This is a genomic window from Bacillus sp. NEB1478 (genome assembly GCF_031582965.1).
In the GTDB taxonomy this organism is placed as follows: domain Bacteria; phylum Bacillota; class Bacilli; order Bacillales; family Fictibacillaceae; genus Fictibacillus.
In genome coordinates this window covers 3,228,460-3,930,924 of sequence record NZ_CP134049.1, presented here as the reverse complement: position 1 = coordinate 3,930,924, position 702,465 = coordinate 3,228,460, and the positions used below count along the sequence as shown (strand labels likewise).

General features: G+C 39.9%; 686 protein-coding genes, 53 tRNA genes, 24 rRNA genes, 1 other RNA gene, 7 pseudogenes, 8 riboswitches and 3 other annotated features (1 of these 782 only partly in view). Of the genes and pseudogenes, 617 read left to right on the top strand and 154 right to left on the bottom strand.

All coding sequences use genetic code 11. The features are described from left to right. The first annotated feature begins 7 nt into the window (after positions 1–7). From dnaA to RGB74_RS20025, 12 genes are all read left to right on the top strand, one after another. Positions 8–1,363: a chromosomal replication initiator protein DnaA gene (gene dnaA / locus RGB74_RS20080; protein WP_310760947.1), complete on the top strand. Its 1,356-nt coding sequence runs from the start codon at positions 8–10 to the stop codon at positions 1,361–1,363. Positions 1,364–1,533: 170 nt separating this feature from the next. Further along, positions 1,534–2,676 (top strand): DNA polymerase III subunit beta, encoded by a 1,143-nt coding sequence (dnaN, locus tag RGB74_RS20075; protein WP_310760946.1) that lies wholly within the window; start codon positions 1,534–1,536, stop codon positions 2,674–2,676. 101 nt (positions 2,677–2,777) lie between these two features. Continuing rightward, a complete protein-coding gene (yaaA, locus tag RGB74_RS20070; protein WP_310760945.1) occupies positions 2,778–2,993 on the top strand; it encodes a S4 domain-containing protein YaaA in 216 nt (71 codons plus the stop codon). Positions 2,994–3,004: 11 nt separating this feature from the next. Continuing rightward, positions 3,005–4,126 (top strand): DNA replication/repair protein RecF, encoded by a 1,122-nt coding sequence (gene recF, locus RGB74_RS20065; protein ID WP_310760944.1) that lies wholly within the window; start codon positions 3,005–3,007, stop codon positions 4,124–4,126. An 11-nt stretch (positions 4,127–4,137) separates the two neighbouring features. Next, positions 4,138–4,407, top strand: a complete 270-nt coding sequence (remB, locus tag RGB74_RS20060; RefSeq protein ID WP_310260480.1) for an extracellular matrix regulator RemB — start codon at positions 4,138–4,140, stop codon at positions 4,405–4,407. Positions 4,408–4,439: 32 nt separating this feature from the next. After that, complete coding sequence (gene gyrB, locus RGB74_RS20055; RefSeq protein WP_310760943.1) at positions 4,440–6,380, top strand: DNA topoisomerase (ATP-hydrolyzing) subunit B; 1,941 nt, start codon at positions 4,440–4,442, stop codon at positions 6,378–6,380. A gap of 263 nt (positions 6,381–6,643) precedes the next feature. Then, complete coding sequence (gyrA, locus tag RGB74_RS20050) at positions 6,644–9,193, top strand: DNA gyrase subunit A (RefSeq protein ID WP_310760942.1); 2,550 nt, start codon at positions 6,644–6,646, stop codon at positions 9,191–9,193. Positions 9,194–9,281: 88 nt separating this feature from the next. Next, a complete protein-coding gene (locus tag RGB74_RS20045; RefSeq protein ID WP_310760941.1) occupies positions 9,282–10,400 on the top strand; it encodes an HD-GYP domain-containing protein in 1,119 nt (372 codons plus the stop codon). Between the two features lie 284 nt (positions 10,401–10,684). After that, positions 10,685–12,234 (top strand): 16S ribosomal RNA (locus tag RGB74_RS20040). A gap of 347 nt (positions 12,235–12,581) precedes the next feature. After that, positions 12,582–15,518 (top strand): 23S ribosomal RNA (locus RGB74_RS20035). A gap of 188 nt (positions 15,519–15,706) precedes the next feature. Then, a 5S ribosomal RNA gene (rrf, locus tag RGB74_RS20030) occupies positions 15,707–15,822 on the top strand. Together the 16S, 23S and 5S rRNA genes form the textbook arrangement of a ribosomal RNA operon. Before the next feature lie 15 nt (positions 15,823–15,837). Continuing rightward, the gene (locus tag RGB74_RS20025; RefSeq protein ID WP_310760940.1) at positions 15,838–15,987 is read left to right on the top strand and encodes a hypothetical protein; all 150 of its coding nucleotides are present in this window, start codon (positions 15,838–15,840) and stop codon (positions 15,985–15,987) included. 444 nt (positions 15,988–16,431) lie between these two features. Here the strand turns inward: RGB74_RS20025 and RGB74_RS20020 are convergent, their stop codons facing one another. Continuing rightward, on the bottom strand, positions 16,432–17,376 hold the full coding sequence (locus tag RGB74_RS20020) for a YaaC family protein (RefSeq protein ID WP_310762942.1): 945 nt from the start codon (positions 17,374–17,376) through the stop codon (positions 16,432–16,434). A gap of 171 nt (positions 17,377–17,547) precedes the next feature. Between RGB74_RS20020 and guaB the strand changes: the two genes are divergently transcribed. The 9 genes from guaB to RGB74_RS19975 all read left to right on the top strand — a co-directional run bounded on the left by guaB (position 17,548) and on the right by RGB74_RS19975 (position 27,196). After that, positions 17,548–19,005 (top strand): IMP dehydrogenase, encoded by a 1,458-nt coding sequence (gene guaB / locus RGB74_RS20015; protein ID WP_310760939.1) that lies wholly within the window; start codon positions 17,548–17,550, stop codon positions 19,003–19,005. 163 nt (positions 19,006–19,168) lie between these two features. Then, the gene (locus RGB74_RS20010) at positions 19,169–20,443 is read left to right on the top strand and encodes a D-alanyl-D-alanine carboxypeptidase family protein (RefSeq protein WP_310762940.1); all 1,275 of its coding nucleotides are present in this window, start codon (positions 19,169–19,171) and stop codon (positions 20,441–20,443) included. 168 nt (positions 20,444–20,611) lie between these two features. Continuing rightward, a complete protein-coding gene (pdxS, locus tag RGB74_RS20005; RefSeq protein ID WP_310760938.1) occupies positions 20,612–21,496 on the top strand; it encodes a pyridoxal 5'-phosphate synthase lyase subunit PdxS in 885 nt (294 codons plus the stop codon). A 4-nt stretch (positions 21,497–21,500) separates the two neighbouring features. Next, complete coding sequence (pdxT, locus tag RGB74_RS20000) at positions 21,501–22,085, top strand: pyridoxal 5'-phosphate synthase glutaminase subunit PdxT (protein ID WP_310760937.1); 585 nt, start codon at positions 21,501–21,503, stop codon at positions 22,083–22,085. Between the two features lie 37 nt (positions 22,086–22,122). After that, positions 22,123–22,346 (top strand) — a binding site (T-box leader). Positions 22,347–22,413: 67 nt separating this feature from the next. Continuing rightward, on the top strand, positions 22,414–23,688 hold the full coding sequence (gene serS, locus RGB74_RS19995; RefSeq protein WP_310760936.1) for a serine--tRNA ligase: 1,275 nt from the start codon (positions 22,414–22,416) through the stop codon (positions 23,686–23,688). A 92-nt stretch (positions 23,689–23,780) separates the two neighbouring features. Continuing rightward, positions 23,781–23,873 (top strand) — tRNA-Ser (locus tag RGB74_RS19990). A 653-nt stretch (positions 23,874–24,526) separates the two neighbouring features. Continuing rightward, positions 24,527–24,633: riboswitch (SAM riboswitch) on the top strand. A 68-nt stretch (positions 24,634–24,701) separates the two neighbouring features. Further along, positions 24,702–25,715, top strand: a complete 1,014-nt coding sequence (locus RGB74_RS19985; protein ID WP_310760935.1) for a methionine ABC transporter ATP-binding protein — start codon at positions 24,702–24,704, stop codon at positions 25,713–25,715. After that, on the top strand, positions 25,705–26,370 hold the full coding sequence (locus RGB74_RS19980) for a methionine ABC transporter permease (protein ID WP_310760934.1): 666 nt from the start codon (positions 25,705–25,707) through the stop codon (positions 26,368–26,370). Before RGB74_RS19985 ends, RGB74_RS19980 begins: the two co-directional genes overlap by 11 nt. Positions 26,371–26,386: 16 nt before the next feature. Further along, complete coding sequence (locus RGB74_RS19975; RefSeq protein WP_310760933.1) at positions 26,387–27,196, top strand: MetQ/NlpA family ABC transporter substrate-binding protein; 810 nt, start codon at positions 26,387–26,389, stop codon at positions 27,194–27,196. 42 nt (positions 27,197–27,238) lie between these two features. On the opposite strand, the gene RGB74_RS19970 is transcribed toward RGB74_RS19975, so the two are convergent. From RGB74_RS19970 to RGB74_RS19960, 3 genes are all read right to left on the bottom strand, one after another. Beyond that, complete coding sequence (locus RGB74_RS19970) at positions 27,239–27,904, bottom strand: deoxynucleoside kinase (protein WP_310760932.1); 666 nt, start codon at positions 27,902–27,904, stop codon at positions 27,239–27,241. Continuing rightward, positions 27,901–28,542, bottom strand: coding sequence for a deoxynucleoside kinase (locus RGB74_RS19965; RefSeq protein ID WP_310760931.1), 642 nt, complete (start codon positions 28,540–28,542; stop codon positions 27,901–27,903). The genes RGB74_RS19970 and RGB74_RS19965 overlap by 4 nt, the downstream gene beginning before the upstream one ends. A gap of 84 nt (positions 28,543–28,626) precedes the next feature. After that, a complete protein-coding gene (locus RGB74_RS19960; protein ID WP_310760930.1) occupies positions 28,627–29,229 on the bottom strand; it encodes a cysteine hydrolase family protein in 603 nt (200 codons plus the stop codon). Between the two features lie 99 nt (positions 29,230–29,328). Between RGB74_RS19960 and tadA the strand changes: the two genes are divergently transcribed. The 23 genes from tadA (at position 29,329) to rsmI (ending at position 48,773) form a co-directional block, all read left to right on the top strand. Continuing rightward, entirely contained in the window at positions 29,329–29,829 is a 501-nt protein-coding gene (gene tadA / locus RGB74_RS19955; protein WP_310760929.1) for a tRNA adenosine(34) deaminase TadA, read from the top strand. 86 nt (positions 29,830–29,915) lie between these two features. After that, positions 29,916–30,180, top strand: an RNA gene (gene ffs / locus RGB74_RS19950) — signal recognition particle sRNA large type. A 108-nt stretch (positions 30,181–30,288) separates the two neighbouring features. Next, the gene (gene dnaX, locus RGB74_RS19945; protein ID WP_310760928.1) at positions 30,289–32,001 is read left to right on the top strand and encodes a DNA polymerase III subunit gamma/tau; all 1,713 of its coding nucleotides are present in this window, start codon (positions 30,289–30,291) and stop codon (positions 31,999–32,001) included. Between the two features lie 14 nt (positions 32,002–32,015). After that, positions 32,016–32,333 (top strand): YbaB/EbfC family nucleoid-associated protein, encoded by a 318-nt coding sequence (locus RGB74_RS19940; protein ID WP_396135999.1) that lies wholly within the window; start codon positions 32,016–32,018, stop codon positions 32,331–32,333. A gap of 10 nt (positions 32,334–32,343) precedes the next feature. After that, positions 32,344–32,940, top strand: a complete 597-nt coding sequence (gene recR, locus RGB74_RS19935) for a recombination mediator RecR (protein ID WP_310760927.1) — start codon at positions 32,344–32,346, stop codon at positions 32,938–32,940. A gap of 17 nt (positions 32,941–32,957) precedes the next feature. After that, positions 32,958–33,182 carry a YaaL family protein gene (locus RGB74_RS19930; RefSeq protein WP_310760926.1) on the top strand — a complete coding sequence of 75 codons (225 nt, stop codon included), beginning with the start codon at positions 32,958–32,960 and terminating at the stop codon, positions 33,180–33,182. Positions 33,183–33,261: 79 nt separating this feature from the next. Beyond that, positions 33,262–33,528, top strand: coding sequence for a pro-sigmaK processing inhibitor BofA family protein (locus RGB74_RS19925; RefSeq protein WP_310760925.1), 267 nt, complete (start codon positions 33,262–33,264; stop codon positions 33,526–33,528). A 232-nt stretch (positions 33,529–33,760) separates the two neighbouring features. Next, positions 33,761–35,310: ribosomal RNA gene (locus tag RGB74_RS19920) — 16S ribosomal RNA — on the top strand. Between the two features lie 343 nt (positions 35,311–35,653). Continuing rightward, positions 35,654–38,590: ribosomal RNA gene (locus RGB74_RS19915) — 23S ribosomal RNA — on the top strand. An 88-nt stretch (positions 38,591–38,678) separates the two neighbouring features. Beyond that, positions 38,679–38,794, top strand: a 5S ribosomal RNA gene (gene rrf / locus RGB74_RS19910). A 728-nt stretch (positions 38,795–39,522) separates the two neighbouring features. Beyond that, positions 39,523–39,870: a VOC family protein gene (locus tag RGB74_RS19905; RefSeq protein WP_310762936.1), complete on the top strand. Its 348-nt coding sequence runs from the start codon at positions 39,523–39,525 to the stop codon at positions 39,868–39,870. Between the two features lie 626 nt (positions 39,871–40,496). Further along, the gene (cspC, locus tag RGB74_RS19900) at positions 40,497–40,697 is read left to right on the top strand and encodes a cold shock protein CspC (protein ID WP_066292827.1); all 201 of its coding nucleotides are present in this window, start codon (positions 40,497–40,499) and stop codon (positions 40,695–40,697) included. Between the two features lie 605 nt (positions 40,698–41,302). Then, positions 41,303–41,497: a sigma factor G inhibitor Gin gene (locus tag RGB74_RS19895; RefSeq protein ID WP_310760924.1), complete on the top strand. Its 195-nt coding sequence runs from the start codon at positions 41,303–41,305 to the stop codon at positions 41,495–41,497. Between the two features lie 119 nt (positions 41,498–41,616). Next, entirely contained in the window at positions 41,617–43,041 is a 1,425-nt protein-coding gene (locus RGB74_RS19890) for an aminotransferase class I/II-fold pyridoxal phosphate-dependent enzyme (RefSeq protein WP_310760923.1), read from the top strand. 12 nt (positions 43,042–43,053) lie between these two features. Beyond that, positions 43,054–43,698: a dTMP kinase gene (tmk, locus tag RGB74_RS19885; RefSeq protein WP_310760922.1), complete on the top strand. Its 645-nt coding sequence runs from the start codon at positions 43,054–43,056 to the stop codon at positions 43,696–43,698. A gap of 15 nt (positions 43,699–43,713) precedes the next feature. Next, complete coding sequence (locus tag RGB74_RS19880) at positions 43,714–44,043, top strand: cyclic-di-AMP receptor (protein WP_310760921.1); 330 nt, start codon at positions 43,714–43,716, stop codon at positions 44,041–44,043. A gap of 30 nt (positions 44,044–44,073) precedes the next feature. Then, the gene (locus RGB74_RS19875; RefSeq protein WP_310760920.1) at positions 44,074–44,514 is read left to right on the top strand and encodes a YaaR family protein; all 441 of its coding nucleotides are present in this window, start codon (positions 44,074–44,076) and stop codon (positions 44,512–44,514) included. A gap of 12 nt (positions 44,515–44,526) precedes the next feature. After that, complete coding sequence (gene holB / locus RGB74_RS19870; protein ID WP_310760919.1) at positions 44,527–45,516, top strand: DNA polymerase III subunit delta'; 990 nt, start codon at positions 44,527–44,529, stop codon at positions 45,514–45,516. A gap of 4 nt (positions 45,517–45,520) precedes the next feature. Beyond that, on the top strand, positions 45,521–46,351 hold the full coding sequence (locus tag RGB74_RS19865) for a PSP1 domain-containing protein (protein WP_310760918.1): 831 nt from the start codon (positions 45,521–45,523) through the stop codon (positions 46,349–46,351). 14 nt (positions 46,352–46,365) lie between these two features. Further along, the gene (gene yabA / locus RGB74_RS19860; protein ID WP_310760917.1) at positions 46,366–46,719 is read left to right on the top strand and encodes a DNA replication initiation control protein YabA; all 354 of its coding nucleotides are present in this window, start codon (positions 46,366–46,368) and stop codon (positions 46,717–46,719) included. 171 nt (positions 46,720–46,890) lie between these two features. After that, a complete protein-coding gene (locus RGB74_RS19855) occupies positions 46,891–47,634 on the top strand; it encodes a tRNA1(Val) (adenine(37)-N6)-methyltransferase (protein WP_310760916.1) in 744 nt (247 codons plus the stop codon). Next, on the top strand, positions 47,621–47,914 hold the full coding sequence (locus RGB74_RS19850) for a GIY-YIG nuclease family protein (protein ID WP_310760915.1): 294 nt from the start codon (positions 47,621–47,623) through the stop codon (positions 47,912–47,914). Before RGB74_RS19855 ends, RGB74_RS19850 begins: the two co-directional genes overlap by 14 nt. Continuing rightward, the gene (gene rsmI, locus RGB74_RS19845) at positions 47,889–48,773 is read left to right on the top strand and encodes a 16S rRNA (cytidine(1402)-2'-O)-methyltransferase (RefSeq protein ID WP_310760914.1); all 885 of its coding nucleotides are present in this window, start codon (positions 47,889–47,891) and stop codon (positions 48,771–48,773) included. The genes RGB74_RS19850 and rsmI overlap by 26 nt, the downstream gene beginning before the upstream one ends. A gap of 97 nt (positions 48,774–48,870) precedes the next feature. On the opposite strand, the gene RGB74_RS19840 is transcribed toward rsmI, so the two are convergent. Continuing rightward, a complete protein-coding gene (locus tag RGB74_RS19840) occupies positions 48,871–49,155 on the bottom strand; it encodes a transition state genes transcriptional regulator AbrB (RefSeq protein ID WP_310760913.1) in 285 nt (94 codons plus the stop codon). A 607-nt stretch (positions 49,156–49,762) separates the two neighbouring features. On the opposite strand from RGB74_RS19840, the gene metG reads away from it, so the two are divergent. The 136 genes from metG (at position 49,763) to RGB74_RS19160 (ending at position 166,347) form a co-directional block, all read left to right on the top strand. After that, positions 49,763–51,736, top strand: a complete 1,974-nt coding sequence (gene metG, locus RGB74_RS19835; protein WP_310760912.1) for a methionine--tRNA ligase — start codon at positions 49,763–49,765, stop codon at positions 51,734–51,736. 177 nt (positions 51,737–51,913) lie between these two features. Then, positions 51,914–52,681 carry a TatD family hydrolase gene (locus RGB74_RS19830; protein ID WP_310760911.1) on the top strand — a complete coding sequence of 256 codons (768 nt, stop codon included), beginning with the start codon at positions 51,914–51,916 and terminating at the stop codon, positions 52,679–52,681. Between the two features lie 216 nt (positions 52,682–52,897). Beyond that, positions 52,898–54,106: a ubiquitin-like domain-containing protein gene (locus RGB74_RS19825; protein ID WP_310760910.1), complete on the top strand. Its 1,209-nt coding sequence runs from the start codon at positions 52,898–52,900 to the stop codon at positions 54,104–54,106. Between the two features lie 444 nt (positions 54,107–54,550). After that, a complete protein-coding gene (rnmV, locus tag RGB74_RS19820) occupies positions 54,551–55,114 on the top strand; it encodes a ribonuclease M5 (protein ID WP_310760909.1) in 564 nt (187 codons plus the stop codon). Between the two features lie 7 nt (positions 55,115–55,121). Next, positions 55,122–55,997, top strand: a complete 876-nt coding sequence (gene rsmA, locus RGB74_RS19815) for a 16S rRNA (adenine(1518)-N(6)/adenine(1519)-N(6))-dimethyltransferase RsmA (RefSeq protein WP_310760908.1) — start codon at positions 55,122–55,124, stop codon at positions 55,995–55,997. An 87-nt stretch (positions 55,998–56,084) separates the two neighbouring features. Beyond that, positions 56,085–56,951, top strand: a complete 867-nt coding sequence (gene yabG / locus RGB74_RS19810) for a sporulation peptidase YabG (RefSeq protein ID WP_310760907.1) — start codon at positions 56,085–56,087, stop codon at positions 56,949–56,951. Positions 56,952–57,147: 196 nt separating this feature from the next. Then, a complete protein-coding gene (gene veg / locus RGB74_RS19805; protein WP_066238125.1) occupies positions 57,148–57,408 on the top strand; it encodes a biofilm formation stimulator Veg in 261 nt (86 codons plus the stop codon). A gap of 149 nt (positions 57,409–57,557) precedes the next feature. Then, positions 57,558–57,737 (top strand): small, acid-soluble spore protein, alpha/beta type, encoded by a 180-nt coding sequence (locus tag RGB74_RS19800; RefSeq protein WP_310760906.1) that lies wholly within the window; start codon positions 57,558–57,560, stop codon positions 57,735–57,737. A gap of 139 nt (positions 57,738–57,876) precedes the next feature. After that, positions 57,877–58,740, top strand: a complete 864-nt coding sequence (ispE, locus tag RGB74_RS19795; RefSeq protein WP_310760905.1) for a 4-(cytidine 5'-diphospho)-2-C-methyl-D-erythritol kinase — start codon at positions 57,877–57,879, stop codon at positions 58,738–58,740. Positions 58,741–58,800: 60 nt separating this feature from the next. Further along, positions 58,801–59,631, top strand: coding sequence for a pur operon repressor (purR, locus tag RGB74_RS19790; protein ID WP_310760904.1), 831 nt, complete (start codon positions 58,801–58,803; stop codon positions 59,629–59,631). Continuing rightward, a complete protein-coding gene (locus RGB74_RS19785; RefSeq protein ID WP_310760903.1) occupies positions 59,631–60,005 on the top strand; it encodes a RidA family protein in 375 nt (124 codons plus the stop codon). The genes purR and RGB74_RS19785 overlap by 1 nt, the downstream gene beginning before the upstream one ends. Positions 60,006–60,194: 189 nt before the next feature. Then, a complete protein-coding gene (gene spoVG / locus RGB74_RS19780; RefSeq protein ID WP_310262490.1) occupies positions 60,195–60,485 on the top strand; it encodes a septation regulator SpoVG in 291 nt (96 codons plus the stop codon). 212 nt (positions 60,486–60,697) lie between these two features. Continuing rightward, positions 60,698–62,080: a bifunctional UDP-N-acetylglucosamine diphosphorylase/glucosamine-1-phosphate N-acetyltransferase GlmU gene (gene glmU / locus RGB74_RS19775; RefSeq protein ID WP_310760902.1), complete on the top strand. Its 1,383-nt coding sequence runs from the start codon at positions 60,698–60,700 to the stop codon at positions 62,078–62,080. Between the two features lie 31 nt (positions 62,081–62,111). Beyond that, the gene (locus RGB74_RS19770) at positions 62,112–63,062 is read left to right on the top strand and encodes a ribose-phosphate diphosphokinase (protein WP_310760901.1); all 951 of its coding nucleotides are present in this window, start codon (positions 62,112–62,114) and stop codon (positions 63,060–63,062) included. Positions 63,063–63,516: 454 nt separating this feature from the next. Next, a complete protein-coding gene (locus RGB74_RS19765) occupies positions 63,517–64,176 on the top strand; it encodes a 50S ribosomal protein L25/general stress protein Ctc (protein WP_310760900.1) in 660 nt (219 codons plus the stop codon). Between the two features lie 218 nt (positions 64,177–64,394). After that, entirely contained in the window at positions 64,395–64,955 is a 561-nt protein-coding gene (pth, locus tag RGB74_RS19760; protein WP_310760899.1) for an aminoacyl-tRNA hydrolase, read from the top strand. Positions 64,956–65,018: 63 nt separating this feature from the next. Beyond that, positions 65,019–65,249, top strand: coding sequence for an anti-sigma-F factor Fin (locus RGB74_RS19755; protein WP_310760898.1), 231 nt, complete (start codon positions 65,019–65,021; stop codon positions 65,247–65,249). A 96-nt stretch (positions 65,250–65,345) separates the two neighbouring features. Further along, a complete protein-coding gene (gene mfd / locus RGB74_RS19750; protein WP_310760897.1) occupies positions 65,346–68,885 on the top strand; it encodes a transcription-repair coupling factor in 3,540 nt (1,179 codons plus the stop codon). 146 nt (positions 68,886–69,031) lie between these two features. Next, the gene (gene spoVT, locus RGB74_RS19745; RefSeq protein ID WP_310760896.1) at positions 69,032–69,568 is read left to right on the top strand and encodes a stage V sporulation protein T; all 537 of its coding nucleotides are present in this window, start codon (positions 69,032–69,034) and stop codon (positions 69,566–69,568) included. A gap of 890 nt (positions 69,569–70,458) precedes the next feature. Further along, positions 70,459–72,042 carry a putative polysaccharide biosynthesis protein gene (locus RGB74_RS19740; RefSeq protein WP_310760895.1) on the top strand — a complete coding sequence of 528 codons (1,584 nt, stop codon included), beginning with the start codon at positions 70,459–70,461 and terminating at the stop codon, positions 72,040–72,042. Further along, positions 72,043–73,482: a bifunctional methyltransferase/pyrophosphohydrolase YabN gene (mazG, locus tag RGB74_RS19735; RefSeq protein WP_310760894.1), complete on the top strand. Its 1,440-nt coding sequence runs from the start codon at positions 72,043–72,045 to the stop codon at positions 73,480–73,482. A 128-nt stretch (positions 73,483–73,610) separates the two neighbouring features. After that, on the top strand, positions 73,611–73,883 hold the full coding sequence (locus RGB74_RS19730; protein WP_310262516.1) for an HU family DNA-binding protein: 273 nt from the start codon (positions 73,611–73,613) through the stop codon (positions 73,881–73,883). A gap of 2 nt (positions 73,884–73,885) precedes the next feature. Beyond that, positions 73,886–74,149 carry an RNA-binding S4 domain-containing protein gene (locus RGB74_RS19725; protein ID WP_310262519.1) on the top strand — a complete coding sequence of 88 codons (264 nt, stop codon included), beginning with the start codon at positions 73,886–73,888 and terminating at the stop codon, positions 74,147–74,149. A 243-nt stretch (positions 74,150–74,392) separates the two neighbouring features. Then, entirely contained in the window at positions 74,393–74,701 is a 309-nt protein-coding gene (gene yabP, locus RGB74_RS19720) for a sporulation protein YabP (RefSeq protein WP_310760893.1), read from the top strand. Beyond that, complete coding sequence (gene yabQ, locus RGB74_RS19715; RefSeq protein WP_310760892.1) at positions 74,698–75,297, top strand: spore cortex biosynthesis protein YabQ; 600 nt, start codon at positions 74,698–74,700, stop codon at positions 75,295–75,297. Before yabP ends, yabQ begins: the two co-directional genes overlap by 4 nt. Positions 75,298–75,317: 20 nt before the next feature. Then, positions 75,318–75,677, top strand: coding sequence for an FtsB family cell division protein (locus RGB74_RS19710; RefSeq protein ID WP_310760891.1), 360 nt, complete (start codon positions 75,318–75,320; stop codon positions 75,675–75,677). Between the two features lie 89 nt (positions 75,678–75,766). Continuing rightward, positions 75,767–76,207 (top strand): S1 domain-containing RNA-binding protein, encoded by a 441-nt coding sequence (locus RGB74_RS19705; RefSeq protein ID WP_310760890.1) that lies wholly within the window; start codon positions 75,767–75,769, stop codon positions 76,205–76,207. 172 nt (positions 76,208–76,379) lie between these two features. Further along, a tRNA-Met gene (locus RGB74_RS19700) sits at positions 76,380–76,456 on the top strand. Between the two features lie 22 nt (positions 76,457–76,478). Then, a tRNA-Glu gene (locus RGB74_RS19695) sits at positions 76,479–76,553 on the top strand. 589 nt (positions 76,554–77,142) lie between these two features. Then, positions 77,143–79,641, top strand: a complete 2,499-nt coding sequence (gene spoIIE, locus RGB74_RS19690; RefSeq protein WP_310760889.1) for a stage II sporulation protein E — start codon at positions 77,143–77,145, stop codon at positions 79,639–79,641. Between the two features lie 153 nt (positions 79,642–79,794). Next, positions 79,795–80,547: a VWA domain-containing protein gene (locus RGB74_RS19685; protein WP_310760888.1), complete on the top strand. Its 753-nt coding sequence runs from the start codon at positions 79,795–79,797 to the stop codon at positions 80,545–80,547. Beyond that, the gene (locus RGB74_RS19680) at positions 80,510–81,487 is read left to right on the top strand and encodes a protein kinase domain-containing protein (protein WP_310760887.1); all 978 of its coding nucleotides are present in this window, start codon (positions 80,510–80,512) and stop codon (positions 81,485–81,487) included. Before RGB74_RS19685 ends, RGB74_RS19680 begins: the two co-directional genes overlap by 38 nt. A 75-nt stretch (positions 81,488–81,562) precedes the next feature. Then, a complete protein-coding gene (gene tilS, locus RGB74_RS19675) occupies positions 81,563–82,951 on the top strand; it encodes a tRNA lysidine(34) synthetase TilS (RefSeq protein WP_310762935.1) in 1,389 nt (462 codons plus the stop codon). Positions 82,952–82,965: 14 nt separating this feature from the next. After that, entirely contained in the window at positions 82,966–83,511 is a 546-nt protein-coding gene (gene hpt / locus RGB74_RS19670; RefSeq protein WP_310262543.1) for a hypoxanthine phosphoribosyltransferase, read from the top strand. Between the two features lie 43 nt (positions 83,512–83,554). Further along, the gene (gene ftsH, locus RGB74_RS19665) at positions 83,555–85,462 is read left to right on the top strand and encodes an ATP-dependent zinc metalloprotease FtsH (RefSeq protein WP_310760886.1); all 1,908 of its coding nucleotides are present in this window, start codon (positions 83,555–83,557) and stop codon (positions 85,460–85,462) included. A 491-nt stretch (positions 85,463–85,953) separates the two neighbouring features. Beyond that, positions 85,954–86,724 carry a type III pantothenate kinase gene (locus RGB74_RS19660; RefSeq protein ID WP_310760884.1) on the top strand — a complete coding sequence of 257 codons (771 nt, stop codon included), beginning with the start codon at positions 85,954–85,956 and terminating at the stop codon, positions 86,722–86,724. A gap of 13 nt (positions 86,725–86,737) precedes the next feature. Beyond that, positions 86,738–87,622 (top strand): Hsp33 family molecular chaperone HslO, encoded by an 885-nt coding sequence (gene hslO / locus RGB74_RS19655; protein WP_310760883.1) that lies wholly within the window; start codon positions 86,738–86,740, stop codon positions 87,620–87,622. A gap of 218 nt (positions 87,623–87,840) precedes the next feature. Next, the gene (gene cysK / locus RGB74_RS19650; protein ID WP_310760882.1) at positions 87,841–88,767 is read left to right on the top strand and encodes a cysteine synthase A; all 927 of its coding nucleotides are present in this window, start codon (positions 87,841–87,843) and stop codon (positions 88,765–88,767) included. A gap of 156 nt (positions 88,768–88,923) precedes the next feature. Continuing rightward, positions 88,924–90,348, top strand: a complete 1,425-nt coding sequence (locus tag RGB74_RS19645; RefSeq protein ID WP_310762934.1) for an anthranilate synthase component I family protein — start codon at positions 88,924–88,926, stop codon at positions 90,346–90,348. 27 nt (positions 90,349–90,375) lie between these two features. Continuing rightward, a complete protein-coding gene (gene pabA / locus RGB74_RS19640) occupies positions 90,376–90,969 on the top strand; it encodes an aminodeoxychorismate/anthranilate synthase component II (protein WP_310760881.1) in 594 nt (197 codons plus the stop codon). After that, positions 90,954–91,805, top strand: coding sequence for an aminodeoxychorismate lyase (pabC, locus tag RGB74_RS19635; protein ID WP_310760880.1), 852 nt, complete (start codon positions 90,954–90,956; stop codon positions 91,803–91,805). The genes pabA and pabC overlap by 16 nt, the downstream gene beginning before the upstream one ends. 26 nt (positions 91,806–91,831) lie before the next feature. After that, positions 91,832–92,686, top strand: coding sequence for a dihydropteroate synthase (folP, locus tag RGB74_RS19630; RefSeq protein ID WP_310760879.1), 855 nt, complete (start codon positions 91,832–91,834; stop codon positions 92,684–92,686). Continuing rightward, positions 92,679–93,041 (top strand): dihydroneopterin aldolase, encoded by a 363-nt coding sequence (folB, locus tag RGB74_RS19625; RefSeq protein WP_310760878.1) that lies wholly within the window; start codon positions 92,679–92,681, stop codon positions 93,039–93,041. Before folP ends, folB begins: the two co-directional genes overlap by 8 nt. 8 nt (positions 93,042–93,049) lie before the next feature. Continuing rightward, positions 93,050–93,574, top strand: coding sequence for a 2-amino-4-hydroxy-6-hydroxymethyldihydropteridine diphosphokinase (gene folK, locus RGB74_RS19620; protein WP_310762933.1), 525 nt, complete (start codon positions 93,050–93,052; stop codon positions 93,572–93,574). After that, the gene (locus RGB74_RS19615) at positions 93,526–93,723 is read left to right on the top strand and encodes a helix-turn-helix domain-containing protein (RefSeq protein ID WP_310760877.1); all 198 of its coding nucleotides are present in this window, start codon (positions 93,526–93,528) and stop codon (positions 93,721–93,723) included. Before folK ends, RGB74_RS19615 begins: the two co-directional genes overlap by 49 nt. 44 nt (positions 93,724–93,767) lie before the next feature. Continuing rightward, a complete protein-coding gene (dusB, locus tag RGB74_RS19610; RefSeq protein ID WP_310760876.1) occupies positions 93,768–94,760 on the top strand; it encodes a tRNA dihydrouridine synthase DusB in 993 nt (330 codons plus the stop codon). Between the two features lie 112 nt (positions 94,761–94,872). After that, positions 94,873–95,286, top strand: coding sequence for a GreA/GreB family elongation factor (locus RGB74_RS19605; protein ID WP_310760875.1), 414 nt, complete (start codon positions 94,873–94,875; stop codon positions 95,284–95,286). A 16-nt stretch (positions 95,287–95,302) separates the two neighbouring features. Continuing rightward, complete coding sequence (gene lysS, locus RGB74_RS19600; RefSeq protein WP_310760874.1) at positions 95,303–96,796, top strand: lysine--tRNA ligase; 1,494 nt, start codon at positions 95,303–95,305, stop codon at positions 96,794–96,796. Positions 96,797–97,258: 462 nt separating this feature from the next. After that, positions 97,259–98,808: ribosomal RNA gene (locus RGB74_RS19595) — 16S ribosomal RNA — on the top strand. A 344-nt stretch (positions 98,809–99,152) separates the two neighbouring features. Then, positions 99,153–102,089, top strand: a 23S ribosomal RNA gene (locus RGB74_RS19590). Positions 102,090–102,232: 143 nt separating this feature from the next. Further along, positions 102,233–102,348, top strand: a 5S ribosomal RNA gene (rrf, locus tag RGB74_RS19585). 15 nt (positions 102,349–102,363) lie between these two features. Further along, positions 102,364–102,439, top strand: a tRNA-Val gene (locus RGB74_RS19580). 11 nt (positions 102,440–102,450) lie between these two features. After that, a tRNA-Thr gene (locus RGB74_RS19575) sits at positions 102,451–102,526 on the top strand. Between the two features lie 8 nt (positions 102,527–102,534). Beyond that, positions 102,535–102,610: transfer RNA gene (locus RGB74_RS19570), tRNA-Lys, on the top strand. Positions 102,611–102,618: 8 nt separating this feature from the next. Continuing rightward, a tRNA-Leu gene (locus RGB74_RS19565) sits at positions 102,619–102,702 on the top strand. Between the two features lie 25 nt (positions 102,703–102,727). Further along, positions 102,728–102,802, top strand: a tRNA-Gly gene (locus RGB74_RS19560). A gap of 17 nt (positions 102,803–102,819) precedes the next feature. Continuing rightward, positions 102,820–102,908, top strand: a tRNA-Leu gene (locus tag RGB74_RS19555). Between the two features lie 7 nt (positions 102,909–102,915). Beyond that, positions 102,916–102,992, top strand: a tRNA-Arg gene (locus tag RGB74_RS19550). A 7-nt stretch (positions 102,993–102,999) separates the two neighbouring features. Then, positions 103,000–103,076 (top strand) — tRNA-Pro (locus RGB74_RS19545). 21 nt (positions 103,077–103,097) lie between these two features. Further along, positions 103,098–103,173, top strand: a tRNA-Ala gene (locus tag RGB74_RS19540). Between the two features lie 127 nt (positions 103,174–103,300). Next, positions 103,301–104,850: ribosomal RNA gene (locus RGB74_RS19535) — 16S ribosomal RNA — on the top strand. An 89-nt stretch (positions 104,851–104,939) separates the two neighbouring features. Then, positions 104,940–105,016, top strand: a tRNA-Ile gene (locus RGB74_RS19530). Positions 105,017–105,038: 22 nt separating this feature from the next. Next, positions 105,039–105,114 (top strand) — tRNA-Ala (locus RGB74_RS19525). 246 nt (positions 105,115–105,360) lie between these two features. After that, positions 105,361–108,297: ribosomal RNA gene (locus RGB74_RS19520) — 23S ribosomal RNA — on the top strand. Positions 108,298–108,385: 88 nt separating this feature from the next. Next, a 5S ribosomal RNA gene (rrf, locus tag RGB74_RS19515) occupies positions 108,386–108,501 on the top strand. 724 nt (positions 108,502–109,225) lie between these two features. Further along, the gene (locus RGB74_RS19510; protein ID WP_310760873.1) at positions 109,226–109,693 is read left to right on the top strand and encodes a CtsR family transcriptional regulator; all 468 of its coding nucleotides are present in this window, start codon (positions 109,226–109,228) and stop codon (positions 109,691–109,693) included. A 36-nt stretch (positions 109,694–109,729) separates the two neighbouring features. Beyond that, entirely contained in the window at positions 109,730–110,263 is a 534-nt protein-coding gene (locus tag RGB74_RS19505) for a protein-arginine kinase activator protein McsA (protein ID WP_310760872.1), read from the top strand. Positions 110,264–110,266: 3 nt separating this feature from the next. After that, the gene (locus RGB74_RS19500; protein WP_310760871.1) at positions 110,267–111,337 is read left to right on the top strand and encodes a protein-arginine kinase McsB; all 1,071 of its coding nucleotides are present in this window, start codon (positions 110,267–110,269) and stop codon (positions 111,335–111,337) included. Positions 111,338–111,351: 14 nt separating this feature from the next. Then, positions 111,352–113,772, top strand: a complete 2,421-nt coding sequence (gene clpC, locus RGB74_RS19495) for an ATP-dependent protease ATP-binding subunit ClpC (protein WP_310760870.1) — start codon at positions 111,352–111,354, stop codon at positions 113,770–113,772. 228 nt (positions 113,773–114,000) lie between these two features. After that, on the top strand, positions 114,001–115,374 hold the full coding sequence (radA, locus tag RGB74_RS19490; RefSeq protein ID WP_310760869.1) for a DNA repair protein RadA: 1,374 nt from the start codon (positions 114,001–114,003) through the stop codon (positions 115,372–115,374). Positions 115,375–115,379: 5 nt separating this feature from the next. Further along, positions 115,380–116,453, top strand: coding sequence for a DNA integrity scanning diadenylate cyclase DisA (gene disA, locus RGB74_RS19485; protein WP_310760868.1), 1,074 nt, complete (start codon positions 115,380–115,382; stop codon positions 116,451–116,453). 74 nt (positions 116,454–116,527) lie between these two features. After that, positions 116,528–117,619, top strand: coding sequence for a PIN/TRAM domain-containing protein (locus tag RGB74_RS19480; protein WP_310760867.1), 1,092 nt, complete (start codon positions 116,528–116,530; stop codon positions 117,617–117,619). Between the two features lie 19 nt (positions 117,620–117,638). Further along, the gene (ispD, locus tag RGB74_RS19475; RefSeq protein ID WP_310760866.1) at positions 117,639–118,334 is read left to right on the top strand and encodes a 2-C-methyl-D-erythritol 4-phosphate cytidylyltransferase; all 696 of its coding nucleotides are present in this window, start codon (positions 117,639–117,641) and stop codon (positions 118,332–118,334) included. Continuing rightward, positions 118,331–118,804: a 2-C-methyl-D-erythritol 2,4-cyclodiphosphate synthase gene (gene ispF / locus RGB74_RS19470; protein WP_310760865.1), complete on the top strand. Its 474-nt coding sequence runs from the start codon at positions 118,331–118,333 to the stop codon at positions 118,802–118,804. The genes ispD and ispF overlap by 4 nt, the downstream gene beginning before the upstream one ends. Before the next feature lie 487 nt (positions 118,805–119,291). After that, a complete protein-coding gene (gene gltX / locus RGB74_RS19465) occupies positions 119,292–120,761 on the top strand; it encodes a glutamate--tRNA ligase (RefSeq protein WP_310760864.1) in 1,470 nt (489 codons plus the stop codon). A 56-nt stretch (positions 120,762–120,817) separates the two neighbouring features. Continuing rightward, positions 120,818–121,054, top strand: a binding site (T-box leader). Positions 121,055–121,472: 418 nt separating this feature from the next. Continuing rightward, positions 121,473–122,120 carry a serine O-acetyltransferase gene (gene cysE, locus RGB74_RS19460; RefSeq protein WP_310760863.1) on the top strand — a complete coding sequence of 216 codons (648 nt, stop codon included), beginning with the start codon at positions 121,473–121,475 and terminating at the stop codon, positions 122,118–122,120. Beyond that, on the top strand, positions 122,121–123,524 hold the full coding sequence (cysS, locus tag RGB74_RS19455) for a cysteine--tRNA ligase (RefSeq protein ID WP_310760862.1): 1,404 nt from the start codon (positions 122,121–122,123) through the stop codon (positions 123,522–123,524). Then, on the top strand, positions 123,525–123,935 hold the full coding sequence (locus RGB74_RS19450; protein WP_310760861.1) for a Mini-ribonuclease 3: 411 nt from the start codon (positions 123,525–123,527) through the stop codon (positions 123,933–123,935). Positions 123,936–123,937: 2 nt separating this feature from the next. Continuing rightward, positions 123,938–124,708, top strand: a complete 771-nt coding sequence (gene rlmB, locus RGB74_RS19445; protein ID WP_310760860.1) for a 23S rRNA (guanosine(2251)-2'-O)-methyltransferase RlmB — start codon at positions 123,938–123,940, stop codon at positions 124,706–124,708. Further along, positions 124,705–125,223: an NYN domain-containing protein gene (locus RGB74_RS19440; protein WP_310760859.1), complete on the top strand. Its 519-nt coding sequence runs from the start codon at positions 124,705–124,707 to the stop codon at positions 125,221–125,223. Before rlmB ends, RGB74_RS19440 begins: the two co-directional genes overlap by 4 nt. Before the next feature lie 79 nt (positions 125,224–125,302). Beyond that, entirely contained in the window at positions 125,303–125,953 is a 651-nt protein-coding gene (sigH, locus tag RGB74_RS19435) for an RNA polymerase sporulation sigma factor SigH (protein ID WP_310262372.1), read from the top strand. A 650-nt stretch (positions 125,954–126,603) separates the two neighbouring features. Then, complete coding sequence (rpmG, locus tag RGB74_RS19430) at positions 126,604–126,753, top strand: 50S ribosomal protein L33 (protein WP_077365486.1); 150 nt, start codon at positions 126,604–126,606, stop codon at positions 126,751–126,753. A 58-nt stretch (positions 126,754–126,811) separates the two neighbouring features. Next, complete coding sequence (gene secE, locus RGB74_RS19425) at positions 126,812–127,018, top strand: preprotein translocase subunit SecE (protein ID WP_310760858.1); 207 nt, start codon at positions 126,812–126,814, stop codon at positions 127,016–127,018. A 76-nt stretch (positions 127,019–127,094) separates the two neighbouring features. Continuing rightward, complete coding sequence (nusG, locus tag RGB74_RS19420; RefSeq protein WP_310262364.1) at positions 127,095–127,628, top strand: transcription termination/antitermination protein NusG; 534 nt, start codon at positions 127,095–127,097, stop codon at positions 127,626–127,628. 159 nt (positions 127,629–127,787) lie between these two features. Continuing rightward, a complete protein-coding gene (gene rplK / locus RGB74_RS19415; RefSeq protein ID WP_310262361.1) occupies positions 127,788–128,213 on the top strand; it encodes a 50S ribosomal protein L11 in 426 nt (141 codons plus the stop codon). A 157-nt stretch (positions 128,214–128,370) separates the two neighbouring features. After that, a complete protein-coding gene (gene rplA / locus RGB74_RS19410; protein ID WP_310262358.1) occupies positions 128,371–129,072 on the top strand; it encodes a 50S ribosomal protein L1 in 702 nt (233 codons plus the stop codon). A gap of 45 nt (positions 129,073–129,117) precedes the next feature. Beyond that, positions 129,118–129,273 (top strand) — a sequence feature (ribosomal protein L10 leader region). A gap of 38 nt (positions 129,274–129,311) precedes the next feature. Continuing rightward, positions 129,312–129,812, top strand: coding sequence for a 50S ribosomal protein L10 (gene rplJ / locus RGB74_RS19405; protein ID WP_310760857.1), 501 nt, complete (start codon positions 129,312–129,314; stop codon positions 129,810–129,812). A 47-nt stretch (positions 129,813–129,859) separates the two neighbouring features. Further along, positions 129,860–130,225, top strand: a complete 366-nt coding sequence (gene rplL, locus RGB74_RS19400) for a 50S ribosomal protein L7/L12 (RefSeq protein ID WP_310262352.1) — start codon at positions 129,860–129,862, stop codon at positions 130,223–130,225. Between the two features lie 100 nt (positions 130,226–130,325). After that, complete coding sequence (locus tag RGB74_RS19395) at positions 130,326–130,928, top strand: class I SAM-dependent methyltransferase (RefSeq protein ID WP_310760856.1); 603 nt, start codon at positions 130,326–130,328, stop codon at positions 130,926–130,928. Positions 130,929–131,219: 291 nt separating this feature from the next. After that, positions 131,220–134,762 (top strand): DNA-directed RNA polymerase subunit beta, encoded by a 3,543-nt coding sequence (gene rpoB, locus RGB74_RS19390; protein ID WP_310760855.1) that lies wholly within the window; start codon positions 131,220–131,222, stop codon positions 134,760–134,762. A 29-nt stretch (positions 134,763–134,791) separates the two neighbouring features. Continuing rightward, positions 134,792–138,415, top strand: a complete 3,624-nt coding sequence (gene rpoC / locus RGB74_RS19385) for a DNA-directed RNA polymerase subunit beta' (RefSeq protein WP_310760854.1) — start codon at positions 134,792–134,794, stop codon at positions 138,413–138,415. A gap of 84 nt (positions 138,416–138,499) precedes the next feature. Beyond that, positions 138,500–138,748, top strand: coding sequence for a 50S ribosomal protein L7ae-like protein (locus RGB74_RS19380; RefSeq protein ID WP_077365502.1), 249 nt, complete (start codon positions 138,500–138,502; stop codon positions 138,746–138,748). A 120-nt stretch (positions 138,749–138,868) separates the two neighbouring features. Continuing rightward, positions 138,869–139,291, top strand: a complete 423-nt coding sequence (gene rpsL / locus RGB74_RS19375; protein WP_310760853.1) for a 30S ribosomal protein S12 — start codon at positions 138,869–138,871, stop codon at positions 139,289–139,291. Positions 139,292–139,337: 46 nt separating this feature from the next. Beyond that, complete coding sequence (gene rpsG / locus RGB74_RS19370; RefSeq protein WP_310262335.1) at positions 139,338–139,808, top strand: 30S ribosomal protein S7; 471 nt, start codon at positions 139,338–139,340, stop codon at positions 139,806–139,808. Positions 139,809–139,881: 73 nt separating this feature from the next. Then, complete coding sequence (fusA, locus tag RGB74_RS19365) at positions 139,882–141,960, top strand: elongation factor G (RefSeq protein WP_310760852.1); 2,079 nt, start codon at positions 139,882–139,884, stop codon at positions 141,958–141,960. 114 nt (positions 141,961–142,074) lie between these two features. Then, positions 142,075–143,265 carry an elongation factor Tu gene (gene tuf, locus RGB74_RS19360; RefSeq protein ID WP_310760851.1) on the top strand — a complete coding sequence of 397 codons (1,191 nt, stop codon included), beginning with the start codon at positions 142,075–142,077 and terminating at the stop codon, positions 143,263–143,265. Positions 143,266–143,990: 725 nt separating this feature from the next. After that, entirely contained in the window at positions 143,991–144,299 is a 309-nt protein-coding gene (gene rpsJ, locus RGB74_RS19355; protein WP_053356198.1) for a 30S ribosomal protein S10, read from the top strand. 49 nt (positions 144,300–144,348) lie between these two features. Next, positions 144,349–144,987, top strand: coding sequence for a 50S ribosomal protein L3 (rplC, locus tag RGB74_RS19350; protein WP_310760850.1), 639 nt, complete (start codon positions 144,349–144,351; stop codon positions 144,985–144,987). A gap of 17 nt (positions 144,988–145,004) precedes the next feature. Beyond that, complete coding sequence (rplD, locus tag RGB74_RS19345; protein WP_310262324.1) at positions 145,005–145,628, top strand: 50S ribosomal protein L4; 624 nt, start codon at positions 145,005–145,007, stop codon at positions 145,626–145,628. Continuing rightward, complete coding sequence (gene rplW, locus RGB74_RS19340) at positions 145,628–145,915, top strand: 50S ribosomal protein L23 (protein WP_310262320.1); 288 nt, start codon at positions 145,628–145,630, stop codon at positions 145,913–145,915. The genes rplD and rplW overlap by 1 nt, the downstream gene beginning before the upstream one ends. Before the next feature lie 28 nt (positions 145,916–145,943). Further along, positions 145,944–146,774 (top strand): 50S ribosomal protein L2, encoded by an 831-nt coding sequence (rplB, locus tag RGB74_RS19335; RefSeq protein ID WP_310262317.1) that lies wholly within the window; start codon positions 145,944–145,946, stop codon positions 146,772–146,774. Between the two features lie 56 nt (positions 146,775–146,830). After that, the gene (gene rpsS / locus RGB74_RS19330) at positions 146,831–147,109 is read left to right on the top strand and encodes a 30S ribosomal protein S19 (protein WP_310262315.1); all 279 of its coding nucleotides are present in this window, start codon (positions 146,831–146,833) and stop codon (positions 147,107–147,109) included. Positions 147,110–147,128: 19 nt separating this feature from the next. Continuing rightward, positions 147,129–147,470, top strand: a complete 342-nt coding sequence (gene rplV / locus RGB74_RS19325; protein ID WP_066237948.1) for a 50S ribosomal protein L22 — start codon at positions 147,129–147,131, stop codon at positions 147,468–147,470. A 3-nt stretch (positions 147,471–147,473) separates the two neighbouring features. After that, on the top strand, positions 147,474–148,133 hold the full coding sequence (rpsC, locus tag RGB74_RS19320; protein ID WP_310760849.1) for a 30S ribosomal protein S3: 660 nt from the start codon (positions 147,474–147,476) through the stop codon (positions 148,131–148,133). Positions 148,134–148,135: 2 nt separating this feature from the next. Then, positions 148,136–148,570 carry a 50S ribosomal protein L16 gene (gene rplP / locus RGB74_RS19315; protein ID WP_066237943.1) on the top strand — a complete coding sequence of 145 codons (435 nt, stop codon included), beginning with the start codon at positions 148,136–148,138 and terminating at the stop codon, positions 148,568–148,570. Beyond that, on the top strand, positions 148,560–148,763 hold the full coding sequence (rpmC, locus tag RGB74_RS19310) for a 50S ribosomal protein L29 (protein ID WP_066237940.1): 204 nt from the start codon (positions 148,560–148,562) through the stop codon (positions 148,761–148,763). Before rplP ends, rpmC begins: the two co-directional genes overlap by 11 nt. A 22-nt stretch (positions 148,764–148,785) precedes the next feature. Continuing rightward, positions 148,786–149,049, top strand: coding sequence for a 30S ribosomal protein S17 (rpsQ, locus tag RGB74_RS19305; RefSeq protein ID WP_310262307.1), 264 nt, complete (start codon positions 148,786–148,788; stop codon positions 149,047–149,049). A 45-nt stretch (positions 149,050–149,094) separates the two neighbouring features. Next, the gene (rplN, locus tag RGB74_RS19300; protein WP_310262304.1) at positions 149,095–149,463 is read left to right on the top strand and encodes a 50S ribosomal protein L14; all 369 of its coding nucleotides are present in this window, start codon (positions 149,095–149,097) and stop codon (positions 149,461–149,463) included. Between the two features lie 57 nt (positions 149,464–149,520). Continuing rightward, positions 149,521–149,832: a 50S ribosomal protein L24 gene (rplX, locus tag RGB74_RS19295; RefSeq protein ID WP_310262425.1), complete on the top strand. Its 312-nt coding sequence runs from the start codon at positions 149,521–149,523 to the stop codon at positions 149,830–149,832. Between the two features lie 26 nt (positions 149,833–149,858). Next, on the top strand, positions 149,859–150,398 hold the full coding sequence (rplE, locus tag RGB74_RS19290) for a 50S ribosomal protein L5 (RefSeq protein ID WP_310262302.1): 540 nt from the start codon (positions 149,859–149,861) through the stop codon (positions 150,396–150,398). 24 nt (positions 150,399–150,422) lie between these two features. Then, positions 150,423–150,608, top strand: a complete 186-nt coding sequence (rpsN, locus tag RGB74_RS19285) for a 30S ribosomal protein S14 (protein ID WP_008356542.1) — start codon at positions 150,423–150,425, stop codon at positions 150,606–150,608. Between the two features lie 32 nt (positions 150,609–150,640). Beyond that, positions 150,641–151,039 carry a 30S ribosomal protein S8 gene (rpsH, locus tag RGB74_RS19280; RefSeq protein ID WP_310262299.1) on the top strand — a complete coding sequence of 133 codons (399 nt, stop codon included), beginning with the start codon at positions 150,641–150,643 and terminating at the stop codon, positions 151,037–151,039. A gap of 29 nt (positions 151,040–151,068) precedes the next feature. Continuing rightward, positions 151,069–151,608, top strand: coding sequence for a 50S ribosomal protein L6 (rplF, locus tag RGB74_RS19275; RefSeq protein ID WP_310760848.1), 540 nt, complete (start codon positions 151,069–151,071; stop codon positions 151,606–151,608). 34 nt (positions 151,609–151,642) lie between these two features. After that, the gene (gene rplR, locus RGB74_RS19270) at positions 151,643–152,005 is read left to right on the top strand and encodes a 50S ribosomal protein L18 (protein ID WP_310262294.1); all 363 of its coding nucleotides are present in this window, start codon (positions 151,643–151,645) and stop codon (positions 152,003–152,005) included. Between the two features lie 14 nt (positions 152,006–152,019). Beyond that, positions 152,020–152,520: a 30S ribosomal protein S5 gene (gene rpsE / locus RGB74_RS19265; RefSeq protein WP_310762931.1), complete on the top strand. Its 501-nt coding sequence runs from the start codon at positions 152,020–152,022 to the stop codon at positions 152,518–152,520. A 13-nt stretch (positions 152,521–152,533) separates the two neighbouring features. Beyond that, complete coding sequence (rpmD, locus tag RGB74_RS19260; protein ID WP_066285557.1) at positions 152,534–152,722, top strand: 50S ribosomal protein L30; 189 nt, start codon at positions 152,534–152,536, stop codon at positions 152,720–152,722. A gap of 31 nt (positions 152,723–152,753) precedes the next feature. Next, positions 152,754–153,194 carry a 50S ribosomal protein L15 gene (gene rplO / locus RGB74_RS19255; protein ID WP_310760847.1) on the top strand — a complete coding sequence of 147 codons (441 nt, stop codon included), beginning with the start codon at positions 152,754–152,756 and terminating at the stop codon, positions 153,192–153,194. Continuing rightward, positions 153,194–154,495 carry a preprotein translocase subunit SecY gene (gene secY / locus RGB74_RS19250; protein ID WP_310760846.1) on the top strand — a complete coding sequence of 434 codons (1,302 nt, stop codon included), beginning with the start codon at positions 153,194–153,196 and terminating at the stop codon, positions 154,493–154,495. Before rplO ends, secY begins: the two co-directional genes overlap by 1 nt. A 70-nt stretch (positions 154,496–154,565) precedes the next feature. Further along, positions 154,566–155,219 (top strand): adenylate kinase, encoded by a 654-nt coding sequence (locus RGB74_RS19245; RefSeq protein ID WP_310760845.1) that lies wholly within the window; start codon positions 154,566–154,568, stop codon positions 155,217–155,219. Continuing rightward, positions 155,216–155,962: a type I methionyl aminopeptidase gene (map, locus tag RGB74_RS19240; RefSeq protein WP_310760844.1), complete on the top strand. Its 747-nt coding sequence runs from the start codon at positions 155,216–155,218 to the stop codon at positions 155,960–155,962. The genes RGB74_RS19245 and map overlap by 4 nt, the downstream gene beginning before the upstream one ends. A 17-nt stretch (positions 155,963–155,979) precedes the next feature. Then, complete coding sequence (locus RGB74_RS19235) at positions 155,980–156,300, top strand: KOW motif-containing protein (protein WP_310760843.1); 321 nt, start codon at positions 155,980–155,982, stop codon at positions 156,298–156,300. After that, entirely contained in the window at positions 156,293–156,511 is a 219-nt protein-coding gene (gene infA / locus RGB74_RS19230) for a translation initiation factor IF-1 (RefSeq protein ID WP_066237890.1), read from the top strand. The genes RGB74_RS19235 and infA overlap by 8 nt, the downstream gene beginning before the upstream one ends. A gap of 35 nt (positions 156,512–156,546) precedes the next feature. Beyond that, positions 156,547–156,660 (top strand): 50S ribosomal protein L36, encoded by a 114-nt coding sequence (gene rpmJ / locus RGB74_RS19225; RefSeq protein ID WP_007203526.1) that lies wholly within the window; start codon positions 156,547–156,549, stop codon positions 156,658–156,660. Between the two features lie 18 nt (positions 156,661–156,678). Continuing rightward, positions 156,679–157,044, top strand: coding sequence for a 30S ribosomal protein S13 (gene rpsM, locus RGB74_RS19220; protein WP_310262262.1), 366 nt, complete (start codon positions 156,679–156,681; stop codon positions 157,042–157,044). 20 nt (positions 157,045–157,064) lie between these two features. Beyond that, complete coding sequence (rpsK, locus tag RGB74_RS19215) at positions 157,065–157,460, top strand: 30S ribosomal protein S11 (protein ID WP_310262260.1); 396 nt, start codon at positions 157,065–157,067, stop codon at positions 157,458–157,460. A 143-nt stretch (positions 157,461–157,603) separates the two neighbouring features. Further along, entirely contained in the window at positions 157,604–158,548 is a 945-nt protein-coding gene (locus tag RGB74_RS19210) for a DNA-directed RNA polymerase subunit alpha (protein ID WP_310760842.1), read from the top strand. Between the two features lie 58 nt (positions 158,549–158,606). Further along, a complete protein-coding gene (gene rplQ, locus RGB74_RS19205; RefSeq protein ID WP_310760841.1) occupies positions 158,607–158,969 on the top strand; it encodes a 50S ribosomal protein L17 in 363 nt (120 codons plus the stop codon). Between the two features lie 549 nt (positions 158,970–159,518). Continuing rightward, a complete protein-coding gene (locus RGB74_RS19200; protein ID WP_310760840.1) occupies positions 159,519–160,352 on the top strand; it encodes an energy-coupling factor ABC transporter ATP-binding protein in 834 nt (277 codons plus the stop codon). Continuing rightward, positions 160,337–161,203: an energy-coupling factor ABC transporter ATP-binding protein gene (locus tag RGB74_RS19195; protein WP_310760839.1), complete on the top strand. Its 867-nt coding sequence runs from the start codon at positions 160,337–160,339 to the stop codon at positions 161,201–161,203. The genes RGB74_RS19200 and RGB74_RS19195 overlap by 16 nt, the downstream gene beginning before the upstream one ends. A gap of 1 nt (position 161,204) precedes the next feature. Then, entirely contained in the window at positions 161,205–162,002 is a 798-nt protein-coding gene (locus RGB74_RS19190) for an energy-coupling factor transporter transmembrane component T family protein (RefSeq protein ID WP_310760838.1), read from the top strand. 14 nt (positions 162,003–162,016) lie between these two features. After that, positions 162,017–162,757 carry a tRNA pseudouridine(38-40) synthase TruA gene (gene truA, locus RGB74_RS19185; protein WP_310760837.1) on the top strand — a complete coding sequence of 247 codons (741 nt, stop codon included), beginning with the start codon at positions 162,017–162,019 and terminating at the stop codon, positions 162,755–162,757. Positions 162,758–162,919: 162 nt separating this feature from the next. Beyond that, positions 162,920–163,357: a 50S ribosomal protein L13 gene (gene rplM / locus RGB74_RS19180; RefSeq protein WP_066237860.1), complete on the top strand. Its 438-nt coding sequence runs from the start codon at positions 162,920–162,922 to the stop codon at positions 163,355–163,357. A gap of 18 nt (positions 163,358–163,375) precedes the next feature. Continuing rightward, on the top strand, positions 163,376–163,768 hold the full coding sequence (gene rpsI / locus RGB74_RS19175; RefSeq protein ID WP_310262238.1) for a 30S ribosomal protein S9: 393 nt from the start codon (positions 163,376–163,378) through the stop codon (positions 163,766–163,768). A 154-nt stretch (positions 163,769–163,922) separates the two neighbouring features. Continuing rightward, positions 163,923–164,363 (top strand): DUF2521 family protein, encoded by a 441-nt coding sequence (locus RGB74_RS19170; protein WP_310760836.1) that lies wholly within the window; start codon positions 163,923–163,925, stop codon positions 164,361–164,363. A gap of 63 nt (positions 164,364–164,426) precedes the next feature. Beyond that, entirely contained in the window at positions 164,427–165,140 is a 714-nt protein-coding gene (cwlD, locus tag RGB74_RS19165; RefSeq protein ID WP_310760835.1) for an N-acetylmuramoyl-L-alanine amidase CwlD, read from the top strand. A 157-nt stretch (positions 165,141–165,297) separates the two neighbouring features. Next, entirely contained in the window at positions 165,298–166,347 is a 1,050-nt protein-coding gene (locus RGB74_RS19160) for an Mrp/NBP35 family ATP-binding protein (RefSeq protein ID WP_310760834.1), read from the top strand. 28 nt (positions 166,348–166,375) lie between these two features. Here RGB74_RS19160 and gerD read toward each other — a convergent pair whose 3' ends face one another. After that, positions 166,376–166,990 carry a spore germination lipoprotein GerD gene (gerD, locus tag RGB74_RS19155; protein WP_310760833.1) on the bottom strand — a complete coding sequence of 205 codons (615 nt, stop codon included), beginning with the start codon at positions 166,988–166,990 and terminating at the stop codon, positions 166,376–166,378. Between the two features lie 143 nt (positions 166,991–167,133). On the opposite strand from gerD, the gene RGB74_RS19150 reads away from it, so the two are divergent. Then, positions 167,134–167,736, top strand: a complete 603-nt coding sequence (locus RGB74_RS19150; protein ID WP_310760832.1) for a KinB-signaling pathway activation protein — start codon at positions 167,134–167,136, stop codon at positions 167,734–167,736. 460 nt (positions 167,737–168,196) lie between these two features. Here the strand turns inward: RGB74_RS19150 and pdaB are convergent, their stop codons facing one another. Next, complete coding sequence (pdaB, locus tag RGB74_RS19145; RefSeq protein WP_310760831.1) at positions 168,197–168,958, bottom strand: polysaccharide deacetylase family sporulation protein PdaB; 762 nt, start codon at positions 168,956–168,958, stop codon at positions 168,197–168,199. A 157-nt stretch (positions 168,959–169,115) separates the two neighbouring features. Between pdaB and RGB74_RS19140 the strand changes: the two genes are divergently transcribed. The 13 genes from RGB74_RS19140 (at position 169,116) to rocF (ending at position 176,607) form a co-directional block, all read left to right on the top strand. Beyond that, positions 169,116–169,325, top strand: coding sequence for a hypothetical protein (locus tag RGB74_RS19140; RefSeq protein ID WP_310762930.1), 210 nt, complete (start codon positions 169,116–169,118; stop codon positions 169,323–169,325). Between the two features lie 254 nt (positions 169,326–169,579). After that, a 16S ribosomal RNA gene (locus tag RGB74_RS19135) occupies positions 169,580–171,129 on the top strand. A 269-nt stretch (positions 171,130–171,398) separates the two neighbouring features. Continuing rightward, positions 171,399–174,334, top strand: a 23S ribosomal RNA gene (locus tag RGB74_RS19130). Between the two features lie 161 nt (positions 174,335–174,495). Continuing rightward, positions 174,496–174,611: ribosomal RNA gene (rrf, locus tag RGB74_RS19125) — 5S ribosomal RNA — on the top strand. A 56-nt stretch (positions 174,612–174,667) separates the two neighbouring features. Then, positions 174,668–174,742 (top strand) — tRNA-Asn (locus RGB74_RS19120). Between the two features lie 12 nt (positions 174,743–174,754). Continuing rightward, positions 174,755–174,830: transfer RNA gene (locus RGB74_RS19115), tRNA-Thr, on the top strand. 16 nt (positions 174,831–174,846) lie between these two features. After that, a tRNA-Glu gene (locus RGB74_RS19110) sits at positions 174,847–174,921 on the top strand. A 12-nt stretch (positions 174,922–174,933) separates the two neighbouring features. Further along, positions 174,934–175,009: transfer RNA gene (locus RGB74_RS19105), tRNA-Val, on the top strand. Between the two features lie 11 nt (positions 175,010–175,020). Next, positions 175,021–175,096: transfer RNA gene (locus RGB74_RS19100), tRNA-Thr, on the top strand. 56 nt (positions 175,097–175,152) lie between these two features. Beyond that, positions 175,153–175,237: transfer RNA gene (locus RGB74_RS19095), tRNA-Tyr, on the top strand. A gap of 45 nt (positions 175,238–175,282) precedes the next feature. Then, positions 175,283–175,356 (top strand) — tRNA-Gly (locus RGB74_RS19090). A gap of 12 nt (positions 175,357–175,368) precedes the next feature. Next, a tRNA-Ala gene (locus RGB74_RS19085) sits at positions 175,369–175,444 on the top strand. Between the two features lie 263 nt (positions 175,445–175,707). Beyond that, positions 175,708–176,607, top strand: coding sequence for an arginase (rocF, locus tag RGB74_RS19080; RefSeq protein WP_310760830.1), 900 nt, complete (start codon positions 175,708–175,710; stop codon positions 176,605–176,607). Positions 176,608–176,639: 32 nt separating this feature from the next. Here rocF and RGB74_RS19075 read toward each other — a convergent pair whose 3' ends face one another. Then, positions 176,640–176,822: an aspartyl-phosphate phosphatase Spo0E family protein gene (locus tag RGB74_RS19075; protein ID WP_310760829.1), complete on the bottom strand. Its 183-nt coding sequence runs from the start codon at positions 176,820–176,822 to the stop codon at positions 176,640–176,642. A gap of 198 nt (positions 176,823–177,020) precedes the next feature. On the opposite strand from RGB74_RS19075, the gene sigW reads away from it, so the two are divergent. The 8 genes from sigW (at position 177,021) to RGB74_RS19035 (ending at position 186,661) form a co-directional block, all read left to right on the top strand. Continuing rightward, positions 177,021–177,596, top strand: a complete 576-nt coding sequence (sigW, locus tag RGB74_RS19070) for an RNA polymerase sigma factor SigW (RefSeq protein ID WP_310760828.1) — start codon at positions 177,021–177,023, stop codon at positions 177,594–177,596. A 6-nt stretch (positions 177,597–177,602) separates the two neighbouring features. Then, positions 177,603–178,271, top strand: coding sequence for a zf-HC2 domain-containing protein (locus RGB74_RS19065; RefSeq protein WP_310760827.1), 669 nt, complete (start codon positions 177,603–177,605; stop codon positions 178,269–178,271). 270 nt (positions 178,272–178,541) lie between these two features. Next, a complete protein-coding gene (cdaA, locus tag RGB74_RS19060) occupies positions 178,542–179,375 on the top strand; it encodes a diadenylate cyclase CdaA (RefSeq protein WP_310760826.1) in 834 nt (277 codons plus the stop codon). Continuing rightward, the gene (locus RGB74_RS19055) at positions 179,359–180,612 is read left to right on the top strand and encodes a CdaR family protein (protein ID WP_310760825.1); all 1,254 of its coding nucleotides are present in this window, start codon (positions 179,359–179,361) and stop codon (positions 180,610–180,612) included. Before cdaA ends, RGB74_RS19055 begins: the two co-directional genes overlap by 17 nt. A gap of 18 nt (positions 180,613–180,630) precedes the next feature. Further along, positions 180,631–181,971, top strand: coding sequence for a phosphoglucosamine mutase (glmM, locus tag RGB74_RS19050; protein WP_310760824.1), 1,341 nt, complete (start codon positions 180,631–180,633; stop codon positions 181,969–181,971). Between the two features lie 483 nt (positions 181,972–182,454). Continuing rightward, positions 182,455–184,257 (top strand): glutamine--fructose-6-phosphate transaminase (isomerizing), encoded by a 1,803-nt coding sequence (glmS, locus tag RGB74_RS19045; RefSeq protein ID WP_310760823.1) that lies wholly within the window; start codon positions 182,455–182,457, stop codon positions 184,255–184,257. Between the two features lie 134 nt (positions 184,258–184,391). Next, complete coding sequence (locus RGB74_RS19040; protein WP_310760822.1) at positions 184,392–185,009, top strand: NAD(P)H-binding protein; 618 nt, start codon at positions 184,392–184,394, stop codon at positions 185,007–185,009. A gap of 50 nt (positions 185,010–185,059) precedes the next feature. Further along, positions 185,060–186,661, top strand: coding sequence for an FMN-binding glutamate synthase family protein (locus RGB74_RS19035; protein ID WP_310760821.1), 1,602 nt, complete (start codon positions 185,060–185,062; stop codon positions 186,659–186,661). Between the two features lie 50 nt (positions 186,662–186,711). Here RGB74_RS19035 and RGB74_RS19030 read toward each other — a convergent pair whose 3' ends face one another. Beyond that, positions 186,712–187,035 carry an Mpo1-like protein gene (locus RGB74_RS19030; RefSeq protein ID WP_310760820.1) on the bottom strand — a complete coding sequence of 108 codons (324 nt, stop codon included), beginning with the start codon at positions 187,033–187,035 and terminating at the stop codon, positions 186,712–186,714. 188 nt (positions 187,036–187,223) lie between these two features. On the opposite strand from RGB74_RS19030, the gene RGB74_RS19025 reads away from it, so the two are divergent. From RGB74_RS19025 to RGB74_RS19000, 6 genes are all read left to right on the top strand, one after another. Further along, complete coding sequence (locus tag RGB74_RS19025; RefSeq protein ID WP_310760819.1) at positions 187,224–187,565, top strand: MerR family transcriptional regulator; 342 nt, start codon at positions 187,224–187,226, stop codon at positions 187,563–187,565. Between the two features lie 2 nt (positions 187,566–187,567). Then, positions 187,568–188,017, top strand: coding sequence for an SRPBCC family protein (locus RGB74_RS19020; RefSeq protein WP_310760818.1), 450 nt, complete (start codon positions 187,568–187,570; stop codon positions 188,015–188,017). 88 nt (positions 188,018–188,105) lie between these two features. Then, positions 188,106–188,528 (top strand): pyridoxamine 5'-phosphate oxidase family protein, encoded by a 423-nt coding sequence (locus RGB74_RS19015; protein WP_310760817.1) that lies wholly within the window; start codon positions 188,106–188,108, stop codon positions 188,526–188,528. Positions 188,529–188,658: 130 nt separating this feature from the next. Beyond that, positions 188,659–189,165 carry a hypothetical protein gene (locus RGB74_RS19010; protein ID WP_310760816.1) on the top strand — a complete coding sequence of 169 codons (507 nt, stop codon included), beginning with the start codon at positions 188,659–188,661 and terminating at the stop codon, positions 189,163–189,165. 14 nt (positions 189,166–189,179) lie between these two features. Further along, complete coding sequence (locus tag RGB74_RS19005) at positions 189,180–190,043, top strand: ABC transporter permease subunit (RefSeq protein ID WP_310760815.1); 864 nt, start codon at positions 189,180–189,182, stop codon at positions 190,041–190,043. Next, the gene (locus RGB74_RS19000; RefSeq protein WP_310760814.1) at positions 190,040–191,041 is read left to right on the top strand and encodes an ABC transporter permease; all 1,002 of its coding nucleotides are present in this window, start codon (positions 190,040–190,042) and stop codon (positions 191,039–191,041) included. The genes RGB74_RS19005 and RGB74_RS19000 overlap by 4 nt, the downstream gene beginning before the upstream one ends. A 165-nt stretch (positions 191,042–191,206) precedes the next feature. On the opposite strand, the gene RGB74_RS18995 is transcribed toward RGB74_RS19000, so the two are convergent. Further along, positions 191,207–191,380: a YjcZ family sporulation protein gene (locus RGB74_RS18995; protein WP_310760813.1), complete on the bottom strand. Its 174-nt coding sequence runs from the start codon at positions 191,378–191,380 to the stop codon at positions 191,207–191,209. A gap of 125 nt (positions 191,381–191,505) precedes the next feature. Here RGB74_RS18995 and RGB74_RS18990 point away from each other — a divergent pair, with 125 nt between their 5' ends. After that, positions 191,506–191,994, top strand: coding sequence for a DinB family protein (locus tag RGB74_RS18990; protein ID WP_310760812.1), 489 nt, complete (start codon positions 191,506–191,508; stop codon positions 191,992–191,994). 90 nt (positions 191,995–192,084) lie between these two features. On the opposite strand, the gene RGB74_RS18985 is transcribed toward RGB74_RS18990, so the two are convergent. Next, positions 192,085–194,532, bottom strand: a complete 2,448-nt coding sequence (locus tag RGB74_RS18985) for a transglycosylase domain-containing protein (RefSeq protein WP_310760811.1) — start codon at positions 194,530–194,532, stop codon at positions 192,085–192,087. A gap of 110 nt (positions 194,533–194,642) precedes the next feature. Between RGB74_RS18985 and RGB74_RS18980 the strand changes: the two genes are divergently transcribed. From RGB74_RS18980 to RGB74_RS18925, 12 genes are all read left to right on the top strand, one after another. Next, positions 194,643–194,948: a hypothetical protein gene (locus RGB74_RS18980; RefSeq protein ID WP_310760810.1), complete on the top strand. Its 306-nt coding sequence runs from the start codon at positions 194,643–194,645 to the stop codon at positions 194,946–194,948. Positions 194,949–195,099: 151 nt separating this feature from the next. Further along, positions 195,100–196,017 (top strand): GNAT family N-acetyltransferase, encoded by a 918-nt coding sequence (locus RGB74_RS18975; RefSeq protein WP_310760809.1) that lies wholly within the window; start codon positions 195,100–195,102, stop codon positions 196,015–196,017. A 50-nt stretch (positions 196,018–196,067) separates the two neighbouring features. After that, positions 196,068–196,679 (top strand): TetR/AcrR family transcriptional regulator, encoded by a 612-nt coding sequence (locus tag RGB74_RS18970; RefSeq protein WP_310760808.1) that lies wholly within the window; start codon positions 196,068–196,070, stop codon positions 196,677–196,679. A 204-nt stretch (positions 196,680–196,883) separates the two neighbouring features. Continuing rightward, complete coding sequence (sigX, locus tag RGB74_RS18965) at positions 196,884–197,429, top strand: RNA polymerase sigma factor SigX (RefSeq protein ID WP_310760806.1); 546 nt, start codon at positions 196,884–196,886, stop codon at positions 197,427–197,429. Beyond that, positions 197,416–198,600, top strand: coding sequence for a hypothetical protein (locus RGB74_RS18960; RefSeq protein WP_310760804.1), 1,185 nt, complete (start codon positions 197,416–197,418; stop codon positions 198,598–198,600). Before sigX ends, RGB74_RS18960 begins: the two co-directional genes overlap by 14 nt. A gap of 111 nt (positions 198,601–198,711) precedes the next feature. Beyond that, positions 198,712–199,170 carry a C40 family peptidase gene (locus tag RGB74_RS18955; protein ID WP_310760802.1) on the top strand — a complete coding sequence of 153 codons (459 nt, stop codon included), beginning with the start codon at positions 198,712–198,714 and terminating at the stop codon, positions 199,168–199,170. Between the two features lie 229 nt (positions 199,171–199,399). Next, complete coding sequence (locus RGB74_RS18950) at positions 199,400–202,429, top strand: efflux RND transporter permease subunit (RefSeq protein WP_310760801.1); 3,030 nt, start codon at positions 199,400–199,402, stop codon at positions 202,427–202,429. Positions 202,430–202,883: 454 nt separating this feature from the next. Then, the gene (uvsE, locus tag RGB74_RS18945) at positions 202,884–203,849 is read left to right on the top strand and encodes a UV DNA damage repair endonuclease UvsE (RefSeq protein WP_310760799.1); all 966 of its coding nucleotides are present in this window, start codon (positions 202,884–202,886) and stop codon (positions 203,847–203,849) included. A gap of 171 nt (positions 203,850–204,020) precedes the next feature. After that, positions 204,021–204,746 (top strand): SDR family NAD(P)-dependent oxidoreductase, encoded by a 726-nt coding sequence (locus RGB74_RS18940; protein ID WP_310760798.1) that lies wholly within the window; start codon positions 204,021–204,023, stop codon positions 204,744–204,746. Beyond that, the gene (locus RGB74_RS18935; RefSeq protein ID WP_310760797.1) at positions 204,746–205,771 is read left to right on the top strand and encodes an S-adenosylmethionine:tRNA ribosyltransferase-isomerase; all 1,026 of its coding nucleotides are present in this window, start codon (positions 204,746–204,748) and stop codon (positions 205,769–205,771) included. Before RGB74_RS18940 ends, RGB74_RS18935 begins: the two co-directional genes overlap by 1 nt. 9 nt (positions 205,772–205,780) lie before the next feature. Beyond that, positions 205,781–206,131 carry a VOC family protein gene (locus RGB74_RS18930; RefSeq protein ID WP_310760796.1) on the top strand — a complete coding sequence of 117 codons (351 nt, stop codon included), beginning with the start codon at positions 205,781–205,783 and terminating at the stop codon, positions 206,129–206,131. A gap of 87 nt (positions 206,132–206,218) precedes the next feature. After that, positions 206,219–206,791, top strand: coding sequence for a DUF899 family protein (locus RGB74_RS18925; protein WP_310760794.1), 573 nt, complete (start codon positions 206,219–206,221; stop codon positions 206,789–206,791). Positions 206,792–206,795: 4 nt separating this feature from the next. Here RGB74_RS18925 and RGB74_RS18920 read toward each other — a convergent pair whose 3' ends face one another. Continuing rightward, complete coding sequence (locus tag RGB74_RS18920; RefSeq protein ID WP_396136081.1) at positions 206,796–207,416, bottom strand: metallophosphoesterase family protein; 621 nt, start codon at positions 207,414–207,416, stop codon at positions 206,796–206,798. Positions 207,417–207,626: 210 nt separating this feature from the next. Between RGB74_RS18920 and RGB74_RS18915 the strand changes: the two genes are divergently transcribed. Next, on the top strand, positions 207,627–208,145 hold the full coding sequence (locus RGB74_RS18915) for a DUF6886 family protein (protein WP_310760792.1): 519 nt from the start codon (positions 207,627–207,629) through the stop codon (positions 208,143–208,145). Positions 208,146–208,327: 182 nt separating this feature from the next. Here RGB74_RS18915 and RGB74_RS18910 read toward each other — a convergent pair whose 3' ends face one another. Next, positions 208,328–210,163: an LTA synthase family protein gene (locus RGB74_RS18910; protein ID WP_310760791.1), complete on the bottom strand. Its 1,836-nt coding sequence runs from the start codon at positions 210,161–210,163 to the stop codon at positions 208,328–208,330. Positions 210,164–210,286: 123 nt separating this feature from the next. On the opposite strand from RGB74_RS18910, the gene RGB74_RS18905 reads away from it, so the two are divergent. The 4 genes from RGB74_RS18905 to RGB74_RS18890 are packed head-to-tail and all read left to right on the top strand — an operon-like array spanning position 210,287 to position 212,209. Next, positions 210,287–210,688 (top strand): VOC family protein, encoded by a 402-nt coding sequence (locus RGB74_RS18905; protein WP_310760790.1) that lies wholly within the window; start codon positions 210,287–210,289, stop codon positions 210,686–210,688. A gap of 11 nt (positions 210,689–210,699) precedes the next feature. Beyond that, positions 210,700–211,254 (top strand): signal peptidase I, encoded by a 555-nt coding sequence (gene lepB / locus RGB74_RS18900; RefSeq protein WP_396136080.1) that lies wholly within the window; start codon positions 210,700–210,702, stop codon positions 211,252–211,254. A gap of 47 nt (positions 211,255–211,301) precedes the next feature. Beyond that, on the top strand, positions 211,302–211,814 hold the full coding sequence (locus tag RGB74_RS18895) for a DNA-3-methyladenine glycosylase I (RefSeq protein ID WP_310760788.1): 513 nt from the start codon (positions 211,302–211,304) through the stop codon (positions 211,812–211,814). Positions 211,815–211,873: 59 nt separating this feature from the next. Continuing rightward, entirely contained in the window at positions 211,874–212,209 is a 336-nt protein-coding gene (locus RGB74_RS18890) for a L,D-transpeptidase (protein WP_310760787.1), read from the top strand. A gap of 30 nt (positions 212,210–212,239) precedes the next feature. On the opposite strand, the gene RGB74_RS18885 is transcribed toward RGB74_RS18890, so the two are convergent. Both RGB74_RS18885 and RGB74_RS18880 read right to left on the bottom strand, forming a co-directional pair. After that, positions 212,240–212,503 (bottom strand): hypothetical protein, encoded by a 264-nt coding sequence (locus RGB74_RS18885; RefSeq protein WP_310760786.1) that lies wholly within the window; start codon positions 212,501–212,503, stop codon positions 212,240–212,242. Between the two features lie 18 nt (positions 212,504–212,521). Beyond that, positions 212,522–213,775: a helix-turn-helix domain-containing protein gene (locus tag RGB74_RS18880; RefSeq protein WP_310760785.1), complete on the bottom strand. Its 1,254-nt coding sequence runs from the start codon at positions 213,773–213,775 to the stop codon at positions 212,522–212,524. 224 nt (positions 213,776–213,999) lie between these two features. Here RGB74_RS18880 and RGB74_RS18875 point away from each other — a divergent pair, with 224 nt between their 5' ends. The 10 genes from RGB74_RS18875 (at position 214,000) to RGB74_RS18830 (ending at position 220,993) form a co-directional block, all read left to right on the top strand. After that, positions 214,000–214,902, top strand: coding sequence for a hypothetical protein (locus tag RGB74_RS18875; RefSeq protein ID WP_310760784.1), 903 nt, complete (start codon positions 214,000–214,002; stop codon positions 214,900–214,902). 77 nt (positions 214,903–214,979) lie between these two features. Next, entirely contained in the window at positions 214,980–215,390 is a 411-nt protein-coding gene (locus RGB74_RS18870) for an NUDIX hydrolase (protein WP_396135997.1), read from the top strand. A 46-nt stretch (positions 215,391–215,436) separates the two neighbouring features. After that, positions 215,437–215,739, top strand: a complete 303-nt coding sequence (locus tag RGB74_RS18865) for a hypothetical protein (RefSeq protein ID WP_310760782.1) — start codon at positions 215,437–215,439, stop codon at positions 215,737–215,739. A gap of 26 nt (positions 215,740–215,765) precedes the next feature. Continuing rightward, positions 215,766–216,701, top strand: coding sequence for a magnesium transporter CorA family protein (locus RGB74_RS18860; protein ID WP_310760781.1), 936 nt, complete (start codon positions 215,766–215,768; stop codon positions 216,699–216,701). A gap of 187 nt (positions 216,702–216,888) precedes the next feature. Then, on the top strand, positions 216,889–218,097 hold the full coding sequence (locus RGB74_RS18855) for a D-alanyl-D-alanine carboxypeptidase family protein (RefSeq protein WP_310760780.1): 1,209 nt from the start codon (positions 216,889–216,891) through the stop codon (positions 218,095–218,097). A 107-nt stretch (positions 218,098–218,204) separates the two neighbouring features. After that, positions 218,205–218,690, top strand: coding sequence for a DinB family protein (locus RGB74_RS18850; RefSeq protein ID WP_310760779.1), 486 nt, complete (start codon positions 218,205–218,207; stop codon positions 218,688–218,690). Between the two features lie 221 nt (positions 218,691–218,911). Continuing rightward, positions 218,912–219,217, top strand: a complete 306-nt coding sequence (locus RGB74_RS18845) for an antibiotic biosynthesis monooxygenase family protein (RefSeq protein WP_310760778.1) — start codon at positions 218,912–218,914, stop codon at positions 219,215–219,217. Next, the gene (locus tag RGB74_RS18840) at positions 219,214–219,582 is read left to right on the top strand and encodes a hypothetical protein (protein ID WP_310760777.1); all 369 of its coding nucleotides are present in this window, start codon (positions 219,214–219,216) and stop codon (positions 219,580–219,582) included. The genes RGB74_RS18845 and RGB74_RS18840 overlap by 4 nt, the downstream gene beginning before the upstream one ends. Before the next feature lie 17 nt (positions 219,583–219,599). Then, positions 219,600–220,241: a cobalamin B12-binding domain-containing protein gene (locus RGB74_RS18835; RefSeq protein WP_310760776.1), complete on the top strand. Its 642-nt coding sequence runs from the start codon at positions 219,600–219,602 to the stop codon at positions 220,239–220,241. Between the two features lie 2 nt (positions 220,242–220,243). Next, positions 220,244–220,993 carry an STAS domain-containing protein gene (locus tag RGB74_RS18830; RefSeq protein ID WP_310760775.1) on the top strand — a complete coding sequence of 250 codons (750 nt, stop codon included), beginning with the start codon at positions 220,244–220,246 and terminating at the stop codon, positions 220,991–220,993. A 231-nt stretch (positions 220,994–221,224) separates the two neighbouring features. On the opposite strand, the gene RGB74_RS18825 is transcribed toward RGB74_RS18830, so the two are convergent. Then, positions 221,225–221,821 carry a rhomboid family intramembrane serine protease gene (locus tag RGB74_RS18825; protein WP_310760774.1) on the bottom strand — a complete coding sequence of 199 codons (597 nt, stop codon included), beginning with the start codon at positions 221,819–221,821 and terminating at the stop codon, positions 221,225–221,227. 110 nt (positions 221,822–221,931) lie between these two features. On the opposite strand from RGB74_RS18825, the gene acpS reads away from it, so the two are divergent. The 13 genes from acpS (at position 221,932) to RGB74_RS18760 (ending at position 230,972) form a co-directional block, all read left to right on the top strand. Continuing rightward, positions 221,932–222,291 carry a holo-ACP synthase gene (gene acpS, locus RGB74_RS18820; protein WP_310760773.1) on the top strand — a complete coding sequence of 120 codons (360 nt, stop codon included), beginning with the start codon at positions 221,932–221,934 and terminating at the stop codon, positions 222,289–222,291. Between the two features lie 126 nt (positions 222,292–222,417). Next, on the top strand, positions 222,418–223,431 hold the full coding sequence (locus tag RGB74_RS18815) for a LolA family protein (protein WP_310760772.1): 1,014 nt from the start codon (positions 222,418–222,420) through the stop codon (positions 223,429–223,431). A 201-nt stretch (positions 223,432–223,632) separates the two neighbouring features. Further along, entirely contained in the window at positions 223,633–224,805 is a 1,173-nt protein-coding gene (gene alr, locus RGB74_RS18810; RefSeq protein ID WP_310760771.1) for an alanine racemase, read from the top strand. 141 nt (positions 224,806–224,946) lie between these two features. Then, on the top strand, positions 224,947–225,228 hold the full coding sequence (locus RGB74_RS18805) for a CopG family ribbon-helix-helix protein (RefSeq protein ID WP_310262621.1): 282 nt from the start codon (positions 224,947–224,949) through the stop codon (positions 225,226–225,228). 3 nt (positions 225,229–225,231) lie between these two features. Beyond that, positions 225,232–225,582, top strand: coding sequence for a type II toxin-antitoxin system PemK/MazF family toxin (locus RGB74_RS18800; RefSeq protein WP_066239453.1), 351 nt, complete (start codon positions 225,232–225,234; stop codon positions 225,580–225,582). Between the two features lie 534 nt (positions 225,583–226,116). Continuing rightward, on the top strand, positions 226,117–226,941 hold the full coding sequence (locus RGB74_RS18795) for an STAS domain-containing protein (RefSeq protein ID WP_310760770.1): 825 nt from the start codon (positions 226,117–226,119) through the stop codon (positions 226,939–226,941). Positions 226,942–226,957: 16 nt separating this feature from the next. Continuing rightward, on the top strand, positions 226,958–227,314 hold the full coding sequence (locus RGB74_RS18790) for an STAS domain-containing protein (RefSeq protein ID WP_066239455.1): 357 nt from the start codon (positions 226,958–226,960) through the stop codon (positions 227,312–227,314). 2 nt (positions 227,315–227,316) lie between these two features. Further along, positions 227,317–227,718 (top strand): anti-sigma regulatory factor, encoded by a 402-nt coding sequence (locus RGB74_RS18785; protein ID WP_310760769.1) that lies wholly within the window; start codon positions 227,317–227,319, stop codon positions 227,716–227,718. 11 nt (positions 227,719–227,729) lie between these two features. Then, on the top strand, positions 227,730–228,737 hold the full coding sequence (locus tag RGB74_RS18780; protein ID WP_310760768.1) for a PP2C family protein-serine/threonine phosphatase: 1,008 nt from the start codon (positions 227,730–227,732) through the stop codon (positions 228,735–228,737). Between the two features lie 61 nt (positions 228,738–228,798). Then, on the top strand, positions 228,799–229,131 hold the full coding sequence (locus RGB74_RS18775) for an STAS domain-containing protein (RefSeq protein WP_310760767.1): 333 nt from the start codon (positions 228,799–228,801) through the stop codon (positions 229,129–229,131). Next, positions 229,128–229,610 (top strand): anti-sigma B factor RsbW, encoded by a 483-nt coding sequence (rsbW, locus tag RGB74_RS18770; protein WP_310760765.1) that lies wholly within the window; start codon positions 229,128–229,130, stop codon positions 229,608–229,610. The genes RGB74_RS18775 and rsbW overlap by 4 nt, the downstream gene beginning before the upstream one ends. Next, positions 229,576–230,367: an RNA polymerase sigma factor SigB gene (sigB, locus tag RGB74_RS18765; protein ID WP_310760764.1), complete on the top strand. Its 792-nt coding sequence runs from the start codon at positions 229,576–229,578 to the stop codon at positions 230,365–230,367. Before rsbW ends, sigB begins: the two co-directional genes overlap by 35 nt. Continuing rightward, the gene (locus tag RGB74_RS18760; protein ID WP_310760763.1) at positions 230,364–230,972 is read left to right on the top strand and encodes a SpoIIE family protein phosphatase; all 609 of its coding nucleotides are present in this window, start codon (positions 230,364–230,366) and stop codon (positions 230,970–230,972) included. The genes sigB and RGB74_RS18760 overlap by 4 nt, the downstream gene beginning before the upstream one ends. An 87-nt stretch (positions 230,973–231,059) precedes the next feature. Here the strand turns inward: RGB74_RS18760 and RGB74_RS18755 are convergent, their stop codons facing one another. Beyond that, positions 231,060–231,329: a hypothetical protein gene (locus RGB74_RS18755; protein ID WP_310760762.1), complete on the bottom strand. Its 270-nt coding sequence runs from the start codon at positions 231,327–231,329 to the stop codon at positions 231,060–231,062. Positions 231,330–231,682: 353 nt separating this feature from the next. On the opposite strand from RGB74_RS18755, the gene RGB74_RS18750 reads away from it, so the two are divergent. After that, a complete protein-coding gene (locus RGB74_RS18750) occupies positions 231,683–233,854 on the top strand; it encodes a Tex family protein (RefSeq protein WP_310760761.1) in 2,172 nt (723 codons plus the stop codon). A 36-nt stretch (positions 233,855–233,890) separates the two neighbouring features. On the opposite strand, the gene cmpA is transcribed toward RGB74_RS18750, so the two are convergent. After that, entirely contained in the window at positions 233,891–234,013 is a 123-nt protein-coding gene (cmpA, locus tag RGB74_RS18745; RefSeq protein WP_130297391.1) for a cortex morphogenetic protein CmpA, read from the bottom strand. Between the two features lie 96 nt (positions 234,014–234,109). On the opposite strand from cmpA, the gene RGB74_RS18740 reads away from it, so the two are divergent. The 25 genes and pseudogenes from RGB74_RS18740 (at position 234,110) to tsaD (ending at position 248,886) form a co-directional block, all read left to right on the top strand. Beyond that, on the top strand, positions 234,110–234,568 hold the full coding sequence (locus RGB74_RS18740; protein WP_310760760.1) for a SprT family protein: 459 nt from the start codon (positions 234,110–234,112) through the stop codon (positions 234,566–234,568). 177 nt (positions 234,569–234,745) lie between these two features. After that, a tRNA-Asn gene (locus tag RGB74_RS18735) sits at positions 234,746–234,820 on the top strand. Between the two features lie 3 nt (positions 234,821–234,823). Further along, positions 234,824–234,914, top strand: a tRNA-Ser gene (locus RGB74_RS18730). 3 nt (positions 234,915–234,917) lie between these two features. Next, positions 234,918–234,992 (top strand) — tRNA-Glu (locus RGB74_RS18725). Between the two features lie 29 nt (positions 234,993–235,021). Next, positions 235,022–235,097: transfer RNA gene (locus RGB74_RS18720), tRNA-Asp, on the top strand. Between the two features lie 18 nt (positions 235,098–235,115). Continuing rightward, a tRNA-Gln gene (locus RGB74_RS18715) sits at positions 235,116–235,190 on the top strand. Between the two features lie 45 nt (positions 235,191–235,235). Then, positions 235,236–235,311 (top strand) — tRNA-Lys (locus RGB74_RS18710). 10 nt (positions 235,312–235,321) lie between these two features. Beyond that, a tRNA-Leu gene (locus tag RGB74_RS18705) sits at positions 235,322–235,405 on the top strand. Between the two features lie 50 nt (positions 235,406–235,455). Next, positions 235,456–235,541 (top strand) — tRNA-Leu (locus tag RGB74_RS18700). Positions 235,542–235,577: 36 nt separating this feature from the next. Continuing rightward, positions 235,578–235,654 (top strand) — tRNA-Arg (locus tag RGB74_RS18695). Positions 235,655–235,659: 5 nt separating this feature from the next. After that, positions 235,660–235,736, top strand: a tRNA-Pro gene (locus RGB74_RS18690). A gap of 8 nt (positions 235,737–235,744) precedes the next feature. Then, a tRNA-Gly gene (locus RGB74_RS18685) sits at positions 235,745–235,818 on the top strand. A gap of 9 nt (positions 235,819–235,827) precedes the next feature. Continuing rightward, positions 235,828–235,904, top strand: a tRNA-Ile gene (locus RGB74_RS18680). Positions 235,905–236,081: 177 nt separating this feature from the next. Beyond that, positions 236,082–237,631 (top strand): 16S ribosomal RNA (locus RGB74_RS18675). Between the two features lie 269 nt (positions 237,632–237,900). After that, positions 237,901–240,837: ribosomal RNA gene (locus tag RGB74_RS18670) — 23S ribosomal RNA — on the top strand. A 192-nt stretch (positions 240,838–241,029) separates the two neighbouring features. After that, positions 241,030–241,145: ribosomal RNA gene (gene rrf / locus RGB74_RS18665) — 5S ribosomal RNA — on the top strand. Between the two features lie 723 nt (positions 241,146–241,868). Next, positions 241,869–243,020 (top strand): trans-sulfuration enzyme family protein, encoded by a 1,152-nt coding sequence (locus tag RGB74_RS18660; protein ID WP_310760759.1) that lies wholly within the window; start codon positions 241,869–241,871, stop codon positions 243,018–243,020. A gap of 95 nt (positions 243,021–243,115) precedes the next feature. Further along, on the top strand, positions 243,116–244,495 hold the full coding sequence (locus tag RGB74_RS18655) for an amino acid permease (protein WP_310760758.1): 1,380 nt from the start codon (positions 243,116–243,118) through the stop codon (positions 244,493–244,495). 270 nt (positions 244,496–244,765) lie between these two features. Continuing rightward, positions 244,766–244,842 (top strand) — tRNA-Met (locus RGB74_RS18650). A gap of 111 nt (positions 244,843–244,953) precedes the next feature. Then, positions 244,954–245,029, top strand: a tRNA-Asp gene (locus RGB74_RS18645). Between the two features lie 232 nt (positions 245,030–245,261). Further along, the gene (gene thiL / locus RGB74_RS18640) at positions 245,262–246,257 is read left to right on the top strand and encodes a thiamine-phosphate kinase (RefSeq protein ID WP_310760757.1); all 996 of its coding nucleotides are present in this window, start codon (positions 245,262–245,264) and stop codon (positions 246,255–246,257) included. Positions 246,258–246,266: 9 nt separating this feature from the next. Then, positions 246,267–246,777: pseudogene (gene tsaE / locus RGB74_RS18635) on the top strand (tRNA (adenosine(37)-N6)-threonylcarbamoyltransferase complex ATPase subunit type 1 TsaE). After that, complete coding sequence (gene tsaB, locus RGB74_RS18630; RefSeq protein ID WP_310760756.1) at positions 246,719–247,414, top strand: tRNA (adenosine(37)-N6)-threonylcarbamoyltransferase complex dimerization subunit type 1 TsaB; 696 nt, start codon at positions 246,719–246,721, stop codon at positions 247,412–247,414. Before tsaE ends, tsaB begins: the two are co-directional and overlap by 59 nt. 9 nt (positions 247,415–247,423) lie before the next feature. Continuing rightward, positions 247,424–247,873, top strand: coding sequence for a ribosomal protein S18-alanine N-acetyltransferase (gene rimI / locus RGB74_RS18625; protein ID WP_310760755.1), 450 nt, complete (start codon positions 247,424–247,426; stop codon positions 247,871–247,873). Next, positions 247,870–248,886 carry a tRNA (adenosine(37)-N6)-threonylcarbamoyltransferase complex transferase subunit TsaD gene (gene tsaD, locus RGB74_RS18620; protein WP_310760754.1) on the top strand — a complete coding sequence of 339 codons (1,017 nt, stop codon included), beginning with the start codon at positions 247,870–247,872 and terminating at the stop codon, positions 248,884–248,886. The genes rimI and tsaD overlap by 4 nt, the downstream gene beginning before the upstream one ends. A 512-nt stretch (positions 248,887–249,398) precedes the next feature. Here tsaD and RGB74_RS18615 read toward each other — a convergent pair. Continuing rightward, positions 249,399–251,336 (bottom strand): ABC-F family ATP-binding cassette domain-containing protein, encoded by a 1,938-nt coding sequence (locus tag RGB74_RS18615; RefSeq protein WP_310760753.1) that lies wholly within the window; start codon positions 251,334–251,336, stop codon positions 249,399–249,401. A 190-nt stretch (positions 251,337–251,526) separates the two neighbouring features. Between RGB74_RS18615 and moaC the strand changes: the two genes are divergently transcribed. The 4 genes from moaC to tatC are packed head-to-tail and all read left to right on the top strand — an operon-like array spanning position 251,527 to position 253,713. Next, a complete protein-coding gene (gene moaC / locus RGB74_RS18610) occupies positions 251,527–252,030 on the top strand; it encodes a cyclic pyranopterin monophosphate synthase MoaC (RefSeq protein ID WP_310760752.1) in 504 nt (167 codons plus the stop codon). 45 nt (positions 252,031–252,075) lie between these two features. Continuing rightward, a complete protein-coding gene (locus RGB74_RS18605; RefSeq protein ID WP_310760751.1) occupies positions 252,076–252,711 on the top strand; it encodes a redox-sensing transcriptional repressor Rex in 636 nt (211 codons plus the stop codon). 27 nt (positions 252,712–252,738) lie between these two features. Further along, positions 252,739–252,918 carry a twin-arginine translocase TatA/TatE family subunit gene (tatA, locus tag RGB74_RS18600; protein WP_310760750.1) on the top strand — a complete coding sequence of 60 codons (180 nt, stop codon included), beginning with the start codon at positions 252,739–252,741 and terminating at the stop codon, positions 252,916–252,918. 12 nt (positions 252,919–252,930) lie between these two features. Continuing rightward, positions 252,931–253,713 (top strand): twin-arginine translocase subunit TatC, encoded by a 783-nt coding sequence (gene tatC, locus RGB74_RS18595; protein ID WP_310760749.1) that lies wholly within the window; start codon positions 252,931–252,933, stop codon positions 253,711–253,713. A gap of 67 nt (positions 253,714–253,780) precedes the next feature. On the opposite strand, the gene RGB74_RS18590 is transcribed toward tatC, so the two are convergent. The 3 genes from RGB74_RS18590 to RGB74_RS18580 form a co-directional block, all read right to left on the bottom strand. Next, positions 253,781–253,906, bottom strand: a complete 126-nt coding sequence (locus RGB74_RS18590) for a hypothetical protein (RefSeq protein WP_310760748.1) — start codon at positions 253,904–253,906, stop codon at positions 253,781–253,783. Positions 253,907–254,263: 357 nt separating this feature from the next. Next, positions 254,264–254,464, bottom strand: a complete 201-nt coding sequence (locus tag RGB74_RS18585; protein ID WP_310760747.1) for a YdiK family protein — start codon at positions 254,462–254,464, stop codon at positions 254,264–254,266. Next, entirely contained in the window at positions 254,461–255,174 is a 714-nt protein-coding gene (locus RGB74_RS18580; RefSeq protein ID WP_310760746.1) for a CPBP family intramembrane glutamic endopeptidase, read from the bottom strand. Before RGB74_RS18580 ends, RGB74_RS18585 begins: the two co-directional genes overlap by 4 nt. Positions 255,175–255,401: 227 nt before the next feature. On the opposite strand from RGB74_RS18580, the gene groES reads away from it, so the two are divergent. The 7 genes from groES to RGB74_RS18545 all read left to right on the top strand — a co-directional run bounded on the left by groES (position 255,402) and on the right by RGB74_RS18545 (position 265,330). Then, the gene (groES, locus tag RGB74_RS18575) at positions 255,402–255,686 is read left to right on the top strand and encodes a co-chaperone GroES (protein ID WP_310760745.1); all 285 of its coding nucleotides are present in this window, start codon (positions 255,402–255,404) and stop codon (positions 255,684–255,686) included. 84 nt (positions 255,687–255,770) lie between these two features. Further along, positions 255,771–257,408: a chaperonin GroEL gene (groL, locus tag RGB74_RS18570; RefSeq protein ID WP_310760744.1), complete on the top strand. Its 1,638-nt coding sequence runs from the start codon at positions 255,771–255,773 to the stop codon at positions 257,406–257,408. Between the two features lie 297 nt (positions 257,409–257,705). Then, complete coding sequence (locus RGB74_RS18565; protein ID WP_310760743.1) at positions 257,706–259,238, top strand: hypothetical protein; 1,533 nt, start codon at positions 257,706–257,708, stop codon at positions 259,236–259,238. Positions 259,239–259,242: 4 nt separating this feature from the next. Next, complete coding sequence (locus tag RGB74_RS18560; protein WP_310760742.1) at positions 259,243–260,409, top strand: DGQHR domain-containing protein; 1,167 nt, start codon at positions 259,243–259,245, stop codon at positions 260,407–260,409. A gap of 235 nt (positions 260,410–260,644) precedes the next feature. Next, positions 260,645–262,642 carry a hypothetical protein gene (locus tag RGB74_RS18555; protein WP_310760741.1) on the top strand — a complete coding sequence of 666 codons (1,998 nt, stop codon included), beginning with the start codon at positions 260,645–260,647 and terminating at the stop codon, positions 262,640–262,642. Positions 262,643–263,210: 568 nt separating this feature from the next. Beyond that, a complete protein-coding gene (locus RGB74_RS18550; RefSeq protein ID WP_310760740.1) occupies positions 263,211–264,005 on the top strand; it encodes a DnaD domain protein in 795 nt (264 codons plus the stop codon). Positions 264,006–264,217: 212 nt separating this feature from the next. Next, a complete protein-coding gene (locus RGB74_RS18545; RefSeq protein ID WP_310760739.1) occupies positions 264,218–265,330 on the top strand; it encodes a RelA/SpoT domain-containing protein in 1,113 nt (370 codons plus the stop codon). 214 nt (positions 265,331–265,544) lie between these two features. Here RGB74_RS18545 and RGB74_RS18540 read toward each other — a convergent pair whose 3' ends face one another. The 3 genes from RGB74_RS18540 to RGB74_RS18530 form a co-directional block, all read right to left on the bottom strand. Then, positions 265,545–266,726 (bottom strand): DUF4317 domain-containing protein, encoded by a 1,182-nt coding sequence (locus RGB74_RS18540; RefSeq protein ID WP_310760738.1) that lies wholly within the window; start codon positions 266,724–266,726, stop codon positions 265,545–265,547. 337 nt (positions 266,727–267,063) lie between these two features. After that, a complete protein-coding gene (locus RGB74_RS18535) occupies positions 267,064–267,588 on the bottom strand; it encodes an ECF transporter S component (protein ID WP_310760737.1) in 525 nt (174 codons plus the stop codon). Positions 267,589–267,989: 401 nt separating this feature from the next. Then, complete coding sequence (locus RGB74_RS18530) at positions 267,990–268,481, bottom strand: hypothetical protein (RefSeq protein WP_310760736.1); 492 nt, start codon at positions 268,479–268,481, stop codon at positions 267,990–267,992. Positions 268,482–268,834: 353 nt separating this feature from the next. Here RGB74_RS18530 and RGB74_RS18525 point away from each other — a divergent pair, with 353 nt between their 5' ends. The 4 genes from RGB74_RS18525 (at position 268,835) to RGB74_RS18510 (ending at position 274,260) form a co-directional block, all read left to right on the top strand. Beyond that, complete coding sequence (locus tag RGB74_RS18525) at positions 268,835–270,598, top strand: LytS/YhcK type 5TM receptor domain-containing protein (RefSeq protein WP_310762928.1); 1,764 nt, start codon at positions 268,835–268,837, stop codon at positions 270,596–270,598. After that, positions 270,591–271,337 carry a LytR/AlgR family response regulator transcription factor gene (locus tag RGB74_RS18520; RefSeq protein ID WP_310760735.1) on the top strand — a complete coding sequence of 249 codons (747 nt, stop codon included), beginning with the start codon at positions 270,591–270,593 and terminating at the stop codon, positions 271,335–271,337. The genes RGB74_RS18525 and RGB74_RS18520 overlap by 8 nt, the downstream gene beginning before the upstream one ends. A 134-nt stretch (positions 271,338–271,471) precedes the next feature. After that, the gene (cstA, locus tag RGB74_RS18515) at positions 271,472–273,268 is read left to right on the top strand and encodes a carbon starvation protein CstA (RefSeq protein WP_310760734.1); all 1,797 of its coding nucleotides are present in this window, start codon (positions 271,472–271,474) and stop codon (positions 273,266–273,268) included. 284 nt (positions 273,269–273,552) lie between these two features. After that, positions 273,553–274,260 (top strand): hypothetical protein, encoded by a 708-nt coding sequence (locus tag RGB74_RS18510; protein ID WP_310760733.1) that lies wholly within the window; start codon positions 273,553–273,555, stop codon positions 274,258–274,260. Between the two features lie 351 nt (positions 274,261–274,611). On the opposite strand, the gene RGB74_RS18505 is transcribed toward RGB74_RS18510, so the two are convergent. Continuing rightward, positions 274,612–276,129 (bottom strand): alpha/beta hydrolase, encoded by a 1,518-nt coding sequence (locus RGB74_RS18505; RefSeq protein WP_310762927.1) that lies wholly within the window; start codon positions 276,127–276,129, stop codon positions 274,612–274,614. A 239-nt stretch (positions 276,130–276,368) separates the two neighbouring features. On the opposite strand from RGB74_RS18505, the gene RGB74_RS18500 reads away from it, so the two are divergent. The 27 genes from RGB74_RS18500 (at position 276,369) to purD (ending at position 308,772) form a co-directional block, all read left to right on the top strand. Then, entirely contained in the window at positions 276,369–277,343 is a 975-nt protein-coding gene (locus RGB74_RS18500; RefSeq protein WP_310760732.1) for an AAA family ATPase, read from the top strand. After that, positions 277,343–278,620 carry a DUF58 domain-containing protein gene (locus tag RGB74_RS18495; RefSeq protein ID WP_310762926.1) on the top strand — a complete coding sequence of 426 codons (1,278 nt, stop codon included), beginning with the start codon at positions 277,343–277,345 and terminating at the stop codon, positions 278,618–278,620. Before RGB74_RS18500 ends, RGB74_RS18495 begins: the two co-directional genes overlap by 1 nt. Further along, on the top strand, positions 278,607–280,814 hold the full coding sequence (locus RGB74_RS18490; RefSeq protein ID WP_310760731.1) for a DUF4129 domain-containing transglutaminase family protein: 2,208 nt from the start codon (positions 278,607–278,609) through the stop codon (positions 280,812–280,814). Before RGB74_RS18495 ends, RGB74_RS18490 begins: the two co-directional genes overlap by 14 nt. 40 nt (positions 280,815–280,854) lie before the next feature. Continuing rightward, a riboswitch (purine riboswitch) is annotated at positions 280,855–280,956 on the top strand. A gap of 244 nt (positions 280,957–281,200) precedes the next feature. Further along, positions 281,201–282,757: a glutamine-hydrolyzing GMP synthase gene (gene guaA / locus RGB74_RS18485; RefSeq protein ID WP_310760730.1), complete on the top strand. Its 1,557-nt coding sequence runs from the start codon at positions 281,201–281,203 to the stop codon at positions 282,755–282,757. 102 nt (positions 282,758–282,859) lie between these two features. After that, positions 282,860–282,961, top strand: a riboswitch (purine riboswitch). Positions 282,962–283,078: 117 nt separating this feature from the next. Next, positions 283,079–284,377, top strand: coding sequence for an NCS2 family permease (locus RGB74_RS18480; protein WP_310760729.1), 1,299 nt, complete (start codon positions 283,079–283,081; stop codon positions 284,375–284,377). A 162-nt stretch (positions 284,378–284,539) separates the two neighbouring features. Then, entirely contained in the window at positions 284,540–285,289 is a 750-nt protein-coding gene (locus RGB74_RS18475) for a prepilin peptidase (RefSeq protein WP_310760728.1), read from the top strand. 104 nt (positions 285,290–285,393) lie between these two features. Continuing rightward, positions 285,394–287,064: a transglutaminase domain-containing protein gene (locus tag RGB74_RS18470; protein ID WP_310760727.1), complete on the top strand. Its 1,671-nt coding sequence runs from the start codon at positions 285,394–285,396 to the stop codon at positions 287,062–287,064. Positions 287,065–287,241: 177 nt separating this feature from the next. Then, positions 287,242–288,675: a nicotinate phosphoribosyltransferase gene (locus RGB74_RS18465; protein WP_310760726.1), complete on the top strand. Its 1,434-nt coding sequence runs from the start codon at positions 287,242–287,244 to the stop codon at positions 288,673–288,675. 308 nt (positions 288,676–288,983) lie between these two features. Continuing rightward, positions 288,984–290,533: ribosomal RNA gene (locus RGB74_RS18460) — 16S ribosomal RNA — on the top strand. A gap of 90 nt (positions 290,534–290,623) precedes the next feature. Continuing rightward, positions 290,624–290,700, top strand: a tRNA-Ile gene (locus RGB74_RS18455). Between the two features lie 22 nt (positions 290,701–290,722). After that, positions 290,723–290,798, top strand: a tRNA-Ala gene (locus RGB74_RS18450). 246 nt (positions 290,799–291,044) lie between these two features. Then, positions 291,045–293,981 (top strand): 23S ribosomal RNA (locus RGB74_RS18445). A gap of 189 nt (positions 293,982–294,170) precedes the next feature. Next, a 5S ribosomal RNA gene (rrf, locus tag RGB74_RS18440) occupies positions 294,171–294,286 on the top strand. A 436-nt stretch (positions 294,287–294,722) separates the two neighbouring features. Then, positions 294,723–295,250, top strand: coding sequence for a DUF2179 domain-containing protein (locus RGB74_RS18435; RefSeq protein WP_310760725.1), 528 nt, complete (start codon positions 294,723–294,725; stop codon positions 295,248–295,250). A gap of 3 nt (positions 295,251–295,253) precedes the next feature. Continuing rightward, complete coding sequence (locus RGB74_RS18430; RefSeq protein ID WP_310760724.1) at positions 295,254–295,457, top strand: NETI motif-containing protein; 204 nt, start codon at positions 295,254–295,256, stop codon at positions 295,455–295,457. A gap of 82 nt (positions 295,458–295,539) precedes the next feature. Beyond that, a riboswitch (purine riboswitch) is annotated at positions 295,540–295,642 on the top strand. 105 nt (positions 295,643–295,747) lie between these two features. Further along, positions 295,748–296,233, top strand: a complete 486-nt coding sequence (purE, locus tag RGB74_RS18425) for a 5-(carboxyamino)imidazole ribonucleotide mutase (protein WP_310760723.1) — start codon at positions 295,748–295,750, stop codon at positions 296,231–296,233. After that, a complete protein-coding gene (gene purK, locus RGB74_RS18420; RefSeq protein WP_310760722.1) occupies positions 296,226–297,377 on the top strand; it encodes a 5-(carboxyamino)imidazole ribonucleotide synthase in 1,152 nt (383 codons plus the stop codon). Before purE ends, purK begins: the two co-directional genes overlap by 8 nt. Next, a complete protein-coding gene (purB, locus tag RGB74_RS18415; RefSeq protein WP_310760721.1) occupies positions 297,374–298,666 on the top strand; it encodes an adenylosuccinate lyase in 1,293 nt (430 codons plus the stop codon). Before purK ends, purB begins: the two co-directional genes overlap by 4 nt. A 114-nt stretch (positions 298,667–298,780) precedes the next feature. After that, complete coding sequence (gene purC, locus RGB74_RS18410) at positions 298,781–299,503, top strand: phosphoribosylaminoimidazolesuccinocarboxamide synthase (protein ID WP_310760720.1); 723 nt, start codon at positions 298,781–298,783, stop codon at positions 299,501–299,503. After that, entirely contained in the window at positions 299,491–299,745 is a 255-nt protein-coding gene (gene purS / locus RGB74_RS18405) for a phosphoribosylformylglycinamidine synthase subunit PurS (protein WP_310760719.1), read from the top strand. Before purC ends, purS begins: the two co-directional genes overlap by 13 nt. Then, positions 299,742–300,425 (top strand): phosphoribosylformylglycinamidine synthase subunit PurQ, encoded by a 684-nt coding sequence (gene purQ, locus RGB74_RS18400; protein ID WP_310760718.1) that lies wholly within the window; start codon positions 299,742–299,744, stop codon positions 300,423–300,425. Before purS ends, purQ begins: the two co-directional genes overlap by 4 nt. After that, the gene (gene purL, locus RGB74_RS18395; protein ID WP_310760717.1) at positions 300,409–302,640 is read left to right on the top strand and encodes a phosphoribosylformylglycinamidine synthase subunit PurL; all 2,232 of its coding nucleotides are present in this window, start codon (positions 300,409–300,411) and stop codon (positions 302,638–302,640) included. Before purQ ends, purL begins: the two co-directional genes overlap by 17 nt. Then, the gene (gene purF / locus RGB74_RS18390) at positions 302,616–304,034 is read left to right on the top strand and encodes an amidophosphoribosyltransferase (RefSeq protein WP_310760716.1); all 1,419 of its coding nucleotides are present in this window, start codon (positions 302,616–302,618) and stop codon (positions 304,032–304,034) included. Before purL ends, purF begins: the two co-directional genes overlap by 25 nt. A 13-nt stretch (positions 304,035–304,047) precedes the next feature. Next, on the top strand, positions 304,048–305,088 hold the full coding sequence (purM, locus tag RGB74_RS18385; protein WP_310760715.1) for a phosphoribosylformylglycinamidine cyclo-ligase: 1,041 nt from the start codon (positions 304,048–304,050) through the stop codon (positions 305,086–305,088). Next, on the top strand, positions 305,085–305,675 hold the full coding sequence (gene purN / locus RGB74_RS18380) for a phosphoribosylglycinamide formyltransferase (RefSeq protein WP_310760714.1): 591 nt from the start codon (positions 305,085–305,087) through the stop codon (positions 305,673–305,675). The genes purM and purN overlap by 4 nt, the downstream gene beginning before the upstream one ends. Beyond that, on the top strand, positions 305,672–307,210 hold the full coding sequence (gene purH, locus RGB74_RS18375) for a bifunctional phosphoribosylaminoimidazolecarboxamide formyltransferase/IMP cyclohydrolase (RefSeq protein WP_310760713.1): 1,539 nt from the start codon (positions 305,672–305,674) through the stop codon (positions 307,208–307,210). The genes purN and purH overlap by 4 nt, the downstream gene beginning before the upstream one ends. A 293-nt stretch (positions 307,211–307,503) precedes the next feature. Continuing rightward, positions 307,504–308,772, top strand: coding sequence for a phosphoribosylamine--glycine ligase (gene purD, locus RGB74_RS18370; RefSeq protein WP_310760712.1), 1,269 nt, complete (start codon positions 307,504–307,506; stop codon positions 308,770–308,772). Between the two features lie 154 nt (positions 308,773–308,926). On the opposite strand, the gene RGB74_RS18365 is transcribed toward purD, so the two are convergent. Together RGB74_RS18365 and RGB74_RS18360 are read right to left on the bottom strand one after the other, a co-directional pair. Further along, entirely contained in the window at positions 308,927–310,201 is a 1,275-nt protein-coding gene (locus RGB74_RS18365) for an MFS transporter (RefSeq protein ID WP_310760711.1), read from the bottom strand. Positions 310,202–310,218: 17 nt separating this feature from the next. After that, positions 310,219–310,479, bottom strand: coding sequence for a YgaP family membrane protein (locus tag RGB74_RS18360; RefSeq protein ID WP_310760710.1), 261 nt, complete (start codon positions 310,477–310,479; stop codon positions 310,219–310,221). A gap of 90 nt (positions 310,480–310,569) precedes the next feature. On the opposite strand from RGB74_RS18360, the gene RGB74_RS18355 reads away from it, so the two are divergent. The 3 genes from RGB74_RS18355 to RGB74_RS18345 are packed head-to-tail and all read left to right on the top strand — an operon-like array spanning position 310,570 to position 313,718. Beyond that, positions 310,570–312,318 (top strand): adenine deaminase C-terminal domain-containing protein, encoded by a 1,749-nt coding sequence (locus tag RGB74_RS18355; protein WP_310760709.1) that lies wholly within the window; start codon positions 310,570–310,572, stop codon positions 312,316–312,318. A gap of 48 nt (positions 312,319–312,366) precedes the next feature. Continuing rightward, positions 312,367–313,389 (top strand): DUF3048 domain-containing protein, encoded by a 1,023-nt coding sequence (locus RGB74_RS18350; RefSeq protein ID WP_310760708.1) that lies wholly within the window; start codon positions 312,367–312,369, stop codon positions 313,387–313,389. A 20-nt stretch (positions 313,390–313,409) separates the two neighbouring features. Continuing rightward, a complete protein-coding gene (locus RGB74_RS18345; RefSeq protein ID WP_310760707.1) occupies positions 313,410–313,718 on the top strand; it encodes a YerC/YecD family TrpR-related protein in 309 nt (102 codons plus the stop codon). 304 nt (positions 313,719–314,022) lie between these two features. Here the strand turns inward: RGB74_RS18345 and RGB74_RS18340 are convergent, their stop codons facing one another. From RGB74_RS18340 to RGB74_RS18330, 3 genes are all read right to left on the bottom strand, one after another. Next, positions 314,023–314,670, bottom strand: a complete 648-nt coding sequence (locus RGB74_RS18340; RefSeq protein ID WP_396135996.1) for an ArsR/SmtB family transcription factor — start codon at positions 314,668–314,670, stop codon at positions 314,023–314,025. Between the two features lie 59 nt (positions 314,671–314,729). Next, positions 314,730–315,989 (bottom strand): MFS transporter, encoded by a 1,260-nt coding sequence (locus RGB74_RS18335; protein WP_310760705.1) that lies wholly within the window; start codon positions 315,987–315,989, stop codon positions 314,730–314,732. 173 nt (positions 315,990–316,162) lie between these two features. Next, on the bottom strand, positions 316,163–316,717 hold the full coding sequence (locus tag RGB74_RS18330) for a GNAT family N-acetyltransferase (protein ID WP_310762925.1): 555 nt from the start codon (positions 316,715–316,717) through the stop codon (positions 316,163–316,165). A 282-nt stretch (positions 316,718–316,999) separates the two neighbouring features. Here RGB74_RS18330 and RGB74_RS18325 point away from each other — a divergent pair, with 282 nt between their 5' ends. From RGB74_RS18325 to RGB74_RS18265, 13 genes are all read left to right on the top strand, one after another. After that, positions 317,000–317,692 carry a heptaprenylglyceryl phosphate synthase gene (locus RGB74_RS18325; RefSeq protein WP_310760704.1) on the top strand — a complete coding sequence of 231 codons (693 nt, stop codon included), beginning with the start codon at positions 317,000–317,002 and terminating at the stop codon, positions 317,690–317,692. Between the two features lie 66 nt (positions 317,693–317,758). Beyond that, entirely contained in the window at positions 317,759–319,999 is a 2,241-nt protein-coding gene (gene pcrA, locus RGB74_RS18320) for a DNA helicase PcrA (RefSeq protein ID WP_310762924.1), read from the top strand. Positions 320,000–320,017: 18 nt separating this feature from the next. Continuing rightward, positions 320,018–322,024, top strand: coding sequence for an NAD-dependent DNA ligase LigA (gene ligA / locus RGB74_RS18315; protein WP_310760703.1), 2,007 nt, complete (start codon positions 320,018–320,020; stop codon positions 322,022–322,024). Between the two features lie 39 nt (positions 322,025–322,063). Further along, the gene (locus RGB74_RS18310; RefSeq protein WP_310760702.1) at positions 322,064–323,278 is read left to right on the top strand and encodes a CamS family sex pheromone protein; all 1,215 of its coding nucleotides are present in this window, start codon (positions 322,064–322,066) and stop codon (positions 323,276–323,278) included. Positions 323,279–323,555: 277 nt separating this feature from the next. Next, positions 323,556–325,103, top strand: coding sequence for an L-glutamate gamma-semialdehyde dehydrogenase (pruA, locus tag RGB74_RS18305; RefSeq protein ID WP_310760701.1), 1,548 nt, complete (start codon positions 323,556–323,558; stop codon positions 325,101–325,103). 354 nt (positions 325,104–325,457) lie between these two features. Continuing rightward, entirely contained in the window at positions 325,458–325,817 is a 360-nt protein-coding gene (locus RGB74_RS18300) for a DUF3905 domain-containing protein (protein ID WP_310760700.1), read from the top strand. Between the two features lie 94 nt (positions 325,818–325,911). Further along, positions 325,912–326,166, top strand: coding sequence for a YciI family protein (locus RGB74_RS18295; RefSeq protein ID WP_310760699.1), 255 nt, complete (start codon positions 325,912–325,914; stop codon positions 326,164–326,166). 315 nt (positions 326,167–326,481) lie between these two features. Further along, a complete protein-coding gene (gatC, locus tag RGB74_RS18290; RefSeq protein ID WP_310760698.1) occupies positions 326,482–326,772 on the top strand; it encodes an Asp-tRNA(Asn)/Glu-tRNA(Gln) amidotransferase subunit GatC in 291 nt (96 codons plus the stop codon). 15 nt (positions 326,773–326,787) lie between these two features. Continuing rightward, on the top strand, positions 326,788–328,245 hold the full coding sequence (gene gatA / locus RGB74_RS18285) for an Asp-tRNA(Asn)/Glu-tRNA(Gln) amidotransferase subunit GatA (RefSeq protein WP_310760697.1): 1,458 nt from the start codon (positions 326,788–326,790) through the stop codon (positions 328,243–328,245). Positions 328,246–328,257: 12 nt separating this feature from the next. After that, on the top strand, positions 328,258–329,688 hold the full coding sequence (gene gatB / locus RGB74_RS18280) for an Asp-tRNA(Asn)/Glu-tRNA(Gln) amidotransferase subunit GatB (protein WP_310760696.1): 1,431 nt from the start codon (positions 328,258–328,260) through the stop codon (positions 329,686–329,688). A gap of 103 nt (positions 329,689–329,791) precedes the next feature. After that, on the top strand, positions 329,792–330,301 hold the full coding sequence (locus RGB74_RS18275; protein ID WP_310760695.1) for a hypothetical protein: 510 nt from the start codon (positions 329,792–329,794) through the stop codon (positions 330,299–330,301). Between the two features lie 20 nt (positions 330,302–330,321). Beyond that, a complete protein-coding gene (locus RGB74_RS18270) occupies positions 330,322–330,882 on the top strand; it encodes a hypothetical protein (RefSeq protein WP_310760694.1) in 561 nt (186 codons plus the stop codon). Between the two features lie 15 nt (positions 330,883–330,897). Beyond that, a complete protein-coding gene (locus RGB74_RS18265; protein ID WP_310760693.1) occupies positions 330,898–331,260 on the top strand; it encodes a VOC family protein in 363 nt (120 codons plus the stop codon). A 31-nt stretch (positions 331,261–331,291) separates the two neighbouring features. Here RGB74_RS18265 and RGB74_RS18260 read toward each other — a convergent pair whose 3' ends face one another. The 8 genes from RGB74_RS18260 to RGB74_RS18225 all read right to left on the bottom strand — a co-directional run bounded on the left by RGB74_RS18260 (position 331,292) and on the right by RGB74_RS18225 (position 337,743). Next, positions 331,292–332,224 (bottom strand): ABC transporter ATP-binding protein, encoded by a 933-nt coding sequence (locus RGB74_RS18260; protein WP_310760692.1) that lies wholly within the window; start codon positions 332,222–332,224, stop codon positions 331,292–331,294. Then, the gene (locus RGB74_RS18255) at positions 332,217–333,197 is read right to left on the bottom strand and encodes an ABC transporter ATP-binding protein (RefSeq protein WP_310760691.1); all 981 of its coding nucleotides are present in this window, start codon (positions 333,195–333,197) and stop codon (positions 332,217–332,219) included. Before RGB74_RS18255 ends, RGB74_RS18260 begins: the two co-directional genes overlap by 8 nt. A 15-nt stretch (positions 333,198–333,212) precedes the next feature. Beyond that, positions 333,213–334,148: a hypothetical protein gene (locus RGB74_RS18250; RefSeq protein ID WP_310760690.1), complete on the bottom strand. Its 936-nt coding sequence runs from the start codon at positions 334,146–334,148 to the stop codon at positions 333,213–333,215. Continuing rightward, positions 334,145–334,966: an ABC transporter permease subunit gene (locus tag RGB74_RS18245; RefSeq protein WP_310760689.1), complete on the bottom strand. Its 822-nt coding sequence runs from the start codon at positions 334,964–334,966 to the stop codon at positions 334,145–334,147. Before RGB74_RS18245 ends, RGB74_RS18250 begins: the two co-directional genes overlap by 4 nt. A 312-nt stretch (positions 334,967–335,278) precedes the next feature. Further along, the gene (locus RGB74_RS18240) at positions 335,279–336,076 is read right to left on the bottom strand and encodes a CPBP family intramembrane glutamic endopeptidase (RefSeq protein ID WP_310760688.1); all 798 of its coding nucleotides are present in this window, start codon (positions 336,074–336,076) and stop codon (positions 335,279–335,281) included. A gap of 41 nt (positions 336,077–336,117) precedes the next feature. Further along, positions 336,118–336,933: a sugar phosphate isomerase/epimerase family protein gene (locus RGB74_RS18235; protein ID WP_310760687.1), complete on the bottom strand. Its 816-nt coding sequence runs from the start codon at positions 336,931–336,933 to the stop codon at positions 336,118–336,120. A gap of 57 nt (positions 336,934–336,990) precedes the next feature. Then, complete coding sequence (locus RGB74_RS18230; RefSeq protein WP_310760686.1) at positions 336,991–337,197, bottom strand: hypothetical protein; 207 nt, start codon at positions 337,195–337,197, stop codon at positions 336,991–336,993. Positions 337,198–337,251: 54 nt separating this feature from the next. Beyond that, the gene (locus RGB74_RS18225) at positions 337,252–337,743 is read right to left on the bottom strand and encodes a GNAT family N-acetyltransferase (RefSeq protein WP_310760685.1); all 492 of its coding nucleotides are present in this window, start codon (positions 337,741–337,743) and stop codon (positions 337,252–337,254) included. Positions 337,744–338,048: 305 nt separating this feature from the next. Here RGB74_RS18225 and RGB74_RS18220 point away from each other — a divergent pair, with 305 nt between their 5' ends. The 21 genes from RGB74_RS18220 (at position 338,049) to RGB74_RS18120 (ending at position 364,832) form a co-directional block, all read left to right on the top strand. Beyond that, positions 338,049–338,954 (top strand): diacylglycerol kinase, encoded by a 906-nt coding sequence (locus RGB74_RS18220; RefSeq protein ID WP_310760684.1) that lies wholly within the window; start codon positions 338,049–338,051, stop codon positions 338,952–338,954. A gap of 113 nt (positions 338,955–339,067) precedes the next feature. Further along, positions 339,068–339,673 carry a class I SAM-dependent methyltransferase gene (locus tag RGB74_RS18215; protein WP_310760683.1) on the top strand — a complete coding sequence of 202 codons (606 nt, stop codon included), beginning with the start codon at positions 339,068–339,070 and terminating at the stop codon, positions 339,671–339,673. A 319-nt stretch (positions 339,674–339,992) separates the two neighbouring features. Next, positions 339,993–341,321, top strand: coding sequence for a S8 family serine peptidase (locus RGB74_RS18210; protein ID WP_310760682.1), 1,329 nt, complete (start codon positions 339,993–339,995; stop codon positions 341,319–341,321). 373 nt (positions 341,322–341,694) lie between these two features. Next, positions 341,695–343,059, top strand: a complete 1,365-nt coding sequence (locus RGB74_RS18205; protein WP_310760681.1) for a glycosyltransferase family 2 protein — start codon at positions 341,695–341,697, stop codon at positions 343,057–343,059. A 109-nt stretch (positions 343,060–343,168) separates the two neighbouring features. Continuing rightward, positions 343,169–344,545 carry a 23S rRNA (uracil(1939)-C(5))-methyltransferase RlmD gene (gene rlmD, locus RGB74_RS18200; RefSeq protein ID WP_396136079.1) on the top strand — a complete coding sequence of 459 codons (1,377 nt, stop codon included), beginning with the start codon at positions 343,169–343,171 and terminating at the stop codon, positions 344,543–344,545. Positions 344,546–344,754: 209 nt separating this feature from the next. After that, positions 344,755–345,711, top strand: a complete 957-nt coding sequence (locus tag RGB74_RS18195) for a tRNA dihydrouridine synthase (protein ID WP_310760679.1) — start codon at positions 344,755–344,757, stop codon at positions 345,709–345,711. Between the two features lie 148 nt (positions 345,712–345,859). Further along, the gene (locus RGB74_RS18190; protein ID WP_310760678.1) at positions 345,860–349,063 is read left to right on the top strand and encodes a DEAD/DEAH box helicase; all 3,204 of its coding nucleotides are present in this window, start codon (positions 345,860–345,862) and stop codon (positions 349,061–349,063) included. 153 nt (positions 349,064–349,216) lie between these two features. Then, positions 349,217–349,612, top strand: a complete 396-nt coding sequence (locus RGB74_RS18185) for a VOC family protein (protein ID WP_310760677.1) — start codon at positions 349,217–349,219, stop codon at positions 349,610–349,612. A gap of 24 nt (positions 349,613–349,636) precedes the next feature. Continuing rightward, positions 349,637–350,008, top strand: coding sequence for an MmcQ/YjbR family DNA-binding protein (locus RGB74_RS18180; protein ID WP_310760676.1), 372 nt, complete (start codon positions 349,637–349,639; stop codon positions 350,006–350,008). A 135-nt stretch (positions 350,009–350,143) separates the two neighbouring features. After that, positions 350,144–351,226 carry a PQQ-dependent sugar dehydrogenase gene (locus tag RGB74_RS18175; RefSeq protein ID WP_310762923.1) on the top strand — a complete coding sequence of 361 codons (1,083 nt, stop codon included), beginning with the start codon at positions 350,144–350,146 and terminating at the stop codon, positions 351,224–351,226. A gap of 119 nt (positions 351,227–351,345) precedes the next feature. Next, entirely contained in the window at positions 351,346–351,780 is a 435-nt protein-coding gene (locus RGB74_RS18170; RefSeq protein ID WP_396135994.1) for a hypothetical protein, read from the top strand. Positions 351,781–352,157: 377 nt separating this feature from the next. Beyond that, the gene (locus RGB74_RS18165) at positions 352,158–353,126 is read left to right on the top strand and encodes an NAD(P)-dependent alcohol dehydrogenase (protein WP_310760674.1); all 969 of its coding nucleotides are present in this window, start codon (positions 352,158–352,160) and stop codon (positions 353,124–353,126) included. 168 nt (positions 353,127–353,294) lie between these two features. Continuing rightward, a complete protein-coding gene (locus RGB74_RS18160) occupies positions 353,295–354,395 on the top strand; it encodes a sugar ABC transporter substrate-binding protein (protein ID WP_310760673.1) in 1,101 nt (366 codons plus the stop codon). A 91-nt stretch (positions 354,396–354,486) separates the two neighbouring features. Continuing rightward, positions 354,487–356,007, top strand: coding sequence for an ATP-binding cassette domain-containing protein (locus RGB74_RS18155; protein ID WP_310760672.1), 1,521 nt, complete (start codon positions 354,487–354,489; stop codon positions 356,005–356,007). 11 nt (positions 356,008–356,018) lie between these two features. After that, positions 356,019–357,194, top strand: a complete 1,176-nt coding sequence (locus RGB74_RS18150) for a sugar ABC transporter permease (RefSeq protein ID WP_310760671.1) — start codon at positions 356,019–356,021, stop codon at positions 357,192–357,194. Between the two features lie 349 nt (positions 357,195–357,543). Beyond that, positions 357,544–358,521: a sugar ABC transporter substrate-binding protein gene (locus RGB74_RS18145; RefSeq protein ID WP_310760669.1), complete on the top strand. Its 978-nt coding sequence runs from the start codon at positions 357,544–357,546 to the stop codon at positions 358,519–358,521. After that, positions 358,518–359,984: a sensor histidine kinase gene (locus tag RGB74_RS18140; protein ID WP_310760668.1), complete on the top strand. Its 1,467-nt coding sequence runs from the start codon at positions 358,518–358,520 to the stop codon at positions 359,982–359,984. Before RGB74_RS18145 ends, RGB74_RS18140 begins: the two co-directional genes overlap by 4 nt. Continuing rightward, positions 359,959–361,479 (top strand): response regulator, encoded by a 1,521-nt coding sequence (locus tag RGB74_RS18135; RefSeq protein ID WP_310760667.1) that lies wholly within the window; start codon positions 359,959–359,961, stop codon positions 361,477–361,479. The genes RGB74_RS18140 and RGB74_RS18135 overlap by 26 nt, the downstream gene beginning before the upstream one ends. A 29-nt stretch (positions 361,480–361,508) precedes the next feature. Then, positions 361,509–362,603, top strand: a complete 1,095-nt coding sequence (gene xylF, locus RGB74_RS18130; RefSeq protein WP_310760666.1) for a D-xylose ABC transporter substrate-binding protein — start codon at positions 361,509–361,511, stop codon at positions 362,601–362,603. A 220-nt stretch (positions 362,604–362,823) separates the two neighbouring features. Then, positions 362,824–363,537, top strand: coding sequence for a VCBS repeat-containing protein (locus RGB74_RS18125; RefSeq protein ID WP_310760665.1), 714 nt, complete (start codon positions 362,824–362,826; stop codon positions 363,535–363,537). A gap of 173 nt (positions 363,538–363,710) precedes the next feature. Then, positions 363,711–364,832, top strand: a complete 1,122-nt coding sequence (locus RGB74_RS18120; protein ID WP_310762922.1) for an NADH-dependent flavin oxidoreductase — start codon at positions 363,711–363,713, stop codon at positions 364,830–364,832. Positions 364,833–365,017: 185 nt separating this feature from the next. Here the strand turns inward: RGB74_RS18120 and RGB74_RS18115 are convergent, their stop codons facing one another. Beyond that, positions 365,018–365,554: an NAD(P)H-dependent oxidoreductase gene (locus RGB74_RS18115; RefSeq protein ID WP_310760664.1), complete on the bottom strand. Its 537-nt coding sequence runs from the start codon at positions 365,552–365,554 to the stop codon at positions 365,018–365,020. A gap of 261 nt (positions 365,555–365,815) precedes the next feature. Here RGB74_RS18115 and RGB74_RS18110 point away from each other — a divergent pair, with 261 nt between their 5' ends. Continuing rightward, on the top strand, positions 365,816–366,931 hold the full coding sequence (locus RGB74_RS18110) for an NAD(P)/FAD-dependent oxidoreductase (protein ID WP_310760663.1): 1,116 nt from the start codon (positions 365,816–365,818) through the stop codon (positions 366,929–366,931). Positions 366,932–366,975: 44 nt separating this feature from the next. Here RGB74_RS18110 and RGB74_RS18105 read toward each other — a convergent pair whose 3' ends face one another. Then, the gene (locus tag RGB74_RS18105; RefSeq protein WP_310760662.1) at positions 366,976–367,467 is read right to left on the bottom strand and encodes a hypothetical protein; all 492 of its coding nucleotides are present in this window, start codon (positions 367,465–367,467) and stop codon (positions 366,976–366,978) included. Positions 367,468–367,566: 99 nt separating this feature from the next. Between RGB74_RS18105 and RGB74_RS18100 the strand changes: the two genes are divergently transcribed. The 14 genes from RGB74_RS18100 (at position 367,567) to RGB74_RS18035 (ending at position 380,604) form a co-directional block, all read left to right on the top strand. Then, positions 367,567–368,151: a vWA domain-containing protein gene (locus tag RGB74_RS18100; protein WP_310760661.1), complete on the top strand. Its 585-nt coding sequence runs from the start codon at positions 367,567–367,569 to the stop codon at positions 368,149–368,151. Between the two features lie 138 nt (positions 368,152–368,289). Further along, the gene (locus RGB74_RS18095) at positions 368,290–369,078 is read left to right on the top strand and encodes a DeoR/GlpR family DNA-binding transcription regulator (RefSeq protein ID WP_310760660.1); all 789 of its coding nucleotides are present in this window, start codon (positions 368,290–368,292) and stop codon (positions 369,076–369,078) included. Further along, positions 369,075–370,391 (top strand): four-carbon acid sugar kinase family protein, encoded by a 1,317-nt coding sequence (locus tag RGB74_RS18090; RefSeq protein ID WP_310760659.1) that lies wholly within the window; start codon positions 369,075–369,077, stop codon positions 370,389–370,391. Before RGB74_RS18095 ends, RGB74_RS18090 begins: the two co-directional genes overlap by 4 nt. Further along, a complete protein-coding gene (pdxA, locus tag RGB74_RS18085; RefSeq protein WP_310760658.1) occupies positions 370,388–371,407 on the top strand; it encodes a 4-hydroxythreonine-4-phosphate dehydrogenase PdxA in 1,020 nt (339 codons plus the stop codon). The genes RGB74_RS18090 and pdxA overlap by 4 nt, the downstream gene beginning before the upstream one ends. Before the next feature lie 127 nt (positions 371,408–371,534). Then, positions 371,535–372,803 carry an MFS transporter gene (locus tag RGB74_RS18080; RefSeq protein WP_310760657.1) on the top strand — a complete coding sequence of 423 codons (1,269 nt, stop codon included), beginning with the start codon at positions 371,535–371,537 and terminating at the stop codon, positions 372,801–372,803. 221 nt (positions 372,804–373,024) lie between these two features. Continuing rightward, positions 373,025–374,188, top strand: coding sequence for an iron-containing alcohol dehydrogenase (locus RGB74_RS18075; protein WP_310760656.1), 1,164 nt, complete (start codon positions 373,025–373,027; stop codon positions 374,186–374,188). Between the two features lie 271 nt (positions 374,189–374,459). After that, positions 374,460–374,672 carry a hypothetical protein gene (locus RGB74_RS18070; RefSeq protein ID WP_310760655.1) on the top strand — a complete coding sequence of 71 codons (213 nt, stop codon included), beginning with the start codon at positions 374,460–374,462 and terminating at the stop codon, positions 374,670–374,672. A 99-nt stretch (positions 374,673–374,771) separates the two neighbouring features. After that, on the top strand, positions 374,772–375,380 hold the full coding sequence (locus RGB74_RS18065; protein ID WP_310760654.1) for a methyltransferase: 609 nt from the start codon (positions 374,772–374,774) through the stop codon (positions 375,378–375,380). Between the two features lie 63 nt (positions 375,381–375,443). Then, positions 375,444–375,752, top strand: coding sequence for an inner-membrane translocator (locus RGB74_RS18060; protein WP_310760653.1), 309 nt, complete (start codon positions 375,444–375,446; stop codon positions 375,750–375,752). 266 nt (positions 375,753–376,018) lie between these two features. Beyond that, positions 376,019–376,285 (top strand): zinc ribbon domain-containing protein, encoded by a 267-nt coding sequence (locus RGB74_RS18055; protein WP_310760652.1) that lies wholly within the window; start codon positions 376,019–376,021, stop codon positions 376,283–376,285. Positions 376,286–376,299: 14 nt separating this feature from the next. Beyond that, a complete protein-coding gene (locus RGB74_RS18050; protein WP_310760651.1) occupies positions 376,300–377,397 on the top strand; it encodes a threonine aldolase family protein in 1,098 nt (365 codons plus the stop codon). A gap of 195 nt (positions 377,398–377,592) precedes the next feature. Further along, complete coding sequence (locus tag RGB74_RS18045; RefSeq protein ID WP_310760650.1) at positions 377,593–379,122, top strand: MFS transporter; 1,530 nt, start codon at positions 377,593–377,595, stop codon at positions 379,120–379,122. 49 nt (positions 379,123–379,171) lie between these two features. Next, positions 379,172–379,352: riboswitch (cobalamin riboswitch) on the top strand. A gap of 348 nt (positions 379,353–379,700) precedes the next feature. Beyond that, complete coding sequence (locus RGB74_RS18040) at positions 379,701–380,174, top strand: acyl-CoA thioesterase (protein ID WP_310760649.1); 474 nt, start codon at positions 379,701–379,703, stop codon at positions 380,172–380,174. A gap of 16 nt (positions 380,175–380,190) precedes the next feature. Beyond that, complete coding sequence (locus RGB74_RS18035; protein WP_310760648.1) at positions 380,191–380,604, top strand: YbaN family protein; 414 nt, start codon at positions 380,191–380,193, stop codon at positions 380,602–380,604. 470 nt (positions 380,605–381,074) lie between these two features. Here RGB74_RS18035 and RGB74_RS18030 read toward each other — a convergent pair whose 3' ends face one another. The 6 genes from RGB74_RS18030 to RGB74_RS18005 form a co-directional block, all read right to left on the bottom strand. Next, a complete protein-coding gene (locus tag RGB74_RS18030) occupies positions 381,075–381,449 on the bottom strand; it encodes a hypothetical protein (protein WP_310760647.1) in 375 nt (124 codons plus the stop codon). Continuing rightward, positions 381,446–381,982: an acyl-CoA thioesterase gene (locus RGB74_RS18025; protein ID WP_310760646.1), complete on the bottom strand. Its 537-nt coding sequence runs from the start codon at positions 381,980–381,982 to the stop codon at positions 381,446–381,448. The genes RGB74_RS18030 and RGB74_RS18025 overlap by 4 nt, the downstream gene beginning before the upstream one ends. 420 nt (positions 381,983–382,402) lie before the next feature. Next, positions 382,403–383,278, bottom strand: coding sequence for a cidABC operon transcriptional activator CidR (gene cidR / locus RGB74_RS18020; protein ID WP_310760645.1), 876 nt, complete (start codon positions 383,276–383,278; stop codon positions 382,403–382,405). A gap of 110 nt (positions 383,279–383,388) precedes the next feature. Beyond that, a complete protein-coding gene (locus tag RGB74_RS18015; protein WP_310760644.1) occupies positions 383,389–383,871 on the bottom strand; it encodes a peroxiredoxin in 483 nt (160 codons plus the stop codon). Further along, positions 383,858–384,064, bottom strand: a complete 207-nt coding sequence (locus RGB74_RS18010) for a hypothetical protein (RefSeq protein ID WP_310760643.1) — start codon at positions 384,062–384,064, stop codon at positions 383,858–383,860. The genes RGB74_RS18015 and RGB74_RS18010 overlap by 14 nt, the downstream gene beginning before the upstream one ends. 20 nt (positions 384,065–384,084) lie before the next feature. Beyond that, the gene (locus RGB74_RS18005) at positions 384,085–384,864 is read right to left on the bottom strand and encodes a ferritin-like domain-containing protein (protein ID WP_310760642.1); all 780 of its coding nucleotides are present in this window, start codon (positions 384,862–384,864) and stop codon (positions 384,085–384,087) included. 210 nt (positions 384,865–385,074) lie between these two features. Between RGB74_RS18005 and RGB74_RS18000 the strand changes: the two genes are divergently transcribed. Both RGB74_RS18000 and RGB74_RS17995 read left to right on the top strand, forming a co-directional pair. Further along, positions 385,075–385,512, top strand: coding sequence for a LytTR family DNA-binding domain-containing protein (locus RGB74_RS18000; RefSeq protein ID WP_310760641.1), 438 nt, complete (start codon positions 385,075–385,077; stop codon positions 385,510–385,512). Between the two features lie 18 nt (positions 385,513–385,530). Next, positions 385,531–385,974 carry a hypothetical protein gene (locus RGB74_RS17995; protein WP_310760640.1) on the top strand — a complete coding sequence of 148 codons (444 nt, stop codon included), beginning with the start codon at positions 385,531–385,533 and terminating at the stop codon, positions 385,972–385,974. A 43-nt stretch (positions 385,975–386,017) separates the two neighbouring features. On the opposite strand, the gene RGB74_RS17990 is transcribed toward RGB74_RS17995, so the two are convergent. Together RGB74_RS17990 and RGB74_RS17985 are read right to left on the bottom strand one after the other, a co-directional pair. Beyond that, positions 386,018–387,520: a sodium:solute symporter family protein gene (locus tag RGB74_RS17990; RefSeq protein WP_310760639.1), complete on the bottom strand. Its 1,503-nt coding sequence runs from the start codon at positions 387,518–387,520 to the stop codon at positions 386,018–386,020. After that, positions 387,521–387,721, bottom strand: a complete 201-nt coding sequence (locus RGB74_RS17985) for a DUF3311 domain-containing protein (protein WP_310760638.1) — start codon at positions 387,719–387,721, stop codon at positions 387,521–387,523. Between the two features lie 682 nt (positions 387,722–388,403). On the opposite strand from RGB74_RS17985, the gene RGB74_RS17980 reads away from it, so the two are divergent. Then, positions 388,404–389,327: a carbon-nitrogen hydrolase family protein gene (locus tag RGB74_RS17980; protein WP_310760637.1), complete on the top strand. Its 924-nt coding sequence runs from the start codon at positions 388,404–388,406 to the stop codon at positions 389,325–389,327. 21 nt (positions 389,328–389,348) lie between these two features. Here RGB74_RS17980 and RGB74_RS17975 read toward each other — a convergent pair whose 3' ends face one another. The 3 genes from RGB74_RS17975 to RGB74_RS17965 form a co-directional block, all read right to left on the bottom strand. After that, a complete protein-coding gene (locus RGB74_RS17975; protein WP_310760636.1) occupies positions 389,349–389,648 on the bottom strand; it encodes a ribosome small subunit-dependent GTPase A in 300 nt (99 codons plus the stop codon). Between the two features lie 247 nt (positions 389,649–389,895). Further along, entirely contained in the window at positions 389,896–390,336 is a 441-nt protein-coding gene (locus tag RGB74_RS17970) for a hypothetical protein (RefSeq protein WP_310760635.1), read from the bottom strand. Between the two features lie 14 nt (positions 390,337–390,350). Further along, a complete protein-coding gene (locus RGB74_RS17965) occupies positions 390,351–390,698 on the bottom strand; it encodes an ASCH domain-containing protein (protein ID WP_310760634.1) in 348 nt (115 codons plus the stop codon). 143 nt (positions 390,699–390,841) lie between these two features. Here RGB74_RS17965 and recQ point away from each other — a divergent pair, with 143 nt between their 5' ends. From recQ to RGB74_RS17940, 5 genes are all read left to right on the top strand, one after another. Beyond that, entirely contained in the window at positions 390,842–392,959 is a 2,118-nt protein-coding gene (gene recQ, locus RGB74_RS17960) for a DNA helicase RecQ (protein WP_310760633.1), read from the top strand. Beyond that, entirely contained in the window at positions 392,959–394,155 is a 1,197-nt protein-coding gene (locus tag RGB74_RS17955; RefSeq protein WP_310760632.1) for a class I SAM-dependent rRNA methyltransferase, read from the top strand. The genes recQ and RGB74_RS17955 overlap by 1 nt, the downstream gene beginning before the upstream one ends. Positions 394,156–394,173: 18 nt before the next feature. Next, positions 394,174–394,827: a futalosine hydrolase gene (locus RGB74_RS17950; RefSeq protein ID WP_310760631.1), complete on the top strand. Its 654-nt coding sequence runs from the start codon at positions 394,174–394,176 to the stop codon at positions 394,825–394,827. Then, positions 394,827–395,672 carry a 1,4-dihydroxy-6-naphtoate synthase gene (locus RGB74_RS17945; RefSeq protein ID WP_310760630.1) on the top strand — a complete coding sequence of 282 codons (846 nt, stop codon included), beginning with the start codon at positions 394,827–394,829 and terminating at the stop codon, positions 395,670–395,672. The genes RGB74_RS17950 and RGB74_RS17945 overlap by 1 nt, the downstream gene beginning before the upstream one ends. Before the next feature lie 268 nt (positions 395,673–395,940). Further along, the gene (locus RGB74_RS17940) at positions 395,941–396,132 is read left to right on the top strand and encodes a hypothetical protein (protein WP_310760629.1); all 192 of its coding nucleotides are present in this window, start codon (positions 395,941–395,943) and stop codon (positions 396,130–396,132) included. 254 nt (positions 396,133–396,386) lie between these two features. Here the strand turns inward: RGB74_RS17940 and RGB74_RS17935 are convergent, their stop codons facing one another. The 3 genes from RGB74_RS17935 to RGB74_RS17925 all read right to left on the bottom strand — a co-directional run bounded on the left by RGB74_RS17935 (position 396,387) and on the right by RGB74_RS17925 (position 399,313). Beyond that, positions 396,387–396,839: an SgcJ/EcaC family oxidoreductase gene (locus RGB74_RS17935; RefSeq protein WP_310760628.1), complete on the bottom strand. Its 453-nt coding sequence runs from the start codon at positions 396,837–396,839 to the stop codon at positions 396,387–396,389. A 325-nt stretch (positions 396,840–397,164) separates the two neighbouring features. Beyond that, positions 397,165–397,836: a 5'-methylthioadenosine/S-adenosylhomocysteine nucleosidase family protein gene (locus RGB74_RS17930; protein WP_310760627.1), complete on the bottom strand. Its 672-nt coding sequence runs from the start codon at positions 397,834–397,836 to the stop codon at positions 397,165–397,167. A gap of 376 nt (positions 397,837–398,212) precedes the next feature. Then, entirely contained in the window at positions 398,213–399,313 is a 1,101-nt protein-coding gene (locus RGB74_RS17925; RefSeq protein WP_310760626.1) for a PRK06851 family protein, read from the bottom strand. 918 nt (positions 399,314–400,231) lie between these two features. Between RGB74_RS17925 and RGB74_RS17920 the strand changes: the two genes are divergently transcribed. The 7 genes from RGB74_RS17920 to RGB74_RS17890 all read left to right on the top strand — a co-directional run bounded on the left by RGB74_RS17920 (position 400,232) and on the right by RGB74_RS17890 (position 408,575). Continuing rightward, entirely contained in the window at positions 400,232–401,998 is a 1,767-nt protein-coding gene (locus RGB74_RS17920; RefSeq protein WP_310760625.1) for a helix-turn-helix domain-containing protein, read from the top strand. 113 nt (positions 401,999–402,111) lie between these two features. Beyond that, positions 402,112–403,413 carry a M20 family metallo-hydrolase gene (locus RGB74_RS17915; RefSeq protein WP_310760624.1) on the top strand — a complete coding sequence of 434 codons (1,302 nt, stop codon included), beginning with the start codon at positions 402,112–402,114 and terminating at the stop codon, positions 403,411–403,413. A 23-nt stretch (positions 403,414–403,436) separates the two neighbouring features. Then, entirely contained in the window at positions 403,437–404,621 is a 1,185-nt protein-coding gene (locus RGB74_RS17910; protein ID WP_310760623.1) for a M20 family metallopeptidase, read from the top strand. 21 nt (positions 404,622–404,642) lie between these two features. Continuing rightward, positions 404,643–404,846 (top strand): DUF3311 domain-containing protein, encoded by a 204-nt coding sequence (locus tag RGB74_RS17905; RefSeq protein ID WP_310760622.1) that lies wholly within the window; start codon positions 404,643–404,645, stop codon positions 404,844–404,846. Further along, positions 404,843–406,315: a sodium:solute symporter family protein gene (locus RGB74_RS17900; RefSeq protein ID WP_310760621.1), complete on the top strand. Its 1,473-nt coding sequence runs from the start codon at positions 404,843–404,845 to the stop codon at positions 406,313–406,315. The genes RGB74_RS17905 and RGB74_RS17900 overlap by 4 nt, the downstream gene beginning before the upstream one ends. Positions 406,316–406,744: 429 nt before the next feature. After that, positions 406,745–407,410 carry a 5-bromo-4-chloroindolyl phosphate hydrolysis family protein gene (locus RGB74_RS17895; protein ID WP_310760620.1) on the top strand — a complete coding sequence of 222 codons (666 nt, stop codon included), beginning with the start codon at positions 406,745–406,747 and terminating at the stop codon, positions 407,408–407,410. Beyond that, positions 407,397–408,575 (top strand): toxic anion resistance protein, encoded by a 1,179-nt coding sequence (locus RGB74_RS17890; protein WP_310760619.1) that lies wholly within the window; start codon positions 407,397–407,399, stop codon positions 408,573–408,575. Before RGB74_RS17895 ends, RGB74_RS17890 begins: the two co-directional genes overlap by 14 nt. Before the next feature lie 42 nt (positions 408,576–408,617). Here the strand turns inward: RGB74_RS17890 and RGB74_RS17885 are convergent, their stop codons facing one another. Next, positions 408,618–409,151 (bottom strand): GNAT family N-acetyltransferase, encoded by a 534-nt coding sequence (locus RGB74_RS17885; protein ID WP_310760618.1) that lies wholly within the window; start codon positions 409,149–409,151, stop codon positions 408,618–408,620. A gap of 181 nt (positions 409,152–409,332) precedes the next feature. Here RGB74_RS17885 and RGB74_RS17880 point away from each other — a divergent pair, with 181 nt between their 5' ends. The 17 genes from RGB74_RS17880 (at position 409,333) to RGB74_RS17805 (ending at position 425,141) form a co-directional block, all read left to right on the top strand. Beyond that, positions 409,333–410,079: a L,D-transpeptidase family protein gene (locus tag RGB74_RS17880; protein ID WP_310760617.1), complete on the top strand. Its 747-nt coding sequence runs from the start codon at positions 409,333–409,335 to the stop codon at positions 410,077–410,079. Positions 410,080–410,201: 122 nt separating this feature from the next. Further along, the gene (locus RGB74_RS17875) at positions 410,202–410,936 is read left to right on the top strand and encodes an NERD domain-containing protein (RefSeq protein WP_310760616.1); all 735 of its coding nucleotides are present in this window, start codon (positions 410,202–410,204) and stop codon (positions 410,934–410,936) included. A 44-nt stretch (positions 410,937–410,980) separates the two neighbouring features. Further along, entirely contained in the window at positions 410,981–414,133 is a 3,153-nt protein-coding gene (locus tag RGB74_RS17870; protein ID WP_310760615.1) for a DEAD/DEAH box helicase, read from the top strand. 108 nt (positions 414,134–414,241) lie between these two features. After that, positions 414,242–414,763 (top strand): sigma-70 family RNA polymerase sigma factor, encoded by a 522-nt coding sequence (locus RGB74_RS17865; protein WP_310760614.1) that lies wholly within the window; start codon positions 414,242–414,244, stop codon positions 414,761–414,763. Continuing rightward, positions 414,756–416,066 (top strand): DUF4179 domain-containing protein, encoded by a 1,311-nt coding sequence (locus RGB74_RS17860; RefSeq protein ID WP_310760613.1) that lies wholly within the window; start codon positions 414,756–414,758, stop codon positions 416,064–416,066. The genes RGB74_RS17865 and RGB74_RS17860 overlap by 8 nt, the downstream gene beginning before the upstream one ends. Positions 416,067–416,164: 98 nt before the next feature. After that, a complete protein-coding gene (locus RGB74_RS17855; RefSeq protein ID WP_310760612.1) occupies positions 416,165–417,304 on the top strand; it encodes an acyltransferase family protein in 1,140 nt (379 codons plus the stop codon). A 125-nt stretch (positions 417,305–417,429) separates the two neighbouring features. After that, positions 417,430–417,843: a VOC family protein gene (locus RGB74_RS17850; RefSeq protein ID WP_310760611.1), complete on the top strand. Its 414-nt coding sequence runs from the start codon at positions 417,430–417,432 to the stop codon at positions 417,841–417,843. A 235-nt stretch (positions 417,844–418,078) separates the two neighbouring features. Next, positions 418,079–419,035, top strand: a complete 957-nt coding sequence (locus RGB74_RS17845) for a heme-dependent oxidative N-demethylase family protein (RefSeq protein WP_310760610.1) — start codon at positions 418,079–418,081, stop codon at positions 419,033–419,035. Then, positions 419,032–419,478: a dimethylamine monooxygenase subunit DmmA family protein gene (locus RGB74_RS17840; RefSeq protein WP_310760609.1), complete on the top strand. Its 447-nt coding sequence runs from the start codon at positions 419,032–419,034 to the stop codon at positions 419,476–419,478. Before RGB74_RS17845 ends, RGB74_RS17840 begins: the two co-directional genes overlap by 4 nt. 12 nt (positions 419,479–419,490) lie before the next feature. Next, positions 419,491–420,447, top strand: coding sequence for a PDR/VanB family oxidoreductase (locus tag RGB74_RS17835; RefSeq protein ID WP_310760608.1), 957 nt, complete (start codon positions 419,491–419,493; stop codon positions 420,445–420,447). A gap of 19 nt (positions 420,448–420,466) precedes the next feature. Continuing rightward, the gene (locus RGB74_RS20185) at positions 420,467–420,706 is read left to right on the top strand and encodes an IS1096 element passenger TnpR family protein (RefSeq protein WP_396136078.1); all 240 of its coding nucleotides are present in this window, start codon (positions 420,467–420,469) and stop codon (positions 420,704–420,706) included. Between the two features lie 132 nt (positions 420,707–420,838). Continuing rightward, entirely contained in the window at positions 420,839–422,014 is a 1,176-nt protein-coding gene (locus RGB74_RS17830) for an MFS transporter (protein WP_310760607.1), read from the top strand. Between the two features lie 102 nt (positions 422,015–422,116). Beyond that, positions 422,117–422,347, top strand: a complete 231-nt coding sequence (locus RGB74_RS17825) for a helix-turn-helix domain-containing protein (protein ID WP_310760606.1) — start codon at positions 422,117–422,119, stop codon at positions 422,345–422,347. Between the two features lie 90 nt (positions 422,348–422,437). Next, entirely contained in the window at positions 422,438–423,274 is an 837-nt protein-coding gene (locus tag RGB74_RS17820) for an STAS domain-containing protein (RefSeq protein ID WP_310760605.1), read from the top strand. A gap of 214 nt (positions 423,275–423,488) precedes the next feature. Then, positions 423,489–424,160, top strand: a complete 672-nt coding sequence (locus tag RGB74_RS17815; protein ID WP_310760604.1) for a hypothetical protein — start codon at positions 423,489–423,491, stop codon at positions 424,158–424,160. Between the two features lie 19 nt (positions 424,161–424,179). Further along, complete coding sequence (locus RGB74_RS17810) at positions 424,180–424,704, top strand: M15 family metallopeptidase (RefSeq protein ID WP_396135993.1); 525 nt, start codon at positions 424,180–424,182, stop codon at positions 424,702–424,704. 14 nt (positions 424,705–424,718) lie between these two features. Next, positions 424,719–425,141, top strand: coding sequence for a hypothetical protein (locus RGB74_RS17805; protein WP_310760603.1), 423 nt, complete (start codon positions 424,719–424,721; stop codon positions 425,139–425,141). A 53-nt stretch (positions 425,142–425,194) separates the two neighbouring features. On the opposite strand, the gene RGB74_RS17800 is transcribed toward RGB74_RS17805, so the two are convergent. Continuing rightward, complete coding sequence (locus RGB74_RS17800; protein WP_310760602.1) at positions 425,195–426,856, bottom strand: glutamine--tRNA ligase/YqeY domain fusion protein; 1,662 nt, start codon at positions 426,854–426,856, stop codon at positions 425,195–425,197. Positions 426,857–427,087: 231 nt separating this feature from the next. Here RGB74_RS17800 and RGB74_RS17795 point away from each other — a divergent pair, with 231 nt between their 5' ends. From RGB74_RS17795 to RGB74_RS17770, 6 genes are all read left to right on the top strand, one after another. Further along, positions 427,088–428,014 (top strand): dipeptidase, encoded by a 927-nt coding sequence (locus RGB74_RS17795; protein ID WP_310760601.1) that lies wholly within the window; start codon positions 427,088–427,090, stop codon positions 428,012–428,014. Between the two features lie 252 nt (positions 428,015–428,266). After that, positions 428,267–428,950: an SIMPL domain-containing protein gene (locus tag RGB74_RS17790; protein ID WP_310760600.1), complete on the top strand. Its 684-nt coding sequence runs from the start codon at positions 428,267–428,269 to the stop codon at positions 428,948–428,950. Positions 428,951–428,999: 49 nt separating this feature from the next. Then, the gene (locus tag RGB74_RS17785) at positions 429,000–429,329 is read left to right on the top strand and encodes an ArsR/SmtB family transcription factor (RefSeq protein WP_310760599.1); all 330 of its coding nucleotides are present in this window, start codon (positions 429,000–429,002) and stop codon (positions 429,327–429,329) included. A 23-nt stretch (positions 429,330–429,352) separates the two neighbouring features. Then, a complete protein-coding gene (locus RGB74_RS17780; protein ID WP_310760598.1) occupies positions 429,353–430,282 on the top strand; it encodes an ABC transporter ATP-binding protein in 930 nt (309 codons plus the stop codon). Continuing rightward, entirely contained in the window at positions 430,279–431,376 is a 1,098-nt protein-coding gene (locus RGB74_RS17775) for an ABC transporter permease (protein WP_310760597.1), read from the top strand. Before RGB74_RS17780 ends, RGB74_RS17775 begins: the two co-directional genes overlap by 4 nt. A gap of 33 nt (positions 431,377–431,409) precedes the next feature. Next, positions 431,410–431,832 carry a DUF6526 family protein gene (locus RGB74_RS17770; protein WP_310760596.1) on the top strand — a complete coding sequence of 141 codons (423 nt, stop codon included), beginning with the start codon at positions 431,410–431,412 and terminating at the stop codon, positions 431,830–431,832. A gap of 238 nt (positions 431,833–432,070) precedes the next feature. Here the strand turns inward: RGB74_RS17770 and RGB74_RS17765 are convergent, their stop codons facing one another. Further along, entirely contained in the window at positions 432,071–432,538 is a 468-nt protein-coding gene (locus tag RGB74_RS17765) for a GNAT family N-acetyltransferase (protein WP_310760595.1), read from the bottom strand. Positions 432,539–432,775: 237 nt separating this feature from the next. On the opposite strand from RGB74_RS17765, the gene RGB74_RS17760 reads away from it, so the two are divergent. The 4 genes from RGB74_RS17760 to RGB74_RS17745 all read left to right on the top strand — a co-directional run bounded on the left by RGB74_RS17760 (position 432,776) and on the right by RGB74_RS17745 (position 436,080). Beyond that, positions 432,776–433,315, top strand: coding sequence for a sigma-70 family RNA polymerase sigma factor (locus tag RGB74_RS17760; RefSeq protein ID WP_310760594.1), 540 nt, complete (start codon positions 432,776–432,778; stop codon positions 433,313–433,315). Beyond that, positions 433,296–434,696: a DUF4179 domain-containing protein gene (locus tag RGB74_RS17755; protein WP_310760593.1), complete on the top strand. Its 1,401-nt coding sequence runs from the start codon at positions 433,296–433,298 to the stop codon at positions 434,694–434,696. The genes RGB74_RS17760 and RGB74_RS17755 overlap by 20 nt, the downstream gene beginning before the upstream one ends. A 145-nt stretch (positions 434,697–434,841) precedes the next feature. After that, positions 434,842–435,609 (top strand): threonine/serine exporter family protein, encoded by a 768-nt coding sequence (locus RGB74_RS17750; protein ID WP_310760592.1) that lies wholly within the window; start codon positions 434,842–434,844, stop codon positions 435,607–435,609. 15 nt (positions 435,610–435,624) lie between these two features. After that, positions 435,625–436,080, top strand: coding sequence for a threonine/serine exporter family protein (locus RGB74_RS17745; protein ID WP_310760591.1), 456 nt, complete (start codon positions 435,625–435,627; stop codon positions 436,078–436,080). A gap of 86 nt (positions 436,081–436,166) precedes the next feature. Here the strand turns inward: RGB74_RS17745 and RGB74_RS20180 are convergent, their stop codons facing one another. Next, positions 436,167–436,430: a DUF5316 domain-containing protein gene (locus tag RGB74_RS20180; protein ID WP_396135992.1), complete on the bottom strand. Its 264-nt coding sequence runs from the start codon at positions 436,428–436,430 to the stop codon at positions 436,167–436,169. A 380-nt stretch (positions 436,431–436,810) separates the two neighbouring features. Here RGB74_RS20180 and RGB74_RS17740 point away from each other — a divergent pair, with 380 nt between their 5' ends. From RGB74_RS17740 to RGB74_RS17720, 5 genes are all read left to right on the top strand, one after another. Then, entirely contained in the window at positions 436,811–438,301 is a 1,491-nt protein-coding gene (locus RGB74_RS17740) for an alanine/glycine:cation symporter family protein (RefSeq protein ID WP_310760590.1), read from the top strand. A gap of 416 nt (positions 438,302–438,717) precedes the next feature. Beyond that, complete coding sequence (locus RGB74_RS17735) at positions 438,718–440,475, top strand: ABC transporter ATP-binding protein (protein WP_310760589.1); 1,758 nt, start codon at positions 438,718–438,720, stop codon at positions 440,473–440,475. After that, positions 440,441–442,240 carry an ABC transporter ATP-binding protein gene (locus RGB74_RS17730; protein WP_310760588.1) on the top strand — a complete coding sequence of 600 codons (1,800 nt, stop codon included), beginning with the start codon at positions 440,441–440,443 and terminating at the stop codon, positions 442,238–442,240. Before RGB74_RS17735 ends, RGB74_RS17730 begins: the two co-directional genes overlap by 35 nt. A gap of 132 nt (positions 442,241–442,372) precedes the next feature. Further along, positions 442,373–443,647 (top strand): ATP-binding protein, encoded by a 1,275-nt coding sequence (locus RGB74_RS17725; RefSeq protein ID WP_310760587.1) that lies wholly within the window; start codon positions 442,373–442,375, stop codon positions 443,645–443,647. 46 nt (positions 443,648–443,693) lie between these two features. Then, a complete protein-coding gene (locus tag RGB74_RS17720; RefSeq protein WP_310760586.1) occupies positions 443,694–443,852 on the top strand; it encodes a hypothetical protein in 159 nt (52 codons plus the stop codon). A 249-nt stretch (positions 443,853–444,101) separates the two neighbouring features. On the opposite strand, the gene RGB74_RS17715 is transcribed toward RGB74_RS17720, so the two are convergent. Next, the gene (locus tag RGB74_RS17715) at positions 444,102–444,617 is read right to left on the bottom strand and encodes a GNAT family N-acetyltransferase (protein WP_310760585.1); all 516 of its coding nucleotides are present in this window, start codon (positions 444,615–444,617) and stop codon (positions 444,102–444,104) included. Between the two features lie 209 nt (positions 444,618–444,826). Between RGB74_RS17715 and fni the strand changes: the two genes are divergently transcribed. Further along, positions 444,827–445,876 carry a type 2 isopentenyl-diphosphate Delta-isomerase gene (gene fni, locus RGB74_RS17710; protein WP_310760584.1) on the top strand — a complete coding sequence of 350 codons (1,050 nt, stop codon included), beginning with the start codon at positions 444,827–444,829 and terminating at the stop codon, positions 445,874–445,876. A gap of 39 nt (positions 445,877–445,915) precedes the next feature. Here the strand turns inward: fni and putP are convergent, their stop codons facing one another. Further along, positions 445,916–447,391: a sodium/proline symporter PutP gene (gene putP / locus RGB74_RS17705; protein ID WP_310760583.1), complete on the bottom strand. Its 1,476-nt coding sequence runs from the start codon at positions 447,389–447,391 to the stop codon at positions 445,916–445,918. A gap of 400 nt (positions 447,392–447,791) precedes the next feature. Here putP and RGB74_RS17700 point away from each other — a divergent pair, with 400 nt between their 5' ends. Continuing rightward, a complete protein-coding gene (locus RGB74_RS17700; RefSeq protein ID WP_310760582.1) occupies positions 447,792–449,702 on the top strand; it encodes an ABC-F family ATP-binding cassette domain-containing protein in 1,911 nt (636 codons plus the stop codon). 353 nt (positions 449,703–450,055) lie between these two features. After that, a complete protein-coding gene (locus tag RGB74_RS17695) occupies positions 450,056–451,036 on the top strand; it encodes a nuclease-related domain-containing protein (protein WP_310760581.1) in 981 nt (326 codons plus the stop codon). A gap of 36 nt (positions 451,037–451,072) precedes the next feature. Here RGB74_RS17695 and RGB74_RS17690 read toward each other — a convergent pair whose 3' ends face one another. The 3 genes from RGB74_RS17690 to RGB74_RS17680 form a co-directional block, all read right to left on the bottom strand. Continuing rightward, on the bottom strand, positions 451,073–452,629 hold the full coding sequence (locus RGB74_RS17690; RefSeq protein WP_310760580.1) for an ABC-F family ATP-binding cassette domain-containing protein: 1,557 nt from the start codon (positions 452,627–452,629) through the stop codon (positions 451,073–451,075). 140 nt (positions 452,630–452,769) lie between these two features. Then, positions 452,770–452,931: a hypothetical protein gene (locus RGB74_RS17685; protein WP_310760579.1), complete on the bottom strand. Its 162-nt coding sequence runs from the start codon at positions 452,929–452,931 to the stop codon at positions 452,770–452,772. 64 nt (positions 452,932–452,995) lie between these two features. Then, positions 452,996–453,448, bottom strand: coding sequence for a DUF2269 family protein (locus RGB74_RS17680; RefSeq protein WP_310760578.1), 453 nt, complete (start codon positions 453,446–453,448; stop codon positions 452,996–452,998). A 121-nt stretch (positions 453,449–453,569) separates the two neighbouring features. Here RGB74_RS17680 and RGB74_RS17675 point away from each other — a divergent pair, with 121 nt between their 5' ends. After that, on the top strand, positions 453,570–454,313 hold the full coding sequence (locus RGB74_RS17675; protein WP_310760577.1) for a 5-formyltetrahydrofolate cyclo-ligase: 744 nt from the start codon (positions 453,570–453,572) through the stop codon (positions 454,311–454,313). On the opposite strand, the gene RGB74_RS17670 is transcribed toward RGB74_RS17675, so the two are convergent. Next, a complete protein-coding gene (locus tag RGB74_RS17670) occupies positions 454,291–454,866 on the bottom strand; it encodes a DJ-1/PfpI family protein (protein ID WP_310760576.1) in 576 nt (191 codons plus the stop codon). The two genes, RGB74_RS17675 and RGB74_RS17670, sit on opposite strands and share 23 nt — an antisense overlap. A gap of 338 nt (positions 454,867–455,204) precedes the next feature. Between RGB74_RS17670 and RGB74_RS17665 the strand changes: the two genes are divergently transcribed. The 5 genes from RGB74_RS17665 to qoxD all read left to right on the top strand — a co-directional run bounded on the left by RGB74_RS17665 (position 455,205) and on the right by qoxD (position 461,171). Continuing rightward, positions 455,205–456,557: an L-cystine transporter gene (locus RGB74_RS17665; protein ID WP_310762920.1), complete on the top strand. Its 1,353-nt coding sequence runs from the start codon at positions 455,205–455,207 to the stop codon at positions 456,555–456,557. Positions 456,558–457,202: 645 nt separating this feature from the next. Further along, a complete protein-coding gene (qoxA, locus tag RGB74_RS17660; protein WP_396135991.1) occupies positions 457,203–458,156 on the top strand; it encodes a cytochrome aa3 quinol oxidase subunit II in 954 nt (317 codons plus the stop codon). A gap of 33 nt (positions 458,157–458,189) precedes the next feature. Beyond that, positions 458,190–460,130: a cytochrome aa3 quinol oxidase subunit I gene (qoxB, locus tag RGB74_RS17655; RefSeq protein ID WP_310760574.1), complete on the top strand. Its 1,941-nt coding sequence runs from the start codon at positions 458,190–458,192 to the stop codon at positions 460,128–460,130. Positions 460,131–460,144: 14 nt separating this feature from the next. Continuing rightward, the gene (gene qoxC, locus RGB74_RS17650; protein WP_310760573.1) at positions 460,145–460,765 is read left to right on the top strand and encodes a cytochrome aa3 quinol oxidase subunit III; all 621 of its coding nucleotides are present in this window, start codon (positions 460,145–460,147) and stop codon (positions 460,763–460,765) included. Then, entirely contained in the window at positions 460,758–461,171 is a 414-nt protein-coding gene (gene qoxD / locus RGB74_RS17645; RefSeq protein WP_310760572.1) for a cytochrome aa3 quinol oxidase subunit IV, read from the top strand. Before qoxC ends, qoxD begins: the two co-directional genes overlap by 8 nt. Before the next feature lie 639 nt (positions 461,172–461,810). Here the strand turns inward: qoxD and RGB74_RS17640 are convergent. From RGB74_RS17640 to pdxK, 7 genes and pseudogenes are all read right to left on the bottom strand, one after another. Then, positions 461,811–462,278 (bottom strand): annotated as a pseudogene (locus tag RGB74_RS17640) (nuclease-related domain-containing protein). Positions 462,279–462,421: 143 nt separating this feature from the next. After that, positions 462,422–463,693: a glutamate-5-semialdehyde dehydrogenase gene (locus RGB74_RS17635; RefSeq protein WP_310760571.1), complete on the bottom strand. Its 1,272-nt coding sequence runs from the start codon at positions 463,691–463,693 to the stop codon at positions 462,422–462,424. A gap of 42 nt (positions 463,694–463,735) precedes the next feature. Then, positions 463,736–464,872 carry a glutamate 5-kinase gene (proB, locus tag RGB74_RS17630; protein ID WP_310760570.1) on the bottom strand — a complete coding sequence of 379 codons (1,137 nt, stop codon included), beginning with the start codon at positions 464,870–464,872 and terminating at the stop codon, positions 463,736–463,738. Between the two features lie 296 nt (positions 464,873–465,168). Continuing rightward, complete coding sequence (locus RGB74_RS17625; RefSeq protein WP_310760569.1) at positions 465,169–465,444, bottom strand: spore morphogenesis/germination protein YwcE; 276 nt, start codon at positions 465,442–465,444, stop codon at positions 465,169–465,171. 203 nt (positions 465,445–465,647) lie between these two features. Continuing rightward, complete coding sequence (gene bshB2 / locus RGB74_RS17620) at positions 465,648–466,292, bottom strand: bacillithiol biosynthesis deacetylase BshB2 (RefSeq protein ID WP_310760568.1); 645 nt, start codon at positions 466,290–466,292, stop codon at positions 465,648–465,650. Between the two features lie 15 nt (positions 466,293–466,307). Further along, entirely contained in the window at positions 466,308–466,658 is a 351-nt protein-coding gene (locus tag RGB74_RS17615) for a YojF family protein (RefSeq protein ID WP_310760567.1), read from the bottom strand. Positions 466,659–466,786: 128 nt separating this feature from the next. Continuing rightward, positions 466,787–467,599: a pyridoxine/pyridoxal/pyridoxamine kinase gene (gene pdxK / locus RGB74_RS17610; RefSeq protein ID WP_310760566.1), complete on the bottom strand. Its 813-nt coding sequence runs from the start codon at positions 467,597–467,599 to the stop codon at positions 466,787–466,789. Between the two features lie 311 nt (positions 467,600–467,910). On the opposite strand from pdxK, the gene treP reads away from it, so the two are divergent. The 3 genes from treP to treR all read left to right on the top strand — a co-directional run bounded on the left by treP (position 467,911) and on the right by treR (position 471,833). Continuing rightward, a complete protein-coding gene (gene treP, locus RGB74_RS17605; protein ID WP_310760565.1) occupies positions 467,911–469,320 on the top strand; it encodes a PTS system trehalose-specific EIIBC component in 1,410 nt (469 codons plus the stop codon). Positions 469,321–469,401: 81 nt separating this feature from the next. Next, positions 469,402–471,087: an alpha,alpha-phosphotrehalase gene (gene treC, locus RGB74_RS17600; RefSeq protein WP_310760564.1), complete on the top strand. Its 1,686-nt coding sequence runs from the start codon at positions 469,402–469,404 to the stop codon at positions 471,085–471,087. A gap of 26 nt (positions 471,088–471,113) precedes the next feature. Continuing rightward, positions 471,114–471,833 (top strand): trehalose operon repressor, encoded by a 720-nt coding sequence (gene treR, locus RGB74_RS17595; RefSeq protein WP_310760563.1) that lies wholly within the window; start codon positions 471,114–471,116, stop codon positions 471,831–471,833. Between the two features lie 215 nt (positions 471,834–472,048). Here the strand turns inward: treR and RGB74_RS17590 are convergent, their stop codons facing one another. Beyond that, positions 472,049–472,510: an NUDIX domain-containing protein gene (locus RGB74_RS17590; protein ID WP_310760562.1), complete on the bottom strand. Its 462-nt coding sequence runs from the start codon at positions 472,508–472,510 to the stop codon at positions 472,049–472,051. 175 nt (positions 472,511–472,685) lie between these two features. On the opposite strand from RGB74_RS17590, the gene nhaC reads away from it, so the two are divergent. Then, positions 472,686–474,086 carry a Na+/H+ antiporter NhaC gene (nhaC, locus tag RGB74_RS17585; RefSeq protein ID WP_310760561.1) on the top strand — a complete coding sequence of 467 codons (1,401 nt, stop codon included), beginning with the start codon at positions 472,686–472,688 and terminating at the stop codon, positions 474,084–474,086. Positions 474,087–474,593: 507 nt separating this feature from the next. Here the strand turns inward: nhaC and RGB74_RS17580 are convergent. The 4 genes from RGB74_RS17580 to RGB74_RS17565 all read right to left on the bottom strand — a co-directional run bounded on the left by RGB74_RS17580 (position 474,594) and on the right by RGB74_RS17565 (position 478,926). Further along, positions 474,594–475,199, bottom strand: a complete 606-nt coding sequence (locus tag RGB74_RS17580) for a GNAT family N-acetyltransferase (RefSeq protein ID WP_310760560.1) — start codon at positions 475,197–475,199, stop codon at positions 474,594–474,596. A 144-nt stretch (positions 475,200–475,343) separates the two neighbouring features. Beyond that, positions 475,344–477,221: a PTS fructose transporter subunit IIABC gene (locus RGB74_RS17575; protein WP_310760559.1), complete on the bottom strand. Its 1,878-nt coding sequence runs from the start codon at positions 477,219–477,221 to the stop codon at positions 475,344–475,346. Positions 477,222–477,265: 44 nt separating this feature from the next. Beyond that, positions 477,266–478,177, bottom strand: a complete 912-nt coding sequence (gene pfkB / locus RGB74_RS17570) for a 1-phosphofructokinase (RefSeq protein WP_310760558.1) — start codon at positions 478,175–478,177, stop codon at positions 477,266–477,268. Next, positions 478,174–478,926 (bottom strand): DeoR/GlpR family DNA-binding transcription regulator, encoded by a 753-nt coding sequence (locus RGB74_RS17565; RefSeq protein ID WP_310760557.1) that lies wholly within the window; start codon positions 478,924–478,926, stop codon positions 478,174–478,176. Before RGB74_RS17565 ends, pfkB begins: the two co-directional genes overlap by 4 nt. A gap of 363 nt (positions 478,927–479,289) precedes the next feature. Between RGB74_RS17565 and RGB74_RS17560 the strand changes: the two genes are divergently transcribed. Together RGB74_RS17560 and RGB74_RS17555 are read left to right on the top strand one after the other, a co-directional pair. After that, the gene (locus tag RGB74_RS17560) at positions 479,290–479,655 is read left to right on the top strand and encodes a YggT family protein (protein WP_310760556.1); all 366 of its coding nucleotides are present in this window, start codon (positions 479,290–479,292) and stop codon (positions 479,653–479,655) included. A 163-nt stretch (positions 479,656–479,818) separates the two neighbouring features. After that, positions 479,819–480,742 carry a S66 peptidase family protein gene (locus RGB74_RS17555; protein ID WP_310760555.1) on the top strand — a complete coding sequence of 308 codons (924 nt, stop codon included), beginning with the start codon at positions 479,819–479,821 and terminating at the stop codon, positions 480,740–480,742. A gap of 187 nt (positions 480,743–480,929) precedes the next feature. Here RGB74_RS17555 and RGB74_RS17550 read toward each other — a convergent pair whose 3' ends face one another. Beyond that, entirely contained in the window at positions 480,930–481,271 is a 342-nt protein-coding gene (locus tag RGB74_RS17550; protein ID WP_310760554.1) for a DsrE family protein, read from the bottom strand. 88 nt (positions 481,272–481,359) lie between these two features. Here RGB74_RS17550 and RGB74_RS17545 point away from each other — a divergent pair, with 88 nt between their 5' ends. Next, positions 481,360–482,103: an AIM24 family protein gene (locus RGB74_RS17545; protein WP_310760553.1), complete on the top strand. Its 744-nt coding sequence runs from the start codon at positions 481,360–481,362 to the stop codon at positions 482,101–482,103. A gap of 42 nt (positions 482,104–482,145) precedes the next feature. Here the strand turns inward: RGB74_RS17545 and RGB74_RS17540 are convergent, their stop codons facing one another. Both RGB74_RS17540 and RGB74_RS17535 read right to left on the bottom strand, forming a co-directional pair. Beyond that, positions 482,146–482,643, bottom strand: coding sequence for an Hsp20/alpha crystallin family protein (locus RGB74_RS17540; RefSeq protein WP_310760552.1), 498 nt, complete (start codon positions 482,641–482,643; stop codon positions 482,146–482,148). A 12-nt stretch (positions 482,644–482,655) separates the two neighbouring features. Beyond that, positions 482,656–482,874, bottom strand: a complete 219-nt coding sequence (locus tag RGB74_RS17535) for a spore germination protein (RefSeq protein WP_310760551.1) — start codon at positions 482,872–482,874, stop codon at positions 482,656–482,658. Between the two features lie 164 nt (positions 482,875–483,038). Here RGB74_RS17535 and RGB74_RS17530 point away from each other — a divergent pair, with 164 nt between their 5' ends. From RGB74_RS17530 to abc-f, 7 genes are all read left to right on the top strand, one after another. Further along, positions 483,039–483,260: a spore germination protein gene (locus tag RGB74_RS17530; protein ID WP_310760550.1), complete on the top strand. Its 222-nt coding sequence runs from the start codon at positions 483,039–483,041 to the stop codon at positions 483,258–483,260. A 55-nt stretch (positions 483,261–483,315) separates the two neighbouring features. Continuing rightward, positions 483,316–483,942 carry a spore germination protein GerPC gene (gene gerPC / locus RGB74_RS17525; protein ID WP_310760549.1) on the top strand — a complete coding sequence of 209 codons (627 nt, stop codon included), beginning with the start codon at positions 483,316–483,318 and terminating at the stop codon, positions 483,940–483,942. After that, positions 483,917–484,087, top strand: a complete 171-nt coding sequence (locus tag RGB74_RS17520; RefSeq protein ID WP_310760548.1) for a spore gernimation protein GerPD — start codon at positions 483,917–483,919, stop codon at positions 484,085–484,087. The genes gerPC and RGB74_RS17520 overlap by 26 nt, the downstream gene beginning before the upstream one ends. Positions 484,088–484,097: 10 nt before the next feature. After that, positions 484,098–484,493: a spore germination protein GerPE gene (locus tag RGB74_RS17515; protein WP_310760547.1), complete on the top strand. Its 396-nt coding sequence runs from the start codon at positions 484,098–484,100 to the stop codon at positions 484,491–484,493. Further along, complete coding sequence (locus RGB74_RS17510; RefSeq protein ID WP_310760546.1) at positions 484,490–484,690, top strand: spore germination protein GerPB; 201 nt, start codon at positions 484,490–484,492, stop codon at positions 484,688–484,690. The genes RGB74_RS17515 and RGB74_RS17510 overlap by 4 nt, the downstream gene beginning before the upstream one ends. Before the next feature lie 12 nt (positions 484,691–484,702). Then, on the top strand, positions 484,703–485,146 hold the full coding sequence (locus RGB74_RS17505) for an Hsp20/alpha crystallin family protein (RefSeq protein ID WP_310760545.1): 444 nt from the start codon (positions 484,703–484,705) through the stop codon (positions 485,144–485,146). A 274-nt stretch (positions 485,147–485,420) separates the two neighbouring features. After that, positions 485,421–487,061: a ribosomal protection-like ABC-F family protein gene (abc-f, locus tag RGB74_RS17500; protein WP_310760544.1), complete on the top strand. Its 1,641-nt coding sequence runs from the start codon at positions 485,421–485,423 to the stop codon at positions 487,059–487,061. A 281-nt stretch (positions 487,062–487,342) separates the two neighbouring features. Here the strand turns inward: abc-f and RGB74_RS17495 are convergent, their stop codons facing one another. Then, positions 487,343–487,531: a hypothetical protein gene (locus tag RGB74_RS17495; RefSeq protein ID WP_310760543.1), complete on the bottom strand. Its 189-nt coding sequence runs from the start codon at positions 487,529–487,531 to the stop codon at positions 487,343–487,345. 198 nt (positions 487,532–487,729) lie between these two features. Between RGB74_RS17495 and RGB74_RS17490 the strand changes: the two genes are divergently transcribed. Together RGB74_RS17490 and RGB74_RS17485 are read left to right on the top strand one after the other, a co-directional pair. Then, a complete protein-coding gene (locus tag RGB74_RS17490) occupies positions 487,730–487,882 on the top strand; it encodes a hypothetical protein (RefSeq protein ID WP_310760542.1) in 153 nt (50 codons plus the stop codon). Positions 487,883–487,945: 63 nt separating this feature from the next. Then, positions 487,946–488,593, top strand: coding sequence for a hypothetical protein (locus RGB74_RS17485; RefSeq protein ID WP_310760541.1), 648 nt, complete (start codon positions 487,946–487,948; stop codon positions 488,591–488,593). 111 nt (positions 488,594–488,704) lie between these two features. Here the strand turns inward: RGB74_RS17485 and RGB74_RS17480 are convergent, their stop codons facing one another. Further along, on the bottom strand, positions 488,705–489,436 hold the full coding sequence (locus tag RGB74_RS17480; protein WP_310760540.1) for a Bax inhibitor-1/YccA family protein: 732 nt from the start codon (positions 489,434–489,436) through the stop codon (positions 488,705–488,707). 232 nt (positions 489,437–489,668) lie between these two features. Here RGB74_RS17480 and RGB74_RS17475 point away from each other — a divergent pair, with 232 nt between their 5' ends. From RGB74_RS17475 to RGB74_RS17410, 14 genes are all read left to right on the top strand, one after another. Continuing rightward, the gene (locus RGB74_RS17475; protein ID WP_310760539.1) at positions 489,669–490,499 is read left to right on the top strand and encodes a hypothetical protein; all 831 of its coding nucleotides are present in this window, start codon (positions 489,669–489,671) and stop codon (positions 490,497–490,499) included. 62 nt (positions 490,500–490,561) lie between these two features. Continuing rightward, positions 490,562–491,482 carry a hypothetical protein gene (locus RGB74_RS17470; RefSeq protein WP_310760538.1) on the top strand — a complete coding sequence of 307 codons (921 nt, stop codon included), beginning with the start codon at positions 490,562–490,564 and terminating at the stop codon, positions 491,480–491,482. Positions 491,483–491,606: 124 nt separating this feature from the next. Then, on the top strand, positions 491,607–492,077 hold the full coding sequence (locus RGB74_RS17465) for a redoxin domain-containing protein (RefSeq protein ID WP_310760537.1): 471 nt from the start codon (positions 491,607–491,609) through the stop codon (positions 492,075–492,077). Positions 492,078–492,079: 2 nt separating this feature from the next. Further along, positions 492,080–492,253 carry a hypothetical protein gene (locus tag RGB74_RS17460; RefSeq protein ID WP_310760536.1) on the top strand — a complete coding sequence of 58 codons (174 nt, stop codon included), beginning with the start codon at positions 492,080–492,082 and terminating at the stop codon, positions 492,251–492,253. 340 nt (positions 492,254–492,593) lie between these two features. Beyond that, positions 492,594–493,652 carry an SDR family oxidoreductase gene (locus tag RGB74_RS17455; protein ID WP_310760535.1) on the top strand — a complete coding sequence of 353 codons (1,059 nt, stop codon included), beginning with the start codon at positions 492,594–492,596 and terminating at the stop codon, positions 493,650–493,652. A 357-nt stretch (positions 493,653–494,009) separates the two neighbouring features. Further along, positions 494,010–495,071, top strand: a complete 1,062-nt coding sequence (rsgA, locus tag RGB74_RS17450) for a ribosome small subunit-dependent GTPase A (protein WP_310760534.1) — start codon at positions 494,010–494,012, stop codon at positions 495,069–495,071. Positions 495,072–495,188: 117 nt separating this feature from the next. After that, positions 495,189–495,590, top strand: a complete 402-nt coding sequence (locus tag RGB74_RS17445; RefSeq protein ID WP_310760533.1) for a secondary thiamine-phosphate synthase enzyme YjbQ — start codon at positions 495,189–495,191, stop codon at positions 495,588–495,590. A gap of 276 nt (positions 495,591–495,866) precedes the next feature. Beyond that, positions 495,867–497,060 carry a branched-chain amino acid ABC transporter substrate-binding protein gene (locus RGB74_RS17440; RefSeq protein WP_310760532.1) on the top strand — a complete coding sequence of 398 codons (1,194 nt, stop codon included), beginning with the start codon at positions 495,867–495,869 and terminating at the stop codon, positions 497,058–497,060. A 93-nt stretch (positions 497,061–497,153) separates the two neighbouring features. Then, positions 497,154–498,140, top strand: coding sequence for a branched-chain amino acid ABC transporter permease (locus RGB74_RS17435; RefSeq protein ID WP_310760531.1), 987 nt, complete (start codon positions 497,154–497,156; stop codon positions 498,138–498,140). A 10-nt stretch (positions 498,141–498,150) separates the two neighbouring features. Beyond that, a complete protein-coding gene (locus RGB74_RS17430; RefSeq protein WP_310760530.1) occupies positions 498,151–499,440 on the top strand; it encodes a branched-chain amino acid ABC transporter permease in 1,290 nt (429 codons plus the stop codon). 12 nt (positions 499,441–499,452) lie between these two features. Further along, entirely contained in the window at positions 499,453–500,229 is a 777-nt protein-coding gene (locus tag RGB74_RS17425; protein ID WP_310760529.1) for an ABC transporter ATP-binding protein, read from the top strand. Positions 500,230–500,240: 11 nt separating this feature from the next. Further along, entirely contained in the window at positions 500,241–500,948 is a 708-nt protein-coding gene (locus RGB74_RS17420) for an ABC transporter ATP-binding protein (protein WP_310760528.1), read from the top strand. A 210-nt stretch (positions 500,949–501,158) separates the two neighbouring features. After that, positions 501,159–501,629, top strand: coding sequence for a low molecular weight protein-tyrosine-phosphatase (locus RGB74_RS17415; protein WP_310760527.1), 471 nt, complete (start codon positions 501,159–501,161; stop codon positions 501,627–501,629). 20 nt (positions 501,630–501,649) lie between these two features. Next, entirely contained in the window at positions 501,650–502,075 is a 426-nt protein-coding gene (locus tag RGB74_RS17410; RefSeq protein ID WP_310760526.1) for a GNAT family N-acetyltransferase, read from the top strand. 192 nt (positions 502,076–502,267) lie between these two features. Here the strand turns inward: RGB74_RS17410 and RGB74_RS17405 are convergent, their stop codons facing one another. Further along, positions 502,268–502,522 carry a GlsB/YeaQ/YmgE family stress response membrane protein gene (locus RGB74_RS17405; RefSeq protein ID WP_310760525.1) on the bottom strand — a complete coding sequence of 85 codons (255 nt, stop codon included), beginning with the start codon at positions 502,520–502,522 and terminating at the stop codon, positions 502,268–502,270. A gap of 170 nt (positions 502,523–502,692) precedes the next feature. On the opposite strand from RGB74_RS17405, the gene RGB74_RS17400 reads away from it, so the two are divergent. From RGB74_RS17400 to RGB74_RS17390, 3 genes are all read left to right on the top strand, one after another. Continuing rightward, positions 502,693–503,568 carry a YihY/virulence factor BrkB family protein gene (locus RGB74_RS17400; RefSeq protein WP_310760524.1) on the top strand — a complete coding sequence of 292 codons (876 nt, stop codon included), beginning with the start codon at positions 502,693–502,695 and terminating at the stop codon, positions 503,566–503,568. 268 nt (positions 503,569–503,836) lie between these two features. Then, positions 503,837–504,433, top strand: coding sequence for a DedA family protein (locus RGB74_RS17395; RefSeq protein ID WP_310760523.1), 597 nt, complete (start codon positions 503,837–503,839; stop codon positions 504,431–504,433). Positions 504,434–504,548: 115 nt separating this feature from the next. Further along, positions 504,549–505,019, top strand: coding sequence for a VanZ family protein (locus tag RGB74_RS17390; protein WP_310760522.1), 471 nt, complete (start codon positions 504,549–504,551; stop codon positions 505,017–505,019). 37 nt (positions 505,020–505,056) lie between these two features. On the opposite strand, the gene RGB74_RS17385 is transcribed toward RGB74_RS17390, so the two are convergent. Both RGB74_RS17385 and RGB74_RS17380 read right to left on the bottom strand, forming a co-directional pair. Beyond that, positions 505,057–505,506: a TlpA disulfide reductase family protein gene (locus tag RGB74_RS17385; protein ID WP_310760521.1), complete on the bottom strand. Its 450-nt coding sequence runs from the start codon at positions 505,504–505,506 to the stop codon at positions 505,057–505,059. A gap of 121 nt (positions 505,507–505,627) precedes the next feature. Then, positions 505,628–506,806, bottom strand: a complete 1,179-nt coding sequence (locus tag RGB74_RS17380) for an MFS transporter (protein ID WP_396135990.1) — start codon at positions 506,804–506,806, stop codon at positions 505,628–505,630. An 89-nt stretch (positions 506,807–506,895) separates the two neighbouring features. Here RGB74_RS17380 and RGB74_RS17375 point away from each other — a divergent pair, with 89 nt between their 5' ends. Both RGB74_RS17375 and RGB74_RS17370 read left to right on the top strand, forming a co-directional pair. Then, the gene (locus RGB74_RS17375; RefSeq protein ID WP_310760520.1) at positions 506,896–507,279 is read left to right on the top strand and encodes an OsmC family protein; all 384 of its coding nucleotides are present in this window, start codon (positions 506,896–506,898) and stop codon (positions 507,277–507,279) included. A 276-nt stretch (positions 507,280–507,555) separates the two neighbouring features. Beyond that, on the top strand, positions 507,556–508,398 hold the full coding sequence (locus tag RGB74_RS17370; protein ID WP_396135989.1) for a YfkD famly protein: 843 nt from the start codon (positions 507,556–507,558) through the stop codon (positions 508,396–508,398). A 33-nt stretch (positions 508,399–508,431) separates the two neighbouring features. On the opposite strand, the gene RGB74_RS17365 is transcribed toward RGB74_RS17370, so the two are convergent. Both RGB74_RS17365 and yfkAB read right to left on the bottom strand, forming a co-directional pair. Continuing rightward, a complete protein-coding gene (locus tag RGB74_RS17365; protein ID WP_310760519.1) occupies positions 508,432–508,761 on the bottom strand; it encodes a winged helix-turn-helix transcriptional regulator in 330 nt (109 codons plus the stop codon). A 100-nt stretch (positions 508,762–508,861) separates the two neighbouring features. Next, the gene (yfkAB, locus tag RGB74_RS17360; protein WP_310760518.1) at positions 508,862–509,980 is read right to left on the bottom strand and encodes a radical SAM/CxCxxxxC motif protein YfkAB; all 1,119 of its coding nucleotides are present in this window, start codon (positions 509,978–509,980) and stop codon (positions 508,862–508,864) included. A gap of 133 nt (positions 509,981–510,113) precedes the next feature. Here yfkAB and RGB74_RS17355 point away from each other — a divergent pair, with 133 nt between their 5' ends. From RGB74_RS17355 to RGB74_RS17335, 5 genes are all read left to right on the top strand, one after another. Beyond that, a complete protein-coding gene (locus tag RGB74_RS17355) occupies positions 510,114–510,305 on the top strand; it encodes an SE1561 family protein (protein WP_310261865.1) in 192 nt (63 codons plus the stop codon). Positions 510,306–510,405: 100 nt separating this feature from the next. Then, positions 510,406–511,953 (top strand): fumarate hydratase, encoded by a 1,548-nt coding sequence (locus RGB74_RS17350; RefSeq protein WP_310760517.1) that lies wholly within the window; start codon positions 510,406–510,408, stop codon positions 511,951–511,953. 478 nt (positions 511,954–512,431) lie between these two features. After that, positions 512,432–513,244, top strand: coding sequence for a delta-lactam-biosynthetic de-N-acetylase (gene pdaA, locus RGB74_RS17345; protein WP_310760516.1), 813 nt, complete (start codon positions 512,432–512,434; stop codon positions 513,242–513,244). A 130-nt stretch (positions 513,245–513,374) separates the two neighbouring features. Further along, positions 513,375–514,760, top strand: a complete 1,386-nt coding sequence (gene rlmD / locus RGB74_RS17340; RefSeq protein WP_310760515.1) for a 23S rRNA (uracil(1939)-C(5))-methyltransferase RlmD — start codon at positions 513,375–513,377, stop codon at positions 514,758–514,760. Between the two features lie 27 nt (positions 514,761–514,787). Then, positions 514,788–515,345 (top strand): maltose acetyltransferase domain-containing protein, encoded by a 558-nt coding sequence (locus RGB74_RS17335; protein ID WP_310760514.1) that lies wholly within the window; start codon positions 514,788–514,790, stop codon positions 515,343–515,345. 234 nt (positions 515,346–515,579) lie between these two features. Here RGB74_RS17335 and RGB74_RS17330 read toward each other — a convergent pair whose 3' ends face one another. The 5 genes from RGB74_RS17330 to RGB74_RS17310 all read right to left on the bottom strand — a co-directional run bounded on the left by RGB74_RS17330 (position 515,580) and on the right by RGB74_RS17310 (position 519,110). Then, a complete protein-coding gene (locus tag RGB74_RS17330) occupies positions 515,580–515,744 on the bottom strand; it encodes a YfhD family protein (RefSeq protein ID WP_310760513.1) in 165 nt (54 codons plus the stop codon). A gap of 120 nt (positions 515,745–515,864) precedes the next feature. Continuing rightward, positions 515,865–516,023: a hypothetical protein gene (locus tag RGB74_RS17325; protein WP_310760512.1), complete on the bottom strand. Its 159-nt coding sequence runs from the start codon at positions 516,021–516,023 to the stop codon at positions 515,865–515,867. 91 nt (positions 516,024–516,114) lie between these two features. Continuing rightward, positions 516,115–516,675 (bottom strand): GNAT family N-acetyltransferase, encoded by a 561-nt coding sequence (locus RGB74_RS17320; RefSeq protein ID WP_310760511.1) that lies wholly within the window; start codon positions 516,673–516,675, stop codon positions 516,115–516,117. Positions 516,676–516,927: 252 nt separating this feature from the next. Further along, positions 516,928–518,058, bottom strand: coding sequence for an amidohydrolase (locus RGB74_RS17315; protein ID WP_310760510.1), 1,131 nt, complete (start codon positions 518,056–518,058; stop codon positions 516,928–516,930). Positions 518,059–518,207: 149 nt separating this feature from the next. Further along, a complete protein-coding gene (locus RGB74_RS17310; protein WP_310760509.1) occupies positions 518,208–519,110 on the bottom strand; it encodes a TIGR01777 family oxidoreductase in 903 nt (300 codons plus the stop codon). Between the two features lie 96 nt (positions 519,111–519,206). On the opposite strand from RGB74_RS17310, the gene RGB74_RS17305 reads away from it, so the two are divergent. The 3 genes from RGB74_RS17305 (at position 519,207) to recX (ending at position 522,676) form a co-directional block, all read left to right on the top strand. Beyond that, on the top strand, positions 519,207–521,306 hold the full coding sequence (locus tag RGB74_RS17305; protein WP_310760508.1) for a carbon starvation CstA family protein: 2,100 nt from the start codon (positions 519,207–519,209) through the stop codon (positions 521,304–521,306). Beyond that, positions 521,306–521,515 carry a YbdD/YjiX family protein gene (locus tag RGB74_RS17300; RefSeq protein WP_310760507.1) on the top strand — a complete coding sequence of 70 codons (210 nt, stop codon included), beginning with the start codon at positions 521,306–521,308 and terminating at the stop codon, positions 521,513–521,515. The genes RGB74_RS17305 and RGB74_RS17300 overlap by 1 nt, the downstream gene beginning before the upstream one ends. 354 nt (positions 521,516–521,869) lie before the next feature. Beyond that, positions 521,870–522,676, top strand: a complete 807-nt coding sequence (gene recX, locus RGB74_RS17295) for a recombination regulator RecX (RefSeq protein WP_310760506.1) — start codon at positions 521,870–521,872, stop codon at positions 522,674–522,676. A gap of 87 nt (positions 522,677–522,763) precedes the next feature. Here recX and RGB74_RS17290 read toward each other — a convergent pair whose 3' ends face one another. After that, positions 522,764–523,444, bottom strand: coding sequence for an SDR family NAD(P)-dependent oxidoreductase (locus tag RGB74_RS17290; RefSeq protein ID WP_310760505.1), 681 nt, complete (start codon positions 523,442–523,444; stop codon positions 522,764–522,766). A gap of 61 nt (positions 523,445–523,505) precedes the next feature. Between RGB74_RS17290 and RGB74_RS17285 the strand changes: the two genes are divergently transcribed. Continuing rightward, positions 523,506–523,814, top strand: coding sequence for a YfhH family protein (locus RGB74_RS17285; protein WP_310760504.1), 309 nt, complete (start codon positions 523,506–523,508; stop codon positions 523,812–523,814). Positions 523,815–523,854: 40 nt separating this feature from the next. Here RGB74_RS17285 and RGB74_RS17280 read toward each other — a convergent pair whose 3' ends face one another. Together RGB74_RS17280 and sspK are read right to left on the bottom strand one after the other, a co-directional pair. After that, a complete protein-coding gene (locus tag RGB74_RS17280) occupies positions 523,855–524,022 on the bottom strand; it encodes a YpzG family protein (RefSeq protein WP_077364736.1) in 168 nt (55 codons plus the stop codon). A 39-nt stretch (positions 524,023–524,061) separates the two neighbouring features. Further along, the gene (sspK, locus tag RGB74_RS17275) at positions 524,062–524,217 is read right to left on the bottom strand and encodes a small, acid-soluble spore protein K (protein WP_310261906.1); all 156 of its coding nucleotides are present in this window, start codon (positions 524,215–524,217) and stop codon (positions 524,062–524,064) included. Between the two features lie 101 nt (positions 524,218–524,318). Between sspK and RGB74_RS17270 the strand changes: the two genes are divergently transcribed. Continuing rightward, positions 524,319–524,585 carry a YfhJ family protein gene (locus RGB74_RS17270; RefSeq protein WP_310760503.1) on the top strand — a complete coding sequence of 89 codons (267 nt, stop codon included), beginning with the start codon at positions 524,319–524,321 and terminating at the stop codon, positions 524,583–524,585. 14 nt (positions 524,586–524,599) lie between these two features. Here the strand turns inward: RGB74_RS17270 and RGB74_RS17265 are convergent, their stop codons facing one another. Beyond that, complete coding sequence (locus RGB74_RS17265; protein ID WP_310760502.1) at positions 524,600–525,601, bottom strand: metal-dependent hydrolase; 1,002 nt, start codon at positions 525,599–525,601, stop codon at positions 524,600–524,602. A gap of 34 nt (positions 525,602–525,635) precedes the next feature. Here RGB74_RS17265 and RGB74_RS17260 point away from each other — a divergent pair, with 34 nt between their 5' ends. Genes RGB74_RS17260 through RGB74_RS17250 form a run of 3 tightly spaced genes read left to right on the top strand, consistent with a single transcriptional unit; the run spans position 525,636 to position 527,820 of the window. Next, positions 525,636–525,950, top strand: a complete 315-nt coding sequence (locus RGB74_RS17260; RefSeq protein WP_310760501.1) for a hypothetical protein — start codon at positions 525,636–525,638, stop codon at positions 525,948–525,950. Between the two features lie 2 nt (positions 525,951–525,952). Continuing rightward, the gene (gene mutY, locus RGB74_RS17255) at positions 525,953–527,068 is read left to right on the top strand and encodes an A/G-specific adenine glycosylase (RefSeq protein ID WP_310760500.1); all 1,116 of its coding nucleotides are present in this window, start codon (positions 525,953–525,955) and stop codon (positions 527,066–527,068) included. Beyond that, positions 527,065–527,820, top strand: coding sequence for an SDR family NAD(P)-dependent oxidoreductase (locus RGB74_RS17250; RefSeq protein WP_310760499.1), 756 nt, complete (start codon positions 527,065–527,067; stop codon positions 527,818–527,820). The genes mutY and RGB74_RS17250 overlap by 4 nt, the downstream gene beginning before the upstream one ends. Before the next feature lie 139 nt (positions 527,821–527,959). On the opposite strand, the gene RGB74_RS17245 is transcribed toward RGB74_RS17250, so the two are convergent. Then, positions 527,960–528,184, bottom strand: a complete 225-nt coding sequence (locus RGB74_RS17245; RefSeq protein WP_310760498.1) for a hypothetical protein — start codon at positions 528,182–528,184, stop codon at positions 527,960–527,962. Between the two features lie 142 nt (positions 528,185–528,326). On the opposite strand from RGB74_RS17245, the gene RGB74_RS17240 reads away from it, so the two are divergent. From RGB74_RS17240 to RGB74_RS17205, 8 genes are all read left to right on the top strand, one after another. After that, positions 528,327–528,497 (top strand): gamma-type small acid-soluble spore protein, encoded by a 171-nt coding sequence (locus tag RGB74_RS17240; RefSeq protein ID WP_310760497.1) that lies wholly within the window; start codon positions 528,327–528,329, stop codon positions 528,495–528,497. Between the two features lie 364 nt (positions 528,498–528,861). Next, positions 528,862–529,389, top strand: a complete 528-nt coding sequence (locus tag RGB74_RS17235; RefSeq protein WP_310760496.1) for a nucleoside tri-diphosphate phosphatase — start codon at positions 528,862–528,864, stop codon at positions 529,387–529,389. 130 nt (positions 529,390–529,519) lie between these two features. Further along, positions 529,520–531,253 (top strand): ABC transporter ATP-binding protein, encoded by a 1,734-nt coding sequence (locus tag RGB74_RS17230; RefSeq protein ID WP_310762917.1) that lies wholly within the window; start codon positions 529,520–529,522, stop codon positions 531,251–531,253. A gap of 215 nt (positions 531,254–531,468) precedes the next feature. Then, positions 531,469–532,479, top strand: coding sequence for an ABC transporter ATP-binding protein (locus RGB74_RS17225; RefSeq protein WP_310760495.1), 1,011 nt, complete (start codon positions 531,469–531,471; stop codon positions 532,477–532,479). Next, positions 532,454–533,428, top strand: coding sequence for an ABC transporter ATP-binding protein (locus RGB74_RS17220; RefSeq protein WP_310760494.1), 975 nt, complete (start codon positions 532,454–532,456; stop codon positions 533,426–533,428). The genes RGB74_RS17225 and RGB74_RS17220 overlap by 26 nt, the downstream gene beginning before the upstream one ends. Before the next feature lie 58 nt (positions 533,429–533,486). Continuing rightward, on the top strand, positions 533,487–535,082 hold the full coding sequence (locus RGB74_RS17215; protein WP_310760493.1) for an ABC transporter substrate-binding protein: 1,596 nt from the start codon (positions 533,487–533,489) through the stop codon (positions 535,080–535,082). 100 nt (positions 535,083–535,182) lie between these two features. After that, entirely contained in the window at positions 535,183–536,187 is a 1,005-nt protein-coding gene (locus RGB74_RS17210) for an ABC transporter permease (RefSeq protein WP_310760492.1), read from the top strand. Between the two features lie 13 nt (positions 536,188–536,200). Further along, the gene (locus tag RGB74_RS17205; protein WP_310760491.1) at positions 536,201–537,112 is read left to right on the top strand and encodes an ABC transporter permease; all 912 of its coding nucleotides are present in this window, start codon (positions 536,201–536,203) and stop codon (positions 537,110–537,112) included. A gap of 46 nt (positions 537,113–537,158) precedes the next feature. On the opposite strand, the gene RGB74_RS17200 is transcribed toward RGB74_RS17205, so the two are convergent. From RGB74_RS17200 to RGB74_RS17190, 3 genes are all read right to left on the bottom strand, one after another. After that, a complete protein-coding gene (locus RGB74_RS17200; protein ID WP_310760490.1) occupies positions 537,159–538,202 on the bottom strand; it encodes a nuclease-related domain-containing protein in 1,044 nt (347 codons plus the stop codon). Positions 538,203–538,484: 282 nt separating this feature from the next. Beyond that, positions 538,485–539,555, bottom strand: a complete 1,071-nt coding sequence (locus RGB74_RS17195; RefSeq protein ID WP_310760489.1) for an FUSC family protein — start codon at positions 539,553–539,555, stop codon at positions 538,485–538,487. 204 nt (positions 539,556–539,759) lie between these two features. Beyond that, positions 539,760–541,046: a glutamate-1-semialdehyde 2,1-aminomutase gene (locus RGB74_RS17190; RefSeq protein WP_310760488.1), complete on the bottom strand. Its 1,287-nt coding sequence runs from the start codon at positions 541,044–541,046 to the stop codon at positions 539,760–539,762. Positions 541,047–541,247: 201 nt separating this feature from the next. Between RGB74_RS17190 and RGB74_RS17185 the strand changes: the two genes are divergently transcribed. From RGB74_RS17185 to RGB74_RS17175, 3 genes are read left to right on the top strand one after another with little or no spacing between them, the layout of a single operon-like run. Further along, positions 541,248–542,264, top strand: a complete 1,017-nt coding sequence (locus tag RGB74_RS17185) for an ABC transporter ATP-binding protein (protein ID WP_310760487.1) — start codon at positions 541,248–541,250, stop codon at positions 542,262–542,264. After that, positions 542,257–543,048, top strand: coding sequence for an ABC transporter permease (locus RGB74_RS17180; RefSeq protein ID WP_310760486.1), 792 nt, complete (start codon positions 542,257–542,259; stop codon positions 543,046–543,048). The genes RGB74_RS17185 and RGB74_RS17180 overlap by 8 nt, the downstream gene beginning before the upstream one ends. Before the next feature lie 9 nt (positions 543,049–543,057). Further along, entirely contained in the window at positions 543,058–543,843 is a 786-nt protein-coding gene (locus RGB74_RS17175; RefSeq protein ID WP_310762916.1) for an ABC transporter permease, read from the top strand. A 39-nt stretch (positions 543,844–543,882) separates the two neighbouring features. Here RGB74_RS17175 and RGB74_RS17170 read toward each other — a convergent pair whose 3' ends face one another. Genes RGB74_RS17170 through RGB74_RS17160 form a run of 3 tightly spaced genes read right to left on the bottom strand, consistent with a single transcriptional unit; the run spans position 543,883 to position 546,781 of the window. After that, positions 543,883–544,806, bottom strand: coding sequence for an ABC transporter permease (locus tag RGB74_RS17170; protein ID WP_310760485.1), 924 nt, complete (start codon positions 544,804–544,806; stop codon positions 543,883–543,885). Further along, positions 544,796–545,722, bottom strand: coding sequence for an ABC transporter permease subunit (locus tag RGB74_RS17165; protein WP_310760484.1), 927 nt, complete (start codon positions 545,720–545,722; stop codon positions 544,796–544,798). The genes RGB74_RS17170 and RGB74_RS17165 overlap by 11 nt, the downstream gene beginning before the upstream one ends. Before the next feature lie 15 nt (positions 545,723–545,737). Beyond that, positions 545,738–546,781, bottom strand: a complete 1,044-nt coding sequence (locus tag RGB74_RS17160) for an ArsR/SmtB family transcription factor (protein ID WP_310760483.1) — start codon at positions 546,779–546,781, stop codon at positions 545,738–545,740. Between the two features lie 210 nt (positions 546,782–546,991). Here RGB74_RS17160 and RGB74_RS17155 point away from each other — a divergent pair, with 210 nt between their 5' ends. The 3 genes from RGB74_RS17155 (at position 546,992) to bcp (ending at position 548,739) form a co-directional block, all read left to right on the top strand. Beyond that, positions 546,992–547,525, top strand: a complete 534-nt coding sequence (locus RGB74_RS17155; protein WP_310760482.1) for an NADPH-dependent FMN reductase — start codon at positions 546,992–546,994, stop codon at positions 547,523–547,525. A gap of 257 nt (positions 547,526–547,782) precedes the next feature. Next, the gene (locus tag RGB74_RS17150) at positions 547,783–548,199 is read left to right on the top strand and encodes an ion channel (RefSeq protein WP_310760481.1); all 417 of its coding nucleotides are present in this window, start codon (positions 547,783–547,785) and stop codon (positions 548,197–548,199) included. A 69-nt stretch (positions 548,200–548,268) separates the two neighbouring features. Continuing rightward, positions 548,269–548,739 (top strand): thioredoxin-dependent thiol peroxidase, encoded by a 471-nt coding sequence (bcp, locus tag RGB74_RS17145; RefSeq protein WP_310760480.1) that lies wholly within the window; start codon positions 548,269–548,271, stop codon positions 548,737–548,739. Positions 548,740–548,765: 26 nt separating this feature from the next. Here the strand turns inward: bcp and RGB74_RS17140 are convergent, their stop codons facing one another. Then, positions 548,766–548,945, bottom strand: coding sequence for an H-type small acid-soluble spore protein (locus RGB74_RS17140; protein WP_310760479.1), 180 nt, complete (start codon positions 548,943–548,945; stop codon positions 548,766–548,768). Positions 548,946–549,085: 140 nt separating this feature from the next. Between RGB74_RS17140 and RGB74_RS17135 the strand changes: the two genes are divergently transcribed. Continuing rightward, positions 549,086–550,195 carry an aminopeptidase gene (locus RGB74_RS17135; RefSeq protein ID WP_310760478.1) on the top strand — a complete coding sequence of 370 codons (1,110 nt, stop codon included), beginning with the start codon at positions 549,086–549,088 and terminating at the stop codon, positions 550,193–550,195. 41 nt (positions 550,196–550,236) lie between these two features. Here the strand turns inward: RGB74_RS17135 and RGB74_RS17130 are convergent, their stop codons facing one another. Next, positions 550,237–550,377 (bottom strand): hypothetical protein, encoded by a 141-nt coding sequence (locus RGB74_RS17130; RefSeq protein ID WP_310760477.1) that lies wholly within the window; start codon positions 550,375–550,377, stop codon positions 550,237–550,239. Between the two features lie 193 nt (positions 550,378–550,570). Between RGB74_RS17130 and RGB74_RS17125 the strand changes: the two genes are divergently transcribed. The 3 genes from RGB74_RS17125 (at position 550,571) to perR (ending at position 552,609) form a co-directional block, all read left to right on the top strand. Then, entirely contained in the window at positions 550,571–551,521 is a 951-nt protein-coding gene (locus RGB74_RS17125; protein ID WP_310760476.1) for a D-2-hydroxyacid dehydrogenase, read from the top strand. Between the two features lies 1 nt (position 551,522). Next, a complete protein-coding gene (locus RGB74_RS17120; protein WP_310760475.1) occupies positions 551,523–552,071 on the top strand; it encodes a cob(I)yrinic acid a,c-diamide adenosyltransferase in 549 nt (182 codons plus the stop codon). A gap of 106 nt (positions 552,072–552,177) precedes the next feature. Further along, positions 552,178–552,609 (top strand): peroxide-responsive transcriptional repressor PerR, encoded by a 432-nt coding sequence (gene perR, locus RGB74_RS17115; protein ID WP_310261985.1) that lies wholly within the window; start codon positions 552,178–552,180, stop codon positions 552,607–552,609. A gap of 40 nt (positions 552,610–552,649) precedes the next feature. Here the strand turns inward: perR and RGB74_RS17110 are convergent, their stop codons facing one another. After that, on the bottom strand, positions 552,650–553,018 hold the full coding sequence (locus RGB74_RS17110) for a YgzB family protein (RefSeq protein WP_310760474.1): 369 nt from the start codon (positions 553,016–553,018) through the stop codon (positions 552,650–552,652). Between the two features lie 119 nt (positions 553,019–553,137). Between RGB74_RS17110 and RGB74_RS17105 the strand changes: the two genes are divergently transcribed. From RGB74_RS17105 to RGB74_RS17000, 22 genes are all read left to right on the top strand, one after another. Continuing rightward, positions 553,138–554,004: a nucleotidyltransferase-like protein gene (locus RGB74_RS17105; RefSeq protein ID WP_310760473.1), complete on the top strand. Its 867-nt coding sequence runs from the start codon at positions 553,138–553,140 to the stop codon at positions 554,002–554,004. A 257-nt stretch (positions 554,005–554,261) separates the two neighbouring features. Then, positions 554,262–555,811, top strand: a 16S ribosomal RNA gene (locus RGB74_RS17100). A gap of 344 nt (positions 555,812–556,155) precedes the next feature. Continuing rightward, positions 556,156–559,092: ribosomal RNA gene (locus RGB74_RS17095) — 23S ribosomal RNA — on the top strand. Between the two features lie 114 nt (positions 559,093–559,206). Beyond that, positions 559,207–559,322: ribosomal RNA gene (gene rrf, locus RGB74_RS17090) — 5S ribosomal RNA — on the top strand. A 10-nt stretch (positions 559,323–559,332) separates the two neighbouring features. Next, positions 559,333–559,407 (top strand) — tRNA-Asn (locus RGB74_RS17085). Positions 559,408–559,409: 2 nt separating this feature from the next. Further along, positions 559,410–559,501: transfer RNA gene (locus tag RGB74_RS17080), tRNA-Ser, on the top strand. 15 nt (positions 559,502–559,516) lie between these two features. Further along, positions 559,517–559,591 (top strand) — tRNA-Glu (locus RGB74_RS17075). A gap of 31 nt (positions 559,592–559,622) precedes the next feature. Continuing rightward, positions 559,623–559,698, top strand: a tRNA-Val gene (locus tag RGB74_RS17070). Between the two features lie 25 nt (positions 559,699–559,723). After that, a tRNA-Met gene (locus tag RGB74_RS17065) sits at positions 559,724–559,800 on the top strand. Positions 559,801–559,874: 74 nt separating this feature from the next. Continuing rightward, positions 559,875–559,950 (top strand) — tRNA-Asp (locus RGB74_RS17060). Between the two features lie 43 nt (positions 559,951–559,993). Beyond that, positions 559,994–560,069, top strand: a tRNA-Phe gene (locus RGB74_RS17055). 9 nt (positions 560,070–560,078) lie between these two features. Further along, positions 560,079–560,154 (top strand) — tRNA-Thr (locus RGB74_RS17050). A gap of 155 nt (positions 560,155–560,309) precedes the next feature. Beyond that, a tRNA-Tyr gene (locus tag RGB74_RS17045) sits at positions 560,310–560,394 on the top strand. A 23-nt stretch (positions 560,395–560,417) separates the two neighbouring features. Further along, a tRNA-Trp gene (locus tag RGB74_RS17040) sits at positions 560,418–560,491 on the top strand. Between the two features lie 14 nt (positions 560,492–560,505). After that, a tRNA-His gene (locus tag RGB74_RS17035) sits at positions 560,506–560,581 on the top strand. Between the two features lie 9 nt (positions 560,582–560,590). Continuing rightward, positions 560,591–560,665: transfer RNA gene (locus RGB74_RS17030), tRNA-Gln, on the top strand. Positions 560,666–560,678: 13 nt separating this feature from the next. Beyond that, a tRNA-Gly gene (locus RGB74_RS17025) sits at positions 560,679–560,753 on the top strand. 14 nt (positions 560,754–560,767) lie between these two features. Next, a tRNA-Cys gene (locus tag RGB74_RS17020) sits at positions 560,768–560,842 on the top strand. 24 nt (positions 560,843–560,866) lie between these two features. Continuing rightward, positions 560,867–560,951, top strand: a tRNA-Leu gene (locus RGB74_RS17015). Between the two features lie 165 nt (positions 560,952–561,116). After that, positions 561,117–563,333: an ATP-dependent helicase gene (locus RGB74_RS17010; protein WP_310760472.1), complete on the top strand. Its 2,217-nt coding sequence runs from the start codon at positions 561,117–561,119 to the stop codon at positions 563,331–563,333. Between the two features lie 227 nt (positions 563,334–563,560). Continuing rightward, positions 563,561–566,500, top strand: a complete 2,940-nt coding sequence (locus tag RGB74_RS17005) for a YhgE/Pip family protein (protein WP_310760471.1) — start codon at positions 563,561–563,563, stop codon at positions 566,498–566,500. Positions 566,501–566,644: 144 nt separating this feature from the next. Beyond that, positions 566,645–566,848, top strand: coding sequence for a hypothetical protein (locus RGB74_RS17000; RefSeq protein ID WP_310760470.1), 204 nt, complete (start codon positions 566,645–566,647; stop codon positions 566,846–566,848). Between the two features lie 458 nt (positions 566,849–567,306). Here the strand turns inward: RGB74_RS17000 and RGB74_RS16995 are convergent, their stop codons facing one another. Beyond that, the gene (locus RGB74_RS16995; RefSeq protein ID WP_310760469.1) at positions 567,307–567,960 is read right to left on the bottom strand and encodes a B3/B4 domain-containing protein; all 654 of its coding nucleotides are present in this window, start codon (positions 567,958–567,960) and stop codon (positions 567,307–567,309) included. An 80-nt stretch (positions 567,961–568,040) separates the two neighbouring features. Here RGB74_RS16995 and queG point away from each other — a divergent pair, with 80 nt between their 5' ends. The 5 genes from queG to RGB74_RS16970 all read left to right on the top strand — a co-directional run bounded on the left by queG (position 568,041) and on the right by RGB74_RS16970 (position 572,125). Continuing rightward, positions 568,041–569,186 (top strand): tRNA epoxyqueuosine(34) reductase QueG, encoded by a 1,146-nt coding sequence (queG, locus tag RGB74_RS16990; RefSeq protein ID WP_310760468.1) that lies wholly within the window; start codon positions 568,041–568,043, stop codon positions 569,184–569,186. 61 nt (positions 569,187–569,247) lie between these two features. Beyond that, positions 569,248–569,784, top strand: a complete 537-nt coding sequence (locus tag RGB74_RS16985; RefSeq protein WP_310760467.1) for a methylated-DNA--[protein]-cysteine S-methyltransferase — start codon at positions 569,248–569,250, stop codon at positions 569,782–569,784. A gap of 115 nt (positions 569,785–569,899) precedes the next feature. Continuing rightward, complete coding sequence (locus RGB74_RS16980) at positions 569,900–570,733, top strand: amidase domain-containing protein (RefSeq protein ID WP_396136077.1); 834 nt, start codon at positions 569,900–569,902, stop codon at positions 570,731–570,733. An 86-nt stretch (positions 570,734–570,819) separates the two neighbouring features. Continuing rightward, positions 570,820–571,293, top strand: a complete 474-nt coding sequence (gene trmL / locus RGB74_RS16975) for a tRNA (uridine(34)/cytosine(34)/5-carboxymethylaminomethyluridine(34)-2'-O)-methyltransferase TrmL (RefSeq protein ID WP_310760465.1) — start codon at positions 570,820–570,822, stop codon at positions 571,291–571,293. Between the two features lie 274 nt (positions 571,294–571,567). Next, entirely contained in the window at positions 571,568–572,125 is a 558-nt protein-coding gene (locus RGB74_RS16970; RefSeq protein WP_310760464.1) for a DUF5366 family protein, read from the top strand. 205 nt (positions 572,126–572,330) lie between these two features. On the opposite strand, the gene RGB74_RS16965 is transcribed toward RGB74_RS16970, so the two are convergent. Further along, positions 572,331–574,169, bottom strand: a complete 1,839-nt coding sequence (locus RGB74_RS16965) for a transglycosylase domain-containing protein (protein ID WP_310760463.1) — start codon at positions 574,167–574,169, stop codon at positions 572,331–572,333. 171 nt (positions 574,170–574,340) lie between these two features. On the opposite strand from RGB74_RS16965, the gene RGB74_RS16960 reads away from it, so the two are divergent. From RGB74_RS16960 to RGB74_RS16885, 16 genes are all read left to right on the top strand, one after another. Beyond that, positions 574,341–576,236 (top strand): PrkA family serine protein kinase, encoded by a 1,896-nt coding sequence (locus RGB74_RS16960; protein ID WP_310760462.1) that lies wholly within the window; start codon positions 574,341–574,343, stop codon positions 576,234–576,236. A 190-nt stretch (positions 576,237–576,426) separates the two neighbouring features. Then, complete coding sequence (gene lepB, locus RGB74_RS16955) at positions 576,427–577,002, top strand: signal peptidase I (protein WP_310760461.1); 576 nt, start codon at positions 576,427–576,429, stop codon at positions 577,000–577,002. A 33-nt stretch (positions 577,003–577,035) separates the two neighbouring features. After that, positions 577,036–577,209 (top strand): hypothetical protein, encoded by a 174-nt coding sequence (locus RGB74_RS16950; RefSeq protein WP_310760460.1) that lies wholly within the window; start codon positions 577,036–577,038, stop codon positions 577,207–577,209. Positions 577,210–577,405: 196 nt separating this feature from the next. After that, complete coding sequence (gene yhbH, locus RGB74_RS16945; protein WP_310760459.1) at positions 577,406–578,572, top strand: sporulation protein YhbH; 1,167 nt, start codon at positions 577,406–577,408, stop codon at positions 578,570–578,572. Positions 578,573–578,692: 120 nt separating this feature from the next. Next, complete coding sequence (locus RGB74_RS16940; RefSeq protein WP_310760458.1) at positions 578,693–579,550, top strand: ComEC/Rec2 family competence protein; 858 nt, start codon at positions 578,693–578,695, stop codon at positions 579,548–579,550. Between the two features lie 233 nt (positions 579,551–579,783). Next, the gene (locus RGB74_RS16935) at positions 579,784–580,458 is read left to right on the top strand and encodes an HAD family hydrolase (RefSeq protein ID WP_310760457.1); all 675 of its coding nucleotides are present in this window, start codon (positions 579,784–579,786) and stop codon (positions 580,456–580,458) included. Beyond that, entirely contained in the window at positions 580,454–580,846 is a 393-nt protein-coding gene (locus RGB74_RS16930) for a VOC family protein (protein ID WP_310762915.1), read from the top strand. The genes RGB74_RS16935 and RGB74_RS16930 overlap by 5 nt, the downstream gene beginning before the upstream one ends. Positions 580,847–580,884: 38 nt before the next feature. Further along, positions 580,885–582,438 (top strand): bifunctional GNAT family N-acetyltransferase/carbon-nitrogen hydrolase family protein, encoded by a 1,554-nt coding sequence (locus tag RGB74_RS16925; protein ID WP_310760456.1) that lies wholly within the window; start codon positions 580,885–580,887, stop codon positions 582,436–582,438. Between the two features lie 223 nt (positions 582,439–582,661). Then, complete coding sequence (locus RGB74_RS16920) at positions 582,662–584,410, top strand: phospho-sugar mutase (RefSeq protein ID WP_310760455.1); 1,749 nt, start codon at positions 582,662–582,664, stop codon at positions 584,408–584,410. Between the two features lie 116 nt (positions 584,411–584,526). Next, on the top strand, positions 584,527–584,790 hold the full coding sequence (locus RGB74_RS16915) for a metal-sensitive transcriptional regulator (RefSeq protein ID WP_310262083.1): 264 nt from the start codon (positions 584,527–584,529) through the stop codon (positions 584,788–584,790). 145 nt (positions 584,791–584,935) lie between these two features. Then, entirely contained in the window at positions 584,936–585,238 is a 303-nt protein-coding gene (locus RGB74_RS16910; protein ID WP_310760454.1) for a rhodanese-like domain-containing protein, read from the top strand. A gap of 27 nt (positions 585,239–585,265) precedes the next feature. Beyond that, a complete protein-coding gene (locus RGB74_RS16905; RefSeq protein WP_310760453.1) occupies positions 585,266–585,838 on the top strand; it encodes a sulfurtransferase TusA family protein in 573 nt (190 codons plus the stop codon). A gap of 39 nt (positions 585,839–585,877) precedes the next feature. Further along, on the top strand, positions 585,878–587,002 hold the full coding sequence (locus RGB74_RS16900) for an MBL fold metallo-hydrolase (RefSeq protein ID WP_396135988.1): 1,125 nt from the start codon (positions 585,878–585,880) through the stop codon (positions 587,000–587,002). 35 nt (positions 587,003–587,037) lie between these two features. Then, a complete protein-coding gene (locus RGB74_RS16895) occupies positions 587,038–587,265 on the top strand; it encodes a sulfurtransferase TusA family protein (protein WP_310760452.1) in 228 nt (75 codons plus the stop codon). A gap of 72 nt (positions 587,266–587,337) precedes the next feature. Further along, the gene (locus RGB74_RS16890; protein WP_310760451.1) at positions 587,338–587,823 is read left to right on the top strand and encodes a DsrE/DsrF/DrsH-like family protein; all 486 of its coding nucleotides are present in this window, start codon (positions 587,338–587,340) and stop codon (positions 587,821–587,823) included. Between the two features lie 30 nt (positions 587,824–587,853). Continuing rightward, on the top strand, positions 587,854–588,633 hold the full coding sequence (locus tag RGB74_RS16885; RefSeq protein WP_310760450.1) for a sulfite exporter TauE/SafE family protein: 780 nt from the start codon (positions 587,854–587,856) through the stop codon (positions 588,631–588,633). 419 nt (positions 588,634–589,052) lie between these two features. Here the strand turns inward: RGB74_RS16885 and RGB74_RS16880 are convergent, their stop codons facing one another. Then, entirely contained in the window at positions 589,053–589,643 is a 591-nt protein-coding gene (locus tag RGB74_RS16880) for a YitT family protein (protein ID WP_310760449.1), read from the bottom strand. Positions 589,644–589,801: 158 nt separating this feature from the next. Here RGB74_RS16880 and RGB74_RS16875 point away from each other — a divergent pair, with 158 nt between their 5' ends. Beyond that, positions 589,802–589,996, top strand: coding sequence for a hypothetical protein (locus RGB74_RS16875; RefSeq protein ID WP_310760448.1), 195 nt, complete (start codon positions 589,802–589,804; stop codon positions 589,994–589,996). 48 nt (positions 589,997–590,044) lie between these two features. Here RGB74_RS16875 and RGB74_RS16870 read toward each other — a convergent pair whose 3' ends face one another. From RGB74_RS16870 to RGB74_RS16860, 3 genes are read right to left on the bottom strand one after another with little or no spacing between them, the layout of a single operon-like run. Beyond that, positions 590,045–590,509 (bottom strand): ArsI/CadI family heavy metal resistance metalloenzyme, encoded by a 465-nt coding sequence (locus tag RGB74_RS16870; RefSeq protein WP_310760447.1) that lies wholly within the window; start codon positions 590,507–590,509, stop codon positions 590,045–590,047. 20 nt (positions 590,510–590,529) lie between these two features. Next, entirely contained in the window at positions 590,530–591,831 is a 1,302-nt protein-coding gene (locus RGB74_RS16865; protein ID WP_310760446.1) for an arsenic transporter, read from the bottom strand. A gap of 30 nt (positions 591,832–591,861) precedes the next feature. Further along, on the bottom strand, positions 591,862–592,182 hold the full coding sequence (locus RGB74_RS16860) for an ArsR/SmtB family transcription factor (protein WP_310760445.1): 321 nt from the start codon (positions 592,180–592,182) through the stop codon (positions 591,862–591,864). A gap of 128 nt (positions 592,183–592,310) precedes the next feature. Here RGB74_RS16860 and arsC point away from each other — a divergent pair, with 128 nt between their 5' ends. The 3 genes from arsC (at position 592,311) to RGB74_RS16845 (ending at position 595,698) form a co-directional block, all read left to right on the top strand. Further along, positions 592,311–592,712 (top strand): arsenate reductase (thioredoxin), encoded by a 402-nt coding sequence (gene arsC / locus RGB74_RS16855; RefSeq protein ID WP_310760444.1) that lies wholly within the window; start codon positions 592,311–592,313, stop codon positions 592,710–592,712. 92 nt (positions 592,713–592,804) lie between these two features. Beyond that, positions 592,805–594,031 carry a TolB family protein gene (locus tag RGB74_RS16850; RefSeq protein WP_310760443.1) on the top strand — a complete coding sequence of 409 codons (1,227 nt, stop codon included), beginning with the start codon at positions 592,805–592,807 and terminating at the stop codon, positions 594,029–594,031. A 257-nt stretch (positions 594,032–594,288) separates the two neighbouring features. Next, on the top strand, positions 594,289–595,698 hold the full coding sequence (locus RGB74_RS16845; RefSeq protein WP_310760442.1) for a SpoVR family protein: 1,410 nt from the start codon (positions 594,289–594,291) through the stop codon (positions 595,696–595,698). Between the two features lie 78 nt (positions 595,699–595,776). On the opposite strand, the gene RGB74_RS16840 is transcribed toward RGB74_RS16845, so the two are convergent. After that, positions 595,777–595,995, bottom strand: coding sequence for a hypothetical protein (locus RGB74_RS16840; protein WP_310760441.1), 219 nt, complete (start codon positions 595,993–595,995; stop codon positions 595,777–595,779). Between the two features lie 382 nt (positions 595,996–596,377). On the opposite strand from RGB74_RS16840, the pseudogene RGB74_RS16835 reads away from it, so the two are divergent. Further along, positions 596,378–596,452: pseudogene (locus RGB74_RS16835) on the top strand (WGxxGxxG-CTERM domain-containing protein); the annotation flags it as partial. Between the two features lie 86 nt (positions 596,453–596,538). Here RGB74_RS16835 and RGB74_RS16830 read toward each other — a convergent pair. Beyond that, positions 596,539–597,021, bottom strand: coding sequence for a CBO0543 family protein (locus tag RGB74_RS16830; protein ID WP_310760440.1), 483 nt, complete (start codon positions 597,019–597,021; stop codon positions 596,539–596,541). A gap of 231 nt (positions 597,022–597,252) precedes the next feature. Between RGB74_RS16830 and RGB74_RS16825 the strand changes: the two are divergent. Next, positions 597,253–597,524, top strand: a pseudogene (locus RGB74_RS16825) (hypothetical protein); the annotation flags it as partial. Here RGB74_RS16825 and RGB74_RS16820 read toward each other — a convergent pair. Then, positions 597,525–597,747 (bottom strand): annotated as a pseudogene (locus RGB74_RS16820) (YitT family protein); the annotation flags it as partial. It lies immediately after the preceding pseudogene. Between the two features lie 108 nt (positions 597,748–597,855). Between RGB74_RS16820 and RGB74_RS16815 the strand changes: the two are divergent. The 4 genes and pseudogenes from RGB74_RS16815 to RGB74_RS16800 all read left to right on the top strand — a co-directional run bounded on the left by RGB74_RS16815 (position 597,856) and on the right by RGB74_RS16800 (position 601,430). Next, on the top strand, positions 597,856–598,308 hold the full coding sequence (locus tag RGB74_RS16815; protein WP_310760439.1) for a MarR family winged helix-turn-helix transcriptional regulator: 453 nt from the start codon (positions 597,856–597,858) through the stop codon (positions 598,306–598,308). A 25-nt stretch (positions 598,309–598,333) separates the two neighbouring features. Beyond that, positions 598,334–598,852 (top strand): spermidine/spermine N(1)-acetyltransferase, encoded by a 519-nt coding sequence (locus RGB74_RS16810; RefSeq protein ID WP_310760438.1) that lies wholly within the window; start codon positions 598,334–598,336, stop codon positions 598,850–598,852. A gap of 24 nt (positions 598,853–598,876) precedes the next feature. Beyond that, positions 598,877–599,076 (top strand): annotated as a pseudogene (locus RGB74_RS16805) (stage V sporulation protein R); the annotation flags it as partial. Between the two features lie 236 nt (positions 599,077–599,312). Further along, a riboswitch (cyclic di-AMP (ydaO/yuaA leader) is annotated at positions 599,313–599,454 on the top strand. 152 nt (positions 599,455–599,606) lie between these two features. After that, complete coding sequence (locus tag RGB74_RS16800) at positions 599,607–601,430, top strand: APC family permease (RefSeq protein WP_310760437.1); 1,824 nt, start codon at positions 599,607–599,609, stop codon at positions 601,428–601,430. A gap of 93 nt (positions 601,431–601,523) precedes the next feature. Here RGB74_RS16800 and RGB74_RS16795 read toward each other — a convergent pair whose 3' ends face one another. Next, on the bottom strand, positions 601,524–602,384 hold the full coding sequence (locus tag RGB74_RS16795; RefSeq protein ID WP_310760436.1) for a LysR family transcriptional regulator: 861 nt from the start codon (positions 602,382–602,384) through the stop codon (positions 601,524–601,526). 127 nt (positions 602,385–602,511) lie between these two features. On the opposite strand from RGB74_RS16795, the gene RGB74_RS16790 reads away from it, so the two are divergent. The 7 genes from RGB74_RS16790 (at position 602,512) to RGB74_RS16760 (ending at position 607,837) form a co-directional block, all read left to right on the top strand. Continuing rightward, a complete protein-coding gene (locus RGB74_RS16790) occupies positions 602,512–603,411 on the top strand; it encodes a DMT family transporter (RefSeq protein ID WP_310760435.1) in 900 nt (299 codons plus the stop codon). Between the two features lie 209 nt (positions 603,412–603,620). After that, positions 603,621–604,019: a hypothetical protein gene (locus RGB74_RS16785; protein WP_310760434.1), complete on the top strand. Its 399-nt coding sequence runs from the start codon at positions 603,621–603,623 to the stop codon at positions 604,017–604,019. An 87-nt stretch (positions 604,020–604,106) separates the two neighbouring features. Beyond that, a complete protein-coding gene (locus tag RGB74_RS16780) occupies positions 604,107–604,628 on the top strand; it encodes a GNAT family N-acetyltransferase (RefSeq protein WP_310760433.1) in 522 nt (173 codons plus the stop codon). Positions 604,629–604,819: 191 nt separating this feature from the next. Beyond that, positions 604,820–604,951 (top strand): DUF4023 domain-containing protein, encoded by a 132-nt coding sequence (locus tag RGB74_RS16775; RefSeq protein WP_310760432.1) that lies wholly within the window; start codon positions 604,820–604,822, stop codon positions 604,949–604,951. A 162-nt stretch (positions 604,952–605,113) separates the two neighbouring features. After that, the gene (locus RGB74_RS16770; protein WP_310760431.1) at positions 605,114–605,953 is read left to right on the top strand and encodes a KPN_02809 family neutral zinc metallopeptidase; all 840 of its coding nucleotides are present in this window, start codon (positions 605,114–605,116) and stop codon (positions 605,951–605,953) included. 125 nt (positions 605,954–606,078) lie between these two features. Beyond that, the gene (locus tag RGB74_RS16765; RefSeq protein WP_310760430.1) at positions 606,079–606,774 is read left to right on the top strand and encodes a response regulator transcription factor; all 696 of its coding nucleotides are present in this window, start codon (positions 606,079–606,081) and stop codon (positions 606,772–606,774) included. Continuing rightward, positions 606,767–607,837, top strand: coding sequence for a sensor histidine kinase (locus RGB74_RS16760; protein WP_310760429.1), 1,071 nt, complete (start codon positions 606,767–606,769; stop codon positions 607,835–607,837). The genes RGB74_RS16765 and RGB74_RS16760 overlap by 8 nt, the downstream gene beginning before the upstream one ends. Before the next feature lie 32 nt (positions 607,838–607,869). Here RGB74_RS16760 and RGB74_RS16755 read toward each other — a convergent pair whose 3' ends face one another. Beyond that, a complete protein-coding gene (locus tag RGB74_RS16755; protein ID WP_310760428.1) occupies positions 607,870–608,412 on the bottom strand; it encodes a YdhK family protein in 543 nt (180 codons plus the stop codon). Positions 608,413–608,626: 214 nt separating this feature from the next. Between RGB74_RS16755 and RGB74_RS16750 the strand changes: the two genes are divergently transcribed. Then, positions 608,627–608,800, top strand: a complete 174-nt coding sequence (locus tag RGB74_RS16750) for a hypothetical protein (RefSeq protein ID WP_310760427.1) — start codon at positions 608,627–608,629, stop codon at positions 608,798–608,800. Positions 608,801–608,858: 58 nt separating this feature from the next. Here the strand turns inward: RGB74_RS16750 and RGB74_RS16745 are convergent, their stop codons facing one another. Then, entirely contained in the window at positions 608,859–609,413 is a 555-nt protein-coding gene (locus RGB74_RS16745; RefSeq protein WP_310760426.1) for a helix-turn-helix domain-containing protein, read from the bottom strand. Between the two features lie 111 nt (positions 609,414–609,524). Between RGB74_RS16745 and RGB74_RS16740 the strand changes: the two genes are divergently transcribed. From RGB74_RS16740 to RGB74_RS16705, 8 genes are all read left to right on the top strand, one after another. Continuing rightward, positions 609,525–610,109 (top strand): LysE family transporter, encoded by a 585-nt coding sequence (locus RGB74_RS16740; RefSeq protein ID WP_310760425.1) that lies wholly within the window; start codon positions 609,525–609,527, stop codon positions 610,107–610,109. A 472-nt stretch (positions 610,110–610,581) separates the two neighbouring features. Continuing rightward, on the top strand, positions 610,582–611,406 hold the full coding sequence (locus RGB74_RS16735; RefSeq protein ID WP_310760424.1) for an STAS domain-containing protein: 825 nt from the start codon (positions 610,582–610,584) through the stop codon (positions 611,404–611,406). A gap of 135 nt (positions 611,407–611,541) precedes the next feature. Continuing rightward, positions 611,542–611,922, top strand: coding sequence for an ArsR/SmtB family transcription factor (locus RGB74_RS16730; RefSeq protein ID WP_310760423.1), 381 nt, complete (start codon positions 611,542–611,544; stop codon positions 611,920–611,922). Then, positions 611,903–614,032, top strand: a complete 2,130-nt coding sequence (locus RGB74_RS16725) for a heavy metal translocating P-type ATPase (protein WP_310760422.1) — start codon at positions 611,903–611,905, stop codon at positions 614,030–614,032. Before RGB74_RS16730 ends, RGB74_RS16725 begins: the two co-directional genes overlap by 20 nt. Before the next feature lie 335 nt (positions 614,033–614,367). Continuing rightward, positions 614,368–614,619, top strand: coding sequence for a FeoA family protein (locus tag RGB74_RS16720; protein WP_310760421.1), 252 nt, complete (start codon positions 614,368–614,370; stop codon positions 614,617–614,619). Further along, positions 614,612–615,316 (top strand): FeoB small GTPase domain-containing protein, encoded by a 705-nt coding sequence (locus tag RGB74_RS16715; RefSeq protein WP_310760420.1) that lies wholly within the window; start codon positions 614,612–614,614, stop codon positions 615,314–615,316. The genes RGB74_RS16720 and RGB74_RS16715 overlap by 8 nt, the downstream gene beginning before the upstream one ends. Then, positions 615,306–616,700 carry a nucleoside recognition domain-containing protein gene (locus tag RGB74_RS16710; RefSeq protein WP_310760419.1) on the top strand — a complete coding sequence of 465 codons (1,395 nt, stop codon included), beginning with the start codon at positions 615,306–615,308 and terminating at the stop codon, positions 616,698–616,700. Before RGB74_RS16715 ends, RGB74_RS16710 begins: the two co-directional genes overlap by 11 nt. Positions 616,701–617,056: 356 nt before the next feature. Continuing rightward, positions 617,057–617,983: a cation diffusion facilitator family transporter gene (locus tag RGB74_RS16705; protein ID WP_310760418.1), complete on the top strand. Its 927-nt coding sequence runs from the start codon at positions 617,057–617,059 to the stop codon at positions 617,981–617,983. Between the two features lie 31 nt (positions 617,984–618,014). On the opposite strand, the gene RGB74_RS16700 is transcribed toward RGB74_RS16705, so the two are convergent. Continuing rightward, complete coding sequence (locus tag RGB74_RS16700) at positions 618,015–618,341, bottom strand: ArsR/SmtB family transcription factor (RefSeq protein ID WP_310760417.1); 327 nt, start codon at positions 618,339–618,341, stop codon at positions 618,015–618,017. A 100-nt stretch (positions 618,342–618,441) separates the two neighbouring features. On the opposite strand from RGB74_RS16700, the gene RGB74_RS16695 reads away from it, so the two are divergent. Then, the gene (locus RGB74_RS16695; protein ID WP_310760416.1) at positions 618,442–618,834 is read left to right on the top strand and encodes a YidH family protein; all 393 of its coding nucleotides are present in this window, start codon (positions 618,442–618,444) and stop codon (positions 618,832–618,834) included. A gap of 60 nt (positions 618,835–618,894) precedes the next feature. Beyond that, on the top strand, positions 618,895–619,341 hold the full coding sequence (locus RGB74_RS16690; protein WP_310760415.1) for a GNAT family N-acetyltransferase: 447 nt from the start codon (positions 618,895–618,897) through the stop codon (positions 619,339–619,341). A 62-nt stretch (positions 619,342–619,403) separates the two neighbouring features. On the opposite strand, the gene RGB74_RS16685 is transcribed toward RGB74_RS16690, so the two are convergent. Beyond that, a complete protein-coding gene (locus RGB74_RS16685) occupies positions 619,404–619,733 on the bottom strand; it encodes a four-helix bundle copper-binding protein (protein ID WP_310760414.1) in 330 nt (109 codons plus the stop codon). Between the two features lie 172 nt (positions 619,734–619,905). Between RGB74_RS16685 and RGB74_RS16680 the strand changes: the two genes are divergently transcribed. The 7 genes from RGB74_RS16680 (at position 619,906) to RGB74_RS16650 (ending at position 624,830) form a co-directional block, all read left to right on the top strand. Further along, positions 619,906–621,414, top strand: a complete 1,509-nt coding sequence (locus RGB74_RS16680; protein ID WP_396135986.1) for an FTR1 family iron permease — start codon at positions 619,906–619,908, stop codon at positions 621,412–621,414. Continuing rightward, positions 621,404–621,799 carry a hypothetical protein gene (locus tag RGB74_RS16675; protein WP_310760413.1) on the top strand — a complete coding sequence of 132 codons (396 nt, stop codon included), beginning with the start codon at positions 621,404–621,406 and terminating at the stop codon, positions 621,797–621,799. Before RGB74_RS16680 ends, RGB74_RS16675 begins: the two co-directional genes overlap by 11 nt. A 161-nt stretch (positions 621,800–621,960) precedes the next feature. Then, positions 621,961–622,290: an ArsR/SmtB family transcription factor gene (locus tag RGB74_RS16670; protein WP_310760412.1), complete on the top strand. Its 330-nt coding sequence runs from the start codon at positions 621,961–621,963 to the stop codon at positions 622,288–622,290. 99 nt (positions 622,291–622,389) lie between these two features. Beyond that, a complete protein-coding gene (locus RGB74_RS16665; protein ID WP_310760411.1) occupies positions 622,390–622,581 on the top strand; it encodes a hypothetical protein in 192 nt (63 codons plus the stop codon). An 18-nt stretch (positions 622,582–622,599) separates the two neighbouring features. Next, the gene (locus RGB74_RS16660; RefSeq protein ID WP_310760410.1) at positions 622,600–623,466 is read left to right on the top strand and encodes a permease; all 867 of its coding nucleotides are present in this window, start codon (positions 622,600–622,602) and stop codon (positions 623,464–623,466) included. A gap of 30 nt (positions 623,467–623,496) precedes the next feature. Then, positions 623,497–623,634 carry a hypothetical protein gene (locus RGB74_RS16655; protein ID WP_310760409.1) on the top strand — a complete coding sequence of 46 codons (138 nt, stop codon included), beginning with the start codon at positions 623,497–623,499 and terminating at the stop codon, positions 623,632–623,634. Between the two features lie 107 nt (positions 623,635–623,741). Continuing rightward, on the top strand, positions 623,742–624,830 hold the full coding sequence (locus tag RGB74_RS16650) for a M42 family metallopeptidase (protein ID WP_310760408.1): 1,089 nt from the start codon (positions 623,742–623,744) through the stop codon (positions 624,828–624,830). 240 nt (positions 624,831–625,070) lie between these two features. Here the strand turns inward: RGB74_RS16650 and RGB74_RS16645 are convergent, their stop codons facing one another. After that, complete coding sequence (locus RGB74_RS16645) at positions 625,071–625,355, bottom strand: hypothetical protein (protein ID WP_310760407.1); 285 nt, start codon at positions 625,353–625,355, stop codon at positions 625,071–625,073. Between the two features lie 139 nt (positions 625,356–625,494). Between RGB74_RS16645 and RGB74_RS16640 the strand changes: the two genes are divergently transcribed. Further along, the gene (locus tag RGB74_RS16640; RefSeq protein ID WP_310760406.1) at positions 625,495–626,748 is read left to right on the top strand and encodes an ATP-binding protein; all 1,254 of its coding nucleotides are present in this window, start codon (positions 625,495–625,497) and stop codon (positions 626,746–626,748) included. Positions 626,749–626,784: 36 nt separating this feature from the next. Here RGB74_RS16640 and RGB74_RS16635 read toward each other — a convergent pair whose 3' ends face one another. Beyond that, positions 626,785–627,144: an SET domain-containing protein gene (locus RGB74_RS16635; protein WP_310760405.1), complete on the bottom strand. Its 360-nt coding sequence runs from the start codon at positions 627,142–627,144 to the stop codon at positions 626,785–626,787. A gap of 86 nt (positions 627,145–627,230) precedes the next feature. On the opposite strand from RGB74_RS16635, the gene RGB74_RS16630 reads away from it, so the two are divergent. Further along, a complete protein-coding gene (locus RGB74_RS16630; protein WP_310760404.1) occupies positions 627,231–627,521 on the top strand; it encodes a hypothetical protein in 291 nt (96 codons plus the stop codon). Positions 627,522–627,586: 65 nt separating this feature from the next. On the opposite strand, the gene RGB74_RS16625 is transcribed toward RGB74_RS16630, so the two are convergent. Genes RGB74_RS16625 through RGB74_RS16615 form a run of 3 tightly spaced genes read right to left on the bottom strand, consistent with a single transcriptional unit; the run spans position 627,587 to position 630,017 of the window. Next, complete coding sequence (locus tag RGB74_RS16625; RefSeq protein WP_310760403.1) at positions 627,587–628,165, bottom strand: 5' nucleotidase, NT5C type; 579 nt, start codon at positions 628,163–628,165, stop codon at positions 627,587–627,589. Positions 628,166–628,177: 12 nt separating this feature from the next. Continuing rightward, entirely contained in the window at positions 628,178–629,269 is a 1,092-nt protein-coding gene (gene ribD, locus RGB74_RS16620; protein ID WP_310760402.1) for a bifunctional diaminohydroxyphosphoribosylaminopyrimidine deaminase/5-amino-6-(5-phosphoribosylamino)uracil reductase RibD, read from the bottom strand. After that, complete coding sequence (locus RGB74_RS16615; protein WP_310760401.1) at positions 629,262–630,017, bottom strand: GTP cyclohydrolase II; 756 nt, start codon at positions 630,015–630,017, stop codon at positions 629,262–629,264. Before RGB74_RS16615 ends, ribD begins: the two co-directional genes overlap by 8 nt. Positions 630,018–630,236: 219 nt before the next feature. On the opposite strand from RGB74_RS16615, the gene RGB74_RS16610 reads away from it, so the two are divergent. Both RGB74_RS16610 and RGB74_RS16605 read left to right on the top strand, forming a co-directional pair. Further along, a complete protein-coding gene (locus tag RGB74_RS16610) occupies positions 630,237–631,730 on the top strand; it encodes a glycosyl hydrolase family 18 protein (protein ID WP_310760400.1) in 1,494 nt (497 codons plus the stop codon). 268 nt (positions 631,731–631,998) lie between these two features. Further along, entirely contained in the window at positions 631,999–632,517 is a 519-nt protein-coding gene (locus RGB74_RS16605) for a DinB family protein (protein ID WP_310760399.1), read from the top strand. A gap of 300 nt (positions 632,518–632,817) precedes the next feature. On the opposite strand, the gene RGB74_RS16600 is transcribed toward RGB74_RS16605, so the two are convergent. Together RGB74_RS16600 and RGB74_RS16595 are read right to left on the bottom strand one after the other, a co-directional pair. After that, positions 632,818–634,278, bottom strand: coding sequence for a flavin monoamine oxidase family protein (locus tag RGB74_RS16600; protein ID WP_310760398.1), 1,461 nt, complete (start codon positions 634,276–634,278; stop codon positions 632,818–632,820). Positions 634,279–634,422: 144 nt separating this feature from the next. Further along, positions 634,423–634,785: a winged helix-turn-helix transcriptional regulator gene (locus tag RGB74_RS16595; RefSeq protein ID WP_310760397.1), complete on the bottom strand. Its 363-nt coding sequence runs from the start codon at positions 634,783–634,785 to the stop codon at positions 634,423–634,425. A 161-nt stretch (positions 634,786–634,946) separates the two neighbouring features. Between RGB74_RS16595 and RGB74_RS16590 the strand changes: the two genes are divergently transcribed. Further along, positions 634,947–636,152, top strand: a complete 1,206-nt coding sequence (locus RGB74_RS16590; RefSeq protein ID WP_310760396.1) for an MFS transporter — start codon at positions 634,947–634,949, stop codon at positions 636,150–636,152. Between the two features lie 209 nt (positions 636,153–636,361). Here RGB74_RS16590 and RGB74_RS16585 read toward each other — a convergent pair whose 3' ends face one another. Both RGB74_RS16585 and RGB74_RS16580 read right to left on the bottom strand, forming a co-directional pair. Next, the gene (locus RGB74_RS16585; RefSeq protein WP_310760395.1) at positions 636,362–637,063 is read right to left on the bottom strand and encodes a DUF4386 domain-containing protein; all 702 of its coding nucleotides are present in this window, start codon (positions 637,061–637,063) and stop codon (positions 636,362–636,364) included. A 474-nt stretch (positions 637,064–637,537) separates the two neighbouring features. After that, on the bottom strand, positions 637,538–638,776 hold the full coding sequence (locus RGB74_RS16580; protein WP_310760394.1) for an MFS transporter: 1,239 nt from the start codon (positions 638,774–638,776) through the stop codon (positions 637,538–637,540). Between the two features lie 113 nt (positions 638,777–638,889). On the opposite strand from RGB74_RS16580, the gene RGB74_RS16575 reads away from it, so the two are divergent. Next, positions 638,890–639,795, top strand: coding sequence for a LysR family transcriptional regulator (locus RGB74_RS16575; RefSeq protein WP_310760393.1), 906 nt, complete (start codon positions 638,890–638,892; stop codon positions 639,793–639,795). A gap of 38 nt (positions 639,796–639,833) precedes the next feature. Here the strand turns inward: RGB74_RS16575 and RGB74_RS16570 are convergent, their stop codons facing one another. Then, positions 639,834–640,652 (bottom strand): class I SAM-dependent methyltransferase, encoded by an 819-nt coding sequence (locus RGB74_RS16570; RefSeq protein ID WP_310760392.1) that lies wholly within the window; start codon positions 640,650–640,652, stop codon positions 639,834–639,836. A gap of 231 nt (positions 640,653–640,883) precedes the next feature. Beyond that, positions 640,884–640,986: riboswitch (guanidine-I (ykkC/yxkD leader) on the top strand. A 121-nt stretch (positions 640,987–641,107) separates the two neighbouring features. On the opposite strand from RGB74_RS16570, the gene sugE reads away from it, so the two are divergent. Further along, positions 641,108–641,431 (top strand): quaternary ammonium compound efflux SMR transporter SugE, encoded by a 324-nt coding sequence (sugE, locus tag RGB74_RS16565; protein WP_310760391.1) that lies wholly within the window; start codon positions 641,108–641,110, stop codon positions 641,429–641,431. Positions 641,432–641,664: 233 nt separating this feature from the next. On the opposite strand, the gene RGB74_RS16560 is transcribed toward sugE, so the two are convergent. Together RGB74_RS16560 and RGB74_RS16555 are read right to left on the bottom strand one after the other, a co-directional pair. After that, positions 641,665–642,450: a polymer-forming cytoskeletal protein gene (locus tag RGB74_RS16560; RefSeq protein ID WP_310760390.1), complete on the bottom strand. Its 786-nt coding sequence runs from the start codon at positions 642,448–642,450 to the stop codon at positions 641,665–641,667. A gap of 21 nt (positions 642,451–642,471) precedes the next feature. Beyond that, entirely contained in the window at positions 642,472–643,092 is a 621-nt protein-coding gene (locus RGB74_RS16555) for a YhbD family protein (protein WP_310760389.1), read from the bottom strand. Positions 643,093–643,348: 256 nt separating this feature from the next. On the opposite strand from RGB74_RS16555, the gene RGB74_RS16550 reads away from it, so the two are divergent. From RGB74_RS16550 to RGB74_RS16525, 6 genes are all read left to right on the top strand, one after another. Further along, complete coding sequence (locus tag RGB74_RS16550) at positions 643,349–644,713, top strand: TrkH family potassium uptake protein (protein ID WP_310760388.1); 1,365 nt, start codon at positions 643,349–643,351, stop codon at positions 644,711–644,713. 121 nt (positions 644,714–644,834) lie between these two features. Next, positions 644,835–644,980, top strand: a riboswitch (FMN riboswitch). Positions 644,981–645,153: 173 nt separating this feature from the next. Then, positions 645,154–645,804, top strand: coding sequence for a riboflavin synthase (gene ribE / locus RGB74_RS16545; RefSeq protein ID WP_310760387.1), 651 nt, complete (start codon positions 645,154–645,156; stop codon positions 645,802–645,804). Between the two features lie 11 nt (positions 645,805–645,815). Next, on the top strand, positions 645,816–647,009 hold the full coding sequence (locus tag RGB74_RS16540) for a bifunctional 3,4-dihydroxy-2-butanone-4-phosphate synthase/GTP cyclohydrolase II (protein WP_310760386.1): 1,194 nt from the start codon (positions 645,816–645,818) through the stop codon (positions 647,007–647,009). Between the two features lie 17 nt (positions 647,010–647,026). Then, complete coding sequence (gene ribE, locus RGB74_RS16535; protein ID WP_310255464.1) at positions 647,027–647,497, top strand: 6,7-dimethyl-8-ribityllumazine synthase; 471 nt, start codon at positions 647,027–647,029, stop codon at positions 647,495–647,497. A gap of 954 nt (positions 647,498–648,451) precedes the next feature. Next, complete coding sequence (locus RGB74_RS16530) at positions 648,452–650,212, top strand: ABC transporter ATP-binding protein (RefSeq protein ID WP_310760385.1); 1,761 nt, start codon at positions 648,452–648,454, stop codon at positions 650,210–650,212. A 2-nt stretch (positions 650,213–650,214) separates the two neighbouring features. After that, the gene (locus RGB74_RS16525; RefSeq protein WP_310760384.1) at positions 650,215–652,242 is read left to right on the top strand and encodes an ABC transporter ATP-binding protein; all 2,028 of its coding nucleotides are present in this window, start codon (positions 650,215–650,217) and stop codon (positions 652,240–652,242) included. A 78-nt stretch (positions 652,243–652,320) separates the two neighbouring features. Here the strand turns inward: RGB74_RS16525 and RGB74_RS16520 are convergent, their stop codons facing one another. Beyond that, positions 652,321–652,473, bottom strand: coding sequence for a hypothetical protein (locus RGB74_RS16520; RefSeq protein WP_310760383.1), 153 nt, complete (start codon positions 652,471–652,473; stop codon positions 652,321–652,323). A 165-nt stretch (positions 652,474–652,638) separates the two neighbouring features. Here RGB74_RS16520 and RGB74_RS20175 point away from each other — a divergent pair. Together RGB74_RS20175 and RGB74_RS20170 are read left to right on the top strand one after the other, a co-directional pair. Further along, positions 652,639–653,187 (top strand): annotated as a pseudogene (locus RGB74_RS20175) (protoglobin domain-containing protein); the annotation flags it as partial. A gap of 240 nt (positions 653,188–653,427) precedes the next feature. Next, positions 653,428–653,949: a methyl-accepting chemotaxis protein gene (locus RGB74_RS20170; protein ID WP_396136075.1), complete on the top strand. Its 522-nt coding sequence runs from the start codon at positions 653,428–653,430 to the stop codon at positions 653,947–653,949. A gap of 23 nt (positions 653,950–653,972) precedes the next feature. Here the strand turns inward: RGB74_RS20170 and RGB74_RS16510 are convergent, their stop codons facing one another. The 4 genes from RGB74_RS16510 to RGB74_RS16495 all read right to left on the bottom strand — a co-directional run bounded on the left by RGB74_RS16510 (position 653,973) and on the right by RGB74_RS16495 (position 657,145). Then, complete coding sequence (locus RGB74_RS16510; protein WP_310760381.1) at positions 653,973–654,317, bottom strand: protein YmzB; 345 nt, start codon at positions 654,315–654,317, stop codon at positions 653,973–653,975. A 96-nt stretch (positions 654,318–654,413) separates the two neighbouring features. Next, complete coding sequence (locus tag RGB74_RS16505) at positions 654,414–654,938, bottom strand: GDYXXLXY domain-containing protein (protein ID WP_310760380.1); 525 nt, start codon at positions 654,936–654,938, stop codon at positions 654,414–654,416. Further along, positions 654,931–656,169: a DUF2157 domain-containing protein gene (locus RGB74_RS16500; protein WP_310760379.1), complete on the bottom strand. Its 1,239-nt coding sequence runs from the start codon at positions 656,167–656,169 to the stop codon at positions 654,931–654,933. The genes RGB74_RS16505 and RGB74_RS16500 overlap by 8 nt, the downstream gene beginning before the upstream one ends. 196 nt (positions 656,170–656,365) lie before the next feature. Further along, on the bottom strand, positions 656,366–657,145 hold the full coding sequence (locus tag RGB74_RS16495) for an SDR family NAD(P)-dependent oxidoreductase (protein ID WP_310760378.1): 780 nt from the start codon (positions 657,143–657,145) through the stop codon (positions 656,366–656,368). 139 nt (positions 657,146–657,284) lie between these two features. Between RGB74_RS16495 and RGB74_RS16490 the strand changes: the two genes are divergently transcribed. Next, entirely contained in the window at positions 657,285–658,802 is a 1,518-nt protein-coding gene (locus RGB74_RS16490) for an aldehyde dehydrogenase family protein (RefSeq protein ID WP_310760377.1), read from the top strand. 37 nt (positions 658,803–658,839) lie between these two features. Here the strand turns inward: RGB74_RS16490 and RGB74_RS16485 are convergent, their stop codons facing one another. Further along, positions 658,840–659,175, bottom strand: a complete 336-nt coding sequence (locus RGB74_RS16485; RefSeq protein ID WP_310760376.1) for an ArsR/SmtB family transcription factor — start codon at positions 659,173–659,175, stop codon at positions 658,840–658,842. Between the two features lie 151 nt (positions 659,176–659,326). Here RGB74_RS16485 and RGB74_RS16480 point away from each other — a divergent pair, with 151 nt between their 5' ends. Both RGB74_RS16480 and RGB74_RS16475 read left to right on the top strand, forming a co-directional pair. Then, positions 659,327–659,518, top strand: coding sequence for an alpha/beta-type small acid-soluble spore protein (locus tag RGB74_RS16480; protein WP_310255488.1), 192 nt, complete (start codon positions 659,327–659,329; stop codon positions 659,516–659,518). Between the two features lie 67 nt (positions 659,519–659,585). After that, positions 659,586–659,831 carry a hypothetical protein gene (locus RGB74_RS16475; RefSeq protein ID WP_310760375.1) on the top strand — a complete coding sequence of 82 codons (246 nt, stop codon included), beginning with the start codon at positions 659,586–659,588 and terminating at the stop codon, positions 659,829–659,831. Positions 659,832–659,866: 35 nt separating this feature from the next. Here the strand turns inward: RGB74_RS16475 and RGB74_RS16470 are convergent, their stop codons facing one another. The 4 genes from RGB74_RS16470 to RGB74_RS16455 form a co-directional block, all read right to left on the bottom strand. Beyond that, entirely contained in the window at positions 659,867–660,520 is a 654-nt protein-coding gene (locus RGB74_RS16470; protein ID WP_310760374.1) for an amino acid ABC transporter permease, read from the bottom strand. Continuing rightward, positions 660,513–661,295: a transporter substrate-binding domain-containing protein gene (locus tag RGB74_RS16465; RefSeq protein WP_310760373.1), complete on the bottom strand. Its 783-nt coding sequence runs from the start codon at positions 661,293–661,295 to the stop codon at positions 660,513–660,515. The genes RGB74_RS16470 and RGB74_RS16465 overlap by 8 nt, the downstream gene beginning before the upstream one ends. A 315-nt stretch (positions 661,296–661,610) precedes the next feature. Beyond that, positions 661,611–662,708, bottom strand: coding sequence for an ABC transporter ATP-binding protein (locus RGB74_RS16460; protein ID WP_310760372.1), 1,098 nt, complete (start codon positions 662,706–662,708; stop codon positions 661,611–661,613). A 129-nt stretch (positions 662,709–662,837) separates the two neighbouring features. After that, positions 662,838–663,728: a PucR family transcriptional regulator gene (locus RGB74_RS16455; protein ID WP_310760371.1), complete on the bottom strand. Its 891-nt coding sequence runs from the start codon at positions 663,726–663,728 to the stop codon at positions 662,838–662,840. A gap of 128 nt (positions 663,729–663,856) precedes the next feature. Between RGB74_RS16455 and RGB74_RS16450 the strand changes: the two genes are divergently transcribed. From RGB74_RS16450 to RGB74_RS16425, 6 genes are all read left to right on the top strand, one after another. After that, positions 663,857–664,468, top strand: a complete 612-nt coding sequence (locus RGB74_RS16450; RefSeq protein ID WP_310760370.1) for a polysaccharide deacetylase family protein — start codon at positions 663,857–663,859, stop codon at positions 664,466–664,468. Positions 664,469–664,738: 270 nt separating this feature from the next. Continuing rightward, entirely contained in the window at positions 664,739–665,443 is a 705-nt protein-coding gene (locus RGB74_RS16445) for a Dph6-related ATP pyrophosphatase (protein ID WP_310760369.1), read from the top strand. A gap of 76 nt (positions 665,444–665,519) precedes the next feature. After that, positions 665,520–666,656 (top strand): DUF445 domain-containing protein, encoded by a 1,137-nt coding sequence (locus RGB74_RS16440; RefSeq protein ID WP_310760368.1) that lies wholly within the window; start codon positions 665,520–665,522, stop codon positions 666,654–666,656. Positions 666,657–666,706: 50 nt separating this feature from the next. Continuing rightward, on the top strand, positions 666,707–667,075 hold the full coding sequence (locus RGB74_RS16435) for a YlbF/YmcA family competence regulator (protein ID WP_310760367.1): 369 nt from the start codon (positions 666,707–666,709) through the stop codon (positions 667,073–667,075). A gap of 165 nt (positions 667,076–667,240) precedes the next feature. Continuing rightward, a complete protein-coding gene (locus tag RGB74_RS16430; RefSeq protein WP_310760366.1) occupies positions 667,241–668,092 on the top strand; it encodes a Cof-type HAD-IIB family hydrolase in 852 nt (283 codons plus the stop codon). A 302-nt stretch (positions 668,093–668,394) separates the two neighbouring features. Next, entirely contained in the window at positions 668,395–669,879 is a 1,485-nt protein-coding gene (locus RGB74_RS16425; RefSeq protein ID WP_310760365.1) for an aldehyde dehydrogenase family protein, read from the top strand. Positions 669,880–670,250: 371 nt separating this feature from the next. Here the strand turns inward: RGB74_RS16425 and RGB74_RS16420 are convergent, their stop codons facing one another. Together RGB74_RS16420 and RGB74_RS16415 are read right to left on the bottom strand one after the other, a co-directional pair. After that, entirely contained in the window at positions 670,251–670,685 is a 435-nt protein-coding gene (locus RGB74_RS16420) for a GNAT family N-acetyltransferase (protein WP_310760364.1), read from the bottom strand. A gap of 29 nt (positions 670,686–670,714) precedes the next feature. Next, positions 670,715–670,900 (bottom strand): YhzD family protein, encoded by a 186-nt coding sequence (locus tag RGB74_RS16415; RefSeq protein WP_310760363.1) that lies wholly within the window; start codon positions 670,898–670,900, stop codon positions 670,715–670,717. Between the two features lie 148 nt (positions 670,901–671,048). Here RGB74_RS16415 and RGB74_RS16410 point away from each other — a divergent pair, with 148 nt between their 5' ends. The 9 genes from RGB74_RS16410 to RGB74_RS16370 all read left to right on the top strand — a co-directional run bounded on the left by RGB74_RS16410 (position 671,049) and on the right by RGB74_RS16370 (position 682,886). Continuing rightward, a complete protein-coding gene (locus tag RGB74_RS16410) occupies positions 671,049–671,945 on the top strand; it encodes an ABC transporter ATP-binding protein (protein ID WP_310760362.1) in 897 nt (298 codons plus the stop codon). Next, the gene (locus RGB74_RS16405) at positions 671,938–673,209 is read left to right on the top strand and encodes an ABC transporter permease (protein ID WP_310760361.1); all 1,272 of its coding nucleotides are present in this window, start codon (positions 671,938–671,940) and stop codon (positions 673,207–673,209) included. The genes RGB74_RS16410 and RGB74_RS16405 overlap by 8 nt, the downstream gene beginning before the upstream one ends. Positions 673,210–673,557: 348 nt before the next feature. Beyond that, positions 673,558–674,775 carry a metallophosphoesterase family protein gene (locus tag RGB74_RS16400; RefSeq protein WP_310760360.1) on the top strand — a complete coding sequence of 406 codons (1,218 nt, stop codon included), beginning with the start codon at positions 673,558–673,560 and terminating at the stop codon, positions 674,773–674,775. Between the two features lie 5 nt (positions 674,776–674,780). After that, positions 674,781–677,639, top strand: coding sequence for an ATP-binding protein (locus RGB74_RS16395; RefSeq protein WP_310760359.1), 2,859 nt, complete (start codon positions 674,781–674,783; stop codon positions 677,637–677,639). Positions 677,640–677,662: 23 nt separating this feature from the next. Then, entirely contained in the window at positions 677,663–678,340 is a 678-nt protein-coding gene (locus RGB74_RS16390; protein ID WP_310760358.1) for a response regulator transcription factor, read from the top strand. After that, positions 678,337–679,710, top strand: coding sequence for a sensor histidine kinase (locus RGB74_RS16385; RefSeq protein WP_310760357.1), 1,374 nt, complete (start codon positions 678,337–678,339; stop codon positions 679,708–679,710). The genes RGB74_RS16390 and RGB74_RS16385 overlap by 4 nt, the downstream gene beginning before the upstream one ends. A gap of 119 nt (positions 679,711–679,829) precedes the next feature. Continuing rightward, on the top strand, positions 679,830–680,789 hold the full coding sequence (gene yhaM, locus RGB74_RS16380; protein WP_310760356.1) for a 3'-5' exoribonuclease YhaM: 960 nt from the start codon (positions 679,830–679,832) through the stop codon (positions 680,787–680,789). A gap of 405 nt (positions 680,790–681,194) precedes the next feature. Next, complete coding sequence (locus tag RGB74_RS16375; RefSeq protein ID WP_310760355.1) at positions 681,195–682,496, top strand: MDR family MFS transporter; 1,302 nt, start codon at positions 681,195–681,197, stop codon at positions 682,494–682,496. Between the two features lie 66 nt (positions 682,497–682,562). Continuing rightward, positions 682,563–682,886, top strand: a complete 324-nt coding sequence (locus RGB74_RS16370) for a sporulation YhaL family protein (RefSeq protein WP_310760354.1) — start codon at positions 682,563–682,565, stop codon at positions 682,884–682,886. Positions 682,887–683,029: 143 nt separating this feature from the next. On the opposite strand, the gene RGB74_RS16365 is transcribed toward RGB74_RS16370, so the two are convergent. After that, complete coding sequence (locus RGB74_RS16365) at positions 683,030–683,920, bottom strand: peptidylprolyl isomerase (RefSeq protein ID WP_310760353.1); 891 nt, start codon at positions 683,918–683,920, stop codon at positions 683,030–683,032. Between the two features lie 240 nt (positions 683,921–684,160). Here RGB74_RS16365 and RGB74_RS16360 point away from each other — a divergent pair, with 240 nt between their 5' ends. The 3 genes from RGB74_RS16360 (at position 684,161) to RGB74_RS16350 (ending at position 684,574) form a co-directional block, all read left to right on the top strand. Next, entirely contained in the window at positions 684,161–684,250 is a 90-nt protein-coding gene (locus RGB74_RS16360) for a YjcZ family sporulation protein (protein ID WP_396135985.1), read from the top strand. A gap of 102 nt (positions 684,251–684,352) precedes the next feature. After that, positions 684,353–684,436 carry a YjcZ family sporulation protein gene (locus RGB74_RS16355; RefSeq protein WP_310257340.1) on the top strand — a complete coding sequence of 28 codons (84 nt, stop codon included), beginning with the start codon at positions 684,353–684,355 and terminating at the stop codon, positions 684,434–684,436. Positions 684,437–684,499: 63 nt separating this feature from the next. Beyond that, on the top strand, positions 684,500–684,574 hold the full coding sequence (locus tag RGB74_RS16350) for a YjcZ family sporulation protein (protein WP_310762910.1): 75 nt from the start codon (positions 684,500–684,502) through the stop codon (positions 684,572–684,574). Positions 684,575–684,626: 52 nt separating this feature from the next. Here RGB74_RS16350 and RGB74_RS16345 read toward each other — a convergent pair whose 3' ends face one another. Continuing rightward, entirely contained in the window at positions 684,627–684,809 is a 183-nt protein-coding gene (locus RGB74_RS16345; protein WP_310760352.1) for a hypothetical protein, read from the bottom strand. 89 nt (positions 684,810–684,898) lie between these two features. Here RGB74_RS16345 and RGB74_RS16340 point away from each other — a divergent pair, with 89 nt between their 5' ends. Both RGB74_RS16340 and RGB74_RS16335 read left to right on the top strand, forming a co-directional pair. Next, a complete protein-coding gene (locus RGB74_RS16340; protein WP_310760351.1) occupies positions 684,899–685,477 on the top strand; it encodes a YpmS family protein in 579 nt (192 codons plus the stop codon). Between the two features lie 350 nt (positions 685,478–685,827). Next, positions 685,828–686,169, top strand: a complete 342-nt coding sequence (locus RGB74_RS16335; protein WP_310760350.1) for a DUF1878 family protein — start codon at positions 685,828–685,830, stop codon at positions 686,167–686,169. On the opposite strand, the gene RGB74_RS16330 is transcribed toward RGB74_RS16335, so the two are convergent. Further along, positions 686,160–686,744: an HTH-type transcriptional regulator Hpr gene (locus RGB74_RS16330; RefSeq protein ID WP_310760349.1), complete on the bottom strand. Its 585-nt coding sequence runs from the start codon at positions 686,742–686,744 to the stop codon at positions 686,160–686,162. The two genes, RGB74_RS16335 and RGB74_RS16330, sit on opposite strands and share 10 nt — an antisense overlap. Positions 686,745–686,954: 210 nt before the next feature. Next, positions 686,955–687,236 (bottom strand): YtxH domain-containing protein, encoded by a 282-nt coding sequence (locus tag RGB74_RS16325; protein WP_310760348.1) that lies wholly within the window; start codon positions 687,234–687,236, stop codon positions 686,955–686,957. Positions 687,237–687,604: 368 nt separating this feature from the next. Here RGB74_RS16325 and RGB74_RS16320 point away from each other — a divergent pair, with 368 nt between their 5' ends. Beyond that, positions 687,605–688,024: a YkvA family protein gene (locus RGB74_RS16320; RefSeq protein WP_310760347.1), complete on the top strand. Its 420-nt coding sequence runs from the start codon at positions 687,605–687,607 to the stop codon at positions 688,022–688,024. Positions 688,025–688,043: 19 nt separating this feature from the next. Here the strand turns inward: RGB74_RS16320 and RGB74_RS16315 are convergent, their stop codons facing one another. The 3 genes from RGB74_RS16315 to RGB74_RS16305 all read right to left on the bottom strand — a co-directional run bounded on the left by RGB74_RS16315 (position 688,044) and on the right by RGB74_RS16305 (position 690,259). Beyond that, positions 688,044–688,556: a tryptophan transporter gene (locus RGB74_RS16315; protein WP_310760346.1), complete on the bottom strand. Its 513-nt coding sequence runs from the start codon at positions 688,554–688,556 to the stop codon at positions 688,044–688,046. A 117-nt stretch (positions 688,557–688,673) separates the two neighbouring features. Then, positions 688,674–689,753: a phosphoserine transaminase gene (gene serC / locus RGB74_RS16310; protein WP_310760345.1), complete on the bottom strand. Its 1,080-nt coding sequence runs from the start codon at positions 689,751–689,753 to the stop codon at positions 688,674–688,676. A 77-nt stretch (positions 689,754–689,830) separates the two neighbouring features. Beyond that, on the bottom strand, positions 689,831–690,259 hold the full coding sequence (locus tag RGB74_RS16305; RefSeq protein WP_310760344.1) for an HIT family protein: 429 nt from the start codon (positions 690,257–690,259) through the stop codon (positions 689,831–689,833). 587 nt (positions 690,260–690,846) lie between these two features. Here RGB74_RS16305 and RGB74_RS16300 point away from each other — a divergent pair. The 5 genes from RGB74_RS16300 to RGB74_RS16280 all read left to right on the top strand — a co-directional run bounded on the left by RGB74_RS16300 (position 690,847) and on the right by RGB74_RS16280 (position 695,880). Continuing rightward, positions 690,847–691,386: a PCYCGC motif-containing (lipo)protein gene (locus RGB74_RS16300; protein WP_310760343.1), complete on the top strand. Its 540-nt coding sequence runs from the start codon at positions 690,847–690,849 to the stop codon at positions 691,384–691,386. A gap of 66 nt (positions 691,387–691,452) precedes the next feature. Further along, entirely contained in the window at positions 691,453–692,196 is a 744-nt protein-coding gene (locus RGB74_RS16295; RefSeq protein WP_310760342.1) for an ABC transporter ATP-binding protein, read from the top strand. Continuing rightward, positions 692,193–693,398 (top strand): ABC transporter permease, encoded by a 1,206-nt coding sequence (locus RGB74_RS16290; protein WP_310760341.1) that lies wholly within the window; start codon positions 692,193–692,195, stop codon positions 693,396–693,398. Before RGB74_RS16295 ends, RGB74_RS16290 begins: the two co-directional genes overlap by 4 nt. Positions 693,399–693,713: 315 nt before the next feature. Further along, positions 693,714–695,087, top strand: coding sequence for an FAD-binding oxidoreductase (locus RGB74_RS16285; RefSeq protein ID WP_310760340.1), 1,374 nt, complete (start codon positions 693,714–693,716; stop codon positions 695,085–695,087). Between the two features lie 46 nt (positions 695,088–695,133). After that, positions 695,134–695,880, top strand: a complete 747-nt coding sequence (locus RGB74_RS16280) for an EcsC family protein (RefSeq protein ID WP_310760339.1) — start codon at positions 695,134–695,136, stop codon at positions 695,878–695,880. A gap of 44 nt (positions 695,881–695,924) precedes the next feature. Here RGB74_RS16280 and RGB74_RS16275 read toward each other — a convergent pair whose 3' ends face one another. Beyond that, complete coding sequence (locus RGB74_RS16275; RefSeq protein ID WP_310760338.1) at positions 695,925–696,356, bottom strand: ferritin-like domain-containing protein; 432 nt, start codon at positions 696,354–696,356, stop codon at positions 695,925–695,927. A 211-nt stretch (positions 696,357–696,567) separates the two neighbouring features. On the opposite strand from RGB74_RS16275, the gene RGB74_RS16270 reads away from it, so the two are divergent. Continuing rightward, a complete protein-coding gene (locus RGB74_RS16270) occupies positions 696,568–696,885 on the top strand; it encodes a DUF3243 domain-containing protein (protein ID WP_396136074.1) in 318 nt (105 codons plus the stop codon). Between the two features lie 138 nt (positions 696,886–697,023). Further along, positions 697,024–697,731, top strand: coding sequence for a phosphatase PAP2 family protein (locus RGB74_RS16265; RefSeq protein ID WP_310760336.1), 708 nt, complete (start codon positions 697,024–697,026; stop codon positions 697,729–697,731). On the opposite strand, the gene RGB74_RS16260 is transcribed toward RGB74_RS16265, so the two are convergent. Further along, complete coding sequence (locus RGB74_RS16260) at positions 697,709–698,620, bottom strand: diacylglycerol/lipid kinase family protein (protein ID WP_310760335.1); 912 nt, start codon at positions 698,618–698,620, stop codon at positions 697,709–697,711. The genes RGB74_RS16265 and RGB74_RS16260 overlap by 23 nt on opposite strands. Continuing rightward, positions 698,617–699,108: an antibiotic biosynthesis monooxygenase family protein gene (locus tag RGB74_RS16255; protein ID WP_310760334.1), complete on the bottom strand. Its 492-nt coding sequence runs from the start codon at positions 699,106–699,108 to the stop codon at positions 698,617–698,619. The genes RGB74_RS16260 and RGB74_RS16255 overlap by 4 nt, the downstream gene beginning before the upstream one ends. A 158-nt stretch (positions 699,109–699,266) precedes the next feature. On the opposite strand from RGB74_RS16255, the gene RGB74_RS16250 reads away from it, so the two are divergent. Together RGB74_RS16250 and hemE are read left to right on the top strand one after the other, a co-directional pair. Further along, on the top strand, positions 699,267–701,489 hold the full coding sequence (locus RGB74_RS16250; RefSeq protein ID WP_310760333.1) for a transglycosylase domain-containing protein: 2,223 nt from the start codon (positions 699,267–699,269) through the stop codon (positions 701,487–701,489). A gap of 437 nt (positions 701,490–701,926) precedes the next feature. Then, a protein-coding gene (gene hemE / locus RGB74_RS16245) for a uroporphyrinogen decarboxylase (protein WP_310762909.1) crosses the window boundary here: on the top strand, positions 701,927–702,465 show its 5' portion. The gene runs 490 nt beyond the window's last position; only the first 539 of its 1,029 coding nucleotides appear in the window; the start codon lies at positions 701,927–701,929; its stop codon lies beyond the right edge, outside the window.

Genomic DNA, 702,465 nt, shown 5'->3' with positions numbered 1-702,465 from the left:
AAATTGGTTGGAAAATATAAATGACCTATGGTCCAAAGCGCTAGCTGCAATAGAAACAAAAGTCAGTAAGCCAAGCTTTGAAACCTGGTTAAAATCTACAACAGCTCATGCATTGCAAAATGATACGCTTGTGATAACAGCACCGAATGAATTTGCCCGCGACTGGCTAGAATCCAGATATGCTGGCATTATTTCTGAAACATTATTGGACGTTACGGGTGCTGCACTTGATGTAAAGTTCATCATTCCGCAAAATCAAGCAGAATTAGACTTAGATTTAGAACAAGCGATGAAGAAAGCTCCAAAACCGCATAAAGAACCGCATGAAGAAGTTTCTCAAAGTATGCTAAATCCGAAATATACATTTGACCGGTTTGTTATCGGTTCAGGAAACCGTTTCGCTCACGCTGCGTCGCTAGCAGTTGCAGAAGCGCCGGCTAAAGCATATAATCCGCTATTTATTTATGGTGGTGTTGGTTTAGGAAAAACACATTTAATGCATGCGATCGGACATTATGTACTGGAGCACAATCCAAGAGCAAAAGTTGTTTATTTATCATCAGAGAAATTTACAAATGAGTTTATTAACTCTATCCGTGATAACAAAGCGGTAGAATTTCGCAATAAGTATCGCAGCATAGACGTGCTTTTAATAGATGATATTCAATTCCTCGCTGGAAAAGAATCAACTCAAGAGGAATTTTTCCATACATTTAATGCGCTTCATGAGGAAAGTAAACAAATCGTAATCTCGAGTGACCGTCCTCCAAAGGAAATACCAACCTTGGAAGACAGACTTCGTTCACGTTTTGAATGGGGTTTAATTACCGACATTACACCGCCGGACTTAGAAACGAGGATTGCGATTTTACGTAAGAAGGCGAAAGCAGAAGGTCTCGATATACCTAATGAAGTAATGCTGTATATCGCAAATCAAATCGATACAAACATTCGTGAGCTTGAAGGTGCACTTATTCGTGTTGTTGCTTATTCATCATTAATTAATCAAGATATGAATGCTGATTTAGCAGCAGAAGCATTGCGGGACATCATCCCATCTGCCAAACCGAGGACTCTTACTATTCATCATATACAAGAAGTTGTTGGCAAGCATTATAATGTAAAGCTAGAAGATTTTACGGCTAAAAAGAGAACGAAAACAGTTGCTTTCCCAAGACAGATCGCTATGTATTTATCTCGAGAGCTTACAGATAATTCGCTTCCTAAAATTGGCGAAGAATTTGGCGGCCGTGATCATACTACCGTTCTCCATGCCCATGAAAAAATTTCCAAGTTACTTATTATAGATCATATGCTGCAAAAGAAAGTACAAGAGATACATGATCAGTTAAAATCAATCTAATGATTACCGGTGAATACTGTGAATAACTTGTACGCATTTATACACAGTCTGTCCACATGTGGATAGGCTGTTATATATTTGTATTTTGGGCTTATCCACAAATTCACAGCGCCTATTACTATTACTACTATTTTTTTAAAGATTTTAATAAATAACAGGGGGTAAAAAAAATGAAAGTTAAGATTCAATTGAACCAGTTGATTGAAGCTGTTCAAGATGTCATGAAAGCTGTATCTTCTAGAACTACAATTCCTATTCTAACGGGTATCAAAATGGAAGTTACATTTGATGGTGTACATTTAACTGGTAGCGATTCTGATATTTCGATTGAAAGACTTATCCCAGTTGAAGAAGACGATCACGTACATATCGAAGTATCAAAAGAAGGAAGCGTTGTTCTTCCTGCTCGTTATTTTTCAGAAATCGTAAAAAAACTACCGAATGATACAGTAGAAATTGAGGTCGGGGAACGTTTTGAAACAACTCTTCGCTCAGGTTCATCTGAATTTAGTTTATTAGGCTTAGATCCTGAAGAATATCCTCACCTACCGCAAATTGAGGAAGATCTTGTTTTTGAAATTCAAAGTGATCTTCTTAAAACAATGATTCGCCAAACTGTCTTTGCAGTGTCCACCTCAGAAACACGCCCTATACTTACTGGTGTGAACTGGACGTTATCAGACGGAGTGTTAAACTGTATTGCAACAGATAGTCACCGACTGGCGCAGCGCAAAATGCCGATTGATTCTAATGCTAATGATCTTTCGTTTCAAAACGTCGTCATCCCGGGCAAAAGTTTGAATGAACTGTCCAAGATTATTGATGAGAATGCTGAGAAAGTACAAATCGTTGTGACAAACAACCAAATCCTATTTAAAGCGAAGAATATCTTATTATTCTCTCGTTTATTAGACGGGAATTATCCAGATACAACTAAGTTGATTCCTTCAGAAAGCAAAACAACGTTTGTTTTAAAGACAAAAGAATTCTTGCAAGCAATCGACCGGGCTTCATTATTAGCTAGAGAAGGAAGAAACAATGTAGTAAAACTTGCATCACTCGATAACCAAACCATTGAAATATCATCGAACTCACCTGAGATCGGTAAAGTTTTTGAACATATCATTGCAGAAGAGATTGAAGGCGAAGAATTGAAAATCTCTTTTAATGCTAAATATGTCATGGAAGCTCTGAAAGTAATGGACTGCTCTGAAATCAGCGTCCTCTTTACTGGGGCAATGCGTCCTTTCTTAATTCAACCTGTAGGAGAAGATTCCATCCGTCAATTAATCTTGCCGGTAAGAACTTACTAAATATAAAGCTGCCGGAAGACCGGTAGCTTTTATTTTCTTTCTAAGAGAGATCGCTTTTGGGGACACTAGAACATAATGAAATTTTTTTAGGAGGCAAAAAAATGCAAAATGTTAAAATCACATCAGAATTTATTACCCTTCAGCAACTATTGAAAACAACTGATGTCATCCAATCCGGCGGCATGGTAAAATGGTATTTAGCTGAACATGAAGTTCTTGTGAACGGAGAACATGAAACACGCCGAGGTAAAAAATTATATGCGGGTGATGTCGTGTCCATTCCAGATTTAGGAGAGATTCAGGTAACAACGGAATAGGGGGTATCCCTTTGCATATTGAACAGCTTCATCTGAGGAACTACCGCAACTATAAACAACAGTCCCTTAGTTTTGAAAATAAGGTCAATGTCTTTCTTGGCGAAAACGCACAAGGGAAAACAAATGTCATGGAATCTATCTATGTTTTGGCCATGGCTAGATCGTATCGAACGGCAAAAGATAAAGAGTTAATAACTTGGGACGAAGAGTATGCTAAAATAGAAGGTAGTATAAAAAAGAGAAACAGCTCTTTTGATTTAAGTCTTGTTATTTCACAAAAAGGAAAAAAAGCGAAAATCAGCCGCATTGAACAACGGCGTCTAACCGATTACGTTGGACACTTCAATGTTGTTATGTTTGCACCTGAGGATTTAAATCTTGTAAAAGGCAGTCCGCAGGTGCGTCGTCGTTTTATTGACATGGAAATCGGGCAGGTTAATGCTGTTTATCTGAATGACTTATCGGTGTACCAAAAAATTCTGTCTCAGCGAAATTCTTTGTTAAGGGACATGTATCGGAATAAAAGTACGGAAAACATGACGATGCTTGAAATTTTAACAGAGCAGATGATAGATAAAGCGGCACGTATCACATTGAAGCGTTTAACTTATATGGATAAACTGCAAAAATGGGCCGAACCGATCCACCATGGAATATCAAGAGGACTGGAAAGCTTGAAAATTCATTATAAACCTACGATAGAGGTATGTGATGAAGCAGATTTGTCGAAAATGATAGAAGCGTTTCAACAGAAATTTGGTAAAATAAAAGAAAAAGAGATTGAGCGGGGAACAACCTTATTCGGACCGCACCGGGATGATTTGTTATTTTCCGTTAATGGAAAAGATGTTCAAACGTTCGGATCCCAAGGACAGCAACGAACGACAGCACTCTCTTTGAAGTTAGCCGAGATCGATCTGATTCATTCCGAGGTAGGTGAATATCCCGTACTATTGCTGGATGATGTTCTCTCCGAATTAGATGATTTCAGACAATCTCATCTGTTAAACACGATCCAAGGAAAAGTTCAAACCTTTGTTACGACGACCAGTGTAGAAGGCATTCATCATGAAACATTGTTCAAGGCCGCAACATATCAAGTTCATTCAGGCTCCATAGAGCGATTGAAATGAGGTGAGGGTATATGCTTTTACATTTAGGAGATGAGGAAGTCATTCATTCTAAAGATGTATTGGCCATTTTAGATGTGAATGCTTTAAAGGTATCAGAACTTGCGAAAGAGTTTCTTAAAAAGCATGAGAAAAATCAGACATTAACAGACTTAAGCGGCAATGCTCCTAAATCGGTTATTATTACTGACAAAACAATCTATTTATCCCCCCTTTCTGCATCAACGTTAAAAAAGAGAGCCTCTGAACGCCTCGAACTTGAAAATGGCTGGAATATAAAATAAAGGTTTTATAAATAAAGCGTTTTTAAACCAGAATGAAGGTGAACCAATTGACGACTGAACAACAGTTACAACCACAATATGATGAAAGTAATATCCAGGTATTAGAAGGACTTGAAGCCGTTCGGAAAAGACCTGGTATGTATATTGGTGCTACGAACGTACGCGGACTCCACCATCTTGTATGGGAAATCGTAGATAACTCAATCGATGAAGCGTTGGCAGGTTATTGTGACACGATCCGCATAACGATTGAAGAAGACAATAGTATTACTGTCGAAGATAACGGCCGTGGTATTCCTGTCGGTATGCACGAAAAGATGGGAAGACCGGCACTGGAAGTTATTATGACCGTTCTCCATGCTGGAGGAAAATTTGGCGGCGGCGGATACAAAGTTTCCGGTGGACTGCACGGTGTAGGTGCATCCGTTGTAAATGCACTATCCACGATGCTGGAAGTTACAGTATCACGTGACGGCAAACTGCATTATCAAAAATATGAGCGCGGTGTACCGACTGCAGACCTGAAAGTAATCGGTGAAACAGACAAAACAGGTACTCTTACGCACTTTAAGCCAGACCCTGAAATTTTTACAGAATCATTAGAATATGATTTCCCAACTCTTTCAAATCGTATAAGAGAACTTGCTTATTTGAACCGCGGTTTGCGCATTATTGCTCAAGACAAACGCGGTGAAGAGCCTGAAGTGAAGGAATATCATTATGAAGGCGGTATTAAATCATACGTTGAGCATATCAACCGTACGCGTGAAGTACTGCATGAAGAACCGATCTTCGTTGAAGGAGAAAAAGATGGGATTTCTGTAGAAATCGCATTCCAATACAATGATAGCTATGCAAGCAATATTTATTCTTTTGCAAACAACATTAATACCCACGAAGGCGGAACACATGAATCCGGTTTTAAAACAGCTCTTACGCGTGTTATAAACGATTATGGCCGTAAAAACAGTTTGTTTAAAGACAACGATACAAACCTTACAGGTGAAGATGTGCGTGAAGGTTTAACAGCGATCATTTCAATCAAGCACCCGGATCCTCAGTTTGAAGGACAAACAAAAACGAAGCTTGGAAACTCTGAAGCGAGACAAATTACGGAGTCTATCTTCTCGGAAACTTTTTCATCGTTCATGATGGAAAATCCGATTGTTGCAAAAGCAATCGTTGAAAAAGGAATGATGGCGCTCCGTGCTCGAGTCGCTGCTAAAAAAGCTCGTGAATTAACGCGCCGCAAAAGTGCATTAGAAGTTTCAGCACTGCCAGGTAAATTGGCTGACTGTTCTTCTAAAGACGCCAGCATTTCAGAAATCTATGTGGTTGAGGGTGACTCAGCCGGTGGTTCTGCAAAACAAGGACGTGACCGCCATTTCCAAGCGATCTTGCCATTAAGAGGTAAAATCATCAACGTAGAAAAGGCAAGGTTAGATAAGATTCTATCAAACAATGAAGTTCGAGCAATCATTACAGCGCTTGGTACAGGTATTGGCGATGAATTTGATATCACAAAAGCTCGTTATCATAAAGTTATTATCATGACCGATGCAGATGTCGATGGTGCACATATTCGTACATTGCTTCTGACATTCTTCTTCCGCTACATGCGTCCGATCATTGAACATGGATACATTTATATCGCGCAGCCGCCGCTATATAAAGTTCAGCAAGGGAAACGGGTTGAATACGTTTATAACGATAAAGAGCTTGAAAAGCTGCTTAGTGAGCTTCCACAAACTCCAAAACCCGCGCTTCAGCGCTATAAAGGTCTAGGAGAGATGAATCCTACTCAGCTATGGGAAACAACGATGGATCCTGAAACACGTACATTGCTTCAAGTAGAGATGAAAGATGCAATGGCTGCTGATGAAACGTTCGATATCCTAATGGGTGATAAAGTTGAACCACGCCGTGACTTTATCCAAGAAAACGCACAGTACGTGAAAAACTTAGATATATAGTTTGAAATGCTGAAACGATCGATTTGCCCCGACAAGCGTTTAACCTCCTGTACACAGACACGCTTTTTGTGTCGAGGAAAGGAGGAAAACGACCTCGAGGGGCAGATCGTTGAAGCTGGACAATAATGAAATGTTGAAACGTAAAAGAAAAACAGGGAGCGCTCCTGTTTTTCTTGGTTTAAAAAAGAGATGTCTTTTGACTCTTAAGAGTATCATTGGACTGAAAAACCTATGTTTTGCAAGAGGTTATGGAGGTTGGAAGAATGTCTGAAATGGAACGCCCTCGGATTAAAGAAATAAATATCAGCATAGAAATGCGTACTTCTTTTATGGATTATGCGATGAGTGTTATCGTCAGCCGTGCACTCCCTGATGTACGTGATGGATTAAAGCCCGTGCATAGACGTATATTATACGCGATGAATGACCTCGGAATGACAGCCGATAAAGCGTATAAAAAGTCTGCGAGAATCGTCGGTGAAGTAATTGGTAAGTACCATCCACACGGTGATTCCTCCGTTTATGAAGCGATGGTTCGTATGGCACAAGATTTCAATTACCGCCACATGCTTGTTGACGGTCACGGAAACTTTGGATCTGTAGATGGCGATGCTGCGGCAGCGATGCGTTATACAGAAGCGCGCATGTCAAAAATCGCCATGGAATTGGTTCGCGATATTAACAAAGATACAATCGGATATAAAGACAACTATGATGGATCTGAACAAGAACCTGTTGTTTTACCAGCACGTTTTCCTAACTTACTTGTAAATGGTGCCTCAGGAATTGCTGTTGGTATGGCAACAAATATTCCTCCGCATAACCTTGGAGAAGTCATTGATGGGGTTCTTGAACTAAGTAAAAACCCAGATATTACGGTTCCTGAATTGATGGAGATTATACCTGGACCCGATTTTCCTACTTCTGGAGAAATTTTAGGCCGTGAAGGAATTCGAAAAGCTTACCAAAGTGGCCGAGGCTCCATTATTATTCGTGCAAAAGCTGAAATCGATGAAATGCCAAATGGTAAAGCTGTCATTATCGTTTCGGAGCTTCCTTATCAAGTCAATAAAGCACGTTTGATTGAAAAGATCGCAGAACTTGTCCGCGATAAAAAAATTGATGGAATCACTGATCTTCGTGATGAGTCAGACCGTAACGGTATGCGTATCGTTATGGAAGTCCGCAGAGATGCAAACGCAAATGTCATTTTAAATAATTTATATAAACAAACGGCTCTTCAAACGAGCTTTGGTCTTAATATGCTCGCACTAGTTGATGGTCATCCGAAAATTTTAAACATTAAAGAATTTTTGTACCATTATTTAAAGCATCAGCAAGTTATCATTCGCCGCCGTACGGAGTTTGATCTGAAAAAAGCTGAAGCTCGCGCACATATTTTAGAAGGACTTCGTATTGCGCTTGATCATCTTGATCAGGTAATTGCTTTAATTCGCGGATCGCGTACTACAGATATTGCCCGTGAAGGTTTGATTGAGAACTTTAAATTAAGCTACGAGCAGGCACAAGCTATCTTAGATATGCGCTTGCAGCGTCTAACTGGCCTGGAGCGGGACAAGATCGAAAATGAATACAATGAACTTGTGGCTATTATCAATGAATTAAAAGCAATCCTAGCAGATGAAGAGAAAATTCTTGAAATTATTCGAACTGAGCTTACGGAAATTAAAGAAAAGTACGATAATCCAAGACGTACAACTATTTCTGTAGGCTTCAACAGCATTGAAGACGAGGATTTAATTCCGCGTTCTAATATCGTTATTACATTAACAAACAAAGGTTATATCAAACGTCTTCCGATTTCTACTTATCGTTCGCAGCGACGCGGCGGTAAAGGGATTCAAGGAATGGGTACGAGTGAAGATGATTTTGTAGAACAATTATTTACTACAAATACACATAATTACATTTTGTTCTTCACGAATAAAGGAAAAGCTTACCGATTAAAAGGTTATGAGATTCCTGAATACGGAAGAACGGCAAAAGGAATCCCAATCATTAACTTACTGCAGATTGAACAAGGAGAGACGATCTCGGCAGTTATTCCAGTAGAAGATATGGAGAATGACGAGTTATTCCTTAACTTTATGACGAAACAAGGAATTACAAAACGTTCTGCGTTATCTGCTTACAGCAACATCCGTAAAGGTGGTTTGTTTGCCATCAACCTGCGTGATGACGATGAACTGATGGGTGTTCGATTAACGGACGGAACAAAAGACATCATTGTTGGTACGAAGCAAGGAATGTCTATCCGTTACCAAGAAACTGATGTTCGATCAATGGGTAGAACAGCAACCGGAGTTAAAGCTATCAATCTCGGTGAAGATGATGCGGTAGTCGGTATGGAAGTGCTGGATGAAACTCAAGATATTTTAATTGTTACGGAAAATGGTTACGGAAAACGTACTCCTATGAGCGAATACCGTTTACAGTCCCGTGGCGGAAAAGGGATCAAAACCGTTAATATCACAGATAAGAACGGACCGGTAGTTACGCTTAAAACGGTAACAGACGAAGAAGACCTCATGATTATTACGGCTAAAGGTATCATTATTAGAATGAATATCTCAGGCATCTCAACAATGGGACGTAATACACAAGGTGTCAGACTTATGACTATGAAAGAAAGCAATCATGTTGCTACGGTAGCTGTAGTTGAACGTGAAGAAGAAACAGATGAAGAATTATTAGATGAAAATGGCGATCCAATCGTAACTGTTGAAGCCCCTGAAGATGAATCATCTGAAGAAGCAGTAGAAAAAGAAGATACAGAAGAGAATAACGAATAATTTTTTAAAAGAGGAAAATGTGTATACATTTTCCTCTTTTTTATTAGTACAATGAAAATATGAATTTTCCAGTAAAAGGGGCTTTTGTATGAAGATCAAAACGAGTCAGGTTAAAGTGGGTCATATGCTCGTTCAAGACGTATTTTCGATGACTAATGAGCCGATCGTCAATAAGAATACTATTTTAAATCAGGATTATCTTCGTATATTGATGCGTTTTAATATTGAGGAAATCGATGTTGTCAGTGATTCAGCCAGGGGACAAATATATCAATCCAAAAAAGAAACAGCTAATTCAGAAGCGGTTTCGATGTCTGGATTAGAAACAGCATCAATTAAACAAGTGAAAACGGAAGAGAAACTATCTTTTCCAGAGATGTACCTACAAGCAGTAAAAAGATATAAACAGCTTTTTACAAATTGGCAGTCTGGCAGCAACATCGATATGCTGGAAGTGCGGCAATCTGTGCTTAACATTTTACAAGAAGGCACGAACTATCCGAGAGAGATGTTACTGCTGCACCATTATGCAACACGTGAGGATTACATATACCATCATGCTGTATCCGTCGGAATCCTGAGTACTTTTTTAGCAAAAAAACTCAATTACACGAGTGGTGATTGTATCCAGATCGGCCTAGCTGGAGTACTATCTGACTGCGGGATGTCCAAAGTACAGCCAGGTTTATTGAAGAAAGGCGGAGCACTCTCACCAAACGAATTTGATGAGGTTAAGAAACATACGATAAACGGCTATAACATGTTGAAAAAGATCCCATCTATTAAAGAAGGCGTGCTGCTTGGTGTACTTCAGCATCATGAAAGAGAAGACGGATCTGGATACCCGCTAAAAGTTCAAAGCAGCAAGCTGCATCCATTCAGTAAAATACTAGCCGTAGCAGATGTATACTTAGCCATGACATCAGAACGGCCATATCGTAGCAAACAATCTCCATTTAAGGTTTTGGAAATGATGATGAAGGATCAGTTTGGCAAGTTTAATCATCAAGTCATCCGTGCATTAATTTCTGGTTTATCTACCTTCACATTAGGAAGCAAGGTAAAACTGTCCAATAATGAGATTGGAGAAATCATTTTTATAGAAGAGAATCATCCAACTCGACCTATGATTAAACTTGATAACAATAGCGAAATCCTTGCTTTAAAAACGAGAAATGATATCTATATCGAAGAGCTTTTATCTTAGGATGAAAGCTTTTTTAATTTAGTGTTGCATCCTGAATGTATACATGATAGACTTATCAAGCTGTCTTAAAGACGGCATGTCAGAAATCACACGTACCATTTTAGTTTAGTAACTTACTATACTTTAAAAAAGTTTTAAAAGTTATTGACTCTAACGGTTTAGCGTGGTATATTATTAAAGTCGCTAAGACGAGCGGCAAACAAGTTCTTTGAAAACTGAACAAAAGAAATAGGTAAGGAATTAAATTAATTCCGTCAGTTTTAAAATCGAGCAAGACAAACACTTTTATGGAGAGTTTGATCCTGGCTCAGGATGAACGCTGGCGGCGTGCCTAATACATGCAAGTCGAGCGAATGATGAGGAGCTTGCTCCTCTGATTTAGCGGCGGACGGGTGAGTAACACGTGGGTAATCTGCCTGTAAGACGGGGATAACTCCGGGAAACCGGGGCTAATACCGGATAACAAGAGAAGAAGCATTTCTTCTTTTTGAAAGTCGGTTTCGGCTGACACTTACAGATGAGCCCGCGGCGCATTAGCTAGTTGGTGAGGTAACGGCTCACCAAGGCGACGATGCGTAGCCGACCTGAGAGGGTGATCGGCCACACTGGGACTGAGACACGGCCCAGACTCCTACGGGAGGCAGCAGTAGGGAATCTTCGGCAATGGGCGAAAGCCTGACCGAGCAACGCCGCGTGAGCGATGAAGGCCTTCGGGTCGTAAAGCTCTGTTGTTAGAGAAGAACAAGTACGAGAGTAACTGCTCGTACCTTGACGGTACCTAACCAGAAAGCCACGGCTAACTACGTGCCAGCAGCCGCGGTAATACGTAGGTGGCAAGCGTTATCCGGAATTATTGGGCGTAAAGCGCGCGCAGGCGGTCTCTTAAGTCTGATGTGAAAGCCCACGGCTCAACCGTGGAGGGTCATTGGAAACTGGGAGACTTGAGTGCAGGAGAGAAAAGTGGAATTCCACGTGTAGCGGTGAAATGCGTAGAGATGTGGAGGAACACCAGTGGCGAAGGCGGCTTTTTGGCCTGTAACTGACGCTGAGGCGCGAAAGCGTGGGGAGCAAACAGGATTAGATACCCTGGTAGTCCACGCCGTAAACGATGAGTGCTAGGTGTTGGGGGGTTCCACCCTCAGTGCTGAAGTTAACACATTAAGCACTCCGCCTGGGGAGTACGACCGCAAGGTTGAAACTCAAAGGAATTGACGGGGGCCCGCACAAGCAGTGGAGCATGTGGTTTAATTCGAAGCAACGCGAAGAACCTTACCAGGTCTTGACATCCTCTGACCACTCTAGAGATAGAGCTTTCCCCTTCGGGGGACAGAGTGACAGGTGGTGCATGGTTGTCGTCAGCTCGTGTCGTGAGATGTTGGGTTAAGTCCCGCAACGAGCGCAACCCTTGACCTTAGTTGCCAGCATTCAGTTGGGCACTCTAAGGTGACTGCCGGTGACAAACCGGAGGAAGGTGGGGATGACGTCAAATCATCATGCCCCTTATGACCTGGGCTACACACGTGCTACAATGGGTGGTACAAAGGGTTGCGAAGCCGCGAGGCCAAGCCAATCCCAAAAAGCCACTCTCAGTTCGGATTGTAGGCTGCAACTCGCCTACATGAAGCCGGAATTGCTAGTAATCGCGGATCAGCATGCCGCGGTGAATACGTTCCCGGGCCTTGTACACACCGCCCGTCACACCACGAGAGTTTGTAACACCCGAAGTCGGTGGGGTAACCCTTTTGGGAGCCAGCCGCCGAAGGTGGGACAGATGATTGGGGTGAAGTCGTAACAAGGTAGCCGTATCGGAAGGTGCGGCTGGATCACCTCCTTTCTATGGAGATTATGAGACAGCTTAGACTGTTTCGTAAGTACGCCTATTCTTCTTTTGTTCAGTTTTGAGAGAACTCAAAACTCTCAACTAAATAACATTTTTTCGTTCTTAAAGATCGGAAAGGTTATTTTAACTATGTTCTTTGAAAACTAGATATCGACATCCAAACAATATGCAAGGCAGATATATATTATTTATCTGCGCCAAGCAATAACTTTTTAAGTTAAGTTACGAGAAACGAGAAGTTCGAGGCGACAAAGTTTTGGAGGAGCGGAGTGTATTTCGATACATGAGCACCGGAAAGAACGAAGTCAACGAAGAAATTCGAAGTTGATCGTAAGTTATAAGGTTAAGCTAGAAAGGGCGCACGGTGGATGCCTTGGCACTAGGAGCCGAAGAAGGACGGGACGAACACCGATATGCCTCGGGGAGCTGTAAGTAAGCATTGATCCGGGGATTTCCGAATGGGGGAACCCACCATCCGTAATGGGATGGTATCCATATCTGAATACATAGGGTATGAGAAGGCAGACCCGGGGAACTGAAACATCTAAGTACCCGGAGGAAGAGAAAGCAAATGCGATTTCCTGAGTAGCGGCGAGCGAAACGGAATCAGCCCAAACCAGAGGGCTTGCCCTCTGGGGTTGTAGGACACTCTATACGGAGTTACAAAGGAACGAGGTAGGTGAAGTGGTCTGGAAAGGCCAGCCGAAGAAGGTAACAGCCCTGTAGCTGAAACTTCGTTCCCTCCAGAGTGGATCCTGAGTACGGCGGGACACGTGAAACCCCGTCGGAATCCGGGAGGACCATCTCCCAAGGCTAAATACTCCCTAGTGACCGATAGTGAACCAGTACCGTGAGGGAAAGGTGAAAAGCACCCCGGAAGGGGAGTGAAATAGATCCTGAAACCGTGTGCCTACAAGTAGTCGGAGCCCATTAACGGGTGACGGCGTGCCTTTTGTAGAATGAACCGGCGAGTTACGATCCCGTGCAAGGTTAAGTTGAATAGACGGAGCCGCAGCGAAAGCGAGTCTGAATAGGGCGACATAGTACGTGGTCGTAGACCCGAAACCGTGTGATCTACCCATGTCCAGGGTGAAGTTCAGGTAACACTGAATGGAGGCCCGAACCCACGCACGTTGAAAAGTGCGGGGATGAGGTGTGGGTAGGGGTGAAATGCCAATCGAACACGGAGATAGCTGGTTCTCCCCGAAATAGCTTTAGGGCTAGCCTCGCGGCAAGATTCCTGGAGGTAGAGCACTGATTGGACTAGGGGCCCCCACAGGGTTACCGAATTCAGTCAAACTCCGAATGCCAGAGAATTATCCGCGGGAGTCAGACTGCGAGTGATAAGATCCGTAGTCAAAAGGGAAACAGCCCAGACCATCAGCTAAGGTCCCAAAGTATACGTTAAGTGGCAAAGGATGTGGAGTTGCCCAGACAACCAGGATGTTGGCTTAGAAGCAGCCACCATTTAAAGAGTGCGTAATAGCTCACTGGTCGAGTGACTCTGCGCCGAAAATGTAACGGGGCTAAACGTATCACCGAAGCTATGGCTTGTACCGTATGGTACAGGGGTAGGGGAGCGTTCGAAGTGCAGCGAAGTCAGACCGGAAGGACTGGTGGAGCGCTTTGAAGTGAGAATGCCGGTATGAGTAGCGAAAGACAAGTGAGAATCTTGTCCATCGAAAGCCTAAGGTTTCCTGAGGAAGGCTCGTCCGCTCAGGGTTAGTCGGGGCCTAAGCCGAGGCTGAAAAGCGTAGGCGATGGATAACAGGTTGATATTCCTGTACCACTTCCTTTCCGTTTGAACGATGGGGGGACGCAGTAAGGTAGGGTGAGCGCACTGATGGAATAGTGCGTCTAAGCAGTTAGGCTGTTGGATAGGCAAATCCGTCCAACGTGAAGGCTGAGCTGTGATGGCGAGGGAAATTTAGTACCGAAGTCCCTGATCCTACACTGCCAAGAAAAGCCTCTAGTGAGGAAAGATGTGCCCGTACCGCAAACCGACACAGGTAGGCGAGGAGAGAATCCTAAGATGATCGGGAGAACTCTCGTTAAGGAACTCGGCAAAATGACCCCGTAACTTCGGGAGAAGGGGTGCTCTGATAGGGTTTATCGCCCGAGAGAGCCGCAGTGAATAGATCCAAGCGACTGTTTAGCAAAAACACAGGTCTCTGCGAAACCGCAAGGTGAAGTATAGGGGCTGACACCTGCCCGGTGCTGGAAGGTTAAGAGGAGGGGTTATCCTTTTAGGAGAAGCTCTGAATTGAAGCCCCAGTAAACGGCGGCCGTAACTATAACGGTCCTAAGGTAGCGAAATTCCTTGTCGGGTAAGTTCCGACCCGCACGAAAGGTGTAACGACTTGGATACTGTCTCAACGAGAGACCCGGTGAAATTATAGTACCTGTGAAGATGCAGGTTACCCGCGACAGGACGGAAAGACCCCATGGAGCTTTACTGCAACTTGATATTGGATTTTGGTACAGCTTGTACAGGATAGGTAGGAGCCTGAGAAGCCGGAGCGCCAGCTTCGGTGGAGGCGTCGGTGGGATACTACCCTGGCTGTATTGAAATTCTAACCTAGAACCGTGATCCGGTTCAGAGACAGTGTCAGGTGGGCAGTTTGACTGGGGCGGTCGCCTCCTAAACAGTAACGGAGGCGCCCAAAGGTTCCCTCAGAATGGTTGGAAATCATTCGCAGAGTGTAAAGGCACAAGGGAGCTTGACTGCGAGACCTACAAGTCGAGCAGGGACGAAAGTCGGGCTTAGTGATCCGGTGGTTCCGCATGGAAGGGCCATCGCTCAACGGATAAAAGCTACCCTGGGGATAACAGGCTTATCTCCCCCAAGAGTCCACATCGACGGGGAGGTTTGGCACCTCGATGTCGGCTCATCGCATCCTGGGGCTGAAGTAGGTCCCAAGGGTTGGGCTGTTCGCCCATTAAAGCGGTACGCGAGCTGGGTTCAGAACGTCGTGAGACAGTTCGGTCCCTATCCGTCGCGGGCGCAGGAAATTTGAGAGGAGCTGTCCTTAGTACGAGAGGACCGGGATGGACACACCGCTGGTGTACCAGTTGTTCCGCCAGGGGCATAGCTGGGTAGCTACGTGTGGACGGGATAAGTGCTGAAAGCATCTAAGCATGAAGCCCCCCTCAAGATGAGATTTCCCATCACGTCAAGTGAGTAAGACCCCTTAGAGATGATGAGGTTGATAGGTCTGGTGTGGAAGCGTGGCGACACGTGGAGCTGACAGATACTAATCGGTCGAGGGCTTATCCTTAAAAAAGCATAACGTTTGGAAAGTCGTATCTAGTTTTGAGAGAACATACTCTCAACTTAATAATAGTTTTTTCAGAAGCGAGAAGGTCGAGGAAGTGAAGTTTTGAAGGAACGGAGCGTATTACACATACGTGAGTACCGGAAGAACGAAACTGACGAAGAGTTTCGACGCTTATCAAAAAACTTTGGTTCAGTGATGATGGCGAAGAGGTCACACCCGTTCCCATACCGAACACGGAAGTTAAGCTCTTCAGCGCCGATGGTAGTTGGGGGTCTCCCCCTGTTAGAGTAGGACGTCGCTGAGCAAATGAGGAAGATGGATGAAAATCCATCTTCTTTTTTGTTTTGAAAAGCCCCGGATCGAATTCGTAGATATCGATTCGTGGCTATTGCAAGAAAAACTGTGGGTTTCGAACTCATATTTGTGGGATTGTGATTTAAAAGTGTGGGATTCTGAAACGGATTTGTGAGATTAAAGCGGCAAAGAGCTTAAAAGCGAACCAAAACGAGGAAGATGGTTGAAGATATCCATCTTCTTTTTCCTTTTTATAAGTAAATTCCGGTCAAAAAAGCTAAAAAACGTTAAAAAATAAGACCAAAAAGGAAGAAGATGGACACTTCCATCTTCCAACCTTATAAAAACATCTCTTTAACAACTCCTAAAAGCCCCCTTCACTCCATAATTCCACGGTAATCGCCAATAATTCCACGGTCAGGGGGCATATTTCCACGAAAAACACCATTATATCCACGTTAATTTGGATTTAACCACGAACCGACATGATTCAACAAAACTCGCATCAAATCCGCTTCAAATCCGCTTCAAATTCGCATTCAAACTCGCATCAAACTTGCTCCACCATTCTCTGCCAAAGTCATTACACTGCAACCCGACAGGTTTCTGTTAAGAAGGATTAAGGTATATTTTTAGCATGAAGCCAATGGCCAAATAGATAGGGAATTTTCTGTGCAGTTATGTTTAAAAACTGATTGATATAGGGCAGTTCGTCTGAAGAATAAGTGTGGAATAACTCGCTCCACCATTCGGTATCATATCTGCTGATCATGCTTAAATTATAGAGAATCACATAATGGACCATAAATTCATTTAAAAGCGGCAATTGCAAAATTTCACGATCTACCGGGAAACAATACGTATCTTCTTCAAAGTGATAGCTAAGAGGAAAACAATGATAAGGCGAGACATCAGGATTTAACCTAATAATATATTGGAAGGATGTTCCACTGTCATTTTGAAGGTTTAGTTTTGAGTGAAATGAATGATTGACGTATTCAATAAACCTTTCATCAGTCATATGAAGAAGATCTGCAGCCTCGTTTGAAAGGGTATAAGTATTGTGATTTTCTTTAGACATTTTTATATGGTGAACTGAATTATCCATTTGTTTATATAAGGGTCCCAGTTCAGGCAGCAGTCTAAAAAGATGATCCATTATAAATTTTTCACCTTCAATGTGTTTCATGTGGAACATTTTTTCACAAAAATGATTGAACAACCCAGTTTTTTGCACCTTTACTTCATCCTGAAGAAATTCATAGCTTCTTTTTTTACGCTTTCTTGTAGAAAGACCATGTGCAAGTACCGAACTGGATTCCGGGTAATCAGGATCGACGGTTAAGATACAGGCTTTCATTAACTGGATCATTCCATAAAACAGTAAGACGGGCTTAATTTCTGTTGGTGCTGTATCAGCTAACGTATAATATTTCTTTCCATGTTCCAGATAGTAAATAAAGCTATAGCAATTTTCAAAGCTTTTCCCGTTACTGTCTTTTATATTTCTCTTTTCATATTGGTAAGCTAGATAATGCTGCGTTTTTTGAGAAGAAAAAAACATATCAAAGTAAGACCAATTGTCTTGTGGATTCTTCACGGGCTGTTTTTCCTCCTCAAATTGAAATTATTTGAAAAATCGAACATATTCTGTATTCCTTGACACTAGTTTACCCAGTTGATAATCTACAAATAATATTTTTCTGGATAATAAAAATGAAGGGGTGGTTATGGCATGTGGCAAGATAAGTTTGCTAAAGAAGGTTTAACGTTTGATGATGTATTATTGATACCGGCTAAATCTGCAGTTCTTCCTAACGAGGTTTCTGTTAAGACGAGGTTATCTGATTCAGTTCAATTGAACATACCGATCATGAGTGCTGGAATGGATACTGTTACAGAGGCTAGCATGGCGATCGCAATAGCGCGTCAAGGCGGTATGGGCGTAATTCATAAAAATATGTCTATTGAAGAGCAAGCAGAGCAGGTAGACCGTGTAAAACGTTCTGAGAGTGGTGTCATTTCCGATCCTTTTTATTTAAGACCTGAACACCAGGTTTTTGATGCTGAACATTTAATGGGTAAGTATCGGATCAGCGGTGTACCAATTGTTGATGAAAACAAAAAACTTGTCGGAATTATAACAAATCGTGATATGCGTTTTATTCAGGATTATTCCATTAAAATCTCAGATGTAATGACGAAGGATAATTTAGTAACAGCATCTGTAGGTACGACATTAAAAGAAGCAGAAAAAATACTCCAGCAGTATAAGATTGAGAAGCTGCCTCTTATTGACGAAGATGGGATTCTTCAAGGATTAATTACCATTAAAGATATTGAAAAAGTAATTGAGTTTCCGAACTCCGCAAAAGATAAGCAAGGAAGACTGTTAGTTGCAGCTGCTGTAGGCGTAACAAAAGATGCATTATTGCGAGTAGAAAAACTTGTTGAAGCTGGTGTAGATGCAATCGTACTAGATACAGCACATGGTCATTCTGAAGGAGTACTTCAAAAAGTAAAAGAAGTAAGAAGTAGTTACCCAGCATTAACAATCATTGCAGGGAATGTCGCTACTCCAGAAGCTACGCGTGATTTAATAGAAGCTGGTGCCAGTGTTGTTAAGGTTGGAATTGGACCTGGATCTATTTGTACTACACGTGTAGTTGCCGGTGTAGGAGTTCCACAAGTGACTGCTGTATATGATTGTGCAACAGAAGCTAAGAAATACGGAGTACCGATCATTGCAGATGGCGGTATTAAATATTCCGGTGATATTGTTAAAGCTCTTGCAGCAGGCGGACATGCTGTCATGTTAGGAAGCATGCTTGCTGGTGTTTCTGAAAGCCCAGGAGAGCGTGAAATCTTCCAAGGACGCCAGTTCAAAGTTTATCGCGGGATGGGTTCTGTTGGAGCGATGGAACGTGGAAGCAGCGACCGATATTTCCAGGAAAATAATAAGAAGCTTGTTCCAGAAGGAATTGAGGGACGCGTGCCGTACAAAGGACCCCTTGCAGATACGATTTATCAGCTAGTTGGAGGTATCCGTTCTGGTATGGGTTATTGCGGTACAGCAACAATCGATGATCTTCAAAATGATTCTAAATTTGTTAAAATTACGGGTGCCGGTCTTCGTGAAAGCCATCCGCATCAAGTACAAATTACTAAAGAAGCACCAAATTATTCGGTCTAAAGGCACATTTTTAAGACAGAGGGGCAACCTCTGTCTATTTTTTTGAAAAAGTGTATGATACAATAATTTTTGTGTTAAATGGGTTTGGAGGTGCAGTTTTTTGAACAGCAAGGTAAAACAATTGTTAGTGTTGACGCTCGTATTGTCATTTTTTACAACGAGCATGGTAGGTTTTTCTAAAACAGCAAGTGCAGCACCATCTTTAGATGTGAAAGCTGAATCTGCTATTTTGGTCGATGGTGAAACGGGTAAAATTCTATATCAGAAAAATGAAGATAAGATGCTCGCACCAGCAAGTATGAGTAAGATGATGACCGAATACTTATTGTTAGAAGCGATTAAAAAGGACAAGATTTCTTGGGATCAAAAAACGCGTATCTCTGAATATGCTCATAAAATCTCTCAAGATCGAGCACTTTCTAACGTTCCATTAAGAATAGACGAACAATACAATGTTCGTGAATTATATCAAGCGATGGCTATTTATTCTGCAAACGGTGCAACTATTGCATTAGCAGAACTCGTAGCAGGTTCTGAAGCTGAGTTCGTTAAGAAAATGAACGCAAAAGGAAAAGAATTAGGTTTAAAAGATTATCATTTTGTAAATTCTACAGGATTAAACAACAAAGATTTAAAAGGCTTCGATTCAACTGGCGGACCTTCTGAAGAGAATATGATGAGTGCCCGTTCAGTAGCAATTCTTGCTTTCCGTTTAATCAATGATTATCCAGAAGTACTGAAAACAACCAGTATTCCAAAAGCAGTTTTCCGTGATGGTACTGATGATAAAACAAATATGCCAAACTGGAACTGGATGCTTCCTACCCTTGTATATGGTTATGAAGGGGTAGACGGATTAAAAACAGGATCTACTGATTTGGCTGGGTTTTCTTTTACGGGGACAATCAAAAGAAACGGAACACGCCTTATTTCTGTTGTTATGAAAACAAACAGTTACGAAGCACGCTTTGAAGAAACAAAAAAATTATTTGACTATGGATTTGCAAATTTTGAAAAAGCGGATATTCTTCCGGCTAATTATCAAATAAAAGGCGAGAAAACGATTCCTGTTGTAAAAGGGAAAGAAAAAGAAGTAAAAATCGCAACGAAAGACCCTCTTTCTCTTGTGATCAAACGCGGTGAAAAAGAGAACTACAAACCAGAATTTGTAGTAGATAAGAAAAAGTTAAATGAAGATGGTAAATTAACTGCACCTATTAAAAAAGGTGAAGTTGTTGGCCATGTGAAAATTGATTATAAAGGCAAAGGTGAGGACTACGGTTACTTGCTGGATAATGATACAAAAGGAAAAACAGAAGTCATTACGAAAGAAGCAGTTGATAAAGCAAATTGGTTTGTACTCGGTATGCGTGGAGTAGGAGGCTTTTTTGCTGGAATATGGTCTGGTACTGTAGACATGGTTAAAGGTTTATTCTAAATCATGGCTTATTATGCTCTTTAGCGAAAGCTAAAGGGCATTTTTTCTAGAAAATGATGTGGTCTTGCGCTTTTTATGATTTGCGTTAAAATAGATGAGAATACTATATTTTATTGTAAAAATATCGAATTATCGAAAATACAACATATACTCAGGGGGTAGCAAAGCATGTTAAAAACAGGAACTGAACGTGTAAAACGAGGAATGGCGGAAATGCAAAAAGGCGGCGTCATCATGGACGTTATCAATGCAGAGCAAGCGCGTATTGCTGAAGCATCTGGTGCAGTAGCAGTAATGGCACTTGAGCGCGTACCGTCAGATATCCGTGCAGCAGGTGGAGTAGCTAGAATGGCTGATCCTACAATCGTAGAAGAAGTTCTAAATGCGGTGTCTATTCCTGTAATGGCAAAAGCGCGTATTGGACATATTGTTGAAGCACGCGTACTTGAAGCTATGGGTGTTGACTATATCGACGAAAGTGAAGTATTAACACCAGCTGATGAAGTTTTCCATTTGAATAAAAGCGATTATACAGTACCGTTTGTGTGCGGAGCGCGTGACCTTGGTGAAGCATCACGCCGTATCGGTGAAGGAGCTTCAATGCTTCGAACTAAAGGTGAGCCGGGAACAGGGAACATTGTTGAAGCAGTCCGCCACATGCGTATGATTCAAGGTCAAATTCGTAAAGTTGTTGCTATGAGTGAAGATGAGTTGATGACGGAAGCAAAGAACTTAGGTGCTCCATTTGAAGTTCTTCTACAAATTAAAAAAGCAGGAAAGCTTCCTGTAGTTAACTTCGCAGCAGGCGGAGTAGCTACACCGGCAGATGCAGCGTTAATGATGCAGCTTGGAGCTGACGGCGTATTCGTTGGATCAGGTATTTTCAAATCTGACAACCCAGAAAAATTTGCCCGCGCGATTGTTGAAGCAACTACTCACTACCAAGATTACAAGCTGATCGCTGAAGTTTCTAAAAATCTTGGTATCGCAATGAAAGGTATCGATATCTCTACATTAGCTCCAGGTGAGCGCATGCAGGAGCGAGGCTGGTAATTTCATGCTAAAAATCGGAGTATTAGCTTTACAAGGTGCGGTACGAGAGCATATCCACGCTATCGAAGCATGCGGTGCAGAAGCAGTAGCCGTAAAGCGCGTTGAAGAATTAGCTGATCTTGATGGTCTTGTTATGCCAGGCGGCGAGAGTACAGCAATGAGACGCTTGATTGATAAATACGGTTTTCTTCAGCCTTTAAAAGATTTTGCGGAACAAAAGCCTGTTTTTGGTACATGTGCCGGTTTAATCTTAATGGCGAAAAGAATTCAAGGTCAAGATACAGCTCACTTAGAGTTGATCGATATGACGGTTGAAAGAAATGCTTTTGGCCGCCAAGTAGACAGCTTTGAAGCTGATCTAATGATACATGGCGTTGGAGAAGCTTATACAGGTGTATTCATTAGAGCGCCATTTATCGTCGAGGTTGGTCCTGAAGTGGAAATCCTTTCAAAGCATAATGAGCGGATTGTAGCAGCGAAGCAAGGACAATTCTTGTGTGCAGCTTTTCATCCGGAACTTACGGATGATTACCGTTTACATCAATTTTTTGTAGATATGGTACAATCCTCTAAAGAAGTAGTTGCATAAAATAAGAAAATGCTGTACATTACTATAAAATCATAATAAAAAATCAATGACAGGAACTAGTAGCAAAATCAGCTTTGTTTTAGAGAGTCGGTGGCTGGTGAAAACCGATACAGGCATTTTGTGAATCCATCCTCGAGTGAAGAGCCGAAATTGAAGTAAGCTTTTCCGGTGAAGAACCGTTACGTTTTATAATTAAGCCGGCAATGGGCAATTGTTCTATTGCAATCAGGGTGGCAACGCGGGTTAACTCTCGTCCCTATTTCTAATTTTTTTAGAAATAGAGGGCGGGAGTTTTTTGATTTTTTATAACTAAAAGGAGGAAAAGAACATGTTAGATTTAAAATTTGTTCGTGCCAATTTTGAAGAAGTGAAAACAAAACTGGCTGCACGCGGGGAAGACTTGTCTGGGTTAGATCAATTTGAAGCATTAGATAGTCGTCGTCGTGAACTGATCGGTGAATCAGAAAAGTTGAAATCTAAACGTAATGAAGTATCTAAACAAGTCGCAGAATTTAAACGTGAAAAGAAAGATGCTGACCATCTTATTGTTGAGATGCGTGAGGTAGGCGATAAAATTAAAACAATCGATGATGAACTTCGACAAGTAGAAGAAGATCTGAATACAATCATGCTTACTCTTCCAAACATTCCGCATGAGAGTGTACCGATTGGTGAAACAGAAGACGATAACGTACCTGTCCGCCACTGGGGAGAAGTACCTGAGTTCGCTTTTGAACCAAAAGCACATTGGGATATTGCTACAGACCTTGGCATCGTAGATTTTGAGCGTGCTGCAAAGGTAACTGGAAGCCGCTTTGCCTTTTATAAAGGGCTAGGAGCAAGACTAGAAAGAGCACTCATCAATTTTATGATGGATTTACACGAAGATGAACATGGATATACGGAAGTACTTCCTCCATATTTAGTGAACCGTCAGAGCATGACAGGCACTGGTCAGCTTCCAAAGTTTGAAGAAGATGCGTTTAAAATCCGTGAAGAAGATTACTTCTTGATTCCAACGGCTGAGGTGCCAGTAACAAACATGCACCGTGATGAAATTCTAACCGTTGATGAATTGCCGATTGCATATGCTGCGTACAGCGCATGTTTCCGTTCTGAAGCTGGATCTGCTGGCCGTGACACACGTGGATTGATTCGTCAGCATCAGTTTAACAAAGTAGAGCTTGTTCGTTTTGTAAAGCCGGAAGATTCTTATGAAGAGCTAGAAAAACTTACAGGTCATGCTGAAAAGGTTCTTCAGTTATTAAATCTTCCATATCGTGTTCTAAGCATGTGTACTGCTGATTTAGGCTTTACAGCTGCAAAAAAATATGACATTGAAGTATACATTCCAAGCTATGGTGCTTACCGTGAAATTTCTTCTTGTTCAAATTTTGAAGACTTCCAAGCACGCCGTGCACAAATTCGTTTCCGCAGAGAAGCTAAAGGCAAACCTGAATTGGTTCATACATTGAACGGTTCTGGATTAGCTATAGGCCGTACAGTTGCCGCTATTTTAGAGAACTACCAGCAGGAAGATGGTTCTGTTATCATTCCTGAAGTACTGCGTCCATACATGGGCAATAAAGAGGTATTGAAGTAAATGAAAAAGAGAGGAATTCCCCTCTCTTTTTTTTATGAAAAATGTTGACACTAAAAAGTGAATCATGTTAATATAGTTCTTGTCAGTCACACGGAGGTATACCCAAGTCCGGCTGAAGGGATCGGTCTTGAAAACCGACAGGGGTTTAACGACCCGCGGGGGTTCGAATCCCTCTACCTCCTCCATATACATATTCAACCCACTTGATCATATTGATTGAGTGGGTTTTTTGTTATTTGTTCATTGATAAGCGGAGAATCTTTTTGTCAGTCTTGTTTCTGCGGTACTCACGTATTTTAATACGTTCTGTTCCTCGCAACTTCACTTCCTCAACCTTCTTGCTTCTAAATGAACAAATGATTGGAATGATAAGCGGTGAATCTCTTTGTCAGCTGTGTTTCTGTGGTACTCACGTATTTTTTAATACGTTCTGTTCCTCGCAACTTCACTTCCTCAACCTTCTTGCTTCTAAATGAACAAATGATTGGAATGATAAGCTGTGAATCTCTTTGTCAGCTGTGTTTCTGTGGTACTCACGTATTTTTTAATACGCTCTGTTCCTCGCAACTTTGCTTCCTTGACCTTCTTGCTTCTAAATGAACAAATGATTGGAATGATAAGCGGCGAATCTTTTCGTCAGTACTCCGAGTTGCACCGAGTAATCGGAGGTGTATTATTTCAATAGCATTCATTTATCAAAATAGAATCTGTTCCTCGCATCTAGCCGTCAATTTCACAGTAGTAAATGTAAGCGTTTACACTTTAAAGGACTAAAAAATTATATTGACAGAACTTTCAAGATGGTAGTATGATGACAATTAATTAATTGAATATTCAACACTTATTAAGAGAGACCGAGGGATCAGGCCCTATGACGTCCAGCAACCTCCATAATGGGAACGGTGCTACTTCCTGCAGAATGCGTGTCATTCTGGAAGATAAGTCGATTGCATGTATATTCGCCCTCTTCCAGTTGTGAAGAGGGTTTCTTTATGTTTAAAGGGGGAGAACAGATGATAGAGGTTCGTAACGTAACAAAAATTTATTCGGCTAAAGGAAGAGAGATTGTTGGAGTAAAGAATGTCTCATTAACTGTCCAAAAAGGCGAAATTTTTGGAATAGTAGGATACAGCGGTGCCGGTAAGAGTTCACTTCTGCGCTGTTTGAATTTATTGGAGAAACCAACTTCAGGCGAGATTTTAATTGATGGGATATCTATTACTAGCTTAGATAAAAAAAGCCTTCGAAAAGAGCGGTTAAAGATAGGAATGATCTTTCAGCATTTTCATTTAGTAAGTGCGAAGACAGTTTCTGAAAATGTTGCATTTGCTCTAAAAGCTGCAAATAAACCAAAGGAAGAAATTAAGCAAAAGACATTAGAGCTGTTAAAACTTGTCGGCTTGGAGAACCAGAGTGACCAGTACCCCTCACAGTTAAGCGGTGGACAAAAGCAGCGTGTTGGAATCGCAAGGGCACTCGCGAATGATCCAAAAGTTTTGCTATGTGATGAAGCTACATCTGCGCTCGATCCAAGTACGACAAAATCAATTTTAAATCTTTTAAAGTCAATCAACAAAAAGCTCGGTATAACGATTGTACTTATTACTCATGAGATGGAAGTAGTTAAAGAGATTTGTCACCGAATGGCAGTCATGCAGGGTGGAGAGATTATCGAACTTGGAGACGTATACGATATATTTGCTCATCCAAAAGAAGAGCTGACTAAAACTTTCATTGGAAGTGTGCTGCAAATGAATTTACCTGAACAACTTTTAGCAGGCAGAAGAGGAGTTGTTATCAAAATTCATTTCAAAGGAGCAGTCGCAGAAGAAGCAGTCGTTTCTGAACTGTTTCAAAACTTTAAACTCAAAGGAAATATTCTGCATGGCAAAATCGAGTATATCCAAGAAACGCCTCTGGGCATCTTCATTATGGAACTGATCGGTGATGCATCAGAAATAGAGAAAGCCATTTCCTACATTACGACCAAATTAGATAGCTTGGAGGTGGTGAAAAATGCTGCTTGATTCAATAACTTCAATACTCCCAGATTTAAATAAGGCTTTTTTTGAGACGACATATATGGTCGCGATCTCATTAAGTATATCGTTATTAGCCGGACTTCCGTTAGGCATCATACTATTCGTAACCGATCGAGGTTTGCTGTTTGAGAACTTGTACATTAAACATGCAGCGGGATTGCTTGTTAACTTGATTCGTTCTGTTCCATTTATCATCTTGCTTGTAGCACTGCTCCCGCTCACCCAATTAATTACTGGAACAACGATAGGACCAAAAGCAGCTTCCGTGTCGTTGTCAGTAGCTGCCATTCCTTTTTTCGCTCGGCTAATCGAAGCTTCTTTACGTGAAGTAGATAAAGGCGTGATTGAAGCAGCCATTGCAGTAGGTGCTTCACCGTGGATGATTATACGAGAGGTGATGCTGCCTGAAGCAAAGCCTGGCATTGTTCAAGCCATCACGATTACAGCCATCAGTTTAATCGGTTACTCAGCAATGGCTGGTATCGTTGGCGGCGGCGGGATCGGGGACTTTGCCATTCGATTCGGCTACTACCGTTATGACAATACGATAATGATCACGACAGTTTTGTTATTAATCATAATCGTTCAATTGCTCCAGCTTCTTGGTGATCAATTAGCACGTAAAGTAAATAAAAGATAAAGAGGAGAAACCATTTATGAAAAAATTAATATTCACAATACTGACTGCACTATTCTTTTTAGCGTTAACAGCTTGTTCCTCAACCGATTCAAAGGAAAAGCAAATCACGATTGGAGCAACTGCAGGACCTTATTCAGATATGGTTAATAAAGCGATCAAACCATCACTTGAGAAAAAGGGTTATAAAGTAAAAGTCGTTGAGTTTAGTGATTACATTCAGCCAAACCTTGCATTATCAAAAGGAGATTTGGATGCGAACCTTTTTCAGCACAAAGTGTATATGGAGAACTTTGCTAAAGAAAAGAACTTGAAACTATCTGAGGTCATTATCGTTCCAACTGCACCTATGGGGTTGTATTCTGACAAATTTAAATCCCTGGACGTTATTAAAGAGGGAAGCACGCTGGCGATTCCAAATGACCCAGTAAATCTTGCTCGTACATTGATCATGCTTCAAGATGCAGGTCTTATTACAATAAAAGATAATGTCAACCAGCTGACAGCATCTGAAAAGGATGTAAAAGATAATCCGAAAAAACTTAACTTCAAACCATTAGAAGCAGCACAGCTTCCACGAGCAGTCCAAAGTGCGGATATCGCTGCTGTTCCAGGAAACTTTGCACTGGCAGCAAAAATGGATCTGCTTGATGCCATTCAGCTTGAAAAGATGCCAGATCTTTATCGGAACCGAGTTGTTGTTAACACGAAAGATGTTAAATCACAGTTTGCAAAAGATTTAAAAGAAGTCGTTGAGTCAAAAGAATTTGAAGAAGAAATTGATAAAGAGTTCAAAGGTTTCGGCAAACCTGAATGGATGAAAAAATAAGAAAAGCCCCGGTTCACTTAAAGTGATTACCGGGGCTTTTTATCATAAGCGAACTTCTCGTTTCGCTTCAATTTTTTGTGCAATTTTTTCAACGATATGGTTGATCGATTCAGGATTATTACGAAGATCATAATCGTTAATATTCACTCTGAGCACAGGACATGAATTAAAGGATGCAATCCATTTTTCATAGCGGTCATACATTTCTTCCCAATAGGATACAGGTGTTTCCTGTTCCATCTTGCGTCCTCTTTGTTGAATGCGTCCCAAGATGTCATCCAATGTGCCTTCTAGATAGATTAAGCAGTCTGGCTGAGGGAAGTAAGGTGTCATCACCATGGCTTCAAATAGGCGGGTATATGTATCATAATCCACCTCTGACATGTTTTCTTTGTCATAATGCATACGTGCAAAGATCCCTGTGTCTTCATAAATGGAACGGTCTTGTACAAAACCGCCGCCGTAATCAAACATTCTTTTTTGTTCTTTAAAACGTTCTGCTAAAAAGAAGATTTGAAGATGAAAACTCCATCTTTTAAAATCATGATAGAAATTTTCTAAGTATGGATTATTGTCTACTTTCTCCATAGAGGTGCGAAAGTTTAATTTTTTTGCAAGAGCATTTGTCAATGTTGACTTACCGGCACCAACCATCCCTGCAACAGTAATTACAGCATCGTTCGGTATGCCGAATTGCTTATTGTTCATTTTGCAACTTCTCCTTTTTTCAAAGTTGCATCTATTAAGGAAAAGATTTTCTCTTTATCCGTTTCATACGCAACAAAATCAATGTCATCTCCGTTAAAAGTCAGCACAGGTATTTCCGGATGCTGTTTCTTAAATGCGGACATGAATGTATCATAATCAGCAGCAAGCTGTTCTAAGTATGCAGGATCCATGTTTTGTTCGATAAACCTTCCACGCTGTTTAACACGCTTTAACAATGTATCAAGGCTTGCGTTCATATAAATAATCATATTTGGAACAGGCATATCTTCCGTTAAAATATCGAAACATTGCATGTATTTATGATGATGACGGTCCTTTAATGTACGTCCTGCAAAAATACGGTTCTTGAAAATATGGTAATCGGAAACAACAGGAATCTGTTTAGATAAATATTGATCTTGAATCTCTTCAAGCTGCTTATACCTGTTGCAAAGAAAAAACATCTCGGTTTGAAAACTCCACTCGTCAATGTTGTCGTAAAATTTTCCGAGAAAAGGATTTTCTTCTACAATTTCCTTTAATAATTGAAATTCATAGTGCTCCGCTATAGCTTTTGCAAGTGATGTTTTCCCTACGCCAATCGGCCCTTCTACTGCGATAAAGGGGGTTGAATTCATCTTCCCTTTTCCTCCCTTTCATTTAACAAAACGAAAAATTACAGACAAAGAATATTGTAGCATAGGATTGGAAAAGGTGGATAGTTAATATATTGTTCTTTGCTTGTTTTCTTTTGTTTTTTCTATAATAGCTGACAAGTCTAATTTATGGCTTGGACTGATCGTCGCTGTTAACGTTTTTTCCATTAAAATCAAAGCTCGTTCGTTATCTTCATCGATATTTGATGCGATGCAATCTGATGGTGTATAAAGTGAATAATCTCTCATATAGGCATCATTAGCTGTAAACAGTACACAAATGTTTCCGGCAATACCGGATAAAATTAAAGTTTCGACCCCGAGCTCATTTAATAATGAAGACAACGGAGTGGAAAAGAATCCTGAGTGCTTAGGTTTAACGACAAAATAATCGTCATCATTCGGAATCAGTGTTTTTACTAAATGACTTCCCGCTTGTTTAGAACAGTATTCAACTAATTTTTGTTTGTCTGATTGCCATTGTCCAAAATTATCATTTACATAGATGACTGGAATTCCTTTTTCTTTGCATCTTATTTTTAAATCTTTAATTTTATCGGCGATGAACGCAGAAGTTTTTAGTAATAAGGGAGCTTCTTCAAATTTAAAGTCATTAATTACGTCTATAATAAGCATAGCGACAGGGATTTTGTTTTGAGGATTTGTCATAAGACCCCACTTCCTTCTTTTTATAAAACCATACCTTCCTTTATTATTAACAAAACCTTTTGTATAATCTCTATCATCAATAACTTTGGAGCGGAAATTATGGACCAATTTGAAAAAGATCAGTTTTATATGGAATTAGCGTTAAAAGAAGCACAAAAAGCAGCCGATATTGGTGAAGTTCCGATCGGTGCCGTTTTAGTAAAAGACGATCAAGTGATTGCAAAAGCGCACAACCTGCGGGAAGTGGAGAAAAGAGCCATTGCTCATGCGGAAATTCTCGCGATTGATGAAGCTTGTAAAGCAACCGGTGCATGGAGGCTGGAAGGGACAACTCTTTATGTCACACTTGAACCTTGTGCGATGTGTGCAGGAGCGATTGTACTTTCGAGAGTGCAGAGGGTTGTTTATGGCGCAAAAGATCCAAAAGGCGGATGTGCTGGAACATTAATGAATTTGTTGCAAGAAGATCGTTTTAACCATCAATGTGAAGTCATTTCTGGAATTAAAGAAGATGCGTGCAAAGAGATTCTCTCAGGATTTTTTAGAGATTTACGCAGCAGGAAAAGGAAGGAAAAGGAAGCGGGGAAAACGACAGATTAAGGCTTGAACGGTTGCTTTTTTAGGAAGAGCATAGTATACTAAATTTTGCACATTTGATTGTGCTTCTAACATTGTTATACACTTTGTCGCGCTAGGTGGGGAGGTAGCGGTGCCCTGTACTCGCAATCCGCTGTAGCGAGGCTGAACTCCTCTCCTCGGTTAGTTCAACGTATGGTCTGACGGACGTAAGTGGTGTTGAGGTCCTGGTCCTGCGCAACGGAGACCCATGAACCCTGTCAGGTCCGGAAGGAAGCAGCAGTAAGTGGACTCCTTCGTGTGCCGTGGGGCAACCTGGGCTGAGCTAACTGCGTTTGTACGCATAGGTTGACTACTCCAAAGAGAGGTGCGCGGCATTCTTATATAATAAACAATAACTCATCCTTTTCTAAAGGGTGAGTTTTTTGTAATGTTTAAGTATAATAAAGAAGGATGAAATTGTGAGTAAAGGGAGGCAAAGGGATGAGTTATCAGGCACTCTACCGTGTATGGAGACCACAGAGCTTCAGAGATATGGTCGGGCAAGAACATATCACCAAAACGATACAAAATGCCCTGATGCAGGACAAGCTTTCCCATGCCTACCTGTTTTCAGGACCACGAGGAACGGGAAAAACAAGTGCGGCAAAAATCATTGCAAAAGCCGTGAACTGCGAGAATGCTCCAGTTTCTGAGCCGTGTAATGAGTGTGATGCGTGCCGCGGCATCACAAATGGAACAATATCCGATGTACTGGAAATCGATGCGGCTTCTAATACAGGTGTAGATGACATTCGTGACATTCGCGATAAAGTGAAATTTGCTCCATCATCGGTAAAGTACAAAGTCTATATCATTGATGAAGTACATATGCTTTCAACCGGAGCATTTAACGCACTGTTAAAAACACTCGAAGAACCGCCAAGTCATGTCATATTTATTTTAGCTACAACTGAATCACATAAGATTCCTGCGACCATTGTGTCTCGCTGCCAACGGTTTGATTTTAAACGGATTTCATCGAATTCAATGATCGGCCGAATGAAAGAAATCGTGGATGCGAACGGCACAGAAGTAGAAGATGAAGCTTTGCAATTATTAGCACGCGCTGCAGAAGGTGGTATGCGTGATGCCCTTAGCCTGCTAGATCAGGCTATTTCATACAGCGATGACAGAGTAAGAGTAGAAGATGTTCTTTCGGTAACTGGATCTGCTTCTCAAAAACATCTTTCAGACATGGCAGAAGCGTTTGTAGAAAGAGATGTATCTAAAGCATTAACCATTACTTCAAACCTTTTACAAGAAGGAAAAGATCCTGTCAGGTTTTTAGGTGATCTGATTTATTATTACCGTGACATGCTTCTGTACAAAGCGGCTCCTCAACTCGAAGAACTGCTCGAAAGAGTCGCAACCGATGAAACGTTTGATAAATTGGCTAATTCAACCGAAACGGAAAGTATTTATTCGATTATCAGCCAGCTGAATCAGGCACAGCAAGAAATGAAATGGACAAATCACCCAAGAATCTTTTTAGAAACAACGTTCATCAAGATTTGCTATCAAAAACAAGAAGCGGTTTCTGTTAAACAGGATAGCACATCTGCAGAGCCTCTTTTACAAAGAATCGAACAGCTGGAACAAGAAATCTCTAAAATGAAACAAGGCGGTTATAGCCAGCAAAGCTCTTCTTCTCAAACGGACCAAGAACAGCCAAAAGAAAAAAGAGTCATTCGAGGCGGGGGAGCATCTAACGCTCAAGTTAAAGAGATGCTCAAAAAAGCAAAGAAACCAAACCTTGTGGAACTGAAAGGAATGTGGGGCGAAATTCTGGATAAAATCCGTTCAGAAAAAGTCAGCGCCTACGCCCTTCTGTCAGGAGCAGAGCCTGCTGCCTGTTCAGATCAAGTATTTCTGCTTTCTTTTCAGCATGAAATTCACCGCCAGATGGCTTCACAAGAAAACAACAGAAGCTATGTAGAAGAAGCAGTTTATAGTACAATAGGAAAGAACCTATCAATGCTGTCCATATTAAATACGGACTGGCAAAAAATAAGAGCTGAATTCATTAAAGAACAACAGCAAGGTCAGCCTTCTTCTGAAGAAGCACAAAAGGAAGAAGATCCTCTGATCGCAGAAGCAATCAAGCTGGTTGGCGATGAATTAATCGAGATAAAAGAAGAAAACGAAAACGAATAAGGAGGAATTGTAAGATGATGAAAGGCAATATGAACAATATGATGAAACAAATGCAAAAAATGCAGCGTGATATGGCAAAAGCACAAGAGGAATTAAAAGATAAAGTGATCGAAGGTACAGCAGGCGGCGGTATGGTAACTGTTAAAGCTAACGGCCACAAGGAAATCATTGATATTGTAATTAAAGAGGAAGTTGTAGACCCAGACGATATTGATATGCTCCAAGATCTTGTTTTAGCGGCTACGAACGATGCACTTAAAAAAGTAGACGAGTTGGTTTCACAAGATATGGGCAAATTCACTAAAGGGCTAAATGTTCCTGGTTTATTCTAGGAAGTAATCCATGCATTATCCCGAACCGATATCTAAACTGATCGAAAGCTTTATGAAATTGCCGGGCATCGGACCGAAAACGGCGGTTCGCCTGGCATTTTTCGTATTGGAGATGAAAGAAGATGACGTATTGGATTTTGGCCGTGCATTAGTAAATGCAAAACGTCAGCTTATCTATTGTTCCAACTGCTTTCATATTACTGACCGTGATCCTTGTATGATCTGTGATGATTCCAGCCGAGATCGTTCGACCCTTTGTGTTGTTCATGATTCAAAAGACGTCATCGCCATGGAAAAAATGAAAGAATATCGAGGTCTTTATCATGTCCTTCATGGAGCGATATCTCCAATGGACGGAGTAGGACCAGAAGACATAAAAATTGCCGAACTCTTAAAACGATTAAGTGATGAAGGCGTTCAAGAGGTTATTATGGCGACAGACCCTAATATTGAAGGGGAAGCAACTGCGATGTATATCGCACGGCTTTTAAAACCGACCGGTATTAAAATTACCCGTATCGCTCACGGACTTCCTGTAGGCGGAGACTTAGAATATGCGGATGAAGTAACGCTTTCTAAGGCGCTTGAAGGAAGAAGAGAAATTTAACAAAAGGGGTTTGCTACATGTTTTTTTCCCGTAAAGGGCGCTTGAAGCGGTCCGGAGATCAACAGTTGCTCCAAAGTCTTGATGAATTAAAGTCTGATTGGATGCATCAAAAAACAATTGTAGAACGAAGTGTTGAACCATCAGAAGAAGTTCTTTTTAAACTCCAATTAGCAGAATCGAAATACTTCTTCTTATTAAAAGAAGCAAAAAAAAGAAATGTAACGACTAGCAGATTAAAATAGCTGCTGGTCTTTTTTTTGGACAACTCCCATACAATACTAATAAGAAAACTGGTTGATTGCAGGGAGGTATTATTTTTATATGGAGCCTATCACTGTTATTGCAATACTAGGAACCATTATTTTTATCTTATTACTTGTAGGTGCTCCAATGAGACCGATAAAGTGGATCGGATTTGCAGTAACCCGTTTTTGTATAGGAGCACTATTGCTTTTCTTATTAAATGCTATTGGGAATTCCTACGACATCCACATTCCGATCAATACGTTTACCGCTTTAATATCAGGAGTAGCGGGTCTGCCGGGAATAGCATCTTTGGTAGCGATAGAATTCTTTATACTTAATTAAGGGATAGTCATAAGGTCTAAAGGCTGCAGTATTAATAAGCCTTTGGACCTTTTTTCTATGTTCAGCAAAATATTTCGAAATAACGATTGACACTTAAAACGACGCGTGATATATTATTTAAGTCGCTAAGACAAGCGGCATTGAAAAACAAGTTCTTTGAAAACTGAACAAAAGAAATAGGTAAGGAATTAAATTAATTCCGTCAGTTTTAAAAACGAGCAAGACAAACACTTTTATGGAGAGTTTGATCCTGGCTCAGGATGAACGCTGGCGGCGTGCCTAATACATGCAAGTCGAGCGAATGATGAGGAGCTTGCTCCTCTGATTTAGCGGCGGACGGGTGAGTAACACGTGGGTAATCTGCCTGTAAGACGGGGATAACTCCGGGAAACCGGGGCTAATACCGGATAACAAGAGAAGAAGCATTTCTTCTTTTTGAAAGTCGGTTTCGGCTGACACTTACAGATGAGCCCGCGGCGCATTAGCTAGTTGGTGAGGTAACGGCTCACCAAGGCGACGATGCGTAGCCGACCTGAGAGGGTGATCGGCCACACTGGGACTGAGACACGGCCCAGACTCCTACGGGAGGCAGCAGTAGGGAATCTTCGGCAATGGGCGAAAGCCTGACCGAGCAACGCCGCGTGAGCGATGAAGGCCTTCGGGTCGTAAAGCTCTGTTGTTAGAGAAGAACAAGTACGAGAGTAACTGCTCGTACCTTGACGGTACCTAACCAGAAAGCCACGGCTAACTACGTGCCAGCAGCCGCGGTAATACGTAGGTGGCAAGCGTTATCCGGAATTATTGGGCGTAAAGCGCGCGCAGGCGGTCTCTTAAGTCTGATGTGAAAGCCCACGGCTCAACCGTGGAGGGTCATTGGAAACTGGGAGACTTGAGTGCAGGAGAGAAAAGTGGAATTCCACGTGTAGCGGTGAAATGCGTAGAGATGTGGAGGAACACCAGTGGCGAAGGCGGCTTTTTGGCCTGTAACTGACGCTGAGGCGCGAAAGCGTGGGGAGCAAACAGGATTAGATACCCTGGTAGTCCACGCCGTAAACGATGAGTGCTAGGTGTTGGGGGGTTCCACCCTCAGTGCTGAAGTTAACACATTAAGCACTCCGCCTGGGGAGTACGACCGCAAGGTTGAAACTCAAAGGAATTGACGGGGGCCCGCACAAGCAGTGGAGCATGTGGTTTAATTCGAAGCAACGCGAAGAACCTTACCAGGTCTTGACATCCTCTGACCACTCTAGAGATAGAGCTTTCCCCTTCGGGGGACAGAGTGACAGGTGGTGCATGGTTGTCGTCAGCTCGTGTCGTGAGATGTTGGGTTAAGTCCCGCAACGAGCGCAACCCTTGACCTTAGTTGCCAGCATTCAGTTGGGCACTCTAAGGTGACTGCCGGTGACAAACCGGAGGAAGGTGGGGATGACGTCAAATCATCATGCCCCTTATGACCTGGGCTACACACGTGCTACAATGGGTGGTACAAAGGGTTGCGAAGCCGCGAGGCCAAGCCAATCCCAAAAAGCCACTCTCAGTTCGGATTGTAGGCTGCAACTCGCCTACATGAAGCCGGAATTGCTAGTAATCGCGGATCAGCATGCCGCGGTGAATACGTTCCCGGGCCTTGTACACACCGCCCGTCACACCACGAGAGTTTGTAACACCCGAAGTCGGTGGGGTAACCCTTTTGGGAGCCAGCCGCCGAAGGTGGGACAGATGATTGGGGTGAAGTCGTAACAAGGTAGCCGTATCGGAAGGTGCGGCTGGATCACCTCCTTTCTATGGAGATTATGAGACAGCTAGTCTGTTTCGTAAGTACGCCTATTCTTCTTTTGTTCAGTTTTGAGAGAACTCAAAACTCTCAACTAAATAACATTTTTTCGTTCTTAAAGATCGGAAAGGTTATTTTAACTATGTTCTTTGAAAACTAGATATCGACATCCAAACAATATGCAAGGCAGATATATATTATTTATCTGCGCCAAGCAAGAACTGTTTGATGTTTCAGAAGTGAGAAGATCGAGGCGACAAAGTCTTGAAGGAGCGGAGTGTATTTCGATACATGAGCACCAGAAAGACGAAGTCAACGAAGAGATTCGATGCTTATCAAACATCAATATAAGGTTAAGCTAGAAAGGGCGCACGGTGGATGCCTTGGCACTAGGAGCCGAAGAAGGACGGGACGAACACCGATATGCCTCGGGGAGCTGTAAGTAAGCATTGATCCGGGGATTTCCGAATGGGGGAACCCACCATCCGTAATGGGATGGTATCCATATCTGAATACATAGGGTATGAGAAGGCAGACCCGGGGAACTGAAACATCTAAGTACCCGGAGGAAGAGAAAGCAAATGCGATTTCCTGAGTAGCGGCGAGCGAAACGGAATCAGCCCAAACCAGAGGGCTTGCCCTCTGGGGTTGTAGGACACTCTATACGGAGTTACAAAGGAACGAGGTAGGTGAAGTGGTCTGGAAAGGCCAGCCGAAGAAGGTAACAGCCCTGTAGCTGAAACTTCGTTCCCTCCAGAGTGGATCCTGAGTACGGCGGGACACGTGAAACCCCGTCGGAATCCGGGAGGACCATCTCCCAAGGCTAAATACTCCCTAGTGACCGATAGTGAACCAGTACCGTGAGGGAAAGGTGAAAAGCACCCCGGAAGGGGAGTGAAATAGATCCTGAAACCGTGTGCCTACAAGTAGTCGGAGCCCATTAACGGGTGACGGCGTGCCTTTTGTAGAATGAACCGGCGAGTTACGATCCCGTGCAAGGTTAAGTTGAATAGACGGAGCCGCAGCGAAAGCGAGTCTGAATAGGGCGACATAGTACGTGGTCGTAGACCCGAAACCGTGTGATCTACCCATGTCCAGGGTGAAGTTCAGGTAACACTGAATGGAGGCCCGAACCCACGCACGTTGAAAAGTGCGGGGATGAGGTGTGGGTAGGGGTGAAATGCCAATCGAACACGGAGATAGCTGGTTCTCCCCGAAATAGCTTTAGGGCTAGCCTCGCGGCAAGATTCCTGGAGGTAGAGCACTGATTGGACTAGGGGCCCCCACAGGGTTACCGAATTCAGTCAAACTCCGAATGCCAGAGAATTATCCGCGGGAGTCAGACTGCGAGTGATAAGATCCGTAGTCAAAAGGGAAACAGCCCAGACCATCAGCTAAGGTCCCAAAGTATACGTTAAGTGGCAAAGGATGTGGAGTTGCCCAGACAACCAGGATGTTGGCTTAGAAGCAGCCACCATTTAAAGAGTGCGTAATAGCTCACTGGTCGAGTGACTCTGCGCCGAAAATGTAACGGGGCTAAACGTATCACCGAAGCTATGGCTTGTACCGTATGGTACAGGGGTAGGGGAGCGTTCGAAGTGCAGCGAAGTCAGACCGGAAGGACTGGTGGAGCGCTTTGAAGTGAGAATGCCGGTATGAGTAGCGAAAGACAAGTGAGAATCTTGTCCATCGAAAGCCTAAGGTTTCCTGAGGAAGGCTCGTCCGCTCAGGGTTAGTCGGGGCCTAAGCCGAGGCTGAAAAGCGTAGGCGATGGATAACAGGTTGATATTCCTGTACCACTTCCTTTCCGTTTGAACGATGGGGGGACGCAGTAAGGTAGGGTGAGCGCACTGATGGAATAGTGCGTCTAAGCAGTTAGGCTGTTGGATAGGCAAATCCGTCCAACGTGAAGGCTGAGCTGTGATGGCGAGGGAAATTTAGTACCGAAGTCCCTGATCCTACACTGCCAAGAAAAGCCTCTAGTGAGGAAAGATGTGCCCGTACCGCAAACCGACACAGGTAGGCGAGGAGAGAATCCTAAGATGATCGGGAGAACTCTCGTTAAGGAACTCGGCAAAATGACCCCGTAACTTCGGGAGAAGGGGTGCTCTGATAGGGTTTATCGCCCGAGAGAGCCGCAGTGAATAGATCCAAGCGACTGTTTAGCAAAAACACAGGTCTCTGCGAAACCGCAAGGTGAAGTATAGGGGCTGACACCTGCCCGGTGCTGGAAGGTTAAGAGGAGGGGTTATCCTTTTAGGAGAAGCTCTGAATTGAAGCCCCAGTAAACGGCGGCCGTAACTATAACGGTCCTAAGGTAGCGAAATTCCTTGTCGGGTAAGTTCCGACCCGCACGAAAGGTGTAACGACTTGGATACTGTCTCAACGAGAGACCCGGTGAAATTATAGTACCTGTGAAGATGCAGGTTACCCGCGACAGGACGGAAAGACCCCATGGAGCTTTACTGCAACTTGATATTGGATTTTGGTACAGCTTGTACAGGATAGGTAGGAGCCTGAGAAGCCGGAGCGCCAGCTTCGGTGGAGGCGTCGGTGGGATACTACCCTGGCTGTATTGAAATTCTAACCTAGAACCGTGATCCGGTTCAGAGACAGTGTCAGGTGGGCAGTTTGACTGGGGCGGTCGCCTCCTAAACAGTAACGGAGGCGCCCAAAGGTTCCCTCAGAATGGTTGGAAATCATTCGCAGAGTGTAAAGGCACAAGGGAGCTTGACTGCGAGACCTACAAGTCGAGCAGGGACGAAAGTCGGGCTTAGTGATCCGGTGGTTCCGCATGGAAGGGCCATCGCTCAACGGATAAAAGCTACCCTGGGGATAACAGGCTTATCTCCCCCAAGAGTCCACATCGACGGGGAGGTTTGGCACCTCGATGTCGGCTCATCGCATCCTGGGGCTGAAGTAGGTCCCAAGGGTTGGGCTGTTCGCCCATTAAAGCGGTACGCGAGCTGGGTTCAGAACGTCGTGAGACAGTTCGGTCCCTATCCGTCGCGGGCGCAGGAAATTTGAGAGGAGCTGTCCTTAGTACGAGAGGACCGGGATGGACACACCGCTGGTGTACCAGTTGTTCCGCCAGGGGCATAGCTGGGTAGCTACGTGTGGACGGGATAAGTGCTGAAAGCATCTAAGCATGAAGCCCCCCTCAAGATGAGATTTCCCATCACGTCAAGTGAGTAAGACCCCTTAGAGATGATGAGGTTGATAGGTCTGGTGTGGAAGCGTGGCGACACGTGGAGCTGACAGATACTAATCGGTCGAGGGCTTATCCTTAAAAAAGCATAACGTTTGGAAACGTCGTATCTAGTTTTGAGAGAACATACTCTCAAACCCAATAAATCATGGTTAACGTCATGATAGGTTCAGTGATGATGGCGAAGAGGTCACACCCGTTCCCATACCGAACACGGAAGTTAAGCTCTTCAGCGCCGATGGTAGTTGGGGGTCTCCCCCTGTTAGAGTAGGACGTCGCTGAGCAAATGAGGAAGATGGATGAAAATCCATCTTCTTTTTTGTTTTTAAAATGGTAGAAGATAGCCAAGATCCACCTACTTTTTTTGTCGATTGATGTTGGTTCGCGAGTATCTCATGAAAAACTGTGGGTTTCAATCCAAAAAGTGTGAGATTGTCAAAGCTAATTGTGGGAATATCCTATTCAGAGCTAAAAAGTTAAAAAAGGAAGAAGACGAATCGTCATCCCTCTTCTTTTTCTATTTAAAAAGTAAGATTTCGGTCAAAAAAGCTAAAAAACGTTAAAAAATAAGACCAAAAAGGAAGAAGATGGACACTTCCATCTTCCAACCTTATAAAAACACCTCTTTAACAACTCCTAAAAGCCCCCGACACTCCATAATTCCACGGTAATCGCCAATAATTCCACGGTTAGCGGCCATATTTCCACGAAAAACACCATTATATCCACGTAAATTTGGATTTAACCACGAACCGACATGATTCAACAAAATTCGCATCAAATCCGCTTCAAATCCGCATCAAACTCGCTTCAAATCTGCTCCACCATTCCTAGCCAAAGTCATTATCGCTGCAAATCAGCAGGTTTCCATTAAGAAAGTTTAATGAGGAAGATGGTGATGAAAAATAAACTTAAAATATTGAACATCACAGTTGAAAAAGGAACTTAAATTTAAATCTCGAATATCTAATCGGATAGCTAAAAATTTGATGACAGACAGGAGTTAGATATGATGATAAAAGGCTTTGGAGGAATATTTTGGAGAACTAAGAATCTTGAAGTTATAAAAAAATGGTACAGTGAAGTGTTGAAGATTGAAATAGAAAATTGGAATGGGACTGTGATAAAATCCGAATTAGGAAATGAGACTATCTTTTCTTTCTTTACCGAGGATGACAGTTATTTTCCAACAGAACAACAAGTGATGTTAAATTTCGAAGTACATAATCTAAACGAAACTATTAAGCATCTTGAACATATTGGTGTACCTCTTGCAAAGAAAAAAGAGATTAGTGAATTTGGGAAGTTTATTTGGATTGAAGATCCAGAAGGTCGACTTGTCGAACTTTGGGAGAAATAAGGAGCTGTAATTCATTTGCTATTGAGCTAACCTGGTGCGTTAGTTGAAAAAGAAATTGAAAATAAGCAGAAGAAAAATCTCCGTTCTCCGTTCACTAGACTGAGATTTTTTATTTTTAATTTCAAATATCACAACAAATCCGTTGTAATTAGTTACACAAATTTATGTTCATTTTAATTACAAGAATAAAAAAAACTAAAAAATTGCCAAAAACAAGATTAAAAAGGAAGAAGATGGATCATTCCATCTTCCAACCTTGTAAAAATACTTCTTCACAAACCATTAAAAGCCCCCGTCATTCCATAATTCCACGGTAATCGCCAATAATTCCACGGTAATCGGCCATATATCTACGAAAAATTTCATTATATATACATTAATTTTGATTTAACCACGAACCGACATTATTCAGCAAAATTCGCTACGCCATTTTCAATAAATCGGCTGCACTTTTATAGTTTATTACAGGTGCGGATTTGCATTAAGTTCTCTTAACTGTTATGATGAATATAAATTATTTTTGTTCGGTGTAAACGATAGTATGAGATTCGATTTTCACTCTTGAGAATCACTTTGGGCAAGGATAGTAAAACATTTGTGTGGTAACGCACTAGGAGGCAACAAACATGGAACAAGGTACAGTAAAATGGTTTAACGCAGAAAAAGGTTTTGGATTTATCGAGCGCGAAAATGGTGACGATGTATTCGTACATTTCTCAGCGATCCAAACTGACGGATTCAAATCTTTAGACGAAGGTCAAAAAGTAACTTTCGACGTTGAGCAAGGTGCTCGTGGAGCTCAAGCTGCTAACGTTCAAAAAGCATAATTCTAAATGAATTATAAAACAGGTTCTGAATAGAGCCTGTTTTTTTGTTGTCTTTTTTTAAAAACGCAATAGAAAAAGCCCTGCTCAATAAACAATCGAGCAGGGCACTGGAACAGGTAATGTAAAAAGTTAAGTTTCAAAGGTTTGTATTTAGTATAACATACAGAGCTGACAGGTATGTCCCTGTTTCTGATAAAAACCTCATATAACCGGTCACGTGTATTAAGTGTCACAGCTTTCTTTGCAGCCATTGGCTAATGCCCTGCAGTGCGGGCATCTTGCTACTGTAAGCGTATTAAGATTAATGCAATTTTCTTTATTAACTACATATTTTCTAAATATTCTAACATTATTGTCCATTATTTTTAAATATTGTAATAATAATTCAATATGCAGTTTATAGAACATTAAGCTGTTTAAAGCCTTGTCCCACTGGGGTAAAAGGTTATATAAGTGGCGCATACTTGGTTTATTTTTTCGATTAACATAAAGACAGACACAACAAGAGCCAGAGTTTCATACATTTTAAAAGAAACTTCAAATATTTTGAATTAATGTATATCGATAAACAATTCTGGCAACAATGGCATTATGGAGGTGGAAGAATGAAAATGACACGACAATACGGGGAAACGTGCATGGTCTGCGAAGAAAATAGGAACCAAGGCTTACACATTCTTCATCAATTTATTTGCCAGGAATGTGAACAAAAAATACTCACTGCAAAAACAAATGATGATTACTATAAACATTATTTATCTCAGTTAAGAAAACTAAAATTGGTAAATGCGTCTTCCTAAAATGCAGGCTAAAACAGCCTGTTTTTTTGTGTCTTAAAATTCTTTGAGCTTAGAACATATGTTAGAATGAAGTATGTGTAAGGACATTACATACGTATTAGATAAAGGAATTTTTATATATGAAAAATGCACCGCTATTCGAAGCGTTAGTTCATCATACAAAGAAAAATAAATGGTCTTTTCATGTTCCGGGTCATAAAAATGGAAAGATATTTGAGAAATCGGGAGCTGCTTTTTTTAAAACGGTTTTACCTCTTGATGCGACAGAACTAACTGGTCTGGACGATCTTCATCATCCAGAAGGAGTGATAAAAGAAGCGCAGGAACTTCTAGCTTCTTTTTATGAAGTGAACAAGAGCTATTTACTGGTTGGAGGCAGCACATCAGGGAATCTTGCGATGATCTTGTCTTCGTTTGAACAAGGTGATGTAGTATTCGTTCAGCGAAACAGCCATAAATCTGTTCTTAACGGTCTTGAACTTGCAGGAGTTACACCAGTTTTCTTATCACCGGAAATGGATGTAGAGGGTGGTTATCCACTAGGGATTACCATTGATACGGTAAACGACGCTTTAACGAAATTCCCTGAATCAAAGGGAATCATTCTCACAAACCCAACTTACTATGGATTGCAGCAAGATATAACTGGGATTGCAGATGCTATTCATGGTCATGGTGGAATTGTTTTAGTGGACGAGGCACATGGGGCACATTTTGGGTTAAAGGATATGCCGAAGATGGCGATACAACAAGGGGCAGATGCTGCAGTGCAATCTGCACATAAAACTCTACCAGCTTTAACAATGGGTGCGTTCCTACACGTAAATAGTGACAGAATCGATGAATATCGGTTATCACATGCCCTGCAGATGGTTCAATCGAGTTCACCTTCTTATCTCTTGATGGCTTCGCTCGACTTAAGCCGTCTTTATCTGGAGAATCTATCGGAAGAAGACGTAACAAGCATCATAAACCAGTCACAGACATTTAAGGAATTTATAGATTCATTGCCACATCTTCAAGTCGTAAAGAATCCAAAAGGATATGTAACAGATCCATTAAAGGTTACGATTCAGTCAGACAGGGAAATATCAGGATATAAACTGCAAAGTCTATTTGAAAAAGAAGGCATTTATCCTGAATTGGCAGATGAACGGAATGTACTGTTAGTGCTTCCTCTTGGCATGATGGATTCGTTATCTGAGTTAAAGAAAGTTTTTTATATCCTAGCAGATCAGCTTAAGGTCTATAAAAATAAAGAATCAGTGGAAAATATCCCGACTGCTTTTCCTTCTGTCAGTATGTTAGAGCTTACTTATACACAAATGAAAAAATTGCGTGCAAAGAAAATACTCATCGAGGATGCAGCCGGGTATATAGCAGCCATTGCCGTCATACCATATCCTCCTGGTATTCCATTGATTGTTAAAGGGGAAAAAATAACATCGGAGAGCATTCGTCTTTATTTTTCTTTGAAAGAAAAAGGTGCCAAGTTTCAGGGGACAACTGAGAAACAAGAGATGTATGTATTTGATATTAATTAAGGAGCAAGAGCATTGAATGGTTTATTTATTACGCTAGAAGGTCCGGATGGATCAGGAAAAACAACACAAGTTTCAAAGGTTGCTGAATATCTGGCAAAACAAAAGATTGATTTTATCCAAACACGTGAACCAGGCGGTACAAGGATCAGTGATAAGATTCGCGGACTGATTTTAGATCCTGAGCACAAAGAGATGCATGATCTAACCGAAGTGTTATTGTATGCAGCTTCAAGAGCCCAGCATGTTCACGAAAAGATCATCCCGGCTTTAGAGCAGGGGAAAGTAGTTTTATGTGACCGGTTTGTTGATGCTTCACTTGCTTATCAAGGATTTGGCCTTGGTGTAGGGGAAGAGCGTGTGTTACAAGTGAACAACATCGCTACTAGCGGATTAGTGCCGGATCGAAGTTATTTTGTTGATGTTTCACCTCAAGTAGGCAGAGAAAGAATGAGAGCACGTTATGGAGATGGCAATCTTGACCGCATCGAACAAAAAGAATTCGCCTATCATGATCGAGTAAGAGAAGGATTCAAGCATATCTTTTCAAACAATACAGAACGAATTGTCCGCATTAATGGAGAACAAGATCCAGATACTGTGTTTCTTGAAATCGTAAAGGATTTAGAGATACTTTTAGCGAATCATAAGGAAAAGTAAAGGGAGGCATTTGCCATGAAAATGATTATAGCCGTTGTTCAAGATAAAGATAGCAGCCGACTACAAGATGCACTTGTTGAAAAGGATTATCGTGCAACAAAGCTCGCTACAACAGGTGGATTTCTAAAAGCCGGAAACACAACGTTTATGATTGGAGTGGAAGATGCTCAGATAGAGGATGTCATGGACATTATTCGTGAAAATTGCAAAAGCCGCAATCAAATGGTTGCGCCAGTTTCTCCGATGGGCGGAAATGCAGATGCATATGTTCCTTATCCTGTTGAAGTAGAAGTTGGCGGAGCTACAGTTTTTGTACTGCCTGTTGAAAGTTTTCAGCAATTTTAATACAATCAAACGTCTAATTGAGGGGTAATTATGAAAATTGGTCAAGATATAAGACCTGTTCTCGATACGAAACATAATGATGGGAAAGCAGACAAAAAACCATCTATTTCGTTTGGAGAAACGATGTCTAAACAAAGTGACAAACTCCAGTCAGAACAGTTGACCCGGCTTCTGGGGGATATTGAAGCACAAGGAAAAAGACTGCTTCAATCACAAACTGTTCGTGATCTGCAGCTTTATAAAAACTTAGTCCAGCGCTTTGTAAAAGAAGCCGTTGACTTTGGAATGCAATTAAAGCAAAACAAGAGCTGGAACGAACAAGGAAGATCAAGAACGCTTAAACTTGTTAAGGAAGTAGATGAAGGATTGATTCAAGTAACGGAAATGGTGTTGAGCCAGGAGAAAGAATCCATTCATCTTTTAGATAAGATAGGTGAAATTAAAGGGTTATTAGTGAATCTATATACGTAGTAGGTGGAATATATGGTGAGCTGGGAAGAAACTAGCATGACACAGCCTCGGGTTGTTAAACAATTGAAGAATAGCATCAAAAAGCAGCGGCTCGCTCATGCATATATTTTTGAAGGGGCACATGGGACAGGCAAGATGGCTGTTGCAAAAGTATTGGCGAAAGCTTTTATGTGCAAAAACGCCATCGATGGAGACCCGTGTGAAAATTGTTCGAACTGTAAAAGGATAACGTCTGGCAACCATCCTGATGTTCATATCATCACTCCTGATGGACAGTCCATAAAAATTGATCAAATCAGAAGCCTGCAAAAAGAATTTGCCTATAGCGGAATGGAATCTTCTAAAAAAGTATACATTGTGGAGCATGCGGATAAAATGACCGTTCAGGCTGCAAATAGTTTGCTGAAATTTTTGGAAGAACCGGGGTCGGACACGATCGCAGTATTATTAACGGAACAGGTACATCATCTGCTCGAAACGATCCGCTCCCGAGCTCAGACATTATCGTTCTCTCCCCTTGCTCCAGAAGGAATTTTACAAAAACTGCTTGAGGAAGAAATACCAAAACCGATCGCAGCATTAGCCTCTTCACTTACGTCAGATTATGCAGAAGCGCTCGAAATTTGTAGGGAAGAGTGGTTTGCACAAGCTAGAGCCAAAGTGATACAATTAACAGAGGAACTAAGGCAGCGGCCTGATTATTGTCTTGTTGTATTACAAGATCAATATCTTAGTTTTTTCAAAGAAAAAGAACAGTTGCGATTAGCTTTAAACTTACTTTTGATCTGGTATCGGGATCTTTTATCTATACATTTATCAAAGACGGAAAACGTTGTGTTTTTCGATCAGCTTCAAGCATTAGAGCAGCAGGCGCTTCAAACGTCTCAGCGGAAGGCAGGAGAAGCATTGCAATCGATTCTGACTGCTCAGGCTAGACTCAGAAGCAATGTGAGCCCACTTATGGTGATGGAGCAATTGGTTTTACGATTACGGGAGGGATAAAACCTTGTATGAGGTAGTGGGAATCCGCTTTAAAAAGGCGGGTAAAGTATATTATTTCGACCCCGGCGACCTTGAAGTGAAAAAAGACGCGTTCGTCATTGTTGAAACAGCGCGTGGAATAGAGTATGGCAAGGTAGTTATCGATAAGAAACTAGTCGGGGAGAATGATGTTGTTCTTCCTTTAAAGAAAGTCGTTCGGCTCGCGACACAGAAGGATATATTGTCTGTAGAAGAAAATAAAGCAGCCGCTAAGGAAGCGTTTAATAGTTGTGAGGAAAAAATCATTGAACACCAGCTGGACATGAAGCTGGTCGATGTTGAATATACATTTGATCGAAACAAAATTATCTTCTATTTTACTGCAGATGGAAGAATTGATTTCCGTGAACTTGTAAAAGATCTAGCCTCAATCTTCAGAACGAGAATCGAACTCAGACAAATTGGTGTCAGAGATGAAGCAAAAATGCTAGGCGGAATTGGTCCTTGCGGGCGAATGTTATGCTGTTCTACATTTTTGGGAGACTTCGAACCTGTCTCGATCAAAATGGCAAAAGATCAGAACCTATCATTAAACCCAGCTAAAATATCCGGTCTTTGCGGCCGTTTAATGTGCTGTTTAAAGTATGAAAATGACTATTACGAAGAAGCAAAAGAAGAAATGCCTGATGTGGGTGAGGAAATTATGACGCCTCATGGTGTGGGTCGTGTTGTTGGCTTGAACTTGCTTGAGAAGTTGATACAAGTAAACATACCTTCAATGGAAAGAACAACAGAATTTACATTGGACGAGCTAGCAGGCAAAAAAGAGGAACTATTCAGTCAGGCCACAGAGTAAAAGAGGTGGAATTCTTGGAAAAAAAGAGTGTATTTTCCCGTGTCGTACAAATGGAAGAACAAATTACAGAGTTGTCGAATCAGCTTGAGGAGTTAAAAACCCATTTAGCGGCATTAATCGAAGAAAACCACCATCTCATGATGGAAAATGAAAACTTGAGAAACAAACTAAATCGCGACGGAAAAAGAAGTACTAAAACAAGTACTTCATCCTCTAAAGGTAAAAAAGAATCAACCGATATCGGCGAAGGTTATGATAACCTAGCTCGTCTCTACCAAGAAGGATTCCACATTTGCAACCTTCACTACGGAAGTATCCGTTCTGAGGGAGATTGTTTGTTCTGTCTTTCATTTTTAAATAAGAAATAAACGCCTTTCCTAAGGGGAAGGCTTTTTATTATTACACCTTTAAGAAATAATAACTTGTTAACCTGATGGATGATGATGTAGTAACATGCTTACGTCTAAAGTATAAGTGCAACTAAGGCTGACAAAAAAGCTTATCGTCAGCCAAGTTTTCTATAGAAAGGGGTTTTTGCTGTGACACAGCTCCTTCCGAACGAAAGAGTCGACTACTTGGTGCATGAGGATTTGAAAATCATACAAAGCCCTTCTGTTTTTTCATTTTCATTGGATGCTGTATTGCTGAGTCGCTTCGCCTGGGTTCCGATCAAAAGGGGTAAGATAATCGATCTTTGCAGCGGAAATGGTGCAGTTGCGCTTCTTTTAACCAAGCGGTCAAATGCACTAATTACTGGTGTTGAGATACAGGAAAAGCTGCATAGTATGGCAAAGAGAAGCGTAGCGTTAAATGAATTAACGACACAAGTTCAGATGGATTTGGGAGATATAAAAGAGGCACCAGCTCGCTATGGTTTTGGAACATTTGACGCTTTAACATGCAATCCGCCCTATTTTCCTTCAATGAATGAAATAGACCATAATTTAAATGAACATTTAGCTATAGCGAGGCATGAAATACATTGTTCATTAGAAGATGTCATTCGTGTTAGCAGTCAGCTCGTAAAGCAAGGCGGAAAGGTGTCGATGGTACATCGTCCGAATCGGCTTATGGAAATATTAGCTTATATGAGGCAATATCAACTTGAGCCCAAAAAACTGCAGCTAATTTATCCAAAATCAGGCAGTGAAGCGAACATGCTTTTAATAGAAGGTTTAAAGAACGGCAAGCCTGATCTGCACATTATGCCGCCTCTAACTGTTTACGGAAACGATGGTGAATATACGTCTGAGTTAAAGAGGATGTTCTATGGTGAATCATGAGGACAATCATTTTGTCTATATTCTAGAATGCAAAGATGGTACATACTATACAGGCTATACGAATGAAATTACTCAGCGCCTGCGTAAACATGAGGATGGAAAAGGTGCGAAATATACAAGAGGAAGAGGACCTTTTCGGCTTGTGTATCAGGAGTCTTTCCCAACAAAAACAGAAGCGATGAAAGCAGAATTTGCGATAAAAAAACTGAACAGATCTGCAAAAGAGAGAATAATTAATGAGGGAAGTGTTTCATATGTGGCAACAAAAGAGCTTCCATAATGAAAATGGAGAAGGTGCACTGTACCTCGTTCCAACTCCGATTGGAAACTTGGAGGATATGACGTTCCGTGCCGTTCGATTGTTAAAAGAATCGGATTTAATCGCTGCTGAGGATACGAGACAAACAAAAAAGTTATGCAACCACTTTGAAATCAGCACTCCATTGACGAGTTATCATGATCATAACAAAATGCAAAGCGGAATGAAGTTACTAGAGAGTCTAAAAGAAGGTAAACAAATCGCATTAGTAACAGATGCCGGGATGCCGGGGATTTCAGATCCAGGGTACGAACTTGTGGTTCAATGTGTAGAAGAAAAAATTCCGGTTATTCCTCTTCCGGGTGCGAATGCAGCATTGCCAGCTCTCGTTGCTTCCGGATTAGATACAGAACTTTTTACCTTTTACGGTTTTTTACCGAGAGGCAAGAAAGAAAAGAAGGAAGAGCTAGAAAGACTAAAACGATTTCCTTCCACTTTATTGTTTTATGAAGCACCTCATCGTTTAAAAGAAACATTAAAGGCCATGAATGAAGTATTGGAAAACCGCAAAATAGCAGTCGTTCGTGAACTGACGAAAAAGTTTGAAGAAATTACAAGAGGCACACTAAAAGAAGTTTCGGAGTATCTAAACCAAGGTGATGCTGAAATTAGAGGAGAATTCTGCCTGGTCGTTGAAGGCAGCGGCAATCGAGATTTTAAAGATGATGATACTGAATCATGGTGGGAAGCATTGTCGATTTCAGATCATGTTGAACATTATATAAATCAAGGTGAAAAACCGAAAGATGCCATTAAATTAGCAGCTACTGATCGTAATGTTCCAAAGAGAGATGTTTATCAAGAATATCACGGCTTGTAGTGCTCCTTAAACCAAGGCTGTTTTCGTAAATCTTTTAAAAAGAGCATTAAACAAAAGAAAAGAGCCTTCTAAGCGAAGGCTCTAATTATTTAATGGTTTACTTTGCAGTTTGTAATTGCTTTTGAAGTTCGTCCATAACTTCTTTAGCACCTTCACGGCTAAGGATGATTTTTCCGCCGGCAACAGTGTAGTTGTCATCAGAAACTTCACCAGTTACTGCACAAGTCATGTTTGGCTTGTATTTTTTAAGGATGATACGATCGTCATCCACATAGATTTCTAGAGCATCTTTTTCTGCAATTCCAAGAGTACGACGAAGTTCGATCGGAATTACCACGCGTCCTAGTTCGTCAACTTTACGTACAATACCTGTAGATTTCATAAAATTTTCTCCTCCTAATATATAAAAATATTTCCCTATCTATCTAAATCTAAATCGTCAGAATTCGACAAAATCTTACGAGTACATCTTACCAAGATTTCCAATTGCCGTCAATAGTTTTGACTTAAACATTTTTTAGAGCTTTACCAGTTGAATTCTATGTTATATACCCTTTTAATAATACTTCCAAAACATGATAATGGAAGAATTATTCATATATTGTCATAAAAAATTCAAAAAAGTGTAAAAGATGAAAAAATATTACTGGAAAATGGGAATGAGATGAATCGTCAAATTTCGACAAAACTAACAACAAAAAATACTATTCAATTATTCCTTTCAACCTTAAGCCTGTTTACCTTGACACACTTTCAATGCATTAGGTATATTTTGAAGGAAGAAAAGAGAATAATGAAAGTATTTACATAGAAATCTTTCGCTTGCTTTTTTACTTTTATGTCCTAATGTAAACAGTTTTTTATAGTTTTTGTAAAAAAGATACATTTACCGTAAGTGTTATTTTTTTCTAATTATTTAAAAGACAAATGGTCCCTAAAATGAGGGGCTTTTTTTCCTATAAAGAGAATACCTTGAGGAGGATGCAATCATGGCAAAACCAACATTCTACATTACAACACCGATTTATTATCCAAGCGGAAAGCTTCATATCGGTCACGCATACACGACTACTGCAGGAGATGCGATGGCAAGATATAAACGTCTAAGAGGTTTTGACGTTATGTACTTAACAGGAACAGATGAACACGGAGAAAAAATCCAGAAAAAAGCAAATGAACAAGGTCTTCACCCGCAAACATATGTAGACGGAATTGTAGATGATATTAAAGCGTTATGGAAAAAGATGAACATTTCTTATGATGATTACATCCGTACAACAGATGAGCGTCATAAAAACTCTGTTGAAAAGATTTTTCAGCAGCTGCTTGATCAAGATGATATTTACTTAAGTGAATATGAAGGCTGGTATTGCACAGACTGCGAATCTTTCTTTACGGAAAGACAGCTAGAGGACGGAAAGTGTCCTGATTGCGGACGTGAGGTCAAAAAAGTAAAAGAAGAGAGCTACTTTTTCCGGATGAGTAAGTATGCGGATCGTCTGCTTTCTTATTATGAAGAAAATCCTTCCTTCATCTATCCTGAATCTCGTAAGCGTGAAATGATCAACAACTTTATTAAACCAGGTTTAGAAGATTTAGCCGTTTCTCGTACTTCATTTGACTGGGGCGTGAAAGTACCGGGGAATCCAAAGCATGTAATCTATGTATGGATTGATGCACTTTCTAACTATATTACTGCATTAGGTTATGGCAGTGAGAATGATGAGAAGTTCAAAAAATACTGGCCGGCTGATGTACATTTAATGAGTAAAGAAATTGTACGTTTCCATACGATTTATTGGCCAATTATGCTTATGGCATTAGGACTCCCGTTGCCAAAACAAGTTATTGCTCACGGCTGGTTATTAATGAAAGATGGAAAAATGTCGAAATCTAAGGGCAATGTGGTTGATCCGAATGTACTTATCGATCGATATGGATTAGATCCATTACGCTACTATTTGCTTCGTGAAGTTCCTTTTGGCTCAGATGGCGTATTTACTCCGGAAAGCTTTGTTGACAGAGTAAATGCAGATCTGGCGAATGATCTAGGTAACCTGTTAAACCGTACAATTGCAATGATCGGCAAGTATTTTGATGGGAAGATTCCTCCTTATGAAGGCAGAGTAACTGAATTTGACGGTACATTGGAGGACTTTGCTACAGAGACAGTGAGAAAAACCGAAGAGGCTATGGAAAAGCTAGAGTTTTCTATTGCTCTTTCTACGATCTGGCAGCTTGTCAGCCGTACGAATAAATACATCGATGAAACACAGCCTTGGGTTCTGGCTAAAGATGAATCGAAAAAAGGAGAACTGGCAAGTGTCATGTATCACCTGGCAGAATCTATTCGTATTGTATCTGTGCTGATTCAGCCGTTTATGACAGAAACACCAGCAAAAATCTGGGGTCAGTTAGGCTTATCAAATGCAAGCTTAACGGAATGGGATTCCTTAAAAGAATTTGGTGTGATTCCTGCTGATACATCTGTGGCTAAGGGAGACCCCATTTTCCCCCGACTTGAAACAGAAGTAGAGGTTCAATTTATAAAAGATTCAATGGGAAGCACTGCTGCAGCTCCAGAAGAGCAGAAGTCAGAAGCTAAGAAAGAAGAAGCAGCTCCTGCCGCTGATGAAAAACCTGAAATCTCGATTGATGATTTTATGAAGGTTGATTTAAGAGTTGCAACAGTTATAGATGCTGAACCCGTCAAGAAAGCGGATAAATTATTAAAACTTCAATTGGATTTAGGTTATGAAAAACGACAGGTCGTTTCTGGAATTGCGCAATATTATAAGCCAGAAGATCTTGTGGGCCAAAAAGTAATCTGTGTTACGAATTTAAAACCTGTTAAATTACGCGGTGAACTTTCTCAAGGAATGATTTTAGCTGGTTCATCCGAAGGACAATTAACACTAGCGACGGTTGATCCTTCTCTGCCAAATGGTTCAAAAGTTAAATAAATAATGAAAAGCAGGGAGCATATCCCTGTTTTTTTAGTTCAAAAGACTAGAATTATTTAGCAATTATGAAAACAAAATAGGTCTTTATGCCTATGATGTAATTATATTGTAATACTGTTGTTACCCAATTGAATGGTAAATGTGATAAGATTTGTAAAGTTGAAAGGATTGTACACTATGTTTGATACACACGCACACATAAATGCAATACAGTTTGATGAAGATCGGCAAGAAGTCATTCAAAGAGCATTGGATGAAGGTGTAACACATATTGTCGTTGTTGGTTTTGATCGTGAAACGATACGTGGAGCGATGAACCTGGCAGAACAATATGATTTCATTTATGCTTGCGTCGGCTGGCACCCAGTTGATGCGATTGACATGACCGATGAAGATTTGGCATGGATCGAAGAACTTGCTGCACATCCAAAGGTAGTCGCACTTGGGGAAATGGGTCTTGATTATCATTGGGAAAAGTCTCCAGCAGATGTTCAAAAAGAAGTGTTCCGGCGCCAGATTCGGCTTGCCAAAAAAGTGAAGCTCCCGATTGTTATTCATAACAGGGAAGCAACACAAGATGTTGTTGATATCTTAAGGGAAGAAAATGCTCATGAAGTTGGCGGTATTATGCACTGCTACAGCGGAAGCATAGAAGTTGCCCGTCAATGTATGGAAATGAATTTCTACATAAGCTTTGGTGGACCTGTTACGTTTAAAAATGCCAAGAAGCCTAAGGAAGTTGCGAAGGATATTCCTATGGATCGGCTTTTGATTGAAACGGATTGTCCTTACTTAAGTCCTCATCCTTTGAGAGGAAAAAGAAACGAACCATCTTATGTAAAATACGTCGCTCAAACATTGGCCGAACTAAAAGATCTTCCACTTGAGGACATCATCAAAGAAACTTCCGACAATGCTTTTAAAATTTTTAACATTTCTCGATAAGGGATGTTGTCGGATACTAGCAATACGTGAAGAATATCGCAAGGATCTTTCAAAATATGACAAAAGGGACAGGAAATTTGTCAAACTCTTTTTCTTCCCTTTTTCCTTCTTATCCGTTCATAATTAGCCTTGGGTCAATTAATGACGAAAGGGAGGGTGATTTGACAGAGAGAAAAAAGATATTTATAATGCATTGCTTGTAGGGGAGGAAAACTGATGTACAAAAACATTATTGCTTTGTTCTCGAGTTTTACCAGAAAGAAACTTACTCTTTCTTTAGCCGCTCTTCTTGTTTTAGCAGTTACGACTGGATTCGTAGGTTATGCATCTACAAAGTCGGAAGTAGCACTTATGCTGAACGGTAAGAAGACGGAAGTGGATACTCATGCAGACACTGTAAGAGAACTTCTAAGCGAATATCACATAAAACCAAATCAGCATGATATAGTCAGGCCGGGGCTCAATGCCAAGGTGAAAGACAACATGAAGATAGATTATGTTAAGGCAAACAAAGTTGTCTTGAATGTAAACGGGAAAAAGAAACCTGTTTGGACGACAGCAAAAACTGTTGAACAGTTTGTAAAAGAACAGCAGTTAACACTAAATAATCACGATGTTATTAAGCCAGGTCTTACTGCTAAAATTCAAGATCACTCGAAAGTTGAGATTGAATCAGCATTTCCGGTTAATCTTGTTGTTGGTGGCAAATCACAGCAAGTATGGACCACTTCGACTACCGTCGCTGACCTTTTGAAGCAACAAAAGGTATCATTAGGTGAATTAGACAAAGTATCGCCTGCAAAAACAGAGAAAATCACTGGTAAAACGCAGGTTGACGTCATCAGAGTAGAAAAGGTCACCGATGTAGTGGAAGAAGAAACACCGTTTGCTACAGTTAACCGCAAAGATAGCGGATTAACACAAGGGAAACAGAGTGTCGTACAAGAAGGCGAAAAAGGCAAAGTGGAAAAAAGTTTCGAAGTTGTTAAGGAAAACGGAAAAGAAGTTTCCCGAAAACTCGTAACGACAAAAACGTTAGCTGATAGCAAAGATAAAATTGTTGCGATTGGTACAAAAGCTAAACCAAAACCGCAGCCAGTTGTTTCACGTAGTAAAGCACCAAGCAAATCAGGAGGCAGAGAGCTAGTAGTAACAAGTACTGCCTATACTGCTAATTGCTCAGGTTGTTCTGGTGTAACAGCAACAGGCTTTAATTTAAAATCAAATCCAGGAGCAAAAGTAATTGCGGTGGATCCTAATGTGATTCCTCTTGGCTCAAAAGTTTATGTTGAGGGCTATGGTTATGCAATTGCTTCAGATACTGGGGGAGCGATTAAAGGCAATAGAATTGATGTGTTCTTTTCATCTCAATCTCAAGCGGAAAGCTGGGGCAGGAAAACGATAAGAATACGAATTATCAATTAATATAATAGATATAACAATAGTTGATATTTAGGCACGGGGTAATTTCCCTGTGCCTTTTTGTTGATTGATAAGCGTCGAATCTCTTTGTCAGTTTTGTTTCTGCGGTGCTCACGTATGTATAATACGCATGCGCTCCTCGAAACTTCACTTCCTCGACCTTCTTGCTGCTCCTGCGGTTACTCGTCGCAACTCGCTGTCTTCGTGCAAGAATTGCTCGTTTCTAAATCAACAAATGATTGGAATGATAAACGGCGAATCTCTTTGTACTATAGTTTTCCCGGCAGGTTAGCTTTTAAAACTACGAATAAGCTGTTAAAACGGTGAATTACATATGTGAATCTAGACTTTCTTGACGCCTGGGTTATACTAGTAAAAGATTATTTTTTCGTTCTACCCATTAGACGCAATTAAACTGAAAAAGGTTTCACCGTTTTGGAGGAAATCATGAAAAAAATAAAAGAAATTATAGTGGTTGAAGGTAAGTGTGACACATTAGCCATTAAACGGGCAGTTGTGGCAGATACAATAGAAACAAATGGTTCTGAAATCAGCCAGGATACACTGAATAGAATAAAAATAGCTTATGAACGCCGCGGAGTCATTGTATTTACAGATCCTGATTATCCAGGCAAAAGAATTCGTCAAATCGTTTCTGAATTTGTTCCGGGCTGTAAGCATGCTTACTTAGCAAAGGAAGATGCGATTGCCAAAGGTGATAAAGGTGTGGGAGTTGAACACGCCACAAATGAGGCGATTATAGAAGCTTTATCTCACGTAAGAGAAGAAATGACCGGAGAAGAAATCGATACAATCCCGTGGGAGGATTTAATTGCAGCCGGTTTAACGGGCGGACCAGATTCGAAACGCAGGCGTGAATTAATTGGTAAAAAGCTGCGGATCGGTTATATGAATGCAAAACAATTACACAAACGTTTAAATATGTTTCGTGTTACACGCGAAGAATTTCAGCAGGCATTAGAAGCGCTTTATAGTTATGAGGAGGAATAGGACGGGCATGAGAAAAGATATTTCAACTCCCCAATCAACGAAAGCCATATTAGAAAAGCATGGCTTTACATTTAAGAAAAGCTTAGGGCAAAACTTTTTAATTGATCGCAACATCTTAAATAATATAGTGAATGCAGCAGAACTTACAGAGAACTCTGGCGTTATAGAAATCGGACCGGGAATCGGTGCATTAACGGAATTTATTGCAAGGTCTGCAAAAAAGGCAGTAGCTTTTGAGATTGATCAGCGGCTATTGCCGATTTTAGAAGAAACATTAGCGCCATATCCGCATGTTGATGTGATTCATTCAGATGTTCTGAAGGCAGATATTCATAAAGTGATTTCAGAGCATTTTGAAGAGGGGCAAGACTTAATGGTCGTGGCGAACCTTCCTTATTATGTAACGACTCCAATCATTATGAAATTGCTGCAAGATAAGCTTCCTATACGCGGAATCGTCTGTATGATCCAAAAGGAAGTAGCCGACCGCCTTGCTGCATCACCAGGGACTAAGGATTATAATTCGCTGTCGATTGCTATTCAATACTACGCGACCGCCGAAACGATGATAAAGGTACCTAAAACGGTTTTTGTACCTGCACCAAATGTTGATTCCTCAGTCATTAAATTAACAATCCGAAAAGAACCGGCTGTTAAAGTAAAAGATGAGAATTTTTTCTTTGAAGTAGTACGTTCATCTTTTGCACAAAGAAGAAAAACCCTTTGGAACAACTTGGTTAGCCAGCTTGTTTCAAAAGAAAAGAAAGAAGAGCTGCAAGTGATTTTAGATCAGGTAGGAATTGATCCAAAACGCCGCGGAGAAACGTTAACAATTGAAGAATTCGGTAAATTGGCAGATGCACTTTTGCCGCTGGTAAAATAAACCTCATTATTCCCCCTGCCCTAACATACTCATATAAAAGGAACATTCTGAGCAGAGGAGCTTGTTACTCCAAATAGGGGGAGTAAAATGAAACTAGAGATTGGATCCATTGTAAGCAGGAATTCTTACAAAAGAGATTTGCTTTTTCGAATAGTTGGTTTTAGTGAAGATCGAACAATCGCAGAACTAGCGGGAGAAGAACTCAGGTTATGGGCGGATGCTCCTATTAATGATTTATTTGTTGTAGATGATAAGCACATGTCTGAACACCGCCAAGTTGTAAAAGAGAAAGAAGAATCATCATTAAAGCTTTTTAGGCAAGATTATTACTTACTTAGACAAAAAAGGGAGTACCTTTCAACAAACGGGTATCAATATGATCAATCATACTTTGAATTGCCAGGCAGAGTCCTTCACATTGATGGAGACCCGCTTTATTTAAATAAATGTTTGGAACTATATAAAAAGCTCGGCGTTCCTGTGTATGGGATTCATATGAAAGAAACAGAAATGCCTGATAAAGTTCCAGCACTTGTAGATGAAGTCAGACCGGATATACTCGTTATCACAGGTCATGATGCTTATTTGAAGTCAAAGGGCGACATTTCGGATGTAAATGCTTATCGACATACTAAATATTTTATTAGAACTGTTCGGGAAGTTAGAAGAAAGTATACAAACCTTGATCATCTAATGATATTTGCCGGTGCATGCCAATCCCATTTTGAGTCGCTGATCAAAGTAGGATCAAACTTTGCGAGTTCGCCAGCCCGGATTAATATTCACGCGCTTGATCCTGTATACATTGTGTCGAAAATTAGTTTAACCTCATTTATGGACAGAGTGAACGTTATGGATGTTTTGAGAAACACACTTACCGGAAAAGAAGGTTTAGGTGGTGTCGAATCAAAAGGATTTCTCAGAACAGGAATGCCTATAAAAACAAAGCCATAAAACTCCGGGTTGCCGGGGTTTTTTCTCTTTTCTTTCTTTTTATACATAAAAAATAAAAGTTGAGTCATACTAAAAAAAGTAAAAAAAGGATAATAAGTCATTGACACGAAATTACTTTGCTTGCTATAATAAAAATTTTATTTTGACAAATAAACACGATTTGTGTTATAATTTGTCTAAGTGAGGTGGAGCCTAAATGGGTAAAACAATTGTTGACATTAGACGCTCTTTAGAGTCTAACGTGGGTAGAAGACTTTCTTTACGGGCTAACGGCGGACGGCGCAAAACGATCGAACGACTTGGAACGCTTGAAGAAACATACCCAGCGGTTTTTATTATCAAATTAGATCAGGACACCAACGCTTTCGAACGTGTTTCTTATAGTTACGCGGATGTACTCACAGAAACAGTAGAACTTACATTCTTAGAAGATACACAAGCAGCAATCGGGCAGTAAGAACTCTTTACTGCTATTTTTTTACCCTTTTTTAATAGCAATTAACGAAAACAGTTAAAATTAAAATATACATATATAAAAGTTGAAGAAACTAAACCCCCTTTTCTGGAGATACTATTCTGTATCGCATAATAAAAGGGGGTTTCATCATGAGCCAGAAAAAACCAATGATGTCGGAAGCTTTAAAAACAGAAATTGCAAAAGAACTTGGTTTTTATGATACTGTTCAGCGTGAAGGCTGGGGAGGCATTTCTTCAAAAGATGCAGGGAATATGGTGAAACGCGCACTGGAGATAGCTGAGCAAGGCTTAAGCAATCGAAATAAGTAAGTATGCGATATTGAAACCGGAGAGTGGAGACAGCTCTTCGGTTTTCCTCTATGTTTGATTTTCATTACATATAACGCATCATACTGTGTTACTATTAAAAATATCAAAATTGTGTAAGATTTTTTAGGCAGGGATAAAGATGACGAATAATAAAGTATCCATTAAAGCTCCGGCAAAAATTAATCTGTCTCTAGATGCGTTAAGAAAAAGAGACGATGGTTTTCATGAAGTTGCTATGGTCATGACAACGGTTGATCTGGCAGACCGGATCGAACTGACTTTATTAGAAACAAATGAAATCAAAATTGAGAGTTCTGGCGGATTTGTACCACTTGACGAAAGAAATTTGGCTTACCAGGCAGCTAAACTTCTAAAAGAAACGTTTGGCGTAAAAAAAGGTGTTTTTATACATATATCAAAACATATTCCTGTCGCTGCAGGTTTAGCGGGAGGAAGCAGTGATGCTGCTGCTACCTTAAAAGGACTTAATGAGCTATGGGATTTAGGGCTTTCAGTAGACGAAATTGCAGAACTTGGAGCAAAGATCGGCTCTGATGTGTCTTTCTGCGTGTATGGTGGAACAGCATTAGCCACTGGACGCGGAGAGAAGATTCAGCATATACCATCACCGCCACCTTGCTGGGTTTTGTTAGCAAAGCCTCCAATCGGAGTTTCGACAGGGGAAGTATATCGAAACTTAAAGCTGAAAAACATTAAGCATCCTGACGTGGACGGAATGGTTCGTGCTATTGAAGGGAAGGACTATGAGCAAATCTGCAACTTGTTAGGAAACGTTCTAGAATCGGTTACCCTTCCAATGTACCCGGAAGTGAAGCATATAAAAGAACAGATGATGAGGCTAGGGGCTGATGCTGTATTAATGAGCGGAAGTGGTCCGACTGTATTTGGATTATTTCAGCATGAATCAAGGCTTCAAAGAGTTTATAACGGACTCAGAGGATTTTGTCATGAAGTTTATGCGGTTCGCCTTTTAGGGGAATGATTGATAAAATCCGTATAAAAATGTTATATTATCTTCAAACATTCGGTTTTGGAGGATATTATGAAATTAAAAAGAAGCGGAAGAATGGTAGATTTAACAGCCTATCTACTTCACCATCCCCATCAGCTCATTCCTTTGTCTTATTTCGTTGAACGGTATGAATCCGCAAAATCTTCTATTAGTGAAGACTTAGCGATTATTAAAGATCATTTTGAACAGCATGGATTAGGGCAGGTTCAAACTGTGCCCGGTGCAGCAGGCGGAGTTAAATATATTCCAGGCATCGATCAAGCAGAAGCTGAAACGACAGTGAGTGAACTGATTCAGCTTTTAGAAGATCCAAGTCGCATTTTGCCCGGAGGATATCTGTACGTAACAGATATTATCGGCAACCCGAGATTGGTTAACCAAGTCGGTCGTTTATTCTCCTCCATTTTTTCATCGCGAAAGATTGATGTAGTCATGACGATCGCGACGAAAGGAATACCGCTTGCTTATGCGGTAGCAAGTTATTTAAATGTTCCAGTAGTTGTGGTAAGAAGCAATAGCAGGGTAACAGAAGGCTCCACCGTAAGCATTAATTACGTTTCTGGATCAACTAAACGGATCCAAACGATGGCCCTTGCCAGAAGAAGCATCAAACAAGGCGCGCGCGTGCTCATTATTGATGACTTCATGAAAGCCGGCGGAACGATCAAAGGCATGATCAGTTTAATTGAAGAATTTCAGGCCCATATTGAAGGGATTGGAGTTCTTGTTGAAGCAGAAGAAGTATCAGAGCGCTTAGTAGATGATTACGTTTCTATTGCCCGCTTAGCCAAAGTGAATGAAAAAGAGAATCGAATTGAAGTTGAAAAAGGAAATTATTTTTTTAATGGAGGGAATGCATAATGAAAAAAGTTCATACTTCAGAAGCACCTGCAGCAATTGGTCCATACTCTCAAGGGATCGTATTAAATAATTTATTTTTTAGTTCAGGTCAGATTCCGCTTACAAAAGATGGTGTGATGCTTGAAGGTGATGTAAAAGAGCAGACTCATCAAGTGTTCCGCAATTTAGAAGCTGTTTTAGAAGAAGCGGGCTCATCACTAAATAAGGTGATTAAGGCTACAGTATTTATTAAAGATATGAATGAATTTGCAGATATTAATGATGTATACGGAAAGTATTTCTCTGAACACAAACCAGCGCGCTCATGTGTAGAAGTGGCTCGTTTGCCAAAAGATGCAAAAGTTGAAATTGAAGTGATTGCAGTTGTAGAATAAGCTCCTTTAAAGGGGCTTATTTTTTTTGCCTGGATCTGTTTAACTATGAATATTAAAAACCGATATTTCATAATGTAAACCTCTATTTTAAATTTTTTAAAAATTTTTATTATTCAAAGAAGGAATTTGTAAAATGTTGCAGAATTGTAGTATTACGTTCTTATTATTGGAAAAAGGTGGTGTTTGTAAGTGGAAGTAACAGACGTTAGATTACGCCGTGTTAATACAGAAGGCCGTATGAAAGCGATTGCCTCCATTACAATCGATCATGAATTTGTTATTCATGATATTCGTGTAATTGATGGCAATAATGGAATGTTCGTGGCTATGCCAAGCAAACGAACACCAGATGGAGAGTTCCGTGATATCGCGCATCCAATCACTTCAACTACTCGTGAGAAGATTCAAAATGCGGTATTAACAGAATATCACCGTATGGGAGAAATGGAGTCTGCTTTAGAAGAAGCAGGAGCTTCTTAATTCCTTATAAGAATCGAGGACCTGGTCAACTACAATGATTAGGTTCTTTTTTATTTGTCTTTTTTTATAAAAGCGTTCTCCACAATACTAGAAAATTTCCCGACTTTTTATCAATCCATTGACAATCCTCTTCCACTCCTTGAAATACCCACTCTTTTAAGATATATTCGTAATGGTATGTTTAGAAATAGGAAAATGGATGGAGGTTCACTATGACAAAACGTTATGCGGTCATTCTTGCTGCAGGTCAAGGAACAAGAATGAAATCCAAATTATATAAAGTATTACATTCTGTATGCGGAAAGCCTATGGTTCAGCATGTTGTGGATCAGGTTAATTCTCTAGAGATGGAGAAAATGGTTGTAGTTGTCGGTCATGGAGCTGAAAAAGTTCAAGATCAATTAGGCAGCGATCAAATCGAGTATGTTCTGCAAGAAGAGCAGCTCGGTACAGCACATGCTGTTATGCAAGCAGATAAAGTATTAGCAAATGAAGAAGGAATCACTTTGGTTGTTTGTGGTGATACTCCTTTAATCAAGTCTGAAACAATGGAAAAGCTAATCGCAGAACATCAGACTACAGGTGCTAAGGCAACAATCCTTACTGCTAAGCCGGAAGATCCAACGGGATACGGCCGAATTATCCGCAACAGTCAAGGGACTGTTGCGCGTAATGTTGAGCATAAAGACGCGTCAGAAGAAGAACGCAAAGTGAATGAAATCAACACAGGAACTTACTGTTTTGATAATAAAGCACTTTTTGAAGCGTTAAAACAAGTGAACAATGATAATGTTCAGGGTGAGTATTATTTGCCGGACGTTATTGAAATCCTTCAGAATGCTGGGGAAGTAATTGCAGCTTATACAACGCCTGATTTTAACGAAACTTTAGGTGTAAATGATCGCGTAGCTCTTTCTCAAGCAGAAGGCATAATGAAAAAGCGTATTAATGAACGTCATATGAGAAATGGCGTAACATTGATCGATCCAGAGCAAACGTACATTTCTGATGATGCAGAAATCGGAATTGATACAGTGATTTATCCAGGCACTGTTATTTTAGGAAATGTAAAGATTGGTGAGGAGAACATCATTGGTCCGCATTCTGAAATTAAAGACAGTGTGATTGGCAGTGGAAACACGATTCGTCAATCTGTTGTCCACGATAGTGAAGTGGGTAATGACACGGCAGTTGGTCCGTTTGCTCATATCCGTCCAAAATCTATTTTAGAGAACAATGTTAAGATTGGAAACTTTGTTGAAATTAAGAAATCTGTTATGAGCACAGGCAGTAAGGCGTCTCATTTAAGTTATATCGGTGATGCTGAGATTGGAAAAGATGTGAACTTGGGCTGTGGATCCATAACTGTGAATTACGATGGAAAAAACAAGTTCCTCACAAAAGTAGAAGATGGTGCCTTCATTGGGTGTAATTCTAACCTCGTAGCTCCTGTTACGGTTGGCAAGAACGCTTATGTCGCAGCAGGTTCTACAATTACCGAGAATGTTCCGGCTGAATCATTATCTATTGCAAGAGCCCGTCAAACGGTTAAAGAGAACTATGTTCAGAAGCTTAATGAAAAACAAAACCAATAAATATTAAGAGTGGGGAAGGATGAATCCATCAATGAGTACGTATGTAGATCCTACATTAAAAGTTTTCACATTAAATTCAAACAAAGAATTATCAAAAGAGATTGCTCAGCACATCGGTATTGAACTAGGAGAAAGCTCTGTAACGAAATTTAGTGACGGGGAAATTCAGATTAATATTGAAGAAAGTATTCGCGGATGTGAAGTATATGTTATTCAATCCACGAGCGACCCTGTTAATCAGCACTTAATGGAACTTTTAATTATGATCGATGCACTAAAACGTGCATCTGCAAAAACGATTAATGTTGTTATGCCCTACTATGGATACGCGAGACAAGATCGTAAAGCACGAGCTCGTGAACCAATCACGGCTAAACTTGTTGCTAACCTACTGGAAACAGCAGGGGCTACACGCGTAATAGCAATTGATCTACATGCACCTCAGATTCAAGGCTTCTTTGATATCCCGGTAGACCAACTTTTAGGTGTACCTATATTAGCTAACTATTTTGCAAATAAAGAATTGGATGATATCGTTATCGTTTCTCCTGACCATGGTGGTGTAACGAGAGCGCGTAAAATGGCAGACCGCTTAAAGGCGCCGATCGCTATTATTGATAAGCGACGTCCTCGTCCGAATGTTTCAGAAGTCATGAACATTGTAGGTAATATTGAAGGAAAGACAGCCATCCTTATCGACGATATTATCGACACAGCGGGTACAATCACTTTAGCTGCTAATGCTTTAGTTGAGAATGGAGCTAAAGAAGTTTATGCATGCTGTACACACCCTGTTCTTTCTGGACCGGCAATGGATCGCATCCAAAATTCTCAAATTAAAGAATTAGTCGTTACAAACACGATTGTTCTTCCGGAAGAAAAGAAAATTGACAAAGTGACGCAGCTTTCAGTAGCACCATTACTTGGTGAGGCAATCATCCGTGTACACGAACAACTGTCAGTTTCTAAGTTGTTTGATTAAGATTTAAAAAACGATAAAAAGTTAATGCAGCAAAAAGTGCGAGAATTTTACTGGAGCAGCACTCTGAGCGGAGAAATCAGCTTTATATCGAATAGTAACTTGTCAAAAGCAACAAACTTTTTCTAAAAGTTTGTTGCTTTTGACGCTTTTTGTACGTTATCTTCATCGACAAGTTTGTAGGAGGGGAAGGTACAAGACTCCTCTAAAATGAAAAGCACATTTTCTTCGTGCGATGTATCGCGGCTGTTGCTTTTCCTTGTCCTGTGGGACTCACCGCACGCCCTGCGGAAAGCGAGTAGCCTGGAACGGAAATCAACCACATTCAAGAGCAACAAAGTTTACGAAAACAGCCTTTTACTAACATAAAAAAAGCGATTGTGAACTTCAAGTTTTAAAACCGACCACTTCGGGTAATCCTTAATAGAGACCCGAAATAGGAAAGGTGGAACTAGAAGTGGCAACTAATTTAACAGTCGAAAAACGTAATACAGATAAACGCTCATTTTTAACTGAATTAAGAAGTAAAGGGCACGTTCCGGCAAACCTTTATGGCTATGGAACAGAGTCAGTCTCCTTATCAGTTGATGAACCTGAATTTATTAAAGCATATAGAGAAGTCGGTAAAAATGGCGTTCTCAAATTAAAAGTGGGTGGAAAGAATTATTCTGTCATGGTACAGGAGATGCAAGTACATCCATTAAAAGATGCAATTACACACATTGACTTTATTGCGTTAGATTTAAATAAAGAAACAGAAGCAGAGGTACCTGTTGTTCTGACAGGCGATTCTGCAGGAGTTAAGGAAGGCGGAATCTTGCAGCGTGTCCTAGCTGAAGTTTCAGTTAAGGCATTGCCTGCTGATTTCCCGGAACAGCTTGAAGTAGCTGTCGACTCACTGGAAATTGGAGATTCTTTAACAGTAAAGGATCTGCCGACTGGTAAGAAATACGAGATTCTTCATGAAGAAGATGAAGTAATCGTAAGTGTAGTACCTCCAAAACTTCAAGATGAAGAAACTGATGAGGAAACAGAGGAAGCGGATGAGGCTGGAGATGCACCTGAGTCATCTGAATCTGTTGCACAAGATAGTCAAGAAGAAAAGAAAGACGAATAAATGGATAAAACGCAGCTTATACAGCTGCGTTTTTTTTCTACTATCAGAAAGTATAACTTGTTAACAGAGTGATGTTCGAGGCAGCATCAAGTCAAAGTCAATAGTATAAGTGCAACTAAGGCTGACGGAAAAGACTTGGCGTCAGCCAAGTTTTCTTTATGATTAAATGATTTCATGTATAATGTTCTTAAGATATTTAAAGGTAAGGTGAACATAAGTTGAAATTGTTTATTGGACTCGGGAATCCAGGACCTCGGTTTGATGGAACCCGTCATAATATTGGATTTGAAGTCATTGACAGGCTTGCCGAATCTCTAAACATTGAAATGCAGCAATCTAAGTTTAAAGGATTATACGGGACAGGTATCGTTGATGGGGAGAAAATCTTTCTGTTAAAACCACTAACTTATATGAATGTTTCAGGTGAATGTGTTGGACCGTTCATGGATTACTTTCAGATTCCTGAAGAAGACATGTTAGTGGTTTATGATGATTTAGATACTTTACCGGGTAAGTTAAGACTGAGAACAAAAGGCAGCGCAGGCGGGCATAATGGAATTAAGTCAATGATTGCCCATCTTGGTACACAAGAGTTCAAACGCATCAGATTTGGGATTGGACGTCCTACAAACGGACAGGCTGTTCCTGATTTTGTGCTGAATCGCTTCTCTAAAGAAGAGCAGGTTGAAGTAACGGACGGAGTGGATCGTGCAATTAAGGCATGCCATGCTTTTATTCATACATCATTCGATAAAGTTATGAATAAGTTTAACGGATAAGAATAGATTATACGTGTTCCGCTCATAATGGTTAGTATACTGTTAACCGAAAGGGGACATGGCATGGCCATTCATTATCGGTGCAGGCATTGCAGCACACATGTCGGCACAATTGATCACCATACTGTAAATGTTTCTCAGCTTGGATTTGAAGCTTTAAGTGTGGAAGAACGGCAGGAATTACTCTCCTATAAAGAGAATGGAGATATAGAAGTCACAATTGTTTGTGAGGATTGTCAGGAAACATTAGAACGTTATCCTGAGCTCCACACATTAAAATCATTTATTCAATAAGGTGTTGCTTTGGCCTGGCATGCGAGGACCAAAGCCTTTTTCTGTTTTTTTATCACAATATACAGCAACGAACGGCCTTGTAAGGGGGAGGAAGCTTTGTTAGGTTTAAAAAAATATTTTAGTCAGGGAGAAGACTATCAATCCATACTTGACGGTATTAATGCCGGACTGAAAGAACAGCTTGTTGCAGGTCTTTCGGGTTCTGCCCGTACGATGCTTATCAGCAGTCTGCATGAAACTACTGGAAAACCACAGCTAGTTATCACACATAATTTGTTTCAAGCTCAAAAATTGTATGAAGATTTAGCTTCTCTTCTAGGTGAAGAAAAGGTCTATTTATATCCGGTCAATGACTTGCTTTCTTCAGAAATGGCGATATCGAGCCCTGAACTGAAAAGTCAAAGAATCGAGACACTAAATTTTTTATATTCAGGTTCAAAAGGGGTTATTATTACTCCAATCGCAGGTTTAAGAAGATTCCTGCCGCCAGAAGAGGTATGGAAGAAAGCTAGTTTATCTTTTCGCCTTGGGGAAGAGCTGGATTCAGATCAAATTTTAAATAAACTTGTAGCGATGGGGTATGAAAGAACTTCAATGGTCCAATCTCCAGGGGAATTCAGTGTAAGAGGCGGAATTATTGATATCTTTCCGCTGACAGAAAAAGATCCTTTGCGAATTGAACTTTTTGATACAGAAGTGGATTCCATTCGGTACTTTGAAGCCGAAACACAGCGATCCAAAGATAAAGTAAAAGAGATTGCTATTACGCCCGCTGAAGAATTAATTTTATTTAATGAGCATTATGAGCAATCTGCCAACCAAATTGAAATGAAATTAGCTTCAACTTTGAAGAAACTGAAAGATGATTCTTTAAAGGAATTATTAGTCGAGAATATAAGCTATGAGGTCGGACAGCTGCGTGAAAAACAAAAATTTCAGAGTATGTATAAGTACGCGTCGCTATTTTATGACAAGCCCGCGAGCTTGCTGCAATATATTTCTTCAGATTCCTTAATTATTATGGATGAAATCGGGCGTATTCAAGAAACGAGCCAGCAGCTGGATAAAGAGGAAGCTGAATGGCAGACAGCGCTTCTTGAGCATGGGGAACTCGTCCAGGACCTGCAGATTTCTCCTGATTTAAATATGCTTTTTGGAGATAAAAAAAGCTTTCATGTTATTTACTTGTCCTTGTTTTTAAGGCATGTACCTCATACTCAGCCGCAAAACATAATAAATGTAGAGTGTAAAAGCATGCAAAATTTCCATGGGCAGATGAATGTATTAAAAGGCGAGTTGGATCGATGGAAAAAGCTTGGATTCTCAATTGTATTTATTGCTTTAAATAAAGAACGGGCTAATAGACTGGAAAGAGTGCTCTCAGATTATGAACTGGATGCTGCCATAATTGACAGTGACAAAGAAATACAGCCTAAAATAGCTCAGATTATTATTGGAGATTTAGCGAGCGGATTCGAATCTGTTAAGCAAAAGCTGGCTGTCATTACGGAAGAAGAAGTATTTACGAAAAAAGCTAAACGTCCTGCTAGGAAGCAGCGTATGACTAATGCCGAGCGGATTAAAAGTTATTCAGAGTTAAAAGTCGGAGATTATGTCGTTCATGTTAATCATGGTATCGGAAAATACTTAGGGATCGAAACTCTCGAAATAAAAGGGGTCCACAAAGATTACCTGCATATTAAATATTCCGGTAACGATAAACTTTACGTTCCAGTTGAACAGATTGACCAAGTTCAAAAGTATGTGGGCTCTGAAGGGAAAGAACCTAAGATTTACTCGCTAGGCGGAAGCGATTGGAAAAAAGTAAAAAGCAGAGTTCAATCTTCTGTTCAAGATATTGCAGATGATTTAATTAAGCTTTATGCAGAACGCCAAGCAAGCAAAGGTTACGCGTTTACAGAAGATGGTGCAGAACAAGGCGAGTTTGAAAGCAGTTTTCCATATCAAGAAACAGATGATCAGCTTCGTACCATTGATGAGATTAAAAAAGATATGGAAAGCGTCCGACCGATGGATCGCTTATTGTGCGGTGATGTAGGGTACGGAAAAACCGAAGTAGCAATACGTGCTGCTTTTAAAGCGATTATGGATGGCAAACAAGTGGCTTTCCTTGTTCCGACCACTATTCTGGCTCAACAGCATTACGAGACGTTCCGTGAACGGTTTTCTGAGTTCCCTATTACGATTGGCAGCTTAAGCCGCTTTCGGACGAAAAAAGAACAGAATGAGGTCATTAAAGGTTTAGGTACAGGAACAGTGGACATTGCGATCGGAACTCATAGACTTTTATCAAAAGATGTCCAGTACAAAGACCTTGGTTTATTGATTATTGATGAAGAACAGCGTTTTGGTGTAACACATAAAGAGAAAATTAAAACGCTGAAATCAAACGTAGATGTACTGACCCTAACCGCAACTCCTATTCCGCGTACGCTGCATATGTCGATGCTTGGTGTAAGAGATTTGTCGGTTATTGAGACACCGCCTGAAAACCGCTTCCCTGTTCAAACGTATGTAATGGAATACAATGGTTCTCTTGTTCGTGAAGCGATAGAAAGAGAGATGGGGCGTGGAGGTCAAGTTTATTTCCTCTATAACCGTGTAGACTCTATCGAACGAATGGCCGAACAAATCTCTATGCTTGTACCGGATTGCCGTGTAGCTTATGCACATGGTCAAATGGGAGAAAATGAACTTGAAACGGTAATGATCGAGTTTTTAGAAGGTAATTACGACGTATTAGTATCTACAACGATCATTGAAACCGGTGTTGATATTCCGAATGTGAATACTTTAATCGTGAATGATGCAGATAAAATGGGCTTGTCACAGCTTTATCAGCTTAGGGGGCGTGTTGGACGTTCGAATCGGGTTGCTTATGCATACTTTACGTATCAAAGAGATAAAGTTTTGACAGAGGTAGCAGAAAAACGTCTGCAGGCGATCAAAGAATTTACAGAACTTGGGTCTGGTTTTAAAATTGCGATGAGAGACCTTTCCATTCGCGGAGCTGGTAACCTTTTAGGTGCCCAGCAGCATGGCTTTATTGATTCAGTCGGTTTTGATCTGTATTCGCAAATGCTTGAAGAAGCGATTGAAGAACGTAAAGGTACAAAACCAAAAGAAGTGGAAGAAGAAGTTGAGCTTAATATTGAAGTAGATGCTTATATTCCTTCGGGCTATATTGCGGATGAAAAGCAAAAAATTGAAATGTATAAGCATGTAAGGGCAGCAAAAACATTAAAAGACATTTCAGACCTGCAAGATGAATTTGTTGACCGTTTCGGGGATTACCCAGTTGAAGTAGAAAGCTTATTATTAGTAGCTGGAATTAAATTGCGTGCAAAAAAAGAAGGCATTACATCTATTGAACAGAAACAGGATAACGTGAACATGCTGCTCAATGAAAAATCAACAGCATCAGTCGATGGTGCAAAAATGTTTGAGATTGCCAATAAAATTGGGCGACACGTCAATTTGGGCATGCAAAATAATGTGATGAAAGTCGTTATTGCCCGAAAACGGATAAAGGATCTGGATTTGCTAAAACAAATTGACCTTTTCCTAAAAGAAATGAAGCATGCAAGGAAAGAAAAGACAACAAATACTCCATAAAATTTATTAAGCCCTCCTAATCGTGAATAGAACAGGAGATGTAACAAATAATAAACCTAGAAAATGGAACATTCTTTCTCGGAAGGAACCATTTTGTTGTTACATCAGTGAACTATCATCATCCGAAAATGGAGGGCTTTATTTATATGAAAGCGACTGGTATCGTTCGACGTATTGATGACCTGGGGCGCGTTGTTATTCCAAAAGAAATCCGCAGAACGCTGCGAATTCGTGAGGGTGACCCGCTTGAAATTTTTGTAGACAGAGATGGAGAAGTCATTCTAAAAAAATATTCTCCAATCAATGAATTAGGAGATTTTGCAAAGGAATATGCAGAAAGTCTTTCTGACAGTACAGGTCATGTTGTACTTATTGCTGACCGTGATACATACATTGCGGTAGCTGGCGGATCCAAAAAAGATTATCATAATAAAAGCATCGGAAAAGTCGTGGAAACATCCATGAGTGACCGTAAAACATTGGTGGAATCCAATGGAACTGAAGCCGAGCTTATTGACGGCATTAAAGAAAATACTTCCCATGTAATCGCACCTATTATTGCAGGCGGAGATCCGATTGGTGCTGTTGTCATGATCGGAAAAGAAGGTAAAAAACTTTCGGATTTGGAACAAAAACTTGCTGAAACAGCAGCAGGATTTTTGGCAAGACAGATGGAGCACTAGTATGGAGGAGGGCATAATTGCTCTTCTTTTTTTTGTTATTGGTGATTGATAAGCGTCGAATCTCGTCGTCACTCTCGTTTTCTCGGTGCTCATGTAGGGTTAACTACATTCCGCTCCTCGAAAATCTCACTTCCTCGACCTTCTTGCTTCTGAATCACCAACTATTTGAAAGATAAGCTGCGAATCTCTTTGTCAGTTTTGTTTCTGCGGTACTCACGTATGTGTAATACGATCCGTTCCTCGAAACTTCACTTCCTCGACCTTCTTGCTTCTAAATCACCAACTATTGGATGGATAAGCTGCGAATCTCGTCGTTACTCTCGTTTTCTCAGTGCTCATGTAGGGTTAACTACATTCCGCTCCTCGAAAATCTCACTTCCTCGACCTTCTTGCTTCTAAATCACCATCTATTTGATTGATAAGCATCGAATCTCGTCGTTGGTTTTGCTTCTGCGGTACTTACGTATGTGTAATATAATCCGTTCCTTGAAACTTTGTAAGCATGGAATTTAATTATGGTATAATACCTTGAATTCAAGAATAAAAGCTGTTTCTGTCGACTCGTGTCGTCCCGGGAAATATATTTGTTTTTTTCGTTAGCTCTTTTCTAAAGGCTCTTTTCTTAAAGATTGTTGCTCTGGTTTGTCTTGTTGATCTTCATCAATGACTAGTTGATTGAAGTGCAAGGTGCGAGACTCCTGGGGGAATAGTGGGACAGGTGAGACTCCTGAAAGTGCAAAGCGCTTAGGAGGCTCACCGCAACCCCCCCGGAAAGCGAGCGCCCTGAAACGGAAATCAATTGCTTACAAAAACATGATTGCGAAAACAGCCTTTTAAAAGATTCTTTTCTTAAATTAAAATCACCAGCAATGGATAGTTAGAGGTAAACCATGAAATCGAAAACATCTTCTGTATGGGAAGGTGCGATGCTGCTTACTGCAGCTGGCCTTGTCGTAAAATTATTAAGTGTTGTCTACCGAATTCCCTATCAAAATATGACAGGAGATTTCGGTTTTTATGTATTTCAACAAGCATATCCTTTTTATGCGATAGCGGTAGCCGTTGCATTTACGGGTTTTCCAATGGCGTTATCTAAAATGATAGCTTCTGAAAAAACGGTTAATGACCATCTTATAAAAACATCTTTTTGGACATCCTGTTTCTTAGGTGTTATTTCTTTCCTGCTTCTGTTTTTTTCTGCAACATACATAGCGGACTTAATGGGAGATTCCCAGCTTTATTTGCCAATACGTGTTATTTCGATTTTATTTTTGTTCATTCCGCTCTCCGCTTATTTAAGGGGAATGTATCAAGGATATGGTGACATGCAGCTGACGGCAGTATCACAGCTGATTGAACAGACGATACGTGTATCAGGCATATTGCTTTTATCTTACTACTTTGTCATGAACAATTATTCAAGCTATACAACGGGGGCAGGAGCAATAGCAGGTTCAGTACTCGGGTCTGCTGCATCGGGTCTGTTTTTACTCTTGTTTTGGAAAAAAGGGATTGCACCTCCTTATAGTTTTCAGGCGAAATTTCGATTTTTGTATAGTGCCGAATTGATGAAAACCAGTATTTATCTTTCGTTAAGTGCTTTAGTACTAGGGCTAATGCAAATGGTGGATGCGTTTCTTTTTGTAAACTTATTAATAGATCATGGAGTAAATTCTTATGACGCGAAGCTTATAAAAGGGGTTTTCGACAGAGGACAGCCACTTCTTCAATTAGGGACAGTTGCTGCGGCCTCGGTTGCATTGGCAGTTGTGCCTGAAATCGCTAGTCTCATGAAAAAGAAGCAGCATGTGGAGATTAAATCTTTAACATCACTGTCTGTTAAAATTTCTATCATTTTTGGCGGGGCTGCCTCGGCAGGTCTTATATGCATAATGAAACCGTTAAATGTTATGCTGTTCAAAAATGCTGAAGGAACATTTGCACTCGCCATTTTGTGCGGTTCTATTTTGTTTGTATCGCTTATATATACGTCTACAGGTTTGCTGCAGGGGATGGGGTATGGGCGATATGCAGCAATCGCGATATTGGCCGCTTTCTTAGTAAAAATCATTGGGAACATTGTTTTCATTCCTTTTTGGGGTGCTCCTGGTGCGGCAACATCAACGGTGTTTGCTACTTTTATTGCAGCGCTTATTCAGTTTATTAAACTACAAAAAGTTACACACTTTTGGAATGAAAGTAATATTCCAATCCTTTCTTACTTTTTCTCGGTGATCGCCATGATTATTATAGTTAAACTGTGGCTATTAGGGGTTCAGACGTATTTTGTGGAGATGAACAGCAGAGAAAATGCATCGTTTCTTGCATTAAGCTCTTCAATAGTTGGAGCTATTGTTTATTTTTTATGTATGATGAAATTTAAATTTTTTTCTGAAAAGGAGTGGGAGTCATTGTCTCATTCCGTTAGTATTGTGAAAAAGATTATGAGCCGACTTAAAAAAAGGAGACCATAAATGAAGAAGATTACAGTTATAGGACTTGGAGCCGGAAACTTAGATCAAATGACGTTAGGGATCTACCGGCTGATAAAGGAAACAGAAACGGTATATACAAGAACAAAAGATCATCCTGCTATTGAAGAGCTCGCAGCAGAAGGGAAATCTTTTATTTTCTTTGATGAAATCTATGAAAAACACGATCGGTTTGAACCGGTTTATGAAGAAATTGCTTCTGTACTTTTTCAAGCAGCACAAACAAATGATCATATTATTTACGCAGTACCTGGCCATCCGCTTGTGGCTGAGCAATCTGTACAAATACTTTTAAATAAAGCAGCTGAAAACAATGTAGAGGTAAGTGTTGCCGGCGGAAAAAGCTTTCTGGATGAAATGTATACTGCTCTGAAAATCGATCCCATTGAAGGATGCCAAATAGTAGATGGAACCGCTATGCAAAAAGATGAAATACAAATTCGGCATCATCTTGTAATTGTACAAGTGTATGACGCGTTTATCGCATCAGAAGTGAAGTTAACGCTCATGGAAAAATACCCTGATGATTATGAAGTAACAGTCGTAACTGCAGCAGGAAGTACCGGTGAATCGATAACGAGAGTTCCGCTTTACGAACTAGACCAAGCAGTCACATTAAACAACTTAACTGCTGTTTACGTACCGCCAGTTAAAGACGAATCCATGTTGTATCGCGATTTTTCTTTTTTGAAAAACGTAATTGCAAGATTAAGAGGTCCAGGAGGCTGTCCATGGGATCAAAAACAGACGCATGTCACTTTGAAAAAATATTTAATAGAAGAAGCATATGAAGTATTAGATGCGATCGACGAGGAAGATGATGAAGCCATAGCAGAAGAACTGGGAGATGTAATGCTCCAAATACTGCTGCATGCTCAAATTGGTGAAGAAGAAGGATTCTTTGCTATTGAAGATGTGATAGAAGCACTGACCGAAAAGATGATACGCCGCCATCCTCATGTTTTTGGAGATGTAAAGGCTGAGGATGCTGATGAAGTCGTTGCAAATTGGGAAGCGATTAAAGCGAAAGAAAAAGGGAAGTTAGAGCGAGAGTCGTTGCTTGATGGTGTTCCTACAGGGTTGCCTGCTATGCAAAGAGCATTTCAATACCAGAAAAAAGCGGCAAAAGTTGGTTTTGACTGGGAAGACATAGAACCGGTTTATGATAAGATTATGGAAGAGTTAAAAGAATTTCAAGATGCTGAAGGAGAAGAGCAGCTAAAAGAATTAGGAGACATCTTGTTCTCTGTCGTTAATTTAGCGAGATTTTATAAAATAGACCCTGAGGAAGCATTGAATGCAACAAACCGAAAGTTCTACAAACGTTTTAACTATATAGAATCGTCGTTAAAAGCAAAAAATCTTTCATTTGATGACGTTTCTTTAGAAGAAATGGACCGTTTTTGGAACGAGGCAAAATAATTTTTTTTTGATAGAAGAAGGATTATAGTGAGAAATAGAGAATATTTTCTCGAGAAATATCATGAAACCCTTAATTATAAAGGGTTTCTACCGAATTATTTGATAGAAACTTTAGGAGGTAATTAAAAATGAACAAAAATGAATTGGTAACAAATATCTCAGAAAAGTCAGGTCTTACAAAAAAAGACGTAGAAACAGTCGTTAATGGTGTAATTGAAGAAATCACTTCTGCTCTTAAAGATGGAGACAAAGTACAGTTTGTTGGATTTGGAACTTTTGAAACTCGCGAGCGTTCTAGCCGTACTGGCCGCAACCCTCAAACAGGAAAAGAAATTCAAATCCCAGCTGCAACTGTTCCAGCATTCAAAGCAGGAAATAAGTTAAAAGAGGCTGTTAAGTAAGCATGCGTTTGGACAAGTTTCTGAAGGTTTCCCGCCTTATCAAACGAAGAACTGTGGCGAAGGAAATCTCAGATCAAGGGCGTATCACAATAAACGGTCTGCAGGCAAAAGCGTCTTCTGATGTAAAAGTTGGAGATGAACTTGCGATTCGTTTTGGCCAAAAGCTTGTTAAAGTTAAAATCAACGAGCTTAAAGATACGACTAAAAAAGAGGACGCTGACAATATGTACACCGTTCTCGAAGAAAACCGAATCGAAAACGACTGAGAAAAGAACCTGAATTCTTCAGGTTCTTTTCGTTTTCTGTGAGTGGTTTAGCTTATAGTGTCCAGCTTCAATGACCAGCCCCTCGAGGTCACATTCTCTCCATCCTAGGATACAAAAAGCGTATCCGTTGTCAGGAGTTTATGTGCTTGTCGGGGCTAACAGGTCATTTCAGCATTTCTTGACAGCTTGTTCTATTTCTTCTGCTTGTTTCATACATTTGTATGGAATAGAGGAGGGGATTGTATGGACCAACGATATGATTACAATACGTATAATCAAAAGCCAGCTGCACCTAACCATGATGTGAGAATGGTTGGCCGTAAAAGTTTAGAAATCACTGGGGTTAAACAAGTTGAAAGCTTTGATAATGAAGAATTTTTGCTTGAGACGTCCATGGGTTTTTTAGCGATTCGCGGTATGAACCTAAAAATGAAAAACCTTGATGTGGAATCCGGAGTTGTAAATATCGAGGGGAAAGTATTTGACCTTGTATACCTCGACCAACAAAGCACAGAAAAGACTAAAGGCTTCTTTAGCAAACTATTCAAATGACCTTGACCGTTCAGTTTCAAACGATGGTTTCCATGGTGCTCATGGGAATATGGATCGGTATGGCGATAGACACCTACGGACGATTCATTCATGAGAAACGGAAATGGCATTGGTTTCATTTTTTAAATGATTTACTTTTTTGGCTGGTACAGGCTTTGTTGGTTTTTTATGTACTTTTACATGTCAATCATGCAGAAATACGTTTTTATATTTTTATAGCATTAATTTGCGGGTATGCAGCATATAGGGCGTTATTTGATAGGTTATACAAGAGGTTTTTGGAATGGATTGTTTCTGTCATTGTGTCTCTTTTTAAATTCCTTGCACGGCTTATTAACATTATGATTGTTATGCCGATAAAATGGTTGTTTATAATCTTATCTGGCATTATTTTATATGTACTGAATATCTTGCGGAAAACAGTATTCCTTTTGTTAAAAATTATTCTTTCCCCTTTTAAGTGGATCGGGAATCTCCTATGGCGTTTCATTCCGAAGCAAAAATGGTATAATTTCAAGGAGAAATATTTAAAGTTTGCAGGGTTTTTTCATTCCTTGAAGAATAAAGTCAGCAATTGGAAGGGAAAAAAGAAGTAAAGGAGGGGAAGCGCGAAAAAATGGGCCGAAAAAAAATAACAGAGATTCACTCACAATACATCCAGAATAAAGAGCGTCATGAAAAGGTGATCGCTAAACGTAAACGCGGGCTGTATAGGCGTTTAACGGGGGCTTTTATCGTATTTTCCTTTTTTGCTTTTTTAATTATTACAGGTATTGCCGAGCAACTCTCCCTTTTAAATGAGAAGCAGACAGAACAAAAAGAAATTAAAGAACAATATAAAGCTCTTCTAGAGGAAAAGGCACAACTTAAAGATGAAGTGAATAAACTAAATGACAAAGATTACATTGGAGAAATTGCCAGACGCGACTTTTTTATGTCAAAGCCTGGTGAAACTATCTTTAAACTTCCAGAATAAAGCATTACACGTTTATTGACACGCAGATTTTTTCGAATGTATAATAAGTATTGATATCTTTGAGATTTTTAAGGAGGAGCATTTTTTGCATGTCAATTGAAGTAGGCAGCAAGTTGCAAGGGAAAGTTACTGGAATTACTCATTTTGGAGCGTTCGTTGAGCTTCCAGGGGGTACGACAGGACTTGTGCATATTAGCGAAGTTGCGGATAATTACGTAAAGGACATCAACGAGTTTCTTAAAGTTGGTGATCAAGTAGAAGTTAAGGTAATGAGCATCGAGAAGGATGGAAAGATTGGTTTATCTATTAAAAAAGCAAAAGAAAATGTTGCTTCTACTAGACCAGCACCTTCCAGAGGCGGATTTAACAAATCCCGTAAAGGTCCTAATCGAGGTGGAAACAACCACTCTCCTTCATTGTCTTTTGATGATAAGTTGAGTAAGTTTCTTAAGGATAGTGAAGACCGACTCACTACTTTAAAACGTAGTACTGAATCAAAAAGAGGAGGCCGCGGCGGCCGAAGAGGATAATTGATGCATTTTTTATGCTCATTCTTCCATAGATTATAAATTTTTAGCACCCTTATTCTGAAGGGTGCTTTTTGTTTGTTTTCATATTAAAAATTTTATAAAAAATTTTTCGCAGAATGATTGACAGCTTTCTATTATTCTTGTATTATAACACTTGTGTCTTTTACAAAATGGCGGTGTAGCTCAGCTGGCTAGAGCGTACGGTTCATACCCGTGAGGTCGTGGGTTCGACTCCCTCCGCCGCTACCATTTTTTTCTGACATATCCCATTGGCCCGTTGGTCAAGCGGTTAAGACACCGCCCTTTCACGGCGGTAACACGGGTTCGAATCCCGTACGGGTCACCACTATACTTAAAATGTTAAAGCGTCTGGATATCAGATGCTTTTTTTGTTGTTTAAATTTTATTTAATCAAAGCATTCATACAAAGCAATGGTAAAAGGGACTGATTCCAATTTGTTTTAATATCGACTCTTGGTTACAGCTTCTTTCTTCATTCATTTGAGCCGTTTCCGGTACGTGTTCTTATAGCTGTTACACGAACCCGAACCCATATAAATGCAACTTGAATCCAATAAAAGCAGCTTCTGAAGCCACATAAATTACTCACGTGCCACATAAACCTCTTTTGTACAAATCTGCACATCCAAATCGCATAAAAAGAAATCGAAACTTCGGTTTTACCACCTCATTTACCTCATCTATGAATTTCTGAATATGCTATATTTTTTTCTCCATTATTCTCCTTAAAACGGCTTAAAAAGAGCTAGTATTTTTCTTTTTGCTACGAATGCTGTCCTCTTTTGATTTTCTTTCGTGAATTGGTGGAGAAGGTCGTCGAGAATTATTTTTAGAAAGCTTTGTTCTTTTGACAAAATCCTTGTTCTAAACCTGTTTATAATAGTTACACAAATTGGAAACGGGTGGTGTGTAGGATGTGGCAAAAGGTAGAACAAGAAGTGCTCGAACCGATTAGAGGAATGGTATGGGTAGAGAAAGGGCAGCAGGCGGTTTATCAAACGAGTAAAAAGGGACTTCAGCTTTTGAACCAGAGCATTTTTAATTGGAGAATGCTGTTGTTTGGAATTGGCTTTTTGTTAGGACGAGCTATGATTTTGGCTGAGATGTCACCATTTGCTTTACCGTTTGTTGCCAGTGTGTTTGTTTTACGAAAGGAACGGACAGGCATTGCCGTATTTGCTATTTTAGCAGGTGCGATGACCCACCAGCCTATAAATGCTCTGTTCTTCTTATGTGCCTTGCTCGTATATGCCTGCTTGCAAAGAGGCAGCAGTTTATTCACAAAAAACAAAATTTCAAGTTTGCCTCTGCTCGTATTAGGATCCAGTGTAGCCACACGTACTGTATTTTCCATGTTTGGTGAAGGTGGATTAGAACGAGTCGATACGATGCTCGCTCTTGTAGAAGGCGGTTTAAGCCTCGTATTAACATTAATTTTCTTACAAAGCATACCTCTTTTGACATACAAAAGAATTCCTCAGTCTTTGAAAAATGAAGAAATTGTTTGTCTGATGATTTTGCTCGCTTCTGTCATGACAGGTACGATTGGGTGGCATATTCAGGATGTTTCGGTTGAACATGTCGTTTCCCGTTACCTCGTTTTGTTATTTGCATTTGTAGGCGGAGCGGCAATTGGATCTACTGTCGGTGTAGTAACAGGGATGATACTCAGTCTGGCTCAAGTGGCTAGCTTGTCCCAAATGAGTTTGCTTGCGCTTTCAGGTTTACTCGGTGGTCTTCTAAAAGAAGGAAGACGTTTCGGAGTCAGTTTAGGCTTAGTGATCGGTACTGTTTTAATTGGATTATATGGGGAAGGAAGGAGCGAAATCCTTTCAACTCTTATGGAATCCGGTTTTGCTATTCTGCTTTTTCTATTAACCCCTAAAACAGCGATCAGCAATATTTCAAAATATGTGCCAGGTACAAGAGAACATTCTATGCATCAGCAGCAATATTTAAAGAAAATACGCGATGTAACCGCAAATAGAGTGGAACGTTTCTCTACGTTATTTCAAGCGTTATCAAATTCGTTCCAATCTGTGGGTTCAACCCTAAACGAAGAGGACAGTTCCCGTGAAGTGGATATGTTTTTAAGTAATATTACGGAAAAAACATGTCAAACCTGCTTTAAAAAGGAACAATGCTGGGCAGCGAACTTCAACACCACATATGACCTGATGACTAATATTATGGTGGAGCAAGAAGAATACGGAGAAATTAAGGATCGACAGCTTAAGCGCGATTGGGAAAAACATTGTATCAAGCCGCAAAAAGTTACGGACTTTATGAAACAAGAATTATCACAATATAAAGCGAGTCAAAAATTAAAAATTCAAGTTCAAGAAAGCCGCAGACTAGTTGCTGACCAATTGATGGGCGTATCCCAGGTAATGGGGGACTTTGCGAAAGAAATTCAGCGTGAACAAGAAAATCATCAAATGCAGGAAGAACAGATTAAAGATGCTCTTTTCCAGGCGGGGATTGAAGTTGGACATGTAGATATTTATAGTTTAGAAACTTCAAATGTTGATATTGAAATGACCATTCCGTATTGCGGTGAATCGGGGATTGCTGAAAAATTAATCGCTCCGATCCTTTCAGATATTCTCGAAGAAACTATTTTAGTGACGTATGAAGATTGTGCGCATTATGCAACTGGATTTTGTCATATTACGTTTCATTCAGCAAGAGAGTATGTAGTAGAAACCGGAATGGCCTCAGCTGCAAAAGGGGGAGCATGGCTTTCGGGTGATAGCCATTCTACTATGGAAATTGGTTCAGGCAAGTTTGCAGTAGCTATTGCCGACGGAATGGGGAACGGAGAGCGTGCATTTTTAGAAAGCAATGAAACCCTGCAATTGCTTCAAAAAATCCTTCAGTCCGGGATTGAAGAAGAAGTGGCGATAAAATCGATTAATTCTGTTTTGTCATTGCGAACAACAGATGAAATCTTCTCAACTTTGGATCTTGCCATGATTGATCTTCAAGATGCATCTGCTAAATTCCTGAAAATTGGTTCTACGCCAAGTTTTATCAAAAGGGGGGATCAAGTACGTACTGTTGAAGCCAGCAATCTGCCGATGGGAATCATTCAGGACTTTGACGTAGAAGTTGTAGATGAACAGTTAAAAGCGGGAGACATTATCATCATGATGAGTGACGGGATTTATGAAGCCCCTCGACATGTTGAAAATCTGGATGCGTGGATGAAGCGAAAAATCAGAGAACTGCACACTGATGATCCACAGGAAATAGCGGATCTTCTAATGGAAGAGGTTATTCGCACCGGAAATAATATTATTGGCGACGATATGACAGTTGCCGTAACGAAGATCGAAAAAAATATACCAAAATGGGCGACGATACCGAATCAGCCAAAAGTGAAATTTCAGGGTAAAAAAGCTCAGGCATAAAAACTAAATAGTTTAGGAGAGTAAGAGGCATTTCTTTTGCAAAAAAAGAGTGCCTCTTTTGCCGTTTATTCCTGAATTTGTTTTCCTGTATAAACCCTTTCTAAATTGACGAAGATGATAATAGTTAAAAATTGTGCTGAGAGGGGACTTTAAATGAGGAATAAAGGTACGTTAAGACAGATTCTATTAATCACGGATGGCTGTTCAAACCAAGGTGAAGATCCAATTGCGATGGCAGCACTCGCCCATGAGCAAGGCATTACAGTGAACGTAATCGGTGTATTAAACGAGAATATGGCAGAATACCACAGACAAGGGTTAAAAGAAGTAGAAGACATTGCCATGTCAGGTGGCGGCATCAGCCAGATCGTCTATGCAACACAGCTCTCACAAACGGTAAAGATGGTTACCCAAAAGGCGATGACCCAGACCATTAAAGGAGTCGTCAACGCAGAACTGCAGCAAATTTTAGGAAGTAAGTCATCCATGGATGATCTCCCTCCAGATAAACGCGGGGAAGTTATGGAAGTTGTAGATGAAATGCAGGAAACAATGAATCTAGAGGTTTTGATTTTAATAGATGCTTCTGGAAGTATGGAAGATAAGATGATGACGGTGCAAGAATCATTGCTGGATCTTTCTATTTCTCTAAATTCAAGAATTGGTGATAATGAGTTTTCGATATTTGCTTTTCCAGGTAAGAAAAAAGAAGTGGAGGAACTATTAAGCTGGTCTTCCAAGATGGATTCAATCGGAAAAATCTTTTCAAAGATAACACTTGGAGGAATTACGCCGACAGGCCCTGCTATTAAAGAGGGAATATCAGTTTTCCAGCAAAAGCGATCCTCGAAAAGGAGATTCTTATCCAATGATGCCGATGGATATGAGCACGAGTCCAGTATGTAATTTAACAGTCGGAGAAGAAATTCGGGGCAAGTGGAACCATTCGGTATACCGCGTACGGCGGCGCTTAGGATATGGGGCTACAGGTGCTGTTTATCTTGTTGAGCATAAGAATGGTTTGGCTGCATTAAAAATCGGTCATGATCAGATGTCGATTACATCTGAAGTAAATGTTTTGAAGCGGTTTTCTAAGGTCCAGGGGAAAGTCCTTGGACCTTCTTTGGTCGAAGTTGACGACTGGCAGACCAGAAAAGCAACCTATCCTTTTTATGCAATGGAATATTTAAAAGGAGAGACTCTTTTCGACTTTATGAAAGGGAAGTCTCTGGAATGGCCGGGTATTTTGCTTGTTCAGCTTTTAACGGATCTGCATACCTTGCATCAGGCGGGATGGGCTTTTGGTGATTTGAAACCTGACAATCTCCTCGTAACAGGACCTCCATACCGCATACGCTGGATCGACGTTGGAGGAACAACATTGATGGACCGATCTATCAAGGAATATACAGAATTTTTTGATCGGGGATATTGGGGGAAAGGCTCCAGAAAAGCCGAACCTTCCTATGACTTATTTTCAGCCGCGATGGTAATGATCAATATTGCTTATCCTGCACGTTTTACAAAACGAAGTGATCCAGATAAACAGCTGCACGAAAAAATAGCATCCAGTCCAATGCTGAAAAAATACAGTCTTGTATTGGAAAAAGCACTTAACGGAAAATACAGGTATGCGGAAGAAATGAGAAATGAGCTAGTCGTGTTATTAAATACAAAAGATCAGAACAAAACAGCTCAGAATCAACTGAAAACATCGAATATACAAAAACCAGCTACAAGACAGTCTCAAAAGAAAAAGAAAAAAAGCTTTTTAGCGGAAACCTTTCTTGTATTTACTTTTGTGTTTGTTGTTTATTTGTTCTATATGCTCGGACAAACGATGTAATGGTGTAAGTTGAATGGATTCTTTGATATGATTTGATGGAGAATTAGAACGAAGGAGCGGATTAAGTTGCAGGAAGTGGAGCAGTTTATTAAAAAGCACCGGCTTCTCTCATCCGCAAAAACAGTCGTTGTAGGTGTGTCTGGTGGTCCGGACTCACTGGCACTGCTTCACTTCTTATGGAAGCGGTCAGCATACTACAATATTTCTGTCATTGCAGCCTCATTCAATCATATGCTTAGAGGTGAAGAGTCCGAAAATGAATTAAAAATAGTTGAACAATTCTGTTTGGAAAGAGAAATTTTGTTTGAGGGCAGCCGCGGAGATGTCGCCGTTTATCAAAAGGAACATCAATTGTCCGCCCAATCAGCTGCTAGGACATGCAGGTACCGTTTTTTTGACGAGGTTATGAAAAAACACAATGGAGATGCCCTTGCATTAGCTCACCATGGTGATGATCAGGTAGAGACGATGCTCATGAGGATCACAAGAGGAAGTGAAGGGTACAGTTTAGCGGGGATCCCTATTAAACGGCCATTTTCGAATGGTGAGATTATTCGCCCGTTTTTAGGAATAACAAGAGCTCAAATCGAGCATTATTGTAAAGTGGAAAAATTGCATCCTGTATTTGATCCTAGCAATGATAGTGAAAAATACGTAAGGAATCGTTTCAGGAAAAAAGTACTTCCTTTTTTAAAGCAGGAAAATCCATATGTTCATGAAAGATTTCAGTATTTAAGTGAAACTATTTCGGAAGATGAAACGTATTTAATCGAACAGACCAAAATAGCGATTGAAAAGGTTTTAATAACGAAAACAGAGGGGAAAATAGAGTTATCTGTAAGCTCGTTTAACAAAATGCCTATTCCTTTACAAAAAAGAGGGATTACACTAATATTGAACTATCTGTATAAAAAAATTCCTTCATCTCTTTCCTCTGTACATAAGGAAAACTTTCGAAGTTTGCTCGAAAGTGAGCAGCCATCCGGTGTTTTGCATTTTCCGTCAGGACTTTTTGTAAGTCGATCTTATGACAGATGTCGCTTAAGTTTTGAGACGGTAAAAGCAAAAGAAGAATTCATTTATGACTTTTCTTTTGAATTCCCAGGTTGTGTAGAACTGCCGAATGGCAGCTTATCTGCTGAAATTACAGAGAAGAAACCCGATTTAATCAGAGGAAAAGATGTTTTTGTGTTTTCTAAGAATGATGTAAGTCTCCCATTAAGAGTTCGAACCCGCAGACCAGGTGACCGGATGGCGATTGCCGGCGTTGGTACACGGAAATTAAAAGATATTTTTATTGATGCTAAAGTGGCCCTAGAAGAACGGAAAGTTTGGCCCGTCGTAGTGGATTCAAACGGCACCATTATTTGGCTTCCCGGACTAATAGCCGCAAAAAGCAATCACAAAAATCATTCTGAACAGTGGGTAATCTTACGCTTTCAAAAAAATCGCCATGACGTCTAGGAGGCTTGTTAAACATGCATGATGAAATTTTAGAAACGCTTATATCTGAAGAAGCGATTCAAAACAAGATTAAAGAACTTGGAAGTGAGCTGTCTGAAGAATATAAGGATCGTTTCCCGCTGGTAATAGGAGTTCTAAAAGGAGCACTTCCTTTTATGGCCGATCTTATCAAACGTATGGATATCCATCTTGAAATTGATTTGATGGCTGTATCCAGCTATGGAACTTCTACCGTTTCTTCAGGACAAGTAAAAATCGTAAAAGATTTAGATACTACTTTAGAAGGACGAGACATCATCATTGTAGAAGATATTATCGACAGTGGATTGACACTTAGTTATTTGGTTCAATTGTTTAAAGCAAGAAAAGCAAAATCAGTTAAAATCGTAACACTGTTAGATAAACCTACAGGAAGAAAAATCGATATTAAGCCTGACAAAGCTGGTTTTATCGTACCCGATGCTTTTGTTGTCGGTTACGGATTGGATTATATCGAGAAATACCGCAACTTGCCTTACATTGGTGTATTAAAACCAGAGATTTACGAAACAAAAGAATAGCAGAACTGTATACGATTTGATTGTTCGCCTAAGGAGGTAAGGAATGAATCGCATCTTCCGTAATACTATATTTTATTTACTCATCTTTTTAGTAGTTGTTGGTGTCGTTAGTTTCTTTAACGGTAACAATAATGAAGTGAAAGAAATTCGCTATGATCAGCTGACTAGCTACATCCAGGCTGACAAAGTTGAAAGTATTGTTTATCAGCCTGAGGGCGGCGTTTACGTTGTTCGAGGAAAACTGAAAGGTGCTGCTGAAGGAGAAGTCTTCCAAACGAATGCACCGCTTACTGGAAATACGCTAGATGAAATTAAGAGTCTTGCAAAAAGCTCGCACGTTGAATTTAAACAGCAAGAACAGACGAGCGGCTGGGTAACATTCTTTACATCGATTATCCCGTTTGTAATTATCTTTATTTTATTTTTCTTCTTGTTAAATCAAGCTCAAGGCGGCGGAAGCCGTGTTATGAACTTTGGGAAAAGCAAGGCGAAACTTTATAACGAAGAGAAGAAAAAAGTTACATTTAAAGATGTAGCCGGTGCAGATGAAGAAAAGCAAGAACTTGTAGAAGTCGTTGAGTTCTTGAAAGATCCCCGCAAGTATTCTGCATTGGGTGCACGTATCCCTAAGGGTGTTCTATTAGTAGGACCTCCGGGTACAGGTAAGACATTGCTTGCTCGTGCAGTAGCAGGTGAAGCTGGCGTTCCTTTCTTCTCGATTTCAGGTTCTGATTTCGTTGAGATGTTCGTCGGTGTCGGTGCATCACGTGTACGTGATTTATTTGAAAATGCTAAGAAGAATGCTCCGTGTATCATTTTTATCGATGAAATTGATGCCGTTGGACGTCAGCGTGGTGCTGGTTTAGGCGGCGGACATGATGAGCGTGAACAAACGCTGAACCAATTGCTTGTTGAGATGGACGGTTTTGGAGCGAATGAAGGAATTATCATAATTGCCGCTACTAACCGTGCTGACATACTTGACCCGGCCCTTCTTCGTCCAGGACGTTTTGACCGTCAAATTCCGGTTAACCGACCAGATGTAAAAGGCCGTGAAGAAGTACTTCAAGTACATGCCCGCAATAAGCCGCTTGCTCTTGATGTCGATTTAAAAACGATTGCTATGCGTACACCGGGATTCTCTGGTGCTGATTTAGAAAACTTGTTGAACGAAGCTGCATTGGTTGCGGCTCGTACAAACAAAAAGAAAATTGATATGGATGACATTGATGAAGCAATTGACCGTGTCATTGCTGGTCCGGCTAAGAAGAGCCGTGTTATCTCTGAAAAAGAAAAGAATATTGTCGCTTATCATGAAGCGGGTCATACTGTAATCGGTTTAGTGCTTGAAGGTGCAGACACTGTTCATAAAGTAACGGTTGTCCCGCGTGGTCAAGCTGGCGGCTACACAGTTATGCTTCCTAAAGAAGACCGATATTTCATGACAAAACCAGAATTGCTTGATAAGATCGTTGGACTTCTTGGAGGCCGTGTTGCTGAAGAGATTACGTTCAACGAAGTAAGTACTGGTGCTCATAATGACTTCCAGCGTGCGACAGGCATTGCCCGTCGTATGGTAACAGAGTTTGGTATGAGTGAACGTCTTGGTCCGATGCAATTTGGATCATCTCAAGGCGGTCAAGTATTCCTTGGAAGAGATTTCAACAATGAACAAAACTATAGTGATGCGATCGCGCATGAAATCGATCTAGAAGTTCAACGCATTATTAAAGAATCTTACGAGCGCTGCCGTCAGATTCTAACTGAACATAATTCTAAATTAGAAATCATCGCTCAAACACTATTAACGGTTGAAACTCTTGATGAAGCTCAAATCAAGGAGCTTGTTAAAACTGGATCACTTCCAGAAAGAAAAACGATCTCTAATCCTTCTGATGATGTTAAAGTTACACTTAACAAGAAGGACGATGAGGAACCAAAACAAGACTAATCATTTTAAAGGATGCCTCAAAATATTGAGGTGTCCTTTTTGTTTTTACAAGGGTCCTGAGATAGCCTGTCGCATGCCACGGGGAAAGCGAGCTCCTGGAGCATTAAAGGCTGCGAACCGTCCCGAATGGTGTCGACTCGCGGATATATCCAAATTTTCGCGGGATGACTTTCAATGAATGAACAACTTCCTAAAATGATCCTTGGCACGCGCCAAGCTTCTTAAATAAGCATGATTAAGTAATAAATTCACTTCAGATTGATTTTTTACCGAATAATATTACAAAAAAGTTCTGAGACGGCTCGTATTTAGCTGCTTCTGCAAAGGATCGCGGAAAGCGAGCATCCTGCGGCGGAGCTTAGCCACTTTCAAGAGCAACAATTATTGCGAAAACAGCCTTTTTTTAATGCTGATTCCTCATTGCTTTACTCTGTATCGTTTTGTGTATAAACTATTAGAGAAACTTAAGATTAGAAGCGAGGACATTACTTATGATTTTTGTGTTCGACGTAGGGAATACGAATATTGTTTTAGGTCTATATGAAAATTATGAATTAAAACATCATTGGAGAATCCATACTTCACGTGAAAAGACAGAAGACGAATATGGTATGCTCATATTGGATTTGTTTAAACATGTAAATATCCATAAAGAAGAGATTGAAGGAATTATTATTTCTTCCGTAGTGCCTCCAATCATGTTTGCTTTAGAGCGGATGTGTGTTAAATATTTTGGACAGCGTCCAATAGTTGTCGGTCCTGGTATAAAAACCGGCTTGAACATCAAGTATGAAAATCCAAGAGAAGTCGGTGCGGACCGGATCGTCAATGCGGTTGCGGCGATTCATGAATATGATTCACCGCTTATTATCGTTGATTTTGGAACAGCTACAACATACTGTTTTATTAATGAACATAAACAATACATGGGTGGTGCTATTGCCCCAGGTATTAATATATCGACAGAAGCTCTATATACAAAAGCCGCTAAACTGCCGCGAATAGAAATTGCAAAGCCGGAAGGTGTAATCGGGAAAAACACAGTAAATGCTATGCAGGCAGGCATTTTATATGGATATGTGGGACAGGTTGAGGGTATTGTAAAAAGAATGAAGCAGCAATCTGCTGAAGAACCAACCGTAATTGCGACAGGCGGTCTTGCGAGTTTAATTGCAGCGGAATGTACGCTTATTGACCATGTGGATCCTTTTTTAACACTTAAAGGTCTTCTATTGATCTACGATAAAAACAAGAACGGCTAAAGGATGAGTTAATATGAACGACTATTTAATAAAAGCTCTAGCATTTGATGGACAGATTCGTGCTTATGCAATTTCTTCAACTGAGATGGTTAGTGAAGCGCAAAAAAGGCATGAGACGTGGCCGACAGCTTCTGCGGCATTAGGAAGAGCAATGACTGCCTCCACGATGATGGGGATGATGCTTAAAGGCGAAGACAACAGCATTACCGTTAAGATTGAAGGCGGCGGGCCGATCGGTATCATTCTAGTGGACAGCAATACAAAAGGGGAGACGCGCGGTTATGTAACAAACCCGCAAACTCATTTTGAGCTGAACAGTAAAGGCAAGCTGGATGTAGCGCGAGCTGTTGGAAAGAACGGATTTTTATCAGTCGTTAAAGACATCGGTATGCGTGAAAAGTTCACAGGACAAGTGCCTTTAGTTTCCGGTGAATTAGGTGAAGATTTCACGTATTACTTTGCCTCTTCAGAACAAGTTCCATCTGCAGTAGGAGTTGGTGTACTCGTTAATCCGGACAATTCTATAAAAGCTGCAGGCGGTTTTATTATTCAAGTACTGCCAAATGCGTCAGATTTGATTGTTGATCTTTTAGAACAGCGAATTAAAGAAATTCCACCCATTTCACGCTTAATCGAAAAAGGAATGACTCCTGAAGAAATTCTTTTTGAACTATTAAGTGAAGATCAAGTGAAAATTCTTGAAAAATCTCCTGTGAAGTTCCAATGCAAATGTTCACACGAACGTTTTGGACAAGCGATCGTAAGTTTAGGAGAGCAAGAAATTAAAGAAATTATCGAAGAAGACGGAAAAGCAGAAACGCATTGCCACTTTTGTAATGCCAAGTATACTTTTTCAAAAGAAGAGCTTCAAGAATTGCTGGAACAAGCTAAAAATTAATAGATAAAGGAATGACTCAAAAGTGATGATTTGCTTTTGAGTCATTTTTTAAATGTAATTTTACCGTAAATCAAAATATATCCACGTTAAATACAATTCATCTCATGAAAAACTGCTTATATGCGTATCATCTTAATAGTGCACATAAATTGACAGGCGATTTTTAAAATTGATACAATTAATCCAATAAAAATACTCGGTTTTAGGAGTGATGACGAATGGTTAGGGTAGCACAATCGGTTACAGACTTAATTGGTCAAACCCCTGTTGTAAAGCTAAATCGTCTAACAACAGATGATATGGCAGATGTTTATTTAAAGTTAGAATTCATGAACCCGGGCAGCAGTGTCAAGGATCGTATCGCCCTGTCGATGATCGAAGCAGCCGAAGAGAAAGGAAACCTAAAAGAAGGCGATACAATTGTAGAGCCTACAAGCGGTAATACAGGAATTGGTCTTGCGATGGTCGCAGCAGCTAAAGGTTATAGATCGGTTCTTGTGATGCCCGACACAATGAGTTTAGAACGCCGGAATTTGTTAAGAGCCTATGGGGCGGAACTCGTTTTAACTCCTGGATCTGAAGGAATGAAAGGCGCAATTGCAAAAGCTGAAGAACTTTCAAAAGATAATGGATACTTTATGCCGCAGCAGTTCAAAAATGAAGCAAACCCGGAGGTACATCGAAGAACGACAGGAAAAGAGATTTTAGCTCAATTTCCGGATGGTCTTGACGGATTTGTATCTGGAATCGGTACGGGCGGAACGATTACGGGTGCAGGTGAAGTACTTAAAGAAAAATATCCCGAAATTAAAATCTACGCGGTTGAACCGACAGATTCTCCAATTTTATCAGGCGGAAAACCAGGTCCACATAAAATTCAAGGAATTGGAGCGGGCTTTGTTCCAGATACATTAAGTACAGACATTTATGATGAAGTCTTAACAGTAACAAATGATGAAGCGTTCGAATATGCGAGAAGAGCAGCGCGTGAAGAAGGTATTTTAGGCGGAATCTCTTCAGGTGCAGCCATTTCTGCTGCCTTAAAAGTGGCGAAGAAGCTCGGTAAAGGGAAAAAGGTGCTTGCCGTTATTCCGAGTAATGGTGAAAGATATTTAAGTACAGCTCTCTATAAATTTGAAGAATAGTTAACGACTTCTTTTTAAAATGCTCCCTTTTCGGGGGCTTTTTTATTTATTTCCCCAATTGAAAATACAGGAAATTACAAGTTGGCTGTGTAAAACTAAAAACAGCTCATGTACAATGTAAGAAGATGATTTTTGGGAGAGTGACCGATTATGGGGATGGATAGAAAATGGTATGTGCAGCACACGAGTGTTTCCCTTTCTAAAGAAGATTGGTTTCAAAAATATAAAGCATTATCAGCAACTGAACCCAGGCACGTTTTATTGGAGAGCGGCAGGACTGGAAAGTATAGCATTATTGGACTTACACCTTTTGCTGAGGTAACCGGAAAAGAAAATGTACTTTCAATTAACACCGAAAGTGGGACAGTTACGCAAAAAGGTTCTGTTTATACACTTTTTAAAGAATGGTTTCAAAAATTTCAGATTGAACAAATAAAGGATCTTCCCGATTTCACAGGTGGAGCTATCGGTTATCTTAGTTATGATCTTACACGTGAGTTTGAAAAACTGAAAAACTCAGCGAATGATGATTTAGGTTTGCCTGATTTATATTTTTTGCTGTTTAAAGATCTTTTTGTATATGATCATGAAACAAGTAAAATGTGGATAATTGTTTTAAGTGAGGAAAGAGAAGACTCCTACAGTTCGGACAAACTTCGTGCTTTTAAAGAAATGTGGCAAGCGCCATGTTCGCTGAAACTTAATGAGGCGGAAGAAAAAACATATCACGATAACGATGACTTTACACACGTATCCATGACAGAGGATGTTTTTGTAAATGCTGTAAAAAGGATTCAGTCTTATATATCAGATGGTGATGTGTTTCAGGTGAATCTTTCTGTTCGTCAATCAAAGGCTTTGCAGACGGCACCTTTTCATATTTATGAAGAATTAAGAAGAATCAACCCTTCTCCTTACATGGGATATTTGCAAACCTCTAATTTTCAGCTCGTGAGTGCATCTCCTGAATTGCTTGTTAAGAAAAAAGGGGATGTGATCAGTACGCGACCGATCGCTGGAACACGTCCTCGCGGAAGAACAGAAGAGGAAGATCTGAAGCTTGCAAATACATTGATCGAGAACGAAAAAGAACGAGCGGAACATGTTATGCTCGTTGATTTAGAAAGAAATGATCTCGGGAAAGTGGCTGTTTATGGCAGTGTGAATGTTGATGAATTTATGGTGATTGAAAGATATTCGCACGTGATGCATATCGTTTCGAACGTTGTCGGCAAGCTTAAACCTGAATGTGATGCGTTTGATTGCATAAAAGCTACATTCCCGGGAGGAACAATAACAGGAGCTCCCAAAGTGAGAACGATGGAAATTATCGAAGAGCTTGAACCGGTCAGAAGAGGTGTTTACACAGGAAGCATCGGCTGGATCGGATTTAATGGTGATACGGAAATGAATATCGCAATTCGGACGATGGTATGTCAAAATGGTACTGCACACGTTCAAGCTGGTGCGGGTATTGTAATTGATTCCGTACCGGAGAATGAATACAAAGAGTCTTTAAAAAAAGCAGAGGCGCTGTGGCGTGCTAAAGAGCAGAGTGAGCACGGATCCATATTGGTTTAAACACAGCATGAGAGGAGATGAGACGAGATGATATTGATGATTGATAACTATGATTCTTTTACGTACAACCTCGTTCAGTATTTGGGTGAGATGGGTGAGGAGCTAGTCGTAAAGCGAAATGATGAGATTACGATTGAGGATATCGAAAAACTGAATCCTGAATTTTTAATGATATCTCCAGGACCCTGTTCACCGGATGAAGCGGGTATTAGTTTACATGCGATTCAGCATTTTGCCGGTAAACTTCCTATCTTTGGTGTTTGTCTTGGTCATCAAGCAATTGCACAAGTTTTTGGAGGAGATGTTGTTCGCGCAGACCGATTGATGCACGGCAAGACATCGCCGGTTCTCCATGATGGGAAAACCGTTTATGAAGGACTTAATAATGGGTTTACAGCAACTCGCTATCATTCATTAATTGTTAAAAGAGAAACACTTCCGGATTGCTTTGAAATTTCTTCTTGGACAGAAGAAGGAGAAATTATGGGAATCCGCCACAAAGAACTTCCGATAGAAGGGGTACAATATCACCCAGAGTCAATCTTAACGGAAGACGGCAAGAAATTATTGAAGAATTTCATTACTTTTTATAAAGGCAAAAAAACATGTTCATCTATTTAGACGGGCAAATCGTATCGAGGGAAGAGGCACGTATCTCTCCTTTTGATCATGGGTTTATGTATGGACTCGGGGCCTTTGAGACATTCAGGACATACGATGGCTTTCCGTTTTTAATTGATGAGCATATCAGCCGGCTACATGAAGCTTTGGAAGAATTGAATATTTCAATAAAAATCAGTACAGCAGATGTAACAGAGATGGTCACTATGCTGTTAAATAAGAATAAATTAAAGGACGCTTACTTTCGTTTAAACGTTTCAGCGGGGGCAGGTGATATTGGGCTGCAGACTGATCCTTATGAAGAGCCCACCGTTATTCTTTTTACAAAACCGTTAGCCCTATCAAGTAAGCCGTCAGAAAAAGAACTAGTAAAGCTAAAGACGGTCCGCAATACGCCTGAAGGGGAAAAACGAATAAAATCACATCACTATCTAAATAGTATTTTGGGCAAAAGAGAACTGACAAATCCTCTGACCCAAGAAGGTTTCTTTTTAACGAAAGAAGGATACATCAGCGAAGGAACGGTTTCGAATTTGTTCTGGGTCAATGAAGGAGAACTGTTCACGCCTTGTGTATCAACAGGCATTTTAGAAGGCATCACGAGAAAATGGATGCTGCACACTTCAGAATTGCTGAACATTCCGGTCAAAACGGGGAACTATACTATAAATGAGCTTAAACGTTCCGAAGAAGTATTTCTCACGAATTCGATTCAGGAACTTGTGCCGGTTCGCCGCTTTGAAGATAAAGAATATGCCGGGAATGAAGGGCGTACCCTTCAAAAATTTCAAAACTTATACCGTCTGCACACGAAAGAAAAACGGACTCAGATTTGAGTATAGGTGAAAGGGTAGATAGAAACATGCATGAATTGATGATGAAGCAGTCTAAGCTGAAATGCGGAGAGTATATACTCGACTTTTCAAAAAAGACGTATATTATGGGCATTTTAAACGTGACACCTGACTCTTTTTCCGATGGTGGTCATCATAATCGAATTGAACAAGCCATCGTCCATGCGAAAAAGATGATCAGTGACGGAGCGGATATTATTGATATTGGCGGTGAATCTACGAGACCTGGTGCATCTTTCGTTACAGCAGAAGATGAGCTGGAAAGAGTTATTCCTGTCATTGAAGCTTTAAGGAAAGAAGTAGATATACCGCTTTCTATTGACACGTACAAAGCCCAAACTGCATTAGAAGCTGTTAAAGCGGGTGCTCACATCATCAATGACGTATGGGGCGCGAAAAAAGATCCCGATATGCCGAAAGTTATGGCTGAATCAGAAGTGCCTGTTATTTTGATGCATAACCGCTTTGATACGAACTACCAAGAATTCATGTCTGATTTAATCGCTGACTTGGAGCTTAGCATCGCAATGACAGTAAAAGCTGGGGTTAAACCTGAGAACATCATATTAGATCCCGGTATCGGATTTGTAAAAACGTTTGATCAAAATCTTGAAACGATGAGAAAACTGAATGAAGTTGCAAATATGGGCTATCCTGTTTTACTAGGAACCTCACGTAAATCAATGATCGGAAAAGCTCTGGATCTGCCGGTTGAAGAACGTGTGGAAGGAACAGGTGCTACCGTTTGTCTCGGAATAGAAAGAGGATGTTCGATTGTTCGTGTCCATGATGTTAAAGAAATGAGCCGGATGGCTAAGATGATGGATATTATGCTCGGGAAAGGTGCTGAAATCCATGGATAAAATTTATGTGAACGGTATGAAGTTTTATGGGTACCATGGTGTTTTTCCGGAAGAACAAAAACTAGGTCAGCGGTTTAATGTCGATGTGACGCTGCTTCTCGATCTTTCAAAAGCAGGGCTGTCGGATGATTTGGATGCTACCGTAAACTACAAAGAGGTTTATGACGCTGTAAAAGAAATCATCGAAGGCAGTTCAGTAAAGCTCCTTGAGTCTTTAGCCGAATCGATTGCAGCTTCATTGCTCGGTAAATTCACTTCCATAGACAAAACAACAGTTAAAGTAATCAAGCCTGATCCTCCAATCCCAGGTCATTATGATTCGGTTGCGGTTGAAATTACAAGAGGCAGAGGTTGATAACAGAAATGGAAACAGCTTATTTATCAGTTGGTTCAAATATGGGTGAGAGAGAGGACTTACTCAAAAAAGCCATTCGATCATTGGCAGATTGTCCTGATATTGCGATAGAGAAAATCTCATCTATTTATGAAACCGATCCAGTAGGTGTTACAGATCAGCCTTTGTTTTTAAATTTAGCTATAAAACTGAAAACCAATCTTTCTCCACGGGCCCTTTTGAGTAAACTGCATGAGGTGGAAGAGAATTTGGAAAGAAAAAGGATCCGGAAATGGGGTCCTCGAACAATAGACCTTGACATTTTATTGTATAATGGTGTAAGTATACAAACGGAAGTGTTAGAAATTCCACATCCACGTATGCTGGAAAGGGCATTTGTTCTCATACCTCTAAGTGAAATTGCTCCAGATGATATTTATCCCGGGGAATCAATTTCTTTGCATCAAGTCCTTTGCGAACAAAGAGATAAAGAAGGTGTACGCATATGGAAGAAGATCGACTGGGAAGACGCATACGCGCGTTCCGAAAGTTAAAAGGCTATACACAAGAACAGCTTGCTAAAGATATTGGGATATCAGTATCCGTGCTTGGCGAGGTGGAAAGAGGCAGCCGAAAGCCTAAGGTAGATCTGCTTCATAAAATAGCGGATCAGTTCAGTATTAAAGTTGAAGAGCTACAGTAAGAAGTATAGATAAAAACATGAATGGAAACGAGGTGATATGTACGTTGAAAATTGGCGATATTACGTTGAAAAATCCTGTTGTGCTTGCACCAATGGCGGGTGTTTGTAATCCAGCTTTCCGTTTGATCGCTAAAGAATTTGGAGCAGGTCTTGTTTGTGCAGAGATGGTTAGTGATAAAGGTATCCTGTATGAAAATGAAAAATCTCTAAAAATGCTTTATGTTGACGAACGAGAGAAACCATTAAGTCTGCAGATATTTGGCGGAGAGCGCGAATCTCTAGTTGCTGCAGCCAAATACGTTGATAATCATACAAACGCAGATATTATAGATATTAATATGGGATGTCCGGTTCCGAAAATCACGAAGTGTGATGCTGGAGCTAAATGGCTTTTAGATCCTGATAAGATATATGAAATGGTGGCTGCAACGGTTGATGCAGTTCAAAAGCCAGTAACGGTAAAAATGCGAGTAGGATGGGACGAAGATCACATCTATGCGGTGAAAAATGCACAAGCCGTTGAACGTGCCGGCGGAGCTGCAGTAGCGGTTCATGGACGTACTCGTGTTCAAATGTATGAAGGTACAGCTGACTGGGACATCATTGGTGAAGTAAAGAAGAATGTTTCCATTCCTGTAATCGGTAATGGTGACATTTCAACGCCTCAAGAAGCTAAAGAACGTCTTGAGAAATATGGAGTCGATGGTGTAATGATCGGAAGAGCTGCTCTAGGTAATCCATGGATGCTTTACCGAACTGTTCAATACCTTCAAAACGGTGAAATTGTACCAGAACCAAATGCTCGTGAAAAAATGAATATCTGCATACTGCACATGGATCGCTTGATCGAACTTAAAGGTGAAGATGTAGCGGTTAGAGAAATGAGAAAACATGCAGCTTGGTATTTAAAAGGCCTGCCGAAAACAGGTTCTGTCCGTAACGAGATCAACTTAATGACGACACGTGACGATATGAGCAAGCTATTGTTCGGTTACGTGGATCAATTGGAAGAAAACCAGCAAAAGATAGTTAGCTGACAATAGTGACATACAGCCAGATCATCAGATGACTGGCTGTTGTTTGCTTAAAATATGAGATAGCAGCAGCAGCCTATGTTTTCTTTTATTAAAATTACAGGGGGAATAGCATATGCATATGCTAAAACTCACACAAGAAGGCATCAGGAAGCTAGAAAATGAACTGAAAGAATTGTCTAAGCGCAAGAGAGAATTTCGGAATTCGCCAGATAAAGATTTCATTACCAGCAGAATGAACGAAATTGATAGTCTGTTATCACGATCCTTAACTTGGCCTGTTGTAAAAGAATCCGGGTACTTTGTACAACCCGGTTCAACAATTACAATAGAGGAAACCGTTTTTCATGAGCGATATACATATATGATTGTACATCCATTTGAAGCGGATCCGCGTGAAAATAAAATATCGGTACATTCCCCGATTGCCAAAGCTGCCATTGGAAAAACCATAAATACATCTTTCAGTATTCAGGTGCCTATGGGCAGCGAATTAATTTATACCATTATAGATATTCAAAACTGCTAAAGCTAGGAGTGTTCCCATGAGTCAAGAAGTAGAATTAAATGATTTGCTGCGGGTGCGGCGCGAAAAGTTAACTGCTCTAACAGAAAAAGGGATGGATCCGTTTGGGACAAAGTTTAACCGTACCCACACAGCTTCAGAACTTATTTCCGAATACGGAGAAAAAGAAAAAGAAGAAGTAGACAGCCTTGAGCTTGAAGTAACAATTGCCGGCCGTATCATGACAAAGCGCGGTAAAGGTAAAGCGGGATTTGCTCACATTCAAGATCTTACTGGCAAAATCCAAATTTACGTAAGAACAGATGCAGTAGGGGAAGAACAATACGAATTGTTTGATTCTATTGATATCGGAGACTGGGTTGGAGTAACAGGAACTGTATTTAAGACAAAAGTAGGAGAACTTTCTATTAAAGCTAAAGATTTTCAGTTGCTTACAAAATCTTTACGTCCGCTCCCTGATAAGTTTCATGGTTTAAAAGACGTTGAACAACGTTACAGACAGCGTTATGTTGATTTAATCATGAACCCGGAAGTAAGAGATACGTTTATTTCACGTTCTAAAATTATCCGTTCAATGCGTCGCTACCTAGATGACCATGGTTACTTGGAAGTTGAAACGCCAACAATGCATTCAATTCCAGGTGGAGCTTCTGCCCGACCTTTCATCACTCATCATAATACATTAGACATGGAGCTTTATATGCGTATCGCTATCGAGCTTCACTTAAAGCGTCTAATCGTAGGCGGACTTGAAAAAGTATATGAAATCGGACGCGTATTCCGTAATGAGGGAGTATCTACTCGTCATAATCCGGAATTTACCATGATTGAATTGTATGAAGCGTATGCTGATTATCTTGATATTATGGAACTGACTGAAAATCTGATCGCACATATCGCACAAGATGTACTTGGTTCAACTACAGTAAAATATGGTGATTATGAAGTGGATCTTAATCCTAGATGGAAAAGAGTTCACATGGTAGATGCGATTAAAGAGGCAGCGGGAGTAGACTTCTGGCCGAAAATGTCAGATGAAGAAGCTCGCGAACTTGCTAAAAAGTATAATGTACCTGTAAAAAATACAATGTCTTATGGACATGTAGTAAATGAATTCTTTGAACATTTTGTTGAAGAAAAACTAATACAGCCTACATTCGTATATGGTCATCCAGTGGCGATTTCTCCATTGGCTAAAAAGAATCCAGAAGATCCGCGTTTTACAGATCGTTTTGAACTTTTCATTGTTGGCCGTGAACACGCGAATGCTTTCTCTGAACTTAATGATCCTATAGATCAGCGTGAGCGTTTTGAAGAACAACTTAAAGAGCGTGCTGAAGGTAATGATGAAGCACATATGATGGATGAAGATTTCGTGGAAGCACTAGAATATGGAATGCCTCCAACGGGCGGTCTTGGAATCGGTATTGACCGACTTGTTATGTTATTGACGAATTCACCGTCTATCCGTGATGTATTATTGTTCCCGCAAATGCGTCATTCTGATAAATAAGATGATTTTAAAAACCAGCCTTCGTGCTGGTTTTTGTTTTTTAATGAAGAATGATAAATCTGGGATCGGAGCATGATAATTAAGGTGTGGATAAACAAACAACCCTTTCACCTATATCTTGTATTATAGAACTATTATTTTCACCTTATCTTGTGGAAGGTTGAAAGAGGTTATAACGGGGTAAATAAAAGTAAATGTTTTTTAGTAAAAACTATTGTACAAGAACGAAAATGGTGGTATATTATTCTTCGTCGCAAGAAATACTTGATTGTGAAAATGGCTAAACAAAACAAATAAAAGTTTTAAAAAAAGCTGTTGACAACAAGGGTTTAGGCATGGTAACCTAATAAAGTCGCCAAAACGAGCGGCATTGAAAAACAAGTTCTTTGAAAACTGAACAAAAGAAATAGGTAAGGAATTAAATTAATTCCGTCAGTTTTAAAATCGAGCAAGACAAACACTTTTATGGAGAGTTTGATCCTGGCTCAGGATGAACGCTGGCGGCGTGCCTAATACATGCAAGTCGAGCGAATGAAGAGGAGCTTGCTCCTCTGATTTAGCGGCGGACGGGTGAGTAACACGTGGGTAATCTGCCTGTAAGACGGGGATAACTCCGGGAAACCGGGGCTAATACCGGATAACAAGAGAGGAAGCATTTCTTCTTTTTGAAAGTCGGTTTCGGCTGACACTTACAGATGAGCCCGCGGCGCATTAGCTAGTTGGTGAGGTAACGGCTCACCAAGGCGACGATGCGTAGCCGACCTGAGAGGGTGATCGGCCACACTGGGACTGAGACACGGCCCAGACTCCTACGGGAGGCAGCAGTAGGGAATCTTCGGCAATGGGCGAAAGCCTGACCGAGCAACGCCGCGTGAGCGATGAAGGCCTTCGGGTCGTAAAGCTCTGTTGTTAGAGAAGAACAAGTACGAGAGTAACTGCTCGTACCTTGACGGTACCTAACCAGAAAGCCACGGCTAACTACGTGCCAGCAGCCGCGGTAATACGTAGGTGGCAAGCGTTATCCGGAATTATTGGGCGTAAAGCGCGCGCAGGCGGTCTCTTAAGTCTGATGTGAAAGCCCACGGCTCAACCGTGGAGGGTCATTGGAAACTGGGAGACTTGAGTGCAGGAGAGAAAAGTGGAATTCCACGTGTAGCGGTGAAATGCGTAGAGATGTGGAGGAACACCAGTGGCGAAGGCGGCTTTTTGGCCTGTAACTGACGCTGAGGCGCGAAAGCGTGGGGAGCAAACAGGATTAGATACCCTGGTAGTCCACGCCGTAAACGATGAGTGCTAGGTGTTGGGGGGTTCCACCCTCAGTGCTGAAGTTAACACATTAAGCACTCCGCCTGGGGAGTACGACCGCAAGGTTGAAACTCAAAGGAATTGACGGGGGCCCGCACAAGCAGTGGAGCATGTGGTTTAATTCGAAGCAACGCGAAGAACCTTACCAGGTCTTGACATCCTCTGACCACTCTAGAGATAGAGCTTTCCCCTTCGGGGGACAGAGTGACAGGTGGTGCATGGTTGTCGTCAGCTCGTGTCGTGAGATGTTGGGTTAAGTCCCGCAACGAGCGCAACCCTTGACCTTAGTTGCCAGCATTCAGTTGGGCACTCTAAGGTGACTGCCGGTGACAAACCGGAGGAAGGTGGGGATGACGTCAAATCATCATGCCCCTTATGACCTGGGCTACACACGTGCTACAATGGGTGGTACAAAGGGTTGCGAAGCCGCGAGGCCAAGCCAATCCCAAAAAGCCACTCTCAGTTCGGATTGTAGGCTGCAACTCGCCTACATGAAGCCGGAATTGCTAGTAATCGCGGATCAGCATGCCGCGGTGAATACGTTCCCGGGCCTTGTACACACCGCCCGTCACACCACGAGAGTTTGTAACACCCGAAGTCGGTGGGGTAACCCTCTTGGGAGCCAGCCGCCGAAGGTGGGACAGATGATTGGGGTGAAGTCGTAACAAGGTAGCCGTATCGGAAGGTGCGGCTGGATCACCTCCTTTCTATGGAGATTATGAGACAGCTAGTCTGTTTCGTAAGTACGCCTATTCTTCTTTTGTTCAGTTTTGAGAGAACTCAAAACTCTCAACTAAATAACATTTTTTCGTTCTTACAAGATCGGAAAGGTTATTTTAACTATGTTCTTTGAAAACTAGATATCGACATCCAAACAATATGCAAGGCAGATATATATTATTTATCTGCGCCAAGCAAGAACTGTTTGATGTTTCAGAAGCGAGAAGATCGAGGCGACAAAGTCTTGAAGGAGCGGAGTGTGTTTCGATACATGAGCACCGGAAAGACGAAGTCAACGAAGAGATTCGATGCTTATCAAACATCAATATAAGGTTAAGCTAGAAAGGGCGCACGGTGGATGCCTTGGCACTAGGAGCCGAAGAAGGACGGGACGAACACCGATATGCCTCGGGGAGCTGTAAGTAAGCATTGATCCGGGGATTTCCGAATGGGGGAACCCACCATCCGTAATGGGATGGTATCCATATCTGAATACATAGGGTATGAGAAGGCAGACCCGGGGAACTGAAACATCTAAGTACCCGGAGGAAGAGAAAGCAAATGCGATTTCCTGAGTAGCGGCGAGCGAAACGGAATCAGCCCAAACCAGAGGGCTTGCCCTCTGGGGTTGTAGGACACTCTATACGGAGTTACAAAGGAACGAGGTAGGTGAAGTGGTCTGGAAAGGCCAGCCGAAGAAGGTAACAGCCCTGTAGCTGAAACTTCGTTCCCTCCAGAGTGGATCCTGAGTACGGCGGGACACGTGAAACCCCGTCGGAATCCGGGAGGACCATCTCCCAAGGCTAAATACTCCCTAGTGACCGATAGTGAACCAGTACCGTGAGGGAAAGGTGAAAAGCACCCCGGAAGGGGAGTGAAATAGATCCTGAAACCGTGTGCCTACAAGTAGTCGGAGCCCATTAACGGGTGACGGCGTGCCTTTTGTAGAATGAACCGGCGAGTTACGATCCCGTGCAAGGTTAAGTTGAATAGACGGAGCCGCAGCGAAAGCGAGTCTGAATAGGGCGACATAGTACGTGGTCGTAGACCCGAAACCGTGTGATCTACCCATGTCCAGGGTGAAGTTCAGGTAACACTGAATGGAGGCCCGAACCCACGCACGTTGAAAAGTGCGGGGATGAGGTGTGGGTAGGGGTGAAATGCCAATCGAACACGGAGATAGCTGGTTCTCCCCGAAATAGCTTTAGGGCTAGCCTCGCGGCAAGATTCCTGGAGGTAGAGCACTGATTGGACTAGGGGCCCCCACAGGGTTACCGAATTCAGTCAAACTCCGAATGCCAGAGAATTATCCGCGGGAGTCAGACTGCGAGTGATAAGATCCGTAGTCAAAAGGGAAACAGCCCAGACCATCAGCTAAGGTCCCAAAGTATACGTTAAGTGGCAAAGGATGTGGAGTTGCCCAGACAACCAGGATGTTGGCTTAGAAGCAGCCACCATTTAAAGAGTGCGTAATAGCTCACTGGTCGAGTGACTCTGCGCCGAAAATGTAACGGGGCTAAACGTATCACCGAAGCTATGGCTTGTACCGTATGGTACAGGGGTAGGGGAGCGTTCGAAGTGCAGCGAAGTCAGACCGGAAGGACTGGTGGAGCGCTTTGAAGTGAGAATGCCGGTATGAGTAGCGAAAGACAAGTGAGAATCTTGTCCATCGAAAGCCTAAGGTTTCCTGAGGAAGGCTCGTCCGCTCAGGGTTAGTCGGGGCCTAAGCCGAGGCTGAAAAGCGTAGGCGATGGATAACAGGTTGATATTCCTGTACCACTTCCTTTCCGTTTGAACGATGGGGGGACGCAGTAAGGTAGGGTGAGCGCACTGATGGAATAGTGCGTCTAAGCAGTTAGGCTGTTGGATAGGCAAATCCGTCCAACGTGAAGGCTGAGCTGTGATGGCGAGGGAAATTTAGTACCGAAGTCCCTGATCCTACACTGCCAAGAAAAGCCTCTAGTGAGGAAAGATGTGCCCGTACCGCAAACCGACACAGGTAGGCGAGGAGAGAATCCTAAGATGATCGGGAGAACTCTCGTTAAGGAACTCGGCAAAATGACCCCGTAACTTCGGGAGAAGGGGTGCTCTGATAGGGTTTATCGCCCGAGAGAGCCGCAGTGAATAGATCCAAGCGACTGTTTAGCAAAAACACAGGTCTCTGCGAAACCGCAAGGTGAAGTATAGGGGCTGACACCTGCCCGGTGCTGGAAGGTTAAGAGGAGGGGTTATCCTTTTAGGAGAAGCTCTGAATTGAAGCCCCAGTAAACGGCGGCCGTAACTATAACGGTCCTAAGGTAGCGAAATTCCTTGTCGGGTAAGTTCCGACCCGCACGAAAGGTGTAACGACTTGGATACTGTCTCAACGAGAGACCCGGTGAAATTATAGTACCTGTGAAGATGCAGGTTACCCGCGACAGGACGGAAAGACCCCATGGAGCTTTACTGCAACTTGATATTGGATTTTGGTACAGCTTGTACAGGATAGGTAGGAGCCTGAGAAGCCGGAGCGCCAGCTTCGGTGGAGGCGTCGGTGGGATACTACCCTGGCTGTATTGAAATTCTAACCTAGAACCGTGATCCGGTTCAGAGACAGTGTCAGGTGGGCAGTTTGACTGGGGCGGTCGCCTCCTAAACAGTAACGGAGGCGCCCAAAGGTTCCCTCAGAATGGTTGGAAATCATTCGCAGAGTGTAAAGGCACAAGGGAGCTTGACTGCGAGACCTACAAGTCGAGCAGGGACGAAAGTCGGGCTTAGTGATCCGGTGGTTCCGCATGGAAGGGCCATCGCTCAACGGATAAAAGCTACCCTGGGGATAACAGGCTTATCTCCCCCAAGAGTCCACATCGACGGGGAGGTTTGGCACCTCGATGTCGGCTCATCGCATCCTGGGGCTGAAGTAGGTCCCAAGGGTTGGGCTGTTCGCCCATTAAAGCGGTACGCGAGCTGGGTTCAGAACGTCGTGAGACAGTTCGGTCCCTATCCGTCGCGGGCGCAGGAAATTTGAGAGGAGCTGTCCTTAGTACGAGAGGACCGGGATGGACACACCGCTGGTGTACCAGTTGTTCCGCCAGGGGCATAGCTGGGTAGCTACGTGTGGACGGGATAAGTGCTGAAAGCATCTAAGCATGAAGCCCCCCTCAAGATGAGATTTCCCATCACGTCAAGTGAGTAAGACCCCTTAGAGATGATGAGGTTGATAGGTCTGGTGTGGAAGCGTGGCGACACGTGGAGCTGACAGATACTAATCGGTCGAGGGCTTATCCTTAAAAAAAGCATAACGTTTGGAAACGTCGTATCTAGTTTTGAGAGAACATACATATTGATCAAAAATCAATAAAAAATCTCTTGCATTAATCAAATTTATAGAGTATAATTTTATCTTGTCGAGATAAAAAACTCGCTTTCTGGTCTAGTGATGATGGCGAAGAGGTCACACCCGTTCCCATACCGAACACGGAAGTTAAGCTCTTCAGCGCCGATGGTAGTTGGGGGTCTCCCCCTGTTAGAGTAGGACATCGCTAGGCTAGATAATTTTATATGGAGGATTAGCTCAGCTGGGAGAGCACCTGCCTTACAAGCAGGGGGTCGGCGGTTCGAACCCGTCATCCTCCACCATTTACTTACTTGCCGGTTTAGCTCAATTGGTAGAGCAACTGACTTGTAATCAGTAGGTTGGGGGTTCAAGTCCTCTAGCCGGCACCATTTTGCAAGAGCCATTAGCTCAGTTGGTAGAGCATCTGACTTTTAATCAGAGGGTCGAAGGTTCGAATCCTTCATGGCTCACCATTTTTAACGCGGGTGTGGCGGAATTGGCAGACGCGCTAGACTTAGGATCTAGTGTCTTTGACGTGGGGGTTCGAGTCCCTTCACCCGCACCAATTTCCTTTTTAAAATTAAATATACGCGGAAGTAGTTCAGTGGTAGAATACAACCTTGCCAAGGTTGGGGTCGCGGGTTCGAATCCCGTCTTCCGCTCCAGATTTATTTATGTATGTGCCGGGGTGGCGGAACTGGCAGACGCACAGGACTTAAAATCCTGCGGTAGGTGACTACCGTACCGGTTCGATTCCGGTCCTCGGCACCACATACATGCGCCCTTAGCTCAGCTGGATAGAGTGTTTGACTACGAATCAAAAGGTCGGGAGTTCGAATCTCTCAGGGCGCGCCATGTTTTACGGGAAGTGGCTCAGCTTGGTAGAGCACCTGGTTTGGGACCAGGGGGTCGCAGGTTCAAATCCTGTCTTCCCGACCATTATAACTGTATAAGTTATTTGGGGCTTTAGCTCAGCTGGGAGAGCGCCTGCCTTGCACGCAGGAGGTCAGCGGTTCGATCCCGCTAAGCTCCACCATTTTCAGAAAATGTTTCTGACATTTTCTTTTTTAATGCTTAAAAGTTCTTTGAAAACTGAACAAAAGAAATAGGTAAGGAATTAAGAATTAATTCCGTCAGTTTTAAAAACGAGCAAGACAAACACTTTTATGGAGAGTTTGATCCTGGCTCAGGATGAACGCTGGCGGCGTGCCTAATACATGCAAGTCGAGCGAATGAAGAGGAGCTTGCTCCTCTGATTTAGCGGCGGACGGGTGAGTAACACGTGGGTAATCTGCCTGTAAGACGGGGATAACTCCGGGAAACCGGGGCTAATACCGGATAACAAGAGAAGAAGCATTTCTTCTTTTTGAAAGTCGGTTTCGGCTGACACTTACAGATGAGCCCGCGGCGCATTAGCTAGTTGGTGAGGTAACGGCTCACCAAGGCGACGATGCGTAGCCGACCTGAGAGGGTGATCGGCCACACTGGGACTGAGACACGGCCCAGACTCCTACGGGAGGCAGCAGTAGGGAATCTTCGGCAATGGGCGAAAGCCTGACCGAGCAACGCCGCGTGAGCGATGAAGGCCTTCGGGTCGTAAAGCTCTGTTGTTAGAGAAGAACAAGTACGAGAGTAACTGCTCGTACCTTGACGGTACCTAACCAGAAAGCCACGGCTAACTACGTGCCAGCAGCCGCGGTAATACGTAGGTGGCAAGCGTTATCCGGAATTATTGGGCGTAAAGCGCGCGCAGGCGGTCTCTTAAGTCTGATGTGAAAGCCCACGGCTCAACCGTGGAGGGTCATTGGAAACTGGGAGACTTGAGTGCAGGAGAGAAAAGTGGAATTCCACGTGTAGCGGTGAAATGCGTAGAGATGTGGAGGAACACCAGTGGCGAAGGCGGCTTTTTGGCCTGTAACTGACGCTGAGGCGCGAAAGCGTGGGGAGCAAACAGGATTAGATACCCTGGTAGTCCACGCCGTAAACGATGAGTGCTAGGTGTTGGGGGGTTCCACCCTCAGTGCTGAAGTTAACACATTAAGCACTCCGCCTGGGGAGTACGACCGCAAGGTTGAAACTCAAAGGAATTGACGGGGGCCCGCACAAGCAGTGGAGCATGTGGTTTAATTCGAAGCAACGCGAAGAACCTTACCAGGTCTTGACATCCTCTGACCACTCTAGAGATAGAGCTTTCCCCTTCGGGGGACAGAGTGACAGGTGGTGCATGGTTGTCGTCAGCTCGTGTCGTGAGATGTTGGGTTAAGTCCCGCAACGAGCGCAACCCTTGACCTTAGTTGCCAGCATTCAGTTGGGCACTCTAAGGTGACTGCCGGTGACAAACCGGAGGAAGGTGGGGATGACGTCAAATCATCATGCCCCTTATGACCTGGGCTACACACGTGCTACAATGGGTGGTACAAAGGGTTGCGAAGCCGCGAGGCCAAGCCAATCCCAAAAAGCCACTCTCAGTTCGGATTGTAGGCTGCAACTCGCCTACATGAAGCCGGAATTGCTAGTAATCGCGGATCAGCATGCCGCGGTGAATACGTTCCCGGGCCTTGTACACACCGCCCGTCACACCACGAGAGTTTGTAACACCCGAAGTCGGTGGGGTAACCCTTTTGGGAGCCAGCCGCCGAAGGTGGGACAGATGATTGGGGTGAAGTCGTAACAAGGTAGCCGTATCGGAAGGTGCGGCTGGATCACCTCCTTTCTATGGAGATTATGAGACAGCTAGTCTGTTTCGTAAGTACGCCTATTCTTCTTTTGTTCAGTTTTGAAGGAACTTCAACATTCCTTTATGGGCCTATAGCTCAGCTGGTTAGAGCGCACGCCTGATAAGCGTGAGGTCGATGGTTCGAGTCCATTTAGGCCCACCATTTTTATAAAACCCAAACATTTGGGGCTTTAGCTCAGCTGGGAGAGCGCCTGCCTTGCACGCAGGAGGTCAGCGGTTCGATCCCGCTAAGCTCCACCATTGCACATCTTACGATGATGCCTTTTTTAATGGTTTTATGTTCTTTGAAAACTAGATATCGACATCCAAACAATATGCAAGGCAGATATATATTATTTATCTGCGCCAAGCAAGAACTGTTTGATGTTTCAGAAGCGAGAAGATCGAGGCGACAAAGTCTTGAAGGAGCGGAGTGTGTTTCGATACATGAGCACCGGAAAGACGAAGTCAACGAAGAGATTCGATGCTTATCAAACATCAATATAAGGTTAAGCTAGAAAGGGCGCACGGTGGATGCCTTGGCACTAGGAGCCGAAGAAGGACGGGACGAACACCGATATGCCTCGGGGAGCTGTAAGTAAGCATTGATCCGGGGATTTCCGAATGGGGGAACCCACCATCCGTAATGGGATGGTATCCATATCTGAATACATAGGGTATGAGAAGGCAGACCCGGGGAACTGAAACATCTAAGTACCCGGAGGAAGAGAAAGCAAATGCGATTTCCTGAGTAGCGGCGAGCGAAACGGAATCAGCCCAAACCAGAGGGCTTGCCCTCTGGGGTTGTAGGACACTCTATACGGAGTTACAAAGGAACGAGGTAGGTGAAGTGGTCTGGAAAGGCCAGCCGAAGAAGGTAACAGCCCTGTAGCTGAAACTTCGTTCCCTCCAGAGTGGATCCTGAGTACGGCGGGACACGTGAAACCCCGTCGGAATCCGGGAGGACCATCTCCCAAGGCTAAATACTCCCTAGTGACCGATAGTGAACCAGTACCGTGAGGGAAAGGTGAAAAGCACCCCGGAAGGGGAGTGAAATAGATCCTGAAACCGTGTGCCTACAAGTAGTCGGAGCCCATTAACGGGTGACGGCGTGCCTTTTGTAGAATGAACCGGCGAGTTACGATCCCGTGCAAGGTTAAGTTGAATAGACGGAGCCGCAGCGAAAGCGAGTCTGAATAGGGCGACATAGTACGTGGTCGTAGACCCGAAACCGTGTGATCTACCCATGTCCAGGGTGAAGTTCAGGTAACACTGAATGGAGGCCCGAACCCACGCACGTTGAAAAGTGCGGGGATGAGGTGTGGGTAGGGGTGAAATGCCAATCGAACACGGAGATAGCTGGTTCTCCCCGAAATAGCTTTAGGGCTAGCCTCGCGGCAAGATTCCTGGAGGTAGAGCACTGATTGGACTAGGGGCCCCCACAGGGTTACCGAATTCAGTCAAACTCCGAATGCCAGAGAATTATCCGCGGGAGTCAGACTGCGAGTGATAAGATCCGTAGTCAAAAGGGAAACAGCCCAGACCATCAGCTAAGGTCCCAAAGTATACGTTAAGTGGCAAAGGATGTGGAGTTGCCCAGACAACCAGGATGTTGGCTTAGAAGCAGCCACCATTTAAAGAGTGCGTAATAGCTCACTGGTCGAGTGACTCTGCGCCGAAAATGTAACGGGGCTAAACGTATCACCGAAGCTATGGCTTGTACCGTATGGTACAGGGGTAGGGGAGCGTTCGAAGTGCAGCGAAGTCAGACCGGAAGGACTGGTGGAGCGCTTTGAAGTGAGAATGCCGGTATGAGTAGCGAAAGACAAGTGAGAATCTTGTCCATCGAAAGCCTAAGGTTTCCTGAGGAAGGCTCGTCCGCTCAGGGTTAGTCGGGGCCTAAGCCGAGGCTGAAAAGCGTAGGCGATGGATAACAGGTTGATATTCCTGTACCACTTCCTTTCCGTTTGAACGATGGGGGGACGCAGTAAGGTAGGGTGAGCGCACTGATGGAATAGTGCGTCTAAGCAGTTAGGCTGTTGGATAGGCAAATCCGTCCAACGTGAAGGCTGAGCTGTGATGGCGAGGGAAATTTAGTACCGAAGTCCCTGATCCTACACTGCCAAGAAAAGCCTCTAGTGAGGAAAGATGTGCCCGTACCGCAAACCGACACAGGTAGGCGAGGAGAGAATCCTAAGATGATCGGGAGAACTCTCGTTAAGGAACTCGGCAAAATGACCCCGTAACTTCGGGAGAAGGGGTGCTCTGATAGGGTTTATCGCCCGAGAGAGCCGCAGTGAATAGATCCAAGCGACTGTTTAGCAAAAACACAGGTCTCTGCGAAACCGCAAGGTGAAGTATAGGGGCTGACACCTGCCCGGTGCTGGAAGGTTAAGAGGAGGGGTTATCCTTTTAGGAGAAGCTCTGAATTGAAGCCCCAGTAAACGGCGGCCGTAACTATAACGGTCCTAAGGTAGCGAAATTCCTTGTCGGGTAAGTTCCGACCCGCACGAAAGGTGTAACGACTTGGATACTGTCTCAACGAGAGACCCGGTGAAATTATAGTACCTGTGAAGATGCAGGTTACCCGCGACAGGACGGAAAGACCCCATGGAGCTTTACTGCAACTTGATATTGGATTTTGGTACAGCTTGTACAGGATAGGTAGGAGCCTGAGAAGCCGGAGCGCCAGCTTCGGTGGAGGCGTCGGTGGGATACTACCCTGGCTGTATTGAAATTCTAACCTAGAACCGTGATCCGGTTCAGAGACAGTGTCAGGTGGGCAGTTTGACTGGGGCGGTCGCCTCCTAAACAGTAACGGAGGCGCCCAAAGGTTCCCTCAGAATGGTTGGAAATCATTCGCAGAGTGTAAAGGCACAAGGGAGCTTGACTGCGAGACCTACAAGTCGAGCAGGGACGAAAGTCGGGCTTAGTGATCCGGTGGTTCCGCATGGAAGGGCCATCGCTCAACGGATAAAAGCTACCCTGGGGATAACAGGCTTATCTCCCCCAAGAGTCCACATCGACGGGGAGGTTTGGCACCTCGATGTCGGCTCATCGCATCCTGGGGCTGAAGTAGGTCCCAAGGGTTGGGCTGTTCGCCCATTAAAGCGGTACGCGAGCTGGGTTCAGAACGTCGTGAGACAGTTCGGTCCCTATCCGTCGCGGGCGCAGGAAATTTGAGAGGAGCTGTCCTTAGTACGAGAGGACCGGGATGGACACACCGCTGGTGTACCAGTTGTTCCGCCAGGGGCATAGCTGGGTAGCTACGTGTGGACGGGATAAGTGCTGAAAGCATCTAAGCATGAAGCCCCCCTCAAGATGAGATTTCCCATCACGTCAAGTGAGTAAGACCCCTTAGAGATGATGAGGTTGATAGGTCTGGTGTGGAAGCGTGGCGACACGTGGAGCTGACAGATACTAATCGGTCGAGGGCTTATCCTTAAAAAAGCATAACGTTTGGAAACGTCGTATCTAGTTTTGAGAGAACATACTCTCAAACCCAATAAATCATGGTTAACGTCATGATAGGTTCAGTGATGATGGCGAAGAGGTCACACCCGTTCCCATACCGAACACGGAAGTTAAGCTCTTCAGCGCCGATGGTAGTTGGGGGTCTCCCCCTGTTAGAGTAGGACGTCGCTGAGCAAATGAGGAAGATGGATGAAAATCCATCTTCTTTTTTTGTTTTGAAATGGTAGAAGATAGCCAAGATCCATCTTCTCTTTTTGTCGATTGATGTTGGTTCGCGAGTATCTCATGAAAAACTGTGGGATTTGATCCAAAAAGTGTGAGATTGTCAAAGCAAATTGTGGGATTATTAAGCATAGAGCCAAAAAGTGAACCAAAACGAGGAAGATGGTTGAAGATATCCATCTTCTTTTTCCTCTTTATAAGTAAATTCCGGTCAAAAAAGCAAAAAAACGTTAAAAAATAAGACCAAAAAGGAAGAAGATGGACCCTTCCATCTTCCAACCTTATAAAAACACCTCTTCACAAATCCCTAAAAGCGCGCCCGCCACTCCATAATTCCACGGTAATCGCCAATAATTCCACCAGTCAGGGATCATAATTCCACGAAAAACACCGTTATATCCACGTAAATTTGAATTTAACCACGAACCGACATGATTCAACAAAATTCGCATTCAAACTCGCTTCAAACTCGCATCAAATTCACTTCATTTTCACTTCAAAATCGCTACGCCATTCTCTGCCATAGTCATTACTCCGATTTTCGACAGAATCATACAGGTTAGAGGCGGCTGGAAGGGGTAATAATGGTCACATGAGATTATTTGCATTTTATTATTTTCACAGGCTATAATATATCTATAGTCAAAGTTAGTCAAAGTCAGAAGGGGGAGGGGAAATGAGAAATATTTCGGACGTTATTGAAAATTATTTAAAACAAATTCTTTCAGGTACTAATGATATGTCTATTGAAATTAAACGGACAGATATTGCTGAAAGGTTTCAGTGCGTACCTTCTCAAATTAACTATGTAATTAATACAAGATTTACGGTTGAAAAAGGCTTTATCGTGGAAAGTAAAAGAGGTGGGGGCGGATACATACGGATCATGAAAGTCCGTACGGAAAGCTCCGCTCATTTAATTGACCAATTAACGATTTTAATTGGTGAAAGGATATCACAAGGCAACGCAGAAAATGTAATTAAGAGATTGCTGGAAGAAGACATCGTGAAAGAGCGTGAAGCAAGGCTTATGCTTAGTGTTATGGATCGCTCTATACTTAGACTTAATCTTCCAGACAGAGATGAATTACGTGCAGAACTTTTAAAAGCAATGATAAAAACTTTAAAATATCGAACCAGATAGCCCTTTTTTTCATTCTATATAAAAGGAGGGAGAAGAATGATTTGTGAAGAGTGCCATGAGAGAGAAGCTTCATTGCATTTTACAAAGATAATTAATGGCGAGAAAACCGAATTTCATATATGTGAACATTGTGCTAAAGAAAAAGGAGAAATCCTGCCAGGCTCGAATTCATTTTCAATCCACCAGTTGCTTTCTGGTCTTTTACACGGTGATGGACATGTTCCGAACACGCCGTCATCTAACTTCATTCCTCCGACACTCGCTTGTGATAAATGCGGAATGAGTTACTATCAGTTTGCGAAAATTGGGAGATTTGGATGTGATCATTGTTATAAAGCTTTTGAATCCAGATTAAATCCTATTTTCAAAAGGGTTCATGGCGGTAATACATTGCATGCCGGAAAAATACCTAAACGAGCAGGAAACAGTATTCACGAAAAAAAGCAGCTTCAGCAATTAAAGCAAGCTATGCAGCAGTATATATTAAATGAGGAATTTGAAAAGGCTGCCGAAACAAGAGATGAGATCAGGCAGATTGAGCAGCGCCTTCAGCAGGGGAGGGATACGTAGACTATGTCCTTGGAACGTTTTATCAGAGACGCGATTAGTCCCTGGATGAAAAGAGAGGGTCCTGAGTCAGACATTGTTCTTAGCAGCCGTGTCCGGCTCGCGAGAAATCTGCAGCAATTTGTTTTCCCAATAGCAGCTGATAAAGAATCAGCACATCAAGTTATTGATGAAATTTCTAAATGCATAAATGAGAAAAATGAGGTTAGTGAAACTGAAAATTTGGAAATGCTGATGATGGAAGAGTTAAAACCGCTCGAAAAAAGGGTACTTGTTGAGAAACATCTAATTAGCCCAAATTTAGCCGAACAAGCAAAGTATGGTGCAGTATTAATGAATGATGATGAATCCGTCAGCATCATGGTTAATGAAGAAGACCATATTCGGATCCAATGCCTTGCACCAGGACTTCAGCTGGAGGAAATGCTTCAAAGAGCAAATGAGATGGATAACATAATCGAGGAACATGCAGACTACGCTTTTGATGAGGCCCGGGGGTACTTAACAAGCTGTCCAACCAACGTTGGCACCGGTCTTCGTGCATCAGTTATGATGCATCTGCCCGCACTGGTTCTTACAAAAAAAATAAGCCGTATTATTCCTGCAATAAACCAATTAGGTTTAGCTGTAAGAGGGATATACGGAGAGGGAACAGAAGCACAGGGAAACATTTTTCAAATTTCAAATCAGATGACACTGGGCAAGTCGGAAGAGGATATAATAGAAGATCTCGCTGGTGTTGTCATGCAAGTTATTCAGCAAGAACGAGCTGCAAGGCAGCAGCTGCAGGATGGTTTGAAATTACAGCTTGAAGATAAGTTATACCGTTCATTAGGAACGCTGGAGAATAGCCGGATCATACAATCGAAAGAAGCAGCCAAATGTTTATCTGATGTGCGGCTTGGAATCGATTTAGAAATTTTTCAGGGCATTTCCAAGACGATCTTAAATGAACTAATGATACTTACACAACCAGGTTTTCTGCAACAATACGCAGGAGAAGTCCTAAACCCAGATGAACGAGACATTAGAAGAGCTAGTTTAATCAGAGAAAGAATAAAATTGGAAAACCGATAAGGAGCGTGAAGAGTATGATGTTTGGTCGTTTTACAGAACGTGCTCAAAAAGTATTGGCATTAGCGCAGGAAGAAGCAATTCGGTTAGGCCATAACAACGTGGGAACAGAACACATCTTATTAGGATTGATCAGGGAAGGCGAAGGGATTGCTGCCAAAGCGCTTCAAGTCTTAGGATTAGGACCTGAAAAGATTCAAAAGGAAGTGGAAACGCTAATCGGACGTGGACAGGAAGCTGTTCAGACGATTCATTATACACCAAGGGCTAAGAAAGTTATTGAACTTTCCATGGATGAAGCTCGTAAGCTAGGACATTCCTATGTTGGAACAGAGCATATTTTATTAGGGCTCATTCGTGAGGGTGAAGGAGTTGCAGCTCGAGTATTGAATAATCTTGGCGTAAGCTTGAACAAAGCTCGCCAGCAGGTTCTTCAGCTGCTAGGAAGCAATGAATCTTCTTCCAGCCACCGTGGTTCATCTGCTAGTGCGAATACTCCGACATTAGACAGCCTTGCAAGAGATCTAACGGCAATTGCGCGTGATGGTTCATTGGATCCAGTAATCGGCCGTGCTAAAGAAATTCAGCGTGTAATCGAAGTGCTTAGCCGCCGTACGAAAAATAATCCGGTTTTAATCGGTGAGCCAGGCGTAGGTAAAACAGCGATAGCAGAAGGGTTGGCACAGCAGATTATCAACAACGAAGTTCCTGAAACACTTCGCGATAAGCGAGTTATGACACTAGATATGGGAACGGTAGTTGCGGGTACAAAATATAGAGGTGAATTCGAAGACCGTCTGAAAAAAGTGATGGATGAAATTCGCCAGGCTGGTAATATTATTCTTTTCATTGATGAACTTCATACATTGATCGGTGCAGGTGGAGCAGAAGGTGCGATCGATGCCTCTAATATTTTAAAACCAGCATTGGCTCGCGGAGAACTTCAATGTATCGGTGCGACAACACTTGATGAATACAGAAAATATATCGAAAAAGATGCAGCGTTAGAGCGCCGTTTCCAGCCGATCACTGTAAATGAACCAACAAAGGATGAAAGTATTCAAATCCTGCAAGGTCTTCGCGATCGATATGAAGCTCACCATCGCGTAACAATTACTGACGATGCAATCGAAGCATCTGTCCAATTATCAGACCGCTATATTTCAGACCGGTTCCTGCCGGATAAAGCGATCGATTTAATTGATGAAGCAGCTTCAAAAGTACGTCTTCGTTCATATACAGCTCCGCCAAACTTGAAGGAACTGGAGCAGAAACTGGAAGAAGTCCGCAAAGAAAAAGACGCAGCTGTTCAAAGCCAGGAGTTTGAAAAAGCCGCATCACTGCGCGATTCTGAACAGCGTTTACGTGAGGAACTGGAAAAAACAAAAGATGTTTGGAAAGAGAAACAAGGAAAAGAAAATACAGAAGTTACACCGGAAGATATCGCACAAGTGGTGTCATCTTGGACGGGAGTTCCTGTTTCAAAGCTAGCTGAAGAGGAAACAGAACGTCTGTTGAAAATGGAAGAAATTCTTCATGACCGTGTGATCGGTCAGGCTGAAGCTGTTACGGCAATTTCGAAAGCGATCCGCCGAGCTCGCGCAGGTTTGAAAGATCCGAAACGTCCGATTGGTTCCTTTATTTTCTTAGGACCAACAGGTGTTGGTAAAACAGAACTTGCAAGAGCAGTAGCTGAAACATTGTTCGGTGATGAAGACGCGATTATCCGTATCGATATGTCCGAGTACATGGAGAAGCATACGACTTCCCGCTTAGTAGGTTCGCCTCCAGGTTATGTTGGCCACGAAGAAGGCGGCCAGTTAACGGAAAAAGTAAGAAGAAAACCGTATTCCGTTATTTTGCTCGACGAGATTGAAAAAGCGCATCCAGAAGTATTCAACATCCTGCTTCAAGTGCTTGAAGATGGTCGTTTGACTGATTCTAAAGGGCGTACAGTCGATTTCAGAAACACGGTTGTTATCATGACATCAAACGTTGGTGCGAGCACGCTCAAACGTAACCGTTCATTAGGATTTGCAGTAAATGATCTAAACCAAAAATACAATGATATGAAAACAAAGGTAATGGATGAGCTTAAGAGAGCTTTCCGTCCTGAGTTCCTTAACCGTATTGACGAGATTATCGTGTTCCACTCTCTTGAAAAAGAACATCTTCTCAAGATTGTCAGCTTAATGTCTGACGCATTGAAAAAACGCTTAAGCGATCAAGGAATCGATATTGAATTAACGCAGGCAGCGTTAGAGAAGATTACGGAAGAAGGATATGATCCAGACTACGGAGCACGGCCGCTTCGTAGAGCACTTCAGCGAAAAATTGAAGACCGTCTATCAGAAGAGCTGCTTAGAGGAAACATCAATAAGGGTCAAACCGTTAAAATTGATGTAGAGCAGAATGATTTTGTAGTAGAAACGGTGTAAAAAAGAAACCCGGAAGGCAGTCATGTCCTCCGGGTTTTTGTCGAAATAATTCCTTAGTTTCGCCTTTATTCGCAGAGTCTAAAATGGAAAGAGTTGTTAGCTTTTATGTTATGATATTAGTGAGATAATTATTATATTTACTACCTTTAGCAATTAGATATATAAAAGATTACATTTTTTAAATATAGTTGTTTTTTATGGTGTAAAGTTTGGAAGAGGAGTTTTGAAATGGCGAAAGTAAAATCAATCTTTCTTTGCCAGGATTGCGGTTATGAATCTCCTAAATGGATGGGGAAATGTCCAGGATGTCAGGCGTGGAATACGATGGTCGAGGAAACGATCCGTCCTGAAAAAAGTGTTAGAGGATTAAGTTCCGGCAATTCAGCAATCAAGCAAAAGCCACAATCCATAGTGGAAGTGAAAAGTGAACAGGAACCTCGGATTCCAACAAACTATCAAGAGTTCAACCGGGTGCTAGGCGGCGGAATCGTTCCAGGTTCTTTAGTTTTAGTTGGCGGCGATCCCGGGATAGGGAAATCAACGCTTCTTCTGCAAACTTCAGCTCAGCTCGCTCAAAAAGGAGAACGCGTTCTCTACATATCAGGTGAGGAATCAGTTAAGCAAACGAAGTTAAGAGCAGACAGACTTGATATAGCAGCAAAAGATTTATATGTATTGGCAGAAACAGATATGGAGCTGATCGAGCAGGCGATGGATGATATTAGGCCATCTGTCATGATTATTGACTCCATTCAAACGGTTTATCGTTCAGAAGTAACTTCAGCTCCTGGCAGTGTTTCCCAAGTAAGAGAATGTACATCACATCTTATGCGGATGGCAAAGACGAAAGGTATTGCTATTTTTATAGTCGGACATGTTACTAAAGAAGGAGCGATTGCAGGTCCTCGCCTTTTAGAGCACATGGTGGATGCTGTTTTATATTTTGAAGGGGAACGTCATCATACTTTTCGTATTTTAAGGGCTGTTAAAAACCGATTCGGGTCAACGAATGAAATCGGTGTATTTGAAATGAAAGAAGAAGGACTTGATGAAGTTTTAAATCCTTCTGAAATTTTTTTAGAAGAACGATCAAAAGGAGCAGCGGGATCTACCGTTGTGGCATCATTAGAAGGCACACGCCCAATGCTTGTCGAACTTCAGGCACTTATCTCCCCTACCAGCTTCGGAAACCCTAGAAGAATGGCAACAGGTATTGAACATAACCGAGTTTCACTATTGATGGCAGTTCTGGAGAAAAGGGTAGGCTTACTTCTTCAAAATCAGGATGCTTATTTGAATGTGGCAGGTGGAGTAAGACTTGATGAACCGGCTATAGACTTAGCGATAGCAGTGAGCATTGCATCGAGTTTCAGAGATGTTCCGACAAAACCAACAGATGTTATGATCGGAGAAATCGGTCTAACAGGAGAAGTTAGAAGAGTCTCACGTATTGATCAAAGGGTACATGAGGCAGCAAAGTTAGGATTTACGCGTGCTATTATACCTGAAAAAAATATAGGTGGATGGACTGTGCCAAAGGGAATTGAAGTTCTCGGCGTATCCACTGTTTATGAGGCATTACAAGCAGCGTTAGGAGGGTAAAGCATATGGATCATGCGATTAAAGAAGCGATCATTAGCCAGATGCTGCAGCTCGTAGCCCCCGGAACACCGCTTCGGGAAGGGATCGACAACGTTTTACGAGCAAAAACTGGCGGACTGATTGTTGTTGGTTTCAACGATAAGATTAAAGAAATTGTCGATGGGGGTTTTTCGATAAACTGTAAATACTCACCCGCATCACTCTATGAGCTGGCAAAGATGGATGGAGCAATTATATTAAATGAGGAAGCAACAAAAATACTATTTGCAAATACACAGCTTATTCCGGATACAGTTATCCCATCAACAGAAACAGGGATCCGGCACCGTACAGCCGAGCGTGTTGCACGTCAGACGGGGAACCTGGTAGTCTCCATCTCACAGCGCCGAAATGTAATTACTCTCTATCAAGGAATGATTCGTTATTCATTGAAAGAAATAGGTGTGATCTTGACGAAAGCGAACCAAGCGATACAAACACTGGAAAAATATAAAGTGGTGTTTGATCAAAGTGTTACGAATCTAGGTGCCTTGGAATTTGAAGAATTGGTGACTTTCCAGGAAGTTACACAAGTTATTCACCGAATTGAAATGGTTTTACGCATAAAAAATGAGATCATTAAATATGTTAATGAACTTGGTGTTGAAGGAAGGCTGATTCGGATCCAGATGGAAGAACTCGTTTCCAATATCGAAGAAGAAGCTTTGCTATTAATCAAAGATTACATGAAGGACAGTAACAGCGATCCTTTTGCAATTCTTCGACAGTTAAATAAGCTTTCGAGTGAAGAATTATTTGATGAATCAGTAATTATGAAACTTTTAGGCTTTTCAGCCGGTATGAATATACAAGATGAGACGATTCATCCGCGCGGGTACCGTATACTTGCCAAGATTCCGAGACTGCCTGCTGTAATTATCGAAAACTTAACAGATGCATTTGAAAATCTCCCGCACATATTGCGTGCATCTATCGACGAATTAGACGAAGTAGAAGGAATCGGTGAAATTCGTGCAAGGAAAGTAAAAGAAGGCTTAAAACGGATTCAAGAACAATTGTTTGTCGATCGGCATATTTAGTTAAATTTTTTCGGAATTTATACGTTTCTATTACCGTTATTTTGTAAATAATGATTAGGGGAGGTGAATAAGGCATGCTAAAAAGAATTGTTCAATTGTTTTTCATAGTCATTGGGGGCATGCTTGGCTATCTTTATATTCCAGATTTAATTCGTGTACTGAATCTAGGTGATTTACCGAATCAAGTTACATCCCCATATGTTGGAGCGGTTATTGGTGCACTTATTCTATTTTTATCTACATTTTGGCTTTCTGATTACGTAGTAGGATTAATTCGGTGGGCGGAAGAAACAGTTGTAAAAGCTCCTGCGACTGATTTACTGTCAGGAACAATGGGATTGATAATCGGGCTTATCGTTGCCTTTTTGATTCAGTCTCCGCTTAACAGTATGGACATTGTGGTCGTCAGTTCGATCTTACCAATCTTTATTACTTTTTTACTGGGCTACTTAGGGTTTCAAGTCGGATTTAAAAAGAGAGATGAATTGATTCAGCTATTCTCATTAAACCGCGGGAATAAAGAACGGAAGAAAGAAACGGAAACTGAAAAACCAAGAGGAATCTACAAGATTCTTGATACTAGTGTTATTATTGATGGACGGGTTGCAGATATCTGCCAAACCGGTTTCTTAGAAGGACCGCTCATTATTCCTCGCTTCGTGCTGGAAGAATTGCAGTATATTGCTGATTCTTCCGATGTGTTGAAGCGCAACAGAGGGCGTCGTGGTCTGGATATCTTAAATCGTATTCAAAAAGAGCTTTCTATGAAAGTTGAAATCTATGAAGGCGATTTTGAAGAAGTAACCGAGGTGGACAGCAAGCTTGTTAAACTGGCTCAGCTTTTAACGGGTGTAGTTGTAACCAATGACTTTAATTTAAACAAGGTGTGCGAACTGCAAAATGTTGCCGTTCTGAACATTAATGATCTTGCCAATGCGGTAAAACCAGTCGTTCTTCCCGGTGAAGAACTGGTCGTGCAAGTGATAAAAGATGGGAAAGAGCAAAATCAAGGTGTCGGATATCTGGATGACGGCACAATGATCGTCGTAGAAGATGGACGAGATTATATCGGAAAAACGATAGATGTAGTCGTGACTTCTGTACTTCAAACATCTGCAGGGCGGATGATTTTTGCTAAAAAAAAGTTGTTAGAAAAAGCATTGTAACGAACGGTGGGGAAAGCACGTGAATTATTGGACAGTCATTCCTGCTGCTGGACAAGGTAAGCGGATGAATGCCGGGATTTCGAAACAGTGGATCGAACTTTTGGGCAGACCGGTGCTCGCCTATACACTGGATGTCTTTGAAAAGGATCCAAATTGCAAAGGCGTTATTCTTGTTGGCAGTGAACAGGAACTGAAACAGATGAATGAATTTGTACAGACATTCCAATATACAAAAGTGCGTGAAATCGTTCCAGGTGGAAGCGAGCGGCAGCACAGTGTTTTTGAGGGATTAAAAAAAGTTCCGGAAGATTGCGGACTGGTCCTTATACATGACGCTGCTCGTCCTTTCATAACAGAGCATCATATTGGGCAGCTTGTTAAAATTGCGGCAGAGACTGGATCTGCTGTTTTAGCGGTTCCTTTAAAGGATACCGTGAAACGAGTCGTTGAGAACCAAGTGGAAGAAACGATCGACCGATCCAGCTTGTGGGCTGTTCAAACCCCGCAAGCTTTTCGTCTTTCTATTGTAAAACAGGCGCATGAACAAGCGGCAGATGAAAAGTGGGTCGGAACGGATGATGCAAGTCTTGTGGAACGAATTGGAGAAAACGTGGCTATTGTAATGGGAGACTATCATAATATAAAATTAACTACGTCTGATGACTTGTTGTTTGGACAAGCGATTCTTGTAGAAAGACAGGGGGGAAAAGCATGATGCGTATCGGACAAGGTTTTGATGTACATGCGTTTAGTGAAGGCAGACCGTTAATTATTGGAGGAGTGACGATTCCTTATGAAAAAGGTCTATTAGGCCATTCAGATGCGGACGTTCTTTTGCATGCAGTTACGGATGCATTGCTAGGTGCAGCGGGTGAAGGAGATATCGGCAAACATTTTCCGGATACAGACCCTGCCTATAAAGGTGCAGATTCGAAACGTTTATTGCTTGATTCTTGGAAACTTGTCGAGAATAAAGGATATCGTTTAGGAAATGTAGATTGTACCATCATCGCACAAAAGCCTAAAATGCTGCCGTACATTGAAGAGATGCGTGCTGTCATTGCCCGTATTTTTGATGTTTCAACAGAACAGATCAATGTAAAAGCAACTACGACAGAGAAACTTGGATTCCCTGGACGCGAAGAAGGCATAGCAGCACAGGCCGTTGTTTTAATTGAAAAATAAGGCTTTCATTCATAAAATAAGACTATCTTTTAAGGCTGGTTTTTAATTGATTGTTGTGTTGGTTTGTGGATACCCTTCATTGACTAGTTGATTGGAGGGTAAGGTGCGAGACTCCTGCGGGACAGGCGGGCTGGTGAGACACTTAAAAGTGAAACGTACGAATGTGGCTCACCGCCTGCCCCGCGGAAAGCGAGCAACCTGAAACGGAAATCAACTACTTTCAAGAGCTACAACGGTTACGAAAACAGTCTTTTTAAAAGATTGTTGCTTTAGAGATATTTTTGAGAAATTCTTCATTGAAAAGTTAATTGGAGGGGTGGCGAGACTCCTGCAGGATCAGCGTGACAGGTGAGACACTTAAAAGTGACGTACGAATGTGGCTCACCGCACGCCCTGCGGAAAGCGAGTCACTAAGAGCGAAATTAACTTCTTTCAATGCATCAAAGTTTACGCAAACAGCATAAATCAAACATAGAGGTGAAGCAGAATGACAACCGAAGTTAGGGTTCGATATGCACCAAGTCCGACAGGGCATTTACATATTGGTAATGCACGTGCAGCTCTTTTTAATTATTTATTTGCTCGTCATTTGGGCGGAAAATTTATTATTCGAATTGAAGATACAGACCAAAAGCGCAACATTCAAGGTGGAGAAGAAAGTCAGTTAAACCATCTTAAATGGCTTGGAATGGATTGGGATGAAAGTGTAGATATCGGCGGGGAATACGGACCGTACCGCCAAATGGAACGTTTGGATCTTTATCAAAAATATACAGATGAACTTCTTACAAAAGGTCTTGCTTACAAATGTTATTGTACGGAAGAAGAGTTGGAAGCTTCCCGTGAAGAGCAGATGGCAAAAGGAGATACACCTGTTTATGACGGACATTGCCGCCATTTAACAGATGAAGACCGTGCTGCTTTGGAAGCAGAAGGACGTAAGCCGAATATCCGTTTCTTAGTGCCTCAGGATCGCACAATCACGTTCGATGATATGGTAAAAGGCGAAGTTTCTTTTGAATCCAGTGGATTCGGCGATTTTGTAATCGTAAAGAAAGACGGTATCCCTACGTATAATTACGCTGTTGTTATTGATGATCACGAGATGGCGATTTCTCACGTACTGCGTGGAGACGACCATATTTCAAACACGCCTAAACAATTATTGATTTATGACGCTCTAGGTTTCGAACACCCTAAATTCGGCCACACGACTCTTATTGTGAACGAAAACCGAAAGAAATTAAGCAAGCGTGATGAATCAATTGTTCAATTTATCGAGCAGTATAAAGATTTAGGATATTTACCCGAAGCATTATTCAATTTTATCGCGCTCTTAGGATGGTCGCCGGGCGGAGAAGAAGAAATCTTCAGCCGCGAAGAGTTTATTAAAATCTTTGATGCTAGCCGTTTATCTAAAGCGCCTGCTGTTTTTGATACACAAAAGTTGACTTGGCTGAACAACCAGTATATGAAACAGCAAGATCCTGAAAGAATTGTTGAATTGTGTATGCCTCACCTAATAAAAGCGGGCAGAATTGCAGAAAATCCGACTCCTGAAGAACAAGAGTGGGTAACAAAACTTGTAGCCCTTCATCTTGAAAAGATGAGCTATGGTGCTGAGATTGTTGATCTGACAGAGCTTTTCTTCAAAGAAGAGATCGAGTATGAAGGAGAAGCGGTAGAAGTTCTGCAAGGTGAAGGTGTGCCTGCAGTTATGGCTAGTTTCTTAAGTCAGGTTGAAGACAGTGAATCATTTGAAGCGGAAGATATTAAAGCGATGATGAAAGCTGTTCAAAAAGAAACAGGTCAAAAAGGAAAAAACTTGTTTATGCCGATCCGTGTAGCTACAACAGGTCAGACACACGGTCCGGATTTACCAGCTGCTGTTGCGTTGTTAGGTAAAGAAGTAATTGTAAAACGTCTAAATAACGTATTATCGAAAATTAGCAAGTAATAAAAGTACACATTTTGCAAAGATTATAATATAGTAAAAGAAACTTAAAAATGTGAATCAAAACGTAGATGAGGAAAGTAGGCTAGGCGCCTTTTCTTAATAGAGAGAACCATCACCGGCTGAAAGTGGTTTATGAAAATGCCTGCTGAAGTGCCCCTCGGAGTCTCATGCTGAACGTTAAGTAGGCACGGGCGGATTCTCCCCGTTATGGAGTTAAAGGGAACAGATATACCATTCTTTAATAAGTATCTGTTAAACAGAGTGGGACCGCGTCTAATACAAGCGTCTCTGTGTCAATTGGCACAGGGGCGTTTTTTATTTAGCTCTTTTCTTAATAATGTTTTCAAAAGGTTGTTGCTTTTGGCTTGTTTTGTTCATTCTCATCATAGAAAAGTTGATTGGAGTGTAAGGTGCGTGACTCCTGCGGGACAGGCGGGCAGTCCGAAAAGCGGAAGCGGTTTGGTCAGCCCTGACAAGCAAAAGTGGAATGGGCTAAGAAGGCGCTTTTTGCCTTCAGGACCATTAAACTTTTGACCTCGAGGGGCTAACCGCTGCAGCTAGAGAGGTGAGACACTTAAAAGTGAAACGTCCGAATGTGGCTCACCGCCTGCCCCGCGGAAAGCGAGCAACCTGAAACGGAGATCAACAGCTTTCAAGAACAACAATGATTGCGAAAACAGCTTTTATTTTAATACAAGGAGGTTGGGAAACATGTTTTCTAGGATGAGAGAAGACATACGGGTTGTTTTTGAAAAAGATCCAGCCGCTAGAAGTTCACTTGAAGTCATTTTAACGTATTCGGGATTACATGCAGTTTGGGCACACAGAATAGCTCATAGAGTATTTAAGCGTAACTGGTTTTTCTTAGCTCGCGTGATATCACAAATCAGCCGTTTTTTTACCGGGATTGAAATTCATCCTGGAGCCCAGATCGGAAGACGTTTTTTCATTGATCACGGAATGGGAGTAGTGATTGGCGAGACGTGTATCATCGGGAATGATGTGACCATTTATCAAGGGGTAACACTTGGAGGTACAGGTAAAGAAAAAGGAAAAAGGCACCCGACACTGGAAGATCACGTTTTAGTGGCAACAGGAGCTAAAGTTCTTGGTTCGTTAACAATCGGTAAGAATTCTAAAGTAGGAGCGGGATCAGTTGTCCTGCAAAATGTTCCACCGAATGCGACAGTGGTCGGAATTCCGGGCAGAGTCGTCATTAAAGATGGAGTTAAAGTGGGTTGTGAACTCGATCACCGTGATTTGCCAGATCCGGTATCAGATAAATTTAGAGAATTGCAGCTTGAAATGAAAAAATTAAGTGAAGAGATGGAAAAACTGAAAAAAGGGAGTGAAGTTTAGATGAGTATCGTGATTTATAACACGCTGACACGTCAAAAGGAATCTTTTGTTCCGCTCGAAGAAGGAAAAGTAAAAATGTACGTTTGCGGTCCGACCGTCTACAATTATATTCATATCGGCAACGGAAGGCCGCCGATTGTTTTCGATACGGTAAGAAGATACCTGGAGTATAGAGGATACGATGTGAAATTTATCTCTAACTTTACAGATGTTGACGATAAAATGATTAAAGCAGCGAAGGAAATGGGGAGCGATGTTCCAACGATTGCCGAAAAGTTTATTCGAGCTTACCACGATGATACGTGCGCTTTAGGTGTTAAAAAAGCAGATGCACACCCCCGTGTAACGGAAACGATGCCAGAAATTATCAGTTTTATTGAAAACCTGATCAAAAAAGGATTTGCTTATGAAGCAGCTGGAGATGTTTATTATAAGACTCGTTCTTTCAATGGTTACGGCAAGCTGTCCCACCAATCCATCGATGATTTAAAATCAGGAGCAAGAATTGAAGTCGGGGAAAAGAAAGAAGATCCATTAGACTTTGCTCTTTGGAAAGCAGCGAAAGAAGGGGAGATCTATTGGGAGAGTCCTTGGGGCAAAGGGCGTCCGGGCTGGCACATCGAGTGTTCGGCGATGGCTAAAAAATATTTGGGTGATTCATTTGATATTCATGGGGGCGGCCAGGATTTAGCGTTTCCGCATCATGAAAATGAAATTGCTCAATCTGAAGCATTGAATGAAAAGCCGATGGCTAAATATTGGATGCATAATGGGTATATTAATATTGATAATGAAAAAATGTCCAAATCACTGGGGAACTTTGTTCTGGTACATGATCTTTTAAAACAGATTGATGCACAAGTACTTCGATTCTTTATGCTGAGTGTACATTACCGCAACCCAATCAATTTCAGCCAGGAACTGCTGGAGTCTGCCGAAACAAGCTTAAACAGAATAAAAACAGCTTATGAAAATTTAAAGCACCGCTTAACGGTTACAGCAGATCTAGCTGAAGATACGGATAAATGGTCAGCAATAGTGGACGATGCGAGAGCTAAGTTCATTGAAGCGATGGATGATGATTTCAATACAGCTAATGCGATCTCGATTTTATTTGATTTTTCAAGAGAAGCAAATGTTTACTTGCAGGAAAAAAATACGTCCAAAGATTTAATCGTAAGCTTTATTCAGCTTTTTGACGAATTAGCTGGTGTGTTAGGAATCGTGTTGAAAAGGGAAGAAGAGCTACTAGACCAGCAGATTGAAGCTCTTATTGAAGAACGAAACCAAGCCCGTAAAGACAAGAATTTTGCGCGTGCCGATGAAATTCGTGACTTATTGAAAGAACAGAACATTATTTTAGAAGATACTGCACAAGGCGTACGCTGGAAAAGGGAAAAGTAAATGACATTATCTGATGGAGATTTCAAACAATTGAATGGAACGACACTTGCCTATATGGGTGATGCTGTTATGGAGCAATTTGTTCGCGAACATTTAATTCGAAGCGGGCAAGTGAAGCCGAATAAGCTTCATACGTCAGCAACTAAAATTGTTTCTGCAAAAGCTCAGGCGGGCATAGTAATTCAGTTGCTTGAAGAAGACTTTTTTACGGAAACAGAAGTGGCTGTTATCAAAAGGGGCCGCAACGCTAACCAAGGGACTGTCCCGAAAAATACGGACGTCCAAACATACAGGCACGCTACTAGCTTTGAAGCGATTTTGGGATATTTGTATTTGTTAAACGAACATGATCGATTAGAAGTAATCATGAAAAGAATACTTAACAACAAGAAGAGAGAGGGGGAAGGCTGAAAATGAGTGAAAAAACGAATGAAGAACAAGAACTTATTATTGGCAGAAATCCGGTATTGGAGGTACTGCGCTCCGGCCGTGATATTAATAAAATTTTTGTAGGTGAAGGTTCTCAGAAGGGGCCGGTCAGCACGATCGTCTCCATGGCTAAAAAACAGAATGTACTTGTTCAGTATGTTCCAAAGCAAAAGCTCGATTCATTGAGTGGCGGAGGAAACCATCAAGGAGTCGTAGCGGGTGTTGCTGCATACAGCTATGCTGACATTGATGACTTGTTTAAGGTAGCTGAAGAACGCGGAGAAGAGCCGTTTTTCATTATACTTGATGAACTAGAAGATCCGCATAACTTAGGATCGATTATCCGTACAGCTGATGCAGTCGGGGCTCATGGTGTTATCATCCCTAAAAGACGGTCAGTAGGTCTGACAGCGACTGTGGCTAAGGCTTCTACAGGAGCGATTGAGTATATGCCTGTTGTTCGCGTTACGAATCTCGTGCAAACGATGAACGAATTAAAAGAGCGAGGTATGTGGTTTGCGGGAGCGGATATGAAAGGCAAGGAAGATTACCGCGCTGCGAAATGGGACATGCCATTAGGTCTTGTAATCGGCAGTGAAGGAAAAGGGATGGGAAGACTCGTTTCAGAAACGTGTGATTTTCTAGTCCAGCTGCCAATGGTAGGTAAAGTTACATCTTTGAATGCATCAGTTGCTGCAAGTCTTTTAATGTATGAGGTATACCGCAACCGCCATCCGCTTGAATTTAAAAAATGAAAATACGCCATTATTTGATTGTTGACGGGTACAACATCATTGGCGCTTGGCCGGAGCTCAGAGGCTTGAAAAATTCCGATTTCGCTAAAGCAAGGGAATTGCTGATTGAGTATATGGCAGAATATCAGGGATCTACAGGTTATGAAGTCATTGTAGTGTTTGATGCCCATCTGTCTCCCGGAATAGAGAAAAAAACAAAAAATTACCGGGTGGATGTCATATTCACACGGGAAAATGAAACAGCGGATGAACGGATTGAACGGTTAGTTGGAGAGTTGAAATCTATCGAAACCCGTATCTACGTTGCCACATCAGATTCAACCGAGCAGTGGCAGATATTCGGAAAAGGTGCACTGAGAAAATCTGCGCGAGAATTGAAGAACGAAATGGACGAGATTCAAAAGCAGATCCACGTGTCTGTCGGAGAACGTAAAAGAAAACAAAATAATTCATCGATCCCGCTATCTAACGAAATTGCCGAAATATTTGAAAGATGGAGAAGAGGTCAAAAATAAGGAATGTTGACGCTTTTGTGAAATATGAAGTATAATATTTCTATATTTTGCCGGTAAAAACCTGGTCGGGGGGATTGTCGTGAACATAGATCTCAAGGAACTATCAGTAATCGATTACGAGCTAATGGAAGATGAAAGCCTTGTGGAACTGGTTCATGAGGGAGACAGCGCAGCACTGGAGTATTTAATCAACAAGTACAAGAATTTTGTTCGTGCCAAAGCAAGGTCATATTTTCTGATCGGTGCTGACCGAGAGGATATTATTCAAGAAGGTATGATCGGGCTGTATAAAGCGATTCGCGATTTTAAAGAGGACAAGCTGTCATCCTTTAAAGCTTTTGCCGAATTGTGCATCACAAGGCAAATGATTACCGCTATCAAAACGGCTACTAGACAAAAGCATATTCCGCTCAATTCTTATGTGTCTTTGGACAAGCCTATATATGATGAAGAATCAGACCGGACACTTATGGACGTCATATGCGGCACAAAGGTTACAGATCCCGAAGAACTTATCATCAATCAGGAAGAATTTGATGATATAGAAGTGAAAATGGGAGAAATATTGAGTGACTTGGAACGAAAAGTACTTATGCTGTATCTCGATGGAAGATCGTATCAGGAAATTTCAGTAGATCTCGATCGGCACGTAAAATCAATTGACAACGCGCTGCAGCGAGTGAAACGAAAATTAGAGAGATATTTAGAGTTAAGGGAAATAACTTCCTAATTTTTTTGCTTACAAATGAAAGTGGTTACAATCAGGGGGAAACTATTTTCTCCTGATTTTTTTTATGTATTAGCGTATGTTGTAGGATGTCGATTTCCCTCGAGTGGTGTCGACTCGTCGATATATTGCTCATTTTCGTTGAATTATGCTCCATTTTCGTCGAATTATCTAAAAATCCGTGAGAATATGATGATTTTTCGTTGAATTAGTAGGTCCAAGGATATGAATTGCTCTTTAGAATGCTGCGTAGAGCACCTAGATTTACCTGCTACGCTTAATTTTCCAATGGAATTACTTAAAATCACTGTTTTTAGCGCTTGTTTTTGATTAAAGTGCTTAAATTCATTCATTTTTCTGCAATAGAAATACGCCTACTATTAATTTGCTTAACTTATTCGATTGTTTTCCACTGAGATACTGTCCGAATAAAGCTTAGTATTAGCGTATTTTTTGCTGAGAATCATTTTGCTAAATTTGAAAATCAAGAAAGAGCGCATAAACTTGATTCAAAAGTAACAGATTAAACAATTTCAAAGACCAATTGAGGCTTTTTCCCTTTATTGACAAGCGTATACCCCTATGTTAAGGTTTTAAAAGTAACATTGTAACGTGGATGAGTGGGTTTGTCGCGCGAAAGGTGTTTATTTAGCATGAGAAAAAAAGTATTTTTAGCCTGTAAACAATGCTCTAAACGGAACTATACAACGATGAAGAACCAGCAAAACAATCCAGAACGAGTCGAGGTTAAAAAGTTTTGCAGTTATTGCAATGCTCATACCATTCACCAAGAAACCAAGTAAGCAATAAAAGCTTTTTTATAAATGTTTTAATGAATTAGATGCATGGGGGTTTATTAAGATGGCGGACGTTGCAGAAAAGACAAAAAAGTCACCAGCTAAATTTCTGTCTGATGTAAATAAAGAGATGAAGCGGGTTAGCTGGCCAAAACGCAAAGAACTATTCCGATATACGGGAGTTGTTTTGGCGACTGTATTGGTAATGGCATTATTCTTCTGGATTGTGGATCTAGGGATTTCACAATTAGTTGAATTGATTTTAAAGTAGATTAGATATAGCTTCTTTTGGATAGAATGCTAGAGTAATATCCATTTTAGGAGGGAAAGGACACGGGTCCCGTCGTATGGAAAAAAATTGGTACGTAGTTCATACCTATTCAGGATATGAAAATAAAGTAAAAACAAACTTGGAAAAACGTGTAGAATCTATGGGTATGTCAGATAAGATTTTCCGTGTGCTTGTTCCTGTCGAGGAAGAAACCGAGACTAAGAACGGCAAAACCAAAACAAGCATGAAAAAAGTATTCCCTGGTTACGTTCTGACGGAAATGATTATGACAGATGATTCATGGTACGTTGTCCGAAATACTCCTGGAGTTACAGGGTTTGTCGGTTCAGCGGGTGCTGGTTCAAAACCAACAGCACTTTTGCCTGATGAAGTTGATCATATTCTTAAGGGTATGGGCATGGAAGCTCCTCGCGTTGAAGTTGATTTCGAAATCAAGGAATCTGTAAAGGTAAAAGAAGGTCCGTTTGCAGACTTTGTAGGAACGATTGAAGAGATTGACGCTACTAAACGCAAGCTGAAAGTTCACGTCAACATGTTTGGCCGTGAGACGCCTGTAGAGTTAGAGTTTACTCAAGTTAGCAAGTTATAATGGAAAAACACTTGTAATCACTTTAAAAAGGTGATAGAATTTTTTATGTTTGATATTTCTAAACATCTGCTTCTTCTCGTTTAGCGGGGGAAGCGTAATTTATGAGTGGGAGGGTTTCGGCCCATAATACCACATCACGGACTTAAGGAGGTGTGTCGCGTGGCTAAAAAGGTTATTAAAATGGTGAAATTGCAAATCCCTGCTGGTAAAGCAAACCCGGCACCGCCAGTTGGACCTGCACTAGGACAAGCTGGGGTAAACATCATGGGATTCTGTAAAGAATTCAACGCTCGTACTGCTGATCAAGCTGGTTTAATCATTCCGGTAGAAATCACGGTTTTCGAAGACCGTTCATTTACATTCATCACTAAAACTCCTCCGGCTGCTGTTCTTTTAAAGAAAGCTGCGGGAATCGAGTCAGGTTCAGGTGAGCCGAACAAAAAGAAAGTTGCGACTGTAAAACGTGATAAAGTTCGCGAAATTGCAGAAACAAAAATGCCAGATCTAAACGCAGCTAGCGTTGAATCTGCTATGCGTATGGTTGAAGGTACAGCGCGCAGCATGGGAATTGTTATCGAAGACTAATTCCATGCCTGATGTTTATTAGGTTGCGAGTAAATGGATGAGATCCTGCCGTACATACGGTTCGCAACCTTTATTCATGCAAAGCGTTTGATTGCGCTTGAATAAGCGTAATAAGTGGGAGGAATATCCGCTAAACCACATAAGGAGGACATTTACAATGGCAAACAAAGGTAAGAAGTACCAAGAAGCGGCTAAATTAGTAGACCGCACAAAAGCATATGAGCTTGCAGAAGCAATTGAGCTAGTTAAAAAAGCTGCACCTGCAAAGTTCGATGAGTCTGTAGAAGTAGCAGTTCGTCTTGGTGTAGACACTAAGAAAGCTGACCAGCAAGTTCGTGGAGCAGTAGTGCTTCCAAACGGAACTGGTAAAACTCAACGTGTATTAGTTTTCGCTAAAGGTGAAAAAGCAAAAGAAGCAGAAGCTGCTGGAGCAGATCACGTTGGAGATTCTGACTACATCAACAAAATCCAACAAGGCTGGTTTGAGTTCGACGTAATCGTTGCAACTCCAGACATGATGGCTGAAGTTGGTAAACTTGGACGTGTATTAGGACCAAAAGGTTTAATGCCTAACCCTAAAACAGGAACAGTTACATTTGAAGTAGAAAGAGCGATTAACGAAATTAAAGCTGGTAAAGTAGAATACCGTGTTGATAAAACAGGTAACGTTCACGTTCCAATCGGTAAAGTATCTTTCGAAGCTGAGAAGCTTGCAGAAAACCTTTCAACAATCATCGAAACATTGTTAAAAGTTAAACCTGCTGCTGCAAAAGGAACTTACATGAAGAACGTAGCTATTTCTTCAACTATGGGACCTGGGATCAAAGTTAATCCATCTTCATTCTCTGTAAAAAGATAGTTGACAAACGGGTTTTGTCCCGTTATATTATATACTGTTAAACACAAATGCATCGGATGAATGCCGTAGACAGCAGGAGCCAACAGGCTTAAATATTCCTGCCGAGGTGAAGCATCGATAAGCTCATTAGTATGTTACTTATGACTTTTAGATACTCACGCCTCCATTGTCTATGACGATGGGGGCTTTGTTTTGAACAAAACCTGCGGTGATGCAATCATTTTACAGGAGGTGTAATAATGAGCGGCATTTTAGAAACAAAAAAGCAATTAGTATCTACGATCTCCGAGAAATTACAACAGAGCCAATCAACAATCGTTGTTGATTACCGTGGACTTACTGTTGCACAGGTTACTGAACTTCGTAAGCAATTACGTGAAGCTGGCATTGAGTTCAAAGTTTACAAAAATTCAATGGTAACTCGCGCTGCTGAAGCTAATAACCTAAACGAATTATCAGAGCATTTAACTGGACCTACAGCGATCGCATTCTCTAATGAAGACGTAGTAGCTCCTGCTAAAATCCTTAACGACTTTGCGAAGAAAAACGAAGCGCTTGAAATCAAAGCTGGTGTAATCGAAGGACGCATCGCTTCTAAAGAAGAAGTGAAAGCTCTTGCTGAACTTCCATCAAGAGAAGGTCTTCTTTCTATGGTACTCAGCGTGCTTCAAGCACCTATCCGAAACTTTGCATTGGCTACTAAGGCTGTTGCTGAACAAAAAGAAGAGCAAGGCGCTTAAGTCTTATCTTCAACCAATAACTTACATTCCTTAAGGAGGAAATTATAATGTCTAAAGAACAAATCATTGAAAGCCTAAAAACAATGACTGTTTTAGAGCTTAACGACCTAGTTAAAGCAATCGAAGAAGAGTTTGGTGTAACTGCTGCTGCTCCTGTAGCTGCTGCTGGTGGAGCTGCTGGTGGAGACGCTGCTGCTGAACAAACTGAATTCGACGTAATTCTTACAAGCGGTGGAGCTTCAAAAATTAAAGTTATCAAAGTTGTTCGTGAACTTACAGGTCTTGGACTTAAAGAAGCGAAAGAACTTGTTGACGGTGCTCCAAAGCCAGTTAAAGAAGGCGTAGCTAAAGAAGAAGCTGAAGAAATCAAAGCTAAACTTGAAGAAGTTGGAGCTTCTGTTGAAGTTAAGTAATCCAATTGGAAAGGTTCGCCCGATGGCGGACCTTTTTGTTTGTTTTGCTCTTACAACTGGGAATACTGTCTTTATCAGAAGGTAAGGAGAGTTTAGAGTCATGAAAAATCATTATTATTCTGAAACGCCAGGTACACAAAGCAAGAGGGAAGCCTGGGAGTTCGAATTAAAGGGCAATAAGTTTCGATTCACCACAGATGCTGGTGTCTTTTCGAAAAAAGAAGTTGATTTTGGGAGCCGCGTTTTAATAGAATCTTTTATTGCGCCAGAAGTAACTGGTGACTATATAGATGTAGGTTGCGGTTATGGCCCGATCGGTCTAACCCTGGCAAAAGAAGAACCTGAACGTATCGTTCAAATGGTGGACATTAATGAACGTGCTGTCGAGTTATCGAAATGGAATGCGCAGCAAAACAAAATCTATAATGTAAAAATTAAAAAAAGCTATCTCTTTTCTGAAGTGCAGGATCGTGACTTTGCTGCTGTTATAACGAATCCGCCTATCCGTGCGGGTAAAGCGGTCGTTCATCAGATTTTTGAAGAAGCGTATGGCAAACTTCGTGTTGGCGGTGAACTTTGGGTAGTTATACAAAAGAAGCAAGGTGCACCATCTGCAATAGAAAAAATAGAGGGATTGTTCGGGTCAGTCGAAACCATTGCTAAGAAAAAAGGTTATTATATTTTACGCGCAATAAAAGTTTGACTTGATAAAAACCGTATGATAGTATTATAAAATGCCAATGGATTCGCATTTTCCTGCTTATTTTTCGTGGTAAGCGAAAAAACGTTGATAAATCAACGTTTTTTACTCATGTTTAGACGTATAAAATGTGAAAAAGTTGGACAAAATTATATAATCAGCATTATCAAAATAGGAAAACTGCGGTTTTAAATTTATGAAACCCTTTTTCTTTTTGTTTTCTAATTTTCTTACTAGAATATTAGAAAGAAATAAAAAACACGAAAAAAACGCTGGATTTGAGGGGTGAAGCAGTTGACAGGTCAACTAGTTCAGTTTGGACGCCACCGCCAACGAAGAAGTTATGCAAGGATTAGCGAAGTGCTTGAATTACCAAACTTAATTGAAATTCAAACCGCTTCCTATCAATGGTTTCTTGATGAGGGGTTACGTGAAATGTTCCGAGACATTTCGCCGATTGAAGATTTTACAGGCAACCTCGTATTAGAGTTTATTGACTATAACTTAGGTGAGCCGAAGTATCCTGTAGATGAATCAAAAGAGCGCGATGTTACTTACGCTGCTCCGCTTCGTGTGAAAGTGCGTCTGATCAATAAAGAGACGGGCGAAGTAAAAGAGCAGGAAGTATTTATGGGAGATTTCCCGTTAATGACAGATACGGGAACCTTTGTGATCAACGGGGCAGAGCGTGTTATTGTATCACAGCTCGTTCGTTCACCAAGTGTTTACTATAGTGAAAAAATAGACAAAAACGGTAAAAAAGGTTTTACCGCTACTGTCATTCCAAACCGCGGTGCTTGGCTGGAGTTTGAAACTGATGCTAAGGACGTAGTTTATGTGCGTATCGACCGCACAAGGAAAATCCCGATTACCGTATTGCTTCGTGCTCTAGGGTTTGGGTCTGATCAAGAAATCATTGATTTGCTTGGAGAAGACGAGTATCTGCGTAATACGTTAGATAAGGATAATACAGAAGGTACAGAAAAAGCCCTTCTCGAAATCTATGAACGTCTTCGTCCGGGAGAGCCTCCAACAGTAGATAATGCAAAAAGTTTATTAGATTCACGTTTCTTTGATCCGAAACGCTATGACTTAGCAAACGTTGGACGCTATAAAATCAATAAAAAGCTTCATATAAAGAATCGTCTATTCAACCAAAAGTTAGCGGAAACTCTTGTTGATGCTGAAACTGGTGAAGTAATTGCGGAAGAAGGCACATTGCTGGACCGCAGAACTTTAGATAAGATCATTCCTGCTCTTGAGAGCGGTGTAGGTTTTAAAACGGTTACGCCAGCTGGCGGAGTAGCGGAAGATCAGGATATTTCCTTACAATCTATTAAAATCTATGCGCCGGATGATCAAGAAGGCGAAAGAATTATTAATGTTATCGGAAATGGTTTTGTTGATAAAGAAATTAAAAACATTACGATTTCAGATATTATTGCTTCAATTAACTACTTCTTTAACTTGCTGCATCAAGTAGGTAATACAGATGATATTGACCATCTTGGAAACCGTCGTTTACGTTCTGTTGGTGAGCTTCTGCAAAACCAATTCAGAATCGGACTTTCCAGAATGGAGCGCGTTGTTCGCGAACGTATGTCTATTCAAGACACGAACGCGATTACACCGCAAGCGTTAATCAATATTCGTCCTGTTATAGCTTCTATTAAAGAGTTCTTCGGAAGCTCTCAGCTTTCACAGTTCATGGATCAAACGAACCCGCTTGCTGAATTGACGCATAAACGCCGTCTTTCCGCACTAGGGCCAGGTGGTCTTACACGTGAACGTGCCGGCTTTGAAGTTCGTGACGTTCACTATTCCCACTACGGGCGTATGTGTCCGATCGAAACTCCGGAGGGTCCGAATATCGGTTTGATCAACTCACTTTCTAGTTTTGCGAAAGTGAATCAATATGGATTTATTGAAACTCCATACCGACGCGTTGATCCTGAAACAGGTAACGTGACAAGCCGAATCGATTACTTGACTGCTGATGAAGAAGATCTATACGTAGTTGCACAGGCGAACTCACTGCTTGGTGAGAACGGTGAATTCTTAAATGAAGACGTAATCGCTCGTTTCCGTGGAGACAACACAGTTGTAAAACGTGATCGTATCGATTATATGGATGTATCGCCAAAACAGGTTGTATCTGCTGCAACAGCATGTATACCGTTCTTGGAAAACGATGACTCCAACCGTGCCCTAATGGGAGCGAACATGCAACGTCAGGCTGTACCTTTGCTTGTTCCTGAATCACCAATTGTTGGTACAGGAATGGAGCACGTATCCGCAAAAGACTCCGGAGCTGCAGTTATCTGTAAGCACGAAGGAATTGTAGAACGTGTAACTGCGAAACAAGTAAAAGTTCGCCGTATTAAAGAAGTAGATGGCAAGGAAGTTTCTGGCGACCTTGACACTTACAACATGCTTAAATTTATTCGTTCCAACCAAGGGACTTGCTATAACCAGCGTCCGATCGTTTCTACTGGAGACCGTGTAACAAAAGGTGAAATCCTTGCTGACGGGCCTTCCATGGAAAAAGGTGAACTTGCTTTAGGACGCAACGTACTTGTTGCCTTCATGACTTGGGAAGGTTACAACTACGAGGATGCTGTCATCATGAGCGAGCGTCTTGTAAAAGACGATGTATACACTTCTATTCATATTGAAGAGTATGAATCAGAAGCACGTGATACAAAGCTCGGACCAGAAGAAATCACACGTGATATTCCAAACGTTGGTGAGGACGCATTACGTAATCTGGATGAGCGTGGAATTATCCGCACTGGTGCAGAAGTTAAAGATGGAGATATCTTAGTAGGTAAAGTAACACCTAAAGGAGTTACAGAACTTACTGCTGAAGAACGCCTATTACATGCTATCTTCGGGGAAAAAGCACGTGAAGTACGTGATACTTCATTGCGAGTACCTCACGGCGGCGATGGTATTGTACTAGATGTAAAAGTATTTAACCGTGAAGACGGCGATGAACTTCCTCCTGGTGTTAACCAGCTCGTTCGTGCATATATCGTGCAAAAACGTAAGATTCACGAAGGGGATAAAATGGCCGGACGTCACGGAAACAAAGGTGTAATTTCTAAAATTATGCCAGAAGAAGATATGCCGTATCTTCCAGATGGAACTCCAGTTGACATCATGTTAAACCCGCTAGGGGTACCTTCCCGTATGAACATCGGTCAGGTATTGGAACTGCATCTTGGAATGGCTGCTCGTCAGCTAGGAATTCACGTTGCAACACCAGTATTCGATGGTGCGCGTGAGGAAGATGTTTGGTCTACGATTGAAGAAGCCGGAATGGCTCGTGATGGTAAAACAGTACTTTATGATGGACGTTCAGGTGCTGCTTTTGATAACCGTGTATCAGTTGGTGTCATGTATATGATCAAACTTGCTCACATGGTTGACGACAAGCTGCATGCTCGTTCAACTGGACCATACTCACTTGTTACACAGCAGCCTCTTGGTGGTAAAGCACAATTTGGAGGTCAGCGTTTCGGGGAGATGGAAGTTTGGGCGCTTGAAGCATATGGTGCTGCTTATACACTTCAGGAAATTCTTACGGTCAAGTCGGATGACGTTGTCGGCCGTGTGAAAACGTATGAAGCCATTGTAAAAGGTGAAAACGTTCCTGAACCAGGTGTTCCAGAATCGTTTAAAGTATTAATTAAAGAACTTCAATCTCTTGGAATGGACGTTAAAATCTGTTCTGGAGATGACAAGGAAATTGAAATGCGAGAGCTTGATGATGAAGACGATCAGGCAAGCGAGAAATTAAATTTAAATCTTGAGTCTTATACTGCGAATGACTAAAACAGGATATCAAAAGGGAGGTACGCTCCTTGATAGATGTAAATAATTTTGAATATATGAAAATTGGTCTTGCTTCACCGGATAAGATCCGGTCGTGGTCAAGAGGGGAAGTAAAGAAGCCTGAAACAATCAACTACCGTACGCTTAAGCCTGAAAAAGACGGCTTATTCTGTGAAAGAATTTTCGGTCCAACGAAAGACTGGGAATGTCATTGCGGTAAGTATAAGCGCGTCCGTTATAAAGGTGTCGTTTGTGACCGCTGTGGAGTTGAAGTAACAAGAGCAAAAGTTCGACGTGACCGTATGGGTCACATCGAGCTTGCTGCTCCGGTTTCCCATATTTGGTATTTCAAAGGAATTCCAAGCCGTATGGGTCTTGTTTTGGATATGTCTCCAAGAGCGCTAGAGGAAGTTATCTACTTTGCATCGTACGTTGTTACAGATACAGGTGATACTCCGCTAGAAAAGAAACAGCTGCTTTCTGAAAAAGAATTCCGCACATACCGTGAAAAGTATGGAAAAGGTTTTTCTGCCCAAATGGGTGCAGAGGCAATCAAGCGTCTTTTAGAAGATATCGATGCTGAAAAAGAAGTTGAAGCTCTAAAAGAAGAGCTTAAAACTGCTCAAGGTCAGCGTCGTACACGTGCAATTAAACGATTAGAAGTACTTGAAGCATTCCGTCACTCGGGCAACCAAGCGGATTGGATGATTCTTGAAGTGCTTCCGGTTATACCGCCGGAATTGCGTCCGATGGTCCAGCTGGATGGCGGACGTTTCGCTACATCTGACTTGAACGACTTATATCGCCGTGTTATTAACCGTAACAACCGTTTGAAGCGTCTATTAGATCTTGGTGCGCCAAACATTATCGTTCAAAATGAAAAACGTATGCTACAAGAAGCGGTCGATGCTTTAATCGACAATGGTCGCCGTGGCCGTCCGGTTACAGGACCAGGAAACCGTCCGCTTAAATCTCTTTCACATATGCTGAAAGGGAAACAAGGACGTTTCCGTCAAAACTTGCTTGGTAAACGTGTTGACTACTCTGGACGTTCGGTTATCGTTGTTGGACCAAACTTAAAGATGTACCAATGTGGTTTACCTAAAGAAATGGCACTTGAATTGTTTAAGCCGTTTGTTATGAAAGAACTTGTATCAAAAGGGCTTGCACATAATATTAAGAGTGCAAAACGCAAGGTAGAGCGTGTTCAGCCTGAAGTTTGGGATGTTCTTGAAGAAGTAATTCGTGAGCACCCGGTTCTGCTAAACCGTGCACCTACACTTCACAGACTTGGAATTCAAGCATTTGAACCAACACTTGTTGAAGGTCGCGCTATCCGTCTTCACCCACTCGTATGTACAGCTTATAACGCTGACTTTGACGGTGACCAAATGGCGGTTCACGTTCCTTTATCAGCTGAAGCGCAAGCTGAAGCACGTATTCTTATGCTTGCTGCCCAAAACATCTTGAACCCGAAAGATGGTAAGCCGGTAGTAACACCTTCACAGGATATGGTTTTAGGTAACTATTACCTAACTTTAGAACGTGCAGGAGCTATTGGTGAGGGTTCTGTGTTTAAAGATATCAATGAAGCAATTATTGCTTACGAAAACGGATATGTTCACTTGCATTCAAGAATTGCGGTGCCTGTTTCCACTTTAAATAAAGAATCCTTTACAGAAGAACAGCAATCTAAACTTCTTATGACAACAGTAGGGAAATTGTTATTTAACGAAATCCTGCCGCCGTCATTCCCATACATTAACGAGCCGACTACTTCGAACCTTCAAGTAGAAACACCTGAGAAGTATTTCTTAGATCCGGCTGCTGATGTAAAAGAAGAAATCGCTAAATGTGAAGAGATTGTTCCTTTCAAGAAAGGTATTCTCGGTAAGATTATCGCTGAAATCTTCAAACGCTTTAAAATTACTGAAACATCTATCATGCTTGACCGCATGAAAGAACTAGGATTTAAATACTCTACGCGTGCTGGTATTACGATCGGTGTTTCCGATATCGTTGTATTACCTGAAAAGCAGGGGATTCTTGCTGAAGCGGAAGAAAAAGTAGTAAACGTAACAAAGCAATTCAGACGTGGTCTAATCACAGAAGAAGAGCGTTACGAGCGTGTTATCAACATTTGGAGTGCTTCTAAAGACGTGATTCAAAATAAATTGATGGGTACACTTGATAAGCGTAACCCGATCTTTATGATGAGTGACTCTGGTGCCCGTGGTAACGCGTCTAACTTTACACAGCTAGCTGGTATGCGTGGTTTGATGGCCAACCCGGCTGGTAAAATCATCGAGCTACCAATCAAATCAAGTTTCCGTGAAGGTTTAACAGTACTAGAGTACTTTATCTCTACTCACGGAGCGCGTAAAGGTCTTGCCGATACGGCTCTTAAAACAGCTGACTCAGGTTACCTGACTCGTCGTTTGGTTGACGTTGCTCAAGACGTAATTGTCCGTGAAGATGATTGTGGAACAGATAGAGGCTTAGAAGTTGCAGCTATTAAAGAAGGCAACGAAGTTATCGAACCGTTGCATGAACGTCTGATTGGCCGTGTAGCCTTTAAAAAGATTTACCACCCAGAAACAAATGAAGTTCTAGTAGATGTTAACGAACTAGTTACAGAAGATATGGCTTCTTACATTGAGGAAGTTGGCGTAAAGGCTGTAACGATCCGTTCAGTATTTACTTGTGATACACGTCATGGTGTTTGTAAAAAATGTTATGGACGAAACCTTGCAACTGGCTCTGACGTTGAAGTCGGAGAAGCAGTTGGTATTATCGCTGCTCAATCCATCGGTGAACCAGGTACACAGCTTACAATGCGTACCTTCCATACAGGTGGGGTAGCTGGAGATGATATCACACAAGGTCTTCCGCGTATTCAAGAATTGTTTGAAGCTCGTAACCCTAAAGGTCAAGCTGTTATTTCAGAGCTTGTCGGTACGGTTGTCGGCGTAAACGATGCTAAAGATAAGCGTGAAGTAGTTGTACAAGGTGAAATCGAATCAAGATCTTACACAATCCCATTCGGTGCCCGTATTAAGGTAGTTGAAGGCGATAAAGTAATTGCAGGTCAAGTATTGACTGAAGGTTCGATCGATCCAAAAGAACTTATCAAAGTTCGCGGCGCAGAAGGCGTTCAAGAATACCTATTGCGTGAAGTACAGAAAGTTTACCGTATGCAAGGGGTAGAAATTGGAGATAAGCACGTTGAGGTTATGGTTCGCCAAATGCTTCGAAAAGTGCGTATTATCGATTCTGGAGATTCTAAAGTTCTTCCGGGAGCACTTATGGATATTCATGCATTTACAGATGTTAACCGTAACGTACTTCTTGAAGGCGGGACACCTGCAACTGGTCGTCCAGTACTTCTTGGTATTACTAAAGCATCTCTTGAAACAGAATCGTTCCTTTCTGCTGCATCGTTCCAGGAAACAACGAGAGTCCTTACTGATGCTGCCATCAAAGGTAAGCGTGACGAATTGCTTGGACTTAAGGAAAACGTTATTATCGGTAAGTTGATCCCGGCTGGTACTGGAATGAATCGTTACAGAAAGATCGGAATTAATTCTCCGGTTGTGGAAGAAGAGAACAACGAAGAGGCAGAATTGCCAACAGAACTTGTTTCTCAAGATTAATAAATGAAATGTTGACATCGGGAGCCCATCGGTGATATTATTACGGATGTGCTCCTAAGAAATGTTACTTTGGAGGATATTTGCATGTCTTATGAAAAAGTGACACAGGCTTCTGAAATTATCGTAGGTACTAAGCAAACAATCAAAGCTTTGCAAAACGGCGAAGTCAAAGAACTGGTCGTTGCGGAAGATGCTGATTTTCGTGTAACAAGCAAAGTATTGCAAATTGCTGAAGAAAAGCAAGTTCCAATTGTAAAGGTTGATTCTATGAAAAAGCTTGGCAAAGCATGCGGTATAGATGTCGGAGCCGCAACTGTTGCGATAAAAGGATAATATATATGTTTTTGCGCGTGGAGCAAGACAGCACCGCTCTAAATGCGCAAAAACTTTCTTTTGTCCGAAAATGAACCGCCCGGGTCGGTGGTATTACATGAAAAGAGAGGAGGAAAACAAATGCCTACAATTAACCAACTAGTTCGCAAAGGTCGCGTTTCTAAAATCAAGAAATCTGACTCTCCTGCTTTGAACAAAGGTTATAACAGCTTCAAAAAGTCCCAAACTAACGTTACTTCTCCGCAAAAGCGTGGAGTTTGTACTCGTGTTGGTACTATGACTCCTAAGAAGCCGAACTCAGCGCTTCGTAAATATGCGCGTGTTCGCTTAACTAACGGAATCGAAGTTACAGCTTACATTCCTGGTATCGGCCACAACCTTCAAGAGCACAGTGTTGTTCTTATCCGTGGAGGACGTGTAAAAGACTTACCAGGGGTACGTTACCACATCGTTCGTGGTGCTCTTGATACGGCTGGTGTAACCAACCGTATGCAAGGTCGTTCTAAATACGGAACGAAGCGTCCAAAAGCTCCTAAGAAATAATATCGTATTTTAAATAAAAAATAATGATCTGAAAGGAGGGGACCACATGCCACGTAAAGGACCTGTTACTCGTCGTGATGTGTTACCTGATCCAATTTACAAGTCTAAGCTTGTTACTCGTCTAATCAACAAAATTATGATTGACGGTAAGAGAGGGGTAGCTCAAACAATCTTGTACAATGCGTTCGACCTTGTTAAAGAACGTACAAACCAAGATCCTATGGAAGTGTTTGAACAAGCTCTTAAAAACATCATGCCAGTTCTAGAAGTACGTGCACGTCGTGTTGGTGGTGCTAACTACCAAGTACCTGTAGAAGTTCGCCCAGAGCGTCGTTCTACATTAGGACTTCGTTGGTTAACAAACTATGCTAGACTTCGCGGAGAAAAGACAATGGAAGAACGTCTTGCGAACGAAATCATGGATGCTGCTAACAACACAGGAGCTTCTGTTAAGAAGCGTGAAGATATGCACAAAATGGCTGAAGCAAACAAAGCGTTTGCTCACTACCGCTGGTAAAATAATAGAGACAGTTATAATGACTGTCTCTAAAAACTATAAATATTCCTTTTAATAGGAAGGAGAGAATTTCATGGCTAGAGAATTCTCCTTAAAAAATACTCGTAATATCGGTATCATGGCTCACATCGATGCTGGTAAAACAACGACTACTGAACGTGTACTATATTACACTGGCCGTATCCACAAAATTGGTGAAACTCATGAAGGAGCTTCACAAATGGACTGGATGGAGCAGGAACAAGAGCGCGGAATCACAATTACTTCCGCTGCTACAACTGCTCAATGGAAAGGTCACCGTGTCAATATCATTGATACACCAGGACACGTAGACTTTACAGTTGAAGTAGAACGTTCGTTACGTGTATTAGACGGAGCGGTTGCTTTACTTGATGCACAATCAGGTGTTGAACCACAAACAGAAACAGTATGGCGTCAAGCGACTACTTACGGAGTTCCCCGTGTAGTATTCGTAAACAAAATGGACAAGATTGGTGCAGACTTCTTATATTCTGTAAAAACCATTCATGACCGCCTTGGTGCTAACGCACATCCGATCCAATTGCCGATCGGTGCTGAAGACCAATTTGAAGCAATCATCGACTTAGTTGAGATGAAAGCTGTATTCTACGGTAACGATCTTGGTACTGATATCGAAGTTCGTGACATTCCGGAAGAACACATGCCTTTAGCTGAAGAATACCGTGGTAAATTAGTTGAAGCGGTAGCTGAACTTGACGAAGAAATGATGATGAAGTACTTAGAGGGCGAAGAGATTACAAAGGAAGAACTTAAAGCAGGAATCCGTCAAGGTACTTGTAACGTTGAGTTCTACCCAGTAACTTGTGGATCAGCATTTAAGAACAAAGGTGTTCAGCTAATGCTAGACGCTGTTCTTGATTACCTTCCATCGCCAGTTGATGTACCTGCTATCAAAGGTACTCTGCCGGATTCAGAAGATGAAGTAACTCGTGAATCAAGTGACGAAGCACCATTCTCTGCACTTGCATTTAAAGTTATGACTGACCCTTATGTTGGTAAGTTAACATTCTTCCGTGTGTACTCAGGTACATTAAATTCTGGTTCATACGTACAGAACTCTACTAAAGGAAAGCGCGAGCGTGTTGGACGTATCCTTCAAATGCACGCAAACTCCCGTGAAGAGATTTCTATCGTATACGCTGGAGATATCGCAGCTGCTGTAGGTCTTAAAGACACTACAACTGGTGATACACTTTGTGACGAGAAGAACCTTGTTATCTTGGAATCAATGGTGTTCCCAGAGCCGGTTATCTCACTATCTATCGAGCCTAAGTCTAAAGCAGACCAAGACAAGATGGGTATGGCGCTTGCTAAGCTTGCTGAAGAAGATCCAACATTCCGTACTGAAACAAACGAAGAAACTGGACAAACGATCATCGCAGGTATGGGTGAACTACACCTTGATATCCTAGTTGACCGTATGCGTCGCGAATTCAAGGTAGAAGCTAACGTGGGTGCTCCTCAGGTTGCTTACCGTGAAACAATTCGCCAAGCTGCTAAAGTTGAAGGTAAATTCGTTCGTCAGTCTGGTGGTCGTGGACAATACGGTCACGTTTGGATCGAATTCGAGCCGGGTGAAGAAGGATCTGGATTCGTATTTGAAAACAAAATTGTTGGTGGATCAGTTCCTCGTGAATATATCCCAGCTGTACAAAATGGTATTGAAGAATCAATGAAAAACGGTATGCTTGCTGGTTTCCCATTATTGGACCTTAAAGCTCGTATCGTTGACGGTTCATACCATGATGTTGACTCCAACGAAATGGCGTTTAAAATTGCCGGATCAATGGCTCTCAAAAACGCAAAAGCAAAGTGTGACCCTGCAATTCTTGAACCGATCATGAAAGTTGAAGTTACGGTTCCTGAAGAGTACATGGGTGATATCATGGGTGACGTAACTTCTCGTCGTGGACGTGTTGAAGGTATGGAAGCTCGTGGTAATGCACAAATCGTTAAAGCGATGGTTCCACTTTCTGAGATGTTCGGATATGCAACTAGCTTGCGTTCTCGTACACAAGGCCGCGGTACTTACTCAATGCACTTCGATCACTACGAAGAAGTACCTAAGTCAATCTCTGAAGAAATCATCAAGAAAGCAACTGGAGCTTAATCTCTCCGGTTGTAAGAAGTAAACTTTTCATGTAATCTAAAATAGGCAGTAATATCTGTCTGTTTTAAATAAAAAACTACTATATGTAACCATATTTAAGGAGGAATCTTTCTCATGGGTAAAGAGAAATTTGATCGTTCCAAAACGCATGCTAACATTGGTACTATTGGTCACGTTGACCATGGTAAAACAACTTTAACAGCTGCTATCTCTACTGTTCTTGCAAAGAAAAACGGTAAAGGTGTAGCTATGGCTTATGACCAAATCGACGGTGCTCCAGAAGAGCGCGAACGTGGAATCACGATCTCAACTGCACACGTTGAGTATGAAACTGATTCTCGTCACTATGCACACGTAGACTGCCCAGGACATGCTGACTATGTTAAAAACATGATCACTGGTGCAGCACAAATGGATGGTGGGATCCTAGTAGTATCTGCTGCTGACGGCCCAATGCCACAAACTCGTGAGCACATCCTTCTTTCTCGTCAAGTAGGTGTACCTTACCTTGTTGTATTCATGAACAAATGTGACATGGTAGATGACGAAGAACTTCTTGAGCTAGTAGAAATGGAAGTTCGTGACCTTCTTTCTGATTATGACTTCCCTGGTGATGACATTCCAGTTATCAAAGGTTCTGCTCTTAAAGCTCTTGAAGGAGACGCTGAGTGGGAAGCTAAAATTCTTGAATTAATGGATGCAGTTGACTCTTATATCCCAACTCCTCCACGTGACGTTGATAAGCCATTCATGATGCCAGTTGAGGATGTATTCTCAATCACTGGCCGTGGTACAGTTGCTACTGGACGTGTTGAGCGTGGACAAGTTAAAGTTGGTGACGTAGTCGAGATCCTTGGTCTTACTGAAGAGCCAAAATCAACTACTGTAACAGGTGTTGAAATGTTCCGTAAGCTTCTTGATTATGCTGAAGCTGGTGACAACATTGGTGCACTTCTTCGTGGGGTTTCCCGTGACGATGTTGAGCGTGGACAAGTTCTTGCTAAGCCAGGTACTGTTAAAGCTCACACTAATTTCACATCAGAAGTTTATGTTCTTTCAAAAGAAGAAGGTGGACGTCACACTCCATTCTTCTCTAACTACCGTCCTCAGTTCTACTTCCGTACAACTGACGTAACTGGTATCATTCAACTTCCTGAAGGCGTTGAAATGGTAATGCCTGGTGATAACGTTGAGATGACTATTGAACTAATCGCTCCAATCGCAATCGAAGAAGGAACTAAGTTCTCTATTCGTGAAGGTGGACGTACAGTTGGTGCAGGTGTAGTTGCAACAATCACTAAGTAATCTTATTACTCTTTAATAGAAAAGCATCCTCCATTGGAGGGTGCTTTTTTGTGTATGTAAAGATGTAAAAGCGCTGCTGCGGTTTGTCGAGTTTTGTCAGTCCGGGAGTATATCGTGATAACTCGGTGGATTAGTGGGAAAGTTCGGTGGATTATGGCTAAGATCCGGTGGATTATGCTTAAAACTCGGTGAATTATCTCACTTTAGTGTTCGAGAACGGCTGGTTGTTGCCCGCATCTTGATTAATCTTGGGAATACAAGTGATATTCTCGCAGAAAATTTGTATAAATCACGAAAACGTCCTCTACTCACACGAAACTTTCCATATATACTTGCGAAAAACAAAGTCCGACAATCTGCACCTCGATCTCACATTCTATAGAGCTGTTATAATATCGAATAACGACATGCATTATGTTATGAAATCCCATTAAAACTTACCGGGATCACTACACATTTTTAAACCTGTAATTTGAACAAAATTCCTGTTGAAATCACCACTATAAGTCTCTATAATAGAAAAAGTGCGATTGAGCAATAAAAATGCAAATAAAACTTGCATTAGGCGTTGAATATCTCTATAATGAGTAATGTTGGTCATTCACTGCGATGATCCGGAAGGTTGCTGACACACTAGGCCCCTTTGCCATGGCTGGTGATATCAGGTTAAATTTCCGCGGAGCAATGTCTGTTTATCAAAATAGGCGAATAAAGGAGGGAAAAAAATGGCAAAGCAAAAGATTCGTATCCGTTTAAAGGCGTATGATCACAGAATTCTGGATCAATCAGCTGAAAAAATCGTAGAAACTGCTAAGCGTTCAGGAGCAAAGGTATCTGGTCCAATCCCACTACCTACTGAGAAAGCTATTTACACAATCCTACGTGCGGTTCATAAGTACAAGGATTCTCGTGAGCAGTTCGAAATGCGTACACACAAGCGCTTGATCGATATCATCGAGCCAACACCACAAACTGTTGATTCATTAATGCGTTTGGATCTGCCGTCTGGTGTAGACATCGAAATTAAACTATAATTTCATGATTGCTTTATATAATTTTACTTATTAATAGGAGGTGTGACGAATGACCAAAGGAATCTTAGGTAAGAAAATTGGTATGACTCAAGTTTTCGCTGAAAACGGTGATTTAATTCCAGTTACTGTAGTAGAAGTAACTCCTAACGTTGTTCTTCAAAAGAAATCCGCAGAGAACGATGGCTACGAAGCTATCCAACTTGGATTTGACGATAGAAAAGAATCCCGTACTAACAAGCCGCAAACAGGTCATGCAGCAAAAGCTAGCACTAGCCCTAAGCGCTACGTTAAAGAATTCCGTAATGTTGATGTTGCGGGATACGAAGTTGGTCAGGAAGTCAAGGTTGATATTTTTGCAGAAGGTGAAGCTGTAGACGTTACTGGAACATCTAAAGGAAAAGGTTTCCAAGGTGTTATCAAACGTCACGGACAATCACGTGGACCAATGAGTCACGGATCCCGTTATCACCGTCGTCCTGGTTCAATGGGTGCAGTTGACCCTAACCGTGTTTTCAAAGGGAAAGCATTGCCTGGACGTACTGGTGGAGATACAGTAACTGTACAAAACCTTGAAGTTGTTAGGGTTGATACAGAACGTAATCTTCTATTGATCAAAGGTAACGTACCTGGAGCGAAAAAGAGCTACGTTACAATTAACTCTGCTGTTAAAGCAAAGGATGCTAAATAAGGAAGGAGGACAATCTGATGCCAAAAGTAGCATTATTTAAACAAGATGGTACTCAAGCTGGCGATATCGAATTAAACGAATCCGTTTTCGGTATTGAACCAAATAAAAGCGTGCTTTTTGACGCTGTTATTATGCAGCAAGCATCACAGCGCCAAGGAACGCACGATGTAAAGAATCGTTCTGAAGTTGCTGGTGGTGGACGCAAGCCCTGGAAACAGAAAGGTACTGGACGTGCTCGTCAAGGATCTATCCGTTCTCCACAATGGGTTGGCGGTGGAGTGGTTTTCGGACCAACACCAAGAAGCTATTCATACAAACTTCCTAAGAAGGTTCGCCGTTTAGCTATTAAATCAGCGCTATCTTCTAAGGTTATTGATAACGATTTAATCGTTTTAGAAGCACTTGCTTTTGATGCGCCTAAAACAAAGGACATGATGCAAGTACTTTCAAATCTATCCGCAGATCGCAAAGCACTAGTTGTTACAGCAGACTACAATGACTATGTTGCGTTATCTGCTCGAAACATCCCTGGCGTAACAGTAGTTACGGCAAACGGCGTTAGTGTTCTTGACGTGTTAAACCACGACAAGCTTCTTATGACTAAAGACGCTGTGGAAAAAGTAGGGGAGGTGCTCGCATAATGGAAGCTCGTGATGTGATTAAGCGCCCCGTTATTACAGAGCGTTCAACTGAAATAATGGCTGACAAAAAATATACATTCGAAGTTGATACTCGTGCTACTAAGACTCAAATCAAAGGCGCACTAGAAGAAATCTTCGGTGTTAAAATTCAATCTGTAAACACTGCTACTTACAAAGGTAAGTTCAAACGTGTTGGTCGTCATACTGGTTATACGTCTAAGCGTAAAAAAGCAGTTGTAACATTAACTCCAGAAAGCAAAGAACTCGACTTTTTTGAGGGAGTTTAAAAAGAACTCGTAAAGGAGGGAAATTACGATGGGTATTAAAAAGTTTAAACCGACAACAAACGGTCGTCGTGGAATGTCTCAGCTTGACTTTGCTGAAATCACAACTGACCAGCCAGAAAAATCCTTGCTTGCTCCTGTTACCAGAAAAGGTGGACGTAACAACCAAGGTAAACTAACTGTTCGTCACCAAGGTGGTGGACACAAGCGTAAGTATCGTATCATCGATTTCAAACGTAACAAAGATGGAATACCAGGTCGCGTTGCTACAATCGAATACGATCCAAACCGTACTGCTAACATCGCTCTTATCCACTATGCAGATGGTGAGAAGCGTTACATCTTAGCTCCTAAAGGAATTAAAGTAGGACAAGAAATCTTGTCTGGTACTACAGCTGATATCAAAGTAGGTAACTCACTTCCATTAGCTAACATTCCTGTAGGTACTACAATTCACAACATCGAACTTAAGCCTGGTAAAGGTGGACAGCTAGCTCGTTCAGCTGGTGCTGAAGCTCAACTTCTTGGAAAAGAAGAGAGATACGCTCTAGTTCGTCTAGGTTCTGGTGAAGTTCGTATGATCCTTCTTACTTGCCGTGCAACAATCGGTCAAGTTGGTAACTTGGAACACGAACTAGTAAACGTTGGTAAAGCAGGTCGTTCTCGTTGGAAGGGTATCCGCCCAACAGTTCGTGGTTCTGTAATGAACCCTAACGATCACCCGCACGGTGGTGGTGAAGGCCGCGCTCCAATCGGACGTAAATCGCCAATGTCTCCATGGGGTAAACCTACTCTTGGTTACAAAACGCGTAAGAAGAATAGCCAAACTGACAAGTACATTGTACGTCGTCGCAAAAAATAATGTGATTGTCCTACGGTTCAATCGAGCCGTAGCGCAAACACAAAGGAGGTTCTCAAATGAGTCGCAGTTTGAAAAAAGGGCCTTTTGTAGATGACCACTTGATGAAAAAGGTCGAGGCGCTTAATGAATCTAACGACAAGAAAGTTGTTAAAACTTGGTCTCGTCGTTCTACGATTTTCCCTGACTTCATCGGTCACACAATCGCTGTTTATGATGGTCGTAAGCATGTGCCAGTATACTGTACAGAAGATATGGTCGGACACAAGTTGGGTGAATTTGCACCAACTCGTACGTACAAAGGCCATGCAGCTGATGATAAGAAAACTAGACGTTAATTGAGGGGAGGTACACAAAATGGAAGCAAAAGCAATTGCTAAACAAGTGCGTATTGCTCCTCGTAAAGCTCGCATCGTAATCGACTTGATTCGAGGTAAGCAAGTAGGTGAAGCACTTGCGATTCTACGTTTGACGCCTAAAGCAGCTTCTCCTGTTATTGAAAAGGTGCTTAAGTCTGCTATTGCAAACGCAGAACACAACTATGAAATGGAACCGAACAACTTAGTGATCAAGCAAGCGTTCGTTGATGAAGGTATTACTCTTAAAAGATTCCGTCCACGTGCGATGGGTCGAGCAAGCCGTATCAACAAACGTACTAGCCACATCACAATCGTTGTTTCTGAAAAGAAGGAGGGTTAAGACGTGGGTCAAAAAGTAAATCCAATAGGTCTACGTATTGGCGTCATCCGTGACTGGGATTCAAAGTGGTACGCTGAAAAGGATTACGCTAATCTTTTACACGAAGACCTTAAAGTCCGTTCATATATTGAAAAGCGTCTAAAAGACGCAGCAGTTTCCGGTATCGAGATCGAACGTGCCGCTAACCGTGTTAATATCACAATCAAAACTGCTAAGCCAGGAATGGTTATCGGTAAAGGTGGATCTGAAGTCGAAGCACTTCGTAAAGCTCTTAACGATATCACTGGTAAAAGAGTTCATGTTAACATCTTTGAAATCAAACAAGCAGACGTTGATGCTAAGCTAGTTGCTGAAAACATCGCTCGTCAACTTGAAAATCGTGTATCTTTCCGTCGTGCAATGAAGCAGGCGATCCAACGTGCTATGCGTGCTGGAGCGAAAGGTATCAAAACACAAGTGTCAGGCCGTCTTGGCGGAGCTGATATCGCTCGTGGTGAACATTATAGTGAAGGAACTGTTCCTCTTCACACACTTCGTGCAGACATCGATTACGGTACTGCAGAAGCAGACACAACTTACGGTAAGCTTGGTGTAAAAATCTGGATTTATCGTGGTGAGGTCCTTCCAACAAGAGGAACGAAAAAAGAGGAAGGAGGCAAATAATTATGTTATTGCCAAAACGTGTTAAATATCGTCGTGAACACCGCGGTAAAATGCGTGGTAACGCGAAAGGCGGAACGGAAGTTCATTTCGGAGAATTCGGATTGCAAGCTCTTGAAGCTTCATGGATTACTAACCGTCAGATTGAAGCAGCTCGTATTGCGATGACTCGTTATATGAAGCGTGGCGGTAAAGTATGGATTAAAATTTTCCCGTCTAAGCCTTACACTGCAAAGCCTCTAGAAGTCCGAATGGGATCTGGTAAAGGTGCTCCTGAAGGATGGGTAGCAGTAGTTAAGCCAGGAAAAGTTATGTTTGAAATCGCTGGTGTCTCTGAAGAAGTGGCACGCGAAGCGTTGCGTCTTGCAGCACACAAACTTCCTGTAAAATGTAAGTTTGTTAAACGCGAAGAAGTGGGTGGTGACACAAATGAAGGCTAATGATATTCGTAACCTGACCACTGCTGAAGTTGAACAAAAAGCAAAAGCACTTAAAGAAGAGCTTTTTAACCTTCGTTTCCAACTTGCAACAGGTCAATTAGAAAACCCGGCCCGCATTCGTGAAGTTCGTAAAGCAATTGCCCGTGCAAAAACGGTTTTACGTGAAAGAGAGCTTGGGATTACTAACGGTTAATTCTTGAGAGGAGGTTCGCACAATGAGTGAACGTAACCAGCGCAAAGTGTACACTGGTCGTGTTGTTTCTGACAAGATGGACAAAACGATTACAGTACTTGTAGAAACTTACAAGACACATTCTTTATACAGTAAGCGCGTTAAATACTCTAAAAAGTTAAAAGCGCATGATGAAAACAACACTGCTAAGATCGGTGATATCGTAAAAATTATGGAAACGCGTCCGCTTTCCAAAGACAAGCGATTCCGTCTATTGTCAGTAGTTGAAGAAGCAGTAATTATTTAATAAATTGTTCGGATTATATATATATCCGAAAGGAGGTCCATTCGCATGATTCAACAAGAATCCCGTTTAAGAGTTGCTGATAACTCTGGTGCAAAAGAAGTGCTTTGCATTAAAGTTCTTGGTGGTTCTGGACGTAAGTATGCTAACATCGGTGACATTATCGTTTGTACTGTTAAGTCTGCAACACCAGGCGGCGTTGTTAAGAAAGGTGACGTAGTTAAAGCGGTAGTGGTACGTACTAAGCGTGGAATGCGTCGTAATGACGGATCTTACATCCGCTTTGATGAGAACGCGGCTGTAATCGTTAAAGACGACAAAGGTCCTCGAGGAACTCGTATCTTCGGACCAGTAGCCCGTGAACTTCGTGACAAGCAATTTATGAAAATCGTTTCTCTTGCTCCAGAAGTTCTTTAATATATTTACTAGCAAGGCGTTTATTGTCTTGTAAGGAGGTGCAACATCACAATGCCATTGCATGTGAAAAAAGGCGATAAAGTTCAGGTAATTTCCGGCAAGGATAAAGGCAAACAAGGTGTGATCCTTGAAGCGTATCCGAAGCAAAACCGAGTGCTTGTAGAAGGCGTGAACGTTGTTAAAAAACACGCTAAACCTTCTCAGGCTAATCCGCAAGGCGGAATTCTTAGCCAAGAAGCACCGATTCATGCTTCTAACGTAATGCCTCTTGACCCTAAAACTGGTGCTCCTACTCGTGTAGGTTACAAAACAGTTGATGGAACAAAAGTTCGTGTGGCCAAAAAATCTGGTGAAACCCTAGATAAATAAGTCTCATAGTGAAAGGAGGACACATAATGAACCGTCTACAAGAGAGATATAAAGCAGAGATCATGCCATCTCTAATGGAGAAGTTTGAATATACTTCTGTAATGCAAGTACCTAAGATTGAAAAAATCGTAATTAACATGGGTGTAGGTGAAGCTGTTTCTAACTCTAAAGTTTTGGATACTGCTGTTGAAGAACTTACTGCAATTGCTGGTCAAAAGCCTGTAATTACTCGTGCTAAGAAATCTATCGCTGGTTTCAAACTTCGTGAAGGTATGCCGATCGGATCAAAAGTTACACTTCGCGGAGAGCGCATGTATGACTTCCTTGATAAGTTAATCAGCGTATCCCTTCCACGTGTTCGTGACTTCCGCGGGGTTTCTAAGAAATCTTTCGATGGTCGCGGTAACTACACACTTGGTGTAAAAGAACAATTGATCTTCCCTGAGATCGATTACGATAAAGTAAACAAAGTTCGCGGAATGGACATCGTTATTGTAACGACTGCGAACACTGACGAGGAAGCTCGCGAGCTATTAACTCAAGTCGGAATGCCATTCCAAAAATAACCTTTAGCCAAAGGAGGTCTACCCGTGGCAAAGAAATCTATGATTGCTAAGCAACAACGCAAGCAAAAGTTCAAAGTGCAAGAATATACGCGCTGTGAACGTTGTGGGCGTCCTCATTCAGTAATCCGCAAGTTCAAACTCTGCCGTATTTGTTTCAGAGAACTTGCTTACAAAGGTCAAATTCCTGGCGTTAAAAAAGCCAGCTGGTAAAACCCTGAAAAAAGGGAAGGAGGTAACTAGTAATGGTTATGACAGATCCAATTGCAGACATGCTAACTCGTATCCGCAACGCTAACACTGTTCGTCACGATAAGTTGGAGCTTCCTGCTTCTAACGCAAAGAAAGAAATTGCTGAAATCCTTAAGCGTGAAGGCTTTGTACGTGATGTGGAATATGTAGAAGACAGCAAACAAGGAATGATTCGTATCTTCCTTAAATACGGTTCTAACAACGAACGCGTAATCTCAGGTCTTAAGCGTATTAGTAAGCCTGGTCTACGTGTATATGCAAAATCTACTGAACTGCCACGTGTACTTGGCGGACTTGGAATTGCTATCGTATCAACTTCAAAAGGTTTAATGACTGATAAAGAAGCTCGCCAATCAAAAATGGGCGGCGAAGTTCTAGCATACGTTTGGTAAGGTAATAAAAAGCGAATGGAGGTGTCAACATGTCTCGCGTAGGAAACAAACTGATTGAAGTTCCAAGCGGCGTTACGATCAATGTTGCTTCTGACAACACTGTATCTGTAAAAGGCCCTAAAGGTGAACTTTCGCGCAAATTTAATGCTGACATTAAAATCAATCTACAAGATAACCAAATTACAGTGGAACGCCCGAGCGACCACAAAGAGCACCGTGCACTACACGGTACTACTCGCAGCGTATTAAACAACATGGTAATTGGTGTAACAAACGGATATGAAAGAGCTCTTGACATCATTGGTGTTGGTTACCGTGCATCTAAAGCTGGTAACAAGCTTGTACTTAACGTTGGTTACTCCCACCCTGTTGAAATCGTTCCTGAACAAGGAATCGACATCGAAGTACCTTCAAACACAAAGGTAATCGTTAAGGGTATTGACAAGCAACGTGTTGGAGAAGTTGCTGCAAACATCCGTTCAGTTCGTGCACCAGAGCCTTACAAAGGTAAAGGTATTCGTTACGAAGGTGAATTCGTACGCCGTAAAGAAGGTAAAACAGGTAAATAAAGCCGTTAGTTAAAAACGGAAAGGAGTGCAAAGGATGATCACGAAAGCCGATAAGAATGTCGCTCGTAAGAAAAGACATGCTCGTGTTCGCCGCGTTGTAAGCGGAACAGCACAACGTCCTCGTTTGAACGTATTCCGTTCTACAAAGCACATTTACGCTCAATTGATCGATGATCAAAATGGTGTAACGATTGTATCTGCATCTTCACTTGATAAAGGTGTAAATGTAGAAAACGGTGGAAACGTAGATGCTGCTAAAGCGATTGGTGAAGAAATCGCAAAGCGTGCAGTTGAAAAAGGAATCAAAGCGGTAGTATTTGACCGTGGCGGTTATTTATACCATGGACGTGTTAAAGCATTAGCAGACGCAGCTCGTGAAGCTGGGTTAGAATTTTAATCGAAGGAGGGAACCTGATGCGTATCGACCCTAACAAACTTGAACTTGAAGAACGCGTCGTTACGGTTAACCGTGTAGCTAAGGTAGTAAAAGGTGGACGTCGTTTCCGCTTTGCTGCAGTGGTTGTCGTAGGTGACAAAAATGGTCACGTTGGATTCGGTACTGGTAAAGCCCAAGAGGTGCCAGAAGCGATCCGTAAGGCGATTGAAGATGCTAAGAAGAACTTAATTTCTGTGCCAATCGTAAAAACAACAATTCCTCACCAAATCGTTGGTCGTTTTGGAGCAGGTAACGTACTTCTTAAGCCAGCTTCTGAAGGTACGGGAGTTATTGCTGGTGGACCTGTACGTGCTGTATTGGAGCTTGCTGGTGTAGGTGACATTCTTTCTAAGTCACTTGGATCTAACAACCCAATCAACATGGTTCGTGCAACACTAGAAGGATTGAAAAATTTAAAGCGTGCTGAAGACGTTGCGAAACTTCGTGGCAAATCAGTATCTGAGCTTTTAGGTTAAGGAGGGAAATTAGATGGCTAAGAAATTAGAAATCACCCTCACTCGCAGTGTTATCGGCCGTCCGGAAAACCAACGTGTAGTTGTTAAAACTCTTGGTTTACGCAAAATGCACCAGACAGTTGTACACGAAGATAACGCGGCTATCCGCGGTATGGTTAACAAGGTATCTCACCTTTTAACAGTGAAAGAATTAGAAGCTTAATAAGATAAATAAACCATGAGGAGGTGCTCACATGAAACTTCATGAGTTGAAGCCATCAGAAGGATCCCGTAAAGTTCGCAACCGTGTAGGTCGCGGTATTGGATCTGGAAATGGTAAAACAAGTGGCCGTGGTCATAAAGGTCAAAACTCTCGTTCAGGCGGTGGAGTAAGACCAGGATTTGAGGGTGGACAAAACCCATTAGCGCGTCGTTTACCGAAACGCGGGTTCACAAACCCTACTCGTAAAGTGTATGCGGTTGTTAACCTTGAGAAGCTTGCACGTTTCGAAGAAGGAACAGAGGTAACTCCAGAACTTCTTCTTGAAACAGGCGTAGTAAGCAAACTTAATGACGGAATTAAAGTTTTAGGTAATGGCAAGTTGGAAGTTAAGCTTACAGTTAAGGCGCATAAATTCTCTGTTTCTGCTAAAGAAGCAATTGAAGCAGCGGGCGGAAAAACTGAGGTGATCTAATGATCCAGTCAATCTCCAACATTTTTCGTGTGGGTGATCTGAGAAACAAGATATTGTTTACACTTGCAATGCTGGTGGTGTTCCGTCTTGGAACATTCATCCCGGTACCTGGTGTGAACCGCGATGTTTTACAATTTAGTTCGGGCAACAGTGCTAACATATTTGGTTTTCTAAATACGTTTGGCGGTGGAGCGTTGAAAAACTTCTCCATTTTCGCTATGGGTATCATGCCGTACATTACAGCATCGATCATCGTGCAGCTTTTGCAGATGGACGTTGTTCCTAAATTTACGGAGTGGAGTAAGCAAGGTGAGGTTGGGCGAAAGAAATTAGCTCAATTCACACGCTATGGAACGATCGTTCTTGGTTTTATCCAAGCAATCGGTATGTCTATCGGTTTTAACAATCTATTTCCAGGACTTATACAAGACCCTAGCATTACAACGTATCTATTTATCGCGTTAGTTTTAACTGCAGGTACTGCATTTTTAATGTGGTTAGGTGAACAGATTACCCTAAAAGGAATTGGAAACGGAATTTCAGTTCTGATTTTTGCGGGGATTGCCGCTGCTATTCCTACAGCAGTTAATCAGCTTTTCACAACGCAATTCAAAGGTGGAAGCGATCAGATGTTTATGCACATCGTTACGATTGCCCTGCTTGCGATAGCGATTGTACTCATCATAATGGGTGTTATTTTTATTCAACAAGGTGTTCGGAAAATCCCGATTCAGTATGCAAAACGTGTCGTTGGAACAAAGCCTGTTGGAGGCCAGTCAACACATTTACCGATTAAAGTTAATGCGGCAGGTGTAATACCGGTTATCTTCGCGATTTCTTTGCTTATTACACCGAGAACTGTTGCAGGATTCTTTGGTCAGAATAATGTAACGACATGGATTATCAACACGTTTGACTACACGAAACCAGTCGGAATGATTATATATGCGCTCCTAATTATCGGGTTCTCGTATTTCTATACGTTTATCCAGGTAAATCCGGAGCAAATGGCGGAAAACTTGAAAAAGCAGGGTGGATACATTCCTGGTATTCGTCCAGGAGCTAACACTCAAACTTATATAACAAGAATTCTGTATCGATTAACGTTTGTTGGATCACTATTCCTTGCTGCAATTGCAGTACTTCCAGTTGTCTTTACAGCAATTCCAGGTTTGAATCTTCCGCCAGCCATTCAAATTGGTGGAACAAGCTTGCTGATTGTTGTAGGTGTGGCATTAGACACCATGAAGCAAATTGAGAGTCAGCTGATTAAGCGACACTACAAAGGCTTCATTAAATAGGAGCATGGGAAGATCATTCTTCCCGGCCATCTATTTAAAAAAAGATGATTGTGATTTATGGAGGGATTAGATGTATCTAGTCTTAATGGGTTTACCCGGCGCAGGTAAGGGTACTCAAGCAGAAAGAATTGTTGAGAAATACGGAATTCCGCATATTTCTACCGGAGATATGTTCCGGGCTGCAATTAAAGAGGAAACTCCTCTAGGACTTGAGGCAAAATCGTACATGGATGCGGGTAACCTCGTTCCAGACGAAGTTACAATCGGTATCGTACGTGACCGACTTTCTAAAGCTGACTGTGAAAAAGGATTTTTACTAGATGGTTTCCCACGGACAGTAGCCCAAGCGGAAGCACTGGAAGAGATCACAAATGAGCTAGGCCGAAAAATTGACTATGTACTAAACATTTCAGTGGATTCGGATAAACTTATGCAGCGCTTAACAGGTCGTCGGATTTGCCAAACATGCGGAAGCACGTATCATGTAATATTCAACCCGCCAAAGGTTGAAGGAGTATGTGATAAAGACGGCGGTACGCTTATCCAACGTCAAGATGATAATGAAGAGACCGTTCGAAACCGTTTGGATGTGAACATGAAGCAGGCAAAACCATTGCTTGATTTTTATGGTGATAAAGGTTACCTGAAAAACATTATTGGTGATCAGGATATCGACAAAGTCTTTCAAGACATTGACCAACTTATTGGGGGATTGGCGAAATGATTATCTGCAAAACGCCGCGCGAGATTGAACTTATGCGGGAAGCAGGTCGCATCGTTGCCTTAACTCATCAAGAGTTAAAAAAACACATAAAACCTGGCATAACAACAAAGGAACTGGACAAAATTGCTGATAAGTTTATCCGCAGCCATGGTGCAATTCCTTCATTTAAAAACTATAATGGTTTTAGCGGGAGCATCTGTGCTTCTGTGAATGAAGAGCTTGTACATGGAATACCAGGTAAACGCGTACTAAACCATGGCGACATTATCTCTATAGATATTGGGGCGAAGTACAACGGTTACCACGGTGATTCCGCTTGGACGTACGGAGTTGGAGAGATATCTGATGAATCTCAAAAACTTCTGGATGTAACCGAAGAGTCTTTGTATAAAGGACTTGAAAAAGCAAAGGCCGGTGCCCGATTAACCGATATTTCTCATGAAATACAAAAGTATGCTGAGGGAGAAGGATTTTCAGTTGTCCGTGAGTATGTAGGACACGGAATAGGCCAGGACTTACATGAGGACCCGCAAATTCCTCATTACGGACCGCCCGGAAAAGGGCCGGTTTTGAAAAAGGGTATGGTTTTAGCAATAGAACCAATGATTAACGCGGGAACTCGCTATGTTCGAACATTATCCGATAACTGGACGGTTGTCACAACGGATGGCAAATGGTGTGCTCACTTTGAACATACGGTTGTCATTACGGAGGAAGGCTTTGAAATCTTAACAAAGATCTAAGTGAAGGTGATGAAATGGTGAGCGAATCTGATTCGGTACCGAACTTAGGACAAATGGTTCGGATACTTAAAGGAAGAGACGCAGATCGGTTAGGTGTTATAGTCGGTATTCTAGATGAACGTTTTGTTCTAGTTGCGGATGGCGACAAGCGTAAATACGATCGCGCCAAACGTAAGAACCTGAACCACTTAGAGCTGCTTGATTTTATTTCTCCGGAAGTTGTAAAAAACATTCTTGAAACAGGTCGTGTTACCAACGGCAAATTACGTTATGCAGTAGCGAAGTTTTCCGACGAGAAAGTCATTGCTCTGAAGAAGGGAGATCAAGTCGATGGCTAAAGATGATGTTATCGAGGTAGAAGGTACGGTTATCGAGCCTTTACCGAACGCCATGTTTCGTGTTGAACTAGAAAACGGACACAAAGTTCTAGCGCACGTTTCTGGAAAGATTCGTATGCACTACATTCGAATTCTGCCAGGAGATAAAGTAACCGTAGAATTGTCTCCGTATGATTTATCACGTGGTCGTATAACGTATCGTTTTAAATAAATCTATATACTCCGCGACATAAGGAGGTTAAAAAAATGAAGGTAAGACCATCAGTCAAACCAATATGTGAAAAATGTAAAGTGATTCGCCGCAGAGGCACTGTAATGGTGATCTGTGAAAATCCGAAACATAAACAAAAACAAGGTTAATTACAGGGAGGTGCAATTATGGCACGTGTTGCAGGTGTAGATATTCCTCGCGATAAGCGAGTAGTAATCTCTTTAACTTATATCTTCGGAATCGGGAAAACAAAAGCACAGCAAATTCTTGCTGAAGCTGGTGTTTCAGAGGAAACTCGCGTTCGCGATTTAACTGAAGAAGAATTAAACAAGATCCGCGAAGTCATCGATGGACACAAAGTTGAAGGTGACCTTCGTCGTGAAGTGTCTCTTAACATTAAGCGTCTAATCGAGATCGGAGCATATCGTGGTGTTCGTCATCGTCGTGGATTACCAGTACGTGGTCAAAACACGAAGAACAACTCTCGTACTCGTAAAGGACCTCGTCGTACAGTAGCGAATAAGAAAAAGTAAGAAAAGGAGGTAAACTCTAAATGGCAAAAGCACGTAAGACTAATACACGTAAGCGTCGTGTCAAAAAGAATATTGAAGTCGGCGTAGCACATATCCGTTCAACATTTAATAACACGATCGTAACAATTACAGACACGCACGGGAACGCAATTTCTTGGGCGACTGCTGGTCACATGGGATTTAAAGGATCTCGTAAGTCTACTCCATTCGCAGCACAAATGGCTGCTGAAACAGCTGGTAAAACAGCGATGGAAAATGGTATGAAGACGTTGGAAGTATCCGTTAAAGGACCTGGAGCTGGACGTGAAGCAGCAATCCGTGCCCTTCAAGCGGTAGGCTTAGAAGTAACAGCTATTCGTGATGTTACTCCTGTACCACACAACGGTTGCCGTCCGCCAAAACGTCGTCGCGTATAATCATATACACGGTATATAATTCCATAACTTGTCTATAATGGTTATGTAGAAATAGTTTTGGTAAGATAAGTCGGAATGCCTATGGGGAATTTCGGCTGGAATGATCCAGCCGAAATTCGACGTTTGAAGGAGGGTTCAGTTGAATGATCGAAATCGAAAAGCCAAGAATTGAGACGGTTGAAATCAGCGACGATGCCACATACGGAAAGTTTGTTGTTGAACCACTTGAACGTGGATACGGGACTACACTAGGCAACTCCTTGCGTCGTATCTTGTTGTCCTCACTACCTGGTGCAGCAGTTACATCTATTCAGATTAATGGCGTATTGCATGAGTTCTCAACAGTTGAAGGTGTAGTTGAAGATGTTACTACTATTATCTTAAACTTGAAAAAGCTTGCAATGAAGATTTACTCTGATGAAGAAAAGACACTTGAAATTGATATTCAAGGTGATGGTGTCGTAACAGCTGGAGACATTACACATGACAGTGATGTTGAAATCCTTAACCCGGATCTTCACATCGCAACACTAGCAAAAGGTGCTCATTTCCAAATGAAGCTTTTCGCAAAACGTGGTCGTGGTTATGTTCAGGCAGAAGGCAATAAACGCGATGATATGCCTATTGGTGTTATTCCTGTTGATTCAATTTACACGCCAATTTCACGTGTGAATTATCAAGTTGAAAACACTCGTGTAGGACAAGTAACAAACTATGACAAGCTAACGCTTGATGTATGGACAGATGGGAGCATTCGTCCAGAGGAAGCAGTTTCTCTTGGTGCGAAGATCATTAGCGAACATTTAAATATTTTTGTTGGCTTAACAGATCAAGCTCAGAACGCTGAGATTATGGTAGAAAAAGAAGAAGACCAAAAAGAAAAAGTTCTTGAAATGACTATTGAAGAGCTTGATCTTTCTGTTCGTTCTTATAACTGCCTAAAGCGTGCTGGAATAAATACAGTTCAAGAACTTGCGAATAAGTCTGAAGAGGACATGATGAAAGTACGCAACCTTGGAAAGAAGTCTCTTGAAGAAGTTCAAGAGAAACTTGACGAGCTAGGTCTTTCATTACGCGCTGACGATTAATTCGTAAAACGCGCTTTTTCAAGACTAGAGAGAAACGCGCAGAGGAGGGAATACAAGCATGGGATACCAAAAGTTAGGTCGTGTATCTGCGGTTCGTAAAGCAATGCTTCGTGATTTAGCTACTGATTTAATTATCAACGAGCGTATTGAAACTACAGAAGCACGTGCAAAAGAAGTACGTAAATTTGCTGAAAAAATGATTACGCTTGGTAAGCGTGGAGACCTTCATGCTCGCCGTCAAGCAGCATCATTCCTTCGTAATGAAGTTGCTGACGTTGAGTCTGGACAAAGATCTCTTCAAAAGCTTTTCAGTGATCTTGCACCTCGCTATGCAGAGCGTAACGGTGGTTACACTCGCATCGCAAAAATCGGCCCTCGCCGTGGTGATGGTGCACCAATGGTTATCATTGAATTAGTTTAATAAACCGATTAAAGGGCGGGATCAAGTCTTCAATGACAATCTTGCCCTTTTTTATTTGAAGAATTTATATTAGAGATTATTCATTGTTGTTATTTCGTAGTAGTTGATTTCCTCTCCAGGATGCTCGCTTTCCGCGGGGCGTGCGGTGAGCCTCTGTGGAAGATCCCGTAGGACAAGGAACGCTTCGGCAGCTTTACATCGCACGAAGAAAATGTGAAGTTCATTTTCGAGGAGTCTCGCACCTTGCGCTCCAATCAACTTGTCAACGAAGGGTTAAAAACGATTCGAAACAACAATCCTTTAGAAAAAAGCCTTTATAAAAGCTCTGCAATACATCATTGTTAATTGTAAAGGAAATCTGCGACACTCCTGCGGAAAAACGGGCTGCCGAGACCCCGCAGAGAGGAACGAGCGAGGAGGCTTGGCTGTTCGTCCGCGGAAAGGGAGTGGATTTCCATTCTTCAATTGAAAAATCAACGCTAAACGTATGAGCTTTTATAACAAACTAGCAGAGAATAGCTAGAGCAGCAGCTAAGAGGAGGATGTTACATGGAAAACATCATTTCAGTTAAAGATGTGACCTTTTTATATCCAGGAGAAGAGAATACCACACTGAAAAATGTCAGTTTGGATGTTAATCAAGGAGAATGGCTTTCAATTGTTGGGCATAATGGTTCCGGCAAGTCTACGCTGGCTAAACTACTCAACGGGTTGTTATTGCCCAATGAAGGGGCCGTTATCGTTTCAGGCAAGTACTCAACAATGAGCTACGATGATATATGGGAAGTCCGCAGACAAGTAGGAATGGTTTTTCAAAATCCTGATAACCAGTTCGTTGGGACAAGCGTTCAAGATGATATCGCATTCGGACTTGAGAATTTTGGTGTTCCGCGTGAAGAGATGATTAAGCGTATTGATGAGAGTGTGCATAGAGTCGGAATGGAAGCTTTTTTAAATCAGGAACCTCACCAGTTATCCGGTGGTCAGAAGCAAAGGGTTGCTATAGCGGGTATATTGGCGCAAAAACCTTCTGTCATCATTCTGGATGAAGCTACATCTATGCTGGATCCAATAGGAAGAATAGAAGTGATGCAAACCGTTCGGGAACTGAATGAAAAAGAAGGAATTACCGTTATCTCTATTACTCATGATTTAGAGGAAGCGTTAAGTGCAGACAGAGTAGTCGTAATGAAAATGGGTGAAAAAGCAGCTGAAGGTAAGCCTGAAGATATTTTTCAGCAAAGAAAATTATTAGTGTCAGCCGGTCTGGATTTACCGTTTTCACTAAAGTTAAGTGAAGCTCTTCTCCAAGAAGGTGTAGAACTGGATAAAAGTTATTTGACGCAGGAAGAGCTGGTGAATGCAATATGGAAATTAGCATAAAACAACTTCAGCATCTATATATGCAAGGAACACCGTTTGAAAGACGTGCTCTTCAAGATGTTACACTCCATATAGCTGACGGTACGTTCTTCGCCCTGATCGGACATACCGGTTCTGGTAAATCTACATTGATCCAGCATCTGAACGGCCTTTTGAAACCATCATCAGGTTCTGTCCAATTAGGTGAGACGTTAATTAAGGCAGGCGGAAAAAAGCAAAACTTAAAACCTCTTAGAAGGAAAGCCGGTATTGTTTTTCAATATCCGGAACATCAGCTGTTCGAAGAGACGGTGGAAAAGGATATCATGTTCGGACCGCGGAATTTCGGCGTTTCAGAAGCGGAAGCGAAAAACACAGCATCAAATGTTATCGAAATGGTGGGATTGCCGCAAACGGTATTAAGTAAATCACCATTCGACCTCAGCGGAGGACAAATGCGGAGAGTAGCAATTGCTGGTGTATTAGCTATGAATCCTGAAGTCTTAATTCTTGATGAACCTACTGCAGGATTGGATCCAGCTGGCCGCGTGGAAATTATGGAGTTGTTTTACCGGCTCCATCAAACAAACAAATTAACGACGGTTCTCGTAACACACAGTATGGAAGATGCGTCCAAATACGCTGATGAAATTGCTGTTATGCACAAAGGTGAACTTTACCTGCATGGCAATCCTAGTGAAATCTTCAGCCAGAGAGAAGCACTGCAAAGAGTCGGTCTGGATGTACCGGAAACAGTTCAATTTTTAGTGAAATGGAATGAATTATCAGGTCAAAACCTCTCTCTAAATGAGTTTACAATCGAGGAACTGGCTAAGCGCATAAGTGAAACCCTGAAGAAGAGGGGGAATTGAAATGCTGCAAAACATTATTATCGGTCAATATTACCCTGCGGAATCCCCTCTGCACAAGATGGATTCCCGTTCGAAACTGACCGCAGCTTTTGTGTACCTGTTCATCGTTTTTTTGGCGAATAACTGGCTGACTTATGGATTGCTGGCTGTTTTTACGATCTTTACGATAACGGCTTCTAAAGTCCCTATGCGATTCCTGTATAAAGGGCTGAAGCCGATTTTGATTCTGGTCGTTTTTACGATGCTGCTGCATATTTTTTTAACAAAAGAAGGCGATTTGTTATACAAGACTGGATGGCTTGAAATCTATTCAGGCGGAATTAAGCAAGGTGTTTTTATTGCGATGAGGCTTTTATTGCTCGTAATGATGACATCACTGTTAACGCTGACAACAACGCCAATTGATATAACAGATGGTCTCGAGAATTTACTTGGTCCATTAAAAAAGTGGAAACTTCCTGTTCATGAATTTGCTTTGATGATGTCGATTTCACTTCGTTTCATTCCTACACTGCTGCAGGAAACTGAGAAAATCATGAAGGCACAGATGGCAAGGGGAGCCGATTTCACAACAGGTTCACTAAAAGAAAGAGCGAAAGCGTTCGTTCCATTGCTTGTTCCTTTGTTTGTATCTTCCTTTAAACGTGCAGAAGAACTGGCGCTTGCAATGGAAGCGCGCGGTTATCGCGGGGGTGAAGGAAGAACAAGGCTGAGAGCGCTCGAATGGAATAAAAGGGATACAATTGCTTTATTGCTGCTAGCCCTTTTGACAACCTTCCTCATTTTATTACGCAGTTAAAAAGGAGAATGGAAATGGCTCGTATGAAAGTAACGGTAGCATATGACGGTACAGACTTTGCCGGCTACCAGATACAGCCTATCGGAAGAACGGTGCAAGGCTCCGTTCAAGCGGTACTAAAAAAGATACACAAAGGAGAATTTGTCCCAACTTCAGCTTCAGGCAGAACTGATGCAGGAGTACATGCCATTGGACAAGTTATTCATTTTGATACAGATATGGATATACCTGCTTCTGGATGGCAAAGAGGTTTAAATGCCATGCTTCCAAAGGATATTCAAGTGAGAGACGTTGAGGAAGTAGACGAGACGTTTCATGCCCGTTTTTCATCCGTAAGCAAAGAATATCATTACAAGCTGCTTACAGGTCATCAGCCAGATATCTTTAGAAGAAATCACGCCTTTTATTTTCCATATCGATTAAATAGGGATGATATTAGAATGGGATGCGAACAATTTTTAGGTACTCATGATTTCACTTCGTTTTCATCTGTAAAAACACATGTAACGGATAAAGTGAGAACGATCTATGAATTATCATTGATTGAAGATGGTGATGACCTGACCTTTATAATTAAAGGAAGCGGCTTTTTATACAACATGGTGAGAATCATTGTAGGTACTCTGCTGGATGTGGGACAAGGAAGAAAAAGACCAGAAGATATAACAACAATCATTCAGCGCAAAGATAGAGCATTTGCAAGCAAAACAGCACCTGCTCATGGCCTTTATTTGCATCAAGTGAATTACGAGTAGAAAACCGAATAAATATTAGGATACACTTGACATCGTTGTTTATATATTATAAGATATTATTTGGTATTTCTAAAGATATCGTCCACATGCCCCGGAGATATTTTGGGAAATGTTCACATTGAATATAATTGAATTTGATTGAAGATACAGGAGGGAAAACACATGCGTACGACTTTCATGGCGAAAGCTTCTGAAGTAGAACGTAAATGGTTTGTGATCGACGCTGAAGGCAAGACTCTAGGACGTCTTTCTAGTGAAGTTGCTTCTATCCTTCGCGGTAAGCATAAGCCTATTTATACACCACACGTTGACACTGGTGATCACGTGATCATCATCAACGCGGAAAAGATCGAATTAACAGGTAAGAAATTAACAGACAAAATTTATTACCGCCACACGGGTCACCCAGGTGGACTTCGTACGAGAACTGCATTAGAAATGCGTACAACTCGTCCGGTCCAAATGCTTGAGCTAGCAATCAAAGGTATGCTTCCTAAGAACAGCCTTGGTCGCCAAATGTTCAAAAAGCTTCACGTTTATGCTGGAGCTGAGCACAATAACCAAGCACAAAAACCTGAGAACTACGAATTACGCGGTTAATTAAAGGAGGGTATTTACGTGGCACAAGTACAATATTATGGCACTGGACGTCGTAAGCACTCCGTTGCACGTGTACGATTAGTTCCTGGTGAAGGCCGTATCGTTATCAACGGACGTGACATAGACGAATTTTTCGGATTAGAAACATTAAAGCTTATCGTTAAGCAACCACTTAACACAACAGAAACTAACGGCAAATATGACGTATTAGTAACTGTTCACGGTGGTGGATACACTGGACAAGCGGGAGCTATCCGTCACGGGATTTCTCGTGCGCTTCTTGAAGCAGATCCTGAGTACCGCGGATCACTTAAAGCAGCTGGATTCCTTACTCGTGACGCTCGTATGAAAGAGCGTAAGAAGTACGGACTTAAAGGCGCTCGTCGTGCACCTCAGTTCTCAAAACGTTAATCTTTCAAAAACCTGTTCTCCATTTGGAGAGCGGGTTTTTTTGTGCCATCTTTTCCCTTACCATCTTTTATGCAGTGTCGATAAGCCGTTATCTGCAGAACATAAACGTATGGAATAAAAATGCGTTACCAACACGCAAGAAGGGGAGAAAGTCGTGGCTATCGTTTTAAACAATTTCAGAGAAAAACAACGTTTTAAAAAAGAAAATTTTGAACGAAAAGTTCTACGGGACTTATCATTGCCTAACATAAAAAAAGAATTCCAACGGTTATTTCAACCGTTCTTTGAATACTCATTGCTTTACCAAAATGATATCGAGGATGCTTGTATTGATATGGCGATTGACGCTTATCTGCTTGGAGCGGGTTATAGCCGATTTGCTTATCACGGAGAGACATTGGAAAAAATTAAAGACCGTTCATATGATAAACAAAAAGCACTTGCCGACGGCTTATTTGAATATTGGCAATTTTGGTGCTGGGGAACTGAGATGATGATGGAATCACTTCATCTTTGCTGTGAAGCTTATATCCATGTTTGGTGGATGGAAGGCTATCGAAATGGTGAAAAACGCTACAGAATGAAACTTCATTAAGTTATAAATTTCTTCTTGTCCCATATACATAGTGATATATGGCTTGTATAGGGGGACAAAAACATGAAGAAATGGGTGAAGTGGGCATCACTTGCGCTAGGGTGTGCAGTACTGATTTTTATTTTCACCTATCATTTTTTAGATAATGATTCTTGGCGATCTTGGAACCTGCCGTTATCCGGAAAAATCATCGTAATCGATCCAGGTCATGGGGGTGCTGATGGAGGCGCCGTTGGTGACGGTGAAGTACTTGAAAAAGAAATTGCATTGAATATCTCCATGATGCTTCGTGATTATTTACAGGAAGCTGGAGCATTCGTAATTATGACACGAGAATCAGATAAGGACTTAGCTGAAAAAGGTACGAAAAAATTAAGACATCGCAAGTATGAAGACTTGAAAGCACGCAAAAAAATCATAAACAATAATGATGCGGACTTATTTATCAGTATTCATTTAAATTCACTGCCATCCTCCAGATGGAGAGGGGCGCAAGTTTTTTACCACCCTGGAAGAGAAGAAGGGGAAGGGGTATCTAAATTTATCCAAGATGAAATAAAAAGAAATCTTGAAAACACAAACCGTCTGGCAAAGTCGATTGAAGGGCTATATTTACTGAGGACAGCTGAAATACCCGGTGCATTAGTTGAAGTCGGCTTCTTATCAAATCCTAGTGAGCGCGAATTGCTAAAAACAAAATCGTATCAAAGGAAAGTAGCAGCTTCTATTTATCAAGGAATGCTCAGATATTATACAAATGAAACTCCTCCTGAATGAGGAGTTTTTCTTTTGGCAGTTTATTAAATGATTGTGTTCTTTAAAAGAAACTCCCCGGAACGGAAATCAAACTACTTCTTTAAAACCGCTTACATGCGAAAAAGGATGTTCATATGCTATACTGAAAAGGAATTTTACAGGTAAAGGATGTGTCTAAGTGCTTACAGAAGAAAAAGTCATTGAGCTACTAGGTTCTATTATAGATCCTTATTTACATAAAAGTGTTGTGGACTCCGGAAGCATTAGAGAAATAAAGATCAAAGAAGGATATGTCGGATTAAAACTAGCCCTTGCTCATACAGGTACACCTGAACAAATGCAGCTGCAGCAGCAAATTGTACAAGTACTAAAAAATGCAGGAGTAGAATCAGTCGGTCTTCGTTTTGAGAAAAGAGAAGATATTCAAACAGGCGAACAACAAGAAACACCGCAGCAGCCAGGAACTCCTTCACTTCTTTCAGGAAACAGCAAGACCGAGTTTATTGCGATCGCGAGTGGAAAAGGCGGAGTAGGGAAATCTACTGTCTCTGTTAACTTGGCGGTAGCTCTTGCTCGTTTAGGCAAGAAGGTAGGACTGATTGACGCTGATATTTACGGGTTCAGTGTTCCTGATATGATGGGAATTCAAGAACGCCCGAAAGTTAAAGGCGATCGCATTTTTCCTGTTGAACGATTTGGGGTAAAAGTGATTTCGATGGCATTTTTCGTGGAAGATAATGCCCCTGTCATTTGGCGCGGACCGATGCTAGGAAAGATGCTAATGAACTTCTTCAGCGAAGTCGAGTGGGGCGACTTAGATTATGTGCTTCTAGATCTGCCTCCTGGAACTGGTGATGTTGCATTAGATGTTCATAAGATGCTTCCGAGCTGTAAAGAAATCATTGTTACTACACCGCATGCAACTGCAGCATTTGTTGCAGCGCGAGCGGGTACAATGGCAATTAAGACGAACCATCAAGTACTCGGTATCGTAGAGAACATGTCTTATTTCCAAAGTGAAACAACAGGGGAAAAAGAATATGTATTCGGTAAAGATGGCGGGATGCGTTTAGCGGAAGAATTAAAAGTTCCATTGCTTGGCCAGATTCCTCTAGGTCAGCCTAAAGTGGACGAAGAAGACTTCGCACCGAGTGTTTATGAACGAACACACCCAATTGGTGAGCATTATATTAACATCGCTAAATCAGTTATTGAAAAGACAAAATAAGAAAAGGCCTCTCTTTATAGGGAGGCTTTTATTGTGTACTTTGTTCGCTTTTCTTAGCAGAAGCTTCTTTTTCCTTTTTTGAAATGGACTGATCAATTTCATCATGTGCCACTTTTTTAAGCATTTCTTGTATTTGAGCTTGAACGATTGGGCTGTTGAATGTTTCAAGCATTACTTTTTTCATTTCTTTCCTTACAGGCTGTGTATCAACAAGCGATAACAATTTTTGAGCCATTTGAGGATTTTGCATGATCTTCATAACCTCAGCTTGATATTGAGGATCTTTTATTAGTTCTTTCATCAGTTTTTCATGTTCTTTCCGCATACTTTTAGCAAATGCTGCTGAAAACTTAGGGTCTTTAAACTGCTTTTGCCAAAACTTTTCTCCTTTTTCAGAAAGAAGCTGCTTTTCAATCGTCTGTTTAATTACTTCTTGATCAACTAACATTTCTTGCTGAATTTCTTTATCGGATAATACTTCTTTGATGGCTTTTTTTCCTTCATCTGTTTTCAGCAAGTCAACGAGCATTTTCTTTTGTGTTTGGTAATCCATCTGGGAACTGCCTTGTGCTGTATTTTGAGCACAGCCAGTAAGACTGCCGGCTAGAATGATGCAAAAAAAGAACATATAAAGTTTTTTCAACGATTCCTCCTCCTTTCATTGGGTTCGTTACTGTTAGGATTGGTGTTTTGGACTTATTTATACTGGTTATTTAAAGGAAAACTGGCAATTTAAAAAGGACATTGGTACAATCGTTTACGGAGCATGTATGAGGGGGAAAACACGTGAAAATCAAAAGTTGGCTCTTTTTATTCTTTACTACACTCATCATTGGTATTATTGGTGCCATTGTAGTAGGTCTTTTCTTAAAATTGCCAGAAGGCGGCAGCTTTTTAGACTTTTTCTTATATATCCTTGGGTTAATCGGTTTTGGAGCTCTATTCAGTGTTTTTAGTCAAATGGGCTTTTTCGCGTATTTAACCGTTCATCGTTTTGGTTTGGGGATCTTTAAAAGCCACGGTCTTTGGAATGGTGTGCAACTTTTATTAATAGCAGTCGTATTGTTTGATTTGTTTTATTTAAGATATTCTTCTTTTCATAAAGAAGGGGAAAGTATTCTCAATTATATTGCCATTCCACTGCTTCTTTTAGCATATGGCATGATTGTTGCTTTCTTAAAAGTAAAACAAACGAACAATGTCGCATTTATTCCAACACTGTTCTTTATCACAGTAGTTACGGTTCTGGAGTGGGTGCCGGTTTTAAAAGAGAACAATACGTTATCTTTATGGATGGCATTTATTCCTTTGATCTTATGTAATACGTATCAAATATTGATGCTGCACAGATTGCTGCAATCTAATCAAAAAAAGCCTCTCGCTTCTTAACGTGCGAGGGCTTTTTTTAAGTTCATTGACAAGCGGCAAATCTCATTTTGTTTGCTTCATCGGTTACTTGTCGCATTCCGCACAGAGTGTGCAGGTGCTTAAGTTGGAGAAGTTGCAACTAGCTCGTTGTACTTTGCATCTGAATGAACATAAAAGATGGACTGAGATCGATTATTCATATTTTTTCGCGGTCAGGTTGTCGAAATTTGTAGAAAGACTTAATTGTTTTTTATGAGACTTAATTTAGATGAGTTAGACTTAATTTTCGAATATCAGACTTTATCTCGTTCTCAAGAAACTTAATCCTCTTTCAATTGACTTAATTAACGAAATCCATATACATTATCTAATTGGGGTCATGTCCTTAAGCAGGCTCTTAAAGGGTTATCGTATACAAAATGATCAGAAATCAAGAAAAGACCGATCTCCAAATGAAGAAGATCGGCCGTTTTTCCTTGTTTTAATTAACTTCCTTCGTATTTGCTGCTGTGTTTGCAATCATTTCACTGACACTTACAAGTTTAAATCCATCCGTTTTTAATTTTTCAATAATATGCGGCAGAGCTAAATGAGTTTGTTTAACAGAATCGGATGCATGTAACAAAATAATATCTCCAGCTTTTGTTCCGTCTGTAGCAGTTTCCACGATTTTATTTACACCAGGGTTTTTCCAGTCTTTCGTATCAATGCTCCAGTGCACAACTGTATGATGCAGGTCCTCAGAAATGTTTAAAACGCGATCATCAAAATTTCCGTTAGGCGGACGAAGAAGAGAAGTGGTCTTTCCAGAAACCTTTTTGATTTTTTCTTGAGCTAGAAGAATATCACGTTTAATCTGCTTATCTTCCCATTCTGTATAGCTTTTATATTGATAGCCCAGACTCGCCACTTCATGACCATCTTTTACAATTCGTTCTACAATTTCAGGGTGACGTTCCGCCCATGCTGCGGATAAGAAGAATGTACAGTTTTTTATGCCATTCTTTTTGAGTACATCCAATATTGGAGTAACCCGTTTATCACCCCAGCTAATGTCAAACGTCAAAGCCACTTTATTTCCCTTATCTTCTCCTTTATAGATCGCACGCGGTCCATCTTTTGATGAAAAAACGGATAACTGCTGCTGTCCTACAAAGGCGAGGGAGGCAGCAAAGAATGCTGCAAATACAACGACCATGTATTGTTTAAGTTTCTTGCCGTTAATAACATAAAAAAATTTCATAAAAACATATCCCCCTTGTCCATTATTCCTTACAAAATATTTATGAATTTCCGGACAAGATATGCAGAAAAATTTTCAAAGCTGAAAATAATAACGAACTCTTTTCCTGGCAACAATGATAAAAGGAATAAGAGCGGGGTGTTGTGTCTTGGTAGGGATGATGTTAAACCATCTGGAACTAAACGAATTTGAATATGTATTAAAAAAAGAGATGGAAGAAATACGGTATGATCTAGAGGATCAAAAACTTGATCATATCGTTAAACTCGTGCTCGAAGAAAGATATCAAGTCCTATATCGTTTGTTCTGCAGGTTCGCGAAACCGGCAGATTGCAGAAGATATATGAGAAAAACAGATGTTTTTTAATTTTTTCAGAAAAAGTGTTGACCATTATATAAATATGGTGGTATATTATTTCTTGTCGCTTTTACAAGGTGCGATTGAACAAAAAAAGATTCACTGAAAAAAGCTGTTGACATCAACTAGCCGACGGTGGTATCTTATAAAAGTCGCCAAAACGAGCGGCATTAAAAAAACAAGTTCTTTGAAAACTGAACAAAAGAAATAGGTAAGGAATTAAATTAATTCCGTCAGTTTTAAAATCGAGCAAGACAAACACTTTTATGGAGAGTTTGATCCTGGCTCAGGATGAACGCTGGCGGCGTGCCTAATACATGCAAGTCGAGCGAATGATGAGGAGCTTGCTCCTCTGATTTAGCGGCGGACGGGTGAGTAACACGTGGGTAATCTGCCTGTAAGACGGGGATAACTCCGGGAAACCGGGGCTAATACCGGATAATAAGAAGAAACGCATGTTTCTTTTTTGAAAGTCGGTTTCGGCTGACACTTACAGATGAGCCCGCGGCGCATTAGCTAGTTGGTGAGGTAACGGCTCACCAAGGCGACGATGCGTAGCCGACCTGAGAGGGTGATCGGCCACACTGGGACTGAGACACGGCCCAGACTCCTACGGGAGGCAGCAGTAGGGAATCTTCGGCAATGGGCGAAAGCCTGACCGAGCAACGCCGCGTGAGCGATGAAGGCCTTCGGGTCGTAAAGCTCTGTTGTTAGAGAAGAACAAGTACGAGAGTAACTGCTCGTACCTTGACGGTACCTAACCAGAAAGCCACGGCTAACTACGTGCCAGCAGCCGCGGTAATACGTAGGTGGCAAGCGTTATCCGGAATTATTGGGCGTAAAGCGCGCGCAGGCGGTCTCTTAAGTCTGATGTGAAAGCCCACGGCTCAACCGTGGAGGGTCATTGGAAACTGGGAGACTTGAGTGCAGGAGAGAAAAGTGGAATTCCACGTGTAGCGGTGAAATGCGTAGAGATGTGGAGGAACACCAGTGGCGAAGGCGGCTTTTTGGCCTGTAACTGACGCTGAGGCGCGAAAGCGTGGGGAGCAAACAGGATTAGATACCCTGGTAGTCCACGCCGTAAACGATGAGTGCTAGGTGTTGGGGGGTTCCACCCTCAGTGCTGAAGTTAACACATTAAGCACTCCGCCTGGGGAGTACGACCGCAAGGTTGAAACTCAAAGGAATTGACGGGGGCCCGCACAAGCAGTGGAGCATGTGGTTTAATTCGAAGCAACGCGAAGAACCTTACCAGGTCTTGACATCCTCTGACCACTCTAGAGATAGAGCTTTCCCCTTCGGGGGACAGAGTGACAGGTGGTGCATGGTTGTCGTCAGCTCGTGTCGTGAGATGTTGGGTTAAGTCCCGCAACGAGCGCAACCCTTGACCTTAGTTGCCAGCATTCAGTTGGGCACTCTAAGGTGACTGCCGGTGACAAACCGGAGGAAGGTGGGGATGACGTCAAATCATCATGCCCCTTATGACCTGGGCTACACACGTGCTACAATGGGTGGTACAAAGGGTTGCGAAGCCGCGAGGCCAAGCCAATCCCAAAAAGCCACTCTCAGTTCGGATTGTAGGCTGCAACTCGCCTACATGAAGCTGGAATTGCTAGTAATCGCGGATCAGCATGCCGCGGTGAATACGTTCCCGGGCCTTGTACACACCGCCCGTCACACCACGAGAGTTTGTAACACCCGAAGTCGGTGGGGTAACCCTTTTGGGAGCCAGCCGCCGAAGGTGGGACAGATGATTGGGGTGAAGTCGTAACAAGGTAGCCGTATCGGAAGGTGCGGCTGGATCACCTCCTTTCTATGGAGATTATGAGACAGCTAGTCTGTTTCGTAAGTACGCCTATTCTTCTTTTGTTCAGTTTTGAGAGAACTCAAAACTCTCAACTAAATAACATTTTTTCGTTCTTAAAGATCGGAAAGGTTATTTTAACTATGTTCTTTGAAAACTAGATATCGACATCCAAACAATATGCAAGGCAGATATATATTATTTATCTGCGCCAAGCAATAACTTTTTAAGTTAAGTTACGAGAAACGAAGAAATTCGAAGTTGATCGTAAGTTATAAGGTTAAGCTAGAAAGGGCGCACGGTGGATGCCTTGGCACTAGGAGCCGAAGAAGGACGGGACGAACACCGATATGCCTCGGGGAGCTGTAAGTAAGCATTGATCCGGGGATTTCCGAATGGGGGAACCCACCATCCGTAATGGGATGGTATCCATATCTGAATACATAGGGTATGAGAAGGCAGACCCGGGGAACTGAAACATCTAAGTACCCGGAGGAAGAGAAAGCAAATGCGATTTCCTGAGTAGCGGCGAGCGAAACGGAATCAGCCCAAACCAGAGGGCTTGCCCTCTGGGGTTGTAGGACACTCTATACGGAGTTACAAAGGAACGAGGTAGGTGAAGTGGTCTGGAAAGGCCAGCCGAAGAAGGTAACAGCCCTGTAGCTGAAACTTCGTTCCCTCCAGAGTGGATCCTGAGTACGGCGGGACACGTGAAACCCCGTCGGAATCCGGGAGGACCATCTCCCAAGGCTAAATACTCCCTAGTGACCGATAGTGAACCAGTACCGTGAGGGAAAGGTGAAAAGCACCCCGGAAGGGGAGTGAAATAGATCCTGAAACCGTGTGCCTACAAGTAGTCGGAGCCCATTAACGGGTGACGGCGTGCCTTTTGTAGAATGAACCGGCGAGTTACGATCCCGTGCAAGGTTAAGTTGAATAGACGGAGCCGCAGCGAAAGCGAGTCTGAATAGGGCGACATAGTACGTGGTCGTAGACCCGAAACCGTGTGATCTACCCATGTCCAGGGTGAAGTTCAGGTAACACTGAATGGAGGCCCGAACCCACGCACGTTGAAAAGTGCGGGGATGAGGTGTGGGTAGGGGTGAAATGCCAATCGAACACGGAGATAGCTGGTTCTCCCCGAAATAGCTTTAGGGCTAGCCTCGCGGCAAGATTCCTGGAGGTAGAGCACTGATTGGACTAGGGGCCCCCACAGGGTTACCGAATTCAGTCAAACTCCGAATGCCAGAGAATTATCCGCGGGAGTCAGACTGCGAGTGATAAGATCCGTAGTCAAAAGGGAAACAGCCCAGACCATCAGCTAAGGTCCCAAAGTATACGTTAAGTGGCAAAGGATGTGGAGTTGCCCAGACAACCAGGATGTTGGCTTAGAAGCAGCCACCATTTAAAGAGTGCGTAATAGCTCACTGGTCGAGTGACTCTGCGCCGAAAATGTAACGGGGCTAAACGTATCACCGAAGCTATGGCTTGTACCGTATGGTACAGGGGTAGGGGAGCGTTCGAAGTGCAGCGAAGTCAGACCGGAAGGACTGGTGGAGCGCTTTGAAGTGAGAATGCCGGTATGAGTAGCGAAAGACAAGTGAGAATCTTGTCCATCGAAAGCCTAAGGTTTCCTGAGGAAGGCTCGTCCGCTCAGGGTTAGTCGGGGCCTAAGCCGAGGCTGAAAAGCGTAGGCGATGGATAACAGGTTGATATTCCTGTACCACTTCCTTTCCGTTTGAACGATGGGGGGACGCAGTAAGGTAGGGTGAGCGCACTGATGGAATAGTGCGTCTAAGCAGTTAGGCTGTTGGATAGGCAAATCCGTCCAACGTGAAGGCTGAGCTGTGATGGCGAGGGAAATTTAGTACCGAAGTCCCTGATCCTACACTGCCAAGAAAAGCCTCTAGTGAGGAAAGATGTGCCCGTACCGCAAACCGACACAGGTAGGCGAGGAGAGAATCCTAAGATGATCGGGAGAACTCTCGTTAAGGAACTCGGCAAAATGACCCCGTAACTTCGGGAGAAGGGGTGCTCTGATAGGGTTTATCGCCCGAGAGAGCCGCAGTGAATAGATCCAAGCGACTGTTTAGCAAAAACACAGGTCTCTGCGAAACCGCAAGGTGAAGTATAGGGGCTGACACCTGCCCGGTGCTGGAAGGTTAAGAGGAGGGGTTATCCTTTTAGGAGAAGCTCTGAATTGAAGCCCCAGTAAACGGCGGCCGTAACTATAACGGTCCTAAGGTAGCGAAATTCCTTGTCGGGTAAGTTCCGACCCGCACGAAAGGTGTAACGACTTGGATACTGTCTCAACGAGAGACCCGGTGAAATTATAGTACCTGTGAAGATGCAGGTTACCCGCGACAGGACGGAAAGACCCCATGGAGCTTTACTGCAACTTGATATTGGATTTTGGTACAGCTTGTACAGGATAGGTAGGAGCCTGAGAAGCCGGAGCGCCAGCTTCGGTGGAGGCGTCGGTGGGATACTACCCTGGCTGTATTGAAATTCTAACCTAGAACCGTGATCCGGTTCAGAGACAGTGTCAGGTGGGCAGTTTGACTGGGGCGGTCGCCTCCTAAACAGTAACGGAGGCGCCCAAAGGTTCCCTCAGAATGGTTGGAAATCATTCGCAGAGTGTAAAGGCACAAGGGAGCTTGACTGCGAGACCTACAAGTCGAGCAGGGACGAAAGTCGGGCTTAGTGATCCGGTGGTTCCGCATGGAAGGGCCATCGCTCAACGGATAAAAGCTACCCTGGGGATAACAGGCTTATCTCCCCCAAGAGTCCACATCGACGGGGAGGTTTGGCACCTCGATGTCGGCTCATCGCATCCTGGGGCTGAAGTAGGTCCCAAGGGTTGGGCTGTTCGCCCATTAAAGCGGTACGCGAGCTGGGTTCAGAACGTCGTGAGACAGTTCGGTCCCTATCCGTCGCGGGCGCAGGAAATTTGAGAGGAGCTGTCCTTAGTACGAGAGGACCGGGATGGACACACCGCTGGTGTACCAGTTGTTCCGCCAGGGGCATAGCTGGGTAGCTACGTGTGGACGGGATAAGTGCTGAAAGCATCTAAGCATGAAGCCCCCCTCAAGATGAGATTTCCATCACGTCAAGTGAGTAAGACCCCTTAGAGATGATGAGGTTGATAGGTCTGGTGTGGAAGCGTGGCGACACGTGGAGCTGACAGATACTAATCGGTCGAGGGCTTATCCTTAAAAAAGCATAACGTTTGGAAACGTCGTATCTAGTTTTGAGAGAGCATGCATATTGATTTTAAAAATCGATAAAGATTCTCTTGATTTCTATAATGAAATATTATAAAATTTATCTTGTCCAACAGGATAAAGATTTTAAGATGTTACATATGTAACTTGGTCCAGTGATGATGGCGAAGAGGTCACACCCGTTCCCATACCGAACACGGAAGTTAAGCTCTTCAGCGCCGATGGTAGTTGGGGGTCTCCCCCTGTTAGAGTAGGACGTCGCTGGGCTATAGTCTTAAAATTAAAAGGATTTCCGTTTAGTGGATTGTATATTATTATGTTATTCCACAGTAGCTCAGTGGTAGAGCTATCGGCTGTTAACCGATCGGTCGCAGGTTCGAGTCCTGCCTGTGGAGCCATTTACTTTCTTTGCTTCCATAGCTCAGCAGGTAGAGTGCTTCCATGGTAAGGAAGAGGTCACCGGTTCGAGCCCGGTTGGAAGCTCCATATAAATAAAATAAATGGCCCGTTGGTCAAGCGGTTAAGACACCGCCCTTTCACGGCGGTAACACGGGTTCGAATCCCGTACGGGTCACCATATATTTTTCACGGAGGATTAGCTCAGCTGGGAGAGCACCTGCCTTACAAGCAGGGGGTCGGCGGTTCGAACCCGTCATCCTCCACCATTTATTTACTTGCCGGTTTAGCTCAATTGGTAGAGCAACTGACTTGTAATCAGTAGGTTGGGGGTTCAAGTCCTCTAGCCGGCACCATCAATTTTATTTTAACAAAAAATTAAATTGATAATGTTAGTCTTTTTTTTATATGTGGAGGGGTAGCGAAGTGGCTAAACGCGGCGGACTGTAAATCCGCTCCCTCCGGGTTCGGCGGTTCGAATCCGTCCCCCTCCACCATTTTTGTATAACTTCTAGAAACATAGGTAATAATTTTTTAATACTGCGGGTGTAGTTTAATGGTAAAACAAGAGCCTTCCAAGCTCTGGTCGTGAGTTCGATTCTCATCACCCGCTCCATTATCTTTTGTTGGGGCTTTAGCTCAGCTGGGAGAGCGCCTGCCTTGCACGCAGGAGGTCAGCGGTTCGATCCCGCTAAGCTCCACCATATACATAACTAATGACAATTCAGGCTGATGCCTGAATTTTTTTTATTGAATCGCAAGAAAGAAAACAAGAGAACACAACTGTTTGAAGATGGACGATTCCATCTTCATTTTTTAATTTAACTAATAAATATGTATTTCACTTCCGAAAGTCCTTATATTTTAGTATATCTATGCAAATTTTTGTCCAGTTGAACCATGAAAACCCTTACATATACAATAGACATAGGTATTTGTTTCTTTGTAATAAGGGAGGAAGAAAGAAATGAAGAAAGATATAACAATGATCGGTGTTCCAGTGGATTTAGGACAAATGCGCCGCGGTGTGGATATGGGACCAAGTGCCATCAGATATGCGGGGATTGTAGAGCGATTAGAAAACCTTCATTATAGAGTTGAAGATATGGGGAATATTGAAATCGCACTTCCTGAAAAACAGGATACAGCGAACGATGGAAAATTAAAAAACTTAAACGGTGTAATTGAGGCGAGTGAAAAACTTTCAGAAGCCGTTTCAGGAGTAATAAAATCAAATAAATTTCCACTCGTTTTAGGTGGAGATCATAGTATAGCTATCGGTACTTTAGCTGGGGTATCTAAGCATTATAAAAACCTTGGGGTAATCTGGTATGATGCCCATGGTGATTTGAATACGGCAGATACTTCTCCAAGCGGAAATATTCATGGTATGCCATTGGCGGCGAGTATAGGAATTGGCCATGAAAAGCTAACGAATATTAGCGGCTATGCTCCTAAAATTAAGCCTGAAAATATTGTAATTATCGGTGCGCGTTCTCTTGATGAAGGAGAAAGAGAACTCATTAAGGAAAAAGGCATTAGAGTATATACGATGCATGAAATTGATCGTCTTGGTATGACCAAAGTTATGGAAGAGGCGATTGAATACCTATCACATACAGATGGTGTTCATTTGAGCTTAGATCTTGATGGATTGGATCCTCATGATGCTCCAGGCGTAGGGACTCCTGTTCTTGGAGGAATTAGTTACAGAGAGAGTCATTTGGCTATGGAGATGCTTGCTGAAGCAGAAATTATTACTTCTGCTGAATTTGTAGAAGTAAATCCAATTCTCGATGAGAAAAACAAAACGGCTACAGTTGCTGTAGCTTTAATGGGATCTTTATTTGGTGAAAAACTTTTATAAATCTATAGTAAATGAAACAGTTGCTTCTGTATTTACGGGAGCAACTTTTCTTTATCATTTATAGTATCGTTGATTCTTTGGTACTGATTGAGTAGTTGATCGATTTCTTGAGAGAGTTCAACAACTTCCTCCGCAATTAAAGGAAGATGTTTTGATAACTCATTCATCTGCTGCCGGGAGTGTTCAATTTGTTCAATTAATACATCTCTATACATAGAATAACACCTCTCTAATGGGATAATTATTTTATAAACTTAATATTCCCAGGCATGTTTTTTTCAAAACCCCATTTTTAGAAAATTATACCTTTTCATTTCGTCAAATTCCGCGGCATGATAAAATAAAAAAAGAATAAAAGATGTTGAAACTTATTTCTGAAACAAACGTAAATAAAATCCGAGTGGTGATAATGAATGGATGCCTTAATAGCGAATATGGTTGCCCAAGTGAAAAAAGGGGACCAAGAAGCGTTTGAAGGCATTGTCGACCTTTTTAAAGATAAAATATACCGGCATTGTTTCCGGATGGTCGGCAATGGACATGAAGCAGAAGATTTAGCACAAGAAACTTTTTTAAAAGCTTACCGTAATATTGATAAATACAATAACGATTTTAAATTTTCAACTTGGATCTTTAGAATTGCAACAAACTTATGCATCGACCGATTAAGGAAAAAGAAGCCTGATTATTATTTAGATGCAGAAGTTCCGGGGACAGAAGGGGCGAACATGTATAGCCAGCTTGCTGTTGAAGATCCACTGCCTGAAGAGGTTGTAACCGAGAATGAACGCAAAAACGAATTGCAGCAAGAGATTATGAAATTACCTGAAAAATATCGGACAGCAATCATACTCAAATATGTAGAAGATCTATCATTAGAGGAAATAAGCCAGATCATGGATATTCCAGTTCCGACTGTAAAAACCCGTATACATCGAGGACGGGAAGCATTAAAAAAAGTATTCCAAATGGTTGTAAAAACGAGGTGACGATCAATGCAGTGTGAAGTTTCAACCTATGATGAATTGATGAATAAAGTACTGGATCACGAGGCAACTCCTGAAGAGGAACGCCAATTCTATGCACATTTGGAAGAGTGTGATTCATGTAAATTTGAGTATGAAATGCTAACAGGTACACTAAAAGAATTGCAGATAGAAACGGATTTAAAAGCCCCAGAGGGTTTTACGAAAGCCGTAATGGCAAAACTGCCAAGAGAAAAGCAGGCATTTAGATGGAAGCGATGGATGCAGCACCATCCGGCTCTAACAGCGGCAGCTATTTTTATGATATTTATGGCAGCTTCAGTGTTTACGACATTCAATCAAGAAGAATTAGCGGTTGTGAAAGGACAAGGAAATCTGGAGATCCAGAAAGCAGACCGAATGGTTATCGTTCCAAAAGGAGAAACCATTAAAGGTGACCTTGTCGTTAAAAATGCTGATGTCCGGATTGAAGGAAAAGTAGATGGTAATGTAACTGTCATCAAAGGAAATCAATACGTAGCCTCAGCAGGCGAAGTAACAGGTCACAGTCAAGAAATAGAACAAGTTGTCGAATGGGTATGGTACAAGTTGAAATCTATATTTACGACAAAACAAGAATCTATGGGTAGTGGGTATGATAAGCCGTTGTCTGACGGCTTTTTTTATATTGTTGATTGATAAACGGCGAATCTCTTTGTCATTTTCATTTTTTCGGTGCTCATGTAGGAAAAACTACACGCTGCTCCCCGGAAACTTCACTTCCTCGATCTTCTTGTTTTTAAGTGAACAAATGATAGGGAAGATAAACGGAGAGACTCGTTGTCATGAATCTATTTATCAGCTTCCATGCTCAGTTTTCTAAATAATGAGGTATGCTATAATAAATAAGTTAAATCTATTTTGAAACTTCAGCTTGGAAATCATAGTAACCGAGTTGGGAGGGAAGATATGTTACCAATCGCAAACTTTAATATTTTTAATTACATTACACAAATCATTGATATTTTATTGGTGACCTACGTCATTTATAAGCTGATCATGCTGATCCGCGGAACGAAAGCCGTTCAATTGTTAAAAGGGATAAGCGTTATCATTGTTGTATGGTTTTTAAGCAGTGCGTTTGATCTTCGTACGATGTCTTGGTTAATGGACAAAGTCATTACATACGGATTGCTTGCCATCATTATCATTTTCCAGCCTGAACTCCGGCGTGCACTCGAACAGCTAGGGCGAGGAAAGTTCTTCTCCAGAGCAGGAATTCCTGAAGAAGAGGAAATTGAAAAATCGATTGCAGCCGTCGTAAAGTCAACAAACTACATGTCAAAGCGCCGAATTGGTGCCATTATTTCGATTGAAAGAGAAACGGGATTGAGTGAATATGTGGAAACGGGGATCCCGATAAAAGGTGAGCTTACATCCGAGCTCTTAACGAATATTTTTGTTCCAAATACACCACTGCATGATGGGGCTGTTATTATCAAGCAAAGTCAAGTTTATGCAGCGGGATGCTATCTGCCGCTTACAGAAAGTCCGTTCGTCTCAAAAGAACTTGGAACAAGACATAGAGCGGCACTTGGAATCAGTGAGGTAACAGATGCAGTAACGGTTATCGTTTCAGAGGAAACAGGCACGATCTCTCTTACGAAGAATGGAGAGATTTATCGTAACTTAGAGGAAGAATCGTTAAAGAATTTATTAAATGCGGAATTAATTATTTCACATAAGTCTACTTCCTCAAATCGCTGGAATTGGAGGGGGAAGAAAAATGGACAAACTCCTTAATAGTTCATGGTTTGTAAAAATCATTGCTTTCCTCCTTGCTCTAATGATGTACACAGTGGTTTCCATGGAAACACAAGAAGAAGCGACAAACCGTACATTCTGGACAAAAATGTATAAAGAAAGCGAAACACTACAGAATATACCGATCAAACCTTACTTTAATGAACAGAACTTTGTACTGACTGATCTGCCTGCTTCAGTAGATGTTACTTTAAGCGGATCGAGCCGTTTAATTACAAAAGCGACAAAAGTCGATAAAAATTTCGAAGCCTATATTGACTTAACAGATAAGAAGCCTGGAGATAACAGGGTGAAGGTACAGGTAAACGGGTTGCCAGATGGAGTAGAAGCGAAAGTTAAGCCAGCTTACGTCAATGTAACACTTCATAAGAAAATTACAAAAGAGCTGCCAGTCAACGTTGATTTGAAAAATACAAAAAAACTTCCAGAAGGCTATACAACGGGGGATGTTGAATACACACCTAAATCCGTTAAAGTAACGGGTGCGGAAGGCATGGTAAATCAGATCTCATTTATTTCCGGCTATATTGATGTCGGCAAAGCAAATGAAGCAGTAAGAGCAAAAGTTCCTTTGCGAGCGTATAATCAACAAGGTGATCTTATTGATGTGAAAATTGATCCAGCAGTTGCTGATGTGAATGTACCGATAAAAAAACCGCAAAAAACGGTACCAATTTCAATAGAGACGAAAGGTCAATTAGAAGAGGGGCTTAAGCTTGCATCTGTCACCTCTAGTCCTAAAGAACTCACACTTACTGGTACGACTTCTGCATTAAACCAATATGATGCTTACAAAGGCATTTCAATAGATTTAAGCAAGATTAAGAAAGATACAACCTTAACCGTTGATGTCCCTGTTCCTGAAGGCATTGAAACGGTTTCGAGAAAAGAAGTAACCGTCACTGTAGATGTTGAGGAAGAAGAAGTAACTAGAACCTTTACAGATGTACCTTTAAAATTGCTGGGTGTAGATGAGAACAAAAAAGCTACCTTTATAGATCCAGCAGAAGGCAAGGGTGATGTTACAGTAAAAGGTAAAAAAGAAGTCCTTGATTCTATAGATAAAGCAGACCTGCAGGGTATTGTAGACGTCAGCAAACTGGAACAAGGCAAATATGATGTAGAAATTGATTGGAAAAATCCTGCTGATATTGATCTGACTGAAGCAGTTCAAGAAGCCAGTGTGGAAATACAAACCGAAACTAGCAGTCAATAGATGAAGGAGAGAGCAGTAATGGGAAAATATTTTGGTACAGATGGTGTGAGAGGCGTAGCAAACTCGGAGCTTACACCTGAACTTGCTTTTAAATTAGGACGTTTTGGAGGATATGTTTTAACGAAGGATGTAAAAAAGCCAAAGATCCTAATCGGACGAGATACACGAATTTCAGGACAAATGCTCGAGGGAGCACTTATAGCGGGACTTTTATCAATCGGTGCAGAAGTTATGCGTTTAGGTGTAATTTCTACTCCAGGTGTTGCCTATTTAACAAAGATACAGGGTGCACAAGCTGGAGTAATGATTTCAGCTTCTCATAATCCAGTCGCAGATAACGGGATAAAATTCTTTGGAGCTGATGGCTTTAAGCTATTAGACGAGCAAGAAGCTGAAATCGAAGCTTTACTTGATAAAGAAACGGATGAACTGCCGCGCCCTACCGGTGGTGATTTAGGCTCTGTCAGCGACTATTTCGAAGGCGGACAAAAGTACTTGCAATATTTAAAACAAACGATTCCTGGAGATTTCTCAGGATTGCATATTGCTCTTGATTGCGCACATGGAGCGACTTCATCACATGCTCCACATCTTTTTGCGGATCTTGAGGCAGATATCTCAACAATGGGCACTAGTCCGAACGGATTGAATATCAATGATGGTGTTGGAAGTACACATCCTGAAAAGCTGGCTGAACTTGTAAAAGAAAAAGGGTGTGACATGGGGTTAGCATTTGATGGTGATGGAGACAGATTGATTGGAATCGATGAAAATGGAGATATTGTAGACGGTGACCAAATCATGTTCATCTGTGCAAAATACCTAAAAGAGCAAGGACGTCTTAAAGAAGATACAGTTGTATCCACGGTTATGAGCAACCTTGGTTTTTATAAAGCAGTTGAAGCAAATGGTTTAAAATCTGCACAAACGGCTGTTGGCGATCGCTATGTTATGGAAGAAATGCGCAAAAACAATTTTAATCTTGGCGGAGAGCAGTCTGGGCATATTATTTTCTTAGACTACACAACAACAGGTGACGGTTTGTTATCTGGTATCCAGCTAGCTTCAATTGTTAAAGCAACAGGTAAACCTCTTTCTGAGCTAGCAGCTGAAATGGAGAAGTTTCCTCAGCTATTAGTGAATGTTAAAGTAGCGGACAAATCAAAACTAAGCGGGAACGAAGGAATCAAAACAGCGATCGACAAAGTGGAAACTGAGCTTGAAGGCAACGGAAGAGTGCTTGTACGACCTTCAGGAACTGAGCCGCTTGTACGTGTAATGGTGGAAGCTCCTAGCGAAGAACTGTGCGAAAAGTATGCTGATGAAATTGTAGAAGTCGTTAAAAAAGAGTTAGTATAAAAAACAGCATTCATCCCCAGAAACGTAAAAAAGGCTCGAAACATATGCATATGCGGCTCACACAACGAGCTGTGTATGCATACTTTTTTATTATGCAGCTAATCAAGGTTCGATTTTTTCAGAAATCGGGAAATAATAATAATTGACGGTTGCGAAAAACACGTGTATGATTATTTTTGTTTACTCTAAAAAAAGGAAGGAGTTTACAATTATATCTTCATTTAAAAGCGCCTGAACTGCTGACCGGAAAAGAGCAGTTGACGAGGAAGAGGTTCATCGATTATTCGGCGGATGCCTCTCGGAACAATCACTTCCGTAAGCTTTTGTTCAAACCAGGTAAGGTGACTTCCTGTACAAAGACGAAAGCAAGTGACAAACCCAAAATACAAATAGAAAACATAGGTGGGGTTGTGAGCCCCGCTCACGGCCCCCCCTGTGAAAGCTGTCAGCAGAGCGTGATGGCTTTAAGGAGGACGTTTATTTATGTGTGGAATCGTAGGTTATATTGGAAATCAGGATGCAAAAGAAATCTTATTGCGTGGTCTTGAAAAGTTAGAATACCGCGGATATGACTCAGCAGGAATCGCAGTATTGAACGAAGACGGAGTTCACGTGTTTAAAGAAAAAGGGCGTATCGCTAACCTTCGTGAAGGTGTAGATCTTAGTGTTGAAGCACCAGTAGGAATCGGTCATACACGTTGGGCTACACACGGGGTTCCAAGCAAAGTGAATTCGCATCCACACCAAAGTTCAACAGAACGTTTTACATTAGTGCACAATGGTGTAATCGAAAACTATGAACAAGTGAAGAAACAATACCTTTCAAGTGTAACAATGCTGTCTGATACAGATACTGAGATTATCGTTCAGCTTGTCGAGTATTTCGTAAATGAAGGTATGGAAGTGGAAGAAGCTTTCCGACGCACATTGTCAGAACTTAAAGGTTCTTATGCGATCGGTCTTCTAGACAACGAAAACCCTGAAACCATCTATGTTGGAAAAAACAAAAGTCCGTTATTGGTAGGTCTTGGTGAAGGATTTAACGTTATTGCAAGTGATGCAATGGCAATGCTTTCTCAAACAAATCAATACGTTGAATTAATGGATAAAGAAATTGTAATTGTAAAAAGTGACAGCTGCACAATCAAAACGCTTGATGGAACAGTTGTAGAACGCGAACATTATACAGCAGAACTTGATGCAAGCGACATCGAGAAAGGTACGTATCCTCATTTTATGTTAAAAGAAATTGATGAGCAGCCTTTCGTAATGCGTAACATTATTAATCAATACCAAAACGAAGACGGAAACCTTAAGCTTGATGACGATATTCGTGCAGCTATGAAAGGTGCAGACCGTATTTATATTGTAGCGTGTGGAACTAGCTACCATGCTGGACTAGTTGGAAAACAGCTGATTGAAAACATCGCAAACATTCCTGTAGAAACACACATTGCGAGTGAGTTCGTTTATAACATGCCGCTGTTATCTGAAAAGCCATTGTTCATTTTTATTTCTCAATCAGGTGAGACTGCAGACAGCCGTGCCGTATTAGTTGAGATCAAAAGACTAGGTCACAAAGCTTTAACGATTACAAACGTACCAGGATCAACGCTTTCCCGTGAAGCAGATTATACACTTAACTTGTATGCTGGTCCTGAAATCGCGGTTGCATCTACAAAAGCTTACACAGCACAAATTGCTGTACTTGCTATTTTAGCGGTTGACTCTGCTCGTGCAAAAGGACTTGAGTTGGAATTCAATCCGCTTCAAGAGCTTGCAATTGTAGCGAATGCAATTGAAGTTTTATGCAATCAAAAAGAAGAGATGGAGAAAATTGCACGCGAATACTTAGCAGTAACACGCAACTGTTTCTTCATTGGCCGTTCTGTTGACTTCTACGTATGTCTAGAAGGATCTCTTAAGCTAAAAGAAATCTCTTACATCCAAGCAGAAGGTTTTGCTGGTGGAGAATTAAAGCACGGTACAATTGCATTGATCGAAGAAGGTACACCAGTTATCGCTCTAGCTACACAAGAACACGTTAACTTAAGTATCCGCGGTAACGTGAAAGAGGTAGCGGCACGCGGCGCTTATACATGCGTGATCTCTATGGACGGATTACAAGAAGAAGACGATCGCATCGTACTTCCTAAAATCCACCCATACTTAACACCGCTAGTATCTGTAGTACCTATGCAGCTGATTTCTTACTATGCAGCGCTTCACCGCGACTGTGACGTAGATAAGCCGCGTAACCTAGCTAAATCAGTAACCGTTGAATAGAAATGAACTGAAAATAATCAAACCCATCTCCGATAATGGAGATGGGTTTTTTTGTTGTGAATTGAGACAGTTAGGTTTTTATTCCTAGTAAGAGTGGTAAAAAAGAGTATGACCATTTAATGGGAGGTTTTGATTTGAAAGTCGCTGTAGTCGGTGCTTCTGAAATTGTTGGTGAGTATGTTTTAAAAGCGTTAAATAAACGAGGGTATGAAACGGTAGCCGTTATAAGTGAGATCAATCGAAAGCCTGATATGCACAAATTAGGTGCAACAGAGGTAGCGGTAAGTACTGAACATAATTTTAATGAAGTATTTTCTGAGTGTGATGCTGTTATTTATATTTCTGGGTCCAGTCACAGGGCTGGAGGAAATAAATCCGTTCTTATTGATCATCAAGAAGTGAATGATTCGATTAGAGGAGCCAAAAATCTTGGCATAGAGCGGTTTGTTCTCATGAGTGCGGTTCGTGCACACGAACCTGAAAACAGCGATTTACGGAAAATAGGAGCGAAGCATGCACCAGATGAGCTTTTGCAAAAGGAAGATTTTAAGTACACCATTATTCGGCCAAGTCGGCTAGTGGATAAGCCAGGTACAAGAATGATTCAAACTGGTGAAGGTTTGAGCATAGACGGAGAAATATCAAAAGAAGATGCTGCATCTGTTTTAGTAGAAGTATTAAATAATGAAGCAGCCTTTTATCAAATAATTGAAGTTACAGCAGGGAAGATTCCGATAGCTAAAGCCTTTTAAATTGTAAATGGATTGTTGATGAGGAAAAATGCAGAGAAGGTGTTGATAAAGTGGGAATTACGGATTATTTAGTAATTGGACTAATTGTTTTAATCGGTTTGCTTATTTTGATCCCCCTAGGATTCTTTATCATGTTATATATAAAAGATGATCGCCAAAAACAGCATGCTATACTGCGTAATTTCCCAGTACTCGGAAACATTCGGTATATGAGTGAAAAAATCGGTCCTGAGCTGCGCCAATATCTTTTTAATAACGATAATGAAGGGAAGCCTTTTTCAAGAAAACAATATCAGGATGTTGTTAAAGCCGGCAAATATAAAGAAAGATTGATCGGATTTGGTTCAAATCATGATTTTGAAGCAGAGGGCTTTTATATCCGTAATACACTTTTTCCGAAGCAGCGTGATGAATTGAAAGTCGATAATACAGACAAGGTTCGCACGAAAACGTATAAAGTGGATAAGGACGGTCTTTTTACTAGAAAAGAACATCACGAAGAAAAATTGGTCGATCCTTATTTATTAAGAGATGAGGACGCAGTTGTTATAGGTGAACAAACATGCCGTACACCTTTTATAGTAAAAGGATTAGTAGGACAGTCCGCTATGAGTTTTGGTGCACTTGGCGAAAATGCAATTACCGCCTTATCGAAAGGGCTAGGACTTGCAAAAGGAACGTGGATGAATACAGGTGAAGGCGGTCTGTCTGACTATCATTTAGCAGGCAGCCCTGATATTATTATGCAAATTGGACCTGATCTGTTTGGAGTAAGAAAGCCGAACGGAGAATTTTCTTGGGAAGAATTTAAGAAAAAGAGCCAGATGGATCAGATAAAAGCCTTTGAACTGAAACTCGCCCAGGGTGCAAAAACAAGAGGCGGACATGTTGAAGGAGAGAAGGTAACGGAAGAAATCGCAAAAATTCGGCTAGTAGAGGCTGGTAAAACCATAAACAGTCCGAACCGTTTTTATGAATTTGATAATCCATCGTCTATGTTCGAGTTTATTGAAAAACTAAGAGATGTTGGCGGTAAGCCAGTTGGGATAAAAATTGTTGTAGGAGATTTGGATGCTTTGGAAGATATGGTTGCGACTATGAAAGAAAGCGGGAAGGGCCCTGACTTTATAACCATTGATGGTGGCGAAGGAGGTACAGGAGCAACCTTTCAGGAGCTTGCAGATGCAGTAGGGTTGCCGATCTCAGCTGCTTTGCCTGTTATGGATGAAATGCTTACGAATTATGGTATACGTGACAGAGTTAAATTAATCGCATCTGGAAAACTTATTACTCCTGATAAAGTCGCCATTGCACTTGCGATGGGTGCTGATTTAGTGAATATTGCAAGAGGTTTTATGATTAGTGTGGGCTGTATTATGGCACAGGTCTGTCATACGAACAATTGCCCTGTAGGCGTGGCTACTACTAATAAAAAGCTTCAAGATGGTTTGAGTATTGAGGAGAAACATTATCGGGTTGCAAACTATGTGATTTCCTTACGTGAAGGACTTTTTAATCTAGCAGCAGCAGCAGGACTGGATTCACCTGCAAAATTCAAACGGAAACATATCGTCCATAAAGATGATTTAGGACGAATCTCTCATGTTGAGGAAATCGTTCATGCCGCGTTCCGGGCACAGAAGAATAAATAAGATAAAACAAAAACTCATCTTTTAAAATTAAGGATGAGTTTTTTCGTGATTTACATTCTTTTTGATAACTTATTCATTTCTTTATCTAACTGCCCAAAAAGGATTAAACGATACATACGAAAATCTGCTCGAAGTGACCAAAACGGATGACCGAATGTAGCAGGTTTATTCCCTTCAATAAAGAAATGGCTAAACCAAGCGATTCCGTATGCTACAACAGGCGCCAGCAAAAGAAACCACAAACTGCTCAAAATAGCGAGCAGGATAAAGATGAATACAAACGATGTGCCAACGAAATGCCAGGCTCTTGTCGAGGGCTTGCTATGCTGAGAAAGATAAAATGGCCAAAAATCCTCGTAATCATTAAACTTCATTTTCAATTCCTCCCTATTCATTTTAATATTTCTTTTAGTTTGAGCAAATCCCTTTTGTGTATTAATAGTAATCTTAAAAAGGAATGACAGGTTTCTATAAAGAATGTGATAAGTATTCATTTGAAAAAAGTTGTTGACCTTGTTGTGCACAACACGGTTTATGATGAATTTGCAGGTGGTGATGTAACATGTATAAAGTGAGTGAGTTTTCACAAATGACTGGATTGAGCAAGGAGACATTGAGGTATTATGCTGAGGTGAAGTTATTAGAACCTGCATTCATAGACCGCCGAAATAACTACAGATACTATGATAATGGATCTTACTTGGTTGCGATGATTCTTGTAAGTTTGCGTAAATTCAATTTTACGATACAAGAGATGAAAACAGTTATAGAAGATGAATCTTTTGAGAATCTGGAGAGAATTTTAGTGAACAAGAAACAGGATATTGAAAAAAAGATAAGTGCACTGAATAGCACGATGGATGAAATCGAGCAATTTTTACAATGGGGAAAAGAGGGGAAATAAGAATGATTACATGGAGTGAAGAGAAAGTAATACCCGTTCAAATAGACAAAGTGTGGGAGCTGTTTGAAGATCGTAATCTTCAGAGAATCATGCCTAATGTTGTAGATCATAAACCGCTTGAAATAAAAGAAGGTGTAATAGGTTCAACCTATGAACAAAAATATAGAGAGGGCAAGAGAGTCGAGACATATATTGTAGAATATACGGAATATGAAAATACAGATTCGAAAAAACATAAAAAAATGGAGTTCACACTCGGAAAAGCATTTGAAGTGGAAGCGGCTTTTACATTGATTAAAGTAGATGAAAACAGTACGAGATTTATTTATAAAGGGCAAAACAAAGGGATAAATTTTTTAGGCAGAGTATTATTAAAAATAGCAGGGGACAAAAACAACAATAAAGTAGTACAAGATTTTATGGAGCTTGTAGAAAAGGAAGCATTGAAATAATTATTATATGCTTATGCATAACAAGATGTTTTATATTCCATCCTAAAAGGTAGATTTAAGAGAGAGTAACTTTAAAGGAGTGGAAGAAATGGATAAAGCAGAATTAAAGAATAAAGTCCTAGAAGAACTAGAGAAAAGACAAACTGGAGTTCTTGCAACCGTAAAGCAGAACAAACCACATTCTAGATACATGACGTTTTTCCACGAAGATCTCACATTTTATACGCCTACGAGTATTGAGACTCATAAAGCAGAAGAAATTAAAGAAAATCCGAATGTTCATTTATTAGTTGGATATGAAGGCGAAGGTTACGGAGATTCTTATCTGGAAGTAGAAGGCATCGCAACTATCCAAGATGATATTGCTCTAAAAGAAAAATATTGGTCTGAACAAATGTCTCATTATTTTAACGGGCCAGAAGATCGGAACTATATCCTTTTGAAAATTAAACCATCATCCATAAGGCTGATGAATAGCGATGAAAATGCACCGTTAACATTAGAACTGTAAACAAATGTCTCTCTTTTGAAAAAAAGAGAGGCTTTTTTTATTTTCTAGAGAAATTAATATTAGGTAAATTTTTCTAATTTCGAATAACTAATTGCAGTTTGTTCGTCTTAACATTAAGGGGGAATATATATTGAAAAAATTATGGGGATTATGCATTGTTATCTTATTATTCGCGTTAGCGGCTTGCTCCGATCAGGATTCAGAAAAGAAACCGGAGTTTACTGTAAAGGATGCTATCAAAAAAAACCATGTCGTTATTCAAAACCAGTCAGATAAAACAAATGAATTATTAACGGGAGCAGTAAAAGCAGAAAACCTGCAGCCCATGTTCACATTTTTAGATGATGTAAATGAAGGAAAAGAAAGTAAGGTCCAGATAACCGTTTTTAATAAACAAGGAAAATCGACTACGAGTGACCTGCATTTTATTAATAAAGATAAAACGATTTTCACGAATTATGAAAAGAGCTATGGCATGCCAACGGGTAAAATTGAATGTATGAATGTAAGGGAAAGCAATGAGAGTCTCCAATTGGATGGGTGTAACGGTGATCTTTCTACGATACTAGCGATAAAATACAATATTAGAGAGTACGTGCTTGCCAGTAAAGAATATAAAAAAACGATAAAAAAATAGGGGGATGGGATGTCATGCCGTATATCGTAAAAGACAGTTTGATGTCACTAATATTATCGATTGTAGGAATTGTTTTACTAGGTTCGGTTCCCTTTATGTTTCAAGGAATGGCTTTTCAAGCCGGCACATATTTCGATGGGGTGAAAGAGCTTTTAAACAAGCTTATGCATCCATCGGAACTTATGTATTTTACTGCTAGTGGCGGAGGAGGACAATACTCACTCTTCCCAGATTTGTGGTCCATTTACAGCTACTCTTTAACGATCTTATTTTCTGCTTTTTTTATCGCACTGATCCTCGCTTTGTTATTTGCTATTTTTATTTTTTCACTTCCACCGAGAGCTACAGAAAAAATCCGTGTTTTTTCATTTGTATTTGAATCCATACCAGACATCATGATCGCTATTGGCATGCAGTTTTTTATCATTTGGTTCTTCAAAAAAACGAACATTCTCTTATTTGAAATCGTTTCTTTTTCTGATCAAAAAACTTATTTTGTACCGACTTTTTGCTTAACGGTACTCCCAACACTTCTAATCTTAAGGATTTTACTATTGAATATGGAGGATGAGCTAGGAAAGCTATATGTCGACACGGCAAGAAGTAAGGGACTGAGCAGGTTCAGAATTCTCTGGAGGCATGTCCTCCCAAATACACTTCTAAGTGTTTTTCATCAGTCGCGAAATATTTTATGGTTTATGCTCTCTAATTTATTGATGGTAGAATACTTGTTTAATATTTATGGTATCACCACGTTTGTTAGGGAGAACGGTGAACCAGCCATTTTCACCATTTCTATGATTTTATTGTTTGTACCGATGTTTTTATTTTTCACAGCGGGCAGAATTTTAACGTATAAATGGGTTGGTGAAAAATGATAAGGAATATTTGGAAAGAGCCATTTTTTATTATTGGATTCCTTTTTGTCGCGGGAATACTATTATTTAGTTTTTATCATCAATTTATAATGGATAACAAAATTTATGAGGATCAATATATGTATAACGCAGAAGGAACTCCTTTTGATAAGGCACCATTTGAACCGTCTAGTAAATATTGGTTTGGCAGTGACAGAATGGGAGTCGATTTGTTTTTCCAACTCGTTTCTGGAGCGAAATATACATTAGGGATTGCCTTTTTAGCAAGCTTGCTAAGAGTAGCCTTATCATTCTTTGGGGGCATTTTGCTAGTATGGCTCGGGAGGACGATCTCAATTATTAAAGGCTTATCACAATCCTTTTATTATGTGCCAGCAGCTCTTCTTATCTTCTTTATAGTGGGACCCATTATGAAAGCGGAGGTAATTACATTTTGGGAAAAAGTATTTTTCGAAATGTTTTTTATCGTACTGATCGCCGTCCCCAACACAGCGATACTCATTAAAGAAGAAATCAGTTTAATAGAGCGGGAAGAATTTATTACAAGCGCAAAGTTAATAGGCAGCAGCCGATTAAGGATCTTGTGGAAACATATTATGCCTCACTTATGGCCGAAACTGATTTTGATCTATGTACAGCAAGTCATTGCCGTTCTTCTCTTACTGGCACATTTGGGAATATTGCAGATTTTTATTGGCGGGACGACAATGCGTGAATTCGCAATGGAGTTCATGATACCGGCATCTAATTCTAATGAATGGTCAGGTTTGTTAGGAACTTATTATTATCAGCTTAAACTTGCACCATGGCTGGTGTTTTTTCCGGTAATGAGCTTTGCCCTAGTGATTTTAGCTTTTAACTTTATGGCTGAAGGTTTAAAAAGGGCAACTTACCAAATAACTGGCAGGAAAAGAGGCAAGAGAATCGAAAAGAACAATAAACAGCCGCTTCCTAGCCATGTTTCATTTACTTTTATATCAGATCAAAGAACCGGATAAAGAAAACTTGGCTGACGACAATCCTTTTCTGTCAGCCCTAGTTGTACTTATACTAACGACTTTAACATGTTGCTGCGTCGAACATCAGCCTCTTAAAAATTTATACTTTTCTGATAATGTAAATAAAAAAAGGCAAGAGACTGAACTCTCGCCTTTTTCTTTCTGTTATCTAGTAAACGACGCACCGATAATAATGAGAAGGATAAAGAGCACGACAATTATCGCAAAAGCGCCGCCGCTGCCACCACCATAACCACCATAGCCATAGCCGCCACACGGATTGCAGCAACCATAACCTTGATAACCCCAGTTACGTTGATTTTGTTTTTTTCCAAACATGCTGTAATTCCTCCTTCGTTCTTGTGCCATTTGCTTTCCATACAGTGTATGTCCCAAGAGAAGGAGTGACAGGGACAAAACCCTATGTTTTCTTAAAAAAGTTAATAAAATTGGAGGAATGTAAGGTGAATGAAGTAATAGTTAAATATAAAAATTTTACAAAGTGGCTAGAAACAATAAAAAGGATGCCAGAAGAATATTGGCTTGTTGAGATAAAAGAAGGAAAATGGTCAGTTGGCGAGATCGTTTCCCATATAAAGGCATGGGATAATTTCGTGTGGAATGAAAGAGTGGAGTACTTCATCAACGGTACCGAATTAACAAATAAAAATTTTGACCCAGAGGAAATAAATAAAAATGCTGCAGATGAGGCGAGATCTGGAATATCAAAGAATGAATTAATCCATGAAGTAGTAGAGTGTCGATTTTTTGTTGCGAAAATGCTCGAAGAAGTGCCTGCTCCAATATGGGAAAGAAAAATCGAGCTAGGAAAAGGTGTTGTAACATTATCGGAGTATATAGAGGGTCTTGTAGAACATGATCAGCATCACCAATCACAGATTGAAGAATTTCTTTTATTTAAAGGAATCGATATACACAAGCAAGAAGTGTAAACAAATGGGAAATGAAGTCGAATTTCCCCGGAAATTATCTTAGGAAATAAAAAAGTAACCCGACATTATTCGCGGGTTACTTTTTTCGTATTAATTTTCAGGAGATTTAGAAGTTGTATCTGATGTGTTCGTTGTACCTGTCGTTCCGGTAGTTCCAGTAGTACCTGTAGTTGTTCCGTTCGTTTCCCCTGTTGTTGGCGGTGGATCTGTTGTTCCTGGATCTGTCCCAGGGTCATCAGGGTTATCTGGATCTGTTCCTGGATCATCGGGATTATCATCATCAGTTGGCGGCGGTGGATCCGTTGTTCCTGGATCATCTGGATTATCAGGTTCATCTGGATTTCCAGGTTCAACTACTGGCGGTTTATCGCCTGAGCCGTTATCATCATCGGTTTTCTCGTCTTTATCTGTTTTTTTATCATTTTCTTTCTCTTTGTTTTTCTCTTTCTCTTTGTTCTTGTCCTTGTCCTTATTATTCACTTTGTCTTTATCTGTATTGGTCGTTTTTGCCTTTCTTTCTTTTACTGGTTTTACAAGCTCTTTCGTTGAAGTTCCTTTAACAATTAATTCTCTTGTCACATTAGAGCTGTTCTTATCTTTTGAAATGTATCCAGTTTCTTTATTTACATAAATCTCATCAACGGACTTGGGCTGTTCGAATCCAGCCGTTTTCTTATCTTTAGAAACTTCAGATACGATAGATTTAAAGATATATTTAGCAATCTTTTGGTCTTCTGGTGTTAAGTATTGTTCACTAGTTGTTTTGTCATAACCAGTCCAGACAGCTGCAGTATAGTTAGTTGTATATCCGGCAAACCACGAATCACTTGAACCTTTCTCAATATCTACTCCTTCTGGCATGTTTGTTGTGCCAGTTTTACCAGCAACTTCAAGTCCCGGTATGGCAGCCAATGTTCCAGTTCCTCGTTCAACAACGTCTTTAAGCATATCTGTAATCATGTAAGCAGTGTAATCATGCATGGCAGCAACAGGTTTTGATTCATATGTTTTTTCATAGCCGTCTGTGAATACAACTTTTCTTAGAGTAGTAGGTTCATGATATATTCCTTTATTACCGAATGCTGTGTATGCACCGGCAATTTCTAACGGTGACGGTCCGCGGCTAAACCCGCCTATTGCATATGCAGGTGTAGCATTTTCAATATGGATGCCTAGTTTGTCGGCGAAACCGACTGCATTCTTAGATCCTACCTCCATAAAGGTTTTGATAGCAGGAATATTGTAAGAGTTAACAAGGGCTTCTCTCATTGAGATTTCTCCATGAAATTCATCATCCCAGTTGTTGACTTCCCAATCTCCAATTTCTAATTTTTCATCTTTGATTTGTTTATATGTTGGGTACTTTAACTGATCAATAGCAGGACCATAATCAAGGATGGGTTTAATCGTCGATCCAGGCTGTCTTTCTATATCAGTAGCATAGTTAAAGCCGCCTATTACATCATCTTTATTAGTTGTGCGGTTTCCGCCGATCGCCCGGATAGCTCCAGTCTTTGTATCGAGCAGCGCTACACCCGCTTTAAATTTGTCGCTAGGGTATTTTACAAATTCGTCTGTTGCCAGCACTTTTTCTGTATGTGATTGTGCTTTTGGATCGAGTGTTGTGTATATTTTTAATCCGCCTTCATAGATTGCTGGTTCAGAAACACCTTTTTTCTTCAGTTCTTTAATCACTTGCTGAATAAAAGATTCATATTTTAGACGGTTTCCTTGGTTTTTTACGAGTGAATCAGTAACAGGTGTTTTTAAGGCTTTATCCATTTCCTCTTTCGTTATAGCTTCATTTTTGTACATTAAATGAAGTACCGTATTTCGTCTTTCTTCAGCTTGTTTAGGATGAAGAAAAGGGTCATAACCGCTTGGTCTTTGAGGAAGGCCAGCTAACAAAGCGGCTTCTGCAGGTGTTAAATCGGATAATGGCTTATTAAAGTATGTTTTTGATGCTGTAGCTACACCATAGGCACCGCTGCCAAAGTAGATTTTATTTAAATACATCTCAAGAATTTCATCTTTTGAGTATTTTTGTTCTAGTTTAACTGCTAAATAAGCTTCTTGGATTTTACGTTTAATCGTTTTATCTGATGATAAAACACTATTTTTAACAACTTGCTGCGTGATTGTACTAGCACCCTCGGCACCAAAACCATCTTTCACGTTTGCAAGTGCTGCACCGGCTATGCGTTTAACATCAATTCCGAAGTGTTCTCGAAAACGAGTATCTTCTGTTGAGATAAACGCTTGCTGTACAAGCTCAGGAATCTCTCCAATTTTCGCATATTCCCGACGTTCTTTCCCAGTTACATATGTTACGAACTTATTGTCCATATCATAAATCATGGATGATTGCGGATCGCGCAGGGCCTCTTTTGTTAATTTAGGAGTTCCGTTAACATAGGCATATATCATAGCACCGCCGAATGTAATGCTGGAAAGAAAAAATAGTAATGTTACAAGGGCAGTTCGACGAATCCAAAGGGATTGTTTTTTTCTTTGACGGAGCTCTGTTCTTTTTCCCACAGCACTCTTCCTTTCTTTAGGACACTACCCTTGATTTACCCAATCTTTTCCTAAATAAAACAGTTTATTATATTCAAGGAGGGGAATGATGGGTGGTGAGGAGTGATAGTATGAAAGCTCAGACAAAAGAAAGAGCACAGCTTCTTTATTCTATGTTAGGACAGATTCTTCAAAAAAAGAGTTCCACCGAGGATGAGCTGAACAGGCTGACAGAGATCTCACAATTGCTTAAAGAGGATGTTGAGATAGGAAAAAAAACTTCTGGTGTTTTGGATGACTTAACTAAATTTGGAGCCAGCGGATTAGAAAAGAAAACCGATCAAGAAAGAAATGATTTTATTAAACAAGAAGACCGGAAACTAGAGGAATACTACGAGCATTTTAAAATGCTTTTTGAAGAAAAAAGTAAACAGTAAGTTCGAAAGCTGGTTTATGCGGATTATCATCTAATCTCATGAAATCAGCTTTTTTTTGTCGAACGAATCTTATAGTCATTACAGAATTTTTTTTATAGAATAAAATAAAACGACCAGTCGTTTTTAAAACATGACTTGAGGAGTGAGGCTAGTGTTAGTTATTAAGCGTTTTAGTGAATTGAGTTTTGATGAAGCGATTTCTTTATGGAATGAATCATGGAAACATTATTTCTCTGATATGACGATGGATCTTAACCGTTTTATTCAAAAAGTAGCGGGCGAAGGTATTTCCCTCGAAGATTCTGTTGTAGCCGTGTACGAAGGCAAACTTGCTGGTTTTGTATTAAACAGCTTTCGAGAAATTAATGGCAAACGCTATGTTTGGAATGGCGGCACAGCAATCGCTCCTGATTTTAGAGGAATGGGCATCGGCAAGAAACTGATTTCTGTCTGTTTAGATATTTATGCTCAAAAAGAGGTAGATACTGCAAGACTCGAAGCGATTATGAGCAATACAGCAGCAATTAAACTATATGAAAAAATGGGTTACGAAAAATTTGAAGAACTTATCTTCTTAAACCATGATGGACCAGTCTCCAATTTTTGCGAGATAAATAAGGATATAAAAATAGAAGAAGTGAACTTGCATGCGATTAAAGAAGTTTCCTTTTATGAGCCATTGACGGCATGGCAGACACAATTTGCGAGCTTAAAAGATTTTACATGTGTGATCGCAAGTAAAGATGAGAAGCCTGTTGGCTATACGGTTTACAAGAATAATTACAATGAAAAAGGTGAACTTGCAGCGATTATTCTTTACCAATGTTTCACTGACCCGCAATTAGAATCTGATGAGGAAGCTACAGCAAGTCTATTAGATGCTGCATTCGGACCTTGGGAAACTTCTTGTAAAAGAATAACGTTAAATGTTCCAAAGAAAGATAACGCACTAAATCATTTACTAACGAATGCAGGGTTTACAACATTTGTAGAACAAGTGCATATGGCTCTTCCGATAAAAAAAGAAGCAGAACAGAATTCTATTAAAACTTTTTCCGAAATAGACTGAAAACTTTGATATACTAAACATGAAAGACTTAGTTTTTTGGAGGAAGCATCATGCCCAAGGTTTCAGAGCAATACAAGGAAGAAAAACGCAGCCAAATTATTGAGAGCGCTTTAAAGTGTTTTGGAGAAAAAGGATATCAAGCGACCATTATTGATGATATCGTAAAAGACTCTAATATTAGTAAAGGTGCTATCTATAATTACTTCGCGAGTAAAGAGGAAATTTATCTGCAGCTCCTGCAAATTAATACGAATTCGTTTTTTGATGAAGTCGCACAAGAGAATTCGTTACTTAAAAGTGCTAAAGAAAAACTCATCAATATATTCCGCCGTTTCAGAGAGCAAGAGTTGACAGAAGAAATCCAGCAGGCAAGAAGAGTATATATTGAATTTTGGCTGTATGGATCTAGGCAAGATGATTTACGGGTGATTTTAGAAGAAAGATATAATAAATTCATTGATTATATTGTTACGATTATCCAGGATGGACAATCTGCTGGTGAAATAAAAGAGAATCTTGATCCGCAGAATATATCACGTATATTTTGGGGAATTCGAGACGGAAATGTACTACACTATTCTTTTTTAGGAAATGAAGCAGAATATCGCAAAACTTGGGAAACCCTTGAGGAAATGTTTATAAGTTATGTTATGAATAAATAAATTAACCCGCTGAATTCAGCGGGTTTTTGTTTTGTTTGGCTTTATTTGTCAAAGCAGAACTAGATTTGTTGGTAAATATCGACCAAATGGTCCTTTCCGTAAGTATCTTTTAAAGGTAGACTTGTAATGTGAAATAGTGAGTTGTAACTTTTTTTTAAAATAATTCGACTACATAAAATAGAGAGAGACAGGGGGCCATTAGTAGTGAAAGAAACGTTCGACCGGTTGTACGACGAGTACCACCACGCGTTGTTTCAATTTTTGTTCTATATGGTCCGAAACCGGGAGTCGGCAGAGGATCTCGTACAGGAAGTTTACATCCGGGTTTTAAACTCATATGAAAGTTTTGAAGGAAAGAGTACGGAAAAAACATGGTTATATTCCATAGCTAGACATGTGGCCATTGACTGGTTAAGGAAGCAAGCAAGACGGAGCAAGAAATTTTTGTTCTTTGATATTAAAGAAAGCGAAAACGTTTTACGTGATCAAGACCCCCTTCCAGAAGAGTTAGTAGCTAAGAAAGAGTCTTTCAAAGATTTGTATAAAATGCTAAAACGCTGTTCATTTGATCAACAACAGGTGTTGGTACTTCGATATATCCAATCATTATCGATTGTGGAAACTGCACAAATTTTAAGTTGGACAGAAAGTAAAGTGAAAACCACCCAGCACCGGGCCATAAAAGAATTGCGCAAATGGCTTGATCAGCATCCGGGCCTGGAGGAGGAATTGAAAGATGGAACCAATTAAGTGGAATGACGAAAAGATTGAGCAGCTGCTTAAGAATCTGCCGCCTATAAGAGACCGACGATCCAAACAAGACCTTTTTCTGAGAATACAAGCTAATATTAATTATAAACAAACAAAGGGTAGACGCAGCATTCCATCTTGGGGGCTTCCTGCTTTGGCAACTGCATGTGCACTTGTGCTGTTTGGCGTTTTTGCTCCGGAACTTGTTAAAAACAGCGGTAAGATGGATAACGTATCGTATAAAATCGCTGAGTCAGGAAAAATGGAATCTAAAGCGAGTTTTGACAAGGCTGCAGATCAATCCAATTCAACCATGTCTTTAAACGGTACGGATGCAGTTACCCCTGTCAACGTTAACTATCACGGACCAAAGTTGGCGAAAGAGTTTGCCAATGCAAAAACGGACTGGGTAACAGTAACCTATTTAGATAATCAAGCTCAAATCGTAATTCCTGTCAGTTTTGTTACCAAAAAGTCGAACTACTTAGAAAATGTGAAAGAGCAGCTTAGAAATTTCAAGCCAGAGAATGCTGGACTTTCTGAAAGCTCTTTAAATCGTGCAAAGATTACTGAAGAGGAAGAAACGGTGATCATCGATTGGCCGCCTGGGTCTATTTATGAAGCGGACGAGGATTTGCTAGATCCATTGCTCTCATTAACATTTTTTAATAAAAAACAAAAAGCTGAATTTCGGATGAATGGGCAGAAAGGTTACGAGTTCCCTAACATCGGTTTAAAGAAAGAACAGGACATAACGGCGCCAGCAGGATCTCCATTTTATCGATTTGATACTCCAACAACAGATACGTTTATCGTAAGCCTGTATTCAGCTGGGAAAGAAACACAAGAAATGCCAAAAGACGTTAGTGAAGCAATTAATGAAATGGATGATGATCAAGAACGTGGATTGACACCATTGCTGCCGAAAGATTTGGAACTAAAAGTTGAAATAACCGGTAAACATTCAATTGAAGTAACATTCCCTCATTCATTTAAACTTTATAAGGAAGAAGAAAGCAATATTATGATGATTGATGGTATTCTGCTTACTGCTGAAAGTTATGGTTATCATAGTGTAAAGTTTAATATACCTGGAAAAGATTCAATAGGGACATATAATCTAAAGGAACCGATCAAAGACGTAACCGGAATTAATTTCTATGAACAATAATGTCGAAAAAGGCTGCATTTTGCAGTCTTTTTCTTATGGGAAAATAGAAACCTTGTTACTCTTCTCTTCGTCTAATCTAGTAAAGAAGCTAAAAAGAGAGGATGTTTTTATATGAAACGTATTTTAATCGCATTTGTTTCATTAGGACTTGCCGAAATGTTTATACTAGGCGGTGTAACAGTCGCTAAAGCTTCTCCATCCTATGACCAAGAAGTAACAGAAACGGCCAAAGTCTATATGGGAACTCCCTATAAATGGGGAGGTACAACACCAAAAGGCTTCGATGCATCGGGCTTTACGAAATATATCTTTAAAACAACTGTTGTAAAAAAAGAAATTCCAAGAACGTCTGCTGCACAGTTTAACGGCGGAGCAGCTGTTACTAAAGGAAAAGAAAAATTAGGAGATCTCGTATTCTTTAAGACGAATGGTAAAAGTGTCTCTTTTGTAGGGATCTATCTTGGAAATAAAAGTTTCATAGCGGCTACTACTAAAGGCGTCCGCATCCAGTCGATGAACACAAAATACTGGAAAGATATTTATGCAGGCGCACGAAGATACTTACCTTAATGATTTTGGACTCCACCCTATAAATTTTAGGGTGGTTTTTTCAGTTAAAAAGAATAAAAAATGGAGGACAAACATATAGTTTTTTGTTGATACATAGGGATTTGTGTACATTTGGAAAATTTTTATAGATGCAGCTTGTTTTTACATTCAAATCGTACTACAATATCCAAGTATTGTATAAAAAGTGAGCCTTTCGTACTTAAAGGCTGTAAGGGATGGAGGCAGGGAGATGTTGAAGCTTACATGGTTTTCATTGAAAAACCGTTCAGCCATCGTAATCATGTGTTTGTTGATTTCTGCGTTAGGGGTTTATGCAGGTCAGCGATTACCGATGGAATTTTTACCGAGTATTGATAATCCAATGGTAACAATAACAACACTTGCAGATGGTATGGATTCAGAGACAATGACAGATACCATTACAGAACCTTTGGAACAAGACCTTCGCAATATTAAAGGCGTTGAATCGGTTACTTCTGTATCGGGTCAAGGGATTTCCAAAATTGACTTAACTGTTAATATGGATACAGACATGAAGGAAGTAACTGCAGAAGTAGAACGAAAGACGAATAGCTTCCCGTTGCCAGAAGGGGTGCAAAAGCCATTTGTTGTCCAGTTAAATACGTCGATGATTCCAATTATGGATATGACAATTAACAAGGATGGAGCGTTTACTGCAACCGATTATAAGCTGATTGAAGAAGAAGTCATTCCACAGATTGAAGGAGTTGACGGTGTTTCTGATGCAGCATTGTACGGAAAAGCAACTCGTGAAATTACGTTAAAATTAGATCAAGCTAAGCTCATGGAAAAGAAGGTTGCAGCACCGCAAATTATCGCAGCACTTCAAGGAAAAGATGTTTCGATTCCAGCTGGAGATGTAACACTTGAAGAAAAAACGAACACGCTTCGTGTGCTTGGTGAAATGAAAGATTTGGATGCATGGCAAAATATCGCTGTTGCACCAGGAGTTTTACTAAAAGATGTAGCTGAGTTAAAAGATGTTCAGCACTTGGATTCCATTACACATGTTGATGGAAAAGATGCTATGTATTTAGCTATAACAAAAGAATCAAATGCTAATGCTGTTCAGGTTGGCGACGATGTACGCGCCAAAATGAAAGAGATTAATAAGCAGTACGGAAAGGATTTTAAGCTGGCAGTATTTTTCGCAACCTCTGACTCTGTGTATGATTCTGTAATGAGCATGGCGAAAGAAGTTGCCTTAGGAGCTTTGTTTGCTTCTGTTGTTATCTTGCTTTTCTTGCGTCATTTTAAATCCACAATTATTGCTGTAATCAGTATTCCGTTATCAATTTGCTTAACGTTATTCTTATTGCATCAATCAGGGATTACACTGAATATTTTAACACTAGGCGGATTAGCGGTCGCAGTAGGGCGGCTAGTAGATGATAGTATCGTAGTTATCGAGAATATCTTCCGCCGTCTGCAAACAGGAGAACGCTCGAAAGAACTGATCGTTGATTCTGTAAGAGAGGTCGCAAAAGCTATTACAGCATCCACAATTACAACAATCGCTGTATTTTTACCTGTCGGACTTGTTGAAGGAGCACTAGGCGTTTTCTTCTTGCCGTTTGCATTAACGGTTGTATACTCATTGCTGGCATCACTGCTTGTGGCGCTTACAGTTGTACCGTTAATGAGTTACAAAATGCTGAAAAACGTAAAAGAACATACGCCAAAACCTCCAAGACGCTACTTAAACATCCTAAACTGGTCTTTAAACCATAAATGGATCGTAAGCGGAATTTGTATTTTACTTTTTGCGGGATCAATTGCACTTTATGCTGTGATGCCAGCGGGGGCAATGGATTCGGCAGAAGAAAGTATTGTGAACGTTACGATGGAATATCCTGAAGATACCTCTTTTGATGATGTAAAAGCGGGTACGTTTAAACTAGAAGAAAAAATTAAAAATCACGATGGTGTATTAACAAGTTTCTCACAAGTCGGTGTATCCAGTGAAATGGCACAGTGGGGTCAAGCAAAAGGAAACAACGTTGCAACCTTCACTGCTAAAATGGAAAAAGGCGCTGATACAGATCAATTCTTATCAGATATGAAAAATCTCGAAAAAGAGTTTGCTCCAGCAACGGTTTCTGCAAATAAGGCGAGTATGATGGGTGGCAGCTCAAATATATTAACGCTGAACATCACAGCTGAAAAGCAGACTGACCTTGCACCAATGGCTGAAAAGTTAACCAAGAAATTAAAAGATGTAAAAGGGCTGGAAAATGTACAGTCCAATAATGAAGATATTAAAAATGAATGGGTAATGAACGTTAACCAATCAAAAGCGCAAGAGGCAGGGTTAACACCTTCTGATATTGCTCAACAACTAAAAGGATTAGTCAATAATAGTCCGGTCGGCCAAATTACGTTAGATGGCATTAAACTGCCAGTAGTCATGAGTTATGACTTAAGTGACGTGAATGACCGTGAAGACTTGATGAGTTCGATCGTTCTTTCACCAGTAAAGGGACCTGTCGCATTGAAGGATGTTGCGGACTTAACACTTAAGCCTGCGAAATCACAAGTATTCCGTAAAGACGGGAAAGAGTATTTGCAAGTTACAGGCATGATCACAGATGAAAATGTGAAGAAAGTAAACCTTGATGTTTCTAATGTTGTTAAAGAACTTGAGAAACCTGATGGTGTTAAAGTAGCAATAGGCGGAGTAGGCGAAGAAATGAACGATCAGTTCATGGATCTGTTCATGACGATGGGGGCAGCGATTTTCATTGTGTACTTGATCATGGTCGTTACATTCGGTCAGGCACGCGCGCCGTTCGCAATTTTATTCTCATTACCTTTTGCAGCAGTCGGTGCTATTATTGCACTTGCTATATCTCGCATTCCGCTGGATATCTCTTCTCTCATCGGAGCATTGATGTTAATCGGAATCGTAGTTACAAACGCTATCGTATTTATCGACCGCGTTCAACAGCAGCGAGATAAAGGATTGAGTGTACGAGATTCCATTTTAGAAGCAGGAGCTACTCGTCTTCGTCCGATCCTAATGACAGCTGTTGCAACCATTTGTGCGATGATTCCATTGATGCTTGGCGGAGAAAGCGGAAGCCTAGTATCAAAGAGCTTAGCGATAGTAGTAATTGGCGGATTAACGGTTTCAACATTACTAACGTTAGTTGTCGTACCGGTAATCTATGAAATGCTGGCAAACATCGGAAAGCTGTTTAATCGTAAAAAGAAAAAGCGGTCATCAGCTGCTGCTTAATTGAACGCCCTGGCACGTAAAGTGCCGGGGTGTTTTTATGTTCATTGATAAGGGGCGAATATCGAAGACTTTGTATATGCACAATTCGTTTCTGATTTTTAGTGGGATATTAATGGGAGCTATTGCGGAAGTGGTGCGTCGAAATTTATCGAGAGACTTAATAATTTCAGATTAGACTTAATTAGTGTTGAAAGAGACTTAATTATGAAGAATTAGACTTAATTCACTCTCAAACAGACTTAATAATTTCAGATTAGACTTAATTAAGAAAAACCGCAGAAAACCTGCATACGTTTGCCTCTTTTAAAGAAGTATAAAATGAAAGGCAGGTAAAAAAGGTCGATTTCCATTCAGGAAATCTTCTTATAAAAACTGATGAAAGCTATCAACGTAAAAATGGTTAAGCAACACGTTTGCGGGGTCATACTGATAGTGACGAATCGAGGTGTCACGAATGACCATTGTCAGAATAGGTTTTGTTGCCATGAGCATGGAGCTGCAAAATGCATCTCCTTCTCAAACCATGACATTCAAACAGTTCAGCCAGATTCAAAATAAGGAAGCGGGAAAGAGGAAACTAGAAAGAATCGCCAAAGCTAATTTACATAACACGTTAAGGATTTTAAAACATGCAGTTGCTCACGATATTAAATTTTACAGAATGACTTCAAGACTGATACCACTTGCAAATCATGGGGAATTGCTGGATTGGGATTATATTAATCCATTAACAGATGAACTGCATGAAATCGGGGCGTTTGCTGCAAAACATACTATGAGGCTGGATTTCCATCCGGATCATTTTGTACTCATAAATTCACCGAAAAAAGAAGTACTGAAAAATTCTATAAAAACATTGCAGATGCACTATAAAATTCTAAAAAAGATGAGAATTAACACCATGCATAGGTGCGTGATGCATGTAGGCGGTAATTACAAAGAAACTGACACAGCACTTGAGCGCTTTATTCAAAATTGGGCGTATGTGCCTGTACCACTGCAGGAAATGATCATGTTAGAAAATGATGATACTTCTTTTACTATGTCGGATGCCTTGTATTTATGTGAAAAGCTTGCGATTCCTCTTGTATTTGACTATCATCACCACCTAGCCTTCCATTATGACGACAACTGGATGCAGCATTGGCCACGAGTGGTCGAAACGTGGAAAAAATCACCACTTCCATTAAAGATGCACATCTCAAGTCCTAAAAGTGAAAAGCAGTTCCGTCATCATGCTGATTTCGTGGATATAGAAATGTTCTTTCATTTCTTAAAAGAAATTAAAGGAAGTGTGGACCAGATCGACTGTATGATTGAATCCAAGAAAAAGGACATGGCATTATTTCAGTTAATGAGAGAAGTCAAAAAACGTTCTGATATAGAAATAATAGATCAAGCATCTTTCTTATTGAAATAAACAAGGGGGTCTGTCCCGGGACAGACCCCCTTGTTTGTTTTTGTCGAAAGATTTTTAAAACAAACTCATTGACGGAATAAAAACAATAAAACTATAATAAACATACTTAGTAAACATAAATGTATAAAAAGTATATGATGTATAGCAATACAATCTGAGGAGGAAGTAAAGATGAAAAAAGTGGCAATGATTACAGGAGCTTCAAAAGGTTTAGGGAAAGCGCTTTCGCTTTATTATGCAAAAGAAGGATACAATTTATCAATTTGTTCACGAACAGAAGAAGCGCTTCAAGAAGTGAAAAAAGAATTAGAGCAGCTTGGAGCAGATGTTTTGGCATTAGGAGCAGACATGTCAAAAGCAAAGGATGTTGAGCGATTTGTGGCTTTAACAGAAGAGTATTATGGAAAGATTGATGTGCTTGTAAATAATGCATCGATCTTGGGGCCAAGTCCGATGCCATTTTTGCTGGATTATCCAGAACAAGATTTTGAAGAAGTGCTTCGCGTCAATACGATTGGTCCATTCCTTGTAACAAGAAGAGTTCTTCCAATCATGCTTCAAAAACAGCAAGGAAGTATTATTAATATTACATCAGAAGCAGGTGCAACGGGTTATGCAGGTTGGGGTGCTTATGGAATCTCTAAATTTGCTTTAGAAGGGTTAACGGAAACATGGGCAGATGAAGTGAGGGAATCTGGAGTTCGGGTGAACATGGTCGATCCAGGAGAGATGGACACAGATATGCACAAGTTAGCCGTACCAGATTGTGATTATGAGCTGGCAAGACCAGAAGATATTACAGCTGTATTCGGATACTTAGCTTCAGATTCTTCTAGTCACATTACGGGGAAACGTTTTGAGGCACAGGAATTTCAGCTTGAGGGGAGCGGGAACTGATGGAATCAGCGATCAAGTTTGAGCTGCCAAATGAACTCAATGCTATACAACCGCCAGAACGAAGAGGAATTCGCAGAGATTATGTGAAAATGATGGTGCTCGACAAATCAACAGGCGAAAGAGAGCATACTCAGTTCTATCATCTGGATCGATTTTTAAATAAAGGAGACCTTCTCGTTCTGAACGCTAGCCGGACCGTTCCTGCTGTTCTAAAGAGCAAACGAGAATCAGATGGTGTGGAAGTAGAAATAAGGCTTGCCCACAGAAAGAATGAATCGATTTGGGAAGCGTTACCTGTCAGCGGAGATTTGAAAAAAGGAGATATTATCCGTTTTTCACCAGTCCTAACAGCTGAGATCGTCGCTCAAACTTCTGATACACCATTTGTTTCACTGGCTTTTAACCTTTGCTGCTCAGACCTTTACAACCAGATTTATAGTTTAGGAGAACCGGTACGGTATGAATACATCCAAGAGCCTTGGAACCTCGATTATTATCAGACTGTATTTGCAACGATTCCTGGATCTGTTGAAATGCCGTCAGCCGGCCGCGCATTTAGTTGGGAGCTGCTATTCCGTCTTCAGAAAAAAGGGATTCGGATCGCTTATATTACGCTGCATACTGGATTAAGCTATTTGCTCGATGATAAATGGCATAAAGGGCCAGACAAAAACTATGAAAATTATAAAGTTTCAGAAGAGACGGTCCAAATGATCAATGAGACGAAAAAGCAAGGCGGAAGAGTAATAGCTGTCGGTACCACTGTTGTTCGAGCATTGGAAACAGCAGCCCTTGAAAAAGAAGGGCTGGAGGCTGCAGAAGGCTGGACAAATCTTTATATACAAGAAGATACGAACCTGCAAGTTTGTGATGGATTAATTACTGGAATGCATGAACCTGAAGCCAGTCATCTCGAGCTTTTGTCTGCCTTCATTCATTCTGAAAAACTTCACGCAGCTTATAAAGAAGCTATTAATCAACAATATTTGTGGCACGAATTTGGCGATATGAATCTTATATTATAGGTGATCATCATGAAGATTCACCATATCGGAATCTATGTATCAAATCTGGAGAAGTCAGTCGCCTTCTATGGAAAAATAGCAGCCATCCAATCCAAAGAAAAACTGAAATGGAATGAAACGGAGCTTTTATTTATAAAAGGCGAAGGTTTTCAGCTCGAATTAATCCCAGATTCGAATGGAGTGTCTAAAAGCACACACATCGCCTTCACTGTTAATTGTGTTAAAGAAAAAATAAGAGATTTACAGCATAAAGGACTGTTGCCATCAGAAGGTCCTTATCATTTAGAAAACGGCTGGAAAACCGTATTTTACGAAGGTCCAGATGGTGAGGAGATTGAGTTTATAGAAATAGTTCGTTAAAAAAGATTCAAAAAACCTTCCAATCTTAAAGGTTTTGTCCGTTTCATCACAGAATTAGAAATGAAACGGAAATTTAGGAGGTTGGCAATGGTAGTTAAAGAGGTAATGGAAGAGATTGATTTGTTGGAAAAGGAAATTTTGGAGAAAAAGGCGAAACTTACAAAGCTTAAACGAACTTTGCCTGAAGAGGAAGTAGAGAACTATACCTTTTTGAATGCAGAAGGTAATACGGTCACATTGATGGATCTTTTTGGAGATCATGATGAACTAATCATTGTGCACAATATGGGACAAAGCTGTTCATATTGTACGATGTGGGCTGATGGATTTAACGGCGTTTACCACCACATTGTCCGTAAAGCTCCTTTCTACATTTCCACCCCAGACGAACCAATGATTCAAAAAGACTTTGCGGCATCAAGAGGCTGGAAATTTCCTATGATCTCAACAAAGGAAAATCGTTTTAAAAGAGACTTAGGGTTTGAAAAAGAAGGATACTATTATCCAGGTGTTTCTACTTTTAGAAAGGATAAAAACGGCACAATCTATCATGTTGCCAAAAGTCCTTTTGGACCAGGAGACGATTTTTGTTCTGTTTGGCCTTTGCTTGATCTTCTTCCATCAGGCTCAAAAAACTACCAGCCGGTAAAAGAACTATAAAAAACTAAGAAATCCCATGAAAAGCTTTCATGAGGAACGCAGAATCGGGTATGTTTAGTTCGTTGTAGGCTCTTATTAATCTTTGACGATCATAAGGTACACATTTAAATTCGACTTGAACCTTATGGTTTTCTTTGTAGGCGATAGCATAATGAGCTTTAGCCATAGTGCTGCAGCCTAGTGCACCTGGATTAACATAGTGCGTTTTATCACTTTTGAAATGATGCAGGATATGGTGATGACCGAATCCTATAAAATCATATGAGTTGGAATCAAAGGCTTGTTCAATCAACTCGAGAGCAGGATTTACTATAATAGGAAGGAAGGGATCTTCAGAAATAGGAGATTCCTTTTTTCCTTGTTTAAAAGGATAATGTGTAATTAAAAAATTGAAATCATTCCTTTTAAATGTAAGTTCACGCGGCAGTTTTCTTAATTGTTCGGCTAACTGATTGTCTAACTGATCTGCAATCCATTGATGATGTAGTTTTGCATGAACATGACTTTTTGGATAGAGTTGGCCATATTTTAAAGCAAGGACAGCTTCGTCATGATTGCCTGTTACCATTTGGAAAGAATTCGTGCTAAATAATAAATCCAGCACCTCGTTCGTAAATGGACCAATTCCAATGATGTCTCATCCGCAAAAAAAAGAGTCTATACCATGAGAACGAGCATCTGATATGACAGCCTTAAGAGCATCTATATTTCCATGAACATCAGTAAAATAAGCAAAAAGTGGCTTCAAAATTATTCCCGCCTTATCATTATTATAGGTTATTATAAAGGAATATTTTGGTTTATCACAAGCAGTGATTTTAGAGGGAGGAAGCATATGCTTTATCATTTTTCAGAAGAGCATAATATAGAGATTTTTCAACCGCGAAAGCATCTAAGTTTTCCAGATCGGCAGCCGATGGTTTGGGCAATTGATAAAGATCGGTCACCACTTTATTTACTTCCTCGTGATTGCCCGAGGATTGGATTTTGGGCAACATTGGACACGACTCAATCAGACCGGGAAAAATATTTACACATGGCATCCAGCGAAAAAATAATAGTGGTAGAAGGCAGATGGATTGATCGCATTCAAAACACGAAGCTCTATAAATATTCATTAAATGATGCTCGTTTCGCGATGATGGATGAAGGGGCAGGATACTTTATATCTTATGAGACAGAAATACCGTTAAAAATAGAGGAAGTTGGCTCACTGCTAGACGCGCTCGTAGAAGAGAATGTTGAGCTTAGAATTGTCCCTTCGCTTCAGCCATTGTACGAACAGCTGCCACAATCTACCTTACACTTCTCCATGATCCGAATGCGCAACGCGAAACTCATGCATAGGGACTGACCCCAAACAATTTATTCCCCGAGCTGATTTTCATTTTTCTACAAGAGAGTTTGGTCTGTTTCATATATAGTTTCTGTCCTTTTTGTCTTTTTTGTTTTCAGCAATCAACATATTTCCAGAATCATTCTAAATTATAAAAAAGACTCAAAAGGGCTGCAGTTTTTCAGCCTTTTGAGTCTTTTCTATTTTAAGAACCTCAATAGATCTCCATAAACAATGCGATCCGATTCATCAAGTTCATCTTTTGATTCCTCAATATAAGGTTCACAATTCTTAATATCAACGGGTGTACCTAGCTTATTGCTATAACACGTCTCATTTGTGTAAACAAAATTCTTATTGATAAAAGCACCGTTACGAAGAACCGTTAGATCATTATGATCTTCTGAGAAAAGGTCTGTACCGAAATGAACATCATCCTTTGTTTCAATTCCTAACAGATGTAATAGTGTTGGTTTTAAATCGACCTGGCCGCCGACACTTTCTACATTTTCGCCTTTTTTACCAGGGATATGGATGAATAACGGCACTTGCTGCAGCTGGATATGGTCATATGGAGTAAGATTTTCTTTTCCCAGCACTTCAGCCATCGCTTCTTCATGTCTTTCAGAGATACCGTAATGATCTCCGTATACAACCACAACAGAATTATCATAAAGTCCAGACTTCTTCAGGTCTTCAAAAAACAGCTTCAATGCCTCATCTTCATATCGAACCGTTGTAAAATAGCGGCTGACAGTTCCATCATCTACAGGATAAGGATCAATCCATTGATCTTCTTCATCGAGTAAAAAAGGATGATGATTTGTCAGCGTAATGAATTTTGCATAAAAAGGCTTCGGAAGATCTTCTAAATACGGCATGGATTGCTCAAAAAAAGGAATATCTTTCAGACCATAATTTATTGAATTTTCATCAGTGATGTCATAGTATTCTTCACTGAAAAATTTATCATATCCCATCGTTTTGTACATAACATCTCGGTTCCAAAAGCTTTTGTTATTCCCATGAAAAACAGCCGAGTAATAACCATTTGTTTTTAAAATTTCCGGCATCGCATTATACTCGTTCAAAGGATTTGTCTGGAATACCGCACCTCTTGGGAGAGGATATAGGGAATTTTCTACGAGAAACTCTGAATCAGATGTTTTTCCCTGGCCAGTCTGATGATAAAAATGATTAAAATAATAGCTCGATCTGGCTAGTTCATTTAAGAAGGGAGTTACCTCTTTGCCATTAATCTTATAATTAAGGACAAAGTTTTGAGTTGATTCTAACGAAACAATGATTACATTCTTGCCTTTTGCAACGCCGAAGAGCTCTGAGTTGTTCTTCGTATCTTTTTTGAGCTTTTGCAAAACTTCTTCAGCATCAATGTTGCTCGCTAATGCTTTTTGCATTGAAGACTTGGACTGAAGCATGATGTCGTACAGATGATAATTAAATGTCCCTAAACTTTTAACGAGAATTTCCCTGTCAAATGTTCTTGTCAGCAACTGAGGCCGGTTGACTTCAGCAAGTGAAATATGGACAGCTAGGATAGCTAGGCCAGCTAGGATTAACTTTCTTCGGTCTTTGCGTAAAATCGCTACATTAGGGGTCCAGTTTGGTTTTTTTAATAAAAACGACAAGATCATAACATCAAGAAAATAAAAAATATCTGTCAAATACACAAGTTCATAAATGCTGTTGCCGATATCACCTGCGTTTTTTGTCTGGAATAAAACCGGTACCGTAATGAAGTCGCTAAAGAATCGATAGTACACAATATTCGCGTACAATATGAAACTATAAATAAAGGAAAGCCATAGAATGACACGCCTTCTTTTTGAAGGAGAGAAGTAATAAACCATACTAAAATAGAAAACAAGGAAACTAAGAGGATTAAAAAATAATAAAAATTCTTGCAGGAAATTATCAATGGGAAGCGTAAAAGAGACTTTATAAACAATATACGTTTTCAACCAAAGCAAAAAGATAGCCAGGAAGATAGCTGCGTGTTTTGTTTTATCAATCATAGAAAACCCTCCTGTTTAAAAAAACGGAAATCTTTACCATTGTAGGCTATTTTTTATAAAATTAAAAGTGAAAGAATGCCTTTTTTCATTTTTTCATAGTATTCTTAAGGAGAAGGACATCCATTGGAAATACCACAGGGGATTCACCATGTAGAAATCAATGTTCATCAATTAGAGCGTTCTAAGGAATTTTATAGTTGGCTTCTGCAGGAGTTGGGGTTTGCGATCTATCAGGAATGGGATAAAGGTATTAGTTATAAAAAGGGTACAGCTTATCTGGTATTCACCCAGACAAACGAGAAGTACATAAATAACTCCTTTCATAGAAAGCATACGGGACTTAATCATCTGGCGTTGTGGGCTCAATCACGTGCGCAAATTAATCAGCTTCGTGTACAATTAACAAATAGAAATGTTTCCTTTCTGTATGAAGAGAAGTATCCGTTTGCAGGTGGAAGTGATCATTATGCTTTGTTTTTTGAAGATCCCGATCGTATAAAAATTGAAATTGTAGCGGCGAGGTGAAAGAATATATGTTGGAAAAAGAAAAAAATACCCAACCGAGAAATGAATGGATCAGCTGGTTGAAGGCTATTGTATTCGCTTTGGCCTTTGTTTTTATTACGAAAACTTATTTTTTTGCTCCGTATTTAGTGGAGGGAGCCTCGATGTCGCCAACCCTTCATGATCAGGAGAAATTATACGTAAACAAGATCGTATACGCCTTTTCTGAACCGAAAAAAGGAGATATCGTCATTATTAAAGGTGATGATAAACGCTACGTAAAACGAATTATTGGCGTTGAAGGAGACGTCATTCAAATGAAGAGTGACGTTCTCTATGTGAATAATAAAAAAATACCTGAATCGTATTTAAAAGAAAATAAATCAGAGGCGAAAAATCTAGGTGTTTATTTAACTGAAGATTTTGGCCCGTTAAAAGTACCAAAAGGGAAAGCTTTTGTTATGGGGGATAATCGATTAAACAGTATGGATTCTAGAAATGGCCTAGGTCTTATTGAGCTTAACTCCATTGAAGGCCGAACCGAAGTTGTCATTTATCCGTTTTCAGATATTCGAGCTACTCAATAAAAGTGCAGCCTTTGCTGTGCTTTTTTTAAGATAGGAGAGAGGTACAAATGCAACGATGCAAGTGGAGTGAAGAAAGTGAAATGCTGCAGAAATACCATGATGATGAATGGGGACAAAAAGCAGAAGGATCTAACAAACTATTTGAATGTTTAACATTGGAGCTGTTTCAATCAGGATTGAGCTGGCGTACCATTTTGCATAAACGCGATAATTTCAGAATGGCGTTTGCGAATTTTCACGTAGATATTGTGAAAGATTTCAATGAGGGTGATATTGAAAGATTAGTAGCGGACGAGGGCATTGTCAGACATCGGAAGAAGATTGAAGCCACAATAAAAAATGCAAACATCGTCCATGAAATCATACAGACACACGGAAGTTTCGATGCTTTCCTGGATCAGCTGCCAAATGAAAAACCGGAAAAACAAAAAGTACTGCAAAAAACATTTAAACATGTGGGGCTCACAACGGCTGAGAGCTTTCTTGAAGCGACTGGCAGAATTGATCCTTCACATAGTGAGAATTGCTTCCTGCATATTAAGCCTCAGTTAAGCAGGTAAGAATGAGAATAGGGACACACATTTAACCTCCTGCATAGACTAATACAGGAGGTTTGGCTATGCCTTACGAAATCTTTGTTTCCACTGCGAGAAAACGGCTTGCTTTAATGAAGGATGGTACGGTTATCAAACGGTACCCTATTGGTGTTGGGAAAATGCTGACTCCCACACCAACGGGAGTGTATACCATTGTAAATAAAGCACCGAATCCAGGTGGACCCTTTGGAGTGTTGTGGATGGGATTGTCCCGACCGCATTATGGAATTCACGGGACTAATAATCCATCATCAATCGGAAAATACGTATCCCATGGGTGCATACGCATGCATAACAATCACGTACTAGAACTCTCTCGATTAGTGCCGATCGGGACTAAGGTGCATATAAGTAAATAAAAAAAGCTCTCAAAAATGAGAGCTTTTTTATTAATTATTACTATTTTTTAATGAATCATTAAAGGCAATATACGTAACATTTTTAATTGAAGGGCTATCATCAAAAGCATATTTCATAGATTTGATAGGTGGAGAGTCATCAAAGACCAGTTTTAATGACTTGATTGGTGGTGAATCATCAAAAGCTAATTTTAATCTTTTGATGGATGGTGAATCATCAAAAGTACTGAATGTATTTGCACTGAATGAGATTGTTAATCCCAGAGCTAAAACAAGTAATAATATTTTTTTCATTTTGTTATCCTCCTATTTTTATACTATATTTTTCCTTGCGTTATTTGCAATCCGGTAATATGCGCTTGCTTTTTTATATAATGATTGATCGAAATAAACGTCAGCTAATAATTCTGAGTATTTTGCAACATATTCCCAATTACTTCTGTTTTCAAAAAAACTTATAACTTCTTTACTAATAAGTGCTTCAAAAGTAGCATCAAAATTTTTGTTAATTTGAAATTGCAACACTTTTAAATGATAAGAGACTTCTAAATCATCATTAGAATACTTATAGCCTTCTTGAACATATTCTTCAGCTCGATGATAATCTTTTAACTTTAAATACTCAGTAGCTAATAAAAATAGTGTTAAAGCTTTTCGTTTGTTTGAATGACTATTTCTATATTCTAAACTTTTTTTGAAATACTCAATTGCTTTAATATGTTCACTTTTACAAGATGTTACATACCCTAAATTATGATAAATTACTCCACTCATAAATTCATCTTTAAAGGATTTAGAATATTTCAGTGCATTATTTAAATGATATTCTGCTAAATCATAATTTTTTGCTCGTCTGTAACTAATAGCTAATAATACCTGACAATCAGCACTTCTACTATAATTATATTCTTTATCGAATATTGAAATTGCTTTAAATGCATAAGTAGTTACTGAATTTATTCTCATTAAAAAATTATATGTCAATGCTAATAAATAATAAAGGATGGCAAATTCAGTTTCTATGATATTTAAACTCTTACTGAGTTCACCTTCAGCTAATTTTAAGAATTGTAAAGCATCATTATGTTTTTCAATGTAGTTATAGTACATTCCTTGAACTAAAAAATAATTAAATCTTTGATCAGGAGATAATTGATCAAATACCTTCTTAACTTTTTCAAGAGTTTCACTCGTTTGTTCAAATTGCGGTGGTTCTTTGACCATATAAAATTTAGCTAAATATAGGTTGAAAGTTATCATTATCTCTGGATGAGTTACATGATCGATTTTACTTTGAATTGTAGGGAAGAAATTTATTGCTTCATCAAACTGGCGATTAACCATTAAAATGTTCCACTCGTTTAACATCTCGAGAACTTTACTTTCATCTACTTCCTCGGGCGAAATGCCTAGACGTTCACAAAGCAGATTAATAACTTCATCGCTTGATTTTGCGTCCCCTTTCTCAATCTTACTCAAGTACGAAACAGAGCAAATTCCCTGTGCCAGTCCTTCCTGGGTTAGGCCTTTTGTTTTTCTATAATATCTTATTCTTTGACCGACCATAAAATCCCCCTTTCAGAACTTGGGAAAATTGTCATGCAGGACCCCTAATAAACAAGTATCTTTCCTACCATTTTTCCCAATACAGTTTAAGTTGTATGTTTGATATGATAAATATAACAGAAAATACAAAGTTTTTGCTAGAAATTGAGAATTTTGAATAATTAACTTTTCATAAACCAGAGCTGAGCTGAGAACCGGCGCCAAATTTGAGGGGAGCGAGTACTATGGCCAAAATGTATAAACTAACATCACGAACTGCGGAGAAGAATGCTTCGCTGTATGTCTCCAGTAATCCTGACCAGGCCGGAAGTGTAGTAAGAAATGAGGAGAGCGAATTTGCCTATTCGGAAATATTCATGGATAACCAAAAAAATTACTGGTTTTCCAAAAAGGCAGAAGACAGTTCAAAAGATTACAAGTTATTCATCTTTGACCATAAAAACGGTTATTTGAAATCCCAAGTCATTAAAGGACAGCCAAATTTTTACGAATTCGAGTCTTGTGTTGTTGTAGCTTGTGAAGGTGATGGTTCCAAAGGCTCAGTTTTAATGTTTTCGAAAAATGGTCCTGAACTTATCAAAGAGTGGAACGTGAACGGTTATCTTTGGGAAGTTGAAATGAACAAAGACGTTTTATACATTTCCTCATACATTGTTGAAGAAGATCAAGCTGTATTATATATTATTCGCAACGATAAGAAAAAACGTATAAATCTAGGAAATAACATGGCACCAACAGATATCCTTTGCCTTAACAACCATGTTTACGTTTCAGGTGCGCCGGTTTTATACGGTGATCCAAAGAAAATTATAGTGCTTAATGATAAGGATAAAGTAGTAAAGGAACACAAACTATCAATCTCACCTCGCGCTTTGTATTGTGTTGATGGTCACATCTTAGTTTACGAGCTGGATCTTTCTACAGGAAAGAGCGAGCGTATCGTATATGTAAATGTAGAAACGGGCGAACAAAAAGAACATGATATTCCGCATTCAAAAATTGTGGAATGCACAAATGATTCCCTATCTTTGCTGGAACAAAACAGCCGGACACTATATACATGGGATCATGGCAACAGAAAAATAATTAACAGCCGGAAAGTAACTGAACAATATAAAGTCATTTAACTGACAAAAAGTCCTGCATGAACGCGCAGGACTTTTTTTGTGCCATAAAGAACACTTTTGTAAAAGGGGGAGTGGTGATGATTTGGGAAGGCGCATCATGTATTTGTATGAGAGAAGGAAAATTATTAATGGTTTTGCAGGGGAAGCCTGAAGAGGAAAAGTTGTGGTCAATTCCATCTGGCGGTAAAGAACCAGGAGAAAGCTTAGAGGATTGTTGCTTGCGAGAAGTTTGGGAAGAGACAGGTTACAGAGTAATCATTAAGAAGAAACTTCATAAAAAAGAAGGGGTTTCTTTTGGTATACAATATAAAGTTCAGTATTTTTTAGCAGATATAGAAAGCGGCTCACCGGTTATTCAAGATCCTGATGGTTTAATCTACGATATAAAATGGGTATCCTTGGAGGAGTTAGAGCAATTTTCGCTTTCGTTTCCAGAAGACCGGGAACTCCTCGTCAGTATGCTTTCTAAAACAGAAGAAGCGATATAGATACTTTTTTTCAATAGCGGTTAAATTTACGGAGGAGGATGGGACTATGATGGAGGTCACAGCAGCACAAAAACAAGACTTAGATCAACTAAGTACATGGTGTGAAGACGTTCCTGAATTTCAAAAAAATCTAACTCAGTATTTTGACCGTAATGATACAACGATATTAATGATGAAAGATGAACAGCAAATAACAGGTATCGCCTTGCTAAAGGTAAAAGAAACACTTAAATCAGGAACGGTCTGGCTTCATTTGAAAGAAGAAGGTAATCAAAACCACGATCTACTCATGCAAAAGTCGTTGAAATGGTTGAGGCAAAAAGGCGCTAAGGAATATCATCTCATTTAAATAGGAAATGAAGGTTGTGATTAAAAATGGAACATACCAGTGTCTACGGTTGGAAATGGCATCAGCATGAGTGCCACAAAGAAGAAATACAAGAATTTATTTCTCCTAATAAAGGCTGTAAGCAATGGCTGCAGCATGTAAAAGAAAACAAAACGAGTTATCTCCGGCTTGAAAAAGACAATGATGGAGATCTCATCATTAGGGGCTCATTAATATACAAACAAAACCCGGAAAATCAGTCAGAGTTTGAAGTCTTTTATTTTTATATACGCAAAAATTCCTTTATGACGGTTGGTCTCGATTTATCTCTCATCACAGGAGATTACAGAGAAACGTGTGACCATCTAATTATTGAAGAAAAAACGCCGGTTGAGGGTTTTCTTGTACTGCTAGGAGAATTAATCAATCATTTCTTAGATGGGATAGACAATCTTGAAATGAAATTAAAGGAATTACAGCGGGATGTTCAGCAAAATAACCATACGACGCTATTAAACAGCATATATGACAGACGCATCGAACTCATTAACTGGAGTGATTTGACGTTGCCTGTACATGAGACATCTATGGCGATTAAAGAAGCTTATTTAGATGAAATAACAGATACCAATGCGTATAAAAGAATTACAACAAGAATTGACCGAACGATCACACTTCTTTCTCATTACAGAGGTGATATCGATACGTTATTAAACCTTGAAGATGTGCTTTCCGCTCACCGCGGTAATGAAATTATGAAAACATTAACCGTTTTTACAGTTATTTTTACTCCTGCAATGGGGCTTGGGGCAATTTGGGGTATGAACTTTAAAAATATGCCAGAATTAGACTGGAAATACGGATATTTATATTCAATGATTTTAATTATTCTTTCAACTTTGGGTGTTTATTTATGGCTCCGAATGAAAGGATGGACTGGGGATTTGCTAAGAGGGAAAAAAAATCACAAGCATTTTGACTAAAGAATACATCAGAATGTACGATATATAAAAGGATTCAGGCGAATATTGTCGAATGGTATCAGTTGATAATAACGCCTGTTTTTTTATGGCGAAAATTACTAAATTTCATTTTGATTTCAACCATAATAGATAATGAATATTCATCGAACAGATATAAAGATTAAATGACCAACGGGAGCGGGAACAAATGAAAAGACTTAAGTTCTTTCTTGTTTTTTCACTTATGATGCTGATGCAAACCCCCATTGTGCAAGCATCTGGCGAAAATGAACCAAACATTAAAAGCGAAAGTGCCGTAATGATTGATGCGAAAACGGGTGACATTTTATATCAAAAGAATAGTTCGGATAAAATGTACCCAGCAAGCATAACGAAAATCGTAACGGGAATTTTGGCTATCGAATCGGGGAAATTGAATGAATCCGTTATTGTCAGCGGTAATGCAGCAAAAGCAGATGGAACCCGTGTTTACTTATTAGAAGGTGAGAAAGTCCCATTAAAGAAACTTGTTCAAGGGCTCTTAATCAACTCAGGAAATGATGCTGCGATTGCCATAGCAGAATACTTAGCTGACGATATCCCTTCTTTTGCAGATGAGATGAATCATTTTGCAAAAAAAGTTGGAGCGAATAACACCCATTTTGTTAATCCAAACGGACTTTTTGATGTGGATCACTACACTACTGCAGAAGATATGGCTAAAATCACGCAAAATGCGATGCAAAATGAGGATTTTCGTGAAATTGTTTCGACGAAAGAACTTCCGTGGGAAGGGGAAGGCTGGAAAACGACCCTTCGAAACCACCATCAATTATTGTGGGACTATCCGGGTACAATCGGAGTGAAGAACGGTTATGTGGACGAGTCTAAACACACATTAGTAACCGCTGTGTCCAGAGAAGGACTCGACGTAATTATTGTTACTTTAAAAGCTCCTTCAAGCAAAGCCTCGTATTGGGATACGATGTCAATTGGGGATTACGGATTTGCAAATTTCGTGAGACAAACCGTTCCTGCGGGCACAGAGATTCAAGCAGATAACGGTAAAAAGTATGCCTTAAAAGAAGATCTGATGGTTACCCTGCCAAAAGGTGAAAAGCCCATTCAGCATGTAACCTCTAAAGGGAAATTACAGTTGAAAAACGCAGAAGGAAAAGTCCTTCTGACTCATAAATTATTTGAAGAAAAACCTGTAAAAGCAGCGGCGGTATCGACTAAAGACAATTCAACAGAAGAAGCTGGGGAACCAACCTTTTTCCACCAAATGGTGAAAGGGAGTGTTTATTTATACAGCGGACTCCTTATTTTACTAGCGTTCTTAGTCATATTAAGAATGCGCAGTCAGAAAATCAGACATAAGAGAATGAGACACGTAGCAAGAAGCTATGTGAAGTGAACCGTCGATTGGCGGTTCTTTTTATTTAGAATCACCCTATGTGAAGGAAAAACCGAAGCAGTGAAGAATAATTTAGCATTAACCTTAATTTTAGCTGGAGGATTACTATGATAAATGCTGCTGTAACTATGACCGAAACCTTATTAGATGAGTTTTATGTGATTGTACGTACAACGAATAATTTATTAAAAAAAGCAGATTCATCAGTGTACGATTTTCGTCCTGCAGATAATATGCGCTCCTTTTTAGAGCTTGCTAATCACCTTGTCCAAATACCACATGTAGATTTAGCTATTTTGCAAGAAAAGCCTGAAGCAGATATTCGAATGTTAGAAGCGAAAATGCGTGCTGAAAATGCAGGAGAATTGACTCATGTACTTGAGGAAGGCTATCATTTATTAAAATCCTACTTTCTATCCTTATCACAAGAAGACTTTCTAAATAAGGAAACAAAAGCATTTTATGCAGAAAAAGGGATGACTCAAGCGAAGTGGCTTGTTGAAATTGTTACCCATGCCTTTCATCATAGAGGACAGTTATTCACTTATTTGAAACAAACACAGCATGATGTTAACATGTTTGATCTCTATTAATAAACGCCGGAAAGATCCGGTGTTTTTCTTTTTTTTATAGCTCTGTTAATTGATAGTGTTGATAATCCTTGGTCGCAGATTGTCTTTGCCATTTCAACAGCGATGTTTAACAGAGCCTTTTGTATAAAATTTTTTTGTGAAAGAGGAAATTTTATTTTTTAATTGAACAATATTTAAATAAACATTTTAACTATGTTAAATACACCTACTAGGAGATAATTATGTACACAGTCTTTTCAACGTTTGATGTACCAAATGAAAAAGCCGAAGAAGTGATAAATATATATCAAAACCGTTCAAGATCAGTAGATGAAGCTGAAGGATTTGTAGATTTCTTCCTTTTACAAAATGATAAAAGAGCTGGGGAATTAACTGTGCAGCTTATCTTTTCTACGAAAGAAGATTATTTGAAATGGGTAAGAAGTGAGGAGTTTAAAAAGATTCATGATTTAGAGAAGAAGTATCCTGATAAAGAATTAGCAGCTGTCATACCTACTGTTAAACAATATAAGGTGGTTGCCAAATGACTTCACTAAACATTGATGTTATGGTTGAGAAAGTAACCGAAAAGATATATGAAAAAGATCCTGCTTTAATTGAAAAATATGGTGATAAAGGCAGAACGAAATGTATTGAAGACAATCACCATCATTTTAAACATTTAGAGACAGCATATGAGCTGGATAATGTGGCCTTCTTTACAGACTATGCACTGTGGCTAGACGGGATTTTACAAAAATTCGGGATGAGTACCGAACTTTTAATTGATAACTTCCATTTTATTAAAGATGTAATGGAAGAAGAAAAGGTTGATAACCCTAGAATTGAAGTGTATGTAGATTACTTAAATAAAGCAATTGATATTCTTAATAAGAAATCGGCGATAGGGTGACCGAAAGGGGGCGGAGTATGGCGACATCAGATGCTGAAAAGTTAGCACGTTTGTTTTTAGAAGGCAATTCAACTGCAGCACTTAGTTTCATAAAACAACAGCCTAATCAGAATCGACTGTCTTTATTTCGGAATTTATTTACTCCGGCTATGTACTTTATTGGTGACCTGTGGGAAAATAACGAAATTTCTGTAGCTGATGAACATCTGGCAACGGGAGTTTGTGATTTTGTGCTTTCAAGGCTTTTTCAAATTTCATCAGAGACAGCAAGTGAAAAAAAAGCGATGTTTTTATGCTTGCAAGGTGAACAGCATTTTCTCGGAATTAAGATGATCAATAGCCTTTTTGAAGAAAGCGGTTGGCAAACTAGATATTTTGGTGCGAGTCTGCCTTTAGAATATGCGCTTAAAACTGCACTTCAGTGGAAACCTGAAGTTATCGGCCTATCTGTTTCCATTGTTTATAACTTGCCGCTCTTAAAAAACTACGTACGGACATTGAGCGCTTTACCGCATAAGCCAGTAATAATGATTGGTGGAAGACTTGTAGATAAATATGATTTAATTCCGTATACAAATCACCAGGGTATGATCATGAAGAACTTGGATGAAGTGGATCAATGGCTAAATGAGTATAGAGAAGAAAGGATCAATGTCTGAAGATGAACGATGGCATACCCGTACCATTTTTACAAATGACTAACCATGGTGATATTCAGTTCCTTTCTAAAAAAGCCAAAGAGCTGCTGCATGATGATGTCGAAATAATCACTGATTGTTTTGATGAAGAAAGTCATAATAAGCTTATGAAATTTATGATGCCATTTGAAGGCGACAAAAGTTTTGAAGCGAACGTAAAGAGTAAAAACAATCCATTTCTTTTATGCGATATTCATATATCGTGGAAAAATGATTCTGCCTATATCGTTTTCATTCCGATCGGTAAGCATGTAAAGGGCCTTGAGGATAAACTTTCGGAACTAAGATTAAGGCTTGCTTCAACTGATTTTGAACTTTTTGAAAAAAAGGAAGCACTGGAAGCGGCAATAAAGCGTTTGGATGAACTATCTGGACCATTCATCCCATTGTCAGAAAAGATTGCTTTTGTTCCCATATTTGGCGACATTACCGAAAGCAAAATGATTACCGTAACTGGGAATGCATTGAAATCCGCTTATGAAGGTCAATATGACGAGATTTTTTTCGATTTATCCGCAACGGGTGAAATTGATCTGGGCGGGATGAAAAAATTAAGCGAGCTCTTCCGTATGCTTCAATATATGAATGGGAGACCTGTAAAAATATTAGGGGTAAAACCGAAACATGCACGCCAGCTGAACGATTATGATGTAGATTGGCCTGTATTTTACGAGTCATCGTTAAAAGAAGTATTACTGGGGATCTCTGATTAAAGAAAAAGACTCAAAAGTTGGCATGTGAAGCCGATTTTGAGTCTTTTTTTAAATTTTCTTATGCCAGTCAGAAATAATCCAACGAGTTTTGGTCATAATCCAACGGAATTTTCGATTAATCCAACGAGTTTCGGTCATAATCCAACGAGAATTCACCATATATCCCCGAGTCGACAAAAACTGACATAAGCTAGCCAAAATGCGGATTGTAGGTCATTCCTTTTAATACTTTCACCCTTTTCGCTTCATCGTCGCAAGAATAATCGGAGCCAGCGCAGCTCCGCCAATCAGTCCAAATAGATGACCGAGAACATTAATCCGTTCATTCATAAATGTTGAAACTAAGCTGATTCCGAGTACAACTAACAGAATCTGCGTGTTGGTTTTATCAATATATTGTTTTTTGTTATATACCATATATACATAAATGCCGAACAAGCCAAAAATAGATCCTGATGCACCAATATGTGCGTATGACAAAGGCAGCATTAGTAAAGTTGCAATATTGGCGATTAAGCCTGAACCTGCATAACCGATAATAAAACGTGTCTTGCCGAGTATTTGTTCAAGGGCGGGACCAAACAATAATAAAGAGAACGAATTAAAGATTAAATGGCCGGCAGCTTCATGTGTAATGATTGGAGTAAATAAGCGCCAGTATTCTCCTTGTGCAATATAATAGTTCGACCCGACCATTAAGTGATACAAAGAAGTACCAAAAGGGGTAAAATTAATAAGAAGAAACACGATAATATGAGCAGCAATTAAAAAAGTGATAATCGGATAACGGCGAATAAAGGTCTGGAAACTTTCATCTCTTACAAACATATGGACAACTCACCCTTTTATTTAGAGTTTATTCGTTACATATTCATCTATCTCAAGTTTACCATGCGAAAAGTTTTAGGGCGAAAGATATAGTGTAAAGGAGTTTGCTTATGATCGTTGGAACAGGTATCGATATTATTGAAATGAAGCGGATAAAACAAGTTGCACAGCATCAGGTTCGGTTTGCTGATAGGATTTTAACCACTTTTGAACTTGGAAAATTTAATGCACTATCAGGCAACAGAAAGTTTGAATATTTGGCAGGCAGGTTTTCAGCAAAAGAAGCGATGGCAAAAGCATTGGGTGTCGGAATTGGTGCTGAGCTTTCGTGGCATGACATGGAGATCATATCTGATGAAAAAGGAAAACCGTTTATTTCATCCCCTTACCCTTATGTATGCCATCTGTCTATTTCTCATACGAAGGAATATGCCGTAGCGCAAGTTATTTTAGAAAGCTCGTCAAGCTAGTCTGCATATTGTCCAGGGTTGTCTCATATATTGTAATGCGGTAGAAGGGGCAGTCCTTTGCTAGACGGCAGAGCTTGTACCCCCTTCAATGTCGAAATTACTTTGGGACAAAGGGGATGGCAAAAAATGAAAAAAACACTGTCAATGATGTTGACGGCGTTCATGCTTGTGGCAATTCTGTCGGCATGTGGTGCAAAAAGCCAGAGTGATGTTTTGGACTCCTTAGAAGAAAGAATGGATTCAATGACAGGCTATAAAGCAGATGCCAAGATGACTTTGAAAACTGGGGAAAAACCACTCACTTATGACTTGGAAATCTGGTATAAAAAACCGGATTTTTATCGTGTGAGCATGAAGAACGCAGAAAAAGACCAAAGTCAGATGATTTTACGGAATAAAGACGGCGTGTTTGTATTAACACCAGCGCTTAACAAAAGCTTCCGTTTCCAAAGTGACTGGCCGGAAAACAACAGTCAGGTGTATTTGTTCCAATCTTTAATTTCAGACATTTTAAATGATAATGACAGAGGGTTTAAAACAAAAGAGAAAAGCTACGTGTTCCATACAAAAACAAATTATCAAAATAAGAACTTATATCAGCAAGAGATTACTTTAAATAAAGATTTAGATCCTACGCAAGTACGTATCATGGACCAGGATCAGAAAGAGTTAGTTACACTTACTTTTTCGAACGTGAAATACAATGCCAAATTCGATAAAAACTCTTTCGATATGGAGTCAAACATGTCGAGCGCACAGTACGAGATACCAACTTTCTCAGGGGACGATAAAGAGTTTGAAGTGCTTTACCCTACTTACACAGCAAATTTAAATCTCGTTAACGAAAGAGAAGTCATGCTAGGAAAGAATGAATCTAAAGTTGTTATGAGCTATGCAAGCGGTGAAGAAAAGAAATCATTCACACTCATGCAGCAAAAGAATCAATCTGTTGAATCAGCGGCAAGGCTGACAATGCCAAGCGGTGAGCCGGTGGATCTTGGTTTTACAGTTGGAGCGATGACAGACCAATCCATTACATGGAACTACAACGGTGTTGATTATTTTCTAGCTTCAAATTCTTTAGATCAAGAAGAACTGATGGCTATCGCAAGATCTGTGGCAGGAGAAGCTATAAAATAATTCCTTCTTATTTATATAGGAACATTCCGACAGGCTCCGGATATTCGGGCCTGTTTTTTACTTTCATGTTTAAAGAATAAGCTTATCTAAGGTTGACAGATAGAGGCTTGGTATTAGACCAAGTTTACTTTACATATTTTTAATGAAACGGTTAAAATAAAGGACAGTAATCCGGAAGTTTTCGAGGGAGGTTTTCTTAAAGTGGACAAACATCATTTTTATCGAGATACATGGGCTGAAATAAACTTGGATGATATAAGCAAAAACGTTCAATCATTCAAAAAACATCTCCCTGATTATAAAATTATGGCTGTAGTAAAAGCGAATGGATACGGACATGGCGCCTATCAAACAGCGGTCACGGCGCTTGAATCTGGAGCAGAATATTTAGCTGTTGCTATCTTGGACGAAGCGATCGCTTTAAGAAAACAAGGCATTTCTGCACCGATTTTAGTTATGAACCGTATTCGTCCTGAATATGTTAATCTTGCGGCAGAAAATGAATTGAGTATTACTGTTTTTCATAAAGAATGGATTCATGAAGCAATGTCTTATATGCAAGAAACGAATCTTACATTAAACCTGCATATCAAGCTTGATACGGGAATGGGGCGTGTCGGTCTAACAGACGAGGAAGAGCTGCTTGAACTGGCATCTCTTATTAATGAGTCTTCTAACCTGCATTTCGAGGGTGTATTTACCCATTTCGCTACAGCAGATGAATGGGAGTCTGCTTTGTTTGATGAGCAGCTAGAAAAATTCACAAACCTAATGGAGTTTCTTAAAAAGCAAGGGTTCACACCGCCGCTGATACACTGTGCCAATAGTGCAGCGTCACTCAGAAAAGTAAAAGGACCTTTTAATCTGGTAAGACTCGGGATTAGTATGTACGGTTTAGCTCCTTCTATGGAAATGAAAAAATCTTTGCCGTTTCCTTTAGCAGAAGCATTTAGTCTTCATACAAGACTAATTCATGTTAAAAAGCTGATGCCTGGGGATACTGTAAGCTATGGAGCTACTTATACAGCAAAAAAGGAAGAATGGGTCGGTACACTTCCAATCGGATATGCAGATGGATGGCAAAGGAGACTATCACCTGATGCAAGTGTGCTGATTGATGGCGAAAGGATGCCGATAATCGGAAGAATCTGCATGGATCAGTGCATGGTATTGCTTCCAAACAAGAAGGAAATAGGAGAGCTCGTCACATTAATCGGCAATCAAAAAGGTGAAGTAATAGAAATGGATGAAGTCGCAACAATTGCAAATACAATAAATTATGAAATTCCGTGTTTAATTTCTTCACGAGTGCCGAGGGTTTTTGTGAAAAATGGTCGAATTTCAGAAAATATGAATGTAATTTTAAATTTTTAGCAGAATATTAGAAGGACTAATAAAAAGTTTGTAGAATAAATACTTTGAAATCGCTTTGCAAATGGAATATTGAAGTGATAATATTAATTGTGGTTAAAAGGAATTTGATCGTAGTATAGCTTTGCGCTGGAGGTGTATGTTGTGTCCGAATTGAACACAAAAAGGATTGTCATTAGTCTTCCTCAAAAATTACTTAGTGAGGTAGATCGTGTCATTAAAAAGGAAAATTTGGACCGCAGCGAATTTATCCATCAAGCTACTGAGATGTATCTTCGTGAGCGGAAGAATAAGCGTCAGTTTCGTGATGAGATGAGACAAGGTTACATGGAAATGGCTAAGATCAATCTAACGATTGCCTCAGAAGCATTTTTGTTAGAGGAGGAAGCCGATCATACCTTGGACCGCTTAGTTAGCGGGGTGTAGTCCTTGATAGTTAAACGCGGAGATGTTTACTTTGCAGATCTTTCACCGGTAGTAGGTTCAGAACAAGGCGGCATCCGCCCTGTACTGATTATCCAAAATGATATCGGTAACCGTTTTAGCCCTACTGTAATAGTTGCTGCAATCACAGCTCAGATACAAAAAGCGAAACTACCAACACATGTTGAAATAGATTCAAAAAAATACGGCTTTGAACGGGATTCAGTTATATTGCTTGAACAGATTAGAACCATTGACAAGCAAAGATTAACAGATAAGATAACACAACTGGATGAAGATATGATGCGCAGGGTAGACGACGCATTGCAGATCAGTACTGGTCTGGTCGATTTTTAAAATTTTATAAAGCTCATTTAGAAACTGTCTGGCAAAACTGTCTGGCGGTTTTTTATTTTTAGGATTTTTTTAAGGTTGTTGTCGTATACATTGTTGCTTTTGATAGCAGTTGATTTCCGTTCCAAGGTTGCTCGCTTTCCGCGGGGCAGACGGTGAGCCACATTCGGACGTTTCACTTTTAAGTGTCTCACCCGCCAGCCTGTCCCGCAGGACAAGGAAAGCTACGACAGCGATGCATCGCACGAAGAAAATGTGATCTTCATTTTCGAGGAGTCTCACACCTTTTACTCCAATCAACTGTCAAAGAAGCCTATAAAATAAGATTGTTGCATCAAGGGTATTTTTGCACCTGCCTCAAACGGAGTCCAATTACTTTCAAAAATACAAAGGTCGCAAAAAGAACTTTTTTTTCTGAAAGGTTTAGCTTTTAAACAAATGGGTTATATATCCAAGGTTAGAAAAGAGTAAACATTGCAGAAAATTATCAGAAATGAAATAATGAAAGAGATACTATGCAGTGGGGGTGCAAAATAATTGGACAACTTGATTGTGCAAATGATTAATGAAAATCAAGAAACCCTTAAAAATAATTGGCTAACTGAAGTCAACGTTTTTAAAGAAAAAGAATTAGTTGCTGCTTCTACCACTATGAAACTGAGTGAAGAAACAGATCAGCAATTCTTTGAGTTGCTTATTAAACACATTAACTACCATGATATTTCAAAGGATGGTACCCTTGATCAATTTTTTGATCAAGTTCTTCATACAGGTTTACCGTTAAGTTATTTAACGCAAGGGTTACAAGCGGCACGCCGCGTAATCGTCAATTTTTTAGTTGAAAGGATTTCCGATAAAGAAAAACTGATTACGATTTATCGTGAAATCGACACATGGTTAGATCCGATTTTAAACCGTGTTGTTGAAAATTCTTCTCAAATTTGGGAAAGAACCGTATCCATTCAGAAAACAGCATTGCTGGAGTTAACAGCTCCGCTCATTCCAGTTTTTCAAAATATCAGTGTCATGCCGTTAATCGGCTCTATTGATACGGAACGTGCTAAATTAATTATGGAAAACTTACTGAATGGTGTAATTAAATACAGGTCTGAAGTAGTTTTGATCGATATAACTGGAGTTCCTGTCGTTGATACGATGGTCGCTCATCATATTATCCAGGCTGCAGATGCTGTACGTTTATTAGGTTCAAAATGTATCCTTGTTGGAATAAGGCCTGAAATTGCACAAACAATTGTCAGTCTTGGCATTGACTTGAGTTTGTTCCCAACGAAAAGCTCTCTTCAAAAGGGTATGGAAAGTGCTTTAGAATTTACAAACCAGAAGCTAGTAAGCAATAAATAGGGAGTGAATAGATAAAATGAGAATTCCTATTTTGAAATTGCATGAATATTTATTGATAACGATACAAGTCGAGATGGATGATCAAACAGCACTTCAATTTCAAGAAGACTTGCTAAATAAAATTCATGATACAGGTGCTAAGGGTGTTGTTATTGATTTAACATCCGTTGACATGATTGATTCATTTATCGCTAAAGTCCTTGGAGACGTTGTAAGAATGTCAAAATTAATGGGTGCACAGGTTGTGCTGACCGGCATACAGCCTGCGGTTGCTATTACTTTAATCGACCTTGGAATTTCAATGAGAGAAGTTTCAACAGCACTTGACTTAGAACAGGGGCTTGATAAATTGCGTCTGGAACTGGAGGGATGATTATGGACATCCAATCCTGTGTGGAAGTACGCAATGAGTGGGACATCGTAAGTGCCCGGCAGCTAGGAAGAAACATGGCAAAAGAGCTAGGTTTCGGAAATGTTGACCAGGCTAGAATCACAACTGCTATTTCTGAACTTGCGCGTAACATTTATTTGTACGCGGGTAAAGGTAAGATTTGTATAGAACCTATTGATCAATTAGGAAAAAAAGGTCTTCGCATTATTGCGATAGATAATGGGCCAGGAATCCGCGAAATCCGAAAAGTTATGCAAGATGGATACACGACATCTGGTGGCTTAGGTGCAGGATTACCAGGTGTGAAGCGATTAATGGACGAATTTTCGATCGAATCCACTATTGATGTGGGAACGGAGATTTCTGCTACTAAATGGCTTCGTTAGGAGGAGAGCTCTTGACTGCAAAAGATGTACTAACTGAACGTTACCAAGATCTATTATCGGTCTATCTAAAAGCAAAGAATGAAACAACACTTTATAAAGGCCAGCAATTCAGCAGAAAATTACTCGAACAGCAAATCTCTCCTGAGGATCTTGTTAGCTTGCACATACAAGTTATGGACGAACTCTTTCCAGATATGTCTGATGAAATGAGAGATTCTTTTGATTTTCTTTTAGAGGCTATGATCGGATATGGTTTTGCATATCGCGAACATCAAAGTCTGAGAGATAAACAGCAGCAGCTTGAGTCTGAAATTGAAGTTGCCGCAAGTATGCAGCAGACATTGCTCTTAAGTGATGTGCCTCAGTTTGATGAGCTGGATATTGGTGTTGTGAGTGTCCCGGCTAAGAAAATGAACGGCGACTATTTCAATTTTGTAAAAAGTGGAAATAGCCTTAGTGTTGCTGTGGCTGATATAATCGGCAAAGGCATACCTGCTGCACTTTGTATGTCTATGATCAAATACGCGATGGACAGTCTTCCTGAAGAACAAATGAAACCTCATTTACTTCTTGAAAACTTAAATCGAGTTGTTGAGCAAAATGTAAACAGCAACATGTTCATCACAATGTTTCATGGTGTTTACGAACCTGAAAGTCATAAGTTTTTCTATGCGGGAGCGGGTCATGAACCTGGTTTTATTTATAATGCAGCAGAAGATAAGTACGAGGATCTGATTGCTAAAGGATTAGTGCTTGGAGTATCACGCACAACAACCTATCACCCGTATGAAATGGAAATACAGGTCGGAGATATGGTTATTTTACTTTCAGACGGTGTTACAGAATGCCGAACAAGCAAAGGTTTTATAGAAAGAGAAGAAATCGTAACACTTATACGGAAGTACATGGACTTGCCGGCACAGCAAATTGTTGAAAATGTGTTTAAGGAACTGGACCGTTTACAAGAATTTGAGCTAAGAGATGACTTCACTTTAATTATTTTAAAACGAATTGTTTAACACTTGCTGTTTTAGGGAAGTGTACCATATCGGTTTCTAATTAAAGCCTGGGGGGAAAATAATGAATTTACAAATCAGCCAACATCAAATAGATAAAACGCACGAATTAACATTATCCGGAGAAGTTGATGCATATACAGCTCCGAAGTTAAAAGAAGTAATGCTTCCATTAACAGAAAGTGAAGGAAACACTGTTGTTGTTGACCTTTCTGGTATTGATTATATGGATAGTACAGGATTAGGTATTTTTGTTGGAGCGTTAAAATCTTCTAAAGCTAACAATAGTTCATTAAAGCTTCGAGGAATGACAGATCGGGTGAAAAGAATTTTTGAAATTACCGGATTAACAGAAGTAATGGATATTGAAAGCGGAGTAAAGGGGGAGGCGCTATGAGAACAGCGTCCGACTATATTGAAATGAACGTTCCCGCTAAACCGGATTACGTTGGTGTAGTTCGACTAACGATTTCTGGCTTAGCGAACAGAATGGGATTTTCATTTGATGAGATTGAAGATATAAAAATCGCAGTTTCTGAAGCTTGTACGAACGTTGTTAACCATGCTTACAAAGATCAAGAATTAGGGCAAGTTCGTATTGGCTGCAATATTTTTGAAGATTGCTTAGAAATTACTGTGTTAGACCAAGGAAAAAGTTTTGATGTTGAATCTATCTCAGAAAATCTTGGCCCAGTGGATGGTAAATCCGTTGATCAATTGAACGAAGGAGGTTTAGGCCTTTTTCTCATAGATACGTTAATGGACAAGGTAGAAATAAAAAGTGAAGCCGGTGTCATGGTAACAATGACAAAGTATCTTCACAGAGATGAGGTGGAGGAACATGTCGACAGAATCTCGCCAGCGCCTTCACAGTAAAGAGCAAGTATATGAATGGATTGATCAATTGCAGGAGGACCCAAAGAATGAAGTGATTCAAACTAATTTGGTTCTCCAATATCAAGATCTAGTTCATTCACTTGCACGAAAATTTTCTAAGGGGAAAAGCATCCATGACGATTTAGTTCAAGTCGGTATGATTGGCTTGCTTGCAGCGTTTAGAAGATATGATAAAACGTTTGGCAGATCGTTTGAATCGTTTGCTGTCCCTACTATAGTAGGAGAAATCAAACGCTTTATTCGCGACAAAACATGGAGTGTACATGTACCGCGCCGAATTAAAGAATTGGGACCTAGAATTAAAAAGGCAGTAGAAGAACTAACGACTAGCCTTCAAAGATCTCCGAAAATCGCAGAGATCGCCGACTATCTTGAAGTTTCTGAAGAAGAAGTGCTAGAAACAATGGAAATGGGTAAAAGTTATCAAGCCCTTTCAGTTGATAGTTCGATCGAAGCTGATCAAGAGGGGAGTACAGTAACACTTCTTGACCTTGTTGGCTCAGCAGATGCTGGTTTTGATCAGATTGATAAAAGAATGCTGTTAGAAAAAGCGTTTGCTGTTCTATCGGAACGCGAACGTGAAATTCTTCAATGCACGTATTTCGAGAATTTGAGCCAGAAGGAAACAGGTGAAAGACTGGAGATTTCCCAAATGCATGTTTCAAGATTACAAAGAAGAGCATTGGAGAAATTGAAAGAAGCACTGAGAGTATCACCTTCGGAGGCGCTTAGATGATCGAACACCAACAGTATAAAAAAGCATTGGTTTCTTCTTACCAGAATCCCAAAAAAGGGAATGAACTTTGCGGAGATAGCTTTTATACAAGGGAAACAGAGGACTATTTAGTATGTGCCGTGGCTGATGGCCTTGGGAGCGGAAAACTAGCAAAAGATGCATCAGGGAAAGCAACTGAGATTATTGATCAGAATCATTATGAGTCTGTAGAGCAATTGATGAAATTTTGTAATGAAGGTCTTAGACAAACCCGCGGTGCTGTAATTGCGATTTTAAAAGTCGATTATAAAAACAAAATGGCCACCTACTCAGGAGTTGGCAACATTCGTTTTATGATTTCTACTGAAAGACAGCGTGCGGTTCATCCGCTTCCAAAAGTAGGCTTTCTTGTAGGAAAACCCGAAAAGTTTAAAATTCAAGAGTTCAAATTCGAAAAAGAAATTTCGTTTATGCTCTATTCTGACGGGATGGACATTCATACCGTAAGCCGTTCACTTCTTACGAAAATGATTTCACCTAAAGAATCGGTGAATTATATAAGCGGGCTGCCGCAGGACGTTAATGACGATGCTACAGTTTTAGTAGGTCAAGTTAATCTCGAATAGCGAAACATCATCCTTATCAATATTAGGATGGTGTTTTTTGTTTTTGTTGATTGATAAACTTCTTATCTCTTCGTCAGTTTCATTTTCTCAGTGCTCATGTAGGTTTACTTCACTCCGCGCTTCGAAAATTTCACTTCCTCGACCTACTCGTTTCTGAATCAACAAAAGATTTGAAGTGGAAGATAAGCTGCGAATCTCTTCGTCAGTTTTTATTCTGCGGTACTCACGTAAGTGTAAATACGCTCCGTTTCCTCGAATCTTCACTTCCTCAACCTTCTTGCTTCTAAATCGCCAAACGATTTGAAGTGGATGAAAAGCGGCGAATCTCATTTTCATTTTCATTTTCTCAGTGCTCATGTAGGTTTACTTCACTCCGCGCTTCGAAAATTTCACTTCCTCGACCTACTCGTTTCTGAATCAACAAATAATGAATGTGTTTTTTCTAAAAGATTATAGCTAATGGTGTTCTGTAATTTAACACCAATGACAAGGTGATTGGAGTGTAAGGTGCGAGACTCCAGCGGGATTAGCGGGACAGGTGAGACCATTCAATGTCGCATAGCGACGAGTGGGCTCACCGCACGCCCCGCGGAAAGCGAGCATCCTGAAACGGAGATCAACTGCACTCAAAAACAACATCTGGTCGTCATTTTATAGAAATGCATTTATTCGTTATAATAGATGTAATTGATTGAAAAGGAGTGTTCTTATTGGGACAACCTGTGAATGAACAAGCATTACTTGTCATCGAAAAGGAATTGAACATTAAAGGGAAACAAATTAATCAAGTGATCGGCTTATTGGAAGAGGGGAATACGGTTCCTTTTATCGCGCGTTACCGTAAAGAATTAACAGGTGGTCTTGATGAAGTTCAGATCAAAGATATTATGGATCGCTGGACATACCTTCAAAATCTTGCTTCCCGAAAAGAAGAAGTAATCCGTCTCATAGACGATCAAGGGAAACTTACAGATGAACTAGCAGCATCCATTAACAACGCTCAAAAACTTCAAGAAATAGAAGATTTGTATCGTCCATACAAACAAAAGCGGCGTACAAAAGCGACAGTTGCAAAAGAAAAAGGATTAGAGCCATTAGCTTTGTGGTTATTAGAACAACGAAATGAAAATCCTTTGGACGCTGCGAGATCATACATAAATGAGGATAAAGAGGTATTGTCTGCTGAAGATGCCATTCAAGGTGCGAAAGATATTATTGCTGAAATGTTATCTGACGATGCAGATATGCGAAAATGGATTCGCGAAGACACATTCTCGAAAGGCGAGATAAAAACAGAAGGTAAAAATACAGAGGCCGACGAGAAGAAAGTATTTGAAATGTACTATGAATACCAAGAACCAATCCGAAAAATCGTTCCTCACAGAGTTTTAGCGGCAAACCGCGGTGAGAAAGAAGATATTTTAAAGGTTGGAATCAGTACTCCATCTGAACTAATCATCTCGAAAATGGATCGTAAAACGGTAAAAAGATCTGATTCTCCGGCTGTCCCTTATATTCGTGAAGCCATTGAAGATGCTTATAAACGATTAATAGCGCCGTCTATCGAAAGAGAGATTCGCGCAGCGTTAACAGAACAAGCGGAAGAACGCGCAATACACATATTTTCTGAAAATGTAAGAAGTCTTTTGCTTCAGGCACCTCTAAAAGGTAAAGTGGTTTTAGGTGTCGACCCTGCTTACCGAACAGGCTGTAAGTTAGGGGTTGTAGATGAAACGGGAAAGGTTCTTCACATTCAAACCATCTATCCTACACCGCCGCGTTCAGAAGTGGAGAAATCTGCAGCAGTCGTAAAACAGCTGATTGATAAATATGATATTGAAATTGCTGCGATCGGAAATGGTACAGCATCACGCGAAACAGAACAATTTATTGCAGAAACGCTAAAAGATCTGCCGAAATCTGTTGCGTATGTCATTGTAAATGAAGCGGGAGCAAGTGTATATTCAGCATCGACTGTAGCTCGCGAAGAGTTCCCGGATCTGCAAGTAGAGGAAAGAAGTGCAGTTTCTATCGCCCGCAGACTTCAGGATCCTTTAGCAGAACTCGTGAAAATCGATCCAAAATCAATTGGTGTTGGACAATATCAGCACGATGTTTCTCAAAAGCGTTTGGGTGAAGAAATCTCATTTGTTGTTGAAACAGCGGTTAACCAAGTCGGTGTAAATGTAAATACAGCATCATCCTCACTGCTTCAATATGTTTCGGGATTATCTAAAACAGTAGCTCAAAACATTATCGTAAAAAGAAATGAAGTCGGTAAATTCCAGAACCGAAAAGAACTGAAGAAGATTCCACGCCTAGGTGCGAAAACTTATGAACAATGTATCGGATTTTTGCGCGTTATGGAAGGCGATCAGCCATTGGATCAAACAGGCATCCATCCGGAAAGCTATACAGGAACGATTTCTTTATTGAAAGAATTAGGTTTTACAACAAAAGATATCGGGACAGAAGCACTTGCTGAGATATTAAAGACGATTTCACTTGAAGAAACTTCTGCTAAACTGGATATAGGCGTGCCAACATTAAAAGACATCATCGATGGACTAACAAAACCTGGCCGTGACCCTCGTGATAATTTTTCAGGACCTGTTCTAAAAACAGATGTACTTAAAATGGAAGATCTATCAGCAGGGATGGAACTGCAAGGGACTGTTCGAAATGTGGTAGACTTTGGGGCCTTTGTAGATATTGGAGTCAAACAGGATGGGCTTGTCCATATTTCAAAATTGACAAACCGTTTTGTAAAAAATCCAATGGATGTTGTAAGTGTCGGTCAAGTTGTAACCGTTTGGGTAGACTCGGTCGATGTAGCCAAACAAAGAATTGCATTAACAATGATAGCTCCTAAAAAGGGATAAAAAAGCATACATGAAAAAAAGCGCTTCTCCAGCAGATTATTCTTCACTGGAGGAGTGCTTTCGATTATAAAAGAACCAGCACTGATTTAATAAACGGATTTGGTAGCGATCTTTCTGGTAATATGCGCGGCGGAGCTGTCTTTTGAACCATGTAGGCATTAAATGACCTCCTTGAACTTCCCAACCGTTATATGTGTATTAGTCTATGTTGGGGTGCTTGTTAGTGTGAACCTTGAAAAAGTAAGGAGTATAAATATGACTGATCTAGAACTGCAGAAATTAACGGAAAGCCTCTCAGCGGAATACTTCAATAAACCGTTCCGGCATGAGGCAACTTTTAATAAAAGACTGCGCACAACAGGCGGTCGTTACCTTTTAAAATCCCATAATATCGAATTAAATCCGCACCTTTATGCAGAGTTTGGGATGGAAGAATTGATCGGCGTTATAAAGCATGAACTTTGCCATTACCATCTTCATATTGAAAAAAGAGGTTATAAGCATGCTGACGCTGATTTTAAAGTGTTGTTAAAAAAAGTCGGGGGATCACGTTTCTGCCAATCGGTTCCAGGAAAGAGGAGGACGGAGAGTTATAAATATCACTATATATGCAAAGACTGTATGCAGTCCTATAAAAGAAAGCGGCTAATTGATACAAAAAGATATGTATGCGGGAAGTGCCGTGGAAAATTGAAACAGGTTTCTTCAAAATAGGGTGTTGACTTCAAAGATAGGTATGTGGTAATTTAATAAAGTCGCTGTAAGACATGACACATACATAACCTTTTACAGAAGGTGTTTACAGCACAGTACAACTTAGAAAAAACCTTCTAAATGAGGTTGACATTTAAACCTAAAACAATTATGATATTAATTGTCCTTAAAAGACATTCCACAGTAGCTCAGTGGTAGAGCTATCGGCTGTTAACCGATCGGTCGTAGGTTCGAGTCCTACCTGTGGAGCCATACAGAGAAGTACCCAAGTGGCTCAAGGGGCGCCCCTGCTAAGGGTGTAGATCGCTAACGCGGTGCGAGGGTTCGAATCCCTTCTTCTCTGCCATGTGGCCCGTTGGTCAAGCGGTTAAGACACCGCCCTTTCACGGCGGTAACACGGGTTCGAATCCCGTACGGGTCACCATTAAGAATTTAATAACCTTTATATAAAGTGGACTCGTGGTGTAGTGGTTAACATGCCTGCCTGTCACGCAGGAGATCGCCGGTTCGACCCCGGTCGGGTCCGCCACTTTTATGAAATAGGCATTGGGCTATAGCCAAGCGGTAAGGCAACGGACTTTGACTCCGTCATGCGATGGTTCGAATCCATCTAGCCCAGCCATTTTTTTCTTTTCAAGATGATTGTTTAACCGAAAGTTTTTAGTGAGAGCCATTAGCTCAGTTGGTAGAGCATCTGACTTTTAATCAGAGGGTCGAAGGTTCGAATCCTTCATGGCTCACCATATTTTTAACGCGGGTGTGGCGGAATTGGCAGACGCGCTAGACTTAGGATCTAGTGTCTTTGACGTGGGGGTTCGAGTCCCTTCACCCGCACCATACTTTTTTAACTTATAAGTTGCAGTGCTCATGCGCTGGCATCTAGCCGCGCGGTCGTGGCGGAATGGCAGACGCGCTAGCTTGAGGGGCTAGTGGGGGAAACCCCGTGGAGGTTCGAGTCCTCTCGACCGCACCAACTTATCACAACAACATATAATGCAATTAATAATAGGCGCCCTTAGCTCAGCTGGATAGAGTGTTTGACTACGAATCAAAAGGTCGGGAGTTCGAATCTCTCAGGGCGCGCCATATTACGGGAAGTGGCTCAGCTTGGTAGAGCACCTGGTTTGGGACCAGGGGGTCGCAGGTTCAAATCCTGTCTTCCCGACCATTCTTTATGCGGGTGTAGTTTAATGGTAAAACAAGAGCCTTCCAAGCTCTGGTCGTGAGTTCGATTCTCATCACCCGCTCCATTTTTTAACGGGCCTATAGCTCAGCTGGTTAGAGCGCACGCCTGATAAGCGTGAGGTCGATGGTTCGAGTCCATTTAGGCCCACCATAATCTTATAAAAAAAGATTTTTAAAAAACGCTTGACTTTATAACTTCGATTCGGTAAGATGATAAAGCTGTCTCGAGAAAAGACAAGCAAAACAAGTTCTTTGAAAACTGAACAAAAGAAATAGGTAAGGAATTAAATTAATTCCGTCAGTTTTAAAAACGAGCAAGACAAACACTTTTATGGAGAGTTTGATCCTGGCTCAGGATGAACGCTGGCGGCGTGCCTAATACATGCAAGTCGAGCGAATGAAGAGGAGCTTGCTCCTCTGATTTAGCGGCGGACGGGTGAGTAACACGTGGGTAATCTGCCTGTAAGACGGGGATAACTCCGGGAAACCGGGGCTAATACCGGATAATAAGAAGAAACGCATGTTTCTTTTTTGAAAGTCGGTTTCGGCTGACACTTACAGATGAGCCCGCGGCGCATTAGCTAGTTGGTGAGGTAACGGCTCACCAAGGCGACGATGCGTAGCCGACCTGAGAGGGTGATCGGCCACACTGGGACTGAGACACGGCCCAGACTCCTACGGGAGGCAGCAGTAGGGAATCTTCGGCAATGGGCGAAAGCCTGACCGAGCAACGCCGCGTGAGCGATGAAGGCCTTCGGGTCGTAAAGCTCTGTTGTTAGAGAAGAACAAGTACGAGAGTAACTGCTCGTACCTTGACGGTACCTAACCAGAAAGCCACGGCTAACTACGTGCCAGCAGCCGCGGTAATACGTAGGTGGCAAGCGTTATCCGGAATTATTGGGCGTAAAGCGCGCGCAGGCGGTCTCTTAAGTCTGATGTGAAAGCCCACGGCTCAACCGTGGAGGGTCATTGGAAACTGGGAGACTTGAGTGCAGGAGAGAAAAGTGGAATTCCACGTGTAGCGGTGAAATGCGTAGAGATGTGGAGGAACACCAGTGGCGAAGGCGGCTTTTTGGCCTGTAACTGACGCTGAGGCGCGAAAGCGTGGGGAGCAAACAGGATTAGATACCCTGGTAGTCCACGCCGTAAACGATGAGTGCTAGGTGTTGGGGGGTTCCACCCTCAGTGCTGAAGTTAACACATTAAGCACTCCGCCTGGGGAGTACGACCGCAAGGTTGAAACTCAAAGGAATTGACGGGGGCCCGCACAAGCAGTGGAGCATGTGGTTTAATTCGAAGCAACGCGAAGAACCTTACCAGGTCTTGACATCCTCTGACCACTCTAGAGATAGAGCTTTCCCCTTCGGGGGACAGAGTGACAGGTGGTGCATGGTTGTCGTCAGCTCGTGTCGTGAGATGTTGGGTTAAGTCCCGCAACGAGCGCAACCCTTGACCTTAGTTGCCAGCATTCAGTTGGGCACTCTAAGGTGACTGCCGGTGACAAACCGGAGGAAGGTGGGGATGACGTCAAATCATCATGCCCCTTATGACCTGGGCTACACACGTGCTACAATGGGTGGTACAAAGGGTTGCGAAGCCGCGAGGCCAAGCCAATCCCAAAAAGCCACTCTCAGTTCGGATTGTAGGCTGCAACTCGCCTACATGAAGCCGGAATTGCTAGTAATCGCGGATCAGCATGCCGCGGTGAATACGTTCCCGGGCCTTGTACACACCGCCCGTCACACCACGAGAGTTTGTAACACCCGAAGTCGGTGGGGTAACCCTTTTGGGAGCCAGCCGCCGAAGGTGGGACAGATGATTGGGGTGAAGTCGTAACAAGGTAGCCGTATCGGAAGGTGCGGCTGGATCACCTCCTTTCTATGGAGATTATGAGACAGCTAGTCTGTTTCGTAAGTACGCCTATTCTTCTTTTGTTCAGTTTTGAGAGAACTCAAAACTCTCAACTAAATAACATTTTTTCGTTCTTAAAGATCGGAAAGGTTATTTTAACTATGTTCTTTGAAAACTAGATATCGACATCCAAACAATATGCAAGGCAGATATATATTATTTATCTGCGCCAAGCAATAACTTTTTAAGTTAAGTTACGAGAAACGAAGAAATTCGAAGTTGATCGTAAGTTATAAGGTTAAGCTAGAAAGGGCGCACGGTGGATGCCTTGGCACTAGGAGCCGAAGAAGGACGGGACGAACACCGATATGCCTCGGGGAGCTGTAAGTAAGCATTGATCCGGGGATTTCCGAATGGGGGAACCCACCATCCGTAATGGGGTGGTATCCATATCTGAATACATAGGGTATGAGAAGGCAGACCCGGGGAACTGAAACATCTAAGTACCCGGAGGAAGAGAAAGCAAATGCGATTTCCTGAGTAGCGGCGAGCGAAACGGAATCAGCCCAAACCAGAGGGCTTGCCCTCTGGGGTTGTAGGACACTCTATACGGAGTTACAAAGGAACGAGGTAGGTGAAGTGGTCTGGAAAGGCCAGCCGAAGAAGGTAACAGCCCTGTAGCTGAAACTTCGTTCCCTCCAGAGTGGATCCTGAGTACGGCGGGACACGTGAAACCCCGTCGGAATCCGGGAGGACCATCTCCCAAGGCTAAATACTCCCTAGTGACCGATAGTGAACCAGTACCGTGAGGGAAAGGTGAAAAGCACCCCGGAAGGGGAGTGAAATAGATCCTGAAACCGTGTGCCTACAAGTAGTCGGAGCCCATTAACGGGTGACGGCGTGCCTTTTGTAGAATGAACCGGCGAGTTACGATCCCGTGCAAGGTTAAGTTGAATAGACGGAGCCGCAGCGAAAGCGAGTCTGAATAGGGCGACATAGTACGTGGTCGTAGACCCGAAACCGTGTGATCTACCCATGTCCAGGGTGAAGTTCAGGTAACACTGAATGGAGGCCCGAACCCACGCACGTTGAAAAGTGCGGGGATGAGGTGTGGGTAGGGGTGAAATGCCAATCGAACACGGAGATAGCTGGTTCTCCCCGAAATAGCTTTAGGGCTAGCCTCGCGGCAAGATTCCTGGAGGTAGAGCACTGATTGGACTAGGGGCCCCCACAGGGTTACCGAATTCAGTCAAACTCCGAATGCCAGAGAATTATCCGCGGGAGTCAGACTGCGAGTGATAAGATCCGTAGTCAAAAGGGAAACAGCCCAGACCATCAGCTAAGGTCCCAAAGTATACGTTAAGTGGCAAAGGATGTGGAGTTGCCCAGACAACCAGGATGTTGGCTTAGAAGCAGCCACCATTTAAAGAGTGCGTAATAGCTCACTGGTCGAGTGACTCTGCGCCGAAAATGTAACGGGGCTAAACGTATCACCGAAGCTATGGCTTGTACCGTATGGTACAGGGGTAGGGGAGCGTTCGAAGTGCAGCGAAGTCAGACCGGAAGGACTGGTGGAGCGCTTTGAAGTGAGAATGCCGGTATGAGTAGCGAAAGACAAGTGAGAATCTTGTCCATCGAAAGCCTAAGGTTTCCTGAGGAAGGCTCGTCCGCTCAGGGTTAGTCGGGGCCTAAGCCGAGGCTGAAAAGCGTAGGCGATGGATAACAGGTTGATATTCCTGTACCACTTCCTTTCCGTTTGAACGATGGGGGGACGCAGTAAGGTAGGGTGAGCGCACTGATGGAATAGTGCGTCTAAGCAGTTAGGCTGTTGGATAGGCAAATCCGTCCAACGTGAAGGCTGAGCTGTGATGGCGAGGGAAATTTAGTACCGAAGTCCCTGATCCTACACTGCCAAGAAAAGCCTCTAGTGAGGAAAGATGTGCCCGTACCGCAAACCGACACAGGTAGGCGAGGAGAGAATCCTAAGATGATCGGGAGAACTCTCGTTAAGGAACTCGGCAAAATGACCCCGTAACTTCGGGAGAAGGGGTGCTCTGATAGGGTTTATCGCCCGAGAGAGCCGCAGTGAATAGATCCAAGCGACTGTTTAGCAAAAACACAGGTCTCTGCGAAACCGCAAGGTGAAGTATAGGGGCTGACACCTGCCCGGTGCTGGAAGGTTAAGAGGAGGGGTTATCCTTTTAGGAGAAGCTCTGAATTGAAGCCCCAGTAAACGGCGGCCGTAACTATAACGGTCCTAAGGTAGCGAAATTCCTTGTCGGGTAAGTTCCGACCCGCACGAAAGGTGTAACGACTTGGATACTGTCTCAACGAGAGACCCGGTGAAATTATAGTACCTGTGAAGATGCAGGTTACCCGCGACAGGACGGAAAGACCCCATGGAGCTTTACTGCAACTTGATATTGGATTTTGGTACAGCTTGTACAGGATAGGTAGGAGCCTGAGAAGCCGGAGCGCCAGCTTCGGTGGAGGCGTCGGTGGGATACTACCCTGGCTGTATTGAAATTCTAACCTAGAACCGTGATCCGGTTCAGAGACAGTGTCAGGTGGGCAGTTTGACTGGGGCGGTCGCCTCCTAAACAGTAACGGAGGCGCCCAAAGGTTCCCTCAGAATGGTTGGAAATCATTCGCAGAGTGTAAAGGCACAAGGGAGCTTGACTGCGAGACCTACAAGTCGAGCAGGGACGAAAGTCGGGCTTAGTGATCCGGTGGTTCCGCATGGAAGGGCCATCGCTCAACGGATAAAAGCTACCCTGGGGATAACAGGCTTATCTCCCCCAAGAGTCCACATCGACGGGGAGGTTTGGCACCTCGATGTCGGCTCATCGCATCCTGGGGCTGAAGTAGGTCCCAAGGGTTGGGCTGTTCGCCCATTAAAGCGGTACGCGAGCTGGGTTCAGAACGTCGTGAGACAGTTCGGTCCCTATCCGTCGCGGGCGCAGGAAATTTGAGAGGAGCTGTCCTTAGTACGAGAGGACCGGGATGGACACACCGCTGGTGTACCAGTTGTTCCGCCAGGGGCATAGCTGGGTAGCTACGTGTGGACGGGATAAGTGCTGAAAGCATCTAAGCATGAAGCCCCCCTCAAGATGAGATTTCCCATCACGTCAAGTGAGTAAGACCCCTTAGAGATGATGAGGTTGATAGGTCTGGTGTGGAAGCGTGGCGACACGTGGAGCTGACAGATACTAATCGGTCGAGGGCTTATCCTTAAAAAAGCATAACGTTTGGAAACGTCGTATCTAGTTTTGAGAGAACATACTCTCAACTTAATAAAAGTAGTTTTTTCAGAAGCGAGAAGGTCGAGGAAGTGAAGTTTTGAAGGAACGGAGCGTATTACACATACGTGAGTACCGGAAGAACGAAACTGACGAAGAGATTCGACGCTTATCAAAAAACTTAGGTTCAGTGATGATGGCGAAGAGGCCACACCCGTTCCCATACCGAACACGGAAGTTAAGCTCTTCAGCGCCGATGGTAGTTGGGGGTCTCCCCCTGTTAGAGTAGGACGTCGCTGAGCAAATGAGGAAGATGGATGAAAATCCATCTTCTTTTGTTTTGAAAAGCCTCGGATCGAATTCGCAGATGTCGATTCGTGACTATTGCAAGAAAAACTGTAGGATTCGAGCCAAAAAGTGTGGGATGGCATTCAAAAAGGGTGAGATTGTCAGAGCTAATTGTGGGATTATTGAGCCAAAAAGCGAACAAAAAGGAAGAAGATGGATGAAGATCCATCTTCTTTTTATTATCTATAAGTGAGATTTCGGTCAAAAAAGCTAAAAAACGTTAAAAATAAGATTAAAAATGAAGAAGATGGACCCTTCCATCTTCCAACCTTATAATAACACCTCTTCACAAACCCCTAAAAGCGCCCGCCACTCCATAATTCCACGGTAATCGCCAATAATTCCACGGTCAAAGGCTACATATCCACGAAAAAACCCATTATATCCACGTTAATTTTGATTTAACCACGAACCGACATGATTCAACAAAATTCACATCAAACTCGCATCAAATTCACTCACCCATTCTCTGCCATAGTCATTGCAGGTGAAACCCAGGAAAATCACTTTATACCAACGTTAAATTCCATAATTCCACGTTAGGTGCCTTTTTATCGAATTTTCGACAGTATTCCATCGCACTCCTAAAGTTGTGAGCAAACTTCAAAACATATCAATAAGACTTCGTACGTTTTTATGCTACACTAGGTATTAAAAATAATGGGGAGGTCATTTTAATGAAAGATGTTCATTTCGATACTTCAACAGTACATGCAGCTGGTCATTCCGGGGTTAAGTCTGTAAGCAAAATAAAACCGATCTACCAGACTTCTGCTTTTTCTTTTTCGAGCTTAGATGATTTAGAGGATTATTTTCGCGGTAAGAACGACTATCTATACACAAGGATGAATAACCCGAACCAAGATGATTTTGCTAGAGGGGTTGCACAGTTAGAACAGGCACCTGCTGGAGTTGTTACATCTTCGGGAATTTCGGCGATCATGGTCGGTATTTTAGCTGTAGTACAAGCCGGTGACCATATTGTGGCTTGTGAGGATCTGTATGGCGGTACGTACACACTTCTTTCAGAGGAATTAAAGACCTTTGGAATAGAATCTACATTTGTATCCTTTGAAGACATGAATGAAGTTGAAAACCAGATCCGATCAAATACAAAACTAATTTATTCAGAATCTGTGACGAATCCTCTTTTACGTGTGGAGGATCTCGAGGGAATTGCTGCATTAGCAAAGAAACATGGAATTACATCTATGATCGATAATACATTTGCTACACCTTTTGTTTTACAACCGTATACGCAAGGAATAGATATTGTCGTGCACAGCGCTACGAAATATCTTAACGGACATGGCGATGTTACCGCTGGAGCAGTAGTTGGCAGTGAAGAATTAATTGCTAAAGCTAAAACAAAAATGGGTCATCTCGGCTGCAATTTAGGACCGTTCGATGCGTGGTTAGCTTCAAGAGGATTAAAAACGCTGAGTTTGCGAATGGAGCGTCATGTTTCCAATGCACAAGCATTAGCTGATCAGCTTCAAGATACGAAGGGCATCAAGAAGGTTTATTATCCGGAGCATGTGAGTGAAAAAGGAAACGGTGCTATCGTTACGATTGAATTAGACGATAATAGCGATGTCCATACATTTTTCAAATCCCTGGATTGGGTGAAAATTGTTCCGACTCTTGCTGGAGTTGAAACTACAGTATCTTATCCACTTGGTACTTCACATCGGTCATTGCCAGAGGATGTTTGTGAAAAATTGGGTATAAACAAAAACGTTATCCGGATTTCTGTCGGAATCGAAGACAAGAATGACATTTGCAAAGTCTTTAAAGATGCTGCTGAAAAAGCTCTTGCCTCTAATTAGAATTTGTAACAAAAACGAATTGTTACAAATTGTCGAACTATGTTAAAATAGGCTATTGAAAGCGCTTCATCAATTACAACAAGGGAGGCAGAGAAATGAAGCCGAAAGAGGAATTACACCGCGGGCTTGAGGAAAGACACATTACATTGATGTCTCTCGGGGCTGCAATTGGAGTAGGCCTATTTTTAGGTTCAGCATCTGCAATTGAGATGGCAGGGCCAGCAATTTTGTTTGCGTATGCTCTAGGTGGAGCAGTAATGTTTATGATTATGAGAGCATTAGGAGAGATGGCAATTGAACAGCCGGTTGCCGGTTCTTTTAGTAGATATGCCAGAAATTACATCGGGCCGTTGTCTGGTTATTTAACTGGATGGAATTATTGGTTCTTATGGATCGTTACATGTATGGCAGAAATCACTGCTGTCGGTATTTATATGAAGGTGTGGTACCCAGATGTTCCAACATGGATCTGGGCATTAGCGGCGCTTGTCATTATGGCAGGAGTCAACTTAATCGCTATTAAGGCTTATGGAGAGTTTGAATTTTGGTTCGCATTAATAAAAATTATTGCAATTGTTCTTATGATTATTACTGGTTTAGGAATGATTATTTTTGGATTTGGTAACGGCGGAGTAGCCACTGGAATCCATAACCTTTGGTCGAATGGCGGATTTGCGCCACATGGAATCAAAGGAATTCTAATGTCGATGCAAATGGTCATGTTCGCCTTTTTAGGTATAGAACTGATCGGAGTAACAGCGGGGGAAGTAAAGAACCCAGAAAAAACGATAGCAAAAGCAGTAAACACTGTGTTTTGGCGTATTTTATTGTTTTATGTAGGAGCATTATTTGTAATCATGTCTATTTATCCTTGGGACCAAATCGGAACACAAGGAAGCCCTTTTGTACTAACGTTTGAAAAACTGGGCGTTGGACAAGCTGCTGGAATTATTAACTTTGTTGTATTAACTGCCGCATTATCCAGCTGTAACAGCGGTATTTTCAGTACAGGACGTATGTTATTTAACCTTGCGGAGCAAAAGCAAGCACCGACGAAATTTGGTAAAATCGGAAAAACGGGAGTACCTTCTGTAGCGATTTTAGTATCTGCTGCAGCACTTTTAGTAGGTGTAGTTCTAAACTACTTAGTACCGGAAAAAGTTTTCGTTTGGGTTACAAGTATCTCTACATTCGGAGCGATTTGGACATGGGGCGTTATTCTTGTGTCTCAAATGAAATTCCGTAACAGTTTAAGTACAGAGGAAAAGAAAGCATTGAAATTTAAAATGCCATTTTTCCCTTATGGATCTTATATTGCACTTGCTATTCTTATCTTTGTTGTCGGGATCATGGCATACTTCCCAGACACAAGAATCGCGTTAATTGTAGGGCCATTATGGCTAGCATTATTAACAGCGATCTATTACGCTAAAGGCTTCCACAAGAGACCTGAAAACTCTAAGAAAGCTGCATAATTTTAAGGCGCTGGAAAAAAATAATTTTTTCAGTGCCTTATTTTTATTTAACACTTGCATCATAATAATAAACGTGATATATTAATAAATGTCCGAAAGAAACAAACGCAAAACAGGACAAAAGAAATACTTTTATAACGTCGCAGGGTGGAGCAAGGAGCGTTACTTCACATTAAACGACGACTTGTCTCGACGGATAAACTTCTGAGATTTACTTGCAGAGGAAGAGACGACAAACACGGACACATTGTCCATATACTTTTATAACGTCGCGGGGTGGAGCAGTCTGGTAGCTCGTCGGGCTCATAACCCGAAGGTCGCAGGTTCAAATCCTGTCCCCGCAACCAATTTAAATTTCATGAACAACGTCGATTAACCTTCTCGACCATGAAATATCTGTGGTGCTGTAAAGTGCAACCAATTTAAATTTAATGAACTACATCAATTACATAATTGCTGGACCCGTGGTGTAGTGGTTAACATGCCTGCCTGTCACGCAGGAGATCGCCGGTTCGACCCCGGTCGGGTCCGCCACTTTTAAAAACGAAACAAGGTTTCGTGTTTTTTTATGTCTAAAAGTAAGTTAAACTTAAATATATTACTGAAACCTTAGGAGTCCGACATGATCCTAAGGCTTTTTTGTACGATCAGGCATAAGTTATCCTCATGGTGTTCATACATGAAGATATACGTTAAAGTGGATAGTATAAAATACAACTAATATGAAACGGATAAATTCAAATGCTGATTTTGTGAGGTGAATCCAGTGCTTCGTGATGAATTCGAATGGATAAAAAGCATAACACCAGCTCATTCTCATCAAAAAGAACTGCTGATGGGGATAGGAGATGACGCTGCTCTTTGGTCTGTCGATGAAAATATGGATCAAGTCGTTTGCGTTGATACGATGGTGGAAGGTGTTCATTTTACAAGGGACACGATGTCTCCGGGACAAGTTGGTCATAAAGCACTTGCAGTCAATTTAAGTGATATTGCAGCAATGGGAGCTATTCCTCAGTTTTATTTAGTATCGATTGCTATTTCTCAGGATTGGACAGAAGAAGAGCTTCTTGCCATATACGAAGGCATGGGTCAACTTGCGAACACATTTAAAACAGACCTGATCGGCGGAGATACCGTTTCTACAAATGGTCCTATAGTATTAACTGTCACTGTTATTGGAAAAGTAGAAACAGGCAAACAGTTATATCGAAAAAACGCAAAGCCTGATGATGTTGTCTTTTTAACGGGTGCAACAGGCGATTCATCAGCAGGGTTACAGCTGTTGCTTGATAAAACACGTCAACATACATTTAATATAGAAGAGGCTACCTTAACTTTGCAGCATCAAATGCCGCAGCCTCATATTAAACAGGGAAGATTACTTGCGAAAAGCGGTTTTCGAATTGCTTTAAATGATGTGAGTGATGGGATTGCCAGCGAATTAAATGAGATTGCTGAAGCAAGCAATGTTACGATACATATTGAGGAAGAAACACTTCCTGTAAGTTCCGTGTTAAAACGTTACTCAAAGGATGAGAGGCTAAATCATCAATTATTTGGCGGGGAAGATTTTGTGTTAGTCGGAACGATGGCAAATCAAGATTTTATCCAGATCTCATCAGAGTTTGCTGAGCACTCTCTGCCTATATATAAAATAGGAAAAGTAATGAAAGCTGGTAAAGCAGCAGTCTATTTGAATCGCGATCAGCAAAATGAATTACTTGCGAAAAAAGGATTTAATCATTTTAGGGAAAGGTAAGGGGAAGGCATGAGTGTTTATACGATAAAAACTGATTCAGCAGAGAATACAATGGCTTTTGCCGAGAAGCTTGGTAACGCACTTCATAAAGGTGATGTTCTTACCTTAGCGGGAGATTTAGGCGCAGGGAAGACCACTTTTACGAAAGGGCTGGCAAAAGGATTAGGGATAACCCGAACCGTTAATTCCCCTACTTTTACAATAATTAAGGAATATTCCGGCCGTCTGCCGCTTTATCATATGGATGTTTACAGATTAGAAGACTCTGATGAGGATTTAGGCTTTGAGGAGTATTTTTCAGGTGATGGGGTAAGTGTTGTAGAATGGGCCAAGTTTATAGAAGAGTATTTGCCTGATGAGAGACTTGAGATTGTGGTGTCACATAAAGGTGATCAGCAGCGTGAAATTCAGTTAAAACCCATTGGAAAAAGATATACAGAACTGATTAAGGAGATTATGTGATGAAAGTACTGGCAATAGATACATCCAATCTTGTTATGGGGATTGCCGTATTAGATAACGGAAAAGTGCTTGGAGAATACATTACGAATTTAAAAAAGAATCATTCGATCCGTGTTATGCCAGCTATCGAGCAGCTTATGGAAGAAACGGGAGTAAAACCAGCAGAACTTGATCGTATTGTTGTCGCAAAAGGTCCTGGGTCCTATACAGGTGTCCGTATTGGTGTGACGATTGCCAAAACACTTGCCTGGACGCTGAAAAAAGAGCTAATAGGTGTTTCAAGCCTTGAAGTGCTAGCACAGAACGGAAAGTATTTCGACGGTTACACAGTTCCATTATTTGATGCGAGACGAACGCAAGTATTTACAGGACTTTATGGAAACAGTGACAATGGACAGCTTCAAATGGTTATGGAAGATTGCATCATTCTTTTGCAAGATTGGCTGGAAGAGCTGCAGAAGCTTGAGAAGAAGATTCTTTTTATAGGAAACGACCTTACGCTTCATCAAGAAACAATCGTAGAAGTTCTCGGCAGCCAGGCTGTATTGGGACAAGTCTCTGACCATAACCCTAGACCGGGCGAGTTAGGTCGCATCGGGATGGAGAAAGAACCTGAAGATATTCATGCGTTCACACCAAGCTACCTTCAACTGGCTGAAGCAGAAGTAAACTGGCTGAAGTCGCAAGGGAAGTAGGTGCGTATAGTGGGAGAGGCATATACTTTCAGACTGGCAAAAGTAACGGATATTGAGGACATCGTTGGAATCGAGCAGTCTTCTTTTACTGTTCCATGGTCAAAAGAAGCATTTTACAGAGAAATTGAAGAGAATCAGTTTGCTTATTATCTGGTCATTGAAGATCACTTCCAGCCGATCGGCTATTGCGGGATCTGGCTTGTGATGGATGAAGCACATGTGACGAATATCGCTATCCTACCTTCTTATCGAGGGAGAAAACTAGGGGAGCAGCTAATGAAAGAAGCGATAAAGCTTGCAAAAAGTCACGGTGCACAAACAATGACCCTGGAAGCTAGAGTAAGTAATCATGTTGCTCAAAATTTATATAAAAAGCTAGGATTTGAAGCTGGCGGCATCAGAAAAAACTATTACAGTGATAACGGTGAAGACGCGTTAGTCATGTGGGTGGAATTATGATAAAAGATGAAATCATTTTAGCGATAGAAACAAGTTGTGACGAGACAGCAGTAGCCATTGTAAAAAACGGCAATGAACTGTTAGCCAATGTTGTAGCATCACAAATTGAGAGTCATAAGCGCTTTGGCGGGGTCGTACCGGAAGTGGCATCCCGTCATCATGTTGAACAAATTACGATCGTGATCGAAGAGGCTCTAAACGAGGCAAATCTTGAACCAGCTGATTTGACGGCAGTTGCTGTAACAGAAGGACCTGGTTTGGTTGGAGCGCTCTTAATCGGAGTAAATGCAGCTAAAGCCTTTGCATTTGCAAACGGTCTCCCTCTCGTTCCTGTACATCACATAGCAGGTCATATTTACGCAAACCGGCTTGTAAAAGAGATGACGTTTCCTTTATTGTCTCTTATCGTATCTGGCGGTCATACAGAGCTCGTGATCATGAAGGAACATGGGACTTTTCAAGTGATCGGGGAAACAAGAGACGATGCGGCAGGAGAAGCGTATGATAAAGTGGCAAGAACATTGAAAATGCCATACCCTGGCGGACCTCATATCGACAAGCTTGCACAAGTTGGTGAGCCAAACATTGATCTGCCCCGTGCTTGGTTGGAACCCGAGTCATTTGATTTTAGTTTCAGCGGTTTAAAGTCAGCGGTAATCAATACGGTACACAACGCAGAGCAGCGAGGACATGTGATTAAACCAGAAGATCTGGCAGCGAGCTTTCAGGCAAGTGTTGTAGACGTACTCGTGGAAAAAACATACCGAGCGGCAGAACAGTACGATGTAAAACAAGTATTGCTTGCTGGGGGAGTAGCGGCGAACAAAGGATTGCGCCAGCAGTTAGAGAATCGCTTTAAAGGTACAAAGTTTGACCTTGTTATTCCACCACTGCACTTATGCACAGATAATGCTGCCATGATTGCAGCAGCAGGAAGTGTAGCTTATCAAAAAGGTACACGTGGGGATATGGCGTTAAATGGAGTACCTGGCTTAGATTTAGAGGCACAATAAGATAGTATAAAGCTCTTTTCCAAAAAGGAAAGGAGCTTTTTTTATTTCATCATTTTTATCCACGGTTGATATGTGGAAAAGTTATGCACAGTTTTGTGGATAATGGGGATAATTAAATTTAAGCTTATTAAATAAAGGTTTAAGGTTATACACAATTAACAGCAGTCATACACAGTATTCTGTGGATAACGTGGATAAACCTATAAAACATATATTTTACCTATTTTATCCTGTGGATAAGTTTTTTCGGGAAGACTCTGTTCTGATTGGTGCTTTTAAGTCATTTTTGTAGAGAGCATCCATTGACAAATTGATGAAAGTGCAAGGTGAGAGACTTCTATGGGATCAGTGTACATGTTGAGACATATCAGGTGCATAGCGCCAAGTTAGCTTACCGCACGCCACGAGGAAAGCGAGCAAGCTAGAGCGGAAATCAACTATTTCTAAGAGCAACAATCTTTTAGAAAACAGCCTTAATAAAAAAGAAGACGGGACACCCCATCTTCTAAATTTTATGCGTTTTGCAGTTCTTCCCATTCTTCCATAAGGGATTCCATATCGGTGTTCAATTGATCCAGCTGGGATTGGAAGTCTTGAGTCTTTTCATAATCCTGGAATACTTCAGGTTTACAAAGTTCCCCTTCAGCAAACGTGATCTTGTTTTCGAGGCTTTCTAAAAGTTCCTCAATTTCTTCAATTCGGCGCTGACGTTTACGATCTTGTTTTTTCGCTTCTTTATCGATGGACTTCTTATTTCCTGATTGAGTGTCAGAAGAGTTGTTTGCCTGAGTTTCAGCTTTTTGGCGTTCTGCAGCTTCTTCCCGTGCTTTCATCTCATTCTTTTTCTCCGTGTAATAATCATAGTCGCCGAGGTATTCGGTTAACCCGTCAGGAGCGAGTTCGACTACTTTTGTGGCAATTCTGTTAATGAAGTACCGGTCATGCGAAACGAAAAGGATCGTTCCTGGATAATGGATTAATGCTTGCTCGAGAACTTCTTTGCTGTCGAGATCGAGATGGTTCGTTGGCTCATCCAGTAATAAGAGGTTTCCTTTTTCCATCATTAACTTAGCAAGAGCGAGTCTGGCCTTTTGCCCGCCGCTCAGTTCAGTTACGAGTTTTAACACATCATCACCGCTAAAGAGAAATTGTCCGAGAATAGAACGGATTTCTTTTTCCGTCTTTTCCGGATAGTCATCCCAAAGCTCGTTAAGCAGTGTTTTCTTAGAATGAAGATCGGCTTGTTCCTGGTCATAATGAGAGATCATTAATTGGCTGCCGTAGCGGATTTCTCCTGTTAATAGAGGAAGCTTTTTTCGGATCACCTTTAAAAGTGTAGATTTACCGATTCCGTTAGGTCCTACGATCGCAACACTGTCTTGACGGTTTACAGCGAGCTTCACATTTTTAAATAAGGGAGTACCATCTTCATAACCGGTACTTACGTTTTCAAGCTGAAGCACATCGTTACCCGTTTGTTTTTCGATGCCAAAAGAGAAGGCAGCGGATTTCTCAGCACCGGCTGGGCGATCCAGCAGCTCCATTTTATCTAGCTGTTTACGGCGGCTCTGTGCCCGTTTTGTAGTAGAAGCTCTCACGATGTTTTTTTGGATAAAGTCTTCCAATTTAGCGACTTGATCCTGCTGTTTCTCATATTCTTTCATTTCTTGAGCAAAACGTTCTGCTTTCAGTTCAAGGTAGCGAGAATAGTTACCAACATAGCGCACGGAACGTCTTCTGGAAATCTCATAAACCGTCGTTACGATTTTATCCAGAAAGTAGCGGTCATGCGAAACGATTAAGATGCCGCCTGGATAACCTTGCAGGTATTGCTCAAGCCACGTTAACGTCTTAATGTCCAAGTGATTTGTAGGCTCGTCAAGAATTAATAGATCGGGCTTAGTTAAAAGAAGCTTAGCAAGTGCCAGTCTCGTTTTTTGCCCGCCGCTTAATGTGTTGATTCTTGTATCTCTATCAAAATCAGCGAATTGAAACCCATGAAGAACGGTCCGGATTTCAGCTTCGTATTGATAGCCGCCCTCGTCTTTAAATTGCACTTGCAGCTCGTCGTAATCTTTTAAAAGACGCTCATATTCTGCGGCGTTTTCTATGACACTCGGATCTCCCATTCGGGCTTCCATATCACGGAGGCGTTTTTCTTTCTTACGGAGGTCTTCGAAAACAGACAGCATCTCATTCCAGATCGACTGGTCTGAATCGAGTCCTGCATCTTGCGCTAAATAGCCCGTCTTCACATCTTTCGGAATCATGACATGGCCGGAATCATAGGAATACTCACCGGTAATGACACGCAGAAGGGTGGATTTCCCCGCACCGTTTCTGCCGACGAGTGCAATTCGTTCTCCCGTTTGAACTTCTAATTTTATATTTGATAGAATAGCTTCAGCGCCAAATGATTTCGTGACGTCTTGAACTTGTAAAATTATCATGTGTATTCACCTCTATGAAAAAAGGGTGATTTTCTTTTCTTAAATCAATTCCCTAGTCTTATTAGTAGTTTAGCGCAGTTTGGGGAATATCGCCAACTGCGGCAATGTTCAACATTTTGCAATAATTACAAGTAAAATATTAACGACAATAAAAGCGGTTTCGTGTATATTCAACTTGAGGAGGGTTTATATGAAAGAGTTAACCCATTTTAACGAAGAAGGCCGTGCCAGAATGGTAGATATTTCGGACAAAGAAACGTCCCACAGAACAGCCGCAGCCGTAAGCGGGATAACTGTCTCAAAAGAAGTCTTCCTTAAAATAAAAGATAACGGATTTAAAAAAGGGGATGTTCTTGCAGTTGCCCAAATTGCAGGCATCATGGCTGCGAAAAAAACGTCTGACTGGATTCCAATGTGCCATCCGCTTTCATTAACGGGGGTTGATCTATCCTTTCATTGGGACGAGGAATCAGATGACAGCTATAAACTAAATATAAAAGCAGAAGTCAAAACAAAGGGAAGTACCGGAGTGGAGATGGAAGCGTTAACGGCGGCATCTGCAGCAGCATTGACGATTTACGATATGTGCAAAGCCGCAGATAAAGGGATGGTAATTGGCCCTACATATCTCCTAACAAAAACAGGAGGTAAGAATGGTGATTTTGAACGTTCTTCTAGCCCTGGCAAAATATGATACAATAGAGTTGGCAAAGCTTTCTACACATGGAGGGCTCAATATATGAATCAAGATCAATTAAAAATACCACACGCTACAGCTAAACGATTGCCATTGTATTACCGGTTTTTGAAGAACTTGTCCTCTTCAGGAAAGCAAAGGGTGTCCTCTGCTGAGTTAAGTGAAGCAGTAAAAGTAGATTCAGCTACGATCCGCAGAGACTTTTCGTACTTTGGTGCGTTAGGCAAAAAGGGTTATGGCTACAATGTAAATTACTTGCTATCTTTTTTCAGCAAAACACTCAATCAGGATGAAACAACAACTGTCGGCTTGATTGGAGTAGGTAACTTAGGAACCGCGTTTTTACATTATAATTTTACAAAGAACAACAACACAAAAATAGAAGTTGCATTTGACATAGATCAATCCAAAATCGGCACTGAAATTGCGGGTGTCCCTGTATATCATATTGATGATATTGAAGATGAGCTTCAGAAGCGGGGCATCACCGTTGCGATCCTTACTGTACCAGTAGGATCTGCACAAACAATCGCTGATCAGCTCGAACGAGCAGGTGTAAAAGGCATCTTGAACTTTACCCCGGCACGCTTAACAGTAGCTTCGGATATACGTGTCCATCATATCGATTTAGCCGTTGAACTGCAGTCACTTGTTTATTTTATGAAGAATTACTCGTAATCAATTAAAAATAAAGGAGGTAGTCTTATGTTAGGACCAGGTAGCATCGCGTTAATCGTTGCTGGAGCCATCGTTGTATTCGGCCCTAAGAAATTACCTGAGTTAGGTAAAGCAACAGGTAAGGCGCTTCGTGAATTCAAAAACGCAACACAAGGCATCATGGATGATGACGATGATAAAAAGAAGCGCGACCAAGAAGATAAGTAAGGATGTTTTTGTATGACTGCTGAAAAAAATATGACGATATATGATCATCTCGGAGAGCTAAGAACCCGTATTATTTGGTCGTTCTTAGCTTTCATCATATTCCTTGTCGCTGGATTTTTCTTTGCGAAGCCGGTGATCGTATATCTGCAAAGTGATCCAATAGCAAAAGATATTCAGATGAACGCATTTCATTTAACCGATCCGTTGAATGTATATGTGTCTTTTGCCTTCTTTATCGGACTCGTGTTAGCAGCTCCGGTCGTATTGTACCAGCTTTGGGCCTTTATTAGTCCAGGTTTGTATGAAAACGAGAGAAGAGTCACACTCATGTATATTCCGATTTCGTTTTTTCTCTTTTTAGGAGGATTAGCATTTTCCTACTTCATTCTCTTTCCGTTAGTTGTAAGTTTCATGGGGAATGTCGCCACTTCACTAAGTGTTGAAGGAGAATATGGCATTCAGGAATACTTCTCGTTTTTGTTTAACATTACGATTCCGTTTGGTTTCCTGTTTCAATTTCCGGTTCTTATTATGTTTTTAACACGCCTTGGTATTGTAACTCCTGACTTTTTAAAGAAAATCAGGAAAATCGCGTATTTTGCAATTTTAATCGTTGCGGGTATGATCGCACCGCCAGAATTGATGTCACACTTAATGGTTACTCTACCATTGCTCATTTTGTATGAGATTAGTATATTGATCTCGAAAACCGCCTATAAAAAGAGAGTAAAAGCAGAAATGGAAGCCCTCGTTAAAGAACGAGAAGCGGAAATCGAATCTGCATACAACGAATAAAGATCCAGCTGACTCAAAATGTGGTTATTTGCCGCTCTGAGTCGGCTTTTTTGTTTTGATTTTATGGTTATGAGGTGTTAAAAAGTACAAAATGGTTGTTTTCGTATTCATAGTCGTTTTGAAAGAGTTGATTTCCGTTCCAGGTTGCTCGCTTTCCGCGGGGCAGACGGTGAGCCACATTCGTACGTTTCACTTTTAAGTGTCTCACCTGTCTAGCTGAAACGGTTAGCCCCTCGAGGTCAAAAGTTTAATGGTCCCGAAGACAAAAAGCGTCATCTTAGCCCATTTCCCTTTTGCTTGTCGGGGCTGACCAAACCGCTTCCGCTTTTCGGACTGCCAGCCTGTCCCGCAGGACAAGGAAAGCAACGGCCGCGATACATCGCACGAAGAAAATGTGAAGTTCATTTTCGAGGAGTCTCGCACCTTGCACTCCAATCAACTGTCTAAGTAGACAATAAAAAAGAATTAAAAAGCAACAATACTTTAGAAAACCACACACAAAAAAGAGCCTATTTCCCAAAATATAATTCAGGAACAGGCTCTTATCTATTTATTTCTTTCGTTTTCTCTTCAAATGACTGTTTAGTGCAAAGTAGCGAATGGCGTTTGCGAAATCGAATGTTGCAACGACCATCGTAATGATTGTCCAAATACTTGTCATTCCATATTCATTTGAATAATGGACAGCCAGGTAGGTAAAGACGGCTCCGATCGCTAAATACAAAAATGCCATAAACAAAGGTGATTTCATAATAGTCCTCCAATGATCGACTGCGCTGTTTCAATGTGCTTTTCCATTTCTTGAATCTTATCAGCAAGAAAAACCTGTACAATCAAAACAAGTGTATTCATAGCTACGTGTGCCATAATAGGAACGAGCAGCCTTTTTGTTCGAACGTATAAATAAGCAAAGGTAAAGCCCATTGCTGTGTAGATGAGCAAGTGAGTAAAGTCATTATGAACAGCTGCAAAAATCAATGAACTGATCAAGGCTGAGATAATGAAATTGAATCTTTTATTTAATGAACCGAAAATAATTTTCCGGAAGATGATTTCTTCTAATATAGGTCCGATAATTGCCGTAACGACCATGAAATAGGGAACATGTTTTACGATATCGACTAACTGTTTCGTGTTTTCTGAACCTGGATTAATACCTAATACTTTCATTTCAATCAGACTGGCAATGATTTGAGAAGCGTACGCCATAAAAATACCGCCAATGGCCCATCCTACAGCGGCTCCTTTAGAAACTCTCTCTGAATCTCTATGTCGGTTTCTCATCTCAGGCGCGAGCATGAAAAGAATAATAATGAGTGCGGCAGCAAAACTGATCGTTCCCCACAATCCAAACAACTGTGAACGTGGAACACCAAGTTCTTTTAAAACAGGAATACCAAGAAATCCTGAAAACTGCATCGCTATATAAATTAAGATGATCCACCAGTATTTAATCTTCAAATAAATTTCTCCTTTAATTCTGCACGAATAACAATCTACTTCCCTTTATATGCTAACCCATTTTAACATAGAATAAGCGTTGCTTACGAGGATATCGCTTTTGATGAAATTTTTGCATTTCTCGCTTGCAAAGTTTTTAAAATTTATTTATTATTAAAAATGGAGTTAGCACTCACCAATAAAGAGTGCTAATAAAACTTTTTAACTATTTAAGGAGGGTGTTTCACTTGTTAAAGCCACTAGGTGATCGTCTAATTATTGAGCTTGTAGAAGGTGAAGAAAAAACTGCAAGCGGTATTGTGTTACCAGATTCAGCAAAAGAAAAGCCTCAAGAAGGTAAAGTTGTTGCTGTAGGTACGGGTCGTGTATCGGATAACGGCGAACGTATCGCTTTAGAAGTTTCAGAAGGAAACACTATTATTTTCTCAAAATATGCAGGTACAGAAGTAAAGTACCAAGGTAAAGAATTCTTGATCCTTCGTGAGTCTGACGTATTAGCGATCGTAGGCTAATCATCAGAAAACTGAAGCTTCATTATTGAAGCTACATAAATACTAAATAAAAAAACTTTAAAAAATATTGGGAGGGTTTTACTCATGGCTAAAGATATTAAATTTAGTGAAGACGCACGCCGCTCAATGCTTCGCGGTGTTGATGCATTAGCAAACGCTGTAAAAGTAACGCTTGGACCAAAAGGGCGCAACGTTGTTCTTGAAAAGAAATTCGGTTCGCCGCTAATCACAAATGACGGTGTAACAATCGCAAAAGAAATCGAGCTTGAAGATGCATTCGAAAACATGGGTGCTAAGCTTGTAGCTGAAGTAGCGAGCAAAACAAACGATGTAGCTGGGGACGGAACGACAACGGCAACAGTTCTTGCTCAAGCGATGATCCGTGAAGGCCTTAAGAACGTAACAAGCGGAGCTAACCCAATGGTACTTCGTAAAGGGATCGAAAAAGCAACAGCAGCTGCAGTTGCTGAACTAAAAGCTATCTCTAAACCAATCGAAGGCAAAGAGTCTATCGCACAAGTTGCGTCAATCTCTGCTGCTGACGAAGAAGTAGGTCAATTGATTGCTGAAGCGATGGAGCGCGTTGGTAACGACGGCGTTATCACAATCGAAGAATCTAAAGGGTTCACAACTGAGCTTGAAGTGGTTGAAGGTATGCAGTTCGACCGCGGATATGCTTCACCATACATGGTTACAAACTCTGACAAGATGGAAGCAGAGCTTGAAAATCCATACATCCTTATCACAGATAAGAAGATTACAAACATCCAAGAAATCCTTCCAGTTCTTGAGCAAGTCGTTCAACAAGGTAAATCACTATTGTTGATCGCTGAAGACGTAGAAGGTGAAGCACTTGCTACATTAGTAGTTAACAAGCTTCGCGGAACATTCAATGCAGTTGCTGTTAAAGCTCCTGGATTCGGTGACCGCCGTAAAGCAATGCTTGAAGACATCGCAGTACTAACTGGCGGTGAAGTGATCACAGAAGAGCTAGGTCTTGACCTTAAATCTGCGAACATCACGCAGCTTGGTACAGCTTCTAAAATTGTGGTTACAAAAGAAAACACAACAATCGTTGAAGGTGCAGGAGATTCTGCTAAAATCGCAGCTCGTGTAAACCAAATCAAAGCTCAATTAGAAGAAACAACTTCTGAGTTTGATAAAGAAAAATTACAAGAGCGTCTAGCTAAATTAGCTGGCGGTGTAGCCGTAATCAAAGTTGGTGCAGCTACTGAAACTGAGTTGAAAGAGCGCAAACTTCGTATCGAAGACGCATTGAACTCAACGCGTGCAGCAGTTGAAGAAGGTATCGTATCTGGTGGTGGTACAGCTCTAGTTAATGTACTTTCTGCAATTCAAAAAGTAGAAGCAACAGGCGACGAGCTTACTGGTATCAAACTAGTACTTCGTGCACTAGAAGAGCCGGTTCGTCAAATCGCACACAACGCTGGTCTTGAAGGATCTGTAGTTGTAGAGCGCTTGAAGAACGAACAAATCGGAATCGGATTCAACGCAGCAACTGGCGAGTGGGTAAACATGTTCGAATCAGGAATCGTTGACCCAACGAAAGTTACACGTTCTGCACTTCAAAACGCAGCATCCGTATCTGCAATGTTCTTAACAACAGAAGCAGTAATCGCTGATAAGCCAGAAGAAAATGGCGGCGGCGGAATGCCTGACATGTCCGGCATGGGCATGGGTGGAATGGGCGGCATGATGTAATAAGGGTGAAAAACCCTTATTATATAAAGGAATTTTATATTAAATTGAAAGTTTGTCCTCGAAATTGACCGGCAAAAAAACATCACTATAGTCATTACTATAGTGGTGTTTTTCTATTGCTTTTATTTATTAATTTCACTAATTAATACTTTTCGGTTAATATAATCAGAATATATTTAGACTTCCTATTATTGTTAAATGATATAATAAGGTAATGTAGATTTTTATTATTAATTAGAGCAAAAAAGGTTTATTTTTTGAACCAGAACAGATTTAACATACTTATAGGGGGTTAGTATGACTACTTTTTCAAATAAAGATTTAAAGCATAAAATTGTTGACATATATGATACAAAAATAAAAAAAGTTTTAGAATCTTATGCTGTAGAAATCTCAGATATTTTTGAAACGATCTTAAAAAATAAGTTAGGAGAAAACCCTAATACGTATTCTCTTACTCATGATAATGCTGGTTACTTAGGTAAATACTATAAGGTTACTCATAGGGTTAAAAGCGGTTTGAGTTTAGGTGAAAAATTAGTTAAAAAAGATGACTTACTTAGGTTGAAATATACATTTGGATTTGAAGGTGGCCAGGAATATGAAGAAAAGATTAATAATCATTTGTTAGAAAGATACACTGATTTGATTGGCATTAAAGTTTTAGGAGATTTACAACAAGATACTCAAAATATTTATAGGTTAATAAAGGAAAATAAAAATAAATTTAAAAAATCTACTACTCGATATATAACTTTTGAGACTTTAGATAAGCAAAATGAAAAAATGAAAAACGGCATGGAAATAATTAAGATTGATTGCATATATCATAGAGAAAGTGAAAAAATTAAATTTGAATTTCAAATAAAAAGTCAATTAATGTCTGCTTGGGGAGATATGGAACATCAGCAATTCTATAAAAATAATAGATTTTCACTTGTGAGAAAGTCAAATGAGCCAATAATGAGTGATATAGGGCAATTACTAGAAAAGACAGATGAATTATTATTAACTATTAGATTGTCTGAAAATAAGTTTAATGAAAATGAAGAACTCTGGAAATTTACCGTTGATATCCAAAAAGAATTTACAGATAGATTAAACGAAATTTTGGAAGTTAATGTGGCTTCCTCATTAACCGAGATAGCTGACATTTTACTTTTGTTATTTAAAAATATTAAGCCAGACAAGGAAAATTATAAATTTGATATGTCTATACTAGAGAAAATAAAAGAAGGAGAGTTTGATTTAGAAGATAGCGATGATCTTTTTATAAATAATTATATCAAGCATCGAAAATTACATTTCAAATTACAAATATTAGAAATAATTATATTGGTCTGGTATGGGTCAATAGAGGAAATTGACAATTCAAAAGATAATTATATTAGTTTTGTAAAAAAATACATTAAGGGATTATTGGATATTTTACATAATCAATATGAAATTGATAGAGATAGTGAATTGAAATTTGATGATATCTTTTATACGTTAATAAGTCATTCAACAAAATATGAAGTTTTTAGGGATTTTACATATTACAAAGAAATTATTGCATATTATAAATTTACCAAAGATATTTATAAAGAATTAGAGGAAGCAGAGGAAGATGTATTTCCAGTAGATGTGTTTTATTTAATTAATTATTTATTTTCCCGTAATTTAATAAATGGTGAAACTATAGAGGAAATTGAGATCGAACAAGGAGATATAGATATTAACCTTTTAGATGGATTCTTTGACTATTTAAAAAAAGAGGCTAAGGGGCTTGACTCCAAGTTTCTAAAAATTAGTAATTTGATACATCTTCGATTAAGAAGGGGGTTTTGAATTTATGAAATTTATAGCACAAAGGTATCATCAAGGTGAACAAGAGTATTTAAGTTTAGTAATGGACTTAAAAACAATTTATTTAAATTCTAAGGTATTAATTTATGATAAGGATGATTATGGATACCAACGACCTTTGGATGAAAAACATTCAAATAAAATTAAAAATAAAGTCCTTTCTGGAAATGGATTATTTCCTACATCTATTATCTTAAGTATTGATGCTCACTTAGTTAATAAAATAATAAGTGAAATTGAAATTAATAGTGTTCAAGCTCTTAATTTCGTAAGTTTAACCATATCAAATTTCGAAAAATCTGAAGATCATCTATTTAGAATTGTAGATGGACAACATCGTATTGCCGGTCTTGCTGGAGCAGCAGAGCATGACCCAGAGATTTGGGGTTATGAATTAAATGTTATTGTGTTAATAATACCTGAAGAGAAAAGAGTTATTGAACTTGATGTGTTTAATGATATTAATGCTACACCTAAAAAATTAAAAACAGATTTAGTAATTTTGGCTAAACAACAATATATTTTACTAGGCCAAAAAGGTATCGATTCTAAAACTGAGATGGAAGAATACTTAGCCATTAGAACTGCTTTTATTCTCAATGAGGAAATAGGGGCCAGTGTATGGCATAATGCTATTAAATTTGAAAAAGAAATTAATTCACAGATTGGTATAATAGGGATTGCGGCTTTTAAAAAGGCAATAGCACCTTTAGTAAAAGAGTTTTTAAATAATAAAGGTAAGGTTGATTTAAGTCTATCTGATTTAAATGAGTTAGCAGATGAGATAGCTCATTATTTAAATGATGCTTGGAATATTGTGGCAAAAAAATGGGAAGATTGTTTTGGTGATTTTGATTTTATATTAGAATCAGAACAATATAATTTTCGTTATAATAATTCATATTATTTACAAAAAACTACCGGAGTAAATGCAATTAATCAAATTTTACATGAAAACAGAAATGAACAGGAACCAATTGAAAAGTTTAAGGAGATTATTGATAACAGTCCTTTAATAGAAGAAGATTGGATTAAGGGAGGCAAATTATCTGGATTGACGTCAGGATCTGGATTTAAGAAGGCAGTATCTTTAATTAAATACGGAGAAATTAAAGAAAAACAAGAACAAGAAAAACAAGAACAAGAAAAATAAGAAAAATAGATAAATGTAATTCTTATGAAATTAATAAAAAAGCATCACAGTATTTTTAATTTACTGTAATGCTTTTTTTATCCTACAAATAACTTCTTAAAAAAGATAAATAACTTTTGCATAAGTTTATGAATTTGATATTATTGGCCATTTATAACATATTAACTATATTTTAAAAATGTAAAATATGGTAAAATAAGTGAAATATTATGATATGAGAAAGGTATTATTATTTATGATTAATCCAAATGCAATAGATAGCCATTTAGTAAGTTATGCTTTTTTAAGAATAGATTCTAGCCAAAACAGAGACTATTATGATTACTTTACGCCTTTTGTAGCAGAAATACTAGATAAAATAGACGATAAAATTGTAGTAGCTAATCAGGTTCAAAATTTATTGGAACAAGAATTTAAAATTTTATTACCAATCAAAGTAATAGATACTCTTTTAAGAAGACTAAATAGACAAGGAATACTTTTTGCGGAAAATCGGACTTTTAAAGTAAATAAAAATAAGATCGATAGTTCAATTTTTATTCAACGTAAACAACAAATTCTCACTCAACATTCAATCCTAATTGATGCTTTGATAAAGTTTGCAAGAGATACATATAATGAAAATTATGATTACTCTATCGCTGAAAAGTCTCTCTTTGATTTTATTAATCATAACCAACTAAATTTTCTAAAGGATTCCCTTAATAATACATCTTCTGAGCTCTCATTAGCTATTAGTGATACCAAATATGCTGTAATTACTTCAAATTTCATACAGAGAATTCATCAAAAAAATCCCCCTTTATATAATCATTTAATTGAAATTATAAAAGGGCATATGTTGATTAATGCGATATATATAGTTGATGGCCAGGACTTAGAACATTTAAAGATGCAATTTGATAAAACTGAAATTTTCTTGGATACTTCTTTTTTATTGTATGCACTTGGATATTCGGGGTTAGAACTTCAAAAACCTTGTTTAGAACTTCTCCATTTATTAAAAGATTCGAATGCAATCCTTCGTTGCTTTTCTCATAATGTTGATGAAGCACGTGGTATATTAGAATATTGTAAAAACAACCTATCTAAGCCCGATGGAGATAAACATGGTACTATAACAACCTTTATTAATAATAAGTACGATGAAAACGATATTGATGAAATTATCTTTAATTTGGAAATTTCAATTAAAGGTCAACTGAATGTTGATATCATTGAACATATTCCGTATGAAGAATACAAACATGTAGTTGGAGAAACAGAATTAACAGAATATCTGGATTCTCGAATTGGTTATAAACATAAACGAGCATTAGAAAAAGACGTGGCTTCAATTAGTGCTATATTCCGAATTCGAAAAGGAAATAGAACTATTCATCTTGAAAATTGCAAGGCTCTTTTTGTAACAACAAATTATAATTTAGCGAAACATTCCCGAGAATATTTTTCTGAAGAGGACGAACCGAAAATTATAACACCTGTAATTCATGATTCGTTATTAATGAATTTAGTATGGTTAAAAAATCCTCAAGCAGCACCGGAACTACCAAGCAGCATTTTATTGGCTGATTGTTATGCAGCATGTTTACCAAGTGATAAATTGTGGGAAAAATTCATTTCAATTCTTGAGACATTAAAAGATTCTGGTAAATTAACAGAAGAAAAAGTATTTAGATTAAAATATTCTCAAGGAATAAAGGCGTTAGTTATGGATCAAACCATGGGAGACGAGGATGTAGTAACAATTGGAACAGTTACATCAATCATAGAAAAGATTGAGAGACATGAACAAAAAGAAAAAGAGTTTGCTATAGAAAGAGAAAGACTTCAACAATTAAAAATACGAGAAGAGCTACAAGATACTCTTAATGAAGTAGCTACAGAGTTAGAGGAAACAAAAGGAATATTATCTCAAAAAGAAATTACTATAGAGACTTTAAATAATAAACCAAACCAAGTGGTAGAAGCAATTGCTAAAAATAACGCCATTAAAGCAAAATGGTCAATAGTTACAGCCGGGACCGTTTTATTCTCCTTAATAATCTTGAAAATTACTTATATGACAAGTAATCTTCCTTTCACTTGGCAAGTTATTAGTATTTTCTTTGTTACTGTAATTCCTATTTTACTTGGATTGTTTGGAATAACTCTTAAAAAACCCCTAGATTTATTAGAAGAAAAATTAGTCAAGTACTACGATAAGAAATTACAAAAATATACTCAGATCTAGCAAAGAAAACTTTCGACATTTTAGATAATATAGCAAGCGTTATTTTAGGTTCAATATTAATCATTATCAAGAGTATTTTTTGCGCTAACTCATTTAAAACCCGATTATTAGAACGCATGATCTTTATAATACTTTATAAAATTAGATGGTATAAATGGTTAGTAGGAAAAAAAGCTTTAGATGTAAATTTACTCAGATGTAAGGGACATTTAAGGGTACTTGATAATGAAAATTTTTAAAAAACTGATTACGTGAAGAATTAAACATATTTTTTCAGAGAAGTTCAATTTACTTAAATAAAGTTTCTATATTGTATGTTCCGGTTGAAAGGAAAAGGTTTAATCCTTTTTATAAAAGTGTACATAATGCAGCAAATAAATTAGTTAGAGAAAAGTATTGGTAATTAATCAATGCTTTTTTAATTTATTAGAACTTAAAATTTGCTTTGAAATGTTTGAGAATTTTTTTATTTAGCAACTATTATTAATTAATGGGGATACGAAAAGTGGTAAAATAAAAAATATTAAAATATAAAAAACTAACAAGAGATGTAATATATGGAGGAATTATGGAATTTAAAACCGATGAAAAGTTAGAATTAGAAAAAATAATTAAAGAAGTAGCTATTACTATGTTAGTTAATGAAAAGAATTTTACAAGTGAATTAAAAGATGTAATTATAAAATTATCTTTTATATACGGCATTGAAATCATTGATATAAAAAGCTTATTATTGAACGCAATTTATGAATCAGGTGAAATTACAATAGAATCTTTAAGAAAATCAGCAAGAAATTATTACAAAACTAATATTGCACCGTACTCAATTAAATGGTCTGAAGAAAAATCTGAAAATCAAGAAAAGAATGATGTTAACAAAAAGTCAGAGAAAGAACGTTTAATCCATTTTTTTGAATCTGAATCTCCTAGAATCCTCCTATATATGTATAGTAATTCTAACCCAAGTTTACAAGATTTAAAAATTGTTGAAATGTTAATAATTGATTACAAATTGACACCACCAGTTACTAATGTCTTAATTGATTACGTATTGAATGTAAACGATATGCGGTTTAATTCAGGCTATATTGAAAAATTAGCAGGTCATTGGGCTCGTAAGCAAATAAAAACAGTTAATGAAGCAATGCAGCTTGCCCGAGAAATAAATCAGAAATCTAAACATCATAATGAATTAAAAAAAAAGCATAATGATTACATTGAAGTTAACAACGGTAAACTCTTATCTTTGTATTTATCAAATGCTTCCCATAAACAACTTATTAAATTAACGCAGTCTATGGGTAAAATGAAAGATGAAGAAACAATTGCATATTTAATTAATGAGGCTTACAACAAACTTTAAAAAGAGGGATGCTGGCTTGGTGTCAGCGTCTTTTTTGGTTTTGGAAGGTAAGTGAGATACGATTTTATTAAATATAACTGTTAGTTTAAGTTTTAATTAACAATAAAATATATACCCATCGTTACAGGATATAAATTGGTTGAACAGTTACTAAACGTTTTATGAAAATAAATAATAAAGAAACATTAATTAGGATTTTGGAGGGTTAATTTATGTTAACCAAAGAACAATTTTTCGAAAAATATAATGTTGAACACAGTAGATTTGAAGAAGCATCTTTAGATTGGGGTTGTTTAATAGATATTTACAATGATTACATCCTTTTTAAAGAAACTTTAGCCCCTTCCGCTGATACAATTGCTAATGTATTAAGAAAACATCCTGATGTTCATAGTGTAAGAACAAGGATTAAAAATCCAGAACACCTTCTTGATAAAATAATTAGAAAGACTATTAGAAAAAAGTCGGATTTACCTGAATACATTATTAATAAAGATAATTATAAATCTGAAATAACAGATTTAATAGGAATTAGAGTTCTTCATCTTTATAAGGATCAAGCTGTAAATATAGATCAATATCTAAGAGGCCTATGGGAATTACTCGAACCATGTACTATATATTATCGTGAAGGTGATTTTTCAAGCGGTGAAGTTCTTGAAACCAACCCTGATTTCAATTTCCAAGTACATCCTGCCGGATATCGCTCTTGGCATTACTTAATTAGTACTAAAATAACACGTCAAGAACATATAGCTGAAATCCAAATAAGAACGATCTTTGAAGAAGGGTGGAGCGAAATAGACCACCTTCTTAGATATCCCAATAATATTGATAACATTCTTCTTAAAGAGCAGTTACTTGTTTTAAATAGAATTGCAGGTAGCGCAGATGAAATGGCAAATACCATTAGAGAGACCAAGGTAAATATAGAAAAATTAATTTCAAAAAATAAGGAAAGTGATCAACTTATTGAAGAATTAAAAGTACAGTTGGAAGAAGTACTTAAAGAAAATAAAGTCCAAGAAGCAGATAGAAAGAAATTAGAAGATAAAGTAGAAGAATTAGAACGTTCCAGAATTTCAAGTGAGGGAATTTTACGTAATTATACATTCGACAACAGTTTTATTAATAATTACCAATATGGTGGAGAAATAAAGCCAATTACATTGAATGATTCGTATAGTAAAGCAGCATCTGATTTGTTGAAATACAATTTAAGAACTACAAATTATGAGAATTGTTTATCATCAGACGGAGTATTTACTACTAAAAAATATTTGGAAGGTTATACACATCCCTCAATAAAAAAAGAAGATAATTAAAAGTACTGGTTTTAATTTTATTAAAGTATTTGTCCGCATAGTTTTTATATTCTATTTAAGTATTTTCAATTTTAAAAGGTGATTTTTGCAATAAATAAGTGTTTTGAATAAATGAGAGTGGAATGCTAACATTTTGCTTAGCTAGGAAACTATAAAAGAAGCTTCTCATAAGTTGAACAAACTTGTGAGAAGCTTTTTTCTATCTCTTGATAATCTATTTCTCTACTTTCCCACCAAAAGCCTCTGGAATCATCGTAAAGCCTTCAATCACCGTATCTTCTTCCACTTCAATCATAAGGTAACGTTTACCGCTAAGCTGCACTTGTTTGACGTATCTTAAATCTTGCGGGCTGATCGAAATGTTCGCTACCTTCGTATTGATTTTAATCGATTTTGAATTATATTTCGGTACGACGCTGCTCGCTTTGAACTCGTATTTGTTGTCATCGATCACTTTTTGGAAGGCGGTTTCTACTTTTTCGGTATCGATGTCTTCCACACCGCTCGCTCTTAATACGCGCTCTACGTCCGTGGAGTCTAATCTAGGATGTTCTTCCTCTTCATTTTCTTCAATCATCCTATGAATCTCTTCATACACATTGGAGAGCGTGGAGGTATTTAATTGATCTCCCGTAACGTCTTTAATGATTTCTTCAAACACGATTTTATCATCTTTTGCTGTCATGATATCTTCGCCATTTAGAACTTGCTCGATGAATTCATAATCGGGCTCATGTACTTTTCCGGCTGAATACAGAATGTGGTTCACATCTGCTGCGTTGTCGGTGAAACAAGGGAAAAGGAATCCTCCGATCGGTGCGTTCAGGTTAATAATGGGATCGACCACAAAGTTGTATTTGAACTCTTTTTCCACATAATCAAAAAGCAATTCCTTTTTGGGCTCTGTTGTATTGTTTATACTGCACAGAATAAAGGGGAAAGAGTAGACGGTGTCTCGTTCACTTTCTTCAGCTTCATCATTTCGTCGTTTCGTCGGCTTATAATATTCTCCGCGGATAAAAGTAATGACTATATCCTTCTCGTATTGCCGGGTCAAAAGCATCTTACCAACCATTTGCAGCATACGTTCTTTCCAGTCTTCCACATCACTGCTGAGCATGCCTTGATGCAAAATAAGTTGACTGCTGTTTTCCGCATCCCTTTTGAATTTTAATTCAAATAACTTTTCATCTAGATTGCCGCCAAGCAATTTTTTAAAGTTGTTTAGAAATAACTCTTGCTGCTCATCATCAAGTAATTCAAAAGGCTGGCTTTGATGGTGATAGATATCGCTTGATTCCTTCATGATATAAACATTGAAAATACTGGAGATCTTCAGTAAATCATTATCTTTTTTAAATTGTTTTCGAATCTGTGCTACATCTTTTTTGTTCATGCTTACATACACTCCTAAGTGCTCATTTGTATAGCTTCCACCCTTGAGTTTAACATAAAACGTTTTACATACGGCTGTTCTTTCAACCGGTGTAGTTGATCTCCGCTCCAGGATGCTCGCTTTCCGCGGGGCGTGCGGTGAGCCACATTGGCGCTACGCACCTTTAAGTGTCTCACCTGTCACGCTGATCCCGCAGGAGTCTCGCACCTTGCTCTCCAATCAACTTGCACATGTAGATTATGCCAAAAAAGCTGCTAACCACCTTCAAAAAAGTCCAACAAAAAACCCCTAAAGTATCTTTTAAAAAGATTTGCTCTAAGGGGTTAATGACTAAAAACTATATCGCTCTATTCTTAATGCGCGCTACTAGCGGCACTACAATAATACCAGCAATCACAACTTGCAAAATGTTGCCGGGAATTGATCCGAATGGCTGAATCCAGTTCCCGTAAAGGATAATTTCAGTAAAATAATAGCCTACAATTTTTATAATAAGTGCTGCTGCAACGGCGATTGAGTTTACTACTACTCTTTTGCCGGGTACTTTTTCCGATATAAGACCTGCAACAAAGCCCATAGTTCCTACGATTACAAAAGTAAATGGCGCCCACGCAGTCCAGCCGGAGATAAGATCAAACATGCCCATACCGAAGGCACCTGCAATAGCTCCTGTTTTTCTGCCGAAAACGAATGCTGCGACAAATAAAGGAACGTTTCCGAGATGAATCAGACCGCCGTTACCCATGATCGGAAGCTTTAAGTTAATGAACATTGTAGCTACAAGAGTCAAGGCGATGAAAAGTGCGTTGATAACTAATGTCTTTGTTTTAGTTGTTTCTATCGATGAGTAAGTTGTATTCACAAAATAACCTCTTTCTTTTGATCGTATTATCTTATTTTCTTTATCTATTATTGAAGGGGATTTCCCACTCATCTATTATATCTGTCTCTTACGCTTTAGAAAATAGTGAATAATGAAAAGGCTATATCTCCCAACACGAAAGAAATCTAATTGCTTGTTTTATTAATGCGCCATTTAACCAAAAAAGCGGCTAATTGGCATTTTTTTCTTTATATCGCTAGGCGATATAACTTGCAAATAGAGGTTAAAACCTTCATATTGAGCAAAAAAGAGGTTCGACCTGAGAAGTAATGTTAAGTGCGAATATGATATTTTAATCTGACATCGTAGCGCTTATATCGTTACGCGATATGGCCAAACACTTAGACGATACAGCCAAAACGAACGAGTTTTTTGTGTATTTAACACAAAACTATTATTCTATATGGTGTGGTTTGGGCGGGGATACTTTGTGTAACAGCCCCATATATCACAATTAGATCACGGTTCGCGGGTCTTTTGGAAAAGGCTTGCCCATTTGTTAATACTATTCGAGTATATGGAGAGATATTTAATTTTAATTGTCCATCACTACTCTCCAACTGATTATTAAAATAATCCACTTTTACATTCTGATATGGACTATCTTTTACCATGACAAGTGCTTGATATTGTGGAGGGTAAATAAGAAGAGCGGGTGCATTCCCATCATAATATCCAGTTACGCGATCTCCTATTGCCACCATTACATGATCTACAAAGTAAGTTGAAGGTGATACTACAAAATTTACTATTGCTCCCGATCCGTTTTCAATAGATATTAATTTATTACAGCCTTCTCCTTCACCATCTTGACCAGTATAAAAATCACTAATCATGGTGATAGTTCCACGGAAAGAATAAAAATTTGTCATACACATACCTCCAATGCTTAAAACCTCTAAACAGCAGGTGATTTCTATGTACAATATGTAGGTTAATACCTAAAGGACTGTGTAGATACCCATAAAGGTTAGAAAATGTTCAGTAAGCTATGAGTAAGAAATTCAATCTTAAATCATGTAGATTGTTGATATATGCAAGTGCTGCCAACTTACAAAGTTTATAAAAAGGAATTTTGTATCATTGATAAATAGATCCATCATTAAAAATAAACCCTTTTTGGATTTAAGAGGTAAGTGTGACAAAATGGACAAATACTAAATATAGCATTAGGATTTTTTTAAGGTAGGCACACAAGATGTTTTTTTAGGAGGAGGGGGTTACACTGTTTGAGCTTTTGCCTTTAATGTTTGAGCGGGCGGGCATTCTCGTCATGGTGGCTTTTTTACTTTCTAGAATGAAATCATTCCGTCAAATTGTTCATCAAGAGCATGATAGAAAAGAGAAAATGGTTCTGATCGTCATATTTGGCGTCTTCGGAATCATAAGCAACTATACCGGTGTAGAAATACATAATGGTACCATTATGTCACAGACTTGGCAGGCGGATGTGGATTATGACGCTGCGATTGCAAACACCCGTATTATGGGAGTTGCCATAGGTGGTTTGTTAGGCGGACCTTTTGTCGGCTTAGGTGTAGGATTGATTGCAGGTATACATCGTTTAACCCTAGGTGGATTTACTGCTGAGGCATGTGCGGTCTCCACTATTTTAGCTGGGCTTATTACAGGTCTTTTAGGGAAGCGTTATGGAATAATCACAAAGAACAAGTCACCATGGGGAGCTGTAGCAATAGGGATCTTAATGGAATGCATCCAAATGGGAGTTATATTGCTCATCGCGAGACCTTATGATGCGGCTTTTCATCTGGTCGAAGTTATTGCGGTTCCCATGATTTTAATCAATGGACTCGGTACACTTATATTTATATTAATCATCCAGAGCATTTTAATGGAAGAAGAGCGTACAAGGGCGCTTCAAACCCACAATGCCCTTCAGATTGCTCAGCAAACACTTCCTTTTTTTCGCCAGGGTTTAAATCTCCATTCATGCGGTGAGGCTGCAAAAATTATATTAGAAGGAACAAAAGCGGATGCGATATCGATAACGAATAAAGAACAGGTACTTGCCCACGTTGGCGCAGCCTCAGACCACCATAAACCAGGGCAGCATATGGCAACACTGTTAACGAAAAAAGTACTCGACCACGGAAAAATTATAATTGCGAGGTCAACAGATGAAATACAATGCTATCGTGAAAATTGCTTGTTGCAAGCGGCGATCGTCGTTCCTTTACAAGTTCACCGCCAGACGGTTGGGACATTGAAGCTTTACTTCGTAGATGAGAATAAACTGGATCAGGTAGAGCACGAGCTTGCGGAAGGCTTGAGCAGGCTTTTCTCTACACAGCTGGAACTAGCAGAGGCAGAACAGCAGCGGAAACTATTGAAGGATGCAGAAATTAAAGCATTGCAGGCACAGGTTCACCCGCATTTTTTGTTTAATTCTATCAATACTATTTCAAGTCTGGTTCGGACAGACGCACAAAAGGCGAGGAAGCTGCTGATCAAATTAAGTGTGTTCTTTCGCAGTAACCTGCAAGGTGCCAGGCATTTGCTGATTCCGTTAGAAAAGGAAATGGAACACGTTGAAGCTTATTTATCGTTAGAGCAAGCTCGTTTTCCAGACAAGTACCAAGTGGATTTTGATATTCATCCAGAATTGAACCATGTACTAATACCGCCGTTTACACTTCAGCCTTTAGTTGAAAATGCCATTCGCCATGCGTTTTCGAATATGAAAAAAGGAAGAGTAATGGTTACAGCTTATACAGATCACAATAAAATGGTTTTGATAACGGAGGATAATGGTAAGGGAATCCCTGCACAACTGATGCAATCGATCGGTAATAAAACGGTTCAATCCGAAGAAGGGACCGGGACAGCTTTATGGAACATTCAAAAGCGGATGAAAGAGATATACGGGACGGAAGGTTCCTTTTTGATCGAAAGTGAACAAGATTCAGGTACAAGGGTTACCATGATCCTGCCTTTAACCCAAAACAAGTGGAGTGAAGAATATGTTTAAGGCATTTATCGTTGATGATGAACCGTTAGCCAGAGATGAGCTGGCATTTCTTTTAAAAAGAAGCAAGCAAGTGGAAATTGCAGGAGAAGGTGACTCTATAGAAAGCTCATTAAGCCAAATTCAAGGATTACAAATTGATGTAATTTTTTTGGATATTCAACTGGCAAATGAAAGCGGTTTGGATTTAGCAGAAAAAATAATGAATCTCGATCCACGACCAGAAATTGTTTTTGCAACAGCTTATGATGAATACGCGCTTAAGGCATTTGAATTACAAGCCATTGATTACATTATGAAACCTTTTGATGAATCCAGAGTTCTTCAAACGGTAAAAAAACTAGAAAAAGTACTCAAGAGCAAAGAAAACAGAAACAATACTTTAATGGATAACAAGCTAACCTCTGATAAACGGAATGATAAATTGGCGGTGACAATGGATGAACGAATCGTTTTGATTCCTGTTCATGAAATTGTATATATCGGGACAATTGAAGGAAGAACGGTTATCGTGACAGATAAACAAAGATATCAAGTGAATGAACCTTTGATTACTTATGAGAAAAAGCTTCAACAGAAATCTATCGTTAGGGTGCATCGCGGGTATTTAGTCAATTTGGATAAAATTGTGGAGATTCAGCCTTGGTTTCACTCCACCTATAACCTGATCATGAAGGATGGGGAGAAAATCCCCGTCAGCCGTACGTTTACAAAAGATCTTAAGAAGCATTTTGGCTTTTAAACGCTGTATTTGAACAGTAGGACTTTGCCATTCATCCCCTTATTTCTGCATTTGAAAATGAAAACTCTATGTTAGCGTTTTCATTTAGTAAGATGAAAGGTACAGAAACGAAAAAAGCAGAGGGGGAGAATAAAATGAATGCGGTTACAATTGTTATTGGATCCATTTGCATACTAATGATCGCTTATCGGTTATATGGAACATTTATGGTTGCAAAAGTCATGAAATTAAATAATTCAAAGCCAACCCCGGCACACGAATTAAATGACGGAAAGGATTATGTTCCTACAAATAAATGGGTGTCATTCGGACATCATTTTGCCGCCATTGCAGCTGCTGGACCGCTAGTTGGGCCAATATTAGCAGCTCAATTTGGATATCTTCCGGGGCTGCTCTGGCTATTGATCGGTGCAGTAATCGGTGGGGCTGTCCATGATGCGGTTGTATTGTTCACATCCATGCGCAAAAAAGGAAAATCTCTTTCAGAGGTAGCAAAAGACGAGTTAGGTCCTGTAGCTGGTTTTTGTACAGGCCTTGCGATGCTTTTTATTATTACGATTACGATGGCGGGACTTTCAATGGTTGTTCTTCATGCTCTTGAAAATAACCCATGGGGTACATTTGCTGTCGGAATCACCATTCCAATCGCTATGGGAGTAGGTATCTTTTACAAAAAAACCGGCAATTTAAAATTAACTTCAACGGTTGGGTTTATTTTACTCATGGTCGGTGTCTTCATGGGACCGCAGATTCAAGGGACTGCTCTTGGAGATTTGCTGACTCTTGATTCAAAAACGTTGGCCATCATTTTGCCTATATATGCTTTCTTTGCAGCAGCGCTGCCTGTCTGGCTATTGCTCGCACCGAGGGATTACTTAAGCAGTTTTATGAAAATCGGTGTATTTATTGCCTTAATAATCGGTGTCTTTATCATTAATCCATCGATTGAATTCCCTGCTTTCACAAAATTTGTTGATGGCGGCGGTCCGATTTTAGCTGGTCCAGTTTGGCCATTTATCTCAATCACGATTGCCTGTGGTGCGATATCAGGATTCCACGCTTTTGTTGGATCAGGTACGACACCTAAAATGCTTGATAAATGGACAGATATAAAGGTAGTTGGTTTTGGAGGAATGCTCGTTGAATGTCTAGTTGCCATCATGGCATTAATCGCAGCTACTGCTCTTCAGCCGGCAGACTATTTTGCCATTAACTCAACTCCTGAGGTCTTTAAAACATTAGGCATGGATGTCGTTAATTTGCCTGAACTCAGCCGTGAAATCGGTTTGGATTTAGAAGGTAGAACAGGCGGAGCGGTAACCCTTGCCGTTGGGATGACGTACATCTTTACCGGAATTCCATGGTTCGCTAAACTAGCAGCCTATTTCTTTCAGTTTGTCATTATGTTCGAAGCCGTGTTTATTTTAACTGCGATTGATGCAGGAACACGTGTTGCCCGATATCTGATTCAGGATTTCTTTGGTGATTTCTATAAGCCGATGAAGAAAACAGATTGGATTCCAGGGTCTATTATCGCAAGTTTTCTTGCTTGCTTTATGTGGGGATATCTTCTTTATTCAGGGGATATTGGTTCGGTATGGGCGCTATTCGGGGTATCCAACCAGCTGATGGCATCGATCGGATTAATTATTGGGGCCACAGTTATATTAAAAATGGCCGATAAAAGAAGATATATGCTCACTTGCCTCATTCCGCTAGCCTATCTATTTGTAACGGTCAATTATGCAGGATACTGGATGGTCAAAAATGTTTACTTAAACCCGGCAAATCCGGGGTACAACATACTGAATGCGGTACTTTCAGTGATCATGCTGGTTCTCGGTGTCATTATTTTGGTGGCGGCTGTGAAAAAATGGGCAGAAATATGGAACTCGCCTAGCAGACAGATGGAAGAAGCGAAATCTGCATAGTATTTACTATTCAAAACGTTCAAACGTGTTTAAAACCGCCAAATTTTTATTTGGCGGTTTTTTTAATGAGTCCAAAACTTAATTAATAGGGCATAGAATTTCTTGATAAAAAATGAGATGGAGATTTCTTGGTATAAATTTATGTGAAATAGACGTATCGCTACTAATAGCTTCGAAATCTTATAGAAATCGGCAAATAGGCTTCTATAGCTTCATATCGCTAGGCGATATGACTTGCAAATACATAAAAAAACCCTCATATTTAAAAGAAAAGGAGGTGCGATATGCGACGCGATATACAACCGAATGAACGAGCTTTCTCCTCCAAAGAAGTAGCAGAAGAAGTAGGGATTGCAACTCCTACTGTACGAAAGTATGGTCAAATTTTAGAACGGAATGGCTATGAGTTTTTAAAGGATGGCGATCGCCGTATTTTTGTTCAATCTGACATCGAATCACTTATAGCGCTGCGCGATACGTCCAAGCCATTAGATGATACAGCAAAAGATCTTGTGGAATTACAAAAAGAAAGATTAGAAGTATCAAATGAAACAGATATAGCGATACCCGATACATATGGAAATTTACCTCAAGATCCCAACCAATTAAAAGAGGTCTTAAGGGTTTTAGTTAATGAACTGGCAGCCACACGGGAAATGAATGCCCAACTGACGAGCGATATGTCACAGCTTAAAGTAACGATTTCCCGACTTCAGCAAGATCATCATGTTATAAGTTCCAGTATTGGAAATGCAGCTCAGAAAACGAATAGTAGAATTGAAAAATTAACGGAACAGCAAAAGAATCAATACGAAACATTGTTGGAGCAAGAAAAACAAAAAAGTGAACTTCTACAAAAAGAAATACAAAATTTGCGTGATGAGCAAAAAACAGAATGGCGTTTACAAAATGATTTTAATAAACGTTTAGAAGAAGCGATGCAAAGATCGAAAGAGAAAAAGGGAGGCTTTTTCTCCTTATTCCGAAAATAGGTTATTTTCCTAATTGAGTTTCCGCAGTAGGAACGGTTTCTTTGTCTCATATCGCGGGGCGATATAAGTAATTCTATTTGTTCTAATATCAAGTGATTTATATCGTTACGTGATACGGATAAACTCCTAGAAGCTGCAAGGAATGAAAAGAATTTATGGAAAAGATGTAGCGGCACCCGATACATAAACTTGGAATTATAGAGATTGTCATTATTCCTTTTCAACATTTCCCGAGAAATATCTACAAATTACGAGTAGTTATCGACAAAATGAAATGTGTACTAAAAATATAGATTAGTATAAAAAAGGTCCTAAGCAGATTAGCTCTGCTATTGGACCTTTTCTAATCATTTAACGAGGATCTCTTTCTTCACCGGTTTTTAAATCAATTACTTTTATAGGGTTTATGGGTGATCCTACAGTTTTATTTCCTGGAGCCGGGTTCTTGTTCTCAACCCAATCTACAAGGAGTTCAAAGGACTGGTGTGCATATGGCAGTAATGGCTGCAGTTTTTTATCAGAATCAGTTGAGTTATTCCACACAAGACTATCAACATGATTCCCGTTTTCAATGGTATAAAGCCGATGCAGTTTCTCTTTTCCTGCTTTTTTTACGAGCTTATGATAACCATCAGCATGAATTTCAGGAAAAATAAGAGAATCAAGTGAACCAGTAATCGAGATTAAAGGTACGTCGATATCACCTGTATTTGCAATCTCTTTAATGTTTTCTTTCACTTCTTTTGGACGTGTTACATAACGATAATCATTGAAAATATCATCATAGGCACGATCACGAACTCCGTTAATAAAGTTTAAGTAATTTCTCCAATCTATCCTGCCAGGTGCTTGAGGATCAAAGTGATCGCGATAAATGTTGAGGGATACAAACCAATACACTTGATCATGATACGCCCAAAGTTTTTCAGATCCTTTTGGAAGACCCGCTTTGTACATTTCCTTCATTGCTTTCTCATGATCTTTGCCTTCTCCATAAATGGCAGAGTCCGCGTTGTTTACGACTGTTGTTAATGAACTAATTAAGTTCGGTGATTTTTCAGTCCATAGAACACCCTCCCAATCTACACCTCCATCAAAAAGACGGGGTTCTCCCGTTTTTTCAGGAGCATCGTGTTCCAAAGCAAAACGAACAACATATCCACCATTTGATATTCCCATCGCATAGGTTGGAACTTTATGCTGGCCAGTTACTAAATCACTTGCTGGGTTAGACTTTTCCTCAGGATTAATAAGTTTATCTTCGTAATTTTGTACTAAATAGTTTTGAGCTGCTTTTGTGATCTGGCGAAATCTCATATTCCATTCCGCAACACTATCGTCTTCTTGAACGAGTGCATTCTTAACTTTTGCAAGAGGATCAGTTGGATCAGCTTCACCTTGAGTTCCTTTATCGATCGCAGCAAATGCGAAGCCTTTTTCTAACACAAAATCACTGAAAAGGAGATCCGTAGAAGTTTCATTCCTTGTTGCCGGGATTCCGGAAACAACCAGTTTGCCATTCCATTTATCAGGAACACGAATAACAAACTGGGCATCATCGAATGATCCCGTTACTTGAGTTCCTTTAAGAGGGGCTGGGTCATACATTTTGTGCCAGCCTGTACTAGCTGAAGGGTTTCCCCAGTTATAAGGGGCTAGACCGAGATTGCCGAATAAAGTAGCTTGCTGATATTGTGAAGGGTTCTTAGTTGTGAGCCAGTTGTTATCTTCTCCATCAAAGTACGTTTGCCTTACTGAATGTGCTCCCGGGATAAGGGTGTTTGTTTCTGCGGATTGTGCTTGAGTTGCTGTAACGCCGGCGGAATCAAAGGAAAAGAGCAAAGAGGAAGCCACTGTGAGTGCTAACATTTTTTTCAGATTAACCACTCTCCTAAAGTAAAATATTGTAAATCATTTTCATTTTACTTCCTTTTATCTGATCAAACATGAGCCTATTGTCATTTTGATAGAGCAATAGATATGTATTTCCCGAATTTTCTCTTTTTTTGTAATAAAAACAAGGAAAATCGTTTCTCCGATGCGAATTTAAATAGAAGGAACGTTATTACCTTAAAAAGAGAGACAGATATGTTAGAGGGGAGTCTATCATGAGTACAAAAAAAGATCATTCATTCGAATATCACCCACAGCTAAGAGGCGTTATCGCAAATGTAGAAAAAGTAATGGTAGGTAAGAAAAGGGTTACAGAATTAACGCTGGTATCCTTATTAGCTGGGGGGCATGTACTGCTAGAAGATGTACCTGGGGTAGGTAAAACGATGATGGTTCGAGCGATCGCGAAATCTCTCGGTCTGACATTTAACCGTATACAGTTTACACCGGATTTATTGCCATCCGATATGACCGGTGTCTCGATATATAACCAGAAAGACATGTCTTTTGAATTCAGACCAGGACCGTTAGTCGGAAATGTTGTGCTGGCCGATGAAATCAACCGTACATCGCCTAAAACACAGTCAGCTCTTTTGGAGTCAATGGAAGAAAAAAGTATGACTGTAGATGGACAGACACACATCCTGCCAGATCCATTCTTAGTTATGGCGACTCAGAACCCGATCGAATATGAAGGGACTTATCCGCTGCCAGAAGCACAGCTCGACCGATTTTTAATGAAGCTGACGATGGGGTATCCAACACCTGAAGAAGAGTTTAACGTGCTGAACGTCATTGGAAACGAACATCCGATACACCTGCTGACATCAGCTATCTCACAAGAAGAAATTATGGAACTGAAAACGGCAGTGAGAAATATTTACGTATCGGATTCTGTGAAGCGATATATTGTTGAACTAGTTAACCGTACACGTAATCATAAATCGATTTCTTTAGGAGTAAGTCCGCGTGGATCACTTTCTCTTTTAAAAGCGGCTCAAGCCTATGCATTATTAATGAACCGTGATTTTGTAATCCCTGATGATATTAAATATTTGGCACCGTTCGTCCTCGTACATCGTGTGCTTTTAAAACCCGAAGCTCGTTTTGAAGGTGTTACTGCCCAAGAGGTCATTACTGATCTTTTGGCACGTGTTCCGGCACCTATCCATAAGGAACAGCATGCGTGATGAAAGTGAAGGCAAATCTCAATAAATTTTGGGAGCGATTTAAAACGCCGATCGGGTTTTCAGGGATCATTATTTTATTACTTATCACTTTTTCATTTGCTATGTTTCAGGGAGGCTTTGTAAGCTGGTTCTTGTTTTACAGCATTCTTCCTGTTGTTTTGTATTCCATTCTTATGGCATTTTATCCGATACATTGGCTGAAAATTGAAAGAGTCATCTCAAAAGATAAATTTATGGCTGGAGAAGAAATCACCGTAACGATTACCCTTACACGCCGCAGTAATTTTCCTTTGTTTTATCTCGTTGTAGAGGATTTAATTCCAGAGAGCTTGAAGCGGGAAGCTCGCTATGATGGAAATGCCCATCAAGTACAGTCGCGAATCTTGATGTTTCCTCTTTTTCGAAAACGTCTGAAGTATACGTATACGATCAATCCTGCTCCTCGTGGTTTGTTTAAATTTGACGAAATCATGGTGAGAACAGGCGATATCTTTGGCTTTGTTTTAAAAAGTACAGCTGTTTCGATACGAGATCGAATTTTTGTTTATCCGCAATATCAGGAAATTGAACGCTGGGAAACAGGTAAAATGCTTCAAACTGGTATGAAGAAGGTAGGAAAGCGTTCGTTTACGGACTATACGTCAACGGTAAGTGTACGTGATTATGTAGCAGGCGACAAAATGAGCTGGCTTCACTGGAAAGCAAGTGCACGCTCAAACAAATTACTGACAAAAGTGTTTGAACAACAGCGAAATGACGATTTTGTGGTTGTTCTTGATCATTGTGAAAAAAGCTATGGAACAAACGATTGGCTGTTCGAACGTGGTGTCTCTCTTGCTGCATCCCTTGTTCATTATTCCATTTCCAAAGGCGGATCGATCGGCTATCACCCTTTTAAAGGAAAAGAAATACCGATGAATATTGGGGTTGAGCAAGAGTGGCGTATATTTCACGAACTTGCAAAAGTAAAAGCTGACGTGACAGAAATTTTTGAAGAGCGGCTTAAGCAGGAGTACATGGTTGGCCATATGGAAGGGAAAACGGCATTGATCATTTCGCCGAGGCTAACCGAGTATACAGTAAAAACACTGGAACTGTTGAGTGCAAGACAGCAGACGAACGTTATTTTCTTTCATCTCTCAGCAGATTCGAGGTTAAATGCACATGAACTTACATTTATTAACCGAATCAGGCAGTTTGGAATTCCTGCTACACCTATTATGGGATCTGATTTTAGTGAATCATTGAAGGCAGGTGGAATATATGCCTCAATCTAATAATAAACAGCAGCAATCCACGCTTCATACGCTTGTTCTATACAGCTTGGGTTTTCTTTTACTATGGGAATGGCTGAGGCCGCTTAAGGATTTGACAACAACGGATGATATTCAAATCTTTGTTATGTACACGGTATTTTTATTTATCGTCACATACTTTCAGCTGCCATTATGGATTTCTTTTCCGGTCAAATTAGGAGCACTTTTTTATGCTTTGCATTCTCTGTACTTTTTTGATGTGTTTTTATCGTTTAAGTGGGTTCCGTATTTAATAGATGATGTTAAATTCAACTTTAATCTGCTTATGGACCAGAAATGGGATGAGATGACTTCACTTAGCCGGTCATTACTTTTTTTCGTATTATTGTGGCTGATTGGTTATTTGATGCATTATTGGCTTATCCAGACGAGACGTATCTTTTTGTTCTTCTTAATAACGGTTATCTACATTTCCCTTTTGGATACGTTTACGGTTTATGATGGGAAGTTTGCAATCATCCGGACAGTATTTGTGGGATTGCTGCTAGTTGGTATTTTGAGAATGATGAAGATTATAGAAACAGAAGGATTTTCTTTGTTAAAAGGAAAGTTCCCAGTTCTTTGGGTAGCACCGCTTTCGGGAGTTATTGCACTGTCATCGGCTTTAGGATATGTAGCACCAAAAGCATCTCCGATTTGGCCGGATCCTGTTCCCTACTTAAAGAACATGTCGGGGAAAGGGAATGAGAAGGATGGAATTGGAGGTAAAGGCGGGGTTTCTAAGATCGGGTATGGAACAGATGATACACAGCTCGGGGGACCGTTTGAGTTTGATTACACACCAATTTTCACAACGTATGATAATGGACGGCATTATTGGAGAATTGAGACGAAAGAATTTTACACCGGAAAAGGATGGGAAAACAGAATTCCGACTCAAGCGATCTCTCTAGAAGCGGGTCAGCCATCAGCCAGTCAAACGAATTACACAAGGATTTGGGAAGATGGCATCGAAATGGAGAAAAAGACCGCTAAGATTGAGCCTGTGAAGGGGAAAGAATATCCGTTTCTGATGATTCCAGGCAAATTAACAAAAATTGACGCTGATCCGTCAACCGTTTTTCAATTTGACGGCGTGTCTGGAAAAACGCTAACGTTTCAAGATTCACAAGAGGTGAAGCTTTCAGAGTATACGATGGATTATGAGCTTCCAGTATTAAAAGAAGAACAAATGAAAGCATCGACAAATCAATATCCTTCATTTATTACAGAAAATTATTTGCAGCTGCCGAAAACACTGCCGCAGCGAGTAAAAGATTTATCCAGCAAGATTACTGCGGATAAGCCTACGATTTATGAAAAGGTAAAGACCGTGGAAGAGTATTTTGCCAAAAACGGATATGGGTATAACACGATTGAAGTGGCAGTTCCGAAAGAAAATGAAGATTATGTTGACCAGTTTTTATTTGAAGACAAAAAAGGATATTGTGATAACTTTTCTTCTACTATGATCGTTATGCTGCGTTCCATTGGGATTCCTGCACGATGGGTCAAAGGCTTTACGCCTGGAACCTTTGAAGGCATGACGAAGGACGGTAAAAGAGAATATACCGTAACAAATGCTAATGCCCATTCATGGGTTGAAGTATATTTTTCAGGTATTGGCTGGATGCCGTTTGAGCCAACACGAGGATTTACAAATCCTGTTCAGCCTGCAGCAGATAAGAAAGACAGTTCAAACGCAGGTGCACCAGTACCAAAACAAACGGATAAACCAGAAAAAAATATGGACGAAGGCAGTAAATCAGCTTCTGATTCCTCAAACTCTGTATCGTTCATGATAATGACTGGTTATTTGATTGCGGGTCTCTTGATCCTCTTAGCTGTAACAGCACTGTTGGCCTTTTTATTCCGAAAAAAATGGCTGCGTCAATATACGATATGGCGCTACAAAAGGAAAAAAGGATCTGACACATTTGAAGAAGCCTTTGAAAAACTTCTATGGCTGCTTAACGTGTACGGCATTAAAAGACAGCCCGCCTATACGTTAAGAGAATACGCACTGCATGTGGATCGGTCGCTCGATTCAAAAGACATGAAAATTTTAGCTAAAGCTTATGAAGGCGTCCAATTCAGCCAAAATAAGAGAAGTGATTTATGGAACGATTTCCATCGTGAATTGTGGGAAAATTTAATTAAAAGAATCCGCCCTTGACCGCTATAACAGGCATTGTTAGAATGTCTTTAAGATTATAGCGTCAGATCATATTCTCCTTCGTATATCCTCGATAATAAGGTTCGAGAGTCTCTACCGGGTCGCCGTTAACGACCTGACTATGAAGGCAGGGTTCTTTTATAGTTGTAAATAAAGAATTCTGCCTTTGTTTTTCGTGTGAAAACAGAGGTGGAATTTTTTCTTTTATAAAGAAAAATTGGCTGACGCCATGCAGTTTAAGTCAGCCTTAGCTGCACTTATACTATCTGCTTAAAACTTGTTTGCTGCGTCGTTTAACAATAAGTTAACAAGTTGTTCTTTTTGATAGTGTAAAGAAAGACAAGCTGACGGATACTATAGCTGAGAATAATAGATGGGGTGAGTACATGGACGTAACGAATGATTTGCACGTAACGAGTGAAATGATCGTGGTATTAGATTTTGGCGGACAATACAATCAATTGATTGCACGCCGTATTCGCGACTTAGGAGTATATAGTGAGCTGCATCCGCACACTACTACCGCGGAAGATATTAAGAAATTGAATCCTAAAGGGATTATTTTCTCTGGAGGACCCAATTCTGTTTATGCAGCAGGTTCACCTGCATGTGATGAAGCCATTTTCGATCTTAGCATTCCTGTACTTGGAATCTGCTATGGTATGCAATTGATGAGCCATCACTTTGGCGGTAAAGTAGAGCGTGCCAGCCACAGAGAATACGGAAAAGCAGAAATTACGATTACTAATCCAAACAAACTGTATGATGAGCTTCCACAACAGCAAATCGTTTGGATGAGCCATAGCGACCTTGTTGTTGCTCCGCCTGAAGGGTTTGTAACAGATGCAACTAGCATTTCTTGCCCTGTTGCAGCTATGAGTGATGTATCTCGTAAACTTTATGGCTGTCAGTTCCACCCGGAAGTTCGTCATTCAGAATACGGTAACGAGTTCCTTAAGAACTTTGTTTATTCTGTATGTGAGTGTGAAGGAAACTGGACGATGGAAAACTGGATCGAAGACGAAGTACAGAAGATCCGTGATATCGTTGGAGATAAGAAGGTTTTATGTGCAATGTCAGGCGGAGTTGACTCTTCAGTCGTTGCTGTTCTTGTTCATAAAGCAATTGGCGATCAGCTTACGTGTATTTTTGTTGACCATGGTCTTCTGCGTAAAGATGAAGCAGATCAAGTTATGACAACGTTTAGCGAAGGATTTAACATTAACATCATTAAAGTAGATGCGAAAGACCGTTTCTTAAGCAAGCTTGCTGGTGTTTCTGATCCTGAACAAAAACGTAAAATCATCGGAAACGAATTTATCTATGTGTTTGATGAAGAAGCTTCAAAGCTTCAAGGGATTGACTATCTTGCACAAGGAACGCTTTACACAGATATCGTTGAGAGCGGTACTGCAACTGCTCAAACAATCAAATCTCATCACAACGTAGGCGGTCTTCCTGAAGATATGCAGTTCACATTGATCGAGCCGCTTAACACATTGTTCAAAGATGAAGTTCGGATTGTAGGTACGGAACTCGGAATTCCTGAACACATCGTTTGGCGTCAGCCGTTTCCTGGTCCTGGACTAGGTATTCGTGTACTTGGTGCGATTACAGATGAAAAGTTGGAAATTGTTCGCGAATCTGATTTCATTTTGCGTGAAGAGATTGCAAAAGCGGGATTAGAGCGCGATGTATGGCAATACTTCACCGTTCTTCCTGATATCCGCAGTGTAGGTGTAATGGGGGATGCTCGTACGTATGATTACACAATCGGTATTCGTGCCGTAACATCTATTGACGGTATGACATCTGACTGGGCGCGTATCCCATATGATGTATTAGAAAAAATCTCTACTCGTATCGTTAACGAAGTAGATCACATCAACCGCGTCGTGTACGATATTACCTCTAAGCCGCCAGCAACAATCGAGTGGGAATAAGAGATTTTAGTAAAACACGAACGATTATATTAAAATAATATAAAAACATTCGGAAAAACAGTTGACGAGCGACAAAGTTCGACCTATAATCAAAATGTAAATAAATAATATATGATTTTCCTACGTATAATATTGGGGATATGGCCCGAAAGTTTCTACCAGACTGCCGTAAATGGTCTGACTACGGAGGATTAATGAAATGCTGCCGTATGCTTTTTTGTATGTGTTCATTTCTTTAACCTTTTCGTAATCAGGCTCATGGGCATGTCCCGTGGGTCTTTTTTATTGATATACGTGGATAGGTATAGGGGGAGAACAAAGATGGAACGGTATTTTGGTTTCAAAGAATTTAACACAACTTATAGAAAAGAAGCGATCGCAGGATTAACAACGTTTCTTTCCATGGCGTACATTTTATTCGTAAATCCAATGGTTCTTGGAGATGCGGGCATGGATAAAGGCGCAGTATTCACGGCAACTGCATTGTCTGCAGCACTCGGTACGCTGATCATGGGGATTATTGCAAAGTATCCGATCGCACTCGCGCCGGGTATGGGATTGAATGCCTTTTTCGCATATTCCGTTGTTCTAGTAATGGGCATTCCTTGGCAAACCGCTTTATCAGGTGTTTTAATGTCTGGAATTATTTTTATTTTTATTACATTATTTAAAATTCGTGAAACCATAATTAATGCTATTCCACAAGATTTAAAGTTTGCTGCCGCATCAGGTATCGGTCTCTTTATCGCTTTTATCGGATTAAAAAATGCAGGTATCATAACTCAAAATAAAGCAACACTCGTTTCACTTGGTGACTTAACTCAAGGAAACACATTGCTGGCGATTTTCGGTTTTGTTGTAACAATTTTAATGATGGTTCGCAACATCCGCGGGGGTATTTTCTTTGGAATGATCATCACCGCCGTAGTTGGTATTTTTGTTGGACTCATCGACAGCCCTCATAAGATCGTTGGTGCTGTTCCAAGTCTAGAACCGACTTTCGGGGAAGCTTTCAAACACTTTGATCAAATCTTCACGGTAAAAATGCTGGTAGTTGTCTTAACATTCTTCATCGTGGATTTCTTTGATACAGCTGGAACACTTATGGCTGTAGCATCACAAGCAGGTATCATGAAAGATAACAAACTGCCTCGCGCAGGAAAAGCATTGCTTTCTGACTCATCAGCCATTGCGGTAGGTGCTATCTTAGGAACATCTTCTACAACTGCTTATATCGAATCAGCATCTGGTGTAGCGGCAGGCGGACGTACTGGTTTTACTTCAGTAGTAACAGGCGCATTATTCTTATTAGCTCTTTTCTTCTCACCATTGCTAGTTGTTGTAACACCAGCTGTTACGGCACCGGCACTTATCATCGTTGGCGTATTAATGGTAAGGGTTCTTAATAAAATTCAGTGGGAACGACTAGAAATTGCCGTTCCAGCGTTCTTAACATTAATCGCAATGCCATTAACATACAGCATCGCAACTGGTATCGCATTAGGATTCGTTATGTATCCTGTAACAATGCTTGTAAAAGGACGCGGAAAAGATGTACACCCAATCATGTACGTACTCTTCGTTATCTTTATCTGTTACTTCGTATTTTTAATCGAATAGAGAAAAATTCATAAAAGGGATGTCCAAATCGGGCATTCCTTTTCTTTTGTTAAGGAAATAATTGCAGAAAATATAGCCGATATACCCGATATAGAGAGATGATTAATCACGGATTCTTCATTATAATTAATGGTTAGAAAGACAAGCGGGGGAGAAGTCGATATGGAAGCGATATGGAGTATATGGTTTTTTGTATTAGGAGCGGTGTTGGCTTCATTTGGAGGCGTAATCGGATATCGCCTGCCGAAGGGGATGAAGCTTGCCGGATCGGAACGTTCGCAATGCGATTCGTGTGATAGACAGTTGAAATGGTATGAATTGATTCCTGTTGTTTCGTATCTTACTACAGGAGGTAAATGCCGGACATGTAAAAAGAAGATTACCATTCTTTATCCCGCTGTTGAGTTATTTACGGGAGCAATGTTTGCGTTCTCTTACATAAAGTACGGATTTTCAATTGAATTATTAATTGCATGTTCACTTATCTTTTTAAGCTCAATCATATTCGTTTCAGATCTTTTATATTTCATTATTTCAGATAAAGTACTGATCGTGTTCTTTGTCTGGTTTTTTGCGTTGCTTTTTTTTATGGAATATAGGGGCTGGATCGACGCTATTGGCGGAGGTCTATTCGGATTTTTGTTTTTGTTCATCCTGGCTGTTGTATCGAAAGGCGGCATCGGTGGCGGAGATATTAAACTGATGGGTGTAATCGGTTTAGTTTTAGGATTTCAAGGAACTTATTTTACATTAATGATCGCTTCTATTACAGGTGTACTGGTTGCGATAGTAGGATTAGTGCTAAAAAAATATAACAGAAAAACAGCTATTCCCTTTGGACCTTATTTAGTGATAGGTGCACTGGCAACGTATTTTTATAAAGCTGAATTATTGGCTCTCTTATTTCCTTAAAAGATATTAGGACCGATTTTTTTATAAGTACTTGTTATAAAATGGCAACTAAGGGGAAAGTGATAATATTCAATTACTAGATTAATAATATAAGGAGAACCTTCATGAAAAAAATAATATCGAGTTCCCTTTTAATCTTTATGATCATTACAATGTCTGCTTGCAGTGCCCTTCAAGAAGCTTCCCAACCTCAGAACGAGGAAAAGAAAGACAAGTATACAGCATTGGCTGATAAAGAGAATAGAGAAGAGAAACTTGAGAAATTGAAACTCCTTCCATATGCGGGTCAGGTGGACGCCACGTTAACCAGCCCGAAATATAAAGAGTTTACAGCAAACTCAACGGTTCTTATTAAAGGAAAAGCGAAGAAATACAAAAATTTCAAAGCAGACTATGCCTGGATTGAAGTAAAAAGCGAAAATGATGGTCCTGGCGGCCGTGAATTTAGTTATTATGCTCCTATTAAAAATGGGGAATTCGAGAAAAAGATTAAGCTTTTTAACGGAAAAGGGAACTACTCTGTAAAAGTAAGTCTCCCAAGTGATAATGCCGAAGATTATTTTTATGAATTGGCTCAGTTTGATGTTGAAAATGTTAATCCCGAAGTAAATAGGGACATTCTTTTTACGAACAATGCATTAAAACATGGTTTAACGTTACAAAATGGTCTTGATGGATTTATGGAGAAGGATGGATCATTTGAACTGAACGGTAAAGTAGAGGATACGAGTGTAGATAAGCTGATGGTTGAGTTAACAAAGGACAGCGAATCTACGAATATAATCATTCCAGTTAAAGAAGGTGAGTTTTCTAAAAAAATTCCCCTTTACTACGGTCAAGGCGTTCATGAAGTGAAGATTATGACGCCAAAAGACGGAATGACTAATTATTATTCGGAAGCAGCAACTCTATACGTAGATAATTTATCAAACGAGAAATTTGAACCCATCCATTTTTCGGATGCTTATAAGGAAAAAGGATTCAATCTCGAAACTCCTGAAGTTGGCGGAGAAAAAACAGATTTAACATACAAAGTAAAAGGAAGCATCGATTCAAATGCTCCTGACGCAGATAAGACAAATGTTGTGTTTGTAACTACAAAAAAGGATGGTCTGGAAGCAATGTATGCTATTCCTGTAAAAGACTATAAATTTGAAGGCGAATTCTTTTTGCGATTTGGTCCAGGTAACTATGATGTTGCCGTAATGGCACCTGACTTTGCGATGACTAACGAATTTGTGCAGCATTTTACTGGTGTGGCAGGGTTTACGGTCGAGAACACAAACACAAAAGATCAGCGGTACACACTGCCTTCAAGAGGCATTCAGTCTGATGCACCAGAAATCCGGCGCTTAGCAGAGCAGCTGACTAAGAATAAGAAAATACAAAAAGATAAAGCATTAGCTGTTTATGAATATGTTGCAAAAAACGTAAAGTACGATTTAGATAAACTGAATAACCGTACATTTGAATTTGACGACAGCGCTCTAAAAACATTAGCTGAGAAAAAGGGAGTATGTCAGGACTTTGCATATTTAACAATTGCCTTACTCCGGGCAAGCGGTATGGAAGCTCAAATGGTAACGGGCTACGCGGGACAAAGCCATGGATGGGTGGAAACGAAAGTCGATGGACGTTGGCTGACAATGGATCCAACATGGGGTTCAGGCTACTTGCAAAACAACAAATTCGTACCAAAATTCACAATGGAGTACTTTGACCCGAATCCGGTTGAGTTTAAGAAAACACACACGAAGGAAGCGGTTGAGTACTAGGAGACTATGTATTTAAAATCTGTGATTCAAAAATTCGTCAAATAAGCAAAAAGTAAACAATAGAATTATAATAATAATAACTTCCCCGGTCTTATTTTTGAGAGACCGGGCATTTTTTCATGTTTAGCAGCGAATGAATTAGTGAAAAATGTAACAAGAGAAAGGCGGGGCCATTGAATGAGTTATGAAGATCTAGCATTACATACAGACAAATATCAAATCAATATGATGTACGCCCACTGGAAAAACGGTACTCATAATGGAGTTCGAGTTTTTGAAGCGTTCTTCCGAAAGAATCCTTTTAAAAGTGGTTATGCGGTTTTCGCAGGACTAGAACGAATCATTCATTATATTAACCACCTTCAATTTAAAGATGAAGATATTGATTATTTGAGAACACAGGAAGAACAATATGATGAAGAATTTCTAGCTGAGCTAAGAAATTTCCGCTTTTCGGGTGAGTTGTTTTCAGTAAAAGAAGGAACACTCGTTTTTCCGAACGAACCTCTTATTCGAATAAAAACACGTGTCTTTGAAGCGCACTTGCTAGAAACAGCTTTGCTCAATTTCATGAACTACCAGACATTAATTGCGACAAAAGCAGCCCGCATTCGTCATGTTGCACCGGACGATCAGTTGATGGAGTTTGGAACAAGGCGTGCCCAAGAGGCTGATGCTGCGATATGGGGTGCGCGTGCCGCGTATATTGCCGGCTTTAATGCCACATCGAATATGCGTGCAGGAAAACTGTTCGGCATCCCGACAAAAGGGACGCATGCACATGCCTGGGTCCAGGACTTTGATACAGAAGAAAAAGCATTTGAAAGTTTTGCAAAAGCGCTGCCTGATCAAAGTATTCTTTTAGTAGATACGTATAATACGTTAAAAAGCGGAATTCCAAATGCGATTAAAGTGGGACTTCATATGAAAGAAGAGGGGAAATCTCTGAAAGGTATCCGTTTAGACAGCGGTGACTTAGCTTACTTATCCATTGAAGCTCGTAAAATGCTGGATGAAGCGGGACTTGAAGATGTAGTAATTGTTGCGAGTAATGACTTGGATGATGATGTAATCAATGATTTAAAATCACAAGGTGCTCAAATTACATCTTGGGGAATCGGTACACAGTTGATTACAGCATCTGATCAGCCAGCTTTAGGCGGAGTATATAAAGTTGTCGCCAAATACGAAGATGAAGAATACGTGCCGACGATTAAAATTTCTTCTAATGTTGAAAAAATAACGACACCTGGTTACAAGACGGTATACCGAATCATTAACAATAAAGGAAAAGCAGAAGCTGATTACATTACAATGGTCGGCGAGGAAATTCCTGAAAAAGACCTTAAGCTTTTTGATCCGGTTCATACTTATAAAAGTAAAATAGTTCATTCATTCAGAGCAGAAGAACTTCTGCATCCTATATATATAGAAGGAAAGCTTGTTTATGAACTGCCTCAGCTTGATGAAATTCGCGACTACCATAACGCTCAGCTGAAATTGTTCTGGCCGCAGCATTTAAGAAGACTTAAACCGCAAGAATACTTCGTAGACTTATCAAAACAAGTATGGGAAACGAAAAACAATCTATTAGAAAAGTACTCCCAATAGCTGATTTACACCTCGTTTCTTTGATGAAACGAGGTTTTTTTACAAAAACTTTAAAAAGTCGTTGACGGGTCTCTAAAACGCTGATATAGTAATAAACGTTGTTGCTTTTCTTACATATTTATCGACAAATACTAACATAAACTTTTTTGAAAAAGTTGTTGCATCACATAATAGATATGTGGTAAGATAGTTTTTGTCGCTGCTTTAAGAGAGTGACGCGATAAAGTTCTTTGAAAACTGAACAAAAGAAATAGGTAAGGAATTAAGAATTAATTCCGTCAGTTTTAAAAACGAGCAAGACAAACACTTTTATGGAGAGTTTGATCCTGGCTCAGGATGAACGCTGGCGGCGTGCCTAATACATGCAAGTCGAGCGAATGATGAGGAGCTTGCTCCTCTGATTTAGCGGCGGACGGGTGAGTAACACGTGGGTAATCTGCCTGTAAGACGGGGATAACTCCGGGAAACCGGGGCTAATACCGGATAACAAGAGAGGAAGCATTTCTTCTTTTTGAAAGTCGGTTTCGGCTGACACTTACAGATGAGCCCGCGGCGCATTAGCTAGTTGGTGAGGTAACGGCTCACCAAGGCGACGATGCGTAGCCGACCTGAGAGGGTGATCGGCCACACTGGGACTGAGACACGGCCCAGACTCCTACGGGAGGCAGCAGTAGGGAATCTTCGGCAATGGGCGAAAGCCTGACCGAGCAACGCCGCGTGAGCGATGAAGGCCTTCGGGTCGTAAAGCTCTGTTGTTAGAGAAGAACAAGTACGAGAGTAACTGCTCGTACCTTGACGGTACCTAACCAGAAAGCCACGGCTAACTACGTGCCAGCAGCCGCGGTAATACGTAGGTGGCAAGCGTTATCCGGAATTATTGGGCGTAAAGCGCGCGCAGGCGGTCTCTTAAGTCTGATGTGAAAGCCCACGGCTCAACCGTGGAGGGTCATTGGAAACTGGGAGACTTGAGTGCAGGAGAGAAAAGTGGAATTCCACGTGTAGCGGTGAAATGCGTAGAGATGTGGAGGAACACCAGTGGCGAAGGCGGCTTTTTGGCCTGTAACTGACGCTGAGGCGCGAAAGCGTGGGGAGCAAACAGGATTAGATACCCTGGTAGTCCACGCCGTAAACGATGAGTGCTAGGTGTTGGGGGGTTCCACCCTCAGTGCTGAAGTTAACACATTAAGCACTCCGCCTGGGGAGTACGACCGCAAGGTTGAAACTCAAAGGAATTGACGGGGGCCCGCACAAGCAGTGGAGCATGTGGTTTAATTCGAAGCAACGCGAAGAACCTTACCAGGTCTTGACATCCTCTGACCACTCTAGAGATAGAGCTTTCCCCTTCGGGGGACAGAGTGACAGGTGGTGCATGGTTGTCGTCAGCTCGTGTCGTGAGATGTTGGGTTAAGTCCCGCAACGAGCGCAACCCTTGACCTTAGTTGCCAGCATTCAGTTGGGCACTCTAAGGTGACTGCCGGTGACAAACCGGAGGAAGGTGGGGATGACGTCAAATCATCATGCCCCTTATGACCTGGGCTACACACGTGCTACAATGGGTGGTACAAAGGGTTGCGAAGCCGCGAGGCCAAGCCAATCCCAAAAAGCCACTCTCAGTTCGGATTGTAGGCTGCAACTCGCCTACATGAAGCCGGAATTGCTAGTAATCGCGGATCAGCATGCCGCGGTGAATACGTTCCCGGGCCTTGTACACACCGCCCGTCACACCACGAGAGTTTGTAACACCCGAAGTCGGTGGGGTAACCCTTTTGGGAGCCAGCCGCCGAAGGTGGGACAGATGATTGGGGTGAAGTCGTAACAAGGTAGCCGTATCGGAAGGTGCGGCTGGATCACCTCCTTTCTATGGAGATTATGAGACAGCTTAGACTGTTTCGTAAGTACGCCTATTCTTCTTTTGTTCAGTTTTGAAGGAACTTCAACATTCCTTTATGGGCCTATAGCTCAGCTGGTTAGAGCGCACGCCTGATAAGCGTGAGGTCGATGGTTCGAGTCCATTTAGGCCCACCATTTTTATAAAACCCAAACATTTGGGGCTTTAGCTCAGCTGGGAGAGCGCCTGCCTTGCACGCAGGAGGTCAGCGGTTCGATCCCGCTAAGCTCCACCATTGCACATCTTACGATGATGCCTTTTTTAATGGTTTTATGTTCTTTGAAAACTAGATATCGACATCCAAACAATATGCAAGGCAGATATATATTATTTATCTGCGCCAAGCAATAACTGTTTGATGTTTCAGAAGCGAGAAGATTGAGGCGACAAAGTCTTGAAGGAGTGGAGTGTATTTCGATACATGAGCACCGGAAAGACGAAGTCAACGAAGAGATTCGATGCTTATCAAACATCAATATAAGGTTAAGCTAGAAAGGGCGCACGGTGGATGCCTTGGCACTAGGAGCCGAAGAAGGACGGGACGAACACCGATATGCCTCGGGGAGCTGTAAGTAAGCATTGATCCGGGGATTTCCGAATGGGGGAACCCACCATCCGTAATGGGATGGTATCCATATCTGAATACATAGGGTATGAGAAGGCAGACCCGGGGAACTGAAACATCTAAGTACCCGGAGGAAGAGAAAGCAAATGCGATTTCCTGAGTAGCGGCGAGCGAAACGGAATCAGCCCAAACCAGAGGGCTTGCCCTCTGGGGTTGTAGGACACTCTATACGGAGTTACAAAGGAACGAGGTAGGTGAAGTGGTCTGGAAAGGCCAGCCGAAGAAGGTAACAGCCCTGTAGCTGAAACTTCGTTCCCTCCAGAGTGGATCCTGAGTACGGCGGGACACGTGAAACCCCGTCGGAATCCGGGAGGACCATCTCCCAAGGCTAAATACTCCCTAGTGACCGATAGTGAACCAGTACCGTGAGGGAAAGGTGAAAAGCACCCCGGAAGGGGAGTGAAATAGATCCTGAAACCGTGTGCCTACAAGTAGTCGGAGCCCATTAACGGGTGACGGCGTGCCTTTTGTAGAATGAACCGGCGAGTTACGATCCCGTGCAAGGTTAAGTTGAATAGACGGAGCCGCAGCGAAAGCGAGTCTGAATAGGGCGACATAGTACGTGGTCGTAGACCCGAAACCGTGTGATCTACCCATGTCCAGGGTGAAGTTCAGGTAACACTGAATGGAGGCCCGAACCCACGCACGTTGAAAAGTGCGGGGATGAGGTGTGGGTAGGGGTGAAATGCCAATCGAACACGGAGATAGCTGGTTCTCCCCGAAATAGCTTTAGGGCTAGCCTCGCGGCAAGATTCCTGGAGGTAGAGCACTGATTGGACTAGGGGCCCCCACAGGGTTACCGAATTCAGTCAAACTCCGAATGCCAGAGAATTATCCGCGGGAGTCAGACTGCGAGTGATAAGATCCGTAGTCAAAAGGGAAACAGCCCAGACCATCAGCTAAGGTCCCAAAGTATACGTTAAGTGGCAAAGGATGTGGAGTTGCCCAGACAACCAGGATGTTGGCTTAGAAGCAGCCACCATTTAAAGAGTGCGTAATAGCTCACTGGTCGAGTGACTCTGCGCCGAAAATGTAACGGGGCTAAACGTATCACCGAAGCTATGGCTTGTACCGTATGGTACAGGGGTAGGGGAGCGTTCGAAGTGCAGCGAAGTCAGACCGGAAGGACTGGTGGAGCGCTTTGAAGTGAGAATGCCGGTATGAGTAGCGAAAGACAAGTGAGAATCTTGTCCATCGAAAGCCTAAGGTTTCCTGAGGAAGGCTCGTCCGCTCAGGGTTAGTCGGGGCCTAAGCCGAGGCTGAAAAGCGTAGGCGATGGATAACAGGTTGATATTCCTGTACCACTTCCTTTCCGTTTGAACGATGGGGGGACGCAGTAAGGTAGGGTGAGCGCACTGATGGAATAGTGCGTCTAAGCAGTTAGGCTGTTGGATAGGCAAATCCGTCCAACGTGAAGGCTGAGCTGTGATGGCGAGGGAAATTTAGTACCGAAGTCCCTGATCCTACACTGCCAAGAAAAGCCTCTAGTGAGGAAAGATGTGCCCGTACCGCAAACCGACACAGGTAGGCGAGGAGAGAATCCTAAGATGATCGGGAGAACTCTCGTTAAGGAACTCGGCAAAATGACCCCGTAACTTCGGGAGAAGGGGTGCTCTGATAGGGTTTATCGCCCGAGAGAGCCGCAGTGAATAGATCCAAGCGACTGTTTAGCAAAAACACAGGTCTCTGCGAAACCGCAAGGTGAAGTATAGGGGCTGACACCTGCCCGGTGCTGGAAGGTTAAGAGGAGGGGTTATCCTTTTAGGAGAAGCTCTGAATTGAAGCCCCAGTAAACGGCGGCCGTAACTATAACGGTCCTAAGGTAGCGAAATTCCTTGTCGGGTAAGTTCCGACCCGCACGAAAGGTGTAACGACTTGGATACTGTCTCAACGAGAGACCCGGTGAAATTATAGTACCTGTGAAGATGCAGGTTACCCGCGACAGGACGGAAAGACCCCATGGAGCTTTACTGCAACTTGATATTGGATTTTGGTACAGCTTGTACAGGATAGGTAGGAGCCTGAGAAGCCGGAGCGCCAGCTTCGGTGGAGGCGTCGGTGGGATACTACCCTGGCTGTATTGAAATTCTAACCTAGAACCGTGATCCGGTTCAGAGACAGTGTCAGGTGGGCAGTTTGACTGGGGCGGTCGCCTCCTAAACAGTAACGGAGGCGCCCAAAGGTTCCCTCAGAATGGTTGGAAATCATTCGCAGAGTGTAAAGGCACAAGGGAGCTTGACTGCGAGACCTACAAGTCGAGCAGGGACGAAAGTCGGGCTTAGTGATCCGGTGGTTCCGCATGGAAGGGCCATCGCTCAACGGATAAAAGCTACCCTGGGGATAACAGGCTTATCTCCCCCAAGAGTCCACATCGACGGGGAGGTTTGGCACCTCGATGTCGGCTCATCGCATCCTGGGGCTGAAGTAGGTCCCAAGGGTTGGGCTGTTCGCCCATTAAAGCGGTACGCGAGCTGGGTTCAGAACGTCGTGAGACAGTTCGGTCCCTATCCGTCGCGGGCGCAGGAAATTTGAGAGGAGCTGTCCTTAGTACGAGAGGACCGGGATGGACACACCGCTGGTGTACCAGTTGTTCCGCCAGGGGCATAGCTGGGTAGCTACGTGTGGACGGGATAAGTGCTGAAAGCATCTAAGCATGAAGCCCCCCTCAAGATGAGATTTCCCATCACGTCAAGTGAGTAAGACCCCTTAGAGATGATGAGGTTGATAGGTCTGGTGTGGAAGCGTGGCGACACGTGGAGCTGACAGATACTAATCGGTCGAGGGCTTATCCTTAAAAAAGCATAACGTTTGGAAACGTCGTATCTAGTTTTGAGAGAACATACTCTCAACTTAATAATAGTTTTTTCAGAAGCGAGAAGGTCGAGGAAGTGAAGTTTTGAAGGAACGGAGCGTATTACACATACGTGAGTACCGGAAGAACGAAACTGACGAAGAGATTCGACGCTTATCAAAAAACTTAGGTTCAGTGATGATGGCGAAGAGGTCACACCCGTTCCCATACCGAACACGGAAGTTAAGCTCTTCAGCGCCGATGGTAGTTGGGGGTCTCCCCCTGTTAGAGTAGGACGTCGCTGAGCAAAGAAGGTGGGACGAACTTTATGTTCGTTCCATCTTTTTTTTATTTTATATATTAATAGGTAGAAGATCGATTTTATCGATCTTCTTTTTAGTTTAGAAGCAAGAAAGATCAATAAATGGTGGTTTGGTTAACACCAAACAGCAGAATTCAAATAAAAATAAGGTAGTTTGGCATATACCAAACCTCAATATAACTCTAAAAATACTAAAATACCCTTGCGATCCAAGAAATAAGCGCGCCATACAGAAATTATGCGCGCCATACGGAAAATAAGCGCGCCATACGGAAAATAAGCGCGCCATCCCCAAAATACCCACACCACCACGCAAAAATCCCGCACTTACAGAAGCATTTTTGCATCTTTTCTCCAGTTTCCAACTTGTCCAAAAAGTGTTATTCTTAACGGAGTATTTTTCACCTGGGAGGCCATCAACATGTTGGATAATGCGTTTGTTATGGTTGGTATTATTCTGTTAATTAATGTCGTTTACGTTTCGTTCTTTACGATCCGAATGATTTTAACACTTAAAGGGCAGCGGTACTTGGCGGCTTTTATCAGTGTGTTTGAAGTAATTATATATGTTGTGGGACTTGGGCTTGTTTTAGACAATTTAAACCAGATTCAAAACTTGCTTGCTTATGCGATTGGTTATGGAGTAGGCGTTATTGTAGGGATGAAAATTGAAGAAAAGCTCGCACTTGGTTATACTACCGTTAACGTGATTACGACAGATCTAGGAGGCGGTTTGCCGAATGAACTGCGTAATAAAGGATATGGAGTTACAAATTGGCTCGCGGAAGGCCGTGAAGGTCAGCGTCTTATGATGGAAATCTTAACATCCCGCAAATCGGAAATGAACTTATATAATACTGTGAAAGATTTAGATCCAAAGGCATTTATTATTTCGCATGAACCGAAAGCTTTCCATGGTGGATTTTGGGTCAAGGGTATCAGGAGGTAACAGATGGAGAAGAAACCATCTAAGAAAAAGTTTGCAGTCGAGCCTGGCGAGACGATCTCCGATTGTTTAGATCGCATGGCGGCAGAAGGCTACACACCTGTCAGAAGAATGGAAGAACCTGTTTTTCATGAAGTGAAACGAAACGGCAGAATGGAGCCGGAAGTGAAAGAACAGCGTATTGTTTTTGAAGGGAAACGAATCGATTAAGAGTAAAACACGAACATTAAAACTTTATTATTACATAATGTTCGATTTTTGTTGACAAATGAAAACCTCAATTGCTACAATATAGTCAGAAGAATAAAGCCCTCATATAATTTCGGGGATATGGCCCGTAAGTCTCTACCTGATGACCGTTATTTCATCAGACTATGAGGGAAAGCATCTTTCTGTTAATTTTTATTGGATACGTACGTCCAGTTGGCTGCTTTCTCTCATAGATGGGAGAAGCATACAAACTGGACTTTTTTATTTTTTCTGACAATAAGGAGGCTGCCATGGCTAAAGTTGGCGTGATCATGGGAAGTGTTTCAGATTGGGAAACAATGAAAGAAGCGTGCGATATTTTAGAAGAATTAGATGTAGCATATGAGAAAAAAGTAGTTTCAGCACACCGTACACCAGACCTTATGTTTCAGTATGCGGAAGAGGCGGAACAAAAAGGTATAGAGGTCATTATCGCTGGAGCTGGCGGTGCAGCACATCTGCCAGGAATGGTTGCAGCGAAGACAATTGTTCCTGTCATCGGCGTTCCGGTTCAGTCAAAAGCACTTAACGGTATGGATTCACTTTTATCTATCGTTCAAATGCCTAAAGGTGTGCCGGTAGCGACAGTTGCAATCGGAAAAGCAGGTGCAGCGAATGCAGGACTCTTAGCTGCACAAATGGTAGCCGTTCATGATGAAGGTGTAAGACAGCGATTAAAACAACGCCGGGCAAACGCTCAAAAAATGGCGATTGAAAGTAGTGAGCAGCTTGTATAAAACAATCCAACCACAACAGACAATCGGAATATTAGGCGGAGGGCAGTTAGGCCGCATGATGGCATTGAGTGCAAGAGAGATGGGGCTCAAGGTTATTGTTTTGGAACCTGGTGAAGACTCGCCGTGCGGACAAGTAGCCGATCAACAAATCACCGCAGGTTATGAAGATAAAGAAGGCATCCGACAGCTGGCTGAATTAAGTGATGTTGTCACGTATGAGTTTGAGAACATTGACTCTATGAGTGCCGAATGGCTCCAAGAGAACGCGAACTTGCCGCAGGGAAGCCGTCTTCTTTCTGTCACACAGCATCGTCTTCGTGAAAAAGAAACACTCGTAAAAGCTGGGGTTCCGGTTGCGCCTTTTAAACCAGTTTCAGATATCGATTCACTAAATGACGCGATAACACAGCTTGGGTATCCTTCTGTACTGAAAACGTGCCGAGGAGGATATGATGGCAAAGGTCAATTCGTCATCAAACAGGAAGGCGATTTGAAAATTGCTTCTGAGCTTTTAAATAAAGAGAAAGACTGCGTGCTAGAGTCTTGGCTGCAGTTTGATAAAGAGATTTCGGTAATATTAACAAGAAGTGTAAGCGGAGAGGTTAAATCGTTCCCGATAGCAGAGAATATTCATAGAGATAACATTCTGCATCAGACGATCGTACCAGCACGGATTTCTAAAGAGACAGCCGAACAAGCAAAGGAGTTAGCGGGGTCAATCGCAACGGAGCTTGAGCTTGTCGGTACGCTTGCCGTAGAGATGTTCGTCGCTAATAACGGTGAGATCTACGTGAATGAGTTAGCGCCAAGACCGCATAACTCAGGCCATTACACGATTGAAGCATGCGAAACATCCCAGTTCGACCAGCATGTTCGTGCTGTGTGCAACTGGCCGCTTGGCAATACTGAACTGATAAAGCCGGCCGTGATGATCAACATCTTAGGTGAACATCATGAGACCGTGTTAAGAGAGATAGGGAAATTAGGAGAAGCGAAACTGCATCTGTACGGAAAAAAAGAAGCTAAAGCGAAACGTAAAATGGGGCACATCACTGTATTAGGTGAAACAGTGGAAGAAGCAATCGAAAAAGCAGAAAAAGTGTCCAGCATATTTATAGAGAACAAAACGGAGGTACAACGATGATTGAACGGTATACACGCCCGGAGATGGGTGCGATTTGGACGGATGAAAACAAATACCAGGCATGGCTGGAAGTAGAGATTTTAGCTTGTGAAGCATGGGCAGAGTTAGGTGACATTCCGAAAGAAGATGTGAAGAAGCTTCGCGAAAATGCGTCGTTTGATATTAACCGAATTTTAGAGATCGAAGAAGAAACACGCCATGATGTGGTTGCTTTTACAAGAGCTGTTTCTGAAACGCTTGGCGAAGAACGCAAGTGGGTGCATTACGGGCTTACTTCAACAGATGTTGTGGATACAGCACTTTCATATCTTTTGAAACAAGCAAATGATATTTTGGCAAAAGACTTGGACCGTTTTGTTGAGATTTTAGGAGAGAAAGCGAAAGAACATAAATACACAGTCATGATGGGACGTACACACGGTGTACATGCAGAACCTACGACATTCGGATTGAAGCTGGCTCTTTGGTACGAAGAGATGAAACGTAACGTAGAACGCTTTAAGCAAGCATCTGATACCGTTCGCTTCGGTAAGATTTCTGGAGCTGTTGGGACGTATGCTAACATCGATCCTTTCGTTGAAAAGTATGTGTGTGAAAAGTTAGGGCTTGAAGCTTCGCCGATTTCTACACAAACATTGCAGCGCGACCGTCACGCGCACTACATGTCAACATTGGCACTTATCGCGACGAGCATCGAGAAGTTTGCTACAGAAGTTCGCGGACTTCAAAAGAGTGAAACGCGTGAAGTGGAAGAGTTCTTTGCAAAAGGCCAAAAAGGATCTTCCGCAATGCCGCATAAACGTAACCCGATCGGATCTGAGAACATGACGGGGCTTGCTCGCGTCATCCGCGGATACATGATGACAGCTTATGAGAATGTGTCACTTTGGCACGAGCGCGACATCTCGCATTCATCTGCAGAGCGTGTGATATTACCGGATGCTACGATTGCACTCAATTACATGCTGAACCGTTTTGGAAATATTATTAAGAATTTAACTGTTTTCCCAGAGAATATGAAGCGCAACATGGAACGCACATATGGCTTAATCTATTCACAGCGTGTTCTTCTGAAACTGATCGACAAAGGCATGGCAAGGGAAGAAGCTTATGATACCGTTCAGCCAAAAGCGATGCAGGCGTGGGAAGAAGGCGTCCAGTTCAGAACATTGGTAGAAGCTGAGCCGAAAATTACAGACAAGTTAACACCTGAAGAAATCTCTGAGTGCTTTGATTATAGTTACCACCTGTCACACGTCGATACGATTTTTGACAGACTAGGACTTTAAGAAGAATGAAGAAAGACTTCAACTAAAAAAGAGAGTGATATATTAAGCTCTCTTTCTCTTTGCCTTTTTTTAAAGATTGAATATCGGGAATGTTCATAAAACGGAGGGGTCAAAATGGAGAAGTTAGAACAGCTGTATGAAGGAAAAGCGAAGAAAATCTACCGCACGACAGATGAGCAAGTCGTTTGGATCAGCTATAAAGATTCAGCAACAGCATTTAATGGGGAAAAGAAAGCCGAGATTCAAGGCAAAGGAAGACTGAACAACGAGATTTCGACCATCTTGTTTGAACTTTTAAAAGAAAAAGGCATCCGTTCTCACTTTGTAAAACGCATCTCAGAAACAGAACAGCTTGTGAAAAAAGTGAAGATCTTACCCATAGAAGTTGTAATTCGTAATATTGCAGCTGGAACACTTGCGAAGCGATTAGGGATTCCAGAAGGACAAATCCTGCCGAGAACCATTTTAGAATATTATTACAAAAATGATGACCTTGGTGATCCGCTCATCAACGAAGATCATATCGATATTCTTGACCTCGCTACAAAAGAACAGCTTCAGCAGATTTCAGAACAGGCATTTAAAATCAATGAATTATTAACGAGTTATTTTGCAGACAAACAAGTTAAGCTCGTCGATTTCAAATTAGAGTTTGGAGTGGATGAGAATGGACAGCTGCTATTAGCTGATGAGATTTCACCTGACACTTGCAGACTTTGGGATGCAGAAACGAACGAGAAGCTGGATAAAGATGTGTTCCGCCGTGAGCTTGGAAGTTTAACAGATGCATACGAAAAAATTCTAAAACGTCTAGGAGGCCTATCATGTACAAAGTAAAAGTTTATGTAACGCTAAGAGAGAGTGTATTGGACCCACAAGGAAAGGCAGTTATGGGATCTCTTCATAAAATGGGGCAGTCAGAGGTAGAGGATGTTCGTATCGGAAAGTATCTAGAGCTGACGATGCAAAAAGGTGATTATGATTTAGATGCGAAGATCGCAGAAATGTGTACAAAACTATTATCCAATCCGGTCATCGAAGACTACCGCTACGAGGTGGAGGAGGTCGTTGCACAGTGAAGTTCGCAGTGATAGTATTTCCGGGCTCGAACTGTGATACGGACATGTATCATGCGGTAAAAGACGAACTCGGAATGGACGTTGAATATGTATGGCATGATGAAACAGATTTAAGTCGATTTGACGGTATATTACTGCCTGGCGGCTTTTCATACGGAGATTATCTTCGAACAGGAGCAATCGCACGCTTTTCGAACGTAATGAGCGAAGTCGTAAAAGCAGCTAACGCAGGCAAACCAGTTCTTGGTGTGTGCAACGGATTTCAAATTTTACTTGAAGCAGGTTTATTGCCTGGTGCGATGCGCCGCAATGAATCTTTGAAATTCATCTGCAAGCAGGAGGGTCTTATTGTAGAGAACGATACAACGATGTTTTCTGGTCTTTATGAAAAAGGAGAGCGAATTACAGTTCCGGTCGCACATGGCGAAGGAAACTACTATTGCGATCCAGAGACACTGGAAGATCTGAAAGCAAACAACCAGGTTGTTTTCACTTATGCGAACAATCCAAACGGATCAGTTGAAGATATCGCGGGGATCACGAATAAGAGCGGCAATGTACTTGGGATGATGCCGCACCCGGAACGCGCTGTTGATGAGCTGTTAGGAAGCAATGATGGTCTGAAACTATTTCAATCAATCGTGAAGAGCTGGAGGGAACGTTATGTCGCTACTACATGAACCAACAAGTTCTCAAATTAAAGAAGAAAAATTGTACCGTGAAATGGGCTTAAATGATTCCGAGTTTGAACTGATCGAAAAAATTATCGGCAGGTCGCCAAACTGGACGGAAACGGGATTGTTCTCTGTTATGTGGAGCGAGCATTGTTCTTATAAAAACTCCAAACCTGTTTTAAGCAAGTTCCCGACTAAGGGAGAGCGTGTGCTGCAAGGTCCTGGTGAAGGTGCAGGAATCGTAGATATAGGTGATGGCCAGGCGGTTGTGTTCAAAATTGAATCACATAACCATCCATCAGCCATTGAACCATATCAAGGGGCGGCAACAGGTGTCGGCGGAATTATTCGTGACGTCTTCTCGATGGGAGCACGTCCAATCGCAATGCTGAACTCTCTTCGTTTCGGTGAACTTGAATCACCGCGAGTGAAGTATTTATTCGAACAAGTGGTAGCAGGAATCGCAGGCTACGGGAACTGTATTGGAATTCCTACAGTTGGCGGCGAAGTTCAGTTTGATCCGTCATACGAAGGTAATCCGTTAGTTAATGCAATGTGCGTAGGTTTGATTGATCATAAAGATATTAAAAAAGGCCAGGCAAAAGGCGCAGGCAACTCCGTAATGTACGTTGGTGCAAAAACAGGCAGAGATGGCATCCACGGTGCAACCTTTGCATCTGAAGAGCTTTCTGAAGCATCCGAAGAAAAACGCCCGGCGGTACAAGTTGGCGATCCATTCATGGAAAAGCTTGTCATGGAAGCATGCCTCGAACTCATTCAAAACTGTGATGCTCTTGTCGGAATTCAGGACATGGGAGCAGCAGGCTTAACAAGTTCATCTGCTGAGATGGCGAGTAAAGCTGGGATGGGGATTGAGATGAACTTGAATCTGATTCCACAGCGTGAAACAGGCATGACGGCATATGAGATGATGCTTTCAGAGTCTCAAGAAAGAATGCTTTTAGTCGTTGAAAAAGGCCGTGAGCATGAAGTTGAAGAGATTTTTGCAAAATGGGATCTAGATTGTGTAACAGTTGGAACAGTAATCGAAGAGAAGGTACTGAGACTTACTCATAACGAGGAAATCGTTGCAGAACTTCCGGTAGATGCTCTTGCTGAAGATGCACCTGTTTATAATAAGCCATCAAAAGAACCGGCTTATTATAGTGAGTTCCAATCACAAGAAGCTTACGTTCCAGAAATTCTAAGCTTCAAATCAACGTTGCTTTCTTTATTGGCTCAACCAACGATCGCGAGCAAAGAATGGGTTTATAACCAATATGACTATATGGTGCGCACGAATACGGTTGTTGCGCCAGGATCTGACGCGGCTGTTGTTAGAATAAGAGGAACGAAAAAGGCACTTGCGATGACGACAGATTGTAATTCTCGTTATTTGTACTTGGATCCAGAAGTCGGCGGGAAAATCGCAGTTGCTGAGGCTGCTCGTAACCTTGTATGTTCGGGAGCGAAGCCGCTAGCTTTGACAGATTGCTTAAACTACGGAAACCCTGAGAAACCAGAAATTTTCTGGCAGCTGGAGAAATCAGCTGACGGCATTAGTGCGGCATGTACGAAACTGGCAACTCCGGTTATCGGCGGTAACGTATCACTTTATAACGAAACAAACGGAGTAGCGGTTTATCCGACACCTGTTATCGGCATGGTCGGACTGATCGAGGACACGAAGCATATCGTGACGCAAAGCTTTAAGGAAGCGGGAGACATCATTTATTTAATCGGTGAGTCCAAAGCGGAATTTGGCGGAAGTGAGCTGCAGAAGATGAAAGAAGGACGCATTTTCGGCAAGGCACCGCACATTGATCTAGAAGTAGAAGAAGCGAGACAAAGTGACCTTTTAGCTGCGATTCAAAAAGGATTGATTGCATCTGCACATGATGTGGCAGAAGGCGGACTATCAGTTGCACTTGCTGAGTCTGTAATGGACGGAAAAGTCGGCGCGAGTGTGACTTTAACAGATGAACCGGTCGGAAGTCTTTTCGGTGAATCGCAATCACGTTTCTTAGTGACAGTAAAACCTGAACATCAAGACGAATTTGAACAGCTTGTTAATGATACAAAAATCATTGGGTTTGTGCGTTCTGAGAGCGGTCTTGCTATCGACAATGAGCAAGGTGAAGAACTTGTATCCTGTACGCTTGAGGAGCTGCATGAAGCCTGGAAGGGAGCTATTCCATGCTTGCTGACATCAAAGGTTTAAACGAAGAATGCGGTGTGTTTGGTATTTGGGGACATCCAGATGCCGCACAGCTTACGTATTATGGATTGCATAGTTTGCAGCATCGAGGACAAGAAGGTGCGGGAATCGTTGTAACAGATGGGGAGCGTTTGCGAACACATAAAGGAAGCGGCCTTGTTAACGAAGTTTTCGGAAAAGGCGAGTTAGAGAATTTAATAGGATATGGTGCAATTGGCCATGTCCGGTATTCAACAGCGGGAGGAAACGAGCTTGCGAATGTGCAGCCATTATTATTCCGTTCCCAAACGAGTTCTCTAGCGCTCGCTCATAATGGAAATCTTGTGAATGCGAATGCGCTGAAACATCAATTAGAATCACAAGGAAGCATTTTTCAAACGACTTCGGACACAGAAGTGCTGGCGCATTTAATTAAGCGCAGCAGCTACACATCGTTAAAAGAAAAAATGCAAAACGCGCTCACAATGCTTAAAGGAGCTTATGCTTTTCTTGTCATGACAGAGAATGAAATGATGGTCGCACTCGATCCGAATGGTTTGCGTCCATTGTCACTTGGTATTTTAGGAGATGCGTATGTCGTAGCTTCAGAAACTTGTGCATTTGATGTTGTTGGAGCAACATACGTGCGTGATGTGCAGCCAGGTGAGCTCTTGATCATCAATGAAGACGGACTAAAGGTTGATAGTTTTTCAACTTCTGCTCAACGTTCTATGTGCTCGATGGAATACATTTATTTTTCAAGACCTGACAGCAACATCGAAGGCATCAACGTTCATGCTGCAAGAAAAAGCCTTGGGAAAAAGATGTTTGAAGAAGCACCAGTTGAAGCTGATGTTGTAACAGGTGTGCCGGATTCCAGTATTTCTGCGGCCATCGGATATGCAGAAGCATCAGGCATTCCGTACGAAATTGGATTGATCAAAAACCGTTATGTAGGCAGAACGTTCATCCAGCCATCACAGGAACTTCGTGAACTTGGTGTGAAAATGAAGCTATCTCCTGTTCGCGGGATTGTGGAAGGTAAGCGTGTTGTAATGGTCGATGACTCAATCGTTCGCGGAACAACAAGTCGCCGTATCGTCAAAATGCTGCGTGCCGCGGGTGCTACAGAAGTGCATGTAAGGATTACTGCACCGCCGATCGCTCATCCTTGTTATTACGGAATCGATACTTCTGAACGCGCTGAACTCATTGCATCAAAGCATTCTGTAGAAGAGATCCGGGAAATCATCGGAGCAGACTCGTTATCTTTTATATCAGTAGAAGGACTGATGGAAGGCATCGGCAGATCGAATGCTGAACCGAACTGCGGACAATGCTTAGCTTGTTTTACAGGCCGTTATCCGACTGAGATTTATCCAGATACAGTTTTACCATACGAAAAAGAGCTTGTTTAAGGGGGAGAAAACGATGGCAGAAGCATATAAACAAGCAGGAGTGAACATCGAGGCAGGTTATGAAGCGGTAGATCGCATCAAGAAACATGCAATGCGGACGAAAAGACCCGAAGTGTTAGCAGGACTTGGAAGTTTCGGAGCGATGTTTGACCTGTCCGGTTTTTCACATAAAGAGCCAGTTCTCGTATCAGGAACTGACGGTGTTGGAACGAAGCTGATGCTCGCTTTTATGATGGATAAGCATGACACAATCGGTGTGGATGCGGTTGCCATGTGTGTGAACGACATTGTTGCTCAAGGAGCTGAACCGCTTTATTTTCTAGACTATATTGCTTGCGGCACGCTTCACCCAGAAAAGGTAGAACAGATCGTAAAAGGAATCGCAGACGGCTGCGAACAAGCGGGCTGTGCGCTCATTGGCGGAGAAACTGCTGAGATGCCTGGCATGTATAATGGCGAGGAGTATGACCTAGCCGGGTTTACAGTTGGAATCGCTGAAAAATCAAAGCTGATCAATGGAGGGAATGTTAGTGAGAACGACGTGCTGATCGGTATCGCGTCGAATGGATTGCACTCAAACGGTTTTTCTCTTGTGCGTAAAGTTTTATTAGAGAATGCAGGACTGGATTTGAAAGAGCAGTATGAAGGCTTTTCAAAACCGCTTGGAGAAGAGCTTTTAACTCCCACACGCATTTATGTGAAGCCGTTATTGGAAGTGCTTGATAAGTTTACTGTAAATGGTGTCGCACATATAACAGGCGGTGGGTTCATCGAAAATATTCCTCGCATGCTGCCTGAAGGATTAGCTGCAGAAATTGATTATGGTTCTTGGCCAGTTCCAGCTATTTTCGACTTGATCGAGAAAAAAGGAAGCCTCACACGCAAAGAGATGTTTACAACGTTCAATATGGGAATCGGGATGGTGCTTGCTGTTTCAGAAGAAAACATGCTGCCGATCATCCGTTCATTAGAGGAAACAGGTGAGAGACCATATATTATCGGACGAGTTAAAAAAGGGGAAGGCGTTATCTTTGGCGGAGGTTCCATCGAATGAGAAAGATAGCTGTATTTGCATCAGGCAGCGGCAGCAATTTTCAGTCACTTGCAGAAGCTGTTAATAATGGTACATTAGAAGCTGAAATTGAACTGGTAGTTTGTGATAAACCAGGGGCAAAAGTAATCGACCGTGCTCGAAAACTTAATATACCAGTCTATACGTTTGTACCTAACACTTTTGCAACAAAAGCTGCATTTGAGCAGGACATTGTTAATGAATTGAAAAAACACGATGTTGAGTGGATTGCTCTTGCTGGATACATGCGGCTGATTGGGGAAGTGCTATTAAACGCATATGAAGGAAGAATCATTAACATACATCCTTCATATTTGCCTGCTTTTCCTGGAAAAGATGCAGTAGGACAGGCGCTTTCAGCAGGCGTTTCAGAAACAGGCGTAACGATTCATTTCGTGGATAGCGGGATGGATACAGGTCCGGTTATCGATCAAGTTAAGATACCCGTATTGCCCGGCGATACGAGCGATACGCTGCAGCAAAGAATCCAGCAAGCAGAACATAAATTGTACCCGGCCATATTACACAAACTTTTACAAAAAGACACCATAGGAGGCATCGTACAATGACCATCAAACGAGCATTGATTTCCGTATCGGACAAGAACGGGTTAATTCCATTTGCAGAAAAATTAGCGAAACATGGTGTTGAAATCATTTCAACAGGCGGAACGAAAAAAGCACTTCAAGATGCAGACATTCCTGTAATCGGAATTTCAGAAGTAACGGGTTTTCCTGAAATTATGGATGGTCGTGTTAAGACACTTCATCCTAAAATTCACGGAGGGCTTCTTGCAGTTCGTGACAACGAAACACATCAAAAAGCAATGCAGGAAAACGAAATTGCACCGATCGATCTCGTTGTTGTTAATCTGTATCCATTTAAAGAAACGGTTGCGAAGGAAGATACAACATTCGCTGATGCGATTGAAAATATTGATATCGGCGGACCGAGCATGCTTCGTTCGGCAGCGAAAAATCATAGATATGTAACTGTTGTTGTTGATCCGAAAGATTATGAGAAGGTTGAGACTGAACTCGAAAATGCAGGTGCAGTAAGTGAAGAGACACGCCGCAGACTTGCAGCGAAAACTTTCCGTCATACAGCAGCTTATGATGCGTTAATTGCAGAATACCTAACAACAGCTGTAGAGGAAGTGCACCCAGAATCATATACGGTTACGTTTGAGAAAAAACAAGATCTTCGTTATGGCGAAAATCCTCATCAAAAAGCTGCATTTTATTCAAAACCATTGAGCGGAACACTTTCTCTAACAGATGCTGAACAGCTTCACGGAAAAGAACTTTCCTACAACAACATCAATGATGCAGATGCGGCTCTTTCAATCGTGAAGGAATTTACAGATCCTGCTGTTGTTGCGGTTAAACATATGAATCCATGTGGTGTAGGAACAGGAACATCCATTACGGAAGCATACACACGTGCATTTGAAGCAGATCCTGTTTCTATTTTTGGAGGCATTGTTGCATCAAACACTGAGGTTAATGCGGAAACTGCAGAGAAAATGGCTGAGATTTTCTTAGAGATCATAATTGCACCTTCATTTACAGAAGAAGCATTAGCGATTTTAACAAAAAAGAAAAACATCCGTTTATTGAAGCTCGATTTTACAGAAGGAAAAGGAATCGCAAAGAAAATCACGACGGTTGCAGGCGGGATGCTTGTGCAGGATGAAGACGTCTTTGGGCTTGATGATGCAAATGTAACGATACCTACAAAACGCCAGCCGACTGAACAAGAGTGGAAAGATCTTCGTCTTGCTTGGAAAGTTGTTAAGCACGTGAAATCAAACGCAATCGTTCTTGCGAAGGATGAAATGACGGTCGGAGTTGGAGCGGGGCAGATGAACCGTGTTGGAGCAGCGAAGATTGCAATAGAGCAAGCAGCTGAGCGTGCGAATGGTTCTGCATTAGGATCCGATGCGTTCTTCCCTATGGATGATACGGTGGAAGCGGCTGCACGCGCAGGTGTTACGGCTATTATTCAGCCAGGCGGATCGATTAAAGACGAAGATTCGATCAAAAAAGCCGATGAACATGGCATTACGATGGTGTTCACAGGCGTAAGACATTTTAAGCATTAATTTAGCAAGATTGTTTCGCATACTTTGTTGCTCTTGGAAGTGGTGGATTACGCTACAGGATGCTCGCTTTCCGCGGGGCGTGCGGTGAGCCACCTTGGCGCTTTGCACCGGAAAGTGTCTCACCTGTCCCGCTTATCCCGCTGGAGTCTCGCACCTTGCACTCCAATCCACTTGTCAATGATGAAAATGAACAAACACTAGCCAAATGCAACAATCTTATAGAAAAGAGCCTTTAGCAACAATCAACGACCATTTTTTCGGCCGTTTCAGCAATTCAAAAAGGAGGCACACTAATGAACGTTCTTGTTATCGGAAAAGGGGGACGTGAACATGCGCTCGTCTGGAAGTTTGCGAACAGTCCGAGCGTGTCCCAAGTTTATGCAGCACCCGGCAATCCTGGAATTGGAGCAGAAGCAACATGTGTACCGATCAATGAAAACGACATTGATGAGCTTATTCATTTTGCGCAATCAAAAGATGTTGTATTAACGTTTGTCGGACCAGAAGTACCTTTGCTTGAAGGAATCGTTGACCAGTTTCAGAAAGCTGGACTCGTCATTTTCGGTCCAACTCAAGCAGCTGCGCAAATCGAGGGCAGCAAGTCTTTTGCGAAGAACCTAATGAGCAAGTACGGCATTCCTACTGCAGACTCTGAAACATTTACGGAGTATGAACAAGCTCTTCAATATGTCAGAGAAAAGGGCGCACCGATCGTTATAAAAGCGGACGGACTCGCTGCTGGTAAAGGCGTTATCGTCGCTATGACATTAAAAGAAGCGGAAGAAGGCCTTTATGAACTCATGGTCGATAAACGCTTTGGTGAAGCAAGTGAAAAAGTTGTAGTCGAGGAATTTTTAGAAGGTGAAGAGTTTTCGCTCATGTCTTTTGTTCATGACGAAATCGTATTGCCGATGGAAATCGCTCAAGACCATAAGCGTGCCTTTGATGGTGATGAAGGACCGAATACAGGCGGAATGGGTGCGTATTCTCCAGTACCGCAAATCAGCAAATCAGCTGTGCAGCGTGCGATTGAAGAGATCGTTCTTCCAACCGTTTCTGCTATGAAAAAAGAAGGCACTCCTTTTACAGGTATTTTGTACGCTGGATTGATCTTAACGAATGACGGACCAAAAGTAATCGAGTTCAATGCGCGATTTGGGGATCCTGAAACACAAGTCATCCTGCCGAGACTGGAAAATGACCTCGCTGAATTGCTTCTTTCTTTGTTAAACGGAGAAAAAGTAGAGTTGAACTGGTCGGAAGAAGCGGTTCTGGGTGTCGTACTAGCTTCTAAGGGATATCCCGTATCTTCTTCTGAACCGGCTGTTATTAACGGACTCGAAAAAATTTCAGAATACTCAAATGTGTTTCATGCGGGAACAAAGGGTTTTCGCGATGAGCTGCAAACAAATGGCGGAAGAGTACTTTTAGTAGCATCTTCAGGAGCAACGCTAAGTGAAGCACAGAAAAACGTATACGAAGAAATGAAGAAAATATCATGCGGAGGTTCTTTTTATCGCAAAGATATTGGCCACAAAGCGATATCACATGTAACTTTTTAATCGGATGATTACTAAAGGATTGTGGTCTGTGAAAGGGAGCCTTTGAAATGAAGATGATTGGAGCGAGCATCCTGAAGAGGAGATCATCCATTCCTCTTTTTCATAGCAACACTAAAAATAAGGCTGACTAATTTGGTGAACTACACCTTATTGGTCAGCCTTCTTCTATTGGGTTTGGATGGGATGTTGCAGATTCTGTTTTTGGTGATGAAGTATTTTGGGAAATCTTTAGCGGCTGAATAACATTGAGCGGCTGCCACCTTTTTAAAAACTGCATTCCAATAAATATGACAAACCCAGCGGCAACATAGGTAATGTAAGGTGCTGCAGTAGTTCCACCAGAAGTTAATGAATAAAGCTTTCCACCTAAAAAGTTTCCGATTGCTTCACCAATACCCGTAAAAACACTTGCCAGTCCAAAGAACATGCCGAGAAAACGTGCGACTGAAAGCTGAGAAATAGCTGTATCAAGTGTTGGCATCAGCATCATCTCGCCGACAATGAAAATTAGACCTGTAAATACAAAGAAAAATAAAGTGCTGGCAAAATACAAGCTGCCTAGCGAAAGCCCGATGCAAATTGTTCCGATCCCAACAGCTGTAAGGGGATGGAGGTTGCGGATAATATTTTTCGTAATCAGCGTCTGAATAAGTATGACCGTGATGCTGTTGATGGTCCAGATGATGCTTATATCTTTTCCGTTTTTGAGAACGTCATCTGCACGCAGAGGAAGCACAAGGGCAAACTGAACATAAAGTGCCCACACAAATATAGTCCCGATTACAAACACTAGAAACGGCCCGTTTTTTATTGCCTTTTTATATTCGCCCCATTCTATGGGCTCACAATTTCCACCGCTGCAGCCTGCCGGAAGGAAGAACCAGCTAATTATGCTTGCGAGTCCGTAAATGACTGCAGCTGTAATAAAGATCATTCTGAAGTTGTCTGTGAATACGGCAAATACAGTCAATCCCGCGAGAGCCATCCCAATATTAGCGAAAATTCCTCTTAGCGAAAAAGCAGTCGATCTCATTTCTTCTTTTACGAGGGAAGAGATGAACGCTTTCGTAGAGGGAGCATTCAGACCGAGACCAAGTCCGCTGAATACAGCTGTCATCAAGATAAAAGGATACGTTGAAAAATAAGCAAAACCAAGCAAGCCCAGTGCACGAATGATGGCTCCGATCGCGATAATAAAGCGTCTGCCTGTCCGATCAGCCAGTATCCCTCCGACTATACTACCAGCTTGCATAAATACGGAGATGACAGCTAACGTAAAACCAATTTGTGAAGCACTTAGACCGGTTTCTTTTTTTAACAAAATAGGCAGTACCGGCAGAACAAGATATGATCCGAGATGGGTGATAAATACGACTATCAATAAACCCAGCAGCGGTTTGTTGCCTTTTAATAGAGAATGTGTCGGCATAAAAGTGCCTCCAAATATTAAGAAGGATTAAATGGTGAACCTTCTTTTGTGATGGTTCCGAGGTCCATGTTGTTCATCTCTTTCGTTTTGTGAAAAAGGTCTGTCATTGGACAATAACGTACGATGCCCTCTGCGACTTTCATAGCTGCCATCATGATCATAAGAATGTAAGACTCTTTATAAGGCTTGCGTGTGAGTTTTGCGGTGTAAACAGATAGCAGTGTTAAGCCTGCAATAATACGAATCATGCTGTTAATAAGACCGATATTTTGTTTCATAATGAGCTCCTTTCAAAATGTAAGTATTTTTCAGCTGAATATGGTATTCTTGAAAAAACGAAATTTTCAGAGAAGACAGGTGAATCCAACATGAACCAACACATCGCGTTTTGGACAAAAGCACAAATGCGCCAGCAAGTGGCCGTCATTCAAGGAGAAATGGCACCGTCACTTGTCTTGAAAAATGCTAACTACCTAAATACCGCACTAAAAAAATGGGTAAGAGCTAACATCTGGATACTTAATGACCGCATTGTATATGTCGGAGAAAACCTCCCTGCAATAAATGATGGTACTGAAATCGTTGATGTAGAAGGTCAATTTGTTGTGCCGGGTTACATTGAACCACATTGTCATCCATTTCAACTTTATAATCCCCAGACACTCTCTCGATATGCATTACAGCGTGGAACGTCTGTATTTTTATGTGATAACTTCATGCTTCTTTTTGAAATGAAAGTTTCGAAAGCGCTTTCTTTTATGGAAGACCTGAATAAACTGCCTGCAAATTTCTTTTGGTGGTGCCGTTATGACGCCCAAACAGAGCTTGCAGAAGAAGAGAATTATTTTTCGGAAAAGTCGATTAAACAGCTGCTTGATAATCCATATGTTTTACAAGGCGGAGAACTGACGAGCTGGCCGCGTGTTCTGCATGGAGATGACACGATTCTTCACTGGATGCTTCAGACGAAAAAAGCTGGAAAGAAAATCGAGGGCCACTTGCCGGGAGCATCTGAAAAAACGTTAACGGCCATGACACTATTAGGCGTTGATTGTGACCATGAAGCGATGACCGGAACAGAAGTGATGGACCGCTTGAATGCAGGGCTTCAAGTTTCTCTTCGCTATTCTTCTATACGTCCAGATCTGCCTAAGCTCTTGCGTCAAATGAAAGAAGAAGGCATCACGAATTTTGAGCGGATCTTTTTTACGACAGACGGGTCAACGCCTGCTTTCTATGAAGAAGGTGTCACAGATAAAATGCTTTCGATCGCACTCGATGCAGGAATCGACCCTGTTGATGCTTATATGATGGTTTCTTATAATGTGGCAAGGTATTACGGTATGGATCATCTGTTTGGAATGGTCGCTCCGGGCCGTGTTGCCCATTTAAATATTTTAGATCGTCCCGGAAATCCTCTTCCAGTCTCTGTTCTAGCAAAAGGTAAATGGATGAAGCGGGATGGTGAGGATGTCAGCAATGATGCAGATTTTGAGTTTGACTGGGATGGCCACGGAATACAGAAACGCAATATTAGCTGGGATTTAAATGACGAGGATTTTCAGTTTTCTGGCCTTCTTGGAATAGAAATGTACAACAGTGTGATCACTCGACCATATAATGTATCGGTCAATCCTTTTACAGAAGAGATTAACGAACAGTCGGATGAATGTTTTCTTATGCTCATCGACAAGGAAGGGAAATGGAGAACCAATACAATCGTAAAGGGCTTTGCAAAAAATCTGTACGGATTCGCAAGTTCGTATTCGAACACGGGAGATCTTCTCATCATCGGAAAAAGCAAAAAGGATATGCATCTCGCTTTTCAGCGCCTGAAGGAAATCGGCGGCGGGATCGTCCTTGCTGAAAAAGGAGAAATCATTCGAGAGATAAAACTCCCGCTAGCGGGAGGAATGTCGAATATTGCTATCGAACAACTAATAGAAGAAGAAAAAGCTCTTACAAGTGCTTTGCGTGAACGAGGCTATGCGTATGAAGATCCGATCTATTCATTGCTGTTCTTTTCTTCGACTCACTTGCCATATATCCGTATTACGCAAAGAGGCATTTACGATGTTAAAAAGAAAGGGTTACTCTTTCCTTCGATTATGCGTTAATATAGAAAAGGATTGGGCAAAATAATACGATACAAAGGTAGTGAGCCCATGAAAAAGCTGTACATGATCTTGATGTCTATCATTCTTTTATTTACATTGTCTGCCTGTAGGGACGGTAAGGAAAAAGAAACGGATAAAGGGAAACCGGAAAAAACGGAGACGTCTCATCAAAAGGATCCAGAAGAAACGTTCTCATCTATCTTTCCGCTTACTGGCATTGCAACGAATGAAGAAGTCGATAACCGGGCTGTTGCAGTCATGGTGAACAACCATTGGAAAGCACGTCCGCAATCTGGTCTTCATAAAGCTGACATCGTGTACGAAGTATTAGCTGAAGGGGAACTTACGCGTTTACTCGCTATTTTCCAAAGTGAAATGCCGGAGAAGGTTGGCCCTGTGCGAAGTGCGAGAGATTACTATATTGAGCTCAGCCAAGGGTACAACGCCATGTTTGTGGCTCATGGCTATAGTCCTGAAGCGAAACAAATTTTACAAAGCGGTACGGTCGATAACATTAATGGCATGGATTATGATGGAACATTGTTTAAACGGGCTGATTTTAGAAAGCCCCCTCACAACTCCTATATCACCTCTGAAAATATTAAAAAGGGGATGGAGAAAATTGGGGCAGAAGAGACCGATAAAATTGATATGCTGCCGTTTTTAACAAAAAGCAGCTCGGTCAGTATTGTCGGAAAAGATGCCCATGATGTGACGATCACATATCCTGGCGGAGAAACTGTAGGCTATACGTATAACGAGAAAAAGAAAACATACGCACGTTCGAGTGATAACGAACCAACTATAGATAGGGAAACCGAAATTCCTATCACGCTAAGCAATGTATTTATTGTAGAAGCTGCTCACCGTGTTATCGATGATGCTGGAAGACGTGAAATTAATTTAACGTCTGGCGGAGATGCCATTCTGCTGCAGAACGGTGTCGCTCAAGAAATTAAATGGAAAAACGAGAATGGAAGAATCGTTCCTGATGGAGGAGCTTTCATTCCGGGAAAAACATGGATTAACATTGTGCCGAGTGGTATGGCAAATTCGGTAAAGATGCAATAGAAAAAAGGAGTGCATGTTTCATGCAAATTGATAAACTACGTGGAAAAGCGCTAGATCAGCTATTTGAATCTGTTCTTTCGCTGAAGGATATGGAAGAATGCTATCGATTCTTTGATGACCTTTGTACGATGAACGAGATTCAATCCCTGGCACAAAGACTAGAAGTGGCCCGCATGCTGCGTGATGGAAAGACGTATCACAAGATCGAAACAGAAACAGGAGCAAGCACAGCGACGATCTCCCGAGTAAAACGCTGCTTGAACTTTGGAAACGACACTTACGCGATGGTGCTTGAACGTGTTCATACAGAGGAAGAAAAAACGAAATAAATGGAAAAAGGAAAAAACCTGCCTGTTGGCAGGTTTTTTTTGTTGTGAGGACTTGGTGTTGTAGGTAATTCGCCTCGAAATTTGTCGTTCGATGTCGGTTCGTGGTTATCTGAAGTAAAAGTGTGGTAATCCTACTTGAAATTGTGGGATTACCACGGATTTTTATGGGATTATCCAACAAAAGTGTGGGATTGAAGCAAAAAAAGTACCGAGTGCCTCCCAACTGTTTAAAAAGAACAGTTTCGGCGTCCGAACCTGCACCTTTAACATGTAAAAAACCTGTATGTTTACAGGTTTTCACGATTTATTCTTCTTTCTTATCATCCGATTCGATGAGACCCAGTGCTTCAGCATCTTCTATCCGATAGCTGATGAGGACGTACTGGTAGGTTCCTTCTTCATCATCTCTCACATCTTTCGGAATCTCTGGCCACGTTTCTTGCATGTCCTCGTTTTTACCCATTGCTTTCATAATCGGTTCAATAGTTTTTCGCCATTCCCGTGATGTCATTTTTGATGATGAAGTATCAATAGAAACTTGATAAGGCAGCTTATCAAAGGTTTTACCATCTTTTTTCTCTGTTTTAATCTTTTCGAGTGCCTTTTGGTACATTTGCAAGCCTGGATCGAGACGCTGGTGCATCAAGGCAAGCGCCATTTCAACATGCTCGGCTTGTTCTTCGATGTTTCCTTTATAAATCACATCACTGAAATTTACGGATTTGTAGTATTTTTCGGTAAGATTCCCTAACTGCCGCGTTTCTGCAACCTCGAGCAGCTCTGCCTTTACTAATAGTTTTACATGATAGTAGAGACGGATCGGTTCCTCTCCCATTTGTTCAGCCAAATATTTAACGGTAACGGGTTTTTCCGATGCGAGATGAAGAATCCGGTTGCGCCTTGGATCTGATAGAATCTTCATCAACTCCATCGATAATATTTTCCACTTCACAATCATGCCTCCGCATACAAAATCTTTTCTCTAGGATAACACAATTGGTTAATTTTAGATTAATTTATCGTCCAAACAATCTTTACTTTCAATAATACAAATAAGACAAAAAGAGACATGATGGAGCACGAAATCAGCATGATATGTGAGATTGCTATGTTGAAAGAGAGCAGAGAAGATACAATTGCAAAAGACAATGGTGCAAGTCCTGCAGAAGAGGTTGCCATTAAGCTTTGAACCCTCCCCATCATTTTTGGATCGACGAGTTCTTGGGTAAGGGACGGGCTGATGATGTTGCTGATTGAAAGACAAAACCCTGAAACGATAAGGATGGAGATGCCTTGCCACAAGGAATTGATCTGGCTTAAGCATGCGCACAATAATCCTAAGGCAAAAACTAAGGACAGACTCGTAACGGCCCGCTTTTTACGAAGGTTGAGAATGCCGATCAAAATGGCACCGGATATCATCCCGATTGCGAGTGAGCTTTCTAGATAGCTAAGTACAAGAGCATCGCCTTTCAAGAAATCTTTTACAAGGATAGGAAGCCCGATATTCATAGGACCGACTAAGAAAAGGTTTACGACCACCGTCGTGCCCATTGTTACAAGCAAGTAAGGGATACCTTTTACATAAATGATACCTTCTTTTAGATCATGAAAAAAAGTTTTATCGTTTTCTTTTTTAGAAGCTCCTTCACTAGCTTCTTCGTTCATATTTCGAACTAATAAGGCACTTGCAAGGAGTAATATACCGGCTAGTGCGAAGGTTTCTTCAAATGACCTGAATTTCATCATAAAACCTGCAATCGCTGGAGCTATCAAAAAGGTCATCTGATTTGTTGTCTGCATGATAGAGTTTGCCCGGGTGATCTGTTCCTTGCTGATGATTGCGGGAATTAAGGAATTGCTTGCTGGCCAGAAAAAGGCATCAAGTACACCGAAACAAAAGGCGAAAATAGCAAGCATCCAAATATTCATGATATTCAGGTACAGAAGGAGAGCCAAAGAGAATATGATTGATCCCCTTATCAGGTTCACAATAAACAAAACTTGAGATCGTTTCCCCCGGTCAGCAAGTACACCGCCAAACATCATAAAAATAACACGTGGAAGTGTCGTCATCATCATGATGATCCCAAGCCACACTTTCAAATTTAACCCGTCAACAACAAACCAGGACTCTGTCGTTAAATAAATCGAGAACGCCATGCTGGAAAATGCAGAAGCCAGCCATAAAAAAATAAACGGTTTGCTCCTGAATAAAGAGTTGTGTACAGTCACTGATTCATAACTTTGTAAACCTTTTTCAAGTTCCACTAATAAACCCCCCACTAAAATAAATTACATCATTGTAAATATTTTTAATCATTGTAATTTATTTTAATGACAATGGATGAATTTGTAAATAGTCATTTAAAAAAATTTTAATGACTAATGAAAAATCCTTTCTGCATGTAGATCATGCAAAAAGGATTATCTTTTATAAAAGGTCACCAAGAATATCCTAAACTGCGCTCAAATTCGTCTTTTATCATGCTCATTTGCACTTGATCGCGGCATTGTCCGCGTATCCACTCGGCTTTACGGACGATGCCTTCTTGTACAAAACCGACCCGTTGTGCAAGTTTTACACTTCTTTCGTTATTTACAGCGGCTCTCAGCTCGATCCGATTTAATCCAAGTGTGTAGAAAGCGTACATAAGCATACTCCGAACAGCTCGGTGCGCGATTCCTCGGCCTTCAAACCCAGCACCGACCCAATAGCCCAGCATGCCGGACTGGTTGTGCCATTTTAGATCATACAAAGCGACTGAACCTGCAACTTGTCCTCGGCACCAAATAAAAAGAACAATGTCGGTTTGTTCTTTCATTTTTTTGTTAACGGTTTTGATGAACTGTTTCATCTCATTATTCGTCTGTGTATAGTCCACCCAGCCGATCCATGGGCCAAGGTGATGACGCGACTGATCCAACAACATTAAAATAGATTCAGATTCTTTCACATCTGGCTGTTTTAACATGACTTCTTCGTCAATTTGCCACATTAGCACGGCTGAACCTCCCCTAAACGAGTATGAACTTCACAATCTTTCCACATGATGAATCATAGAGTGAGAACTTTATTTTTGTTATAATGCAGAAGTACACAAAACGGTCTGCTATATCTGGCAGACACGGACTTTTTTACTTACAGATTAGATAACTTGTCAGAAGAAGGTTAATCAGCTGAAGGAGACAAGTTTAAGGCTGTAGTATAAGTGCAGCTAAGGCTGAACGATAAGGCTTTGTATCAGCTAAGTTTTCTTTTATATGAAAGGAAGAACACGATGTTTGATTATAGAAAATGGAAGCATGTGTTTAAGCTTGACCCAGATAAAGAGATTAGTGACAGTAACCTCGAGATTGTTTGCGAGAGTGGAACGGACGCTGTCATTGTAGGCGGCTCTGAAGGAGTGACGCTTGATAACACGCTCGATCTTTTATCACGGATCCGCAGATTTGCTGTTCCATGTGTGCTCGAAGTTTCAAACATAGAATCACTCACACCAGGGTTTGATTTTTACTATATTCCAACCGTTTTAAACGCGAAGGATGCTAATTTCATAACGGGTCTTCACACACAAGCATTAAAAGAGTTTGGCGATATTATGAATTGGGATGAGATCATTACGGAAGGCTATTGCATCGTGAACCCAGACTGCAAAGCGGCTGAACGTTCAAAAGCGGATGCAAGTCTAACAGCAGATGATGTTGTAGCATATGCCCGCTTGGCTGAAAAAATGTTTCAGCTTCCCATCTTTTATTTGGAATACAGCGGGATGTATGGTGATCCGGAGATTGCGAAAAAAGTGAAACATACGCTCGAAAATACTGTTTTTTATTATGGCGGAGGAATCACAACACCTGAACAGGCAGCCGAGATGGCAGAACACGCCGATACCGTTGTTGTCGGTAATATCATTTATGACGATCTGAACGCTGCGATCAAAACTGTAGAAGCGGTAAAGGACAGAAGTTGAAAAAATATAGAAAATAAGAGAAAATAAAATAAGAATATACGTTCGGGCGGTGAATGGAAAATGAGTATGCATCAATTGATTGAAAAACTATTAACAGGGTTGAACCCAGAGCAAAAAGAGGCAGTAAAACATACAGACGGGCCATTGCTCTTAATGGCTGGAGCGGGAAGCGGTAAGACGCGCGTTCTGACACACAGAATCGCGTATTTAATGATGGAAAAAGAAGTGGCGCCATGGAACATTCTGGCGATCACGTTCACAAACAAAGCAGCAAGAGAAATGAAGGAACGTGTTGCGAAGATTACAGGTCCAGTGGCAGAAGAAATCTGGATTTCAACGTTTCACTCGATGTGCGTTAGAATTTTGCGCCGTGATATCGATAGAATCGGATTTAACCGAAACTTCACGATTTTAGATGCGACAGATCAATTATCGGTCGTAAAAGCGGTTTTGAAAGATTTAAACTATGATCCTAAGAAATATGAACCAAGAGGAATCTTAAGCCAAATCTCTTCATTGAAAAATGAACTGAAAACAGCAGCTGATTTTGCGAAAGTAGCGAACGGTCATTTTGAAGGTGTCGTAAAAGAAGTTTATGAAAACTATGAAAAGCGCTTAAGAAAGAATCAGGCGCTTGATTTTGATGACCTTATCATGACGACGATTCAATTGTTTGCGAAAGTACCTGAAGTGCTGGAATTTTATCAGCGCAAGTTTCAATATATTCACGTGGATGAGTATCAGGATACGAACCGTGCGCAGTACATGCTCGTTAAAATGCTGGCAGACCGTTTCCGCAACCTTTGTGTTGTAGGGGATTCTGATCAGTCTATTTATGGATGGCGCGGTGCGGATATTGCTAACATTTTATCCTTTGAAAAAGATTATGATGATGCAAAAGTAATCTTGCTGGAACAAAACTATCGTTCAACGAAAAAGATTCTGCAAGCGGCGAATAAAGTCATTGAAAACAACATGAACCGCAAGCCGAAGAATCTTTGGACAGATAATATGGATGGAGCACAAATTACGTATTACCAAGGGGACGACGAGCAGGGAGAAAGCTTTTATGTAACAGGTAAAATCCGTGAAGCCGTCTCTGCCGGGAAACGTTCATACAATGATGTTGCGATTCTTTATCGTACGAATGCACAATCGCGTGTTATTGAGGAAGTTTTAATGAAATCGAACATTCCTTATAACATCGTCGGCGGCACGAAGTTCTATGACAGAAAAGAGATTAAAGACATTCTTGCGTATCTTCGTCTCATCTCAAACCCGGACGATGACATCAGCTTACAGCGAATCATTAATGTACCGAAACGCGGAATCGGTGCATCATCCGTCGATAAAGTGGCTCAATATGCTGCGTTGAATGATTTATCCATGTATCAAGCATTGCAAGAAGTGGAGCAGATCGGTTTAACGGCACGGGCTGCCAACACGCTGAAAGAATTTGCCGAGCAGATCACGAACTGGACGCGGCAGCAAGAATATTTATCTGTAACAGAGCTTGTTGAAGAAGTACTCGATAAAACAGGCTACAGAGAAGTGTTAAAGGCAGAAAAAACAATCGAAGCACAAAGCCGTTTAGAAAATATTGATGAATTCATCTCCGTTACGAATGATTTTGAAAAGAAACAAGAAGATAAGTCACTGATTGCTTTTTTAACAGATTTAGCGCTTGTAGCGGATATTGATAAGCTTGATGAAGACCCGAATGAAGAGAAGCCGAAAGAAGCGGTTGTACTCATGACGCTTCACTCAGCAAAAGGTCTTGAGTTCCCGATGGTCTTCCTAATGGGGCTGGAAGAAGGGGTATTCCCTCATAGCCGTGCATTGTTTGAAGAAAACGAGATGGAAGAAGAGCGCCGCCTCGCATACGTTGGAATCACACGTGCTGAAGAAGAACTCTTCCTGACAAATGCAAGAATGCGTACATTATACGGCCGTACGACGACGAACCCGGAATCTCGTTTTATCGCGGAAATTCCGAGTGAACTACTAGAATCAGAAGTGAAAGACAAGCCTTCTGTACCATGGGGTTCATCTGCTCGTTCTGGCGGAGGATCAACGCCTTCCTTCATGAGTCCGAAAAAGAAAACCGTAACACCTGTCTACCAATCTTCCGGCGGAGAAAAACTGGCTTGGAGAGTTGGGGACAAAGTGAAGCATCGCAAATGGGAAACAGGAACAGTCGTGAGTATGCGTGGTGAAGGAGATTCACTCGAGCTTGATATCGCGTTCCCTCAGCCTGTCGGTGTAAAAAGATTGCTGGCGAAATTCGCCCCTATCGAAAAAGCGTAATTGAAGGAGTGAAAAGGGTTGAACGAAGAACGTGCGAAAGAACGAGTCCTGGAACTCCGGGAGCTTTTAGAAAAATATAGTTACGAATATCATGTGCTGGACAAACCGACCGTCCCTGATGCGGAATACGACCAGCTTTTACAAGAACTGATCGAGCTAGAAAATAACCACCCAGAACTGCATGACGAGCATTCACCTACAGTACGTGTAGGTGGTGCCGTTTTGGATTTCTTTGTAAAGGTAGAACACACTGTTCCGATGCTTAGCCTTGGAAATGCATTTAACGACCAAGATCTTCGTGATTTTGACCGCCGTGTACGTGAAGGTGTTGGGGATAACGTAACGTATGTTGCTGAACTGAAAATTGATGGTCTCGCGGTTTCACTTACTTATGAAAACGGAAAATTCATTCGGGGAGCAACACGCGGAGATGGCACAATCGGAGAAGACATTACGAACAATTTAAAGACAATTCGTTCCATTCCTTTTAAGCTGAAAGAAAATGTGATGCTCGAAGTGCGCGGGGAAGCGTTTATGCCGAAGAAATCTTTTCAGAAGCTGAATGAAAAGCGTGAAGAAGAAGGTCAGGAACTGTTTGCGAATCCTAGAAATGCAGCGGCAGGATCGCTGCGTCAGCTGGATCCAAAAATTGCGGCAAGCCGTAACCTCGATATCTTTTTATACGGAGTAGGAAAGCTGGAAGGCCATTCGGTAGATTCGCATGATGAGAGTTTGAAATTTTTAAGCCACCTTGGATTCAAAACAAATCCTGAGTGGAAAAAGTGTGAAAACATCGACGAAGTGATTGATTTTGTGAACGGCTGGCAGGAAAAACGGCCAGACCTCCCATATGAAATCGACGGTATCGTTATTAAAGTCAATTCTCTTTATCAGCAAGAAGAATTAGGTTTTACAGCGAAAAGTCCGCGCTGGGCGACTGCATATAAGTTTCCTGCTGAGGAAGTAGTGACAAAGCTTGAAGGCATCGAGCTGAGTGTCGGACGTACAGGTGTTGTAACGCCAACTGCCTTGCTTCAGCCTGTTTTAGTAGCAGGAACGACGGTGAAGCGCGCTTCACTACATAATGAGGATTTAATTCGCGAAAAAGACATCAAGATCGGTGATTATGTGGTCGTGAAAAAAGCCGGCGACATTATCCCGGAAGTTGTGAATGTCATTACAGAGCGCCGAACAGGAGACGAAACAGATTTTCATATGCCAACAGAGTGTCCAGAATGCGAAAGTAAGCTTGAACGCCTGGAAGGGGAAGTGGCATTACGCTGTTTGAACCCGCAATGTCCTGCTCAGATCCGAGAAGGATTCATTCACTTTGTTTCACGTAATGCAATGAATATTGATGGACTTGGTGAAAAAGTAGTAGCGCAGCTTTTTAAGGAAAAGCTGATTGATAATGTTGCAGATTTGTACAAATTAGATCGTGATAAACTATTAGAATTAGAACGTATGGGAGAAAAATCGGCAGATAATCTGCTTGCTGCCATCGAAAAATCAAAAGAAAATTCATTAGAGCGACTTCTTTTTGGACTTGGAATCCGTCATGTAGGAGCGAAAGCGGCAAAGACGATCGCGCAGCGCTTTGAAACGATTGAAGCAATAATGACTGCCGAAAAAGAAGAACTGCTCTCAGTTGAAGAAATCGGTGAAAAGATGGCCGAGTCAATTGTTCTCTATTTTTCTAAGCCAGAAGTGAAAGAACTGATGGACGAGCTTCGTGACCTTGGTGTGAATATGACGTACAAAGGACCGAAACTTGTAAAAGCAGAAGACTTAGACACGCCATTTGCTGGAAAAACCGTCGTATTAACAGGAAAACTTTCGATTTTAACAAGAAATGATGCGAAAGAAAAATTAGAGCGCTTAGGAGCGAAAGTGACAGGAAGCGTGAGTAAAAATACTGATATGCTGATTGCCGGAGAAGATGCTGGATCCAAACTTGATAAAGCAAAATCACTAGGCGTTGAAGTATGGGATGAGCAGCAACTGATTGATGAGCTTAATAAATAAGATGAGCAGGAGCTTAGCATAACTAGAGGAGTGTCCGTAATGATCAAACGGGTTAGCCTTTTATCCTTAAGTCTTTTACTGCTTTTAACTGGCTGTTTTGGTAAAGATGAGCTGGAAAAAGAAGAGAAGGTTGTACAGGAGAAGGGGAAGAAAGACGAAAAGGCAATAATCACTGGAGAAATCAACACAGGGGAAAAATATTACCGAAGCATTTTTCCTTTTGAACCAGGTGGTGCGCGTGGTGTAATTCGTTTTGGGGTCGATAACCGGCTGGATATTAACGAATTTGAAATGGGCTTGATGCGTGTTGCTCAAGAAACGTTCAGTACAGATAAATACTTTTTTCAAGAAGGCCAATTTTTGAATGAATCTACGGTAACCAATTGGCTGAAAAGAGCCGATGAAAAATCGAATAAAAGCAAAAGTGATTTTAATCAAAAAGGATTAAACCCAGCACTCGGTGTGAAAATCAATGAAAATGATCCGAAGTATACCGATAATTTGCTAGAGGCAAATAAGAAAAACCCGAAGTACCTTTCTTATGTTTTAGAGCACAACTATCTTGTTCAGAGTGGAGATGGAAAAGTTAAACTCGGCGGTGTGGTTGTTGGTTTATCTTTTAACTCAACATACTACTATGATGCAAAAGACAAGGCAGGTTTGATTTATCCAGGCCAAGTGAAGCTGGACCGTAATAAGGTTAAGGCTGAAGCGAAAAAAATGGCAGGTGAGGTTGCAAGCCGTCTGCGCTCAAATCCTAAACTGCAAGATGTTCCAATCGTTATTGCTCTTTATCAAGAGGAAGAACGTGATTCCGTAACGCCTGGAAACTTTTTTGGAGCAGGTGTTGTGAAAAAAGGAAGCAACAGTGTTAGTTCATGGGAAGACGTGAATGAAGACTACGTTCTGTTCCCGTCAAGTGCAGCTTCCAAAAATAAACGTGATGATTATGAGAAATTTAATTCGTTTAAAGCGAAAGTTCAGCAATACTTTCCGAACTTTATCGGTGTCATCGGAAGAGGATTCTACAAAGATGGGAATTTAGAGCGAATGTCTGTGGAAATTCCGGTTCAATTCCGCGGCAAAGCAGAACTTATCTCTTTTACCCAATTTGTGGCCACTTCTGCTTTAGACGAGCTGCCGAACGTTCCGATTGAGGTTTATATTAACTCAGCCGTCGATCAGCCAGAGGCTTTGATCGTAAAAGACGAAACGACTCAGGACGAGCCGTTCGTTCATATTTATCGTAAATAATGATTTGCATGAGACCCGCTAAAGTTTTCAGCGGGTCTTTTATTGGTGAATGGGTTCGATACATATTTATTCGTTTTTTAAAACAGAATTTTCCTCTGAATGTGGAAAAACTTAATTAATCATTCAGCAAGAAGTAAGAAGATGCACAATGACGCTTTTTCATCGAAATATTAAGTATTCTGACTATTTCTGATTGTTTGAACAAAAGTAATGGATAATGTAGAATATACGTGGGTTAACCAATTTTGAAACCGCTTTAATAGGAGGGGGATATATTATGACACGTGAATACCGTCATGAACCATTTATGGATTTTTCAGTTCCTGCAAACAAGGAAGCTTATGAAAAAGGTTTGAAGCTAGTAAATTCTGACCTAGGTAAAGAATATCCGCTTGTTATCGGAAGTGAAAAAGTAACAACCGATGAAAAAATCGTTTCTATAAATCCAGCAAACAAAGAAGAAGTGATTGGATCTGTTTCCAAAGCTACTCAAGATCATGCTGAACAAGCGATGCAAGCTGCTTTAACTGCATTTGAATCTTGGAAGAAGTGGGATCCTGAGCACCGCGCGAACATCTTGTTCCGTGCTGCAGCAATCATTCGCCGCCGTAAGTATGAGTTCTCTGCAATGCTTACAAAAGAAGCAGGTAAGCCATGGAGAGAAGCAGATGCTGACACAGCTGAAGCAATTGATTTCCTTGAATACTATGCTCGCCAAGCGATAAAGCTTAAAGCTGGTCAGCCAGTTGTAAGCCGTGATGGTGAAATCAACAAATTTAACTATATCCCATTAGGAGTAGGTATCGTTATCTCTCCATTTAACTTCCCGTTCGCGATCATGGCAGGTACAACTGTTGCAGCGATCGTTGGCGGAAACTCTGTACTTCTTAAGCCAGCTAACTCTACACCAGTTATTGCTGCGAAATTCGTAGAAGTTATGGAAGAAGCAGGTCTTCCTGCAGGCGTACTTAACTTTGTTCCAGGTAGCGGAGCAGAGATCGGTGACTACCTAGTAGACCACCCGAAAACTCGTTTTGTATCCTTCACAGGTTCTCGTGAAGTAGGCTGCCGCATTTATGAGCGTGCAGCTAAAGTACAGCCTGGACAAATCTGGCTGAAGCGTGTAATTGCTGAAATGGGCGGAAAAGACACAGTCGTTGTTGACCGTGATGCTGATCTTGACTTAGCAGCAAGCTCAATCGTGTACTCTGCGTTCGGATTCTCCGGACAAAAATGTTCTGCTGGATCTCGTGCAGTTATCCACCAAGACGTTTACGATGAAGTTCTAGAAAAAGCAGTAGCTTTAACGAAAACATTAACTATGGGAAGCCCAGAAGAAGTTGGCACTTACATGGGGCCAGTAATCGACCAAGCTTCTTTCAATAAAATCATGAAATACATCGAAATCGGAAAAGAAGAAGGTCGTTTGATGACTGGTGGGGAAGGCGACGACTCTAAAGGTTACTTCATTCAGCCAACAATCTTTGCTGATGTAGATGAAAAAGCTCGTTTGATGCAAGAAGAAATTTTCGGACCAGTTGTAGCCGTAAGTAAAGCACGTGACTTCGATCACATGATGGAAATCGCAAACAACACAGACTACGGTCTAACTGGAGCACTTCTTTCAAACAACCGTGAAAACATTGAGCGCGCACGCGAAGAGTTCCACGTAGGTAACTTCTACATCAACCGTGGATGTACAGGTGCTATTGTTGGATACCAGCCGTTCGGCGGATTCAACATGTCTGGGACTGACTCAAAAGCAGGCGGACCAGACTACCTAATCCTTCACATGCAAGCAAAAACAACTTCAGAAACACTTTAATTAGTTGATCGAAAAGCCTTTCCTTTTTTAAGGGAGAGGCTTTTTTTCATTAAGAAGGTGTTTAGGTGCGATTGCCTGATTGAGGTTGGCGCGTGTGTCGAATTTTATCGAATTGCGATTATGTTTAGCATTTTTGTGTCATTCACATTAAAAAGTGTGAGATTGTGATGAAAAAGTCTGAGTATATCGGAGTAAAGTGTGGGAATACAACTAATATGTACTGCTAAAAGCTAATTCAGCAATAAAACTGCCTGTCCTCAGCTGTTGTAACAGATATTTTGTTCGATAACGGATGATTATTCGGCTTTCAGGAAACGTTAATCGTATAAATAAGTCTGGAAAGCAGGTGTTTTTATGTCGAAACAAGATAAGGAACAGAAGAAGAAGCTTCAAGAAGTCAATTTAGACGAAACAATGCCTCATCAAATCAGCTCGCCTGACTTTAAAAGTGCCGGTATGAAAATGGAGGCACCATTTGAGAACGAACACGGGGTCGTGATCGGTGACAGTTTTTATGATTCACCGAATTCACCGCTAAACAACTGGAGTACGGACACAGATCCAGAAATCATGTCAGGAGAAAATTGGGTTCATCCGACAAATGATATCGGCTGGAACACGAACCAAAACCGTGACCTCATCGAAAAAAAGATACCACCAAAAGAAGGCATGCTTAAGCACCCCACAAAAGACTCCAGCTATGGAAAAGACTAAACATCCGCAGCGGCGGGTGTTTTTCTTTTTAAACCCTATTCCGTATAGTAATATAAAGGCGGTAGCGTACATAAAAAATGGGAGGCTGGAGCACATGGCATACTTCGCAGCAATCTTATATATGGAAAAACCGGAATTGAATCAAGAATATCGTCAAGCGCACCTGGATTACCTAGCAGCACTTGTTGAGCAGGAAAAAGTTCATTTAAAAGGACCTTTTACTGATGGTGCTGGAGGCATGGTCGTATACAAAGCGGAATCAATGGAAGAAGCTCAAAAGTTAGCAGAAGAAGATCCATATGTAAAAGAAGGCGTTCGCCGATTAGAACTTCATGAGTGGGGAATTTAATTTTATAGTGAGTTTAAATCGGTCCAGATTGTTTGGGCCGTTTTTTTTTGGGCGAATAGTGTCGAAATTTGTAGAAAGACTCAATAATTTCAAAAGAGACTCAATTCTGTATGGAAGAGACTCAATTCACTCAAAAAGAGACTCAATCAGCTCACAAAGAGACTCAATTTTCCATAATTAGACTCAATCCCCTGATTCTCTGCTAAATCTCACTAGAAATTTATTCCTCTTACTCGGCTTAGTTGCTTATACTGCGCGGTTTTTGTTATCATCAGAATAATACTTTGCAACAAGAAGTTTTGGAGGTGGCTTAGCTTGTCTCGAATATCGAAAGAACAAGTGAAACATGTGGCTCATTTAGCCAGATTAGCGGTTACAGAAGAAGAGACCGAATTGCTGACACAGCAATTAGACAAAATTATAGGGTTTGCCGAAGAATTGAACGAGCTTGACACTGAAAACGTGGAGCCGACTACGCACGTTTTGGATCTGAAGAATGTCCTTCGTGAAGATGAAGTAAGAAATTCAGTATCTGTTGATGAGGCGATGAAAAATGCGCCAGCACAAAGAGATGGACAATTTAAAGTTCCAAACATTTTAGAGTAGGAGGAACCACCGCGCATGTCGATTTTAGATAAAAAAATATCAGAACTGCATGAACTATTACATAAAAAAAGCTTAAGCGTTTCAGATCTTGTAGATGCATCATTTGACCGCATTCATCAAGTTGATGATAAAGTAAAAGCTTTTTTAACATTGAATGAAGAATATAGCCGCATTAAAGCGAAACAGCTTGATGAAAAGCTTGTATCTGGCGCTGACAGAGGACTTCTGTTCGGAATGCCGATTGGAATTAAAGACAACATTGTCACAAAAGGGATCCGCACAACTTGCGCTTCTCGCATTCTAGAAAACTTTGAACCGATTTATGATGCAACTGTTGTAGAACGACTGACAGCTGCTGACACAGTAACAATCGGAAAATTGAACATGGACGAGTTTGCCATGGGTTCATCGAACGAAAACTCGGGGTTCCACCCGACGTTTAACCCGTGGGATTTGTCATGCGTTCCAGGCGGATCATCAGGTGCATCCGCAGCATCCGTTTCAGCGGGAGAAGTCCTTTTTTCATTAGGATCTGATACAGGCGGTTCGATTCGACAGCCAGCTGCATTCTGTGGCGTAGTTGGATTGAAACCCACTTACGGTCTTGTTTCACGTTACGGATTAGTGGCTTTTGCGTCATCACTCGACCAGATCGGACCGATTACAAAATCAGTTGAAGACAACGCATACCTGCTTCAGGTCATTGCAGGAAACGATCCGATGGACTCCACTTCTGCAAAGGTAGATGTGCCTGATTATCTGGCATCTTTAACTGGTGAAGTAAAAGGGCTGAAGATCGCGGTTCCAAAAGAATACCTTGGCGAAGGCGTTGAGGCTGGCGTTAAAGAAAACGTGATGAAGGCGTTGAAGGTGCTTGAAGGATTGGGAGCAACATGGGAAGAAGTTTCTCTGCCGCATTCACGCTATGCATTAGCAACCTATTACTTGCTGTCTTCATCTGAAGCTTCAGCGAACCTTTCCCGTTTTGACGGCGTTCGGTACGGACTGCGTTCAGATAACAGCAACAACTTGATCGATATGTACAAGCAATCGCGCAGTGAAGGATTTGGGGAAGAAGTGAAGCGTCGTATCATGCTTGGGACTTTTGCATTAAGCTCTGGATACTATGATGCTTATTACAAAAAAGCGCAAAAAGTACGTACGCTGATAAAAGAAGACTTTACAAACATCTTTGAAAAATATGATGTTATCATCGGGCCGACAACACCATCTGCATCATTTAAATGCGGATCGATGGTAAAAGACCCTGTAACGATGTACATGAACGATATTTTAACGATTCCTGTAAACTTAGCGGGTGTGCCGGCGATTTCTGTACCATGCGGATTCTCAGACGGTTTGCCGATTGGGCTTCAAATCATCGGGAAGCATTTTGATGAAAAAATGCTCTATCGAGTCGCACATGCGTTTGAACAAGCAACAGAACATCATAAGGCAAAGCCGAAGCTGTAGGGGGTGCAGAAAATGAGCGAATTTGAAACGATTATTGGATTAGAAGTACATGTTGAGCTAAAAACAAACACAAAGATTTTCTGCGGCTGTTCTACAAACTTTGGTGCACCGCCTAACACGAATGTTTGTCCGATTTGTTTAGGACACCCAGGCGTTCTGCCAGTTGTGAACCACCAGGCGGTTGACTTTGCGATGCGTGCAGCACTGGCGCTAAATTGTGAGATCAATCGGGAAACGAAATTTGATCGCAAAAACTACTTTTATCCAGATAACCCGAAAGCATATCAAGTATCGCAGTTTGATAAGCCGATCGGGGAACACGGATGGATCGAGATCGAAGTTGGCGGAAATAAGAAGAAGATCGGAATCACACGTATTCATATGGAAGAGGACGCGGGGAAACTGACACATACAGCGGATGGTTCACTCGTTGACCTTAACCGTCAAGGAACGCCGCTAGTGGAAATCGTTTCAGAGCCAGATATCCGTACACCTGAAGAAGCGTATGCGTACTTAGAAAAATTAAAAGCGATTATTCAATACACCGAAGTTTCGGACTGTAAAATGGAAGAGGGATCACTCCGCTGTGATGCTAACATTTCCATTCGCCCAGTCGGTCAAGAGGAGTTTGGAACGAAGGCAGAACTGAAGAACTTGAACTCGTTTGCTTTTGTTCAAAAAGGATTAGAGCATGAAGAGAAGCGCCAGCGTGAAGTCGTTTCTGCTGGAGGAGAAATTCTTCAAGAAACGCGCCGCTATGATGAAGCTTCCAAAACGACAATTCTTATGCGTGTAAAAGAAGGTTCTGACGACTATCGTTACTTCCCTGAGCCTGATCTTGTGTCCATTTTTATTGATGAAGAGTGGATGGATCGAGTGAAATCGGAAATTCCAGAACTGCCGGATGCCCGCCAAAAGAGATATGTTGGTGAATTTGGACTTCCGGAATACGATGCAAAAGTACTTACGATGACAAAAGAGATGGCCGATTTCTTTGAAGCGGCGATCGATGCCGGAGCCGATGCAAAACAAGCTTCAAACTGGATCATGGGTGAAGTGAGTGCATACTTGAATAACGAAGGCAAAGAGCTGAAGCAAACAGCATTAACTGCTGAAGGACTTGCTGTCATGATCAAGCTTATTGAAAACGGAACGATTTCTAACAAAATCGCTAAAACCGTATTTAAAGAATTGATCGAGAACGGTGGAGACGCAGAAAAAATCGTTAAGGAAAAAGGACTTGTCCAGATTTCTGACGAAGGAGCAATTCGCGAAATCGTTGTAAAAATACTCGATGCAAACGAGCAATCTGTTGCTGATTATAAAGACGGAAAAGAAAAAGCAGTCGGATTCCTAGTCGGCCAAGTGATGAAAGAAACAAAGGGGAAAGCAAACCCGCCGCTAGTTAATAAATTGATTGTAGAAGAATTGAAGAAAAGATAAAAAATGAGCAGCCCAATCTTGGGTTGCTTATTTTTCATTCTATTAAATACCAATAAGTGGTAATATTATTGAATACGATAATGGGATTGCGGGGTAATTTAGAATGACGATATTGATTTTACTGGGGATGATTTTAACTGTTGTTCTTTTATCCGCCAAAAAGGTGTGGGTACCAGCCGGGTTTGTGACAAGTATTAGGTTCAAACTGAAAGATAGTAAGCTAAGTACAAATCATTGGATAGCTGGAGCGGCTATGTTTCTAACAAACGCTCTATTATTTGCATTGGCTATTATACTCTTCTTTTATGTTCCCTTTGGAATGCCGATTTGCTTAATCATTTGTATCCCGCTTAGCATGTTCATTTGGTATCTTTTTTCAGAAACTTGGCAGGGGTCTTATACAGATAAGATTAAATTTGCTTGTATCGGCAGCTCCTTTTTTCTTGTTTTTATTGGATGGGTCGTCTGGAAATATTCAACGCTAGAACCTGCTTTTCCAGGTGATGATCTGTTCATGGCATGGATTGGTACACTGCTCGCCATAATCGTCAGTTCAGGAGCTTTTGTTGTCAGTTTGTTTGTCATACTGAAAAAGAAAAGAAATAATACATAAACATCTAAGGAGAAAAATTCATGGGTGCTATTATCCTATTTATCATTATTGGCTGTGTGGTTGCAGGGATTCGTTTGTGGAAAAGAAAACGGATATTATCATTAGTTTTATTTAGTCCTGCCATGATTACGATTGGATTTATTGGTTATTTTATTTATGAATCTTCGTATCATACAAATCCAGATTCTGTGCAGTTCTCTGTGCAAAAAGAAAATCATACTTACTATGTCACTGGAACATGGAAAGACCGCTTAGATGGCTACCGATTTCCTTCTGATTTTCTTGTATTCTATGTTCCGAATAACGAGCAAGTTTTAAGTGTGAAACGTGATAGGATGAAAAACTACAAAAAAGCGGACTGGGATTTTTTAAACGGACAAGTAAAAGATTGGGTAGATAAGAAGCCGCATCCAAAAGTGAAACCTCAGATTTTCGATTTGAAAACAGATAAAGAATTTACGTTTTCGTTCACTTTGCCAGAAAACATCGAGCCAGGTGATGTAAAATTGTATTATGCACACACTAGAGAAGAGCCTATGGACGCGTTGGAGTTTTGGTTTAAGGCTATTAAAATAAAATAAAGGAGCTATTAGTCTATGATTAAACGTATTGCGACGGTTGCCGTTTATGTTGTGGATCAGCAGGCAGCCAAGTCATTTTGGACAGAGAAAGTCGGATTTGAAGTGAAAGCCGAATTTCCGATGGGACCCGATTCATTCTGGCTGGAGGTAGGACCGAAAGACGCACAATCAAATCTTGTAATCTACCCAAAAGCGATGATGAAAGGTTGGGAGGAGAAAAGACCTTCAATTGTATTTGAAACAGATGATGTGCAAGGAGATTACGACCGCATGAAGAGCAGCGGGGTAGAAATGCTTGGTGAGCCTCAAGTGATGCAATGGGGAACTTTCGTACAGTTTAAAGACGAAGACGGAAATGAATTTATTTTAAAAGGGTAAAGAAAAAGCTGCCGGATCACTCCGGCAGCTTTTAGTTATAGCTCAATTGTTTATGAGGGTTTTCAATCTCATATTCTTTAATGCTGACTACATTGGCAGAGACGAAGTGATCGTTTCCGATATTAACGAGCTGTGGTGGATACAACGGTTTTTCCGGAAGCATGATTGGTTCTCTGAATGGATTCCTCCGCTCAGGGTCCGCAACCGGTATGGAAGCTAACAGTGATTTTGTGTAGGGATGAATCGGATTTCGGAACAGTTCATCTTTAGGTGCTAATTCAATTAAATGTCCAAGATACATTACGGCCACACGATCACTCATATAGTGCACAACACCCAAGTCATGAGAGATGAATAGATAGGTAAGGTTTAATTCCTTTTGTAAGTCTTTCAATAGATTTAATACTTGAGCTTGAACCGATACATCCAGCGCAGAAACCGGCTCATCTGCAATAATGAATTTCGGTTCCAGCATAAGTGCACGTGCAATACCGACCCGTTGACGCTGCCCGCCTGAAAATTCGTGAATCGTTTTGTAAAAGGATGTTTTCGGAAGTCCTACTTTTTCCAGCATACTGTAAGCTTTTTCGGTGCGCTCTTGTTTCGTTCCTATTTTTTGAATATATAAGGGTTCTTCAAGAATTTCTCCAACCTTTAAACGAGGACTCAATGATTCATAGGGATCTTGGAAAATCATTTGAATTTCTTTTCGTAAAGGTCTTAATTTATTTTCATTTAATTTTGTAATATCCCGGTTATCAAACAAAATGTTACCGTGTTCAGGTCTGTATAAACGCATAAGTGTACGGCCCAATGTTGTTTTTCCAGAACCGGATTCCCCAACAACTCCAAGTGTTTCACCTGGATAAATATCGAGAGAAACACCATCTACTGCTTTAAGGATGCCAGTGGAGTCTTCAAAATACTTCGCTAGATTCTGTAAACTCAATAATGGATTAGCCAATGGCGACTACCTCGCTTTCAGTAAAAACACGTACATAATGATCAGGTTCCACTTCAACAAGTGAAGAAGGAGCATGAAATACTTTGCTCTCAGATGAAAACATCTCAGGTGCGAACGGTCTGCCCTCGTATCCCACATTGTCGAACGCGTAATCTTGAATCGTTTTGAGGCGTTTATCTCCATCTTCAGGGTTCGGAATGCTCCCAATGAGTGCTTTTGTATAAGGGTGTACAGGATTTTTAAATATTGTAAAGACATCTGCCGATTCCACGATATGGCCGCCAAACATGACATACACCCAGTCCGCATATTCAGCAACGACACCGAAATCGTGCGTGATCATTAAAACGGATGCATCATGGTTTTCTTTATAAGAATTGATTAAATCCAGAACTTGTCGTTGAATGGTCACATCAAGTGATGTTGTAGGTTCATCTGCAATAATAAGTTGAGGCTTGCAGGAAATTGCCATTGCAATTTGAATCCGCTGTTTCATCCCGCCTGACAGCTGGTCAGGATATTGGTTATATACATAAGCAGGGTTGTTAAAACCTACTTGTTTCAGAAGTTTAAGAGATTCAGATTTCAAATCTGACTTAGGCATCAGCTTATGATATTTAAGTCCTTCTGTAATTTGAACACCGACTTTCATGCCAGGATTAAGTAAAGCAATCGCATCCTGGAAAATCATTGAGATTTCATTGCCTCTCAGTTTCTTCATTTCTTTTTCGGTTAATTTTACAATGTCCTGATCTTTAAAATGGATTTCTCCGTTTTCGATTCTTCCATTAGCAGGCAAAAGCTGCAGAACAGAAAGGGAAGAAATGCTTTTCCCAGATCCGGATTCTCCGATTAAAGCAACAGTTTGATTTTTTTTAACATCAAGGCTTACATCAGATACAGCAGTGAATGTATTTTTTTTATCTCCGAAAGAGATTTGCAGATTCTTGATTTGCAGCACGGATGGATTCAAATATTTCACCTCATTTTAAGTCTTTTTTACATCAACAGAGTTTTGAATACCTCGAATCATGAGATTAATAGCGAAAATGGTTACCGCAAAGAAAGCAAGCGGGAATAATATTACCCAAGGAGTAACCATCATTTTGCTATAAGACATTCCGATAATTCCCGCCCATTCCCCCTCTAATGGAATAGGAAATGGGGTTGGAGAACGAGGGTCTCCAACCATAAGTGTCAGGGAGCCCCCTATAAAAATAGCCAGTACGCCTAAGTGAGCAAGGAGGATAAGAGATTGAATCATTTGCTGCGCAAAAACCAATACCAATTTAGTTGTAAGCTCTGGCAGAACATGTTTGTAATAAACATATGTCTTTTTAGAGCCCAGTGCGATGGTGCTGACAATATAATCTTTATTTAAAAGTGAATTTATTTCTTTAGAAAAAGTGGAGATCAAGGGCAATACACCAATCAATATTAAAATTAAGCATTGCATAATAATTAATTTTGTAGAGCTCATAGGCTGCACGGTTTGTCTTGATAACAGCGCAGTCATTAGCATATACGCTAAAATTGTACCTGGAATGTAAAGCGTAGCTTGGACGAGATCATCCAAAAAATTAAATTTCGACTTTGGATTTAACAAAGCAATGACTAAAGAAAACAGAACTCTGAAAAAGGCAATTCCGAGTGCAATAAGAATGGTGTATTTCGCACCGTCTATTATTTGATAAAATAAATTTTTTCCTACTGAATCTGTACCGAAAGGCGGTTCATCAGAAGGCTTAAATGGAGGGACACCGATCATAATACCTTTATCATTATATTTATAACTAAGCAGTTCCAATGACTTCTCTTTATTAACATCTAATATGCCTGGCCAATTATAGCTGAAAATAAGCAATGCTATTATAAATATAAATCCGATCAAAAACTGCGGCTGTTTCAATACCTTTAAGATCATGCGGCTTCCTCCTTTTCTTGTTTGCTTCTGGATCCGGCGTAGTTTTCTACGAGTTCAAATACCAATGAAAACGGCAATGCGAGGATAAGAGCAGTCACAACAAAAGCAACTCCTCGGGAATAAAGCATGGTAATCATAAAACCATTTAAATTAAATACATATTCCACGATTAATAGATTGGATAGCATAAATACAAAAATCGATTTGTAATATTGGAACAAGCTAGTAATGATATTTCGAAACACGTGTTTTAATGTGATATAGAGTCGGCCAAGACCCATAGCCCTAGCAACTGTTACATAAGATTTTTGCTGCTCTTCCTTCATCAATAGCAGCGTCATCTTAAATAATTGGATGGTAGGCAAAATGGAAAGAGTAATAATGGGCAGCAAATAAATAGGTTTATTGAAGAACATCGTTACATCAGCAACTAGCCAGCCAGTTCTCTTGAATATGTAAATGATTATGAATTGAAGTGAGACGGCGATAAATAAATCGGGTAAAGATTCTAATAAAGTTAAAAATCCAAAGATCATCTGTTGAAGAATTTTTGGAAGAAGGGTAGTCAGGAAGGTAAGAATTAAGGCAATGATTAATCCGATTAATAAAGAGGCAAAGAATATAGTCATCGAATATTTATATTTGTCAAAAATATCAGGAAAAAGATCGCGTTCTATACCATTAATAGAAAAAGCCCATGCCTTGAAAGTCTGCATCGAATTAAAACCGATCAAAAGAGGAGGTAAAATACTGATTATTAATATTCCGAAGACGATAGATCTAACTCGGTTGAAATAGCGCTTTAGTGAGAAGTTCATTGGACACCTCGATCTCATATAATTATTAGAAAATTCAGTTTGTAATAATTGTAAAATATTTGTAACAGAAATGAAAGTGAAAAGAATGTATTATTTTGGCAATTTTATTGTGGAGGATATATTTTTTGTGCTTCGGCTGTCAAAATTTGTAGAAAGGCCTATATATGGTGAAGTTAGACTTAATTAAGGTTCGAGGAGACTTAATTATTAAAAATCAGACTTAATTCATTAACACATTCGAATCACGGATCGAAACATAAAAAAATACCCCAAAAAGTGATGGTTCACATCACCTTCAGGGACATCATCTAATTAAAGTAGTGATAAAAGCGGTATTAGGATGAGCTGGTTCACAACATGAACGCACATGTGTGAGATCATCGCGTATTCTAACCCTTTTTTCCAGTAGATATAGCCGAATAGACACCCAAGAACGCCGTTGAGTACAAATGCACGTGTGATGAGAATTGGTGTTAAACCATCATAAAGTTTAGCGGTTGCCGGTAAATGGCCAGCTGAAAATAGAAGTGCTGCGATAATTAATCCGATCCAGAAAAACGCATTTGGAAGTTCACCTTTTTTCTTTTTGAACAATACAGCAAGGATCCAAACAATCAATGTCATGAGGAATAATCGAATCAGAACTTCCTCTACAATCCCTCCGTATAAGGCTCCGCCAAGAAGAGCTTTCCACCAGACTACGCTTTCTCCGTTTCCGAGCTTTGGAATATAAGGCTGAAAAAGAAGCACGTCAGCACCGATCATGAAAATGGCTCCCACTATTCCACCGACTACAGCAAGCTTTAATCCAGATTGGTCAATCACGGGTTTCTTTTTTTCAAGAATCCATGGTGTGATGAGAGGGAGTATGAGTCCGGTCCTTGTTGTGAGTTTAAGTCCGATCCAACTCAGCACAGTTGTTAACACTGCGATTTGAAGCACGGTAACGATAGCTACTACTGTCATAGAAACAGGAATTTGATCGATCATTTTTGTGTACTCAGCCTCACCGAGCGAGATTTTGAGTGCATCAAGCTGATACGGGAAAACGAATGCTCCTGCAATCATGCCGAGTAAACCAAGAAATAATGCAATTTTTAAATGTTTCATAAGGGCGTCCTCCAAGTTCTCTATTCAATTGTTAAGTTGTGTCATTTTAAAATATTTTGTTTTAGCCAGTTTATGCCTTCTGTAACAAATTCCATGTCAGGATTGGAATGTGGAGTATGTTCTAGCACCCAAAAAAGGTCAGGGCAAGTTTCCAGGAAAGTGAGTATCTCTTGAATCGGAAAATGCACACCGTCCGTTTCATGAGAAGGATGAATCGGAATCCATATGTATTTGTCCTCTGTGAACTCGATGTTATGTAAATGAATGACTTTAATATGGTCTTTCCACTTTTGTATCTTCGAGAGAGCAGATTCGTGGCCGGCCAACAGATAATCACCGATGTCGATGCAAAGTTTTAGACCATATCGACCCCATACATCTAAAGGAAATTGATCTAAATACTGAATGTTTTTCGGGGATTTCAATAAGCCTAACTTTGGTTCACAAACGATTTGAATTCCGTATGCTGATTGTAGCTTTGATAAACTCTTTAATCCTTCTTCGATCTGTTTTACAGGGTCGGCAGCTTCGTGCTGAAAATAAGGAAAATGAACAAGGATGTATTGTGCACCGTAATCAGACATGCGTTTCACTTCCTTTTCAAACTGAGCCCAAGCTTCTTCTGGTTTGTATTGAAATTCTTCTAGCAAATCGTATTTACTGCCGTTGCGTAATAGAGGTGAATGCAATCCGAACGTTTTATTGTGCTGCTGGACTAGCTGTAAAAAAGTTTGGAAAGCTTGTTCGTTTTCCAATTCACCGATTTCGATGTGTTCAATATTTTTTATGAAAAGATCATTTAAGCGGGAAGTATCAGACATAATCGTGCTGCCAGAAATGGCTAGTGTGTGTGACATGTAATTACTCCTTTATGAATATGAGTGCGCAAAAAAAGACAGGAATGTAATCCCGCCTTAGAAACCGCCACCGCCTCCATCATGATTGTTGCGCATGGCATTTACTCTTGCAGCTGCATTGTTGATTTGATTTTGATTACTAACGTATTGTTCAGGAGTATGGTCCAGGTTGAATTTCATGTTGCGTCTTTTTGCTCTCCAGTTAAGGAAAACCGCCAGCAAAATTACCAAGATGAGCGGTGAAAAGAGAATGAGCCACAGCATAGCAACACCTCCTAAAAGATTTGCAGTACTTTAGTAAACCTATGAAGTTCTGTTTTAAATATGCTTGTAAAGAAGTAAGTCATCGACAAAACGCCCATTTAAATAAAATTCTTCGACAAGCCTTCCTTGCTCTTGATAACCGCATTTTTTGTAAAAACGTATGGCTTTTTCGTTACTTGCTAAAACACGTAAAGAAAGTTTTCTTTTCCCGTTATCACGTGCTAATTCTTCAACAGCACGCATCAGTTCAAAGCCAATGTTCTGACCTTGGAAATCTGGATGAACTGCCATTGCAACATCTGCTACATGCAGGTTGGAGGGAACCGGAAAAACATCTTTGTAAAAAATGTAGCCGCAAACTTTTCCGTTGCTCCGTGCAACAATCTGACTTCCTGCAGGGAACTGTCTTCCATAATCCTCTGGTGAATCCCAGTGGATATCTGGTGCAGGTGTTGTTTCTATGTTCCAAACAAGATGGTCGATCTCTATTAGACCTGCATAGTCTGCAGGGGTGGATAAAGAAATTTCAATAGTCGTTTTTTCCATCATACACACTCCTCATCTAGAAAATTCCATAAAGAGACATGAAAATCCTTTATTCGATCCAAAGTGAATTGTTTGAGAATTGCAGGGGGTCTGTCCCGGGGTCTGACCCCGGGACAGACCCTAGTCAATTTAGACACAATTTAAACACATTTCCCTGATAGATACAGCTTTGCTTTTTATGGGATGAATCCTTATAATATAAGAAGAATTGACAAGCAGTCCATCCTGGGCTGTTTTTTGTGGTTATACAGCTAAAGGTTTAAGTTAAAGCTTTTAATAGAAGTCAAATGACGAAGGTGAACATTATGAAACGAGCAAGACTGATCTACAATCCGAGTTCTGGACGAGAAACTGTAAAAAAACAACTTCCATATATATTAAATAGACTTGAAAACGCAGGTTATGAAACTTCTTGCCATGCGACTACACCAGAAGAGGGCTGTGCTACACGTGCAGCAAAATTAGCGGGTGAGCGCGGATTCGATCTAGTGATAGCAGCAGGCGGAGATGGAACAATCTATGAAGTCGTGAACGGACTTGCAGGACTTGAAGATCGTCCAATGCTGGGAATCATTCCAGCGGGGACTACAAATGACTTCGCACGAGCAGTCGGTGTACCGCGTACGATTGAAGGAGCTTGTGACGTACTGTGCGGCGGCGCTCAAATGCCTGTCGATATTGGAAAAGTAAACGATAGATTCTTCATTAACATTGCTGGCGGAGGACGCATTACAGAGCTTACTTATGAAGTGCCAAGCAAGCTCAAAACGATGATTGGACAGCTCGCGTATTTCCTAAAAGGAATCGAGATGCTTCCTTCGATCCGTCCGACATACGTTGAAATCGAATTTGACGGTCAAGATAAATATGAAGGCGAAATCATGCTTTTCTTAGTGGCAAATACAAACTCTGTTGGCGGTTTTGAAAAACTAGCACCAGCATCTGAATTCCACGATGGTCTTTTCGACGTAATCATTTTAAAGAAAACGAATCTTGCTGAATTTGTACGTATTGCTTCTCTTGCTATCCGTGGAGAACACATTCACGATGATCACGTAATCTACAAAAAAGCTCAGCGTGTAAAAGTAACACCACGTGAAAAAATGCAGATTAACTTAGATGGAGAACTAGGCGGCATCTTGCCAGGTGAGTTCGAAAATCTGCATCATCACTTCCAACTACTAGTACCAAAAGAAAGAATTAAATCATAATACAAACCATACAAGAATGAACACCGAGGGCATAAGTGCTTAAGGTGTTCTTTTTTTGCAATTATATCAATATCTTAACTTGAAAAAAGTCGGGAGATAGGGGATAGCTAAGAGTGAAAAATCTTTCAAATATGAATAAGTACAAAAGGCTTGCACCGTTTTACGATAAACTTATGGGTAATCGTCTGTTTAGAAAAGCACGCCAGCAAGCTTTTTCTGAAATAAATATAATTCACGGGGAAACTATTCTCTTAGTTGGAGTCGGAACGGGAGAAGACTTCCCTTTTTTGCCTGATCATGCCAAGGTTACCGGGATTGATCTTTCAGAACATATGTTAAAGATAGCCGCTGGAAAAAAGAATGGACGGGACATAACCCTTCATCAGATGAATGCAGAAGAAATGGTTTTTCCCAATCAAACTTTTAATGTCGTCGTTTTGAATCTTATTTTGAGTGTTGCAGAGACACCTGGAAAAGTACTTGAAAGAACGATAGAGTGTCTGGCTCCAGGAGGCACAATATTAATTTTTGATAAATTTATTGATGCTCATACAAATCCAAATCTGATTAGAAAATTATTCAATACATTTACGTCAGCAATTGGAACAGATATTAATCGTGACTTTTATCAAATAAAAAATAAACTGCCTCTCGAAATAATGAAAGAATACAAGGTCCTCAATGGTCTTTACAGTATTATTGTTGTTCGTAAAAAATAAAGGCTGTTTTTCGTAACCAAACGAAGTATGTTTACCTCCCCAAATCTATTTTCAGGCCTTACGTACTGTTGTAAAAATAATGTAGTTTTTTATAACTAGCGGATTACAAGAATGTCAATTTGAATGACAATATTTGTTTAATTTTAAGTTTGTAAAGAAAAGCAGTAAGAAATACTTACATAACTTTTTCGGGTTATATCAAAAGGAGTAATGGACATAGACCGTTTCCCATAGCACATTTTATCCTTTTGTACGATTGTTCGCTTCTAAATCTTGTTAGAAAATTAAGACAAATATTTTAGAAGTGGAGGGAGAATATATGAAAAAGATACTTTCCATATGTTTAACAGCTGTTTTAGCCGTTGCTTTTTTCACACCTCAGCAAAACGTTAAGGCAGCATCAAGTCTAGAAGTAGATAAAACTTTAACAAAAGTATTAGGAGATATTACATCAAATACAGTGATCGAAGCTGTTGTAACGTATGATTCATTGCCTAGTACTTCCGATGTGGCAGCACTAAAAAATCTTGGATTAGAAACGAAAACGTTCAGCAAGCTTCCGATGGTAGCAGTAAAAGGAACGAAGCTGGAGCTAACGTCATTACTTACAAGCAACCTGAATGCCGTTTCCATTTACTACAACAAAGACCTTCATTATTTAATGAATGAAAGCCGAAAGCTAATAGGTGCCGAACGCGTGTGGAATGAATTGGGCTACACAGGAAAAGGCACGACCGTTGCTGTGATCGACAGCGGTATTGATGGTACGCATCCTGATCTTCCGTTTGGTGAAGAAAAAGTGGTACAAAACGTGAAGTTCTTAGTAGGACAAGATATTTTCTCCGAGGATGCCACATACCTTGAAAACGTTGTAAATACGGATACATCTTCCGGCCACGGAACACATGTTGCGGGAACAATAGCAGGACTAGGATCACAAAGTGCAGGTTTATATACAGGGATTGCTCCAGACGCTAAGCTAGTTGGCCTCGGAACGGGAGAAGGAATCAATATCCTTTGGGCACTTGAAGCTTTTGATTACGTATTGAAAAATCAAGATAAATACGGGATAAACGTCATTTCTAACAGCTGGGGTTCAACAGGTGAGTATTCACCGAACGACCCGATTAACGTAGCGAGTAAACAAGCTCATGATGCTGGAATGGTCGTATCATTCGCAGCAGGTAACGAAGGACCAGACGACAACACATTAAACCCATATTCTGCAGCACCATGGGTGATTTCGGTCGCAGCTGGAACGAAGGACAAACAGTTAGCTGACTTCTCATCTCGTGGAGTTGAAGGAGATGCACTTCTTCATCCAGACATAACAGCGCCTGGTGTGGATATCGTCTCGACAAAATCAAAAACCGGGGTTGTCATAAACACGCTAGGAACGGTAAAAGATAAAGATTACATTGCACCAGAATATCTGCCATACTACACAACAGCGAGCGGAACGAGCATGGCAACACCGCATATCTCTGGAGTAGCAGCATTGCTGTATGAAGCCAATCCTAATTTAACACCTGATCAAGTTCTGCAACTGTTGGAATCCACAGCAGATCCGATGCCAGGATACAAGCTGCATGAAGTCGGAGCAGGATATGTAAATGCATACGAAGCTGTGAAAGCTGCAGGCAACTAAATAAACTTAATGGATAAAAGAAAAGACTCAAAAAGGCGCAGGTCAATAAGCCCTTTTGAGTCTTTTTTTGTTTTGAGCATCGAACGTCATGGGAAATACCCATGGAGAAACTAGGTAGAAAAAGAACGGGAAAATAAAAACAAGATAAAAACCAATATAAAAATGGACAAATGCCTATATATAAATCCTAAGTAACAGAAAGGGAAATAAATTGTTCAGGGACAGTCCCCTTTTCCCTATTTCATATTAAGGTTTTATTAATAGTATTAAGTCTCTGTCATGTAAACCCTTACATTAATTGTCACCCACAGAAAGAAGGTTTGCTCTTCCAAACACTATAACTAGAACAACTTTATAGTGAAGGAGGGGTATTTTGGAATACTTGTTGTATTTTTTCTTTTTCTTATCTATTCTCTTTCCCATTATTCATTCGATCCATTGTTTCCGGTCTTTTAAAAAGGAAGAACATCATACTGGAGATGGAGACCTTGAATATGAAGAGAAAGGTATGAGTATCTTAATTCCATGCTATAACGAACAAAGAATCTTAGATACAGCTATTAATAGCATTAAAGAGCTGTCTTACTCTAATTTAGAGGTTATTTTCATTAATGATGGCTCTAAGGATACGACGTTAAACTATTTCGATTTTTTATTACAGTTAAAACCGTCGGCTAAAAAGCCAATAAAGAAACTATCGCATGAGAAAGTAAAAAATTGTTATCAATCTGAACTATATCCGAACGTCTTTGTTATTGATAAAGAAAACGGCGGAAAAGCAGATGCCTTAAATGCAGGAATCGAATATTCCAGTAAGCAATTAGTCATCACACTGGATGCAGATACCATTGTAACGAATAAAGCACTTGCTGCCGTTAACCGCAAATTCCATGATGAGAATGTAGTAGCAGCAGGCGGTGTAGTGCATGTATTACAAACAAAGGTAGAAGAACCGATGCATGGACTTTCCCTCCGGAAAGCAAAGATGCTTGTGCGGGCTCAAGCACTTGATTTTTTAAGAGCCTTTTATATTAACAAAATTTCATTAGCTGGATTTAATGCGTTAGGCGTGATCTCCGGCGCTTTTGGTATTTTTACGAAAAAAGCATTGATTGATGTTGGCGGATACCGTGCGACCATTGGAGAAGATATCGATATTACGTTGAAGATGCATAAATATATTGAAAAAGACAAGAAAAGAAAAGTAGCGCTCATTCCAGATGCAGTAGGATTTACTGAACTTCCTGAGACTTGGGGGGATTTGTTTAAACAACGCGTACGCTGGCAAAAGGCTTTTGTGGATTGTTTCATCCACTATGGACCATTTTTATTTAAAACATTTTTCAAAAAACCAGTATCCTTTTTCTATATTGTAGAAGGTTTCGTATCAGGTACACTTGCGGTTTATGTAATGACAGGCGCCGTACTCATTGATTTTTTCAATGGACATTTCTTTTCGTTAACATTCTTGGTCTATTATGTGGTGTATATATTCCTTCTTGGTTATGTTTACGATGAACTAGCGATCGAAATGAGTGAAAAACACGGATTTTTCTTCCAAGAGAAAGAAGACGTGATTCTAGCTTTCGTTATTTTCTTTGACATTTTCATCTATCGATTCATCATCATGACAGCCATTATTTACGGCACAGTGGCTTACTTCATTAATAATAAAAATTGGAATAAGGTAGAGAGGACAGGAAGAGATTACACAACATCAACCGAACATGCTGCTTAACATACGACAGACCTGATTTTTCAGGTCTGTTTTTGCGCACCGGTATTTGGTGTACTTCTTCAGTTGTGCTACAATCAGTAAAGCATAAAGGACGAAAAGGACGATGAAAATGACGAAGGCTGATTTGCCTGTTCATAAAAATGAAAGCTATGAAGTTGAAATATTAGATTTAACCCATGAAGGCGCGGGAGTTGCCCGCGTAAATGGGTTTACTTTGTTCGTACCGAACACGTTGCCAGGGGAGCGTGCGAAGGTAAAAGTAGTTGGGTTAAAAAAAGGATTCGGTTTTGGCCGTTTGGAAGAATTGATTGAACCGAGCCAAGAGCGTGTAGAGCCGCCATGTCCCATCTATAAATGGTGCGGAGGCTGTCAGCTGCAGCATTTATCATATGCTGGACAACTCGAATATAAACGAAAACAGGTTGAAGACGTTCTAACTCGTATCGGAAAATTAGAAAACGTCCCTGTTTTGCCGACGCTTGGAATGGATGACGAACCATGGCGTTATAGAAACAAAGCCCAAGTGCCAGTAGGTGAGCGGGACGGCCGAATCATCACAGGATTTTATCAAAAACGAAGTCATGAAATCGTCGAAATGGATAGCTGCATCATCACAGGTGATACAAATGACGATGCTGTTCAAGCAGTAAAAGAAATCGTAAATAAATACAACATCAGTGCATATAACGAGGAAAAGCATAAAGGAATGCTACGCCATATTATCGCACGTTACGGAAAAACAACGGGCGATTTAATGATCGTCCTCGTAACGAATGGCAAAGACTTGCCGCAAAGAAAAAAGATTATTGATGACATTACAACAGCTCTACCTGAAATCAAATCCATTGTGCAAAACGTAAACACAAAACGAACAAACGTAATCTTTGGAGATGAAACCAAAGTTCTTTGGGGCGCTGAGTACATTTATGACAATATCGGAGACATTAAGTTTGCGATTTCAGCAAGGTCTTTTTATCAGATTAACCCGGATCAGACGAAAGTTCTTTACGATCAAGCGTTAAAATACGCTGAACTAAGCGGTGACGAAACTGTAATCGATGCATACTGCGGAATCGGAACAATCTCGTTATTCCTTGCACAAAAAGCGAAAAAAGTGTACGGTGTCGAAATTGTACCAGAAGCGATTGAAGATGCGAAACGAAATGCCGAACTGAACGGAATTACAAATGCAGAGTTTGCAGTTGGAAAATCAGAAGAAGTCATCCCGGAGTGGAAGAAACAAGGGATCACACCAGATGTAATCGTAGTTGATCCGCCTCGTAAAGGATGCGATGAAGAGCTTTTAAAGACAATTATTGAAATGAAGCCAAAACGCGTCGTGTATGTGAGCTGTAACCCGGCAACACTCGCACGAGATCTCCGAGTACTTGAAGACGGCGGTTTTAAAACAACAGAAGTACAGCCGGTAGATATGTTTCCGCAAACTACACATTGTGAAGCGGTCGCGTGTTTGGAGTTAGTATAATAGGAAAGCAGCTGAGATAGAAAAATTCTATGCCACCTGCTTTTTTGTTTGTGAAAATACCATTCAGTATCAAAAAACATTATAGATTTTCCATAAATTATCAATATACAGAGATTGATAATCAGTTAGCAGTCATGATATAAGTGTAAAAGAATATTTTTTACCGGGATTTTGAAGTTGTATATATGTCGAGAGGATATGAGCGTAAAATGATAGATAATTTTTGGCGTGATTTACCACGTCCATTTTTTGTACTTGCACCAATGGAAGATGTGACAGATGTTGTTTTTCGTCACGTTGTAAGTGAAGCCGGCCGGCCGGATGTGTTTTTCACAGAGTTTACAAACTCAGATAGTTACTGTCATCCGGAGGGTATAAAAAGTGTCCGCGGCCGTTTGAAGTTTACAGAAGATGAACAGCCAATGGTGGCACATATTTGGGGCGATAATCCTGAATATTTCCGTCAAATGAGTATTGGCATGAAAGAGATGGGGTTTAAAGGCATTGATATTAATATGGGCTGCCCGGTGCCGAATGTGGCACAGAGAGGTAAAGGGAGTGGCCTTATTCTCCGTCCGGATGTTGCTGCAGAACTTATTCAAGCAGCAAAAGCGGGCGGGCTGCCTGTCAGCGTGAAAACACGACTTGGCTTCAAGGAGGTAAATGAGTGGGAGGAGTGGCTTACGCATATTTTAAATCAGGATATTGCGAACCTTTCCATTCATTTACGTACAAGAGAGGAAATGAGCCTAGTAGATGCGCATTGGGAGCTTATTCCGGAAATCAAAAAATTACGTGACCGTATCGCACCAAATACGCTGCTAACAATCAATGGAGACATTCCTGACCGACAAACCGGTCTGCAGCTTGCTGAACAATACGGTATTGATGGTGTAATGATCGGGCGAGGAATTTTTAAAAATCCTTTTGCTTTTGAAAAAGAGCCAAGAGAGCACAGCAGTAAAGAATACCTTGATCTTTTAAGACTGCAGCTTGACCTTCAAGATCAATATGCGGAAGAAGTGCCGCGTTCAATCTCAGGGCTTCATCGCTTTTTCAAAATCTATGTAAAAGGATTCCCTGGGGCTGCTGAATTACGAAATCAATTAATGAACACGAAATCAACAGATGAAGTGCGTGCATTGCTTGATAACTTTGAAAATTGATGGAAAGAGCCTAAACGACTTGTTTAGGTTCTTTCTTATTTGAGGAATGCAGCTTGCTTCATTTGAGGATAAAATGTAAGTTGAAATAAGATAATTAGTCGCGTGAATTTATTTGAAATTTGATATAGAGCGGAAGGAGCGGGAGTACATGGATATTAGTATAAGTCATCATAAAATTAAAGAAATGTGCGGCACCGTATCCTTTAAAAAGGGAGATTATTTTTATCGAGCAAATAAAGTTACGTTCAGTCAATATAGTCATGATTTTTGTGAAGCTAGCGTTTCTGGAACGGAAGACTTTCAAGTCACGATAGAAAAAGATGCGGCAGGGAAGACTGACCTGAAATGCAGCTGTCCTTCACTAGTGAATTTTCAAAAGCATTGCCAGCACATTGCAGCTGTTTTATTGTCCATTCAGGATTACCAGCGAAAAGGGACAGTTCCTGACAGTTTACCAGTTCAATCGTCTAATTATGATGAACTGACTAAAGGGTTTCTGACAGTTTTCAATAACAGACCGGCAAGAAGAAGTGGACATCAACTCCATTTTGAAAAAAGAGAGGTACTGGATGTCATGTTTACATGCAGACCAGTGAAAATGGAGAACGGTCAATTTTTGTTCGGAATGGAAATAAAGGTCGGCAACACAAAGCTGAAGAATATTCAAACCTTTCTTCAGGATGTAAGACATGGGGAACGCAGTGCTTTATCTTCTGTCTTTACATATGACCCGAGCCGTCATTGCTTTTTAAAAGAAGATGATTTAGTGATACAAGAGCTTATTGGGGTTATCCATTATGAAAAGGCATTTCTTGAAGCATTATCTTCTTCTTTTTCAGGTGATAATGAATCTTTGCTCATTCCACCCTCCTCTTGGACGCGTCTCGCTCCATTACTCACTACAACATCGTTAGTGAGGCTGAAGCAAGACGACCAATCTTTTGAAAGTTTACGAATGATAGATGGACCGCCTCCTATTCAGTTTACATTTGAAGTAAAGGGTACAGATTACCGGTTAGCAATTGATGGATTCGATAGAATGATTGTATTGAATCCCTATCGTTCAGTATTATTTGACGGAAAAGTCTACACATTAAATGAACAGGATTGTGAACGATTAAATGACTTAAAGCAAATGCTATTCAAGTCGGGGACGAATCATATACCGATTTCACATAAAAAAATTCAGCATTTCCTCGATAACATTGTTCCAAGTCTGAAGAAGATTGGCGATGTCCAACTGGATAAAGCGCTCTCTCAAAAGTTATTGAAAAAACCTCTTGTTGCCAAGCTATATTTGGATCGTGTTAAGAATCGTCTGCTTTGCGGACTAGAGTTTCATTATGAAGATATTATTATTCAACCGTTAGAGCAACGGGAAACTCTAACAGGACCGGTAGTTGTGAGGGATCAGGAAAAGGAAGATGAGATTCTTGGATTAATGGACGAAAGCGGCTTCTTCAAAACAGATGGCGGATACACGATGCAAAATGAAACATTGGAGTATTCATTTTTATTCCATACAGTTCCAAAGCTTCAGCAACTCGTACAGATTTATGCTACAACAGCAGTTCGAAACCGCATCGTAAGGAAGAACGCCTTTCCGAAAATCAGAGTGAAAGTTAAAAAAGAACGTAACGATTGGCTGGAATTCAAGTTTGAAATGGACGAAATTGCTGATCAACAGATTCGGGAAATTTTAGAAGCGCTCGAAGAAAAGCGGAAATATTACCGCTTGCGAAATGGCTCACTGCTCTCTCTTGAGACGAAGGAAATGGAAGAAATTCAACGTTTTCTAAAAGAAGTTCCGGTTCAGGATTTTGATATGGAAGCTAGTCTGAACATGCCTATTACCCAAAGCCTTCAACACCTTGATGCCATTGAAAATAGTCAGGTGTTCACAATAGAAAAATCGTTTCATGATTTTATAGAAAATTTACGTAACCCGAGTAACTTGCAATTTGAGGTGCCGCAAAGCCTAGAAAACATATTGAGAGACTATCAAAAGAGCGGATATGAATGGATGAAGGCACTTGCAAGTTTCAATTTTGGCGGTGTTCTAGCGGATGACATGGGACTTGGCAAAACGGTGCAAAGTATATCGTTTATCGTATCAGAGCTTTCCAGTATTCGAGACAGGAAAAACCCGGTTTTGATTGTTTGTCCTTCATCATTAACGTATAACTGGCTTCATGAAATCATGAAGTTTGCACCTGACCTTCAAGCTATTGTTGCAGATGGGAAAAAGGCAGACCGGGAAAATCTTCAAAAGGAGATGGGGGATGTAGATGTTGTGATTACATCCTACTCATTGATGCGCCGAGATATTCAATGGTATGCAAGTCAAAAGTTTCATACGGTATTTTATGATGAGGCACAGGCTTTTAAAAATCCCCTCACGCAAACAGCTCGAGCAGCTAAAAGAATACAGGCAGATTATCGTTTTGGACTTACTGGAACACCTATAGAAAATTCGATTGAGGAACTCTGGGCAATTTATCATGTCGTCTTTCCGCAATTATTTAAAGGATTAAAGGAATACAGTCACCTTTCTAGAAAAACTATCGCTCGAAGGATTCGTCCATTTTTACTTCGCAGAAAAAAAGAAGATGTTCTTGCTGAGCTGCCGAAAAAAATAGAAACGTCCGAATCAACAGAACTGCTGCCTGAACAAAAAAAGCTTTATGCAGCATATTTGGCTAAGCTGCGGCATGATACCTTAAAACATCTCGATAGGAATACCATTCGAAAAAATCGTATTCGAATTTTAGCAGGGTTGACCCGTTTGCGGCAAATTTGCTGTCACCCTTCTCTTTTTGTTGACGGCTATAAGGGAAGTTCTGCGAAATACGAGCAGTTGCTGCAAATAATAGAGGAAGCCAGACTTTCCAATAGGAGAGTACTGATATTCTCACAATTTACGAAAATGCTTGAGATGATTGGCAGAGACATTGCATTACGTGGTCATACGTACTTTTATCTGGATGGACAAACGCCTTCTGAAGAACGATTGGAGATTTGTAATCGATTTAACAGAGGTGAGCGGGATTTATTCCTGATTTCCCTAAAAGCAGGAGGTACCGGGTTGAACTTAACAGGGGCTGATACAGTCATCTTATATGATCTTTGGTGGAATCCAGCAGTTGAACAGCAAGCAGCAGACAGAGCCCATCGAATGGGTCAGAAAAATACAGTACAAGTGATCAAGCTCATAGCCCGTGGTACCATTGAGGAAAAAATGTATGAGCTTCAGGAAAAGAAAAGAGATTTAATAACAGCCATGGTTGATTCTGATGAAATCGCATCAGCATCCTTAACAGAAGAAGATATTCGTGAAATATTTATGATTTGATAGACGAAAGAAGTTCATTGGTTGAACTTCTTTTTGTTATTTTTAAAACGATTAACGAGATTACGATTATTAATAGAAAGAGGAATTTTGAAGCTGAATAGCAAACTAATGATAGTAGGATGTAATTTACTAGTTAAATATTGGAGGCAGATCATGGGAAGATTAGTTCATTTTGAAATTCATGTAGATGATATGGAACGGGCAAAGAAATTTTATGGAGAGGTATTCGGCTGGTCTTTTGAAGATTGGAGTGAATTCGCTGGAATACCCTACTTTGGGGCAGTTACAGGTGACGCGAATGAACCAGGAATCAATGGAGGTCTGATGAAACGTCAAAGTCCTCCGCCACAAGCAAACCAACCGTTAAATGGTTATGCATGTACAATGGGTGTGGGGAATTACGATCAAACAGAAGCAAAAATTCTTGAGAATGGCGGAAAAGTTGCAATGCCGAAATATGCTCTTCCTGGTATGGCATGGCAGGGATACTACATGGATACAGAAGGCAATTTATTCGGAATCCATCAACCGGATGAGAACGCAAAATAACATTCATAATAGGTGGATAAAAACATGAAATCACAAGACACAGCAGGTATGCTTGGAAATGTTCGCAGTATATGTCTCTCACTGCCTGAAGCTGATGAAATTATCGATGGTTTTGGTCACAATACGTTTAAAATAAACGGGAAATCGTTCGTCATATCTGGTGAAAGCGAGCAAGGATTCAGCTTGTCTTTCAAGTCAGATCGTGAAATGCAAGAAATTTTGTTGCAGAAAGAGCGTTTTTACAAAACACCATATATAGGGCGTCACGGCTGGGTATCTATTCAAAATCCAGATGGAGAAGACTGGGATGAATTAACCGATCTCATTCAAGATGCCTATTTACGTGCGGCACCGAAGCGTTTAGTTAAGAAATGGATAGAATCACATAGGAAATGAAGAAAGGCGGACTGATCTGCCTTTTTTTTATTTTTCACAGATTTATAGACTAAAAGCTAAATTTAGTAAAATCCAGATAATTCCACTCGCGAAAGGGTTAAACTATTATTAAGCAGTAAAATAGTGAAAATTGAGGTGTTAGCATTGAAAAGGTTCATTCTCACTTTAATTTCGATCCTCTTTCTTTCAGGTTGTTTCCATGAAGAGAAAAATACATCCGAAAAAAATGAAAAGGATGCAGCAGAAGTGCTTGCCAGACAAGTAGATGTGATCGCAACAGATTTGGTAATCCCTTGGAATATCAACAAACAAGATAATACCTTTTATTTGAGTCAGCGGCCAGGTTATATCATTAAAGTGGATGGCGATAACGGTTCAAAAACCGTTCAAAATGTAGAGGTTACAAAGAAAGTCCTGCATGAAGGTGAGGGAGGATTGCTAGGTTTCATACTTGCTCCTGACTTTGAAAATTCTCGTGAAGCATTTGCCTACCATACCTATAAACAGGATGGTACCGTTTATAATCGCATTATTGTGCTTAAGCTTGATCAAAACAAGTGGACGGAAGAAAAGATTATATTGGAGAGGATCCCGGGAGGAAGGATTCATAACGGAGGTAGAATTAAAATTGGACCGGATGGCAAATTATACGCTACCGCCGGTGATGCAGGGAACCCGGAAAATGCCCAAAATGTTAATAGTCTGGCAGGTAAAATTTTGCGAATGGAATTAGATGGTTCTTTACCAAACGATAATCCATTTGAAAAATCTTATGTTTATTCCTACGGCCATCGAAATCCACAGGGGTTAGCCTGGGATGAAGACGGAAAACTATATAGCTCTGAACATGGTCAAACGGCCCATGATGAAATTAACTTGATTGAGTCCGGAAAAAATTATGGTTGGCCGATCATTGAGGGTAATGAGCAAGCCCCAGGTATGGTTGCTCCTTTATTTCAATCAGGTGATGAGACTTGGGCTCCATCAGGAATGGCTATTAAAAACAAAAAATTGTATGTGGCGAATTTACGAGGTGAAAGAATTCTCGTGTTTAATTTAAATGACAACACCGTGGGAACTTTCTTTAAAAACGCTGGGAGAATGCGGGATGTGCTGATTGAAGATCATGCATTGTATACAATTACGAATAATCGTGATGGTAGAGGAACTCCACGAGAAGGTGATGATAAATTATTTAAACTTTCTTTAGGGGAGTAGGCAAGTGTTACTTTCCTAATTCAAAAACACCCACAATTTTTTATTCCAATTGACTTATTGAAGCAAATACATTCATCTCACATAAGATATATGGAATTTTCTAAAAGTGGGTGAAGGTGTTGAATCCTTATATTTTCAGACCAGATTGGACCGCTGTTTTACAACTTTTAAATCAAAGCTTAAATGGTGAAGAAATGGTTTGTTCAATGAGCACACAGCTATATTTCATTCCAGCAACCGCAAACTTAAAAGGAAATGCTGAAATGCATAATCATCTTGTTCCGGCTTCTTATCATCGAGTGACTGCAGCAGGAAGCGCAAGGCGGCTGCAAAATGGAGAATCTCATGAGTCCATTATTAAATCTTTGGTTGCCTGTGTGGATAATGGGTTAAGACAAGATCAAGAAGTAATGAAATGGTTACTCGTAATGAGAGACGATGCTCCGAATGAATATAAACCGTTTATTCAAAACATAATCAGTTGGCAGGAACAAACGGAACAAAGTTTATCATCAGCTAAACAGCTATTAAAACAAATGGGTTATGGAGCATAAAACCATTATTAAATTAGATATTAGCTTGTTACGAAGGTCAACATTTGTTGTTGGCTTGATCGAGAATATGGAGTGTGTAGCACTAATTATTATAAAAGAAAGCAACTAACTATTGTGGTAGTTGCTTTTTCAATTGGATTTGTAAAAATAAAAATTTATCTATCAGTTAGATCTGTGTTTAGGGATTAGAAGCCATATGAATTTTGCTTGTTTAAATACCCAAATATATAAGTTTTAAGAACGTCCGCACTGCCGATTTTAAAAGAAAGCAACATATCTTTGTGAACGATGTTTTTTTTGTAAATTACAGTATTGAATCTCTTTTTAGGAATATCTTTTATTTAATGGATCTTTTTTAGTGTATTAGGAGGGAATTTATGAAGGCGATAGTTTCTAACAAATATGGTCCACCAGATGTTCTTGAATTAAAAGAAGTTGAAAATCCTATTCCTTACGATGATCAAGTGCTCGTAAAAGTTCATGCATCATCCGTGAATTTTGGTAACTTGGTTCTTTTAAAGGGGGAACCGTTCCTAGCCCGGTTTGCTTTCGGTCTTTTTAAACCCAAATACGCTGTACCTGGAGGAGACATTGCAGGCACAGTTGAAGCGGTTGGGAAAGATGTTACACAGTTTCAACCCGGCGATGAGGTGTTCGGAGACTTATCACGCTGCGGCTGGGGCGGTTTTGCAGAATATGCAGCTGTTCCTGAACATGCACTAGCACGAAAGCCAGCCAATCTATCATTCGAGGAAGCGGCTTCTGTACCAATGGCGGCAGTTACAGCACTGCAGGCAATGAGGGATAAAGGAAAGATTCAGCCGGGACAAAAAGTTTTGATTAATGGTGCATCGGGCGGTGTAGGAACATTCGCGGTACAGATTGCCAAATCGTTTGGTGCTGAAGTTACGGCAGTATGCAGTACGAGAAATTTGGAGATTGCGCGATCGATTGGTGCAGACCATATCATAGATTACAAGAGTGAAGATTTTTCTAAAAGAACGGAGAGTTATGACCTTATTCTTGGTGTAAATGGTTATCAGTCAATATCAGCTTATAAACAGGCATTACGTCCAAAGGGAATTTTTGTGCATGTAGGAGGTTCTGGGGCTCAAATGTTTCAAGTGATGATGCGGGGACCTTGGGTTTCGATGACAGGGAATAAAAAGATGGGTAGCTTTTTACAAAGGCAAAACCAAAATGATCTGGTTTTTATGAAAGAACTTCTTGAAGCAGGCAAAGTGAAACCTGTTATTGATAGAAGCTATAAGTTGAGTGAAGTTCCCGAAGCATTCAAGTATTTTGAAGAAGGACACGCACAAGGGAAAGTTGTCATTAATATGTGATCATGGTTAAACTTAAAACCCGCAGCTATTTCCAAGCTGCGGGTTTTTTTACCCTTCAGTATAAAAAAGTACAGATAATGTTAAAAGAGTGCTATTGATAGCGCTTTCAAACATGGTTTTTTCGTAGCTATAATTTACATGTAAGTACTTTTTAAAGGGGGAACTAAAATGAAAAAAAGCAAAATTATATCTCTTATGCTTGCGGTGGTCATGGTTATGCTTGTTGCAGCTGGCTGCAGTGACAGCAAAAGCAAGGTAAGTGTGGGTATCGTGTTGCCAACTAAAGATGAGCCAAGATGGGTGCAGGATGAGCAGCGATTTAAGGATGCGCTGAAAGGTACAGATTACACAACTGAAATCCTTTTTAGCCAAGGTTCTTCTGCTAAGGAAAAAGAAAACGTTGAAACATTAATCAACAAAGGGATCGACGTTCTAATTATTTGCCCGCAAGATGGAAATGCGGCAGCAGCTGCAGTGGAAGCTGCGAAGAAGGATGACATCACGGTTATCTCTTATGACCGTCTTATTACAAATACAGATGCAGTTGATTATTATGTAACATTCGACAGCCTTGCAGTAGGTGCAGCACAAGGTCAATACTTGATCGATAATGCAAAAGGTTCTAATGTACCGCTTTATCTTTACGCTGGTGCTGCTTCAGATAACAACGCGTTCTTATTCTTCGAAGGTGCTTGGAAAGTGCTACAGCCAAAAATCGCTGACGGTACATTTAAAATTGCTAACTCTAGCGCAGCAGAAGCTTTAAAAGACAAAGCTGATCTTTCTCGTGATGAGCTGAGCAAGATCATCGGACAGGTAACAACAAACTGGGATGCTAATGAAGCGAAAAACAAAGCCCAAACTCACTTGACTGCGGCGAAAGCAGACATGAAAGGTGATGTGGCTATCCTTGCTCCTAACGACGGGACAGCTCGTTCTATCGCAGATGTATTTGGTTCTGACAGTGCTGTAACAAGCTACCTCGTAACTGGACAGGATGCTGAGAAAGCTTCTATTCAATACGTAATTGATGGCAAACAATCTATGACTGTGTTTAAAGATGTTCGTACACTTGTAAAGGATGCAATGGGAATGGCTGTTGATATCCTTGATGATAAGAAGCCTGAAACAACAGGATCATACGATAACGGAAAAGTTAAAGTTAAAGCAAAACAAACAAACGTTATCGTTGTTAACAAAGAGAACGTACAGAAGGAACTTATCGATTCTAAATACTACAAAGCCGACGAATTTACAGGGCTTAAATAAGAAAATAGTACGGCGCGGAATAGTGATAGATACTACGTCTATCACTATTTTTCACAATTAAATCAGTTGTTTGGCTAATGGAGGGATAATGATGAGCGGATATATTTTGGAGATGAACCAGATTTCCAAAGAGTTTACCGGAGTTAAAGCGCTCAGCAATGTCAATTTTAAGGTAGGAAAAGGCGAGATTCACTGCTTGATCGGGGAGAACGGAGCAGGGAAATCAACGCTGATGAAGGTGCTGAGCGGTGTTTATCCTTATGGGACATATGCTGGAGATATCGTGTTTGAAGGCAGCGTGCAGCAGTTCAACAAGATCAGTGACAGTGTAAAAACAGGCATCGTCATTATCTACCAAGAGCTGGCATTGTTTCCGGATCTGACAGTCTATGAAAATATTTTTGTGGGCAATGAAGTTAAGCGCGGTAATCTGGTCGACTGGAATCAGACAATTGCCCAGGCGAAAGAGATGCTGAAAAGAGTAGGACTCGACGTGAATCCTGAAACGCTCGTAAAAGATTTGAGCGTAGGTAAGCAGCAGTTAGTCGAAATTGCCAAAGCGTTAAGTAAGGACGTTAAGCTTCTTATTCTTGATGAGCCCACTGCGGCGCTTAATGAGGATGACAGCGAAAATCTGTTAAAGCTTTTGGGTGAACTGAAAAAACAAGGCATCACAAGTATCATGATTTCACACAAGCTGAAGGAAGTCATTTCGATCGCTGATAAAGCGACGGTGCTCCGCGACGGTAAAACGATCTGTACGCTGGATGCATCAAAAGGCGAAATTTCCGAGAACGTCATTATTAAAAACATGGTTGGCCGTGATATTGATGATATATATCCGAAGCGTCCGGATAAGAAAATAGGCGAAACCATTCTTGAATTGAAAAATTGGTCTGCTTACAGTACCGAACTTGGCCGTCAAGTTGTAAAGGACGTCAATTTTCATGTGAAAAAGGGAGAAATCGTTGGGATAGCTGGTTTGATGGGATCCGGGCGAACAGAACTTGCATTGAGCGTTTTTGGAAATCCAAAGAATTACAAGCTGGATGGACAGCTGAAGGTTGGTGGCTCACCAAAGACGTTCAAACATACAAGCGATGCTATCAAGTCAGGAATTGCGTATGTGACGGAAGACCGGAAAGGCGACGGGCTGTTTTTGATCCAGGATATCAAGAACAACATTACTGCGGCAAACCTGAATGGTGTTGCAGATAACGGCATTATCAACGTGAATGAAGAAGTGAAGAAGGCTGAAGCGTATAAAAAATCAATGTACATTAAAGCTTCTTCTTTAGAGCAGGTCGTCGGTAATCTAAGCGGAGGGAACCAGCAGAAGGTATCGCTCGGAAAATGGCTCTTTGTCGGACCTAAGCTGCTTATTCTCGATGAACCGACCCGAGGTATTGATGTTGGAGCAAAATTTGAAATTTATACGATTATGAACAAATTGATAAGCGAGGGCATGAGCATTATCATGATTTCTTCCGAGCTTGGGGAAGTACTTGGAATGAGCGATCGTGTGTATGTCATGGCTGAAGGCAAAATAAAAGGTGAGCTGCCAATTGAAGAAGCCAACCAGGAAAACATTATGCAGCTTGCTACGCAATAGGAGGTTAACACATGGAATTTATCAATGAAGCAAGATCATTAGTGAAAGAGAATATCCGTGATTATGGGATGTATATTGCCTTATTCGTGATTATGCTCACGTTCTCCATTATGACGGATGGGCTGTTCATGTCATCACGAAACATTAGCAATCTATTAGATTCTACTGGTTACATTGCCGTATTAGCAGTAGGTATGACACTTGTTATTGTTATCCGCCATATTGATTTATCGGTTGGGTTTGCGGCAGGATTCCTTGGTGCAATTACGGCTATCCTTCTTACAAAGATGGGAATGCCGATTTATGCGACCATTCCGATCATTCTTGTGCTTGGAATTTTTATCGGCTTGTTTAACGGCTTGCTGATTGCTAGATACGCGATTCCTTCCTTCGTTGCTACTCTTGCTGGGATGCTCATTTTCCGTGGTGCGCTGCTACAGGTAACAGAGGCAACGGGAACAATCATCATTAAAGACGATGCTTTTAACGCGATCGGAAACGGATTTATTCCTTCTATTATGGTTGTAAACGGTTTGCATTTTCTATCTCTGATTCTAGGTTTATTATCCATTCTTTTTTATGTTTACAGTGAAATCTCCACGCGCCGAAATAAGATTAAATATCAGTTCGATGTGGTTTCTAAAGGGATTTTTACATTTAAGCTAGTCTTTGTTTCTGCAATTATTGCTTACGTTACTTGGATTCTTGCAGGCTATAACGGTTTCTCATGGACAGTTGTCATCATGCTCTTGGTTGTTGTTGTCTATCATTTCTTAACAACAAAAACAGTGCTTGGCCGACACATTTATGCGGTTGGAAGCAATCCGGAAGCCGCGCATCTTAGCGGGATTAACGTTAATAAAATCACGTACATTGTATTTGGTTCTATGGGAATGCTCGCAGCGCTTTCCGGCATCCTGTTCACGTCCCGTCTGCAGTCTGCGACAACGACTGCTGGAACACTATTCGAGCTTGATGCGATCGCTGCTGCCTACGTCGGAGGAGTATCTTCTGCAGGAGGTGTAGGGAAAGTAACAGGCGCCATCATCGGTGCGATCGTTATGGCTTCCTTGTCCAGCGGAATGAACCTGCTTGGAGTAGGCGTTTCCATGCAGTATATGATCAGAGGCGGCGTATTGGTTGCAGCAGTTCTCTTTGACGTAATAACTCGTAAAAAGAGAGGATAGTTTCCTATTTTTCTATAGTAATATCGCAGGGGCACCTATCTAAGGAAGGTGCTCCTATTTTTTAATGATTTTTTTTAAAAGATGGTTTTATTGTTTTCAAGAATTTCATCATTGAAAAGTTAATTGGAGCGAAGGGCGAGACTCCTCGAAAATGAAAATCACATTTTCTTCGTGCGATGTGAAGCTGCCGAAGCCTTCCTTGTCCTGCGGAAAGCGAGCCCAAAGAGCAACCCTTTCAAAACGATCTTTTAAATCGCCTGCTGATTGGAAAAGGATTGAGCATTCACGTTTAGTTCAATATGATAAAATAAAATTAGTAAATTATCGGAAAAAAAGGAGATACTTCACTTTGCGTAAAGCTGGCATAATCATACTTAGTTTCTTATGTATCGTCCTTTGTTATTTTACGTTTACCACAGCACAAAAAGCGTTCAAGTCTGAATTGGAACTGCCTGCTGCATCCACCCCTACTAAGGATCGATATCGTATTGTTCTCATTACTCAAGAACTGGAGACACCGTTTTGGGATAAGGTCGGAGCAGGTGCGGCCGAACAAGCCCAAAAGGATGGAGCAAGCCTTGAGGTATGGGGGAGCTACGGCAAAAACCAAGAAGATTTCTTGAAAAAGCTTGAAATAGCCATTCAGTCGAAAGTCGACGGCATTATTGTACAAGGGCTGGACACTCAGAAATTTAAGGATTTGACGAAAATAAAAGCGGCATTTTATGGCATCCCCGTCATTACCGTTGCGAATGATGTGCCGAAAGCGGAAAGTCTTAGAAAGACATACGTTGGATCAGACCAGCACTTGGCTGGAAAGATGATTGCTCAGCTGATGCTGTCCGATATGGGCCAGCATGGAAATATCATTTTATTAAGCGACAGCCAAAAGGAGTATTACCAGGAGCAACGGCTGAAAGGGATCAGAGAAGTTTTCAAGGATTACCCGAACGTCAAAGCTGTTTATGCGGAAACGCCTGATTCTAGGGAGCAGGTAATCGCCAAAACACAAGATTTACTGAACAAGTATCCTGATGTGAATGGCTTTATTGCTGTGAATGCAAATATCGCAGGAGCGATGATTCAGGAAATCAGCAGGCGAGGTAAGGTCGAGCCCTATCATATCTATTCATTCGACGACGGGTCTGAATCGCTTTCTTTGCTCAACCAAAAAAAGCTTGATGGTGTAATCGAGCAATCTCCTGAGATGATGGGGAGAAAGAGTGTAAATCTATTAATCAAATGGCTGAATAACGATAAGGTTCCTCTGAATGCTGATGGCTATCTAAGTGATATTGGGATCATAAAAGCGATGGGCAAGCGATGAACAGAATTCAGAAGAAAATATGGATGCTGGCAACTGTCGTTCTTGTCATTATGGGGATCATTTGGATTGCACTTACATACTACAACCAGAAAACACAAAATCAATATAACGAAATTTTGCAGCGGTATATAAGGATGAACGAAGTGACCAGTACGAGTCAGAAGGTGGTCACGAATCTTAATAACTATTTGCTCGAGCCAACTAAAGCGAACTTGACTGAACTGAATCATAGCAAAGAGAATCTTAACCGGGCAAAGGATGAAGTCTTATCTTTAAGGAACACAGAGAACGAATTCGATCTTACCAATTATATGAATTTGATAGACAGCTTGATCGAGACAACGGACCGCTCACTCATGTTTTACTCTGAAAAAGATACAGAGGCTTCAGACAAAGAGTTTACTGAAGCGACACGCATCTCGAAGTACATTTCCGATATGACGCTCACGTTGATCGACACAGAGCTAAAAACGTACGACCGTTTTTACCGCGGCATAATTGATCAGTCAGCAGAATTTAAAAAGCTGGGCATCTGGCTTATGCTCCTTATCACATTGCTGCTGCTGATGATCACCTATTGGTTTTCGTTAAGTATTACAAGACCGGTGCAGCTATTGACACGGGCAGCCAACGAGCTGTCTGCCGGCCGTTTTGACAAGGAGATCAAGGTCGATTCTAACGACGAAATCTCTTTCCTTGCCCAGACATTTAACAGAATGCGCATCAGCATTAATAATCTATTTCAGGAAATACAGCAGAAGGCACAGCTGGAACACGAACTTCAGCAAAGCAAGCTCCTGCTGAAGGAAAGTCAGCTTCGAAATCTCCAAAGCCAGATCAACCCGCATTTTTTGTTTAACACACTGAATACGCTCTCTAAAAAAGCGTATTTGGAAGGATCAGAAGAAACGAGCGACTTGCTTGTAAGTGTTGCGGGCTTGCTGCGCTATAACTTAAAGTGGCTGGACAGAGCCGTTACACTTCGCGATGAAGTAGTGGTGATCCAGCAATACATGAACATTCAGAAAGCCAGGTTCACGGACCGTCTGACTTTGAACATGGATATAGACGAAGCATGCCTAGAAGTTCAGATTCCTGGTCTGACCCTGCAGCCGATCATTGAAAACGCGGTTATTTATGCGGTTGAACCGCGGGAGGAAGGCGGAAATATTTGGTTCCGCATTAAAGACGGTGATAACCAGGTAATCATAGAGGTTGAAGATGACGGCCCAGGTATTCAGGAACATAAAATTAAGCAGATAGTTGAAGGAGAGCTTGTACAGACAGGAGCCGCTTCGACGGGCATCGGTTTCAGTAACGTTGTGAAACGGCTCAAGCTATTTTACGGCATGGAAAATCTTATGGATATCCAAAGCCATATCGGGCTAGGTACGAAGGTTGTACTAAGAATACCAAAAACGAGAGGGATTGAAGAGCATGCTAAAACTCTTGATCGTGGATGACGAACAGATTGAACGCGAAGGGCTGCAAGTGATCTTGCAGAAAGCCTTTCCCGAGGTCTCAATCGGCCAAGCAAAAAACGGCAGAGTCGCCGTGGAGATGGTGGATGAGTTTAAGCCTGACTTAGTCTTAATGGATATCCAGATGCCCGGGATGAATGGTCTAGAGGCGATCCAGCAAATTACCGATAACGATCCTTCTATTAAATTTGTGATGATTACGGCTTTTGATATGTTTGACTACGCCCGACAGGCGATAAAGCTTGGCGTGAAGGATTATTTACTGAAACCTAGCAAAGTGAGCGAAATTGTAGCGACCGTTGGAAAAGTGCTGGAAGAGATTGAAGGAGAGCGAAAGTCATTGGGCGTTTTAGAAAAAGCACTGCCCCTTGTCGAGACGGATGTTGTGACACAACTGCTGTTCGATCATGTACATGAAGTACATCTGGACATGCTCGTTGAAATGCTGGACATCCCTTCGACAGACGAATCTTTTGTGGTAAGCATCCTGCTGCCAGAAGGTGGAGAAAAACTTTATTCTGCGGTAAAAGAAAAGATCAGACAGCTGGGGAGTGCGTGGGTCGGTGCTCTGTATGGCCGACAGCTTCCCGTTATCGTGTTCCGGAAACATGATTGTTCTTTTCGTTCCCAGTCAATTTCCCTTGCTAATGAGATCCTTTCCCTTGCGAAAACAAGCCCAGGAGCTGGCTGGTTTGTCGGAATTGGGAGCGTATGCAGTTCATTGAATCAAGTACGCCAGTCTTATCAGGAATCGCTAATAGCAACAATGGATACATCTCTGCCTGTAAAATATCGCTTTTATTCAGATGTTCCTGTTCTGGGGAATACGGAAGAAAAATCGCTGACAAAGCAGCGTGAAAGACAGTTTTTCGATGAAATAAGACTTGGCAAATGGGATCAAATCCGTATGAATGTTACGGACCTTATTAGACGATGCGAAAACGAAGGGGCAGAATTGCTTCAGACTCAGCAGCGTGTCCTTGAACTGCTCTGGATCGCGGCAAGGGTGATGAGCGAAATTGGCGTCGAGACGGAAACACCTTTCTTTTCTTATCAATCTCAAGACTTTCGTCAACTGCGATTCGAGACTGACCGCTTGCTTGTACAGATGAGGCAATCGTATGAAGAACATTATGAGCAGCTTGAGGCGGATACGATCCATCAGATTAAAAAATACATTATGAAGCACTCACATGAGGATATTTCCTTGGAGACTTTAGGTAGGAAAGTGGGTTTGAGTCCTATTTATATCAGCAAGATGTTTAAGGAAAAACTTGGCGTTAACTATATCGATTTTCTGACGGAATGCCGTATTGAAAAAGCTAAGAAACTTATGGCAGATCCAGAAAAGAGCTTAAAGGAAATTACGTTCGAGGTAGGCTACCATGAACCGAACTATTTCAGCAAAGTGTTTAAAAAAATGGTTGCGCTTTCACCTACGGAATATCGAAAAGCCGTCCTTGGCAGAAAAGGATGAAGGCAGGCATGAAAAAGGAGCAGCACCCTATGGAGAGGATTTTGAAACATGTGAATCTCATACTGTTTCTAATCGTTCTCGTATTCGCATTCACTGCTTGCGATGCGGGAGGTAACGAAAATAGTACTTTAGGGAAAGTGACACCTTCAAACAGTGAAAAGTCCCATGTAAAAAAGCCAGTTGAAGAAAAGATTAAAATTGGCTTTTCTATGGATACATTATTGGAAGAGCGCTGGCTAAAGGATAGAAATTTGTTTAAAAAGGCGGTCGAATCGCTTGGTGCGGAAGTAGAGATTCTAGCGGCGAATGGCGATGATTCTGTCCAGATAGCTCAAGCGGAGACACTGATCAGCCAAGGGGTCGATCTACTCGTTGTGGTTCCCCATAACGCAGAGGCCATGGCGGCAATCGTCAAAAAGGCACATTTAGCTGGAATTAAAGTAATGGCCTACGACAGACTCGTTAAAAATGCGGATATCGATTTGTATGTTTCCTTCGACAACGAAAAAGTCGGTGAACTGCAAGCTAAAGTGATAACCAAGCTTGTTCCTAAAGGAAAGTATGTGTACATCGGCGGCGCTGAAACGGACAATAATGCCCATCTATTCAAAAAAGGTGTCTTCGAAGTCCTCCAGCCGTTAATAAACAAAGGTGATATTACGGTGGTGTTTGACCAATGGTCTAAGGACTGGACCCCGGCTAATGCACGGACGAACATGGAGGCAGCTCTCAAAGCCAACCATAATCAGATCGATGCGGTTATAGCAGCAAACGATGCAACGGCTGGAGGAGTCATTCAGGCACTTGCCTCACAAGGGCTTGCAGGCAAAATACCGGTAGCGGGTCAAGACGCTGAGCTTTCGGGTGTTCAAAGAATTGTCCAAGGCACACAGATCATGACAGTATACAAACCAATCAAATTATTGACAGAGGAAGCCGCAAAATTAGCGGTCAGAATGGCAAAGGGTGAAGAAATAGAAGCAAACAGAAAAATAAATAACGGAAAAATCGAGGTTCAATCCGTACTGCTTTCACCAATTGCCGTTGATAAACGAAATATTGACGAAACGATCATCAGGGATGGTTTTCATTCAAAGGAAGAAGTTTATCACATTAAAAAATAAAGTCATCAATAAATACGAAAATGGCTTTAATTTAAAACTGAAAATGAACTGGATCTATTTTTAGGTGCAGTTAATCTTATTATTTTTCATACTTAAATAATTTAGGGTGCCTCTTAAGTCGTAAACTTTCGAAGCATTTTTTGTTTTGCTGTAAAAAGTAGCAATTCTCCTGACAGCCCATAGGATAGCAACAAAGGTCTGAAAGAAGGAGCATCTGTTTATGTACAATTATTATGCTAGGTCTAATCCGAGTGTTGTTGTTGCATTTGCCAAAGGGGATGTAACGGGGGATCGTGTAGCTGATAACGTTTATCTAACCGGTGTCAAAACATCTGATAGTCCATTCATTCAGGATATTACTTTAACTATACAGGATGGAAGAACAGGAAATATGTCAAGAGTGCCACTTTCTGACAATGCAGGGTATAACCCAACCTTGTTTTTAGGTGATTTTACGGGTAACGGCGTAGATGATATTTTAATTAGCATTAATTCAGGCGGCAGTGGTGCCTTCACTTATGACTATGTTTATTCATTCGTGAATAACAGACCGCTTTTACTTTTTGATTTTAATGTTTACAACGAACTATACCAATATGAAGTTACTTATCTCGATAACTATAAAGTGAAAGTGGTCAGCAAAATTAATCAACAAACGTATTTGATCGATATTTCATTAAGAGACCCTGAGTATCTGAACGAAATATATAATGCTAATGGGAAGCTAAAAAATCCGATAGCCGGTTTTGTGAACCCTTTGAGTGTATTATATCCGGTTGATTTTGACTCTAATGGAATTTATGAGCTGTTGGCTTATCAAAAAATAGCAGGACAATATAATGCTGATGCATTAGGTTATGTAATGAACACATTAGGCTGGAGAAAGAACCGATTTGTTCTTCAGAATCAGAATGTAGCTATTTTTGGATCATAGAATATAAACTTTTCAATCTAATCTCACTGTTATGAGGTTAGATTTTTTATTTGAGGTGAAACATACAACTTGAATCGTTTTCTTTGATTTTCAAAACACGAAGCATTAATATAGGTAGTAACTTTAAAAAAGAAAGTAATTATGAATTATAAAAGGTGGAGATTTACAGTATGATGAACGAAAAATACGCACCGCTATTTACTTCTTTCCGTTTCAAAAATGGTATTGAGTTAAAGAACCGGGTAGTAATGGCACCGATGACAAATTTCTCATCTAACGAAGATGGGACGGTAACCGATGAAGAGGTTCAATATTATGAGCGCCGTTCTGAAGGTGTTGGCATGGTGATAACAGCTTGTACGTATGTAACAGCGAATGGTAAAGGGTTTCCGGGAGAGTTTGCTGGAGATACGGATGACATGGTTCCGAGCCTTCGCCGCTTGGCTTCAGCTATTCAGGCAAAAGGTTCAAAAGCCATTTTGCAGATTTTTCATGGCGGTCGTGAAGTTCCGCCAGAGCTCGTTCCAAATGGAGACGTTGTCAGTGCAAGTGACATCCCATCAGCTGAAGGCAAACCAGTGCCTCGTCCATTAACTTCATCTGAAGTAGAATCCATCATCCATGATTTTGGAGAAGCGACGAGACGTGCGATTGAAGCGGGTTACGACGGTGTTGAAATTCACGGAGCGAACGGCTACTTGATTCAACAGTTCTTCTCTCCTCACGCTAACCGCCGTGAAGATCAATGGGGTGGTTCTTTAGAAAAGCGCATGGCATTCCCGATTGCGGTGGTAGATGCTGTACAAAAAGCAGCGGCAGAACACGCTGACGAAAACTTCCTTGTCGGATTTCGTTTTTCTCCAGAAGAACCAACAACACCTGGAATCACAATGGCGGACACATTGGCACTTGTTGACGCATTAAGTGGGAAGAAACTGGATTACCTTCATGTTTCGCTGATGGATTTCTGGTCAGAACCTAGACGTGGAGTAGAGGATGCACGCCCTCGCATTGAGATCATCAAAGAAAGAGCTGGAGACCGTGTACCGGTAATCGGCGTCGGGTCCATCTACACAGCAGAGGATGCGATCAAAGCGTTTGAGACTGGTGTACCTCTAATAGCTCTTGGCCGTGAGCTCATTATCGATCCAGATTGGTTAGAAAAAATCGAACAAGGACAAGAGTCTGAAATCGTAACAAAGATCGATAAAACGAAACAAAAAGAGCTAGTTGTTCCAGATCCGCTATGGAACGCGATCATTAATACACCTGGATGGTTCCCGGGGGTTGAATAGAAAGTAGAAAAGAAGCAGGGGCTGAATGCTTCTTTATGCTTAGTGAGGATCCAAAGGCATTCGGTATTTTTAAGAAGGACGCACTCTAAGCTAGGTTGTTATGAATGCGTGAATAGTGAATACATTTTTAAAAGTAAAAGAGGTATTTCTACACAAGAAATACCTCTTTTGCTTATATTTTTATATTAAGCTTCAATTTTAGAACGCTGTAAAACAAATTCTACATAAGCTTTTGCACTTTCTTGAAGTTCCTCATCTGTTACATGCATTACACCATTTAATACGAATAGTGGCATGAATTTAGTACCGATTAAATTACTCGTTTGTTGTAATGGAGTTGTTAATGTTTCCATTGTGAAATTGTTGTAACCAGTCGTTTGATACGAATCTTTTGGACCAAAAGTTGAAATGGCAAGGCCAAGTTCTTTGCCATGAAGCTTGTCGCCGCCTTCTCCATATGCCCAGCCATAAGAAAGTACTTCATCTTGCCATTGTTTTAACAATGGAGGAGTGCTGTACCAGTAGAACGGAAATTGAAGGATAATGCGATCATGTGACTCTAACAAGTTTTGTTCGTGAGTTACATCTATTTTTCCATCAGGGTATGTTTCATAAAGAGTATGAACTGTGATTTCTTCATGCTTTTTTAATTCATCCATCCAGGCACGATTGATACGAGATTGCTGAAGATTAGGATGAGTGATAATAACGAGTGTTTTCATAAGAAATGTCTCCTTTAAATTCTTTTGTGTGTACAAGCAAACTTATTTGTATATAGTTGCTTGTACATACAAATTAACTTATTCTTTTTCTTTTGTCAAATACAAAGTTTATTAATTTTTACAATTGAATGAAAATAATACATCATGGGAACTCTGCTTGTAATAAAATGATCGTTCATTAAAACTAAATCGCTTATGTTACAATTTAAGAACGCTTATGTAGGAAACTATAAATATACGAAAACAAAAAAAGGTGTTTATATGCAAAAAATCATTGTAATCGGAGCTGGAATCCTTGGTGCATCAACCGCATATCATCTTGCCAAAGCAGGTGCAGAAGTGACTTTAGTAGATCGCCAAGACAAAGGGCAGGCAACAGACGCAGCAGCGGGAATTGTTTGTCCTTGGCTTTCACAGCGGCGAAACAAAGCGTGGTATCAATTAGTTAAAGGCGGTGCCCGCTATTATCCTGAATTGATTGCTCAATTAGAAGCTGATGGTGAAACGGATACGGGATACGAGCGGGTTGGAGCGCTAAGCCTTCATGGTGATCCTGTTAAGTTAGAAAAAATGGCAGAACGCGCACGGAAACGACGGGAAGACGCACCTGAAATTGGGGAGATTTCGATATTATCACCTGAAGAGACGAGAAAGTTATTCCCTCCATTATCTGAAGAGTATGGTTCTGTTTATGTGAGCGGTGGAGCACGAGTAAACGGAAGAGCATTACGGAACGCTTTGATTAACGGTGCAGTTAAGCATGGAGCTGAACTTCTATACGGAAATGCTTCTATTGTTATTGAAAACAATCGTGTTATCGGAATAAAACTTGAAGAAAAAACATTACTGGCAGATCAAGTCATCGTTACAGCAGGTGCATGGTCGCAAGAGTTATTGCAGGAATTTGGTGTGAACTTCAAAGTAACACCACAAAAGGCGCAAATTGTTCACCTTGAAATGCCGGATATGGATACAGGTTCGTGGCCGGTTGTCATGCCTCCAACGACTCAATACATTCTCACCTTTGAAGATGGACAAGTTGTGGTAGGTGCGACACATGAAGATGAAGCTGGATTTGATAATCGTGTAACTGCTGGTGGAGTGAATGAAATCTTAACAAAAGCTTTAGCGATTGCGCCAGGATTATCAGATGGTACACTTCTTGAAACAAGGGTAGGTTTCCGTCCATTCACTCCAGGGTTTTTACCTGTTATTGGAGCTTTGCCTGATTACGAAGGAATTCTGATTGCCAATGGATTAGGGGCTTCCGGTTTAACAAGTGGACCATATCTTGGGGCAGAACTAGCAAAACTGGCATTAAACAAACAAACTGAAATTGACTTGAGTCTTTATGAAGTTTCAGGAGCGATTGAGTAGAATTTTAAAAAGACAACTTCGATTTCGAAGTTGTCTTTTTACATTTAAACACCCAAAGTTTTCATACTAAAATAGTCCAAACACTCATTCACTTGCATCACATCATAGATTTTCTTTTCTAAACAAAATTTGATGACTAAATCACTCGTGTCGCTCTCAGACAATGAGTACCCTCCTGATTCAAGTAGTTCATCGAATTCCTCTTCATTTAGCTCAAGTGCTAAGGCAAGTGCAATAATCGTATTTTTTCCAGGTCGGTAGTCGGAAGTAGACCGTATTTTTGAAAACAGCTTCCGATCGATCCCAGCTTTTTTATAGACTTCCGGATCTTTCATTTCTTTTTTATCAATAAAACGAAACAGCACTTCCTGAAGAGTTGGCTTCTTATTGTTTTTTATATAATCATCCAGTTCAAAATGAATGCTATCGAGGATGAGCTCTTGTTCCATATATTCAGAGTACTTAAGTGAACTCTCATAGATTAAATGCTGTTCAATATACTCCTGCAGTTCCAATAAAATCTTCTGATCTAGCATATGGTCAACCTCCTGGAAATGTCGCTTATGAGGCGACCAAATAATGGATAATCCTCGTTATTATTATAGCATGACAAACATTTTTGGAGGATGAAGATTATGAATAAGAATTTAACGGAGATTGTCTTTTTGCTGGATCGAAGCGGGTCTATGTCAGGATTGGAGCAGGATGCGATTGGCGGGTTCAATGCGTTTATTGAAAAGCAGTGTCAGCTTGAAGGTGACACAGTTCTTACTACCGTACTTTTTGATGATAAGTATGAAATTTTATGGAACGGGATTGATGCAAAAAAAGCAAAGCTGACAGATAAAGATTATTACGTAAGAGGTACCACAGCGCTTCTTGATGCAGTAGGGAAAACGGTTTTGGATGTTGGATACAGATTATCAAACACAAATGAGGACCAAAAACCTGGCAAGGTATTTTTTGTAATCACGACAGACGGAATGGAAAATGCGAGCAGTGAGTTTACGTATGAAAAAGTGCAGCAGCTCATCAAACACCAGCAAGAGAAATACAGTTGGGAGTTCATTTTCATGGGAGCAAACATCGATGCTGTAAAAGAAGCGGAGAGCATTGGCATCCAGATGGATAACGCGTTTAACTTTGAAGCAACTGAAAACGGTGTTGAGAAAATGTATAACATGATTTGTGAGGAAGTATCAGAGAAAAGACGAAAATGACAAAAAGGAACCAACTGCCGATTCTCTAATTGGAGTTGGTTTTTTTATTTGCTGTAAGTATTTTTAGAAAATACTGAAAAAGTACTATTGCGAAAAATAACATAAACGAACATAATCGAACACAAGGATGTGGTAAAAATGAACAACATGCTTCCTTTAGAAAGAAAACTAGAAATCATAAAAATTCTAGAAAGAGACGGGAAGGTCCAGATTGATCAGCTCGTTCAGGAACTGCAAGTTTCCAGTATGACGATAAGAAGAGATCTTGGGCAGTTGGAAGATGAGAGCAAGTTAATTCGTACACACGGAGGAGCAGTCGCTGTAAATGTTCTTATTTCAGAAACGCCTTATCAAAGCAAGACAGTAACTAGAACTGAGCAAAAAAAATTAATAGCGAAATATGCGGCAACAATAATTCCTGAAGGATGCAGTCTTTTACTAGACTCAGGGACAACAACATTTGAAATTGCCAAAATAATTAAGAACAGAGCAGATTTAACAATTATAACGAACGATTTAAAGGTTGCTAGTGAATTAGTCGATAGCCCGTCTTCCGTCATCTGCACAGGTGGAAACGTGCAGTCGGGCATAGGAGCGATGTCAGGTCCACATACTCAATCGTTGCTGCGGCAAATCAAAGTAGACCTTCTTTTCCTTGGTACACATGCTATTGACTTGGACAATGGTATGTCAGCACCAACAATGGAAAAAGCCTTAATAAAAAAATTGATGGTAGCCTCAGCAAAATCAATCTGGCTAGTTGCAGATTCAAGCAAATTTAATAAAAATGCTTTTTCTCAAATTTGTTCCTTAGATGAGATAAACGGGATCATTACAGACTCTCAAATCAGCAAAGAAGATTTAAAACGTTTTGGTGAACAAACGATTATTCGCACTGTTTCCGAAGGTGAGGAAACAGCGATATGAAAATAGCTGTTATTGCAGACGATTTGACAGGAGCAAATGCAACTGGGGTTCTCTTAACCAAACACGGGTTTTCAACAGCAACAATTTTGGATGACTCAAGCGTTAAAGGATACAACTATGACGCTATCTGTATAGATACAGACAGCAGATACATTCGTCAAGAAGTAGCGTACGAACGTGTAAAGAGGGCTGTTACCCGCATGGCTTCTTTAGGGGCTGAGCTGTTCAGCAAAAGAATTGACAGTACAGTCAGAGGTAACATTGGTACGGAAATTGATGCGATTTTGGATACACTAACAGAAGATTTTGTTGCTGTCGTAGTCCCTTCTTACCCAAACTCAGGAAGGACAACAGTTGGCGGCTATCTTTTAGTCGAAGGCGTTCCGGTACAAGAAACAGATGTTGCGAAAGATCCCCAAAATCCTTTGAAACAATCAAATGTAGTGAGCATTATTTCACAACAAAGCAAGTATACTGTGGACCATATTGAACTGAGCCTTGTATTAAAAGGAAAAACAGCATTGTCCGCTGAGTTGGATTCGATGATGAAGAAGGGCAAAAAAATTATTGTGATTGATGCTGTTACCAATGAACAGATACAGCTCATCTCAGAAACAATGTGTTCATTAAATCACTCGTTTGTTCCGGTTGATCCTGGACCATTGACCTCTTTATATGTGAAAGAAAAGTTTAAGAGAAGAAATCATTCACCAAAGTTACTAGTATCTGTCGGAAGTTGTACAACTGCAACTGGAAGACAGTTAAATCATCTGATTAGTACGATGAAAGTGAAACCCGTGTATGTTGTACCAGAAAAGCTCGTAAGTCCTGACATGGACGTAAGGACGGCAGAGTTGGTAAGGGCTGTTCAAGAAGGAATTGATCGCACTAAGAATGAAAACATCATACTCGTTACTACCTTTCAAGAAGGCATGAAACTATTAGACTTGCAGACTTTAGCCAAACAGCAAAATACGAACGAAGAATCATTAGCTAAGAGAATTACCGATGGCCTTGCTTTAATCTCCCAGAAGATTATACAAGGCAGTGAAACCGTAATCAGTGGGTGTTTTTCGAGTGGTGGAGATGTAACTGCATCCATTTGTGCGGCAGGAAAAACATATGGTATTCAGTTGTTGGATGAGGTATTTCCACTTGCAGCTTATGGACGGTTGATCGGTGGATACTTGGATGGACTGCCTATTATCACGAAAGGCGGTATGGTGGGCGAAGAGGACGCGATTACAAGATCAGTACAGTATTTAATGCATCATTTGAAAAGTCTTAAAAAAGAAGAGGAGATTGTGAGATGACTAGAATTGATTCAAAACCGGTTGTTGTAATACCTATGGGTGACCCGGCAGGGATTGGACCAGAAATCGTTGTAAAAGCTTTGGAGAAAAAAGAAATCTATGAGAACTGTAAACCGTTAGTAATCGGACATAAAGAAGTGTTAAAAAAAGCAATGTCATTTACCGATGTATCTCTTTCTTTAAATGACATAAGTGAACCGGTTGATGGAAAGTTTGAATTTGGAACGATTGATATTATCCATCTGGATAACTTGAATATAAGTGATTTGAGAATTGGAGAAGTACAGGCAATGTGTGGACAGGCGGCGTTTGAATATATTCAAAAAAGTATTGAATTGGCAAACCAAGGTAAAGTCGATGCTATCGCTACCACTCCTATTAATAAAGAATCATTACAAGCAGCGAAGGTTCCTTACATCGGACATACTGAGATGCTTGCTGGCTTAACAGGTGTTGACGATCCGTTAACAATGTTTGAAGTGAACTCACTAAGAATCTTTTTCCTGACTAGACACTTATCCCTTAAAGATGCAATCGGCCAGATAACGGCAGACAGAGTATATGATTATGTGAAAAGATGTGACGAGGCACTGCAGCGTCTTGGTATTGAGGAACGAAAAATAGCAGTAGCGGGATTAAACCCACATAGTGGAGAACATGGGTTATTCGGACGAGAAGAACTCGACGAAATCACGCCAGGAATTGAAAGAGCCCGAAAGGATGGATTACAAGTATTTGGACCAGTTCCAGCAGATTCAGTTTTTCATCAGGCGTTACATGGAAAGTACGATGCTGTTCTTTCTCTTTATCATGACCAAGGTCATATTGCTGCAAAGATGACTGATTTTGAAAGAACGATTTCGATAACGAATGGTTTGCCATTCCTAAGAACATCTGTCGATCATGGAACAGCTTTTGATATCGCTGGAACAGGCATTGCTGGATCAGTAAGTATGGAAGAAGCTATTAAGCTCGCGGCAAAGTATTCTGTTTACTTCCGTACACAAAAAGTTTAGGTTTTCCGGGTATCGCTGGAGAGAGAGGGTTATAGTTCTCTCTTTCTAGATTGAAAATCATGTAAGCGATTACAACAACTTCTAAGTTCTGTCAGAAAATGAACGAAAAACTAGGAGGGATTGTGTCATGACAAGTTCAAAGTGGTTAAAAATCATTCCGGTAGCTTTTATTATGTATATGCTTGCGTATATGGACCGAATTAACGTAGGTGTATTGATGCCTTATATTCAGAAGGATCTTAATATCTCAGCATCTTCTGCCGGTGATATCGCGGGAATTTTCTTTGTAGGGTATTTAATTCTCCAGATTCCTGGTGGAATTCTTGCGACAAAATGGTCTGCGAAAAAATTTATTTTTATCCTGATGATTTTATGGGGATTATGCGCAATGGCATCAGGATTTGTACAAACAGAAGGTCAGCTTAAAGTTGTTAGATTCTTACTAGGGGTTGCTGAAGGTGGAGTTTGGCCAGCGGTACTGATCTTGTTAGCAAACTGGTTCACAATAAAAGAAAGAGCACGAGCAAACGCATTTTGGATGGCGTGTCTGCCTGTTTCAGCCATTCTAATGGCTCCAATTTCCGGTCTTTTGTTAAAGAATTTTGATTGGCAAACGGTATTAATTTTAGAAGGAATTCCGCCTATTATTTTTGCATTTGTTTGGTTAGCTTTCATTGATGACAGACCGTCAGATGCAAAATGGATGGATGACAAGGAACGCACAAAGCTGCTTTCGGACCTTAATGCAGAACAAAGTAAATCTGTTAAATCACAAGGTTATGGTGCAGCCTTCAAGAACAAAACGGTTTGGGGCTTAGTCGTGATGTACTTCTTATGGATGACAGGTTTTTATGGATATACGATGTGGGTGCCAAGTGTAGTGAGTACGTTTACTAAAGATCCTGCAACAATGGGGTGGTTAACAGCAATCCCATTTACATTTGCGCTTGTAGGAATGGTAGTTAACTCCATATGGTCAGACAGACGTTTGAACCGGGTACAGCATGTGGTAACTCCGTTGATAATCGCCGCAATTTCAATGGTTGCTGGACAATTTGTGGATTCTCCTGTTTTACAAATGGTTCTTCTATCGATAACTGCCATTGGTGTGTATGCTCCATACGGGCCGCTTTGGGCGATTCCGACTGCAATCATTCCGGCAGGAGTAGTAGGTGCAGCACTTGGGTTGCAAAATGCAATCGGAAATTTAGGAGGCTATAATGGACCTAAATTTGTTGGTGTGCTAAAGGATGCAACAGGCAGTTTCCATGCAGGGTTCTACTTTTTGGCTGCTTCTCTAGTCCTCGCGGCATTATTAACATGGTTTTTAGGAAGAACGATGAATGTACAAAAAGCTAATGTGCCGAATAAACCAACAATAAACAAAGTATCATAGCTCAAGAGCTGACTCTGTAACGGAAATAAACCACTAAAAAGAGCAACAAAGTGTGCGGAAACAGCCCATTCTTTTAAGGCAATTGCAGAATATTGAGCAAAAGAAGTTTGACAGAAAGCCCAGAAGCTTTCTGTCTTTTTCGTTCCCAGGTCAATATTAAACAATAATTTTATTGGCCATGCTAAAATAGTCCATATCTTTGAAATAATTGAGGTGCAAACATGAATAAATTCTTGCAATACAATCCTACGAAACTATTTTTCGGTAAAGGTGAAGTTCAGCAAATATCTAATGTTTTAGATAAAGATTTAAATGTTCTTATCGTTTATGGTGGAGGAAGCATTAAGAAAAATGGCGTTTATGAAGATGTCATTGTTGAATTAAATAAAGCGGGTGCTACAATTTTTGAATTGTCAGGTGTTGAGCCGAATCCACGTTTAACTACGGTTCATAAAGGTGTCGACATCTGTAAAACGGAAAAGATCGATTTCATTCTGGCAGTTGGCGGAGGCAGTGTCATCGATTGTACGAAAGCCATTTCTGCAGGAGCTAAATATGATGGAGACGCGTGGGATTTGATCACTCAAAACGCACCAATTGAGGACGCTCTTCCTTTCGGTACGGTACTTACACTGGCTGCAACTGGTTCTGAGATGAACTCGATATCTGTGATTACAAACTGGGAAACAAAAGATAAGTTAGGCTGGGGTTCTCCGTTTGTATTCCCAGCGTTTTCAATTTTAGATCCGAGCTACACGTTCTCAGTTCCTCGTGACCAAACGGTTTATGGCATTGTGGATAGCATGTCTCATGCTTTAGAAAGTTATTTCCACCGTACGGAAAACACTCCAATGATCGATGGATTTATCGAATCATTGCTTAGAACGGCGATTGCGACAGGACCGAAATTACTTGAAAACTTGGAGTCGTTTGAACATCGCGAAACGATGATGTATTTAAGTACAACTGCATTCAACGGTACACTTTCCAATGGAACAGATGGCGGTGACTGGGCTACACACCGAATTGAGCACGCGATTTCAGCGGTCTACGATATCCCGCATGGCGGCGGACTGGCGATTTTATTCCCGAATTGGCTGGAACATGTGTTAGAAGAAGATCCTTCACGTGTGAAACAGCTGGCGGTTAATGTGTTCGGAATCTCAACTGAGAATAAATCAGACATGGAAGTAGCGAAAGAAGGGGCAAAAGCACTTCGCGACTTCTGGAACTCGTTAGGAGCACCTAGCAAGTTAAGTGATTATAATATCGATGATAGTGAGTTTGATGCGATGGTTGACAAAACATTCATCAAGCCAGGTGTGGGAACGTATAAAGAAATGGATTACGACAGCGTACGTGATATCTTGAAGCGTTCGTTGTAATTGAAAATGACTAACGCCAGAGAGCCGGATGCTCTCTGTTTTTTTGTCGATTCATGGTTATATTGAAAAATTCGCGGGATTATGGCTAGAAATCGCGGGATTAAACAGATAGTACGTCCTATTACTGTTCAATTCCATAGCCAGGAAAGTATAAGAACTCCGATAAACGAAATGCAGACAAAAATAATACATTTTCAAACGTATTCGTCTCTCTTTTTTGGGTAATTATTTCCGTTTTGGGGAAGATAAAAAACTATAGGAGGGATATGTCATGAAAGAAAAAGAAGAACGAGAAAATCAAGAAACATCTGACGGTTTGAATGAACTTGTTGAAATCATAAACGCAAAAGGGGATACCGGTGAATTAAAAGAGATCGTCAATAAGTACGACAAAGACGAAAAAGAACATTCTCCTTTATGCAATGATGAGTTTTTCTATACAGATTTGAGAGCAATTGCTGAAGATGGGGCGAAAGAAGATTAGTAAAGGCATTTTAATTTTACTCAAAAACTGGTATATAAATTAGAGAGCCATTAGAGCTCTCTATTTTTATTGGACTGAAGTTAATTAGGAGTGAACCTCATGATTGAACAACAATTTGATAAATTACTCAACATACATACCGAGGAATTCCAAAAGGGGTTTAATGATTCTGCACATTACAATCGGTACGAGCCCACGCCATATCATGCACTTGAAACTCTTTTTCAGCATTATGATATACAAAGCAAAGATCATGTTGTTGATTTTGGATGCGGCAAAGGAAGGCTGAACTTTTATATTCATTATCATTTCAATGCAACAGTTACAGGGATAGAAATGAATGCCTCTTTTTATAACGAGGCACTTATGAACCAACTGAATTATATTAAAGAGGGCAAGAAGAACAAAGAGAAAATACATTTTCATTGCTGTTTGGCGGAAGAGTACGAGATTGCTTCGTTAGATAATGTGTTTTATTTTTTCAATCCATTTTCTGTACAAGTGTTTATGAAGGTCATTAACAACATATTATTATCAGTTGAACAAAATCCGCGCGATGTGGAACTCATCTTGTATTATGGTTCAGAAGATTATCTGCAGTTTCTCGAATATCAGACTGCATTTGAATTGAAAGAAGAGGTAAGAATCCCGCGTCTTTATGAAAATAATCCGTATGAACGGTTTTTGATCTATCGTTTAGAGGTTTAATGTTTTACATATGTTTCCAATAGGATAAACTAATAGTATGACTCATATTATGGGAGATGAAAAATGGATAGTATCATTTTGTGGACGTATTTGCTCATTATTTTGGTACTTAATTATACAGCGGTTAAACTGCATAAAAGCAGGCAGCTAAGATTGTACGTTTCCGGTCTCGTGATTCTTGTTTTAGCTCCTGTTTTTGCCTTCATAACTGGATTTTTATTGCTTCATTATACGGATGCAGGGGAAGGTGCAGGATACGGCGGATTTTTTGTAGGATTTGTTACATTCGTAAATGGCATTGTCATTTTGATTGGCAGTATGGTCTTGTCATTAAAAAGAAGATTAAAAAGCGGACAGCAAAAAGAATTATAGGATAAGCCCTGAAAGGATATGCAGTATAAAAAATATAAATACAAATAGACAACTTTCCGCAATAGGAAGTTGTCTTTTTCGTTCAACGAAAAACAAAATTTGTATATAATGGTAATATATATAGCGCATTACAAAAGTGATGTACAAATGTAGTAAGGTAAACGAAAACTATATTTCGGTGAATTAAATAATCACATTTAGACAGAGGGTTCCAGCTCTCTGTCTCGAATTTTTATTGGAAGCAAGTATTAAAGGAGACTATACATATGTCAAAAGCAAATAAAAATTGTCAAAGCTGCGGTATGCCGCTTGTACGTGATGAAAAAGGCGGAGGAACTGAAAGAAACGGTGAAATCAGCAAAACGTATTGTAGTCATTGTTATATAAATGGTGAGTTTACAGCTCCTGATCTAACGGCTGATCAAATGAGAGAAAGAGTGAAAGGTAAGTTAGTAGAGTTTGGTTTCCCTAAATTCTTAACCGGAATGTTCACTCGTAACATCCACAAGCTAGATCGCTGGAAAAATCAATAAAGGGAGGTATTTCTTTGAGTGATAATAATCCTTTACTGGAAGCCTATAAGCAAACAAAATACCAAGTAACCAGCCATGGTAAAAGAAACATCGATATTTTGAAGGAAGCATTGGAAACAATAGATGGTCATCAAGATAGTGATATGTACGGCGAGGGTAAAATAATAGAGGAGTTCCAAGACAAGATGGCAGCGTATCTAGGTAAAGAGTCAGCTGTCTTCTTTCCGAGCGGAACAATGGCACAGCAAATTGCATTAAGAATATGGTGTGATCAAAAAGGGATAAAAAAAGTCGCATATCATCCTTTATGCCATTTAGAGATCCATGAAGAAGATGGGTTGAAGGAACTGCATCATATTGAACCGATTTTGCTGGCAGATAAAGATAGAGTCATTACGCTAGAGGATGTTACCGGTTTGAAAGAGGATATTTCCTGCCTGCTTCTCGAGCTTCCTCAGCGTGAGATTGGCGGGCAGCTGCCTGATTATGAGACGCTACAAGCCATTTCGGCTTATTGTCGTGAAAAAGGAATCAAACTGCAACTGGATGGGGCACGTTTGTTTGAAATCCTGCCATATTATCAAAAATCGGCGGCTGAGGTTTGTGAGCTTTTTGACAGCGTGTATGTTTCTTTTTATAAAGGAATTGGCGGAGTAGCAGGAGCGATACTAGCAGGTGAGAAGTCTTTTACAGATGAATCAAAGGTTTGGAAAAGACGCCACGGCGGTGACTTAATCAGTCTATATCCGTATATTATCAGTGCGGATTATTATTTTAATCAACGGATCGATAAGATGGAGCAATATTATGAAGGTGCGAAAGAGCTGGCTGCACTTTATAACCAATGTACTGATGCAGCTACAGTTCCAATTCAACCTGTTTCGAATATGTTCCATGTTCATTTTAAAAGACCAAAAGAAAAAGTTGAGCCTATTCTTGTGGATATCTACAGAGAATCAGGAATCGGGTTAACAGGTCATTTAAGGGAAGTTAGCGAGAATGAGTGTAATTTTGAAGTCAGTATTGGCGATCAGTTTAAAGATGTTCCTAAAGACAAGCTAAATGAGGCATTTCGTCAACTTAACGAGAGATTAACAGGGGTTGTGAAATAGAATAACAAGCTAAAAACCATCGAATTTTCGGTGGTTTTCTTTATGTTATCAGAGATCATGATGGCGACTGATAATGCCTGTCGTCAGACAGTTTTATTTGTCATAAAATGACTTCCATATTTTGTTGTTTTTTATAATTATCATGGTATTCTAGTTTAGTGGAATTTTAAAATACGGGGGAAGAAGTGAGTGCATATGGAACAAAACAAAAGAATGCCATTTGTTATCCTGGCTATGGCGCTGGGGCTTTTTATGTCATCTCTTGATAATACAATCGTTTCAGCAAGCATAAGCCAGGTTATTCAAGATATCGGCGGATTCGAAAAGATGAGCTGGATCTTTACAGCTTACATGCTAGCTGCGACAAGTACGATGTTGGTGTTCGGTAAAATGAGTGATTTATTTGGCCGAAAATTGTTTTACCTGATTGGAATCAGCCTGTTTTTAATCGGATCTGCTTTATGCGGAACAGCTCAAAACATTGATCAATTGATTGCATATCGTGTGATTCAAGGGGTTGGTTCTGGAGCGATTTTTCCGATCTCGTTTACGATTATTTATTCGGTCTCAACCAGCCCTAAGCAAGCGGCTAAAATGTCTGGAATATTTGCAGGGATATTCGGTATCTCATCTGTATTAGGACCGCAGATCGGAACATGGATTTCGGAAGCTTCATGGTTAGGATGGAGATGGTGCTTTTACGTGAATGTGCCGTTTGGAATTCTATCTATCATTGCTTTAATGTTTGCTTTAAAAGAATCCAAGTCAGATCAAAAGCCAAAAGTAGACTATTTAGGCACGCTGCTTTTGATTACTTCAACCGTATTGCTTCTGCTCGGCTTAGAGTGGGGTGGAAAAGATTACGCTTGGGATTCGGTACAGATCATCTCCATGTTTAGTGGAGCAGCTGTTGCGATTGCATTATTCTTATGGGTTGAAACGAAAGCTGCAGAACCGATTTTACCGCTTGAAATTTTTAAAAATAAGATGGTGCTGGGCACAAGTATCGTAGTATTCTGCCAAGGAGCAATTATGTTCTCGGCGATTACGTACCTGCCGATTTTATCTGTCGCGGTTATGGGGAATGAAAATTCAAATGGCGTACTAACACCAATGATGTTTCCAATCATGATCGGAGCCATTATAGGCGGATTCTTATGTACGAAAATTCCATTCAGAACGATCATGATTATCTCGATGGGTATGGGCATTTTTGAAGCGTACATGTTAGGAAGCATTACGCATGAAACTGCGAAATGGACGGTTACGCTTGTCATGATCATGATGGGTCTTGTTGTACTGGGGCCATTAATGAGTGTTTCGCAGAATGCTGTCGCTCAATCTGTTGATATGAAATACATGGGGATCGCTTCATCTGTTGTTGGTTTTTGGCGCAGCATAGGCGGTGTAATGGGAGCGGCGATAACAGCAACGATCGTAAATAGCGACTTAAAAGAAAAGATGCTGGATTTTGCAGCAGCTTCTAAAATGCCGGCTGACCAGATTGGAAAGATGGCAAAACCAGAAATCTTAATGCAAAAAGATGCAAACCTTCCTCCGCAATTAGTGGAGTTCATGAGAAGTGCGCTTGAAACAGCACTGCATCATGGATTTATGTTAGCTCTTATTGCCGGTTGCTTAGGGTTAGTCGTAGCTTTCTTTGTTGGCGGAGATCGTTATGTGATGCGGCAAGCTGCTGAAGAAACAGGAAAAGCAGCGAGTTAATAGCGTACAGCTTGTCTTTTGAGAACGAGCACAATAAAATATAGATAATTAAATAACAAATAATCATGGTGTCTGTTACAGACTTAATAGGGAATCTGGTGCAAAACCAGAACTGTACCCGCAACTGTAAGTGCTGACGAAATAAGCGAAAACCACTGTCTAAAAACGGGAAGGGCTTAGAGTAGATTGACGCACGAGTCAGGAGACCTGCCATGTTTATCGCGTTGATCTTCTTCGGGAGTTGGGAAGATAAGACGAAGGAATTTTAATTGATGCAGAGTATTTCTGTTTAATTAAGTATTCTTACGTTTTATTTATATTCTTCCTCCATCCTTAGTGATGGAGTTTTTTGTTAATTGATAAGCGTCGAATCTCGTCGTCAGCTTTGTTTCTGCGATACTCACGTATGTTGAATACGCGTCCGTTTCTCGAAACTTTGCTTCCTCGACCTTCTTGCTTCTTAATTAACAATGTTTGTTAATTGATAAGCTTCGAATCTTTTGTCAGCTTATTAGTACCAATTACCAGCTCCCACAACTAAAACCTAGGAGTTTCAAGCTCCGGAATTGAGGAATGGGATGGAACAGTTATCAGCAAACATATCAAGAACGATCCAGACAAAATTGGTGTTGCCTCCTGATACGAATCACATGGGAACAATCTTCGGCGGAAGGGTGTTATCTTACATTGATGAAATTGCTGCAATAGCGGCTATGAAGCATAGTCAAAAGGTTGTTGTGACAGCTTCCATCGACAATGTGAACTTTTTATCCTCTGCAAAAGTGGGAGATATTTTAATTTTAGAAGGTGTTGTAATTTCAACAGGAAGGACATCTATGGAGGTTTATGTAAAAGTAGAATGCCAGAACTTAGAAACGGGAAATCGGACATTGAATACGACTTCGATTTTAACGATGGTAGCAATTGATGCAGAAGGTACCCCAACACCTGTGCCGAGTGTTATTCCAGAAACAAAGGAAGAAGCTGTTCTGTTTCAAAGTGCCCGGCTCAGAAAAGAAAACCGATTGTTTTATAAAAATGTGAATCAATAGGGTGATAACTGTTAAGATGGACTCAGACCAAATTCATACAGATGAGGGGATGAGTCTCGTGAAGGTCAAAAAAGCATTTTTCATTTTTCTCGGAATGTTGTTTTTGTTGCTCGGAATCGTAGGGCTGCTATTGTCCCTCATTCCAACCACACCTTTCTTACTTGTCGCTTCTTATTTTTTCATGAAGGGATCGAAAAAGTTCGATAACTGGTTTAAAGGAACCTCGATCTATAAAAAACATTTAGAAGAATTCGTAAAAGAAAAAGCATTAACACGAAAAAAGAAAATCATGATCAATTTACTAGCTGACATCATGATTGCCATACCGTTTATTCTTACTGATAACCTTTATGTGAGAATATTATTAGTTCTCATTGTTTTATTAAAGTATTACTACTTCATTTTCAAAATTAAAACGAAGATAGAATAGAAAAACCTGAGTCAGCGGGAAACCGGACTTAGGTTTTTTTATGTATTTCAATTAAGCGTTATATCAAGGTTTTTTGTCGAAATTTGTAGAAAGACATAATTATTATAAATTAGACTCAATTGTGGCTCAAAAAGACTCAATCTTCCTTCGAACAGACTTAATTATTCAAATTCAGACTCAATTAACCTCGGATTAGACTTAATCGGCTCATTTGAACGACATCAACTCTTCTCATCGACCCGTTTTCATCAGCAATATTGGATGTGGAAGGTGCATTCGAATCATGATTCTTTCAGTTAATAGATTTTTCGGTACTTGAATGAAAAAATAATAATAAAAAAGGACTTAAAAAGTTGATTGGAGTGCAATGTGCGAAACTCAGGCCCCACGGAAATCAACCTCTTTTTCTTGAATACCGCCAAAGTATACAAAAAAACCGATCTGCTATTTTAGAGATCGGTTTACCTTATTTAATGAATGATTGCAGTACTGCCAGCTAGTGATTCTGGTGTTTTGCCTAGAGCGAGTTGGCTAAGTCTTGCGTAACCCGTATTTTGATATTCATTGAATGTATTTCTTAGTGCTTCAATGTCTTTGTCGTCTGTTAGTTTTTGAATTTCTTTTTTATAAAGACGAATAACTGAGCGATATATAAATTGAGGGTGTGAGTTCCCTGGATCTTCATTCATGATCAGGCATCCCATGTATTGATACGTTAATTGCATTGCACGTGTAAGGTTGATGACGTCTAATAATTTATCAAATAGTTCAGGATAAGACTGCTCTAAATTTTTGATTGCGCTTTGCGCCTCTTTCAATTCATTTTGGCTGCATAATGTGATCACGCAAATACCTCCTCTTTTGTATCCCAAGGTTTCTTAAGTGAAATAACTTCCGCTAATTCTTTACTTTTCTTTCTTCTAGACTTACGTACTTCTGCTCTTTCTTTTGCCGTTTCAAATAAGAATTTTTCCTCTTCTGTTTCAGGGATAACTTGCGGGACTTCAACCGGCTTTTTGTCTTCGCCAAGGGCAACGAATGTTAAAAATGCTGTAGCTGCAATTCTTCTTTCGCCGGTCATCATATCTTCGGCAATAACTTTACAGAAAATCTCCATTGAACTCTTTCCTGTATAGGACACGAAAGATTCAATACAAACAGAGTCAGTTTGGTGGATTGGATGCAAAAAGTCGATTGAGTCAGTGGATGCTGTTACACATTCTTTTACTCTGGCATGCCTTCTGGCAGATAGAGTTGCGTTGTTGTCCAGCTTTCTCATTAAAACTCCGCCAAACAATGTATTGTAGTTATTTAAATCCAGGGACATAACCTGGTCAGTATTGATAATACGGCTTTCTCTCGCTAATTTCGTTTCCATAGTATCTCTCCTTTCAAGATGTGGAATCGAATATTTTTTATTGGATGCTTGGTTGAAATTTACAAATGCATCTCATTTACATTGCCATTTTACGCCGGGTTAAACATGAAGTAAAATGGCTATTTTTCACTAAGAACATAGCTTTCATCTATGTAAATGCTTACACCTATGAAACGAAAGGGGACTGACCCCAAACAATTTATTTCCTTTTCTAATTCTTTCAATTTGCTCAGGGTGTTTACTGAGTTTTTTTGGTTTATTTTTTCGATTTTTATTTTTCCTATTTATAAACGACTTGTATTTCCCGACTATTTCTTAAGGGGTTCATCACAGGTCGGCGAAGCTTCACTGCAAAACAAAAACCCTGGAAAAGGCAGCATACAACGCAGCCTTTTCCAGGGTTTTAAACTAAGTTTCCAATTATAGTTGTTCTTTCGTATACCGTAGCCATTCTTTTGCGGCATAGGACAAATATTGATCTTTGTTCCAAATGATTGCCAGATTCCAGCCAATAGAAGGGTTTACCACTTTAATTGTTCTTACTTTTTCTGTGAGATGACGGCAGATGCTTTCGGGTAAGAGAGATACACCTAGCTTACATGCTACCATTTCCTCGATGAACGACCATTGTGAGCTTTCAGATATGATATGCGGATTAAAGCCTGCTTGATTACAGGAAGAGATGATTCGATCGTGCAGAGCGAAATCTTTATTAAAAGTAATAAATGATTCTTCACTCAACTCTGATAAATGAATTTCATCATGATTAGCTAGCTTGTGGTCAGGGTGGATAATCAGCCTGAAATCTTCTTCCATAAAGGAAAAGTACTCAAAGATATCGTTGTTTGTCGGGAGTACAACAACACCAATATCGAGCTGGTGGTTTTCCACTTCTTCTTCTATTTTTTTAGAACCGTTCTCCATCAGTTCAAAGGTTATCGCAGGGTATTTATCATGAAAGCTTCCTACTAATTTAGGGAAGAGTGTCGGATCAAAGATAGGAGGCAAGCCGATCCGGATGTGTCCTTTTTTCAGTTCAAGCAGATTATCCATTTCGGTTTCAATGTTATGGAAGGCTTTATCGACGAGCTTGGCCTGTTCATAAATGATTTTGCCAGCATCTGTTAATATCAATTTTTTTCGCGATCGGTTAAAGAGAGTGATTCCGAGCTCATCTTCCAAGTTTTTAATCATTTTACTTATGGTGGGCTGTGTAATAAAAAGCTGTTCTGCCGCACGGGTAAAGCTGTTGTGTTTTGCTACTTCGATAAAATATTGTAATTGTTTAATATCCATTTTCACACCTGCACTTCAAGATCTGATTCATATTAGTATGTAGCTTATCAGAATTTCTTAGTTTATACGAATTAAAAAAATCAGCCTTTCATCTCAGGCTGATTCATCATTTATTGTGGTTTCGAACATAACCGCCAGTCGTAGCACTGAATTTCTCCTGCTTGTGCTTGTTTTTCACGTTCTTTTGCTTCTTGAATCGTTTTTGGTGCATGAACGATGAGCCGGTCTCCAATCAGTTCGTTTTTTGGCCAGTTTGCCGGAGTTGCTGCTTTATGTGCATCTGCAGTCTGTAAAGCAGTAACAGCTCTCAAAATCTCATGAATATTACGACCAACATTCTCAGGATACGTTAGGATAAGGCGGATCATCCCTGTTGGATCTATGATATATACACTTCTAACCGTTCTCGAACCTATTGTCGGATGGATCATCCCAAGTCTTGTGGCAACTTTCCCTAAAGAATCTGCAATTATCGGAAAAGTAATATCTACTTTCAAGTTTTGCTGGATCCACTCAATCCATTTAATGTGGGAGTAAACCTGTTCTACGGATAAACCGATTAAGTAAATATTTCGTTTATTAAATTCCGGCATTAATTTTTGAAAAGCGACAAATTCTGTTGTACAGACAGGTGTAAAAATCACCCGGATGACTAAACAGTACGAACCAATGACCTTGATAGCTAGTAGGGAGAACTAGTTCACCTAGAGTGGTTTGTACATGCATCTGGGGGAACATGTCTCCGATAAAAGGCTTTGCACCTTGTTGGATCTGAGTCTGATCCATTTAAATTCCCCCTGACCGGATTATCCTTGCTGACCGAACATCTTGCTTTTAACGAGTAGCTGAGATTCGCCAGTTTTTTCCCATCTTTCAACAAGCTGTATGGCTTCATCAGGTGTGAACCCTTGCCCGACCAAAACACCTGACAGAATGTATTCTTGGAACAGGTGAGTGAGATTGATTCCTTCTTCCACTTCTTTAAGGGCATTTTGTACAAGAGGCTCAATATACATCACCCATTGATCCGGTGCACTTGCAGTTGGAGTTACGTTTGATTGGCTGATGTCTGTGTCAGGTATCCGCATATTTTGGTTGATTGTAATCAAGTAATTGTATTTCGCACTGTGCTTGATTTCATCAGTTATGATGTCAAAAAGAATATCCCGATAATAGTTATTTGGCAGACCTTTTCTTATGACACGATATTTTTCAACAGCTTTTAGTTCACCGAAAAGAGCTTTTACTAAACCTGCTTTATACGTCTTGGGCTTTTCAAATTGAACATCTGATGGAACTTGGATATCCTGGCCGGTAATGTCTCGATACATTTGTCTAAACATCCGGTTATGCCCGATTTCATCATCACGAATCGAGGCGATAATTTGTTTTTGTTCTTTAGTAGGAGCTTCTTTTATTAAGTAATCGTAAAATAACCGATCTTCCATTTCCCCTTCTACCGCTTCTTTCATTAATGCCAATGATTGCTGAAGTGCCTGCTGCTGGTAGGTCATTTGCATTCCGCTCTGCTGTTGTTGCTGTTGTTGCTGCTGTTGCTGTTGTGAACCCATTCCTGGATAGCTCATCATCTTACCTCCAAAAAATAATGTCGCAATAGTCTATGCAAAAAGCCTATTTTTTGTTCTTTTTGCTGTTTTTTGTGCAGGCTATGATGCTTATGTGCAGCTTAGTGCGGGGTTTCTGCAGGTCGGTTAAAAGTGGATTTACGAGTTAGTTGTGCTGTCATATACTGGGGACACAAGAAAAATAGTCCTTGAAAGGAAGGGGGGCGTTGGATGAAGTTGACCATTATCGAAGAACATGATTCAGAGGAACTGGAAATCATCGTCAAGTGCAAAGAAATGAACGAGGATGTCATTAAAGTAATAACATCATTACGGTCTCTAGAACGAAAAGTGTTAGGGACATTAGAAGGCAAAATCTACTTGTTGTCACCAGACGATATTTATTACTTCGAATCGGTTGATAAAAAGAATTTCGCTTACACAAAGCAACAAGTGTATGAAGTTTCGATGAGGCTTTATCAGATTGAGGAGATGTTCGGAGACGGAAATTACTTTCGAGCGACAAAAGCAACCATTTTGAATTTGGATAAAATTAAAACCATTACACCAAGGCTCGGCGGCAAGGTAGAGGTAACACTCGAGAACGGTGAAAATATGATGGTTTCTCGTCAATATGTAACGTATTTGAAAGAGAAATTAGGTTTTTAAATAAGGAGGAAATAAATAATGTGGAATAAAATAATGGAATCAACTCTTGTTTTTAAAACAATGGCTGGTCTGTTTTTCTCAGCTGGAATCATTATTTACGTTATATTTGGTTATATGCTTGGTGTCCGGGAGATTTCGTTTGAGATGATCGTACAATTGTTTTTCTTAAGTATCTTTATAACGTGTTTGAACCACTTGCTCTGGAATGAAGATAGCCGTATCAAAATGCCCGCATTAGGTAAAGTACTTATTCAATATATTTTGTTGGGAGTAGTGCTGTTCGGGATGTCCCAGCTGTTTGATTGGTTTGCGGTTGGCTCTGAAACGTTTTATCAAATGCTGGTGTTGTACCACATCATATATGCTGGCGGAATCTTCGGCTTCTCGATTTATTTTAGAGTACTTGGAATGAAATTTAATAAAAAAATGCTTCATTATCTTGAGCAAAATCAGATTCGTTAATTAATAGTAAAAGAGGATGGCTTTAGAATCGCCACCCTCTTTTTTATGCACCTTTCCTTACTAGTTCTAATTTTTTCGATTTGTCTTTAAATAAATAATCTTTCACTGAGTTGGTAGAGGATTTCGCTTTTTTAACGAAAAGCGGGTTCAATAATACAACCGCTGCAAAGTTAGCCATGAGTCCCCAGAATCCTTCGTATATTCCAAGAGAGGTGCCAGTGGAGTAAACCGTGAAAGTCACGATTAATCCCACGAGTAAACCAATGATTGTCGCTTCCCGAGATTGGTTTTTCCAAAATAAACTGACCACAATCGCCGGGAAGATCTGCACCATTCCGGATACTCCTAAAAGCTGGAGCGATACGAGTGCTTGCGGGAAAACAAGTCCGAATAAAAGGGCGAGCCCAATAACGACAAACACCATACCCCTTGTAATCATGGTTAGTTTAGCACCTTTTACTTCCGGGTTAATCAAATCACGATAAATGTTATTTGCAAACAAGTTTGAAGCCCCGATCGCCATGATGGAACATGGAATAAGTGATGCGAGTGCGATTGTTGAATAAGCAAGACCTTGAGCCACCCCGCCATATGACGTTTGGATCAATGCCAATAGTGCAAAACGCGGATCTGTTCCGTCGGGCAGCACCAAGAATGCAATGAATCCCAGGAAAACAACAAGAATCAAAACGATATTGTATAGCGGCAGATACATTGCATTTTTACGGATTGCATCTGCACTTTTTGCAGTGAAAACGCCTGTTGCGGCATGTGCCCACATGAATAGAGCAAGCGCTGACACGAACGAAGCTGTGATGAACCAAGGAATTCCTTTAGGTCCAGCTTTCGGTACCGTTAAAAGCTGTGGTGCTTCATTAACTATTTTATCGACCATTGGGTTCCAGCCACCGAAATGCATGATTGGCAATGAAACAACCATAAAGAGCATGATTGCCCACACAAGGACATCCTTAATGATGGCTGTATATGTGGGTCCTTTAATACCGCTGAAAAATGTATAAAGAGCGACGAGTACAAATGAAGTGATAACAACCACTTTTACATTAATAAAACCTGTCCCAGCAACTTGAAGTGTATCTTGAATTCCGCTTAGCTGCAGACAAATGTAAGGAATAAGCATAAACACACCGACGATAGCGATAAGTGAAGACAGCAGTTTGCTGTCAAAACGTTCACGAGCATAGTCTGCCAGTGTCGTCAGTTTATGATGATTGGCCACTTTCCAAAGTTTCGGAAGGAAAAAATAGGAGATGAAGTAAGCCAGTACTGAGTAGGGAATCGCGAAGAATGCGAGACTACCTGCTGTATAAGCTGTGGATGTTAATCCGAGAAATGTATATGCCGTATATAAATCTGCTCCTACTAAAAACCATACAAGCAGGCCGCCGAAACGTCTTCCCCCAACAGACCATTCTTCTACAGAACTGCGGGTAGCTTTGTCCCTTCCTGCAAGGAATCCGATCAGTACGACAGTTAAGATGATAAAAATAGTGATGGATAGTGCTGTAAGATTGCCCTGCTGCATTTATTCCAAGCCTCCTTGTGATTTCTGTAGTTGAAAGATTCCAAAAGTGCATAAAGGAGTTAACACAATCCATAAAAAGAGCCAGAATTGTAAGAACGGTAACCCGAAAATGATAGGATCGATCCGGTTCACGAACGGTAAAACGACGAGCTGTGATAGAAAAGGGAGAACGATTAATAAGATCATTAATATTTTTTTCATTGTGCTGCGCTCCTTCTAAGTTGTTTTGGAAATAGAATGTTCATAATCATAACAGCTTTAAAAGAGTGGAACAAGGGTAATTTAGTAAATTTTTAAAATATTTAATTTATTATGAGAATGTAAGCGTTTTATAAAAAGTATTTGCTGTTCAACCTAAAAAGCTTATGGTGAGCCAAGGCATTTGAGTAAGAGGGGGTGTGCCTATTTTTTATAAAAAAAAGCTGTGTTTGTCACACGCTAAATTGTTTGAGCCCCGGAACCCCTGTTGTCCTTATTGTAAAAGGCAAGCAGATTCCTTTTACTCTTATAAGCAACAATCACCAATTTGTAACAGGCAGAACAACAGGAAATGAAATCACAACTTTGAGCTGTCATTCAATAACTGCCATCAACAGCAGCGGACTTTTTACTTTAGACGAAGGAATTACTAATAATCACTGGCGGCAAAACGACGCGACGCATGATTTTATATAAAAGTGTAAAAGTGGAAAGAACCTGCAAAATCGCAGGTTCATTTTCGTATTAACGATGTATGGTAGGATTAGAAACTGTTTTGGTAGGATTGACATCGGTTTTGGTAGGATTAACAGCTCTTTTCGTAGAATTCTCTCCTTAGATTAATAAGGAAAGCAGATGGGCGCTGTAAATCTCAAAATCATCCAATTGAATCGGAGGAATTACCATGAAAATGACTGTGGCGTCATGCCAGTTTCCTGTTTCGTCTAATATTCAGCGTAATAAGGATTACATAGTGAAACAGATAAAAATGGCAACGGAAAAAGGTGCGGATGTTGCTCATTTTCCAGAAGCTGCACTTTCAGGTTATGCCGGAGTTGATATGCCTTCGTATGAGGGTTTTGACTGGGATTTGCTAAAAAATTGTACGATCGAGATTTTAAATTGTGCTCGTGAAGCTGGGATCTGGGTCGTTTTAGGTACAACACACCAGCTTTCAGGCTGTCATAAACCGCACAACAGTTTGTACATCATTAACTCCAAAGGTGAGCTCATTGATCGTTACGATAAAATGTTCTGCGCAGGCGACGCGACAGAACAAACCGGGGATCTCGCTCATTATTCAGCTGGCGATCATTTCTGCACGTTCGAAATAAAAGGCATTGTTTGCGGAACTCAGATTTGTCATGATTATCGCTATCCAGAGCTGTATAGAGAGTATAAGAAAAAAGGGGTACAGGTGATGTTTCATTCTTATCATGCGGCGAATGTCGGAACGGAACGATTAGAAGCGATGCAGTCCGTTGTTGGGGAAAAGTACAAAAAATATAATTCGGGAATGACCATGACGTTTCCAGGAATTACGATGCCAGCGACGATGACTAGTTATGCAGCTAACAACTTTATGTGGATCAGTGCCAGCAACAGTTCGGCGAAAGAAAGCTGCTGGGCGAGTTTTTTCGTAAGAGCAGACGGAATTACGATAGGCCGACTGAGTCGTAATGTGGCCGGAGTCTTGGTCACAGAAATTGATACAGAGGATGATCTCTATGATTCTACCGTCGCGTGGAGAAATCGATCCATAAATGGAATTTATCACAGTGGAACACTGGTGAAGGATGAAAGATCGATTGATAGGAAGAGTTTCTGAACTAATAGGGACTCAGCAAAATTACTTTTGATCAGATCTTTTTTGAAAAAGTTTCCTCTGTTTCATATAATCAATGGCCTTCGTTTTATTCTGTTGTTTAGAAACATATGATGCTTCGTTTTTAATTCTATAATAATTATTTAATCTATCTTCGGGAAGAATGCCTTCAGAAATGGCTTTTTTAACGGCACAGTCAGTCTCGTTTGTATGAGTGCAGTCAGAAAACCTACAAGTCGCGGATAATGCTAATAGATCTTCAAATCCATTATCGAAGCCTTCTGCGGAATCTATTATTTCGAATACCTTTTTATTAGATTTCATTTTCAGCATCCTTTTATCATTTAGTATTTGATTATTCCATTATATAACAAATAACGAAATAAAATGGCGATCAAAAGTAAAGTCTCTTTTCTAAAGTTTGTTGCATTTATGTCATTTTTGTAGAGAGGCTTCAATCGATAAGTGGAACGGAAATCAACCACTTCCAAGGACAACAATCTTTTAGAAAACGGCCAAAGTAAAAAAGCAACCCACTCACACATCTGTGCAGGCGGGTTGCTTTCTCGTTTTACCACATATACGGTTTTACGACCATGAACCAAAGCATGATGACCAATAATGAGATATAGATCCAAACGGCTTTGTTCAATTTTTTTGTTAGTACTTCTTTATCGTGGCCTTCTACATTGAATTTTCTTAGTGTCGGCGAAAAGGCGCGTGCTAAAAATAACAGCGAGCAAAACAGGATGATGAGGGTAGTTAACAGCCAAGGCGTGCCCCAAGTCCACGGTCCAGATATAACCATCAGGATTCCGGAAACCACAAGCACGTGTCCTGAATGCTTTGCCAGCCTTACAATAAAACGGAATGTGCCTAGATGAGCGTTCATTTCCGTTTCACCTGCAGTCCGCAGTTTTTTTACAATCGGAAACAAAATAAAAAATGGACCAATTGAAACGATTACACTAAGGATATGTATGTAAAGAAGGATTCTGTACAGAAAGTCCATTCTTATTCAAACACCTACTTAACAGGGCTGAATTCGTGAACCCAAACTTTCATGTGCGGAAGCCACGGCATACCAGGGTGATAGGAAAGAATCGCTTCTTTATAGGCGTCTACTGATTCAAAACCTTCTTGTTTTGCGTGTTCATCTGTTAGTTCTCCTAATGATTGTTCATACACATTCTCCACGACAAATTTATGGCCGTTTAATTCCATGATTTCACCAACATCAGCATATCTGCCGTTTCGTCGAGTGGCAGTCTTTTTGCCCGCAATTACCAATTCAACATCTGATGGCATTGTTACAAGTCTTTCTACTGAACACGTTTTTGGCGGTAGTGTATTGTTCGTTTCGTTGTTAGTCATATGAAGAGACCTCCCAATTTTTCAATTCCTATCTAATGTATCATATTTCACAAAAATGTACGTCTCTTTGGAGTGTTTTTGCTATGTAGAGATGGTACCTTTATAATCAAGAGAGTAGATAACCGGAGGAGGATAAACAAGTTTTGATACAAAAAGCTAAAGAGATGCTTCAGCTGCATTACGGTTACTCATCATTCCGGGTGGGGCAAGAGCAGGCGATACAGTCGGTATTGAATGGGGAGGATACCCTTTGTGTCATGCCGACAGGCGGAGGGAAGTCGATCTGCTACCAGATCCCGGCGCTTGTATTTGAGGGAACGACGATCGTTATTTCTCCGTTGATTTCTTTAATGAAAGATCAAGTAGATACATTGCTTCAATTAGGCATTTCCGCTGCATTCATCAATAGTTCACTCACCGGTTTGGAAACGAGAGAACGCATTGAGAAGGCAAAAGGCGGAGAGTATAAGCTTTTATATATTGCACCTGAAAGATTAGAATCCTACGACTTTATGGAGCACTTAAAAGAACTGAACATTCCTTTGATCGCAGTGGATGAAGCCCACTGTATCTCCCAATGGGGACATGATTTTCGTCCGAGCTATCAGCGTATTCAGAGAATGATAGGGAACTTGCCGAAAAGACCGACCGTGCTGGCATTAACGGCAACAGCGACGCCAAGAGTTCGGCAGGATATTTGCTGGTCGCTCGATATCGATGAGAAGAACACAGTACTGACAGGTTTTGAGCGAGAGAATCTTTCTTTTTCGGTGATTAAAGGCCAGGATCGGCTCGGCTTTTTAAAAGATTTTATTAAAAAGAACGAAAAAGAAGCGGGAATCATCTATGCTGCTACTCGGAAAACAGTAGATCAGCTGTACGATCATTTGAAAAAAAGCGGAATCAACGTTTCTCGTTACCATGCTGGAATGAACGATGTGGAGCGGATGGAACAGCAAGAGCAGTTTTTGCAGGATCAATCCAGTGTGATGATTGCTACTTCAGCTTTTGGTATGGGAATCGACAAATCGAACATTCGTTATGTGATTCATTATCAGCTTACGAAAAATATGGAAAGCTACTACCAAGAAGCGGGACGTGCCGGTCGTGACGGACTTCCAAGTGAATGTATTCTGTTGTATTCTTCACAGGACGTACAAGTACAGCGATTCTTGATCGATCAGTCGAGTGAACCTGACCGCATGCCGCAGGAACTTGAAAAACTGCAGCTCATGGTGGATTACTGTCATACCGAAAACTGTTTGCAAACATCGATCGTACGGTATTTCAGCAATGTGGAAACACCGCCATGCGGGCGTTGCGGCAACTGTACGGATTCACGTGAAAGCATCGACGTGACCCGTGAAGCTCAAATCGTGCTGTCTTGTATCGTTCGAATGGGACAAAAGAGATTCGGGAAGACGCTCATTGCTCAAGTGCTGACTGGTTCAAAGAATAAAAAAGTACTGGAACTAAGGCTTAATAAGCTCCCGACTTACGGGCTGATGAAAGAAAAAGGGATAAAAGAAGTAACTGACTTTATCGAATTTTTCATCTCACAAGAACTGATCGCAGTATATCACGGCACATTTCCGACTCTTTATATAAAAGAACAAGGGAAAGACGTTCTCTTAGGAAAAGAAATCGTAAAGCGGAAAGAAGCCGTGCAAACGAAGCAGGTTGCAGTTGACGATCCGTTATTTGAAGAGCTTCGTAAAGTTCGTAAAGAAATTGCGGAAAAAGAAAATGTTCCGCCTTTCGTTATTTTTGCTGATACCGCATTAAAAGATATGTGTGTAAAACAGCCGCAGTCAAAGGAAGAATTTTTAACGGTTACGGGAGTGGGGCAAAATAAACTTGAAAAGTACGGTGATCAGTTTATTGAAGCCATCGCGGAATATTTAGAACAAAACCCTGAGCGGAAAGAAGAAGCCGTAAAACCGAAGAAAACGACGCCAAACTCACATCTGGAAACGTACACGTTTTATAAAAAAGAGATGAGTGTAGAAGAAATCGCAGAGCATCGCGATCTTGCGGTGAGCACGGTGGAGAGCCATCTCATCCAATGCATGCAAGAAGGAATGGACGTTCATATGGAAGATCTTATTCCTGATGAATATGTCTCTGATATTGAAAGTGCCATCGAGCAAGCGGGCGGCGAAAAGTTAAAGCCCATCAAAGAGCTGCTTCCTGATGAAGTGAGCTATTTTATGATTAAAGTATATTTACTACAAAATGAAAATGAGAAACGGGTGACATGATGAAAAAAAGCGTGCGATTAAAAGTAAAACCTTCATATGTAAAGGGTCTGAAATCAGGATTTCCATTAATTACAGAAGATACGGTTCAAAATTTACACCATGTAAAAGAAGAAGGCACAATTATTGAGCTTTTCGATGATAGAAATGATTTTCTCGGTAAAGGGTATTATGGCAAGCAAAATAAAGGACGCGGGTGGATGCTGACTAATAATCCCCAAGAACTCATCGACCAAAGCTTTTTTGAAAAGAAGCTGAAAAAAGCGATCGATTTCCGGGAGTCTTTTTATAACGATTATGAAACAACAGCTTTCCGTGTTTTTAATGGTGAAGGAGACGGAATCGGCGGTCTGACGATTGATCATTTTAACGGATATTATGTGATTACTTGGTACAGTGAAGGAATCTATGCGTTTAAAGAGGAAGTCGTTACTTCTCTAAAAAAACTTACAAAAGTAAAAGGCTTGTATGAAAAGAAACGGTTTGCGGTAAAAGGAAAATACATCGAGGACAATGATTTTGTAGAGGGTGAAGAGGCACCTAGTCCGTTAATCGTTAGAGAAAACGGCATTCATTTTGCTGTTTATTTGAATGATGGTGCAATGGTAGGTGTATTCCTTGATCAGCGTGACGTAAGAAAAGCAATTCGTAATCAATATGCAAACGGCAAAACTGTACTCAACACTTTTTCTTATACAGGTGCGTTTTCAGTAGCAGCTGCACTAGGCGGCGCGACAAAAACGACGAGCGTAGACCTTGCGAACAGAAGCCGAAGCAAGACACAAGAGCAGTTTAGCGTGAACGGTCTAGTATACGAAGATCATGACATCATTGTCGAAGATGTGTTCAACTATTTCAAATATGCAGTAAGAAAGCAAATGTCGTTTGATCTAGTTATCCTAGATCCGCCAAGCTTTGCACGTTCGAAAAAGCATACATTCAGTGCAGGGAAGGATTATCCGGAGCTATTAGCCCAGGCTATTCAGATTACAGAGGACAACGGCGTAATCGTGGCATCTTCCAACTGCAGCACGTTTGGTATGAGAAAGTTTAAAGAGTTCATCGCTCATGCGTTCGAACAAACAGGCTTCAAATATAAAATTTTAGAAGAATTCAAGCTGCCTTCAGATTTCAAAACACATAGAGAGTTTAAAGAAGGTAACTATCTAAAAGTAGTCTTCATTCAAAAGGTAAAGTAAGAAGCGAGGGGGAGCTCGATGAATAAAAATCGCCGCATCTTAATCATGACATCAGTTTCCGCTGAACGTGAAGCGATTTTAAGAGGAATTGGTGAAAACGAAAGAATCGATGTAGAACTGGCAGGTGTCGGTCCGATTGCTGCTGGTATCCAAACCGTGAAGGCATTGTCCACTGGGGATTATGATCTCGTCATCAATATGGGCATTGCGGGGGGATTCGTCGGAAAAGCTGAGCCGGGTTCAATCGTTATTGCGGATGAAATTGTTTCAGCCGATCTAGGCGCTGAATCACCAGACGGATTTATACCACTCGACGAGCTAGGATTTGGAGCTTCGACACGTGTAAAAGTAGACGAGCAGCTGGTGGCCAGTTTATTTAATGCGTTGAACGAGGCACGTATTCCGGCTCGAACTGGTATAATTCTTACGCTATCCACTGTAACGGGTACAACTGATACAACGTCTGAGTTAATGGTGCGTGAACCATTTGCGGTTGCAGAAGCGATGGAGGGATACGGAGTCGCGATGGCTGCTGGTGAGTTCGGAGTGCCAGTTTTGGAAATCCGTTCGATCTCGAATCCGATCGGTCCTCGAGATCGTTCTGCTTGGCGAATGAAAGAAGCATTCGGTACACTAGAAGCTGCTAGTAGAGTAATAGTGGAGGTACTGTAATGAACAAATTAAATATCGCTTTTTCTCCTTGTCCCAATGATACGTTTGTCTTTCATGCCCTCGTTCACGGCTTAGTGACAGGCGCACCGGAATTTGACGTGACATATGCTGATATTGATATAACAAACGGCTTAGCAGCAAGATCTGATGAGCTGGATATTTTGAAAATCTCGTATGCAGCACTGCCTTGGGTGCTCGATAAGTACGCACTGATTCATTGCGGCGGAGCATTAGGACGCGGATGCGGACCGCTCGTTTTGGTGAACGAACCTGGTGAAGTTAAGCCTGATATGCTGTCAGGTAAAAAAGTAGCCGTTCCGAGTGAACGTTCTACCGCTTATCTATTATTCCGATTATGGGCAGCACAAAATGTTCCTGGAGGCGTAGGCGAAATCGTCGTGATGCCGTTTGACCAGATCATGCCTGCTGTAAAAGAAGGACGTATTGATGCAGGTCTTGTCATCCATGAAGCCCGTTTTACATACCAAAATTACGGGTTGAATCTCTTAGCTGATATGGGGAACTGGTGGGAAGAGGATACAGGTCTTCCGATTCCGCTCGGTGCTATCATCGCCCGCCGGTCACTAGATTTAGAGGCGATCAGCAAATGGATCAAGCAATCTGTAGAATACGCGTGGGAACACCCTGAAGCATCAAAAGAATATGTCATGCGGCATGCAAGTGAACTGTCACCAGATGTGGCGCAATCTCACATTAATCTGTATGTGAATAATTTTACCGCAGACCTTGGTCAGAGCGGGTTTGATGCAGTTACAACTCTATTGAATCGTGCAGCAGATGAAGGCATCATTCCGAAGAAAGACTACGCAGAATTGCTAAAATAATAGGATCGTGATGAAAACTGGTTCAGTCGAGCCAGTTTTTTGTTTTTGGAGCTATTAAAAGTCGTTAAGGAAAGTTGTTTTTCCATTTGAGTGCGAAAATGGATAATTTAAGAGTGAAAGCTGCATTTTTATGTGGAATCGTGTAATAAATAAAATAACATGTACCGTAAACGGCGCACCTCAAAATAACCAATCATTTAATTAACCTATTTAAATAACGAGCATATCCTATATCAAGCAAGGAAAATCTGTAAAAGGGAGGCGCAATATGTCTAATGCAAATGTATTAACATTAATTGGTGCTTTATTAGCAGGTTATTTTCTACTTGGGTTGCCTGTAGCTGGAACCTTTTTAGCAACGTTCGGTCCGGCAATCAAGATCATCGCTATCCTGACAGTCCTTATATTTGCAGTTGTTTTAATTTATAAGGGAATTCTCGAGTTATTAGGAAAACGTTAGTCTCACTATATAAAAATTAATGAGAAAGACCCAAAAGTTGTTTTAAAGCATCTTTAGGGTCTTTTTCTTTTCATCACTAATCATATACTGGATTTTCAGTATGGAAATCTTCGTATTTGTAAGTGCCGCAGGAGGATCCCACGCATTGGCGCGTACCACAATCCGCATACACACTTTTCATCAAAAGAAAAATGCTGAACCGTCAGTGTGTTATCACACAATCATGAGTCAGCATCATCCGTATTTCCATTTAACTATTTATCTAGCAAATCACTTAGCTCTGCTGTCATTTGCTCCACAAGCTCAGGTCTTCCGTGAAACTGAGCAGGTGTATTTTGAAAAAGTTTGATTCTCCATTCGGCGTCAGATTTTACAGCGATCAGCGTTTGGTGTGTGTTCAACTCAGGGACAATCTCTGTTTTCCCTTCAGGCACCATCCCTGCAATTGCCCGTATTACAGCTGCCTCTTCGCTAAGAAACGAAACGTTTTTTACCTTTCCGAAATACGGAGGTGTTGGATGATTTTCAAAAATCGGATGAAGATGTGAGTAGATCTCTTTTTTTCCGATTACCTGACTTCCGTCAAAGCCTATTATCTCGCCATCTGCTAAGAAATAATCCGCCATATCGCGAGCGCTGCGATCATTCCATGCAGCCAAAAAGTTTTGATAAAGAGCTTGTACGTTTTTTTCTTCTGAAGACGCCATACTTGATTCCTCCCATATGTACGATCCTTGCTATTTTTATCTTAACAAAAAAAGCGATGTAAGTAGTTCCGATAACGTGGAGAAAACTTAAAATCGCAGTCCAAATAACAGTCGTTTTCGCAACATAAATAGCAAGCGAACTAACAATACAATTAACACACCAAAAAAGCTTGGGATTGTTATTAAATGTCCTTATTCAATTAAAGCCCCCGTTAGTATAAGTACATTTTTTCACAATCTTGCTATTGAAAGTATAACAAAGGAGACTCCATTAAAAGAAAAGTCTCATCAACAATCACAATCTTTCTATTTATTTCAAATTTATTTAAATAAATCTCTTTAAATATTCACCAAATATTTTGTTCATAACTTTGGGGGTGTTTTCTAAATAAATATTAATTTGTTCAATGTTCGATTCGAATTTATCAGAGTTACTATCTTCTGTTGGAAAATCAGATATTCCTTTAATGATGATGCATTCAACATCATTCTTCTTACAGATATAAGCAATTGCACCCGCTTCTGTATCGGCTATTGTTATTTCGTTTTCTTTAAGTTCTAAATAGTCCTTCCACATAACTACTGCTTTATCAGCGGTGGCAATTGTTCCGATATAAAAATCATTTCCATATTTTGATAAATCAATATCGACTATGAAGGATTGTTTAATAAAAGGCTCAATTTCTTTTACTGTGCAATCATATTGGACGGCTTTATCGGGTACAAAAATATCCAAATTTCTGAACTTATTATCTATTCCTGCACATGTTCCAGCAACGATTACTTTAGTTAAATTAAATTTAGAAATCATATACTGATTACCACCAACACCATTTACTTTTCTTACACCTGTACTATAAAAAACAAGCTCAGTATCATTAATTGTTCTCATGAAATACTCACCATAAGGATAACCAAAACGTTCGTTATCCTTTATGCTAAAGTATTCCAATGTCGCTTCATATTCCCACTTCGTCGCTATACTTATTCCTATCATTGACTTATCACCCTACTTTTTTGTATATAAAAAACTTTATTATCCATTAACACTGACTTCTTGCAAATCCATAATTATATAGATTTTTTAAGCTAACCTGCGCCGCTAATTGAAGAACTGAATTTTCATAATCATTAAGTATATTTCACCACATAATGTTATAAATCCTTGAGTTTTCTAGGAATAGTATAAAATCACATCTCAAATAACAAGTAAAAAAGCACCCTAACTCGCACGATGACATTATTTATTGTCAAGTCGTTATTCAGGGTGCTATTTGTTATGCAATTTTATTGTTATTATCTTATAAAAGGTTGCAGTGTTTCTCCAAGGAAACGGAACTACTTATAAGCAATGACGGCTGCTTATTAAATAATTATTTTTGCCTTGCAACTGCCAGCTTTTCAATTTCTTGATCTACCTGTTCTTGAATCTCAGAAATTTTACTAAAGTCCATCGCACCGATATAGTAGTTTTCTAAATCATCGTGCTTTCGCTTAGCCTTTGCTAAAAAGCTGATGGCTTCTTTCATTTTATCTGAGTAACGGCCACTGATGTTTTTCAGCTCGGCAGCATGTTTTTCGTCTGTGCCAGGTGTGATTGTTTTTGCGTACATGTCGATGATCGTATCGCCAGCACGTTCAGGGAAGTACTCATGTGGTGCCGTACTGTCGAAAATCGCAAAGCCCAGCTCTCTGACAATAATCATATCCAGACTGTTTGGATCGAAACCACAATGATAAACTTCAACATCATAACCAGATTCCTCTGCCTTAGCAGCGAGTTTTTTCAATAACGTAGACTTGCCTGAGCCCGGCCGTCCTTTTATAAAAAAACGTTCCTTCAAGCCTTCGGTTAAATTCGGCACATGATCGACAGCTCCTTTAGGAGTTGCAGCACCTAAAAAGCGATGAAAAACATTTGCTTGCCGGTTTACTTTTTTCGCAAAAAAAGTGCTTATCAATTCATCAGTAAGTTCATCGGCTTTGCTGTAATCCATACTTTCGATATAAATCTTTTCCCATTCGTCATGGACGAGAAGAGCTTCGTGAAAAATGGAATAAGCCCGCGCAAAATCATCGGAAATCGATTCAGATAGCTGCAGAATCTCATCCTTTTTTTCTGCGAGCAGCACAGAATCCCACGCCGCACCGAGGTTAACGTATTCTTCTAATGCACCTGGAGCTTTAGGTTCAATAACGTGTGGAGAAGTTCCGTCAACGATTCCAACTTTCAGGCCGCGTAAAATAACACCATCGATCGAGCCGTTGTCAGATGCACAGTGAATGTATTCCACATCGTATCCGATATCGTTCCACTTTTTTCCGATTGCCTTCATCAATGTAGACTTGCCAGTTCCCGGTCCGCCTTTTAAAATAAACAATCGTTCCAGTCCGCTAAGATTGGATTCAAATAAATTATGGAACCCTCTTGCAGTATTTCCGCCAGCATAATAATTTAATATTTTTCCTGCCAAATTAAAAACACTCCTTCCGAAAATAAGGTGTATTTCTCAAACAGTCTATGTAAACAGGTCGGAATAGGTGAATGCCTAAAATGTATTTAATTATTAGATTGTTGAAATATGATGAAATATAAAGGAATTGTACGAAAAAAAAAGGACGAGTCTAATAAGTGGAATAAAAGCACCTTAAATCACATAATATTGATTATTCTGAATATTTGAATAATCTTTAGAATAAGTTAAAGTATAGTTAACAAATGAAACACAAACTTCATTAAAAGGAAGGCGTGATTCCAGTGAAATAGGTAAGCGAAGCATATCAACATCACATCCAGTTAGAAGTCAGCCCGTGATAACTGATTTCGAGATGTGTGGGTATGCGGGGACACGCAGCAACTCTCAGTGAAAGAGGGTGATTCCAATGACACACGTAAGCGAAGCATATTATAATCACATCCAGGTAGAAATCAGCCCGTGAAAACTGGTTTCGAGATGTGTGGATATGTGGGGACACGTGAAACACTTAATGAAAGGTTAGATTCCAATGACGTATGTGAGCGAAACATACTAGGATCATGTTGCAAAAGAGAATAGTCGGTGAAAACTATTTTCGCAATATGTGAGTATGTGGGAATTTACCGAGGAAAATGAAAATTTATTCTAATGCAAGGCAATTGATTGAAACGAGTGACAATTAATTGAAGTCTAGTTATTTAAAAAGTAGCTAGCACATGTGTATTAGTAAGAAAGGAAAGAACGTATAAGTGAATAAGGTTAATTTAAGTTAAAGGCGCTGTCTATGTATGGTACACATATTCAGCGTCTTTGTTTTGTTTATGCGTACATAATTGACTACAAAAATTGGTACCCACTTATCAATCTAAATTCTTTATAATGAGAAACAAATGAATTGTAAAAGAGGTGGGGCTAATGAGATCTGAAAAACAGTTAGTGAGTTTAATAAATGCGGCCCGCGTTCTTACATCTACTCTGGATTTGGACATTGTGCTAGATAAACTCATTAGTGAAGTTCTAAATGTAATAGATGGAGCTGAGGCTGTAATCTTATTTATTTATGACAAAAAACGAGAAAAACTAGTAATCAATAAGTGTATCGGATTTGACCAAGAGTACATGCAGCATATAGAACTAAATCTTGACGAAGGAATGACAGGGAAAACCTTCACTACACGAAAAGCGCAGATCTTCAGTCACATTAATGATACGACAAAAGGTATGGAAAACATTCAACCTGGAAATCAAGAAAACTTTCATAGGGCTCTACGTACATTACACCACTTTCCGAAAAGCACAATTTGTGCACCTCTGCTTTCCAAGGAAGGCTGTCTAGGGGTTTTAACAATTGACAGCTTCTCAGAGGATATGCTTTTTGATCAGCAGGATTTGCTTATCTTAGAGACTTTCGCAAATCAGGCTTCAATTGCTATCGAAAATGCAACTTTATTTTCACAACAAGAACGATCAAAACAGATACATTATGAACTTGCACAAGCTTCTATCTCTCAACAAGGATTAGAAAAGGTATCTGAGACCCTTGCCAAATTAATTAACCGGGACGTATGCTTATTCAATGAATTTTTGGATTTTACTGTCGCATCATCAACCGACGCCAAACAACATGGGATAAACGCGGCTAAAGAGCATTCATCTCTTTTTAATAAAATAATTCAAGGTTATCCGATAATGCATGAGCAGATTAATCGAGGTTCAATTTTTCTTTTTCCGATTAAAACGGATAAAGTAGTTATCGGGGTAATTGCTATATTCGGTGAAATGAAAGATAACCTGGATTCTCTTGATGAGATTGCAATCGATCTTGCTAACAATATTTTCGCACTAGAATTAATGGGACAAGAAAGAATGTTGTCTGACCTTTATAAATATGAAGGGTACCTGTTAGAACAACTCCTTAATCATAAATTGGATTCATTTACTCAACCACAACGAAATATTGTAGGCATTTCAAATAAAAATAAATATTTATGTGTTAATATCCAAATTTCGAATCAGTTGCTCCCTTTCCAAGAGTTAAGCAGCAAAAGGCAATTGTTTAATCGTCTTCTGTACCGTGAACTGCAAAAGCTAGAGTATAAAGTGTTAATGCTCGATCGGAATATGGAATACGATATTCTTGTAATTATTCATAATAAAAAAGAAGAAGATAAAGTGATCCAGATGCTTTCTGATTTTTTTTCGACCATCAACCACATGTTAAAAGAAATGACTTCTTTCGTATTTCATGTTGGTATAGGGAGAGTTTTTAATAGGCTAAATGAAATAGGCAGTTCTAATCGTGATGCGATTAGATGTGTCGAATTTCTTAAGATGCATAATAGTGGTGATGTTGTTTTTTCTTATCAGGAGCTGGGCATCTATCGCCTTTTCTTAAAACATGATCGAGAGGAACTGAAGGATTATACTATGGATCTCCTCGGCCCTCTTATCATCTATGATGAAGAGCATGATACAGATCTAGTTAAAACATTAAACACTTTTCTTGAGTGCCAACAAAACATGACGCTAACGGCTGCGAAAAGCTTTGTACATTTAAATACGATAAAATACCGGTTACAAAAGATAAAGGGAATTCTAAAAATGGATAAGCTTCAGGGAAAAGAATTATTTGAACTGCAGTTAGCCATTTATCTTGATAAATATTTAAAATTGAATAATTAGCTGATTTGGACAAATAGAACAGATTCTATTTGTCTCTTTTTTATATTTTCAAAATATACTGACTATTCTATACTTTTATAATTAAGACAAGATATTTTACAAGGGGGCAGTACATGCTTGCAACGGAAACAAATATCATTAAAGAAAGACTGCTCAAAAGTTACAACATAGAACTGGATCACTCAGGAATCTCGGGTGAGAGGATAGCAGAGCGCTTAAACGAGATATCAAAAATAGGATTAACTGAAGACAATGGTTCCAATCGGATCGGCTTTTCTAAAGAGGAAAGAATGGCAAAAGAACTTGTGAAAAGCTGGATGGAAAATGCTGGTCTAAAAGTTAAGGAGGATGGAGCAGGAAATATATTCGGACGATTGGAGGGGGATAATCCAAATTCAACAGTACTTTCGGGTTCACATGTTGATAGTGTACCTAACGGTGGTCACTTCGATGGTCCACTGGGGGTCATTGCAGCTCTTGAGGTTGTAGAAGCTTGGAATGCAGCAGGATATAAACCAAAGAGATCATATGAAGTCGTTATTTTTTCAGATGAAGAAGGATCAAGATTCAACGGAGGGTTAAGAGGGAGCCGAGCTTTCTGTGGCGAACTCGACATGAAAGAAGAAGAACAAAAAAAAGACTCAAATGGCGATCCTTTTCAAAAAGTCATTGAGAGTGATGGACTGACACTCCAAAGCTTTATGAATACTAAACGAGACTTAAAAAAAATAAAAGCATTTGTAGAAATTCATATTGAGCAAGGGAAAATACTTGAAAAACAGAACGTTCCGGTTGGAATTGTTTCAGGAATCGCAGGACCATCTTGGCTGAGAATTACATTTCATGGAGAATCAGGCCATGCAGGAAATACTCCGATGAACGATCGAAGTGACGCTTTAATTGCAGCAAGTGACTTTATTGGACATGTGAGCCTGCTGCCTCAGCAAGTGAGCAGGACAGCTGTTGCAACTGTGGGGAAACTACACGTTTATCCGAATGGTGTAAATGTTATTTCTGAAAAAGTAGAGCTCTATGTAGATATACGTGATATTCAACAGCATACACTCGATTCATTAACGGATTTAATTAAGAGAAAGGCTGTTGAAATTGGTGATCTCCATAAGATCAAGGTGGACTTTGAACAGACTTTAAATGTATCTCCTGTACCGATTGATGAAACGATGCAAAATATACTTATCGAAAACGTAAAGAAACTCGGAATCAAACCTGTTCTGCTGCCAAGTGGTGCCGCACATGACACGATGGTTTTGGGTCGCAATGTACCTTCAGCCATGATTTTTGTAAGAAGCAAAAACGGTATCAGCCATAGTCCTAAAGAATGGACCACGCTTGATGATTGCGTACAGGCAATCCATGTATTAAAAAGTGCAATTGAGTCTTTAGTATCGGAGTAACAAATATGAAAGGAGAGGTGAAGATGACAGTAAAGACGAAAACATTTGATCATTTAGTCGACGAGGTGTCTGAACAAGTAACCAAATGGAGACGTTACCTGCATGAGAATCCTGAATTATCCTTCCATGAGGAAAATACCTCCCAATTTATATATGAAACATTAGACTCATTTGACGGTATTGAACTTTCACGCCCAACAAAAACAAGTGTTGTAGGAAGAATTATTGGTAAACGTCCCGGAAAAATTATAGCGATTCGAGCAGATATGGATGCCCTTCCGATTCAAGAGGAGAATTTAAGTGAATATGCCTCTAAGAATCCCGGAGTAATGCATGCTTGCGGACATGATGGACATACAGCCATGCTTCTAGGTGCCGCAAAAGTATTATCAGGATTAAAAGAAGATATTCAAGGTGAAATCAGACTCCTTTTTCAACACGCAGAAGAATTGTATCCAGGCGGAGCAGAGGAAATGGTTCAAGCAGGAGTAATGGAGGGGGTCGACTCTGTTATCGGAGCACATTTATGGGCACCAATGCCGATTGGGAAAATTGGAGTAGTCTATGGACCAATGATGGCAGCGCCAGATACATTTTATATTACTGTGAAAGGAAAAGGGGGCCATGCAGCACTCCCGCATCAAACGGTTGATTCTATTGCCATTGCTTCACAAATCGTGACAAACCTTCAACACATTGTTTCTAGAAATACAGACCCACTTGAACAGCTTGTTGTATCCGTTACGAAATTTACAGGTGGGACTACCCATAATGTAATTCCTGGTTCTGTAGAAATTTTGGGTACTGTTCGCAGTTTTGATTCAAATATACGACAGAACGTTCCGAAAATGATGGAGCGTGTTGTAAAGGGGATCACGGAGGCACATGGAGGTGACTATGAATTTAGCTATGAATTTGGATATCGCCCTGTAATTAATGACCATAAAGTAACAGAAGTTATTGAGAATACGATACTTGAAGTTTATGGGGAAGAAACGCTTGATCGAATGAAACCGAATATGGGTGGTGAAGATTTTTCAGCTTACCAGCAAAAGGCTCAAGGAACTTTCTTTTATATTGGTGCAGGTAATAAGGAAAAAGGCGCAGTATATCCACATCACCATGCAAGGTTTGAAATCGATGAAGATGCCTTGGAAAAAGGGGTTCGTATTTTCGTTCATGGCGCTTTTAAATTGTTAGATCAATAGAACACTTGGGAGGTTTAGGGGATGAATATACTAATAAAATTGTTAGCTTTGATACCATTTGCTGGACTATTAGTCGGAACTTATTTTGCCAATAAAGTCACTCCTTATCTTTTCGGAATGCCCTTTTTGCTCGCTTATTGTGTCATTTGGGTTGTTATCACTACGGTTCTAATGACGATCATCTACAAACTCGATCCGAAAAATAAGGAAGGTGAAGCGCAATGAATTCAGCACTAATCATTATATTTGCTGTTATGGTCATGTCGATCTACTTGGGAATCCGAGCGAAGAAAGGGAAAGATATGGATCTTGAGCAGTGGACAGTTGGTGGCAGAGGATTTGGAACCATCTTTGTGTTTCTGCTTATGGCTGGAGAGATCTATACAACGTTTACGTTCCTTGGAGGAAGTGGATGGGCATATGGAAAAGGCGGACCAACGTTTTACATTATTGGTTATGGATGTCTTGCCTATATTATGTCTTACTTTTTACTTCCAAAAATCTGGCGTTATGCAAAGGATAACAAACTTTTATCACAATCTGATTTTTTTGTTAGTAAATACAAAAGTCCATATTTAGGGATACTCGTATCTTTAGTTGGTGTTGTTGCTATGATTCCTTATTTTGTTCTACAACTAAAGGGACTAGGTATAATTGTATCCGAAGCATCTTATGGAACGATCTCTCCTACTGTTGCCATCTGGATCGGATTAACCGTTGTCACAGTTTATGTAATGGTATCTGGTATTCACGGATCTGCTTGGACGGCTGTCGCAAAGGATATTTTGATTCTAGTCGTTGTTTTATTTCTAGGAATCTATTTGCCGGTTCACTATTATGGAGGCTTTCAACCGATGTTTGAGGCTGTTGAAGCAGCCAAACCAGGTTTCCTTGCTCTTCCTTCAACAGGAATGAGTCCATCATGGTTCGTGACGACAGTTCTTCTAACGGCACTTGGATTCTATATGTGGCCACATACATTTGGTTCTGTTTATTCAGCGCAAAACGAAAAAGTCTTTCGAAAAAATGCAATCTTCATGCCAATTTATCAATTAATTCTTGTATTTGTCTTCTTTGTTGGTTTTGCAGCCATTCTTCAGGTTCCAGGTTTGGAAGGCCCTGCTGGTGATTTGGCTCTTTTAAGAATTTCAATTCAAACCTTTGATCCATGGGTCGTTGGAATTATTGGTGCTGCTGGAATTTTAACTGCTCTTGTTCCGGGTTCTATGATATTAATGGCTGCGGCGACACTATTAGCGAAAAATATTTATCAAGTATTGAATCCGAAAATCAGTGATCAACAAGTAGCGAATACAGCTAAATATCTTGTTCCCGTTGTAGCATTGATTGCCGTATTTTTTACTTTTAAAGGCGGAAACACACTCGTTACACTTCTTTTGATGGGGTACAGTCTTGTAACACAGCTATTCCCAACATTAGTGCTTAGCTTAACGAAAAGAAACTTTGTGACAAAACAAGGTGCGTTTGCTGGTATTATTACAGGAGTAGCAACTGTCGCGTACATTACTATCTCCGGCTCGACTGTAGGCTCTTTGCTCCCGTTCCTGCCTCAAGCGATAAAAGACTTTAACGTAGGAATCATTGCCATGATCATTAATGTAGTTGTCCTTGTCGTTGTGAGCTTAGTAACAAAACCAGTAGCTGTTACGAGCCGTAAAACGGAAACTGCATAACGAAAAATAAGGCTGTTTTCCAGAAGTTCATTTAAAGGACTTTTTGGTGACAGCCTTTTTCTTATTGTTTAGAGTTGTTTTGCGGTTCATTATTTATTAAGAATTAACTCGGATCCACATAAATGTGCTGTGATGCCACATAAACAGCTTGCGAATCCTTATAAAAACCTCCTGAATCTACATTAACCTCTCCTAAACCAACATAAATCAACCATAACTACACATAAGCTCATTATTTGTTAATCACATATACGCCTCAAGTCTTAGAAAACATTACATCTTGAAGCTATGGGCATTTTAGGAAGGGAGATGTAAGGTAATAATAGAAAGATAATATATGGAAACTTTTTTCACTTTATACGAAACTCCCAAACTTGTACTTACGTATGTATAGAGTAGAAAGAAGTTTGACGTCAGGAGTCGATTATTATGAACGGTTTTTTATCCTTTTTACTCCGCATGATGATAGCCGTACCAGCATCCATCGGGATATGGAGTATCGGTTATCTATATTTGAATCAAACGTATCTCCTAGCATCAGGAATTTCTATAGCAGGAGGAATTGTTGCATATACAGCAGCTGGGGCACTTTCCAAGCATCGATTTCTAGCGAAACATCAGCTCACAAGAAGAGAGTATAAATACATCAAGCAAAATATAGACGAAGCAAAACCAAAGATTCATCGTCTGCAGAAGAGCTTGCTTTCTATTCGGGATTTGCCGTCTTTGAAGCAAAGAGTTGAACTCGTCCGTGTCATCAGAAAGATTCAGAGCTTAACAAAAAAAGAACCTCGCCGATTTTATCAAGCTGAACAATTCTACTTCTCTCACTTGGATTCAACAGTTGAACTGACGGAAAAGTATATGTTTCTATTGTCTCAGCCCAAAAAAAGTGCAGAGATTACAAAGTCATTGGTCGAAACGAAAAGTACGCTGAGTGAGCTGAAAACGTATATTGAGAAGGATTTATACGACGTTCTATCTAATGATATAGAAGAGCTGAATTTCGAGATCGATGTCGCAAAGAACTCGATCCGGTCACTTAAAGAATCACAATTTATAAAAAAGGCAGGAGATATTCATGAGCGAAAATAATGCACCCCTGTTTAAAAACGATGATGCGAACTTAATGGATGAGCTATTGTCAAATCCGTTCGGAGATAATAAGAAAGAATCAGCGATAACAGAAAATCATAACGAAAATAAGCAGATCAGACTCATCGATGTGCTTCCTGAAGAGAATAAAGAAAAAGCGTATCAGCTGGCAAAGCAGATAGATCCTACGAATCATCAAACGATGATTACATACGGAGCACCTGCTCAAGCGAAATTATTATCATTTTCGAACACGATGCTAGAACATGTGAAAAAGAAAGACACAGGACAGATCGGAGAAATCATTAATGATTTAATGAGAAAGCTTCATGATGTGAATCCTGAAGAACTAAAGTCTACAAAACCCACTTTAATTAACCGCATGTTTGGAAAAATTTCAGGATCAGTTCAAGAAGTGCTATCAAAGTACCAAAAGACTGGGGCACAAATTGACCGTATTTCCGTAAAGCTAGAGGGCAGCAAAAACGTACTGATGTCAGATATTGTGATGCTGGAGAAGCTTTATGAAAACAATAAAGAATACTTCCAAGCGCTCAATGTATACATTGCAGCCGGAGAATTGAAGCTGGATGAACTGAATCAAGTCACGATTCCAGAGATGAGAAGAGTGGCAGAGCAAACGAACGATCAGATGAAGTATCAAGAAGTAAACGACATGGTCCAGTTTGCCGATCGATTAGATAAAAGATTGCATGATTTGAAGCTTAGCAGGGAGATCACGATCCAAAGCGCCCCACAGATTCGTTTGATTCAAAACACAAACCAAGCACTGATCGAAAAAGTTCAATCATCGATCATGACAGCAATTCCGCTATGGAAAAATCAAGTGGCGATTGCGCTCACACTCATCAGACAGCGAAATGCAGTAGAAGCCCAAAAACAAGTTTCAAAAACGACGAATGAACTGCTGTTAAAAAATGCAGAACTGCTTAAGACGAATACGATCGAAGTCGCAAAAGAGAATGAACGCGGTTTGATCGATATTGAGACTTTGAAGAAAACACAAGAAAACTTACTATCTACTCTAGAAGAAACTCTTCGTATCCAAGAAGAAGGACGAATGAAGCGAAGGCTTGCTGAAGAAGAACTCGCAACAATGGAGATTGGATTAAGACAAAAGCTGCTGGAGATTAAAGGGGAATAAAGTAGAGAAGGTACCTGTAGAGATGCAGGTACCTTTTTCCGTTTAGATAAACAGCCCCATCGCGATCGTACCGTAATATTGTCCTCTTATGAAATTATCTTTTTTCATAACGCCTTCAACCTCAAAGCCTAACTTCTTATATAGCTCAATCGCCACGACATTATCTTCTCGCGTAACAAGGCTGATCTTTTTCGTAATGCTGTTCTGTTTAGCGAACTCGATCAATTCGTTCATTAGAATTTTCCCTAAGCCTAAACCAGTGTAAGCTTCTGAGATTACGATTCCTAGTGTCCCCACATGCTTGGTTCTTTCTTTTTGTGAGGAATTAACCGTTGCGATACTCACGATCTGAGAGTCAATCGTTGCAAGCAGCATAATGGAATTCTCTTCTATTGAAACCGTTTCGATATACGCCTCATATTCTTCTCGTGTCTTCTTAAACTCATCTTTTCCGAAAGAAAGAAAATCTGTTTCACCACCGACCACATTATAAAAATCAATCATGTTTTGGGCATCTTCTTTATTAACTTTTCTGATCTCAACTTCTAAATTGTTTTTCAGCATAATTTTCTGCATCTATTTCAACTACTTTCTCTTATTGATCCTTATTTTAAATATAACCTATCAGTCTATTCATGGTACAAGCTTAATATTCATGATTTTTTTATTAAAATTTTTACAAAATAAGCATGCAGATCCTATTACCTCGCATAGAATATGAGGATTTTAAATTTTTCAGAGGAATAGGAGCGAAGGAATGAAGACGAAAAAAATAGTTTCTGCGTTACTTATGTTTTGTTTAATGTTCTTTTTTGTTCAGCCGGCCACAGCCGAAGCTTCTTCTTTAATCATAATAAATAAGTCAAACAACCAGCTGGCGTATTTCGAGAATAATAAAGTAGTAAAAACATTTAAGGTAGGGACAGGACGACAGCCTTCTTACACACCGGAAGGAAAGTTTAAAATAGTGAACAAAATCGTAAACAGGCCTTATTATACAGGGAAAATACCAGGGGGAGATCCAAGAAATCCTTTAGGAAACCGCTGGCTGGGACTAAATGCAAGAGGAACGTGGGGAACAACGTATGCCATTCACGGAAACAACAATGCAAGTTCAATAGGAGGATATGTGAGTGCAGGCTGTATTCGTATGTACAATAATGACGTGCAATGGCTATACGCCAGAATTCCAGTGAACACGCCAGTTATTATCACGACTTCCGGAAAAACATTTACAGCCATCGCATCAGCAAACGGTTATAAAGTGACGAATGGATCAACTGTACCTGTTTTCTCCATTTATAATTTGAAAAAAGGAAGCAGAGGGGCTGAAGTCAGAGAACTTCAAAGCAGGCTCACAAACTTAGGATACAGCACAAAAGGGATCGATGGCATATTTGGCGCCAACACAGATGCTGCCGTACGTAAATTCCAAAAAGCAAAGAAACTAAAAGTAGATGGAATCGTAGGACCAGCAACGAAAAAAGCGCTGGGGATGTTTTAATTAAACAGTTGTTTAAAACCCTTGTCGATTGTGATAAGGGTTTTTTCGTTGAGAGATCTATTTTGAAAGTGGAATGAATGGTAAAATTTAACTAAAAGAGAGTTGGTTGGGGGGATCATTGTATGGGTTATTTCTTATTATTAGTCTTTATTATGGCGATTGCTCTTAAGTCACCATATATCAAAGGGTATATTGGTGAAATGGTTGTAAACAATCAGTTAAAGAAGTTAGATCCAAATAATTACATAATCTTAAAGGATGTACTACTAACAAAAAAGGATGGTACAACTACACAGGTTGATCATATTGTTGTATCTATTTTTGGTGTTTTTGTAATTGAGACTAAAAACTATCAAGGTTGGATTTTTGGAAGTGAAAAGAGCCAGTATTGGACACAAGTAATTTATAAAAGAAAACAAAAGTTTTATAATCCAATTAAACAAAACAAAGGACATGTCACCTCGATAAAAGATTTAATTTATGACGATACCATACCTATTAGATCAATCATTGCTTTTAGTAACAGTTGCAAATTAAAGTTAGAGCCCACTGAAACCAAAGTCGTTTACATGAAATATATTACTACGACTATTCATAGCCACTTTCAACAGGTTATGAGTCAACATAACATGAAGGTAATAGCTGAGTTGATATCAAAAGGTAACATGAAAGATAGAACTATACGAAAAGAACATGTTAAGCAGATTAAAACAGATCTTCGTGTAAAAAAACAAAAAATAAATCAAGATACTTGCCCATCTTGCGGAAGCACCCTCGTTAACCGAAAAGGAAAATACGGTTTTTTCAAGGGCTGCAGTAATTATCCAAAATGTAGATTTGTTAGTCGTGGAGCATAAAAAGGTAGAAACTAGTAAACCAAGACATACTTCAGAGGTGAAATATGCTTAAACAAGGAATTTATGAAGAAATTATTACACAAAAGCTTAAGGACGATCTTTCTCATTTAGAGTTAGGGAAATTTGATGTTGAGAAGGAGAAAATAGATGTGGAGGAAGCCAGAAAACTATTATCTTCTTACATTTCAACTATTACCAGAAAGGCTTTGAAGTTTGTTAGAGATAATGAAAAGGACGATAGAGTCGCTCTACTTAATCAAATTCAAACATGCAATGACATCATTACAATATTAAGTGAAAGACTAGACCAGGATGAATTTCGGGCATTGAAGATTGAAGAAGAAGGCGAAGTATTAACTTCCATTTATTCACGGATAAATTCGGTTCGTAGTATACGAAAAGGTGAGACGATTCGTCCTGTCACGCCTATTTCTCAAAGTTCTCTTTTTACCGGATCTAATTATGAACCGAATATGATGGGGGAATTAAAAAAGGAGATTCTATCTGCAGACTCTATTGATATGCTCGTCTCATTTATAAAATGGAGTGGATTACGTTGTATTTTAGAAGAATTAAAGGTTTTTACTGAAGCCGGGAAAAAGCTTCGCGTAATAACAACTTCTTACATGGAAGCCACTGATTATAAAGCTATTATTGAACTGAGTAAACTACCAAATACCGAAATTAAAATTTCGTACGATGTAGATCGCACACGTCTTCATGCGAAAGCGTATTTGTTTAAACGTGAAACAGGATTCAGTACGGCTTATATTGGATCTTCCAATTTGTCCAATCCAGCTTTAACCTCAGGACTGGAATGGAATATTAAAGTGACAGAGAAAGATTCATTCGATATTTTAAAGAAGTTTGAAGCGACATTTGAAAGCTACTGGAATGATAATGAGTTTAAACAATTCCACATGGAAAATGAACATGACCATGAATTACTCAGACTAGCGCTCTCTAAGGAAAAACTTAAAGAAAAAAATGATCTTCATTTCATATTTGATATTCAGCCATTTTATTATCAAAAAGAAATTCTTGATAATCTGGAAGCCGAAAGATCCATTCACAAACGGATGAAGAATCTAGTGGTAGCTGCAACTGGTGTAGGTAAAACAGTAATATCAGCATTTGATTACAAACGGTTCAAATCACAAAACAAAGGAACTTCACGACTTCTTTTTGTTGCTCATCGTGAAGAGATCCTAAAACAAAGTTTAAACACGTTTCGAGCCATTTTAAAGGATGCGAATTTTGGTGAAATGCTAGTAGGTAGTAGTATACCAACATCAATTGATCATTTATTTGTAAGCATACAGAGCTTTAATAGTAAGAAGCTCTATGAGAGAACGACGAGTGATTATTATGATTTTATTATTGTTGATGAATTTCATCATGCTGCCGCAGAATCCTATCAAAGGTTATTAAACCATTATCAACCGAAAATTTTATTAGGATTAACAGCAACACCAGAACGTATGGACGGTAAAAGTATATTGTCATACTTCGATGATACAATTGCTGCGGAAATGCGTCTAACAGAAGCCGTAGATAAAAAACTGTTAAGTCCTTTTCAGTATTTTTGTGTAAGTGACACGGTAGATTTATCCAAACTAAAGTGGAGTCGAAAAGGGTACGAAATTAAAGAATTGGAGAAAGTGTACACTTCTAATTCGATGAGAAGTAACTTGATCGTAAAAAGTGTCAAAAAATATGTAACTGACCTTGATGATGTTAAAGGTCTTGGATTCTGTGTTTCAGTAGAACATGCAAAATATATGGCTGAATTTTTTAATCAAGTTGGAATCCCTTCTATCGCTTTATACGGAGATGTTCAACAATCTATTCGTCGAGAAGCTCAAGCAAGGCTTGTGAGTGGAGAAATAAAATTTATTTTTGTTGTTGATTTATACAATGAAGGAATTGATATCCCTCAAGTAAATACAGTCCTTTTTTTAAGGCCAACTGAAAGTTTAACAATCTTCCTTCAACAATTGGGTCGTGGTTTGCGGTTAAGTGAGGGAAAAGATTGCCTGACGGTTCTTGATTTTGTAGGACAAGCTCACCAGAACTACAATTTTGAAGAAAAGTTTAGAGCGTTGATCGGGAGAACGAAGCATTCTGTACAATTTTATGTTGAGAATGGATTTTTCAACCTACCTAAAGGGTGTTTCGTTCAGTTAGAGAAACAAGCAAAAGATTATATTTTGAGGAATATTAAATCATCATCAAACACAAAAGCTAACTTGATTTCTAAAATGAAACATTTTGAACAAGATACAGGATTACTATTAACACTCAGCAATTTCCTTACTTATCATCATTTAAACTTGTATGACTTTTATGGTAAAAATGGGGAACGAAGCTTTAGTAGAATGATGGTAGAAGCTGGAGTTAAACCAGACTTTCAGTTTAGTAATGAGACTCTAGTAACAAAACGGCTATCTGCACTTTTTCATTTGAATTCGAGTTATCTTTTAAAATTTTTAATCAAATACATTAATGAAGGATCGGTTACCAATGACGAAGAGCATCTGATGCTTGCAATGTTTTATTATTCCTTTTATAAATCTTGTCCAGAAAAAGAAGGACTAACTTCTATTGAAGAAGGAATACAAAAGATTCTATCTTCATTCGAGTTTAATTCTGAAATTTCAGCTATACTTAACTACCTTTATAACTCACTAGATACTATCGAACATGAGACAAATTTGAAATTTACTACTCCATTACGAGTTCATGGCAAATATTCAACTGCACAAGTATTAGCTGCACTGGGTTATTTTAACGAAGAGAAAAGCCCTGCATTTCGAGAAGGTGTTAAACATTTCAACGATAAAAATCTCGATATATTTTTTACAACTTTAAATAAATCAGAAAAAGATTTCTCTCCATCAACACTTTATGATGATTATGCAGTAAATGAGAGATTGTTTCATTGGCAATCTCAAAGCACAGTAGCAGAGGGAAGTAGTACAGCGAAACGATATATTAATCATCGCCAGAATAACCATCAAATAGCTTTATTTGTTCGTGAATATAAAAAAGAAAATGGATATACATCACCCTTTATTTTCTTAGGAACAGTTGAGCATGTTAGTCATTATGGAAGTAAACCTGTTAGTATTCAATGGCGGTTACATGAAGAGATGCCATCGTATCTCGTTCCAAAAGCGAATAAAAATATCCTGTAATACAGAGAATCAGCTCTTGAAAAAATAGGGCTGATTTTTTTATTAATTTCAAAACTTTTTCCAGTTCCGTAGGTCTAATATATAGATAGGGGTTAAGGGGGCGAAAAGTTGGAGACAGAGCAAGCAGTCAAAAAAGCAATAAAGGGCGATGACGAAGCATTTTTGCAGCTCATTCAAGCTTATAAAATAGATCTATATAAAACGGCTTTATCTTATTTAAGGAATGAGGAAGAAGCGCTAGAAGCCATTCAAGAGGTAACTTACCGATCTTATAAGAGTATCCGCAAGCTGAAAGAACCTTCTTTTTTTAAGACATGGCTGATCCGCATCATGATCAATTATTGTAACGATCAATTAAAAAAGAGGAAGAGACTCGTTTTAAACGACGAGCTGCTGGACGTTCAAGCAGTATCTGAAAATTATACCGAGATGGAGTTAAAGGACGCCATGCTTGGGTTAGATGACCGATCCCGTGAAATTCTGACATTAAAGTATTTTCATGACTTGAAAATAAATGAGATTGCGAGTTCCATGCAATGCCCTGAAGGAACAGTGAAAACATGGCTGAACAAGGCATTGAAAGCATTACGATCCAAACTGGAGGAGAAAGGAGGAAATCTCAATGTTTAAAAATGAAGAGGAAAAATTAACACATTATAAAAATGAATTAGATAATCTTCCTGTTTCGCTAGATTCATTGGATAACGCTATAATGTCTGGTTTTCATAAAGCGAAAAAGGAAAAAAGGAAACGGACTATAACAATGCGAGGCATCTATAGTTTTGTAACAGCCGCTGTATTGCTCATTGGGTTATTTTCTTCAATAAAGATCTCACCGGCATTTGCGAGTTACATTTCTGAAATTCCTGGGATGGAAAAGATCGTGGAGCTCATAGATGACGATAAAGGCAGGATGGCAGCCGTTGAAAAGAAATACTTCCAAAAGCAAAGTGTATCTGATGAAAAAGATGGCTTAAAAGTAACCATTGATGGGACAATATCTGATGAAAAAGGAATTGTTCTTTTTTACACGCTGCATTCTAAGGAAAAAATAAAAGAAATCCAGATTGATAAAGTAAATTTAAAAGCCCAAGATGGAACGGTATTAGATGAAGCCTCTATTTCATACGGAGAATTTCATCAGTCTGAAAAAGGAGAACATTCCTTTAGCGGTGAAATCGAATATTTCTTTGAAGCTCCATTAATAGCTAAAAAATATATCATTGATGTTGAGGTAAAAGGAAAGAAATTCATCTTGCCTTTCACACTAAACGATTTTAAAACCAAAAAAGAATACACAATAAATAGAACAATGGAACTGGATGGCCAGAAAATTAATGTAGAAAAAGCAGTAATTTATCCTTTAAGGGTGGCTATTCATTTGAAGATGGATCCGAATAACACAAAACAGATTCTGAATCTAGATGATCTTCGTCTTGTGGATGGGAACAATGAAGTGTGGGGGAAAATTGCAAATGGTGCTACCGGATCAGGTGACAAAGATACAGAGCAAGAAATCTATTTGCAAAGCAACTATTTTACAGATCCAAATGTGCTTTATTTAGTTTTAGGCAGTGCCCAGGCTGTTGATAAAAAAGATTTAAAGGTTGTTGTTGATACCGATAAGCTGGAAATTCTAAAACAGCCAACTGGAGAAGTGTTGCAGAACATCCGGTTTGAGGAAGAAAGAGGGCTTGTATTTGAGCTTCATTCAAGCAAACAATTTAACTTTGAAGTCTTCGGTGATATTATTGACGCAAGCGGAAATAAAATAGATGTACATGAACAATCAATGAGTTCAAGTGACGAGAAGAAAGTTACTGAATTAGGTATTAAGCTTCCTCCAAAGAACACTTTTAAAAACCCAATATCTATGGAATTAAACTATTATCCTTCTTGGATAAAAGGTCACGAAAAAATAAGAATAAAATAATATTTTTTAGGAAGATGAAATTATTGTAGTTTCATCTTCTTTTTTTGTGTCACAAAATGTAAAATATTACTAAAATGAATTTTGTTCTGAGGTGGAGTATGGAGAATCACGATATCTTTTTAAAGAGACAGTATGATATGGATTGGATTCGTGTTTTGGCTACAGTTGGTGTCTTTCTTTACCATTGCTCAATGTTTGTGAATCCTTTTCCTTGGCACGTAAAAAATAATGAAATTGATTCTAGCAGTATTCTAGTTTTCTCACTTTTTGTTGGGGCTTGGATCATGCCGATTTTCTTTGCGGTTTCTGGTGTAAGTGTTTCTTATGCTTTCGAAAAAAGGAGTGTGTCATTGTATCTTAAAGAACGGCTAAAAAGGTTAGGGGTACCCCTTTTGTTTGGTGTATTATTTTTGACTCCTCCACAGATTTATATGGAACGAGTGGCTAACAACCAATTTAACGGTTCGTATTTTGAGTTTTTTCCTCATTTCTTTGATGGGATCTATTTAGACTTTGGAGGGACAGGGAATTTTGCATTCTTTGGTCTGCATCTGTGGTATTTACTTGTTCTCGTCGTATTTTCTTTTTTGACCATTCCATTGTTTAAAGGAATCACTAAAAAGGGTGAATTTAGACTCATTCATTATTGTCTGTTGCCTATATTTCTTTTTGCTTCCGGATTGATTAAGACACAAGGATTAGGTGGCTGGGACCTAATGTTTTATTTGCTCGTTTTTATTTATGGCTATTATTTCTTTTCAAGTGAAGCTTTTAAACAAACGTTTAAATCTACCTTCAGATTTAACCTTGTTTTGGCTTTTATTTCTTCTGTCATTTACATCAATTGGTTTATGAAGGCATACCCTCAACAGGGGTCAGAACAAGAAATACTCTTTTTTGCTGTGCGCACTATAAATTGCTGGAGTTTATTATTATGTATCTTCTTCCTGGCAGATAAATATTTGTCATTTTCAAATGACTTTCATAAGTACGCGAGTGAAGCTTCAATGCCATTTTATATACTTCATCAGCCGATTATTTTGTGCTTAGGGTTTATGATTCGGAATTTGGCATGGCCCATTTCATTAAAGCTGCTTTTCCTAATACCCATTTCGTTTCTAATTATCATGCTCTGCTATCATTTTGTCATTCAAAAGTTTAGTATATTAAGATTTTTATTTGGAATGAAAGGAAAAAGGGTACGCGTGGAAAAAGAAGTAGTACAGCCAGCTTTGTAACAAAGGTATTGAACAAAAATAATAACTCGCCAAATCACGCTGAAGCTGATAAGTAATTAAAGAATTTTGCGGATTGATTTTTAACTCTTTATAATTCAAGACAACAAAAGGAAGAGGTGATCGGAATGAGACTGGATCATACAGGAATCGCTGTTCGGCGGATAGATGAAGCGATTGAATTTTATACAAATGTATTAGGCGGGAAGTTGACTGAACGTTATACGAGTGAAAAGCCTGGAGTTGAGACGCACATCGCAGTAATTGAATTGGAGAATCAAGTGATTGAACTGCTTGAACCGACCAGCAGAACATCTCCTGTTGAGCGATTCATCCGTCAAAAAGGGAAAGGCGTGCATCATCTAGCTTATGAAGTGGACGATCTTCTCGAAACCATAAAAGACTTTGAGAATAGAGGATTTACTTTTTTAAAGGATACGTACCGGACAAATCCGTTTGGCAGAAGATTAATTTACATGAACCCGATTCACTCACAAGGGCAGATCATAGAGTTATGTGATTATCCTGAGAAAAAAGAATAGGGAATATGAAAATCAGGAGGACGTATAGTCTCTCCTGATTGTTTTTTGTTAGAAACCATTTTTATGATCGAGTCAGGGCGTTATCCAACAAACGCAGCATGTAATCCAAAAATCGTCTGTAAAAACCTCCATAAGTGAGATTATTTATTCCGCTTTTCCATTACCTTCCTACTTTCATTACCCACCTATTTTCTATACAATAAATTATAAGAATATTCAGTTAAAGGGTGAGGGTATGAAGTGGACGACCAATTTGGAACAGTTTCCGTATCCGTTTAAAGGTTCAACTTATCGCTATTCGAATAACTCCATACCGATGAAAAGTCCGATCAGTATCGAAATTACTCCAAGTTACATGGAAGAGATGCAGTTGAAAAGGGATCTGTTAACCCATCATTCTGAACGTTGTTATCAATCATTGCCACATACGTTTACAGGGCAGTGGGAGATTGTAGATTTAGTGATCGATCATCTTGTTAGCGCGTACCCTCAACATTTTTCATTACAAAAATCCGATAACGAGTGGACTTTCCACAATAAGCTTTTTAATGAAGTGCATTTCTTTACATTTGGCGACAACAGCACACTTCCATTTGAACCGCTGCATTTTATCAGTCGTCATGTACAGGAGGATTTGATCTACATGATGCAAAGGGATGGGGATCTTTATCTGGATGCGGGTCAGCTTTGCTTTCCGGCAAACTGGTCGCTCGCATTTAATTTAGGAATGGCGTTTAAAAGCATCCACCATCCGATTCCCGGTTTTAATGAAGAAGGTTTAGATGCGAGAATTATGCAATTTCTTTTGAGGCTGGAAGCGGGTAACCCTTGGGAGCGGAAAAACTGGTCGCTCATGGCGGGGGATCGACTCGATACATCAATTGAAACGTTTGATGAGTGGGGTAAGTTAAGAAAACAAGTAACAAAGGAGAATACAGGCGAACTCGTCCACTTAAGGATTGAAGTTCAGAAATTGTTCCGATTACCAAGAACGAACAGCATCCTTTTTACGATTCATACACATCTTTTATCCTTAGAAAATTTAACTTCTAATCCAGCGTGGCTGCAGCAGTTTTACGACATACTATCCGAGCTTCCATCACAGATTTATGACTATAAAGGAATTTCTTTATACCGTGATGAGGTCTTGGCGTATTTAAGTGAACGGATGAAAAGTGAGAAAGTCCTATGACACATGATGGCGTTTTTATAGGAAACAAAAGAAAGTATTTGTTTTGTGCTGATCAACAGGGGATGAAGCTGCTGAGTGATGTAATGGAGCAGGCGAGTGAAAAAGAGATCTTTCGATTTGAAGATGAGCGGGACTGGACGGAGTTTACTAGCTTTTTAGAAAAGCAAAAAATAGGTACTTACCTGTATGTTTCCCTTCCGCCTAACGATCTTTCTCAGGCAAGAAAGCTTAGTGAGGATGCAGGTTTTTCTGAAGGGGACGCGCAGTTTATTGGATACGGTGAAAAAGTAGTTCGAGTTTTTTGCTGCCGTTGTCATGGAATAAACAAAAAGGTTGATAAGCAACTGGAAATCTTTTGTCAACATTGCGGTTTGGAGCTTTCGATTTCGGATCACTATTCTAAAACGCACGATGCTTATTTGGGATATGTGGCGAAACTGTAGGGGTGATAATCGTTGTATAAAGAAAAAACGATACGGGTATTTGTGAAATCGATTGATAAGGAGACAGAAAATGTAAAACGCTTCGCTTTAGCGGCGCTTGATGGAAACCTGCTCCCGAAATTTAGTGGAGGTGCGCATATTGCTGCATACATCGAAACGCCTAACGGATTGATCGTAAGACACTATTCTTTGACAAGCGGTCCAGATGAAACGCAATATTACAAGATAGCTGTCAGGTTGAGCGAATTTTCTAGGGGCGGGTCTCGATATTGGCATCAGCATATAAAGGTTGGCGATGAGCTGGAAATCAGTTATCCAAAGAATCACTTCCCGCTCAGTTTTAAAGCGAGGCATCATGTGTTTTATGCGGCTGGGATTGGTATAACTCCCTTTTTATCAATGATAGAAGAACTTCAAGAGAAAGGTTCTTCATTTGAGCTTCATTATGCTTCAAAGTCAAAAGACATTTGTGCTTTTTATGACTTTTTAAAACAACACTATCGGGACCAAACTCAATTCTATTTTTCTAAAGATCAGCAACGTATGAACACGCACATTTTAGAAAATCACAGAATGGGAACGCACGTATATTTCTGCGGTCCTGACTCCTTTATAACTGAATTTACAGATGCGGCAATTCGAATGGGCTACACCAAGATGAATATCCACTTTGAACGTTTCACACCGCCGCAGCCAAAGAATCTTAAACCTTTTCTAGTAGAATTAAAAGATGGCCATCTAATTTCTGTTAATAAAGATCAAACCCTTTTAAATGCTCTCCATGAACATGGAGTCCAAGTCCCTTATTCATGCCAAGTTGGACGGTGCGGAACTTGTGAAGTGAGAGTAAGAGAAGGGGAAATCGAACATTTTGATTCATTTCTTAATGACGAGCAGCAGAAATCGAACGCCATGATCTTAACTTGTGTTTCACGGGCGAAATCAGATAAGGTAGTGTTAGAGATTTAGCTGAACAAAGTAGGAAGTACTGATTGAAGATGGGCCTAGATATCCTCATTGTCTTGAAGGCAGCCGCAGCCGTCCTCCTGAGGATGTTGGAGGTCCTGGAGGATATTCTTATTTCCTTTCTATCATTGGAAATCCTAAGGACGAAGAATATGAACACATGATGCAATGGGCGGAGGAAGATACAGATGGCCGTCAGTTTGATCCGGAACATTTCGATTTAAAGGAAATGAATCGCCGCCTGAAAAAAATCAAATGTTAATTTTTGAGCTTAACCTTTTTAGAAAAGATTAATCAGGTGTATAATTTACAATTGAAAATTAATGATTCAAGTCTGACTGAAGCCTTCGTTTCAGCAGACTTTTCTTATTTCAGATGACGAGGAGTTTTCTCTTTGAAATACCGTATTCTTATTGTTTATTTAGTAGCGATTGCTGCATTTCTTGGTCCTTTTTCACAAACGATCTATGTTCCTATTATTCCAGAAGTAACAAAGGAACTTCATACGACGCCATTCTTAGTCAATGTATCGATCTCGATCTATACGGTTTTCTTAGCGTTGATGCAGATGGTCTACGGTCCACTTACAGACTCAATTGGCCGGCGGAAAGTGATGCTGACCGGACTGCTTATTTATTTGGCAGCAACGATTGGCTGTTATTTTTCAGAGTCCATAGAATTTCTGCTCATCTTCCGTTCGTTGCAAGCGGTAGGAATTGCTGCAGGTTCAGTTGTAGCAGTAACTGTTATCGGCGATTTATTTGAAGGCAAGAATCGCATCCAGCCGATGGGGACTTTTCAGATGATGGTTTCTCTTGGTCCTGTTGTAGGTCCTGTTGCTGGCGGATTTTTGAGTGGTTCGTTTGATTTTCATATGGTTTTCGTTGCTTTATTGTGTGTAGGAATTATCGTGTTTGCGGGGAATTACTTTTATTTAAAAGAAACGAAACCAGAGTCCCATCAAAAGCAAAATTTTAGATTCGTAGATTTTATTAAGATTTTACAAAACCGAATAGGTTTTTCGGTTATTGGTCTTGGGTTCATCCAATATTATGGGTTGTATAACTTTTTAGTATTCCTGCCAGGAATCATGAGTGAACGCTATTCTTTATCTGTGGAGCAAAAGGGTCTTGTTTTCCTTCCATTATCGCTTGGTATAGTGGCGGGCAGCATTATCGGTGGAAAGCTTCGAAGATTTGATGAAAGAAAGGTGGTCGTATACACAACTTTTATGAATACAGCTTCTTTATTGTTGTTTATTTTGGTGTCGCATATTTCACTGCCCTTGCTTATCATTTCTATTAGTCTCTTTGGTCTGTTTTTAGGAACATCACTTCCGGTACAGACGGCTTTGCTTACTCAGCAGTTTCAGGAAAATCGTGCGACTGCGATTGGGGCATATAATTTCTTTCGTTACATGGGAATGGCAGTTGGCCCGATATTAGGAAGCATGCTGTTTCATTTAGGCAGTTACGGGCTTTTATATGGATTCATTGATGTGGCATTTTTATTGTTTGCAATCGTTATGACTAAGACTTTATTAAACAAGAAAAGATCATTCCAGGATTAATGGAATAATTTTTTGGCTCGTGCAGTTGGGGTGAACATTGAAGAGTTATCATTCTTCTTGTAAGCTTAGGTTAACTATGAGTAGGACAAGGTGGGATAGGTTATGTACCTTACAATAAAGGAAACGGCAGAATATTTATCGATGTCTGAAGAATTCATTGAACGTTTAATTCAGGAGAAAAAGATTCGTGCTCTTTTTGATGGAACCCAACATTTGATCAATAAAGACCAGTTCGACACACATCTAGAACAAATGGAAAAATATAAAGAATTAATAGAAGAATATTTAAGCGAACCTATTCCAGAGGATTGGGATGCAAAAGACGAAGATTAATAGTTTGTAAAAATTGTAAAATCACTCTGACAGATATATGATAAAGAAAAGAAGGTTTTCATTCGTAATGGCAGAATTGGAGAGTGAGAAATGCATAGAGATAAAGAACTTCACGCATTTTTAATAGATAAAACTTGGCAAATGACGGAAGATTGGTATGCTTCTATCGACAAAAGTAAAGTTTCTGGGGTCTATGCTTCTACTGATCCTAAAACCATTGCCACTCTAAAAAAACAAAATCACGGCTTTCATCTGCATTTTTGTGAAGTTTTCGTTACCGAGGAGTCCAAGTTTCTAAAAGACTTCGAGAAATGGGTAATCATGATTGCACAGGACGAAGAACATTTAAATACTCCTGTTACAGTCATTATGAACGAATTTTTTAGTGTTCAAAAACAGTACCTCAGTTTTGTGAAAGAGTTTGTTTACCTGCATGAAGGTGAATATCCTCAAACGACGATTGACTCTTGGAATGAAATTATCATTAGTACATTTAATAAAATCGTTACCTGGTTTGTTGAGGAAAATCAAAAAGTATCAATTCAAAGATTAGAAGCTCAGCAGGAGATGATCAATGAATTAAGTACACCGGTTATTGCGCTGAATAATCAGATGGGACTTCTCCCATTAATTGGGGAAATTGATACGACGAGAGCACGATTCATAGTGGAGAATACGCTGAAGCATTGTATAGATAAAGATATCTCCCATCTCTTGATAGATTTATCTGGTGTTCTTATCATTGATACAATGGTCGCACAGCAGATTTTCCAGTTAATCGAAACACTGAGTTTAATCGGCGTAAAATCGACATTGTCTGGAATCAGACCAGAGATCGCAATGACAGCCATACAGCTAGGACTTTCTTTTGAAAGTATCTCGATAAAATCTAATCTAGCACAGGCGATTAGTGAAGGAACTCAATAGATCCAGTGATGTGAACCGACATCAAAAGGTTGCTTGCAGAAGTAATCCTTTGGTGCCGGTTTTTTTATTCTGGATGGAAGTGGGCGTGGATTGGCTGGTTTTGCCTTTAAGTAGCCCAAAGCATGTACAGTCTTTGCCGAATAATGTCGACTCGTGGTCATGTCAGGTGTTTTTGTGGAATTACGGTTGATTACCGTTGAATTATGGAGCATGAGTGTGGAATTATGATGGATTACCGTGGAATTATGTTGTCACAGCATCAGTAGAGATAGATATTCCGAAGCATATGTATGAAAAAGACCCTCAAATTTTAAATATCCTCTTTCATTATGGAAAATATGGTAAATTTAGTATATTGAGAGAGTTACAAGGGGGAGAAAAGGTGACGAGCAAGGAAAATTTGATTGCTGATGCATTAAAATGGCTTGGATGGGCCTGTTTAGCTGCAGGGCTTTTATTAGGATTGATTCATTTAACCTCTGTATTGCCAGGGGATCCCGCAGAAAATCATCAAGGTCTTGTTTCATTCGCCTACGCTGCTGGCGGTGTTATATGGTGCGTCATTTTTTTAGGATTTTCTGAAGTGGTCGGACTCCTCCAAGGTATTTATAATCAAGGGGAGAGAAAGCGAAAGCCGTCATCTACTTTAAAGAAAATAGAAAAAATGAAAATGCCATATGAACTATCGAATGAACCTCTTTATGACTACGAAAATGAAATTAAGAATCATTATTTTACACACAATCGATTTGTAGATTCGATTGAACATACTATAATGGACGATGTGTTTAAAGTTAGCATCAACGGTGAGGTGGAATATATCGAGCTTGGCGGATTTAAGCCGGTCGTTTTATCAGAAGAGGCATTTAACAAAATGCTGGAGTAACAGGAGGACTTTGCCTCAAGTGAAATTTAAAACATTTATTTTTATTGCTGTTTTGTTCGTGTTATTTTATTGGATTATTGACGAAATGCGAAGAAAGAATGTACCAATGCCAACTGAGATAAATCCTATTGTAGCGTCGCATCGGGATCAGCTCATTCAAAGAGCAGCTCAAAAGGGGATCAATATCGTGATTACCGATGATTTTCGTTCAGCTGCAGAACAGGATAAATTATACGCTCGTGGAAGAACGACTGAAGGAACGATCGTGACACATGTGGAGGGCGGGGAATCGTACCATAATTATGGGCTTGCGATTGATTTTGCCCTTCTTTTGAAAGATGGAACCGTTGTGTGGGATTTGAAACGTGATGATAATAAAAACGGAAAGTCGGATTGGATGGAAGTAGTCGCGATCGGAAAGGAATTAGGATTTGAGTGGGGTGGAGATTGGTATGGTTTTAAAGACTATCCACACATGGAGATGGATTTTGGGTTAAGCATTCGCGAACTGCAATATGGTGAACGGCCGCCAGTGAAGGAATAGGGGAAAAAGCAAATATGAAATGGGTAAAGTTCATTGCCATTATTAGTATGGCGGTTCTGTTTATTGGGTTTCTTTATTTTAGGATGGAACAAAAATTTACTCCCCCTACTCAAGATGAAATCCAAGTGGGATATAAAGTAGATGATGAAAGTGCTAAGATAAATGACCTAACGTACACTATTAAAAGAAAGCAGCCTTTTCATGTCGGTGTCATCTACGCAAATATGGTTGAAAAAGATGATGAGACTGCTGCTAAATTGCAAATACTGAAAACAGAAAATAAGCTGGTTGTATTTGAAGATACTTGGCAAGATACAAATGGAACATCAGGAAAAATAAATGAAATTGATCCGAAGAGCTGGGAATCGGGACAGTACTGGATTAAGCTATACCGTGGAGATAAGCTGATTAGAACGAAAGAGATAAAAGTTAATTGATTCATAAAAGCAAAAGGCGTACACCGTGTCTGATCGGGTACGCCTTTATCTTATTACAGCTTAAATGAACTTTTCAATGATACGATTTCGTTGAATACGATTTTGTCTTCTGTTGTATGCTTTGGATCTACGTTGAAGTATCCGTGGCGGAAGAATTGGAACTTGTCTTGCGGTTTCGCATCCTTCATGTTCGCTTCGATAAATCCTTGTTTTACCACCAATGACTCTTTGTTTACGTAATCCAAGAATGTTTTACCTTCGCTGTCTTCTTCGTTTTCCATATCTGCATCCATGATAAGCGGTTCATACACACGGAACTCAGCTGGCACAGCTTGAGTTGCTTCTACCCAGTGAAGTGTTCCTTTTACTTTGCGGCCAGTAAATCCTGTACCGGACTTTGTTTCAACGTCATACGTACAATGAAGCTCAACTACATTACCGTTTTCGTCTTTTATAAAATCTTCACATTTAATGAAGTAAGCATGTTTTAAACGAACTTCGTTTCCTGGGAAGAGGCGGAAGTACTTTTTCGGAGGATCCTCCATGAAGTCTTCACGCTCGATATAGATTTCGCGGGAGAAAGGAATTTGACGTGATCCCATCTCTTCGTTTTCAGGGTTGATTTCAGCATCCAGCATTTCAACTTGTCCTTCAGGATAGTTCGTGATAACGACTTTAAGCGGATCAACAATCCCCATTGTACGAGGTGCTTTTACTTTTAAGTCTTCCCGAATAAAATGCTCAAGCATCGCCGTGTCGGCAAGACCGGAACCTTTTGAAACGCCGGTTTCTTTTACAAAATTAACGATTGACTCTGGTGTGTATCCTTTTCGGCGTAATCCTGAGATCGTTGGCATGCGCGGATCGTCCCATCCATCCACATATCCTTCATCTACAAGCTGCTTTAATTTACGCTTACTCATAACCGTGTTGATAAGACCTAAACGGCCAAACTCGATTTGCTGAGGCTGAACTTCCATCTCACACTCTGCAACAACCCAGTTATAAAGAGGGCGCTGGTCTTCAAACTCAGTCGTACAAAGCGAGTGTGTAACGCCTTCAATTGCGTCCTCGATCGGATGAGCGAAAGCATACATTGGATAGATGCACCATGTATCTCCTGTGTTATGGTGAGTTGCGTGAGATACGCGGTATAGAACAGGGTCACGCAAGTTAATGTTTGGTGAACTCATATCAATTTTTGCACGAAGCACTTTTTGTCCGTTTTCGAATTCGCCTTTACGCATGCGGTCGAATAGATCCAAGTTCTCTTCAACAGAACGATCACGATAGGGGCTTTCTTTTCCAGGTTGCGTTAATGTTCCGCGGTATTCACGGATCTCTTCTGCGTTTAAGTCATCCACGTATGCTTTTCCTTTTTTGATTAAAAGAACAGCGCGTGTGTACATTTCTTCAAAGTAATCAGAAGCATAGCGAAGGTTCTCCCATTCGAAGCCAAGCCATTCTACGTCTTTTTTGATTGCATCAACGTACTCTTGATCTTCTTTTAATGGGTTTGTATCATCAAAGCGAAGGTTCGTTTCTCCGCCAAATTCATCTGCAAGTCCGAAGTTAATTACGATTGATTTTGCATGTCCAATATGAAGATATCCGTTTGGTTCTGGGGGGAAGCGTGTAACGATTTTCTTATGTTTTCCGGATTCCAGATCACCTTGGATGATTGTTTTAATAAAATTTGAAGAACTATTCTCCATCCCGTATCAAGCCTTTCCTTATATGTAAACTAAAGTATACTTTACATTATAACAAAAATAATTTTCAACTAAACGTATTCTTTTGCTTTTATCTGCGGTTTACAAGGAAAAGCCTATTATAGGATGATATAAGAATGAGAACAAACCTTAAACAATACTCTTTAGGGAGAAGTAGTTTACATTACACATTCTATTGTTAAGGGATGATTATTAGAAACGGTGGGATCAGATATGAATGTTATTGACTTGCATTGTGATGCTTTATTAAAGCTTTGGGAAACAAAGGGTGATTTGCGTTATGCGGATGCACCTGAACTTGCCACAAATAAAGAACGTCTTCAAAAAGGGAAAGTGAAGGTTCAGTTTTTTGCTATTTTCATAGAACCGTTTATTCCATATGACCAAAAGTTTCAAGCTGCTTTAGACCAAGTGGATCATTTTTATCGTGAAGTCCTCGGTAATAATCCGGAGATGAAGCATTTAAAGAATTGGTCTGATTTTGATACATTAAAAGATGGCGAAATAGGTGCGATACTAACACTTGAAGGTGTTGACGCGATTGGTGATGATATTTCAAAGCTCAGTATTCTTCACCACTTAGGTGTTCGGTTGATCGGTCTAACATGGAATCATGCGAATCTAGCTGCCGATGGAGCACAAGAACCGCGCGGAGCAGGTCTGACATTGTTCGGAAAAGAAATCGTCCGATTTAATAATCAGCATCACATTTTAACGGATGTCTCTCATTTGTGCGACAGAGCTTTTTGGGACGTAATGGAGATCGCGAAATATCCTTTGGCAAGCCATTCTAATTCGCGCGCTTTATGCAATCATCCGCGTAATTTAACAGATGAGATGGCAAAAGAGATGTTCCAAAAAGGCGGAGTGGTTCATGTTGTTTATAATCCACCTTTTACAAAGAGTGAAGGATCAGCGAGCATTTCTGATTTAATAAAGCATATTGATCATTTTTGCGGATTAGGCGGTGTGAAACAGATTGGTTTAGGATCGGATTTTGATGGTATTACTAATCTCATTGTTGATCTTGAGGATGCATCGAAAACCCAGAACCTAATAAATGAACTGTTGAAACATTACAAAGAGGACGAAGTAAAAGGCTTTGCCTATCAAAACTTCCTAAACTATCTGCCAAGATAAAAGAACGGTTGAATAATTTTATAACGATTATATGAGTGTTTGTCGTCTTAGTGCGGCAAATGCTTATTTTTGTACTATCAGAAAGTATAACTTGTTTGCAGTAGGGATGGTCATAGCAGAAATATATAGGCAACGAAGGCTTACGGAAAAGACTTGCGTCAGCCAAGTTTTCTTTATTGGTAAAGAGTGTTCTTCTTTTATTAAAAGTGCTTGCATAGCTTGTAGGGAGTACGAAGAGAAAGGAGATTGCAGATGTATTACAGTCAGCCTGGCTATCCAGCAATGGGAAGCGGACAGTCACAAGCTCCAACGAAGCCAAATCGCTTAATGGTTACAGGTGAAGGGTCTGTTTATGCAAATCCGGATCGTGCAGTGATTACGATCGGTGTAATTACGGAAAACCGAAACTTAAGTATCGCACAAAAAGAAAATACAGATAAAACGTCAGCAGTAATCAACTCACTGCTGGCACTTGGAATTCCTCAAAACGATATTCAGTCGATTGCATACCGAATTGAACCACAGTACGACTATGTAGAGGGTAAACAGATCTTCAGAGGATATAAGGTGGAGCACCAGCTTCAAGTTACAATTAAAGATTTGGGCAAAACAGGGCAGGTAATCGACATCGCAGTTGCGAGTGGAGCAAACTTTGTTTCGTCGATTCAATTCACCGTTTCAAACCCTGATTCTTTTTATAATCAGGCACTGACTTTAGCGATTCAAAATGCTCAGCAAAAAGCAATCGTGATGGCACGGGCACTGCAAGTTACGCTTAGCCCTGTGCCGATTGTCGTTCAAGAACTTTCTCAAAACTTGCCGCCTAGACCGATTCTTTTTCAAGCGATGTCACTTGCCCAAGATTCTGGTGTTCCGATCCAGCCCGGCGAAAACAAGATCACAGCCACAGTAAAAATTGAATTTATGTATGGGTAAGTAAGGTATAATTTGACAGGTGAGAGCGGAGAGAATTATACTTAACCAAATGGTTAAATATAATAGCGAGAATTTGAATGATGTATTTTCTGTTTTATCCGATCCGACAAGACGGAGCATTATCGAGCAGCTGTCAAAAGGAGAAAGGAGTGTCCAGGAGTTAGCTGAGCCTTTTGATATGTCGCTTCCGGCAATCTCGAAACATTTAAAAGTTTTGGAGAATGCGGGTCTTGTAACGCAGCGGAAGGAAGGCCGTTACCGATATTATTCCATGAAGCCAGAGTCGATGGATTGTGCCTGTGAATGGATGACTGCATTAAAACAAATATGGACAAAGTTTGAAGATATGTTTGGCGGAAACAAAAATAAAAAGCAGTGAAGTTTACGTTTGGAGTGTGAAAAATGGATTCACAGCAAGTAATCATTGATGTACAAAGCATAGTGAAAAGATACGGGGATTTCACTGCTGTTGACGGCAGTGTTTTCCAAGTACATAAGGGAGAAGTTTTCGGCGTTCTCGGTCCGAACGGTGCCGGAAAAACGACGACGCTCGAGATGCTGGTTGGTCTTCGTAAACCCGATGAAGGAACGGCGATCGTTGGCGGTTTTGATATTACGCGTGAGCTCGACAAAGTAAAAGAAGTCATTGGGGTACAGCTGCAATCGACGACTCTTTTTGAATTGCTGACGGTTGAGGAAATTCTTTATTTGTATGGCAGTTTTTATCGCAGTCATGTGGCGATTCCTGAACTAATCGATGACATGCTGTTATCTGAGAAAAAAAACAGCCGCATCAAAGGAATGTCAGGCGGACAAAAGCAGCGGCTAGCAATAGCGCTCGCCCTAGTGCATGACCCTCAGATTATCTTTTTGGATGAACCGACGACAGGGCTGGATCCACAAGCTCGCCGTACGTTGTGGGATATCATCCTCCGCTTAAAAGAGAGAGGGAAAACGGTTGTTCTGACGACTCATTATATGGATGAAGCACATGTGCTATGTGACCGGATTGCGATCATGGATCAAGGGAAGCTGATTGCGCTTGATACACCTAGTGAACTCGTAAAAAATCTGCAGTCGGACAGTGCTGTAGAGTTTCGTTTTGCAGTAGAGGAAGTTGATGTCGATTTAGCCGAAATCGAAGGAGTTAAACAAGTCGGAAGCCAAAAGGATGTCCACGTTCTTTATACGGATGATCTGCAGAAGACACTTACAAGTTTAATAGCTTTAGCTTCTGAAAAAGAGCTGAAGCTAGTAGATTTACAGACACGTACAGCAACGCTTGAGGACGTGTTTATTCACATGACAGGAAGAAGGTTGCGAGAAGGATGAGAGCATACTACCAATTAACTTTAGCACAGCTGCGGATCTTCCTTCGAAACCGGCAAGTATTATTCTGGACACTCGCTTTTCCGATCTTTTTGATGGTTATGCTGGGTTCCTTTTTAGGGAATGGAAATGGTCTGTCATTAACAGTAGCTGTTGTAGATCATGATGGAACTGCCCAATCAAAGGATCTTGTGAGTGAGCTTAAGAAAAATAAAGCCATCTCAATAGAAAAAAATTCTGACGAAAAGAAAGCACTAAGCACGCTGAAAAAAGGTGACACGCAATTAGTCGTTGTTATTCCAAAGGGATATGATCAAAGCGTGAAAGCTGGACCGGGTGGGCAGCCATTGAAACTGCCAGTCTATTACAATGAAACGAATTTAACGATTTCACAGGTCGGTCTGCAGCTCGTAAACAATGCAGTAGATACGATCAGTAAGAAACAAGTAGATTACAAGCCGGTTGTCGTGACAGATTCCAAAGGGGTCGAAACACTGAATTTAAGGTACATTGATTTCCTTGTACCGGGAATCGTCGCGATGATGATCATGAGCAATAACATGAACGGTGTTGCTGGTCAGATTTCAGCTTGGCGTGAACGCGGTATATTAAGAAGAATGCAAGGAACGACGCTAAAAGCATCAACTTTTATTGCTGCGCAGATTACAGCTCGATTCTTGCTCAACGGATTGCAGGCAATGATCGTGCTTGGTGTAGCCTGGCTCGTGTTTGGGGTAGAAGTTCGAGGGTCATGGCTGACACTGATTACCTTTGTGTCACTAGGAACGCTGGCGTTTATGGCGATTGGTTTTATTATCGCAGGTATTGCGAAAACACCTGAAAGTGCCTCGCCAATTGCAGGTTTCTTAAGCTTTCCGATGCTGTTTTTAGGAGGGGTGTTCTTTCCGATTAAGAACATGCCAGATTTTTTACAGCCGATTGTACAGATCTTACCGATTGCTCACTTGAGCCATGCGCTGCGTGAAACGATGAACGTTGGAGCGTCCTTTATGAGTCTCGGTATGGAAGCACTGATTCTAGGCGGCTGGCTCGTTGGGGCATTTATTATCGCAAGCTTTGTTTTTAAATGGGAGTAAGCTAGTAAGTTAATAGGGAAAGAGGAGAAAAAAATGAACGAACAAAATTTTAAAAATCACGCCCGGATGCATCCGATTTATCACTATGTCCTATCACTTTTAGTTGTTGGGGGATTAATATCAAGTATTGTATACCTGGTTAAGACTGATGATAAGTTCTTGGGTGTTTTGCTAGTCGTGATGTCACTTATTTTTGTGGTCATATTTGTATTATTGCGCACGTATCCGCTTAAAGCGCAAGATCGTGCAATTCGTGCAGAAGAAAACCTTCGTTATTATGTGTTAACAGGAAAGCTGCTTAATCCGAAATTAACACCTGGTCAAATCGTAGCACTGCGCTTTGCTCCAGATGAAGAGTTTGTTGCTCTTGCTGATCGAGCGGCATCTGAGAACATGGCTCCGAAAGAAATTAAACAAGCGATTAACAACTGGAAAGCAGATCATTTTAGGATTTAATGTCAGCAAATCCATTCCACATGGTTAATTGAAGACCTGAATGGTGCATAATCGTGCACTTTTCAGGTCTTTTTCATGGAGTCATGGACTGAGCGTAGTAACGCCTTAGATGAAATGACATTAATCCACCGAGTTTTGGCGTTAATCCACCAAGAATTGCCCATAATCCACCGGGTTTAACCAATAATCCACCGGGTTTTCTCCATATACTCCCGAACCGACAAAGATCGACAAAAAGTTATGGTCTCATTTCAACCTGCTTTTCCATAAATATAAAAATCGTTTCTTCTCTATCTAATTTTTTTTCTGAAAAACCCCTATAACCTAGTCTTTCATAAAAGGTGATATTTTTAATACTTTTGCTTCCGGTAAATAATTCATAGCGTACATGCTCAAATTTGCTTTCGATCTCATTCATCAGCTTTTTTCCGATACCTTTATTCTGGTAATCTGGGTGTACCATCAATTTTCCTATGTAACATGTCCCGTCCCTTTCATATGCCTTTACTGAGCCAATAATCATTCCATTATCCATATATTTAAGGATAAAGCTGTTCTCAAAGGCTTTTTCTATTTCTTGAACGGTTTGTTTTAAAGGTTCTATCTCATAATTACCATACAGTTCTGCTTCAGATAAGTAAGCAAGCTTTTGCAGGGAAAGGATTTCTGAGGCATCTGACACTTCAGCTTTTACTATATGCTCCATATCGATTACTCCTCTTTTTTTAAGGCTATTTTCTAAAAGATTGTTGCTTTCAAATCTCATTTTTAATACGAAAACAGCCTTTTTTAAAGTAAACTGCTGTAATTATATTCTTCATGGAAAGAAAATGTACCTTCCATATGGAAATTGTACTTATTGAAACCGAACTAAATAATAAATTCTATTTTTGAAACTTATTCCATGTTGTAAGTGCTCTAATGGTTGAAAGGGGGCAAGGCATTGATTGATACAAAATTAGTTAAACGAGCGATTAAAGGAAACGAAGAAGCATTTGAACAGTTGATTACGTTAGAAAGCGATAAATTGTACAAGACAGCTTATTTATATGTCCGCAATAAGGAAGATGCGCTGGACGTTTTGCAGGAAACGGTTTGTAAAGCTTTTGTCGGCATTCATAAATTAAGAGAACCCCAGTTTTTTAGTACGTGGCTAATTAAGATATTAATCCGGTCTGCTTTTCAGCTTCTTCATAAGAATAAAAAATTGGTTTTAACAGGCGATGCTTTCATCCAGCAGTTGAGCGAAAATAAACAGCATTATACAGGCGAAGATCTGGATTTAACGGAAGCCATTTCTAATTTGAATGAAACGTATCAAACGGTCATTATCTTATTTTATTTCCATGATCTATCCATAAAAGCAATTGCTGAGAGTATGCAAACACCTGAAGGGACAATCAAAACAAACCTGCATAGAGCGAGACAAGAGCTTAAGAAGCTATTGGAAGGAGCGGGCACATATGGACAAAGAACAGTTTAATAAACAATATCATGATGAGCTTCCGAGAGAAGAAATATTCCAGGCTATCCGAAACGGGATGGAAGAAGGAAGACGAATCAAAAGAAAGCGAAAAATGAATTCGGGTTTAAGGCTGTCTGCATGGGCTACAGGAACCGCAGCTTCTGTTGTTCTTGCTTCAGGCTTTATGTTTTCTCCGATTCAAACCGTATTGGCAGACGTCCCGCTGATTGGTTCGCTTTATGAAAAAGTAAATTTTAAAATCGGAAAAGATTTGGCGGCAAGTCATCTTGTGACAGAGATCAATCAAAATGCAACGAGTAACGGAGTAGATGTGACGCTGACGAGTGCTTATTACGATGGTGTGATGATCGGAGTGACCTTTAAAGCTGAGGGGAAGGATTTATCTTTAGAAAAAATGGATAAAGAGAATAGTCCGGAAGCAGGTTATACCCTTGGAGGAGAAGATAGCAAACAGCTTGGCGGTACAATAGGAGATTTGAAAAAGATGGAGGATGGAAGCTATGTCGCGGCAATAGAATTTCAAATGCGCGATCGAGAATTACCGAAAGACTTCACGCTTCCTTTAACATTTACTTCAATGGCAAATAAAAAAGGTGTCTGGAGGTTTGATGTTCCAGTCAGACAGCTGCCGGTCGAAAAAATCATGTCAGACGCAAAAGGTTTTACGAAAGACAGGAAGCACGGCATCTTGATACATTCTGTAACAAAAGGAAAAGCAACAGCACTCTTGGACTTCACGTCCGTTCATCCTCTTGAGGGCAAAGGTGATTCAGTGGATCTAAAAGTGATGGATGATCGAGGAAGAAGAATTAGCGTATCTGGAAGCAGTGTGTTTAAAGTGGAAAAAGCGGAAGGCCATGTTGAGAAAGAAACACGTTACCAAATCGATAAAATTAATAGTGATGCAAAATACTTAATAATCTATCCTGAGGTAAATCAAGGTGAAAAAGATGCGATTGCACCATTAAACAAGACGGTTCCTTTTGAGATGAACAGCCGCCGTTTCGATTATAGAATGGTAGTAGGAAAAGTAGAAAAGAAGAACGAAGAAGTGGTAGTTGATTATCAAATTCAGAATGTGAAAACGAGAAAAGACTTCCTCATGAATTTTGCGGACATGATTACTTTAGTCCGTACAGAAGATGTGGTGGAAGGAGAAGATATGCAGGCACAATATGATGCTCTCAAACGTGATTCTCTCATTCTTGGAAACAAAGGAAAGCTAGTGGATGAGGATACGCTCCGTTTTCAATCCACGTTTAAAATAGACGGAGTGAAGGACTTTAACTTAAATGATTACTCGCTCATGGTTCCATTTGAGATTTTCAGTTTGAATGACGAGATTCCGATCGATCCAATTAAAGTAGAACTAAAATAAATGGGAAGAAGCATCTGCCGAAAATTATGGCAGGTGCTTTTTTCTTCTCTCATTGCCCAACTTGCTTCAATCAGTTAAACTGTAAAAATGTTAAGCTGATGTTTTGGGTAAAATGAATGTAAGAATGGTATTGGAGCGTATGCAGATGGAAACTGAGATTGAAATACAAGAAACCTATGACATAATGGCTGTCTGCTTGCTTGCAGGGAAAATCATGCTGCAAAGCGGCGCGGAAACATACAGAGTCGAGGATACGATGATGCGGATCGCGGCTTCTTTTGGTGCCTATCAATCTCATCCGTATGTGACGCCAACGGGCATACTTTTTTCGGTTGAAGGCGCTGAACCTACGAAAACGAAACTCATTAGGATCGTAGAGCGCACGACTGATCTTGAAAAAGTAGCAAGTGTAAATGGAATATCGCGTAAAATCAGTACGGGTGAATATACGATTGAACAAGCTTACAAACTATTAAAGAAAATCGATCAATCAGAATCACCATATTCGTTATGGGTACATGTATTGGCAGCGGCCATTTCATCGGGGTGTTTTTTGATTATGTTCCAAGGAAGCTGGGGAGACTTTTTTCCGGCGTTCATCACGGGTGGTGCAGGGTTTTTATCGCTGCTTTATTTTCACAGACTCGTGCAGATTAAATTTTTCTCAGAGTTTTCTGCGTCGTTATTGATTGGGCTGCAGGCTTTCTTTTTTGTATATATAGGAATTGGCAGTGAACTCGATAAAATTATCATTGGTTCTGTAATGCCGCTCGTTCCAGGATTGCTCATTACAAACGCCGTCCGTGATTTGATGGCAGGGCATCTGATTTCCGGTCTTGCGAAAGGGGCAGATGCTTTTCTGACGGCTTTTGCGATTGGAGCAGGAATTGCAGTTACGTTTTCATTTTTGTAGAAAGGGGCGTTTTAGATGCCGATTATTGAACAGCTTGTTACGAGTTTTATCGCGTCAGCGGCTTTTGTTATTATTTTTAACGGTCCAAAACGTTCGCTTTTTCATTGTGGACTTGTAGGCATGATCGGATGGATGCTTTATTACCTTTTAGAAAGCAACGGGCTCGATATGGTTCTATCTACCGTTATCGCAGCGTTTGCGATTGCGATTGCTGCTCAATATTTTGCAAAAAAATATAAAACGCCTGTCATCATCTACAGTGTTGCCGGGATTATACCGCTCGTCCCAGGAGGCATCGCGTATAACGCAATGCGTAACTTTGTACAAAATGACTACAATTTAGCAATTAATCTTGCTGCTAAGGCGTTTATGATATCGGGTTCGATCGCGATTGGCCTCGTCTTTTCTGAAGTGATCAATCAGGTGATTCGCCGGTCTAGACTAAAATCGATCGTGGATAAATCCCAATAAAAATAGAGGGGGGACAGACCCGGGTCTGTCCCCCCTTGCTTTATAATAAGAACCCCCACTCATGAACTGAGCGAGGGTTCTTTACTTTATCGAGTGATAAACAAGAGGGTTATGGCTGTGGTTAAGTTTGGAAAGCCGATGATGTAAAGACAGAGAGATTTCCCATTTCTTTTTTTTCGGTCTTCATGTTGCTCAATTATAAAGTTTGTACGGGTTTGATCACCTCTTACAAATACATTTTCCAATAAACCATATATGATTAAAGTGCCGATTCCAATAAAGCCGCAGCTTAATATAGTGATTTGCCATCCTGCGAAATAACCAATGCAGATTCCTAAACAAGATATCAATAATCCTATGAAGAATGATATTTTGATTGAAAAGACCTCCCTCTATAAAAAATTCCGCTCTTTTTTATCTATTCTAATTTTACTAGGTTAATGTAATTTTCTGTATATTAAGTTGTTGGTTGTATGTTACTAAAGATACAAATGTCCACCCTGGAAAGAATTTTCTGTTGTTTTATGACCAGTTTTCCATTAATACTAGAAGAAACCAATTGAAGAAGTTTGTCGCAATTTTCACTATCATCACGTATAACTTGTTATTAAAATGATTATCGACGCAGTAACAAGTTTAAGAGGATAGTATAAGCTCAACTAAAGCTGATGGATATTGCATCAAACCAGCTAAGTTTTCTTTATCATCAATCAAATTCAAGGGGGAAAAGATGGGGACATTTCAAAACAGCTTTGAAGCTTTTGTAGGGGATGCAGTGGCGATTCTTTGGAGTCAGCCGATGATTTACTTATGTATTGGTGTTGGCCTATTATTTTCATTTTTAACACGGTTTTTACAAGTACGCCATTTTAAAGAAATGATTAAACTTATGTTAGAAGGAAAGAGTTCTGACGCTGGCGTTTCATCTTTTCAGGCTTTAGCAATTGCACTGTCAGGACGTGTTGGTACAGGTAATATTGCGGGTACGGCAACGGCTATCGGATTCGGTGGACCAGGGGCTGTCTTCTGGATGTGGATGATTGCGTTTATTGGTGCAGCTACTGCTTTTGTTGAATCGGCACTTGCACAAATTTACAAAGTAAAACAGGAAGGAGAATATCGCGGAGGTCCTGCTTATTACATTGAAAAAGGGATTGGGTGGAAATGGTATGGTGTAATTTTTGCCGTTTCAGCATTATTGGCTATGAGCTTGCTGATGCCCGGGATTCAATCCAATTCAATCGCTCTCGGAATTGACAATGCGTTTAATGTTGATCCCAAAATAACTGGAATTTTTCTTGTCTTGATTCTAGGAGCAATCATTTTTGGCGGTGTTAAACGAATTGCCAATGTGGCTCAATATGTCGTGCCTTTTATGGCGATCGGTTATGTACTCGTATCACTTATTATTGTGGCATTCCATATTCCACAAATACCAGAAGTGTTCGGATTAATTTTCAAAAGCGCCTTTGCAATGGATTCCGCATTTGGGGGTATTATTGGATCGGCAATTATGTGGGGCGTTAAGCGAGGAATTTATTCGAACGAAGCCGGTCAGGGGACAGGGGCTCATCCAGCAGCGGCAGCTGAAGTTTCACACCCAGCAAAGCAGGGATTAGTACAAGCTTTCTCTGTTTACATTGATACATGGCTCGTATGTACAGCAACTGCATTCATGATTCTTTTCACAGGAATGTACAACGTTCAAAATGAAGCCGACAAATCGTTTATCGTTGAAAATATACCAGGTGTTGAAGCTGGTGCGACATTTACACAAAAGGCAATTGAGTCTGTCATCCCTGGTTTTGGTTCTGGATTTGTAGCTGTGTCGTTATTTTTCTTCGCATTTACGACGATTATGGCTTACTACTATATTGCAGAAACAAATATCGCTTACCTTGTGCGGGGCCGAAACAATAAAATTCCGATGTTTCTTCTTAAAATTGTCCTGTTAGCGTCTACTTATTACGGAGCGGTTAAAACAGCCGACCTGGCATGGGCGCTCGGAGATCTCGGTCTTGGAATCATGGTATGGCTGAATTTGATCGCGATCTTGATTCTCGCCAAACCAGCGCTGAAAGTTTTAAAAGATTACGAGGAGCAGAAAAAAGCTGGTCTCGATCCTGTCTTTGATTCCAATAAGCTCGGCATTAAGAATGCTGATTATTGGGAAGGCGGATATGATGCAAGTGATGGTGAAAATGAAGAAAGAGTTTCATAACTATTTTTATCAAAGCTGATCCCATGGTGCTTATTGCATACTGGGTTCGGCTTTTTTTATTTGGGTCGGGTTCAATAGGGTGTGTGTTTGATTTTTGCCGAAATTTGTAGAAAGACTTAATTATTTAAAATGAGACGTAATTCTGACTCAAAAAGACTTAATTTTTTTAAATCAGACTTAATTTTTTCAAATCAGACTTATCGGGCACTAATTAGACTTAATAATCTCATATGAGACTTAATACAGAAAATCAGAAAATCACATATCATTTCCCTCAAATAAAGTCCTTATTCACCGCATCTGACCTAAGATTTTAAGATAAGAAGTCGAAATAGTTAAATATTTTCCTCAAAAAGGATAAAATAGTAGTAGATTGTTAAGTTTGTTAAACAACTTGGGAGTTCGGGGGAAGCTTTATGTGGAAAGTGTTTGCTTATTTAAAAGCATATCGTCTAGCGATTGCTGCCGCGCTTTTTTTAACACTGACTGAATTAGGTGTGGAATTGCTGCAGCCGTTAATTATGGCAAAAATCATTGATCAAGGCATTTTAAAAAGTGATTTAGGAGTGGTGAAATTCTGGGGAGCAGTTATGTTTGGGCTTGCGCTTATAGCGTTTCTAGCCGGAATCACAAACTCATTTTTCTCAGCGCATGTTAGTCAAAACTACGGCTTTGACATAAGGCGGCGGGTTTTCGAAAAAGTACAGTCTTTCTCCTTTGTTAATTTTAATAAGTTTCCGGCATCTTCATTGATTACGAGAATGACGAACGATGTTACCCAACTTCAAAATACGGTATTCATGAGCTTGCGAATCATGCTTAGGGCACCGCTTTTATTAATGGGTAGTGTCATCATGTCACTAATTGTGAACTGGAAACTGGCTATGGTGCTCGTTGTTGCACTTCCGATTTTATTATTCTTTTTGAGCTGGGTAATGAAAAAGGCAGGCATGATGTTTCGTGATGTTCAAGATAAACTCGATGGTGTGAACAGGGTCATGCGCGAAAATTTGATGGGGATGCGCCTAATTAAAGCATTCTTAAGAAGAAGCCATGAATCTGACCGGTTTGAACAAGCGAGTGATGACCTGAAAACACAAACCATATCTTCGCTTCGTTTAATTGAAGTCTCGATTCCGGTTTTGCTTTTTGTTATGAATATCGGGATTCTATTTATTTTGTGGATCGGGACAAAACAAGTTAACTTAGGTTCGATTGCGGTAGGGGAAGTTGTAGCTATCGTCAATTACACATTTCGTATCTCATCAGTTTTAACGATTATTTCATTTATCATTATGGCTTTTTCACGTGCGAAAGCTTCAGCTCAGCGTATCGGGGAGGTTTTGGATACGGAAGTGGATTTGTCTGAATCAGCTGGCACAGATCAAGCGCTTGCCATACAAAAGGGCCTCGTGGAATTTAAGCATGTTTCTTTTCACTACCCAGAGAGCGAAGTGCCTGTTTTGCAAGATGTCTCTTTTGCTGTAAAAGAAGGAGAAACACTGGCGATCATGGGCTCGACAGGCTCAGGGAAAACGTCGCTCGTTCAGCTTATTCCTCGACTGTATGAAGTGAATGAAGGGCAAGTGCTTGTTGACGGACATGATGTGAAGCTTTACCCTATCGAAACTCTTCGAAAAGGCATTGGAGTCGTTCCGCAGGAGGCTGTTCTTTTTACAGGATCAGTCATTGAAAATATTGGCTGGGGTAAAGAAGATGCAACATCGGAGGAAATTGTTGAGGCGGCAAAAGATGCCCAAATTCATGAGACGATCGAAAAGCTGCCAAATAAGTATGAGACGAGAGTCGGTCAGCGCGGGGTGAACCTTTCCGGCGGTCAGAAACAGCGTCTATCCATAGCCCGTGCATTAGTGCGCCGTCCAAAAATATTAATGCTGGATGACAGTACAAGTGCTCTGGATCTGCGTACTGAAGGAAAGCTATTGACCGCATTAAAGAAGTATTCGTGTACGACATTTGTAATCACTCAAAAAATCAGTACAGCGATGGAAGCGAATCGGATCTTGATTTTGGATGACGGTCGTGTGGAAGCATGGGGCACACACGAAGAGCTGCTGAAGACATCGCCGCTATATGTAAAAATGGTGCAGTCACAGTTTGGGGAGGAGGATTTTCAGCATGTCAAAGGGTTCAAACAGACCTCATCCACATAATCATTTGTTCGGTGAGAAGGTGAAACCGAAAAACTGGACGGATACGGTAAAACGTATTGGACGTTATTTTGCGAACGAAAAGATTTTGCTCAGTTTAGTGCTGTTAATGGTCATTGTCAGTTCAGCCCTAAGCTTGCTCGGACCATTTTTGATCGGTAAAGCAATTGACCACTATGTTGTGAAAGGCAATGTGGATGGGTTAACGAAAATGCTGATCGGACTTATATTTGTTTTCATTGGTCAATCTGTTTCGACGTTTCTGCAAAACTATTGGATGATCGGGATTGCTCAGCAAACGGTTTTCAGAATGAGAAAGGATTTGTTCACACAGTTTCACCGGCTGCCGATCAGTTTCTTTGATAAGAGACAGCACGGTGAACTGATGAGCCGTGTAACGAATGACATTGAGAATGTCAGTTCCACACTGAATAGTTCGTTTATCCAAGTGTTTTCGAGTGTTTTGACTCTTCTGGGTACAGTAGGTGTGATGCTGTATTTAAGCCCGATGCTGACACTTATATCTCTATCAATCGTACCGCTCATGTTTTTTGGCCTGAAGTGGATCACGAAAAGGACGGGGGTTCGATTTAAGGAGCAGCAGCGTAACCTTGGCGATATCAACGGATACGTAGAAGAGATTACTTCAGGACAGCGAATCGTAAAATCATTTTCACAGGAAAAGAGAGTCATAGAAGAATTTTTAGTAAAAAATGAGCGTTTACGGGAGTCTGGTTATTGGGCTCAGACATTCTCCGGCTTTATACCGAAGCTCATGAACGTGTTGAATAACGGAAGCTTTGCACTAATTGCCGGAATTGGTGGTGTGCTGGCGCTGAACGGAAAAATTTCGATTGGGGTTATCGTTATTTTTGTGGAGTATTCAAGACAGTTTACAAGACCTTTGAACGATTTGGCGAACCAGTTCAATACGCTATTATCAGCCGTTGCAGGTGCTGAGAGGGTGTTTGAGATTTTAGATGAAGCGCAAGAAGAAAGCGATGAAACGGATGCGATTGATTTGTCGTCTGTAAAAGGAAAAGTAGAGTTCCGCGATGTTTCATTTTCCTATGAAAAAGATGGTACTACAGTTGCTGGTCTGAACTTTTCTGTTAAGGAAGGGGAAACAGTCGCCTTAGTCGGGCCGACTGGGGCTGGGAAGACTACTGTTGTGAACTTGCTTTCTCGTTTTTACGATGCTGATAAGGGACAGATTTTGCTCGATGGCCATGACATTCAAAAAGTAAAAAGAAGCAGTCTTAGAAGTCATATGGCTTTTGTGCTGCAGGATTCCTTTTTGTTTGAAGGAACAATCTTTGAAAATATTAGATATGGCAGACTAGACGCTACAGATGAAGAAGTAATCGAAGCTGCTAAACTTGCGAATGCTCACTCGTTTATTAAAAAGCTTTCAAAAGGCTACAGCACGGTGCTGAGTCAGGAAGGCAGCGGAATAAGTCAGGGGCAGAAGCAGCTGTTGTCGATTGCAAGAGCTATTTTAGCTGACCCTTCATTATTGATTCTGGACGAGGCGACGAGCAGCATCGATACGATTACAGAAATGAAGATTCAAGAGGCGCTTCAAAGATTAATGGAAGGACGTACAAGTTTTGTGATCGCGCATCGATTGAATACAATTCAAAAAGCAGATCAAATTTTGGTTCTTCATGATGGCGGAATTTTAGAAAAAGGAACACATGAGGAGCTTTTGAAGAATAAAGAATTTTACCATTCCCTTTTTCATAGCCAGTTAAAAAAAGACGCTTAATTTGAAAAAAATAATACATTTGTATTAATAAAAACGTTTCTAAAGTAGTATACAGAGGGCGGTTCTTGCAGGAATTTCCCTTTTTTTGTCGTATTCTTAGTTCACAAGCCATTTTTGAACTGGAGATTTGAGATGATAGTAGAAAAACTGCTTTTACATGTTTTGATCGTGCTCGCTCCTGTATTGCTCTATAGCTTTTTTGTCGAAGGCCGCAAAATTGGGAAGTCTCCGTATTTTTTGGGAGTTTTATACGGAACTTCAGCGTCACTTTGCATGTACTTTGCTTATTACGATATCGGGTTATATTGGGACTTGCGGTATGTACCGCTAGTATTGTCCATCTTTTACGGCGGACCTATATCTGGAATCATCACACTTGTATTTCTTTTAATAACTCGGACATTAATGGATACCAATACCCTAGTTTTTGCTTACATCAGTGCTGCCGCAGCATGTTCTATGCCTTTTTTAATGAGAAATTATTTCCTGAATGCTAATCCTCGAAAGAGAATTTATATTTCTATCATGGCAGGTTTTTGGCCTGCGTTCGTACAGTTATTAATACTCCTGTCTTATATGTTTATACAAGGACCCAAAATAGCTGACCATTTAGATCATAGTTTGCTGGTGTACATATCGATTTTTGGCTGTATGCAAATCGGCGGCGTTGTTTTAGCGGCCATACTGAATGAAGCGATTATTGAACGAAACTTAATGAAAGATGAGATACGGCGTTCTGAAAAACAGCATACACTCGGTGAACTAGCTGCTTCTATAGCTCATGAGGTGCGGAATCCGCTAACCGTTGTAAAAGGCTTTTTGCAGCTGATGGAGGGCGAGGATGAGCGTCATAAAAATTATTATCCTCTTATTTTGAGTGAACTTGGCAGGGCTGAGCATATCATTAGTGATTACTTGAATTTTGCAAAGCCGGAGTTTAAGAAATTAGAGACATTCTCTATTGCAGAGCTTGTGGTTGATTTAAGTATTTTGCTCAATCCTTATGCACTGAAGGAAGGCATAACGCTCTTTCATTCAATTGAGTCAGATGCTGAAATGACGACTGACCGCAATCAATTGAAGCAAGCACTGATTAATATTTTGAAAAATGCGATTGAGGCAACTCATAAGGGCGGCCGCGTTTCGATAAAACTGTTTCCGGAAGAGGAGCAGGCAAAGATTGTTGTGAGAGATACGGGTAAAGGTATGTCAAAAGAACAGCTGTCCAATATCGGATCTTTGTTTTTCTCTACGAAAGAACAAGGAACAGGGCTTGGAACGATGGTTTCTATCCGTATCATTGAGTCAATGGGCGGGAAAGTCGAGTACGCGAGCAAGCTGAATAAAGGCACAAAGGTGAGTGTTACATTACCTTTGAATAAGTTGGAAGCTGATGAGCAAGTTTAATAACTCTTCGATATGGGAATACCGTCTGAAGAGGTGATTAATCAGCATGGATAACTTCTTAACAGATATTTTTAAGTTTTTAGGCGGATTTTTCAGCGTTAGTTTACTATTGCTCGTGTTCATCATCATTTTTATTGTTCGCGCAGCTAAAAAGAAAAAACGCATTAATGAAGAAGAAAGCTATTTAGAGAAGGATGACAAATAAACGAGGGCCAGCAAATTGCTGGCTCTTTTTATGTGGCTTTTTTTGGTGTTTTTGTTGATAGGCGAAAAGGTGTGATTAAGTCTGATTCGGGTGTTATTAAGTCTGATCAATGGATAATTAAGTCTCTTTTAAACCTAATTAAGTCTAATTGGACAACAATTAAGTTTTTTGACAAAATTCGTTATAAATCGACAAACAGGAAATAAAAAAGAAACTTCAAATTCATGAAGTCTCCAGTCTACAGTGTGTTCAATTATAATTCTGTAAGAACAAAACCATATGTTCTTCATCATAATATTTATCATTTACTTTGAGCGCCGCTTTTTCATATCCATAAGCTTTGAAACCGAGGGAAGCGTAGAGTTTCTTTGCACTTTCATTGCTGGAAACTACAGTTAAGTTTAGTTTCATAATCTCAGAATTTTGTTTTGCGTGATTGATCGCTTCTGTTAAAATAGCTTTTCCGACACTTTTACCACGATTGCCAGGAGTGACATACATCGCTAATATATAGGCTTTGTGAGCCATTTTCATGACTTTCTCTTGAAGTAAAGTGACGACACCGATCAGTTTGCCGTTGTGGAAAGCACCAAAGGTGAAGTCCCCGTTACCTTGGAGTCTGCTTGCAACTTGTTCGATCGGGTTTTCTCTTTTTAAAGCTTCTTCATAACTAGTCGCAAAAGCTTCAGGGTTTTGTTGCAAAGCTTCTAATCGGAGCTCCCAATAACTCTCTGCATCTGAAGGATTGAGCAGTCTTATTTCCATACAAAAACCCCCACTAATTGTTTTATTTGACAGTTTATCATAGAACGAAGATGTGTAGCTATCAGTAATTTTTGAGGGATTAGAAATACTAAAAGGAAAAGCATCGATTTAGGTGTGTGAAAATGAGAAAACCCTTCGGGTGTTTTCTCGATTTGACGAAGGGAAATAAATTGTAAGGGGTCAGTCCCCCTATCATTGGAGGTGATGAGTTGGGTGATGAGCGTGATTATACAGAAAAGCGGAAGTCGGAGCATATTGAGATCAGTCTGACTCAGGATGTTGAAGGAAAGGGCATTACAACCGGACTTGATCAATATCGGTTCATTCCTAACCCTTTGCCTGAAATTGCTTTTAGCAATATATCGATAGCATCAACATTTTTAAATAGAAACGTTAGAACGCCTTTCTTGATCAGTTCCATGACAGGTGGGACAAAGCTCGCGCATCAAATTAATCAGAATTTGGCTGAAGCGGCTCAAGAAAGAGGCTGGGCAATTGGTCTTGGTTCTATGAGGGCTGCGGTTGAAAAAGAAGAGCTGGCGTACACGTTTCAAATTAGGCACTTGGCACCTGACGTACCTGTGATTGCGAATGTAGGAGCAGTACAGCTGAATTATGGTTTTGGTGCAGAAGAATGCAAAAGGGCTGTTGATCTTGCAGAAGCGGATGCCATTGTACTTCATTTGAATACATTACAAGAAGTTTTTCAGCCTGAAGGCAATACGGATTTTTCTCATCTTCTTTCAAAGATTGAAAAACTCACAAAAGAAATCCCGCATGTTCCAATCGGAGTTAAAGAGGTGGGTATGGGAATAGACAATGAAACATCCGACAAACTAATAGCTGCAGGTGTGCAATTTATCGATGTGGCAGGTGCTGGGGGTACATCCTGGATACAAGTTGAAAGTCATCGCGCAAACTCTAAGATCAAAAAGGAAGCGGCAGAAGCATTCTTGGATTGGGGACTGCCGACTGCTGACTGTATTATCGGTATTCGTGAAACGAACCGTAAAATTCCGCTTATCGCGAGTGGCGGGTTAAAAAATGGTGTAGAAGCTGCAAAATCAATCGCATTAGGCGCGAATCTAGCGGGCTTTGGCCGTACCCTATTACAATCGGCGATCGAGGAAGGAACTCATGCATTGCTTTTACAAATGGAACGGATAGAGTTTGAACTTAGGGCAGCGATGTTTGGTATTGGAGCAGCAACAATCCGAGATCTTGCCTATAATAACCGGTTCCTTAAAAAAACAAAATAAAAAGCGTTCCTGAAATCAGGAACGCTTTTTTTAACCATTTTATGAGTTTTCTTTTAAAGTATCTTCCATGTCTTCGAATTGATCTTGTACTTTTGTAGAAGGATCTTTTGTTATGAAGCTTACAACTATGATCGCAATTAAACTAAAGAAGAAACCTGGAATCATTTCGTAAACTTGTTCTTTCAAGTCAGGGAACTGGACCCAAGCTAATACCGTAACGGCACCTACAATGATACCAGCTAACGCGCCCCATTTTGTCATGCGTTTCCAGAAAAGACTCAGCAAGATAAGAGGCCCGAATGCTGAACCAAATCCTGCCCAAGCATAACCTACAAGACTAAGAATCGTATCATTAGGGTTTAGCGATAGTAATGTTGCAACAACCGCAACAGTTAGTACTGATATTCTCCCAATAAGAACGAGTTCCTTTTGTGTAGCGTCTTTTTTCAAGAACTGCTTATAAAAATCTTCCGTAACAGATGAAGAAGTTACGAGCAGCTGCGAAGAAATTGTACTCATGATGGCTGCTAAAATCGCGGCAAGCAAGAACCCTGTAATCAATGGATGGAACAGCAAGTTAGCAAACTCGATAAACACCGTTTCAGGGTCAGCAAGTTTTCGACCAGCTTTCGCGAACCATGCTACACCAATTAAACCAGTTAATGATGCACCGATAAGCGAGATAATCATCCAGCTCATACCGATTCTTCTAGCTGTTTTGATATCTTTTACAGATGTGATGGCCATAAAACGAACAATAATGTGCGGCTGGCCAAAGTAACCTAATCCCCAAGCTAGTAACGATAAAAGTCCGAGTAATGTTAATCCTTTTGTTGGATCAAGCAATGATGGATCTACTCCGCGCACTGTATCTAATACCGTTTGTGTGTCGCCAACATCTGTAAATGCCACGATAGGTACTAGAACAAGAGCAATGAACATAATACAACCTTGCACAAAGTCAGTCCAGCTTACTGCAAGGAATCCCCCAAATAGCGTGTAGGCAACAACTACGGCACCAGTTAAAATCATACCTGTCATGTAGTCTAAGCCGAACGCACTTTCAAATAGCTTTCCTCCAGATACTAGACCAGCGGAGGAATAAAGCGTAAAGAAAATAATAATAACAAGTCCTGAAACAATACGTAAAATTTTCTTTGTATCGTTAAAACGATTTTCTAGATAATCCGGAATCGTAATTGAATCATCCGCAACTTCCGTATAGGTACGAAGCCGAGGTGCAACAAGAATGTAATTCAGAAATGCACCGATCGTCAAACCGACAGAAATCCAAATACTGCTTACGCCATCTGTAAACATCGCACCTGGTATCCCCATCATCATCCATCCGCTCATATCGGATGCGCCAGCAGATAATGCTGTAACAGCGGGACCCAGTCCTCTTCCTCCGAGCATATAATCGGATAGATCCGATGTTTTCTTATATGCCCAGTAACCGATATAAAGCATACCGGCCATGTAAATAACTAAAGAAATGATTACTCCTATTTGCATGTAAAAAAATCTCTCCTTTTCTAATTTCATGAAGTGACTCATGTTAGTTTGCTCAGCAACTAACATCATTATGAGACGTATTGCTGGTTGTACTAGCTAGATTGGAGTTTTTAAAAGACTTGCGAGGAGTGAAAAAACTTGAAGTTATTGCGCAGACAAAAATGCGCTTGAATTAGTTCCGGATGGGGGTCCGGTTAACTACAAGATACAAGCCAAAACCGACATATAACGAAAATAGTGGCATTCGTTTAGACTCCAAACAATTGCCCACTCCTTTTCGGACATGTTGTACACTATAACAAAGATTGAGACAAAACCCAAATCATATGGTAAAGATGCTAATCTATCGGGCTTAAGATACAATAGGGATATGACTTTTATTACGGTAAGGATGATTACTTTGAGTATTTTACAAGCTGAAAATTTATATAAAACGTATGGCGAAAAAACACTGTTTGATGAGATTTCTTTTACGATTGGAGAAAAACAAAGAATCGGTTTGATCGGACCTAACGGAACAGGGAAATCGTCGCTTCTAAAAGCAATCGCAGGCTTTGAACCGGCTGAAAAAGGAACGATTTCGCACGCGAACCAGTTTCATATTGAATATGTGGCGCAAGAGCCTGTGCTGGATGAAGAGCTGTCTGTTCTGGAGCAAATCTATTATGGTGATTCTCTTATCATGAGGACGATGAGAGATTATGAGCAAGCATTGCTTGATTTAGAAGCTGATTCTGCTAACGAGAAAAAACTGCAGCGATTAATGAACTGTCAGCAAAAAATGGATGAGACAGAAGCATGGGAAGCGAATACAGTGGCGAAAACAGTTTTGACTAAGCTCGGATTGCGCGATTTTTCTCGTCAAGTGAAGCATTTAAGCGGTGGCCAGAAAAAACGAGTGGCAATTGCGAAAGCACTCATTCAACCAGCAGATTTGCTCATTTTGGATGAGCCTACGAATCATTTGGATAATGATACTGTCGAATGGCTGGAAGCCTTTCTTGCTGGCTATAAAGGTTCCCTTTTAATGGTTACCCATGATCGATATTTCTTGAACCGCGTGACCAATCATATTTTTGAAATGGACGCCGGTAAGCTATATGTCTATGAAGGGAACTATGAAACGTATTTAGAAAAAAAGGCCGAGCGTGAAGAGCTGGCTATGCAAACTGAAGACAAACGTCAAAACACGCTGCGAAGGGAATTAGCCTGGCTGCGACGTGGTGCAAAAGCACGTACCACAAAACAAAAAGCGCGGATTCAGCGAGTAGAAAAATTACAGGATGAAACTGGTCCAGCTGCAAAAGGAAGCGTTGAGTTTGCGATTGGTTCACAGCGTCTTGGTAAAAAAGTAATCGAGGTGGAAGGACTGTCGAAGAGCCTTGATGGAAAGCTGCTTCTCGGTGGATTGGATTACTTGATCGTTCCTGGTGAAAGGCTTGGGATTATCGGTCCGAACGGCAGCGGAAAAACGACCCTATTAAATATGCTGGCTGGAAGAGTGAAGCCTGATTCGGGTTCGATTGAAATTGGTGAAACAGTCAAGATCGGCTACTACACACAAGATCATGAGGAACTGGACGGCAATCTTCGTATGATCGATTATGTTAAAGAAACCGCTCAAGTAATCAGTACAGTTGATGGGCAAAGCATTACTGCGGAGCAGATGCTCGAAAGATTTCTATTCCCGCGCTATATGCAATATACGTATATTCGCAAATTGTCTGGCGGAGAAAAGCGCCGTTTGTATTTACTGAAAGTGCTGATGGAAGAGCCAAACGTGCTGTTTCTGGATGAGCCGACGAATGATTTGGACATTCAGACCCTCAGTATTTTGGAAGAATATCTAGAACACTTCCCTGGCGTTGTTTTGACAGTTTCGCATGATCGGTACTTTTTGGATCGCGTGGTCGATCATTTGCTTGCCTTTGAGGGAGAAGGGAAAGTTGTTCGTTTTCAAGGCAGCTATTCCGACTATATGGATGAGAAAAAAGAGCGGGATGAACTGACTGCGGCTGCTGAAAAAAAGGAAGAACAGGAAGCAGCCGATTCTGCCGCGGCTTCACCGCGTAAAGAAAAGCGGAAAAAGCTATCTTATAAAGAGCAGCAAGAATGGGAAACGATTGAAGAACGCATCATGAAGCTGGAAGAAAAGAAAGAACAGCTTGAAGCAGAAATCGCTGCTGCAGGCAGTGATTTTGGACGGATCAGCGAACTGTTTGCTGAACAAAAGAAGATAGAAGGCGAGCTCGAATCAGCGATGGAACGCTGGGAAGAGCTGTCGCTGCTCGTCGAAGAACTGAATAACTAGAATGGATAGGAGCCCCCTGCAGAAGCAGGGGGTTTTTGTGAATTTGCTATGGGGACAGACCCCATACAAATACAAAACCGCTTTTTGTATTTGTCGGGTGGACATTCAGAATTAGAAAAATGTCGTTTTTTAGCAAAAATTGTAGATAGACGCAATTTAAGGAGTGAGAGACTCAATTAAGAGCATATAAGGCTCAATCCTCAACCCAAAAGACTCAATTTCTTTAATTTAGACTCAATAATAAAATTTAAACTCAATAATAACCTTTCTACCAAAATTTTCTTTTCTTTCTCAAAGGAAAATAGCTCTTTTTAGAGAACTTTTGTAATAACTCATTAGGAAGAGGTGGTTTCTTGATAAAAAAACAACGAACAAAGTCTCTTAAATTGCTAAAACTTGAAGTAATTTTAAACCGATTACTGCTGAATCACCCGAGTATGCATGATATACGAAATGAATACTCTAAATCTCATACTGGCCATATTGGAGAAGAGTCACTAGATTTTCATTTATCCGAATTACAACATGATGTATTTGATATTCTGCATGATCTTCGCTTACTGAGAGTTTCTAGTAAAAAATATTATTTTCAAATCGATTGTTTGCTTGTTCACCCTCAATTTTGTTTGCTGCTGGAAGTAAAGAATATGATTGGTGATCTTTATTTCGATCATCAGTTTGATCAGATGATTAGAACAAGAAATGGTGTGAAAGAAACATTTTCCGATCCTGTAATTCAGGTTGAATTACAGAAAGAATATTTTGCAAAATGGCTCATACAAAACAAATTTTCAAAGATCCCTCTTTACACCCTCGTTGTGATTACAAATCCCAGGTCTCATATTTCATTATCACCGCTTTATGAAAAAGCAAAAGCTGAAAAAATTGTCAGAGGAAGAGTTTTAGCCTCTAAAATAAGGGAGTTCATCAACACACCCTCAGATATAATTTTAGAAAAAAAAGACATGAATCGGCTTTCTGCAAAACTGTTCAAACAACATGAACCTAATAATAGTGATTTGCTGAGCATTTACAACATTCATCCAGATGACATTCAGACAGGTGTTATTTGTCCTTATTGTGGAAATCTACCAATGATTCGCACTTATGGAAACTGGTTTTGCAGCTCTTGTCAAAAACGATCCAAAACTGCGCACATTCAAGCTATACAAGATTACTCCCTTTTATTTGATAAAAACGTTAAAAATAAAGCATTAAGAAAATTCCTGCACATATCTTCTAGAAACTCGATGAAAAAGCTCCTATTTTCGATGGGAATTCTCCCTGGAGGCAACACCAATTCCGCCACTTACAAGCTTCCGCTGCCAAAATAAAAAACCCCCACTTTTAAAAGTGAAGGTTCAAGTTTATTAAAATACTTTTGTTGTCCATTTTTCGCAATTCCAAACTTCATTGGCAACTTCTTGATAGAATTCAGGTTCATGGGAGATCAATAGAACGCTGCCTTTGAAAGCTCTCAATGCGCGCTTCAATTCTTCTTTCGCCTCAACGTCTAAGTGGTTTGTCGGCTCATCGAGTACGAGTACGTTATTTTCGTGGTTGATCAGTTTACATAAACGGACTTTCGCTTTTTCGCCACCGCTCAATACTTCCACTTTGCTCTCGATATGTTTTGTCGTCAATCCGCATTTTGCAAGTGCCGCACGCACTTCATGATGAGAGAAGCCGGGAAACTCGCTCCAGATCTCTTCGATACATGTGTTGTGGTTCGCCTTCTTAATTTCCTGCTCGAAATAACCGATTTCCAGGTTTTCACCGCGGTCAACTGTACCTGAGACAGGATTGATCTCACCTAGAAGACTGCGCAGCAATGTTGTTTTACCAATACCGTTCGCACCGACTAAAGCGATTTTTTGTCCGCGTTCCATACGCAAGTTAAGCGGGCGTGACAATGGCTCATCATATCCGATGATAAGGTCCTTCGTTTCAAAAATCAGCTTGCTTGGTGTGCGTGCTTCTTTGAAATTGAATTCCGGCTTCGGCTTTTCACGAGCCAGTTCAATAACGTCCATTTTATCGAGTTTTTTCTGGCGGGACATCGCCATGTTTCGTGTGGAAACACGAGCTTTGTTACGCGCAACGAAATCTTTTAGACCGGCAATTTCCTGCTGCTGGCGTTTATAAGCTGATTCCAGCTGGGACTTTTTCATCTCATGAACCGATTTGAAGTGATCATAGTCACCTACATAACGATTCAATTCCTGATTCTCCATGTGATAGATCAAATTGATAACACTGTTTAGGAATGGAATATCATGCGAGATCAAAATAAAAGCATTTTCGTATTCCTGCAAGTAGCGCTTCAGCCATTCGATGTGCTGTTCGTCCAGGTAGTTTGTCGGCTCATCCAGCAAAAGAATTTCTGGTTTTTCCAGTAGTAGTTTTGCTAATAAGACTTTTGTACGCTGGCCGCCGCTCAAGTCATGAACGTCACGATCCAGTCCGATGTCTTCAAGACCTAAACCACGGGCGATTTCTTCAACTTTAGCATCAATTACGTAAAAATCGTTATTCGTTAACGTATCCTGAAGTACCCCAACATCTTCAAGAAGTTTTTCAAGTTCTTCAGGAGTGGCTTCTCCCATTTTTTCGTACATGCTGTTCATTTCATTTTCCATGTCGAGCAAATATTGAAAAGCACTTTTTAGTACGTCGCGGATTGTCATCCCTTTTTCTAAAACGGTGTGCTGATCGAGATAGCCGACACGCACTTTCTTCGCCCATTCGACTTTTCCTTCATCAGGCTTAAGCTTGCCTGTGATAATGTTCATGAAGGTTGATTTTCCTTCACCATTTGCACCGATTAAACCGATATGTTCACCTTTTAAAAGACGGAATGAAACATTGTTAAAAATTGCCCGGTCGCCAAAACCGTGACTCAAATCTTTTACAGTTAAAATACTCATCTATATAACACCTTTTCTGTCAGTAATGTGTTCCCTCTAAGATTATAGTATTGAATGGGGAAGGAACTCAATAGGCGGATGTATAATCCTATTCAAGAAAAAGCACCCATGGTCTATTTTACCAAGAGTGCTCGAGTAAATTATTCTGTTTCTTCTGTGCGATTTTTAAAAGCTTCCTTTGTTTCCAGCGAAGTGGAGTCAGTTTCATCACTCGCTTGCACGAGTCTGTTTTGCAGCGTGTTATCTGGAAATCTGCCCGGATGGCCTTTTTTCTTATGTTCAAAATCTTTACCACGTGACATGTTTGTTCACTCCTATTTCTTGATACACCGTATTGTGTCCAAGTGGTGTTGTGATTATGTTAGATTAAAACGGTTTAACAACCATTAATATAATTATTACGACGGCCAAACTGTGTAAAAGATAGATGTAAGGGTCTGTCTGCTTATCAATCATTCTGTAATCATCCGGCAAGTCATCGCCATCGTGACCAACGAGGATCTCACTCATCTGCTTTTGCTTTTTCGGGATGATTCCAATAACGAGAACTTGTGCCACAACGTATATGACAAGTGAGGTTATATACCAAACCTCAGTAAATAATGCGGTGTTCATATATCCTAAAATAAGTCCTGTAAAAAGTAAGGCTAGGCTTCCGATTTTCGGAAGTGTTTCAATTTTTGCGTTTAGATCAAGTGCGAATTGAGCCTGGCTTTTTGTTTTTGCAAACTTAGTAACAACAGGCATCGCAAAGCTCGCACCAAGTCCTATAATAGCTGCGATCACATGAATTAAAACAACAGTGCCGTAAAGTGTCATTAAATTTCCCCCTTTAAAAGAATAATTTCAAATATCCCTCTCACTTTATTATGCGAAACAGGAGAATAGTCCTTCTTTTGTTGGTGACTTTTATCCTATTAGAACGAAAAGGAGAAACATAATGAACAAAAAAGATGAAATCCGAAATCAAGTGTGGAACAAACTTTCACAAGAAAAACTGGGACGGTTTCCGTTTCCGCTCGTAAATCGAATTCCTAACTTTAAAGGAGCCGAGGCCGCAGCAAGATACATAACAGAAATGGAGCAATACAAAAGGGCAAACGTAATAAAAGTGAACCCAGATTCTCCTCAGCTGCCGCTCCGTACACAGATTTTAAAAGATGGAAAAATGCTGCTAGTTCCTACACCAAGGCTGAAAAAGGGGTTCATTCAGGTTAAACCGGAGTGGGTTCCAAAAGGTGAAGAAAGAAAAGCGGCTAGTCTTTCGAGCATCATGAAATATGGAAGGGTTCTTCCTTTGTCGCAAATGCCTGAAATTGACCTGATTGTAGTCGGTTCAGTTGCCATTCATCCTGATGGCAGGAGGTTAGGAAAAGGGGAAGGATATGCGGATCGGGAATATGCGATCATCAGGGAACTTGGCAATAATGAGGTTCCGATTATCACTTCGATACAAAGTGCACAGCTTGTAGAAGAGGATATCCCTGTTGATGTGTATGATTTGACGGTTGATTGGATTGCAACGGAAAAAGGGTTGATTAAAACAAATTCACCATACCCGAAACCAACAGGGATTGTGTGGAGTGAAGTGAGTAAAGAAGATATGGAAGCAATGCCAGTTTTAAAAGAAATCAAAGAGTGGATCTCAAAGCAGCTAGTAACTAAGCCAGTGAAGGTTCTCTAAAATATTGAAGTGGATATTCTTCAGTTTTTGGGACGATATTCAACTGGCGTAAAATTTCTTCAGCAAATTGGATATAGTTCGATCCTGTTGCCGTTACGACGTTTTGATCGACAACGAGTAATTCATCTCGCTTGTTTTCCCAATTTAATACATGTAAATATTCCATATCGTCTTTTGTGAGAGAGGCAGTGTACTGAACATGCTCAAAAATGCCAGCAGCTCCAAGTAATCCTGGTCCGCCGCAAATAGCACCGATTAAAATGTTTTGATCAAAAAAAGATCGGACCATGGAAATTACTTTTTTATTCTCAAAAAGAGTGAATGGGCTTCCGCCTGGAATAATGAGCGCACAATAATCTTCTGGATTCACTTCATCAAGGGTCAGGTCAGGCATAACTTTCATTCTACCTGTAGATGTCACAGTTTCTCCAGCTGCTTTATCCGAACAAGTAAAGAGATCAATATTAGTTTTTTTACCGCTTAAACAAGTGATTAAGATTGATACTTCAAATTCAGCAAAAGAATCGTAAACAAACATGAGAACTTTTTTCATTGGAAAACCCCCCTTATATATCCAAATTTTAACACCTGATAATATAAGTTAGCTACAAAAATAAAGGGACAACATGAATATTTTTATAAACAAAAGAATATACCTGTAACACAAGTAAATAAGCTCACAAAACTCTCAGCACAATTACAGTAAAGGCATGCTCTTTCAATTCAGAAGGCTTGCCTTTTGTTGTGCAAAAAGGAGGTGGTTGAAAAATATAAAGAAAAACGTATTCACAAGATCATTCCTATAAAGCGAAGGGCATTTGAAGTACTAACACGAAATAAGGGAGGGACTCGCAAGTGGATGCTACTTTGGTTTTATTGAATATTGCAATTATGCTTATCCTTTTAAGTGTATTGTTTTATATGCAAAAAAAGCATGTTTCTTTTTCAAAACGTGTGTTCACAGGTCTTGGATTAGGTATATTGTTTGGTCTCGTGCTTCAATATGGTTATGGTGCAGATTCTGAAGTAACTTCGACATCAACGGATTGGTTTAATCTTGTTGGAGCTGGATACGTAACCTTTCTAAAAATGATCGTTATGCCGCTTGTCTTTATTTCGATACTTTCAGCGTTCACTCGTTTAAATATGAAAGGAAATGTCGGAAAGTTAAGCGTGCTGATCATCGCATTACTTGTAGGTACTACTGCAGTAGCAGCCGTTGTGGGAATTGCAACGGCATCTGGATTCGGACTTGAAGCGGTACAAATCGACCAAGGTGATGCTGAAACAGCACGGGGTGAGCAGTTAGAAGGTACGTTTTCTCAGGTGAAAGACGTTACTTTGCCACAGCAAGTGCTGTCACTGCTGCCAGCAAATCCATTTTTAGACTTTACAGGTGCCAGAGCTACTTCAACAATCGCGGTCGTCATTTTTGCAGCTTTTATAGGTGTTGCTTATCTTGGTGTGAAGAGTAAGCAGGAAGAGCATGCTGAGACTTTTGCAAAAATTGTGGATGCTTTCTATTCCGTCATTATGCGTGTTGTGACGTTAGTTCTTCGCTTAACGCCATACGGAATTCTTGCCTTAATGACAAAAACGGTAGCTCTGAGTGATATGGATGCTATAGTAAAACTCGGTAAGTTCGTTGTTGCTTCGTATGTTGCCTTACTGATTATGTTTGCCATCCACTTGCTGCTGTTGATGTTGGCAGGTTTGAGTCCAGTAACATATATGAAAAAAGCTTTTCCGGTACTTTCGTTCTCTTTCACTTCACGAACGAGTGCAGGGGCGCTTCCTTTAAATATTCAAACGCAAAAAAGCATGGGTGTACCTGATGGAATTGCGAATTTTGCTGGATCATTCGGTTTATCAATCGGACAAAATGGATGCGCGGGAATATATCCTGCCATGCTCGCGGTAATGATCGCGCCGACAGTTGGCATTGATCCATTAACGCCATCCTTCTTATTAACACTGGTTCTGATTGTAGCTCTTAGCTCTTTTGGTGTAGCGGGGGTAGGAGGCGGAGCAACATTTGCTGCGATACTTGTATTGTCAGCGATGGATCTTCCAATAGCATTAGCAGGTTTGTTGATCTCGGTTGAACCGTTGATCGACATGGGACGTACGGCGCTGAATGTCAGCGGTGCAATGACAACAGGAATATTGACTAGTAAAATTAATAAACAGCTAGATTCGGAAGCGTACAATGATAGTGGAAACCAAGTGGATGTAAGTGCTTAATGAAATCCAAATAGATAAGAACGGTCTCACCGATTGTCGGTGAGACCGTTCTTTGTGTGGTGTGTTAGTTGAGGGTTGGGGACTGACCCCATACAATTTATTTCCCTTGCTGATATTGGGGATTTACCCAAAGGAGAATTCTAATTTATTCGCACTAAAAAATTCTTTTTCATATTTCAACGGGTTTTTTAAAGAATATTTCCGCAACCTAGCATTCCTAAAAATGAAGGAAGACTCAAAATTGCTCTAGAAGAGCATCATTTTGAGTCTTTTTTGTCATTTTTGTTTCGATTAATAGATCTTTCATGTGTGAAGCAATAAAAATTAGGGTAAAAATTATAAAACTGAGTCATTCTAAGAAGAGTCTGTTTTCCAACAGATGAAGGGTTTTCCAAATTAGTGAACATTGTTTGACGAAAGTGTGATAAAGTTGTGAGCTTTATTTGAAATACTTGTGACACTTCTGTTTTTTGAGGTTACTTTTTTGGACGTTTTGATACTATAGTGGCAGGGTTATTAGTTTTTGTTTGGTCTGCGAAAGACATTGTGATATACTTCACAATGTTAGAAATCTGCTCCATAATAGAAGCTAGATATCATTTAGTTAAAAAAGATGTTTTAAATAGAGAAAGGAAGGTGGACCTGGTGATGCAACGGTTAAAGCCGTTTTTGACATTCGGGTTGATGCTTGCTGTAGTTATGCTTAGCGGCTGCAGCGATATGGTAGTTCTAGATCCTAAAGGACCTGTGGGTCAACAACAGAAAGAACTGATCATGTATTCGATTGGATTCATGGCATTCATTCTAGTTGTTGTATATGCATTGTTTACTTTTATTGTTTATAAATACCGCGACCACAAAAATCATAAAGGCTATGATCCAGATAATGAAGGAAGTCATTTGCTTGAAACGATCTGGTGGATCATTCCGATTATTATTATAATTGCACTCGCAATTCCAACGATAAAATTAAATTATTCTTTAGAAGAGGCTCCGATTGCTGCTAAAGAAAAGGCTGACTCGAAAAAGGAACCTTTAGTGATTCACGCGACAGCTGTAGATTGGAAATGGATTTTTACCTATCCGGAGCAAGGGATTGAAACAGTTAACTACATTCACATCCCAGAAGATCGTCCTATTTTATTTAAATTAACTTCGGCTGACTCTATGGCATCGTTTTGGGTCCCTCAATTAGGGGGTCAAAAGTATGCGATGGCAGGTATGGAAACGAAGTTATATCTACTAGCGGATGAACAGGGAACGTATGAAGGAAGAAACTCTAACTTTACGGGGGAAGGGTTCACAAACCAAACATTTGATGTGAAATCCGTATCAGAAAGCGCTTTCGATAAATGGGCAACAGAAACAAAAAATAAAGCTCCGAAGTTAACGAAAGATCAGTATGATAAATTGTTGCTTCCGGGCCATACAAAACAAATGACGTTTTCTTCAACTCATTTAGGTTGGGTTAACCATGCCGAAATACAAGATTATGCTTTAAAAACACGTGAACGATTAGGCTATGAGCCAAAAGTTCCTCACTCTAGAGAAGCTAAAGAACAAAAAAAGAAGCTTGAAGAGTCAGAGTCTCATGAATAATCTCATGCCCAGTAGCAGAGGAGGCAATTAATAATGAAATGGGATGAATTTTTTGTAACAGGAGATCCGCTGATTTACGGTGCCGACGTTTCAATCGCATTAACAGCAGCGGGAATCTTGTTCTATTTAACATATTTTAAAAAATGGGGTTGGCTGTGGACAGAATGGCTAACAACCGTTGACCATAAAAAACTAGGGATTATGTATATCGTTTCAGCTGTACTAATGCTGTTCCGCGGTGGGGTTGACGCCTTATTAATGCGTACACAGCTGGCTGTACCGGATTCGAAATTCCTTGATTCACAGCATTACAATGAAATTTTCACAACACACGGAACGATCATGATTCTCTTTATGGCGATGCCGTTCGTAATAGGTTTGATCAACGTGGTTGTACCATTGCAGATTGGTGCTCGAGACGTTGCATTTCCTTACTTAAACGCAGTAAGTTTTTGGACATTTTTTATCGGTGCAATGCTGTTTAACATCTCGTTTGTTATAGGTGGATCACCTTCAGCAGGATGGACAAGTTACATGCCTCTTGCAAGTAACGCATTAAGTCCAGGACCTGGCCAGAACTATTACTTGCTAGGGCTTCAGATTTCAGGTATTGGTACGCTGCTAACCGGGATTAACTTCCTTGTTACGATTCTTAAAATGCGTGCACCTGGTATGACGTTGTTCCGCATGCCGATGTTTACTTGGTCAGCGCTTATGACGACGATTATTATCATTTTCGCTTTCCCTATTCTTACTGTAGCATTAGCATTAATGACGTTTGACCGTTTATTCGGGAGTCATTTCTTTACGCTGCAAGGTGCAGGGATGGATATGCTTTGGGCGAACCTTTTCTGGTTATGGGGTCACCCGGAAGTATATATCGTTATATTACCGGCGTTCGGTGTTTTTTCAGAAATCATTTCTACTTTTTCTAAAAAAACGTTGTTTGGTTATAAAGCTATGGTCTGGTCCATGCTTCTAATCGCTGGATACAGTTTCTTAGTATGGGTCCATCACTTCTTCACAATGGGCTCAGGAGCACTTGTTAACTCTGTATTCTCCGTTACGACAATGGCGATCGGAATACCTACCGGGGTTAAGATATTTAACTGGCTCTTTACGATGTATAAAGGAAAAATAGAATTTACTACCCCGATGCTTTGGGCACTAGGATTTATCGTAAACTTTGTTGTGGGTGGTATTACGGGTGTCATGCTTTCTATGGCAGCTGCTGACTATCAGTATCACAACACATATTTCCTAGTTGCACACTTCCACCATGTGTTGATTGCTGGAACGGTATTTGGATGCTTTGCAGGTCTTGTGTACTGGTATCCGAAAATGTTTGGCTACAAGTTAAATGAGCGAATTGGTAAATGGGTATTCTGGTTATTCGCAATTGGATTTAACGTATGTTTCTTGCCACAATACTTTCTTGGTTTTGATGGAATGCCTAGACGTGTGTACACATACAGTGAAGCATCTGGCTGGGGGCCATTGAACATGGTTTCTACAATTGGTGGTTTCTTGATGGGTGTTGCATTCTTGGTTCTTGTATACAACATGTACTACAGCTTCCGTTATGCGACACGCGAATTAACAGGCGATGCTTGGAATGGCCGTACTTTAGAATGGGCAACTCCTTCAGCGATGCCTCCTTTCTACAACTTTGCAAAGATACCGGTTGTTAATCGTCTAGATCACTTCTGGTATGCAAAACAAAACAACGAAGTAGAGAAACTAGAGGCTAAGGATATTAAGAAAATCCATATGCCTAGCAACTCTGGTGTTCCGTTCATCATGGGATCCTTCTTCTTTGTAGCAGGATTCGGAATGGTATTCGGCTGGTTTTGGATGGCTATCATCGGATTGATCGGTGTATTCGGCACAATGATTCATCGTTCGTTCGCTTATGATGACGGTTATTATGTAAGTGAAAAGGAAATTAAAGAAACTGAAAATATTTCTAATTAAGGAGGCGTGAAAAAATGGCACATGCAGAAACACATGACCCCGGCACGCCTTTAGAGTATCAATCAGAGACTGGACGTTTAAACATCCTCGGTTTCTGGATTTTTCTAGGGGCAGAACTTGCACTATTTGCTACGCTGTTTGCAACATACATGGTACTGATGCATCGTGTGGGAGATGGTCCGCCGCTTGGCGAGCTTTTTGAAGTGAAAAGTCTTTTGATTCAAACATTTTTACTGTTAACAAGCAGTTTCACGAGTGGTTTGGCGATTCATGAAATGCGCCGCCACAATGTAAAAGGTCTGATGATCTGGATGATTATCACGCTCGCGATGGGACTTGGATTCCTTGTATTTGAGATTAAAGAATTTGTGCATTTTGTGGGTGAAGGTGCAACAATCGGTACTAGTGCGGCTTGGTCAGGGTTCTTCGTTCTTGTAGGGACCCACGGTCTTCACGTAACAGTCGGTATCGCTTGGATTTCCATGATCTTATTACAAGTTTGGAGAAGAAAATTTACACCAGCCACTACTGCTAAATTGTTCATCTCAAGTCTTTACTGGCATTTTTTAGATGTTGTATGGATCTTTATCTTTACAGCAGTCTATCTAACAGGGATGGTGATGTATCATGGCTAATAAACAAGCAGCTGTCGATCACGGCGGATTCCCTTGGAAACTGTTAATTGGTTTCGTGCTATCCATCGTGCTGACGCTTGTTGCACTATGGGCTGCGTTATATACTGATTTTTCAATTACGACAATTTTGGTAGTTATCTTTGGGTTTGCGTTCTTGCAGGCTGCCCTGCAGCTACTCATGTTCATGCACGTGACCGAAAACTCTCAGAAAAACGGAATAACAGGCCGCGTTCAGGTTGGAAACGTCTTATTCGGATTCTTTGTAGCGATCGTAACCGTAATAGGTTCTGTCTGGGTACTGTCAGCAGGTCATGCGAAACATGATCCTCAAGAACACCACAACATGAATCACGAGAAAATGGATCATGAAAAAATGGACCACGATAAAATGGATATGGATCATTAATAGATATTTTTAAAAGCCCCTTGCTTACGAGCAGGGGGCTTTTTTGTGTTTTTTTTTGTTTTTGAGGGGTTAGAGACTGGATTCTAAGATTTTTTTAGTCTGTATGGAGGGATTCTTAATTAGTGTGGCGCTCGATTTGAAAAATACGAGCGCCAAACGTAAAATAATCGCGCGTATTTCATTACTTCAATGTTGGTAGTATATATTTTCGATTTTTATTTTTCCAATATGCGATAGATCCATATCTAGTAACAATCTTCTGGCCACATGCCTGGACGACAATTGAAGAAAGTCGCAAAATTTGCTTGTTTGAAATGGAGTTTCCGAATAAAAGCGTGTAATCATCCAAAGTAGGGATGTGGAGGTCTGGAGATTTATATGAGCATTTCGAACAGTACAATGCTCCATACTTCCTCATTACTGGCAAATGTAAGCACTTTGTACAATAGACACCTTTGATAATGTCGTTTTCTTCAATCTGAAACCTTGTTAATAAATCTGGGTTTTCTGGACTGTGCTGGCGTACTATTGTTTTAGATACTTTAGATAATTCTTTTCTCGATAACTTCTCGACAGTGTGCATTTTTTCTATGATATTAATTCGTTCTTGGAGATAAGGACTGTGAGTGATTTTTTCCTTCACTTCTTTAAAAGTGGGGGGGCTTTAATGATGGTTTTGGGGTTGCTCATAACTACTAAGGATTTCACTGGAATTTGCGGGACACGATTGCGGGCAAGCCATTCAAGTAGGTGTGACTGCTGGCGCTTAACCTTGAAAATAGGATTAGGGAAAGCTTCTTCAGTGCCGTCTTCTTTTTGACGGATCACTTGATTGAGATGGTCAAAAATTAATGTACCCGATATATTTTTTACTTCGAGGATTAGGAAATATCAAGGGGATACGAGAAGGGTATCAATTTGAAAAAAGCTTTCGTAACCTTCAAGCCTCAGATCATGAATAATGGAGTAACCTTTGCTAATCAAGGGTTTTAAAAAATAATCATTCGAGCGTTCACCGTAATGTCCATAAAGTCTGCCTCCTAATTCATCTTCAATGGCTAGTAACTTAGGATGAGTGTATGCCAATCTGCGTTGCAAAACTTCCATCTTTTGAATTCTTAACGATTTCGAACGATCTTTAACTAACATTCAATACCTCCTTTTTCCTTACTATTCTCCTTTAAATAAAATTTTCCTTCCGAAAAAAAAACAGCCCCTAAATGGGACTGCTAAGAATCAAAAATTCGTTTTTATCTAACCTGACCGTCACCTGTCATGCGGTATTTAATCGTTGTCAATGCTGGAAGTCCCATTGGACCGCGAGCATGTAATTTCTGAGTGGAGATTCCGATCTCAGCTCCAAATCCTAGTGCTGAGCCGTCTGTAAAACGAGTTGAGGCATTTTGGTATACAGCAGCTGCGTCAACAGCATTTAAGAAGTAGAGTGCGTTCTTACTATCTTCTGTTACGATTGCCTCGGAATGTTTCGTGCCGTATTTATCAATATGTGCTGCAGCTTCTTCAACTGAGTCTACTACTTTTACTGCAACAGCAAGGCTTAAATACTCTTCTGCCCAATCTTTTTCATTTGCCGGAATAACGTCTGGAAGCAATTCGGCTGCTTTTTCATCACCGTGAACTACAATTCCGTGTTTATCAAATAGCGCTTGTACTTTATCTTTGTTTGTTTCCAGCCATGCTTCATGGAAAATAAATGTTTCGGCTGCATTACATACGGCAGGGCGGTCTGTTTTTGCATTTTCAAGAATTGCTAAAGCTTTTTCAACATCAGCAAACTGATCCACATAAATGTGGCAGTTACCGACACCTGTTTCAAGAACGGGAACAGTAGCATTCTCAACAACCGTTTTAATAAGTGATCCGCCGCCTCGCGGAATAAGAACGTCGATATGTTCTTTCATCGTAAATAGCTGGCCGGCAGCTTCACGGTCTGTTGAAGCTATAAATTGAACAGCCTCAGCAGGAATTTTTGTTTCCGCAAGAGATTTGTGAATCACAGCAACTATAGCCTTGTTTGAGTTCAATGCGTTTGATCCGCCTTTCAGCACAATAGCGTTGCCTGATTTTAGAGCAAGACCTGTCGCATCCACTGTTACATTGGGACGAGCTTCATAAATCATGCCGATAACTCCTAAAGGAACGCGTACTTGTTCTACTTTTAGTCCGTTATCAAGCGTCCAGCCAGATAAAATTTCTCCGACTGGATCTTTTAAGTCTACAACTTCACGTAAACCGTTCGCAAAATCTTTCACACGTTCTTCCGTTAAACGAAGACGATCCATTAAAGCATCTGAAAATCCTTTTTCATCGCCTGATGATAAGTCTTTTTTATTTTCTTCTAAAATATATGCCGAATCCTTTTCGAGTTCATCTGCAATTGTTAGCAATGCTTCGTTTTTTTCTTTTTCAGTTAATAACGCGAGCTTTTTAGAAGCTTTCTGTGCAAGCTTTGCTTGTTGTTTTACGTTTAATTGTTTGGTTGTACTTTGTAAAGTACTCATCCAACGCCTCCCATAAAATTTTTAAACAACTGTTTAATGATATTAAAGTATCGGTGCTGCTAAGCGAGTATGGCATACAAGATCCTGGTTGTTGATTGCTTCTTCTGGTCCGATTTCGTCTGTCATTTTGTCCATTGAGAATCCTTTGATTTTAATGAGCTGTTTTGAAGAATAGTTTGATACACCTAGTCCGATTTCATTGCCATCCAAATCTTTAATGCGCACAACGGAACCCTTTTTAAAATGGCCGCTCACATAGCGGATTCCTGTAGGGTAGAGGCTTTGAAGTTCATCAATGCCTTCTTTTGCTTTGTTGGAAACTGTAATTTCACCTTCAGGACCGGAATGGAAAGCAATCCATTGACGCTTCATATCCAGATTAAATGAATTCTTTTCAGGGACAAAGTACGTTCCCCTTGCATTTCCCTTTACAGCTTGATGGATAATGTCAGGTGTTATTGCGTTACCAAGAAAAGATGAGATGCCAGATGCCATGGCAATTTTGACAGCATCAATTTTAGAACGCATGCCGCCTGTGCCGACCGCACTGCCAGGTTCGCCTGCAGATGCTTCGATTTCTGGTGTAATTTCCCTTACTTTTCTTAGTAGTTTAGCTTCAGGGTTTTTTCTTGGGTCTTCTGTATATAACCCATCTATATCTGAAAGGATAACGAGCTGATCGGCATCAACCAATCCCGCTACTTTAGCGGAAAGTGTGTCGTTATCTCCAAATTTCAAACGTTCGACAGTAACCGTATCATTTTCGTTCACAATCGGGATGATTCCACGATCTAAAAGAACATTAATTGTATTCCGTGCATTGTGGTAACGGTCACGATCTGAAAAGTCACTTCTTGTGATTAGTATTTGTGATGCTGTATAGCCATGTGAAATAAAACGCTCTGAGTAGGCTTCCATAAGTAAACCTTGGCCGATTGAAGCTGCCGCTTGTTTTTCAGCCAATGAAGTAGGGCGGTTTAGACAGCCTAGACGTCTATATCCCGCTGCAACTGCACCAGATGATACGAGCAGCACTTCATATCCTTCATCTTTTAATGCAACGACTTCATCTACAATACGTTCTAATTTGTGTCTGCTAATGTCTCCAAGCCGGCTTGTTAATGAGCTGCTTCCAATTTTCACAACAATACGTTTATTCGTTGATTCATGTAAAGACATATAAAGAATAATCACTCCTGTTTTAATCAATTTCCATCGTTTTTTTCGGTCAAAAATACAACGGTAATGAGTATAACGAAGGCTGGAATGAATGACAACAGGGTTTGGTGAGATAGTGTAGAAAATGGGCAAAAAGTGAAGAAAACTGAAGAAAAACGTGATATTCATGACAGGGAGGGTGAGAGAGGATGAGAGAGTGTCAGGGCATGTTATTCAGGGTAATTTTGTTCGAAGGTATTTTCCATAAAAAAACAAATCCCCCGCTAAATGTATAGAGGGGGATAATCATTAAATTTTTAAAGTTTAGCCTTTTCCACTTTACGTTTAGCTAAATATGGACGGCCCCAAACGACATACGCTGCGTAATGAGCAAAAAATACGTTAGCGATAAAAACAGTGATAAAGAACGCATGAACAAAAATATTCAAATGGTCATATGCCATGAAAAGCCCAACGTACGTCCATAATAGGGCGATGAACGGCGTTTGCAAGAGTGCAAGCTTGCGGCTATCGTTCCATAAGAATAACGGCGTCGCTGTCGCTACAAATAGATAAACCATAAAAACATCCATTACTGATCAACCCCTTGAAATAATGATGACGCTTTCAATTTTGACAATATAGCGTCTAATTTGTGAACGATTTGTTACAATTAGTATACCACAATAGGGGAAGATTACCACACGTTTTCATGTATTTTTTTGAAAATTCAACATTTGTCTAGAAAAAAAGAATCCGAAACCTTATGCAGGAAGCGAATTCTCTTAAAAATTATTTATATCGGATATCGATAAAATCTTTCATTTTGAACCCATTCAAGCATTTTTGGATCCTTTTCAACATTATTAACTAATAATTGAGTTTGAGACCTGTGTGCTTTAATGCAGTTCATCTTTTCTTCAAAAACATCAGACACATCGTTTATGATATGTGGTGCTCCAAGATCGTCAACTGTATTTTTAGCGAAAGCTACACATAATAGCTCGGGACGATCTAGTTCGGGAATGCTGCGGACTGCCCGAATAACGGCTCTAGCTGTTGCTTCATGATCTGGATGAACACTATATCCAGGGTAAAACGTGATGATCTTTGCAGGCTTTACCTCATCAATGACGGAAAGGAAACGATCAGCTAGAAGTTGTTCGTCCTCAAATTCGATAGTTTTGTCTCGCAATCCAAACTTTCGAAGGTCTGTTATTCCTATAGCTTTACATGCATCGTCTAACTCTTTTTCTCGAATTAACGGCAAAGATTCACGAGTAGCAAAAGGGGGATTTCCCATGTTTCTACCCATTTGTCCGAGTGTCAGACAAATATATGTCACAGGCAATCCTTTTTTAGTATGCTGAGCGATAGTCCCGGATACTCCAAACGCTTCATCGTCTGGGTGAGGGAAGATCACTAGTAAATGGTCTTTCATCTATAAAAACCTCCTTTATACGTCGAATGGAGTTGAGCTTAGCTGAAGTGATAGTGCTAAACGACCTTCTGCATCATGACCTGCCATCAGCAGCCGATCTTTTGAATCAATCTCCCAATGCGTCAGCCCTTCTGCATAAATCCAGCCTAAGTCTATTTTTAAACCAACACGAAAAGGACCATCGCCCATAATCTTGCCTGATGAGCAAATAACTTTTCCATTCCGGATATAGGCATTTACAGTTAATACTGCATCATTATTGTGATTGGCATAAGCGCCATTAGTTGTTTCTAAATGCAAATATTGTTCTTTTCCGATACGTTCGTCTAAAGCGGATTGAACATCTTGAGGTTGAATTGGCTGCATGCCGTCACTCTCCCATAAAAATAAGTTGTTCTTATTATAATTCAAATTTTTCATTTGCGTGAAACATATGCTCGTCCCAAATAAAGAGGAGAGCTGATCCATTAAGACCAGCTCCCTCAAGTGACTTATTATTTTTCTAACTTTTCACGATATGCTCCATGCCAAGTCGGTCCAACGTATTGATTTAACTGGAATCCAGCTGAAATCGCCTCTGTAATAAAATCCTTCGCTGTCAAAATCGCTTCGCGTACAGGCTTTCCTTTTGCAAGTTCGGCTGTTATTGCTGCTGAGAACGTACAGCCAGCCCCATGTGTCCAAGTTGTTTCAATGCGATCTGATTCTAATACTTCAAATTCATTCCCATCATACAATACATCTACTGCATTTTCATGATCCAGTTTACCGCCGCCTTTAACGACAACATATTTAGCGCCATTAGACTGGATTTTATGAGCAGCTTCCATCATTTGTTCTACTGTTGTAATAGGAGCCATTCCTGCTAATTGAGCAGCTTCAAAAAGATTTGGAGTAACGACAGTAGCTTTTGGTACAAGAATGTTTTGCAAAGTTGTCGCCAATTCCGGATGAATCGGTTCTGCGCCTTTACAAACCATTACCGGATCTACAACAACGTTTTGAAGATTATGCTTCTCGATTATTTGAGCGGTTGTCTCAATCACTTCAACGGATGCAAGCATTCCTGTTTTCAGTGCATCAACACCAATTCCGGCAATAACGGTTTCAAGCTGTGCTTTGAAAAGGTCGATGGGAAGTAAAAATACTTCGTGAAACCAGTCACGATGTGGGTCTTGAGCAACAACTACGTTCAGGGCATTCATCCCATATACGCCAAGTTCTTGGAAGGTTTTTAGATCGGCTTGTATTCCAGCTCCTCCACTAGTATCTGAGCCTGCAATTGTAAGTACTTTTTTAGGTGCCATTATTTAATCTCCTTTATTTACGTTTATCACTATTATCTCTATTAAATTATAACAAAAGAAAAAATGAAAAGAAAAAGGGATGAACTGACAGGTAAAAAAGACCAGATAAATTGAAAAGGTTGACGGATTTGTATATACAAGATAAGCTTATTTTGCAATATGTATATACAAGTTTATCTAGCGGGTTGAAAACGCTTCATAAACATCACCAGATTAAACTTATTGTTTTCATCACATGATAAACAAGGGTATAGAAATTCATACGTTCTTTTTTGAAGTGTTATGGAAACGGTTACTAGGAGGGAATAAATATGAGTAAAATCCGTGAATCAGCTGAGCAGATTGTACAGGCTCTCGGCGGAAAAGAAAATATATCAGCGGCAACACACTGTGTCACCAGACTTCGATTAGCATTAAACGACGAAGGGAAAGTGGACAAGGATGCACTCGAGAACATCGATCTCGTTAAAGGTTCCTTTTCAGCAAATGGGCAATATCAAGTCGTTATCGGGCAAGGCACAGTAGATAAAGTTTATAACGAATTTATTGATATTACAGGAACTGGCCGAGCTTCGAAAGAGGATATTAAAGATGAAGCAAGCAAGAAGCTTAATCCGCTGCAAAGAGCGATTAAAGCGTTAGCTGACATTTTTATTCCGATCCTTCCTGCCATTGTAACTGCAGGTCTGTTAATGGGGATTAACAATATTTTGACTGGACCGGGAATTTTTTATGATAAAAAATCCTTTATTGATGTTCATCAAAACTGGGCAGATCTTGCGGGGATTATAAATTTAATCGCTAATACAGCCTTTGTTTTCTTGCCGGGACTGATTGGCTGGTCCGCTGTGAAAAAGTTTGGCGGAAGTCCGCTTCTCGGTATTGTGCTTGGCCTGATGCTTGTTCATCCAGATCTTCTCAATGCCTGGGATTATGGGAAAACAAAAGATATCCCAACATGGAATCTGTTCGGTTTACCGGTAGAAAAAGTCGGTTATCAAGGACAAGTATTACCTGTACTAATCGCATCATGGGTTTTAGCAAGAATTGAACTTTTCTTGAAAAAACGAATTCCAGACGCTCTTCAATTGCTTCTTGTTGCTCCGATTACGTTATTGATTACAGGTTTTTTGGCATTTATCGTTATTGGTCCTATTACGTTTTCAATAGGGAACGCCATTACAGATTTCTTCGTAATGATTTTCCATAACTATGCATGGCTAGGCGGTCTGATTTATGGCGGATTGTACTCACTTCTCGTTGTAACAGGCATGCATCACACGTTCTTAGCAGTTGATCTGCAGTTGATTTCTAATACAGGCGGAACGTTCCTATGGCCAATTCTTGCACTGTCTAATATTGCACAAGGTTCTTCAGCTCTTGCAATGTTCTTTACAACAAAAGACGAAAAGCTTAAAGGTTTGTCAGGAACTTCAGCACTGTCTGCATATCTTGGTATTACAGAACCGGCAATGTTCGGGGTGAACTTGCGCTTTAAATATCCGTTTATTTTTGCAATGGTCGGTTCAGCTATTGCTGGTATAGTCATCACAACAGCTGGTGTGCGGGCATCTTCCATCGGTGTAGGCGGTATTCCAGGTTTCTTATCAATCTTACCGGGAAGCTGGGTTTCATTCTTTATCGGAATGGCGATTGCACTAGTGGTACCGTTCGTATTAACGTTTATCTATGCAAAAGTAAAAAAAGATAAGCAAGCATAAAAAACAACTAAACAGTACCAGCCGGGTGGCTTTTGCCAAACGGTTGTTTTCATTACAAAAACATTCTGGCGGTGAACATACATGAAAAACGAACCTTGGTGGAAACGATCGGTCGTCTATCAAATTTATCCGAAAAGCTTTAATGATACGACTGGTAACGGAACGGGTGATATTCAAGGAATCATCGATAAATTAGATTATTTGAAGAAGCTTGGGGTGGATGTGCTCTGGCTTACACCGATCTATGATTCACCACAGCGTGACAACGGTTATGATATACGTGATTACTTTCAAATTTTTGAAGAATACGGGACAATGGAAGACTTTGACCGCTTACTGAAAGAAGCTCATAACAGAGACTTGAAAATCATTATGGATATCGTTGTGAACCATACGAGTACAGAACATGAATGGTTTAAACAATCACGCTCATCAAAAGATAATCCATATCGTGATTTTTACATTTGGAAAGACATTGTTGACGATGGGGAACCGAGCAACTGGGTATCAAAATTTGGCGGTTCTGCTTGGAAGCTTGACGAACAAACAGGACAATACTATCTGCATTTGTTCGATGTCACGCAAGCTGATCTCAACTGGGAGAACGAAGAGGTTCGTCAAAAAGTTTATGAAATGATGAACTACTGGTTTGAAAAAGGGGTAGATGGTTTCCGTTTAGATGTTATCAATCTCATTTCTAAAAATCAGGATTTTCCGAATGATGATGGGTCTGTCGCTCCAGGAGATGGACGGAAATTTTACACAGATGGTCCAAAAGTTCATGAGTACATGCAGGAAATGAACAAAGAAGTTTTCTCCAAGTACGATGTTTTAACGGTAGGGGAGATGTCTTCCACGACAATTGATAACTGTGTGAAATACTCAAATCCTGACCGGAAAGAATTAAGCATGACGTTTAACTTTCACCATTTGAAAGTTGATTACCCGAACGGTGAAAAGTGGAGTGTTGCAAATTTTGACTTTTTAAAGTTAAAAGACATCCTTTCCACATGGCAAGTTGAAATGAACAAAGGAGACGGCTGGAATGCGCTTTTCTGGTGCAACCATGATCAGCCTCGAATCGTTTCCCGTTATGGGGATGACGGAAAATATCGGGTAGAATCGGCAAAAATGCTCGCTACAACCATTCATATGATGCAAGGAACCCCTTATATTTATCAAGGGGAAGAGTTTGGGATGACAAATCCGAAATACGATTCCATCGACCAATACCGTGACGTTGAATCTTTGAACATCTTTCAGTTGCTGAAAGAAGAAGGCAGGGACGAAGAAGAAATCTTAGAAATTTTAAAACATAAATCACGGGATAATTCACGTACGCCTGTTCAATGGAATGATAAGAAGAATGCGGGATTCACAACAGGTACACCATGGATTCCTGTCGCAGACAACTATAAGGAAATCAACGCTGAGGCAGCAGTTGCAGACAATCAGTCGATTTTTTATCATTATCAAAAGCTGAACATGCTGCGCAAAGAACTGGCGATTATAACATACGGCAATTATGAACTGCTTTTAAAAGATCATCCTGAAATCTTTGCTTATGCAAGGAACGGTGAGGATGAAAAACTTCTTGTAGTAAATAATTTTTACGGTAAAGAAACAGCGTTCACACTTCCGCAAGGAGCTATTGTAGAAGGCTATTCTGGAAAAGTGCTGATCAGCAATTATGATTCGGCACCTGCGGATTTTACACAATTTACACTGAGACCGTATGAATCAGTCGTGTTTCACTTGAAAAAATAGTGCTACAATAATTATGGTGAAGAATGATGACAAGAAAAAACAAATTTCAAGAGATCTATCAAGAAATTACAGCTCAAATTAAAGAAGGTTTATTTCCAGCTCACACACAGCTGCCTTCTGAACACGAACTTGCTGAGCGCTATGAAACATCCAGGGAAACGGTTAGAAAAGCACTGAACCTTTTATCTCAAAACGGATTTATTCAAAAAATACGCGGTAAAGGGTCAATCGTTTTGGAAAACAATAAATTGAGTTTTCCTGTTTCAGGGCTGGTAAGCTTTCAAGAACTGTCAGAGTCAATGGGTAAAAGCAGTGTAACGACTGTACATGAGTTTGGATTGATCCAGCCTGATGAATTTTTGCAGCAGCAGCTACAAGCTGAACCAGATGATGAGTTATGGAAAGTAATTCGATCTAGACAAATTGATGGTGAAAAAATCATTTTGGACAAAGATTTCTTTTTGAAAAAATACGTTCCAACCTTTTCAAAGGAAGTGGCGGAGAAATCGATCTACGCCTATTTGGAAAAAGAACTTGGACTTAAGATCAGTTTCGCAAAAAAAGAAATCATGGTTGAAAACTGTACAGCAGAAGATAAACGATTGCTGGATTTAGACGGTTTTCAGCATATTGTTGTAGTGAAAAACTATGTGTATTTAGATGATGCGAATCTTTTTCAGTACACAGAATCCCGGCATAGGCTGGATAAGTTCCGTTTTGTAGATTTCGCAAGACGGGGAAGATAGCAAGAAGGAGTGAGGCTAAAAAATGCCTCACTTTTTTTGTTGGTTATGATAGGTGTGATTTTCAAGTACGGTTTGTCGAATATTGACGGCTTGTGTTTATATTCAGCCTTTTTGTGGCATTAAATTGTATTTATCACTGAAATTGTTAATTTTCGTGGATTTCAGGATAATAAATGTGTATATATTTGAAATTAATATGTAATTGGTTTTAATTCCTAATTGATATCTCCAATATAAGCTCCACCCACTGCATTTTTAGCTTGAATTCTTCCAATCAGCTCACGAGGATAGAAATTGTAATCGCCTAAAGCTGAAATTGACAGCCAAACGACATCCGTTTGGGTAGTATCCGGTTCCGCTGGTGTGAATTCCTCGGGGATTTCCTCTAACACAACTTTAAATATATGTTCAACAATATGCGTTTCCTTATTTTCAGGTTGGTTGGTAACGTGATTTTTGCTGATAAATTCACGCACCCAAATTAATTCTTTAACCTTTACATTGACTCCGATTTCTTCTTTGCACTCACGAATAACTGCTTCAGCTAATGTTTCGTTAAATTCTTGACCGCCGCCTGGGAGGATAAATTTTTTTATACCATTGTTTTGTTTTTCTATTGTAAGTAAGCGGTTCTCAAGAATGATCAATGCTTTAACGGAGCTTCTAATCTTGTACATGATACAGTTCCTCCTAAAATTGCTTTCTTTAATTTACCATTCTCCAGCTGTTGACAGCCTCTGTAAAGTTCGATAATATTTAAAACAGTTACCGTTATACTTCAACGCGTAAAAGCGTTTAAGTGTGCAAGTGAACGGATAAGCGGTTGTAGATTAACGAACGGAGAGATTTAACATGAAGAAACAAATGACTTTACCAGTAGCACTAGTTATTTTTACAGCGATCTTTGCTGTGATGTTCACTAGTCTTGTATATATAAAAGTGGAGCCTCATATTCCTTTGCTCTCATCATTAATTTTGGTATCGGCAATTGGAGCCTTTTTTGGAGCTAAATGGACAACGATCGAAAAAGGAATTATTAATGGGATTGTATCTGGATTGCAGCCGATCTTTATTTTATTAACGGTCGGTCTGGTTATCGCAAGCTGGATGTTAAGCGGAACTGTACCGACATTGCTTTTTTACGGTATGGATATCATCCAGCCTGAGTGGTTTGCTTTAAGTGCGTTATTTATTACGATTCTTGTTTCAAGTTTCACTGGCAGTTCTTTTACAACAGTAGGAACTGTAGGAGTAGCTTTAATGGGAATCAGCCATGTTCTTGGTGTGAACCCTGCATTAGCTGCGGGTGCTATCGTCTCAGGTGCGTGTTTTGGTGATAAAATGTCGCCGCTATCTGACTCGACCAACTTTGCGCCGGGGATTGCTGGGGTAAATATGTTTGACCATATCCGTCATATGATGTGGACGACAGTTCCGGCACTTATTCTTACGGCAATCGCATTCTATGTGTTAGGCGGAGATGGAGCAGGTACTGCAAATTTTAAAGAAATAAAAGAAATCCAGTCCGTTCTTTCGGATCAGTTTCCGATTCACTCTCTAACATTAGTTTCTCCATTATTAGTACTTATCCTGGCATTTCGTAAACTGCCGATCATGCCTGTTTTATTAACAGGAGTCCTAGTTTCAATCGCTATTTCATTCATTTTGATTCCTGATTTAACGGTTCAAAAAGTAATGAATGTTATGCAGAACGGTCTACAGATCGATACTGGGAACGATGCAGTCAACAACATCGTAAATAAAGGCGGTCTCATGTCAATGATGTGGTCGATCTCCTTGATTCTGATTGCTCTAGCGTTAGGTGGAGTAATTCAGGCACTTGGATTGTTTGAACTATTGTTTGCATCTGTAAAAAACACGACTCAAAAAGCAGGGAAGCTTATTGTAACAACATTAGCTTCTTCAGTAGGGGTCAACTTGCTGGCAGGGGAGATGTACTTGTCCATTCTTTTACCAGGTCAAGCGTTAAAAGATGCGTATGAAAAATCAGGAGTTCCGTTAAAAAACTTATCAAGAACGTTAGAAGATGGCGGGACACTTGTAAATCCGCTTGTCCCTTGGAGTGTGAGCGGAGCTTTCTTTGCTTCGACACTTGGGGTTTCAGTGCTGGAATACATCCCATTCGCCTTATTCTTATGGCTATCGCCGATGTTCACTTTAGTACTGGCATACACAGGATGGAGTGTTAAAACAAAAAATGCAGGGGAACTTGAAAAACAAACAGCGGCATAAATAGAAATGAAAGACTCAAATGTGATTTTTCATCCTTTTGAGTCTTTTTTTATTTGGCTGTTTTCGTATTCATTGTTGCTTTTGAAAGTATTTGAGTTCCGTTCCAGGTTGCTCGCTTTCCGCGGGGCAAGCGGTGAGCCACATTCGGACGTTTCACGTTAAGTGTCTCACCTGCCCGCCTGTCCCGCAGGAGTCTCGCACCTTCCACTCCAATCAACCATCTAAGAAGACAATAAAAAAGAGATTTGAAAGCAACAATCTTTTAGAAAACAGCCTTTTATTTAAATCTGGTGTTATTTAGCGGTTTTTTTACTAAAAAAGATTTCATTATCCTAGTTTTGGTTAACAAACTTAGCGAACAGACTATACCAGTACAATGATTTTCAATTAATTCCACGGTAATATCCACGGTAATTTGATTTATTCCCACGTTATTTTCAATAATTCCACGTTATTTTACAAATAGCCACGAACCGACACAAAAACTCAAAATTCGCCAACCTCGAATTATCTCACTTTTACGGTATTCATTAAATAGCTTAAATCAGTATGAGCTGCGAATTCCTCTTTTAAGATCGAATACATTTTTAAGTCGTGGTGTTTTTCTTTTGAAAACATTCCTTTTCTGATAATACCTTCAAAGGACATACCCGACTTTTCCATTACACGCTCGGACCCAATGTTTTCTAAAAAGCAGCGTGCTTGAATACGGATTAAATCCATGTTTTCAAAACCGAATTTGATTACGGCTGTCGCTGCTTCTGTCATTATGCCCATGCCCCAATAATCATGAGAAATGACATATCCGATTTCGGCACTGTTATGTGTGGGATTCCACGATACAAAATCAATCGTTCCAATAAACATTCCATTTTCTTTAAGTTCAATGCCCCATGGGGATAATTCCTTATTTTCGTATTTATTTAAAATGAATTTGATAAATTCCTTTGTGTCTGAAAGAGACTGGTGAGTATGCCAAGTAACATGTTTAGTAACTTCATCATTAGAACCGTAATAAAACATATCTTCTGCATCATCAAAAGTGATCTTTCTAAGGATTAGCCGTTCTGTTTCAAGTATTGGAAAATCGCCAAATACACTCTCAATCTCCATTAACAACACCTCCTATTGTCGAAAGTTAATTATTTCCATTATAAAGAAGTTTTGAAAAAGGTAAAGAAAAACTAGAAGGAAGCTCTTATGCAGCAAAAAAAGCCGGCTCATTTAAGTGTAATGAACCAGCTTTGATTTCAATATCTATTCTTTAATTTCTTTTTTCATCAAGCCTGCCATAGCAGCTGTTACGATAGATCCGATAGCTATAGCTGCCACGTACAACAGTGGGTTACCGTTAACGATCGGAATAACAAATGCTCCACCGTGGGGGGCTGGGAGGCCAATGCCAAATACCATGGAAAGGGCGCCTGCAATAGCTGAACCAACGATCGCTGATGGGATGACACGAGCGGGGTCTGCAGCTGCAAAAGGTATCGCACCTTCTGTTATAAAGGAAGCACCCATAATGTAGTTAGTCTTTCCGGCTTCTCTTTCAGCTTTCGTATATTTTCTTTTAAAAAGTGTTGTTGATAATGCCAGGCCAAGGGGAGGAACCATACCTCCTGCCATAATGGCCGCGTGCGGTGCATAGTTACCAGCGTCGATCATGGCAATACCGAATGTGAACGCCGCTTTATTAATCGGTCCGCCCATATCAACAGCCATCATACCGCCTAAAATCAAGCCAAGAAATACGAGATTCCCAGTCCCCATTCCTTTTAACCAGACAGTAAGAACATCGTTCAATGCTTTTACAGGTTCAATAACGACGAACATCATGATAAGTCCCGTCAGTAAAATACCGAATAGCGGATAAAGCAAAACGGGTTTGATGCCTTCTAATGAATTCGGAAGTGTACTAAATAGTTTCTTTAAACCTATTACGAGGTAACCTGCTAAGAAACCGGCAATCAATCCACCTAGAAATCCTGCACCGCCAGTAGCCGCCATCAAACCGCCTACCATACCCGGTGCAAAGCCTGGCCGGTCAGCAATACTCATCGCAATAAATCCTGCAAGTACCGGAATCATAAGAGCAAAAGCATTTCCGCCGCCAATCGTGTGCAGCGCCTCAGCTATAGGGTGGTAAGAAGGATCTTTTGGATCAAATGCTTTTATTCCGAATATGAAGGAAATAGCTATTAAAATCCCGCCGCCGACAACGAATGGCAGCATGTTCGATACGCCGCTCATCAAATGCTTGTAAAATCCGCTTCTTTCATTCTTCTTTCTATTACTCGTTTCGTCTGACGAAGTTGAGCCATTATTTCTATATACAGGTGCGTCTTGATCAAGTGCTTGCTGAATAAGTTCTTTTGGCTTGCGAATACCTTGTGCTACTGGCACTTGTATGACGTGTTTTCCATCGAAACGTGCCATGTCTACTTGCTTATCAGCTGCGACAATAATGGCATCTGCTTCTTCAATCTCTTTTTTCGTAAGAGCGTTTTTTACACCGCTCGAACCGTTCGTTTCAACTTTTAAGTTTACTCCCATTTCCTTAGCTTTTGCTTTTAAGCTATCTGCAGCCATATAAGTATGGGCGATACCTGTTGGACAAGCTGTAACAGCCAGGATTTTTTGGCGTGAGGAAGAGACGATTGGATCTTCATCCACTTCCATTTCTTTTTCTTTTGAATCGATCGCTTGTAAAATTTCTTCTTTCGTTGACGCAGATTCAAGTTTAGTTCTAAATTCCGCATCCATTAAAAAGCTGGAAAGTCTCGACAATGTCTGCAAGTGATCGTTGTTGGCGTTTTCATATGCCGCAATCATAAAAAACAAGTGAGCAGAATTGCCGTCGAGAGATTCATAGTCAATTCCCTGGATGGAGCGGCCAAAAGCGATTGCTGGCTCGCTTACAGCATTCGTTTTTGCATGAGGGATGGCGATGCCCTCTCCAATACCCGTCGTGCTTTGACTTTCTCTAGCCAGAATAGCTTTCTTGTAATCTTCTTTATTTTTTAACTTACCTGCACTATGAAGTTTGTCGATCAGTTCATCTATAACGGTTTCCTTGGATTGTGCTTGCAAATCCAGGATTATCGTGTTTTTTGTTAATAGTTCTGTTATCTTCATGTTGTTTTCCCTCCTATATGATTTTTAAAAAGTATCGAAATGATTTATAGCTTTGTGATTCTAATTTCTTCGATTAAGCTTTCAACTAGCTCTTTTGTACAGAGGTCTTCTGAAAACGCTGTTGCACTTCCAGAGGCTACTCCGACTTGGAAAGCTTTTAAAATGTCATTGGACTGGGTGATTTGAGAAAGGAAACCGGCAACGACCGAATCACCCGCCCCGACTGAGTTTTTTACTGTTCCTGCAGGTACATTTGCGAACAATACATGCTCGTTATTTAGAAAAATAGCTCCTTGATCAGCCATAGATACGATGACATTTTGGACACCTTCACCCAGCAACTTGCTGCCATATTGAACGGCATCGTCAATGCTATCGATTGTTGTTTCGAAAAGCTCACCTAGTTCGTGATGATTAGGTTTTAATAAAAAAGGTTTGAAGGGCAGAGCATTCTTAAGTGTTTCACCCGCTGTATCCAAAACAACTCGTACCTCTTGCTGCAAACAAATTTCAGCCAAGTCTGCATAGAAGTTTTTAGAGATGGAGGGTGGTATACTCCCTGCTAGTACAAGAATATCGCCTTCGGACATAGAACGGATTTTTCCGATTAAATCTTGTTGCTGTTCTGATGAAATCGCAGGACCAAGACCATTGATCTCAGTTTCTGTATCTGACTTTAATTTCACATTGATTCTAGTAGGCTCATTTACTTGAACAAAATCATTTGGGATACCCTCGTTTTTAAGAAAATCCCGAATGAATTCTCCGGTAAAACCTCCAATGAATCCTAATGCTGTACTTTTCGTACCTAGGTGGTTAAGAACGCGTGATACGTTAATCCCTTTTCCTCCTGGATACATATGAGCTGTTTCTGTACGGTTCAGATGGCCTTCTTTGAAGTTTTTTACACTGGCAACATAGTCAATCGAAGGATTGAGTGTGCACGTATAAATCATGATGTCACAACCTTTATTTCTGTCTTTTCTTGATAATCATAAGCAACGTCTTCATCGATCTCATTTGTTATAATGATCGCTTTGTTTATATCATCCACTTTTGAAAAAGTGATCTCGTTAAACTTTGAGTTGTCTGCGAGAATAAAAGCTTCCTGGGTAAGAGAGATTGCTAAATGCTTGATAGCAGCTTCTTCAGGATCAGGAGTTGTGTATCCAGCATCGAGATGAATACCGTTAATTCCCATGAAACATTTATCAAAACGGTAAGTATTTAAACTCGTTAAGGCACTGCTGCCTACGATGGCTTTTGTTTTTGGCTTTACAAAGCCCCCGACTAAATAAGTTGCGATCTTATTTTCACTTAAATAGTCAAGGTGTGATATTCCGTTTGTAACAACTGTGATGTCTTTTCCCTTCAGAAAGGGGATCATTTGCAATGTTGTAGTCCCGGCATCAATATAAATGCAATCGCCATCCTTCACGAGACTAGCTGCGTATTGAGCGATCTTTTCTTTCTCTGATAAGTTTTTTGCTGACTTTTCGGAAACGCTCAACTCTTCGCTCTTTTGGTTGAAAAGGGATGCTCCGCCATGGACCCGTTTTAGTTTTTTATCTTTTTGAAGCTGACTTAAATCCCGGCGGATAGTCGATTCCGAAGAGGATGTGGCATCAACTAATTCTTGTATCGTTACAACTTGTTTTTCACCTAATAGTGCAATAATTTTACGATGTCTTTCAGGTGTTAACATTCTGACACCTCCAACTTAGTTCTTTCATTGATGTTATTGTATCGTAAGCCCTTACATTATTCAATCAAAAACAATCACAATCATTCAAAATCAATCATTTTCATTCAGGAGAACGTTTACCCAATTTGATTATCGAGAAGACCTTTTTGAAGAGATCGGAAAGGCATATGAAGCAGAAAGCCTCCCAGTCTTAAAAGGGAAAGTTGGATGGCTGATTGCCGAATGATTCCGCAAAAGGGACTTGTTGATTATACGGTAAAATGGCTGAACAACTATGACCAAGGGGTAAGAATCAGATGAATGCTTAATAACTCGCTTAAGAGGGTATGTTAAAAACAAATCCAATGAAAAGAGGGAATTGTTATGAGACGTTCCGCAGGCGCTACAGTCGTTTCTTTTATCATCGGTATCATTCAGCTTATTTTAGTTTTACGTTTTATCTTTCAATTGTTTAATGCAAACGAAGGAGCAGCTTTTGCGCAGCTTATATACAATCTAAGTCAGCCGCTGCTATTGCCGTTTGCCGCAATTTTTCCAAATATCGAACTTTCAAATGGATTTGTCGTTGAACTATCAACGATTATTGCAATTATTGTTTATGGAGTAGTTGGTATGCTTCTAAAACGTCTGTTTCCGCCGAGAAGAGATAGAACGGTTCACAGAGAAACAGTAATTAGAGAAGATCCGACAACTGGCGAAGAGAGAATTATTAAAGAAGACCGCCGATAGGAAAACAATGCGTATGTCATATTAGTAGATGCTCTGAAGGATGTTGTAAAACATACCTTAGGGCATTTTTTTGTGTGTACTCACATGCCGATTCCAAAGCACATATGAATATGGATAGGAGATATTTTTTAAACTTTGCAGCCTTTGGAGGGAAATTTAGTCGATGGCAATTAAACCACCTGTTCTAAGACAAGGAGATACGATCGGGATTGTGACTCTCGGAAGCCCTCTAGAGGCACGTATTATAAATGAGGGCATAGCGAACTTAAGAAGCAGGGGATTCAATGTGGTCCTCGGAAAATATGTATATTCATCAAATGGTTTTCTGGCGGGTACGGATGAACAGCAGGCTTCCGATCTGATGAGTATGTTTACTAATGAGGAAGTTAAAATGATCTTGCCAACACGCGGTGGTGTAGGCGTGGCTGGAATTCTTCCGTATCTTGATTTTTCCGTTATCGAGCAAAATCCTAAGATCATCAGCGGATACAGTGATATTACGATTCTTCTGAATGTTCTTTATCAGTACGCAAATTTAACTACTTTTCAGAGTTTGCTTTTGCTTGATTTTACTAGAGGAACTCCAGATTATAACTTTCAGCAGTTTTTCTCTGCAACCGCTACACTTGTTTCACCACGTCAAATACTGAATCCGCCAGGGATGACTCTTATCGGCAAGGTGCCAGGGAATGTAACAGGGGAGATCGTTGGAGGAAATCTAACATCTTTTGTTGACTCACTTGGTACTCCTTTTGAAATCGATACAAAAGGAAAAATTTTATTGTTAGAAGAAACACATGAACCAATGAATACCATTTATCGGTATATCACGCATTTGAGAATCGCAGGGAAACTGGATGATTGTATCGGAATCGTTATGGGGGAATGCACGAAATGTGAACCGGCATACGGTAAAACGTATGAAGAGGTTATAGATGAATTTTTAGTTCCATTAGGGAAGCCTTTGATGACTGGCCTCGCTACAGCACATGGGTATTATAAAGCAGCGATCCCAATTGGTGCTAAAGTCAATATGAATTCAATAAACCAGACGCTGACGGTGATGGAAGCAGCAGTTAGTGAGTGATTGTTTTTGTCAGGTTTTGTCGACTCGGGGATATATCATGGAAACCCGTTGGATTATGGAGTAAACTCGTTGGATTATTGCGATTTCCCGTTGGATTCTATCATCCGACCAGCCATTTCAATAACGAAAAAAGACTCAAAGGCTGCTATTTAGCTGCCTCTTGAGTCTTTTTTTATCAATTTATGTATTACGCGATCGTAATCACTTCATATTTTGCGGAGAGCTCAACAAAATGTGCCATTCCTGATATTTCACCGGCAGTCATTTCGTTTTCGATGTTGTAATGATCAACACATGTTTTGCATCCGAAAACTTTAACACCTTTGTTTTCCATTACTTTTAAATGGACTGAGCAAAGAGATTGATCAGTGAGGCAGTATACGCCGCGGTTCATAAGAAAGATCGCTGCAGGCAGATCTGATTGCTGTTTTAAAACTGTGAAGTACGTTTCCATTACGTTTTCACCAAGAGACGGGTCATTACCAGTACCAAACGAATCTGTCGTTACGAGAATGATTTTATTTTGCATTGTTAGAACACCTCTTTTTATGTGAATTATACCATGCTTTGGGTAGACTTAAACCAATTAGGTATATTAGTAAGAGGAGGGTGATCAAATGAATGAATCTCTTTTTACAGTTATAGAAAAGAAAGAAGGACGAAGAGCTACGTTCGAAGTCCTTGAATATAATCAACTGCCAGTCACAAGCGCCGGTTCGAGTTCCTCTTATTATGCAAAAGAAACAGGAGTTAAGCTTAAACAGGTGAGAATCACATTGCGTCAAGGTGCTGTCCAGGCAGAAACTGGTGCTCTTCAGTTTATCAAGGGTGATCTGCAGATGAAAAGCAACGCAGGCGGAGTAGGGGGCTTTATGAAAAAAGTAGCCTCAAATATTTTAACGGATGAATCTTTGTTCAAGCCGTTATATGAAGGAACAGGCGAAATATATTTGGAGCCTTCATATGGCCATTATTTATTATTAGATCTGAACGAAGAAGAGGTAGTAGCGGATAAAGGGATGTTTTACGCGGCAGAACCTTCCGTTCATTTAGGTGTAGCGAGACAAAAGCTCATGTCATCCATTAAAGGTGACGAAGGTTTGTTTCAAACAAAATTAAATGGATCAGGATTCGTTGTTCTCCAAAGTCCCGTTCCGCTACAGCAAATTATGAAGGTGGAGCTTAACGAAGAAAAATTGCAGGTAGATGGTACATTTGCCTTGTTAAGAAAAGGGGATATCGACTTTAGAGTGAAACGCGCATCATCGTCTATCGTCGGATCTGCAACGAGCGGTGAAGGGTATCTGCATATTTTCGAAGGAACTGGAGAAGTTTGGCTGGCGCCGACATTAGGACGATAAAAAAATGGCTCCTCTTAAGAATATAAGAGGGCCATTATTTTTTTACTCCTCAAAATCACCAGCGTCAACACCGGCATCATTTTCGGTTACTACTTTTATCGGCACAACAGGGTTTGGTTCTGGTGCATCCGTTTTGTTAACCGAAATCATTAATATTCCATTGTTGTATTGTGCATTTACATCTTCGTTTCGGAATGTAAAAGGCACTTGAACAAAACGCTCGGTTTTCTTTGTAGCACGTGTTTTGTGAAATTGACCAGTCTTGCTGTTTTTGACAGATTGGGCCTCTTCGTTTTGAGCTTTAATCTGCAGCCCTTGATTAAGAACTTCTATGCTGATGTCTTTGGGTTGATATTCCTTTAGATTTGCATAAATTCTATAATCTTGAGGAGTTTCTTCTGTATCTACCTCAAACGATAATTGCGCTGCGTATTGCTCGAATTGAGTCATCCCTTTATTTACAAATTGCTCAAACGATTTTAGCCAGTCATCCATAGAACGGTTATTAAAAAAAGGCATTAAAGGACCTTTTCCAAACATACACTATTCCTCCTACGCATTTCCGGCATTGTTGGAATCAAATACATCAGGATCTAATGTATTAGTAGCACTGACAACTGAAATGGTTTGAATAAAATTGCCCGTATTTCCGCCGCCGGAACCATTGTAGCCTTTACCAGACGTTTTAGGATTGATCACTAAGGTATCCCCAAAGTTCACCACCCCTTCAGCAGCATTTATATTGATTGGTGCAACAATCAAGCAGGGCACTCTAACACCTCCCTTTTCTATAAAAACTCATTAAACGATTGTGACGTCGTCCTTTGCTATAGCTTATGTAGGTAGAAGCCTAAAGGTGAAAGGTGGTTACAGTTGTAACCGAAATGTGGGCGGTTGCATAGGATGTGTGTAGAAATGAAAAAGGATGAGCGCATATGCCGGCAGTCGTTGGAAAGATAAGTGTCAATTCAGTATCAAGCGGATCTGTTTTTCATATCGGCGACGTCCAGACGATCTGTCCCGTCAGTTATTCAAAAACTTACGCTGGAGCGGGGTCTTTTAACACGGGTGATAACCTGCGTGTACACAACGGTTACAGTGTTACGTACACCCAAGATCCTGATATAAATGACAATAACAGTGTGGGTAATTTATAACTGACATGCAAATTCCTCAGTAAGAGAGCATAAATCTTACTAAGGAGCTGATTGTATGCATGAGGAAAACAATTACTATTTAAATAAACTTCAGCAGATGATTTATGAGCAAAATGAAAAGATTTATGAGCTTGAAAAACAAGTGAATCAGCTGAAAGAGCAACTGAAAGAAATAAATACAAAACCGCAAAACGTAGAATACACGTTTGAACAATTAAAAATTGAAAAGCTTGAAGGGACGCTTCATATTGGTCTTGGTCATTCTGCCGAAAGTAAAGATCTGATCGAGCAATTTAACGTGGGACAAAATACGCTCCAGATGCCTCAACAGCAGCAAATGCGCGCCAGTATCGAGAATCCGGGCTACCGGGAAATGTTAAAAGCGATGGATGAATTTTTCGTTAAAGAGGTTCCTGTTTACTTACGGTCCCTGGAGACGAAAACAAAAGTTCCACTGGATGATGCATACAGGGTTTTTATCTTGGAGGATGTACAGCGGCAAGTGCCCGGCAGGATCAAACATTACTTAACAAAGTATGAGCCGAAAGATGAAAGAGGACGAAAAGATATTCTCCAAAAAACGAAAGAAGACATTTATCGCGGAATTGAGACGTTTATCGTGCATTTAAAAGAATCAAATTCTGGGGGTGAAGACAGTGAACTTTCACGTAACAAACCATGAGCTTTTTGTCGGTGAGATTTATATTGTGGGGGTCGGTCTATCATCTGTATTGCTGATTGGTGACGTGGATTGCATCAGCTTAGGCTCTGCCTTTGACACACCGCCGGAATCTCTCGTTTTAGGAACTTCACTCGTACCGCTGTAAGAGGTGAATTATGTATCGTACATCAATGGTTAACGAGGTAAAATTAAATTCCCTGACATCGGCATCTGTTCTCAGATCGGGTGATACAGAAAAAATTGAATCCTATGCAGCTGTTTTAGCTGTACAGCGAGAAAGTACCATTTATGGAACGTTTGATCTCCACTTTAAAGATTACGATCTTTTTCAGCAAAAGGTATTAGTTCCTGTATGTCCATCCGTTAATGTTAAGAAAACGTTTAATGCGGTCCCTTTTATCAAAGTAGGAAAAGTCGATATTATCGGGGTTTCGAGTTCATCTGTGCTGCATATCGGCTCTGTAAATAAAATAACATTGCAATCACGTGTAAAGCATATCAGAAATTATATGAAAAATCCTTTTCAAAATGAAGAGGAGGAGGGTGCATGAATTTATTTGTCAGTCAGACCATTGTGATTCAGCAATTAAAAGTAGAAGGAATTCAAAATTCATCTGTGCTCCAGATCGGCAGTGCAGGTATGATTCAACCAATCTCGCAATTATATAACACAGGCAAATACACCGGCCCAGCTCCTCTAATCACTCCGTCTGAAGTTCCTACTGTACCGCTTGGGCCGCCTTCTTAAGAGGTGAATGGGATGGATACATGGAAACAAATGATGGATTGGAAAAGAATGGCCGAACAATATTTTGGAGATCAATTTTTCACGCCTGCTGAAGCTCCAAGTGCTGAAGCGGCAAGAAATAATGATCCTTTTTGCAATATTTACGAAACAGCTCAAGAAATATGCTGTGTTCTTGCTTTACCTGGACTTAATCGTACAGAAGATGTAGAAGTGTTTGTGGATGCTTCTAAACTGACTGTACGTGGAAAGCTTTCGATCGTACTTGATTCGTATAAATTAAATAAAGAAGAATTTCAGCTTGGTGAATTTAACAGAGTGATCGATCTGCCGGTTAAAGTTCTTCAAGAGCCGATTCAAGCCTTTTATCGAAAGGGATTATTATTTATACGAATGCTTAAAGACCACAGAGCTGCAGAGAACCAGCAAAGAGTGCATTTAAGATGGGTTCAAGAATGATGAAGAATAGGCTTGACGACTCATTAGGTTATCGCTTACAATTTAGAAAAATAACGGAAGGAACAGGTGTAAACGTCCAATGCGCAATTAATCTTATCTTTTAGCCAATTACTTAAATAAAAAGTAGAACGCTAGATAGGATTTCTCTGCCCATTTTTAGGACTCGACAACATACCTGTTTTTTTGTGCCCAAAAACTCCTTTGTTTGGTTTTTTTGGCAGTCTAAAAATATGTGTTGGGGCAGACCTCTCTAGTGAAACTAGGAGGTTTTTTTATGTTGTTATTAGAAGCGATTGGATTGGAAAAATCATATAAAGGCAAGTTGATATTGAAGCAGTCGGAACCGTTCCAGCTCTATAAAAAAGACCGGATTGGATTAGTCGGATTAAATGGTACCGGAAAATCGACGTTCTTGAAACTGCTAACTTCTGCTGAGCATGCAGATGCGGGAATAGTCCAGCAATTTGGTACGTTTGCAGTTGTAAGCCAGCTGGAGGAAACAGAGCAAAAAATCACTTCAAAAAGTGCCAGTCAATGGAATTTAGAAGGTAAGTCTTTTAACACGATGAGCGGCGGTGAAAAGACACGTACACAGATTGCCGCGGCACTTGAGCAAAGACCTGATACTCTCTTTTTAGATGAACCGACAAGCCATCTTGATGTTGAAGGAATGGATCAGCTGGCAAAAGTGCTGAATCATCATAATGGAGCTGTAATGCTTGTCTCGCATGACAGAGCGTTTCTTGATATGGTTTGTACAAAAATTATTGAACTCGATCAACAGACCTTCACAGTATACAACGGTAATTACTCCGAATATCTGGTGCTAAAAAAACAAAAAGAAGAGCGTCAGCAGTTTGAGTTCGATCAGTATGTAAAAGAGAAAAGAAGATTGGAAAAAGCTGCAGTTGATAAAGCTTCAAAAGCGAAATCGGTAAAAGATAAACCGGCGCGAATGTCACATAAAGAAGCTAATCTAGGAATCGCCAAAGTGCAAGGTGCCAAAAAGTCGATGGAGAAAACGGTTAAAGTTATCGAAAAAAGAATCGAGATGCTGGATAAAAAGGAAAAACCAAGAGAACAGCCGCAAATTGACTTTGATATCCAGCGATTCTCTGTTATCCACGGAAAACAAGCATTTGCAGTCAAAGATCTATCTATCTCGTTTGGTGAACGTCAGTTGTTTGCCCAACTATCATTTGCGGTAAAGCCGGGAATGAAGGTTGTATTGACAGGGAAGAACGGAACGGGAAAATCAACATTGCTAGAACAGATTTATAATGGGAATAACGCGATAGAAAAATCGAAACAGTTGAAAATCGGCTACTTTCACCAGCACTTAAATATTCTCGATGAATCCAAAAGTATTTTGGAGAATGTGATGGAAAACAGTTTATATGAGGAAACGTGGGTAAGGACCATTTTGGCGAGGCTGCTTTTTAAACGGGAAGATGTATTTAAAAAGGTGGAAGTGTTAAGCGGCGGTGAGCGGATGAAGACGGCACTTGCGAAGCTTTTTCTAAATGATTATAATATACTGCTGCTGGACGAACCTACGAACTATATGGATTTGTTCACACGTGAAGCATTAGAAGAGGTTCTTGCTGCGTATCCAGGTACATTTATTCTGGCTACCCATGACCGCAGGCTGATGGAAAGAACGGCAACACATGTACTGGAAATCCAGCCGCCAAAGGTAAAGTGGTTCGAGGGAAGCTATTCGGAATTTAAAATGAATGATAGAAAAGTGAAACAAAAACAACCCAAAAATGAAGAAAAGCTAATGAAGCTGCAGTTTGAAATGACTGAGCTAATCGGCCAGTTGTCGATGTGCCAAAAAGAAGAGGAAAAAAGACAGCTTGACCAAAGATATCAAGAAGTGATTAGGGAAATCAGACTGTTAAAAGCACAATAAAATGAAAATGAGACTCAACCATTGAAATTTTGTGGTTGAGCCTGTTTATTGAGGAAAAAATAAGAGCGCATTCTCTCTGAGAAAAACAAACTTAATAGGTGAATGTGATAATCCAACAAACAAAGGGGTCAATCCAACAAACATGTGTGATAATCCAACAAATGAAAGAGCTAATTCAACAAACGTACTAAATTCATTAAAAAGTGTGCATCTGGAAGCGACACTTATAATACTTTAAATGAAGAAGAGACTGCTCGCGAAATCAGGTCAGCCTCCTTCTTCTATTTATCTTCCTCTTGTCCTGCTACTGTCGGCGGTTCTTCTTGAGATGTGACGTCAGTATCGTATCCGATTTGTCTCAAGTCTTCTGGATTGGCGATGGTGCCGCCAGCCATGCCTTCATTGATCATTCGATCGATATCCAGATAAAGTTCGTCTTTTCCTTCATGTGATTTATCTCTATTCGTCATCTTACAAACATCCTTTCTGTTTTTTTTAGGATGTTTTATTTTGCCCTTAAAAAATGGATTCAAACCGGTTAAGATATTCCTTGAAACTTAAATGGGAACCGACGTAAATAATACATAACTATTCTTGTTTTTTACGTTATGAACTCAGGCAATTTGGGAATATAACATGGAGATATTTAATAAGGGTGGGTAAATGAAATGAACGATTATCACATAAAGATTGAAGATTATTTGAAGCTTTTAAAACGCAGATATAAAAAAGGGAGACTTCAAGCGAAACAATATAGGAAACGAATGGAGCTCATTCATTTGTGGCATATTCGGGGAACGGTGAATGTTCCGAAAGAATAATTAAAAGAAAGTCTTTCTTAGACGATAAATGGGATAGACACGTCTTGATATGGCAGGTGCAACATGATTAAATCGAATCTTACATTTACTAAAGCTGAACATACGAAATATGATTATATCTTTCATATCACGTTTGCCTTGCTTCTTTGCTTTTACAGTTTTCTAATCCTGTTTTCCAGTCAGCTGCTGGGAGGGGTGTTTTTTATTAGTGGATTAGCGCTTCTGGCTTTTACCGTTTGGAAAGGAATCAAAACTTTTCAATCTGTATTTGGAGTAATCGTATTACTTTGTCTCTTGTTTTTCAGCAGACTGCTCTGGATGAATGCCTTTTACGTTCTGCCTGTTTCTTTTTATGAAATTTTTCAAGCTTTATTTTTCATTGAATTCGGGATGGGACTTGTATTGCTTTATAGCTTAATTACAAAAGCAGTTCCCTTCTCCAGAGGAAATTTAAATTTCATTATCCATGGCAGCTATTTTCTGACAGGGTTATTACTCATCACATATACTTGGCTATATAGCTATGGAGCGGTGATGCAAGGAGATTATATAAGGCTGATTTGGGCAGTGCTCATCCTTATTCTTTGGTGCGGATTGTATGTTTTTCAGTATTTTTTCGATGGCAAAAAAATAATGACTTCTGCATTATTTGTCCTAAATATAGGAGTAGGATGCTGGTCATTTTATAGGTGGATTCATATTTTCACATAGAAAAAGAGAAAGCCGAATAAGGCTTCTCTTTTTTTTATTTGACTTAAACTTTGCAGCTATTTTCAGGCGGGGCTTTTGTAAAGAACTAGGATCTTTTAAAAAAACTTATTTTTATCTATCTTTTAGTTTTGCAAGCAAGTGGAGTATTTCGAAATATAGCCAGATTAATGTAACGATCAATCCAAATGCTCCGTACCATTCCATATATTTCGGCACTCTTTGATTTGCTCCATTTTCAATAAAATCAAAATCTAGAACTAAGTTTAGTGCCGCTATTACAACTATAAACAAGCTGATTCCAATGCCGATAGGTCCTGAACTATGAAGGTATGGAACGGCAATTCCGAAAAAGCTTAAAATAAAACTGGTTAGATAAACGAGCATGATACCAGCTGTGGCAGAAAACACAATTAACCTGAAATTGTGTGTCACTTTTATAATGCGGGTAGCATAGGCAAACAAAAGAGCTAATAAAGTTCCAAATGTTAAAGCTACAGCTTGAATCGTAATGCCATTAAATTGTGATTCAAAGGTAGCTGAGATCCCGCCGATTGCAAGACCTTCAAGTGCCGCATAAACAGGAGCGAGCAATGGTGCTGTTTTTGGGACAAAGGATACGATTAAAGCTGTAATCAATCCACCTAATAAACCAATCATGATCAGATGTCCTACTGAATTTCCAATGCTATATTGATGCCACGTATAAAATGCCGAGGCCATCAAGATGACGAGCAAAATAAATGTTTTCGAAACCGTTCCTGAAAGTGTCATCTCTTTGCCTGATGACATGCCTCTATATTTTTCAAAAGTTGAACGCTTTAACGCAGGGTTTGCACTTCTCATTCTAACTGCCTCCTTGGACTTTCTGCTTTCCTGTTTTCAAATATACGATATAGAATTGTTAAAGTTTCATGATTGTACACTTTTACTTCTCATCATTATAAGACAAAATTCCCGTTGCATTTTTTTGAAATTATGGTCCATTAGGGAATAATGACTATTTTGGACAAAGACCGACAAAAATCACATATTTTGGGTGTAATATATAGAGATATAAAGAAGGGAGGTGAAAAAGATGCGAATACGAAACCTCTTTATTCAGGGCTTAATTGCAGGTGCGGTTCTTTTTATTCCGACAGCCGTTTTTGCTGAAAAAGGTGAGCAAGGAAGAAGCCAGCCAGATGCACAGCAGCATGGACAGTTTACTGCACAAAGTAAACAATCTTCCGAGCAGAACCGCCAGACAAATGATGAGCGTAATAAGAGTACTGAACGATCTAATAACAAAAATGTTTCAGCATCAAAAGCTCAAAAAAGTCCGGAAAAGCAGCATGTTCAAGTTAAACGTAAGCAATCCGAGGTTTCTAAGACTAAACTTTCTCAGCAAAGCAGACAACAGAATGAAAATGAACACAATAAGTTGAAAAGGCAACAAATAATTCAACTTCCGAATGCTGCACCTGTCGTACATAAGAGAATCATATCGACGCCTAGTACTAAACAACCTTCTGTGAAGCCGGAAAAAATGACAGCGGCAAAAAATCGTATGGTCAACGAAAGCAAAAAGGCAACATTACCTGCTGAGCGGTCAACAAGTAATCCTGTCCACGGTGAACAGATCAAACGGGTTCAAAAGATTCCTTTGGATTTCCCGCTGGATAAAAGTACTGAACAACCGGATACGACGGTAATCCCGGTGAATGCTGGTCAAAATTCTACACATTCCTCACAAACAAATGATGGAGGAATGGGGGCTGCCAATATTGCCAGCATAAAGGCAAGCTTGTCTTTACCAGTTATTTTTCAGGATGGTGAAAAGGTTTTTGTGTATTTTAGCAGATTGGACCTCTTAAGAAGTCAATGGGTGAACGCACCGCCTTCAAAACCGCCGAAATCAGCTCTTTAATTTTTCATGGAGATATAGTGTTTTAAAAACCAACCATTTGAAAATTAAGGAGCGAAATAAAAATGAAAAAAATGAATCGTGTATTTGTAAAATCTTTTGTATTTGCTGGAGCATTAACGCTTGCAGCAGTGATTGGAACAGGATCAGCTGAAGCATCTGGAAATCATGGGGATCGTTCAGAATCTCAGGGAACTGTTCAGGCAAAAGACGAATTTTACGGAAAACATAATCAAAAGCCTGTTGCAAAAGAAAGTCACAACAGATATGTAAAACATGAAAATCATGCAAAACCACAAAAGGCTGAAAAAGTGCAACAGCCAGTCAAAGCAGAAAAACCAGTAAAAGTTGTAAAACCGGTTAAAGAAGAAAAAGCTGTTAAAGAAGAAAAAGCTGTTAAAGAAGAAAAAGCTGTTAAAACTGAAAAGCCTGTTAAAGACAAAAGCCATTCTCAAGGTGCAGAACATGCAAGTGAAACGGCAAAATTACATGCAAATCCAAACTCAGCTATATTTGCAGTTGATACTGAAAAAGAAGAACCAGCAGTAGAAGAACCTAAAACGGATGAGCCGGTTGAGGTTGTAGTTGAAACACCTGCAGCTGAAGATGATACAGATGCAACTGAAGTTGAAGCTCCTGCTAATACAGACACTGAAGAAGCTACAGAAGATGAAGTGTCTGACGATCAAGATGCGACTCATGAAGAAGATGCTGATGAAGATACTGAAATAGAAGAATTTAATAATGGTGAAAAAGTAAAAGAAGTAATCGCTCTGTTAAATAAGATTCGTTCATTGGTACTTGAGAATGCAACTGAAAATGACAAGCTTTATGAAGCGATCAATGCGGCAATTTTAGCATTTGAAGAAGCATTAAAGGAAGATGCAGCTGATGATGCAGATGCGCCGGCAGTACCGAAAGAGGAAGACGAAGACGATAATGATAATGATAATGATGAAGTAGAAGTTGAAGTGAGCACTTTATAAGTTTTTTCAAAAAGTCAGGGACCTGTTCCCTGGCTTTTTACGTTTAAATAACAATCCAAATTTTCCACCGTTTTCTTTTATAGGAAAAGGGAATTCTAAATATGAGAAGCAAATTGGAGGTGGTTTGTTGTTAAAAACAGGCGATTTGGCACCGGATTTCACATTGCCATCCACATTAAAAAAAGACATTTCTTTAAGTGATTTTAGAGGAAAGAAAAATGTGCTGGTAGCCTTTTATCCACTTGACTTTACACCTGGCTGAATAAAAGAAATTACCTCTTGGAAAGAGGATTACCAAAGATTTGAAGGTGCCAATACGGAAGTACTGGCAATCAGTGTAGATCACATTTATTCTCATAATGTATTTTCTGCGAGCCTCGGGACCCTTCCTTATCCGCTTTTGGCTGATTGGCATAAAAAAGTAACGAAAGAGTTTGGCGTTTTGAATGAAGAAAACGGAACAGCTAATCGATCTTGCTTTGTCATCGATAAAAACGGAATCATCAAATTTTGCAATCATAAATTTGATGCGAATGAGAGAATTCAGTATGAAGATATATTTAAAGCATGCGAAACATGTGGAAAGGAAGACTGACGTTGGATTTTGAACAAAAAAACAGCAATAATGGTGAAAATTTAACTGCAAACGCAGAGAAAAAGATTAATGAATTTTTTTACGGAGAAGAACGTGAAGAAGATGACAATTTAAACGAATTAGTTAATAACGGACTTTCATCCATCTATATGGAAAAGTCAGAAGATGAAAAATAAAAAATCCGATAAACCTTCCTGTATGAACTTCGAGACAGGGAGGTTTTTTTAGTGAGGAAAGGTTAATTAAACTTTTTTGAATCGTATTCCCAGAGTTTTTGTCGATAATAACAGACTTTTAATTGGTAAACTCACATTTTTTTATCACATTCTCACACTTTTTAGCTAGATAGCCACGAGTCTGCAATATTCCACATCCAACACCGGCTACCCGCTACTAGCCAAAATCCGATCTGGGAAAATGTTGAATTCCTGTGACATTTTTATATCAGCCAACTTCCTTAAAAATCTTATGTTACTATTAGGAGGAAATATGAAGTTATAGGGAAGGATAGGCTTAATGAATATATTTCTTACCGGTGCAACCGGGTTTTTAGGTGGACGTTTAATTCAAAATCTAGCTCGTGAAGGTCATACGCTGTATGTTTTGGCTCGCAACCTTCAAAAAGCAGAAGAATTACTTAAAAAAACAGCCGATTTTAAAGGCGAAGTGCATATTATAAAAGGCGATATTACAACCCCTGATTTGGGGATCGATAAAGAATCACAGCAAGAACTTATTCATAATGTAGATGTGTTCTATCATATGGCTGCTCTTGTAAAATTCGACTTGGACTTAGAAGATGAGCTTTTTGCAATAAATTACGAAGGTACAAGGCATGCGCTGGACGCAGCAAAAAAGTTTGGTGTCTCGCATTTTTATTATGTGAGTACGGCATATACTCTCGGAAAAGAAGAGTTTGCAAAGGAAGAACTGCATCCTTTAAACAGCTCATTTAACAATCCTTATGAAGAAAGCAAATGTAAGGCAGAGCATCTATGTTTGGAATATAAGCAATCCTACAATGTTACGATATTAAGACCTGCGATCATAGTCGGTGATTCGCAAACAGGGGAAGCTGATTCCAAATTTACGCTGTACGGATTAATGAGAAGTCTTGAAGTCTTTAAGAAGCGTTTTCAGCGCAAAGGACTTGGCAACAAGGTATTCCATTTGTTATGTGAGGAAGGCAGTACTCAAAATCTGGTGCCTGTTGACTACGTGGCAGAAATTTTATCTGATGTTCTGCTAAAGGGAAGAGAAAACCAAATCTATCATATAACGAACAGCCATCCGCCATTGAGTGCAGATGTCTTTCAAATTATGAGAACAAAAGCAAATTTGCACCCGTTTAAACTTGCTCCATATTCCTATGAACAGCATCTAGATCAAGATGAGAAAAACTTAAACAAGATGGTTGACGTTTATAAAAATTATTTGAATCGCAAAATCATTTTTGACGACTCAAATACACAACAATTACTGAAGGCATTTGATAAAGAACCGCTATTAATGAATGAAGAGATGATCAACAGGATTATTGAAGGGTATCGCGAACACAATTTAATAACAAATTAAATTCATCTATTTACAAAAATTGCATATACTGATATAGTGGTGAAGGAAATAATATTCTAAAAATTTTGAAAGCCCAAGGAGGTATGTATCATGAGACAGCTTAATGGATTTACGTCAGAGAGTGTTATGTATTGTGTACAGCCTATTGGGACAATGAAGAACTGCAGATAAATTTAATTCTGCATGTTATTAGTATTCTTCGTTTAAATTTGTCATTTAACCATGGGCTGTACACACAGCTCATGGTTTTTTATATGGAATAAGGGTATTTGTGCACTCTTATTTTCAGTAAAGAACCGTTCTTCAGCGGTTCTTTTTTTATTAAAAAATAACAACATTTATTCGGAGGGTACTAAATTGAATTTAAAATCATTAGGTTGGAATCAAACATTTGAAGAGTCTTTTCAAGAATATAATAATCAAGCACTTGTTCCTGGAAGGATCAGCATTGAACATAAAGGTTTGTACAGAGTTCTGACAGAGAACGGCGAATTGCTTGGAGAAATTACCGGAAAAATCCGGTTTAACGCCGAAGGAAGACAAGACTATCCGGCAGTAGGAGACTGGGTGGCTGTCCAAGCCAACCCATCAGAAGGAAAAGCTTATATCCATGGAATTTTGCCTCGGAAAAGCAAATTTTCCAGAAAAGCAGCAGGAGTGACGACAGAAGAACAGATCGTGGCGACTAATGTAGATACTGTCTTTTTAGTAAACGCATTAAATCAAGATTTTAATTTACGCCGGTTGGAAAGGTACTTGTTAATGGCATGGGAAAGCGGAGCAGCGCCAGTTATAGTGCTCAGTAAGGCTGATCTTTGCGAAGATATTCAAAGCATCATCGATGAAGTTGAATCAATCGCTTTTGGAGTTCCGATCTTTTCAGTCAGTTCAGAAACAGGAATGGGTATTGATGCACTTTCTGATTTTATAAAGGAAGGACAGACTGTAGCGCTGCTTGGTTCATCTGGTGTAGGCAAGTCAACTTTGGCAAATAAACTATTCGGCAGTGAAGTTTTAAAGACAAACGAGATACGTGTAGAAGATGGAAAAGGAAAACACACAACAACTCATCGTGAACTGCTTGTCTTAGATAGCGGCGGTATTTTGATAGATACACCGGGGATGAGGGAGCTTCAGCTTTGGGAAGGCGACAGCAGCTTGAGTCAAAGTTTCCAAGATGTTGAGTCAATAGCTGACCAATGCCGGTTCCGTGACTGTTCACACAATAATGAACCTGGTTGCGCTGTACAATCTGCTATTGAAACAGGAGATTTGGATGAAGATCGATATAACAGCTATTTAAAACTGCAGCGTGAAATGGCTTACTTCGCTAGAAAAGAAGACCAGAAGCTTGCGCTTGCTGAAAGAGCGAAGTGGAAAAAGATTGCTGGGGACCGGACGCGAGTTAATCGAAAATAGTTTCTAGCAAAAACGAGCTGACTTCTTTAATGGGGAGTCGGCTTTTCATTTTCCTATGAGATAAAATAAGCACAATTAGGGAATCATCAATTATAGAATACTAGAGGAGGGATTTTAGTGGCTCAAAAATTCACGATTCAAACACACCAGCGTGATGAAATGTACGAAATTACCACATCGCTGCAAGCTTATGTTGAGGAACAGCATATCGATGATGGCGTACTGTATGTGTATTGTCCCCATACGACTGCGGGTATCACAATCAATGAAAACGCGGATCCGGATGTTGTGAAAGATATGCTGATGAAGCTGGATGAGGTTTATCCATGGGAACACCCTAAATACCGTCATGCGGAAGGAAATTCTGCTTCGCATTTAAAAGCAAGTACAGTAGGTTCCTCTCAGGTTGTAATGATTGAAAATGGTGAATTGCTGCTCGGAACATGGCAAGGCATCTATTTTTGTGAGTTTGATGGTCCTAGACATAGGAATTATTATGTGAAGATTTTACAAAAGTAGGATTGAGTCGATTTTAGCAGTCAAATAGTCCTGAAACTATAATCAAATATTGCATATGACAATATTAACCCGCTGAGAAATCAGCGGGTTTTTCTGTGATAAAGCATTAAAGGTAGCGACATATAATACATTTTGTTGAATAATAGGGAATTTATTTTAATTTAAAATAAAATATCTATTTTTTCTAAATTTTAGTTGTCTATCTAGTAATATTCATGTAAGATTTTTTTAAATAGTAGCAATTATCTAAATTTTCTAACAAGGGGGATTTTCTACATGGGGATGAAAAGAGGGTTAAAAGTATTAGCAGCTTCTGCATTATCTTTAGGTCTTTTAGCAGGCTGTAATGCTTCAGGCGGGTCTGGAAGCAGCGGTGGCGGAAGCGGAAAAGTAATTAAGATTGCTACACAAACTCCGTTATCAGGAGGAAGTGCAACACTGGGTGAATCTATTAAACTGGGTGCACAGCTTGCATTAGAAGAGAATAAAGATAAGTTTGATAAATTGGGATATAAGCTTCAGCTCGTTCCTTACGACGATCAAGCTGATCCGAAAAAAGGAGTAGCAAACGCTAACCTAATCGGTTCTGACAAGGCGATCCTAGGGGTTGTCGGTCACTTGAATTCAGGTGTATCTATTCCATCATCTGAAGTTTATGAAAAATACAAAGTGCCTATGGTTTCTCCGGCTAACACAGCTACAGAAGTTACAGATCGCGGACTTAAGACGGTAAACCGTATCGTTGCGCGTGATGACTTCCAAGGTCCAGCAGGAGCAGACTATGCAATCAATAAGCTGGGAGCTAAAAAGATCTTTGTTGTTCAAGATAAAACGGCTTACGGAACAGGTCTTGCAGATGCCTTCAAAAAAGCGGCTGAAGACGCAGGTGCAGAAATTCTTGGTTATGAAGGGATCACGGTTGGAGAAAAAGACTTTAACGGTGTTCTTACACAAGTATTATCCAAGAAACCTGACTTAGTATTCTTCGGTGGACTTTATACGGAAGGCGGTCAATTAATCAGACAAGCACGTGATAAAGGCATCGACATTCCATTCATGGGCGGAGATGGAATGGATTCTTCCACTCTAGTTGAAATCGCCGGTGATGCGGTAAAGAATGTTTACTACACGTCTGTAGCAGCGGATGCTAGCAAATCGTCTGAAGGACAAGATTTTGCTTCCAAGTACAAAGATAAATTCAATAAAAATGTAGAGTCTTATTCGGCTTATGGCTATGATTCAATGAGCGTTCTATTACATGGTCTAGAAGCAGCGATTAAAGGCAATGACGGAAAGCTTCCATCTCGTGAAAAAGTAACGGAAGAAGTTCGTAAAGTACAAGATTTCCAAGGTGTTGTAACTAAAGTTGGATTTGATGATAAAGGGGATAACAAGTACGCGAAAGTTTATATCTATAAATTCAGCGAACCTAAATATCCAGGTGTTCAAGAAGGCGAAATTAGTAAGTAAACCGATGTTTACACGAGAGGGAGTGACCCTAATGGCCATCTCCCTCTTCTTTTTTCCACACATACATCCTAGTTGTGAAAGAGAGGAAAAGTTATGTTAGCTGACATTTTGCACACGCTGCCCCAAGTTCTTGTAGATGGTTTAGCACTTGGCGCGATTTATGCGGTTATTGCACTTGGGTATACGATGGTTTATGGAATTCTTGAACTTATCAATTTTGCTCATGGTGAAATTTTTATGACGGGAGCATTCATTGGTGTTGCCATGCTTATTCTGATGACGGGAATGGGATGGATCGCCTCAATGCCTGCCATACTTGCTCTAATTCTTGTTTTGATCGTTACCTCGATTTTAACGGGATTCATGGGAGTGGGAATCGAACGTCTGGCATACCGGCCACTAAGGAATTCTCCTAAGCTCATCACGTTAATCTCGGCAATCGGTGTATCATTTTTGCTTCAGGATTTAGTTCGATTTATTACAGAATATAAGCGCGGGAATTATATCTTAACGGGTCCATCGATGTTTAATGAAAAGTTTACGCTTAAATTTTCTAGTCTTTCTTCATCTTTCAGTGATGCATTTTTTAAAACTTCAACACTTATTCTAGTCGTTGCAGTAGTAATTATGATGATCGGTCTGGACTTTTTCGTAAATAAAACAAAATGGGGAATGGCGATGAGAGCTGTCGCTCAAGACCGTGAGACAGCATCCCTCATGTCAATCAACGTAAACAAAGTCATTTCTTTAACCTTCTTTATAGGGTCTGCCCTTGGGGGAGCTACTGGTGTTCTATTTGCAGTTCAGTATGGAACAATTGATCCTTATATTGGATTCATTTTAGGGCTAAAAGCATTTACAGCTGCTGTATTAGGCGGAATCGGGAACATTCGCGGGGCGATGGTTGGTGGTCTTATGCTGGGATTGCTAGAAATGTTTGCTGCGACAAATCTTCAGCTTTTAACAAATGGCGTTTTCGGAGCAGAGTACAAAGATGTTTTCGCATTCGCAATCTTAATCGTAGTTCTTATTTTCAAACCAGAAGGACTGTTTGGAAAAGCAGTTACAGAGAAAGTGTAGGTGAAGATCCATGCAAAAGCTGACTAGTAAACTAAAAGGAAATAAAATGGCACAGGTCATTTTGCTCGTGCTTTATGTATTGGTAACTTCATTGAGTTTATATTTAGCACAACAATCTGTTACCGCATTTCTATTGCTTTTGTTCTCCTTGTTATTGCTTTACTATACTGATCTTTCAAACCGATTAAAATGGGTGATTGCAGGAGTGGTCCTCATTGGGGTCATACCTTTTGTTGCAAGCACAGGACCGAGTTATCAATCCTATATGGAAGTTGCTACTGTGGTTGGCATCTATGTGGCGATGGCATTAGGACTTAACATCGTTGTTGGACTGGCAGGGCTTTTAGATCTTGGCTTTGTTGCCTTTTTTGCAATAGGTGCTTATACATACGGTATTTTTGCTACCGGACAGGCAGCGAATTTTATGCCGTTTGGGACGTTTCCGTTATCCGGCGGAAGCTTTTGGATTTTTATTCTGATTGGCTGTTTCATGGCTGCGCTTTTCGGTATTTTATTAGGTATTCCAGTCCTTCGTGTAAAAGGAGATTATCTAGCAATCGTTACATTAGGTTTTGGGGAAATCATCAGGATTGTTTTTAATAACCTTGATAAGCCTGTCAATATTACGAATGGTGCAATGGGCTTAGCATCGGTTCAGCCGCCTGAAATCTTTGGTTTTCAATTTGTTTACCCTAATCAGTTTTATTATATCGTGCTGGGGATTCTTCTTCTTGTTATCCTGGCTGTGAGAAGGTTTGAGTTTTCAAAGATCGGCCGTTCCTGGAAAGCCGTAAGAGAAAACGAGATTGCTGCACAATCAATGGGTATCCATTTAGTGCGCACAAAACTATTAGCTTTTGCGATCGGTGCCTCTTTCTCGGGAATGATGGGAGTAGTATTCGCAGCGAAACAAACGTTTGTTGATCCAACGAGTTTCACTTTGCTGGAATCGATCACGATTCTTGTTATGGTTATACTCGGCGGAATGGGAAGTGTGCCTGGAGTTATTCTTGGTGCTGCAGTTATTACGATCCTGAATCTGCAAGTGCTGACTGAAGTAACAAATTATTTGAACCAGTTAAACATGGACGGCGTGATCAGCTTCCCGGAAGCTCTTGCACCTGCGAAGATGCAGCGCTTTATCTTTGGAGCAATTTTAATCATATTTGCGATCTATCGTCCTCAAGGATTGATTCCTGCAAAAAATCCTGTTTTCGATGAAAATGCTTTGAAAGAGGGAGCGAAAAAACATCGGAAAGAGAAAATTACAATCGATCAAGATAAGGGATTTCAAGCTTAGGAGGGCGTGGCAATGTCGATTTTAACAGTTAGTAATCTATACAAACAGTTTGGCGGCTTGGTCGCAGTCAATTCCGTCGATATGACGGTTGAAAAAGGATCGATTACAGCTGTAATCGGTCCGAACGGAGCGGGTAAGACAACTTTTTTTAACTTGATCACAGGTGTGTATCAGCCTGATAAAGGAAATGTACAGCTAGGTTCAAAATCATTGATTGGATTGAAGCCCCATGAAATTTCGAGACAGGGAATTGCTAGGACGTTCCAGAACATTCGTCTTTTTTCGAACATTACAGTTCTTGAAAATGTAATGGTAGGACTGCACAAACAGTTAAAAGCAGGAGTTGTTACTACATTATTTCAAACAAAAGGCGTTCGAGAAGAGGAAAAACGTGCTCAGGAAGAAGCATATCACTGGCTGGAATATGTAGGTCTGGCACATCATTTAAATGAAGATGCCCAAAATCTTTCGTATGGTGCACAGCGAAGACTTGAAATTGCTCGTGCTCTGGCAACTAATCCTAAACTCCTGCTGCTGGATGAGCCTGCTGCGGGGATGAACCCGAGGGAAACAAGGGAATTAACCGAGTTTATCCATCGTATGAGAGAAGAGCTGGATGTAACGATTGTTTTAATCGAGCACGATATGAAGCTTGTTATGGAAATTTCAGAGCACATTGTTGTATTAGATCACGGCGAAAAAATTGCTGAAGGAAAACCTGCTGAAATCCGGAATAATGTAAATGTAATAGAAGCTTATCTTGGTAAAAGTGCAGTAACGCCAGCGTAAGGGGGAGAACGATGAGTATTTTACAATTAAATGATGTTAATACATTTTACGGTGGTATTCACGCGCTAAAGGGAATTAGTCTTAAAGTTGAAAAAGGTGAGATCGTAACGCTTATCGGCTGTAACGGAGCAGGAAAATCAACAACTTTAAAAACAATCAGCGGTCAAGTTCTTCCGAAAACAGGAAAAGTATATTATGAAGATAAAGATATTTCAAAACAGCCTGCTCATATAACTGCACAGACTGGGATCGCCCACGTGCCGGAAGGACGAAGGATTTTCCCTAAGCTGACTGTAAAAGAAAACCTTGAGATGGGTGCTTTTGCGATAAAAGATAAAAAAATCATCAAAGAGAGTATGGAAAGAGTCTTTGGATATTTTCCTAGACTTCATGAACGACTGTCCCAAAAAGGCGGAACAATGAGTGGCGGGGAACAGCAGATGCTGGCAATGGGCCGGGCTTTAATGTCTAAACCGCGACTGTTATTGCTGGATGAACCATCTATGGGCTTGGCGCCTGTAATTGTTGAACAGATTTTTGATATTATCAGTGATCTTAATAAAGAAGGAATGACCATTCTTTTAGTCGAACAAAATGCTTATCAAGCCTTACAGGTAGCCCATCGTGGATATGTAATTCAGACAGGCGAAATTGTAATGACAGGACTGGGAGCAGATTTGATTAAAAATGATCAGGTCCGGGAAGCATATCTCGCTTAAGTCTGCATAAAATAACCTGGCTATAATAGCTCAGGTTATTTCTTTTTTTAGGGCAGACAGTTAAAATATGTGACTTGCGGAAAGCGAGCGACCTGGAGCGGAAATCAACAACTTTCCAATACAGCCTTATAAAAAAATCCGGCATCATCTTCTTTTAAAATGACTGAAATTGTTATACCTTTAATAGGAATAAGAAGGGGGGGTGTAAGGATGGTAAAAGTACTCTTTGTATGTTTAGGAAACATTTGTCGTTCTCCAATGGCTGAAGCGATTTTTCGTAATTTGGTAAAAAGAGAAGGACTTGAAGGTGCTATTTCGATTGACTCCGCTGGTACAGGGAACTGGCACGCTGGTGAGCCTCCTCACGAGGGAACAAGAAATATTTTATCTCAGAAAGAAATTTCGTTTGAAGGTCAAAAGGCACGTCAAATTAAAACAAGTGACTTAACTCAATTTGATTATATTATTGGAATGGACGCTGAAAATATTGGAAACCTTCACAGAATGGCTGGTCAATCTAAAACAGGTATGATCGCAAGGCTGATGGATTTTGTACCCGATTACGAAAGTGAAGACGTACCAGATCCATATTTCACTGGTAATTTCCTTGAAGTATATGAAATGGTGAAAGCAGGATGTGAACGGCTGCTTGTAGAAATAAAGAATCGAGAATCGCTTTAATTTAAACCGGAGGAACATTAATGGGTGAGATTAGACAGTTATCAGAAGAACATGAAATTCGGGCAGCATTTCCTGTAATGAGCCAACTTCGTACACATCTATCTGAAGCCTTATTTTATGAAATGTTTCAGCAGATGCAAAAAGAAGGCTATAACTTGATTGCCAATTATCAAAATGAAAAAATTGTAGCCTTGGCAGGGTTTGCGATACTGACGAATTTCTACGACGGCAAGCATGTTTACTTGTATGACCTCGTTACAGATGGCAGCGAAAGGTCAAAGGGTTATGGAGAAGAATTGCTGTCCTATATTGAATCATATGCTGTTCAGAACAATTGTAACGGTGTAACGTTAAGTTCTAATTTAGAGCGGGTGGATGCACACCGCTTTTATGAACAAAAAATGCATTATGATAAGCCAAGTTACGTATTTAAAAAGCGATTTTAAATTTTTTTAAAAAAAGCCCTGTAAAGTGGAATAAGCCGCTTTTTTCAGAGCTTTTTTTACTGTTGATAGTGCGTGTTCAGCGAGATTTATAATCGCTGAACACGCCATTCAGGAAAAATGTGCGCTCATCCAGATTCTCTTTTCACACAAAAAAACCGCCCCTAATCGGGACGGTTTTTTGTATTCGATGTATTAAGCACGGCTACGCATACTGCGCATAATCCAGCTTACGATAAGTACAACCACGATTGCTCCAATAATAGCTGGAACAATAGCAAATCCTGCTACCGTAGGACCCCAGTCACCTAATACAAGTCCACCTAGCCAAGCTCCAACGAAACCAGCGATAATGTTACCGATAATACCACCCGGTACGTCACGCCCTGTTAATAGACCGGCTAACCAACCAATAATTCCTCCTATAATAAGTGCCCATAAAAAACTCATTTGAAATTCCTCCTTCATTTTTTTTAAAAGTTTGGTGTTGCTAATATTGAATTACTTTTAAGTTACCCATTCTAAAAAAATCTAAACAAAAGTGAAAAGAAGTTTTTATAAGGTTGGTCAAAGGGAATGATAATTGAAACATACATAATTAAAGATAGGGGTGAGAAACATTGACGTTATGGCACATTCTTAAACATATGAAAGCAAAAGCATTCGGGATTGAATTTATGCACGGATTTAAAAAAGGAGATGTAACGGGTTTGGCAGCACAGCTCGCATATTATTTTCTTTTATCTTTATTTCCGTTTCTCATTTTTTTATTAACACTTGGAGCGTTCTTTATTAAACCTGCTGAGGCGTTGAATATGCTTGAACATTATGTACCATCAGAAGCGATGGATTCTGTAGGTGAAAATTTACAGACAGTTCTTGAGGGAAGAAATGGAGGATTATTGTCCATTGGGATCATAGCAACGTTATGGTCTGCATCAAACGCCATTAATGCTGTTATCAAAACGTTAAATGAAGCTTATGGGGTAGAGGAATGCAGAGGTTTTATCAAGACAAGATTACTTGCCTTGTTTTTAACGATTGGCGTAATCTTTGCTTTTATCATTGCTCTTGTTTTTCCGGTTTTCGGAAAAATGCTAGGCAATATTGCTTTTTCATATTTAGGACTTGATGAAGCTTTTATGCAAATTTGGGGAGTTATAAGATGGATAATCAGTTTTTTACTAATCTCTACGTTTGTTTCTGTATTATATTATTTAGCACCTTGTAAAAAACTTAAATTTACCGAAATTTGGTACGGCTCACTCGTGGCAACATTTTTATGGCAAATAGTATCTTTGGGTTTTGCTTTTTATGTTGATCACTTTGGTAATTATTCTGCAACTTATGGAAGTATCGGTGCAATTATCGTATTGATGCTTTGGTTTTACTTAACAGGACTTGTTCTGCTTTCAGGCGGTGTTCTTAATGCGACCTTCCATAAATTCAAAATAGATTTTGCCAAGAAAAGGGGCTTGTTAAAGGCTGATTCATAGGAAAAGCTAGTAATACCTTTTATTAAAGGAGGTATTATTACCATGGGAAAAAGCAATAAGCAAAATACAAATAAGAGCAAGAACAACAAAAATGAAAGCCAGCACAAGACAAGCAGCAGTGCCAATAAGAAAAATAACTTTCATTAATGATTAAAAGCTGTCCGTTAACGGGCGGCTTTTTTTCCTTTTTTGAATCCTTTTTCGGTGTTACACGTATGTGCTATAATGATTTCCGTCATCTTTTTGGACAGATAAGGAGGGAGATAAGATGGAAGAACTTATACTCTCATTTGTTGACTTTTTAAAGCAATTTTCTTATTTTGGATTAATTGCCGCATTAACATTTGAATTTGTTCCTGCAGAGCTTGTATTGCCGCTAGCAGGCTATTGGGTATATGAAGGGGATATGAACTTTTGGCTGGCCGTATTAGCTGGAACATTCGGCGGGACTCTCGGACCGTTAACTTTATATGCATTAGGACGTTATGGGGGAAGACCGTTTTTGATGAAGTACGGCAAATATGTATTTATAAAAGAGAAAGAAATAAATGCTGCTGACCGTTTTTTTGAAAAATACGGTGCTGGTGTCGCGTTTTTTGGAAGATTTCTTCCTGGGGTAAGAACGACAATATCGATACCATGCGGGATGGCTAAAATGAACGTTTGGGCGTTTTCGATTTATACGTTCATTGCAATGCTTCCAATCACGGCATTTTATATTTATCTTGGACAAAAATTCGGACCGAACTGGAAAAGTGTTGGAGCAAAATCAGAAGAATATATGCTCCCTGTAGCTGTGACTATTGTGGCTGCAGTCGTGCTTTTTATTTTATTTAAGAAAACGAGAAAGAAATTTGCTTCCTGATTATACAGTTAATTAAAGAAAGTTTTATATGTTACATGTATCTCAAAAAGAGCTTTACATGGTAAACTAAAAAAGGTGACTACAGTAATTATTATTTTAAAGGCAGGAGAAGGCAGTGAACTCGAAAAGAATAAGAGTTATTTTTAGCATTTTCGGTGCACTGATTTTTGCTGTGTACTTTGCCATTCTAATTTATGCTACACTTTTTACGTTTAACCATTATGTTTACGGAAAATCAGCAAACCTTGTTTTGTTTGATAGCATCCGTCTTATGTGGAGAAGTGGAGATTATTGGCTAATATTTAAGAATGTTATCGGAAATGTACTATTATTCTTCCCGCTTGGAATGCTGCTGCCGTTAGTATTTCGTTTCTTTGATTCGTGGCGAGTCATGTTTGTGATTGGATTCGGTACAAGTTTTGTTATTGAATTCCTGCAATATGAATATGCACATCGGATATTTGATATCGATGACATTTTACTTAATGGTATGGGCGCATTAGTGGGGTTGATTCTTTATAAATTTTTCGCATTTATATTTAGAGTCATTGAACGCAATTTATTTAAACGAAAAAAGAAAAAATAAAAAGACTGGGGAGCTCCCCGGTCTTTTATTTTTTAGCTTACTTTGTTTCCTTGCCTAATACTCGATTAACACGCTTCGTTAACATTTTCATTCCGTCTCCGCCAGCTTGGAAATGACGCAGTTTTCCTTCTGCATCGAAAACATAATATGCAGGTACATATTCATTTTCAAATGCGTCAGTTAATGTATGATCATTATCAACGAAAATAGGCTGAGTAATATCATGTTCTGCAGCCACTTCTTTTATTTGATCAATGTCTAAATCCTTTTCGGAACGGGGCATATGAACGGCTATTACATTGAGTTCGTCTTTGAAGTCATCACGGAATTTATTGATATTTGGCATAGCTTCTTTACATAAACCGCAACTTACTGACCAAAAGTGAACCAAAGTAGGCTTGTCCCCAATAAGGTCACTTTTTTTAACTTCTCCATTTATCCATTCTGTTGCACCATTAAATTCAGGCATATCAGCACGTAATCTCATCAAATCGCTCCTTATTATCTAAAATAGTAAAAATTTCAGCTACTTCTAGTTTAAAGAATGAGTCCTTAAAGTCAAAATTCCTGCTTTTATAATATGAGTAAAAAGAAGAAAATTATTGTAGTTAGGCTGTTTTTGTTTGAAGTTCCTTTTTAGGTTGAGCTTTTATAAACAAAATTGGCAGACAGAGGACTAATAACATTCCGCAAATTGAAATTACAAAGGCACCTTCTTTAAATAAATTAATAAAACTGCCTCCGATTAACGGACCTGTCATGCTTCCGATACTGAAACTGATTCCCGCTAAAATATTTCCAGCAGGCAGATCATATTTTGGGAGTAAATCACTCATATAAGCAATGCCCATCGAAAACATCGAACCTGTAAACATCCCGGATAAGAAGAAAAGTACAAAAAGCATCCAGAATGAATGAAGAGCCCAAAATGTCCCTAAGAATGAGAAAAAACCAAGCACGAATGAGAATATAAGAATCGGTTTGCGGCCCATTTTATCGCTTAAAATTCCAAGCGGCAGCTGAAATAACAGACCCCCTAATACAAACGAGGGCAGGACAGCAGCTACCCAGTCTAAACTGATCCCGTTACGCAGAGCAAATACAGGAAATGATCCATGAAGGGTTGATTCGAGAAATCCGTATGCAAATGGCGGAAGCAAAGAAACCCATGCAATTTTAATAACTTTTCTGTACCTGGAGAACGCTGTTATGCCAGCAGATTTTGCTGAAATTGTCTCGGGCTTTTCATTTCGAATGGTCGTCATTAATAAAAAGGAAAGAAAGCAAAGTCCTGCTGCAAGCCAAAATGGGAGGTTGGCATTAACTTCGAGCATTTTCGTCATTAAAGGTCCAATCCCAAACCCCGCACCGAAAGCAATTCCGTATATGGAGATATTACGTCCTCGGTTAGTATCTGGGCTGTTCGATGTGATCCATGTTTGGGTAGAAAAATGCAGCATATGATCCCCAATTCCGATAACCAGCCTTAAGACAAACCAAAACCAGAAAACTTTCCAGAAAGGAAATAAGAAAAAACATAATATGACAGCGATCAAACCAATTATAATAAGAGGCTTATACCCAAATCTTCTTAGCGGTTTTTCTATAAAGGGAGAAGCCAGCAATATACCGATATATAATGCTGTAGCATGAAATCCGTTTAGAGAAGCGGATGTACCATTTTGCTCAAAAATGACTGCGATTAAAGGAAGCAGCATTCCTTGTGCAAAACCAGAAATAAAAACAATGCTGACTAAAACTGAAAATTTATAAGTTGAAAGCTGCATGAGCGTCTCCTTTTCAAAACAAACTACAGCTATTGTACAATGGATGTTACGTAAAGGTGAATAGAAGTTATTAAATTGGAGGATTATACATGCAATTTAAGATGAGAGAAAATGGCTTTGAAACGACGTTCGAATATGGAACACTTCAAATAAGCGGTAATGAAGAATACGGATTCCGACCTTTTCAATTGCTTGTTTCGTCTGTTGCTGTTTGCAGTGGCGGTGTCTTGCGTAAAGTTTTAGAAAGAATGCGCCTTCGGTTCGATAATATAGAAGTTTCTGCAGAAGTAAAACGAGATGAGAAAGAAGCGAATAGAGTTACACATATTCATCTTCATTTTACAATTGAAGGCGATCAGTTATCGAAAGAAAAAGTAGAGAAAGCATTAGTGGTGACTCGAAAGAATTGTTCGATGGTTCAATCAGTAAAAGACAGTATTGAAATTACAGAAAGCTTTGAAATACGTGCTTAAAATAACAATGCTGACCTAGGCAGGCGGAAATCTGAGGTCAGTATTTTTTTGTGGATAATTTTTATGCCATTGATATAAGAAATGAACACGAAAAATTTCGATATTTCCCTAGAGAAAGAAGTGTTTCTTTCAAGATTAGTTAAAAGATATGCATTTCAGCGGGAATGCCTTTTTTCTAAATCAATAAAACGATTTCCAACAATAACCGAGACAAAGTGGCTGGGTGGGGTGGATAAATTTTAACGGAAAGAAAAAAATAGGGGAAAGGAGGATTTTATGAAAAAGAGAATTCTTATTATTATATTTGTAATGCTATTTGCATTTTCCAGTCAGGCAATTGCTGCCGAAAAACCTGCTGCTGAGAAACCAGTAAAGCAAACAGAAAAGCTGCCTGAAAAGATGGCGAAAAAAGCAGATATTAAAGTACCTGGGTCTGTACTAAGCATTTCTAAAGAAAACACATACCCGAATTCAGCTCAAGATCTGCCTTACTTGGAACCAAGCAAGCTTGCAAAATCAATGCTTAAAACATCTGAAGTCCCGATAACTAACCCTGATCTGATTCGTCTTTTAAATGAATCCAGCATTAATGCATCAAAGGTAGCTTTTTGGTATCGTGCAAAAATTTACTTAGGTCAGTGGCCGTTATCTTATCAATCAACTGAAACGACCGTTAACTGGGAGCACCAGCAAATTAATACGAATCGCTTGGATAATCGCGGTGCTAAATCGGTAGCTAAATTATCCTATAACCAAACCGCATATAAAAAAGTATCAGGCGGATTAACTGCAGCTATTCCAAATAGTGAAGCTGTACAAAAAATGATGCTTATTGCGGCAGCCGAAAAATCCAGATTGCCGCTAGCTTTTTCTACAGCAATTGGGGCAGGAACAAAGAAATCAAATACGTACCATGTATCTCCAAAACAGGTTGGGTACTTGTACAGTTATGTACCAGCTGTAAATGAAAGAGGACGTGTAACATACGGAGAGGTATATATTGTCTTAAAGGGCGGAAAAAGACAGATACTTGTACAAAACGTTACACAGCAAGGCATTGGGGCATGGATTCCGGTACAAGATCACGTTTCATTCCGGTTTCATGCAGGAAATATGTAAAAAAGGACAGCATTTTAACCTGCTGTCCTTTTCTTATTCGGATGCTGTACAGTGGTCAACCCACTGCTCGCTCCACGTTTGAATTTCATTAATGATCGTTTTTAAAGAATTTCCTTTTTCCGTTAATGCATATTCAATACGCACTGGTGTCTCAGGGTAAACGTGGCGCTTTACGATTCCGACTGATTCTAATTCTTTCATGCGCTCTGTAAGCATCCGGTCACTCATCTCAGGAATCTGTGACTTAATATCTTTAAAGCGTTTTGGACCGCCCATCAGAACTCTGATGATGAGTCCTGTCCATTTTTTCCCGATTATCTCAATAGCGACTTCATATTTCGGACACATCGTGTTGTAATCCATACAACCTCACCTCTATATAACAAAGCTTAATAACTATAGTAATTACCGTTCATTATACGATTTAAACTTACTTTTGTAAAGTTTATAACTTTTTAATGCTTTAAAGCTTTGCTTGTCTAGTGAGAAACTCTGTTTTAGGATAATACGAATGTTTAACCAAAATATTTGGTCCGAGACATTTTACAGCTGAACAATGACAGCTTAGTTCTTTTGCCAGTTTTGATTCATTCCACGTTTCATAAGCCTTCAAAAGACTAGTGTCTTGGATATTCCCGAGTGGGGGAGCATCTCCAAAGTCTGTCACGATAATATTTCCGTCAAAAATATTTAAGTTTAAACGAGAGCGTCCATCAGGATCGTTTCTTACTGTGACGTTTTCTTCATTTCGCAGCCTGTTTAGTAATTGCAAATCTTCTTCATTATCAGAGCAAGCATAAAACGGAAGTGTACCAAAAAGCATCCATACCTTTTTATCACGGATATCAAGAAGCCGATGAATACTTTCACGCATTTCTTCTAAGCTGATGGATTCAAGAGTACTCGCAAAATCAACAGGATACATCGGATGAATTTCGTGACGCTGACATCCCATTTTAAGGACGTGTTTATGTATATCTTCTAGATAAGGAAGCGTCCTTTTGTTCAGCATCGTTTCAGCAGAAACCATGACACCTGCTTTTGCTAAGGCTTGGGTGTTTTCAGTTAAGCGTGAAAAATAAGCTTCTCTTTGCGCAAGTGTCGGTTTTTTCTCCATCATAGCAAATCCGGTTTCAGAAAACTCCTCCAGCGTTCCCCAATTATGGGAGATATGAAGGACATCTAAATAGGGAATAATCATCTCATAGCGTGCTAAATCCAGAGTAAGGTTAGAGTTAATCTGTGTTCGTGCACCGCGTTCTGATGCATATTTTAAAAGCGGCACCACATAATTTTTTATTGATTTTAATGACATCATTGGCTCACCGCCTGTGATGCTGAACGCCCGCAAATCCGGAATTTCATCAAGACGTTTTATGATTAGCTCTAAAGGAAGCGGCACAGGATCTTTCGTTTGCAGCGTATACCCTACAGCACAGTGAGCGCAGCGCATATTACAAAGGGTCGTGGTTGTGATTTCTATGTTAGACAGTTTAAGGCTTTTATGAGTCTCTATATCTAAATAAGCTTCCCAAGGATCGTGTTTTGGGGTTATCGGTTTTTTGTTTAATTTTAATACCATTTAAAAAAATCTCCTTCTAGACGAAATGGACATTCTTTATCTTAACTGAACAACTCCTAAAGAAAAAGGATAATCTTGTTGGCAAATTCGTCTTACCTTGTTAAAGTAGAGGGGATGGAAAGGAGAGATCACCATGGGTAACTCTATTCAAGATAAATCCTCTCAAAAAGAATATATAAAAACACGCATCGATTTATTAATGGATGTTCTAGATGCTATTGATGCAGAGACTGCAGGTATCGATGAAATCGACAAAATTATAGGAATGCTGGATGACCTGGAAATGAAGTGTAAGCAATTCCGTCATGACTGGGAAGAACAGTAGAAGTAAATCCGTTTCTGTATTATAGGAACGGGTTTTTTTGTTATACTGTAATCAAGAATAAAACAAAAATTGTTCACGCTTACAAAGGGGTAGTGGAGAGATGAAAAATTTTCAGGAAAGCATGTATAAACTGATTGTCGAAACTTCAACCAAATTGCCAAAAGATGTACGTCGTGCCATCCTTGCAGCGAAGCTAAAAGAAAATGCCGGTACACGAGCTGCGATGTCTTTAGATACGATCACGGATAATATTCTAAAAGCTGACGAGAATGTTTCACCGATCTGCCAGGACACAGGACTTCCTACATTTAAAATAAAAGTTCCAGTCGGCGCGAACCAAATCGAGATGAAAAAAGCAATTCGTAATGCGATCGCTGAAGCGACAAAGGATACGAAGCTGCGGCCAAACTCAGTTGATTCGATCACAGGCGATAACAGTGGTGACAACCTGGGTGATGGAACGCCGGTTATCAAGTTCGAACAATGGGAAAATGATTACATTGATGCGCGTCTCATTCTAAAAGGCGGCGGCTGTGAAAATAAAAACATACAGTACAGCCTTCCTGCAGAATTAGAAGGATTAGGCCGTGCTGGCCGTGATCTGGACGGAATCCGTAAGTGTATCATGCATTCGGTTTACCAAGCGCAGGGCCAAGGCTGCAGTGCAGGTTTTATCGGTGTTGGAATCGGAGGAGACCGTACTTCGGGATATGAGCTGGCAAAAGAGATGCTTTTCCGTACGGTTGATGATACGAATCCGAACGAAAACCTGCGCAAGCTTGAAGAATATGTAATGGAAAATGCTAATAAGCTAGGAATCGGAACGATGGGATTTGGCGGAGAAACAACTTTGCTTGGGTGTAAAGTCGGTGTAATTAATCGTATTCCTGCAAGTTTCTTTGTTTCTGTTGCTTATAACTGCTGGGCTTACCGCCGTTTAGGAGTGAAATTGAATCCTGAAACAGGTGAAATTACAGAGTGGCTATATCAAGAAGGGGAAACGGTAGATTTTGCTAAAGCTGAAGAAGAAGCGGCAGCAGCGGTAGAACAGCAAGAAGATAAGACTAGAAGCATAACATTAGAAGCTCCAATTACGGAAGAACAAATTCGTGAATTAAAAGTTGGAGATGTAGTAACTATTAACGGGATGATGCATACAGGCCGTGATGCGATTCATAAGCATCTCATGGACAACCCGGCTCCAATTGATCTGAACGGACAAATTATTTACCATTGCGGTCCTGTAATGGCGAAAGATGAAGAAGGCAACTGGGTTGTGAAAGCAGCAGGACCAACAACGAGTATTCGTGAGGAGCCGTATCAAGGCGATATCATGAAAAAGTTCGGAATTCGTGCCGTTATTGGTAAAGGCGGAATGGGACCGAAAACTCTCGCTGCTCTTAAAGAACACGGCGGTGTTTACTTGAACGCAATCGGTGGAGCTGCACAGTACTACGCGGAATGTATGGAAAAAGTGGAAGGTGTAGATCTCATGGAATTCGGTGTTCCAGAAGCAATGTGGCACATACGTGTTAATGGATTCACAGCTGTAGTAACGATGGATTCCCATGGAAACAGCCTTCATGAACATGTTGAGAAATCTTCCCTGCAAAAACTTGAGCAATTTAAAGAACCGGTATTTAAATAAGAAGATGGATTGAAGACCTTAAAGGTGCGCTTTAGCGATCTTTAAGGTTTTTTTTTGCAGTTAGGTGGAATTATGTCGGAATTTGTAGAAAGACTCAATTTTTATGAATTAGACTCAATTATTGTTCAAACAGACTCAATCATCGTTCAATGAGGCTAAATTTTTCAAAATTAGATTCAAATCCCCCATCTGAAATATCATTATCTAAAATTATTTGTTGATTCAGAAGCGAGAAGGTTGAGGAAGTGAAGTTTTCGAGGCGCGGAGTGTATTACACATACATAAGTACTTAGTAACAATGCACCTGCGATTACTCGGTGCAACTCGCAGTTTTCGTGCAAGTTTTGCTCGTCACTGACGAAGAGATTCGACGCTTATCAATCAACCAACACTCACTTTCCTTATAATCCCTAGCATGATTTCACTTTTTCACCGCACAATAAAGGTATAGGCTGTCGTTTGAAGGAGGAATTATTTTATGAAGATCAATCGGCTCCTTTGCTTTTTATTAATTCCGTTGATACTTTTCCTACAGCCGGAAATTTCTTTTGCGCAAAGAGGTTTATCGAATCAGCGGCTGGAATGGTACTTTGAAAAAAAGGGGAACGAGAAGCCTCCAGTCACAGATTCAAGGTATTTGGAACTTATAAAAAAATATGATAGCCTTTTTCTGGGCGATACTGCCAAAAAAGATATTTATTTAACGTTTGATAACGGATACGAAAATGGATATTCGGACGATGTGTTAGATGTTTTAAAGCGTAAAAAAGTGCCTGCTGCCTTCTTTGTAACCGGACAATTTATGAAAACCCACCCTCACCTAATAAAGCGAATGGCTGAAGAAGGTCATATAATCGGCAATCACTCTTATTATCATCCTGATCTGACACAAGTATCCGATGAACGTTTAATAAAGGAATTAGAAAAAGTTAAGTTGCGATATGCGGAAATAACCGGCAAAAAAGAAATGAAGTATATACGGCCGCCAAGGGGCGTATTCAGCGAAAGAACGATCGCTCTTGCGAAAAAAGAAGGATATACTCACGTGTTTTGGTCACTTGCATTCCTTGATTGGGAAACGAATAAACAGCGCGGCTGGAAATATTCCTATGACCAAATAACAAAACAGATTCATCCAGGAAGTATTCTGCTGCTGCATACTGTTTCAAGAGATAATGCAGAAGCACTAGAAAGCGTAATCGAAGCATTGCAGAAAAGAGGTTATACATTCAAAAGCCTTGATGACCTGCAGATGAGAAGTTCTGTTTCGCCGATTTTAACAAGACCATAAAAGTTACCTTAGTTATTGCTAAGGTACTTTTTTTGTGTTAAGAATGACTTCACATATCAATGTTGGTAGAACTCAAGAATTTCGTCTACAATAAGAAAAGCGACTTTTTGCGAAGAAATGAGTGAAATCAATGAATAAAGTGGTAAACCCCATTATGAATATAGGACAGACTTTCCCGTTAAACATTAAGCGAATCGGAATTAACGGCGAAGGTATCGGATTTTATAAACGACAGGTAGTTTTTGTACCTGGAGCATTGCCCGGTGAAGAAATCGAAGTTGAGATAACGAAAGTGTTCCCAAACCGGGGAGAAGGCAAAATTAAAAAAATCAAAAAGAAATCAAAACACCGGGTGACTCCTCCTTGTCCGATATATGAGACATGCGGCGGGTGCCAGCTTCAACATTTAGAGTACCCAGCACAGCTGAAAGAGAAAAGGGATCTCGTTAGTCAAGCTTTTGAAAGGTATACTAAGATTTCAAAAAATGATCTTTCCATCGGAAAAACAATCGGTATGAAAGAACCATGGTATTACAGGAACAAAAGTCAGTTTCAAGTTGGACAGATCGACCAAACTGTAATCGCAGGATTGTATAGCAGCAATACACATAAATTAATCAATATTGACCATTGCCTAGTTCAGCATGAAGATACAAATATCGTTACGAATAAAGTAAAACAAATCATTCAAGATTTAAATATCCAAGTGTACAACGAAAAAAAACGCACTGGTTTTATCCGGACAATTGTTGTCAGAACTGCTTTTAAAACAGATGAAATTCAAATCGTAATCGTTACAGCCAAGGAAGATTTTCCGAAGAAAGAGCTGTTCTTCAAAGAAATAAAAAAACGTATTCCACAAGTAACATCATGCGTTCAAAACGTAAATGATGAAAAAACGTCATTAATCTTTGGGAATAAAACAGAAGGAATCTACGGGAAAAAGACGATTACTGAGCATCTGGGCAGCTTAAGCTTTGAACTTTCTGCGCGAGCCTTTTTTCAATTAAATCCTTCACAGACGGTCAAGCTGTATGAGGAAGTGAAAAAACAAGCAAAACTCTCGGGGAAAGAAAAGGTTGTGGATGCTTATTGCGGATCCGGAACAATTGGCATGTGGCTTGCATCTGGAGCAAAAGAGATAAGAGGAATGGATATGATAAAAGAATCCATTCTCGATGCACAGAAAAACGCTAAAAAGCATGGAATTAAGAATGTAAAATATGAAACAGGGAAAGCTGAAAATTTACTTCCACAATGGGTTAAAGAAGGATGGCGCCCAGATGTTGTTGTAGTGGATCCGCCTAGAACCGGCTGTGATGAATCATTTTTAAAAACTGTAGCGCAGATCAAGCCGAAAAGAATGGTTTATGTATCTTGTAATCCATCAACACTTGCTAAAGATGTCCACATGTTGATAAGTAAGGGTTTCGTTGTAGAACAAGTAACACCTGTGGATATGTTTCCGCAGACCGCACAAGTAGAAGCAGTATGTACACTTGTGTATAAAGGCTAACTTTAATTCAATGGGAGAATTGAGAAAATGAAAACAGAAAAAGAAAAGATGATGGCAGGTGAACTCTATCGTCCAGATGATTCCCAGCTTATAAATGAACGGAAAATGGCAAGAAGGTTAACAAGAATGTTCAACGAAACAACGGAAGAAGAAACAGAGAAACGCACTGAATTGTTAAAAGAGCTCTTCGGTTCTACGGGAAAAAACCTTGGAATCGAGCCGAATTTTCGCTGTGATTATGGTTATAACATACATGTAGGGGAGAACTTTTACGCAAATTTTGATTGTATCATTCTTGATGTGTGTGAAGTTCGAATAGGGGACAATTGTATGTTGGCTCCAGGGGTTCATATCTACACAGCAACCCATCCGCTAGACCCTGATGAGCGTAATTCAGGTGCAGAATTCGCAAAATCAGTTGAAATTGGTAATAATGTCTGGCTTGGTGGCGGATCTATTATTAATCCCGGAGTAAAAATAGGGAACAATGTTGTGGTTGCATCAGGAGCAGTCGTGACTAAAGATGTGGATAGCAACACAGTAGTTGGTGGAAATCCGGCAAAAGTTATTAAGAGGCTAATCTAAGATAATAATTTTATTCCTTTAAAAATTCAGAAATATACACAATATACACAGTGTTTTCCACAGAAAATGTGCATAACATCATACTTTTACACAGGTTTAATAAGAATTATCATATTGCTATGTAAAGTTATGCACATAATTAACAAACTTGTGTATAACTTTATCCACAAATAGAATAGGTATATGTATCTTTATATTACAAAAAAGACCTGCTGTGATAGCAGGTCTTTTTGCTTAGCGACTGCCTTTTTTCTGGCGTCGGTCAGCTGCTTGTGCACGAGCGTTAGCTTCAAGATCGTTTTGATCTGCCAGTTCACTTGAGTACTCGACGTCAAGTCCGTTAGCATTTGAAGCTGCAGCATTTGTGCGAGATGGGTTCTTTCGGTTACGTTTTTCCACAAAAATACCTCCTTAAAGATACTAAATGTTTGAAACGTAAATCAAAAGCTAGTGAGGAACTCGTCCTCAATAATAGGATGTGCAGTTAACACTCAGATATAAGAGGAATTTTTAGGCTATTTATGAATTATCTTCATTTGTTTGTTCTTTTTCAGAGCCATCCATGCCTGGATTGTTTATTGAAGCCGCAGAAGATTTTAGCTCTTGTGCATAAGTGACTTCTTGAGTTTTTGTTAGATCGCTGTTACGATTTTTTGCAGTTTGTTTGTTGTTTTGCATTGGTATCCCTCCTCAATAGATTAAAAAAACACCACCTTCATAAAGCGAAGGTGGTGTTAGTATGTGCAGGCAACATAAGATATTACCTGTATTATGCTTCCTTTAAATGCTCCTCGGCTACTTCCAGCGGCTGTATACGAAGCTGATGCATTAAATAATTGTCTTTTTCAATTTGATATAGGTTGTAAATTTCCTGTCCCTGGTTAAGCTGGTCATAAATATCTTTTCTTGTTTCATTTGCTAGTGTCACGTAAGGTATTTTTTCTGCAGCTTTTTGAGAACGGATATTTTGTTTACGAATTCTCATAAAGATGGTGTGGATATCTTTTTCATAAAACAATTCTGAAAAGAAAGCTTCTTTTGCCAGATTGTTATAGCCTTTGCCGAAATATGGCTGGCCGATCCATGTTCCAAGAAATCCGTATCCATCTTGAACATCGAATAAATTAATGGTGCCGATTGGATTATGCCACTCATCCAATATCGTTCTGGAGATAATCTTTCCTTGTTCTTCTTCCTCTAGCGTTTGCTTCGTAAGGAACATGAATTCCTCAAATGAAGCAGCTTTTTGGCGTACAAAAGGGAAGACTTCTGGGTGCACCATTAAATTGTAAAGAACATGACTCTCCGTTAAATCACGCTTTTTCAACAATTTAACCCCTCCTAGAGGGCAGAATTATCCCCCACCCTCGAATTAAGAATAAAAATTAATTCGGGGTGGGAATCGAACCCACTAGGACCAGTCATAGCTGGTGGCGCACCAATTGCCTTCCCTTGCTCAGTATTTAATTTATAGATATAGTTTTTGTTGCCATGCAGAGCACGAATTCAATTAACCGGATTTTTCTAAATCCGCATGTGGCTCTTCTTGTATCATAATTCATTTTTCTAAAAAAGAAAATAGTTATTTTGTTGATTTATTGTAAATTATTTCACCGTCAATTATGGTCATAATTGGACTTGCAGAATAGTGGAACGGATGCTCTGTCCACAGGCATAAATCAGCATCTTTTCCAGGTTCGATACTTCCGACACGATTCGCTATTCCCAGGTTTTTTGCTGGTGCGATCGTGATGCCTTCAAGAGCTTTTTTTTCGCTCAATCCTTCACGCACAGCAAGGGCTGCACAGACATTCAAATATTGAATAGGGATATAAGGATGATCTGTCGTAATCGAAACTTCGACATTATTTTCAGATAATATGCGATACGTCTCCCAAGTTTTGTTCTTTAATTCAATTTTGGATTTGCGGGTAAGGGTAGGTCCAACACTTACTTGTAAATTTAAATCTTTTAAAGAATCGACAACAAGATGACCCTCTGTACAATGCTCAATACGATAATCTAAGTTGAATTCTTCAGCAAAACGGATCGCTGAAAGAATATCATCTGCACGATGGGCATGAATTCGGACAGGAATTTCACGATTAAGGGCTGCTGCGATAGGGGCAACCCTCAGATTGTCCTGATAAGCAGAATCTTTTGCTGCATAAAAGGCTTCACGCAGCATCCCCATGATTCCCATTCGTGTGATAGAGTCATTGTTCTGGCCGCTATGGATCCGTTTTGGATTTTCACCTAATGCGATTTTAAGTCCAGCCGTTTCTTTAATGATCATCTTACGTATATCTTGGCCGTATGTTTTGATAACAGATGTTGTCCCGCCTATTACGTTTGCACTCCCCGGCATAATATGAGCGGTTGTGATTCCGTATTTTATCGCATCCTTAAAAGCAATATCCAATGGATGGCAGCCATCAATGGCACGGATATGAGGAGTCAAAACTTCGTGGGTTTCGTTCGCGTCATTTCCTGCCCAGCCAGTGCCTTCATCATAAAGTCCTAAATGGGTATGTACATCAATAAATCCAGGGAGAAGGTGAAGACCCTTTGCGTCGATAACTTCCATTTCAGCGGTTGGTTCTATTGATTGCTCAACTGCTGTGATTTTACCGTTTTCAATGAGCACATCCCCCTGCTCCAGAATACTGCTTGTAATGGGGTATACTTTTGCTTTTTGTATGAGTTTTTTCATAATGTGATCCACCTGAAGTAATATTTTTTATCTTTTCACTATCAGTATAACCTGTAGCATGATGATAAAGAGAAGTGGCAACAAGTTAAAGTAGAGAGTATAAATGCAACTAAAGCTGACGAAAAAAGATTATGTCAACCAATTTTTCTTTATTGTAACAAGTCTTGTAAAGCTCTTTTTACATTAGGATACTTAAAAGTAAAACCATTTTGTATAGCTTTTTCGGGCAAAACTTGCTGACCTTTTAATATCAGCATACTCATCTCACCGAAAATGAGCTTGAACATAAAAGAAGGAGCAGGAAGCCAATGAGGACGCTTCATAACATCACCAATTATTTCACCTAATTCTTTCATCGTAACGGGATTTGGTGCTGAAGCGTTTACTGGGCCATTATATAATTCGTTATCAATTGATTCTTTGATAAGCCGCGCAACATCATCGATATGTATCCAAGAAACCCATTGTTCACCTGATCCGACTGTTCCTCCTGCAAAAAAACGATAAGGCAATGTTAATTGAGGGAGAACTCCTCCATCTTTACCTAAAATAAGACCAAATCGAGTAAAAACGGTTCTGCAGCCTATTGATGAAGCTTCTTGTGCTTTTGTTTCCCAAGCTTTAACAACTTCGGCAAGAAAATCTGTTCCATGTTCTTTTGTACCCTCGGTAAAAACTTCAGAATCTGATGTACCGTAATACCCGATTGCCGAAGCGTTGATCCAAACCGGGGGAGGGGACTCCATTTTTTTCACGATAGTAAGCAGTTTTTCGGTGACTTTTAAACGGCTGTTTAAAATAGCTTGTTTTTTTTCATCAGTCCATCGTCCATTTATAGTCTCGCCAGCAAGGTTGATGACTGCGTCTATTGGAGGAAGCTTTTTTTCAATGTCATCATTTCCGTTCATCCATTGTACATATTTTATTTTTGGATGATTGGATATTTTTTCTTTTCTAGACAATATAAAAACTTCGTCGTTAGAAGCTGAAAACAGTTGAGTAATTGCATTTCCAACAAAACCGCTTCCTCCTGAAATCAAAATTCTTCTCATAAACCCACCTCCAAAAAATAATTTTATCCAAAAATTTAGAATATTTGATATAATCCATCTTGTACATATATAATACCATTTTTAAGGAGGAAGTTTATGGAGCTTCAAAGGAATGTGCCCGCGAAAAAGAAAAATCCTTTTTTGAAAGCGCTTTTATGGATTGCTATCGCCCTTGCTGGTGGAATAGCACTGTCGATTATCGCCTTCCAAAGGGATGAAAAAATCAATGCGATTTGGTTTATAGTAGCTTCTTTGTGTACGTATGCTATAGCTTACCGTTTTTATGCACGTTTTATAGCAAATAAAATCTTCAGCCTGAATAAAAATAATGCAACTCCAGCTGAAAGGTACAATGATGGTAAAGATTTTGTACCGACAAATAAATGGGTTCTTTACGGACATCATTTTGCTGCCATCGCTGGAGCAGGTCCGCTGGTTGGACCGACATTAGCTGCACAGATGGGCTTTTTGCCAGGAACGATCTGGATCATTGTCGGTGCGGTGTTAGCCGGAGCCGTACAAGATTTTGTTATTTTAATTATTTCAATGCGCCGTAAAGGTAAATCAATCGGTCAGATTGCGAAAGAAGAAATCGGGCCCGTTGGAGGTATTTTAGCTCTAATTGGTGTTTTTGCCATTATGATTATTTTAATTGCGGTACTCGCATTGGTTGTTGTAAATGCACTTAAATCAAGTCCTTGGGGTACGTTTACGATAGCAATGACAATTCCTATTGCGTTGTTCATGGGCTTTTATATGCGCTATATCAGACCAGGTAAGGTAGGAGAAGCTTCCATTATTGGTTTTGTATTATTGGTGTTCGCATTAATCAGCGGCCAGTGGGTAGCGGATTCTGCAACACTTGCTCCGCTTTTCACGTTTGATGGAGAAACTTTGGCTTGGATGCTAATCATTTACGGTTTCCTTGCTTCAGTACTTCCGGTTTGGATGCTTCTGGCACCAAGGGATTATTTAAGCACTTTCTTAAAAGTAGGGGTAATCGGGATGATGGCGTTAGGGATCTTGATTGTTATGCCGGAAATTCAGATGCCTGCTCTTACTAAATTTGTTGATGGAACAGGACCTGTATTTGCAGGGAATCTGTTTCCGTTCTTATTTATTACGATTGCTTGCGGTGCCGTTTCCGGTTTTCATGCATTGATCTCTTCAGGTACATCACCAAAACTTATCGCCAATGAGCAGCATGCACCAATGATCGGTTATGCAGGTATGCTGACAGAGTCATTCGTAGCCATAATGGCGATGGTAGCAGCTACATTATTAACACCTGGTCTGTACTTTGCAATCAATGCACCAGCTGCTGCTATTGGTCCTGATGTTACTGCGGCTGCAACTACGATCTCCTCTTGGGGATTCACCATTTCAGCAGATGAAATTAATGAATTGGCTAAAAATGTGGATGAAGAATCGATTCTTTCTAGAACAGGCGGTGCCCCGTCACTTGCTGTAGGAATCGCTCAAATTTTCTCGCAGATTATTGGAGGTCCTCAATTGATGGCGTTCTGGTACCATTTTGCGATACTGTTTGAAGCGGTATTCATATTGACCACAATTGATGCCGGTACACGGGTTGGCCGATTTATGCTTCAAGATTTGTTAGGGCAAGTATTCAAACCAATGAGAAAAACAGATTCTATGCCTGTTGTTTACTTTGTAAGTGCGCTCGTTGTTGCTGGATGGGGCTATTTCTTAGTCGTTGGGGTAACAGACCCATTAGGAGGCATCAATACGCTCTGGCCTCTGTTCGGAATCGTGAACCAGATGCTTGCAGCAATTGCCTTAATCGTCGCAACAACGGTTATCTTAAAAATGGGTAAGAAAAAATATGTATGGGTAACTTTAGTGCCGCTCGCATGGCTTATGATTGTCACTTTCTATGCGGCATGGCAAAAAATCTTCTCTGATATTCCGAAGATCGGTTTCTTGAAGCAAGCTGAAGTTATGAAAGAAGCAGCCGCAAGCGGAACGCTTCCGCCAACTGTTCCAACCATGGAAGCAGCTGAGCGCCTTGTGTTTAATAACACGCTGAATGCTTATCTAACAGCTATTTTTATGCTTATTATCATTGGTGTCCTCATTGATGCTATGAGAATCTGGTATAAAGCAATTAAGAGTGAAAAACCGTTAGAAACATCTGAGGAGCCGTTTTTACAAACTAAGTTAGGTGAAGTTTGATGATCATGCAGGTCATATGGGAAAAGATTAAACATGTCTTACGGATCATTTCATACATCAGTAAAGGCGTATCAAACCTTCCAGATTATCAGGCTTATGTCAGACACGTTCAAGAAAAACATCCTGGTCAGACACCTCCAAGCGAGAAAGAATTTTTTGAAGAATTGCTTGCGAACAAATATGGTCCTAATGCTAAACGCTGCTGTTAAGCAGCCATAAGTGCAGGTTGCACTTTTACCCTGAAGCCGGCTCAAAAAATATCTTTTGAGTCGGTTTTTGCGTTTTTATAGCAAAAAAATCGAATTTTTAAATGATTTACCAGCTGATGTTTTTGATTCAAGCAATTTTAATTAATTAATTAATTAATTAATTCCACGGTAAATCCTAATATATCCACGAAAAAGAGCGATATATCCACGTTAATTTCAATAATTCCACGTTAATTTCACTTTAACCACGAACCGACATCTTTCGACAAACAAACCGAGACACATAACAAGACAAGAATACTGCGTCACATAAAGCCAATTATGGTACACTATTTGTTGAAAAGAGGTGGGTAGATGGCTGTTATTACAAGGATTTCTGCTCAACAAAAGAATGACGAAAGATTTAATATATATATCCAAAAAGGTGCAAAAGAAGAATTCGCATTTAGTGTTGATGCTGACGTTCTCATTAAGTTCCAACTTCAAAAAGGCATGGAGATCAATAAAGAAGAGTGGGACGAGATTCTTTCAGAAGATGAGTACCGTAAAGCCTTTAATAAGGCGCTTCATTATTTGTCATACCGAATGAGGACTGTACATGAGATCGAAGCTTATTTAGAGAAAAAGGAAGTCACAGAACTAACGATAAAAAGGGTGATTGAAAAACTTTCGGAGTACAATTTTGCAAATGACAAAAGTTATGCAGATTCATTTGTAAAAAGCCGGATGAATACAACCTTTAAAGGCCCTGGTGCGATCCGTCAGGAACTAAAGAAAAAAGGAATCGGAGAAAATGATGCAGAAGGCGCGCTAGATCAGTTTTCTTTTGACCAGCAGCTGGATGTGAGCGTGAAATTCATTCAAAAACAATTTTCCGGAAGATCAAAGCGGTCTGAAAAAGAGCAGAAACAAAAAATAGCTCAGCAGCTGCAGCAAAAAGGATTCAATTGGGAAGTCATCGAAATGGCATTTCAGCATGCACAGATCAGTCAAAGTGCTGAAGAAGAAAAAGAAGCTTTGCTCTATCATGCAAATAAAGCACATCAAAAATATAAAAAATACAACGGATTTGAATATGAGGCTCGAATGAAACGCTATTTATTCGGCAAGGGATTTAATTCTGAAGTTATATCTGAAGTTTTAAGCAGTGACTCTTTTTAACAATAGAAAAAAGATAACTTGTTTGGTTTACCAAGGTTAAGTGCAACTAAGGCTGACTTAAAAAAATGGCGTCAGCCAAAGTTTTCGTTAACGGTCTATAAAGATTTCTGGGCGATTATCATCTTCGCTGTAGATTAATTCAGCTACCATAGCTGGGGATTTTAATCGAGAGCGGTCTTTAATATGGTCCGTTTCATCCCAAAAAGGAGTATCCATGCCGCCCATGTAAACAGCTGTTGGGTAGATGCTGGTTCCTTCCCATTCTTTTATAAGACTTTCTGTAAAGCCTCGAACAGCAAACTTTGTTGCACAATATACCGACTCGTTTACTTTTCCACGCAATCCGGCGGTTGAAATAATGTTCATCACTTTGCCGAAACCTTGGATTCTGAAAAGAGGGAAAGCAGCTTTCGTCGGGAAAATGGTGCCATATACATTCGTTTCGATCATATGCTCGATATCAGATGCGGTCAGTGTTTCCAAAGATTCAAAAACACCTGTCCCTGCATTATTAATCAGCATATGAATTTGTTCATTCTGAAATATTTCCTGCAGTACAGATTCTATTTGCTGAGGATTTGAAACATCACAAACTTTATAAGTTACGCGTTTTTTTGTGTCTGTAAGGGTTTCCACTGCAAGCTGTAATTTTGATTTAGTCCGGCCAATGAGACAAATATTATAATCTTTGCAGTATTGACTCGCGAGTGCGTATCCAAGACCAGAACCGCCGCCTGTTATTATTACGGTTTTATTCAATATGATCACTCCTATGTATTTTAGCAACAAGACCAAGTTTCAGCGTACAGAAAAGAAGGGAAGAATTCAAATGGAAAAAAGATTCAGCGAGATGACAGAAGTCGAGATAAGAGCTGAAATCGCAACATTGCGTGCAAAAGCACAAAAAGCCGAACAGATGGGCATGGTAAGCGAGTATGCTGTTTATGAACGTAAAATAGCGATGGGTAAAAGCTACTTGATTGATCCTGCTACAATCGAAAGCGGAAAAGAATACGGCATCCAAGGTGATCCAGGATCAACGTTTTCAGTTTTATACTTAAACGGTATTTTTGCCTGGGGCTATAAAAATAAACAAAGTACATTAGAAGCGCTCCCTATCTCTGTTTTGGAGGGATAATAAATAAAGAAGCGCTGCTAACACGCTTCTTTATTCATCACTATGAACGCTTACGTGTTTGAATTTCAAGCACATAGTTATTTAATGCTTGCTGGGTTTCCCCGTTCACTTGGTTATACGCATGTTTCGAATTGGCACGCGGTGAGTGAAAGGGATCAGAATACTTACCGTTAAATCGGGTTGATGAGAAGTAGTCTTTCTTGTTCATCTGATTCACCCCCCAGAATGAAATTCATAACCGCAAGAGTTACTGATCGTCTCGGTGTTGATTGGACAAGAACATGCGCTCTTGCGGATGATCGCGTGTTGTCCCATCTGGCCGTTTAGAAGAGAATTCTTCTTTTGATCTCGGCTCACCTGAGAAGGAGATCCGATTTGGGAAGTTTTTCGATTTATTTCGCATTGTATTTTCCTCCTTTAAATCGGTTCTCAACTAGTATGAGACGTGTTAGAAACCTTTATGTGGCGGGAAAATCCTTAAAAAATGGTTATGGAGGGAGAATAATGGAAGAGAGATTTGAAAGATTAGCTAAACAACTGCAGGAAATGAACCCGAGCTTGAGTTATGCAGAAGCAAGGGAATGGGTGGAAGGTTTATGGGAAGATTTTGAATCCACTCGTGCAAAAGCTGGCAGAGATTATGAAGGGCAGGATGTTACAGAAAAAATGGTAACACAGCTCATAACATCATACGGACACAAGCTTCATGAGTATTTTTCCAGTAATCCGAAATTTCAGCGATTCATCAAAAAAGACGGGCCTATTCATTAAGCCCGTCTATTTCCTTATTCATTGTTGTTGATTAAATCTAATGGAGAGAAGTCCATTTTCTTTTTTAACCGGTCCTCTGAATATACCCAGCCTGTATATGAGGTGATAATATTCAAGTTCTCATCCAATTGGACCATGGCTACAAAAGGATAGTGACCTTTACTTCTGTATCTTAAATCGATAAATTGAACGATATGGCCATGATCATTTTTTTCGACTTCCCATCTATTAACTGGTGAGAAGGAAAGGAATGCTGAGATGTTTCTATCTTTTTTTGCAGCTTCGATTATTTTTGTTTTTGGTACGGGTACGTGATCGAATGTATCCCACACCGTTACTTCACCATTTTTTATACCAGCAACGAAGAATTCACTTTTTGATTTTATGGCGAGGTGATATTGTCCCCAGCGGATAGTAGGGCTCGCATAGATTTCTACCGCTTCAGGTATTTTACGTTTAACAAACTTGTTAACATTTACCCGAGCTATTATTCGCCAGATGTAATAAAGTACGAGTATGGAATATACAGCGAGAAACGTGTATCCAGGGTTAACACCTGCATACCAAAGCAGCAATCCGGCAACATGCAGGAAAAAGATAAACGGATCAAAAATGCTGATTACTCCTAATGCGATCCATTTTTTTGAAACAGGATATAAAGCCTGTGTGCCATATGCATTGAATATATCTACAAACACATGCAAAAATACAGCTATAGCCGTCCATAATAAGAGCTTTCCATTATCTGCATCAGGAACAAACAGGGATATGATGCCAAATAATAAAAGCGGCCAAACGACCAATGCAGGTAAAGAATGTGTTATGCCTCTATGATGACGGATGTAGACTGCATTGTTTTTTAATTTTAAAATTGTGTCAAAGTCAGGAGCCTGGGAACCGATAAGTGTCCCGGCAAGTATGGCTTGAGATGTTACAGGATCGTTTGCAATGGCCGGATCCAGCATAGCTAAACCGCCGAGTCCCAATCCCATTACAATATGTGTGCCTGTATCCAACGCCAACACCTCCTATAGTGAATGGAGTGAAATTATGATAACTGTTTTTATGGAATATAAAGTGAATACCGATACTTATCAAGCCTATGAAAGTACAATGACTTCTGTGATTAAAGAACTGGAGAAGTCAGGCGCTGCTGATATCTCATGGTATAAGGCAGCAGATCAGCAAACGCTTTATGTGGAGTGCTTTCAAGTGCGGGATTTAGCTGTTTATGAGTCAATCAAATTGGATCGAACGTCACCTGAACACATTGTTTATTCAAAGATTCATCCTTTTATTTCAGGCGGTTTAGAAAAAATCCATTGCTGGGCGTTTGAAAAAATGAATGCAAAGGAAGTTCGTTAAAAGTGAAATCACCAAGTAATAATGTATTTTCCCTCAATCAGACATATGTGAAACAATTTCAGCAGTCTTTACTTAGCTGGTACAGTGAAAATAAAAGACCTCTGCCTTGGCGCCTTAACCAAGATCCGTATCGTGTTTGGGTTTCAGAAATTATGCTGCAGCAAACGAGGGTCGACACGGTTATCCCTTATTTTGAACGATTTACAACTCTTTTCCCGACACTTCAAGATTTAGCTGACGCAGATGAAGAACAAGTTCTCAAAGCATGGGAGGGTCTAGGTTATTATTCCCGAGTTCGAAACTTACAAACCGCCGTAAAAGAAGTATGTAAAACTTATGGCGGCAAAGTTCCGAGTGATCCACGTGAAATCGCAAGTTTAAAAGGGGTTGGACCCTACACGGCAGGAGCGGTTCTTAGTATCGCATACGGCATTCCCGAGCCCGCAGTTGACGGAAATGTTATGCGAGTTCTTAGCCGGATTTTATTGATTGAAGAAGACATCAGCAAGCCAAAAACCCGACAGATTTTTGAAAATGCTGTCCGCGAACTGATTTCCCATGAAGATCCATCCTCTTTTAACCAAGCACTAATGGAACTGGGTGCGCTTATCTGTACACCTAAATCTCCTGCTTGTTTACTTTGTCCGATGCGAGAGCTTTGTAAAGGATTTGAAGAAGGAAAACAAAGAGAGCTTCCGGTTAAATTAGGAAAAACAAAGGTTAGAAAAGCGAGTATGGCAGCGGGAATAATTGTTGGATCAGATGGACGTATACTTATACACAAAAGACAATCTGAAGGACTTCTGGCAAACATGTGGGAATTTCCAAACACTGAATATGTACAAGCAAAAAAAGATGCTGAAACGATTGCTTTATCGGATTATGTGGAAGAAAATATTTCGGCAAAAGCAGTGTTCGAAGAAAAAACAGGGTATATTGAACATGTTTTTTCTCACCTGAAATGGGAAATTAATGTATGGCAGGGTTTGCTTACATCAGAGCCTGAAAAACTTCCGGCAGATTGGAAATGGGCAGCTGTAGCTGAACTCGAGGATTATCCATTTCCTGTTTCCCATCAAAAAATAATCCGCTTAGTTAAGGAGGCGATTTTTGTATGAACTTAGAGTTGAATGGAAAAGCCGTTCTTGTTACTGGCGGTTCAAAAGGCATTGGAAAAGCGATCGCTTATGCTTTCCTGGATGAAGGAGCCAAAGTGGGGATCGTCGGCAGGAATGAAGATGACTTGCGAGCAGCACAAAAAGAAGGCATCGAAATCTTTGCAGGTGATGTAACGGATGCAAATGACCGCGAACGTATCATAAAAGATTTTTTAGGGAAGTTTGAAACGATAGATATTTTAGTAAATAATGCAGGCGGCAGCAACGGTTCTGCTGTTATGGAAACAAGTATGGAGCTATTTGAAGAAGCAATGCACTTAAATTTCCTATCAGCAGTTGATCTTAGTAAAAGAGCTGCAGAAGTTATGATTGGAAATGAAGCTAACGGATCAATCATTAATATCTCATCCATTTTCGGCCGGGAGTCTGGCGGAAAACCAACTTACAATGCAAGTAAAGCTGCACTCATTTCTTTTACGAAATCATTTGGTGACGAAATGATCAAAAACGGAATCAGAGTAAACGGAATTGCCCCTGGGTCCATTTTGCATGAAACCGGTAACTGGAAAAAAAGATTGGAACAAGATCCAGATACGATCAATGCGTTTGTGGATGAGCATATTTCTGCAGGGCGATTTGGAACGGTAGAAGAAGTAGCGAATGTCGCTGTGTTTTTAACATCTAAAAAGGCTTCATGGGTCGTCGGAAGCACCTTGAACGTCGATGGCGGACAATCCTATAGTAATTTTTAAATAAAAAGGTGTAAAAACAGCCCCAGCGAAGCGCAGGGGTTGTTTTTATGCGCGCCATCCGGAAAATAAGCGCGCCATACAAAAAAAGAGCGCTCTCGAACATAAAAAAACCCCCAGCTGGGGGTTTATCTATTCATCATTAATCATACTTCGTTTCTGTACCGTGTGTATAATTGGCTTCGCTGTGCTTCAATCCGCCTCTGGCTTCGATTTCTTTTATGATTTCTCTGTGTATAGTTGTTCCTTCTTCGTTTAAATAAGGGGCAATCTGCTGCAAAGAATGGTGAAAAAAGGCAAGTTCTTCATCTTTCCAATCATTTTTGCTGATCATTGAAAGTTCTGTCATATCTCTTCCAACATACATGGCTCACACCTCCCTTGAAATAGTTCAGTCATTCATTTATCCCCCATTTTCAAATTTTTTAATACTGGAAAAATCTAAATAAAAAAACACCTTATAAAACCTGAATTTCATGGGTAAATTATTATTCGTGGAGGTGATAATCATGGACAAACAACAACAACAACAAAAACAACAACAACAAGCTGCTCGTCAAAGACAGCAAAATGCTCAACAAGCTGGTCAATCTTACGGAACTGAATTTGCTAGCGAAACTAACGCTCAACAAGTTCAACAACAAAACCAACAATCTCAACAACGTAAGAACCAACAGTAGTTGCCTCTATCCAGAAATGCTCCCTAATTACTAGGGGGCATTTTTTGGTTTTCTTACAATCACTACGTTTTCTATACATAGCCTCTGGGAATACTAATAAAGAGTGGAATTATACGAAAAAAAGGCGATGAATTTTAAAAAACAGGGACAAGTACATTTCCAAACTATTCTTAAAACGATATAATAAAGTAGAGAAAAAAAGCGTGTTTGGAAAAAAAGAAATGTACGGGAAAAACAAAAATTTTTAAGAACGAGGTTTTAACATGGAGCTGGTGAATTACCGACAAAAAGTTAGGAGAAAGGAGCATGCAAACTAAATAGGTAACACATTAGCTTCCGGAACTCGGGCAGAAAGGAGAGAGAGATGAGTTTTCCTGCAACCGGAAGTATAATCAATATTCAAAGCTATAAGCATAATGGATATCTTCACAGGAACTGGGAAGATACAGTTATCCTTAAAGGCACTCCAAGTCAGGTCATCTGTGGCAATGACCGAATTTTAGTAACAGAATCTGATGGCAGGCAATGGCGTACGAGAGAGCCTGCAATCTGTTATTTTAATTCGAAGCAATGGTTTAACGTAATTGGCATGTTAAGAGAAGACGGTATTTATTATTATTGTAATTTAGGCTCCCCATTTATGTGGGACAAGGAAGCATTAAAATACATTGATTATGACCTGGATATTAAGGTGTTTCCAGATGGTACTTATATCTTACTTGATGAGGATGAATATGAACTTCATAAAAAAATGATGCGGTATCCAAGTCAGCTGGATGCCATCATTAAGCAAAATTTGCAAGATTTAATTTTAATGATTACGCAAAAAAAGGGACCATTCGAACCTGGGTTCGTTGAACAATGGTACGAAAGATATTTAGAATTCCGTTAAAAAGGAAAACCTGTTGATATCAGCAGGTTATTCTTTTTTTTATAAGAAATGCTAAGGCACATGTTAAGAGACCTCCAGCACAGTAATAAAGCTGGAAAATGAAATGGTGTGATGATGATTGGACAATAGCATGAAGCGTTACCTTACTTTTGTAAAACCATATAAGTGGCAGATTTTTTGGACGATCTTAATCGGCCTTGCTAAGTTTGGAATTCCATTACTTACGCCGCTTATTTTAAAATATGTAGTGGATGACATTATTCAAACGAATTTGCCGATGGATGAAAAAATGACAAAGCTTCTTTGGTTAATGGGAGGAGCTGCTGTTGTTTTTGTTGTTTTAAGGCCGCCGATCGAATATTGGAGACAGTATTATGCTCAGTGGGTTGGAAGCAAAGTTTTATACGACATTCGAGATAAAATGTTTGATCATATACAGCGGTTGAGCCTTCGTTTTTATTCGAACAACAAATCAGGAGAAATTATTTCGCGTGTTATTAATGATGTTGAACAGACTAAGACATTTGTCATTACAGGACTGATGAATGTTTGGCTGGACATGGCGACAATTATAATCGCTGTCGCCATCATGTTCTCGATGGATTTTTGGCTGACAATAGCAGCATTATCAATGCTTCCGGTCTATGCGTTTTCAGTGAAATATTTTTATGCACGGCTTCGTCAATTAACGAAGGACCGTTCCCAAGCGTTAGCGGAGGTTCAAGGGCATTTGCATGAACGGGTTCAAGGAATGTCTGTTATTCGAAGTTTTGCGCTTGAGGATTATGAACAAGCTCAATTTGATAAGCGAAACACGAATTTTTTAAATCGGGCGATGGATCATACGAAGTGGAACGCGAAAACTTTTTCAATCGTCAACACTGTAACGGATGTTGCTCCCCTGCTCGTTATCGGATTCGCTGCTTATCAGGGAATTAAAGGAGATCTTTCAATCGGAGCGCTTGTTGCTTTTGTTGCCTATATGGACAGGCTTTATAATCCGCTTAGAAGGCTTGTGAATTCTTCAACAACCCTTACACAATCCGTTGCTTCAATGGACAGAATGTTTGAATTTTTAGACGAGAAATATGATATTGAGGATTCACCGGGAGCTGCACCGCTTAAAAATGTACACGGAGCAATCGATTTCCAAAATGTATCTTTTACTTATAATGATGAAGAAGAGGAAGTGCTTCACAATATTTCTTTATCTGTGCGGCCAGGGGAAACGATTGCGCTTGTTGGAATGAGCGGTGGAGGCAAATCTTCATTAATTAGTTTGATACCTAGATTTTACGATGTAACGGAAGGGAGCATCCTTCTCGACGGAACGGATATCCGTACGTATCAGATGAGAACGCTTCGTGATAATATCGGAATGGTGCTTCAAGATAATATTCTTTTCAGTGAATCTGTCCGTGCAAATATTTTAATGGGGAACCCTGAAGCTTCAGATAAAGAGGTTATTCAAGCTGCTAAAGCCGCAAATGCACATGAATTTATTATGAATCTTCCTGAAGGATATGACACGAAAATAGGTGAACGTGGAGTGAAATTATCAGGCGGACAAAAGCAGCGTGTAGCGATCTCCAGAGTTTTCTTGAAGAATCCGCCGATTTTAATTTTAGACGAAGCAACTTCTGCACTTGATCTTGAAAGTGAACATCTCATTCAAGAAGCGCTTGAAAAATTAGCAAAAGATCGAACAACTTTCATTGTTGCTCATCGTTTGTCAACAATCACGCATGCCGACCGCATTGTTGTAATTGAACACGGAAGGATCACAGAAGTCGGAAAACATAAAGAACTAATGGAAAAACAAGGAGCATATCACGACTTGTTTACATTCCAGCAATTTACTTAATGGAATCATCAGATTGGCTTAGGCCGATCTTTTTTTTGTGAAAAAAAGATTGTTTTTCCTGAAATTCCTAATACTTACGAACTACACCAAATGATGTATTTGTCGATTATTCTGAAAATTAAATATTGTCAAATTGTCAGAGTAGTGTCATAATTCTCAACAGAGAAGTAATATTCTAGGAAATTTGGCAGCTTAGAGAAGGGAGTGAGATCTCAATGGGGAACCCTGTTTTAGAAGTAAAGAACTTAAGAACTTCTTTTTTGACAGATGATGGAGAAATCCCAGCTGTAGACGGAGTAGATTTTCATGTCAATCCTGGCGAAGTGCTGGGCATTGTAGGAGAATCGGGCTGTGGTAAAAGCGTGACTTCTTTATCTGTAATGGGACTTGTACCTACCCCGCCTGGGAAAATCGAAGGAGAAATCCTTTTTAAGGGTGAAAATCTTGCTTCGGCACCAGAAAAGAGAATGCGGCAAATACGAGGCAATGAAATCGGAATGATATTTCAAGAGCCTATGACAAGTCTGAATCCAGTTTTTACAATTGGGGATCAGCTTATCGAAGCGTTACGCATACATAGAAAATGGTCAAAAAAAGAAGCATGGGGAAAAGCGGTCGAAATGCTTAAACTCGTAGGTCTTCCAAGGGCAGATGAGCTAGTTAGGGAATATCCGCATCAACTATCAGGTGGTATGCGACAGCGTGTCATGATTGCCATGGCGATGATTTGCGAACCAGAGCTTCTCATTGCGGACGAGCCTACTACTGCACTTGATGTGACGATTCAGGCTCAAATTTTGGATCTTATGAAACGATTAAACAAAGAAACAGATACAGCGATCATGATGATTACACACGATTTAGGTGTTGTTGCTGAAATGTGTGAACGTGTTGTTGTTATGTACTCAGGAAAAGTGGTGGAAGAGGGAGATGTGAAAACGATCTTCCAGAATCCGAAACACCCTTATACAGTAGGACTGATCAAATCTGTTCCAGATATGAGAGAGAAGGTTGGAAGACTTTACTCGATCCCTGGGAACGTTCCGAAACCGGGTACGATTCAAACAGGCTGTTCGTTTGCTCCACGGTGTGAACACGCAGGTACGAGATGTATCTCAGAAACTCCTCAACTCAAAACTCATGATGGCAATCATCAAGTGAGATGCTGGCTATATGAGGATGAGAAAGGAGTGGAACTGCATGAGTCAGACGCAGCCATTAGTTAAAGTAGAAAATTTAAAGATGCACTTCCCGATAAAGGGCGGGGTGCTCAGTAAACAAATCGGCGAAGTAAAAGCGGTTGATGGGATTTCCTTTTTTATTAACAAAGGAGAAACGCTTGGACTTGTAGGTGAAAGCGGATGCGGAAAATCTACAACAGGCCGGATGCTGCTGAGACTTTTAGAACCGACAGAAGGAAATATCTATTTCGAGGGCGAAGATATTACAAAATTATCCACGAGTGAAATGAGAAAGAAGCGCCGGGAAATGCAAATGGTGTTTCAAGATCCTTTTGCTTCCTTGAACCCTCGTCATACTGTTGAGAAAATATTAGAAGAACCTTTAATCGTTCATGGTGTGAAAAATAAAGCAGAGCGAAAGAAGCGGGTAAAAGAACTGCTGGAGGTAGTTGGACTTAGCAGCTGGCACGCAAAACGCTATCCTCACCAGTTTTCTGGGGGACAGCGTCAACGAATAGGGATTGCGAGAGCACTTGCTGTGAATCCGAAGCTGATTATTGCGGACGAGCCAGTATCAGCATTGGATGTATCCATTCAATCTCAAGTATTAAATCTTTTACAAGACTTACAGAAAGAATTCGATCTTACCTATTTGTTTATCGCACATGATTTAGGAGTTGTGCGGCATATAAGCGACAGAGTTGGTGTTATGTATTTAGGTCATATCGTGGAGCTTGCAGATAGCGAAAAGCTTTATGACAATCCGAAACATCCATACACTCAAGCATTATTGTCTGCAGTTCCTGTTCCAGACGTTGAACATAAAAAGGATCGTGTCATTCTGCAAGGTGATGTACCTAGTCCTTCGAATCCGCCAAAGGGATGTCCTTTCCATACGAGATGCCCGCAGGCTATGGATCATTGTGCATCTGTTAAACCGGTATTAAAGGAAGTTGCTGAAGGCCACTACGCATCATGCCATTTATACGAATAAAGGCACAGTGCGTACATATAAAAAGGGCACTAAAACAATGAGAACTGGGGGAAAGAAGATGAAGAAAAGTTTATTAACATTATTTGCTTTAATGCTTGCTTTATCTCTTGCTTTAGCTGGATGTAGTTCAAGTAAAAGCGGCAAAGGCGGAGACGAAAAAGCAGATCCAAACAATGTAATGATTTATGGGCGCGGCGGGGATTCAGTTGCACTTGATCCTGCTATTGTTACTGATGGAGAATCTTTCATCGTAACTGAACAAATCTATGAGCCGCTTGTAAACTACGCAAAAGACAGCATGGAAATCGTGCCTGGTCTTGCGAAAAAGTGGGATATCTCAGAAGATGGTTTGACTTACACGTTTGAACTTCAAGAAGGCGTTAAATTCCATGATGGAGAAAAATTCAACGCTGATGCAGTCGTAAAGAACTTTGACCGTTGGGCACAAAGTAAAGATGGGGAAAAATTCGCTTACTACGGTTCTATGTTCGGCGGATTTGAAGGAGACCCAGGTCACGTAATTAAAGATGTGAAAGCTGATGGCGAGAACAAAGTTGTATTCACTTTGAGCAAGCCGCAAGCTCCATTCTTAAAGAACATCGCAATGAGCCCGTTCGCAATCGCGAGCCCGAAATCATTGGATGGTGATAAGTTAAGTAAAAATCCAGTTGGTACTGGACCTTTCAAATTCAAGAGCTGGAAACCAAACGATACAATCGTTTTAGAAAAGAACAGCGATTACTGGGATAAAGATCTTCCTAAGCTTGATGGGGTAACTTTCAAAGTAATTAAAGATAACTCTTCTCGTCTTAATGCTTTAACTAAAGGTGAGATCGATTTAATGGATGGTCTAAATCCATCTGATATGAAATCTGTTTCTGGAAACAACAAGCTTCAATTGTTCGAACGTCCTTCAATGAACGTTGGTTACCTAGGATTTAACGTTGAAAAAGCGCCGTTTGATAAAAAAGAAGTTCGTCAGGCGATCAGCCACTTGATCGACAAGCAAGCGATCATCGACAACTTCTATGAAGGAACTGCAGAGCCGGCTAAAAACCCAATGCCTCCTTCAATCGCTGGATACAATGATGACATTCAAGATTATGGGTATGACGAAGCAAAAGCAAAAGAACTTTTAAAGAGCGTTGGTTTAGAAAAAGGATTTACGATGGATCTATGGGCAATGCCAGTATCACGTCCATACATGCCAAATGGCCAAAAAGTTGCTGAAGCAATCCAGGCAAAACTTGCAAAAGTTAACATCAAGGCTAATATCGTAACGTTTGAGTGGGGTACGTACCTTGAAAAAGTTCAAAAAGGTGAAGCACCAATGTTCATGCTAGGCTGGACTGGTGATAACGGAGATGCGGATAACTTCCTTTATACGCTTCTTGATAAAGACACAATCGACTCTAATAACTACTCTCGTTATGCAAACGAAGATGTTCACAAGCTGCTTCTTGAAGCTCAAACTACAGCTGACGAAGACAAGCGTGCTGAACTTTATAAACAAGCTCAAGTAATCATTCATGAAGACGCACCGTGGGTACCGCTTGTTCACTCTAAGCCACAGTTAGCTGGAGCGAGCAAAATTAAAGGATTTGTTCCACATCCTACAGGTTCTCAGTCTTTCGCGGACACATATTTCGAATAAAAAATGGCGGGGAGTATGGACTTTATAAGCCTGCTCCCCCTTTTTATGTAAACCACATAATCTTACAAACTCGTAATACTTCGAAGAAAGAGGTGACCTTATGTTTGCCTATACCATCAGACGGTTAGCAGCACTTGTCCCAGTACTTTTAGGGATGACATTTATAGTTTTTATGATGATTCGTGCTATCCCGGGGAATCCAGCACAATTAATTTTAGGACAGCAGGCCACAAAAGATGCGGTTGCAGCTTTAACTCATCGACTTGGTTTAGATCAGCCATGGTATACACAATTCATTAATTATTTAAAAGGTCTATTTACTGGAGACCTAGGTATTTCTCTTAAAACGAATATACCGATTTCAGAAGAAGTTTGGCCGTACTTAGCTGCAACTATTGAATTAGCACTTGTGGCGATGATCATCGCTATTGTAATTGGTGTTAATGCGGGTATCGTTTCAGCATGGTTCCAAAACTCTTGGTTCGACTATGTGGCAATGGTAGTTGCACTAATCGGAATATCAATGCCGATTTTCTGGTTAGGTTTGATGGAACAATATGTGTTCTCGATTCATTTTGATCTTCTGCCTACTACAGGGCGGGAAAATATCCGGGTTCCGGTTGATCCCATCACGCACTTATATTTAATTGATACACTGCTGCAAGGCAGAATGGATCAGTTCGCAGATGTAATTCGCCACCTTATTCTCCCAGGTGTTGCACTTGGTACGATTCCAATGGCTATTATCGCGAGAATGACGCGTTCAAGCATGCTTGAAGTGATGCGTTCTGACTATATTCGAACTGCTAGAGCAAAAGGTATGAAAATGTTCTGGGTTGTGTACAAGCACTCATTAAAAAATGCACTTATTCCGGTCGTAACGGTTATTGGATTACAGACAGGCCTTCTATTGGGCGGGGCGATTCTTACGGAAACGATCTTCGGCTGGCCTGGAATTGGAACATACATTTACGATGCTATTTCATATCGGGATTATCCAGTTATTCAGTCCGGAATCCTTGTGGTAGCAACTATATTCGTACTCATTAATCTACTCGTTGACTTGCTGTATGCAGCAATTGATCCGAGAATTAAATTTAAGTAGGAGGGATTAGAGCATGTCAGAACTAGCTAGATCAACACCTCCCGTAGTTCCTCAGCATGTTGTGGTACCAGTAGAAGATAAAGTTGTCTCTCCTTGGAAAGATGCGTGGAGAAGTTTTAAAAAGAATAAAATTGCACTAGTCGGTCTATCGATTGTTGCTATGTTTATATTAATTGCGATTTTGGCACCTGTGCTAGCTCCATATAATTATAGTGACGTTGAATTAGGAGATAAGCATATTGCGCCAAATGCTGCACATTGGTTTGGCACAGATGAGTTTGGCCGTGATATTTTAAGCAGAATTATTTACGGGGCACGAATTTCCTTGTGGGTTGGTTTTTTCTCTGTAGCGGGGTCGGTTATCGTCGGTTCTACACTAGGAATAATAGCAGGGTTTTATGGAAAATGGGTGGATGGCATCATTTCACGCATCTTTGATATTTTGCTTGCTTTCCCAAGTATTTTACTAGCTATCGCAGTTGTATCGGTTCTTGGACCTTCTTTGAAAAATGCGCTTATCGCGATTGCGATTATTAACGTACCGACGTTCGGACGTCTGCTTCGTTCGAGAGTACTTAGCGTAAAAGAAGAAGAGTATATCACTGCTGCGAGAGCAATCGGTATGAGCGATACTCGAATTCTCGTTCATCATATTTTACCGAACAGTCTCGCGCCGATTATTGTTCAAGGAACACTTGCAATTGCAACGGCGATTATTGAAGCAGCAGCTCTTGGATTCCTGGGAATGGGTGCACAGCCGCCTACACCAGAGTGGGGTAAGATGCTTGCTGATTCTAAAGACTTTATCCTTCAAGCGCCTTGGACAGTATTGTTCCCGGGACTTGCGATCATGCTGACCGTACTTGGATTCAACCTGATGGGGGACGGATTGCGGGATGCACTGGATCCACGGATGAAGAGCTAATAAGCGGATAATGAGGATGATGAGGCTTGGCAATGCCAAGCTTTTTTTATTTGTGTATGAAAAGTGGCTCAAGATCATATTGACGTGATTTAGTAGAGCCAGTTGACGGGAGGTTAAGAGCGTAAAGGAGATGATTTGTTTTACTCCTGGAATCCAAGTGTAAGAAATCCCTGCATTCCTGATTTGTGATTATCGGAGAGATTAAGAGAGCGTAATCTTTTAAAGCATTTATATGTGCTGTTTTTGACTTAAAACTGCAAATAGAACACCACCAAGTACCTTTAACATAATTCATTACAGTTTGATCACAACTTGGACAAAGGACACCAGTGATTAATTCATCTTTGGTGATTTGATATTTTTCACATACATCTGGATTATATTCACAATGAAGTTTGTTAAGTAATTTAATGAATTTTTTAGTTTGTTTTGAAGAAAAGATAGGGGTTTCATATAAATGAGTGAATTCTTGAAATTTTTTTTGAAGCACATGACTTTTTATTACTCTTTTGTATGCTTCTATATAAGAAGGAGAAGCTTCTATAATTACATTTGGATTAGTCATTATAACGAGGTGTTCAACGGGGATGGACGGAAACTTATGCTGATGTAAAAGTTGTGAGAGATGGTAATTTTGGCGTTTAACCTGCTCAATAGGATTTGTGAAAGATTGCTGCATTCCATCTAATGTTCGTATCACTTGTGAAAAGCGGTCATCGAAGTAAATGTTGCCACCCCAGTTTTTAATTTCAAGATTCAAAATAAATGAAGGAGTAACTATGAGCGAATCCATTTGAAAGTGATAATCGTCATATTCGATTCTTATCCCGTGTAGAAGCTGAAACTGATCTTTAGGTAAATATCGATAAAAAAAATCTAATGATTGCTCCCCTTTAAATCCAGATTTGTAATTACGTAAATCTTCTAGAATTTCTTGCTTTTTGAGATGAGCTAAAGGCAGTCTATTAGCTAAAGCAGACAATTTAATAATAAATATTGGTGTTTTTCGCTGTTTTTTTATAAAAACATCTCCTTTCGTTTTTAGTTTAACGGTGAACTTAATATTGCTGCATATTTTTATAAAATACAAAAAGGGGTTTGCTCAAAATTGAATGGTAATTAGATTAATCCACCGAGTTTTAACTATAATCCACCGGAAAATTCCAATAATCCACCGACTTTTATTGATAATCCACCGAGTTTTCATAAAATACTCCCGACTCGACACAATCAGACGAAAATCGACATGTCAGGAGCACCATCAAATCGACATGTCAGGAGCACCATTAAATCGACACGAGCAGAGCACCATCAAATCCACACCAAACCAACAACAAAAAACCAGCTATCGTAATTGAAAGCTGGTCTCCGATTATATATCTTCCCTTTGTGGGAGCTGTACTTCGCTGTCGTCTTGGTGATAATTTTTAAAGCTTTCTACTAATCTGTTCAGATGTTCTAACTGATCGCTGTAATCCATAATGAGAGCGAAGACAGGGAACAAACTGATCCACTCTTCATTATCAGGACTGCTGTAATAGTTCATAAAGCATTGCATAAGCGATTTTTTACTGATTTCTTCAGCCATATCGATCGTATGCTGTGCTCTAATTTTATCGGTGTATTTTAATAGCATCTGTTCATGAAAATTAGTTAGTCCGTCGAGTTTGATTTGTATCAGTTCTTGAAGCGGTTCTGGCATGTTGTACAGTTCATTTTCATGACGGTGCAGACTTTTCAATAATTCCAGTGCTTTGTTGGTTGTATGAATCATCTGGCGGTAAAGCACAAGCTTTCTCGTTTTTGAATATTTGTTGCTTCTGAAATACGTGCGCTCTTCCTTATAAAGGAGGTAATATTGATCCATTTTAAAGCGGTTTTCTTTAAAAAGGTTCAAATCCTCTTTAATTGCGATATGTTCTGAAGCATGTCTCGTAATCATGCGGATCCATTTAATAATCTCATCAGTATGACCTGAGATTTTATAATAAAGCTTAGTTTCATACTTTGGCGGCATGAATACTAAGTTAACGATGAACGCTGAGAATACACCGAGCATAACCAGCAGAAAACGGTCGACAGCAAATCCGATAAAGTTCTCTGAATGACTTTCCATAATAACAATTACTGTTACGATCGAAAGCGGAATCGTTTTCTCGATCTTCATTTTTAAATGGGCTGCGATGACAAGCACGACTACAAAACCGATAACGAATGGGTTGTTGCCAAGTAATAATACGAAAATGATAGCAAAAGCAGCACCAACCATGTTACCTTGAATTTGTTCCAAAATCGTTTGATACGACCTGTAGATAGAAGGCTGTATCGCAAATGTTGCAGCGATTGCCGCATACACTGGCTGATTGTAATGAAACATCATCGCCAAATAGATGGCTAAAGATATAGCTAGACCCGTTTTAATCATTCGGGCTCCTAATTTCATAACTTAGATAATTCCTTTCTGAATAAGAAAATGTTAATAATCTCAAACACTATATACTGTTTCTTTTGTTTTTTCAAGTACAGATTTGTGAAATTTACACTTTCATACGTTATGAATAACAAGCGAGTTTTGTTACTAGTTTTTCCCTTAAAATTAAAAAAGAATCCGTATTATAACGGATCCCTTTTTGATTCTATCTTGAAATTATAAACGGCTGAAGGCTTTGCCTGCTGCTTCAATCGTTGCCAGAACGTCTTCTTCTGTATGAGCAGTTGTTAAGAACATAGCTTCGTACTTGGATGGTGCAAGGTTGATTCCTTCATTAAGCATTTGTTTAAAATACCTGCCGAACGTTTCACCGTCAGTTGCTTCAGCTTGTACATAGTTCTCAATTTTTTCGTCTGTAAAATAAAGTGTTAATGCTCCTTTGAGGCGGTTGATGCTAACTGGAACATCATATTTCGCAGCTTGTTCAGCTAACCCTTTTTCTAAGATTGCACCTAAGCGGTCCATTTCCTCGTAAACACCTTCTTGCTGCAAAACTTCTAAACAAGCAATTCCAGCTGAGATCGATGCTGGATTTCCTGCCATCGTACCTGCCTGATAAGCAGGGCCTAATGGGGCAACTTTTTCCATGATCTCTTTTTTGCCGCCATATGCACCAATCGGGAGTCCGCCGCCGATTATTTTTCCGAGGGCTGTCATGTCTGGTTTAACACCGAGCAAGTCCTGGGCTCCGCCGTACATGAAACGGAATGCTGTGATTACTTCATCATAGATTACAAGTGCACCGTGTTCATGAGTAATATCATTGATAGCTTGCAGAAATCCTTCTTTCGGTTCGACGATTCCGAAGTTTCCAACGATTGGCTCTACTAAAACAGCTGCAATCTGATCTCCCCATTTTTCCATGGCTGATCGATATGCTTCAACATCATTAAAAGGTACTGTGATCACTTCTTGTGCGATGCTTTTCGGAACACCTGCTGAATCAGGAGTACCTAAAGTAGAAGGGCCAGACCCGGCAGCTACTAAAACCAAGTCAGAGTGGCCGTGATAGCAGCCGGCAAATTTGATGATTTTATCGCGGCCTGTATAGGCACGTGCGACACGAATTGTTGTCATAACAGCTTCCGTTCCTGAATTCACAAAACGGACTTTATCCATTGCAGGCATAGCTTCTTTTAGCATTTTAGCAAATTTGACCTCAAGAGAAGTCGGTGTACCATAAAGAATTCCGTTTTCGGCTGCCTTCGTGATCGCTTTTGTAATGTGCGGGTGGGCATGTCCCGTGATGATTGGCCCATATGCAGCAAGGTAATCGATGTATCGGTTGCCGTCTTCATCCCAAAAATAAGCACCTTTTGCACGCTCCATGAAAACAGGTGCACCGCCTCCAACGGCTTTAAATGAACGGGATGGACTGTTAACACCTCCGACAATATGTAAAAGAGCTTCTTCATAAAGTGCTTCCGACCGTGTTTGTTTCATATATGTATTCCTCCTTATTCACGATTAAACAATATCAAATAGTATTGTAGCATGAATAATCCAAGGAAACAGGGATGGGAAACTGTACCACAAATTATTAACTATTTGAGTTTTGGAGAGGTGATAGGATAAACTATGCTAGTCCCTTATTTCTTTTTTTACTTAAATAGGAATTATGTTTTCAATTTGGAGGCTTCATATATGGAAAATATTATAGATGTTCAAAATTTAAAAAAGGAATTTAAATCGTATTCCAGCCGGGAGGGTTTAAAAGGTGCCTTCCGAGATCTTTTTACACGGAACTACACGATAAAAACAGCGGTTGATGACATCTCTTTCTCAATTAAGAAAGGAGAGATGGTCGGTTACATCGGTGAAAACGGAGCTGGAAAGTCTACTTCGATTAAAATGCTGACAGGTATCTTAACACCTACAGACGGCAAGGTTGTCGTAAACGGAATGAATCCCCATAAAGAACGTGAAAAGTTTGTAAAAACCATTGGGGTTGTGTTCGGTCAGCGATCACAGCTTTGGTGGGATATTGCTGTTCAAGAATCGTTCAGACTTTTAAAGAAGATTTATAATGTTTCGGATGAGCAATATGCAGAGCACATGAATGATGTGATCGAAACGCTCGACATCGGACCACTGCTCGATAAACCCGTGAGAAAATTATCGCTCGGACAAAGAATGCGCTGTGAACTGGCTGCAGCACTTATTCATAATCCGTCACTATTATTTTTGGATGAACCGACAATTGGACTTGATGTACTCGTCAAGCTTAAGATTCGAGAGTTTTTAAAGAAAATAAACCAAAAATACGGAACTACCATTCTCTTAACGACACATGACCTCTCAGATATTGAGGCACTTTGTGAGAGGGTCGTTATGCTAGACGAAGGAAAAATCATCTATGATGGACCATTAAAGGAACTTCGTGAAAATTGGGCAGAAGGTAAACAAATTCAGTTTCAATTCAGTGAAAAAGCAACAATCGAAGAGTTGCAGAGCTTAACAAAAGATCATCTTGTTGTATGGGAAAAGGGAACAAGTGAACTTGTTTGGGTAGCATCAGTCGATAGTGATGAAACAGTAATCTCAGGTGTCATCGGAAAAGTTACCGCTGCTAAAAAAATTGCTGATTTGAAGATTCTAGAGATCTCGACTGAAGAAATTATCCGTAACATTTATGTTGAAGGTGCTGTGCGTCATGGGTAAGTATATTGAAATGATCCGGATTCGCTTTTTAATGATGCTTGCTTATCGAACAAACTACTACAGCGGTATTTTGATCTACAGCATCAACATCGGAGCTTATTATTTTTTGTGGAGTGCCATATACGGAGGCAAAGAAAATATTCAAGGTCTTTCCATTACACAGATGACAACTTATCTTGCTGTCGCTTGGATGGCCCGCGCATTTTATTTTAACAACATCGACCGTGAAATTGCGATGGAGATAAAGGAAGGAAAAGTAGCCGTTGAAATGGTCCGTCCGTATCCTTACTTAAATATGAAGATGATGCAAGGACTGGGCGAGGGGATTTTCCGTATCTTGTTCTTTTCCGTTCCGGGGATGGTCATCGTAACGCTCGTTTTTCCTGTCGATTTATCAGCTCATGCAGCAACTTGGCTCTTATTTTTTTTGTCTCTCGTATTTAGTTTTATCATCAATACACAAATTAACTTGCTCGCAGGAATTGCAACATTCTTCTTATTTAATAACGACGGATTGATTCGGGCAAAGCGGGTAGTCATCGATCTTTTTTCAGGATTGATACTGCCGATCAGCTTTTATCCGATGTGGGCACAAGACATCATGAGTTATCTCCCGTTTCAAGGGATCAGTTATATTCCGAGTATGATCTTTACTGAAGGTTTTAAAGGAAATGAAGTTTTACAAGCGCTAACTACTCAAGTAATGTGGTCGCTTTTATTAATTCTTCCTATATATGTGCTGTGGACAATAGCGAAACGGCAACTCGTGGTACAAGGAGGATAGAATCTAATGATGGATAATGTTTCAGTTTTTTTTCAATATGCAGGACAATATTTAAAAACAAGATTTAGCTACCGTGCGGATATGGTGGTCGAAATATTTTCTGATTTTCTTTTTCAAGCCGTTAACCTCGTTTTCATTCTTGTGGTCTTCGGACATACATCATTACTGGCTGGATGGAGTAAGGATGAGATGATTTTCATATACGGATTCTTCCTCGTGCCTTTTGCGATCTTCTCTTCTTTCTTTAACATCTGGGATTTTACAGATCGATACATTGTAAAAGGTGAGCTGGATCGAATATTGACTCGTCCCGTTCACAGTCTTTTTCAAATCGTGTTAGAACGGATGGAGCTGGAATCCCTTTTTGGTGTGGTAACAGGTTTGATTGTGATGTTTTATGCAGGAGGAAATTTAGGACTCGACATGAGCTGGTATGATCCGTTTATATTTATCCTCCTCGTTTTAGGCGGTGCACTCGTTTATGCAGGAATTTTCATCAGCCTTGCTACCATCGGTTTTTGGTCAGATTCGAAAACAGATATTATGCCGATGATGTACAATATCGGAAACTATGGACGATATCCGGTTGATATTTATAACAGTGTTATTAAATATATTCTAACTTGGATTTTGCCGTTTGCATTTGTTGGAGTATATCCTGCATCTTACTTTCTGGGGCGTGAAAACTGGTATGTGTATGCATTCTTAACTCCAGTTGTAGGGCTTGTCTTTTTCACGATTGCGGTAGTTCTTTGGAACATCGGAGTTACGAAATACAGAGGTGCAGGAAACTAAGAATAAAACCGTTCCCCAAATCAATTGGAGAGCGGTTTTTTATTGCGGCAACGTTCGTTTTGCTGAATTTTTCTCTAAGTTTTTAGCCATGGAGTTTACAAAAAGAATCAATAGAGCATAAGCCAGAACGGGAACCAGCACCACGAAAGGCTCCAACATGAGTTCGCGATGGTTCATACTGATCAATCCTGTCCATTCGTTGGAAGGTGTCGTGTAGCTGCTAAACTGATCATGTTCCTGTCCAGATGTAATTTTTACTCCGCCAATAAATACATGATACAAACTTAAATGAAGCATTAACGTTAGAACAGTTGTAAATTGCCTTCCTGATAAGACAAAGAGACGCGGCACTAAGTGAGGTAAGATGTGCCGAATTGTAATTTGAAATGCCGAAGCTCCCATGTGTTTTGAGCAAATTACGTATTCTGTATGAGATAAAGTTTCGCTCGTATCAGTAATTATTTTCGTGAGTGGAAAAATGCCTGCACCTATTAAGACGATTAACTGAATGATTAATGTTTCAGAATATGTGTAATGGGATTCAGCTCTCAGTTCATAAATGAGCAACGGAGAAAGAACGAGCAAGGAAAAGAGAGATTGAGGAATATATTGAAAGCCTTGCATCAATCCGTTAAACCAGCTGTTCATAAAGATTCGTTTCAAAAACAGGCCAAACAATAAGGAGATTAGGATTCTTGCAAATGTAATGATGAAGGCAAAAATAATCGTATACTTTGAACCTTCGATCAATGCGTATAATAAATCCTTTCCATTTCTGTCTGTTCCGAGCCAATGATCAAAAGAAGGTGAATACGGAGGCATTTCTAGATGCCGTTCATCTGTATTATATTGAAAAAGATTGATTGCCGGTTCAGAAGATACTAATGGCAGCAGAAAACTTGCTAAAAGAAGGACGAGCAAAAACATGGCTCCAATATGAAATCCCCTGATTTTATGCAGCATTTGCAAACTTCTCCTTCCGAACAAACATATTGATACATTTAATTGTCCCTGCAAGAGGAATAGTAATAAGGAGAAGAATCATGGCTCTTGTTTCAGCTGGCTGTTCACTCAACAAAATTCTAATAACGCCGTTCATATTAAATAAGTACTCTACAACCACCATTTGACTAAAAAGCAGGAGCATGATGAATGGCAGGTGTACAGTTAATTCTCGAACCGTGTTTTTCGTGATGTGTTGAAAGATTACTTTTGATTTTGAGAGACCTTTAGATTTTGCAAAAGTAACGTAATCCTTCTCCATTTCTTGTTGAGAAAGTAAAAGCTGGAATCGGAACAAGTAGATGCCTGGCACTATGCTCATAGTGAAAGCCGGTAGTAAGAATGGAGGCTGTTCACTCGTTGTAAACGGGTTTGCCGCTAACCAGCCCGTTTGTCTATAAATCCAGACGACCGCTAACTGTACACAGAAAACAAAAAATAAATCGGGTAATGCTTCAAGTAAATCACTGATCCAAAGTGCAGCCTTTTTTAATGGAGATGGAAGGAGCTCAATTATCCAACCAAAAAGGACAACTGAGAGGAACGTGATAGCAAAACTAGCAAGTAATAGGCAAAGAATATAAAAAACCATATCCAAAATTTCAGGAAATAAAGGTCTTTCACTTATTTGATTTAAAAATACAACAGAACGATTTATAGGCATTTTAGCAAAAGCGAGTGTTTGAGAGTGCGTATATAAAGTCAGTGAATTAGGATTTAGAAGATTCACCATTACTTCAGAAACAGTATTTATATAATGTGAAATGCTAAATTTTACATAATCTTCTCCAACGAAAAAAGAGGGAGTTGAAGAAAGCAATATGATGCTAATGCCAAGTAAAAGGATCTGTTTGAGTGAAAAAATGAATTTTCTCATATAAAAAACCCCTTTTTACGTTAAATCAGGTGTGAAGATATACTCATCCAAGACAGGCTGCTGCATAAATTGCTCAACCTCGTTTCTAAGAGATTCTAGTCGATCGCGTTTTCCTGTATAAAATACGTAATAGCCTTTTCTCTGAGACTCTGCAAGACCGCAGGAGAGCAATAGTTTAAGATGACTAGAAACAGTAGCCTCGGTTAAACTGAATTTATAAGCAAGTTGTTTCGTGCTGTAGGGGTGATGGAGCAAATCTTGCAGAATTTTTAATCGTGTGGGTTCGCTTAAAGCTTTTAGTAATAAAACTAAATCGCCAGGAGGTTCTTGGTCTTTATCAGCATCAGGAACAGCAACATGCAGCGCGATGGAAACTCGATCTTGGTTGCAGCACAGCATCACATGCGGTGTTGCAAAAGTAGAAGGCTGAATGATAAGTCTCGGAAACTCTTCAAATGAAAAAGTGTACACATCATTTTTTTTGATCTTAATATAATCTGCTGTCACGATTACATCAGGATGAATGCTATTTAACGTTTCAATCTTTGTTTGTGCCAGTTCATATTTAAAGTTTTCAGATGCCCTTAAAATCCAAGGTGTTATTCGAAAGAGTTCTTCAGAAAATAAGAATCGGTTGAAATCATAAAAAAAATCTCTTAATCTGCTTTTCCAGCTACCTGTTTGCAAGAGCAAATCTTTTTCCAGTGAACTCAATGGTATAGCTGTAGGATTGTTTTTCCACTTAAGTAATTGATCTATCGGATATTTTTCTCCAAGTAAGTAATAAGATAACGTTAAATCTGGGATACCGCATAGTTTTTCAATGCCTTCTTCGACAGTTTCTTCTTTAATTTCAAATTCATTTCTGATATTTATAAAATACATCCAATCATAAAAGTGAGGACCCCATTCTTTAATAATGAGCAACAGGTCAGATGGCAGATTTTTGTGAGCTTTTTCTGCCCAGGTTTTTCGGTATGGGTGGTGTGAAGGATTTTGAATGACATGCAGACTCATAACCATTTCGCAAAATGGAGAAAAATCGATGGATACGTTCATTTTGAAATCTCCTTTACATTTTTTTCGATTGATTAGGTACGGGTCTAATCAGTTTTTATAAATCCCAAAATTACAAATAATTTACATTCTAAAGACTTAGATGTCAACGGTAAATTTGCAAAATCTATACTTTTGAGCTATTTTGTTTTAACAAAATAACAAGTTATGATAATACTAGAGATGAAACTAGCAGAATTGAAGGTGACATAGATGAAAATCATGGTTATTGGCGGAAGTCCTACAGCGGAATCCAGAACAAGAGGAATCGCACAATATGCGGCAGAAGTATTGCGTGAAATGAACGTTGAAGTTTTATTCTTTGATGTGGGTAATGATAAGCTGCCATTGTTTACAGGCGATGAATCTACAGCTCAGGACGAAGTCGTTAAAAAGTTATCTGCGTATGCAGAAGAAGCAGATGGTTTCTTTGTTACGAGTCCTGAATACCATAGCGGAATTAGCGGTGCATTAAAAAATGCTCTCGACTTCTTAGGAGGAAAGCATTTCAGAAACAAACCTTCTGCCATTGCAGTTGCAGCCGGCGGAGGTAAAGGCGGAGTAAACGCGTTAACAAATCTTCGCACTGTATTGCGCGGAGTTTACAGTCTCGTGCTGCCAGATCAATATGTAGCAGATCCAGTTACATTTGATGGAAACGTGCTTGTTGATGAGTTAGCTAAAACACGTGTAAAAGAATTAGCAACACAGCTTAAAGATTTAACAGAACTTGTTTCGAAAAAATAGATTTAAAATTTTATCCGGATGAGTGAGTTGACTCCAGGGGCCGCAGGATTTGCGGCTTCTGGAGTTTTTTGTTTTGTATGGACTTGAACTGGAAATCCAAACGTGAAAAAAATGAGGCTGAAAATTGAGTAAATCTATAGATGCAAAAGCTGAAAAAACGTAAGGGGAATAAATTGTTAGGGGTCAGACCCCATGTTTGAAGCTATGTTTGTCCTATTCATGAAGTACTCTTCATATGATGTGTTGAGGTGGATTTTATGGAAGACGTCGTGTTATTGATCTTACTTATCGTGACCGTGTGGATAATCAGCCGAAGTATTATGATGTTATTCAGACATCCAGGAATTAAAGAGCATTTGATGCCGGCTAGTCACCTTCTTGTTTTAGCTATTGTATATGGAACCATTATTTGTGGTTTTGGATTAATATTTGCCTTGCTGTCTTTAATGGGTTACCCGGTTTTGAAAATGGAATGGAGCCAATTTAACTTTTTTACCTTTATAGAAGCATGCATTTATTTCAGCAGTTCTACTATATTATCTGTTGGGTATGGAGATATTGTGCCAGTCGGATTAGGAAGATGGATTGCGACATTTGAGGCGCTGATCGGGTATCTGCTGCCAATCGCCTTTGTGCTGACTTCTGTTATTCAGCATAATAAAATGTCGAAATAGCTAAATAGTTGTTTGAAATGAAGGAAATGGGCTACCCTTAAAACAGAATGATTTTAAGGAGGTTCAATAGTGAGTATTGAGATCGGAACAAAAGCACCTGATTTTAAACTGCCGGCGAGCAATGGGCAGGAAGTTCAGTTATCAGATTTTAAAGGAAAAAATGTTGTATTGTATTTTTACCCGAAAGACATGACACCCGGATGTACGACACAAGCATGTGATTTCAGAGATATGCATGAAAAATTCGAAAACCAAAACACAGTTATTCTGGGAGTTTCACCAGATCCTTTATCACGACATGATAAGTTTATTGAAAAACACGGTCTGCCGTTTGTACTATTAGCAGATGAAGAAAACAAAGCGGCTGAATTATATGAGGTATGGAAACTCAAAAAGAACTTCGGCAAAGAATACATGGGAATTGAAAGGTCGACTTTTATTATTGATAAAGAAGGCAATATCGCAAAAGAATACCGTAAAGTAAAGGTAAAAGATCACGTTCAAGAAGCATTAGAATTTATTAAAGAAAACTTATCATAGAAAAAAGCCCCGATTTTTTGGGGCTTTTAGCTTTCTTGCAGTTCATTTACCGGGATGTTCATTTCGTTATCGGGCTGATCTTTTGTATAAGCCCTTGCAGTCTGTCTGCTTTCGTCTATTGATTGCAGCCAAACTGGAGTTCCATTATGTAGGACTTCGATTTCTTTTTCTGATTCGATGATTTGCTGAGCACGCGATACGTTCATTTCATTCACCTCCACACTTGTTATTATGCGGCAGTATTAGGAATAATATGCTTTTAATATAAAATATAGGCAGGGATGTAATCGCATGATAGAATGAAATTGTGTGAATTTTATAACAGATAATTATGGGGGTTTAAAATATGAGAGATGAAAGGTTAACGACGCTGGCTAAAACATTGTTAACGCATTCACTTAAACTAGAAAAAGGTCAGAAGCTTCTGATCACATCATTCATTGCCGGAAAGCCGCTCGTAAAAGAACTTGTAAGAGAAACATATGCAATAGGTGCATACCCATACGTGCAATTAGCAGATGAAGAGATTACAAGAGAGCTGATGCTAGGTTCTTCAAAAGAACATACAGAGCCTCAAGTGAAATGGGACCTAAACCGCATGGAGGATGTTGATGCTTACATCTCTATCCAATGCAAAAATAATGATGCAGAGTTCACGGATATATCAAGTGAAGTATTCCAGATGAAAAGCGAGTTAAATAGACCTGTTCAGAACTTGATCATCAATGATCGTCAATGGGTATTATTAAACTACCCTACACCTGGTTTAGCACAAATGGCAAAGATGAGCTTTGAAAAGTTCACTGATTTCTTGCTGGATGTTTGTAATGTTGATTATAAAGCAATGGCAGAAGCTCAAAAGCCGCTTCATGAACTTATGGAAAGAACTGATAAAGTCCGCATTACAGGACCAGGTACAGATTTATCTTTCTCTATAAAAGGAATTCCTGCTGTAATGTGTGCCGGTGAAAACAACATTCCGGACGGAGAAGTTTTCACAGCGCCAGTAAAAGACAGTGTAAACGGAAAAATTACATATAACACACCTTGCCCATACCATGGAACAACATTTAATAATGTAAGCTTAACATTTAAAGACGGAAAAATTGTTGAAGCGACTTCTGACAATACAGAAAAGCTGAACCAAATCTTTGACACTGATGAAGGTGCTCGCTATGTCGGGGAATTTGCAATCGGTGTTAATCCATTGATCCAGCATCCTATGGGAGATATCCTGTTTGACGAAAAAATTTGCGGCAGCATCCACTTTACACCTGGAAGAGCATATCAAGATGCAAACAACGGAAACGAATCAGCTATCCATTGGGATATGGTATTAATCCAACGTCCGGAATACGGCGGAGGAGAACTGTATTTTGATGACGTCTTAATCCGAAAAGACGGCTTGTTTGTACTTCCGGAACTACTCGGATTAAATCCTGAGAACCTTAAGTAAACTGCACTATAAACTTGTTAGTACGCGCAGCGACAAATTTATTAACAAGGCTTAGTGTCAGACAAATTGTCTTTAACAAAGGCTGTTTTCGTATTCATTGTTGCTTTTGAAAGTATTTGATTTCCGTTCCAGGTTGCTCGCTTTCCGCGGGGCAAGCGGTGAGCCACATTCGGACGTTTCACGTTAAGTGTCTCACCTGCCCGCCTGTCCCGCAGGAGTCTCGCACCTTCCACTCCAATCAACCATCTAAGAAGACAATAAAAAAGAGATTTGAAAGCAACAATCTTTTAGAAAACAGCCTTAACAAAACAATGATTGCGGGATGAACTGTCCCGCTTTTTGTATTTTATAAAACTAATAAGAAGGTGTTTGTTGATGATACTTTCAAGTGCAAGACTAAAGGATGAAATGAAAGAGAACCTTAAGAATGAATTTCCTGAGTCAGAGTTTCGTTTTTACAATAAAATGAAAGAAGCTGCTGCAGATCTGGAGCATGCAGAAATTCTGATTACTTTTGGAGAAGATTTAAACGAAGAGCTAGTTGAACGGGCTAAAGCCTTAAAATGGATTATGGTTATCTCAGCTGGACTTGATAAAATGCCATTTGAAGCACTAGAAAAGAAAAACATCCTTATCACAAATGCAAGAGGCATCCATAAAACACCGATGGCTGAATATACGATATCAATGATGCTTCAAGTCTCACGAAAAGCAAAAGAGCTGATGGAAAAACAAAAAGAACAAATATGGGACCGCAAAGTGCCGATGACTGAGATCTCAGGTCAAACGATAGGGGTATTAGGAACAGGGGCAATTGGCGGAGAAATCGCAAGACTAGCCAAAGCATTCCATATGAAAACAATAGGTTTTAACCGAAGCGGTAAAACCGTAGATCATTTTGATTTAATCGTTGACCGTGACCACGTAGAAAAGCTCTATAAAGAAAGTGATTTTATCGTAAATGTGCTTCCTGCAACAGATGAGACGAAAGATTTTATTAATGCAGACTCCTTTTCGCTTATGAAACCGACAAGTGTTCTTATCAACATAGGAAGAGGTACGACTATAGCTGAAGGAGATCTTATTTCCGCATTAAATGATCAAAAAATTGGCTATGCCGTACTTGATGTTTTCGAAAAAGAGCCTTTATCAGCGGACAGTCCATTATGGAACATGGAAAACGTGATGATAACACCGCATTTGTCAGGCATTTCTCCACAGTATCAAACAAGAGCATTAGAGATTTTTTCTGAGAACTACAAACTGTACATGAAAAATAAGTTAAAAGACATGGTAAACATTATTCCTTACGACCGGGGGTATTAAGATGAAGATCTATACAAAAACAGGTGATAAAGGAACAACATCATTAATCTTTGGAGAACGGGTTTCTAAAAATGACATCCGGGTTGAAGCGTATGGGACGTGTGATGAAGCAAACAGTATGATCGGACTTGGCGTCAGTTTGTTGCCTGACGAAGAATGGGCAAAAGGTGCGATAACGGTTATGCGAAAAGTACAGACGGTCTTATTTCATGTTGGAGCAGAACTTGCGACACCTTCAGGGAAAGAAGTAGCATGGAAGCTAAAAGAAGAAGACATACAGTTTCTGGAGCAAACGATTGATCAATGGCAAGAGGGGTTAAAGCCATTAAAGCAATTCATTCTGCCAGGAGGGTCTCCAGCAGCGAGTGCACTTCACACAAGCCGTACAATCGCTCGGCGTGCTGAAAGACTTGCTGTAGCTGTAGATGGAGTGAATCCTCTCGTCATGTCCTATTTAAACCGTTTATCAGATTTTCTGTTTGTTGCGGCGAGATATGTAAATGAAAAAATGAAGGTGAACGAACCTGTTTTACATGAAAAAAACGTATAAACCAAAGGGATTGTCATACACTTGAATTGACAAAACCTGTAGTAAACAAGTAGACTAATTATAACGATTATAAAGTAAGAATTCTTAAAGAAATGGGGTGATGATGATGTCAAGTGCTAAGATAAATGCTGCAATAGACAACTTAAAAGGTGCAGGGGTTCGGATTACTCCCCAACGTCATGCTATCTTAGAGCATCTCATCCAATCCATGTCCCATCCTACAGCCGATGAAATTTACAAGGCTTTAGAAGGGAAGTTTCCTAATATGAGTGTAGCAACCGTTTATAATAACCTGCGTGTATTTAAAGAAGCGGGTCTTGTAAAAGAGCTGACTTACGGAGATTCATCGAGCAGATTTGATTGTGTAACAACGGATCACTACCATATCATTTGTGACTCTTGCGGTAAAATTGTAGATTTCCATTATCCAGGCTTAGACGAAGTGGAAAGTCTTGCGGAATCGGTAACGGGCTTTGAAGTTGGCCGTCACCGAATGGAAATATACGGCGTTTGCCCGGACTGCAAAAGAAAACACTAATAAAAAAAGCTGACTTCCCTAACCGGAATGTCAGCTTTATCTATTTCCCTTGTTCCTGGCGCATAACGCGTTTGGAATTATATTTTTCATCGAAATCTTTGCCTTCAAGATTTTTATCCAATGTCATCGGCTGGTTGCAAGACATGCAAGCATCAACTCTTCCAAGGACTTTCGTCACTGTTCCGCAATTAGGACACTTGACTTGAACAGCTTGTGTTGAAATCATTCCAATCCAAAAATAAACCCCTGCGCTGGCGATTGTTGCTAAAAATCCAACAAGCATAAAAATAGACATTACTACAAAACTTGTCTTAAAAAACAAGCCTGCATACATAATGATAATTCCTATAAACACTAGGCTTAAAGCGAACGTACGTATTTTATTAATTTTGCTCGTATACTTTATCATACCTGTCCCTCCTACGTTCATTAGTATAACATATGAACATATAGGAAAAGAAAAAGGATTTTGTTATTTCGTGTTGAATGATTACACACAAGATTTTGTGAAAATGGGAGATGACCTTCATGGAAGATATTTTGCGCCCCCTTTATCAAGAAAGAGCCAGCAACGAAAATACTTTAGGTGTCATATTTGTTGAAAAGAACAAACCTTTTAGCCCTGGAACCGATCATTTTGACTGTATTCTACTTATTATAGTAAAAGAAGCAGAACAGTCGTTCATGATTAAACATTATGAGTTTCAAACAGGTTCCGCGGCCTTACATATTGTTACTGAAAGTTTATTGAACTCATGGCTCATGCTTGGTTCTAATAAAAGAGCTGTCGATTGGGTGATGAACGGAAAAGTTCTATTTACCCGCAACGAGTACATTACGAGACTCCGTGACAGACTGCATGAGTTTCCTGTAGAAGAGAGAACGCACAAGATCGGTCTTGAATTTGCCAAACTGATTAGAAGATATAACGACGGGAAGGAATTGTTCCATTCCGGTCAATACCTGGATGCCTTTAACAACATTATGCATTCACTTCACCATTTAGCGCGTCTTGCAATTATCGAACACGGTTATTATCCGGAAGTTACGGTATGGAACCAGGTTAAAATGATTCAGCCCGAAATCTTCAAGCTGTATGAAGAACTTGTAACAGGGGATGAAACAATCGATAAACGTCTGGAGCTGCTTCTTTTAGCTTCCGAATTTTCATTATCCTCAAAAACTAAACTTGGAGCTAATCATCTATTAGAGATTTTGAGTCAAAAACAAGAATGGGCTTACCATGAATTAATGGAACACAGCGAGATCCGTGATTATTCAATTGACCTCCCATTACTGCTTTCACACCTGAAGGATAAGGGATATATAAAGACGGTAAAAAAAGAAACAAAGAGCAAAGGCTTGTTCCATCGCTATTATGCAATAAAAGAATAACTTTTTTGAAAAAGGTGTTGACCTGTATATTAACATCATGATATATTATTTCTTGTCGCTGCGACACACGGAAACATTGTTGCAGTCGGGAAACATTCTCAAAAATACAGGTTGACATCTTATTTTTAAGATGCTATCCTAATAAAGTCGCCAAAACGAGCGGCATTGAAAAACAAGTTCTTTGAAAACTGAACAAAAGAAATAGGTAAGGAATTAAATTAATTCCGTCAGTTTTAAAAACGAGCAAGACAAACACTTTTATGGAGAGTTTGATCCTGGCTCAGGATGAACGCTGGCGGCGTGCCTAATACATGCAAGTCGAGCGAATGATGAGGAGCTTGCTCCTCTGATTTAGCGGCGGACGGGTGAGTAACACGTGGGTAATCTGCCTGTAAGACGGGGATAACTCCGGGAAACCGGGGCTAATACCGGATAATAAGAAGAAACGCATGTTTCTTTTTTGAAAGTCGGTTTCGGCTGACACTTACAGATGAGCCCGCGGCGCATTAGCTAGTTGGTGAGGTAACGGCTCACCAAGGCGACGATGCGTAGCCGACCTGAGAGGGTGATCGGCCACACTGGGACTGAGACACGGCCCAGACTCCTACGGGAGGCAGCAGTAGGGAATCTTCGGCAATGGGCGAAAGCCTGACCGAGCAACGCCGCGTGAGCGATGAAGGCCTTCGGGTCGTAAAGCTCTGTTGTTAGAGAAGAACAAGTACGAGAGTAACTGCTCGTACCTTGACGGTACCTAACCAGAAAGCCACGGCTAACTACGTGCCAGCAGCCGCGGTAATACGTAGGTGGCAAGCGTTATCCGGAATTATTGGGCGTAAAGCGCGCGCAGGCGGTCTCTTAAGTCTGATGTGAAAGCCCACGGCTCAACCGTGGAGGGTCATTGGAAACTGGGAGACTTGAGTGCAGGAGAGAAAAGTGGAATTCCACGTGTAGCGGTGAAATGCGTAGAGATGTGGAGGAACACCAGTGGCGAAGGCGGCTTTTTGGCCTGTAACTGACGCTGAGGCGCGAAAGCGTGGGGAGCAAACAGGATTAGATACCCTGGTAGTCCACGCCGTAAACGATGAGTGCTAGGTGTTGGGGGGTTCCACCCTCAGTGCTGAAGTTAACACATTAAGCACTCCGCCTGGGGAGTACGACCGCAAGGTTGAAACTCAAAGGAATTGACGGGGGCCCGCACAAGCAGTGGAGCATGTGGTTTAATTCGAAGCAACGCGAAGAACCTTACCAGGTCTTGACATCCTCTGACCACTCTAGAGATAGAGCTTTCCCCTTCGGGGGACAGAGTGACAGGTGGTGCATGGTTGTCGTCAGCTCGTGTCGTGAGATGTTGGGTTAAGTCCCGCAACGAGCGCAACCCTTGACCTTAGTTGCCAGCATTCAGTTGGGCACTCTAAGGTGACTGCCGGTGACAAACCGGAGGAAGGTGGGGATGACGTCAAATCATCATGCCCCTTATGACCTGGGCTACACACGTGCTACAATGGGTGGTACAAAGGGTTGCGAAGCCGCGAGGCCAAGCCAATCCCAAAAAGCCACTCTCAGTTCGGATTGTAGGCTGCAACTCGCCTACATGAAGCCGGAATTGCTAGTAATCGCGGATCAGCATGCCGCGGTGAATACGTTCCCGGGCCTTGTACACACCGCCCGTCACACCACGAGAGTTTGTAACACCCGAAGTCGGTGGGGTAACCCTTTTGGGAGCCAGCCGCCGAAGGTGGGACAGATGATTGGGGTGAAGTCGTAACAAGGTAGCCGTATCGGAAGGTGCGGCTGGATCACCTCCTTTCTATGGAGATTATGAGACAGCTTAGACTGTTTCGTAAGTACGCCTATTCTTCTTTTGTTCAGTTTTGAGAGAACTCAAAACTCTCAACTAAATAACATTTTTTCGTTCTTAAAGATCGGAAAGGTTATTTTAACTATGTTCTTTGAAAACTAGATATCGACATCCAAACAATATGCAAGGCAGATATATATTATTTATCTGCGCCAAGCAAGAACTGTTTGATGTTTCAGAAGCGAGAAGATTGAGGCGACAAAGTTTTGAAGGAGCGGAGTGTATTTCGATACATGAGCACCGGAAAGACAAAGTCAACGAAGAGATTCGATGCTTATCAAACATCAATATAAGGTTAAGCTAGAAAGGGCGCACGGTGGATGCCTTGGCACTAGGAGCCGAAGAAGGACGGGACGAACACCGATATGCCTCGGGGAGCTGTAAGTAAGCATTGATCCGGGGATTTCCGAATGGGGGAACCCACCATCCGTAATGGGATGGTATCCATATCTGAATACATAGGGTATGAGAAGGCAGACCCGGGGAACTGAAACATCTAAGTACCCGGAGGAAGAGAAAGCAAATGCGATTTCCTGAGTAGCGGCGAGCGAAACGGAATCAGCCCAAACCAGAGGGCTTGCCCTCTGGGGTTGTAGGACACTCTATACGGAGTTACAAAGGAACGAGGTAGGTGAAGTGGTCTGGAAAGGCCAGCCGAAGAAGGTAACAGCCCTGTAGCTGAAACTTCGTTCCCTCCAGAGTGGATCCTGAGTACGGCGGGACACGTGAAACCCCGTCGGAATCCGGGAGGACCATCTCCCAAGGCTAAATACTCCCTAGTGACCGATAGTGAACCAGTACCGTGAGGGAAAGGTGAAAAGCACCCCGGAAGGGGAGTGAAATAGATCCTGAAACCGTGTGCCTACAAGTAGTCGGAGCCCATTAACGGGTGACGGCGTGCCTTTTGTAGAATGAACCGGCGAGTTACGATCCCGTGCAAGGTTAAGTTGAATAGACGGAGCCGCAGCGAAAGCGAGTCTGAATAGGGCGACATAGTACGTGGTCGTAGACCCGAAACCGTGTGATCTACCCATGTCCAGGGTGAAGTTCAGGTAACACTGAATGGAGGCCCGAACCCACGCACGTTGAAAAGTGCGGGGATGAGGTGTGGGTAGGGGTGAAATGCCAATCGAACACGGAGATAGCTGGTTCTCCCCGAAATAGCTTTAGGGCTAGCCTCGCGGCAAGATTCCTGGAGGTAGAGCACTGATTGGACTAGGGGCCCCCACAGGGTTACCGAATTCAGTCAAACTCCGAATGCCAGAGAATTATCCGCGGGAGTCAGACTGCGAGTGATAAGATCCGTAGTCAAAAGGGAAACAGCCCAGACCATCAGCTAAGGTCCCAAAGTATACGTTAAGTGGCAAAGGATGTGGAGTTGCCCAGACAACCAGGATGTTGGCTTAGAAGCAGCCACCATTTAAAGAGTGCGTAATAGCTCACTGGTCGAGTGACTCTGCGCCGAAAATGTAACGGGGCTAAACGTATCACCGAAGCTATGGCTTGTACCGTATGGTACAGGGGTAGGGGAGCGTTCGAAGTGCAGCGAAGTCAGACCGGAAGGACTGGTGGAGCGCTTTGAAGTGAGAATGCCGGTATGAGTAGCGAAAGACAAGTGAGAATCTTGTCCATCGAAAGCCTAAGGTTTCCTGAGGAAGGCTCGTCCGCTCAGGGTTAGTCGGGGCCTAAGCCGAGGCTGAAAAGCGTAGGCGATGGATAACAGGTTGATATTCCTGTACCACTTCCTTTCCGTTTGAACGATGGGGGGACGCAGTAAGGTAGGGTGAGCGCACTGATGGAATAGTGCGTCTAAGCAGTTAGGCTGTTGGATAGGCAAATCCGTCCAACGTGAAGGCTGAGCTGTGATGGCGAGGGAAATTTAGTACCGAAGTCCCTGATCCTACACTGCCAAGAAAAGCCTCTAGTGAGGAAAGATGTGCCCGTACCGCAAACCGACACAGGTAGGCGAGGAGAGAATCCTAAGATGATCGGGAGAACTCTCGTTAAGGAACTCGGCAAAATGACCCCGTAACTTCGGGAGAAGGGGTGCTCTGATAGGGTTTATCGCCCGAGAGAGCCGCAGTGAATAGATCCAAGCGACTGTTTAGCAAAAACACAGGTCTCTGCGAAACCGCAAGGTGAAGTATAGGGGCTGACACCTGCCCGGTGCTGGAAGGTTAAGAGGAGGGGTTATCCTTTTAGGAGAAGCTCTGAATTGAAGCCCCAGTAAACGGCGGCCGTAACTATAACGGTCCTAAGGTAGCGAAATTCCTTGTCGGGTAAGTTCCGACCCGCACGAAAGGTGTAACGACTTGGATACTGTCTCAACGAGAGACCCGGTGAAATTATAGTACCTGTGAAGATGCAGGTTACCCGCGACAGGACGGAAAGACCCCATGGAGCTTTACTGCAACTTGATATTGGATTTTGGTACAGCTTGTACAGGATAGGTAGGAGCCTGAGAAGCCGGAGCGCCAGCTTCGGTGGAGGCGTCGGTGGGATACTACCCTGGCTGTATTGAAATTCTAACCTAGAACCGTGATCCGGTTCAGAGACAGTGTCAGGTGGGCAGTTTGACTGGGGCGGTCGCCTCCTAAACAGTAACGGAGGCGCCCAAAGGTTCCCTCAGAATGGTTGGAAATCATTCGCAGAGTGTAAAGGCACAAGGGAGCTTGACTGCGAGACCTACAAGTCGAGCAGGGACGAAAGTCGGGCTTAGTGATCCGGTGGTTCCGCATGGAAGGGCCATCGCTCAACGGATAAAAGCTACCCTGGGGATAACAGGCTTATCTCCCCCAAGAGTCCACATCGACGGGGAGGTTTGGCACCTCGATGTCGGCTCATCGCATCCTGGGGCTGAAGTAGGTCCCAAGGGTTGGGCTGTTCGCCCATTAAAGCGGTACGCGAGCTGGGTTCAGAACGTCGTGAGACAGTTCGGTCCCTATCCGTCGCGGGCGCAGGAAATTTGAGAGGAGCTGTCCTTAGTACGAGAGGACCGGGATGGACACACCGCTGGTGTACCAGTTGTTCCGCCAGGGGCATAGCTGGGTAGCTACGTGTGGACGGGATAAGTGCTGAAAGCATCTAAGCATGAAGCCCCCCTCAAGATGAGATTTCCCATCACGTCAAGTGAGTAAGACCCCTTAGAGATGATGAGGTTGATAGGTCTGGTGTGGAAGCGTGGCGACACGTGGAGCTGACAGATACTAATCGGTCGAGGGCTTATCCTTAAAAAAGCATAACGTTTGGAAACGTCGTATCTAGTTTTGAGAGAACATACTCTCAACAATTTAATGAGTTTAAATAAGTGACGAAGAGATTCGATGCTTATCAAAAAACTTAGGTTCAGTGATGATGGCGAAGAGGCCACACCCGTTCCCATACCGAACACGGAAGTTAAGCTCTTCAGCGCCGATGGTAGTTGGGGGTCTCCCCCTGTTAGAGTAGGACGTCGCTGAGCCAACCTTTATTCCACAGTAGCTCAGTGGTAGAGCTATCGGCTGTTAACCGATCGGTCGTAGGTTCGAGTCCTACCTGTGGAGCCATTGGAGAGCTGTCCGAGAGGTCGAAGGAGCACGATTGGAAATCGTGTATACGGTCAACCCCGTATCAAGGGTTCGAATCCCTTGCTCTCCGCCAGATAATTCTCGAAATGGCCCGTTGGTCAAGCGGTTAAGACACCGCCCTTTCACGGCGGTAACACGGGTTCGAATCCCGTACGGGTCACCACTTCTACTATTTAATACATAACCTTTTATATGGAGGATTAGCTCAGCTGGGAGAGCACCTGCCTTACAAGCAGGGGGTCGGCGGTTCGAACCCGTCATCCTCCACCATTAATTTTTTATATCTTATTATCATCGCGGGGTGGAGCAGTCTGGTAGCTCGTCGGGCTCATAACCCGAAGGTCGCAGGTTCAAATCCTGTCCCCGCAACCAAAATTATTTCATGAACAGCGTCGATTTACTTCTCGTCATGAAATATCAGTAGTGCTGTAAAGTGCAACCAATTTGGACTCGTGGTGTAGTGGTTAACATGCCTGCCTGTCACGCAGGAGATCGCCGGTTCGACCCCGGTCGGGTCCGCCATTTTTGTTTTTGGTGGTTATATATCCAAGAGATATTAACTCTTGGCTCGATAGCTCAGTCGGTAGAGCAGAGGACTGAAAATCCTCGTGTCGGCGGTTCGATTCCGTCTCGAGCCACCATTTTTTTTTGCCGGTTTAGCTCAATTGGTAGAGCAACTGACTTGTAATCAGTAGGTTGGGGGTTCAAGTCCTCTAGCCGGCACCATGTCTACTTACTATTTATCTTCTTAGCTGACATGCGACGAGGAATTAGCAGCATTGAATTGCAGGTAGACGCAGGAGCAGATTTGCTCCTTGAGGATAATAATTCCTCTTGAATTCAGGTTGTATATGTTATAAAATAAAACCTGTCTCAATTGTGGAGGGGTAGCGAAGTGGCTAAACGCGGCGGACTGTAAATCCGCTCCCTCCGGGTTCGGCGGTTCGAATCCGTCCCCCTCCACCATCTTTTATTCATATTTTTCTTACAGGGGCATAGTTTAAAGGTAGAACGAAGGTCTCCAAAACCTTTGGTGTGGGTTCGATTCCTACTGCCCCTGCCATTTAAATTATTGTGGCGGTCGTGGCGAAGTGGTTAACGCATCGGATTGTGGTTCCGACATTCGGGGGTTCGATTCCCCTCGTCCGCCCCATATAAGTGTTGGGCTATAGCCAAGCGGTAAGGCAACGGACTTTGACTCCGTCATGCGATGGTTCGAATCCATCTAGCCCAGCCATTTTTATATTTTTGCGGAAGTAGTTCAGTGGTAGAATACAACCTTGCCAAGGTTGGGGTCGCGGGTTCGAATCCCGTCTTCCGCTCCATTTGAATACTCTCTGGCGGCATAGCCAAGTGGTAAGGCACGGGTCTGCAAAACCCTTATCCCCCGGTTCGAATCCGGGTGCCGCCTCCATTCAGTTTTTACAAGCATTATCATGCCGGTGTGGCGGAATTGGCAGACGCGCACGACTCAAAATCGTGTTCCTTCTGGAGTGTCGGTTCGACCCCGACCACCGGTACCAATTTACTTAACTTAACAGCATACATTCAAAGCTTCTCACGTTTGTGGGAAGTTTTTTTATTATTATTTTTGATATGCAGTATTAAGTTATTAGCTTTAAAGAAAAGTTTAATTTCTTCAATAGAAAGTCTAAAATAATTAGTTTTTACGGAAAGGGCATTTTAGAATGGAAGATTTTTTCGTCAGAATGAAAAATGATTTAGGGATATCCCTAAATGATGTTCAAAAGAAGGCGGTTCTGCAGACTGATGGCCCTCTTCTTTTGCTGGCATCGCCAGGCTCCGGGAAAACGACAACCATCATCCTGCGTATTGGGTATTTAATAGAGGAAAAAGGCGTGGATCCATCTCGTATAAAGGCAGTTACGTTTAGTAAAGCTTCAGCAAATGATATGAAAGATCGTTTCAAGCGATTTTATCCTCAAATGCAGCCTATAGATTTCTCTACTATTCATAGCTTTGCCTTTGAGGTAGTTAGGGATTATTTTAGAAAGTTGGGAACTTCTTTTCGAATTATTGAAGGTGATCAGGAAGTAGAAGAGAAAACAGCGTCGGTAAGGAATACCTCGCTAAACAAGAAGCAAATTTTAAGAAATTTATTTAAGTCAATTGCAGGCGAGAACATAACGGAAGATCAAATGGAGGAGCTGACAACTTACATCAGCTACATCAAAAATAAGATGATCCCTCAAAATCAATGGTCAAAGGTAGCATGTGATGTTCCGAAAGCTGAACAAATTATGAGCGAATATGAAGAATTTAAACGTTCAGATAAGAATCAAGTTTTATTGGATTTTGACGATATGCTAACGACCGGCAATCATATTTTAGAAAAAGATAAGCAGCTGCTAGGCAAGTATCAGCAAAGGTACGATTACATTTTGACGGATGAAAGCCAGGATACGTCTTTGGTACAACATTCTATTATAGAGAAACTGGTCGCCAAACATAAAAATTTATGTGTTGTGGCCGATGATGATCAATCGATCTATAGCTGGAGAGGTGCTGAGCCTTCTTATTTACTTGAATTCAAAAAGGTATACTCGGAAGCTGCTATTCTTTTCATGGAGCAGAATTATCGCTCGACACAGGACATCGTCCAAGTTTCAAATCAGTTTATTAAACGAAACAAGAATAGATATGAAAAGAATATGTTCACTGATAATTCTTCTTATAAACCGATTCAAATAAGGAATTTAACTAATTTCAAGGAACAATCGAAATATTTGGTTACGGAACTAAAAGATGCAGATAATCTAAAGGAAATTGCTATTTTATATCGCAACAACTCCTCATCCATTGGGTTAATGAATGATTTTGATCGTGCAGGAGTTCCTTTTTATATGAAGGATACGGATAATCGATTTTTTTCACATTGGGTCGTTCAAGATATCTTAAATTTTATGCGGATGGCTTTTACAGATAAGCGTCTGGATCTTTTAGAAAAAATTCATTTGAAATTCAATGGTTACATTAGCAAGCAGCAGATGAATGCTTTGAAACAATTGAATAATAATCGTTCTGTATTTGATAATTTGTTGAATCATGTTGAATTACAGGAATACCAAGTTAAGCTATTGAGGGCGAGCAAAGAAACATTTAAAGAGATGAAAGTGATGAAACCGCTTAGTGCTATTCGTGTTATAAGGGATCGCCTAGGTTACGAAAAGGCTTTGGAGAAGATATGCAAGAGTCTAGGGTTTCGAAATGATTACTTGATAAGTATTTTAAATACTCTTGAAGAGATTGCAGCTGACCTTGAGTGTCTTGAGGATTTTGCAAAAAGATTAAAGCATTTAGAAGTTGCTTTAAAGACAGCTAAGAAGAAAAAGGGGCAGAATGCTGTAACGCTTTCTACTTTTCACAGCTCAAAGGGACTCGAATTTGAAAAGGTATATATGATTGATTTAGTAGATGGGGTCATTCCATCCAGTGATGATCGAGCAGACAGCAGTTTAATGGAAGAAGCAACTCGTCTTTTTTATGTAGGAATGACGCGTGCAAAAAAACAATTAAAACTTATTGCTTATGGTTACCGTGATGGAAAAAAGGTTGAAGTGTCCCCTTTTGTTGCAGAAGTCAAGAATATAGTGAATCCTGATGATTCGGTAGAAAAGAGTAACGTAATTTTCAATAGAGAGATTGGAACAGACAACACCGAAAAAGCTACGCATGTGAAAAAGGTAAATGGAGTTCTTTATAATCCTAATGCCATTCGGGAAAAGGGAGAATTACGTGCGGGGCTTGTAGTTGTTCATAGGGTATTCGGAACAGGGGAAATTACAGAAGTGAAAGAAGAGTTTATTCAGATGAAATTTCCATCAAAAGAAAAAATGCTCTCTATAAAAGCATGCTTGGAAATGGGTTTATTGGAGCCGATTTAAATAAAATGAGTATGGGCGGATCCTGCAAAAAGCAGTGTCCGCCTTTAGTTATGTGTAACAATTTGTCGTAATAGGTCTAAATCCCCTAAAATATTTTAATTTTTTACAATTTTCTGATTAGTAAGGAGGATTTATTCCCCTTTATCCGAATTATACATTCTAGTAGAAGTGAATAGGTATTCACTTTTATCAAATGTTCTTATCTTGTAAATACGGGGGTAAACGGGATGAATGTCTTTCGCTTATTTTTAGCTGAAATGGCAAAACTTGCAGTAAAGAAAGGGGTATTGATTTCGGTCATCGCTGCCTTGCTCGTACCAGTGGTATATGGAGGTATTTTGTTATCTCCAAAGTGGGATCCTTACGACAACTTGTCAAACCTTCCTGTTGCGGTTGTCAACAAGGATAAAGGGGCAACGTCTGATGGTGAACCGATCAATGTCGGGAAAGACTTGGTGGCAGACTTAAAGAAAGGAAAGGATCTTGGGTGGGATTTTGTAGACGCTTCTGAAGCAAAAAAGGGACTTGATAGCCTAAAATATTATATGGTGATCGAAATCCCGGATGATTTTTCAGAAAAAGTTACAACGGTCACTGAAAAGGAACCCAAAAAACCGGAGTTAAACTATATTCAAAATCAAGGTTTGAACTTCCTTGCTGCTAAAGTAACGAGCAGTGCTACTGAAAAAATCAGAGAAAAACTAGGGGATAAAATTACGGAGAAGTATACGAGTAATATGTTTGCAAGTCTTGGGGATGTTTCTGAAGGGTTCCAGTCAGCTGCTGACGGTTCAGCACAGCTCAATGATGGGATGACAGAACTTCATGATGGAACTAACGAACTTTTGCAATCGCTTACAGAAAAATCAGGAGATATTTCGAAGCTTGCAAACGGTGCTAAAGAGTTAGATGCAGGAACAGGACAAATGTTTAGCTCTTTATCAGGTAAACAAGGAGATATAAGCAAGCTTGCGAATGGGTCTAGAGACTTGAACGCTGGTACACAAACATTGCTTAGTTCTTTATTAGGCAAACAAGGTGATATCACCAAGCTTGCAAATGGTGCAAAAGATTTGAATGCAGGTACGCAAAACTTGCTTAGTTCTTTGTTAGGTAAACAAAGTGATATAAGCTTGTTGGCGAAAGGCTCCGATGATTTAAATGCCGGTACAGAAGATTTGCTGAGTTCTTTAACAGGCAAACAAAGTGATATAAGTATGCTGGCGAAGGGCTCAAATGATTTAAATGCAGGAACACAAGATTTGCTTAGTTCTCTTAACGCGAAATCAGATAGCATTTCCCAATTAGCTACAGGTGCAAATAATGCAAATGCAGGTACTGGGTTGTTATTGGAAGGATTGAAAGAAAAGCAGCCTGGTGTAAAACTGCTTGCAGACGGTGCAAAAGAATTGCAAAGCAAGATTCCAGAATTAAAAACAGGGACTTCAGAAGTGTTATCTGGTTTGAAAGGTGTACAAGCAGCAATAAAAGGTGAAAAAGGTATTGGAAAAGGTACAGAGAATATATCCAAAGGTATTGATACTATCGTAATTGAATCACAAACACTTGGAAAAAATCTTACTAAGTTATCAGAGGCATTACAAGCTTATGCAGCTAGTTCAGGTGATTCTCAAATTCAAGCAATTGCAGAGAATGCTAAACTTTTAGCTAATGCTGCAACTGACCCGACTAAAGCTGCTCAGCTTTCTGGACTACAAAAAGGCGCTGCAGATGTTGCCGCTGCATTTTCAGAGAATCCAGGTTCTTTAGCTGATGGAGTAAATCGAATGGTTGTTGGTCAAACTTCAATTGATAATGGTGTTGCCATTTTAAGCGAAAAAGTGCCAGCGCTTCAGCAAGGAACTGCTGATATTGAAAGTGGCTGGAATACGATGGTTGGTAAAGTTGGAGAACTAAAAGCTGGTACTGAGCTGATTGCTGCAGGTAATCAATCAGTTAATAAAGGCTGGGGCGACCTGACAGATGGTGCAACAAGATTAAACGATGGTGCTAGCCAAATATCTGCAGGGAATGCAGCCGTAGAAAAAGGCTGGGGCGATCTGACAGATGGAGCAACAAGATTAAATGCTGGAGCCAGCCAAATTGCTGCAGGTAACCAAGCAGTCAACAAAGGCTGGGGTGATTTGACAGTAGGTGCTGCGAAATTGAATGATGGCGCTGGTCAAATTTCAGCAGGTAACCAGTCAGTCAATAAGGGCTGGGGTGATTTGACAGTAGGTGCTGCGAAATTGAATGATGGCGCTGGCCAGATTTCAGCTGGTAACTCAACTGTAGAAAAAGGCTGGAGAGACTTGACGAACGGCGCAGCTAAAATACATTCAGGTACATCACAATTGAGTGACGGAAACTCTGCAGTTGAAAAAGGCTGGGGTGATTTGACTGAGGGTGTTACAAAGCTTGATGATGGTGCCGGAAAATTAAATGATGGAAGCATGAAATTGTCTACTGGTCTTAAAGACGGTGCAGAACAAACAAGCGGTATTAATGATGATGATAAAAACATAAACATGTTCTCATCTCCTGTTGAATTAAAGAGCGATGTTGTTAACAAATATCCTCATTATCGTGATTCAACAGCTCCTTATGTATTATCGTTAGCTTTGTTTGCAGGGATTTTGATCATGTCGTTATTTATTAACTTCAAAAAGCCTGAAGATATTTCAGCTCTATCTTGGTTTGGGGCTAAGTTTATGAATTTGGCAGCATTAGCTATTACTCAAGCGCTCCTTCTTTGTGCGGTAGTCATGCTAGTTTTAAAAGTATCCGTACAAAATCCAGGGGGATTCGTTCTTTTTGCGATATTTGTAAGCTTAGTTTTCACAGGAATAGTAATGTTTTTTGCAACTTTAGGAAATATCGGACGTTTTATCGCATTTGCACTAGTAGTACTGCAACTATCAATAACAGGAGGAAACCTTCCTATTGAAATGCTCCCGGCAGACTTGCGTGATTTAAGTCAATTCTTGCCGTTTACGTACTCGATTGAAGGATTTAAAACACTTATCTCTGTAAATGATTTTGGTACAACATTCGCTAATATGGGAGTATTACTAGTCTATCTCGTTGGATTCACATTACTGTCATTTGCAGTAATTATGTTTACATCGAGCAAGAGCCAGCCACAAAACTTAGATATAGCTGGTTGATAAATCGATATTAAATAATCAAAAGTCCCTTGCATCAGCGAGGGACTTTTTTTCATGGAAAGGAATAAAAGGTTTGGCCTGTAAGTTTTCTTTGAATCTTCTTCTTGTACACTGAATATTTAAGGTGTAAGGAGGTAGATGCACATGGATAGAAGGTGGATCGTAACGACCTGTATCGTTTTGATAACAATCTGTCTAACATCTATATTTTTCCTAATTATTGATATCGTGCATTATTTTAATGTAATTGAAATTATGATGATTAAAATACAGCACGCAATCAAAATAATCTTTTTTTTGATCATTATATTGTTTTTTTCATTGCTTATTCTTTCTAAGAATATATGAAGAGTGAAGATTCTTTGCTTTGTATAAAAAGAACTTGTCATAAATTTAATACATGCTGCTTATATATGTAACAAGTTAGTTGTAGGTTTTAATGCAGGGCTTCGTTGGTACCAATGAAGCCCTGCATTTTTTTATTTTTGTTGATTGATATGCTTCTAATCTCTTCGTCAGTCTTGTTCTTGCGGTGCTCACGTATGTGAAATACGATCCGCTCCTCAGAACTTCACTTCCTCGACCTTATCGCATCTTAATCAACAAACGATTGGATTGATAAGCGGCGAATCTCTAGGTCAGTCTCGTTCTTTCGGTTGCTCACGTATGTGAAATACGTTCCGCTCCTCAGAACTTCACTTCCTCGACCTTATCGTATCTAAATCAACAAACGATAGATCTGATTGATAAGCGGCGAATCTCTACGTCAGTATTGTTCTTGCGGTGCTCATAATTTAAACATTTGTTTAAATGATGTTGATCTCGGCTGTTCCGCCATTTACTTGTGTAAACATGTCAGCCATGGATTGCAATAGTTTCTCTGCTTCACTTTTATCCATTGAGGGCTGAAGATAGACGATATGTAAGGCGTTTTGGACTGCTTCATTTACCATCGTTCTTTTGGAGTCAACGATGGGGCTTCCAAATGCACCAATTTCATCACCCGAAAGCAGTTTGTCTTCCATGTTCATTTCACGGCCGTTGAGTGCTTCATATGTATCATCAGCAGTGCCAATCCGAATTTCTACATTTCCTTTTACTTCATCCAGGTTATATAACCCAATCGGGATAGCGAAACGTATGGAGAAAAAGTTGTTCACGTCTACACCTGAGTTGATCGGGGGCAGTTCTTTGCCGCTTAACACACGCCGAAGCAAAGCTTCAGAGGCGGGACGATATCGGGAAGGATCTGTTCCTAATCTTTTAAAGACTGAACGATATTCTGTAACTCCTGGAAAGTCCGCTGCTGACTTATCTTCGAGTTTTAAAGATTCTAGAAATAGTTGGAATCGGCCTTTTATCATTTGCGGTGATTCACTAATCACGATATTATGGTAAGTAATTGTGCCTATTTTAAAATGCGGGACAAGTTCCTTAATTTTTGGTGAAATTTTTACCATAACTGGGGACCCCGTTTCATATAAGATATATTTGTAGTTTATCATATTAGCGGAAAATAAATGTGAAAGGAGGGATATGCGTGACAGGTGCCCAGTTGAAAGAAGAGATTGTTGCATATAGTAAAGAAATCGGTATTGATAAAATTGGCTTTGCAAGCGCTGATGTGTTTGCACAACTGAAGGATCGACTCCGATTGCAGCAAGAATTAAACTATCAATCAGGATTTGAAGAAGAAGACATTGAAAAAAGAACCAAACCAGAGCTGCTTCTTTCGGGAGCTTCCAGCATTATTTCAATCGCTCTCGCATATCCCTCTAAAATGAAAAATGCTCCGAAAAGTATAAAGGGAGAGAGAAGAGGTATTTTTTGCAGAGCCTCATGGGGCAGAGATTACCATCATGTTTTAAGAGAGAAGCTTGCTCTTTTAGAAGCTTTTATTTTAGAAAAGGTTCCTGATGCTAATGTGAAGTCGATGGTAGATACAGGAGAGCTTTCTGACAGAGCAGTGGCAGAACGTGCCGGTATTGGATGGAGTGCGAAAAACTGCGCCATTATTTCTCCAGAATTCGGTTCTTACATGTACTTAGGTGAGTTGATAACGAATGTAGCATTGCCCGTCGATCAACCGATGGAAGATCAATGCGGTACTTGCAATAAATGTGTTGATGCATGCCCGACTGGCGCTCTTGTTCAAGGCGGACAGCTCGATTCGAATAAGTGCATCGCATTTTTAACCCAAACGAAAGGCTTCTTGCCTGATCAGTTTAGAGAAAAATTAGGAAACCGGCTATACGGATGTGATACGTGTCAGACCGTTTGTCCTGAAAATAAAGGAAAAGATTTTCATCATCATGATGAAATGGAGCCTGACCCAGAATTAGCTAAACCGCTTTTGTTGCCTTTATTAACGATAAGCAATAGGGAGTTTAAAGAAAAATTTGGTCATGTATCGGGCAGCTGGAGAGGAAAGAAACCCATTCAGCGAAATGCGATTATTGCTCTTGCCCATTTTAAAGATGAGTCGGCTGTACCGGATCTTATTCAATTGATGAATAATGATCCACGACCTGTAATACGGGGGACTGCGGCATGGGCAATCGGTAAAATAGGCGGAGATCAGGCGGAACTGGAATTGTCTAAAGCAAAAGTAAGTGAAAAAGACGATTTGGTGGCGTTAGAGATAGATAAAGGACTTAAAATGGTTCGAAATCAGGAAATTTCGTAATCGCATATGTTTAAAGTGTCCGATATAGTAAGGTCACAGTATTGAAAAGAAGGGATATTTTATGTGTCAGATTAAAACGTTGCTCTATTATGAAGAAATGGAAAGCGTAATCGGACCATTAACAATCATTGCAACAGAGAACGGAATCTGTCGCCTCGATTTTGGTTCAATGGAGGATAATCTTCCATCTTTGCAAGCTTGGATGGCGAAACATTTTATTAAAGGAGAAATGTTTCATTCTCCAGATCATTTAGCAGATGCAGTTCAGCAGCTAAATGATTATTTTGCGGGTCATCTGCAAGAATTTAATGTCACTTATGATTTATTTGGTACTGTTTTTCAGAAAAAAGTTTGGACGCAGCTCACTCAAATTCCTTATGGTGCCACTTGCTCTTATAAAGAAGTAGCTCAAGGAATCGGAGCACCGAAAGCAGTTCGTGCCGTCGGAAGTGCCAATAACCAAAACCCAGTTCCTGTTTTCATTCCGTGTCATCGTGTTATTGGAAGCAATGGCGCGCTTGTAGGATATGGCGGGGGCTTAGACAAAAAAGAAATTTTATTATCAATTGAACAAAATAGCTGTAAGAAGACTTCATAGAGCCCACCATAGGGTTCTTTTTTTTTATGCCACCCACATATGTTAATAGTGCAGGGAGGGATGTCTTGTGTGGGTGAATGCACTTAAACAGTATATCCAGTATCAATCACAGTGGATGATTCATGCTGATGGTGATGGAAGGGGCTTCTTCTTAAAGGAAGAACAAGAAAGTTTCTTGCGTAAAAAGCAAATACTTAACGATAGAAAAGCATTCATAGTAAATAATCAGGCCAATGGCAGTATTCTGCGGAAAACTGAATCAGAAAACCGTGCACAGGTAGACTACCTTGTGCATTATAGCTTACTCATTAAACAAGAGTTTGATTTTTATGTGGAAGAAATGTCGCAGGAACGGCGGGCTGTTTTTGTTGATGGTGAAATGATGAGTGATGAGCCTGTAATCGTTGAAGGAAACTATAAGGAATTGCCGAAAATCGAACGCGAAAACGAATCAATCGTTCCTTCAAAGGATGGTTATGACAGATTGGCAGCCGTCCGTTATGCAGAGCGATGGTGGAATTCCTATAACCCGGCCTTTAAAACATTCGAAAATGATTGCACGAATTATATTTCGCAATGTCTTCATGGGGGAGGTATCCCGATGACGCCTCAATCGATTAAGTCAAAGGGCTGGTGGATGCGCAACAATTCATGGAGTTATAGCTGGTCTGTAGCGAACGCCTTCCGCTGGTATTTGAGCGGGTCGAAATCAAGTTTGCAGGCACAGGAAAAATCGTCTGCCAGTCTGCTTTTGCCAGGTGATGTCATTTGCTATGACTTTACTGGAGACGGCCATTATCAGCACAGTACGATTGTCGTAGCTAAGGATCCGTCGGGGGAACCCCTTGTGAATGCTCATACGACAAACAGCAGAATGCGTTACTGGGGCTATGAAGACTCTACAGCGTATACGAAAAGAATTCAATATAAATTTTTTCACATCCTATAAAATCAAAGCTCACCAATAAGAGAGTGATATTCCTTAAAAAGTGCTATAATAAGTACTTATTGGAATATTGTTTTGAGGTGAGCTTTTTGGCTATACATGTTGTATTATTCGAACCATTGATTCCTGCGAACACTGGAAATATTGCCAGGACGTGTGCTGGAACCGATACGTATTTACACTTGATCCATCCACTGGGGTTTTCGCTCGAAGATAAGTATTTAAAACGGGCGGGGCTAGACTATTGGGAACACGTAAATCTGCGTCATCATGATTCTTTGGACGCTTTTTTTCAAGCGTACCCTAATGGTGAATTTTATTATATAACGAAATTTGGGGAGCAGACGTATTCTGACTTTGATTATTCAGATTCTGAAAAAGATGTCTTTTTTGTTTTTGGGAAAGAGACAAAAGGTTTACCTAGAGAATTGATCGATGCGAACTTAGAAAGATGTTTGCGTATTCCGATGAACGAAAATATTCGTTCTTTGAATCTGTCTAATACAGCAGCAATTTTAATTTATGAAGCACTTAGGCAGCAGAGTTTCGGAGAGCTAAAGTAAAGAGGAAATAAAAAACGTCCTTGTTTAAGGACGTTTTTGCTTCCATATGTATATGGATTAGTTTTTACCAGGACGGTCGTTATAGCCTGCTGTAAAAATAGCAGTCAGGAAGGCGAGCATCACAAGTAGGATGAGGATAAAGCTCATCTGAACTCCTCCTTTGAAAGTAGTCTTATTCTTTCCATATTCTCTCCCCATTATAAATGAAAACGGTTATCGTGTGAATGTATATTTGTATGAAAGTTTACAAATTGAGGGGGATACAGTTAACAGAATGAAGAAAAATGTGTATATGACAGGGTATTTGCCGTTATTTTCTATTATCCTGTTTAGTTCTGGATTCGCGATCAACCTTGAAAGGCTTCTTATAGAAAAGCTAAAATATTTTGGTGTTTATCAAGGAATGCTCGAATTATTTGCTGAGCATGTGATCCATTTATCTGTGGGTTTTTGTTTGTTTCTATTATTCTTCATGGGTTTTGCCGCTTTAAAGCTAGTATCTGACACGCTTATGCATTTGAGCATGTTCTTTTTTTCAAAAGATACTGAGGGTGTGTTATTGCGTCAAGGGAAAAGCGGAGGCTGGTTTTTCTTTGCGGGCGGCATGCTTGCGATTGTGCTGAATCATTCCATTATTATGCTGGCAATCGTATTTTTAGCGTCTTCATTTGTTTACTTTTTTTATTGGCTATTAAAAGTGGCTTCACATTTTTCAACTGCCGGGATCATGGGAATGGTGTTTTTGCACTTGTTCTTTTGGACGGGTTTTGGCTTGCTAGTCGTTTACACGGTACTCCGATTGTATAATGCGTTTATTGTGACGATTACATAATGAGTGTAAGAATGTCGTTTTTTGTCGGTTCGTGGTTATCTGCAAATTAACGTGGAATTATCGAAAATAACGTGGAATTATCGAAAATAACGTGGAATTATTGAATTTAACGTGGGATTAATCCGATTAACCGTGGAAAAAATCAAAATTGCAGCTCATACATAATAAAAATCCCTGCCGTTTTCAGCAATTGGCAGGGGTTTCTTCATTTTTGATAGGCTTTCATCATAATATCGCGCCAGATCATCACTTCTGGGGAAGAATTTTCAACGTTTCCTAGACTTTTCGGGTTGTCACGGCCAACCCAAACGCCAGCAGTATACCGATCCGTAATGCCGATGAACCAGAGGTCTTTTGCATCGTTCGTTGTACCGGTTTTTCCGCCAATGTACTTAGAACCGGGAAAACGTGCATTTTTTGCTGTTCCTGATCTCGTCACCTCTTCTAGCATGACCCTCATATTTGCATTCGTTTCTTGTTTCCAAACAGAAACAGGAGTTTCTTTCCACTCATAAAGGATGTTTCCTTCTTTGTCTTTAACAGCTGTTATGATTCTAGGTTTTGCATATGTGCCGTTATTACTGAATGCCGTATATGCACTTGTAAGCTCAAGGGGAGAGAATCCATGTGAAAAACCGCCAAGTGCGCTAGCCAGCTGATAATCTTGTTGATTAATACTGGAAAATTGAAAAGGCTCCAGGTAAGAAAAAGCTTTTTCTACGCCGGTCTTTTTTAAAAGTCTGACAGCGGCGGTGTTAACGGAGCTTGCCATCGCCTTTTTTAAAGATATCAAACCATAAGAAGTTCCACCGTAGTTTTTAGGACAGTATTTACCTTCACAAATTTTTGCCGCAGATATAATTGTGTTCGGAGTTGCTCCAAATACATCTATATAAGGAGCATAGACGAGGAGAGGCTTTATCGACGAACCAGGCTGCAAGCGGCTTTGGTAAGCACGGTTGAACTGTTCAAGTCCCGTTTCCTTTCCACCTGCAATAGCCACAATCTTTTTCGTTACATGATCGACGACCACCACAGCGCCTTCAACATTTGAATAGGGTACCCTTTTTTGAATGGCTTCCATTGCTTCTTTTTGCAGAGAAGGAATTAAAGAGGTTTCAATAACAACGCCGCTTTTTAATAATTTATCCCTTTTTCCAATCAACTGCTCTTTACTTATCCCTTTGTTTTCTGGGGATGAAGCAATTAGTTCGGTAAGTTCGTCTTTTACAAATCCTATGATTTCAGGAAACGGAACAGAGTGATTCGTGGTCTGCAATTTAATCGGTTGTTTAACTGCTGCAGTAAATTCTTTATCGCTAATGAATCCTTGTTCTTTCATTTTTTGCAAAATCCATTTTTGCCGTTTTTGGGTGTTTGTAAGATTTGTTAATGGATCGTACATTTTGGGATTGTTCGGTATGGCTGCAAGCAGTGCTGTTTCACTTATCGTTAATTCGCTAGCTGGTTTATTGAAGTAAAATCGGCTGGCTTTTTCAATGCCATAAATTCCGTTATGGAAATAGATCGCGTTTATGTATAGCTCCAGGATTTGCTCTTTTGTAAGCTGCTGTTCGATTCGATATGAAATGAGGAGTTCTTTCAATTTTCGGTCATAAGAGCGCTCATGTGTCAGGAATAGATTTCGAGCCAGCTGCTGTGTAATCGTGCTGCCGCCTTGTGCGATTGCGCCTTCTGAAGTGTTAGTTAAAAAGGCTCTCGCAATGGCTTTTCCGTCGATTCCGTGGTGAGTTAAGAAGTTTTGGTCTTCAGTTGCTATGAAAGCTTGTTTTACATGGTGCGGGATCTGGTCATATGGCAGTTTGATCCGGCTTTCATTGCCTTTAAATTCATATAGAAAACTACCGTTAGTGTCCAGGAGGCGGCTGTTTTGTTCCAGTACAATACTCTCCGAATCGGCGAGTGAATGAACAGCCCGCTGGAAAGGAACATAGTTGCTGATTTCTTTTCGTAATCCTGCAAATGAAAAAAATACGATTGTTAAAAAGATGATTATCGTCATTACGCCAAGCTTTTGATTCATGAAAGTGTTTCTCCGTTCCAACAAGAAGTGTAAGCATATTTTACCATGAAAAGAATTTAGAGAGATTATCACTTTTCTAAATAAAATCATTATCCAAACAGAATGATTACGGACATCCTCGCATAGAGTAGATTAACACTTGATGGAGCCAATACAATCAAGGAGGTACTCATGGATATTTTATCGAGAATCCAAATGCATCGTGAAGAAGAACAGCGTCTAGCCTGGGAAGGTACCTTCGCTGAATATCTTGAAATTTTACGAGATCGGCCTTTTGTTGCCCAGTCTGCGCATTCAAGAGTATACAACATGATTAAAGATGCTGGCATTTCAGAGAAAAATGGACAAAAGGTCTATCATTTTTTCAGCGATCAAATTTTTGGATTAGAAGAATCAATCGAACGCCTTGTGGAAGAATATTTTCATCCTGCCGCCAAACGCCTTGATGTTCGTAAACGTATATTATTATTGATGGGACCTGTGTCGGGAGGGAAATCCACTCTTGTTACGATGCTGAAAAGAGGTCTAGAGAAATACACGAAAACCCCTGAAGGTGCTGTATATGCTATTAAAGGCTGTCCGATGCATGAAGACCCGCTGCATCTAATTCCTCAGCACTTAAGAAAAGAATTTTATGATGACTATGGAATCCGTGTAGAGGGAAGTTTATCACCGTTGAATACGATGCGTCTAGAACATGAATATGATAACCGGATTGAAGACGTTATCGTACAAAGAATCTTTTTCTCAGAAGACAAGCGGACAGGAATCGGAACCTTTAGTCCGTCTGACCCGAAGTCGCAAGATATTGCAGACTTAACGGGCAGTATTGATTTTTCCACGATTGCAGAATACGGGTCTGAATCCGATCCACGTGCGTATCGGTTTGACGGGGAACTGAATAAGGCGAATCGGGGAATGATGGAATTTCAGGAGATGCTGAAGTGTGATGAGAAGTTTCTTTGGCATCTTCTTTCACTGACTCAGGAAGGGAATTTTAAAGCGGGAAGGTTTGCGCTTATATCCGCGGATGAACTGATCGTGGCACACACGAACGAATCTGAGTACCGATCCTTTATTTCTAATAAAAAGAACGAAGCCCTTCATTCTAGAATCATTGTTATGGGTGTTCCCTATAACCTTCGTGTATCACAAGAAGAACGTATTTATTCAAAGATGATCAGTGAGAGTGACATGGCACATGTTCATATTGCTCCGCATGCATTAAGGGTAGCAGCGATCTTTTCAGTACTTACAAGGCTTAAAGATTCAAAGAAACAAGGAATGGATTTGCTGAAAAAATTAAGATTATATGATGGAGAAGTCGTGGAAGGCTTTAATCATGTTGATTTAGAAGAATTAAAGAAGGAATTTGCTGATGAGGGAATGTCCGGAATTGATCCGCGATATGTAATAAACCGAATTTCTTCTGCCATCATTCGTAAAGAAACACCTTCTATTAATGCTCTGGATGTTTTGCGTTCATTAAAAGATGGTCTGGATCACCACGCATCCATATCGAAGGAAGATAAAGAAAGATTTATTAATTTTATCTCTGTCGCTCGAAAAGAGTATGATGATATAGCGAAGAAAGAAGTTCAAAAAGCATTTGTGTATTCGTATGAAGAGTCTGCTAAAACATTGATGGATAATTACCTTGATAATGTAGAAGCGTATTGCAACAAAAACAAGCTTCGCGATCCGCTTACAGGTGAGGAAATGAGCCCGGATGAAAAGCTGATGAGATCCATTGAGGAACAAATCGGTATATCTGAAAATGCGAAAAAGGCTTTCCGTGAAGAAATCTTAATTCGAATTTCGGCTTATGCGAGAAAAGGGAAGAAGTTTGATTACAATTCACACGAGCGCTTAAGAGAAGCGATTCAGAAGAAATTATTTGCTGATCTGAAGGATGTTGTTAAAATTACGACATCATCTAAAACGCCTGATGAATCTCAATTGAAAAAAATTAATGAAGTAATTGCACGTCTTGTCGATGAGCATGGGTATAATACAACGAGTGCCAATGAGCTATTGCGTTATGTCGGCAGTTTGTTAAACAGATAATAATAGAAAAACACACCCTGGACATAGTAATAGTCACTAGGGTGTGTTTTCTTTATATTTTTTTCGTTAATACTAAATGAATTACATGTTAAGCTATTATAAATGTTTACATTAAAAGCAAATGAGCTTGTATTTTATAAATTAAAAATGGTAAATTGATACTAATAAGCTAACATAAGGGGTGAGCGGTATGAGCTCTGCTCAAAAAGAAAGAAATGGGCTAGTAGATTGGATCAAAGCTATAGGGATTGCACTCATACTTGCTATTATTATTAAAAAGTTCTTGATTGAGCAATATGTAGTTTACGGAGAATCCATGATGCCGACCATTCAAAACGGCAATCGTTTGATCGTAAATAAAATTGTTTATGATATAGGGCAGCCTGAGCGATTCGATCTTATTGTATTTAAGGCAAATCCGAAAGAAGATTACATTAAACGGGTGATCGGACTTCCAGGCGACCATATCGCGTACAAAGATGATAAGCTTTACATCAATAACAAACCGATAAATGAACCCTATTTGCAGGAATACAAACAATATGCAGGCACGCGCACTTTGACAGGCAATTTCACCCTTGAAGAGATTACAGGACAAAACAAAGTTCCAAAAGGGAAGATTTTTGTGTTGGGAGATAACCGTCTGCACAGTATTGATAGCCGCCATATCGGTTTTGTTGATATGAATGATATCGTCGGCCAAGCCAACCTCCGTTACTGGCCAGTTGATGAAATGAGAGTTTTTAACGGTTTTAAAAATGAATAAATGGGGAAAATTCAACCTAAGAGGTGAATTCCTATGACAAAAGAAAATAAAGAACCGAAAAGAAAAAACAGCTCAATGGCATCGACATTTGAAGAAATGAAAGAACACGGAAAAGTTATGGAACATGTCTCAACTAACGAAGAAGTTCGAAAAAGCGGTAAAACAAATGACCCAGAACAGCATGACAAAAAAGAATATGATAAATAAACAAAAGCTCTCTTTTCTATTTTAAAAAAGAGGGCTTTTTTTATCGCGAAAGTTTAGCAATTCTAGTGAGTACTTGCATAAGATAGAGTAACCAACCCTTTTTTCATAATAATAACGGATTTCAAGAGAACAGGATATGCCCCGGGTTGATCAAGAAAAGGCAGCATTAATTATTGCTGCTCTGGAGGGGATTATTATGAATAAACCAGATAAAAACAATTTCGTTGTCTCTCAGGAAAATTGGTCCCTCCACCGAAAAGGATATCAAGATCATCAACGGCATATGGAAAAGGTGCAGGAAGCTATTAAAAATAACCTGCCGGATTTGATAAGTGAGGAAAATATCATTTTATCCAACGGACGTGATGTCATTAAGATTCCAATCCGCTCGATGGATGAATACAAAATCCGATACAACTATGATAAAAACAAACATGTCGGTCAAGGTGACGGAGATAGCCAGGTGGGGGATGTAGTCGCAAGAGATGGACGTGCAGGACAAAACGGTGCCGGAAAAGGAAAAGGCTCAGCAGGGGATAAGCCTGGTGTGGATTATGCGGAAGCTGAAGTTTCCATTTTAGAACTTGAAGAAATGCTTTTTAAAGAACTTGAACTTCCGAATTTGAAGCAAAAAGAACAAGATGAAATTGTGCTGGAAAAAATCGAATTTAACGACGTACGCAAAAAAGGCCTGATGGGTAACGTTGATAAAAAAAGAACGATCTTAACCGCGTTCAAAAGAAATGCCCTAGTCGGAAAACCAAGTGTTGCCCCTATCTTGAATGACGATCTTCGTTTTAAAACGTGGAATGAAGTCATTAAACCTGAATCGAAAGCAGTCGTATTAGCGATGATGGATACATCAGGGTCAATGGGAATCTGGGAAAAGTATATGGCACGCAGCTTTTTCTTCTGGATGACGCGTTTTCTTCGGTCAAAATATGAGAAGGTAGAAATTGAATTTATCGCTCATCATACAGAAGCAAAGGTCGTATCGGAAGAGGATTTCTTCAATAAAGGAGAAAGCGGGGGAACAATCTGTTCATCTGCTTATCGAAAAGCGCTGGAGTTGATTGAAACAAAATATTCTTCCAGCCGCTACAACATCTATCCGTTCCACTTTTCCGATGGTGATAATTTAACTAGCGATAATGCGCGGTGTGTGAAGCTTGTTCAGGAGATCATGGAGCATTCGAATATGTTCGGTTATGGTGAAGTGAATGCTTACAATCGACATTCGACATTAATGAGTGTGTATAAAAATATGGATAATCCAAAATTTAATTATTATATTTTAAAAGAAAAAGCTGATGTATATCATGCGATGAAGAGCTTTTTTAAGAAAAATGAAATAATGCTATAAGCTGTATTTGTCCGCTATCCATGTATTGGATAGCGGTTTTTGTTGTTGAAATAGAAAGAATTACATATAACTAAGGATAAGTTTTTTGGGACGAAAAGATGGTATTAAGGGGTGTGAAAATTGAAGCGATATAACAAATCAGCGGCATTATGCTTTTGTTTCTTGTTAGTATTCACGTTGTTCTCGGAGAAAACCGTACATGCCGACTGGTTTGATCCATTGACGATTCACTTTTTAGATGTTGGACAAGCAGATTGCATACTCGTTCAAGCTCCTAATGGGCAGACCATGCTCATTGATGGCGGAGATGAAAACGACGCTGAAAAAATTATTATGTACTTGAAAAAGGTTGGAATTACTCAACTCGATATAGTGATAGCCACTCATCCTCACCATGATCACATCGGTTCATTAGATGATGTCATACGAGCTTTTCCTGTCAGCGTTCTTTATATGCCCAATCTTCCATATGACACAAAATATTATCATGACTTGTTTCGCGTGATCAATGAAAAGCAAATTCCCGTAGACCGTGCGAAAGCAGGAGTACATTTTAAGATGGGTTTTTCGGTAAAAGTGGAAATGCTGGCGCCAAAAGCTTCTTATTATAAACATATCAATGACTACTCAGCTGTTATTATGATCAAACATGCAAAGAAGAAATTCTTATTCATGGCCGATGCTGGTGCGGAAGAAGAAAAGGAAATCCTTAGCCGAGGCGGTGTTAGAGCAGATGTTATTAAAATCGGTCACCATGGAGCGAATACGGGGACCACGTTGGACTTTTTAAAAAAAGTGAAGGCGAAAACAGCTGTTATTTCAGTAGGAAGGAACAACCCTTATCAATTCCCTTCAAAAGAAGTCATGTACAGATTAAACAATAGAAAGATGACGATATACAGAACAGATCAATTAGGTGCGATCATTGCTACGAGCAGCGGAAAAAAAGTGATGTTCAAAACTAGCCCAATTCATTAAAAAAAGTAAGGTACGAGGCAGAGCGGATTGGACTCGTTTTGTTGACTCGCGGGTTATAGTAATTTTCGCGGAATTAATAGCGGTTTTTGCGGAATTATCGAAAAATCCGCGGGATTATTGTAGTTTTTCGCGGGAATATTCAACAATGATTGTTTAGGTAGATCTGTTTTCTTGCGTAGAAAGTTAAATTCTAAGAAGATAGAGTAAAAGAACAGCTAAAAGGATGATAATCATTGATAAAAGCACTTGTTTTCGATTTCGATGGCACGATATTGGATACTGAATCACAGCATTATAATGCCTTACAGGAAATGTTTAAAGAATACGGGGCTGATTTGCCGATCGAAGTATGGGGTGAAGGCATCGGTACCCATTCTGGATTTAACCCTTACGAATATTTAGAGGAGCAGATTCAAAAAAAGCTTGATCATGATGATTTAAAAACTAGAAAGACTGAACGAGCATTAGCGCTAATTCGCGAGCAAAAGCCATTACCGGGAATAGAAAATTACTTAAAAGCTGCTAAGGACGCTAATTTGAAAATTGGTCTTGCGTCTAGTTCGAGCCGTGCTTGGGTTACTGAACATCTAGGTCGAATTGGACTTATGGATTATTTTGAAGTAATTAAAACAGCTGATGATGTTGAAAAGGTTAAGCCAGATCCTGCCCTTTATATCCAGGCAGTAGAAGCACTAGGTGTGAAACCCGAAGAAACGATTGCTTTTGAAGATTCATTAAACGGATCACTTGCTGCTAAGAAAGCGGGACTTTATTGTGTAGTTATACCTAATCCTGTAACAAAACATATGAACTTTAATGAAGTGGATCAACGAATGGAATCCATTGCAGAGCTCGAACTATCAAACCTTATTGATATGATTGAAAAACATTCCATAAAGTATGATTGAAGTTTTAGGGATTAACCACATCACGATCAAAGTATCAAATCTAACCGCATCAATTTCTTTTTATCAAAACATTTTAGGTGCAAAAATAGTCCATAAAGGGAATACAGATGTATATCTTGATATTGGTGGAGTCTGGCTGTGTTTACTGGAAATGAAAAATGCAAAACCTATTCAAAAAGAACAAATTGGAGTAGACCATTTTGCTTTTTCAGTGACTGAAGTTAGTTTTCATAAAGCTATTGAATTACTGAATGAAAAACAAGTGACAATAATCAGAGGCCCAATTGTACGAGGAGAAGGATGGACGGTAAGTTTTACTGATCCCGATGGAAATGAACTAGAACTCTACACAGGTTCTTTATATGAACGTATGAAAACCTGGACGTAAAAAAAACAGCAGCATTACTGGTTAGAGGAGTGGATAGTATGAGCAATGAGATTGATGTATCCAAATTTGAGAAAAAGATAGAATTACGCAATATTGAGTTTGAAGATTTAGATGAAATTTTAGCACTGCAAAAGATCTGCTTTCCTAATAATATGGAGCCTTGGACTAGAGAACAGTTAGAAAGTCATTTAAGAATTTTTCCAGAAGGACAGTTTTGTGTCACATTTGAAGGGGAAATTGTCGGAAGCTGTTCCAGTCTGATGGTTAACTTTGACGAGTACGATGATAAGCATACGTGGGATGAAATTACTGATAAAGGCTATATCACCAATCATGATCCTGAAGGCTTTAATCTGTATGGAATTGAAGTTATGGTTCACCCTGAGTATCGAAGAATGAAAATCGGTGCGAGACTATATGAAGCCCGCAAAGAACTGGCTGAACAAAAGAACCTGAAAAGTATTATCCTTGGGGGAAGAATTCCTAACTATCATAAATATGAAAATGAGATGACCCCCCGTGAATATGTAAAAGAAGTTATACAGCATAATATTTACGATCCCGTTTTAACGTTTCAACTAATGAATGGTTTCACTGTTATGCGTTTAAACAAAAGCTATCTTCCTGATGACAAACAATCAAAAGCATACGCAACCTTAATGGAATGGAACAACGTTGATTTCATACCTAACAAAACAAAGAAATACTTCAAAACGAGTGAGCCTGTACGAATTACAGCTATTCAGTACATGATGAAAACCATCGATTCTTTTGAGGATTTTGCAACACAAGTTGAATACTATACTGATGTTGCTTCCGATCAAGGGTCAGACTTTGCTGTGTTCCCTGAGCTTCTAACTACACAGCTTTTATCGTTCTGCGAGGAAAAAAGTCCAAGTTCAGCGATTAGAAGACTGACAGAATTTACAGAGCAATATATCGAATTATTTACGAATCTTTCTGTAAGATACAATGTAAACATTATTGGAGGTTCTCACTTCGTAGAAGAAGATGGAGACATTTACAATGTGGCTTACTTGTTCCGAAGAGATGGTACAATTGATAAACAATATAAACTTCACATCACACCGAATGAACGTAAATGGTGGGGAATCAGTCCTGGAGACCAGGTTCAAGTATTTGATACGGACTGTGGAAAGATTGCGATTCTCATCTGTTATGACATTGAATTCCCAGAATTATCCCGCATTGTAACGGATCAAGGTGCAAAAATTATTTTCACTCCTTTCTGTACGGAAGATCGCCAAGGATACTTGCGGGTTCGCTATTGTTCTCAAGCTCGTGCGATTGAAAATGAGATTTACACTGCGATTGCAGGTACAGTAGGAAACCTTTCACAAGTTGAAAATATGGATATTCAATATGCCCAGTCTGGTATTTTCACGCCATCTGATTTTGCTTTCCCGCGGGACGGAATTGTGGGGGAATGTCACCCAAATATCGAAACTGTCGTTGTTGGGGATGTAGACTTGGAAATACTAAGAAGACAGCGGAAAACAGGCAGTGTAACTTTACTTAGAGATCGTCGTCTAGATTTATATTCTGTAGTTCAAAAAGACAAAAGCAAATAAAAACGAAATGCGGTAAGCAAATGTGCTGCCGCATTTTCTCTATTTCTCGGGAAATATCTCGAATCGTGTCATATATTTGAGTAAATTCCAATAAGAGGTATTCATTTTATGGTGAAAACGGTATAATAAATGCCGTAATTAAAAGATAAAGCAGGAAATAATCGATATAAATCGAAATTACACTAAACAATTTATTTACAACTATGAAGAGGGAGGCAGTAAGATGTCCTGGCAACAAACACATGAGAAATGGATGAAACACGCTAATTTAGAGAAGTCATTAAAAACTGCATTAGAAGAAATGAAAGATAACGGGACAGTACTTGAAGACTGCTTTTATAAGAATCTAGAGTTTGGTACTGGCGGAATGCGAGGAGAAATCGGCCCTGGTACAAACAGGATGAACACATATACAGTTCGTAAAGCTTCTTTAGGGCTAGCGAATTTTATTATTGAACAGGGAGAAAAAGCTCAAAAACGCGGAGTTGTTATTGCTTATGATTCTCGCCATTATTCACCTGAATTTGCAATGGAGGCTGCTAAGACTTTAGCTTCTAATGGTGTACAGGCATATGTTTTTGAAAGCTTAAGACCTACTCCAGAATTATCTTTTGCGGTTAGATATTTGAAAGCATATTGCGGAATTGTGATTACTGCAAGCCATAATCCTCCTGAATATAATGGTTATAAAGTATATGGTCCAGATGGCGGACAGCTCCCTCCAAAGGAAGCTGATATGGTAATCGAAAAAGTAAACGCTGTTGAAGATGAGTTATCACTTACAGTTAAAGAAGAAACAGTGTTAAAAGAATCAGGCTTGATAAAAGTAGTTGGTGATGAAATCGATGAAGCATATATGGAACAATTGGCTAAAATCAGTCTGAATCGTGATGTTGTTACAGAAATGCATGATTTAAACATCGTGTTTACTCCGCTTCATGGTACAGCTAACATTCCAGTGCGTGAAGGACTAAAAAGACTTGGTTTTTCGAACGTAACAATCGTAAAAGAACAAGAACTTCCGGATGCGAATTTTTCAACTGTTAAGTCACCAAATCCAGAAGAACATGCTGCATTTGAGCTTGCTATTGAATATGGGAAGAAAACAAACGCTGAAATTTTAATGGCAACAGATCCCGATGCTGACCGCGTAGGAATCGCAGTGAAGAATAATGATGGTGAATATGAAATTCTAACGGGTAACCAAACCGGAGCGCTTATGATCGAATATATTCTTTCACAGCGTGAAGAAAAAGGAAGCCTAAATTCAAATGGCATTGTTTTTAAAACAATTGTAACATCTGAATTAGGACGGGTTATCGCTGAATCATATGGTTTAACCGTAGAAGATACATTGACTGGATTTAAATTTATAGGCGAAAAAATTAAAGAATATGAAAAGAGCGGTGCTCATTCTTTTGTATTCGGATATGAAGAAAGCTACGGATCTTTAATCGGAGACTTTGTTCGTGATAAAGATGCTGTTCAAGCATGTTTAATGGGTGCTGAGATGGCTGCTTTTTATAAGAAAAATGGTAAAACTCTATATGAAGCACTAACAGATGTTTATGAAAAACATGGCTATTATAAGGAAGGACTTGAATCCTTAACGCTAAAAGGCAAGTCCGGTGCAGAACAAATTGAGAACTTGCTATCAGGATTTAGAGCGGATATGCCACAAGAAATAAACGGACAAACGTTAACAGTAACTGAGGATTATCAAGCGAGCCTCCGTTATTACGCTGCTGAAGATACAACGGAGGATATTACACTTCCAAAATCCAATGTATTGAAATATAAGCTGGCGGATGGTTCTTGGTTCTGCGTAAGACCTTCAGGAACAGAACCGAAAGTGAAATTTTATTTTGGTGTGAAATCTGATTCCAATGATAAAGCAAATGAATCATTAGCTAATCTTAAGCAGGCTGTTATGGATCTTGTTCATGAAAGAATGCAGAAAGTGGCACAATAATTCATGACGAAAGGCTGCAGTTAAATAGTTGCAGCCTTTTCTTTTCACTATTTGACATAGAAGATGAATTCATGTAATATACCCCTATAGGTATTCAAAAACGAGGAGGTGCTGAATTGGAGTACACACAAGAAATGAAAAACCGCTTAAAAAGAATAGAGGGTCAAATTCGTGGTGTTCTGCGTATGTTAGAGGAAGAAAAAGATTGCAAAGATGTTATTACTCAGCTTTCCGCTTCTCGTACCGCAATTGACCGTACGATTGGATTGATTGTCGGCACTAACTTGGAACAATGTTTGCGTGATCAAATGGAAAAAGGCGATAATCTGAACTCTGATCTTGTTAAAGAAGCGGTTCAGCTTCTAGTGAAAAGCCGCTAATATCTGTCAAAAGCAAAGACTGTTGACAGATTATCTTTTATGTTTTAATATACCCCTATGGGTATTTTGTAAAAATGCAAATGATTATATTTTTTTGATCTTAAACATACCTATACGGGTATAAGTATAAAGGAGGGCGCAGTATATGCCATTAAAAACAATAGATCCACAAAAAGTTGAGGATTTACTAAAAGAAGGAAGCGGATTAAACATTATTGATGTTCGTGAAGATGATGAAGTTGCACAAGGCATGATCTCAGGCGCAAAGCATATTCCGCTTGGAGAAGTTCCAAATAGATTACATGAATTAGATCAATCAAAAGAGTACATTATGGTTTGCCGATCGGGTAAAAGAAGTGAAAAAGCATGCGGTATCTTATCCGAAAACAATTTCAAAGTTACGAATATGACAGGCGGAATGTTGAATTGGAAAGGTCAAACAAAATAATACAGATTGTATGGAGGGATTTATTAAATGAGTATTAAAGTAGATCAAGTTTTAGATTGTAAAGGATTATCATGTCCGATGCCGATTGTAAAAACAAAAAAAGCAATGGATCAGCTGGAAGCAGGTCAAGTAATTGAAGTTCAAGCAACAGATAAAGGTTCTTTGGCTGATATACAAGGCTGGGCTCGAAATACAGGAAACCAATATTTAGGGACAAAAGAAGAAGGAGATGTCCTTAAGCATTATTTAAGAAAATCGAATCCAAATGAAGTTAAAGAAGCTGCAGAGTTTGAACACACGATCCAAAATGATGAATTAGAGAACGCTCTATCCGAAAATAAAGACAACATGATTGTGCTGGATGTAAGAGAACCGGCAGAGTACGAGTTTAAACGTATACCGGGGGCAGTATCAATTCCTCTAGGTGAACTTGAAAATAAGTTAGATACGCTTGATAAAAATAAAGAAATTCATGTTGTATGCCGTACAGGAAGCAGAAGTGACATGGCTGCACAAATTTTATCTGAAAATGGTTTTGAGCGTGTGAAAAACGTATTGCCTGGAATGTCTGAATGGACCGGACCTGTAGATTCCCAGTAAAAAATTTTAAATAAGGATATACCTAGGGAGGTATTTGTTGTGATAAAAGCATTATCAGCTAAAGAAGTAGCAAAAAGAGTTGTTGAAGGAAAAATGTTTATTCTTGATGTTCGCAATGAAAGTGATTTTTCAGACTGGAAGATCGAAGGAAAAGGTATTGAATCCATTAACCGTCCGTACTTCGATTTAATTGATGGTGTTGAAGATGTGCTAGAACACCTTCCAAAAGAAGAAGTGTTAGTTGTTTGTGCTAAAGAAGGCTCTTCAGTAATGGTTGCAGAGATGCTTGATGAAGCAGGCATTAAAGATGTTTATTATCTTGAAGGCGGAATGAAAGCTTGGAGCGAATATTTGATGCCAGTTAAGATTGGCGACTTAAAGGATGGCGGCTCTATCTATCAGTTCAACCGTATCGGTAAAGGGTGTCTTTCTTACCTTGTTGAATCGGACGGAGAAGCAGCAATTATTGACACTGCTCGTACGATTGAAGCTTATGAAGATTTTGCAAAAGAAAATGGTCTAGAAATTAAGAACTTGATCGATACCCATCTGCATGCTGACCACATTTCAGGCGGACGCCGACTTGCGGAAAAAACAAACGGAACATACTGGTTGCCTCCAAAAGATGCTGAGGAAGTAACGTTTTCTTATGAAGCATTAGAAGAAGGTAAAGACATTACGATCGGGAATACGAAGATTGAAATTCAGCCATTGTATACTCCAGGACATACGATCGGAAGTACTTCTATGATCGTTGACGGACAATACTTGCTTTCAGGAGATATACTGTTTGTCGATTCGATCGGACGTCCTGACCTTGCAGGTAAAGCAGAAGATTGGGTAAGTGATTTGCGTGATTCTCTATACAACAAATACAACAGTCTTTCAAAAGATTTAGTCGTATTGCCAGCTCACTTTGGTAAGATCAGCGAACTTGATGAAAAAGGTGCTGTTTCTGCTCCACTAGGTGAATTATTCGATAAGAATGATGGATTAAAGATTGAAAGTGATGATGAATTCCGTAAGGCTGTAACAGAAAACTTACCGCCTCAGCCTAACGCGTACCAAGAAATCCGTCAGACAAACATGGGTAAAATCGATCCTGCAGCTGACGAACAGCGTGAGATGGAAATTGGTCCAAACCGTTGTGCAATTACAGAGTAAGTTAACAAAACTTAAATTACCAGGAGGTTCTTCAAATGAACGTAACACAAACTTTAGATACTAAAGGGTTATCTTGCCCAATGCCAATCGTAAAGACGAAAAAAGCGATGGATACTTTACAGAGCGGTGATATTTTAGAAGTCCTTGCAACAGATAAGGGAGCAGTAAATGACTTATCTGCATGGTCAAAATCTTCTGGTCATGAATTATTAGACCACAAAGAAGAAGACGGCGTATTCAAATTTTATATTCAAAAAGGCTAAGCCCGGTATTTTTAATAGAAATACCAATACCTATAGCCGTATAGGTATTGGTTTAAAAAAGGAGAGATAGCTATGGAACAGCAACAAAATAAATCAACAATGGTAGTCTTCAGCGGTGATCTTGATAAAGCAATGGCAAGTTTCATCATTGCAACTGGGGCTGCAGCTATGGGGAAACAAGTTACGATGTTCTTTACATTCTGGGGACTCAACATTTTAAGAAAAGAAGAATATGTGAATGTCGGAAAAAAATCTTTCATGGATAAAATGTTTGCAGCAATGATGCCAAGAGGACCAGAAAAGCTGGGTATTTCCAAAATGAATTTTGGCGGTCTTGGCGGAAAAATGATGAAGTACACAATGAAAAAGAAAAATATTGTTTCGCTTAAAGAGTTGATTGATATGGCTCAAGATCTCGATGTTAAGATGGTCGCTTGTACAATGTCGATGGACGTTATGGGTATTACACAAGATGAGCTTATAGACGGGTTAGATTATGCGGGTGTGGCTTCATATCTTGCTGATGCTGATGAATCTAAGATTAACTTGTTTATCTAATTGGTTTCAGTGAAGGGGGATGGAAAAGCCATGGATATTAGTTTTATTATTACTATTTTCTTAATCGGCTTTATAGGTTCTTTTATATCTGGAATGGTCGGTATCGGTGGATCCATTATAAACTATCCAATGCTTCTCTTTATCCCTGCATTATTAGGGTTTTTAGCTTTTTCGCCACATGAAGTATCCGGGATAAGCGCGGTCCAGGTTTTTTTTGCTACGATCGGCGGTGTATGGGCATATAGAAAAGGTGGATATTTAAATAAAGCACTGATCCTCTATATGGGATTAAGCGTATTGTTAGGAAGTTTTATCGGCGGATTCGGCTCACGATTATTGACTGATGAACAGGTTAATGTTGTATATGGAGTGTTAGCGGTAATTGCAGCAGTATTGATGTTTATACCGAAAAAAGGGATAGATGATATTCCAAATGATCAAGTTCATTTCAACAAATGGGTTGCAGCTGTTCTTGCTTTTGTAGTAGGTCTAGCTGCGGGAATTGTAGGAGCAGGCGGTGCATTTATTTTAGTCCCTATTATGCTTGTTGTACTAAAAATTCCAACACGAATGACGATTGCCTCTTCACTAGCGATCACATTCATTTCTTCTATCGGATCTATTGCGGGAAAAATTTCAACAGGACAAATTTTGTTTTGGCCGGCTTTAATTTTGGTTGTCGCTAGTTTAATCGCGTCACCGCTTGGAGCCAGAATAGGTAAAAAATCAAATACAAAATTTCTGCAAGTTGTCTTAGCGGCACTTATTATCGCCACTGCACTTAAAATCTGGTTCGACATTTTAATATGAAAAAAGCTCTGTCACTACACTTAAAAAGTAGTTTGACGGAGCTTTTTTTGTTTCAGAGTAATATTTGGTGATTATTAAGCTAACATATATCTCCATAGATAAGAAAAAACCTTTTTCGAGGCATCTTTTTTCTCTTTCCCACGCAGCTGAATGAATAATCCAACGAGTTTCACACATAATCCAACGAGAATTTGTTATAATCCAACGAAATTCACTCATAATCCAACGAGTTTTTAGCATATACTCCCGAGTCGTCAATATTTGACATAGTCCAATATACTCGGAAATATTACGATCAAGTGCTGTTTTGAAATAAAGAAAAATGAAATCATCATCTGTTTAATAAAGAAATGAAGGAAATTCCCTGAACAAATAGAGAAATTTGTTCAGAGAAATATATGGTTGGGGGTCAGACCCCCTCAAGAAGTGCTTTTATAAAAATTAATCGACCGGATGAGGGTCATGGTCATCGTTGCAAAACCAACTGAAAGAATGGTAACTAGCGAGTAGAATAATATACCTTCTCCCATAACATACAGTCCTGCAAGAATAACTGCTGCATCAATTAGAAAGATAACCATCCCGACATTAATCGAAAACCATCTGGAAACAAAAAGAGCCAAAAGATCGGTGCCGCCTGTACTCGTTTCATGACGAAGCATCCAGCCGATTCCTGTTCCGATACACAGACCGCCTATAACTGAACTTTCCATGATTGATACGGTAAACATCCCTCTTAATGGAGTAAGAAGATCAATAATAAGTGAAGAAACGAGAAGTCCATGTATACTGTTAATAAAATAGCGCCGTTCAAGCTTCCAGGCCATCAGATAAATAGGCAGACTTAAAATTACGAGTGTCATACCAATCTTATATCCCCATACATATTTTACAAGAAGGCTTATTCCAATCATCCCGCCATCAAGAAGATGAAAAGGAACAATAAATCCGTTAATACCAATGCCAACTAATATGCTGCCGAAAAATATAGCAACAGTACGTCTCATCATGGCAATCATCCTTGTACTTTTATTACTCATATATATGCTTGTTTGTCCCAGAATAGTCATTTGACCTGGTGTGTTTGTCCGTGTCTTTTTATGAACATCTTGCATGTAATAGAATATAAGACCCTTGTTGTACTAAATGGGAAGGGTGAGTCAAAAGAATGGGCTTCAGACGAGAAGCTATGCGTCTAATTGAGAGGCAAGTCGCTGTGGATACAGTGAAGAAGACATACAAAGGCAGACTTAAAGTAGTTGAAAGAGAATTTATTATAATAAGTGTCATGCGTAATGATCATGAGCAATTTGACCAGATCATCATAAGGACTGATGAAATAATTGCTTTGTCTGCCATTTAAGAAAAAAATCCCCTGCTTTTTTTACGCGGCAGAGGGATTTTTTATGTTTTATTTTTTTGTAAAACCTAATTGAATGGTTTGTGGGTTCTGTGGAGGAGCACAGCATAATGATAAATCACGTGCATCTCCTGCAGATTCGAATTCGGAATCTTCTTTTGTGTAGAAGATTTCCCATGCGTTACCGTCTGGGTCATATACCCATACTTTATCTTGAACCGCATAGCAGCAAGTTGTATCCATTTCATCGATTAAAAGAAGTCCGGCTTCTCTAAGTCTTTCGCCCACCGCTAGTACATCTTCTGTTTTGTTAACTTGAAAACCTAAATGATTAAGGACACCTTCTTTTTCAAAGGGACGTACATTTAATGAAAAGTGAAGAGCTGGCTCATCTAGTTCGAATTTTGCGTAGTTTTCTTTTATTTTTGCTGGTTCCTGACCGAAAAAGCTTTTATAAAACGTAAGAGATTTCTCTAAGTCTGTACAGTTAACAGCAACATGCATACGTTGAATCATGATTTTGCACTCTCCTTGTATTAAGATATAAGCAGAAGCCATAAGTAAAGCCCTGCTAGGGTAATAAATAAAGTTGGAATTGTTAAAATGATACCGATTTTAAAATAATAACCCCAAGTGATCTTAATCCCTTTTTTCGATAATACATGAAGCCATAAAAGCGTTGCTAATGATCCGATAGGTGTTATTTTAGGACCTAAGTCAGAACCGATCACGTTAGCAAAAATTAAAGCTTCTCGGATAACGCCAGATGTATTTGTTCCATGAATGGCTAGTGCATCGATCATTACTGTCGGCATGTTGTTCATGATGGATGATAAAAAGGCAGCAAGAAAGCCCATTCCAATTGTGGCCGAGAATAAGCCTTGATCTGCAATCACTTGTATCCAATCTCCAAGCATGTCTGTTAATCCGGCGTTGCGAAGACCGTATACGACGACATACATTCCTATCGAGAAAACAACAACCGTCCAAGGTGCATCTTTGATAACCTTTTTTGTATGGATGGCAGGGCTATTACGTGCAGCAAAAATAAAGAATACCGCAGCTGCACCAGCGATAAAGGATACAGGAATTCCTATGAACTCACTTGTTAAGTATGCGATTAATAGAACAGCTAGTATGAACCAAGAAAGCTTGAATATCTTTGGATCACGAATTGCATCCTTTGGGTGTTTTAATTGTGATACATCGTAATTTACCGGAATGTCTTTACGGAAGTATGCGTAAAGGACAAGCATGCTCGCAAACAATGAAAAGAAGTTCGGCACGATCATGCGGCTCGCGTACTCAACAAAACCGATGTTGAAGAAATCAGCGGACACGATGTTCACTAAGTTTGATACAACGAGCGGCAATGAAGTGGTATCAGCAATAAAACCACTTGCCATAATAAACGGTAAGATCATAGATTCTTTAAAGTTAAGTGCTCTGACTTGTGCAAGAACGATTGGCGTCAGGATTAAAGCAGCACCGTCGTTTGCAAAAAAAGCGGCTACGGCTGCCCCAAGTAAAATGACATAAAAAAACATCTTCCTGCCATTACCGCCCGCCAGTCTTGCCATATGAAGGGCAGACCATTCAAAGAATCCGATTTCATCTAAAATAATGGAAATAAGTATAATAGCAACGAATGCTAAAGTAGCGTTCCATACAATTCCTGTAACCGTCCATACGTCAGCTGGAGTAACAACTTTCGTTAACAGGGCGATCGCAGCTCCTATTGTGGCAGACCAGCCAATTGAAAGTCCCCGCGGCTGCCATATAACAAAAATAAGCGTAAACAAAAATACAGCAAAGGCTGTAATCGCCATGCTGTCCATAATAATTCCCCCAATTGCTGATTTTCTAAGCTAGCAGCAAACCTTCCCGCCAGATTTCTTAAGTTGTTCAATTTTATTTGACATGTCAGGCAGAGCTTCTAAGTTTGCTTTTATAAAAGGATAAATCTCTCCATCGATGGAGTAGAAGATCCATTGGCTGCTGCGTCTTTCTTTTACTAATTTAGCTTGTTTTAATTTGCGTAAGTGCTGTGAAATACTTGGTTGTGTCATTTGCAGAATTTCAACTAACTCACATACACATAATTCTTCGTGACGGAGTAAAGCTAAAATATTTAATCGGGTTTTGTCTGCCATTGCTTTATAACAATCGGTCAACTGATCCAGTTCCATATCGCTTTCACCTCATTAGTATATAACCATATGTTTATATAGAATGTCAAAGATTATATAAATAAATATTGATATAAGGATATACTTATATTAATATGGTCACGAAAGAAGTATTAGGAGGTCATAAAATGGCGAAACCAATTATCTATTTTCTTTGTACAGGGAACTCTTGCCGCTCACAGATGGCTGAAGGATTTGGACACCACTACCTGAGCGATAAATATGATGTATATTCTGCTGGAATCGAAGCTCATGGAGTGAACCCAAACGCTGTTAAAGCGATGAACGAAGTAAAAATTGATATAACAAATCAAACATCTGATGTGATTGATAAGGACATATTAGAAAAAGCGGATTTAGTTGTAACGTTATGTGGACATGCCAATGATGTTTGTCCTGCTACACCACCGCATAAAAAGCGTGAACATTGGGGATTCGATGATCCTGCAGGAAAAGAATGGAGCGAGTTTCAGCGTGTACGCGACGAAATAGGAGCTCGCGTTAAGCGTTTTGCTGAAACAGGAGAATAAATTACGATTAAATGGCTCAGGAACCAGTTGGTTTTTGAGTTTTTTAGTATGGTTTTGTCTCAATGGCTCATTTTAATAAAGAGGTGATCGTGTTGAGACGTAGATTTATTTTGGTGTTTTTTATTATCACTGTATTCTTTGGTTCTCATGAGTTGAATGTTGATGCAGCCGGCAATCAAGCAGCTTTTGTCCGAGATGACGGATTATATTATATTGATGGTGATGTCGAAAGAAAAATAGTTGAAGGACCAAAATTGTCTTATCCGAGAATATCAAGCAATGGTATTTATATCAGTTATCTTTCTGGAGATTCCAAAGAACTATGGGTTTACAACAGAGTGACACGTTTGAAAAGAAGAGTATTTACTTCGAATGCCTCAATGCCTAGGTGGTCACCAACTGAACCTTTATTAGCATGGAAAAGCGACGGAGTTCTCAATGTTATTGATGTATCAAAGCCGGCTTCATCTTTTCAGAATGTAACTCTAGGTGCAGGTAATTATAGTTGGACACCTGACGGAAAAAATTTTGTTGTATCTTCATCTGCAAATCTAGAGCCAAGTGGCTGGACACCTGTGAGCATTTTTACAGTTCCATATGATGCAAATGGTGATTTAAAAAAGGTGAAACTGCTTACTACACTGCCAAAAGAAAGCGAGTCCTTTTTTGCAATAGGCACTTCGAAATTTAAATGGTCAGCAGAAGAAAATGAGTTTGCCTTTATTGCTTGTCCGACAGCATCACTATCGGCTGACAGCAATACATTAATGGTTGTATCGAAAGACGGAGCGACAACAAAAATAGTAGGGGAAATGCTCAGTAATCCAAACTGGTTTAACTGGTCTCCAAAGTTTGAGAAGCTGGCTTATATTAAAGGGATCGGAAGACTTATTACTGAAAACAAGAAATTAACAATCTGGGATGCGAAAACCGAAAATGAAAATGGACTTGGCAGAGCAGGTTTTGCTGATGGGGATTTCACATGGAGAAGTAAAGAAGAAATCGTGCTGAGCCGCCAAAAAGAAAGCGGCTGGAATATCGCGCAAGAACAAAGACCAAAGCCATTTTTAACCTTAGTTAATGTACGAGATGGAAGTTCAAAGCAAATTACATATCCAAAGGGAATGGCAGATGTTTATCCGAAAATGCTTATCGAGGGTGGCTTAATTTGGGTTAGAACAGACTCTAACCTGAACCATACGATAGTGATGAAAAAGGACAATTTAAATGCAAAAGAAAAAGTATGGATCAATAATTTGAAAGTACCATCAGAATGCTATGGATGGCAATGTGTGCTCGATGTATACCAAAGTAAGTAAGAAACAAAAGGCAAACTCTCTCCGCTGAGAGTTTGCCTTTTGTTGTTTATGAGCTTAGAAGACTTAATTTGATATAAAATATGAAACCCCTCAAAAATAGCCTATGATTCTGAGGAAACATTACAGATCAGCAAGCTGAAATCACGAAGGGAAATAAATTGTTTGGGGTCAGTCCCCATTTTTAAGCTTTCCCCTCTCATGAATGTCCTTCTTCAGTCATACAGTTAAGAGTAAGGAATATGCAGGAGGGGGTAAACATGAACTGGGAACTGCAAAATAAACAACTCGAAAACGCAATTGCTGAAATTACTGAGATCGCTGACCACTTTGGCCTTGATTTTTACCCAATGCGGTATGAGATATGTCCGGCAGATATTATTTACACGTTTGGTGCTTATGGAATGCCAACTCGATTCTCACACTGGAGTTTCGGTAAACAGTTTCATAAGATGAAACTTCAATATGATTTGGGACTCAGTAAAATCTATGAGCTCGTAATTAATTCAGATCCGTGCTATGCCTTTTTACTGGATACCAATTCATTAATCCAAAACAAACTTATTATTGCACATGTATTAGCGCACTGTGATTTCTTTAAAAACAATGTTCGCTTTTCCAACACAAGGCGGGATATGGTTGAATGTATGACCGCGACTGCGGAACGAGTAGCTCAATATGAACAACAGTATGGTAAAAAAGAGGTGGAACAGTTCTTAGATGCTGTCCTTGCTATTCAAGAACATATTGACCCTTCGATCGTCCGGAAAAAATTTAAATATGGTATTGAGGAAGAGGAAATTATAATACCGAAAAAAGAAACACCGTATGATGATTTATGGAAACTGGATTTAAAGAAATCTGATAAACCTCTGATTAAAAAGAAAAAATCATTTCCTCCTCAGCCTGAAAAAGACATCTTGATGTTTATTGAAATATATAGCCGTGAGCTTCAAGAATGGCAGCGGGATATTTTATCAATGATGAGAGAAGAAATGCTCTATTTCTGGCCGCAGCTCGAAACGAAAATCATGAACGAAGGCTGGGCTTCCTATTGGCACGCCAAGATATTGCAAGAAATGGACTTAACCTCTCATGAGACGATTGAGTTTGCGAAATTAAACGCGGGTGTTGTCCAGCCATCGAAGACATCGATCAACCCGTACTACTTAGGCTTACAGATTTTTAAAGACATTGAAGACCGCTACAACAAACCAGACGAAGAGCTGATCAGGCAAGGGGTAAAACCAGGCTCTGGACGTGAAAAAATGTTCGAAGTACGCGAACTCGAATCCGACATGTCGTTTATCCGAAACTATTTAACTAAAGATTTAGCACAGCGGGAAGATATGTACTTGTTCCAGAAGCAAGGTAAAGAATACAAAATTGTCGACAAACAGTGGGAAGAAGTTCGTGATCAACTCGTCAGTATGCGGGTGAATGGTGGATTTCCATATATCACGGTAAACGACGGGGACTACATGAAAAATGGGGAGCTATATCTCAATCATAGTTATGAAGATATGGAACTCGATGTGAAGTATCTGGAGAAAGTCCTTCCTCATGTCCACCATCTGTGGGGGCGCCCAGTCCACATGGAAACGATGATCGAGCAGAAGCCTGTCCTGTTCACGTTTGATGGGAAGACGGTGCATCGGAAGTATCTTTAAAATTAAACAAGTGTTTAAATAACAATAAGAAAGGACCACATTCTTGTGGTCCTTTCTTATTGTTCAGTCCTTTTATATTTATTTGGTCGCGTTTGTTGAAGAGTCTTCACTTGTATCTAAATAAGGATTACCACCAGAGTTATTAATTTGTGTTGTAGGATCTTCACTAGTATCTAAATAAGGGCTGCCATCCTCATAATTAGCTTTTGTCACTGAGTTCTTGCTTGTATTTAAATAAGGATTGACGTCAACATATTTATCAGACACTCTTGGTGGTTTATGACCTTGTTCTGTCATGAAAAATTACCTCCGTAATTTATTAGGTTAGATGGATTGATATAGAACACAAGTCATATTATTAGTTATTAAAATTGCATTTATTCGAAGTGTCATCTAACGAGTTTGAAGGCACTCCGATTTTTATTCGTTTTTACTATTTTTTTGATTTTTCGTTTAGCGTGGAGCAGACAAAAAATCTAAAAAGTATCAAATAAACTTTGGGGAGACTATTCGATGTATGAAAAACCAAAGTAAAAAGGAGAATTACAATTAAACGAAAACAATTAGCTTTTATTGCAGTAATCATCTTATCAATAGGACTTTTGTTCGGTGGTAATAATGCTTCAGCAAATAATAATGACAATTATAATAATACAAACATGACAAGAAATGTTGCAGCAACAAATGGGGATGGCTCGGTTTAATAGGTCTAGCTGGGTTATTAGGTAGAAGAAGGGATGACCGAAAAGACTAGTCCAACTTTGGAATAAAAGATTGTGTAAAAAAAAGCCAGCAGCCAGCTGGCTTTTTAATATTGTGATTTTCAAGTCAAATATTCCATTAAATCCTTTGCTTAATTGAAATTTTATTAATTAATATCATCAGTAAACGAACAAATAAAAAAGTTGCTGTAATAGATGCAAAGCTATGGATAGGAGTCCAAGATTTTTTATACTTAATTAAATTTGTTTTCCTTTCAATCAAATATTCAACAATCGTAGAAGGAGCACTAAACAATAAAGATTTTACGAAAGTACCTATAATATTTGAGTTTTGAGTCATTTGATTAAAGTAAATACAGGTTACAGGAAAAATTAGATAACTAAACAGAACACTTATATCAAAGATTTTAAAAAGGTTCACTGGGTATTTTAGATACCCCAGCTTAACAAGTAAGGTATCAAGAAATGAGGAAATATAACTTTTTAATAAAAAAATGATGAGCCAATCCTTAATCGGGGGCTTTCTAATTAGGTTTATAAATAAAACCAAACTTATAACAAAAAGACTTCTTAAAATATTGATTTCCATTTGCTTCTTCATCTAATTCCTCCTTATAAAACCTTAATATTTACCTATAAAGGCAAAAATATTGATTGTACGAACAATTTGGGGAAGTTTGTTCAATAAGATAGGGACCACTTTTTGGTGATCCCCTATAATAATCAACATAATTTTTTAAAATAATTCGCTAGCTTTAACTTGTAATGGAGGCGGAATCAGCCACCCCTATTCTTTATTAATTTTTAACATTTTCAGCTCCAAAATTGATGCGCTACGCTTGATGAAGCTGTCAAACACGCTAATCCTCATCATTTTATTATGGGAGCACAAGGTTCACTCCCAGTCGATGCCGACGGGAACCCTTGAATGGTCATGGGTTTACAATCATGGGAATTTACCCAGAATGCAGGAAGTGTGTTGACATGGGCTTTCATAATGTTCAATTTAACTTCCGTATAGATCCAACATGGATAGGGAAAATCTTCAGTGGTCAATCTCCGAGCAGAAATGGCGGAGATTTAAGCGTAGTTGGACCACCAAAAGAATGCTGTTAATAACCCCAAAACTTCTGGTCTTTGTTTAATTAATAATGCTTACCATTATTAAAGCTATTATTATTTCCCAACTTCCCACAGTTAGCCCCACATTAATGGATAGTCCTACCAAAAGTGCATCAAAAGGTGAAGTTCCAAGGTCTGATAGTATAGTGAAAGAAATACCAAGAGTCATTATTAAAATTCCTAAGACATAAAACGCATAATTCACTTTACTCACCTCTTTACCGTTTTTGTTGCAAATGCAACAAATTAAGGTTAGGTTTAATGTATAACGTTTTATTATATTTGCAACAAAAATATGTACTAAGGAGCTATTATGAAGGAAATTCTTCGTGAAATTGGAATGATAGCAAGGGCATTAGATTCTATAAGTAATATAGAATTTAAAGAATATGATCTTACAAAAGGGCAGTATTTGTACCTTGTGAGAATATGTGAAAATCCAGGAATCATTCAAGAAAAGTTAGCTGAGATGATAAAAGTAGATCGAACAACAGCAGCTCGTGCTATAAAAAAACTTGAAATTAATGGCTTTATTGAAAAGAAAGAGGATAAACATAACAAAAAAATTAAAAAACTCTTTCCAACAGAGAGAGGGAATAATGTTTTTCCTTTTATAAAAAGAGAACATGAATATTCCAATATCGTTGCATTAGAGGGATTTTCTGAAACAGAAGTAGAAACCATTTTTAATCTTCTTCAAAGAGTAAGAAAAAATATAGAAAAAGACTGGGAAGTTGTAAAAAAAGGAATCAAAAGAAATTATTGATTATATTAAGGAGCGACATATTTAAATGACTATTAATATTAAAAAGTGTACCTTTGAAGATTCACTCAAACTTCAAGAAATTAGTTATGAAACATTTAATGAGACATTTAAGCATCAGAATTCACCCGAAAATATGAATGCCTATTTAGAAAAGGCCTTTAGCTTAAAACAATTAGAAAAAGAATTATCCAATATTTCTTCTCAATTCTTTTTTGTTTATTTTAATAATGAAGTCGCTGGATATTTAAAGGTCAATATCGATGATGCTCAGTCTGAAGAAATGGGTGATGAAACACTTGAACTCGAGAGGATTTATATAAGGAATAAATTCCAAAAACATGGGCTTGGTAAATATCTGCTAAATAAAGCTATAGAAATTGCGATGGAAGGTAATAAAAAGAAAATCTGGCTAGGTGTATGGGAAAAAAATGAAAATGCCATTGCTTTTTACAAAAAACTTGAGTTTGTTCAAACTGGTGCCCACCCCTTTTATATGGGAGATGAAGAACAATTGGACTTTATAATGACCAAAACACTAATTTGACTTCTAAAAATGGCGGATAATTGTAATGACAGTGACTATATGAAAAATGGGGAGCTATACCTCAATCATAGCTATGAAGATATGTAACTCATTAAGTATCCGGAAAAAGTTTTGCCGCAGGTCATCATCTCTGGGGCCTTCCAGTACACATGGAAACAAAGATTGAACAGAAACCTGTTCCTTTCACGTTTGATGGGAAGAGGGTACATCAGAAGTACCTCTAAAATTAAACAAGTGTTTAAAAATATCAAAGAAAACACGCTGCTGGCGTGTTTTTTCTATTACTGTTTTTCACAGGGATAGCCAAAGCTTTAGATTCTTTTTTCTTATTTTTAAAAGAGCTGTTCTTGAGAAGTACGCATAGAGATTTATTTTGTAAATTTGATAAAAAAGTTTATTGTTTTCTAATTACATCTTTACAAGAAGATAAAGCAGGAGTATGATAATCAACAGTTTCGTATTTCTTAAATCGCTGAAACCTAAAGGTGCGGGGGAACCGTTAATGGATTTTTTCAAATCCGAGGGGTGAATCCTAAAGCAGGTAGGGCTACTCAAAGGCCCGAATCCGACAGCTAACCTCGTAAGCGTTTATGAGTGGGAAGGTGAAGCTTGTGAGACAAGAAAATTAATGTCCGCAGGTCTATTTCGTAATGACCTGTGGGCTTTTTTATGTGCAAAATTTAATGCTTGAAAAGTGATTTATCACACAAATTGGGTAATCTAATTATGACTAAAATGATGGTGGTGTACTTCTATGTTATCTTCTTTAAAGAGATTTTTAATCGGTCGACCCTTGAAGTCAACGGAACTTGGGGAACAGAAGCTTAATAAAACCAAGGCATTAGCGATCCTCTCATCAGACGCATTATCTTCTGTGGCCTATGGGCCAGAACAAATATTGATTGTTCTTATTACAGTAAGTGCAGCAGCATTCTGGTATTCAATTCCCATCGCAGTGGGTGTGCTGATTTTACTAACTGCTCTTATCTTGTCTTACCGACAAATCATATTTGCTTATCCTCATGGAGGCGGAGCTTATGTCGTTTCGAGGGAAAACCTGGGTGTGAATCCTGGATTGGTAGCTGGGGGATCACTTTTAGTGGACTACATATTAACTGTGGCGGTTAGTGTTTCAGCTGGTACAGATGCCATTACTTCAGCATTTCCAAGCTTGCATGAACATAATGTTTTGATTGCGATTGTTTTTGTTTTAATTATTACAACTCTGAATTTAAGGGGTTTAACAGAGTCTGCTTCCATTTTAGCTTATCCGGTTTATTTATTTGTTTTAGCTCTGTTTATCTTAATTGGTGTTGGTATTTACAATATTGCTACAGGACAAGTTTCACCTGAACTTCATACACCAATAGGTACGCCTGTTGCAGGTCTTAGTTTGTTTCTGCTTCTGAGGGCATTCGCTTCTGGTAGTTCGGCTTTAACTGGGGTTGAAGCAATCTCAAATGCGATTCCTAACTTTAAAGACCCAGCTCCTAATAATGCTTCAAAAACATTAATGGCAATGGGGGCATTGTTGGCAGTATTATTTTCGGGAATCGTCTATCTAGCTTACTATTATGGAATTACTCCAAGTGAAACGGAAACGGTTGTTTCCCAAATTGCTAATGATACATTTGGCAGAGGCTTTATGTATTTCTTCATTCAAGGAACAACAGCGTTGATATTAATCCTTGCAGCAAACACAGGCTACTCTGCTTTTCCATTACTTGCTGTTAACCTTGCTAAGGATGGGTTTATTCCTCGAATGTTTACGATTAGAGGTGACAGGCTTGGGTATTCCAATGGAATCCTCGCCTTGGGGATTGCTTCGATTATCTTGATTATCGTGTTTCAAGGACAGACAGAACATCTTATCCCACTTTATGCTGTTGGTGTATTCATTCCTTTTACTCTGTCACAAACAGGGATGATCGTTAAATGGGTTAGGGAAAAGCCAAAGGGATGGGTATCAAAACTTATTATCAATGCAACAGGTGCACTTATCAGTTTCATCGTTACCATTATGTTCTTTTTAACTAAGTTCGATCAAGTTTGGTCAGTTCTAGTATTTTTACCAATCATTATCCTCCTCTTTCATAGGATTAAAAAGCATTATGATTTAGTAGGAGAACAATTGAGAATAAGACTTATTGAAGGTTCAAAACCAATTGAGGGAAATGTTGTTATCGTTCCTGTTGCAGGCATAACTCATGTAGTAGAGAATTCAATTAATTATGCGACTTCCATTGCAGATCAGGTTATAGCTGTTTATGTAGCGTTTGAAAGAGAAAATGAGAAAATCTTTGAAGAAAAATGGGAAAAATGGCAACCCAATGTTCGTCTCGTAACGCTGCATTCTCAATATCGAAGTATTATTCATCCATTAACTAAATTTATTGACACAGTAGAGAAGAAAGCAAGTGAAAACAACTATCGTGTTACAGTATTGATTCCTCAATTTATTACGAAAAAAAGCTGGCATAATATACTCCATAACCAATCGAGTTTACTTATAAGAGCCTATTTATTATATAAAAGAGATGTTATTGTAGCCACAGTGCCATATCGATTTAAAAAGTAAAAACCAGCCATTTGGCTGGTTTTTTGTTTGTTCATTGTTGCAACTTAAGGGTTACACCACTTATGTTTTTTTGTTTTTTGATTCAATTAGCGGTCAATCATAATGTCTAATGATGAAATCAATGAAAAATCTGCTTGATATGGGCAGAACTCTTTTGTCCTTGTAAGCAAGACTGATTGTACGTGAAAAAGAAGGGGAGATCTTTTTCGTCACAATGTGATAAGGACAGCGATTTAAAACAAGTTTCGGCAGAATCGAAATACCAAGTCCTTGCTCAATCATAGACATAATCGAATAATCGTCATGTACACGGTATTGTATATTTGGCTCGAAATTATTTTGTTCAAAAATCGTTAGAGGTTCACTAAGATCTCCTTCATCGAGAAGGATATAAGGCTCATTCATTAATTCTTTCAAGGTTACTTCTTTCTTTTCTGCTAAAATATGATTTTCTGGTAATACAGCGAACATCTCATCTTGTTGCAAAGGAATAGTCATTAAGTTTGATACAGCTTTAGGATTAACAAAGCCAAAGTCTACACTGCCTTCTTTGACCCAATTAGAAATCTCAGTATAATCTCCTTGATGCAGCTCAAAATGAACAGCTGGGTACTGCGCTTTAAAATCTTTTATTAATCCAGGCAGCAAGTGACAGGAAACACTTGAAAATACTCCAATTCGAACAAGTCCGCTCTCAAGCCCTTCCATCTCTTTGATTTTTTCTTTTAACTCCCTGTGGGAATTGCAGATTTTCTTTATATAAGGCAAAAACTCTTCACCATCAGGAGTCAATGTTATACCGGTTCGAGAGCGCGATATTAGAATGGTAGAGAGCTCTTCCTCTAATGAATGGACCATTTGACTAATGGCAGATTGGGTATAGCCAAGCTCTTCTGCAGCCTTCGTAAAACTTCCTGTTTCAATTGCCTTAATAAAAGCATAATAAGCATTCATCCATTCTTCTCCTTTGCATTAGAGTTACTAATAGATTCATTATAAATATTCGTTTTATTAATGAAAAGGGAGATGATACCATAAATTTAATCTTTAAAGAACGAATGAGAGGCTGGGAGTTGTAGCTATGACACCAAAACAAGCGAACTGGATTCTAGCATCTGTTTCTATGGGGTGGGGATTGTCTTATATTTTTATGAAACTTTGTGTAGATACGATCCCAGCCTTAACCATTGTGGCATTGCGATTTGGAATTGCTTTTATTGCCATGATGTTCATTTTCCGTAAAAAAGTTTTTCGTGTAGATGTTAAGACATTAAAATACAGTTCAATTGTTGGAATGCTTCTATGGGGGATCTTCCTTAGCCTTATGTATGGTATTAAACAAACGACTGCTTCAACGGCAGGCTTTTTGACGAGCACAACCGTCATCTTGGTTCCGATTTTACAGATATTCATCACCAGAAAATTACCTAGCAAAACAATAATTATGGGAGTTTTGATTGTTACGATTGGCTTAGCACTTCTAACGATTGGGGAGGACTTTACTTTTGCATTCGGGTCTCTTTTTTGTTTGGTTACTGCATTGTTATATGCTGTGCATATTATAGTAACGAATCAATTTGCACGAAAAGTGGATACTTTGCAGCTAGGGATCTATCAGCTCGGATTTGCTGCCTTTTTTGCAACTGCTGGAACGTTTCTCTTTGAAACTCCCGTATTGCCTAAGGGAGCCATTCATTGGATTGCCATACTTGGACTCGCCCTCATCTGTTCTGCTTATGGATTCGTGATGCAGCCAATCGTTCAAAAGTACACAACGCCTGAAAGCGCTGGTTTTCTCTTTTCACTCGAACCGATTTTTTCTGCCATATTTGCATTTTTCATCCTCCATGAAAATATGGGGATGAAGGGTTATATCGGTGCAATAATTATTTTAATAGGTGTATATATAGCTAATTCTACATTTAGAAAACCACAAGTTGTTTTAGTTGAAAAGACTGTCCTGGTTACTGGAAAACAATGATAGCAAAAACAGATCTGTTTACGTTAATAGGGAGAATGTCTGACCGGAATTTATCTATAAATTAAACAAATGTTTAAAACACGCCTACTTAGTATCGCAGTTATAATACTCTATTTAACAGCCAAAGAGTTTAAGAAGGTAAATACATATTTATCCAGAATTACTTATAGATAAAAAACTAGAAGATAAATGGATAAGGGGGATTAAGAATGGCTTCAGTTAAAGAATTAAATAATGTATTTGACTACAAGAAAGCAATCACAACAATGATGGATGATTTTTTAATGGAATTAATAATTGACGGAAAGAATGAAAGAACATTAAAACCCGATAGCAAGCTTCTGATTATAACGCAAAATGCTTATATAGAAGGAACAATTAATCATTTTGATAAAGTGGATGATGAGGGGTATTTTTTTTCACAAGGTTTAAAAGAACTTGAGAAAAGATTATCAGGACTTCCTGAAAAATTGGAGGCCATTAACTTAACAGGTCCACTTCATTTAAAGGAAGTAACGATAAGCCCTATGACCAATCCAGGTGAGAACCGTAAGTTAAGTGAAATGCTATTATTCACAGATCAAATACTTGGCATAACTATAAAATAACTCTATAAATTTTAAAACCGTAAAAAAACCGGTCTTTTTTATTGGTTTATTTATAATAAAGAATTTGTAAAGATTAGGAGCAACAAAATGATAACTAAGTTTAAATACATAATTCGTACTGCGAAAATAGAAGATGCGGAAGCCGTGTTAGATATACACCGTTCAGTAATTGCAGAAGGTGAGTACTTTATTAAAGTTTCTGAGGAGTTTAATAGAACGCTTGAGCAGCAAAAGGAATGGATACAAAAGATCATTGATAATGAAAAAGATACACTCATTGTTGCTGAAATTAATGGTGAAGTAGCCGGGTGGATCGTATTTCTTTCTCAAGATAGAAAAAGGGTGTCTCATACTGGTTCTTTTGGTTTGATGATCAGTCAAAACTACAGAGGTATGGGGCTTGGGAAAATGCTTGTAACAGCTTTATTGGACTGGGCTGAAAAAAATCCATTTATTGAAAAGGTAAGTTTAGGCGTGTATTCAACAAACCACAGGGCAATATCACTATACAAAAGTCTAGGGTTTATTGAAGAAGGCCGTAAAATAAAAGAATTTAAAATGGATGAAAATGAATATGTTGACGACATTCTTATGTACAAGCTGGTTTAGCTGGACAATATTAAACAAGTGTTTAAATTTAAATGTAAAAGTGCGCTTCTGGCGTGCTTTTTTTGTTTTCTTTTTGGCATTATAAACTCGGAATCCCAAGAGGAATGAAGTATGTATTTAAAGGACTATGAGTAATTTTACTTCTAAATGGATAAAGTAAAAAAGAGATTTTATGTGAGGAGGCTGTATCAGTGGAGAATACAAGTGATTTTGTAGAAAAATTGCATGAAAACCAGGAAAAGGACGAAAAAAATAAAAAGCATCAAGGTAAAGGCAATCCTGGGGCAAAGCTTCCAAATAAACAGCACGGTACGAATAAGTAACTATTGGATATTATTACAGTAAGAAAGACCACTTATACTGGTCTTTCTTTTTATGTCAGATGGGGTTTTATAAGTGGCGATTCCTCCGTCTAAACTCCATTAACTTAGGGTATACAAATTATTAAAATACAACAAGCTATGTTTGTCTAAGGAGGAAATTGAATGAAGTGGAGAGGCAGGCAAGGGAGTTCGAACGTAGAAGACCGGAGAGGAATGGGGGGGAAAGGCCTTGCTGTAGGAGGAGTCGGGGGACTTATAATCGTTTTGATCGTCACACTGCTTGGAGGCAATCCTGGAGATTTGATTAACAATATGGGTGGCGGTACAGAAAACGCAGTTCCATATGAAGAGACGGCTAAAGAAAAGGATGATGCACAATTTGTCTCTGTTGTTCTAGCGGATACAGAGAAGGTTTGGTCTGATATTTTTCGTGAAAAGGGCATGACTTATAAGGAACCGACCCTTGTGTTGTATTCAGGAAGTGTTCAATCAGCTTGTGGAACTGCCGGTTCATCAGTAGGTCCGTTTTATTGTCCAGGTGACCAAAAGCTATACATCGATCTGAGTTTCTATCAAGAACTAAAAGACAAATTTGGTGCACCAGGTGATTTTGCAATGGCTTATGTAATCGCCCATGAAGTAGGGCACCATGTTCAGACACTATTAGGTACGACGGATAAAGTTCAATCAAAGCGTTCGACTCTTAGCAAGTCGGAGTATAACAAAATTTCAGTTCGTACTGAGTTACAAGCCGATTATTACGCTGGTGTCTGGGCGAACCATGAGGAAGAAATGGACCTGCTCGAAAAGGGTGATATTGAGGAAGCATTGAATGCTGCCAGTGGAGTAGGAGATGACACTCTCCAAAAAAAATCACAGGGATATGCAGTGCCGGAAAGCTTCACACATGGAACATCTGCACAGAGAAAACGGTGGTTCGATAAAGGGTTTAATACCGGAACAATTGAAGGTGGAGATACCTTTAAAGCAAAGGAGCTTTAAGGGGAATATATGAATTATCTTCCAAGAGCTGTTATGATACGGCTCTCTTTTGTTTCTTTGAATACTTGTTTCGTTATAATAAATGTAATGAAGCTATTCAAGAAAGAATTTGGAGGAGTTAGAAAGTGAAAACCATTTTAATCATTGATGATGAACCGAAACTTTTGGAAGTAGTCTCCTCTTATATTAGAAATGAAGGATTTTCAGCAATAGAAGCATCAAATGGAAAAGAAGCATTGCAATATATTCAAAATGAAACGATTGATCTTGTCGTACTCGATCTCATGTTGCCTGATGTGAGCGGCGAAGAAATCTGTCAAAGAATCAGACAAGAATCTGCTATACCGATTCTAATGCTAACAGCAAAGGTAGCGGAAGAAGATCGGATTAAAGGATTATCTCTAGGTGCTGATGACTATTTGGTTAAACCATTCAGTCCCCGTGAACTTGTTTTGCGTGTAAAAACGATTTTGCGCCGTTCAAGTGATGGTGAATTGTTAGCTGAACAAATAACATACAACAATGGTGAACTAAAAATTGCTGCAAACAAACAAGAGGTTTTTGCAGGTGGGGAATTGATCAATTTAACCCCTAATGAATACAAGATTTTGCTTACCTTTGCAAGACATCCTAACCGAATTTTTTCAAGGGACGATCTGATCGAGAAAATATTAGGCTTTGATTATGAAGGCGGTACTAGAACGATTGATCAGCACGTCAAAAATCTTCGGCATAAACTTGAAATAGACCCAAAGCATCCAAAGTATATTGTTACCGTCTTTGGTATAGGGTATAAGTTTACAGGTGGGTCTTATGTTTAAAGGGCTGCATGCAAGACTTTCTATTGTATTTATTTTGGCAGCGTCATCTATTCTTGTAATCGCAGGGCTCATTATCATGATTGAGGTTCATCATCACTTTATGATGTTCCAAAAAGATGTGCCTGAATTCAAAGGTATCCGTACGTTAACTATTCACTTTGAAAGGGCATTGCTCGGTTCAATACTTTGGACATCAATTGGTGCAATTATTTTAGTTTGTATTATCAGCTTCTTTGTTGCCAGAAATTTATCCAAACCGCTTGTCGAGATGAGAAAAGCTGCTGAAAAAATGGCAAGCGGAGAGCTAGGCGTAAGAGTAAAAACGATAGGGAATGATGAGTTAAACGAACTTGGTTATTCTCTAAATCAGTTAGCTTCAAAACTTCAATTACAAGAAACCTCTAGAAAAACGATGACATCCGACATTGCCCATGAACTTAGAACACCTCTTGCGACAATTAAAAGTCACTTAGAAGCCTTTGAGGATGGTATATTTAAGCCAACCGATGAGAGGATTCACTCGCTTAAAGAAGAAATTGACCGTCTTATTCTTTTGGTACAAGACCTAGAACATCTAACAGCAATGGAATCACCTCAATTCGTACTTGATCGAAAACGAGTAAATTTGAGTGAAATCATGAGTAAAAGTATGGATACGATATCTAGTTCATACATACAAAAAGGTGTAAAACTTGAAAGAGAATATCGTTCTTTTATTGAAATAAATCTTGATGCAAAACGTATCACTCAGGTTTTTATAAATCTTTTCAGTAATGCATTGAAATACACACCAGCTGGTGGAAAAGTAGTTGTTTCAGCGGCAGAAGAAAAAGATTCTCTCTTAATAAGTGTTAAAGATACCGGAACTGGATTTCCTAAAGAAGATGTTAAACAAGTGTTTGAACGATTTTATAGAAGTGAGAAATCAAGAAACAGAGATTTTGGAGGAAGCGGAATAGGTTTGGCCATAGTTAAAAAAATTATTGAAGCTCATGAGGGACATATTTGGATAGAAAGCGAACTTGGGATGGGAACAATAGTATATATTCGTCTTATGAAATAGGAAAAAGCCTCCTTGTTGGAGACTTTTTTAGTTTATTCTGGTGATAATTCACCTTCAGTAACCCATTTATGATTTGTTACTTTTTTGCCTCCTGCTGAAGGCTTATAATCTACCATGTAAACTGTTGTTTTTTCAGCAGATACGATTTCAGCGGTAGCTCCTTTCATACCTTTCATATGATCCGCAATGAGTGTAACCTCTGTTCCTGCTTTTAAAGTTTTATCTCCAGGATTCTTAATTTCTTCTTGAATAACCCACTTGTGATTCTTTACTTTTTTTCCGCCGGTCGTTGGAGTGTATGTTACAACATAAGCAGTAGTATCGTAGGCTCCGGAAATAGTTGCCTTAGCGCCTTTCATACCTTTCATATGATCTGCATTAATAACAGCTTTGCTGCCAATTTCATACTTTGGATTTTTAGCTTCTTTTAAATCCTTTGGAACTTCACCTGAGTTTGAGTGGTCCATACTTTCATGATTCATACTTTCGTTTTTATCATTATCATTCGCACATGCACCTAATGTTAGTGAGATTGCTAGTATTATTGTTCCGAACAAATAGTTTTTATTTTTCATAAGTTTTCCTCCTTCTAATAATTAAACATCACTATATTCCCTGTAAAGTTTTAAATAGTACATTGTTTTTTAATAGCATCCATTCTTAGTGATGGTTTTATTCTATTGTAGGAGGCAGTTATGAAGAAGTTGTGAAGAAAACGAAATGATGGGTATATGAAAAGCTCTTTATGTAAATGAATGTTAGTAGTTCATACAAAAGGGAGGTTTTGATATGGAAGTAACCATGAGTTCAGAAGAGGTTTTGTTGGAAATTCAGAATTTGAGTGCCAGTGGTAAAAACTTAAACAAGAAAATGGTGAAAAAATCACATCCTCATCTAATGCGGAATGCTCTCCACTATTTTCCGAGCTGGGACTATGCCATTGAACGAAGCATTACGGGATAAAATTGAATTAAACAAATGTTTAAAGCACTCCGGAAAAGAGGAGTGCTTTTTGTTTTTATTAAGATGGATAATACAAAATCATGCTTAAACGTGTTAATGTTTTTCCTGAATTATGATACGTATGCGGCCTGTCTGCTTTGAATCGGATGGAATCTCCGCTGTTTACGGTGTATTCATTATTATTCACGCGTACTGTCAGTTCTCCTTCATAAACGGTAACAAACTCTTCTGTTCCCTCTCTATGGGAATCTGCACTTAAGTACCCGCCTTTTTCAATTTCAACGGAGTACACTTCAAAACGCCGATCATCAGCGAAAGGGAAGTTAGGATAGACCCGATACTTTCCATTGTCTTCAGTTAATGGTTGAATATCACTTCTTAAGATAATTTTTGTATCTTCTTGTGGATTATTAATTAATGAAGTAAATGATACTTTTAAACCGTTTGCTATTTTCCAAATCGTCGTAATCGTGGGGCTGGATTCGCCTCTTTCGATTTGTCCGATCATCGTTTTGCTCACGCCTGTCAATTCTGCAACCTTTTCCAGACTTAATTTTTTGCTTTCTCTAAAGGCTTTTAAATTTTTGGCAATGATAAGATGGATTTCCTCCATAGAAAACACTCCTTAATCATTTACAATATAACGACCGTTTTGTACAATAAACAGTAAATCGTTATAGTGTTCATGTTAGACATTATAACATACAACAGGGAGGGATTTCCTATGCCAGTCATTTCGTTTTTGTTATATGTTTTTATTACTAGCTTCACACCGGGACCCAACAATATCATGTCTATGTTATTTGCTAACAAATACGGATTGAAGAGAACGATCCGTTTTTGTTTAGGTGTAGGGGCTGGATTCTTTGTTATCATCTTATTAAGCAGCTATTTCAATCTATTGCTTAAAAATTTCATTCCTAAGATTGAATTCTTTATGACTATACTAGGGGCTATTTATATGCTGTATCTTGCTGTGAAAATAATGACCAGCAAAAATAGTGCAAATAGTGAAGATGGGAGCAAGTATAATAGCTTTTTGGCAGGTATGCTTTTGCAATTTGTGAATCCAAAAGGAATCCTGTACGGCATTACTGTTGTAGGGACTTTTATTCTCCCTTACCACCAATCAAATTACAGTTTCGTATTTTTTGCCTTATTCCTGGCATTCATAGGTTTTACAAGTACTTTTTGCTGGAGTCTGTTTGGCTCTGTTTTTCAAAAGTTTTTATCAAAATATAGAAATCAGTTTAATATTATAATGGCTTTGTTATTAGTTTATAGCGCCGTTTCTATTCTTGTTGAGTAACAAAAAAATTGAGCAAGTGCTTAAAAAATGCACTGTTTTCTTGATAAACAAAAAGGCAGTCTGTTAATTGACTGCCTTTTGGTCATCCCACTAAATTAATGTGATGTAGTTTTATTAGCTGATTTTGGAGCTAATGCTGTAAACCCAACATATGCTCACCAACTTTTTAAAGTAATCGATTCGCTGCGTTTACTAGGGGTTAAGACTGCTCTCTCTGATGTGGCACAAACAGTCACCGGATCTAGGTGTTGATTTTCAGAGAATCCTCACTTTTGGAACATTGAAGCAAGCAATCAAAATACTCCAAAGTAAGCTTAAACAATTGTTTAAATCTTAAAGAGGGAATCAATGGAAAAAAATATCCGTTCACTGCTAATTTTTATTAATTTATTTCACAGTTTAGGCAGTTACTGGTTTTTTAATGGTACAATGGTTAGGAACTATATCATTAAAATGCGGAGTGTGAAGAAAAGTGAACTCGACATTAACGGTTGCAAATTACCTTAAAGAAAATTCTATATCTCTGGCAAATGAAATCGTTGATGAAATAATAAAAAAGTTTGGCTTTGAAGTTAGCCAGGAAGATATCGATCAAGCAAAAAAAGTATATGTTGAATTCTTTGAGTTTCTTGGTGAATCCATAAATTGTACGGAGGGTTCAGTACCCGAAGAACTCATTGCCTGGAGCCGCGAAAACGGAGAAAAGACAGCGGCTAAACATAGCCGGATTTCAGACATCCTTATTCGATATCCCGAGACACGCATGGTTTTTGCTGACTTTATTTTAGACATCAGCCTCAAGCAAGGATTGGATACGGAAGGTGTAGTCTTAATTCTTAAGCGTGTCCATCAAATGCTGGATGTTAGCATCAATGAAACGGTGCTTGCTTTTGAGCGTCGATCTGAAGAGATTTTATCTAATACAAGAAAAGAACTAAAAGAATTATCAACGCCAATCGTACCGATTCAAGATGGACTAGCAGTACTTCCGTTAATCGGATCCATTGATGCGGAACGAGCAGAACATCTTATGAATTACGTTCTGCCGAAAATTCCAGCTCTGGATATTGATTGCTTAATTATGGATTTTTCAGGTATTGTGACAATAGATACTGAGGTTGCCGCTCACATTTTTAATGTGTACGAAGTCCTTGGATTGTTAGGAATAAAAGTGTTAGTAACCGGTATCCGTTCTGAATTAGCTATAAGAGCCGTTTCAGAAGGAATCAATTTCTCTTCATTAAAGACATTTGCTAATGTAAAACAGGCTATAGAGAGCATTAGATCTTATAGTTAATTATCATATAATTTGAGACCTCCAGCAGTAATTAGGCTGGGGGTTTTTTTGCATCGTTTATTGACATATTCTCGTTTTACTTCATATACTAATATTCAAATGAATGTTTGAATGTTCATGAATGAGGTGTTATATATGAAGAAACATGATATATGTGAAGTGACATGTTTTGATGAAGAAAAAGTGAATCGATTAAAAGGAAATATTGATAAAAAGAACACACTAAAGGTAGCGGATCTGTTTAAGGCACTATCTGATGACACGAGATTGAAAATTGCCTATGCCCTTACCCTTGAAAAAGAATTGTGTGTTTGCGATGTGGCTAATATAGTGGGCAGTACTACAGCCACAGCTTCCCATCACTTAAGACATTTAAGAAATATGGGACTGACAAAATACCGCAAAGAAGGTAAGCTCGTTTTCTATTCTCTAGATGATGAACATGTTGTGCAACTGGTTGAGCTGGCTGTTACACACCAAGAGGAGGTGGAACACCGTGGAGAAAGCATTAAGTAAAGAAGAATCTAAAACCATATATCGTGTGTCGGGATTCACTTGAGCAGGATGCGCCAAAAAGTTCGAAACGAACGTTAAACACCTGGATGGTGTTTCTGATGCTAGTGTAAATTTTGGAGCGTTAAAACTTACGGTATTCGGCAAGACGACGATTAAAGAAATAGAAAAAGCGGGCTCATTTGAGAATATTAAGGTTGTTCCTGAAAAAGAAGAGTTCGAAGTAAATGATGAGCCTTTTTATAAAAAGCATGCACTGATCCTGACTGCAGCTGTTTTTCTTATCATAGGCTGGCTGACAGGTGAAATGTATGGGGAAAGTTCTTTATCATCTATCATTCCATATGCTTTATCCATTGTTGTTGGAGGTTACCGTCTCTTCATAACTGGATTTAAAAATCTAGTTAGATTCGATTTTGATATGCGGACACTGATGACGATCGCCATTATCGGGGCTTCTCTTATTGGAGAATGGGGAGAAGGCGCAATGGTTGTAATACTTTTTGCAATCTCAGAGGCTTTAGAGTCTTATTCCATGGATAAAGCAAGGCAATCCATTCGGTCCTTGATGGATATTGCACCAAAAGAAGCATTGATTAGACGCGGACATCACGAGCATATGATCAGTGTGAACGACATTCAAATCGGCGATATTATGATCGTGAAGCCTGGACAGAAGATCGCGATGGATGGACGCGTTGTTAAAGGAATCTCGACAGTAAACCAGGCTGCTATTACAGGAGAATCTATTCCTGTTACGAAAGAGCAGGCTGACGAAGTGTTTGCTGGAACATTGAATGAAGAAGGGCTGTTAGAGATTGAAGTCACGAAACGAGTGGATGATACGACAATAGCCAAGATCATTCACCTTGTGGAAGAAGCTCAAGCAGAACGAGCACCTTCACAAGCATTCGTAGACCGTTTTGCAAAACATTATACGCCGGCTATTATTTTAGTCGCTCTTTTAGTAGCTGTTATTCCACCGATTTTTGATGGAGATTGGCAAAAGTGGATCTATCAGGGATTGGCCGCTTTAGTTGTTGGCTGTCCATGTGCACTTGTGATTTCTACACCAGTGTCAATAGTAACGGCAATCGGTAATGCAGCACGGAATGGTGTATTGATTAAAGGTGGTATTCATTTAGAAGAGCTAGGATCAATTAAAGCAATCGCTTTTGATAAAACGGGCACACTCACTAAAGGAATTCCTGTAGTAACAAACCTTGAAGTGGATGGAAACGAAACAGAAGTTTTCGCTTTAATAGCAGCTTTAGAAAAAGCTTCTCAGCACCCTTTAGCCTCAGCTATTGTTAAAAAAGCTGAAGCATTAGGATGTTCATACTACCATTTGCAGGTTGAAAATTTCACTTCAGTAACAGGCAAAGGGATTAAAGGCAGCATTAACAATGAAGAGTATTATGTTGGCAGTCCTTTATGGTTTAAAGAGAGATCAGTACAAGAAATAGATAAGTATGGGGTAAAAGTAAAGCAATTGCAGAATGAAGGCAAAACAGTAATGCTTTTCGGGAATGGAGAGCGCGTATTAGCACTTATCGCAGTTGCTGATGAAGTACGGGATTCGAGCGTTGAAGTTATTAAACAACTTCATGCTCAAGGAATACAAAAAACAATCATGCTCACCGGTGATAATAAAGGTACAGCTGATGCCATCGGGAAAGCTGTTGGTGTTACGGAAATCCAAGCTGAACTCTTGCCACATGAAAAGCTGGATAAAATTAAAACACTTCGCAATACGTATGACAAAGTGGCTATGGTTGGCGACGGAGTGAATGATGCTCCAGCACTGGCTGCCGCAAACGTCGGAGTAGCAATGGGTGGAGCGGGTACTGATACCGCACTTGAAACAGCTGATATTGCCCTGATGGCGGACGATTTAGGAAAGCTTCCTTTTACAGTGAAGCTTTCAAGAAAAGCACTGGCGATTATTAAACAGAACATTACGTTCTCATTAGGCATCAAGCTGCTGGCACTGCTTTTAGTCGTTCCTGGCTGGCTTACATTGTGGATTGCGATATTCGCTGACATGGGTGCAACATTGATCGTGACGCTAAACAGCTTAAGGCTTTTAGCGGTTAAGGATAAAAAAGAATAAAGTGATGTAAAGGATAGTCCAAAAGATGTTGTTAAAACATAGCTTTTGGGCTATTTTTTTTTATTGCTAAAATCTCGATGTTCAATTAAATTTGAACATCTTTTTGTTGGATTTTTTAATAAATTATGGTGCTTGATTTCAAAAGTGTGAAGCCTAATCGTGAAGAGAGCACATTTATAAGCTTTTCACGAATGTTTACTTCACGACGTAAAATACGGTTGGGCGATTAAAAAAAAGTAAATTTTATAAGAAACTATTTGACAAAAGCTGAATAGACTCATACTATGATATTAAAAGTTGCCTTAGGGAAACAAATGGGACGGGAGGAAAAACTAATGGACGGAGCTAAAAAAGTACGGTTATTAGATAGCAAGGTCGGCAGCTTCATCCGTATTACCTCTATGAATATAGATGGTGTGATGAGGAGGAGATTACTGGACCTAGGTTTTGTACCGGGGGCTATTGTGGAAGTGATTAGAAAAAGCCCATTGGGAGATCCAATGGCTTTTCGAGTAAGCCAGACTACGATCGCATTGCGAAAAGAAGAAAGCATGAGGATTGAAGGGGAGTTGATTAACCATGAGTAATTCTTTTACCATTGCTTTAGCAGGCAACCCGAACACAGGGAAAAGTACACTGTTTAATGCATTAACTGGATTAAAACAACATACAGGTAACTGGGCGGGGAAAACGGTAGCGCTTGCTGAAGGAATTGTGGAACACAAAGGTAAAACATTGCGGATGATTGACCTTCCTGGAACGTATTCACTTTTTTCTAACTCATCTGATGAAGAAGTCGCAAGAAACTATATTGTTTTTGAAAAACCAGATGTCACACTTGTCGTGCTGGATGCAACATCCCTTGAGAGAAATTTGAACTTGGCGCTTCAAGTACTGGAAATGACAACGAACGTGATCGTTTGCATCAATTTGATTGATGAAGCGGATAAGCAAGGAATTGTAATCAATGAAAAAGCCTTAACGAGACGTTTAGGCGTACCCGTAATCAAAATTTCGGCGAGAAACAGAACGGGATTTGCGATGCTTTTAGATACAATTGATCGAATCGTAACTGGAAAAGTTGTTTGTGAGCCAGAGAAAATTACGTATGATGAAGAAATTGAAAAAAAGATCAGACAGATTGAACCACTCGTTCGTGAATATATTGGGGATTCCATTTCATCAAGATGGGTTGCCCTACGGTTATTGGACGGGGATGAGTCATTATTTCATCAGATGGAAAAACGATATTCGGGTGAAGGAGGTGTGAGTAATGCAAAATGAATTATCAAAAGAACATAGTAGTTTTGAAAATTTGTATGCATATGCTCAAGAGATTTCTGACACTGGACTGCGGGATAATATCGTTCAGAATCTTTATAAAAGGAGCCAGCAGCTGTGTGAAGCGACAGTCACTCACACGAAAACGGATCGTGATAAGCGAACAGAAAAATTAGATGCTATATTCACATCACCGATCTTCGGGTTTCCTATTATGCTTATCATGCTTGGCATCGTGTTTTACCTTACGATTGCAGGAGCAAACGTACCATCATCAATGCTTGCTGAATTTTTCGGATGGCTTGAAAATCATATAACGGCTTTTTTCACGTATGTTCACTCGCCGGATTGGCTGCATGGCATTTTAGTGCTCGGGCTTTATCGAGGTACGACATGGGTAATCAGTGTTATGCTTCCACCGATGGCAATTTTCTTTCCAACGTTTGCGTTGCTTGAAAACTATGGATATCTTCCACGTGTGGCGTTTAATATGGACCGGATTTTTAAAAGTGTGGGAGCTCACGGTAAGCAATCATTAACGATGGCGATGGGATTTGGCTGTAATGCAGCAGCAATGCTTTCGTCCCGAATAATTGAATCACCTCGTGAAAGAATGCTTGCGATTTTAACGAACAACTTTGTTCCTTGTAATGGGCGATGGGGTACATTGATTGTTCTTGCTTCGCTTTTCATGGCTTCGGGTTTCACAGGCGGTACAAAATCACTCGTGACAACAGCGGTCATCGTCGGAATAGTGATGGTGGGAATCATCGTTACATTCATCGTGTCATGGGTTCTGTCAAAAACAGCACTTAAAGGTGTACCGACCCATTACACGTTGGAGCTGCCTCCTTATAGACGTCCTAAATTTTTTGATACTGTTGTCCGTTCTTCATTAACAAAATCCTTAGCAGTTCTTAACAGAGCGATTAAGGTAGCGGCACCAGCTGCAATTTTAACATGGGTTATTGCCAACATTTATATTGGCGATACAAGTATCATGATGTATATCGTTAACTTCTTAGATCCTTTCGGAAAAATGTTAGGGCTGGACGGTTTTATTTTAATGGCGTTCTTAATTGGTTTGCCAGCAAATGAAATAGTGTTACCGATCTTGTTGATGGGTTACCTTTCTACAGGGTCTCTAACAGAGGTTGATAATTTAGTGGATCTCAAGAAAATCTTCCTTGAACATGGATGGACGTGGCTGACTGCGTTAAATATGATGCTGTTTTCACTGCTGCACTTCCCATGTGGAACTACACTAGTAAATATCTATAAAGAAACGAAAAGTAAAAAATGGACATTTTTATCATTTGCGATTCCTACCGTTATAGCGATCGCTGTAACTTTCACAATCGCTCAAATCGTATATATGATTCGTTAATATGAACGAAGAGGCTGAACCAAAAACTTGGTTCAGCCTCTTTTGCGGATTAAATGGGGAGCGCGTGTTGAAACATGCAGAATTATGCAGAAAGACTTAATTATTTAATATTAGACTTAATTCATTTCAAATTAGACTTAATCATCCACCTGATAAGAAAACCTATTTAAAAGCAGAGAAACCCGATCTCATTACAGTTCGGGTTCCTTTCAGTCATTATTTGGTTGAAATTTCACGTTTGTGCTTATTCTATTAATGGGAAAAAGCCTTACATATTTGTTTGCATGAAAAGATTGTATCTGACATAATATATATGAGCATATATTCATATAAAGGTTATAAGAGGTGAGTAATCAATGGGACATTCTCATGAACACGTCCATAATCATAGCCATGGACATCATCACCACGGAAGTAATAACAAGGCAGCTTTAAAATGGTCTTTCTTTTTAATCGCAGTCTTTATGATTGTTGAAGTAGTTGGCGGATTATTAACGAATAGTCTGGCTCTCTTATCAGATGCAGGGCATATGCTGAGTGATGCGGCTGCACTGGGGTTAAGCTTTTTAGCTTTAACGTATGGACAGCGAAAAGCTACTCATTCCAAAACTTTTGGTTACAAACGGTTTGAAATATTAGCGGCATTTTTAAACGGGCTAACACTTCTCATTATTTCACTTTATATCTTTTGGGAAGCTTATCAGCGTCTGATGAACCCTCCCGAAGTTGTGAGTAAGGGGATGCTCATTATTTCATTCATTGGTTTGGCAGTGAACATCGCTGCGGCTTATATATTAATGAAAGGCGATAAGGACGAAAATTTAAACGTAAGAAGTGCATTTCTGCATGTGCTGGGTGATATGCTGGGATCAGTTGGGGCAATCATTGCTGCATTACTCATAATGTTTTTGGGATGGAGTATAGCAGACCCGATTGCGAGTATTATCGTGGCTATTTTAATCATTATAAGTGCCTTTCGAGTAACAAAAGAGTCATTTCATATTTTGATGGAAGGCTCACCTCTAAATATTGATGTGGCAAAAGTAAGAGAGGCATTGATGGGGCTTCCTGAAGTAAAAGATGTTCATGACCTTCACGTATGGTCGATTACTTCTGACTTTCCAGCACTTAGCTGTCATATCGTAAAGGAATCCGATACTAATTATCAAACCGTACTGAAAGCTGCAAATAAATTATTGCATGATCAATTCCACATTGAACATACAACGATACAAATTGATGAAGCAGAGATCGGATGTCAAAAAGAAGAGCATTGCAATTAAAAAACGAATCGATTTTTGATTCGTTTTTTTTTTACGTATGTTTGGCATGATTTATACTTTGTTTAAGCAAGTCTATTACGTGTTCATCGTCTGTAGAATAATACATCGTTGTGCCTTCTCTGCGGAATTTTACTAATCTAACATTTTTTAAAAAACGCAATTGATGAGATACTGTTGATTGTAAGAGTGACAGTGTATCAGCGATTTCATTAACAGAATGCTCACCTTGGAGCAATAAGTTTAATATGCGGAGACGGGTAGGGTCTGATAGCGCTTTGAAACATTGAGCTACCATAAAAAGCGTTTCTTCATCCAGGTCATTAAAGGTATTCTTTTCAATCTGTTGAATTTCTTTCATGGTAACACCTCTATATCGTTATCTTACATTCATTATATGAGATTAAAAACGGCAAGACAACGGATTCGAAATGGATACAATCTAGACGGAGGTCATTCTTATGTTCGTACAAAAAGAAAATCAAACAATAGACTCAAAATATATTCAGCAGCATTTAGCAAACGAACGAACCTATCTGGCATGGATTCGTACAGCGATTGCAATCGTAGGTATAGGTTTTGTTATCGTTAATCTTCACTTTACTTTACAAGACAAATTATCTCATACCGCTGACCTAATTGCGATTACGGTAGGTGCACTGGCATTTTTATTAGGTACATCCACCATAATTCTTTCGTCTTATGAATATATGAGAAAAAGATATCAAATCAATCAGCAAACATTTCATGCAGCAAAGAATCTCATTTTAATACTATCGGCTTCACTCGTGGTAAGCTTAATTGTGATGGGGATCTTGTTTATGATCTATTTAATCAATAACGTGGGTTCATAAGGAAATGGAAGTAAAAGAAAAAAATATATAGATTTTATTTTATTGATTGGAGACAAAGAAATGAATTTACGATTTAAAATAGCATCAGAAACGGAAATAGAAGAAATTTACGAGTTAGCCGGTGAAAACCGCAGGGAAGCTACAGATCACGATTCAGATGACAATAGGCAAAAAATGATTGAAGCTTATGAGCATTCGGCTAAATATAATGCTTATTTTGTCTGTCTCATGGAAGAAGATACATTGCTTGGATGGGTTCAAATTGATAAAGCATTTGATTACCTTACGGGAGATGAAATTGGCTGGGTCAATGATTTGTTTGTGAAAAAACCTTACAGAGGGAAAGGGTACTCCAAATTATTAATGGAAGAAGCTTTAAAAGAATTTAGAAAAAATGGATATAGTGATGTAAGGCTAAACGTTTATACTCATAATCAGAAGGCAATGAGTTTGTATGAGAGAATGGGATTTAAAGATGTTAATAAATTTATGAAAATATCTTTATAGATTTTTATGTGATAGAAGAGCTTGAGGGTAAAGTGCCTCAGGCTCTTTCTGTTTTTCTGTTATTAACTAGCCATTTGGCGACATACATCGGCACATCGTAAACAGGCTTCAGCACATTGCTGACAATGTTCGTGATTATGCTTTTTGCACTCTTTGCCACAAGCTTCACAAATGTCTGCACAAAGCTGGCAGACTTCTTTTGAAAAGGGACTGTTTCGTGACATAGCTGTCGCGGCATAGCTGCACACTTCTGCACATTCGCGATCCAAGCGGATACATTCAGCCATCATTTTTACATCATCTTCTTTTAAGCAAGCATCAAAACAGTGGTTACAAGCTTTCATACATGCTAGGCATTCATCGATACATTCTAGATATTGTTCATGAGACATAACAATAATTACCTCCTTTTTATTCATATGTAATGTAACCTCAAATTAATGTATTTAAACAATTGTTTAAAATTGTAATTGACAATCATTATCAGTAATATTATACTCTGAATGGGTAAATGAAAATGATTTTCATTATCTTTAAAGAACCTTGTGAAAAGAGGAGATCGTTTTGATAAAGAAGGCTCAAATCTTTCTTGTAATTTTTCTGTTTGGACTAATCATATCTCCTTTACATAGCTTTGCTGATAATAAGGCAACGGAGGATATGACTGAAGCAAATAAATTAGTATCACAATCTCTCCAATTATCGAAACAAGGTGATTTGGATGGAGCTGCTAAAACGTTTAAAAAATTTTCGAGCACATGGCTATCGATAGAAGATGGTGTTAAAGACCAATCCACAACCGCTTACAAAGATATTGAAGATGCGATGGGTCAAGTACAATTCTCTTTTGCTCAACAGCCAGTTAAAAATGAAAATGTAACTAATGGATTAACATTACTGATGCAGACAAACCAAAAGTTCATTGATGGTAAATTTCCTGCAACGGATGAAGAAAAGAGCACTCATAATCAAAAGATAAATGTTGCGAGCCTCGTAACTCTGCTAGATCATTCCTTAGATAAAATTGATGAGAATGATGTAGAGGGGGCAAAAGCAGATATTGAGCAGTTTAGAAAATCATGGCTGGAAGTTGAAGGGTCAGTTTTGACACAATCATCAAAGGTGTATTCTGATGCAGAGAGTGATATGGTCACATCCTATGCTCTTCTCTCATCAAACAAAATAAATGAGGCAGAGAAAAAGATTCAGGAGATGCGTGATTATCTAGCACCTCTGGCAATGAAATCGAGCTATAACATGATGGATGCCGTAACCATATTATTACGTGAAGGTTTAGAAGCTTTACTCGTTATCGTGGCGTTGTTAGGTTTCTTGAAGAAGTCTGGACACGAAGATAAGAAGCAATGGATTTGGATGGGTGTCGGATCAGGTGTCGGAGTAAGCATTATTTTAGGTGTTATCGTGAATCTGATGTTCTCAGCAGGAACGTTTGGAAGCAATAACTTTTTAATTGCAGGCTGGACGGGGGTTTTTGCTGCCGCAATGCTTTTATATATGAGCTATTGGCTGCACAGTAAATCAAGTGTTGCTGAATGGCAAAGATATATACGTACTAAAAGTACAACAGCATTAAATACAGGAAGTTTATTTTCACTTGCCGCATTGTCGTTTCTGGCGGTTTTCCGAGAAGGTACGGAAACTGTTCTGTTTTTTATAGGGATGGCAAATTCCATTGAAACGTCTTCTCTTTTAACCGGAATAGGGCTAGGGGTCTTAATTCTTATCATTCTGTCTTACTTCATCTTGAAGGTAGGGTTGAGAATTCCAATGCGTCCGTTTTTCTTAGTATCAAGTGTTTTAATGTTTTATTTATGCTTTAAATTTGCTGGAATGGGAATTCATGGATTGCAGCTGGCAGGGCTGTTGCCAGTAACACAAATTGATTCTTTGCCAGCGATTGAATTTTTGGCATTCTATCCAACGGTGCAAAGTATTGTTCCACAGGCATTCCTTCTAATCGTGGCAATTATTGCAGCAGTACTTAACCAAAAGAAAGATATTAAATTAAAAATTCAACTTAGAAAACAGGGGGAACTTCACAATGCAAACTAAAAAATTTATCGTACCCATTTTATTAGGAGCATCTCTACTATTATCTGCATGTGGAACTAAGGATAATGAAGAATCAACTTCAACGAAAGAAATGACGATTGCTGATGGAGCAAAAGAAATGAAGCAAACGTTAAAAGATTTGGATTCACAGCTTGAGGCAAAAGATGCTGACAAAGTTGAGAAGTCTGGCGAGAAATTAGAAGAAACATGGGAAGAATTTGAAGATGGTGTGAAAGAAAAAGATGCTGACCTTTATGAGCAGGTAGAAACTCCTTTACACACGATTGAAGCGGGAGCTAAATCTGAACCATTGGATACAGCTACACTATCAAAAGCATCAGAAGAGTTAAATAAAGTATTATCAGATGTTGAAAAGCTTAAATAGTTTTATTGAAACCAAAGGATGCTTGTTCATTCTTTGGTTTTTTTTGTTAAGTATGGCTTAAAGATTATAATATCAATTTTTTTTGATTTAATAGTTGCGAAAAGAAAATTTTGGTATATACTGAAGATACATCAAATAATATTGATGTAAGGAGTGGTAACATGAATAAAGAATTCCCTTTATTAAATGAAACGAATACGAACGTAGACTTTGAAAAATATGAACAAAAGTTTAAGGCGCTGGCAGACCAACAAAGACTCCAGATTATTCATATCCTTGCTACAAAAGGAAGTGTTTGTGTCTGTGATCTCACACCTTTAATTGATATGCCGCAGTCGAAGCTTTCTTATCATCTGAAAATATTGCTGGATGCTGAGCTTGTTAATAAAGAAAAAAGAGGAACCTGGAATTACTATTCGTTAAATCTAGAAGGTGTAAAGGCCATTTTATCTGACCAGCTATGCTGTGTTTTTTTACCTTCATGCAGTTAAAAGTGGAGTACTATAAGTATTTCGCTTCGAGTAAAACATCAATTTTTTTTGATGAATAAATCAAATTATTTTGATGTAATTTTAAAGGAGGAATAGTAAATGAATATTTATTACTTAGAAAAAATGATGGAACACACTCAAAAGGAGCTGTCTAAAGTATCAGTGGAAGCTTGGAAAAGAAAAAATGGGGAGAAGAGAATCTCAGTTTTCTATTCAGCTTTCAAAAAAATTAGTTCTTTTAAAGGAATGAAAAAATCAACGGATCAATGTAAAACGATTTGCTGTTCATAATTAGAGGAGGAAAAAATTATGTGGGCTGAAACATTTAAAAGTTTTTTAAGTATCGCCATCGAGCTTACCGTTTTGTTTGTTGTGATCTCTTTTGTAGTCAATCTTGTGCAAGCTTATATTCCATATGAAAAGGTGGAGAAGTATTTAAGCGGCAGGAATAAAGGGGTTGCCGCAGCATTTGCACTTCTTTTTGCATTCGTAACGCCATTTTGCTCATGTTCCACAATACCAGTTGTCGTTAACATGCTGAAGAAAAGAATGCCATTTTCTATTGTTATGATTTTCTTGTTTTCTTCTCCAGTTCTTGATCCGACAATTATTACGATTATGGGAGTCGTTTTAGGGTGGAAGGTGACGATTATTTATACCATTATCACAGCTGTTTTCTCAGTTATTATCGGATTTGCACTCGAAGCATTTGGATTCGAAAAGTTTGTAAAAAACGTGGTGATGAAGGGTTACGAGGAAGAAACGAAATCCTTCAATGTAAAAGCAGCATTAAAAGAAACATTAGCTTTAATGAAAAGTGTTTACCCTTACTTAATCATTGGTGCATTAATTGGATCTGTCATTCATGGAGTTGTACCAACTCATTGGATCGCTGCAACATTTGGAAGTGACAAATGGTGGATTGTCCCTATTGCAGCTATCGTTGGAATTCCGTTGTATATTCGTTTATCCAGCATGATTCCAATATCTCAAGTTCTGATTGCGAAAGGGATGGCTCTAGGTCCAGTCATGGCACTCATCATTAGTTCAGCAGGAGCTAGTTTACCAGAAGTCATTTTGTTAAAATCTATTTTTCAAAAGGAACTCGTACTAACTTTTGTACTTTCAGTGATCACGATGTCTACTGTTTCTGGTTTCATTTTTTATCTCGTATAAATATCTTTTCAGTGAAAGGAGGTGATGATCATGAGTATTGTAAAAATCCTCTTAGGAAACAAAAATGAAGATGGATGTTGCGGAGTAGAAATCATTGAAGTAAATAGCAATGATGAATCTTGCTGTGAAAATGAGAAGAAGAGCGAAAAAGCTCCTTGCTGTCCTTAAGAATAAAGTAAAATACGGTAAGCAGCTCCATAACGCGGAGCTGCTATTTTTATTTGGTGCATTAAAACACATTCAAACTCTCATACTAACAAAGTAGGAGGGATATTATGGATAAAGATTTAACACTTTTAAAAGAGTTAACAGAGACGTATGGTCCATCAGGATTTGAAGCAAGAGTACATAAATTGGTTCGGGACCGTTTATCTGAAAGTACGTCTGACATTGAAACAGACCAATTAGGCGGTGTTGTTGGAAGGATTGGTTCTCAAGGGCCGAAGATTTTAATAGCTGGCCACTTGGACGAAGTAGGACTTATGGTCACCCACATCACAAAAGATGGGTTCCTTCGTTTCTTGCCTTTAGGCGGATGGTGGGGTCATGTAATGTTGGCACAGCGAGTAAAAGTAATCACACGAAATGGTGATTTAACGGGAGTAATTGGATCCAAAGCACCGCATGTTCTTTCCTTTGAAGAAAGAAAGAATGTGCTAGAAACGGATAAAATGTTTATTGATATTGGAGCGACAAGCCGAGAGGAAGCAGAAAGTTTTGGCGTTCAAGTAGGAGATCCAATCTCTCCTGTTTGTCCATTTGAGGTTATGCCAAATCCTAAAATGCTGTTAGGAAAAGCTTTTGACAATCGGGCAGGCTGTTACGTTGCAATTAAGACACTCGAGAAGCTTAAAGAGGAAGAGACCCTTCCTAATATTTTATATGCCGGAGCTACTGTACAAGAAGAAGTAGGTCTCCGTGGTGCACAGACATTAGCCAACACGATTAAACCTGATATAGCATTTGCTTTGGATGTAGGGGTTGCAGCGGATACTCCAGGTATGTCTCAACAAGAAGGAGCCTCAGAGTTAGGAAATGGTCCTTTACTAGGATTCTTTGATGCAACGATGATCCCGCATCCGAAGTTAAGGGATTTTGTTGTAGGAATTGCCAAACAGCATCGTATTCCGTTCCAAATTGATATCATGACAGGCGGGGGGACAGATGCAGGTAAGTTTCACCTTGCATATGGAGGAATTCCAACACTTGTATTAAGTGTGCCGTCCAGGTATATCCATAGCCATGTTTCTATGGTCAATAGAGATGATTTAGATCATGCGGTAAAGCTGCTTACAGAATGTATTAAAATGCTTGATCAAGAGACAGTAAATCGTATAAAAGAGATGAATGGCAGCATTCATTAAGAGGGAAAGGCAAAAAAAGAGAGCTGAGGAGCTCTCTTTTTCTTATGGTGGTCCGATTTTATAGTGCCTTTTTAAGTAATCCCGCAAATTTGAAGCATAATCTCGCGAAAATTTGGATAATCTCGCAGATTTAACCCATAATCTCGCGGATTTTTAAATATACCCGCGAGTCGACAGGATGTGCCATTAAACGACAGCCCTCCATCAAGGTTTCTAAAGAACGATAGGAGCGCATCTGAATTATTTCGCTTTTTCATTTAAGTAAGTAATGAATCCATCGCGGTGACCTTTATGATCAATGATTTTCCGAACATAGTACGGATCTTTTAATAATCCCTTTTGTTTATCAAGCAAAATCCATTCTTTAAACTCTTTATCTTTTAAAAGCTCGTTATACCAGTCTTCTTGATCTAGTTCTTTCCATAGATCTTCAATTTCAGGGTCTTTTTTTCCTAGAACATACTTTTGAAACAATTCTATAAAAAGACCGACTACTAAAGCACATAGAAAGATAAATGTCATCATGTTAAGTACCTCCAGCTTAATAAAAGATAACAAATAATTCTATTAAATAGCAATAAGGAATGTTTATATAAAAAGATGTTGTTATCCTTTTGCACTAAATGTAAAATTTTTATAATAGGTCTTATGGAGGGTGAACGTATTGGAAATAACGAAACATTTATTGTTCAACCTGTCTTTATTAATGCTGTTTATTTTTGTATGTATTGTCTGGTCAATAAAGAAAAAAGAATCACAAATTTCCAAGACGGCTACGGTTGTCTGCGGGATTGCTGCAGTATGGACTTGTATCGCTTTTGCTTATGAATTAACGGATAATACGCGTTTTGATTTAAGAGAAGTACCTGTTATTATTGGTGGATTATACGTAGGAATAGGTCCGATATTGGCGATTGCTTCTATTATCATAAGAGGGTTTTACGGAATAGACTTTGGTTTTATCATAAATGTATTTATATATGGTCCTCTAGGGTTGCTGTTATGGTGGATTTACCCCAGGTTCTGGAAACGATCTTCTAAGTGCAGAGTAATGATCTCAATCGGAATTACTTTACTATCAAGCATAGCGACGATTACGGTTATGGAAATCGTGAAATTAGAGCAGAATCATTTGGATCCATTGTTTGCTTTCTTATTCATTCCGCCGCTAAGTATGCTTGTTATTTCTTGTACGATTGAATTTGTACGGTCTGATTTACATATGAGACAGCAACTATTCAAATCTGAAAAGCTTGCTGCAGTAGAACAAATGGGAGCTGCTATATCACATGAAATTAGAAATCCCCTTACCGTTTCAAAAGGGTTTGTCCAATTACTAGAAAAAGGTTCAATTCCTCCAGATAAACAGAAAGAGTACTTGAATTTAATAAAAGAAGGACTTGATTCAGCAGAAAAAGTCATCCAAGATTATTTAACCTTCTCAAAACCAACAATTGATTCCATGGAAGAACTAAACATCCAGCACGAATTAAGTCAGATTATCTCCTTTCTTATTCCGACAGCAAATCAGCATTCAGTTCTCATTTCCGCTCAATTCATCCCTTCCATATATGTATTAGGAGATGGGCAAAAATTTAGCCAATGCTTACTAAATGTAATCAAGAATGGAATAGAATCTATGCCTGATGGCGGAACTCTGTACATTTCAATGATCAGAAAAGAAAATAAAGTAATGATAGAAATCAAAGATACTGGAGTCGGGATGACAAAAGAACAATTGAGTAAATTAGGGGAACCCTATTATTCAACAAAAGGTGCAAATGGAACAGGACTCGGGATGATGGTTGCTTTTAGTGTAATACGGGCTATGAAAGGAACTGTCCAGGTTAAAAGTGAGGTTGGAAAAGGAACAAGCTTTTCTTTTCAGTTTCCCGTGTACGATTTTACGAATATATAAAAAAACAGCACCATGGAGTGCTGTTTTTTTATGTTTCTAGGTAACTTCAAACCATAAAGAATCTTGATCATCTGGGTCTCCATTATAATTAACGAAGATTTCATCACCTGCTTTTATGTTTTTATGCGCGTAAAAATCTACCGTTTGTTTTTTAAAGTTATTTTCAAATCGAGCGTTGGGTTTATACGAATGGTTAAACAACGAACCAAATCCTAATGCTATGGCAACCCCTTCACCCCAATTAAAATAATAATTTCGAAGCGCCGTCATTTTAAGTCGTTTGTATTGATCTTCTGGGCATACAATGACAGGAGCTTCATGAAACAATACGCCTTTTCGAATATTTATTGTCGCAAAAACACCTCTGCCATAACGTGATTTTCTAACATCTAGCAACTGAAGAGCACCGCCATTCTTATTAAGTAAAACGATAAAAACCCCAACCTATCTTTTATGATTGGGGTAGAAGGCTTATTTAGAAAATGACTCAGCATTTACCCTTATGTTTACCACTTGAAGAAGAGCAAGAAGAGCTTGATGAACTTTCGTGTTTACCCTTGTCTTTTTTACCCTTACCTTTGCCTTTACCCTTACCCTTGCCTTTACCACTTGAAGAAGAACTTGATGAACTTTCGTGTTTGCATTTGCCTTTACCACTTGAAGAAGAGCTTGAAGAACATGAACTTGATGAACTCTCATGTTTTTTTTCTTTCGACATATTCCAACACTCCTTTATACAATGTAAAACATCATATGAAAGTTTAAGTAAATAAGTTAATGATAAAAGCCTATTTTTTTATTTGAAAGATAAAGAAAAAACAGCACTTGTGGAGTGCTGTTACTTTTTTTCTTCTGTTTTCTTCATAATCTCTTTTAACTCTGACCAATTCGTTAGCCTCGGCATATCCACATGCTGATTATAGGATTGGTCTCGTACGTACAACTGAACAGATTCACTTGTGAGTGTTTCTAATACATTCGGTTTATCATCAAAATAGAAGTCTAAATTCAACTCTTTAATCGTGTGTATCTTTTCTTCATCTTTCATCCCGCAAAAAAACCTGCCTTCTTGGACAGGGAATCCTGCTTCTTCTACCCATTGCTTCGTGCGTTCACAATGTTCTGCAGGTCTCGCAGTAATGTAGTAAATTTCATGGCCTTGCTTATCGAGCTCCTGCAAGATTTCTAGAGCGTCCGGGTATAGGGGGCAGTCTGTGAAGTAGATTTCTTCCATCGAGTCACGCCACATTTGATTTCCCTCTGTTGCTGTTAAACCAAATGCTTCATGGATCTCCAGCGTTTTAATTTTATGAAATATATCCAAAGGGACTTCTTGTTTTAAATTTTTGTTGTATATCGAAAATGCATGCTGTCTTAAATTAATGAGTGTGTCATCGATATCAAATCCAAATTTCATCATTAAAACCTCTTATCTTGTATATTTTGGGTACCCTGTAAATTTGAAATCAGGACCGATTGGGGTTACCGTCATTTTCGTAAGTTCAATGGCATCTGCCATTTTGTCGATTCCAGTGCCACCAAAGAATGATGGAGATTCTTTACCGCCAATTAATTTTGGAGCCACGTATAAAATCACTTTATCAATTAATCCTTCTTCAAAAAAAGAAGCATTTATTGTTCCGCCGCCCTCGATCATCAAGGAAGAAACTAAGTTTTCACCTAGGATTTCAACTACATCTTCCGGGTTCACTTGAGTACTCCCAGTAATAAAGACTTTTATCCCAAAAGCCTCTAATTGTTCTTTTTTAGTGACATCGCAGTTTTCGGCAGTGAAAATCCAGGTTTCTGCTTTACGGTCCGTTACTAGCTTTGCGTTCAGCGGAATTCTTAAAGTTGAGTCTAAAACGACTCGGATCGGGTTGCGGCCATTTGGAATTCTTGTTGTGAGTTCAGGATCATCGTGTAAAACAGTGTTCACTCCAACTAAAATTGCAGCATTCTCATTTCTTAGCTTATGAACGTCCAGCCGTGCTTCTTCAGAAGTAATCCACTTGCTGTTATTTGTATGGCTTGCTACTTTGCCATCAAGAGTGATACCAGACTTAAGCGTAACAAAAGGAACCTTTTCAACAATAAACTTATTAAAAACTTCGTTCATTTGCTTTGATTCTTTTTCAAGAATACCAGATTCCACTTCAATCCCTGCATCTCTTAAAATTTTCACGCCATTTCCGGCAACAAGAGGGTTTGGGTCTAATGTGGCAATAACCACTTTTTTGATGCCGGCTTCAACAATTGCAACAGCACACGGTCCTGTACGTCCATGGTGAGAACATGGCTCCAGTGTTACAAAGATTGTTCCGCCTTTGGCTTTATCTCCGGCCATTCGAATGGCATGAATTTCAGCGTGCGGCTCACCAGCTTTTAGATGCGCCCCAACACCAACGATACGATTATCATTAACGATCACGGCGCCTACCAGCGGATTGGGATCAGTCTGACCTTTCATTGCTAAAGCATTGTCTAAAGCAAGCTGCATGTAAAATTCATGATTACTCATTCGTAAAAACCCCATCTTCTTGAATGTGTCCCGAACGATTAATCTTTGTTTGAAGATACTTCTCGTTGAATTCTGAAATATCTCCCCAAATTGGTGTTCTTCCCGCAACAGGAAGACCAGACTTTTTAAGGGCTTCTAGTTTTTTCGGATTGTTCGTAATAAGTGTAACCGGTTTTGAGCGAAGCGCTTTTAATACTTCAATGGCATCACCGTAGTTTCTGGAGTCATCCACGAAACCTAAGCTTTCATTCGCTTCAACTGTATCCTGTCCATTTTCTTGAAGAAGATAAGCCATTGCTTTACTGAAAAGACCGATGCCTCTTCCTTCATGATTGGCTAAGTAGAACAAAGCTCCTGTACCGTGTTCCACAATCATTTGCATGGATTGTTTCAGCTGGTAGCCGCAATCACAGCGTTTACTGCCAAAAATATCGCCTGTATGGCAAATAGAGTGCATACGGATCAGAGCATCTTCATTATATTCGAAATCCCCGTACACTAATACGCTGGATTGCTGATATTCAGCGAGATTCGCGGAAGAAAGGCGCTCGATCACTTCCTCAAAATTATCTGTCTGATCACAGCCTTGAAGCCAGCAATACCATTGGAAAACAACGGTTTCTCCATATAGATTAACTGGAAGACGAATCGGTCCAACTAAATAAATGGCACCTTCATCTTTTTTGATTAATTTTATTTTATCTTCCAATACCGAAAGGATTTTTTCCTTAAGTGCATTTTGTGTCATAATGTCGTGCTCCTTTAAAATTGATCTGCTCTCCTTATTGTAAACCAGAAAGAATAAATGATAGTAGAAAAAAGCATTGCACACCAAACTTTACCACTCACAGGTGCTGTCGATTTGCTGTAATTTGGATTTCCAATAAGTACCTGTATAAGTTTCCTGCAGACAGATTGTAATCTATTTAAGTATTAGTATCGTTACGTTAATCTGGGGGCAGAGGCTGTGAATAGGTTTGTATTAATTTTAACAATAAATTTTATAGGCACTGTCTGTTTTTCAAATATGGCAAATGCAGCGGGTAATATTGCAGTTGGAGCAATATCAACTGATAAAACGATTATTTATAAAACACCAAAATCAAATGCAGAAGTTGTTACAAAGGTAATGAAAAGTGATGAATTTCCTATCATTAAACATAAGGCAAGTCCTCCTGTTTCTCAAACGCATTATGTAGCGATGGGGGAAACGTTTTATCTTATTGCAAAGCACTATGGTGTAACTGTAAGTGAGTTACAGCGAACGAATAAAATTTTGGGAACACGATTATATGTCGGGCAGCCATTAGTTATTCCGCAAGATACGGCTTATCATCGTGTGAAACGGTCTGATTCACTATGGAAGATTTCGAGACAATATAATGTTTCAATGGATAGGTTAATAAAATACAATTATTTAAATGCGATTGTTCTAAAGGCAGGAGAAGAATTAAAAATTCCTGAGGGTTTTTATAAACTTCAGCTATTGAGCGGAAAATCGGGCTGGGTTAAGAGTTCAGAAATTGAAGTGGAGGAACTAAACCGTTTTAATCTGGGCTGGAAATATAACGGGACAACAGGTTCGTACACAAAGCAGCTTAACATCTCAGGATTAGATGTGGTCTCGCCAAGATGGTACACGTTAAGCGATACAAATATGGTGAATATTTCTGAAGATAGGCGCTATGCAAGTGCTGCTAATAAAGCAGGGAAGAAGGTATGGCCCCTTTTTGGAAACAAGTTTGATCCAGAATTGACTGATGCGATTCTTTCAGATTCTGTGAAACGCAAAAAAGTAATTGATTTGATAACAAAATCACTAGTGCTTACAAAAAGTCAGGGTATTAATGTAGACTTTGAAAATATCGATCCTAAGAATAAACAAGATTACGTTGTATTTATTCAGGAACTCAAACAATCGCTTAATTCTTATGACATTGCCGTTTCTGTTGATGTGAGCAGAGAAAATGCAGATCCATTTTGGTCAGGAAGCCTTGATAGAGCTGCCCTTGGAAAGGCAGCTGATTATATTATTATGATGGGATATGATGAGCATTGGGCAACCAGTCAAAAGGCAGGTTCTGTTGCGTCTATTCCATGGACACGTGAAGGCATAGAGCTGTTAATGAAGGAAGTACCTGCACATAAAATCATTCTTGGTGTTCCTTTTTATACCCGTGAATGGATAACTAATTCATCAGGTCAAGTAAGAAGCATCGATCGGACAATATTAGAAACAGAAAAGCTTATAAAAGAAAAAGGACTCAGAAATAAATGGGATCCACAAACTTTACAAAACTATGTAGAATTTTATGAAAATGCTGAAAAGCATCAGATTTGGATTGAGGATAAGAAATCAATGCAATATCGCTATGATCTAGTAAAAGAATTTCATCTAAGGGGAACAGCGGCCTGGTATGTCGGCGGTGGACCTGAGGACATTTGGCAGATACTCAAATAATAAAGAAAAGAAGCTAGCCTGAACGATAGGCTAGCTTTTTTAGAACAATTTACTTAATAGGATCGTGCATATAATCCTACAATCGGATGAACACATGCAATAATGGAGAAGGTGGATCAGGGCGAGTCCAACTACCATCCCAGCTAGAACATCATTTCTTCGTTTTTTATAACAGTTTAATCTTTCACAGAAGATGAGAGGAAATGAATTGAAGGGATTATCTATTAAAAAGCGAATTACAAAAACAAACTAAAAAGAGGTGGTAAACATGGAGAATATGCCTTCTGCTTACGAATACGCAGATTATTATGCTTCGTATGTGAAATTAGTGCCTGAAGGAAATATGGCAGAGATTTTAGAAAAGCAAATGAAAGAAACTGTGATGATGTTAAGCGCTTTGACAGATCATAAAAGTGAACATCGGTATGCGCCGGGCAAGTGGAGTATAAAAGAAGTGATCGGCCATGTTACGGATACTGAGCGGATAATGAGCTACAGACTCCTCTGCATTGCTAGGGGAGAAACAGTATCATTGCCGGGTTATGATGAAAACAAATATGTGGAAGTAGCGAATTTTGATAATCTGACTTTAAAAGAACTGCTGGATCATTTTGCCTGTGTTCGACAATCCACCATTCATTTACTAAAAAGTTTAAGTGAAGAGAATTTAATGCGAAAAGGCACTGCCAATAATACGGAAGTGTCAGCACGTGCGCTCCTTACGATTATTGCAGGACATGAATTACATCACCGAAACATTATACAAGAGAGGTATCTTTCAGAGTAGTTTAGTTTTGTAATCCGGTTTGAATGTTGTCGATTGTTGTCGGCTCGTGGTTATATGCAAAATAACGTGGAATTATTGAAAATAACGTGTAATTATTTCGATTTACCGTGGGAAAAATGACCGTTACCGTGGAATTAATTAAAAATCAAAGCTTAATTTGTGGAGTAAGAACTGTTTTTAAGGTTTGTGACCAAGATTAGTGGAATTCAGTATCAATTTTTCAAGTTGAGGTTCAAAATGAATCAAAATTAACAAAAAAAGGCTCAAAAGTGGTCCATTCACTTTTGAGTCATTTCTTTTTTAAGTATCATTCACTTCCATAGCTGCTCGAATCCCGGATTCGATCGCACCTTCTACCCATCCATGTTTCAGTGTAGTATGTTCCCCGGCAAAGTGCAGCCTGCCCTCGGGAGCTTTGATGGCCTCATAGATTTCTTCTTCTTGATACGGTTTGAACATCGTAAATGCCCTTCCAGTATGCGGATCAAGTGACCAGCTGTGAGCGTGGCCAGTAACGAAATATTCGTATACTTGCGGTCCGTGAAAAAGAGATAAATAATGCAGCGCTTCTTTTACCCTCATTCCATTTGAAAAACTTCTCCATGGTACTGTGTCATCTTCCCATGTATAACTGCCAATTACTACACCTGATGAGGTTTTAGCTCGTTTTTGATTAGGGTAATGGGTAAATCGAGAAGGAAGGTCGGTTACTGACTTTCCGCCAGACAATCCATTTTTCTCCCAAAAACGGTGTTTAAATTCGATCCCAATTTTAGTGGAAGGTACATAATGCAGTTCGCGGATTGCTTTTCTTTTGTAATACGAAAGGGAGTTAAACGGCTCTATCTGGACAAAGTTCAACACGGAAAAAGGAATGGTAATTATCACTTTGTCTGCTTCAAACATATAGGGGTGAGAAGTGAGGGTACTTTCCGTATATAAAGTCGCTTTCTTTTGATTCTGGACAATACGGGTTAATTTTTGCCTGAAAAAAATATGGTTTTTCAATTGGGGAAGAAATGCTTTAGGAAGCTGATCATTCCCTCCTATAATTTCTACGTATTTTAATTTTGGGTTAATGAAAATGATGAGGATGTCGCGAAATACGCCCAGAAATGAAAGCTCAGGTAAACCTTCTAACGATAGCAGTACTTTAATCATATCAATTGCACCTGACGATAGAGAGCGGCCAAAAGGATTGTTTCTTAAAAAGTTGTCCAATGAATACCCTTGAAAATTTTTGATGATAATCGGCCAATTTTTGTCTGAATCTTGTTCGAGAAAATCAATCAAAGGCTGCAGTGCATATTTCATGAGCTGTTCTGCTGTTTTTCCCTTTTCACTATTAGTAACAGGGTATCCAAGCAAATCAGGATTTTTTTCATACGTTTCATTTTCTGTCATAACACCATTTGCATAAATTAAGTCATGCGGCTGAGAATTAAAGAATTCCTGAATTGGCAGATTAAATTTCTTGATGTAGGCCATAACAAGCTTATGTGATACAGGAAACCGCATAGCGCCTGCTTCTAGATGATTACCGTGAGTGAAGGGGTTTCTGATCGTATAGACTCTGCCTCCTACTCGCTGGGAAGCTTCTAATAGCTGGACTTCGTGTCCGGCAGTATGTAAAAGGGAAGCAGCAACTAAGCCCGCCATCCCAGCACCGGCCACGATGATTTTTTTTGGAGTACCGGTTTGTTTCAAGCCATTCTGGATGATTGAAAGCATCTCATCCTCAGTTAAACGGCAGTAGTCCATCGCGATTCCCCCTTATGGATGACTTTCATTTTTATAATGTATTTCGTCAAAAGAGGGATTATTAATTTGTAGATAAAACTAATAAATCAAGAAAAAAGACAGCATTTTGCTGCCTGACTTAAACAAACGTTTAAATTCGATTAGTTAAACTTGCTCCAATTCTTCGGTTTTGATCAGCACATCTTCTTTATTAGGATATGTTTTTTCTATATGAAGCTCGCCCCAAGCACAAAGTAAATCTAAAATCTGCTTTAGAGACCACCCATAATCGGTTAATGAATACTCTACCCGTGGTGGAACTTGATTATAAACTTCGCGTAAAATCACACCGTCATCCTCTAGTTCACGAAGCTGCTGAGTCAGCATTTTTTGTGTAATTCCTGGCATTAGCCGCTTTAATTCTCCGGTTCTTCTTTTTGCCTTTATAAGATGGCATAAAATGACGACTTTCCATTTTCCGCCGATTACTTCAAGTGCCGCTTCTACAGGAATATTATATTTTTTCATATGAAAACAGCCTCCAAATTCAATTATTACTTTTTAGTACCTACATTACTTTAAAGTGCGTACTTACTTTTTGTTTGTGTATATTTCATAATAGCATCAAGTTGTTTAAATGACTAGTGCGCACAAGTCATTTTCATAAAGGTGAAAATGGAGGGAAATAAATGAATACAGCAACAGCAAAAATGGAAGCCGCTAAAACAAAAGGTGGTTTCCCCGCATTATTAGCATTAGCGATATCTGCTTTTGGAATAGGTACAACTGAGTTTGTTCCTGTTGGATTATTGTCATCATTAGCGGATGATTTAAATATATCTATCACATTGGCTGGGTTATTGATTTCCGGATATGCAATGGGGGTAGCATTAGGAGCACCTATAATTACGGCGTTAACAAATAACATGAACAGAAAAACGGTGTTATTGTCATTGATGGTTGTTTTTATTGTCGGAAATAGTGTAGCCGCTTTATCATCAAGTTTTGGATTATTGTTAGTAGCACGTTTTATAACAGCTTTTTCACATGGTGTATTTTTCTCTATCGGAGCACCAATTGCGGCAGATTTAGTTCCTGAGCATAAAAGGGCAAGTGCTATTGCATTTATGTTTACAGGTTTAACTGTTGCAACAGTTACTGGTGTTCCATTAGGTACATTTATCGGCCAAACATTTGGATGGAGAGCTACATTTTGGGCAGTAGCCTTGTTAGGTGTTGTTGCTATCATTGCGAGTGCAATTCTAGTGCCTAAAAATTTGAAAGAGGCACCACCTTCAAGTTTTAGTGATCAATTGAAAGTAATTAAAAACGGACGATTGCTGCTTGCGTTTGCCATTACAGCTCTTGGATACGGCGGAACATTCGTAGCATTTACGTATTTGGCACCTATTTTAGAAGATGTGACAGGATATGCTCCGAAAGCTGTAAGTTTTATTTTATTAGGTTACGGAATTGCAGTTGCGATCGGAAACACGGTTGGCGGTAAAGCAGCGGATAAAAATCCGTTAAAAGCATTGTTATGGATGTTTATCGTGCAAGCCGCCATCCTTTTTGTGTTAAGTTTTACAGCACCATTTAAGATCGCAGGGACTGTGACGATTTTCTTGTTAGGTTTATTGGCCTTTATGAATGTACCAGGTCTGCAAGTATATGTTGTGAAGTTAGCCGAAAGATATGTACCATCAGCAGTAAATGTGGCGTCCGCGCTTAATATTGCGGCATTTAATGTAGGAATCGCCATTGGTGCTTTCGTAGGCGGACTGATTGTAGATTCTATCGGAATCATTCATACACCATGGATTGGCGGAGTTATGGTACTTGGTGCAGTTGCTCTTACCGGATGGAGTTCAGCATTAGAACGAAAAGTGAGATAAGAGAAATAGGCAGCCCTGATTTGATTTTAAGGGGTTCCGTTTTGAAGTACAAAATTCGAATGAGTGGCTAAAATCACATTAAAATTAGCATCAAAATTAACAAACGAATTAATACAATAATTGGTATATAAAAATGCTCAGAGCATAAACTCTGAGCATTTTTATATATATTTGGCATTTTGAACAAAAGCACCAGAGATAGCTTACGTTTATTTTCTTGATTCAGATAAAAATCCTAGTGCCGACGCATTAAATCCTTTTACAATAAGCCATACTGCTAAAACCATTTCATTAGCAAATATCGGCAAACTTAAAATAGCTCCCCAAATAGAAATTTGAGTAATAACACCAAACATTTCCAATAATGCTGCAATAAAAATAAGTGTTGAACCTGTCATACCCAAAATAGGTATAAACCGAGGTACTAGCCTTGATTTATAAAATATATAACTATACATCATTGTATTGATTCCAAGCATAAAATTGGGACCGAGTAAAAATGTCCAATCGTGTATTGCTTTTAATACTGTACCTGAAGCTTCAAAAGAGGCGATATTCGAAGTTGCAATTGTTGCAAATTCCTGACTTAAAGTTAGAAGAGACAATACGCTTATAATTCCAACAGTAATAATAATTGCTTCAAGAAACCTGAAACAAATATGCCAAAGAGCTATGGTTTCGTTGTATTTTCTTAAAATAGGAAACATCGTTGTTGAAGTGCCGACTGCTGAAACGACAAGAATTAATTCCATAAGTGCTCCCAGGATCACCTGATTAGCGTGTTCAGAACCATTAATCAGGTAATCCGAACCCTTTAGAATTGGGTTGTATAAAATGAGACCTATTATCGCTGTAACTGCTGCAAGTATAAAAAGAATCCCTATGATTAGTTCGCTTTTTTTGGTAGTCATTTGTTCATCTCCCATTTTTTTATCGATAGCGGAAAGAGTTTGCTTAGACATCTACAAAATTTCTATAACCAAAAATAAGATATTTAGTGTTCTAAGTGAACTCATTCAAATATTCATTTTTTCATTTTCATAATTTTATGCTGAACCTCCAGATTTATTACCTATTTTTACCATTTATCCCATACTAATTTAAATGTGAATTAAAGAACCTTTCTCTAAATTAATAAAATACTCACAAAATCAATTTTAAGACTATTAAAATCAGTAAAGAAATCTGATACTTTTTTAGCATTGGAATTAGGAGAGTGACACAAACTCCTGTCCAGCCTTCTAAAAGCAATGTGAATTACCGTGCGACTTCACCCCTAATTTTCTAAAAAATCCCGTCTTTTTATAAGTTTTGACTCGAAAACAGAACCCGTTAGATTTGATTGGGGTTGCCTTTTCTTTTCGAAATTTAAACAGTTGTTTAAATTATGCGGAGCTAGACTGTGCTGTCTTTAATTGAATGGACTTACGAATTTGAAGCAAACCTATGGAGCCAATTAAAAGAATTACACAAGAGAAAAACACCATGACAGATGGAATAGAGAAAAATGAATATGTAAAGCTTGCTATAAATGTTCCTAAATAAAGTCCGAGACTAGCGAGCAGTGCACGAAAACTATAAATTTTTCCGATATGCTCTGCCGGGAAATCCGTTTGTATTATTGTCAATAACAGAATGTCACCAAGCGGGCTTCCGAACGCTGCAATACTTGCTCCGATAACCGCAGCCCAGAGTGAGTCAGCTGAAGCTATGACTAAAAAACCAATCCCCAAAATGAGGTGCCCAGCATACATAAACCCAATATTACGTTTAACAGAACCAACAAATAAAAGACTCAAGATATTTCCGACTCCATATGCACCGCCAATTAATCCAAATGCGCCGACATTTTCTTTTAAAATCTGCTCTGTAAATAATGGAACCCCAACCATGTATACAGCACCCCAGCATAAATTGACGAGGCATAGGCTGATTAACGCCCACAGCAGGATTTTATGATTTTTTAATAACTGGCTTGCTATTTTAACATCTATTAATGGAGTGGATGCAGCAGTTTTTTTGTTGTGAGCTTTTTTTTCTTTTACCTCGAATGCATGTCTTATGAAGAGAAGAGCAATGGCTGAAAGAACAAAGGTAGCGGCGTCCAGACTAAAAAATTGCGGTAAAGGAAGAACGAACAAAATAACACCGGTTAAACCGGGACCAAATATTCTAGCAAGTCGATGTGTTGTATCCATCAATGCATTGGTTTGCTGCAGTGTCATCGAGTCTTTGCATAGAGCGGGAAGACTGGCTTGCAAGGAAGGATTGAAAAAGGTTCCTAAGCCTGAAACGACAACACTGATCGTTACAAGATGCCAAAGTTCAATCTCAGAATACCAATGTATGATTGGCAGAAAACCGACAAAAAGAGCTCGGAGCAGATCGGTTGTAATCATAGTTTTGTGCCTGTTCCATCGGTCTGCGTAGATTCCTCCAAGAATACCGAAAAATATGGCTGAAAAAGTTCCTGCTCCAATTACATAAGCGGCTGATGCCCCTAACTCTTTGACTGCAATCCATGTAATAGCTATGACATATAAATGATCCCCAATCGCTGATAATAATTGGCTGAACCACAAAATACCTAAATGAGGAATTCTTAAAACTTTTATAAAAGACACTACATACACCCTTTCTATTGTTGTTGATAAAAAAAGTGTAAAATATGGATGAGTATTAAACAATACAATAACGCCAATGTCTATTATTGAAATTTTTAATGGGAGGATTATGAGTGGATACGAATCAATTAATCGCATTCGAACAAGTCGCTCGTCATGGAAGCTTTAGTAAAGCCGCGAGAATAATGGATATCTCTCAACCGACAATCAGCATAAGAATTCAAAATTTAGAGAAGTCGGTTGGAGGAGAATTGTTTCATAGAGGAGGAAGCAAACTGGAGTTGTCAGAGTTAGGCAGAACATTTTTACCTTTTGCTCAACAAGCGCTCGAGACTCTCAATAAAGGAGTTGAATTAGCACAAATGGCAAAGGAGGGAAGGAGTGGAAGAATTGCTATTGGAACACTTCCAACGCTTGCAGCTCACTATTTTTCTTCAACACTTGCAAAATTGCATAGAACACATCCGAATTTAGGAATCGTCGTGCATACAGGGCACAATCAGGAGTTAACGGAAATGCTGCATAACGGTTTGATAAAGTTATGTATTATGACTTATCCGTTTTTTAATACGGAACTAAAAAGTTTGCTGCATATAAAAGAGCCGCTCATGTTCGTAACCTATTCCAATCATCCACTAGCCATGAAAAAGGAAATGGATTTAGACGAGATAAAAGAGATGGCTGATCCTTTCTTATTAGTAGACTGGAGTATGGAGGCGAAACGGCTTCAAATGGAGTTAATCTTACAAAAAGGGGCGGAATTCGAGGTACCGCCGCAAACCGCATACGACATGCTAAAAAACGGAATAGGTGTGGCGTTATTGACTGAGACGATGGTTTCACAAGACATTGCTGAAGGTACACTTGTGAAACTAAAAGTTAATGGATTTCCTCAGGTGTATAGGGAGAGTGCTTTAGTACATTTTAAACGTGAAACAGAAATTTCCCCGTCATTACAAACATTTATTGATGCGTTTAAGGAAGAAGTAAAGAATGATAAATGCTGTGTGGTGAATTAAATAAAGAGATGAGAAGCGGGTCTCATCTCTTACTCTCCTTATTTTTTTCTTCCGATATAGAGTAAATGAGAGGAAACACCTAAAAGGTAGGGGTCTCTTGCTCTCTGGATAAGGAAATCAATCAGCTTAGAGTATTCTTCTTCGCCCTTTTCTTTCCAATAATCTAGTTGTTCTTGATTTAGAAGTGTTCCTATATTTGTTGAACCAATTAAATCTAATGTTTCAAAACCTTTTGATTCCATGAATGGATTAATTTCGTCAATGTTGAAGAAGTATGCACCTGTGAATCGGCCTTCATCACTATGAGTGAATCTTCCTGTGCAATAAAAATCATTGATCGAATCCATATTATCATTAGGTCTCCAATGTTTTGGATGAATTAAAGACAGCATACTATGATTAGAACGGGAACGAAAAGCAACAAAAACAAGCCCATCTTTTTTAGTAACTCGGTGTAATTCGTTTACAGCATTTATTCTTTCGTCTTCATTTTGCAAATGATAGAGAGGTCCAAGCATAAGAGAAGCATCAAATATTTCATCATTAAATCGAGATAAATTTTGAGCGTTTTCCACATAAAATCCTTCGAATGAATCAATCACTCCATGCTCCATTGCTTTTTCTTCAGCAATGGAAACGAGTTTAGGAGTTAAGTCTGTTAATGTTATTTGGTAACCTTTTTGTGCGAGTGCAATAGAGTACTTTCCTGGTCCAGCCCCATTATCAAGAATGTGTCCTATTTTTGGAAGATAATGATTGATGTAGTGAAAGTTAATGATGTATTCCAGTGGCTCTCTGTCTAGGCGGGTCCATTCTCTTTCACCAAAACCAGTATAGTAGTCGATAATAGAATTCATTCTTATCCCTCCGATTTTCCTATATTATACAGGACTATCTATGATAAGAAACATATTTTCCATTCAGCTATAGCTGGACAGTGTGTTTCGATAAGCCTTTATTCTCAAAAAATTTAGTGAGGGATATCTACATTTGTTGTACTCAACTGATTCTGCATAAACCATTATTTACCATGATTTAGAGAATAAATGATTAACTTGACACGAAACCATATTTGGTAAAATAATATAGTGAAAGCTTTCTAGGGTTCCGTAGCGATTTTGCTAGTCTGGTCCGAGAGAAAGCGCACGGATGGATACATCGTGTACACGGAGGGACAAAAGCCTGGGAGGATATAGATAATATATCTTTCTGGGCTTTTTTTATTTGGCTGTTTTCTAAAAGAGAAACAATTCCTATTACATGGCTACAAAACTTACGAAAACAGTCTTTTACATTGAAGGGAGATAAGAGTATGGCTTGGGTTTATTTGTTTATTGCGGGTGTTTTTGAAATTGTGTGGGCGATTGGATTGAAGTATACCAATGGATTTACTAAAATAGGACCTTCCGCTGTTACGGTTATCGGTATGATTATCAGTTTTTATTTCCTGTCGTTAGCCACCAAAGTGCTTCCGATTGGTACTGCTTATACGGTATGGACAGGAATTGGAGCGGCGGGCGCAGTTATATTGGGAATTATTCTATTTGGGGAGCCCAAAAGTATTCTTAGGTTTATATTCTTAGCATTTGTTTTAACTGGAATTATTGGCTTGAAGATTACAGCCGGGGGACAGTGACTGTGAAGGGCAGTTAATTAGCTAAACCTGGATAAAATATCTGATAACGTGGAATTAATCAAAATAACGTGGAAATATTGGAAATATCGTGGAATTAATCAAAATAACGTGGATATATTGATAATTACCGTGGGATAAATCAAATTTCTGCATGTCGAAATCAAAAAAATAGAACTGGAATTACAAAAACAGCCTCAGAAGGAATAAATCTCACTTCTGAGGCTGTTTCTTGGTTATATTTTTTGCTGTTTGCCAACTTTTGCGTTTTCATCAATCTCAAGTGATTCTTTATACTCAATGTTTTCAATTTTGCAGCCGGGACCAATTTCAACTGTATTTCCTCTGACTACTTTTGCTTGAGTATACTCTAAGTAGACATGGTCACCTTCAATAACATCAGCAGAAAGGGAATCATCGTTTTGGCTTACGAAGTATTTGATTAATTTTTTCAGTCCAGTGGAATCGTTCGTTTTTCGAACAACAATATGTTCTCCGCCGATCTCTTTTGCTTCACAATGACGCAGCAGTTCAATATCGATATGCCCTGCATTCAAAAGACCGCTAATAGAAAAGTTTCCACGAGAATTGAAGGATTCAGCTTCACAATCTCCTTTTATTTTCACTTGTCCTCTTATTTCAATTTCATCCCCTGCAACGTTTCCATCAACCGAAGAAGTACCTCTAACGTAAATTTCTTTTGCTTTCAATTCACCTTTTATAGATGCAGAGCCTTGTATTTTGATTTCCTTACAATTGACGTTTCCATCAATATCAGAGCTTCCATTTATAGAAACTTCATGTGCGTCCATATTCCCTTCGATATTGGCTGAGCCATTTACCTTAACTGATTCAGCTTTCACATTTCCTTTGACGTTAGAGCTGCCATTGCAAGAAAAAATGTCGCATTCGATATCTCCGGTAATTTTACCTGAACCGTTCACATTTACATGGTTGTATACACCGCCTGATGCTGATCCTGAACCAGAGATCTTAAGGTTTTGCTGTACTGTTTTTTCCATTGTAAATTCCTCCTCATACGTTTAAGAAAGTTTTAATTTTAGCTCTTCCATACATGTATTCAGTTTATATTGAGCGATAATTTTTGCTTGAGACTCAATGAAAAGACTAGATGGTTCAGATGTCAGTATAAATAAGGAAACACCCATTTTTCGGATGAAGATTAATTCATTATCACTTTTATTCAGTTTTGATAGATGTTCTTGAAGAAATTTCAATAAATCGAATCCTTCTGAACGATTCATTTCACCCGTTTGGAGCAAACGATCGAGTAGGTAAAGAGTTAATAAGTTTTCAAAAGAGTAGGTCGTCTGAGTGCCATGATGATTAGCGTACATTTCAACGGTAGTATATGAAACAATGTTACGTTTCGTTAATTCGTCAGCTGTTAATGAAGTGACCGTCGGAGAAGGGGAAAACATATCAGCTAGTTCATCCAGTGAACGGTCATCTTTTAATGATTTGATTTTTTCGATGCGCTGCAAAATATCTTTTTTCGGAAAAAAAGTTTCTTGTCCTGTAAAAGTTGATTTACGAATAAACCAGTTTTCGGGAATGAGGTTTTTTCTTTTCCATCGATATAATTGCCCATAAGAGATATTGGCTGTTTCAAGCAGATCTTTTTTCGAGATAAGATTTTCCATTTTAAACCTCCTTGAGAATAATGTAACATAACACTGTTACGTTATACAATAGAAAAATTTCCATTTTGTGAATAAGGATTTATGTATTGAGGTTAGGAATACAAAATAATTAAAAACAGAATTTCTGATAGAACCTATTCTCTGAAAAAAATGGAATAGACGGGTTTAACAAATGTTCATTTTCACTTGTTAAATGGAAATCCTATTGTTAAGCTTTCATAAGGTTATAGAAAAATTCCTTTGACGGGTGAAATATATGTTTAAAAATACAACAAACCAGCCAAAAAAGAACCACCTTACGTCTGTACAGCTAATCGTCATATTTTATTTATTGTCTGTCATCGTAGCAACCGTACTTTTAAGTCTGCCTGTCGGACATAATGAAGGCGTTAAACTCCCATTTATTGATGCGTTATTTACTGCTGTAAGTGCTGTTAGTGTTACGGGATTGACTTCAGTCAGTATCTCAGAAACGTTCAACCGTACAGGTGTTATCATACTGGCCCTCGTTGTTCAAATCGGCGGAATTGGTGTCATGACATTAGGGACGGCTATCTGGCTATTGATTGGTAAGCGGATCGGAATGAGAGAACGTCAATTGATCATGACTGATCAAAACCAATCAACTCTATCTGGGCTAGTAAACCTAATGAAACAGATACTTGTGCTTATCATAGGTATTGAAATTGTGGGGACTGTGCTGTTATTTATTTTGTTCCAGCCGTATTATGATTCGCATCTTGAGGTTCTCTACCACGCATTTTTTGCCTCTGTTACAGCAACTACAAATGCGGGATTTGATATTACAGGAAGTTCGCTAATTCCTTTTAAAGACGATTATCTCGTGCAGATCGTAATCATGTGTTTAATTACTTCTGGAGCCATTGGCTTTCCGGTTTTAGTTGAAGTGAACAATTTTATTAAAGAACGAAAGTACTTGGAACGTTATACGTTTACTCTTTTTACAAAAGTAACGACATCAACCTTTCTTTTGCTCGTTATTGTTGGTGCAATAGGAATTTTCTTATTAGAAATAAATCTCTTTTTTAAAGGGAAATCGTGGCATGAGAGCATTTTTTATTCGCTGTTTCAATCTGTAACGACGAGAAGCGGCGGGCTAGCCACAATGCATATTAGTGAGTTCTCTCAGCCAACGATTCTATTTTTGAGCGTTATGATGTTTATTGGTGCTTCACCGAGCAGTGTCGGCGGGGGGATTCGGACAACGACATTTGCCGTAGCCCTATTGTCCATTTTGTTTTATGCAAAGGGAAGGAATACAATCAAAATCTTCAATCGTGAAATCTTTCCTGAGGATATCCAAAAATCATTTATCGTCATTATTGTGTCTGTGGTGCTTTGCACTACGTCGACAGTTATACTTTCCATCACCGATCCAATGCCAATAGAAAAACTCTTTTTTGAGGTTTGTTCTGCATTTGGTACAACGGGCCTTACGACTGGAATTACGGGTACACTGAGTTCCACAGGGAAAGTTATCTTGATGATCTTAATGTTTATAGGGCGAATTGGTGTTCTATCATTCCTATTTATTATTCGGGGTAATGTAGTTAATGAACATATTCATTATCCAAAAGAGAAACTGATAATTGGTCAATAATTCATGCTATCGACATTTTTTGGTGAGGGTTTTTCTGCGTTTAAAAGGATGATTAGTTGCATTAATGAAATAAATCAGATACATTAAAGGCAAATCAAATATTTTATGTCGTTACTTTAACGACATCCTTCGGGGTCGGGTGAAATTCCCAACCGGCGGTGATGAGACAGTTGTCTCTTAGTCCGTGACCCGGTTTTGCTTTGCGAAAACGGTGGATTCGGTGAAATTCCGAAGCCGACAGTATAGTCTGGATGGGAGAAGGATTACGGAAACTTTTAAACACTTGTTTAATAAAGTGATTTTTAAAGGTTTGTTTATGTATGAATTTATTAACAACCCCTGGGAACCAATCGTTCTTAGGGGTTTTTTTATGTAGTAAATTACCTCCCGAAAATTGGACAATATGTAAATAGGAAAAAACAAAAGGGAGGTGCGGATATTTGTTTACAGGAATTATTGAGGAACTGGGAACAATTAAGTCGATCAATAAAGGAAACGAAACGATTGTTTTAACAATTTCAGCTTCAAAAGTTCTGCAGGATGTAAATCTGGGTGACAGTATAGCGGTAAACGGTGTTTGTTTAACAGTTACTTCGTTCAATTCAAATCAATTTACCGTGGATGTGATGCCTGAAACGTATCGCTCATCAACTTTGAAACAATTAAACAATCGTTCAACGGTGAATCTGGAACGTGCGATGGCAGCAGGCGGCCGCTTTGGCGGGCATTTCGTTTCTGGACATGTGGACGGAACAGGTGAAATTATTGAAAAGCGTCCTGAGAAAAATGCGATTTATTATGTTGTGAAGTTACCTTCGCATTTAATACGTTATTTTATGTTAAAAGGTTCGGTTTGCATGGATGGAACGAGCTTGACCGTGTTTGATGTTACGCAAGATACGATTACGGTTTCGCTAATTCCGCTTACTGCGGATCATACGATTCTTGGCAAAAAAAGTCCTGGAGATCTTGTAAACATTGAATGTGACATGCTTGCTAAGTATGTGTACAGAATGTTGAATCCGGAGAAAGAAAATACTAAACAAAAGTCGAAGCTGTCTCTTGCATTTTTACAAGAGAACGGATTTTAGGAGGAGAGTAAATGTTTCACTCCATAGAAGAAGCGGTTGCAGATTTAAAAGCTGGAAAGATCATAATCGTTGTGGATGATGAAGATCGTGAAAATGAAGGCGACTTTATAGCATTAGCAGAAGGAATTACCCCGGAATCAATCAATTTCATGGTTACCCACGGACGGGGGCTTGTATGTACGCCAATATCAGAAGAAATCGCATCACGATTAGATTTGACGCCGATGGTCGCTGCGAATACTGATTCACATGGGACTGCATTTACAATCAGTGTAGACCATATCTCGACTACTACAGGAATTTCCGCTCAAGAAAGAGCGACAACGGTTCGTGAACTTGTTAACAGTGAATCTGTATCAGCGGATTTCAAGCGTCCCGGTCATGTTTTTCCGCTTATCGGTAAAAAGGGCGGTGTCTTGCGCAGAGCTGGTCATACAGAAGCAGCTATTGATCTGGCAAATATGGCTGGAAGCAAATCTGCGGGTGTCATCTGTGAGATTATGAAAGAAGATGGCACAATGGCTCGTGTACCAGAATTGATCGAGCTTGCGAAAAAGCATGAAATGAAGCTTATTACGATAAAAGATTTAATTACTTATCGAAACAAAACTGAGCAGATGGTAAAGAGAGAAGTTGAAATCACACTTCCTACAGAATTCGGTGAATTTAAAGCGATCGGGTTTTCAAATGCGGTTGATGATAAAGAGCATGTTGCCCTTGTAAAAGGTGATATTGCAGGAGACGAGCCCGTACTGGTGAGGGTTCACTCGGAGTGCTTAACAGGGGATGTGTTTAGTTCACATCGCTGTGATTGCGGCCCTCAGCTTCATGCAGCACTTCGCCAAATTGAGCAGGCAGGTTCGGGCGTTTTGCTGTATATGAGACAAGAAGGAAGAGGTATTGGTCTTATTAATAAAATGAGAGCTTATAAGCTGCAGGAGCAAGGTTTGGATACAGTTGAAGCGAACGAACAGCTAGGATTTGCTCCAGACTTAAGAGATTATGGAATTGGTGCTCAAATTTTAAAAGAGCTCGGCATCAATAAAATGAAACTCTTAACGAATAATCCAAGGAAAATTGCGGGCTTAAAAGGCTATGACTTAGAGGTTACAGACAGGGTGCCTCTTCAAATGCCTCATAACGAAAATAACGAGAATTATTTAAAAACGAAAAAAAGTAAATTGGGGCACATGCTTCACTTTTAAAACAGGAGGAACCATCTATGGCTAAATTGTTTGAAGGACATTTAATTGGTACAGGATTAAAAGTAGGAATCGTAGCAGGAAGATTTAATGATTTTATTTCAGATAAACTTGTTTCAGGTGCTGAAGATGCATTTAAAAGACACGGTATTTCAGAGGACGATGTAGATATCGCATGGGTGCCTGGTGCATTTGAAATTCCTTTGATCGCAAAGAAAATGGCTGACAGCGGGAATTACGATGCTGTTATCACACTAGGCGCAGTTATTCGCGGTTCGACTCCTCACTTTGATTATGTTTGTAACGAAGCAGCAAAAGGGGTTGCTCAGGCAGCAATGACAAGCGGTGTGCCGGTAATTTTCGGCGTTTTAACTGTTGATTCTATTGAACAGGCGATAGAGCGAGCTGGAACAAAGGCTGGCAACAAAGGCTGGGAAGCTGCCGTATCTGCAATAGAGATGGCGAACTTATCACGTCAATTCAATAAGTAAAATATCCTTCTGTGTGAACCCTGTCATGGTGATGACGGGGTTTTTGTTTGTGAATTTTTTAGATGAATAGCGATGAGTTGTTGTCGCATTATGACGATTGATGTCGACTCCTGAGATTATGAAGCAAATTCGCGGGATTATGGAAATTTTCGTGAGATTATCAACCAAACTGGTTAGTTAAGTGTGTTGGGCAGCATTGAAATCGGCTCATTCAGTCCAATTCATTAAAAATATTCCGCTTTTAATTCAAATTGTCTGATTTAAACCACAAAATGATACGTTTGACGATAAAAATTCATCTCTCTCGAATCCCCACCGCACGCCAACGGAAAGCCAGTGATCAGAAGTGGAAATTAACCACTCAATAGCAACAACATTCACAAAACAGCCTAAATAAAAAATGGACACACCCTTACACTAAATTGTTCATATATTGAAGTACAAATTAAATTAAATTGCATATTAAAATGGAATTGACATAGTTATTAGAAAAGTGTTAAGATTTACAAAGTTACAAAACTACAAGATTATGGAAAGGATGGTTGTGTCATGGTAAGCACATCAGTCAAAACTCATATTAAACGCTTTATTGTAATGGTAGTTCACAATACAACTGAATATCATGGCCTGCCGAAAAAGAAGTATTAGGATACTTTCCGCATTTTTTTGCCCTTTCTTTATACATACTTTCACGCAGGTCACATCCAATCGTGACGTGTGTTTTTTATTGTCTTTTAGAGCATATCGCCTTCGAGTGGTATGCTTTTTTATTTTTCTGGATTGTTAAAAGGGAAAGAATTCTCTTTTTCAATAGATATAAAATTGAGGAGGAAATCAGATGAAAAAAGACATGTTAATGGTGTGGTTAGAACGCAAGGCTCATACACTTTTTGGGTAGCTCGTTAAACAAATGTTTAATAAAAACAGACAGAGAGATCGAGAGGAGAGATTAATATGTTTTCAGTTTTAGGTAAGCTTTCGTGGTTCTTTAAAGAACATTGGAAGCGATATACGGTAGCGGTTGTCTTGCTTACGTTTGTTGGGATTCTTGAAGTGATTCCTCCGAAACTTGTAGGTAATGCGATTGATTCCATTCATATGGGAACGTTTACGAAAGAAGAGATGATGCAGAAGCTAGGTATTTTCGTTGCTGTGCTGATCGGCATGTATATTTCGATGTACATCTGGCTGTTTCAGCTGTTCGGAGGCGCCCAGATTCTTGAACGAACGATGCGTTCGAAATTTATGAGACATCTGTTGAAGATGACACCGACTTTCTTTGAAAAGAATAGAACAGGCGACTTGATGGCTCGTGCAACAAACGATTTGAAAGCGATTGCGATGACAGCAGGATTTGGTATTTTAACGCTTGTTGATTCAAGTCTATTTATGCTTACGATCATATTTGTGATGGGGTTCATGATCAGCTGGAAGTTAACGTTTGCAGCACTTATTCCATTACCGATTATTGCTTATATCATTAAAAAGTACGGAAAAAAAGTGCATGAACGTTTTACAATTGCACAAGATGCGTTCGGTGACATGAACGACTCTGTTTTGGAAAGTATTCAAGGTGTTCGTGTAATCCGAGCTTATGTTCAGGAAGAAGCGGATGTTGCCCGTTTTAATCAAGTAACTGAAGATGTATATGAAAAGAACCTCGCTGTATCAAGGATTGATGCACTTTTTGAACCGACGATTAAAATCCTTGTCGGACTGAGTTACTTGATAGGTCTTGGGTATGGAGCATACATGGTGTTTCACAATTCGATCACACTTGGAGAACTTGTAACCTTTAATGTTTACCTCGGTATGCTAATCTGGCCGATGATTGCAGTAGGCGAATTAATTAACGTAATGGAGCGTGGAAGTGCTTCACTCGACCGTGTAAACGAAACATTGGCTTATGAGCCAGATGTAAAAGATGGAGAAGATCTTGTGCCATTGACGGATCCAGGAACTATTAAATTTGAAGATGTATCTTTCCGTTATCCTTCATCAGAAGTAGATAACCTAAAGAATATCGATGTAACAGTTAAAAAAGGAGAAACGTTAGGAATTGTGGGTCGAACCGGAAGTGGAAAAACAACACTTCTCAAACAATTGTTAAGAGAGTATCCAGTAGGAGAAGAGGGCAAAATCAGCTTCTCGGGTGTTGATATTGAGGACATCGCATTACAGGATCTTCAAGGCTGGATCGGTTACGTGCCACAAGATGCAATTCTTTTCTCAAAAACAGTTAAGGAAAACATTTTGTTCGGCAATAGCGGAGCAGATGAAGATAAGCTAAACCACGTTTTAGAAATGGCTTCCTTTAAAAATGATGTACAGTACTTGCCAGAAGGTTTAGGCACTCTTGTTGGTGAAAAAGGTGTGGCACTTTCAGGCGGTCAGAAACAGCGTGTTTCGATTGCGCGTGCACTGTGCGTGGACCCTGAAATTTTAATTCTTGATGATGCACTGTCTGCAGTTGATGCAAAAACAGAGACAGCAATCATCTCAAATATTCGAAAAGAACGAGCTGGTAAAACTACTTTTATCACGACTCACAGATTATCTGCTGTTGAACATGCGGACTGGATCATCGTTATTGATGACGGGAAAATTGCTGACCAAGGCAGACATGAAGATTTGATAGCTAAAGACGGCTGGTATAAAGAGCAGCATGAACGCCAGCAGATTGAACAAAATTTAAATGACAATAAGGCGGTGTAGCCATGAACGTTGGAAAACGCCTGTTTCAATACGCACTTCAATATAAGAAGCATTTCATCTTAGGTTTGCTCATGCTTACAGTGGCAATAACAGCAGAGTTAACAGGACCTTTTATCGCAAAAACAATGATCGATAAACATATTCTTGGGATCGAAAAACCATGGTACCAAGTTGATGGAGAAGAAAAATCAGCTGCGAAGTACGAAGGAAACTGGTATAAACGAAGTGATCATTTTGATCCAGGAGAAGATAAAGGAAAAACAATCAGAGTAATTCAGGTTAAACGAGATTATTATGTAATTGATCAGCCTATCTCTTTTGACGGCGACCGATCCATTAAGGGCGGGGAAGTCGTAATTTCATATAAAGGAAAGACGAAAGCTTATCAAGCTGATAAGTTGAGTGTAAGTGAGACATTTGGATTTTATAAGCCGGAGGTCTCGGGTATGATGAAACTGATGATGCTGTACTTAGGATTATTAGTCCTTGCAGGTTTCTTCCAATACGGTCAGCGTTATATGCTGCAGCGATCATCAAATCTCGTTATTAAAAAGATTCGTCAGGATGTGTTCGCACATGTTCAGCGTGTAGCGATTACGTATTTTGACAATCAGCCGGCAGGAAAAATCGTATCGAGAATTACGAATGATACAGAAGCAATTAAAGAACTTTTTATTAACGTACTTGCAAACTTCTTCACAGGAATCATTTATTTAACCGGAATATTTACAGCACTTTTCTTGCTTGATGCGAAGCTTGCAGCAATTTGTTTAGTTCTTTTACCAATATTAGTTGTTTGGATCGTGGTTTATCGAAAATTTGCATCACATTACAATCACAAGATTCGTTCGACGCTCAGTGATATTAATGGGATGATTAATGAATCTATTAATGGAATGCCGATTATTCAGGCCTTTAAAAGACAAAGAGAGACAACTGAAGAATTTGAAACAATGAATAAAGAATATTTTACATTCCAAAATAAATTATTGAGCTTGAATGGTTTAACAGGGCACAATCTTGTGCTTTTGTTGAAAAATCTCGCTTTCATGGCGTTTATCTGGCACTTTGGAGGTCAGTCACTCGGAGTAGGTTCCGTTATTTCCATCGGTGTTCTTTATGCGTTTGTTGACTATTTGAACCGTATGTTCCACCCGGTGACAGGGATGGTCAATCAGCTTGCACAGCTTGAGCAGGCACTTGTTTCGGCAGAGAGAGTGTTTGTACTGATGGATGAGCCAGGTCAGACAGTTACGGAAAACGAGATCGACCGTTATAAAGGTAATGTGGAATTTAAGGATATTACTTTCAGCTATGTAGAGGGAGAGCCTGTTCTAAAAAATATTACTTTTAATGCGAACCAAGGAGAAACGATCGCATTAGTCGGACACACAGGATCAGGAAAAAGCTCGATTATGAATCTGTTGTTCCGCTTTTACGATATTAAGCAAGGGAAGATCGTGATCGATGGAACAGATATCATGGAATTATCCAAACAAGAACTTCGTCAGCATATGGGGATTGTTCTTCAAGATCCGTTCTTGTTTACTGGAACGATTGCTTCAAATGTAAGTTTGGATAATCCTGAGATAACGAGAGAACAGGTCGAAAAAGCTTTAACAGATGTAGGTGCGATGCCGTTCATAAATAATCTGCCAAAGGGATTAGATGAACCGGTAATAGAAAAAGGAAGTACGCTGTCTTCTGGTCAGCGTCAGCTGATTTCATTCGCTAGAGCACTTGCTTATAATCCTGCTATTCTCATTCTGGACGAAGCAACAGCAAGTATTGATACAGAAACAGAGGCAGTAATCCAGGATGCACTTGATGTCTTGAAACGCGGGCGTACGACTTTCATCATCGCTCACAGACTTTCAACAATTAAGAGCGCAGACCAAATTCTCGTTTTAGATCGAGGCATGATCGTAGAACGCGGAGATCATAACGATCTAATGGAGCAAAAAGGCCGCTACTACCAGATGTATCAGCTTCAGCAAGGCAAAACAGAAAAAAAACGCGCAGTGAGTTAATAGGGATTAAAAAAACAGGAGCCTGATAGGAGCTCCTGTTTTCTTATTGATTGATAAACGGCAAATCTCTTCGTCGGTTTATCCTTCTTCTTTATTTTTCTTGTCCATTTCATCATTTTGCTTACCGTCATCTACTCCGTTATCTTGATCAACACCATCACCACAAGCAGTTAATCCACCTAAAGTCATCATCGCAGCTAGTGTACCTGCAACCCATCTCTTTTTCCACATGTGAACCACTCCTTACTTTTTTTGATTGTTGATTTTCACTTACTTAAAGATACCCAAGATGCGCCAGATAAAACCAGAAAGCGGCAAAAAGTGATAAAAGTCACATCATTGTTACAAAAATTAGGATAGTGTTAAAGAAGCAATTAATAGGAAGAAGGCATGTAAATGGGGTCTCTGTTAAACCTTTTTATAAAAAAAGAAGAGGAAGATTTGTTTTTTGTTTCAACTGAATATGAAAAGAAGGTGAAGGTTCATTTACCCGCATCAAGTGACTGGCATAAGCAATTAAAAATGATTTCAATGACGAAAGAAGATCTAGTGATTATTAAATCGCTGCAGCCTTTAATTAAAGAAAATATCGAGCAAATTGTTTCTCAGTTTTATAAAAATATAGAATATGTACCAGGTTTGCTTGAAATCATTCAAAAGCATAGTTCTGTGGAACGTTTGAAAGTTACATTAATGAGACATATTCATGAGATGTTCAGTGGAGTTATTGATATGAAGTTTATTGAGCAAAGAAGAGTGATCGCGCATATCCATTTTAGAATCGGTTTACAGCCAAAATGGTATATTTGTTCGTTTCAGGATATGCTTTTATCCATGTTATCTATTTTCGATGACAGAATAAGAGATAAGGAAGAGTATCAAAGAGCTGTAAAAGCTGTGACAAAAATACTCAATTTTGAACAGCAGCTTGTTCTGGAAGCATTTGAGGCAGAACAAATTAAAGAGCGGGAGCGACATGAAGAACAAAAACAATTGATTATTCAATCCGTTGGAAACTCCGTGGATGAATTAGCTAGTATTTCGGAAGAGACGAGTGCAGCGCTTCAGGAATTATCCTCAAAAGCTGATGAAGTTGTTGACTTTGCGAAAAATAGTGCCGATTCTGCGAATGAAGTAACACATCAATCCATAGCAGGTAAAAGCAAACTGGACGGCCATCAGAAAATGATCTATGAAATAAAAAAACAATCAGAAATAATTACCTCTGACTTATCAAAATTAGAAGAAGCTGCACATAAAATTAATGATGTGGTAAGTATAGTAACCGGGATTGCTGAACAAACCAATCTGCTTTCGCTCAATGCAGCCATTGAAGCTGCTCGGGCAGGGGAGGCTGGAAGGGGTTTTTCGGTTGTAGCACAAGAGGTACGCAAGCTGGCAGATCAGACGAAAATATCAGTTTCTGGTGTTTCAGAGCTTGTTATAAATACGGAATTCAGTATTAAAGCCGTCTTAGATTCTGTGAATAAAATCCATTATATTGTTAATGAAAGTGTAACTGAATCTGTTACAATATCCAATTTCTTTGAAACGATTTTGAAAACGATGGACGATAGCAATAAAAAGAGTATCGCACTTGAAAAAGAAGTAGAAGTAATGGCTGAAGTAATTGAAGAATTAACGAAGGCGGTAGGTCAGATTGCCGTTTCTGCTGACAACCTGACAGATACTGCTCATAAGATCTAACAGGAGAAAAGAGCTGGTATTATTCAGCTCTTTTCATTATTGTGAATAACATATTGAGCACGGCTTGTTTCAAATGACACAATATCATCATCCAGACGAATATCATTGATTCCATCGATAGGAATTTCATAAAGGACAGCTGGAAGTTCGATTTCAGACCCTTCTTCTCTGGCATAAGCGGTTCCGTGTAAAAACAAGATGTTGTCACCCAAATAGTCGTCTTCTGCATTTCTTTGTTCGAATGTTGCTTCATTTAGAGAAATTCTAATTTCATCAATATCTCCAGTTTCTTCTTTTCGAATGGCGATTTGTCTGCCAGACCAACGGTTAATTATATCTTTAAGTTCGATTATTTTTGTATCAGACATTGTTTTCACCTCAATATAAATCTTCCCGAAATCGATAAACTTAAACCGAAGAAAAAAAGCCCCTTTACGAAGAGGCTTTTCAAAATTAGGGGTTTATTAGGGGGTTAGTGAGAGTATTTTACTCGCCCCCCAAGGAGCAACGCCGATTGTTACATCCATATCACTAGCTTTTTCTTCTAGATTTTTCCCTGTGTTTTCCTGTACATAATATCGTTCAAACCCATACGTTAGCTGTAGCTGATCTGCGGATCCATTACCGATCCAAACGCGGTCAGCTCTTGCATTTAGTATTACTTGATTGCCAGAAGCTTCAGGTTTATTTGGATACACACCGGAAACGCCGTAATAGCCATCTTTGTTTTTTTCTAATAAAACATAAACATGACTCTGTCCTCGATTTGATAAATCTTCTTTACCATGCCATTCAGAAATTGGAACGGTGCTGATATCAAAATTAAGCGTTACATAATCCCCGTATAGTATGTCCGTCGGGTCAATAGGTTCGGTCTTGATTTTTATTTCCTTTCCAATATAATCAATGCTGTAATAGCTTCCAGCAATGAAGAGGAGAAATAAAACCTGCAGGGCAGCAGCAATCATCCAGCCTCTTTTTTTACTCATTGTGCGGCCCTCCATTTTTCAATATTTGTTTTTTCTTTCGCTGTAAAAATGCGTTCAGAATAAATAGAAGGATTCCACCAAGCAAAAAGAATATTGATTTTGGCATAAAAGCCCATGCCAGATTGAAATAACCCATTAAACAAACAAGCATGAACAGAACAATTCCGAGATTGATCTGCTGCCGATTTTCATTCTTAAATCCTTTTGCCAACATCAGTCCTGAATAGGTGAACATGACAATTAGATAAAGAAGTCCTACGAACAGCGGATCGGCAACCTTCATTAAATAAAAGAAAGGTACAAAGATCAGCAGCTCCCAAAAATGCATATATAAGCTTTCACTTCTTTTTGCATAAAGTGCAGCAGCAAATAGAATAAGAAAGCCTGGGAGATAAAGAGCTGTTTTAGGTAGATCGAAATCTGAGAAGAACTCATTTGTCATTGATAAATACAAACCGTAAGCAAATGCAAAACCGATAAGAGTGCCAATGCGATTAAACGCTTGTTTAAATACTGATTTCTCGACCCATAAACCTGCAGTATATAATGCTAATCCAAACAGGAAGAACCAGAGAAAATTAATTTCTTCTGTTAATAAGAACATAAGTACTTGTGCGCTTAATCCAATCGTAAATAAATTTGCTTCAAGTCTTCGCGGGTATAAAAATAGGTAGCCTCCGATACTCACTAAAAAAACAAGAAATAATAAATAACTGAAGTTTTCATAATTGCTTATGCTGTATAATTGTCCGCCGATTGTAATTACAGCGAGAAGGAGGAAAAAGATTTTTTTTCGATCACGAAATAAATAATAGATGGCTGGTAAACTCCAGAATACAAAAAGCTGAGCATCTACTGCTGAAAGGTGGAACGTCTGTCCTAACAGAATAATGCTCGCTCCAAATGAAATGATTCCGAGAAAGTTAAAGGATGTACTGAGTGAATTATTGCCTTTTTTAGCAAACACCTCGCCGGCAGTGTAAAAGCCTGTCATGATTACGAGTAAGAGAGCAAGTCTTGCAAGCGGAGGTATTTCACCCCAGTTAGAAGCAATGAATGATAAAATACCAATTCCGATGAGTATACTTGCTAAAATGGGCAGTACACGACTGGGTTTATTTTGTTCAATTGTGTTTGGATAACGAGCTACCAGTAAATCGAGCTGTTCAGATGTAATAATCTTTTCATCTACCCATTTTTGGCCATCACGTTTCATCCATTTTTGATTCATAATCTCCCCCCCTCAACTTATGTATATGTTACAATGTTCAAACTCATAAGTAATAAAAAAGTTCTCTGTTAGTGTAATATTACACTAATCTTTTTTTTGAATCAATCTTAAATTCATATAAGAAAATGAGCTGAATCATAAAGGATATCAGCTCATTTTTATTTTTATTTTAGGCAATAATCTCTTAGGAACAGCCTTATTTTTTATCTTGTACATAATGGACGATGTTTAATACAGCCTTGCGGGGAAGGAATCGAACAAGCTGGGCTAAAGCCTTATTTTTAAAGCCTGGAATAGAAATATGCTTTTCATTCATAAGTGCTTTATAGCCGGTAAGTGCTACTTCATTTGCACCCATAGCACCCGATTGAAAAAGACGTGACTGTTCAAGGCTAGCTCGCTTTTCAAAATTCGTTGATGTTGCTCCGGGACATAAAGCGGTTACGGTGACATTTGTATTTCTTAATTCGTAACTGATTGCTTCCGAGAATGAGAGAACATAGGCTTTTGTTGCATAGTAAACAGCCATTAATGGACCAGGCTGAAAAGCTGCTGTAGAAGCTACGTTCAATATTTTCCCGCTGTTTCGTTTAATCATGGCTGGGAGAAGCTGTTTTGTTAATGTAGTTAAGGCCATGATATTTACTTGCAGCATATCTTTTTCTTCTTTCCACGATGTTTCTTCAAAAGAGCCATATGCTGCAAAGCCTGCATTGTTAATTAGAACATCGATCTGAATATTTTTTGCCATAAGCTCTGCTGTTAATTCTTCAGCACTATTCGGTAAACTCAAATCTTTTGCGAGTACAGTTGCCTGGATGCCATGCTTAGCTCTTAATTCATCAGCTATTTCTTGCAGAACTGCTTCGTTTCTTGCATTAAGAACAATATGGTAATGGTCTTTAGCAAAGAGTTTTGCAAATTCTAATCCAATTCCGCTTGAAGCACCAGTTATTAATACAGTTTTATTATTCATAAGGTACATCCTTTCAGTTGTGTTCATATGTTTAAGTATATCGACATATTATCATATTTATAAAAATTAATAAACAATCTAAATAAAAAAAGGTATGATGTAAGAAATGTAAAGACTATATAAAGGAGGTGCGCAATTGATGAAAAACGTATTGATTGCAAAACATCCAGCTACGGGAGAAACGATAGACCAATGGCTAGAAACAGATGTAAAGCAAGTTCCCGAAATATATGAGAAGGCAAAATCAGCTTTTGCGTTTTGGTCTTCACGAAACTTGGAAACGCGCCTGGCTTATATTACCAAAATGAAGCATTATTTACTTGCGAATTTGGATGAAATCGTTGATGAAATTTGCTCTGCGACTGGAAAAGTAAAAACGGAAGCTTTAACTTCTGACATTATGCCTGTAATTGATATCTTACAGCATTATGAAAAACGCGCACCAAAAGTATTGAGAAGAAAGAAAGTACCGACACCATTGCTTTTTGTAGGAAAGTCTTCTTACGTGGATTATTTTCCTTTAGGTACCGTTTTAATCATATCTCCTTGGAATTTTCCGTTTCAGCTTTCGATGACACCTGTCATTTCAGCAATAATTGCTGGAAATTCGGTAATTTTAAAACCTTCGGAAGTGACACCAACAATTGGACTTTTGATCGAAAAGATAGCGAGAGAAATTAATCTCCCTAAAAATGTTCTTCAAGTTGCACATGGCGGGAAAGAGCTGGGGCAAGCATTAGCAGCAGGAACACCTAATCATATTTTCTTTACAGGATCAGTTGAGACAGGAAGGAAAATTGGTGTTGAAGCGAGCAGGCGTTTAATACCATGCACCTTGGAGCTTGGTGGAAAAGATCCGATGATTGTTTTTGAGGATGCACCCTTAAAAAGAGCCGTGAATGGCGCGGTGTGGGGGGCTTTCACAAATGCAGGCCAAGTGTGTATGTCGATTGAGAGAGTATATGTTCAGCACGCGATTTATGGAGAATTTATTGACCGGCTCGTAGAGGAAACGAAAAAGTTAAAGATGGGTGAAGATATAGGCTCATTGACGTTTGCTGGCCAAAAAGAAGTGATTAGAGATCATATTTTAGATGCATTAGAAAAAGGAGCGCTCTTACTTACTGGGAAACATCCAGATAAATGGGAAGACAGTATGTATCTGGAGCCAATGATCTTAACAAATTTAACAGATAAGATGAAAATTTTAAAAGAGGAAACATTCGGTCCTGTTATGCCGGTCATCGCTTTTGAAAGGGAAGAAGAAGCGATTCAAATGGCAAACAGCACTAACTTTGGATTAAACGCCAGTGTTTGGACGAAAGATAACGATCGTGCTAATCGAACTGTATCTAAGTTAATAACAGGTAACGCTGTTATTAATGATGTAATGATAACCGTTGTAAATCCTCATCTGCCTTTTGGTGGTGTAAAGAATAGCGGAATCGGAAATTATCATGGTGATGAAGGATTAGTTACATTCAGCAGACAAATGTCTGTTATGAAGGATCCGGGTTTTAAGCAAAATGAAATCAACTGGTTTCCTTACAAAAATAAATACGATAAAGTTAAATTTCTTATACAGGCTTATTATTCGAATAAAAAAGAAATGGTCTCACTTGTTCGATCAGCTTATAAAAAGTTTAGACAAAAATAAAAGCGATTCAGCTTTAAAGCTGAATCGCTTTTCTCATCTAAAGAATACATTCATCTTCAATAATGTTAATCAATTGTTTAAGCTGTAATACGGTTTGGTCGAGCGTTAAAAAGTAAAAGATTTCTTTCCCTTTTTTTTCTGTTCCAACGATTCCAGCTTCTCTTAAAATTTTCAAATGGTGAGAAACTGTCGGACGAGACATAGGAGAAGCATTTGCGATATCAGTAACATTCATTTTTTCTGTTTCAGCTAATACCAAAACAAGATCCTGTCTGACGGGGTCACCGAGAGCTTGAAATAAGGGAATAGTTTTTCTGAACATATTTACTGCATAGTCATTCGACATCATTTCACCAACTTTTATGCCATTCAATTATCTATCTTTACTATAAATCAGTATAAACCATTCGTACAATTTTTTAACAGCGTAAAATTGTGTGGAAAGTACTCTATAAATTGCCAGGTATCTATACGCATACAGGTTTTATGAAGTATACACAATATGTACAAGGAGGTGAAACACAATGGCAAGACGTAATAAATTAGCGGTACCTGGTGCACAGCAGGCTATCGATCAAATGAAATATGAAATCGCATCTGAGTTCGGTGTAACACTTGGACCAGACACAACTGCACGTGCAAACGGATCTGTCGGCGGGGAAATGACGAAACGTTTAGTAGCAATGGCACAACAACAATTAGGCGGATCTCGCTAAACTCTATAAACATGGCTGTAAAAGGGGTGGAATAATCCACTCCTTTTTTAGAAGGAGGGAAACAATCATGGGCATGTGTCCAGTATGTAATAACTTTCATACGATCAATGTCCGCTGCCCGGAATGCGGCCGCTCTGTAACAGATCAAGGGAAGATCAGTGATTTCTTTGATGATTATAGTGCTTATATGGAAGTGGATGAGCTTAAATTAGAAGATGGTTACAATCAAGATTTTAAGGAAAGCCAATGTCCTCATATTTTTTATTGCGATTCCTGCCATCAAGAGGTGATGTTATTTATTGGTGAATGGTAAAAAAACTTCACATCCTGCAAATTAGGACGTGAAGTTTATTGGCTTAATCTTATACGTTTTTCCATGATGATTCGTAACCAATCCAATAATGATGTTAAGATCCAATATATGACTGCGGCTTCAAGTAATACCGGGAGCACAATCAATTGTGATGCGCTGATCTGATCAGCCATTAATGTTAGCTCAGGTACTGTGATCACAGATGCCATTGAGGATGCTTTAACAATATCAATTAATGAATTCCATACTGATGGAATTGAAACTCTCCAGGCTTGCGGCAAGATAACTTCTTTATAAGTGGTGAACCGGTTCATTCCGAGTGAATAAGCAGCTTCCCATTGTCCTTTTTCTATCGACTGAATAGCTCCCCGGTAAGACTCCGCGATATAAGCACTGAAATGCAAAATTAATCCAGCGAGTGCAGCCTGCCATCCTTCAGGTACATATAAAAAAGTAAATCCGTTGTATAAAATAAGCAATTGAATTAATAATGGCGTTCCCCTAAAAAATGATATATACCACTTTGCGATACCTGATAAAAATTTAATAGAAGACATACGGCATAAAGCGATGACTAATCCAAAAATAAGAGCTCCCAAAATGGAAACAAGACTAATGACGATAGTAAAAACAGCTCCCTCCAGCAAATAGGGGAGGGAGTTGATCAAGATATCAGCAAGCTTATTCACTTACGTCTTCTCCAAAATATTTTTTAGAGATTTTTGCTAAAGTGCCATCTTTCTTCATATCTTCAAGAGCCTTGTTTACTTTCTTGACTAATTCTTTATCATCTTTTCGGAATGTAAATGCCATTTTATTTTTATTGAAAGGCTCACCAACCGCCTTCACGTTATAATCTGTTTTCTTCAATTCAGTTAAAATAAACAGCTGGTCGTTCATTGCCGCATCAACACGGTTAACGTCTAAGTCTGATAGTACTTGAGCGATGCCTTTGTAGTACTTTGTTTTTGCTCCAGCTTCTTCAGCTACTTTTGCATAGTTGCTTCCTTGTGTCGTACCAACCGTTTTCCCCTTGATGTCGTCAATTCCTTTTATGTCTTTATTGTCTTTGTTGACGATTATTTGTCCACCGGAAACGGTATAAGGTGTTGAAAATTCATATTTTTGTTTTCTTTCGTCTGTTACGGTTACTTGGTTTGCAACAACGTCAAAACGCTTAGAGTCCAAGGAAGTAAACATGTTCTTCCACTCTGTAGCAACGAACTTTGGTTTCATATCTAGTCGTTTTGCTACTTCTTTTGCTACTTCAACATCGTATCCTGTAATGTCGTTAGTTTTTTTATCACGGTAAGAAAATGGTGGGTATGTAGCTTCAGTACCAATCGTTAAAACGTTTTTATCTTTATCACTACCCGTGTTTTTAGACTGATTTGATGTACCGCAAGCTGATAAAAGTACAGCAGTTAAGGCAAGTGCGATAAGTGATTTAATTGTGTGTTTCAAATAAACTTCCTCCTTATCGGATTTAATCCGACAAATTTTATCTGTTTTATTGTATTAAGGTTGGTGCATTAAGTCAATCATTAAACATTTTCCCCGATATAGAGAAAAATAACAGAAAAAATTAAAATGAGAAATTGTGCCTGACTGCATAGAAAAAAGCCCCTGAAAATTAATCAGGGACTTTCGTCCTAGGTTTAATTACACTTTAAGAAATTATTACTTGCTAACATGATGTTCATCTACGCAGTGACAAGTTTAGGTCTAAAGTATAGGTGCAACTAAGGTTGACTGAACCTAGCGTCAATTAAGTTTTCTTTAACGTATGCGAATTTCAGTTTCTTTATCGAAGAAGTGTGCTTTATTCATATCAAATGCAAGGGAGATGCTTTGGCCGTTGCGGATATCTGTGCGCGAGTCAACACGCGCGATAAAATCTTGTCCGCTTACAGTTGAGTAAAGGAACGTTTCAGCTCCCATCAATTCTGCTACATCAATTTTTGCTTCGATTCTTGTATTAGCAGAAGACTCAAGGAATACAGGCTCATCGTGAATGTCTTCTGGACGAATTCCAAGAACGATGTCTTTGTTAGCATAGCCTTTGTCACGCAGCACTTTCATTTTTCCTTCTGGAATCGCGATTTGAGTATCACCGATTTTAAAGAATCCATCTCCAAGCGTACCGTTAAGGAAGTTCATTGCCGGACTTCCGATAAATCCGCCTACGAAGATATTTTCAGGTGTGTCATAAACTTCTTTCGGTGAACCTACTTGCTGGATGCGTCCATCTTTCATAACAACAATACGTGTAGCCATTGTCATTGCTTCTGTTTGGTCATGTGTTACGTAGATCGTCGTTGTTTGCAGACGCTGATGAAGTTTAGTAATTTCAGCACGCATTTGTACACGAAGTTTTGCATCCAGGTTGGATAAAGGCTCATCCATCAAGAACACTTTTGCATCACGAACGATAGCACGTCCTAGTGCAACACGCTGACGCTGTCCGCCTGATAAAGCTTTTGGCTTACGATCTAAGTATTGCTCGAGACCTAAGATTCGCGCTGCTTCTTTTACGCGTTTGTCGATCTCATCTTTGCTGAATTTACGAAGCTTTAGTCCAAACGCCATGTTGTCATAAACGTTCATATGCGGATATAGGGCATAGTTTTGGAAAACCATTGCGATGTCACGGTCCTTTGGTGCAACATCATTTACGACACGCTCGTCGATTACAAGCTCTCCTTCAGAAATTTCTTCTAGTCCTGCGATCATACGAAGTGTAGTTGACTTACCACAGCCGGATGGACCAACAAACACGATGAATTCTTTGTCCGAAATATCAAGGTTAAAATCATGAACTGCTGTTACTTTGTTGTCATATCGTTTTACGATGTTGTTTAACTTAATGCCTGCCATTTTATAATCCCCTTCCGTAATGTAAACGTTTTCTTGATGTTTTAAGTTTACGGGTTCACATGCGCTGCGTAAATGGACGACATGACTAAAATAAAACAGTCTCTTTATGCATGTTGCACAAAAAGACTGTTATTGGTCCTTATTTTGTTCCAGTGAGAGAATCGCCATATAAACAGTTAAAGCATTTTTAAATTGCTTAACATCGATTCCGGTTTTATCAAAAAATTTATCTACCCGATATTGAAGGCTATTTCGATGAATGTATAATTTTTTGGCTGCAAGTGAGATATTCATATTGCATTCAACGAACACCTTGATGCTGCTTAGTGTTTCTTTGTCTTCATTCATCCATTCTGCGAGAGAACTTTGTAATGTTTCTAGCAATTGGGAACTGGAATCTTGAAGCAGCAATAACGGAATGGCATCAGCTGTCGTGTATATGGACTTAGGCGGCAGATTGTTTTTAATCAGCAAAAATTGTGCACGTTCACGCTCATAAGTTTGTTTTGCATTAGTCTGCTCATTATTATAGGAACCTAAATAAATGTTTAAGTCGATGTAGAAATCCGTAGACAGCATATCCTTTAATGCTTCATAAGGGGTATCGTTCACATCTTGTTTTGATGTTTCAATGATCACGCCGCTTAATTGATCTTCATTTAATAAAAGGACAGTCTCATCAGGGAATAGTCCGTTAACTGCTTCTGAAAAAGCAAAATAATCGGAGACAGGCTGCTTGCTGAAAAAGTGGATATACCGATAAAATTCAATGGTTTCATTTATTGTTCGTCCAGAAATAAGATCTTTCCACTTTTGCTGTGCAGTTGAGTATGTGATGGATGTTTCTACTTTATAGTTTTCAAACATGGAAGATAATAGTTTTAGCTCAGAATCAGATAAAGTAGAACGTCTAATGCCAAACGGTTCACCTGCATGAGTAATAAACCAAACATAATCAGTTTGATGAACTAGGTTCGTTGTTATAGAGTCTTTATAATGTTTCTTTAATTTGTTAAGCATCTGTTTCGTGTCCTTTCCAGGGAAAGCTTGTTATTATTATAGCAATAAATATGGAAGATACTAAATGAATGAAATGAAAAGAGGCGTGGTCTATGAAAAAGTGTCCGTGAGTAACAACGGGTACGGTCGTGTACGACTGGCAAAATAGTGATATTTGGACGAACAGAAAAGATTGGAATCAAGAGCACTCATCAAAGTCTATCATCCTGACATTTGACGATGGACCTTCTTCTGTTTTAAGTGATATATTAGATATTTTAAAAAAACATAATGTTAATGCACTGTTTTTTTGGCAGTCCCGTTTGCTTTATAAAGAGCGGCCATGGAAACGAGTAATTAACGATGGCCATATGATTGGCGGTCATTCATTAAGACATCGGGATTTGACGAAGCTAAGTATGGATCAACAGTTTCAAGATATTAATAAAAATAAGATGCAAATCAGTCAATTGACGGGCCAGCCTATGATGTATTTTAGACCGCCATTCGGCCAGTTTAATGAAGATACAATCCAAGTTTTGAAATCGCTGGATCTCGTTCCATTTTTGTGGGAAGTAGCAGGTCTTGATTGGGAGCATAAAGATCATCCTGATCACATTATTCATAACGTTATCAATCATGTAAAAGATGGATCAGTCATTTTGCTGCATGAGCTTAGGCAGACTGCGGCTATTTTGGATGATTTAATTTCCGAACTAAAAGCAGAAGGATATTCTTTTGAATTGCCGCCATTGAAATAGTCATATAAGGCAAGGGGATAGAGGGGATAAAACAAAGCTCGCAGAATGCGAGCTTTGTTTTATCCCTATTTATTTGTGTATTTCTAGTGAATGCAGGTGTTGAGGAATAATCGAGCATGATAAAGAGATTATACTGAAATCAGTACTCCTGCAGGTATAAAAATGAGCAAGTTAGTAAGAGAGAAGAACAAAAACGGTGAGGGAAATAAATTGTTTGGGGTCAGTCCCCCCATTATACTGGTAATAAGTGAAGGTGAATCGGAGGGGCTTATGAAGAAAAAGATTGTTGTTTCATTCAGTGGTGGAAAAGACTCGATGTTAGCTTTACATAGAATTCAGAAATCCGGAGAATGGGAAATCGATTCTTTATTAACAACCTTGACGGAGAACTATGATCGGACGACTATGCATGGTGTCCGTAATGAGCTTTTAGAATGGCAAGCAGAATCTCTTGGCATTCCTTTAAGAAGGGTGTGGATTCCGCAAGATTGTTCAAATGAAACATATCAGCGAAGAATGGAAGCAGCGGTAAATAAAATAAGAGAAGATGACATCACACATATTATGTTTGGAGATATTTTTCTGCAGGATGTTAAAAAGTATAGAGAAAAGATGCTTGAAGGTACCGGTTTGACACCTGTTTTTCCTTTATGGAAAGTTGATTCTTCAGCGTTAATAGATGAGTTTCTGACTGAAGGGTTCAAGACAGTTTTATGTTGTGTGGATACTCACAAGATCGATCAGTCTTTCGTAGGCAGAGTGATGGATCAGTCCTTCATTGAAGACTATCCAAAGGAACATGACATATGCGGAGAGAACGGAGAGTTTCATACATTTGTCTTTGGTGGCCCATCCTTTTCATTCCCTGTTCATTACAAATTAGGTGAACATAGAATGGCCAAAGATATGTATACAGGTGAAGATCGGTTCTTCTATGTGGATCTTATTCCTAACGTTAAGAAGATATCGATTTAACGGTACGAAATTGCTAGCCACTTTCTAAATAACGTATACTAGAAAAATAGAATATGAAGTAATGGAGAGAAAATAGATGAATATATGGCTTTCATTAACGATTATGGTCGTAGTAGGAGCTTTCATTGGCGGACTGACTAACTTAATTGCAATCAAAATGCTGTTTCGACCGTTTAATACGTTATATATAGGAAAATTCAAAGTGCCTTTTACACCTGGACTTATTCCGAAACGCCGGCATCAGCTCGCCGTTCAGTTGGGGGAAACCGTAACCAAACATCTTCTGACAGCTGAGGGTGTACAAGGGAAAATCAATGATTCTGCTTTTCGTGAAGAGATATTGATGTGGGTTCAAAGCGAAGTTCAGCTTTTTTTACAAAGTGAGATCACAATTAATGATCTGCTGAAAAAAGATTTCGGTATTGATGATGTTCAAGGACAGATTCAAACGACAACTGAAAAATGGATCGAAAGCCGAATGAAAAAACTGTTGGATGCAAACAATGAAAAAGGAATTAAAGATGTTTTGCCAGAAAAATTTGTTCTTGCTGGGGAAAAAAAGATTCCAGAAGCAGCAGATTGGTTAATTACAAAAGGGATCATCTATCTGGAGAGTACGGAGGGCAAGAAAGCTTTAACTACTGGTATCGATGCCTTTTTAATGGACAAAGGCATGCTGGTTAACATGGTATCGATGTTTTTCGGGAATGTTAGTCTTGCTGAAAAAGTACAGCCCGAGCTACTTAAATTCCTGCGCCACGAAAATACACGAGACACGCTTATCAATGTATTGGAACAAGAGTATAAAGTGTTCATGGAAAAAAGGATGGACGAGGCAATCAGTCTGATGAATGTTCCAAATTTAACAGCAGGGCTGGCCAAAGAAATCACGCTTCAGCTGCCGATTGAAGAATATTTAAATACACCGTTAAGTACGTGGGCAGATGCGATCGAAAACTGGGTTGTGAATGATTTAACACCTAAAGCTGTATCAGCAGGCATGAACATTTTTGTTGAACGCCTGGATGTATTGCTTGAAAAAATGCATCTCGCAAAAATTGTTGAAGAGCAAGTAGAGACTTTTTCACTCGAGCGTTTAGAAGAAATTATTATCTCGATTGCCAATAGTGAGCTGAAGATGATCACATGGCTTGGAGCCCTTTTAGGCGGAATAATTGGCCTGTTCCAAGGTATCCTTGTACTATTTTTGTAGAGTCTGTTATAGTGGGTACCGTAGTTTAATTCATGGGAGGTTTTATAACAATGGCAAATGTATATGATGTTGCTTACGATCTAGAAAAAGCATTAAGAAATAGTGATGACTTTCAAGCTTTGAAAAAAAACTATGATGAAGTGAATAATAGCCCGGAAACGAAAGTGCTTTTCGATAAATTCCGTGACATTCAAGTCGCTCTTCAACAAAAACAAATGGCTGGTCAAGAAGTGACTCAAGAAGAAGTTGAAGAAGCTCAAAACTTATTCGCAGAAGTTCAGCAAAATCAAACGATCTCTCAATTGATGGCTGCAGAACAGCGTATGAGTATGATCATCAACGAAATCAATAAAATCATTACTAAACCTTTAGAAGAGCTTTATGGTCCAATGGTAGAAGAAAATGAACCTCAACAATAAATGATTTTAAAAGTCTCTGTTTCTTTGTAAACAGGGGCTTTTTTTGTTTGTGCTTTTTTTGCTTTTCCCATAAGTTGTAGGCTTGTCAGCGTTCTAAAGCATGTTTGATGCTCATAGACTTATTTCGAGTCTTTATACTTTTTCGCATTAAAAGGGGGGAGCATCATGGTATACCGATTACTGGCGATTGACATCGACGGAACCCTACTGCGAAGCAATTTCCGTATCGACAGGGAAACGAGAGAAGCCATTGATTATGTACAGAAAAAGGGTGTGTATGTAACACTTGCTTCAGGAAGGAGCTTTCCATCCACACAGAAAATCGCCAAGGCATTAAAAATCAATAATTATCTTATCAGTCATAATGGCGGTTTTATGGCATCATCACTTGATGAACCAATATACGAAAACAGATTATCTGTAGAAGATACGTACAGGATTGTAGATGTTTTAGAAAACTATGAGTGTCATATGCGCGTAGTTCATGAAAGATTTTCAGTTGGAAATCAGCTAAAACAAAAAAGCCAGCTTGTTGCGAAATTAACGTTAAGTACGGGTGATCCGCTATTTTATCCTGTTTCTTTTACGGAGAATCTTGGAGACCATGTATTATCACAAGAAATTTCTCCGCCAAAAATTGATGTGCAATTTTTTGATGAAAAAGAATGTGAGTCTGCCCAAAAATATTTAAAAGAACAAATGCCTGATTTTGAATACTCGGCATCTACGAAATGTAACTTAGAAATCACTGCGAAAAAAGTAACAAAAGGGAATGCACTTCGATTCCTCGGTGAAAAATTAGGAATTGCACCGAGTGAAATGGTAGCGATCGGGGATTCTTATAATGATTTGGAAATGATTGAATTTGCGGGTCTTGGTGTAGCCATGGCGAATGCGCCAGAAGAGGTAAAACGAAAAGCAAAATGGATTACACGAACGAACGACCAGCTCGGTGTTCCTTACATGGTAAAAGAAGTATTCCGAAAGCAAATGCGTTTCCAAACACTTAAAAGATAGTGCTTTTATAAAGTATAAGTGCTCTTCTTGGACGATCAAGTCCGGGAAGAGTATTTTTCTTTTTAAATGGAGTTTTTAAACAGGGGAATAAGTGCGCCATACGGAATTTATGCGCGCGATACGAGAAATGTGCGCGCAAATAAATCATCAAAGAGAACGGATTTCCTAAGTTTCCGACATCATTTTGTGTGAATTTGTCAAAAAAGTTTCAATTATATTACAAATGTAGAATATGAAAGGGTTTTCATGAATCGTGGCGAATAATATTTATGTAAGATTCACTTTGTAAAGGGAGGATTCAAATGGAAAAAACATTAGACCTACAATTAAAACCAAAGGTGGCCGAGTTCCTTAATGGGACAAAAAAACATTTTATCAATGGAGAATGGGTCAGTTCAGCAAGCGGAAAAACATTTGAAACAGTAAACCCTGCAACTGGAGAAGTACTTGCGGTTGTATCTGAAGGTGGAAAAGAGGATATCGATAAGGCAGTTAAAGCTGCTAGACAAGCATTCGATACCGGATATTGGTCAAAAATGCCTGCGTCTAAACGCAGTTATTTAATCTACAAATTAGCTGATTTAATGGAGCAAAATAAAGAAGAACTCGCACAATTGGATACTCTTGATAACGGAAAGCCGATCGGAGAAACAACGAATGCTGACGTTCCGTTAGCAATCGAACATTTCCGTTATTATGCAGGATGGTCAACTAAAATTGTTGGACAAACAATTCCAGTTGCAGGAAGTTTCTTCAACTATACTCGTCATGAAGCTCTTGGTGTAGTTGGACAAATTATTCCTTGGAACTTCCCGCTTTTAATGGCAGCATGGAAGCTTGGAGCAGCACTTGCTACTGGATGTACAGTAGTATTAAAGCCTGCAGAGCAAACTCCTCTATCTGCACTTTATTTAGCGCAACTAGCACATGAAGCAGGATTCCCTGAAGGTGTGTTAAACGTTGTAACGGGTGCTGGTGATACAGGAGCAGCTTTAGTGGATCATCCAAATGTGGATAAAATCGCATTTACGGGTTCGACTGAAGTCGGTAAGCTGATCATGCGCAACGCTTCAAATTCATTAAAGCGTGTTACGCTTGAGCTTGGTGGAAAATCTCCGAATATCATTCTTCCTGACGCTGACATGAGCCGTGCCGTTCCTGGTGCATTAAGCGGAATCATGTTCAACCAAGGACAAGTTTGCTGTGCTGGATCCCGTCTATATATCCAGAAAAAATCGTTTGATAATGTAGTAGCAGACCTCGTGTCTCATGCTAAAAAGATCAAACAAGGTCCTGGATTAGATCCTGAAACGAATATGGGGCCGCTTGTATCACAAGAGCAGCATAATCGTGTTCTTAGCTATATCCAAAAAGGTAAAGACGAAGGTGCAGAACTTCTATCTGGAGGATCCGTTCCTTTTGATAAAGGATATTTCGTAGAACCTACCATCTTTGCTGATGTTGATGATAAGATGACAATCGCAAAAGAAGAAATTTTTGGACCAGTTGTAGCTGCAATGCCATTTGATGATCTTGACGATGTAATTGCTCGTGCAAATGATTCGGAGTATGGTCTTGCGGCAGGTCTATGGACTGAAAACTTAAAGACAGCTCACTATGTATCTAACAAACTTCGTGCAGGTACAGTTTGGGTTAACTGCTACAATGCGTTTGACGCTGCATCACCATTTGGCGGATACAAGCAATCTGGTATCGGCCGTGAGATGGGCTCTTATGCATTAAACAACTACACTGAAGTGAAGAGCGTGTGGGTAAACCTAAAATAAACATCTTGCTTTTACGGGGTCACAATTGATCGGAAAATAAAAAAGAACCGGGTGCTTGATCCAGCATCCGGTTCTTTTGTTTGTTAATTGATGAGCAGCGAATCTCTTCGTCAGTTTTGTCTTCTCGGTGCTCATGTAGGAGAACTATGCTCCTGCGATTACTCGTCGCAATTTGTAGTGTCCTTGCGAGCTTTGCTTATCACTCCGCGCCTCGAAACCTTCATTTCCTCGACCTTTTTGCTTCTGAATCTACAAATTCGATGTTAATTGATGAGCTTCGAATCTCTTCGTCAGTGACGAGCAAAACTTGCACGAAAACTTCGAGTTGCACCGAGTATTCGCAGGTGCATTGTCTTCTCGGTGGTCTTGTTTTAAAGCATCACTTTTATAAAACGCAGTCCTGTATCATCGTAATCTAGGCTTCGGTAAAATTCGTGTGTATCTGTGCGGTGTTTTCCGCTGTTAAGCAAAATAGCGGTACAACCTTGTTCTTTGGCCCATTCTTCTCCATAGCGAACAAGTTGTTTGCCGATTCCGTTTCCACGGAATTCCTCACTTACTACGAGAGCGGAAATTCTCGCATAGCATCCATTTTTTTCGAAATAAATCCCTTTTGTTAAACCGATCATTCCGATGACTTGATCGTTAATACAGGAAACAAAACATGCATAATCTTGATTTGGGAGAAGGGTTTCTAATCGTTCAGTCATTTCCTCAGGAACAGTTGGATATCCGAGTTCCCCCATTAAGTATGAAAGTTCATAACTGTCTTCGTATCTAGCTTCTCGAATGATCACTTCACTCATTGTTTTTTCCCTCGTTTCCATAGGTTTCATTAGCGATGGAAAAGAAGCAGTTGCCCTTTTGGTGAAGTCAGCCGATGTGTTTTTTCTTGAAAGTTCAATTCTGCTAGACGGGCCTCTCCTTGCTGTTTTGCTTCTGAATCGTTTGAGGCTGTAATGACCTCATCCAATATTTTTTCACCGTTCTTTTCGTAAGCAGTCAGTGCGTATGTATTCATGATCGTCTAAACTCCTTTCGTCTGTACAAAGTTTCTTCAACGTTTGGTGGATTAACTCCTGCAAAAGAACAGAATTATTGTGAAACTTCTATAAAAACGGCGCGTATATAGGAATAATATGGTATATTTTACAGCGGGAGGGGAATCAATGTTAACAATAAATAATGTTAAAAAAAGATTTGGATCCTTTACGGCAGTTAATGATTTGAATTTAAATATTCCAACTGGTGATATCTTTGGATTATTAGGTGCAAATGGCGCCGGTAAAACGACAACATTTCGAATGATACTTGGATTATTAACACCGTCTCAAGGGGATATCGCATGGAAAGACAAAGAGATTACATATGAAACGAGCAATCTGGTTGGATATTTACCTGAGGAAAGAGGATTGTATCCCAAACTAACAGTGAGAGAACAACTCATTTATTTAGGGCAGTTGAGGGGAATGAACCGCTCTTTTATACAAGAACAAACGTTAAATTGGCTGAAACGATTTAATGCGGAAGAATACTTGAACAAAAAAGTTGAATCATTATCAAAAGGAAATCAGCAAAAAATTCAGTTCATCGCAGCTGTTTTGCATAAACCAGAACTGCTGATTTTAGATGAGCCTTTCAGTGGATTGGATCCAGTTAACGTTGAACTTTTAAAAAGCGCCGTGCTGGAGCTGAAGAAACAAGGTACCACAATTGTATTTTCCAGCCACAGAATGGAGCATGTAGAAGAACTGTGTGAGCATTTATGTATTATGCATAAAGGTAAATCTGTTGAACAAGGCAAGTTAAGAGACATTAAACGATCGTTTGGAAAGAAAAATGTTTCCATCCGTGCGGATTTTGATCTCAGTTACTTAAGTGCGGTGCCGGGAGTTATAAAGCATCGTTTGACGGCTGATGGAATTACATTGCAAATCGAGCGTGAAGAAGTTGCGGGAAATTTGTTTCAAGCGATTCAATCCAAAGGCTTTGTTAGAAAATTTGAACTTGAGGAACCTTCGTTAAATGATATTTTCATTGAAAAGGTAGGTGTTGTACATGAGTAAATTTATTACCGTCATGATGCATACGTACCGTTCGAAAATTAAATCTAAACCATTTTTAATCTCTACAATTATTACGATCGCCTTAATGTTTGTTGTGAGCAACATGAACGAGATCGTGAAGGTGTTTAGTGGTGATGATGTATCCACAGTTGCTGTGATTGATCATGCTGGGAATGTTTATGAACCTCTAAAATCTCAAGTAAAACAATATGATGATGAATTTAAATTGCAGGAATTTAAGAATACTGAACAAGATGCCGAAAAACGAATACAGGATGGCAAATTAGACGGATTGCTCATCATCGACCAAGATGCTTCAGGTACGGTATCAGCAAAATATAAAGCAGAAGATGTAACCAAACAAGACTTGATTACAGATATTCAGACGGCCTTGCAGCAAATTAAGACGAAGATGGCTGCAGAATCGATTGGACTGAACCAAGAACAACTCGCTGCAATATACCTGCCCGTAGCTTTTGATAAGGAATCATTGTCTACAACAGCAAAAAGTGAGGAAGAAGCGGCTCAAGTTTATGTGCTTGTGTATGTGGTGCTTTTCTTCATGTACATGTCAGTTATGATGTACGGCAGTATGATTGCAGTCGAAGTAGCTACTGAAAAATCCTCACGCGTGATGGAAATATTAATTTCGAGCATCTCGCCGGTTAAACAGATGTTTGGTAAGATTTTTGGGATAGTCCTTCTTGCACTTACACAGTTAGTTATCTTTGTGGCAGCTGGATTCGGGGCAGTTAAATTAAATGGAAGACTGAGTGGCAGTGATAGTATTATCAAAGAACTTAAGCTCAATGATATCCAGGCTTCATTAATCATCTATGCATTCATTTTCTTCCTGTTAGGCTTTTTCTTATATGCTACTTTATTCGCAATGATTGGTTCATTGATTAGCAGAGTAGAAGAAGTGAATAACTTTATGACACCTGTGGTGATCTTCATCGTAGCAGCCTTTATGATTGCGATGTATGGACGGGAAAATCCGGAATCCGGTTTTGTTACAGCAGCATCATTCTTTCCTTTGTTTACGCCAATGCTCATGTTATTGCGTGTTGGGATGCTGTCTCTTCCTGTTTGGGAAGTTGCCATTGGAATCGGTGTATTAGCAGGAGCAATTATCCTTTTTGCCATAATCGGTGCACGCGTTTATCGCGGAGGAGTGCTTATGTATGGAAATGCACCTTCTTTAAAACTCTTCAAACAAGCCGTTCTTTTGTCAAAACAGGAGAAAAAGAATATATCTAAGTAAGTAAAAGGGGACAAATCACAGCAGACAGCAACCGATAATAACCCCTTGGGCATTTTCGAAAAAAACATCCAAACGGAGTGGAATCTTTACGAAATTGAACAAAAGTGGGAAGCTTGGCGGCAGCCAAGCCTCTTTTTTTTGGGTTGATGGGTACCAAGTAATATTACATTTAACAACGAGTTGACGTTATTCGTGTTGATTCAACAAGGTGCAAACTAGATATTCCAGAATCCACCGGACCTTTTTTTAAAGTCTTTTATTGAGGAAACGATGTTGTTTTTTACGAACGTGCTTTCGTATATATGATAAAATGAAGGGAAGAATGGTAGAAAAAGAGGATGAGTGAAAATGATTAAATTTTTACATTGTGCAGACCTGCATTTGGACAGTCCGTTTAAAGGATTATCTACCTTGCCGGATGAGTTTTTTAAACGGTTGTTTGAAAGTACGTTTTTATCTTTTAAAAGACTTATTGATATTGCGATTGCTGAAAAAGTAGATTTCGTCATTATTGCAGGAGATCTTTTTGATAGCAGCCAGCGCAGTTTGAAAGCGCAATCCTTTTTGAAGAGCTGTTTTCAAAGACTGCAATCCCACCAAATACAAGTATACGCTTGCCATGGAAATCACGATCCGCTCGATGGTCAGTGGGTCACGCTGGATTGGCCGAGCAATGTTCATTTTTTCAGCGGCAGCACGATTGAAACCTATTTCTATGAGAAAGAGGAAAAGAAATTAGCTTGCATTCATGGATTTAGTTATGAAACAACAGCTATAACAGATAATCGAACAACGCTTTATCCAGAAAAGAAAGATGAGTTGTACCATATAGGTGTTTTGCACGGACAAGCATACGGATATAGCGGACATAGCCGTTACGCTCCTTTTCTATTATCTGAGCTATTGAAAAAAGGATATGACTATTGGGCGCTTGGCCACATACATAAAAAAATGGATCTGTATCACGAGCCCCCTGTCCGTTATTCGGGAAACATTCAAGGAAGACATAGCGGTGAGACAGGTGAAAAAGGCGGATATATCGTCACGCTGAACGGTAACGAAACAGACAGCCGGTTCATTGCAACATCAGATATTGAATGGCATGAAGAAATCGTTGATGTGCATGAATTTGAACGTCATCAAGAAGTGATCACATATTGTGAAACTATAAAAGAAAGCTATCGTGCAGCAAACAAAGGTGTATTTCTAAATTTAAAGCTTACGGGAGCAGCCCCGCTATATGAACAGCTTTTAGATGGGTCTTTTTTAGAAGAACTTGAAGAAATATTAAGAGAAGAAAATGCAGATTCTTCTTTTGTGTACGTTGTTTCTGTTAAAAATGAAACAGTTCCATATGTAACGGGAGAAGGGACTATTAAACAATCAGGATTCTATCATGATTTAATGGACGTTTTAGGAGACGAAACAGAGCTTGAAAAGGCGCTGTCCGAACTAACATCGCATAAGACGGCAAGACGCTATGTTTCATTAGCAGAAGAAGATTGGGAAATGGTGAGAAAACAGGCAGAACAGCTTATTTTATCTGAACTCTACAATGGCAGGTGAGAGAAATGAAAGTATTATCCGTACATATTTACCACTTTGGAGTTTTGCAAGATTGCAAACTTAACCTTGAACCGTCAAACTTACAGCTTTTATTTGGCGAAAACGAAGCTGGCAAAACAACGCTGATGGATTTTATGAAATGTATGCTTTTCGGTTTTCCATCAAGGAATCAATCAAAAAAACGATACGAACCTAAAAACGGAAATCGTTTAGGCGGGAAGATAACGGTTGAACATGCCAGTTTAGGAAGATGGACGATTGAAAGAATTGAGGGTGCAAAAGTTTCAGGCGATATTTCGATTTATGATGAAACAGGGCAGCAGAAAGAAGAAGCCTTTTTAACAGTTCTGTTAGATGGAATGGATCAAACGTTGTTCGAAGGTGCTTATTGTTTTGGGCTGGATGGTTTGCAAAAGCTGGATAAATTAACTTCTGAAGAACTGGGGAATTTTTTAATGAGCACCGCAATTTCAGGAGACCGTGATCTTCTTGAAATTGAACAGACATTTGAAAAAAAGCAAGGTGAACTATTTAAAAAAGCCGGTAAAAAACCAGTTATCAATGAAAAAATGGAACAATTAAAAACGATCGAACAAACGCTGCATGAACATCGGAGAAAAAATGAAAACTACCAGATCCTTAATGAAAAAAAGGAACAATTAGAAAAAGAATTGAAACAAATAGCGGTTGAATTAAGCGGGTTTCAAAAGGAACTTGGATCATTTAAACGCTTGTTTGAACTACAGCCTGTTTTGGAAAAATATAAGCAATTAAAGCTTCAATTAAAAACATTTGATGCTGATCAGATGTTCTTTCCCGAAAACGGAATCCACCGATATGAGCAATGCCAAGAACAATTATTGGGATTGAATGGAGAGCTGAGCTATATAGATGAGCGTCTATTGTCTATAGAAAAAGAAAAAGATGCCTTAAGTATCAGTGATAAATTGATTCAGAACCAGAAAGAAATTAAACAGTTGTTTAATAAACTCCCAGAATATGAGCATTTGCAAAAGCAGTTGGTGGAGTTTGATCGCTCTCTTTCACACATAGAAAATGAAGAACTCGGAATTACTGAAGCAATAGGTGAAACATGGCGTTCGAATGAGCTGCAGCAATTGGCGTTAACATTGTCTTCGTTAAATGATCATGAGCAAATGTTAAAGCAAATGCAAAACGTTCAAGAGAAAAAGAGAAGATTGGAAGAAGACTTAGAAGACTCTAGAGTAAAACTGGAAGAATTGGAAAAAGAGGAAGCCGAACTAAAGCAAATTCTTTTACCAGAAGAAGAGTATAAAAGATATGAACAAGAAAAGAACCAAAAACAAAGAACCGTTTTTCCGTTATGGGCAGCAATTCTTCCTATTATTTCAGCCGTTTTATTGATTTGGTCTGGCTGGACGTCACCCAATACGTTTGTGTTGTCTTGCGGTGTTCTTCTATTATTCACGGCGATAGGTATTACATTATATTTATCAAGAAATGAAAAATCAGATCCGGGGAGAACTTTTCAATCAAATCAAAAGTATTTGGAAGACGAAGTAAACAGGAATCAATGGATTCAGTTATCGGCAGAACTCTCTCACGCTAATAAGTTGTACTTGCAGCTTGCTAAGCAGCTGGATTTTCTTGAGCTGGAGGAAGCGCGTATCTATGATGAAACGGTAACATGGGCGGATAAGCATGGATTCACAGGAGATATAGATAAGCTTTTAGTAAACGGGTATGTCGAACATTTATATAAATTGAAAGAACTGATGAGGCAAAAAGAAAAAATTACCCAGCAAGTAAGTGACGCTGCTACTTCATCATCAGTTTTTGAGGATGCCGTTGTACAATTATTATCGGACTTTCGAATAGAACCAAAAGCTGACATAAAAGATGCAGTTCAGGAATTAAATGATTCCTTGCAAGAACAGCTGAAAAAAATGACTGAAATAGAGCATTTGGAAAAGAATCAGAATGAGCTTGTTCAGCGTAAAGAAGCTTTGTCAAAAAAGAGCGAGCATATTAAGGATCAAATTGGTCTTCTGTGGAAAGAATCCTGCGTAAAGAGCGAAAAGGACTTTTATTTAAAAGGAGAGGAAGTAAAATCTTTCTTTGAAACCACTAAAGAATGGGAAATGACACATAATCAACTACGATCTCTGGGAATATCAGATAATGGTATAGAGTCGATGGCTGGACAGATTACGAGTCAATATGAGGAAACCCTTCAATTAATGAAGTCTCTTGAAGGAAAAGAAGAACAATGGAAGAATGCCTATAAAACTGCCACAGAAGAAAGGGCTAAACTTGATTGGGAAATGAAAAAACTTCTCGATGACGGCAGCTATTCCGAGCATCTTCATAGATATGAGCTATTGAAAGAAGAGTGGAATCAGCTTGTTAAAAAGTGGGCAGGTTATCGTTTAGCACAGCATGCTCTGCAAGTTGTAAAAGAGCATTATCAAAAAACGAAACTGCCGGCAGTGCTGGAGACTTCAAGCGTATACTTCAGTAAAATTACAGAAGGTGAATACAAATCTATTATCTTTACCTCATCAAACGAAATGCTGCTGGTCAAATCTGATGGTACCCGATTCTCTCCAGGCGAATTAAGCAGAGGAACGGCAGAGCAAGTTTATTTAGCCATCAGACTGGCAGTTGCAATGAATGCAGGACCGGCTGGATTCCCTATTTTTATGGATGACATTGCGGTGAATTTTGACGAGAAAAGAACGAGGCGGACTATGTCTCTTATCGGCGATGCCGCACATGATCGGCAGATTTTGTTTTTTACTTGTCACGCTCATCTTCATTCCATCGTCCCGTCTGTTCCGCTTATTCATTGGCCAAGCCATTCGATACTTGCTGAAAAGTAACAAAGGAGAGTGCAGATAAGCTTATGTCAAATGAATATTCCATTTATTTAGTAGAAGATGAAAAAGATCTTGCTCAAGTGTTAAAAGCTTATATGGAAAAAGAGGGCTGGGATGTCACATTGTTTCAAAATGGGGAAGAAGCACTATTAAATCTAGAAGCTTCACCTCCGCATCTATGGATTTTAGACATTATGCTGCCAGGAATGGACGGCTATGAAATTATTAAGAAAATCAAGCAAAAGTCAGATACTCCTGTCATTTTCATTTCAGCTCGAGATCAAGACCTTGATCGTATCGTCGGCCTTGAGCTAGGGAGTGATGATTATCTGGCCAAACCTTTTATGCCCCGAGAACTTGTGATCCGGGTCAAAAAACTTTTAACGAGAGTATACGAAACAGGTAACCGGATTCCTCAAATCATTGAAATCACGGGTTATACGCTTGATCCGATTTCAAGAAAAATCACACGTGACGATGAACTGATAAATTTAACGGGAAAAGAATTGGATGTCCTTCTCTATTTGATTGAAAACAAAGGAAAAGCGAGAAAAAGGGAAGAGATATTAGAAGCGGTATGGGGAACGGATTACTTCGGTTCAGAGCGTGCTGTTGATGATGTCATCCGCCGCGTACGAAAAAAGATGCCGCGCCTTAATCTAGAAACGGTATACGGTTCAGGTTACAGGATCATTCCATCATGATCCGTCTGAATCTTACACAGCGAATATGGCTATCTTTTGTCTTGCTGCTGTTTACGATCGGACTTACGACAGCTATTATTTATCCTCTTTCGATCAAAGACACACTGACAGAAGAAACGTACCGTATCATTGAGAATGAACAAGAGAAATTCATTTTTGACGAAAGGGAAATACCTAAAAAGAAGGAGTCACCGAGCGAGTTTATTGCGAGAAGAAACGCAGCCCGTTCAGTAGGACATTTTATAATTTCTAATCAATACCAAGATCTCCGAGGGGCTGTCCCTGAAGATAATGTATTAGATGAAATGGCAGAGAAGGCATTTAAGCAAAAAAAGGTTCAAGCGAGGTACGAGCTGAACTATGAGGATGCAACACTCTTTTACGAGATTTCTAAAGTTAAGAACGAACAGGGACAGAGCGGATTTTTGATCTCTTATATGTGGGATACATATAGAGATCAGATGGTTAACCGTCTTTGGATCAGGCTCGTTATTATTTTGATCATAACAGGTATTTTTTCCATTATACCTGCCATTTGGCTTGCCAGGTATCTTCGTTCACCGCTTTCGATCTTAGGTAAACGTTTTGAGCAAATTGCTAAGCGGAATTGGCAAGAGCCTTTTTACTGGAACGGTGATGATGAGTTCTATATTCTTTCGAAGCAATTTGAAGATATGAGGCAAAATCTCTTAAGACATGATTACGCTCAAAAAACATTCATTCAGCACGCTTCACATGAGCTGAAAACACCGATCATGACGATTAAAAGTTATGCCCAGTCTGTTAAAGATGGTATTATGCCTAAGGAAACAACCGAAGATATGATGGACGTGATCTTAAACGAAACGCGGCGGATGGAAAAGCGCGTTCAGAATATGCTGTATTATACGAAACTAGATGCAATGAAACTAGATTTGATAACGAAAGAAGATTTTAGATTCGGCAATCTAGCAGAAGAAATCGTGGAGCGTTTCATGTATCAACGGGAAGATATTCACTTTGAAATTACCGGCAGCCACTATATGATTCATGGTGATGAAGAGCAATGGAGCATCCTGATGGATAACCTGGTCCAGAATGCATTGCGCTATGCGCAAAAGACCATTCGTCTTTCTGCTTATCATAAAGGAAGCTCATTCATCATAGAGGTATATAATGATGGTGAACAGCTTACTGAGGTAAAGGGTGAAGAGATTTTCCAGCCGTTTAGAAAAGGAAATAAAGGACAGTTCGGTCTTGGACTTGCTATTGTAAAACGAATTGCTGAGCTTCACGGAGGAAAAGTAACTGCGGTGAACATAAATGATGGTGTTGCCTTTCAGATTAAACTTCCGCCTAGAGACAATCCTTCAAATGATTCAGAGTTTTGATCCTGAGAGCGGTAGTGGATAATCCCCGCCGCTCATTATTTGCGTATCAGCCAGTCTTTTCGTGCATGAATCAATAAATCGTTATGATATACTTAAACAAAGAAAGGCGGGGTGGAACAATGAAAAAAGGACTTGCTTTTTATAAAGTAGGAGAGATGGTAGACGGTTTCTTTTTGGTTAAATCCTCTGTTAAAGGAACTGCCAGTAATGGGAAACCTTTTCTAACCTTGATCTTGCAAGATCAAACAGGAGATGTAGAAGCGAAATTATGGGATAGTTCACCTGAAGATGAGGGGCTGTATGCTGCTCAAGAGATCGTAAAACTCTCTGGTGAGATGGGCAATTATAGAGGGAAAATGCAACTGAAGCTTAAAGCGATCCGCCCTGCAACGGAACTTGATGGTGTGAAAATCAGTGATTTTCTTGAAACGGCTCCACTTACTCAAGAGGAAATGGTTGAGACGATTACTAAGTACATATTTGAGATGAAAAATCCAAATATCCAGCGAATTACGAGACATCTATTAAAGAAATATCAAAATGAGTTTCTGGAATATCCGGCAGCTGTTAAGAATCATCATGAATTTGTATCAGGATTGGCTTTTCACGTGGTTTCCATGCTAAATATGGCTCGGTCATTCAGTCAGCTTTATCCTTCTTTGGATACTGACTTGCTTTATTCAGGGATTATCTTGCACGATCTTGGTAAGGTCATTGAATTATCAGGGCCAGTAGCGGCTTCATATACATTGGAAGGTAAGCTACTTGGTCATATTACGATTATGGTTAATGAAATCGGTATGACTGCCAATGAACTGGAGATAGCAGGCGAAGAAGTTACAGTTCTCCAGCATCTCGTGCTAAGTCATCATAGCAAACCGGAATGGGGAAGCCCGAAACAGCCTTTGATCAGGGAGGCAGAAATCCTTCATATGATTGATAATTTTGATGCAAGAATGAATATGATGGATCGTGCACTTGATAAAATACAGCCAGGTGAGTTTACTGAGAAGCAGTTTGCACTTGAAAACAGATCATTGTACAAACCTCTTTTTCATGCAGAATTTGCCAAAAATTAATCGAAACAAAACAATTGTGAAAAATTTCAAATTGTGGTAAATTTGGAAATGTAGAAAACAAATCAGGAGGCAGTGACTCATGGAAATCATTGTTCAAATTAAGGCAGGCAACTTAGCAAAATAACTACCAACTCCTTTTTAGGATAGGTTTGTTTTGTTATGCGTTCTACCTTCTTTTGAGCAATCTTCCTTGTGTCATCTCAGCCTTTTATTTTAAAAGCCTGTAGTATGCGCAAGTTTGGAGTGCATACCTATGGGCTTTTTTATTTGTGAATTGATAAGCAAGGGAACTCAGTTGCAATTAACAAATGGTTTTCAAAAACCCAATGTTCATTCCATAGGCTCAATAAGAAGGTACATGAAAATTTTTTTATCAATAATAAATGAGAGAAAAGAGTGGACAGCATGAAATGGAAAGACTGGGATACAAATATTAAAGTCCGTTTGATCGGAGAGTTTTTTGTAAATCTATTATTCTGGATGTTCTTCCCGTTTATGGCCATCTATTTTTCAGATGAGCTAGGAAAAGAAACGGCAGGTATTCTGCTTGTTCTTTCACAAATCGTAGGAGTTATCACAAACCTAGTTGGCGGCTATTGTGCAGACAGGTACGGACGTAAAAAGATGATGGTGATATCGGCATGGGGGCAGGCTGCAACGTTTGTGTTCTTTGTACTTGCAAACTCTCCTTGGCTCGATTCACCGGTTTTAACTTTTATCGCCTTTTCGGCTTTAGGATTGTTCGGCTCTCTCTACTGGCCGGCTAGTCATGCGATGATTGCTGATGTAGTAGAAGAGAAGAATAGAAGCGAAGTATTTGCAGTGTTTTATACTTCCATTAACATTTCTGTTGTTTTTGGTCCTATATTGGGAAGTATCTTCTTCTTCTCTTACCGGTTTGAACTGCTTTTAGCCTGCTTACTCGTAAGTATCGTCCTTGCAATTGTATTGGCTAAGTATATTCGAGAAACCGTACCAGTGAAAAAAGAGATTCTTGAGCAAGTGGGTACAGAAAAGAAGTGGCATGAAGCTGTCTGGGCACAGCTAAAGGATTATCGCGTTATTGCAAGCGATAAGCTATTTTTGCTTTTTGTATTAGCGGGTATTCTAGTTGCACAAACTTTTATGCAAATGGACTTATTGCTTGCCGTTTATACGACTGAAAAGGTGCCTGAACAGACTTTGCTTTCTCTAGGGAACTGGGATTTTTCTTTAACTGGTGAAAAAGTATTTGGTTATCTGATTTCGTTAAATGGATTGCTCGTTGCCTTATGCACGGTTTGGATTGCAAAATGGATGAACCGCTTCAATGAAGGCAGAGTATTCATTTTATCTACTTTGTTGTACGGTGTATCGATGCTTGTATTTGGAGGCACTACGATCATGTGGGTACTTTTCGGCGCGATGGTAATCTTTACTACAGCTGAACTCATGGTAGTGGGTATTCAAGAAAGCTTTATTTCAAAACTTGCGCCAGAGAATATGAGAGGTCAATATTTTGCAGCTGCGGGTCTTCGTTTTTCAATCGGACGTACGATAGCACCAATTACAATACCGTTAACAATGTGGATAGGCTTTCACAATACGTTCTATGTGCTGTTTATTTTAGCTATGGTGAGTGCAGGAATCTACTACATTATGTTTAGAGCATTTGAGAAAAAAGAGCAATCGACAGCAAAAACGAAATCAGAGCCTGTTGTTTCCTGACATATCTTTTAAATTCCTCTCATAGAATAAGTTAAAAGCTTGTCTAACTTAAGGGGGAGTTTATCGATGAAAGGATACGCTGCTTTATTTTTTGGTGCCATACTCATTGCAGCATTTGTTTTAAAAGAATACGCAGCAGGAGTAGGGGAGATCTTTATAGCCACTCCGTGGTGGATGTATTTTGTACTTTGCGGCATTATTTATAGTGGATATCGGTCCGTCATTTCTTTTCAGGAAGATCGCGAAAGAGAATTACGATTGATTGAAGAAGAAGGAAAAGTGTACATGGAGCGAATTGAAAAAGCGATGGGAATGGAACAGCAGCTCGAACTTGCGTTAAATGAAAATCGTGACATGGAGGAAGCGGGACCAAGAGCTTCTGGTGAATAAAATATTCAAAAAAAAGAGACGACTCAAAAGTGAATTTGACCACTTCTGAGTCGTTTTTTTTTTTGTTTTTTCGGTACTTGTTTTTTTATTTTTGACGTAAAAAAACCAGCCCCGATGAAAAGGGGCTGGTTTCTTATCAATCATTATTGTTGTGGCATTTGTGGTTGCTGAGGTTGTTTTGCTTTTTCTTCGATCTTCTTCTTTAGAACTTTATCTTTGATCTCAACGTCCGCTTTTTTGCGAAGTTTTTCAAGAATTTCAGTTATTGGTTTTGCTTTTTGTTGTTTCAATTCTTTTTCGATTTGAGCTTTCTTATCTTCAAACTTGTTTTCACGCTTGTCCGTTACTTTAATGATGTGAACACCGTAATCAGATTTAACCAGGTCACTAACTTCACCTTTATCAAGAGTAAATGCTACTTTCTCGAATTCTGGTACCATAGCGCCTTTTCCGAAGTAACCAAGATCTCCGCCTTTAGATTTAGAGCCAGGATCTTTAGAGTATTCCTCTGCAAGTTTAGCGAAATCTCCGCCTTCATTTAATTTCTTTTGAACTTCTTTAGCTGTTTTCTCATCATCAACAAGGATGTGGCTAGCTTTTACTTCTGTTTTGTATTTTTCATTGAATGCTTTTTTCATTTCACTCTCTGAAACTTTAACACCGTCAGTTGATGCTTTTTCATTAAGAATCATAGATTTAACACGTTCTTTTAATTGCTTTTCATCTGTTAAACCGTTTTGTTGAAGTGCTTGTTTGAACGCATCTTCTCCGCCTAGTTCTTTCTTGATCTTGTCGATTTCTTTATCGATTTCTTTGTCTGTTACTTTGTATTTATCTTCAAGTACTTTCTCGTCGATCATTGAGTTAAGCACTTGATCTCCGTATTGTTCTTTCATTTTATTGTAAAACTCTTCTTTAGTGATATCTCCAGCTTTTGATTCAACGATTTTTTCTGAATCAGCCCCTGAATTATTACATGCAGATAAAGAGATTAATCCTGCTGTTAACCCTGCTGCTAATATCCATTTTTTCATTTGGCAAACACTCCTACTATGAAGTAATAATTTAACATCTTTTACTATAGCATAAACTCTGCGTGTATTCCTATTCATGACACGAAATATGAGAAAATTTACACATTAATTCAGCTGAAAAAGTGTAATACAGCTTTTTTTTATAAAAAAAATCAAAAAATATTTTAAAAAACCGGGCGTTCGTCTAATCAAAACAGGGCGCATCACTATATGATATGTAGAAAGAAAAAGGAGGGTATGATGATGGGTTTTGGTCATGGGGGAGGCTTTGCATTAATTGTTGTTCTATTTATTCTTCTCATCATTATAGGCGCTATTCTTTTTTGCTAAATGGTGAATAAATGAAAAATTCAAGCTGTCAGGGCAACGGCCTATGCGTGTCTAACTTAAGGTGCATAGGATAGTGTACAGAAAGATAAGGAGGTGGCTTAAATGGGCGGACATGGTAGAGGTTTCGCATTGATTGTTGTGTTGTTTATTCTTTTGATTATCGTAGGAGCTGCTTGGTGCTGCTAATATAATTTAGCGAGTCTTGCAGCATCCTGCTCTTAATCGGGAGAGTAAAGACAGGCAAGACTTATCGGCGGCAGTTTCGCGCTAATCGTAGTGTTATTTTTATTTCTCATTATGATAGGTGCAGCGTATGTTTGTTAAAGAAACACAAGGGGGAATGCAGTCGGATTCCCCCTTTTTACTATGTAAATTTTTAATTAAAAACGTTTGAAAGATAGGAAGAAATGAGAAGAATGGTAATACACACATTAATCGTACGGTAAACGGAATCTTGCTGTTGTCTGGACAGATTTTTGTCAGTCAAAAGATTGTGTGTTAAGGTGTTAAATACAAATAAAAAGACAGGTGCTAAAAATACAAATATAGGTCCAGTCATATTATAACCTCCAACAGTAACTATGTTTAACTTTACCAAAATAAGTGGAATATGAATAGAAAAATTACTAACTTGTAAGGGGAGAGAATATGAGGAAATGGAAAGCAGCCTTTTTTTTACTATTAATTATTACATTAGCAATTCCAGCGACAATACTGTATTTACTCTTTGCTGATCCAGAGGGAGGGCATCTCGATCGTGACCAGTTAAATGCTGGCGATTTAAAGAACAAGAAACTATTAAGTGTACATACTGAAAAGGAACAAGTGGAAGATTTAATTAATAAAGAATTGAAGAAAAAAGCACCAAATGTTAATGCATATGTAAACTTTAAAGATGATATAGTTTTGAAGGGTTCGTTCGTAGTATTTAAACAAGAGCTCCCTTACCAAATTAATTTTGAACCAGAAGTGATGGAAAACGGCGATTTGCTGCTGAAAGAAAAAGATTTACAAGTTGGCCGGTTTCCGTTGCCGGGTGATGAAGTGTTTTCATTGCTTCAGAATGCCATCAATTTTCCGGAATGGGTAGACGTCTATCCGGCAGATGAAAGTATATTGATGAGAGTCACAGACATGAAAGCTCAAAAAGGATATGAAGTAAAAACCGAAGAATTTGATCTTAAGAAAAATTCCATTCAGTTTGGTGTATATACGACTGATCAATAACAAAGCTGGGGCAAGTTGTGTAGAAACTACATTTTCTTGCGCCAGTTTTTTTTCGAGCATGAAAGAGTGTGATACGTTACTAGCAATAAGGTGCATGATCAGACAAAAACAAAGTGCAATCAAACAAAAAAGGTGCATGATCAGACAAAAACAGAGTTCAATCAAACAAAAGTAGATGGTAATCCTTTAAAAGAAATGCATGATCCAACCAACGAAGCCTTTAATCCTGAAAACGGGGTCTTTCCAGTATATAGAGGAACGCCAGGCGATGTATTCATTAAATCGTCATATCCAAATATGTGGAATTCGATTATAATATAGACATTGATTGACTAGAAAGCAGGGTATGTATGGAGACGGTTGAAGAACGACTGGAAAGGCTTGAATTCTATAATAAGTTAACCATTGAAAGTGTCGATTTTTCTCTGTATCCATTTTTTAGGCTAGTAATGGAGAAAAAGCTCACCGAAAAAGAAGTAGATGATATCATCCTTCTTTGCGATGAGCTTGAGAAGATTTTTTTTATGCAGTCTGAAGAGGGTTTTGTTCATTACACACCGCTCTTAATTCACTTTGCTGGTATGCTAACGTCAAAACTTAATCCTAGAGAGACGATTTCAGCTTTATTGCAGCAAGATAAATACATTACATTAATGAATAAATTATATGAGTTATCTATGCGTTACGAATGAGAAGATGCAATTTCTTCTACTGCTATTATAGGGGCAGCGTTTTGTTGTTCGTTCATAGTTGTTTCGATTTTATCTTCAAGTTTGCTGAAAATAGACATAAAATCATCACCGTATAAATTACGGATAATTGACATCAATTCTGGAAACTCAGGAAAATTACCGAAAAGATCTTTAATTGGCATAGAAGCACTGAATACTCCGAATTTTGCCGGATCGTAAGTACTTAATGATTGAAGAAGTAACTCTTCACCTTTTGGAGTTAAACAAATATATGTATTTCTCTTATCGTTTTCTTTTTTCGAAAAAGTAAGGTAACCTTGTTCCTCAAGTTTCTTTGAAAAGTTGAACGCAGTAGAAACATGCATCACACCGAATTTTGCTATATCGGAAATTGAAGCCCCTTCCAAATGATGAGCGATCCAAAGAATGTGATGTTCATTAATGTTCAAACCATAATCTTTAACCCAGTTCTGCCAGTCTTTTTCGACGCTTTTCCATAATGCTTTACTGATTTGTGCAAGTTTGTGGCTATAGATCATAGCTTCTTTAAAACTATACAACTGATCTTTGTTCATCTTTATATTGCCCCTCCATCTTATAAAACACATCCTATTCCTCATTATGCCAGTATTCCCTATAATAAGAAAGTAAAATTTTTCAATTTTTGCTTATTTTTTAGGAAAATAGATATACCCAAATAAACTCAAATAGTATGAAAGTCAGGCACTTCATATTATAAAAGTTAAAGAAAAAAATTCTCCATAAGGGGAGAATTTTTTTGAGTGTTATTTCTGTTCTTGCGCCATTTCTTCTTCCATCATTTCAAGAGTAGAAGCTGCAGTTTCCTGTAACGCTTCTTGTTTTTGTTTTTTTGCAAATTTGATCTTTTCTTTAAGCTGGATACCGTCGCGCTTAATCGTAGAGAAGGTAGATTTCATCTTATCTACATTTACTTTAATATCTTTTCGAACTTCTTTCCCAGCCTTAGGAGTTGACAGCAAAGTTGCTGCAGCCGTTACAACAGAACCGAGGGCGAAACCAACAACGATAGATTTTGATTTTGACATCTTAAAATTCCTCCTCATTCCTTTAATATCTTATAAATTCGTGAATATCTCTTATAATCCTATGAAGAAAAATGACGAATATAAAAATATTTCCCGATAGATTTCGGCACGTTCGGACAAACGAAAAAAGACACTTTCATTTGTTATATTTCGATAAAATTCTTGTTATTACATAAGTTTAAAGAGATGAAAAATACTAACAAAGCCAAATTTATATAATTCCACACATGTCTAAACTTGTTGTAATTTAAATAGTTATGGCTAAATTTGTGGTTGAATAAAAAGAAGGAAAAAAGAGTTTTATGATTTGACGAAGAATATAAAAAGAGGGTATACATAATTAAAACCCGATAGGAGGGATTCTTAATATGAAAAAAAATACGATCGGCAATTACTTTAATAAGATGAAAGAAAAAGCTAATAATGTATTAGAAAGTTCGTCAAAAACAGGAGAATTAGTGACGAATGCAGAAAATAAAACGACTCAAACTGATAAACAAGGATTAAGGGAACTGGGTGAACAAGTCAAAGCTCTTGTAAGGTTAGTAAGGTCTTATAAAAGGGGAGATTATCGAAATATCTCAAAAAAATCCATGCTCCTTATTGTAGCAAGCCTTTTGTATTTCGTTAGCCCGATTGATGCAGTTCCGGATTTTTTAATAGGTGCTGGTTTATTAGATGATGCTACGGTTCTAGCATTTCTATTTAAGACCCTATCCGGTGAGATCGCAGCATACCAAACGTGGGAGAAAACAGAAGAAGACTCATATATAAAGCCAGCTCCGTAAATGGAGCTGGCTTTTTTTATTATGCTGCAGCACTAGTACGTTTTGAGAAACGGTTTGCCACCGGATAGATAAAGAACATAATCAATCCGCTGACGGCACTTGTAGGAAGTACGATCATGCCGATGAAACTTAAAAGTGATCCTGGCAGGCCAGCAACAAGCATAGCTACTAGCAGAAACACTGTTCCACTGATGATAGTTCCGATTACCGTTAATAATACTGTACTTAATGCATTTACTTTTACTTTTTTAGCAAGCAGGAACATTCCTAGAAAAATAAAGGCTGTTATTGGTTTTTCAATTAAGTTCGCGATCTGGCCGCCAGGCATTCCAGTTGTTAAAGCGGAGATCACTCCTGCTGCCATACTTGCAACAAGAACGTTTTTCTTTGTCGGTGTTAATATAATGGCTAAAAACATCATTACGAGCAGCAAATCAGGTTTCATCCCGAAAAATAATGGCGGGACCACCGTGTGTAGAACATATCCTAATGCGATAAGTACTGATGTTAAAGCTAATGTTTTTGTATTCATTTCTCATCTCTCCTCAGCTGTTTCTAAAGCTTAATTTCCTTCCAATAGTGCCCTGTTAGCCTATTGCGAAGTATCCTAATGGTAACAAATATTAGGTGTTATGAAAAGGGAAACTGCTTATTTCCCGTATTTTTCCTGAAATTGAACCATGAATTTAGCAAGTTTTTCACACGATTCAAGCGGAACACTGTTGTATACGGATGCTCTAAAACCACCGACAGAACGATGCCCTTTTAATCCGAAAATACCGCTTTGTTCACATTCATGAATAAACTGTTTTTCTAATTCATCATTTTCTAAAGTAAAAGTAATATTCATAAGTGAGCGTGATTCTGGTGAAGCGTACCCCTGATAAAAGCCCGAACTCGCATCAATCACATCATAGATCGCTTTTGCTTTTTGCTTGTTTCGTGCTTCCATTTCAGCAACGCCTCCTTGCTCTTCTACCCATTGAAGAACTAGATTGAGCAGGTAAATAGAATATACAGGAGGTGTGTTATATAGAGAGTTGTTTTTTGCATGGATGTGATATGACAATATATTCGGGAGTTTTTCATTTTCATGTAAAAGGTCTTTGCGTATGATTACTGCCGTTACACCAGAAGGACCTAAATTTTTTTGGGCACCGGCATAGATAAGGGCATAATCCGATACATTTATAGGTCTGCTTAAAATGTCACTCGACATGTCTGCAACAAGATTAGGGTGGGAGAAAATATTCAGATCAGGCCATTGTGTTCCATAAATCGTATTGTTAGATGTGATATGCAAGTATGCATCTTCATCATTTGCCTGATAATCCATATTGGGTATTGTGCTGTATTGTGTGTCTTTTCCTGAGGATACGATATCGCTCGGTCCGATTTTTGAGGATTCTTTATAGGCTTTTTCTGACCATGATCCGGTTATTACATATTTCGCTGTTTTTCCTTTTTCGATCAGATTCATCGGTACCATTGCAAATTGAAGGCTTGCACCGCCTTGAAGGAACAGGACATCGTGGGATTCTGGTATGTCCATTAACCGTTTTAAACGTTCTTTTGCTTGGTCATGAACAGTTTCATAAGACTTTCCTCTGTGGCTGTGTTCCATGATGTTCAAACCTGTTTCTTCAAAGTCATCCCATTCTGCTTTTGCTCGGCTAAGTACCTCTTTTGGCAAAGTTGTTGGTCCTGGTTGAAAAAAGATGCGTTCCATTCTTCTCCTCCTTAAGATTGAGTTTGATGAAAGTATGAAAAAAACTGCCTGGAATGAGGCAGCTTCACTATGTACGCTTATTCAGCGATTTTTTCTTTGATGTTCTGTGCGATTTCTTTCATTTCATCTGCTGGCAAGTCTTGAGTTTTCCAAACAGCTCCAAAACCATCTCCTGTACCATAGCGTGGTATGAAGTGCATGTGGTAATGAAAAACTGATTGTCCTGCGGATTCACCATTGTTGTTCAACAAATTTAAACCAATCGGATTAAACGTTTGTTTAATACCAGCAGCGATTTTTGGAACAACAGAGAATAGTTTAGCTGCTGTTTCTTCAGGAAGTTCATAAATATCTTTTGAGTGTTCTTTCGGAACGATAAGAGTATGTCCTTTTGTCACTTGACTGATGTCGAGAAAAGCTAGAACATTCTCATCTTCATACACTTTGTAGGCAGGGATATCACCTGAAACTATTTTACAGAAAATGCAATTTGAATCGTGGGACAAGTGGCTCACCTCAATTTTTTTTCTTATCATATCACACAATGACATCAGAACAAATATTGTTTCTAAATGCTTTTTGCTTTTGAATTTGTTAGTCAGTAATCATCATTGACAAGTTGATTGAAGGGGAAGGGGCGAGACTGGCGGCAGTCCGAAAAGCGGAAGTGGCTCACCGCCTGCCCCGCGAAAAGCGAGCACCTGGAACGGAAAACAACCACTTCCAAAAACAACATGGATTACGAAAGCAGACAAAAATAAAGAAGAAGAGTCCTATTATAAAATAGAACTCTCCTTCTTATAGAGGTTAGAGAAGAAAGGAGAACATGAAAACAAAACAATGAGATTTTTTAGCCATGCACCTCATTATTAAGAATTTGAAATTGCTCAAGCACTGAATAGTCCAAGAGAACCATCTCCTTAAAAGTGACATAACAAAATCTTTACCGTTGCATCTTTCTCCTTGAAGAAGGGGGGATACCTTCTTCGTCTCTATTTTGTCCATTAACTCTCACAGGTTATACATATAAAATTGGAAAATCGATGAAAGTTTAAGCTATGATTAGAGAAGAACAACAGAAGGAGGTATATTCGTGAAAAAGAAGCAGCTTATTTTGACGATGACCCTTGCGGCTGGTTTTCTTATTTCTGGATGTGGCAATCAAAAGGATAATGATCACAAAAACCATAATGAACACAGCCAGTCATCACAAGAAAAAAACAGTCATAGTCAACACACTGAGCACACTGCAAATGGAGATATTCAAGAGTTAACGGCTTCGATGGATTCTTTGCCAGCTTTTTTGGATAAGCAGCCAAAAGAAATCGCATCGATCTATTCGGCTGTTCCTCATTATAAAAATGTTCTCGAGTCAATGCCATGTTATTGTGGATGCGGAGAATCAGCCGGGCATAAAAATAATTATGATTGTTTTATTGCAGACAACAAAGAAGACGGTCAGATTGTATGGGATGATCATGGAACGAAGTGCGGAACTTGTCTTGAGATTGCAGCTTATAGTATGCAGCAAGCAGAGGCAGGCAAAAGTGCATTAGAAATCAGGAAAATGGTTGATGAAAATTATAAAGATGGCTACGCAAAACCAACTCCAACACCTATGCCTGCTTCTTAGGGTAAAAAAACAGATTTGGCAAATAATAGGTAAATGGAGATATTATGAGAAAAGGAAGGAAACCAAATGAAGCCTATCCTTGAAGTTACTGAACTCACAGGCGGTTATTTGCCCAACCAGCCCGTTATTCATAATCTTAATTTTAATATAAATGAAAGTGAAATCGTTGGATTGATTGGATTAAACGGTGCGGGCAAGAGTACGACTATTAAGCACGTTCTTGGGCTGATGGAACCTATGTCAGGCAGTTCAAAAATCAATGGACAAACGTTTAGAGAAGAACCGGAAGAATATCGGTCTCAATTCACATACATACCCGAAATGCCGATCCTTTACGATGAACTCACATTGTGGGAGCATCTGGAGCTAACAGCAATGGCTTATGGAATGGAAGAACAAACCTTTTTAACAAGGGTTAGACCGCTGTTAGAAGAGTTTCGGATGGACAATAAAATTAAGTGGTTTCCGAGTCAATTTTCAAAAGGTATGAAGCAAAAGGTTATGATTTTATGTGCGCTGCTCGTTGAACCTAAACTGTACATAGTTGATGAACCATTTGTTGGTCTTGATCCGCTCGGAATTCAGTCTTTCTTAGAGTATATGGTCACGTTTAAAAACAGCGGTGCGGGTGTGCTGATGTCTACTCATATTCTTTCAACAGCAGAAAGATATTGTGATCGCTTCTTAATCATGCATGAAGGCAGATTGGTTCTCAGCGGGACATTGCAGGAATTGAGAGCAAAAAGCGGATTAGAAGATGCAACACTTGATGAGATCTATCTGTATGTAGCACGGGGAAATGTGACATGATTGATGTAAAAAAATTATGGAAAAAACGTCAAAGCGCCCACTTGACCGAAAAGTTAAAGTACTTCAGTTTAATGGCGAACAGCGGACTTATCGTTTCTGCGTTCTTACTTATCATTATTGGAAGCGTTTATTATGCGAAACTGCTAAAAGCACTTCCGGAACAGTTTCCTGCAGTATTAATCTTAACGGTTGTGTTTTCGTTTTGGCTGACAAGAAGCCCTATCCGTACGCTGCTGAAAGAAGGGGACCTCGTCTTTTTACTGCCTGTTGAATCGGGCATGAAAAACTATTTTTCTAAAAGTTTATCATCGGCGATGGCAAGCGGCGGTTTTTCAACACTTTTCTTATTCACGCTTATGTGGCCGATCGTTCAGGTTTTTATTGTCGATGGCTGGAAGATGTATGTTGTTTTCGGCTTCTTCTTAATTGTATCGAAAGTATTTAACTTATTCGTCGCTTGGGAAGAAAGAAGATTGCCTTATAAAAGCCATCAATTAAATTATCGAATCATCCGTTTTATGGTTAATTTTGTTTATGTATTTCTTCTTTTTAAGGAAGCATATCTTTTCCTCATTGCAATGTTTGCGATTATGTATGTACTTAAGAATTTTGTGTTTGGTATCTTTAAGAAAATGCATGGCTATCAGTGGGAACTCCTGCTTGCTGAAGAACAGACGCTGAAGATGAAAGGGTATCGTCTTGTGAACCTCTTTACTGATGTTCCAGCTCTTAAGCAGATGGTTAATAAAAGACCTTGGCTGAATAGCATCGGGACTTTTTCCTTCAAAAAACGGAATGCTATGTCTGCCCTCTACATGAAGACTTTTCTTCGGTTAGGCGATTATTTTGGGCTGTTTGCTCGACTGATCTTGATCGGCTTTTTGTTTTTGTATCTCATACCCAAGGGCTGGTGGCATTTAGCGGTTGTAATTCTATTCTTTCAAATGCTGGCACTTCAGCTGTTTACACTCTTCACACAATATAAGTGGAATGTAAGTTATATTATCTATCCGATAAAACCGAGTGTGAAAATAACAGCTTTTACAAGTTGGCTAAGACAAATTTTGTTTATACAAGGAGCGGCCTATGGTATTTTTTACGGAGTGCTTACAGACGACTGGCTCATTGCGGTGTTGATGCCGGCAGCAGCCGTTTTGTACAGTATGGTTAGATTACCAGCATTGGCGAAAAAACATTGTTGACTGTCTTTTAAGAATCTTTACTTCTTAACTATTAGGTTAAGAAGTTTTTTTTGTGGAGAAGGTGTCGAAATTTGTAGAAAGACTTAATTATTTGGAATGAGACTTCAAAGAGACTTATTTCATGATAAAGGAGACTTAATGGAGATAATCTGCTTTGGAATTTTATCATCATTCAGCCGCTAAAGAAGTATTTCGATTTTAAAATCGAGGATTTCTCTCCAGAACAAAAAAGCCTAAAAACCGTTAGCAGAACCTAGTGTTGGCGAACGTCATACTCTATTACGTTAAGTAGTGTATGAAAGGAGTCTATCCGATATGGCTGAGTGCAGGTTAACCGGCAGAATTGTTAGACCATGCAGTCCTGATTATGAACTGGCTCGTGAAGAATTTAATAAGCGTTACAACCTTTACCCGAACATCATTAATTTTTGTCAAAATGCTAAAGATGTTTCAAATGCGATTTGCTGGGCTAGAAAAAGAAAGGTACAGTCCCGGATACGTACAGGCCGCCATAGCTATGAAGCTTATTCTTCATTAGATTGTGGACTAGTCATTGATGTAAGCGAAATTGATTATGTTCGAGTAGACCGAAAGAAGAAAACGGCAAAGCTGGGTGCTGGCTCTTTGTTACTTCCTCTTTATGAAGAACTATTTGAGCAAGGCTTCACGATTCCGGGAGGTACTTGTCCATCGGTTGGCTTATCAGGGTTGACCCTTGGAGGGGGCTGGGGTATGCTCACCCGTCAATATGGATTGTTAATCGATCAGCTGCTGGAGCTAGAAATGGTGGACGCAAAAGGAAATATCATTGTAGCGAATAAGAAAAAGAACGCAGATTTGTTTTGGGCATCACGAGGCGGAGGAGGAGGAAACTTCGGCGTTGTGACTTCCTTTGTTTTTCGGATAGTTCCTATAAAAAATGTAGCGATTTTCAATATCACATGGAAGTGGAAAGGGTTCGAGAAAGTTGTAGATGCGTGGCAAAGATGGGCTCCCTTTACGGATAATCGGTTAACATCAACTATAGACCTATTAACGAAAGAAAAAGGAGAACTAAGCGCGCTCGGAGAATTTATTGGTTCTACATCCGAATTAAGGAAACTTCTTACTCCATTAATAAAAGCCTATCCCCCTAAAATTGTAGAAGTAAAAAAGGTTTCTTACATCGATGCCGTCGAGATTTTTGGAGGTATCATGCCGGGCATGGAGCAATACGCTGTAAGCCATGGCGATCCAGATGCACATCCTTTCAAAAACACGGGAGCTTTTGCTAAGAAGCTTTTACCTATACAAGGGATTAAGCTTTTGAAGCAATATTTAGCAGACTCTCCAAGTCCTGATAACAAAGTGCAGCTCCAAGCATTGGCAGGGAAGGCGGGGGAGATAAAACCTAATGAAACGGCTTATGTTCACAGAAAGGCATTGTTCAATCTGCAGTATATAACGAAATGGGAACGAAAAAGAGAAGCAAAGATTAATACAAAATGGGTGGAACAGATGAGAGATGATCTTCTGCCGTTTGCAGATGGAGCATATGTTAATTTTCATGATAATTGTATTAAAAATTGGTTAGACCAATGCTATGGGAGTAATTTGGAAAGGTTAATAAAAGTAAAAACAAAATATGATCCTGAAAATCTGTTTTGTTTTCCATTAGGCATACCAACTGCAGACAGTTTTGAGTTTTGAAACTTAAATGCTTGAAATGACGTAATGATAGGAGAGGAGGAGTAAGATGAACACATATGAACAGCATGTATTTGATGAATTGAAAAAATGGGAAGAAGAAATGACAAAGCGTCCTACACTTTGGAATAAAGCAACTAAATCCATTCAGTCGAAAATAAATGAAAAGATACCGCAAAAAGTGCATGATATCGTGACGGGCAGTATTAAACAAATGATTAAAGCTACATTGCTCGGCTCTGAATATACAACGAGAAAGACTTCCCAATTTCATGGAAGTCTTCAGGAAAAGGACGAAAAATTAAAAGAGCGTCTTGCTTTTTATAAAAAAACGGCAGCTTTTGAAGGGGCAGGTACTGGTGCAGGAGGAATTCTATTAGGTCTTGCAGATTTCCCGCTGCTGCTCGGAATTAAAATGAAATTTCTATTTGAGGCAGCAAGTATATACGGGCTGGATGTAAAAGATTACAGAGAACGGATTTTTATATTACATGTGTTCCGTCTTGCATTTTCAGATCCTAATAAAAGAAAAGAAGCTTTTGAAAAGGTTGTTTTTTGGGAAGAAACGATTGATGAATTTCCTGCACATCCAGGCGCGGTCGATCAATTGAATTGGCAAGAACTTCAGCAAGACTACAGGGATCACATCGATTTAATTAAAATGCTTCAGATGGTGCCGGGGCTTGGGGCTATTGTTGGAGCCTATGCGAATTATCACTTCTTAGAAGACTTAGGAGAAGTTGCACAAAATTGCTTCAGATGGCGCGTTCTTATGGAGCAAAACTCCAAAAAATAAAACATGAAAAAAGCACCCGTCGGATGAAGGGTGCTTTTTCTTTATTAGAAGCGGTTATCAGCAAGTAAGCGATCCATTTCTTCTTTATGTTTTGTTTCATCTGCAATCATATCTTCAAGCTGAACAACTAATTCAGTCAATTTAAGCTTAGAAGCTAGTTCTTTGCGCTCTTCATAGCGCTGAATGGTAGCTTCTTCTGCATTACGTGCTTCTTCTAGCATTTCACGTACATTTTCTACTTGCTTTACCGGTTTGGGCTGAGTCGTTGGAGTGCCGCCAAGCGTTTTGATTTTTTCAGCTAAATAGAGCGCGTGTCCCTGCTCATCTGCAATTTCACTTTGGAAAAAAGGTTTTAAAATTTGACGATACAGTCCAGAAACCGTTGCTGCATTATGGTTGTACATGATGACTGCCGAATATTCATTCGCAAGATCCTCGTTTAGTCCGTCAATTAGTGCTTGTAAATCTTTATCCATTGTATTACCTCCTGATCTTGTTCTCTGTTGTATCCTTCCCTTTTTATGAAAAACATAAACCGTATTAAGGAATTATAAAAAGGGTAATTTAAAACTGTAAAAATGCGTTTAGACATTACGAATAACGGTAAAAAGATAACATGTATGACACATTAGTTAAACAAAAGGTATACAAACAATACGAGGAGGATTCAAAATGGACAACAAACATATGGTGGACAAAGAAAGAGATGTAGACGTTAGCAAAGTGAAAGACACAGTAAGCAGAATGGATGAAGGGAAAAAGGATGAAATCTTAGCGAGTTTTGAGGAGTTTAAAAGCTACCTCCACAGCAAAGTTGAAATCGGAGAAAAAATGGGGATGAGTGAAGAAACACTTGCAAAAACAGCTGAAAAAGTAGCAGATTATCTAGCTGCACATGAAGAACCGCGCAACTCTGAAGAAAACCTTTTAAAGGAATTATGGAAAGTTGGCGAACAAGAAGAACGGCATAAACTTGCACATATGCTTGTTAAGCTTGTAAAATAAATTCATCTTAGGAGGCTGCTTGTTTCAACAAGCAGCCTTTGTTGATTGAAAAGCTGTGAATTTAAGCATAATCCGTTTAATTCATTGATAAATCGTGAAACTTATAGTAAACAACATTTCTGAAATTGAGGGGATTTCATGCTGCGCGAACTTGCTAAAAAACTTCCATTTCCTATCCTCCCCGTTATTTATATACTTAGCGGATTATTGCTTTCTTTTGTTTCTTTAAATGTATTCTTCGAGCTTTCAGAAGAAATATTGGAAGATGAAAGGATTAGGTTTGACAACGTAGTTATTCAATATGTAACGAATTTAAGAGGCGACACATTAACAGAAGTCATGAAATTTATCACTTTCTTGGGATCAAAAACCTTTCTTACCGTGCTTTTAATTACCAGTCTGTTATGGCTCGTTATTAAAAGAAAGGATTATTGGGGAGCTATTTCATACATGATTGCAGTAGCTGGAGGAGGTCTGTTGAACCTCGCTTTAAAGCATTGGTTTGGAAGGGTTCGACCAGAGCATTCTCTTATTGCTGAGCAAGGGTTCAGTTATCCGAGTGGTCATTCAATGGGAAGCTTAATTTATTATGGATTTTTAGGCTATCTCGTTGTTCGCAGTCAGCACGGTAGAGGAATCAAAATTGTCCTTACTCTTGCATTTATTCTTTTAATTCTTATGATCGGATTTAGCCGGATTTATTTAGGAGTACATTACCCTTCTGATGTTTTAGCAGGTTTTTCTGCAGGTACTGTATGGCTATTGCTATGTATTGGAGCACGTGAATCCATTTTAGCTTATAAAAAAAGGACGCTCCCTTTTCTTAGAAGGAAGCATCCCCAATGAGTGTATGAAGTTTTTGTTTCATGCACTTTATAATTGAAGGTGTCAGATCTTTTCGCTCTCCATCACAATCAATCCGCTGATGGGGAGTTGTTTGTATGACGATCTCAGAGCTTTGGAAATAATGATATCCTTCGCCTTCAACCGAAGTGTCTGTTAACCGGTTTTGCAGAACATCCCAAATGAATGAAACGGAAGGTTTTTCAATCAGCAGGCAATCCAGCTTTCCATCCTGAAGGTCAGTGTTTGGGAAAAAAGGTTTTATCCCACCAGTGAATGGTCCGTTAACAGCTAAAAACATCGCTGCTTCACCCTCAAAATGAAATTCTTTTGCTTGTATTTTTATTTCGAACGGTTCCCATGTCTGCAAAGATTTTGCCGCAGATAAATAATAGGAGAGCCTGCCGAATTTATCTTTTGTATTAGGATCAATCGACTCTGAAACATGAGTGATGAGACCGATTCCCCAAAAATTTGTGAAATATTTTCCTTCGAATTCTCCGATGTCGATATTTTTTATTTGCTTTTGACTTATCTGTTTGGCTGCAAGTAAAGGATCTTGATTCATACCAAGGGCTCGTGAAAAATCGTTGCATGTTCCACCAGGCAGAATTCCGAATGCGGGTAACTGGCCTTCCAAAGCTGCTAATGCTTCAGCAACCTCATGAACGGTGCCATCACCGCCAGCTGCGATGATAACGTCTGCTTCATGCTGCACTTTTTTTACATAAGAAGCTCCGTCACCAGGTTCATTCGTTTCATAAACTTTTACATCTGTAAAAGCATCATTAAGTTCTTCGAGTACGCGATCCCATTGTTTTTGAAGACGTCCCTGTCCGGCATTTGGATTTAAAATAATAGCGGCTTTATTTAAGAAAGGTGCCGTGCTCATTTTACTACCATATATTCTTTAACAAATGATTTTCCTGAGAAAAGATTTTCGGGAAGCCCCTTTGAAGTTCCGCGATCTTTATGTGCTTCTTCATATGCTTTAGATTGCTGCCAATTCGCAAAGTCACCTTGTGATTCCCATAGCGTCATTACAATATAAGGGTCTTGATGTAATGGTTTTAATACTCGGATACCAACGAATCCAGGTTCTTGTTCTACTAGCCCGGCGCGATTTTGAAAACGTTCCTCAAATAAACTTCTTCCTTCATCGGTTACAGGAATATGATTCATAACAACAAAACCGGACCCGGAAAGTGAGCCGCGCTGATTGATAATTTCATATTCGTGCTTTTCAGAAAAAGGATTCTCTCCTTCTGTTTCATACACTAAACAAGAGTTAGAATTACCTTCAAGCAGGAGAGACGGTTCATATTTTTCTTGGTACGCTGATAAATATTCTGAAGTGCCATATGTGATATAAATATTCATAGAGTTATCCCTGCCTTTATATAGATTTACCTTTGTTTTACCCAACCCAAACAGCAATTAAACCGTGGCAGAAGATAGATAGCAGTTATAAGACTTTCCATCAGAGGGAAAATTATATAAAATGTACTTTTCGACCTAGAATGAAATGAGGTTAATTTATGGTAAGGAAAAGTCTTATCGCATTAGGAATCTTAGTCGGTTCTTTGATTATTGGCTTTTTTGCCTACTTGTTTATCATAATGGCAGGTGACTATGTCATTGATGAAAAAGATCTTGTTATGGATTCGGCTACGATATTAGTTAATGAAAAAGGGGAAAAAATCACAAAAATCTATGATAAAAACAGAGAGCTTGTAAGCATAAATGATATTCCAAAACATGTTCAAGAAGCTTTTGTTGCCACAGAGGATACACGTTTTTATGAACACCATGGAATTGATATAAGAGCAATAGGACGAGCCATCTACAAAGATATTTTAGCAGGAAGCAAAGTTGAAGGAGGAAGTACGCTCACTCAGCAGCTCACTAAAAATGTCTTTTTATCTCACGAAAAATCGTGGCTGCGAAAAACGAAAGAAGCCATTATTGCTATTAATCTGGAACGCAGATATTCGAAAGATAAAATATTAGAAATGTATTTGAATCAGATTTACTTTGGCCATGGAGCGTATGGTATTCAAGCAGCCGCGAAAACGTACTTTAACAAAGATGTAAATGAATTAACGATTGAAGAAGGAGCAATGCTCGCCGGTCTGCCAAAAGCTCCTAGCTATTATTCTCCGATTCAGCATCCGGAAGCGGCAAAGAAACGCCGGGATCTCGTACTGTCACTTATGGAGAAACAAAATTATTTAACGCCATCTGAGACAGTCCGAGCACAGGGAAAAACGATTGCTTTAAATGTATACGAAGAACAGCGCAACCCGGCCTATTCATCTTATATTGATATGGTAATTAGAGAAGCGAGAGAAAAATATCATATTTCCAGAGAAGAATTAAGGCAGGGTGGCTATAAAATCGTCGTTCCAATGGATCCTGACACACAAACAATCGCGTATAAAGCCTTTCAAGATGGACGTTATTTTGTCGGGACTGGAACTGATAAGCCTGAGGGTGCGCTCGTTTTAATGAACAGCAAAACCGGAGGACTGATAGCAGTTCAAGGCGGGAGGAATTTTATTACAGGCGGATTGAATCGTGTCGTTGTAAACCGGCAGCCGGGTTCTACTTTTAAACCATTAGCAGTTTATGGTCCAGCATTGGAGTCCGAAAAGTATAAACCCTATTCGATGATAAAAGATGAAGAATTAAGCTATAAAGGTTATGAACCGAAAAACTACAACGGCAAATATTTAGGCGAAGTTTCGATGGTGGATGCCATCACTCATTCTATCAACTCTTCTGCAGTATGGCTGCTGAATGAAATTGGAGTCTCCAATTCGAAGTCATATTTAGAAAAACTCGGGATGCCGATAAAGGATAAAGGTCTTGGAATCGCACTCGGAGGAATTGACAATGGTGTCAGTCCGCTGCAGATGGTGCAGGGATATTCCAGCTTTTTAAATGAAGGAAAAACAATTAAGCCATATGTCATCAGCAAGATCTATAATCATGATGGTGATTTGATCGGAAAAGCTAAGATGGAAGAAAAGAAAGTTTGGAAGAAACAGAATGCATGGTACATGACACGGATGCTTCAGCAAGTCGTGAAAAGCGGTACAGGTTCTGATGGGCCAGAGAATATGGAGATTGCGGGCAAAACCGGAACAACAAACTATCCTGACGTTGAACATGGCAACAAAGATACGTGGTTTGTCGGGTATACTCCAGAAATCGTCGGTGCAGTCTGGACGGGCTATGACAAAACAACAAAGCAGTCCTATTTAAACAGCGGAAGTGCCTTGCCGACTCTATTATTTAAACAAGTGGTCAACCAAATTCCTTCACAGAATGGGTTAACTTTCAAAAAGCCTGATGGAGTCAAAGATTTAGAACCGCCGATTGAACTAGTTTCGATCGATGATTTGAGAGCTTCGTTCGGTGTCGGCGACTTCGGAATGCCTTCTGTTAAACTAAATTGGACCGCATCTAAAGACAAGCGGCTTCAATATAAAATTTATACAGTAGATGAAGGGGAAACAACTCAGATTGATACTGTAAAAGGAAAGGGAGAATATACGGCTTCCGGTAAGAATTTGTTTACCTTGCCTGATTTTTATGTGGTACCGTATAATCCTCTGACGAAAGAAGCTGGAAGACCTTCAAATACAGTCTCCATTTCGTTCTTCCCTGGATTTGGTGATGACGATCAAGGCAAAAAAGTCGAGCACGGCAAAGGACACGAGAAGAAAAAAGGGAAGAAGAAAAAGAAACATGATTGATCAAGAAAGACGGCTTACGGGCTGTCTTCTTTTTCGTATTTAGTTTGTATTTAGAAGGATAAATCGTTGTGGAAATGTCGAAATTTGTCAAAAGACTCAATTAAGGTTCAAAGAGACTCAATTATGCTTCAAAGAGACTCAATCACGGTTCAAAGAGACTCAATTCCGATCCGAACAGACTCTATTGCTGTTTAAAGTGTACTTAATCATCACCAAAAGAGACTAAATTCCTTAAACAAACAACTATCTGCCTTCTATTGACGGCGGCAATTTGCCAAAATGATGACATTTGAGCTCGATGCCTATACTTTTATTATGAATTCCCTTACAATGTGTATGGATATTGACGTTAGAGGTTTTAAGTTACAGCCGATAGGGATGGTTTCATAAGTGCTGCAGCTTTTGGTCTTGTATAGAAAGGTGTGTACGTTTTGACAATGAATGAAGAGTTCTTAAAAGCGTGTCGTAAGGAGAAAAATTCACATATTCCAGTATGGTACATGAGACAGGCTGGCCGTTCTCAGCCTGAGTACCGTAAGTTGAAGGAGAAGTATTCACTGTTTGACATCACTCATAGACCGGAGATCTGCGCGGGTGTTACAAAGCTTCCTGTTGATCAGCACGGTGTAGATGCAGCGATTCTTTACAAAGATATTATGTCGCCTGTTCCAGCAATCGGTGTAGGTGTAGAGATTAAATCAGGAATCGGTCCTGTAATTGATAAACCAATTAGAACACGTGAAGATGTGGAGCGACTTGGGACGATCAACCCTGAGAAAGATGTTCCATATGTTTTGGATACGATTAAAATTTTACGTCAGCAGTTGGAAGTGCCTCTTATTACGTTTGCAGGAGCTCCTTTTACACTGGCAAGTTATATGGTTGAAGGCGGTCCGTCAAGAGATTACCATAAAACAAAACAGCTTATGTACTCAGATCCTGAAAGCTGGTTCATGCTGATGGAAAAGCTTGGTGA

Excerpts from the sequence above, each read along its gene's own strand:
- gyrB (WP_310760943.1), top strand. The coding sequence starts at position 4,440 with ATGAAGGTGAACCAATTGACGACTGAACAACAGTTACAACCACAATAT.
- rlmD (WP_396136079.1), top strand. The coding sequence starts at position 343,169 with ATGACGAAGGCTGATTTGCCTGTTCATAAAAATGAAAGCTATGAAGTT.
- RGB74_RS18120 (WP_310762922.1), top strand. The coding sequence starts at position 363,711 with ATGAACGAAAAATACGCACCGCTATTTACTTCTTTCCGTTTCAAAAAT.
- RGB74_RS17795 (WP_310760601.1), top strand. The coding sequence starts at position 427,088 with ATGAATGTTATTGACTTGCATTGTGATGCTTTATTAAAGCTTTGGGAA.
- RGB74_RS16270 (WP_396136074.1), top strand. The coding sequence starts at position 696,568 with ATGGTGGACAAAGAAAGAGATGTAGACGTTAGCAAAGTGAAAGACACA.
- RGB74_RS17780 (WP_310760598.1), top strand. The coding sequence starts at position 429,353 with ATGGATTCACAGCAAGTAATCATTGATGTACAAAGCATAGTGAAAAGA.
- RGB74_RS17675 (WP_310760577.1), top strand. The coding sequence starts at position 453,570 with ATGAACAAAAAAGATGAAATCCGAAATCAAGTGTGGAACAAACTTTCA.
- RGB74_RS16650 (WP_310760408.1), top strand. The coding sequence starts at position 623,742 with ATGGATAAAGATTTAACACTTTTAAAAGAGTTAACAGAGACGTATGGT.
- rpsH (WP_310262299.1), top strand. The coding sequence starts at position 150,641 with ATGGTTATGACAGATCCAATTGCAGACATGCTAACTCGTATCCGCAAC.
- infA (WP_066237890.1), top strand. The coding sequence starts at position 156,293 with ATGGCTAAAGATGATGTTATCGAGGTAGAAGGTACGGTTATCGAGCCT.
- RGB74_RS18490 (WP_310760731.1), top strand. The coding sequence starts at position 278,607 with ATGCCTCAATCTAATAATAAACAGCAGCAATCCACGCTTCATACGCTT.
- RGB74_RS20010 (WP_310762940.1), top strand. The coding sequence starts at position 19,169 with ATGGTAGGTTTTTCTAAAACAGCAAGTGCAGCACCATCTTTAGATGTG.
- RGB74_RS18365 (WP_310760711.1), bottom strand. The coding sequence starts at position 310,201 with ATGCCGACACATTCTCTATTAAAAGGCAACAAACCGCTGCTGGGTTTA.
- RGB74_RS16455 (WP_310760371.1), bottom strand. The coding sequence starts at position 663,728 with ATGCTTAACAAATTAAAGAAACATTATAAAGACTCTATAACAACGAAC.
- RGB74_RS17755 (WP_310760593.1), top strand. The coding sequence starts at position 433,296 with ATGGACAAAGAACAGTTTAATAAACAATATCATGATGAGCTTCCGAGA.
- RGB74_RS16655 (WP_310760409.1), top strand. The coding sequence starts at position 623,497 with ATGAGTATTGTAAAAATCCTCTTAGGAAACAAAAATGAAGATGGATGT.
- metG (WP_310760912.1), top strand. The coding sequence starts at position 49,763 with ATGGCAAAACCAACATTCTACATTACAACACCGATTTATTATCCAAGC.
- ribE (WP_310255464.1), top strand. The coding sequence starts at position 647,027 with ATGGCTAAATTGTTTGAAGGACATTTAATTGGTACAGGATTAAAAGTA.
- RGB74_RS17890 (WP_310760619.1), top strand. The coding sequence starts at position 407,397 with ATGAGCGAAAATAATGCACCCCTGTTTAAAAACGATGATGCGAACTTA.
- RGB74_RS18055 (WP_310760652.1), top strand. The coding sequence starts at position 376,019 with ATGTCAAAAGCAAATAAAAATTGTCAAAGCTGCGGTATGCCGCTTGTA.
- gatB (WP_310760696.1), top strand. The coding sequence starts at position 328,258 with ATGAGCGAATTTGAAACGATTATTGGATTAGAAGTACATGTTGAGCTA.
- RGB74_RS18235 (WP_310760687.1), bottom strand. The coding sequence starts at position 336,933 with ATGTCACACACACTAGCCATTTCTGGCAGCACGATTATGTCTGATACT.
- RGB74_RS17940 (WP_310760629.1), top strand. The coding sequence starts at position 395,941 with ATGTCTAATGCAAATGTATTAACATTAATTGGTGCTTTATTAGCAGGT.
- RGB74_RS18540 (WP_310760738.1), bottom strand. The coding sequence starts at position 266,726 with ATGAACAAAAAAGATGTAGCACAGATTCGAAAACAATTTAAAAAAGAT.
- RGB74_RS17745 (WP_310760591.1), top strand. The coding sequence starts at position 435,625 with ATGCCGATTATTGAACAGCTTGTTACGAGTTTTATCGCGTCAGCGGCT.
- RGB74_RS18555 (WP_310760741.1), top strand. The coding sequence starts at position 260,645 with ATGATTAATCCAAATGCAATAGATAGCCATTTAGTAAGTTATGCTTTT.
- ispE (WP_310760905.1), top strand. The coding sequence starts at position 57,877 with ATGACGAATAATAAAGTATCCATTAAAGCTCCGGCAAAAATTAATCTG.
- RGB74_RS16495 (WP_310760378.1), bottom strand. The coding sequence starts at position 657,145 with ATGAATAATAAAACTGTATTAATAACTGGTGCTTCAAGCGGAATTGGA.
- lysS (WP_310760874.1), top strand. The coding sequence starts at position 95,303 with ATGAGTCAAGAAGTAGAATTAAATGATTTGCTGCGGGTGCGGCGCGAA.
- RGB74_RS17880 (WP_310760617.1), top strand. The coding sequence starts at position 409,333 with ATGAAGACGAAAAAAATAGTTTCTGCGTTACTTATGTTTTGTTTAATG.
- RGB74_RS18510 (WP_310760733.1), top strand. The coding sequence starts at position 273,553 with ATGCGACGCGATATACAACCGAATGAACGAGCTTTCTCCTCCAAAGAA.
- RGB74_RS19000 (WP_310760814.1), top strand. The coding sequence starts at position 190,040 with ATGATAAGGAATATTTGGAAAGAGCCATTTTTTATTATTGGATTCCTT.
- RGB74_RS16710 (WP_310760419.1), top strand. The coding sequence starts at position 615,306 with ATGCAAAATGAATTATCAAAAGAACATAGTAGTTTTGAAAATTTGTAT.
- RGB74_RS16790 (WP_310760435.1), top strand. The coding sequence starts at position 602,512 with ATGACACCAAAACAAGCGAACTGGATTCTAGCATCTGTTTCTATGGGG.
- RGB74_RS19030 (WP_310760820.1), bottom strand. The coding sequence starts at position 187,035 with ATGAAGTTTAATGATTACGAGGATTTTTGGCCATTTTATCTTTCTCAG.
- RGB74_RS18760 (WP_310760763.1), top strand. The coding sequence starts at position 230,364 with ATGATCGAACACCAACAGTATAAAAAAGCATTGGTTTCTTCTTACCAG.
- RGB74_RS19825 (WP_310760910.1), top strand. The coding sequence starts at position 52,898 with ATGTACAAAAACATTATTGCTTTGTTCTCGAGTTTTACCAGAAAGAAA.
- pdxT (WP_310760937.1), top strand. The coding sequence starts at position 21,501 with ATGCTAAAAATCGGAGTATTAGCTTTACAAGGTGCGGTACGAGAGCAT.
- RGB74_RS18165 (WP_310760674.1), top strand. The coding sequence starts at position 352,158 with ATGAAGGCGATAGTTTCTAACAAATATGGTCCACCAGATGTTCTTGAA.
- RGB74_RS19965 (WP_310760931.1), bottom strand. The coding sequence starts at position 28,542 with ATGAATTCAACCCCCTTTATCGCAGTAGAAGGGCCGATTGGCGTAGGG.
- RGB74_RS16590 (WP_310760396.1), top strand. The coding sequence starts at position 634,947 with ATGAATACAGCAACAGCAAAAATGGAAGCCGCTAAAACAAAAGGTGGT.
- nusG (WP_310262364.1), top strand. The coding sequence starts at position 127,095 with ATGGAAAAAAATTGGTACGTAGTTCATACCTATTCAGGATATGAAAAT.
- rpmC (WP_066237940.1), top strand. The coding sequence starts at position 148,560 with ATGAAGGCTAATGATATTCGTAACCTGACCACTGCTGAAGTTGAACAA.
- purR (WP_310760904.1), top strand. The coding sequence starts at position 58,801 with ATGAAATTAAAAAGAAGCGGAAGAATGGTAGATTTAACAGCCTATCTA.
- RGB74_RS17150 (WP_310760481.1), top strand. The coding sequence starts at position 547,783 with ATGGAAGACGTCGTGTTATTGATCTTACTTATCGTGACCGTGTGGATA.
- mazG (WP_310760894.1), top strand. The coding sequence starts at position 72,043 with ATGAAGAAGATTACAGTTATAGGACTTGGAGCCGGAAACTTAGATCAA.
- RGB74_RS16600 (WP_310760398.1), bottom strand. The coding sequence starts at position 634,278 with ATGGACTACTGCCGTTTAACTGAGGATGAGATGCTTTCAATCATCCAG.
- recR (WP_310760927.1), top strand. The coding sequence starts at position 32,344 with ATGCATTATCCCGAACCGATATCTAAACTGATCGAAAGCTTTATGAAA.
- RGB74_RS17775 (WP_310760597.1), top strand. The coding sequence starts at position 430,279 with ATGAGAGCATACTACCAATTAACTTTAGCACAGCTGCGGATCTTCCTT.
- RGB74_RS19075 (WP_310760829.1), bottom strand. The coding sequence starts at position 176,822 with ATGTATAGAGATGTATTAATTGAACAAATTGAACACTCCCGGCAGCAG.
- RGB74_RS19500 (WP_310760871.1), top strand. The coding sequence starts at position 110,267 with ATGTCCTTGGAACGTTTTATCAGAGACGCGATTAGTCCCTGGATGAAA.
- guaB (WP_310760939.1), top strand. The coding sequence starts at position 17,548 with ATGTGGCAAGATAAGTTTGCTAAAGAAGGTTTAACGTTTGATGATGTA.
- RGB74_RS16760 (WP_310760429.1), top strand. The coding sequence starts at position 606,767 with ATGTTTAAAGGGCTGCATGCAAGACTTTCTATTGTATTTATTTTGGCA.
- RGB74_RS18890 (WP_310760787.1), top strand. The coding sequence starts at position 211,874 with ATGCCTTACGAAATCTTTGTTTCCACTGCGAGAAAACGGCTTGCTTTA.
- yfkAB (WP_310760518.1), bottom strand. The coding sequence starts at position 509,980 with ATGGTATTAAAATTAAACAAAAAACCGATAACCCCAAAACACGATCCT.
- RGB74_RS17945 (WP_310760630.1), top strand. The coding sequence starts at position 394,827 with ATGAACAAATTAAATATCGCTTTTTCTCCTTGTCCCAATGATACGTTT.
- RGB74_RS16745 (WP_310760426.1), bottom strand. The coding sequence starts at position 609,413 with ATGGAGGAAATCCATCTTATCATTGCCAAAAATTTAAAAGCCTTTAGA.
- RGB74_RS16390 (WP_310760358.1), top strand. The coding sequence starts at position 677,663 with ATGTCAAATGAATATTCCATTTATTTAGTAGAAGATGAAAAAGATCTT.
- rplM (WP_066237860.1), top strand. The coding sequence starts at position 162,920 with ATGCGTACGACTTTCATGGCGAAAGCTTCTGAAGTAGAACGTAAATGG.
- glmS (WP_310760823.1), top strand. The coding sequence starts at position 182,455 with ATGTGTGGAATCGTAGGTTATATTGGAAATCAGGATGCAAAAGAAATC.
- RGB74_RS18350 (WP_310760708.1), top strand. The coding sequence starts at position 312,367 with ATGAAAAAGCTGTACATGATCTTGATGTCTATCATTCTTTTATTTACA.
- RGB74_RS16540 (WP_310760386.1), top strand. The coding sequence starts at position 645,816 with ATGTTTCACTCCATAGAAGAAGCGGTTGCAGATTTAAAAGCTGGAAAG.
- RGB74_RS17895 (WP_310760620.1), top strand. The coding sequence starts at position 406,745 with ATGAACGGTTTTTTATCCTTTTTACTCCGCATGATGATAGCCGTACCA.
- hslO (WP_310760883.1), top strand. The coding sequence starts at position 86,738 with ATGAACGACTATTTAATAAAAGCTCTAGCATTTGATGGACAGATTCGT.
- RGB74_RS17575 (WP_310760559.1), bottom strand. The coding sequence starts at position 477,221 with ATGAAGATAACAGAACTATTAACAAAAAACACGATAATCCTGGATTTG.
- RGB74_RS17435 (WP_310760531.1), top strand. The coding sequence starts at position 497,154 with ATGTTAGCTGACATTTTGCACACGCTGCCCCAAGTTCTTGTAGATGGT.
- RGB74_RS18885 (WP_310760786.1), bottom strand. The coding sequence starts at position 212,503 with ATGAAAAAAATATTATTACTTGTTTTAGCTCTGGGATTAACAATCTCA.
- RGB74_RS18950 (WP_310760801.1), top strand. The coding sequence starts at position 199,400 with ATGTTGAAGCTTACATGGTTTTCATTGAAAAACCGTTCAGCCATCGTA.
- RGB74_RS16285 (WP_310760340.1), top strand. The coding sequence starts at position 693,714 with ATGGCTGAGTGCAGGTTAACCGGCAGAATTGTTAGACCATGCAGTCCT.
- RGB74_RS17285 (WP_310760504.1), top strand. The coding sequence starts at position 523,506 with ATGGAAAAAAGATTCAGCGAGATGACAGAAGTCGAGATAAGAGCTGAA.
- tadA (WP_310760929.1), top strand. The coding sequence starts at position 29,329 with ATGGACCAATTTGAAAAAGATCAGTTTTATATGGAATTAGCGTTAAAA.
- RGB74_RS17005 (WP_310760471.1), top strand. The coding sequence starts at position 563,561 with ATGAATGTCTTTCGCTTATTTTTAGCTGAAATGGCAAAACTTGCAGTA.
- RGB74_RS16445 (WP_310760369.1), top strand. The coding sequence starts at position 664,739 with ATGAAGAAAAAGATTGTTGTTTCATTCAGTGGTGGAAAAGACTCGATG.
- RGB74_RS16625 (WP_310760403.1), bottom strand. The coding sequence starts at position 628,165 with ATGAAATTTGGATTTGATATCGATGACACACTCATTAATTTAAGACAG.
- uvsE (WP_310760799.1), top strand. The coding sequence starts at position 202,884 with ATGACCATTGTCAGAATAGGTTTTGTTGCCATGAGCATGGAGCTGCAA.
- RGB74_RS16260 (WP_310760335.1), bottom strand. The coding sequence starts at position 698,620 with ATGAGCACGGCACCTTTCTTAAATAAAGCCGCTATTATTTTAAATCCA.
- purM (WP_310760715.1), top strand. The coding sequence starts at position 304,048 with ATGGCAGAAGCATATAAACAAGCAGGAGTGAACATCGAGGCAGGTTAT.
- veg (WP_066238125.1), top strand. The coding sequence starts at position 57,148 with ATGGGTAAAACAATTGTTGACATTAGACGCTCTTTAGAGTCTAACGTG.
- folB (WP_310760878.1), top strand. The coding sequence starts at position 92,679 with ATGGATAAAATTTATGTGAACGGTATGAAGTTTTATGGGTACCATGGT.
- RGB74_RS17165 (WP_310760484.1), bottom strand. The coding sequence starts at position 545,722 with ATGAGAAAATTCATTTTTTCACTCAAACAGATCCTTTTACTTGGCATT.
- RGB74_RS17475 (WP_310760539.1), top strand. The coding sequence starts at position 489,669 with ATGCGAATACGAAACCTCTTTATTCAGGGCTTAATTGCAGGTGCGGTT.
- RGB74_RS16695 (WP_310760416.1), top strand. The coding sequence starts at position 618,442 with ATGTTCGTACAAAAAGAAAATCAAACAATAGACTCAAAATATATTCAG.
- yabQ (WP_310760892.1), top strand. The coding sequence starts at position 74,698 with ATGACCTTGACCGTTCAGTTTCAAACGATGGTTTCCATGGTGCTCATG.
- RGB74_RS18935 (WP_310760797.1), top strand. The coding sequence starts at position 204,746 with ATGGAATCAGCGATCAAGTTTGAGCTGCCAAATGAACTCAATGCTATA.
- RGB74_RS17155 (WP_310760482.1), top strand. The coding sequence starts at position 546,992 with ATGAAAATCATGGTTATTGGCGGAAGTCCTACAGCGGAATCCAGAACA.
- RGB74_RS16275 (WP_310760338.1), bottom strand. The coding sequence starts at position 696,356 with ATGGATAAAGATTTACAAGCACTAATTGACGGACTAAACGAGGATCTT.
- RGB74_RS20025 (WP_310760940.1), top strand. The coding sequence starts at position 15,838 with ATGAAAATCCATCTTCTTTTTTGTTTTGAAAAGCCCCGGATCGAATTC.
- RGB74_RS19480 (WP_310760867.1), top strand. The coding sequence starts at position 116,528 with ATGCTAAAAAGAATTGTTCAATTGTTTTTCATAGTCATTGGGGGCATG.
- sigB (WP_310760764.1), top strand. The coding sequence starts at position 229,576 with ATGTCGACAGAATCTCGCCAGCGCCTTCACAGTAAAGAGCAAGTATAT.
- RGB74_RS16555 (WP_310760389.1), bottom strand. The coding sequence starts at position 643,092 with ATGGAAAATCTTATCTCGAAAAAAGATCTGCTTGAAACAGCCAATATC.
- RGB74_RS18025 (WP_310760646.1), bottom strand. The coding sequence starts at position 381,982 with ATGGAAACGAAATTAGCGAGAGAAAGCCGTATTATCAATACTGACCAG.
- RGB74_RS17490 (WP_310760542.1), top strand. The coding sequence starts at position 487,730 with ATGAACGATTATCACATAAAGATTGAAGATTATTTGAAGCTTTTAAAA.
- RGB74_RS16645 (WP_310760407.1), bottom strand. The coding sequence starts at position 625,355 with ATGATGACATTTATCTTTCTATGTGCTTTAGTAGTCGGTCTTTTTATA.
- RGB74_RS19710 (WP_310760891.1), top strand. The coding sequence starts at position 75,318 with ATGGGCCGAAAAAAAATAACAGAGATTCACTCACAATACATCCAGAAT.
- RGB74_RS19140 (WP_310762930.1), top strand. The coding sequence starts at position 169,116 with ATGATGTTAAACCATCTGGAACTAAACGAATTTGAATATGTATTAAAA.
- RGB74_RS17120 (WP_310760475.1), top strand. The coding sequence starts at position 551,523 with ATGAAGATCTATACAAAAACAGGTGATAAAGGAACAACATCATTAATC.
- RGB74_RS19970 (WP_310760932.1), bottom strand. The coding sequence starts at position 27,904 with ATGAACAATAAGCAATTCGGCATACCGAACGATGCTGTAATTACTGTT.
- RGB74_RS16340 (WP_310760351.1), top strand. The coding sequence starts at position 684,899 with ATGAGGAAATGGAAAGCAGCCTTTTTTTTACTATTAATTATTACATTA.
- RGB74_RS19730 (WP_310262516.1), top strand. The coding sequence starts at position 73,611 with ATGAACAAAAATGAATTGGTAACAAATATCTCAGAAAAGTCAGGTCTT.
- abc-f (WP_310760544.1), top strand. The coding sequence starts at position 485,421 with ATGTTGTTATTAGAAGCGATTGGATTGGAAAAATCATATAAAGGCAAG.
- RGB74_RS18615 (WP_310760753.1), bottom strand. The coding sequence starts at position 251,336 with ATGATAATTTTACAAGTTCAAGACGTCACGAAATCATTTGGCGCTGAA.
- RGB74_RS16585 (WP_310760395.1), bottom strand. The coding sequence starts at position 637,063 with ATGACTACCAAAAAAAGCGAACTAATCATAGGGATTCTTTTTATACTT.
- purF (WP_310760716.1), top strand. The coding sequence starts at position 302,616 with ATGCTTGCTGACATCAAAGGTTTAAACGAAGAATGCGGTGTGTTTGGT.
- tsaD (WP_310760754.1), top strand. The coding sequence starts at position 247,870 with ATGATAAAAGATGAAATCATTTTAGCGATAGAAACAAGTTGTGACGAG.
- RGB74_RS18270 (WP_310760694.1), top strand. The coding sequence starts at position 330,322 with ATGGGTGCTATTATCCTATTTATCATTATTGGCTGTGTGGTTGCAGGG.
- purL (WP_310760717.1), top strand. The coding sequence starts at position 300,409 with ATGTCGCTACTACATGAACCAACAAGTTCTCAAATTAAAGAAGAAAAA.
- RGB74_RS18115 (WP_310760664.1), bottom strand. The coding sequence starts at position 365,554 with ATGAAAACACTCGTTATTATCACTCATCCTAATCTTCAGCAATCTCGT.
- RGB74_RS17365 (WP_310760519.1), bottom strand. The coding sequence starts at position 508,761 with ATGGATTACAACACGATGTGTCCGAAATATGAAGTCGCTATTGAGATA.
- RGB74_RS17195 (WP_310760489.1), bottom strand. The coding sequence starts at position 539,555 with ATGAAATTAGGAGCCCGAATGATTAAAACGGGTCTAGCTATATCTTTA.
- rpmG (WP_077365486.1), top strand. The coding sequence starts at position 126,604 with ATGAGAAAAAAAGTATTTTTAGCCTGTAAACAATGCTCTAAACGGAAC.
- RGB74_RS16755 (WP_310760428.1), bottom strand. The coding sequence starts at position 608,412 with ATGAAAAATAAAAACTATTTGTTCGGAACAATAATACTAGCAATCTCA.
- cysS (WP_310760862.1), top strand. The coding sequence starts at position 122,121 with ATGAGTATCGTGATTTATAACACGCTGACACGTCAAAAGGAATCTTTT.
- RGB74_RS19005 (WP_310760815.1), top strand. The coding sequence starts at position 189,180 with ATGCCGTATATCGTAAAAGACAGTTTGATGTCACTAATATTATCGATT.
- qoxB (WP_310760574.1), top strand. The coding sequence starts at position 458,190 with ATGAAATGGGATGAATTTTTTGTAACAGGAGATCCGCTGATTTACGGT.
- RGB74_RS19755 (WP_310760898.1), top strand. The coding sequence starts at position 65,019 with ATGGCCATTCATTATCGGTGCAGGCATTGCAGCACACATGTCGGCACA.
- RGB74_RS16525 (WP_310760384.1), top strand. The coding sequence starts at position 650,215 with ATGAACGTTGGAAAACGCCTGTTTCAATACGCACTTCAATATAAGAAG.
- RGB74_RS17135 (WP_310760478.1), top strand. The coding sequence starts at position 549,086 with ATGAGAGATGAAAGGTTAACGACGCTGGCTAAAACATTGTTAACGCAT.
- groL (WP_310760744.1), top strand. The coding sequence starts at position 255,771 with ATGGCTAAAGATATTAAATTTAGTGAAGACGCACGCCGCTCAATGCTT.
- RGB74_RS17125 (WP_310760476.1), top strand. The coding sequence starts at position 550,571 with ATGATACTTTCAAGTGCAAGACTAAAGGATGAAATGAAAGAGAACCTT.
- RGB74_RS17110 (WP_310760474.1), bottom strand. The coding sequence starts at position 553,018 with ATGATAAAGTATACGAGCAAAATTAATAAAATACGTACGTTCGCTTTA.
- RGB74_RS17515 (WP_310760547.1), top strand. The coding sequence starts at position 484,098 with ATGTATCGTACATCAATGGTTAACGAGGTAAAATTAAATTCCCTGACA.
- yhaM (WP_310760356.1), top strand. The coding sequence starts at position 679,830 with ATGAAAAAAGGACTTGCTTTTTATAAAGTAGGAGAGATGGTAGACGGT.
- yabP (WP_310760893.1), top strand. The coding sequence starts at position 74,393 with ATGGACCAACGATATGATTACAATACGTATAATCAAAAGCCAGCTGCA.
- RGB74_RS16830 (WP_310760440.1), bottom strand. The coding sequence starts at position 597,021 with ATGAAGAAGCAAATGGAAATCAATATTTTAAGAAGTCTTTTTGTTATA.
- RGB74_RS18790 (WP_066239455.1), top strand. The coding sequence starts at position 226,958 with ATGAGAATTCCTATTTTGAAATTGCATGAATATTTATTGATAACGATA.
- RGB74_RS17765 (WP_310760595.1), bottom strand. The coding sequence starts at position 432,538 with ATGGAGCATATAGTAAAAGCTGAAGTGTCAGATGCCTCAGAAATCCTT.
- RGB74_RS20170 (WP_396136075.1), top strand. The coding sequence starts at position 653,428 with ATGATCTATGAAATAAAAAAACAATCAGAAATAATTACCTCTGACTTA.
- RGB74_RS18035 (WP_310760648.1), top strand. The coding sequence starts at position 380,191 with ATGGACTCAGACCAAATTCATACAGATGAGGGGATGAGTCTCGTGAAG.
- RGB74_RS16320 (WP_310760347.1), top strand. The coding sequence starts at position 687,605 with ATGAAAAAAAATACGATCGGCAATTACTTTAATAAGATGAAAGAAAAA.
- RGB74_RS17215 (WP_310760493.1), top strand. The coding sequence starts at position 533,487 with ATGAAGAAAAGTTTATTAACATTATTTGCTTTAATGCTTGCTTTATCT.
- RGB74_RS16480 (WP_310255488.1), top strand. The coding sequence starts at position 659,327 with ATGGCAAGACGTAATAAATTAGCGGTACCTGGTGCACAGCAGGCTATC.
- rpsK (WP_310262260.1), top strand. The coding sequence starts at position 157,065 with ATGGCAAAAGCACGTAAGACTAATACACGTAAGCGTCGTGTCAAAAAG.
- pdxS (WP_310760938.1), top strand. The coding sequence starts at position 20,612 with ATGTTAAAAACAGGAACTGAACGTGTAAAACGAGGAATGGCGGAAATG.
- RGB74_RS16615 (WP_310760401.1), bottom strand. The coding sequence starts at position 630,017 with ATGACACAAAATGCACTTAAGGAAAAAATCCTTTCGGTATTGGAAGAT.
- RGB74_RS16885 (WP_310760450.1), top strand. The coding sequence starts at position 587,854 with ATGGATATTAGTTTTATTATTACTATTTTCTTAATCGGCTTTATAGGT.
- RGB74_RS17750 (WP_310760592.1), top strand. The coding sequence starts at position 434,842 with ATGGAAACTGAGATTGAAATACAAGAAACCTATGACATAATGGCTGTC.
- RGB74_RS18210 (WP_310760682.1), top strand. The coding sequence starts at position 339,993 with ATGAAAAAGATACTTTCCATATGTTTAACAGCTGTTTTAGCCGTTGCT.
- RGB74_RS17280 (WP_077364736.1), bottom strand. The coding sequence starts at position 524,022 with ATGAACAAGAAAGACTACTTCTCATCAACCCGATTTAACGGTAAGTAT.
- RGB74_RS17205 (WP_310760491.1), top strand. The coding sequence starts at position 536,201 with ATGTCAGAACTAGCTAGATCAACACCTCCCGTAGTTCCTCAGCATGTT.
- rpsM (WP_310262262.1), top strand. The coding sequence starts at position 156,679 with ATGGCACGTGTTGCAGGTGTAGATATTCCTCGCGATAAGCGAGTAGTA.
- RGB74_RS17325 (WP_310760512.1), bottom strand. The coding sequence starts at position 516,023 with ATGCAAAACAACAAACAAACTGCAAAAAATCGTAACAGCGATCTAACA.
- rlmB (WP_310760860.1), top strand. The coding sequence starts at position 123,938 with ATGAGTGAAAAAACGAATGAAGAACAAGAACTTATTATTGGCAGAAAT.
- RGB74_RS18560 (WP_310760742.1), top strand. The coding sequence starts at position 259,243 with ATGAAATTTATAGCACAAAGGTATCATCAAGGTGAACAAGAGTATTTA.
- RGB74_RS17470 (WP_310760538.1), top strand. The coding sequence starts at position 490,562 with ATGAAAAAAATGAATCGTGTATTTGTAAAATCTTTTGTATTTGCTGGA.
- pdaA (WP_310760516.1), top strand. The coding sequence starts at position 512,432 with ATGAAGATCAATCGGCTCCTTTGCTTTTTATTAATTCCGTTGATACTT.
- RGB74_RS16550 (WP_310760388.1), top strand. The coding sequence starts at position 643,349 with ATGTTTAAAAATACAACAAACCAGCCAAAAAAGAACCACCTTACGTCT.
- RGB74_RS16355 (WP_310257340.1), top strand. The coding sequence starts at position 684,353 with ATGGGCGGACATGGTAGAGGTTTCGCATTGATTGTTGTGTTGTTTATT.
- RGB74_RS17415 (WP_310760527.1), top strand. The coding sequence starts at position 501,159 with ATGGTAAAAGTACTCTTTGTATGTTTAGGAAACATTTGTCGTTCTCCA.
- RGB74_RS17800 (WP_310760602.1), bottom strand. The coding sequence starts at position 426,856 with ATGGAGAATAGTTCTTCAAATTTTATTAAAACAATCATCCAAGGTGAT.
- RGB74_RS17920 (WP_310760625.1), top strand. The coding sequence starts at position 400,232 with ATGAGATCTGAAAAACAGTTAGTGAGTTTAATAAATGCGGCCCGCGTT.
- RGB74_RS18275 (WP_310760695.1), top strand. The coding sequence starts at position 329,792 with ATGACGATATTGATTTTACTGGGGATGATTTTAACTGTTGTTCTTTTA.
- RGB74_RS16560 (WP_310760390.1), bottom strand. The coding sequence starts at position 642,450 with ATGGAAAAAACAGTACAGCAAAACCTTAAGATCTCTGGTTCAGGATCA.
- RGB74_RS16685 (WP_310760414.1), bottom strand. The coding sequence starts at position 619,733 with ATGTCTCATGAACAATATCTAGAATGTATCGATGAATGCCTAGCATGT.
- gatA (WP_310760697.1), top strand. The coding sequence starts at position 326,788 with ATGTCGATTTTAGATAAAAAAATATCAGAACTGCATGAACTATTACAT.
- RGB74_RS18925 (WP_310760794.1), top strand. The coding sequence starts at position 206,219 with ATGGTAGTTAAAGAGGTAATGGAAGAGATTGATTTGTTGGAAAAGGAA.
- RGB74_RS16665 (WP_310760411.1), top strand. The coding sequence starts at position 622,390 with ATGAATATTTATTACTTAGAAAAAATGATGGAACACACTCAAAAGGAG.
- RGB74_RS17385 (WP_310760521.1), bottom strand. The coding sequence starts at position 505,506 with ATGAGATTACGTGCTGATATGCCTGAATTTAATGGTGCAACAGAATGG.
- RGB74_RS19200 (WP_310760840.1), top strand. The coding sequence starts at position 159,519 with ATGGAAAACATCATTTCAGTTAAAGATGTGACCTTTTTATATCCAGGA.
- map (WP_310760844.1), top strand. The coding sequence starts at position 155,216 with ATGATTATCTGCAAAACGCCGCGCGAGATTGAACTTATGCGGGAAGCA.
- RGB74_RS17850 (WP_310760611.1), top strand. The coding sequence starts at position 417,430 with ATGAGACTGGATCATACAGGAATCGCTGTTCGGCGGATAGATGAAGCG.
- RGB74_RS18100 (WP_310760661.1), top strand. The coding sequence starts at position 367,567 with ATGAATAAGAATTTAACGGAGATTGTCTTTTTGCTGGATCGAAGCGGG.
- RGB74_RS19025 (WP_310760819.1), top strand. The coding sequence starts at position 187,224 with ATGTATAAAGTGAGTGAGTTTTCACAAATGACTGGATTGAGCAAGGAG.
- RGB74_RS18880 (WP_310760785.1), bottom strand. The coding sequence starts at position 213,775 with ATGGTCGGTCAAAGAATAAGATATTATAGAAAAACAAAAGGCCTAACC.
- RGB74_RS19905 (WP_310762936.1), top strand. The coding sequence starts at position 39,523 with ATGATAAAAGGCTTTGGAGGAATATTTTGGAGAACTAAGAATCTTGAA.
- RGB74_RS17955 (WP_310760632.1), top strand. The coding sequence starts at position 392,959 with ATGAAAAAAAGCGTGCGATTAAAAGTAAAACCTTCATATGTAAAGGGT.
- rpsJ (WP_053356198.1), top strand. The coding sequence starts at position 143,991 with ATGGCAAAGCAAAAGATTCGTATCCGTTTAAAGGCGTATGATCACAGA.
- RGB74_RS17430 (WP_310760530.1), top strand. The coding sequence starts at position 498,151 with ATGCAAAAGCTGACTAGTAAACTAAAAGGAAATAAAATGGCACAGGTC.
- RGB74_RS19605 (WP_310760875.1), top strand. The coding sequence starts at position 94,873 with ATGCATATGCTAAAACTCACACAAGAAGGCATCAGGAAGCTAGAAAAT.
- RGB74_RS17935 (WP_310760628.1), bottom strand. The coding sequence starts at position 396,839 with ATGGCGTCTTCAGAAGAAAAAAACGTACAAGCTCTTTATCAAAACTTT.
- RGB74_RS16670 (WP_310760412.1), top strand. The coding sequence starts at position 621,961 with ATGAATAAAGAATTCCCTTTATTAAATGAAACGAATACGAACGTAGAC.
- RGB74_RS18940 (WP_310760798.1), top strand. The coding sequence starts at position 204,021 with ATGAAAAAAGTGGCAATGATTACAGGAGCTTCAAAAGGTTTAGGGAAA.
- purB (WP_310760721.1), top strand. The coding sequence starts at position 297,374 with ATGATTGAACGGTATACACGCCCGGAGATGGGTGCGATTTGGACGGAT.
- RGB74_RS18160 (WP_310760673.1), top strand. The coding sequence starts at position 353,295 with ATGAAAAAAAGCAAAATTATATCTCTTATGCTTGCGGTGGTCATGGTT.
- RGB74_RS18995 (WP_310760813.1), bottom strand. The coding sequence starts at position 191,380 with ATGTTTGGAAAAAAACAAAATCAACGTAACTGGGGTTATCAAGGTTAT.
- qoxD (WP_310760572.1), top strand. The coding sequence starts at position 460,758 with ATGGCTAATAAACAAGCAGCTGTCGATCACGGCGGATTCCCTTGGAAA.
- RGB74_RS19195 (WP_310760839.1), top strand. The coding sequence starts at position 160,337 with ATGGAAATTAGCATAAAACAACTTCAGCATCTATATATGCAAGGAACA.
- RGB74_RS17770 (WP_310760596.1), top strand. The coding sequence starts at position 431,410 with ATGAACGAACAAAATTTTAAAAATCACGCCCGGATGCATCCGATTTAT.
- rplJ (WP_310760857.1), top strand. The coding sequence starts at position 129,312 with ATGAGCGGCATTTTAGAAACAAAAAAGCAATTAGTATCTACGATCTCC.
- rplR (WP_310262294.1), top strand. The coding sequence starts at position 151,643 with ATGATCACGAAAGCCGATAAGAATGTCGCTCGTAAGAAAAGACATGCT.
- RGB74_RS17250 (WP_310760499.1), top strand. The coding sequence starts at position 527,065 with ATGAACTTAGAGTTGAATGGAAAAGCCGTTCTTGTTACTGGCGGTTCA.
- RGB74_RS18565 (WP_310760743.1), top strand. The coding sequence starts at position 257,706 with ATGACTACTTTTTCAAATAAAGATTTAAAGCATAAAATTGTTGACATA.
- RGB74_RS17900 (WP_310760621.1), top strand. The coding sequence starts at position 404,843 with ATGAATTCAGCACTAATCATTATATTTGCTGTTATGGTCATGTCGATC.
- cmpA (WP_130297391.1), bottom strand. The coding sequence starts at position 234,013 with ATGCCTACATGGTTCAAAAGACAGCTCCGCCGCGCATATTACCAGAAA.
- putP (WP_310760583.1), bottom strand. The coding sequence starts at position 447,391 with ATGCAAATAGGAGTAATCATTTCTTTAGTTATTTACATGGCCGGTATG.
- pabA (WP_310760881.1), top strand. The coding sequence starts at position 90,376 with ATGATATTGATGATTGATAACTATGATTCTTTTACGTACAACCTCGTT.
- RGB74_RS16265 (WP_310760336.1), top strand. The coding sequence starts at position 697,024 with ATGCTGCGCGAACTTGCTAAAAAACTTCCATTTCCTATCCTCCCCGTT.
- RGB74_RS17665 (WP_310762920.1), top strand. The coding sequence starts at position 455,205 with ATGCTTATCCTTTTAAGTGTATTGTTTTATATGCAAAAAAAGCATGTT.
- RGB74_RS18930 (WP_310760796.1), top strand. The coding sequence starts at position 205,781 with ATGAAGATTCACCATATCGGAATCTATGTATCAAATCTGGAGAAGTCA.
- RGB74_RS17240 (WP_310760497.1), top strand. The coding sequence starts at position 528,327 with ATGGACAAACAACAACAACAACAAAAACAACAACAACAAGCTGCTCGT.
- folP (WP_310760879.1), top strand. The coding sequence starts at position 91,832 with ATGCATGAATTGATGATGAAGCAGTCTAAGCTGAAATGCGGAGAGTAT.
- RGB74_RS18545 (WP_310760739.1), top strand. The coding sequence starts at position 264,218 with ATGTTAACCAAAGAACAATTTTTCGAAAAATATAATGTTGAACACAGT.
- truA (WP_310760837.1), top strand. The coding sequence starts at position 162,017 with ATGGCTCGTATGAAAGTAACGGTAGCATATGACGGTACAGACTTTGCC.
- RGB74_RS18310 (WP_310760702.1), top strand. The coding sequence starts at position 322,064 with ATGATCAAACGGGTTAGCCTTTTATCCTTAAGTCTTTTACTGCTTTTA.
- RGB74_RS17845 (WP_310760610.1), top strand. The coding sequence starts at position 418,079 with ATGAAGTGGACGACCAATTTGGAACAGTTTCCGTATCCGTTTAAAGGT.
- treC (WP_310760564.1), top strand. The coding sequence starts at position 469,402 with ATGAAAAACGAACCTTGGTGGAAACGATCGGTCGTCTATCAAATTTAT.
- RGB74_RS18220 (WP_310760684.1), top strand. The coding sequence starts at position 338,049 with ATGAAACGAGCAAGACTGATCTACAATCCGAGTTCTGGACGAGAAACT.
- RGB74_RS17105 (WP_310760473.1), top strand. The coding sequence starts at position 553,138 with ATGGAAGATATTTTGCGCCCCCTTTATCAAGAAAGAGCCAGCAACGAA.
- RGB74_RS17305 (WP_310760508.1), top strand. The coding sequence starts at position 519,207 with ATGGAGCTTCAAAGGAATGTGCCCGCGAAAAAGAAAAATCCTTTTTTG.
- RGB74_RS16330 (WP_310760349.1), bottom strand. The coding sequence starts at position 686,744 with ATGAACAAAGATCAGTTGTATAGTTTTAAAGAAGCTATGATCTATAGC.
- RGB74_RS18070 (WP_310760655.1), top strand. The coding sequence starts at position 374,460 with ATGAAAGAAAAAGAAGAACGAGAAAATCAAGAAACATCTGACGGTTTG.
- RGB74_RS18150 (WP_310760671.1), top strand. The coding sequence starts at position 356,019 with ATGGAATTTATCAATGAAGCAAGATCATTAGTGAAAGAGAATATCCGT.
- RGB74_RS16750 (WP_310760427.1), top strand. The coding sequence starts at position 608,627 with ATGGAAGTAACCATGAGTTCAGAAGAGGTTTTGTTGGAAATTCAGAAT.
- RGB74_RS16520 (WP_310760383.1), bottom strand. The coding sequence starts at position 652,473 with ATGTGGAAAAAGAGATGGGTTGCAGGTACACTAGCTGCGATGATGACT.
- ispF (WP_310760865.1), top strand. The coding sequence starts at position 118,331 with ATGATGCGTATCGGACAAGGTTTTGATGTACATGCGTTTAGTGAAGGC.
- RGB74_RS18185 (WP_310760677.1), top strand. The coding sequence starts at position 349,217 with ATGGGAAGATTAGTTCATTTTGAAATTCATGTAGATGATATGGAACGG.
- RGB74_RS17560 (WP_310760556.1), top strand. The coding sequence starts at position 479,290 with ATGAGACGTTCCGCAGGCGCTACAGTCGTTTCTTTTATCATCGGTATC.
- RGB74_RS16435 (WP_310760367.1), top strand. The coding sequence starts at position 666,707 with ATGGCAAATGTATATGATGTTGCTTACGATCTAGAAAAAGCATTAAGA.
- RGB74_RS17260 (WP_310760501.1), top strand. The coding sequence starts at position 525,636 with ATGATAACTGTTTTTATGGAATATAAAGTGAATACCGATACTTATCAA.
- RGB74_RS16770 (WP_310760431.1), top strand. The coding sequence starts at position 605,114 with ATGAAGTGGAGAGGCAGGCAAGGGAGTTCGAACGTAGAAGACCGGAGA.
- RGB74_RS17010 (WP_310760472.1), top strand. The coding sequence starts at position 561,117 with ATGGAAGATTTTTTCGTCAGAATGAAAAATGATTTAGGGATATCCCTA.
- sugE (WP_310760391.1), top strand. The coding sequence starts at position 641,108 with ATGGCTTGGGTTTATTTGTTTATTGCGGGTGTTTTTGAAATTGTGTGG.
- serC (WP_310760345.1), bottom strand. The coding sequence starts at position 689,753 with ATGGAACGCATCTTTTTTCAACCAGGACCAACAACTTTGCCAAAAGAG.
- rsbW (WP_310760765.1), top strand. The coding sequence starts at position 229,128 with ATGAGAACAGCGTCCGACTATATTGAAATGAACGTTCCCGCTAAACCG.
- RGB74_RS17410 (WP_310760526.1), top strand. The coding sequence starts at position 501,650 with ATGGGTGAGATTAGACAGTTATCAGAAGAACATGAAATTCGGGCAGCA.
- RGB74_RS18785 (WP_310760769.1), top strand. The coding sequence starts at position 227,317 with ATGGACATCCAATCCTGTGTGGAAGTACGCAATGAGTGGGACATCGTA.
- RGB74_RS19890 (WP_310760923.1), top strand. The coding sequence starts at position 41,617 with ATGAAAAATGCACCGCTATTCGAAGCGTTAGTTCATCATACAAAGAAA.
- RGB74_RS18825 (WP_310760774.1), bottom strand. The coding sequence starts at position 221,821 with ATGTTTGTAAGAGATGAAAGTTTCCAGACCTTTATTCGCCGTTATCCG.
- RGB74_RS18835 (WP_310760776.1), top strand. The coding sequence starts at position 219,600 with ATGGCGACATCAGATGCTGAAAAGTTAGCACGTTTGTTTTTAGAAGGC.
- RGB74_RS18895 (WP_310760788.1), top strand. The coding sequence starts at position 211,302 with ATGCAACGATGCAAGTGGAGTGAAGAAAGTGAAATGCTGCAGAAATAC.
- purS (WP_310760719.1), top strand. The coding sequence starts at position 299,491 with ATGTACAAAGTAAAAGTTTATGTAACGCTAAGAGAGAGTGTATTGGAC.
- RGB74_RS17930 (WP_310760627.1), bottom strand. The coding sequence starts at position 397,836 with ATGATAGGAATAAGTATAGCGACGAAGTGGGAATATGAAGCGACATTG.
- RGB74_RS17735 (WP_310760589.1), top strand. The coding sequence starts at position 438,718 with ATGTGGAAAGTGTTTGCTTATTTAAAAGCATATCGTCTAGCGATTGCT.
- treR (WP_310760563.1), top strand. The coding sequence starts at position 471,114 with ATGACAAGAAAAAACAAATTTCAAGAGATCTATCAAGAAATTACAGCT.
- RGB74_RS16430 (WP_310760366.1), top strand. The coding sequence starts at position 667,241 with ATGGTATACCGATTACTGGCGATTGACATCGACGGAACCCTACTGCGA.
- RGB74_RS16375 (WP_310760355.1), top strand. The coding sequence starts at position 681,195 with ATGAAATGGAAAGACTGGGATACAAATATTAAAGTCCGTTTGATCGGA.
- RGB74_RS16780 (WP_310760433.1), top strand. The coding sequence starts at position 604,107 with ATGATAACTAAGTTTAAATACATAATTCGTACTGCGAAAATAGAAGAT.
- RGB74_RS17235 (WP_310760496.1), top strand. The coding sequence starts at position 528,862 with ATGAGTTTTCCTGCAACCGGAAGTATAATCAATATTCAAAGCTATAAG.
- clpC (WP_310760870.1), top strand. The coding sequence starts at position 111,352 with ATGATGTTTGGTCGTTTTACAGAACGTGCTCAAAAAGTATTGGCATTA.
- RGB74_RS18245 (WP_310760689.1), bottom strand. The coding sequence starts at position 334,966 with ATGAACTTCTCACTAAAGCGCTATTTCAACCGAGTTAGATCTATCGTC.
- RGB74_RS17455 (WP_310760535.1), top strand. The coding sequence starts at position 492,594 with ATGAATATATTTCTTACCGGTGCAACCGGGTTTTTAGGTGGACGTTTA.
- yhbH (WP_310760459.1), top strand. The coding sequence starts at position 577,406 with ATGAATAAACCAGATAAAAACAATTTCGTTGTCTCTCAGGAAAATTGG.
- RGB74_RS16415 (WP_310760363.1), bottom strand. The coding sequence starts at position 670,900 with ATGAATACATACGCACTGACTGCTTACGAAAAGAACGGTGAAAAAATA.
- RGB74_RS17355 (WP_310261865.1), top strand. The coding sequence starts at position 510,114 with ATGGGTAACTCTATTCAAGATAAATCCTCTCAAAAAGAATATATAAAA.
- RGB74_RS16400 (WP_310760360.1), top strand. The coding sequence starts at position 673,558 with ATGATTAAATTTTTACATTGTGCAGACCTGCATTTGGACAGTCCGTTT.
- RGB74_RS19055 (WP_310760825.1), top strand. The coding sequence starts at position 179,359 with ATGGACAAACTCCTTAATAGTTCATGGTTTGTAAAAATCATTGCTTTC.
- gerPC (WP_310760549.1), top strand. The coding sequence starts at position 483,316 with ATGCATGAGGAAAACAATTACTATTTAAATAAACTTCAGCAGATGATT.
- RGB74_RS16720 (WP_310760421.1), top strand. The coding sequence starts at position 614,368 with ATGGACGGAGCTAAAAAAGTACGGTTATTAGATAGCAAGGTCGGCAGC.
- remB (WP_310260480.1), top strand. The coding sequence starts at position 4,138 with ATGCTTTTACATTTAGGAGATGAGGAAGTCATTCATTCTAAAGATGTA.
- RGB74_RS17395 (WP_310760523.1), top strand. The coding sequence starts at position 503,837 with ATGGAAGAACTTATACTCTCATTTGTTGACTTTTTAAAGCAATTTTCT.
- RGB74_RS17860 (WP_310760613.1), top strand. The coding sequence starts at position 414,756 with ATGTTTAAAAATGAAGAGGAAAAATTAACACATTATAAAAATGAATTA.
- RGB74_RS16475 (WP_310760375.1), top strand. The coding sequence starts at position 659,586 with ATGGGCATGTGTCCAGTATGTAATAACTTTCATACGATCAATGTCCGC.
- nhaC (WP_310760561.1), top strand. The coding sequence starts at position 472,686 with ATGAAGAAACAAATGACTTTACCAGTAGCACTAGTTATTTTTACAGCG.
- RGB74_RS16365 (WP_310760353.1), bottom strand. The coding sequence starts at position 683,920 with ATGAAAAAATGGATATTAGCAGCAGGGTTAACAGCAGGATTAATCTCT.
- RGB74_RS17380 (WP_396135990.1), bottom strand. The coding sequence starts at position 506,806 with ATGCAGCTTTCAACTTATAAATTTTCAGTTTTAGTCAGCATTGTTTTT.
- RGB74_RS19615 (WP_310760877.1), top strand. The coding sequence starts at position 93,526 with ATGGAAGAAGATCGACTGGGAAGACGCATACGCGCGTTCCGAAAGTTA.
- recX (WP_310760506.1), top strand. The coding sequence starts at position 521,870 with ATGGCTGTTATTACAAGGATTTCTGCTCAACAAAAGAATGACGAAAGA.
- RGB74_RS18860 (WP_310760781.1), top strand. The coding sequence starts at position 215,766 with ATGGAACATACCAGTGTCTACGGTTGGAAATGGCATCAGCATGAGTGC.
- RGB74_RS19985 (WP_310760935.1), top strand. The coding sequence starts at position 24,702 with ATGATAGAGGTTCGTAACGTAACAAAAATTTATTCGGCTAAAGGAAGA.
- cspC (WP_066292827.1), top strand. The coding sequence starts at position 40,497 with ATGGAACAAGGTACAGTAAAATGGTTTAACGCAGAAAAAGGTTTTGGA.
- bshB2 (WP_310760568.1), bottom strand. The coding sequence starts at position 466,292 with ATGAAAGACCATTTACTAGTGATCTTCCCTCACCCAGACGATGAAGCG.
- RGB74_RS19785 (WP_310760903.1), top strand. The coding sequence starts at position 59,631 with ATGAAAAAAGTTCATACTTCAGAAGCACCTGCAGCAATTGGTCCATAC.
- RGB74_RS18520 (WP_310760735.1), top strand. The coding sequence starts at position 270,591 with ATGTTTAAGGCATTTATCGTTGATGATGAACCGTTAGCCAGAGATGAG.
- arsC (WP_310760444.1), top strand. The coding sequence starts at position 592,311 with ATGGCGAAACCAATTATCTATTTTCTTTGTACAGGGAACTCTTGCCGC.
- RGB74_RS16705 (WP_310760418.1), top strand. The coding sequence starts at position 617,057 with ATGGGACATTCTCATGAACACGTCCATAATCATAGCCATGGACATCAT.
- RGB74_RS16410 (WP_310760362.1), top strand. The coding sequence starts at position 671,049 with ATGTTAACAATAAATAATGTTAAAAAAAGATTTGGATCCTTTACGGCA.
- RGB74_RS19680 (WP_310760887.1), top strand. The coding sequence starts at position 80,510 with ATGATGCCGATGGATATGAGCACGAGTCCAGTATGTAATTTAACAGTC.
- RGB74_RS19925 (WP_310760925.1), top strand. The coding sequence starts at position 33,262 with ATGGAGCCTATCACTGTTATTGCAATACTAGGAACCATTATTTTTATC.
- holB (WP_310760919.1), top strand. The coding sequence starts at position 44,527 with ATGGTGAGCTGGGAAGAAACTAGCATGACACAGCCTCGGGTTGTTAAA.
- RGB74_RS17180 (WP_310760486.1), top strand. The coding sequence starts at position 542,257 with ATGGGTAAGTATATTGAAATGATCCGGATTCGCTTTTTAATGATGCTT.
- RGB74_RS18360 (WP_310760710.1), bottom strand. The coding sequence starts at position 310,479 with ATGAAACAAAATATCGGTCTTATTAACAGCATGATTCGTATTATTGCA.
- RGB74_RS17300 (WP_310760507.1), top strand. The coding sequence starts at position 521,306 with ATGATCATGCAGGTCATATGGGAAAAGATTAAACATGTCTTACGGATC.
- RGB74_RS16295 (WP_310760342.1), top strand. The coding sequence starts at position 691,453 with ATGAAGCCTATCCTTGAAGTTACTGAACTCACAGGCGGTTATTTGCCC.
- RGB74_RS16605 (WP_310760399.1), top strand. The coding sequence starts at position 631,999 with ATGGAGAATATGCCTTCTGCTTACGAATACGCAGATTATTATGCTTCG.
- RGB74_RS18265 (WP_310760693.1), top strand. The coding sequence starts at position 330,898 with ATGATTAAACGTATTGCGACGGTTGCCGTTTATGTTGTGGATCAGCAG.
- RGB74_RS17420 (WP_310760528.1), top strand. The coding sequence starts at position 500,241 with ATGAGTATTTTACAATTAAATGATGTTAATACATTTTACGGTGGTATT.
- yaaA (WP_310760945.1), top strand. The coding sequence starts at position 2,778 with ATGCAAAATGTTAAAATCACATCAGAATTTATTACCCTTCAGCAACTA.
- rpsL (WP_310760853.1), top strand. The coding sequence starts at position 138,869 with ATGCCTACAATTAACCAACTAGTTCGCAAAGGTCGCGTTTCTAAAATC.
- RGB74_RS17480 (WP_310760540.1), bottom strand. The coding sequence starts at position 489,436 with ATGAGAAGTGCAAACCCTGCGTTAAAGCGTTCAACTTTTGAAAAATAT.
- RGB74_RS17245 (WP_310760498.1), bottom strand. The coding sequence starts at position 528,184 with ATGTATGTTGGAAGAGATATGACAGAACTTTCAATGATCAGCAAAAAT.
- RGB74_RS16875 (WP_310760448.1), top strand. The coding sequence starts at position 589,802 with ATGGGCTTCAGACGAGAAGCTATGCGTCTAATTGAGAGGCAAGTCGCT.
- RGB74_RS16530 (WP_310760385.1), top strand. The coding sequence starts at position 648,452 with ATGTTTTCAGTTTTAGGTAAGCTTTCGTGGTTCTTTAAAGAACATTGG.
- RGB74_RS18105 (WP_310760662.1), bottom strand. The coding sequence starts at position 367,467 with ATGCTAGATCAGAAGATTTTATTGGAACTGCAGGAGTATATTGAACAG.
- RGB74_RS16255 (WP_310760334.1), bottom strand. The coding sequence starts at position 699,108 with ATGAATATTTATATCACATATGGCACTTCAGAATATTTATCAGCGTAC.
- RGB74_RS17230 (WP_310762917.1), top strand. The coding sequence starts at position 529,520 with ATGAAGCGTTACCTTACTTTTGTAAAACCATATAAGTGGCAGATTTTT.
- disA (WP_310760868.1), top strand. The coding sequence starts at position 115,380 with ATGGATCATGCGATTAAAGAAGCGATCATTAGCCAGATGCTGCAGCTC.
- RGB74_RS16500 (WP_310760379.1), bottom strand. The coding sequence starts at position 656,169 with ATGAATCAAAAATGGATGAAACGTGATGGCCAAAAATGGGTAGATGAA.
- RGB74_RS17555 (WP_310760555.1), top strand. The coding sequence starts at position 479,819 with ATGGCAATTAAACCACCTGTTCTAAGACAAGGAGATACGATCGGGATT.
- purD (WP_310760712.1), top strand. The coding sequence starts at position 307,504 with ATGAACGTTCTTGTTATCGGAAAAGGGGGACGTGAACATGCGCTCGTC.
- RGB74_RS17685 (WP_310760579.1), bottom strand. The coding sequence starts at position 452,931 with ATGTCACGTGGTAAAGATTTTGAACATAAGAAAAAAGGCCATCCGGGC.
- qoxC (WP_310760573.1), top strand. The coding sequence starts at position 460,145 with ATGGCACATGCAGAAACACATGACCCCGGCACGCCTTTAGAGTATCAA.
- RGB74_RS16345 (WP_310760352.1), bottom strand. The coding sequence starts at position 684,809 with ATGACTGGACCTATATTTGTATTTTTAGCACCTGTCTTTTTATTTGTA.
- RGB74_RS17875 (WP_310760616.1), top strand. The coding sequence starts at position 410,202 with ATGGGTTATTTCTTATTATTAGTCTTTATTATGGCGATTGCTCTTAAG.
- ribD (WP_310760402.1), bottom strand. The coding sequence starts at position 629,269 with ATGAGTAATCATGAATTTTACATGCAGCTTGCTTTAGACAATGCTTTA.
- purE (WP_310760723.1), top strand. The coding sequence starts at position 295,748 with ATGGCTAAAGTTGGCGTGATCATGGGAAGTGTTTCAGATTGGGAAACA.
- RGB74_RS17405 (WP_310760525.1), bottom strand. The coding sequence starts at position 502,522 with ATGAGTTTTTTATGGGCACTTATTATAGGAGGAATTATTGGTTGGTTA.
- RGB74_RS16250 (WP_310760333.1), top strand. The coding sequence starts at position 699,267 with ATGGTAAGGAAAAGTCTTATCGCATTAGGAATCTTAGTCGGTTCTTTG.
- RGB74_RS18090 (WP_310760659.1), top strand. The coding sequence starts at position 369,075 with ATGAAAATAGCTGTTATTGCAGACGATTTGACAGGAGCAAATGCAACT.
- sigW (WP_310760828.1), top strand. The coding sequence starts at position 177,021 with ATGGATGCCTTAATAGCGAATATGGTTGCCCAAGTGAAAAAAGGGGAC.
- RGB74_RS16675 (WP_310760413.1), top strand. The coding sequence starts at position 621,404 with ATGCAAACTAAAAAATTTATCGTACCCATTTTATTAGGAGCATCTCTA.
- RGB74_RS18910 (WP_310760791.1), bottom strand. The coding sequence starts at position 210,163 with ATGATTGATAAAACAAAACACGCAGCTATCTTCCTGGCTATCTTTTTG.
- yabG (WP_310760907.1), top strand. The coding sequence starts at position 56,085 with ATGAAACTAGAGATTGGATCCATTGTAAGCAGGAATTCTTACAAAAGA.
- purH (WP_310760713.1), top strand. The coding sequence starts at position 305,672 with ATGACCATCAAACGAGCATTGATTTCCGTATCGGACAAGAACGGGTTA.
- RGB74_RS16965 (WP_310760463.1), bottom strand. The coding sequence starts at position 574,169 with ATGAATCAAAAGCTTGGCGTAATGACGATAATCATCTTTTTAACAATC.
- rplD (WP_310262324.1), top strand. The coding sequence starts at position 145,005 with ATGCCAAAAGTAGCATTATTTAAACAAGATGGTACTCAAGCTGGCGAT.
- RGB74_RS18855 (WP_310760780.1), top strand. The coding sequence starts at position 216,889 with ATGAAAAGACTTAAGTTCTTTCTTGTTTTTTCACTTATGATGCTGATG.
- RGB74_RS18125 (WP_310760665.1), top strand. The coding sequence starts at position 362,824 with ATGTACAATTATTATGCTAGGTCTAATCCGAGTGTTGTTGTTGCATTT.
- RGB74_RS18470 (WP_310760727.1), top strand. The coding sequence starts at position 285,394 with ATGAAAAAAATAATATCGAGTTCCCTTTTAATCTTTATGATCATTACA.
- purC (WP_310760720.1), top strand. The coding sequence starts at position 298,781 with ATGGAGAAGTTAGAACAGCTGTATGAAGGAAAAGCGAAGAAAATCTAC.
- pfkB (WP_310760558.1), bottom strand. The coding sequence starts at position 478,177 with ATGATTTATACGTGCACACTCAATCCTTCGATTGACTATGTTGCCAGT.
- RGB74_RS19065 (WP_310760827.1), top strand. The coding sequence starts at position 177,603 with ATGCAGTGTGAAGTTTCAACCTATGATGAATTGATGAATAAAGTACTG.
- spoVT (WP_310760896.1), top strand. The coding sequence starts at position 69,032 with ATGAAAGCGACTGGTATCGTTCGACGTATTGATGACCTGGGGCGCGTT.
- RGB74_RS18585 (WP_310760747.1), bottom strand. The coding sequence starts at position 254,464 with ATGAAATCACCTTTGTTTATGGCATTTTTGTATTTAGCGATCGGAGCC.
- RGB74_RS19930 (WP_310760926.1), top strand. The coding sequence starts at position 32,958 with ATGTTTTTTTCCCGTAAAGGGCGCTTGAAGCGGTCCGGAGATCAACAG.
- RGB74_RS18065 (WP_310760654.1), top strand. The coding sequence starts at position 374,772 with ATGATTGAACAACAATTTGATAAATTACTCAACATACATACCGAGGAA.
- RGB74_RS17855 (WP_310760612.1), top strand. The coding sequence starts at position 416,165 with ATGGAGAATCACGATATCTTTTTAAAGAGACAGTATGATATGGATTGG.
- RGB74_RS16730 (WP_310760423.1), top strand. The coding sequence starts at position 611,542 with ATGAAGAAACATGATATATGTGAAGTGACATGTTTTGATGAAGAAAAA.
- RGB74_RS16880 (WP_310760449.1), bottom strand. The coding sequence starts at position 589,643 with ATGATGAGACGTACTGTTGCTATATTTTTCGGCAGCATATTAGTTGGC.
- RGB74_RS18045 (WP_310760650.1), top strand. The coding sequence starts at position 377,593 with ATGGAACAAAACAAAAGAATGCCATTTGTTATCCTGGCTATGGCGCTG.
- RGB74_RS16510 (WP_310760381.1), bottom strand. The coding sequence starts at position 654,317 with ATGTCTGATACAAAAATAATCGAACTTAAAGATATAATTAACCGTTGG.
- RGB74_RS19190 (WP_310760838.1), top strand. The coding sequence starts at position 161,205 with ATGCTGCAAAACATTATTATCGGTCAATATTACCCTGCGGAATCCCCT.
- RGB74_RS18095 (WP_310760660.1), top strand. The coding sequence starts at position 368,290 with ATGAACAACATGCTTCCTTTAGAAAGAAAACTAGAAATCATAAAAATT.
- RGB74_RS17975 (WP_310760636.1), bottom strand. The coding sequence starts at position 389,648 with ATGAAATCTAATAAAAAGGTATTCGAAATAATAGATTCCGCAGAAGGC.
- rplO (WP_310760847.1), top strand. The coding sequence starts at position 152,754 with ATGAAACTTCATGAGTTGAAGCCATCAGAAGGATCCCGTAAAGTTCGC.
- RGB74_RS17370 (WP_396135989.1), top strand. The coding sequence starts at position 507,556 with ATGAAAAAGAGAATTCTTATTATTATATTTGTAATGCTATTTGCATTT.
- RGB74_RS16630 (WP_310760404.1), top strand. The coding sequence starts at position 627,231 with ATGACTCAGCATTTACCCTTATGTTTACCACTTGAAGAAGAGCAAGAA.
- RGB74_RS19645 (WP_310762934.1), top strand. The coding sequence starts at position 88,924 with ATGGATAGAAAATGGTATGTGCAGCACACGAGTGTTTCCCTTTCTAAA.
- sspK (WP_310261906.1), bottom strand. The coding sequence starts at position 524,217 with ATGCGAAATAAATCGAAAAACTTCCCAAATCGGATCTCCTTCTCAGGT.
- folK (WP_310762933.1), top strand. The coding sequence starts at position 93,050 with ATGGAAACAGCTTATTTATCAGTTGGTTCAAATATGGGTGAGAGAGAG.
- RGB74_RS19380 (WP_077365502.1), top strand. The coding sequence starts at position 138,500 with ATGTCTTATGAAAAAGTGACACAGGCTTCTGAAATTATCGTAGGTACT.
- RGB74_RS16315 (WP_310760346.1), bottom strand. The coding sequence starts at position 688,556 with ATGAATACAAAAACATTAGCTTTAACATCAGTACTTATCGCATTAGGA.
- RGB74_RS18870 (WP_396135997.1), top strand. The coding sequence starts at position 214,980 with ATGATTTGGGAAGGCGCATCATGTATTTGTATGAGAGAAGGAAAATTA.
- RGB74_RS18980 (WP_310760810.1), top strand. The coding sequence starts at position 194,643 with ATGAAAGCTCAGACAAAAGAAAGAGCACAGCTTCTTTATTCTATGTTA.
- RGB74_RS16420 (WP_310760364.1), bottom strand. The coding sequence starts at position 670,685 with ATGAGTGAAGTGATCATTCGAGAAGCTAGATACGAAGACAGTTATGAA.
- RGB74_RS16810 (WP_310760438.1), top strand. The coding sequence starts at position 598,334 with ATGACTATTAATATTAAAAAGTGTACCTTTGAAGATTCACTCAAACTT.
- RGB74_RS17980 (WP_310760637.1), top strand. The coding sequence starts at position 388,404 with ATGAAAATGACTGTGGCGTCATGCCAGTTTCCTGTTTCGTCTAATATT.
- RGB74_RS17565 (WP_310760557.1), bottom strand. The coding sequence starts at position 478,926 with ATGTTAACACCTGAAAGACATCGTAAAATTATTGCACTATTAGGTGAA.
- RGB74_RS18000 (WP_310760641.1), top strand. The coding sequence starts at position 385,075 with ATGAAGTTGACCATTATCGAAGAACATGATTCAGAGGAACTGGAAATC.
- RGB74_RS18345 (WP_310760707.1), top strand. The coding sequence starts at position 313,410 with ATGCAAATTGATAAACTACGTGGAAAAGCGCTAGATCAGCTATTTGAA.
- RGB74_RS19660 (WP_310760884.1), top strand. The coding sequence starts at position 85,954 with ATGATTTTTGTGTTCGACGTAGGGAATACGAATATTGTTTTAGGTCTA.
- RGB74_RS16925 (WP_310760456.1), top strand. The coding sequence starts at position 580,885 with ATGAGCAATGAGATTGATGTATCCAAATTTGAGAAAAAGATAGAATTA.
- cysK (WP_310760882.1), top strand. The coding sequence starts at position 87,841 with ATGGTTAGGGTAGCACAATCGGTTACAGACTTAATTGGTCAAACCCCT.
- RGB74_RS19975 (WP_310760933.1), top strand. The coding sequence starts at position 26,387 with ATGAAAAAATTAATATTCACAATACTGACTGCACTATTCTTTTTAGCG.
- RGB74_RS19800 (WP_310760906.1), top strand. The coding sequence starts at position 57,558 with ATGAGCCAGAAAAAACCAATGATGTCGGAAGCTTTAAAAACAGAAATT.
- RGB74_RS19840 (WP_310760913.1), bottom strand. The coding sequence starts at position 49,155 with ATGAAATCTACAGGTATTGTACGTAAAGTTGACGAACTAGGACGCGTG.
- RGB74_RS18110 (WP_310760663.1), top strand. The coding sequence starts at position 365,816 with ATGCAAAAAATCATTGTAATCGGAGCTGGAATCCTTGGTGCATCAACC.
- RGB74_RS18230 (WP_310760686.1), bottom strand. The coding sequence starts at position 337,197 with ATGCTGTGGCTCATTCTCTTTTCACCGCTCATCTTGGTAATTTTGCTG.
- RGB74_RS16325 (WP_310760348.1), bottom strand. The coding sequence starts at position 687,236 with ATGTCAAAATCAAAATCTATCGTTGTTGGTTTCGCCCTCGGTTCTGTT.
- RGB74_RS16335 (WP_310760350.1), top strand. The coding sequence starts at position 685,828 with ATGGAGACGGTTGAAGAACGACTGGAAAGGCTTGAATTCTATAATAAG.
- RGB74_RS17375 (WP_310760520.1), top strand. The coding sequence starts at position 506,896 with ATGCAATTTAAGATGAGAGAAAATGGCTTTGAAACGACGTTCGAATAT.
- rpsG (WP_310262335.1), top strand. The coding sequence starts at position 139,338 with ATGCCACGTAAAGGACCTGTTACTCGTCGTGATGTGTTACCTGATCCA.
- RGB74_RS18325 (WP_310760704.1), top strand. The coding sequence starts at position 317,000 with ATGTTTGATTATAGAAAATGGAAGCATGTGTTTAAGCTTGACCCAGAT.
- RGB74_RS19875 (WP_310760920.1), top strand. The coding sequence starts at position 44,074 with ATGAAAATTGGTCAAGATATAAGACCTGTTCTCGATACGAAACATAAT.
- gyrA (WP_310760942.1), top strand. The coding sequence starts at position 6,644 with ATGTCTGAAATGGAACGCCCTCGGATTAAAGAAATAAATATCAGCATA.
- RGB74_RS17510 (WP_310760546.1), top strand. The coding sequence starts at position 484,490 with ATGAATTTATTTGTCAGTCAGACCATTGTGATTCAGCAATTAAAAGTA.
- RGB74_RS17220 (WP_310760494.1), top strand. The coding sequence starts at position 532,454 with ATGAGTCAGACGCAGCCATTAGTTAAAGTAGAAAATTTAAAGATGCAC.
- treP (WP_310760565.1), top strand. The coding sequence starts at position 467,911 with ATGAGTAAAATCCGTGAATCAGCTGAGCAGATTGTACAGGCTCTCGGC.
- xylF (WP_310760666.1), top strand. The coding sequence starts at position 361,509 with ATGGAGAGGATTTTGAAACATGTGAATCTCATACTGTTTCTAATCGTT.
- RGB74_RS17350 (WP_310760517.1), top strand. The coding sequence starts at position 510,406 with ATGAAAAATTTTCAGGAAAGCATGTATAAACTGATTGTCGAAACTTCA.
- rplV (WP_066237948.1), top strand. The coding sequence starts at position 147,129 with ATGGAAGCAAAAGCAATTGCTAAACAAGTGCGTATTGCTCCTCGTAAA.
- RGB74_RS19020 (WP_310760818.1), top strand. The coding sequence starts at position 187,568 with ATGATTACATGGAGTGAAGAGAAAGTAATACCCGTTCAAATAGACAAA.
- RGB74_RS20020 (WP_310762942.1), bottom strand. The coding sequence starts at position 17,376 with ATGTTTTTTTCTTCTCAAAAAACGCAGCATTATCTAGCTTACCAATAT.
- RGB74_RS18755 (WP_310760762.1), bottom strand. The coding sequence starts at position 231,329 with ATGAGCACTGAGAAAATGAAAATGAAAATGAGATTCGCCGCTTTTCAT.
- dnaX (WP_310760928.1), top strand. The coding sequence starts at position 30,289 with ATGAGTTATCAGGCACTCTACCGTGTATGGAGACCACAGAGCTTCAGA.
- purN (WP_310760714.1), top strand. The coding sequence starts at position 305,085 with ATGAGAAAGATAGCTGTATTTGCATCAGGCAGCGGCAGCAATTTTCAG.
- RGB74_RS19880 (WP_310760921.1), top strand. The coding sequence starts at position 43,714 with ATGAAAATGATTATAGCCGTTGTTCAAGATAAAGATAGCAGCCGACTA.
- RGB74_RS18475 (WP_310760728.1), top strand. The coding sequence starts at position 284,540 with ATGGAAGCGATATGGAGTATATGGTTTTTTGTATTAGGAGCGGTGTTG.
- acpS (WP_310760773.1), top strand. The coding sequence starts at position 221,932 with ATGATCGTTGGAACAGGTATCGATATTATTGAAATGAAGCGGATAAAA.
- RGB74_RS18250 (WP_310760690.1), bottom strand. The coding sequence starts at position 334,148 with ATGATCTTAAAGGTATTGAAACAGCCGCAGTTTTTGATCGGATTTATA.
- RGB74_RS16405 (WP_310760361.1), top strand. The coding sequence starts at position 671,938 with ATGAGTAAATTTATTACCGTCATGATGCATACGTACCGTTCGAAAATT.
- RGB74_RS18840 (WP_310760777.1), top strand. The coding sequence starts at position 219,214 with ATGACTTCACTAAACATTGATGTTATGGTTGAGAAAGTAACCGAAAAG.
- RGB74_RS17440 (WP_310760532.1), top strand. The coding sequence starts at position 495,867 with ATGGGGATGAAAAGAGGGTTAAAAGTATTAGCAGCTTCTGCATTATCT.
- RGB74_RS18495 (WP_310762926.1), top strand. The coding sequence starts at position 277,343 with ATGAAAGTGAAGGCAAATCTCAATAAATTTTGGGAGCGATTTAAAACG.
- RGB74_RS18195 (WP_310760679.1), top strand. The coding sequence starts at position 344,755 with ATGATAGATAATTTTTGGCGTGATTTACCACGTCCATTTTTTGTACTT.
- RGB74_RS17000 (WP_310760470.1), top strand. The coding sequence starts at position 566,645 with ATGGATAGAAGGTGGATCGTAACGACCTGTATCGTTTTGATAACAATC.
- RGB74_RS16785 (WP_310760434.1), top strand. The coding sequence starts at position 603,621 with ATGGCTTCAGTTAAAGAATTAAATAATGTATTTGACTACAAGAAAGCA.
- RGB74_RS17870 (WP_310760615.1), top strand. The coding sequence starts at position 410,981 with ATGCTTAAACAAGGAATTTATGAAGAAATTATTACACAAAAGCTTAAG.
- RGB74_RS18180 (WP_310760676.1), top strand. The coding sequence starts at position 349,637 with ATGAAATCACAAGACACAGCAGGTATGCTTGGAAATGTTCGCAGTATA.
- RGB74_RS17190 (WP_310760488.1), bottom strand. The coding sequence starts at position 541,046 with ATGAAACAAACACGGTCGGAAGCACTTTATGAAGAAGCTCTTTTACAT.
- RGB74_RS16795 (WP_310760436.1), bottom strand. The coding sequence starts at position 602,384 with ATGAATGCTTATTATGCTTTTATTAAGGCAATTGAAACAGGAAGTTTT.
- RGB74_RS17335 (WP_310760514.1), top strand. The coding sequence starts at position 514,788 with ATGAAAACAGAAAAAGAAAAGATGATGGCAGGTGAACTCTATCGTCCA.
- rplL (WP_310262352.1), top strand. The coding sequence starts at position 129,860 with ATGTCTAAAGAACAAATCATTGAAAGCCTAAAAACAATGACTGTTTTA.
- RGB74_RS16440 (WP_310760368.1), top strand. The coding sequence starts at position 665,520 with ATGAATATATGGCTTTCATTAACGATTATGGTCGTAGTAGGAGCTTTC.
- tsaB (WP_310760756.1), top strand. The coding sequence starts at position 246,719 with ATGAAAGTACTGGCAATAGATACATCCAATCTTGTTATGGGGATTGCC.
- RGB74_RS17615 (WP_310760567.1), bottom strand. The coding sequence starts at position 466,658 with ATGCAGCCAATTCAACCTCAAGATGTTCAATCCGCTTTAGACGAACGT.
- RGB74_RS17625 (WP_310760569.1), bottom strand. The coding sequence starts at position 465,444 with ATGGATGTTTTTATGGTTTATCTATTTGTAGCGACAGCGACGCCGTTA.
- RGB74_RS18865 (WP_310760782.1), top strand. The coding sequence starts at position 215,437 with ATGATGGAGGTCACAGCAGCACAAAAACAAGACTTAGATCAACTAAGT.
- pabC (WP_310760880.1), top strand. The coding sequence starts at position 90,954 with ATGTTCATCTATTTAGACGGGCAAATCGTATCGAGGGAAGAGGCACGT.
- RGB74_RS16905 (WP_310760453.1), top strand. The coding sequence starts at position 585,266 with ATGAGTATTAAAGTAGATCAAGTTTTAGATTGTAAAGGATTATCATGT.
- RGB74_RS17225 (WP_310760495.1), top strand. The coding sequence starts at position 531,469 with ATGGGGAACCCTGTTTTAGAAGTAAAGAACTTAAGAACTTCTTTTTTG.
- rocF (WP_310760830.1), top strand. The coding sequence starts at position 175,708 with ATGAAGAAAGATATAACAATGATCGGTGTTCCAGTGGATTTAGGACAA.
- RGB74_RS18010 (WP_310760643.1), bottom strand. The coding sequence starts at position 384,064 with ATGGATCAGACTCAGATCCAACAAGGTGCAAAGCCTTTTATCGGAGAC.
- RGB74_RS17970 (WP_310760635.1), bottom strand. The coding sequence starts at position 390,336 with ATGGACTTTCTGTACAGAATCCTTCTTTACATACATATCCTTAGTGTA.
- RGB74_RS17985 (WP_310760638.1), bottom strand. The coding sequence starts at position 387,721 with ATGAAAAAAATATTAATGATCTTATTAATCGTTCTCCCTTTTCTATCA.
- RGB74_RS17425 (WP_310760529.1), top strand. The coding sequence starts at position 499,453 with ATGTCGATTTTAACAGTTAGTAATCTATACAAACAGTTTGGCGGCTTG.
- RGB74_RS17170 (WP_310760485.1), bottom strand. The coding sequence starts at position 544,806 with ATGCTGCATAAAATCAGGGGATTTCATATTGGAGCCATGTTTTTGCTC.
- RGB74_RS17530 (WP_310760550.1), top strand. The coding sequence starts at position 483,039 with ATGCCGGCAGTCGTTGGAAAGATAAGTGTCAATTCAGTATCAAGCGGA.
- RGB74_RS17905 (WP_310760622.1), top strand. The coding sequence starts at position 404,643 with ATGAATATACTAATAAAATTGTTAGCTTTGATACCATTTGCTGGACTA.
- RGB74_RS18815 (WP_310760772.1), top strand. The coding sequence starts at position 222,418 with ATGAAAAAAACACTGTCAATGATGTTGACGGCGTTCATGCTTGTGGCA.
- RGB74_RS18060 (WP_310760653.1), top strand. The coding sequence starts at position 375,444 with ATGGATAGTATCATTTTGTGGACGTATTTGCTCATTATTTTGGTACTT.
- rpsQ (WP_310262307.1), top strand. The coding sequence starts at position 148,786 with ATGAGTGAACGTAACCAGCGCAAAGTGTACACTGGTCGTGTTGTTTCT.
- RGB74_RS17550 (WP_310760554.1), bottom strand. The coding sequence starts at position 481,271 with ATGCAAAATAAAATCATTCTCGTAACGACAGATTCGTTTGGTACTGGT.
- RGB74_RS19725 (WP_310262519.1), top strand. The coding sequence starts at position 73,886 with ATGCGTTTGGACAAGTTTCTGAAGGTTTCCCGCCTTATCAAACGAAGA.
- RGB74_RS17785 (WP_310760599.1), top strand. The coding sequence starts at position 429,000 with ATGGTTAAATATAATAGCGAGAATTTGAATGATGTATTTTCTGTTTTA.
- RGB74_RS16970 (WP_310760464.1), top strand. The coding sequence starts at position 571,568 with ATGAAGAAAAATGTGTATATGACAGGGTATTTGCCGTTATTTTCTATT.
- rplE (WP_310262302.1), top strand. The coding sequence starts at position 149,859 with ATGAACCGTCTACAAGAGAGATATAAAGCAGAGATCATGCCATCTCTA.
- RGB74_RS18355 (WP_310760709.1), top strand. The coding sequence starts at position 310,570 with ATGAACCAACACATCGCGTTTTGGACAAAAGCACAAATGCGCCAGCAA.
- RGB74_RS16425 (WP_310760365.1), top strand. The coding sequence starts at position 668,395 with ATGGAAAAAACATTAGACCTACAATTAAAACCAAAGGTGGCCGAGTTC.
- RGB74_RS18970 (WP_310760808.1), top strand. The coding sequence starts at position 196,068 with ATGCCCAAGGTTTCAGAGCAATACAAGGAAGAAAAACGCAGCCAAATT.
- cstA (WP_310760734.1), top strand. The coding sequence starts at position 271,472 with ATGAATGCGGTTACAATTGTTATTGGATCCATTTGCATACTAATGATC.
- RGB74_RS17805 (WP_310760603.1), top strand. The coding sequence starts at position 424,719 with ATGAAATGGGTAAAGTTCATTGCCATTATTAGTATGGCGGTTCTGTTT.
- RGB74_RS16660 (WP_310760410.1), top strand. The coding sequence starts at position 622,600 with ATGTGGGCTGAAACATTTAAAAGTTTTTTAAGTATCGCCATCGAGCTT.
- RGB74_RS17995 (WP_310760640.1), top strand. The coding sequence starts at position 385,531 with ATGTGGAATAAAATAATGGAATCAACTCTTGTTTTTAAAACAATGGCT.
- RGB74_RS16890 (WP_310760451.1), top strand. The coding sequence starts at position 587,338 with ATGGAACAGCAACAAAATAAATCAACAATGGTAGTCTTCAGCGGTGAT.
- RGB74_RS17505 (WP_310760545.1), top strand. The coding sequence starts at position 484,703 with ATGGATACATGGAAACAAATGATGGATTGGAAAAGAATGGCCGAACAA.
- moaC (WP_310760752.1), top strand. The coding sequence starts at position 251,527 with ATGAAAGAGTTAACCCATTTTAACGAAGAAGGCCGTGCCAGAATGGTA.
- glmM (WP_310760824.1), top strand. The coding sequence starts at position 180,631 with ATGGGAAAATATTTTGGTACAGATGGTGTGAGAGGCGTAGCAAACTCG.
- RGB74_RS17210 (WP_310760492.1), top strand. The coding sequence starts at position 535,183 with ATGTTTGCCTATACCATCAGACGGTTAGCAGCACTTGTCCCAGTACTT.
- rplB (WP_310262317.1), top strand. The coding sequence starts at position 145,944 with ATGGGTATTAAAAAGTTTAAACCGACAACAAACGGTCGTCGTGGAATG.
- RGB74_RS18660 (WP_310760759.1), top strand. The coding sequence starts at position 241,869 with ATGAAAGATGTTCATTTCGATACTTCAACAGTACATGCAGCTGGTCAT.
- RGB74_RS17545 (WP_310760553.1), top strand. The coding sequence starts at position 481,360 with ATGAATGAATCTCTTTTTACAGTTATAGAAAAGAAAGAAGGACGAAGA.
- pdaB (WP_310760831.1), bottom strand. The coding sequence starts at position 168,958 with ATGAAATTTTTTTATGTTATTAACGGCAAGAAACTTAAACAATACATG.
- RGB74_RS18915 (WP_310760792.1), top strand. The coding sequence starts at position 207,627 with ATGCTTTATCATTTTTCAGAAGAGCATAATATAGAGATTTTTCAACCG.
- RGB74_RS17840 (WP_310760609.1), top strand. The coding sequence starts at position 419,032 with ATGACACATGATGGCGTTTTTATAGGAAACAAAAGAAAGTATTTGTTT.
- gltX (WP_310760864.1), top strand. The coding sequence starts at position 119,292 with ATGACAACCGAAGTTAGGGTTCGATATGCACCAAGTCCGACAGGGCAT.
- RGB74_RS18605 (WP_310760751.1), top strand. The coding sequence starts at position 252,076 with ATGAATCAAGATCAATTAAAAATACCACACGCTACAGCTAAACGATTG.
- cysE (WP_310760863.1), top strand. The coding sequence starts at position 121,473 with ATGTTTTCTAGGATGAGAGAAGACATACGGGTTGTTTTTGAAAAAGAT.
- RGB74_RS17715 (WP_310760585.1), bottom strand. The coding sequence starts at position 444,617 with ATGGAAATAAGACTGCTCAATCCTTCAGATGCAGAGAGTTATTGGGAG.
- perR (WP_310261985.1), top strand. The coding sequence starts at position 552,178 with ATGTCAAGTGCTAAGATAAATGCTGCAATAGACAACTTAAAAGGTGCA.
- RGB74_RS16700 (WP_310760417.1), bottom strand. The coding sequence starts at position 618,341 with ATGAAAGAAATTCAACAGATTGAAAAGAATACCTTTAATGACCTGGAT.
- RGB74_RS18040 (WP_310760649.1), top strand. The coding sequence starts at position 379,701 with ATGGAACAGTTATCAGCAAACATATCAAGAACGATCCAGACAAAATTG.
- RGB74_RS16395 (WP_310760359.1), top strand. The coding sequence starts at position 674,781 with ATGAAAGTATTATCCGTACATATTTACCACTTTGGAGTTTTGCAAGAT.
- RGB74_RS19210 (WP_310760842.1), top strand. The coding sequence starts at position 157,604 with ATGATCGAAATCGAAAAGCCAAGAATTGAGACGGTTGAAATCAGCGAC.
- RGB74_RS17270 (WP_310760503.1), top strand. The coding sequence starts at position 524,319 with ATGGAAGAGAGATTTGAAAGATTAGCTAAACAACTGCAGGAAATGAAC.
- RGB74_RS18080 (WP_310760657.1), top strand. The coding sequence starts at position 371,535 with ATGACAAGTTCAAAGTGGTTAAAAATCATTCCGGTAGCTTTTATTATG.
- tatC (WP_310760749.1), top strand. The coding sequence starts at position 252,931 with ATGACTGCTGAAAAAAATATGACGATATATGATCATCTCGGAGAGCTA.
- RGB74_RS18015 (WP_310760644.1), bottom strand. The coding sequence starts at position 383,871 with ATGCCGGAATTTAATAAACGAAATATTTACTTAATCGGTTTATCCGTA.
- RGB74_RS16980 (WP_396136077.1), top strand. The coding sequence starts at position 569,900 with ATGATTCATGCTGATGGTGATGGAAGGGGCTTCTTCTTAAAGGAAGAA.
- fusA (WP_310760852.1), top strand. The coding sequence starts at position 139,882 with ATGGCTAGAGAATTCTCCTTAAAAAATACTCGTAATATCGGTATCATG.
- RGB74_RS18330 (WP_310762925.1), bottom strand. The coding sequence starts at position 316,717 with ATGTGGCAAATTGACGAAGAAGTCATGTTAAAACAGCCAGATGTGAAA.
- RGB74_RS17690 (WP_310760580.1), bottom strand. The coding sequence starts at position 452,629 with ATGAGTATTTTAACTGTAAAAGATTTGAGTCACGGTTTTGGCGACCGG.
- RGB74_RS17730 (WP_310760588.1), top strand. The coding sequence starts at position 440,441 with ATGTCAAAGGGTTCAAACAGACCTCATCCACATAATCATTTGTTCGGT.
- RGB74_RS17160 (WP_310760483.1), bottom strand. The coding sequence starts at position 546,781 with ATGAACGTATCCATCGATTTTTCTCCATTTTGCGAAATGGTTATGAGT.
- RGB74_RS19940 (WP_396135999.1), top strand. The coding sequence starts at position 32,016 with ATGATGAAAGGCAATATGAACAATATGATGAAACAAATGCAAAAAATG.
- RGB74_RS20045 (WP_310760941.1), top strand. The coding sequence starts at position 9,282 with ATGAAGATCAAAACGAGTCAGGTTAAAGTGGGTCATATGCTCGTTCAA.
- tatA (WP_310760750.1), top strand. The coding sequence starts at position 252,739 with ATGTTAGGACCAGGTAGCATCGCGTTAATCGTTGCTGGAGCCATCGTT.
- pdxA (WP_310760658.1), top strand. The coding sequence starts at position 370,388 with ATGACTAGAATTGATTCAAAACCGGTTGTTGTAATACCTATGGGTGAC.
- RGB74_RS18775 (WP_310760767.1), top strand. The coding sequence starts at position 228,799 with ATGAATTTACAAATCAGCCAACATCAAATAGATAAAACGCACGAATTA.
- cwlD (WP_310760835.1), top strand. The coding sequence starts at position 164,427 with ATGAAGAAATGGGTGAAGTGGGCATCACTTGCGCTAGGGTGTGCAGTA.
- rpmJ (WP_007203526.1), top strand. The coding sequence starts at position 156,547 with ATGAAGGTAAGACCATCAGTCAAACCAATATGTGAAAAATGTAAAGTG.
- RGB74_RS17725 (WP_310760587.1), top strand. The coding sequence starts at position 442,373 with ATGATAGTAGAAAAACTGCTTTTACATGTTTTGATCGTGCTCGCTCCT.
- RGB74_RS18500 (WP_310760732.1), top strand. The coding sequence starts at position 276,369 with ATGAGTACAAAAAAAGATCATTCATTCGAATATCACCCACAGCTAAGA.
- rplQ (WP_310760841.1), top strand. The coding sequence starts at position 158,607 with ATGGGATACCAAAAGTTAGGTCGTGTATCTGCGGTTCGTAAAGCAATG.
- RGB74_RS18530 (WP_310760736.1), bottom strand. The coding sequence starts at position 268,481 with ATGACAAATTTTTATTCTTTCCGTGGAACTATCACCATGATTAGTGAT.
- tuf (WP_310760851.1), top strand. The coding sequence starts at position 142,075 with ATGGGTAAAGAGAAATTTGATCGTTCCAAAACGCATGCTAACATTGGT.
- RGB74_RS18295 (WP_310760699.1), top strand. The coding sequence starts at position 325,912 with ATGGCATACTTCGCAGCAATCTTATATATGGAAAAACCGGAATTGAAT.
- RGB74_RS18960 (WP_310760804.1), top strand. The coding sequence starts at position 197,416 with ATGGAACCAATTAAGTGGAATGACGAAAAGATTGAGCAGCTGCTTAAG.
- rsmI (WP_310760914.1), top strand. The coding sequence starts at position 47,889 with ATGTGGCAACAAAAGAGCTTCCATAATGAAAATGGAGAAGGTGCACTG.
- RGB74_RS16505 (WP_310760380.1), bottom strand. The coding sequence starts at position 654,938 with ATGAGTAAAAAAAGAGGCTGGATGATTGCTGCTGCCCTGCAGGTTTTA.
- rlmD (WP_310760515.1), top strand. The coding sequence starts at position 513,375 with ATGAATAAAGTGGTAAACCCCATTATGAATATAGGACAGACTTTCCCG.
- RGB74_RS16895 (WP_310760452.1), top strand. The coding sequence starts at position 587,038 with ATGAACGTAACACAAACTTTAGATACTAAAGGGTTATCTTGCCCAATG.
- RGB74_RS17310 (WP_310760509.1), bottom strand. The coding sequence starts at position 519,110 with ATGAGAAGAATTTTGATTTCAGGAGGAAGCGGTTTTGTTGGAAATGCA.
- RGB74_RS16910 (WP_310760454.1), top strand. The coding sequence starts at position 584,936 with ATGCCATTAAAAACAATAGATCCACAAAAAGTTGAGGATTTACTAAAA.
- RGB74_RS17540 (WP_310760552.1), bottom strand. The coding sequence starts at position 482,643 with ATGTTTGGAAAAGGTCCTTTAATGCCTTTTTTTAATAACCGTTCTATG.
- RGB74_RS18240 (WP_310760688.1), bottom strand. The coding sequence starts at position 336,076 with ATGAAACATTTAAAAATTGCATTATTTCTTGGTTTACTCGGCATGATT.
- RGB74_RS16360 (WP_396135985.1), top strand. The coding sequence starts at position 684,161 with ATGATGGGTTTTGGTCATGGGGGAGGCTTTGCATTAATTGTTGTTCTA.
- RGB74_RS18430 (WP_310760724.1), top strand. The coding sequence starts at position 295,254 with ATGGAGAAGAAACCATCTAAGAAAAAGTTTGCAGTCGAGCCTGGCGAG.
- RGB74_RS18075 (WP_310760656.1), top strand. The coding sequence starts at position 373,025 with ATGAATAAATTCTTGCAATACAATCCTACGAAACTATTTTTCGGTAAA.
- RGB74_RS18875 (WP_310760784.1), top strand. The coding sequence starts at position 214,000 with ATGGCCAAAATGTATAAACTAACATCACGAACTGCGGAGAAGAATGCT.
- dnaN (WP_310760946.1), top strand. The coding sequence starts at position 1,534 with ATGAAAGTTAAGATTCAATTGAACCAGTTGATTGAAGCTGTTCAAGAT.
- secY (WP_310760846.1), top strand. The coding sequence starts at position 153,194 with ATGATCCAGTCAATCTCCAACATTTTTCGTGTGGGTGATCTGAGAAAC.
- RGB74_RS19850 (WP_310760915.1), top strand. The coding sequence starts at position 47,621 with ATGGTGAATCATGAGGACAATCATTTTGTCTATATTCTAGAATGCAAA.
- RGB74_RS17910 (WP_310760623.1), top strand. The coding sequence starts at position 403,437 with ATGACAGTAAAGACGAAAACATTTGATCATTTAGTCGACGAGGTGTCT.
- RGB74_RS18480 (WP_310760729.1), top strand. The coding sequence starts at position 283,079 with ATGGAACGGTATTTTGGTTTCAAAGAATTTAACACAACTTATAGAAAA.
- RGB74_RS18655 (WP_310760758.1), top strand. The coding sequence starts at position 243,116 with ATGAAGCCGAAAGAGGAATTACACCGCGGGCTTGAGGAAAGACACATT.
- RGB74_RS16840 (WP_310760441.1), bottom strand. The coding sequence starts at position 595,995 with ATGACAGAACAAGGTCATAAACCACCAAGAGTGTCTGATAAATATGTT.
- RGB74_RS16690 (WP_310760415.1), top strand. The coding sequence starts at position 618,895 with ATGAATTTACGATTTAAAATAGCATCAGAAACGGAAATAGAAGAAATT.
- rplW (WP_310262320.1), top strand. The coding sequence starts at position 145,628 with ATGGAAGCTCGTGATGTGATTAAGCGCCCCGTTATTACAGAGCGTTCA.
- lepB (WP_310760461.1), top strand. The coding sequence starts at position 576,427 with ATGAGCTCTGCTCAAAAAGAAAGAAATGGGCTAGTAGATTGGATCAAA.
- cdaA (WP_310760826.1), top strand. The coding sequence starts at position 178,542 with ATGTTACCAATCGCAAACTTTAATATTTTTAATTACATTACACAAATC.
- rpmD (WP_066285557.1), top strand. The coding sequence starts at position 152,534 with ATGGCTAAGAAATTAGAAATCACCCTCACTCGCAGTGTTATCGGCCGT.
- rplF (WP_310760848.1), top strand. The coding sequence starts at position 151,069 with ATGTCTCGCGTAGGAAACAAACTGATTGAAGTTCCAAGCGGCGTTACG.
- RGB74_RS16570 (WP_310760392.1), bottom strand. The coding sequence starts at position 640,652 with ATGAATTCTATTATCGACTACTATACTGGTTTTGGTGAAAGAGAATGG.
- RGB74_RS19450 (WP_310760861.1), top strand. The coding sequence starts at position 123,525 with ATGACATTATCTGATGGAGATTTCAAACAATTGAATGGAACGACACTT.
- RGB74_RS17315 (WP_310760510.1), bottom strand. The coding sequence starts at position 518,058 with ATGAAAAAACTCATACAAAAAGCAAAAGTATACCCCATTACAAGCAGT.
- RGB74_RS16715 (WP_310760420.1), top strand. The coding sequence starts at position 614,612 with ATGAGTAATTCTTTTACCATTGCTTTAGCAGGCAACCCGAACACAGGG.
- spoIIE (WP_310760889.1), top strand. The coding sequence starts at position 77,143 with ATGTGGCAAAAGGTAGAACAAGAAGTGCTCGAACCGATTAGAGGAATG.
- RGB74_RS17825 (WP_310760606.1), top strand. The coding sequence starts at position 422,117 with ATGTACCTTACAATAAAGGAAACGGCAGAATATTTATCGATGTCTGAA.
- cidR (WP_310760645.1), bottom strand. The coding sequence starts at position 383,278 with ATGGATATTAAACAATTACAATATTTTATCGAAGTAGCAAAACACAAC.
- RGB74_RS19440 (WP_310760859.1), top strand. The coding sequence starts at position 124,705 with ATGAAAATACGCCATTATTTGATTGTTGACGGGTACAACATCATTGGC.
- RGB74_RS16385 (WP_310760357.1), top strand. The coding sequence starts at position 678,337 with ATGATCCGTCTGAATCTTACACAGCGAATATGGCTATCTTTTGTCTTG.
- RGB74_RS18225 (WP_310760685.1), bottom strand. The coding sequence starts at position 337,743 with ATGGAAAAAACGACTATTGAAATTTCTTTATCCACCCCTGCAGACTAT.
- RGB74_RS16280 (WP_310760339.1), top strand. The coding sequence starts at position 695,134 with ATGAACACATATGAACAGCATGTATTTGATGAATTGAAAAAATGGGAA.
- RGB74_RS18465 (WP_310760726.1), top strand. The coding sequence starts at position 287,242 with ATGAGTTATGAAGATCTAGCATTACATACAGACAAATATCAAATCAAT.
- RGB74_RS19245 (WP_310760845.1), top strand. The coding sequence starts at position 154,566 with ATGTATCTAGTCTTAATGGGTTTACCCGGCGCAGGTAAGGGTACTCAA.
- RGB74_RS17990 (WP_310760639.1), bottom strand. The coding sequence starts at position 387,520 with ATGCAGCAGGGCAATCTTACAGCACTATCCATCACTATTTTTATCATC.
- RGB74_RS16860 (WP_310760445.1), bottom strand. The coding sequence starts at position 592,182 with ATGGAACTGGATCAGTTGACCGATTGTTATAAAGCAATGGCAGACAAA.
- RGB74_RS19895 (WP_310760924.1), top strand. The coding sequence starts at position 41,303 with ATGAAAATGACACGACAATACGGGGAAACGTGCATGGTCTGCGAAGAA.
- RGB74_RS17185 (WP_310760487.1), top strand. The coding sequence starts at position 541,248 with ATGGAAAATATTATAGATGTTCAAAATTTAAAAAAGGAATTTAAATCG.
- RGB74_RS19960 (WP_310760930.1), bottom strand. The coding sequence starts at position 29,229 with ATGACAAATCCTCAAAACAAAATCCCTGTCGCTATGCTTATTATAGAC.
- RGB74_RS17965 (WP_310760634.1), bottom strand. The coding sequence starts at position 390,698 with ATGACTAACAACGAAACGAACAATACACTACCGCCAAAAACGTGTTCA.
- RGB74_RS17790 (WP_310760600.1), top strand. The coding sequence starts at position 428,267 with ATGTATTACAGTCAGCCTGGCTATCCAGCAATGGGAAGCGGACAGTCA.
- RGB74_RS16595 (WP_310760397.1), bottom strand. The coding sequence starts at position 634,785 with ATGAAAAAATATAATATTCCTGTAGAAGCGGCACTTGAAGTAATCGGC.
- RGB74_RS18550 (WP_310760740.1), top strand. The coding sequence starts at position 263,211 with ATGGAATTTAAAACCGATGAAAAGTTAGAATTAGAAAAAATAATTAAA.
- pdxK (WP_310760566.1), bottom strand. The coding sequence starts at position 467,599 with ATGGCACCTAAAAAAGTACTTACAATTGCAGGCTCAGATACTAGTGGA.
- RGB74_RS19395 (WP_310760856.1), top strand. The coding sequence starts at position 130,326 with ATGAAAAATCATTATTATTCTGAAACGCCAGGTACACAAAGCAAGAGG.
- RGB74_RS17495 (WP_310760543.1), bottom strand. The coding sequence starts at position 487,531 with ATGACGAATAGAGATAAATCACATGAAGGAAAAGACGAACTTTATCTG.
- rnmV (WP_310760909.1), top strand. The coding sequence starts at position 54,551 with ATGAAAAAAATAAAAGAAATTATAGTGGTTGAAGGTAAGTGTGACACA.
- RGB74_RS18435 (WP_310760725.1), top strand. The coding sequence starts at position 294,723 with ATGTTGGATAATGCGTTTGTTATGGTTGGTATTATTCTGTTAATTAAT.
- RGB74_RS17635 (WP_310760571.1), bottom strand. The coding sequence starts at position 463,693 with ATGAGTACTTTACAAAGTACAACCAAACAATTAAACGTAAAACAACAA.
- rplP (WP_066237943.1), top strand. The coding sequence starts at position 148,136 with ATGTTATTGCCAAAACGTGTTAAATATCGTCGTGAACACCGCGGTAAA.
- RGB74_RS16920 (WP_310760455.1), top strand. The coding sequence starts at position 582,662 with ATGTCCTGGCAACAAACACATGAGAAATGGATGAAACACGCTAATTTA.
- RGB74_RS17680 (WP_310760578.1), bottom strand. The coding sequence starts at position 453,448 with ATGACACTTTACGGCACTGTTGTTTTAATTCATGTGATCGCAGCTATT.
- ftsH (WP_310760886.1), top strand. The coding sequence starts at position 83,555 with ATGAATCGCATCTTCCGTAATACTATATTTTATTTACTCATCTTTTTA.
- RGB74_RS16370 (WP_310760354.1), top strand. The coding sequence starts at position 682,563 with ATGAAAGGATACGCTGCTTTATTTTTTGGTGCCATACTCATTGCAGCA.
- guaA (WP_310760730.1), top strand. The coding sequence starts at position 281,201 with ATGGACGTAACGAATGATTTGCACGTAACGAGTGAAATGATCGTGGTA.
- rplA (WP_310262358.1), top strand. The coding sequence starts at position 128,371 with ATGGCAAACAAAGGTAAGAAGTACCAAGAAGCGGCTAAATTAGTAGAC.
- RGB74_RS17580 (WP_310760560.1), bottom strand. The coding sequence starts at position 475,199 with ATGGAGATTGAGAGTGTATTTGGCGATTTTCCAATACTTGAAACAGAA.
- RGB74_RS18740 (WP_310760760.1), top strand. The coding sequence starts at position 234,110 with ATGACTGATCTAGAACTGCAGAAATTAACGGAAAGCCTCTCAGCGGAA.
- RGB74_RS16960 (WP_310760462.1), top strand. The coding sequence starts at position 574,341 with ATGGATATTTTATCGAGAATCCAAATGCATCGTGAAGAAGAACAGCGT.
- RGB74_RS19505 (WP_310760872.1), top strand. The coding sequence starts at position 109,730 with ATGATTTGTGAAGAGTGCCATGAGAGAGAAGCTTCATTGCATTTTACA.
- RGB74_RS18850 (WP_310760779.1), top strand. The coding sequence starts at position 218,205 with ATGATAAATGCTGCTGTAACTATGACCGAAACCTTATTAGATGAGTTT.
- RGB74_RS17915 (WP_310760624.1), top strand. The coding sequence starts at position 402,112 with ATGCTTGCAACGGAAACAAATATCATTAAAGAAAGACTGCTCAAAAGT.
- RGB74_RS17885 (WP_310760618.1), bottom strand. The coding sequence starts at position 409,151 with ATGCAGAAAATTATGCTGAAAAACAATTTAGAAGTTGAGATCAGAAAA.
- serS (WP_310760936.1), top strand. The coding sequence starts at position 22,414 with ATGTTAGATTTAAAATTTGTTCGTGCCAATTTTGAAGAAGTGAAAACA.
- secE (WP_310760858.1), top strand. The coding sequence starts at position 126,812 with ATGGCGGACGTTGCAGAAAAGACAAAAAAGTCACCAGCTAAATTTCTG.
- RGB74_RS17485 (WP_310760541.1), top strand. The coding sequence starts at position 487,946 with ATGATTAAATCGAATCTTACATTTACTAAAGCTGAACATACGAAATAT.
- radA (WP_310760869.1), top strand. The coding sequence starts at position 114,001 with ATGGCGAAAGTAAAATCAATCTTTCTTTGCCAGGATTGCGGTTATGAA.
- RGB74_RS16995 (WP_310760469.1), bottom strand. The coding sequence starts at position 567,960 with ATGGTAAAAATTTCACCAAAAATTAAGGAACTTGTCCCGCATTTTAAA.
- RGB74_RS18135 (WP_310760667.1), top strand. The coding sequence starts at position 359,959 with ATGCTAAAACTCTTGATCGTGGATGACGAACAGATTGAACGCGAAGGG.
- RGB74_RS18155 (WP_310760672.1), top strand. The coding sequence starts at position 354,487 with ATGAGCGGATATATTTTGGAGATGAACCAGATTTCCAAAGAGTTTACC.
- RGB74_RS19705 (WP_310760890.1), top strand. The coding sequence starts at position 75,767 with ATGTCAATTGAAGTAGGCAGCAAGTTGCAAGGGAAAGTTACTGGAATT.
- RGB74_RS17590 (WP_310760562.1), bottom strand. The coding sequence starts at position 472,510 with ATGTACAAGATTAGAAGCTCCGTTAAAGCATTGATCATTCTTGAGAAC.
- RGB74_RS17740 (WP_310760590.1), top strand. The coding sequence starts at position 436,811 with ATGGGGACATTTCAAAACAGCTTTGAAGCTTTTGTAGGGGATGCAGTG.
- glmU (WP_310760902.1), top strand. The coding sequence starts at position 60,698 with ATGACAAAACGTTATGCGGTCATTCTTGCTGCAGGTCAAGGAACAAGA.
- RGB74_RS17950 (WP_310760631.1), top strand. The coding sequence starts at position 394,174 with ATGAATAAAAATCGCCGCATCTTAATCATGACATCAGTTTCCGCTGAA.
- RGB74_RS18190 (WP_310760678.1), top strand. The coding sequence starts at position 345,860 with ATGGATATTAGTATAAGTCATCATAAAATTAAAGAAATGTGCGGCACC.
- RGB74_RS17175 (WP_310762916.1), top strand. The coding sequence starts at position 543,058 with ATGGATAATGTTTCAGTTTTTTTTCAATATGCAGGACAATATTTAAAA.
- RGB74_RS18140 (WP_310760668.1), top strand. The coding sequence starts at position 358,518 with ATGAACAGAATTCAGAAGAAAATATGGATGCTGGCAACTGTCGTTCTT.
- RGB74_RS18845 (WP_310760778.1), top strand. The coding sequence starts at position 218,912 with ATGTACACAGTCTTTTCAACGTTTGATGTACCAAATGAAAAAGCCGAA.
- hpt (WP_310262543.1), top strand. The coding sequence starts at position 82,966 with ATGCATGATGAAATTTTAGAAACGCTTATATCTGAAGAAGCGATTCAA.
- rpsS (WP_310262315.1), top strand. The coding sequence starts at position 146,831 with ATGAGTCGCAGTTTGAAAAAAGGGCCTTTTGTAGATGACCACTTGATG.
- RGB74_RS18505 (WP_310762927.1), bottom strand. The coding sequence starts at position 276,129 with ATGTTAGCACTCACAGTGGCTTCCTCTTTGCTCTTTTCCTTTGATTCC.
- RGB74_RS16845 (WP_310760442.1), top strand. The coding sequence starts at position 594,289 with ATGAACTGGGAACTGCAAAATAAACAACTCGAAAACGCAATTGCTGAA.
- RGB74_RS18300 (WP_310760700.1), top strand. The coding sequence starts at position 325,458 with ATGTCGAAACAAGATAAGGAACAGAAGAAGAAGCTTCAAGAAGTCAAT.
- RGB74_RS16290 (WP_310760341.1), top strand. The coding sequence starts at position 692,193 with ATGATTGATGTAAAAAAATTATGGAAAAAACGTCAAAGCGCCCACTTG.
- RGB74_RS19740 (WP_310760895.1), top strand. The coding sequence starts at position 70,459 with ATGAAATCGAAAACATCTTCTGTATGGGAAGGTGCGATGCTGCTTACT.
- rplC (WP_310760850.1), top strand. The coding sequence starts at position 144,349 with ATGACCAAAGGAATCTTAGGTAAGAAAATTGGTATGACTCAAGTTTTC.
- RGB74_RS16740 (WP_310760425.1), top strand. The coding sequence starts at position 609,525 with ATGCCAGTCATTTCGTTTTTGTTATATGTTTTTATTACTAGCTTCACA.
- rplN (WP_310262304.1), top strand. The coding sequence starts at position 149,095 with ATGATTCAACAAGAATCCCGTTTAAGAGTTGCTGATAACTCTGGTGCA.
- RGB74_RS17720 (WP_310760586.1), top strand. The coding sequence starts at position 443,694 with ATGGATAACTTCTTAACAGATATTTTTAAGTTTTTAGGCGGATTTTTC.
- RGB74_RS16460 (WP_310760372.1), bottom strand. The coding sequence starts at position 662,708 with ATGGCAGGCATTAAGTTAAACAACATCGTAAAACGATATGACAACAAA.
- RGB74_RS19980 (WP_310760934.1), top strand. The coding sequence starts at position 25,705 with ATGCTGCTTGATTCAATAACTTCAATACTCCCAGATTTAAATAAGGCT.
- RGB74_RS16950 (WP_310760460.1), top strand. The coding sequence starts at position 577,036 with ATGACAAAAGAAAATAAAGAACCGAAAAGAAAAAACAGCTCAATGGCA.
- RGB74_RS18830 (WP_310760775.1), top strand. The coding sequence starts at position 220,244 with ATGAACGATGGCATACCCGTACCATTTTTACAAATGACTAACCATGGT.
- rsmA (WP_310760908.1), top strand. The coding sequence starts at position 55,122 with ATGAGAAAAGATATTTCAACTCCCCAATCAACGAAAGCCATATTAGAA.
- RGB74_RS16800 (WP_310760437.1), top strand. The coding sequence starts at position 599,607 with ATGTTATCTTCTTTAAAGAGATTTTTAATCGGTCGACCCTTGAAGTCA.
- proB (WP_310760570.1), bottom strand. The coding sequence starts at position 464,872 with ATGTCTTTACATGAATCAACGAATAAACGTATTGTTGTGAAAATTGGA.
- RGB74_RS19770 (WP_310760901.1), top strand. The coding sequence starts at position 62,112 with ATGAGTACGTATGTAGATCCTACATTAAAAGTTTTCACATTAAATTCA.
- RGB74_RS16815 (WP_310760439.1), top strand. The coding sequence starts at position 597,856 with ATGAAGGAAATTCTTCGTGAAATTGGAATGATAGCAAGGGCATTAGAT.
- RGB74_RS19685 (WP_310760888.1), top strand. The coding sequence starts at position 79,795 with ATGAGGAATAAAGGTACGTTAAGACAGATTCTATTAATCACGGATGGC.
- pruA (WP_310760701.1), top strand. The coding sequence starts at position 323,556 with ATGACACGTGAATACCGTCATGAACCATTTATGGATTTTTCAGTTCCT.
- RGB74_RS16985 (WP_310760467.1), top strand. The coding sequence starts at position 569,248 with ATGTGTCAGATTAAAACGTTGCTCTATTATGAAGAAATGGAAAGCGTA.
- RGB74_RS19510 (WP_310760873.1), top strand. The coding sequence starts at position 109,226 with ATGAGAAATATTTCGGACGTTATTGAAAATTATTTAAAACAAATTCTT.
- RGB74_RS18955 (WP_310760802.1), top strand. The coding sequence starts at position 198,712 with ATGAAACGTATTTTAATCGCATTTGTTTCATTAGGACTTGCCGAAATG.
- RGB74_RS17670 (WP_310760576.1), bottom strand. The coding sequence starts at position 454,866 with ATGAAAAAAGTTCTCATGTTTGTTTACGATTCTTTTGCTGAATTTGAA.
- RGB74_RS16870 (WP_310760447.1), bottom strand. The coding sequence starts at position 590,509 with ATGATTCAACGTATGCATGTTGCTGTTAACTGTACAGACTTAGAGAAA.
- RGB74_RS18005 (WP_310760642.1), bottom strand. The coding sequence starts at position 384,864 with ATGAGCTATCCAGGAATGGGTTCACAACAGCAACAGCAGCAACAACAG.
- RGB74_RS17140 (WP_310760479.1), bottom strand. The coding sequence starts at position 548,945 with ATGAACGTATCGCGTGCTCAGCAAATCATCGAATCAGAAAAAGAAATC.
- RGB74_RS17820 (WP_310760605.1), top strand. The coding sequence starts at position 422,438 with ATGCATAGAGATAAAGAACTTCACGCATTTTTAATAGATAAAACTTGG.
- RGB74_RS16490 (WP_310760377.1), top strand. The coding sequence starts at position 657,285 with ATGAAAAACGTATTGATTGCAAAACATCCAGCTACGGGAGAAACGATA.
- RGB74_RS19830 (WP_310760911.1), top strand. The coding sequence starts at position 51,914 with ATGTTTGATACACACGCACACATAAATGCAATACAGTTTGATGAAGAT.
- RGB74_RS16865 (WP_310760446.1), bottom strand. The coding sequence starts at position 591,831 with ATGGACAGCATGGCGATTACAGCCTTTGCTGTATTTTTGTTTACGCTT.
- pcrA (WP_310762924.1), top strand. The coding sequence starts at position 317,759 with ATGCATCAATTGATTGAAAAACTATTAACAGGGTTGAACCCAGAGCAA.
- RGB74_RS19015 (WP_310760817.1), top strand. The coding sequence starts at position 188,106 with ATGGATAAAGCAGAATTAAAGAATAAAGTCCTAGAAGAACTAGAGAAA.